General features: G+C 64.8%; 781 protein-coding genes, 10 tRNA genes and 15 pseudogenes (2 of these 806 only partly in view). 295 read left to right on the top strand and 511 right to left on the bottom strand.

Annotation, left to right across the window (positions count from 1 at the left end; genetic code table 11):
• The 16 genes from nuoL to VT84_RS15085 form a co-directional block, all read right to left on the bottom strand.
• Window positions 1-1,304 carry the 5' portion of an NADH-quinone oxidoreductase subunit L gene (gene nuoL / locus VT84_RS15160; protein ID WP_082840140.1) on the bottom strand. Its footprint begins 658 nt before the window's first position, so only the first 1,304 of its 1,962 coding nucleotides appear in the window; its start codon is at window positions 1,302-1,304; its stop codon lies off the left edge, out of view.
• Window positions 1,297-1,722, bottom strand: coding sequence for an NADH-quinone oxidoreductase subunit NuoK (nuoK, locus tag VT84_RS15155; protein ID WP_052557647.1), 426 nt, complete (start codon window positions 1,720-1,722; stop codon window positions 1,297-1,299). The genes nuoL and nuoK overlap by 8 nt, the downstream gene beginning before the upstream one ends.
• The gene (locus VT84_RS15150) at window positions 1,719-2,774 is read right to left on the bottom strand and encodes an NADH-quinone oxidoreductase subunit J (RefSeq protein WP_239465845.1); all 1,056 of its coding nucleotides are present in this window, start codon (window positions 2,772-2,774) and stop codon (window positions 1,719-1,721) included. Before VT84_RS15150 ends, nuoK begins: the two co-directional genes overlap by 4 nt.
• Window positions 2,775-3,090: 316 nt before the next feature.
• Entirely contained in the window at window positions 3,091-3,660 is a 570-nt protein-coding gene (locus tag VT84_RS15145) for a NuoI/complex I 23 kDa subunit family protein (protein WP_082840138.1), read from the bottom strand.
• Window positions 3,661-3,727: 67 nt separating this feature from the next.
• Window positions 3,728-4,969, bottom strand: a complete 1,242-nt coding sequence (gene nuoH, locus VT84_RS15140; protein WP_082840137.1) for an NADH-quinone oxidoreductase subunit NuoH — start codon at window positions 4,967-4,969, stop codon at window positions 3,728-3,730.
• A gap of 49 nt (window positions 4,970-5,018) precedes the next feature.
• Window positions 5,019-6,716, bottom strand: a complete 1,698-nt coding sequence (locus VT84_RS15135; RefSeq protein ID WP_082840136.1) for a molybdopterin-dependent oxidoreductase — start codon at window positions 6,714-6,716, stop codon at window positions 5,019-5,021.
• A gap of 94 nt (window positions 6,717-6,810) precedes the next feature.
• The gene (locus VT84_RS15130; protein ID WP_082840135.1) at window positions 6,811-7,545 is read right to left on the bottom strand and encodes a hypothetical protein; all 735 of its coding nucleotides are present in this window, start codon (window positions 7,543-7,545) and stop codon (window positions 6,811-6,813) included.
• Window positions 7,546-7,562: 17 nt separating this feature from the next.
• Window positions 7,563-7,949 carry a hypothetical protein gene (locus VT84_RS15125; RefSeq protein WP_082840134.1) on the bottom strand — a complete coding sequence of 129 codons (387 nt, stop codon included), beginning with the start codon at window positions 7,947-7,949 and terminating at the stop codon, window positions 7,563-7,565.
• 7 nt (window positions 7,950-7,956) lie between these two features.
• The gene (nuoF, locus tag VT84_RS15120) at window positions 7,957-9,327 is read right to left on the bottom strand and encodes an NADH-quinone oxidoreductase subunit NuoF (RefSeq protein WP_082840133.1); all 1,371 of its coding nucleotides are present in this window, start codon (window positions 9,325-9,327) and stop codon (window positions 7,957-7,959) included.
• Window positions 9,328-9,406: 79 nt separating this feature from the next.
• Window positions 9,407-9,889, bottom strand: coding sequence for a complex I 24 kDa subunit family protein (locus VT84_RS15115; protein WP_082840132.1), 483 nt, complete (start codon window positions 9,887-9,889; stop codon window positions 9,407-9,409).
• Window positions 9,890-10,029: 140 nt separating this feature from the next.
• Window positions 10,030-11,259, bottom strand: coding sequence for an NADH-quinone oxidoreductase subunit D (locus tag VT84_RS15110; protein WP_082840131.1), 1,230 nt, complete (start codon window positions 11,257-11,259; stop codon window positions 10,030-10,032).
• Window positions 11,260-11,292: 33 nt separating this feature from the next.
• Window positions 11,293-11,610, bottom strand: a complete 318-nt coding sequence (locus VT84_RS15105) for a hypothetical protein (RefSeq protein ID WP_082840130.1) — start codon at window positions 11,608-11,610, stop codon at window positions 11,293-11,295.
• Between the two features lie 9 nt (window positions 11,611-11,619).
• The gene (locus VT84_RS15100; RefSeq protein WP_082840129.1) at window positions 11,620-12,123 is read right to left on the bottom strand and encodes an NADH-quinone oxidoreductase subunit C; all 504 of its coding nucleotides are present in this window, start codon (window positions 12,121-12,123) and stop codon (window positions 11,620-11,622) included.
• 85 nt (window positions 12,124-12,208) lie between these two features.
• Window positions 12,209-12,814, bottom strand: coding sequence for an NADH-quinone oxidoreductase subunit B (locus VT84_RS15095; protein WP_052557660.1), 606 nt, complete (start codon window positions 12,812-12,814; stop codon window positions 12,209-12,211).
• Complete coding sequence (locus VT84_RS15090; protein WP_082840128.1) at window positions 12,805-13,245, bottom strand: NADH-quinone oxidoreductase subunit A; 441 nt, start codon at window positions 13,243-13,245, stop codon at window positions 12,805-12,807. Before VT84_RS15090 ends, VT84_RS15095 begins: the two co-directional genes overlap by 10 nt.
• A 210-nt stretch (window positions 13,246-13,455) precedes the next feature.
• Window positions 13,456-15,417 (bottom strand): PAS domain S-box protein, encoded by a 1,962-nt coding sequence (locus tag VT84_RS15085; RefSeq protein ID WP_082840127.1) that lies wholly within the window; start codon window positions 15,415-15,417, stop codon window positions 13,456-13,458.
• A 187-nt stretch (window positions 15,418-15,604) separates the two neighbouring features.
• On the opposite strand from VT84_RS15085, the gene VT84_RS15080 reads away from it, so the two are divergent.
• The 7 genes from VT84_RS15080 (at window position 15,605) to VT84_RS15050 (ending at window position 24,020) form a co-directional block, all read left to right on the top strand.
• On the top strand, window positions 15,605-16,198 hold the full coding sequence (locus VT84_RS15080; RefSeq protein ID WP_052557664.1) for a GNAT family N-acetyltransferase: 594 nt from the start codon (window positions 15,605-15,607) through the stop codon (window positions 16,196-16,198).
• Between the two features lie 602 nt (window positions 16,199-16,800).
• Window positions 16,801-17,877: a kinase gene (locus tag VT84_RS15075; protein ID WP_082840125.1), complete on the top strand. Its 1,077-nt coding sequence runs from the start codon at window positions 16,801-16,803 to the stop codon at window positions 17,875-17,877.
• Window positions 17,874-18,854, top strand: coding sequence for a GDP-L-fucose synthase family protein (locus tag VT84_RS15070; RefSeq protein WP_082840124.1), 981 nt, complete (start codon window positions 17,874-17,876; stop codon window positions 18,852-18,854). The genes VT84_RS15075 and VT84_RS15070 overlap by 4 nt, the downstream gene beginning before the upstream one ends.
• Before the next feature lie 77 nt (window positions 18,855-18,931).
• Window positions 18,932-19,897 carry a thiamine pyrophosphate-dependent dehydrogenase E1 component subunit alpha gene (locus VT84_RS15065; protein WP_052557670.1) on the top strand — a complete coding sequence of 322 codons (966 nt, stop codon included), beginning with the start codon at window positions 18,932-18,934 and terminating at the stop codon, window positions 19,895-19,897.
• Window positions 19,872-20,978 (top strand): alpha-ketoacid dehydrogenase subunit beta, encoded by a 1,107-nt coding sequence (locus VT84_RS15060; RefSeq protein WP_052557673.1) that lies wholly within the window; start codon window positions 19,872-19,874, stop codon window positions 20,976-20,978. The genes VT84_RS15065 and VT84_RS15060 overlap by 26 nt, the downstream gene beginning before the upstream one ends.
• A 211-nt stretch (window positions 20,979-21,189) precedes the next feature.
• A complete protein-coding gene (locus tag VT84_RS15055; RefSeq protein WP_204249761.1) occupies window positions 21,190-22,401 on the top strand; it encodes a DegT/DnrJ/EryC1/StrS family aminotransferase in 1,212 nt (403 codons plus the stop codon).
• Window positions 22,402-22,424: 23 nt separating this feature from the next.
• Window positions 22,425-24,020 (top strand): B12-binding domain-containing radical SAM protein, encoded by a 1,596-nt coding sequence (locus VT84_RS15050; RefSeq protein ID WP_082840123.1) that lies wholly within the window; start codon window positions 22,425-22,427, stop codon window positions 24,018-24,020.
• Window positions 24,021-24,217: 197 nt separating this feature from the next.
• On the opposite strand, the gene VT84_RS15045 is transcribed toward VT84_RS15050, so the two are convergent.
• From VT84_RS15045 to VT84_RS15020, 6 genes are all read right to left on the bottom strand, one after another.
• Window positions 24,218-25,747, bottom strand: a complete 1,530-nt coding sequence (locus tag VT84_RS15045) for a glycosyltransferase family 2 protein (protein WP_052557675.1) — start codon at window positions 25,745-25,747, stop codon at window positions 24,218-24,220.
• A complete protein-coding gene (locus VT84_RS15040) occupies window positions 25,678-26,832 on the bottom strand; it encodes a UDP-galactopyranose mutase (protein WP_204249760.1) in 1,155 nt (384 codons plus the stop codon). Before VT84_RS15040 ends, VT84_RS15045 begins: the two co-directional genes overlap by 70 nt.
• A gap of 13 nt (window positions 26,833-26,845) precedes the next feature.
• On the bottom strand, window positions 26,846-28,258 hold the full coding sequence (locus tag VT84_RS15035; RefSeq protein WP_162271714.1) for a glycosyltransferase: 1,413 nt from the start codon (window positions 28,256-28,258) through the stop codon (window positions 26,846-26,848).
• A gap of 61 nt (window positions 28,259-28,319) precedes the next feature.
• Window positions 28,320-29,261: a glycosyltransferase family 2 protein gene (locus VT84_RS15030; protein ID WP_082840121.1), complete on the bottom strand. Its 942-nt coding sequence runs from the start codon at window positions 29,259-29,261 to the stop codon at window positions 28,320-28,322.
• A 24-nt stretch (window positions 29,262-29,285) separates the two neighbouring features.
• Window positions 29,286-30,257 (bottom strand): glycosyltransferase family 2 protein, encoded by a 972-nt coding sequence (locus VT84_RS15025; RefSeq protein WP_082840120.1) that lies wholly within the window; start codon window positions 30,255-30,257, stop codon window positions 29,286-29,288.
• Between the two features lie 13 nt (window positions 30,258-30,270).
• A complete protein-coding gene (locus VT84_RS15020; protein WP_082840119.1) occupies window positions 30,271-31,215 on the bottom strand; it encodes an NAD-dependent epimerase/dehydratase family protein in 945 nt (314 codons plus the stop codon).
• Window positions 31,216-31,753: 538 nt separating this feature from the next.
• Here VT84_RS15020 and VT84_RS15015 point away from each other — a divergent pair.
• Complete coding sequence (locus VT84_RS15015) at window positions 31,754-33,469, top strand: hypothetical protein (RefSeq protein ID WP_082843299.1); 1,716 nt, start codon at window positions 31,754-31,756, stop codon at window positions 33,467-33,469.
• Window positions 33,470-33,624: 155 nt separating this feature from the next.
• Window positions 33,625-33,924, top strand: a complete 300-nt coding sequence (locus tag VT84_RS15010; RefSeq protein WP_052558887.1) for a GIY-YIG nuclease family protein — start codon at window positions 33,625-33,627, stop codon at window positions 33,922-33,924.
• 55 nt (window positions 33,925-33,979) lie between these two features.
• On the opposite strand, the gene VT84_RS15005 is transcribed toward VT84_RS15010, so the two are convergent.
• From VT84_RS15005 to VT84_RS14995, 3 genes are read right to left on the bottom strand one after another with little or no spacing between them, the layout of a single operon-like run.
• On the bottom strand, window positions 33,980-35,338 hold the full coding sequence (locus tag VT84_RS15005) for a fatty acid desaturase family protein (RefSeq protein WP_052557685.1): 1,359 nt from the start codon (window positions 35,336-35,338) through the stop codon (window positions 33,980-33,982).
• Window positions 35,339-35,344: 6 nt separating this feature from the next.
• Window positions 35,345-35,827 carry an HD domain-containing protein gene (locus tag VT84_RS15000; RefSeq protein ID WP_082840118.1) on the bottom strand — a complete coding sequence of 161 codons (483 nt, stop codon included), beginning with the start codon at window positions 35,825-35,827 and terminating at the stop codon, window positions 35,345-35,347.
• Between the two features lie 47 nt (window positions 35,828-35,874).
• On the bottom strand, window positions 35,875-36,672 hold the full coding sequence (locus VT84_RS14995; RefSeq protein ID WP_082840117.1) for an SDR family NAD(P)-dependent oxidoreductase: 798 nt from the start codon (window positions 36,670-36,672) through the stop codon (window positions 35,875-35,877).
• 201 nt (window positions 36,673-36,873) lie between these two features.
• Between VT84_RS14995 and VT84_RS14990 the strand changes: the two genes are divergently transcribed.
• The 8 genes from VT84_RS14990 (at window position 36,874) to VT84_RS14955 (ending at window position 47,563) form a co-directional block, all read left to right on the top strand.
• The gene (locus VT84_RS14990; protein WP_082840116.1) at window positions 36,874-38,157 is read left to right on the top strand and encodes an O-antigen ligase family protein; all 1,284 of its coding nucleotides are present in this window, start codon (window positions 36,874-36,876) and stop codon (window positions 38,155-38,157) included.
• 280 nt (window positions 38,158-38,437) lie between these two features.
• Window positions 38,438-40,012: a DUF4129 domain-containing protein gene (locus VT84_RS14985; protein WP_082840115.1), complete on the top strand. Its 1,575-nt coding sequence runs from the start codon at window positions 38,438-38,440 to the stop codon at window positions 40,010-40,012.
• A complete protein-coding gene (locus VT84_RS14980; RefSeq protein WP_082840114.1) occupies window positions 40,009-41,562 on the top strand; it encodes a hypothetical protein in 1,554 nt (517 codons plus the stop codon). Before VT84_RS14985 ends, VT84_RS14980 begins: the two co-directional genes overlap by 4 nt.
• 473 nt (window positions 41,563-42,035) lie before the next feature.
• Complete coding sequence (locus VT84_RS14975) at window positions 42,036-43,046, top strand: AAA family ATPase (protein WP_082840113.1); 1,011 nt, start codon at window positions 42,036-42,038, stop codon at window positions 43,044-43,046.
• A 459-nt stretch (window positions 43,047-43,505) separates the two neighbouring features.
• Window positions 43,506-45,581 carry a DUF58 domain-containing protein gene (locus tag VT84_RS14970; RefSeq protein ID WP_052557695.1) on the top strand — a complete coding sequence of 692 codons (2,076 nt, stop codon included), beginning with the start codon at window positions 43,506-43,508 and terminating at the stop codon, window positions 45,579-45,581.
• On the top strand, window positions 45,578-46,516 hold the full coding sequence (locus tag VT84_RS14965) for a hypothetical protein (RefSeq protein WP_052557697.1): 939 nt from the start codon (window positions 45,578-45,580) through the stop codon (window positions 46,514-46,516). Before VT84_RS14970 ends, VT84_RS14965 begins: the two co-directional genes overlap by 4 nt.
• A gap of 20 nt (window positions 46,517-46,536) precedes the next feature.
• A complete protein-coding gene (locus VT84_RS14960) occupies window positions 46,537-46,869 on the top strand; it encodes a hypothetical protein (RefSeq protein ID WP_052557700.1) in 333 nt (110 codons plus the stop codon).
• Window position 46,870: 1 nt separating this feature from the next.
• Entirely contained in the window at window positions 46,871-47,563 is a 693-nt protein-coding gene (locus tag VT84_RS14955; RefSeq protein ID WP_082840112.1) for an HAD family hydrolase, read from the top strand.
• A gap of 46 nt (window positions 47,564-47,609) precedes the next feature.
• Here VT84_RS14955 and VT84_RS14950 read toward each other — a convergent pair whose 3' ends face one another.
• From VT84_RS14950 to VT84_RS14930, 5 genes are all read right to left on the bottom strand, one after another.
• Window positions 47,610-48,320, bottom strand: a complete 711-nt coding sequence (locus tag VT84_RS14950) for a Uma2 family endonuclease (protein ID WP_082843298.1) — start codon at window positions 48,318-48,320, stop codon at window positions 47,610-47,612.
• Between the two features lie 37 nt (window positions 48,321-48,357).
• On the bottom strand, window positions 48,358-49,944 hold the full coding sequence (locus tag VT84_RS14945; RefSeq protein WP_082840111.1) for a 2-isopropylmalate synthase: 1,587 nt from the start codon (window positions 49,942-49,944) through the stop codon (window positions 48,358-48,360).
• A 267-nt stretch (window positions 49,945-50,211) separates the two neighbouring features.
• A complete protein-coding gene (locus VT84_RS14940) occupies window positions 50,212-51,042 on the bottom strand; it encodes a hypothetical protein (protein WP_082840110.1) in 831 nt (276 codons plus the stop codon).
• Between the two features lie 175 nt (window positions 51,043-51,217).
• Window positions 51,218-51,940 (bottom strand): hypothetical protein, encoded by a 723-nt coding sequence (locus tag VT84_RS14935; RefSeq protein ID WP_082840109.1) that lies wholly within the window; start codon window positions 51,938-51,940, stop codon window positions 51,218-51,220.
• Window positions 51,941-52,057: 117 nt separating this feature from the next.
• The gene (locus tag VT84_RS14930; protein WP_052557709.1) at window positions 52,058-52,828 is read right to left on the bottom strand and encodes an AraC family transcriptional regulator; all 771 of its coding nucleotides are present in this window, start codon (window positions 52,826-52,828) and stop codon (window positions 52,058-52,060) included.
• Between the two features lie 162 nt (window positions 52,829-52,990).
• Here VT84_RS14930 and VT84_RS14925 point away from each other — a divergent pair, with 162 nt between their 5' ends.
• The 3 genes from VT84_RS14925 (at window position 52,991) to VT84_RS14915 (ending at window position 58,286) form a co-directional block, all read left to right on the top strand.
• Window positions 52,991-53,437: a hypothetical protein gene (locus tag VT84_RS14925; protein ID WP_052557711.1), complete on the top strand. Its 447-nt coding sequence runs from the start codon at window positions 52,991-52,993 to the stop codon at window positions 53,435-53,437.
• Window positions 53,438-53,670: 233 nt separating this feature from the next.
• Window positions 53,671-55,176, top strand: coding sequence for an efflux RND transporter periplasmic adaptor subunit (locus VT84_RS14920; RefSeq protein ID WP_082840108.1), 1,506 nt, complete (start codon window positions 53,671-53,673; stop codon window positions 55,174-55,176).
• 5 nt (window positions 55,177-55,181) lie between these two features.
• Window positions 55,182-58,286: an efflux RND transporter permease subunit gene (locus VT84_RS14915; RefSeq protein WP_082840107.1), complete on the top strand. Its 3,105-nt coding sequence runs from the start codon at window positions 55,182-55,184 to the stop codon at window positions 58,284-58,286.
• 96 nt (window positions 58,287-58,382) lie between these two features.
• On the opposite strand, the gene VT84_RS14910 is transcribed toward VT84_RS14915, so the two are convergent.
• The 8 genes from VT84_RS14910 to VT84_RS14875 form a co-directional block, all read right to left on the bottom strand.
• Entirely contained in the window at window positions 58,383-58,916 is a 534-nt protein-coding gene (locus VT84_RS14910) for a hypothetical protein (protein ID WP_082840106.1), read from the bottom strand.
• Window positions 58,917-59,246: 330 nt separating this feature from the next.
• A complete protein-coding gene (locus tag VT84_RS14905) occupies window positions 59,247-59,534 on the bottom strand; it encodes a hypothetical protein (RefSeq protein ID WP_052557716.1) in 288 nt (95 codons plus the stop codon).
• A gap of 209 nt (window positions 59,535-59,743) precedes the next feature.
• A complete protein-coding gene (locus tag VT84_RS14900) occupies window positions 59,744-60,169 on the bottom strand; it encodes a hypothetical protein (protein WP_082840105.1) in 426 nt (141 codons plus the stop codon).
• 99 nt (window positions 60,170-60,268) lie between these two features.
• Entirely contained in the window at window positions 60,269-61,000 is a 732-nt protein-coding gene (locus tag VT84_RS14895; protein ID WP_162271712.1) for a TIGR02996 domain-containing protein, read from the bottom strand.
• A gap of 64 nt (window positions 61,001-61,064) precedes the next feature.
• On the bottom strand, window positions 61,065-62,060 hold the full coding sequence (locus VT84_RS14890) for a WD40/YVTN/BNR-like repeat-containing protein (protein WP_082840103.1): 996 nt from the start codon (window positions 62,058-62,060) through the stop codon (window positions 61,065-61,067).
• Window positions 62,061-62,119: 59 nt separating this feature from the next.
• Window positions 62,120-63,391 carry a PQQ-binding-like beta-propeller repeat protein gene (locus VT84_RS14885; RefSeq protein WP_052557723.1) on the bottom strand — a complete coding sequence of 424 codons (1,272 nt, stop codon included), beginning with the start codon at window positions 63,389-63,391 and terminating at the stop codon, window positions 62,120-62,122.
• A 91-nt stretch (window positions 63,392-63,482) separates the two neighbouring features.
• Window positions 63,483-64,631 carry a TIGR02996 domain-containing protein gene (locus VT84_RS14880; protein ID WP_052557726.1) on the bottom strand — a complete coding sequence of 383 codons (1,149 nt, stop codon included), beginning with the start codon at window positions 64,629-64,631 and terminating at the stop codon, window positions 63,483-63,485.
• Between the two features lie 86 nt (window positions 64,632-64,717).
• The gene (locus VT84_RS14875; protein ID WP_082840102.1) at window positions 64,718-67,240 is read right to left on the bottom strand and encodes a DUF1549 domain-containing protein; all 2,523 of its coding nucleotides are present in this window, start codon (window positions 67,238-67,240) and stop codon (window positions 64,718-64,720) included.
• 153 nt (window positions 67,241-67,393) lie between these two features.
• Between VT84_RS14875 and VT84_RS14870 the strand changes: the two genes are divergently transcribed.
• The 6 genes from VT84_RS14870 (at window position 67,394) to VT84_RS14845 (ending at window position 70,970) form a co-directional block, all read left to right on the top strand.
• The gene (locus VT84_RS14870; RefSeq protein ID WP_082840101.1) at window positions 67,394-67,711 is read left to right on the top strand and encodes a hypothetical protein; all 318 of its coding nucleotides are present in this window, start codon (window positions 67,394-67,396) and stop codon (window positions 67,709-67,711) included.
• Between the two features lie 77 nt (window positions 67,712-67,788).
• Window positions 67,789-67,965 carry a transposase gene (locus VT84_RS14865; protein ID WP_082840100.1) on the top strand — a complete coding sequence of 59 codons (177 nt, stop codon included), beginning with the start codon at window positions 67,789-67,791 and terminating at the stop codon, window positions 67,963-67,965.
• Window positions 67,966-68,207: 242 nt separating this feature from the next.
• A complete protein-coding gene (locus VT84_RS14860; protein WP_082838126.1) occupies window positions 68,208-68,603 on the top strand; it encodes a hypothetical protein in 396 nt (131 codons plus the stop codon).
• 97 nt (window positions 68,604-68,700) lie between these two features.
• On the top strand, window positions 68,701-68,988 hold the full coding sequence (locus tag VT84_RS14855) for a hypothetical protein (protein ID WP_082840099.1): 288 nt from the start codon (window positions 68,701-68,703) through the stop codon (window positions 68,986-68,988).
• On the top strand, window positions 68,985-69,398 hold the full coding sequence (locus tag VT84_RS14850) for a type II toxin-antitoxin system VapC family toxin (RefSeq protein ID WP_082840098.1): 414 nt from the start codon (window positions 68,985-68,987) through the stop codon (window positions 69,396-69,398). The genes VT84_RS14855 and VT84_RS14850 overlap by 4 nt, the downstream gene beginning before the upstream one ends.
• 93 nt (window positions 69,399-69,491) lie before the next feature.
• Window positions 69,492-70,970 (top strand): protein kinase domain-containing protein, encoded by a 1,479-nt coding sequence (locus tag VT84_RS14845; RefSeq protein ID WP_082840097.1) that lies wholly within the window; start codon window positions 69,492-69,494, stop codon window positions 70,968-70,970.
• A gap of 44 nt (window positions 70,971-71,014) precedes the next feature.
• Here VT84_RS14845 and VT84_RS14840 read toward each other — a convergent pair whose 3' ends face one another.
• Window positions 71,015-72,964, bottom strand: coding sequence for a UbiD family decarboxylase (locus tag VT84_RS14840; RefSeq protein WP_082840096.1), 1,950 nt, complete (start codon window positions 72,962-72,964; stop codon window positions 71,015-71,017).
• A 293-nt stretch (window positions 72,965-73,257) separates the two neighbouring features.
• On the opposite strand from VT84_RS14840, the gene VT84_RS14835 reads away from it, so the two are divergent.
• Window positions 73,258-76,242: a PAS domain-containing sensor histidine kinase gene (locus tag VT84_RS14835; RefSeq protein WP_162271711.1), complete on the top strand. Its 2,985-nt coding sequence runs from the start codon at window positions 73,258-73,260 to the stop codon at window positions 76,240-76,242.
• A 174-nt stretch (window positions 76,243-76,416) separates the two neighbouring features.
• Here the strand turns inward: VT84_RS14835 and VT84_RS14830 are convergent, their stop codons facing one another.
• Window positions 76,417-77,709: a beta-ketoacyl-[acyl-carrier-protein] synthase family protein gene (locus VT84_RS14830; protein WP_082840094.1), complete on the bottom strand. Its 1,293-nt coding sequence runs from the start codon at window positions 77,707-77,709 to the stop codon at window positions 76,417-76,419.
• A gap of 439 nt (window positions 77,710-78,148) precedes the next feature.
• On the opposite strand from VT84_RS14830, the gene VT84_RS14825 reads away from it, so the two are divergent.
• The 4 genes from VT84_RS14825 (at window position 78,149) to VT84_RS14810 (ending at window position 83,286) form a co-directional block, all read left to right on the top strand.
• Complete coding sequence (locus VT84_RS14825; protein WP_157469509.1) at window positions 78,149-80,338, top strand: NfeD family protein; 2,190 nt, start codon at window positions 78,149-78,151, stop codon at window positions 80,336-80,338.
• Window positions 80,339-80,652: 314 nt separating this feature from the next.
• Entirely contained in the window at window positions 80,653-81,204 is a 552-nt protein-coding gene (locus VT84_RS14820) for an NfeD family protein (RefSeq protein ID WP_162271710.1), read from the top strand.
• A 162-nt stretch (window positions 81,205-81,366) separates the two neighbouring features.
• A complete protein-coding gene (floA, locus tag VT84_RS14815; RefSeq protein WP_082840091.1) occupies window positions 81,367-82,479 on the top strand; it encodes a flotillin-like protein FloA in 1,113 nt (370 codons plus the stop codon).
• A gap of 81 nt (window positions 82,480-82,560) precedes the next feature.
• Complete coding sequence (locus VT84_RS14810; RefSeq protein WP_052557746.1) at window positions 82,561-83,286, top strand: hypothetical protein; 726 nt, start codon at window positions 82,561-82,563, stop codon at window positions 83,284-83,286.
• Window positions 83,287-83,373: 87 nt separating this feature from the next.
• Here the strand turns inward: VT84_RS14810 and VT84_RS14805 are convergent, their stop codons facing one another.
• Window positions 83,374-84,381: a glycosyltransferase family 2 protein gene (locus tag VT84_RS14805; protein WP_239465841.1), complete on the bottom strand. Its 1,008-nt coding sequence runs from the start codon at window positions 84,379-84,381 to the stop codon at window positions 83,374-83,376.
• Between the two features lie 13 nt (window positions 84,382-84,394).
• Window positions 84,395-85,489 carry a glycosyltransferase family 2 protein gene (locus tag VT84_RS14800; protein ID WP_082840089.1) on the bottom strand — a complete coding sequence of 365 codons (1,095 nt, stop codon included), beginning with the start codon at window positions 85,487-85,489 and terminating at the stop codon, window positions 84,395-84,397.
• Window positions 85,490-85,729: 240 nt separating this feature from the next.
• Here VT84_RS14800 and VT84_RS42260 point away from each other — a divergent pair.
• The 4 genes and pseudogenes from VT84_RS42260 to VT84_RS14785 form a co-directional block, all read left to right on the top strand.
• Window positions 85,730-85,954: pseudogene (locus tag VT84_RS42260) on the top strand (competence/damage-inducible protein A); the annotation flags it as partial.
• Between the two features lie 98 nt (window positions 85,955-86,052).
• Window positions 86,053-86,607, top strand: a complete 555-nt coding sequence (locus VT84_RS14795; RefSeq protein WP_082840088.1) for a dual specificity protein phosphatase family protein — start codon at window positions 86,053-86,055, stop codon at window positions 86,605-86,607.
• Between the two features lie 314 nt (window positions 86,608-86,921).
• Window positions 86,922-87,647, top strand: coding sequence for a PEP-CTERM sorting domain-containing protein (locus VT84_RS14790; RefSeq protein WP_052557752.1), 726 nt, complete (start codon window positions 86,922-86,924; stop codon window positions 87,645-87,647).
• Between the two features lie 231 nt (window positions 87,648-87,878).
• Window positions 87,879-88,073, top strand: a complete 195-nt coding sequence (locus VT84_RS14785) for a hypothetical protein (protein ID WP_157469508.1) — start codon at window positions 87,879-87,881, stop codon at window positions 88,071-88,073.
• Window positions 88,074-88,110: 37 nt separating this feature from the next.
• Here the strand turns inward: VT84_RS14785 and deoC are convergent, their stop codons facing one another.
• A complete protein-coding gene (gene deoC, locus VT84_RS14780; protein ID WP_410000396.1) occupies window positions 88,111-88,764 on the bottom strand; it encodes a deoxyribose-phosphate aldolase in 654 nt (217 codons plus the stop codon).
• Window positions 88,765-89,445: 681 nt separating this feature from the next.
• On the opposite strand from deoC, the gene VT84_RS14775 reads away from it, so the two are divergent.
• Window positions 89,446-90,681 (top strand): SH3 domain-containing protein, encoded by a 1,236-nt coding sequence (locus VT84_RS14775; protein ID WP_052557753.1) that lies wholly within the window; start codon window positions 89,446-89,448, stop codon window positions 90,679-90,681.
• Between the two features lie 69 nt (window positions 90,682-90,750).
• Here the strand turns inward: VT84_RS14775 and VT84_RS14770 are convergent, their stop codons facing one another.
• Window positions 90,751-92,646: a DUF1549 domain-containing protein gene (locus VT84_RS14770; protein ID WP_052557755.1), complete on the bottom strand. Its 1,896-nt coding sequence runs from the start codon at window positions 92,644-92,646 to the stop codon at window positions 90,751-90,753.
• Window positions 92,647-92,903: 257 nt separating this feature from the next.
• Between VT84_RS14770 and VT84_RS14765 the strand changes: the two genes are divergently transcribed.
• Entirely contained in the window at window positions 92,904-93,275 is a 372-nt protein-coding gene (locus VT84_RS14765) for a hypothetical protein (protein ID WP_052557757.1), read from the top strand.
• A 31-nt stretch (window positions 93,276-93,306) separates the two neighbouring features.
• Window positions 93,307-93,639 carry an HNH endonuclease signature motif containing protein gene (locus VT84_RS42255; protein WP_052557759.1) on the top strand — a complete coding sequence of 111 codons (333 nt, stop codon included), beginning with the start codon at window positions 93,307-93,309 and terminating at the stop codon, window positions 93,637-93,639.
• A gap of 3 nt (window positions 93,640-93,642) precedes the next feature.
• Here VT84_RS42255 and VT84_RS14755 read toward each other — a convergent pair whose 3' ends face one another.
• From VT84_RS14755 to VT84_RS14745, 3 genes are all read right to left on the bottom strand, one after another.
• A complete protein-coding gene (locus VT84_RS14755; RefSeq protein WP_052557761.1) occupies window positions 93,643-93,888 on the bottom strand; it encodes a hypothetical protein in 246 nt (81 codons plus the stop codon).
• A gap of 117 nt (window positions 93,889-94,005) precedes the next feature.
• On the bottom strand, window positions 94,006-95,184 hold the full coding sequence (locus VT84_RS14750) for a cytochrome-c peroxidase (RefSeq protein ID WP_082840085.1): 1,179 nt from the start codon (window positions 95,182-95,184) through the stop codon (window positions 94,006-94,008).
• The gene (locus VT84_RS14745; RefSeq protein ID WP_082840084.1) at window positions 95,184-96,119 is read right to left on the bottom strand and encodes a DUF1559 domain-containing protein; all 936 of its coding nucleotides are present in this window, start codon (window positions 96,117-96,119) and stop codon (window positions 95,184-95,186) included. Before VT84_RS14745 ends, VT84_RS14750 begins: the two co-directional genes overlap by 1 nt.
• 697 nt (window positions 96,120-96,816) lie before the next feature.
• Between VT84_RS14745 and fhcD the strand changes: the two genes are divergently transcribed.
• Window positions 96,817-97,716, top strand: coding sequence for a formylmethanofuran--tetrahydromethanopterin N-formyltransferase (gene fhcD / locus VT84_RS14740; RefSeq protein WP_082840083.1), 900 nt, complete (start codon window positions 96,817-96,819; stop codon window positions 97,714-97,716).
• 29 nt (window positions 97,717-97,745) lie between these two features.
• On the opposite strand, the gene VT84_RS14735 is transcribed toward fhcD, so the two are convergent.
• Both VT84_RS14735 and VT84_RS14730 read right to left on the bottom strand, forming a co-directional pair.
• Window positions 97,746-98,309, bottom strand: a complete 564-nt coding sequence (locus tag VT84_RS14735) for a phosphoglycerate mutase family protein (RefSeq protein ID WP_052557768.1) — start codon at window positions 98,307-98,309, stop codon at window positions 97,746-97,748.
• A 176-nt stretch (window positions 98,310-98,485) separates the two neighbouring features.
• Window positions 98,486-98,860 carry a DUF2171 domain-containing protein gene (locus VT84_RS14730; RefSeq protein ID WP_082840082.1) on the bottom strand — a complete coding sequence of 125 codons (375 nt, stop codon included), beginning with the start codon at window positions 98,858-98,860 and terminating at the stop codon, window positions 98,486-98,488.
• Window positions 98,861-99,225: 365 nt separating this feature from the next.
• Between VT84_RS14730 and VT84_RS41995 the strand changes: the two genes are divergently transcribed.
• From VT84_RS41995 to VT84_RS14700, 6 genes are all read left to right on the top strand, one after another.
• The gene (locus tag VT84_RS41995; RefSeq protein ID WP_082840081.1) at window positions 99,226-101,415 is read left to right on the top strand and encodes a hypothetical protein; all 2,190 of its coding nucleotides are present in this window, start codon (window positions 99,226-99,228) and stop codon (window positions 101,413-101,415) included.
• Window positions 101,412-103,283 (top strand): serine/threonine-protein kinase, encoded by a 1,872-nt coding sequence (locus VT84_RS14720; RefSeq protein ID WP_052557772.1) that lies wholly within the window; start codon window positions 101,412-101,414, stop codon window positions 103,281-103,283. The genes VT84_RS41995 and VT84_RS14720 overlap by 4 nt, the downstream gene beginning before the upstream one ends.
• A gap of 21 nt (window positions 103,284-103,304) precedes the next feature.
• Entirely contained in the window at window positions 103,305-107,060 is a 3,756-nt protein-coding gene (locus tag VT84_RS14715; protein WP_082840079.1) for a CHAT domain-containing protein, read from the top strand.
• Between the two features lie 269 nt (window positions 107,061-107,329).
• A complete protein-coding gene (locus VT84_RS14710) occupies window positions 107,330-109,867 on the top strand; it encodes a secretin N-terminal domain-containing protein (protein WP_082840078.1) in 2,538 nt (845 codons plus the stop codon).
• Between the two features lie 241 nt (window positions 109,868-110,108).
• Complete coding sequence (locus VT84_RS14705; protein ID WP_082840077.1) at window positions 110,109-113,762, top strand: PQQ-binding-like beta-propeller repeat protein; 3,654 nt, start codon at window positions 110,109-110,111, stop codon at window positions 113,760-113,762.
• A gap of 30 nt (window positions 113,763-113,792) precedes the next feature.
• On the top strand, window positions 113,793-114,440 hold the full coding sequence (locus VT84_RS14700) for a hypothetical protein (protein WP_082840076.1): 648 nt from the start codon (window positions 113,793-113,795) through the stop codon (window positions 114,438-114,440).
• 13 nt (window positions 114,441-114,453) lie between these two features.
• Here the strand turns inward: VT84_RS14700 and VT84_RS14695 are convergent, their stop codons facing one another.
• The 13 genes from VT84_RS14695 to VT84_RS14635 form a co-directional block, all read right to left on the bottom strand.
• Window positions 114,454-114,699, bottom strand: coding sequence for a hypothetical protein (locus VT84_RS14695; RefSeq protein WP_157469507.1), 246 nt, complete (start codon window positions 114,697-114,699; stop codon window positions 114,454-114,456).
• 313 nt (window positions 114,700-115,012) lie between these two features.
• On the bottom strand, window positions 115,013-115,717 hold the full coding sequence (locus VT84_RS14690; protein WP_052557791.1) for an SDR family oxidoreductase: 705 nt from the start codon (window positions 115,715-115,717) through the stop codon (window positions 115,013-115,015).
• A 101-nt stretch (window positions 115,718-115,818) separates the two neighbouring features.
• Complete coding sequence (locus VT84_RS14685; protein ID WP_157469506.1) at window positions 115,819-117,228, bottom strand: SMI1/KNR4 family protein; 1,410 nt, start codon at window positions 117,226-117,228, stop codon at window positions 115,819-115,821.
• Between the two features lie 171 nt (window positions 117,229-117,399).
• Window positions 117,400-118,188 (bottom strand): purine-nucleoside phosphorylase, encoded by a 789-nt coding sequence (locus VT84_RS14680; RefSeq protein ID WP_082840074.1) that lies wholly within the window; start codon window positions 118,186-118,188, stop codon window positions 117,400-117,402.
• Window positions 118,188-118,919 carry an AAA family ATPase gene (locus tag VT84_RS14675; RefSeq protein ID WP_082840073.1) on the bottom strand — a complete coding sequence of 244 codons (732 nt, stop codon included), beginning with the start codon at window positions 118,917-118,919 and terminating at the stop codon, window positions 118,188-118,190. Before VT84_RS14675 ends, VT84_RS14680 begins: the two co-directional genes overlap by 1 nt.
• Before the next feature lie 40 nt (window positions 118,920-118,959).
• Window positions 118,960-120,012 (bottom strand): ABC transporter permease, encoded by a 1,053-nt coding sequence (locus VT84_RS14670; RefSeq protein WP_082840072.1) that lies wholly within the window; start codon window positions 120,010-120,012, stop codon window positions 118,960-118,962.
• Window positions 120,013-120,684: 672 nt separating this feature from the next.
• Window positions 120,685-121,203 (bottom strand): GNAT family N-acetyltransferase, encoded by a 519-nt coding sequence (locus VT84_RS14665; protein ID WP_082840071.1) that lies wholly within the window; start codon window positions 121,201-121,203, stop codon window positions 120,685-120,687.
• A 123-nt stretch (window positions 121,204-121,326) separates the two neighbouring features.
• Entirely contained in the window at window positions 121,327-122,355 is a 1,029-nt protein-coding gene (locus VT84_RS14660) for an ABC transporter ATP-binding protein (RefSeq protein WP_082840070.1), read from the bottom strand.
• A gap of 167 nt (window positions 122,356-122,522) precedes the next feature.
• Window positions 122,523-123,455 (bottom strand): ABC transporter permease, encoded by a 933-nt coding sequence (locus VT84_RS14655; protein WP_082840069.1) that lies wholly within the window; start codon window positions 123,453-123,455, stop codon window positions 122,523-122,525.
• Window positions 123,442-123,834 carry a hypothetical protein gene (locus VT84_RS14650; RefSeq protein ID WP_082840068.1) on the bottom strand — a complete coding sequence of 131 codons (393 nt, stop codon included), beginning with the start codon at window positions 123,832-123,834 and terminating at the stop codon, window positions 123,442-123,444. The genes VT84_RS14655 and VT84_RS14650 overlap by 14 nt, the downstream gene beginning before the upstream one ends.
• Before the next feature lie 3 nt (window positions 123,835-123,837).
• Window positions 123,838-124,767: an ABC transporter ATP-binding protein gene (locus VT84_RS14645; RefSeq protein WP_082840067.1), complete on the bottom strand. Its 930-nt coding sequence runs from the start codon at window positions 124,765-124,767 to the stop codon at window positions 123,838-123,840.
• A gap of 109 nt (window positions 124,768-124,876) precedes the next feature.
• Window positions 124,877-126,055, bottom strand: a complete 1,179-nt coding sequence (gene argJ / locus VT84_RS14640; RefSeq protein WP_082840066.1) for a bifunctional glutamate N-acetyltransferase/amino-acid acetyltransferase ArgJ — start codon at window positions 126,053-126,055, stop codon at window positions 124,877-124,879.
• 100 nt (window positions 126,056-126,155) lie between these two features.
• Window positions 126,156-126,899 (bottom strand): hypothetical protein, encoded by a 744-nt coding sequence (locus VT84_RS14635; RefSeq protein WP_052557811.1) that lies wholly within the window; start codon window positions 126,897-126,899, stop codon window positions 126,156-126,158.
• A 281-nt stretch (window positions 126,900-127,180) separates the two neighbouring features.
• On the opposite strand from VT84_RS14635, the gene VT84_RS14630 reads away from it, so the two are divergent.
• Complete coding sequence (locus VT84_RS14630; protein ID WP_082840065.1) at window positions 127,181-128,422, top strand: S1C family serine protease; 1,242 nt, start codon at window positions 127,181-127,183, stop codon at window positions 128,420-128,422.
• 84 nt (window positions 128,423-128,506) lie between these two features.
• Here the strand turns inward: VT84_RS14630 and VT84_RS14625 are convergent, their stop codons facing one another.
• Together VT84_RS14625 and VT84_RS14620 are read right to left on the bottom strand one after the other, a co-directional pair.
• The gene (locus tag VT84_RS14625; RefSeq protein ID WP_082840064.1) at window positions 128,507-128,791 is read right to left on the bottom strand and encodes a DUF3303 domain-containing protein; all 285 of its coding nucleotides are present in this window, start codon (window positions 128,789-128,791) and stop codon (window positions 128,507-128,509) included.
• A 48-nt stretch (window positions 128,792-128,839) separates the two neighbouring features.
• On the bottom strand, window positions 128,840-129,235 hold the full coding sequence (locus VT84_RS14620) for a hypothetical protein (RefSeq protein ID WP_052557817.1): 396 nt from the start codon (window positions 129,233-129,235) through the stop codon (window positions 128,840-128,842).
• 358 nt (window positions 129,236-129,593) lie between these two features.
• Between VT84_RS14620 and VT84_RS14615 the strand changes: the two genes are divergently transcribed.
• Complete coding sequence (locus VT84_RS14615) at window positions 129,594-132,311, top strand: WD40 repeat domain-containing serine/threonine protein kinase (protein ID WP_082840063.1); 2,718 nt, start codon at window positions 129,594-129,596, stop codon at window positions 132,309-132,311.
• 122 nt (window positions 132,312-132,433) lie between these two features.
• Here VT84_RS14615 and VT84_RS14610 read toward each other — a convergent pair whose 3' ends face one another.
• The 3 genes from VT84_RS14610 to VT84_RS14600 all read right to left on the bottom strand — a co-directional run bounded on the left by VT84_RS14610 (window position 132,434) and on the right by VT84_RS14600 (window position 135,705).
• On the bottom strand, window positions 132,434-133,270 hold the full coding sequence (locus VT84_RS14610; protein WP_052557821.1) for a TIGR03000 domain-containing protein: 837 nt from the start codon (window positions 133,268-133,270) through the stop codon (window positions 132,434-132,436).
• Between the two features lie 117 nt (window positions 133,271-133,387).
• Window positions 133,388-134,239, bottom strand: coding sequence for a slipin family protein (locus VT84_RS14605; protein WP_052557823.1), 852 nt, complete (start codon window positions 134,237-134,239; stop codon window positions 133,388-133,390).
• A gap of 242 nt (window positions 134,240-134,481) precedes the next feature.
• Entirely contained in the window at window positions 134,482-135,705 is a 1,224-nt protein-coding gene (locus tag VT84_RS14600; protein ID WP_082840062.1) for a threonine synthase, read from the bottom strand.
• A gap of 417 nt (window positions 135,706-136,122) precedes the next feature.
• On the opposite strand from VT84_RS14600, the gene VT84_RS14595 reads away from it, so the two are divergent.
• The 4 genes and pseudogenes from VT84_RS14595 (at window position 136,123) to VT84_RS14585 (ending at window position 142,218) form a co-directional block, all read left to right on the top strand.
• The gene (locus tag VT84_RS14595) at window positions 136,123-139,521 is read left to right on the top strand and encodes a PAS domain-containing protein (RefSeq protein ID WP_162271707.1); all 3,399 of its coding nucleotides are present in this window, start codon (window positions 136,123-136,125) and stop codon (window positions 139,519-139,521) included.
• 92 nt (window positions 139,522-139,613) lie between these two features.
• Entirely contained in the window at window positions 139,614-140,258 is a 645-nt protein-coding gene (locus VT84_RS14590; protein ID WP_082840060.1) for a peroxiredoxin family protein, read from the top strand.
• A gap of 50 nt (window positions 140,259-140,308) precedes the next feature.
• Window positions 140,309-140,455 (top strand): annotated as a pseudogene (locus VT84_RS42250) (GYF domain-containing protein); the annotation flags it as partial.
• A 74-nt stretch (window positions 140,456-140,529) separates the two neighbouring features.
• The gene (locus tag VT84_RS14585; RefSeq protein WP_239465839.1) at window positions 140,530-142,218 is read left to right on the top strand and encodes a serine/threonine-protein kinase; all 1,689 of its coding nucleotides are present in this window, start codon (window positions 140,530-140,532) and stop codon (window positions 142,216-142,218) included.
• A gap of 98 nt (window positions 142,219-142,316) precedes the next feature.
• Here the strand turns inward: VT84_RS14585 and VT84_RS14580 are convergent.
• Both VT84_RS14580 and VT84_RS14575 read right to left on the bottom strand, forming a co-directional pair.
• Window positions 142,317-142,957 (bottom strand): annotated as a pseudogene (locus VT84_RS14580) (SDR family NAD(P)-dependent oxidoreductase); the annotation flags it as partial.
• Window positions 142,958-143,026: 69 nt separating this feature from the next.
• Window positions 143,027-143,443, bottom strand: a complete 417-nt coding sequence (locus VT84_RS14575) for an organic hydroperoxide resistance protein (protein WP_052557835.1) — start codon at window positions 143,441-143,443, stop codon at window positions 143,027-143,029.
• 248 nt (window positions 143,444-143,691) lie between these two features.
• Between VT84_RS14575 and VT84_RS14570 the strand changes: the two genes are divergently transcribed.
• From VT84_RS14570 to VT84_RS14555, 4 genes are read left to right on the top strand one after another with little or no spacing between them, the layout of a single operon-like run.
• On the top strand, window positions 143,692-144,258 hold the full coding sequence (locus VT84_RS14570) for a sigma-70 family RNA polymerase sigma factor (RefSeq protein ID WP_052557837.1): 567 nt from the start codon (window positions 143,692-143,694) through the stop codon (window positions 144,256-144,258).
• Window positions 144,255-145,853 carry a serine/threonine-protein kinase gene (locus VT84_RS14565; RefSeq protein ID WP_082840058.1) on the top strand — a complete coding sequence of 533 codons (1,599 nt, stop codon included), beginning with the start codon at window positions 144,255-144,257 and terminating at the stop codon, window positions 145,851-145,853. The genes VT84_RS14570 and VT84_RS14565 overlap by 4 nt, the downstream gene beginning before the upstream one ends.
• A gap of 31 nt (window positions 145,854-145,884) precedes the next feature.
• On the top strand, window positions 145,885-146,733 hold the full coding sequence (locus tag VT84_RS14560; RefSeq protein ID WP_082840057.1) for a sterol desaturase family protein: 849 nt from the start codon (window positions 145,885-145,887) through the stop codon (window positions 146,731-146,733).
• Window positions 146,730-148,283, top strand: coding sequence for a B12-binding domain-containing radical SAM protein (locus VT84_RS14555; protein WP_157469505.1), 1,554 nt, complete (start codon window positions 146,730-146,732; stop codon window positions 148,281-148,283). The genes VT84_RS14560 and VT84_RS14555 overlap by 4 nt, the downstream gene beginning before the upstream one ends.
• A 176-nt stretch (window positions 148,284-148,459) precedes the next feature.
• On the opposite strand, the gene VT84_RS14550 is transcribed toward VT84_RS14555, so the two are convergent.
• The 12 genes from VT84_RS14550 to VT84_RS14495 form a co-directional block, all read right to left on the bottom strand.
• Window positions 148,460-150,079, bottom strand: coding sequence for an EF-hand domain-containing protein (locus tag VT84_RS14550; RefSeq protein ID WP_157469504.1), 1,620 nt, complete (start codon window positions 150,077-150,079; stop codon window positions 148,460-148,462).
• Window positions 150,076-151,377 (bottom strand): DUF1501 domain-containing protein, encoded by a 1,302-nt coding sequence (locus VT84_RS14545; RefSeq protein WP_052557842.1) that lies wholly within the window; start codon window positions 151,375-151,377, stop codon window positions 150,076-150,078. The genes VT84_RS14550 and VT84_RS14545 overlap by 4 nt, the downstream gene beginning before the upstream one ends.
• A 51-nt stretch (window positions 151,378-151,428) precedes the next feature.
• Window positions 151,429-152,982, bottom strand: coding sequence for a DUF1549 and DUF1553 domain-containing protein (locus VT84_RS14540; RefSeq protein WP_052557843.1), 1,554 nt, complete (start codon window positions 152,980-152,982; stop codon window positions 151,429-151,431).
• A 38-nt stretch (window positions 152,983-153,020) separates the two neighbouring features.
• Complete coding sequence (locus VT84_RS14535) at window positions 153,021-153,464, bottom strand: carboxypeptidase-like regulatory domain-containing protein (protein ID WP_052557844.1); 444 nt, start codon at window positions 153,462-153,464, stop codon at window positions 153,021-153,023.
• Window positions 153,465-153,481: 17 nt separating this feature from the next.
• On the bottom strand, window positions 153,482-154,393 hold the full coding sequence (locus VT84_RS14530; RefSeq protein ID WP_052557846.1) for a DUF1559 domain-containing protein: 912 nt from the start codon (window positions 154,391-154,393) through the stop codon (window positions 153,482-153,484).
• Window positions 154,394-154,453: 60 nt separating this feature from the next.
• Window positions 154,454-155,395, bottom strand: coding sequence for a DUF1559 domain-containing protein (locus tag VT84_RS14525; protein ID WP_082843297.1), 942 nt, complete (start codon window positions 155,393-155,395; stop codon window positions 154,454-154,456).
• Window positions 155,396-155,746: 351 nt separating this feature from the next.
• Window positions 155,747-157,855, bottom strand: coding sequence for a G8 domain-containing protein (locus tag VT84_RS14520; RefSeq protein ID WP_082840055.1), 2,109 nt, complete (start codon window positions 157,853-157,855; stop codon window positions 155,747-155,749).
• Window positions 157,856-158,345: 490 nt separating this feature from the next.
• Entirely contained in the window at window positions 158,346-159,248 is a 903-nt protein-coding gene (locus VT84_RS14515) for an alpha/beta hydrolase (protein ID WP_052557853.1), read from the bottom strand.
• Between the two features lie 91 nt (window positions 159,249-159,339).
• Window positions 159,340-161,649, bottom strand: coding sequence for a cytochrome c peroxidase (locus tag VT84_RS14510; RefSeq protein WP_052557855.1), 2,310 nt, complete (start codon window positions 161,647-161,649; stop codon window positions 159,340-159,342).
• 28 nt (window positions 161,650-161,677) lie between these two features.
• Entirely contained in the window at window positions 161,678-162,115 is a 438-nt protein-coding gene (locus tag VT84_RS14505) for a carboxypeptidase regulatory-like domain-containing protein (RefSeq protein WP_052557857.1), read from the bottom strand.
• Window positions 162,116-162,137: 22 nt separating this feature from the next.
• On the bottom strand, window positions 162,138-163,202 hold the full coding sequence (locus VT84_RS14500; protein WP_052557859.1) for a DUF1559 domain-containing protein: 1,065 nt from the start codon (window positions 163,200-163,202) through the stop codon (window positions 162,138-162,140).
• 307 nt (window positions 163,203-163,509) lie between these two features.
• Window positions 163,510-163,950, bottom strand: a complete 441-nt coding sequence (locus VT84_RS14495; protein ID WP_082840053.1) for a YybH family protein — start codon at window positions 163,948-163,950, stop codon at window positions 163,510-163,512.
• Window positions 163,951-164,162: 212 nt separating this feature from the next.
• Here VT84_RS14495 and VT84_RS14490 point away from each other — a divergent pair, with 212 nt between their 5' ends.
• On the top strand, window positions 164,163-164,777 hold the full coding sequence (locus tag VT84_RS14490; RefSeq protein WP_157469503.1) for a hypothetical protein: 615 nt from the start codon (window positions 164,163-164,165) through the stop codon (window positions 164,775-164,777).
• 65 nt (window positions 164,778-164,842) lie between these two features.
• The gene (locus VT84_RS14485; protein ID WP_082840051.1) at window positions 164,843-166,366 is read left to right on the top strand and encodes an MlaD family protein; all 1,524 of its coding nucleotides are present in this window, start codon (window positions 164,843-164,845) and stop codon (window positions 166,364-166,366) included.
• An 11-nt stretch (window positions 166,367-166,377) separates the two neighbouring features.
• Here VT84_RS14485 and VT84_RS14480 read toward each other — a convergent pair whose 3' ends face one another.
• Complete coding sequence (locus tag VT84_RS14480) at window positions 166,378-167,226, bottom strand: hypothetical protein (protein ID WP_052557870.1); 849 nt, start codon at window positions 167,224-167,226, stop codon at window positions 166,378-166,380.
• 230 nt (window positions 167,227-167,456) lie between these two features.
• Here VT84_RS14480 and VT84_RS14475 point away from each other — a divergent pair, with 230 nt between their 5' ends.
• A complete protein-coding gene (locus VT84_RS14475; RefSeq protein WP_239465838.1) occupies window positions 167,457-168,488 on the top strand; it encodes a sialate O-acetylesterase in 1,032 nt (343 codons plus the stop codon).
• Window positions 168,489-168,551: 63 nt separating this feature from the next.
• Here the strand turns inward: VT84_RS14475 and VT84_RS14470 are convergent, their stop codons facing one another.
• The 3 genes from VT84_RS14470 to VT84_RS14460 form a co-directional block, all read right to left on the bottom strand.
• The gene (locus VT84_RS14470; protein ID WP_052558910.1) at window positions 168,552-169,370 is read right to left on the bottom strand and encodes a S8 family serine peptidase; all 819 of its coding nucleotides are present in this window, start codon (window positions 169,368-169,370) and stop codon (window positions 168,552-168,554) included.
• A 131-nt stretch (window positions 169,371-169,501) separates the two neighbouring features.
• Window positions 169,502-170,722: a response regulator gene (locus VT84_RS14465; RefSeq protein ID WP_052557873.1), complete on the bottom strand. Its 1,221-nt coding sequence runs from the start codon at window positions 170,720-170,722 to the stop codon at window positions 169,502-169,504.
• A gap of 166 nt (window positions 170,723-170,888) precedes the next feature.
• Window positions 170,889-172,970, bottom strand: coding sequence for an RNA polymerase sigma factor (locus tag VT84_RS14460; RefSeq protein WP_082840049.1), 2,082 nt, complete (start codon window positions 172,968-172,970; stop codon window positions 170,889-170,891).
• A gap of 169 nt (window positions 172,971-173,139) precedes the next feature.
• On the opposite strand from VT84_RS14460, the gene VT84_RS14455 reads away from it, so the two are divergent.
• From VT84_RS14455 to VT84_RS14445, 3 genes are all read left to right on the top strand, one after another.
• Window positions 173,140-173,652, top strand: a complete 513-nt coding sequence (locus VT84_RS14455) for a hypothetical protein (RefSeq protein WP_157469502.1) — start codon at window positions 173,140-173,142, stop codon at window positions 173,650-173,652.
• Window positions 173,653-174,149: 497 nt separating this feature from the next.
• Entirely contained in the window at window positions 174,150-174,818 is a 669-nt protein-coding gene (locus tag VT84_RS14450; protein ID WP_239465918.1) for a sigma-70 family RNA polymerase sigma factor, read from the top strand.
• A 91-nt stretch (window positions 174,819-174,909) separates the two neighbouring features.
• Complete coding sequence (locus tag VT84_RS14445; protein ID WP_052557884.1) at window positions 174,910-176,259, top strand: pyridoxal phosphate-dependent aminotransferase; 1,350 nt, start codon at window positions 174,910-174,912, stop codon at window positions 176,257-176,259.
• A gap of 25 nt (window positions 176,260-176,284) precedes the next feature.
• On the opposite strand, the gene VT84_RS14440 is transcribed toward VT84_RS14445, so the two are convergent.
• Together VT84_RS14440 and VT84_RS14435 are read right to left on the bottom strand one after the other, a co-directional pair.
• A complete protein-coding gene (locus VT84_RS14440) occupies window positions 176,285-176,764 on the bottom strand; it encodes a hypothetical protein (RefSeq protein ID WP_082840046.1) in 480 nt (159 codons plus the stop codon).
• A gap of 77 nt (window positions 176,765-176,841) precedes the next feature.
• Window positions 176,842-178,125 (bottom strand): MFS transporter, encoded by a 1,284-nt coding sequence (locus VT84_RS14435; RefSeq protein ID WP_082840045.1) that lies wholly within the window; start codon window positions 178,123-178,125, stop codon window positions 176,842-176,844.
• Between the two features lie 82 nt (window positions 178,126-178,207).
• Between VT84_RS14435 and VT84_RS14430 the strand changes: the two genes are divergently transcribed.
• Window positions 178,208-178,714, top strand: coding sequence for a hypothetical protein (locus VT84_RS14430; protein ID WP_052557891.1), 507 nt, complete (start codon window positions 178,208-178,210; stop codon window positions 178,712-178,714).
• Between the two features lie 92 nt (window positions 178,715-178,806).
• On the opposite strand, the gene topA is transcribed toward VT84_RS14430, so the two are convergent.
• Window positions 178,807-181,767: a type I DNA topoisomerase gene (topA, locus tag VT84_RS14425; protein ID WP_082840044.1), complete on the bottom strand. Its 2,961-nt coding sequence runs from the start codon at window positions 181,765-181,767 to the stop codon at window positions 178,807-178,809.
• A 232-nt stretch (window positions 181,768-181,999) separates the two neighbouring features.
• Between topA and VT84_RS14420 the strand changes: the two genes are divergently transcribed.
• Window positions 182,000-184,834, top strand: a complete 2,835-nt coding sequence (locus VT84_RS14420; RefSeq protein WP_082840043.1) for a hypothetical protein — start codon at window positions 182,000-182,002, stop codon at window positions 184,832-184,834.
• Between the two features lie 153 nt (window positions 184,835-184,987).
• Here the strand turns inward: VT84_RS14420 and VT84_RS14415 are convergent, their stop codons facing one another.
• From VT84_RS14415 to VT84_RS14405, 3 genes are all read right to left on the bottom strand, one after another.
• On the bottom strand, window positions 184,988-186,160 hold the full coding sequence (locus VT84_RS14415) for a thioredoxin family protein (protein WP_082840042.1): 1,173 nt from the start codon (window positions 186,158-186,160) through the stop codon (window positions 184,988-184,990).
• Window positions 186,161-186,307: 147 nt separating this feature from the next.
• Window positions 186,308-187,213: a tyrosine recombinase XerC gene (xerC, locus tag VT84_RS14410; protein ID WP_082840041.1), complete on the bottom strand. Its 906-nt coding sequence runs from the start codon at window positions 187,211-187,213 to the stop codon at window positions 186,308-186,310.
• A 105-nt stretch (window positions 187,214-187,318) separates the two neighbouring features.
• A complete protein-coding gene (locus VT84_RS14405) occupies window positions 187,319-187,534 on the bottom strand; it encodes a hypothetical protein (RefSeq protein WP_082840040.1) in 216 nt (71 codons plus the stop codon).
• A 262-nt stretch (window positions 187,535-187,796) separates the two neighbouring features.
• Here VT84_RS14405 and VT84_RS14400 point away from each other — a divergent pair, with 262 nt between their 5' ends.
• Both VT84_RS14400 and VT84_RS14395 read left to right on the top strand, forming a co-directional pair.
• Window positions 187,797-188,792, top strand: coding sequence for a metal ABC transporter substrate-binding protein (locus VT84_RS14400; protein WP_082840039.1), 996 nt, complete (start codon window positions 187,797-187,799; stop codon window positions 188,790-188,792).
• A complete protein-coding gene (locus tag VT84_RS14395) occupies window positions 188,789-189,559 on the top strand; it encodes a metal ABC transporter ATP-binding protein (RefSeq protein WP_052557906.1) in 771 nt (256 codons plus the stop codon). The genes VT84_RS14400 and VT84_RS14395 overlap by 4 nt, the downstream gene beginning before the upstream one ends.
• Window positions 189,560-189,619: 60 nt before the next feature.
• Here VT84_RS14395 and VT84_RS14390 read toward each other — a convergent pair whose 3' ends face one another.
• The gene (locus VT84_RS14390) at window positions 189,620-189,811 is read right to left on the bottom strand and encodes a hypothetical protein (RefSeq protein WP_052557907.1); all 192 of its coding nucleotides are present in this window, start codon (window positions 189,809-189,811) and stop codon (window positions 189,620-189,622) included.
• 144 nt (window positions 189,812-189,955) lie between these two features.
• Here VT84_RS14390 and VT84_RS14385 point away from each other — a divergent pair, with 144 nt between their 5' ends.
• A complete protein-coding gene (locus VT84_RS14385) occupies window positions 189,956-191,359 on the top strand; it encodes an amidohydrolase (RefSeq protein WP_082840038.1) in 1,404 nt (467 codons plus the stop codon).
• Between the two features lie 65 nt (window positions 191,360-191,424).
• Here VT84_RS14385 and tyrS read toward each other — a convergent pair whose 3' ends face one another.
• The 6 genes and pseudogenes from tyrS to ffh form a co-directional block, all read right to left on the bottom strand.
• The gene (gene tyrS / locus VT84_RS14380) at window positions 191,425-192,642 is read right to left on the bottom strand and encodes a tyrosine--tRNA ligase (protein ID WP_082840037.1); all 1,218 of its coding nucleotides are present in this window, start codon (window positions 192,640-192,642) and stop codon (window positions 191,425-191,427) included.
• Window positions 192,643-192,767: 125 nt separating this feature from the next.
• Window positions 192,768-193,232: a YraN family protein gene (locus VT84_RS14375; protein WP_052557914.1), complete on the bottom strand. Its 465-nt coding sequence runs from the start codon at window positions 193,230-193,232 to the stop codon at window positions 192,768-192,770.
• A 171-nt stretch (window positions 193,233-193,403) separates the two neighbouring features.
• Window positions 193,404-193,742: pseudogene (gene rplS, locus VT84_RS14370) on the bottom strand (50S ribosomal protein L19); the annotation flags it as partial.
• Between the two features lie 44 nt (window positions 193,743-193,786).
• On the bottom strand, window positions 193,787-194,533 hold the full coding sequence (gene trmD / locus VT84_RS14365; RefSeq protein WP_410000395.1) for a tRNA (guanosine(37)-N1)-methyltransferase TrmD: 747 nt from the start codon (window positions 194,531-194,533) through the stop codon (window positions 193,787-193,789).
• Window positions 194,534-194,553: 20 nt separating this feature from the next.
• Window positions 194,554-194,886: a 30S ribosomal protein S16 gene (gene rpsP / locus VT84_RS14360; RefSeq protein ID WP_232069658.1), complete on the bottom strand. Its 333-nt coding sequence runs from the start codon at window positions 194,884-194,886 to the stop codon at window positions 194,554-194,556.
• A gap of 270 nt (window positions 194,887-195,156) precedes the next feature.
• The gene (gene ffh, locus VT84_RS14355; RefSeq protein ID WP_082840034.1) at window positions 195,157-196,602 is read right to left on the bottom strand and encodes a signal recognition particle protein; all 1,446 of its coding nucleotides are present in this window, start codon (window positions 196,600-196,602) and stop codon (window positions 195,157-195,159) included.
• A 324-nt stretch (window positions 196,603-196,926) separates the two neighbouring features.
• On the opposite strand from ffh, the gene VT84_RS14350 reads away from it, so the two are divergent.
• A complete protein-coding gene (locus VT84_RS14350) occupies window positions 196,927-198,306 on the top strand; it encodes a PQQ-binding-like beta-propeller repeat protein (RefSeq protein WP_052557925.1) in 1,380 nt (459 codons plus the stop codon).
• A gap of 102 nt (window positions 198,307-198,408) precedes the next feature.
• On the opposite strand, the gene VT84_RS14345 is transcribed toward VT84_RS14350, so the two are convergent.
• The 11 genes from VT84_RS14345 to VT84_RS14295 all read right to left on the bottom strand — a co-directional run bounded on the left by VT84_RS14345 (window position 198,409) and on the right by VT84_RS14295 (window position 209,494).
• Window positions 198,409-198,481: transfer RNA gene (locus VT84_RS14345), tRNA-Glu, on the bottom strand.
• Window positions 198,482-198,621: 140 nt separating this feature from the next.
• Complete coding sequence (glgP, locus tag VT84_RS14340; RefSeq protein ID WP_082840033.1) at window positions 198,622-201,180, bottom strand: alpha-glucan family phosphorylase; 2,559 nt, start codon at window positions 201,178-201,180, stop codon at window positions 198,622-198,624.
• Window positions 201,181-201,280: 100 nt separating this feature from the next.
• Window positions 201,281-202,036, bottom strand: coding sequence for a Holliday junction resolvase RuvX (gene ruvX / locus VT84_RS14335; protein ID WP_082840032.1), 756 nt, complete (start codon window positions 202,034-202,036; stop codon window positions 201,281-201,283).
• Window positions 202,033-203,121, bottom strand: coding sequence for a mannose-1-phosphate guanylyltransferase (locus VT84_RS14330; protein ID WP_082840031.1), 1,089 nt, complete (start codon window positions 203,119-203,121; stop codon window positions 202,033-202,035). The genes ruvX and VT84_RS14330 overlap by 4 nt, the downstream gene beginning before the upstream one ends.
• A gap of 48 nt (window positions 203,122-203,169) precedes the next feature.
• Window positions 203,170-204,549: a UTP--glucose-1-phosphate uridylyltransferase gene (locus VT84_RS14325; protein ID WP_052557934.1), complete on the bottom strand. Its 1,380-nt coding sequence runs from the start codon at window positions 204,547-204,549 to the stop codon at window positions 203,170-203,172.
• A gap of 32 nt (window positions 204,550-204,581) precedes the next feature.
• Window positions 204,582-205,382 carry an MBL fold metallo-hydrolase gene (locus tag VT84_RS14320; RefSeq protein ID WP_082840030.1) on the bottom strand — a complete coding sequence of 267 codons (801 nt, stop codon included), beginning with the start codon at window positions 205,380-205,382 and terminating at the stop codon, window positions 204,582-204,584.
• 50 nt (window positions 205,383-205,432) lie between these two features.
• Window positions 205,433-205,645, bottom strand: coding sequence for a type II toxin-antitoxin system HicA family toxin (locus VT84_RS14315; RefSeq protein WP_082840029.1), 213 nt, complete (start codon window positions 205,643-205,645; stop codon window positions 205,433-205,435).
• Window positions 205,642-205,887: a type II toxin-antitoxin system HicB family antitoxin gene (locus VT84_RS14310; RefSeq protein ID WP_082840028.1), complete on the bottom strand. Its 246-nt coding sequence runs from the start codon at window positions 205,885-205,887 to the stop codon at window positions 205,642-205,644. Before VT84_RS14310 ends, VT84_RS14315 begins: the two co-directional genes overlap by 4 nt.
• A 175-nt stretch (window positions 205,888-206,062) precedes the next feature.
• Entirely contained in the window at window positions 206,063-207,748 is a 1,686-nt protein-coding gene (locus tag VT84_RS14305) for an MFS transporter (protein WP_082840027.1), read from the bottom strand.
• Window positions 207,749-208,050: 302 nt separating this feature from the next.
• Window positions 208,051-208,488, bottom strand: coding sequence for a TIGR03067 domain-containing protein (locus tag VT84_RS14300; protein WP_052557939.1), 438 nt, complete (start codon window positions 208,486-208,488; stop codon window positions 208,051-208,053).
• A gap of 103 nt (window positions 208,489-208,591) precedes the next feature.
• On the bottom strand, window positions 208,592-209,494 hold the full coding sequence (locus VT84_RS14295; RefSeq protein ID WP_082840026.1) for a Gfo/Idh/MocA family protein: 903 nt from the start codon (window positions 209,492-209,494) through the stop codon (window positions 208,592-208,594).
• 312 nt (window positions 209,495-209,806) lie between these two features.
• On the opposite strand from VT84_RS14295, the gene VT84_RS14290 reads away from it, so the two are divergent.
• Window positions 209,807-210,667: an RluA family pseudouridine synthase gene (locus VT84_RS14290; RefSeq protein ID WP_082840025.1), complete on the top strand. Its 861-nt coding sequence runs from the start codon at window positions 209,807-209,809 to the stop codon at window positions 210,665-210,667.
• Window positions 210,668-210,823: 156 nt separating this feature from the next.
• Here the strand turns inward: VT84_RS14290 and VT84_RS14285 are convergent, their stop codons facing one another.
• From VT84_RS14285 to VT84_RS14275, 3 genes are all read right to left on the bottom strand, one after another.
• Complete coding sequence (locus tag VT84_RS14285) at window positions 210,824-212,674, bottom strand: redoxin domain-containing protein (protein WP_162271704.1); 1,851 nt, start codon at window positions 212,672-212,674, stop codon at window positions 210,824-210,826.
• A gap of 63 nt (window positions 212,675-212,737) precedes the next feature.
• A complete protein-coding gene (locus tag VT84_RS14280) occupies window positions 212,738-213,688 on the bottom strand; it encodes a hypothetical protein (RefSeq protein WP_082840023.1) in 951 nt (316 codons plus the stop codon).
• A gap of 194 nt (window positions 213,689-213,882) precedes the next feature.
• On the bottom strand, window positions 213,883-214,434 hold the full coding sequence (locus VT84_RS14275; RefSeq protein WP_162271703.1) for an RNA polymerase sigma factor: 552 nt from the start codon (window positions 214,432-214,434) through the stop codon (window positions 213,883-213,885).
• A 189-nt stretch (window positions 214,435-214,623) separates the two neighbouring features.
• Here VT84_RS14275 and VT84_RS14270 point away from each other — a divergent pair, with 189 nt between their 5' ends.
• The 7 genes from VT84_RS14270 (at window position 214,624) to VT84_RS14240 (ending at window position 223,788) form a co-directional block, all read left to right on the top strand.
• A complete protein-coding gene (locus tag VT84_RS14270; protein WP_082840021.1) occupies window positions 214,624-215,427 on the top strand; it encodes a succinate dehydrogenase in 804 nt (267 codons plus the stop codon).
• A 13-nt stretch (window positions 215,428-215,440) separates the two neighbouring features.
• Complete coding sequence (locus VT84_RS14265) at window positions 215,441-215,692, top strand: hypothetical protein (RefSeq protein WP_082840020.1); 252 nt, start codon at window positions 215,441-215,443, stop codon at window positions 215,690-215,692.
• Window positions 215,693-215,722: 30 nt separating this feature from the next.
• Window positions 215,723-217,582, top strand: coding sequence for a fumarate reductase/succinate dehydrogenase flavoprotein subunit (locus VT84_RS14260; RefSeq protein ID WP_082840019.1), 1,860 nt, complete (start codon window positions 215,723-215,725; stop codon window positions 217,580-217,582).
• Between the two features lie 59 nt (window positions 217,583-217,641).
• Entirely contained in the window at window positions 217,642-218,415 is a 774-nt protein-coding gene (locus tag VT84_RS14255; protein WP_052557951.1) for a succinate dehydrogenase/fumarate reductase iron-sulfur subunit, read from the top strand.
• Window positions 218,416-218,462: 47 nt separating this feature from the next.
• Window positions 218,463-218,969 carry a hypothetical protein gene (locus VT84_RS14250; protein ID WP_052557953.1) on the top strand — a complete coding sequence of 169 codons (507 nt, stop codon included), beginning with the start codon at window positions 218,463-218,465 and terminating at the stop codon, window positions 218,967-218,969.
• A 276-nt stretch (window positions 218,970-219,245) separates the two neighbouring features.
• A complete protein-coding gene (locus VT84_RS14245) occupies window positions 219,246-222,170 on the top strand; it encodes a tetratricopeptide repeat protein (protein ID WP_082840018.1) in 2,925 nt (974 codons plus the stop codon).
• Window positions 222,171-222,213: 43 nt separating this feature from the next.
• The gene (locus tag VT84_RS14240; RefSeq protein ID WP_082840017.1) at window positions 222,214-223,788 is read left to right on the top strand and encodes an FG-GAP repeat domain-containing protein; all 1,575 of its coding nucleotides are present in this window, start codon (window positions 222,214-222,216) and stop codon (window positions 223,786-223,788) included.
• A gap of 13 nt (window positions 223,789-223,801) precedes the next feature.
• Here the strand turns inward: VT84_RS14240 and VT84_RS14235 are convergent, their stop codons facing one another.
• From VT84_RS14235 to VT84_RS14220, 4 genes are all read right to left on the bottom strand, one after another.
• Window positions 223,802-225,079: a tetratricopeptide repeat protein gene (locus VT84_RS14235; RefSeq protein WP_052557959.1), complete on the bottom strand. Its 1,278-nt coding sequence runs from the start codon at window positions 225,077-225,079 to the stop codon at window positions 223,802-223,804.
• Window positions 225,080-225,101: 22 nt separating this feature from the next.
• Window positions 225,102-226,481: a tetratricopeptide repeat protein gene (locus VT84_RS14230; protein ID WP_082840016.1), complete on the bottom strand. Its 1,380-nt coding sequence runs from the start codon at window positions 226,479-226,481 to the stop codon at window positions 225,102-225,104.
• Between the two features lie 30 nt (window positions 226,482-226,511).
• A complete protein-coding gene (locus tag VT84_RS14225; protein WP_052557962.1) occupies window positions 226,512-226,961 on the bottom strand; it encodes a carboxypeptidase-like regulatory domain-containing protein in 450 nt (149 codons plus the stop codon).
• 177 nt (window positions 226,962-227,138) lie between these two features.
• On the bottom strand, window positions 227,139-228,044 hold the full coding sequence (locus VT84_RS14220; RefSeq protein ID WP_052557964.1) for a DUF1559 domain-containing protein: 906 nt from the start codon (window positions 228,042-228,044) through the stop codon (window positions 227,139-227,141).
• A 367-nt stretch (window positions 228,045-228,411) separates the two neighbouring features.
• Here VT84_RS14220 and VT84_RS14215 point away from each other — a divergent pair, with 367 nt between their 5' ends.
• The 3 genes from VT84_RS14215 to VT84_RS14205 all read left to right on the top strand — a co-directional run bounded on the left by VT84_RS14215 (window position 228,412) and on the right by VT84_RS14205 (window position 233,891).
• The gene (locus VT84_RS14215; protein WP_157469500.1) at window positions 228,412-230,112 is read left to right on the top strand and encodes a CRTAC1 family protein; all 1,701 of its coding nucleotides are present in this window, start codon (window positions 228,412-228,414) and stop codon (window positions 230,110-230,112) included.
• Window positions 230,113-230,559: 447 nt separating this feature from the next.
• On the top strand, window positions 230,560-232,701 hold the full coding sequence (locus VT84_RS14210) for a PAS domain-containing sensor histidine kinase (RefSeq protein ID WP_082840013.1): 2,142 nt from the start codon (window positions 230,560-230,562) through the stop codon (window positions 232,699-232,701).
• The gene (locus tag VT84_RS14205) at window positions 232,698-233,891 is read left to right on the top strand and encodes a response regulator (protein ID WP_052557974.1); all 1,194 of its coding nucleotides are present in this window, start codon (window positions 232,698-232,700) and stop codon (window positions 233,889-233,891) included. The genes VT84_RS14210 and VT84_RS14205 overlap by 4 nt, the downstream gene beginning before the upstream one ends.
• Before the next feature lie 96 nt (window positions 233,892-233,987).
• On the opposite strand, the gene VT84_RS14200 is transcribed toward VT84_RS14205, so the two are convergent.
• From VT84_RS14200 to VT84_RS14190, 3 genes are read right to left on the bottom strand one after another with little or no spacing between them, the layout of a single operon-like run.
• The gene (locus tag VT84_RS14200; RefSeq protein ID WP_052557977.1) at window positions 233,988-234,257 is read right to left on the bottom strand and encodes an EscU/YscU/HrcU family type III secretion system export apparatus switch protein; all 270 of its coding nucleotides are present in this window, start codon (window positions 234,255-234,257) and stop codon (window positions 233,988-233,990) included.
• 1 nt (window position 234,258) lies between these two features.
• The gene (locus VT84_RS14195; protein WP_082840012.1) at window positions 234,259-234,546 is read right to left on the bottom strand and encodes a flagellar hook-length control protein FliK; all 288 of its coding nucleotides are present in this window, start codon (window positions 234,544-234,546) and stop codon (window positions 234,259-234,261) included.
• On the bottom strand, window positions 234,525-235,784 hold the full coding sequence (locus VT84_RS14190) for a hypothetical protein (protein ID WP_082840011.1): 1,260 nt from the start codon (window positions 235,782-235,784) through the stop codon (window positions 234,525-234,527). Before VT84_RS14190 ends, VT84_RS14195 begins: the two co-directional genes overlap by 22 nt.
• Before the next feature lie 120 nt (window positions 235,785-235,904).
• Between VT84_RS14190 and VT84_RS14185 the strand changes: the two genes are divergently transcribed.
• From VT84_RS14185 to VT84_RS14105, 17 genes are all read left to right on the top strand, one after another.
• Complete coding sequence (locus VT84_RS14185; RefSeq protein ID WP_052557982.1) at window positions 235,905-236,255, top strand: flagellar basal body rod protein FlgB; 351 nt, start codon at window positions 235,905-235,907, stop codon at window positions 236,253-236,255.
• Between the two features lie 21 nt (window positions 236,256-236,276).
• Complete coding sequence (gene flgC, locus VT84_RS14180) at window positions 236,277-236,708, top strand: flagellar basal body rod protein FlgC (protein WP_082840010.1); 432 nt, start codon at window positions 236,277-236,279, stop codon at window positions 236,706-236,708.
• A 3-nt stretch (window positions 236,709-236,711) separates the two neighbouring features.
• The gene (locus VT84_RS14175; RefSeq protein ID WP_052557986.1) at window positions 236,712-237,020 is read left to right on the top strand and encodes a flagellar hook-basal body complex protein FliE; all 309 of its coding nucleotides are present in this window, start codon (window positions 236,712-236,714) and stop codon (window positions 237,018-237,020) included.
• A gap of 86 nt (window positions 237,021-237,106) precedes the next feature.
• A complete protein-coding gene (fliF, locus tag VT84_RS14170) occupies window positions 237,107-238,642 on the top strand; it encodes a flagellar basal-body MS-ring/collar protein FliF (protein ID WP_082840009.1) in 1,536 nt (511 codons plus the stop codon).
• 42 nt (window positions 238,643-238,684) lie between these two features.
• Window positions 238,685-239,626 carry a FliG C-terminal domain-containing protein gene (locus tag VT84_RS14165; RefSeq protein WP_082840008.1) on the top strand — a complete coding sequence of 314 codons (942 nt, stop codon included), beginning with the start codon at window positions 238,685-238,687 and terminating at the stop codon, window positions 239,624-239,626.
• Window positions 239,627-239,982: 356 nt separating this feature from the next.
• A complete protein-coding gene (locus tag VT84_RS14160; RefSeq protein ID WP_052557991.1) occupies window positions 239,983-240,672 on the top strand; it encodes a FliH/SctL family protein in 690 nt (229 codons plus the stop codon).
• The gene (locus VT84_RS14155; RefSeq protein WP_239465837.1) at window positions 240,659-241,975 is read left to right on the top strand and encodes a FliI/YscN family ATPase; all 1,317 of its coding nucleotides are present in this window, start codon (window positions 240,659-240,661) and stop codon (window positions 241,973-241,975) included. The genes VT84_RS14160 and VT84_RS14155 overlap by 14 nt, the downstream gene beginning before the upstream one ends.
• 196 nt (window positions 241,976-242,171) lie before the next feature.
• A complete protein-coding gene (gene fliJ, locus VT84_RS14150; protein WP_052557995.1) occupies window positions 242,172-242,657 on the top strand; it encodes a flagellar export protein FliJ in 486 nt (161 codons plus the stop codon).
• Window positions 242,658-242,684: 27 nt separating this feature from the next.
• Window positions 242,685-243,431 (top strand): hypothetical protein, encoded by a 747-nt coding sequence (locus VT84_RS14145; RefSeq protein ID WP_082840007.1) that lies wholly within the window; start codon window positions 242,685-242,687, stop codon window positions 243,429-243,431.
• A gap of 26 nt (window positions 243,432-243,457) precedes the next feature.
• Window positions 243,458-243,955, top strand: a complete 498-nt coding sequence (locus tag VT84_RS14140) for a flagellar biosynthetic protein FliO (RefSeq protein ID WP_082840006.1) — start codon at window positions 243,458-243,460, stop codon at window positions 243,953-243,955.
• A gap of 394 nt (window positions 243,956-244,349) precedes the next feature.
• Window positions 244,350-245,147 carry a hypothetical protein gene (locus VT84_RS14135; RefSeq protein ID WP_082840005.1) on the top strand — a complete coding sequence of 266 codons (798 nt, stop codon included), beginning with the start codon at window positions 244,350-244,352 and terminating at the stop codon, window positions 245,145-245,147.
• Between the two features lie 274 nt (window positions 245,148-245,421).
• A complete protein-coding gene (gene fliP / locus VT84_RS14130) occupies window positions 245,422-246,099 on the top strand; it encodes a flagellar type III secretion system pore protein FliP (protein ID WP_052558006.1) in 678 nt (225 codons plus the stop codon).
• Window positions 246,100-246,232: 133 nt separating this feature from the next.
• On the top strand, window positions 246,233-246,502 hold the full coding sequence (locus tag VT84_RS14125) for a flagellar biosynthetic protein FliQ (protein ID WP_052558008.1): 270 nt from the start codon (window positions 246,233-246,235) through the stop codon (window positions 246,500-246,502).
• The gene (locus VT84_RS14120) at window positions 246,499-247,269 is read left to right on the top strand and encodes a flagellar biosynthetic protein FliR (RefSeq protein ID WP_052558010.1); all 771 of its coding nucleotides are present in this window, start codon (window positions 246,499-246,501) and stop codon (window positions 247,267-247,269) included. The genes VT84_RS14125 and VT84_RS14120 overlap by 4 nt, the downstream gene beginning before the upstream one ends.
• 309 nt (window positions 247,270-247,578) lie before the next feature.
• Complete coding sequence (flhB, locus tag VT84_RS14115) at window positions 247,579-248,646, top strand: flagellar biosynthesis protein FlhB (protein ID WP_052558012.1); 1,068 nt, start codon at window positions 247,579-247,581, stop codon at window positions 248,644-248,646.
• A gap of 466 nt (window positions 248,647-249,112) precedes the next feature.
• Window positions 249,113-251,254, top strand: coding sequence for a flagellar biosynthesis protein FlhA (gene flhA, locus VT84_RS14110; protein ID WP_082840004.1), 2,142 nt, complete (start codon window positions 249,113-249,115; stop codon window positions 251,252-251,254).
• 33 nt (window positions 251,255-251,287) lie between these two features.
• Window positions 251,288-252,016 (top strand): sigma-70 family RNA polymerase sigma factor, encoded by a 729-nt coding sequence (locus VT84_RS14105; RefSeq protein WP_052558017.1) that lies wholly within the window; start codon window positions 251,288-251,290, stop codon window positions 252,014-252,016.
• Between the two features lie 189 nt (window positions 252,017-252,205).
• Here VT84_RS14105 and VT84_RS14100 read toward each other — a convergent pair whose 3' ends face one another.
• Window positions 252,206-252,868: a class I SAM-dependent methyltransferase gene (locus VT84_RS14100; RefSeq protein ID WP_052558019.1), complete on the bottom strand. Its 663-nt coding sequence runs from the start codon at window positions 252,866-252,868 to the stop codon at window positions 252,206-252,208.
• 178 nt (window positions 252,869-253,046) lie between these two features.
• Between VT84_RS14100 and VT84_RS14095 the strand changes: the two genes are divergently transcribed.
• Both VT84_RS14095 and VT84_RS14090 read left to right on the top strand, forming a co-directional pair.
• A complete protein-coding gene (locus VT84_RS14095) occupies window positions 253,047-254,081 on the top strand; it encodes an NAD-dependent epimerase/dehydratase family protein (protein ID WP_082840003.1) in 1,035 nt (344 codons plus the stop codon).
• Window positions 254,082-254,104: 23 nt separating this feature from the next.
• Complete coding sequence (locus VT84_RS14090) at window positions 254,105-255,091, top strand: NAD-dependent epimerase/dehydratase family protein (RefSeq protein WP_204249756.1); 987 nt, start codon at window positions 254,105-254,107, stop codon at window positions 255,089-255,091.
• Window positions 255,092-255,098: 7 nt separating this feature from the next.
• Here the strand turns inward: VT84_RS14090 and VT84_RS14085 are convergent, their stop codons facing one another.
• From VT84_RS14085 to VT84_RS14010, 16 genes are all read right to left on the bottom strand, one after another.
• Window positions 255,099-255,815: an NDP-sugar synthase gene (locus tag VT84_RS14085; protein WP_082840001.1), complete on the bottom strand. Its 717-nt coding sequence runs from the start codon at window positions 255,813-255,815 to the stop codon at window positions 255,099-255,101.
• On the bottom strand, window positions 255,812-256,399 hold the full coding sequence (locus tag VT84_RS14080) for a D-glycero-alpha-D-manno-heptose-1,7-bisphosphate 7-phosphatase (RefSeq protein ID WP_082840000.1): 588 nt from the start codon (window positions 256,397-256,399) through the stop codon (window positions 255,812-255,814). The genes VT84_RS14085 and VT84_RS14080 overlap by 4 nt, the downstream gene beginning before the upstream one ends.
• Window positions 256,400-256,414: 15 nt before the next feature.
• Window positions 256,415-258,076 carry a TIGR04372 family glycosyltransferase gene (locus VT84_RS14075; RefSeq protein WP_082839999.1) on the bottom strand — a complete coding sequence of 554 codons (1,662 nt, stop codon included), beginning with the start codon at window positions 258,074-258,076 and terminating at the stop codon, window positions 256,415-256,417.
• An 18-nt stretch (window positions 258,077-258,094) separates the two neighbouring features.
• Complete coding sequence (locus VT84_RS14070; RefSeq protein WP_052558030.1) at window positions 258,095-259,135, bottom strand: zinc-binding dehydrogenase; 1,041 nt, start codon at window positions 259,133-259,135, stop codon at window positions 258,095-258,097.
• A gap of 152 nt (window positions 259,136-259,287) precedes the next feature.
• Window positions 259,288-260,187 carry an NAD-dependent epimerase/dehydratase family protein gene (locus VT84_RS14065; protein WP_082839998.1) on the bottom strand — a complete coding sequence of 300 codons (900 nt, stop codon included), beginning with the start codon at window positions 260,185-260,187 and terminating at the stop codon, window positions 259,288-259,290.
• Between the two features lie 13 nt (window positions 260,188-260,200).
• Entirely contained in the window at window positions 260,201-261,040 is an 840-nt protein-coding gene (locus VT84_RS14060) for a hypothetical protein (RefSeq protein ID WP_082839997.1), read from the bottom strand.
• The gene (locus tag VT84_RS14055) at window positions 261,021-262,169 is read right to left on the bottom strand and encodes a class I SAM-dependent methyltransferase (protein WP_082839996.1); all 1,149 of its coding nucleotides are present in this window, start codon (window positions 262,167-262,169) and stop codon (window positions 261,021-261,023) included. The genes VT84_RS14060 and VT84_RS14055 overlap by 20 nt, the downstream gene beginning before the upstream one ends.
• 36 nt (window positions 262,170-262,205) lie before the next feature.
• Window positions 262,206-263,441, bottom strand: a complete 1,236-nt coding sequence (locus tag VT84_RS14050) for a hypothetical protein (RefSeq protein WP_082839995.1) — start codon at window positions 263,439-263,441, stop codon at window positions 262,206-262,208.
• A gap of 77 nt (window positions 263,442-263,518) precedes the next feature.
• Window positions 263,519-264,301: a phytanoyl-CoA dioxygenase family protein gene (locus tag VT84_RS14045; protein ID WP_052558042.1), complete on the bottom strand. Its 783-nt coding sequence runs from the start codon at window positions 264,299-264,301 to the stop codon at window positions 263,519-263,521.
• 27 nt (window positions 264,302-264,328) lie between these two features.
• Complete coding sequence (locus VT84_RS14040; RefSeq protein ID WP_052558043.1) at window positions 264,329-265,096, bottom strand: TylF/MycF/NovP-related O-methyltransferase; 768 nt, start codon at window positions 265,094-265,096, stop codon at window positions 264,329-264,331.
• Between the two features lie 52 nt (window positions 265,097-265,148).
• Window positions 265,149-265,847, bottom strand: a complete 699-nt coding sequence (locus tag VT84_RS14035; protein ID WP_082839994.1) for a class I SAM-dependent methyltransferase — start codon at window positions 265,845-265,847, stop codon at window positions 265,149-265,151.
• 39 nt (window positions 265,848-265,886) lie between these two features.
• The gene (locus VT84_RS14030) at window positions 265,887-266,939 is read right to left on the bottom strand and encodes an alpha-ketoacid dehydrogenase subunit beta (protein WP_082839993.1); all 1,053 of its coding nucleotides are present in this window, start codon (window positions 266,937-266,939) and stop codon (window positions 265,887-265,889) included.
• Window positions 266,940-266,976: 37 nt separating this feature from the next.
• Window positions 266,977-267,975 carry a thiamine pyrophosphate-dependent dehydrogenase E1 component subunit alpha gene (locus VT84_RS14025; protein WP_157469499.1) on the bottom strand — a complete coding sequence of 333 codons (999 nt, stop codon included), beginning with the start codon at window positions 267,973-267,975 and terminating at the stop codon, window positions 266,977-266,979.
• A 39-nt stretch (window positions 267,976-268,014) separates the two neighbouring features.
• A complete protein-coding gene (locus VT84_RS14020; RefSeq protein ID WP_162271702.1) occupies window positions 268,015-269,508 on the bottom strand; it encodes a PfkB family carbohydrate kinase in 1,494 nt (497 codons plus the stop codon).
• Between the two features lie 340 nt (window positions 269,509-269,848).
• Window positions 269,849-270,574 (bottom strand): Uma2 family endonuclease, encoded by a 726-nt coding sequence (locus VT84_RS14015; protein WP_162271701.1) that lies wholly within the window; start codon window positions 270,572-270,574, stop codon window positions 269,849-269,851.
• Window positions 270,575-270,762: 188 nt separating this feature from the next.
• Entirely contained in the window at window positions 270,763-273,597 is a 2,835-nt protein-coding gene (locus VT84_RS14010) for an MGH1-like glycoside hydrolase domain-containing protein (RefSeq protein WP_052558057.1), read from the bottom strand.
• Between the two features lie 201 nt (window positions 273,598-273,798).
• Between VT84_RS14010 and VT84_RS14005 the strand changes: the two genes are divergently transcribed.
• Window positions 273,799-275,100 carry a PQQ-like beta-propeller repeat protein gene (locus VT84_RS14005; RefSeq protein ID WP_082839991.1) on the top strand — a complete coding sequence of 434 codons (1,302 nt, stop codon included), beginning with the start codon at window positions 273,799-273,801 and terminating at the stop codon, window positions 275,098-275,100.
• Between the two features lie 38 nt (window positions 275,101-275,138).
• Here VT84_RS14005 and VT84_RS14000 read toward each other — a convergent pair whose 3' ends face one another.
• Window positions 275,139-278,675 carry a tubulin-like doman-containing protein gene (locus VT84_RS14000; protein ID WP_082839990.1) on the bottom strand — a complete coding sequence of 1,179 codons (3,537 nt, stop codon included), beginning with the start codon at window positions 278,673-278,675 and terminating at the stop codon, window positions 275,139-275,141.
• A gap of 261 nt (window positions 278,676-278,936) precedes the next feature.
• Here VT84_RS14000 and VT84_RS13995 point away from each other — a divergent pair, with 261 nt between their 5' ends.
• The 5 genes from VT84_RS13995 to VT84_RS13975 all read left to right on the top strand — a co-directional run bounded on the left by VT84_RS13995 (window position 278,937) and on the right by VT84_RS13975 (window position 281,563).
• Window positions 278,937-279,410 (top strand): hypothetical protein, encoded by a 474-nt coding sequence (locus VT84_RS13995; RefSeq protein ID WP_082839989.1) that lies wholly within the window; start codon window positions 278,937-278,939, stop codon window positions 279,408-279,410.
• Between the two features lie 106 nt (window positions 279,411-279,516).
• Window positions 279,517-279,966 carry a hypothetical protein gene (locus VT84_RS13990; RefSeq protein ID WP_052558063.1) on the top strand — a complete coding sequence of 150 codons (450 nt, stop codon included), beginning with the start codon at window positions 279,517-279,519 and terminating at the stop codon, window positions 279,964-279,966.
• 20 nt (window positions 279,967-279,986) lie between these two features.
• The gene (locus tag VT84_RS13985; protein WP_082839988.1) at window positions 279,987-280,382 is read left to right on the top strand and encodes a hypothetical protein; all 396 of its coding nucleotides are present in this window, start codon (window positions 279,987-279,989) and stop codon (window positions 280,380-280,382) included.
• Entirely contained in the window at window positions 280,379-280,921 is a 543-nt protein-coding gene (locus VT84_RS13980) for a GNAT family N-acetyltransferase (protein ID WP_082839987.1), read from the top strand. Before VT84_RS13985 ends, VT84_RS13980 begins: the two co-directional genes overlap by 4 nt.
• Before the next feature lie 105 nt (window positions 280,922-281,026).
• Window positions 281,027-281,563, top strand: coding sequence for a hypothetical protein (locus tag VT84_RS13975; RefSeq protein ID WP_082839986.1), 537 nt, complete (start codon window positions 281,027-281,029; stop codon window positions 281,561-281,563).
• An 8-nt stretch (window positions 281,564-281,571) separates the two neighbouring features.
• On the opposite strand, the gene VT84_RS13970 is transcribed toward VT84_RS13975, so the two are convergent.
• A complete protein-coding gene (locus tag VT84_RS13970; protein ID WP_082839985.1) occupies window positions 281,572-282,087 on the bottom strand; it encodes an ankyrin repeat domain-containing protein in 516 nt (171 codons plus the stop codon).
• A 221-nt stretch (window positions 282,088-282,308) separates the two neighbouring features.
• Between VT84_RS13970 and VT84_RS13965 the strand changes: the two genes are divergently transcribed.
• A complete protein-coding gene (locus tag VT84_RS13965; RefSeq protein ID WP_052558072.1) occupies window positions 282,309-282,857 on the top strand; it encodes a hypothetical protein in 549 nt (182 codons plus the stop codon).
• Window positions 282,858-282,944: 87 nt separating this feature from the next.
• On the opposite strand, the gene VT84_RS13960 is transcribed toward VT84_RS13965, so the two are convergent.
• On the bottom strand, window positions 282,945-283,847 hold the full coding sequence (locus VT84_RS13960) for an AraC family transcriptional regulator (protein ID WP_082839984.1): 903 nt from the start codon (window positions 283,845-283,847) through the stop codon (window positions 282,945-282,947).
• A 303-nt stretch (window positions 283,848-284,150) separates the two neighbouring features.
• Between VT84_RS13960 and VT84_RS13955 the strand changes: the two genes are divergently transcribed.
• Entirely contained in the window at window positions 284,151-285,212 is a 1,062-nt protein-coding gene (locus VT84_RS13955) for an NAD(P)-dependent alcohol dehydrogenase (RefSeq protein ID WP_082839983.1), read from the top strand.
• Between the two features lie 99 nt (window positions 285,213-285,311).
• Here the strand turns inward: VT84_RS13955 and VT84_RS40820 are convergent, their stop codons facing one another.
• The 8 genes from VT84_RS40820 to VT84_RS13915 form a co-directional block, all read right to left on the bottom strand.
• Window positions 285,312-285,677, bottom strand: a complete 366-nt coding sequence (locus tag VT84_RS40820; RefSeq protein WP_239465836.1) for a hypothetical protein — start codon at window positions 285,675-285,677, stop codon at window positions 285,312-285,314.
• A 510-nt stretch (window positions 285,678-286,187) separates the two neighbouring features.
• A complete protein-coding gene (locus VT84_RS13945) occupies window positions 286,188-286,814 on the bottom strand; it encodes an aspartyl/asparaginyl beta-hydroxylase domain-containing protein (RefSeq protein WP_082839982.1) in 627 nt (208 codons plus the stop codon).
• A 109-nt stretch (window positions 286,815-286,923) separates the two neighbouring features.
• Complete coding sequence (locus VT84_RS13940; RefSeq protein ID WP_082839981.1) at window positions 286,924-287,373, bottom strand: hypothetical protein; 450 nt, start codon at window positions 287,371-287,373, stop codon at window positions 286,924-286,926.
• An 84-nt stretch (window positions 287,374-287,457) separates the two neighbouring features.
• A complete protein-coding gene (locus VT84_RS13935) occupies window positions 287,458-287,841 on the bottom strand; it encodes a hypothetical protein (protein ID WP_082839980.1) in 384 nt (127 codons plus the stop codon).
• A gap of 102 nt (window positions 287,842-287,943) precedes the next feature.
• Window positions 287,944-288,573, bottom strand: a complete 630-nt coding sequence (locus VT84_RS40115; RefSeq protein WP_204249855.1) for a hypothetical protein — start codon at window positions 288,571-288,573, stop codon at window positions 287,944-287,946.
• Window positions 288,574-288,678: 105 nt separating this feature from the next.
• On the bottom strand, window positions 288,679-289,332 hold the full coding sequence (locus VT84_RS40815) for a hypothetical protein (protein WP_239465835.1): 654 nt from the start codon (window positions 289,330-289,332) through the stop codon (window positions 288,679-288,681).
• A 597-nt stretch (window positions 289,333-289,929) separates the two neighbouring features.
• Window positions 289,930-290,202 carry a hypothetical protein gene (locus tag VT84_RS13920; protein ID WP_157469498.1) on the bottom strand — a complete coding sequence of 91 codons (273 nt, stop codon included), beginning with the start codon at window positions 290,200-290,202 and terminating at the stop codon, window positions 289,930-289,932.
• A 432-nt stretch (window positions 290,203-290,634) separates the two neighbouring features.
• Window positions 290,635-292,071: a hypothetical protein gene (locus VT84_RS13915; RefSeq protein ID WP_082839979.1), complete on the bottom strand. Its 1,437-nt coding sequence runs from the start codon at window positions 292,069-292,071 to the stop codon at window positions 290,635-290,637.
• A 263-nt stretch (window positions 292,072-292,334) separates the two neighbouring features.
• Between VT84_RS13915 and VT84_RS13910 the strand changes: the two genes are divergently transcribed.
• The 6 genes from VT84_RS13910 (at window position 292,335) to VT84_RS13885 (ending at window position 299,600) form a co-directional block, all read left to right on the top strand.
• Window positions 292,335-294,617 (top strand): hypothetical protein, encoded by a 2,283-nt coding sequence (locus VT84_RS13910; RefSeq protein WP_082839978.1) that lies wholly within the window; start codon window positions 292,335-292,337, stop codon window positions 294,615-294,617.
• Window positions 294,547-296,145 carry an efflux RND transporter periplasmic adaptor subunit gene (locus VT84_RS13905; RefSeq protein ID WP_082839977.1) on the top strand — a complete coding sequence of 533 codons (1,599 nt, stop codon included), beginning with the start codon at window positions 294,547-294,549 and terminating at the stop codon, window positions 296,143-296,145. The genes VT84_RS13910 and VT84_RS13905 overlap by 71 nt, the downstream gene beginning before the upstream one ends.
• Before the next feature lie 75 nt (window positions 296,146-296,220).
• Window positions 296,221-297,519 (top strand): ABC transporter permease, encoded by a 1,299-nt coding sequence (locus VT84_RS13900; protein WP_052558095.1) that lies wholly within the window; start codon window positions 296,221-296,223, stop codon window positions 297,517-297,519.
• A gap of 58 nt (window positions 297,520-297,577) precedes the next feature.
• Window positions 297,578-298,741, top strand: coding sequence for a serine hydrolase domain-containing protein (locus tag VT84_RS13895; RefSeq protein WP_082839976.1), 1,164 nt, complete (start codon window positions 297,578-297,580; stop codon window positions 298,739-298,741).
• Between the two features lie 194 nt (window positions 298,742-298,935).
• Window positions 298,936-299,232 carry a 30S ribosomal protein S21 gene (locus tag VT84_RS13890; protein ID WP_162271700.1) on the top strand — a complete coding sequence of 99 codons (297 nt, stop codon included), beginning with the start codon at window positions 298,936-298,938 and terminating at the stop codon, window positions 299,230-299,232.
• A 279-nt stretch (window positions 299,233-299,511) separates the two neighbouring features.
• Window positions 299,512-299,600 (top strand) — tRNA-Ser (locus VT84_RS13885).
• A gap of 108 nt (window positions 299,601-299,708) precedes the next feature.
• On the opposite strand, the gene VT84_RS38535 is transcribed toward VT84_RS13885, so the two are convergent.
• From VT84_RS38535 to VT84_RS13875, 4 genes and pseudogenes are all read right to left on the bottom strand, one after another.
• A complete protein-coding gene (locus VT84_RS38535; RefSeq protein WP_157469496.1) occupies window positions 299,709-299,912 on the bottom strand; it encodes a hypothetical protein in 204 nt (67 codons plus the stop codon).
• 74 nt (window positions 299,913-299,986) lie between these two features.
• Window positions 299,987-300,175: an IS3 family transposase gene (locus VT84_RS38530; protein ID WP_157469495.1), complete on the bottom strand. Its 189-nt coding sequence runs from the start codon at window positions 300,173-300,175 to the stop codon at window positions 299,987-299,989.
• Window positions 300,151-300,630, bottom strand: coding sequence for a DDE-type integrase/transposase/recombinase (locus VT84_RS38525; RefSeq protein WP_162271699.1), 480 nt, complete (start codon window positions 300,628-300,630; stop codon window positions 300,151-300,153). The genes VT84_RS38530 and VT84_RS38525 overlap by 25 nt, the downstream gene beginning before the upstream one ends.
• A 35-nt stretch (window positions 300,631-300,665) precedes the next feature.
• A pseudogene (locus VT84_RS13875) lies at window positions 300,666-301,082 on the bottom strand (IS1 family transposase); the annotation flags it as partial.
• Window positions 301,083-301,543: 461 nt separating this feature from the next.
• Between VT84_RS13875 and VT84_RS13870 the strand changes: the two are divergent.
• The 4 genes from VT84_RS13870 to VT84_RS13855 all read left to right on the top strand — a co-directional run bounded on the left by VT84_RS13870 (window position 301,544) and on the right by VT84_RS13855 (window position 307,524).
• Window positions 301,544-302,311 carry an ABC transporter ATP-binding protein gene (locus tag VT84_RS13870; RefSeq protein ID WP_082839974.1) on the top strand — a complete coding sequence of 256 codons (768 nt, stop codon included), beginning with the start codon at window positions 301,544-301,546 and terminating at the stop codon, window positions 302,309-302,311.
• Window positions 302,308-304,158 carry a hypothetical protein gene (locus VT84_RS13865; protein WP_082839973.1) on the top strand — a complete coding sequence of 617 codons (1,851 nt, stop codon included), beginning with the start codon at window positions 302,308-302,310 and terminating at the stop codon, window positions 304,156-304,158. The genes VT84_RS13870 and VT84_RS13865 overlap by 4 nt, the downstream gene beginning before the upstream one ends.
• A gap of 129 nt (window positions 304,159-304,287) precedes the next feature.
• Complete coding sequence (locus VT84_RS13860; RefSeq protein WP_082839972.1) at window positions 304,288-305,043, top strand: hypothetical protein; 756 nt, start codon at window positions 304,288-304,290, stop codon at window positions 305,041-305,043.
• Window positions 305,044-305,214: 171 nt separating this feature from the next.
• Complete coding sequence (locus VT84_RS13855; RefSeq protein ID WP_082839971.1) at window positions 305,215-307,524, top strand: beta-galactosidase trimerization domain-containing protein; 2,310 nt, start codon at window positions 305,215-305,217, stop codon at window positions 307,522-307,524.
• Between the two features lie 68 nt (window positions 307,525-307,592).
• Here the strand turns inward: VT84_RS13855 and VT84_RS13850 are convergent, their stop codons facing one another.
• The 3 genes from VT84_RS13850 to VT84_RS13840 all read right to left on the bottom strand — a co-directional run bounded on the left by VT84_RS13850 (window position 307,593) and on the right by VT84_RS13840 (window position 310,628).
• A complete protein-coding gene (locus tag VT84_RS13850; RefSeq protein WP_052558111.1) occupies window positions 307,593-309,101 on the bottom strand; it encodes a hypothetical protein in 1,509 nt (502 codons plus the stop codon).
• A gap of 46 nt (window positions 309,102-309,147) precedes the next feature.
• On the bottom strand, window positions 309,148-310,098 hold the full coding sequence (locus tag VT84_RS13845) for a response regulator (protein WP_052558113.1): 951 nt from the start codon (window positions 310,096-310,098) through the stop codon (window positions 309,148-309,150).
• 275 nt (window positions 310,099-310,373) lie between these two features.
• Window positions 310,374-310,628 (bottom strand): hypothetical protein, encoded by a 255-nt coding sequence (locus VT84_RS13840; RefSeq protein ID WP_082839970.1) that lies wholly within the window; start codon window positions 310,626-310,628, stop codon window positions 310,374-310,376.
• 53 nt (window positions 310,629-310,681) lie between these two features.
• Between VT84_RS13840 and VT84_RS13835 the strand changes: the two genes are divergently transcribed.
• Window positions 310,682-311,920 carry a class I SAM-dependent methyltransferase gene (locus VT84_RS13835; protein WP_162271698.1) on the top strand — a complete coding sequence of 413 codons (1,239 nt, stop codon included), beginning with the start codon at window positions 310,682-310,684 and terminating at the stop codon, window positions 311,918-311,920.
• Here VT84_RS13835 and VT84_RS41695 read toward each other — a convergent pair.
• The 3 genes from VT84_RS41695 to VT84_RS40805 all read right to left on the bottom strand — a co-directional run bounded on the left by VT84_RS41695 (window position 311,895) and on the right by VT84_RS40805 (window position 316,288).
• On the bottom strand, window positions 311,895-312,368 hold the full coding sequence (locus VT84_RS41695; RefSeq protein WP_255359568.1) for an ISAs1 family transposase: 474 nt from the start codon (window positions 312,366-312,368) through the stop codon (window positions 311,895-311,897). The two genes, VT84_RS13835 and VT84_RS41695, sit on opposite strands and share 26 nt — an antisense overlap.
• Before the next feature lie 77 nt (window positions 312,369-312,445).
• Window positions 312,446-313,039 (bottom strand): ISAs1 family transposase, encoded by a 594-nt coding sequence (locus VT84_RS41690; RefSeq protein ID WP_157469492.1) that lies wholly within the window; start codon window positions 313,037-313,039, stop codon window positions 312,446-312,448.
• Between the two features lie 1,116 nt (window positions 313,040-314,155).
• On the bottom strand, window positions 314,156-316,288 hold the full coding sequence (locus tag VT84_RS40805) for a protein kinase domain-containing protein (RefSeq protein WP_410000379.1): 2,133 nt from the start codon (window positions 316,286-316,288) through the stop codon (window positions 314,156-314,158).
• A 597-nt stretch (window positions 316,289-316,885) separates the two neighbouring features.
• Between VT84_RS40805 and VT84_RS13815 the strand changes: the two genes are divergently transcribed.
• Window positions 316,886-317,188 (top strand): YciI-like protein, encoded by a 303-nt coding sequence (locus tag VT84_RS13815; protein WP_052558120.1) that lies wholly within the window; start codon window positions 316,886-316,888, stop codon window positions 317,186-317,188.
• 25 nt (window positions 317,189-317,213) lie between these two features.
• Here VT84_RS13815 and VT84_RS13810 read toward each other — a convergent pair whose 3' ends face one another.
• The 4 genes from VT84_RS13810 to VT84_RS13795 form a co-directional block, all read right to left on the bottom strand.
• On the bottom strand, window positions 317,214-319,517 hold the full coding sequence (locus VT84_RS13810; RefSeq protein ID WP_082839967.1) for a response regulator: 2,304 nt from the start codon (window positions 319,515-319,517) through the stop codon (window positions 317,214-317,216).
• Between the two features lie 15 nt (window positions 319,518-319,532).
• Window positions 319,533-319,982: a response regulator gene (locus VT84_RS13805; RefSeq protein WP_052558126.1), complete on the bottom strand. Its 450-nt coding sequence runs from the start codon at window positions 319,980-319,982 to the stop codon at window positions 319,533-319,535.
• Window positions 319,983-320,013: 31 nt separating this feature from the next.
• Window positions 320,014-322,419 carry a PAS domain S-box protein gene (locus VT84_RS13800; protein WP_162271697.1) on the bottom strand — a complete coding sequence of 802 codons (2,406 nt, stop codon included), beginning with the start codon at window positions 322,417-322,419 and terminating at the stop codon, window positions 320,014-320,016.
• 666 nt (window positions 322,420-323,085) lie between these two features.
• Window positions 323,086-323,283: a hypothetical protein gene (locus tag VT84_RS13795; protein WP_082839965.1), complete on the bottom strand. Its 198-nt coding sequence runs from the start codon at window positions 323,281-323,283 to the stop codon at window positions 323,086-323,088.
• A gap of 1,193 nt (window positions 323,284-324,476) precedes the next feature.
• On the opposite strand from VT84_RS13795, the gene VT84_RS13785 reads away from it, so the two are divergent.
• Window positions 324,477-325,250, top strand: a complete 774-nt coding sequence (locus tag VT84_RS13785) for a transposase (RefSeq protein WP_162271696.1) — start codon at window positions 324,477-324,479, stop codon at window positions 325,248-325,250.
• Between the two features lie 457 nt (window positions 325,251-325,707).
• Here VT84_RS13785 and VT84_RS38515 read toward each other — a convergent pair whose 3' ends face one another.
• On the bottom strand, window positions 325,708-325,857 hold the full coding sequence (locus VT84_RS38515) for a hypothetical protein (protein WP_157469491.1): 150 nt from the start codon (window positions 325,855-325,857) through the stop codon (window positions 325,708-325,710).
• A gap of 1,033 nt (window positions 325,858-326,890) precedes the next feature.
• Between VT84_RS38515 and VT84_RS40110 the strand changes: the two genes are divergently transcribed.
• The 3 genes from VT84_RS40110 to cysK all read left to right on the top strand — a co-directional run bounded on the left by VT84_RS40110 (window position 326,891) and on the right by cysK (window position 329,002).
• Window positions 326,891-327,352 (top strand): hypothetical protein, encoded by a 462-nt coding sequence (locus VT84_RS40110; RefSeq protein WP_204249755.1) that lies wholly within the window; start codon window positions 326,891-326,893, stop codon window positions 327,350-327,352.
• A 228-nt stretch (window positions 327,353-327,580) separates the two neighbouring features.
• A complete protein-coding gene (locus VT84_RS13775) occupies window positions 327,581-328,045 on the top strand; it encodes an RrF2 family transcriptional regulator (protein WP_082839962.1) in 465 nt (154 codons plus the stop codon).
• Window positions 328,046-328,060: 15 nt separating this feature from the next.
• Window positions 328,061-329,002: a cysteine synthase A gene (cysK, locus tag VT84_RS13770; protein WP_082839961.1), complete on the top strand. Its 942-nt coding sequence runs from the start codon at window positions 328,061-328,063 to the stop codon at window positions 329,000-329,002.
• Window positions 329,003-329,156: 154 nt separating this feature from the next.
• Here cysK and VT84_RS13765 read toward each other — a convergent pair whose 3' ends face one another.
• Complete coding sequence (locus VT84_RS13765; RefSeq protein WP_082839960.1) at window positions 329,157-331,745, bottom strand: PAS domain S-box protein; 2,589 nt, start codon at window positions 331,743-331,745, stop codon at window positions 329,157-329,159.
• A gap of 393 nt (window positions 331,746-332,138) precedes the next feature.
• Between VT84_RS13765 and VT84_RS13760 the strand changes: the two genes are divergently transcribed.
• Both VT84_RS13760 and VT84_RS13755 read left to right on the top strand, forming a co-directional pair.
• The gene (locus VT84_RS13760) at window positions 332,139-334,034 is read left to right on the top strand and encodes a matrixin family metalloprotease (protein ID WP_082839959.1); all 1,896 of its coding nucleotides are present in this window, start codon (window positions 332,139-332,141) and stop codon (window positions 334,032-334,034) included.
• A gap of 94 nt (window positions 334,035-334,128) precedes the next feature.
• Window positions 334,129-336,906 carry a serine/threonine-protein kinase gene (locus tag VT84_RS13755; protein WP_082839958.1) on the top strand — a complete coding sequence of 926 codons (2,778 nt, stop codon included), beginning with the start codon at window positions 334,129-334,131 and terminating at the stop codon, window positions 336,904-336,906.
• A 28-nt stretch (window positions 336,907-336,934) separates the two neighbouring features.
• Here the strand turns inward: VT84_RS13755 and VT84_RS13750 are convergent, their stop codons facing one another.
• The 16 genes from VT84_RS13750 to VT84_RS13690 form a co-directional block, all read right to left on the bottom strand.
• Complete coding sequence (locus VT84_RS13750) at window positions 336,935-337,423, bottom strand: hypothetical protein (protein WP_052558147.1); 489 nt, start codon at window positions 337,421-337,423, stop codon at window positions 336,935-336,937.
• Window positions 337,424-337,932: 509 nt separating this feature from the next.
• Window positions 337,933-338,151 (bottom strand): 30S ribosomal protein S21, encoded by a 219-nt coding sequence (gene rpsU, locus VT84_RS13745; RefSeq protein ID WP_052558149.1) that lies wholly within the window; start codon window positions 338,149-338,151, stop codon window positions 337,933-337,935.
• Between the two features lie 528 nt (window positions 338,152-338,679).
• Entirely contained in the window at window positions 338,680-338,910 is a 231-nt protein-coding gene (locus tag VT84_RS13740) for a hypothetical protein (protein WP_082839957.1), read from the bottom strand.
• Complete coding sequence (locus tag VT84_RS13735) at window positions 338,903-339,298, bottom strand: hypothetical protein (RefSeq protein WP_082839956.1); 396 nt, start codon at window positions 339,296-339,298, stop codon at window positions 338,903-338,905. Before VT84_RS13735 ends, VT84_RS13740 begins: the two co-directional genes overlap by 8 nt.
• Before the next feature lie 8 nt (window positions 339,299-339,306).
• On the bottom strand, window positions 339,307-339,627 hold the full coding sequence (locus VT84_RS13730; RefSeq protein WP_082839955.1) for a hypothetical protein: 321 nt from the start codon (window positions 339,625-339,627) through the stop codon (window positions 339,307-339,309).
• A 25-nt stretch (window positions 339,628-339,652) separates the two neighbouring features.
• Window positions 339,653-339,741 (bottom strand) — tRNA-Leu (locus VT84_RS38505).
• A gap of 39 nt (window positions 339,742-339,780) precedes the next feature.
• Window positions 339,781-340,200 (bottom strand): hypothetical protein, encoded by a 420-nt coding sequence (locus VT84_RS13725; RefSeq protein WP_082839954.1) that lies wholly within the window; start codon window positions 340,198-340,200, stop codon window positions 339,781-339,783.
• Window positions 340,201-340,230: 30 nt separating this feature from the next.
• The gene (locus VT84_RS13720) at window positions 340,231-340,833 is read right to left on the bottom strand and encodes a hypothetical protein (protein WP_082839953.1); all 603 of its coding nucleotides are present in this window, start codon (window positions 340,831-340,833) and stop codon (window positions 340,231-340,233) included.
• Window positions 340,830-342,353, bottom strand: coding sequence for a hypothetical protein (locus VT84_RS13715; protein ID WP_082839952.1), 1,524 nt, complete (start codon window positions 342,351-342,353; stop codon window positions 340,830-340,832). The genes VT84_RS13720 and VT84_RS13715 overlap by 4 nt, the downstream gene beginning before the upstream one ends.
• Entirely contained in the window at window positions 342,354-342,533 is a 180-nt protein-coding gene (locus tag VT84_RS13710) for a hypothetical protein (RefSeq protein ID WP_082839951.1), read from the bottom strand.
• Complete coding sequence (locus tag VT84_RS38500; protein WP_157469490.1) at window positions 342,530-342,673, bottom strand: hypothetical protein; 144 nt, start codon at window positions 342,671-342,673, stop codon at window positions 342,530-342,532. The genes VT84_RS13710 and VT84_RS38500 overlap by 4 nt, the downstream gene beginning before the upstream one ends.
• Complete coding sequence (locus VT84_RS13705; RefSeq protein ID WP_162271695.1) at window positions 342,670-343,524, bottom strand: matrixin family metalloprotease; 855 nt, start codon at window positions 343,522-343,524, stop codon at window positions 342,670-342,672. Before VT84_RS13705 ends, VT84_RS38500 begins: the two co-directional genes overlap by 4 nt.
• 69 nt (window positions 343,525-343,593) lie before the next feature.
• The gene (locus VT84_RS38495) at window positions 343,594-343,740 is read right to left on the bottom strand and encodes a hypothetical protein (RefSeq protein ID WP_157469489.1); all 147 of its coding nucleotides are present in this window, start codon (window positions 343,738-343,740) and stop codon (window positions 343,594-343,596) included.
• Between the two features lie 72 nt (window positions 343,741-343,812).
• Entirely contained in the window at window positions 343,813-344,403 is a 591-nt protein-coding gene (locus VT84_RS13700) for a hypothetical protein (protein ID WP_082839949.1), read from the bottom strand.
• 149 nt (window positions 344,404-344,552) lie between these two features.
• Window positions 344,553-344,993: a hypothetical protein gene (locus VT84_RS13695; RefSeq protein ID WP_082839948.1), complete on the bottom strand. Its 441-nt coding sequence runs from the start codon at window positions 344,991-344,993 to the stop codon at window positions 344,553-344,555.
• A gap of 26 nt (window positions 344,994-345,019) precedes the next feature.
• Window positions 345,020-345,352 carry a hypothetical protein gene (locus tag VT84_RS13690; protein WP_082839947.1) on the bottom strand — a complete coding sequence of 111 codons (333 nt, stop codon included), beginning with the start codon at window positions 345,350-345,352 and terminating at the stop codon, window positions 345,020-345,022.
• Between the two features lie 235 nt (window positions 345,353-345,587).
• Between VT84_RS13690 and VT84_RS13685 the strand changes: the two genes are divergently transcribed.
• Window positions 345,588-346,163 carry a hypothetical protein gene (locus VT84_RS13685; RefSeq protein ID WP_082839946.1) on the top strand — a complete coding sequence of 192 codons (576 nt, stop codon included), beginning with the start codon at window positions 345,588-345,590 and terminating at the stop codon, window positions 346,161-346,163.
• Here VT84_RS13685 and VT84_RS13680 read toward each other — a convergent pair.
• From VT84_RS13680 to VT84_RS13660, 5 genes are read right to left on the bottom strand one after another with little or no spacing between them, the layout of a single operon-like run.
• Window positions 346,153-347,226 carry a hypothetical protein gene (locus tag VT84_RS13680; protein WP_082839945.1) on the bottom strand — a complete coding sequence of 358 codons (1,074 nt, stop codon included), beginning with the start codon at window positions 347,224-347,226 and terminating at the stop codon, window positions 346,153-346,155. The two genes, VT84_RS13685 and VT84_RS13680, sit on opposite strands and share 11 nt — an antisense overlap.
• Before the next feature lie 4 nt (window positions 347,227-347,230).
• Window positions 347,231-352,111 (bottom strand): fibronectin type III domain-containing protein, encoded by a 4,881-nt coding sequence (locus VT84_RS13675; protein WP_082839944.1) that lies wholly within the window; start codon window positions 352,109-352,111, stop codon window positions 347,231-347,233.
• The gene (locus VT84_RS13670; RefSeq protein WP_082839943.1) at window positions 352,111-352,959 is read right to left on the bottom strand and encodes a hypothetical protein; all 849 of its coding nucleotides are present in this window, start codon (window positions 352,957-352,959) and stop codon (window positions 352,111-352,113) included. The genes VT84_RS13675 and VT84_RS13670 overlap by 1 nt, the downstream gene beginning before the upstream one ends.
• A gap of 28 nt (window positions 352,960-352,987) precedes the next feature.
• Window positions 352,988-353,293: a hypothetical protein gene (locus VT84_RS13665; RefSeq protein ID WP_082839942.1), complete on the bottom strand. Its 306-nt coding sequence runs from the start codon at window positions 353,291-353,293 to the stop codon at window positions 352,988-352,990.
• 3 nt (window positions 353,294-353,296) lie between these two features.
• A complete protein-coding gene (locus VT84_RS13660) occupies window positions 353,297-354,466 on the bottom strand; it encodes a hypothetical protein (protein WP_157469488.1) in 1,170 nt (389 codons plus the stop codon).
• Between the two features lie 69 nt (window positions 354,467-354,535).
• Here VT84_RS13660 and VT84_RS13655 point away from each other — a divergent pair, with 69 nt between their 5' ends.
• Genes VT84_RS13655 through VT84_RS13620 form a run of 8 tightly spaced genes read left to right on the top strand, consistent with a single transcriptional unit; the run spans window position 354,536 to window position 359,381 of the window.
• Window positions 354,536-355,018: a hypothetical protein gene (locus VT84_RS13655; protein WP_082839940.1), complete on the top strand. Its 483-nt coding sequence runs from the start codon at window positions 354,536-354,538 to the stop codon at window positions 355,016-355,018.
• Entirely contained in the window at window positions 355,015-355,395 is a 381-nt protein-coding gene (locus VT84_RS13650; protein ID WP_082839939.1) for a hypothetical protein, read from the top strand. The genes VT84_RS13655 and VT84_RS13650 overlap by 4 nt, the downstream gene beginning before the upstream one ends.
• Window positions 355,396-355,398: 3 nt before the next feature.
• A complete protein-coding gene (locus tag VT84_RS13645; RefSeq protein ID WP_082839938.1) occupies window positions 355,399-355,893 on the top strand; it encodes a hypothetical protein in 495 nt (164 codons plus the stop codon).
• 10 nt (window positions 355,894-355,903) lie between these two features.
• Entirely contained in the window at window positions 355,904-356,281 is a 378-nt protein-coding gene (locus VT84_RS13640) for a hypothetical protein (protein ID WP_082839937.1), read from the top strand.
• On the top strand, window positions 356,278-356,748 hold the full coding sequence (locus VT84_RS13635; RefSeq protein ID WP_082839936.1) for a hypothetical protein: 471 nt from the start codon (window positions 356,278-356,280) through the stop codon (window positions 356,746-356,748). The genes VT84_RS13640 and VT84_RS13635 overlap by 4 nt, the downstream gene beginning before the upstream one ends.
• Before the next feature lie 35 nt (window positions 356,749-356,783).
• On the top strand, window positions 356,784-357,032 hold the full coding sequence (locus VT84_RS13630; RefSeq protein ID WP_082839935.1) for a hypothetical protein: 249 nt from the start codon (window positions 356,784-356,786) through the stop codon (window positions 357,030-357,032).
• Window positions 357,013-358,239: a hypothetical protein gene (locus VT84_RS13625; RefSeq protein WP_082839934.1), complete on the top strand. Its 1,227-nt coding sequence runs from the start codon at window positions 357,013-357,015 to the stop codon at window positions 358,237-358,239. Before VT84_RS13630 ends, VT84_RS13625 begins: the two co-directional genes overlap by 20 nt.
• A complete protein-coding gene (locus VT84_RS13620; protein ID WP_082839933.1) occupies window positions 358,239-359,381 on the top strand; it encodes a DUF2236 domain-containing protein in 1,143 nt (380 codons plus the stop codon). The genes VT84_RS13625 and VT84_RS13620 overlap by 1 nt, the downstream gene beginning before the upstream one ends.
• 4 nt (window positions 359,382-359,385) lie before the next feature.
• Here VT84_RS13620 and VT84_RS13615 read toward each other — a convergent pair whose 3' ends face one another.
• From VT84_RS13615 to VT84_RS13605, 3 genes are all read right to left on the bottom strand, one after another.
• The gene (locus VT84_RS13615; protein WP_082839932.1) at window positions 359,386-359,595 is read right to left on the bottom strand and encodes a hypothetical protein; all 210 of its coding nucleotides are present in this window, start codon (window positions 359,593-359,595) and stop codon (window positions 359,386-359,388) included.
• Window positions 359,596-359,970: 375 nt separating this feature from the next.
• On the bottom strand, window positions 359,971-360,315 hold the full coding sequence (locus tag VT84_RS13610; RefSeq protein ID WP_082839931.1) for a hypothetical protein: 345 nt from the start codon (window positions 360,313-360,315) through the stop codon (window positions 359,971-359,973).
• Between the two features lie 54 nt (window positions 360,316-360,369).
• Window positions 360,370-360,591 (bottom strand): hypothetical protein, encoded by a 222-nt coding sequence (locus VT84_RS13605; RefSeq protein ID WP_082839930.1) that lies wholly within the window; start codon window positions 360,589-360,591, stop codon window positions 360,370-360,372.
• Between the two features lie 217 nt (window positions 360,592-360,808).
• On the opposite strand from VT84_RS13605, the pseudogene VT84_RS13600 reads away from it, so the two are divergent.
• A pseudogene (locus VT84_RS13600) lies at window positions 360,809-361,048 on the top strand (DNA cytosine methyltransferase); the annotation flags it as partial.
• A gap of 367 nt (window positions 361,049-361,415) precedes the next feature.
• Entirely contained in the window at window positions 361,416-362,402 is a 987-nt protein-coding gene (locus tag VT84_RS39595; protein ID WP_082839929.1) for a hypothetical protein, read from the top strand.
• 313 nt (window positions 362,403-362,715) lie between these two features.
• On the opposite strand, the gene VT84_RS13590 is transcribed toward VT84_RS39595, so the two are convergent.
• The 15 genes from VT84_RS13590 to VT84_RS13525 form a co-directional block, all read right to left on the bottom strand.
• A complete protein-coding gene (locus VT84_RS13590) occupies window positions 362,716-363,054 on the bottom strand; it encodes a peptidyl-tRNA hydrolase (protein WP_157469487.1) in 339 nt (112 codons plus the stop codon).
• Between the two features lie 123 nt (window positions 363,055-363,177).
• A tRNA-OTHER gene (locus tag VT84_RS13585) sits at window positions 363,178-363,248 on the bottom strand.
• A 252-nt stretch (window positions 363,249-363,500) separates the two neighbouring features.
• A complete protein-coding gene (locus VT84_RS13580) occupies window positions 363,501-363,848 on the bottom strand; it encodes a hypothetical protein (RefSeq protein WP_082839927.1) in 348 nt (115 codons plus the stop codon).
• The gene (locus tag VT84_RS13575) at window positions 363,848-364,519 is read right to left on the bottom strand and encodes a hypothetical protein (RefSeq protein ID WP_082839926.1); all 672 of its coding nucleotides are present in this window, start codon (window positions 364,517-364,519) and stop codon (window positions 363,848-363,850) included. The genes VT84_RS13580 and VT84_RS13575 overlap by 1 nt, the downstream gene beginning before the upstream one ends.
• A 305-nt stretch (window positions 364,520-364,824) precedes the next feature.
• Window positions 364,825-365,184, bottom strand: a complete 360-nt coding sequence (locus tag VT84_RS13570; RefSeq protein ID WP_082839925.1) for a hypothetical protein — start codon at window positions 365,182-365,184, stop codon at window positions 364,825-364,827.
• A gap of 9 nt (window positions 365,185-365,193) precedes the next feature.
• Window positions 365,194-365,946 (bottom strand): hypothetical protein, encoded by a 753-nt coding sequence (locus tag VT84_RS13565; protein ID WP_082839924.1) that lies wholly within the window; start codon window positions 365,944-365,946, stop codon window positions 365,194-365,196.
• A gap of 19 nt (window positions 365,947-365,965) precedes the next feature.
• Complete coding sequence (locus VT84_RS13560) at window positions 365,966-366,163, bottom strand: hypothetical protein (RefSeq protein ID WP_082839923.1); 198 nt, start codon at window positions 366,161-366,163, stop codon at window positions 365,966-365,968.
• 9 nt (window positions 366,164-366,172) lie between these two features.
• Entirely contained in the window at window positions 366,173-366,646 is a 474-nt protein-coding gene (locus VT84_RS13555; protein ID WP_082839922.1) for a hypothetical protein, read from the bottom strand.
• Window positions 366,647-366,709: 63 nt separating this feature from the next.
• Entirely contained in the window at window positions 366,710-367,975 is a 1,266-nt protein-coding gene (locus VT84_RS13550; protein WP_082839921.1) for a phage major capsid protein, read from the bottom strand.
• A 35-nt stretch (window positions 367,976-368,010) separates the two neighbouring features.
• Window positions 368,011-369,717, bottom strand: a complete 1,707-nt coding sequence (locus VT84_RS13545) for a hypothetical protein (protein WP_082839920.1) — start codon at window positions 369,715-369,717, stop codon at window positions 368,011-368,013.
• A 116-nt stretch (window positions 369,718-369,833) separates the two neighbouring features.
• Entirely contained in the window at window positions 369,834-370,040 is a 207-nt protein-coding gene (locus VT84_RS13540; protein ID WP_082839299.1) for a hypothetical protein, read from the bottom strand.
• A 71-nt stretch (window positions 370,041-370,111) separates the two neighbouring features.
• Window positions 370,112-370,477 (bottom strand): hypothetical protein, encoded by a 366-nt coding sequence (locus VT84_RS13535; RefSeq protein WP_082839300.1) that lies wholly within the window; start codon window positions 370,475-370,477, stop codon window positions 370,112-370,114.
• Window positions 370,478-370,541: 64 nt separating this feature from the next.
• Window positions 370,542-370,715, bottom strand: coding sequence for a hypothetical protein (locus tag VT84_RS38490; protein WP_157469354.1), 174 nt, complete (start codon window positions 370,713-370,715; stop codon window positions 370,542-370,544).
• Window positions 370,716-370,801: 86 nt separating this feature from the next.
• Entirely contained in the window at window positions 370,802-370,984 is a 183-nt protein-coding gene (locus VT84_RS13530; RefSeq protein ID WP_082839301.1) for a hypothetical protein, read from the bottom strand.
• Window positions 370,985-371,075: 91 nt separating this feature from the next.
• Window positions 371,076-371,312: a hypothetical protein gene (locus VT84_RS13525; RefSeq protein ID WP_082839302.1), complete on the bottom strand. Its 237-nt coding sequence runs from the start codon at window positions 371,310-371,312 to the stop codon at window positions 371,076-371,078.
• A gap of 133 nt (window positions 371,313-371,445) precedes the next feature.
• Here VT84_RS13525 and VT84_RS13520 point away from each other — a divergent pair, with 133 nt between their 5' ends.
• The gene (locus VT84_RS13520) at window positions 371,446-371,715 is read left to right on the top strand and encodes a hypothetical protein (protein WP_082839919.1); all 270 of its coding nucleotides are present in this window, start codon (window positions 371,446-371,448) and stop codon (window positions 371,713-371,715) included.
• A 39-nt stretch (window positions 371,716-371,754) separates the two neighbouring features.
• Here the strand turns inward: VT84_RS13520 and VT84_RS13515 are convergent, their stop codons facing one another.
• From VT84_RS13515 to VT84_RS13415, 20 genes are all read right to left on the bottom strand, one after another.
• Entirely contained in the window at window positions 371,755-375,198 is a 3,444-nt protein-coding gene (locus tag VT84_RS13515; protein WP_082839918.1) for a hypothetical protein, read from the bottom strand.
• Window positions 375,198-375,797 carry a hypothetical protein gene (locus VT84_RS13510; RefSeq protein WP_082839917.1) on the bottom strand — a complete coding sequence of 200 codons (600 nt, stop codon included), beginning with the start codon at window positions 375,795-375,797 and terminating at the stop codon, window positions 375,198-375,200. Before VT84_RS13510 ends, VT84_RS13515 begins: the two co-directional genes overlap by 1 nt.
• Window positions 375,798-375,801: 4 nt before the next feature.
• Window positions 375,802-378,315 carry a phage portal protein gene (locus VT84_RS13505; RefSeq protein WP_082839916.1) on the bottom strand — a complete coding sequence of 838 codons (2,514 nt, stop codon included), beginning with the start codon at window positions 378,313-378,315 and terminating at the stop codon, window positions 375,802-375,804.
• A 38-nt stretch (window positions 378,316-378,353) separates the two neighbouring features.
• A complete protein-coding gene (locus VT84_RS13500; RefSeq protein ID WP_082839915.1) occupies window positions 378,354-378,986 on the bottom strand; it encodes a TIGR02996 domain-containing protein in 633 nt (210 codons plus the stop codon).
• 198 nt (window positions 378,987-379,184) lie between these two features.
• Complete coding sequence (locus VT84_RS13495) at window positions 379,185-380,645, bottom strand: hypothetical protein (protein ID WP_082839914.1); 1,461 nt, start codon at window positions 380,643-380,645, stop codon at window positions 379,185-379,187.
• Window positions 380,584-381,228, bottom strand: a complete 645-nt coding sequence (locus VT84_RS13490; RefSeq protein WP_082839913.1) for a terminase small subunit — start codon at window positions 381,226-381,228, stop codon at window positions 380,584-380,586. The genes VT84_RS13495 and VT84_RS13490 overlap by 62 nt, the downstream gene beginning before the upstream one ends.
• A gap of 40 nt (window positions 381,229-381,268) precedes the next feature.
• Window positions 381,269-381,463 carry a hypothetical protein gene (locus VT84_RS13485; protein WP_082839912.1) on the bottom strand — a complete coding sequence of 65 codons (195 nt, stop codon included), beginning with the start codon at window positions 381,461-381,463 and terminating at the stop codon, window positions 381,269-381,271.
• A gap of 177 nt (window positions 381,464-381,640) precedes the next feature.
• Complete coding sequence (locus VT84_RS13480; protein ID WP_157469486.1) at window positions 381,641-382,657, bottom strand: hypothetical protein; 1,017 nt, start codon at window positions 382,655-382,657, stop codon at window positions 381,641-381,643.
• A gap of 137 nt (window positions 382,658-382,794) precedes the next feature.
• Window positions 382,795-383,304: a hypothetical protein gene (locus VT84_RS13475; RefSeq protein ID WP_082839910.1), complete on the bottom strand. Its 510-nt coding sequence runs from the start codon at window positions 383,302-383,304 to the stop codon at window positions 382,795-382,797.
• Window positions 383,305-383,308: 4 nt separating this feature from the next.
• A complete protein-coding gene (locus tag VT84_RS13470) occupies window positions 383,309-383,668 on the bottom strand; it encodes a DUF4326 domain-containing protein (RefSeq protein ID WP_082839909.1) in 360 nt (119 codons plus the stop codon).
• 1 nt (window position 383,669) lies between these two features.
• Entirely contained in the window at window positions 383,670-384,278 is a 609-nt protein-coding gene (locus VT84_RS13465; RefSeq protein ID WP_082839908.1) for a hypothetical protein, read from the bottom strand.
• Window positions 384,278-385,012: a TIGR02996 domain-containing protein gene (locus VT84_RS13460; protein WP_082839907.1), complete on the bottom strand. Its 735-nt coding sequence runs from the start codon at window positions 385,010-385,012 to the stop codon at window positions 384,278-384,280. The genes VT84_RS13465 and VT84_RS13460 overlap by 1 nt, the downstream gene beginning before the upstream one ends.
• The gene (locus tag VT84_RS13455) at window positions 385,009-385,296 is read right to left on the bottom strand and encodes a hypothetical protein (protein WP_082839906.1); all 288 of its coding nucleotides are present in this window, start codon (window positions 385,294-385,296) and stop codon (window positions 385,009-385,011) included. Before VT84_RS13455 ends, VT84_RS13460 begins: the two co-directional genes overlap by 4 nt.
• A 270-nt stretch (window positions 385,297-385,566) precedes the next feature.
• Window positions 385,567-385,821, bottom strand: coding sequence for a hypothetical protein (locus VT84_RS13445; RefSeq protein ID WP_082839904.1), 255 nt, complete (start codon window positions 385,819-385,821; stop codon window positions 385,567-385,569).
• 38 nt (window positions 385,822-385,859) lie between these two features.
• On the bottom strand, window positions 385,860-386,504 hold the full coding sequence (locus VT84_RS13440) for a phage replication initiation protein, NGO0469 family (protein WP_082839903.1): 645 nt from the start codon (window positions 386,502-386,504) through the stop codon (window positions 385,860-385,862).
• Between the two features lie 137 nt (window positions 386,505-386,641).
• A complete protein-coding gene (locus tag VT84_RS13435) occupies window positions 386,642-388,855 on the bottom strand; it encodes an AAA family ATPase (RefSeq protein WP_162271694.1) in 2,214 nt (737 codons plus the stop codon).
• Window positions 388,856-389,011: 156 nt separating this feature from the next.
• Window positions 389,012-389,281 carry a hypothetical protein gene (locus tag VT84_RS13430; protein WP_082839901.1) on the bottom strand — a complete coding sequence of 90 codons (270 nt, stop codon included), beginning with the start codon at window positions 389,279-389,281 and terminating at the stop codon, window positions 389,012-389,014.
• A 123-nt stretch (window positions 389,282-389,404) separates the two neighbouring features.
• Window positions 389,405-389,755, bottom strand: a complete 351-nt coding sequence (locus VT84_RS13425; RefSeq protein ID WP_082839900.1) for a hypothetical protein — start codon at window positions 389,753-389,755, stop codon at window positions 389,405-389,407.
• Between the two features lie 360 nt (window positions 389,756-390,115).
• Window positions 390,116-390,343 (bottom strand): hypothetical protein, encoded by a 228-nt coding sequence (locus VT84_RS13420; protein WP_082839899.1) that lies wholly within the window; start codon window positions 390,341-390,343, stop codon window positions 390,116-390,118.
• 20 nt (window positions 390,344-390,363) lie between these two features.
• A complete protein-coding gene (locus tag VT84_RS13415; RefSeq protein ID WP_082839898.1) occupies window positions 390,364-390,555 on the bottom strand; it encodes a hypothetical protein in 192 nt (63 codons plus the stop codon).
• Window positions 390,556-390,711: 156 nt separating this feature from the next.
• Here VT84_RS13415 and VT84_RS13410 point away from each other — a divergent pair, with 156 nt between their 5' ends.
• Entirely contained in the window at window positions 390,712-390,954 is a 243-nt protein-coding gene (locus tag VT84_RS13410; protein WP_082839897.1) for a hypothetical protein, read from the top strand.
• 26 nt (window positions 390,955-390,980) lie between these two features.
• On the opposite strand, the gene VT84_RS13405 is transcribed toward VT84_RS13410, so the two are convergent.
• The 15 genes from VT84_RS13405 to VT84_RS13330 all read right to left on the bottom strand — a co-directional run bounded on the left by VT84_RS13405 (window position 390,981) and on the right by VT84_RS13330 (window position 399,288).
• Window positions 390,981-391,793 (bottom strand): DNA-methyltransferase, encoded by an 813-nt coding sequence (locus VT84_RS13405; RefSeq protein ID WP_157469485.1) that lies wholly within the window; start codon window positions 391,791-391,793, stop codon window positions 390,981-390,983.
• Window positions 391,790-392,113 (bottom strand): hypothetical protein, encoded by a 324-nt coding sequence (locus tag VT84_RS13400; RefSeq protein ID WP_082839895.1) that lies wholly within the window; start codon window positions 392,111-392,113, stop codon window positions 391,790-391,792. Before VT84_RS13400 ends, VT84_RS13405 begins: the two co-directional genes overlap by 4 nt.
• 456 nt (window positions 392,114-392,569) lie before the next feature.
• A complete protein-coding gene (locus VT84_RS13390) occupies window positions 392,570-392,839 on the bottom strand; it encodes a hypothetical protein (RefSeq protein WP_082839893.1) in 270 nt (89 codons plus the stop codon).
• A gap of 91 nt (window positions 392,840-392,930) precedes the next feature.
• Window positions 392,931-393,716 carry a DNA-methyltransferase gene (locus tag VT84_RS13385; RefSeq protein WP_082843289.1) on the bottom strand — a complete coding sequence of 262 codons (786 nt, stop codon included), beginning with the start codon at window positions 393,714-393,716 and terminating at the stop codon, window positions 392,931-392,933.
• A 38-nt stretch (window positions 393,717-393,754) separates the two neighbouring features.
• Complete coding sequence (locus tag VT84_RS13380) at window positions 393,755-394,078, bottom strand: hypothetical protein (RefSeq protein ID WP_082839892.1); 324 nt, start codon at window positions 394,076-394,078, stop codon at window positions 393,755-393,757.
• The gene (locus VT84_RS13375) at window positions 394,075-394,326 is read right to left on the bottom strand and encodes a hypothetical protein (RefSeq protein ID WP_082839891.1); all 252 of its coding nucleotides are present in this window, start codon (window positions 394,324-394,326) and stop codon (window positions 394,075-394,077) included. Before VT84_RS13375 ends, VT84_RS13380 begins: the two co-directional genes overlap by 4 nt.
• A gap of 583 nt (window positions 394,327-394,909) precedes the next feature.
• On the bottom strand, window positions 394,910-395,320 hold the full coding sequence (locus VT84_RS13370) for a hypothetical protein (RefSeq protein WP_082839890.1): 411 nt from the start codon (window positions 395,318-395,320) through the stop codon (window positions 394,910-394,912).
• 90 nt (window positions 395,321-395,410) lie between these two features.
• Complete coding sequence (locus VT84_RS13365; RefSeq protein WP_082839889.1) at window positions 395,411-395,605, bottom strand: hypothetical protein; 195 nt, start codon at window positions 395,603-395,605, stop codon at window positions 395,411-395,413.
• Window positions 395,602-395,961: a hypothetical protein gene (locus VT84_RS13360; RefSeq protein ID WP_082839888.1), complete on the bottom strand. Its 360-nt coding sequence runs from the start codon at window positions 395,959-395,961 to the stop codon at window positions 395,602-395,604. Before VT84_RS13360 ends, VT84_RS13365 begins: the two co-directional genes overlap by 4 nt.
• 67 nt (window positions 395,962-396,028) lie before the next feature.
• Window positions 396,029-396,790, bottom strand: a complete 762-nt coding sequence (locus VT84_RS13355; RefSeq protein ID WP_082839887.1) for a pentapeptide repeat-containing protein — start codon at window positions 396,788-396,790, stop codon at window positions 396,029-396,031.
• A 44-nt stretch (window positions 396,791-396,834) separates the two neighbouring features.
• Complete coding sequence (locus tag VT84_RS13350; protein WP_082839886.1) at window positions 396,835-397,155, bottom strand: hypothetical protein; 321 nt, start codon at window positions 397,153-397,155, stop codon at window positions 396,835-396,837.
• A gap of 74 nt (window positions 397,156-397,229) precedes the next feature.
• The gene (locus VT84_RS13345; RefSeq protein WP_082839885.1) at window positions 397,230-397,502 is read right to left on the bottom strand and encodes a hypothetical protein; all 273 of its coding nucleotides are present in this window, start codon (window positions 397,500-397,502) and stop codon (window positions 397,230-397,232) included.
• Window positions 397,499-398,314: a hypothetical protein gene (locus tag VT84_RS38485; RefSeq protein WP_157469484.1), complete on the bottom strand. Its 816-nt coding sequence runs from the start codon at window positions 398,312-398,314 to the stop codon at window positions 397,499-397,501. Before VT84_RS38485 ends, VT84_RS13345 begins: the two co-directional genes overlap by 4 nt.
• A 40-nt stretch (window positions 398,315-398,354) precedes the next feature.
• Window positions 398,355-398,588, bottom strand: coding sequence for a hypothetical protein (locus VT84_RS13335; RefSeq protein ID WP_082839884.1), 234 nt, complete (start codon window positions 398,586-398,588; stop codon window positions 398,355-398,357).
• A gap of 460 nt (window positions 398,589-399,048) precedes the next feature.
• Window positions 399,049-399,288, bottom strand: coding sequence for a hypothetical protein (locus VT84_RS13330; RefSeq protein ID WP_157469483.1), 240 nt, complete (start codon window positions 399,286-399,288; stop codon window positions 399,049-399,051).
• Between the two features lie 161 nt (window positions 399,289-399,449).
• Between VT84_RS13330 and VT84_RS13325 the strand changes: the two genes are divergently transcribed.
• Window positions 399,450-399,794 carry a hypothetical protein gene (locus tag VT84_RS13325; protein ID WP_082839882.1) on the top strand — a complete coding sequence of 115 codons (345 nt, stop codon included), beginning with the start codon at window positions 399,450-399,452 and terminating at the stop codon, window positions 399,792-399,794.
• 169 nt (window positions 399,795-399,963) lie between these two features.
• On the opposite strand, the gene VT84_RS13320 is transcribed toward VT84_RS13325, so the two are convergent.
• From VT84_RS13320 to VT84_RS13310, 3 genes are all read right to left on the bottom strand, one after another.
• Window positions 399,964-400,746 carry a phage antirepressor N-terminal domain-containing protein gene (locus VT84_RS13320; protein ID WP_082839881.1) on the bottom strand — a complete coding sequence of 261 codons (783 nt, stop codon included), beginning with the start codon at window positions 400,744-400,746 and terminating at the stop codon, window positions 399,964-399,966.
• Window positions 400,747-401,046: 300 nt separating this feature from the next.
• Window positions 401,047-401,508 (bottom strand): helix-turn-helix transcriptional regulator, encoded by a 462-nt coding sequence (locus tag VT84_RS13315; RefSeq protein WP_052558289.1) that lies wholly within the window; start codon window positions 401,506-401,508, stop codon window positions 401,047-401,049.
• A 40-nt stretch (window positions 401,509-401,548) separates the two neighbouring features.
• Window positions 401,549-402,043 (bottom strand): hypothetical protein, encoded by a 495-nt coding sequence (locus VT84_RS13310; protein WP_082839880.1) that lies wholly within the window; start codon window positions 402,041-402,043, stop codon window positions 401,549-401,551.
• A gap of 128 nt (window positions 402,044-402,171) precedes the next feature.
• On the opposite strand from VT84_RS13310, the gene VT84_RS13305 reads away from it, so the two are divergent.
• Complete coding sequence (locus tag VT84_RS13305; protein WP_082839879.1) at window positions 402,172-402,411, top strand: hypothetical protein; 240 nt, start codon at window positions 402,172-402,174, stop codon at window positions 402,409-402,411.
• 267 nt (window positions 402,412-402,678) lie between these two features.
• Window positions 402,679-403,653 carry a tyrosine-type recombinase/integrase gene (locus VT84_RS13300; RefSeq protein WP_052558295.1) on the top strand — a complete coding sequence of 325 codons (975 nt, stop codon included), beginning with the start codon at window positions 402,679-402,681 and terminating at the stop codon, window positions 403,651-403,653.
• A 130-nt stretch (window positions 403,654-403,783) separates the two neighbouring features.
• On the opposite strand, the gene VT84_RS13295 is transcribed toward VT84_RS13300, so the two are convergent.
• From VT84_RS13295 to VT84_RS13275, 4 genes are all read right to left on the bottom strand, one after another.
• Window positions 403,784-403,867: transfer RNA gene (locus VT84_RS13295), tRNA-Leu, on the bottom strand.
• An 80-nt stretch (window positions 403,868-403,947) separates the two neighbouring features.
• Window positions 403,948-406,353 (bottom strand): hypothetical protein, encoded by a 2,406-nt coding sequence (locus VT84_RS41955; protein ID WP_157469482.1) that lies wholly within the window; start codon window positions 406,351-406,353, stop codon window positions 403,948-403,950.
• Between the two features lie 95 nt (window positions 406,354-406,448).
• Window positions 406,449-406,916: a hypothetical protein gene (locus VT84_RS13280; RefSeq protein ID WP_082839875.1), complete on the bottom strand. Its 468-nt coding sequence runs from the start codon at window positions 406,914-406,916 to the stop codon at window positions 406,449-406,451.
• Window positions 406,880-407,887 (bottom strand): hypothetical protein, encoded by a 1,008-nt coding sequence (locus tag VT84_RS13275; protein ID WP_082839874.1) that lies wholly within the window; start codon window positions 407,885-407,887, stop codon window positions 406,880-406,882. Before VT84_RS13275 ends, VT84_RS13280 begins: the two co-directional genes overlap by 37 nt.
• 230 nt (window positions 407,888-408,117) lie before the next feature.
• Between VT84_RS13275 and VT84_RS13270 the strand changes: the two genes are divergently transcribed.
• Both VT84_RS13270 and VT84_RS13265 read left to right on the top strand, forming a co-directional pair.
• A tRNA-Pro gene (locus VT84_RS13270) sits at window positions 408,118-408,192 on the top strand.
• 273 nt (window positions 408,193-408,465) lie between these two features.
• Window positions 408,466-408,539, top strand: a tRNA-Arg gene (locus VT84_RS13265).
• 159 nt (window positions 408,540-408,698) lie between these two features.
• On the opposite strand, the gene VT84_RS13260 is transcribed toward VT84_RS13265, so the two are convergent.
• The 3 genes from VT84_RS13260 to VT84_RS13250 all read right to left on the bottom strand — a co-directional run bounded on the left by VT84_RS13260 (window position 408,699) and on the right by VT84_RS13250 (window position 411,566).
• A complete protein-coding gene (locus VT84_RS13260; RefSeq protein ID WP_082838128.1) occupies window positions 408,699-410,036 on the bottom strand; it encodes a transposase in 1,338 nt (445 codons plus the stop codon).
• Window positions 410,037-410,463: 427 nt separating this feature from the next.
• Window positions 410,464-411,174, bottom strand: coding sequence for a hypothetical protein (locus VT84_RS13255; RefSeq protein WP_157469481.1), 711 nt, complete (start codon window positions 411,172-411,174; stop codon window positions 410,464-410,466).
• Window positions 411,153-411,566, bottom strand: a complete 414-nt coding sequence (locus VT84_RS13250; protein ID WP_082839872.1) for a HEPN domain-containing protein — start codon at window positions 411,564-411,566, stop codon at window positions 411,153-411,155. The genes VT84_RS13255 and VT84_RS13250 overlap by 22 nt, the downstream gene beginning before the upstream one ends.
• A gap of 105 nt (window positions 411,567-411,671) precedes the next feature.
• Between VT84_RS13250 and VT84_RS13245 the strand changes: the two genes are divergently transcribed.
• Complete coding sequence (locus VT84_RS13245) at window positions 411,672-412,196, top strand: ISAs1 family transposase (protein ID WP_162271693.1); 525 nt, start codon at window positions 411,672-411,674, stop codon at window positions 412,194-412,196.
• 265 nt (window positions 412,197-412,461) lie between these two features.
• A tRNA-Gln gene (locus VT84_RS13240) sits at window positions 412,462-412,532 on the top strand.
• Window positions 412,533-413,006: 474 nt separating this feature from the next.
• Here the strand turns inward: VT84_RS13240 and VT84_RS13235 are convergent.
• The 20 genes from VT84_RS13235 to VT84_RS13145 form a co-directional block, all read right to left on the bottom strand.
• Window positions 413,007-413,501 (bottom strand): DNA polymerase beta superfamily protein, encoded by a 495-nt coding sequence (locus VT84_RS13235; protein ID WP_162271692.1) that lies wholly within the window; start codon window positions 413,499-413,501, stop codon window positions 413,007-413,009.
• A 91-nt stretch (window positions 413,502-413,592) separates the two neighbouring features.
• Window positions 413,593-414,399, bottom strand: coding sequence for a hypothetical protein (locus VT84_RS13230; protein ID WP_082839869.1), 807 nt, complete (start codon window positions 414,397-414,399; stop codon window positions 413,593-413,595).
• On the bottom strand, window positions 414,399-415,508 hold the full coding sequence (locus VT84_RS13225; protein WP_082839868.1) for a hypothetical protein: 1,110 nt from the start codon (window positions 415,506-415,508) through the stop codon (window positions 414,399-414,401). Before VT84_RS13225 ends, VT84_RS13230 begins: the two co-directional genes overlap by 1 nt.
• Window positions 415,508-416,605 carry a hypothetical protein gene (locus VT84_RS13220; protein WP_082839867.1) on the bottom strand — a complete coding sequence of 366 codons (1,098 nt, stop codon included), beginning with the start codon at window positions 416,603-416,605 and terminating at the stop codon, window positions 415,508-415,510. Before VT84_RS13220 ends, VT84_RS13225 begins: the two co-directional genes overlap by 1 nt.
• Window positions 416,605-416,760, bottom strand: coding sequence for a hypothetical protein (locus tag VT84_RS38480; RefSeq protein WP_157469480.1), 156 nt, complete (start codon window positions 416,758-416,760; stop codon window positions 416,605-416,607). The genes VT84_RS13220 and VT84_RS38480 overlap by 1 nt, the downstream gene beginning before the upstream one ends.
• Before the next feature lie 65 nt (window positions 416,761-416,825).
• Window positions 416,826-417,296 (bottom strand): hypothetical protein, encoded by a 471-nt coding sequence (locus tag VT84_RS13215; RefSeq protein WP_082839866.1) that lies wholly within the window; start codon window positions 417,294-417,296, stop codon window positions 416,826-416,828.
• The gene (locus VT84_RS13210; protein WP_157469479.1) at window positions 417,293-417,676 is read right to left on the bottom strand and encodes a hypothetical protein; all 384 of its coding nucleotides are present in this window, start codon (window positions 417,674-417,676) and stop codon (window positions 417,293-417,295) included. Before VT84_RS13210 ends, VT84_RS13215 begins: the two co-directional genes overlap by 4 nt.
• A gap of 10 nt (window positions 417,677-417,686) precedes the next feature.
• Complete coding sequence (locus VT84_RS13205) at window positions 417,687-418,220, bottom strand: hypothetical protein (protein WP_082839864.1); 534 nt, start codon at window positions 418,218-418,220, stop codon at window positions 417,687-417,689.
• A 2-nt stretch (window positions 418,221-418,222) separates the two neighbouring features.
• Window positions 418,223-418,666, bottom strand: coding sequence for a hypothetical protein (locus tag VT84_RS13200; protein ID WP_082839863.1), 444 nt, complete (start codon window positions 418,664-418,666; stop codon window positions 418,223-418,225).
• Entirely contained in the window at window positions 418,663-419,502 is an 840-nt protein-coding gene (locus VT84_RS13195) for a hypothetical protein (RefSeq protein ID WP_082839862.1), read from the bottom strand. Before VT84_RS13195 ends, VT84_RS13200 begins: the two co-directional genes overlap by 4 nt.
• Window positions 419,502-420,350: a hypothetical protein gene (locus VT84_RS13190; protein WP_082839861.1), complete on the bottom strand. Its 849-nt coding sequence runs from the start codon at window positions 420,348-420,350 to the stop codon at window positions 419,502-419,504. The genes VT84_RS13195 and VT84_RS13190 overlap by 1 nt, the downstream gene beginning before the upstream one ends.
• Window positions 420,350-421,036, bottom strand: a complete 687-nt coding sequence (locus tag VT84_RS13185) for a hypothetical protein (protein WP_082839860.1) — start codon at window positions 421,034-421,036, stop codon at window positions 420,350-420,352. The genes VT84_RS13190 and VT84_RS13185 overlap by 1 nt, the downstream gene beginning before the upstream one ends.
• Window positions 421,036-421,323 (bottom strand): hypothetical protein, encoded by a 288-nt coding sequence (locus VT84_RS13180; RefSeq protein WP_082839859.1) that lies wholly within the window; start codon window positions 421,321-421,323, stop codon window positions 421,036-421,038. The genes VT84_RS13185 and VT84_RS13180 overlap by 1 nt, the downstream gene beginning before the upstream one ends.
• Complete coding sequence (locus VT84_RS13175) at window positions 421,324-421,539, bottom strand: hypothetical protein (RefSeq protein WP_082839858.1); 216 nt, start codon at window positions 421,537-421,539, stop codon at window positions 421,324-421,326.
• Between the two features lie 4 nt (window positions 421,540-421,543).
• Window positions 421,544-422,806, bottom strand: coding sequence for a hypothetical protein (locus tag VT84_RS13170; RefSeq protein WP_082839857.1), 1,263 nt, complete (start codon window positions 422,804-422,806; stop codon window positions 421,544-421,546).
• Window positions 422,807-422,849: 43 nt separating this feature from the next.
• Window positions 422,850-423,356 (bottom strand): hypothetical protein, encoded by a 507-nt coding sequence (locus tag VT84_RS13165; protein ID WP_082839856.1) that lies wholly within the window; start codon window positions 423,354-423,356, stop codon window positions 422,850-422,852.
• Window positions 423,357-423,376: 20 nt separating this feature from the next.
• Window positions 423,377-424,222: a hypothetical protein gene (locus VT84_RS13160; protein ID WP_082839855.1), complete on the bottom strand. Its 846-nt coding sequence runs from the start codon at window positions 424,220-424,222 to the stop codon at window positions 423,377-423,379.
• The gene (locus tag VT84_RS13155; RefSeq protein ID WP_082839854.1) at window positions 424,222-425,724 is read right to left on the bottom strand and encodes a phage portal protein; all 1,503 of its coding nucleotides are present in this window, start codon (window positions 425,722-425,724) and stop codon (window positions 424,222-424,224) included. The genes VT84_RS13160 and VT84_RS13155 overlap by 1 nt, the downstream gene beginning before the upstream one ends.
• 43 nt (window positions 425,725-425,767) lie before the next feature.
• Window positions 425,768-427,225: a terminase large subunit domain-containing protein gene (locus VT84_RS13150; RefSeq protein WP_162271691.1), complete on the bottom strand. Its 1,458-nt coding sequence runs from the start codon at window positions 427,223-427,225 to the stop codon at window positions 425,768-425,770.
• 303 nt (window positions 427,226-427,528) lie between these two features.
• Window positions 427,529-427,798 (bottom strand): hypothetical protein, encoded by a 270-nt coding sequence (locus tag VT84_RS13145; protein WP_157469478.1) that lies wholly within the window; start codon window positions 427,796-427,798, stop codon window positions 427,529-427,531.
• Between the two features lie 687 nt (window positions 427,799-428,485).
• On the opposite strand from VT84_RS13145, the gene VT84_RS38475 reads away from it, so the two are divergent.
• From VT84_RS38475 to VT84_RS42245, 3 genes are all read left to right on the top strand, one after another.
• Entirely contained in the window at window positions 428,486-428,668 is a 183-nt protein-coding gene (locus tag VT84_RS38475; RefSeq protein ID WP_157469477.1) for a hypothetical protein, read from the top strand.
• A gap of 58 nt (window positions 428,669-428,726) precedes the next feature.
• A complete protein-coding gene (locus VT84_RS13140) occupies window positions 428,727-430,787 on the top strand; it encodes a hypothetical protein (protein WP_082839851.1) in 2,061 nt (686 codons plus the stop codon).
• 401 nt (window positions 430,788-431,188) lie between these two features.
• Entirely contained in the window at window positions 431,189-431,407 is a 219-nt protein-coding gene (locus VT84_RS42245; protein WP_082839850.1) for a TIGR02996 domain-containing protein, read from the top strand.
• On the opposite strand, the gene VT84_RS13130 is transcribed toward VT84_RS42245, so the two are convergent.
• Window positions 431,340-433,055, bottom strand: coding sequence for a recombinase family protein (locus VT84_RS13130; protein WP_082839849.1), 1,716 nt, complete (start codon window positions 433,053-433,055; stop codon window positions 431,340-431,342). The two genes, VT84_RS42245 and VT84_RS13130, sit on opposite strands and share 68 nt — an antisense overlap.
• A 217-nt stretch (window positions 433,056-433,272) precedes the next feature.
• Window positions 433,273-433,635: a DNA polymerase beta superfamily protein gene (locus tag VT84_RS13125; RefSeq protein ID WP_082839848.1), complete on the bottom strand. Its 363-nt coding sequence runs from the start codon at window positions 433,633-433,635 to the stop codon at window positions 433,273-433,275.
• 212 nt (window positions 433,636-433,847) lie between these two features.
• Here VT84_RS13125 and VT84_RS13120 point away from each other — a divergent pair, with 212 nt between their 5' ends.
• Window positions 433,848-437,003, top strand: coding sequence for a tetratricopeptide repeat protein (locus tag VT84_RS13120; RefSeq protein ID WP_082839847.1), 3,156 nt, complete (start codon window positions 433,848-433,850; stop codon window positions 437,001-437,003).
• A gap of 49 nt (window positions 437,004-437,052) precedes the next feature.
• On the opposite strand, the gene VT84_RS13115 is transcribed toward VT84_RS13120, so the two are convergent.
• The 3 genes from VT84_RS13115 to VT84_RS13105 all read right to left on the bottom strand — a co-directional run bounded on the left by VT84_RS13115 (window position 437,053) and on the right by VT84_RS13105 (window position 439,592).
• Window positions 437,053-437,925, bottom strand: a complete 873-nt coding sequence (locus tag VT84_RS13115; RefSeq protein ID WP_052558309.1) for a DNA-3-methyladenine glycosylase family protein — start codon at window positions 437,923-437,925, stop codon at window positions 437,053-437,055.
• Between the two features lie 44 nt (window positions 437,926-437,969).
• Complete coding sequence (locus VT84_RS13110) at window positions 437,970-438,470, bottom strand: methylated-DNA--[protein]-cysteine S-methyltransferase (protein ID WP_082839846.1); 501 nt, start codon at window positions 438,468-438,470, stop codon at window positions 437,970-437,972.
• A 243-nt stretch (window positions 438,471-438,713) separates the two neighbouring features.
• Window positions 438,714-439,592, bottom strand: coding sequence for a phosphoribosylaminoimidazolesuccinocarboxamide synthase (locus VT84_RS13105; RefSeq protein ID WP_082839845.1), 879 nt, complete (start codon window positions 439,590-439,592; stop codon window positions 438,714-438,716).
• 150 nt (window positions 439,593-439,742) lie between these two features.
• Here VT84_RS13105 and VT84_RS13100 point away from each other — a divergent pair, with 150 nt between their 5' ends.
• Both VT84_RS13100 and leuS read left to right on the top strand, forming a co-directional pair.
• Entirely contained in the window at window positions 439,743-441,188 is a 1,446-nt protein-coding gene (locus VT84_RS13100) for a WD40 repeat domain-containing protein (protein WP_082839844.1), read from the top strand.
• A gap of 216 nt (window positions 441,189-441,404) precedes the next feature.
• Complete coding sequence (leuS, locus tag VT84_RS13095) at window positions 441,405-444,206, top strand: leucine--tRNA ligase (RefSeq protein ID WP_082839843.1); 2,802 nt, start codon at window positions 441,405-441,407, stop codon at window positions 444,204-444,206.
• 186 nt (window positions 444,207-444,392) lie between these two features.
• Here leuS and VT84_RS13090 read toward each other — a convergent pair whose 3' ends face one another.
• The 13 genes and pseudogenes from VT84_RS13090 to VT84_RS13030 all read right to left on the bottom strand — a co-directional run bounded on the left by VT84_RS13090 (window position 444,393) and on the right by VT84_RS13030 (window position 463,649).
• Window positions 444,393-446,165, bottom strand: a complete 1,773-nt coding sequence (locus VT84_RS13090; RefSeq protein WP_162271690.1) for a prenyltransferase/squalene oxidase repeat-containing protein — start codon at window positions 446,163-446,165, stop codon at window positions 444,393-444,395.
• Window positions 446,166-446,258: 93 nt separating this feature from the next.
• Window positions 446,259-447,416, bottom strand: a complete 1,158-nt coding sequence (locus VT84_RS13085) for an NAD(P)-binding domain-containing protein (protein WP_082839841.1) — start codon at window positions 447,414-447,416, stop codon at window positions 446,259-446,261.
• Window positions 447,417-447,584: 168 nt separating this feature from the next.
• The gene (locus VT84_RS13080; protein WP_082839840.1) at window positions 447,585-451,589 is read right to left on the bottom strand and encodes an FtsK/SpoIIIE domain-containing protein; all 4,005 of its coding nucleotides are present in this window, start codon (window positions 451,587-451,589) and stop codon (window positions 447,585-447,587) included.
• A 66-nt stretch (window positions 451,590-451,655) separates the two neighbouring features.
• Window positions 451,656-451,877 (bottom strand): hypothetical protein, encoded by a 222-nt coding sequence (locus VT84_RS13075; RefSeq protein ID WP_052558321.1) that lies wholly within the window; start codon window positions 451,875-451,877, stop codon window positions 451,656-451,658.
• The gene (locus VT84_RS13070) at window positions 451,878-452,561 is read right to left on the bottom strand and encodes a hypothetical protein (protein WP_082839839.1); all 684 of its coding nucleotides are present in this window, start codon (window positions 452,559-452,561) and stop codon (window positions 451,878-451,880) included. It lies immediately after the preceding gene.
• A 121-nt stretch (window positions 452,562-452,682) separates the two neighbouring features.
• The gene (locus tag VT84_RS13065; protein WP_082839838.1) at window positions 452,683-452,955 is read right to left on the bottom strand and encodes a WXG100 family type VII secretion target; all 273 of its coding nucleotides are present in this window, start codon (window positions 452,953-452,955) and stop codon (window positions 452,683-452,685) included.
• A 116-nt stretch (window positions 452,956-453,071) separates the two neighbouring features.
• A complete protein-coding gene (locus VT84_RS13060; protein ID WP_082839837.1) occupies window positions 453,072-454,265 on the bottom strand; it encodes a WD40 repeat domain-containing protein in 1,194 nt (397 codons plus the stop codon).
• Between the two features lie 296 nt (window positions 454,266-454,561).
• Window positions 454,562-455,854: pseudogene (locus VT84_RS13055) on the bottom strand (WD40 repeat domain-containing protein); the annotation flags it as partial.
• 454 nt (window positions 455,855-456,308) lie between these two features.
• The gene (locus VT84_RS13050) at window positions 456,309-457,331 is read right to left on the bottom strand and encodes a prenyltransferase/squalene oxidase repeat-containing protein (RefSeq protein ID WP_082839835.1); all 1,023 of its coding nucleotides are present in this window, start codon (window positions 457,329-457,331) and stop codon (window positions 456,309-456,311) included.
• Between the two features lie 104 nt (window positions 457,332-457,435).
• Window positions 457,436-458,962, bottom strand: coding sequence for a Gfo/Idh/MocA family protein (locus tag VT84_RS13045; RefSeq protein ID WP_082839834.1), 1,527 nt, complete (start codon window positions 458,960-458,962; stop codon window positions 457,436-457,438).
• An 858-nt stretch (window positions 458,963-459,820) separates the two neighbouring features.
• The gene (locus VT84_RS13040) at window positions 459,821-462,160 is read right to left on the bottom strand and encodes a methyl-accepting chemotaxis protein (protein ID WP_082839833.1); all 2,340 of its coding nucleotides are present in this window, start codon (window positions 462,158-462,160) and stop codon (window positions 459,821-459,823) included.
• Window positions 462,161-462,214: 54 nt separating this feature from the next.
• Window positions 462,215-462,727, bottom strand: a complete 513-nt coding sequence (locus tag VT84_RS13035) for a hypothetical protein (protein WP_157469476.1) — start codon at window positions 462,725-462,727, stop codon at window positions 462,215-462,217.
• A gap of 304 nt (window positions 462,728-463,031) precedes the next feature.
• On the bottom strand, window positions 463,032-463,649 hold the full coding sequence (locus tag VT84_RS13030; protein ID WP_052558331.1) for a response regulator transcription factor: 618 nt from the start codon (window positions 463,647-463,649) through the stop codon (window positions 463,032-463,034).
• Window positions 463,650-464,392: 743 nt separating this feature from the next.
• Here VT84_RS13030 and VT84_RS40790 point away from each other — a divergent pair.
• From VT84_RS40790 to VT84_RS13015, 3 genes and pseudogenes are all read left to right on the top strand, one after another.
• Window positions 464,393-464,575, top strand: a pseudogene (locus tag VT84_RS40790) (type II secretion system protein); the annotation flags it as partial.
• Between the two features lie 384 nt (window positions 464,576-464,959).
• Window positions 464,960-465,601, top strand: coding sequence for a hypothetical protein (locus VT84_RS13020; RefSeq protein WP_052558334.1), 642 nt, complete (start codon window positions 464,960-464,962; stop codon window positions 465,599-465,601).
• A 135-nt stretch (window positions 465,602-465,736) separates the two neighbouring features.
• Entirely contained in the window at window positions 465,737-466,123 is a 387-nt protein-coding gene (locus VT84_RS13015; protein WP_052558336.1) for a VOC family protein, read from the top strand.
• Between the two features lie 803 nt (window positions 466,124-466,926).
• Here the strand turns inward: VT84_RS13015 and VT84_RS13010 are convergent.
• The 3 genes and pseudogenes from VT84_RS13010 to VT84_RS13000 form a co-directional block, all read right to left on the bottom strand.
• Window positions 466,927-467,268, bottom strand: coding sequence for an RNA polymerase sigma factor (locus tag VT84_RS13010; RefSeq protein ID WP_052558337.1), 342 nt, complete (start codon window positions 467,266-467,268; stop codon window positions 466,927-466,929).
• Window positions 467,269-467,555: 287 nt separating this feature from the next.
• Window positions 467,556-468,206 carry an IS256 family transposase gene (locus VT84_RS13005; protein WP_410000394.1) on the bottom strand — a complete coding sequence of 217 codons (651 nt, stop codon included), beginning with the start codon at window positions 468,204-468,206 and terminating at the stop codon, window positions 467,556-467,558.
• A pseudogene (locus VT84_RS13000) lies at window positions 468,206-468,358 on the bottom strand (FAD-dependent oxidoreductase); the annotation flags it as partial. The pseudogene VT84_RS13000 and the gene VT84_RS13005, both read right to left, overlap by 1 nt.
• 603 nt (window positions 468,359-468,961) lie before the next feature.
• On the opposite strand from VT84_RS13000, the gene VT84_RS12995 reads away from it, so the two are divergent.
• The 4 genes from VT84_RS12995 to VT84_RS12980 all read left to right on the top strand — a co-directional run bounded on the left by VT84_RS12995 (window position 468,962) and on the right by VT84_RS12980 (window position 472,551).
• A complete protein-coding gene (locus tag VT84_RS12995; protein WP_082839829.1) occupies window positions 468,962-469,342 on the top strand; it encodes a hypothetical protein in 381 nt (126 codons plus the stop codon).
• 109 nt (window positions 469,343-469,451) lie between these two features.
• Entirely contained in the window at window positions 469,452-470,234 is a 783-nt protein-coding gene (locus VT84_RS12990; RefSeq protein WP_052558342.1) for a hypothetical protein, read from the top strand.
• Between the two features lie 102 nt (window positions 470,235-470,336).
• On the top strand, window positions 470,337-471,116 hold the full coding sequence (locus VT84_RS12985) for a hypothetical protein (RefSeq protein ID WP_082839828.1): 780 nt from the start codon (window positions 470,337-470,339) through the stop codon (window positions 471,114-471,116).
• A 124-nt stretch (window positions 471,117-471,240) separates the two neighbouring features.
• Window positions 471,241-472,551 (top strand): PKD domain-containing protein, encoded by a 1,311-nt coding sequence (locus VT84_RS12980; protein ID WP_052558345.1) that lies wholly within the window; start codon window positions 471,241-471,243, stop codon window positions 472,549-472,551.
• A gap of 23 nt (window positions 472,552-472,574) precedes the next feature.
• Here the strand turns inward: VT84_RS12980 and VT84_RS12975 are convergent, their stop codons facing one another.
• Complete coding sequence (locus VT84_RS12975; RefSeq protein WP_162271688.1) at window positions 472,575-474,956, bottom strand: sigma-70 family RNA polymerase sigma factor; 2,382 nt, start codon at window positions 474,954-474,956, stop codon at window positions 472,575-472,577.
• 175 nt (window positions 474,957-475,131) lie between these two features.
• Between VT84_RS12975 and VT84_RS12970 the strand changes: the two genes are divergently transcribed.
• The 6 genes from VT84_RS12970 to VT84_RS12945 all read left to right on the top strand — a co-directional run bounded on the left by VT84_RS12970 (window position 475,132) and on the right by VT84_RS12945 (window position 480,235).
• Window positions 475,132-475,452, top strand: coding sequence for a DUF971 domain-containing protein (locus tag VT84_RS12970; RefSeq protein WP_052558348.1), 321 nt, complete (start codon window positions 475,132-475,134; stop codon window positions 475,450-475,452).
• Window positions 475,453-475,531: 79 nt separating this feature from the next.
• Window positions 475,532-476,341, top strand: a complete 810-nt coding sequence (locus tag VT84_RS12965) for an Mrp/NBP35 family ATP-binding protein (RefSeq protein ID WP_082839826.1) — start codon at window positions 475,532-475,534, stop codon at window positions 476,339-476,341.
• 293 nt (window positions 476,342-476,634) lie between these two features.
• Window positions 476,635-477,171, top strand: coding sequence for a sigma-70 family RNA polymerase sigma factor (locus VT84_RS12960; RefSeq protein WP_162271687.1), 537 nt, complete (start codon window positions 476,635-476,637; stop codon window positions 477,169-477,171).
• A complete protein-coding gene (locus VT84_RS12955; RefSeq protein ID WP_162271686.1) occupies window positions 477,168-478,526 on the top strand; it encodes a FecR domain-containing protein in 1,359 nt (452 codons plus the stop codon). Before VT84_RS12960 ends, VT84_RS12955 begins: the two co-directional genes overlap by 4 nt.
• Before the next feature lie 57 nt (window positions 478,527-478,583).
• Window positions 478,584-479,597, top strand: a complete 1,014-nt coding sequence (locus VT84_RS12950) for a DUF1559 domain-containing protein (protein WP_052558356.1) — start codon at window positions 478,584-478,586, stop codon at window positions 479,595-479,597.
• Between the two features lie 71 nt (window positions 479,598-479,668).
• Window positions 479,669-480,235: a hypothetical protein gene (locus tag VT84_RS12945; RefSeq protein WP_052558358.1), complete on the top strand. Its 567-nt coding sequence runs from the start codon at window positions 479,669-479,671 to the stop codon at window positions 480,233-480,235.
• 113 nt (window positions 480,236-480,348) lie between these two features.
• Here VT84_RS12945 and VT84_RS12940 read toward each other — a convergent pair whose 3' ends face one another.
• Window positions 480,349-484,545, bottom strand: coding sequence for a hypothetical protein (locus VT84_RS12940; RefSeq protein WP_082839823.1), 4,197 nt, complete (start codon window positions 484,543-484,545; stop codon window positions 480,349-480,351).
• 350 nt (window positions 484,546-484,895) lie between these two features.
• Between VT84_RS12940 and VT84_RS12935 the strand changes: the two genes are divergently transcribed.
• The 5 genes from VT84_RS12935 to VT84_RS12915 all read left to right on the top strand — a co-directional run bounded on the left by VT84_RS12935 (window position 484,896) and on the right by VT84_RS12915 (window position 491,012).
• Window positions 484,896-485,282 carry a hypothetical protein gene (locus VT84_RS12935; protein WP_082839822.1) on the top strand — a complete coding sequence of 129 codons (387 nt, stop codon included), beginning with the start codon at window positions 484,896-484,898 and terminating at the stop codon, window positions 485,280-485,282.
• A gap of 155 nt (window positions 485,283-485,437) precedes the next feature.
• Window positions 485,438-487,144 carry a TIGR02996 domain-containing protein gene (locus VT84_RS12930; protein ID WP_082839821.1) on the top strand — a complete coding sequence of 569 codons (1,707 nt, stop codon included), beginning with the start codon at window positions 485,438-485,440 and terminating at the stop codon, window positions 487,142-487,144.
• Between the two features lie 48 nt (window positions 487,145-487,192).
• Window positions 487,193-487,933, top strand: coding sequence for a DUF1559 domain-containing protein (locus tag VT84_RS12925; protein ID WP_162271685.1), 741 nt, complete (start codon window positions 487,193-487,195; stop codon window positions 487,931-487,933).
• Window positions 487,934-487,990: 57 nt separating this feature from the next.
• Window positions 487,991-488,923, top strand: coding sequence for a hypothetical protein (locus VT84_RS12920; protein ID WP_082839819.1), 933 nt, complete (start codon window positions 487,991-487,993; stop codon window positions 488,921-488,923).
• Window positions 488,924-489,239: 316 nt separating this feature from the next.
• Window positions 489,240-491,012 carry an RNA polymerase sigma factor gene (locus VT84_RS12915; protein ID WP_052558377.1) on the top strand — a complete coding sequence of 591 codons (1,773 nt, stop codon included), beginning with the start codon at window positions 489,240-489,242 and terminating at the stop codon, window positions 491,010-491,012.
• A 97-nt stretch (window positions 491,013-491,109) separates the two neighbouring features.
• Here VT84_RS12915 and VT84_RS12910 read toward each other — a convergent pair whose 3' ends face one another.
• The 4 genes from VT84_RS12910 to VT84_RS12895 form a co-directional block, all read right to left on the bottom strand.
• Window positions 491,110-494,772, bottom strand: coding sequence for a protein kinase domain-containing protein (locus VT84_RS12910; RefSeq protein ID WP_082839818.1), 3,663 nt, complete (start codon window positions 494,770-494,772; stop codon window positions 491,110-491,112).
• A gap of 276 nt (window positions 494,773-495,048) precedes the next feature.
• Window positions 495,049-495,795: an ATP-grasp domain-containing protein gene (locus tag VT84_RS12905; protein WP_052558384.1), complete on the bottom strand. Its 747-nt coding sequence runs from the start codon at window positions 495,793-495,795 to the stop codon at window positions 495,049-495,051.
• 107 nt (window positions 495,796-495,902) lie between these two features.
• Window positions 495,903-496,730: a polysaccharide biosynthesis/export family protein gene (locus tag VT84_RS12900; RefSeq protein ID WP_162271684.1), complete on the bottom strand. Its 828-nt coding sequence runs from the start codon at window positions 496,728-496,730 to the stop codon at window positions 495,903-495,905.
• 118 nt (window positions 496,731-496,848) lie between these two features.
• Window positions 496,849-500,832, bottom strand: coding sequence for an AsmA-like C-terminal region-containing protein (locus tag VT84_RS12895; RefSeq protein WP_162271683.1), 3,984 nt, complete (start codon window positions 500,830-500,832; stop codon window positions 496,849-496,851).
• Between the two features lie 303 nt (window positions 500,833-501,135).
• On the opposite strand from VT84_RS12895, the gene VT84_RS12890 reads away from it, so the two are divergent.
• Both VT84_RS12890 and VT84_RS12885 read left to right on the top strand, forming a co-directional pair.
• Window positions 501,136-502,089, top strand: coding sequence for an inorganic phosphate transporter (locus tag VT84_RS12890; RefSeq protein ID WP_082839815.1), 954 nt, complete (start codon window positions 501,136-501,138; stop codon window positions 502,087-502,089).
• 179 nt (window positions 502,090-502,268) lie between these two features.
• Window positions 502,269-504,689 carry a hypothetical protein gene (locus VT84_RS12885; RefSeq protein WP_082839814.1) on the top strand — a complete coding sequence of 807 codons (2,421 nt, stop codon included), beginning with the start codon at window positions 502,269-502,271 and terminating at the stop codon, window positions 504,687-504,689.
• A 54-nt stretch (window positions 504,690-504,743) separates the two neighbouring features.
• Here VT84_RS12885 and VT84_RS12880 read toward each other — a convergent pair whose 3' ends face one another.
• From VT84_RS12880 to VT84_RS12870, 3 genes are all read right to left on the bottom strand, one after another.
• Window positions 504,744-505,034, bottom strand: coding sequence for a hypothetical protein (locus tag VT84_RS12880; RefSeq protein ID WP_082839813.1), 291 nt, complete (start codon window positions 505,032-505,034; stop codon window positions 504,744-504,746).
• Between the two features lie 126 nt (window positions 505,035-505,160).
• On the bottom strand, window positions 505,161-506,081 hold the full coding sequence (locus tag VT84_RS12875) for a transposase family protein (protein ID WP_082839812.1): 921 nt from the start codon (window positions 506,079-506,081) through the stop codon (window positions 505,161-505,163).
• A 66-nt stretch (window positions 506,082-506,147) separates the two neighbouring features.
• The gene (locus VT84_RS12870) at window positions 506,148-506,345 is read right to left on the bottom strand and encodes a hypothetical protein (protein ID WP_082839811.1); all 198 of its coding nucleotides are present in this window, start codon (window positions 506,343-506,345) and stop codon (window positions 506,148-506,150) included.
• A gap of 196 nt (window positions 506,346-506,541) precedes the next feature.
• On the opposite strand from VT84_RS12870, the gene VT84_RS12865 reads away from it, so the two are divergent.
• The gene (locus tag VT84_RS12865) at window positions 506,542-507,642 is read left to right on the top strand and encodes a putative zinc-binding metallopeptidase (RefSeq protein ID WP_082839810.1); all 1,101 of its coding nucleotides are present in this window, start codon (window positions 506,542-506,544) and stop codon (window positions 507,640-507,642) included.
• Here the strand turns inward: VT84_RS12865 and VT84_RS12860 are convergent.
• The 13 genes from VT84_RS12860 to VT84_RS12800 form a co-directional block, all read right to left on the bottom strand.
• Window positions 507,639-508,520, bottom strand: coding sequence for a transglutaminase N-terminal domain-containing protein (locus tag VT84_RS12860; protein WP_082839809.1), 882 nt, complete (start codon window positions 508,518-508,520; stop codon window positions 507,639-507,641). The genes VT84_RS12865 and VT84_RS12860 overlap by 4 nt on opposite strands.
• Window positions 508,517-511,033 (bottom strand): circularly permuted type 2 ATP-grasp protein, encoded by a 2,517-nt coding sequence (locus VT84_RS12855; RefSeq protein ID WP_162271682.1) that lies wholly within the window; start codon window positions 511,031-511,033, stop codon window positions 508,517-508,519. Before VT84_RS12855 ends, VT84_RS12860 begins: the two co-directional genes overlap by 4 nt.
• 170 nt (window positions 511,034-511,203) lie before the next feature.
• A complete protein-coding gene (locus VT84_RS12850) occupies window positions 511,204-514,671 on the bottom strand; it encodes a DUF2126 domain-containing protein (protein ID WP_082839807.1) in 3,468 nt (1,155 codons plus the stop codon).
• Window positions 514,672-514,695: 24 nt separating this feature from the next.
• Window positions 514,696-515,712, bottom strand: a complete 1,017-nt coding sequence (locus VT84_RS12845) for an alpha-E domain-containing protein (protein ID WP_052558408.1) — start codon at window positions 515,710-515,712, stop codon at window positions 514,696-514,698.
• A 97-nt stretch (window positions 515,713-515,809) separates the two neighbouring features.
• Window positions 515,810-517,330: a circularly permuted type 2 ATP-grasp protein gene (locus VT84_RS12840; RefSeq protein ID WP_082839806.1), complete on the bottom strand. Its 1,521-nt coding sequence runs from the start codon at window positions 517,328-517,330 to the stop codon at window positions 515,810-515,812.
• Window positions 517,331-517,516: 186 nt separating this feature from the next.
• On the bottom strand, window positions 517,517-518,983 hold the full coding sequence (locus tag VT84_RS12835) for a glutamate synthase subunit beta (RefSeq protein ID WP_052558410.1): 1,467 nt from the start codon (window positions 518,981-518,983) through the stop codon (window positions 517,517-517,519).
• Between the two features lie 270 nt (window positions 518,984-519,253).
• Window positions 519,254-523,825 carry a glutamate synthase large subunit gene (gene gltB, locus VT84_RS12830; protein ID WP_082839805.1) on the bottom strand — a complete coding sequence of 1,524 codons (4,572 nt, stop codon included), beginning with the start codon at window positions 523,823-523,825 and terminating at the stop codon, window positions 519,254-519,256.
• A 370-nt stretch (window positions 523,826-524,195) separates the two neighbouring features.
• Window positions 524,196-525,593 (bottom strand): ethanolamine ammonia-lyase subunit EutB, encoded by a 1,398-nt coding sequence (locus VT84_RS12825; RefSeq protein ID WP_052558416.1) that lies wholly within the window; start codon window positions 525,591-525,593, stop codon window positions 524,196-524,198.
• Window positions 525,594-525,623: 30 nt separating this feature from the next.
• Window positions 525,624-527,042 (bottom strand): DUF1501 domain-containing protein, encoded by a 1,419-nt coding sequence (locus tag VT84_RS12820; protein ID WP_052558419.1) that lies wholly within the window; start codon window positions 527,040-527,042, stop codon window positions 525,624-525,626.
• Between the two features lie 143 nt (window positions 527,043-527,185).
• Complete coding sequence (locus tag VT84_RS12815) at window positions 527,186-530,164, bottom strand: PSD1 and planctomycete cytochrome C domain-containing protein (protein ID WP_082839804.1); 2,979 nt, start codon at window positions 530,162-530,164, stop codon at window positions 527,186-527,188.
• A 155-nt stretch (window positions 530,165-530,319) separates the two neighbouring features.
• Window positions 530,320-534,492, bottom strand: a complete 4,173-nt coding sequence (locus VT84_RS12810) for a PAS domain S-box protein (protein WP_082839803.1) — start codon at window positions 534,490-534,492, stop codon at window positions 530,320-530,322.
• Window positions 534,470-535,306 carry a response regulator gene (locus tag VT84_RS39590; RefSeq protein ID WP_162271681.1) on the bottom strand — a complete coding sequence of 279 codons (837 nt, stop codon included), beginning with the start codon at window positions 535,304-535,306 and terminating at the stop codon, window positions 534,470-534,472. Before VT84_RS39590 ends, VT84_RS12810 begins: the two co-directional genes overlap by 23 nt.
• A gap of 2 nt (window positions 535,307-535,308) precedes the next feature.
• Window positions 535,309-536,829, bottom strand: coding sequence for a PAS domain S-box protein (locus VT84_RS12800; protein ID WP_082839802.1), 1,521 nt, complete (start codon window positions 536,827-536,829; stop codon window positions 535,309-535,311).
• A 429-nt stretch (window positions 536,830-537,258) separates the two neighbouring features.
• Between VT84_RS12800 and VT84_RS12795 the strand changes: the two genes are divergently transcribed.
• Window positions 537,259-538,128, top strand: coding sequence for a carboxypeptidase-like regulatory domain-containing protein (locus VT84_RS12795; RefSeq protein ID WP_082839801.1), 870 nt, complete (start codon window positions 537,259-537,261; stop codon window positions 538,126-538,128).
• A gap of 500 nt (window positions 538,129-538,628) precedes the next feature.
• Here VT84_RS12795 and VT84_RS12790 read toward each other — a convergent pair whose 3' ends face one another.
• The 3 genes from VT84_RS12790 to VT84_RS12780 form a co-directional block, all read right to left on the bottom strand.
• Window positions 538,629-540,284 (bottom strand): TolC family protein, encoded by a 1,656-nt coding sequence (locus tag VT84_RS12790; protein ID WP_157469474.1) that lies wholly within the window; start codon window positions 540,282-540,284, stop codon window positions 538,629-538,631.
• 37 nt (window positions 540,285-540,321) lie between these two features.
• Entirely contained in the window at window positions 540,322-541,956 is a 1,635-nt protein-coding gene (locus tag VT84_RS12785) for a TolC family protein (RefSeq protein WP_082839799.1), read from the bottom strand.
• 347 nt (window positions 541,957-542,303) lie between these two features.
• Window positions 542,304-543,200 (bottom strand): hypothetical protein, encoded by an 897-nt coding sequence (locus VT84_RS12780; RefSeq protein WP_157469473.1) that lies wholly within the window; start codon window positions 543,198-543,200, stop codon window positions 542,304-542,306.
• A 213-nt stretch (window positions 543,201-543,413) separates the two neighbouring features.
• Between VT84_RS12780 and VT84_RS12775 the strand changes: the two genes are divergently transcribed.
• A complete protein-coding gene (locus VT84_RS12775) occupies window positions 543,414-545,540 on the top strand; it encodes an efflux RND transporter periplasmic adaptor subunit (protein WP_082839798.1) in 2,127 nt (708 codons plus the stop codon).
• 402 nt (window positions 545,541-545,942) lie between these two features.
• Here the strand turns inward: VT84_RS12775 and VT84_RS38470 are convergent, their stop codons facing one another.
• On the bottom strand, window positions 545,943-546,227 hold the full coding sequence (locus VT84_RS38470; RefSeq protein ID WP_239465830.1) for a DEAD/DEAH box helicase: 285 nt from the start codon (window positions 546,225-546,227) through the stop codon (window positions 545,943-545,945).
• A 322-nt stretch (window positions 546,228-546,549) separates the two neighbouring features.
• Between VT84_RS38470 and sugE the strand changes: the two genes are divergently transcribed.
• The 4 genes from sugE (at window position 546,550) to VT84_RS12750 (ending at window position 548,128) form a co-directional block, all read left to right on the top strand.
• Entirely contained in the window at window positions 546,550-546,867 is a 318-nt protein-coding gene (sugE, locus tag VT84_RS12765; RefSeq protein WP_082839797.1) for a quaternary ammonium compound efflux SMR transporter SugE, read from the top strand.
• Between the two features lie 34 nt (window positions 546,868-546,901).
• A complete protein-coding gene (locus tag VT84_RS12760) occupies window positions 546,902-547,402 on the top strand; it encodes a tyrosine-protein phosphatase (RefSeq protein ID WP_082839796.1) in 501 nt (166 codons plus the stop codon).
• A gap of 97 nt (window positions 547,403-547,499) precedes the next feature.
• The gene (locus VT84_RS12755) at window positions 547,500-547,760 is read left to right on the top strand and encodes a hypothetical protein (protein WP_082839795.1); all 261 of its coding nucleotides are present in this window, start codon (window positions 547,500-547,502) and stop codon (window positions 547,758-547,760) included.
• Window positions 547,757-548,128 (top strand): hypothetical protein, encoded by a 372-nt coding sequence (locus VT84_RS12750; RefSeq protein WP_082839794.1) that lies wholly within the window; start codon window positions 547,757-547,759, stop codon window positions 548,126-548,128. The genes VT84_RS12755 and VT84_RS12750 overlap by 4 nt, the downstream gene beginning before the upstream one ends.
• Window positions 548,129-548,145: 17 nt before the next feature.
• Here the strand turns inward: VT84_RS12750 and VT84_RS12745 are convergent, their stop codons facing one another.
• Window positions 548,146-549,048 (bottom strand): PQQ-like beta-propeller repeat protein, encoded by a 903-nt coding sequence (locus tag VT84_RS12745; protein ID WP_239465829.1) that lies wholly within the window; start codon window positions 549,046-549,048, stop codon window positions 548,146-548,148.
• A 188-nt stretch (window positions 549,049-549,236) separates the two neighbouring features.
• Window positions 549,237-549,659: a response regulator gene (locus VT84_RS12740; protein ID WP_052558454.1), complete on the bottom strand. Its 423-nt coding sequence runs from the start codon at window positions 549,657-549,659 to the stop codon at window positions 549,237-549,239.
• A 248-nt stretch (window positions 549,660-549,907) separates the two neighbouring features.
• Here VT84_RS12740 and VT84_RS12735 point away from each other — a divergent pair, with 248 nt between their 5' ends.
• Window positions 549,908-550,927, top strand: coding sequence for an agmatine/peptidylarginine deiminase (locus VT84_RS12735; protein ID WP_239465828.1), 1,020 nt, complete (start codon window positions 549,908-549,910; stop codon window positions 550,925-550,927).
• 99 nt (window positions 550,928-551,026) lie between these two features.
• Here the strand turns inward: VT84_RS12735 and VT84_RS12730 are convergent, their stop codons facing one another.
• Complete coding sequence (locus tag VT84_RS12730; RefSeq protein ID WP_082839792.1) at window positions 551,027-554,014, bottom strand: SMP-30/gluconolactonase/LRE family protein; 2,988 nt, start codon at window positions 554,012-554,014, stop codon at window positions 551,027-551,029.
• Window positions 554,015-554,228: 214 nt separating this feature from the next.
• On the opposite strand from VT84_RS12730, the gene VT84_RS12725 reads away from it, so the two are divergent.
• The 3 genes from VT84_RS12725 to VT84_RS12710 all read left to right on the top strand — a co-directional run bounded on the left by VT84_RS12725 (window position 554,229) and on the right by VT84_RS12710 (window position 557,224).
• Entirely contained in the window at window positions 554,229-554,684 is a 456-nt protein-coding gene (locus VT84_RS12725) for a hypothetical protein (RefSeq protein ID WP_157469472.1), read from the top strand.
• Window positions 554,685-555,036: 352 nt separating this feature from the next.
• Window positions 555,037-555,297 carry a hypothetical protein gene (locus tag VT84_RS12715; protein WP_082839789.1) on the top strand — a complete coding sequence of 87 codons (261 nt, stop codon included), beginning with the start codon at window positions 555,037-555,039 and terminating at the stop codon, window positions 555,295-555,297.
• 76 nt (window positions 555,298-555,373) lie between these two features.
• The gene (locus tag VT84_RS12710; protein ID WP_082839788.1) at window positions 555,374-557,224 is read left to right on the top strand and encodes a hypothetical protein; all 1,851 of its coding nucleotides are present in this window, start codon (window positions 555,374-555,376) and stop codon (window positions 557,222-557,224) included.
• A gap of 64 nt (window positions 557,225-557,288) precedes the next feature.
• On the opposite strand, the gene VT84_RS12705 is transcribed toward VT84_RS12710, so the two are convergent.
• The 9 genes from VT84_RS12705 to VT84_RS12665 all read right to left on the bottom strand — a co-directional run bounded on the left by VT84_RS12705 (window position 557,289) and on the right by VT84_RS12665 (window position 565,059).
• Window positions 557,289-557,672 carry an STAS domain-containing protein gene (locus tag VT84_RS12705; RefSeq protein ID WP_082839787.1) on the bottom strand — a complete coding sequence of 128 codons (384 nt, stop codon included), beginning with the start codon at window positions 557,670-557,672 and terminating at the stop codon, window positions 557,289-557,291.
• A 473-nt stretch (window positions 557,673-558,145) separates the two neighbouring features.
• Window positions 558,146-559,828, bottom strand: a complete 1,683-nt coding sequence (locus VT84_RS12700) for an OprO/OprP family phosphate-selective porin (protein WP_082839786.1) — start codon at window positions 559,826-559,828, stop codon at window positions 558,146-558,148.
• A 279-nt stretch (window positions 559,829-560,107) separates the two neighbouring features.
• Window positions 560,108-560,647 (bottom strand): hypothetical protein, encoded by a 540-nt coding sequence (locus VT84_RS12695; RefSeq protein WP_157469471.1) that lies wholly within the window; start codon window positions 560,645-560,647, stop codon window positions 560,108-560,110.
• 49 nt (window positions 560,648-560,696) lie between these two features.
• Window positions 560,697-561,110: a Minf_1886 family protein gene (locus VT84_RS12690; protein WP_052558477.1), complete on the bottom strand. Its 414-nt coding sequence runs from the start codon at window positions 561,108-561,110 to the stop codon at window positions 560,697-560,699.
• A 75-nt stretch (window positions 561,111-561,185) separates the two neighbouring features.
• A complete protein-coding gene (locus VT84_RS12685; RefSeq protein ID WP_157469470.1) occupies window positions 561,186-562,010 on the bottom strand; it encodes a stage 0 sporulation family protein in 825 nt (274 codons plus the stop codon).
• Between the two features lie 36 nt (window positions 562,011-562,046).
• Window positions 562,047-562,640 carry a hypothetical protein gene (locus VT84_RS12680; protein WP_052558479.1) on the bottom strand — a complete coding sequence of 198 codons (594 nt, stop codon included), beginning with the start codon at window positions 562,638-562,640 and terminating at the stop codon, window positions 562,047-562,049.
• 11 nt (window positions 562,641-562,651) lie between these two features.
• Entirely contained in the window at window positions 562,652-563,647 is a 996-nt protein-coding gene (locus tag VT84_RS12675) for a GTPase (protein WP_082839784.1), read from the bottom strand.
• Window positions 563,648-563,911: 264 nt separating this feature from the next.
• Window positions 563,912-564,295 carry a hypothetical protein gene (locus tag VT84_RS12670; RefSeq protein WP_157469469.1) on the bottom strand — a complete coding sequence of 128 codons (384 nt, stop codon included), beginning with the start codon at window positions 564,293-564,295 and terminating at the stop codon, window positions 563,912-563,914.
• 41 nt (window positions 564,296-564,336) lie between these two features.
• Entirely contained in the window at window positions 564,337-565,059 is a 723-nt protein-coding gene (locus VT84_RS12665) for a hypothetical protein (RefSeq protein WP_052558487.1), read from the bottom strand.
• Between the two features lie 328 nt (window positions 565,060-565,387).
• Here VT84_RS12665 and VT84_RS12660 point away from each other — a divergent pair, with 328 nt between their 5' ends.
• Window positions 565,388-566,212 carry a purine-nucleoside phosphorylase gene (locus tag VT84_RS12660; RefSeq protein ID WP_052558490.1) on the top strand — a complete coding sequence of 275 codons (825 nt, stop codon included), beginning with the start codon at window positions 565,388-565,390 and terminating at the stop codon, window positions 566,210-566,212.
• Window positions 566,213-566,318: 106 nt separating this feature from the next.
• Window positions 566,319-568,880, top strand: coding sequence for a response regulator (locus tag VT84_RS12655; protein WP_157469468.1), 2,562 nt, complete (start codon window positions 566,319-566,321; stop codon window positions 568,878-568,880).
• A 57-nt stretch (window positions 568,881-568,937) separates the two neighbouring features.
• Here VT84_RS12655 and VT84_RS12650 read toward each other — a convergent pair whose 3' ends face one another.
• Together VT84_RS12650 and VT84_RS12645 are read right to left on the bottom strand one after the other, a co-directional pair.
• Window positions 568,938-569,861: a hypothetical protein gene (locus tag VT84_RS12650; protein WP_082839781.1), complete on the bottom strand. Its 924-nt coding sequence runs from the start codon at window positions 569,859-569,861 to the stop codon at window positions 568,938-568,940.
• An 86-nt stretch (window positions 569,862-569,947) separates the two neighbouring features.
• Entirely contained in the window at window positions 569,948-571,096 is a 1,149-nt protein-coding gene (locus VT84_RS12645; RefSeq protein ID WP_082839780.1) for a hypothetical protein, read from the bottom strand.
• Window positions 571,097-571,405: 309 nt separating this feature from the next.
• On the opposite strand from VT84_RS12645, the gene VT84_RS12640 reads away from it, so the two are divergent.
• On the top strand, window positions 571,406-573,451 hold the full coding sequence (locus VT84_RS12640; RefSeq protein ID WP_082839779.1) for a YgiQ family radical SAM protein: 2,046 nt from the start codon (window positions 571,406-571,408) through the stop codon (window positions 573,449-573,451).
• A gap of 79 nt (window positions 573,452-573,530) precedes the next feature.
• Here the strand turns inward: VT84_RS12640 and VT84_RS12635 are convergent, their stop codons facing one another.
• The gene (locus VT84_RS12635; protein WP_082839778.1) at window positions 573,531-574,862 is read right to left on the bottom strand and encodes a PQQ-binding-like beta-propeller repeat protein; all 1,332 of its coding nucleotides are present in this window, start codon (window positions 574,860-574,862) and stop codon (window positions 573,531-573,533) included.
• A 284-nt stretch (window positions 574,863-575,146) separates the two neighbouring features.
• On the opposite strand from VT84_RS12635, the gene VT84_RS12630 reads away from it, so the two are divergent.
• Window positions 575,147-576,112: an AraC family transcriptional regulator gene (locus tag VT84_RS12630; protein WP_082839777.1), complete on the top strand. Its 966-nt coding sequence runs from the start codon at window positions 575,147-575,149 to the stop codon at window positions 576,110-576,112.
• 336 nt (window positions 576,113-576,448) lie between these two features.
• Entirely contained in the window at window positions 576,449-577,168 is a 720-nt protein-coding gene (locus VT84_RS12625; protein ID WP_082839776.1) for a YebC/PmpR family DNA-binding transcriptional regulator, read from the top strand.
• A gap of 401 nt (window positions 577,169-577,569) precedes the next feature.
• On the opposite strand, the gene VT84_RS40785 is transcribed toward VT84_RS12625, so the two are convergent.
• The gene (locus VT84_RS40785; RefSeq protein WP_239465827.1) at window positions 577,570-578,262 is read right to left on the bottom strand and encodes a hypothetical protein; all 693 of its coding nucleotides are present in this window, start codon (window positions 578,260-578,262) and stop codon (window positions 577,570-577,572) included.
• A gap of 451 nt (window positions 578,263-578,713) precedes the next feature.
• On the opposite strand from VT84_RS40785, the gene VT84_RS12615 reads away from it, so the two are divergent.
• From VT84_RS12615 to VT84_RS12595, 5 genes are all read left to right on the top strand, one after another.
• On the top strand, window positions 578,714-579,631 hold the full coding sequence (locus VT84_RS12615; RefSeq protein WP_157469467.1) for a DUF1559 domain-containing protein: 918 nt from the start codon (window positions 578,714-578,716) through the stop codon (window positions 579,629-579,631).
• A gap of 24 nt (window positions 579,632-579,655) precedes the next feature.
• Window positions 579,656-580,075, top strand: a complete 420-nt coding sequence (locus VT84_RS12610; RefSeq protein ID WP_052558512.1) for a hypothetical protein — start codon at window positions 579,656-579,658, stop codon at window positions 580,073-580,075.
• Between the two features lie 43 nt (window positions 580,076-580,118).
• Window positions 580,119-580,454, top strand: a complete 336-nt coding sequence (locus VT84_RS12605) for a hypothetical protein (RefSeq protein WP_052558513.1) — start codon at window positions 580,119-580,121, stop codon at window positions 580,452-580,454.
• Between the two features lie 50 nt (window positions 580,455-580,504).
• Entirely contained in the window at window positions 580,505-583,114 is a 2,610-nt protein-coding gene (locus VT84_RS12600) for a PSD1 and planctomycete cytochrome C domain-containing protein (RefSeq protein WP_082839775.1), read from the top strand.
• Window positions 583,115-583,241: 127 nt separating this feature from the next.
• The gene (locus VT84_RS12595; protein ID WP_082839774.1) at window positions 583,242-584,612 is read left to right on the top strand and encodes a DUF1501 domain-containing protein; all 1,371 of its coding nucleotides are present in this window, start codon (window positions 583,242-583,244) and stop codon (window positions 584,610-584,612) included.
• A 161-nt stretch (window positions 584,613-584,773) separates the two neighbouring features.
• Here the strand turns inward: VT84_RS12595 and VT84_RS12590 are convergent, their stop codons facing one another.
• The 7 genes from VT84_RS12590 to VT84_RS12560 all read right to left on the bottom strand — a co-directional run bounded on the left by VT84_RS12590 (window position 584,774) and on the right by VT84_RS12560 (window position 596,910).
• Complete coding sequence (locus VT84_RS12590) at window positions 584,774-585,295, bottom strand: hypothetical protein (RefSeq protein WP_052558520.1); 522 nt, start codon at window positions 585,293-585,295, stop codon at window positions 584,774-584,776.
• A 74-nt stretch (window positions 585,296-585,369) separates the two neighbouring features.
• Window positions 585,370-585,672, bottom strand: a complete 303-nt coding sequence (locus VT84_RS12585; protein WP_157469466.1) for a hypothetical protein — start codon at window positions 585,670-585,672, stop codon at window positions 585,370-585,372.
• A 134-nt stretch (window positions 585,673-585,806) separates the two neighbouring features.
• Entirely contained in the window at window positions 585,807-589,130 is a 3,324-nt protein-coding gene (locus VT84_RS12580) for a DUF1549 domain-containing protein (RefSeq protein WP_082839773.1), read from the bottom strand.
• A gap of 331 nt (window positions 589,131-589,461) precedes the next feature.
• Complete coding sequence (locus VT84_RS12575) at window positions 589,462-590,946, bottom strand: c-type cytochrome domain-containing protein (protein WP_239465826.1); 1,485 nt, start codon at window positions 590,944-590,946, stop codon at window positions 589,462-589,464.
• A gap of 155 nt (window positions 590,947-591,101) precedes the next feature.
• Entirely contained in the window at window positions 591,102-594,203 is a 3,102-nt protein-coding gene (locus VT84_RS12570) for an efflux RND transporter permease subunit (protein ID WP_082839772.1), read from the bottom strand.
• Window positions 594,204-594,234: 31 nt separating this feature from the next.
• The gene (locus tag VT84_RS12565) at window positions 594,235-595,545 is read right to left on the bottom strand and encodes an efflux RND transporter periplasmic adaptor subunit (protein ID WP_082839771.1); all 1,311 of its coding nucleotides are present in this window, start codon (window positions 595,543-595,545) and stop codon (window positions 594,235-594,237) included.
• A gap of 33 nt (window positions 595,546-595,578) precedes the next feature.
• Complete coding sequence (locus VT84_RS12560; protein WP_082839770.1) at window positions 595,579-596,910, bottom strand: TolC family protein; 1,332 nt, start codon at window positions 596,908-596,910, stop codon at window positions 595,579-595,581.
• 308 nt (window positions 596,911-597,218) lie between these two features.
• Here VT84_RS12560 and VT84_RS12555 point away from each other — a divergent pair, with 308 nt between their 5' ends.
• Window positions 597,219-598,007 (top strand): c-type cytochrome domain-containing protein, encoded by a 789-nt coding sequence (locus VT84_RS12555; protein ID WP_082839769.1) that lies wholly within the window; start codon window positions 597,219-597,221, stop codon window positions 598,005-598,007.
• On the opposite strand, the gene VT84_RS12550 is transcribed toward VT84_RS12555, so the two are convergent.
• Complete coding sequence (locus tag VT84_RS12550) at window positions 597,989-598,726, bottom strand: hypothetical protein (protein WP_082839768.1); 738 nt, start codon at window positions 598,724-598,726, stop codon at window positions 597,989-597,991. The genes VT84_RS12555 and VT84_RS12550 overlap by 19 nt on opposite strands.
• Before the next feature lie 439 nt (window positions 598,727-599,165).
• Between VT84_RS12550 and VT84_RS12545 the strand changes: the two genes are divergently transcribed.
• The 7 genes from VT84_RS12545 (at window position 599,166) to VT84_RS12515 (ending at window position 606,088) form a co-directional block, all read left to right on the top strand.
• Complete coding sequence (locus VT84_RS12545; protein WP_052558539.1) at window positions 599,166-599,732, top strand: RNA polymerase sigma factor; 567 nt, start codon at window positions 599,166-599,168, stop codon at window positions 599,730-599,732.
• A gap of 6 nt (window positions 599,733-599,738) precedes the next feature.
• A complete protein-coding gene (locus tag VT84_RS12540) occupies window positions 599,739-601,859 on the top strand; it encodes a protein kinase domain-containing protein (RefSeq protein ID WP_082839766.1) in 2,121 nt (706 codons plus the stop codon).
• Window positions 601,860-602,167: 308 nt separating this feature from the next.
• A complete protein-coding gene (locus VT84_RS12535; protein ID WP_052558545.1) occupies window positions 602,168-602,590 on the top strand; it encodes a hypothetical protein in 423 nt (140 codons plus the stop codon).
• A gap of 57 nt (window positions 602,591-602,647) precedes the next feature.
• Complete coding sequence (locus tag VT84_RS12530; RefSeq protein ID WP_052558547.1) at window positions 602,648-602,950, top strand: hypothetical protein; 303 nt, start codon at window positions 602,648-602,650, stop codon at window positions 602,948-602,950.
• Between the two features lie 29 nt (window positions 602,951-602,979).
• A complete protein-coding gene (locus tag VT84_RS12525) occupies window positions 602,980-603,501 on the top strand; it encodes a helix-turn-helix domain-containing protein (protein WP_052558549.1) in 522 nt (173 codons plus the stop codon).
• A 231-nt stretch (window positions 603,502-603,732) separates the two neighbouring features.
• Window positions 603,733-605,103 (top strand): DUF1501 domain-containing protein, encoded by a 1,371-nt coding sequence (locus tag VT84_RS12520; protein ID WP_052558551.1) that lies wholly within the window; start codon window positions 603,733-603,735, stop codon window positions 605,101-605,103.
• A gap of 43 nt (window positions 605,104-605,146) precedes the next feature.
• Window positions 605,147-606,088 (top strand): hypothetical protein, encoded by a 942-nt coding sequence (locus VT84_RS12515; protein WP_052558553.1) that lies wholly within the window; start codon window positions 605,147-605,149, stop codon window positions 606,086-606,088.
• A gap of 89 nt (window positions 606,089-606,177) precedes the next feature.
• Here VT84_RS12515 and VT84_RS12510 read toward each other — a convergent pair whose 3' ends face one another.
• The gene (locus VT84_RS12510) at window positions 606,178-607,419 is read right to left on the bottom strand and encodes a sensor histidine kinase (protein ID WP_239465825.1); all 1,242 of its coding nucleotides are present in this window, start codon (window positions 607,417-607,419) and stop codon (window positions 606,178-606,180) included.
• A gap of 459 nt (window positions 607,420-607,878) precedes the next feature.
• On the bottom strand, window positions 607,879-608,904 hold the full coding sequence (locus tag VT84_RS12505) for a hypothetical protein (protein WP_052558554.1): 1,026 nt from the start codon (window positions 608,902-608,904) through the stop codon (window positions 607,879-607,881).
• A gap of 240 nt (window positions 608,905-609,144) precedes the next feature.
• Between VT84_RS12505 and VT84_RS12500 the strand changes: the two genes are divergently transcribed.
• Window positions 609,145-610,182 carry a hypothetical protein gene (locus VT84_RS12500; protein ID WP_082839765.1) on the top strand — a complete coding sequence of 346 codons (1,038 nt, stop codon included), beginning with the start codon at window positions 609,145-609,147 and terminating at the stop codon, window positions 610,180-610,182.
• A gap of 90 nt (window positions 610,183-610,272) precedes the next feature.
• On the opposite strand, the gene VT84_RS12495 is transcribed toward VT84_RS12500, so the two are convergent.
• Window positions 610,273-612,972 carry an ABC transporter substrate-binding protein gene (locus VT84_RS12495; protein WP_082839764.1) on the bottom strand — a complete coding sequence of 900 codons (2,700 nt, stop codon included), beginning with the start codon at window positions 612,970-612,972 and terminating at the stop codon, window positions 610,273-610,275.
• A 220-nt stretch (window positions 612,973-613,192) separates the two neighbouring features.
• On the opposite strand from VT84_RS12495, the gene VT84_RS12490 reads away from it, so the two are divergent.
• Window positions 613,193-613,513: a hypothetical protein gene (locus VT84_RS12490; RefSeq protein ID WP_082839763.1), complete on the top strand. Its 321-nt coding sequence runs from the start codon at window positions 613,193-613,195 to the stop codon at window positions 613,511-613,513.
• A gap of 141 nt (window positions 613,514-613,654) precedes the next feature.
• Window positions 613,655-614,092 carry a hypothetical protein gene (locus VT84_RS12485; RefSeq protein WP_052558561.1) on the top strand — a complete coding sequence of 146 codons (438 nt, stop codon included), beginning with the start codon at window positions 613,655-613,657 and terminating at the stop codon, window positions 614,090-614,092.
• Between the two features lie 126 nt (window positions 614,093-614,218).
• Here VT84_RS12485 and VT84_RS12480 read toward each other — a convergent pair whose 3' ends face one another.
• Complete coding sequence (locus VT84_RS12480) at window positions 614,219-614,605, bottom strand: hypothetical protein (protein ID WP_082839762.1); 387 nt, start codon at window positions 614,603-614,605, stop codon at window positions 614,219-614,221.
• 235 nt (window positions 614,606-614,840) lie between these two features.
• Here VT84_RS12480 and purB point away from each other — a divergent pair, with 235 nt between their 5' ends.
• Together purB and VT84_RS12470 are read left to right on the top strand one after the other, a co-directional pair.
• Window positions 614,841-616,337, top strand: a complete 1,497-nt coding sequence (gene purB / locus VT84_RS12475) for an adenylosuccinate lyase (protein WP_082839761.1) — start codon at window positions 614,841-614,843, stop codon at window positions 616,335-616,337.
• 161 nt (window positions 616,338-616,498) lie between these two features.
• Complete coding sequence (locus VT84_RS12470; RefSeq protein WP_082839760.1) at window positions 616,499-617,170, top strand: hypothetical protein; 672 nt, start codon at window positions 616,499-616,501, stop codon at window positions 617,168-617,170.
• A gap of 321 nt (window positions 617,171-617,491) precedes the next feature.
• Here VT84_RS12470 and VT84_RS12460 read toward each other — a convergent pair whose 3' ends face one another.
• The 4 genes from VT84_RS12460 to proB all read right to left on the bottom strand — a co-directional run bounded on the left by VT84_RS12460 (window position 617,492) and on the right by proB (window position 621,602).
• A complete protein-coding gene (locus VT84_RS12460; protein WP_239465824.1) occupies window positions 617,492-619,054 on the bottom strand; it encodes a DEAD/DEAH box helicase in 1,563 nt (520 codons plus the stop codon).
• A gap of 177 nt (window positions 619,055-619,231) precedes the next feature.
• Entirely contained in the window at window positions 619,232-619,576 is a 345-nt protein-coding gene (locus tag VT84_RS12455) for a hypothetical protein (RefSeq protein WP_082839758.1), read from the bottom strand.
• A 109-nt stretch (window positions 619,577-619,685) separates the two neighbouring features.
• Window positions 619,686-620,276 carry an RNA polymerase sigma factor gene (locus VT84_RS12450; protein ID WP_082839757.1) on the bottom strand — a complete coding sequence of 197 codons (591 nt, stop codon included), beginning with the start codon at window positions 620,274-620,276 and terminating at the stop codon, window positions 619,686-619,688.
• A 75-nt stretch (window positions 620,277-620,351) separates the two neighbouring features.
• On the bottom strand, window positions 620,352-621,602 hold the full coding sequence (gene proB, locus VT84_RS12445; RefSeq protein WP_239465823.1) for a glutamate 5-kinase: 1,251 nt from the start codon (window positions 621,600-621,602) through the stop codon (window positions 620,352-620,354).
• A 235-nt stretch (window positions 621,603-621,837) separates the two neighbouring features.
• Between proB and VT84_RS12440 the strand changes: the two genes are divergently transcribed.
• The 3 genes from VT84_RS12440 to VT84_RS12430 are packed head-to-tail and all read left to right on the top strand — an operon-like array spanning window position 621,838 to window position 627,323.
• Window positions 621,838-623,199, top strand: coding sequence for an ABC transporter substrate-binding protein (locus VT84_RS12440; RefSeq protein WP_204249754.1), 1,362 nt, complete (start codon window positions 621,838-621,840; stop codon window positions 623,197-623,199).
• Window positions 623,196-626,330, top strand: coding sequence for a response regulator (locus VT84_RS12435; protein ID WP_082839756.1), 3,135 nt, complete (start codon window positions 623,196-623,198; stop codon window positions 626,328-626,330). The genes VT84_RS12440 and VT84_RS12435 overlap by 4 nt, the downstream gene beginning before the upstream one ends.
• Window positions 626,331-626,372: 42 nt before the next feature.
• Window positions 626,373-627,323, top strand: a complete 951-nt coding sequence (locus VT84_RS12430; protein WP_082839755.1) for a response regulator — start codon at window positions 626,373-626,375, stop codon at window positions 627,321-627,323.
• 99 nt (window positions 627,324-627,422) lie between these two features.
• Here the strand turns inward: VT84_RS12430 and VT84_RS12425 are convergent, their stop codons facing one another.
• Complete coding sequence (locus VT84_RS12425) at window positions 627,423-629,030, bottom strand: hypothetical protein (RefSeq protein WP_082839754.1); 1,608 nt, start codon at window positions 629,028-629,030, stop codon at window positions 627,423-627,425.
• 161 nt (window positions 629,031-629,191) lie between these two features.
• Between VT84_RS12425 and VT84_RS12420 the strand changes: the two genes are divergently transcribed.
• Together VT84_RS12420 and VT84_RS12415 are read left to right on the top strand one after the other, a co-directional pair.
• Complete coding sequence (locus tag VT84_RS12420) at window positions 629,192-631,591, top strand: AAA family ATPase (RefSeq protein ID WP_082839753.1); 2,400 nt, start codon at window positions 629,192-629,194, stop codon at window positions 631,589-631,591.
• Between the two features lie 213 nt (window positions 631,592-631,804).
• Complete coding sequence (locus VT84_RS12415; protein WP_082839752.1) at window positions 631,805-632,677, top strand: hypothetical protein; 873 nt, start codon at window positions 631,805-631,807, stop codon at window positions 632,675-632,677.
• On the opposite strand, the gene VT84_RS12410 is transcribed toward VT84_RS12415, so the two are convergent.
• Window positions 632,646-633,536 (bottom strand): transposase, encoded by an 891-nt coding sequence (locus VT84_RS12410; protein ID WP_082839751.1) that lies wholly within the window; start codon window positions 633,534-633,536, stop codon window positions 632,646-632,648. The two genes, VT84_RS12415 and VT84_RS12410, sit on opposite strands and share 32 nt — an antisense overlap.
• Window positions 633,537-633,595: 59 nt before the next feature.
• On the opposite strand from VT84_RS12410, the gene VT84_RS12405 reads away from it, so the two are divergent.
• On the top strand, window positions 633,596-634,420 hold the full coding sequence (locus tag VT84_RS12405; protein WP_082839750.1) for an IS5 family transposase: 825 nt from the start codon (window positions 633,596-633,598) through the stop codon (window positions 634,418-634,420).
• Between the two features lie 30 nt (window positions 634,421-634,450).
• Here the strand turns inward: VT84_RS12405 and VT84_RS12400 are convergent, their stop codons facing one another.
• Both VT84_RS12400 and VT84_RS12395 read right to left on the bottom strand, forming a co-directional pair.
• Window positions 634,451-635,566 carry an ISAs1 family transposase gene (locus tag VT84_RS12400; protein ID WP_082839749.1) on the bottom strand — a complete coding sequence of 372 codons (1,116 nt, stop codon included), beginning with the start codon at window positions 635,564-635,566 and terminating at the stop codon, window positions 634,451-634,453.
• Window positions 635,567-635,697: 131 nt separating this feature from the next.
• The gene (locus tag VT84_RS12395; protein WP_082839748.1) at window positions 635,698-636,876 is read right to left on the bottom strand and encodes a DUF418 domain-containing protein; all 1,179 of its coding nucleotides are present in this window, start codon (window positions 636,874-636,876) and stop codon (window positions 635,698-635,700) included.
• A 290-nt stretch (window positions 636,877-637,166) separates the two neighbouring features.
• Here VT84_RS12395 and VT84_RS12390 point away from each other — a divergent pair, with 290 nt between their 5' ends.
• Window positions 637,167-637,841: a heavy metal response regulator transcription factor gene (locus tag VT84_RS12390; RefSeq protein ID WP_082839747.1), complete on the top strand. Its 675-nt coding sequence runs from the start codon at window positions 637,167-637,169 to the stop codon at window positions 637,839-637,841.
• Between the two features lie 7 nt (window positions 637,842-637,848).
• Here the strand turns inward: VT84_RS12390 and VT84_RS12385 are convergent, their stop codons facing one another.
• A complete protein-coding gene (locus VT84_RS12385) occupies window positions 637,849-638,403 on the bottom strand; it encodes a transposase (RefSeq protein WP_082839376.1) in 555 nt (184 codons plus the stop codon).
• Window positions 638,404-638,432: 29 nt separating this feature from the next.
• Window positions 638,433-638,954 (bottom strand): helix-turn-helix domain-containing protein, encoded by a 522-nt coding sequence (locus tag VT84_RS12380; RefSeq protein WP_052554143.1) that lies wholly within the window; start codon window positions 638,952-638,954, stop codon window positions 638,433-638,435.
• Between the two features lie 77 nt (window positions 638,955-639,031).
• Between VT84_RS12380 and VT84_RS12375 the strand changes: the two genes are divergently transcribed.
• The gene (locus VT84_RS12375) at window positions 639,032-640,357 is read left to right on the top strand and encodes a heavy metal sensor histidine kinase (protein ID WP_239465812.1); all 1,326 of its coding nucleotides are present in this window, start codon (window positions 639,032-639,034) and stop codon (window positions 640,355-640,357) included.
• Between the two features lie 416 nt (window positions 640,358-640,773).
• Here the strand turns inward: VT84_RS12375 and VT84_RS12370 are convergent, their stop codons facing one another.
• The 7 genes from VT84_RS12370 to VT84_RS38465 all read right to left on the bottom strand — a co-directional run bounded on the left by VT84_RS12370 (window position 640,774) and on the right by VT84_RS38465 (window position 648,767).
• Entirely contained in the window at window positions 640,774-642,393 is a 1,620-nt protein-coding gene (locus tag VT84_RS12370; protein WP_082839746.1) for a TolC family protein, read from the bottom strand.
• Between the two features lie 16 nt (window positions 642,394-642,409).
• Complete coding sequence (locus VT84_RS12365) at window positions 642,410-642,820, bottom strand: hypothetical protein (RefSeq protein ID WP_082839745.1); 411 nt, start codon at window positions 642,818-642,820, stop codon at window positions 642,410-642,412.
• A complete protein-coding gene (locus VT84_RS12360; protein WP_082839744.1) occupies window positions 642,817-643,848 on the bottom strand; it encodes an HlyD family secretion protein in 1,032 nt (343 codons plus the stop codon). Before VT84_RS12360 ends, VT84_RS12365 begins: the two co-directional genes overlap by 4 nt.
• A complete protein-coding gene (locus tag VT84_RS12355) occupies window positions 643,848-645,581 on the bottom strand; it encodes a peptidase domain-containing ABC transporter (protein WP_239465810.1) in 1,734 nt (577 codons plus the stop codon). Before VT84_RS12355 ends, VT84_RS12360 begins: the two co-directional genes overlap by 1 nt.
• Before the next feature lie 121 nt (window positions 645,582-645,702).
• Window positions 645,703-646,950 (bottom strand): PQQ-binding-like beta-propeller repeat protein, encoded by a 1,248-nt coding sequence (locus VT84_RS12350; RefSeq protein ID WP_052558591.1) that lies wholly within the window; start codon window positions 646,948-646,950, stop codon window positions 645,703-645,705.
• 182 nt (window positions 646,951-647,132) lie between these two features.
• Window positions 647,133-648,470, bottom strand: coding sequence for a transposase (locus VT84_RS12345; RefSeq protein WP_082839743.1), 1,338 nt, complete (start codon window positions 648,468-648,470; stop codon window positions 647,133-647,135).
• Between the two features lie 90 nt (window positions 648,471-648,560).
• Entirely contained in the window at window positions 648,561-648,767 is a 207-nt protein-coding gene (locus tag VT84_RS38465) for a hypothetical protein (protein ID WP_157469465.1), read from the bottom strand.
• A gap of 331 nt (window positions 648,768-649,098) precedes the next feature.
• Between VT84_RS38465 and VT84_RS12340 the strand changes: the two genes are divergently transcribed.
• Entirely contained in the window at window positions 649,099-649,440 is a 342-nt protein-coding gene (locus VT84_RS12340) for a hypothetical protein (RefSeq protein ID WP_052558593.1), read from the top strand.
• A 316-nt stretch (window positions 649,441-649,756) separates the two neighbouring features.
• Complete coding sequence (locus tag VT84_RS12335) at window positions 649,757-650,857, top strand: hypothetical protein (RefSeq protein WP_052558595.1); 1,101 nt, start codon at window positions 649,757-649,759, stop codon at window positions 650,855-650,857.
• A gap of 865 nt (window positions 650,858-651,722) precedes the next feature.
• On the opposite strand, the gene VT84_RS40780 is transcribed toward VT84_RS12335, so the two are convergent.
• Window positions 651,723-651,875 carry a hypothetical protein gene (locus VT84_RS40780; RefSeq protein WP_239465807.1) on the bottom strand — a complete coding sequence of 51 codons (153 nt, stop codon included), beginning with the start codon at window positions 651,873-651,875 and terminating at the stop codon, window positions 651,723-651,725.
• On the opposite strand from VT84_RS40780, the pseudogene VT84_RS42240 reads away from it, so the two are divergent.
• Together VT84_RS42240 and VT84_RS12330 are read left to right on the top strand one after the other, a co-directional pair.
• Window positions 651,810-652,100 (top strand): annotated as a pseudogene (locus VT84_RS42240) (fatty acid desaturase); the annotation flags it as partial. The gene VT84_RS40780 and the pseudogene VT84_RS42240 sit on opposite strands and share 66 nt — an antisense overlap.
• The gene (locus VT84_RS12330) at window positions 652,024-653,037 is read left to right on the top strand and encodes a fatty acid desaturase family protein (protein ID WP_204249753.1); all 1,014 of its coding nucleotides are present in this window, start codon (window positions 652,024-652,026) and stop codon (window positions 653,035-653,037) included. The pseudogene VT84_RS42240 and the gene VT84_RS12330, both read left to right, overlap by 77 nt.
• A 239-nt stretch (window positions 653,038-653,276) precedes the next feature.
• Here the strand turns inward: VT84_RS12330 and VT84_RS12325 are convergent, their stop codons facing one another.
• The 17 genes from VT84_RS12325 to VT84_RS42235 all read right to left on the bottom strand — a co-directional run bounded on the left by VT84_RS12325 (window position 653,277) and on the right by VT84_RS42235 (window position 666,842).
• Complete coding sequence (locus VT84_RS12325; protein ID WP_082839742.1) at window positions 653,277-653,831, bottom strand: transposase; 555 nt, start codon at window positions 653,829-653,831, stop codon at window positions 653,277-653,279.
• A 29-nt stretch (window positions 653,832-653,860) separates the two neighbouring features.
• Complete coding sequence (locus VT84_RS12320; RefSeq protein WP_052554143.1) at window positions 653,861-654,382, bottom strand: helix-turn-helix domain-containing protein; 522 nt, start codon at window positions 654,380-654,382, stop codon at window positions 653,861-653,863.
• 366 nt (window positions 654,383-654,748) lie between these two features.
• The gene (locus VT84_RS12315) at window positions 654,749-654,952 is read right to left on the bottom strand and encodes a hypothetical protein (protein WP_082839741.1); all 204 of its coding nucleotides are present in this window, start codon (window positions 654,950-654,952) and stop codon (window positions 654,749-654,751) included.
• 15 nt (window positions 654,953-654,967) lie between these two features.
• Window positions 654,968-655,294: a hypothetical protein gene (locus tag VT84_RS12310; RefSeq protein WP_082839740.1), complete on the bottom strand. Its 327-nt coding sequence runs from the start codon at window positions 655,292-655,294 to the stop codon at window positions 654,968-654,970.
• Window positions 655,291-655,680, bottom strand: a complete 390-nt coding sequence (locus VT84_RS12305; RefSeq protein ID WP_082839739.1) for a hypothetical protein — start codon at window positions 655,678-655,680, stop codon at window positions 655,291-655,293. The genes VT84_RS12310 and VT84_RS12305 overlap by 4 nt, the downstream gene beginning before the upstream one ends.
• Before the next feature lie 12 nt (window positions 655,681-655,692).
• Window positions 655,693-655,968 (bottom strand): hypothetical protein, encoded by a 276-nt coding sequence (locus tag VT84_RS12300; protein WP_082839738.1) that lies wholly within the window; start codon window positions 655,966-655,968, stop codon window positions 655,693-655,695.
• A gap of 43 nt (window positions 655,969-656,011) precedes the next feature.
• Window positions 656,012-657,199, bottom strand: a complete 1,188-nt coding sequence (locus VT84_RS12295; protein ID WP_239465806.1) for a DNA modification methylase — start codon at window positions 657,197-657,199, stop codon at window positions 656,012-656,014.
• Between the two features lie 611 nt (window positions 657,200-657,810).
• Window positions 657,811-660,459 (bottom strand): hypothetical protein, encoded by a 2,649-nt coding sequence (locus tag VT84_RS12290; protein ID WP_082839737.1) that lies wholly within the window; start codon window positions 660,457-660,459, stop codon window positions 657,811-657,813.
• A gap of 86 nt (window positions 660,460-660,545) precedes the next feature.
• Complete coding sequence (locus VT84_RS12285; protein WP_082839736.1) at window positions 660,546-660,863, bottom strand: hypothetical protein; 318 nt, start codon at window positions 660,861-660,863, stop codon at window positions 660,546-660,548.
• 160 nt (window positions 660,864-661,023) lie between these two features.
• Window positions 661,024-661,554: an RNA polymerase sigma factor gene (locus VT84_RS12280; RefSeq protein WP_157469464.1), complete on the bottom strand. Its 531-nt coding sequence runs from the start codon at window positions 661,552-661,554 to the stop codon at window positions 661,024-661,026.
• 180 nt (window positions 661,555-661,734) lie between these two features.
• Window positions 661,735-662,049, bottom strand: a complete 315-nt coding sequence (locus VT84_RS12275; protein ID WP_082839734.1) for a hypothetical protein — start codon at window positions 662,047-662,049, stop codon at window positions 661,735-661,737.
• Window positions 662,050-662,178: 129 nt separating this feature from the next.
• Complete coding sequence (locus VT84_RS12270; protein ID WP_082839733.1) at window positions 662,179-663,114, bottom strand: hypothetical protein; 936 nt, start codon at window positions 663,112-663,114, stop codon at window positions 662,179-662,181.
• A 414-nt stretch (window positions 663,115-663,528) separates the two neighbouring features.
• Window positions 663,529-663,969: a hypothetical protein gene (locus VT84_RS12265; RefSeq protein WP_082839732.1), complete on the bottom strand. Its 441-nt coding sequence runs from the start codon at window positions 663,967-663,969 to the stop codon at window positions 663,529-663,531.
• Window positions 663,966-665,588 carry a recombinase family protein gene (locus VT84_RS12260; protein WP_082839731.1) on the bottom strand — a complete coding sequence of 541 codons (1,623 nt, stop codon included), beginning with the start codon at window positions 665,586-665,588 and terminating at the stop codon, window positions 663,966-663,968. The genes VT84_RS12265 and VT84_RS12260 overlap by 4 nt, the downstream gene beginning before the upstream one ends.
• The gene (locus VT84_RS12255) at window positions 665,585-666,076 is read right to left on the bottom strand and encodes a DUF2924 domain-containing protein (RefSeq protein ID WP_082839730.1); all 492 of its coding nucleotides are present in this window, start codon (window positions 666,074-666,076) and stop codon (window positions 665,585-665,587) included. Before VT84_RS12255 ends, VT84_RS12260 begins: the two co-directional genes overlap by 4 nt.
• Before the next feature lie 45 nt (window positions 666,077-666,121).
• Entirely contained in the window at window positions 666,122-666,331 is a 210-nt protein-coding gene (locus VT84_RS12250; RefSeq protein ID WP_082839729.1) for a hypothetical protein, read from the bottom strand.
• Window positions 666,332-666,407: 76 nt separating this feature from the next.
• A complete protein-coding gene (locus tag VT84_RS42235) occupies window positions 666,408-666,842 on the bottom strand; it encodes a TetR/AcrR family transcriptional regulator (protein ID WP_082839728.1) in 435 nt (144 codons plus the stop codon).
• Window positions 666,843-667,498: 656 nt separating this feature from the next.
• Between VT84_RS42235 and VT84_RS12240 the strand changes: the two genes are divergently transcribed.
• From VT84_RS12240 to VT84_RS42225, 6 genes and pseudogenes are all read left to right on the top strand, one after another.
• Window positions 667,499-668,614 carry an efflux RND transporter periplasmic adaptor subunit gene (locus VT84_RS12240; protein ID WP_162271680.1) on the top strand — a complete coding sequence of 372 codons (1,116 nt, stop codon included), beginning with the start codon at window positions 667,499-667,501 and terminating at the stop codon, window positions 668,612-668,614.
• The gene (locus VT84_RS12235; protein WP_157469463.1) at window positions 668,611-671,775 is read left to right on the top strand and encodes an efflux RND transporter permease subunit; all 3,165 of its coding nucleotides are present in this window, start codon (window positions 668,611-668,613) and stop codon (window positions 671,773-671,775) included. The genes VT84_RS12240 and VT84_RS12235 overlap by 4 nt, the downstream gene beginning before the upstream one ends.
• Window positions 671,776-671,818: 43 nt before the next feature.
• On the top strand, window positions 671,819-672,256 hold the full coding sequence (locus VT84_RS12230) for a MarR family winged helix-turn-helix transcriptional regulator (protein WP_162271679.1): 438 nt from the start codon (window positions 671,819-671,821) through the stop codon (window positions 672,254-672,256).
• Window positions 672,257-672,443: 187 nt separating this feature from the next.
• Window positions 672,444-673,396, top strand: a pseudogene (locus VT84_RS12225) (transposase); the annotation flags it as partial.
• Between the two features lie 369 nt (window positions 673,397-673,765).
• The gene (locus VT84_RS42230; protein ID WP_052552795.1) at window positions 673,766-674,290 is read left to right on the top strand and encodes a helix-turn-helix domain-containing protein; all 525 of its coding nucleotides are present in this window, start codon (window positions 673,766-673,768) and stop codon (window positions 674,288-674,290) included.
• Window positions 674,268-674,834, top strand: coding sequence for an IS630 family transposase (locus VT84_RS42225; RefSeq protein WP_410000365.1), 567 nt, complete (start codon window positions 674,268-674,270; stop codon window positions 674,832-674,834). Before VT84_RS42230 ends, VT84_RS42225 begins: the two co-directional genes overlap by 23 nt.
• A 1,134-nt stretch (window positions 674,835-675,968) precedes the next feature.
• Here the strand turns inward: VT84_RS42225 and VT84_RS12210 are convergent.
• The 7 genes from VT84_RS12210 to VT84_RS12180 all read right to left on the bottom strand — a co-directional run bounded on the left by VT84_RS12210 (window position 675,969) and on the right by VT84_RS12180 (window position 687,293).
• Window positions 675,969-676,511: a transposase gene (locus VT84_RS12210; protein WP_082839722.1), complete on the bottom strand. Its 543-nt coding sequence runs from the start codon at window positions 676,509-676,511 to the stop codon at window positions 675,969-675,971.
• Window positions 676,512-676,527: 16 nt separating this feature from the next.
• Complete coding sequence (locus VT84_RS12205) at window positions 676,528-677,019, bottom strand: winged helix-turn-helix domain-containing protein (RefSeq protein WP_162271678.1); 492 nt, start codon at window positions 677,017-677,019, stop codon at window positions 676,528-676,530.
• A gap of 74 nt (window positions 677,020-677,093) precedes the next feature.
• Complete coding sequence (locus VT84_RS12200) at window positions 677,094-677,918, bottom strand: IS5 family transposase (RefSeq protein WP_082839720.1); 825 nt, start codon at window positions 677,916-677,918, stop codon at window positions 677,094-677,096.
• 39 nt (window positions 677,919-677,957) lie between these two features.
• Window positions 677,958-679,013 (bottom strand): trypsin-like serine peptidase, encoded by a 1,056-nt coding sequence (locus tag VT84_RS12195; protein WP_162271677.1) that lies wholly within the window; start codon window positions 679,011-679,013, stop codon window positions 677,958-677,960.
• 143 nt (window positions 679,014-679,156) lie between these two features.
• Window positions 679,157-684,634, bottom strand: coding sequence for a hypothetical protein (locus VT84_RS12190; RefSeq protein ID WP_157469461.1), 5,478 nt, complete (start codon window positions 684,632-684,634; stop codon window positions 679,157-679,159).
• Between the two features lie 167 nt (window positions 684,635-684,801).
• Complete coding sequence (locus tag VT84_RS12185) at window positions 684,802-686,082, bottom strand: effector-associated domain EAD1-containing protein (protein ID WP_082839717.1); 1,281 nt, start codon at window positions 686,080-686,082, stop codon at window positions 684,802-684,804.
• A 35-nt stretch (window positions 686,083-686,117) separates the two neighbouring features.
• On the bottom strand, window positions 686,118-687,293 hold the full coding sequence (locus tag VT84_RS12180; RefSeq protein ID WP_082839716.1) for an effector-associated domain EAD1-containing protein: 1,176 nt from the start codon (window positions 687,291-687,293) through the stop codon (window positions 686,118-686,120).
• 772 nt (window positions 687,294-688,065) lie between these two features.
• Here VT84_RS12180 and VT84_RS12175 point away from each other — a divergent pair.
• The 3 genes from VT84_RS12175 to VT84_RS40770 are packed head-to-tail and all read left to right on the top strand — an operon-like array spanning window position 688,066 to window position 694,228.
• Entirely contained in the window at window positions 688,066-689,184 is a 1,119-nt protein-coding gene (locus tag VT84_RS12175) for a hypothetical protein (protein ID WP_157469460.1), read from the top strand.
• Entirely contained in the window at window positions 689,181-690,221 is a 1,041-nt protein-coding gene (locus VT84_RS12170; RefSeq protein WP_157469459.1) for an AAA family ATPase, read from the top strand. Before VT84_RS12175 ends, VT84_RS12170 begins: the two co-directional genes overlap by 4 nt.
• Entirely contained in the window at window positions 690,218-694,228 is a 4,011-nt protein-coding gene (locus VT84_RS40770) for an SAV_2336 N-terminal domain-related protein (protein ID WP_239465804.1), read from the top strand. The genes VT84_RS12170 and VT84_RS40770 overlap by 4 nt, the downstream gene beginning before the upstream one ends.
• A gap of 14 nt (window positions 694,229-694,242) precedes the next feature.
• Here VT84_RS40770 and VT84_RS42220 read toward each other — a convergent pair.
• Both VT84_RS42220 and VT84_RS42215 read right to left on the bottom strand, forming a co-directional pair.
• Window positions 694,243-694,620: pseudogene (locus VT84_RS42220) on the bottom strand (transposase); the annotation flags it as partial.
• Between the two features lie 16 nt (window positions 694,621-694,636).
• Window positions 694,637-695,161, bottom strand: a complete 525-nt coding sequence (locus VT84_RS42215; RefSeq protein ID WP_052552795.1) for a helix-turn-helix domain-containing protein — start codon at window positions 695,159-695,161, stop codon at window positions 694,637-694,639.
• A 103-nt stretch (window positions 695,162-695,264) separates the two neighbouring features.
• Here VT84_RS42215 and VT84_RS12160 point away from each other — a divergent pair, with 103 nt between their 5' ends.
• Window positions 695,265-695,786: a hypothetical protein gene (locus tag VT84_RS12160; protein WP_082839714.1), complete on the top strand. Its 522-nt coding sequence runs from the start codon at window positions 695,265-695,267 to the stop codon at window positions 695,784-695,786.
• A gap of 393 nt (window positions 695,787-696,179) precedes the next feature.
• Here VT84_RS12160 and VT84_RS12155 read toward each other — a convergent pair whose 3' ends face one another.
• The 7 genes from VT84_RS12155 to VT84_RS12125 all read right to left on the bottom strand — a co-directional run bounded on the left by VT84_RS12155 (window position 696,180) and on the right by VT84_RS12125 (window position 699,190).
• A complete protein-coding gene (locus VT84_RS12155; protein WP_082839713.1) occupies window positions 696,180-696,398 on the bottom strand; it encodes a hypothetical protein in 219 nt (72 codons plus the stop codon).
• Between the two features lie 17 nt (window positions 696,399-696,415).
• On the bottom strand, window positions 696,416-696,679 hold the full coding sequence (locus tag VT84_RS39585) for a hypothetical protein (protein ID WP_082839712.1): 264 nt from the start codon (window positions 696,677-696,679) through the stop codon (window positions 696,416-696,418).
• A gap of 66 nt (window positions 696,680-696,745) precedes the next feature.
• Window positions 696,746-696,949 (bottom strand): hypothetical protein, encoded by a 204-nt coding sequence (locus VT84_RS12145; RefSeq protein WP_082839711.1) that lies wholly within the window; start codon window positions 696,947-696,949, stop codon window positions 696,746-696,748.
• Window positions 696,950-696,963: 14 nt separating this feature from the next.
• Window positions 696,964-697,290: a hypothetical protein gene (locus VT84_RS12140; protein WP_082839710.1), complete on the bottom strand. Its 327-nt coding sequence runs from the start codon at window positions 697,288-697,290 to the stop codon at window positions 696,964-696,966.
• A complete protein-coding gene (locus tag VT84_RS12135) occupies window positions 697,287-697,676 on the bottom strand; it encodes a hypothetical protein (RefSeq protein ID WP_082839709.1) in 390 nt (129 codons plus the stop codon). Before VT84_RS12135 ends, VT84_RS12140 begins: the two co-directional genes overlap by 4 nt.
• 11 nt (window positions 697,677-697,687) lie before the next feature.
• A complete protein-coding gene (locus VT84_RS12130; protein ID WP_082839708.1) occupies window positions 697,688-697,963 on the bottom strand; it encodes a hypothetical protein in 276 nt (91 codons plus the stop codon).
• A 42-nt stretch (window positions 697,964-698,005) separates the two neighbouring features.
• Window positions 698,006-699,190, bottom strand: a complete 1,185-nt coding sequence (locus VT84_RS12125; RefSeq protein WP_082839707.1) for a DNA modification methylase — start codon at window positions 699,188-699,190, stop codon at window positions 698,006-698,008.
• Window positions 699,191-699,504: 314 nt separating this feature from the next.
• Here VT84_RS12125 and VT84_RS12120 point away from each other — a divergent pair, with 314 nt between their 5' ends.
• Window positions 699,505-701,268, top strand: coding sequence for a S10 family peptidase (locus VT84_RS12120; RefSeq protein ID WP_082839706.1), 1,764 nt, complete (start codon window positions 699,505-699,507; stop codon window positions 701,266-701,268).
• Window positions 701,269-701,582: 314 nt separating this feature from the next.
• On the opposite strand, the gene VT84_RS12115 is transcribed toward VT84_RS12120, so the two are convergent.
• The 14 genes from VT84_RS12115 to VT84_RS12050 form a co-directional block, all read right to left on the bottom strand.
• Window positions 701,583-705,941, bottom strand: a complete 4,359-nt coding sequence (locus tag VT84_RS12115; protein ID WP_082839705.1) for a DNA polymerase — start codon at window positions 705,939-705,941, stop codon at window positions 701,583-701,585.
• The gene (locus VT84_RS38460) at window positions 705,938-706,108 is read right to left on the bottom strand and encodes a hypothetical protein (RefSeq protein WP_157469457.1); all 171 of its coding nucleotides are present in this window, start codon (window positions 706,106-706,108) and stop codon (window positions 705,938-705,940) included. The genes VT84_RS12115 and VT84_RS38460 overlap by 4 nt, the downstream gene beginning before the upstream one ends.
• A 79-nt stretch (window positions 706,109-706,187) precedes the next feature.
• Complete coding sequence (locus VT84_RS12110) at window positions 706,188-706,499, bottom strand: hypothetical protein (protein ID WP_082839704.1); 312 nt, start codon at window positions 706,497-706,499, stop codon at window positions 706,188-706,190.
• 74 nt (window positions 706,500-706,573) lie between these two features.
• Complete coding sequence (locus VT84_RS12105; RefSeq protein WP_082839703.1) at window positions 706,574-707,095, bottom strand: sigma-70 family RNA polymerase sigma factor; 522 nt, start codon at window positions 707,093-707,095, stop codon at window positions 706,574-706,576.
• Window positions 707,096-707,273: 178 nt separating this feature from the next.
• Complete coding sequence (locus VT84_RS12100) at window positions 707,274-707,618, bottom strand: hypothetical protein (RefSeq protein WP_082839702.1); 345 nt, start codon at window positions 707,616-707,618, stop codon at window positions 707,274-707,276.
• A 112-nt stretch (window positions 707,619-707,730) separates the two neighbouring features.
• On the bottom strand, window positions 707,731-709,512 hold the full coding sequence (locus VT84_RS41950) for a winged helix-turn-helix domain-containing protein (protein ID WP_082839701.1): 1,782 nt from the start codon (window positions 709,510-709,512) through the stop codon (window positions 707,731-707,733).
• Window positions 709,505-710,284, bottom strand: a complete 780-nt coding sequence (locus VT84_RS12090) for a hypothetical protein (protein WP_082839700.1) — start codon at window positions 710,282-710,284, stop codon at window positions 709,505-709,507. The genes VT84_RS41950 and VT84_RS12090 overlap by 8 nt, the downstream gene beginning before the upstream one ends.
• A 96-nt stretch (window positions 710,285-710,380) precedes the next feature.
• Window positions 710,381-710,821, bottom strand: a complete 441-nt coding sequence (locus VT84_RS12085) for a hypothetical protein (protein ID WP_082839699.1) — start codon at window positions 710,819-710,821, stop codon at window positions 710,381-710,383.
• Window positions 710,818-712,440, bottom strand: a complete 1,623-nt coding sequence (locus VT84_RS12080; RefSeq protein WP_082839698.1) for a recombinase family protein — start codon at window positions 712,438-712,440, stop codon at window positions 710,818-710,820. The genes VT84_RS12085 and VT84_RS12080 overlap by 4 nt, the downstream gene beginning before the upstream one ends.
• Window positions 712,437-712,928, bottom strand: coding sequence for a DUF2924 domain-containing protein (locus VT84_RS12075; protein WP_082839697.1), 492 nt, complete (start codon window positions 712,926-712,928; stop codon window positions 712,437-712,439). The genes VT84_RS12080 and VT84_RS12075 overlap by 4 nt, the downstream gene beginning before the upstream one ends.
• A 1,133-nt stretch (window positions 712,929-714,061) precedes the next feature.
• Window positions 714,062-716,356, bottom strand: coding sequence for a hypothetical protein (locus VT84_RS12065; RefSeq protein ID WP_082839695.1), 2,295 nt, complete (start codon window positions 716,354-716,356; stop codon window positions 714,062-714,064).
• Between the two features lie 32 nt (window positions 716,357-716,388).
• Complete coding sequence (locus VT84_RS12060; RefSeq protein ID WP_082839694.1) at window positions 716,389-717,675, bottom strand: protein kinase family protein; 1,287 nt, start codon at window positions 717,673-717,675, stop codon at window positions 716,389-716,391.
• 33 nt (window positions 717,676-717,708) lie between these two features.
• The gene (locus VT84_RS12055) at window positions 717,709-718,374 is read right to left on the bottom strand and encodes a hypothetical protein (RefSeq protein ID WP_082839693.1); all 666 of its coding nucleotides are present in this window, start codon (window positions 718,372-718,374) and stop codon (window positions 717,709-717,711) included.
• 61 nt (window positions 718,375-718,435) lie between these two features.
• On the bottom strand, window positions 718,436-720,238 hold the full coding sequence (locus VT84_RS12050) for a hypothetical protein (protein ID WP_082839692.1): 1,803 nt from the start codon (window positions 720,236-720,238) through the stop codon (window positions 718,436-718,438).
• A gap of 109 nt (window positions 720,239-720,347) precedes the next feature.
• Here VT84_RS12050 and VT84_RS12045 point away from each other — a divergent pair, with 109 nt between their 5' ends.
• Entirely contained in the window at window positions 720,348-721,697 is a 1,350-nt protein-coding gene (locus tag VT84_RS12045; protein ID WP_162271646.1) for an IS701 family transposase, read from the top strand.
• Between the two features lie 448 nt (window positions 721,698-722,145).
• Here the strand turns inward: VT84_RS12045 and VT84_RS12040 are convergent, their stop codons facing one another.
• The 5 genes from VT84_RS12040 to VT84_RS12015 form a co-directional block, all read right to left on the bottom strand.
• Window positions 722,146-723,192 carry a tyrosine-type recombinase/integrase gene (locus tag VT84_RS12040; protein WP_082839691.1) on the bottom strand — a complete coding sequence of 349 codons (1,047 nt, stop codon included), beginning with the start codon at window positions 723,190-723,192 and terminating at the stop codon, window positions 722,146-722,148.
• 334 nt (window positions 723,193-723,526) lie between these two features.
• Window positions 723,527-724,138: a hypothetical protein gene (locus tag VT84_RS38455; RefSeq protein ID WP_157469456.1), complete on the bottom strand. Its 612-nt coding sequence runs from the start codon at window positions 724,136-724,138 to the stop codon at window positions 723,527-723,529.
• A gap of 337 nt (window positions 724,139-724,475) precedes the next feature.
• Window positions 724,476-725,981 carry a diadenylate cyclase gene (locus tag VT84_RS12025; RefSeq protein WP_082839688.1) on the bottom strand — a complete coding sequence of 502 codons (1,506 nt, stop codon included), beginning with the start codon at window positions 725,979-725,981 and terminating at the stop codon, window positions 724,476-724,478.
• Window positions 725,968-726,642, bottom strand: a complete 675-nt coding sequence (locus VT84_RS12020) for a hypothetical protein (protein ID WP_082839687.1) — start codon at window positions 726,640-726,642, stop codon at window positions 725,968-725,970. The genes VT84_RS12025 and VT84_RS12020 overlap by 14 nt, the downstream gene beginning before the upstream one ends.
• A 3-nt stretch (window positions 726,643-726,645) precedes the next feature.
• Window positions 726,646-727,329 carry a hypothetical protein gene (locus tag VT84_RS12015; protein ID WP_157469455.1) on the bottom strand — a complete coding sequence of 228 codons (684 nt, stop codon included), beginning with the start codon at window positions 727,327-727,329 and terminating at the stop codon, window positions 726,646-726,648.
• Between the two features lie 746 nt (window positions 727,330-728,075).
• Between VT84_RS12015 and VT84_RS12010 the strand changes: the two genes are divergently transcribed.
• The 5 genes from VT84_RS12010 (at window position 728,076) to VT84_RS11990 (ending at window position 739,104) form a co-directional block, all read left to right on the top strand.
• Window positions 728,076-732,029: a hypothetical protein gene (locus tag VT84_RS12010; protein WP_082839685.1), complete on the top strand. Its 3,954-nt coding sequence runs from the start codon at window positions 728,076-728,078 to the stop codon at window positions 732,027-732,029.
• A gap of 89 nt (window positions 732,030-732,118) precedes the next feature.
• Entirely contained in the window at window positions 732,119-733,381 is a 1,263-nt protein-coding gene (locus VT84_RS12005) for a radical SAM protein (RefSeq protein ID WP_082839684.1), read from the top strand.
• Window positions 733,382-733,512: 131 nt separating this feature from the next.
• A complete protein-coding gene (locus tag VT84_RS12000) occupies window positions 733,513-735,033 on the top strand; it encodes a DUF483 domain-containing protein (protein WP_082839683.1) in 1,521 nt (506 codons plus the stop codon).
• Window positions 735,034-735,075: 42 nt separating this feature from the next.
• On the top strand, window positions 735,076-735,921 hold the full coding sequence (locus VT84_RS42210) for an aKG-HExxH-type peptide beta-hydroxylase (protein WP_082839682.1): 846 nt from the start codon (window positions 735,076-735,078) through the stop codon (window positions 735,919-735,921).
• 1,833 nt (window positions 735,922-737,754) lie between these two features.
• Window positions 737,755-739,104 carry a glycosyltransferase gene (locus VT84_RS11990; protein ID WP_239465801.1) on the top strand — a complete coding sequence of 450 codons (1,350 nt, stop codon included), beginning with the start codon at window positions 737,755-737,757 and terminating at the stop codon, window positions 739,102-739,104.
• Between the two features lie 10 nt (window positions 739,105-739,114).
• On the opposite strand, the gene VT84_RS11985 is transcribed toward VT84_RS11990, so the two are convergent.
• On the bottom strand, window positions 739,115-740,335 hold the full coding sequence (locus VT84_RS11985) for a glycosyltransferase (protein ID WP_082839681.1): 1,221 nt from the start codon (window positions 740,333-740,335) through the stop codon (window positions 739,115-739,117).
• Between the two features lie 1,145 nt (window positions 740,336-741,480).
• Between VT84_RS11985 and VT84_RS39580 the strand changes: the two genes are divergently transcribed.
• The 5 genes from VT84_RS39580 to VT84_RS38445 are packed head-to-tail and all read left to right on the top strand — an operon-like array spanning window position 741,481 to window position 756,377.
• Window positions 741,481-742,137, top strand: a complete 657-nt coding sequence (locus tag VT84_RS39580) for an FG-GAP repeat domain-containing protein (RefSeq protein WP_162271676.1) — start codon at window positions 741,481-741,483, stop codon at window positions 742,135-742,137.
• Window positions 742,134-743,099, top strand: a complete 966-nt coding sequence (locus VT84_RS38450) for an SdrD B-like domain-containing protein (protein WP_157469453.1) — start codon at window positions 742,134-742,136, stop codon at window positions 743,097-743,099. Before VT84_RS39580 ends, VT84_RS38450 begins: the two co-directional genes overlap by 4 nt.
• Before the next feature lie 29 nt (window positions 743,100-743,128).
• The gene (locus tag VT84_RS11965; protein ID WP_082839679.1) at window positions 743,129-752,866 is read left to right on the top strand and encodes a hypothetical protein; all 9,738 of its coding nucleotides are present in this window, start codon (window positions 743,129-743,131) and stop codon (window positions 752,864-752,866) included.
• A gap of 47 nt (window positions 752,867-752,913) precedes the next feature.
• Window positions 752,914-756,036 (top strand): polymorphic toxin-type HINT domain-containing protein, encoded by a 3,123-nt coding sequence (locus VT84_RS11960; RefSeq protein WP_157469452.1) that lies wholly within the window; start codon window positions 752,914-752,916, stop codon window positions 756,034-756,036.
• Window positions 756,033-756,377, top strand: a complete 345-nt coding sequence (locus VT84_RS38445; protein ID WP_157469451.1) for a hypothetical protein — start codon at window positions 756,033-756,035, stop codon at window positions 756,375-756,377. Before VT84_RS11960 ends, VT84_RS38445 begins: the two co-directional genes overlap by 4 nt.
• Before the next feature lie 141 nt (window positions 756,378-756,518).
• On the opposite strand, the gene VT84_RS11955 is transcribed toward VT84_RS38445, so the two are convergent.
• Window positions 756,519-756,842, bottom strand: coding sequence for a hypothetical protein (locus tag VT84_RS11955; RefSeq protein WP_082839677.1), 324 nt, complete (start codon window positions 756,840-756,842; stop codon window positions 756,519-756,521).
• Between the two features lie 1,196 nt (window positions 756,843-758,038).
• On the opposite strand from VT84_RS11955, the gene VT84_RS40100 reads away from it, so the two are divergent.
• From VT84_RS40100 to VT84_RS42200, 3 genes and pseudogenes are all read left to right on the top strand, one after another.
• On the top strand, window positions 758,039-759,103 hold the full coding sequence (locus VT84_RS40100) for a hypothetical protein (protein ID WP_082839676.1): 1,065 nt from the start codon (window positions 758,039-758,041) through the stop codon (window positions 759,101-759,103).
• A complete protein-coding gene (locus VT84_RS42205) occupies window positions 759,070-759,312 on the top strand; it encodes a hypothetical protein (protein ID WP_204249752.1) in 243 nt (80 codons plus the stop codon). Before VT84_RS40100 ends, VT84_RS42205 begins: the two co-directional genes overlap by 34 nt.
• A gap of 64 nt (window positions 759,313-759,376) precedes the next feature.
• Window positions 759,377-759,421, top strand: a pseudogene (locus tag VT84_RS42200) (hypothetical protein); the annotation flags it as partial.
• Between the two features lie 257 nt (window positions 759,422-759,678).
• Here the strand turns inward: VT84_RS42200 and VT84_RS11940 are convergent.
• The gene (locus VT84_RS11940; RefSeq protein ID WP_082839674.1) at window positions 759,679-760,443 is read right to left on the bottom strand and encodes an FkbM family methyltransferase; all 765 of its coding nucleotides are present in this window, start codon (window positions 760,441-760,443) and stop codon (window positions 759,679-759,681) included.
• 80 nt (window positions 760,444-760,523) lie between these two features.
• Between VT84_RS11940 and VT84_RS40090 the strand changes: the two genes are divergently transcribed.
• Both VT84_RS40090 and VT84_RS11935 read left to right on the top strand, forming a co-directional pair.
• Window positions 760,524-760,670, top strand: coding sequence for a hypothetical protein (locus VT84_RS40090; RefSeq protein ID WP_204249751.1), 147 nt, complete (start codon window positions 760,524-760,526; stop codon window positions 760,668-760,670).
• Window positions 760,667-761,107, top strand: coding sequence for a methyltransferase domain-containing protein (locus tag VT84_RS11935; RefSeq protein ID WP_204249750.1), 441 nt, complete (start codon window positions 760,667-760,669; stop codon window positions 761,105-761,107). The genes VT84_RS40090 and VT84_RS11935 overlap by 4 nt, the downstream gene beginning before the upstream one ends.
• Before the next feature lie 4 nt (window positions 761,108-761,111).
• Here VT84_RS11935 and VT84_RS11930 read toward each other — a convergent pair whose 3' ends face one another.
• The 4 genes from VT84_RS11930 to VT84_RS11915 all read right to left on the bottom strand — a co-directional run bounded on the left by VT84_RS11930 (window position 761,112) and on the right by VT84_RS11915 (window position 765,622).
• Complete coding sequence (locus VT84_RS11930) at window positions 761,112-762,137, bottom strand: bifunctional heptose 7-phosphate kinase/heptose 1-phosphate adenyltransferase (protein ID WP_082839673.1); 1,026 nt, start codon at window positions 762,135-762,137, stop codon at window positions 761,112-761,114.
• Between the two features lie 7 nt (window positions 762,138-762,144).
• Entirely contained in the window at window positions 762,145-762,636 is a 492-nt protein-coding gene (locus tag VT84_RS11925; RefSeq protein ID WP_204249749.1) for an adenylyltransferase/cytidyltransferase family protein, read from the bottom strand.
• Window positions 762,637-762,638: 2 nt separating this feature from the next.
• Window positions 762,639-764,639: a tetratricopeptide repeat protein gene (locus tag VT84_RS11920; protein ID WP_162271675.1), complete on the bottom strand. Its 2,001-nt coding sequence runs from the start codon at window positions 764,637-764,639 to the stop codon at window positions 762,639-762,641.
• A 209-nt stretch (window positions 764,640-764,848) separates the two neighbouring features.
• On the bottom strand, window positions 764,849-765,622 hold the full coding sequence (locus VT84_RS11915) for a glycosyltransferase family 2 protein (RefSeq protein ID WP_082839671.1): 774 nt from the start codon (window positions 765,620-765,622) through the stop codon (window positions 764,849-764,851).
• 314 nt (window positions 765,623-765,936) lie between these two features.
• Here VT84_RS11915 and VT84_RS11910 point away from each other — a divergent pair, with 314 nt between their 5' ends.
• Window positions 765,937-766,866, top strand: a complete 930-nt coding sequence (locus VT84_RS11910) for an adenylyltransferase/cytidyltransferase family protein (RefSeq protein WP_082839670.1) — start codon at window positions 765,937-765,939, stop codon at window positions 766,864-766,866.
• A 70-nt stretch (window positions 766,867-766,936) separates the two neighbouring features.
• Window positions 766,937-768,031: a LicD family protein gene (locus VT84_RS11905; protein WP_082839669.1), complete on the top strand. Its 1,095-nt coding sequence runs from the start codon at window positions 766,937-766,939 to the stop codon at window positions 768,029-768,031.
• Between the two features lie 199 nt (window positions 768,032-768,230).
• On the opposite strand, the gene VT84_RS11900 is transcribed toward VT84_RS11905, so the two are convergent.
• The 18 genes from VT84_RS11900 to VT84_RS11825 form a co-directional block, all read right to left on the bottom strand.
• Window positions 768,231-768,536: a hypothetical protein gene (locus tag VT84_RS11900; RefSeq protein ID WP_082839668.1), complete on the bottom strand. Its 306-nt coding sequence runs from the start codon at window positions 768,534-768,536 to the stop codon at window positions 768,231-768,233.
• 73 nt (window positions 768,537-768,609) lie between these two features.
• Complete coding sequence (locus VT84_RS11895; protein WP_157469448.1) at window positions 768,610-768,825, bottom strand: hypothetical protein; 216 nt, start codon at window positions 768,823-768,825, stop codon at window positions 768,610-768,612.
• 78 nt (window positions 768,826-768,903) lie between these two features.
• Window positions 768,904-769,155 carry a hypothetical protein gene (locus VT84_RS38430; RefSeq protein ID WP_157469447.1) on the bottom strand — a complete coding sequence of 84 codons (252 nt, stop codon included), beginning with the start codon at window positions 769,153-769,155 and terminating at the stop codon, window positions 768,904-768,906.
• Complete coding sequence (locus tag VT84_RS38425) at window positions 769,152-769,355, bottom strand: hypothetical protein (protein ID WP_157469446.1); 204 nt, start codon at window positions 769,353-769,355, stop codon at window positions 769,152-769,154. Before VT84_RS38425 ends, VT84_RS38430 begins: the two co-directional genes overlap by 4 nt.
• Before the next feature lie 15 nt (window positions 769,356-769,370).
• Complete coding sequence (locus VT84_RS11890) at window positions 769,371-769,697, bottom strand: hypothetical protein (protein ID WP_082839666.1); 327 nt, start codon at window positions 769,695-769,697, stop codon at window positions 769,371-769,373.
• On the bottom strand, window positions 769,694-770,083 hold the full coding sequence (locus tag VT84_RS11885) for a hypothetical protein (protein ID WP_082843273.1): 390 nt from the start codon (window positions 770,081-770,083) through the stop codon (window positions 769,694-769,696). Before VT84_RS11885 ends, VT84_RS11890 begins: the two co-directional genes overlap by 4 nt.
• 10 nt (window positions 770,084-770,093) lie before the next feature.
• Window positions 770,094-770,369, bottom strand: a complete 276-nt coding sequence (locus VT84_RS11880) for a hypothetical protein (protein ID WP_082839665.1) — start codon at window positions 770,367-770,369, stop codon at window positions 770,094-770,096.
• Between the two features lie 43 nt (window positions 770,370-770,412).
• Window positions 770,413-771,597, bottom strand: coding sequence for a DNA modification methylase (locus VT84_RS11875; RefSeq protein ID WP_082839664.1), 1,185 nt, complete (start codon window positions 771,595-771,597; stop codon window positions 770,413-770,415).
• A gap of 599 nt (window positions 771,598-772,196) precedes the next feature.
• On the bottom strand, window positions 772,197-773,624 hold the full coding sequence (locus VT84_RS38420; RefSeq protein WP_162271674.1) for a hypothetical protein: 1,428 nt from the start codon (window positions 773,622-773,624) through the stop codon (window positions 772,197-772,199).
• Window positions 773,621-774,865 (bottom strand): hypothetical protein, encoded by a 1,245-nt coding sequence (locus VT84_RS38415; protein ID WP_157469444.1) that lies wholly within the window; start codon window positions 774,863-774,865, stop codon window positions 773,621-773,623. The genes VT84_RS38420 and VT84_RS38415 overlap by 4 nt, the downstream gene beginning before the upstream one ends.
• Window positions 774,866-774,947: 82 nt before the next feature.
• Window positions 774,948-775,265, bottom strand: a complete 318-nt coding sequence (locus tag VT84_RS11860) for a hypothetical protein (protein ID WP_082839661.1) — start codon at window positions 775,263-775,265, stop codon at window positions 774,948-774,950.
• Between the two features lie 160 nt (window positions 775,266-775,425).
• Window positions 775,426-775,956 (bottom strand): RNA polymerase sigma factor, encoded by a 531-nt coding sequence (locus VT84_RS11855; protein ID WP_082839660.1) that lies wholly within the window; start codon window positions 775,954-775,956, stop codon window positions 775,426-775,428.
• A 171-nt stretch (window positions 775,957-776,127) separates the two neighbouring features.
• Window positions 776,128-776,442, bottom strand: coding sequence for a hypothetical protein (locus VT84_RS11850; RefSeq protein WP_082839659.1), 315 nt, complete (start codon window positions 776,440-776,442; stop codon window positions 776,128-776,130).
• A gap of 133 nt (window positions 776,443-776,575) precedes the next feature.
• The gene (locus tag VT84_RS11845) at window positions 776,576-777,775 is read right to left on the bottom strand and encodes a hypothetical protein (protein WP_082839658.1); all 1,200 of its coding nucleotides are present in this window, start codon (window positions 777,773-777,775) and stop codon (window positions 776,576-776,578) included.
• A gap of 149 nt (window positions 777,776-777,924) precedes the next feature.
• Entirely contained in the window at window positions 777,925-778,356 is a 432-nt protein-coding gene (locus tag VT84_RS11840) for a hypothetical protein (RefSeq protein ID WP_082839657.1), read from the bottom strand.
• Window positions 778,353-779,975: a recombinase family protein gene (locus tag VT84_RS11835; RefSeq protein WP_082839656.1), complete on the bottom strand. Its 1,623-nt coding sequence runs from the start codon at window positions 779,973-779,975 to the stop codon at window positions 778,353-778,355. The genes VT84_RS11840 and VT84_RS11835 overlap by 4 nt, the downstream gene beginning before the upstream one ends.
• Window positions 779,972-780,463 (bottom strand): DUF2924 domain-containing protein, encoded by a 492-nt coding sequence (locus tag VT84_RS11830; protein WP_082839655.1) that lies wholly within the window; start codon window positions 780,461-780,463, stop codon window positions 779,972-779,974. The genes VT84_RS11835 and VT84_RS11830 overlap by 4 nt, the downstream gene beginning before the upstream one ends.
• Before the next feature lie 44 nt (window positions 780,464-780,507).
• Window positions 780,508-780,717 carry a hypothetical protein gene (locus VT84_RS11825; protein WP_082839654.1) on the bottom strand — a complete coding sequence of 70 codons (210 nt, stop codon included), beginning with the start codon at window positions 780,715-780,717 and terminating at the stop codon, window positions 780,508-780,510.
• A 323-nt stretch (window positions 780,718-781,040) separates the two neighbouring features.
• On the opposite strand from VT84_RS11825, the gene fdh reads away from it, so the two are divergent.
• Genes fdh through nrfD form a run of 3 tightly spaced genes read left to right on the top strand, consistent with a single transcriptional unit; the run spans window position 781,041 to window position 786,127 of the window.
• Window positions 781,041-784,289 (top strand): formate dehydrogenase, encoded by a 3,249-nt coding sequence (gene fdh / locus VT84_RS11815; RefSeq protein WP_315850299.1) that lies wholly within the window; start codon window positions 781,041-781,043, stop codon window positions 784,287-784,289.
• Window positions 784,276-785,244 (top strand): 4Fe-4S dicluster domain-containing protein, encoded by a 969-nt coding sequence (locus VT84_RS11810; protein WP_082839651.1) that lies wholly within the window; start codon window positions 784,276-784,278, stop codon window positions 785,242-785,244. Before fdh ends, VT84_RS11810 begins: the two co-directional genes overlap by 14 nt.
• A gap of 1 nt (window position 785,245) precedes the next feature.
• Window positions 785,246-786,127 carry an NrfD/PsrC family molybdoenzyme membrane anchor subunit gene (gene nrfD, locus VT84_RS11805; protein WP_082839650.1) on the top strand — a complete coding sequence of 294 codons (882 nt, stop codon included), beginning with the start codon at window positions 785,246-785,248 and terminating at the stop codon, window positions 786,125-786,127.
• A 791-nt stretch (window positions 786,128-786,918) separates the two neighbouring features.
• Here the strand turns inward: nrfD and VT84_RS11800 are convergent.
• The 7 genes from VT84_RS11800 to VT84_RS40755 all read right to left on the bottom strand — a co-directional run bounded on the left by VT84_RS11800 (window position 786,919) and on the right by VT84_RS40755 (window position 791,514).
• Window positions 786,919-787,593 (bottom strand): hypothetical protein, encoded by a 675-nt coding sequence (locus VT84_RS11800; RefSeq protein ID WP_082839649.1) that lies wholly within the window; start codon window positions 787,591-787,593, stop codon window positions 786,919-786,921.
• Window positions 787,594-787,638: 45 nt separating this feature from the next.
• Complete coding sequence (locus tag VT84_RS11795) at window positions 787,639-788,280, bottom strand: hypothetical protein (protein ID WP_082839648.1); 642 nt, start codon at window positions 788,278-788,280, stop codon at window positions 787,639-787,641.
• A 147-nt stretch (window positions 788,281-788,427) separates the two neighbouring features.
• Window positions 788,428-788,679 (bottom strand): hypothetical protein, encoded by a 252-nt coding sequence (locus VT84_RS11790; RefSeq protein WP_082839647.1) that lies wholly within the window; start codon window positions 788,677-788,679, stop codon window positions 788,428-788,430.
• Between the two features lie 449 nt (window positions 788,680-789,128).
• Window positions 789,129-789,755, bottom strand: a complete 627-nt coding sequence (locus tag VT84_RS11785; protein ID WP_082839646.1) for a DUF4145 domain-containing protein — start codon at window positions 789,753-789,755, stop codon at window positions 789,129-789,131.
• Window positions 789,756-789,813: 58 nt separating this feature from the next.
• Window positions 789,814-790,209, bottom strand: a complete 396-nt coding sequence (locus VT84_RS11780; RefSeq protein WP_082838126.1) for a hypothetical protein — start codon at window positions 790,207-790,209, stop codon at window positions 789,814-789,816.
• Between the two features lie 17 nt (window positions 790,210-790,226).
• On the bottom strand, window positions 790,227-790,628 hold the full coding sequence (locus VT84_RS11775) for a transposase (protein WP_082838127.1): 402 nt from the start codon (window positions 790,626-790,628) through the stop codon (window positions 790,227-790,229).
• Between the two features lie 304 nt (window positions 790,629-790,932).
• Window positions 790,933-791,514 carry a hypothetical protein gene (locus tag VT84_RS40755; RefSeq protein WP_239465795.1) on the bottom strand — a complete coding sequence of 194 codons (582 nt, stop codon included), beginning with the start codon at window positions 791,512-791,514 and terminating at the stop codon, window positions 790,933-790,935.
• Between the two features lie 282 nt (window positions 791,515-791,796).
• Between VT84_RS40755 and VT84_RS11765 the strand changes: the two genes are divergently transcribed.
• Window positions 791,797-793,623: an RNA polymerase sigma factor gene (locus VT84_RS11765; protein WP_082839645.1), complete on the top strand. Its 1,827-nt coding sequence runs from the start codon at window positions 791,797-791,799 to the stop codon at window positions 793,621-793,623.
• Between the two features lie 176 nt (window positions 793,624-793,799).
• Here the strand turns inward: VT84_RS11765 and VT84_RS11760 are convergent, their stop codons facing one another.
• Entirely contained in the window at window positions 793,800-793,970 is a 171-nt protein-coding gene (locus VT84_RS11760) for a DUF1328 domain-containing protein (RefSeq protein WP_082839644.1), read from the bottom strand.
• A gap of 196 nt (window positions 793,971-794,166) precedes the next feature.
• On the opposite strand from VT84_RS11760, the gene VT84_RS11755 reads away from it, so the two are divergent.
• Complete coding sequence (locus VT84_RS11755) at window positions 794,167-794,382, top strand: hypothetical protein (protein ID WP_082839643.1); 216 nt, start codon at window positions 794,167-794,169, stop codon at window positions 794,380-794,382.
• A 59-nt stretch (window positions 794,383-794,441) separates the two neighbouring features.
• Here the strand turns inward: VT84_RS11755 and VT84_RS11750 are convergent, their stop codons facing one another.
• Together VT84_RS11750 and VT84_RS11745 are read right to left on the bottom strand one after the other, a co-directional pair.
• Window positions 794,442-794,642 (bottom strand): hypothetical protein, encoded by a 201-nt coding sequence (locus tag VT84_RS11750; RefSeq protein WP_082839642.1) that lies wholly within the window; start codon window positions 794,640-794,642, stop codon window positions 794,442-794,444.
• Window positions 794,643-794,822: 180 nt separating this feature from the next.
• Complete coding sequence (locus VT84_RS11745; RefSeq protein ID WP_082839641.1) at window positions 794,823-795,116, bottom strand: hypothetical protein; 294 nt, start codon at window positions 795,114-795,116, stop codon at window positions 794,823-794,825.
• 174 nt (window positions 795,117-795,290) lie between these two features.
• On the opposite strand from VT84_RS11745, the gene VT84_RS11740 reads away from it, so the two are divergent.
• Window positions 795,291-796,798, top strand: a protein-coding gene (locus VT84_RS11740; protein WP_204249811.1) for an ISNCY family transposase whose coding sequence is annotated in 2 segments (ribosomal slippage) — window positions 795,291-796,176 and window positions 796,176-796,798 — 1,509 coding nt in all. Because the reading frame shifts where the segments join, the coding sequence is not laid out codon by codon here.
• A gap of 183 nt (window positions 796,799-796,981) precedes the next feature.
• Window positions 796,982-797,581, top strand: coding sequence for a hypothetical protein (locus tag VT84_RS11735; RefSeq protein WP_082839640.1), 600 nt, complete (start codon window positions 796,982-796,984; stop codon window positions 797,579-797,581).
• A 420-nt stretch (window positions 797,582-798,001) separates the two neighbouring features.
• Here VT84_RS11735 and VT84_RS11730 read toward each other — a convergent pair whose 3' ends face one another.
• The gene (locus tag VT84_RS11730) at window positions 798,002-799,366 is read right to left on the bottom strand and encodes a transposase (protein ID WP_082839639.1); all 1,365 of its coding nucleotides are present in this window, start codon (window positions 799,364-799,366) and stop codon (window positions 798,002-798,004) included.
• A 62-nt stretch (window positions 799,367-799,428) separates the two neighbouring features.
• Here VT84_RS11730 and VT84_RS38410 point away from each other — a divergent pair, with 62 nt between their 5' ends.
• Window positions 799,429-801,357, top strand: a complete 1,929-nt coding sequence (locus VT84_RS38410) for a hypothetical protein (RefSeq protein WP_157469443.1) — start codon at window positions 799,429-799,431, stop codon at window positions 801,355-801,357.
• Between the two features lie 123 nt (window positions 801,358-801,480).
• Here VT84_RS38410 and VT84_RS38405 read toward each other — a convergent pair whose 3' ends face one another.
• Window positions 801,481-801,654, bottom strand: a complete 174-nt coding sequence (locus tag VT84_RS38405) for a hypothetical protein (protein ID WP_157469442.1) — start codon at window positions 801,652-801,654, stop codon at window positions 801,481-801,483.
• A 155-nt stretch (window positions 801,655-801,809) separates the two neighbouring features.
• Between VT84_RS38405 and VT84_RS11720 the strand changes: the two genes are divergently transcribed.
• Window positions 801,810-802,064: a helix-turn-helix domain-containing protein gene (locus VT84_RS11720; protein WP_082839637.1), complete on the top strand. Its 255-nt coding sequence runs from the start codon at window positions 801,810-801,812 to the stop codon at window positions 802,062-802,064.
• A gap of 269 nt (window positions 802,065-802,333) precedes the next feature.
• Window positions 802,334-802,627 (top strand): hypothetical protein, encoded by a 294-nt coding sequence (locus VT84_RS11715; protein ID WP_082839636.1) that lies wholly within the window; start codon window positions 802,334-802,336, stop codon window positions 802,625-802,627.
• Here VT84_RS11715 and VT84_RS11710 read toward each other — a convergent pair.
• From VT84_RS11710 to VT84_RS11640, 15 genes are all read right to left on the bottom strand, one after another.
• A complete protein-coding gene (locus VT84_RS11710; protein ID WP_157469441.1) occupies window positions 802,624-803,325 on the bottom strand; it encodes a hypothetical protein in 702 nt (233 codons plus the stop codon). The genes VT84_RS11715 and VT84_RS11710 overlap by 4 nt on opposite strands.
• A gap of 210 nt (window positions 803,326-803,535) precedes the next feature.
• Entirely contained in the window at window positions 803,536-805,056 is a 1,521-nt protein-coding gene (gene tnpC / locus VT84_RS11705) for an IS66 family transposase (protein ID WP_162271604.1), read from the bottom strand.
• Between the two features lie 47 nt (window positions 805,057-805,103).
• Window positions 805,104-805,463: an IS66 family insertion sequence element accessory protein TnpB gene (gene tnpB / locus VT84_RS11700; protein WP_082838828.1), complete on the bottom strand. Its 360-nt coding sequence runs from the start codon at window positions 805,461-805,463 to the stop codon at window positions 805,104-805,106.
• A complete protein-coding gene (tnpA, locus tag VT84_RS11695) occupies window positions 805,457-805,885 on the bottom strand; it encodes an IS66 family insertion sequence element accessory protein TnpA (protein ID WP_082838827.1) in 429 nt (142 codons plus the stop codon). Before tnpA ends, tnpB begins: the two co-directional genes overlap by 7 nt.
• Window positions 805,886-805,940: 55 nt before the next feature.
• The gene (locus VT84_RS11690; protein WP_082839634.1) at window positions 805,941-806,147 is read right to left on the bottom strand and encodes a hypothetical protein; all 207 of its coding nucleotides are present in this window, start codon (window positions 806,145-806,147) and stop codon (window positions 805,941-805,943) included.
• Between the two features lie 75 nt (window positions 806,148-806,222).
• A complete protein-coding gene (locus VT84_RS11685) occupies window positions 806,223-806,630 on the bottom strand; it encodes a hypothetical protein (RefSeq protein ID WP_082839633.1) in 408 nt (135 codons plus the stop codon).
• Window positions 806,627-807,028: a helix-turn-helix domain-containing protein gene (locus VT84_RS11680; RefSeq protein ID WP_082839632.1), complete on the bottom strand. Its 402-nt coding sequence runs from the start codon at window positions 807,026-807,028 to the stop codon at window positions 806,627-806,629. The genes VT84_RS11685 and VT84_RS11680 overlap by 4 nt, the downstream gene beginning before the upstream one ends.
• Window positions 807,029-807,103: 75 nt before the next feature.
• Complete coding sequence (locus tag VT84_RS11675) at window positions 807,104-807,460, bottom strand: hypothetical protein (protein ID WP_082839631.1); 357 nt, start codon at window positions 807,458-807,460, stop codon at window positions 807,104-807,106.
• Between the two features lie 393 nt (window positions 807,461-807,853).
• The gene (locus VT84_RS11670; RefSeq protein WP_082839630.1) at window positions 807,854-810,643 is read right to left on the bottom strand and encodes a hypothetical protein; all 2,790 of its coding nucleotides are present in this window, start codon (window positions 810,641-810,643) and stop codon (window positions 807,854-807,856) included.
• 395 nt (window positions 810,644-811,038) lie between these two features.
• Window positions 811,039-811,221: a hypothetical protein gene (locus tag VT84_RS40750; protein ID WP_239465792.1), complete on the bottom strand. Its 183-nt coding sequence runs from the start codon at window positions 811,219-811,221 to the stop codon at window positions 811,039-811,041.
• 345 nt (window positions 811,222-811,566) lie between these two features.
• Complete coding sequence (locus VT84_RS11660) at window positions 811,567-812,862, bottom strand: tyrosine-type recombinase/integrase (RefSeq protein ID WP_082839628.1); 1,296 nt, start codon at window positions 812,860-812,862, stop codon at window positions 811,567-811,569.
• Window positions 812,863-812,979: 117 nt separating this feature from the next.
• Window positions 812,980-813,051, bottom strand: a tRNA-Asn gene (locus VT84_RS11655).
• Between the two features lie 84 nt (window positions 813,052-813,135).
• Window positions 813,136-813,729 (bottom strand): ISAs1 family transposase, encoded by a 594-nt coding sequence (locus tag VT84_RS41680; RefSeq protein ID WP_255359565.1) that lies wholly within the window; start codon window positions 813,727-813,729, stop codon window positions 813,136-813,138.
• The gene (locus VT84_RS41675; RefSeq protein ID WP_082839626.1) at window positions 813,620-814,294 is read right to left on the bottom strand and encodes an ISAs1 family transposase; all 675 of its coding nucleotides are present in this window, start codon (window positions 814,292-814,294) and stop codon (window positions 813,620-813,622) included. The genes VT84_RS41680 and VT84_RS41675 overlap by 110 nt, the downstream gene beginning before the upstream one ends.
• A gap of 35 nt (window positions 814,295-814,329) precedes the next feature.
• On the bottom strand, window positions 814,330-814,722 hold the full coding sequence (locus tag VT84_RS11640) for a hypothetical protein (RefSeq protein WP_082839625.1): 393 nt from the start codon (window positions 814,720-814,722) through the stop codon (window positions 814,330-814,332).
• Between the two features lie 256 nt (window positions 814,723-814,978).
• Here VT84_RS11640 and VT84_RS11635 point away from each other — a divergent pair.
• A protein-coding gene (locus tag VT84_RS11635) for an ISNCY family transposase (RefSeq protein WP_204249811.1) occupies window positions 814,979-816,486 on the top strand; the annotation gives its coding sequence in 2 pieces (ribosomal slippage) (window positions 814,979-815,864 and window positions 815,864-816,486; 1,509 coding nt in all).
• Window positions 816,487-816,681: 195 nt separating this feature from the next.
• Here the strand turns inward: VT84_RS11635 and VT84_RS11630 are convergent.
• The 4 genes from VT84_RS11630 to VT84_RS11615 all read right to left on the bottom strand — a co-directional run bounded on the left by VT84_RS11630 (window position 816,682) and on the right by VT84_RS11615 (window position 821,669).
• On the bottom strand, window positions 816,682-817,059 hold the full coding sequence (locus tag VT84_RS11630; protein WP_255359564.1) for a transposase: 378 nt from the start codon (window positions 817,057-817,059) through the stop codon (window positions 816,682-816,684).
• A gap of 75 nt (window positions 817,060-817,134) precedes the next feature.
• The gene (locus tag VT84_RS11625; protein ID WP_082839623.1) at window positions 817,135-818,196 is read right to left on the bottom strand and encodes a hypothetical protein; all 1,062 of its coding nucleotides are present in this window, start codon (window positions 818,194-818,196) and stop codon (window positions 817,135-817,137) included.
• Between the two features lie 75 nt (window positions 818,197-818,271).
• Window positions 818,272-819,779 (bottom strand): ISNCY family transposase gene (locus tag VT84_RS11620; RefSeq protein ID WP_204249811.1). Its coding sequence is split into 2 segments (ribosomal slippage): window positions 818,272-818,894 and window positions 818,894-819,779, totalling 1,509 coding nucleotides; the frame shifts between segments, so codons are not numbered across the junction.
• Between the two features lie 582 nt (window positions 819,780-820,361).
• Window positions 820,362-821,669, bottom strand: a complete 1,308-nt coding sequence (locus VT84_RS11615) for a transposase (protein WP_082839622.1) — start codon at window positions 821,667-821,669, stop codon at window positions 820,362-820,364.
• Window positions 821,670-822,557: 888 nt separating this feature from the next.
• Here VT84_RS11615 and VT84_RS39575 point away from each other — a divergent pair.
• Window positions 822,558-823,163, top strand: coding sequence for a hypothetical protein (locus tag VT84_RS39575; RefSeq protein WP_162271537.1), 606 nt, complete (start codon window positions 822,558-822,560; stop codon window positions 823,161-823,163).
• 33 nt (window positions 823,164-823,196) lie between these two features.
• On the opposite strand, the gene VT84_RS11600 is transcribed toward VT84_RS39575, so the two are convergent.
• The 4 genes from VT84_RS11600 to VT84_RS40085 form a co-directional block, all read right to left on the bottom strand.
• Window positions 823,197-823,730, bottom strand: coding sequence for a hypothetical protein (locus VT84_RS11600; protein ID WP_052561144.1), 534 nt, complete (start codon window positions 823,728-823,730; stop codon window positions 823,197-823,199).
• 60 nt (window positions 823,731-823,790) lie between these two features.
• Window positions 823,791-824,540: a hypothetical protein gene (locus VT84_RS40740; protein ID WP_239465787.1), complete on the bottom strand. Its 750-nt coding sequence runs from the start codon at window positions 824,538-824,540 to the stop codon at window positions 823,791-823,793.
• Window positions 824,541-824,542: 2 nt separating this feature from the next.
• The gene (locus tag VT84_RS40735) at window positions 824,543-825,271 is read right to left on the bottom strand and encodes a hypothetical protein (RefSeq protein WP_239465786.1); all 729 of its coding nucleotides are present in this window, start codon (window positions 825,269-825,271) and stop codon (window positions 824,543-824,545) included.
• Between the two features lie 1,011 nt (window positions 825,272-826,282).
• Entirely contained in the window at window positions 826,283-826,432 is a 150-nt protein-coding gene (locus VT84_RS40085; protein WP_204249748.1) for a hypothetical protein, read from the bottom strand.
• Between the two features lie 639 nt (window positions 826,433-827,071).
• On the opposite strand from VT84_RS40085, the gene VT84_RS11575 reads away from it, so the two are divergent.
• Window positions 827,072-827,254, top strand: coding sequence for a hypothetical protein (locus tag VT84_RS11575; RefSeq protein WP_052561156.1), 183 nt, complete (start codon window positions 827,072-827,074; stop codon window positions 827,252-827,254).
• A gap of 468 nt (window positions 827,255-827,722) precedes the next feature.
• On the opposite strand, the gene VT84_RS11570 is transcribed toward VT84_RS11575, so the two are convergent.
• The 9 genes and pseudogenes from VT84_RS11570 to VT84_RS40075 all read right to left on the bottom strand — a co-directional run.
• Window positions 827,723-828,388 (bottom strand): peroxiredoxin family protein, encoded by a 666-nt coding sequence (locus VT84_RS11570; RefSeq protein WP_082839620.1) that lies wholly within the window; start codon window positions 828,386-828,388, stop codon window positions 827,723-827,725.
• A gap of 439 nt (window positions 828,389-828,827) precedes the next feature.
• Window positions 828,828-828,992, bottom strand: coding sequence for a hypothetical protein (locus VT84_RS38400; RefSeq protein ID WP_157469437.1), 165 nt, complete (start codon window positions 828,990-828,992; stop codon window positions 828,828-828,830).
• Window positions 828,993-829,096: 104 nt separating this feature from the next.
• On the bottom strand, window positions 829,097-829,207 hold the full coding sequence (locus tag VT84_RS42195; RefSeq protein WP_410000393.1) for a hypothetical protein: 111 nt from the start codon (window positions 829,205-829,207) through the stop codon (window positions 829,097-829,099).
• A gap of 9 nt (window positions 829,208-829,216) precedes the next feature.
• A pseudogene (locus VT84_RS40730) lies at window positions 829,217-830,079 on the bottom strand (DUF1559 domain-containing protein); the annotation flags it as partial.
• Window positions 830,080-830,417: 338 nt separating this feature from the next.
• Window positions 830,418-832,235, bottom strand: a complete 1,818-nt coding sequence (locus tag VT84_RS11555; protein ID WP_082839617.1) for an RNA polymerase sigma factor — start codon at window positions 832,233-832,235, stop codon at window positions 830,418-830,420.
• A 476-nt stretch (window positions 832,236-832,711) separates the two neighbouring features.
• Complete coding sequence (locus VT84_RS40080) at window positions 832,712-832,867, bottom strand: hypothetical protein (RefSeq protein WP_204249747.1); 156 nt, start codon at window positions 832,865-832,867, stop codon at window positions 832,712-832,714.
• Between the two features lie 541 nt (window positions 832,868-833,408).
• Window positions 833,409-833,753 (bottom strand): hypothetical protein, encoded by a 345-nt coding sequence (locus VT84_RS11550; RefSeq protein ID WP_082839616.1) that lies wholly within the window; start codon window positions 833,751-833,753, stop codon window positions 833,409-833,411.
• Between the two features lie 18 nt (window positions 833,754-833,771).
• Window positions 833,772-834,155, bottom strand: coding sequence for a hypothetical protein (locus VT84_RS11545; RefSeq protein ID WP_082839615.1), 384 nt, complete (start codon window positions 834,153-834,155; stop codon window positions 833,772-833,774).
• Between the two features lie 600 nt (window positions 834,156-834,755).
• Window positions 834,756-834,950 (bottom strand): annotated as a pseudogene (locus VT84_RS40075) (hypothetical protein); the annotation flags it as partial.
• Here VT84_RS40075 and VT84_RS39570 point away from each other — a divergent pair.
• The gene (locus VT84_RS39570; protein WP_162271536.1) at window positions 834,925-835,125 is read left to right on the top strand and encodes a hypothetical protein; all 201 of its coding nucleotides are present in this window, start codon (window positions 834,925-834,927) and stop codon (window positions 835,123-835,125) included. The pseudogene VT84_RS40075 and the gene VT84_RS39570 overlap by 26 nt on opposite strands.
• A 294-nt stretch (window positions 835,126-835,419) precedes the next feature.
• On the opposite strand, the gene VT84_RS11535 is transcribed toward VT84_RS39570, so the two are convergent.
• Window positions 835,420-836,208 (bottom strand): PIG-L family deacetylase, encoded by a 789-nt coding sequence (locus tag VT84_RS11535; protein WP_082839613.1) that lies wholly within the window; start codon window positions 836,206-836,208, stop codon window positions 835,420-835,422.
• Window positions 836,209-836,386: 178 nt separating this feature from the next.
• On the opposite strand from VT84_RS11535, the gene VT84_RS11530 reads away from it, so the two are divergent.
• Entirely contained in the window at window positions 836,387-837,472 is a 1,086-nt protein-coding gene (locus tag VT84_RS11530; RefSeq protein WP_082839612.1) for a DSD1 family PLP-dependent enzyme, read from the top strand.
• 67 nt (window positions 837,473-837,539) lie between these two features.
• Here VT84_RS11530 and VT84_RS11525 read toward each other — a convergent pair whose 3' ends face one another.
• The 3 genes from VT84_RS11525 to VT84_RS11515 all read right to left on the bottom strand — a co-directional run bounded on the left by VT84_RS11525 (window position 837,540) and on the right by VT84_RS11515 (window position 841,521).
• Window positions 837,540-839,456, bottom strand: coding sequence for a fumarate reductase/succinate dehydrogenase flavoprotein subunit (locus tag VT84_RS11525; protein WP_052561176.1), 1,917 nt, complete (start codon window positions 839,454-839,456; stop codon window positions 837,540-837,542).
• Between the two features lie 155 nt (window positions 839,457-839,611).
• The gene (locus VT84_RS11520) at window positions 839,612-840,400 is read right to left on the bottom strand and encodes a succinate dehydrogenase cytochrome b subunit (RefSeq protein ID WP_082839611.1); all 789 of its coding nucleotides are present in this window, start codon (window positions 840,398-840,400) and stop codon (window positions 839,612-839,614) included.
• 125 nt (window positions 840,401-840,525) lie between these two features.
• Entirely contained in the window at window positions 840,526-841,521 is a 996-nt protein-coding gene (locus VT84_RS11515; RefSeq protein WP_052561178.1) for a zinc-dependent alcohol dehydrogenase family protein, read from the bottom strand.
• A 60-nt stretch (window positions 841,522-841,581) separates the two neighbouring features.
• Between VT84_RS11515 and cls the strand changes: the two genes are divergently transcribed.
• Window positions 841,582-843,075, top strand: coding sequence for a cardiolipin synthase (cls, locus tag VT84_RS11510; RefSeq protein WP_052561180.1), 1,494 nt, complete (start codon window positions 841,582-841,584; stop codon window positions 843,073-843,075).
• Between the two features lie 149 nt (window positions 843,076-843,224).
• Here the strand turns inward: cls and VT84_RS11505 are convergent, their stop codons facing one another.
• Window positions 843,225-844,133 (bottom strand): GGDEF domain-containing protein, encoded by a 909-nt coding sequence (locus VT84_RS11505; RefSeq protein ID WP_239465785.1) that lies wholly within the window; start codon window positions 844,131-844,133, stop codon window positions 843,225-843,227.
• A gap of 153 nt (window positions 844,134-844,286) precedes the next feature.
• Window positions 844,287-846,083 carry a hypothetical protein gene (locus tag VT84_RS11500; RefSeq protein ID WP_082839610.1) on the bottom strand — a complete coding sequence of 599 codons (1,797 nt, stop codon included), beginning with the start codon at window positions 846,081-846,083 and terminating at the stop codon, window positions 844,287-844,289.
• A gap of 243 nt (window positions 846,084-846,326) precedes the next feature.
• On the opposite strand from VT84_RS11500, the gene larB reads away from it, so the two are divergent.
• A complete protein-coding gene (larB, locus tag VT84_RS11495; RefSeq protein ID WP_082839609.1) occupies window positions 846,327-847,100 on the top strand; it encodes a nickel pincer cofactor biosynthesis protein LarB in 774 nt (257 codons plus the stop codon).
• 21 nt (window positions 847,101-847,121) lie between these two features.
• Here larB and VT84_RS11490 read toward each other — a convergent pair whose 3' ends face one another.
• Window positions 847,122-847,796: a hypothetical protein gene (locus VT84_RS11490; protein WP_157469435.1), complete on the bottom strand. Its 675-nt coding sequence runs from the start codon at window positions 847,794-847,796 to the stop codon at window positions 847,122-847,124.
• 334 nt (window positions 847,797-848,130) lie between these two features.
• On the opposite strand from VT84_RS11490, the gene VT84_RS11485 reads away from it, so the two are divergent.
• The 4 genes from VT84_RS11485 to VT84_RS11470 all read left to right on the top strand — a co-directional run bounded on the left by VT84_RS11485 (window position 848,131) and on the right by VT84_RS11470 (window position 852,836).
• Window positions 848,131-850,038, top strand: coding sequence for a PSD1 and planctomycete cytochrome C domain-containing protein (locus VT84_RS11485; RefSeq protein ID WP_082839607.1), 1,908 nt, complete (start codon window positions 848,131-848,133; stop codon window positions 850,036-850,038).
• An 11-nt stretch (window positions 850,039-850,049) separates the two neighbouring features.
• The gene (locus tag VT84_RS11480) at window positions 850,050-851,486 is read left to right on the top strand and encodes a DUF1501 domain-containing protein (RefSeq protein WP_082839606.1); all 1,437 of its coding nucleotides are present in this window, start codon (window positions 850,050-850,052) and stop codon (window positions 851,484-851,486) included.
• A gap of 298 nt (window positions 851,487-851,784) precedes the next feature.
• Window positions 851,785-852,474, top strand: a complete 690-nt coding sequence (msrA, locus tag VT84_RS11475) for a peptide-methionine (S)-S-oxide reductase MsrA (protein WP_082839605.1) — start codon at window positions 851,785-851,787, stop codon at window positions 852,472-852,474.
• A gap of 50 nt (window positions 852,475-852,524) precedes the next feature.
• Window positions 852,525-852,836: a helix-turn-helix domain-containing protein gene (locus tag VT84_RS11470; protein WP_052561192.1), complete on the top strand. Its 312-nt coding sequence runs from the start codon at window positions 852,525-852,527 to the stop codon at window positions 852,834-852,836.
• A gap of 16 nt (window positions 852,837-852,852) precedes the next feature.
• On the opposite strand, the gene VT84_RS11465 is transcribed toward VT84_RS11470, so the two are convergent.
• Window positions 852,853-854,598: a cation:proton antiporter gene (locus tag VT84_RS11465; RefSeq protein ID WP_082839604.1), complete on the bottom strand. Its 1,746-nt coding sequence runs from the start codon at window positions 854,596-854,598 to the stop codon at window positions 852,853-852,855.
• Window positions 854,599-855,231: 633 nt separating this feature from the next.
• On the opposite strand from VT84_RS11465, the gene VT84_RS11460 reads away from it, so the two are divergent.
• The 6 genes from VT84_RS11460 (at window position 855,232) to VT84_RS11435 (ending at window position 865,953) form a co-directional block, all read left to right on the top strand.
• A complete protein-coding gene (locus VT84_RS11460) occupies window positions 855,232-856,326 on the top strand; it encodes a DHH family phosphoesterase (protein ID WP_052561195.1) in 1,095 nt (364 codons plus the stop codon).
• Window positions 856,327-856,469: 143 nt separating this feature from the next.
• Window positions 856,470-857,153, top strand: coding sequence for a hypothetical protein (locus VT84_RS11455; RefSeq protein ID WP_052561197.1), 684 nt, complete (start codon window positions 856,470-856,472; stop codon window positions 857,151-857,153).
• Between the two features lie 58 nt (window positions 857,154-857,211).
• A complete protein-coding gene (locus VT84_RS11450; RefSeq protein WP_082839603.1) occupies window positions 857,212-858,363 on the top strand; it encodes a S49 family peptidase in 1,152 nt (383 codons plus the stop codon).
• Window positions 858,364-858,831: 468 nt separating this feature from the next.
• Window positions 858,832-859,296, top strand: coding sequence for a TraR/DksA family transcriptional regulator (locus VT84_RS11445; protein WP_052561200.1), 465 nt, complete (start codon window positions 858,832-858,834; stop codon window positions 859,294-859,296).
• 83 nt (window positions 859,297-859,379) lie between these two features.
• Window positions 859,380-860,636, top strand: a complete 1,257-nt coding sequence (locus VT84_RS11440; protein WP_239465781.1) for a S1C family serine protease — start codon at window positions 859,380-859,382, stop codon at window positions 860,634-860,636.
• Window positions 860,637-861,180: 544 nt separating this feature from the next.
• Window positions 861,181-865,953, top strand: a complete 4,773-nt coding sequence (locus tag VT84_RS11435) for a glutamate synthase-related protein (RefSeq protein WP_082839602.1) — start codon at window positions 861,181-861,183, stop codon at window positions 865,951-865,953.
• Window positions 865,954-866,439: 486 nt separating this feature from the next.
• Here VT84_RS11435 and VT84_RS38390 read toward each other — a convergent pair whose 3' ends face one another.
• Together VT84_RS38390 and VT84_RS38385 are read right to left on the bottom strand one after the other, a co-directional pair.
• Window positions 866,440-867,339 carry a hypothetical protein gene (locus VT84_RS38390; RefSeq protein ID WP_157469433.1) on the bottom strand — a complete coding sequence of 300 codons (900 nt, stop codon included), beginning with the start codon at window positions 867,337-867,339 and terminating at the stop codon, window positions 866,440-866,442.
• Window positions 867,336-868,193: a hypothetical protein gene (locus VT84_RS38385; RefSeq protein WP_157469431.1), complete on the bottom strand. Its 858-nt coding sequence runs from the start codon at window positions 868,191-868,193 to the stop codon at window positions 867,336-867,338. The genes VT84_RS38390 and VT84_RS38385 overlap by 4 nt, the downstream gene beginning before the upstream one ends.
• A gap of 98 nt (window positions 868,194-868,291) precedes the next feature.
• Here VT84_RS38385 and VT84_RS11425 point away from each other — a divergent pair, with 98 nt between their 5' ends.
• Both VT84_RS11425 and VT84_RS11420 read left to right on the top strand, forming a co-directional pair.
• Window positions 868,292-868,612 (top strand): hypothetical protein, encoded by a 321-nt coding sequence (locus VT84_RS11425; protein WP_082839600.1) that lies wholly within the window; start codon window positions 868,292-868,294, stop codon window positions 868,610-868,612.
• A gap of 78 nt (window positions 868,613-868,690) precedes the next feature.
• Window positions 868,691-870,163 (top strand): protein adenylyltransferase SelO, encoded by a 1,473-nt coding sequence (locus VT84_RS11420; RefSeq protein WP_082839599.1) that lies wholly within the window; start codon window positions 868,691-868,693, stop codon window positions 870,161-870,163.
• A 285-nt stretch (window positions 870,164-870,448) separates the two neighbouring features.
• Here VT84_RS11420 and VT84_RS11415 read toward each other — a convergent pair whose 3' ends face one another.
• Entirely contained in the window at window positions 870,449-871,369 is a 921-nt protein-coding gene (locus VT84_RS11415; RefSeq protein ID WP_082839598.1) for a hypothetical protein, read from the bottom strand.
• Between the two features lie 177 nt (window positions 871,370-871,546).
• Here VT84_RS11415 and VT84_RS11410 point away from each other — a divergent pair, with 177 nt between their 5' ends.
• A complete protein-coding gene (locus VT84_RS11410) occupies window positions 871,547-873,739 on the top strand; it encodes an SGNH/GDSL hydrolase family protein (protein ID WP_082839597.1) in 2,193 nt (730 codons plus the stop codon).
• Window positions 873,740-873,828: 89 nt separating this feature from the next.
• Here VT84_RS11410 and VT84_RS11405 read toward each other — a convergent pair whose 3' ends face one another.
• Complete coding sequence (locus VT84_RS11405) at window positions 873,829-875,916, bottom strand: right-handed parallel beta-helix repeat-containing protein (protein WP_082839596.1); 2,088 nt, start codon at window positions 875,914-875,916, stop codon at window positions 873,829-873,831.
• 511 nt (window positions 875,917-876,427) lie between these two features.
• On the opposite strand from VT84_RS11405, the gene VT84_RS40725 reads away from it, so the two are divergent.
• A complete protein-coding gene (locus VT84_RS40725; RefSeq protein WP_239465780.1) occupies window positions 876,428-876,838 on the top strand; it encodes a hypothetical protein in 411 nt (136 codons plus the stop codon).
• A gap of 50 nt (window positions 876,839-876,888) precedes the next feature.
• Here the strand turns inward: VT84_RS40725 and VT84_RS11395 are convergent, their stop codons facing one another.
• The 4 genes from VT84_RS11395 to VT84_RS11380 form a co-directional block, all read right to left on the bottom strand.
• Window positions 876,889-877,470: a PEP-CTERM sorting domain-containing protein gene (locus VT84_RS11395; protein ID WP_082839595.1), complete on the bottom strand. Its 582-nt coding sequence runs from the start codon at window positions 877,468-877,470 to the stop codon at window positions 876,889-876,891.
• Window positions 877,471-877,683: 213 nt separating this feature from the next.
• Window positions 877,684-879,414, bottom strand: coding sequence for a hypothetical protein (locus tag VT84_RS11390; protein ID WP_082839594.1), 1,731 nt, complete (start codon window positions 879,412-879,414; stop codon window positions 877,684-877,686).
• 155 nt (window positions 879,415-879,569) lie between these two features.
• Window positions 879,570-881,696, bottom strand: a complete 2,127-nt coding sequence (locus VT84_RS11385) for a S9 family peptidase (protein ID WP_082839593.1) — start codon at window positions 881,694-881,696, stop codon at window positions 879,570-879,572.
• A gap of 435 nt (window positions 881,697-882,131) precedes the next feature.
• Window positions 882,132-882,548 (bottom strand): hypothetical protein, encoded by a 417-nt coding sequence (locus VT84_RS11380; protein ID WP_157469429.1) that lies wholly within the window; start codon window positions 882,546-882,548, stop codon window positions 882,132-882,134.
• A gap of 551 nt (window positions 882,549-883,099) precedes the next feature.
• On the opposite strand from VT84_RS11380, the gene VT84_RS11370 reads away from it, so the two are divergent.
• Window positions 883,100-884,368 (top strand): LysR family transcriptional regulator, encoded by a 1,269-nt coding sequence (locus tag VT84_RS11370; protein ID WP_239465779.1) that lies wholly within the window; start codon window positions 883,100-883,102, stop codon window positions 884,366-884,368.
• 110 nt (window positions 884,369-884,478) lie between these two features.
• On the opposite strand, the gene VT84_RS11365 is transcribed toward VT84_RS11370, so the two are convergent.
• Window positions 884,479-884,552 (bottom strand) — tRNA-Arg (locus VT84_RS11365).
• An 859-nt stretch (window positions 884,553-885,411) separates the two neighbouring features.
• On the opposite strand from VT84_RS11365, the gene VT84_RS41665 reads away from it, so the two are divergent.
• A complete protein-coding gene (locus tag VT84_RS41665; RefSeq protein ID WP_255359542.1) occupies window positions 885,412-885,543 on the top strand; it encodes a hypothetical protein in 132 nt (43 codons plus the stop codon).
• 18 nt (window positions 885,544-885,561) lie between these two features.
• Here the strand turns inward: VT84_RS41665 and VT84_RS11360 are convergent, their stop codons facing one another.
• From VT84_RS11360 to VT84_RS11350, 3 genes are all read right to left on the bottom strand, one after another.
• Window positions 885,562-886,818, bottom strand: a complete 1,257-nt coding sequence (locus VT84_RS11360; protein WP_052561276.1) for a purple acid phosphatase family protein — start codon at window positions 886,816-886,818, stop codon at window positions 885,562-885,564.
• A gap of 346 nt (window positions 886,819-887,164) precedes the next feature.
• The gene (locus tag VT84_RS11355) at window positions 887,165-888,202 is read right to left on the bottom strand and encodes an inorganic phosphate transporter (RefSeq protein ID WP_082839591.1); all 1,038 of its coding nucleotides are present in this window, start codon (window positions 888,200-888,202) and stop codon (window positions 887,165-887,167) included.
• Window positions 888,195-888,842 (bottom strand): DUF47 domain-containing protein, encoded by a 648-nt coding sequence (locus VT84_RS11350; RefSeq protein ID WP_082839590.1) that lies wholly within the window; start codon window positions 888,840-888,842, stop codon window positions 888,195-888,197. The genes VT84_RS11355 and VT84_RS11350 overlap by 8 nt, the downstream gene beginning before the upstream one ends.
• A gap of 143 nt (window positions 888,843-888,985) precedes the next feature.
• On the opposite strand from VT84_RS11350, the gene VT84_RS11345 reads away from it, so the two are divergent.
• Entirely contained in the window at window positions 888,986-889,666 is a 681-nt protein-coding gene (locus VT84_RS11345) for a PhoU domain-containing protein (RefSeq protein ID WP_082839589.1), read from the top strand.
• A 99-nt stretch (window positions 889,667-889,765) separates the two neighbouring features.
• Here the strand turns inward: VT84_RS11345 and VT84_RS40070 are convergent, their stop codons facing one another.
• The gene (locus VT84_RS40070) at window positions 889,766-891,679 is read right to left on the bottom strand and encodes a CotH kinase family protein (protein ID WP_204249744.1); all 1,914 of its coding nucleotides are present in this window, start codon (window positions 891,677-891,679) and stop codon (window positions 889,766-889,768) included.
• A 104-nt stretch (window positions 891,680-891,783) separates the two neighbouring features.
• Window positions 891,784-892,578: a polyphosphate polymerase domain-containing protein gene (locus VT84_RS11335; RefSeq protein WP_082839588.1), complete on the bottom strand. Its 795-nt coding sequence runs from the start codon at window positions 892,576-892,578 to the stop codon at window positions 891,784-891,786.
• A gap of 630 nt (window positions 892,579-893,208) precedes the next feature.
• Here VT84_RS11335 and VT84_RS11330 point away from each other — a divergent pair.
• The 6 genes from VT84_RS11330 (at window position 893,209) to VT84_RS11305 (ending at window position 901,991) form a co-directional block, all read left to right on the top strand.
• Complete coding sequence (locus VT84_RS11330; protein ID WP_082839587.1) at window positions 893,209-895,506, top strand: HEAT repeat domain-containing protein; 2,298 nt, start codon at window positions 893,209-893,211, stop codon at window positions 895,504-895,506.
• Window positions 895,507-895,904: 398 nt separating this feature from the next.
• The gene (locus VT84_RS11325; protein ID WP_082839586.1) at window positions 895,905-896,339 is read left to right on the top strand and encodes a TIGR03067 domain-containing protein; all 435 of its coding nucleotides are present in this window, start codon (window positions 895,905-895,907) and stop codon (window positions 896,337-896,339) included.
• Window positions 896,340-896,433: 94 nt separating this feature from the next.
• Window positions 896,434-898,077 carry a DUF1553 domain-containing protein gene (locus VT84_RS11320; RefSeq protein ID WP_082839585.1) on the top strand — a complete coding sequence of 548 codons (1,644 nt, stop codon included), beginning with the start codon at window positions 896,434-896,436 and terminating at the stop codon, window positions 898,075-898,077.
• A gap of 121 nt (window positions 898,078-898,198) precedes the next feature.
• Complete coding sequence (locus tag VT84_RS11315; protein WP_082839584.1) at window positions 898,199-898,549, top strand: four helix bundle protein; 351 nt, start codon at window positions 898,199-898,201, stop codon at window positions 898,547-898,549.
• A gap of 89 nt (window positions 898,550-898,638) precedes the next feature.
• Window positions 898,639-899,940, top strand: coding sequence for a DUF1501 domain-containing protein (locus tag VT84_RS11310; protein WP_204249743.1), 1,302 nt, complete (start codon window positions 898,639-898,641; stop codon window positions 899,938-899,940).
• Window positions 899,941-900,167: 227 nt separating this feature from the next.
• Window positions 900,168-901,991: an EF-hand domain-containing protein gene (locus VT84_RS11305; RefSeq protein ID WP_082839583.1), complete on the top strand. Its 1,824-nt coding sequence runs from the start codon at window positions 900,168-900,170 to the stop codon at window positions 901,989-901,991.
• Between the two features lie 59 nt (window positions 901,992-902,050).
• Here VT84_RS11305 and VT84_RS11300 read toward each other — a convergent pair whose 3' ends face one another.
• The 3 genes from VT84_RS11300 to VT84_RS38375 all read right to left on the bottom strand — a co-directional run bounded on the left by VT84_RS11300 (window position 902,051) and on the right by VT84_RS38375 (window position 904,539).
• Window positions 902,051-903,013 carry an NAD-dependent epimerase/dehydratase family protein gene (locus tag VT84_RS11300; protein ID WP_082839582.1) on the bottom strand — a complete coding sequence of 321 codons (963 nt, stop codon included), beginning with the start codon at window positions 903,011-903,013 and terminating at the stop codon, window positions 902,051-902,053.
• Window positions 903,014-903,102: 89 nt separating this feature from the next.
• Window positions 903,103-903,918, bottom strand: a complete 816-nt coding sequence (locus VT84_RS11295; protein WP_239465778.1) for a metallophosphoesterase — start codon at window positions 903,916-903,918, stop codon at window positions 903,103-903,105.
• A gap of 246 nt (window positions 903,919-904,164) precedes the next feature.
• A complete protein-coding gene (locus VT84_RS38375) occupies window positions 904,165-904,539 on the bottom strand; it encodes a hypothetical protein (RefSeq protein ID WP_052561298.1) in 375 nt (124 codons plus the stop codon).
• Window positions 904,540-904,916: 377 nt separating this feature from the next.
• On the opposite strand from VT84_RS38375, the gene VT84_RS11285 reads away from it, so the two are divergent.
• The 3 genes from VT84_RS11285 to VT84_RS11275 all read left to right on the top strand — a co-directional run bounded on the left by VT84_RS11285 (window position 904,917) and on the right by VT84_RS11275 (window position 908,064).
• Window positions 904,917-905,759, top strand: a complete 843-nt coding sequence (locus VT84_RS11285) for a ceramidase domain-containing protein (RefSeq protein ID WP_052561300.1) — start codon at window positions 904,917-904,919, stop codon at window positions 905,757-905,759.
• 127 nt (window positions 905,760-905,886) lie between these two features.
• Window positions 905,887-907,137 carry a tagaturonate epimerase family protein gene (locus VT84_RS11280; protein WP_052561302.1) on the top strand — a complete coding sequence of 417 codons (1,251 nt, stop codon included), beginning with the start codon at window positions 905,887-905,889 and terminating at the stop codon, window positions 907,135-907,137.
• A gap of 117 nt (window positions 907,138-907,254) precedes the next feature.
• Window positions 907,255-908,064, top strand: coding sequence for an SDR family oxidoreductase (locus tag VT84_RS11275; protein WP_052561305.1), 810 nt, complete (start codon window positions 907,255-907,257; stop codon window positions 908,062-908,064).
• A gap of 44 nt (window positions 908,065-908,108) precedes the next feature.
• Here VT84_RS11275 and VT84_RS11270 read toward each other — a convergent pair whose 3' ends face one another.
• Entirely contained in the window at window positions 908,109-911,795 is a 3,687-nt protein-coding gene (locus VT84_RS11270; protein ID WP_082839580.1) for a DPP IV N-terminal domain-containing protein, read from the bottom strand.
• A 772-nt stretch (window positions 911,796-912,567) separates the two neighbouring features.
• Here VT84_RS11270 and VT84_RS11265 point away from each other — a divergent pair.
• On the top strand, window positions 912,568-913,953 hold the full coding sequence (locus tag VT84_RS11265) for a CRTAC1 family protein (protein WP_082839579.1): 1,386 nt from the start codon (window positions 912,568-912,570) through the stop codon (window positions 913,951-913,953).
• Between the two features lie 91 nt (window positions 913,954-914,044).
• Here the strand turns inward: VT84_RS11265 and VT84_RS11260 are convergent, their stop codons facing one another.
• Window positions 914,045-914,866, bottom strand: a complete 822-nt coding sequence (locus VT84_RS11260; protein WP_052561310.1) for a HEAT repeat domain-containing protein — start codon at window positions 914,864-914,866, stop codon at window positions 914,045-914,047.
• 215 nt (window positions 914,867-915,081) lie between these two features.
• Here VT84_RS11260 and motA point away from each other — a divergent pair, with 215 nt between their 5' ends.
• From motA to VT84_RS11225, 7 genes are all read left to right on the top strand, one after another.
• Window positions 915,082-915,927 carry a flagellar motor stator protein MotA gene (motA, locus tag VT84_RS11255; protein WP_052561312.1) on the top strand — a complete coding sequence of 282 codons (846 nt, stop codon included), beginning with the start codon at window positions 915,082-915,084 and terminating at the stop codon, window positions 915,925-915,927.
• Window positions 915,928-915,989: 62 nt separating this feature from the next.
• On the top strand, window positions 915,990-916,544 hold the full coding sequence (locus VT84_RS11250) for a flagellar motor protein MotB (protein WP_052561314.1): 555 nt from the start codon (window positions 915,990-915,992) through the stop codon (window positions 916,542-916,544).
• Between the two features lie 88 nt (window positions 916,545-916,632).
• The gene (locus VT84_RS11245; RefSeq protein WP_052561316.1) at window positions 916,633-917,256 is read left to right on the top strand and encodes a hypothetical protein; all 624 of its coding nucleotides are present in this window, start codon (window positions 916,633-916,635) and stop codon (window positions 917,254-917,256) included.
• A gap of 82 nt (window positions 917,257-917,338) precedes the next feature.
• The gene (locus VT84_RS11240; RefSeq protein WP_052561318.1) at window positions 917,339-917,647 is read left to right on the top strand and encodes a hypothetical protein; all 309 of its coding nucleotides are present in this window, start codon (window positions 917,339-917,341) and stop codon (window positions 917,645-917,647) included.
• A 15-nt stretch (window positions 917,648-917,662) separates the two neighbouring features.
• On the top strand, window positions 917,663-919,369 hold the full coding sequence (locus VT84_RS11235; RefSeq protein ID WP_082839577.1) for a flagellar hook-length control protein FliK: 1,707 nt from the start codon (window positions 917,663-917,665) through the stop codon (window positions 919,367-919,369).
• A gap of 41 nt (window positions 919,370-919,410) precedes the next feature.
• On the top strand, window positions 919,411-919,767 hold the full coding sequence (locus VT84_RS11230) for a flagellar hook assembly protein FlgD (RefSeq protein WP_052561320.1): 357 nt from the start codon (window positions 919,411-919,413) through the stop codon (window positions 919,765-919,767).
• 85 nt (window positions 919,768-919,852) lie between these two features.
• Window positions 919,853-921,109 carry a flagellar hook protein FlgE gene (locus tag VT84_RS11225; RefSeq protein ID WP_082839576.1) on the top strand — a complete coding sequence of 419 codons (1,257 nt, stop codon included), beginning with the start codon at window positions 919,853-919,855 and terminating at the stop codon, window positions 921,107-921,109.
• A 3-nt stretch (window positions 921,110-921,112) separates the two neighbouring features.
• Here VT84_RS11225 and VT84_RS11220 read toward each other — a convergent pair whose 3' ends face one another.
• The 3 genes in view from VT84_RS11220 to VT84_RS11210 are tightly spaced (at most 25 nt apart) and all read right to left on the bottom strand, a layout consistent with a single transcriptional unit that may run on beyond the window.
• Window positions 921,113-921,814, bottom strand: coding sequence for a hypothetical protein (locus VT84_RS11220; RefSeq protein ID WP_082839575.1), 702 nt, complete (start codon window positions 921,812-921,814; stop codon window positions 921,113-921,115).
• A complete protein-coding gene (locus VT84_RS11215; protein WP_052561327.1) occupies window positions 921,811-922,173 on the bottom strand; it encodes a FliM/FliN family flagellar motor switch protein in 363 nt (120 codons plus the stop codon). Before VT84_RS11215 ends, VT84_RS11220 begins: the two co-directional genes overlap by 4 nt.
• A 25-nt stretch (window positions 922,174-922,198) precedes the next feature.
• A protein-coding gene (locus tag VT84_RS11210; protein ID WP_082839574.1) for a FliM/FliN family flagellar motor switch protein crosses the window boundary here: on the bottom strand, window positions 922,199-922,746 show its 3' portion. The gene runs 304 nt beyond the window's last position; the window shows 548 of its 852 coding nt (coding positions 305-852); the start codon falls outside the window, past its right edge; it ends in the stop codon at window positions 922,199-922,201.

The raw sequence follows: 922,746 nt of genomic DNA, 5'->3' as shown, positions 1-922,746 counted from the left end.
AGGAGCGTGAAGTAACCCGCGGTGTACGGGCTGCTCGATTCGCTCGCGGCCGTGAGCGATTCCAGGATGAGATCCTTGCTCCAGAAGCCGGACAGGAGCGGAACCCCTGCGAGCGCCGCAGCGCCGCAGAGGAAAGTAATGTGCGTGGTCGGCAGCACCTTCCGCAACCCGCCGAACTGACGCACGTCGATCACCCCGCCCATCGCGTGCATCACGCTCCCGGAAGCGAGGAACAACAGGGCTTTGAAGAAGGCGTGCGTGAACAGGTGGAACATCGCCGCCCCGACCGCGAACGCCGGGCTGATGGTGCCACTCGTTCCGAGTGCGAGGAACATGAACCCGAGCTGGCTCACCGTGGAATACGCGAGCACGCGCTTCAGGTCGGTCTGGGCGAGCGCGATGAACGCCGCCAGGAGCGCCGTGATGCCGCCGATCCATGAAACGACGATCTGGGCATCGGGCGCCATCGCGAACAGCGGCGCACACCGTGCGAGCAGGTACACGCCCGCGGTAACCATCGTGGCCGCGTGGATGAGCGCGGAAACCGGCGTCGGGCCTTCCATCGCGTCCGGCAACCAGACGTAGAGCGGGAACTGGGCGCTCTTGCCCACCGCACCACAGAACAGCAGCAGGCACGCGAGCGTCAGCGATCCTTGTTCCGGCGGGTATTTCTGAATGTGATCGAACAGCAGGTTCAGATCGGTGTTCCACCCACCGAGCTTCCACAGCAGGAAGATGCCGAGCAAAAACCCGGTGTCGCCGAGGCGCGTGTAGAGGAACGCTTTCCGGGCGGCTGCGGCGGCCGACGGCTTCTCGAAGTAGTACCCGACGAGCAGGTACGAGCAGACGCCGACCCCTTCCCAGAACGCCACGAGCAGCAGGAAGTTGTTCGCGAGCACCAGCCCGCACATGCTGAAGACGAACAGGGCCATCACCGCGAAGAACCGCGGGAACCCCTTGTCGCCGTGCATGTAACCGCCGGCGAAGAGCGCGATCCACGTCGCGATGAACGTGATCATCGCCAACATGATCGACGAGAGCGCGTCCACCGTCAGAGTGAACCGGATCTGCAAGTGCCCCGCTGCGAACCACGTAATCGGCTCGGAAATCTTGCGCCCGTTGCCGAGGTCCATCACCTGCACGAGCAACAGCATCGCAACGACGGCCGCACTCGCGCACGCGAGGATCAGGGGAACGTGGGCCAGTTTCTTCAGGGGCGAAATGTACGCGAAGAGCGTCGCCAGCAAACTCGCGCTGAGCGGCAGCGAGAGAATGACGAGTGCGAGCGTGATCGGGTCAGACACGGACGGCCTCCTCCGCGATCGGTTGGGGCCGCGCACCGGCCGGCGTGAGCGTCGGCTCCGGTTCCACCGGGGCCTGTTCGAGCGGTTCCTCGTCCACGGCCGCCGGGATGCCGAGTTCTCGCAGTTCCTGCCAGTCGGACACGTCGAGCGAGCGCCGGCGCCGGTACAGGCTCACGAACAGTGCCAGCGCGATCCCGGCCTCGCACGCGGCGACCGCCAGGATGAACAGCACGAACACCTGTCCCTGTAGGTTCCCGTGGTACCGGGCGAACGCGACGAAGTTGATCGCGACACCCTGGAGCATCATTTCGGCGCACAGGAACATCGTGATGAGGTTGCGCCGGGTGAGGAACCCGACCAGCCCGATGCCGAAGAGTGCGGCGGCGACCGCGAGGAAGTGCCAGAGCGTGAGGATCACTTGGCGACTCCCTTCCGGTGCGTGACCGCGACCGCGCCGATGACGGCGACGAGCAACAGCGTGCCCGCCAGTTCGATCGCCAACAGGTGTTCGGAGTACAGCACGAAGCCCAGCCCCCGGACGTTGTTCGCGGGGAGTTCGCCGGCCCCGCGGAGGAGCACGACCTCGTCCCGCAGTTCCCGCACCGCGGCCCGCGCACCGGCCGGGTCCGGCTTCTCATCGCTCATCAGGCGCCGAACGGTCCGGAACGTCTTCGCGCTGGTCTCGCGAACGCCCGCGGCCCGCTTAACGACGCCCCGGGCCTGCTCATCCGCACGAAACAAGGTAGAGTTCTCGCCGTTCGGCTGCCCGCGGAACTGCACGAGTCGATCATGAATCGAACCGTTCCGCTCGTTGCCCGCGAGTTCGATGTCCTGGAAGTTGCGTCCCAGGGCACCGTCGGGCGAGTACGTCCCGCCCACCACCCGCGACAGATCGTTCTTGATCGGCGGGTAGACCTTTTCAAAGGCTTCCAGACGATCGAGCACGGCCCCGCGGGTGCCGGCGTCACCTTCGAGGGCTTTCTCTGCCTCTTCGAGCCGCGTTACGACGTCCGAAAGGGTCTTCCGTTCTTCCGCGGTCACGACCGGAGCGAGCAGGTGCGACTGCGAATCGCTGACCCCGTCCGACTTCGCGGTTTGAGCCGTCTGGTAGAGCGTGAACAGTACGAGACCGACGAACGCGAACCCGGCGAACCCGCCGTAGAGCGGCTCGCGGCTGCGGTCGTTCTCGTTCGACGCCCCGTCCGCGTGCGACAACATCAGCACGAAGAGGAACGTCACGATGATCGCGCCGGCGTAGATGATGATCGTCGCGGCCATCAGGAACGGGGCCGCGAGCAGCAGGAACAGCCCGCACGTGCTGAGGACGACGAACGCGAACGCGATCGCCCCGCGTGCCGGGTTCTTCTGGGCCACGAGGACTGTCCCGAAGACGAGCGCCCCGGCCGAGAACAGCACGAACAGCGCGGTCCCGATGACGTCCGGGAGCGGCCGGCCGAACGTGGCGAACACCCACGCGCCGAAGACCGCGGCGGACGCGACCAGGGCCGCGATCCCCCCGGTACGAACCGCCCGCGCGGGCGCGGGAGCAGGAAGTAGAACCCGACGACGCCGAGCACGGCGGCCAGGGCGATTTGCCCGCCGGCTTCCTGCGTCGGTGAAAGCGCGAACAGGTTCATGCGGACTTCGTGAAGGTTGTCACAAGCGAGACGACGATGGTATATAAGGCGAGCGCGATGCGGCAGCGCCGTTTCCGGCGAACGGTCGGTGTGAGCCGACCGCGGTCCCCGCACCACACTTCCCCGGCCGGCCCACACCGGCCGTTCGACTAGTGGCCCGGGGGCGGCTCGCTCGCGGGGCCGAGTTTACCGGACTGCGTGCGGACCGGGTCGGTCCCGGCCCTGGTCGTGGTGTCAAACACGCTCAGGAGCTTCTCCTTGTCGAACACCATCTGTTCGCGGCTCAGACCGGTCAGGTCGTAGAGCGTCGTGAGTTCGATCGCGTCCACGGGGCACGCCTCTTCGCACATGCCGCAGTAGATGCACCGCAGCTCGTCGATGACGAACGTTTCCGGGTACTTCTCGCGCCCGTCCTTTTGCCACTCGGTCGGGGCGGGCGCGGCCACGATGTCGATGCAGTGGGCCGGGCACGCGGTCGCGCACATGTAGCACGCCACGCACTTCACGCGCCCCGCCTCGTCCCGGTTGAGCCGGTGAACGCCGCGGTAGTTCAGCGGCATCTTCGGCTCTTGTTCCGGGTACTGTTCGGTGATCTTCCGACCGACCATGTGCCCGAGCGTGGTCTTCAGCCCGTCGATGAGCGCGGGGATGTAGAGCTGCTCCCACAGCCCCAGCTTCGACTCTTCCACCCACGACACGTCGGATTCGGTAATTGGCATGAGACCACCGGTACTAGCTGTTTCCAACTGGTCGCGGCCCAGACGATAGCCCGAGCTGCGACACCGATTATTTGCCCGCGTATGTGACGCCCGCGGGGATGCCCGGCGGGAGCTTCTTGACCGCACGCTTGGGGTTCGTGATCGTGCCGCGTGTCCGCGCTCCCATTACCCCCGCGCCGACGAACAACACCAGACTCACACCCGCGAGAACGATGATCGTGACGCCGAACTGCTTCACGATCATCACCGCGAGCAGGTTCAGCAGCGCGAGCGGGATCATCACCTTCCACGCGAGGTTCATGAGTTGGTCGAAGCGGAACCGGGGAATGGTCCAGCGCACGAACTGGGCAAAGACGCACAGCGCGACCATCTTCCCGCTCAGCACGAGCAGTTTCACAACTGCCCCGAGGATCGGGTTCGTGATGAGAGACTCCAGCCCGAACAGGCTCCACCCGCCGAGGAACAGCACCGACAGCATGAAGCTCGCGGTGACGAGGTGGATGTACTCAGTCAGCAGCATCAGCCCGAGCTTCAGCGAGCTGTACTCGGTGTGGTACCCGCCGACGAGTTCCTGCTCCGCTTCCGGCAAGTCGAACGGCAACCGGCTGCTTTCCGCGTAAGTGCTCACCATGAACAACAGCAGCGCGAGCGGCTGGAACAGGATGAACCACCCGTGTGACAGTTGCCACGCGATGATCTTTTCGGGGTTCAACGAGCCGACCACAATGAACACGCCGAGTACCGACATCCCGAGCGGGATCTCGTAGCTCACGATCTGCGCCGAGGACCGGAGCGAGCCGAGCAGCGAATACTTGTTATTCGCGCTCCACCCGGCCAGGATCACTCCGTACACCGCCAGCGAGCCGAGCGCGAAGATGTACAGGACGCCGATATCCAGCCCCGGCGCGAGCACGAAGTTGAAGCTGTCCGCGTAAGCCTTCTGTTGCGCCTCGAACGTCGCCACGGCACCCGGTTCCGTCGCCACGACCGCATCCGGAGCGGGCGTCGTCGCCCCGAACGGCACGATGGCCAGTGCCATGAGAGCCGTACCCACCGCGACCGCGGGCGCGAGCAGGTAAAAGACCCGATCGACGTGACTCGGGATCACTTCTTCCTTCAGGAAGAACTTCCCGCCGTCCGCGAGCGGTTGGAGCAACCCGCCGGGACCGACGCGATTCGGCCCCACGCGGTCCTGCATCCAGGCCGAGATCTTGCGCTCGCCGAGCGTAAGGTACCCGCACACGCTCAGCACGCCGGCGATGAGGCCGACGATGAGGATCGCGGTAATCATGGGGTCAAAGGTCGGCATGGCTCTCGTCGTGTGGGTTCGTCGGCAATGTCTCTCGGAGCAGCGCGACTCAGGCGGTCGCGGTTTCCAGCGCGACGCGCGTTTCCGGGGCCAGAGCGCCGAAGAACGGCACCGCCCGTGCGAGTTCCTTCCGGACCGCGTCGGGCTGCACCAGCCCCCGGCGCCCGAGCAGGTCGAACGCCAGTTGCAACTCGCTCCGCGTTTCTTGCGGCGGGCGGGCGGCGCGGCCGAACGTCTGAACGTAGTTCGCGTGGTTCACGAACGTGCCGTCCTTCTCGAACCCGGTGGTGCCGGGGAGGATGTACTTGGCCGACGCGGTGACGACCGTCGGCAGGATGTCCTGCGCGACGAGCAGCGCGGGCGCCTTCCAGTCGGTCGGGACGATCGCGTCGAGCTGCGACTTATCGGGGTACCCGCCGCTGAACCACATCGCGGCGACCGATTCCTTCGCGATGGTCGCGAACGGGATGACCGCGCCCTGGAGTTGCTTCAGAACTTCCTCAACTCCGAGACGATTCGGAGCCTTCTCCGCGCGGATCGTAAACTTCACCGGTTCGACCGGCTCGCCACGCACGTTCTTGGGGTAAGTATCGTCCGCGCCCACGACCGGAACCGGGCCGAGCACGAGCCGCACGTTCGGAGAGAGCGATTTGAAGTACGTCCCCAGCAGGAACGCTTCTTCCACCGTGAGGAACGGCGACAGAACCGCGACCACGCCCGCCGCGTTCGTTTGCGCGGCCGCCGCGAACGCCTGTTTCAGTTCGGGGACCAGCGCGCTCCACGCGACCGGCTTGAACTTCCCGTCCACCTTCGCCACGGGCCGGACGAAGCGCTCGCCCGAGTTCGCGTGGTGGTACCCGTACCGCCCCTCGTCGCAGATGAAGTGCCCCTGCGCCTGGGGGTTGGTCCGCGCCCGGACGCGGTACACGATGTCCTTGTTCGCGTCCACGTAGGTGCTGCACCCGGTCGAGCACCGGTTGCACACGCCGTCGGTGGTCTTCAGGTACCAGACGCGCTGCTTATAGAGGAAGTCCTTGCTCCCGAGCGCCCCGACCGGGCACAGGTCGACGACGTTCCCGGCGAGCTTGTTTTCGAGCGGCCGCCCGGGAAACACGTCGATCTCTTCGTGGTGCCCGCGGCCGACGACCTGGAGCTCCGACGTGCCCGCGATCTCGCGCGTGAACCGCACGCACCGCGTACACATGATGCAGCGGTCGGTGAACAGCGTGATCTTGCTCGACAGGTGCGGCTTGTTCGGGGGCGTGTTCTTCACGTCCACCATGCGCGACTCGGACCGACCGTACTTGTACGAGAAGTCCTGGAGCTTGCACTCGCCGGCCTTGTCGCACACCGGGCAGTCGAGCGGGTGGTTGATGAGCAGACCTTCGAGCGTGTCGGCCTGGCTCTTCTTCGCACGCTCGCCGAGTGCTGCGGCCTTCGTGTAGCCCGGGTCGTAGGGCAGAACCGGCAGTCCCTTGTCGCGCTTGTCGTACTCGCCGGTGACGATGACGGTGCCGTCCTTGACCGGGGTCTGGCACCCGGGCAGCACCTTCGGCTGCATCGTGACCTTGCCGTCCTTCAGGTCGCCGACCTCGACCAGACACATGCGGCACGACGCCACGACCGACAGCGCCTCGTGCCAACAGTAGTGCGGCACGAACACGCCGGCGAGTTCCGCCGCCTGCACGCAGTTGAGCCGCTTGGTGCCGATCTCGACCGGCTTGTCGTTTACGTAAACCGTCGGCATTGCAGTCGTCCGTATGTTCCCAGAACCGCGGGTGCCAGCCCGACCGGTCTCGAGTCGGAAAAAGAGCAGGCGGGCGCCCGCGGTCCCGGGATCGTTACTTCCCCAATCGCGCTTTCAGTTCCGCTGCGGTGAGCGTTTCCACACCGTTCTGACTCACCACCAGCCCGCCGTTCAGGTACGCCCGGGCCTCGAACGCCCACACGCTCTCGCGCGAGGTCGAACCGGTCAGGATGATGGCCCCGTCCTTGACCAGCGCCGCAGCGGGCGATTTTGCTTCCACAAGGGCCGCGTAAGTCAATGCGGCGGTGGGCATCTTCCCGCTCGCGCCCGAAGCGTTCTCGATGAAGACCCACACTTCCCGCATGTCGGCCATCGCGACGATCTTGTTCGCGGCACCGATCGGTGTTCCGCCGCCCGCCGCAATCGGCGGCGGGTTGACCGGCACCGGTTGGAGCACACCGGCGACAGGCGGCTTACCCCCTCCGCTCGGTTGCGCCCCAGGTACCGGAGCCGCGAACCCGCCCGGTGGGGCCGACCCGACGTTGATCGGGGACGGGGGCTTTGAACCGACCGGTCCACTTTCAACCGGGAGCTGCGGGTTCTGTTTGGTCTGGAACCGATCGTCCTTCAACCAGTTCGGAGCACCCTCGCCGCTACCGGCCTTCTTCTCGTCGGGCTTCTTGTCAACGGGTGTCACGGCCGGCGGCGTGTTCGCGCGGGCCTGTTCGTTGTTGCTGTTGTTTGCAGGGGCGGTGTTCTTCGCGCCCCGCTTCGCACAACCGATCACGAGTAACAAACACAGTCCGGCGACCAGGATTCGCGTATTCATTGGCGAAACCTCACGGGTTACCCGGGCGTCTGAAACCCCTTCATTGGCGATAAAAACGTTACAAGAGCACCAAACAACGCAAGACAGCCGAACCCGACTAAACCGACCGCGGTCCCGACGAGCCCCAACAAGAACAGTCGGAATCGCTCACCACCACTTACCGTGGCCTGCTCTTGGACATCGATGCAAGCGCCCAGCGTTTGGGGCACAACGACGAACAATCCCAGAAGCCCACAGACCGCAATCACGCATCCGGTCACTGTTAAGAACGGCCAGGGCAAAGCATCCTGTCCGCACACCCACAGCAAGGCGATCGCTCCCACCCACGCGACCAACGGCGACCACACCGCGAACCACGCGGTCCGCCAGTACCGGGTTCCCGCAATTTTCGCGAGTGAAGTCACGTCGACCTCAGTGCGAACCGGCCAGAGCGAGTGACTTCGCGTACTTGCTCTTCGTGCCACTCTTGATCGCGGCCTCGAACTCCGCGCGGAACTTGCGGATCGCGGTCTTCACGGGCCACCCGGCGCCGTCCGACAGCCCGCAGATCGTTGTACCGGGCATGATGCCGATTCGGTCGCCGACGTCAATCAGGATGTCCAGATCTTCCTTGCGCCCGAGCCCGCGCCGGAGCCGGTCGGTGATCTTCAGCATCCAGCCCGTTCCCTCGCGGCACGGGGTACACTGCCCGCAGCTCTCGTGGCTGAAGAACTGGCAGACGTTGTGTAGCACGTCGATCATGCTGGTCTGGTCGTCGACCACGGTAACGGCCGCGGTCCCGAGCCCGAGGCACCCGACGCGCCCGGGACCGTTGAAGTCCAGGGGGATGTCGTACTCGGTCTTCCCGTCCTCGCCCTTGAGTGGGGCGTTCACGTCCACGAACCCCATGCTCAGCCCGCCGGGGTTCACGGCCTTCGCCTTGCGCCCCTTCCACACGCCGCCGCCGTGCTTCTCCACGAGATCGCGGAGCGTCACGCCCATCGGCAGTTCGACGCACACCGGCTTCTCGACGTGCCCCGCGAGCGTGTACAGTTTGGGGCCGTAGCTCCCGGCATCGCGCGGGTTCTTCGGGTCGGGTGGTACGCCGAGCGACTTAAACCAGTCGATCCCGCGCTTCATGATCTGCGTGACGCACGCGAGCGTTTCGACGTTGTTCACGATCGTCGGCTTGCGGAACGCGCCCTCGATCGCCGGGAACGGGGGCTTGATACGCGGCCACGCGCGTTTCCCCTCCAGGCTCTCGATCAGCCCGGTCTCTTCCCCGCAGATGTACGCCCCGGCCCCACGGTGCAGCACGATGTCGAGGTCGAACCCGCTGCCAAGGATGTTCTTACCGAGCAGTTTGGCCGCGTACAGTTCGTCGATGGCCGCCTGGAGCGAGCGGAACGAGTCCCCGTACTCGTAGCGGACGTAGTAGAACGCCTTCTGGGACCGGATGGCGTAGCACGCCAGCATGATCCCTTCGAGCACCTGGTGGGGGTCTTTCTCCATCAGGATGCGGTTGTTGTACGTACACGGCTCGGACTCATCCGCGTTGACGCACAGGTAGATCGGTCCCGGGTGGTCCTTCGGCAGGAACGTCCACTTGAGGCCGCAGGGGAACCCCGCGCCGCCGCGCCCGCGCAGCCCGGCGTCCTTCACCTGCGTGATGACGTCGATCGGCTGCTTTTCCTTCAGCGCGCGTTCGACGGTGGCGTACCCGCCGTCGGCGCGGTACCCCTCCAGCTTGCCGCTGTTGGGCTTGTTGATGCGGGCCAGGAGTACGGGTTCGTATGCAGGCATCGGGTCTTCTCGTAGGTCGGGCTGTGCCCGACATCTTTCCCGCCGTTGTTCAGCGGCTCGTCGTCGGGCACAGCCCGACCTACTTGAGTTTCAGCTCCGTAATCAACTGGTCGGCCTTTTCGGGCGTCACGTTCATGGCGTGGACGTCGTTCACCAAGCAGGCCGGGGCGCCGTCGCACGCCCCGATGCACTCCGCGAACTCCAGCGTGATCTTGCCGTCGGCCGTCGCGTGACCGCACGACACGCCGAGCTTGTGTTCGCAGTGCTCGATGAGTTCGTATGCCCCGCGGAGCATGCACGCCAGCCCGCGACACACCCACAACCGCGTCGTACCGAGCTTCTGGCCCTCGCCCTTGAAGAACTCGTAAAAGGTCATCGTGTCGTGAACTTCCGACGGGTGCAGTTCGAGGATCTCGGCGATCTCGACGATGGCCTCGTTCGACACCGTGCGCAGTTCGTCGTGAACGAGGTGCAGCGCCGGCAGCGTCACCGCCTGTTTACGCGGGTACTTCGGGATGTACGCCCGGATGCGGTTCTTGATGTCTTCTGAAAGCGCGGCCATCGTCGCCCCCAAGCCCCAAACGGCCAGGGGTTGAAACCCCTGGCTATTCTCGGTGACCCCTTCGGGGTCACTGCCTTTGGACCCCGAAGGGGTCACCGGTAGTAGCCAGGGGTTTCAACCCCTGGCGAGCCGGCCGCGCGTCAGCGGTCCAACTCCGCGGCAATAATATTCAAGCTCCCCAGCACGGCGGGCACGTCAGAAATCTGGTGCCCCTCCATCATCATCGGGAACACCGCGAAGTGGATGAACGACGGCGGGCGCGTCCGCGCGCGGAACGCCTTCCCTCCCCCATCCGCGACCACGTAGAACCCGAGTTCACCGTTCGCGGTTTCGTGCGCCCCGTACACCTCTTCCGTCGGGGTCTCCCACCGGCGGTTCCACATGAACAGCTCGAAGTGCTGGATCAGCCCCTCGATGCTCCGGTAAGTCGCGTTCTTGTCCGGGATCGTGAGTTTGTCGTTGAGATCGACGTTCACGGGGCCGGTCGGGAGGTTCTCGACGGCCGCGTGGATGATCTTCCACGACTCCAACATCTCGCCCATGCGGACCAAGTAGCGGTTGTAGCAGTCCCCTCCCTTCCCGCACACGACCTTGAACGCACCCGCGAGATCCTTGTACGCGAGATACGGCTCGTCCTTGCGGAGATCGCGAACCACGCCGCTCGCACGGGCCACGGGGCCGGAGCAGCTCGTGTTGATCGCCTCTTCCTTCGTCAGAACACCGATGCCCTTCGTGCGGTCGATGAAGATGCGGTTGCGGTTCAGGAGCCGGACGATGTCTGCGTGGACCTTCGGGAACGTCTTCACGAAGTCCCGGACCTGGGCCACGACGTCGTCGGAGATGTCGGCCATCAGCCCGCCGACGCGCGTGTAGCTCGGGTGGAACCGCTGCCCGGCGGTCGATTCGATGATGTTGTAGACCTTCTCGCGGGCGTTGAAGGCGTACAGGAACGCGGTCAGCGCCCCGAGGTCGAGAGCGGCCGCGCCCACGCAGAGCAGGTGGTCGCTGATGCGGGCCAGTTCCGCGAGAATGGTGCGGATGTACTTGCACCGCGGGGTGATCTCGATCCCGATCAGCTTTTCGATCGTGTGGTGCCACGCGATCTCGTTCGCGACCGGGGAGATGTAGTTCATCCGGTCGACGATGGTCACGTACTGGTTGAAGTCGAGGTCTTCGCCGAGCTTCTCGAACCCGCTGTGCAGGTACCCGATGTCGGGCACGGCCTTAACAATGGTTTCGCCGTCGAGCGTGAGGATGAGGCGCAGCGTGGTGTGCGTGGCCGGGTGCTGCGGCCCGAAGTTCAGGGTGTAGAGGAACTCCTGGTCCGCACCAGCGACGTCTTCGACGGGAACGGCGGCTTCGAGCGGCATCGACGCGACTCCGAATGAGCGACCAGTGGCCGGCTAGAATCCCACCTTCAAGTACGCGTACAACCCCAGTCCGGCGGCGATGCCGAACCCGAGGAGGGCGCCGCCGAGGGTCGTCCACTTCGGGTTCTGACTGTCGTATACCGCCCGCCCGTTGCCGGTTTCGGTCGGGATCATCATCCGCCGGGCGGGCAGCACCGCCAACCCGAGCGATGATGGAAGCACCCCCACACCGATCGCGAGCAACCCCGGGTACACCACCCCCTCAGTGCGGAGCGAGTGCGCGTTGTACAGGAGGATTGCGGCGCCCAGAGCGACACCGACCACACCACCCGCCTTCGGACTGAGCGCCATCGCCACCTCTCAGCTATCCGCTCGGGTCACGGTCGGGAAGTTGTGCCGCTCGCCGTGCCCGCGGAGCGGGTAATCCTTGCGGAGCGGGTACGCGGTGTACTCCGACGGCATCAGAATCCGGCGCAGGTCCGGGTGGCCCGGGAACCGCACGCCGTACATGTCGTAGACCTCGCGCTCCATCCAGTCGGCGCCGCGCCACAACTCCACGACCGACGGTAGTTCCGGGTCCGGGTCATTCGCGAACGCCTTTACGAACAGGCGCTCACCGGTCTGGGTGTTAGTCAGGCCGTACACCACGCAGAAGCGGTCGGCCGCGCCCTGGTAGCCCAGGTAGTCGATCCCACCGAGTTCCGCGAGGAAATCAAAACCCAACTCGTCCTTCAAGCACTTCAGCAGCGGGAACAGCACCGTGGGCGCCTTTTCCGCACTCACCAGCACGCGCCGATTGTCCCGGAACGAGGACGTGGTGAACGCCCCCGGAAACTTCGCGATGAGTGTGTCGAGGACCGGCATAAGGAATCTCTTGCCTGGGCCGCGGCCACGAGGACCGCTCATCACACAAGGGCAGTTACTCCAGGAATCACCCGGAGCGCAGAACTCATTTCGCCAGCGGGAGCGAGCGCAGCCGGGTGGCGGTGTTGTAATCACCCGGGGCGACAATGGCTTCGTCCGCTCCGAGTTCGCGGGCCAGCGCGGTCGGGCCTTCGTAGGCGGTGCGCGACGCGAACTCGCGTGCGTCGATGGTTCCGGTGCGCTGGATCTTCTCTTGTAGGTCGATGATCGAGCGGATCAACTGCTCGGGCCGCGGCGGGCACCCCGGAACGTACACGTCCACGGGAATGAACCGGTCGATCCCCTGAACCACCGCGTAGGTGTCGAACACGCCGCCGCTGGAGGCGCACGCGCCCATGCTGATGCACCACTTCGGCTCCGGCATTTGCAGCCAGATGCGCTGCATCACCGGCACCATCTTCATCGCCACGCGGCCCGCGACGATCATCACGTCGCACTGGCGCGGGCTGAACCGCATGGCTTCGGAGCCGAACCGGGCGATGTCGTAACGACTGCTCGCGGTGGCCATCAGCTCGATCCCGCAGCACGCGGTCGCGAACGGCATGGGCCACAGGCTGTGCTTGCGGGCCATGTTCGCGAGGTAGTCGAGCGGGGCGATCATGAAGTCCGGCAGCAGGTTCGTTAGCGCCACTGGAACACCCCCTTCTTCCACGCATAGACGTAGGCGATCACGAACGTGACCAAGAACACCATGATTTCGAGGAACACCACGGTGCCGAACACGGTCCGCCACGTCTGGTCGCCGCCCTCGCCGTAGGCAATCACCGCCCACGGATAGAGGAACAGCAGTTCCACGTCGAACACGAGGAACAGGATCGCGATCAGGTAGAACTTGATGTCGAACTGCATCCGCGCCGAACCGATCGGGTCCATGCCCGATTCGTAGGGCATCTGCTTGATCTTCGTCGGCTTGCGCGGCTTGAACGGGAACAGGTGAGTCCCGGCGATCGCGCCGACCGCGAACAGCACGCACACCACCGCGTAAATCAGGATCGGGTAATACGCGGTGAGGTCGAACGCCGGTTCGATGCCGCCGGGGGTTTGAACGGGGGTGACTGACATGCCTTCCCCTGTCGTGCGAGCAACTATGGCTTCTTTGTGAAGGATTTCACAAGGGTGGCCAAAAAACAACCTCGACGGGTCGGTCGAGGCGTGCATTTCGTTCCTTGTGATAGTACGGAGACGGGTTGCGCCGTCAAGAAAGGCGCGCGGTTGGGTGCCCGCGTTGGGCGTTCGTCGGCGACAAACTCACCCGAACCGCACCGCGAGGATCTACGGCAGCGTTCGCGTGCTCTCTGCGAGAGGCAGCTTTACAGTGAACGTGCTCCCGTGCCCGAGTCCGGGGCTTTCGGCCGAAATAGCGCCGCCGTGCATCTCGACCAGGCGCTTGACCAGCGCAAGCCCAATACCAAGTCCGCCCTGAGCGCGATCGAGCGTTTTACCGACCTGCGTGAACATCTCGAACACTTTGGGCAGCATGTCGGCCTCCAGCCCCACGCCTGAGTCCGAAATTCGGATAACGGCCGTCCCCTCCTCCCGCTCGACCGCCAACGCGACGCGCCCACCGGAGGGCGTGTACTTGGCCGCGTTGTTCAGCAGATTTGACACGATCTGCGTGATCCGCACCGCGTCGGCGTGAAGAACAAGCGGTTCGCTCGGGATGGTTACGCTGATTTGGTGGCCGGCTGCTTCCAGCAGCGGCGCACTGGCATCCAGGGCGTTCTCGACCACCATCCGGACGGTAACGCGGTCCTTGCGGAGTTCGAGTTTCCCACGACTCACGCGCGAAATGTCCATCAGGTCGTCGATGAGTCGAATCAGGTGCGCGAGCTGCCGGTCCATCCGCGTGCGAGCTTTCTCGGCCGCGGGACCACCGGCCGGGTACATTTTCAGAAGCTCCAGCCCGTTGCTTATCGGAGCGAGCGGGTTCCGCAGTTCGTGGGCCAGGATCGCCAGGAACTCGTCCTTGCGCCGGCTCTCTTCCGCGAGAGCGGCTTCTGCTCGCTTTCGGGCTGTGATGTCTTCGATAATGGCGCACGCCCGGATCGGCGCACCGGCCGGGGTCCGCACGACGGTCGCCGTCACTCGAACCCAAATGGTAGCCCCGTCCTTGCGCACGTACCGCTTTTCGACCGCGTACTGCGGTACGATCCCGCGCATCAGTGCCCCGAAACGCTCGTCACTTGCATCTCGCTCGTCCGGATGGGTCAAGTCCCGAATTGTCAGCTTGAGAAGCTCGTCGGTTGTGTACCCCATGAGCGCACAAAACGCCGGGTTCACACGCACCAGTTGACCGGTGGTCGGGTCGGCGTGCCCCTTCCCCACCCCGGCCCGCTCGAAATTCGTGCGAAACTCCTCCTCGCTCGCACGCAGCGCCTCCTCGGACCGCTTCGCCTCCGTCACATCGAGAAAGGCTCCCAAACACCGGACCGCCTTTCGTGCGAAACCGGCGCCCGTGAAGAACGTTTGCCCCCGAACCCGGAGCCAGCGTTCCTCGCCGTTGGGTCGGAGAATCCGGTGCTCAAGCTCGAAATTTCCCGACCCAGTCGGCTCGAACGCGGCCAACACCCGGCTCATCACCCCGTCCCGGTCGTCCGGGTGGAAGCGCTCCTGAACTCGGGCGAACGTGGTTTGCGTGCTCGCGAACCCGAGCAGCACGCGCCCGGGTTCGTTCATCACCACGACATCAGTCAGGAGATCGATGTCGAACGTGCCCATTCGGGCAATGTCCACGGCCAGTTTGAGCCGTTCCTCGCTCTCCTGGACAGCTACTGCCGCCCGCTCGCGCTCGGCCGCTTTCAGTGCCTCGGTCTTCTGGTACAGTTCGACGAAAACAGCGACCTTCGCTCGAAGAATCATCGGGACGAGCGGTTTAGTCAGGTAGTCGACGGCGCCGAGTGCGTAGGCTTCGGTGGCCGAAAACCCGTCTCCGTCCGCGGCTGTGAGGAAGATGATGGGTGTGGATCGGGAACGGGAGCGTGTGCGGATGAGCTGAGCGGCCTCGAAACCGCTCAGCCCCGGCATCCGCAGGTCCATGATGATGACCGCGAAGTCCGTTTCCAGAACCCGACGCAGGGCTTCGTCCCCGGACCCGGCTCGGATCACGTTCTGACCCAAGTCCGCGAGCACCGCTTCGAGCGCAAGCAAGTTCGCTGGTTCGTCGTCGACGACCAGAATATCTACCCGCCCCACTTCACGCGACAACTGCCAACCCTCTTTGGTGTTAGCGAGCATTTTGAAGAATTATCACCGGTGAGTCGAGGGGGCATTAGCCGCTCTGTCGGAATTCGTACCCAATCAATTTGAGGGGCCGGACGTATTCGGGATGCCGGGAATTTCTGCATATCCCAAAAGACGAGAACGCGATCATATTTTGGTAGATCTTTTCCGATTTAAACACGGTCTGGCGAGGAACGCAAAAATGGACGACACGCAGACACTCCGGTTGCCCGTCACCGTTGGTGAACTGCTACTCCGACAGATCGGGCCGAGGGACTTCAACGACCTGCGATCGTATTGGTCCGACCCCGAGGTCATGAAGTACTGCTGGGGGCCGCTGACCGACGACCAAATCTCGGGCACGATTCGCGAACAAGCGGAAGATGGTGTTGGCGGACCGGGCACATCCCTGTACCTCGCCGTTGTCCTCGATCGGATGCTAATTGGGGACTGTCAACTGGCCATTAGCCCGGATGGTCGGCAGGGCACAGTCGGGTTCATGTTCAACCCACGTTTCACGGGGCGCGGGCTCGCAACCCGTGCCGTTGTTGCTACGCTCGGTGTCGGGTTTGTTCAGCTCGAACTACACCGAATCGACGCGGCCGTCGACGTCCGGAACGAGCGCTCGTGGAAGTTGCTAGATCGCATCGGGATGCGACGGGAGGGGCACCTCATCCACGGCAGTTACTCAAATGGCGAGTGGGTGGACGATTATATGTACGCCATACTGGATTCAGAATGGCACGACAAACACCCGCATGTCGCGACTGCCGTGGGATTCAAGAACCGCGGCTAAATCGCGACGCGCGCCGAAACCGCCTTTCGGGATCTGTGCAATACACTTCCGCGATGCTTTGTGGGCGCGGAAGAACTGTCACATGATCGATCGTCAATCCGTCGGAAGTCGGTACACAAAACTGCTGCCCATTTTGCTCGGGTCCGTGGCGACAGTCGGTGTTGCTTTGACAACAGCCGCAGTCATACGCGCGCACATAAACGCAACTATCATAGCGGTCGCTACATTTGTAGATCGGGCTGTGCCCGACGCTTGATCCGCGCCGCGCTCCTATTGGATTCAACACCGTCGGGCACAGCCCGACCTACTGGTTCGTCTATCGCTCGATGTCGGGTATTTTCGGGCCAAAAAGCCTGCGATTCTTAGTCAAAAAACCCGACAGTAAGCGATAGGCAGACCACTACTCGCGATCTCAGCACCGGCGGATCAATAGTCTGCCCGCCGGAGCACCCGCCACACCTCACAAAAAATCGCGCCGGCGCCCTGGGGTTGACATTGTCACTCCGAGTATGGGAACCTGTGCCCGTTAGCTCCAAAATTCGCGCTGACGAGAACGGCTCTTGGGACCGAGGGCCGCGCATTTACCGCGCAAGGATCATGGAATGATCATCTGCCGGACGCCATACCGCATTTCCTTTTTTGGCGGCGGGACCGACTACCCGAGTTGGTACCGTCAACACGGCGGTACCGTCCTCGCTACCGGGATCGACAAATACTGTTACCTCACCTGTCGCCACCTGCCGCCGTTCTTCGAGCACCGCATCCGGATCGTCTACCGGCAAATCGAAACGTGCTCCGCGGTGGACGAGATCGGCCACCCGGTGGTCCGCGAAGCGCTCAAGTTCCTTGAAATCGATCGCGGCGTCGAGATCCACCACGACGGCGACCTGCCCGCGCGCAGCGGAATGGGATCGAGTTCCGCGTTCACGGTGGGCCTGCTCCACGCGCTCCATGCGCTCCGCGGCGAGATGCCGACCAAGCACCAGCTCACCAAGGAAGCGATCCACCTGGAACAAAACGTGCTGGGCGAAACGGTCGGGTCGCAGGATCAGACGATCGCCGCCTACGGCGGGTTGCGGCACATCCGGTTCCAGACCGACGGCGAAATCGAGGTTTCGCCGGTGGTGCTCCCGGCCGGGCGCATCGCGGAACTGAAGTCGAACCTGATGCTCGTCTATACCGGTATCGCCCGTACCGCGGCCGACGTCGCCCGGAGCTACGTTCCGGGGCTGGAGAGCCGCCGGCGCCAGTTGCGGATCATGAAGGAGATGGTGGACGAGGCCATCGAGATCCTGACCGGTGGGGTGAATCTCATTGCGTTCGGTGAACTGCTGCACGAGGCATGGCTCGCCAAGCGCAGCCTGAGTGCGGAAGTCTCGAACGCCGAAGTGGACGGACTGTACTCCGCGGCGCTCGACGCGGGTGCCATCGGCGGGAAGCTCACAGGCGCCGGCGGCGGCGGGTTCCTGCTGTTGTTTGTGCCGCCGGAGCGCCAAGCCGATGTCCTCGAAGCGCTGAACGGCTGCGTTCATGTGCCGTTCGAGTTCGAGTCGGCCGGCAGCCAGATCATCTTCTACGAACCGGGTACCGACTACGAAGCGGCCGACCGCGCACGCGGCCAGCGCCGGCGCACGTTCAAGGAACTGACCCGCCCCGCACTCAGCGCGGAGGCACAATGAACCACGACGTTCGTATTTTCGTCGCCGGGGGCGACACGCTCTACGGCCACGCGCTGATCGATCTGCTGCGTGCGGAGGGTTTCACGAATCTGGTCGGCGCCGGGACGGACGAACCGAACCCGACGCGGCCCGCGGCCGTTGAATCGTTCTTCGCCGCCACGAAGCCGGAAGTGGTGCTCCTCTGTGCCGGCAAGTCCGGCGGGATCGGGCTGAACCGCTCGCGCCCCGTCGAACTGATGCGCGACAACCTGCTCGCGACCACGACCGTCCTCGACGCCGCGCACCGGTACGGCGTGACGAAACTCCTGTACCTCGCGAGTTCGTGTGCGTACCCGAAACACGCACCGCAACCGCTCGCGGTGGAATCGCTCGGCACGGGACCGATGGAGCCAACGAGCGAAGCCTACTCGACCGCCAAGTTCGCCGGCTGGAAGTTGTGCGAGGCGTACCGTCGAGAGTACGGGTGCCGGTTCATCACCGGGTTCCCCGCGAACGCCTTTGGGCCGAACGACGATTTCAGCGCGGACGGCGGGCACGTCATCCCGGCCCTCATTCGCCGGGCACACGACGCGAAAAAGCAAAGCGCGCCGGAACTCGTGGTGTGGGGGAGTGGAACCCCGCGCCGGGAGTTCGTGTACTCGCGCGATCTCGCCCGGGCGTGCCTCTTCGTCGCAGAGCACTACGAGAGCGAGGAGCCGATCAACCTCGGCGGCGGCACGGACGTGAGCATCGCGGACGTGGCCCGAGCGGTCGCGGACGTGGTCGGGTTCCGCGGGCAGCTCCGGTTCGACGCGACGCAGCCGGACGGCGCCCCGCTCAAGGCACTGAACTCGGCTCCGCTCCTGGAAATGGGCTGGCGACCGGAAACAGAGTTCCGCGCCGCGCTCGCTGAAACCTACTCCTGGTTCTTGCGTCACCACACCACGGAAATCAGTTCCAAGTTCCACGTTTCAAGCTCCGTGTCGAGAGGGCGCTGAGAACGTCTACTTGGGCCGTAATTGGTCGACTTGAAACTTGGAACACGAGATTTGGAACTCACGAGAGGGCACCGGACATGCACGCCAGGCTATTTCGATCGCTGTACCGCATTCGCCGGGTCGAGGAGGAAGTCGCGCGCGTCTACGCGACGGACAAGATCAAAAGCCCGGTCCACCTCTCCATCGGTCAGGAAGCCGTTTCGGTCGGCGTGTGCGACGCCCTCCGCGCGGACGACGTGGTGTTCGGCACCTACCGCGGACACGCGCTGTACCTCGCCAAAGGCGGGGACATGAACGCGATGGTCGCGGAACTGTATGGCAAGGTGACCGGCTGCACCCGCGGTAAGGGCGGGTCGATGCACCTGATCGACACCGAGTGCGGGGTGATGGGCACGTCCGCGGTGGTCGGCACAACGATCGCGAACGCCGCCGGGTACGCCTACTCGCTGAAGCTCCGCCGGTCGGACGCGGTCGTGGTGTGCTTCTTCGGCGACGGCGCCACGGAAGAGGGCGTGTTCGCGGAAACGCTGAATTTCGCCGTTCTAAAGCGCCTGCCGCTCCTGTTCGTGTGCGAAAACAACGGCTACGCGATTCACACGTCCCAGGCCAAGCGTCAGGGGCTGCCTGACATCTGCGCTCGGGCACGGGCTTACGGCATGCCGGCCGAACGGCTCGACGGTAACGATGTGCTGACACTTCGCGACAAAGCCGAAAGTGCCATCGCCAAACTGCGAGCTGGCGAAGGGCCGCAATTCATCGAAGCCACGACGTACCGGTGGCGCGAGCACGTCGGCCCGGGCGCGGACTACCACCTCGGATACCGTGCCAAGAGCGAATGCGCGCCGTGGGAAGAGAATGATGCGGTCCGCGTGCTGGCCGAACAGATCCCGACTGAACAGCGCGCCGTGATCGAGGCCGCGGTGGAGCGCGAGATCACCACGGCGTTTGAATTCGCGGAAACCAGCCCGTTCCCGCACCCGTCCGAACTCATGACCGACATCTTCACGGAGGACGCCAATGATTTCGCCGCTTGCCAAAGCTAAATCGCCCCAGGCTCTCCGCGAGAGCATCAAGACGACCGAGCGCACGCGGACGTTCGTAGAAGCCGTCCGCGAGGCGACCGACGAGGAAATGGGCCTAGACCCGAACGTCGTGCTGTTCGGCCTGGACGTGGACGACCCGAAGGCCATTCAGGGGACGACCCAGGGGCTCGTGGAGAAGTACGGCGCGGAGCGCGTCTTCGGCACGCCGCTCTCGGAAGACGCGATGACCGGCGCCGCGATCGGGATGGCCTTGGCCGGGCTGCGCCCGATCCACGTCCACATCCGCATGGACTTCCTGCTGCTCGCGGTGAACCAGCTCCTCAACGTGGCCGCGAAGAGCCGGTACACCTACGGCGGGCGCGTGAACGTGCCGCTCGTGGTCCGAGCGATGATCGGCAAGAGTTGGGGCCAGGGCGCGCAGCACTCGCAGGGGCTGCACAGCTTCTTCATGCACGTCCCGGGGATCAAGGTCGTGGCGCCGTCCACCCCCTACGACGCGAAGGGCTGCCTCACGGCCGCGATCCGCGACGACGACCCCGTGCTGTACGTCGAGCACCGGCTGCTGCACTTCCAAAAGGGGCCGGTGCCGACCGAGCCGTACACCGTTGAACCGGGCAAAGCCCGTATCGCGGTGGCCGGCGACGATGTGACGATCGTTGGCATCTCCTACATGCAGGTCGAAGCTCTGCGTGCGGCGAAGTACCTGGAAGACGTGGGTATTCGGGCCGAAGTCATCGACCCGATCTGGCTGAACCCGCTGGACACCGACACCATTGCGGAATCGGTGCGCCGCACGGGGCGGCTCATTGTTGTGGACACCGGGTGGACGAACTGCGGAGCGGCCGCAGAAATTGTCAGCCGCGTGGCCGAACGGTTGCAAGGCGAGCGCGCTTTCCGTTTCAAGCGTATGGGGTTCGCTCCGACGACGTGCCCGACGACGCCGGGACTCGAAGACCTGTTCTACCCGAACGCGCGGACCGTCGCCGCCGCCGCCCGCGATCTGGTCGAGGGCCGTGCGTGCAACTGGCTCCCGACCGAGCGCGCGGACCTGCGGAGCATCGAGTTCAAGGGGCCGTTCTAACCGGCCCGTCGTAGCGCTCTGACGAGCCGCGACCGCAAGGGAGCGGGATGCGCCACCGCTCCCTTGCGGTCGCGGCTCGTCAGAGCGCTGATGACCTCCCCCACTCCCTTGCGGTCGCGGCTCACTGCGAGAAACAAAACAATCTCCGGCACGGGCAAGAAGGTCCGTGCCACATGCAGCCGAATATAGTCGAACATCACGGAGGATCAACGTGCCGACGACCAAGTCCGCCACCGCTCCGGCCAAACTGAACTGGCCGTTGATGAAGAACAACATCGCCCGCGAAGACCTGAACGCGGTCATCGACCTGCTCCAGCAGGACGACCCGATCCTCACGCAATCGAAGAACGTGCGGGCCTTCGAGGAAGAATGGTCCCAGTGGCTGGGAGTGAAGCACAGCGTCTTCGTGAACTCCGGCTCGTCGGCGAACCTGGTGACGATCGCGGCCCTGAAGGAGCTGCACCCCGAGGGGGGCGAGGTGATCGTCCCCGCGATCACCTGGGTGTCGGACATCGCGGCCGTGTTGCACTGCGGGTTCACGCCGGTGTTCGCGGACATTGACCCGCGCACCCTGAGCATGGACCCGGACCAGATCCTCGCGAAGATCACCTCGCGCACGCGGGCCGTGTTCCTCACGCACGTGCTCGGGTACAACGCGCTGACGCGGCCCCTGCTGAACGAACTTGAGGCACGCGGTGTTCCGCTCATCGAGGACGTGTGCGAGTCGCATGGGGCGACGTTCGAGGACCAGAAGCTCGGCAGTTTCGGGTGGGCGTCCAACTTCTCCTTCTACTATGCCCACCACCTCAGCACCATCGAAGGCGGGATGGTCTGCACGAACGACGAGAACCTGTACGAAGCGATTCGGATGTTCCGGGCGCACGGAATGGTCCGCGAGATGAGCAGCGACAACAAGAAGCGCGACTTCGCCGAGAAATTCCCGGACCTGAACCCGGACTTCATCTTCGCATTTCCTGCGTACAACGTGCGCAGCACCGAGATCAACGCCGTGATCGGCCGCTCGCAGTTGCGCCGGCTCGACGACAACAACCAGCGCCGCACCGCGAACTTCATGCTGTTCCTGCGGAACCTCGATCCCACGCTGTACCGCACCGATTTCCGCACCGAGGGGAGCAGCAACTACGCCTTCACGCTCGTTCTCAAGGAACCCGATCCCGCTCTGAGCGACCGCGTGACGACCGCGCTCCGCGCGGCGGGCGTGGAGTTCCGGCGCGGAACGGCCGGGGGCGGCAACCAGCTCCGGCAGCCGTACCTGCGCCGGCTCCTGGGCGATGATGCATGGAAGCAGTGCCCCAAGGCCGACCACGTTCACTTCTACGGCTTCTACATCGGCAACTACCCGACCCTGGAAGCGGACCGCATTCTCCAGCTCTGCGACCTGCTGAACGGCCTCGGGCGCTGAACACCCTCAAACGCGGAACCACCATGACGGCGAACCGACTCGACCTCGTTCTGATCAACCCGAGCAGCCGGACGCAGGTGTACCAGTCGCTCGGCACCGACCTCGCGGCCGTGGAGAACCCGGTGTGGGCCGGGTTGATGGCGACGTTCTGCCGCCAGCGCGGGCTGTCGGTCGAAATCATCGACGCGGAAGCCGAGTGCCTGTCCGCGTCGGAAGTCGCGGACCGCGTCGCGTACCTCAAACCGGTACTCGCGGCGGTCGTGGCCTACGGGCACCAGCCGTCCGCTTCCACACAGATCATGACCGCGGTGGGGCGCGCCTGCTCCGCGGTGAAGGTGACCGCGCCGGACCAGCCGGTGCTGTTGCTGGGCGGGCACGTTGCGGCCCTGCCCGAGCGGACGCTCCGCGAGGAGGAAGCCGACTTCGTCGCGGCCGGCGAGGGGCTTCACACGCTCGTGAGCCTCGTAGACGCGCTGAAATCGCCCGCGCCCGATCTGAGCGCGGTGCCGGGCCTTTGGTACCGCGACAACGGCCGCCCGCGGAGCGGCCCGCAAGCCCCACTCCTCACGCGGCTCGACGCCGAAATGCCGGGCGTCGCGTGGGATCTGCTCCCGATGAGCCGCTACCGCGCACACAACTGGCACTGCCTCGGCGGGCACGAGCGCCAGCCCTACGCGGCGATCTACACCACTCTGGGCTGCCCCTACCAGTGCTCGTTCTGCTGCATCCAGGCGCCGTTCAAGAACGGTGAGGTGGGCGAGCCGGGCGAAAAGCAGCCGCCCAACAGCTACCGCTTCTGGAGCGTCGATCACGTTCTGGCGCAGATCGACACGCTGGTCGAGAAGCACGGTGTGCGGAACATCAAGATCGCCGACGAAATGTTCGTGCTGAACAAGCGGCACGTCGTCGGCATCTGCGACGGGATCATCGCCCGCGGGTACGACTTGAACATCTGGGCGTACACCCGCGTGGACACGATCAAGGACGGGATGCTCGACAAGCTGAAGGCGGCCGGGTTCAACTGGCTGGCGGTCGGCATCGAGGCCGGTGCGGACCGCGTGCGCACCGACGTGGACAAGGCGTTTTCGCAGGAGCAGGTGTACGGCATCGTGCGCCAGATCCAGTCGGCCGGGATCAGCGTGATCGGGAACTACATCTTCGGCTTGCCGGAAGACGACCACGCGACCATGCGGGCGACGCTCGATCTCGCGCTCGATCTGAAGTGCGAGTTTGCCAACTTCTACTCGGCGATGGCGTACCCGGGTTCCCCGCTGTACGCGCTCGCACTGCGGCGCGGGGTGCCGCTGCCGCAACGGTGGACCGGCTACTCGCAGCACTCGCGCGACTGCCTGCCACTCCCGACGCGGTACCTACCCGCGCGCGAGGTGCTCAAGTTCCGCGACGCGGCGTTCTTGAAGCACTACACGGACCCGGGGTACTTGCAGTTGATCGAGAGCCGGTTCGGTACGAAGTCGGTGGAAGATATTCGCCGCATGACGGCCCACCGACTCGAACGCGACCTGCTCACCGGCGCGCTCGACGTTCCGCCAACGCTCCTCCCCGCAGACAACGCGGTCAGCGCCCCCGCACCCGAAGTGCTCCAGCTCACCCGGCGCTAGGCTCGCTCGGACCGGCATTGGGCGAACGGCCGGTGTAGCCGACCGGTAAAGAACCGACCACCCGCTCGTTGTCACTCGCGGTTCGCCAAGAGACGCAGGCAAACCGCGAGTGACAACGAGCGGGTGGTGCTTTCGGATCTTGATCCGGTTGATCCTGTCAAAAGCTCTTCGTGGCTCTCACGACCGTCGGTCTGAACTCATCTCCGACCGATTCGGCGCACCCACTTCAGCGGCGTACCCAGCACCGAGTACGCACGATCGGCGAACTTATGGCGACGCGGAGGCTGCGCGTTCTGCATGTACTCAAGCTGTTGGTGGAACCCGAGGAGTGCCGTCCACAGCGTGAGCGCATCGGCAGGAGGAAGTGTGCCCGGGTTCGCGAACTGACGCAGCACCCGCTGGTGGTTCGCGAACCAGTTCGTACTGCGTGAGAACCCGCCCGGGCGGTAGCGGTAGTAGAACAGGTGCTCCGGCACGACGCCGATCTTGTGCCCCGCGTGGACCAGCTTCACGAACGCTTCCCAGTCCTCGCACGACGTTCCACGATCAGTTTCATACCCGCCCACGGCCCTCAACGCGGCCGTGCGGAAGATCGCGTTCGCGTCGCCGTACACGTTGCGGATACCGGCCAGAGCATGCGGCCCGCCCACCGGTCGGTGCGCGTAAAGGTAACGTTCGGGGTGCAGGTTGGGTGCGTCGACATCGAACGCGAGGAAGTAACACGTCATGGCCGACAGACCGGGGTTGCGCTGCATCCCAGTGACGAACCGCGCAATCATGTCTGGTCGTGCGAGATTGTCTGCGTCGACGGGCACAAAGAATTCGCCGGTGGCGAGTTCGAGGCACCGGTTCCGAGTTGCTCCGATGCCCGCATTCTCTTGACGCAGGAACCGGTACGCCGGGTACCGCGCTCGCATCGACTCGAACACTTCGACCGATGCTGCGTCCGTCGAGCCGTCGTCGATAGCGATGACTTCGATGTTCGGGTACGTTTGAGCCGCGAGCGTGGCGAGCGTGTCCGGAAAGTAGCGGCCGAGGTTGTGGTGTGCGATCGCGATCGTCACGAGCGGCGAGCTACTCACGTTGGGATTTGCGACCTCGAGCGACCGGCTGTACTCGACCGCGGAAGTCACGGCGTCAGGTCGAATCATCCACCCGTTCCGTCGCACAAACGCTGTCAGTGCGTCGTCCGGTACGCACTGAATATCCGCCCCCTCGAAGGCGAATCGTTCGAGGTAATCGCCTTCCACCGCAGCAAAATCCGAAGGCCAGCGCTGGCGGCTTTCGCGATCGCGCTGCGTGTTCCCGTCGAGCCGCACGGCCAGCGTCACATCGGTGAGTGCCAGCCCCGCGCGCTTCGCCTGAACCGCTCGCGCGCCCAATCCACCGCGAGCGCTGAACTCGATGACGCCGAAGCGATGTTCACGGTGCAATCCTTCGACCGCGTGGCGTACCAGCTCCGAGCGTTCCGCGGGTCCGTCACCGTGAAGTTCATGCACGCGGAAATCAGCCGGCGGCTCGATCGCAGTGAGATCAGTGCAACCGATGCCAGCCGCGCGCAGGCGCGCTGCAACACCAGTTTCGGTTCCCGCACACACGAGGACGTGAACGGTCCAACCGTTTTGAAGCAAGTCGCGCAAAGCCGGGGCGTCGGTACTCAGGCCGCTCGGGTCGTCGACGACGAGGCAGGCGCGCCCGCGAACCGGCGGCGAATCGTTTGGAAACACGCGAGAGCCTCCTGAATCACCTCATCGGTGTTGAAGTACCGGTACTGCGCGAGCCGCCCGCAGAAGTACACGCTATTCTGCGCCGTTTCCGCTTCCGCCAGTTCGCGGTACCGTGCGTACAGGGCCGCACTCTCGCGGCGCGGAACGGGGTAGAACGGCTCGCCCGTCGATGCGGACGTTTCGTAGCTCACTACTGTTTCGGGGTGTCGCTGACCGGTGACGTGCTTGATTTCGACCGACCGCGTGTACGGGAATTCGTTCGGATAATTGATCTGCACACAGGGCTGGCGCCACTCGGTGGCGTGCGGCACGAACTCGAACCGGAGCGAGCGGTACGGCAACTTGCCGAGTCGGTTCCCGAAGTATTCGTCGACGGGACCGCAATACACGGTCGCGCACCGCGGGCGGATCAAGTCACGCACTTCGATGAAATCGCAGTTCAACAGCGTGCGGATCTTTCGGTGCCGGAGCATCCGCGCGAACAGTGCGGTGAACCCGCCCTTTGGCATCATCTGGAACCGGTGCCCGACGTACCGGGCGTCACGGTCCAGGCGCACCGGAACGCGCCCGCACACTTGCGGGTCGAGGTCGCGCGGGTGAACGCCCCACTGTTTCAGCGTGTAGTTCAAGTAGAACGCTTCGTACAACTCGCGCCCGACGCGACTCAGTACGAATTCTTCGGAGTTCGCCGGGTTCGCGATCGGCACGCGGCGCTCAGCCAGGAGTCGCTCCGCGGCTTCCGCATCAAGCGGCCGACCGAAGAACTGCTCCAGCGTGGTGAGGTTGATCGGAAACGGAAAGAGGTCCCCGCGAACGTGTGACCGCACCTCGTAATTCGCGGGGATGAATTCTGTGAACCGGGACAGGTAGCGGAGCAGGTCTTCGTCGTTTGTGCGGAAGTAGTGCGGGCCGTAGTTGTGAACGAGAACCCCGTTGGACGCCGGTGAATCGTGGCAGTTTCCCGCAATGTGCGCGCGCCGATCCACGACGAGCACCTTCCAGCCGAGCACCGTGGCCGCGCGCTCCGCGATCACGCACCCGACCGGCCCCGCCCCGCACACCAGAAGGTCCACATCATCGAGCACGGCGGTCCCTCGTTCACCCGCGGGCCTTATCGAAGGCGTTCTTGAGAGCGGCGTTCCACTGATCGGGAGTAAACCGCGTTTGCACGTCCGCGCGGGCCGCGTGCCCGAGCCGCTGGCGCACCGCGCGCTGCTCGATCAACAGCGACACCGATTCGATCAATCCGTCGACCACCTTCTTGTCCGCGGTATACATCGGGCCGTAGTTCTCGCGGAGCACGCCGGCCTCGTGGTCGGCCCACGACACCTTCCCGTACCGACCGGGGACGATCAGCCCCGTGCGCCCGTGCTCAACGTACTCGTCCATTCCCCACCCGTCGGAAACCACCACCGCCTGCCCGTAGGACATGGCTTGGAGAACCGACACGATGTGGATGCGCGCGGCCGGGAGCAAATAGATGTGCGATTCGCGCTGAAGCTCTGCCATTCGCTCGGCGGGGAGGAAGCGGTCGATCACTCGAACCCAACCCGACTCCAGGATGCGGTAGTAACGCTCATCGAGGCGCGGAAGACCAGAACGGATCGTGAGCCGGAGTTGCGGATACCGCTCGCGCAGCACGTCGAACGCTTCCAGCACATCCAGCCCGCCGCGAAGAAAGAAGCTGTCGCGGTTCTGGTGCCAGGAGTTGGTGAACAGCAGGTTCACCGTGCCGTCTTCGTCGTCGTGCGTTTGCCACTCGCCCGGCAGTTGGACGCCGAGCGGGGCATACGTCACCTTCCGGGCGATCGTTTCGCTCCGGAACAGCGCGGGAATCATTTCCGCTGTGGACCGCATGTGCGTCACGATCCCGCGACAATACTCGGCTTCGAGTAGCGCTTTGACGGCGCCGAAGTACGGCGACCGCTGGACGTCCAGCCCGGCCGTCTGGCCGTTCTGAATGAACGGGTAGAACAGCGTGGTTGCGTCCTCGATTTCGATCACCCACGGGTTCTGACCGTAGGTGAACGGTACGCTCGTCAGAAAGGCGAGTTCCGCCCGGCGCGGAGCCAGGACCTGTGACTGGAAGTTCCGGGAGTGCGCGAACCGCACCGCCGGCACCACGCGACCCGTTTGGCGAATCAGCGAGAGTACCAATCGCACGAACCCGAACAGCGTGATGAGGCAGCGAACCGCTCCGAACTGGAACGCCGTCTGTGCGAACATGGTCGCGGACGTGCCGAGCGCCGAGAACGCCCGTGCGATTCGCTGAACGCGAGTGAGCGGTAGTGTCTCGTCGTCGGTAGCAGCGCGCCCGGAATGAACGAACCTATAACCCGCGGGCGGAGCGTCCGTGTGTCTGAAGAGGGGGTGCGTTCCGCAATTCCCGAACCGCTTGAAGACCGGCAACCACCCGAGGAATTCGACCGGTGTGGCGGCGCGTGTCGCACGGACGGGGTCGGCCGTTTCTTCCCGTGGCGGGGGCACGGACTTGTGCGAGGTGGCGCTCACGGAGTTCCTTCTCCCGCGCGGGGTGCCCATCACGATGAGTGAATCACTCGGGACGGAGAGCCTAGCCCGGTTGTTCGCGTGGTGTCAAGATCGGCCGGCCGGGGAGCCGCTTCCGGAGTGCCTGAACAATTCCCCGCGCGTTCTTATGTCGGGCGCGTCCGAGAGCAGCTAAAGCGTTTCGCACAGCTTCCCAGGATGCCTTCCACCAAGGGGTTCGCACGACGAGTTGCCGGCCGGGGGTGCGAATATCGAACGACGACGTCACCGCATCGAGTTTCGCCCAGCGCCCTCGTTCGCTCTCGGGATCACTTCGCGCTTCAATCGCCGCACACACACGAAGCGCGAGTTCCTTACGCTTCGGAAGCAGTGCATCGAACCGCGGCGCATCGACTGCCAGAATCGCCGGATCGGACATGTACACCAAACCGGCTTCGGGGTGATGAACCGCGTTGTCGTGCTCGAACACGACGTCCGGCAAATACACGACGCGCTGTTCGCCGAGCGCAGCCAACAGATTGAACACGTCCTCAATGTGGTCGTCGATCCGGTAGCGCGCGTACTCGGGCGGGCAAATCCCCCCTACCAACTCACAGAACGCGCGCGAGGTGAGTGGAAACGTGCAGAGGTGGTCGCGCATCAGCGTGTCGTTGACGTGGACCAGCACGAACGGATCGGGGAACCGGCGAAAGCAGTTCAACGCGATCGCGTCCCATCCGGGGGTTCGCACGATCACGTCGTCGTTGAGCAGCATCACGTAGGCGCCGGTGGTCGCGTCGAACCCGGCGCTGTTCAGCGCACCCATCGTCAAGCCCGGTGGCACAACGACGGGACGCACGCTCAGTTTGGGGTGGCCGACGAGGCTCGCCGGGTCGTCCGCGTCCACCACGAGCACAACTTCGATCCGCTCCGGGTGGTGCGCGGTCCGGGCCACGCTATCGAGGAACCGGCGGAGCTTTTCGACGCGCCCGCGAGTCGGGACGATGAGTGAGAAACTCGGTCGCATGCGGTTCCCGTTCCAGCAATTTCGTCAGGCCATCGTCGGGTCGACGGTGAACCCGCGGCTCAGCCCCTCGTAGTGGAACATCCGCACGTGTGGTGTCACAATGATTGATCGACCCTTCGCGCGAATCCGGCGGCACAGATCCGCGTCGTTGAGTGAGAGCGGGAGGTTCTCGTCGAACCCGCCCACGTCCTCGAACACGTCTCGGCGCACGAGCATGCAGGCGGCCGTCACCGCGGGAACGGTCCGCACGATCCGCAGTTCACCGTCCGCACCGGGCTCATCTTCCGGTTGGCCGCGGTAGGGGTGAACCCAGGTACCGTCGCTGCGCGGGAACAAACCCGCGTGCTGAATGGTGCGGTCCGGGTACAGCAGCGTCGCGCCCACAGCGCCCACAGCGGGATCGGCCGCCAACAGCAGCAGGCGCTCGATCCAGTCGCGCGTGAGCACCTCGGTGTCGTTGTTGAGGAACAGGAGGTGGTCGCCAGTCGCCCGCGCGACACCCGCGTTACACAGGAGCGAGAAGTTGAACGGCCCGGGGCAGCTCACGAGGCGCACGTTCTGGCGCGCCCCGATGCTGGCCAGCAAGCGCCCGGTCCGCGGGCTCTCGCTCCCGTTATCGACGAGCACGATCTCGATGTTGCGGAACGTGCTCCGGCGCAGGCTCCGCAAGCAGTTCCGCAGCAGTTCGGCGCGATCGCGGAACGGGATGATGATACTCACCCGAGCGTTCGGTAGCGTCGTTTCCGGGCCGAGGTACGGTTCGGCCTTCTCGGTGATGAACTTCGGAACGATCGCGGGGTGCGGGATGAACCGCCGCAGTTGCACGCGGAGCCACTCCGCGGCCTTCGCGAACTTGGACCCCTGCAGCCCGTTCAGGTCGTTCTGAAGGAGTTCCGCGCGCTGCCACTCGTCGTGGTACCGCTTGTTCAGCAGGTGGATCAGCCCGGCATACGGGTTCCGCCGCCGGCGCCGCCGACGGGATACGCGGTCGTGCATCGGTCGTGCTCCTTCACCCGGCGTTCTGGTACGGCCCCCGGCCCATCATCCGGTAGCCCTTAATCAGTTCGCGAATGCCGTCTTCCAGCGAGCGATTGGCCTCGAACCCGGCCTCCTTGAGCCGCGCGCTCGACACGATGTAGTTGCGCTTGTCCGGGTCTTCGCCGATCGCCGCGAAGTGGATGTAAAACTTCGGCACCTGCTTCTTCACGGCGAGCGCGAGTTGCTCTTTCGAGAGGTTCGCGGAGTCCAGCCCGAGGTTGTACGGGCGCCCGGACATTTGCGGGCCGTTCACCAGTGCGTGCAGGAAGCAATCGGCCACGTCCCGGACGTGAACGAAGTTGCGTTTGAAGTCCTTCTCGAAGAGGACGATGTAGCCGTCCTTGATGGCCGAATACACGAAGTGGTTGACGAGCAGGTCGAGCCGCATGCGCGGCGACAGCCCGAAAACGGTCGCGAGCCGGAACGTCACGGCATTCGGGCTGTCGAGCAGCGTGCGTTCGGCCTCGCACTTCGTCCGGCCGTACAGCGAGATCGGTTCGAGCGGCGTGTCTTCGGTGCAGAGCGCGGACCCGGTGGTGGCACCGTACCCGCTGTTCGTGTTGGGGAACACGACGAGCTGGTTCGGGCTGCGGAGGCGGTTCAGGAGCCGCACCGACTCCAGGTTCACGGACTTGGCCAGCGCCGGGTCGCGGTCGCACGCCGAAGCGCCCACGATCCCCGCCAAGTGAACGATCGCGTCCGCGCCTTTGATGGCGTTGCGCATCACGTTTTCGTCGCGGACGTCGCCCTTGATGAAATCGAACGCGGGGTTAGCGCAGAGGTGAAACAACCCCTGCCCCGCTCCGTACATGAGGTTATCGAGGGCGGTCACCTCGTACCCGGCCGCGAGGAAGTGTTCGCACGCGACACTGCCGAGGTAGCCGAGTCCGCCGGTTACGAGAACGCGCTGCGGCACGATGCAGTCTCCTGAAGTTCCGCGGAACAAAAGAGTTCCAGACGAACGTCTCGCGCCGCGAACCAGTTCGTCCGCCGTTCCCCCGTTGGCGGTTGTGTCGCGACCCGAGTGTTGGGTGGGAAGTGTAATGGGCCGAATTGTTATGAATCAAGCCCACTCGGTTCCGGGGCATGTCTCAGCTTGGTTTTTCTCGACGGGGTTCGGACGACTGCCAACTCAGGCTGAAACGACATCTCACCGCTTGCGGGTACGCGGCCATGCGATGTGTTGCAACAGAACGTTGGTCACAATCCAGAGTAGCACGGGAGTGAGTACGACGGCGTAACACCAGAACTGGAGTTCAGACTCCGCACGCTCCCAATCCTGCATTGCGTCGAAGCCGAAGAGTGGCATGGTGATCCTCGCGCGACCAGCGCGACGAGACGCGAAGAAAATTCAAACTGAGATACTACCCGATTACGCCCCGAAACACAGCCCGGCGCACACGGACTCGACCGACCGGTTACAATGGGACGTCGCCACCGATTCGAGGATCGTGATGGACCCCCAAGAAGTGCAGACCCCGGGCGGGATCGTACACACCTACCAGGGGTACGACCCGGTGAACTTCCCCAGCCCCACCGCCCCGCCGCCGGACATGGTTTCGCCGCTCATGGAGCACATGCTCCGGTTCGGTGACGTCGACGAGTTCACCGCAGAACAGTTGGCCAACGCGATCCACATTGATGCGTCGCAGATCGCGGGATTGGGGCCGAGCATCGACGCCCTCAAGGAAATGCTCCTCGAACGCAAGCGGAAGATCCTCGCGACCTACGAAACCAAAGCCGCACAGAAGGCCGCGGCGACCGCGTTCCGCGACGCGGCACAAGACGTGAACCCGCCGAAGAAACTCGCGGCCGATTTCCGACGCGCCATCAAGGACGAGCAGCTCGCGGACCTCGAATCTCTGTACTTCCGTGCGGGGGACGATCGCTCAGCTTTCGCGCAATCGCTGGTGCCACTCGTCGAGCGCCTCGGTGACAAGTATCAGGTGGACGAACTCGCCGGGAAGTACGAGTTCACGGGCCGAGAGAAAATGAGCGTCCCCACTGCGCTCGAAGTGAAAGAAGAACTGGAAACAATCGATGAACTGTTGAAGCAACTCGAAGAGGCGAAAAAATCGCCCGCCCAACTCGCGATCATCGATCTGGAGGAACTCGAACAGTTCGCCGAACCGGGCGACATCGAAGGACTCCAGGCGCTCCAACAGCAGGTCGAGGACTACATTCGCGAACAGGCCGAAAAGCAGGGGGTCGAAGGGGACGGGAGCGGAAAGTTCAAACTGACGCCCAAAGCGCTCCGGCTGTTCCAGTCGAAAGTGCTCACGCAGATCTTCAGCGAACTCCAGGCATCGCGGACCGGGCGCCACCCCGACGCGGTGACGGGCGAAGGCGCCGTCGAATCGCCCAAAACGAAGCCCTACGAGTTCGGCGACTCCGTCGCGCAGATGGACATCCCGGCCAGCATGGTGAACGCGCTCTTACGCGCCGGACCGGGACTTCCAGTGAAGATGAAACCCGACGACATCGTGATTCACCACACGCGGGTGAACCCGAAGGCCGCGACCTGCGTGCTGCTCGACATGAGCGGCTCGATGCGCTACGACGGCCTCTACGTGAACGTGAAGCGCATGGGCCTCGCGCTCGACGGCCTCATCCGGACCGAGTACCCGGGCGATTTCCTCCAGTTCATCGAGATGTACACGTTCGCGAAACCGCGCCACCTCTCGGAGGTCGCGGGGCTGATGCCGAAACCGGTCACGATCTTCAGCCCGGTGGTGCGGCTCAAGGCCGACATGAGCAACCCGGAAACCAGCGAGTTCCGCATCCCGCACCACTTCACGAACATCCAGCACTCGCTCCAAACCGCGCGCCGGTTCCTCGCGAACCAGGACACCCCGAACCGACAGGTGGTGCTCATTACCGACGGGCTGCCCACCGCGCACTTTGAAGGCAGCATGTTGTACATGCTCTACCCGCCGGACCCGCGCACCGAAGAAGCGACCATGCGTGAGGCGCTGCTCTGTGCCCGCGAAGGGATCACGATCAACATTTTCCTGCTGTCGAACTGGAACCAGTCGCAAGAAGACGTGCAGTTCGCGTACAAGATGGCGCAAGCGACGAAGGGCCGCGTCGTGTTCACCGCGGGGCGCGACCTGGATCGCTACGTGATCTGGGACTACATCAAGCGGCGCAAGCAGATCATCTCAGGGTGAGAATGCACAAGACTTTTTGACAGGATTAACAGGATCAACAAGATCTGCCCCGCCGGGGACACAGAACAGCGGAGCTTGTGGGGCGACGGACGAGGCGGTACCGTACACATCCTGATGTCCCCACATGCAATGAGAGCGGTATGGTGGTACGTCGCATGAAGGTCGTTTACAAGATTACTTATCCAAACGGGAAGATTTACGTCGGTAAAGACCTCACTGATAGCATTAACTACTTCGGTAGCGCCTCGGATGCGCTGATCGCGCAAGATTTCACCCGCGAACAGCGGCGAGATTTCACGATCCGGAAGGAGATACTGTGGGAATCGGACACGGCAACAGACCGAGAAGTTAGCGCGAAAGAACTGGAATTCATTCTGGAGTTTCGAGCAAACGATCCGAATATCGGCTACAATCGTTGGCCGAAATTCGTATTACGAACAACGGCTTGCGCGTGACATTTACGATTGCCAGTCTAACCACTCTTAATCCTGTTAGTCCTGCCAAAAACCTTCACTGCTTCTGGCGCGACATCTCCACTTCCTTCGCCAGACCTTCCTTGTCGTTGAATTCGACGACTGACACCGCTTCCGCGTCGATGTGAACGTCCGCGGTTCGCGGCGCGTACTCCAGTCCGAGCACGTCCACCACGGTGGGATGAACCTGCGGGCGCTCCGGCGACACGAAGTAGCCGTGGACCTCGAGTGCTTCGGCCCGGTACTCGTCGTACCGCATCAGCAGCGCGTGGAGCTTCTTCAAGCGATAGTGCGGGACGGTCGCGTACATGTGGTGCGGCAGGTGGTAATCCTGGCCGAACGGGAACACCGCGAAGCGGATGAACGGTGCAACGAGGAACGTCCGCGTGTTGTTGATCCACCCGCGCCCGCCGTTCCCGTGCTGCACCAGTTGGCGCAGGATCATAAAGAACGCGAACGCGGTGAACAGCGGCACCACCCACAGTAACAGGAAGTACGGCACGGCCGGCGCGCCGGTCAGTTTGGTGGCGACCACGAGCGACGTGAGCAACAGCGTGATGAACCCGACCCGCAACGCGGAGGTGTACCGCGCATGGATGACGGGTCGAAGTTTGCTCTGGTGGTACTTATGGTCCGGGAGCTTCATAAACACAGCAACAACAACGATCCACATCGCGAAGGCCGTCACCGGCATCACCCACCAGTCGTCCGTGAGGTAGAAGAGTGTCGTGAGCGCTGCCACAGTTGCGAGTAGGTACAGGATGCCGACTCGAACCGCTCCCTTCGAGGGTTTCTGACCCTTAATCATGTAGGGGTTCTTGTCGGTTCCGGTCGCGTTGTACTGTGCGCGGATGCGCATGAAGCGGATCAACCGAAACGGCGATAGTTGCCACGTGAATGCCCGAATCACGTCGCGTCGGGCGAGCGGGAACCCGAGCCAGTGGCCGCTGGTTTTGAGCTGCGACACGTCCGGGTCGCGGTCGGGGTCGTTGACGAACTGGTGGTGCGCGAGGTGCTGGAGCCGGTAGTGGTAGATGCTCGCGAACAGCGGGAACATCGTGAACAAGTCCGACGCGAGATCGTTCACGAACCGGTTGCGGAACAGGATGTAGTGCGAGCCTTCGTGCGCGAGTCCGCTAAGTTGGTGCTGCCCGGCTCCCACAAGCACAATCGCGACCAGCGCAATGGGCACATTCGCCCACCACCCGATCCCGAAGTCTTCCCGGTTCTCGAAGAACCACACTGCCCCGCCGATTACGAGAGCGAGGTACAGATACGTCCGAACGACGAACCACCAGTTCCGGACGTTGTCCGTTCGGCGCAGCTCCTGGAGCGCGGCCTTCAGCTCCGGATCAGAAAGCGTTTTAACGGGCGCGTCGATGGTGCTCGTGCTCATAAGCGGTCACTTCGGGTCTTCGAGGCTCGTCATCAGTGTGCGGTACGTTTCCTCGTCGATCTGGTCGGCGAGGAACTTGTACGTCACGAGGTACTTCACGATGCGCCGTTGGTCCCAGTCGAAGCGCGCCGGGTCGATCACGTTGCGGTCGAGCCGGGAGTTATCGGCCAGGTCCGAGAGTTTCACCTGCCGGGCGATCGCATTACCCTTCAACCGAATCACGTAATCGGCATATTGCGCGCCGTGTGGCCGAGTCAGGCACTCCACCGCTTCCAGAATCGGGGCCGCAAACCCTTCGGTTTGCAAGTGGGCGAGCGTGACGTCGGTGTCTTCCACGAGATCGTGGAGCACGGCCGCGATGCGCACGTTCGGGTCGTTTACCGCGAGTGCCACCCGGAGCACGTGCAGCAAATACGGTTGGCCCTCTTTATCGACCTGCCCCGCGTGCGCGGAAGCCGCGAGTTGCACCGCCCGGTCGAACGTGGCCATCCGTAGTCCCTCACGTCGTTCGTGTCACGCTGAAAACAAACCCAGTTTTACGAGTACAGTTTCTTCACCTTGCGCGCGAGGAGCCAGTTCGTGAGCCGCGGGAAGTAGCGGTTGAAGCGCAACAGGCGTTTCGCCTCCGAACCCAACACCGTCTCGGTGCGGTTCTTCTGGACCGCGTCGATGATTTTCGCGGCGAGGTACTCGGGGGTCATCCCCTCCTGGAACCGCAAATCGGCCTTGCCGTCGCTACGGAGCCAGTTCCGGTCGAACCCGCTGTTCGTCATCCCGGGCACGATCGTCAGTACGTCAATATCGAACCGCTCGAACTCGCCGCGCCACGCCTCGGACATCCCCACCAGCGCGAACTTGGACGCGGAATACTCGGGCCACGCGGGCATCCCCTTCCGCCCGCACATGGACGTCACGTTCACCACCGCGGACTGGTTCCCGCGCATCAGGTGCGGCACGGCCAGTCGCGTTAACTCGATGGGGGCGAAGAAGTTCACTTCCATCACGGTGCGACAAATCGCTTCCGTCGAGTCGGCAAAGTGCCCCCAGCTCCCGACGCCCGCGTTGTTCACGAGCAGATCGAGCCCGCCGAACGCACCCACCGCGTGATCGACCAGCCGTTGTCGGTCGTCGGCTTTGGTAACGTCGGTCGGTACCGCGACCGCCTCGCCGCCCGCGGAGCGAATCGCGGCGGCCAGTTCATTCAGTTTATCCGTGTTGCGCCCCGCGAGCGCGACGCGCGCCCCCGCTTTTGCCAGAGCTTTTGCGACCGCGCCGCCGATTCCGCCGCTCGCGCCCGTCAGAATCGCCCGTTTGCCCATCAGTTCGCGCTGCATTTCAGCCCCTCGCGTTTCACTCAGTTTAAACGACGAGGGGGATCCGGGCGCCCGCGCCGGGACAAAGCACCGGGTCGGAATCCCTTGACCCGCCCTCTCAAATTGCGCTGACGGTACAACCGGAATCGAGGTTGGGCTTCCCAACCCGATTTTCGGCCCGGTATCATGTCCCACTTCCTCACTCGCACCAGGGACGGTGTCATGCGCTGGCTGCTCATCGGCTACATGTTCCTGTTCATCGAGCGCCCGTTTGAAGTGTGGACGTGGCTCGGCGACCTGCACATCGAGCGCATCTACATGCTGTTCATGCTCGGCGTGTGGGTCATCTACCCGAACAAGCGGTTCCTGCCGAACGTCCAACATGGCGCGTACGTCGCGTTCGTGAGTGCGGTGCTGTTCGCGTGGGCGATTAGCCCGTGGTCGGCCTACGGCCAGCCGGTGGTCGAGGACTGGCTCAAGATCGTCGTCTTCTACGTACTGCTCGTGACGTGCGTCCACGACGAAGAGGGGCTCAAGCACATCGCGGTGGGCTTCCTCGCGGTGATGGCGTTCTACCTGCTCCACTCGTTCCGCGAGTACCTGGCGGGCCGGCACACGTACCGCATGGGTATCTCGCGCATGATCGGCGTGGACACCACGCTCGGCGACCCGAACAGTTTCGGGGCCAGCATCGTCTTCGCGCTCCCTCTGGTGGTCGCGCTGTGGAAGTCCGGGATCGGCGGGCGCCTCGGGCGGTGGGCGCTACTCGGGTACGTCGGGCTGTCGTCGCTGTGCATCCTGCTCACGGGCTCCCGGTCGTCGCTGCTCGGGCTTCTCCTCTGGTTTACGATCATCATTTGGGGCACGAAGTACCGCTTCAAGGCCCTGATCGGCTTCGCGCTAATGGCCCCGGTCGCGTTCGTGGCGCTGCCGGAATCGCTCCAAACGCGATTCGAGACGATCATCAATCCGGAGGTCGGCCCCGCGAACGCACGCGAGTCCGGTGAGGGGCGGTATCAGGGGCTCGTGATGGGCTTCCAACAATGGGCGAATAACCCGCTCACGGGCATTGGCCCCGGAGCATGGCGCCCCGCGAACAACACCAAGATCGAGTCGCACAACCTCTACGGTCAGCTCTTCGGGGAAACTGGGTCGGTGGGGGGTGGGGCGTTCATCGGGCTGCTCCTGTGCTTCTGGATCAATCTGCGGATGGTCCGGCGCATCCGGAAGGACGTCCCCGAGTGGCAGAACGATCTCATTTTCACGCTCTCTAGTTCGATCGGGATGGCCGTGTTCCTGCTGCTGTTCATGGGGAACTTCGGACACAACTTGTTCCGGTACACGTGGCTTTGGTACGGCGGGTTCCTCATCATCGCGCGGTACTGTGTCGAACAGCGCCTCGCTGTGTGGGATCCAGAAGCGGAACCAGAGGTCGACGAAGAAATGGAGATGGAACCGGAACCCGAACTCCCGCCGGGGTGGATTCTCCACGGCCCGCACGGGTGAACGGAAACCTACCCCCCGTCCCCCCCCCTAAAGGGAAGGGGCAAAACCAAATGCAAAAATGCCCTCGCCTACTGCTTTCTCCCCTTCCCTTTAGGGAGGGGGACGGGGATAGGTCTGACTTTACTCCCGTCTTCAGCTATTCGCGTCAATTGCTTGCTTCAGACATCCGGTTCCGTGACAATAGGGAAGTTGCGCACCGAACCGACGGACCGCGGCCCGTTCCGGCCGCGCCCACTTCGTTGCGGGTTCGGTGCTGAACGTTGTTCGGAGGCGACCCCTCATGTCCCCCGGCCGCCGCGGTTTGTTACTCTCGGTCGCGTTCTTCGGTTGTGTGTTGTGGCTGTGCCCCGCGAACCGGGTACGCGCGCAACAACCCCTCAGGCCCGTTCCGGGGGGTAACCCGCACCAACTGCAAATGATCCAGGAAAACGACCCGCACGCCGGGCGCCACACCATCTGGCAACGTGATCTCCGGGCCGAACAGATCCGCGATTTGCTCGCCAAATTCGGCAAGGGCGACGGCGACGCGAACAAACAACTCGAAGACCTGATCCGCGATTCGGTGAAGCAGCGGAACCCCCGCGCGAACGACGACCAAGTGGACGCGGCCATCAAGCGCATGCTGGCAGACAAAGAGTTCATGAAACGGATGACGGACCTCGCGCAAAAGCACAAGAACGAGAACCCCAACCAGAACCCGAACGAGCTCCCCCGGCTCACGCCCGAAGACCTCGAGAAACTCAAGAACCTGCGGCCGAACGGCAACAACGGGGCCGATCCGTTCAAGCTGCCCAAGATCGACCCCAACACGGTCAACCCGAACGACCCGCCGCGCTTCGATCCCAACACCGGGCGCCCGACCGCCCCCAACCAGGGCCTGCCGAAAATCGCTCAAGCCCCGCCACCCAATATGGGCGGCCCGCCCGTGCCCCCGCCGATGATCGACCCGAAGACCGGCCAACCGGTCCCGCCAATGAACCCGGACGAGCGGCAGCCGTTCGACCCCGAGAACCCGTTCGGTAACCGCCCCGATTCACCGGAAAAGACGGCTAAAACGAAAACCGTCGAGACCGCGACCGCCCTCTGGGAAAAGAACGTCGGTCCCATCGACGAGTCGCCCGCGGTCAAGCGCGCGCTCCTCGACCTCGTGAACGACCCCGACGCGATGAACGCCCTCACCGACAGCAAGGGCAACAGCCTCTTTGACATGTTCAAAGAAGGTGGCGACGGCGAGGGTATGAAGGATCTGTTCGGCGGCGCAGAGGGCAAGGGCTGGGAGTGGCCGAAACTCGACCTGGACTTCAACTGGAGCCGGAGCGATCGCAACTTTAACGTCCCCGAGAGCAGCAACCGCAGCCGGTGGCCCGATATGTCCATGCCGGACCGGTCACGCGGTGGGTCCGGGTCGTCAATGGGCGGGATGGGCTCGTTCGACTTCGGCGGGGTTCAGGTGCCCTGGCTAATTATGCTGATCCTGTTCGCACTGGTCCTGACAGCGGTGCTGTGGTGGAAGTGGGCCGCGATCTTCCCCGCTTCTGATCGGGCAGTTCGGTCCCCCGACGGCCTCGGGGCGTGGCCGCTCGACCCGCGCTCGATCAACACCCGAGAAGATGTGGTGAAAGCGTTCGAGTACTTGAGCGTCCTCATTTGTGGACCCGGCGCGAAGACGTGGACGCACTCCACGATCGCCGACGAGTTGACACAGTTGGCCCGAACGCACGGTGAAACCGCTGTGAAACTGGCCCGGCTCTACGAACTGGCCCGGTACGCGCCGCTCGACGAGCCGCTGACGCGGGCCGAGGTGCTCGAAGCCCGGCGCTTGGTTTGTGACCTGGCGGGAGTGGACGAGGCATGAGATCGCCGATCCGTTTTCGTGGCCCGCTGATCGTCGCGGGCGCGCTGGCCGTAACTCTGGTCGCGGTTCCGAGCGCCGGCGCCCAGCCGAACCGGTTCCCGGAACCGCCCCCGCCCCAAATCTCGATCCCCGCAGGGGGAACCGAACTGTTCCGCGCCCTCTTGGACCGCGAACGAATCGATCCGGTCCGGGCGTTTGATGCGCACCGCAGCATCGACCGCAATACGATCGTCATCGCCCTCGGGATCCCGGAGTCGGGGGACTGGAGCGAATCGCTCGCGCAGGTTCGGCGCGCGATCAGCGTCGGTGGGGCCGCGCTGATCGCCACCGACAGCGGGGTGCGATTGTACGAGCACAACATCAATCCCCACACCAACAACCCGATCGGGCTGTTCTCCGGTCAGGTCGTCATGGCCGACCGACAGAACCCCGAGCACACTTACAGATCAAGGCCCGATTGCCCCCTCGTGGTGCCCGTTTCGCCGGACGAAGTGGACAATGTTCCGGAGCGCCCCGGTCGCGTTTGGAACGTGTTCCGGGGACTGAAGCGCGTCGCGACTAACCAGCCCACGTTCTTCCAACAAACACAATTCAGGCAGGAGTACCAGCACCCGCTCGCGCGGTTGCCCAAATCGTCGCGCACCGACAACTGGCGCCTCAAAGACCCGATCTTCGCGGTCGGCGGGGACGGCCCCGACTGGTTCGGCACGCCCGGCTATTCGTTCCTCGCAATGGCCGATTCCAGCGTGTTCATCAACCAGATGTTGATGGAAACCGACACGGACAACTTGGAACTGACGCTGCGCACCATCGAATACCTACAAGGACCGGATAAATCGCGAAACAAGTGCCTCTTCTACGAGAACGGGCGCGTGATCGAAAAATTCGATGGCTTGCGCCACTCGATGGCGAAGCCGCTGCCGAAGATCCCCCCCGACGCGATGCCCAACATGGGCGGTCTACTTGGAAAGAACCAGGACAAAATCATCGATGTCGCCAACGGCATCGCCGACCAATTTCAAACGAGAGACGAGCTGCACACAAAACTGGTCGGCGAACCCGGCTCGGAGCGCGAACGCAACTCGGCGGCGACCTGGGTCGAACGCGCCTCGATCCTCGCTTCGATCGCGGCGATCCTATTTTTGATCCGGCGGTTGTGGAACGCGCGGCACCCGCAGGACACCCCGCCCGCCCCGATTACTGGTGCCGGAACCGCGTCCACCGGGCCGCCCGGGGTGTTCGACCGGCGCCAAAAAGAATTGGTGCGGCGGAACAACGTCTACGAGCCGGTGCGCCAGTTGACGCGCGAGTTCTTCGCCAGCGCGGGCGCGCCGGAGAACCCGGGACCGCAACTGCCGGACCTGGAAATCTCCGACGCGGTTCGCAAGCCCGGATCGCTCCGCCAGGCACTCCGCGACATGTGGCGCCTCGCCTACGGCCCGCCCACTGCCATGAGCGCGCAGCGCTGGTTCGAGTTGGAACCGTACTTCGAGCGCCTGAAGCAGGCCCACGCGGACGAGAAATGGCGCTTCGTTGGGAACGAAGTGTAAGAAGCGATCGGCGCCCGATTGGTTTTCGGTGCGGTCCGCTTGCTCCGCGAGCGGTTAGTCCCGTTTCCGTCTCCTCGTAGCGAGCCGCGACCGCAAGGGAGCGGAGCTTCCGGTGTGTGGAACCGCGAAGATATACGGGGTGCGCCTCCCGCTCCCTTGCGGTCGCGGCTCGTTTGGTCACTACACGGATCTCGAAACGGGACTAGCTCCTTGTGCCACAACGCCGCGCGAGAAACGGCGCTATGCTTCCTCGCAGTCTCGTCACGGAGCAGACGGACGAATATTCCGCCCCGGCCGACCAATTACGTGCGACGCCACCATGTGCCCGAAACACCAGCGCCCGGTGCAGTTCCCGCTCGCCGAACCGGTCCCTTCGGCCAAAAATATCAGCAAATGTGAGTGAGCGACCGGCGCCCTTTGCGGGTGAGAGACTGTAGACTGCCATTCGTGATCGACACCGACGGGAGCACGGCATGAGTCTGGCCTCGACATCGAACCCCGGCACCCTGGCCCCACCCGCCGACCCGAGGGCCGCGGCCCACGAACTGGCCCAGGAAGCGAAGCAACTCAGCCACAAGGTAACGGCCGAAGTCGCCCGCGTCGTGGTCGGTGCGGAGGACGTGACGCGGCAGTTGCTCATCGCGCTCCTCGCGGGCGGTCACGTGTTGCTCGAAGGGGTGCCGGGCGTCGCGAAAACGACGCTCTCGAAGGTCTTCTCCCGGCTCCTGGGGTGCCAGTACCAGCGCGTGCAGTTCACCCCCGACCTGCTCCCGTCGGACGTGACCGGGACGTCCATCTTCGACCGCAACAAGAATGACTTCGTGCTCCGCAAGGGGCCGCTGTTCACGCAAGTGCTCCTCGCCGACGAAATCAACCGCGCGCCCGCGAAAACGCAATCGGCGCTCCTCGAAGCGATGCAAGAGTACCAGGTCACCGTCGACGGCGTTTCGCTCCCGCTCGCCCTGCCCTTCCTCGTGCTCGCCACGCAGAACCCGATCGAACAAGAGGGCGTGTACCGGCTCCCGGAAGCGCAACTCGACCGGTTCCTGCTCCGCGTTGAAATGGGCTACCCGGGCTTCAAGCACGAAGTGGGGCTGCTGAAGCTCTACAGCAAGCCGGTCGTGGAAGTGCAACCGATGTTCACGCCCGATATGATTATCGGGCTGCAACGGAAGCTTCCCGGCGTGTACGGCGCGGAGTCGCTGTACGAGTACATCGTGCAACTCGCAGAAGAGAGCCGCAAGCACCCGGACGTGGCCCTCGGCGCGAGTCCGCGTGCGGCACTCAACCTGCTCCGCTGTGCGCGGGCGCGGGCGGTGCTCGAAGGCCGACACTTCTTCACACACGAGGACGTGCAAGCGGTCGCGTTCGGCGTCCTCGGTCACCGACTCATCCTGCGCCCCGAGGCCGAAATCGAGGGCAAACACGTGTCCGAAATCGTCCGCGAGATCCTGGACGCGGTCCCCGTTCTGGAAACGGTTTGATGCGAGACGTAACGAGCCGCGACCGCAAGGGAGCGGGAGGCGTTTCCGCTCCCTTGCGGTCGCGGCTCGTTACAAGGAAACCAAAGTCACTTGTAAAATCCCGTACACTAGTATACAATTCCCAATTGCAAGAGTCGCAATTGGAGGTTTACGGTTGTGGCGCGTGTCTCGGATACGTGGGGGCCGTTAAAACAAAGCCACAATTTGGCACCGTTTTGAGCGATATTCGCACCCAACAACTGGGAAATTTGGTCGTAATGTTAACGTTTGTTACCCGCTCGAGTAGCCAACGGAGCGACGGGAAGTCAGAAGTGGCGCCGGAACACCAATACTATCAAGCTGTTAGTGTCAATTGACGCCCCAAAAAACGGGCATAGGACCGTTTCCGGGCCGGAAACGTTAGCATTTGTTAGCCGTGCCCTCGACGGCCCCTCGATCAACGACAAGGACCGATGACGAATGCTTACCGCGCGCGGCTGGTGGTTCGTCCTGATCGTCGGCTTCCTCCTGGTGTTCGGGGCGTTCGTCGTGCCCTACCACACCGCGGTGCCGGCCATTCTCTCCGTCACACTGTTCGTGTGGTTCGTGTGGGAGTGGGTCCAGTTTCACTTCAAATCGAACGCGGCCGTGTCCCGGTTGCGCGTGCGCCGCTGGGTCATGCAGGGCGGGCGCGACGCCCCCATGTTATGGGCCAACGTGCCGTTCGAGGTGCGCGTTCGTGTCAGGCACGACGGCTTCGTCACCATCGACTACGCGGTGGTCGAGGACCGGCTCCCCTCGGGCGCGGACATCATTGAAGGCGAAACCGCGGACCACGCCACGATCGCCCCCGGCGAACCGGCCGACGTGATTTACACGCTCAAGTGCCCCGCACCGGGTGTGCTCCGGTTCGAGGGCGTGAAGGTCCGCGTCGCCGACCTCCACGGGTTCTTCTACCGCCGCGTGTTCCTGCGCGACGCGGTCGAATTCCTTGTACTGCCGCCGCTCATGAACGAGGAGGGCCGGCAGCGCGCCGACAAGAGATTCAACACACTCCCGCCCCCTGGGATTCACCGCCTGCGCCGGCCCGGTTCGGGCGACGAACTGTTGGATCTGCGAGACTACCGCCCCGGTGACCCGCCGAAGATGATCGCGTGGAAGGCTTCGGCCCGCAAAGACAAGCTCATTACGAAGGAATACGAGAGCGACGTACCCGTGCGGTGCGTGCTGTTCCTCGATACCAGCGAGGGCGTGCGTCTGGGTCCACCGGGTAACACGCTCCTCACGCGCATGGCCGGGGTCGCGGCCGTGGTCGCACAAGCTTCGACGGCGAACCGCGACCTCGTGGGTCTAACCACCTTCGACGATCAGACTGTGACCCCGATCGCCCCGGCCCGCACGCAGACGCACACGATCAACGTGATGCGCCGGCTGGCGGAAGTCTCCGCGCTGCAACCCGGAACGAAGGGCGTGCCGGCCGAGCACCTCACGCGCCGCGCGTACCCGCTCGCGCACGAGTTGTACCCGGAACTGATGGCGAAGCCGACAAACTCGATGCCGCTGAGCCGGTTGTGGATTCCGCTCCTCGAAAAGTGGTGGGGCTGGATCGTTCTGTTCCTCCTGGTCGTCCCGCCGTGCCTGCTCGCGTATCGGCTCGGTGGCATGTTCAGCCCCGGCAGCGCACCGCTCCCGACGTGGCTCCAGAAAATCTACGCGAGCTGGATGAGCGGCACGTTCGAGTTCGCGGTCCGCTCCACGCGCGGGATGCAGTGGGCCTTACGCATCGCGGTAGCCCTATTCATCTGGGCCAACCTGCTGTTACTCCCGTCGGTCATTGCGGGGTTGTTCTGGTTCATTCACGGGTTCCGCGGGTGGTTCGGGCCGCGTGCGGGCGAACTCACGCGGCGAAAGCGCTTGTCGGCACTGTTCTCGCTTCAGGACGGTACCGGGCCGGATGCTATCGAGCGCTACGTTCACGACGACGAGGCCTACGCCGAGCGCGTGGCGCAGTTCCTCCAGTACCACCACCTCCGGTGCCCGATCCCGCTCTACGACGAACAAGGGCGGTACCGGTTCCGGTGCGCGGAGAAGGCCGAGGTGCTCGGCGGCGCGATAATTCGGGCCGTGGGCCGCGCACGCGACAACGAGTTGTACGTGATCCTCGCGGATCTCGCCGAACTCGGCCCGGACCTCGAACCGCTCGTGAAAGCGTGCCGCGTGGCCCGCGCGCGACGGCACCACGTCATGGTGATCGTCCCCTGGCCCGCGGACGTGGCCTCGCCGGACGTGGTTCCCGAAGCGGCCGCTCCGGTGCCGGACAAAAAGAAGAAATTCAAGAAGCGCCACCCGGACGATATCGATCAAGCGGCCCGGCACAAGCGCATCACGAAGATCGTGCAGGACAGCCTCACGCGCCAGTACCACGAGTCGTTCCGCCAAATGCGGCGCGCGCTCAGCGGCGTCGGGGCAACGGTAATGCGCGTGAACGACGGCGACCCGGTGCGCCTCGTACTCGACCGACTCGACCGACTCCGCGGGATGAGGAGCCGCCGATGAGTCACCCGACCGAAATTCAGCAAACGGCCGAACCGACCCAGCGGCAGGTGATCGACGTCCTGTTCCGCGACCGGGCCGTGCGCGCGTACACGTTCACCACACTCGGCGCGCTGGCCATGATTTTCATGGTCATGTTCATGAACGGGAGCGACCTGGGCGGCGTACTCGTCGTGGTCTTCGGGGCCGCCGCGCTCGTGCTCCGGTGGACGGCCGCGCCCCCGTTCCTGCTACTGATTATCGCGTACTTCCTGGTGTTCCCGTTCGGCATCCCGGACCTCGGGTCCGAGAACCCCTACGAGATCCGCGAGACGCACTTCCGCGTCGCCGACGTGGTACTCGTGATGGCGATACTCGTTTACCTCCGCGCGCAGTACCGCGTGTTCGGCTTCGTTCACCAGATCGTGCCGTTCGAGAACGTGGTGCGGCGCAAGGGCGACGTCCCCACGCGGCGCCCGCCGGGCCACATCCGGTCTGACGAGATCGCGTGGCTCATCGGGATCGCGGGCGGGGTCGTGATCGTCGGTCAGATCGTGTGGTGGCTGGTAAACTCACTGGATTTCGTGCCGATGGAGGACTTCCCGTTCCGGTGGACCGATAAAAGCTCACTGGTATCCGCGTACCGACGGGCGCCGGTCCCGGGCGAGTTTCGCCCCGGCCAGAACCGGTTCTTCCTAATCGTCGGTGGTATGTTCTTCGGAACGCTCTTGCTGCGCCTCGCGTTCGGGTACTGGCAGCTCCGGACAATGAACGCCGCCGAAGGTGCGATGATCCTGACCGACACGAGTTGGGCGGAATCGCACCGCGAGCGGGTCCGCGTGGAGAAGTGGCGCATCTGGGGGCGCCAGAAGGCCGAGGAAGAGGCGAAACGGGCTGAAATTCGGGCAGAACGCGAAGAACGGGAACACGAAACCCGGCGCTCGAAGCGACGGAACTGAGTACCAAATAAGGGTTCGTCATGAGATTCGCATACTGGAGCCGCGAACTGGCCGGGTGGGGGCTGATCGCCATCGGGCTGTGGCAGTTCTGGAACACCTACGTGCTGCTCACGAACCGGCGCATCTTCGAGGCGGGACCGGCCGCGTTCATCGCGTTCGTCGTTTTCCGCGGCGGGTTGCACCTGCTGAAAGTCGCGGTGGCGGCGCAAGCGGCGCGGTCGCTCGCGGACTCGGCGGTGCCGCACACGCGCAAGGCGAGCCGTATGGCGACGCGCTCGGTCGCCCCCACGTCCGCTAAGTCGGTGATACCGGGGCCGAAGAGTCGCGCGGTAGCAAACGGAGCGGCGGACTAACGTGCCCCACGTTCCCGTACATACGCGCGCGGTCTTTTTCGACGCGGTCGGCACCCTGCTCTTCCCCGAACCATCTGCACCGACGGTCTACGCCGACGTCGCGCAGCGCTACGGACTTCAGCTCGCGCCGAGCGACGTGCGGAGCCGGTTCATCACCGCGTACCGCGTCGAAGAGGCTGCAGACGTTGCGACTCAGTGGGCGACGAGCGAGGAGCGCGAACACGAGCGCTGGCACCGCATCGTGACGCAAACACTTACCGGCGTTTCCGATCCAGAGGCGTGCTACCGCGACCTTTTCGACCACTTCGCGCGCCCCGCCGCGTGGCGCGTGGCACCGGATGCCACAGAAGTGTTCGCGGCACTCCAATCGCGCGGCCTGGTCCTCGGGATGGGGTCCAACTACGACGCTCGCCTATGGCTCGTACTAGCCGGCTTCCCCGAACTCGCGGCTCTCGCGGATCGCGTGGTTATTAGCGCCGCGGTAGGTGTACGAAAACCCGGTACGGGCTTCTTCCAAACAGTGGCACGGATCGCGAACTGCGAACCGAACGAAGTGCTATTCGTGGGCGACGACTTGAATAACGACTACGTCGGCGCGACCACGGCCGGAATGCACGCGATTCTCCTCGATCCGCGCGGGGATCACGCACACATTCCGCACCGCATCACGAAGTTGAGCGAGCTGCTTACCTAACTCGCGCCGCGCATCGGAAACACCGCAGGGCGGGTAGCCCGAATGGTTACTTCCGCTTCTTGGGCTTCTTCGCACCACCAGATTTCGGAGATTTGACGGATTTCGGAGCGGGTCGCAGTTGCTCAAACAACTGCCCCACCTCGACCTCGAACCCGGGTAGCACGTCGCCGCCATCGAGAGTGTCCGTTTCGCTCAGTTCGGTCACGTCATCAGGAGATGTGAAAACTCGCACCGTGCGTTTTCGCGGGTCGATGAACCACACCAGCGCCACTTCGGAAAGGAAGTATTCTTTGAGCTTGCGGTCCATCTCTTCGCGCGTGTTGCCCTCGCTGAGGATCTCGACCGCAAGGTCGGGCGCGAGTTCGGGAACCGGTTCATCGGGCACGCGCCGATCGGGTACACGGTCCCAGTTGGTGAACGACACGTCCGGGATACGAACCAACTTGTCCATCAGTTTGAACGGCCCGTCTGCGCCGAGCACCATACCCAAGTTTCCCCGCGCTTCTGAGTAATTGCTCACGAGGGTACTCAAGCACACGGCAACGAACGACTCCTTCACACCCAGGATCTTTTCGACAAGGGTGCCGTCCACCAGTTCGTAGAGCCGGCGCGTCTTGGTGCGGAGACGCACTACGTCGCGCGCGGTGGCTCTACCGGGCGTGGGTTTCATGCGCACACGATCGGGCGAAATGCTCCCAAGACTGGCAAGCAGATCGCCCACCGATTCAAAATCGGTGCCCGCGAGTTTCGTACTCATCGCGCCCTCCATGAGTGCGCGCCACTCATACCACGACTCAGCTCGCGGGGACAACTTCGGTCGGTACGTCGTCGGTGGGCTTGAGCCGGTCGCGGAGCAGGCGCGACGCGACGCGGTTCACCACTTCGAGGTACGCCAGGGCACTCGCTTCCACCACGTCGAGGCTGACCGCACGGGCGCGCGACCGCTTGCCGGCGTGTTCGATCTCGATGTTGACTTCACCCAGTGCGTCCATGTCCTGGCTCACCGACCGCACGCGGTAGTCCACCACCTTCACCTCCGCGCCGGTGATGCGGTTGATCGCCTTGATGAGCGCGTCGATGGGACCGTTCCCGATGGCCGCGTCGCGGCGCACGGTGCCGTCAAGGTGCTTCAGCGTGACCGCGGCCGAAGTCTGCGACCCGGTGCCCGCGGTGCTGGTGAAGCCGACGAGCGTCCACAAGTTACCGGTGCCGGCCTGGAGTTGGTTCTCCGCCAGGGCTTCGATGTCCGCGTCGTAGATCTCCTTCTTCTTGTCCGCGAGCTTCTTGAACTCCTCGAACACGCGGTTCAGTTGCTCCTCAGTGAGTCGGTACCCGAGATCGGTGACGCGCTGCTTGAGGGCGTGCCGGCCGCTGTGCTTGCCCAGCACCAGTTCCGTTTGCGGGATGCCCACGTCTTCGGGCTTCATGATCTCGTAGGTGCTGCGCTCCTTCAGCATCCCGTCCTGGTGGATACCGGCTTCGTGGGCGAAGGCGTTCTGGCCGACGATGGCCTTGTTCCGCTGCACCTGTTGGCCGGTGATGTGCGCCAGTTTCCGGCTCACGGGGTACAGGTGCCGCGTGTTAATCCCGGTCGCGAGTTTGTAGAAGTCGGAGCGCGTGTGCAGCGCCATCACCACCTCTTCGAGCGAGGTGTTCCCGGCCCGCTCGCCGATGCCGTTGATGGTGCATTCTACCTGACGCGCGCCCTCGCCCAGCGCCGCCAGGCTGTTAGCGACGGCGAGGCCCAGGTCGTTGTGGCAGTGGACCGAGAGGACGCACTTGTCGATCCCGCGCACGTGCTGCTTCAGGTGCCGGATGATGGCCGCGTAGTGCGTGGGCACCGCGTACCCGACCGTGTCCGGGATGTTGAGCGTGGTCGCGCCGGCCTCGATCGCGCGCTCAACGACTTCCGCCAGGAAGTCGAGTTCGGTGCGGGCCGCGTCCTCGGGCGAGAATTCCACGTCCGCGCACCGGTCGCGGGCGCGCTTCACGCCCTCGACGGCCCGTTTCGCGACCTCTTCCGAGGTCATCCGGAGCTTGAACTCCCGGTGGATCGCACTGGTTGCGAGGAACACGTGGATGCGCGGCTTCGAGGCGTCTTTCACCGCGTCGGCGGCGCGATCGATGTCGGTCGGGTTGCACCGGGCCAGCCCCGCGATGATCGGGCCGTGGATCTGCCGCGCGATGGCCTGCACGCTCTCGAAGTCGCCCGGCGACGCGATCGGGAACCCGGCCTCGATCACGTCCACGCCGAGGTCCGCAAGCGCGCGGGCCATCTCCAACTTCTCGGGAAGGTTCATGCTGCACCCGGGGCTCTGTTCCCCGTCGCGCAGCGTGGTGTCGAAGATGATGACGCGGTTCGGATCGGTCGGCACAGGCATGAGTAACTCCAGAAACAGAAACGGCCCCGGAACTCAGTTCCGGGGCCGCTGCAACCTCGTGGATCGAATCACTTTGGATCGAAACGCGAAGAAGACCGGCCCCGCGGCGGTCCAAGAAGTCGAATGTCGAGGAGCAGCGGCAAAACGGTCATCGGGGTTCCGTCTCGTTCGGGTTGATCTACCGGCAGTGTACGGCGCGAAACGCTACGGATCAACAGGAAGCGTTCACGTAATCTCTTCACACACGCGAACGCGGGCCAAAGGCGACTATTTAATGTCGTCGAGAGCCTTAGCGACGGCCTCGCGCACCAGCCCTTCTGTATCGAACCGAAGACCAGTGAGGGTCTTCTTCGTCGCCGGCGCGGTGTTCTCGTCGACGAGTAACGGGACCAGCGCGACGGCCCGGGCACGCACCACCGGGCCTTCGGTCATCGCGCCTGCGATCGTCAGCACGCCCTTCAGTGCGAGTTTCTTGTTTTTCAACGGCGCAACGTGGCCCAACGCACACTCCCTCAACGTCACCGACGGGTTGCCTAACATTGCAATAACGGCCTGGTTCACGCGCTGATCGTCGGGGGCAATTGCCGCAAGGGCGCCAACGGCTGCACACACAGACGTCCGGGCCTTACCATTCTCAATGGTGCCCGGCTCTTTGCTGGCTACGGGAACGAGGGCTGTTGCGTGAGCCAAAATTAACGGCGCAAGTGGTTCCGCGTGTGCCCCCAGTTTAGCCGCCGCCCGGAAGTGTTCGTCACGTTTGTCGATCACGATTCCGAGTGCCAATTTGTAAATCGGCTCATCAACCTTCTTGAGGGCGTCCGCCGCGGCCGTGCGGACCGAGGTATTCGAGTCCAACATCCCTTCGCAGAGAATGCGGCGATGCCCCTTAGCCTTCTCCCCCAACTCACCCAGGGCCTTGTAAGCCGAAGTTCGAGTGGCAATCGTCTTACTCTTCGTGTCCTCGCGGAGCTTCGCAATGAGCGCTTTAGTTTCGGGAGTCAGATCGTCTTCTGCGCGGACTGGTGCGAGTAAAAAGGAACCGAGAGTTCCGAGTGCGAGAAGAGCGCGTGTGGTGATACGAGGGGCCGTAACAAGCATGGGCGGCTCAATTAGAACAGGTGGCGGGATAAAACAGACGTATAGTACCGCTTAATATTCTCCCGTCAACCCCTCTACCGCGCCCACTCAATTTGGCACACGTCTCGCGCCCACTCCAACCCCACAATTGAGACCAAACAAGTACCGGATCGAAGGTGACGCGCCCGAGGAGCGATTACGGTTTATCTTTCAACCGGTCCAGTGCCTCTTTAGCCATCTTGGTGGGTTGCGCGTCGGGGTGCCCGGCCGCAAGTTCCTTCAGGGTCGCCACCGCGTCCGGCGTTCCGAAGAATTCCAGGAGCGAAATCGCGCGAACGGCTCGCGTCCACTTCCGCTTGGGGCACCCGACAAACTCCCCGACGTTGAGCCGGTCCACCTTGTGCTCGGCCCACCACGACCCTTCGGCCTGGAAGTTGTACCCTTCTCCCTTTCCGAGTGGCCGCAGGGTAACGGCTTTATTCATCAGGTACTTGTCCAGGTACTCCAAGCTCCGCCCGCTCAGTACCGTGACCAGCCGTTGCCGAGCCGGGGCTTCTGTGACTTGGTCCATCAGGTCTACCAATTCGATCGCCAGGCGCGGGTCTTGGTATTCCAACTCGTAAAAGGCGCCCTTCCACACCGCCTCCTTGTCGCTCCCCAAGTCGGTCAGGAGTTGCTGAACTCGTTCCTTCGTCAGTTTCAAGGGCTTCAGGTGCTCGCGCAGGTAAGGAACGGCGTCCTTCGGGCGCCCCGCGAGCGCCAGAAGTGCTTTCGATGCGTCCGGCTCGCCTTTCTCCAAATCGGCCCACTGAGCGTCGAGCAGTTTACGCACCGCCGCCGGATCGTTCGGAACGGGAGCGGCGGTCGTAAACGGTGTAGTTGGGGCAACGAACCAGAGAGCTAATAGAGCGTAGTGCATCGCGGTCCTCCGGAGTTGTGGGAGCATCCTACCAGAGACGCTTTCGCGGTCACAGTATTTCGGAACCGTACCGAATTGGATCCGAGAACACTTGGCTAAACTGAGGGCAACGTGCGACTACCCCGGCGCATAGGTGCCCGGGGATGTTCGCGTAACCGCTCGGAACTGCTTGTAAAAGCGGCTCAGATCCCCGAATCCGACGTCGAACCCGACCTGTGCGATTTTGTCCCCAGCGAGCAACTTCATAATCGCGTGCAGCACCCGTAAGCGGTGCCGATACACGCGGGGCGGGACACCGTAATCGCGCTTGAACGCCCGACTGAACTGCGCGGGGCAAACGTGAAGTGTTTGGGCCAATTCGGACAGTGGCACGGCCGAGTCGAAGTGTCGATCGATCACGTTTTTGCACGCGGAGCCAAGCGCGGTTGGGGTTTGCGATCGGCTGATCTGAATCGACTTCCCCGCACCCGCGACCAGCGCCGCAATCACTTCGGGCGTTTCTGGACATGGGTCTGTTGGTGCTTCAAACAGAATTGGTTCGTTCCCGACGCCTTCGGGAAACGGGCCGCTGCAAAAGACACCCGTCGAAACGCAGTGGAACTCCTGAAATTGAAGTTCCACCAGTGAATAGGGCGGGAGGAACCAACAGAACCGATCGAACGGCACCCACGCCACTCCGTCCGCACGCTGGCACCCGATCGCCCCGGCGTCCCGTTCGATCCGCGCGAAGAACCAGTACGGCCCCGTCCCCATCACCGCCCGGTGTGCAACCGGCACCGTGATCTCTTCCGACATTCCGACCAACCCACCGCGAACAAATCGAACCTTACGACGGATGTGAACCGTGTCACGGTCCGAATCAAATGCGGGCAGGTTTGGAATGTTCATGTGCGTCACACGGAAGGAGGGCTATCATTGTAGAACCCGCACCGGCTGCCTCGCTCGGTGGTCGGAACGGGTTCGCGTCGCCCGCGTAATACTTGACAGCACGTGAGATCGAGTTACCCTTAATCCACGTGGGATTCGTGCGGTACCGAGATCGTTGACCTCATGACGCGGCTCGTTGTCACGCTGTTGCTGATACCGAGTGTGCTGCTCACGCAGCTCGCTGCGGCGCCGCACGTCCACACCGGCTCAGAGCAAGAATCGACACAACACTCCCAACCGCACCTCCACTTCCACCTGTTCCGTTCGGCTGCTTCGCACCCGAGTACGGGTTCTCGTTGCGATTGTGGCTCTAACTCTTCGGCAATCCAGGCCGACGAGGACACGCCCTGGGACCACGACGCCGACGCGCTTTACGTCGAAGCTGCAACAGTGGCTCCCGAGCGCGCGAAACAGGATGTGAGTGACAGCCACTTGTACGCGACGCCCGTCGCACAAGTGTTGTCTCTCGACGGCAACGTCCGCGTGTCGGCGCACCTCACGCAGCACAGTGATCGGCTCCGCTCTCAGAACTGCCCGCTGTACCTCCGCTACCTCACGCTCACGATTTAGCCACTCGCACCGGCCCCGCGACTCGTCCCGCGCGTACCGGCGTCACGCCCGGTAGCAGCGCAGGTGGTGTCCACCGAACGCACCCGTCGCTGGGCTGTTCCAACTGTTCGCACAAACCGTTGTTCGTTCCGTGACCGCGCCACGCGCGCGTTCCGGGCCTTCACACCGAGCGCGTCCGACCGCGGCCTGAGTGCCGGTCGCTGCGCACGCACGCGATGCAACGAGGGAACACAATGAGCGAAGTGCTTACTCGCCGAGAACCGGCGTCGGGCGCGTTACCCGCGCGGGTCCGGCGTTGGTGGATCGCGGCGCTACTGGTCCTGGGGCTTGGCGCCGGAGGTGCGGGGGTCATCGCCTCTGGAGCGTTTCGCGCTCCCTCCCCAACCAAACCGGACGACTCCGAAAAACGTGCCGAGAGCGACAAAGACACCATCACGATGCCCAAGGACAAGCAGTCCGCGGCTGGAGTCGATACGGCACTCGTTTCGGCCGCTCCGCTCCGGGTGAATACCTGGCGCACGGGCCGCGTGGCTCTCAACGACGAGCGCGTCGCCCACATCTGCCCGCCGGTCGAAGGGATCGTGCGCGAAGTTCCCGTGCGCCTCGGGCACAATGTCGCGGCCGGCGACGTACTAGCCGTCATCGATTGCCGCGAGCTGAGTTCCCTGAAGCTGGAACTGGTCCGAGCGCGAGCGGCCCTCGCCACCGAGCGCGAAGCGGCCACACGCACCCGAACGACGACCACTAACGCGGCCGAACTGCTCAAGCTCCTTGCTGCCGATACGCCGCTGGGCGAGATCGAGAAAAAGCTGACGGACAAGCCGATCGGTGACTGGCGCGCCCAGCTCTTAGGTGCGTACACGCGGAAGGAGCAACTTCGCACGCAGCTCGCGTCACTCCGGTCCTCGGCCGGTGCCGTGCCCGAATCCGTCGCGCTCAAGGTGCAATCCGAAGCGGACGCGGCTAATGCGACTTACACCAGTCTCGTTGAAGACCTCCGTTATCAGGTGAAGTATCAGGTCCGACAAGCGGAACTCAAGCTCCGTGAAGCGGAAACGGCGGTGGACATCACCCGGGCCAAACTCGTGGCCCTCGGATTGGCCCCTGAAACTATCGACACCCTCGACCCACTCGCGGAAGGCGCGAAGGCGTCGCTGCTCACGATCCGGGCGCCGTTCGCGGGCACCGTGGTCGAAAAACACGTGGTGCTGTCCGAGCGCGTCGGGCCGCAATCGCAACTGTTCGTGTTGTCCGACCTGTCGACCGTCTGGATTCAGGCGGACGTGTTCGAGGCTGACCTGCCCCTGATTCGCAGACTCGCGGGTCGAACGGTCGTGTTCCGTTCGGACTTGGCGGGCATCTCCGAGCGAACGGCGACGGTTGTGTACACCGGCGACGTCATCGACAAATCGTCCCGAACACTGACACTGACGGCCGAAACACCGAATCCCGAGCGAGCACTCAAGCCCGGCACAATGGTCGAGGTCGGGTTCGACACCGGCACGTCCGATCCGGTGATCCAGGTACCCGCGTCGGCGGTCCTCCGTCACGAGAACAAGCCGTTCGTGTTCGTGGTCACCGGCACGGACACGTTCGCCAAGCGCGAAGTGGCACTGGGCCGACAAGCGGGCGAGGCGGTTGAAATAACCGACGGTGTCCGGGTCGGTGAAGCAGTGGTCGTGCGCGGCGGATTCGTGCTCAAGTCTGAGCTGCTCAAAGACCAAATGGTGGGGGAATAAGCGCGATGTTTGTGCGCGTTATTGACTTCGCCATTGCGAATCGTTTTCTGGTGATCCTCGGAACGTTCCTCCTTCTGGCCGCGGGCGTATACGCCGCGGGTCGGTTACCGGTCGATGCCGTACCTGATGTGACCAACGTCCAGGTCCAGGTCATGACGACCGCGCCGGCCCTCGGCCCCCTGGAAGTGGAGCAGGCGGTCACGATTCCCGTCGAGACGTCCATGAGTGGGCTTCCTCGCGTCGAGGAAATCCGTTCGGTGTCCCAGTTCGGCCTCTCGGTGGTGACGGTCGTGTTCGAGGAAGGGACGGACATTTACTGGGCGCGACAACAGGTCAACGAGCGGCTCACCGAAGCGCGCGAGAAGATTCCGCCCGGTGTACCCGCGCCGAAGCCCGGTCCCATTGCCACCGGACTTGGTGAAATCTACCAGTTCGAGGTCCGCAACAAGCCGGGTTACGCGCACTCGCTCATGCGCTTGCGGGAGACCCTGGACTGGCAAATCGCCCCGCAGCTCCGCGGGGTGCCCGGCGTCACCGAGGTGAACACCAACGGGGGACAGTCGCGCGCCTATCAGGTCCGCCCCGATCCAGAAAAGCTCCGGGCGTACAACATCTCGCTCGAAAAACTGTTCACCGCGCTCCAACAGAACAACACGAACGAGGGCGGCGGGTACCTGCTGCTGCGATCCCAGGAACAGCGCATCGTGCGCGGCGAGGGGCTGATTCGCTCGCTCGACGACGTGCGCAACGTGGTACTGGACGCACGCGGAGACGGCACACCGGTCTACGTCCACCAGGTCGCCGACGTCCAGTTCGCGCCTGTATTGCGACAAGGCGCCACGACTCGCGACGGGACGGGAGAAGCCGTCGTCGGGATCGTCATGCTGCTCGCGGGGGAGAACTCACGCGAAGTGGTACGCGCCAGCAAAGAGAAGATGGAGCACATCAAGAAAACGCTCCCGGAAGGTGTGGAAATCGACGTCGTCTACGACCGAACGGAACTGGTCGAGCGCACGGTTCACACACTAAAAACGAACCTCCTGGAAGGCGGCGTACTCGTTGCGATCGTGTTGCTCGTGCTCCTGGGAAGCCTGCGGGCCGGCCTGATCGTCGCGCTGGCGGTCCCGCTCGCGATGGCCGGCGCGTTCGTGGGGATGTGGGCCGCGGGGTTGTCCGGCAACCTCATGAGCCTCGGTGCGATTGACTTCGGGCTGATCGTGGACGGCAGCGTTGTGCTGATCGAGAACGTCGTTCGCCGAGTGGCCGAGCACCGGCACCACAACCGAGACGAACGCGCGCCGATCGAGGTTATTCGTGCCGCGTGCGGCGAGGTTGCCCGACCGGTTGTGTTCGGCGTGGGCATCATTCTGCTCGTGTACCTCCCGATCCTCTCGCTCCGCGGGGTGGAGGGGAAGATGTTCCGGCCGATGGCACTCACGGTCATTTTCGCGCTCCTCACGTCCCTCGCGCTGGCACTCGTGCTGATGCCGGTGCTGGCGTCCATCTTCCTCCGCAGCGCGTCCGAACACGAACCGCTCCTGGTGCGGTGGGCGAAAGCGGTTTACCAGCCGCTCCTGCACCTCGCGGTGCGGTTCCCGCGAACGGTTCTGGCCACCTCTGCCGGGGTGTTCGCACTGAGCGCGTGGACGGCGCTACACATGGGGGCCGTGTTCATCCCGAAACTGGACGAGGGGTCGGTCGCGATCCAGGCCACGCGGCTCCCCAGTGCCTCGCTCGAAACGTCTGTCGAAATGACGACGCGGATCGAGAAATGTCTCCGCGAGATGCCCGAGGTCGAGTCCGTCATTTCCAAGAGCGGTCGGCCCGAAATCGCCAACGACCCGATGACGATTAACCTCACGGACGTGATCGTCGCGCTGAAACCGCGCGATTCGTGGCGCTTCGCCAGCAAGGAGGAACTGGTCAAGGCGATGGAGGAGAAGTTGGAGAGCGAAGTGCCCGGGCAGGTCTACGCCTTCTCGCAGCCGATCGAGTTGCGCGTGGCGGAACTAATTGCCGGGGTCAAATCGGACGTGGGGATCAGCGTTTACGGTGACGACCTCGAAACGCTGCGCGCGACCGCAGAAGACGTCGCGGCCGCGGTCAGTAAGGTGCCGGGCGCGGCGGACGTCGCGGTCGAACAGACGGGTGGCTTACCGTACCTGCGCGTAATTCTGCGCAGAGACGCACTCGCGCGCCACGGAATTAACGCGCGGGCGGTCCTTGATGCGGTGGCCGTCATGGGCGGGAGAGAAGTAGGGGAGGTGTTCGAGGGGCAGCGCCGGTTCCCACTCCAGGTGCGGTTCCCGGAATCCGTGCGGGAAGACCTGGACCGTCTCAAGCGCGTCACCGTGCCCGATACGCAGGGGCGCCCCATTCCCCTCGAGCACCTCGCGGAACTGAAGTTCGACGACGGCCCCGCACAAATCAGCCGCGACGCGATCCGGCGCCGGGCGGTGATCTCGTGCAACGTGCGCGGGCGCGACCTCGCCGGGTTCGTCGCGGAAGCACAAAAGGTCGTGGACGAGAAGGTGAAGTTGCCCACCGGCTACTCGGTCGCGTGGGGCGGACAGTTCAAGAACTTGCAGGAAGCCACTCGGCGCCTCTCCGTGGCCGTGCCGGTCGCACTGCTGCTCATCTTTGTGCTTCTGCACTCCACGTTCAATTCGACCAAGTTGGCGGCACTGATATTCCTGAACGTGCCGCTGGCCGCGTCAGGTGGCGTGTTCGCACTGTGGCTTCGGGGAATGGACCTGTCTATCTCGGCCGGCGTCGGGTTCATCGCACTGTTCGGGGTCGCAGTGCTGAACGGGGTCGTGCTCGTAACTTACGTTGTGGAGTTGCGCAAATCGGGCCAGGACGCGCACGAGGCCGCCTTCGGAGGCGCCATGATGCGCGTCCGCCCGGTGCTCATGACGGCCCTCGTCGCGATGCTCGGGTTTATCCCAATGGCGTTTTCCAGCGGGTCCGGGGCCGAAGTGCAAAAGCCTCTGGCCACGGTCGTTATCGGCGGGCTCGTGACATCCACGTTGTTGACTCTGTTCGTCATCCCGGCCGTTTACCGCTGGTTCGATCCGGAAGCGGGAAGCCCGGAACAAGAAAGGCTGTGAACCTACTTCCCGTTCAAAGAGACTTGTGCGATGGCGTAACAAAAAAGGGTGTGGGAACGGTTCCCACACCCTTGCGCAGCTACTGGGGCAAACGAGTTAGAACGGAGCCTCGTTATTCACGAAGAACGTCCCGCCGTTCCCCCAACTGTTATCGACGTGGATGATGTCATAAGCGTTCCCACCGTCGAGCACCAGCGCGCCACCAGCGACCACACCCGACGCGAACAGCGTGTCGTTGGCCTCGCCGCTGTGAACCTCGATGTTCCCGGACGCCCCGACGTTCCACAAGTACAGGCCGTCGCCGTCGTTCCCGCCCTGGACGTTAATCGTCCCGGCATACACGCCGACCATCTCCAGATAGTCCTGGCCGTTGCCCAGATCGACGAACACGCCGGACGGGATCCCCTGACCGATGTAGACGGCCGATTGCCCGTTCACCGTGGTGCCCGCCAGACCGATCACAGACAGGTTCCCGGCGCCGTCCTGTTCGATCCGGACGCGGTTAAACGCATCGTCGCCCGTAACGATCAGCGCCCCGCCCGACAGCATGGCGGTGACGTTCCCGGCCGGTGTATCGCGGTCTTCGAGATATTCGCACGTCAGGTTGGTGTGACTATCGTGCCCCGTCATGGCTATCCTCCTACGGTTGGGGCGAACGTAGGAGAGAGTGTTGCAACCAGCGTGCCCATAACGATCACCGTTCGGGCGATCCCCGGTCACCTCAGCAATGCCTGAAGGAGATTGATCGCAACGACTCAGACCCGGCGCGCCCCGGATCAAGAATTGAAAGCTGAAAGACAGAAGGTGTTCTGATTAGATTAGCGAAGAAATGCGCCAGCCAACATAATTCGTTCGGCAACGTGAACGAAGCCTGCACCGCCAACAGATAGGGGCAACGACGTCACAAAGAACGGGCCGCGCTTCCGCAAGTTAACAGGGAAGCGCGGCCCGGACTCCGCATTAGCGCTGGGGCGCGGACACCCGCGGCTTCAGTTGGAACTCGTACTCACCGTACTCGGCCGCGTGCTGTCCCTTTTCGGTCAGCGCGTAAGTGGCCTCGAACGGATCGGTCGCGTTACCGGTGGCACGCGCAAGAAGCCCTTCTTCGACCAGGGCTGTCAGGAACGAACCGTCCTTGGTCTTCGCGGTCGGGGCGAGCCGCAGGGTGCGGCCAACGGGCGCCTTCTTGCTACGCTTGACTGCTCGTAAAACTTGCCAGGTAAAATGGGTCGTAGAACGGACGGGCACTGTGAACGCTCGCTGTCAGGGTGATGGGCGGACAGTTAAGGCGAGAGAGGATGGCGGGCAAAGAAAGTGTATACCCGAAACCAGGAATTAGCAACTCCGTCCCACACTCGCAATCCAAGTAAATCGCGAGAATAACTGTTCCTATTCGGATGGAACAGAATCTTGCGCCAGCACCTTCCGAACTCTCTCATTTGTTCGTCGCCAGAACTTCACCGCGACACGCCGAACACGAACTGATCGGGGTCACAAACCCGCACCACGGTCGGTGCGGTCTTGAAGACTGGGAGGCTGACGTCCTTCTTCCCCGCCTTGTCGCCGACCTTAATATCGGTCAGTTCCAACTTCCCGTCCTTCAGTTTCCACGAGCCAGTGATCTCGTCACCCGTGACGCCCTCGGGCAGCAACTTTTCGATCAGGTGTTTGGGAATCGGCCCGGCACCCTTTTTAATCACGAACTCAGATTTGGTGAACGTCCACGTGAAGTCCGGCTCGTGATTCTTCTTGTCCGGGGTGAAGTAATGGTTCAACTTCATCCCCGGGATGTCGGCCGCCGCTACCGCGGACGGTTGCGCGTGAGCGTGCCCGGTCAGCACCGCAACCGCAACGCCAATAGCAAGCACTCGATGATCGATCATTTCACGCCCTCTCATGAGAATTGAGTGAGACGATTCTACGCCGATGAAATGTGTCCGGTTGTAACGACCGTTTGCGCCGCGTGTATTCGATGGCGGTGCTTACAGCGGCCACTCGGGGCCGACCGCGTCGCGTAACTGACCCATCAGTTCCATCGACGCCGGCGCGACGTGTTGAACCAGGTCCGTGCGATTGGGGAAAGTGTGATGGCAGTCCCAACGCATCGGCGCAATCGGTCGGCGCAAGGGTTCTTCGGAGTTGGGTTGTAGTGCCCCTCGGCGCCGGAGTCGGTGCCGACGCGGAGAAACGGTAAATGCGGCCATCAAGCGCCACGACGGGCGATCGATTGCGGGGGCTTCGATCGAAAAGCTCAAGCCCTCTGCGTTGGTGACCTCGGCGCGTTCCAGAGGCCACGCGGCGAGCACTCGCGGGACGAGTTCGTACCAGTCCGCGAGTGGCGCGATCAGTTCGGACAACAGTCCGCGTGCAAACACCCCGGACACACTCCCGATCCGGACCGTCACCCGATCAGCGGTGTTGTCCCATACCCAATCGCCGAAGTTGAGCGGCCTCGGGCCGACTCCAAGTTCCGACAACCAGTAAGCGGGCCACCCGCTCGTGGTCACGGCGGCGAGGTCGCCTAGCGCGGAATAGTAATCGGGGTCGTCGATCAGTGCTTCGTCGCGGAACCGCGACGCGGTGACTCCGGCCCGCAAGAACCGCCCAAACACGTCTTCGTCGTGCTCGTCGAGCCAGTCGGCCAGAACGAGGCGCGCGGTGTCATCCGATGGGTTTTCTAGCACGTTTGCGAATAAGGCACTGCGCTCGTTCACGTCAACCGCTCCGTCGATCGTCACAGAGCAGTTTACGCGATGCGCGTTCCTCGGGACCGCCGATCTACTTCCCGCGGGGCATCCTGTAGAGATCCGATCCCATCTTCATCACGTAGAGCGCGTCGCCTTTCGGGTCGTACTCCAACCACGTCAGTGTCGAAACGCCTTTCAACTCTTTCGGCACGGCAACGGGCTTCGCCCACGACACGCCAGCGTCGGTGCTCTCGATGACGCCGGCCGTGGTGAGCACGAACAGGTGTTTCGCGTCCCGACCGAACACGGGACCGTAGCGCGCGTCCTTCACGTCGCTCACCTTTTCCCACTTCGCACCTTTCTCCGTGCCCATCAGCAGCGCGCCTTCGACGAGCCAGAACAGCGCGTCGCCCTGGAGCTTGGGAAGGGAAACCGGGTTGTGCTCGGAAACAGGGCTGAACGTTTTCCCGCCGTCCGTGGTGCGAAGGATTCCACCAGTCGCCTTCTGCCGCGATTTCTCGCGAGCGACAACGGCCGTGTCCGCGTCGAAGACCCACGCCCCCAACCCGTACCCCTTACCGGCTTCGGAAAATGACTTTCCACCATCGCGTGAGAGGAGTAAAAGCCCGCCGGATTCGTGCTTGAAGGCGAGCACGAACTTCGTTTCCGGATCGGTCCAGTCGACCGCGCACCAATCGACGTGTTCGCACTTTTTGTCCATCGTGCGCCACGCGGTCGCGGGATCGGTGGACGCGACGATGACCGGCCCGCCGTACACCGTGGCCATCAGGAGCTTTTTGGTCTTCCCGGTGGGGTCGAGTTGCAGGCAACCGGGCGTCTCGGTTCGGCCCTTCGGTACGTCTTTGCCGTGCCGCTCCCAGGTTTTGCCCGAATCGGTCGAGCGGAACACGCCGCGATCACTGAGGCACACGAACAGCGTGCCGGTGTCACGATCAACCGCGACTCCGGACAGTCCGCCGAAGCCCGTCTTCTCGCGCGCGAGGAGTTCGGTCGCGACCGGTTGCCATTCGCCCGCGCGTGCCGCGGGTGTCACCAGAAAGGTGAGCGCAAGGAGAGCCGAACGCATGATGACAGGTCCGATGTGTTCCCCTCTTGACAGAGAGGAGATGGGGGTAGGGTCTTCCGCTATTCCTTCGTGCCGACACAGTACAGCATCTTGCGGCCCTTGAGAAACAGTTTGCCGTCCGCGATCGCGGGGGAGGCGGGCGCGTCGTCGCCGAGATCGTTGATCGAAAGCACCTCGAACTTCTCACTGGCCTGGATGACAAACGTCTTCCCGGCGCTCGCGAAGTAGACGCGCCCGCCCGGGGCCGCGACCGGGCTCGCGTGAATCGAAACACCCGCGAGCCCCTCGCTATACAGCACTTCGCCGTTGGAGAGTTTGAGGCACTTCAGAACCCCCGGCGAGTGTAACCGGTACAGGTGCTCGCCGACGATGACCGGCGACCCGTACCCTTCGGGCATCGTCCCGGTCTTCCACTTCAGATTGGTTTTGGTGACGTCGCCCGAACCGGTGGGATCGACCGCGACGCCGGTTCCCCCGCGCCCGCTATCAAGGTACACCAGCCCGCCACCGAGTACAGGCGAGACGGTATCGCCGCTCGCGGTACAGGACCACACCACCTTGCCGGTACCGGGATCGACACCCTGTAGCGCATTCGATGCGGCCACGAGCAACTGTTTCTTCCCGCCGATGTCCGCGAGCACCGGCGTGCTGTGTGCGAAACCGTGCGCCGGCCGAAGTTGCTCCCATTTCACGTCGCCGGTCTTGCGGTCGAAGCCGATCAACCGCGACTGTTTGTCGGTCTGGTCGCACTGCATCACCACTGTGTCGCCGACGAGTACCGGACTGGCCGCGAGCGCGACATCGAACTTGAATGGTTTGATTTCCTTCCGCCAGAGCTGCTTGCCGTCGCGATCGAGCGCCGCGATGACGGACGACCCGAACACCACATAGACGCGATCGTCGTCCGCGGCGGGCGTGGGCGCGGTGTAACCGCCGCGGAGGTCGGCGAAGGTCCACGGCCCCGGTTCGATCTTCACGTCCCAGAGCCGTTTGCCGTCATCCGCGCGGTAGCACGCGACGTGGTGCTCGGGTTGCTGTTTGGGGTCGATCTTCCCGGGCCAGTAGCTCACGGTGACGAACACGCGCCCGCGGTACACGATGGGGCTGGACTGGTTCTGATCCTGCGCGGCCTTCTCTTCGGTGCCCGGTAGCGGCGATTTCCAACGCACGTTCTCGCCGGTCTTGCCGTTCCAGGTGAGCGGTAGGTTCTTGTCGTCCGTCTGGCCCATTCCGGTCGACCCGCGCCACCCCGACCAATCAGCGGCAGTAGCAACCCCCGCACTCGCGACGCAAACGAGAAGCACCAGGAGCCTTGACCGCAAGGCGAGCATGTCGGTTACTCGAAGTGGGGAGAGAACAGGCGGGAACGCAACCGAGTGTACCCGCCGATTCGGTGAGGAGCAACGATCCGGCGCCGCGGTGCTAACTGCACTGCATGAAAGCACGGATGTGAGGTTCGCGGTGGTTGCGGCACACGAAAACGTACATTCTTCCCGCGTCGCCGAAAGTGCATCCGTGAGCGCGGTGAACCGACTCTTGCTCACGAAACCCCGCACTCAAGATAGGGCGGTCTTCGACCGCTACCCACCGCCCCCGGTTACTGCCACCCCATTCCCAGCTTCCAAATGATAGAAGGTGTTCCATTTTGGCTCCGCAGCCGCAATTTGGGTAGTGCGAGTCCTGAACCCAGTCTGGATAGCCGCCGACTTTGGTACCCTCGGTCGTACTGAGCCAGAATTGATACAAGTCATCTGCACCAGCAGGAGGCCGAAGCTCTCGAGCTGCGGGTTGACTCTGAGCGACCGCGAGAGCGGCGCAAAGGTTTGGGCTTTTGTTCCCTTCGATGTCGTACCCAATCCCGGCAGGGTGGAACTCAAACGGGTCCGGGTACTCGGTCACGCGCTCGGGGTAAAGCACGCACAGACGCGGGAAGTACCCGTACTCGACATCGGCCGGCTCAGGCGCGGCGGCAAGCGTCCGCTTCACGCTCGCGCGCTTGCGCCAGTAGACGGCCGGCTTCGGGCAGTACATATCGTCTTCGTCATGTCCCTGCGGGCACCACAACAGTTGGAATAAGTCCGTGCCGGTTGGAAAGCCGAGTTCGGGCACATCCTCTTTGCGAAGTTGCAACGCGGTCACATACGGGATGCTGTCGTGAATCGGGCAGACCGGCCACGGTTCATTCTTCGGCCACAGAAACATTCCGCCGATCTTGCTCGCATCGACCGGCGCTTCACCCGGACGCGGGTGGAGCCTCACGGCGGTCTTCGCCTTGCCGCGCAGGTCCGGTAGCGCCTCCTCCACGTTCACTGGCGGCGCGGGTGTAGTACAGCGGCGCACCGCCGCGAGCCAAGCGGGATCGATGCGGCCTGCGAGTTCCGCCATACGCGCGTAAAGCTCGGTACAGGGCTTGTCGTACCACCACTCGCGGACGAGTTCGACCTGGAGTCGCAGGTATGCGGCGCGGTCCGGTTCACCGTTCTCATCGAGCCAATCGGCGAATGCGAGGCGCGCGGTGTTGTCGCTGCGGTTCGCAGTGATCGCGTGGAGAAGCGCCGTTTCGGTAGACATCGCGATTCACCCCACCGCATAAAGAAAGGCCCGGGGGACGGACGTCCCCCGGGCCTTTCAAGTTACCACATCAGCGCCGGAACGCATTACTGGTTGAACCAGAACTCCTTGGTGTTCACCAGCGCCCAGAGGATGTTCTCGTAGGCGGTCTTCTTGCCCACAGCGCCCCCCTTGGCTTCGAGTTTCTTGATGTGCTCGATGGCCCCGTCGAGGTCGTCTTTTGTTGGCTTGCGGGCGAACGCCCACAGGAACAGGTCCGCTACCTTCTCTTCGTCCGATCGCTTGTCGTCCGCTCGGGTGAGCGCGTCCACGCGCCCGCCGTCGCGCTTGATCTTGCCCTCCACCTCGTCGCTGTTGAGCATGTGCAGCACGGCCGCGAGGTTCGCTTCGCTCACGCGCTCGCACTCGCACGCACTGATGCGCTGGGGCCGCCCGTTCACGTCCAGGAAGTACGACTGGAACGACTCGTCCGGCAGCATGATCGCCCGGTTCGGGGCGTTCTTGTCCGCCGGCAGCCCGTTGAACCGCGACGGGCTGTCGGTCACCTGGCACAGCGCGTCGAGCAGCACTTCCGCCTGGAGGCGCCGTGGGTAATAGCGGGCGTAGGTCTGCTTGTCGTGCTTGTTGAAGTCGTTCGGCGCGCTGCTCAGTTGGTACGTCCGGCTCTTGCAGATCGTTTTGATGAGCACCTTGAGGCTGTACTTGTTGTCGACCAAGTTCTTCGCGAGCGCATCGAGCAGTTCGGGGTTCGAGGGCGGGTTGGTGATCCGCATGTCGTCGAGCGGGTCGACGATCCCGCGCCCGAAGAAGTGCGCCCAGTACCGGTTCGCCACCGTCTTCGCGAAGAACGGGTTCTTCGTATCCACCATCCAGTCCACGAGCTTCTGCCGCGGGTCGTCGTCGGTGGAAACAGCCATCGGGTCCGCGTCGAGCGGCTTCGGCTCGGCGGGCTTCTGCGTGCGCTTGTTCTGTACGTTCCCAGTGGTTCGGATGTAGATCGTTTGAACTCGGTTGTCCTGGCGGTTCGGGTCGGCACTGGGCACGCGAACCTCTTTGCGCCCCACCCGGCCGTAGAACGCGGCCAGCCCCCAGTAATCGTCCTGCGACCACTTTTCGTAGGGGTGGTGGTGACAGTTCGCGCACGCCAGCCGCTGCCCCAAAAACACCTGGCTCACGTCGTCCACGAACTGCTCGGCCTTCTCGACCTCCTTGTACCACACGGTCGGCGGACTCTTGCGCTCGTCGCCACTGGACGCGATGATCGCCCGCGCGAAGTCGCTGTACGGCGTATCCGCAGCGACCTGTTCGCGAATCCATTCGTGGAACGCGAACGTGCCCGGCGCCCGATCCGATTGTTGCCGGCGCTTCACGCGGAGGATGTCGGCCCACTTGTTCGCGAAGTAATAGGCGTACTCCGACGAATCGAGGAGCTTGTCGACCAGCTTATCGCGCTTCGCCGGGTCCGGGTCCGCGGCGAACGCGAGCACGTCCTTGGGCGAGGGCAACGATCCGGTGATATCGATCGACACGCGCCGGATGAACTGCTCGTCGCTGCACAGTTCAGAAGGAACCAGCCCGAGTTCCTTCCACTTTTTGGCCGTGAACTTATCGACCACGGTTTTCTCAGCAAAAGACCACTCGGGTGTCTTCACGCCGAGCGGCACCGTGGCGCGGAACACCGCAACCATCCCCTGGTACCGGGCCATCACCGCGGCTTCGCCACTCATGGCGAGCGTGCGAACCAGCCCGCGCTCTTCGACCGTGGCGATTTCCGGATCGTTGCTCTCGTATTGTGCCCGGCGCGTGATGTCCTCGACTGTGCCGTCGGTGTAGTGCGCGTACACCGCGAACTGCTGCTTGCTCTGCCGGCTCAGCACGCGGTGCTCGGGGTACACGCTGATCTTGGTGACTTTGGGGTCTTTCTCATCGCCCCACGGCATTCCGGCCGCGATCCAGCGCCGCACGAGTTTGTACTCGTCCGAATCGGGGTCCATCTTCTTACCGCCGCCGTGCGGCACCCGCCCGGTCGCCTTCATCAGAAAGAGGCTCGCGTCCGGGTTCGCAGGGAACAGCCGCCGACCGCGTGCCTCTTTCACGAGTGTCATGAAGTCGAGGTCCGGCTCGAACCCGAGCAGCGACAGCCGAAAACCGTTCTGTCCCGCGAGTTTGCCGTGGCAGCCGCCAGAGTTGCACCCGAGCTTCGTGAAGATCGGCACCACCTGATTCGTGAAATTCAGCGGCAAGTTCTCGCCCAGGCTCTTGACCCCGAGAGGTACCCGCGCGGTCTGCCCGCCGAACGTCACCACCACCTCCGACGAACCGTTCGCACGCGGAACGACGCGCCCGCCGGCAAGCACGGTAGCCAATTTCCCGTCGGCAACGGCGTAAGTCGCGTCGGGAGTGAGATCCACCAGACGCCCGTCGGCCAGAGTGCCCGTCACGACGAACTGCGTCGCGTCGTCGGCCCCGGTCAGGGCCACTTTTGCCGGGTGAACCGCGAGACTCTTCACATCAGACGGGTTGATTTCGGCGGCGCCGGCCCGGGTTGTAACCCCTTGCGTCGCAACAAAGGCGAGGAGAGCGGCCCAAAGTTGGACGTGCTTCGGCATGGGATGAGACCCTCGATTGGGGTAGCGATCGGTGGGTGCGGACGTTCGGCGGAGTGTTCGTGGCAGGTTGGTGTGATTGTCGCTTACGTGAAGCCACAGTGCAAGTGGGAGCAATAGAAAGCGAGGAGACACTCCCAAACGCGGACCGACACCATGAGCGAGTACCTGTGCCTCACACTGATTGCCGAAGCGGGCGAAACCGAGAGCGCGTTCAAGGCGCGGCTCACCGCGTTCTGGTCACACGTCATCCGCACGCTGCCCGATACGTATGAAGCCGTGTACGCAGAAGCGAAGCACTTCGACTCGACCGGTGGTCGCGTGTCGCGCCAATACATGGTGGAAGTAGGCGCCACAACCGCAGTGACCGAAGCATTGACCCAGCAAGGAATTGCGACCGCACCGGTAGACACGGACGATCTCTACACCAAGTACGAAGCGAGCGGGAGCGAGTGGTTCCAAATCGACCACTGAGAATTGATTAGGACTACCGGACAAAACTACGAAGTCGCCTATCCTGATCGGCACCCATTCTGCTCAGGATTCGGTCCATGCAACTGAAGGATCTGGCCCGCGAACTACCGGAAGGCATCTGGGCGGTCTTTGAGCCGGTCCTGCCGACCAAGGTTTGGTCCGGCAACGGTCGCCCGCCGTGCGGCAATCGGGAATGCCTTCACGCGCTGTTGTACGTCCTGGCCTCGGGCATTAGTTGGGAGTTGCTCCCGTGATGCTTCCCGTCGTACAAGACGGTCCAACGCCGACTCAAGGACTGGCTCCGCGAGGATGCGTTTCTTCGGGCGTGGCAACAACTGGCCGAGCGGTACCAGCGGTTGCACGGGATCAACTGGGACCAGATCCTCCTCGACGGGTCCAAGAAGCCGTCGGAAAAGGGGGCGAAGCTTCGGGGCCGAGTCCGGTTGATCGCGGCAAGTCGGGCACGGCGATCCACATAGCGAGCGACGCGCGAGCCATGCCCCTGGCGGTCGTAGTCACCAAAGCCGGGGCCAACGACGGCTGCCAGACCCACAAGGTGCTGGCGGCCCTGGTCGTTCGTGCGCCGGCCCCGGAGGTGCCGACCGACACGACCGACGAGCGGGGCCGACCAACCGCCCGAGCGGACGGTGCATACGGGAACGAACCGTCGCGGGGCCGAGCCGGTTCCCAGGGGTTCCGGTTGTACGCTCCCGGCCGTGGTCAGAAGCGCCCCGGAGTCGGCAAGGTGCGCAACGCCGTCGAGCGGTGTCACAACTTCTTCGCCCAGTTCGGCCGGGTCCGCAGGCGGCGCGACCGCAACGCGCGCAACTACCTCGGCTGGTGCCAGATGGCGGCTTGCGTGATCCTCTTACGATCGGGTTTTGTCCGGTAGTCCTTAGATTGCGTCACTCTCCGTGCGAGCGGGCTAGCGCTTTGCGGCCGGTCTGTTAAAATGGCGCAACCAGTCGAGGTGCATAACGGAGGCCGCCATGCCGGAACTGACGCTCGCGGTGCTCGCCGCTCGGATCGAATCATTGGAACGGAAGGTCGAAGAACTCGTGTGTTCTCAAGCCGATCCACCAGGAACAATCGGTGACGAGCAATCCGACGATCCTGAAGCGATCGCGCGCTGGGTCGCGGCATTCGACGCGATCCAGCCTCTTCAGATGCCATCCGAGGAAGAGGCCGCGTGGCAGACCGTGCGTGTAGAACAAAAGCGCACCGATTCTGCGGCGTTTGATCGGCTCGCATCGAATCTGCCGGGGGACAACACGTGAGCCGCTTTTTGTTGGACACCAATGCGGTTGCGGATTGTGTGTTCCGACGGCGCGGTGTCCACGAACGGGTTCGGGCGGCACGGCTTGCCGGGCACAAAATTGGCAGTGGAATACCGGTGCTTGCGGAACTCTGTGCGGGGATTGAATATAGCGCGACCCGTGACGTCAACATGGACGTGTTAAACCGAAATATCGGCCTCTTCCGTCTGTGGCCTTTCACCGCGGAAGCTGCTCGTGAGTACGGCCGTTTGTACGCCGCGCTTCGGCGGACCGGCCGCACGATTCAAACTGTGGACCTGATGATCGCCGCAATCGCACTAGCACTCGGCGGCTGCACAGTTGTTACTTCGGACTCGGATTTGTCTGCGATCCCGCGATTGAATGTTGTGAATTGGGCAGCAGTTACTTAATACGGTATTCGTTCCGCAGTGTGGCCCTGTCGACTGGTTCCATACCGCTTTCGGGTGTGTTATCCTGGGGCTTCCTTCCGACCGAGAGCCGCCATGAGCGACACCGGTGACCGGCCCCCGACCGATACAGTGCCTGAACCCGCGCCCCTCGACATTCCTCAAGCGGAGGTCCGTACCCGGTTCGCGCCCGGTGATCCGTTACCCAATCTGGAAATGTGGGTCCTAGAACGGTGGCTCGGGGGCGGCGGGTTCGGTGAGGTCTGGCTCGCCCGGCACGAGCGCAAGGGCGTGGCCGCCGTCAAGTTCTGCACCGACCCGACCGCCCGGCACCAACTCGTTACCCACGAGCGGACCGTTGTCGCGCGCGTGATGAAGCACGGCGACCACCCGAACATCGTCCCACTACTCGAGTGCAACCTCAGCGGGGATATTCCCTGGCTCATGTACGAGTTCGTCGAGGGCGGCACGCTGGCCGAGGCGGTCGAGGAATGGAGTAAACTTCCGGCCCCGCGCCGGCTCGGTCGGACCGTGCGCGTGCTCCACACCATCGCCAGCGCGATGGCCAAGTTCCACCAACTCACCCCGCCGCTCGTTCACCGCGACCTGAAGCCGCAGAACGTGCTGATGTCGCAGGGCGTTCCGCGCATCACCGACTTCGGCATCGGCGGTGTGGCCGCGGAAGCGGCCCAGTCCGATCGGCCGGAAGCCAACACCAGCATCCTGGCCCGCGTGCCGACGCTCCTCCGGGCGATGGGGAGTTCGCGCTACGCGCCCCAGGAGCAGCTTTTCGGCAGCCCTCCGAACCCGCGCGACGACGTGTTCGCGATCGGCGTCCTGGCGTACCAGATGATGCTCAGCGACCTGACCGCCATCCCCGGCCCGGACGCCGCGGCCGAGTTGCGCGCGCTGAAGATCCCCGTGGAACTGGCGGCGCTCATCGTGCGGAGCGTGGCGTTCGACCCGGAACGGCGCCCCAAGGACGCGACCGAGTGGGAAGCAAAGCTCACGGCTCTGCTGCAAAAGAAAACGGTCTCGCGCTCGCCGGCCCCAAACCCGGGCGAGTCGCGTGACGACCCGACGGAAGAACTCGAGGTACCCAACGCCTCGGACTCGAGCGGGTCCATTGTGACGCAAATGCTCGACGTCCCCGCGCGCGGGCGCTGGTACTCGCGCCCGGCCGGCAAGTCCGGAGTCGAATGGCGCATCGTCGCGACCACGCCCGCAGAGGTGCGGCTCGCGACCGGCGAATTGTACCGGTTCTCGATCAAGTCCACCGCGACCGAAAAGGATGTGGCCGCGCTCGCCGTTTTGGGCGGGCTGCGCTCGCTCTATTACCTAAATCTGTCGTACTGCGCCGGTGTCACAGACGCCGGTTTAACACAACTCAAAAACTTCACTCACTTACGGCAACTGTTCTTGCGCGCGTGCCCCAACATCACCGACGCCGGGTTGGTTAACGTGTACGGTCTTACGCACCTCCGCACGCTCGAACTGACCGACTGCCCGAAGCTCACCTCCGCTGCGATCGACGCCGTTCAAAAGGCACTGCCGAAGTGCAAAATCCAGCGCTGATCGTGGCGCAATTGGACACTCGCCTTAACGGTGGATGCCGCCCGTTATTTCTCCAGTCCACTGAGTGGTCCCCCGCGTGCGAACAGTGCATCCACGCGCCGGGTAACGGCCGGGTCCGCGTCAAGTGGGGGCGGCATGTGCGGTTTCAGTCGCGCGTCGATGACGAGCGGGCCGCGGCACCCCCAGTGCTTGTGTCGCGTGGACGCCTCCACACCGTGGACGTCGGTCGCGGGATCGGAGCGCGTGAACACAGCCCACAAGAAGTTATTCAGCGTGCGCGCGACGAATTCGCTGTCATCGACCACGACGATAACGGGAAGCCCTTCAAATGCGGAATGTGAAGCACGAAACGCGGCGTTCAGAGAAGTTAAAAGTTGAGCAATGTCTGGGTCTTCGTCTATTCCACCGGCCCCATTTCGCGCACCACACTTCGGCCCTGAAATGGCCAATACTCCTGGCATCACGAGCCGCGGATCGGCGAACCCGTGGGGCAGGCTCAGGTTCACGGGCACAGTCGCCCCGAGCGTGCGCCGAGCGGGACCGGCAGCGGCAATTACGAGCTTGCTCCCCGCGTTCAGCCCCAAGCCCGCCGAGTAATCGAGCGTGTCAATCGTCGTCCGCGTCTGGAAGTGCAGGTCCGTTTCCGGGTCGAAGCGTTCGAGCAGGTGGCGCAAAAACGCCCCGATATCGTGGATGTCGAGGTCGGGATTGTCTTCCTTCGCCACGATGAACAGATACTTGGCGAGCGACAACTGCCCCTGCCCCAGAACCGCGTTCGCGAGCGTGAGTAGTTCCTGCGGGCGCCGGGTGCCGGCATACGGAACGTACCGCTCCGAGCCGATCGCGAGCAGCAGCGGATGAACCCCCGCGGCATCCACCGCGTGGACCGCGTGTAGGCCGGGAATGACAGTGGGGATGACCGGGCCGGTCAATTCGTGAATCAGCTCGCCGAAGGTCGTGTCTTCCTGTGGGGGCCGACCGACCACCGTAAAAGGCCAGATTGCCCCGGGTCGGTGGTACACCGCGTCCACCGTCATGACGGGGAAGTCGTGCGTCAGACTGTAGTAGCCGAGGTGATCGCCGAACGGTCCCTCCGGCTTCGTCCGCGTCGGGTCGATCCACCCCGAAATGACGAAATCGGCCTCTGCGGGAAGGGGGAGAGAGAACCCCTCCCCAACCCCTCCCCCAAGGGGAGAGGGGCATTCAAAGCCCCCTTCCTTCTTAGGGAAGGGGGTTGGGGGGTTAGGTCGTACCATCGTGAGCCTGCGCCCTCCCAGCGCGCCCGCGAACGCCAGTTCCGGCAGCCCTTCGGGTAGCGGCATCACGGCCGCGACCGCCAGCGCGGGCGGTCCGCCCACGATCACGTTCACGCGCAAGCGCTCCCCGCGCCGAACCGCCGCCGCGTGGTGCGCGCCGATGCCGCGGTGGATCTGGTAGTGCAGCCCCACTTCGCGGTCCGGCTCGAACTCGTTGCCGCTCAACTGCACGCGGTACATTCCGAGGTTCGACTTCATCCAACCGGGGGTGTCCGGGTGCTCGGTGTACACTTGGGGGAGCGTCACGAATGCCCCGCCATCGAGCGGCCAACACTTCAATTGCGGGAGTTGCGAAACGGTCGTGGTGTGCTTGAGGATCGGCCCGGAGCGCACGAACTTGGGGCGCAAGCGCCACGCCAAAAGAGGCAGGTTCCAGTACCGCCACGGACGCTTGCGGGCGTTCGCGGGATCCGTTTTCAGTTCCACGAGCTTGCGCACATCGTCGAGCGCGTCGCGGAAAAGGAACCGGGCGCGTTCGACTGTACCAAACAGATTCGACACCATCGGAAACGGCGAACCCTTCGTGCGCGCGAAGTAGATCGCCGGTCCCCCGGTCGCATAAACGCGCCGCTGGATCTCGGCCGCTTCTAAGTGCGGGTCGATCTCTCGTTCGATGCGGACGAGGTGCCCGGCGCGCTCCAAATCGGCAACAGCAGCAGAGAGGTTACGGTGGCCCATCGATACTCGACTCGCAGAGACCGGCGCGGGCGGAAACAGATAACAAACCGCTTCGGGATAACCCCAGGCAACACCGTGAATTCGCGCCCGGCGCGGACATTTCGTCCCGGTTACTAACGATTCCGGCCCATTTCAGAAGATTCCTGAACCGACCCGAACAGGGGCCGTATGTTTCCCACCCCGAACGTTTGGAACCGGCCCGGTTCGGGCTTATGGTAGCGTATGAACCCGACCCCGGGTTTCGCCCAACTTGGTCGCGTGCCCCGCGAACCGAACTCCGCCTGGATCGTCGAGTGACATTTTCACCGCCCAATAAACCATTCCCGTGGCTCCCCGCGATCCTCGTGGCCGCGACGGCCGGCGGGGCCGCGGTGTGTGCGACCGCCGTCCCCCAACCGATCACCGGCCCACTCGTCGGGGTGCTCGTACTCGTTGCAGCAGTTCTGGGGTGGTGGGCCAAGCGCCCCGCACCCGTAGCGCGCCCGGTAATGAACACCGGACCGCACGATACGCTCTCGGAATCCGACACGCGCCTCCGGTTGCTCGAATCGGCCGTGGTCCACGCGCACGACGCGGTGGCCATCGTCGAGGCGACGCCCGGCAACGGACCGGGGCGGTCCGTGATGTACGTGAACGATGCGTTCTGCCGGCTCACCGGGTACGCGCGCGCCGACGTGATCGGGCGCTCGCTCTACATGCTCCGTGGCGCCGGGTCCGACCCCGACACACTCGCGCGTCTGGGGGCGGCGATGGCCGCGGGCACGCCCCTGCGCGTGGAACTGCGCAACTACCGCAAAGACGGCACCCCGTTCTGGGTGGACCTGAGCGCGGTCCCGGTCCCGGACCCGGACGGCAACCTGTCCCACTGGGTGATGATCCAGCGCGACATCGACCGGCGGAAATCGGCCGAGCGCCGGGCGCGGCAAACGGGCCAGTTGCTCCGCGCCATTATCGATGCGTTCCCCGGACCGATCAGCGCCAAGGACCGGGACAGCCGGTACCTGGTGATGAACCAGTTCCAAGCGGAACTTCTGGGCGTAACGCCCGAGGACGCGGTCGGCCGAACCGCGGCCGAACTGGTCGACGCGACCTACGGCGCGGTGACGGTCGAGCGGGACCGCGAGGTGATGTCCACCTGTCGCCCGGTCCAGTTCGAGGCGCGCTACCCGGCCCCGATCGGCGACGGGCGCCCGTGGCTGACGAGTAAGGCCCCGCTGTGGATGCCCGACGGGGTCGACAGCGAACCGGCCGGTGCCCGCGGGGTGGTCACCGTGGCGCTCGATATTTCCGCACTCAAAGCAGCCGAAGACGCACTGCGCCGGAGCGAAGAGCGCTACCGGCAGTTGTTCCGGGCGGTGCCGCACCCGGTGTTCGTGTACGACACCCAGACGCTCCGCATCCTCGCGGTCAACGAGGCCGCGATCCGCAAGTACGGGTACACGCGCGACGAGTTCCTGACCCTTACGGTGCCCGACATCCGCCTGGCGGACGACGTGAGTTACTCGCTCGCGTCGGTCGGTGACAGCAGCCTGCCCGACGGTCCGCCCGCGATCCGGCGCCACCGGACCCGGACCGGGGCGCTCATCAACGTCGAGGTGTCGTCGTTCGCCCTGAGCCTGGAGGGGCGCGGGGTCAAACTGGCCCTCGTGAACGACGTGACCGAGCGGCGCAAAGCGGAAGAAGAACTGCGCCGCAGCGAGGAACTGTTCCGCGGGATCTTCGAGAGCACCTCCGCGGGCGTGTCGCTCACCAACGCCGAGGGGCTGTTTGTTTCGTGCAACCCGGCGTTCGCGGCCATGCTCGGGCGCACCGTTCCCGAGGTACTCCAGCTCACGCCCGCGAGCATCACGCACCCGGACGACCTCGCCGAGCAACAAGTTCTGATGGACGAGGTGCGGACCGGAACCCGGGACCGGTTCAGCTACTCGAAACGGTACATCCGCCCCGACGGGCAAATCATGTGGGCCGAGCTGTCGTTCGCCGCGGTCCGCAACGCCGCGGGCGAGTACGAGTACGGCCTGGGCGTCTCCGTCAACGTGACCGAGCGCCGGCTGCTGGAAGATCAGTTGCGCCAGGCCCAGAAGATGGAGGCCATCGGCCAAATGGCCGGGGGCGTGGCGCACGACTTCAACAACCTGCTCACGGCCGTGCTGGGGAACCTGTCCCTGGTGCGCCTGCCGGACCACGACCCGAACCGCCCCCTGCTAACGGCTGTGGAACAGGCCGCGGCACGCGCGGCCGACCTGACCCGCAAGCTCCTGGGGTACGCCCGCCGCAACCAACTCGTGTTCGCGCCGGTCGAGCCGCGCGACGCGCTGGGCGAGGTGATGGCGCTCCTGCGGCACACAGTGGACCCGCGCATCCACCTGGCGATCGAGATCGACCCCGATTGCCCCCCGGTCCACGCCGACCCGACGCTGCTCGTTCAGGCCGTTATGAACCTGGGGCTGAACGCCCGCGACGCGATGCCCGACGGCGGCACGCTCACGTTCACGGCCGAACCGATCAACCTCCACGACAACGACGTGCGCCCGGCCGGTTGGGACGACGTGCGCCCGGGGCGCTACGTCCGGCTCGCCGTGTCCGATACCGGCACCGGGATGACGCCCGAGGTCCAGGCGCGCCTGTTTGAACCGTTCTTCACGACCAAAGCGATCGGTAAGGGGACCGGGTTGGGGCTGCCGATGGTCCACGGCATCGTGAAACAGCACCACGGCTGGATCGAGATCTACTCCAACCCCGGCATCGGAACCCGGATCGAACTGAACCTGCCCATGTCCGAACTGATGACCACGCCGTCGCGCGCCCACTCGCGCACACCGCTGCCGATCCCGATCCCGACCCCGTTCCCGGCACTCGCCCCGAGCGCGTCCGGTCCGGTACGCGCCCCGAGCGCCCCCACCCCGGCAACGATTCTCCTGGTGGACGACGAACAGATGATCCGCGACCTGGGCACTGCGGTTCTCACGCGGGCCGGGTACCGGGTGATTACCGCCGAGGACGGTCAGGAAGCGGTCGAAACCTTCCAGCGCGAGTTCGCGGACATCGCGCTGGTGATTCTGGACGTGACCATGCCGCGCATGTCGGGCAGCGACGCCTCGCGACACATGATCCGCATTGATCCGAGCGTGCGCGTGCTGTTCTCGACAGGATATTCCGCCGATGATCTGGCCGAACTCGACGGGTCGCAGGGGTTACTCAGCAAACCGTACCGGCCGCAGGAGTTGGTCGCCGCCGTGCGTGCCGCACTCACGATCACGCCCCAACCCGTCGGTTGATGAAACGAGCAGATCCAAACGATTCAGTTTGCGGTCAAAGTAGAAGAGCGCGTAACGGTCTGCGCGTTGACGAGCACAAACGCCACGCGCGGAAGTAAAACGAACCAACTCGAGTTAGGAAATAGTGAGGGCGGCACCAACGTGGTGCCGCCCTCCCGTATCTCTGTACAGTCGTTACACCGCGGCCATCACCAGCGCGCCGTTCTGCCCGCCGAAACCGAAGCTAGTGGACAGACCGTACTTCACCTTCGCTTCGCGCGCGGTGTTCGGGATGTAGTCCAGGTCGCATGCGGGGTCCGGGTTCGTCAGGTTGATCGTCGGCGGGTACACCTGCGTCTTCAGGCTCATCGCCAGCGCCGCCGCTTCGATCGCACCGCTCGCACCGATCGAGTGTCCGATCATCGACTTGATCGATGAGAGCTGCACGTTCTTGGAGTGCTCGCCGAACACGCGCTTCACGGCCGCGGTTTCCATCAGGTCGTTCAGCTTCGTGCTGGTGCCGTGCGCGTTGATGTACCCGACGTCGCGGAAGTCCACTTCCGCTTCGGTGAGGGCCGATTGAATCGCCCGCGCCCCGCCCCGCCCTTCTGGATCGGGCTTCGTTACCGAGTAGGCGTCGAACGTGCTCCCCCAACCCTTCACTTCCGCATAGATCGGCGCGTTGCGGGCCTTCGCGCGCTCGTACTCTTCGAGCACCAGAACCGCGGCGCCCTCGCTAATCACGAACCCGTCGCGGAGGCGGTCAAAGGGGCGCGAGCGCTCCCCGGGCGCCCGCCCGTTGGATTTGCTGAGCGTCCCCAGGGCGGTGTACGCGAGCAGCATGAGGGGGTCGATCCGACTGTCGGCCCCGCCGCACAGCATCACGTCCGCGTCGCCCCGGGCCACGAGCCGGTACCCCTCGCCCACGGCCTGTGTACCGGCCACGCACGCGGTCACCACGGTGTTGTTCGGCCCCTGGCAGTTGAACGCCATCGAAATGTGTGCGGCCGCCATGTTCGGCAGGTACTTCAGCAGCCACAGCGGGAACAGCGGCGAGTCCGTCCGGTTCGGGTCCGGGAGCTTCGTTTCGTCGAACTCCCCGTCTTCCTGGCAGGCGCGGGCCAAGAGCGGCGCGAGTTCGCCCAGGTCCATCGGTACGAGGCCCGTACCCATGACCACGCCGAACCGCTCCGGGTCCGTGCTCGCCACGTCGAGCCCGCTGTCGGTCACGGCAAGGCCCGCGGCGCCGATGCCGAACTTTGCGGCGCGCCCCATGACCTTCACCGACTTGCGGAACTTGTCGGGAATGAACGGCTCCGGGTCGAAGTCGATGACCTCGCCCGCCACCCGGATCGGGTGGTTGGATGCGTCAAACGAGCGGATCGGGCCGACCCCACTGTGGCCGTCCACGCACGCTTGCCAGAAAGCGTCTTTACCGACCCCGTTGGGCGCAACGACGCCCAAGCCGGAAATTACCACCCTGCGCATGACGTTACCCCGAGCGGCCGTCCCTCTCATCCCTAAGCGGTGCGGCACGTCACGTCACCCCCCGGGCCGACTCATCAGCACTTCCGCCGTCCCCGCCGACCCCTTAAAACCCCCATCTGCACCATCTTCCATAAAGTTAATCCGGTCTGCCGCTTCCTTCAATCCCCTCGACGATGGGGAATCACACTATCTCACTCAAACTGCGCAGATTAACTCGTTACACTCGGCACAACCGGCCCTGAAAAGTCAGTTCCGACCCGATTGTTGGTGTGCGATACGTGCATCAGGTTGTGAGAATGCGAAGCGTGTGCCGGCTTGCGAGCCGCGCAACCGAGTCCCCGGAACGTTCTTTGGTCCCGGCCCCCCGCGGCGTTATAATCTGAACAAGTGGGCGGGGGTGGAGAACCACCCGAGCGCACTCAGCAAGGAACGACAACCAATGCTCTTCTCTCTGCGCTGCTGGACGGGGGGCCTCGCCCCCGCCATCGTGTGGGTGCTGCTATTCGGGTCCGCGGCGGTTGCGCAAGAAGCGAACAGCGTGCTGTTCGTGACCGTTCAAAACCCGATCACCAGCGACGTCGCCACGCGGATCGAGAACCAGATCAGCGCCCGCGCGAACGAAAAGAACGAGGAGCGCCGCGCGTGGATCGTGGTGCTCGACTTCAACCCCGACGGCAAGCCCGCGTCGACCACCAACTTCGGCCCGTGCTCCGACCTCGCCAAGTTCCTCAGTAGCCCCAAGATGGCGGGCGTGAAGACCATCGCCTTCGTTCACGCCCCGGTCACAGGACACACGGTGCTCCCGGTGCTCGCGTGCAAGGAAGTGGTAATGAGCAAGGGGGCGGCGATCGGCCCCGTCGTGGTCGAGGGCGTGCCGCCACTTGAGGTGTCCGAGCAGGTCGCGTACAAGACCCGGTTCAACCGTGACGACCGCTGGCCCATCGTGCAGAAAATGTTCGACCCGAACGTGGCACTCGTGAAGGGCGTGGCGAAATCCAACGGCGCCCCGCGCTACGCGGACGCGAACAACCCGGAGTCGGTGTCGGCGGTCGCCGGGACCGCCCCCGTGAACGGCGTACAGGACCGGCAGCCCGCGAGCTACCCGACCACGGTCGCGCGAGCGGTCGAACTGGCCAGCGGGGTCGCGGAGAACCAGCGCGAGGTCGCCGAACTGTTCGGCCTCCCACCGCTCCGCTCCGACCCACTCGCCGGGCGCACGCCCGATGCGTACCAGTGGGCGCTCCGGGGCGACGTGGACGGCGCGATGAAGGAGTCTGTGAACCGCGTCATCCGCGACGTGCGTAAGAGGAAGGGGAACGTTCTCATCCTGACCCTGAACTGCGGCGGGACCGACCTCGAAGCGGCGCGCGCGTTGGCCGACGACCTCGCGGGCGCACAAACCGGCGACGACGCCCTGCTCATCATCGGGTTCGTGCCCGAATCCGCGCCCGACGCGGCCGCGGTCGTCGCGCTGGGGTGTTCCGAGATCGTGATGACCAAGCCGAAGGGCGCAGAGGGGGAGACAAAAGAGGCCGATCTGGGGAACTTCGAGCGCTACCTGAAGACCGCGAAACCGTCCGCGGTGGCCGCCCAGCGCCAGAGCTTGCGCGACTTCGCCGAACAGCGCGGCTACCCCGGCGTACTGTTTGAGGGGATGCTCAACCGCGACGTGGAGATCGTTCGGGCCGAGGGCGAGGGCAACAACCGCAACAAGCGGAAGTTGATGACGCGCTCCGAGTTCGAGACCGAACAGAAGGCCAGCCCCGGGCTGTGGAAGCAGGGCCGGGTCGTCAAGCAACCCGGCAAGCGGCTCGAACTGACCGCGACCCTCGCGGCCGAACTCGGTGTAGCCCGCCTCACCGTACCGACAACAAACGTGGACGAAGTGTGCAGCGCTTACGGCTTGGGGAAGGCGAAAAGCCCGGACCCGGGCTGGCTCGACAAGTTCGCCGAGTTCCTGCGCATCCCCGCGGTGACCATCATCCTCGTAATGGTCGGGTTCATCGGGCTGATCCTCGAACTGAAGGTGCCGGGGCTGACCGTACCCGGGATCGTCGCGGCGGTGTGCTTCATCTTGGTGTTCTGGTCGCAGTCACGGTTCAGCGGTGAAATGTTCGTACTCGCGCTCCTGCTGTTCATCCTGGGGTTGATACTGGTCGGGTTGGAAATCTTCGTGCTCCCGGGGTTCGGCGTGTGCGGGATCAGTGGCGTGCTGTTCATGCTGGCCGGGTTGGGGCTGGTGACACTGGAGCGCTTCCCGCAGACCTGGGAAGAAGCAGTCCCACTGGGGGTGCGGATCTCGACGTACCTGTTCGCGATGATGGGCGCGATGGTAGCCGCGTTCGTGATCGCGCGGTTCCTACCGCAAGTGCCCTACGCGAACCGGATGATGTTAACTCCACCCAGTGACCAGTCGAGCGCGACCGAAGTGCAGTTGCCCGGCGCGAGCGAGGCGGCGGAGTTGCTGGGGGCCATCGGCGCGAGCACGACCGCGTTACGTCCGGCCGGCGTCGTGCGGTTCGGGGAGAAGTTCGTGGACGTGGTTTCGGACGGCGGGTTCATCCCGTCCGGGAGCCGCGTTCAGGTAATCGCGGTCGAGGGCACGCGGATCGTTGTCAAAGAGGTTTAATGATCGTTTCGCGCGAAAAGCGGAAGCGTGTGGCGCGCGGGTCGTAAATCGTGTAAGTTTGGTTCCCGGACCGGGTGGGCGCGGTAGCGCGGAGCGGTTCGCGCGAAATCCTAAACCGAAAGGGCGCAATTAGATCGCTCCGGCGCCCGAGTGTTCGTACTCTTGCCCGTAGTACCGGGCGGAATGTGTCGCTCCATCACACTCACACGCGCGTCCCGCATGGATGACTATCTGATCATTGCGATTGTTCTGATGGCCCTCGGCGCGGGGTTGCTCGGGCCGAGATCCTGGTGCCGACCGGCGGGTTCTTGATAGTGGGCGCACTGGTATTCTTCGCGCTGGCCGTTGGTATCATCTTGTACCAAGGTACGACCATCGAGGCCGTGGTCGCGATCGGGGGGCTGGCAGTCGGCTTGCCCGCGGCCGGGTTCGTTGCGGTTGCGGCGTGGCGCAGAATGTCGCTCGATAATGTGCTCGATGAAGTTTCCACCGATTCACCGATCGGGGTCGCACCCGAAGCGAACACACTCAAAGGGCGCGCGGGCAAGACGGTCTCGCCCCTGCGCCCCTCGGGTTCGGTCGAGTTCGACGGTAAGCGCGTGGACGCGATGACCGAGGGCATGATGCTCGACGCGGGCGTCTGGGTGCGGTGCGTAGACGTGAAGCGCGGGCAGGTGATCGTCCGCGCGATGGAGTCGCAGCCGGACGTCTCCGAGGTCGAGCGAGCCGATGCCGCTCTGCCCGCGCAATCAAAAGCCAGCGCTGCAGTCAGCGAAGAACCACAGAAGGACGAACCCAAAAAAGAAGACCCGAAGCGCCCGCGCGACGATTTCGACGACTTCGACATTGGTCTCGATAAGATCTGACCGGGAATGATGTTCCGTTCCGAACCCGGCTCACCGAATCGCGCCCACGGTGATTCGTCTGGTCGCCGCCAAAAGTGAAGCGCAACGACTTCGATCAGTAACAAACGGTAATCGCAATCGCCGGGTCGGTGACCGACCCGGAACTCGAAAGGACCGACACCCGTGACGCTCTCGACGACGCTCTCGACCGCGCTCGCTCTGTTCGCCCAAGGCAAAGATGCGGTGAAGGACGGGGGCGGCCCGAACCCGGTGAGTACCGCCAGCATCATCATCATTGTGGTGGCGCTGGTCGCGGTCCTCATTTTCGTGGTGTTCCTCTTTCTGTTCTTCAGCTTCATCCGGCTCTGGATCCAGGCCCTTTTGACAAAGGCGGACATCGGGATCGGGAGCCTGATCGGGATGAAATTGCGGAACGTCGATTACGCGATGATCGTGCGCCAGAAGATCGCGCTCGTGCAAGCCGGCGTGCGCGTCACCACCGGGGAGCTGGAAAGCCACTTCCTCGCACGCGGTAACGTGCCGAAAACGGCCACCGCGGTCATCGCGGCGCACAAGGCCGGGCTCGATTTGCCGTGGCGTACCGCCGCGGCGATCGATCTCGCCGGGCGCGACGTGCTCGAAGCCGTCCGCACGAGCGTGAACCCGAAAGTCATCGACTGCCCGGACCCGTCCAAGGGCAAGCAGTTCCTCGACGCGGTGTGCCGTAACGGTATTCAGTTGCTCGCGAAGGCCCGCGTGACCGTGCGCACCAAGCTCGAACGACTGGTCGGCGGGGCGACCGAAGAAACGATCATCGCCCGCGTCGGCGAGGGCATCGTGAAGGCCATCGGCTCGGCCCACGATCACAAGGAGGTGCTCGCGAACCCCGGTATGATCTCGCAGACCGTGCTGCACAACGCGCTCGACGCGCAGACCGCGTTCGAGATCGTGTCCATCGACATCGCGCACATCGAAGTCGGCGAGAACATCGGTGCGAAACTCCAGGCGGACCAGGCGGCGGCGGACCTCCGCGTGGCCCAGGCCGAAGCCGAAAAGCGCCGCGCCGCGGCCGTCGCCCGCGAACAGGAAATGCGCGCGCTCGTCGAGGAGAACCGGGCGAAGGTCGTCGAGGCCGAGGCCCAGGTTCCGCAAGCCATCGCGGACGCCTTCCAGAAGGGCAACCTGGGCGTGATGGACTTCTACAACATGAAGAACGTGCAGTCCGACACCCTCATGCGGAACAACATCGCGACCATGACCGGCGGCGCGGAGGGTCAGAGCGGGTCCGGACGGTAGTCACCGCCGATACGCGGGCACACCAGTGCTCGCCGATTAGCAACAGGTTCGGTTCCTCGTTTTCGCTGGGCGGGGTTTGTCATGGGCGCGCTTCTGGTCGTGGTCATCCTCGTCCTCATCTCCACCGCGGTGGGGGCGCTGGCGAAGATCCTGAACAACATGCAGGAGGCGAGTAACAATCGCCGACTGGAGCGCGAGCGGTACGAGCGCAACAACCGAGCGGAGCGCGCCCGAAACGAGCGCGAGAACGAGCGGGCGGAGCGCCCGTCGCCCCGGGCCTCTCGGTCCACGAACACGGAAAGTACCAGTAGCGGTTCGGTGCGAGCCGCAAACTCGGACATGGACCGGTTCCTGGCCGAGATCGACCGTCTGCGTCGGAAGGCTTCGACGAACCCGAATCCGCCGCCCCAACCCGGCTCGTCGGCCCCGGTCGCGCCGGTGGTTCAGCCGATTAAGCCCCCCGCGGAATCACGCCCGCGCTCCCGCGTGGTCGCGGAACTGGCGGATTCGGCCGCCGCGTCGAGCGCCGCCGCCGGGTTCAGCATCTCGCCACAAGCACCGACGCGAACCGCGCCAGTCGCCGCACAAATCGAGGAACTGCCGGTCGCACAGGTGCTGCGCCCGACGTCCTCGACCGGCGCGCCCGCAACGAGGGTGACGAAACTCGTGGGCCGCGCCCGCCCAGCCTCGAAGACGAACTTCGGCAAGAACCTGACCGCACTCCTCGGCTCCGGCCAGGGCGTCGCGATGGCGGTCGTGCTGCAAGAGATCCTCGGCCCGCCCAAATCGAAGAAAGGTAAGGCGTAAGCAGTACGGGAATCAACAAACGAGCGCGGCCGGGAACATCCCGGCCGCGCTCGTTTGTTGATCTTAAGAAAACAATTCGATCTTCTGCTATCCCAGCACGGCCCGGCAACGCCCCATCAACCACGGCAGCAGTGCCCCTTCCTGCCACCGGCGCAGGGCTTTACCGGCGAGCACCGCGGCGTGGCGCGGGAGATACTTCACCAACCGGCGCCCGCGCACGTTCCGCCAGAACACGCGCTCCTCGTTACACGATTGCCGTTCCAGCGTGCGACGCGACGGGTTCCGGCCGTAGCTGCTCGATACGCGGTGCCACACCACCGCCCCCGGATCGTACACGATCTCGAAACCGAGGCGCCGGAGCCGGAACGACAGGTCCACGTCCTCGAAGTACGCGCCGAAGTGTTCGGGAAACCCGCCCGCGGCCAGTACCGCGTCGCGCCGGTAGAATGCGGCACACGCGCTGGCCCCGAATACGTATTCGGCCTTGAAATGAAGGGATGAAGGGGTGAAGGGGTGAAGGGGTGAGATTTCTTCCTCACCTGCTCTCCATTTCGCTCCTTCACCCCTTCTGTATTCCGAACCGTGCCCCCGCTTGGAGGCGAACCCGCCGAAATCGTACTCGTCTCCTGCGGTGTCGATGAGTGGTGGGAGGCCGCGCGCCCGGCGTTCCGAGTCGTTTTGGAGCACGAGCGGTGCAACGGCGGCGACGCGCGGGTCCGCGAACCGCGCGAGTGCGGAATCGGCCCACCCCTCGGTCACTTCCGCGTCGTCGTTGAGCAGTTCCACTAGTGGCGCCGAAGCCGCCGCGATGCCCGCATTAGCGGCGACACAAAACCCACCCGCTCGCGGGCGCCGCACAACTCGGACGCCCGCAAATTCGGCCGCCGCCTGCGAAACCGTCGCCCCGCGTGAGCCGTCGTCCACGACGATCACTTCGGTGTTCGCAGGTGCGAACCGAGCGACGCTCGCGAGGCACAGCCGGAGCAAATCGGGGCGCGAGTGAGAAGGGATGACGATCGAGAGTCTGGGGAGCGGAGCGCGGAGCGTGAATGGAGAGGGGAACGGTCCCGGCACCGGCATATCATGGGTCCGCATCGGGCGCTCCGCGTTACTCCGTGCGGCCGTCCTGTTCGGCGGCGATCGGGTGGAGGAACGACGCGGCGAACCGGATGCGCTCGGCGGCCTCCTGTTGGCGCCCGACGGCCACGTCCGAGACCAATCGGCGCATTTGATCGAAACAACGGGCCGCGTCCGAATCGCCGCGCACCTTTGCCCACAGTTGTCGCGCACCGGCTTCCGCCCACACCGCACTGGACAGGAGCCGCGCCTGCCACCCGGACCAGTGCCGGCGCGTGTACGTCAGAAGCGCGTGCCGGGTAACGAGACGGAGCGGCGGCGGCACCCGGCGCGCGTGTAGAGGCCAGTGGTGCGTGACCTGTAGGGCCGGGTCGAACCACACCTGCCACCCGTTCGCGGCGGCGCGCCGGCAAAAGTCCACGTCCTCGTAGTAGAGGAAGAACGATTCGTCCAAGCCGTTGAGTTGCTCGAAGCACTCGCGGCGCACGAGCAGGCACCCGCCCGTGGCCCATTCGACCGGACTTTGGACCGTGCGCCGGTTCACGTGGCACTTGCGCCGGGCGCGCGGGAGGCAGAGCCCCGCGAGCGTGCGCCCGAGCGAGGGGAACGGCCCGGTCGAGGGTTGCGGGGAACCGTCGCGGTTGAGGAGCCGGAAGCCGATCACGCCCACGTCAGCAGGCAGATCCCCGCGGGCCGCGCGCCCGAGCACGTCGTCGAGGAACCCGTCGGGTACGGTGATGTCCGGGTTCAGCAGGAGCACCCACGGCCCGGTACTCTGTCGGCACCCGCGGTTCACGGCGGCCGCGAACCCGAGGTTGGCGTCGTACCGGCGCACCGAAACGCCCCGGAGCCGCGCGACGCGGGCCGCGAGCGGGTGGGCGGGCGAACCGTTATCGATGATTTGGATCTGAGCCGCGCCCGTGCGAACCACGGCCGAGCGCCGGAGCTGGCGCACGAGGCGGGCCGTGTTTTGCCACTGGCAGAAATTGACGACGACGACCGCAAGCTCAGTGGCCGGCGGCGCGGGGGCGCGACGCGGGGCGGTGAGCGCGAGTTCGTGTCCGTGACCGGGTGCGGCCACGGGCGCGTGCGGCGAGGTGCCGTCTGGCGAGTGTGCCAGGGCCATGCGGGTTCCTTCCCTGTGCCGGCCGCGGGTCCACCCGCGGTCGCACGATGATACGCACAGGACGAAACCCAATGCAAGCGGAACCTGTGCCGGGTACCTCTCCGCTCCCGGCGATTTTGGGCGCGGGTCAGTTTTACCCTTGTACTCCCCCGTTTTCAGGAGCGGCAGCACGCCCACGTCGACCACGAAATACGCGACTGGTGCGAACCCGGGCGAACTCAAGTTGGAGCAACCGGCGCGGTGAGCGAACCCTTCGCCGGGACGCCAGTCGAGTGCGCTCGCGCGAAATTCGGTACAACCCGAGTGTATCGTCGACGAGCTTCGCGGGTCCGACGGCGGACCGAAGAGAACCCCGTGGGTACCGCGTTCGTGGGTTTGGCACACGCGGGCGGGTGCGAGGTCGTCCGCTGGGGGTGGCTGGGCACGCGCTACGAGATCATGAGCCGCACCGCGAAGCTGGCCCTCAACGCGATACGATTGGAACTGATGAAACCAAGTAGCACATCAACCGGTTCTGAACTCACGTGTCGGATTGAATTGCCGGCCGAACCAAGGGTGCTTGCATGGAACCGACGAACACCGAGATACGGATCGCGGGTTACTTGGCGGCAAGTTTGCTACTTGAGCGCGAGCCAAAACAGTGGCACGCGCTCGTGTTGCTCGATTCCGGTAAAGAAGCGAGCGACTTTATTCAGGAGCACACGGTGTCTCACCTCTGTCTCCGCTTTGATGACATCGAAGAACCCCGTGTGAACAAACTAACGCCCACGAGATCCCAAATCGCACAGGCACTCGAATTCGCCAAAGGGAAAGACAAACTGCTCGTGAGTTGCCGGGCCGGGCGCGGGCGAAGCGTTGCTCTGGCCTACATCATCTGTTGCCGGACACGCGGAATTTCTGAAGCTCTCAACCTTCTCGACCCGACACGTCACCGGCCCAATCGACTCGTTGTTAGCCTCGGCGACACGCTCCTCGACGCGCCCTGCGCACTCGATTCGTTCGACGACTGGCGCCGGCGCCACGCACACGTCCAGTTGTCCGAATACTACGACGAGATGGAGAAGGAATTCGAGACACTGGAAGCCCAAGGAGCCACGAACCGCATCTGTGGACCGTGAGCCCACCCACAGGTGAATTCCGCCGAAGTAAAGATGCGACTGAAACGCAATCGGAGCACTCGGCGTTTGTCGGCAATGAGCTGCGGCACAAATTTACGGGGCAACTTGACGACCCAACCGGTTGCAATTGCGCCTCGGTGGTATGCCTATCAGTAGCGAACTAGCCGACAACTGATTTAGGCAAACACACTCACGTCACTTTAGGTCCAAATAATTCCCAAAATTTCACCCTACTGAGACGCCAATTATTAGGCACTTCTGGTAATGTGTAACGTCTCACCTATTTCGATCGGTCAGTCGCTCAGGAGCAAAACGTGATTCGCAGCGCCCAAACGTTCATCATTTCAGCTACACTCGCTCTTACATTTCACTTGGTTACCGCGTCCGATGTCCGGGCCGGCTTCATTAAGAACATCAGTACCGGGTTCAACAACACGACCAGCACCTTGTTGTCAGATGGCACCGCGGACGATGATTACGTAATCGGGTCGGGTGGAACCGGAGGGCACAGCGGAGAGGTTCCGCTCGTTCGGACCGCTCCGCTCCCGGGTACATGGCTAGCGGATAGTGCCTCGACGGGATCGCGCTGGCTCGTACTCTCGGGTAAGGGCTTGGAGGGCGTCGATGTCGGAGCCGGGGTATTTTTCTTCGACATCGTTGTGGACCTCACGGGCTTCGACCCGGCCACTGCTCAGATTGCCGGGCTTCGGTACTCCGCGGACAACAAGCTCGTTGCGGTACGGATCAATGGCACGGCCGTGTTCACACAAGACGGCAGCTTCGCTGAAGAGTTCCAGTCATTTCGCGATCTCGGAAGTGTGGGGCTCGGTCAATTCCATAGCGGGCTCAATGTGATCCGGTTTGAAGTGGACAACCAACTCGGGTCCGACTCCCCTCTGGGTTTGCGCGTGGAAGGCACCGTCGAGGGTCAGTCGGTCACTGCCACGCCAGAACCGAGCGGCCTGATGTTGCTTGCGACGGGCGCGGTCACCACGCTCGGCTGGAAACGGTTACGAAAGACCAATCGCGCTGAGAGGTAAGTGCTTGTGGAGCCGAATCCGGTTGGATTCCCCAATGACGAGCCGTAACCGTAAGGGCGAGGCACCCATTGCGGTCGAGGCTCGTTTACCCCGCTGGGACGAGCCCGTCACTTAACAAACACTGTGCCGCACCGGCTCGCGCTCAGCGAATGATTTTCCGAATCGCGCCGCTCAACACCGCGGTTCGCAAGGAACTAGTTCGAGCAAAGGACGGCACGTAAGGTGGCCGACATGAACAAACCGGAAGTCGCTCGACCGACCGAGGACGTGTATTGCTGGTTGGAGGCAGAGTCGTCGATCATGCTCAAAGCCACCACCCGGTTCGGTGACCCTGTGGAACTGACGGCCGATGAAGCGCGGGCCATCGCCGCCACGCTTACGACACTGGCCGAACGGTTGGAACCGTTGACCGACAAGCGCGCCTGATCCGGCGCGCCACGAATGCCCGACGGCAGATCACCCATCACGCGCCCAACTTCGCCTTCGCGTCGTCGAGAATCGCCTTCGTCGCGGTCGCGCCCACGCGGGTCACCCCGATCGCGCGCACTTCCATCAGCTTCTCGAACGTGCGGACCCCGCCCGCAGCCTTCACCTGGACCCACGCCGGGCTGTGCTCACGCATCAGCTTTAAGTCTTCAATCGTTGCGCCCGTTTCTGCGTAGCCGGTGCTGGTCTTCACCCAGTCCGCGCGCACGTCGCCGCAAATGCGACACAGTTCTCGCTTGTGCTCGTCCTTGAGGTAGGCGTTCTCGAAAATCACCTTCACCTTCGCAACGCGCGCGTGGGCCGCGCGCACTACGGCCGCGATGTCGTCGGCCACGAAGTTCCACTCGCCGCTCAGCACCTTGCCGACATTGACCACCATGTCGAGTTCGGTCGCACCATCATCCATTGCGCGCTCTGCCTCGAACACCTTCACCGCCGTAAGGTGCCCGCCGTGCGGGAAGCCAATCACCGTACTCGCCTGCACCATGCTGCCCGCCAGGAGCTTCGCCGCGAGCCGCACCGCGTAAGGCTTGATGCACACCGACGCGGCACCCAACTCGCGCGCCAGGAGGCACCCGCGTTCGAGGTCCGCGTCCGTCAGATTCGGTTGGAGCAGCGAGTGGTCGAACATCCGGGCGAGGTCGGCAATAGTCGGGTTGGTCACGGTACACCGGTGAGAGGAGAACGAACGGTTGGAGTCAGGATACCGGCGATTCGCGCCGAACCCAGGTGCCCTTCCCTCGCACCCGAAACGAGCAATCGATGAACCTCGATACAAAGGCACCTCACACCACAAAAGCAGCGATTTCAGTTGCATTTTGAATTTTTGTACACTATAATATACACATGGATCAAAGTATTCGGGAGACACACTCCGAACGGAAGTGCCGCAAACGTGGAGTATTTGGTGGTGAGTGTTAGCCCCCAACACCACGATTCGGGTGGTTTTTCAGCAAATGTTAGCCTCCGTTGCTAATCCGAGTGAATGAACAGCGCCCAAAACCGCGTTTTTTAAGGTGATTTGTGCAAACACCCTTCGACGCCGCCCGCACCGGCCCAAAACGTTAGCAAATGTTACTCGGGCCGACAGTTCGGGTGGCAACAAACACCGCGTTGGGGAAAAGTTCCTCGGCCGCGGGGAGTGTGGAAGGCTGCGAAGGTTCCCGGCTTCCTCTCGGGTCGAACCGACTTGCACGAGCCGCTCTATTCGCCGCGCGTGCGTTCAAACGCGACCGACCTTGACCCTCTTGGGGGGGATGGTATGCGTGAAGTGACTCCTAAAATATCCCCCAACGGCCCCGGAGAATCCCCCATGCTTCGTGCCCCGTTCGCCGGGCTGTTCGTCGTCCTGTCCGCGGCGCACGCGACCGCACAACCGGGTGTGTACAAGGGCACCATCACCGACCCCGAAGTGAAATTGCGAGCGGGGGGTAGCGATCAGTACCCGGATACCGGCACGCTGCGTCAGGGCACTCCGGTAGTAGTCGAAAAAGAAGAGGGAAACTGGCTCGCCATCACCGCCCCACAAGGGTCAATCAGTTGGGTGCAAGTCCAATTCATCCAAGATACGCAGAAGGACCAACCTCCAGAAAGCCGGACTAGTCCTCGCAGTGTGTTCGTGGAAACGGACACAGATGTGGATGTGACTATTGCAACGGGCAAAGTGGGGTTAGCTCAGCCACTTCAGATTCGCCGCGTGAAGCTCCCACCTGGCACGGAACTTTTCGTGATCGGGCAAAGCGTGACCTTCTCCGGGAAGACTTGGTACCCGATCCTTCCGCCGCACGGAGATGTGCGGTGGGTACCGAAAACAGCCGTGCGGCTCGAAAAGGCCGTGAATACCGAGTACACTGTCCACGTTAACGAACACGCGACGCCGATCGCACCGGGGAGCACCGCCAGCCCAGCAGCAACGCCTGCGGGCGGACCGGTCGCGAGCATTCCCGGCCCCGCAGTCACTCCAACGGCCGGCACAACGGCGAGCAAGCCCGCGGTGAACCACCCGCTCTGGATCAAGGCCGAAGCCGCCGAACGCGACAACCGCATCAAGGACGCGGAAGACCTGTACTTCCAACTCGCGGAAGAAATGAATCGCACCGGCGGCGATAACGAGATCGTGAACCAGTGTTTCAGTCGCGTTCACATGCTCCGCCGGAAGGAGCGAGAGGCACGCGGAACGCCCACAAGCACATCCGCGACGCCGACGAGCCTCATGAAACCGCCGACCACGCGGGAAGACCGCAGTGTCCGCCCGGGAACACCGGAAGCCCTTCCCCCAGCGGCGAATACGACCGGCGCGAAGGATGAACGCGAGACGCTGCGTGGTGTACTTAAATACTCCACACTAACACCTCGTGGCCTCAATGGTCGCCTGTATATGATCGAGTCGCCTCAAGGCGGGGAAGTAAAAGCTTTCGTCGCAGAAGGTACCGGCGTCGATCTGTCTTATTATGTCGGCCGATCTGTCGAAATAACTGGTTCTGTGACAACGGCTTACGGCCTCAAACGGACGTGTATCGTCGCAACCAATGTAGAACTGTCGCGATAGCTACCAGCAACGTGAACTCAAACACGACGGCCCGCGGGCCGTTGGCGTTCCATCAGTAGACAGCATCGATCAGTGATTGAGCATAAATTCGTTAGTGTTGAGCAGCGCCCAGAACACGTCCTGGTAAAAGGTTACGTCGTCCGGCAACGCCCCCGGAACCGCCGCAATTCCGCCACTGGACGGCTTCGGTGTGGTCGTGCCCTTCGGCGCCGGAGCACTGAGGTTAATCGTCGCCCGTCCGTTGCGGACCTGCTCCAGTTTCACGACTTCTTCGCGCGACGGGTGTCGGCTCACGGTCATCATGAACAGTTCGCCGTAGATGCTGCTCGGGTTGCCGCGGTGCTTCTTCACCACGTCGGCCACCACACCCTTGTCCCGCGCGGTGCCGACCTGGTCGTTCAGATCCTTGCCATTCATCAGGAGGAGCGCCTGAACGACGGTCCCGTTGAAGCTCAGTTCGTTGCCCTCATCGTCACCGAAGTTGCGGACCAGTTTCCCAGTCCAACTAAGTTTCAGAGCCTTGTATTCGGCTTCTTTGAGGCGACCTTCCGCTCGCGTGGCCAGCGAGAGCGAATCGAACAGCACTTCTGGCGACATTGCCTTCAGCGGCATCCGGGCGAAGTACGGGTCGAAATCCGAATGCGTGAGTGACTTACCGCCGATTTTCTCTTTCCCGGTGACGTGGCTCAGTTGGTACACGTCGCTGGTGCAGATCCATTCGAGCAGTTTCTTGGTGTCGTGGTTGTAGTTCTTGAACTGCTCACCGAGGTACGCGAGCAGTTCCGGGTGTACCACTTCGTTGTCGCTCTTGAAGTCGTCAACGGTCGGGTCTTTCTGCAGCCCGCGCCCGAACAGGTGGCCCCACAACCGGTTCACGTAAGCCTTCTCAAAGTTGTCGTGCTGGATCACCCAATCAGCCAAGATCTGGCGCCGGGTCTTGGTACCCGCTGAGGCCGACACGAGGTTCTTCGCGGACTTCTCGCCCTTTTCGGCCTGCACGAGATCCTTGAGCATCACCGGGTAACTGGCCCGGCGCTGCCCGTCGCGGCGCTCGAACAGCACCATACCCTTCTTGTTCCAGTTGGGCATCTCGCGGAGTTCGACGAAGTTCTGCGTCTGCATCGCCTTCTTCTGCATGTTGTTCTGAAGACCCACCTTCTCCGTCTGACGGAAGAAAGCGTTCACGCCCCAGAAGTCGGCTTGCAGCCACTCCTTCGCCTGCGGGTGGTCGTGGCACTGGGTGCACTGCGTTTGGATTCCGAGGAACAGCTTGGTCACACGCGAAGTAACCGGCACGTTGTCGTACTTGCCGAACTCTTCGAGGTCGACGCGCTGGCCCTTCATGTCGGACTGGATCGCGTCGCCGAGGTGCCGGAACACGAAGTGGACCGCGCCGTTCTCGTTGCTTTTGCCGGTCGCGGTGATGAGTCCGGTCACGAAGTCGCGGTACGGCGAGTTGTTATCGAGCTGGTCTTCCAGCCACATCATGAGCTGTTCGCGGTAGATCGGGTCCACGCCACTCCGGGTGAGCAGCCACACGGACCAGATTTCCGCGAAGTTGCGGGCGTAGGCCGCGGAATAGTCGATCGGGAACTTCGACAGCCCCGAGACCGCGGTCACGGCCTTACCGTTGACCTTCGGGGTGTATTTCCGCTCTTGCAACAACCGCTGCACGAGGCGCACGCGCTTGTTCGGCCCCCGGTCCTGCTCGAAGTCTTGGATCTCTTCGACGGTCGGGATGCGCCCGACCAGATCGATGAACACCCGGCGCATAAACTCGTTATCGGTGGCTCGTTCGGCCGGCTTCTTGATGCCCGCTTCTTCCCACTTCTTCGCGATCAGTTCGTTGATTTTCTGCGTCTGCGGGGTGACGCCGGTCGGAGCGGCGGGCTTCGGGTCGTCGACCGCGGCCGACGTTTGGGCCGCGGCGCAGAGAACGCCGAGAAGGAGCAGAGAGCGGATCATCCGGATTCCCCTTTGAGGGTTCGTCTGTCGTGAAAGCCGCCTCCGGCGCGATCCGGGGCTGGTAAACTGTATTTGGTGTGCGTTCTGGTAGTGTAGACCAGTGCCGTGGGGCCAGTCTAACGATTTCCACTTTCGACCGGGCTTATCGCCCCACCAAATTAAGACGCGGGGCACGCCAACAGAGTTCCCAAACTTCCCTGGCGCGTGCGGTTAGACGCAGCCCCGCGAAGCCGCCTCGATTCTGTCGGAGTTACGAAATGCGGTTCCCACTAAAAGAAATCGCCCAGTACATTCGCTCGGCCTCGACAGAGGAACTGCTCGACCGCGTAACGGTGTACCGCGAAGGAATGGAACCCGCCGCGCTCGACTTGATGGAAGGCGAACTGGACCGGCGCGACGTGACTCGCGCGGACATCGCCGACCACGACGCCAGACAACGCGCGACCGCGATCATGCTCCCCGACGGGACAGCGCAGCGGTGCGAGCGGTGCGACCGCCCGGCCGTTTACCAACGTCGCGGGTGGCACAGAACTTACGGTTGGCTCCCGGTGTTTCGGCGCACCTTCTACCTCTGCCGGTTTCATCAACCCGGGGCCAAAGCGAACCCCGCTACAGATATCGAGTCATAGGAGAGTAATCGCAAAAGTGGTGCTCTCAACTATGTCACAACAGAAGAAGCAGATCCGGCAGAAGTTCCGAAGCGCTGTATTTGTGCGAGATGCTTTCACCTGCCGAACGTGCGGGTTTGTTTCAGGTCCGGAATCGGCCGAAAACGAACTCGATCCCCATCACATTACGGACCGCAATGAAATGCCAAATGGCGGATATGTGGCCGAAAACGGCATCAGTTTGTGCGCATCCTGCCACGAGAAAGCAGAAGCTTTCCACCGCGGAGATCCGGTCCCGCCGGGATTCGCCCCGGCGGAACTGTACGCACTGGTTGATTCGAGTGCAGAAGACGCGCGAGCCGCGTCCGAGCGGCTCGGTGACTGACAGTTACTTGGAAGCGACGTCCTTCGCAGCGGCCTCGGTCACTTCCGAGAACCGCACGTTGAGTTGCTCACTGAGCCAGCTCTGAACGGCCGGCGTGTACGGGAACTTGCCGCCCGTGATGAGCTTCTTCATGCGGGCGTCGCGGTTGGCGCGTTCTTTCCGCTTGAGGTGCCCGTTAACGGTGCGAGAAATCGCGCTGTTATCCCGAATCCGGTCATACCGGATGCGGGTCGACATACGTTCGGCCATGTTTCGACTCCACCAGCGGTTGCGACTATTTCAAGATTTATCAAGATACGGCGCACGACGCATTGCGGGAAGGGTCGATCGGACCTTTACCGCGCCCGTCACCATAGAGAGCCAAACTCACTTCGACTCGGTCTCCGGCAAACTGATCACGGGCGGGCGCACACGGCGCACCGGTTCGTCCAGAGATCGCAAAAACGCTTCTAGATCGGCCAGGTCTTGCTTATTTAGCCCCAGAGATTTCAGAAACGGCGACTTTGTTGGGAAGTTCGGATCGTCCTTGTGCTTCTCGGTGCGGCGCAGTGTGGGCATCCCGGCGTTGTACATCCGCAGCACGCCGTCCAACTCGAAGAGACCGTTGTGCATGTACGGCGCGGTTCGGCCGATGTCGCGCAGCGACGGAGTTTTGAACGCGCCCACGTCCACTTTCTCTTTCGTCACACGGAACCGTCCCAGATCCTCGAACTCCCGACCGTAGTAGCTCAGCCCGACGTTGTGGAACTTTCCGTCCGATAGGGTCGGGCCGTTGTGACAGTGCAGGCACCGGGCGTCGGTCCGAAACAGGTGCAGCCCCCGAACTTCGGAATCGGACAGTACCTCGTTCTTCCCCTTGAGGAACGCATCGAACCGGCTGCGCCCGCCGACCACGGTTCGCTCGAAGCACGCGACCGCCTGCGCCACGCGATCCAAGGTAATCGCCTTCTCGCCAAATGCTTTCTCGAATAGAGCCGGGTATCCCGCGACCTTTTCCAAGCGCCCGACGAGTGCCTTCTCGTCCGCGCGCATCTCGTCGGGGTTCGCCAGCACCGCTTTCACCTGAGATTCCAGCGAATCGGCCCGGCCGTCCCAGAAGTACGCGGTTCCAAACGCCACGTTGCTGATCGCCGGTGCGTTCCGTTTGAGCGGCTTGCGGTCGTGACCGAATGATGTGGTTCGCCCGTCCGCCCAAGCGAGGTCCGGGTCGTGGCAACTCGCGCACGCGGCCTGACGGGTGCCCGATAACCGCCCGTCGAAGAACAGTGCCCGTCCGAGTTCTTCCTTTTCTTTCGTGTGCGGATTGCCCTTCGGGTGAACCGGAGCCGGGAGCAACCCCAGTTCTCGGTGCTCGGCACCGGGGTCGAGCGTCGGCTTCGGCCACTCCGCGGGTGGTTTGGAGTACGCAACTCGAAGTTCGGTCGCGCGCGCCTTCGCCTGCTCCGCGGTCGGTTCCGGCCGAGGTGGAAGTCGAGCGGGGGCCGGGTCTTGGCAAAGCACCACGCCCCCGGCCGAAAGCAGGACAAGAACCACACCGACGCGCATCAATAGTCCCCTGAAATCACTTCTCCGCCCTCACGGGTGAGAAGCGCGGCGATCACCTCGGGTCGGATCGACTGGTTGACGGACCGAACGGAACCGTCCGCGAACAGGACGTTCGCCGCACCCGGGTGGAAGGCGTAGATCCCGTTATTGTTATTGCAATTCACGAAGCAGTTCCCGTCCCCCACTCCGTTCGCGGCGAAACCGTTGATTACGAATATGTTCGGCACAGCCCAGCCACAGTTCGCAGCCGTCGGGGTTGTTGCAGAATCGAGCTTACCGGCCTTCCAAAGCTGTGGGCGGCCGGCCGATTCGACCAGCGCAATCGAGTTCGAGGTGCCGTCGGTGATCGCCGCGACTCGCACGTACTGATTGGTGTCCGACCCAATGACCCCGTCCGTGTTTGCGGGCGCGGTTCCGGGAATGAAGCCCTTCCCGGCGGACCCGTTGGCTCGCGTCACGTAGAAGAGGCTGCTCGGACCGTAGTGACCGCCGTAGTCGGAGGCAGCCGTCGGGTACTTCACGCCGCTCTCGTCTGCTGAGTTCGTCTGGCCGAACCGGTCCGCGGGGGCCGACGGGCACACCATGATCTTGATCGGCGTCGCCAATACGCCCTTGTTCGTTGAGTGGTTGTACTTCTGATCGAATCGGTACTGACTGCGGACGTTGTCTTGCTCGATGTACGGCAGGAGCTGCACACCCCAGTAACTGAGCACGCCGTTAATGCTTTGTTTGGCACACGGGAAGCCGCCCTGAGCCGACTCGAAGTTGTGGAACGCGAGCCCGAGTTGTTTGAGGTTGTTCTGGCACTTCATCCGAGCCGCGGCTTCGCGAACCTTCTGCACCGCGGGGAGCAACAAACCGATCAAAATTGCGATAATCGCAATCACAACCAGCAACTCAATGAGGGTAAAACCGCGTCGGCGCGTGCGGTGCATGAAACTCTCCGGGTGTTAGCGGCCGAAAGCTTGACACGCGAGAGGTGAGCGACAGGGCCGCATCCCGAACAATGGCGGTGCAATCTCGGCGGGGCATATTGAGATCAAATCTCATCTATTAGAGTTACGTTAGGGGCTTTGCCAACCGAGTCAAGGGAACTCAGACCAGGTTCGCCCAACACAGACGACTCGAACTCGTTGACACCAACAGCGACCATTTCTCAACAGAACGCACACCGCACTTCCCCGCCCGGTGCGATCTACCACCCGAACTGACAATCGCTAACGTTTCCGGATCGGGATGACACCCTGGCGATTAAAACGCGACAACTCTTTTCACCACAATCACTTCGGCAACACTATCCGTTCTCATGCACCTTCAAAACGGATAACAATTGCTAACATTCTTGTGGCCCAAACCACTGCCATCGAGCCGTAACCGCCTGGTTGGTCAATGACTAACTCCACAACGGCCCATGAACTATAATTCAGTCCACTACAACTACCCAAATCATATCGCAGTGAACAGAAGAATACAAACATTTTGAACGGATTCTGCCACTTCGCATACGCGCCCGATGCGCTCACGAAGTGATGCGCTCAAAATCCCAGGGTGCCCACACGTTCCCGGTTGCACCGGCGGGCGCGAACGAATACACGATTCACTACCCCACTGCGGAGAACTTGCCCCTTGTTGATGCTGAACTCCGTCGCTGTTGAAGACACGTTCGCTGAAGCGTTCCCCATGACGGCCACGCGCGTGCTAGTCACGGCAGAAACGATCGGGTGGGCGCGCATCGCCGGGCAAACCGCGACCGGGTACGCCGCGAGCGTCATCGGTTGCGACGCGGAGGCCGGGATCGAGCGCGAACTTTCCCCCAGCGAAACGCCCGACGGACGCCCGGGGGTGTCACTGTTGTTCTTCGGTTTCAGCCGCGACGCGCTTCAAAAAGCGGTGGTAAACCGCGTCGCGCAGTGCGTACTTACGTGTGCAACGACCGCGTGCTTCAACGGTCTGGAAGGCGATCTGGGCAAAACCATCCGCGTCGGCGGAACGTTGCGCTACTTCGGCGACGGTCGGCAAATCAGCAAGCTACTCAACGGGAAGCGTTACTGGCGCATGCCGACGATGGACGGCGAGTTTCTGTGTGAGGACGTGTTCGGCACTGTGAAGGGCGTGGGCGGCGGAAACTTCCTCATCCTCGGCGAAACACAGGCCCAAACACTCGCCGCTGCGGAAGCCGCGGTCGACGCGATCCGCCGGTTGCCCGGTGTGATACTCCCCTTCCCCGGCGGCGTGGTGCGGTCGGGGAGTAAAGTGGGGAGCAAGTACAAGGGTCTAAAGGCGAGCACCAACGACGCTTACTGCCCGACGCTCCGCGGGGTAGTCGCGTCGGCACTCCCGGAGGACGTAAACGCGGTGTACGAACTCGTCTTCGACGGCTTGGACCTCGCCACAGTCGAGCGCGCGACGTGGGAAGGGATGCTGGCCGCGACCCGGTGTCCCGGAGTGAAGCAGATCACCGCTGGCAATTACGGCGGGAAGCTCGGTCCGCACCACATTCACCTGTCGAAGCTCATCCGGGGAGCCAGTTGAGCGGCGGGCGCCCCACGACTTGCGAACAGCTACCTCTCCACATCTCCTGGTAACAGCGTTTGAGGGAGTTTGGTGAGTTTCCCTCGCCCCGCTTCGTAGGTCACCACCCACGCGCGATCGAACACCGAACCCTTCCACTTGTCCGGAACGTCTCGCACTTTGAGCGCCTCTGCGAGTTCCGGAATGTTCCCGTGGTGCCAGCAGATCAGCACGGTTTTGCCTTCGTACTTCGGGTTCGTCAGCAGTTCGGCGGCGAGTTTGGCGTAATCGTCGTTTGCGAACCGCGAATCGATGTCGAGTTTCAGCTTCTTGGCGAGCGGGGTGACCGTTTCAATCGGCCGGTCACTGCGTTTGGAAGCGCTCGACGCAAAAATGAAGTCCGGCGCGGGAAGTGGATCCGGGCGCGAGTCCGACTTCTGAAACAGTTCGGGGAGCGCGTCCGCGCGCTTCTTCCCAACCGCACTCAGACCGCGTTCGTTTTCGTCGTCCGGTTTCTCTGCGTGGCGAATGATGATGACTCGCGCCGGGTAAGTCGGCTTCGTACAGCCACAGGCGATAAGGAATGCAACAGCAGTGACGACTCGGATGAACATCGCGTGTTCCTCGCCCGCGTATCAGTTTAACAGACGGCACCGAACGGAAATGACGAGCACGAGTTCTGCCGGTGAGCAGTTTCGTGCGCGACGAGAGTTCTCGCGCCTCACAAAGCAAACGACCCGACACAACTAACGTTGCGCCGGGCCGGTAATCATCAATGCGGGTCACGCACTCAGCCACAAGTCCCACACGTCGAAGCGTCCGTGGTGGCCCACTTCATCGCCTCTTCGGAATTCTTGTTCAGGTGAACGTGCCGGTCCACGTGGTCGACCATTGAAGTCGGCAGGAAATGGTGCTGACCATCGGAACAACTGTCCCGTGTCAGCTTGATCGCGGTCCCCTCCACCTTATCCACGGAACCGACCTTCTTGCCGCACGACGCGATCACGTCCATGTGCTGGCGGATGCCCGCGAGACCCGCGTCCGACCCTTCGGCCCGCCCCGGCCCCACACCCGTCTTCTCCTTCACCCAATCGGCCGCGTTCCCGACGTTCTCGGCGATCCGGGTGCCGACTTCTTGGAGCTTCTCTTTGGTGCTATCGGCCATGATTGGTTCTCCCATCGCGTAATTAAGGGCGGCAGTTCCCTGCCGGATTCGCAGCACGAGCCCGCTGCGGACGAGTTGGCTAAAAACGCAATCGACGTGCCACGGGGACAGCGGAAATTGCGCGGGCGGAGGAGCACCCGAATCCCCGACGGGACGAGACATTGCTTCATCCGTCACAATGCCAACAGGATGGATCATCGAGTTCCGCGTTCTCACGCTGAAAAAAATGCTATCTTCCTGCCGTACCTCTTGAGATCGGTCATTCGCCCGTGCACGCCCATCGGTTCCGACCGGCTCGACCGGCCCGAAACGATCAGGTTGTAGCGGAAGAATTCGGCCGATCCTCAATCTTCCGCGAGGGTGCGATGAGTCGGTGGCACGTCCTGAACCAGTTCTGGCGCGACCTGGACCCGCGCGATCGGGTTCGGGCGGTACTTTTGGTCGAAGAACTGGAGGGGCGCGAGGTGCTCGCCCCCCTCGTAACCGGTCCACTGTTTTCCCTCCCCCCGGTCACACTCGAAGGGGTCGCGCGCACGTTCACCGGCGACCCCACAATGGGCGGGGAGTCGTTTTCGATCTCGGACATCGGTAACCACAACGTCACCGCCACGCTGGGCAGCCCGCGCGGGAAGCTCTCGGTCGATCCGACCGCGGCGTCGAGTTTCGGCGTCACCGTCGCCAATAACGGGACCGCCAACGTCGCACTCACCGGCCAGATCAACTCGGTCAGCGCGTTCCTCCAGTCGTCCGGTTTCACGTTCACCCCGACCGCGTTCTACAGCGGCAACGCGCAAATCAACCTGTCGGTTGTCGACCTCCAAGTGCCGGGGTCCGGGTCCGGTTCGATCCTGGTTAACGTGCTCCCGGACCCATCGACCTCGGCCCTCACTTGGGCCGCGACGAGCGAGGTCAATTTGCGGACGGCCCCGTTCGCGTTCCCGCCCAATTTCCTGTCGGTCGCCCCGTGGTCCGACACCGACGGGTCGGAGACGCTCGACCTCGGGTTACTACTCAGCGTCGATGATCCCTCGATCCTCGATCGGTTCACGCTCACCGGGAGTGGCCCGGTCACCCAGGTCGAACCGGGCCAGTGGGTGCTTTCCGGGACCAGCCCCGGTGCGGTCCAGGCGCTGCTCAACTCGCTGGTCTTCACGCCCCCGAGTAACTTCAACGGGCGCATTAAAATTGTCGCCTTCGGGGTTCTGAGCGACACGGCCACGTTCAGCGGTCCGCGAGGGACGGTGAGCGTTCCCAACCCCCTTGCCGCGGTATCGATCGACCTGCGGTTCTTCGAGGAAGCGCGGTTCGCGCTCCCGCCCGTGGAGACCCAGGCCGGCGCGCCGGTCGATCTCGGCGGGCGCTACTCGGTAGTGGACCCGGCCGAACTCCCCGAGGACTACCACACACTCACGATCTCCGCCGAGCGCGGCGCGCTGACGTTCGATCCGGCACGGGTTCCGCCCCAACTGAGCGTGGGGCGCGACGGGAACACGTTGCTGCTAACGGGCGAACTCGCGGCCATCAATGCGTTCCTCGCCACCCCGGGGAGCTTCACCTACTCGATCGACGACCCGAACTTCAACGGGCCGGTGGCGCTGAAGTTCAGCCTGGTGAACCACCCCGGCACCTCGCCGTCCCAACCCGCACCGTACTACGCCTCCGATTTCGCGAACAACGGTCCGCCGCCCACGGTCGTGGTCACCATGATCGCGATCACGCCCGCTCCCCCGTCGGGCAACGGCCCCCCGCAAGGCGGCCCACCGGGAACGGCCCCAACGACCAAGAACACGAATTCCAGTTCCAAGAACTTCGGCCAGCCCGGATCAAATGACGGGGGCGGCCCCGGTGGTCCCGGTGCGCCGGACGATCCGGGGGGCGGCCCGGGAAATTCGGGCGGCCTCGGGAGCATCAGTTCACCGAACGGCGTCGGGGGGCCGGGTGGCCCCGGTGGTCCCGGTGGACCCGGCGGGGGTGGGGGGCGCACCCCGCCCGGCGGGTTCCTCGGCGCGGGCGGTCCCGGCGGCGGACCGCACGGTCCCGGTGGGGGCCGCGGCGCACCGCCCCCCGGACCGCACCACCCGCCGTTCGCGCGCCTCGACACGCAACCGCTGTTCGCCGGCGAAGCGGGCCGGCACCCGCTCCCGCCGGTGCTCCCGCTCGACCAAACGTCCCCCGTCGCCGGGTTCAGCGAATCGGCCGGGGACAGCCTCGCGCTGGTCGACCTGATCTACCGCGACGCGAACGGCACCGAATTGCACCCGACGGTGCTGCTCCTCGGCACCGGACCGACCGCCCCCGCGCCCGCACCGAAAACTAGCGCGCCGGCCTCAACGAACACAGCGCTCGTGGCCGCGAACGGCCCCACCGAAACGAATGACGGCCCGGTGCTCGAATCCGAAGGCGTCAGTGCAGCGAACTGGTACCCACTGGCGGCCGGGACCGTGGCGGGCGCACTGGCCGCATGGCTCGCTCGCGGGCGGGTAACGGCCCTGACCCGGTCCGTCCGCCGACTATTCCGCACCCCGACCCACCCACGCACCAAGGGGACCACATGACCCCGAATCAAAACGATCAGACGGTACGCAGCCAACGAGTCCCCACCTCGGCCCTCAGCCGCACCGAACCGGACCTGGGGGCCGACACCAGTTCCCCGACCCAGGCGGCCGAGGTGACGGTTGTGCGGGTCGCGCCGTCGGCCGTCACCGTGAATGAAATGACCGACGCCACGAACTTCGGCCGGTACGAACTGGTCGGCGAACTCGCGCGCGGGGGCATGGGGGTCGTGTACCGCGCCCGACAGCACGGGCTGGACCGGCTCGTGGCGCTGAAGATGATCCTGGGCACCGACACCGACAAGGAAGCCGCGCACCGGTTCCAGCAAGAAGCGCGGGCGGCCGCGGCCCTCGACCACCCGAACGTGGTCCCCATTTACGACATCGGTGAGATCGGCGGGCGCCCCTACTTCACGATGGCGCTCATCGAGGGGCCGAACCTGCGCGGGTTCGTGGACGCGAACAACCTGCCCCCGGTCCCGGTCGTCGTCTCCCTGTTCACACAAATCGTCGCGGGCGTGGCACACGCGCACAAGCACGGCATCGTTCACCGCGACCTGAAGCCCGCCAATGTGCTCATCGACAAGGACGGGCGCCCGCGCGTGACTGACTTCGGGCTCGCGAAGCGCTCGTCGGTCGATTCGCAACTCACGGCGACCGGCCAGGTGGTCGGCACGCCCGCGTACATGTCGCCGGAACAGGCCCGCGACAGCAAGGAGGTCGGCCCCGCATCGGACGTCTACGCGCTCGGCGCGATCCTCTACTTCATGCTCACCGGCCAACCCCCGTTCCACGCGGAGAGCGTGACGGACCTGCTCATCAAGGTGGTGATGGAACCGCCGGTACCGCCCAGCCAGCTCCAGCCGGGAATCCCGGCCGACGTCGAGGCCCTGTGTCTACAGTGCCTCGCGAAACTGCCGGCCGACCGGTTCGCGGACGCCGACGGGCTGATGGACGCCCTCGCCCCGATCGCGGACCAGTACCTGACGCCCTCGGCGAACCTCACACCCTCAGCGGCGAAAATCGCGTTCCCGAAGCCGCGAACGACGCCGTCGCTCGGGAGCATCCCGTTCAATAACTCCGCCTCCGCGGACTCGGTACCGTCGCTCGGCGCCGCGCTCCCCAAGATCAACGTCACCGTTCCCACCCCTGCGCGAGTGCCCGCACCCGCACCCGCGCCTGCGGTCGAACCCACCGTCGAACGAACGGCTCCGAACCGCAAGCCGCAGATCATCGCACTCGGCGCTCTCGCGGTGGTTCTGCTAAGCGTCGTCGGGTATCTCGCGACACGCGACAAAACGAAGCCCCCCGCGGCCGAAAAAGAAACGGCCCCCGACGTGAGCGCGAAGGCGGCGGACCCGGCCGCGTGGCCCGCGCCCTCGCGTGCCGAGTTCGGTCTGCAGGTCGAAATCGTTGCCCCGGCCGCGAAGAAGGGTGCGGACGGCACCATTCAGCTCGCCGAGGGTACCTCAATGGAGATCCACCTGAAGGCCGACAAGGACTGCCGCGCGTCCGTGTGGGTACTCGACCCTGCCGGTGACTACATGCGGCTGTTCCCCAACGACGACGAACCGGACGACCGACTGTCCGCGAATCAGATGCGCGTGGTGCCGGGTAACGCGAAGTACACCCTCGACGCGACACCGACAAAGGGCGCTGGCGCGGAACGGCTCCGGGTGATTGCTACCACCGGGTCGCGCCCCGTGTTCCCGGAAGGCATGAAGAGCGGCCGGTTCACCGTGTATTCGGCTCAGCCGGACCGCGAGAAACTGGCTTCCACCGTCCGCGGGATCGTCATCAAGAAGACCGACGCCTCGGCATCGACCACTGAGTTAGTGTCCGAAGCCGAACTCCTGTTTCGCGTCCGCTAATAAGGCCGCCCGAGGTGCCCCATGTTCCCCACCGCGGTCCTTCTCCTGGTCGCAGCGCCGCCCGTCGCGACCTCCCCCGCTGGCGCGTTCCGCCAGGCCGAGCGCCTCTACGCGACCGAGCGCTTCGGCGAAGCGGAACCGCTATACCGCGCCGCGCTCGAAACCGACGACCGGTTCCTCAAGCGCGAAACCTACAACCGGTTGATGAACCTCTACGTTCGCACCGGGCGCCCGGATAAGGGGTTGGCGACCGGCACGGCGTTCCGCGCGTGGCTACAGCAGGTTGGTGATACAAGTGAAGCAGTCACAATCGCGCTCCTGACCGCGCAGTTTCAGCTCGAACTCGGGTACGTGGACGCGGCCGAAAAGGGACTCGCCGCCGTACCGTTGGGGAAACTGACACCCGAGCGCCGACTGGACGCGCTCCGGCTCCGCTCTGAGATCGCGATTCAGAAAAAGGACAACAGCGAGAAATCGCGCTGGGGCGAACTCGAAAAGGCCGCGGCTAGCACACTGACCGAGGCCGAAAACACCAACGACACCGCGCTCCGCGTGGTCGCCCGGCGCGCGATGGCGGAGGCCCGCTTCCGGCTCGGTGACACGGACGGCGCGCTCAGCGCGCTCGCGCCGGTTCCCGAACTCAACGACAAGCTCGAAGACCCGTTCGGCCGGCGCGACACCCAGCGCCAGCGGGCGAAACTCCTGGCCGCGAAGGGTCAATTCGCGGACGCGGCCAAGCTCTTCCAAGAAGCCCTCGACCTGCACCGGAAGAACCAGCCCAAGCGCCGACTGCTGGCGGGCGACGTGCTCGCGGAGTGGTCTACCGCGGCACTCGCGGCCGGTAAGCCCGAGGACGCGACGAAACTCCGCGACGCGGCCGTCACCGAATACCGGGCCGCGCTCGATGCGCCCCCGGATGCCGCGGACGCCGACGGCGGGTTAGCCGCGTTCGTGCGACTCCAGGCCCTCACCCGCAGCGCGAAGCAGTTCACGCAGGCGCTCGACGTGGCCCGAAGTGCGGACGAGCGCTGGGCCGGCGACCCGCTCCTCGACGCGCGCCTGAAGGCCGATCGCGGCGGGCTGGAGTTGCTGCTCTCCTCGTACCAGGCCGCACGGAAGTTACTGACCCCGGCCCTCGCCGACCTCGAAACTGCCGATCCACCGAACCTGCGCACGCTGCCGAAGGTGCTCGTGAACCTCGCGACCGCGGAACTCGGGTGCGACGCTCCCGAACGCGCGGAACCCCTGCTTTCGCGGTGCGCGGAACTGTACCGCAAGTACAAACTGCCGCCGGACGCCGTGCGCGTCGAGTGCGACTACCTCTCCGGGGTCGCCGCGGGGCGCCGCGGGGCGTTCGCCGACGCGATCAGCCACTTCCGCTCCGGCCTCGCACTCTGTGACGCGGTCGGCTCCAGTGCCGAACCGGTGCGGTTCAACCTGTGGCTCAATATCGCGCTCATTCACAAGGAACAGGGCGACGCGGGGGCAGCGGGCGAATCACTCAAGAGCGCGTCTGCTGTGCTCGCACGCGGGGAACACGACGACCTGAGTGCCGCCCTCATTGATGCGGTTCGCGCGGACCTGTTCCTGTCGCAAGGGCAGATCGGCCCGGCGCTCAAGCTGGTCCCGAACCTCGAAGCCGCGTGCGCCAAACACGGTCGGAGCGCGGGGTACCTCGGCTCCACCGCGCGGCACGTTCGCGCGCTCGACCTGCTCTCGCAGAAAAAAATCACGGAAGCCGAAGCAATCTGGACGGAACTCGCCGACGCGCAGCGCAAAGACGGTAACGCACTGTTCGCGCGCTCGCTGAACTTCCTGGGAATTTGTGCGGAACTGCGCGGCTCTCCCGCGGACGCAGTCAAGCGCTTCGAGGAAGCTCGGGCGTTCCAGAGCGAGCGCCCGCGGTGCCCGCCGGTCACGCGCGTAATCACGCTCTGGCGCCTCGCGGTCCTCACGGACAAGGCCGGCAAGCGCGACGAGGCGAAGAAGCTGCTCACCGAAGTCTTCGACGTGGCCGACCGCGCGCGACTCAACACCTTCGGCGAAGCGGCCCAGCGCGCTCAGTTCTTCGCGCAGTTCGCACCCGCGTTCGAGATGCTGGCCGCATGGTGCGCCCGTGACAACGATGGCGAGGGCGTGCTGCGCGTGGTGACCCGGAGCCGGAGCCGAACGCTACTCGACCAAATGCTCGCCGCCGGCGTAGACCCGCGCGAGCGTCTCACCGGAGACAACCGGGAGTCACTCCTGGCGCGCGAAGCGAACGCCCGCCGAACGGTGTCACGTTTGCGAACCCAGGCGATGCAAATTACCGGTGACCAAGCCGATGAACCGGCCGCGAAGAAGCTCCTCGCCGAACTCGAAACGGCCCAAAAGGATTACGCCGATGCGTGGCGCGAGATCGCCAACGCGGACCCGCTCACGCGCGTGCTGACCGACCCGGCGTTCGCCGAAACGTCCCTCGCGCAAGTGCGGAAAGAAACACACAAATCTGGCGGTGTGCTGCTCACGTACATGGTCGGGCGCGACGCGAGTTTCGCGGTACTCTGCACCGACCCGACCGCCGCCCCGCAAGTGTTCCGCCTGTTCGCGCCGCGTGCGGTGGCAAGCGACATCGGCGACGCCCCGTCGGGCGAACTGGTCGCCCGCGCCGGCTTCCGAGGTATCGCACTCAAGTCGAACACGAAGCAACCGGACCGCCCGGCTACTCCGCCCAAAGTCGAATCCGTGCCGCTTACGGACACGGTCGCAACGCGGCTCGTTAACCACTACCTCCAGCAGATCGCGGACCCGTCGTTCAACCCCACGCGGGGCATCGCACTCGTTTCGCGCACGCCGAACACCGGTACCCGTGCCGCGGCGTCCGAAACGCTCGGCGACGCGGTGCTGCCACACGAATTGCGCGAGAAGATCCGCGCGAGTCGGGCTAAAAGGCTCGTGCTCGTTCCCGACGGCGCGCTTCACAAGTTACCTTTCGAGGCGCTCACGCTCTCGGCCGAACCCGAGCCGCGGTACGCGCTCGATGAACTCCCGGCCGTGTGCTACGCGCCGTCGCTCGCGGCCCTCGCGGTGGTGCTCAACCGACCACGGGTGACCGAGGGTGAACCGGCGCTCCTCACGGTCGGCGACCCGGCCTACCCCGAGTCCGCGGCCACGGCCGGTCCACTCTCGCGGGGTGGAGCGCTCCCGCGCCTGCCGTACACCGCGACCGAGAGCAAGAAGGTGCGTCAGTATTTCGCGCCCGACCGCGTTACCGCGCTCGAACAAGCCGACGCGACCGAGGTGAACGTTGTGGCCGCGCTGCCCGGCAAGCGGTTCATTCACCTCGCGGCCCACGGCTTCGCGGACGAGGCATTCGGGAACGCATTCGCCGCGGTCGCCCTCACCCCGCCCGCGCGGGGGCACGAGGAATCGAGCAACGACGGCTTCCTGACGCTGCACGAGATCTCGCGCCTCAAGTTGACCGGGTGTGAACTCACGGTACTCAGCGCGTGCGTCACGAACGTCGGCCCGCAGCGCCCGCTCGAAGCGGGGGTTACACTCGCCGGAGCGTTCCTCGGCGCCGGTTCGCGCGGGGTCATGGCGAGTTGCTGGTCGGTAGACGACCGGGCCACGGCCGAGATGATGGCCGCGTTCTTTAGCGCCGTCCGCCCCGAAAAGGGGAAAGGGGCTGCGTACCCGGAGGCACTCAAGAACGCCCGCCTCGCGGTTCGTGGAAAGCCGGGCTGGGAGGCGCCGTTCTTCTGGGCACCGTTCGTCTATGTCGGCCCGCCGGACTGATGCGATCAGGGTGCCGAGTAGCTTTCCACCGTGGCTGGTGAACCCCGCCCGCGCGGGCGGCGGGTCCGGGCCACAGTTGCGCCAGCGTCCTCGAGACGCGCTGCACCCAACTTCCCAGAACCCACCGCCCTTGCGGGCGGGGTTCACCTGTAATCCGCACACCATTGCCAAAGTAGTTCCACGCCACGCCCGTCGCGCAGTTCGCCTTGTCGTGCGATCGTGTCTTGCTATTAGTCCGCGGACGATCTTGCCTCGTTCCCGGAGGTCACATGCGGTTGCGCACTCTGCTCGCGATTGTGGCAGTTCTGTTCGCACTGCCGGCGTTCTCGCGTGCGAAAACTCAGCCCGTGCCGCCGCCCCCCGCGGCGACGATGCCCCAAACGCCCGGCAAACAAGCATCCGCGGACGCACTCGTGGCGATTTCCGACGTGCGGCTCGACGCAGCGATGGACGAGAAGATCGCATCGACTAATAAAGGCGCACTGCTCGAACTGGCTCGCGAAGGTTACTTGAAGGCTCTGAAGCAGGAGCCGAAGCACAAAGGCGCGTTACTGGGACTCGCGCGGGTTAACGCACGTGCAGACGAGAAACAAAAGACCGTCGAAGCGTACAAGGCTTACCTGACGCTCTACCCGACCGACGCGGAAGCGGCCCACGAACTCGCGGTCGCTCACGCCCGCTGGAAGGACTGGGCCGGGGCATGCTCGTGGTGCGAATTCGCGCTGAAAATCGTCCCGGACAACCGCAACGTCAAGAAAACGCACGGGTTCTGCCTCGCCTGCGCTGGGAAGTGGGACGAAGCGTTCGCCGTACTGAACCAGATCATGCCGGAAGCCCAAGCCCGGCACAACCTCGCCGGAATACTCGACCGCATGGGCCACACCGACGCGAGCAAAACGCAGTTGCAGCTCGCGGTGAAGGCCGACCCGAACTTCACCCCCGCCCGCGACCTCCTGAACAAACTCGAAGGCGGCGCTCCCGCGCCGCGTGCCCTGCCAGAAATGGTCACGCGCGTGTTCGGCGTCATGGACTTGGTGACGCCGGCCATCGGTAGTGAGGCCACGGCCACGTACCGGAAGAACACCGAGGAACTCGTTAAGCTCGTAACCGGCATGGTTCGGCCGTACTCGTGGAAGGAAGCTGGCGGGCGTGGGACCGCGGAATACTTCGACATCGGCACCTCACTAGTCGTGCAGAACACACCGGACGTGCTCCAGGAAGTAAGCGACCTACTGGAAGCCCTGCACCGGTTGGCTCCGACCTCGGTTTCGGTGTGCTTCGAGGTCCGGGTGCTGAAGGTTCCTGTCGGATTCTGTGAGAAGGCGGGTGTGAAAGTTGCCCGCGACACAACGCTGACTCCAGCCCAGTTTCAGGCGCTGCTCAAGGCCGCCCAGGAGAACCGCGACGCGAACGTGCTGCAGTTCCCGAAGGTCACCGCGATCGACGGACAAACGGCCCACTCGAAAACCGGCGAGGAACAGTCCTTTGTGACCGGCCTCGAAATCATGAAGGTCAAGGGTCAGAACGTTTACGTCCCGAAGAACGTGGCGATCTTCCTCGGCGACGTGCTCGCCCTCCAGGGCCGGGTCTCGGCCGAAGGCAATTACGTTCATGTGCAAGCCGATCTCGCGCACACGCACCTGGCCGGCCCGGTCGAACTGGCCCCGATCACCACGCAAATCACACCGATCTTCGAGGGCGGGTCGATGGGGAACCCGGTACCGCTGACGCAGTTCCTCCAGGTGCCGGATGTTCGGAAGGAGCGGATCGAGAAGGCGGCCGTGGTACCGACCGGCGCGACCCTTGTGATCGGTGGTTGGAAGGAAGTCGAAGTACCGAAGGACAAGAACGCGAAGCCGGGCAAGGAGTTCGAGATGGTCGCCCTGGCGACCGTGAGCGTGATCAAGGACGTCAAATCGGCCCTGGATTCGGCCCTGAAATCAGGTGTGCCACCTCAACCCACTGCCGCGCCCGCGGTTAACAACAAGAACGCCGTGTACAAGTTGAGGAACGTTAGTGCCGTGGACGCGGTCCGCGCGATCGAGGCGTACCTGAGTGACAAGAAATTGAGCGCGACGGTCGTTGCCGAGCCGGTTTCCAACAGCGTGCTCGTCTCCGCTCACCCGGAACCGTTCCGCTGGGTGATGGACACCCTCGCCGCAATTGACAAAGCGCCGAAGCAGGTGGTTGTTCGCGCGATGGTGGTGCAAGTTCCCCGTGGGTTCGTGGCGCAGTCCGGATTGGCCGTCGGCACACCCGAGGGAACGAACTGGACCCTTTCGCCGCGCGAAGCACGGATGCTGACCGAACTCTTCCGCGCCGCGAAAGAACGCGGAGAGTGCAACGTGCTGACACGCCCGCAAATCTGCGTGTGTGACAACCAAACGGGCTACGCTCAAGTCGGACAGCAAACCCCAGCTGCGGCGGGTGCTGTGGTGCCCGCGGGCGCGAAGGCGGAAGTTCAGACCGGGACCACGCAAAACGCGATCACGTTGTGCGTCACGCCTCGAATCGCACCCGACGACAAGTCGGTACTTCTGCGCACGAACCTGCAAATCGCAGAAGTGAACAACGCAACGCCGGCCAATGCTCCCACTTCGATCCACCGCAGGACGCTGGAAACGACCGCGAGCGTGGTCTTTGGAGACACGTTCGTTGCGGTCTGCGGCTCTCACCAGACGGACCACTCGCTCACCGGCACGATCCGCTGGCTTTGGGGTAACCGGTACGAAACGCTCGTCATCCTCACGCCGGAACCCGTCGCTTCGGGGCCAGAGGTCCGATCGGCCGGATGGTTCACGAAGTAACGCGCCCGGCAAAACCGGTTACATGGAACGGACGGCTTCGGCCGTCCGTTCGATTTTATCCCTCGCGCAAACCTCATTCGCTCTCCGCGCGCCACGCATTTAGATTAGAATGCAATCGAAGGCCCCAGATCCGCACCCCTCCCGCGGCGTGATTCGTCCGGTCCCGGCCCGGTGATCGGACGCGGTGGTTTTCGGTGTTTCGCGGCTCCCGATCATCAGGTCTCGCTTCCCGAGGTTCACCGTGTCGATCGTTGCACAGTGCCCACACTGCGAAACGCGCTTCAACTTACAGCCGGAGATGAACGGGAAGTCGATGCGGTGCCCGAACCTCGAATGCCGGCAGGTGTTCACGGTTCAGGCGATGGAGGCCGTGGCCCCACCCGCGCCCATCCCCGAACTCCCGCCGGAACCCAAGGCGCCGCCCAGATCGCCGGCGCCCTTGCCGCCTCCGCCTCGGGCCAAGTCTTCCAAATCCGCGAAACCGGCCGTGGTCGAGGCCCGCGTGGTCGAAGCAACCATCGTGGAGGCGGCCGTGGTCGCGCCGCCGAAAATGAAGGAAGTCGTGTGGTCGGAGGGGACCGACATCCCACCGCCACCGCTCCCGAAAAAGAGCAAGAAGCCGCTCAAGGCCGATACCACTGACGACGTGGACGACGATTTCATCGTTCGGCGCAAGAAAAAAAATAACCGCCGCCCGATGATCCTCGCGGGCATGGGCATCATGATCGTCGCGCTGATCGGGTTCAGCGTGATATACATACTCCGTGTTGAAGGATTGAAAGAGGCTCAGCTCGCGGAGAAAGCGAACGAGGAGTACAAGAAGGGCGATTACGGGAGTTCCGCGAAACTCTACGACAAGCTCTCGAAGGATTACCCCGATAGCAAGAAAATCGCCGAGTACAAGTTCTTCGCCGACCTCTCCGAAATGCAAACGGTGGTGCGGTCGGTCACGAACCGCAACGATTACGCCCCCGCCGTCACGCGCCTCAACTCCTTCATCGAAGCACACAAGGAATCGCCGCTCGCCAAGCCAGCGACCGGGTACGGGCACGACGTGCTCGAAGCGGGTAAGAAGCTCGGCGAAGACATCGCAGGGTTCGCGGGGGACCGCGTCAAGGCGTTCCAAGCGAACCGCACGAAGTCGGACGAACTGCCCCTCGCAGACAAAGCAATCGCGAACGGGCGCGAACTGTTACCGGTGCTCGACCCGTTCCGCGGCCCGGATGATCCGCCACTCGATAAGATCCGCGCCGCGCTCGATCAGACCGAAAAAGACGTGAAGCGCGAGCGCGACCGGTCGGCCGCAATCGCGCGGGCGCGCACGCAACTCGAAAAGCCCACAGACGCCCTCATCCAGAGCGCGGAAACGGATCTGAGGACCGCCGGGTTCCTCGAAGACGACGAGGCCCAAAAACTGATTGCCGCCGCTAAGGGCAAGCTCCTCGATCTCGTTCAATTCGTGGAAGAACCCGCGGCCGCCCAACCGCCACCGCCCACCGCGGCCGCATCGCTGCTGTTCACCACGCCCGTTGGGAAAATGAAGCCCCGTGAATCGGGGGTGGGCGATGCGACCACGGTGTTTCTGTGTGTCGCGCGAGGTATTCTGTACGCATTCAATGAGGACACCGGGGCGCTCATATGGGCCACACGGGTCGGCCCCGACGTGACCGATCCACCGCCCGTCGCACGCGTGGACCTCGAGCGCGGCCCGACCGATCTGGCCGTGGTCACGTCGAACGTGGGGAACGCTCCCGCCGTGGCCGGGTACGAACTGCGGGCGAACAAACTAGTGTGGTACCAACCGCTCCCCGCAGCCCCCGCGGGACCGGCGGTTGTCGTCGGGAATCACGCATTCGTGCCGCTCCGCGATACGACCGGGAGCGTGTACGAGTTCGACCTCAAGACGGGCCTGCGTATCGGCTACATCCGGTTCGGCCAGTCGGTGGCGGAACGCGGGCTGGTGGCACGAGCCGGAACGAACCTCCTCTACGTCGCGGCCGACGCGCGGCGCGTGTACGCGATCGACGCCGGTGGGCGAGACGACGCGGGTAACCGGATCAACCCGCGCTGCGTGCAGGTGATCGCGACCGGGCACCTCGCTGGTACCCTAAAGGTTCCGCCGCTGTTCATCGGGCCGGAGGGCACCGAACCGGCCGAGCGCTGGATGGTGTTGTCTCAAGCTGATGGGACCACCGTTACGAAGCTGCGAGTGTTCTCGGTCGGTGCCATCAGTCCGCCGCCCGCGGACGGCTCGACGGTGCCCGAAACGCCCGCGGTACCCGTCGTCGCACTGCCGGTGCCGGGGTGGGTGTGGTTCCCGCCCGTTAGTGACGGCGAGCGCCTCGCTGTGGCATCTGACACGGGCCAACTTCGGCTCTTCGGCGTGAACCAAGCCGGCAACCTGGACAAGCCGCTGTTCCCGCTCCCCGCTCCCGCGCAGCCACCGATCGCGGACGACAAACCGTTGCGCGGGCTGGTGATTCCCGTCGGGGAGTCCGAATACTGGCTGCTCTCGGGCGGTTACGTTCAGAAAGCGCGACTGGCACTGGTGCCGAGCCGGGGACAGGAAGTGGTACTCGCGGGTCCGCGACTCAACGTCGGCGAGCCGGTCCACGCGGCACAAATCAACGCACGCAAAGACACGGCGTGTTTCGTCGTGCGCTCGCCGAACTCGTCGGGGTGCCGGGCGGTCGCGTTCGACCTGCGCAGCGGCGACGTTCGCTGGCAGCGCCAACTCGGTTTGGTGCCCGCGAAAGCATCGGCCGAACAGTTCGCCGCCCCGATCCCACAAGGCGACAACTTCGTGCTCGTGGACGAGGACGGCGGCATCGTGGTAGTCCCGGCCGCAAGCGGCGTGCAGTTGGGCGAAACGCTCACCGCGCCCGACGGATGGGTAATCGCGCCCACCCCCACAAACGCGACCGGACCGACCGTCGTTGCTGCGACTGCGGACGGGAAACTCGTGTTCGCGGTGACACCGGTCGCGGGTACCGAGGGGGCGAGGTTCGTCGTGCGACAAGTCGCAGGCGGGAAACTGGTTCAGCAGGACGAGGTGAACGCGCCGGCCGCGCTCGCGGGTCAACCGGCAGTGGTTGGGGGGATTCTCTACATCCCGACCGCCGACGGGTTCGTCAACCGCTTCACGCCCGGTGCCGGGGTCGCGAACCCCGCGTCACTCACCCCAGGTCCGTCGTGGCGGAGTGACCGTCCGCCCGCTAACGCGGTGTGCTCCGTGACGGTGGTTTCGGAGTCGAGCTTCGTCACGTCCGATGGTGGGAAAAAGTTGAGCCGCTGGGAGTGGGGCAACGCGGCCAACGCGCGCTGGAGCCCGGCCGGTACCTGGGAACTCCAGGAGCGCGTCGCGGGGTCGGGGATCGCCCTTCCCCCCACCGAGCCTGGTGGTCCGCCGCGATTCATGGTCGCGGACACGAGCGGGAGCGTACAGTTGTTCGCGGCCGATAAACCCGGACCGTACCAGCGCCGCTGGCGCTCGCCACACCCCGGGCGCCCGAGTTCCGCACTCACGGCCCAACCCGCGGACGCGGCCCGGGTCGTCGTTACGCACGTAATTGACGGCAAGTGGGCGGTGGCCCTCAACCCGGACAATGAAGACGTGCAGTGGACCGCACACACGAGCGACGACGCGAACGGTGCCATCATGGGGGCGCCGCAACCGGCCGGTGAGAACCGGTGGATCGTCACCGACCTCGCGGGCCGAATCGTGCTGATTGACGGCGCGAACGGTGAGGCGCTGGCGCGACTGAACGCCGGGCTGCCCGGCGGGGTTCCGGCCACCGCGAGCAGCGTCGCGGCAAACACCGTACTCACGCAATTATCGGACGGTTCAGCCGTGGTGGTCGAGTTGCCGAAGAAAGAGCCGCCGAAGAAAGAGTGAGGGTCGCCGAAACGTCCGCGGAGAGACACCGTGCCAAGGCAGAACCGCGTGACGCCGACCGGGGAACTCGTTGCGGTCCCCGATCGTGGAACGTTGATGGGGAACCGTGGGTGTTTACACTCGGCCGACGGGCGCGTTCTGCGCTCGTGGCAATTAAAGCGCTGGATCGTCTGCGTCCTAGAATTCAAAGGGCGCCAGCGCCAGGTAATGAAACCGGGGCACTATACCGAACTGTTCTTCCTCGACGAACCGACCGCGCTGGCCGCCGGTCACCGCCCCTGTGCTGAGTGCCAGCGTGAGCGCTTCAACGCCTTCCGCCGGGCACTCGCAACCGACCGCAGTGGCGAGAATGTGCTGTGGTCTGCAGTTGAGATCGACGAGCAACTCCACTCCGAACGGCTCGCTCCCAATCACTCGAAACGCACCTACTCCGCCCGCCTCGACGACTTACCAGACGGCACGTTTGTTTATCTTCCCACCCAGGGCGGAATACCACTCCTGGTTTGGGGAGATTCGCTCTTATCCTGGTCGGCGGGTGAGTACACGAATCGAATCACGCGCCCGAGTAAAGTTGAAGCTCAAGTGCTGACCCCGGAACTCACCGTGAGTGCCATTCGGGGCGGATACGCCCCCGAACTGCACCCGACGGCTCGGGCGCTTCTAACTCCGAAATCGTAACGACCGATTCCGCTCAATTACTGGGTGGACCGGTCGCGGCACAAGTCGGGCACGCGAACGCCTCTCGTGCGATTTCCCAACCGACTCCGCCGGGGTCGTTGGATTTGTGCTCCTTGATCTTACCGCTAAGTTCCGGCCGATAGAACACATTCGCGTTCGGTCGGAACGGGTACTGTTTGGGCCGCCGGGTGACGATCACGCGGGCGGCAGGTGTGCGCGGCGGAACGGTCGCGCCGCAGAGCTGACAAACGAACATCACAAGAGCCGATTCGCCGCGCGAACACGCGACGCGACCGCCGAACTTGGCTCACGGCCCGGCGGGTCTGATGATACCCGAACCGCTCATAGACGGACGGGGCACGTAACCCGCACACAAAGTGTGCGCGGGGTGATTGCTAGGGGTTGTTGTGTAGAAGTTGCTACACGTCGATCAGCCGAAGCATCGATCACCGGGAGGGCTGATGTCCCGGTGGGGTAGAAGTTGGATTGAAAGAAGATCGTAGGTGCTGCAAACGAGCACGTCAACTGCGAACTCGGACATTTCGAGCCTTCGACCGCGGCACCGGAACCGGCTACATGCTGCGAACCAGCCCGCCGTCAACGAGCAGGCTCTGTCCCGTGACGTAACTCGATTCGTTCGAGGCCAGGAACCCGACGACCCGCGCGACCTCTTCGGCCGTCCCCTGTCGCCCGGTCGGGATCGCCGCCCGCGTCGCGTCGTCAGCCGGGTACGTGTCGATGAACCCCGGGAGCACGTTGTTCATCCGCAAACCGGCCCCGGCGAACTGCTCGCTGTACAGTTTGGTGTACGCTCCCAACGCGGCACGCACGGAAGACGACACCGGGAACTTGAGCGAGGGTTCCACCGCAGCGAACGACGACACGTTCACGATCGAACCTGTCTTTCGGGCCACAAGAGTTGGAGTCACCAGCCGAGCAACTCGCACGACGTTCATGAACAGCAGGTCGAACCCGGCGTGCCAATCGTCGTCGGTGAGCGCGAGGAGATCGCCCTTCGCGGCGTGCCCGGTGTTGTTTACGACCGCATCGATCCGGTCGTAGCGCCCGAGGGCCGCGTCGATAAGCCCGCGCAAGTCGCTCTCGCTGGTAACCGTGCCGGTCACAGCCACGGCGCCTAATTCACGGGCCAAAACGTGAATCTCATCTGTCCGGGCCATCAGCGCGAGATCGTATCCACGGCGGGACAACTCGCGAGCGCAGGCCGCTCCCATTCCGCGGCTCGCGGCGGTCACAATAGCAACGGGCCGATCCGCCATTTGTCCCTCTACGCGATCAAAACAGGGGCGTCGTAAACGTCTGGTCGCAATCTACAAACTCGTCGTCGTTCGAGCCAGGATGGAACAGCACCAGCACCCAATCACGCCAAAGGAATGGGAAGTAACTCGACCAAAGACAGTTGCGCCCGGAGATCCCAGATGTACGGCCCTTCGTACAGTCCGTACCCGTTCACGCGATACACTTCGCCCGGACGCTGTCCCGGGATACAGTCGCGTTCGAGTGTGTGGCCGCCCGTCAGGATTATGACATCGGCTCCTGTGGCATCAACTGACCGCGCCCACACAAGGCTCCCGTTCGTGGTGCGAAAGAGGCGGTTGAGTTCGGGCGCCTGTCGGAATTGTGGCGGCCGGTCGAGTTCCGGAGAGCGCTGGCGTTGCTCGGAGCGCAAGTCCGATCCCAAGCTCGCGAGAAACTCCGAGAGTGGCACCGGTCCACTGGCCGGCGCGTCGTACTCGTCATGGTCGAGGCGGTAGACCGGTGGATCGGTGGGGTCCGGGGCACTCGCGAAAGTCAAAAGGAAATAATTCCCCCCATCTGCGATCCCAAACACGACTGCGTCCGGATGCGCTCTATTGAACGGATACGAACTGCTCCCAAGGTCCATTACCGCCGGCTGATAGGACCAAACACGAAGGTAGCCATCACCTTCATACATACGCCCGCCGGTCCACTTCGTGTCGAATAGGAAGCGCCGAAGCGGTTCCGGCAGAGGGAAACCGTTCCAGTCCGTCGGAGCAGGTTGAGCAGGAGGTGGAGGGAGGGTTCCACCGAGGCGGTAGACGTGTTGGAGGATGACCGGGCTGAGCGTTTCCCCCGGGTACGCTGGGGGCGCGTTCGGTGGGGCAGACGCCGCGGGGGGAATTGCGAATTCGAGTTCTTCCTTCAAGCTCATTGCATTCGAGCAGAGGAAGTTCTCCTGTTCGGTCGGCAGCCCCAGGGATTGGAAAACCCCGACGGCGCCATCCGGGTCTAGCTCGTATACGGAGCTGACCGGTAGCCCGGATTGATTGGTCCCGCTGGGCACAGACAAAACCACGGCCCGGCACTCATCGTGGACCGCGATCGCGAACACCACGCTCCCGCTAAAGGTTCGGTAGAAGCGTTCCGCGTGCCAGGGAGCAGCCACGGAACTGGACGCGACGTCCAGTTCGAGTTTGGCGAGCAATTCGGCGGGCGCTTCTGCTGGTGTGGCCTTTTCCAGAAACGTGTTTAGTGCGATTGAGGAACCGTCCGGGAGGAGCAGTAGGAGTAGGTCGTCGTACTCATCTCGCCCGAAGCAAACGGCCCCGGGGTAGGGTTGAAGTGCTTCTTCGGCCGCGGGTCCGGGCGTCGCGCGCCCGAGTTTGAGCCGATCCGGACCGAATTCCGGTGCGAGCCGATAGCGCCACTCGTCCGGCCACACCGCGTCCAGTAAAGGGTGCCCCGTCGAAGCGGGCCGCCCGCCGAGGCGCTCGATCTGATCGACGAGGTCCGCAGTCGGTTGAGTCACGTTGCTCTCGATTTCCCGCTCTTCGCGATGTTCGATGTCCTGGCGCATTGAAGAAGGTGCCACAGACGCGCGCCACGAGAGAAAAAGCGAAACGGGCGGAAATGTGCTACCAAAAAATATCACGGACTGAGAGTCGCTGCTGCTTCTGCAGCTCTCTGTCTCGCAAGCCGACTATTCGTGAACAAGACACGTCAGCAGTTCACCCATTCGGGCGACCGCGAGTTGGGCGTTGGTCAATACCTCCGCGTGATCGAGAGCTGTGTCACTGAGGCCCGCGGCCTTGTTCGTAATGCACGAAATTGCGGCGACTTCCAGACCCAAGCGAGCCGCTTCTTCTGCCTCCAGCGCGGTGGACATGCCGACCGCGTCCGCACCGATCGCGGCCAGCGCGCGGATCTCCGCGGGCGTCTCGTAGCTCGGTCCGGTCAGCGTCGCGTACACCCCCGCGAGCAGCTCACGCTTCGCTGCTACTTCGTGTGCGTGTAGCATTTCGATCAGGTGCGAGGAGTAGGGTGACGGCGCGGTTGCGTGATTCGCGAGCGCACGCCACGAAGTCGGGCCGAGCCACTTGATGTGCCCGCGAATCGCCATCAACCCGCCGGGGTGGAGCGTCGGGTTGATTCCGCCCGCTGCGTTCGTCAGCACGACGCGCGTCGCCCCGAGTTGCGCGACGGTACGAACTGCACTTGTGATGGTGTCCCACGAGTGCCCCTCGTAGACGTGTAACCGGCCCGAGAAGAGGAGCGCGGGGGTACCCGCCCATTCACCGACAGCAAGGCTCCCACCGTGACCCTGAACCGACGGTGGAACCAGCCCGGGAATGTGACCGAAGCCGATCGAAGCGTGAGCGGTGAATGCGGTTGCGGCGGTCGCCAAACCGGAACCGAGAACAACGGCCGTTCTCGGGGACCGGGCGCGGACCGCGCGCGCGAATTCGGCAAACTCTGCGAGCACCGGCATTACGCCCCTGCCAGTTCATCAAGATCGGTGAACGGTGGGGGCGGTTCGTCGGCCAGTTCCGTGAACATCTGCTTGGTCCGAACCGCCCAGCCGATGAACTGCGCCGTCCCCTCGACCCCGAGGCGCTCGGAGTTCACCACCGCGTCGTAGGCGGTCAGGTCCGCCGGGTCGAGCGCGAGCGTGCGGTCGAGAAACAGTGCCCGGCGCTCGTCGCGCGCGCGAACCTCTTCGGCCGCTTCCGGCCGGGTCATGCGGAGTTCCTGTGCCACATACGCGATCCGCGCTTCGTCCGGCGCGATAATGCGGACGTGAATGGTCGTTTCCGGCGGGAGCATGAACCCCGCGGCCCGCCCCAAAATCACGACGTTCCCTCGCGCGGCCACCGTGAGCACGAGCCGCACGAGGCGGAGCGTGTCGGGGGAGCCGGAGAGGTTACGGGCGCGCTGGAGGTGCGCGAGTTGGGCATCGGCCCAGAGCATCGCGTCCGCTGGTACATCAGCAAGGAGTTGCGAGCGCGCGGTATCATTCTGCACGAGGTAATCGAGCGTGTCGTGGTCGAACACCTGCCACGAGAGAATGTCCGCAACTTTGTGCGCGATGGCGGTCCCGCGCGAGCCGGCTTGCCGACTGATGGCGACGGTCAGTCCGCGCGGGTGCGTGAGCGCTGTGCGGGTGTCGTCGCCGCGGTACCCGTGCATCGGCGCGTGAACAAATTCGGGAGGCGGGGGCATGGGAACCTTCGTTCGTAACTCACCCCGGCGGGCACCGGGTTCAAATATCGTCGCGGTATTCGGACCGGGAAAACAGCCACATACCGATGATCGTAATAACAACCGGCGCTGCGACCAGCACCGCCCACGCGGTTTCGGACGAGACGGCCTGACTGGTGATCGCGGGGAGCATGTCGCCGGGGTGCCCCGCGGCCACGGCTTCATTATACATCAACGAGCGCGTGTAGAAGGTCAGGCTCAGTAACTTCAAGCTGCCCGGCAGCGCCGCCACCACCGTCTCGAAGAAGAACACGTACACCAGCCCCACCACGACCGGTCGGCGGAAAACCGCACCGATCAGGTGAAACAGCGCCGAGAACGCGACCGTTCCCATCGCGACCGCGGGCCAGTACCGCATTAGCGCTTCGCGCCCGATATCGCCCGCGGCCAGACACACTGCCCCGAACCCGCCCGCGCCGAACAAAACGCACCACGGGAGCGTACCGAGGAACTTCGCTAAGTAGATACCGCTCCGCGGGATGGGCCGCGTCATGAGCCACACGAGCGAGCGGCTCTCGCGATCCGTCCCGAACGCCCCGCTCGCGTAGGAGAGCGTGAACAGTGGCAAAATGAACCCCATGAACACGAGCATGATGACCCACCGCGAGTAGGTCATGAAGGCCCAGCTCTGGAGGAACGCTTCGGACCGCATCGCGGCTTGCGGGATCGACAGCATCAGCGAGGTCAGTGCGTCTTCGGTCGGGTTCAGCGGGTTCGGAACCTCGTGCATTCGGAAGAACAACATCTCGTCCGCGTCGAGGGCGCGGTAACGATAACCGGGGGTGAGGCGCGCGGCCTCTTCTGCATTTGTGTTCGCACTCCGACGAGCACGCTGGTTCGCGAGATCCCATCCCCCGCGAACCGTGACGACCGAGACCCACAACACGACCAGCCCGAGCAGCGCCACCGACACCCAACCCATCTGCCGCACGCGCCAGTGCCGCTGAAAGCTCTGCACCACGAGCACGCCCCACGCACGGAGCACGCTCGGAAGCTGATCGGGGGGCGCCGTGCGCGGGCCGCTTTCAATTGCAGTCGGTGGTTCGTTACTCATTCGCGTGTCGATCTGCGTTGAAGCTCTTCCACCCGCCACCTCCGTCGACCGAGCTTCGGAAAGCCCTGCTAACAATTGCTAACGTTTTCGGGTCTGGGAGCCAGTGCGCCTGCCGAGAAACGCACTACCGACTGAGATTTCCTGCGAACCTGTGCCGATACGTGCCCAGTTCCCCGTTTCGGCTGTAACATCTGGTATCATTTTCTCCATTTTCCAGGGGATTATGCTACTCGGCAGACGTTCTCGGACCCGATTCTGCTAACATCCTCTGCCATCTCTTCCATTTCTTGACCGCTTCGTAACCACAAAGCGCCTCACGGCCACGCCATTTAGTTGAAGGGCCTAGCAGAATTTTAAACCTATGTTCAGTATTTGTAAAGATCCGAATATGGATTTCATTCGCGTCGCAAACAGGCATCTGCAATCGAAAACGGCGACGAACGGAGGTGCAAACCGGCAAAAAGCGTTTTTGACAGGATTAACAGGATCAACAAGATTCAGAACAGATTTTGGATCATCTTCATCCGGCCTCACGATTCACCGCAGAACCCAACTCCGTACCAACCACGATTCCAACACAGTGCGATTACACGAAACCTTTTTGTATCCTGTCGATCCTGTTAATCCTGTCAAAATGCTTCTTCCTCGGTATTTGATTAGCATCCGCAATCGCTACTCAGGTGGCACCCCTCGTTCGGCGGAGCTTATCGTGGCCAGTAATCCGGCCGGCTCGATCTGGAAGGTGACCGCGTCTCCGGTCTGGTGGACCGCGGCGGCTCCCAGCCGCCGGTAGAAGCTCATGGCGCCGGCGTTGCTCGCGCTGGCGACCCAGGCGATGTGTGTGCAATCGGCCGCAGTCGCCAGTCCCGCCAGCCGTCCCATCAGCACCCGCCCGGCCCCTTGTCGGCGAGCGAACGGGTGAACGTAAAGGTCGTCCAGCCAGACACTCGGGCGCCCCAGAAAGGACGAGTAACGGAAGTAGTAAAGAGCGAACCCAACAGCCGGGCTCGGTCCACCCGCCAGCAAAGCGAACGCGAACGGCCGCGGGCCGAAGAGGTGCAGACGGATGAGTTCCTCGCTCGTACCCAGTTCGCCGGCGAAGGCGCCCAACTCTCGGTCGAACTGGGCTTTCGCGCGCACGAACGCCAACACTTCGGCCGCGTCCGCGATGGTCGCCTCACGCACCTGCATTCGTCACCGTCCTTCGACGACTCTCGTCGAGTTGGTTGTTAGGGTGCCGAGTTCGGTAATTGGACGCGAAAAAAGTACCTTCCTTGCACGCTCCGGGCGCTCACTGCCGTGGATCAGATTCAATCACGTCTTACCCGAACCGCCGAGCAGGTAGCCCAGGATCGCGTGGGCGGATTCGTCGAGCGGTTCGAGGCGCTGAACTTCGAGCCGGTGCTCGACCGCGAGCCGGCCGAACAGCTCGAAGAAGCGCTTCGGGTTGCGGGCCTTCACCACCAGTGCCGCGACGCCGTCCGCGAGTTTCGGCTCCACGTCCACCGCGAGCACTTCCGGTGTCGCGAGCAGCAGGCGGGCGACCTCGCGCGGGCGGTCCACGTCGATGCGCACGGAAAGCGGGTGGTCGTCGAGCAGGTCGCGGATCTGTTGGAGCGTCCCGACCGCCGCGACCCGCCCCCGCGCCATGATGACGACGTGGTTCGTCAGCTTTTCCAGCGCTTCGAGTTCGTGGCTCGAAATGAGCAGGCACTTCCCCTGCGCCGCAAGCGCCTGGAAGAGTTCAAGCAACTCCTGGCGCCCGATAGGATCGATGCCCGAGAGCGGTTCATCAAGTATGAGCAATTCGGGGTCGTGTAAAAGCGCCTGTGCCAGTTTGATGCGCTGGCGCATGCCCTTCGAGTACCCGCGGAGCTTGCGGTCGGCGCGGTCGGTCATGCCAACGCGCTCGAGAACGGCTTCCGTGCGCCGGGTCGATTCGGAGCGCGTGTAACCGCACAACCGGGCCATCACCCACACGAACCGCCGACCGGACAGGTCTTCGTAAAACGCATCGATGTCCGGGCAGTACCCGACCAGGCGCCGCGCGCGCCAGTCCCACGAATCGATCCCGCGCACGCTGACGCGGCCGAGTGTCGGTTTCAGTTGCCCGTTCGCCATCCGGAGCAGCGTCGATTTACCCGCTCCGTTCGCGCCCACCAATCCCGTGATTCCGCCCGTGAGTTCGAGCGTCACCTGGTTCAGTGCGAGGACGGTCCCGTACCACTTGGAGACTTGCTCGAACAGCAGCAGAGGAGGTCGAGTTGCGGGCACGGGTGGAGTTGGGGTTACGTCCGCGCGCGGGCGTGGAGGGGCGACGAGTTCCGACTCGGTGCGCATCATGGCTGATTCTCGTGCCTCAACCCCTGAAAGCCAGTCGGATGTTTGTGTTTCTGCTCGTGGCACAGGCCTCTGGCCTGTGGGAGGCGTAACACAGGCCAGAGGCCTGTGCCACAGAACAAAAACAAGGACGATCGATTAAACTCAATGCCTCGACTCTGATCCATCGCTTACTGTACGATCTCCACCGCCTGAATCCGCCGACGCAGGTATAGCACGCACGCGACCACAACGGCGCCCGTTGCGATCCACGCCTGCCAGTATTCCGGCTGCGGCTGCGGGCGAATACTCGCGGGGTCCGCACTCAGGCACGACAAACCGCACAAATAGAGATCGTTCCACAAATCGATGAGCCGCCAGTGCTCGTCTTTCAGCGTCTCTACGAGCCACCCGGAGAGCATCGGGAGCAGCACGAACAGGCCCATCCAGATCATCGCCATCGGCACCGTGCGCCGGACGAGTACCGCCGTCGCCACGGTGAGCGGGCTCAGCGTGATCGTGAGCGCGAACCCGTACCCAATGATACCCAGGAGCAGCGTGAAATTTTCGAGGTAGTACGATTTCCAGTCGTAGAGCAGCCCGGCTTCGAGCCACAGGACGACCGCCGGGACCGTGGTCAACAGGTTGATGAGCGCGCCGATCGCGAGGCACTTCCCCAGAACGTAGTGCCAGCGCCCGATCGGTTTCGAGAGGTAAAACGGCAGGCTCCCGTGCGAGAAATCGTTGCCCACCAGCACCGATCCCGCGAGCGCGAGCACGATGACGAGTACGTACCCCTGATACCAGATGAAATTCCCGAACGTGTGATCGGTCCCGTTGAGCGCGAGCCGGTCGAGGAACCGCGTGATGTTGCGCGCGTTGACCGGAATCCCTGCAAACCGAACCGTCTCGGTGGCGAGCTGGTTCGCGATCCACACCACGAGGTACTGCGCGTAGAAGAAGAAAAAGAACACGAGCAGCGCGAGCGCGAACAGCCCCCACATGAGCCGCCGGCGCAGGAGCAGCTTCAGCGAAGCGCGGGCCAGCGCGGTCGAGGCGAACAGCGGACCGCGCGGGGTTCCGCGCCACGGCCGGTAACGGAGGAGCGTGTCAGTTTGCGCCATCTTTGGGTGTGTCTGTTGTGGTGAGTAGAGAGGAACCCGTGTCTCGCACACGCGGACGAAGCTGGTACCTTTTTACGTCGCAGATGCCACCGTTTTGCAGCACCCCCATGTGGCCGGTCTCTTCCCGTCGGAACGTTCCTTCGAGCATGACGTATTGGCAGTGCAACTGCTTCGCACGATCCAACGTGAGGTCACCGTGCCGAACACTCACCCAACAAGCGTTTTGGTACAGGCCGTATTCGCAGTCCTCGCGATGGAGGAAAAGACACGTTCCTTCAAATGCGAGGCTGAGGAACCCTTGCACAATCACCAACTTCCCGTCGTATTTTTCGGGGCTGGCGATCAGATTGATGAGAGATAAAAGGATCGGCGGCTCCATAGTTCAGTTGCTCACCGCGCGCAGGAACAACTCTTCCAGGGTCTCGTCGTCGCGAACAAGCGCGCGAATGACCACACCTCGCGCGTCCGCGTGCTCGAAGAACGTGAGATTCGACCACCCGGGCGGAACCGTCACGCGCCACTCGCCCTGACCGTTGTCGCCGACGAACTTGACACCGGCGCCCTCAATGTCCGCGCGAAAGGCGGAGAAATCGCCCTGCACGCGCACCCGGAACCGGTCCTGTCGGCGCGCACACAGTTCCGCGACCGTGCCCTGCCCGCGCACGCGGCCGCCGGCCACAATAACGACCCGCTCGCACACGGCCTCGACGTCCGCGAGAAGGTGCGTGGAGAGCAAAATTGACTTGCCGTGGTCGATGCCCAGCGCCTTGATGAGCCGGAGCATCGCGTCGCGCCCCGCGGGGTCGAGACCGGACGTCGGCTCATCAAGCAAAAGCACGGGCGGGTCGTGAACGAGCGCCTGGGCCAGTTTTGCCCGCTGCTTCATGCCGGCGGAATACTCCTCGACACACCGGTACCGCGCTTCTTCTAGCTCCAGGTACGAGAGCACCTCGTGTGCGCGCCGAGTGGCTTCGCGCCGCGGCATCCCGTACAGTTCCCCGGCGAGGCTGACGTACTCGACCCCAGTCAAACCGGGAACGAGCGAATCGGCTTCCGGCATGAACCCGATGAGCCGCCGCAAGCGCCAGTTCCCTTCCGCGTCACGGTCGCCGCCGAGCGTCTCGTCGAGCACGCGACCGGTCCCGCTCGACGGCGGAATGAGGCCCATCAGAATCTTCAGCAGCGTGGATTTCCCGGCCCCGTTCGGGCCGAGCAGCCCGATGCGCCCCTGCGGGAGCGACAGTGTGACGTCACTCAGCGCGGTGAACGCACCGAACCGGCGTGTCACGGCGTTGAGTTCGATGAGGGGCATGGATGTTTTGGTGAACCCCGACCGCAAGGCCGGGGGTAGGTTGATTGTGCGGCCCTCGCCCTACCGGACTCCAGACAAGCACCCCAGACCTTGCGGCCGGGGTTCACCATCAGGTGGTGTAGTCCGCGTTCAGCCGCACGTACTCGGTGGTGAGGTCGCTGGTGTAGAACGTGCTGCGACCGGAACCGAGCGTGAACTTCAGTTTGAAGTGGACCTCGCGGTTGTGCTTCAGGTACGCGGACGCGGCGGCGGCATCGAACGGCAACGGCGCCCCGGACCGGTAGAGCAGCATATCGCCCATCCACAGCGACAGGTCTTTTTCCTCGAACGCCACGCCGGAGTACCCGGCCGCGGAGACGACTCGCCCCCAATTCGGGTCGGCGCCGAACACCGCGGTCTTCACCAGCGCGCTCTCGGCGATCGTTTTCGCGATCTGCTTCGCCTCGGCGTCGGTCCGGCACCCCTCGACGTCGATCGTGACGAGGTGCTCCGCCCCCTCCGCGTCGATGATGATCTTGCGCGCGAGTTCGATGCAGACGTGGCGCACTTCGTGGGCGAAGGCGTCCAGTTCCGCGCCCGCGAGCGGCGGACCGTTCCCGTTGGCGAGCAGGAACACCGTGTCGTTCGTGCTGGTGTGCCCTTCGACGGAGATGCTGTTGAAGCTCTGTTCGGCGGCGATCTTGAGAATGCGGTGCAGGTCCGCGGGGGCGACCGCGGCGTCCGTGAGCACGAACCCGAGCATGGTCGCCATGTTCGGGCCGATCATCGCGGCGCCCTTGGCGAACCCGGTGACCGTGAACCCGGCGTGCCGGCGCGTCGCGATCTTGATGCCGGTGTCGGTGGTGAGGATCGCGTGGGCCGCGTTCGAGAAGGCGTCGCGCCCGGGCGCGACCTCGCGGGTCGCCTTGGGCACGCCGGCTTCGAGCACGGGCATTGGTAGCGGGCGCCCGATCACGCCCGTCGACGCGACCAGCACTTGTTCCGGCGGGCACCCGAGTTCAGCTGCAACCAGTTCGGTCATGCGCCGGGCGTCGGCGAGCCCCTGTTCTCCGGTGCAAGCGTTCGCGTTGCCTGAACAGATCACGATTGCACGTGCGTCCGGGCGTGGGAGTCGATCGCGGCTCACCTGCACCGGGGCCGCGCACACCCGGTTTTGAGTGAAGACGCCCGCGGCCGCGGCCGGGGAGTCGCTCACAATGACGGCCAGGTCGCGCCGGTCCGGTTCCGTGCGCAGTCCGCTCACAATCCCCGCGAACCGGTAGCCGCGGGCCAGGTGCCATTCGCTCATGTCCCAATCCTATCAGCGGGGGCAAGTCGGAGAAGGGCCGTACCAAAAGCCGAACGGGAGGCGCGGCCCCCCGTTCGTGCGATCGTCCAGTAGCAAGTGATTAGTTCTTCGGCTTCTCGACGAAGTCCTTGCGGACCGCGCCCCACGCCTTACCGAGGGCCGCGAGGTCCACTTCGGTCAGCTTGGTTTTCTTCAACTGCTCGACCATCTTGTCGCTGAGCGTGTCGAAGTCCGCGTCGGTGAAGGCCACGCCGCCGAGCGCCGACTTCAGGTCCGCGCCGCTGTACTTGAGCGCCCCGCCCGAGTTCGCGCTCACGAACGCCACCAGCGCCTGTTCGACCTTGGCGGCGTCGATCTTCTTGTCGCGGAACGGGGCCGCGCTCTCGGCGGCGTTGAGCCACGCGGCGCGGACCAGCGTCCGCACGTCCTTCTCGCCGCCGAGCCGCTCCCACAAACTCGTCTTGGTGGTCGGATCCTTCTTCGGCGGGGCGATGTCGTTCTGGATCTCGTCCAGCGCGGTTCGCAGTTCGATCGCCGCTTCAGCCGGCTTCATTCCGCGTGCGCGTTCCAGCCGGGCCTTCGCCGCGGTCTGCAACTTGGGCCGGTGGTCGAGCAGCGGGATCACGGCGAGCAGCGTGCCCTGGTACAGGCGCGCGCACCCGTCGTGGTTGCTCCGAGGGGGGTTGAACAGGTCCGTACCGAGCACCGCCGCTTCGTACACGACCGCGACAATGCGCTTGTCCAGTTCGCCTCGTTCGAGCGCCGCGGGCGCCTTTTCGTCCGCCCGCGACAGACCGGCGGTCCCCGCCAGCACAAGCACCGCCATCAGAATACGCGCCCGCATGGCTAACCCCTTAGAAACAAAGGACGTGAAGCGGAACCCCGGTCGCGAGGTTACCCGCACAGTGTAACCGACGGATCAGGAGCCGTGAACGAGTGACTGATTTTTATTCGCCCGGCCGTTTTAATCCGTTTCGGGCCGTTACGACCCGGAGCGCCCAACGTGTCCGATCGGTCCGAGCCGCATTTTCGCCCGTATTTTGTGGGCGGATTCAATTCCCTCGAATCCCGGCCCGGGTTCGCGATATCGTATAAGTAACGGACCCGAGACGAGGGGCGCGAACCATGCGAGACTACGAACTCGACGACCGCTACGACGGTGACCGCGACGACCGGCGCCCCCGGCCCGGTCCCCGCAACAGGTACGAACGGCCCGAACCCGCACGCGGCCCCGCATGGTACGGCATGTTCCTCCTCATCGGGCTCGCGCTCGGCGCGGTCGGCTTGTGGGGCGGGTCGCACCTTGTGAACAAGTTCCGCGGCGAGCGCCCGGGACTCGATCCGAACGCGCAACTCCGCGCCGCGGTGCCGGCCGGCCCGCTCGACCTCGAAGAAAGCGAGGCCGTCACACTGTTCGAGAACGTCAAGGACTCCGTTGTAAACGTCGACGTGGTGATGGTGAAGAGGGGCCGGTGGGACGAACAATCCACCGAGCTTCAGACCAGCGGCGGTTCGGGCTTCATCTGGGACACGTCCGGGCGCATCGTGACGAACTACCACGTGGTCGCGGAGGTGCGAAGAAAGCCCAACACGGAGCTGCGCGTGGTCCTCGCGGACCGCACCGCGTACAGCGCGGTACTGCTCGGAACGGCCGAGGACAGCGATCTCGCGGTCATTCAGATCTCGGCCCCGAAGGACAAACTGAAGCCCATCACAGTCGGGACGTCGAACGACCTGAAAGTGGGCCAAAAGGCCTACGCGATCGGTAACCCGTTCGGACTGAGCCTGACCATGACGAGGGGGCTGATTAGCTCACTGAACCGCATCATCGAATCGCCGAGCGGAATCAAGATCCCGAAAGTGATTCAAACGGACGCGGCGATCAACCCCGGGAACAGCGGCGGCCCGCTCCTCGACAAAACAGGCCGGTTGATTGGTGTGAACACCTCGATCGCGACCCCCAACGGCGGGAACGTGGGCATCGGGTTCTCGATCCCGGTCGACACCGTGAACCGCGTGGTGACCGAACTGATCCAGTCGGGGCGCTCGCTCCGGCCGGACCTGGGCGTGAAGTTGTTCGACGAGCGCCGGCTGCGCCAGGCCCGTTACGACCGCGGCGTCATGATCGAGCGACTCGTCCCGAAAGGGGCGGCCGAGAGCGCGGGGCTGCGCGGGTGCAGCTTCAACCCGCGCGGGGTCGTCACTCAACCCGGCGACCTCATCACCGCCATCAACGGGCAGACCATCGACAACGTCGAGGACTACGAGCGCGTCGTGCGCGACCTGCAACCGGGCACCACGGCCACTGTAAAGATTCAGCGCTACCCGAACGAACTCGAAATCCCCGTCACCGTCGGCGGGGTATGACGGCAGCCGAACGGTACTCGACCGGCCCGTGTGCCACCGAGTGAGCGGTTCCGCACACGCGATGTGCGGCTCCTCGCCAGTGAGTCACGCGGGTCTATCGCCCGGTCCCGCGAATAACTCGCGCGTTTCTTGAGACGGACAGACCGGGACCACTTCAAACTCGACCAGATCCCGCCACTGCAAAATCCACTGCATTAGCAGTCGGGCGTCGGCACACTCCATCAACTGGAAACAGCGGTCGAAGTTGACTTCGATCCAACTGTTCACGAACCGCAGCCCGTCGGGGAGCGAGCGCCCCGATTCGCGCACTCGCTGGTAAATGGGTACGGGATCGCGATTCTTGAAACGTTCGACGATCATGAACAACATCGGGCGCCCTCTCGAAACCAAGCCCAGCGGCACGATTCCTGCTTTCACTCAGCGGTCTAACCCGTAAGCCTCGCGCTCGAACCGGTTGTCGAAGTAGAAGTGCCCCCCGCGCCGCCACGCCAAGAAGCTGGACAGCAGGTAGGCCGGGACGATGAACGCCCCCCAGCGCTCGCACTGGCGCACGTGAACGTGCTCGTGGTCGCGCGAGTGGTCGAGGCACTCGCGGTCCTGGCCCAAGATGATGTGCCCCAGACACATGGCCGAAGCCTTGATCGCCAGACACCGGAGCAGGAAGAACCGGGCGAACCCGCCGTAAACTTCCAGCGCGCCGCGCTCCACGCGCACGCGGCCACCCGTCACGAGCGTGAGCGGAACGACCGGCACCCCCAACAGGGTTACAGGAAGCGCCCACAAGTAGCGAAACGGGAGCATTAAAAGCCGCATCACGGGCGCCTCGCGTTCGCGAATTCGTTGTCGGTAGCCGCGACCGCGATTACGGAGCGGCCACTTATGAGAGATTCGACACCCGCTCGGGGGAATATCGTCGATTCACTGACGATGACGATGAGATTATTATGAGCTACACCTGGGCTATTCTCATGCCTCGGCACGAGAACTCGTTGCGGGCGCGATTTCGGGCGTCAGTACCGACATCAAATTACCAAAACAATTGTTGCTCGGTCGCAATTCCCGCCCCACACGAGAACGCGGGAATACCCTAGGAAATCCGTGAGAATCCGTCCTACAGTTCCCAGCGAACCGTTTAACGGTCCCTCCTGCTCCGCTGCCGAGCTATTGCCCAATGGCCGCGCCCATGACCACTCCCGATTTCCTCGATCTGGTTCGCGCGAGTGGCCTCCTCGACGAAGGCACCCTCGACCGCGTCGCCGGTGAGTTCCCGGCGGAACCGGTTGCGTGCGCGGAGAAACTCGTCAGCGCCGCGGTCCTCACCCCGTTCCAGGCGAAGCAGCTCCTCGCGGGGCGCGTGCGCGGGCTCGCACTGGGCCAGTACCGGGTGCTCGGCCCGCTCGGGAAGGGCGGGATGGGGATCGTGTACCTCGCGGAACACGTCGACCTCGGGCGCAAGGTCGCGATCAAGGTGCTGAACGAGGAGCAGGCCCGCGAGAAGTTGGGGCTGGAGCGCTTCTTCCGCGAGGCCCGCGCGGTCGCGGCCCTCGATCACCCGAACATCGTCCGACTACACGACATCACCCAGGCGGGCGGGACGTACTTTTTGGTCATGGAGTTCGTGGACGGGGTCGACCTCCAGGCGCTCCTCGACCAGTCCGGTCCTCTGCTCCCCGAGCGGGCCGCGAACTACATCGCTCAGGCCGCGGCCGGGCTGCGGCACGCCCATAGCAAGGGGTTCGTCCACCGCGACATCAAACCCGCGAACCTGATCCTGGCCGGCGACGGCACCGTGAAGGTGCTCGACATGGGACTCGCCCGGTCCCTCAGTACCCCCGGGGACGCGCTCACCGCCACCCTGGACGAAGACGTCATCGTCGGGACCGCGGACTACCTCTCCCCGGAACAGGCCCTCAACGCGCACCTCGACGCCCGGAGCGACATTTACAGCCTGGGGGCGACGCTCTTCGCGCTGCTCACCGGGCGCGCGCCGTTCCAGGGCTCGACCGCACAAAAAGTGGCCCAGCACCAACTGGCCGCGACCCCGGACGTGCGGAAGGCCCGCCCCGACGTCGCGCCCGGGCTGGCGGCCGTCGTCGCGCGCATGATGGCGAAGCTCCCGCGCGACCGGTACCAGTCGGCACACGAGGTGATTCTCGCCCTCATGCCGTGGCTCCCGTCCGATGTGTCGAGCGGGATCATGCTCGCGCTCCGGTCCAACAACACGACGTCCGTGAGCCTCGCCGCCCTTCAACCGCGGCGCACGAAGTTCCAGCGCCTCCTGCGCTCGCGCGGGCTCCGGCGCGCCGCCTGGTGCGCCCCGGTCCTCGTCGCCGGGCTGCTGTACGCGGTCCTGGGCGGGGCGAAATCGGCCCACCCACAAACCGGCGACGAACCCCGGCTCCCGCTCGCGCCCGAGTCCCTGGTGCTGTCCGGGCACAGTTCACCGGTAAACGACATCGTCCTCTCGCCGGACGGCACCCGGTGCGCGTCCATCGATTGGGACGGGAAACTGTTCATCTGGGACGCGAAGACGGGCGCGCGGCTCCACGCACCCGCGACGCGCCCCGGCGCCCGCGGCCTGGTGTGCGCGACCACCCCAAACGGGCGCCACCTCCTGGTGGGCGGGGAGCGCATGCCGATCATGGCCTTCGACTGGGAAACCGGGCGCGAGGCCCGCGTGTACCAGTCCCACGAGAAAGCAACGTGGGGGCTCGCGGTGTCGCCCGACAGCGAGTACCTGCTGACCTGCGGGGGCGACGGAGCGGTGGTTCTGCGGAACCTGATTACCGGCGACGAGGTCCGGCGCTTCGAGCACGCGGCCAAACAGGTGTGGGCCGTCGCGTTCTCACCGGACGGGACGAAGTTCGCCGCCGGATTCGGTGAGAATATACGACCCGAAGAATCGAACATTATCAAAGTGTGGGCAACGGCCGACGGGAGCGAACTGAACCGGTTGACGGGCCACACGAGCGAGGTCCGGGCGGTCGAGTTCCGCCCGGACGGTCAGGTGCTCGCCTCGGGCGGGTTCGACGGCACCATTCGCCTGTGGAACCTGAAGGCCGGTACCGAGATCCGCACGATCGACGCGCACGAGGGCATCGTCGAGCGCGTCCGCTTCCTGCCCGACGGCCGGCGCATGTTGACGTGCGGCGGCCCGATGCAGGACGTCAAACCGAACAACGAGGGCGGGACCGTCAAAATCTGGGACACCCTGACCGGCCGGGAACTCACGTGCTGGCGCGGGGAGGGGTGGACCGATCTGATCAGCATCGTGGCCGCCCGGGACGGCCGGTCCGCGGCGGCCGGCGGGCGCGACCGCAACGTGCGCGTTTGGTCCCTCCCCCCGGCCCCAACGGACCCGCTGATTTACAGCTTCCAGTTGCCCACCAGCGCCCTGCTCCGGTCCACGTTCCGCGACGGTGAGCACAGTGACCCGCGCGTGCGGGAACAGATCGGGCGGGGCATTTACCTGCACTGCTGGAAGCGCGAGTCGGTGGCCGAGTTCCAGGGCGACGTGACCGAGGCGCGCCCGTGGATCGGCGTCACGAACCTCAACGACGAAGTGTCCAGCCAGGTACTGTTCCAGTTCGACGAGGGGTTGAACCTGCCCGTCCTGCCCGGGAAGCGGTACCGGGTGTACGTCGAGTACCGGACGATGAACGACGCCCAGGGTGTCGTGCAGATCCGGAACCCGCGCGGCGACGAATACACCTCCCTTGCGGAAGCCCGACTGGAGGGGACCGACGGCAAGTGGAAGACGATCTGTATGACCTTCCAGCGACCGAACGGCGGGAAGATCGACGTGTGCGTCGTCAACAACGCGGTGGGCGAGGGGAACCAGCTCGCGGTCCGAACGGTCGAGGTGCTCGAAGCCGAACCGGTGAAGTGAAACCGGGCGGTCGGCTCCAGCAGATCGGCGAACGGCCGGTGTGAGCCGGCCGGTGAAACCGACAGCGGGTAGTCCTTCAAGTCTCCACCGGCTCACACCGGCCGTTCGCCAAGTGGCGTTCGTTACTTCTTCTCTTTTTCTTTCACGGTCCACAGGTGAAGGACGTAATCTTCGCCGTCCGCGCCCTTCACGGTCACGGTCCGGTCCGGCTTCCAATCGCCGAGTTTGAACCGGTGCGACACGACCCGGGCGCCGGGTTTGAGTAGTTTCTGAAGCACGGGACTCATCCGCGCCCCCAGGTCGTCGCCGATGTAAACGAGGACCACGGTCGCTTCCGCGGCGCCGGCCATGTCCTTCTCGTTGAGAATGTCGCCCTCGGTGATAACGACCCGGTCCGCGACGCCCTCGGCCTTCGCCTTCGTCTTCGCTTCGGCCACCATCTTCGGATCGATGTCGATCCCGATCCCCTTCTTGGCCCCGAGTTCCTTCACCGGGCGGATGAGCATGACCGCGTCGCCGCACCCCGGATCGAAGATCACGTCGTTCTTCCCGATCTTGGCAAGCTTGGCCATCTCGTCCACGATGTCCACGGGGGTCGGCACCCAGCGGACCACGATCTTGTCCAGCTTCTTGTCCTCGGTCGTGAGGTCGATCTTCGCCGCGTCGCCGGCCTTGACTTTGATCTCGCGCGGCCGGGTGATCTTCGTGTAGTTGTTCGGTTCGATCAGCGCTTCGATCTTGAACGTGTATTCCTTGCCGGCTTCGAGGGCCGGCGTAGTGAACGTCCGGGTGACCCCGGTCCCGATGACCTCGTCCCCGTCCACCTTGACGACCGTCTCCTTGTACCCCCGGTCCGGAACCGTGATGGTGATCGTGGCCGGCTTCTTCTCCTGGGCACATGCCACCCCGATCAGGGTGGCGACGACGAACCCGACAGCCCCGACGCGCACCGTTCTCATGACGCGATCCCTCCCGATGTGAACGCGACAAGCCCCTTCGCCTTCATACGGACCGGCCCCGACGGAGCCAGACCCGGTGAGCGGAGCGCACCGGGTCTGGCTCCGTCGGAACGGGGCTCACTCGTCGGTGTGCCCGTTGGCGACCGCCTCTTTGAAATCGAGATAGATGCGGGCGTTCGCGTTGCGGGCCAGGTCGCGCAGCGCGCCGAGTTCCTCCAGGCGCATCAGCGACGGGTGCGCCGCGAACGCGGCCGAAGCCTTGCTCCGCTCCTCGACCGCAAGACGCTCGGCCTGCACCTTCAGCCGGGTGGCCTCGGCATCGGCTTCTGCTCGCACGCGCACGCCCTCGGCATCGGCCGCGGCTTGCACGCGGGCCGCGTCGGCCTTCGTCTGCGCGTCGATTCGCTGCACCTCGGACCGGGTTCGGGCCTCGACGAGTTGCGCCTGGCTGGTCCGCTCGGCCGCGAGCACCTTGTTCATGATCTCCTGGAGGTTGCCCGGGAACACGAGATCTTTGACGTCCGCCCGCGCGATGGCGACGCCGTAGCCCGTGGCGGCCTCTTTCACCTCGCGCAGGATGTCCTCGCTGAGTCGGTGCCGGTTCGTCAAAATGTCTTCGAGCGTCATCGCCGCGAGGCTCCGGCGCGCGGCGAGTTGCACGTCGCTGTAGAGCCGGTCCTCGTAGTTCGCGACCGCGTGAACCGCGGCCCGGGGATCGGTGACCGCGAACTGAACGAGGATACTGACGCGGATCGCGACCTTGTCGGCGGTCAGGATCTCCTGGCCCTTGATGGTGAGGTCGCGGTTGCGCATGTCCACGATCTGGATCTCGACCCGCGGCGTGCGCCCGAAAATCCGGGGGCGCGGCAGTTCGTGCCGACCGGCGCCGAGAACCTCGGTGAGCACGCCGTCGACGTATTTCAGACCACGGTGCGTGTCCTTAATAAGAATCTCGTTTTGAGTGGTCATGCCCCCTCCGCTGCGTCACGTGTCTTTTGTGCGGGGGGCCGCGAAGGCGACCGAGTTGGTAAATCGGCGGCTATCGATCTGTGAGGTCGGAGCCAGGTGCCGTTTGACGTCCCGGCGTTCACATAGACCGCTTATACCTGACCGCCTGCGGCCCCTGTTGGAAGAGAGGGAAAGCGTCGGTGAAGGTTCGCGGCATTCTCGCGCCGCACGAATAAAACGTTCGGCGCGTGACTCCACCACTCCTACGCCCGGACGATCGCGTCCCAGTCCACCCGGTCCTTATTAAGTGCGGGCAGGGCGTAGGGCATCGCTTCGAGGTACTTCGGGGCCGCCCCGGTGTTGAACACCACTACGCGCTCGTCGGGCTTCACCTCACCCGCGGCGATCATGCGTTCGAGAACATCGAAACACACCGCGGTTTCCGGGCAGACGCTGATCCCCTCCGCGGAACTCGCGCGCTGCATCCAGGCGCCGATTTTGGACTCGCTCCCGGCGGCGGCTTTCCCGCCACTCGCGCGGATCGCGTCGATAATCATGAAGTCACCGACCGCGACCGGCACGCGCAACCCGCTCGCGACCGTGTGGGCGTTCGGGAACAGGTCCGCGAACCGCTCGCCCTTCTCGAACGCGCGCACGATCGGCGCGCACCCCTCGGCCTGGCACGAAATGAGTCGCGGGAACTTCCCGCCCCGCAACCACCCCAGTTCCTTCAGTTCCGCGAACGCCTTCCACATGCCGATTAGACCGGTGCCACCGCCCGTGGGGTAGAAGATCACGTCCGGCAGCTCCCACTGCATCTGCTCGGCCAGCTCCAGACCCATCGTTTTCTTGCCTTCGAGCCGGTACGGTTCCTTGAGAGTGGAGAGATCGAACCATCCCATGCGTTCCGCACCGTCCTTCACGATCTTGCCGCAATCGTTGATGAGGCCGTTCACCCGGAACGCTTTTGCGCCATAGAGTTGGGCCTCGAACTGGTTCACAACGGGCGTGTCGTGCGGCATGAAGACGAAGCACTCCAGCCCCGCCCGGGCCGCATACGCGGCAGCAGCCCCGCCCGCATTCCCCGCAGTCGGGAGCGCGACGCGCTTCACGCCGAGCCACTTTGCCATACTCACGGCCGCGGCCATCCCGCGGCTCTTGAAGCTCCCGGTCGGCAGTTGCGATTCGTCCTTCACGAACAGTTGCGACAGCCCGAGTTGCTTGCCGAGCCGCGCGCAGTGCAGGAGGGGCGTCATGCCCTCGCCGAGCATGACCGGCGCTTCGTCGAGTGGCAACGGGAGCAGTTCGCGGTAGCGCCACAGCGACGGGGCGCGGGCGGCGATCTGAGCGGGGGTAACCGCGGTTTTGATCTGATCGAGGTGGTACCGCACCCAGATCGGGCGCGCGTTGTGCATGTTGGCAAGTCGGCCGAACGGTAGCACGGTGCCGTCGATCGCGGCTTCCAGGTGCGAAACGTAGTGGTTCATGAGGGTATGCTAGCGACTCCGCGAAAGGCGGCCGTGGGCGTTTCGGGCACCGAAATTCCGCACGCGCCGGATCTGGTGTTCAGCGGAACGACACAATATTGGGTGCGGTTGTAAAAGGGTGTCCCGGAGAGGCGCGACGATCTCTCGAAGCCCTATGAAATGACGATTTATTCCGGTCCAACGGGCAATACTGCGTCCAATGCTTCGATAATATTCTGGTTACAAAAATTTGAGCACCGCGCCCCGGATCGGCTATCGTATGTTCATAGCAACTGTTCACCCGGGCTGGGCTTGCGCGATTTGAAGGCGCCCCGTCCGCAGTTCGATGGCTCGCGGAACGTTCGGAGTTCCCAACAGTCGTTCGGGCTCCGATCAGTCCCGGCCGGGTGTCACTGTTTGCGTTTAAGGGCTCTGACAATGGGCCGCACATCCCCGCCCGCCCCGCCCCACCGCGCGTCGCCCGCGCGCGTCGCCGGGGCGTACTTTTTATTCGCGCTCGCCTGGATCTGGCTGTCCGATCGCGCCCTTTTGTTGATGGGCGTGGACCCGGTCGAAACGTTCTGGGCCTCGGCGCTGAAGGGGACCGCGTTCATCGCCCTGTCGTCCGCCCTCCTGTACGTAATGGTGCGCCGCGAGGTCCGCGCGCTGGTGCGCGCGATCGGGCTGCTCCGGTCCGTCACCGAGGGCACCACGGACGCGGTGTTCGCCAAGGACTTGAAGGGCCGGTACCTCCTGTTGAACGGGGCCTCGGCGCGGTTCGCCGGGAAGTCGGTCGAAGAGGCGCTCGGGAAGAACGACGCCGAGCTGTTCGACCCGGAAACGGCCCGGCGCCTAATGGACCAGGACCGCGCGGTCATCGAAACCGGCGAGCTCCGCACCTGGGAAACGGACCTCGATACGCCCCTGGGACCGCGGACGTACTACTCCACAAAAGTTCCGTACCGGGACTCGGCGGGGTACGTCATCGGGGTGATCGGGACCGCGCGCGACGTCACCGATCGAAAGCGCGCGGAAACGGAACTGCGGGCCAGCGAGCAGCGGTACCGCGCGCTCGTCGAACTGGCGCCGGAGTCGATCATCATCGTGTGCGACGGGCGCATCGTGTTCGCGAACCCGGCGACCGCCCGGATGATGAACGCCCCCTCGACGGACGCGCTGATCGGGGTGGAGCTCAACGCCCAGCTCCACTCGGACGAGGTGGCGGAGAGCGTCGCGCGGCAGGCCCTGATCCTCCGGGACGGGGCGACGATGGGGCCGCGCGAGGTCCGGGTCCGGCGCCTCGACGGGGCCGTTATCGACGTGGAGACGTGCGCCGGGCCGTGCGCGGTGAACGGCGTGACGGGCATGCAGATCCTGTCCCGGGACATCACCGAGCGGAAGCGCGCCACCGCGCTACTGGCGCACCAGAACCGCGTCCTGGAACAGATCGCGAGCGGGGCCCCGCTCGCCGCGGTGCTCGAAGAAATCGTCCGGATCGTCGAGGGCCAGCTCCCCGGGACCGCGGGCTCGATCCTCGTACTGGACCGTGACGGGATCCACCTCCGGCTCGGGGCGGCCCCGCACCTCCCGGCGGACTACAACGCGGCCATCAACGGGGTCGCAATCGGGGCGTGCGTCGGGTCGTGCGGCACGGCCGCGTACACGCGCAAGCCCGTGTTTGTGAACGACATCGCCACCGACCCGTTGTGGGCCGATTACAAGCACATCGCGCTCGGGCACGGGCTGCGGGCGTGCTGGTCCGCTCCCGTCTTCGCGGCCCCGCGCGGACCGGTCCCGCGGACCGTTCTGGGCACGTTCGCCGTGTACGGGCGGGTTCCCGGCGCCCCGGACCCGCGGTTCGGGGAACTCATCGAACGGGCCGCGCACCTCGCCAGCATCGCGATCGAGAGCGACCGCGCGGTGAGCGACCTGCGCGCGAGCGAGGAGCGGTTCGCGCGCTTCATGGCGCACCTGCCGGGGCTGGCGTGGATCAAGGACGCCGAGGGGCGGTACGTGTACGCCAACAACACGATCGGCCGGGTCTTCGGGATCGCCCCGGCCGACCTGTGCGGGCGCACGGACCACGACATCGCGCCCGCGCCCGCGGCCGACCAGTTCCAGCGGAACGACCGGCGCGTGCTCGCGGACGGGACCGGGCTCCAGGTCATCGAAACGATGGCGGCCCCGGACGGGACCGAGATCGCGTTCCTCTCGAGCAAGTTCCCGATCCCCGGACCGGACGGGCGCCCGGCCCTCGTCGGCGGGGTCGCGATCGACGTCACCGAGCACCAGCGCGCCGAGCGCGCCCTGCGCGAGCGCGAGGAGCAGCTCCGGCTGTTCATCGACCACGTGTGGGCGCCGATCGCGATGGTGGACCGCGAGATGCGCTACATCCACGTGAGCCGGCGCTGGCTCACCGACTACCACGTGGCGCTCCCGGACGTGACCGGGTTGTGCCACTACGACGTGTTCCCGGAGATCCCGGACCGGTGGAAAGAGGCCCACAAGCGGTGCCTGGCCGGGGCCGTGGAGCGGTGCGACGAGGACCGGTTCGAGCGCGCCGACGGGAGCGTGCAGTGGGTCCGCTGGGAGGTCCGCCCGTGGTACCTGCCCGGCGGCGGGGTCGGCGGGCTGATCATGTCCACCGAAGACATAACGGTCCGCAAGCGCCTGGAGGCCCAGGTCCAGCAGGCGGCCAAGATGGAGGCCGTGGGGCGGCTCGCGGGCGGGATCGCGCACGACTTTAACAACCTGCTCACGGTCATCAACGGGTTCAGCGACCTGATCCTGCGCGACACGAGCGAGAGCGACCCGCAGCGGCTCCCGCTCACCGAGATCCGGGCCGCTGGGGACCGGGCCGCGCGCCTCACCCAGCAGCTCCTCGCCTACAGCCGCAAGGCGATGGTCGAGCCGAAGGTGCTGGACCTCAACGAACTCGTGACCGAGTCCGTGAAGCTGCTCCGGCTCGTCGGCGAGCACATCGTCGTCGCGACCGTCCTGGACCCGGCCCGCGCCCGCATCCGGGCCGACCGCGGGCAGATCGAACAGGTGCTCCTGAACCTCGTGGTGAACGCGCGCGACGCGATGCCCGACGGCGGGCGGGTGACCATCGAGACGCAAAACGTCGCGCTCGGGACCGACGACTGGACCGACGAACCGGACCTGAAACCGGGACCATACGTGCGGCTCACCGTGACCGACACCGGGGCCGGGATGACGGAACAGGTGCGGGCCAAGATCTTCGAGCCGTTCTTCACCACGAAGGGCGTCGGAAAGGGAACGGGCCTGGGGCTCGCGGTCGTTCACGGCGCCGTGAAGCAGAGCGGCGGGCACATCAGTGTGGCGAGCGAGGTCGGGGTCGGCACCACGTTCACCCTGCTGTTCCCGGCCGTCACCGAGGCGCCGGAGCAGGTGCCCGACGCGCCCCCGGCGCCCGCCCGGGGGACCGAAACGATCCTCCTCGTCGAGGACGAGGACGCGGTCCGCTCGATCACGCGCCTGTCGCTCGCGGGCCAGGGGTACAAGGTGGTCGCGGTGGGCAGCGGCGCGGAAGCGCTCCGGGCGGCCGAAAGGGGCACGGGGCCGATCGATCTGCTCGTGACCGACGTGGTGATGCCGGAAATGGGCGGGCGCCAGCTCGCCGAGGCGCTGCGCCAGCGCGCCCCCGACCTGCGCGTGCTCTACATGAGCGGCTACACGGACGAGGTCGTGCTCCGCAGCGACCGCGTCGAGGCGTTCCTCCAGAAACCGTTTTCGCCCCAAGCACTGGTCGGTAAGGTGCGCGACGTGCTCGACCGGGGTGCCACCCCCGGGGCGGCAGAGGCCCGCGCCTCGTAAGGCGCGCCGGCCCCGAAACCGCTCCGGGAAACCACACCCGGGTTCCGGGCGTATAGAACAGGGGCAAGGTCGCTCACTGTTTCGGGGTCGAAATGCGCTACCTCACCGCCACCGGATTGTTCGCACTCCTCGTTGCGCTGGCCGGGTGCGGCGGGTCGTCGGACCTGCCCTCACCGGGGTACGGTTCCCCGGACCTAAAAGCAGTCGCGGGACGGTTCCACAGCAAGGAATCGAACCGAACCGTGTCCGGCGAGCAAATGCCGCTCCAGTTCGTTGACACCAACGGGAAAGAGGTCGATCTCACCTCGTTCCGCGGGAAGTCGAACGTCGTGCTGGTCGTGGTGAAGGGTATGCCCCGGTACCCCGGCGGGCTGTTCTGCCCCGGGTGTCTCGCTCAAGTGAACGCGCTGACCGCCAACCACGACGAGTTCAAGAAGCGCAACGCAGAAATCCTGATGGTGTTCCCCGGCCCGAAGGACAAGTTGCCGCAATTCCTTCACGACGGAAAGGTGGACGGCGAGGGCGGGAACCCGAGCGTGCCGTTCGCGCTACTCCTCGATACTGACTTGAAAGCGGTCAACGCACTCGGCATTAAGGGCGATCTCGCGAAGCCCTCGACGTACATTCTGGACAAGAAGGGGAACGCGATATTCGCGTTCGTCGGCGAGGACACCACGGACCGGCCCTCGGTCCAGTCGCTCCTCGACCGCCTGGACAAGTTGAACGGCAAGAAATGAAATAGCCGCACACGAACCCGACCGACGGACCTGGTGGGTAACATTCTCGCATGGCGAACGAGTGGTACATCGACGCGAGCGGGCGAACGGACGGTCCCTTCTCCGAGGACGAGCTGCGCCGCCGGGCCGTAGCGGGCGCGCTGCGGCCGGCCGACCGCGTCAGCCGGGACCGGCGGACGTGGATCGCGGCGGAAACCGTCCCCGGGCTGGCATTCCCGCAACTCGTTACGATCGTTGCCCCTCCCCTCCCCTTCTCGCGGACTCCGCGCCGGTGCGCCCGCTCATCGAGACGGTCGTGTCCGCGTCGAGCGAACTGCTGGATTCTTCGAGTGAAGATCAAGCGTTCGCGCCACTCGATTCCGTTCCGGGGTACGAGTTACAGGGTACGCTCGGCACCGGCGCGTGCGGGATCGTGTACCGCGCCGTGCAGAAGAAGCTGAACCGCGTGGTCGCGCTGAAAACAGTGCTGATGGCGCGCGGGACCACCGACGACGTGATCGCCCGGTTCGAGCAGGAAGCGGTGTCACTGGCCCGGTTGCAGCACCCGAACATCGTCGCCGTGTACGACTGCGGACACACGGAGGGACGCGCGTTCTTCGCGATGGAGCTGCTCGACGGCGAGGATCTGAGCCAGCGCCTCGCACGCGACGGCCCGCTCGACGAGCGCACCGCGTGGCTCGTAGCGCGCCAGACGGCCGCCGCACTCGACCACGCGGCCCGTCACGGCGTAATTCACCGCGACGTGAAACCGGCGAACCTGTTCCTGGTGCCGCCACCAACGGGGTTCACGCTCCCGGCCGGCGTACCAATGGTGAAAGTAACCGATTTCGGGCTCGCACTCACGCAGCGCGGGCCGGACGAAACCGAGCCCTCGCAAACGAGCGCGGGGCTCATCATCGGCACACCCGTGTACATGGCACCGGAACAGTTCCGCGGCGGACCGGTCGACGCACTGGCCGACATGTATTCACTGGGTGTAACGGTATTTCACGTTCTCACGGGCCGGGTTCCGTTCGACGGCCAAACCGTTTTCGACGTGATGGCTCAGAAAGTCGGGCCGCTCCCGCGCCTGACCGCGCCGATTTCCGAGCCGACGGCGGACCTCGTGGCCGCGCTGATGGCGCCCGACCCCAAGGACCGGCCGGCCAGTTACCGAGAGCTGATCGCGCGCATTGATACCCTGCCCTGTCTCGACGGCGCGTTCAGCGCGACCGGTTTCTCGGCCGTGGCCCCGCGCCCCGCTTCCAGCCCCGACATTGCACTCGTTCCCTCAACCCCGAAGCGCAAGCGCAGGGTCGTCGTGGGAATAGCCGGTGCGCTCCTTCTCGGAATCGCGGTTGGGATCGCGACCCTGGCCGGCGCGTTCACCCGCGCCCCGGGAACCGCACCGGCACAACCGGCGCCGGCCGCGACTTACACCGCCGGAGTTCACCACGCACTGTTCGACGGCCAAACGGTGCTCCCCTGGAACGGAAGAATCCTGAACATTGAACCGGACGCCGAGAAGAAAAACGTTCTGACCGGGCGCGGAACGTTGACCCGCGCGTTACCGGAACTCGCGAACTTCAACGCGATGCTCGACCTCTGTCCGCACGACGCGCCAGCCGTTGATTTGGTACTCGCCACCACCGAGGGCTCTACAGTTCAGTGGCTCGTGCGCCTGGACCACGCCACCGGAGTTGCGTTCGGCAAGCGCGCCGGACCGAACGGGGCGTTCGAGTCGGTCGGGAATAAAGTTGCCCTACCGACCGCAAAGGATCGAATGGATGAGGGGCTCCCACCGTACATGCAACTGAGGTACGAGCGCGCGGGCGGCACGCTGACGGCGTGGTTCAACCGTCAGTTACTCGGTAGCACTCCCGCCGAGGGCTTGCGAACGACTGAGCTCCGCGTCGAAGTCAAAAGTGGCTTCGTTCGCATCGAATCGGCGGGGATCGAAGAACTGGTGGAGCAGAAATAGATCGGACGGTTCATCGCATTGGGCTACCAGTGACCGGCGTGCGCGCCGCCGTCGACGTGTAACGTCTCACCAGTCACGAATCCGGCCGATTCCAGGTACAGCACCGCATCAACCACTTCCTGCACCGTGCCCATGCGCCCCACCGGGTGCAGACCGGCGAGAAAAGCGTGCGTCTCGGCTTGTGCATCGGCGTTTCGATGACGCCCGGTGCCACCGCGTTCACGCGAATCCCCTTATCCGCGTACTCGATCGCCAGTGACCGCGTGACCGCGTCCAGCCCGCCCTTGGTAAGCGACGCCAGCGCCGACGGTATGCCCTTCACGGGTTGGCCCACGAGGGTCGTCGTGACGTTCACGACGTGGCCACCTTTCCCCTGCGCGAGCATCTGTCGGACGGCCCGCTGGCTCACGTAGAAGAACCCGGCCAAGTTCAGCGAAATCTTGGTGGCGAAATCCTCCTGCGTGTATTCGGTGAACGGCTTGGCGATGAACATCCCGGCGTTGTTAATCAAGCTATCCACCCGGCCGAACTTCGCGACCGCCTCAGCGATCACGCGGTCGGCAACGGCAGGGTCGGCAATATCGCCCGCGACAGCGAGCACGTCCGCCGAAGCGTCGGGCTTGATCGACCGAGAATTCGCGACAACCCGGTACCCGCGATCGAGGAACCCGCGAACCAGCCCGGCGCCGATCCCCTGTGACGCGCCGGTGATGACGGCGACTTTGCGTTCGGTGCTCATGGCGAATCTCCTTGAAGTGGATCTCGGACAGCGAGACGTACCCGCATGAAGCGGGCACGTCGATCCTGCTTACACAACGTTGATTTCGACAGCGATGTTACCGCGAGTAGCTTTGGAGTACGGGCACGTCTGGTGGGCGGCTTCGACCAGTTCCTTCGCGACCTCGCGGTCCACACCCGGCAGGCTAACATTGAGACGCGCCCGCAGGAAGTACCCACCATCTGCCGTGGCCAGGTCCACTTCGGCATCGACGGCCCGGTCGGGCGGGAGGGTGACCTTCAACTTGGAGGCCGCCAGCCCCAAAGCTCCGATGAAGCAGGCCGACCACCCGGCAGCGAGCAGTTGCTCCGGGTTGGTCCCGGTGCCCGCGGTGCCGGGGGACGTGAGTTTGATGTCGAGTCGACCGTCCGAGCTGCGGGCCGCCCCGTCTCGGCCGCCGGTGGTGTGAGTTCTCGCGGTATAGAGCACTTTTTCGGTTGCGGACATGACTGGCTCCTTTTCGAGTGGTGCGTTCGTAACTAACCGAACATACTGGCCATCCAGTTTCATCTTGCAACCAATTTCAAGATTCTCCGCCCGACTCCCGCGCTCGGATTATTTCGCGAGTCATTTCGCGCCCGATTCCGCCTGCTTGTAAAAGAGGAGCGCAATTCGGTTTGTTGCCGGTTGCCTTCCGCACCGCACCCGGGTGTCATTGTTGGCGGTATCCCATGTGAACCCCCAAAGGTGCGCCCGTGATCGACACCGGGACCGAACTCGACCGCTACCGCCCGCTGCTGCGCCTGCACGTCCGGCAGCTCCAGTTGGGGCGCCTGTACCGCGCCCGGTTCGACTCGTCGGACGTGGTGCAGGAATCACTACTGCGTGCGTTTAAGGGGATCGATCAGGTGCGCGGCCGGAGCGAAGCGGAATTCGTCGGCTGGCTCCAGAAGGTCGTCGCGCACACAGTTATCGACCTGGTGCGCGAGCACAGCGCGGCGAAGCGCGACCCGGGGCTCGAGCGCACCTTATGCGATGCGGTCGACGACGACGAGACTCCGCTGGGTGCGTACCTGACGGCCACGGAACCGGGGCCGAGCGCCCAAGCCGTGCGCAAAGAAGAGCTGCTCTGTCTGGCCGCGGCCCTGGACCGGTTGCCGGAGGCCGAGCGGGACGCCGTGATCGCTCACTACATCCTCGAACTCCCTCTGGCCGAAACCGCCACGCGGCTCGGGCGCACCACTCGGGGGGTGGGTGGGTTACTGTTCCGCGGGAAGCGCCGGCTCAGCGCGCTACTGGCCGCCCCGGAGGATCTGGCGTGAACACCGATACCTTCGATCCGGCGGAGGACCGGGTGGGCGCGGCCGTGGCCGAGTACCTGGAAGCACGCGACAGCGGGCACCCGCTGTCGGTGGCCGACTGGCTGGCCCGGTACCCGGACCTCGCTGCGGAACTGCGCGAGTTCCTCGACGACGGGGCCGCGGCCGGGCTGCGCGTGTTCCGTGGTCGAGTACGGGAACCCGACCTCACGACCGACGAGCGCGTTCTCGGCGAGTACGAACTGCTGGAACGAATCGGCGGAAACATGGGCACCGTGTACCGAGCGCGGCAATTGAACCTGCCACGCGAGGTGGCCGTGAAGGTACTGCTGCGGGCCGGCACCGGTGACCGGGCGCGGTTCCGCACCGAGGCCGAGGCGATGGCGCGGCTCCGGCACCCCAACATCGTTCGCATTCTCGAAGTGTCGCGCGGGGGCGGGACGCCGTTCTTCACGATGGACTGGTACCCCGGTGGGACGCTGGCCGACCGCGCGGAATTCGCCCGCCAACCGCGCCGCGCCGCAGTGGTAGTGGAGAAGATTGCCGGCGCGGTCCACCACGCGCACCGACACGGACTGTTGCACCGCGACCTGAAGCCCGCGAACGTGCTGCTCGACGACAAGGGCGAACCGGTGGTCGCCGACTTCGGGCTAGCGGTGCCCCTCGACCGGACCGCTGAAACGGACCGGCGCGTCGCGGGCACCCCGGCGTACATGGCCCCGGAGCAACTGAACGGCGAGTTCACCGTCGCCACCGACGTGTTCGGCGTCGGCGCGATCCTTTACGAACTGCTCACCGGGCGCCCGCCGGCATACGGACCGACGCTCGCTGTGGTCCTCGACCGGGTGCGGCTCGCGGCCCCGGTCCCGCCCGACCAACTGAACCCGCGCATCGACCCGGACCTGAGCGCGATCTGCATGAAGTGTTTGGCGAAAGAACCGGGCGACCGGTACGCCACCGCCGCCGATATCGCCGCCGACCTAGAACGGTTCCGCCTGGCGCTGCCGCCGCTAGCGCGCCCGCTCGGGCCGCTCGGGCGCGCGTCCCGGTTGCTCCGCGAGGCCCGGGCCGCGGGCGATTTCCGCGCCCTCGCGCCGGGACTCGTCGGGCAGGCCGCACTGGTCCTGGGGACGAACGTAGGGGTCTTCGCTCTGCTGTGCGCGGGGGCCTCCGAAGTGTGGGTGTGGGTGGCCCTGTTCACGCCCAATGTCTCACTGTTTGTGCTACTAGCGCGCGAGCGCTGGTGCGCCCGAGAGCGGTACAACCCGGCCCGGTTCCACCTGTGGTCGATCTGGGTCGGGCAGACGACCGCATGCGCGGCCGTGATGATCGGCAGCCGGCTGGCGGCCGGCGCCGACCTCTCGCGCGGGATCGAGGCCGGGTATATCGGGGGCGCCGGGCTCAACGCCTTGGCGTTCGTGGTGATGGGCAGCCTGTTCGCGGGGCGCCAGTACCTGCTCGGGTTGGCCTGGGCCGGCACCGCGGTCGTAATGGGCGTGTTCCCGTATGCCGCGCCGCTCATCTACGCCGGACTGATCGCGGCGTGCTGCTTGTTGACCGGGTTCCAGTTGAGCGCGCTGCGCGAGGACCGAGCGTGAGGGCGCTCAACTGGGACCGGAGGCGGGTGAAATGAGTCCCTTGTGGCCCCTGTTCACGCAGTGGGCGATCTGGCCCACGGCCCTGTCCGCCGCCCTCGGGTTCGGCGCGTTCGCGGTGATCCTCGGACCGGCCGAGTGGTTCCATCGGGGCCACACCCGATCCCGCACCGGGCTGCGAACCGACCTTCTGTTCTGGGTGTTCACCCCGGCCGTTGGAAAGGCGATCACGTTCGCCGCCGTGACCGCAGTGGTGTCGTGGGTGATGGCCCGGAGCGGGCGCGAACTGGACTTCACCTCGGGCGCCGGGTGGGGACCGGTCGGCCGACAACCGCTGTGGCTCCAGGCGCTCGAAATGCTCGTCCTGTGCGATTTCATCTTCTACTGGACGCACCGGCTGTTCCACACGACGCAGATGTGGCCGTTCCACGCGGTGCACCACAGCTCCGAGCACCTGGACTGGTTGTCGGCGATGCGGTTCCATCCGGTCAATGATGTCGTGTCGCGGGTGTGCCAGGCGGTGCCGCTGGTGCTGCTCGGGTTCGCGCCGGCCGCGGTGCTGTGCGCGGTGCCGGTCGTTGTGGTGTTCGTGGTGGTGACGCACGCCGACGTGCCGTGGACGTGGGGACCGCTGAAGCACGTCATCGTCAGCCCCGTGTACCACCACTGGCACCACAGCTCGGAACCGGAAGCGCTGGACACGAACTTCGCCGGCATCTTCGTGCTGTGGGACCGGCTGTTCGGCACGAAGTACATGCCCGAGTGCCGGCGCCCGCGGGTGTACGGCCTTAAGAACGAGCGGGCGCCGGGCAGCTTTTTGGGACTGCTCGCGTACCCCTTCCGAGTGCGCCGGCAATACGAGCCAGCAGGCGGTGAAGAATGAACGTCGGCGTCATCGAGCTGATCGCGTACACGGTGCCCCCGGAGTGGCACGGGCACACGATCGCGGTCGCCATGCGGAAGGTGCTCTACAGCGTCATGCCCCAAGTGGTCGCCGCGTGGTGCCGGCGCCGCGGGCACCGCACCCATTACGCGACCTACTACGGTCAGTCCGACCCGGTGCGGCTGCTCCCCGACGACCTCCACATCGTCTTTATCTCGGCGACGACGCAGGCGAGCGGGCTGGCTTATGCGCTGGCCCGGTACTACCGCGGGCGCGGCGTGCGAACGGTGCTCGGCGGCCCGCACGCGAAGTGCTTCCCGGCCGACGCGCTGCGGTTCTTCGACATCGTGGTCGGGGAGTGCGACGAGGAACTCGTCAGCGATATCCTGGCCCACCGGTTCGATCCGCCGGCGTTCGTGTCGGGTCGGCGGCCGCGTGCGCTGCCCGGGGTGGCCGAGCGGTTCCCGGACATCGTGACCGCCGGGTTCCGCCCGGGGCGCCGGTTCGGGTTCAACGTGGTGGCCGTGTTCAGTAGCCTGGGGTGCCCGTACACGTGCGAGTTCTGCACCGAGTGGAACTCGCGGTACGCCCCTCTACCGGCCGACGACCTGGCCGCGGACCTGGCGTTCGTGCGCCACCGGGACCGGCGCGCCATCGTCGCGTTCCACGACCCGAACTTCGCGGTCCGGTTCGACGAAACGATGGACGTGATGGAACGAGACGGGGAGCGACCGAACCGGTACGTGATGGAGTGCTCGCTCTCGGTCCTCCGGGACGATCGGCTACCGCGGCTGGCGCGGACCAACTGCCTGTACGTCGCGCCGGGGGTGGAATCGTGGTTCGATTTCGGCAACAAGTCACTCGCGGGGGAAAAGCAGGGCGCGGCCAAACTCGATTTCGTGGCCGAGCGGTTCCGCGCGCTGCGGCGGTTTGTACCGGGGCTCCAGGCGAATTTCCTGTTCGGCACCGACGCCGACCGCGGGGCCGAGCCGGTCGAACTGACCATCGATTTCGTCCGGCGCCTGCCGTTCGTGTGGCCGAACGTGAACGTTCCGACGCCCTACGGCGCGACCCCGCTGTTCGACCGGTACCGGGCGGACGGGCGCGTTTTGACGGGAATGCCGCTGGCGTGCTACTGCGCGCCGTACCTCGTGAGCACCCTGCGACACTACGACCCGGTCACGTTCTACCGGCACTTGGTACGCATCCAGACCGCAATCACGTCGTGGGCGGCGCTGGCTCGCCGGGTCGCGCACGCGGCCCCGTTCGCGATCCGCTTCGCGCACGCGGTGCAGACGCTCTCGTTCCGCGAACAGGCGGCCGAAACGCGCGCCATCCTCCGGTTGCTCGAAGCGGACCGCGAGTTCCGCGCGTTTCACGAAGGCGAACGGGTGCCGGTACCGGAGTTCTACCAGCGTCACGTCGAGAACCGGCTCGGGCGGTACGCGAGCCTGTTCCCACGCGCGGACCGAACCCCAGTTCTCGGCCCCGTCGGTCGGGCGGCAAATGTAGCGGGCCTTGAATTGATCGAGGCGAAGGGGCCGCGCTGAATTATACCGAATCGTGCTGATGAGTTATCTTCTGTAGCCGGCCTCTGCGAGGCCGGGGAGCCACAAACCGCGGACGTCCCGGCCTCGCAGAGGCCGGCTACAGAAGGCAATCAAAACGAGACCGTATTAGTGCGATTGGTCTTATGTTTGGTGGCACAGGTCAGAGGCCCGAAAAGTCACTTCTTTATCTCGGCTCGCTTGGCCTCTTCGGGGCTGAGCAACCCGTCCTTGTCCAGATCGAGCTTCTCGAACAGCTCGGCCGTTCCCGTGAACTCGCGGCGCGACACGAAGCCGTCGCCGTTGCGGTCCATCGCCTTGAACCACGCCGGGCCGTCGCGCCGGGTCGATCCCAGCGGGTTGACCGGGTGCCCGCGGCTCACGGTCAAAATGAGCTGGCGCGGGAGCTTCCCCGCATCGAATCGGCCGTCCGAAGCGATGCACCCGGCCCCCTTCACGCGGTCCCATGCCCCTCGCAATTCGGGAACCGATAGTGAGCCGTCGTGGTCGACGTCGAGTAACTCGAACAGCCCCGCGCCGTGGTCGAGAACCGTGAGGAGCGCGTGCCCCGCCGTGATCTGGTCCTGCAAATCGAGCCACGCGACGAGTTCCGCCCGGCTCAATTTGCCGTCCCCGTCGCGGTCGGCCGCGGGCAGGAGTTGCCGTAACTCGGACTGGTTCCGCTTTGCGATCTCGCTCTCTTCAACGAACCCGTCGGCGTTGGCGTCCGCGTCGGTGAAGCGATCGAGGTACCGCTTGCGGGTGACCGCGACCAGTTCCGGCATCTTCCCCGGATCGGGGCGCACGTCGATTCGCAACTGGCCCGTCTCGAACGATGCGCCGGTCCGCTCCACCGCGGGCCGCCCCGTTTCCAGTTTGCCGAGCCGGATCGTGTGGCGAGCGGTCGGTTCCTCCTTGCGCCATGCGGCCAGTTCCGCAGGGGTGAGCTTCCTGCTACGTTTGGCGTCCAACGCGGCGAACACATCGACCGGCAGCCCCGCTTCTTTCGAGTCGAGCTTGCCGTCCTTGTCGCGGTCGCGTCGGCCCACCACGACGCTCGCCCAGTGCGTGTCTCCGAGGTCCGCCGGCAGAACGATGACCGGTAGCCCGTCGAGTTCCGGAACCGGCTTCTCGCTCGCAGTCGGCGGCGCCAGGAGAATCGCGCCGAGGGTGCCCGGGTACCCGATCTTCGGCACGAGTTCACCGGGACCGATTAGCTCGTCATCGTTGCGATCGAGCTTGCGCAGCGCATCAGCCGCTGCCTTCCACTCGGCCTCGCTGACGGTGCCGTTGTTGTCCGTGTCGAGCCCCTTGAGCAGCGCGGCCGTCAGAGCGGCCGTTGATTGAGGTCGCCCCACGCCGACGAGCGGGTGCCCGATCCCGCCGCGCTGAAAATAGCCGACGAGTTCGGCTTTTGACACCCGGTTGTCACCGTCGGTGTCGAGCTCCTTGAATACAGCCGGGCGTCCGGAGTACGGTGTGGACTGACCCCAGAGGAGTTGCCGGAGCGCGAACGGCGACGGGAGCTGCGCGGCCTCTTTCTCGTCGAGCGCGCCGTCGCCGTTGCGGTCGTAGTACGCGAAGAGCTTGTCGAACGTTTCGTTCCAGGTGGCGGATGCGGATCGTCCGTCCAACTCGATGCGCAACTCGATCCGGGTGAGCCGAGCCTCGCTCACGACGACGAGTTCCAGCGACTCCGAGCGCGCGGGCGATTTCGGCGCGGGGTCCGCACCCATCACAAAGGGCGCGAACCCGCACGCGACCACGAGAACGCACCCTGCAATCAGCGTAGTTCTCACAGCAGTCCCTCGATCGGCTTGGCGGACGGGTCGGCGAGCCGGATCGGGCGCCCGACGTTCGACATGTTCTGCTTGGTCGGATCGAGCCCGGTCGCCTTGCACACGGTCGCGATCAGGTCCGGAACTTTGACCTCGTTCCCCTCGACGGCCGTACCGTCCGCGCTCGTCTTACCGATCACCTGCCCACCCTTAATCCCACCCCCGGCCATCACCGCGGCCCATGACGCGGGCCAGTGGTCGCGTCCGTTCCCGCCGTTGATCTTCGGCGTGCGCCCGAACTCGCCCATGCACACGACGATCGTGCTGTCGAGTAACCCGCGGTCCTTCAGGTCGGCGATCAGCGTTCCGAACGCAGCGTCCAGAGTGCCCGACAGCCCCTTCACTTGCTCGAAGTTGTTGGTGTGCGTGTCCCACCCGTCGAGCGTGACCTCGACGCATGCCACCCCGCGCTCGACCAGGCGCCGGGCGAGCAAACAGCCCTGACCGAACAGGTTGCGGCCGTAAGTTTCGCGCGTCTTGTCCTTTTCTTCATCGAGCTTGAATGCGGCCGCGGCTTCCGGGCGCATGAGGCGCACCGCGCTCGCGGTGGACGCCTGGATGTTCTCAATGACCGCCCCTCCGCGCCCCTCGCCGTACTTCTCTTCCAGCCCTTCGAGGAGTTTCAGTCGGTCAGTTGCCGCAGCATCGGTCACGCCCGCGAGACGTTCGAGGTTCGGCACCTTCAGCCCGTCCGGACCGACCGCGCCCTCACCCACAACGAGCGGCGCGAACTTCGGCCCGAGGAACCCACCACCGATCTCGCCCGCGAACCGCCGCGGTGCGATGCTCACAAACCCGGGGAGGTCGTTTCCTTCGCGTGGGAGTTCGTGCGCTACGACAGATCCAAGGGCGGGAAACTGGATCGCGCCGACGGGGTTGTACCCGGTGCGCGCGAAGAACGTGGCCCGACCGTGGTCCCCCTCCTTACTCGTGACCGACCGCACGACCGCGAGTTCCTTGCCCAGTTTCGCGAGCTTCGGCAGGTGCTCGCTGATCTTCACCCCGGGGGCCGCTTCGATCTCCTTGAACGGCCCGCCGTTCTTGTGACCGGTCTTCAGATCCCACATATCGATGGTGGCCGGCCCGCCGTTCATCCACAGCACGATGACGGATTTCTTGCGCGCGGGGTTCGCCGCGGCGCGGGCCGCGAACGGCGCCAGCCACCCCGACATGGAGCCACCAACGACGCCCGCTGCACCCCGCAACCAGTCGCGGCGCGAGAGCGGGAGAGCGGAACTCGGACCGTGAAGCGAAGGCATAGCACTTCTCCAAAGTGAATGGGTATCGGATCGTTCGTCCGCCTGCTTCCGTCAATGGTTGGTGTTGAACTCGCCGCTGTTGAGGAGCGCCCAGAACACGTCCGCGAGCGCTTTCGACGCATTCTTGTGCGACCCGCCGCTCTCGACGTGCTTCACGAACCCCGCGAGTTCTCGCTCGGTCGGTTTGCGCCCCAAAGCGGCGAGGAACAGTGCTTCGACTTTGCCTCGGGTATCGAGGAACGGTGCGTCGGCGGTCGCAGCCAACGCGGGCGTCTTCGTAGGGTCCGTCAGGGCGCGAGTGGTCGAACCGTTCATCAGCGCGAGCGACTGAATGATCGACCGCTGGGCGGTCGCAGCGCGCTCGGTGTGGAACTGCGCGGCGAAGCTCTTGCGCTCGCGCAGCGCGTTCAGGGGATCGAGGTCGTCGCGCTCGACCGGTAACCCCGACGCGACCCGCAAGCTGTCATAGAGTTGCTCGCCCGTCAGCCCGCGAACCGGCATCCGCGCGAACAATTTCGCGTCAGAACTACTTGAGCGGCCCGCGGGAGCCACCGAGGAAAGCTGATACGCCTTCGTAAGCACAAGGGCCTTCGTGAGATACTTCAGATCATAATTGCTGTCGGCGAACGCCCGGCCGAGGTCGTCGAGCAGTTCCGGGTGACTGGGCGCGTTCTCGCCACCGAGGTCGTCGAGCGGCTCCACTAACCCGGTACCGAACAGGTCGGCCCACAAGCGGTTCACGGCGTTCTTCGCAAAGAAAGGGTTGTCCTTCTCGGTCACCCAATCGGCCAGCACCTTCGACCCGCTGGTCGGGCTGAGTTCGGCCGGCATCGTGCGGGGCGTGCCGGTCAGAACGGCCGCGGTCACGCTCCGCTTCGTGCCCGGAATCGCGAGTTCGAGCCGGACCGGTTTGCCGTCCGCGGCCGGGACCGGGGGCGTGAAGAACGCCGCCGTTTCCCAGAACTGCTCGCGGGTCCATTTGGCGAACGGGTGATCGTGGCACTGGGCACAATCGAGGTTCACGCCCAGAAACGCCCGGGCCGTGTTCGCCGCGAGATTTTCGGGCTTCGACTCGCTGGCCGTAAAGAACGTTTGCGCCGCCTGTCCGCCCTCGGGCCGGTACCCGCGCCGGGGGCGCTGGGCGGTCGGGGCGACGAGCAACTCGCGCACGATGGCGTCGTACCGGGCGTCCTCTGCGAGGCGCGCGGCGAGCCACTCCTCGAACCCGTCGGCGAGCCGGGCGAACTGCGGCGTGTCGGCTTGCGGAATCCAGATCCGGCGCCAGAACGTCGCCGCGTGCCGGGTGTACCCGCCCGACGCGACCAACTTGTCGATCAACTTCGCGCGCTTGTCGGTCGCTTTGTCTTCAATGAACGCCCGCGCTTCGGCCACGGTCGGGATGCGCCCGACCAGATCGAGGTACACGCGGCGCACGAACGTCGCGTCGTCGGCCGTATCCGCGGGCTTCGTGTTCGCACCGGCCCATCCCGTGGCCAAGTGCTTGTCGACGCGCGCGGCCAGCGCCGCCGGGTCGGGCGGCGCCGCACTCGTGATCCCCGGAGCGACCACGAGAATTAGAGCACCGAGCGGGAAACGTAATGCCATTTGGGGCCTCCAGGAATCCGCTTCGCTTCGCCGACCGCTTACGGGAGTTTGAAGTTGATCTCGTTGTCCTGTTCGCGCACGGTGGCGCGGAGCTTCGACTTCCCGGCCTGGGCGTATTCGCCCTTCAACCGGTCCGGCGCGACGGACTCCCCTTCGTCGGGGTCCGCGCCCTTCTCTTTCTTCACCCGCGGACCGGGCCAGTAGAGCGTCACAATGTGCTCGCCGGCCGGAACCCCGTCGCCGTCGCGGTACGTATGCATCACGAAGTTCCCGTCGTCGTCCGTGGTGGCGTGCGAGGGCGTGGCGCGATCGTTCGGATCGACCGGGTAGAAGGACACGGCGCCCTTCGCGACCGGCTTCCCGTCGAAAGTCACCCGGCCGTGAACCTTGTAAACAGGCTTCTCCTTCTTCCCGTCGGAACAGCCGGTGGACAGCACAACCGCAACGAGTACGCCGGCGGTAAGAAACGTTCGGACGTTCAAAGTGATCTCCGGTGGTATCAGAAGTCGTTGGTCGTGAGGAGTTCGCCCCCGCGGCGCGTGAGGCCCGCGTAGAAGACCCACACGTCGATGTCTTTTTTCAGGAACCGGACCGAGCCGTCGGCGAAAACAAAGTTGCACCCGTCTTCGTGGAAGCTGTACGCCGCGGCGCTGTTCGAGCAGTTCATCGCACACGGCCCGGGGAAGCTCTTGCCGTCCCACGAGTACCCGCGCGGCGCGTTCAACCCGTTGGCGGCCCAGGTGCCCGAGCCGTTCATCGCGTCGCCGATCGCGGTGAGCTTTCCGGCCTGCCACCGGTTCGGCTTGTCCGCGATCTCCAGAACACCGAGGAACGTCATCGAGAGCCCGTCGGTGATGTCGCTGTAGTTCGCGCGTGCGCCCGTGGTCGCGGCGCCGAGTCCGCCCAGCGGCGTACTGCGGTCGTGCTCCGGCGGGAAGATGTCCCGGATCGCCTCGGTGATGAGCGGGACCGCGGTGTAGTCGGTCGGCGCGGCCCTAAATGCGTTGTCGCCGATCTTCCCCTCCAGCACCCGGTCCGGTTTGGGTGCAGCGGGGCACTGCGCGAACGAAAGGGGCTTCGCCACGATCTTCGCGTTGGCCGGATCGTGCCAGGGTTTGCCGGAGGCAGCGAGCGCCTCACCGACCTTGCTCTCGTCCGTGTAGGGCAGCAGCGAAACGAGGATGGACGCCCCTTGTCCCTCGCGAATCGGCGGAAGGGCGCGGCCGTGATCGTCGCCGTACTTGAGCGACGCGAGCCCGATCTGCTTCAAGTTGTTCGCGCACTGTTCGCGTGCCGACGCCGCGCGAGCCTTACCGATGGCGGGGAGCACGAACCCCGCGCCGAGGGCACCGAGCGCGAGCACGACCAGAACTTCGGGGCGCGAGAGGCCCGATCTGCGGCGAAGGTTCATCGGCTGCTCCGGGTTCGAGCAAAAAAGGCGGGGGCGCAAGAGCGCCCGCGCCGTCACACGTTACGGAAGAACGCCCCACACCTCGCCCGCGGACGCGGTGGTGAGGGCGTAGAACACGAACTTGTCGATCGACTGGTTCACGAAGCGGACGCTGCCGTCGCCCATCGGGAAGTTGCACCCGTTGGTGTGGAAGCTGTACACCGCGGCGCTGTTCGAGCAGTTCATCACGCACGGCCCGGGGAACGCCGAACCGTCCGCGAGGTAGCTGCGGAGCGCGTTGCTGCTGTTCGTGGCCCACGAGCCGATCCCGTTCGTGTTGGCCGCGGGGGTGGAGAACAGCTTGCCCGCGCGCCACACGTTCGGCTTGTCGGCGATCTCGTAGATGCCCAGGAACGTGTTCGACAGCCCGTCCGGGCACATGTTGATCTTGCGCCCCTCGGTCCGCAGCAGGTTGTAGTGCCAGTTGCCGGCCGGGTTCCCCGAGGAGTCCAGCGGGTAGGTCGTGGCGTTGTAGGCGTTCAGTTCCTGAAGGATGACCGCGTTGACCGTGATCTGGCTGACCCACGTGTAATCGGTCGGTGCGGCCGAGAACGCCAGGCCCCCGGAGGTCGCGCCGGAAATCATCCGGCCCGAGTTCGGGGCGCTGGGGCACACGTAGGTCGAGATGCGCGTGGCAATGGCCTGTGCGTTGGCCGGGTCAGCGAAGCTCAGCGCGATGTTGTACTGTTTGTAAACGTTGTCTTGTTCGACGTAGGGGAGCAGGATGCGCCCCCAGGAATCGTTCACCCCACCCGCGTTGGGCGCGGGCAGGTTGTCGTTGTTCGCCGACGCATAGTTGTGGCAGGCGAGTCCGATCTGTTTGAGGTTGTTCGCGCACTTCATGCGTGCTGCGGCCTCGCGCACTTTCTGAACGGCGGGCAGAAGCAAGCCGATCAAGATCGCAATAATCGCGATCACAACGAGCAACTCAATGAGCGTAAACCCGCGGCGCTTTCGGTTCATAGTGGTTCCCAAGTCCTGGTGCCGAACACGATGTCGATAAAGCCGCGTTGCGGGACGAACGAATCGTCGTGGCTAAGCTGACTTGGGGCACGGCTTCACAGCGAAAACCATGCCGGAGCGGGCGAGAAACAGAAACCTCGGTTTCAAAGGCCATTTCACTCGCCCCCGGCCACGAAACCGTTCGCGGTGGGCGCTGAGTGACAGACGCTGACAACGGGGTGGCCAGCGCATCAGGCGCGGCCGGGCTACAGATCCGGTTTCCGGCCAACGAACCGCGACCGTGGTTCAACGCGCGGGAAGGCGTTGCACCACTCCCTTGCGGCGCGGCTCGTTATTGGGAGCGTTCAACGGTCACTTGGTCCGCACCGTCACCGCGTGCGGTTGCGACTCGATGTTTCCGGTCGCGTCCTCGGCACGCGCAGACACCTTCCCGTCCACGGCGGACGGTAGTTCGATCTCCCACTCGGCGAAGTTCGAGCGCACGGCCCGGGCCTCGCGGCCGTTCACCACGACCCGCTTGACGGTGAAGTTGTCGCTTGTCGTGCCGCGAACGCGAACGTTGCCGTTTTCGAGGCGGTTCGTGTGCGTGATGACGGTGGTCGGGGCCAGATCGTCGACGGGCGGGCTTTCGGGGTACGGCCGCGTTCCGCTCTCGGCGGTGCTCGCCGCGTGGCGCGGGAAGAACAGTGGGTTCTCGACTTCGGTGTAGGTGACCCGCTTGTGCTCGTGGCCGTCCAACACGCAGCGCCACATCCCGTACAGGCAGTCGTAGAACTCGGCTCCCTCAATCAGAACACGCGGGCAGCCCGTGTGGAACCCCCAGTGAGCGTCCCACACCTTCAGGTTCCGGATCACGAGCGGGTGCTTCGCGTCCGGTCCCACGCCGCCCACGTCCGAATCGGGTTTGCCGAATTCCGTCGTCGCGAACCCGCCCAAGTTGAACGCGAACAGCCGGTGCGTGTGCGATTCGTTCCCGTCGAACCGGACAAAGGGCAGCGTCCGCACGTCCACGCTCCGGCGCGCGCCGTCTGCCCCCGGAACGTTCAGCACCGGGTCGAACTTCGCCGTTTTCACTACCTCGAACCGGAACCCGTCCTCGTCGCACTCGGCGGCCACGTTCCGCGTGAACGTGTTGAGGCTGTTCGACCACCAGAACCCGGACCCGAGGTTCTTGTCGAACGGGAGCACCTGATCCGGCAGCGGCTTCCCGCGGCACGCCAGCACCGCGAGGTTGCGGTCGAACACGTTGAACGCTTCGGTTCCGTCTTCGAGGAAGAACCCGTGCCCGATCGAGTCGTACCCGACGCAATCGCGGACCACGAGGTGCCGGGTGCCGTGGACCGTGACGAACCGGTTCTTGCTCCCCCACACGCTCACGCCGATCACCGAGCTGCCGCGCATGGTGTCGCCGCACAGGTGGTAGTGAATCGGGTACTTGCCCAGCACGTTCTCTTTACCCAGATGCCGGAACTCGGCGTAGCTGATCCCTCCAGCGCTGTTCCGGTGGTACATCGTGTGCCCGCGGATTCCGTCCGGATTGGCGCTCTCGACGACCACGTTCCGGGACAGGTTCGCGACCTCGGCGCGGAAGCTGCCACTCGCCCGGTGCTCGTACTTCAGCGGGGCGTCGAGCGTGACGATTTGCCACTGCGTTTCGGCATCCAACCCGCTCCCGCCCCACGAGGCCATCTTCGTGATGACCCGCTCCTCGCTCGACTGCTTGCCGCGAATCGAATCGTCGGTCGGGAGTTTGCGGGTGCCCAGGTACCCGACCTGGCGCGACGTACCGACGACAACGATCCGGTCCCCGACCTTCCACCCCGGGAGCGGGTACGGCAGGACGATCCGCGCTTCGCCGGACCGGGCCATCTGCGCGAGTTTTACCCACGTGCGCTCCATCGGCGCGCCGTGCAGATCCATGCGCCCGCCGCAGCAGACGATCGCGGGGCACGTTTCCTTGTCCAAGCCCTCGACGTGGTGTAACCGGATCGTCGCGGTGAACTTGGACGGGATCGGGGCCGCCAGCGTGCCGACCTCCAGCGCCGGGCGCGTGGTCCCCGGCTCCACAGGCTTGGCGTGAGCGTCGCAGTCGAACCCGTTCTCGCTCGCATCATCACCGGGCTGAATCTTGATGAGCCCGACGTTCAATGCAGTGTCTCGGTCGCGTGCGAACGTTAGCGTGCCGGCCACGTGGATCGACCGGATCACCGCATCGGCCTTCACGTCGAACGTGACCGTGTGCCCGGTGCGGATTTGCACCCGCGCCCCAGCCCCGGGAACCTTCCCGCCCTCCCACGTCTTCCCATCCGACCACGCGCCCGACGCGGCCGAACGAACGAGTGCATCCGGCGCGTTCAGCACGCGAACCGACATCGTGGGCAGAACGTGATCCGATGCTCCCCGGCCGGGAACCAAACACAGCGCAGGAACAAGCGCGAAAAGAGCGAACCGGACGGACATAGTTGAGCACTCCGGTGGGGCAAATGCGTGAAGCAATCCGTTCGGGCGCCGGTACACCGACGAGCCCTAAACGGTGGTTGACCGCAACCAAATCGAACGCGCAGCGTGCGAAGTGCCCCGCGAGAGGCAACAATCGTTCCCAATCCTGGTTCGCGAGCGCGTTTAATTAGGCAACTTGAAATGTGATCCACACCGCGGGAGCAGCAGAACCACATCGAACCGGAGTTGCATTGCGGGACGAGAACCGTCCGGAGCTGAGCACACTCAGGGAGCAGCGGGAAAAGCGCTCACAGCAAACAGAGGCCAATTTCCCGGCGAGGCACACTTGGGTTAGGTCATTGTCGGAACCGATCCCGACTCGTCGAGAGGTGATTCTGCACAAATAACGACCGCGGCCGGTCACGCCGTGACCAACCCTACGAGGTGGCTGGGCACGGTGCGACCAGTCGATGCGCATTAGCATCAACAAACGGTAAGCCCGGGTCCGTGCTCACGGTGATTCCAGCGCGAACCGTACCCCGCGGCTCGCGGCGGGAAGCACCACCGACCCGTGGTCCTCCTCCGCGAACTCCCGGAACGCGACCGTCAGCCCCTTAACGGCCGACTTTTCGAGCCGCGCGGCGAGTTCCTTTGCATTGTCCACCATGCGCCGGTCCCGGAGCATCTCGGCGCGCTCCTTCGACACCTTCACCCCCGCTTGCTGCTCCCACCCGCCGACCGAAACGAGCACCCGCGCGTTCACGGCCTTCCCCGCGAACTTCTCCGCGAACGCCTTTTCTTCGGTGAGTACCGATCGATCGTTCCACCAGATCGAGGGGCTGGACGCGACGTAGGTTTGAAACGCGTCCGGTTTGGAGAACAGCACGTGCAGCGCAAACAACCCACCGAACGAGTGTCCGAACAGCGTTTGGCGCTTGCGGTCGATCGTATACTTGTGCTCGATCAGCGGCTTAAGTTCGCCTTCAATAAATGCGAGGAATTCATTGCTACCACCGGTTTTGCCGATCGGCGCGCCTTTGGGGAGCGTTTTCAGCCACTCCGCCGATGTGGGTGGGGTGAGGTCGAACGACCGGCGCTCGTTGTGAACCTTCGTCTCGTCGGTCGGGTACCCGATCCCGACCACCACCGCGGACAGGTCGTTCATCGACAGGCGCCGGGCCGCGGAATGAACCGTCGGGAAGTTCCCGTTGCCGTCCGACAAGTAAATGACCGGGTACCCCGCGTCCGGGGCTTTACCGGTGGGGGCGGCGACGAAGATACGGTATTCGAGGCCATTTTTCGACTTCACATCAAACTGCTCGGTGCGCGGAATGACGACGGGGGTCGGGTCCGCGGCGAATATTGTAACCGCCATCGAAGCGAGAACGATCAGGGCGATACCAGACAACCGCATGGTGTGTTGACTCCGGTTGCGAACGGGGAACGCGCCTGAGCCGCTGTCACGAACAGGCGCGCGGTGAGTTGTTTGAAAGCGACTTGCGTACTTACCGCTTTGCAGCGAGCGGCGCCTTCTTCCCGACCGCGTCGCGGAACTTCGCGAACTGGTCGGCGACTGTTTCGTTCTTCATCACCGTGAGTTTGCGATTGTGTTCCGCAAACAGCTCCTCCACGGCTTTGCGTGTCTCGTCGGGGAGTTCAAGTTCATCAACCAAGTCCGCGTGGCGCACGAGCGCGTCCGCGAACCCACCGCCTACATAGATACCTTCCGACAGAAGCTGCCCGAACGCACTCGTGCGGATGAACCCGTCGATCTCCGCGGGCGAGAGGATGCCGTCGCGGTTGCGGTCCCCGCGAACCGCGAAGTCGACCAGTCGTTCGGGCAGTTTCGCGACCGCGACCGATCCCTTCCCGGCCGGATCGTAGGCGACGAACCGTCGCGTGAATTGAGCCATGTCGATCGCTTCCGGCGCCGCGCACCCGAACCCGCCCGCCAACCGATCGAGCGCGGTGGCCAGTTCGGTCAACTCGTCCGGGGAGAACTGGCCGTCGTTGTTCTTGTCGAATTGCGCGACTTGGCGCTCGACTACGGGGCGCGGATCGGGGTCGCGTGCGGTCCGGGTGCGAACCGCAGCAACCTGCTGATCGATCACGAGCCCTTGATACCGTGCCACCGCGTCCGCGCCCGTGAGTTTCTCCATCTTGCCGAGCGTATCGAGATCCAGAGCGAGAACCCGGCGCGCGAGGTCCGTGCGGCCCGCGTTGAGGACTTTTCGTGCGGCTTCGGCCCGATCGGTCGTTAACTCGAACCCGCCCAGAAATCGGTCCGTGCGCACGAGTCGGCGCAGCCCGTCGCCGTCACCGAGTTCGGTGAGTCGCTTCATCGCTCCAAACGCGCGGGATTCGTTCTCGTCGACCGTACCATCACCGTCGAAGTCGCCGAGCAATGTGTCGCCCTTCGCTCCCGGGCGCGGCCCCTTTGGTGCCGGCCCACCGCCCCCACGCGGTCCGCGTTCGAGTGAAAGCGACCCTACGCGAGTCTTCACCAACACCGCGAGGAGCGGTTCGAGTTCGCCCTTATCGAGCGTCCCGTCACCGTTCTTGTCCAGTCCCTTGAGCCACGGGAGCGCTTCGCCGGCCTCCAGGCCCACGCCGCGAGCGAGTCGGTCTGCGACCGATTCTCGTTTCTTCGGCTCCGCGCTCTTGGCAACCGCGGGCAGCGGTAATTTCGCGCTCGGTTTTGCGTCGCCGGCCCACGGGTCGGAGAATTTCGGATCGGTCAGGAAGGTTTCGTCCGTGAGTGTTTTGAGGAACGCGACGAGCGCCGATTGGTCCTTCGCGCTGAACCCGAACCGGCCGACGGCGCCCGCGTTCGGGTGGCGCATCACGCCAGTGCTGTAGAACGCGATCACCGCTTCCAGTGTGTCGAACCGGCCGTCGTGCATGTACGGCCCGGTGACCGCGACGTTCCGCAGCGACGAGGCCCGGAACTGCCCGACCTCTGTCGGATTGAGGGTCACGTCCCCGCGCCCGCCGTCGAGCACGTTCGCGTCCGGGTCCAGCCCGTTGTTGAGTGAGCGGAACATATCGAAGAACGCGACGTGCTTCCCCTCCCCGATGTGGTGGCACAAATTGCAGTGCTGGAGGAACACCGCCTTACCGCGATTCTCTTCCTCGGTGAAGTTCGGGAACTCGTCCTTCACCGACGCCACCTTCGACGCGCTGCGGTCGTACTTCGAGTCACACGACACCATAGACCGAATGAACTGCGCGAGCGCCTTACGCACGCGCTCGTCGGTCACTTCCGTGGTACCGAACGCGGCCTTGAAGAGTGCCCCGTAGCGGGCATCGACCGCGAGCGCCTTGAGCAACGCGGGGCCGTCGCGCCCGGCCATCTCGATCCGGCTCCGCACGGGCAGCCCGACGGCCTCTTCGAGCGTCTCGGCGCGCTCGTCCCAGAACAACCCGGCGCGCGCGAATCGCAGGTTCACGAGGCTCATCGCGTTGCGGTCGCCCCTACGCCCTTCGTGCCCGACACTGACCTTACGCGGCTCAGCAAACGCATTTTGTTGAATGTGGCACGTGCCGCAGGATACGGTGTCGCTCGCGGAGAGGCGCGTGTCATAGAACAGGGCACGCCCCAGCGCGGCCCCGGCGTCGGTGGTCGGGTTATCGGCCGGGGTCGTATCGAGTGCCTTGACCCAGCGCTCCTCGAAGTTCGCGGGGAGCTTCGGGTCGGCGTACTTGTAGGGAGTTTCGGGCAGAGCGAGTTTGCGCGCCTCCGGTGGCGCGGCGATCAGTTCCGACGGGGCCACGAGAGAAAGAACCGCCACGAGAGGCACGACACACCAGCGCATCACGATCGCTCCGCTTACGGAAGAATAATCAGGGCTTCGGCGAGGACTTGAGGTCGAACGCGGGGAGGGCATTGTCCCCCTCCCGCACGGTGACCTTGAGCGACGATTTCTTCGGGTCGGCGAACTGGCCCCGGAGCAGGTCCGGGACCGGAACGTCCTGCCCGTCGCGCACGACGTAGTTGGCCACAACGGTCACGGTGTACTCGCCGGCCGGCGCGCCGTCGCCGGCCTCGACGGTCGTGAGCTTGAACGCGCCCGTTTCGTCGGTGAACGTGGACGGAGCGTAACTCTTCCCGTCCGAGTGCGGCGCGAGCGGGTGGAACGCGACCGTCGCCCGGACCGCGGGCTTACCGTCCACGTGTACCTGACCGGACACCGGGTACCGCTTCGGCCACTCTTTCTCGTTGCCCCCGCACCCCGTGAGGAGTGCGAGCACGAACCCGACCACGATCCACCGACCGGCCATCACGAACTCCTAGATTTGTGTGCTACTCGCCGAGCGGGTTCCCGTCGTTGGCGAACAGCATCCGGCTGACGACGAACGGGGCCTTCGATTCGGTCAGGAACTGCACGCTCCCGTCGGCCAGGACGACGTTCGCCCCGCCCGAGTGGAAGGCGTAGATCCCGGTGACGTTGTTGCAGTTCACCGCACACGCCGCGACCGACCCGACCGTGACGCGCCCCTCGGTCCCGGTCCCGTCGAAGAACGAGAACGCATTGGACGGGCCGCTCCCCCAATCGGACCACGGGGGCTGGCAATACTTGCGGTCCGCGTAGGACGCGGTTACGGACGCGATCCCGGACCCGAGGACCGACGAGCCGTTCTGGGCCTTACCCTTCACATAGTGGAGCGGGCGCCCGGCCATTTCCGCGATCAGAATCGTGTTCGACGTGCCGTCGCTGATTTCAAGGATCTTCCGCTGCTTCTGGAGGGCGTACTCGATGCCCGTTACGCTCACGATGGTGTTACTACCATCCAGGAGCGGCAGACCGTACCCACCGCCGCCGAACAGAGCGCTGTAGTCCGATGAAGCCGTCCGGCGGATGTTGGCCGTGGCCAAGTCGTTGGTCGTGCCCGGGAGCGCGGGCCAGGTGGTCGCGGTGTCGAGTGCAACCACGGCAGGCGTCGGTGCAGCGAATCCGTCGCGCTCGGGTGCGGACGGGCACCGGTACACCTTCAGCTTGGTCTGGCTGAGGACGAGGTTGTTCGAGGCGGGCGAATCCTGTGGGCCGGCGTACCACGGCAGGCTCAGGTTGAACCCAGTGTAGACCTGGTTCTGTTCGAGGTACGGGAGCAGATTCAGTCCCCAACCGTTGAGTACCCCGGTCGGCCCCGGGGCCGCACCGGTCGTGCGCATTGCCGGGAAGTAACCCAGTGCGCTCTCGTGATTGTGGAACGCGAGCCCGATCTGTTTGAGGTTATTGGAGCAACTCATCCGGGCCGCTGCTTCGCGAACCTTCTGTACCGCGGGTAGTAGTAGGCCGATCAAGATTGCAATGATCGCAATCACAACCAACAGTTCAATGAGCGTAAAACCGGCACGCCGGCGCATCGAGAGACCTCTGAGAGTTACGTGTGGTGCGGCGTGCCTACGGACGCGGGGGGAGTGATCCGCTGCGGAGCGAGCCGGCTTGGGTAAGTCGGACTATAAGCACGGCTCGTGCCGAACAGAAAACGAGCAGAAACCAAGTATTCCCGATGAACGTGCCGAATCAACCGGTCAAGAAATAGCCACAACTAGCCACACTTTAGCCAACAGAAGCCGCGCAACGTGAAATGGCATTTTCGGCAAAAGGAATACGTGCGTCATTCGACAGATGCAGATCATCCAGGTTACGGGGATGAGCTTGCGTCAAAAACTAGTGTTTCTCGTGGACGAGTTTCCACACGGTTTTGTCCTTCATCCACACGCGAATATACGGGCACCCTCCGAAATGCCCCCAGGCCCTCTTTTCCAAACCGAGCTTGATTTGGCCCGAGTATTCGCCGCTCTCAATGGCCGTGTCGCCGAGGATTCGTAGGCGGGTCGTCTTAAACATCAGTTCGACGGTCACCTTCGGATCGGTCCACGCCTTGAGCATGGTCCCTCGGTCCAGAGGGTCGCCCGAGTAAACGGGCAGTGGGACGTGATCGATCTGGTAGTTCGCTCCGAGCACGGCTTCCAGCCCGGCTCTGTCCTTCTTGCGAATAGACTCGGCGAACTTCGTGCTGAGGTCTCGAATCACCGCTTCGTCGTCCGCCGCGTACCCCGTACAAGCGCTCCCGAACAGCACACAGCCAACCAGTACCAAGCACCGCATGCGCGCCCTCCATGTGAAGGGAGAGGGGATAGCTCGGCGGTCACGTTCAGACAAGCTCGGCTCCGAGTGGTTGCGGTGTGGAAATGGGCACGTTACGGGGAGTTAATCGTAGACCCAAGCGGCCCGTACCCGGTCAACGCCGCCTTGACCGGACCGCACGGTATTGGCATACCGGCGTCCTTCATGCTAATGGCTTGATGAAAGGCACCCGCATGGGCACGCGGCGAGTAGTTACGCTCCGGGTCGTCGCGATTACGGTTTGCGCCGTCGCGCTCGGTCAGACCGGCTGCGCCACCGCCCCGCCCCTCGACAATCCGCTGACCGTTCGCCGCACGGAAGTCGAGAACCCGGTGCTCGTGTCGCCCGGTCAGCCCACGGCCGAATCGTACCGCGAAGTCTTTGAAAAGGTCATTGAGGTGCTCGACGACTACTTCGAGCTCCAGACGCCCAACGCTTACGAGGGGCGCATCACCACGAAGCCGCGCGTCGCGCCCGGGTACGAGCAGTTCTGGAAGGCCGGGAACCCGGACCCGCGGCAGCGCTTGCTCGCGACGTTCCAGAGCGTCCGGCAGATCGCGACCGTGGAGATTCGCGCCGGCGAACGCGGCGGGTATCTTGTATACGTCGTCGTCGATAAGGAGCTCGAGGACGTCCCGCGCCCGGCCCACGCGACGGTGGGCAACGCGGTGTTCCAGGAATCGCCCACAGTGGACCGGCAGTTGGAGGTCGTCACCCCCGAAACCGCGACCACGCGCACCTGGTTCAAGGTCGGTCGGGACTTCGCCTTCGAGCAAGAAATTCTGCGGCGCATACGGAACTGCAAGTGACTGATCCTTGCGGGCGGTCGAAGTTCTGCGAGCGCCCGCCCCACGACAGGGAACGATAGCGCATCATGGCGGAGCGAGCGCTACGGTTACGATTGGGGCTGTTCATGGGCGCGTCGCTGATCGCGCTCGCGGGCCTCGTCGTACTATTCGGTGGCGCCCCACGGTTGTTTTCCAGTGACACCCGGTATTCCGTTCTGTTCCCCGAAGCACCGGGGATCGGTCCCGGTATCCCCATCCGCAAATCGGGCGTGCGCATCGGCCAAGTAACGGCACTCGAACTCGACCCGGTGAGCGGTCAGGTCCGGGTGCGGATCTCCGTGGACCGCAAGTACCTCCCGCGGACCTCGGAAGAAGCCCACATCACGCGCGGGCTGCTCAGCGGCGACACGGCCATCGACTTCCTGCCCAAACTCGGACAAGACAACCAGCCCGTCCCGCGCGGCGACGAGTGGCCCCCCGACAGCGACATTCCCGGCGTTCCGCCTATCACGCCGCGGAGCTTCGTCGGACCGGCCTCGAACGCACTGGCTACCGCGCAACAATCCCTGGATAAGATCACGAGGGCCTTCGAGAAAGTGGAGAAGCTCGGCGAGCTGACCCCGAAGCTCGAACTCGCGGTGGACGAAGCCACAGGGCTGTTCAAGGACGTGCGCGCGTTCCTCCCCGAAATCCGAAAGACCAACTCGAAGCTTCAGAATTTGCTGGGTTTGGATCCCCCCGCGCCCCCGCGCGACGGCGCGCCTGCCGCGGGCGCGCCCATCGGGTTCGTGGTCGCGGCCCAACCCGCCGGGCCAGAAGAACCGAACATCAAGGCCCTCATCCGCGACGCCCAAGAAGCCCTCCGGACGATCAAACCCGCGGTGGACGATTTCCGAGCCACGATGAAGCGCCTCGAACCCGAGGTGCTCGCGGCCGTGAAGGGCGCGCGGCAAGCGTTTGATGGCGTGAACGACGTTCTTTCACCGGAGAACCGCAAGCAGTTCACGGAGGTGCTGAAGAACCTCAATAGCGTCGCTATAACCGTAATCAAATTCGCCGGGTCGCTCGGTACGATCCTCGATACAGCCGAGAAAACCATCAAAAACATCGACGGCCGCGTGACCGAGGTGGGGCAGATCGTCGCCGACGTGCGCGCGGTTACTCGACCGCTCGCGGCGCGGTCCGAGAGTTTGGTGAAGAACGTGACCGATGCCGCGGACCAGTTGAGCAAGATGATTGCGGAGATTCGTGTCGTCGTGAATGCGTTCGCGAAAGAAAATGGGACGCTTCAGAAGCTCATTACCGAACCCGGCGTGTACCAGAACCTCGATGCCGCGTCTGGGTCGCTGGCGCGCATTCTGGCCCGTTCGGAGAAAGTCACCCGCGATTTAGAAGTGTTCGCGGATAAGGTTGCACGTCGGCCGGAACTGATCGGCATCGGCGGCGCGCTGCGCCCCAGCGCGGGGTTGAAAGACTTGCCCGGTGTCCCGAGTTTCCGTCCCGACTGGCCCCCGGCCTCGTCCGCCCGCCCGTTCAGCGGACCGAGTTGGTTAGAGCCACCGTCTTCTTCGAGCGGGAAGCCCCCGGCCGTGCAGGGCTACCCGCCGTAATGTGGGTGCCTTTACTTCTTCTTCGGGGGGCTGAACTCGTCGGCGCTGATCGTGTCGGGGAACGCCCACTTCTCAACGGTCAACTTCTCAACAACCGCTCCGTTGTGCCGGCACTCGAACTGGTGCGGGAGCATCAACCCGTCTACATTCTTGTGCTCCGAGAACACCATCGTGGTGGGCCGTAGCACGTTGTCCATGCTGTTGGTGTACTCGACCCGCAGCAGCAAGTCGGTCTTCGCGTCGAACGTGAGCAGGTAGAACGGGAACTCGCCCAGGGCCAGTTTGATACGCGACAGTTCGCGGTTCCCTGCTGTGATTTGTTCGAGGTCGAAGACCACTGCCTTCGGGTCGGTGACGGGTAGGAGTAGTGGCATCCAATTCTGCCCCACCACATCGGCCGCGAGCCAGCGCTCGAGCACGTCGATGTTTGGCGTCGGAACCGGGGCGCCGTTATTGGCAATGGCCAGGTCCGGACGGCGCAACCACGCCTCGACTAACATCCGGGTGCCGAGAGAGAATCGTTCGTCGGACGAGAAGAACCGGTCCGGCCAGGCGACAGCGACCGTGCGGTTCGTGTCGTTGGCCTGGTTCGCCTGTTCGATGGAAAACATCTGCCCCTTCATCACGCAGCGGCAGAACTTCCCCTTCGCGAGCAGTTCCAGCTTCCCGCCGGTCAGGGCCTTCACCGCCCGATCGATAACCGCCTTCGCTTCCGGATCGGATTTCGCAGGCGCCACCGGGCGCTGAGTACCGGCCCCCTCACTCGACAGCCCGGCGGTGGGCAGTTCCTTCTCCGGCCCGCACCCGGCTACGAGCACCACGGCCCCCACGAACGCCGCCCAAGCCGTGTACCGTGCCATCCTGTCGCCCCCCTGAAACCATGAACGCTCGTTTTGTTTTGTACCGCACCACGCGGTCCCGCGTCTATTGGATAACCCCGCCCGGGCCGGGCGCGTTGGGACGGCACGTCGGATTGAAGGGGAGAAGCGCGGTATGCGGTCGGGCGGTTTTCGGTTGCGAATCCTCGCGTCAATCGGGAACAATAACGCTCCTGCCGCTCTCACCCCAATTACATGCCCGAGGCACAATCGTGCGAACGCTACTCATTTTGTTGCTCCTGTCCGTTCCCCTTCCCGCGCTCAAGGCCGCAGACCCGCCAAAATCGGTGAAAGTGTTCATCTTGGCCGGGCAATCGAACATGGAGGGCAAGGCGAAGGTCTCGCTGGCCGAGTATCAGGCCCAACAACCGGCCACACGCGACCTCTTCAAACACTGGCAGCGCGGCGGCAAGTGGATCGAACGCGACGATGTGTGGATCAAGTTCCTCGACCGCAAAGGCAAGCTCACCACCGGGTACGGGTCGCCCCAATGTATCGGGCCGGAACTCGAATTCGGCACGGTCGTCGGCGACCGGTTCACCGAACCCGTCCTGCTCATCAAGACCGCATGGGGCGGGCGCAGCCTGTACCGCGACTTCCGCTCTCCTTCGGCAGGGCTCCCACCCGACACAGCCCTCAACAAAATGCTTGTTGATCTCAAAAAGCAGAAGGGCAAAGAAAACGCGGCACTCGACGATGTGAAGAAGCCGTTCGGGAACTCGTACCGGGCCATGCTCAGCGAAGTGAGTGACACGCTCGCGAACCTGAAGAAGCACTTCCCGGATTACGCCGATCAGGGATATGAGATCGCCGGGTTCGTGTGGTTCCAGGGTTGGAACGATATGATTAGCGCGGACGCGACCGCCGAATACGCGGCCAACCTCGCGCACTTCATTCGTGACGTGCGCAAAGACCTGAAGTCGCCGAAGCTTCCGTTCGTGATCGGGCAAATGGGTGTGGAAGGGGCAAATCCGAGCACGAATATCAAGAAATTCAAGGACGCTCAGGCCGCTGTAATGGACGTGCCCGAGTTCCGCGGGAACGTCGCACTGGTGAAGACGGATGCGTTCTGGGACACCGACGCGGAGGCCGTGTTCAAGAAGGGCTGGCGCGAGAACCTCGACGAATGGAACAAAGTGGGCAGCGATTATCCGTACCACTATCTCGGCAGCGCGAAGACCATGTGCAAAATCGGCCGCGCGTTCGGCACCGCGGTACTCGAACTGCGCGGCGAGAAGAAATAAGCGCTGTGAATGGCGTTCGCGCAAGGAGCGCGAACGCCGCTCACCACACCGGACCGCACGCGATCAAGTCAGTTTCCCATTTCCTCCGCTGCGGAACAGCCAGTACAGGATCGTTTTGATCTCGAACGGCTTCAGATCCGGCTTCAGCGAGAGGATGCGCGCCGCGATGCCGGCCAAGTGCGGCGTCGCCCAACTCGTGGCCGGTTCGCGGGCGAACGGCCCCAAATATCCGCGGCTGTGAGCCTGGAACTCGACCTGCTCGCTCAGCTTGTAGGCGAACCGCAGCGGGTCGTCGAACAGCCCCTTGTCCACCGAGATGAGCGGCGGGGCGAACGCGGCCGGGTAACTCCGGGTCAGCGGGTGTTCGTTGTGCGCGGCGGCGAACACCAGCACGTCGCGGAAGTACGCTTCCTCGATCGCGCGCTGCAACTGCTGGCGGCGTGGGAGCTGTTGCAGCTTGTGTTCGGGCACCCCGAGCGAAAGATTGATTACCTTCACCTTCCACACGTCGATCGCGTGGTGCAGCGCGGCGATCACCGTTTCCACTTCACACGACCCGGTCGGGCCGAACACGTCAGCCGAGTACAACTTCACCCGCGGCGCGAGCGTCAGAACGATGTCCGCGACGGTGGTGCCATGTGGCGAGGACTGGTGGCCTGTGTACTCGAGCGGCGGCCCGCTCGGGCGGAACACTGCGCCCTCGATGCGCTGGATCGACGTGCCCGCGTCGCGGAACTTCGTTTCGAGTACGGCGCGTTCCACGCCGGAGTCGATCACGGCAACGGCGATCCCTTCCCCGGTCGCCCGGGCATCCTGGAAGATGCTGTTCGGGGTCAACCGGGCGAAGATCTCGTCGAACACTGTGGGAGCCGTTTCGATCATCAGAGTTCCAGCAGAAAACGAACCGGAAGCGCGCCGGACGGGGTGAACAGCCTCGGTAGGACGCAACTCGCACACGAACCGCTCTTCGGTCTCGTTGATCGTACCCGTTCCGTCAAATGTGCCCTTCTCAATCATGCGCTGCCAGTGATTTCATCGAGGAGTGCGCGGAGGTCGTTAACCGCCTTAACGCAGTGCTCCACCGCGCTCGGCCCGTGTTTCACGGCGATGGCGCGCACAGCTTCGACCAGGCGCAGCGTGGTGTCCGGCGGGGCGGTCGCGTTCGAGTCCGCGCCCAGCCCCTCCTTCAGCTTGGCCATGACCGAAGAGAGCGGCGCGCTCGTGTCTGGAGCGGGAGCCGGCGCGGTGCTGAAGTCCGAAGTCGCTCGGAGCGCCGCGTCGACTGCGTCGAACAGTAGCTTGTGTGTCTGCCGCTCCGCGATTGCCTGGCGCAGCAGGTCCGTTCCGAGTTCGGCCGCCGACATGACGAGGCGCCGGTCGTCGTCACTGAACCCGGGCGCCGCCTTATCGAACAGTTCCACGACCACGACCGTATCCGTCGCAACGCGAAGCGGAGCGGCCAGGATACACGAACGGTTCGCTTCAAACGGGAACAGTTCCAGTGACCCGAGCGCGTCCGCGTCGGAAGCATCCAGCGCGACCGGCTTCTGGAAACTGATGACACTCGCGGCGAGCGATTTTCCGAACGACACCGGCGGCGCGGGGAGCGGGACACCATCGGCCCCGTAAGCCACCGTCGACTCGGTACCATCGGCCGCCGTGTGGCGCACGATGAGCGCCCCGTCCACGGCGCGCGTCCCACGGATCACGAACCGGAGGAGCGACTTCACCGCGGCCGGCAGCGGGACGGGGTCGTTGAACGCGGCCGACGTTTGGACGATCGGCAGCACCTTCTCGACGGCCTCGCGGAACGTCGCGAGCCGATGGTTCAGTTCGCGCTGCTGTTTGACGGGGCGGATGCGGTCGAGTTGCCGGCGAATGGCCGCGACGAACGTCTCGCGGTTCAGATCCTGGTTCTTATCGATGTAGTCCCGCACGCCCATGCGGAGCGCGTCGAGCGGCGTCGCCTGGTGCGCGAACCCTGTCACGAGGATGGCGACCACGTCCGGCTGGAACTCGACGAGGTCTTCAAGCAGGCGCAACCCGTCGCTCCCGGACCCGAGGTTCCAGTCGAGGACCGCGAGGTCAACGGCGTGCTCGTTCGCGATCCGGAGGGCCGACTCGGAATCGGCGACCGCGAACACGCGGGCGTCCGGCATCGAGGTCGTGAGCCACTCCTGGAACGTCCGGCGGACGGATTCCTCGTCGTCCACGATGAGTACAGTGTCGGTCATATAGGGTCATCATAGGCATTGACACGCGGGGAACGCGAGCGCGGGAGCGAGTTGCGCTCACGAGTGCCACCGAATGTGCCAAAAAAGTGTGCGGGTAGGTGTTCGCGCCGTCTGTGACGGAACGAACACCTACCCGCAGTTTAATCACGTTTCCCAAGACCCCAAGTTATCGGGGTTTGTAACCATCTTTCGTGAAGGTGATTCCGGCGGCCGTGTCCGGGTAATCATCGAGCATGCGGGCGTAAACGTTAAGCCCTTCCGTCACATTGGCTTCTCCCGGCCCGACCCCGTTGAATGTCACTTTCGTGAGCGAGACGAGTTTCACTTCCGTGCGTTTCGCCTGGTCGCCGCGTTTGCGCGCGGGCAACTCTACGGTGAAAGATTTACCATCCCTCGACACTCCAACAACCTTACCGGTAACGATCGCCCACCTCTCGGGGGTGCTACCGGTGAACGTCACCTTTGCAGCCGTGTCCTTCGATCCGTCCGCGAGCCACACTTGCGCTTGCATGCCCGGTGCGGTTTTCGCGCCGTCGATTGGTACGTCGCAGAATACTTCGGCGGTCTTGTCGGTCAGGTTGACCACGACCCGTGTCGGAGTTTCTCCCGGTGGTTTGGGAGGAACTTCAACCACAATGGCTTTGCCATCAGCCACGCGCATCACGGTGCCGGCAACATCAGGCTGCTTTCCCTCGCGTCCCCCCGCGTCCAGTGAGCCACTGAAAAACACTTTACCCGCGGTTCGGCCGTCGTCTGCGTACCACACCGTGCTGTAATGACTCGGAGTGAGCTTGGCCTTTCCCCTCGCGACGTTTGAGAACGAGAGTACCGTTTTGTCATCAAATGGGATGTCAATCTTCGTCACGCTAAATTGACGGAAGAACTGCCGGCGGAAGGGAACAGGCTCCTGAATACTCGTTTGTGCCAACGAGAAATATCTGCCATCGTCCGCGATCGCATCGACAGTGCCGTTAGCGGATTGATTACGTTGTACTTGTGTCGATCCGTTGAACTCGATGGTAGCGGCGGTGTCCTTTGTGGCGCCAGCAAACACCACATACGCATCGTGGCCTCTCGTGAATTTCGCCCCGTTCATACCAACGCCCTGGTAAGTCACGACCGTTTTTTCACTCAATTTGACCACCATCGTTGTTTCCGAGACATCTGGGGGGCGGTTTCCGCTGTGCCATGAGTACGCACCCGCCACGCCTATGATGGTGACGGACTTCCCGTCCTTCGCGATATCAGTGACTCGCCCCCAAAAGGGCGGGGCGGGGCGCTCGGCCTCAACGGGCGGGGCGACTTTGGGTTCCACGGTCGGTGGGGCCTTCGGCTCTTCGACCAGCACCAGCGGCTCACCCGATCCGTGCGCGTCACCACCGCCCAACGCCGCCCAAGCAACCCCGCTCCCCAGCACGACAAGCGACACCAGTGCGAGAGCCGCGGTCTTAACGTGCGTAAAGGTCATCGCTCGTAACACTCCGTCTGTGAGTGCCGCGATGTGTGCGGGAACCAGTTCGCTTACCGCTTCCCCTGCCGCAAACGGGATAGCGACGTTGACCGCGGTTGGCACCAAAGCGGGTGGAACGGTCGCCGTGGCCGCATTTCGAGAAAGTGTGACAGCCAGCGCACTGGCCGTGAGCGCGATTCCGCGGCGCGCGAGCCGTTCCCGCAAGCGCTCGCGCCCGCGAGAGAGACGTGACAACACAGTTCCCTTCGGGCAGCCGAGTTGTGCTGCGGCCTCTTCGTTGGTGCGTCCTTCGAGATAGCAGAGAACGAACGGCGCGCGGTACTTCTCCGGTAATCGCGCGATCTCGTCATCCAGAACCGGCCGCAGATCGCGCCACTCGGCATCCGTAGGTACTTCTGGAGCCGGAAACTCGTCCGCCGGTTCGGTTCCGAGTTGCCGCTCCACGGCGCGAGCACGCAGGCGAACCGCAATCCGGTACGCGACCTTATAGAGCCAGCACGCGACCGCCTCGCCGCGGCCGATCGACTTGGCCTTTCGCGCGAACACAAGAAACGTCGCCTGGAACGCATCTTCCGCGGCGTGCGAATCACGGAGCACACGCTGGGCGAGCGCGAGGACCATCGCCCCGTGCCGCCAAACGAGCACCTCGAACGACGCCTCTTCGCGGCGCGAAACGAAATTCTCCAGGAGTTGTGCGTCGGTGAGTGCGTTGCCCGTTTGCCGCGAAATGAGCCGCCGAAGCGGATCGAGGATCGCGGTCGATGGTTCGTGTGCCATAACGAAACCTTGCGGAAGTACGTTTGCCCCGAAGAGTAGAGGCCCGGAACCGCGCGGGGCTTCCACGATTTTTTGTGAGTTGGGACACGTGACTCTGTCCCAGCGCTTGTGTGCTGAGCGAATACCGATTAGAGTATTCCCACCTCCGTCTAACCCGCTCGTGTGTACCGTGCCGACAGTCAACCGTCTCGCCTACATCGACATTTGCAAATTCGATGCGGACTATTACCGGGCCGGCGTACTCGTCACCGATCGCTACTCCGATCCCGAGGAATTTCGCTGCACCAGCGCCGTTCGCCCGACCAAATTGCAGCAAATTCTTTGGGGGAGCCGCTTGAGCGAACACCTCTTTTGCCACGTCTTCGGCAAGCCCCTCGTCGAAAGCCTGAGCCCGGCGGCGGATTTGGTTATCACCCGCCACCCGTTTCTTCTCGGCCTGCGGTCAGTTGCCCGCGTACCGGTGATTCTGCTCGCCAGCAAACCAGATTCCGTAAGCCGTCTCCTGCCCGGTCCGCCCCCACTGCACCTTTGCGCCCACCAACGCCACCCAGAGGATCTCGATCTCGCGGTGTCGACAATCTCCGCGCTAGTAACGATGATCCCTCCAATGGAACCGTTTCAACGGATACAGGCCGCGATCCAAGATGTTCACAAGGATGAAACCCAAGCGAAGGCAGTATAAACGTGCTATTCCTCGCCCGTCTTTTTGCTCGCTTTTCTGCAATCACTGTCACCTCATCGCGTGAGCCCTTCACATTTGCGACCGCACTACCGGGCCGGAACCTCGTTCAATCGGCACACGTCACGACGAATTTGCTTCCACACGTCCGCGCGGTGCGACACGAAGCGCCCCGGTTCCCGCCACCGTTTCTTGTCACGTTCCGGCCCACCGCGACGGTACAAGTGGTTCCACTCAGTCGGTTCGGGGATCGGTTCAAGGTCTTACACGAAGCGGCAGCGCGACTCCGTCCACCCGCGCTCAAAATCGATCACCAGGAGCTTCGAGAGGGCGGAACCGCGGAATCATTTCCCCTCTCAACAGATGAACTATTCTTCCGCGAACTCGATCGGCACCCACAGCTTTCCGTTGAAGAAACTAATCGATTACTCGACGAATTAGCTTCGTTGGGTCCACTTCGTGAAACAAACGTTGGCGGTCGCCGCGTGCGCCACGAGCGAATGATCCTCCCCGATCGCCGAAGCGATTACATCCGCCTCCGTTCGCGCTTGTTGCTGGGCCACCTTCGATTGTGCTTGCACATCGTCCGAAGTGGTAGATGGCCTCAGCGCTGCAACTCAATGACGGAACAGGATCTTTTTCAAGAGGCGCTTCTGGGGCTCGCGCGAGCCATCGAGCTGTTCAAACCGGAGCGCCACACGGCCCTGTCGACTTACGCCTTTCAGTGGATCCGCCAAGCGCTCGGGCGGTCTCGCGTGAACACAGATCGTTTCATTCGCCTGCCCGCGCACTGCCAGCGCGAACGCGGACTGAGTGCCGGTGAGTATCACCGACTTACATCCATACTTTCCTTTTCGGAACTCGACGTGCCCGCAGAATCGCTACCCGATCTCAGCGCCGTCGATCCGGTTGAATCCGCTATCAACTCAGAAATCACTTGTGCTCGGGACCACACCATCGAAGCTGCGCTCCGGCTACTCCCAGAGCGCGAGGCACACGTCCTGAAACGACGGTTTGGACTAAACGGAACACCAGAAGAAACCCTTAATGAGATCGGAAAACAATTGGGACTGACCCGAGAACGAGTGCGACAAATTGAGGCGCGCGCCCTTGAGCTGCTTAGTGACGGGGCACCGCGTAAAATTCTCGAACCGGTTTCCCCCGTCTGACGCCAACCAGCTCCCAACTTCAGCCGGCCTTTACAGGGGGGCACCCGTTCTGGCACAATCCCCATACCCACCCGTGCACGGAGGCCCCAGCGTGGCAATCCCCTTTTGGCTCACGAAGCTGCTGGTCCGCACGCGGCTCGCCCGGTTCACCCCGCGCGCCCGGCGCCTCACTGACGGTGGCACCGCGTACCTCAAATACTACTCGGATCGCGTGCTGGCCGCGCCGGTCGACGAACTGCTCGATCCCGCGGTGATCCCGCACGTCCCGAACCTCGATATTCTCGACTTGAACCAGCCCACGCCGGACGCGCCGCCCGCGCGCGGGGCCGTCAGCGTGGGGCGCACCGATGCGTTCTCCGCGCCCGGCCGCGTGCCCACCACGCTCCCCGTTCTGGCCCGCATCATCGCGGACCGTTACCAGACCGCCGGGCGCACCATCAACCCGTCCACAGACATCCTCGCGACGCACGGCGCCACGGCCGCGTTCACGGCCGCGCTCGATGCGTTCGTGAACCCCGGCGACCGCGTCGTGATGTTCGACCCGTGTTCGCCGCTCTTCGCGCTGGGCACGAAGTCCCGGCACGCGAACGTGCGGTGGGTGCCGACGTGGATCGAGGACGGCCGGTGCCGGTACATCGCCGCCACCTTCGAGCGCGCGATGCGCGGTGCGAAGATGCTCGTGCTCTCCGACCCCGGGAACCCCACGGGCGGGTGCCTCGCGAACGAAGACCTCGAGCACATCGCCTGGATCGCGGGCGGGTACGGGGTGCTCGTGTACTTCGACGAATCGTTCGCCGCGTTCCGGCCCGATAAAGCCCGTACCTTGGCCGCGATGCCGGGGGCGGACCGGCTCACGCTCACGGCCGGTTCGGTGTCACAAGAGTTCGGACAACCCGGGATGCGCGTCGGGTGGCTCGCGGGTCCGCGCCACCTCGTTCGCGCGTGCCAGCTCACCGCCAACCTGACCGCGCCCTACGTTCCCCCGGTGTGTCAACAGGCCGCCGCTCGGTTGCTCGCCGAACCGACCGTGGCAGCGGACCTGAGTGAGCGGTTCAACGCGAAGCGGCAATACACACTCGATCGCCTGCGTGCGATGAAGCTCGAACCGGAACAGCCCGGCGGCGGGTACTTCGTGTGGGTGCCGGTGTCGAACCTGAACGTCGACGGCCGCGCGTTCGCGGAGAAGTTGCTGAAGGAAGAGCGCGTGCTGGTCGGTCCGGGAGCTGCGTTCGGGCCGAGCGGCGCGGGCCACATCCGCGTGAGCTTCGCAGCCGATGAGGGCCGACTCCGCGAGGGGCTGAACCGCTTGGCCGCGTTCGTGGACCGGTTGCGGAACCCGGCCACACCAACCCCACCTGCGAACGAAGACGCGGTCGACGAACCGACCACCGAAATCACGACCGAAAAGGACGAGCGCCGACCCGCGTTCAGCCGAGCATGACGTCGATGGTCAATGAATATCAGGTTCAAGACTTGACTACGGTCGGGATCATCAGGGTGAACACCCTGGTCCCCGACTGATCCGCCCGATAATCGGCGTCGAGGAGCAGGTCACCAACCCGCCAACGGGCGGAGCGCACTGCCCCACCGTCGGCCGTCCACACGCGCTCCGGGGCACCGAGTTTCGCGGTGAGTTCGTCGTGCCCGTCGCTAAAGGTTAGGCCGAGCGGCAGGTCGGCAAACGATTTGAATTTAGGGACGGCTTCGGAGTTCAAGAAAGCCGTGATGAGCACCCGCTGGCGCGCCGATCCTCCCCCCGCGTGAGAACCATCGGGCAGACCGAACACCAGTTCCAGCCCGTGCTTTTTGGCCACGACGTGCTGGCGCCCGTCGCTCGGCTTATCGATCTTGTGCTCCGGGTATTTCGCCAGAAACGTGACCACCTCAGGCGCGTCGATGGCTTTGCCGAACAGTTCCCGCCACTCTTCAAACTTCGCATCGGACATCTGTCGCCCCGCTGCTGATAGTTCGTTGCTGGTGAATCCCCAAAAGTACCGCTCATCGCGTGGGACACCAGCTCAGTTCACATGCTCGCTTCTGCCGAGGGTGAAGGAAGCGGTTCGTACTTCGGTGGCCACAACGCAATGGTCACCACGAGCGCAAGAAGTGGGAACACCCCCACTCCACCGAGCACCCACTCGTAAGACTTCGTGACGTCGCAAATCCACCCCTCGATCGGGTACACCACGAACAACGAGAGGTGCGCACACGCCCCGAGCGTGCCGGTGACCTTTCCCTGGTGCCGCGACGACAACTCCTGCGTCAGCGCGAAGTACGTCGGGAACAAGCCGAGTGCCCCGAACGCGACCGCGAGCAAGCCCGCTTGAAGTGCCCAGCCGCCCGGTAGAAATGGGACGCTCACGGTACAGATCGTGAGTAGCGCGCACCCGGCGAACGCGAGCAGCCGGCTCACGTGAAGAGCCAGCCCCCGTTTGCACAGCACGAGTGTGAGGAGGCCAACAGTCCATGAACCGACGTCCGCGACGAGATAGTACACCGTGGTGAACCCGCTCATCGCTTCGCGCGAGTACCCGCGCTGCTCCTGAAGGTACAGTGGTAACCACGTCCGGTACCCGTGCCACGTAAAATTCACAGCCATTACCATCGCGACAAGTGCCCAGAACCGCCGGTCGCGAAACACTTCCACGAATCGCGTTGCCCCCCGATGCGCCTGCGCGCCAACGGTATCAGAAGGTTGGAGCATCCGCTGAGGGACAGTCACGAACCACAGCGCGACCCACACCAGCCCCAAACAGCCGATCACGCGGAACGGCAAGCGCCACGAATCCGTCGCGCCGGTCACTTCGGCCTGGCGCAGAAGCGCCAGCACCATGAGCGGAGTAATGACCGCGCCGAGTGCCGTTCCGCTCTGAAACAGCGAGTTGCCGAACGATCGCTCGGCCGGTTGCAGGACCGCGCGCGTGGTGCGAATGCCACACGGCCAGTTCCCGGCTTCAAACAACCCGAGCGCGAACCGGCAGGTGAGAAGTACCCCGAAAGAGGTGGCAAAACCCGTCAATACGCCCGCGACGGACCAGCCCACCACCATCAACGGGTACACCCACCGCACGCTCACCCGGTCCACGACAAAGCCGGTGCCAACGGCCCCGATCGCAAAGGCCAGCGAGAACACACTTTCGAGCCAGCCGTATTGTTCGTTAGTCAGCGCGAACGCCCCCTTGATCTCCTTCGCCATCTGGTTCAAAGCCATGCGGTCCATATAGTTGATGACGGTTGCAAGCATCAACAGAACGCACACCCACCAGCGCCACGGTGAAGTGATTGGAGCGGTGGGTAGGGTGCTCATGTGCGGCCGGGTTGGGGGAGAGTAATAAGCCCCGCACACCTTACCCGACCGCGACGCACCAAGCCAGCGAGGACACACCCAGATGGTGACGGGATCGACACGCGGCGCGCCGGTTCACGGCATGGCCAAATTCAGCATCGTGACGGCGGTCATCGCCTGCACCTTGGCGTTCTATGGGTCGATGCACGCCGAAAAGCACATCGCGGGCGCCCCGCTCCGCGAGGCCCGCGGAGCGGCCGGGTTGCCCGCGCAACCGGGATCGTGGGTCGAGCGCCAGTGGGTGAGTGGCGAGACGAGCGTATTCGGCGAGCGGATCGACCGGAAGGTGCTGGCCGCCACCGAGCGGTCGAAGATCGTGAACTACACGGTGCAGATCCTCGCTTACGTGCTGCCGTTCGTGCTCGGCATCGGCGCAGCGGTCGCGGGCGGGGCCGCGATGCGGGCCATCGAGCGAACCGGCGGGAAGTTCGGCGGTAACACGCTGGCCGTGTTCTCGATGCTCATCGGCGGCCTCGCATCTGTCGTTGCCGGCTGCATGATGGTCAGCCTGTACTTGTGGCCGCGGTTGCCGTCGTTCTACACGACGTGAAGTAACAGTTAACGCGACGAGGGCCGGGGCCGCGAAGTATCAGCTTCGCGGCCCCGGCCCTCGTCGCGTTACGTTTTAGGAAGCCAACCGGCCTACGTCGCGGCCGGAGCTTGTGCCGCGGTCGCGGCGTCGATCTTTGCCTGGAGTTCCGGCGTCATCTTGCCCTTACCCTTACACTTCGGATACTTCGAGCACCCGAGATAGTATCCCGGACCGAAACGCGACTTCATCAGCTTCATCGCCGCGCCGCACTCCGGGCACGTGTCGCTGATCTCTACCGCCGGCATCTCTTCTTTCTTCTTCTCGGACTTCTCGGGCATCGGCGGAAGGATGTCCTTCAGTTTCTCCTTCAGTTCCGCGTTGATCGACTTCGCGTTGCGGCACTTCGGGTACCCGCTGCACGAGAGGAACGGCCCGCGCCACGCCACTTTGATGACCATCGGGCTGCCGCACTTCTCGCACGCGATCCCCGTGTCCGCGGGCTTCACCGGCGCGCCGTCCGCGTCCGCGTCGGAGATGAACTTGCACTTCGTGTCCGGGCACTGGACGTACTTCTTGCCCGCCTTACTCTCCTTGAGGAGCAGGTTGTGCTTCTCGCACTTCGGGCACTTGTGCTTCGTCGGGAGCGCGGTGACGGTGCGGACGCCCTCCGCGTTCTCGTTCATCGTCGTGGGGCAGTCCGGTGCCCCCTCGCACGTGTAGAACACGCCGAACCGCCCGACCTTGCGGATCATGAACTTGCCGCACGCCGGGCACACGATGTCCGTCGTCGTCGGCCCCTCGCGTTCGGCCTCGCCCGGCCGCGGCTGGATGTACTTGCAGGCCGGATCGTCGGTGTAGCCCGTACACCCGATGAAGAACCCGCCGGTCGTGGCGCTGTAGCGCTTTTGCAGCGGTTTGCCGCACTTCGGGCACATTTCGCCGGTCAGCTCGCGGGCCACCGGCATCTCGCTATCGGCCTTCTTCAGTGTCGGCGAGAACTTCCCCCAGAACTCGTCGAGGACTTCCCGGTACTTGAACTTCCCGGTCTCGATCTCGTCGAGTTCGTCCTCGAAGTGGCTGGTGAACTTCAGGTCCATGATGTCCGGGAAGTGCTTCACCAGCAGGTCCGTCACCACTTTCCCGATCTCGGTGGCGAAGAACCGCCCGCGGTCCTGCGTCACGTACCCGCGTTTCTGGATCGTGCTGATGATGCTCGCGTAGGTACTCGGCCGGCCGATGCCCTCCTTTTCGAGAGCCTTCACGAGCGAACCTTCGTTGAAGCGCGGCGGCGGCTGCGTGAAGTGCTGGCTCTCGAACAGGTCGAGCCGGTTCAGCACGTCCTTTTCTTTCACCGGCGGGAGTTCCGCGTCTTCTTGTTTGCCGACCGGCGGGAGCACCCGGCGGTACCCGTCGAACGCGATCACGCGCCCGCTGGCCCGGAACAGCCCGCGTCCCGCGGTGATGTCGTAAGTCGTCACCTTGAGCTTCGCCGGCACGCACTGGCTCGCGACGAACCGCTTCCAGATCAGTTCGTAGAGCCGGAGTTGGTCACCGCCCAACCCCGCGGCTTGTGCTCGAGCCGGGGTGATGGTCACGTCCGTCGGGCGGATCGCCTCGTGGCCCTCCTGTGCGCCCTTGTTAGAGGCGTAAGTGTTTGGCGCAGAAGGCAGATAGTTCGTGCCGAGCCGCGAGTCGGCCTTGATGAAATCGCGCACCGCGGCGAGCGCGTCGTTCGAGACCCGCGTGCTGTCGGTACGCATATAGGTGATGAGCGCCGTCTGGCCCATCCCCGTCAACTCGATGCCCTCGTACAGCTTCTGCGCCGTCTGCATCGTGCGACTGGCACTGAACTTCATACGGGCGTTGGCCTGCTGCTGGAGCGTGCTCGTGGTGAACGGTGCGAGCGGCCGGTCGACCCGGTCCTTCTGCTCCACCTTCGTCACGACGAACGGCGCCCCGGCGAGCGCGGCTACGACCGCGTCCGCTTCGGTTTCGTTCGTGAGTTTCGGCTCCGCGTTGTCCCACTTCACCAGGTTCGCGAGGAACGAATCCTTCGGCGGCGCGGGGATACCGGCGCCGTCCGTCGCGGCGGGCGCTGCGGTCTCACCGGGTTCGGGCGGTACGTCACTGGTTTCGGTGTCTACGACCGGTTCGTCGTCGCCCTGCGTGTCCTCTTCGGTCGGTTTGTGCCACGCGACCGGCTTCGCGACTTCGGTCTTTTTCTTCGCGAAAATCTTGGATTTCGCCGGGTCAGAGGTCCACGGGACGTTCACTCCCGGCGCCGAAAGTAGCGCGGTGATCTTCCAGTATTCTTCGGTCTTGAACGCCTCGATTTCGCGCTCGCGGTCCACGATCAGTTTGACCGCGACCGACTGCACGCGGCCCGCGCTTAGCTTGTTAGCGACCTTCTTGCCGAGCAAGTTGGATAGCGGGAAGCCCACGACGCGGTCCATCGCGCGGCGCGCTTCTTGGGCTGCGACGCGGAGGTCGTTAATTTTTTCCGCATTCGAGAGCGCGGCGTTCACCGCGTTCTTCGTGATTTCGTTGAACCGGATGCGGAACGTGCGCTCGTCGGGCAGCTTCAGTTCGTCGGCAATGTGCCACGCGATCGACTCGCCCTCGCGGTCGGGGTCGCTCGCCAGATAGACGTGATTGGCCTTCGCCGCTTCGCGCCCGATCTCAGCGAGGATCTCCTTTGCGGTTCGGAACTTGCGCCCGCCGCGTCCGGAGTCCTTGCTACCGTCGTCCACGGTGTAGCGGAGTTTCCACCCGTTGGTGATGTCGATACCCGCGATGTCCTCGCCCTTCTTCTTTTTCGTGTCGAGGTCGCGGACGTGGCCGTAGCTCGCCAGCACCCGGAAGTTCGGCCCGAGGTACTTGTTGATCGTCTTGGCCTTCGCGGGCGATTCGACGACAACGAGGTCGTAGTTCCCACGCGGACCACTCGACGCGCCTTTCGCGGGCGCATCGGGAGCGTCGACGGCCGAGGGCTGGGCAGCAGCCTTCTTGGAGCGTGGCTTCTTGGGCGCCGCGGGCTTATCGGTTGCCGCGTTTTTCTTGGGAGTCGGCACTCTCGGTTACTCCGTCAACTGTTGTCGTGGGCGACGATCACCCCTTATTAGAGGGGCGAACTGCGGGTCCGTTTCCAATTGTTCCGTAAAGCACAATCACTACAATCGATGAACCGGTCGAATGTCGGATGGGGCCGAAAGCGCCCATCACCCTTAGTACAGTGCTACGAAGGCTGTCAACCCCCCGGCCTTCGATCGGCGCCCGGCGGGCGCCGCAAAGTGAGGAATAGTAATGGCCTACAATCCGTTCAATATTTTCCGACGGAACCAAAAGGCGCTGTTCGCGGTGCTGACCGTCTTCATCATGATCATGTTCACGCTGTCGTTCGGCGCCAACGACTTCTTCGAGCGCGCCGCACGGTGGCTCGGGGCGCGCGGCCGGGGCGACGCCGTTTGCAAGATCGACGGCTCCAGTGTGAAGAGCACGGACCTCACACGCGTCCGCCGAGCCCGCGTGATGGCGAACACCTTCATGGCGCTGGCCGCGGAGGAAACCTCGCGGGCCGTGCAGGAATACACGAACCAGCAGCAAAGCAAGCTGAGCGAAGCCGGCCGCGCGATGATGGAAAAGGTTCGCGAAGCCGAAATGTACATGAATTTGGTCCGGGGGAACCCGCAACTCTTAGACAGCCCGTTGTTCCAGGGCAAGAGTCCGCGACAAGTGCGAAACGACGCCGAAAATCTCGTCGCGTTCACGCTCGAATCACAGTCCGCCAAGCCCGAGGACAAGGACGCGGCCCGCGCACTTCAGGCGATCATGAACCTGCAAGGGCACCGTCAAGCGATGGACGGTACCCACTACTTCACGAACGCGCCGAGCCGGACCGATCGGGACACGATCGAGTTCCTCCTGTGGGAAAAGAAGGCCGATCAGCTCGGCATCAATTTCACCCGTGAAGACGTCAAGGTGTTGTTGAACCGCGAGCTTTATAATTTCTGGACCCCGCGCTCCGATGTCGAGGTCAGTAAGCGGTTGCGCGAGCACGAAGGGTTCACCGCGGACGCTTGCCTTGACGCGCTCGCGACCGAGTTCAAGGTGCGCACGGCCCAGATCGCCGTACTGGGGCCGCAAGCCAAGACCACTTCCATCGCCGCCCCGGTCTTCAGCACGCCCTACGAAATGTTCGAGTACTACCGGGAGCAGTGCAGCCCGGCGACCTACGAGTTGATCGCGGTGCCCTCGCTGGCGTTCATCGACAAAGTTCAGGGCGAGCCGAGCAAAACCGATCTCAACGACCTGTACAAGAGCTTCCAGAACAACGAACCGAACCCGGCCAAGGAGACGTTCGGGTTCAAGGAGCCGCGCAAACTCGCAATCGGCTGGTTCGCGGTCACCGGCACGGAGCCGTACTACGAGAAGCTCGCGACCGAGCAGTTGAAGGTCGGTGAGGTGATGGCGAAGGCGTCCGGGCTGACGAGTGTGCCGCTGCCCGGTGCCGGCGGCGGGTGGGCGATGGCCGCGACCGCGCCCCTCGTACTCAAGGAACCGGCCGTCGACGCCGCGTACAGCCAGTACGAGTCCGATTTCAAGCGCCAAGTCCGCAACGAGTACACGAGCGGCGTCCTCTTCGCACGCGACCTGCTGCCGACGAGCACCGTGCGCCCGGGGACGATGGCGGCCCTGCTCGGCGGGATGGCGGGTCAATCGGCCCCGTTCGGTCACCCGGCCGTCGGCGCGTCGGTCGCAATGGGCGCCCCGATCGCCTACGAGATCCGCGACCGCATCAAGGTCGGGTTGCCGCTGTTCGGCGCGCTCCCCGGCCCGGGGTTCCTCCAGACCAGTATCGGCGCCGCCGCGAGTGCGGAACTGGCCGTTCCGAAACCGCTGTCGATCGAAACCATGCGCCCGGAACTGATGAAGGTCGCGGTCAAAGACCGGACGAAGGCGCTCGTTTACGGCGGCCGGTCCAACTTCATCGACCCGACCGCGTCGACCGAAAAGGGCGACCTGGCCCGGTTCATCGAAGAGATGGACAAGCTGTCCGAGAAGGGTAAGCCGAAAGACAAGGCCGCGATCGAGAAGTACGTGAAGGAGTTCCGCGAGGCCCGCGGGTTGACCAAGGCGGGTGTCCAGTTCGGCTCCTCGACCGCCGCGCGCGACGAGTGGTCGCTGGAAGAAGACCCCGGGCTGTTCCCGCTCGTGCAGGCCCAAAAAGAAGGCCTCCTGGGCGCCCGTGGCGCGCACGGCGGTAACAAGTACGTCCCGTTCGGGCGCACGTTCTTCTGGACCATCGACCGCAACAGCCAGAGCCAGCGGTACGTCCCGACGACCGGTGTTTACGTCGCCCGCTCGTACCCCGAGGACGTCCCCCAATCGCACGAGGACGGCCGACCGAACTACATCTACTGGGTGACCGAAGAAGTACCGGCGAAACCGACGACCTTAACCACCGCCCTGGAGACCGTGAAGGCCGCGTGGAAACAGACCAAGGCGCGCGAACTGGCCGGCCAGCGTGCCAACGCGATCGCCGACGCGATCCGCAACAGCACCAAAACCGACGCGGTTCTTGTTACGCAGATTTTGAACGAACAATTCGATGCCCTTCTGCGAGACGCCGCGGCCAGCGGCGAAAAGGCTCGCAACCGGGTAAAAATGTTCGCGATCAACGGCGTGTGCCCGCTCGCCCCGGTCGACCTGGCCAGTATGAGCCAGGCCGAGGTCACTCAAATGCTCCAGAGCGGCATCAATCCGACGGGCCGCGTCCGGTCGTTCACTCTGACCGAATCGGCAAACATCCCGTACCCGACACAGGAGATGCTGAACGGCCTGATCGACAACCGCGACAAGCCCGCCAAGACGGTCATCGTGCTCCACGACGCCCCGAAAGACACGTACTACGTCGCCACGCTCATCCGGCGCGACCTGAAGTCGCCCGACGACTTCAAGCAGGCCGCCTTCGTACCCGGTGCCCCGGCTCGCGGGGTGGTGGGGAACTACATGTTCGAGGCCTACTTCAAGTCGCGCCAGTCGGTAGTCGAATTGCTGAAGAAAGAGTTCAAGTACGCGGAAACAGAAGAACAGAAAAAGAGACTGGACGACAACGCCAAGTCCGGCGGACGCGATTAGTAACGAGCGAGTACGGTAAAAGCACAACGCCAGGGACAATCCCTGGCGTTGTGCTTTTGGCGACCGGTCGGTGTTAGCAGAATCCAAATTCTTCTTTGTTTTGGGCAGAATTAACGAACCAACCGGATTCCGAGCACAAACACCCCGCGCACCTTACGGCCGAACCAGGCCGGCCGGAACCGCGGGGTTCGTCTTGCTCTGGATCTTCGTCAGTTCGGCCTGGGCGAGGTCCGCGTGCCGCGTGTTCGGGCACAGCGCCACCACTTTCTTCAGACAGACCTCGGCTTCGGTGTCCTGGCCCTTCTTCGACCACGAGTCGGCCAGCGCCATGTACATCGCCGCGGTGCGGTCGTTCATCTGGTCGCACGCCTTCGCGAGCCGTTCCGGGTTCCCGCGGATCTCAGCGAGGAGCGAGGTCGCGTCCTTCGCCTCGGGCAACTCGGAATAGGCCGCCGCGATCTGCTCGCACTTCTGCATGCAGTCGTACAGGCGCCCGGTACGGAAATCGTCGCGGGCCACCGCGAGCATGTCCCGCGCGACCCGGAGCCGGCGCTGTTGGAGCACCTCGGGCCGATCGTTCAGCCCCGCAAGAGCCAGAGCCGCGTCCGAAGCGGCCCGCGTGCCGGCGTAGGTGCGAACCGCTTCTGCGAGCGCGTCCATTGCTTCCTGGGTCTGGCCGCGCTGTTCGAGTTGCTTCGCTTGGGCCAGTTTGCCGGCCGCGACTTTCTCGACGTCGCCCAGGATCTGTTTCGCCTTCACGCCCACGGGCTTGTCCCCGGCGTCCTTCGTGATGCCCTTCAGGAGCGTAACGGCCCGCGGGTAGTCGCTCGCGGCCAGAGCCTTCGACGCCTCGTTGAAGTCGCGCGCGGCCCAGTCCGCCGTGGCGACCGCGGTCACCGTGCGCTTCATCTGCTCGGCGAGGCGCTCGGTCTCGACGTAGCCCTCAATAAAGCAGTGGATCTTCCCGTCCGGACCGGCGAGCACAGTCGTGGGGTACAACTGCACCTTCAGCGCCTTCGCCAGTTCCGGGGTGCGTCGGGCGTCGAGCTTTAGTGGGATGTAGCCGGTGGCGAGGAGCGGCGCGAGCGCCGGGTCTTTGAGCGGCCCGGCCTCGAGCTTGCGGCAGTAGAAACAGTCCTCGGTCCCGACGACAACGAGCAGCGGCAGTCCCTTGTCTTGCGCTTCCTTGCGGGCCGTGTTGTAATCGGTTCTCCAGGTGACCTGAGCCGGGCGAGCGGGCTGCGCGGCGGCGGGGAGCGCGTGCCAGAGTGCAGCGGCAGTCACGAGCGGAAAGAGGGCGCACAGACGCGAAAAGGGACTAATCATGAAGCGAACCCCTGGTGCCAATCGACACGAACAACTTAGCGCCGAACCCCGTTCGGTACTGCCCCGTTGCGCCCCCACACCGCGGGCGCAGTCTCGAATAAAGGACCAGCGCTAAAACGGAACCGAAGCTCGTTCCCACTCCCCCACTCACGACCGAGGGTGGGCCTTCTGGTAGCTCTTCTGGAGTCGTTGCGTAGTAACGTGTGTGTAAACTTGTGTCGTCGCCAGGCTCTTGTGCCCGAGCAGTTCTTGGACCCCGCGAATGTCGGCGCCCGCGTCCAACATGTGAGTCGCGAAACTGTGTCTCAACGTGTGCGGACTGGTTCGCGGGTCGAGCCCCGCGGTCTTCAGGTGTTTTTCCAGCAACCGGCCGACGCTGCGAGTGGTCAGCCGGCCGCCCTTGTTGTTCAGGAACACCGCTTGTGTGTCTTTGCCGGTCCGATGGAGCAAGGCCGAGCGGTCCTCGAGCCACCGCGAGATCGATTTGATGGCGTCCGGCCCCAACAGTGCGAGCCGCTCTTTCTTGCCCTTGCCCCGAACCGTGATGACTCCATCGTTGAGGTCGACGCTCAAAAGGTCGAGACCAACCAGCTCGGAAACGCGAATCCCCGAAGCGTAGAGCGCCTCTAACATGGCGCGATCGCGCCGCCCCGCCCAATCGCTGTCCGGGGGCGCAACCAACAACTTTTGAATATCCGCGAGAGTCAGGAAGTGTGGGAGCTTCTTGTCCTGCCGGGGGCCGCGCAGCGCCTGCGCCGGGTTCGATTCGAGTACTCCCTGCCGGCACAGGTACTTCCCGAACGAGCGCACGGCGGCGAGGCGCCGAGCGATGGTGCTCTTCGCGTAGCCCTGTTCGTGGAGCCACGCGACGAACGAGCGCACCAAGCGCGTGGTCCAGTCCGCGGGATCGATCTGGGATTTCTTGAGGTGGTCGCGTGCGTACTGGAGCGCCTGCGAGAGATCCTCGCGGTACGACTTTACCGTCTTATCGGATGCGTTCTTTTCCAGGCCGAGGTGGGTGAGGAATTCGGCGAGCCCTGTTTCGAGCGTCAAAGCTGTGTCCCGTCCGGGCGAACACCGGCGCCGCGCGTTCCGTTGCGGCGCCTAGTGGGATTGTCCGGTCGGGGCCGCCCTGCTCCAACAACGAAACGGCTCGGGTCACTCTTCAAGCAAATCGGCCGGGTCCGGTTCGGCCTGCGGGTTGCGAACGCGCTCGGTCAGCACCGCGGCGTCGAACCAGTTCAGCGCCACCGCGGGGTCGGCCGCCTTGTCGCGAATGTCATCAATGAGCGCGGCCTTGCTGTCGTCGTCGTAGACGAAGATGAACCGCTCGGTGCCCTTGATCAGAGCGAGAACGTTAAGCTCTTGCGTCACGCGACACTCCCGGCGCGGTCGATGCCACTTACGGTGAATCGGCACGGCTGGAACACGCACTTCAACCAAAACTCGGCAAGAACTCCCGCGTCGCGCAGGCTCTCCAAAATACCGGCACAACCGGCACACTCGGGTGGCTCAAAAACTCATTGGCACAACACGAGTTTCCCGGTTCTCGGTACCTTGTCTTCAAACGAGGTCCGTGGTACAATGACCGCGGTATTACGATGTTATCCCTGCCCGCTCCGAGGGAGTGCGACTCATGAACAGCGGACAGTTCTGGCTCAAATCGGCGATCATGGGCGCGGTCGTAGCGGCGCTCCCGCTGCTCCTCGTCGGCTGCGGTAACTCGAACACGGTCAGCGACGCGACGTGGCCCGAGCACCCCGGACCGAAGGTCGTCGTGTCCTTTGCGCCGCTGTACTGCTTCGCGACCAATGTTGCGGGCGAGGACGCGGTTGTAAAGAATGTGATGACCTCCAAGGGGCCGCACGACTTCGACCCGACCGAAGCGGACGTGAAACTCGTTACCAAAGCGGACCTGTTCTTCGTTGTCGGCTTGGGTCTGGACGAACAGAAAGCCGACAAGATGAAAAAGGGTTCCGGGAACAGCAAACTCAAAGTCATCGAACTCGGCGAAAAGCTCAGCAAGGACTGCCTGGAAGAAGGGCGGTGCAACCACGACGAGCACCACGAGGGCGAACACGACCACGGTATCGACCCGCACGTGTGGCTTGGGCCAGATCACGCGATCATGCTGGTGAACATCATCCGCGACGAACTGAAGGCCGCGGACCCGGTCCACGCCGCCGGCTACGATTCCCGCGCCGCCGCCTACGTCACGAAGCTCAACGCCCTCAAGACCTACGGGTTGGACAAGCTCAAGGACAAGGAAGAGCGCCGACTCGTCACGTTCCACGACTCGCTCGCATACTTCGCGAAGGGGTACAAGATCCGAGTGAAGGAAGTGCTGACGAAAACCCCCGGTCAAGAACCGGACGCAAAGGAAATGAAGAAGCTGATCGACATTTGCACCAAGAAGGACGCACCCGTTCGACTGATCGCGACCGAGCCGCAATACTCGACGAGCACCGCGGGCGAAGCACTGCGCAAAGAGTTGGTCGCCAAGGGCGTGAAAGACGCCGAACTGGTCGAGTTCGACACGCTCGAAACGGTGCGGCCCGAAGACCTGAAGCCGGACTGGTACGAGCGCAAGATGCGGGAAAACCTCGACAAACTCGCCGAGAAGATGAAATGAGTCTGGCTCTCCCGGTCGTCGTCCGCCCCCTCGTTTCCCTCAGCGATTTGCGCGTGGAACTGGGGGGCAAGCCGATCCTGCGCGGGGTCACGGCCAACATCGCGCGCGGGTCCATTACCGCGCTGATCGGCCTGAACGGGTCCGGGAAGACCACCCTGCTCCGCGCGCTGGTGAACGAGTACCCGCACAAGGGAACGATCAAGTTCCACTGCGGGCACGACCACTCGAAGCCGTACCCGGAAGCCATCGGGTACGTGCCCCAGCGCCTCACGCTCGACGCCCGCTTACCGCTTACCGTCCGGGACTTCCTCGCACTCACGCTCTCGCGGCGCCCGCTCTTTTTTGGCATTTCCAAGAAGGTCGCGGCCAAGAGCCGGGAGATGCTGGAGCGCGTGGAAGTAGCGAACTGCCTGGACGTTCCCGTTGAGGGGCTGTCGGGCGGGCAGTTACAGCGCGTGTTGCTCGCACTGGCGCTCGAACCACAGCCCGAACTGCTGTTACTCGATGAGCCGGCGGCGGGGATCGACTTCAAGGACCAAAAGAAGTTTTACGAGTTGATCGCGACGATCAATCGCGAAACGGGAGTAACGGTTCTGCTCGTGTCGCACGATTTGAACATGGTGCAGACTTATTCCCACGAGGTGTTGTGCCTACGTAACGGCGCGATCCAGTGTCAGGGAGCACCGAACGAGATTCTCACACCAATCAACATGTCTCTGGTCTTTGGTGCGGAAATCCACATGTTCCCGCACCGGTTCGGAAGCTGATTTTTCGCCGAGGGCATTTGTGGCCGCGGGTTCGTGTCGAGTGCGAACCCGCCATCCCACTTACGCCAGGGGCGGCCAATCCTTCGCAAGTCCTTCCCGTTCAATCAGTTCCACTTGTTCCTTCGTGATGTGATACCGAGACGCGATCTCCTTCTTGGAGTCCGCGATCGTCACGGTGCGTGCGTCCTGAACATCAACCAGGGCGTGGAAAATGGACTTTCGCTGCTGTACTGTCAGTGTCTTGGCAGACATTTGGTGTCACTCCAGGTGGTAGCTAAGCAAGTACGAAGGTGCCTATATTTAGTGTACACCCGCCAAGTGACGCTCTAAGCCCAAATCCTCTCCTTTTCCGCGCTTGTTGCTCACAATTACGCTCTCATCGCGAAAGGTCCGATCATGCTGGCCCGCCGACTTTCCGCGCTCGTGGTTCTAACTGTTAGCCTCGCTGTTTCCGGTATCGAACCGCGTCGAGAGGCTCCCGACAAACCCTCACAACCCGGCGCGAGCGCGCAACTCAACCCGCCCGTGGGCTGGGTGAAAGAGCACCTCGCCGAAGTGGACAAGAAGCTCGACGGCGAGATCAAAGACCTCGTCGCGCTCTACCAGCACATCCACGCGAACCCGGAACTGTCGCTGATGGAGGTAAACACGTCCAAGCGATTAGCGGAAGAAATGAAGAAAGCAGGTTACGAGGTCACCGAGAAATTCGGCGGGAACGGTGTGGTTGCGGTGCTGAAAAACGGTCCCGGCCCAGTCGTGCTTATTCGCACTGATATGGATGGTTTGCCGATCATCGAGCAAACCGGACTGAGCTACGCGAGCAAAGTGAAGACGAAGAACCGCGACGGCAACGAGGTCGGCGTGATGCACGCTTGCGGTCACGATATCCACATGGCAACGTGGACCGGCACGGCCCGCGTGCTCGCGTCGATGAAGGCCCACTGGAGCGGAACGGTGGTGTTCGTGGCTCAGCCCGCGGAGGAAATCGTCGCGGGAGCGAAACAAATGCTCGACGCGGGGTTGTACTCCAAGTTCCCGAAGCCCGACTATGCACTCGCGCTGCATTCCGACCCGCTACAACCGGCCGGTTCACTCGGGTACAGCGAGGGGCTCGCACTGGCCAACTCCGACACGGTCGACATTCTCGTGAGGGGAAAGGGTGGGCACGGCGCGTCCCCGCACGTAACCATTGATCCGATCGTCCTTTCGGCGCGAATCATTCTCGATCTACAGACCATTGTGAGCCGCGAAACGGACCCGCTCGACCCGGTCGTAGTCACGGTCGGATCGATCCACGGTGGTACGAAACACAACATCATCCCGAACGAGGTGAAGCTCCAACTCACGGTCCGCACCACGACCAACGCGACACGCGACCGCGTGCTGAAGGCCATCGATCGCATTGCGAAGGCCGCTGCTCTCGGCGCGAACGCCCCGCCACCGGAAGTCAAAGTGAGCTTGGACGAGTTTACCCCTGCGACTTACAACGACGTGCCACTCGCCCAGAAGTGCGGCGCCCTGTTCCGCGAGATTCTGGGAGCCGAGAACGTGCGCGGGAACCGCAAGCCGGTGATGGGCGCGGAAGACTTCGGCCGCTTCTCGGAGGGCAAAACGCCGACCTTCATGTACTTCCTGGGCACGATCTCGAAAGAGAAGTTCGCCGCAGCCCAGAAGCCCGGCGCCCCCGCACTGCCGGGAATGCATACCGACGCCTACGCGCCCGTACCCGAACCGAGCATCCGCACCGGGGTGCGAACGATGAGCCTCGCTGCAATGAACCTGATGCCGAAGGGGAAATGATCGCGAAGTGTTACCGCGTGTCGCTGAAGCATTGATGTCAGCGACACGCGGTTTGCAGCGGTGTTTCAAGACAGACGCACTCGGAGAATCTTCCGCCCCAATCGCACAACTAGCCCGTCACTAACGGGCACGGTCGCTTTCACGTCGGCCGGTTTCGTGCGATCGGGTCCGTAGTTGAACGCTCCTTCGTCGATCTTGCGGCGAGCTTCTCCTTTGCTCGCCGCGAGCTTCGTTTCAGCGATCAGATCAACAGCGGGCATCGCCCCAGCGACCAAGCTGGTCGCGGGGATCGTGACTTCGGGAATGTTCTCCGGATCACCCTTCTCCTCGAACTGTTTCCGCCAGTCATCTAATACAGCGGTCGCCCCGGCGTCGCCGTGGTAGAACCGAACGATCTCCGCCCCGAGAGCCTTCTTGGCTTCGTTCGGCTTACCCATGAGCAGTTCGTTAATCCGCGCCGGCGCGAGATCCGTCAATAACTCGAACCACTCTTTCATCAGCGCGTCGGGGATGCGCATCGTCTTACCGAACATTTCCTTCGCGGGTTCGTTCAGGCCAATGTAGTTGTTCAGGCTCTTGCCCATCTTCTTCTCGCCGTCCAGCCCGCGCAGGATCGGCATCGTGAGGCAAATCTGCGGCTCCTGACCGGACGCGCGCTGGAGGTCGCGGCCGACCATCAGGTTGTAGAGCTGTTCTGTGCCGCCGAGTTCCACGTCGGCCCGGATCTCGACCGAGTCCCAGCCCTGCATGAGCGGATACAGGCACTCGTGCAGGTAGATCGCGGTGCCGGCCTTGATGCGGTTCGTGAAGTCGTCGCGCTCGATCATCCGCTGGATCGTCGTGTGCCCGAGCAGGCGCAGCACGTCCGCGAAGCCGAACTTCGAGAACCACTCCGCGTTGGGACGCACTTCGGCCTTCGTCACATCGACGACTTTCGCGATCTGCGTCAGGTAGGTCTGTGCGTTCTTCTCGATCTGATCGGGCGTCAGCCCCTGGCGGCTCGCGTCGCGCCCGCTGGGGTCACCCACGGCGGCCGTCGCGGTACCGATGATGAGCACCGCAGTATGGCCGAGTTCCTGGAACTGGCGCAGTTTCCGCAGCGGAACGGTGTGCCCCAGGTGAACGTCGAACCCGGTCGGGTCGATGCCGTACTTGACGCGGAGCGGCTTCCCCGTTTCGCGGCTCTTTTCGAGCTTCTTTTTGAGTTCGGCAGCGGTTTCGGTTTGCGCGGCGCCGCGCAAAATCACCGCGAGTTGTTCGTCAACCGGGGGGAACGCGGACATGACGGACTCCGACAAGAGGTTTCACCGCAGAGGGCACAGAGGGCGCAGAGTAAAGACATTCGAGTTTCAGTTTATCTCAATGTCTTTTCTCTGCGCCCTCCGCGCCCTCTGCGGTGAAAACGTCTTCATGTGAAAAACTGGAAGCGGCCGGTGGACTCAAAAGCATGAGGGATGTGCCGGACGGTAGGTTCGCGTGCGTGCTCCGGCCAGGCGATCACGAGCACATCGTACCGCACCGCGATCTTCCCTAACAACCGCCGGCGGGCCAGGAAACGCGACGTCGCCTCGGTGATCTTCCGCTGCTTGCGGAGGTCCACCGAGGCGGCGGTTTGGTTGATCGCGTCGTCGCGATCACTGGACGTCGAACGAACCTCGACGATCACGAGCGTTTGGCCGTCGAGCGCGAGCAGGTCGAGTTCGCCCTCGCGGTCCGAAACGTTCGCCGCGAGGAGCCTGTACCCCAGTTTGCGAACGTACTTGGCCGCGGCCCGCTCACTGCGCCGCCCGAACCACCGTTTCCACCACCGCCAACGAGAGAAACCGCCAACCGGCGGTTCCTCGTTCGCGTTTGCGGGATTGGTGCCGGGCACGGCTTACTTCTTCTTGGCGGCCTCGGCTTCTTTGCGCTCGCGCTTCTTCTTGGCGGACTTGCTCTCGCCGCCCGCGGCGGTCGCGGCGGCTGCTGCCTCTTGCGCGGCCTTCGCTGCGACTTCGGCGGCCTGCTTCAAGGAGATGTCGATCTGCGACTGGCGCTTGACGTCGTCGCGGATCTTGGTCGCCTTACCCACGCGGTCACGCAGGTAGTACAGCTTGGCCCGGCGCACCATACCGGCCTTCTTCACCACGATCTTCGCGATGCGCGGCGAATGGATCGCGAAGATGCGCTCGACGCCCTCGCCCTGCACCAACCGGCGCACGGTCATGGTTTCGCGGGCGCCACCGTGGTTGAGGGCGATCACGTCGCCCTCGAACACCTGGACTCGCTCTTTGGCGCCGTCCAGGATCTTCTGGTGAACTTCGATTCGGTCGCCGACCTGGAACTCGGGGATGTCGCTCTTAACGTTGCCGCTTTCGACTATCTGCATGAGGGGCGAGAGCATAGCCCACCTTTACCTTTCCGCGGCGCGTGTCGCGCGCGTTTGAATCAACTCGGTTTATTTTGTGCGGCACCGGCGTCCCGTCCAGTGCTCTCGCTTCCACCGGCCCGGGGGTCGGCAATACGAGGGGTACTGTCTTTGCGGCTCCGCAGTTCACTCTGCTCCCGCCGCCACTTCGCAACCGCTTGATGATTCCCGCTCAGGAGAATCTCCGGTACTTCTAGCCCGTTGAACACACGGGGCCGCGTGTACTGCGGGTACTCGATCCGCCCGTCCTCGCTGTGGGACTCGTCCGCGGCGCTCTGTTCGTGCCCCAGCACGCCGGGGATCAGCCGAATGACCGTGTCGATCAGCACCATCGCGGGGACTTCACCGCCGTTGCACACGAAGTCCCCGACGGAGATCTCCAACGGGTTCAGCATGTGCCGGATGCGGTCATCGAACCCCTCGTACCGACCGCACAGGAGCACCAGTCGCGGCTCCTGGGCGAGTTTCTCGACGGTTCGCTGCGTGAGCCGCTCGCCCGCGGGCGTGAGCATCACCACTCGACCGGGCAGATCAGCCTTTTGCTGCACCGCCTGAACGCAGTCTATCACCGGTTGGGCCATCAGAACCATACCGGGGCCGCCGCCGAAGGGCCGGTCGTCCACCCGCTGGTGCTTGTCCTGGGTCCAGTCACGCATGTTCCAGGCGTGGACCTGAACCAACCCGGCCTGGATTGCGTCTTCGAGAAGGCTCTGCCGCACGTACCCGTCGAAAATGCCGGGGAACAGTGTGAGCACGTCGAAGCGGATCGTCCGGTTCATGGCGCAATTCAGCCGGTGGGCGCGGTGGCCTCAGCAGCCTTCTTCGCGGCTTCTTCGGCGGCCTTCGCAGAGTTGGCCGCTTCGATGTCTTCCCACTTCTTCATGAAGTTCTTGAAGATCGCTTCGCAGTGTTCGGACGCCTTCGCGCCGACGCTCTTCCAGTACTTGATCCGCTCCGGAAGGAGCGTAACGCGGTCGCCCTTTTCCTTCACGTGCGGGTCGTAGGTGCCCAGTTCTTCGATCACCTTGCCGTCGCGCGGTTGACGGTGGTCGATGGCCACGATGCGGTAGTAGTGCCGGTGCGTCCGGCCCATTTGCTTCATTCGGATGCGAACAGCCACGGAAAATCCCCTCGACCCAACAATTCGCAGAAGAACTGGAATGATAGCAATGGGGGCAAGAATTGACCACGCCCAGAGACGAATTTGGCGAACCGGCCCACGTGCGTAGTGAGCCGCGACCGCACCCGTCTTTCCGGGCGAACCCCGCCCGCAAGGGCGGCGGGTAAAGTTCATGGCTCAGTTGGCTACCACAACCTATGTCAACAACTACGCTTGCATCTACAGGAGGCACCCGCCGCCCTTGCGGGCGGGGTTCGCCCGGAAAGACGGTTACCGGCGCTTCTTTTTCTTCTTGCGCTCGTCGGCACGCTCTTTGGCGCTCTTGCGGTGACCGGTATCACCCTTGAGCTTCATGTTGTCCATGCCGCCGGGCATGAACGCCCCCATCTTACCCATGCCCGTGACCATCTTCAGCCGCTGCCACAGCGACATCGACGCCATCTGCTTCATCAGCACGCGAACCTGGCCGAACTGTTTGAGGAACTGGTTCACCTCGTGCGGTTCGACACCGGCCCCCTTCGCGATGCGGCGCCGGCGCGGGGTGTCAATGATGTCGGGGTCAGCCTTCTCCTTCTTGGTCATCGAGTCGATCATGCCCTGGACGCGCTTCAGCGCGACTTCCGGGTCTTCGCCCGCGGGAATCATCTCGGACATGCCGGGCATCCGGCTAATCATGTCCTTCATGCCCATCTTGGCGATCTGCTCGAACTGCTTGCGGAAGTCGTCGAGCGTGAAGTTACCCTTCTGAATCGCTTCCTGTTGCCGCTGGAGTTCCTCCTGCGACATTTCCTGCTGGATGCTCGCGATTTTCTCGACGATCCCCATCATGTCGCCCTGGCCGAGGATGCGCCCGGCCATGCGTTCGGGGACGAAATCTTCGAGCTTATCGACCTTCTCGCCCATACCGACGAACTTGATCGGTACGCCGGTGACCCCCTTGATCGAGAGGGCCGCCCCACCGCGTGCGTCGCCGTCGAGCTTGGTCAGGATGCAGGCATTCAGTTCGAGGGCGTCGTTAAACGCCTTCGCGACGTTCGCGGCCTCCTGACCGATCATCGCGTCCACGACGAGGTAGCACTCGTCCGGCTTCACCAACTTGTCGATGCGCTGAAGTTCGGCCATCAGGTCGGCGTCGATCTGGAGCCGGCCCGCAGTATCCAGGATCACGATGTCGCAGAGCGTGCGCTTGGCCTGTGCGACCGCGTTGCGGCACACGTCGACGGGGTTCGTGGCTTCGCTGTAAACCGGTACGCCGATCTGCTCGCCGAGCGTTTTCAACTGCTCGACCGCACCGGGGCGCTGCAAGTCGGCCGCCGCGAGCATCGGCTTGCGGTTCTGGCCTTTTAGCGTCAGTGCGAGCTTCGCCGCGGTGGTCGTCTTACCGGACCCCTGAAGACCGCAGAGCATCAGCACGACGGGCCGGTCCGAGCGCTGCGGGATCTTGTGATCCACCGGCCCCATGAGGGCCACAAGCTCTTCGTAAACGTTCTTGACGATCTGCTCGGACGGGTCCACCTTCGCGAGCACGTCCTGGCCGAGCGACTTGGCCTCGACGCGGGCGATGAAGTCGCTGGCCACGTTGAAGTTAACGTCGGCTTCGAGGAACGCCCGGCGCACCTCGCGCAACCCGTCTTTGACGTTCTCAGCGGTCAAGCGCCCGCGCCCCTTGAGCTTCTTGAGCGCCTCGCCGAGCGACTTCGTGATGCCTTCAAACATGCGCTACCGCCTGAACCGGGAAACGAAGCGTGCCGACGCGAAACCGACAGATTACTTTAAGATAATGCCGAGTCGGGTTCAACGGGACCGAAAGCCGAGCCGTTCTCGCCGGGTATGGTCTCAAGAGCGGTCACGGATTAACGCGGATAAATACAGATCAGGACAGAGGGCCGAAGAATTTTGACAGGATCAACAGAATTTACGGGATTGAAGATGCGGTTTTCTCTTGATCCTGTTCGTCCTGTCGATCCTGTCAAAATTCTTCGGCCTTCGAGTCCGCGCTGTCCACAACCGTTCTTTACTGCGACATCCACAGGAGGCGTCATGCGATTGTTCTGGAGCCTGGTCGTAACTGTCGCGAGCGCGGGCGCTACCAAGGCCGAAGACTGGCCGCAGTGGTTGGGTACGAAGCGGGACGGCGTGTGGCGCGAAACCGACCTGGTCGAGAAGTTCCCACAAAGCGGGCCGAAGCAGGTCTGGAAGACGGAAGTCGGCGTGGGTTACGCCGGCCCCGCGGTCGCGAACGGCAGGGTGTTCCTCCTCGATCTCGTGCCGGCCGCCGACGCCAAATTACCGGAGAGCGGGTTCGCCAAGGGAAAGGTGTCCGGCAAGGAGCGCGTGCAGTGCCTCGACGCGGCCACCGGCAAGAGGGTGTGGGCGGTCGACTACCCGGCCGAGTACACGATCAGTTACGCCGCCGGCCCGCGCTGCACGCCCACAGTAGACGGCGATCTGGTTTACACGCTCGGCGCGATGGGCGATCTGAAGGCGCTCAGCGCCGCAGACGGCAAAGTCGTCTGGTCGAAGAACTTCATGAAGGACTACAACGCCTCACTGCCCGTGTGGGGTTTCTCGTCGCACCCGCTCGTCGATGGCGACAAACTCATTTGTCTGGCAGGCGGGTCGGACGACCGGCTCGTGATCGCGTTCGACAAAAAGACCGGTAAGGAATTGTGGGCGTCGCAGAGCTGCCAGGGCGACTTCGGCTACAGCCCGCCGATGATCTACGAGTTCGGCGGGAAGCGCCAGCTCATCATCTGGCACACGCGAGCCGTCCTCGGACTGGAGCCCGAAACCGGCAAGCGCCTGTGGCGCGTCGACTTCGACGTGCGCTACGCCCTCACCGCGCCGACGCCCCGGAAGGTCGGGGACGACAAGCTGTTCATCACTTCGTTTTACAACGGCTCGATGCTGTTGAAAGTGGGCGCAGATAAGGCCGACATCGTGTGGAAGAGCAAGGCGAAGGGCGAGACACCGGATCTCACCACCGACCTGAGTTCGATCATGGCGACGCCCGTTATCGTCGGCGATAACATTTACGGCGTGTGCAGCTACGGGCAGTTGCGGTGTATCGAGACGAACACCGGCAAGCGCGTGTGGGAGTCCATGCTCGCGACCCGCGGGAAGCGCACCCCCGAGAAGATCGCCGCGGCCCCCGAGCCGGACGGCAAGGAGCGCTGGAGCCTCGCGTTCCTGATCCCACAGGGCGACCGCTACTTCCTCTTCAACGAGCAGGGCGACCTCATCATCGCGAAGCTAACGCCGAAGGGGTACGAGGAGATCGACCGCGCGCACATCATCGAGCCGACGAACTCGATGGCCGGCAACGGGCGCCTCGTGGTGTGGATGCACCCCGCGTTCGCCAACAAGTGCGTGTTCGCGCGCAACGACAAGGAACTTATCTGCGTGAGCCTGGCGAAGTAACTGCTCCGCAACACGAACCGATTCAGTCGGAAGTGGATGTAAAAGACCGGAGCGGACGGAATCGGGCATCTTGCCCGATTCCGTCCGCTCCGAACGTTCAGATGACCCTATCGGGATTTGAACCCGAGTTTTGGCCTTGAGAGGGCCACGTCCTAGGCCACTAGACGATAGGGCCGCATTCTAATGTTTTTCTAGGCGGTTGAACGGTCAATGTCAAGGTATCGGCGCCTTCGCGTCGGTACAGTTGCGCCTGGGATCGCGGCCCCGTCCACACAACTACCTGAGCGGGCCGCCGGCGGCCCGCTCAGAACTCGATTAACCCCACGTCACCATGCCCGGCTCGAACAGGTGCGGCAGGTTCGCGTTCTTCGGCAGCACGCGGACCCCGAACCCGAACTGGCCACTCGCGCGACACGGAACTTCGCCCGCGAACAGCACGCTCGCTCCGCCCCCAGAGCCGTTCGACTCCAGCGGGAGCGACTTCGGGTCAGCGATGTCGCCTAGCGCGTCGAGCACGCCATAGCACAGTTGAACCTCGACGTCGTCGGGACGCAGGGTACCGAGGTTGACTCGCACCTTTACCGGGAATGTCGCGCCCACGCGGAGCGCCTCGCCCGTCGGGGCGTCCACGGCCTCGATTCGCACCTGACCCCATTCGCTCCCCACGCGCCGGCGCCACGCGGCCAGTTCCTTCGCGCCCTGGAGGTGATTCGCGCTCAGTTTCGCCGCGCGCCGGTGGCTCGGCACGTAGCACCGCTCGGTGTACTGCTCCACCATCCGGTTCGTGTTGAACACCGGCACGAGGCTCATGATCGAGCGCTTCATGCGCCGGATCCACTCGCGCGGGAGCCCGCCCGCGTCGCGCTTGTAGAACGTCGGCGCGATGTCCTGCTCGATGAGATCGAGCAGCGCGCGGCTCTCGACCTCGTCCTGGTACGCGAGGTCGGTGTACTCCTCGCCCGCGCCGATCGCCCAGCCGTTGTCGCCGTCGTACCCCTCGACCCACCAGCCGTCGAGGATGCTCAGGTTCAGCCCGCCGTTGCCGCAAATCTTCATGCCGCTCGTGCCCGACGCTTCGAGCGGGCGGCGCGGGTTGTTGAGCCACACGTCCACGCCCTGCACGAGGTACCGCGCGACGCTCATGTCGTAGTCCTCGATGAACACGACGCGCTTGCGGAACTCGGGCTTGCGCGACTGCTGCACGACGCGCTGGATCAGCTCTTTACCGCCGCGGTCCTGCGGGTGGGCCTTGCCCGCGAAGATGAACTGCACCGGGCGGTCCTTGCTGTTTACCAGGGCCGCGATGCGCTCCGCGTTGCGGAAAATGAGGTCGCCGCGCTTGTAGGTGGCGAACCGGCGCGCGAACCCGATCGTCAGCGCGTCCGGATCGAGTACCTCGTCGGCCCCCTCCACTTCCGAGGGCGGCGATCCACGGCGCTTGAGCTGCGCACGCAATCGCGCCCGGGCCAGCGCGACGAGCCGCTCGCGCCCGCGCTCGTGCGTGCGCCACAATTCGCCGTCCGGGATGTGCTCCACTCGCTTCCAAATGGCGAAGTCGGTCGGGCGCTCCTCCCACTGGATGCCGAGGTAGCGATCGTAGAGCTGTGCGAACTCCGGCGCGAGCCAGCTCTGCGTGTGGACGCCGTTGGTGATGCTGGTGATCGGCACCTCGCCGGCGGGCAGTTCGGGCCACAGTTCCTTCCACATCCGGCGCGACACGCTGCCGTGCAGTTTGCTCACACCGTTGGACACGTTGGCCACTTTGAGCGCCAGGACCGTCATCCCGAACGGTTCCTGCTCGTTGCCGGGGTGCTGGCGCCCCAGCGCGACGAGCGCGTTCCGGTCGAGCCCCATCTTCGCCGCGTACTCACCGAGGTACTGTTCCGCCATGTGGATGGGGAACGAGTCGTTGCCCGCGGGCACCGGGGTGTGCGTGGTGAAGCACGTCCCGGCTTTGACGGCCTCGTAAGCGGTCGCGAAGTCCAGCCCCTCTTCTTCGATCAGGAGCCGGATGCGCTCCAGCCCGGTGAACGCGGCGTGCCCCTCGTTCATGTGGCACACGGTGGGCATCTTGTTCATCGCCCGCAGCGCGCGGATGCCGCCGATCCCGAGGATAATTTCTTGCTGGATGCGCGTGTGCTGGTCGCCGCCGTAGAGCTGCGCCGTGATCGCCCGATCTTCGGGCTTGTTCTGCGGGATGTTCGCGTCGAGCAGATACAGCGGCACCCGACCGACCTGGATGTGCCACACGCGCAGCGCCACCTCGCGCCCCGGGAGCGGTACCGTGACCGTGAGCGGCGCGCCGGTGGAGTCGAGTTCCGGTGTGAGCGGCAGGGTAAAGAAGTCGTTCTCCGGGTACCGCTCCTGCTGCCAGCCGTCCACGTTGAGGTACTGGCGGAAGTACCCCTCGCGGTACATCAGCGTGATGCCGGTAAGAGGCAGCCCGAGGTCGCTGGCACTCTTGAGGTGGTCGCCGGCCAGCACCCCCAGGCCGCCCGAGTACACCGGCACGCTCTCGTGAATACCGAACTCGGCCGAGAAATACGCGATTCGGGCCTTGTCCCCGGCGTGGTGCTCCTGGTACCACGTCGGAGCTTTCAGGTAATGGTCCAGTGCCCGCGCCACGCGGTCCATGTGGGCCAGGAACCCGTCGTCGTGCTCGAGCTCCTCGAAGCGGCTCTGGTCGGTCGCACCGAGCAGGCGGATCGGGCTATGGTCGAGCGCCTCGAACAGGTCCGGGTTCACGCGCCGGAACAGCGCGACCGCGTCCGCGTTCCAACACCACCAGAGGTTGTACGCGAGTGCCTGGAGCGGACGGAGGCGGTCGGGAAGGCGGGGCAGAACCGTGAACGAGCGGATAGAGCGGCCGGCCATGCAGACGTCCTCGTGCCGTGAGTTAGGTGGCGCGAAGGGTGGCGCAAGAAAGAGAGGGGGAACCACCCGCGGAAGTAATTTAGACAAATTGCGGCGAGTTTCAATTCGGTGCGGGGAACGATGTTGGGTCGGAACCGCTTTCGCCGGAGTCGCTGCCGTGGGGGGGGCACCCGGCATCGAGATACCCTTGCAGGATCATCTGCGCCGCGACCCGATCGACCTTCGCTTTGCGCTTCTTTTGAGTCAGCTTCGCTTCGCGCAATACGTCTTCTGCGGCCGACGACGTGAACCGCTCGTCCCACATCACGAACGGCAGTTTCGCGAGGTCCGCGAGCCACTGAGCGAACGCCCGCGCCTCGCGCGACATCGGGCTCTCCTCGCCGCTCGCGTGGAGCGGCAGCCCGACCACGATGCCCACGAACTTCGAGCGCGCGACGAGGTCGGTGAAGAACGCCTGTTTCCCCGCATCGTTCGCCTGCGTGCCCACCGGCGACGCGATCACGCGGTCCGGGTCACAGACAGCGATCCCGATGCGCTTGGTGCCGTAGTCGATTCCGAGGAGGGCACCGCGAGAACCTACCCCCCCGGCCCCCCTCCCTGAAGGGAAGGGGGAACTGGCGCGCGATTCCACTGAGTTTGAGCCAACAACTTCTTTGGCTACTGGTTCTTTCTCCCCCTTCCCTTCAGGGAGGGGGGCCGGGGGGGTAGGTTGTGCCTCGAACCCCTCCCCAACCCCTCCCCCAAGGGGAGAGGGGCTTAAAACCGGTGCCTGCAGCGCGCCGGCTTCTGTTTTTGGTTCTGTTCCCCCTTCCTTCTTAGGGAAGGGGGTTAGGGGGTTAGGTTCTACCGCACTCACGTGTACTCCCCGCGCCCGGTCTTCTTCAGTGCGTCCACGATTTCCTTCACCTTGTCCTCGTGCTTGCGGTCGGCGACGAGGATCGCGTTGCCGTTTTGGATAATCAGCAGGTTACTTACGCCGTAAGTAGCGATGAGCTGGCCCGGGTCGCCGACGATCACGCACTTGCTCGTTTCGATGCCGCAATGAAGCGCCTGAACGGTGTTGTGGTCGGCGTCCTGCGGATTCCGGCGCTCGAGCGCGAGCCAGCTCCCCACGTCGTCCCAGGTGTACGGAGCGCCCAGCACGAGCACGTTGCCGTCGGCCGCAGCCCCCTGCATCACGGCGTAATCGATGCTCTTCTTTTCGGCCTCGTGGTACGACGTGTGGAGTGCTTCGGGCCAAGAGGATGTGCCCCACGAGGCCGCGATTCGAGTCACGACCTCGTGAATCGAGGGCTTCCGAACGCGCAACTCGTTCAGAATGGTGGCCGGCTTCCACACGAAGATGCCGCTGTTCCAGTCGTAGGCACCGCTAGCGACGAACTCCTCGGCTTGCGGGAACTGCGGCTTCTCCTTGAACTCGGCGACACGGAACGCCGAAACGCCCTGGCGCGTGCCGGCCGGTTCGCCGCGCTTGATGTACCCGTACCCGGTCGAGGGGAACGTCGGGCGAATGCCGAACGTCACGAGCTTGTCCGGCGCGTCCGCGATGAACTGCTCGGCCGCGTGGAGCGCGCGCTGGAACTCGCGCTCCGGCTCGATGACGTGGTCCGCGGGCATCACCGCGATGGTCGCGTCCGGGTCGGCCTTGTGAATGATGGCCGCGCCGAGCCCCACGCACGGGGCCGTGTCGCGCCCCTCCGGCTCCCCGATGATGTGGTCGTGAGCCAGTTCGGGCAACTGGACCGCAGTCTCCGCGGCGTATTGTTCGCCCGTGATGACCCAGGTCTGCTCCGGCGGGATCTGCGCCGAGACGCGATCAACCGTGCTCTGGAGGAGCGTGCGGTCCCCGCTGAACGTGAGGAACTGTTTGGGCCGTTTTGTTCGGCTGCGGGGCCAGAACCGCGTTCCGCCGCCGCCGGCCATTATCATCGCGTGAAGCATGAGGAGATCCGTTCCGTGGGGCGCAAAGGAGTTCCGCGCCCGGTCTCATTACTTAAATACTGTCGGTTCGACAATCTTGACGGGTTCACTGCCGCGGAGTTTTTCGGCGAGTTGTTCCGCGTCGAGTGCGAACAGAGGGGACACTTCGACCGCGTGGCCGTGTGTGTCGATCCCGGCGCGCCGGAGCCAGTCCGCGTGCAGTGCGATTTGTGCGGTCCGTGCGGTTTCGGGTGAGTCCGCCCCGCTCGCGTTCTTGATCGGCGCGAATTCCTCGGCCCGCAGCGTTTCGACCGCGAGCCACCGGTCCGCGTGCGGCAGTGCGTCGAAGATAAAGCGCTCGAACTTCACCGCGTTCGGCTCCTTCGGCGCGGGGACGGTCTGGCCGGTTTGCGGGTCGAAGTGCGCAACCGCCTTGAGCGCGGCTCGGTACGGCAACGATCCGGCCGCCGTGCGCGTGACGCGCCCAAGGAACGCTACGCTGAACAGGTGGATCGCCGGGCTACCCGCGCGGAACCGGAGTTCGCCGGTCGGCTCACGCTCTTCCGCGAGGGGCTTGGGCAGCAGCATGTACTCGATGATCGAGCAGCGCCCGTTCGCGGACACCAGCACGCCGACTTTCTCCTCCGGCGCGGTCTTCACCACGACCTTCGACGACGCCTCGGAGTTCGCCGCGATGTGGCGCCCGATGAACCCGGGATCGAGCACCTTCACCAGCGGGTTATCGACCTGGAAGTACGAAACGTGCTTCACCGCGCGCGCGACGAGCGCCCGGAGCGTACCGCTATCGGCCAGCGCGGTGAGCGTGCCGCCGTGCCCGTTCGGGCTGAGGAAAAGCTTGCCCGGGGCCTCGAAAAGAAGTTTCCCCGTGCGCGGGCACACCGCGGGCATCGTGCCCTGCTGGAAGAACGTAACCTGTTCGGGCGCGAGTCCGAAGTTATTGTGCTCGGCGAAAAACGCCCGCGTGGGGGCGTCAGTCGCGGGGCTGGTCATAATGAGGAGCGGGACCGCGTGCCCGTACCGGCGGCCCGTGGCCAGCACCTTCTCCGCGTGGATCTGAAAGAGCGGCGCGCCCGAAATTGCCCCGGCCGGGAACATGCCCTTCGGCTGGAGCGCCCCGAGTCGGCTCCCCTGTCCGCCGGCAACGAGTAGCGCCGCAACCTGGCCGCGTCGGAGCGCATCCGCCCCGCGCGATTGCTCTTCCGCAGTGAACGCAGCAGGGGTGATCGAAACCGGCTCGAACTGCGCGGGGAGTGATTCGGTCGCGTTGGCCCGTTCGCGCAGGGTAGCTAATTCCGCGAGATCGAGGGCCTCGAGCTGCTGAATCAGGGTCGCGCGTACCTCTGGAGCGAGTGAATCCCAGCCGAGCAGTGCGTGTTCCTGCCCGTGGGTTCGCAGCCGGGCGGCGAGTTCGGCGGGGGGAGAAGTCATCGTGCCTCTTTGTCAGTGCAGGAACGGGCGGACTAGAACGTGAACTTCAGCCCATCGTAGGCCGGCTCGACGCCCTTCGGGAGCGTGCGCATCAGTTCGTCGTACTCCATCGTGTGGGCCATGTGCGTGAAGTACGCCCGGCGCGGCTTGATGCGCTCGATGGCTTCGAGCGCCTGCTCCACGTTAAAGTGCGACGGGTGCGGCTTGCCCGGTTTAAGCGCGTCGATCACGAGCACGTCGAGGCTCTCCAGGAGCGGCCAACTCCGGTCCGGGATAGCGCTCACGTCGGTGCAGTACGCGACGTCGCCGATGCGGAACCCGAACACGTTGAACCGCCCGTGGACGAGCGGGATCGGGGTGAACCGCTGCCCCAGTACCTCGAACGGGCGCTCATCGATCCGCTGGAGCGTGAGGCGCGGGACCATGCCAACAGGCAGATCCTCGCTCCCGGGAGCAAAAACATAGGCGAACGCCTGGCGGATGATCTCTTCCGTCTCGTCGGTGCAGTAGATCGGGAGCGGGCCGTTGAGTTTGACCGGGAAGATGCGGAGGTCGTCGAGCCCGAACAGGTGGTCGACGTGGTAGTGCGTGTACACGACCGCGCTGACGAGCTTGATGTTCTCGCGGAGCAGTTGCAGCCGCATCTCGGGGGCGGTGTCGATCAGGATGTGCCCCGCGGCGGTACTAATGAGCACCGAGCAGCGGTAGCGGTGGTTCTTGGGGTTCGTGGAGGTGCAGACGTGACAGTCGCAACCGAGCATCGGCACCCCCATTGAGGTGCCGGTGCCGAGGAACGTGAACGTGCGCGTGCCGGTTTGCGTGTCGGATAGCATCACGCCGCTATTTCACCGGCCGAGGGCGGGAGTGACAAGGGGAACCCGGTTCAGGCGCTGTCAAAGGCATCCCAGTCAATACCGAGTTGGCGCACCGCCGCGCGAAGTGTACCAGTTTTCAAGTCGTTCGATCCCCAGTCGGGAAGGACCGTACTGCGGTTCGTAGTGGGGTTCTGCCACTTTCGGTGCGATCCGCTCCCGCGCCGCGGGATCTCGCGGCACCCGAGCGCGGTCAACTTTCGGGTCGCCTCGCGGTACGTCATGCCGATTTCACGAGAGCATCCGACCACACAACTTCTCCGTGCGCGGGTAGCGTGACCCCCGTAGGGAGCGGTTGGTTCTGGTCGGTATACAGTTCGATCACCGCGGCGAGGGCGTCCGGCACGTTGGCATAAGCTTCGTCGAGCGTGTCGCCTTCGGTGACCAATTCGGGGAACACGGGGGACGTCACCGTGAAGCCGCCGTCCGGTTGTGGGGTAAACACGAGCGGTACGCGGTAGAGCACGACAGAGCCTCACAGCGAAATGACAACGTATCACCGCGTACCATTTCACCAGCGGAGAGCAAGTGCGACAAGGAGCCCCTCGGCCAAAACAGTTGGTCGGTGATTACGGATCGGAAGCGCCGCCGAATAGCCGCGCGTGATTCAATCCGTAATCACCGACCGGCTATCGCAAACACTACCGGCCCCAATCCCCAGCATCGGCGCCCCCGGCCGGGCGCCCGCTGGGCCGTGCGGCTTCCAGGTGGACCTGCTTGTACCCGCCGGTCGCCATGAAGTAGAGGATCAGCAGTAGGAACCCGACCGCGAGCGCCGCGGGCACGACGGCCGTGTAGAGCAGCGCCTGTTTCGCACCATACAGCCTTGCTTCACCGAGCTTGTCCTTGTCGGCCGTGTAGTTCGGCCGGCCGTCTTTCTCCCACCAGTCCTTGAGCTTGTTCAGGTTCTCCTTCAGTTCTGCACCGACCGGTTTGCCCTCTGATTCGAGGCGCGCGACCGTTTCCAAGTCCGATTCAAGTGTGGTCTTTTTCCCCTCTTTGCGTTTCCCGTCGGTGTCAATCACGCCGCCCCAATCGTCGAACACCTTCAGCTTCGAGTTGTCCAGACCCGCGACCGGCGGGAGCTTGTCCGGCGCGATGTTCGAGAACACCGGGAACCCGGACGCATTCGGAGCCTTGTAGCGGTCATAGGTCGCGGGTGCGATTTCCTTGGCCTTCTCCACCGCGAAGTAGTCCTGCTTGTACCCGATCCCCGGGCCGCCGAGCATACCGGCCGAGATCATCCCGATGCCGCCGCTGATGCCCAGGGCCAGCGCGCCGCCCTTCGGGAACCGTTCGGAAATCGTGCCCAAAAGCGTCGGCCAGTAGAACGTCTTACCCAGCCCGTAGATCGTGACCGCGAACATCCACGGCCAGATGTCGTTGGTGAACGGCTGGCCGAGCATGAACAGGCCGGCCGTGCCCATGAGGGCGCTCACGAAGAGCAGCCCGATCGGGTTGATCTTCTCCACGATCGGCCCGGCGAAGAATCGCAGGGTGAACATGAGCGCGTTCGTCCAGATGAAGGCGATCAGCGCCTTCGTCTCGTCCGCGAGGACGCGCTCGGTGATGTTCCCGATCCAACTATCGGTTCCGAGTTCCACGTACCCGACCAGCGCGTGCAAGAAGAACAGGAACAGCAGGATCGGCGACACCAGCGTGACCACCATCGTGCCCATCGACACGCCGGACGACTTCGCTTCCGAGTGCGGGAACGGCCGGTTGAACATCATCAACCCGTACAGGAGCACCGGCACCAGGAACACGCCGAGTTTGACCTCCCAGCGAACGTCCGGTGCGGCCTGCTTGAAGCCCAGCACGATGAGCGCGCCGAGGATCAACCCGAGCGGCCAGCCGGCGTGCAGAATGTTCAGCCAGTGCGTCTTGTTCTTGGGGAACAGTGTCGCGGTGAGCGGGTTGATGACGGCTTCACAGGTGCCGTTCCCGAGCGCGAACAGCCACATCCCGATGTAGAGGCACCAGTACGCACCTTCCTTCCCGTACATGCCGTAAACTGGTGTCGCGGCGAAGGTTACGATTGCGCTCGAGGCGTGAAGCGTGAACGCGACCATCATCAACTTCCCGTAGCCGAACTGGTCGGCGCAGAAACTGAAGAAGATGATCGCGATACCGAACCCGACCAGACCGCCACCGGTGATCGAGCCGAGTTCGCTCTGGGTGAACCCGAACTGGTTCCCCCAGTCTTTGAGAATGAAGCCCCGAACGGAGAACCCGATACCGGCCGCGATCAGGGTGAAAAAACTGGCCCAGAACAGAATCTTCTCGTTCAGGCCGGGAGAATTACCGGGAGAGGACGCGCTACTCACTAGCGTCTCCGTGTTGAGAGGGTCGGTACGTGCGAGTGAAAAAACGAAGCCGTGCCGGGCGAGTGTATCAACCGCCCGACACGGCTGCCAGAGAAAAGGCGCCGCGTTCGCGCCGGGCGCCGGGTTGCACACCTCACAGCCGCGCGACGTAAGTTCCAGACGACTTGTGTGGTTCGTTCGGTAAGCCGGGTTTCGTTAGTAACAGCGCGCCGAACCCGAGACGTGATCCGCTATCACAGAACAGGAAAGCACTCGCAGTCGATGGCACCGCCCTGCAAAGATGCGGCCCCCGTGAACGAGCCCTACGGGGTCAACCGCTTGAACACCAAAACGACCAAACCCGAACCCGGCTTAGTCGAGAACTCGGTCGGCCGCTCCGTGCCGGCTTGCCCCTGGCAGATGCGGAGCGTGTTGCCGTCGAGTTCGTAGATGCAGCGAGTGACTTTACCCTTGTTTGGACCGTCCACGGTGTCCATGTCGATGGCCTTAACACGGCGTGTGGCGTCCACTATGTACGCGCCCGAAACCGGCTGATCGGTCGAGATCAGGTACGTGCGCCCGGTTAGTGCCAGTTTCACTCGGTTCAACTGCTCGCCCGACACCTGTACCATTTCCGAATCGGCGGACGTTAGTACCCATACGCCAACGAGTTGCTCCTGGTCCGTCGGCTTCGGCGGTGCCTTCGGAGGTTCTGCGAACACCGGTGACGCGGCCAGAACCAAGAAGACGACCACCCGCATGACATCTCTCCCGGCAATACGACGCAGAGGCACCAACGCGCCCTCGTATAGACCGCGCCTCCGGGAGCCGCAACCCCAGCCGTTTCACCTGTGTTCTGATCGCTCACACTTTAATGGTTTCGCCGGTCCCGTGGTTCGCGCTGCTCCGGTTCGCAGCCTCGATGAACGCGACGATTTCGATCGTTTCCGCGATGTCTAGCGGAGCCTTCCCCGTTTTGAACATCTCCACGACCTTCTTGAGTAGTTCACGGTAGATGAACTTGCTCGGCACCGTGACCGCCTGGACGCCCTTTTCGGCGAACCCCGTGAAGCCGAAGCCGGTCGCCGGGGCGCGCGTCCCGCGGACGGTCGCCACGCGCCCGTCGGCCCACTGACCCGTTACGACGTCCGCGCCCTTTTCGCTCGTGCAGGTGACGCGCTTGCACCCCGGTCCCATGAGCGTGTACAGAATCTCGACCGCGTGGATGCCGTAGTGGAACAGCCCCGCGTTGCGCTCCGGAATGGGCGAGTGGGACGCGGGGCCGTACACCACGCAGCCCGCGATTTTGCCGTGTTTCGCGTCCGCGGCGTACTCGACCACCTCCGGCGCATACCGGAGCGACGACGACGAAAATAGCGGAAGTTTCTTCTTCGCGGCCAGGTCCGCGATCTTCTTCGCGTCAGCGAGCGAACAGGCGTAGGGTTTGTCGACGAAGCACGGGACACCGGCTTCGAGGAACGGCTTGGCGCGCTCGTAGTGAACGGTGCCGTCCACGGCCTCGATCAGCACCCCGTCCACCTTGCCGATCATGTCAGCAGGCTTGTCGACGAGCGCGACCCCGTATTCTTTCATCTCCTTGGCATAGCCCTCGATGCGCTCGGGCGAGAGCTTCGATTCGCCCGAGCACCCGACCACAACCTTCGCACCTTCCACGAACTGCTCTGCGTCCTTGCCGATGTGGTTCAGCCGCTTGGTGAACTCGACGCAGTGCGACGTGTCGAAGTCGAGGATGCCGAGCTTAATCATTGGGAGGGTACTCGCACGGATGTAACACGGGGTGGGTGCTCAATCTGAATCTACGGTCCGGCCGGTCGCAAGCACCATCCGGTCGCTTTTGGTTCGTCGACAGCCTCGCGCGAGCACAACCGCCGCCCTTGTGGGTGGGGTACCAGGTTTTTGCGAAGCGGGCTACGACCACGAGCGCGCCCCGCAAGGGCGGTGGGTACTTCGGCTCCCAAAAGGTGGTCGCAGTTGCCCGGCATTGTAACGCAACGGCTCGTCATTAGAGTGAACCCGCAGCGCCCTCGCGAGCGCGCGGTTCGACATCGAGACACTGAGATGCAGCAACTTCCGTCGCCCGCGTCCGAAGTTCCACTCCTGGAATGGCTGCTCCACGCACTCGCGCCGATGAACCGCACGCGCGTGAAACAGGTGCTGCGCTCCGGGCGCGTCGCAGTTAACGGCGCTCCAATCACCCGGCACGACCACCCGGTGCGCCCGGGTGACCAGATAACCATCGCACGCGACGCACCCGCACCGGCCGCAGATCTGGCCGGGATCGCCATCGTTCACGAGGACGCGCACCTCATCGTGATCGACAAGCCCTCCGGACTGCTCACCGTGGCCACTGAATCGGAGAAGACGGACACCGCGTTTGTGCGGCTGAGTACGCATCTCGCCGCGCGTAACGCCGGGCGCCCGTTCGTCGTTCACCGGCTCGACCGCGACACGTCCGGGTTGCTCCTCTTCGCCCGTAGCGCCGAGGTTCGCGACCAACTCCAGGCGGACTGGGAGGACGTAACCAAGACCTACCTCGCGGTGGTGGAGGGGACACCGTCCCCGGCCCGAGGAACGGCCGAGAACTTTCTGACCGAGGGGCGAGACTTGCGCGTGCGGGCGGGACGCACCCCGGGCAAGGACGCGAAGCGCGCGGTAACGCGGTACCAGACGCGCGAGGCGCGCGGGCGGTACGCGCTCGTGGAGGTGGAACTGGAAACCGGGCGCAAGCACCAGATCCGGGTTCACATGGCAGGGTTGGGGTGCCCGGTCGCGGGTGACAAGATGTACGGCGCGACCACTGATCCCGCGCGCCGGCTGTGCCTGCATGCCTGGCGCCTCGCGTTCGACCACCCGTTTAGCGGAGCGCGCGTGGAAGCGGAATCCCCCTTCCCCACCGCGCTCGCGCGGGTCGTGGGGTAAGAAAACGTGTTCGAGGTTTCAAGGTGCGGCCGAACTCTGGTGTGAGAATTGGAGAAATGAGCAATCTGTGCGGGAACGGGAACATGCTCATTCCCCGCACAGATCAGGTCCGAATGCGCGAAATCATAGCCCAGCTCTCTGCAACGCACGGCCAGATCACTTCCTGAACAGCGAGCCGTGTGGGGCGATGAGCCGAGTGGCCTTGCTCTCAGTCGAGACGCCCAGGAACACGAAGCACATCTCGTTCGTCGTCTGCTCCCCGAACCGAACCGTTTGCGGCGGTGAACTCGGGTTGTGGGGATTGCTGGCGGAGTTGTCGTAGGTCGCACGCACTCGCAATACAGTCCCCTTTGGTAACTTCATCGGCTCCTTGAGTTCGTACTGCTCCTGCCAGTTGTAGTCCCACGCCGGGATTCGCACGAGTGTCTGCTCTTTCCCGTCGGGAACGGTCGCGGTCATTTCGATGTCCTTGCCGAGCAAGTGCATGTGCGGCGACAGTCGGTACAGCGTCACGTCCTCGGTCAGTTTCCAGGACGAATCGACTTTGAACTCCTTCTCCCCGGCCGGGATCGAGAGGAACACGCCGGTTGCGGGGATCGAGCGGAACGGTTGTTTCACGGGTGTTTTGGCAAAATACAGTCCGATCTTGGTGCGGTCCTTCTCTTCTTTCCCGGTGCGGTGGTAGTGGAACTGCACGCACACATCCGCGCCCTTTGGGAGCTTCTGGCCGATGCCGTCGGGAAGTTTCTTCGGGATCGCTCCCGGTGCCCACCCACCGAGCATCCCGCTGCGATCGGGAAAGAAGCCCCACCCCATGCTCACCGGGTACCCGGGGCCGTGGTCCGCATCATCCGCTTTCGGCTTCGCTTTGGCCTGAAGCGCGCGGGCCTTGCCCGACGTATCGACCAACTGGAGCGTGTGGTGAACGACACGCGGGTTCCCCGGCTTCACCTCCATCGCAACCACGAACTTGTCTTCGGGCAGGTTCGTCGGGAACACCACCACGCGGAAGTGGTCCTTGCCGCTGGCCGCAATCGTCGTTTCGCTCGGAGCCTCAAGGACGAGATCGGGTTCACCGAGCGTCCACCCTTCGGGGAATTTCGGCGCCGCGGGCGCGTCCTTCGGATCACCTTCGAGCTTGCCCCCGGCGATCCACTTCTCGACCGTCTTCACCGCCTCGTCCGGGATCGCCCGCGCGCCGGTCAGGAGCGGGTTCGGGGCCGGCTTCCAGGGCGGCATCCGCTTCGCGTGCATCTCCTCGAGTGATGTGTCCGCCCACTTCGCCACCTGCTTGTAGTTCACGAGGCTGAACGGCCCCACTTGGTCAGGACGGTGGCACGACTGGCAGTAATTCTGCATGACGGGCAGCACATCCTTGTAGAAGGTCACCGGGGCGTCGGCCGCAGCGTCCTTCTTCACCGGATCGGGGATCGGGCATCCCAGCGCCTTCGTTTCTGGCACGCTCACCGCTTTCCCCGCGAGGATCTCGTCGAGTGCCGTGGTGAGGTCGTGTCGCGAAACGGTGGCCTTCGGTTTCATCCGCGCGGAGTACCCGTCGTCGATCCGCCCGCGGTACCGCACCACGAACTTCTCGTCCAGAATCACGACTTCCGGTGTGGTCTTGGCGCCCAGCGGGGCAGTGGCCGCGTGGGTCGGGTCGCGCAGCACGGGGAAGGAAATCTTGTACTCCTTCGTATGCTTGGCGACGCGCTCAACAGATTCATCGGGGTCCGCGTGGATACCGACCACCACGACGCCCTTCTCCGCGAACTTGGTGGCGACATCCGCGAGCGCGGGAACGTAGCCGTTGGACATCGGGCACTCGCACGACAGGAACGCGAAGACAATGGCCTTCGCCTTCTGGTCCGTGAGTGACCACTTTCCCCCCGCGGTGTCGGTGAGCGTGAAGTTCGCGACGGGCTTTGGGTCGGATTTGGATTCGGCCGGCGCTCCGATGAGCGGTATCGCGCAGGCGAGAAGGATCGGTACGACGAGCAGGCGTTTCACGTTTGTTCTCCTGAATCGCGGACGAACCGCTATTGGGAGAACAACCCGCGGCACTCGATCCGGTTACATCCCGCGGAACACGATTTCGCCGATTTGCTGGATCAGGAGCCGCCGGCGCGGGTTCGGTTTGGTGCGGTCGTAGACCGGCGCCCCGGGTTTGATGTGCCCCTCCGGGTTGAACGCCGCGTCGTCCTTGGAAACGGTCTCGATCAGCTCGAACGTGAACGCGGTAGTGCCTTCACCGAGGGCCTTTCGCCGTACCACGAGCGAGCGCACGACCTTGGTCTGTTTCTCGATCACCAACTCGGCCGACGCGATCTGCAGCGGGCGCACGTCCCCGCGGCGCACCGCGGTCACGGAGTAGGTGTCTGCGTCGCGTGCGGGCGGCTCGGCCCAGGTGAGGTCGAAGTCCGCGAGCACTTCATCGAGCAGCGAACCGACTTCGAGTTCGTGGATCTTGACCGCGTTGCGGAGCGCGACGGGCAGTTCACTTTCGTCGAACGCCACCGCCCCTTCGGTAGTCGGCGCGACCCACACGCGCCCCGATCCGTCACTGCCCCACGACCCGCGCCCGCCGAACCCGGGCTGGACGTAGAACCGGTCGCCGCGTGTACAAAGGATGCGCGGGCTGGTGTCGAGCGCGAGGAGCGGGAACGCTTCGCGCAAGCGCGGGGGAAGCTCGATCGTTACGCGATAGCACCGCGTGTCGGTTCGAGTGTAAGCGTCGCGTGCGCCCCGAACGACCTGTGCGGGCGACGCGACCACCTCGCGCGGGCCTGAGAGCGTAACGACCGCAATCAGTACCGCTGCGGCCAGCCCCACGAACCCAACCACCGACGCCACCCGCCGCCACGAGCGCCCGCCTCGCACCGGTTCCGCACCTGCCGCAAGCCGAGTCAGAAGACGATCGGCCATTTCCCGACCGTCAATCCGCGTCGCTTCCGCATCGAGTTGCGCGCGAACGAGTTCGTCGATTCCCGGTTCGGCTTCAGGAAACGAATTGGGTGGAAGCATCACAGGTTCTCGCGCACGAAGCCCGCGAAAGGTTCGCGGGCCAGAAGCGGTCGGAGCATTATTAACTCTGCCTTGAGCCCACCTCACTCAGCACACACGATGCTGGTAAGACAGGTGCAAGGCTTAAAACCGAAGCCAAACGTTAACAGCAAACGCGGTCGGCAATAGAGAACAACCCACGCCGCGCAAGGCGGTTACACCTTTTCGTCGGAATCCACAATGTTGCGCAACGACTCCAGTTCGCGGGCAAGCGCCTGGCGCCCGCGGTGAACGAGGACGCCCGCGTTGGTCGCGGACACGCCCAGCGCTTCACCGATCTCCTCTTTCGACATCCCCAGCGCCCGCAACTCGATCGCGGCCCGCTGGAGCGGCGGGAGCACTTGCAGTGCGTCGCGTATCGCCTGTTCGAGTTCGCGGTGCTGAAGGATTTGTTCGGGCCGCAGTGCCACCGGATCGGCCACAGTAATCGGAGCGTCGTCGAGGTGGGAGGAATTGAGACTGAGTAGAGCTTTTTCGCGCGTCGCCTGGTTGATGCACAAATTCGAGATGGCCCTGAAGAGGATCTTCACGCCGTCCCGTTCGAGGTCATAAGCATCCGCCCGGCGGAGTAACCGGTAGAAGCACTCTTGAACCACGTCATCGGCCCGCGACTCATCGTGTACGAGGGACCGGGCGTAAGCGATCGCACGCGGGCCGACCGCGGCAACCCACGCTCCGAAGCGCTGTCGTTGTTCGTTCGTCAACATCGCGGTCGTTCCCGGGTCCGCCCACATCCTATCAACCGCGTCCAGCAAAACAGGTTCCGGGTACAAAAGACATTCAATCTCAGGCCAACACCGCTCGTCTGTTTCCTTCCGTAAAAACTTGCACCCGTTCGACTGTACGCATATCATCGAATTTCACAGTTCAGGATTCTCCCTCACCCTGAGCGTGGCATGGCGAGTACCCCTCTCCCGGTTCTCCGGCAAAGGTCGTTCGGCGAAACGGCGCGGCGCGACCGCTGGTGGCTCCAGCCGTTGCTCGTGTTCCTCGGGCTCGGCACGTTCCTCGTGTACGCGAACTGGGCCGCGTTCCAAGGCACGCACTACACTTACGGCCCGTACCTGTCGCCGTTCTATTCACCGGAACTGTTCGGCAACTCACCTCATGCGTGGTTCGGTCCGCAGCCAGCATGGTGGCCGGACTGGTTACTGTTCTCGCCCGCGCTCATCATCCTGTGGGCACCCGCCGGGTTCCGCCTCACCTGCTATTACTACCGCGGCGCGTACTATAAGGCGTTCTGGGCCGATCCACCCAACTGCGCCGTCGGCGAACCGCGGAAGCACTACATCGGCGAGAGCAACTGGCCGCTGCGCATCCAAAACATCCATCGCTACTTCCTCTATTTCGCGATCCTGTTCCTTTTCATGCTCGCATACGACGCGATCTCCGCGTTCTGGTTCAAGGACGAGAACGGCAAGGGTGGCTTCGGCATCGGGGTCGGCTCGCTCGTACTCACCACAAACGTGGTTCTGCTCACCTGTTACACGCTCGGGTGCCACTCACTGCGCCACCTCGTCGGCGGCCGGCGCGACTGCCTCTCGACGTCACCGCTGTGCCACAAGGCTTACAAGGGGTGTAGCGCGCTGAACAAGCGGCACATGCTCTGGGCGTGGGTGAGCCTCGTGGGAGTAATGTTCGCCGACGTCTACGTGCGGCTCTGCTCGATAGGATTCATCAAGGACATCCGCATTCTCTAGTGGAACAAACTCCGTGAGCGAATCCGAACAGCCGACCGGCGTCGTGTACTTCGTGAGCATGGCGAGTAGACGAACCGACGGCGCCATCACGATACCCACCGCATCTGTGTATCGAGGGCGTCCCTTCGGCAGGGTAATCACCGTCGAAACTCGCGACTCGCATTACGAGTTTTGGCAGTGGTTGGTGGACAACCCGAAACTCTTTCCGCGAGTAGATGACGACAACGTGCCGGTCGCGCTGGCTGCATTTGCGAACCGAAAGTGACCGAGCGCGAGCCTACACCTTGGGAGCGCAATGGACTACCAGACTCACGAACACGACGTGGTCGTCATCGGGGCCGGGGGCGCGGGGCTCCGGGCCGCGATCGAGGCGAGCGCGGCCGGTGTGTCGGTCGGGTTGGTGTGCAAATCACTGCTCGGTAAAGCTCACACCGTGATGGCCGAGGGCGGAATCGCGGCGGCGCTCGCGAACGTCGATAACCGCGACAACTGGAAGGTCCACTTCGCCGACACGATGCGCGGCGGGCAGTACGTCAACAACTGGCGGATGGCCGAACTTCACGCACGAGAAGCGCCGGACCGCGTGCGCGAACTCGAAAAGTGGGGCGCGGTGTTCGACCGCACGCCCGACGGCAAAATTCTGCAGCGAAACTTCGGCGGGCACAAGTACCCGCGCCTCGCGCACGTCGGCGACCGCACAGGCCTCGAACTGATTCGCACGCTCCAGGACCACGGCATTCACCGGGGCATCTCGGTGTACATGGAGCGCACCGTGATCCGGTTGCTGAAGACCGGGGAGCGCGTGAGTGGCGCGCTAGCCTACGACCGCGAGCGCGGCCGGTGGACCGTGTTTCGCGCAAAGGCCGTCGTGCTCGCGACCGGCGGGATCGGGAAGGCGTACAAGATCACGTCGAACTCGTGGGAGTACACCGGCGACGGGCACACGCTAGCCTACGACGCGGGGGCGGAACTCATCGACATGGAGTTCGTGCAATTCCACCCGACGGGCATGGTGTGGCCGCCGAGCGTGCGCGGCATCCTGGTCACCGAGGGCGTGCGCGGCGAGGGCGGAGTACTACGGAACAATACGGGCAATCGGTTCATGTTCGGCGACATCCCGGACAATTACCGCCCCCAAACCGCGAAGGACGAAGAAGAAGGCTTCCGCTACGTGCTCGGCGACAAGGAGGCCAACCGCCCGCCGGAACTGCTCACGCGCGATCACGTGGCGCGATGCATCGTGCGCGAGGTGCGCGAAAGGCGCGGGAGCCCGCACGGGGGCGTGTTCCTCGAACTGCAAACGTTCGCCGAGTGGTACGGCAAGCGCGCGAAGAAGTTCGACGCGGCCGAACACTGGAAGAAGAAATTGCCGAGCATGTACCACCAGTTCAAGGAACTCGGCGGGCTGGACATCACGAAGGAGCCGATGGAGGTCGGCCCGACGACACACTACATGATGGGCGGCGTCCGCGTCGATGCGGACACGCAGATGTCGCGCGTCCCCGGGCTGTTCGCGTGCGGCGAGTGCGCGGCCGGGATCAACGGCGCGAACCGCCTGGGCGGGAACTCGCTCTCCGATCTGCTCGTGCTCGGCAAGCGCGCGGGAGAATTCGCCGCAAAGTACGCTCGTGAGCAAAACTCTGCGGGAACCGTTCCCGCGGAGCAAGTCGATTCGGCTGCGAAGTGGGCACTGGCCCCGTTCGATCGTGACGCATCGGAAAACCCGTTCAAGGTGCAACAGGACTTGCAGGACATGATGCAAGACCTAGTCGGGATCGTGCGGAAAGAAGACGAGATGCTGCGTGCTCTCGACGGGCTGGAAAAGCTCCGCGCCCGCGCCGCAAAGGTGCAAGTCACCGGGAACCGCGAGTACAACCCCGGCTGGCACACCGCGATGGACCTTCACAACCTCCTGACCGTTTCCGAAGCCGTGACGCGCGCCGCGATCCTGCGCAAGGAGAGCCGCGGGGCACAGTTCCGCGACGATTACCCGAAGAAGGACAACGCGAAATTCGGAAAGGTGAACAGCATCATCGCAAAGGGCGCCGACGGCACGATGCAGATCCGCCTGGAACAGATTCCGCCCATGCCCGACGAGCTGAAAGACGCCATCCGTGCGGAAGCGAACGGTGTGCTTCCGGACGAGCTGAAATGAACAAACTGTAGGGTTCGCAGGGTTCCCGCCTTGTGACCCCTAATGTGGGAGCGCTCCGAATGTCCACGACGTTCCGCATCTGGCGGGGGGACGCCACGAAAGGCGAGTTCCGCGACTACACCGCCGAAGCGGGCGAGGGGATGGTCGTTCTCGACGCCGTTCACCAGATCCAGGCCACGCAAGCACCGGACCTCGCGTGTCGGTGGAACTGCAAAGCGGGGAAGTGCGGGTCGTGCTCCGCCGAGATCAACGGCGCGCCCAAGCTCATGTGCATGACGCGCCTCGACGACCTGCCGCCGGACGAGATCGTCATCGTCGAGCCGATGCAGGCGTTCCCGTTGGTGAAAGACTTGGTCACGGACGTGTCGTGGAACTACGAGGTGAAGAAGCGCATCAAACCCTTCCGCCCCCGGAAGCCCGACGCCCCCGACGGCACCTGGCGCACGGCGCAAGAAGACGCCGACCGCGTGCAGGAGTTTCGCAAGTGCATTGAGTGCTATCTCTGCCAGGACGTGTGCCACGTGCTGCGCGACCACCACAAGCACGCCGAGTTCATCGGCCCGCGGTTCCTCGTGTACTCGGCCGCACTGGAGATGAACCCGCTCGACACCGCGGACCGCGTGCGCGACCTGAAAGAGACCCAGGGTATCGGCTACTGCAACATCACGAAATGTTGCACGAAGGTGTGCCCCGAGCACATCGCCATCACAGATAACGCGATCATCCCGTTGAAGGAGCGTGTCGTGGACGAGTTCTACGACCCGGTGATGAAACTGATCCAGTTGGTGTTCCGGCCCCGGAAGAAGGAGGAACTGGGGGGAACGGCGGATTGAGGCACGAACCGTGTTTCGTATCGACGCAATCGCGTCGGGAGGGCGCAATGAACCTGGAACTCAAGACCCTGCGCCGGGAAGCGATCCCGGCCGCACTCGAAAAGGCGCACCGCTACCGGCTCCTCAACGAACCGGAGCAGGCCGAGAGCATCTGCGAAGACGTGCTCCGCATCGACCCGGACAATCAGGCCGCACTCGCGTCACTGATCCTCGCGCTCACCGACCGCTTCGGGAGCCCGCGCCCGGTCCCCCCGCGGTACGTCCGCGAATTGCTGCCGCGGCTGACCGGCGACTACGAGCGCGCGTACTTCGCCGGGATCATCGCCGAACGCGAAGGGATCGCGTGGCTGCGATCCAGTCAGCCGCGGTCCGGCGAGGCCGCATTCGTGTGCTTCCACGACGCAATGAACCATTTTGAAACGGCAGAAGCGCTCAGCCCGCCGGCAAACGACGACGCGCTCCTGCGGTGGAACAGTTGCGCCCGGATGATTATGAAGCACCCCGACGTCTACCCGTCTGAGGAAACCACGACCGAGGTCTACGTCGGCGACTGATCTGGCACCGACGCGGCCACTGTCAAGACGCGCACGCCAACCGAGTCGAGGTTAGCTTCGACTCGGCGGGGCATTTTCGTAACCAGTGACCCATCCATCACATCGAACGCGGGTGCCCACATTTCGGGCTCAACACTCAGGCTAACTCCAAAAGCAACGAACGGTGCGCCCGTTCGCGTCCGGCTGGAGCGGCGACCGTGGCAACCGCGACGGGGCTTTTGACGTAATCATCTCTACAATCACACGACTGGCAGAAACGAACTCGGAGCTTGCGAGATGTCGGACCCGGTGCCCCTCCCCGCACCCCTCCCGCCCCCGAAACCAACTCGCCGAACGCCGTGGGGCTACTGGGCCGACGCGGTTCTCGCGTTCGCGGTTCTCGCGTTCGCGTTCCTCGCGGGGTCGTTCGTCGCGCGGAATTCGGACGTCTGGCTGCACCTCGCGACCGGGCGCCTCGTATCGCAGGGCGCGTACCACTTCGGCACGGACCCGTTCGCGTACACCACGGCCGACAAATATTGGGCGAACCACGCCTGGCTCTTTGATCTGGGCCTGTACCTCGCGTTCAAGTGGTTCGGGGGTGCCGGTTTGGTGGTACTCAAGGCACTCGCGGTCGCTGGGACCGCGGGTGCGATGTGGGTGACGGCGCGCGGGCGCGGGGCGGTTTGGCCCATAGCCAGTTGCCTGCTCCTCGCCGTTCTCGCTTGCGGCCCGCGGTTACTCCTTCAACCCACAATTGCGTCGCTCTTGTTGCTCGCGGTCGGTTTGTGCTGTCTGCGTGCGGGCGGCCGAGCACTGGTCGCGATACCGGTGCTGACCGCCGTTTGGGTGAACCTCGATGCGTGGTTCTTCCTCGCTCCCGCGCTGGTCGTGCTGTTCTGGCTCGGCCGGCGAATTGACCCGCAGCGAGCGACTCTTCCGGCGTGGCCGAACTGGTTGGTACCAGCGACGTTCGGCGCGTGTCTGCTCAGCCCTCACCACGTTTTCGCGTTGCGGTTGCCGCTGGAATTGTCTCCGGCGGTGTGGTCGAGCGAGTTCGTGTCCGACCCACGGTTCGCAGGGGTGTTCGTGTCACCGTGGCACGCCTCGACACTCGGCGCGGCCGGCGGGTACAACCTCGCTGCGTGGGCGTTCTTCGTGCTTCTCGCGCTGGGGATCGTTTCCTTTGCAGCGAACCGCACGGCTGTGCTGAGCTGGCGCGTGATGGTGTGGGTACCGTTTGCGTTACTGGCGGCGTGGCAGGCGCGATTGATCCCGTTCTTCGCGGTCGTAGCCGGGCCAATTACCGCGCTGAATCTGCGAGAAGTGATTTCCGAAACGTCGCTCCCGCGCTTCGGGCGCGGGTTCGCGCTGATCGGCAGTTCAGCGCTTCTCGTTCTGGCGTGGTTCGGGTGGACGACCGGCTTCTCAAACCGCGACCGCGCTCCGGCTTGGGCCGTTCACACCGATCCGACACTCGCGCGTGCAGCCGAGGGAACTTCCGCCGCTCGCCAGCAGAGTGGGTTCACACCCGACAGAGTGCTCGCGACGCACCCCGACGCCGGGCACTATCTCGCATGGTTCGCGCCCGGTGAACGATACTTCCTCGATTCGCGATTGCACTTGTTCACACACGTGGCAGGTGATTTCGCAGCAGCCTCGCGTGCGGTCCGATTGCTCGGCGAACCCGGCCCCGGCGACGCGCGCCAACTGGACGACTTCGGCGCGGTTCTGCTCTACGACCCGGACGGCGGACGAATGACCCGTGCGCTCCGCGCGACAACCGGCACCGACAGCACGTGGGCGCTCGCGCGCGTCGACGGCGGGGCCGTCCTCCTCGCGCGAAGCGCTACGAGTTCGCGCCGATTCGACCCCGAGCGCGAGGCGTTCAACGGTTCCCCAGCTCCGCTGCCGGTCGCGGGAACCGGCCCCGCGACCCTAGCCGAACCGGAGCTGGCGTGGTGGATTGCGACCCGAACCGTGGGGCGGTCCGGGTCGTGGGAAGCGGACGCGGCCACGATTTATCTCCGAATGTTTGAAAGCGGCTCCTCGCGCGAGCCGGCGCTGCCGCTACTCGCGGTCCGCACGGCCCGAGCGGGCGCCGAAGTCGACCCCAACGACCCGATCGCGTGGCTGGCGCTGGGGCGCGCGTACGGTACCCTCGGCGAGCGCACCTGGGAGCGCGAGACGGGTACGGGTCTAACCCCCCTCGAGCACGTCCGACAGGTGCAAATCATCACGGCGCTCGTTCAAAGTGTGCTCCTGAATCCGGGGTCCGTACCGGCCCGCGAGAGCCTCGCCGGTGCCCTCCTGCGCCGGAACATGCTCGACAGTGCCCGCCCGCACGCGAGCGAAGCGCTGCGGTTGGTGCGCCGGGCGGGACCGGGTCCGGGCGAGGCATCCGAAGCGTTCACCGAACGGGTCGGGCGCCTCAACGCGCTGGTCGATCAACTCGAAGCCGGGATTCAAGACGGGGAGAATCGGTACCTGATTCGCACGATGGGGCTGGCCGGTGATCCACTGGCGCGGGCGCGGATCGCGCTCGAACTGGGGCTGTCACAAAAAGCCATTGATGTGCTGCGCACGTCGCACCCGGACCTCTACGGCGGTGCGGGTTTGGGGTTACTCGCCGACCTGCTCCTCCAGTCCGGACAGGCGGCCGAGTGCCGGGTGCTACTCGACCGCGCGGAGCTCCGCCGCAACCCGGACGTACTCGGGATCGCCACTTTGCCCCGCGCCGCGGACCCGAACGGGTATAATTGGGCGTACCAACTGCCGACCTACGACTGGCTCGACCTGTGCCAGTGTGCTGCCGTCGGCCGGTACCCCGGTGCGACCGAAGCCGTTGACCGGATTTGCGCGCGTTTGGACGCGGAAGAACAAAGCCAAGCACAATCAGTTGCGACGAGCGGTGCGGCCCTGTTCGTTCTGGAAATCGGAATGGGAGCGCCACCGATCCCGGTACACGCTCGCCTGAGCCGAGCGCGAGATCGGGCGCGATTCACTGAGGTACTGGTGCAGGTCAAATCCCTGTCCACTGCCCGGGCCGATCTCACGACACTCGCCGGGGTACTCGAACTCGAGCGCGGGGCAACCAGTGCCGCATTGAGCCGGTTCAAAAGTGCGCAAACGCTGTACACGCCCACAAAGAGTATGGGGCTCGCGGCCCCAGGCGCGCCGCTGGCTTCACGGTATTATGAAGTACTCAACAAATATCGTTAGAACGCGCCGGTCCGCACTCATCGCTCTCTGATTGAGGTCGTTCATGGTTTCTTATCGCCGCTGGCTCGTTCTGTGCCCGGTCGTGGTTGCGGGGGCGCTCGCGGCCCTCGTGGGTTGCGGAGGCACTTCGACCACACCGCCCACGCAGCCGGACGCACCCGAACCAACACCGACCGCCATGCCCTCCGACATGGAGGCCCAGGTCCACAACTTCTGTGGCGGTTCGTGCCACGCCTACCCGCCACCCGATTCGTTCCCGAAACGCCACTGGCGCGCGGAGGTCGAGCGCGGGTTCCGGTTCTTCGACCAATCTGGGATGAGTGCCGTCCCGCCGAAATTAGCACACGTCGTCCGGTACTACGAGGAACGGGCCGCGGACGAGTACACCCCGCCACAAGTGGCCGCCTCGTCCCGTCCACTCGGGATCAACCTCGAGCCCGTGAGCTACCCTCCCCCGGCCGGGGACCGCCCGATGATTTCACACGTTAACCCGGTCAAGTTGCCCTCCGGCCGGGTCGACGCTGCGGCCCTTGCCCGCGCGCCGTTCACCCTTGTCGCGTGCGATATGCGGGGCGGGCGGGTGCTCGCGCTGGACCCGACTGCCGCGGCCCCGGCGTGGCGAGAGTTGGTGCGGGTTCCGAACCCGGCCCACGCCGAGGTGCTCGACCTCGACGGCGACGGGGTACTCGACTTGCTCGTCGCGGACCTCGGTAGCTACCCGCCGACCGACCGCAAGTGCGGGAGCGTGGTTTGGGCTCGCGGGCGGGCCGACGGCTCGTTCCAGCCGATCACTCTACTGAAGAACGTGGGGCGCGTTGCCGACGTGCGGGCGGCTGACTTCCGCGGCACCGGGAAGCTCGACCTGGTGGTCGGGGTATTCGGGCTCCACACCGTCGGCGAAGTGCTGTTTCTGGAGAACCGAACCACGGACTGGAACCAACCCGACTTCGTGCCAACTACTGTTGATGCGCGCCCGGGTGCGATTCACGTTCCGGTCGCGGACCTCAACGGCGACGGCCGCCCGGACTTCGTCGCCCTCATTGCACAGGAACACGAGATGGTTGTCGCGTTCCTCAACGAAGGCGGCGGCAAATTTGGGAAGAAAGTGCTGTACCGAGCCCCGCACCCCGGGTGGGGCAGCAGCGGCATCCAACTGGTAGACCTAAACGGCGACGGAAAGCTCGACGTCCTGTACACGAACGGCGACATCCTTGATGAGCCGTACTTGTGGAAGCCGTACCACGGGGTTCAGTGGCTGGAGAATAAAGGCGATCTGACGTTCGAGCACCGGCGAATCGCACCCATGTACGGGGTGCACAATGCGGTCGCCGCGCGGGTGACCGGCGGGCCGCTCCCCGACATCCTTGCGGTCAGCTTCCTGCCGGCCGACAAGTTCCCCGATCGCGCGACCAAGCGAGCGGACGCGGTGGTACTGTTCGAGCAGGTCGCGCCCGGGAAGTTCGAGCGGCACGTGCTCGCGAGCGTGCAGTGCGACGCGGTCGTCTGCGCGGCCGCCGACCTCTACCGGTCCGGACGGAACGATCTGGTGATCGGGAACTTCAGCAGCCCAACGACCGATCACCCGGTAACGATCTGGAAGAATCACGGGAAGAAGTAGACGCGCCGGGCGGTCATTCTTTGCCAGCGGCCGCCCGGGCGCGGTGCTCCTCGGCCCTCGCACGCTCCCCGCGCGACTCGTAGTACGCGGCGAGTGCCAAATGGGACGCCCGGTGTTCCGGGTCGAGCTTGAGGGCCCCGAGGAGCCAGCGCTCGCCCACGTCCCCGCGGCCGGTTTGGATCAGCAACTGCCCCATTTCAAAGTGGAGCGCCGGGTCGAGCGGGAACTCGGCGAGCTGGCGGCTCTGTAGTTCGGTGAGCCGCGCGACCCGGTCCTTGATCTCGTCGGCCTTGAGCCCCTGCACGCGGGCCTCTTCGGACTTCCCCTGTTGGCGGAGCGCCTCGAACAGGAGCCACTGAGCCTGGTAGTCCTCTGGCATCGCGACCGCGGCGCGCCGGAGCCATTGTTCCGCGTCGGCCTTCCGGTCCTCGGTCATCGCGAGTTGCCCGCGGGTACGGAGGCACGGGCCGTCGTCCGGATGGCGCTCGAGGGTCTCATCGAGCAGCCGGCGCGCCTCGTCGCGCCGACCGAGAAAGTTGTAACACCGCGCCAGCCGAGCCACGAGCCCGGGGTCGTCGGGGTGCCGGGCGCGGAGTACCTCCAGGTTCCGGGCGGCCTCCTCGTACCCGCCCAGGGAGATGACCGCGTCCGCGAGGCGGCGCCGCGCGTAATCCCGGCCCGGATCGAGGTCGAGAACCCGGCGAAAATCCTCGGCCCCGCGCACCGCACCGCGCCCGATCACATAGGTTTCCCCGCGAAGTTCGAGCGCCCGGACGTTGTCCGGGCTCCGCTGCAGCCACGCTTCGAGACAGGCCATCGCGTCGAGGATGCGGTACACCCGCAGGTACCCCATAGCGAGCGCCTCCCACACCAGCGGCCCGGCGGCCCCGGGCGCTTCCGCGGCCCGGTTCTGGAGGTACACCTCGACCTCCCGCATGTTCCCGCTCGCGGCCTGCACTAGAGCCCACTCGAACGCGGTTTCGTCGGTCGCCTGCCCCAAATTGCTTTGGGCCGCGCGAAGCTCGCGGCGCGCGCCCTCGACGTCGCCGTCCTGCCACGCCGCGCGGCACGCCGCGAGCCGGACCGGTGCGCGACCGCCCCACAGACGCGCGCACGCCGCCAATTCGCGGCGCGCCGCCGCCGGGTTGTGCCGCGCTAGTGCGGCGCGGCCGGCTCGGAGTCGGGACCACGCCCACACGTTCGGGGCAACCACGACCACCACGATTACGACCGCCGCGAGCCCGATCGCGCCCCGGCGCGTGGCGAAGACCTTCAAGAGCCGACGAATCATGGTTGGCCTTAGAACGAACGGTTCAAGGGGTCTGCGGCCGGGCAGACAATTGTTTGGCTACCGCGCGGTGCCGGGCGGCAAGGGCCGGTTTGTCCAAGTCGCGGTAAAGGACGACGAGTGACTGGTGCGTCGGCAAGTGCTCCGGGTCGGCTTGCAGCGCGGCGTCGAACCACCGCAGCGCTTCCCGCACCTGCCCCGCGCGGAGCGCGATGTGCGCGAGTTCGTGGAGGAGCGCCGGGTCGCGCGGGTTCCGTTGGAGCGGCCCCTGGACCAGCGCCAGGACGCGCTCGTTGTCCGCCTCAAGCTGTTTGATCGTCTCGTATTCGCGCTTGGCCTCGGCCTGCTGCCTGTTGCGAGCGAGCGCGAGTGCGTACTGGTGCCGCGCCGCAACGTTCCCGGGGTCATTCTTGATCGCGCGACCGAGGTAGTCGACGGCCGCTTGTTCGTCGCCCTCGGCCAGCGCCCGCGCCCCGCGCTCGAGGAGCGCGTCCGAGTTATCCGGGTGCCGGAGCAGGCAGTCGTCGAGCGCGACTCGCGCTTCGGCCGTGCGCCCTTGGAGGGAGAGAGCTTTCGCCCACAGGATGTGGACCTGGGCGTTGTCCGGGAGCCGCTCGCGTAACACCACTAACTGTTCGATCGCGTCCTCCCCGTTCCGCCGGTTGACGAACAGGGTCGCTAGACGGAGTCGCGCTTCGAGCAGATCCGGGTCGAGTTCGAGAACCCGACGGTAGGCCGCGATCGCGTGCTCGAACCCCATTTGGCTCTCGAGGAACTTGCCCCGGAGCAACAGCGCGAGCGTGTCATCGGGGTCTTGGTCGAGCCACTCACCGAGTGCGTTGTGGGCTTCCAAGTATCGGTACCGTGTCATCAGCCCCGCGACGACCGCCTCGCGCGCGAGGCGCGCATGTGGACCGCCCGCGCTAATATGGGACCGAATCGCTGGAGCCGTCGTGTCTACGTCCCCCAGGTAGGCTCGGTGGTAGAGCAACTCAAAGGCCAGAGTCTCGTCTTGGCCGTAAAGCTGGTCGTAACGTTCGAGAGACGTGTCTGCCGAGGCCGCGTCCCCGGTGCGACGGGCGATGCGGGCAGAAAGCACGAGAACCTCACGTTGGTCCGGCCACAACCACTGGCAGTGCCGGAGGCGCCCGGCGGCCTCCGCATTGTGCCAGCGGTCGGCGGCCCGCTCCGCCGCTCTCAGATTGTTTGTAAACCAGAACCAGGCGCCCCCAACAACAAACAGCGCGACCAACGCGAGCAGCGCAACGGCCCAAAAAGGGCGGCGCCGAACGAACCGGACGGGAGCGAGAAAGAACCGAGCCACCCGCCCGGGGCGGCGCATCCCCCCAAGCGCCGGGTTCAGTTCCAACGGGGGAGAGGTCGCGTCGAGGTTTGGTGCTGACATGAAGGAACTCGGCGGGCGACTGCACTGCGGTCATTTCAACGTGATGTCAAACGTCGGCTGCCCGCTTTTCACGGTGACGCTCAGCGTCGTCGTCTCGGCCTTCGAGTACTCGTTCGGGATTTGAACGTACTTGGCCGCATTCGCAGCAGCCATCGCCGCGGGCGGACCGCCGGGAGTGTACCCCGAATCTTTGCCGGCGCCTTCCGGTGGCTTATTTTCTTTGACTTTCGCCAACGGATTCTCGGGGCCTCCGCCCTTCGCTCCGCCCTTTGAAGTCATCCCGGCGCTCCCGGTTGGTTTGCTTCCCTTGAGCGACTCGGTTTCTACGCAAACCTTGTATTCGCCTGCGAGCACACCGGGCATTGTATACGTGCCGTCCTCTTGAATGGTCGCGGAAAACGTCGGTCCCTCCCCGGCGGCCACAAAGGTCACGAACCCGCCTTTGAGGGCCTTGCCGTTGTAACTGACCTTACCGGACATGTCCTGCTTTCCCCCACCGCACCCGCTGAAGAAAAGAATCAGAGAGCAGAGGATAGTTGCACAGAAAATCCGTTGGAAAGAAGCTCGCATCAGCGTAGCTCCGAAGAGAGGAATTGAACGAGAAACGGGTCCGGACAACCGGACCCGAAGTTAGACTTTACTTTGATAGCGGAGAACTTACCAGTTGCTCCCGAGAACTTCGCCACCGTTCGGCGTGAGCGCGGACCAGAATGTGGCGCCACTTACGCCGGACGAAACACCGCGGACGCTACCATCAGCCAGTGCAACCAGAACCGTACCGGTGTGCATCGAGCTCGCGCGCCCGGCGTCAGCTTGGGCCGGAGAACCTCGCACGTTGAATTGGGGGACAGCCGCCGCGCCGGTCGGGTACCCGAGGTCGGCGTCCGCGGTGACCGAACCCCAGTCCGGCCAGAAGTTGTCCGTGTAGTTACCGGAGCTCGTGAGCGACACCTTCTCGACGTAGATGATCGTGTTCGAGGTGCCGTCGGTAATGTTGGCCGGGTACTTCCGGTAGCCCTGTGGCCCCCAGTAGGTGTTGCCGCCGACGAGTTGAGAGTTGATCGCGTAGCTCGTTCGCCCGCGACCGCCGTTGTTCGACGTGAGCGTGGCGTCCGACGGGCAGCCGTATGTCTTGATGACCGCCGTCTGGAGCTCCGCTCCGCTCGGGCCGCCCCACGCAGAGTACGTGGGCAGGTTCCCGTTCCGGTCGTCGATGAAACCGGCCGAACCGTCGGACTTCTTGTAGCTCTGGTCGTACCAGTTCTTTTGTTCGATGAACGGGAGCAGGTGCACGAAGTGGCCGCCGTGCCCGTTACCTGAAGTTGCTCGGAAGCTGGGGTAGAGACCGAGAGACATCGGCATGTTGCCGTTGTTCGTGTCCGCCATGTTGATGAAGCCCAAACTCAACTGTTTGAGGTTGTTCGAGCAGGACATGCGAGCAGCCGCTTCACGAACTTTTTGAACAGCCGGCAAGAGCAGACCGATGAGGATCGCGATAATTGCGATAACGACTAGTAGCTCGATCAGTGTAAAAGCGCGTCGTCGGGAGAGCGGAGTCGGCACTGAGAACCTCCAGAAAGGATCAGAGATGGGTTGGACCACCCAGATTACTATGAAAACGGACGGACCCCATAATGAAAGCGAGTACGGGGCATCTACCTCACAAAAAGCTACCCTCACACATCCATCATGTCAACACCAAATATCATGTCAACACCAAATCCTGTACCTCCACCGCAATCCCGCGACCGCTCGCTCTCTTCCCGTCCGCGTTCTGCTATCCTCAAATTACGATAGCTAGATGCTTCATTTCATAACTCTCCGAGGTCATCGCATGTCCGTCCCGAGTGATTCGCACTTCCGGAGGTCTCGAGTAATTATTGTTAGAACCATTGCCGTTAATGTTTTCATCACGGGAGTGTTGGTCGCGGTGTCCGCGTGCTCGGCCCCACCCGCTTCAACCACCGCGCCCTCACGGATTGAAGAGGAGGCCCCCGGCCCTGCGCCCTTCGCGGACGCGACCGCCCACAGCGGCATCAGCCTCACCTACCGCAATGGGGAGGACGCCGGGAACTTCGCCATCATCGAATCGCTCGGGGGCGGGGCGGCGCTCATCGATTTCGACGGGGACGGGCTACTGGACGTGTTCCTGCCGGCCGGCGGGCATTACGAGGGGAAAAAGGTACTCGGGCACCCGTGCAAACTGTACCGCAACCTCGGCGGGTTCAAGTTCGCGGACGTTACCGCCAGCGTGGGTCTGGATAAGGTCACGTTCCAGTACAGCCACGGCGCGGCCGCGTTCGACTACGACCGCGACGGGTGGCCCGATCTGCTCGTTACCGGGTACAATCGGCTCGTGCTCCTTCACAACGAACCGAACCCCGCCGGGGGGCGCAAGTTCGTGGACGTGACGCCGAAGTCCGGGCTGAACGACACCCTGTGGTCCACGTCGGCCGCGTGGGGCGATCTCGACGGGGACGGGTACCCGGAAATTTACGTGTGCCACTACGGGAACTGGGGCTTCGACACCAACCACCCCACCGACTGCACCTACGACGGCAAAACCCGCGACGTGTGCCAGCCGGCGAAGTTCAAACCGCTCCCGCACACGCTCTACCAGAACAACCGCGACGGCACCTTTACCGACGTCACGCAGAAAATGAAGCTGCGAAAGGACGGCAAGGGGATCGGCGCGCTGCTCGTGGACGTGAACAACGACGCGCGCCCGGACATCTACGCGGCCAACGACACCGACGACAACTTCCTCTACATGAACAGCGGGAAGCGCGGTGAACTGGCACTCGAAGAAGTGGGGCTGTTCGCCGGGGTCGCGCGCGACGACCGGGGGATCGCGAACGGGAGCATGGGGCTCTCCGCGAGCGACTACGACCGCACCGGGCGCGCCTCGATCTTCGTCACCAACTACGAGAACGAGCTCCCGGCCCTCTACAAGAACCAGAGCACCGACCGCCAGGTGCGGTTCCTGCACAACACGGTCCCGAGCGGGATCGGGGCCATCGGCGGGAACTACGTGAGCTGGGGCACGGGGTTCTTCGACTCCGATCTCGACGGCTGGGAAGACGTCATGATCGTTAGCGGGCACGCGATCCGGTTCCCGACGAAGATCGACCGGCGCCAGAAGCCGGTCCTCCTGAGCAACCAGCGCGGGAAGTTCAAGCCACTCGCCAGCAGCGAGTGGCCGTACCTCCGCGACCCGCACAACGCCCGCGGGTTGGCCCTTGGGGATCTCGACAACGACGGCAAGATCGACGCGATCGTGAGCCACCTGAACGAGCCGGTTGCTGTGTTGCGGAACGTGATCCCGACCGAGGGGCGGCATTGGGTGGGAATCAAACTGATCGGCGCGAAGAATGCCGATATCGTGGGCGCGCGAATCGTGATCGAAACGGCCGGCGGGAAACAAACGAAGTTCGCCCAGGGCGGCGGCAGTTACGGCACCACGAACGACCCGCGCCTGCACTTCGGTCTGAGCGCGGATGCCACGATCAACAAGGTCACTGTTTACTGGCCGTCGGGTAAAGTCGAAGAGATCGCGGGCTTGGAGCCGGATGCTTACTGGATGGTGGCGGAAGGCGAACCGAAGCCCAAGAAGGTGGAAGCAAAGCCGTAAATCACTTCAGGCGCTGCGGACAGTGAGTAAGATCCGCAGCGCCTTTACCACAAACCGAACGCAACACCGCAACAGTCAAACAACAACCGCCCCGGCAACTCATAGCCGGCGCGATTCCAACTCAGAACCACCGCACCTCAACTCGGATCGTTCCACGCCCCGCTCCACGCCCGTTTCCGAAGTTGGTCCATTTCAGGCATTTCGGGCACGTTATGGCAGCGCGTTCCCACGTCTGCGCGAGTGGATTTCGTGAAAACGACTCGCGCCCACCGCGAATTCTCATCCCGCGTTGAAACAAAGCGATGAGAAACGGGTCCAAAAGCTCGGAAGTTGAGGTGATGCGCGGTTACGGACCGTATTGCGCCGTCGCGTGAGCTAGAGTCGGAAGGGGCGGTGCGAGGTTTCGGCACGCACGGACCCACCAACCGCCGAGTATTGAGTCGCCGTATGCCCCGCCGGATCGAACTATCCTCAGCGCCCCTGGACCCGAACGGTCCCAGTGCGTTCGCGGCTGCGTTCACGGGGCCGTATTCCGTCGGGCTGACTCTGGGGATTAGCGTTCTCATCCCGATCGTGCTCGTAGCAATCGTACTTCGGGTCCGGCGCAAGCGCCGCCGACCTGTGGCACCGCTCAGTGACACCGTCCCCGTCCCACCCGCGCGCCCGGTCTACACGCCACCGCCCGAATCCGACGCGATCTTCCGACTCCTGTTCGAGCACCACCCGGCGCCCGCGTGGGTGTTCGACGAGGACTCGCTCCGGTTCGTCGCGGTCAACGACGCCGTGCTCCGTCGGTACGGGTACACGCGCGACCGGTTCCTCGCACTCAAGATCCGCGACGTGTGCCCGGACGAGGACGCGGACCGACTCATCGGCGCCCCGTGCGGGCCGCTCCAGTGGCGGCACCGGATCTCGTCGGGCGCCCTCATCGCGATCGAAGTGACCTCGCACCGCATCACGAGCGACGGGCGGCTGCTCCGGTTGGTCGTGGCCAGCGACGCGATCGATCGCCGAAAGGCGGAAGGCGCACTCAAAGAACGAGACGACCTGCTCCACGACGTCCTCACGAACGTGCCGTGCGCCGTGTCGTGGAAGGACCGCGCGTCCATTTACATCGGGTGCAACGACCAGGCCGCGCGCGACCACGGGCTGACCGTCCCGGGCGAGGTGATCGGCCAGACGGACTACGACCTCGCGCGCGTCTCCGAAGAGGCCGAGAGCGTCCGGGCCAGCGACCTGCGCGTCATCGAGTCCGAGGAACCACTGCTCGACGTGGAAGAAACCCGCACGCTCACGGACGGAACAAAAGTAACGTTCCTGACGAACCGCGTTCCGCTCCGCGACTCGGCCGGGCGCGTCGTCGGGGTCGTGGGTGTGGCGCAGAACGTGACCGAGCGCAAGCGCCTAGAAGACGAACTGCGGCACTCGCAGAAGATGGAAGCGGTCGGCCGCCTCGCCGGGGGCGTCGCGCACGACTTCAACAACCTGCTCACGATCGTCACCGGCAGCGTCCACCTCATCCGCTCCCTTCCACCCGGCGATACGTCGCTCGGCAGCTACGTCGACGAGATCCAGGGCGCGGTTGATCGCGCCACGGCCCTGACGCGCCAACTCTTGGCGTTCAGCCGCAAGCAGCCATCGCGCCCCGAGGTGCTCGATCTGAACGACATCGTTACAGGGTTGGTGAGCCTCCTGCGTCGGCTCCTCGGGAACCGTGTCACGATCCGCACCGATTTGGCCACCGAGCCGGTTCGCGTCCGGGCCGACCGCGGGCACCTGGAACAGATCCTGATGAACCTCGCGGTGAACGCGCGCGACGCGATGCCCAGCGGGGGCGCGTTGACCATCGCGACCGCCCCCGACATTGCGAACCAGTTCGCCCGGCTCACCGTCAGCGATACCGGAACGGGCATGTCGGACGAGGTAAAAGCCAAAATCTTCGAGCCGTTCTTCACCACGAAGGAGATCGGTAAGGGTACGGGCTTGGGTCTGGCAACGGTCCACGGCATCGTGCAGCAAGCCGGGGGCGGGATCGAGGTCACGTCCACCCTGGGCACGGGAACGACGTTCGCGATCCGGCTCCCGTGGTGCTCGACGCCGCCGCCCCCACCGTCTGGTACGCTTACCCCCCTCGCACCGCTCTCCGCGCGCCCCGGGCGCTCGGTTCTGCTCGTTGAGGACGAAGAACGGGTGCGCAAACTGGTTCGAGGTACGCTGGAAGGCTGGGGGTACGCGGTCACCGAAGCCGATCGCGCGGAGGAAGCTCTGGGGCTGCTCGCGGTCAGTCGCGAGTTCGATCTGCTCGTTACGGATCTCGTGATGCCCGGAATGGACGGGCGTGAACTGGCGGCCCGCGTGCGCGCGGAGCGCCCCGGCACCGCCATCGTCTTCATCTCCGGGTACGTCCCGGATCTGAAGCGCCTCGACGGGTTCTCCGACGGGGTGTTCCTCCCCAAACCGTTCACCCCGTTCGATCTGCTCCGGTGTGCGGAGCGGGCGCTGCGCCAGCGGAAAGCGAGCGAAGCGCACGCCCACACTGCGGTCCCCGTGCCGGTTCCCGGCTCTCCCGTGGGGGCACAGGAGCTATGACGCGCCGCGTGCTACTCGTAACCGAAGACCCGATCGCGCACGTCGCGCTGCAGGACACGTTCTCCCCGCTCTCGGCGGAGTGGGGCGCGGACTTCTCCCGCGGCGGCCCCGAGGCGATGAATTACCTGAAGCGACCGGGCTACGATGCCCTGATCGCGGACGCGCACTTGCCCGCCAACGGGTGCGCGGAACTGCTCACGGAAGCCCGGCGCCGGCACCCGCCGATGGCGCGGATCGTGCTCGCGTCCCCGGGCCGAATGGAAGTGATCGGACTGGTCACGCTCGCCCACCGAATGCTCCCGAAGATGTGCCCGGCGGCCGAGTTGATCGGCGCGATTCAGCGGGCGCACTCCTTGCGCGAGTTGCTCGGCAGCCCGTCCCTCGCGGCCCTCGTCGGTCGGCTCGCGAGCGTTCCGGCACTGTCCGCGGTCTACACGCGGATCGCGGAAGAACTCGCGTTCCCCGATTTCTCGCTCGCGGCCGTCGGCGGGTTGGTGTCACAAGACGTCGGGATCGCGGCCAAGTTGCTCCAGATGGCCAACTCCGCACTCGTCGGGCTGCGCAAACCGGCCTCGACGCCGTCCCAGGCGGTGCGCATTCTGGGCGCGGACCTGACGCGCACGCTGGTCCTGGCTGTCGATTTGTTTTCGCGCTACAACCCGCACGCACTCAAGCCGTTCTCGATCGAAGCGCTGTGGGACCGCAGCCAGGCCGTCGGGGAGCTTGCGGCGACCATCGCTGCGGCCGAGCGCGCCGAGGAACAGGTGGTGCGCGAGTCGGCCCTGGGGGGATTGTTCCTCGACATCGGGCGCCTCACGCTCGCGAGCCAACTCACCGGGCCGTACAAGGAAATTCTGGCCCTGATGCGCAAGGAGAACCTGGACGCGGCCGAGGCCGAGCGCCGGGTGCTGGGAACCTCTCACGCCGAAGTCGGGGCGTACCTGCTCGGACTTTGGGGGATGCCCGACGGATTGGTCGAAGCGGTCGCGTGGCACCACAACCCGTCCGGCTGCCCCGGCAGCGCATTCACCCCGCTCACCGCCGTTCACGCAGCGGACACGATCCTCGCGGAAGGCATCAAGGTGAACCCCGATTGGGCCTACCTGGAGCGCCTCGGGCTACGCGACCGATACGCAACGTGGCGGAAATTGTGGCAGGAGCGCACGACGCGCGACGAGCGCGAGGCTTGAGACGGGAATTCCGGCGCGCGGTCGCGTGCTCAACACTTCTCTGCGCGAACGGCTTAAAAAACGGAAATCGAGCACCGAAAAAGCGCCCGATGTTGTTTACGTCGGGCGGTTAACGCGGTTCAGGAACGCAAGAATCGCGGCCACCGCGCGGTACACCTCGGGCGGGATCTCTTGATCGAGATTCAGCCGGCTCAGAACCTGCACGAGCGTCGGGTCCGAGCGCACGGGCACAGCGTTCTTTTGTGCCAGTTTGAGAATTTGTTCCGCGGTGCGCCCCTTCCCCTTCGCAATCACGGTGGGGGCTTTGTCGCGCGCGGGGTCGTAACGGAGTGCGACGGCGCGCTTCTGTTGCGGTTTCTCGGCCATATCACACTCTCACATCCAATAGAGAAGCAAGGGCGGCCGGGCGCCCGGACATCATAGCGGAGGACTGTACCCGCGTTCGAGGAGGGAGATCGGCGACCGCGCGCACGTCGAGGAACACTTCACCGAATCCCTCGGTTTGCAACTCCGAATGCAGTTCGGGCAGCGCCGCACTCACGCGCTCGCGCACCGCGGCCCGGTCGAGGTAAATCGCGGCCCGGAAACTGTCGCCGGCCAACCCCGCGTCGATCCACGTCTCCCCGAGTTCGCTCAGCGGCACGTGCATGAGCATCCGGAAGCGCCCCCCCGGCGCTCCGTGTCGGCGTCGTCCGCTTGTTGGTCTTCCGCCTCGACGGACAGGTGAAGCGTGCGCCACTGGTCGCGGTCCGGGAACGGAACCTGAAGGATGTACGGCGTGCCCGTTGCTTGCGCGAGCGTTTGCGTCGCCTGTTGCGACTCGATCCCGTCAAGTGTGGCTTTCGCGGCCGGAATCTGGGACGCGACGCCCAACTCGCGCGCCGTCTGCAGCAACCGCAGCAGATCGCCCTTGAGATCCGCCTTCAGTTCGTGTGCGACATCGGTCTTCGGCGCCGCGGCGTTTGTCGGCGCGGAGTCCTTAACCGGTGCAGAGTTATTCTTGGTCGGAGCTTGGTCTTCTTTAAGAGCGGAGGCCTTAGACGCGCTCGCGTTTGAAGGATCCGAGACCGAAGCCCGCGCCGGGTCCGGATCAGCAAGCCGCGCAAGTTTGGCTTCAAACTGAATCCCGCCGTTCTGAACGAGGTTCTGAAGTTCGGTCGCGTTCAACACGCGGGGTTCGCTCGGCACAAGGGCTCGGATCGTGTCGCGCACCGCAACGGCAGCCTCGCGGACGGGAGCAGGAACGACCGGAGCGGGTTCGGCCCCGTCGGTCTGCGGTTGCGGCTCGATCAGCGCTTTAAGTTCGGCCTGAAGGGGTTTGAGGTTCGTTGCGAGTTCGGGCGCGGGCGTCGCGCGAATAATCGCCGTCGCGATTTCCGTGGGCAGAGCCGGGGTCTCCGCCGGAACCTTGAGCGTGAGCCCCGTTGGGGTGTTCTTGACCTCCAGAATGAATCGCCCCGGCAGAAGCGGGTCGCGCGTGGTCGCGGTCTGTTCCTGTCCCTCGATTTGCACGAGCACGCGCCCGTCGGGTAGCGCTGCGGTGACGTCCACGACCTTGAGCTGCGTCGACCCCATCGGAACGTTGGGCGGGGCCTGCGGTTTTGTCTCACGCGCCGCCGGGGTCGCGATTTCCAGCGTCCCGTTCCCGGATTTCGGCACCCGCACGAAAAGTACCGACCCGGCCTGAAGCCCCACGGACGGGCTGACCGTGAGGGACTGCCCGTTCACGTTCAGGACCGCGTCGCGCGGGTTCACCTGCGTCACGGTCGCTTGCAAAAGCGAACCGAGGGGAACCGCGGTGAGGTTCCCGGCCAAAATGCGCACGCTCGCCGCGGACGCCGTTTGCGCGGGCGGCGGGGGAGGGAGTACGATTTCGGTCGCGTTGATTTGCATAATTTCTACTTTAGCCTATCTTTTGCGATTCTGCCGAATTCGCGCCAAATGCCCGTACATCCCTCATCGCCAGCGCGATTGGTTCAAGTTCGCGCGTGAATCTTCCGACTTATCACCCACATGGAAACCAATTTACCCGGCCTGAGCGGGTTGACGCAGTTGCTCGATACGAGCGCCCTGCGGCACCGCGTCATTGCCCAAAACGTTGCGAACGTGAACACGCCCGGCTACCGCCGGCAAACGGTCGCGTTCGAGTCCGATCTCGCGCGAGCGCTGGCCTCGCCCACGAGCGACGCGCCGGTGCGGTCGCGCGTCGTGACCTCCGACGGCCCGGAACGTGCCGACGGCAACACGGTCGACATCGACCGCGAGATGAACGACATGAACAAGAACGCGCTTCTGTACCAGGCCGCGACCCAGATCATGGCGAGCCGCATCGCCTCGCTGCGGGCCGCGATCGCCGGGCGCTAGCGCGAACCTTAAGGAGCACAAATGCCCTTTAACGACCTCTTTGCGGCCACGGCCATCAGCAGTTCCGGCATGTCGGCCGAGCGGCTGCGGATGGAAGTCGTCGCGAACAATATCGCGAACGCCAACACCACCCGGTCCGCGAACGGCGGCCCGTACCGCCGGCAGGACGTGGTGTTCGCCGAGGTGCTCGGCGCGGCCCGGGGTGGCCCCGGTGGGAACCTGCGCGGGGTAGAAGCGGTCGAGATGATCGAAGACCCGAGCGACCTGCCCAGCGTGTACCAGCCCGGGCACCCGGACGCGGACGCCGCGGGCAACGTGCGGATGCCGAACGTCCAGCTCCCGATCGAAATGGTCAACCTGTTAACCGCGGCGCGGGCTTACGAAGCGAACCTGCGCACGTCCCAAACGTTCCGCCAAATGAACGAGCAGGCGCTCGCGCTGCTCCGGGGGTAAGCCATGCCAGTCGATTCCATCGCGACCGTCGCCCCGCTCACGCGGCTCCAACCGCTCGTCGCCCCGCAAGCGCTGGCCGAGGCCCCGTCCTCGGTTCCGTTCGCGGGCGTGTTGAACGGCGTCCTCGCGGGCAACGCCCAGGCCCAGGTTACTGCCGACAACGCCGTCCGCGACCTCGCGGATGGGACCGCGCAGGATCTGCACACGGTCAGCCTCGCGGTCGCTCAGGCCGACATCTCGTTCCGACTGATCCTGGAACTGCGCAACCGGCTCGCCGATGCGTTCCAGGAAGTGACCCGCATGCAAGTGTAACGAGCAGTTCGTCGGGCGGGCGGAGCCCGCCCGGCGCGGATTCGGTGACCGGAACGGCCCCTGGACCAGACTCGATCGGGTGACGCATGGAAGCTTTGAACCGCCTACTTGCCCAAACGCGCGCGTACTGGGCGGGCCTGAGTGCCGGGCGCCGCGTGGGTGCGGTGATCGGCGCCCTCGGTATCGTCGTCGCGCTCGCGGCGGTTGCGTACCTGTCGCCGGGCGCGCACTACGTACCGATCTCGCAGGGGCCGCTGTCCCCGGAAGAGGTCGCGGCGATGCGGGCCAAGCTCACCTCGGACAACATCACGAACCGCCTCGTGAGCGGCGGCACGAACCTCGAAGTACCGGAAGAGCGGTACGCCGAAGCGGTGGTCTCGCTCGCCTCGGGCGGCATCCCGGCCCGCGGCGGGAAGGGCTACGAGCTGTTCGACGAGACGTCGCTCATGACGACGCCGTTCGTTCAAAGCGTTAACTACCAGCGGGCGCTCCAGGCCGAACTCGCCCGCTCGATCATGCAAATGGAAGCAGTGCAATCGGCCCGGGTCATCATCGCCAAACCTGAGCCGTCGCCGTTCGTCCGCGATCAGAAACAGCCGACCGCCAGCGTGGTCATCAAATTAAAACCGCGGGCACGGATGGCCACGGCGACCGCGGCCGGTATCGTCTCCCTCGTCGCACACAGCATCGAAGGGTTGCGCCCGGAAAACGTTACGGTTATGGAAACCGGGGGCCGGTTGCTCTCGGACCCGCACGCGGCCGACCGCGGGAACTTACCCACCCCCCAGCTCGAATATCTGGAGAAACTGGAGACGTACCTCTCGACAAAAGCCGAGGAAATGCTGGCAAAAACCCTCGGGCCGGGGCGGGCCGTTATCCGGGTCAATGCGGACATCAACTTCCAGAAAATCAAAGAGCGATTGAAAACTTATTCGCCAGATGGGAAAGTAGCGTGGGCCGAGCGGACCGCGAACTCGACGAGCTCTGGCGGAGCGGCCCGGGGACCCGCAGGGGCCGTTAGCAACGTGACCCGCGCCGGCGGCACGCCAGCCAGCGCGAGCGGCAGCAGCGGCACCGCGAAAGAAGAGGTGATTCAGACCGATTACCTCGTGTCCGAGACGATTCGCGACATCGAGGATACCCCCGGGGCCGTGAACCGCCTGAGCGTCGCGGCCATCGTCGACCTGACACCGCAAGGCGAGGGCCAAACGGTCATCAGCGCGACAGATGCTGAAGAAATCATTAAGCAGGCTGTCGGGTTTCGCGTCGGTCGCGATAATGTTACACTGGCGCGGGCGCCGCTCACCGGGTTGGGTATAACAGAGCCGGACGACACGCTGGTCAAGCTCCAACGCTTCCAAACCTATGTGAGCTTGGCGCGAAACCTCAGTGTCGCCGTGGCGACCGTCCTGGCAATCCTTGTAGCCGCGCTGCTCGTGCTCCGCCGCCGCCGGGTTCCGGACTTGGCTGAAATGAACGCCGCAGCCCAAGCAGCCGCTCAAGCCGCTGCCGAGGAAGAGCGACGAAATACGGAACGTAATCGGTTCCAAGACCTGGCCCGGAACGACCCCCGCCAAGTGGCCGATGTGTTCCGCCTGTTGGTTGGCGAACCTGCTACTTGATGACCCTCTTGATCGTAGACGTGGCTCCTACTGGTGCTATGGATGGCCAACGCTCCTGGTGAAGATGTCGCGGTCCTTTTGCTGCGAGCCTTGCCCGCGGACGTCGCCGAGAATGTTCTCGGTCAGATGGGCGCGGACGACGGCGAGCGGCTCCGGATCAAACTGCGCACGGCGCCGGTCGAACCGCCGCCCGCGAACGACCTCGACGCGGCGGTCGCTCAATTTTTCGATATCCAACGGATCGCCCAGCGCATTACGGCGGCCTCGGCTCCTCCCGCACCCACAGAACCGGCGGAACCCGAACCGCCCGTGAGCCCGATCGAAGAGCTCAAGACGGTTTCGGCCGAACAACTCGCCCGCGCCTTGGATGGTGAGTCGTCCGGGGCGATCGCGATGCTCCTCTCGTCCCTCGACGCGAAGACGACCGGTAACGTGATCCGACGGCTCCCTCCGGATATTCGGCCCGATATTGCTCTGCGACTCACGAAACCCGGGCCACGGAACCTGGCCCTCCTGCAACCGCTCGCCAAGGCGGTTCTGGAGAAGGTCTACAAGCTCAAGGACGTCCCGCCGGAGCCGTCACAAGAGGAACTGATCCAGAACCTCGCCGACATGCTCCGCACGTTCCCGCGGACCGACCGGACGCCCGTTGTTCTCAAACTCGAAGAGACCGATCCCGAACTGGCGACTCGAGTTATTGAGAAGCTGTACCGGATCGAAGACATCATGCGTATCCCCGACCGGCAGGTTCAAATGCTGCTCGGGAAGCTGGACGTAAAGACCGTCGCGGTCGCACTCAAGGGTGCGGCCCCGGCGATCCGCCAAAAAGTCACCTCGAACATGTCCAGCCGGTCGAAATCGGTTCTGGAAGAAGAAAGCGAGCTTCTCGGGTCCATCGCCGATTCGGTGGTCCGCGAAGCCCAAACCACCGTTCTCGCCGCGATACGAAAGGGCGAAGAAGACGGCCAGATCACGATGGATTGATCGCAAAATCAGTTGCAGTCACATTTTTTGTGCCTCGGCGGTCCGTTTACCTTCGACAATGGGTGAACGGGCCGCCGAACCGTTTGTGCCGGCCACCTCGCGCGCCCGCATAGCCTTTTCACTCCCACCATAACTTTCTTGGTTCGGCTCGAATTGGACCCTTCCTGACCTTCCAATTTTGCCGAAAATCCCGTTCCCCTCACGCTCTCGCGCCGAACCTGAGCCATTGTGGAATTGTTCACTTTCTGCCACGGAATCCCTTGCGGAAATCCCCCCTCGCGGGTATCCGCTCACCGGGGTCTCGGGTCGCCCGAACCGCACTCGCGCGGGGGTTGAAAGTGAGTGAAGGGGGTCACATGCGGTCCACACCGGTTGCCCACCGGGGAAATGCTCCCGGATCGCACGAGTTCCGCGTCCGGTTCTCCCGGCGCCTCCGAGACGCTCGCATCGTCGAGGCCAAGGAAGTCGCAGTCGTTCCTCCGCCACCGGCGCCCGCAGCAGTAACAGTTCCGCCCCCTGCCCCGCAACCGCAACCGGTACCCGCCGCGGCACCGCCGACGGATTTTTGGACCACGAACGCCGGCCGCGAAATCCGGGCCGACCGCGAGCGCATCGAAGCCGTGCTCGCGAACGTGAAAACCACCGTCGAGGGCATCCGCACCGAGCGCGCGGACATGCTCCGCGAGTGGCAACGGGCCGCGATCGAACTCGCACTCACGCTCACAACCCGACTCTTACACGAACAGGTCGAAGCCGGCACGTTCCCGATCGAGGGCAAGGTGCGCGACATGATCGCGCAGCTCGGCGACGACACCGCTGTTACGGTCCGACTGAACCCCACGGACCTCGCGCTGCTCACCCAACGACTCGGCGGGGAGCCGCTGTTACCCGATCAAACCGGCCCGCGACTCGTACCGGATGCGAATCTGGGCCGCGGGGACTGTCAGGTTGAAGGCCGCGAGTCCATGCTCCTCTCGGACGTGACCCGCGAGCTCGAAGAAATTCGCGACGAACTATTACGGAGCCTGAAGAATGCTCGGTCTTGATATGCCCGCGATGAACCGGAGCATCGTACAGACGCCCCTCTACCGCATGGGCGGTCGGCTGAAGAGCGTCACGGGACTGATGACCTGCAACATTCCCGCGGCCGTCGGCGACCACTGTGCGATCCTCCCCAACGACGGCGAACCCGTCCTGGCCGAGGTGATCGGGTTCGAGAACGACCAGGCGTACCTCGTGCCGTTCGACGCGGCCGAGAACTTGCGGCCCGGGATGGCGGTGCTCCGAAAGGGCAAGGGCCTGATGGTCCCGACCGGGCGCAACCTGCTCGGCCGCGTGATCGACGGTCTGGGGCGCCCGCTCGACGGCAAGGGGCCGATCACCGACTGCCCGCTGCGCCCGGTCAACCGCCCGGCGCCGCCCGCGATGGAGCGCCAGCGGATCCGCGAGCCGTTCGTAACCGGGGTCCGCGCGATCGACAGCATGCTCACCTGCGGCGGCGGCCAGCGCGTCGGGATCTTCGCCGGGTCGGGCGTCGGTAAGAGCACGCTCCTGGGCGAAATCGCCAACGGGTCGCAGGCCGACGTGAACGTGATCGCCCTCATCGGCGAGCGCGGGCGCGAAGTGGCCCCGTTCCTCGAAGACGTCCTCGGGCCGGAGGGCATGGCCCGGTCCGTCGTGATCGTGGCCACGTGCGAGCAGACCCCGCTCATGCGGGTGCGGGCCTCGCAAGCCGCCATCGCCATCGCCGACTACTTCCGCGGCGAGGGTCAAAACGTCCTCTTCGTCATCGACAGCCTGACGCGGCTCGCGATGGCCCAGCGCGAACTCGGGCTCCTCCTGGGCGAACCCCCCAGCAGCCGGGGGTACACCCCCAGCGTGTTCCAGACCCTCGCGAACACCGTGGAGCGCCTCGGCAACGCGGCCGTCGGCGGAATCACCGCCCTGCTCACCGTTCTCGTCGACGGCGGCGACATGGACGAGCCGATCGCGGACTACGTCCGCGGGCTGGTGGACGGCCACATCGTACTGGACCGCAAGATCGCCGAGCGCGGGTTCTACCCGGCCATCGACGTCTCGCGGAGCGTCAGCCGGGTCGCGACCGACGTGGTGGACCGCGAGTTCTCGAAGGCGGCCCGCAAGGTCCGCGCGATCATGGCCACGCACGCGGAAGTGCTGGACCTGATCCGCATCGGGGCCTACGTCCGCGGGTCCAGCCCGCAGGTCGACAAGGCCATCGAACTGATGCCGAAGCTCGAAAAATTCTTGAAGCAGGACGTGGGCGAGCGGGCCACGTTCGAGGAGACCCGGACCGGTCTGTTCCAGATTGCGGCCGCCTGGCCCTTCTGATCGCACGAGAATTTTCACTCCCCCGCGGGCACACCCGGTTCTCCAACACATGAGAACTGAGTGTGCCCGCGGGCGTTCCGCCCGGGCGCGTGCTACGATACCGGAAGCCCGGCACTCGGGTTCGCCCCGAGCCGCTCGCACTTGACAAGCTCCCGCCGGTTCGCCATAACCCCGGCACCAACGGAGGTGCCTCGCCGTGAAACGATTCGAGTTCTCACTGGACCGACTGCTTCGCGTCAAGAAGCAGCTCGAGCACGTCGCCGAACTCGAACAGCGGCGCGCGCAGGAAGCGACCGAGCGCGCCCGCGCCACGCTCCTCGCGCTCCGGCACCAGCTCGACCGCATCGCCGAGAAGATCACCTCGTCGGTCGGGAGCGTGATGGCCCCGCAGCAGTGGGCGTCCGCGTCCGACATGGCCGAGCGCGTCGACGTCTCGATCCGCGCGTCCGAGCAAGAGGTCGCGGCGGCCGAGCAGCGGCTCCACACCGCGGCCCAGGAGCGCGCCCAACTTGCGACCGAGGTCGAAGCGCTCTCCACGCTCCGCCGGCAGCAGGTCGAGAAGTGGCAACAAGAAGCTCAAAAATCCGATCAGAACCAGCTCGACGAACTCATTCAGCAGCGGTGGCAAGCAGCCCAGAACGCGCCGAGCGTGGCGCTGTATCAGGCCGAACCCGCCGCGTAACGACCCGACCCGCGAGCGGAGCCCGACATGAAAAACTTGATCTTTTTGGGCGCGATCGCCCTCCTCCTGTTCTCGCTCTCGGCCGCGCTGTCGCTGTGGCTCAACCAGTCGCGCCAGCAGCAGGAAACTGCCGAGAAGGATAAAGAGAAGGAGAAGGGCGATAAGCCGCCCCTGAAGCCCGGCCCCTCGGGAGACTCCTCGAAGGATCCCGTGGAACCCAAGACGATCCCCAAGATCCCGCAATCGAACATGGGGCCGAACGTGGGCGCGCTCGACCACCAGGCCCAACTGGAGCGCAAAGCGCTGCAGATCTCGCTGGTGCTCCAGGACGTGCAGGCCCAGCGCGAGGCCACCGACGCCCTGCTCCGCCAGGTCACGACGGAACTGAAGACCGCCACGAAGAACCCCGAGCCGGAACCGAAGGCCGTGGAGGATCTGAAGAAGCGGCAGGCCGAGGACCGCGCGAACGAGATCAAGAACTACGAGAAACTGGCCGCCGTGTACGACGCGATGACGCCCGAGGGCGCCGCACCGATCCTGAAGCAGATGGCCGAGTCCGGGACCGGGAAGATGGAGCAAGCGGCCCAGATCCTGGTCCGGATGAAGGAGCGCAACACGGCGCGGTTAATGGAAGCGCTCGGCGACCCGGCCCTCGCCGCTCAACTCATGGACAAGGTGCGCCAGTTGAAGGCCCTCAACGCCGCGAGCGCGGCCCCGGGGGTTGCCCCGGCACCGACACCGAGCGGGGCGACACCCGGTCGCCCCTTACAGTGACGAACCACCCGACTCGAGAGGGCACGATGCCCGCCGCAAAACAACCCGGTTCCGTTCGCATTCCCCCCGTGCTCATTGGTGCGGGGGTTCTCGTCGTCGCACTCGGCTTCGTCCTCCCGGCGTTCGTTTCGACGCCGATCCCGCTCCCCGACGCCCCACCGCAAGCCACCGAAGGGGCCGGCGCGTTCGCGCCGCGGCTGGCGCAAGCGCCGAACACCAAAACACCGGGCAGCGTCGCACTCGGTCTCCTGCAACTCGTCGTCGCGCTGGTGGTGGTGTGCGGGCTGTGCGTCGTCACCACGCGGTGGCTCGGTCGGAAGCCCGCACCTGTTGCCGAGCAGTCGATGCGCGCGATCACCTCACTCCGCGTCGGACGGTGCGTGGTCCACCTCGTGCGCGCGGGCGACCGACGCATGCTGATCGGGACCGACATTACCGGCGTGAAAGCACTCGTCGAACTCCCTGGCCCAGAACCCGAACTCCCCGCCCCCGCCCAGGCGACTTCCGTTAATCGCGCGGTGTGAGGGCCGGAGCGTCACTAACATCGGCTAACATTTTGGCCCTACGGGGGGACCGGGCCGCCCCCATTTTCTCCGCAACTCACTTACAAGAAACGCTTTACAACCAAATCTCGCCGCTTCATCGAGTGGCCTAAAGGCTAACAACCGCTAACATTCTCCCCATTTTGGCGATCACATTTCAGACTCCAACCGTCACTGGACACCCGTCACTACCATTTTACGCATCCAGTGAACAAAAAATCACATTTTCACGGCTTCAGTCGTTGTTTTTCATCTCGAACGAGCCATTTCTCGTTATTCGGGGATTCCGCCCGTGTAACGGTTCTGTCACGCGAGTAATCGGTTCGGTGTCGCGGGTCGTCTCGTTTTGCCCACATCACACCACACCGGAGCCCCCATGACCGCCCGATTGCTCACCGCCGCTGTGATGGTCGCATTGTCTGCAAACCTGGCATTCGCCACGTCGATCCGCTTCATCCCGGTCCCGGAACGGGTCGCCGGTGCCGATATCGTGGCTGTAGGAACGGTGACGAACATCGAAGAAAAGGCGATCGAGGCCGAACAGTTCAATGGCGGTAACAAGATCCGGTTCCGGATCGCGGTCGTAAAGGTGTCCGACCGGATTCTCGGGGGCGAAGAGGTAACCCACCTGCGCGTCGCGTTCGTACCCAAAGAGGATCAACCCAACGACGGGCTGAAAATCGGAACCCCGGTACTCGCGAAGGACGAAGAGGTGCTCCTGTTCCTGCGCAAGCGCTCGGACGAAGGGTTCTACCGGCTCGGCGGCTATTTCGGCGCGGTCAAGAAGGCCAACAAGTTCGACGACTCCATCAAAGAAGCCAAAGCCGCCGCCAAGATCCTGGCCGACGCGGACAAGGTGCTGAAGTCGAAAGACCAAACCGAACGGATGACGGCCGCGTGGCTGGTTACGACGCGCCACCGCCGGCACCCGGCCGATGCGATCATTGGCAAAACGTCCGAGGAGCCGATCGGAGCCGACGAGAGCCAGGCAATCATCGAAGGACTACTCGTTCTGGCCGAAAAGAATTCGGATGCTTTTTACATGACGGCCCACTCACTGAACCTGACGCGCGAAGAGGGCTTCGGACCCAACTTCACCCCCGATAAGGCCAAAGTCTGGCTGAAAGACAACGCGAAGACGTACCGAATCAAGAAAGTCGTCCCAGTAAAGTAGCAAGCCCACCACAGAGCACCCACCCGCTCGTGACACTCGCGGTTCGCCTGGAGCTTTCTGGGCGAACCGCGAGTGTTAACGAGCGGGTGAAGTTACGGGATCACGGGGCATGTTGCCCGCCCTCTTACCACTACCGGAGAGCGGGCAAGATGCCCGCGGTCCCAGGCTCCCCATCTCCGCTCATAAGTTCACGAACTCGCGCACATCTTGTCCGCCTTGACTCGTCTCACCACTCGCGATAAACACCGCCCCCGAACGCACGGAGGCGCAGTTCATGGGCGACATCGCCGATTTTATCAACAGCCCGAACGGGCTGAACTTCCAGAACCTGTCGCCGCCCGTGCAGATGGCCCTGATGCTCGGGCTGTCCACACTGCTGCCCGCGGCGCTGATGACCATGACGTGCTTCACGCGCGTCGTCATCGTGCTCTCGTTCGTGCGCCAGGGACTGGGTACTCAGAACGTACCGCCCAACCTCGTGCTGACCGGGCTCGCGCTGTTCATCACGCTGTTCATCATGCAGCCGACGTTCGCGGAGATCGATCAGAAGGCGTACCAGCCGTATGTGCAGAAGCAAATGACCGGCCCGCAGGCGCTGAAGATCGGTAGCGACATCTACAAGCGGTTCATGCTCCAGCAGACGCGAAAGCAAGACCTCGCGCTCTTCCTGCACCTGTCGAAGAACACGACCGTCGAGCACGCGGAAGACACCCCGTTCCTCACCGTGATCCCCGCGTTCCTCATCAGCGAACTGAAGACCGCGTTCATCATGGGGTTCTGCATCTACCTGCCCTTCCTGATGGTGGACCTCGTGGTGTCCAGCATCCTGACCTCGATGGGTATGGTGATGATGCCGCCGATCACGATCTCGGCGCCGTTCAAGATCCTGCTGTTCGTCCTCGCGGACGGGTGGCACCTCGTGTCCTACGCGATCGCGCTGAGCTACGGGTGAAGCCTCAAGATCCGTGGCACGGGCCTCCGGCCCGCGGAAGCACGGCACGGGCCAGAGGCCCGGGCCACGAACTGGGTAGCAAGAGCCTGACGAACCATACGGCAAGCAGAACGTCCCGGGTGCGGAGCGCCAGATGACAACCGACCACGTGATACGGATGACCCAGGAGCTGTTCCTGGTGGCGCTGGTGGTGGCCATGCCCGCGCTGGTGGTGAGCCTCGCCGTCGGGATGCTCGTGAGCATCTTCCAGACGGTGACGAGCATCCAGGACCAGACGCTCAGTTACGTCCCGCGCATCATCCTGGTGGGGCTGGTGCTCGTGGTCACGCTCGGGTTCTCGTTCCAACAGGCGGTCGCGTTCACACAACGCATGATCTCCTACGCCGCGGGGAAAGGCACGTGACCATCTCCGGTGTAGCTCTGGGGCTCCTGATCGCGCGGATCGGCGCGTTCGTTGCCGTTATGCCGCTGTTCTCGGGCCGCGCCCCGCGCTCGGTCCAGGCGGGCATGGTGATCGTGTTCGCGGCGTTCTACATCGGACAGGCCAGTTCCGACCTCGGCACCCTCCCGGCCGGGAGCCTGCGCGAGGTCGATCCCATCCGCTACGGGCTCGTAATCACGCGCGAAGCGCTGATCGGGGCCGCGATGGGGTTCGCGTTCGGGCTGTTCCTCCTGCCGGGCCGGATCGCCGGCGAGTTCGTGACGCAGCAGATCGGGTTGAACATCTCGCCGCAAGTCGGCCCCACGGGAACCGATTCGGCCGGCCCGCTCACGAACATCCTCGAAACCGCCGGCGCCCTGATCTTCCTGATCGCGGACGGGCACCACGTGGTTCTCGCGGTGTTCCACTCCTCGTTCGCGGCGCTCCCGCTCGGCGGGTCCGCGATACCGGAGGCCGGTCCGATGGTGACCGGTTTGGCGAGCGCCTACGAAATGGGGCTGCTCCTCGCCGCGCCACTCGCGCTGTGCCTGTTCCTGTTGGCGATCACGCTCGCGGTGATGGCCCGGGCCGCACCGCAACTGAACATCTACTCGGTCGGTTTCACGCTCCAGGTGTTTGTTGCGCTCGTTGCGGGACTGGTGCTGGTTCCGGAGTTCGTGAACACCCTGCTCGCGATCACCGGGCGCACGGGCGAGATGCTGCCCAAGTTGCTGGCAGGTCACGGGTAACAATGCAGGGAGTTTAAACGAGCCGCGACCACAAGGGAGCGGTCGCAGAGACCCCAGCAGCAACAGTAGATGGCGACCCGTTGTTAGTTGTTTTCTGTAACCGGCCGCTGTGAGGCCGCGTGTGGAGTGTGTTTGTTGTTCGTGGCACAGGCCTCTGGCCTGTGGAGGCGCTCACCGGCCAAAGGTCTGTGCCACGAACAACAGGCCACAAACGAACTCGGGACCGGCTCGCGAAAAATCTGGCGGCGTTTGGTAATTCCCTGGTGACTGGTGGCTCATCGGGCACGGTCATTCCCGAAAGGGTGACGAGTGGCTGACGAAGTCGACGACGAATCAAAAACAGAAGATCCGACACCGCGTCGGCGCGAGGAGGCGCGCCGACAGGGTCAGGTGCCGTTTAGTGCGGAACTGGTCGGAAGCCTCGTACTCGTCGTCGGCGTGGTCGGCCTGTCGAACCTCGGGCCGGACGTCTGGAACGCTCTCATCAACATCTTTCGTCACGACCTCCCCCGGGCATTTCGGCCCGACTTCAACATCGAAATTGCTGTGGAACTCATGGCCCGCACGGGGCTCCGGGCGCTCGCCGCGCTCCTGCCCTTCTTCGGGCTGTTGCTCGCCGTAGGCGTGGCCGCGAGCGTCGCGCAGGTGGGGTTCCAGATCAACACGGAAAAGCTCGAACTGAATTTCGACAAGCTGAACCCGGCCACCGGGTTGACCCGACTGTTCTCCACCGCGGCGCTGGTCCGCGGGTTGCTCACGATCCTGAAGGTGATCGCGCTGGGCGTGGTCGCGTATGTCGTGCTCAACGGGCGCGGCGGACTGATCGGGAGCCTCGGTCAGGGGCGGGTTGCGGGCGCGGCGCCCGCGGCGTGGGCCGTTGTAATGAAGTTGGCGCTCTACCTCGCCGGTGCGGTCGCGCTCGTCGCGGTCTTCGACTACGCCTACCAGCGCTACCGGTTCGAGGTCTCCATCCGAATGACGAAGGAAGAGCTGAAGCAGGAACTGAAGCAGGAAGACGGCGACCCGATGGTGAAGGCCCGCATCCGGCAAATCGCACGCGAGCGCACCAAGCAGAAGATGCTGAGGGAAGTGCCGAAGGCCACGGTCGTTGTCACGAACCCGACCCACTACGCCGTCGCACTCCGATACGACGCCAACCGCGACAGCGCTCCCGTGGTCATTGCTAAGGGCAAGGGCGCGTTCGCCAAGCGGATCGCGAAGCTCGCCCGCGATTCCGGCGTGCCCGTACTGGAGCGCCCGCCGCTCGCACGGGCACTCCAGTCCATCCGAGAAGGCCAACCGATCCCGGGCGTGCTGTTCCGGGCCGTGGCCGAGGTGCTCGCGTTCGTCATGAAGTTGCGCAGCGAAGCGGTGTAAGTCAAAGCGGCAATAATTTCGCGCCCGGACGAGCGCGTTTGCTCAATATGTGGCGCGGACATTTTCGCCCGCGTCTGGTATTGGGCGTTCTGAGCCAAGCAGAAATGTGTTGATTCACTCACCTCGTTGTGAAAAACACACGTGCGGTGGGTCTGTATCGCGCAGGGAAAAGGCTCGAAATAGCAGGCGACGAAGCTGAACAAACCGAGCTATTGAGCGGCACGCGGAACTGCGGTTTGATGAGTGTTATGCGCCAAGCGCAATGGCGCAGGATCGAAGTTTTCAGGAATGGCGCAAAACCGACTTTGGGGAAACCCGAACGGAACTTGCGCTGGGGCCGAATCCTGAGAGTGTGACAGGAAGGAAACCTTAGAAACGTTGCGTCTTCCGTGACTTCCGCGCGCCGAAAATCGGCGGCGTTCTAAATCATGGTGTCGCCGGAAACGGCGACCTGAATGGACTCCCGATGGCAAGCGACATTAAACCCGTTACCGGCAACCCGTTACTGCGGAGCGAACTGCTCCTCTCGGTCGCCCTGCTCGGGTTACTCGTAATCTTCTTGGTCCCGCTGCCCACGCTGGTGCTGGACCTTCTGCTCGCGTTCAACATCAGCGCGACCATCCTGTTGTTGCTGGTCACGCTGACGGTGAAGCAGCCACTGGAATTCTCGACGTTCCCGTCGCTGCTTTTGCTCTTTACCTTGTTCCGACTCGCACTGAACGTCGCGACCACGCGACTCATTCTGCTGAACGCGCACGCAGGCGAAATCGTTGAGGCGTTCGGTAAGTTCGTCGTCGGCGGCAGCCTGATCGTCGGCCTCGTGATCTTCTTGATCCTGATCGTGATCCAGTTCGTGGTGATTACGAAAGGGGCCGGGCGGGTCTCGGAAGTCGCGGCGCGGTTCACGTTGGACTCGATGCCCGGCAAGCAGATGGCGATCGACGCCGAAATGAACGCGGGGATGATCGACGAGGTCGAGGCCAAGAAGCGCCGAACGGCTCTCATGAGAGAGAGCGAGTTCTACGGCACGATGGACGGTGCCAGTCGGTTCGTCCGGGGTGACGCAGTAGCCGCGATCATCATCACGGCCGTGAACCTGGTGGGCGGGTTCATCATCGGCCTGACGAAGGGGATGCCGTTGTCCCAGGCGATCCGGACGTACTCGATTCTGACGGTCGGTGACGGGCTGGTGACCCAGATCCCGGCCCTCATCACCGCCACCGCGTCCGCGATGCTGGTGACTAAGGCGACGTCTGGTAACAGCTTGGGCGAAGAACTGGAGGGCCAGTTCCGGTCCGCGTCGGCCCCGTTCCGGCTCGGCTCGTACATCCTGTTCGCACTCGCGATCGTGCCCGGGATGCCCGTAATTCCGTTCCTCGCACTGGGTAGCGCGCTGTTCTACATGTCGCGCCGCAGTGCACAACCGGCCGTGCCGGTCCCCGCCGCCGCGGGAGCTGCGGGCGAAGGTGCAGCGGGCGCGCCGGGCGCACCAGGCGCGGCCCCGAAGTCACCGGTTGAAGGGTACCTCGACGACTTCCTGCAAACGGACCGGATCAGCCTCGAAATCGGTGCCGCACTCATTCCCTTGGTGTCCGCTCGACGCGGACCGGGGCTCCTCGACCGGATCGGGGGCTTGCGGCGCGACCTCGCGAAACAAAGTGGTTTGTGGGTGCCGGCGGTCCGTGTGCGCGACAATATTCAGCTCGACCCGCCTTCGTACAGAGTGTTGCTTGGCGGACGGGAAGTAGCACGCGGCGAAGTGCGCCCGGACTTCTGGCTGGCGATCGACCCGGGTGGCGCGAGCCGGATCTCGCTCGCGGGCGAAGAGGCCCGTGAACCGGCCTTCGGCCTCCCGGCCAAGTGGATCACCGACGCGGACCGCAACCGCGCCGAGGCCGCCGGGTTCACCGTGGTGGACCCGCCGAACGTGATTATCACGCACCTGGGCGAAGTGGTGCGCCGGCACGCGGGCGAACTGCTCGGCCGCGACGACCTGAAATCGATGGTGGACCGGGTCCGCGAAACGACCCCGGCCGTGGTGGACGATCTGATCCCGAACGTCGTCAGCATGGGCACGCTACACCGCGTCCTCACGCTACTGCTCGAAGACCGGGTACCGATCTCGAACCTGCCGCGCATCCTCGAAAGTCTCGCGTCGCACGCGCCGACCGTCAAAGACCCCGCGGAACTGACCGAACGGGTACGGGCCGACATCGGGCGCTCGGTCGTGGACCGGTTCCGCGATCCCTCCGGGCGCATCCGGGCGATCGTGCTGGACCCGCGCCTCGAACTCGAACTGCGCCGATCGGTTCAGGGGCACCAGTTGGTGCTCGATCCGACCCGGTTGGAGCAACTCACGCTACGAGTTGCGGGCGAAATACGAAAAGCGAGCGCCCGCGGGTACGAAGTTGCTCTATTGTGTGATGGGAGCCTCCGCCGTGCCATCCGGCACTCACTCGCACGGGCGCTCCACGACCTCAGTGTCGTCTCGTACCAAGAAATTCCGACCGACCTGTTAATGGAACCGGTGGCCGTGATTCGCCCCGAGGAACTAACCGGCGACGCCTCCCCCGGCTTAAGCAATTTGTTCGAGCAGAACCGAACTTAATCGTCCCGTTGTTCGCCCGAGTCATAACACACCATGAGTGGCAACATTCAAGCGTACCAACGACAAGCCGACCAGCAGCGCCGCGACGAACTCATCGTGTCGCACCTCCCCCTGGTCAAGCACGTGATCGGGCGACTCATCGGCGACACGCCCCCGGGCGTGGACGTCGAGAACCTCGAATCGGCCGGTGTCCTGGGACTCGTGGAAGCGGCCTCGAAGTTCGACCCCACGCGCAACGCCCAGTTCAAAACGTTCGCGTACCTGCGCATCCGCGGCGCGATCGTGGACGAGATGCGGCGCAACAGCCCGCTCCCCCAACACGTTCACACGCGGCTCGCCGCGGTGCGCCGGGCGTGCCGCACCCTGCCCCACCCGATCACGGTCGAGGCCATTGCTGCCGCGACCGGAATGACCGAAGACGAAGTCACGGATACACTTGCGGCGGAACGGGTCGCTAAAACGACGTCCTGGGAACAGACCGCCGACGCGAACGGCATGGAGCCGGCGGTCGCGGCCGAGGAGCCGTCGGTCGAGATGGAGCGCTGGGAAACGATCCAGCAGCTCACCGACGCGATCGAGGGGCTCGACTCGAAGGAGCGGATCGCGGTCACGCTCTACTACCGCGAAGACCTGCGACTGAAAGAAATCGCCGAAGTGATGAAACTCTCCGTGTCGCGCGTGTCGCGCCTGCTAAGCAAGGCGACGTTCGAGCTGGGCGAGCGTCTCAAGGCGCTCAAGGCCGGCGCGGTCGTGGCCGGCTGATTCACTCAAAACACACGCAACGGGGCACTGGGCAGAACCCAGTGCCCCGTTGCGTTTTGGGCGCGATTCTGTGGCACTGGCCAGAGACCTTACACACGCCCCTCGGAACCGCTCACCCGACCAACACACTCCGACACCGCGAGGGGACGAAGCCGCACGAATCGCACCGTTGCGGCCAACCGCCCCGCATCACTCGGCGATGAACCAGTAGTAATCGCCCGTGTACCCGACCTCGTCGAACACGCGCCGCCAGTCGTCCACGTGCATGTACGTGAGGGCGGTCAGGTTCCACTTGAGCAGGCGCTCGCGCTCGGGGTCGTTGCGCCAAGCGTCCATCGTCACGAACGCGCGCCCGCGACTCACGCGCTGAATTTCGCGCAGTGCCTGTTTACACCGGTCCTGGGGCAGGTTGTGGATCGTGTTGATCGAAATCACGAGATCGAAGCTGTTGTCCGGGAACGGGAGCGCATCGGCGCCGGCCTGCTGCAAGTACGGGCGCACCTCCTCGCGGGCGCGTTCCAGCGCGTACCCGGACACGTCCACACCGGCGACTCGCAGTTCGGGCATGAACAGTTTGAAGTCGTGCAGCATGAACCCCTTCGCACAGCCCACATCGAGCAACTGAGCGTCGGGCGCCAACTGGTAATGGTCCCGGAACCGGCGCACGGTATCGGTCCAGAACCGCGGGTGGTAGTTGTATCCGCCGTACCCGCTCAGCCGGTCCCCGTCGAAGTATTCGACCCCGAACTGGCGCGCCGCGGACCGGTGCGCTTCGGTAATGAGGCGCCCGCGGTCGTCGATCGGTCGGTTCGACTTCGGGTACCGGTCCAGCAGGTTGATCTCTTGGCCCATCGCTCGCCCTCCAGGTGCGCGACGAACCTATATCCGCACCTGCCCTAGGGAGCAAGCCCGTGCCCGACGATTGGCGTTGTCACCGAGAGCGGAAGTTTCTTACAGTGGCGCCCCCTGCGGGGCCGATTGAATCACGGATGTGTGTGACCGCCGGCCCCCGGTCGAAGGGAATCGCGATATGAGTTCAGGTGTCTCACCCGCCGGCGCCCCGAGGGTGTTCGTGCCCGGTGGCGCGGGGTACGTCGGGGCGGTTCTGGTGCCGGCCCTGCTCGACGCCGGGTACCGGGTCCGCGTGCTCGATCTGTACCTGTACGGGCACGAGCCACTGGCCCCCGTGCGCGGGCACCCGAACCTGGAAGAAGTGACCGGGGACGTGCGCGACCTGGCCGCGGTTCGGGCCGCGGTAGCCGGGTGCGAGGCGGTGATCCACTTGGCCTGCATCTCCAACGACCCGAGCGTCGAGCTGGACCCGGGCCTGAGCCAATCGGTGAACTACGACTCGTTCGGGCCGCTCGTCCGGGCGTGCAAAGAAGCCGGGGTGCGCCGGTTCGTGTTCGCCTCGTCCGGCAGTGTGTACGGCGTCAGTGACTCCCCGGACGTGACCGAGGAGCACCCGCTCGTTCCGGTGTCGCTGTATAACAAGTTCAAGGCCATGTGCGAGCCGGTGCTGCTGGCCGAGGGCACCCGCGACTTCGTTCCGGTGATCGTCCGCCCGGCCACCATCTGCGGGCACTCGCCGCGCCAGCGCCTGGACCTGACGGTCAACATTCTCACCAACCACGCGATCAACAACGGGAAGATCACCGTGTTCGGTGGCGTACAAATGCGCCCGAACCTGCACATCCGCGACATGATCGACCTGTACCTCCTGCTGCTCACCGCGCCGGACGAGAAGGTCGGGGGCGAGATCTTCAACGCCGGGTACCAGAACTACACCGTCGCGGAAACGGCCGAGATCGTCCGCGGCGTGGTCCAGCGCGAGGCGCCCGAGCGCGGCGCGATCGAGATCGTCACCACGCCGTCCGACGACATCCGCTCGTACCGCGTGAACGCGGACAAGGTGCGCCGGGTGCTCGGGTTCGTCCCCAAGCACACCATCGAGGACGCGGCGGTCGATCTGATCCGGGCGTTCCGCGCCGGGCGGTTGCCGAACTCCATGACCGACCCGCGGTACTTCAACATCAAGCTCATGAAAGACAAGAAGGTCGCGTAACGGCACCAAGAATGGGGGCGGGTGTGGAGCGGTTCTGCGTAATTGGTAGCAACTCGTTCTCTGGTGCGAGTTTCGTCGCATCGGCTCTAAAAACTGGGGCCGAGGTACTCGGCATCAGCCGGTCCCCGGAAGCGGACCCGGTGTTCCTGCCGTACCGCTGGACCGATGCGAGTCGCTTCACGTTCCGCCAACTCGACCTGAACCGCGATCTCAACGCGATCGACGCGGCGCTCCGGGAATTCCGGCCCGATTTCGTTGTGAATTTCGCGGCGCAGGGCATGGTCGCACAGAGCTGGGCCAACCCCGAGCACTGGTACCGCACTAACACGGTCGCGATGGCCGGGCTGCACGAGCGCCTGCGCACGATGGACTTCCTCAAGAAGTTCGTCCAGGCGTCGACCCCCGAGGTGTACGGCAACACGTCCGGGCTCGTGTCCGAGAACGCCCCGTTTAACCCGAGCACGCCCTACGCGATCTCGAAGGCCGCGTGCGACATGAACCTGCTCGCGTACCACCGGGCCTACGGGTTCCCGGTAGTGTTCACGCGCTCGGCCAACGTGTGCGGCCCGGCTCAAGCGCTGTACCGGATCATCCCCAAGACGGTCCTGTGCGTGCTCACCGGGAAGCGGCTCCGGCTCGAAGGGGGCGGCACCAGCGTCCGCTCGTTCATTCACATCGACGACGTGTCCGATGCCACTCTGCGAGCGGCCCGCGACGGGGCACCGGGATCGGTGTTCCATCTATCAACGCCGCTGAACCAAACGATCCGGTCCGTGGTCGAAGAGGTGTGCCGCCAACTCGGGGCGCCGTTCGAGGACTCGGTCGAGGTGGTCGGGGCCAGGCTCGGACAGGACGCCGCGTACCTGCTCGACTCAACGGCAGCTCGTACCAAACTCGGGTGGGAACCGCGCCGCGGAGTCGCGGACGCGATCGCAGACACGATTACCTGGACGAAGAAGAACCTGGACGCGCTCCGCAGCGCCCCGGCCGAGTACATCCACAAGGAATAGTGCCGGATCAGCCGACCAGCCCGTCTCGCACCGCGGCTTCGGCCGCCGCGAGCCGTTCGGGGGAGTCGATCGCACACCGGTACCCGTTCAGCGGGTGCGCGTACAGTCGACCGGCTCCAACGACCGCGGGGAACACGTCCCGCGGGAAATCGCGCGGCCCGGTGGGTGGGATCAAATCGAGTACCTCCGGTTCGGCCAGAAGCACACCCGAAAACACGCGGTCCGAATCGACGCCTCGTCGCTCCTCTTCCGTCGGCCGTTCGAGAAATCGCTCCACGCGCTCATCGGCTCCAACGACAACCACGCTATTGGACCTGGCCCGACGGTGCGTGAGGATCGTGGCCAGCGCCCCGCGTTCCGCGTGCGCGGCCCGTAGCGCGCCGAAGTCGTGGGCGGTCAACACGTCCCCGTACTGAACCAGGAACGAGCCCCCGCGGAAGTGATCGGCCGCCGCACGCACCGCACCCGCGGTCCCTAGTGGTTCGATCTCGTATGAATAGGTCAGATTCACCCCGAACCGGCTCCCGTCCCCGCAGTAATCTCGGATCATCTCCGGGCGGAAGTGCAGGTTCACCACGATGTCGTCGAACCCGTGCCGCGCCAGGTGGCGCAAGACGTAATCGAGGACCGGCCGCCCGGCCAGCGGGAGCATGGGCTTCGGGGTTTCGCGGGTGAGTGCCCCGAGCCGGGTGCCGAACCCGGCGCACAATACCATCGCCTTCATCGGCTCTCCAGAATCCAGCGGGCCGCGTCTGCCAGTGACGTACACGTGTGGTCCGCGCGCACCGACGGGTCGATTGGCTCGGCCGTCACGATCGGTGGCGCGCTGGTTTGCGGCCCCTCGACCAGTACCGTGCGGCACCCGGCCCGCGCCCCGGCCAACACATCTGTGATCCGGTCACCGACCATCACGGACGCCGACAGGTCCAGCGCCCGCTCGCGTGCGGCCCGCAGGAGCATCCCCGGGCGCGGCTTACGGCACTCACACACGACTCGGTACGCGGGCACATTGGCGTGCGGATGGTGTGGGCACGCGAACACCGCGTCGAGCGCGGGCGCACCCGAGGCCCGAAGCTGACGGTTCAGTTCGGTGTGGATCTCGTCGAGCCGGGCTTCCGTGAGCAGCCCGCGTGCGACTACTGCCTGGTTGGTCACGAGAATCAGCGCGAACCCGGCCGCTTTCAGGGCCTGAAGTGCCGGACCAACCCCATCAAGGAGTTGCACGTCCGCGGGGGCCAGCAACGCACCCTCGTTATCCGGTACGATGACCCCGTCGCGGTCGAGGAACACGGCCCGGCCCAGCGTCATCGCGACCGTCCCTTGTTAAGCGGCGCCCGCCGCAGCCGATACGAAACCGAGGAACGCCAGGTGCATCCCGACGGCCCGCGTGTCGGGGGCGAGTAGTGGCTGTGTGAACGAGAACTGTAATTCGACCTTGCGCCGGCCCGCACCGGCCGGAACCGGGCAGGTCAGTTCGACGGCACCGGAACGCAATACCCGCCGGAGCACTTCCTGTCCGTCGACCGAGACGCGCACCTCGGACTCGGCCGGCCGCGGCCCGATCTGCGGGAGCATCCCCCGGAGCACGAATTCACCACCGGGCGGGTGGGTCAGCACACAGTAGGCGGCCCCGGCGACCCAGCCGTCGTCGTAAATGCCGTCGGAGTCCAGTGCCGGATCGACGACGTCTTGGGGGAAGTTCCGGACCGCGGCCGGCGCCGGGGCCGTGCAGAGCTGCCGGGCGGCCCATCTCGAGTTCCGCAGGCACAGGCACTCCGGGGTACCGCACCCGGCCCGATTTTGGTCCGGGGCGCACGCGCCCGGTTCGGCGAGCAGCCAGCGGTGCCTACGAAGGAACAACCGCCCGAACCGCGACGCGGCCCCGCACGTGTAGTGCCCGGGGCCGAGCAACTTGCGGTACGTGGTCTGGTACGCGCGGTCCTCATCGGTTTCACGGAACGCGCCGTCCAGCTCATCGAGCATTTCAAGCACCAGCTCACGAATGTCCTCTGGCGTGTTGTCCTCGGTCCCGGTTCGGGCCAGTTCCAAACAGTGCGAGAAACGAGCGTTCCCGAGCCGCCCACCGAGGATCTCGGCGAGTGTCAGGAGCCGCCCGGTCCGCAGGTCGCGGAGCGCCTTGGGGATGAACAGGTCGGCCGGCCCGTAGGGGAACGCGATCGCGGGCAGGGCCTGGTTCGCGAGCGCGCACGGAGTGCCGAACACGCTCGCGAGCGCGGCCAGACCCGACGCGCTCCCGAGCAGGAACTTCGCCCGCGCGCACAGGAACACGTCCATCCAGTCGCTCCGCAGCGCGCTGTGTGCGTAATCGGTGACCCCGGGGGTGGGCGGCAGCGGGGTCATGGTCGGGTCGCCCATGCGCACGCACCACCCCCCCCGCGCGACAATGGCCCGCAGTGCCGGGAGGTAGGTTTCGATCGCAACGTTCCGCGCCCGGGCACCTGGTTCGTTGGCGTCGTAGCCACCCTCGCGGCAGTGAACGGCAACGATCCAGGCCCCTTCGGGTATCCCGAGTTTGCGCAACTCGGACTCGCCGCGCGCGCGGTGGGCAGCGGTGAGCTTCAGCACGGGCGGGCGCCCCGCGTAAGCGGCCTGGATCGCACCGAACGTGGCCGTGTCGTTGATGGCCGTCACGTAGGGATCGGTCGGGTATTGGAACGCGGGGATCTCGGCGAGCGGGCCGAATACACGCACCCAGAACGGCGAACTGATGACCCACAGCCGCTGCCGCCAGTAATCGAGCAGGCACGGGTTCGCGGCCTCGGCGCGCGGCACCAGGAGCACGCCCACGCACCGGGGGCGCAACCCGAGCCGCCCCTCTTTGACGAAACAGTCCGGTTCCGCGGCCAGGTGCCCGATCCGGGAGAACGCGGGGGGGAACACGGGGTTCATCAGGAACCGCACCCGCAGCGCGCGGCACGCCAGGACCGCGAGCCGGAAAACGATGGTACCAACGGCCCCGCGCATCGAATCTCCCCCTATCGGTCAGGCCAGCATGTTGATGAGGGCGCGCGCGACCCGCCCGCCCTCCAGGTCGTCGAGCGCCGCGTTCGCCCCGCTGAGCGGGTACTCGCGCGAGATCAGGTCCGCGAGCGGCAATTTGCCGTCGAGGAACAGGCGCGCGTACCGCGGCAGGTCGCGATCGGGCACCGTGTCCCCGCCCCACGTGCCCACGATCCGCTTGCCGCGAATCAGGTCGAACGGGTTCAGCGAGATCTGCTCGCCGTGCGGCAGGTTCCCGGCCAGAACGCACAACCCGCCCTTGTCGCGCACGCACCGGAACGCGGCCTCCATCGTCTCCCGGCGCCCCGCGGCCTCGACCGCGAAGTCGGCCCCGCGCCCCCCGGTCAGTTCCAGGATCGCGGCCACGGGGTCGCAGTGGCAGGCGTTGACCGTGTGCGTGGCCCCGAACCGGCGCGCGTCGGCCAGCTTCTGCTCCACCACGTCCACAGCGATCAGGGTTCCGACCCCGTGCAGCCGGGCGGCCATGACCGCGCTGAGGCCGATCCCGCCGGCCCCGAACACGACCAGCGCGCTGCCCGCGGGCGGGTTCGCGGTGTTGGTCACCACCCCGGCCCCGGTCGGCAGCGCGCACCCGAGCAGCGCGGCCTCGCGCAGCGGCACCTCGGCCGGCACCGGGACCACCCGGTTCTCGCAGGTGACCGTGCGCCGCATGAACGTGCTGATCGCCCCGGAGTTCACCCGCCCCAGTTCGCTCCCGTAGGAAACCGAGGGCACGTCCGCACCGTCCCCTTTGATCCAGGTGAGAACGACGCGGTCCCCGGGCCGGACCTTCGCGACCCCCGGGCCGACGGCGGTGACGGTGCCCGAGCCCTCGTGCCCGAGCGTGTGCGGCAGGAACCGGTCCGGCCCGCGGCGCCCGCGGACCTCGTGGAGCTGGCTGTGACACACGCCGCTGTAAGCCACATCGACCAGCACCTGCCCGGGCCGCAGTTCGGGCAGGTCGAGAGTGAGGGACAGCAGCGGTTGGTTCAGCTCGACCAGGACGGCGGCTTCGGTTCGCATGGGTCACTCCGGAATCGACCAGCCAAGGGCCGTCGCGGGAGCCGAGTCCGGCGCGTGTTCGGAGGGCGCCGACACGAGCGCTCCGAACAGCGCGCCACGCGGAGCGGGATGGTACATCGGTTCAAACGGAATAGACGATGCCCGCGAGCGAATCAAGACCTGTCGCCCGCCCCCGGAACCGAAGCGACCGTATCGGCGAGACCCTTTTCCAGGGGAGTGAACCGCAGATCCGGGAGCGCGGCACGTAACCGGGCGATGTCGAAGGTCTGGTCAGTCCGCGCCCGGTCGCGCGGCACGGAAACCACCTCGAACGGGCGGCCGACAAGGGCGCGGAGGTGCGCCCACAATTGCCGAAACGAGTGGCTCTGCCCGGTGGCCAGATTGTAGACCCCCGGTGACCCGTTGAAGGCAAGGGCCGCTGTGATCTCCGCCAGATCGCGCACGAACAGGTAATCCCGGACCTCGCTCCCGTCGCCGAACACTTGTACTTTTCCGCTGTGTAGTGCGGAGTGCAGAAAGGCGCCCGGCCCGTAGGGGCGGGTCGTATCACCGGGGCCGTAAACCATACACGGGCGCAGGGTCACCAGGGGCACGGCCGCCCGCTCCGCCGCGTGGCGAATGACGCCCTCGGCCGCGAGCTTCGAGACTCCATAGAGCGCGCTCGGGGCGACGGCCGTTTGCTCGGTGATGGCCGCATGACACGTCGCGTCCCCGTAGACCGCACTGGAGCTAAAATACACGCAGCGCCGGGGGCGCCGCGCGACCACGCACCGGGCCACAGCCGTCGCGATCGCGACGTCGTCGGTGAAAGTGCGGAACGGATCGGGTCCGCGCGGGGCTCGCGCCGGGACGATCAGAACGGTGTCCCCGTCCACGATCTCGCCGAGACGGTCCGCCGACCCCGCGGACGTGAGATCGAGTTCGGCGGAGCCCACGACCCGGAGGCGGTCGCCGAGGAGCGGTCGGAGCCGCGCCGCGAGCGCGGTCGCGAAGAACCCGGCGCGCCCGAGGAGGACGCACCGCGGCGCGGCACCGGTCAGCGTGTCGACCATCGCACCCTCTCTTTCAGGCCGCGGGCGCGAACGCCTGGGCGACGCGACTCACCACGCCGCGGGAGAACTCGCGGAAGTAGCCGGGGCGCACCGCCGAGCCGTCGTTCATGTTCGAGAACCGGACGTCCATAGTCCAGCGGGTCCAGGCCCCCGCGTTGCTCCCCCCGTGGACCATGCACCCGAAAAACACCACGAAGGAGTTCAGCGGGGGCGCCACGAGCGTCAACCGGTCCGGCGTCAGGGCGGCGATCGTGTCGTCGGTCCGCGGCTGGTAAACGAAGCCCAACCCGTGGGCCAGCGAGCCCCTCTTAACGGTCGAGCGGAACGAGTCGTCGAACGGCTGATCGCGGACCCGGAGCGAGGGCTCCCGGTGCGTCCCTTCGGCCAGGTAAATGCCGCTGCCGGCGGGGAGCGGCGCGAGCGGGAACCAGAAGTTCAGGTGGTACGCCGAGGAGCCGTAGAACGAGTCGCGGTGCAGCCCGATACCGTCGGTCTCTTCGCCGGCGCGCCCGACCCGCAAGTGCGGGGCCGCCTGCACCATCACGTCCGGCCCGAGCAGCGACACGATGAAGTCCCGTTCGGGCCGAAACAGGCGCTCCAGGACGGCGCCCGCGTGCAGGGCGTCGGTGATCGAGCGCACCACACGCAGGTGCGTCTCCCGATCGGGAACGCGCTCGTGATAGGAGGTCAGGTCGCCGGCGAACCCGTACCGCCCCAGGACGTCGTTACAGACGCCGGCGATCTCACCCAGGGAGCCCGGGTCGGTAAAGGGGCGGACGGTGTACCCTTTGGTCAGGAGCGATTCGTGGTCGGCCCCAAACGCGACGGGGGTCTCAAGCGGACCGGCGCTCATCGTGCTCTCCTTCGCAGTTCCAGGGGTTGACGACCCGGCACCCGAAACCCGCCAGCCGCGGGGCGACCCGGCGCGCGACCGATTCCGCGACCCCGAGCACGACGGTCCGGTGGGCCGCGTCGCGGGGGTGGCACACCGGCCGCCCGAGGACCGCCTTCCCGATCTGGAACGGTGCCTCGTCCACGAAGCCGACGCACCGTTCGCCGAGCCCCCGGGCGACCAGTACCCCGATGAGGGCGGTCCCGAACACGTAGCAAGGCTCATCGGGGAGCGCGGCCAGCCCGCGCTCGAACCGCTCCAACTCGGCGACCGCCGGGCCGTAGTCCGGGGCCCCTTCCGGCGCCCGAACGGGGGCACCGGAGACGGCACAGGCGGTGAGCTCGTTCGCGATGAGGTCGGGGACGAGCTCGGTCCCGAAACCGGTGCGGTCGATCGTCCGGGCGAGGAGCGCGGCGTCGTAGTGCGTGGTGTGGTCGATGGTGTAGAAGTCCGACGGGTTCCCGATGGCGTCGGGCACGACCACACACAGGAGCCCCGCGGGGCGGAGCAACTGTCGGATCGTCGTTAACGTTTCGTGCGGGGCCGGGACGTGCTCGAGTGTGTGAATGAGAACGCAGGCGTCGAACGCGCCCGGCACCCGGGCGAGCTCCCCGTGGTGGTACCGGCCCGCGCCGCAGATCCGCTCCACCCAGGGCGCGAGGCTCGGGCTCAGGTCGAAACCGTGCAGCTCCCAGCCCGGGGCGCGGGCCTTGGCCGCGGCGAGAAACGCCCCGCGGTGGCACCCCACTTCCAGGACGCGCGCGCGGGGCTCGTTCAGTCGCTCCGCAACGAGCTGGGCCACCACTTCCGACCGCGTCCGGTCCGGTTGCCCCGGCCGGCGGACGATCTTGTCCGCGCTGGTATCGTTGTCAAAGAGCACATACGCGGCCGAGTAATCGGCGACGAGTTCCGCCCCGACCTTTTGAACCAGAGCGCACACCGAACAGCGGTAGACCAGGGCCGGTTGCGCCACGATGCCGCTGGCAGAAGTAACGGAGTGGGACAGGCGCGAGGCGAACAGCGGTTTCAGATCCCTCCCGCAGCCCCTGCAACAGTGTTGAACGGCGGAACCGTCCGGCTCGGATCGCACGAGAACCTCCTTATTTCCTGCCCGTTGACGTCGACTTCAGCCGCGGCGCCCGCTCCCCAGCCGGCGCCGGATCTTTCGGACCCCTACCCAGAGAAACTCGCGCGGCCCCTTCTCGAACAGCTTTCGGGTCAAGTACCGGGGCGATAAGAAGCGCCACCGACCGGGGCCGTGAACCGGCACCACGACCGCGACCGGCGGTTCCGGCGGGGCGGGTAGTTCCGGTTCCGGCGCGGGGGGCGCGGGCGCGATGAGGGCGGGCGGGGCCAGCAAGTCGAGGATCGCGTCCACGGTCGCGTCGGAAGCCGCTTCCGCCGCCCCCCAGTCGAGCGCGTCGGGCTCGATCCCGGCGTGGAGGCGGATCCGGTGCGCCAAGAACCGGCGGTGCTGCTCGTTGGCCTGCTGGCGCGCGAAGGCCGCGACGCTCTCGACGCTCGCGGTATTGGGCGCGAACTCACAAATGTTCTGGGCCGCGGGGCTCATGTCACAGGCGAAGATCTCGTCCGAGTCCCCGACGACGTAAACGTCACCGGGGTCCGGGCACGCCAGCCAGATGTAGTCCGCGTCCACGGTGCCTTCCGGGACGACCCCCCTGTGGGCGGAGTGGACCATGAGCGGGTGGAGGTGAAAACAGCGGGCCAAGATCCCGTCCCGGCCGGCCCGCCAGAAAAGGAGCGACGGCCAGCCGGCGAACACGGGGGAGTCCCAGAAGAGCTGGCCGCAGATCGGGTGCAGGTGCCGCAACGAGAGCCGCACCAGGTCGCGCGCGCCGACGGTCAGCGTGCCGTCCGCGGGCCGGAAGTGCGCCGCGAGCAGGTCCGGCGCGAACGTCTCGCGCACGACGCGGAGCCCGCACATCGCGATCAACCGCTTGCCCGTCGCGGCGATCGCCTCGAGCCGGGCGAAGCTCCCGTCGGACCAGATGGCGTCGGGGGCGAGGAAGACGACCGCGGCCCCGTCGCCCTCGGCCGCCCGCACGGTCCGGCGGTGGCACTCGGTCATGGCCGCGTACTTGTTTTGGGTAAAGTCGATGTCGTCGAACGCCACGACCTCGGTCCGCATACACGCAGAGAGGCGCTTGTACTCGGCGGAGGCCCGGATCCGGTCCGCGTCCGGCGGGGCGGTGGCGATGACGTAGACCGAGCGGTCCCGGGTCCGCAGTGCCGGCAGGTTACCGGGCGACAAGTTATTGGGAACGACGGTCTTCAAAAAGGTTTCAACGTACTGCGCGCCCCACACGACGGTGATGAAGTGGAAGTGCGTGGGGCCAGACATTCGCGGTACCCTTGTGTGATCGCGCCGGCCGGCACCACCGGCGCGGTTCGGTTCCCCCGTCCCTTCGGGAGCGGTCGTCAGGCCGCCGCGGCCGACGGGTTCACCACCCGCCACTCCTGCATGTCCAGGTAGTGCTTGGTGGACTTCTCCCGGCTCGGGAAGAAGCGGAAGTCGGTGCTGATGCGGGTGCGGTCCGAGGTGTTCGGCACCGACGCATGGACCACCCAGCGGTTGAGCACCAAACAATCGCCGGGGTCCATCGTGCAGTGGACCCCGGGGCGGGCGCCCGTGTCCACCCCCTCGAACCAGAACTTGCGCCCCTTGTCGGCGAGCAGTTCCAGCGGCCGGTTGGTCTGCTCGTACACCATCACCCCGCCGCACCGCTCGTCGATCACGGTGAACGGCACCCACACCGTGACGAAGTCGGTCATGTGCGGGTTGTAGCTGACGTCCTGGTGGGCGGGCACGCCGGCGTGCCTGTTGCCGGCCAGCACGAACCGCGACGTGGGCGGCATGTGCATGAACAGCCGCTCGTCCCCGAGCACGGTTTCCAGCACCCGCCGCAGGCCGGCCGCGCGCGGCACCGCCCACATCTCCGGGTCCAGCCGGGCGCTCAGGGGGAAGTGCCCGGACATCATGTTCCGCAGGTTCTGGTCCAGGTGCTCGAACCGGGCCCCGGTCGCCGCGTCGATGGCGGCACACAGGCCCGCCTCGTCCGCGGTGCCGAACGTCCGGTGCAGCTCGTCCAGCATCACCCGCATCGCACCGGTCAGGTGCGCCCGGACCCCGGCCACTTCGCCCGGGGTGAACACGCCGCGAAACACCTGGTAGCCGTGTTCGCGGAAACAAGACAGGTCCATGCGTAGGGTCTCCGGGGCGCCGCTGGGTCACTCCTTGACGATGTACCCGGCCGGGGCGTTGGTCCACGGGAAGGTGCGCACCCGGACGCCGGGCAGCCCGGCCAGGAGCTCGTCCACCGCTTGGGTCTCGCCCGGCCACTGTTTGATGGCGTACTCGTCGAAGATAATGACCCCGCCGCGGCTCAGCCGCGGCCAGAACGCTTCGACGGCGGCCCGCGTCGGCCGGTACAGGTCGCAGTCCATGTGGACGAGGCTGAACCGCACGCCGGGGTTCTCCGCGACGAACGCCCGCGGCGTTTCGACGATGTCCCCGACCACCAGTTTGATACGGTCCTTCCACGAGACGAACCGGTCGCGGTCGAAGATGTCGATGGCGCTCTTCAGCTCCTCGAAGTACGGCTCCGGGGAGAACCCGCCGACGTCCTTCTGAACGGTCGCCTCCACGCGCCCGTCCTCGGGGGCCAGTTCGGTGAACCCCTTCCAGTTGTCGAACCCGTAAACGACTTTCGTGCGGTCGCCGATGCAGTAGCACTCCAACAGGTTGGCCCAGGTCATCAGGCCCGAACCGCGGAACACCCCCACCTCGGCGATGTCGCCGGGCACGTCGAGGGTCAGCCGGAACAGTTCGGTGTGCGCCAGGAACCGCTTCAGCCACTGGCGGCGGACCAGAACCGGAAACATTTGCACGGCCGTCAGCGGATCGATCTTGTACTCCGCGCAGTGCTCCGCCAATCGCTGTTCGACCGCGGCGTCGATCCCCTGCTTGTGCAGTCCGTCGAACGGCCGAGCCGTCATCGGTGCCTCCGGGTTGTGTGGTGCGTAGCGGTACCGAGCGGGCGCCGGCGGCCTAGCGGCCCGGGCGGACCCCGACGGCCAGCGCCCAAATGTAGTGGCACATCGGTGCGTACCCGGTGTGCACGACCTCGTCGTTCATCCCGAACATGAACACGTTCTCGAAGTACCGCTCCATCAGCTCGCGGAGCGTGGCCATGCTCTTGAGGTTGATGTGCCCCACCTGACTCTGGGGCGAGGCGTAGGCCGCGCTGGTCACGTTCGGGGTTCCGGTCAACAGGACGCCGTTGGCGGGCAGACACCGGACGATGTTCTCCACGAACCGGGCCTCACCCGCGGGGTCGACGTGCTCGATGACGTCGACCGTGTATGCCGCGTCCACCTTCAGGTCCGGGGCCGCGGTGTTGATGTCGCCGTGCAGGTAGGTCACGTTCTTCAGGTGCGCGAGGCGCCGGGCGTTCCCGTCCACGAGCCGCGGGTCCCAGTCGAGCGCGTAGACGCGCGGTACGGCCTGGGCGACGATCGGGAGCCCGAAGCCGTCGCCCGCCCCGACCTCGAGTACGCTCTTCTTGCCCTGCAACAGTTTGGCAACGAACTTGTACCGCGAGAGCACAAAGCACATGTGCTTCGGGTCGTTGACGAGGCTGTACGACGTCCACGGGCCGAGCGCGATCTCGTCCGCGGCGAACAAAATGTCCGCCGTCTGCTCGTACACCTTCTCCACCCGGACCGGCGCCCCGTTCGACGTTCCCATGAGTTCCCCCAGTTTCTGGTCCCCGCCCCGCCACCCGCGTCAGAACGGTCCGGTGAAGCTCGGGTCGGGCACGTCCAGGTGTGCCCGCGGGTCGGCGGCCGGGCGCGGGGGCGTGCGCCCCTGCACCATTTCGCACGCCGCCGCGACGATGTCGAACGCCCCCGGGTAGAACGCCCCGGCCAGCGCCGGGGTGGTCGGGGTCGGGCAGTCCGGGAGCCCGATGCGGCGCGGCCGGCACTTGAGCGAGTCGACTTCTTCTGCGACTCGCGCCACCACCTCGGCGGAGAACCCGGCGTGCGTCCAGCTCGTGTCCGCCACGATTAGTCGACCGGTTTTTCGGACCGATTCGACGACCGTCTCGGCGTCGAACGGGCGCAGGCTCCGCGGGTCGATCACCTCGGCGTCGACCCCCTCGCGGGCCAGCACCTCGGCCGCCCGGTGCGCCTCCAGCGCCATGTGCGACAGGGCCACGATGGTCACGTCGCGCCCGGGCCGCAGCACGCGGGCCTTACCGAACGGCACCCGGTACAGTCCCTCGGGCACCGGCCCCGTGATGTTGTGCAGCCACCGGTGCTCGATGAACACGACCGGGTTGTCGTCCTCGACGGCCGAGATCAGCAGCCCCTTCGCGTCCTGCGGCGTGCTGGGCATCACCACCCTCAGCCCCGGGATGTGTGCGAACCACGACTGGAGGCTCTGCGAGTGCTGCGGCCCCTGCCCCCACCCGCGCCCGACCAGCAACCGGACGACGAGCGGCACGCTCTTCTGCCCGCCGAACATGTAGTGCCACTTGGCCGCCTGATTGACGATCTGCTCCATCGTCAGAACGGCGAAATCGATGCGCTGGTGCAAGAGGATCGGGCGCATTCCGGTGAGAGCCGAACCGATGGCGACACCGGTCATGCCGTTCTCGGCACACGGCATGTCCATGACGCGGGCGCCGCCGTACTTCTGCTCCAGCCCCGCGGTGGTGCCGAAGATGCCCTTGGGGTCGGTCGCCCCCAACCCGATCACGTACACGGCCGAGTCCTTGGCCATGCACAGGTCGGTGGCCTCGTGGACGGCCTGGAAGTATTTCAGTTCGCGGGACATGACCGGTGCATCCTCCGTGACGCGGTTCGCGTAGTGGTCAGGCGGCCCGAGCGAGCGGGTGCGCGGAAACGGCGCCCGCGTAGACGTTCCGCATCAGGGCGTCCGGCCCGGGGAACGGGCTGTCCTTCGCGAACCGCGCCGCGCCCGCGAACTCGTCCTTGATTTCGGCGGTCCAGGCTTCAATATCGGCACCGGTAAACGCGCCCGCGGCGAGCCCGGTTTCGCGGAGCCGGTCGAGCGGGCACAGTTCGCGCCACCGCTCGTACTCGGCCGGGGTGCGGTACCCGATGTCGTTGTCGAAGTTCGGGCCGCAGTGCTCGCGCCAGCGGTACGTCTTGAACTCCAGGAACGCCGGGCCGGTCGAGCGCACGTGTTCGAGCGCCTCGGCCGTCATTCGGCGCACCGCGAGAACGTCGTTCCCGTCACCCTGCACACTGGGCACACCGTGCCCGCGCGCCAGCGCCGCCACCTCGCGCCCCTCGGGCTGCCGTACCGACAGCGGCGAGTACACGGAGTACAGGTTGTTTTCGCACACGAACAGCACCGGCAACTTCTTGAGCGCGGCGAAGTTCAAAGCCTCGTGGAACACGCCCTCCTCGGTCGCTCCCTCACCGAAGAACGTGACCACGACGCGGGGGTGCCCGCTGCTCACCGCCCCGAACGCGGCCCCGACCGCGATCGGGATCGTGCTGGCCACGATCGGGGTGGCCCCGAGGAACCCGACCGACAGGTCGATCAGGTGCATGGACCCGCCCATGCCCCCGCAGCACCCGGTGGCCTTGCCGTACATTTCGGCCATCATCGCCCGCAGGCTCCCCCCCTTAGCGAGGTAGTGCCCGTGCGCGCGGTGGGTGCTCATCACGAGGTCGTCGCGGTCGAGCGCGTCGCACACCCCGGCGCACACGGCCTCCTGGCCGATGCACAGGTGAACCGGGCACCGCATCTGCTGCTCGGGGTACAGGTCGGCGATCCCCTCTTCGATGAGCCGGATGCGGAGCATCTCGCGGTAGAGCCGCCGGGCCGTGTCGTTTTGCACCTGGTACCTCTCTCCTTCAGCGGGTCACGGGCTCGGGGCCTACTTCAGCAGGTGACGGACGTACCGGACGAGCGAGTCGCGCTCGATCGGGCTCCGGTTGCACACCGTGGCCACGGCCTGGGCGCCGGCCACGTTCCCGAGAAACCCGGCCACCTCGACCGGCGCGCCCTGAACCACGCACGGGGCGGCCAGAGTGAGGAAGGCGTCCCCGGCCCCGACCCGGTCCACGATCTTGCCCGCGAACGCCGGCACCTCGGTGAACCCGTCGGTCGGGCTGTAGCACAGGCACCCGCGCGCGCCGCGGGTAACCGATACGGCCCCGCACCCGGTCCGGCGCACCAGCGCGTCGATCATGTGCCGCAGGTCGCCCCGGCGGTCCCGCGAATCGAGGCGCAACTCGCCCTCGGTAATGCACACGTAATCGGCCCGCGGGTACTTGGACGCCGTGTGGTACCCGAAATTGCCCGCGTTGGATTGCGTGTTCACGGCCAGGAACCGGGCCTCGTCGCACAGCACCCGCACGGCCTCCGGTCCGAGCATCTCGTGCCCGAAGTCGAACACCAGGACCGCGTCGAACTCGCCCACCCGCTGGCGCAGTTCGCGGCACACGGCGGCGCTGTCCGCTTCGCTCAGGTGGCTGTCGTTGATCTCGTACACCTCGAACAGTTTGGTGAAGAAGTACTGTTCGACGAACCGGCGCTTGACGATGGTGGGGGCCCCGGGCCGGCGCACGAACCGGGTCTTGATCCCCGGGTTGAGGGCCCCCCCGACGAACCGCTCGTGCGAGTTCTGCTCGCCCAACATGCTCACCAGCGACACGTCGCCGCAGAAGTTCGCCAGGTGGTTGGCGGTCGCCAGCACCCCCCCCGCGAACTGTTCGACCGAGAGCGATTTGACCGCGAGAGTCGGTTCCTTGGACGCTTTCCCGATGGCCTCGCAGTAGTGGTACTCGTCGATGATCGTCTCACCGACGATCAGCACTTTCAGCGGCCGGATCCCGTCCAGGTACCGCAGTACCGTTTCGGGACCGTACCGGCCGGCGAACCCGGCCAGGTACTCGTTCGCGGCCCGCGAGAGGGTCGGGAACTGGGGAGTCAGGTCCGCGGTCCCCAAAGCGGTCGCCGTAGACGCGACCGTGCCCCCGACGGCCGCGATCGCCTGTTCTTCGGGGGCCGCGCACTCGGGCACCAGGTCCGGCCCCTTGACGAACACGTCCGGGCGCAGCGCCTGAATGCACTCGACCGCCATCGGCCACTTGTTGACGGCCACGAAATCGACGCACTCCAGGGCCGCGATGGACTCGGCCCGCACGTCCTCCCGGAACGCCGGCGGACCGGCGCTCACGAACCGGTCCGGGGTCACGGTGACGATCAGAATGTGGCCCAGTTCGCGGGCCTGTTGGAAGTGGCGGATGTGACCGGCGTGGAGCGGGTCGAACGCCCCGTGGCACAGCACCACCTTGCGCCCCCCGGCCCTGAGCGGCGGCAGGAGCGCGGTCAGCTCCTGCAAGTCGATCACCTTACGGCGGGGCACCGGTGGGCGCTCGCCGCTGGGAATCCGTTCGCTCAACATAAGGGTCTTCCGTCGACCGGGGCGCGTCCGCCCGGCCGCTCCGCTGGCCGGGATATGTGAACCGTAAAGTAGGAGACCTATAGACGGCCCACACGATTCAGTCAACCCCGACCCCGACAAAAGGAGGGCTTCTTTACCGTGCCGCAGTTCGTGAAAGTGGGATGAGCGCCGGTACGCGACAAAAAATGACTACCGCGAACGCCACGTGACGCCCCGCGGCCACAAATGTAAAGCGGCGCGAGGTGCTGAGCCCTCCAGTTACCCCGTACAGGGAAGGAACAGCCGAATGCGATCAACCAGATCACGGCAGGAGATCGCTAACGGCGATGCGCGATTGAGGGACCGCGAGCGGCGTAACCTTGTCGTCGCGCCCGTGGGCACTCACGGACGCATAATTCATCCCGAAGCGCGACGCGGCATCCGGCGCGGGCGATCGGAACACCAGCACGCGATCGGTCGTGAGATCAACGACCCAGTAATCCGCGATCCCACCGGTCGCGTACAAACTCGCCTTATCGTGCGTGTCTTCGTGGATCGTCGTTTCGCTCACTTCGACAACCAGAAGAGCGGTCCTCGGATGATCGACGAAATAATCGCGTGGTGAGCCGGGGACCACGGCGACATCCGGTTCAGGTTCGGAAATCTGTCCCAAGTTGAGTGGTAACTGGCAGCGCACATCGAATCCATGCGAGAAGATCGCTTCAAGAGCTTTTGACACGAGCCGGATCGTAACCGCATGGGGCGGGTTCATCACGGCCGTTTCCTCCAAGATGACCCCGCCGATCAACTGCACGCGCTGATCGCGGAAGAACTGGCTGTCGCCGAGCGCGTGATACTCCTTTCGAGTAAACACAAACGGGTGCGGCGGATCGGTGCATTCCATCACGGTTCCGCCGACTAGATCGACCGTGTGCCCGGCGAAAAGCCCGAGTTGCCGCATCCGCTCGAACTCGGCAACGGTCCACAAACGCGGTGACGGGTCGCGCTGTGACGTTGTGGGTGGTACGAGCAGATCAACGGTCGCCATCGTGAAGCCCTCCATATCCCTGAAGTTTAGCCCAAGCCGAGTAGCGCGTAATAGCCCGGTTTACCCTCTTTCCTGGGACTGCGGGCGTCTCGCCCGCCGCTTCACATGTCGGTGACCACACGGTATCGCCGGAAACCCATTCAGGCTGGAAGTGGCGGGCGCTACGCCCGCGGTCCCAGGGAAAATCGCTACTGCTGCCCCGTGCGCGCCGACTTGCCCACCGAGATACCGGACGGCTGGCCCTGAACCGGCGCGGGTTCGGCCGCAGCGAGTTCGTCGTAGAGCCGCTCGCCGCGGCGCGGCACGAGGAGCTTCGCCACGAGCGCCGTCCAGCCCGTCTGGTGGCTCGCGCCCAGGCCCGCGCCGTGGTCGCCGTGGAAGAACTCGTGGAACAGCAGGTAGTCGCGGAAGTGCGGGTCGCTCTGCATCTTCTCGTACTTGCCGAAGCACGGGCGCAGCCCGTTCGCGTCGCGCAGGAACAAGCGCGTGAGGCGCCGGGTGATCTCGACGCCCGCTTCCAGCACCGTCACCTCTTTCCCGCTCCCGACCGGGAACTCGATCTTGAAGTCGGGGCCGTAATAGTGGTGGAACTTCTGCAAACTCTCGATGATGAGGAAGTTGACCGGGAACCAGACCGGGCCGCGCCAGTTCGAGTTGCCGCCGAACATCCCGGTGTCCGAATCGCCCGGCACGTACCCCACCGAGACCGTGTGATCGCCCATGCGGAACGTGTACGGGTGCTCGCGGTGGTAACGCGAGAGCCCGCGCACCCCGAACGGGCTGAGGAATTCGTTCTCGTCCATCACGCGCGAGAGCAATTTCTTAATGCGGTGCCCGCGGAGCAGCGAGAGCAACCGGCGCTCGCCGCGCCCCGGCTCGAACCAGCGCGACACCAGCCCAGCCATGTCCGCGCGGTTCTCCAGCACCCACCGCAGGCGCGCCGCGAACGCGGGCATCTTCGCGAGCAGTTCCGGCTCCAGCACCTCCACCGCGAACAGCGGGATCAGCCCCACCATCGAGCGCACCTTGAGGCGCTCGACGTGTCCGTCCGGCAGCGTGAGTTCGTCGTAGTAGAACCCGTCCTCTTCGCTCCACAGCCCGACGCCCTTCCCCGCCATGTCGGTCATCGCCTTCGCGATACCGAGGAAGTGCTCGAAGAACTTGATCGCGATGTCCTCGTACACCGGGTTCCGGGTCGCGAGTTCGAGCGCGATGCGCATGAGGTTCAGCGCGTACATCGCCATCCACGCGGTGCCGTCCGCCTGGTTGATGAATCCCCCGGTCGGGAGCGGGTGGCTCCGGTCGAACACGCCGATGTTGTCCAGCCCCAGGAACCCGCCCTGGAACACGTTCCGCCCCTGCGCGTCCTTCCGGTTCACCCACCAGGTGAAGTTAATCATGAGCTTGTGGAACACGCGCTCCAGGAACTCCCAGTCCGCGTCCGCCTCGCACTCCTCCGGGTTGCCGTGCGACTCGTGCCCGCCGGTGCGGAACGTGTGCCGGTGCTTGCGGTCGATCTGGAACACGCGCCACGCGGCCCAGGCGTGGACCGGCGGATTCGCGTCAGAGAAGTTCCACTCGTAGGCCGGTAACTGGCCGTTCGGGTGTGTGTACCACTCGCGGCACAGGAGCAGCAATTGGTCCTTGGCGAACTCCGGGTCGAACGGCGCGAACGCGACCGCGTGGAACGCGGTGTCCCACGCGCAGAAGTACGGGTACTCCCACTTGTCCGGCATCGAGAGAATGTCGGCCGCCTTGAAGTGCTGCCAGTCGCTGTTGCGCGCGTACCAGCGCTGTTCGGGAGGCGTGATGGTCGCCGAATCGCCCTTCAGCCAGCGGTACGTGTCGTACTGGTAGAACTGCTTCGTCCAGATCAGCCCCGCCACCGCCTGGCGCTGCACGCGGCGCGCGTCCGCGTCCGGGATGTCTTGCTGGAAGCTCTCGAAATACTGGTCCGCTTCGGCGATCCGGTCTTTGAAGATCTGATCGAATCCCACGAACGGGTCGTTCGGCCCGTCGGAAGCGTGCCGGAGCCGGCACCGCACCGTGACCGACTGCCCCGGCGGGATCATAAACGTGTAGTGCGCGGCCGCTTTAGTACCTGTCCCCTCCGGGTTCACCGCGGCCCGATTACCGTTAATAACGTACTCGTGGAACCCGTCCTTGAAGTACCCCTCGCCCGGCGCGTTGAACAGCGCGGGCGCGTTCGTTTCGTTGTCGGTGAACAGGTACCCGACGCGATCGATCGGCGGAACATTCTCGTCGAACGCCTCGCCGGACTGCTGGGGGGCGCCGGCCCAGAACCGGTACGCATCCCATTCCGGGTGGAACGCTTTCAGCCCTGCGTGCGACGAGGGCACGAACGCCGGGCGCGGTTGGTCGGGCTTCCAGGCCCAAGTGTTGCGGAACCAGAGCGTCGGCAGAATGTGCAGAGGAGCCGGGTCCGGTCCGCGGTTGTGTGCAGTAACGCGCATCAGGATGTCGCGCGGCCCGGCCTTCGCGTACTCCACGAACACGTCGAAGTACCGGTTGTCGTCGAACACGCCGGAATCGAGGATCTCGTACTCGGGGTCGTGGCGCCCCCGGCGCTTGCTCTCGTCGTGCAGTTTCTCGTAGGGGAAGCGCGCCTGCGGGTACTTGTAGAGCATCTTCAAGTACGAGTGCGTCGGCGTCGCGTCGGCGTAGTAGTACAGCTCCTTCACGTCCTCGCCGTGGTTCCCGTCCTCGTTCGGCAGCCCGAACAGGCGCTCCTTCAGGATCGGGTCCGCGCCGTTCCACAGTGCGAGCGCGAGGCACAGGTACTGGCTGTCGTCGCTAACGCCGGCCAGCCCGTCCTCGCCCCACCGGTACGCGCGCCGGTGCGCGTGCCAGAACGGGAAGTACCCCCAGGGGTCGCCGGTGGGCGAGTAGTCCTCGCGCACGGTGCTCCACTGCCGGTCCGCGAGGTACGGCCCCCACCGCCGCCAGACGGGGAGCTCGTTGGTATCGTTCAACCGATCGAGTTCGGGATTCGATGTCGACATGGAGACTTCCAGGCGAACCCCGCCTGCGAGAGCGGGGGAGAAAGGAATCTGTTGTTTTCCCCCTCCCCTTCAGAGAGAAGGTGAGGGTTCTTCAATCGGGTTCGCCAGCAGTTTACCCCTCCGCCGGCCGCTTGTCCGTTGTAACCCGTTTATCTTCACGGTAGTCTGAACCGGCTCACCCGCCTAATCGGAACCCTCCCCATGCGCATCCGTTTGCTGCTCGCTGCCTTGAGTCTTCTCGCCGGTCCGCAACTTTACGCTGCGGACTCGTGGCCCGGGTACCGCGGCCCCACCGCCGACGGGCACTTCGCCGGGGCGAACGCGCCGACAAAATGGAGCGAGAAGCAGAACGTCGTCTGGAAGACCGCGATCCACGGGAAAGGGTGGTCGTCACCCATCGTGCTTGGGGACCAAGTATGGGTGACGACGGCCGACGAGGTACTCGACCCCAACCCAAAGCCGGTCAAGGGCGGTCCCCCGGCCAACCCGGTCAAAGAAGTGACATACTTCGCGGTGTGCGTGGATCGTAAAAGCGGGAAGGTGCTGCACGACGTCAAGTTGCACGTCGATCAGAAGCCCCAATACTGCCACCCGTTCAACAGCTTCGCGTCCCCGACGCCGTTCATCGAAGGGGACCGGGTGTACGCGCACTTCGGCAGCCCCGGGACGTTCTGCGTCGACACCTCGACCGGCAAAGTGTTGTGGGAGCGAGTCGATTTGAAGTGCGACCACTTCCGCGGCGCCGCGTCATCGCCGGTCGTGTACGGCGACCTCCTGTACCTCGTACTCGACGGGGCCGATTACCAGTTCGTTACCGCGCTCGACAAGCGGACCGGCAAAACGGTGTGGACCACCGACCGGAAGATCAAGTATTCGACCGACAACGGCGACTACAAGAAGGCTTACGGCACCCCGGTGCTGTTCACGGTTGGCGGGGCGCAGTGGTTGGTGTGCCCGTCGGCCGAATGCACGATGGCCTACGACCCGAAGACCGGCGCAGAACTGTGGCGCCTCACACACGGCGGAATGAACGGCGCGGCCCGGCCCGTCATGGCCAACGGGCTGATGTACCTGACCAGCGGGCACACGGGCAAACTGTTCGCGGTGAAGCCCGAAGGACTGGCGGGCGCAGTACCGAAGGAAGCGATTTCGTGGCAGGTCGCGAAGAACGTGTCCACGCGACCGTCGCTCTTGGTGGCCGGGGACCGGCTGTTCATGGTGTCCGATACCGGTATCGCGTCGTGCCTGGAAACCGCGACCGGCAAGGTAGTGTGGACCGAACGGCTCGACGGCGAGTTCTCATCCTCCCCCGTACTCGCCGGCGGAAACGTATACTTCTGCAATCAGATCGGCAAAACGTTCGTGGTGAAGGCCGACGAAGATTCGTACACACTCGTAACGGAAAATCGACTCGACGGCGGGTTCATGGCGTCCCCCGCCTTCGCGGACAACGAACTGTTCCTGCGAACGAAAACGCACCTCTACGCGATCGGCAAGAAGTAAGTGTCACCCAGGCGCTGGCCGTAGCCGTCGGTCAGCGCCTACTCCGAAAGCGGTAACCACTCGGTCACGTCGAACCGGGAGTGCGGCGACGTCTGCGTGGTCGCGAGTGCTTCGTAGTACGCCGGCTGACACGCCGACAGGATCGCAGCCACTTCCGCCGGCATCAGGTTCCCGTGCTCGCGGCAGAACATCAAATCCGTCGCAGCGCCGTTCACCGCGATCGTCGTCGCGGCCGGTACGGACTTCTTGACCATCGCGGCGAACGCGCTGCCCGACTCCGTTTCGGGGACCAGTACGAACGTCTGTGCGCCGGCTTCGGAACCGCATGCCGGGGCCGAGCGCTCGTGGTAGTCCTTGATCCGAGCGCTCATGTCCACTTTCCGCGCGCGGGACGTCGAGACTTCCACTTCCGTCACGTCCGTCACCGGGAGCAAGTCGCTCAGGAACGCCGTGGTCTGCTCGACCATCGGAGCGACCAGCGTGCGGCCCATGTCCGCGTTCATTTGGCACAGCGCCGTCAGACCGCCGCGCGGTTCGAGTACCAGTTTCTGGAGCGCGACCTCCAACCGGAGCACGTCCTCCGACTTGACCGAAGCCACGATCTTCTTGGCCGAGCGCTCGATGTGCGTTTCGCCCGCGGGGAGCACCACATTCAGAGTGTTCGTCGGGCGGAGCGTCTGCTGGAGCGCCTCTTCTGAGAGCGCGACCGGCGTGTCCGACGACGGGGGTAGGTTCGCGAGCGGGGACTCCATCACGTCGACGAGCAGTTCCATCCGCGTGCGGCAGTACGCGAGTTCCCGCGCCCGGTCCTCGATCCGGGCGCGGAGCGCCCGATAGAACTTCGCGACCGCGTCCGCCAAGTCTTCCTGCAACCGGATGTGCGCGAACACGCGAACCTGATCGAGGAAGTGCCGCATGCTGCGCCCGCTGCGCCCGCCGAAGAAGCTGAACGTACCGCTCCCGGCCTGGCACACGTCGTGAGCAGACTGCACGTCGCTCTTCGCCTGGCGCGCTTTCACCGCGAGTTGTTGGGCACGAGCGTCGGCGGCGTTGGCCCACTCCGAGGACGCCGCAGCGAGCTTTTTCAGAGCGACACTGATCGCTCCCAGTCTGCGCCCGGGGTATTCCTCTAAGGGGCGCACGACCTCTGCGAACTCGTTCCCCCACATCTCCGCGACGCGCTTGACCGATTCCTCCAGCATCTTCGAGGTGCGGCTCCGGCGCACGCTGCTGTCCTGCTCCCCCATCGGGCGCGTGCCGATCAGATCGCGCGCCTGTTCCCACACGGCTCGCGACCACGCCGCCGCGTCGGGCCGGCGGACCGAGCCGTTGAGTTGCGCTTCCAGTCCACTCAGCCAGCGCTCGATCTGGTCGCCGGGTCCGCCGTCCGGCCCGCGGACCGCTTCCTGTTCGATTTGCGCCCGCACCGCGTCCGGCTTCAGGCGCGGATCGTTGACCGCGTGCCCGACGACGTGCTGTACGGGGGTCGGGTCGGCGGGATCCGCGTCCACCTTCCATTCCTTCAGGAGCCGGATGCAGATCTTCTGCGCCGCGGCCCGGAGGAGCAGCCCGCGCGGGAACCACACGCCATACGTGCCGAACGAGCGGAACGGGCTGCGATCGAACCCGACGGGCCGGGTGCGGAGCTGTTCCAGCACCGGGCCGAGCGGCGTCGTCATATCGTGCGACACGTACCCCGCGAGGTGCGAGAGGCAGTCCCGGAACGAACCGGCGCTGCGCTCCGACATCGGCATCAGGTACGTGGACGTGAACGGCAGCCCGCGGCTCTCGACCTTCGGTCCCTCGTGACCGCCGTACTGCGCGGTGAACGACACCTCCGGATCGGAGAAGTGGTTCAGTTCGGTGATCGTGGCGTACAAGTTCGCGAGTTCCGCGTCCGTCGAGTTCGGGTCGTCGGGAGCCGCCGCGTACACGAACGCGGTTACGGGAGCGTCGACCGGCGTCACCCGCGCGAGCACCCGGCGCACCGCGTACCCGAGGTCCACGAGCATCCCGCCGGACCCGCCGCTCGCGCTGGCGAACACGTACACCTGCGGGGTGCTCCCGCGAACCGTCAGCCCGGTCTGATCGGACGATTGCGCGAGCGATTCCGGATGCGTCGCGATCTGGAACTCGCGCCGCAACCGCGTGACGAACCGCAGATAGTTGTCGCAGAACGCGAGGCGCCCGAGCGACCGGGCGCCTCCGGCCCGCAGGCTCCGCGGGATCGCGTACAGTTTCTCGCGCGGTAACCAGTCGAGGATCTGATCGAGTTGCCGGCGCCGGTACTGCGTGACCGGTTGCAGCGGCACCGGGAACACTTCGTCGGTCCCGAGCGCGACGTCGGGCGGCGCGCTCACGGCCTTGGTGACCGCGTCGGGGTCGCAATCGACGTAGAGGAAACGGAAGCACGGCACCTGGACCACGTCGCCGACGCGGTCCGTGAGCCGGCACCGGATCTCTTGCAGCGCCCGGCGCCCGAAGCTCCCCACACCGATGAGGATCGTCGGCCGCAGCACGCCCAGGTCTTTTTGCGTCGCGGTCACACCGAGCAGGTGGTCTTCGTCGATCTCCGGGTGTTCGTGCGGTGTCGGTTGGGGCCGCGGCGCGCCCGACATCACGGCCGCGCCCCCGCGAACCGGCGCTGGGGGCGTCAGTTCCACGTCGTGAACGGTGCGCCCGACCTTGGCCCACGCTCCCGGCTCGCGCACGCCGCTCCCGGCCTCGGTCCCGCCGCTACTACCGGTCGCGTCCCGCGGACCGCCGAGCGCGCGAATGAACGCAGTGCAGCTCGGCCAGCGCTCGTCCGGGTTCTTCGCCAGCGCCCGGGCTACTACCGGCTGGTCGACCTCCGGGAGCATCGACAGGTCCGGCGGTTCGGACATGTGCTGGAGCGCGAGTTGCCGGATGTTCTTGCCGGCAAAGGGGCGCTTCCCGGTGAGCAACTCGACGTACACGACCGCGAGGCTGTACTGGTCCGAGTGCTTGCTGATCTTGTTCTGGAACGTTTCCGGGGCCGCGTAAATGGGCGTGACGCCGCCCATCAGTCCGGACGAACTGGAGCGCTCGAGTTGCTTCACCAGCCCGAAGTCCGCGACCTTCACACGGTCCGCGACCATGAACAGGTTGCGCGGCTTCACGTCGAGGTGCTGGAGGTTGTGCTTCTCGATCAGGTGGTCCAGACCGACGGCCGCGTCGTCGAGGAACCCCAGGAGGATGTCTCGCGGGATGCCGGGCCGCCCGGCACCCTGGTACTCGACCAGGCACTCGTGCAGGTTCCGGTCGGCCAGTTCCATCACGATGACGAGTTCGCCGCCGACGTCCTGGATCTGCTCGATGGACACGACGAACGGGTGCCGCACCTGTTTGACGCGCTCGAGCGCCTTCAGTTCCTGCACGGCGCGCGCGTCGTCGCCGTCGAGGGCGTTGAGATTACCGTAGACGAACTTGATTGCCTTATGAATGCCGCCGGGCGCGACGCACTTCCACACTTCGCCGAACCCACCGGTCCCGATGGGTTCGATGAGTCGGTAGCCGGGCAGCGGTTCGCCGTCGGGCTCGCGGAGCCAGTTCATGCGTTTGATAACCTGTCCCGGGCGGGAGGACGGTCCGCGCGGGGTGCGAGTTCCGAGAAGTTGCCGTTTGAACCGTAAGTCACACTGTGCAAGAAGTCCAATCGCGTGTACGAAATTGAGGCGGGCGCAAACCGAATTGAGATCCGGCCGGAATTCCGGCGCGAACCAAATCGGGAACGACGTGTAGACTTTCTAAACGCCGCAGTTCGCCAAGCAACCGATCAGGTGAGTTCAGTCGTTAAATAACTGAGGTGCATTTAGATGCGTCCGAATCAATGGTGGCAGTTCGGTCTGATCGGGGGCAGCGTCCTCACAATCGCCACTGCCACAAACCTCGCTTCGGCGGTGATACGGGGAACCGTTGGTACAGTCGAATGGGGTGAAACAGGAGGATTCGCGGCTGCGATCTTCGGGATGGGGTTTGTGTGTGGAGTAATAATTTGGGCCGGACGGGGGTTGTCGCAGCGTTTCGGTCCGGTTGGGGACGCAGTCATCGGTCTCGTCGTCATGGAGGCATTCTTCGTATCGTGCATGCTTCTTTTTCAGCCGGAGATGTTGGGAAGCAAATTCGAGAACAACGGGCTCCCCATGCTCGGATTCGCCGTCCCACTCGGTCTGTTTGCCGGTTGGCTAATCGGTCGCGACTTTCGTCCCCAACTGACCGCAGAACAAAGGCGCCGGCGCAAGTTTCTGGAAGAGTTAGAAGATGAGTCTGCGCCTGAAAAACGTGCCTAGTTGGACGCTGTTTGGCCAAGATTGTTTCCCGATGCCACTAGCTTACTGTCAGTAGTTGCCCCCGCCAAATCACGTAATCGCTCACGCCCAACGCGGAGATCGCAGAATGGCCCAAGTTCGTTGCCCCTATTGCCACGAGTACATCGACCGAGCCGAATTCGCGGCGCACGAAGCCGCGCACCGCAAGGCCCGCCCCGACGGGCAGCAAACCGACTACGCCACCTTACCCGAAGAGGAGCGCGAGGACGGCGACCTTGAGGGCGTGCCCCAAGTGTACGTCCACCGAAAGTGCGGCGTGGCCACTGGAATGCCCGAGGAGATCATCCGGAGCTACCTCAAGAATCCGTACATGTACATGGCCGACGCGACGTTCTGCTGCGGGTGCCGCAAACACGTCCCGTTCCGCGACTGTGAATGGACGGAAACCGGAGAAGATCTCCAAACTTACACGGACCGACTGCGCGCAGCGAAACCAGACATGAAGCCCAAAGGGTGCCTGGCCGCGATCGCTTTCATCGGCGCCGGGCTGACCGGAATCATTGCGACCCTTTGTTGAATGCCGCCCCGGAGGGAAGCGTGGAACGCGCCGTCGAGTGGTTCGTGGCGATCACATCACTCCCCATCGGCGCATCCCACTTACTGCGGCCCCGGGATTGGGGCGAGGCGTTCCGCCAGTTGCACGCTTGCGGGCGCCCCGGGGCCTTCGCCAACGGCGGATTGAGTCTGTTAACCGGCGCGGTGATCGTCGCCGGGCACGGCTCCTGGGCGTGGCCCGGAGCGGTAATTACCGGGTTCGGGTGGCTCCTGGTTCTCAAAGGAACGGGCGCCCTTCTCGCGCCCGATAAAGCGCTGCAATCGATGGAGCGAGGGCGTCGCTCTCCGCGGGGCTTTGTGGTCGCGGGAGTCATGTCACTGGCAATCGGTGCGTGGGCGTGTTACTGCCTCTGGGTCAACGCGCCGAGTATGTCATGAGCGCCTCGCATTTCAGCCGCACGAGTCGTTCCCCTATGGTGAATCTCCGCCCCGCTCGCGAAAGCGACCTTCCCCATCTCATTGCCCTCGCTCAGCGCTCCTGGTCGAGCGCGTTTAAGGAGTCCGCGCCGGACGAATTTGTTCGTGAATGGCTCGCGCGCGATTTCGAGAACGAGTGGTATCCGAAATACTGGCCCGAAATGACCGTCGCTGAGATCGATGGGACCGTGGTCGGCCTCGTGCAACCCACAAAGGACGAGATCAACGGGCTATGGGTCGATCCGGCCGCACAATCACAAGGTGTCGGCACCGCCCTGCTCTACCACGGCGAACGGGAAATTGCTTCGGCCGGGTACGACCGCGCGTGGTTGAGTTGTTCCGGCTTCAATCCGAACGCCCGGCGATTTTACCTCTCGCGCGGGTATCGACACGTGCGGAGCGAAGCGAAACCGCGTGCGGGCGGCGCGATCGAAGAAATGTGTTATTACGAGTTTAGCCTTCCGCGCATCCACTCATCTGAATGCTCCCACTCGGGCTGAACCGAACCGTCGCACCAATAAGCCAAAAAACCTAGTCCGGCAAACGCGACCGGACCATAAGTTGCGGTCGGGACAGGCTTCCAGTCGCCCCCGGAGGGCGTGCCGATGAAGACTCGGAAGTCGGCCGAGCCGACGATCACCCGGGACCTGACGCCGGGGCGAACCGCGTGCCCGCACCGCGCGCGGCCCATGTGGGCCGACCACGCCAACCGCCGAACGGTTCACACCCTGGCCGGCGTCACCCGCCTCCACCTGACCATCCGTCGGTGCCGCACCACCGCGTGCGGCGCCTACAAGAAGCCGTACCGACCCGAGGTCGAAGGGGCCGTCGCGCTACCCCGGCACGAGTTCGGGCTCGACGTGATCGCCCTCATCGGGCGGCTCCGGTACGCCGAGCACCGGTCCATCCCCGAGATCCGCGCCCACCTCCTCGGGCGCAACGTCGTTGTGCCCGAGCGCACCGCCACCAACCGGCTCGACCGGTACGACGAGCTCCGGGCCACGTCCCTCACCGACAACGGTCGGCTGAACACGGTTCTGGCCGCCCAGAAGGAGGTGATCCGGGCCATCGACGGGTTGCAAATCGAGCGCCGCACCGATCCCGAGGGGGACATGGTGCGCGTGAATCCCGGCCCGTCGTGAGGCGACCATCAACTGCGTTGGGAACGGTCACGTGCGGCGGCTTCGTCGGCCAGGGAGCGGATATCCGAGCGGGTGACCGGAGTGAGCAGGTCGATTACCGCTCGGTGCCCCCGGATGAGGGCTTCGTATAGCGCGCTGCGGCCGCACCGACCCGGATCGACGTCCCGGTCGTGCTGCTCCGGGAGGACGTTCGGGTCGGCCCCGTCATCGAGCAGCAGCCGGACGATCTCGATGTTCCCCACGGCCGCCGCAATCATCAGCGGGGTCGCCCCGAGTTCGTCCACCGCATCGGCGGGCACCCCTGCGCCCAACAAAGCACCTACCACACCGACGGCACCGGATTCGATCGCGTACTGAAGCAGTGGAAGCGACCAGAAGGTGCTCGCGAACCGCGGGTGACCGGTCACCGCTGCAATCACGCCGGCCGGGTCGCGCGCGTCAACAGCCGCGTAAGCGCGTTCCAGGATGTCCTGCCACACCTGTTCCTCGGGCGACAGTTCTCCCCTTGAGTTGAACGGGTCCATCAGCACCTCCGGCCCAGCAGGGTAACGGGAACGCGCCACTCATCGACGTTACCGGTCACGACAGCTCCCTCTGCCCAGTCTATCCCGAAGACCTTGCGCGATCCGCCATTCGCACTGTGACCGATCTGTGGAGCGCCCAAATCTCCATCGCTCCGACTCGAACGCGGATGTAAAGTATGCGGTCGGATATGCCGTATTAACGCCCTACCGGGAGATCGCCCGTGAGCGATGGACCGCTGTTCGAGCGCCCGCTCGATGAGTTGTTACCGGCGACACACCGCGCCGCCCCGCGCCCGGCCCGTTCCGCCCCAACTGCGGGGCCAGAAACCGTGCGGGACCGACCGGACGTGGAGCTGGTAGCGATCGCGCGGTACCAGAAATGGCTGATCCGGGTCATCCTGCTCCAGATCCTGATCGCCGCCGGGTGGGTCACTGCGGCCATCCTCACCGATCAAATGGACGGCCCTTCCGCGCCGCCCATCGTGGTTTTCGGTATCGTCGCCGCGGTAATCCTCAGTTTGGTCGCGCTGGGCGTCATGATCGCGCTCGCCTCAATGCTGTACAGCCGGACCACGGCGGTCGCGCTCGGCCTGTGTCAGTTCCTCGTGGGCGGGGGTACGATCTTACTGTGCGTCGTGAACGTGCGAGCGACGGCCGAACTGCGACGAAATGGTATCCGGGTCGGGTTACTCGGAGCGCGACGGTCGGACCTGACGGCACTGGTCACACCCCAGCGCGATAAAGATCAGGTGCAAAAGCTGGGGTGGTGATGGCTCGCCAAGTGCCCGCAATGTAACGTGCTTGGAACAAAGCGAGCAGGCGGGTTACGTCCCTCCGCACATTCGGGACGCCGAACATCACACCCGAAGGGGCACGGGCTCCTGCTGGAGCGACGCGACGTCCGCTTTCGGTGGCGCGCCGAAGAGTCGGCGGTACTCGCGGCTGAACTGGGACGGGCTTTCGTACCCCACGCGGAACGCCGCCGAAGCCGCGTCCAGTCCCTCGCCGAGCATCAGGCGCCGGGCTTCCTGGAGCCGGAGCCGCTTCTGGTACTGGAGCGGGCTGAGCGCGGTCACCCGTTTGAAGTGGTGGTGAAGCGCCGAGGCGCTCATGCGGACTTCGCGTGCCAGCGCGTCGATGCTGAGCGGCTCGGCGAAGTGGTCCTTCAGCCACCGAATCGCCCGCGCGATCCGCTGCGCCGGGCCGCCGACGGCCGTGATCTGGCGCAGTCGCGTGCCCTGCTCCCCCGTCAGTATCCGGTAAGTGATCTCGCGGAGCACGAGCGGCGCGAGTGCCGTTACGTCGCGTGGCCGTTCCAGCAAATCGACGAGCCGCGTGACGGCGTCCAGTAACGGCGCCTCAACGGGACTGACTGCTAGTCCCCGATCGGGCGTGCCGCGTGAGTCGGGCGCAGCGCCGTCGGCTACCAGTTCCCCGACCACACCTGCATCCAAGCCGATCCGCAGCGCGAGATAGGGTAACTCCGGCGACCCCTCGATGATCTTCCCGGTGACCGGCAGATCCACCGAAACGAGCAGGAACTGCGCCGGATCGTAGCGGTATACTTCATCCGCGAGGTGAACCACCTTGCTACCCTGCGCGATCAGACACAGAGACGGTTCGTAGAGTACCGCGGTCGGTTGCGTCGGGGCGGAGAACCGGTACAGCGTCAGTTCGGGCACGACTGTCGGGTGGACGCCGTCCGTGCGCGTTTGCCGGTCGATCACCGCGCCCAAGTCCTTCAACCTTTGGTCACCCACAGTCGCCCCTCACAGAAGCTTCACTCGGCACCGGTCCCGAACCCCGGTTCGGCAGGTCGTGCAGGATTAGGCAATGATCCCGCACGATCAGGTTACCGGCTTCCGCCCCCCGACCTTACGATTTCTCCATACAAACTGGCACCGCCGTGAATAACCGGCCCGATCGGGCGTCGTAGTCCGGTGGTGTAACACGAAACGATCCGCGCGGTATCGGATAACACTCGCGCGGATCACAGTTTGTGTCGGCGTCCGCACCATTCTCGGTTGGCTCCGTCCCTTTTTAACTCGAACGGAAATTTCGCAATGAGCACAAGAGCTTTCGCGGCCCATAGCGCAACGACCCCGCTCGCGCCGTTCTCGTTCGCGCGCCGGGAACCGCTCGCCACCGACGTGCAGATCGAGATCCTGTACTGCGGCGTGTGTCACTCGGACTTGCACCAGGCGCGCAACGAGTGGAGCGAGTTCGCGGGCACCGCGTACCCGTGCGTCCCCGGGCACGAAATCGTTGGCCGCGTGACGAAGGTCGGCAAGGACGTGACGAAGTTCAAGGCGGGCGATTTCGCCGCGGTCGGGTGCATGGTCGATTCGTGCCGCACCTGCCCGAGCTGCACCCGCGGGCTCGAGCAGTACTGCACGCACTTCCCCACGTTCACCTACAACGCCCCGGACAAGCACTCCGGCGGCGTCACCTTCGGCGGGTACTCCGAGAGCATCGTGGTGGACGAGGCGTTCACCCTGAAGGTCTCGGACAAGGCGAACCTCGCGGCCGTGGCCCCGCTGCTGTGCGCCGGGATCACCACGTACTCGCCGCTGCGCCACTGGGGGGCCGGCCCCGGCAAGAAGGTCGGGATCGTGGGCCTCGGCGGGTTGGGGCACATGGGGGTGAAGTTCGCCCGCGCGTTCGGCGCGCACGTGGTGCTGTTCACCACCTCGCCGAACAAGATCGAGGACGGGAAGCGCCTCGGCGCCCACGAGGTCGTGGTATCGAAGAACGCGGCGGACATGGCGAAGCACGCGAGCAGCTTCGACTTCGTGCTCGACGCGGTCTCGGCCGAGCACGACATCAACGCCTACCTGTCGCTGCTGAAGCTCGACGGCACGCTGTGCCTCGTCGGGGCGCCGGAGAAGCCGCTGCCGGTCGCGGCGTTCAACCTGTTGCTGCCGCGGCGCCAGTTCGCCGGGTCCGGCATCGGGGGGATCGCGGAAACGCAGGAGATGCTCGACTTCTGCGCCGAGCGCGGGATCACGAGCGACGTGGAACTCATCCCGATCCAGAAGATCAACGAGGCCTACGACCGGCTCCTCAAGGGCGACGTGAAGTACCGCTTCGTCATCGACATGGCCTCGCTGAAGCAGGCCGCTTAATTGCGCGAAGGCGATTTCACCGCAGAGGGCACGAGAGGGCGCGGAGAAAACCAATCGCGCTTTTCTCTGCGCCCTCTGCGGTGAATACTCTTCGCGCAACTACTCCTTCCTGAGCACCAGATCCACAACCCAGCACCCGCGCACGTGCGGACCATCACCGCGGCAGTGGCTCAACACATCGGTGCTGTCGCACCCCGCGTCCTGGAGCGCGTCTGCCAGGATCGGCATCGCACTGAAATCCCGAGATTCGTACATCTGGGACGCGAGAGTAAGGGCAGTAGACGTTCGCCAGTGCCGCTTGATGCCGGTGGACCTGAACGGGTTCCCGAACATGTCGCGGACATGGGATGAAAGTCGGCAACGGCACCGGTGGCGGAGGTCCGTCGAATCCAAGTTGCCGGACATCGGATCGGTTGAACCGTTGGTGCCCAGCTCCATGTCGAGATGTGCGACTGCAGATATCATCTTCAGCGCCGCTCTGAAAGGGTTCGCGTCCAAACTCAATCCCGCAGCGCGCGTAACGTAATCTGCCACGGATGAAGCAGGAACTGTTGGGTAGCTAAAAATCCCGATCTTGTTCCGCTCATGCCGGAGGTCACTCTGGGTCAACGTGCCCTCAGCAATTTCGGAAATCACTTCGGCCACTTTTTGGGTCGCGGCATCACCCAGTGACACCACAAGGGGCCAAATTGCTGAAACCGCAAACAATCGTAACTTTCGCTCAGACGCGCTGTCTCGGACGAACTCCAGCATCGGCTCCGGCTCTTCACTTGCCAGCCATTCCGTTTCGGTCATCGGTCGCCCTCTGGAACCGCTACCAGCATGCCCGATCCGGCGCCTGACGCAAGTCCGGGTGCCCTCCGTCCGCTACTGTGTGCAAGCCCGGCTGTTTCCCGTGGGGCCTTGCTCGGGTCGGGAGGTGAAAGAACCCGGAGCCTGAAAAGGGGCAATTTGTCAGGAGCGGTTGCAGCTCCTTCATTCCCCCCGGAGCGCAGACAGTTCGGAACGAAACAGTTTCGTTAACCAACCGTTCACTTTCAGATCGACGACCAGATGGACGCGATCGGATGTTCCCCGATTGGCCACCCGGTGGGGATCTGACAGGCGGAGGTACCAGCAACTTCCCGCTGTCAAAACAACCCGCGACCCGTTCAGGTAGAACTCTACGGCCGGGTTCGTGAGAACCGGGATGTGGACGCGCACAAGCCCCTCTTCAAATCGCAAACCGACGTCGGTGTGTTCCTTGACCACCGACCCGGGAGCCAGGCGCATCAACCGCGCAGCGAGAACGGTGCTCTGAAATGAAGAGAGCACCTCGCGAAAGTAAGGCGAGTTCTGAAGATCGGGTGTGTCGGCGAAAGTCCTTTGAGTCGGGTCTGAGTGGATCATACGGACGGGATGAGTCTCTCCGCGGGGCGCGCGAAGTGGTATGACGCTCCAGTCGCCTGAATAGTTTTCTGGAACGTAATGCGGCGTCCACGTGCTGCCGAGGTTAGCGAGCGCCCCCGCGAGCAAATTGGGGTCAAAGGAGAACGGCAGCTTCAAACGATCCGGTACAACTCTGGGGTCATCCCGTGAATCCGTCGGCTCAAGATTATTCATGGATCTGCTCCAGCCCGGCGCAGCGTGTTGGGCGAGCGCTCGGCAATGAGAAACAAATCACGCGGCCGGGTCCGGTGCGGCACCTGGTTCAGTTATCTTTGCTGCCGACTCAGCCGCACAACTCCTCGCCAAATCGCTTCCGGGATACTTCAGCGACCAACCCGGACAGATCGCTCGGCGGCACCTCGGAGGGATCGGGATACAGCCGCAAGTCCTCGTAGACAGCCCGGTAGAACGGCTCCCCCTGATTCACGACCCACGAGGAAGCGGTGAGGATGTCGTCCTCGTGCCACCCGCGCTCGTCATCGCAGTAGTCACCATAAAGCTCGTCGGTCAACTCCCGGTAAGCAAAGTAGAACTGCCTCAGCCGTTCGCGAGGCAGACTGTTGAGGGCGGCTTCTGCGAGCTCGGGCGCGGCGCGGATCGCGTCGATGGCGGCCCAGAACCAGTCCGGGGCACCGCCGAAGCTCTCGTAGGACGTTCGCTCGCCGCCATACTCTCGAAGCCACTTCGGGAGATCTTTCACCGGATACCTCTTGTGGCCGAACATCCAGTTCACTGGCCGCGCGCACCGCGACACGGTCTACGAACTACTCACTGACAGCGGCCCGGTGTAGCGCCGGGTTCGGCGGGCCTTTGCAAGCTACCCGAGCCGATCCCAGCCCCACGGGTGCGGCCGGACCTTGATGCTCACCGGCCGCTCGCCCAGCTCCTCCAGCCACACCGAAATCACCTCGTGAAGCACCCAACCGCCGGGATCGTGGCGGGTCCACGCCTGGACTAACGCCCGACCGAAGTACCACCACCCGCTCGGCGGTGGCTGGGGGAGCGCCTCGCGGACCTTGGTGGCGGCGAGCGGGTCGTCGATCCAAAGCGAGAGTTCGTCTTCCAGCCCGGACTCGTCCGCCTGGTAGATGCGGAAATCGTCATTCGACAGCAGTAAGGCCCCATCGACAGCGAGCCGAAATCCTTTGACGAATGGCGTCGGATCGTGGAGGACTTTGCGCACGTGCAACGTGATCGTCACTCAAATGCCTCCGCCGAACAATTAGCTCACCGGCGCGCACACCGCGACACGGTTGGGAAGTCTTGCGGCTATCAACGGTCCGGTGCCGGGTTCTGTTCGATGCTACTCCTTGCCCAACACCAGGTCCACGACCCAGCACCCGCCCACGTGCGGCCCCGGACTGCGGCAGTGGTCTAGTACATAGGCGCGGTCGCACCCGGCGTCTTGGAGCGCGTCGGCCAGGATCGGCATCGCGCCGAAGTCGCGCGATTCGTACATCTGGGACGCAAGCGCCAGAACGGTGGGGGATCGCCACGCGGGAGAAAAGGCGAAGGGCCGGAACGGGTCAGGTGAAGCGCCTGGTTTGGTGCGCTTGCCGGTTAGGGCGGGGAGTTGGCTGCCCTCTACGCCGAGCGCCTGCCACACTGCGAACACCGCCGCATACGCCACATCGTCCGGAACGGTGTCGGCCGGGGCCGTATGAATGCGGTCGATGACCACCCGCGCCTCCGGGATGCCGTCCCGGTCGGCTACGTGCCGGAGGGCGAACTCGGCACCCGCGACGGCCGCAGCCCGGTGCGCGTCGCACTCCGGCCATTCGGCGTCCGGCCCATACGCGCTCTTGAGCCACGCGAACGCGGTCGGGGACACGCTGATGGAGCACCCGCCTCCGAACTCGGATGAGGCTGTCACGTCGGCGTAGCGCAGCCGGCCGCCGACAACCTTCAACAGTTTGTAAGACGCTGTGCCCATCGACCGGCTCCTGTCGAACAATAACCCCACCGGCCGCGCACGCCACGATACGATCTACGAATCTGGCGTGTGACAGTGGCCCAGCTGCGCGGCCCACACCCGATACTACTCCTTGCCGAGCACCAGATCGACGACCCAGCACCCGCGCACATGGACACCCGGCGCGCGACAGTGGTTCAGCACATCGGCACTGTCGCACCCGGCTTCTTGGAGCGCGTCGGCCAGAATCGGCATCGCGCCGAAATCCCGCGAGTCGTACATCTGTGCCGCCAGCGCCAGAACGGTGGAGGAGCGCCACGCGGGAGAGAACGTTATCGGGCGGAACGGGTTCCCCAAGATGTCGCGCAATAAGGCGCATTGCTGAGCGCGTTCGAGCTGCGGGTCCGGAGCCGCGTCCACGGCGCACTCGGCAGCGTAGGCGAATCGGTTGCGATCGTCGCATGCGTTGATGGCCGCGAAAAGTGCCTGATTCGCCTTGTATTCGGATGCCCCTCCCAGATCCTCGGCCTCGGCGGAGTCGCGTATGGCGTCCAGTTGGGCCACGGACATCTCGTGCGTCGTAGCCGAGCCATCGGCATATCGTTCGGCCACTTCTACGGCCCGGCGCCCGTTGTCACTCGCGAGCAGGGGCCGCACGGACCGCGCGCACGCGACCGCGAACAAGCGGAACTTGCGGTCCGTTAACAGTTTCTTCTTACGGCGCGCGCTGCGGAGCAATTCCCCGGGATCAACACACGTCAGCCAGTACGCTTCGGTCATCGGTCGCTCTCCGAGATTGCTCCCAGCATGACCGCTTCGGCTCGCGGTGCAAGCTCCGAGCCTGGGACCGCGGGCGTCCCGCCCGCCGCTCCCCGCGCGAAACGGTCGTACCCATCCCTGCAGGAACACAAGTCGATAAGTTCTGCCCGGGTCGTTCGGCACGCGCACCGGGGCGGGCAAGACGCCCGCGGTCCCAGGAAAAGACGTGCCCGCCGCCCTGCCCTCTTGCACCGAGCGCGCACGCGGGTACGCTGAAGACGTTCCCGTAGTCGGTTTAGCTCGTCGCTCTGCGACAGGCTGATGTTGCGTCAGCCGAGAGAACGTTCTCCCTAACGAGCAACAAGAGCGTTGCGTGCCGCTGCGGGGGACAGTCGCCAGGGCGGGGACGCCTTAACTCCTGCGGAGTTGCATTGTCCTTCCTCACCCTGCGTAATACTGCCCGCCTCGCGCCCCGCAAGCCCTTCTTGCCCAAGCACAGAAGTAGACGCCACGGGAACAGAACGAGCCAGGGAACAGTCCCTGGCTCGTGTCGTTCTTGAGAAGTCCGCGCCGCAACCGAACCGAGATGTGAACGTCGCGGCGGCAACTTGCAGCGACCTACACACCACTTCCCGATTCGTGGGCCGATAGTTCCAGTTGCTCTTCGCGCGGCGGCGCGTCCATCCAGTCGTGGCCCTGCTGACAGACCAGCATTCGCGCACCGTTGCTGCTGGTCGCCACGGTCACCACCGGGTGCCCGCACATTGTACACTTGCGTGCGCGGTGGTGCGCGATGCAGCTCGCGTTCGCGCACACCCACCGCGTCAGCTCCTCCGGTTCCGGTCCCACGGGCGCGGGCTCCATGTCCTTTCCGCAAACTCGGCAGTTCATTCAACGGTCCTCAAAATGCGAGCGCCTCTTTCTTTCGTGCAATCCGGGTGCCAATGAGCGGTGGCCATAATCGCGAAAGAAAATGACTTCAAGCGCGATTTCGTAGCGAGTCGGTCCCAAGGGCTGTTGTGAGGCAGCGTAACGCGCCCCGTGGACCGATTCGCAACCTGGACAAAATTCCACATTTCCACTTGATACCGCAACTGTCGGACGGCTACAATAATTCCAAAGCGCGTTCCGATGCGATACCAATGTGGGGCGATCATTCGCAAATACAAGAGCGAAGGGCAAGCGAGAATGTTAGCCACCCGGGGAAAACAATATTCGTTTTCCCCCGGCGGAATCGAAGAACGAACGGCTCGCTCCCGGAGATGTTAGCAATTGTTAGCCGCCCCCGGAACCGGGCCGCGGGAATTCGGGCGGAAGTTACAATTAATTCGGCGTGAATTGGAACGCATACAGCTTTGCACGTTTCAAGCGGATGTGAATTTGCACAGAACGGCCGGCGAGCGAAGACACGTCGGCCTTCCCCTTCCAGTACACGCACTGGTCGATGAAGTTCCCGCCGACCTCCTCGCAGTCCGCGAACGCGAACCCCGGGATCGGCTTGCCGTCGGGCGTTTGTAGCTCAACGAACGCGGTCCCCATCGACCCGGTGTCGATGTTGAGGCGCAGCCGGGAACCGCGGAACACGACCGGCGGGGTCCGGAACCACCCGCCCTTGTGGTCCGCGTCGGCCGACACGAACCCGTCGAGGCGCTGGCGCACCACACCCACGCCGCCCTCTTGTTTGGCGGCGGTGTCGTACTCGGGGCGCAGGACCGCGGAGTCGTGGAGCCGGCCGGACGAGTAGTAATACTGGTACACGTAGTTCCCGCGCCGCACGAAGCCCGGGGCCGCGACCGTGTACCACCGGTCCCACTCGTCGGCAAGACCTGTCGGGATGTAGGCCGTGCGGTCCGGGCGGGTCCATGTCACCCCGTCCCGGCTGACGGCCAGTTGCGCTTCGAGCATCCCGAAGTCCTCCCACTGACCCTTCACTCGGGGGCGGATAAACGGGTGGCGCTGCGGGGAGAAGTGCCGGAAGTGAGACGGGAACATGAGGTACGCGCCGTCGGCCCACGGGTACGCGCCGGCCGCGTTGTAGTAGACGTCCGAGTGCGAGTGCGGGTCGTCCTCTTTGTCCGCGGAGTACACGACCGGGATGTTCTCGATCGACGGGAACGTGCGGTGCTTGGCGGTCTTCGTGTACGGCCACGGTTTGAGCGGGTCGTCCGTTTCGATGCGCCCGATCCGGCGCTGGTTCTCCGAATCGTAGTCGAACGCGCGAGTGTAGATCACGTACTTCTTGATGCGCTCGTCCCAGTGAACGATGGCCGGGTTGTCGGTGAAGAACGGGAACACGCGGCCGACCCTGGTGAACGCCACGCCGTCGGCCGAGTAGCTCGCGTACACGCCGTGTTTTGCGGGGTCAAAGGGTTCGCTGAATTCGAGGTGGAACAGCTTGTACTTCTTCGCCGGGTCGGGCTCGTGCGGGTCGAGGAAGACCGTCGGGAACCAGCCCCCGGGGAGCCTGGTCCCGGTGCGGCGGAACTTCAACCCGTCGTCACTTTCGAGTATTTGAACGTCTTTGGCCCCGAGGTACAGTCGCACCTTCCCGCTATCGTCGATGACGCGACTGATGTGCCCCTTCAAGAGTTGGTCCTTCTCGTCCCGGAGCGCACCGAGTTTTTGGGGCGGATTGACTCGAAGTTCGACGCGGTCGCGTGCGGCGATGAACCGGTCGTCGATGAAAAGTTGCTTGCGATCACCGACGCCGATCGGAACGGGGGGCGCAGCGAGTGCGAACAGCACCAGGGCAGCGAGCATGTGACGTCCTACGGGGAGGAGAAACGAGCGCGGTGGGCTTCTGGGCGGGCTGGGTATTAGACCACGCGCGCCGTGGAGACGCAACCGGTCGCTTAGTGCCGGGTGGCAGAAGCGGGGGCGCCACCCGCGCGTGTCAGCGCGCAGGTGAAATCATGCAACTACCAGAATGAAACATCCCTGCTCCGGTCAGAACCGGGTTGCAATTGGGCGACCCGCGTGCTATTCCGCCGGTTCTCAGTACCGCCAGCAGCCGAAGATCGCCTATGCGTCGTGTCGCGCTACCGGTCCTCATTGCGATTACCCTCGCGGTCGGTTGCACGCGCGCGCATTACCGCAAATCGGCCGACCGCGCCGCGTACCCGATCGTGGCCGACCGGGAGGCGCTCGGGCCGGGCTACGGGATCGGCCGGCTCCAGGTGGAACCGCCCCCCGGGTCGCGGCTCGCGGACCCGTTCAACCCCGACCACCCGCCCAAGCCGCCCGACGACCGCGCGGCCGGTGTCCTCATGGACCACCCGTACAAGTTCCACGGCTCGCGCTGGTGGGGCAAGGACGGGCACACGGACCTGATCGAACCGGTCGGGTGGGAAGCCGCGCTCGCGCCGGACGACCGGGGCACCGTCCACCTGAACCAGAACAAATCCGCCGAGGTCGCGCTGCTCAACAGCCGCGAGTACCAGACCGCGCTCGAAGACGTCTACCTGTCGGCGCTATCGCTCACGCTCAACCGGTTCGAGTTCGACCTCCGCTGGTTCGGCCGCAACGCCACCACCTTCAACCACGCCGGGTTACCGGAACCGAACGGATCGAGCACCCTGACCTCGAACTCGGACCTCGGGTTCAACCGCAACTTCGCCGCCGGGGGGCAGTTGCTCGTCGATTTCGCCAACAGCATCGTTTACACGTCCACCGGGGACAACCCGCAGGTGCGCTCGAACCTGCTGTTCAACCTGACGCAGCCGCTGTTGCGCAACTTCGGCCGCAAGGTCCGGCTGGAGGGGCTGACGCAGGCCGAGCGGGACGTGCTGTACGCGGTCCGCGACTTCGCCCGGTTCCGCAAGTCGTTCTACGTGTCGGTGGCGGTGCAGAGCGGCGGGTACCTGGACCTGCTGCTGGCCGTGCAAACGCTGCGCAATTCCGAAGCGAACCTGAAGCGGCAAGAAGAGACGTACCGGCTGTACGCGGAACTGTTCCGCGGCGGGCGCGCGTCGGTCGTCGAAGTGGACCAGTTCTACCAGAGCTTCCAAACGGCCCGGCAGGACGTCCTTAACACCCGGGTCGCGCTGGAGAGCGCCAAGGACCAGTTCAAACTGGTCCTCGGGCTGCCCCCGCGGTTGCCGATCGAACTCGACGTGGCCCCGCTCGACCCGTTCGTCCTCACCGATCCCAAGCTCGAACAGACCCGGGACGATCTGGAGGCGTTCCAGCGCGCCCGGTTGCAGGAGATCGACGCACCGCCGTCGGTCGAGGTGCTGCGCCGGGTGTTCGCCGCGCTCCGGGACATCGCGAAGAAGGGGCCGAGCGCCGTCGCCTCCGCAGGTGCCGACCTCGACGCCTTCGGGCGCCAGTTCGACCACCCGGCCCGGCCCGGGGACGACCCGGAGCAACGGGCGCGCGACCGAACCACTTACACCAACCTTAAGACCGCGCTGACCGAGGAGGCCGCGGACCTGGAGAAGGTCACGGCCCGGATCGAGCGCGACGCGGCCGGGGTCACCGAGGAAACCCGCAAGGCCGCGTGGGAGGCGTCCGTCGAGGGGGCGAAGCTGCTCCTCGCCGCGCTCGACGGGGTGATCGCGGTCCAGACGCAATCGCGGATCTACCGGATCGAGCTACCGGAAGTGGACGTGTCCCAGGGGCCGGCCCTGGCGTTCGCCAAAGAGAACCGGCTCGACCTCCAGAACCGGCTCGGGCAGGCCACGGACGCCTGGCGCAAAGTGACGGTGGCGGCGAACGCGCTGCGCGGGGGCGTGGACGTGGTCGCGTCCGCGAACCTGGCCACGGACCCGGAGCGGAACCAGCCGCTCAGGTTCTCCTCCGAACTGAGCACGTACACGGTCGGGCTCCAGTTAGACGGCCCACTCAACCGGGTAGCCGAGCGGAACGCCTACCGCTTGAGCCTGATTACTTACCAGCGGGCCAAGCGTTCGGTCGTCGAGTTGTCCGACCGGATCGAGTTCCAGATCCGCCAAGACATGCGGGAACTCGAACGGACGCGCGCGTCGTTCGCGATCGCGCGGCAGCAGGTACTTGCCGCGGCCCGCCAGTACGAGAACTCGCGCCTCAGTCTGGTCGGCCCAAAGGACCAGCGCGCGGCCAACGACTCGACCACGCTCGCCCTGATCCAGGCCCTGAGTAGTTTGCAAGCGGCGCGCAACGCACTGGCCGCGAATTTCGTGCTTTTCGAGCAGCGCCGGTTACAGCTCCTGTTAGATTTAGAGGAACTGCAACTTGATGACCGGGGGTTCCCAACCAATGCTGCCCCTCGAAGCTCCGACCGACCCGGCCCCGGCGCGCCGGCCCCCGCTCCCCGCGCCGGTCCGTAAGTCCGGCCGGTCCTCGCGCGCCGTGCGCCTCGCGGGCGCGGTCCTCGTGGTCGCCGCGATCGGCTGGGGGGCTCCCAAACTCTGGCCCAAGCACCGCGTCGAAGACGTGCTCACCGCCACCGCCTCCGTCGGCGACCTCGACATCGTGGTATCGGACAAGGGCGAACTCGAGAGCGCCGAATCGGTCCAGGTGATGTGCGAGGTCGAGGGCGGCGGCAAGATCACCACCATTCTGCCCGAGGGCACGCCCGTCAAGAAGGGCGATGTGGTCGCCCGGTTCGATACCGACGTCCTCCAAAAGGGCATCAACGAGCAAGAGGTGAAGTGGGAGCAGGCCGAGGGGAAAGTGAAGGCCGCGGTCAGCGAGCTCGAGGTCCAGAAGAACAAGGCCGAGAGCGAGATCGCGAAGGCGGAACTGGCCCGCACGCTCGCGGACATTGATCTCGAAGCGTACCAAGCGACCCAGGGCGAGTACCAGGCCGAACTGGACAAGCGGAAGGGCACTCTGGAGATGGGCAAGAAGGATCTGAAGGAGGCCGAGGACGCTCTAACATTCACCCGCTCGATGGCCAAGAAGGGGTTCGCGCAACTGGGACAGGTCCGGGTGATGGAGCTGACTCTCGAGGGCAAGAGGTACACCGTATTGCAACAGGAGGCCGACCTCGCGGTGTTCACCAAATACACCAAGAAGCGGAAAATGACCGAACTGGAGGCCAAGGCCAAGGACTCGGTCCGCGACCTGGAGCGGACGGTCAAGAGTCAGGCCGCGGCCACCGAAAAGGCCACCAACGAGGTGAGCGCCGCCCGCAAGACCGCCGAGTTGGAGAAGCGCCAGCTCGGGCGGCTCAAGGAGCAGCTCGGCAAGTGCGAGGTGAAAGCCCCCGGGAGCGGCATCGTCATCTACTTCAAGCGCATATGGGACGAGTCGTCCCGCATCCGCCCCGGCGCGCAGGTGTTCTTCCAGCAGCCGATCTTCAGCCTGCCGGACCTGGGGCGGATGAACGTGAAGGTGAAGGTCCACGAGTCGGTGGTGAAGAAGGTCCGCCCCGGGCTGCAAACGACCATGAAAATCGACGCGCTGCCGGGCCACGTGCTGCACGGCAAGGTCGTATCGGTCGCCACGCTCGCGCAGGGCGACGACTGGCGCGGGTCCGGGGTCAAGGAGTACGAGACGGTCGTCTCCATCGCGGACCTGCCGACGGACTCCGGGCTGCGCCCGGGCATGTCGGCGGAGGTCAAGATCCTGGCCAAGACGATACTGGGCGCGCTGACCGTCCCGGTCCAGTCGGTGACCGAGTCCGGCGGCCGGCACGTCTGCTACGTGGTCACCGGCGCCGACATTGAGCGGCGCGAGGTCACCATCGGCGACGGGAGCGACCAGCTCGTCCAGGTGCTCGAAGGGCTGAGTGTCGGCGAGCGCGTCGCCCTCGACGCCCGCAGCCGGGCGTCCGGCGAAGCAGACACCGGCTCATCCGCGCAGCCAGACGCCGCAAAGGACAACAAGAACAAGAGCGCGAAGCCGAAGTGACCGACCGGAGTAGAGCCGACTGTAAAGCTGGCCCTCCCGTACCGTTCCTCCCCACGGCCCTTCGCGTGCCACGCGATGAAGTTCCTGCCGACGATTCCGTCCCGGTTCACCCACCCGCTCAAACTCGGGCTGCGGAGCCTCGCCGCCCACAGACTGCGGACGCTGCTGACGATGCTCGGCATCGTGCTCGGGGTCGCGTCGGTGATCGTCATGCTGGCCGTCGGCGAGGCGGCCCGGTACCAGGCGCTCAAGCAGCTCGAAGACCTCGGGGCCACGACGATCCTGCTACGGAGCGTCAAGCCCACCGATGAACCGACCCAGCGCCAAGGCGTGGACCTGCTCGCCTACGGACTCACGTTCCGGGATCTGGAGCGCATCCGCGCGACCGTGCCGACCGTGACCGCGGCCACCCCGATGCGCGAGTACCGCAAAACGGTCCGCAACCTGGACAAGAAGATGGAGGTCCGGGTGATCGGGGTCACCCCGGACTTCCTGCGCCAGCACAACATCCGGCTCACCGCGGGGCGCGGGATCGAGGGGGGCGACGACGAGTCCTTCGCGCCGGTCGCGGTCCTCGGCTCGGCCGCGGCGGAGACCCTGTTCCCGACCCAAGACCCGATCGGCCGGGCCGTCACCCTGGAGAGCCAGGACCGGTCGCGCGCGTTCACCGTGATCGGCATCGCCGCACCGAAGACGCTGGCCGCGGCCGGGGCCGATAGCGGAGACGCCGATTTCAACAAAGTGATGTTCATCCCCTTCCAGACGGACCGGGTCCGGCTCGGGGTCGAGCTGATGACCATGAAGGCCGGGTCGTTCTCGGTCGAGAAACTGGAGATCAGCCAGGTGACGGTGCGCGTCGGGGACGTGGCCGATGTCCCGCGCACGGCCAAGGCGCTCCAGTCGCTCCTGGACCAGTTCCACCCGCGCAAGGACGTGACGCTCAGCGTCCCGCTTGATCTGCTGCGCAAGGCCGAGGAGACCCAGCGGCTGTTCACGCTGATCCTCGGGTCGATCGCCGGCATCTCGCTCCTGGTCGGCGGGATCGGGATCGTCAACATCATGCTCGCAACGGTGACCGAGCGCACCCGCGAGATCGGCATCCGCCGCGCGCTCGGGGCGCGACAGCGCGACATCGCCTCGCAGTTCCTGGCCGAGGCCGTCCTTCTGTCGGGGTGCGGGGGGATCGTCGGGGTCGCGCTGGGGATCGGGCTCGCGTTCGTGGTGAGCGGGGTGATCGGGCTGCCGACGATCATCCGCTTGTGGTCGCCGCTGCTGGCGGTCGGGGTGGCGCTGGTGGTCGGGCTGATATCCGGGGTGCTCCCGGCGCGCCGGGCGGCCCGCCTCGACCCGGTCGAAGCGCTCCGGCACGTGTGACCGCACACCGCAACAAAGGTTCGGAACGGCACCTCTCTCACGTGAAGGGAACCCGCGCATGAAGGTCGCACTCGCGCCTGCCGCGTTCGTTCTTGCAGCGCTCGTTTCACCTACCCCGGCCCGCGCTGCCGATGGTGCGCCGCCGGTCAGTCCCGAGGTCACTGCGGCGCTGCAGCCGTACCTCGACAACTACAAGATCGCGGGGATCATCGGCGTCGTCGCCGACAAGACCGGGAAGGTTCATTACAAGAACCTAATGGGGTTCGCGGACGTCGAGGCGAAGAAGGCGATCAGCGAAGACAACGTCTTCTGGATCGCGTCGATGACGAAAATGTTTACCAGCGCCTCCATCATGATGCTGGTGGACGAGGGCAAGGTCAGCCTGGACGACCCAGTGACCAAGTTCATCCCGCAGCTCAGCAAGTGGATGGTCGTTGAGGAGCGGGATCAGGCCCACGTTCTGCTGAAGCCCCCGGCGCGCCCGGTCACGATCCGGCACCTGCTCAGCCACACCAGCGGCCTCGCCGGTTCGTCCGAGCTTCAACAGATCACGGGTTCGGACAGCACCCCGCTGAAGGCCCGCGCCCTGAGTTCAGTGACCGGGCCGCTCCAGTCGCACCCCGGCGACAAGTACGCCTACGGCAACCAGGGCATGAACGTCGCCGCGCGCGTCGTCGAAGTGGTCAGCGGCACGCCCTACGAGACATTCCTCCAGAAGCGCTTCTTCGACCCGCTGGGGATGAGGGAGACTACTTTCTGGCCGAGCGACTCGCAGGTCGCTCGGCTGGCCGGCGCATACGGCCCGAACAAACAGAAGAACGGGTACGCCCGGGGCGATGTCGGCTTCCTGACCAAGCCGTTGAGTGACCGGACGCGCCGGTTCCCCGAGGCCGGGGGCGGGCTGTTCTCCACCACGCGCGACATTTTCCGCTACGGGCTGATGCTGGCCAACGACGGCGAACTGGACGGCAAGCGCTACCTGTCGCACGCAGCAATGGACGAACTGCGCAAGGAGCAAACCGGGAAGACCAAGGTCAATTACAGCCTGGGCTACCACCTGCGCAACGGCATGTTCGGCCACGACGGGGCCTACGGCACCGACCTGTCCGTCGACCCCAAAACGGGCATGGTGGCGATTTTCATGGTGCAGTGCACGAGCGGCGACCAGTGGGCGGCCCGCGATCTGTTCCTCAAAACGGCCACGAAGGTGTTTCCCCAATGAGCGCTCGACCCGCACCGCGACCGAAGTGCACAGGCGCGGTGGCAGTAAAGTTGAGCCGTCGCGCCCGAGTTCGTTGTTCTTTCGCGCCCCGACGGTATTCTTAACAGCGCGAGATGATTTCTGTTTCGGCCCCAAGTGGCCCTTTCAACCGGCCCCGCGTCGGCCGTTAAGACGCACAAGTAGTGGGTGTAAAAGTGACCGTTCGCGAGGGCGAACCCCTGGAAGTGGCGCTCGTGCGGTTCCAGGGACTCGTGCGGCGCTACGGCCCGCCGGGGACCAACGTGAAGCGCCCCAAGTGGCACAAGAACCAGCTCACGTTCTACCTCAAGTCGAGCGCGCGGCGCCGGCGCGACGAACTCCGGGACGCATTCGAGACCTACGCGGGCGAGTGCAACCGGCGGCAGTTGGTGTGCGTCATTCGGCGCAAAATCAAGCGCCGGAAGGAGCACTTCGGCGCCGCCCCGGTAGTCGTGCGGTACCCGCCGCGGTAAGCGAGGGGTAATTCGGGGACCGACCACGGTTCGCGATCGAGATCAGCGGTTTCACGGCCCGCGTGCCCCAGCGTCCCCAGGCATTGAAGTCGTGAATAGTATCCGCCCCTCCTTCATCTACTTACCACCGATGTGCGGAGAGGATTTCGACGCCGAACATCTTCGGTCAATCGAGGGCTTTACGAGGGGGGCGCGAACCGGTATCCTTTTCCATGCGTCACTCAGCAGAAGGGTTCGGTGGCGTACCTGGCGATGAGTTGACCGAGAAAGTAAGCACCTGGAGAGGTGGCTGAGTGGTCGAAAGCACCGCTTTGCTAAAGCGGCGTAGAGGTAAAACTCTACCGCGGGTTCGAATCCCGCCCTCTCCGCTCTGGATGTAATCGGCAACCCCCGATTACCCTCAACCCCTTGGGAAACCAGGGGGTTGTGCTTTTCCGGTTCATTCATGCCAGCGGTGTTCCCGTCCTCAACAATCCTCAAATTTTCTCCCCGGTTACCGCCTTCTGCTGCTCCTGAGGTGGCTCGACGAAGTTGAGTCCGGGCCCGCCGGTCGTGCTGCCGTCAAGAAGCCGCACGACCGGCGTCGGAAGTTTGTTGACCACGGAACCCAGATCACCGAGCCGCGTGCGGGCGTATCGTGATGTCGTCAACCGTGGATCGCTATGGCGTGCGAGCGTCATTGCTTGTTTCAAATCCGCACCGGTGCGAAGAACGTCCGAAATGTATGGAGTTGCCCACGAATAGTGGACAGCTTTTAGCGGTGGGGTTGGTTATGCGTCCGCTCGTACTCGTCCGGGGCCACGTACCCCAGAGCCGAGTGTCGGCGGACGCGGTTGTAGAACACCTCGATGTACTCGAAGATGCTCGACCTCGCTTGGTCGCGGGTGGCGTAGTCCTCGTCGTGAACCAACTCCTTCTTCAGGCTGGCGAAGAACGACTCCATCGGCGCGTCGTCCCCGCAGTCCCGCGCCGGCTCATGCTGCACGCGATCCGCTCCTCACGTAACCGATGTTGGTAGTGCTCGCTCGCGTACTGGCTCCCGCGATCCGAGTGCGCGACCAGGCCCGAAGGCGAAGCCCCCTTGAGAGAGAGGCGGCGGGCCAGCGCCATCCCCAGCGCGTCCACCAGTCGGCTGGTCATCGCGTCGTCCATCGACCCGCCCGCGACCATGCGGCCGAACAGATCCTCGACGACCGCCAGGTACAACCACCCCTCGCGCGTCGGGACGTAGGTGATGTCGGCATACCAGCGCTCGTTCGGCTCCTCCGGGTCGAATGCCCGATCCAACACGTTCTTGGCCACCGGCCGCGCGTGGTTGGAATCGGTCGTCTGGCGGAACTTCCGCTTGGTCTTCGCGGCGATCCCGGCCTCGCGCGTGACCCGGGCCACGAGGTTCACGCAGCACTCGTGCCCCCGGCTCACCGGTAATGGCCCTACGGTCGGGACATGTTGTACAGTCGTATGAAGTACGATACGGTGCCGAGGTGATTCCTTGGGCACTTGGAGAACGTGAGGGCCTTCCGGACGAACCGGGCGCACCGTTGCCGTAGTGTGAGCCAGAAGCGCTCGACGTGTGCGGTGCGGCCCGTGTCCTTACCCACGGCCCGGTGCCGGGCTTTGGGAATGACGACCCGGTATGAGGCGAGGAAATCGGTGTACACGGTGCCCCCGGTCCGGTACCCGCGCGGGAGCGCGTCCCAGAGGCCCCGGGCCGTTGCCGCGGACCGGTCCCCGAGGACCATTGCCAGGATCCGCCGGGTGCTCGCGTCGAGAGCCACCCAGACCCACCGCACGTCGGCCTTGGTGCCCACGAAACTCCACAGCTCGTCGGCCTCGATCACGACCGGGCCGGTCTTTTTGGGGGCGCTCCGGGATCATGCGGGGTGCGGTCCCGGTACCGTTGGTTGACAAACCCTTGGAGCCACGACCGGGACACCCCGACGGCACGCGCGATGGCCCGGATCCCGACGCGCGATGGCCCGGAGCCGGCGGACCAGCGCCCTGGTGACCTCCGGGACCGGACCGGTCTTCGGGGCCGCGACGAACCGCCGGTCGCACCCACGGCATCGGAACCCCGGGGTGCCCGAATGGGTGAGGCCGTTACGGGCAACGTGCGTCACACCGCATCGAGGGCACGGCGGAACCGGAGGCGGAGAAGGAGTTGAGGCGGACATCTTAACAACTCACGGCGATCCCGACCGTAGGGCCACTACCCACTCGCGAACGGTGCCCTGAGTAAACGGGCTTCGCGAACGAAGACACCGTAAGCTGTACCCGTCCCATCGGTCCGACCATTTGTTCGAGGAGTCACATGAGTCCGGCCATTGAAACACGCGGACTGACCCGGGACTTCGGCGATTTCCGCGCCGTGGACGGGATCGACCTGCGGGTCGAGCGCGGCACCTTTTACGGGTTCCTGGGACCGAACGGGGCCGGCAAGTCCACCACCATCAAGATGCTCACCGGCCTGCTCGCGCCGAGCGAGGGTACGGTCCGCGTGCTCGATCGAGATATTCTCGATCCCAAGCAGTCCCTCGACGCCAAGCGGCACATCGGCGTGATCGCCGAGAACCTGTCGCTGTTCGACAACTTGACCGCACGCGAGTACCTGACGTTCGTCGGTCGCATGTACCTGATGCCCCGCGACACGATCCGTCAACGATCCACTGAGCTGCTCGACGTGCTGGGGCTGGCCAACGAGGAAAAGAAGCTCACGCTCGAATACTCGCACGGAATGAAGAAAAAGCTCGCGCTGGCCGCGGCACTGTTACCGAACCCGGACCTGCTGTTCCTCGACGAACCGTTCGAGGGAGTGGACGCGATCACATCGCGTGTCATCCGCGATCTACTGGCCGGATTCGTGGCCCGCGGGTCCACCGTATTTCTCACGTCGCACGTGTTGGAAATCGTGGAGCGCCTCTGCACCCACGTCGGGATCATCACGGGCGGGCGGCTCACCGAACAGGCGTCGCTGGAAAGCATCCGGCAGGGCGATTCCCTGGAGAACCGGTTCATCCAGTTGGCCGGCGCGGACGCGACGGCCACGTCGAAGCTGGCCTGGCTGGAGGTCGCCCAGTGAACCGCGAACACCTTTCAGCGTTCCTGTGGCTCCGCTGGCGGTTGCGATACAACCAGTTCCGGAAGGCCGGGCCGCTCAACGCCGCACTTTACGTCGTTTTCGTAGTCTGCGCGCTGATTGCCGCGGTCGGGTTACTCGTCACCGGGTTCCTGGTCGGGTTCTTTGCCCTCCCCCACGCATCCCCCGCGGTGCGATTGCTGGTTTGGGACGGCATCGTCGTCGCGTTCCTGTTCTTTTGGATGATCGGCCTGCTGACCGAACTCCAGCGCACGGAGGGGTTGGCTCTCGATAAGGTCATGCACTTACCGGTGTCCCCGTCCGGGGCGTTCGTCATCAACTACGTCAGTTCGCTGTTTAGTCTGACGCTGATTACATTCGTGCCCGCAATGTTTGGACTGATTATTGGGGACGTGTGCGCGGGATCGGTATCGGTGCTTCTGGCGCTCCCGCTCCTGGCGGCGTTCGTGCTGGCGGTCACCGGCGTCACGTACCAGTTCCAGGGGTGGCTCGCGTCCCTCATGGCCAACCCGCGCCGGCGCCGGGCCATCATCGTGGGCGTAACCACCGGTTTCATCCTCTTGGCCCAAATACCGAACCTGTTGAACGTCACGCGCCCGTGGGGCGGCGCGGCCAAGAGCGATGTTAAAAGTGATGCCGTAGTCCAACTTAACGACCAGCGTGCGGCAGCGAGCGCGGACCTCGCGGCCCAGAAAATCACACTTGAACAGTACCAGCAGCGGGAAAAAGAACTTCAGCAGGAATTCAAGGACCGGCAAGCACGCGAGTCCCAACAGGCACTGGAGAAAACCGGAAACATCGCACGAGTCGCGAGCATGGTGATTCCCCCGGGATGGCTCGCTCTTGGGGCGGCTGAACTCGCGGCCGGGTCGGTGCTTCCCGCGCTCCTCGGCACACTCGGGCTAGGGGCGATCGGTTTCGCGAGCCTCCGGCGCGCGTACCGCACTACGCTCCGACTCTATTCGGGCGAGTTCACCGGCCAGAGCCGCCAAGCGCCTTCTGTGCAAGCCGCCCCGATAGATCCGAGCCGCGTGCGCCTCCTGGAACGCTCGATCCCGTGGGTCTCGGAACAAGCCTCGGTGGTCGCGTTCACCACGTTCCGGTCACTGATTCGGGCGCCCGAAGTGAAGATGGTGCTCATCGCGCCTTTCATCATGCTGATCGTGTTCGGTGGGAGCGCGATGTCCGCGAAAGCCGAAATACCAGCAGCCATCCGCCCGCTGATCGCGCTCGGGTCCGGGATCGCGGTACTGTTCTTGTGTGGGGTGCAACTGATCGGGAACCAGTTCGGGTTCGACCGGTCCGGGTTCCGGGCCTACGTCCTCTCCCCGGCCCCGCGGCGCGAGATCCTCCTGGGTAAGAACCTGGCGCTGGCCCCGTTCGGCGTGGGTATGGGGTTGATCGTGGTCCTAATCATGGGGATCGCGTACCCGATGCGGATCGACCACTACCCCGCGGTGGCCGCCCAGTTGGTGACCGCGTACCTCCTGCTCTGCTTACTGGCGAACGCACTTTCGATCCTGTCCCCGATCCGGATGGCCGCGGGGTCCATGCAGCCGAGTCGCGTGAAAATGCTCCCCGTGTTACTCCAGATGGCGTTCCTGGCGGTTCTTCCCGTCGTGCTACTTCCGGTCGCGATCCCGTTGGGCGTCGAGTTACTTCTGGCCGAGCTGAGCGAAATCCGAGGGTGGCCGGTGTCTCTGGTCCTGTCGATACTCGGGCTGGGAATCGCGGCACTCGCTTACCGAGCCGTGCTGTCGAGCGAGGGGCGCTGGCTGGCACTCCGCGAGAAAGCCATCCTGGAAATCGTCACACACAAGGAAGAGTGATCCGCGGCGCATAAAATCAAATTCGGGGTGCAAAAGTGCGCCTCGACTCAATTCTGCGACGGATGCGGCGAATCACTGGCGGGGTCGTCACCAGGGCGACCCCACACCACTTCCCCAACGAGAGCGACGATGAGACACGTCCAACATGCGTTCCTGGCGTTCGGATTCGCCCTCGCGGTAACTGCGCCTGCCCGGGCCGACGGTGCCGCGGACGCACGGGCACTGGTCGAAAAGGCCGTCAAAGCCCACGGCGGGCAGGAAAAACTCGAAAAACTGCCGGCGATCGTCACGAAGTTCAAGGGCACGTTCCACGGCATGGGAGAAGGCATCCCGATGAGCGGCGAAATCTCCGTCCAGGGAGCGGACCGCCAGCGGGTCGAAATTGAAGTGGAGGCCGGCGGGCAGAAGATCCCGATCACCATCGTCGTGACGAGCGACAAGGGCTGGACCAAGATCGCCAAGGACACCAAGGAGATGGATAAAGACGAACTCAAGGAGGCGCTGGAACAGGCCCACGGCGCGTGGGTGGCGACCCTCGCCCCGCTCAAGGACAAAAAGTTCACCCTTTCCACTATTGGCGAAATGGAGATCGAGAAGCGGCCGGCGCTGGGCGTCAAGGTGTCGTGCAAGGGGCACCGCGACGTCGATCTCTACTTCGACAAGGAGAGCGGCATGTTGGTCAAAACCGAGGGCCGCGTGAAGGACGAGGGCAGCGGCCAAGAGGTTACCGAAGAGTCGTTCCACAGCGATTACAAGGACGTTCAGGGCACCAAGCAGCCCATGAAATTCACCGTGAAGCGGAACGGCAAGCTGTTCATGGAGGGCGAATCGTCTGAGGTTCTGCTCTCGGAAAAGCTCGACGCAAGCACTTTCGCCAAGCCGTAAGATCAGGTCGTTACATACTGGAGGGGTCGTTGACTTTGTGTTCAACGACCCCTCCACGCTTTTTCGCGTGCTACACAGCCTCTCCAGATATCGAACTTAACGCGAGCAACTCACACGCCCTCTGGTTAGAATGCGGCTCCGCACGAAGTTCTCCCCACCCCGGAGCCGCTCATGTCTCTCCCCTCTCGGCGCGAGTTCGTTTGCACCGCGGCGGCGGCCGCTGTGAGTGTTTCGGAGGGCTCGCTCTCCCGCACCACCGCCGGTGAAGACGCAAAGGCCAATATTTGGGGCCGCGCGATCCTCCCGCAACCGTTCGAGAAGGGGCCGTTCCACGAAGTGAAGGTTCCGGCCTGGGTGCAAGACAGCACCGGCGCGGGGTACACGCTCTCGGTCATGAGCACCGAGCAGCGCAAAGAAGCCGCGCACGCGGGCGTCACCATCAGCGAAATGGGCTTCATCGACCCGTTCTTCGCGTACTACGACAGTAAGCTTCTTAAGCGGCGCAGCCCGCACGTCGCCCCCGGTAGCCTCAAAAAAGACATCGCCGAATACCAGAAACTCGGCGTGCGTGTCCTCGGCGTGTACCCGCCCACGCTCCAGGCGGAAGTGTGGGAACTGCACCCCGACTGGCGCCGGGTCGCAACCGATACCGATCAGATCCCCGAAATCGATCTGAAGAAATTCCCTCACGGCGGGATGCTCTGCCCGCTCGGGCCGTATGGCGATTTCTTCATTGATGTGCTCGCCGAAATCGTCACCGAGTTCCCGGCCGTGAGCGCGTTCAGCTTCGACGGCCTGCACCACGGCGGCGGGTGCTACTGCAAGCATTGCCGTGCGAACTACAAGAAGGACACCGGCAACGCGATCCCCAAGCACGACATGCAGAGCGAGAGCTTCCGCAAGTACCTGCACTGGGCCGACCGCAAGCTCGAAGACCTCGTTCAGCGAATGCAGACGCGACTCAAGAAGATCAACCCCGACATCGCGCTCGTGACCTGGACCACAAACGCCGGGCGGTTCGGGCACCTGCTCGACATCCCGCGGAACATGCCCGCCCGCATGAACCTCCTGTTCGACGCACCGGACCAGGAGTTCTGGTTGGATGAAACGAACCGCGGGTCGAGCATCGTCCCGGCGTTCGGCGTGGCCTACGTCTGGGCCGTGTCGAACCACCGCGTCGCGTTCGCCGAACCGTATCTGATGAGCCGCGGGAACCCCTACGGCAAGGACAGCTTCCCGGCCCACGAAATCGAGCGCCGGATGATGCTCGCACTCACACACGGCGCCGGACCGAGCCTTGCGATACTCCAGCCCGAGAACCTGAAGCCAGCGGTACACCACTGTTTGGCCGAAGTGAAGAAGCGCAAACCGTGGCTGACGCACAAAGCGCCCGAACCGTGGGCCGCGATCCTGGTGAGCGACAACACCCGCACCTTCTACGGCCGCTCGCCGGGGCAGGTCGAAGACCGCTACCTCGCGAACGTGTTCGGTTTCTTCCGGGCCGCACTGGAAGAACACCTGCCCGTCCCACTCGTCAACGACTGGAACCTCACTCCCGCCGACCTCGCGAAGTACAAGGTGCTGGTACTCCCAAACGCAGCGTGCCTGAGTGACACCCAGTGCGATGCGATCCGAAAGTTCGTCGAACGCGGCGGCGGACTGGTCGCGAGCCTCGATACGGGTCTGTGCGACGAGTTCGGCACGCCGCGCAAAGCTCCGGCGCTGACCGACGTGCTCGGTGCGACTCATAGGGGAGTCGCGGTTGCGGGGAAAATCAACGACAAGATCGACGAGAATTTCGCACGCACGCTACCACCGGAATACTGGACGAAGCGCAAGGGCGTGTGGGATTTCAAGCGCGGAGCGAACCCGCAATCCTTCCTCGACACCGAGAAGCTCACAGATCTACTCGGCAAGGCGCTCGTGACCTTTAAGGGGCCGGTCGCCCGCGTCGAACCGCTCCCCAAAAGCTCAGTCGACGCGACCGTGCGCACGAAGGACACGCAGGAACCGGAACTGCCCGCGGTGGTGTCGCACAAGTTCGGTGCGGGCAAGGTCGTGTACCTCGCGGCCGGTGTTGATGCGGCCCATTACTCGTCGTCGTACCCGTACTACCGGCTCGTGCTCGCCGGGGCGGTGCGCGCAGTCGCAAGTACCCCGCCTCCTGTCGAAGTCAACGCCCCGATGTGCGTGCAGGTCAACACGGTGCGCCAGACCAAGAACGGCGAACGGCTCGTCATTCACCTGTTCAACGACGTGAACACGACCGCGGGTCACGGGCACCCCGCGGAAGAAGTTCCGCTGCGCGAGGAAGTGATCCCGATCCACGACATCGAGATCAAGCTGCGGGGCTACAACGTGAAGGAAGTTCTCCAGGAACCGGGCGCTCACGGTTTGAAGTTCACGAAAACCGGTGACGTAGTGACGTTCACCGTGCCAAAGCTCCGCGTTCACACAATGGCGGTGGTGGAGTTGGGTTGAGGTTCAAAGAGATTTGACGGCGACTGCGCTCGGCACAATCCATGTGGCGAGCGCAGAGCAACTACGCATCACGCCAGCGCCGCGCGGGTACGCTTCACGACCGGTGAATCGGGTGCGTCCGAGCCTTTCAGCCAGAAGACGGTCGCGGCCAGGAACCGGTCGCGCCACTCCGGTGTGATGAACGCCGCGTCTTCCATCACCGACGCGCTGAACTTGTAGTCGTGTGAGTCGGTGCCCTTCAGGAAGATCAGTCGGCGCCCCTCGTCGATCAGCTCTTTCGCAGCGGCGGGATTTCCGCTCAAAACGCTGAGCGCGGTTTGCGCGGCCTTCTCCTTGTTACGCGACAGTTCGCCATACACTTGCGGTACCGTGAACTTGGCGTTCTCGTCGCGTGGGGAAAGTTCATCGATCTTCACGTCACCTATTTTCCCGCGCGACTTCATCGCGTCGCGGAACAGCGGCAGGAACGACGCGGCTTGCAAGAGCGTGAATTGCCGCAGCGCGGCGTCGTTGGTGGTGCGGTAGGCGTAGTGCAGCGCGTTCAATGTCGTGAGCGTGTGCAAGCTCACGATGCCCGGTTGCCGCATCAGGAGTTCGCCGGCACCGAGGAACATCCCGTCCCAAACCGAACGCGGAGCCGCTCCACTTTGGGTGAGTGTGGTCACAGTTTGGGCCAAGTCGTCTGCTGATCCCGTCCGCAACTCACTCAACACATCCGTGGTCGCAGAACGTGCGGGTTTGGTCGCGTTCGCGGCGCGGAATTCTTTCGCGCGCTGTGCGTTCTTGCGCCCGGGGCGGTCCGGTTCGAGATCCTCTTTCGCGGGGTTCTTGCCATCGTGCTTGAGCAGCGCAAATGCGAGCGAGCGCAACACTGGCTCCGCGTGGTGCCAGCCGATCACGTCCAGCACGCGGAACGCATTGCACACGTAGATGATCTTGTGCCCAATGTCGCGGAAGTCGCGGCTGCCGTACTTCGCGAACAGGTCGAACAGTTCGCCCGCGGTCGCTGTGCGCACCAAACCAGCCACCGCCGCGTCCGCGGCTTCGACGTCCCAGTTGTCCATCGCGGTTACGAATGTTTCGCGCGCTTGTGGCGCGGTCGGAACCTTCGATTCGTCGGCCGGCTTCATCCGCCAGCCGCTCTCTTTTAGATTGGTGGCCTGTGCGCTTTTGAAGTTATCGAGCGCCCAGAACAGCGGGAGCCAGCGCTCGTTGTCCGGCCCCGCGAGCGCGGCCTGGTGCGCCGAGTTCACCACCAGCACCGCGTGGAACTTGAACCCGACGCTCGGGCGCGGTTGCACGTTGCGCACGCCCGCGAGCAACAGCCCCGCGAGCACGTCGCGGTACGCCAATCCCTTCTTGATGCGTGCCCCGATCTCTTCGAGCAGTTTGTCGCGGTTGGTGTCCTCGATGAGGCGCACGAGTGGTTCGATGTCGGGTGCGAGCCGCACCAAGTCTTTGTCGAGTTTCGCGTCGTCGGCGCTCACAATGGGGAGCCCGGAGAGGAACCCGAGGCTCCCCGCGCCCAGCGCGGCGGACGTTTGGAGGAACGATCTGCGGTCGGGAGACGTGGACATGCTATCGCTCCGGGAGAGGTGGGCGATCCGAGCGCATTGTACCGCGTCACGAGTCGTCGCGCGAAGAACGGTCCCGGCGCTTCACGAGCGTGACGCGGTTGCCGGTCGCATTGTACCGCACTTCGTCCATGAACGCGCGCATCAGGAGCACGCCGCGCCCGCTCGCGCGCTCGATGAACTCGGGATCGAGCGGGTCGGGCAGCTTCGTGACGTCGAACCCCGGCCCCTGATCGAGGATGACGAACGTGGCCCGGGCGGGAGTGAGTCGCGCGGTGACCCGCACCCGGCGCGCGCTGTACGGTTCGCTCCCTCGGCGCTCGCGGGCTAGTTTGTGGAACTCCTCGTCACCGTTCTCGCGCAGGTCGGAACTCACTTCCAAGTTGCCGTGGTAGATGGCGTTAAGAAGGGCTTCTTCGATCGCGATACCGGCCCGGGTCGCTCCGGTGAGGTCGCACAATCCCATTTCGATCAAATCTTCACGAAACTGAGCGACGAGCGGCGGGACCAACTGCGGATCGCTCTCGATGATGTACTGCGAACTGCGGCGCGTCATCCCCTGGAGAATCTGGTACCGCCGGTGGGCCGCCTGACCAACGGACAAAACGCGATCGAGGACCGGGATCAGATCGTGCGCGAGGGACTGCTTCGCGACGTAGTCCGCGGCCCCGGCCTTGAGCGCGGCGACGGCCACACGCTCGCTCCCGCTGCCGGTCATGAGCACGACCGGCACGCGCGCGAACTGCTCGCGCACTTTCTCCACGAGCGTCAGCCCGTCCATCCCGCTCATGTTCATGTCGGTCAGGAGCAGGGCCGGTTGCGATTTGGTGATGGCCGCGAGCGCTTCTTCGCCGCTCCGGGCGAACGCGACGCGCCAGCCGCCCTGCTGTTCGAGGAGCCGCCCCACGTAGCGCTGTTCGAGGAGCGAATCGTCCGCGACGAGAATAACCGGCAGGTCCGGTACCGCGTTGGGCGCAGGAACAGGGGGCGGGCCGGCCATCGGCGGCTACCTCGCGGCACGGGCGACGTGTGCAGTGTGCGAAAATTCTACCAGATTCCCGGTCCGGTGGCACAACCGACGGGTTCCCGAATGTTAAGTAGTTCGTCAGTTATTATAAACGAAGGCGCCCGCGTCACCTGGACGCGCATTGTGGTACTTGGCGGTACGATTTGCGGCACGATGTGGGTGCGCAGCCCAGGTGACCCACAAAACCCGTACCAGAAATGACAACGGCCGGCATAAGCCGGCCGAGTGTTCGATCGATCGAATCCGCATTACGCTTTCGGCTGTTCCGCGGGTGCAGCGGCAGGAGCCGCCTTCGGAGCGGACTTCTTGGCCTTCCGCTTGGCTTCGCGCTCCGCCTTCACCTTCACTTGCCGTTCCTTTTCGGCGGCGGCGAACTTTTCCTCGGCGGCGTTCACCTTCAGGCGTTCCTCTTTCGGGAGGTACACGCCCGGCCCGAGGCGCTGTTCGTACTTCTTGCGGCGCTTTTCGGTCGCCTTCCGCTTTACGGTCGCGGGATTACCCATGATCGACTCCGTTAATGGTCTGTGTGCCTAAACTGATTCGGTTTAAGGTAGCGGTGCGGCACACGAACGTCGAGGGCGGGCGAGCGATCATGGACCTGGAAGTGTTTCGTCAGTTGTTGACCCCTGTGGGACAGGGCGCGCTGCGCCAGGCGGTCACCCTTCAGCCCACCGAGGCGACTTTTCTTGCGAATTCCGCGGCGCTCCGCAAGCATCATTCGCCGGAACTTGCGAAGATCGCCCTCGAAACGGCTCTCCTGCGGCTCAAAGCACGCGACAAGTTCACCGACGCGGACCGGATGTACTTCACGCGAGAGGCGCTCGAACAATCCACGAGCGACGTCGTGGCCCGTCACCGGACCGCTCGGTTCGCCGGTTTTGGTCGCGTTGCGGACCTGTGCTGCGGGATCGGCGGTGATGCCCTCGCGTTTGCCTCAGCGGGTTTGACGGTGGAGGCTGTAGACATCGATCCGCTGCGGATCAGCATGACAGAAGCAAACGCCGCGGCAGTGGGAGTCAGCGATCGGGTCCGAGGGATCGTAGGGGATGCACTGACTGTACCGCTCGAAACAAAAGCCGCGTTCGCCGACCCAAACCGACGCAGTGAAAACCGCCGGTTCCTCAGCCCGGAAGATTACACGCCCTCATTAAGTGCGATTCGGGCACGATTCCCGTCAAACTTCCCGCTCGCGGTCAAAATCGCGCCCGGGGTGGCGAAGTCGGACCTTCCTCCGGACGCGGAAGCGGAATTTGTCTCCCTTCACGGCGAACTCAAAGAGTGCGTGCTGTGGTTCGGCTCGTTACGCGGAGCCACTCGGCGCGCAACGTTACTTCCTTCCGGGGATACACTTGCGGCCGACGCGCCGGCCGATTCGCTTCCGCTCGCGGAACGGGTCGGTGCCGTGATTTACGACCCCGACCCAGCGGTCACGCGAGCCGGGCTGGTCCACGAACTGGCTACACGCATCAACGCCGAACCGATCGACTTCGAGGTGCAACTTCTCACCTCGGAGCAACATACGGTTACGCCGTTCGCGACCGCGTTCCGCGTGGAGCACTCGGCGCCGTTTCATCCGAAGCACCTGCGAGACTACCTGCGTGAGCACCAGATCGGCCGCGTTACCCTCATCAAACGCGGCTCGCCCGCGGACGCCGACGATGTGCTCAAGAAGCTCAAGCTCGACGGCCCGAACCACCGCACCCTGCTCCTCACCCGCGTGGCTGGCGCGCATACCGCGATCGTGTGCGAGCGCCTCCAGGGCCGTTCCTTTATTCACCTTGCGGGATGCCGATAAGCGCCTGTGCTTGGTCCGGGTGTATTTGAAGTTGTTCGATGGCCTCGGGGTGATTCTTAGCCCGAACCCGGGACAACAAATGAACCACGGCATTGCGCAAGGCCGCGAGAACCTGCGGGGCGGTGCCCTTGCGCACCCGGCACGCATCCTCGCCCAGAGTCACGTCCCGAACGTAATGCAACGGGTTCTCGATGCCCCAGTGGTCCCGAACCAGGCCCCGAAGTGTTGCCGCGTCCGCGCGCGCCGCCGAGAAGCTGGTGATCCCATGCACCACCTCCACGGTCCGCACCCCCTTCACCATGCGCTCGCGCGTTACTTTGAACCCCTGTTTGAGTCCCTTCCACTTCGGGGTCACCGTCAGGATCCGCGTGACCTCAAGGGTCCGCTTCTCCCGACGCCCGTGACCCTTGTCCGTTGACGCGGCCGACCGGCGCCGGGACCGATTCAGGGGGAAGTGGGCGCCGCGATCGAGCGGGCGGCGGTTGCGAACGCGAACCCGCTCTCGATGTCGATGACCAAGGCCGGTTAGTTGTTCTTGGCCACCAGGACGTACTCGCCCCCGGCTTCGATCACCTGCTCCACCAGATCCCGTTGACAGAACATGGCGTCGCCCGTCACCACCTTGCCTTTGAGGGGCAGGATCCCCAACAGTTCCAGCGCGGCCTTGTGTTCGTTGGTCTTGGCATCGACGCGCACCTGGGCCAGCACCGCCTTCACCGCGGGCGCGAACGCGGCGACCAGGTGCAGTCCGGGCACGTCCCCGTCGCGACTCCCACGCAGGGTCTTGCCGTCGAGCGCGAGGTGTTCAAACGCGGCGGGGTCGATGCGCCCCTCGATCCAGCGCGACAGGGCGACTTCGAGTTGTTGCGCGTCGAATCGTCGGAGCGTGCGCGAGAGCGTGGACGTGGTAGGCGTTTGGCCCCGTCGGAACCCGAGTGCGTGGGCCAGTGGGGTTCCGTGTTGTCGCCCGAATCGCGCGATCCCGGAGAGGCTCTTGCGTCCCATGAGCAGGGCCAACGCGACGAGTCCCAGAACGGCAGGCAAGGGGTGGACACGACCGTGGCGACTGCGTGGGTCGGGGAGCGTGGCGAGCGCGTCGTACAGGGTGCGAGGGGGCATGCGCAACTCCGGGACCAAGAGGCAACGCGCCCCGATTACCCAACCGCACTCAAATCCACAACATGAAACAAGGAACGGTCCTGCGAGGGGTGCGACATGCGCGTCGGTCGAGGACGGTCACGGTCGGCACGAGGAGCGATACGTGACCGTGATCCACGACCCCGAAGGGTTACCGGCGGTTTGGACGGACGTGGGCGCGGTCGTGGTGGTCGGGTGCGAGCGCGCGGCGAACGGGACGAGCGCTCGCGCGTGCCACTTCTACCTCACGAGCCGACGCGGGGCGGCCGAGGAGTTGGGCAGTTACGTCGTCGCTGGGGCGCAGAGAACGGTCCGCACTGGTGCCGCGATATCGCGTTCCGAGAAGACTAGAACCGGACCTGCGATACGAACGCCGGTGCCAACGTGGGCGTGGTTCGGCGGGTTGCCGCCTCGCTCCTCAAGCAAAATCCCACGCGCGGGAGCATCAAGGCCAAGAGATTGAGTGCCGGATGGGACCAGCAATACCTCGGCGAGTGCTACAAGGATTCAAGGCAAATTAGATGCGTTGATCCTGTTCGGAGTGTGACCGACAATGAAATTGGGCGCTGAACTGTTCAGCGCCCAATTTCATTGATCCCATTTGAAGGCCCGATTGGGCGATCTCACTCGGCCCCTCAACGCGGGAAGGTCAATTGACCCTTACTCGATATTCGAGTTGCGTATTCCGGCGCAAATTGTGTATTCGGATTAAATCAAAAAGCTCTAACGGCTGTCGCGTCAGGTCACAGAGGTTTAAGAACATCGGCAGGAGACGAGAGCCGGAATAGCGTCTCACTTGCTCGGCTGAACCTCAAAAAGGACCAGTGGCGTGCAGCCCTTAAATGCCCGGTGGCGACTCGGTATCAGAGAGGAGATTAGTAGCACCTGTCATCAGATGTACTCCTCACCGTCGGCTAAGGACAGATAGAAGTGAGGCACCGATAGAGCCGACTATCAATCGGTCTGCCACTTAGTAAATTACCGCACCTTCCCGGAGACGCAACAAAAATCTGGTGCAGACACGCCTTTTTCAACAAAGAGCACCCTAAAATCTTCTTGGGTGCAAAGTTAGCGCACAGCTTATTTTGGCAAATCCGATCAGTACGTACTCTTGATAAGCGCGTCCGCGACCTCGGAAGCGTTTTTGAACCGCTGCGTGGGATCTTTGCTCAACAACTTCATCACGACGTCTTCGAGCCACTGCGGGATGTCCGAACGAAGTTTGTAGATCGGTTTCGGTTCCGCCGAACACACCGCGTAGAGAACCGCGGCCAAGGATTTCTCCGGGAACGGTGGTATGCCGGTGCACAGTGAGTACAACACGCCGCCCAGACTGAACAGGTCCGAAGCCACGGTCGCAGGCTGCCCCTGAATTTGCTCCGGGGCCATGAAGTAGGGCGTACCGATCAGCCCCCCGGTTTGCGACAGGTTGCTCCCGTCGGCTCCGTTCCGCGCGAGCCCGAAGTCGGCGATCTTCGCGGTGTTCGTCTCGTATTCCAGGATGATGTTCGCGGGTTTGATGTCGCGGTGAATGATCCCCCGCTTGTGAGCCGCGGCTAAACCGAGCGCGATTTGACGCGAGAGCTGGACGACGGTGGTAACGGGCAACGGGTTCTTCTTCTCGATGTACCGATCGAGGGCGACGCCCTGGACGTACTCCATCGCGAGGTACGCGATGCCCCCGAGTTCGCGCACCGCGTAAATCGTGATCACGTTCTCGTGCCGGATCGCCGCGCCCGCCCGGGCCTCACGCGCGAACCGCTCCCGGACCCGCGGGTCCGCGGACGTCTCCGGGGCCAGCATTTTGATCGCCACGAACCGGGCCAGGCTCGGCTCGTACCCCTTGAACACGATCCCCATCGCCCCGCGCCCGAGGATCTCGCGCAGTTCGTAGTCCCCCAGTTGGCACCCGCTGACCGGGAACTGTTCGAGGAACCCGGGCCGGAACTCGGGCAGCGTGGGACCGGCTTTGGACCCCGCCGCGCGCCGACCGGTGCCCGCGTCGAGCGTGGCCCCGGCAGAGGACCAGACGTCGTACTGTGTTTGTGACTGAGGCGCGGGTTGGGGCGGGGACACGTGCCCGGACGGGGCCGGTGTCGGTACCGGACGCGCGTGGGACGGAGGAACTTGACCGCCGGGCGCGGGCACCGCGCGCGCCTGGGACGGGGGCACCGCACTGCCAGGGACCGGAATCGAGCGCACACCGGACGTGGGCACTGCGCCGCTGAGCCGCGTGCGGTTCGTCTCCACCGCGAGGTTCACCAGTTCCTGCCCGCCCGCCGTGAGCGCCTCCGCGAAGTTCGGGCAGTCGCGCACGTCGCGGTTCAGCAGTTCGCCGAAATCGATGATCTTGGGAACGATCCCGCGCATGAACCGGATGAGTTCGGGCTTCGGCAGCCCGTACTGGGTGCGGGCCACGTCGAGCACGTATTCGAGAACGGTCGGGTGCCGCACCACGGTGTCGAGGCTCGCGAGCAGGCCCGAAAAGTAGAGCAATTCGGCGCGCCGGCTGACCGCTTTTGCGGCCCCAGCAAGTTGTTCCGGGTTGTGGTGAAAGCGGATCGGCTGGACGATTTCCGGGGGCAACTTCCAGATCGAGAGCAGTTCGGCGGTCACGTCCGCGTGGTTGATACCGAACGTTTCTTCTTCGGCCTCGCACGCCTGCGCGAGCAGGTGGTCGCCCCAGCGCTCCGTCATGTCGCGCCAGGCATCGGGGTAGGTCTGTTGGAGCAGCACCGCTCCCATGTCCCGGAGCAGGCCCGCGACCATGTCGTCGGCGGGCGAGGAACGAGGGGTGCGCGCGGAGAGATCACGCGCGATGATCGCCCCCGCGACGGACGTAATTTGGTAGGCCCGCGTTTCCGGGTCCGCGGGACCGGTCTTGATAGCGGGCAGCGACAGCCCGAGCGCCAGCGACCGGACCGGGCCGAGGCCCAGCACCGTGATCGCGCGCTCCAGCGAGGCGATCGGTTTGCTCAGCCCGTACAGGCACGAATTAACAGCCTTCAGCAGCTTCGCGCAGAGGGCCGGGTCTTGCGAGAGCAGACGAACGATCTCGTCGGGCTTGCAGTCCGGGCGGCTCGCGGCGCTCACCACCTGGAGCGCGACGGCGGGCGGCGTCGGGAGCCGGCGCGGATCGAGAACGGTCGCGAGGACCGCGTCGCGCCGGCGGGACCGGGAGTTACTCGGGGCAGGATTTTGGGCGGATAACGTGACTGACACCGAGGCCATCCTTCGCACCCGTTTGGCGGCGCAAGAATACGGGGACACGCAACGGTGGGGCACAATAAAGGGGCTGTCAACCGGCCCGAGCGGGCGCACGAACCCGGCGCTTGAAGTGCGGGCAAGAATTCCGCCGGGGGTACCAGCTTTCGGTCCGGGTCAATAAGGTCGTGAGCCGCCACAGAGCGGAATTCACGCGGCGAAGACGGAATAACAAAGTGACAAGTGTGCGTGAGGTGGGGCGCGAAATCGGGCCGCGCGACCATGATTCGCGCGGCCCGAAATTGTTAGTGGTCAACGTTTAGTGGCCGCAGCTGCAACCGCCCGAAGACGCGGTCCGGCACCCCGAGACGGAGGTGAAGGTGACGGCGGCCAAAAGGATCGCGAGGAGGATTTTGTACATGAAACGGTCCTTCCGTGGAGGGCGATAGGAGTACCGGTCGTCGTGACCGGTTCGCTCCCAACTGCGACCTCGGGTCGCGTTCGGGAACAGTGTGGAATATCGGCCCGCGGTACGCGACGATGGAGATCGAACCGCACCGCTTTTCGCGCGCACGCGGTTCAGGAAGCGGTCATTTCGGTGGTTCCGTTTGTGCGGGTGATGCGATGCACTACTTGCTCTTTTACGACGTGGTTCCGGATTACGTGGACCGGCGTGTCCCGCTGCGGGCCGCACACCTGGCACACGCTTGGGCCGCCGCGGATCGCGGGGAGTTGGTGCTGGGCGGCGCGCTCGCCGACCCGCCCGACGGGGCCGTGCTACTCTTCAAATGTGACTCACCCGGCCCCGTAGAAACATTCGCGACCAGTGACCCTTACGTGACGAACGGCCTGGTGGCGCGTTGGCGCGTGCGCGAGTGGACGACCGTCGCGGGCGAAACCGCGCACAACCCGATCCGAAAGCTGTAGGTCTCGGAGCGCGAACGTTTCGGGTTCACCCTTCCGGGTGCCGGTCGAGTACCTCGCGCACTTTGCGCGCCAGCGCCATTGGTGTGTACGGTTTCTGGAGGAACGCGGCGTCCGCGTCCAAAACGCCGTGCCGCACCACGGCATCGTCCGTGTACCCGCTCGTGAACAGCACTTTCAGCCCCGGGTTCTGTCGCCGGAGAGCTTCGGCCAACTCGCGGCCACTCATCCCGGGCATCACGACGTCGGTTACGAGAAGGTCCACCGCGATACCACCCGAGACCAAGTTCAGCGCGTCCCGGCCGTCGACCGCGGGCGTCACCGCGTACCCGTAGGTCTGTAGCGCGAGCAGGGCGAAGGTGCGCACGTTGACCTGGTCCTCGACCAAGAGGACGGACTCGGTCCCGCCCCGCACCACCACCGGTTCGGTCGGCGCGCTCGCGGACGACCCGTCGACCACCGGGAGGTACACTTTAAAGGTCGTGCCGACGCCGAGTTCGCTGTACACCTCGATGTGCCCGCCGCTCTGTTTGATGATCCCGTAGGTAGTGGCCAGCCCCAGCCCGGTCCCCTTCCCGATCCCCTTCGTGGTGAAGAACGGCTCGAAAATGCGCGCCTTCACCTCGGGCGTCATCCCGGACCCGGTGTCCGCGACCGCGGTCATCACGTACCGCCCCGGGCGCACCCCGGCGTGGAGCCGGGCGTACTCCTCGCCCAGTTCGACGTCCCGGGTCTCGATGGTCAGGCGCCCGCCGCGCGGCATCGCGTCGCGCGCGTTCACCGCGAGGTTGATGAGCACCTGCCCCAGTTGTCCGGGGTCCGCGCGCACGCGGCTGACGACCGGGTCGAGCGAGGTATCCAGGACGATGTCCTCCCCGATCAGGCGCCGGAGCAGGCGCCCGGTTTCGGCGATCACCGTGTTCGGGTCCAGTACCCGCGGTTCCAGCACCGCCCGGCGGCTGAACGCCAATAACTGTGCGGTCAGCCCGGCGGCGCGCTCGCCCGCGTCGCGGATCGCGTCGAGCGCCGGGCGGTCCGCCGGGGGCACCGTGGGGAGGAGCAGGTCCGAGTACCCGTTGATGACGGTGAGTAGGTTGTTGAAGTCGTGCGCGACCCCGCCCGCGAGTTGGCCGAACGCCTCCATCTTCTGGGCCTGGCGGAACTGTTCCTCCAGGCGCTTGCGCTCGGTCACGTCCTGGGTGACGCCGATGATCCCGACGATGTGCCCGTCCGCGTCCAGTGCCGGCTCGCCGCGCACGTTGACCCACTTGATCCGCTCGCCGACGACGAGCCGGTGCTCGATCTCGAACGGCGTCCCAGCCAGGGCCTGGCGCAGTGCGTCCTCGACCTCCGCCCGGTCCTCGGGGTGGACCTTGCGGGCCAACTCCGCCCCGACGTGCGGGCCGGGGATGCACTCACAAATTCGGCTCCCCTCTTCCGAACTCACGTACTCGCCGGTGCGCACGTCGTAGGTCCACCCGGCGACGTGCGCCATGCTCTCGGCCTGGCGCAGTAGCGCCTCGCTCCGGCGCAGGGCTTCCTCGGCCCGGTTCCGCTCGGTCACGTCCCGCACCACCACGGTGTGGAACGAGCGCCCGCCCGCCTCGCCCCGCGAAACGGTCGCCTCCAGCGGGAACTCCCCGCCCCCGGCCCGGCGCCCGCGCGTGCCCGACCGGATTCGGGCCGACAGCGACCCGACTTCAGGGGCGTCCGCGCCACCACTCGATGAGACGAACTCGTTCGGGATGAAGTCGGTGAGCGGGCGCCCCATCGCGCGCCCCGCCGGGCACCCGAACATGCGCTCCGCGGCCGGGTTGAACAGACTGACGCGCCGGTTCTCCTCGACCACGATCACCGCGTCCTTTGCGGACTCGATGATCCCGGTCAGCCGCGCCTCCGACTCGGCCAGTCGGCGCTCGGTCCCGACCTGGCGCAAGATCCGAGCGACCGCTTCCGGGAGGTAGTCGAGGTACTCCAGGGACTTGGTCACGAAGTCCCGGACCCCGACGCGCAGCGCCTGAATCACGGTGGCCTCGTTACTGAACCCGGTCACCAGAATCACCGGCAGGTCGTACCCGGCCTCCTTCGCGCGCGCGTAGAAGTCCAGCCCGTCCGTTCCACCGGGGAGCCGGTAGTCGAGTAGAACGAGGTCGATCGCCCCCTTCGCGACTTCGACCAGCGCCTCTTCCGCGGTCGCGGTGAGTACCACAGTGTACCCGGCTTCTTCGAGCCGGCCGCGCTCGAGTTCCGCGATCCCCAAATCGTCCTCGACGACCAGAACGGTAGCGGTCGCGGCGCCGTTCGGTGCGTTGGCAGCGAGGGAAACAGTCATCTCAATCGGCTCCTGCTACGCCCGGTCGTCTTCCCGGGGCACCTTCACAATCGCCAAGAACAACCCGAGGCGTCGAACCGCCTCGACGAACCGGTCGTACTCGACCGGCTTGGTGACGTAACTGGAGCACCCCAGTTCGTAACACCGTTTCACTTCGCGCGGGTCGTCGGTGGTGGTCAGCATAATGATCGGGAACTCGTTCGTTTTCGGGTCCGCTTTAAGCTGGCGGAGCACCTCGACCCCGTCCACGCGCGGCATGTTGATGTCCAGGAGCAGCAACAACGGCCCGTTCGGAACGCGCTCCCGGTACGCACCCTCGCACCGGACGTAGTCGAGCGCTTCTTGCCCGTCTTTCACGTGAACGACCTTGTTGGCCAGCCCCGCGTCCAGAAGGTTCTGCTGTACCAAGTAGGCGTGTCCTTCGTCGTCCTCGGCGAGCAGGATTACCAGTGCGCGTTCGGCCATGAGCCCTCCTTGGGGCGAAAAACCGGTCCCGTTAGCCGGCGCTCCCGGGCACCGGCAGGGTTACGAAAAACGTACTACCCGCGCCCGGGTGCGATTCCACCCACGCGCGCCCCTGATGGCGCTCCGCGACGCGGGCCACGATCGCCAACCCCAGCCCCTCACCGGAGCCGACCCCGGGGTGCGCCCGCTGGAACGCCTGGAAGATCTTCTGGCGGTGCGCCGGGGCGATCCCCAGCCCGTTGTCCCGCACGAAATAGGTTCGGAACCCGAGCGGCACGTCGCCCGTTTCGGGCGGCAGGCACCCGACCTCGATCACCCCGGGCCGGGCCGGGTCCAGGTACGTTAGAGCGTTCCCGATCAGGTTCCCGAACAACTGTTCGAGCGCGGTTCGATCACCGCGCGCGGTGGGCAGGTCGCCGACCCGGACAGTCGCCCCGCGCTCGGTGACGGTCCCTTGGGCCGCAACCACCACCTGCTCGACGACGCGCGCCAGATCGACGACCTCCCAACGATATTCGACCCGGCCGACGCGGGACAGGCGCAACAGGGCATCAATGATCCCGCTCAGCCGGAGAACGGCCGTTTGGATGAATCCGATCGATTTGGCCATTTTTCCTTCGAGCAGCGCCCGGCCCCGGGTCCGAACGTCCGGGGGAACGCTTTCTTCGTTGACCAGGGCCGTCAATTGCTGACACCCCTTTTCCAGCTCCTTGCTGAACCCCTGGAGGTTCACGAGCGGGGACCGGAGATCGTGCGACACGCTGTACACGAACATCTCGTTCTCGGTGTTCTTTTGGGCCAGATCCCGGTTCGCCTCGGCCAGCGCCGCGCTCCGCTCCCGAACGGCGACCTCGGCCGCCTTTCGCTCGGTAATGTCTTGCACCTGGCCGACGTACATCAGGGGGCGCCCGTCCGAGCCGCGAACCAGGGCCACGTTCGTCAGCCCCCAGAGAACGTGCCCGTCCTTGTGCCGGTACTGTTTTTCCATTTGGAAGTGGTCGCCCGCTCCCGCGAGAAGCGCCGCCCGGCGCTCGTAACTTTCGTCCAAGTGATTCGGATGGGTGACGTCGGCCAATCCCAACCCCAGCACATCGTCCGGTTTCGCGTACCCGAACATCCGGGCGAAGGCAGTGTTCGCGCGGATGAACCGGTTGTCGAGGTCCGTCAGCACCATCGCCATGTTCGTGGTGTCGAACGCTCCACGAAACAGCGCCTCCTCTTCGCGCAGAGCGGCGTTCGACCGGTCCAGTTCCGCCGTCCGGATCTGCACCCGCTCCTCCAGTTCCGCGTTCAACCGCCGGACCTCGTTCTCGGCGCGCTTGCGCTCGGTCAAATCGGTCAGCATCGTGCGGCTCCGCAGGTAGCGCCCGTCGGAGTCACGGACCGACGAGGAGCTGACCAGAACGGGAAGCGTGGTCCCGTCCGCGCGCACCAGATCGAGTTCGACGCCGACGACCGCGCCCTCTTCCCTCACCCGGTCGAACCCGCGCTGGTACGTGGCACGACTGTTCGGGCTTACCAGATCGGCGAACCGCCTCCGCCCGAGCACTTCGTCGGCCCCGTACCCGAGCCACCGCAACTCGGTGCGATTGACCGCGACGAGCACCCCGTCCTGATCGACCGAGTGGTACCCGCACGGGGCGTTGTCGTACAGATCCCGGACCTGCTCCGATGCCCGAGTTAATTCGGCGGCCATCGCCCGAATCGCCCGATCGACGCTGGCGATCTCGTCGTTCCCCTCTAACGGCGGGGGCAGTGCCCCACCGAGGGCCAACCGGTGCGCGTTGGTTTCCAGCGCGGCGAACCGGCGCGCGATGCTCCGGTGGAACACGTACCCGAGGGTGAACGTGCTCGCGGCGACGAGAAGCCCCCCGAACACAAACAAGTGATTGAGCCGGACCCGCGACCGCTCCAGTGCGGCCAACCGGTCTCGGTCGAGGCGCTCTTCCTTTTCCAGAAATGCTTTTACCGCCTGACGGAACTCGGCCATGAGCACGTTCCCGCGCCCGGTTTGTACTCGCTTGACGGCTTCCTCAACAGCCCCTCCCTGAAGCAACTTCTCAACGTCCCGCTGCCACGCGAACAAGTTAGTCCCTCGCCCCCGGAGCACCCGGGCGCGCTCGGCCTGTTCCGGGTTGTCCTTCACGAGTTCGTCGAGGTCGTTGAACTGCTCCGGCAAGTCCCGGAGAGCGTCCCGAAAGGGTTGCGCGAAACTCGGATCGCCCGAAATGACGTACCCGCGAACCGAGGCGTGGGCGTCCGCAACGGTGCCGTGAATCTCGTGTGTGCGGGCGATCACGTCTTTGGTGTGAGCGGCCCACCGCTCGGCGTCCTCGTGGTCGCGCTGAAACCGAACGGCGGCAACGAAGAAGACGAGTTGTAACAGTAGGGGCAGGGCGATGAGAACCAGCCCCTTCTGAAACACGGTCAGATTCACGGGACCACCGTCGAATGCGGAGAGCAGGCAGTTTCGGAGCGGGGCGCCGGCGAACCGGTTCCTGTGACAATAGAGAGTCACAAACGAGTGGGCCGAAACCGGCGACAAGCGGAGGCGCCGGCGGAGCGCATCTCCCGACACAGCGTACTCATAGGATTACAACCGCAATCGGATAGCGCGCCAAGTGAGAATCTCGAACGTATGAATCCTATTGTTTCAATAACAATAAATTCACCCCGAGACAGAATTAAGTGACACGACCTTCTCAACGGGTGAACGTGTTCGCGCGCGGGGGCTCCAGCACGCGGGGAACGCTGCGTGCGAACCCTCTCCAATTCCAAACCACTTTTGGCCCCGACATGCGCCGCCAAAATCTTCAAAATTACAACGTCGTGACTTACGAACGACTGCGCGTGCGCGAAGTGTTTTCGGTAGGATCCGTGAACCGGCGCGAACCGATCCAGCGCTATTGTGCAGCGACTCTAATACCCGTTGGTGGTCGATTGATAGGGGTGGTAGAAGGGACGGAGGTACTATCAAGTCGAGTGCGTGGTAGGACAAGGCCCACGATTGGCACACTTCAGAATGGATGTGGTCCGCTCACAACGGGAGCGGACCACAAGACGTCGACAAACCGCAATTCGTTTCGCACCCTTCGCCAAAAGGCTATGTCGCTTCCGGTGCGTTCAGTACGGTGCGGATCTCGCGCCACAAAGCAAATTCTAACTCGTTGAACGGCCGATCCGGGCGGTAGCGCAATGCGACTTCGTAAGCGGCCCGGGTGAGCCGGGCGACAAGCGCCTCGGTGTCCCCACCGGTAACCGCGTCCCGTCCCACATCAGAAAGCACGACGCGCGCGACCATCGCAAGCTCCTCGATTCACTCGCCAGTTACGTCCACCAGAATCCGCCGCACCGTTCCAATCACATCGCGTGAAAAAACACTGCTCGCACCGCCCGCGGCGCTCCTCTAACGCCACCGAGCAATGATGTATCTCACGGCCGCGCGCCGAATGCTCTCTCCTTCACTCAGCGCGCCAACGATGCGAGCAGGTGACGGGAAGTGGGTCAATTCTTCCCGCTGTACTTTTGCACGAACACGACCACCGAGTCGCCGGTCGGTCCGCAACGCAATCCCTTTTCAATCAAATTGTTGCAACTCAATTCCACAAATAGATCACTAAATGAATCACATTTATAATCTACCCGACTGCCTCGATGCAGTCAATCGGTCCACCGTCGATTTAGGCGCCGCTGAGATTACTCCGTCAAGTAAGGCGGTGCAGCCGAGAACGGTCCCGAAACCGGTGATACGGGCTACAAACAGTGAGCCCGATCCGTCACGCTGAGATTGTCGTTGGGAAGTGCGTGTGTGAACGAAACTGAGGTCACCCATGCGAGCACAGAATGGAGCCGCCACGAAGTAGCGACGGCACGAGCGCGCCGGCGGATCCGGGTCCACCGATCTGGGAGGACACAGGTCTTCTGCTTTTCGGCCTCCTACTTGTGGTGCTGGGTGTGACGGGCATTGCCACCAGGAAAGCGATCCTCGTCTTCCCAGGAGACGGCCGCACCGGAAGTGCCCTCATTTGGACGGTAACGGGCGCGGGCAGCCGCATTGTTGCAGCCGGTCCAGTGGAGCTAGGTACCGCGTGCATCGGTCGGTGGCGTTGGGGCGAGTGGACGTGCGGTTCACCTCGGTGTGCGTGGATCGGCGTCGGATTGCTATCCGTCGGCTTGTTGATCGAAGGCATCAACCACTTACTCATCTGGTTGGCCTGACCCTTCACAGTCCAACCTCAGACCTCAAAAGAACTCTCCTCAAATCGGCAGCGAACTCGCGTAATAAGTCCGCAAATCCAAATTTAAAAACGACTTACGCACATCGAATTCGACCGTCTCCGGAGCCACACCTGACAAAGTGAGGCGAACACTGGTGTCCCTGAGTGATCTCCTGTCGCAATTCACTACTATTATCATATCCATAGAAATAATTAAGGAGCCAATGCAGCGAGCGATTCGCCTCGTTGTCGGTTCGGCATCGCCGAGAGGTGTGCAGTGGAAGGCACCAGCGCTCCGCAGGGCGCGCCAGGAACACCCCCGATCACCGGCGACCGATTGGCGCGGTTTGAAGGGTACGTGTCCGCGTTCCGGCCCGTGTTTCACCGGTCCGACCAACTTTTGAGATTTCGCGCCTACGTCCGGGGGCTTCTCGAGCGGACCGAGCGCAAGAACGTCGAGGCCATCGCGACCGCGGCCGGGCGCGTGATGATGGTCGAATCGAACCTCGCGCAGGCGCTCCAGCACTTCGTCAGCCACAGCCCGTGGGACGCGCGCCGGTTGCTCGGCGCAGTTCGACGCTTCGCCGTCGCGCCGCGCCCCGATCCGGGCGCGGTCTGGGTCGTACACGACGGCGTGTTCACCAAGAAGGGCCGGCACTCCGTCGGGGTCCAGCGCCAGTACGCGCGATCGCTGGGTAAGAAGATCAACTGCCAGGTCGGGGTGTTCGTCGCGCGCGTCGGACCGGCGGGTTATTTCCCGCTCGCCGCGCGCCTGTACCTTCCGGCGTCGTGGCTGCGCGAGCACGCAGACTCAGACGAACGCGCCCTGCCCTCCGACGAGCGTGAACCAGCGACAAAGGCCGCGATCGCACTGCGGCTGATCGACGAACTGCGTAGCGAGGGCGACGCGCCCGGCACCGTGACCGGTGAGGCCGAATACATCGGCGGAACGGACTTCCGGGACGGGCTGGCCGCGCGGATTGGTCGCACGAGAGGATCTCACCGCCCATCTCGTAGAATCGCAGCGCCGATTCGATTGGCTCAAAAGTGAACTGGGACTGGACCACTTCGAGGGCCGCGCTTGGCACGGCTGGCACCACCACGTGAGTCTGGTGTTCGCTGCGTATGGCTTCCTCTGCGGAGAGGACGGAACCGACTTGCCCCCCTTCCGAGCATCCGGCACATCTCACGCAGTGAGTTGAGGAGCGCTCGGTTCCGTGCTCGAACGGCCGCGCACTTTTGTGGCGCGGTCCACTTACGGCGCGAACGCGCTGTGCCGATCAGACCGATCACCGCCCGCGCGTACTGCAAAGAAACGGCGCGGAAATTGGTGGCGCACCAGCGAATGCAATCAGTGTGAGTGCGAGAGAGTTAACCTGGATCGAAGCGAGAACTGCAACTTGGATTTGTCGGCGACGGTGTGCGAATAACACGAACCAGCAAGTGCTAGCCAAAATTAACAGAAGACCCACTGCCAGTTGACAGTGGGGTTCAGCATGCAACAGTCATCAGTTCAGCGAGAACTGCGAAATACGGCTCCGCTTCGGTCGGAGCTGCTCGCGCGTGCGTTCCGCCGCGATACGGTAGATCTCCTGAATCTGTGCCTGCTGACTCGGAGCGAACCACGCGAACATCGGACACGGGACGAACGCACTCATTCCACAAAGCGCGGACACCGAAACCGATGCCGGGTGAAGTTGAGCAAGTTGTTCCCGAAATCGATGCTCAGCCATGACAAGCCCCTCAGACAGCGACTCACGGCAATTACTACTAATCAAGTAGCCATAGTCATCTATCTGAAGCAATTGTAACCGCGCCGCTGGAGAAAGCAACTCGACTTGGTGTCTCGAAAGGAAATTACCCCCCGCCACCTGCTCATTTCCAGGCATTTTCACACAACAAATCTTGATTCGCCTAGCAACAATTCTTCCACGATGCGGCCAATAGAATTGCAACCAACCAGGTAACAATTCGATCAGATTTAGACCACATTCAGACCAAGGGACTGGTACAAGTAGCCGCGTTCACCGATTCACCCGCAAGGCAACCTTGGTGTGAGGGTTGCAAAGTAACCAGCAGTTTTCTGGGGTCATTCCAGCCAAGAATTGTGCCGACCGCTCGCGTGACACGGAAGTTGCCACGAGCAAGAATTCATTTAAACAAAGCGTTCAGAATAAATTAGCCGGCTTCGTTTGGGATTTGAACAGCTTTGATTTACGAAGTGTTGTGATTCAGCCGCCCGAACCGCTCACGACTCAAGCTCCGCCTCTCCCCTCGGAGCGATATCAGAGCGGCCGGGGGCCGAACCACGATGATATTATTACCAGTCAGATGCCCATAGTCAACTATTTTGGGCCGTGATTGTACGAATACGCACGATCTTCACTTCCACTACGTCAGGTTTAGGACTGCGAGGCCATACGATCCAAGAAAATGGGTTAAAAAGTGCGTGAGCACCGTCACCACTTTTGAGTAGACCAATCGCGTTTCCGGTTCTGCGAGGATGTCGTTTTCCCAGTGTCAGTTACGACGAATCTTATCGTCTTCGATCGGAGCAATCCCCTGCTCAAACACCCCTCAAAAACGTAACCCCGACCAAAGTTGTCGCAATTGCGTCGGCACCACGAGAGTTTAGAATCGCCGCAGAAGCCTAAATACGGGCCGTACCAATCCACCGAACCAGAGACGATCATGGTGAATGCGATGATGAACCCGATGACCGCCGCAATGCCGTCCTCGTCCCCCGCGACCGGGATGGGCATGGGCATGCCGGTCATGGCCCCGAACATGGTGATGGTCCCGCGCTGCACGATGAAGATGGAAAAGTGCGCCGGGGGGATAAAGATCACATGCATGTGCGACGACCCGGCCGCGTGCGTCATGATGCAGAACCTGTGCACCATGATGGCCGGCGGGATGTGCAGCATGTGTTGCACCATGAACGGCATGACCGTGTGCTGCTGCAACATGACGATGGGCGCGTGCAAGGTCGAGATGACCGCGAACGGGTGCTGCGTCACCTGCACCAGCGGCGACAAGATGTGCTGCGACATGATCCAGGCGTGCTGCGATTGCATGATGATGTGCATGAAGTCCGGGTGCGCGTGCTGCCTGATGATGGGCGGCACCCCGGTGTGCTGCTGCATGTGCTGAGAACCCGATCCGGGCGCCGAACTCTGCCCCGGCGATCCGCGTTCCAAGTCCACCGAACAGTTTTTCGGTGGGCTTGTTCATTTCGCTCGTCCACTCCCCTGCCCCACCCGCTTCGACTTAACAGAGTCGGCCCGCGCTCGTTGACGGGGTGCGGCGCAGAGGTCTAATATCGACTCCCGTAGTCGACATTAGCCTTCGCGCTCCCCTCCATTCGCGGCAGGACTTCCGATGAGGCTCTCGCGCAAGACGGACTACGCCCTCCGGGTGCTCCTCGCGCTCGTGGACCGGTGGGGCCAGGGACCGATCTCGATGAACGAGTTGGCCAAGCAGAACGACGTGCCGAAGAAGTTCCTCGAACACATCATGCTCGACCTGAAGTCGCAGGGATGGGTGGAGAGTTCGCCCGGGCGCATGGGCGGGTACGTGCTCGCGCTGCCACCGGAACGGATCACTCTCGGCCAGGTCGTGCGCCATTTCGACGGCATCCTCGCACCGGTCGGGTGCGTGTCGATCTCGAACAACGAGCCGTGTACCCAGGCGCCCACGTGCCGGTTCCGCCGCGTCCTCCTGGACATCCGCAACGTAACCGCGTCGTACATGGACAACGCGACGCTCGCGCAGGTGTCCCGGAACGCCCCCGTCGACGACCGCGAGCTGTTCAGCCTGGAACTGGTCGGCGGTGACGGGATCTGACGGCGGAGACGGGCGATGCCACGCGGGAAGACGTTCGACACGATCACCGCCGCCGTCGGGGACACCCCGATGGTGCGCATCAACCGTCTCGTTCCGTCGGGCCACGCCACCGTGTTCGCGAAGTGCGAGTTCGTCCACCCACTAAGTAGTGTGAAGGACCGCATCGGGGTGGCGATGATCGAGGCCGGCGAGCGCGCCGGAGTCGTGACCGCCGACACACACATCATCGAGCCGACCAGCGGCAACACCGGAATCGCGCTGGCGTTCGTGTGCGCTGCAAAGGGCTACCGGCTGACACTCGCGATGCCCGAATCGATGTCCGCGGAGCGCCGCGCGCTCCTGCGGGCGCTGGGCGCCCATCTGGTACTTACGCCAGCAGCCGATGGTATGCGCGGAGCGATCGCGCGGGCCAACGAGCTGGTCGCCCGGACGCCCGGTGCCTGGATGCCGCAGCAGTTCGAGAACCCGGCGAACCCGGCCGTTCACGAAGCGACCACCGGGCCGGAAATCTGGACCGATAGCGGGCACGACATCGACGCCATCGTCGCGGGCGTCGGCACCGGCGGCACCATCACCGGCGTGACGCGCTTCGTGCGCCGGTCCAACCCGAACTTCAAAGCGATTGCGGTGGAACCGGTTCACTCACCGGTCCTGAGTGGCGGCGCGCCCGGACCGCACAAGATCCAGGGCATCGGCCCCGGCTTCGTGCCCCCGAACCTCGACCGGAAGCTGGTGAATGAGGTCGTGACGGTGACCAACGACGAGGCGTTCGAGTGGGCGCGCCGGCTCGCGAAAGAAGAAGGGTTGATGGTCGGAATCAGCAGCGGGGCGAATATGTGCGCTGCTGCTCGGGTCGCGGCGCGCCCGGAGTTCCGCGGGAAGCGGATCGTCACGATCATGAACAGCCTGGGCGAACGCTACCTGTCCACGCCGCTGTTCGAGGGTTTTGGCGGGTGATGCCGCCCACGATGTGCAGTCGGTGGAGCAGCCTCTTGCGCCTGAAAGCGTTCTCCCAGAGCAGAGCACTCCGTTCACCCCAATCGGCCCGCGCCAACAAGCATCCAACTGATGCCCGTGTCGATCCCCTCTTGAACTCTGCTCGTGTGCCAAATCAGGCACGGATGATCGCCGCCGGTGGGGGGCAGTGAGACGAATTTACTGCGGACTTCGGTTCGCAGTGAACGAGCCGGAGTGCCTTGTTCAGCGCCTCGAACAGATCCCCCGGTGGGAACGGCTTCGCCAGGAACACGGAGTTCGCAACCGGTTCGACGCGCTCGGACTCCGCGGCGTACCCCGACATAATGACCACCGCGATGTTCGGGCGGAGAACACGCATCCGGGCGGCCAGTTCGCGCCCGTCGATGCCCGGCATCGTCACGTCGGTCACGATCGCGTCGAAATGAGTGCCCTTGTTCGCGAGTTCCAGTGCAGCCTCGCCGTTCTCGGCCTCATGGACCTCGTGCCCCTGGGTCCGGAGCGCGAGCCGCGCGAACTGCCGAACGGCGTCCTGGTCTTCCACGAGGAGCACCGAGACCCCGCGGCCCGTGCGCCCCGAGAGCGATCGCGGGGCCGGGGTCCGCCCCAGCGTCGAGGCGTTCCCCTCCCACCAGGGGAGCTCCACCCGGAACGTGGTCCCGGCTCCGGGGGCCGACTCGACCCCGATCCGACCCCCGGCCTGCTCCACGATCCCGAACACCGTCGCCAGCCCCAACCCGGTTCCTTTGTCCGGTCCTTTGGTGGTGAAGAACGGCTCGAAGATCTGGCCCTTCACCTCGTCCGTCATGCCCGTTCCGGTGTCGGCGACTGTGAGCCGCGCGAACCGCGGTTCGCCGAGTTTACGTTCGAGCGCCACGGTGCCCACGGTGAGCGTCCCGCCCCCGGGCATCGCGTCCCGCGCGTTCACGGCGAGGTTCAGAATCACTTGTTCCAAGTGACTGCGGTCGGCCCGGACCGTAACGGGTACCGGGGCGAGTGCGGTTTCGACCGTGATGCGCTCCCCGAGCAACCGGCGCAGCAGCCCGGAAACGGTCGTTACGACCTCGTTCAGATCGAGTATCTCGACGCGCACCGGCTGGCGCCGACTGAACATCAGGAGCTGGCGCACCAGAGCCGTCGCACGATCGGCCGCGAGCAGGAGGTCGTCGAACAGCGCGGACGCGGCGGCGTCCTCGGACGGGGAGCGGAGCAGTTCCGCGTTCCCGCGAATGATGGTGAGGAGGTTATTGAAGTCGTGCGCGACGCCGCCCGCGAGCCGCCCCACGGCCTCCATCTTCTGTGATTGCCGGAGCTGCTCTTCCAGGCGCTTTCGGTCGGTGATGTCCTGGTACACGCCGAGCACCCCGACCACCTGACCGCGCGAGTCCCGCAACGGTACCTTGCTGGTCAGAAGTGTGGCGCGGGTGCCATCCGGGCGCGTTTGGAACTCTTCGAGATTGAGGATCGGCTGCCCGCTCTCCATAACCTGCTGGTCGCAGTCCCGGAAGAACGTGGCCTCCGACGGGACGTTCGTGAGGTCGAAGTCGTTCCGCCCCACGAGTTGCTCGGGAGCTTCGGCCCCGTGGTCGCGCGCGACCTGGTCGTTGCACCCGATGTACACCAGATCGCGGTTCTTCCAGAACACCCCACAGGGAATGTGGGTAATGACCGTGCGGAGGATGTCCTCGCGCTCGCGCAGGGCCTGCTCCGCGCGGCGCCGGCGGGTCACGTCCCGGATCAGCGCCAGGTGCAACCGGCGCCCGCCGGTCTCGATGACCGTGTACCGGACCTCGACGGCGATCGCCGCCCCGTCCCGGCGCCGGTAAATGCTCTCCGACGTGCTCGTTTCCCCCGGCCCCAGATCCGCGGCCGGTTTCATCCCCAGGTCGGCCAGGGCCAGGGCCATTAGCTCCTCGCGCGCGTGCCCGAGGGTGTGGCACGCCTGATGATTGGCGTCGACGACGCGCCCGCCCCGGTCGAGCACCAGGATCGCGTCGGCCGCCTGCTCGAACAGCCCGCGGAACCGCCCCTCGCTCTCGCGCAGGGCCTGCTCCGCGCGCCGGCGCTCGGTCGTTTCGCGGATCACGGCCACCGAGTGCGTGTGCCGGCCCTCGGCATCGGACACCGGAACGATCTGCCACTCGGCCCACACCCGCGTGCCGTCCTTTCGGCGCCCCGGTAGCTCGACGCGCACCGGTTTGGTGCTCCGGACCGCTTCGCGGATCGCTGCCAGCCCGTCCGCTTCGTCCGCAAGAACGCTGGGGCTGAGCCCGACGGCCTCATCGCACGAGTACCCAGTCAATCGCGCGAAGGCCGCGTTCGAGTACACGACCTGCACCCCGTCGTGCTCGTCCGTGGTCGCGATCACCACCCCGTCCCCGCACGCGCCGAGAGCAACATCTAGTAGCTGTGGGTCCGTGCCCACTTCGGTAACCGGCGCGGGCGGGACCGGCGGCACGTGGAACCACAAACGCGCGACTACAACCCACGCGAGCGCGGCCCCGAACCCGACCGTACCGGTTACGAACCGGGCGCCGATCAGCGGCGCGAGTGCGTGCCCCGCGGCCCCCAGCCCGACCGCACCGAACAGCGCGGCCAGTGCACGAGCCGGAACAGGGCGCCGGTGTTGCAGGAGAACAAACAAGGTGCCGGTGAGGGCGGCTAGGGCGAGCAGACCATCTGTGACGGGAGCAATTGTGGTAAGTGAGGTTAGGGCGCTGGGCATCGCGGGAACTCGTGGGCGCGGCGGGCGTAGCGCGTTCCCGAACTATAGAGGTGCGGGCGAGCACGCGGAGAGCATCACCTTATTCTTAGCTCACGCGGCGACTCCGCGCCGCCCGCGTGGAAACGAAAAGTGAACGTTGTAAATTCCGCGCTCGCCCTAAACGTGCCGCACGGCACACCGATAGAAGAGCCGTTCGCCGGGGGCGCGATTTCTATCCCCGTGCGCGACGGTTCGTCTCACACGGAGACAATATTTTGTACGCGGACAGCACTTTGGGGAATTCTTACGATCTTGCACACTTCTTCCACTGGAGCGGTCTATCCTCAATTCGTGTGACTCCGCTGTTTGGTTCGTTTCTCCAGCGAATCGTTCGCCCTGTCAGCGAGACCAAAGATGCGTTCGCCCCGCCGCTTCGGCGCGTTTGAGCAACTCGAAGACCGTTCACTCCCCAGCTCGTTCGGTGTCGCCTGGGCCGATCCCGGCCACATGACACTGAGTTTCGTGCCCGACGGCACGGCCACCCCCACCGGACCGAGTAGCCTGTTCGCGTCCCTCACCGCGGCCGGTACGACCACCGCATGGGAGCGCGAGATCCTCCGCGCGTTCCAAACATGGGCCGTGAACGCCAACATCAACATCGGACTCGTCGCAGACGGGGGACAAGCGCTCGGCACGGTCGGCGCGGTCCAGGGCGACGCCCGGTTCGGTGACATCCGCATCGCCGCGGCCCCGATCTCGGCCGACGAAGCCGCGGCCGCGTCCCCGTTCAGTTGGACCGGCACCACGTTCGCGGGTGATGTGACATTCAGCAACGCGGTCCCGTACCGAATCGGTAACGTTGCCAGCGCCTACGACATATTCTCTGTCGCGCTGCACGAAGCCGGGCACACACTCGGACTGGACCACTCGACCGCACCGGGATCGGCCACGAACGCGACATACGCCTACCATGCCCAATTGACCGCGAGCGACATTGCCGCGCTCCGGGCGCTGTACGGCGCCCGGTTGCCCGACGAGTTCGACCTACTGGGGCCGAACGACACGCGCGCCACCGCGAGTGCAATGGTGAAGGACGCGACCGTCGGGGCCTACGTCGCCGACGGTGACCTGACCACGCTCGGCGACGTGGACGGCTACAAGTTCAAGGCCGGGGCGCTGACGACGATCACGCTCCAAGCCAAGGGGCTTAGTCTCCTCCAGGCCCGGGTGAGCGTGTACGACTCCACCGGGAAGCTCGTCGCGAGCGCGGCGGCCCAGGACTCGTTCAACAACGACATCACCCTCAACCTCGCGCTCGCCAACGGCGCCACGTACTTCATCAAGGTCGAAAGCGCGACCTCCGACGTGTTCGGGATCGGCAGCTACCGGTTGACCGCGGATCCAAACAACAAAGCCGCCAAACCGCTCCGAACCCCGCCGGTTCTGGACGCGCACACGAACGACACTCTTGCAACGGCGCTCAACCTCACAACCGACAAGCGCCTCGCGATCGTGGGCACGGGGCAGTTCGACGTTCAGTACCGCGGGTCGATCGAGGACGCGACCGACTCCGATTTCTACAAGATTTACTCCCCCGCAACGGCGAGCGGGACCGCGACCTTAAACGTAGTTGTCTGGTCCACGGACGGGGCACTGAACCCGCGCGTGCGGGTGTTCGATGCACGGGGTAATGCGATCGCGTTCCAGGTGCTCGCGAACAGCGCGGGCATCATGAGCATCGCGATCCCGAACGCCCCCGCGGACGCGAAATACATCGTCCAGATATCGGCGCGCTCCCCGGGCGGCGCGAACAACACCGGCGGTTACTATTTCGGCGCCGATTTCAACCAATCAATGACCGCAGCCGCACAAGAAATCGGCGGCGGCGCGCTCAGTTCGTCCGCGACCACGAGCACCGCCACACTCGTCGTGACTGATGGCGGTATCTTCCAGTTCGCACTGTTTTCCGAAGCGCTTGCCGCGGGCGCGGGCGGAGCGAAACTGACCGCGACCGACGCCACCGGGAAAGTGATCTTCGTTCTCGATGCCGAATCCGGTCAGCCCGCGGTCACGGCGGTTCAGTACCTCGCGGCCGGAGCCTATACGTTCAAGTACGTGTACCACTCAGTAACTGGGAAAACGGTTGCCCCAATCCGGTACCACCTGGCACTGTTGGAATTAACGGAGGGGATCGGCACATACGCACCGCCGCTGATCGCACCACCGCCCCCGCCCGCGCCGACGTACAGTCCGACGATCTACATCGCGCCGTCACTGCCAGCCCCAATGGGTCTCTGGTACTTCTTCTAAACCGCAATGAAAGTGCTCCGGGCGCTCACGTGCGTTCCGGAGCGTGCTCGGGCCGAGCTGACAAGAGTATCCCGCATCCCCTCCCCGAACCACCATGCCCACTTCACCTTCCGTCATCCCGACCGTTGATTTGAACGACCGTGATAGCGCGGAGAGTTTGTCCGCGTGGGTCCAGGCCGAAGCCAGGTTCCCCAGAGCGGGCGACGAGTACCTCGGGTTCCGCATCGAAAAGGAGTTGGGGCGCGGTGCGTTCGGTCGGGTGTACCTGGCGCGCCAGGGGGATCTGGCCGGGCGCCCGGTCGCGCTCAAGGTGGCGTGCGACGTCGGGGGCGAGTCACGGACGCTGGCTCAGATGCAGCACACGAACATCGTCCCGGTGTACTCGTTCCACCGGGACGGATCGCTCCAGGCCGCGTGCATGCCTTACTACGGCTGCACGACACTCGCCGGTGTCATCGGTAGCCTCCGCGGGCGCGAGAGCCTCCCGAGTTCCGGGCGCGAGCTCCGGAGCACGATCGCCCAGCGCGGCGAACTCACCACACCGTCGGCCGGGTCCGCACCCTCCCGAGTTGATTCTGCTCTCACACCGGGTGTGCTCCCTTCTTTGCCACCTGCCCCAACGGTGCCGCTCGAACACAGCTCCGACGGCTGGGCGCGGCTCGAAGGGCTGTCGTTCGTTGAAGCGGTCCTCTGTCTCGCCGAGCAACTGGCCGACGGGCTCGCACACGCCCATAATCGGGGCATCTTGCACCGCGACCTGAAACCGGCGAACGTGCTGCTCACGGACGAGGGGCGCCCGATGCTCCTCGACTTCAACCTCGCCGAAGACACCAAAACCCGCGACGGGGCCGAGCGCGCCGCCATCGGTGGTACGCTCCCCTACATGGCACCCGAGCAAATGCGAGCGTTCCGAGACAAGGCCGGTACTCTCGACGGCCGGTGCGACATCTACGCCCTCGGCGTCATTCTGTTCGAGTTGCTCACCGGACAGCACCCGTTCCCGGTCCGGCGCAGCCTCGGGCGGTCCGTGGTGGCTCCGATGCTCGCCGACCGCGAGAAGGCCCCGCCCTCGCCCCGCGCGCTCAATCGTTCCGTGTCCCCGGCCGTTGACGCGATCGTGCGAAAATGTCTCGCGCCGAACGCCGCCGAGCGCTACCAGCGCGCGGAAGACTTACGGGAAGACATCGAGCGGCACCTGAGTAACCGCGCGCTGCGCTTCGCCCCGAACGTGTCCGTGCGCGAGCGGGTACAAAAATGGGCGCGCCGGAACCCGCGGTTGGCGTCTTCCGGTACGGTCGGCGCCGGCGCCGCGGTGGTGCTCGCGTGCCTCGGGGCGAGCTTCGCGTACTCGTGGGATCAGAGTCAGAACGATCGCGCGCGGGCGCTCTTCGCGGACCACCGCACCGATTTCGCGGGCGCTCAACTCTTCCTCGACGACCGGAACCAGTCGCGCCCGCGGTTGGACGAAGCGGACGCCAAGCTCCAAGCGGTGCTCGCACGGTACGACGTGCCCGAAGACGCGGAAGCTTGGGCCACAACCGCGAAGGTGCAACGCCTGCCCGAAACGGACCGCACGCGATTGATGGGCGACGTCGGGGAAACGTTCTACCTCATGGCGCAGGTCGCGTACCTCCGGGCTATGGGATCGGACGATCCACCCGCGCGAACGGAAAACCTGGACCGGGCCGCGAAGTGGAACGAGGCCGCGGCCCGGTTTGCCGGCGACCGGTTGCCCCACGCGGTCCGCGAACAGCGCGCTGCAATTACGGACTTACGCGGTAGTCGCGCAGAAGCCGAAGCGCTCCGTGCTGAAGCACTTAAAGCGTCGCTGGAATCGGCGCGCGACCTCTACCTGTTGGGTGCGGTGCTCACGCAACAGGGCCGGCACCGCGAAGCACTTCCGCACTTGCGGAAATCGACCTTCCTCGACCCGAAAAATTTCTCCGCGTGGTTCGTGCGCGGAACGGTTCACCTGGCGCTCGACCACGACGCCGATGCGGTCGCGTGCTTCACCGCGTGCCTCGCGCTGCGCGACGATTTCGCCCCCGCTTGGCGCAATCGCGGGCTGGCGCTGGCCCGGGGCCGGGCGTTCAAGAACGCACGCGACGATTTCACGCGCGCCATCACACTCGACCCGGTCCCGGCCGAGGTGTACGTCCAGCGGTCAACGATTTACGACCTGGAAGGCAACCTCGAAGCGGCCGAAACCGATCTCACCCGCGCACTCGATGCGGGCGGGGCGCCGGTACAAATCCACCTCCTGCGGTCATCCATTCGCCAGCGCCGGAATAATCTCTCGGGCGCCCAAGCGGACCGCGAAGAGGGGCTACGGCTCACGCCCGCCGACGAACTCAGTTGGGTCGCACGCGGAACGGAACGGCTCGCCGACGATGTGAAGGGCGCTCTCGCGGACACCGAGGAAGCACTGAAGATCAACCCGTTCTCGATGACCGCGCTTCAGTTGAAGGCGCACATTCTCGGCGAGCGCCTGAACAAACCGGACGAGGCACTGCAGGTGCTCAATCGGGCGGTCGAACTGCACCCGGACCACGTGCCGACGCGGGCCGGGCGCGGGGTCGAACTCGCCCGGCGCGGGAAACGCGACGAGGCCCTGAGAGACGCTCGCGAATCCCTACTCCGCGACACGCGCCCGGCGAACCTGTATCAGGTCGGGTGCATCTACGCGCTCACCGCGAAGTCGCACCACGAGGACAAAAAAGAGGCCCTTCACCTGCTCTGGTCCGCGCTCAAGACCGGGTTCGGCCTCGACATGGTCGATACGGACGCGGACCTCGACCCGATCCGGAAAGACCCCGAGTTCACGAAAATGGTCGCGGCCGCCCGCGCGCGCCTCGCGACCAAGCGCGATTGACGGTCACGAGGCGCGATCTCGCTCGGCACTACGCCGCTTCGTCTTTCCGCACGGGAAGTATGATGGGCGCCTCGCACCACGCGATAACCGCGTCCAGTTCCCGGATTCCTTCCGATAAATCCGCCACCGGCACCCGCGTTACCAGCTCCTTCCCCACACGAATCGCGATCCGATCCGCGAGCCGGTAAACCTTGAGCAGCAGCGCGGACGGGTTCCCGCTCTCCGCGCGCCGCAACACGGCCCGGAGGGTGCGGCACCAGATCGCCAGTCGGTCGGGGACGTTCTGCGTCGGTTCGGGCAACTGGGCGTTGCGGTATTCGGCGGTAAACTCGCGCAACGCGGCCCGGAACGCCTCGAACGACTTCTGGCGCACCTGGAGTTCGGCTGCGGACGCGGCGCTCTTCGCGGGGTCGTCGCGGTGGTTCTCCCACCGGGCCTGGAGGTCGAGAACCCGGACCAGGGCCGTTGCTTGTTGCGAAGTGAGCTTCTCAGCGGCGCTCTCGCTCATCTGCGGCATTTTGGGGCTTTCGCACAGGAGTAGGCGGTCTTACGGATCTCATCGGTCCGATCCGTTCGGGGGTTCATAGCGAAGCGCGCGAAGAAGGGGAAGACGGGTTGGCGCGGCGGCACATTCGGCCCGTATTTGCGGCAAAAGGTTCCGGTTCGATCGCCTCTCCTACACATCGCGGTAAGTGTTACAACCGGCCCGAGCACTTCCCGTAACCGTTCCGACCACAAAAGCGAGGAAATCGCGTATCGTCACTCCCGGTCACCACAATTCGGGTATTGGCACGCGGTCTGCTTTACTTTGATTCGTCGAACAACAAGTTGGGCCAGTTCCCCCGGCCCGCTCCCCCTACCCCACTCCCCGTCCCCAACCCTATCCACGAGAGCCGGCGACTTGGTCGCCGGCTTCAACTTTTTCCCGACCACCAAACTAGAAACTGTGCAACACATGCTCCAAAACAAACGCGGCCCGCTCCGAATTCGGGGCGGGCCGCGTTCGTTCACTGATCTCGGTCGCGTTTAGTATGACCGTTCCTTGGTCGGCGGCTTTCCGAGAGCCGCCTTCTTAATCGCGCTGCGCCGCTTGGCCTCTTTACGGCTCCGAGCTTCGCACGGCTTCTCGTAGTACTCGTGAGCGCGTAGTTCGCGCTTCAGCCCGCTCCGCTCGACCAACTTCTTGAACCGCCGAAGGGCCGCCCCAATCGGCTCCCGGTCGTGAACCCGCATGCGCAATCCCATTCTGCCTCCCGGATAATGTGACAACGAGAAATTATACGAGCGCCGGCCCAATGAGCCAGACGAATTACTCTGAGACCGAGGTGGCGGAATTGGCAGACACACTAGATTCAGCTTCTGCGCTCGAAAGGGAACAGGTTCTAATCACAATAAGGGCATTGAATTGGCATTTTGTCCACCAAAAAGGGCAGCGAATCGGGCTACATGACACGCAGACGACCAAAGCCTAGATGGTCCAGCGACGAGAAAATGCTGAAAAATTCTAGCAGAAATGAAAAAAGCCCACCGGATTTACCCGATGGGCTAAAGGTGCCGAGGAGAGGACTTGAACCTCCACGCCCTTGCGAGCGCTAGAACCTGAATATGGCAACATAGAAGATTTATGTATTTTACTAGCAATAACTTGCGACCGGCTTTCGATTGCGCTGGCGGAATGCTGGCGGGATTTTGCCCCGCACATCCCCCGACCCCACGTGTCCTCTCCCGCCGTGCGGGCGCCTCACACGAGGCTTGCCGGCGGAGGCGGGGTGATCACTCACCGGGCGGGCGGTAGATGCGCAGCGGTGGCGTCTCGCTGTCGCGCGAAGGCGACCAATGTTTTCGCGTGTCGCTTGCGGTTCTCGCGTCGATGACCGCAGTAACGGCTTCTTTGTGCCCGGGTGGTACAAACGGCAGCACCACCGCATCCTCTTCGTGAAGCGACTTACCGCAGTGTGGGCACGTCTCGAACACCATCGCCAGCTCCGTTTCCGTGTCACTCACCGGGTTGCCTCCGGTTCGCCATCGTGATTCGCACCACACCGGTCGTGCTGCTGAACCGCGGGTAGTCCCGCAGGTCGAGCTCGAACCGGTACGTTTGCGGTCCCCAATTCGTCTGGTGCTCGGGGTCGAACCGCCATTCGCGCATCACCAGTTCGTTGCGGTCGAGCCACCAGCGCCCGTGATAGATGACGTTGCCGTGCCCCTCAAGCGTTTCCGCGTACTCGCCGTCAGCACCCACCCACAGCGTGCCGCGACTGTCGCCCCACGTGAAGTCCCAGCGCCCGACGAGCATCTCTTCGGTGAGGTGCTTGGGGCGCGGGGGAACGGGTGCGGCGCTGGTGGGCGCCCACCCGACGAGGAGCAGCAGAGCGGCAACGGTGCGGGTCATGGCGTGGCTCACAGGGTGTCGCGGATTTGTTCCTTCTCAACCAGCGTGAGCGCCGGCGCGGGTTGGCTGAACTTCATCGCCCGCCAGAACTCCGGTGCGCGCCGCACCGCGATTCGCTCCGCGACCGCGAGTTGGGCGCGCTTGCGGAACTGGAACCACCACGTCTGGTCCCGCGCCGCCTGGAATAGCGCCGCCATGCCCGCGGGCGGGTCGATGGCTTCGATGTTGCTCTGGGGCGGGGTGAGCCGGTTCAGCAGGTCGTCGAGCAACTTCTGCAACAGCGGTCCGAAGAACTGGAGCAGCAGCGTAATCAGTGCGGACCAACTCATGTGAGCCTTTCGTTTGGGGAGTCAGTACCTGGGGTCGGACTCGAACCGACAGTTTCCCCGCGGGGGGACAAGCGTTTCTAAGACGCTCCGCTTTACCATTTAGCGAACCCAGGCAAGTGCCCGCGGCGCATGGACGCCGACGGGCGAATGTGGCTAGCGAATCACACTGCGCTGGAACGAGAACGACCGCTGGCGCTGGGGCTGAAGCAATTCCTTCAGTTTCACCCTTTGTTGTTGCTGTTGCTTCAGCAGAAACAGTTTCTGCTGAAGCACAACCGCCGGGGGCTGTGCGATGACCACGGGTGCGGCTTGCACCACGACCGGCGCCTGTTGCACGACGACGGGGGCCGCTTGCACTACTACGGCCTGCTGCTGTACGACCTGCACCTGGGGCGCGCCCGGCACGACGAACAGCGCGGTCGGCACCGCGACCACTTGGGCCTGAACGACCGGGGCCTGCTGCTGATAGAAGTTCGCGCCACCGGGAATCGTCAGGACCGGGGATGCGCTGCACTGCGCGAGTGAAACGGAAGCGGTCGCCAGAACCGCTGCCAAAGCAATCAGAGTCTTCATTCGATCTCTCCAGAAACGGGGTTAGAAACGTCACCAGTTGAACGCGGCCTGCTCGTCCTTCGAGAGCTTGCCGTTTTTGGGCATCGAGCCGTCTTGCACGGCCTGTTTGACCGCGCGCTTTTCGGCCCCGTTCAGGGGCTTCAGCGCGGCCGCGTCGTCGTCGTTGAACAGGATGAAGCTACCGCCCTTCGCCTCGGATTTCCCGGGCGTGTGGCACGCGGCGCACTTCGCCTTCGCGACGGTGAACAGGTCGGCTTTCTTCTGCGCCTGCGGGAGCGGGGCTTCGAGCTTGATCGCGATCGCGCGGAGCAATTCGTTACTCTCGCGCTGGAGAACGAGCCGCTCCTCTTCGATCTCCAGGAGCCGCTTCGCGTCGGCCGCGGACATGCCACCTTGCTGGCCGAGCAGTTGGAGCGGCACCCCGCCGTAGGCCGGTACGGAGTACGATTGCACCGGGGGCATGGACGCGATCGCCGCAGTGCCGGCCACAAAGAGTGCAATCGCGATTGCGACCCGGCCCGAACGTACCACGTGCTGTCTGGGCAAGTCCCGCAGCAACAAACTCCCGATCCCTCCGCAGGCACCGAGTGCCAGCGCAGTAGCCGCGCACATTACGACGCCGTCACTGTTCACGGGGTGGCTCCTCCCAGAATCAACATGAGCACGGGGAACCGCTCCTCGAAGTGCTCCCGGCGGATCGGGGGCGGCTCGTCAATCAGGTAGCCCACGAGCACCGGGTCAACGACCTTCTTGACTCGCGCGTAGCCCCTCAGTCTGGAAAGCAAAACGTCCACAGTGACCCCGCATTCGGCTGCGGCGCGCTCGAGGGTAACGGGGTCGTCGAGGTATCGCGCCCACTGGCGTTCGTATCCCTTGCCCAGCGCCGCGGGTTTGAGCCCCGAAACCTGTTCGACTGCGTCCGCGTAGTCGCCACTGTCGCGCTTGTAAGCCTTCTCGAGCGGACCGAGGTACACGCTCTCCAGTCGCTTCGCTTTGAGCGGGTCAACAGCCACCGCTGCCAGTGACACACCCGTCTGCGGGTCGTACAGCTTCCGCGCATAGTCCCTCATCGGCTTGAGGCCCGCGTCCTGGTGGCAGGCGACGCACGAGTACCCGACGTGCACGCGGCGGTCGTTGTTTGTTGAGCGCCCGTCCGATGCGATCGTGTCCGGGGCCGTGTCGACCTGATTCCCCTTCGCGTCGCTCAAATAGAACCCGGGCAGCCCGTTGGGGAGCGTGAACACGATCTCCTCGGCGTCGTGCTGGTAGTCTTCGAGCAGGTTCGCGACCGCGTTCCTCTTGTCGGCGCTATTGTTCGCGTCGCGGCTCTCCCACCACGAGCCGGTGAGGGTCGCGTACCGGAACACCTGCCGGTTGTTCGGCGAGACATTGGACACGGGCACAATGGCGGCGAGTTCGCGGTACAGTTCCTCTGCCTTTTTGCGGTCGAGTGCGGCGAGCTTTTCCGCGTCCGCCCGCTTCGTGAACCCGAGCCAGTCGTAATACCCGTGGCCCTTGCGCTCCGCCTGCGCGCCGGTCCTGAACAGGAACTCGTCGGCGCGCACGATGGGGGTTGCGGAACCGGTGAGCGAGACCAGTTCCGTCATCTCCTTCACCGGGAGCCACGGCGCGGGAATGAAGTCCTCTTTCGCAGGGGTCGCGGCGCCCGGTTCGGTGTACTCCTCGTTCGCCTGGTACGAGCGGCCGTACTGATCGTACTTCGTGACCTGCCGCGTCTTCGTCACGGGAACTGCGGCAACGGCTGCCGTCTGGACCTTGATTGCGAAGTAGTGGTTCGCCCGCTTCAATTCGTCCCAGACCTTCGCGTCCCAGCGGTAATCCACTAGGTCCACCGCCCACAGCCACTCGGTTACTTTTCGCGCAGCAGTAAGCTTGGATTCCCGGGACAAACCGTTGATGTGGTAGCTCAGGACCGCATAAAGTTCGCGCCGCTCGACCGCGGGAAGGTGCGCCGCGGACAGGTACCGGGTGCGCGCGGCTACCTCAACGGGCAGCGCCTTCGCGTCAGCGTGGGCAGCGCTGACGATCTCAGTGAACCCGATGGGCGCGGCATCTTTCGGCGCGGGGGCGCTCTCGGCAGCCGTGCCCACCAACGCGCAGGCGAGAATCAGCGGTAACGCTGCGTATCGCACTCACTCACCCTTGTCTTCAAGTTTCTTCGCCACGGCACCATTCGTAGCGCTCGCGACCTTGTCTGTCTCGCGAACGGTTGTTGCCGTCACCTCGCGGCGCGAGAACGGGTAGTCGAACCCCGTCGCGAGTGAGGCATCCGGAACGGGAAACGGAGACGGCTTACCGTTGGCTTTGCTCATGGCTGCTCCAATCCGGTACGTGTCGGGGTGCCGCCGAACCCGGTGGCACCCCGTTGGGCGAGGGTGAATGCCCCGGCGACAACCGCCGCGAGCGCCGCCCCGGCGACAACCGCAATCAGTAACGCTTTCAGGTCGCTCATGGCTTGGTCACCGTGAAGCCGGCTTTCTTGAGGGAGTCGATGACGTCCGTGGTCTTCGCCTGCACCGGGAAACTGAGCACGTCCACGGGACCGGTCGGAGCGGCAATCCGCTTCTTGTAGCCCAGTGCAATCATCCGGGAGTAGTCACGGGCCTGCTCGCGCGGCAGGGAGGCAGAGTACACCGGGCGCATCACGGCCGGCGCGGTCGGGTCGTCGTGCCCGAGCCCGAGCACGTGCCCGATTTCGTGGCACGCGACCGTCGGCAGCGAGAGCAACCCGGACGCGGGCGGGCCCACGGTCCACCGCTCGGACGAGTCGTAGCGCTGGCTCTTCGGGTTGAGCGTCCCGTCCGCGAGGTAGCTTTCCGCGAGCACCCCGTTCGGACCGTCCATCTTCTCGAAGCGAATGGTAACGAGTGCGGCGCTCGGGTCGGTCACCTCCTGTGGCTCGATGTCGAGCCCCTCCGCCCACCAGTTCCACGCCTGTTTGAACGCAGCCGAAACCATGTCGTTACTGAGTGCCGGGCGGAGTTGCGGCACGGTGGAGTAGTCGACCCAATAGGTGATGTTCTTCGTGGGCCACGGGCGCCCGCTCGCCTCGATGTGCGCCAGCCCGTGCGCCTCGGTGCCGTGGTACCGCGCGCCCTCGTAGTTAATGGGCACGTCCGGCTGTTCCCCGACGAACGGGGCGGGAACTTGGGTCACGGGCGGGGGCGGGACCGGTTGCCCGTTGCGCACGGCTTGTATCGCGCTCGTGAACCATCCCAGGAGCATCATCGCACCCACGACGTAGGCGCGGTTCCGCGCGAACCACGTCGGCGCGGCGGTATCGGTTGGGTTCGTATCGGGCATTGAAGGTCCGTCCGTATGCGTGTGTGTGAACATCGCAATTCCATCACGCTCACGGGGAACATGCCCGGCTTACAACTCCCAGGCGCTCGCGTGGTATCCCGCATTCTTGAACTTGTTGACCACCGACTCGGCCTCACTTCGGGACTCGCAGAACTTGAACTGCATCTTGTCGTTCGCGCTCTTGCGGAACTGCACCATCCAATGCTCGCGACGCATATTTTGTGGCTCCAAGTGATGAACGGTCTGCGACATATTTACTCCTCTGTGCATGTACCATCGTCATTCGCCTCACGCGGTCTTGCGCGCGTCCGCGATGCGCCAATGAACTTCCTCCCAGAACATCCCCCACCGCCGCGCCAACCACACCGCGACGAACCGCTCGGCGTCGCCCTTCGTCGCGAACAGCTTCGGGCGCCCGACGGGCTTGCCGTTAACTCGCAACCGGCTCTCGACGGGCGTGAGCGGGCGCCAGCCGTGTTTGCACCGGCGTTCGCGCACGTTGACCTTTGCCCCGCCCTCGTAGACCCACAGGTTCCACCCGCGGTCCTCCTTGTTCCACGCGGCTTCGGCGAGCGGTCCCGGCGCCGCCATCCGGCGCACGATGGCGCGCCGCCACTGGTCCCCGAACCGGTCCATGTACCAGCGGATCACCCGCGCCGCGCACTCCCGCGGGTTCGGGCAAATGGACCCGGGAATGCGCATCAGGTGCCCGCCCACGCGCACCTTCGCGACGTACTTCACCGCGCGCCGCCCGTCGTGGCGCGCCTCCGGGTGCGTCTCGTAAACGTTGCGGTAGCCCGACGCTGCGCGCCGGCTCCGGAGCAGGTCGATACAATCGTTAGTGACGATGAAATCTGTTACAGAGATAGGCGCGACCATTTATTGCCCCCTTCCCCACCGCGGTGTACGGTGGAAGTGGGAGCGGCGCTGAGCGGCGCGGTTTCCGGAAGTGGCGGGCGGCGAGATGAGGGTCTCGCCGCCCGCGTTCGTTGCCAGCGCGTGGGGGCAGCGCCGGTAACGTGGTAGGCTCAGTTATTCACTTCGGCAGGGGAACTTGTCGGCGGCCTCAGCATCGCGTGGATTGCCGGACCGACCACGGACCAGTCGACCATCGGGCGGTTCCCGGCCTTCCGGCTCTCCCGCAGCGGACACCCGAACGCGGCATCGTCCACGTAGACGTGGGCGTATGCTTTGGGCGATTGTGTCCAAGACGCTTGTCCCGGGTTGCCGTTCACCCCGTAAAACTCCACCCCGTTTCTCCGGCAGAACTCGACGGCTTCCGTGAGCACCGGGCCGTTTTCGCGCGAACCGTCCGCGGACCGTCCGTCACTGCGCATCGTCCAGAGGATCAGTTTGGCGCCCGCGTCCTGCCAGCGTTTCATCCACTCGAACGCACCGGGAACGGGCGCGCCGATGTCGGGGAACTCGTGCTCCGCTATCGTCCCGTCGAAGTCGATGGCAATAATCATTTGTTGATTTGTTCTTTGAAATGGGGTCACGGGTTACCGCTTCGGTACGAAGCGTAGACCCGCAGGCGCCGCTTGTCGTCAAACGGTGCCTGGACCAGCGTCACATCGAGCAGGTACTGCGCCCCGTTCCGCAATGTGCCCGTCACCGTGCTCTCAATCGTGCCCCGGTAATCGCCGTTTGAATCGGCAACGTAGTCCAAGGTGCCCGTAACCGGCGTTCCCGAGACCGTGACCGCGGTTCCGCCCGCGTCCAACAGCGCGTAGCCCACCGTTGCGGCGTTCAGGTACGTGCCGTCACCGGTCGCGCCTTCCCACGCAACAACGTGGTCACTGCCGATGAAAATCACGTTGGCTGCCATGCCCCGATAATGAGGCAAGCCGGGGGAACTGGCGTCAGCACGCCTCGATGGACACGGTGCCGCCCACGCGCGCACTCACCGTCACCGTGCCGCACACCGTGCCCCCGCGAGAACGACCAGACAAAAACAAAAGTAAGAGCATGGTTCAGCCCCCGCGTGAATTACCTTGCACCGCTCGGCGCGATATGGTCTAATCGGCATCGCCTGTACAACCGTTACTCCGGAGCACGCCCCCATGCGCCCCCTCTCTCTCGCCCTCGCCCTGTCCGCTGCCACGGTGCTGTTCTCGACCGGGCGGGCCGGTGCCGCGTTCACGGTGACGTCGCCCGACCCGCTGCCGTCGATCGGGTACCTGTCGGACCTCTTGGATAATACGAGTGTCGTTTTGGGTCCGCTTCCGGTACCAAGCGGGGGTTTCACAACCACACAAGCAGTGGTGTTTCCTGAAATCACAATTGTTAGCGATTACGTAACGCCAAAAACGTCCCTCATCCTGTATGACCTTTATGCGGTCAACGGAACCACTCCAGACGTTTTCATTGCCACTTACAGCTACACGGTTACAAATGAAAAAGGAGACGGCACGCTTCGCACCGACATCACGCTCCCTTCCGCAGCAACATTCCTCTCGCCGTCACTTCTCAATCCCACGCTCGACGTCGGCACTCCGTCGCTCACGTTCTACCTCACCAACTTCCGCGAAACCGATGTCCCCCAGCCCACTCCCGCACCGGCCGGCCTCGTGCTCGTTGCCTCTGCGGTCCCGTTCGCGGCCCTACTTCGTCGCAAAAAGCAGCTCGTTACAGGTTGATGATAATCGGCATCTGAACGCCACCACCGCCCGCGGGGAGGTCCGAGAAAATCAGCCCGAACCCCGCGGGCGTTTCCGTCGGCGTGTCGGTCCACGTGATGCTCCCTGCGGTCACGTCGAGCGTGGTCGTGAGCTGCACTCCTGCGGGCAGCAAGTCCGCGGATACGGCGACCGCGGTGGACAGGTTGAACCGGTTCGTGCTCGCGGTCGTCGTGTCGCTCTGGTGAATGACCGCGCGGTACGTGCCGGCCGCGAGGGCGACCGGACCGCCCTCGAACTGGAGCCGCATCTGGCGTGTGGAGGTCGTGTTCTGGATACTTTGAAACCGCGCCGTCTTAATCGCGCCACTCACGGCCGACGAGCCGCTGTAGATTTTCGCAACGAGGTTGGTCGGGGTTCCCGTGATCCCGAGCGTACCGACGTCAATTCCGTCAACGACAGCAGGTGATGCGAGCGGAAACTTAATCCCGATGGCACGAGTACCGTAAATCTGTTGTGTCGTCCCGCCTACCGCGTAGGGGCACATCCCTTCGGCGACGATCGAATCGTCTTCCAGCACGAGGGCGCACATCGGCGTTGATGCCGAAACCACGGCGAAGTTGCTCCGGGTCGATCCGTCGGAGGCTGTCAACACGGCCGTGGGGAACCCGTTCACGCCGATTGCGGAGCGGATCGTGTTCGTGGTCCCGTTACCGTTCGAGAGCAGCACCAGGGCGTACCCGGTTCCCGGCGACCGCGCGGTCGTCGGGAGCGTGTCGAAGTTGATTTGTTGCCACCCGGTCACCAGCGTGAATGTCTTGGTCGCGTTCGCGTCGTAGAGCGTGCCGGACGGCTTTTCGTTGGAGTCGAGCGTCTCGATACGTCCGGTCATGGTCGGGGGCGCCGAGACGGCCGATCCGTTGATCCAAAACCCCTTCGGTTTCAGGGCGCTGCGGGCCTCGTGACGCGCAGCCCATCCGTTATTTAAGGCATTCATCGCGAACGTGGTCGCGACGCCGCCGTTCGCGAACAGCAGCCCGAACGGGTCCGCGGTGCGCCCGCGCGAAAACGCTCCAACGGCCATACTCCTACACCCCCGTTAGCACGATCGTGTGACTCCCGGTACCGCTCACCTGGAACTCGCCCGCGGCCCCGATGCGCGCCGTGTCGCCCCAGTCGACGCTCACGGTGAGTGACTGCGCCCCGCCCCCGTCGACCGTGTACGTCCACGTCTTCGTCGGGTCCAGGTTGGCGAGCACGACGTTGGTCGTCCCCGCTACCGAGGTCCAGGTGACCGTGTACCCGCTCGACTCCACCCGGTTAAACGTCGTCGCGGGCCACAGCCCACTTGAGGGCGCGGCCCCGAACATCACCAGCACATCGTTCTGCGAGGACCGCGTAACGAGCGCCCCCGCTGCTTTCGTCCCGCCCGTGGAGTCCTGCACGAGCGTGGCGGTCTGGGTCGCGGGCCCGCCCGACACGTCCGACATGAACACCACGTTCAGGAACGTGTCCCACGTGTTCGTTGTGTCCGCGGGCCAGGGCGTCGACGGCCACACGCGGACCTGGTACCGCGCTTCGGGCGAGTACGCGCTCCCGTCCGCGACCGTGCTCAGGTTCGCGTTCCCCGCGATCACGTCGCGGTATGGCGGGTAGAAGATCGCCGCCTCGGAGTAGGTCGCGACCACCCGGCTCGCGGGCAGGAGCGGCACCATCTTCAGGTTCGAGCCCGGGGACGGGTACCCGGTGGCGCCGGCCGTGCTCCAGGTGATGTCCGCTCCGCCCCCGTTGATGGTCGGGACCGCGGCGGCGTGGACGATCAGTTGCTTTAGCGCGGGCGTGCCCGGGCTGGCGGGTACCGTGGTACTCGCGCCGAGCGGGACGTTCGAGACCGGGTTCGAGGTGATGCGGGTACGGTCCGCCAAACTATCACTCGCGCGGTACGTGGCGTAGAACCCGACCCCGGTCCCGGTGCCGCCCCCGTTGGGCAACAGGATCGGGTTCTGCGCGAGCACCCGGTCGAACGTGACGACCACGTCCGACTTGCCGTCGGTGGAGGGGACGTACACGACGGCCGGCGTCCACTCGTGGCAGAACGCGGGCGGGGTGCCGCCGTAGATGACCGCGACGTCGTAGTAGGGGCCGTAGGTCTCGCCCACGCAGTAAGCGTAAGCGAACGCCGACCCGAACTTGTACGCGAGCGGGCGCTGGGTGCCGCGGACCACCGCGCCGTTCGGCCGGAACAAGTTGCCGAACTGCCCGAGCCCCCCGATCATCATCTGGTTCGAGCAGTCGGCGTAGATCCCCGGCCCGCCGTACCCGAGCGGGCTCGTGAGCGCCCACCCGCCCTTGCGGTACACGCCGTGGTTCCGGAACTGAAACGCCTGGTGGTCGGTGCCGTTGACCGGGTTCATCAGGCACGCGAAAAAGCTGTCGTCGGCTCCCGCGCCGGTGTGGTAGGTGACCATCCCCTGCACCGGGTCGCCGTGCCCGGCCGGGAGCGTGCTACGGGCCGCGGTGGTCGCGTAGGGGTTCACCCGCACGAAGTACCACCAGTAGGGCGTCGTGCTCCCGCCCCACGGGGCCGCGTTGTTCTTGTCGTAGATCTCGCGCGCCAGTCCCAGGGCGGCCGGCCCGATTGTCGCGTTCCCGCGCGAGACGTTGCCGGCCAGCGCGAGCGGCCCGTGGCGCCCGCGGACGAACCCGTTGGACCCGATCCCGTGGGTCACCCCCTCGTCGCCGAACTGGTACACCTGAAGCAGGTCCGGCGACCACTCGGAGACCTGTGCGAGCGCCGATTCACGCACCGCGGTGCGGGCGAGCGGGTGGTAGTCCGTGTTGTCCCCGGCGAGCGACCGCGCCTCGCGGATGGCCGTCTCGTTGAGCGCGTAGGCCACCGCGGTCTTGCCCCCGTACTCGCTCGATTCCGCGGGCGTGCCGCCGGAGAGCTGCTGCGCCCACGTGCCCCACACCTCGTTGGCGAACGTGTTGTTGTTCGGGCTGCCGGTCTGGGTCGCGTAGGCCGGCTGCAACCCCCCGTAGGGGACGAACTGGCTCTGCCGGGTCCACGAGCCCGCGGACGGGGCGCGGCCCAGTGCGTCCCAAAAAGCGGGTCCGAAATAGCCGACCGCGAACGAGTTGTGGTTCGTCTCCTGCGCGGGGCCGATGCGCACCCCGCCCGTGTACTGCTTCGTGTTCCAGCCCGCGGTGTACTTGATCCACGCCTCGATGCCGGCCCGGACGTTGGCTCTCTGGTTGGTCGTCCACGCCCCCTGGCACCAGTCGTACATCATGATGACTTGCTGCAGCGTCGCGCTGACGAAGTTCAGTGCGGGCGCGCCCCGGAGCGTCCACACGGGGCGCACGAGCAGTTGCGCCCCGAACGTGCTCTGCGCGCCGGCCGGGTTCGCCACCAGCATTGTGTACGCGGCCTGGGCGTACACCGCCGTCCCGGTGATCTGGTACATGAGCGCGGCGTACCAGCCCACGTCGCCCCAGGCGTCGAGGTACCCGAGGCCCGTGGTGGTGCCCGACGAGTGGTACGCGACGGACTGGTCCGCCAGGGTCTTGATCCGCGCGAACTGCTGGCCCCCGTGGTTGACCGGCGAGCCGTTGTTGTAGTCGATCTGCATCTGGCGGTAGATCGCCAGTTGCTGCGGCGGGATCATGACCGTCGCCGGCGCCGGGGCCAGGTCCAGGTCGCCCGTGTACGTGTGCCCGGCCGCGAGCGTGGAGACCGTGACCGTGTTCGAGTAGGACGAGTACCCGCCCGCGCTAAAGGTCCGCACCCGGACCTGGTAGGACGAGGCCGCCGCGAGCCCGGTCACGTAGCAGGACCAGACCCACTTGCCCACCGCGGTCAACTGCGCCCAGTCCGCCCCGCCGTTCGTGGACACCTCGATCGCCGTACCGAGTTCATCCTCCGCGGTCAGTTGCCACTCCAGACTGACGCGGGTGTCGTCGTAGGCGCTCGCGGTCAGGTTCGTGGGCGCGGTCGGGGCGCTGCCCGATGTGCCCCCGAGCGCGACGCCGGCGGACACCGTTGATGTCGCGGACTGCCCGTAGGAGTACGTTTGGTACCCGGTTTGGGTGCGCCCGGTAAAAGTGGTCACGCGCCATTTGTACGTCGCGCCCGGGGCGAGTCCGGAGTCCACGAGGTAAACGCACCCGGGGTACATGTTGGGCGCGGCGACCTGCCACGTGGTCCCGTTGTCGGCCGTCCGTTCGACCAGAATCCCCTCTTCGACGCGGTCCGCCTGGAGCGCCCACTGCACGAGCGCGGACACGGCCGTGAGTGCGGTGCCGGTGACGCCGGTCGGTGCCGTGACGGTGGGCGGGGTCAGCGGGAGCGTGACCGGTCCGACCACGTTCGACGGCGGGCTCGCGGCCCCGCTGTTCGCGTTGACCGCGCGGAACCACACGGTGCTGCCGGGGGTCAGCCCCGCGAAGTGGAACCGCTGTGGCGCGGCGCCGTAGGCCGCCTGGAACGTGTTGTAATACCCCTGGGTCTGGACGTCGGTCGTGTCGTCCGGGATCTGGGGCCACACGTTCGCGGTGTCGCCCGGGGGCCACGTCTCCCCGTCGGTCGACATCTGCCACGTCGTGAACACCGCGGGCGGGTTCGTCGCGGAATTGGAGGTCAGGTCGACCCGCACGAGCGTCGGGGACAGAACAGTGGCCGAGAGCGTTCCGCCCGGTGCGGCCGGCGCGTTCGGTTTGGACTGGAGGTACCGGTTGTTGCTCCGCGTCTCACCGAACCCGTTGACCGCCGCGACCGCGTAGTACCAGTACTTCCCCGCCGGTCCCGCGCTCGGGTCGGTGTAGGTGAGCGTGTCGGCCGGGAGCCCGGTGGCGATCGCGACCATGCTCGTCAAGGCGATACCGCGGTACACCGTGTACGATTCGGTATTGGTCGCGTTACTCACCCACACGAGCGTGATGTGCGTCGCGTCGCTCGACGTGGGCTGCGCGAGCGTCGGCGCGGCGGGGGCCGACGAGCCGCCCGATTGCGTGGTGCCGCTCCGCACCAACGTGTACGCGCTGTCACCGAACCCGTTGTAGGCGCGGACGCGGAAAAAGTACGTCGTGGAGGGGCTGAGCCCGGTGGCCTGGTAGGTGGTGACCCCGGCCGGCACCGTGTCGATCTGCGTCCACCCGTCGATCCCGTTCGCGGACCTTTCGATCTTGAACCCGGTCTCGTTGACCGAATTGTCGACCCACGACAGGTTCAGTTGGCTCGCCGCGGCGCCGCCGGACGGCAGGGAGACCGCGAGGTTCGTGGGCGCGTTCGGCGCCTGCGCGGGGCTCTGCGTTTGCGCGGTGACGATCGGCGTCCAGTCGGACGGGCCGAATCCGTTAAACCCGCGCACCCGGAAGTCGTAACTCGTGCCGGTCACGAGCCCGGTGACGGACGCCCCGGTCGCGTGCGGTGCCGTGAGCGGGAGGGAGGTCCACGTGTCCGCACCGTGCAGCGAATACTGGACCTCGAACCCCTGGTCGGTGTCGTCCGCGGGCGTCCAGCCGAGGTCGATGCGCTCGCTGGACAGGACGAGCGTGTTCAGGCCGACGGGCGCGCCGGGCGGGAGCTGGGGCGGGTCCGAGGTGACGACGGTGACGACCGGCGCGGTCGCGGAATCGACGGGATCGCCCTGGAACTCTACCTCCGCGAACACGCGGAAAAAGTACAGAGTGGCCGGCGCCAGCCCGCCGACCGTGACGAACGTGCCCCCGGCCGCCGTGGGGGTGCCAAGGGACCATTCTTCCCCGTCGAGCGAGTATTCCGCCCGGTAGGTCGCGATACCCGCGTTGGCGTCGGTCCAAGACAGGGTGACGCTGTTAGTGGTCGGGGTGCCGGAGAGTCCGGTCGGGGGGAGCGGGCGGACGGCGACCCCGAAGTTGCGCGAGTGGTAGGCGCGCGCGACCCGGGCACGCGCCGTGTGAGAGCGTACCACCTCGGTGCGGTCCGCCATTAGAACCACTCCACGATGACGATGGTGTCCGAGGCGGTGGTGAGCGCGGTGGTATCGGCCGGGAGCGGGTTCTTCGTCACGTAGAAGCTGATACCGGTCGTGAACTCGACCCCGAGCGTCTGGGTGTCCGCGACGACCGTCGGGAGGCTGGACGAGACCGCGGCCGGTACCGCGAGCGTGTCCACGACGGTCGTCGTGCCGGGCGTCGGGGCGGAGGCCGAATTGCAGAAGTGGACGTAACGGGCCTCGGACGTGTTGAGGTTGAGCACCTTGACCTTGTACCGCTGCCCCGCGCTCGCCTTGACGACCGTCGCGTTCGTAGTGGCCGCGCACACGGTATGGGAGAGCTTCGCGCCGCCGCTCGCCACGCCCCCGAGCCGGGCCGTGATGCTGTCCAGGAGCGAACTGAGCGCACCCTGGTTCACGTAGGGCACACCGTTAATATCGAGTTGGATTTGGGCGGACTGGCCCTCGGTGAGCGTGGGCAGCGCCGCGTTGTAGATGCCGGCGACTTTTAGCAGCCCAGCCAGCCCCGCCACGACGAGCCGCAGTCGGTCGTTGACCGTGTTCGCGGCGGGCGCGCTGTCCACGATGCCGAGGATGGTCGCGAGGGCGTTTACAGCGGTGACTACAGCGGCAATTGCGGCGTCGTCGGTCGCGAGGGTGATGCGCTCCGTTCCCGCGCCCACGTTGCCGGCGCCCCACGACTTTTCGACAACGGTTTTTGGGTCGCTCCCGGTTGGCGGGGCGACCTCGCGGATGACCTGCACCACCGCCGATTGACCGTTGTAGGTTACGGTGTCGGTCGCGGCGGCGACGTTACTCGGGGGGAGCGGCGTGTTAGCCATGCCCCCAGCGTGCCAGTCGCCGGGGGAACTAGCGTGGGGCGGCTACGGAGGTGTTGTCCGGGCACGCCGCGCAACAGCGCTGGGCACCAGAGCACGCGGTGAACCGCGTCGTGATGTCGTTGTACAGGTTACACTTGAGCATTGGCGAGCCGCACGGCTGACCGGGTACACGATCGCCGAGGTGGGTGCAGGGGACGAGGCTGAGGGGGAGCGGCTTCACCGCGATGGCACGGGCATTTGCCCTCAGCTCGCCCGTCGCGTGCTCGGGGTACGTCTGGTCGACACCCGCGGCTTTACGCGCGGCGGTGCGGGCGCGGGTGTCTTTGATTGGCATGATTCACGCGGGTGTGAGGGTGACCGACGCCGGTAGGGTGTCACAGGGTGGAGTACCCCCGGGCGACGAGGTTAGGGGTAACACCACGGCACTCTGCCAGTCCCACGAACCCACGGGTATTGAATAGGTCCACGTGTTAATGCCGTAAACAAAAAGGAACCGCAACGTACCTACAGCGACATCAATTTGAAACGAAGGGCTACTCAATATTGACCCACAGAGATTGTAATTCCCGAATGTGAACCACCGACAATTCAAGTCGTCATAGGGCCCAACGAGTGTGGTTGTATTGTTGTTATTACAATCTGTGCAAGTGCCGTTCGTCACCCCCGTGAACGTGATGGCGAAATAATTTGCCGCGAATCCGTTTGGCGAGCACTGCGAGGGGACCAGTTCGACGCCGCAAATAGCTTGAGCCGCAGCCTCGTCCACATACGGACCGCTGCAAATCTCAATCGACGTGTCGCACCGGTCCTCGTCGAGCAACTCGACCGGCACGCAAGCGTCGTCCGTCCCCGCTGCGCGCACGCAGTACCAGCCCGGTCCGTCCCAGCCATCTATTGAGCAGCAGGCGCACGCGAGGCACACGGTGAACGTCTCGCCGTCGCACGCCCCCGTGCTCGTCCCGTGCCCGGTCAGCGGGCCGCCCACAAAACAGTCGCCGCAGTTGACCAGTTCGTTCCCATCGAGCGTGCAGCGAAGTCGCCCGTCCGCGATCCAAAACACCACCACACCCGAACCGCCGGGGTAGGTGAGTTCGGTGGTGGAGGTCCATTGCCCCGCAGCGTACTCGAGGTAAACGGAATCCGTGGGGCCGGTCGCCTTGATGCAGTCATCGGTACCGACCTTCACAATGGACCCGCAAGCGCCACCGCCACCGGAACCGCCTGTCTCGTATTGAAACTCGTAATAAACCTGCCCGCCAACACTACCCGCCTGACGCACGAACACAATCGTCCCCGTGGGCACGTCATTATTGTTCACCTCGCGGGCCGGGTTCACAGTTGTCGTGCCACGGAGGGGCGACACCGGCGCCTGAAAAGCGCTCGTGGTGTAGTTCCGCTCGCGCTGCTCCCAAGCGTAGTAGATGCGCCCGCTGACGGTCGTTTTCGCCGTGAGTTCGACCGGCATTAGCGCTGTGAGAGCGGGTATTGGCGCACTGCTCGTTGACATGCCCAGATTGTGCACACCGACGGGGGAACTGGTGCACGCTAGTTCCCCCGTCGCCCGAAATGATAGGGCATGTCGACCGCTAGTTTGATTGGCGCGATGTTCGCCAAATTCGATTCGCTCACTGCGTCGAACTTCCCCGGTGGTGCGCGCCCGCCGCGCGCGTTCGATGAGATGCCGCCCACGAACTCGTCCGGTGCGCAAATAACCGCCGAGGACGGCTACATCGTGTTGCGGGAAGACTCGTCACGGGTCGAGCCGATGGCATTCGGACGTGTGACGAACGAAGTACACGAGATGGTCTGGGAAATCTTTTATCCGTCGCTCGGCGATTGCCAGACGACGGCCGCGGCGATTCGCAGAAACGGGGGTAGTGCCTCGCAAAAACTGGGCTTCGACGGCGGCACGTTACCCGACCTCATAGCCCCTCCGGTCGTCCGCGACATCATCTGCACCCAAGAGGTGCCGAGTCGCGAGGGGCACGGGAAAACGGGCAAATTGGTCCACTGTGTCCGGGTCTACCACCGCGTTTGTCTCACGAGGTCGGGTTCATGAGTATCAGCCACACGGTCAGTCAGACATGGGGCGCCGGTTCGAGCCAAGTCGCGGTGCAAACCACCAAGACGGGCTCCGTCGAGCAGAACTCGTCGCTCACGTTGGGGACGGTCACAAACCAAGCCGTGGATCTGCAATGGGCACAGGCGAAGTTGCTCTCGGTGTTCGTCAAAACCGACCTCGATGCCACGCTGAAGATCAACTCCAGCGGGTCGCCCACGGACACGATTACGCTCGCGGCGGGCGTTCCGTTCGTGTGGCTCAAGGGCTCCGGGGTGCCGTACCCGTTCACCGGGACCGCGGGCGCCGTGACATCTGCTTTCGTGACAACCACCGCGGCAACAAACATCGAAATTCGCATCCTGTTGGACCTGTAAGCCATGCCGCTCTCAAGCTTCGATTTGCAGGCCAACGTACAGTTCGCCTTTACGGTCCCGGTCGCTAACTGGGCGGACCTGACGCAGGGCGACAACCAGGTGGTCTTTTCGCTCCCGGACCTGGACACGGACGTTTGGGACGACGCTTACGCCGCCGTGCTGACTATCGCGTCGAGCGCGTCCACGACAATCGACCTGAAGTCGTTCACGAACCTCGCGGGCGAGTCGGTCGCGCTCACGAAGGCGCTCGCCATTGTCGTCAAGGTCGCGGGCACGTCCGGCGTCCTGAAGATCACGCCCGGCGCGAGCAACGGGCTGGTGTGGTTCGCGGGATCGACCGACGGTCACGTGGTGCGCGCGGGCGAGTCGTTCACGCAAGCCGGCGACCCCACGGGGTCGGGAATCACCGTAGACAGCACGCACAAGACGCTCACGTTCGCGAACACCGGCGCGACGTCCATCACCGTAACCGTCGCCATCGTCGGCTCAACACTGTGAGGTAACGACCATGCCCGATGCATTTATTAGCGGCAACGACAGTTACGTGAAACTCGGCGCGCAATCCTACTCGTTCAACAAGTGGCGGTTACCCGTCGACGGCGGGGTGAAGAAGTTCTTCGCGTTCGGCTCGAACAAGCAGCGCACCACCCCCGGTGGGGTCGCGGCGTCGCCGGTCGTGGAAGGGGCGTACAACGCCGGGAACATGCCCCTTTCGATAAACGTCGTGTACGAACTGCATCTTGGGTTCGCGATCGGCGTCGAGCTCGTTCTCAATGCGCGGCTCGCGAGTGTCGAGTACAGCACCGAGATGAGCGCCGGGGGCGAACCCGGGATGGTGAGTTGTACGTTTGAATCCGATGGCGAATTTACGGTGGACTTCACATGAGCGAGCGCAGCGCGGCGATGGGAATCAAGGGGCCGCCCAAAACAATTGAGCACGACGGCAAGGTCTTTACCGTGGCGCCCGTGCTCACACAGGGGACGATGCTCGCCGTAGAGCAAAAGCTCTACGAGCGCGCCAAGGCGGCGCTCGTAGAAATGCGCGACGTGTACCCCGAAGCGGAGTACGTGAAGCGCGCCGACGAGTTGCGCAAGCAGCGCGAGGATGGGTACTATTCGTTCGAGTCCGAGCGGACGATGGAGTTTCTTCAGACCACGCAGGGCGCCGTGGTGCTGCTCTCGTGCATGATGTCCGCCGATGCGGGCGAAATCCTGGGGCTCCTGACGCATAAAGCGGACGAAGTCAAGTCGATTCTCAACGAGGCGATGGAGGACTCGTTCCCGGCGGACCGGCGCCCAAAAGCCAAAGCCCCGGCGCCGAACCTGGCGCGCCGAAACCGGGGCAAACGGTAACGCCGGGCGCGCTTACTGCCCAGTTCGCGGTTCTGGTGAGCGAGTTCAAACTCACGCTACCCCAGATCTGCGATTTGACCCCGCGGCAGATCCACGATGTGTACTTCCACCCGCGGGACAAGGACGGCGCGATTAACGGACCGGCCGCCCCCCAAGCGGCGGACCCACGAATTAAGCTCCTGCAGCTACTCGCACTCGCCCCGGCGCTGGGAATCAAGCCCGAGAAGGTCGAAGAAATCAAACGGCGCCTGGAGTCGCTGAACAATGGCGCACAACAACAATGACTTGCTCCTGAACCTGAACCGGCTCGCCGGGCAGCAACTCGGCGTGCTCAAAACCCTAACCCCGCTCGTGGGGCAAATCCTCGGGCAAATAAAGGGACTCAAGGGCGGTAACGGGGGCGGCCCACCCGCCCCGCGGCGCCCAGGTAGCGGGGGACTCTTTTCACAGTTCCAGTTGGTCACCAAAACCATCGGGCGGACCATCGGCGCCATCAGCGCGGTCGTTTCCGGGGTGGTAGCGGCAGTAACCGCTTTGCCGGTCTCGCTCGCGACGATCGTGGCGGTATCCAAGCGGTTCGTCGCGGCCCTGAACCCGTACCTCGTGGAGCGGTACGAACAGGAGCAGCAAAACCTGCGCGCTACCATCGGTTTCGCGCTGGTCCCGGTCATCAAGTACGCCACGAAGTCCCTGCGCGACTGGGCGGGTATCCTCCTGCCCTCGATTCAGCAGTTGCGCCCCGCGGTCGAAGCAATCAGCGCGGCTGTGTCGGGCGTGGCTCTCGGCGCGGTCCGGGTCTTGGTGCGACTGGTTGAGGGGTTCGCGAAGGTGCTGACCCCTCTCGTGACGACCATCGAATCGAACATGCACTCATGGGGGGCGCTCCTGGAAGTCATTGCGTCCGTGGTGGACGTGGTAGTCCAGTTCGGTGGCGCGCTCCAAATCTGGGTCGACCTGTCCAAAGTGTACGCCGATAGCCTGCGCCGACTCATCATCGGAATCGCCGTGGTGTCCGCTCGTCTGATTGGGCTGTTCGCCGGCGCCGATGCCGTAAAGCGGTTCCGCGAATCGCTCGAAGCAACCATCGATTCACGCAAGAACCCGAAGCGCGGACTACTCGCCGCGCCCGCCGATGCCGCCATCAGTGGCATCGAGGACATCGCGCGCAAAATGAGCGAACGCGCCTTCGTCGCGACCGCCGGCGGCGAGGAGCGCAAAAGCGACACGGAGTTGCTCGAGGAAATCGTCGCAGAGGTCAAAAAATTTGACCCCGAGAACCCTTGGAAGGGACTCAAGGACGTCATCGCATCGGGCGTGCGCGAAGGCGCGTGGGGGACGGCAAAGGAAGGATTCGCCCAGAGCCCCGCGGGGCAGGCAATCAGCGCCGTGCAGTCGGAGTCCGCGAACCTCTGGGACCAAACCAAGGACGCATACCGCGAAGGGCGGGCGCGGTTCAACCGGTTCACTCACTCAGTCTTGGGCGGGAACTAATGGCAAATTTCATCGAGATTGTTGGGAACGGCGAAGGCGGCATGCAGACCGCCATCAGCCAAGAGGAAGGCAGCGCGACCGCGATCTACCGGCTGTTGGGGGCGGACGAGGATACGCCCCCAACGGTTGCGGAAGTGGCGCAGTTCTTCGACACGATGATTGGCGGCGTTCTCAATCTGGAACCGAAGGTTGTCAACACCGCAACGGCAGGCGCCGGGAAGATCATCCGCGTGTTGCCGCCCGTTCACCCGTTCCGCCCGGAACTGAGCGCCGCGGCGGTCGACAACATGGTGGGGATCGGCAATCAGACGAACGGCGCCTCGGTGAGCATCTTCGGGCTGCCGCCTGTGACCGCGCAATTCCCACACTACACCGCCTACGACTACCGGGTGAAGTTCACGAAGCGCCCGTACTTCCTACTGCCCGACTCAAAGGTTGCGGTGAAAAGTGCGACGTACTACGACGCGAATGGAGCCAGTAGCTCCATTGTTTACGCAGAAGAATGGACCCGGTTTTGTACGACGACCCGAGCGCCGTCAAATGACTTCGCCAACGCTACTTTCGGGCAACTCACGTTTCGGACCGACAGCGGAACAGATCCTGACAATCGGCAGTACAATAACTCGGTTTACGTCAACCTCCAAAACTCGCACATTGATATCAACTGGTTCCAGGTTCCATACCGATACTTCTTGGATTTCGAGGGATTGAAAAGTTACCTGACGAGGTTCGTGGGGACGGTGAATCAGCGAGACTGGAACGGCTTCCCTGCGGGTTCACTTCTCTATCTCGGAGCGACGCCCACGAGCATCTACATCCCCGCGTCGCCGAAGAAGAACACGGTTCTTTGGGGCGCGTTGGCGACCGGGATTGATGATAGTCTGATGTGTAACGTGCGATTGAGTTTCCTTCATACCGCACGCCAAGGAACCGATGTTCCCACTTCGGCACACGCGCTCCTGACGAACAAGAACAACATCGCGGCCGGGCATAATTTACAGGCAAATTTCAAGGACCGGAGGTTCTATTACGTCGTGGGTGACGGAGGGACGGACGCCACGAGGAACGCGACGTACCAGAGTTTCCCGTTCGAGTTGCTCTTTACTGACCCGCACCTAGAACAGCCGGGCGGGAACCCATGACCGATCAGTCGATTCGCAACTCTTCGGCGGACTGATCCACGTTGCGAACGAATGTGATGCGGATGAGTGGGTAATACTTCTCCGCCGCCATATCCCACACGACTTTCTGTTTGCGGTAAATCCAAACGTCCGCGAAGAACTTGTTCGGACCAAACAACCCTTCTCGCGTTTCATCCGGGGGACCGAATAGCGCCTTGACCTCGTCTCGCTTCATGCCTTTGTTTCCTGGCGAAGCCACTATTAAATCGCGAGCTTCCTTTAGAGTAAGTTGAGCTGAAGGCTTCCCGCTTCCAGTTTTGTTTTCCGATGTGGTGCTACCCGCGCCCCCGCACGCCAGCACGCACACCGCGAGCACCAGCACCAAAGCACACCACACCGCGCGCATCTCATCACCCTCTGTCTAGTTCCCCTGCCACGCCGCAGAATCGCGACATGGAACCTACAGCACAACAACCGACCGACCGTGATTTGCTGGTTGCCCTCATCGGGCTCGTGGGCGCGCTCGCGGAGCGCGTGACTGGTTCTCGTCCCGTGCTCCGGGTCGAGTTCGGCGAGGGGCAGTTCGTGAACGTGACCCCGGGGGACGTGGTTAATTGGAGCCCGGGGGCGGTGCCAAACCGATGCGGTCTTCGGCAGGTATAGCGCTCCAAGCGCTCTTCGCGGCAGAAGCCGCGTCGTGAAACGCGATGAGCGTGTTGTGGATGTGCTCGATTGTGGGCCAGTCGTGGGCGTTAATGTTCGGGTTGTGGGGGCGGGCGACGAGCGCCGCTGGGTACCCGCCTCCGGTCGAAATGTTCGTGACGGTGGCAATCTGCCACGTTGCGAGCGCCTTGCCTGCCCGCTCTACGATCGACGCGAGCGCTGCGGCCGCAGCGCTCGCGTCTTTCAACTTGCGCAGCGCGTCTTGGTACGCGGTGATTTTCTCAGCGCTCACACTTCCACCCCACACGGGCAGGCGATTACGCAAGCAACCGCGGCCCGCGCGCGGCTACTCGGCTGACTCTTCTTCCCACGGCGGTGGTGGCAGATCCGGCACGCCCAGTTCTTTCGCCTCGCGCTCCATCAGCGCAATCAGCATGTAGAGCACGGGCTGCTGCTTCTTCGCGGCCAACCGCCGCGCCACCGCGTGCCACTTCGCCGGGAACCCCACGTTGATCCGTTTCGTCTGACCGCCCGGGTTCGTCGGCTTCTTCTTGGCCATGATCGGCATGGTATCCCACCAGAGTGCGGATGCGATGGAGGAATCATCGACCTCGTGCCGATAATCACTGTTGTGTTATTCTGTGCGCTGACGTGTTTCTTTGCTACTCAACTTGCACAGATGAGCACTCGCGCGGTAGAAAGCGGTGGTCATTTCTCAGGGGCGCACTGTGCAAACGCTATTCAACGAGTTTGACCCAGGCGCGGCGGAGTGGCTCCGGCACCTGATGGCGGGCGGTCAGATCCCAACGGGAGTGGTCGATGAGCGGAGTATCGTGTCCCTGGCGCCAGATGACGTTCGAGGATATTCCCGAGCTCATTTCTTTGCCGGCATTGGCGGCTGGGAACTCGCGCTCCAGCTCGCAGGGTGGCCCGCAAACCGACCCGCCTGGACTGGTTCTTGCCCCTGCCAGCCGTACTCGTCGGCGGGGAAACGCAAAGGCAAAGCCGACGAGCGAGATCTCTGGCCCGAATTCTTCCGGCTCATCCGAGACTGTCAGCCGGAAACGATCTTCGGCGAACAAGTCGCCAGCGCCGATGTTGTCGGAACAGAGCTTGAAGCTGCTTTCGTCACCGCGGTTCAGAGGGGTGACACTCGGAAAGCAAACAAGGTCGCCGAACGCATCGCAAAGCGAAACAAGGATCGCGACCTTGAAACGCTTGACGAGCGCTGGGTCGATCGAGTTCGTGCAGACTTGGAAGGAGCGGGTTACGCCTTCCGGTTCGACGTATTGGGCGCACACAGCGTGTGCGCCCCGCACATCCGACAGCGAGTCTTCTGGGTGGCCTACTCCGGACAGCTCGCACCACGGCTCGCTCTCGCCGGAGGCGGCATTGGAGCGGGTGCAGAGTCACGCGAACGGCGGGCCGAAGCGGTCGGCGAATTTGGACGATGTGGCGATGCTGGCGAGTTGGCCGACGCCAGCAGCCAACGAGTTCGAGCCGACGGACGTGGAACGGATGTTTCAGCGCCGGGAGGGAATCAAGGCGAAGGGGGTGAACGGGAACGGATTCGGGCTGACGCTCGGGATGGCGGCTCATCTCGTAAGCGGAAGCGAGTCGTCTTTGACATCAACAAACTCGACCGTGTTGAACTTGACCCCGAGCAGTGCTACTCAGTGCCCCTCCTTGGCGGGCGAACACTGCTCATTCCAAAACTCGGGTTCCCTGGGCACAACTACAAACGCATCCCCGGTGGGATCGTGGGCGACACCGCAGGCGACGGACGACAAGAACACGAGCGGGGGCCGGGGTCGCGAGAAGAACCCGACGCTCCGGACGCAGGCCGAGGACCTGGCGGGGTGGGCCACGCCGACGACAAACCACGGCCGCAATGCGACCTGCAAACGCAAGGAAGGTGCGAAGTTCAGCACAGGGCAAACGCTGGAGGATCAGGTATACGGCCTGGAACTGCCGTTGGCGTCACCCTGGGTGACGCCAACGGCACGGGACCACAAGGGGAACCAGCACCGCGACCGGGAGAAGGGCGAGCAACTGGACGGGCAGGTTCAGTTGGTGGATGGTCCGATTACGCCCTCGTCCCCTGTCGCGACGGCAAGGCGCGGCGTGTTGAACCCGGCTCATTCCCGCTGGCTCATGGGGTACCCCGCAAGTTGGGACCGCTGTTCGCCGTGCTGGTCGGAATGGGAATCGACCCAAAGCGTGCTAAGCGACTCGTCCGAAACGCCGGAGGCCGTCTGGCGCAAGCTGGCCGAAATCGCGTTGGCCGACTCCGCGGGTACGGAAATGCCATCGTCCCGCAAATCGCCGCCGCGTTCATCCGGGCGTTCCTCGAAGCGGAAACAGCGTAAGGCTGCGTGATGTGACTCGCAACCCGGCGGACGTCACTTTCCGGGCACCCGACGACAGCAAGAGTTTGCTTGACGCGCGTGCGACCGACATGGTAGTATCGCTCCACGTTGGCGCCGGGTGCAAAGCACAAGCGTCGATGCAGCGCAGGCGACCCGGGGTTTAAAAGCCTCGGGTCGTTCTGTTTCAGCCCGCTACCGACCTCGCACCTTGTGCGGGTTGCGCGCAAAATGCTGTCGCCGCGTCTGTGGTTGGGCGCGGTACCAACGGGCGGGTGGTGCTGTGGCGGCACTGCCCGCCCTGTGTGTTCCACGGTGGAACGCGGTCACGGCGCCTGAATCAGCTTGAGCCGCTTCAGAGGCTTCCGCTCGTCGCCTCGCAGCGGTGCGGTGGCGATCGCAGTCAGTTTTTTCCCCATGTCCTCTTCATGCCACGCGCAGCACCGAACGCCTTTTTCCTTGAGGCGGTTGAACAGCGCGTCGAGTTCTTGTTCGTTAGCGACCGCACAGACGACGAGATTCGGGTGCGTGCTGTCGGGTTCGCCGAACGCGAACGTCGCCGCGATAGCCGCGTGTGCGATTTGAACTGAGAAGTGCGGGTGGGGAATGTCGAGACGTGTGACGACGTAAACGTAGGCGGCTTTGGAAGTGGCTGCTTTGGGCATTTCCTGCATCTACAGCATGACGTGAACTCCAGAAAGAAAGTAACCGAGTGGATGGGAAGGGAATTGCACCCTTCGATTGAGTTCGAGGTTTACAGCCTCGCGCCCGATCTCTGTGGCCATCCTTGGTATGGGGAAAGGGAGTTGAACCCCTGACCTCCGGATTGCTCCGGCGCTCTACACTGAGCTATCCCCACATTCAAACCCTTAATCGCTCTACCGCCAACAACCACTACGAAGCGTGCGGTGGAGCCTTCGTCGGAGCTGGTACTCCCGGTAGGACTCGAACCCACCTCTCCCGGTTTAGCGCCGGGGGCACAGCCTCTGTACCACGGGAGCGAACAAGCTTAACATTGCCTATGATTCGGTTTTGTGCAAGACCGGTCTTGAGCTTTTCCGTATGACAATCGGCGTCATAATCCGAACGATAGTTTCGCGGCGAAACACGGTCACAAAATTTGGTCGCAATCTAAGTACACGAACGCGGGGATGTTCCCATACGCGCGCCCGTGGCGGATGCCGAGAATGTGGTAGCTCTCGCTGCGGTCGGTCGTCTGCGCCTTCCAGCCGGGCACGGGCACCGCGGTCAGCGCCGACGCGAGGATGGCGATGGTGTGCGAGACCACGATGTTCGGCTGTGCGTACAGCGTTTGCGTAGAGGCGCTGGTGGTGTTGATGCTGCACGGGATACCGCTCTGGGCGATTGTGTACGCAGGCAGCACGCCAGCGCCGGTGTCGGTTGTGTTCGTGACGCTGTAGAGCGCAATGGAGTGCGGCGGGTTGTCCCAGAGCGCCATTACGCGAACCTCGGTTGCAGGTAGTTCGCGAGCATCCCGAGTACGTCGGGCGAATTGACGGCCGCCGTCGCGGTGAACGGCGCCGAGTACCCAACGCTGTATCCATTCCACGACTCGCTGTTCGTCGGCGCCCCGGTCTTGCGCCGGTTCATCAACAACGTCACCGCTGCGACCGCGGCGCTCTGAATGTCCTCCGGCACCGACAGCGTTCCGACCTCGCACGTGACCTTTACGGCGCCGCGTGAGCCGCCTAGCACGCTTGCGAGTGTGTGCGGGTAGCGCCGCCACTCAGCGCCCCACACCGTGTTGACACGGCGGATGATGCCGCTGCCCGCCCACTGGTTCTCCGGGTCGTCCACCCACAGCACGTAATCGGTGCCTGGGGTGAGCAGGTCGGCACTCGTGAACCGGCTCGGATCGCCGCCGGCACCACAGTTCAGGTACAGACTCGTGACGCTGCGGATGGGGCGCCGAGGGAGCACGAGGTCGAGACTCAGTGGCGCGTCGCAGATGAAGTCGGTGACCGTGAGCGGTTCGGCGACGAAGGGGAGTATCTTCTTGGCAATGGCGGCGCTGACCCCGGCGCACCACGCACTGAGCGCGGTGAGGTCGTCGCCGGACGGGGATTGCCCGGTGAACGCGCTCCACGTATTCGCGTCGATGAGAGCCATACCCCCAGATTGGGGCACGGCGGGGGAACTGGCTTAAACACAACAGCCCACCGTTCGTAGTCGGTGGGCTGTTGGTTTCGTTGATTCGTTCCCGCAGTACCGACCAAAGCAACACGGGAGGGATCAACTACAAGGAGGCTCGTTCGGCCTATCCGCGAGCTTCTCAGGGCGTCCGCGGAAAAGCCTGTCACACTCACCACATTCTACATCGGCTCGCGTCTTCGGGGGAGTTCAGCAAAAGCCCCGCCGCGGCGCCTCCGTGGGGGTGACACGGGCGGGAACGGCGCCGGGCGGGCGTGCGGGGGCTAGTTGATGAGGCAGGCGCTGACGCTGTACGTCAGGCTGTTCGCATTGCCGTGCGTTGCCAGTACACGCCACGTCTGCGGGAGCACGTCGTTCGCTGTTGCGTTTGCCGCTGCGGTAAGTGCGGGATAGACGCGGAGAACGGTCGTGCTGACGCCGGTGATAGCGGCGCTGGCGAGGATGGTGTAATACTGTCCGCTGACCGGGTCTTTGCCCTGGATCGTGAACACGACCGACGGCGTCGATGTCGCCGCCGTCGCGTCGATGACCAAGTGCAGCCCGCGGTGCTGCTTGTTCGATAGATCGCCGCTGTTCCCGGTGGTGGTACGAGCGGCGGACGTGAACGGGGTAACGTACTGCATCACGACCCCTTACCGAAGTTGGAATACGCGGTACCCGGCAATGTGCATGATGGGGTCGTTAGTCCCATCGGTCTGGCACACGAACGATGGATAAAGCGCGACGATTGGGATGTTCGCGGTGAGCACGGTGGAGTTGATGAGTACGTCGTTAACGTACTGGTCCACACTGGTCACGCCGTTGACCCGGAACCCGAGTTTGACGTAAGTGTCTTCGGCGAGCGTGGTGCCGGTCTTCGTGGTTGCGGCCGACGCCTTCGCAGATGCGAAGGACAGTACGCCCGCGTTGGAGGCGGCACCGAGCCAGCCGATGTGGTTCGCGGTGGAAATCGCACCCGAACCGATGATGGTGGTGTCGATTTCGGCGAGCCCGGCGAAGAACTGCACCTTGTCAAAGGTGTCCACGATCTTGATTTTGGTCTCGAACCAGATGTCCTTGCCCGCGGCCGGCACGAACGCGGACTTGGCGCGCTGGATTTGCGCACCCTGCCCCTGGGTGGTGCTGTTGCAGTCGAGTTCGAGTACGCCCGGCGCGGCGGTGGAAATCGCTCCCGTACCCGCGGCCGCTTGCGTGAGTACCCAGTCGCCGGTCGTCGCGGCGGCGTTGTAAGTTGTGAACTGGTCGTTCAGCATCACCCCCACGCTCTGATCGTGAAGCCACTCGAGGAGCGGGCACGACTTCCAGGTGCCCGTCTGGAACGTGGGGTTAATGAGCGGGTCATAGTGTGCGACCCGGTCCGCGGTATTCAAGCCTCGCGTCGGCATGGTTCACCTCGTGAGCCCGTTAGCCGGGCGGTGCTTGTGTGGGTTGGTTCTGCTCGTCCCAGGTGCGGTAGAACGCGCGGGCGGCGCTGATGCACTCGCCCGCCACGTAATCCGGTGTGCGGCCGGTGTCCTTGGACCACCGCTGCACGAATAGCGCGCCCGCGAGTTGTTCGATGCGGTCGGGTGCGGGTTGCGGCTTCTTGTTGTCGTTCGCCACGAATCACCGTTAGCTGATGACGTTGGTCGTGAGGTCTTTCTGCGGGAACTTCGGGCGGAGCCGCAGGTACGTGACCACGGCCTCGTCGCCCGAGTTCGAGCAAGTGAGCCGGGCCGCCACGTGCGTGAGCGTGAGCCCCGCCGCGTCCCCGACCTCCTTCACCTGTGACGCCTGGCACTCCACGAACACGAAGTCGCCGACCGCGTCCGCCGCGACCGTGCCGCTGTCCACGACCACCGTCGGGTTCGCCCCGGTGGAGTCGGTGCAGCCGACGATTTCGACTTTCGTGATACCGGACGATGAGGCGGACACGCTCGTCATCGCGGCAACGCCGAACCACTCGTAGAGCGCGAGCGGCACGACCCGCTTCGTGGTGCCCCCGTCCGGGCTGGTGATGACCGCCGACGTGCTCCCCGGGTCGTGGTCGTAACTGAGCAGCGCCATGTTGCTGGCGATGTGCTGCGTGGTAACCGCTGATGCCATCGGGAACCTCGTGTCTGGGTGTAAGCGGGGAGAAACGCGGGGCGGTTGCGCCCCGCGGGGTTATCAGCGGGCTTCGAGCACGACGAACGGCGAGAGTTTGTTCGCGGAGTACGTCGGGGTGAGGGCCACCTTCCACCACGGCATGCCCGCGTTCCGCATGTAGAATTTGAACGCGCGCTCGTGGTTCACGAACCGCACGTGGATACTCTCTTCGGACTGCATGGGCTGGAACGTGCCCTCGAGGTACTCTTCCCAGTTCGAGAGGATGAGGTCGCCCGAGTCGCCCAGGGTCTTCGCGTACTCGGTGAAGAACAGCGGGCGCCCGAGCAACATGTCGGGGTGATCTTCCCGTGCGGACGGCTGCCACATCGGTTGCCCGCCGGTGCCCACCGCCTGGTTGAGCAGCATGAGTTGCGGCATGGTGTCGTGGTTCGCGAGCCAGACCGCTTTGCTGTACCCCCAGCACCGGGCACGCATGTTGAGCACGTTCTCGTAGCGGATGGTGTCGGCCAGCTGGCCGCTCTCCTTCGACACGACCACGGTCGGTCCGAGGCTCCCCGAATCGAGCGCGGTCAGGATGCCGAGGAACTCACCCACCCCGGTCCCGTAAAGCCGCTCTTTGATGAGGTGGTAGGTGAACTGGTCGTTGAACCCGGCGCTCAGCAGTGCGGTAAACGTCACCGGTGAATCGCGGAGCAGGTTTTCACTCGCGTAGCTCAGCCCGAACAGATCGTGCGCTTCGAGCACCACTTGCTCGAACTGCATCTGGCTCGCGGTCGCGGCCACGGTGTCCGGGCGCCGCGTGACCGTGAGCCCGCCCGACACGCTCGTGGTGTGGTTCTTGTCGGTGCGCGCGTTGATTTTCACAATCGCGCTGCCCATCGGCACCTTGCGAGTGCGCGACCCGATGGGGTCGTTTTCCGGGTCGATTTTCAGGAAGTCGGGGCTGTACGTGGTCGGCAGCAGGAACCCGCCGTAGGGGTCCGAGTTCGTGCGCGCCTCGTCCGAGCCGACCGCCTTGAGGATGAACTCGCTTTCGGCTTTACCGACGTTCCCGGACCACAGCGGCAACAGCCGCCGGTCCATGTTCACGCCGGGGTTGTTGGTCGCCTTCATGACGGCGCTTAAGAACTCGGCGTGGTTCTTGAACCCGTATGGGTCCGCGTTCGGGTCGCGCACTTGCGCGGGCAGCGACTTGGTGATGGCGTCCGCGATGAGCCGGGTGTGCTCCGCGGGTTCCATCGCGCCTTTTTTGATGACCTCTTGGGCCCTGCGCAGTTCCTCCTTAGCGTTCCGGAGTTCCTGCTTAACTTCATCGAGTGCCGACATCGGATTGCTCCGGGGTTAAGGGGCAGTAATTTGGCTCACGTGTAGTTGCGGCGAGTTTGCTTCAAATGACGGCGAGCTTTCGACACGTCCGCGAGCAACTCTTGCAGTTCGGCGTCTTCCTCTTCCGGTTCTGGCGTGACCACCGGCGTCGCCTTCTTGGTCGCCTGCGCCGCGGCAATCGCCTGTTGCTGTGCCGCCTCGATTCCGTCGGTGACTTCGCGGAGGCTGTACCGCCGGGGCGCCACGGCCTTGAGCACCTCGCGGTACTGCGGCGGAACCGCCTTGAGCGTGCCCTCGTCGTCGCGGGACATGTCCGTGGGCTTCTTCGGCTTCTTTTTCTTGACGGGCGGCTTCTCGTCGCCCTCGGTGTCGGTGTCGTCGGCGCCCGTTTCTTCGAGTTCCGAATCGTCACCGTCTTCGCTGTCGTCGTCCTCGAAGTCGTCCCCCATCTCCCCGCCGTCGCTGTCGAGCGTGGCGTGGTGCTTGTCCGCCATGCCCTTCATCTCTTGTGCGAAAGCGAGGATCTTCTGCTTCGCCTCGCGTCCGAACTTGCGCAACTGCGGCGAATCCGACGTCTGCATGTCTGATTCGAGCTGGTCCGCGATGCCCACGGCACCCTGTGCGGCGCTGTACAGCGCGCTGATACCGCCCAGTGCGGGACCGCTCGCGTCCTGACCCGTCGCGTCGTCGCCCATCGCGTTCGGGTCATCGGTGGGCGTGGGGTCGTATTTGGTCGCCGTTTGGTCCTGGGGTTGCGGCATGGCTTTGTTCCCGAAGAATTTGCTGAAACTCTTTCGCTTGGCTTCAGCCTGCTCGAGCGTGTCGCCGCTGTAACTCTTGATGACCTTGCCGTGCCCACCATCGAGCAGCACTGGCGTGCCGTCCGTCAGTCGTTCCCACGTGTGCCCGTTTTTGCACCAGCGGTCATTCCGGATGCAACGGCATGTGGCTTTTGCTGCTTCTCCGCACTCCGGGCACGAATCCTGCGAGTAGGGGCCGTGAAAGGGCTGGTGCGACTTCGCGATAGAGGAAGGCACTTCCGCACCACTTACAGCAACTACCGTTTTGGACGGCGTGTACCGGGCGAGGCTCTTGAGGATGTGCGGATGCAATCGCTCGCCCTCAATCGTGCCGTCGCGCAGCACCTTGAGCAGCGGTTCCAATTGCGGGGGCAGGCTCTTGAGAATGGTCTGGGCGCCCTGGCACACGGGCTCAGCGCAAATCGTGTATAGCCGCACCTTCGCGGCACCGAAGCGGAACGCCTTGCGGCGCTCGATCGGCGAGTCACCGAGCGCGATCGCCTTGGACCAGTCCGGCTCGAACTCCAGCGACACCGCGGGCAGCGCGCCCTTGCGCACCATCAGGTACACTTGGCGCTGTAATGGGTCGTCGCGGTCGAAATGCGTCGTGGCTACGGGCAGGAGTTGCTTGCCGTGGTTCGGCACGTCCAGCAGTGATTTGGTGACCGTGTACGTACCGCCCGGGCGCCCGAGTTTGGTGTGCGCCCAGCCGACCGTCTGACGGCCGACGTCCGGGTGCAGCCCGTGCTCGAGGTCGACACGGGGGTTGCGCTGGTGCGGGGTGAAGTCGAGCCCGTCCGCGACCACCTCGTCCCCGGCGCGGTCGGCACCGGGGTACGTGAGCACCGACACCACCGAGAACGAGTCGTCGGACGCGACCGCCTTGACGACGGTCTCGAACCGGGTGCGGTGAAGTTGTGCGGGGGTGGAGCGGCGTGCCATGCCCCGATAATGGGGCTAGCCGGGGGAACTTGCTTGGGGGAGATATGGGGTTCAATGACCACGTCCCGCGGGGATCGATCCCCGCGGGACGCTGCGTTTGTGCCCGTGGCGGCGAGTCAACCCGGGAGCGGACCGTCGAGGCGCGGGCAGTAGTCGTCCACTGGGGCGCCCATTACTGCGGGCTTGCCCGATCCTGGGTGCGGCTCGGGGTCGATTTCGCACCAGCGCGAGCCGTCCGGATCGATTCGGGTGGGGCGGTCCAACTCGATGGCGTAGGTGACGGCGGACGGCGACTCGTCGGGCCGCATGTATCGCACGATCATCGGTCGTTCTCCTCGGCAAGCGGCCCCACTCTACGCAGGTGCCGCGGTGTCAGTGACAGACTCGGTGGCGGTCAGTCGCGGATCTCAATCCCCACGACGTGGACGATGCAGGCCAGTGGCGCGTCGAGCAGCACCACGGTGCCCGCCGCCCGCGCGAACTCGATTGTGTCCCGATGCGCGCCCTTGACCCCGGTGATACCGGGCCAGCCGGCCATCCGCACCGCGTCCACAGCCGCGGTCAATTCGGTGTCGGTCCAGGTGGCCGACGTGAAGCACAGCAGCGCGCCCAGGCGACCGTTGAGCCGGATCGTCACCGGCTCCCCGTCGTTCGCGAGTGTGAGCCATTCGGCCGGCTCGCCCTCCGCGGTGAGTGAGGGCAGGTCGTCGGTGATGTACCGGTCGAGATTGACGAGCCGGTCGAGCAGTAGCGGACCCACGCGAGGCTCCTGTGTTGGGTGAGCGTGGCCCGTGGCGGCGAGTGCCACTGGCCGGGGTGTGGGGCTACTTCGACATCAGGGTCTTAACGCCGCGGTCGCTCAGCCACTTCTCGCACTGGGCGTAGGTGCCGCTGAATGCCTCGTGGTTGCTGTCAGCCTTGACCACCTTGCACAACCCATTTTCGCCCTTGCCGATGACCCGAATCTCATAACCGCATTCGCACTTGATCTGGTACATCGTCTCATCCCCCTTTGTCGCGGGCCGGTGTGACCTCGCGTGAGTGGTGCTGCCGGCTCCCCGATGCCGCTCAGCACCCGTGTGAATCAGCGATATTCCCACCGCACGCCCGATTCCGTCTTGCCGCTCCGTTGCCCACTCGTGATCTGCGATTCGATTTCGCCCTGATCGGGCACTTCGGCCCCGCCGCAGAAATTGCCGTGGCTGTCGATCTCGCACTGTTGTGTTTCGCTCAATTCGCCGCCCCACACTCGGATAAAGCCTTTCATCGTCGCTCCTCGGTTCGGTGTTTGGTATCTGCGTCGGCCTTGTGATGTAATATTACACCCGTGTGGCCACACGGTCAATACGAGTTGGCGGTTAATTTCCAAATTTCTCGGAATCGCTAGAAATCGCAGGGTTTTCACCGCCGCATATTTCGCGGTGCGTGCGATCTACTGCGTATCGCACACCCTCTGCCTGGCTCACGCTGCCGATGTGCGCCGCGATGTCCGCGATCTTCGCGAGGGTGTCATCCGTGAGGCGGTATTTGCTCGCCTTGGTCCCGCGGTCCGGGCGCCCCTGGGACGGCTTCTTTTTGCGTGGTTTTGGTGGCATGATCCCTCCGTAAATTGCCACTGTACCCACACGGTCGTGTGGGTACAACGTCGCCCGGAAAATAATCCCGCCTGATTTGTCGCACTTCGCCCGCGGCCCGGAACTCTCTGTGTACCCCACACAGGAGGCTCCCATGTCCGCACCCGATCCCGTCGCATTCCACCGGCTCGCCACCAATCCGCGTGTGCTCACCGGCTCGTTCTTCCTCGGCCACTACCTGCACGTATTCGCCGCACGTCGCCAGTGGGATGACGCGACCCTGGCCGCGTGGCTCGCGTGCGAGGTGGCGACGCTCGATCATCTGCGGCTGTGCCGGTCACTGCACACGGACGCGGATTACGATCTGGTGGCGACCAAATTCGGGGTGAGTGCGGAGCGACTGCGGGAAGTGATGCAGGGGTGAAAATGAAAACACCCTCGAGTATCGAGGGTGTTTTTACAATCAATTACTCTTTGTTTTGCTTTTCGAGCCGCTCCCACGCGGCATCAAGGGCCGCTTCGTCGTTGGGCGAAAGGTCGATTTCTTCGTGCCCTTTTTCTTCGCGCGTTCCTGCTGGTACGCGCTCAGAATTGCGAGGGACCGACTTCCCGGTGTCAGGTCGAACCTCGCTTTGTACAGGTCGCTTCCGTTTTCCTTCCACCAGTCTCTCCCCTCTTGAGTTGTCATCACATCGAGAACCGATTGCGCATCTGGAAACTTAGCCAGAACCTTTCGCCCGAGTGCAGTGGAGTCGTCTAAGCCTTGATTGTAACCGAATCGCGGCCACGTGTAATACCCGTTCATCGAACCGCCCGAACTGCCTGCGGCGTGCGTTGCGATGTAGTCAATACCTGATTCGGCTGCCGCCTCGACTTGTTTTGAAAAAATCTCAGCGCCAAGCCCTTCGCCTTGGTGCGCCGCCTTGATTTCAATAATCTCGTTCCGAATGAAACGCTTACCCTCGTGGTCTACCCCAACGAAGCGAAAGACGCGACCCATCTTGGGGTGATCCACTGAAATTCGCACGCCCTGCGCACCATCCGCGGGCATATCGTCAGAGAACAATTTTTGGTAATCACCCGCGTATGTTACTCGCACAGTTGCATCGTCGGGCATTCCGAGAGACGCGACTAGCGCAGCACGACCTGCTTCGGCGGACTTGGCACCAAAAATTGTGCTGATTAAGTGATCCGCTTGTTCCGTATCGACATTGCCCATCTCAAATTTCGCGGCGCTCTTGGCTTGCTTTTCCTCACCCAGAGTCACCTCGCGTTTGGTTGGCGGTGGTAGTTCTTTTAGGTCTACTGGCGCACCACCAGAAACATCGCTGTAGTCTGGTGAATCATCTTCGTCCTCGCCTCCCTCTTCTGGCTCGTGATGATTCTCTTCGGCATAAGCTTCACCGTCTCGCACGGCTTGGCGACGATCCAAGGTCCATTCACCATCTTCGTCGCGGCGGGTCGTCCAGCGGTAGCACTCGTGTTCGGTGCCGCCAAAGTCGAACGTGCCCTCTTCGAGCCGCACCGTTCGCTCGCTACCATCTTCAGTCGTGTAATTACCAATCGTTTCGCGATTGCCCCAATCCTGCCCGTTCACATCCTCGATATCGCTGTCTTCGGGGTCGCGCGTCTCTTCGTGGTTATTTCTCGCGTACTGCTTACCCTCGCGAATGGCGTCGTCACGCTCGGCAACCCACTCCCCTTCTTGTTCACGGTCATCATTTGAGTCGAACGAGATGAACCGATACACGGTCATTTCGTCTTCCCCGGGAGGGGTGTACCGCCCCTCCTCGACCCAGATTTCGTGCTTCTCGCCGTCCTCGTTAGACCACTGAGCAATGTTCCGGTCCGAATATGGAGTATTAGCACTGTTCACCGCGTCCTGGTCGATTTCGCCATCCCACTCCTCTTCTGGCTCCTGAGCACCTTCTACGTTTTCTTTCTCTTCCTCGGTCGCCTCCGCCATGACGTGTGCTGGGATGAATTCGCCGCCAGCATACTTTTTCCCGCCGATCGTCACACCACCTTTGGGGGCATGCGCGGCTGCTTTGCGGACAGCCTTTTGCTCGCTCGGCGGGAAGTGCGTCAGCAGCCCCGCAACTCGCGCCGCCAAGTCTTCCACCCGACCACGACTTTCGCCCACTCCCGCCGCCTCCAGCGATTTCGCGCACTCTCCCGCGATGCGCTCGAGGTGCTGGCGCTGCTCGGCGCGAAACTTCGCGCTCTCGCGCTCGGCTTGCTCCCGTGTGCCCTCGGTGCGGGCCACCAGTTCTTCAAGTCGTGCCTTGTGTTCGTCCACGGCACGGGCGTAGTCGTCCGCCTGCGCCGCAAGCGACTCGTGACCCGTCTCGGGAATCTCCTGCTCTGGGTCGCGTGCAAAGTGCAAGTCCCACGGCAGAATCGGGTGGCTCGGGAACTCGCTGTTCTGTGCCGCATCCAGTGCATCCGCGATACCCACCGTCGCCTCGTTGTCGCGCAACCCGTCAAACTCGCTGCGGAACAGCGTGTACTCGATTTCGCGGTTGAGCAGCTCGTCGGCGGTGTCGATGTCCTCGGTGCGCTGTACCTCGCGGAGCGCGTCGTTAATTTTGTCGTTGACCGCGTGCCACGCGGCGCGGTGCTGGTCGATCTGCTCGCGCAGTGCCGACTCGGTCTGGTCCGCCGACACACCCAGTGCGGCGTCACTCACCCGGCCGCTGTCGTCGAGCAGGTGGTGGACGCCATCGGGGAACAGCAGTGCCAGTTGTTTCAGCGTGCTGCGCTGAGCGTCGGTCAGGTTGTGCGTGGGCTTGTGCGCGCTGCCGGACCAGCGCCCAGCGTCGTCTCGCGGTTGGGCGGGGTTGAAGGCTTTCAGCTTGCCACGGTGCCGCTTGTGGTCGTCGTCGGTGTAGTAGGCTGCGTGCGCGTCCGGGTGGGATTCGCGGCGCGCGTGGTATCGGTCGCGGTCCCGGCGCGCGTGGTCGGCGTCGTGCTTCGCGTGCACCTCGGCGCGGAGTCGCTCGGTCTCCTCATCGTACTTCTCGCCGAACGATTCAAGGTCCGCGTCGCGCTGCGCCTCAAGTTCGTCATCCTCTTTCTGGCGCGCGTCGCTAATCCGCTGGTCTTCGGCTCGACGTGCCGCGTCTTGCTGGTCGCGGTACTCCTCGTGCCGGCTGGCGAACTCGCCGTCGTACTTTTCGTCAATCGCCTCGGTTGCCTTTTCGTACTCTTTTTCGGCTTTACTGAGACGCTGCTCGTGCCATTTTTCGAGGGCGTCTAACTGCTTGTAATATTCCGCGGGCGGGTCTTCTCCCGTTTCTTCGCTGTTGTCCAGTTTGAAGACTTCCTCTTCGCGCTGCTTGTACTCGCGGTCGATCGTCGCAAGCGCTTTGTCCCTCACTCGCCTCGCGGCAGTCGACTCGCTTTCGCGGTCCCGTGTGACTTCCCTGCGGATGCGCGCGAACGCCTTCTCGTCCTCGCGGACCCGCGCCCATTCGCGATTCTCGTCCTCGATTTGACGCTCTTTTACGATCCGCTTATCGTCGCTGCGCCAGCCTTCAACCGAGCGGTCTTGGGCGTCCTCGCGGTCGCGTTCGCGGGCTTTGTCGTGCTTCTGGTCGCGAGCCTCACGTTCCTGCTCTCGCCCCGACTCAATGGCGCTGTCTTCGTCGCTCCACTTGTCGTGAATCTCGCTGTGATCCGGCTCGTCCTCATCGCTCAACTCGAACAGCGGCGCCCGCTCCCCACTGGTGAACTGACCCGCGTTGTCCGGTTGCCCGCGCGGGTGCTTACGCTCGTCCCAGCCTTTGACGATGCGCAGCGTCTCCAGCGAGCCTTGTTCGCGCGCGGTATCGAGGGCACTGCGGAACAACGCCACCTCGTCACGCGACAGGTTGAGGGCTTTGCGGAGTTGCTTCAGGCTGCTCATCAGTCGCCCACCTTTACCAACTCGAAGTCAGGGGAAGCGAACATGAATTGCTTGCCCGCGATGTCACGGAAGCACGCAGCCAACTGGTCTTGGTCTACTTCGTGTTTACCCCACACCTCGTATGCACCGCCCCCAGAGACGACCGTGCCCGCGAAATGTGTGTATTCGTCCGGCTCGTCTGCGGCCTCATGATCCTGCCCGTCTCCTGGGTCATACGAGTCGGGGGCATCGGATTCGCCGCCCGTTGCTACGGCACCGCGATCGCCGGGGCGGTAGCCGCAGTCGGAGCAAGGCTTCGCAACATGTGGGAACAATCCGTTCGCAATGTCCGCTTTCAGAGCACGTCTCACTTCCTCAATTGATGCCTGTTCGGACTCACTCGGCTGCAACCGGTACTCGCACTGCTCAAAAGGCAACACAACCGCCGAGTGGTGCCGGCTGATTAGCGGGTGGTCGGGACCGATGGATTCCTGGCGAACGAGATAGCCCGTCGGCTTGCCCTTCTCGTCGAATGCGAGCGAACACGCATCGAACCGTACGGTGTAGCTAATCTTCGCGGTTCCGCTCGTGGGCGGTGTCCATACCAAAATCTGCATCATCCCATCACCCCTTCTGAGTTAGTTTCGCCACCAGCGCCGCGAACTCCGGGCGCACGCCCTTCCTGACCCGCGCGCCTTGCGGTCGCTCAGGCAGGCTGCCCTTGCCCGCGGGGTTGCTCGGTTTCGGTGGCGCGCCTGACGTCGGACCTTTCGGCTTCGCGGACAGCTTCGCGGTCTTCCCGGTCTGCTTGTCGCGAATGGTCACGTTCGGCATCGCGCCGCCGTTCTTCGCCGCGTGTGCCGCCGTCGCTCGAATCGCGCTAACGAGCAGCGCGTGGGCGCGTTCGCGCGTAATGCCGAAGTGCTGGGCAACGCGGTCGGCGTGGCGGTTTGCTTGCGTCGCCGCCCATTGGTCTGCGGTAGAGATCGTCTGTTGAGCCTGTGGCGTGGTCGCCTGCACCTTCTGCGCGGCGCGCTGGTACACCACATCCGGCAGCACGCCGCCCGCCGCGACGAACCGCTGCAAGCCCGCGCCGTCGCGGATTGTGTGCCCCTGAACGGGGCCGTTGCCCGCGGTGAACAGCCGCACCGCGGGCTGCCCATTGAGCAGCGCCGACGCGAGGCGGTCGTGGTTCGCGGGTGCGGGTGGCGATACGGGTTGCGCGACTGCGTTCGCTTCGGGGCGGCCTAGCTTCGCCTGTGCCCGGTTCGACCGCTTCGTTGCCGCGGCGAGTTGTTGGCGCAATTGCTCGATGTGCGATTGCTTGGCGTCGTGCCGCTTCATCGCGTCGGTAAGAGCGGCACGAACCTTGTCGAGTTGGTTCTGCGCGCCGCGCCGTTCGCGAGCAAAGTGGCGGTCGTCACTGTCGCGGTCGCCCTCGTTCGCGTAAGTCGCACCGTCGTGCCGCGACGGGTACCGCCCGTCAGCGCCCGCCGGGTGCGGAGCGAGGATGATTTTGCCGTTGCGCTTCGTGTATTTGAGCCCGTCATTGCCGGTCCATACCTGCCCCTCTTGCCGCTTCTGTCGCATCGCCTTTTGCACGCTGTCGTCGCCTTGGTCGTCCTGCGGCACACCGAGCGTCTCCAGCGCCGCCGCGGTCACGGCGTTCTGCGTCTCGTCGCCCTGGTCGTCTGCGGGCCGGTCTTCTGCCCCCTCCGCATCTGGCAGGGTGGCGCCGTCCACGTCGTTCGGCATGCCTGGCTGCTGCACCGACTCCGGGAACTCTTCGCCCTGAATCTTCTGCACGAACAGCGGGGGCGGGAGGTCGCCGTACCGCACGGGCTTGAGGTCCGCGAACTGCCTTACCTCGTTCGTGAGCATCACGCCCATTTGCGCGAGTTGCAGCACGAGTTGTTGTTTCGCCTCGTCGTTGCGAGGCTTCGGTACCTCGATTTTGATGCGGTACTCGCCGCGCCGCCGCGACCACGGCCAGGCGAGTGTGCGGGTGAAGAAGTCGCTCCACCGCCGGGCTAGTTGCGAGAGCCGGTAGTGGAACTGCGTCTGGGCCGCATAGAACTCCGCGTACCCCGTGGACGGATTCAGCCCGGTGATAGACGGCGGGGTGCCGAACGCGGCGAGAACGAACTTGACCGCCTGTTCCCACGACTGCGCGTAGTCCATCTCGCGGGGTGATTCGTTAAGCTGTTTGACGTCCAGCCCGTTCTTGCCGTCGGGCGTTCCGCTGACAACCGCGGTAATGCCCGCCTTGTCCGCGCCTGCGTACTTTTGCGTGAACTGCGCCGAGACCGCCTGAACCGCATCCTCGCCCATGCCCGGTGGCAACTGCACTAGCGTGCCGATGCGCGTGCCGTGCATGAACGCGGCGTGGCGGCTCTTGTCGATCGCCTCCATGATGTCGAACTGCACGCCGCACGCGGTCAGGCGCGAGTACCCATCGGTGCGGGTGAGCGGGTGCGGGGACTGCATCTTGCGCACTTCGGCGCCGGGCAGAATCGCACTGTACGCGACCCGGTTCGCCAACCCGCCGTAGGCCCACCCGGTCCCGTTCGGGTAATACGGCGTGACGCGCCACGAACCCTCCGGATATTGGAGGCTCGGCGCGCTGTTGACTTGCAATAGCGGCTCAACGAGCGGGTACAGCTCGACGGGTCGGTTGTGATTTTTGCCCGGGACGAACCAAAACGGTCCGTTGCCCGTGAGTCCCCACTGCATCGTCCCGTAACTGAGCAGCGAGCCGAACGTGTCGTGCTTGTTCGGACAGTTGATGAGTTCCGCGAGTGGGTGGTCGTGTACCGGTGCGTAGTCCTCGTCGCTACCAGCGCCGCCCGTTTCAGACAGCGCCTTGACGTAGCTGACGGCACCAGCGCCGAACGTGGTCCGGTCGCGGCGCTGTTGCTTCTCGCAGCACACGGCGGCCGACGCAATCGCTTCCTGCACCGCGTCGAGCGCGAGGAAGATGAGCCCGCGATAGTGGTTGGCTTGTTCGAGTCGGTTATCGGTCCACGAACCGGGCGGCGGGTGACGGACACTATACAAGTAGAGCGAGCCCTGCTGCAACTGCACGGGGTCGCGCTCGGGCTCGCGGTACGGCTCTGGGAATAGGCTGGTGCCTGCCATAGCCCCGATTTTGCGGGGCTATGGGGGAACTTGCGGGGCTATGTCGCTACAGATGGGGCCGCATCGCGAATGCGCCGAAGCATTTCGTTTAGTTCATCAAATCGCTCGACGCGAGACCCCGGCAACTCGAACTTGATGTCGGGCCATGCCCCCTCAAGAGCCGTGCTAGCATACCCCCGTGCGGTCCATCCGGAAAAACAAGGCACTTTCTGAGAGTATCGCCCGGGCAAATGGACGAAACGAGGCACATCCCCGCCCATGTACTCGAACTTAACCTCCGGCATCGTCGTCAGCCTCACCTCGCGCACGGGGTGCTGCGCGAGGATGGCGTCGGCGCGGGTGAGCCAATGATCCGCTGACCCGATAAACTTGAACACGAATCCGCGAGATACTTCACCGATTGGGGTTTGCCCATTGTACCACTGAAAATCAGACACCCAAGCGCCTTTAATCCGATCCCACGGTCGGGGGCCAAGAAACCACTTCTGCTGGTACTGTTCACACAAGTCCCTGACTCGAACACACATCGGGTCAGGACCGAGTTGGAGCCGAATAAACTCCGCCCGCTCGTGCTGCCCCTGTGCATCGAGTTCGTCGGCGTACATCAGGCGAGGCGTGTCCTCGTCCGGGTGCGCGAGTACCGCAGCGAGTAGGCGGTCAAGGTCGGTCATTGGGCATCCTCTTTGCCGCACTCTTCCACGCGAGATACGGCGTGTCCGCGTAATCACTCAGGGGCACGCCGCCCGGCAATACAACGTACCATCGCTTGGAATACTCGCAGCGAATGCAAGTCGCTGTGGGGTGCGCAGCGACAACCACGGAAATGTAGCCATGCAATCGGACCGCGTTCGCGCTCATCCCAGCACCCCCTACACAATCGCGACCACTGGTTGAGCCTGCACCCAGCACGCCAGCGCCACCGCGTCCCCCACGTCCGTAGATCGCCCGATACGCTCACGGATGTCTTCTTTTGATTCGACCGCGAGTCCGCCCACCTTCATCGAATACCGCGGGGCGGTCAGGTCTGCCATCAGCTCCGGGTCGGGCGGCAGTGCGAGTCGCGTTTCGGGCGGCCCGCCTTCCGGGTCGAGCAGACTACGCACGCGCCACATCATAGCAGCGCGCACGTTCATGAACTTCATTGCGGGAAACCGCGGGTCGCGCCAGTGAGAGGAGTTTGACACCACAATGGGATTAATGTTCTTCAGCCCCATCACCTTCGCGACGTCCACAGCGCTCTTGCCGATGCCGATAGCGTCAATGTTCGTCTGGCACTTCTGCTCGCCATCTTCGCCCCAACTTGTGCTCATGAGCAGTGCCACGATTGCCTGACCGTCCGGCGTGTCCTTGCCCTTGCGCTTCACGATGCGCCCTATGGTAGCGCCGCGCTCGGGTTCTTTTTCGCCGTGCCGAACCGCAATCGCGGTCTGGTCCGCACCCATCATCGCGACGTCTACGCCCAGCGAGCGGAGCGTACCGGGCTTGTCCTTTCGCGCTAGCCACCTCTTGTTCGCTTCGTGAACCCATTTGGTCGGCACGAGTTGCCACCGATCGTCCTGGCGCGACGCCATCATGTCGCCGTGCCGGAGCATCGACCGCAACGGCTCGGGCATCGATTCGAGCGTCGCCGCGTAACCCGTCCGCATCAGGTCGGGATTGTCCTCGAGCCGCGCGGGGATGAATGTGCGGCTGCGCGGCGTGTACGCGACATCCTTGTGAATTATGGTCGCGCCCGTCTCGCACTCGATTTCTTCGCCCGCAATGGTCGTGTACCAGCGCAGTTCGCCCGGCTTGGCGGGCCGCTCGGCGCCGGGCATCCACGCGCGCCACCGACGCAGCACCCACTCACCTTCAGGGTCGGTGGGCGGGTTTCCAGGGCATACTACGCGGCACCGCTGGTCGGGGTTCTTACGCGGGTCGAGCGGGCGGTTCCATCCGATAATGAACGTGTACTGCGACTCCGCGAAGTGCGGGAGTTCGTCGAACACAATCAGGTCGTGCGGGTTACCTTGGTACTTGCTCTCGTCGCCGATGTGTTCGCACCCGCCTACTTCGACCGTGCGACCATCTGTGGTACGCAACTCGCCCCCACTGCCGTTCCACTTCCATGAGCCACAGTTGAGGCCTTTGATGGCTTTGGAGAGCGATTTGGCATCCACCGCGCGGCGCCGCAAGATGAGCGAATCGCGGTGCGCGGTGATTGCGAGACCGATCGCGAGCTGCGTTTTGCCACCGCCTGCCGCACCGCCATAATACAACTCGTCCGCGTCACTCAGGTACGCAAGGCTCTGTGGTCCCGGGTTCGGCGCCCACGGCGTCTGGGACCGCACCGCCTCCAGATCCTCCAACGTCAGCGCCTCGAGTACCGATGCTGGCAAGGATTCGCGTAGCCAGTTCAACTGACACCCCCGAACCTTTCGTTTCGCCCGGCAACACACCGTGCAAGTGTTCGTGCAACTTCGCTAACGGACCTTCCTTCGCGTGCAGTTCAATTTCCGCCCGGTACTCAACGGTAAGTTCCTGCGAGTCGCCGCGCCCGGTCAGTTTTTCGGTGCGTGTGATTTTGACCTTCTTGACCGCCCGAAGCGCGCTTCGGGGTACACCCGGGCGAGTCGTGATGCGCCCCTTGTCAGTCAACTCGTAGTCATCGAGGTCAGACTTACCGAGAATCGCCCATTCCCGAATGACGTCGGGAATCTCCATCTTCAAACGCTTCGCTTGTACACGAAATACGTGTTTAACGGCGTTGCGGATTTGAGGGTTTTTGAGGAGCGCGCGCGCGGCTTGAGCAGCAGCAAAATAGCTATCTGACAGACCGGCAGCGAGGGCAGCGCGAACTTGGTTCTTGTCCTTCGCGTACTCCTCGATGAACCGCTGCTGCTGAGGTGTCAGGGCTGGAACGGGCTCAGACATACACGCCTATCTTCTCACCCACCGGGGTAACTTGGCACCCTCACCCGTGCCCATCTTGTGCGGCAATGCTCATCACCCAGAACACGACCTGACACGGCCAGCCGTTGTCCACGTCCACTTGCGGCCAGCGCTCGCGTGCCCACAGTCGCACGGCCTCATCGTCGGCGAACAGGTCGGTAGACGCGAGGGTGTAGGCTCGGACGGCGGCAGCGTATACGTGGGCGGGAACGGTCATTCCTTGGCCTCGTGCGATACCTCAGCGGTATCTATTATTGTTTGTGCGACCGCCTCAGCGTCCTTCCGTCGGCACCCGCTACACAACTCGGAGTAGACGATGGCCCAACCCAACCATCTGTACCCACACCGCATGCAGTGGCGCCACACGATACTTTTGTCCTCATAATCGGTTCGTCTACATTTCATCGCTACCACCTCCCGTGCGACGTGCGACGTGCGCTCTGAGTACCTGGGCGACGGCGCGGGACAGTGCGGCGGTGGCGAGGTCGCGGGTGGGCTCAGCTACAAATCTTTCGTCTACCACATACCGTCCGTTCGCGGCTCTACCGCCGTGCGGCTCTTGTGGTAGTGCAGCGAAAATTACAGATGGGAGTTGGCAATCTGAAGGAACAGAAAGATTGGGTCGCAATCGGTCCGCGTTGAACCAAGCGTGCCCGTAACCGATGTGGTACGGCACCCGGTCCGTCAGTACCACCCCCGTCACCGGGAACGCCCGCACCCACGCCATCGCCCGCGGGGTCGGGTGCCAGTCGCCGGGCGATTGCAACTCGCTGGAGCCGCACCTCGGGCACGTATCGGACATCAGATTCGGTTCGCTGTCACCGCACTGTCCGCACTTGAATCGTCGCCGCTTGAACACCTCCGCCAGCGTCGCGTACACCGTCGTGATGTGCCCGCGGACGAAGTCGACGCGGTGGCGCCAGTGTTCGCCGGTGTTGAGCACCTGCGACGGAAGTGGTGGTAGCAATAGACCACCGACATCGCCCGTGCCACCGCATGTGAGGCAGAGACTGGAGGTGTGCGCCTTCCAATCCTCGCAGCTCCCTTCACCACCACACGCCTCGCACACCCCGATTCGCCGCCACTCGTGCTCGTGGGCGGCGAGTAGTTCGCGTTCACGGTGCTCGAAGAACTGGAGGTCTTGGCACTCATTGCAGTGCGGTAGAGCTTGCGACCCTATGCCGTTGCGTCTCCGGAGACCGTTTACGACCTCGCATGCGTCGCCGTGCCCGGCTGCTTTCAGTGCTGGGATAGCTTCCTGACATCGCACAAAAGCCAACCTCGCCCGTGCATCCTCGTCGCCCTCGTCGGCGATCTCCTGGAGCCCGTCCTTGTACTGCTCGCGCGGCACCGGCTCGTCCGGGTGCGCGGCGATTGCGGCGGACAGCGCCGCGAGTGTGGGGTCAGTCATCGTATTTGCCTCCATGTCGCACAGTTTCGCCGCCATTGCGAGAACGCCACCCCAAACGCCCCGACGTAGTCTCAATCAGTTCGTGCGCCATCAGTACGCAGCGGATGGCGTTAGCGGGCAACGCGCGGATGCGCCGGTTATGCTGCCTGTATCTGGATGCGGACGCCCACAGGTCCACCGGGCTTTTGGTCGTAGACCCACTGCACAGGTCCGCGTGGCCCGTCGTCGACACCAAGGAACATTGCAACAGTATCTTGAACGTACTTCATTGCAGCCACTACGTTCGCGTAGTCCATCTCGCGTCCGCCCACGCGCGTCAGCGTGCAGATGACCCGGTGACCCGCCTGAGCCGATTCCGCGAAAGGCGACAGCGCGCGTAGGGTGCGAGACAGCGCCTGCGAGGTAACGCGGCGCTCGTGACCGGCCCGCCCAATTTTCGCCCGCATCCCCCGCGCGTTGTCCCCCGCGACCACGTGAAGTGGGACCAGCCATCGCGAGTACCGCACCCCATCGCGGCTCCCGTGTTCGTGCTCGGGTGCAACGAGGTCGGGTTTCTCACGCTTCGCTTTCGGTACCGCAGCGCAGCCGGTGATGAGACCCCGCGACAGGGCTTGCTGGATAGCCGGGTGCTCGGGTGAGATGCCCACGGTGTTACTCCCTGTTAGCCATCTCCAACAACACGTCCGCGTGACACGGCGAACCTTCCGGGCACCAGCACGCCAAGTCCCTACCCTTGAGTTCGGGCAGGTGCTTCAGCAATTCATCGCGACGACTCTTGAGGCGAACGAGAATCTCGCTCTCGCGGCAAATGGGAAGGCTTTGGTCGCGTGTGAGCCACGCCCGAAACTCGTTGACGCAAATCTCCGCGGCACCCTCTGGAGTAAACAGTCCGCTTGCGGTGGCATCCTTGAGGGACCACGGGTTCCCGAATACCGTCGGTCTGGCGACGACGACACACTCAGGCGGTTTCTTCCAACCCTTGGTTCGCTTGAGTTGAACCCGCTTCGGCATCTCACTCGCCCTCCGTCTTCGGCTCGATCGCCGCGAGCAGTTCGGCTGCTATGAACGGGCGCCGAATGTCGGTCCAAATCGCGTCGCGTATCTCGCACCAAGCCCGCTTATCGTGGACCGGTAAACCGTACTGGTCTCCAGCGTCGCCGTAGAAACTTGCGATTTCATTTACGCTTTCGATAATGCCACCAACGTCAATCTTGCCCACGCACTCCCGCAACCGGTCCCGCTCGCCGATGAGCACATCCAATCGCCCACCAATCCGGCACCCCTCTGCCTTGTGCGACGACTCAGGGTCAGTCGGCACGCCGGCGGCATCAAGACGGCTGTGGACGTAGTCCTTGAACCGCTGGAGCTTGGCGACCTGCTCGCGGAGAGAGTTAATTTCGTTAACCTCCTCTCTCCATTTGGGGTGCAGGCTATCCATCTCGCACCAGCCAAACCCGCCACGCTCCGCGAGCCGCTCAAGGGACTGGCTTGACCCGTACAAGCGGGTGTACTCGCCGTAAGCCACTTCAGCCACACTCCACGGAATCTGTCGCGGACCGGCCGGCGCCGTGCGACTGGTTTGCAGCGGGAACATCCGTTCTTTCTTAATCACTTCAGCCATCACACCACCTCCCGTGTCGCCGGTGCCCACGCGGGCAGACCGGCTTGGTTGCGAGCCCATGCGACTAGCGCGTCGCTCAGGGCCGCTAGCCCTTCGTGTTCTGTCTTGAACTCCAAAATGCTGCCTTCGGTCACTTCGTGTTGCGGGTGCTGCTCTTTGATTTTGTCGTACACGAAATCGGGGAGGACATAGGACCAAACGACAGCGGGGCTCCCAAACATCGATTCTCGGCACCAATCAAATGTGTCGCGTTGACCGGCGTAGGCTGGCGACTCGGCACTTCCTGGAGTCTCGTCGGGCCTCTTATCCGTCAGCACCACCCGCGTCACAGGCTGCCGCCGGAACAGGTCCGCCGCGAACCCTTTCGCGATGAACGACGCACAGGGGAGGTGGATTTCGGAGACGAAGCCGCGGGACAGTTTCACATTGAACACAGTGCGGTCGCTCGTCTCGTCGTAAGGCCTCTGGTACGCCACACACTCTATTTGCGGGTTCCACCCACACAGGCGCCATTCAGATACTGCAAACGGGTGTAGCTTTTGCTGGTGCGTCGTGGGGCTGATTGACTCCGACTCGGCTAACCAGTCCGGTGCAACACCGGCAATTTGAAGGCGGATGAACTCCGCCCGCTCCGGCTCCCCGTGCTCATCAAGCCAGTCGGCAAACACAAGCCTGTGCGAGTCTTCATCCGGCTCGGCACAGATGCGAGCGATGAAAGCATCGCGTTCGCTCATGCGGCACCCACCTTTCGGTTCGATAGCCGCCTGAGTTTCTTCAGCGTGCGCCCGTCGTTCAGCAGCACCAATTGCGGCTGTGATATCTTGGCGACGTGGTCGATGTGGACCGCGAGGCAGTGTTCGGGGCACCGCGTCTGCTCGCCGCGCGCCTCTTCCTCCGTGAACCGGCCGGCGTGGAGCAGACTCGACGTGTAGCCGGCGGACGCGGTGCGGTACCACTTGAACCAGTCGCCTTTCGACCACTTCAGACTGAGAATCAGCCAGTCGCGATTGTCGCTCATGCCGCCTCCGTGTGTGTGCCCGCGACCCGCGATTGGATGCGAGCCCGCTGGTCCAATTCCGCTTCCGTGGGCCATCGACCGAACACCGACCGGGCGAGCCGCTCCCGGTCGTGTTCGACAATTGCTTTGAGAAGCATGCGGGCGTGAATTACGGCCGCCGCTTCGCCATTCGATTGCGCGACTCCCCAACAGTCAAAGAGGAGCGCACGAACGCTCTCGCAGTCGCGAACGGCTCGTATCTGGATGAACAAGTCTTTGAGCGCATCCATGTCACGCAGCCCATTCGAGCATCAAGACCGTCGTTATTACGCGAGAAGGGCCGAACCGTTCGCCCCCGAACTGGACCACCGTTCGAGGCGCGACCGCAAAAACAACGTCACCCAGAACCCACAGTTCCACGCCGTCGGGCGTACTCGGCTCGAACGCTTCGACCACCCAGTCGGGCGCCCGATCCGCCGCGCCGAGCGATTCAGCGACATCCGCGACCGAAGCGCTCGGGTCGAACCGTTCGCGGTAACGGGACATCGCGTGCCCCGTTACCAGCACGTCCCCGACGGCGCCGCCTAGAAAGGGATGGGGTCCGCACTAGATCCGGCGCCCGCGTGCGCGCCCGCAGGCACTTGCGGCCGGGAGCCGTCGCCGGCGATCTCCTTGCACGCGCGGATGTAGTCGCCGGGGCTGACACGCTGCCCGAGCGCCTTGGACCATTGCCAAGGCACCCACTCGGGGAGCGGCTTCGACCCGGCCTGGAACTCATCCAAGCCGCACACGAACGGCGCCAGTGTCGCCGTCGGGGGCGGCATCCCGTCCGGGTACCCGGTGACGGCCTCGACGCGAGCGTACCCCTTCTCGTTGTGAAGCACACTCACCAGACACGCCTTGCCGACGAGAGTCGTAATGTCGAAGTCGGCCCCGTCGCTGATCTTGGCGTTCATCATTGACTCCGCCCACTTGCGGAGTTTGGCCTTTTCGTTCAGGCTCATCGTCACCACAGCGTCGATGGTGTGGCTCTTGCCGTCTTTCTTTTTTTTGGTGGGCAGTTCCCACACGAGAAGAACATTACGCCGCCACGACGCCTTGCCCTGGAACTCGTCGTGCTGGCTCCCGCAGTCCACAAGGGCGACGAGGACCGCCGGCGCGTTCCCGGCCGGCACCTGTTCACGTTCCGCGCCGCCCTGTCCCTTGTTCGCTTTCAGATTGAATGACATCGCTCTAACACTCCCTCTCTTCAACACGCCCGCCACGGGGACATCCCGCAGCTTCCGGGCTTCGATATCCGCCTTTTACACATCGGCGGAATGTACTCAATAATCCGCATTGTCGGTCACATCTCATGCCCGATATCTCATGCCGCCCCTGTGTCAGGTGGGCATGAGATGTGGGCATGAGATACGCCATCGTCCTCCGACCCGTCCAACATCTCATGCCCGACATCTCGTGCCCGCTGAGACACAGGGGCGGCATGAGATGATGCCCGGGACGCCAAGGCGAACATCTGCGGATTCGTTTTGCTCCTAAGTGTTCCACGGCGAACAACTTGCCGCTTGAAATAAAGGCCTGTCAGGTACTCGCTCACGTCGCTGTCTCTCATGCCCGAGTCAATCGCTCGTAGGCTGCCCTTGATGTCATCGGACTGCATCCACACTTCCGGCCATTCTGACAGAACACGAATAATTACCGCCTCCCCTTCACTTGCTCCGAAGCTCGCAATTGGAACGCCTGGCGCGCCGTTCGCCCCGATGATGGGGCGCGGCTCGTCGCTTGCGGTATCCGCGACCGCGACATACTCGCCGTTCACCAGTTCGATAACGAGTTCGTCGGGGGTCTCTTCGTACCGCCCCTTCGCGCGCAGCACCCGTTTGCGGTCCTTGGCGTCGGCCGCGTCGAATCGGGTCAGTTCAATCAGGATGTCGGGGAAGGCGGAGAGCGCGCCCGAACCGCGTGAGCCCGTGTACTCTTGACCGCCGGACTTGCGCAAGTGGTGAATGAGGAGCACGCCGGCGCCCGCCCGGGTCACCTCCCACAGGGGCATGAGCGCGGCGTCCACCGCGCTGGCGTCGTTCTCTTCCTGCACCGGCCACAGCTTCGCGAGCGTGTCGAACACCACCAGGTCAAATGCGTGGTTCTCGACATCGGCCTTGAGTTGGCTCACGAACCCGAGCCAGCCGGCTTGCAGCGGGCGGGTGGGGAACGGCTGGAGGTAGAACCCCACGTTGTCGTTCAGCCCCAACGTGTCCCGGCGCCGCACCCAGTGGCGCTCGCCCTCCTCGGAGACGTACAGCACCTTCGATGCCTTGAGGGGCTTCCCCAAAAAAGTCCCGCCGTCGCCGCACGCGCGCAAGAGGTGCGAAAGTAGAGTCGTCTTCCCGGCCTTCCAGAGAGCAGACAGGAGCGCCACGGCCCCGCGGGGCAAGTACCCTTCCCAGATCCAATCGTCCGCTTTCGGAGGGGCTGCGAGTTCGCTCGCCCACTTGAACCCGCGCCCGGCCCCTTCTGGAGCCGTGTGGTCGGTCGTGTTGCGCCAACTCACCACCGGCTCGGGGCGGTCCTGTTTGCCGTAGCCCATAGCCCGGAGGGCCTTCGCGGCGGCCTTGAAGTCCGACCCGTGTTCCAGAATCGCGAAAACGGCGAACCGGCTGTAACTCTTTCGACCCTCGAACGGCGCTCCGTTGGTAGTGAAACAGTGGAACAGGGGCCACCCGTGGTCCCGGCTCGACACGATACCGATCGTCCCGCTGATCCCGCTACTTTTCCCGGGGCGGCACACCATGCCCCGGTCGTCGCCGAAATCACGCGCCCACGACCAGCCGGAGCCGAACAAGCCCGTCTCTTCCCACGTACCCCGGTAGTTAAAGTCGGTACCCGGGTCGTCGGCCGAAGCGACGCCGCGCGCCCGCGTGTCCGGTCGGCGCTCTTTCTGGGGGCGTTGCACTTGGGTCAGCGTGGTCGCCTTTTCCATCCACTCGACCCACACGTCGAGCGGGACCGGTTCGGCTGAGCCACCATCCACCCACGCGAGGCGCTCCCACCGGTAGGACAAACCGGACGGGTGGCACTCCGGCGGGCACCCTGGGGCCAAAACCTGTTCCCCGTGCGCGCGGGTCTCAATCAGCGTCTTGTACTTGGGGCGGCCGCGGTCATCGGTGCCGTTGGGGCGCTCGGCCAGGGTGACCCCGCGCGTGGGCAGCTCGAGCCGCACGTACAGGTGAGCGCCGCCACCCGGTGTTCGCACGAGGGGGCACGATAGGACGTAGGCGGTCTGCTCCGGCGGGACGAGCGCCAACCATGCGTCCCACGCCTCTGCCGTTTCAACGTCGAGGACGGTCAGATTGCCCGAAGCAGGGCCGCCGGGAATGCCAATGCCGCCCTTGGCTCCGCGACCGAACCACTCCACCAATTCGGCCTGTGTCGGCGGGTTGTCACCGTACCTGGTCCACGCGCCGAACTTGGGCGCCTTCGAGCCGTCCGCGTGAACGGGAATCACCGACAGGCCCGCGGCGAGATAGTGCCGAGCAACAGCTAAGAGGTCGTTCGCTTGGATAGCTTCGGCCAGGGTCACGAAAGCACCTCGTCCTGATTCGTTGTTGGGAACAAGCATCTTCGCTTGCAACGGGGGAACTAACCCCATCACGCGCCAACACACTGGTACAGCACAGCGCCCGCGACTCGAACGCGGTCCCGTGGGCGCTCCCGGCGAGCGCGCTGTGGGGTGGGGCTAGGCTGGAGTCGTGGTCACCACCACGGTCGGCTCAGCCACGGCGCCACCGGTCGCGGCGTTGACCTCCGCGATGATGCGATCGCGTTCGGCGTGGGCACGCTCCATGCTGCCCGTCTCGTGACAGAAGCAGCCATTCGGCGTGTCGATAATGACCCGCGGGTCATCACTTCGGTCGGGCAATCCCTGTTGCCCAAGGGCGCGCACACCGACGACTTGGTCGGCACGTATCGCATCGCCGTTGGGCATGCGGATGAGGGGCGGGGTCATGTCGAGGTTCCTGTGACACGTTCGAGGGATAGGCTAAGTCGCTCACACAGTGCGTCGGCTTCCCACCACCTGCCTAGGTGTTCACGCACACTTGTAGGCAGGCAGCGTTTTTGTGACAAATAGTTACAGCTTCTCGGCTTCCGTCAACTGGCGGAGGCTGCTCAGGTGCTTGCAGTTCCGCGTCGAGACAAAGCCCCGGCAATCGCACACGTCGAACCCGACCTCCGCCGCGAGGAAGCAACCATAATGCCCCTCGGTGCGGTCACTACCCACATCCAGCTTCCGCAGCACGAACGCGCGCCCAGGTTCGTCGGCGGGATGCTCCTCCACGCGGTACCGGCAGTGACTTCGCTTGCCCGTGATGGTCAGCACGCCAGCGACAGGGCTGGTGGCGTTGTCCTCGGCAGGTGCCCAGGTGAACGCGCCGTGGCGTTCGCTCTTGGTCGGGGCGAGTAGGTCGGTGTAAACTGGCATGGCTCTCTCCTGTCACAGCAGGTGGGGGAAGTGGCCCGGAGGTGATTGGTGTCACCCCCGGGCCGCGTCGTTGGGGGTCAAGACTTCGCACGGGAGATTAGGTAGCACGTCTTTGACAGTGTCCAGACGCCGATTTTTTGCCTCTTAGTCCACAGTACACGGACGGCACCGGATCCAACCTCGGACACCGTTCCGGTTAATTTTGATAAACCGTTCGTGGTGTACCTATAGGTCCAAACCGAGTCGCCCTTCTTGGTTTCGCGACCGTCCGCATAGCTGTTCTGCTTGCGAAACAGCTTGCGCCAAAAAGCCCGGTCGCTCATCGCTCGCATCCTCGGTTCGGGGTGAAGGCCGGGCGGGTCACCGTGGCCCGCCCCGGTGTGTCGTCCACGCGAACTGAAGGTCGCCGGTACCAACCTCATCCGCCACCGTCGCGACCAACTCCACCGGCTTCGGCGCCGGCACATTGACCGTCACCTTCACCACACGCGACGCCATCCCGTCCGGGTGCGTCACCTCGTCGGCACTGCCGTGAATCGTGTACTCGCCGTCCTCGTGGACCACTACCCACACGTTGACTTCGACCATGACTGACTCCGGTTCGTTGTTTAGCGGACCACCACGTAGTACGTCCGCCCCATCTTCACGACTTCACACGCCATGCCCCGCGCCGCCACTTCACGGCATTTCGCCTGAGCGTCGAGCGCGTTCGGCGAGCACACCGCATCCAGCCGCGTGACCAGCCCGTGCGGGCGGCGGACGCAGACGACCTGGCGACCCATGATGTTGGCGGTTTCCATCGTCGTCTCCGGCGTGCGGCTCACTTATCTGACGTAAATGTAATTCCGGAACAACAACTATGCAAGAGCGTGTCGCTGGAATTCCGAAAATATTTTCCGGAAGAACAAATAAGGGACGCTACACTACTGGTGTGCCGTTAACGGAGGTCGCACGGGATGCCGCGTAAGAAGGATGGTCACACGTTCCTCTCTGTTGAGGTTCCCGACCCGATTCTCGAAGCTCTAACCGAAAAGACTGCCGCCGCGGGCGAGTCTACTTCCGGGCGTGTCACTCAACTCATAGCCGGCTACGTCGGCATGGAATACGAGCCACCCAAACGAGGCCCGGCGCCCGGAGCCGTGTATGAAAAGAAGCCCGGCCCGAAACCTGATTCCCCAAAGAGGAAACGGAAGAAGTAGCGCCGTCACCGTCATTGGCTCCCTCGTTACGCGGCGTCAGTGTTCGGTAGGTCCGCACTGGTCCGCGAGTGCGTCATCACGTATTCGCGCGCCGCGGTCGATTCTGCTTCGAGGCGATGATGGTCCCGCGCAAGTCGCTCCTCAATCCGTGCCGCGTAGTCAGCGCTCAGCTCGATGCCGATAGCCTCGCGGTCGAGGCGCTGAGCCACAGCAAGCGTGGTCCCGCTCCCCGCGAACGGGTCGAGCACCAAATCCCCCTCGTGGCTGCACGCAAGGACGATGCGTTCCAACACTGATTCCGGCATCTGGCAGGGGTGCCCCGTGCGCTCCTTCGCGTTGCCCGGGAGCCGCGGGAAGTGCCACACGTCGCCCGGCACCCGCCCGCGCGGGTCGGCACGCTTGTCCCCGGCCCGCTGGCGCTCGCTCTCCACCCGCACCAGGTCCGCGTTGAACGTGAACCGGTTCGGGTCGCGAACAAAGTACAACAGGTGCGTGTGGTCGCGTCCGAACTTCTTTTTCTGGTGCGTACCAAACGTGTAGTGCCAGATGCACCAGTTCCGCATCGTCAGTCCGAGCGCGTCGAGCCGCACCTTGTACTCCGCCGCGTACTCGTCGCCGATCGCCACCCACATCGAGCCGACCGGGGACAGCACCCGTACCGCCTCGCGCAACCACTGGTCCACGAACGCGAGGTAGTCCGCACGCGACCGCTTGTCTTGGTACACGTCGTAGTGGAAGCCGATGTTAAACGGCGGGTCGGTAGCGATGAGGTCCACCGAGCACTCGGCGAGAGTGGGCAGCACATCGAGGCACGAGCCGGTGACGACGCGGATGCTCACCTTCGTCCTCCCATCGCGAGCGGTCCCTTGCGCGCAGGGCGCCGGCGCTGCTTGCAGTCCTCGTCGTACCACTTCGCGCCCCAGTATTGACCGGCTTGTGTCACGTTAATCATGAACACCGTGCCGCCCTTACCGTCGGGCACGTCCACCAGTTCGAGCCACTCGCGCCGCACCAGTTCCTGCAAGTGCGACTCCTCTAGCTTCACTTCGGTGTCGTCGCGGATGACGACACGCATTTCGTAATCGTCGACGCAACAGAACGAGTCCGCGTCGATGCAGCAGACGAGTGTTTCCATCGTCTCGCGTTCGGGGTACTCCATTACGCCGCCACCTTTGCACCGAAATGCAAGATGAGTGATTCGATGTCGTGAAATACCGGGATTTTGTGGTCGCGAGCGCAGGATTCTTCGAGGTCCGCGCCCGTACTCTCACCGGGCAAACGTAGGAGCGCATCGGACGCCGCAACCCAAGGCAAATCAACGCTGAGCCACTCGTCGTAAGTCATCCGGTCGTTGCCGTTTGGGGTGCCAATACAGACGCACTCCGATTTACTCTGCACCCATTCGTAAGCCTGGGTGATGGGGTTGAGTACGAAATCACGTGGGCGACATGGTTTCGCGTAAACCGACCAGTGAGGGCACAACGGAGCGAATCCCGCTTTCGCCAAAACGATGAACGCCTCCGTTGCGCGGTTGATGTTCTCGCACAATCCGCCCTTTGTTAGCGGGCCAGCTATATAGACTCTCGTTCTCATGTCTCACACCTCCTGTGAATCATTACGCAGCCTTACACACGCCCGGGGAACCGACTCGCAGTGACCAGCGCCACGCCGGGCGCCCTTCACCTTGTGGTGTTGGCGGGTGCCGCACGACCACGCGCGACTGTTCCAACTTCACTAGAACCGCCAGCGTCACCCACGACGGTTGAGACCGATCCGACGCACACAGCGCGGCTAAGTCTCGTGTGGACAGCGGGGATTGAGCCGCGCGTAGCGCGTGAATCACCTGCGTCTTCACGAGGGCGCGGTTCCGCTTTCGCCGCTTCACCGGTAGAACCTCCGCTGATGCCGCCTGCCCGCCAACGCAGCGAGCAGAGCCGCCGAGCCGTAGCCCAACGCGATGAGCCGCCAGGGAAAGGTCATGCTGCCTCCGGGTCAAAGAGCCGGGGCTGCACTGTCGGAGCAAACAAAGAGCCCCGTTTGCCACTCGTCGCGTGAGCAACACGCTCACGGATTACGTCGCAGTAATCGGGCTTTTGCTCGAACGTTACACACCGCCTACCTTCAAGAGCCGCACCAACTGCGGTGGTACCGGAGCCTCCAAACGGGTCGAGGATGAGCCCACCAGGAGGCACACAGAATACGAGGTCTCGCATTAACGGCGTCGGCTTGCCCGTGACGTGGAACTTGTCGTCTTGCTTAACACTGTGCGAATAGCTACCGGGGTAGCACCCTTTCCCCTCAGGGGGCCAATCCGCGCGGGGCGAACTCGGTCCACGGGTGCCCCACACGACGTATTCGCATTGGTGGCGGAAGTAGTGCGGCGCCGGAGCGCGGGCAGACGGCCCTTTGTCCCACGAAATGAGCCCCCGCCACACCCACCCACCCGCTTGTACTGCGTCAGTCAAAGTGGGCAGTTGGCGCCAGTCCGTGAAAGCGAGAATGTACCCGCCCGGCTTGGTCACCCGTAGGCACTCGGACAGCCACAATTGGCACCAATAGCTCCAGGATCGCTGGTCTCGATTGTCACCATCGAAGTCTGCAGAGCCGAACCGCTCGCTGCCAGTCTGCACGTACTTGGTCGAGACGCTCTGCGTGCGGTCACCACGAGTCAATCCACCAGAGGAATACGGTGGGTCCGTAATGACCGCGTCGAAGATGGCGTCTGGTAAACCGCGAAGTAGGTCGAGCGACTCCCCGCACATTACCCTCACCGGCTCATTTTCCGTCGGTAATTCAATACTCACGCTGCCGCCCTCCGTATCCCACGCCGCTTCGTGTCGTAAGCCTTGACCGCCGCAACCATCGCAGGCGACAGAGGCACATGACAGACGCGATGCACATAGACACTGTTGTGCGTGACCACCGCGTGCTCTAACCCCGTCACCGCACAGAGCCACGTGTTCAGCGGGCAGTTGACAACGCGCCCGTCCGAATCCCACTTCACCTCGCGCTCCAGTACGTCCCACACGCGGTCGCCCGCCTCGTCCGAGCCGTCGGTGGGGCTGACCCCTGCGCGGCGGCAGAGGTCATCAAGGGCGGTGGTGACACATTGAGAGTGGTTCATGCTGCGTCCTCCTTGACGGGTATTACGCTCGTATGAGCCACCTTGCCCTCAAGCATCATGATGACCTCGATAACCAACTGGTCACGGTTGAGCGTGCTCGGGATAGTCGCGAGCCAGTTCTCGATGACTGCAATGCCCCGCTGACGGGCGCGAAAGTGGTCGTCGTGCAGCTCCGCGGTTACCTCGTGCGTAACCGGGTCTTCCCGCCACTTGATGTCCGTGCGACGCAGTTTGTGTTTGCGGCTCATGATGCGACCCTCGTTGGAGTGGAGCAGACGGGAGTCGAACCCGCTTATGCCGGTGTTGACCCCGCTTGTGGGTGACCACTGCGCTGGGCCGGCTGATTCCGAAACACTGCCCCAGGTGCGACGCCCGGACAACGAGTCCGGGGGAGACAACTGCAACCGACCTGGACGGATGATTGCAGTGGTCACGTCGCATAAGTGCCGGGTGTCGAGCCACACAGGACCACCCGGCGAATCCTCGTTCTCAGACTCGCAACCAGTGCCCGCCGCATCTGGGGACGCGGTTGGCTTTTGGCTTCGGTCAAGCCGCGCGTTACATGTTCTCGTCTCCTGCGTGCGCCAGTACGGTCGCGGCTCCCGAGCGCTGGCTCGCTCAACATGACGCTGCGTCTAAAGCGCCGTGGTTTGCACGACCGATTCCCCGTTCACTTTCACGCGCCACGGGGCACAGCGCTGGAACACCGAATCGCGTCTCCCAAACCCCTCACGCGCATCGGTGCGTGAATCGTGGTGGCGGAGCCTCCGCAGCTCGCCTCTTCTCTGGAGCCCGGCCCCAAGCGACTACTCGGGCTCCGCCACCGGTTCGCTACCTGACCTCCGCAGTGACCATCACCAGTTCACCCCGCCGCTCCTGGTCAGAAATAATGGCTGTGTCTTCCAGTTCGTCGCAGTCGTCGTCATCGGTGATGTCGTGGACTTGGCACATCACCTCGCCGTTCGTGTCGTAGCGCCCGGGTGCGACCTCGCGGAGCGCGAGCACCTCTACCACGCACAACCGCGGGGGCACACCCGCCGCAGCCAGTTCGTCCGGCAGCGAGATAACCTCGGGGGGCAGGTCGAACGCGAAGTCTCGCTTGAGCCACCGATCGACACGAAACGCGAAGTCCTTGGCGTCATAGAAGTCGTGCGACTGATACGAGCCGACATGTTCGCGGTACTTTTTCCCGAAACGTATCTGGACGACGTACAAATGAGACCCGCTGCCGGGCGAATACATTGTTGAATCCTCCTGATGACCCCGACCACTCCTTTCTGGCGGAGAGTGTGGTCGGGGTTGTCGTTGAATAAGCCCCCTCAATCCTGCGGCTCACGCCGCGCGTTGCTCCGAAATCACATCATCCGCGCCCGCATACATCTCGGGCAGGTCCACCACCGGGCGCCCACCCGTCACCCACCACGTGAGGTAGATCTGGTCGTCTGGGTCGAGCTTGCTGAACTCGTCCGGCTCGGGTGCCGCAGCCGGCTCAGGCTTTTTGGTCAAAGCGTCCCAATGACGGCTCATGGCTGACACTCCGGGATGGTGGGTAGTCGTGTTGCCGGAATCAGGTCGTCCGCCTCTGCGCCCATAGGCTTGGGCGGGAACCAAATCGCGGTTCGCCGCACGATGTCCAGTTGCAGTTGCGTTTCCGTGTGCGCCGCCCGCTCCTTCACCAATGCGCCGCGGGCGTAGTCCAACTCCGCCTGAATCGTGGCGTCGCGAGTAAGCGGGCGGGTCGGGGCAGGTTCCGTCGCCGCATCTAGCCGAATGCCAACCAACGCCATTCCCGCGACCAACAGCACGAACGCCGCGAAGCCCGTCATGAGCACGACCGAGATTCCGTACCACAGGTCGCGCAGGAAGCCAAAGTAAGCACGCATGTAACCCTCCGTGGTTAGACGACCATCCCACACAGTACAGCGATCGTGATGAGCACGGTCGCAACACTTAGCCGACGTGGGCGACGGCTTCCTCGCGTGTCAGGTAAAAGTGCACACCACCCGCGCACTCCACCCAACGGTCAGTGTGCCACTCGTGACACTTCACCGTTTCGCCAACGCGATACTTCGTCACGCCGTCGTGTAGCGAAGTACCCTCTGCCGCTGCCGAGCCGTCGACCTTTTCGATTGAGACGACCTCGACAAACTCAGCCCGGCACTTACGACCCGTCGCGTTAGACCGCTTCGCGAGGGGCGGCACGCGGAGCTGCACCAACACATCGTCGCGGCATTTCTTCCAACCAAATACCTCACCCTCGCGAGGGAGGATCTCTGTAATCGCGAACGCTAGTTCGCCGTTTTCGGCGCCGCGGAGGTTGGCGCTGCGGAGGTTGGCGCTGCTGAGGTCGGCGCCGTAGAGGTCGGCGCTGCGGAGGTTGGCGCTGCGGAGGTCGGCGCCGCGGAGGTTGGCGCCGCGGAGGTTGGCGCTGCTGAGGTCGGCGCTGCTGAGGTCGGCGCCGTAGAGGTTGGCGCTGCGGAGGTTGGCGCTGCTGAGGTCGGCGCTGCTGAGGTCGGCGCCGTAGAGGTTGGCGCTGCGGAGGTTGGCGCTGCTGAGGTCGGCGCTGCTGAGGTCGGCGCCGCGGAGGTCGGCGCCGCGGAGGTTGGCGCTGCTGAGGTCGGCTTTCTTACCTCCATCTTCGCCACGCAGACACTTCTTGTGATCCGCGAGGATAGTCGCAAGTTGCTCAGCAGTGGGCTTCAACACTTCCATCTGTGAACTCCTTAATCTGCGGTAATGGGGCTTGAGATTCTCAGTTAAACTGGGCACTCCTCGTGACTCTCGACACCCGCGAGTGGCTCCATATCCGACAGCACAACATTTAGCGCCTTCCGCAACGCCGCACGCCGCTTGCCCGCGTCCCGAATCATCCCCGCGAGAGTAAGTAGCCGCTCTTCCCAGAGCCGCCCGTTGCCGTCCATAGGCAGGTCGCCCGTGTTCTGGGCGATGGCCGTGAACGTGCCCCGGAGCAGCGCCAGTGAGGTCCGCACGTCGTCCGGGTGAGCCTCGTGGACGAGCACCAGCTTTGCCCAGCGCACCACCGAGCGCGCGCGTTCCTGTAAGACGCCACCGTCCATTGCGATTCCCCCGACGAACCTGTGTTGTTAGACCGCCGCCCCGGGAATAATCCGGGGTACGCCGACCGGCGGTGTCAGCTCAATTCCAGCGTGAACTCAAATGGCTCCATCTCGCCCGTGCGGTCGAACTTCATCGCCGCTGCGACTACTTCCTCTCGCAACGGATAAGGTCGCCGGTTGATGAACACCGTGTTGCTCGGGCTGACGAACACGGTGAAAGCGGGTAAGGGCGATCCGTACTCATCCTCAATTGCATCGTGAATCGCCAACGCGATTGGGCACGACCCGCATGAGCCACGCACACCCTCCGCGATGTGCTCAGCCGTGACGCGCACGAGATAGGTCATGGCTGTGCCTCCACCTCTCGCTCCATCTGGTCGAGGAGAGCCACACCAGGGCAGCCGCACTCACGAAGGGCGGTAAGGATGACATCAGCGAAGTGATGCAGCTCGGCGGACTCGGCGGCGGACGCGGCGGACCGCGCGGCGGACTCGGCGGACCGCGCGGCGGACGCGGCGGCGGACGCGGCGGACCGCGCGGCGGACGCGGCGGCGGACCACGCGGCGGACCACGCGGCGGACGCGGCGGCGGACGCGGCGGACCGCGCGGCGGACGCGGCGGCGGACCACGCGGCGGACCACGCGGCGGACGCGGCGGCGGACGCGGCGGACCGCGCGGCGGACGCGGCGGACCGCGCGGCGGACGCGGCGGACTCGGCGGCGGACTCGGTAGTCGATTCTTCGCAGCCCTTGGCGGATGCCTCTAGGGCTGCTTGGTGCTCAGCGATAGGGTGAATTTTGGCTGCATTTCGCAATGCTCGCGGCAATACTCGTTTAATTGTCAGCCAAGCCAACATGCCCGCAAATCGTGCTTGGTCGATTTGATCCGAACCTAGTTGCGCGACCGCGAGGCGCCGCATACCCTTCGCGCGGTCCGCATTATCGAGCCAACCGTTCGCATCATTGAGGGCGATTTTCGCCGCCCGCACTGCGGCACCAACACACGGCGGGTCGTCACCGTGGGGCAGCCCCAGCGCGAAGCACACCGCAGCTTCAACACACATTTTCCCCGGCTCTTGCACTCCGACCCCGGAGACAAGACCGCAGTTAACCAACTCGGTCACCTTGCGCGCCAGTGCGACATCAAGAACGGGCGTCATCGACTGCTCCTGCAATGTAAGTAGGTTGCCTCACCACCCCTTAGCCCGGTATCACGCTCCCGCTGCCGTTCCGCTCCACCTGTGCCTCGGCTTCGCGCCGTGCGTCCAGTCCCATTATTTGCTTCTCAGCGCCCTCGGCCGACACGGTCAGTTGCGCCGACCCGCACCCCGAACATCGCATGCGACCGGCGCGGTTCTCCTCGCGCTTGCTGAAGTAGGTGCCCCGCTTGCACTCGTTGCACCGGTAGAGTCGCTTACCCGCGGTCCGATACATCGCATCTCCTTTTTTTGCGGGCGATTTGCATCGCCTCGTGCCAAGAAAGAAGACCCAACCCTGTGCAAAGCACGCCCGCGATAAGGCCGCCCCAATGAGGCTCGTCGGACCAAAGCCGCGCGGACATGGTTAGATTTGCCGCGCCAAAGAACAGCAGCACACAAGCCCAGATTAATTTGAGCCACGCCCGTTTCATCTCGGTTCCTTTCGTTGAGTGAGAAAAACTAACAATGCCAAGAACGGCAGACCACACAGGAAGGCAACAACCCACATCACTCGTCCTCCCCGTTGCCCGCGAACACGAGCAGCAGCGGCGGCACCAGCAGGCTGACCAGACACCACGCGAACACGAGGTAGCAGATTGCGCTGAGGGTGGTCATGGGGCACCGGGGGTTAGGCGGTGGACGGGGCAAGGTTCTTGTCGGAAACAAAGCGGTTATCGCCCCCGCCCCACCGTGGTTCAGAGTCGACCCATCGTGCGACGGAAAGTTTTGACAGCATTAATGCCTTCCTCAAGAGCCACCGACAGTTCGTCCTCGAACACCTTCCGCTCGCACCCGTGGCGCCGGTCCTCCTTGGGTCGTGGGTCGGTGAACACCGCGTGCCACTTCACCCAGAACGTGTCCCGGCAAATCGCGAGCGTCTCGCACGCGATCTTCAGCTTGACCAATTTGGTCGTCACCCGTCGTGTTCGAGTCATGTCGGAACCCGTGGTTAACTTGTCTGATGCAAAGGTACCCCTCCGGTGATTTAATGTCAACATTAAATACACTGGGTACAAAATGTTTTCTTTAAGTTCTTAAATACCAATCCACTTACGGCGTACAAGTATTGGTGAAGTTGACTTCGCGAGTAGCTAGCATGTCCCTCATGGTGGCCAAAAAAGCGTCAAAAGCAGCCAAGGCGTCTGAGAAACGGGGGCGTGGGCGCCCTCAGTCCGAGGTGCCTTCGACTTCATTTTCGTGCCGTGCCCCACTGACCTTAGTCGCTGCGTTTATGGCGATGGCGAAGGTGACTGGGACCAAGCACCGCGGCACCGAATTACTTAAAGCCGCAGAGAAATTCATGGTTGAGCAGTACTGGACCATAAAGGACAACCGTGAGTCGAAGCTCATTCAGTCGCAACACGTGGGCGATTTTCTTGAAGCCGCCGAAGCGTATTTCAAAGAAGCTGGGCGATGGCCCCTTGTACGCCCCATGTTCTGATAGGGGCATTCTGCCTCCGACCGCGTGAGTTGTGATGTCAGGCGCGCGTCGAAAGTGCGTAAGTGCGAGCCGGGGCGGTGTGAGTCGGATGTGAGTGGGTGTAAAACCGCAGGGGATTAAAGGCAAACAGCGCCTTTTATCCCCTGCGGTTTGTATTTGTTAGCGGCGCTTATACGGAGTCGCCGAAGTATTCTCGCAGAAGGGTTTCGGGATACGTATTTACGACACCGAAACGCGGATCGGTCATCGTACTCGTCCTGATGCCCCTGGAGTTGCACAGGGCCGTCAGTTTCTTCCCGTGCGCCGCGGCCTGTGTAACGGGCATCTCTCGGTTACGAATCCGGCTGTAACCCAAAACGGTGAAGTAGCCGTGATTCGATGTGCTCTGATGCAGTGCGGCTTGCGCGGTAGCCGTCGCGGAGCGGGCCAGTTGGTGGGCTTCCCAAAGGTGCTGTACCATTTGGGACTGGAGGCGTTCCGCCTCAATCTGGCGTCGCCGCGTCTCGATCAGGAGCGGCATCGACGACGTCATTTGCGCCTGAACGCGGAGCATCTCGTTGAGGAGCGGGTCAGAGTGGTACTGCTCTTGGCTCGCCGCGCTCACTCGCGCCCCGAAATGGCGATCGAGAACCTCGGCGCACTCTGCCTGGTACCGGCGGATCTTCTCCCGGACGCTGTCCTTCACTTTGCGCTCGTCAATGTTCGCCAGCCACATGACGAGCGTGCGGCGGTCGATCATCACCATTGACTGAACGCGGCCACTAGTATCGTGCGTGTCGATCTCCGACACGCACGCCCACGACTTCTTTTTCAGCTTTTGAAGCTGCGCGCTGAACGCGAGGCCGATGTTTTCGCAGATCCGCCGGAGACTCGTTCGGAAGTTACCGCCGTCCAGGGCGACTGCTTCCAATTCATCACCGTGGAATTGGATTTTTACGAGTTCGTTTGCCATCGGTTCACCAGGTCAAGGTGAAGATGCGCCGACGCTGCCCGCTACCGCGAATCTGTGTTGATTCGCTGAAGTGAAAAGGCTACATAATCCGCACAACGGCCCGAGCCGCAAGGCGGAGGTCGGTTGGGAAGGGTCGGCACGTCCGCCGTAGGAAGTTGGCGTGCCGACCCGCATCTTCTGGATTCAGATGCGAAATATCGGCTATCTTTTGTTGGTGCAATAGCAAATCCCCGAGACCATCAAGGGTCTCGAATTAGCCCGCCCGCATAGTTCGATGTGAACCGCCCAAGGTGAAGCGCATTACCGCAAAACCAACCTGTAGCCGTCCGCTTCGCCCTGAATTACGTCGCCGTCGAAAGTGAACGCGGTCTTGAGTTCGCGGCGCAGTTCGCGAATGTGGTACCGCGTGTTCGCCTCGTCCGTGTGCCGGTCGAATGCCGCCGCAGTCAGCTCCTTGGCGGTCAGCGGGTTTTCCGCCTCGATGAACACCCGGAGCAACCTGAGACGAGAAGGGGCCACGAGTACGGCGGTGCCGTCGAATGTCGCCCCGCGCTCGGTCACCACCCACCCAGCAACGACGGGCGGTTTCGCCTCATCCACCTCGTCCGCCTTGGCGCAGGCGCCGCACGGGACCGGGACATCAATGAGTTTGCCCACATCGTCTAATACGATGACCCGTTTGGCAGCGCGACCCGGCGAAACGTGGTCCGCGATGGCTCGGGCAGCGGCTTGCAGGGCGCGGAGGGGGTCGCGATTTGTCATGTTCACTTGTTCCGTGGGCGTCTGTTCACACTCCACGAATCTAACCCGCGTCCGCTCGCTCGGAAAGTTCATCCGGCTGCCGCGCGAAAAATGGCAGCGACGGCTGCGAGCCCGTGTAGTACCCGTTTTGCGGGTGCACCCATACGAACCCTTTTTTCCTCAGATCTGCCAGCGCGTGGCGGACGGTGTCGATTGCCATATCGTCCTCGGGGTATTTTACGCGCAACATCGTCTCCAACGCACCCGAGTTAAGAACCAAGTCATCCCCGCCCATAACTGCTCGCTGGTCGCGAATGAAACAAAACAACCGCTTGACCGCACGGCGCTCACGAGCGAGGCCGTGCGGCACGTTCACCAAGTCCGCGTCCGCCGGCTTGGGCGGTTTGACGCGCCGGGCGGTGAGCGAAATGTAAACCCCGTTCGCGGTCGCGTTCGCGCGCAAAGACTTGCGCCCGGCGCCTCGAAGCAGTTCGTGAACTCGGGCGAGCAGTGATTCGACCTCGCGTTCGAGAGGTTGTTGTGTTTCGTCGGGCATTGCGTCACCGGGCGAAGCGCTGCCAAATTCTGCGCGGCAGCGCCACGGAGATTCATGGCGGGCAAGTCTTCACATATTCTGAACATCCGTCATATCCTGTTCGCAATGCCAGTTCGGGAGTTTTTAACATGTCGCCTACCGAAGTGCTCGTGCCGTGCTTGGACATCGGCGCCGGAACGCAGACCGCAACGATCCGCGACGCTCGAACGAAAAAGCCCGTTCGCCTGTCGGGGGTCAAAAAGCTAGTTTTGGTAGACCGGCGAGCGTGCGTAAGTCTCCGGGTGATTTCCGAGGAACGAGGGCAGGCGCTCGTGCGTGTCAGCGACAACGTGTTCGCCTGGGTCGTTCCTCACGTAACGGAACGGTAACCGGATGAAAGGAGCCGGATTATGGGTAGGGTTTTTCAACCGGTGTATTGGAAGAAAATGCCTGACGGTTCCCGTGTGGGGAAGAAAAGCAAGTTGTGGCACGCGGAATGGCAAGTTGCGGGGGCAACCAGGCGGCGGTGCATCGGGACTAAAACGGCAGCCCTTGCTGCCTTAGTCAAATTCGAGGACGCTGAGAGCCGGCGGAAACACGGTCTCGTAAATCGCGCTGCGGAGGGCGCCCGACAAAGCGACCACCTCGAGGATTTAGTGACCGAATACATCGACATACTCGCCGCGCGGGGGACCGCGGAAGAGTACCGCAAGAATACTCTCGCGAGCCTCACGCGGGTGTTAAAAGAGTGCCGGTGGCACGTGTGGAGCGACATCGACCAAGACGAGTTCGTGCGATTTTTGGGGCGGCTCCGGAACACCCCGCGGGTGAAACTCATCACCGGCGCCGCGAAGGGAAAGAAAGGCAGGGGAGCGCCACCCATCAAAGGGAAACAACTCGGCTCGGGGTGCAGCCCGGCGACCCTCAACGGTCACATGCGAATCGCAAAAGCGTTTACCAAATGGCTCGCTGAGCGGTTCGGGGCGGTGTCGCCACTTAGAAAACTGCGGCCGTACCCGGAAGCCGTGGATGAGCGCAGGTCAAAACGCATCCTCACAGACGACGAGCTAAGTAAACTCATCACCGCCGCAGCCGCGGCGAAACGAAAAGGGACCGCAACCGTTTGGGGCCGGGACCGGGCCATACTCTACACGATTGCTGCGTTCTCGGGCCTGCGCGCGGGTGAATTGTCCGACCTGACACCGGGGCACTTTTCGTTGGATGCCGCGCCGCCGGTCGTCACGGTCGAGGCGGCCGACGCAAAGGGGAAACGCACCGAACCAATTCCACTTCCCGACCATGTGGTCGAACTGCTTCGCCCGTGGCTCGTCGCGCGTAAACCGAACCAAAAACTGTTCCCGGGCAACTGGGCAGCGTGTCGTAAGCAATCGCACTGGCTCGCGGCGGATCTGCGGCGCGCCGGAGTAGACGCGCGGGACGAGAAAGGGCGGCCGGCCACTTTTCACTCGCTCAAGCGACGGTTCGTAGTGCGACTGATTCAAGCGGGCGCGAAGATCCACGAAGTACGTCGGATGGCGCGCCACACCGATATCTCCACGACACTCAAGCACTACACCGACGAGAACCTGAGCGACCTCGGAGCGCTGGCGAACCGTCTTCGTAAACTCTGAGCGCGGGCGGGCTGCTGGCGGAGTTGACCCTTTGGAAGCCTTCAGGAGCCTTTATTTGGTTCAAATATGTGCACCTGCTAGTACACTCACAAAAACAACAAAACCCCAGCAATTGCTGGGGTTTTGTGAGTGCCGAGGAGAGGACTTGAACCTCCACGCCCTTGCGAGCGCTAGAACCTGAATCTAGTGCGTCTGCCAATTCCGCCACCTCGGCGACACCCCACACGTGCGGGCGTGAGGGTATCTTAAAGATAGCGGGCGGAAGGTCAAGCGTTTGCGCTCGGTACGGGCGCGTTAATTCTGGTCTGGGTTACCGCCACCGCCCGGCCGCCCGCCACCGGGGGATCCGCCCGGGAAACCACCGGGAAACCCGCCCGGGCCGGTACCCGGCGTCACGTTCTTGGGCGGTTCCGGAGCGACGAGCGGGATATCGACACCGACCAAGGGAACGGTATTGATGTACGTCAGCCACTCGTCGGCGAACTTCTTCAGTTCTTTCGCGTCGGCAGCCCCATCCGCGGTCGTCGAGAGTTTGAACACGCGGACGAACACCGCGAACGCGGTCTTACCGTCGATCGGCAGGTCGCGCGGGAGCTTGTTTAGCTCCGTAACGTACTGCCGCAGTTGCTCGGGCTTGTGCTGAATGAGGTAGTAGTAGAGCGCCCAAGAGGTCGCGTTCGCCTTGATCGCGAGGCGCTGCTGCTTTTTGCGCAGAAGGGTTGCGGGGTCTTCGTAGTCCGCCGACAGCACGCCGCCGGGCACACCACCGGAGCCGCCGACCATACCCGGTCCACCCGACATACCGGGCATACCCGGCAGTCCCGGACCTCCTGACCCCGGGCGCATCGGTCCCGGCCCCCCGGAACCTGGGCGGAGCGGACCGCCGGAGCCAAAGCCTTCGCCCCCGTCTCCACTTCCACCCGGGCGCGGCGGTTGTGCCGCAGTCTGCGCGGGCTTTTTGGGTTTCTTCGGCGGAGCCGGATCGGGATCGAGGCCGTCCTTGATGCCGGTGAAGTACACGTCGCCGAGAACGTTCTCGAGCAACCGGGCCGAGTCCGCGGGCAGTTCCTTCTTGGTCGCGAGGTCGCGGAGGTATCGCTGGAGCACGTAATTGGGCACGCCGTAGCCCGTAGTCAGCGCGACGTGCATGTTCATTTTCTCGCTGTCACCGACCGTTACGTAGGCCGGTCCGCGCGGCCGTGTGAAGAAGTTAACGGCCCCGCCGGTGAGCCACGACGGGAGCGTGACGTGCTTCGGCAACACGCCGGCGGCGTGCATCAACTGGCGCGTCCCCTCGCGGCTGACGGCGGCAATGTCGGCCTCGTCGATCGCCAACTTCTCGACCGCGGCAATGGTGGACGCGCGGGCGATGTCATCGGGGCGCGGCCCCTTCTCACCGGTGTGATCGAGCTTGGGCGGCAACTGGTTGGCGAGGATCTGGTCGCGGTTCAGGCCGTGCGAAAACATCTGCTGCGTTTGGCGCAGGAAGGTCTGACCGACTTCGTCGGTCCGCTCGGGGGAGAGCACGAGCACGTCGTGGTCGGGCGCGTAGAAGGCGTCGGCCATCGGCAACCCGTCGAGTGCGAAGTGCAATTTGCGGAGCGCGGGCGTTTGCGGCGCGAGCACCACGACGAGCGGCTTTTGGGGAACGGGCAGCGCGACCCCTTGTGTGGCGTGCCAGAGGTAGAACGCCGCGAGGTTGTCGTTGAGTTGCGTGGCCCGCCGCTGCACTTCGGGGGCGGGGGTGTCCGCGTAAACGATCGCGTAGCGGTCCGCTATGCGGACGTTCTGGTAGTTGAGGCGCGACTTCCAGTCTTCCGCGTCGCTCAGTTGTGTCGGGCGCTCCGCGATCGCCTTACCCACTTTCCCCCAGGTCGCCACGAAGGGCTTCACGTCGCGCTCCGGTAAGGCGAGCTTCGGATCTTCTGCGGCCGTAACCAACTCGTTCGCGTAGGTCAGGGCCTCCTTGACGAAACCGGAGTGGAGCGCGAGTTCCATCGCCTCGTAGAGCAGGCGCGCGTCGGTCTTCCCGCGCTGCCACGCCTCGTACTTTTCTCGCATCTCGGTGCCGCGCGTCTTCTTCGGCCCGGGGGTCCGGAGCAACTCGTCGTAAAACTGGATGCTGGTGCTGTCAATAAAGAGGCGGGCGGTCAGCTCTTGGCCGTAATATTGGAGACTGAACTTTCGGAATTCGGGGTTGTTGAGCCCCGGGTTCTTGTCGCGGTGCAGCCGGCTCTTCAGGAGGTCGCTTTCGAGCGGGATCACGACCACGATCGAGCGCGTCGGGTCTTGTTCGACCACTCCCGCGTGCGACGTTCCACCGAACGAAGCACCCGGTTTCCCGAGGCCCGACGAACCGAGCGGACCCGGCATACTCGGCATCCCCGGCATGCCACCCGGTGGGCCTCCTTTAGAGCCCCCCATATATCCGCCCGGTGGTCCTCCCTTGGACCCGCCGCTGCCGGGCATGCCACCCGGTGGGCCACCTTTAGAACCCCCCATGTACCCACCCGGAGATCCCGCAGACGGCCCTCCGGGCATGTACGGCGAACCGAGCCCGCCCGGACCGCCGGGAATACCGTCCCCACCGGGACCGACCCCGCTGCCCTCCAAGAGCACGCGGATGATAATGTACCCGGCGAAGGTGGGAGTCGTCGTTGCGGTGAGGAACACCGCAACGGCTAACAGAAAACGCCTCATCGAGTTTCCCTCCGGCGGGTGCGGCCCGCAACAAACGATGTGTATTGTCGCCCGAGCCGCGCCCGCGAGCAACGCGAAAGTCGCGGCCCGTTACGTCACTGTTTCGCGGGCGCGAAGTCGATCGCCGTTTCCTTGATGTCCGGGAACAGTGTCGTGCTGCGTTTCGGGTTCTCGCGAATCGCGGAGAGGCGCTTGCGCAGTCCCTCAATGTCCACCTTGGACCCGATGTCCGGCTTGCCGGAACTGTCCACCTTGTCCATCGGCGCGAGTACGCTCGGGGCAACGCTTTTGAACAACTCCTCTACGACGGGCGGAACCAGAGCGGCATTGAATTTATTCGGTTGCGAGGGATCGAAGTCCATATCGAACAGGGGGCGCCAGTTGCGCATGGCCTCTGCGATTCGCAGAGCGTAAGAGCGCCACGGGAGCCGACGATCGAACGCATCGCTCGCGCGGGGCTCGGCGAACGTGATGAGCCCCGCGGTCACCGCTTCGGCGGCCGCGTCCGCGTTGTATTTCACGGAGATCATGGTGCCGTTCTTTTGGACCTCGATGGGCGCCATGTTGCACAGCCCGATAACCGCTTCCCCCGCGTCCGCCGGCCCGGGGCCGGCACCACGGCCGGAGCGCTGAGGGCGACCCGGGCGAGGGTGTGGGACGGGTACAGGGTCTTGCTGCCGGACAGGGGGAGCAGGGCGAACCGCACTTGGCCGAGTGCTTTGATCGCCTGTCGGCGCACGAGCCCGATCACCGCGAGCTGGTCCGGCGTGGCCTTCTCGATCTTATTTTCGGGCAACCCGGGGAACAGGAGAACCGGGTTATTGACACTGTCGTCGAGCACCTTCACCAGGTCGTAGACCACTTTCGGGTTGTCCATCTGTCCGACGTGAGCTCGGGTACTCAGCCAGTACGGGTCGTAAGCGCCGAGCAGGTTCGCGGCGGCGTGGTAGAGGTGGTACTTGATCGCGGTCGGGGTGTTGGCGTTCGCGAGGAGCGACGTAACGGTCGCGTAGTGCGCCGGCGCGCCGCCCTTGCAGACTTGCGCCAGCACGCGGGCCGCGTTGATTTGCACGATCTGTTGGTCGCCGCGCTCGATCAGTTTCTTCAACTCGGCGTCGAGGGCCGCCCCGAGTTCGCGGATGTAAACGGCCTGATCCGGCCCGACCTTCCGGTCCCCGGGGACCGGTTCCCGGATGAACCGGCTCAGCTCCTGCAAGATGCCGAACTGACCATCGATGGCGAGGTGCTGGGTGGTAGCGGGGGCCGGCTTGAAGTCCTGTTGGGCCGCGTAAACCGTCGGGTGGGCCACGACCTCGGCACAGTACTTCGCGAGGGTGGCAAAGTTCTCCCGTGCTTCCTTGAGCTGGTCGTTCGTGATCCCGCCGCGTTCAATGTCTCGGTACGCGGCGATCGCGGTGAGCACGCCGGTCGGTTTTGCGGGTACCGCGGGCTGTTGGGCCGTTGCTGAGCCAGCCCCGAGCGCGAACCCGGCGCCAACGAGCAGTGTCCAAATGGTGTGGCGAACGAGGGTCATCGGTTTCCCCGAACCGTGATAGTGATGGGCTACGGTTAGAACGGTACTGAGCGAGTTCTCGTTGGTTGCAACTTCTTCAGGCTAACGAGCGGGTTCGCGCGTTGCAAGGGATCGCGAGCACCTTCTCGCATCAAACGAGCAGCCCGTGCGGTGCGACCGGACCGAAGTGCGCCTCGCAATGTGGTTGCCGTTTCGGGTGTGGGGAGTTAAAAAGCAAGTGTCGGACGGATCGGGCTGTAGCGCAGCTTGGCTAGCGCGCTTGCTTGGGGTGCAAGAGGTCGTGGGTTCAAATCCCGCCAGCCCGACCTGATCTGGTCCCCGCTGACGACAGGAGTTGTCAGCGGGGGCTTTTTGTTGACATTTCTTCACATTCGCTCTTAATTGTTCGGTGTTTTCGAGTTGCCTAGCCTCCCATATGCCTCAGATTTCCCATTTCAACGTGAGTTAGTGACTCAATTAAGGTCGGCTGTCGTGGTGCAATTTGCTGAGGGTTGAAACGGCGTGGAAAGCGACTAAGATCTCACTAATCTTGATTTCGCACTGTACGCAAAACTAAAGTGGGGTCGTTTGGGTGTTACGTGCCCGTAGCTCAACTGGATAGAGCGTCGGCCTCCGGAGCCGAAGGTTACAGGTTCAACTCCTGTCGGGCATACTAGAAAAATAAGGGTTTTGGGACTCAAGTCGGAATTAGATCACCTAACACAACCGCCGGGATTCTGGCGGTTGTTGCATTTCATCTCGGCCCCAAATCGATTAGCATGGCACATGGCCAACCCTCTTTAAGCTCGACTGGTGCCGATTCTGAGTGCGCTCAAGCGGCCGGGGCGAGCGCCGTGAGTAGCAATTCCCGCACGCGGTCGGGGAGTTTATTGAGAGTGGTGCCGTCTCCGGCCTGTGGCAAAAGGGCCTGGTCCCAAAGCCACCGGCGCACGGCGGCGAGCGCGTCCGAGAACGTGGTGACGGTTTTGCCCGGCCATTCCACGCTCCCGGTTCGTTTCGCCTCGGGCCGTGCGTGGAACAGGATCGCTGTCACGGTGTACAACCCGAACAGGCACGGGGCCGCACGCACAACCGTCTTCTCGCGCCACCCGCGGGTCGTCTCCAGGCCCAATTCCGCGCGCCTCTCCTGGAACGTGGTCTCGATGTTCCAGCGACCGCAGTAGTGACCGATCGCGGCCGCCGGCCCCAGGTCCAGGTCGGTGGTGAAGAAGTACTCGTCCCGGTGCGTGCCGGTGGTGTCCCGCACGAACACCCCGCGCACCGGCACCAGCCCGCGACCGGCCTTGTACCAGTGACCGGTGCCGCCGAGGGCTTGGACCGTCCGCGTCCCGCCCCCGTACCACCCGACCTCCAGCCGGGTGAGGGTCGTGGCTGCAGCGACCGCTTGGCGCGGCTTGGGGCACCGGTCGCCCTTGACTCGGGGCCGTCCCTTGCCGGTGTACGGCGAGGGCGGGTCGAACAGGTTCGCGTCCGGGTGTAGCTTGCTGACCAACGTGAGTCGGCCCCGGTGCCGATGACAGAACCGGGCCACGTCGTGGGTTCCGTACCCCGAATCCCCGGCGAACACGAAGGTCCGGTCCGGGAACCGGATCAGCAGGAGCCGCAACAGGCTGCACATGATTCGGGCCGGGGTACGGTGCGGTCGGTTCCGCTTCCGGTCGTCATCCGCGGACCGGTACAGGTCGATGAGTACCGGTAGCGCCCACGGGCGGGTGGCGAACGGGAATTTCACCAGCACGGCCAGCACCACCCACTTGTGCCCGTACCGGAACGCGGTGTACGAGTGGGTCGAGCGCACCGGGTCCCGGTGCCGGGCCTTGCCGTACACGTGCGCCCCCTTGTGCCCGTCAACCGTGTCGTCCCCGACCAACCGCACCGGACCGTCCGGAACGATGTGATCCAGCACGAACCGCATCAACGCGCACCCGAGCGCGAGCCCGGACCAGGGCGCGCGGGAGAGCACCCGGCGGTAGTCGGTGGGGTGCCCCGGGGCCAGGTGCCGGAGCGTGCGGAGCAGGTTCGCCACGGTGCGCCGACCGGTGCTCACAAGCGCACCGACCAACAGAACCGAGAACCGCTGGTACGTGGGGCTCGTGAAGTGCAGCGCGAGCACCTGCACCAGCGCGTGCGCCTCGGGTGGTAGAATCATGGCGGCCGTCCGTGGGCGAGGGCCACGGGAGCTTCAGCAACCCCATGATACCTCACCACGGACGGCCCTGAGAATCGGCACCAGTCGAGCTAAGAGGCTAATCGTGAAACGCCCGTGTAAAGTGGAATGGTGCGGTCGGGAACTTTCTGCCACATTCCATAAATTCGGCACCCGTGCGTACAAGAACGATGATGGGTCGGCGTTCGGAATCTCGATTGCGATCGTCGAACTGGCGGATGGTGAAGTGATTTTGGTAGATCCAACTCAGGTACGTTTCGTGAAAAATGAAATACCCGCCGCTCCCGTGCGCCGCGTCCGAGGCCAGCGGCCAAATTAGAGCCTGAAGACAGGCCTTGTGGAAGTCATTTCAAAAACGTCTATCACTCGTCTGGGGGCGATATCCTCGAAGCTGTCCGCTCGCGTCGGATCAGGCGGCAGCATCGGATAGATCGCCCTCGACCGTAACGCCTTTTGCCACAGTATCGATGCCTCGTAAGCGGCCGCCAAGGATCGTCCATCGCTCCACGTCGCCAATCGTAACATCGCCCCGGTGCTCGACGTTGGTGAGCACACCCAGGTGCGCGTTAATGCCGTCCCTCGCCTGTGTCTGTGGCCAGACGAAACCCTCGGACTCGATCCTTTTGAAGAATCCCTGATCAAGGGTTACCTTTGCCCGACGCGCAACCCACACCTTTCGGGGACGGTCCGGGGTAGCTGCCGTCAGATCGAACGTGCCCGTCTGTCCGATGATCCGCTCCGCCCGGTAGACGTATGCCGCATCAATAAAAGCGTCCCCGACCATCGTTCCGTGCAGGAAGGTACCGCCGATAAACGGTGCGCCATCTGTCCCCATAAATATTCGTAGTTCGGTGACGAGGCTGTCTTCCGGCTCGACGACTGAAATGCGGTGAAGCGGAAGATCGATTTCGGCCAAATGGGCCACCCGCTGAACCGCCTCGTAGACGTCCCGAGGACCGCGCTCCTTGACCCTCGGCGTGGCGAGGATGAGACGCCACTCGCTCTCCTCTGGGAGGGAATTCCATAGCGCGGCGGTCAGCGGGAACCCCGCTTGGTCCAGGGCCTGGATCAGAGATCGTCCTGACTCGATATCCAAATCTACCAGTGGTGTTTTAACCATTGCATCACCCCGTGCAAACTGTCAGCGACCGCCGCATACAAGTCGCGCGCTTTCTTTTCACCGTGCTGAGCGTAACGCGCGGTTTCCGCCCAGTCCTTGACGATCCCCCAATTGACACCGAAGGCCGCATCTGCTTTTTCCTGCGAAACGCGGAGTGCTTCGAGGCCTGCCAATCTGACGAGGGTGCCGAGGTTGTGCGTGTAACTCCCCTTCACACGCTCCAGGTCTGGGAATTCAGACTTTTTCGTCGCCTTTGCGATGCACGCTTTCAATGCGCACTCCACCGCGTACCCACAAAGATAGTACGCCCCGTCGAAGCACTCTGCCTTGATTAGCACCCGCGCTTCTTTCAGACGAATCCGTGCCAGGCGGCGCAAGTCGTCGCGGTTCATATCCGGCGGTCACCTCATCGGCGGGTACTTCGACATTCATTCTATCTGAACGCATGAATTCCCTTGCGCAAAACTCCGGGCCGTGCCATTCTCCGGCCCATGCGAGTGACATTTTCCTTTCCCAACAGGCTTTTCCGTGCAGCGGGTGCGGGTCACTCGCGGGAGCCAACGGCCGGTCCACGGTTCGCGCGGACGACCGAGAAAGGGCACGGTCGAGTTGAGTACCGGGCGCTGGAGGGCACGGCGATCCTGACGGTACATCAGAAGTGGCCGGGTCTGAAGCCGGAGTTCCGGGTACGTCAGCGGGGGATTCGCAAGGGTAAGGCGTATGAGAAGGTAGTCCACGGGATCACGAGCCTGCCGCCGGAGAAGACCGACGCGAAACGATTGCTGGGGTTGGTCCGCGAGCACCGGCGGATCGAGAACCGTCTGCACTACGTGCGGGATGTGACGTTGGGTGAGGATGCGTGCCCGGTTCGTCGCGGTTCCGCACCGGAGGTGCCCGCAGCGTTACGCAACGCGGGCGTTCATCTGCTCGCACAGGTCGATGCTGGCAACCACGCGCGAGCCATACGGAGGCGGGCCGCCCGATTCCGCGAAGCGATCGATCTCCTAACTTCACCAGTGTGAAATTTTCAATGACTCTGCTCGCCCCTGCTCCAAGTGCACACATTTTCATCTCTCGACACCCACCCGTGCTTCGTTATAATCTCCTCTGTTGGGCCGCGCAATTTGCGTGCCGAATTTCTGCGAGACGCTGGTTCAAAACCCAAACGTGCTGAACAAATGGCTGCTTAAGATAATCTAAGCGGGTTGTATTCTGCCAGAGGTGCCTAAAGTAAAAGTGATGGAAGTCGTTGATTGACCGAAGTTTACGCTCGAAAGTCTGAAATTTTACCCGGTAGTGTAACGGTAGCACAAGAGATTTTGGTTCTCTTTGTCTAGGTTCGAATCCTAGCCGGGTAACTCTCTATCTTCGCATCATTTCGCACTGCGCCGCAAGTTACCGTAGTAACAGCCACTTCGGGATTCTCAATGTCGCCCAACTGTGATACTGTGCGACTACTTGCGGTAACCTACTGCGCCGCTTTTTGCGCCACATCTAACCCGGTCGCCCGCCGGAAGTCAGTTTCGGTAATCGTCAGGTAATGTTTCCCCGCGACGGGAACCGTGTGCCCGGCCCACGCCGCAACTGCGTGGATCGGATGATCTTTGGCCCAATCGGTGACACAACTCGATCGCATCACGCGGAAGGGCCGGGACGAGCGCCGTGCACGGTGCTGGTCCCGGCTCGCGGCGCTGAGCCTGGGCTTCAGTCCGCCAGGGGTTGCACTAGTGTTTCACCCCCTGGCTACGCGCTGCTGCCCCTATGGGGCTAAAAACGCTCCGCTGTTTGATCCGCGTAATCTGCGCTATCCGCGGCTCTTTTGTTTATGCGGATCACGCGATTGGCAAACGCAGTTCGATCAGGAACCGGTCCAATTCTTCGGCCGGCGGTTCTGTGGGGAGCGCGCTCGCTTCGTAGGCCGCGTTCAGGCGCGTTTCCCATTCGTCAAGTTGCCGCGTGTGGAACGCGACGTCTACCGCGCTGAGCGTGCCGAACTCGGCGTTCGCTTTGCGCGCGATTAGCTCCGGGATGAAAGTCAGCCGGAACCGCTCGTTAAGGGTAGGGAGGTGCGTTTGCACTTCGCCCGTTTCGAGCAGGTGGACGCCGGTGAGCGCGACACGATAGGCGTACAGGAGCGTTTTCGCGCGCTTCTCCGTCTCCTTCTCGAAGAGTTTCCGCTGCGTGTGCAGGAACCCGCGGTAGTGGTTGTAACAGTGCTTGGTGACGCATTTTTGCGCGAGCGGGCGCAGTTGTACGAGGAAGTCCGCGCCGTGGGCGACGAGCGGCGAGAAGACCTGTTCGAGTACATAGCCGTTGTGCTTGCACAAGTGCGGGGCAATTAATTATGTTCGATATGCGTCGCGATCTGTCCGAAATTCCGACACATCACGAGATGCTGACGATGATCCTGTCCGTGATTCAACTAAGCTGCAAATACCCGATGCTCGTCCCGCCGTACCCCGCCGACTGCGCCGAGCAAAAGTCCAATGTTCCCGCGGTCGTGTTGATGAGGAGTTGGAGCCTGAGCACGCCGCCCGAAGTGCCGCTGTAGTACGTGCCCATGTACGTGGTGTGCGTGTAATACACGCCGGCCTGCTGGATCATGTGCATGACCGAAACGGTCCCGCCGATGTCCGACCCCGTTCCCGCCCCGGCACCGATGCGCGTCGATAAATCCATCTGGGAAAAGACCAGCGAACTCGCGCGAGCTTGGCACGTGAGCCGCGCGTAAACGTAGTACAGCCCGGTCGCGGGGAGCGTGATTGACACGCCGGGAATATCTTGACCGCCGACGTTGAGCGTGAGGTTGGTGGGTGCGGGCAGTCTCGCGTCCGCTGCGGTCGGTACGAACGCGGTACCGCCCGCGGGTCCGTACCTGAACACCAAATAAGCGCCGTATGGTTGGGCCTTCACGACGGCCCCGGTCGGGACCGATGTCTTCCCTTCCAGTTCGTATGCGCACCGTTGGTCCGTACCGGTCCCGCCCGAGCCCGTGAAACTCGCGTCGTAGTTCTTCGCGAACGTCGGCGTGTCGCCCACATCGACCACGGCCCAGGAGTACCGGTTCGTCGATGACGCTTGGCCGGTGATGCGGACCCAGAACTCTTTATTCGTCCAGTCCGTGAACCCGATCCCGTTGGGGCTCGATTCGCCCGTGATCTCACCCGACCCGTTGGCGAACGGGTACGCGAGTTGTCCGGGCCGGTTGATCTCACCAGGGAACATCAGATACCCGCCGTGCGGTACTGGAACAGGTCGTTGAAATCGTTCTCTGAATAGACCTTGGTGCCGCCCGCCACCCCGCCGAGCGTCACCGTTACCAAATCCCCGTCCGCGTTCAGGAACTTGTTCCACCCGCCCGCCTTGTAGCGGAAGTAGTACACCACGTCCATCACCTGGTTTCCGGCCGCGTCGTCGTACTTGTAGTTGTCGTCGTAGCTGACGTAGAGCAGCGTGCCGGGCGCGAAAGCGTACCCGTCCGGGTCCGCGACGTCGAACCAGTCGTCGTTGACCGACCCGAGAAATGCGTCCCGCGCGTACTTCAGTGCTTCGGACGCGGCCGCGTCCGCGACGAACGTGCCGTTGTTGTAGATCTTGGCATTGGCGGGCGGGGGCCACGGGTCACCGACGCCCGCGGCCGTCCACGTCGCGGGCGGGGGCCAGCCGACCGGAACGCGCACCCACGTGTACGCGACGTCCGCGTACACCACGTTCTTGAACCCGACCTCACCGGGAATGGGTTTGGGCGGTCCCGGAACCGAACTCCCTTCGATCGCGAACGCGGTCGCGGACGCGCCGAGCGGGAGCTTCTGTTCGCGGACGCTGCCCTTGCGGTTGCGGATCACCCACCGGCACAGTTCCTTCGCTTGTCCCGTGAACCCGACGGACGCCGCGCCCGCCACCATCGCGTCGATCTCGCCGAGCGTGCGGACCTTGTACGGCATGACCTCGAACACGGCCTTGTAGCGAATCCAATCGGCCCGCGGCCAGCAGTTGATCGCGTCCGAGAACGGTTCGTCCCCGGCGTTCCCGCCCATGTCGAGTTGCTCGACCCCGGTGCAGAACATCTGCCGCCCGTCGCCGTAGTTCAACTGCTCGGGCAGAGCCCGTTGCAGTTCGAGCGTCGACCCGCGGACCACGCGCACGCCCCCCACCATGTCCGCGATCCAGTCCGCGGACGTCTCCCACGGCACCCGGCAGACAATGGACGCGGCACCCGTGCCCGCGCCCCAGCGCTCGCGCGGGGACAGGGCCTCGATCTCAAAAGGGTAACCGCTGTTCTGGGTCGCGGGTAGCTCGGAGAGCCCCGTTCCTTCGACCACGTCGCCGGGCATTAGCGCCTCCTCGCGGCTTCCGCCTTGTCCGCGTCGTCTATGATTTTCTGCGCTTCGGCAATCGACTTACCGCTCACGACAAGGACGATCGTGTTCAAGCGGTCAATGACCGCCTTGGCGAATTCGCCGAACGGCCCCATGTCCGCGGTTCGCCCGCTCGTGGCCAGTGCGACGGCCTGTTGGATCCGGTTCGCGGCCGAACCCGCTTCTTCTTCGGCCGGTGCGAACGAGATTTGGGGTTCGCGCCGTTTCTCTTCGGTAGCACCCGCCCGTCGGTTGAGCCCGTCCGCCCCTCTGCGCGCCTCTTCCGGGGTAAGGAGCAGGTTCGTGCGTTTGACCCCGAAGGCGTCCAGTAAAGCGAGCGCCGCTTCGTCTACCGCGTGCAACGCGGTGAGCCCTGTCGACCCGAACGCGGACCACGCCTTGCTCTTGCCGCCCGCGCGCCCGAGTGCGTAATAATCGCTCCATCCGCCGCCCGCGATGGCCCCGCCCGCTCCGCCGGCCACGGCCCCGTACACGCCCCCGAACCGCGCACCCGCGTAGGCCCCGATCAGCGCGCCGGCGAGTGCGGTACCGCCGTTGGAACTGGCCCCGCTCCCGCTCACCATGTTCCCCAGGAACCCGCCGACCAGTGCCCCGGGCGCGCCCCCCACGGCAAGGCCCACGGACCCGCCGACGACGGTCCCGAGGAGCCGGTTCTGTTGCGACCCGTTCAGCGTTTGCATCGCGAGCGTGAGACGGTTCGAGGCGTAAATGAACCCGGCCATGATCGGCTGGAACACGGCCGCGAACTGGCGGCTGAGTTGCTCCATTGAGAACGACAGCCGGGCCGCGTCCGCGGTCCCCGAGAACCCCCGGGCCGCGAGCCCGAGCGCGCCCCCGGTGAGCCCCACGGCGAGCCGGGAAATGCCCGTGTCGAGCCGGTTGAACCCGGTTTCGACGGCCCGCTGGAGGCGCTCGGTACTCTTCTTCTGTTCGGCCTTGTCCTTGTCGGGTGCCGCGCCCGCGCCCGGGAGCACGCGCCCGACCAGGGACGCGAGTTGCCCCAGGGCGTCGGGACCGAATCGGATGATGACGCGCTCGCGGTCGATGGCCATTAGCGCCTCCCCTTGGGGGCCTTTTTCATGGGCGCCAGGCCCTTAACCATGCGGCGCTCGTTGATGTGCTTCTTGACGTCGTCGAGTGACAGTTCCTGCTCGACCTTCACGTCGAACACCACCATCAACTGGCCGAAGCTCATCCCCTTCAGCACCGTGCCCGGGGTCCAGTGGTACTGTTGCGCCGCGGCCTGGAAGAGCTTCTTCCACGGGAACTGAATCAGGAACCCGTGCCAGTCGGCGGCGCGTCTTTTTTTGGGTCGATGTCCCCGAACCCGATCGCCTTGTCCAGGGCATCGGCCGTGTTCCACCGGCCGTCCGCCTTGAGGATCTCGCGGGCCTTCTCGTCCGTGAAATCGGGGTGCAGTTTCTTGATGTGGAACGTCAACCGCCACGCGAGCCCGTCCACGGTCGTGTACTGCTGCTCGATCAGTTGCGGGGCCGGCGCGACCCCGCCCCCGGCGCCCATCGCGAGGGCCTGCCGCGTGGCCACTTCGACGAGCGCCGGGTTGATCTGGCCCAGGTGCGCGTTGAGGTACGCGAGCGGGCTCACGCACTGCTTCTGCGCCTGGTCGCGCATGGCCTCGATCACGTCCAGGTGGTCGGCCGCGGTCGGGGCCGCGACCCGGAACGCACCGAGTGCCGTGTTGAGGGTCTTCGGCGCGGACGCCGCGATCGCTGTTTCGTTCATGTGGTTTCCGGCGTCATTGCGCCGCCCTTTCCGCTCACCTTGCTCCGGATGATGTCGTTCGCGTTGTCCCGCACGATGCGGTGCCGCTCGACGGTGGTACCGGTCAGCGTGGCGGTTTTGCCCGACGCCCCGTCCACCAGGATCAGTGTCACTTTGGCCCCGGGAACGAGACCGAAATCGGTGTCCGGCAGGTTCGTGTCGTCCCAGGGGACGTCCGCTTCCCACTCGTTGTGCGGGACCACGGGGTCGAAGTTCGTCGCGGAGTGCGACGAGTTCGTGTTCTCCGCGAGCCGGCTCGTGCGGTCGTTGGTGACGACGGTGCAGTGCAGGCTCGTCGCGCCGATCATCAGTTTGGAGCCTAAACCAGACCAGTTAGCCACGGTGAGTACCTCACGTAGACGTCCCGAGAACCCAGATCCCGTAGGTCACGGCATCGGTCAGGGACGGGTTAAAAACGGGGAGCAGGTCCGCACTACCGGCGGTCGTGGCCCAACCGGTGAACGGTTCGTCCTTATAAAGGAACGTTTTCACGGTCTCGTAAGCCGTGGCCCCGGTCCCGCCGAACCACAACTGAGCCGCGTTCGTCACGTTCTGGGGGCCGACCCGGAGTGACTTGGTGCCGTCCGGTTCGAGGATCGAAATCACGACGCGCTTCACGTGCGCGAAATTGATTGCGTTCCCCTCCGGGTCCGTGAGCCCGCCCCGCAGGTCCAGTGACTCGGTCGTGTTCGCGGCGAGCGTGCGGCGCTTGCAGTACCACAGGTCGCACTGCGCGGTCCCGGTCCCGTTCGTGTACCCCAGATCGATCGGGGGCATGACCGGGTCGCCCGTGGCGATGCTCACGGACTGCTTGACGCTGGTGGCCGAGTTGGTCCACCGGCCCCCGGAGACGATCTTGTCGGACGTTACGATGGTGATGGCCATAGTTACGCGACCGAGCGGTCCCCCTGGCAGTACAGTTGGCACGATTGGGACGTGACCATCACGTCCTTACCGTCGCGCAGTTCGGGCGCGTAGTCCTCGTTACTCACGACCGGCACCGACGCCATCACGCGCTCCGTGGCGTTCCTCAGAGCCGCAACGACCGGCGCCCCGTCCACGGCGAGCGCCGACGCCAGCGCCTTCTGGACGTCGAGGATCTGCGGGGTCTGACCCGCCTGCGCGTAGGCCGTTGCTGTCACGGTCCATTTTTGCGTGTAGGTCGGGCCGGACTGGAGTTCGGCCGGTTCGGGGTCCGCCGCGAACACCACGTAGGGGTACGCGCTCGGAACGTCCGGCCCCCGGTTCGGGTGCGCCCCGCCCGGGAACGTGGCCCCCTGGGGCGCGAGCGCGGCCTTGACCGCGGCGTAGATGTCGTCGTGGAGGATCACGCGATGCGCTCCAGGGTGATGCGCTGCTTGTTCTCGAATTTCGTGGGCGGAACCCCGGACGCGATCGTGTAATCGGCCGTGTTGTTCTGCGGGTCCGTGACCGCGAACACGTCCTTGGCGCGCCAGTCCAGGGCCGGTCCCTGAACCGTGAGTTCGTACCGCACGGGCGCGGTGACGCGCCCGAGAGCGGTTCGGGGCGCGTAATCGACGGTGCGCAGGAAGCACGGGCGGTCGATGACCACGGTCGTGTACGTCGCGTAGGTGGGCCGGCCCGCGCTGTCCTGTACGTTGGAGGGGCGCTTCTGGGTCACGGCCCAGCGGAAGTCGTACTCGCGCCGCTCGACGACCAACCGCAACCGCTGGTACCCGTTGCGGTCGTTGTCGCACCGCCAGAGGGACCGGACCGTCCACACGTCACCGGTGTCGGTGTCCACCAGTTCGTCGAGGATCTTGGCCGTGAGCGTCTCGGGGCTCGGGAGCCGGGCCTTCCAGACGTGGTACACGCACCCGTCGATTTCCGAGAGCGCCGGGTCCGCGTCGACGTCCTTTCTGGTGAGGGCCGCGCGCTGGACGTAGTCCACGGTGAACGGGGCCGCGTAAGTATCGTCACCGAGGAACCGGTAGTAACTGACGGTCGCGGGGCTGTCGATGTAGCGCCAGTCGTTCGACAGGTCCACACCCGCGGCCCCGCTCGGGGCCAACGGATCGTAGGTGCCGACGAGCGAACCGAAGTCGTACTCGACGCCCTTTTTGACGTCGGATTCGGCCGGGTAATCGGTCACGCCCCCTTCGGGTATGAAGAGCCCGTGACTCAGTACCGAACGCGGTGTCGCCATTACCCCACCGTGGTTCGGTTGCCGTCGTTGTCGACGGTTTGGGTCGCGCCGTTGGACAGCGTGATGACGTTCCCGCTGACGGTCGCGGTGTCGTACACGGCCGCTTTGATCTTCGTGACCGAGGCGTTATCGGGGGCCGTGTACCCGGACACGGTGAGGGCCGTTTTTGCCGCGTCGTAAGCAGACGTCAACGTGACCGCGTTCGTCACGGTGGTTACCGTGTCCAAGGTGAGCCCGGACAAACTGGTGAGGGTTCGAGTCGCGTTCGCCCACACGCCCGATGCGGTAAGGGTCGACAGCCCGGACTGGATCTTGGTAACCGCGTCGGCTTTCAAGGCCGCTGCGGTGAGCCAATCGGTCGGGGCCGCGGGAAGATTGGTGAGTGTTGTTACTGTTCCGGAACTGACCGTGTAGCCGGTCTTGTCGTTGTTCGTGGTCACCGTCACGCCCGCGGTTACGCTCCCTACGGCTCCCGTAACCGACGCGACGGCCCCACCCGCGTAAGTCGACAGGGCCGTTGTTCCGAACAGCGTGTCGTACACGTTCGCAGCAAGAACCACACATTCCGTCCGGGTAGCGAGCGCGGTGGCCACTTTGCAGTAGACCACCATCGGTCCGATTGTCGCCGAATCGGTCGCGTCCAGAACGCAGTAGTACAGCCCGTTCGCGATGTGCGTGGCCCCGCCGCTGTTCTTGTTCGCGAGCGCGGTCGCGCCGTTCACCCAGAGCTTGATGTCCGTGTTCGCGATCGATAACGCGGTCATGGCCGTGTCCCCGTCCGTCGAGGACAGGAAGTAGCCGAGCGGGATCTCTTGGCTCGCGGTGCTCTGGCGCAGGAAGATCGGCATTAGCTCATCCCCTGCTGGCGCATGTGGTGGACGATCTTCGGAATCACGGATGCTGTGGTCGCGCCCTTGAGGGTCGCGAACTGGACCACCCACTCCCGGGACGTCGTCCAACTCATCGGGCAGTCGTAGTTCCCGGTGGAGGACACGATCTGGTACTGTCCGAGTGCCGCCCGCGTGAACGCGCCCGGAACGATGAGCGTGTACCCGCTCCCGGCCGTGGCCCCGGCCGACGTACCACTCAGGGCGTAGTTCGCGATGAGCAACTGGTCCGCAGTTGTCGTCGTTACCGTGCCCGTAATGTTGCCGCTGGTGCCGGTGGCGCTCGATTGGGCGGTCGTCGACTGGTCCAAGGCGGAACTGGTCGCGACCCCGGAGAACTCCGAAACCCAACCGTTGATCGCGTCCGCGGACGAACTTAGGGTGAGCGCGACCGTCGCGGCGCCGCCCGCGTTCACCACGCCGAGCCACAGATAGCCCCGGATGTTGGCCGCGCCCGAATGGTTCGTGGGGCCGATGAGCGTACTGAACGTCACTCCCGTGGCGGACGGGGTGAGCGTAAGCCCCTCGTTCGCGATCCGTCCCCCGACCACGATCACGTTACCGGCGGTCAGTGCGGAAACGGTGATGCTGATGCTCGAGCCCGAGCCCGTGTTGTTGTGCGCGTTTTGGACGTTCGCGATGGCCATTACTGAATGAACCGGTTGTTGATCGCGCTTTCGACGGCGCCCTGGAGTTGCGCGTCGGTGATGTCGCTCCCGCCCGCGAGGAAGTTCGTGTCATCGAGCAGGTGGTACGACACGGCGGAACCGACCGTGGCCGGGTCGCGGATCGCTTCCCGTGCCCACGCCAGTTGCGGCGTGGTGGGGGAACCGCCGAGCAAGTAGAGCGCGTATTTCGCGACCGCGCCCGTACACCGTGTTTGCATGGTGGTGCTGCGGATCACGGCGATTCGGTCGTTGAGATTGAGCGCCATTCACAACACCATTTTCGTTTGAACGATGTACGGGCTGACCGCGTTCACGGCCTTCTGGAGCGCCTCGAGTTGGCGCACCAGCGACTCGCGGTACTCGTTCCAGGAGAACGATTTCCCGTCGAGCGAGTACGAGGGTTGCGGGTTCGCCGATTCCGTCGCCAGCTTTGAGGCGACGTTGGCTATGGCGGTCTGGAGGTTCTCGGCGACGGTTGCCACGGGGTTATTCCTTTGTTCCGCGGTACGTGAACCTGGGCTCCTTAGTGAACGGAACACCATGCTCGCGTGCAATCCATATAGCCGCAATATCGCGTCGCGCGTCCTCGCTCGAGAGAGGGGCGGAAGTGACCGAAAACGGGATGATTTGGCGGTACTGGAACGCGCGCTTGAAGTCGCCCAGGTGCCAACGCTCGGGCGCGTTGGTGGTGCTCACGGAAGCCGCGATCAAACGGTTGTACCAGACGCGGCTCGCGACAATGAGTTCCACGGGTCGGACCAGGCTCTGGGCCGTTTGGGTCGCCGTGTTGCCGGTGTCGCTCAGCCGGCGCACCCATTCCGGGTACAGGATCGACTTCGCGTTCATTTCCCGCTGGGGCATCACGAGCAGTTGCGGTGCGGAGACAGTGACCTCGAACCCGGTACCGGGATCGGTGTTCCCCTCAAGGATCTGATACGCGCTGTCGATGCTCGCGTAGTTCGTCAGTTGGTTTGTGCTCGAGTTCACGTAGTTGTTCGGGACGTCGCTGACGGTCGTCAAGTACGTGTTCGCCGCGTTCCCGTCCCGGCTGTACGTGTTCGTGATCCCGAGCACGCAATCGGCCTGACGGATCTCTTTGAGGCGCGCGACCGCGGTCCCGGCGTTCTTGCACGCGGATTCCAACAGGTCCGTGCGGTCGTAGATGAACGTCTTCTCGTTGATCTGGATGACGTTTCCGTAGCGCTGATTGTCCGGGACGTCGACGTAGGTTTCTTTCAAACCGCCGGCCGGGTACGGTTCCCCGTCGAGCAGATCGCCCGACACCTGGCCGTCGTTCATGACCCCGATCATCTTCCCGCCGTTGACACGGGCTTGTTTCACTTCCATCAGCTTGTCGCCGATGAACTCCGGGGCCTGGTACGCTTCCATCGTGAGCGCATCGACCAGTCCGGCCACGGTGTCCGAGAACGCGGAGATCCTGGCGAAGTGGGACGGGAGCACGACGGCCCCTTCCGCTTCCTCGAAGCGGCCGTACTGTTCCGTGAGCCCGAACGCGCGGCGGATGTCGGACCCGCCGAATTCGCGCCCCAGGAAGGTCCAGGCGACCTCGCCGATGCTGACGTTCTTCGGGTCCAGGATGCGCTCGGACCGGTTCAGCACCGGGGCGCCGTAATCGTCCTCGGACAGCCCGAACATCTCCTTGAGTTGGGACCGGTACCCGGTGGCGCCGCGTCCCTCGGTGATGTTTTGCTCCCAGAGCCGCTTGAGCTTGTCGACGCGGAAGGCCATTGCGGTGATACCTCGGACGGTGTGTTGGGTGTGAGCGGTGGGATTACGCCATTGCCTGCGGGCCGGCGTGGGTGGTCGTCAGGGTGCCGGCCAACTCGAAGTAGAGTTCCGTTGCACCGACTTCGGCGCGTCGGCTCAGGCGCCCGATCGCGAGGTTCGCCGTCGCGACGATCTCAACGATCTGGTCCGCCAGCGCGTCCGCGCCACCGGTGCCCGTCCCCGCCATACCGACGTATGCGCCCGGGTCGGACGCGGACCCTAGGGCCGCACACGGGTACTTGAACTCCCCGCGGCTCGCAATGAGGACGTCGCGCGTGTCGCCCGCGAGCTTGGCGTCCATTGCCACGCCCAGGAACACGTCGTGTCCGGCTTCCTGGTTCTGGGCCTTGGTACCCGAGTCCGCGAGCGCGGATGCGGGGCTGGCCTTGTTCGAGGCGAGGACTAGGAAGTCGCCGCTGTAGATCGCACTGGCGACGGTGCCGGCGACGCGCTTCGGCTGAGGGAAGCCGCTGATGAGTCGCCCGGCGTTGCTGTACTTGGCATCGGCCACGGTCGTGTACCTCTAAGGGGTTATTTGAGCAGCCACTTCTTGAGCGCGGCCTTGTCCTTCGGCGGGCCGTCCACCGGGGCCGATTGGGTCTGTTCGGTCAGGTTGGTCGTGGTTCCGGGAACGATGTATTTGCGCGGCTTTTGCTCCGCGACCTGTTTGGAAAGGGCCGCGAGTTGTTCGGTCAGCCGTTGGATTTCGGTCTGCTCCTGGGCGGGCTCGTCCTTCTTCTCCGCGGGGGCGTTGATCTCGTCCTGCTTCTCGAGGATCAGCTTGATCTTCTCGACCTTGCCCGCGGTATCGAGCGCGCCGTCCTGGAGCACGCTGAGCACGGCCTGCGAGAACGCATCGGACATCGCCTGATCGGACGCGGACGGTTCGGCCTGGGCCGGGGCGTCTTCCTGTTCGAGGAGACTGATCGCGGTTGCCGGGTTGCTCACCAAATCCACGCTGTTCACTTTGTCGATCTGGGTAACCACCTTCACACCGCCTTTGAGTTGGTAGACGCCGTCCGCGTCGTGGCTGAGCCCGAAGTAATTGAGCTTGCGCTCGATGTCCTCTTTCAACCGCGTGCCGGCCGGGTGCGATTCGAGGTACTCCAGATCGCCACGGAGTTCGTTGCGCTGCTCGTCGAACCGGACGTTCTTGAGCTTGCCGAACCGGTCGTCGAGGGACCGGTGCTTGGTCTTCTCGCCCGCGTGGTTCACGTAGACCGTGGCGCCCTCGTACAGGGACACGGCGCTACGCATCGCGTCCGGCGTGTACTCGCGCTTGTTGCGCGACTTGGCGCCCAGAACCTTCACGTTCGGGAGCACGCCCGCGGACGGGGCCGACGCTTCCAGTAACAGGGTTTCGATCAGTCGGGCCATTACGCGGCGCTCCCGAGTTCGCGTTGCATTTGTCCGCCCGTGGTCTGGGGCTGTTTGGGCGCGGCCATCGGTACGGGTTGAACCGGTTCCGGTGGTAACTGCGCGAAGTTGGCCTGTTCCTTCTCGTAATCGAGGCCCTCTTCGGCCGCGATCGTCTGGGGGCTCTTGATCTTGGCGTTGCGGAGGATCTCGTTCCGCTGCGCTTCCTCGAGCTTCTGGCGCACGACGGGCACGGTGAACAGCACCTGCAAGTCGATTTGCTCGAGCGCGTCTTCGGGGAGCCCGTCGACTTCCTGTTCGATGCCGATCTCGATCACGGCCGTGAGAACGGAATCGACGTACTCCGCGAGCACGTCTTGTTCGCCCTCGACGAGCTTGATGAACGGCGACTCGGCCGTGAGCGACGATGCGTAGCTGGACGCGGAACTGTCGCCCGAGACCAACCAAAACGGACATTCCAAGGCCGCGGCGGTTGCCTCAAGGCTCAACCGGATCGAGGACGCTGCGGCGTCGGCGTTGGGTGACGGCGGTGGGGGCTGGTACTCCATACCGCCCGGGATGTCCTGAACAGAGCCCGGCTCGACAGTTTGATAGACAACTTCTTGTGTGTTTGTGCCGTTTTCGGTCGGGATGTTAAACGTGCCGCTCGCGGCCGCTGCTTGCATCGCCAGGATCGCCTCGATAGACGCGGTGGCGTTCTGCCTGACATATGCGATGCTGGCGCGAACCTTCTCGCCCTCACGGGATGCGTGACGGAGCTTCTGACCGCCCTGTAGCTCGTCGATGCAGGCGGTCAGAGCGGGTAGCCCGCGCTTCTGGTTGAGATTCGTACCGCGCTTCAAATGGAACACGAACGGCGCGGGGACACGGGTTTCGGTGTTCGTGCCGTAGTCGCGCACGTTGTACGCGAGCGCCTTACCCGGTCGGTCGGGGCTCGTCTGGACGCCCCAGGACCACGGGCCTTCGTGCGATTCGCCCTCGGGCGGAACCACTTGATCGGGCTCGATGAACTTGAGCGCGGTAACCCCGTCCTCCTGGGGGAGAAGTTGAACGAAGGCTTCACCGTCCACGAGGAACCGTCGATAGATCTCGCGTTCGACGGTCTTCCAGTTGACGGCCTTCTTGAACTCGTCGAGGTGCTTGGTGATGGCTTTCGCGAGGCGCTTCGGGGCGTCCTCATCGGGTTCGGTCGATTGGATCGTTTGAGCGCTCCCGCACCCGACCACGTAACGGTTCATGCCGTTGATGGCGCCGGTGGCGTTGCTGTTTCGCTCGTAGAGGAAGCGGCTGACGTGCCGTACCCGGTTCAGTTCGGCTAACGTCCTGATCGTTTGGAGTTTGCTGGGGAACAGTTCCGGACCCCAGACCGGGGTGAGCGGGCGGTTGCCCCAGTAGTTCAATTCGCGATCACTGACCGGCGTGCCGTAAACGTCCGCGAGCGAAGCTTCACGAAGCTTCCCCCGGAACCAGGTGCGCGGATTCAGACGCGAAAGGATCGACATACCAAAGATCGTAGCGCGGGACGACACTCCGGCGCAACCCAACTTAAGCTCGTAAAACCGTGCGTTGCGGGGCCTTGGTCGGGCGGCTCAGGGAGTGCAGCGCGAACACGGCCATCTCACAGGCATCAATGTTGTCGTCGTACTGTCCGTGTGGCAGGTCGCGGGCCTGTTGGACGGTCTGGAGGTTGCCCTGTGTGCGACCGAGGAAGTGGATGCGCTTCGCGGCTAACAGAGCGTCGAGCCCGAGCTTGATGCGCGTGGCCTTGTCGCCCTTGCTCTCGCGGTCGTGGACCGGGATCAGGATCTGGGCGTCCAGGAGCAGTTCCCGGAGCCGCAACGTTAGCGCTTTTTGGGCGCCGTTCGATTCGTTGAGGACCAGTTGATACGGTCGGTTCTCGGCAACGGATTGCCGTACCAGGGCAAGGGCCGTCTCATAGACCGCGGCCAAACCCCGACGGTGCGCGGTGACGTTGAAGTACACGTGACCGTCGGTGCCCAGAGTCGCGTCGCAGAACGCGGCGTAGTCGCCGGTACCGGAATCGCTGACGCTCGGATCGATCGCAAGGACACGGGCCACGGTCTTGTCGGGTGCGGGGCGTGTATCGACCCAGATGTGATCGGCGAAGTATTCCTTCGGCCAGTCGGATACACCGTCCCCGTACACGGGTTCGAGTTCGTACTGGGCGCACCAGTCGCGCCCGTTACCGCCCGCTTCCATTGCGTTGCGGGTCGTGTTGAGGCGCTCGGTGGTCCATCCCCCTTCGGGCCAGAGCGGTTCCCCTTCCTTGCGCCCCAGCGGGTCGTCCGGACCGGCGAACGCCTTGAGCTTGATGCGCTCCCACTTGTCGCCCCCGGCTTCCTGCGCGGTCGCGATGCGACCGAACCAATCGTCGGCGTGAAAGGGAGTGCCGATCGCGACCACGGAACTGTGCGGGGCCAGGCGGGTGTAGAGCGCGGAAGTGTACGTGCGCCACACGGTTTCACGGTTTGCGGCGGACAGTGCGTCCTCGATGGTCCCGAACAGGTCGTCGACCACGAGGAGGTGCGCGTTACGGCCGTGGACGCTGGACGTGATCCCGAAGCACCGCATCGAGCCGCCCGTGGGACGGCCGTTGAGGTCGACGATGTCGAAGTTGTCTTTCGCTTTGGATTTGCTCGAAACCTTGATCCCGAAGCTCGGGCCGAATTCGTCGATGAGTTGCTGGATCGCTTCGCCCTGTTCGGCTGCGGCCGGGCCGGTGCTGGAGACGTAGACGACGTCACGGTCCGGCCATTGAGCCAAATAAAAGAACGGCAGAATCCGGGCCGCGAGGATCGTCTTGCCGTGGCGCGGGGGCATGTTCAGAAGGCAGCGCGAGCCCGAGGTGTAGACCGCCCGCATCAGGCGCTTGCAGATGAACCGGGTGTGCCGGTAGTGGCCGCGCCACTTGCCGCGGGTGATCGCCTCCCCGATCTGGGGGAGCGACAAAATCCGCGTCGGGGTGGCGGTCGACGAGGGCATCGATAACGGAGCCGATGGCATCGGTAGTGTGAACATCGACCGCGTGGACGACGACGGACGCGGTCTGGAGGGAGCCGGTTAGGTGAATGTCTTTCGGCAGCACACGGGCCAAGAGTGCGGCGAAGGTGCGCGGTTCTTTGTGCGCGAGGTCCACGAGCCATTTGACCCCGCCGACCTTCTTGAACGCCTCTTCGATCGCGTCCTTTAGCGTCTTGGTGATCTTGTTCTGGGAGCCGGACCTACGGCCCATACCCGCTGCGGGCGGTTTACGCTTGGCACCAGGCGGCTGTAGTTTGGTGTCGCTCATTGCGGCTTATGGGGGCACCGGCACGTGTTGTGGCGGACGTCGTCGAGCCGGCTGTGGAGCGCCGTGAACGAGGTATTGAGTTTCGCGACGATCTCGTCGAACCTCTCAACCAGGACCAGGTCGTGTTGCCGCTGCTTCTCGAGTTGATCGGTGAGCCGATCGGCCATGAACTTCACCGCCCAACCGATCGCGCCGCCCAACAGGGTCAGGAGCGTTACGGCGCCGGCGACGAGCGCGCCGAGTTCGACCTGGATCACAAGCGTCACCTCGCGTTTCTGTTGGGTTAAGCGTAACGGATCCCGGCGCCCGGGCGCAAGCGCAGGTCTGCTCGGACGGTCGGACGATTTTGATATCCGGAAATCGGACGTCCGAGATCGAGAACCAGATACAGGTCACGACCGAGACTGAGATCAGATGGGGGGTCACGACCGAGTGTGAGGTCAAATTCTGACCTCACACCCACCTCACAACCACCTCACATTCGCAAGTGCTGTAAATTCCAGTAGTTATGGAAATAGTGTGAGGGTGTGAGGTCAGTGAGGTGGTTTCAGTCTTAGACGCGCGAGAAATGTATTCCCTGTATCAGGTACACGCACACGTATAGAAAACTGGACCCCACCTCACTGACCTCACACCCTCACACTTCGGTCGTAAGTCCTTTCGTTTCGGGCGGTTAAAAATGTGAGGTGAAGTGTGAGGTGGGGTCAGGCACCTCACACTCGGGCGTGTCACCTCACACTTCGGACGTCTGGATCTCGCTTTCGGACGCCCCACCCTCACCTCGGACGTGTACCCCACCTCACACCCTCACACTTCGGACGCGGGCGTCTGTCCAATTTCTGTACAGCAAAATTATTTTCTGTGCTATACAGAAAATTGCTTTACGCGATCCGCAACCCAACTGATGATTAGGTTAGTTACTCCTTGCGCAACCGATTTTGTGAGGACGAGAAATGTCTAGAGGTGTGATTCATTCTTTCAACTTGCTGCCGGAGGACTTAGTCCGGCTCGAGTTGATACGCGGTTATCTGACGGATCTGACCCCGTGGCGCCCCATCACCAGCGTCGAGGTGATCCGTGCGGCGCTCCAAATGACCGCGGACAAGTTCGCGCGCGAACGCGAAGAGACCAAATAAAAACGGTGGGGCTCCTCACGCCCCACCGCTCCGACCCCGAACATCGAGGTACGCACCCTTGACTGATATTTTAGTCGACGATGAGCCCCAGGCGCCAGCCGCCGACCCGAAAATCGAAGCGGCATTCGCGCGGCTCACCGAAATCATCGACATCGCGGTCGCGACGTCGGACGAGGGCCGGACGGAGCTACTGGAGGCGGTGTACGGCGTCATCGCCCCGATCCCGAAGTATGTCACCGCACTCTACCGGAGGCTCCTGGGACCGCCCTACTGTGTCGGTCCCGACCTGTCGGTCTGGGCCTGGTACGAGACGCTCGTGGTCCTCGCGTCCAGGTCGTACACGCTCAAGGCCGCCAAGCAGATCGAGGAGGAGATCCACGGGGCCGTTACCGCGGCCGGGATCAAGGTCAGTCTCTACGACCTGCGGTCGCGCCTCAAGGTGGTCCGGCGGGCGGGTGACGTCCGCGGCGCGGTCCACAGGCTCGAACGCGAGCACCGCGGCGAGTTCAAGTACCGACCGTCGCGGCCCGACAACGCGGCCATCGGCGTGCGGCACCTGCTCGCGCAGCACGGGTGCTACCTCAACGCTGCCGAGCGCCTCGCGATCATCGAGTTGGACATGAATGGGCGCCGGGTTCTACGGGAGTTGACCGGCAACGGCGTGATCGAACTCGTCAGCCGTCACGCCCAGGTCTACACCGAGGACATCAGGAGTGCGACGGGATGGACCGCGACCGCTCTACCGGGCACCATAGCCGCACTCGTGATCGATAACCCCGCCTGGAATCCGGAGACTCACGACCCGGGCGCACCCGACTTCAAGTCCTTGGAGCAGATCACCACCATCGTCGCCCGCCCGATCATCACCCCGACCGGGGATCTGGTCCGGGACGGTTACAACCCCGAGACACGGACCTACGTGGGATCCGGTCCGGACCTCGCGGGACTGGACCTGACAACCGAACCGACCCGCGACGACGCACTGGCCGCGCTCCGGTCGCTGCTCGATCTGGTACACGACTTCCCGTTCGAGGCGGACCTCGACAAGTCCGTGTGGGTCGCCGCGCTCCTCACCGTGATCGCGCGGCAGACGATCGGGGACGCCCCGGTCCCGCTTATGGCGCTGGGCGCGAACCTCCGCGGTTCCGGAAAGACCCTACTGGCGCGGATCATTCACATCATTGGTGAGGGCGCCGACATCCCGATATCGGCGTGGCCCGCGACGGACGAGGAAATGGGTAAGACCATTACCTCGGTCGCGATCGAGGCCCGCGCCGCGCACCTCTTTGACAACATCCCCCCGACCGTCGAGGTTCGGGGCGGGTCCATCGAGGCCGTGACCACGTCGTGCCAGTGGTGCGGGCGCCGGCTCGGACAGTCGCAGACGGTAACCATGCCGATGCGGACGGTGTGGTTCGCAACGGGTAACAACCTCCGAATCAGCGCCGACATGACCCGTCGGGCGCTGGTATGCCGACTCGAGTCGACGATCGAAAATCCCGAGAACCGCACCGGGTTCGCGCTCGAGAACATCGTCGCCCACGTCCGCGCCCACCGCGCCCGGTACCTGGGCGCCGCCCTCACCATCCTCCGCGCCCACGCTCTCGCCGGACGGCCCCGAGCCGGGGTGCAGATCCAGGGCACCTACGAGCAGTGGAGTGTCATCGTACCGGCCGCGCTCAAGTGGCTCGATCAGCCCGACCCGGTCATGGGGTTCGAGGCGCGGCGCGGGGACGGCGTCGACGACGAGCGGGAAGCCGTGCGGTGCGTCCTCCAGCACTGGACCGCGTACCCGGGGTGGGGCCGCGAGCACTCGGTCGGCGCGATGCTGGAGCACGTGACCACCGAGCAGTACGGGCGCCGGGTCATGACCCCAGAAACCCAGTGGCGGGCGCTCGCGGAAGCGTTCCAGGTGCTCGATAAGGATTTCAATCTAACGAACATCGGCAAGATAGTGAGCGGGTACGTCAAGGCCCCGCTCGGGAACCTGCGCTTACTGCGCTCGCCGAAAAAAGAGGGCGGGACCGGCCGCGCAAAGTTCATTGTTGAGGGGCTCACGCCAGCAAGCGATTCAGTTCCGCGCGAAGGCGTGTCACCGCTTGTGCGACTGGATCGGTAGTGTCTCCGGGGTTTGCGCGGCCGATCGCGGTAAGTACGGGATTGATCGCAATGAGCGTATCGGCCCACGCATCCTGTAGTTCTTGTCGCGCGGTTGGCGATATCGGAGCCCCTAATGCGTTCGCCGCGCGAAGGGCTTCGCGAACCAGTCCAAACGCTTGCTCGTAAACGGCGCGTTCTTCGTTGGGTAGGGACGCGACTTGAGATTCTCTCACGATTGCACCTCGGTCGGTATAGGACCGGGCGCATTCCACCAGACAGATTTGCCCGCGCCAAGAAAAAACTAACTCAAACTGGAGACCCTCTGATGGACGTCTATGTTTGGATCGCGACCCTGGTCGCCGGCCTCGCGGTCGGCTTCTGCCTCGGGTTCTCGGCCGCGAACGGCCGGAAGGGGGGCTGATGTCCCTCTACACGGCCGTATGTCCGCGCGATCCCGAAGAAGAATCGTGGACCAATTACCTGCGCGCTAACCCCGACGACAGGACCGCGAAGCTCGTGTTCGCGGACTGGCTCGAGGAGAGGGGCGGCGCGTTCGTGCCGCTCGCACAGATCACGAGGTTTTTCGCGCTGAACCCTTCTTGGTCGCCGGGGGCTTCTTCGGGCCGTACAGCGCGCTAATCCTCTCCGTGACCGCCGCGACGTCGGCCGGGTCGCGGATGTCGGTCCGGTCCAGTAGTCCCCCGCGCGTGTGTACCACCAGTTCCCGGTCCCGGTGGTAATCGATCAGGACGTACCTGTGTAGGTCCGATACGAACTGGATGCGGACCAGGGCGGTCTTGTGCTGTTTGTGGTGCTGGACGATCAGGACGCACATACCGCTTATCGCGCGGCGCAACGCGCTCCGGACCCGCATCCGTGTGGCCTCTGACGTGTCCGTGTCCAGGAGCCCCGCCAGGGACCGGAACTCGCCCCACGACACGGTCGCGGGTTCGGCTTCTTCGGCCCGCGCCCGCGCGATCTCCGCGTCCAGTGCGGCTTTCTGCTCGCGCAGTTCCGCGAGCTTGGCCGCGACCAAATCAATGATGCGCGCGTCGGACATGCGCTTGGTCCACTCCTCGATTAGCCCCGCGAGTTCCGCGGCGCGCCCCGTTAGGGCCTCGATCGGCGACCTGGTCGCGGTCGGGAGCACTTCTTCGGCGCGGATCTCGGCGAGCTTGGACACGATACCGCGCTCGAACTGTTTCGCGGGGAAGCTGACCCACGGACTCCCGTCGCCCTCTTTACTCCGGTACGGCACGATTTGCGGACGGTTCTTGTCGACGCTCCAGTAGTGCATCGCCCCTTGGTCCCGGGCATCGGTCATGAGCCCACTAAACAAATGCACGCTCGCCCCGCGCCGACCCCGTCCGACCTCACCGCGGCGCTTAAGGTGCGATTGCGCGGCGTACCAGATCTCGTCCGTCACTACCCGCGGAAAGTAATTTTCAGTTAGACCACCCCGCGCCGGGCGTCCCGCGGACTGGTGCCGATAAGGTTGGAAGGCCCCGCGTGCTGCCGGAGACGTCAGCACTTGGTGAACCAACGAACTACCCCAGGTCACGGTGCGGGTTTTGATCGTTGTTCGCCGTAACGGTGGGATCCCTTCCGCGTTCAGTAACTTCGCAATTGCTTTGGTACCGTGTCCGTCCAGAGCGAGTTTGAAGATCCGCTGAACCACCGCGGCTTTAACGGGATCAAGCTCGAACCGGAGTTCGTCCGCGGGGACGTCCTTGAGCTTCTTCCCCTCGCCGCCCCGAACCGTGAGCCAACCGGGTGTGATACGGGTGACGATCTTCGATTTCGCTTCCTGGTGCTTCCGCGTCCAGACCGCGCCGACCCGTTCGCTCTTCACCTGGCTCTCGCTGTGACCACGCGAAAGTTCGATCAGGGCCAACATCAGGGCCATTGCATCCACGTCCTCGTCGAACACGATTTCGGCCGGGCTGAGTTGAACAACTTTAATCCCGGAGTGGATCAGTTGGAGCAGGAGCGTAAGGGCCGGCCGGATCTTTTCGCGGCTCAGTCGATCGAGCGATTCTACGATCAGATAAGATCCAGATTTAACGCGCCCGCTCTGAACGGCCGCGATGAACGCCGTGAGCGCGTGCTCGGCGCCCTCACGGTTCTTCCCGCGGAACGCGGACACGCCCTCGTCACGGAGCGTGGAGTCCAGGGTGACGTTGTTTCGCTTGCACCAGTCCTCGGTGCGTTGGAGTTGGCGCCGGATGCTGTCCCCGCTCGCTTGGAGCGGGGACGAGAAGCGGAGGTAGCTGTACCCGACGGGCATGACTCAGTCCCCCGCCTGGCGTTGACATTTTGGCTTTTGACAGAACATTCTGAATCGACCGCCGTCGAGGTTCAGCATGTGCCCGTCGTCTTCAATTCTGATCGCGGTCCAACCCGCGGCCCTCGCGAGTGCGAGGAGCTTCAAATCGTCCGATTCGTTGAAAGAAGGGCTGCTCGCGAAGCAGCAGTGACATTGCAAGTAACGCTCGCCAAGGCCGTTACTGAGCACAGTTACAAGGTGTTTTGCGGTCATTCCCGGTACTCCGTGAGGGTGTACAGGGAATATAACTAATTGCCTCGTTCATGCACATCAGGCGAAGGTACTTGCCGACCTCGTGGCTCACGGCTTCCACCTCGCGCCCCACCAGCCCGCCCCTCGGCTCAACGGTGTCCGTGGGCGGTCGCAAACCGACGATCGCACGCAGCGGCGCGAGGAAGCACCCGCGCAGGTCGATGTCGCTGTCCGCCGAGGGGAACCCGTAGACGTGCGACCCGCTGACCACCCAGAACAGAGCGGTCGGCACGCGCTCGTTACCCCAGCGCGCGAGCGCGGGTAAGTCGAGGTCATGGGTGGTGGTCATGCTCTCCCCTGGGGCCGCGGATGGCTCGTCCGCTTTTCATCACTAGTCAGGAGTCACCCCGAGGGGTAGAGGTTCGGCGTTACGCGCGTGGGAAACGTAACTCTGGCGATTGCTAGAGCGAAAGGTGCGGGCAGAGGTATTGACTTGGTTGTTGCTGCGGCTGATGATTGTCGGCGTGCCCTCGTGTCGAAGTTGACCGCAAGGTGCCCCTCATGCCCGCTCCGACGTTCGCCTGTCCCAAGTGCCGCGGCCGGATGTCCAAACTCAACGATTCGAGCGAAGTGATTACGTGCCCGTCGTGCGGGGCGCGGGTCCGTGTGACCGTGCGCGCACGCACCCCCGAACCGGAGCCGGAACCAGAAGACGAAATCAGAGAAGCGAGTGAAGAGGTTGAGGAAGAGGACCGCAACGTCCCGGCCCCTGCGAGTGCCGGGACGCGGTCGCGCGGGGCCAAGCGGTCGAAGAACCCGTGGTGGGCGTGGGCCGCACTCGTGGCTGTCGTGGTCGGTGGCGCGGCACTTCTATGGGCCGGCTACCAGGCGATTCCGAAGGGCGACAAGAGCAGAGCGGCCGATTCCACAGCGGGAATTGCCGTGCCCGCACCGCAGGACAGTGGCGGACACCGACCGGCTGATTGGGTGCCTCCGCCGTCGCCGTTCGCCGTCGATTCGGAGCCGCGGAAAATGCCCGATCCCGTCGCACCGATCCCGGCCGAGTTCGCCGACACCATCTGCCTGCTCCCCGACGACGGGACCGCGCCGGAACTTATGTGGAACACGTTCGACCTGGAACTCGGTCGGCAGGCGCTGAACTTGGTCGCACGCGAGGATTTCGGGCTGCGCGTCCGGGACACCTCGCTCGGCGACGCCGTGCCCGAGGGGGTGCCCGCGAGCCGGCAGTTCCGTGTTCGGCGCGGGGGACAACCAGGGCCGTGGAGCGTCGTCGCGGGGCGGCCGGGGGCCGAACACGTTTTTTGGAACGGATCGTTGCTCAAGTACCAACTCAGTGTGCACCCTAAGGAGTACATCGCGCACAGCGAACAATTGATGCGCGGGTTCTTTCCCAAGTGTCTTGTGGGTGCGGGGATTCCGGCCAAACCGAACCGAACGTCGGACGCACCGGTACCCGCGGTGGTGGAACGCGCACTCGAACTGATGCGCGAGACGGATCAGTTCGCGGCGCTCCGCGCGCTGCACGAGGAGGTCCACGAGAAGGGAGAGTCGGACGCGCTTCTCGCCGCGCTGGTGCGCGGGTACGCCAACCTCGCACTTCTGACTGATTTCCACTGGGGGCGGACCACATACGTGTTCAAGGCCCGGGCACTGTTGTACGCCCAGCGCCTGGTGGCCCGTTCGCCGAAGTCGGCACTGGCACTTCGCGCCCGCGCGTATGCTGCGGCCCTGATGGGCTGGCACGTGTTCGCGCTCCAGGATCTGGCCGCGGCCGAAAAGCTCGCGGGTGCCGAAGCACCCGCGCCTGCGTGGGTGGAGGCGGCCGATTATTACGTTCACTTCGACCTGACCAAGTTCGCCGCGGCACGGAAAAAGGCCGATACCCCGCTCCTTCGGCTCCTCGAGTTCCTGGCGCTCGAAGCGCCCGAGGCCGAGGCCGCGACCATTCGCGCCGGGCGCGCGCTGCTGGAAGCCGAACCCGAGTGCTATCTCGTACACGACGCGATGTGTCGCGTGGGTGGCGTGTCGCACCTCCACCGGGCGACCCTGATCGGTCCCGAGGTTCTCACGCACCAACTCGCGGCCCGGGTCGGGGGCGTGCCCGACCTGCCCGGACCGGTGCGGGCCGCGCTCGACGGCGAGGTGATCGAACCGCGCGTGTACAAAGCGTTACGTGCGGCCGGCGCGTCCGACCGCGGGGAGCCGTCCTGGGCCGCGCTCGGCGGGGTGCTCCAGGAGATCCGGTTCACGCAAGCGGCACACCGGTTAAGTTTCATGACCGATGTGTGGGGCGTCGACCCGGCAGAAGAAGCGGCGGGGTTCCTCTCGCTCCTCGACGGGCACCGGCTGCGCCCGTTCATCGAGAGCTACACGTTCGACCATCGGCGCTCGCCCGACGCGGTTCGCCAGCGCTTGATGGCACCGCCCGGGGAACTGGATCTGAGGGCACAACCGTATGTGCTTCGGCTCGCGAAAGTGAACCCATCGGCCGCTCAAAACTTGCAGTTCAACAGGCACGGGGATCTGTTCTTGGAGGAATCGCGCCTGGTACACATGTTCCGGCACGACAAGACCGGGGTGGTGAAAGCATACATCCGGCAACTGGTGGACACGAGCCCCCACGCCCCGATCGGGGTGGCGCTCGCCGCTGCCTACGGCGACCCTCAACCGGTCGAGAAGCTGGCTGAAACTGAGGCCAAGTACGCGGCCCACGCCGTCGTGCAGTGGGGGCTCGGTAAGCGGCACCTGACGGACGGGCGCAGGGCGGACGCGATCCGGTGCTGGAAGCGGCTGATCGAAATGTCCCCGGACGGGAACTCGTTCCGCGAACTCGCGGGGCTGTACCGCGCCGCGGGCGACGAGACCGGGTGGCGCGAGACGCTCGAAGCGAGCCTGAAGGTGGAAGACACGGGGCTGTTCCACGCCCAGGTCCGGGTCGACCTCGCCCGGTTCTACATGCAGAAGAAGGATTTCAAGAAGGCCGAACCGTATGCCCTGGCCGCGGCCCAGAGTTGGGCGGGATGGGCGCTGGTGTGCGCCGCCGAGTGCGAAGAGGGGCTGGGGAAGTGGGACGAAGCGAACCAACTGTACGAGGCGAACGCGGTCCGGTACCCGGGGGGCGCGTTCACATGGTATCTGGCCTGTCGAGCGCGAGGGAAAATGGACCGCGTCGCGGCCGAAGCTGCCGTGCGCGGGCACCTGGCCCAGTTCGGTGAGGGAGGTGCCCCGGGCGAACTGTTCCTGGCCGGGCGCTTCTACCTGTTGGTTGGTGACTTGGAAACGGCGCGGCCGCTGTTCGATCGCGTTAACCAGACCGGTCCGTCGGACCTGAGCCTTCTGTTCGCAGCTTGTATGGCCGACGCGGTCGGGGACGCCAAGGCGCGGACAGCCGCACTCAACGGGTTCGCGAGCCTACCCACCGACAAGGTACTTCTCCGACCGATCGAAACCGCGGTACGGGAGTGGGCAGCGAAAGACACAACTCCGGACGCGGCGGCGGTCGAGGCCGTCATCAGTAAGTTGCCGGCCGAAGTCCGCGGAGACGGGGAATTTTTCTGCGGCTGGTATCTCAACAACCGAAACCTCAAGGACCGGGCGGGATCGCTATGGAAGCGGTGCCTGGAGAGTGGAGGGACGAATTGGGTGAGAACTCACGCCCGGGCCTCTCTGGACGCGCTCAACACGAAAAAGGATTGAAGTCACTCAAGTGCGTGCGGTTGCAATTCCGGCTGTGGCCGAGCGCAATTTAGCGTTCGGTCACGGCCGGCTTTTGTTGCTGGGTCGCATCGAACCAGAGGTGCTGGGCCGCGTAGCCCCGGTACGGGCGCCATGTGTCCGAGAGCGTAGAATCGACCGCGCGTTTCAACACCAGATCAGACCCGGGCCAGGCATCCGGGTCTCGCAGCCCGCGCAGGGCGAAATATTCGACCGTCCACGGCCCGATTCCTGGTAGTGCGAGGAGTGTCGCGCGCACCACATTCCGATCGGGGTTGGTGAAGACCAATGCCCGGTCCGCGACCGCTCGTGCGATCCCGCGCAGTGCCCGCACTCGTTGGGTCGGCATCCCGATCGAACCCAAATCGCCGTCGGCAAGTACCTCTGGTGCGGGGAAAATGAGGTTCGGCGCCGCCGGATCGGAACTCGGCATGCGGTGCCCGAAGCGCGCGGTGATTCGTCCCATAATCGTGGTCGCGGCGCGCACACTGACCTGCTGACCGACGATCGTGCGCACGAGTAACTCGAAGTGCGACCAGGCGCCGGGAACCCGAAGGCCGGGCCGTGCTGCGACCAGCGCATTCATCCGCGGTTCGGTAGCGAGCGCGACTCGAATGGCTGCGGGATCAGCGTCTAAATCGAACATCTGGCGCAGGCGAACACGGATCACATCGGCATGTCGGGCGACAGGTCCGCGAACCGAAACGCTCAACTGATGCTGGCTCGCGTGCGGCGCGACGGTGATGATGCCCGTATCGCCGTCAATTTCCACAGCACGTGTGTAGCGCCCGTCTTCGACGGTTTCGGCGCCGGTCGTTAATCGACCGCTGAGATAGGTCAGGAAGAACGCCCAATCGAACGGCGGTGCGTAGTCCAGGTGCAGTGTAACGTCGGGCAGGGACATCCGGTATTCTCGTGAGAAGAACTGTACTCCGGGAAGTGTGCGTGCTAATTCGCCGCGTCGACGTCCGGTACGCCTTCCAGACGAAGTAACAGCGTCTTGGCCGCGAGTCCGCCCGCGTACCCGGTCAATTTGCCGGACGAACCGATTACGCGGTGGCACGGGCCGATGATCGAAATCGGGTTCTTCCCGTTGGCGGCGCCGACCGCGCGGGCGGAGGTGGGGTGCCCGATTTGTCGTGCGAGTTCCCCGTAACTGCGGGTCTCACCAAACGGAATGCTGAGAAGGGCCGCCCACACTTTCTGCTGGAACGGGGTGCCAACAAAATCGAGCGCGACCGAGAACACTTTCCGCGAACCCGCAAAGTATTCGGTGAGCTGTTGTTCCGCTTCGACGAGTACCGGGTGGTTTAGGTCTTCGGGGCCGGCATTAATGCGCACGCGAAGCGGATCGTCATTTTCCCAAAGAATTGCTGCCAGTCCCTTTTCGCTGCCGATGAGTTTGAGTTCGCCAATGGGAGACGGCATCGTTTTGTAAACGTAACTCATTGCGATTATCTCGCGCGAAGAGTGGCGGGTCCGCTGGGCGGCGGACAGGTGATTATGGATCTTAGTTCAGACGTGATCGTGAGTCTATGGCTCTTTGACGTGAACTCGCGATCAGATTTACTGCAAGAGGAGCCGGACTTGTGATGTGATTGGGATGTGGCGAATTTCGTGATTGCGCGGTGCGCGCGAGCCGTGATCGAATGATTGTTCACCCGATCACGGCCGATCTTTTGAATCGGGTGTTCAACTCTTTCCCGTGAGTCGGCTGAGCGCTTCTTGGTATTTGGCCACGCTGCGCGTCACCACAGCTTCCGGCAGAATCGGTGGAGGGCTGGATTTGTCCCAGTCCGTCGTTTCGAGCCAGTCGCGGACGAACTGTTTGTCGAACGAAACCGGCGAGGCCCCCGGCTGGTACGAGTCCTTCGGCCAGTAGCGCGAGCTGTCCGGCGTCAGCACCTCGTCAATGAGGATGATCTCGCCGCTCGGCAGCCGGCCCCACTCGAACTTCGTGTCCGCGAGGATGATTCCGCGCTTCTCCGCGAATTCGGCCGCCCGGCGGTACACGTCCAACGTCCGTGTTTTCAGCTCGTTCGCGGTTTCGGCACCGACGGCCTTCACCATTTGCTCGAACGAAATGTTCTCGTCGTGCTCGCCGTCTTCGGCCTTCGTCGCGGGCGTGAAGATCGGCTCCGGGAGCTTGCTCGCGAGCTGCAACCCGGGCGGGAGCGGGATGCCGCACACGGTGCCGTGGGTCTGATACTCCTTCCAGCCCGAACCCGCGAGGTACCCGCGTGCAACGCACTCCACCGGCACGACGGTCGTCTTCTTGACGAGCATCGCGCGCCCGGCGAGTTCGTCGCGCTGGAACGCGGGCGGCATTTGGGCGAGGTCCGCGCTGATGAGGTGGTTCGGTATGTTGAGTTGCTTCAGCCAGAAGAGCGTCAGCGCGGTGAGGATCGCGCCCTTGCCCGGGATCGGCGTGGGCAAAATGTAATCGAACGCGCTGATGCGATCGGTTGCGACGATGACGAGCTTGTCGCCGAGGTCGTATACGTCTCGCACCTTCCCGTGGCGCGGGGTGAATCCCGGTACCTGACTTTGCAACAATGGGTCTGCGGGCATGACAAAGAGGGGTTGGAGATGGGAACCGATTCACACGCGACACAGCGGTTTATTGTATGATCCGGGTTGCCCGCTCGTTGACCCTCGCGGTTCGCCAATTCACGGTCCGGACCGCGAGGGTCAACGAGCGGGCGTGTTCGCAGGGAAGTCATGCTCAAACACGAAACGAAGTTAGTCGCCCCGGACGCCTCACAAATCGTGTCAGCGCTTACGGCTGCGACCGCCGACGCGAACAGGCGGTGCCGCGCCCGGTTGCTCGGTGACGACCCCGCGAAGTGGCGGAAGTTCGCGCGGGCGGTCGCGGCGAAACCCGAGGGGTGGGATATGTTCCGGGGCGGGCGCGGGGGCGTGCCCGCGACCCAAGTTCTCGCTTCGTGGTGGACGGATGCCATCGGGCGCAAACACGTGGTCGTGCGCGGGCGCCGCGTCGAGCACGACGAAGCGAAGCGCCTGCTTCTGAAAGAGGAACTCGCCGCCCGCCCTCCGCTGTGGCACTCGTATCCCGAATACATCTGTCGGCGAACGGTGGCCGGCGCCGAGCAGTTGGTGTGTGCGTGCGGGTGCGGTGCAGTGGGCACGCACGATTCCCTGGGCTGGATGGGCGAAACGTGCGGCCCATGCTTCGACCGCAAGGAAGAACTGGGCGCGGCCGGTTTGCGCTCGAATTTGCCGGGAGTGCTGTACGGGGAACGCGAGCCGCTCGGTGGATTAGGAGCGCTGGCCTGCTCACCGGACGGGGACCGCGTCGCGGCTCGCGAGGGAGACGAACTCGTCTGTTACTGGGACATGCGCGCCCGGACCCCGCGAACCGTGATCGAATTTAGTGGTGGCCGGGTAACAGATGTGGCCCTCACCTCGGATAACCAGCGGTTGCTCGTCACGGGAATGGGCTATCCGGATACGCGGATCGGGCTATTAGCCGTATTCGACGTTACAACCGATCCCCCGCAGCGGATCGACGCGGAAGGCACAATCGTGGCGCCGGGATTGCGTATCGCCGCGCTACCCGACCCGGAACTGGCCCTTTTTCACCGCTGGGCCGGGCGCAGCGTCGCCGAAATCGTGCGGATTCCGTCCGGCGAAGTCGTTCGCTCGCTCGACCTGGACCCCGATTCCTACGGTCGGTTCGCTCTTTCGCAGGATGGCAAGCGGTTCGTCACCTGTGGAACCGTTCCCGTTGTGATCGAGGTCGATTCCTTGCGCCCGGTTGCGCGCCTGCCGATCGGAACGAATGTGGTGGCCTTTTCGCACGACGGGAAGCGTGTATTCGCACAAAACAACGGGCGGCTGGCTGCTTACGACTCCGTGACCGGTACCCAAATCATTTCCGTCAAAACGGACCGCGACCGTGTGCCCGATTACACGCGGACGCTCGCGGTCGACCCGGCCGGCGAGTTCGTGTTCGCGGGCAGTAACTATAACGGGCGGCTGTTCGTTGCGCGCGCCGACACGCTGAAATTACACGCGACGTTCGACTGGCACCTCGGACCGATCAACGCACTCACGATCTCCGCCGACGGCTCCCGCCTCTTCAGTGCCGGCGGCGACGGGTGCGTGAAGGTGTGGCCGATCCGCGCCCTCCTTCGCGGCACCTGAACGAACCCGCCGCTCCCGTCCCGCGTCCCTTATGGACGCGGATTTCCCCCGCACATAAGAAGTGGCTTCGGAACCTAACCCCCCTTACCCCCTTCCCTAAGAAGGAAGGGGGAGAAGCAAAGACAGAAGAGACTACGCGGTCGGTGCTTCCGTTCAAAGCCCCTCTCCGTTGAGGGGAGGGGTTGGGGTGGGGTTCTCTTTAGTGAAGGCCAAGCGATGCCGAGTTATCATCCCGCCGACGTCGAGCGCCGGTGGCAGCAGTTCTGGGAAACGAACAAGACGTTCCGCACGCCCGACCCCGGCGAACCGGGGACCGAGGGCAAACAGAAGTGCTACATCCTGGACATGTTCCCGTACCCGAGCGGCGCGGGGCTGCACGTCGGTCACCCCGAAGGGTACACCGCGACCGACATCCTGGCGCGATTCAAACGCATGAATGGTTTCCACGTGCTGCACCCGATGGGCTGGGACGCCTACGGGCTGCCCGCCGAGCAGTACGCGGTCGAGAAGAACGTTCACCCGCGTATCACCACGCGGAACAATATCGATACGTTCCGTCGGCAGATTAAATCTCTGGGCTTCTCCTACGACTGGGACCGCGAGGTCGACACCACCGATCCCAATTACTTCCACTGGACGCAGTGGATCTTCCTGACGATCTACGACACCTGGTACGACCCCATCGCGAAGAAGGGGCGGCCCATCTCCGAGTTGCCGATTCCCGATAGCGTGCGCAAACAGGGCGACGCGGAAATTCGCAAGTATGAGGACAGCCACCGACTCGCTTATCAAGCGGAAGTCCCGGTGAACTGGTGCCCGGCGCTGGGTACCGTGCTGGCGAACGAAGAAGTCATTGATGGCAAATCGGAGCGCGGCGGGCACCCCGTCGAGCGCCGGCCGCTGCGCCAGTGGCTGATGCGCATCACCGCTTACGCCGAGCGGCTGTTGGACGACCTGGAACCGCTGGACTGGTCGCACTCGATCAAGGAGATGCAGCGCAACTGGATCGGCAAGAGCGAGGGCGCAGAGGTGCGCTTCGCGCTGGCCGACAACTCGGCCAACATTACCGTGTTCACCACGCGCCCGGACACGCTGTTTGGTGCGACTTACATGGTGCTGTCGCCCGAACACTCGCTGGTGCCGAAGATCACAACCGCAAAGCAGCAGAAGGCGGTTCAGGACTACCAACAGGCCGCGAGCCGCAAGAGCGACTTCGAGCGCACGGAAACCGCGAAGAAGAAGACGGGCGTGTTCACCGGCGCGTATGCGATTAACCCGGTCAACGATCAGCGGATTCCGATCTGGATCGCGGACTACGTGCTGGCGACCTACGGTACTGGCGCGATCATGGCCGTACCGGGGCACGACGAGCGCGATTTCGAGTTCGCGAAGCAGTTCGGGCTGGCCATCGTTACCGTCGTGAAGCCGACCGACGAGTGGCTGAAGAAGACCGGGAGTTCGCTGAACGAGCTGCAAGAGCCGTACTGCGAGGAAGGCGTCGCCATCAACTCCGGCATTCTGGACGGCCTACCTACACTGGAAGCAAAGTCGAAGATCATTGGATGGCTGGAAGAGCGTGGCATCGGTACGCGGAGAGTCAATTACAAACTGCGCGACTGGCTGTTCAGCCGGCAGCGCTATTGGGGCGAACCGTTCCCGGTGCTGCACGGCGAAGACGGCAGTCTGGTCGCGCTGTCCGCGAGCGGGCTGCCGCTGGTGCCGCCCGATCTGGAAGACTTCAAGCCGACTGGCACGCCCGAAGGCCCGCTGTCGAAGGCGACGGATTGGGTGAACGTGGTGGTCGGTGGGAAGAACTACAAGCGCGAAACGAACACCATGCCCCAATGGGCCGGGTCGTGCTGGTACTTCCTGCGCTACATCGATCCCAAGAACGGGGCCGAGTTCGCCGATCCCGCGAAGCTGAAATATTGGCTGCCCGTGGACCTGTACGTCGGGGGCGCCGAGCACGCGGTGCTGCACCTGCTGTACGCGCGGTTCTGGCACAAGGTGCTGTTCGACCGCGGTTACCTGCCGTGCCCCGAGCCGTTCCAGCGGCTGGTGAACCAGGGCATGATCCTGGGTGAGTACGAGTACCACATCACCCCAGAAGCGCACGGTGCAAACAAGGCGAAGATCGCCGAACTGGGCGTCACCGCGGTTCACGTTCCGAAGAAGGAAGCGGACGACAAGGAGAGTTACGTACTGCGCGTTCCGGGTGCGGACAAGTCGCTGATCCCATTGTCAGATGAGTTGATCGAAAAGAGGAAGGGTAAGACGTACCTGAAGGGTACTGAAATCGATCTGGCGAGTAAGGCCGACAAGATGTCCAAGAGCCGCGGGAACGTGGTGAACCCGGACGACATCGTGAAGGAGTACGGTGCCGACAGCCTGCGCCTGTACGAGATGTTCATGGGGCCGCTGGAAGCGGTGAAGCCGTGGAACACCAAGAGCGTCGAGGGCGTGTACCGGTTCCTGACGCGGGCGTGGCGGTTGATCGTCGATGACGGCGAGGAGTTCAAACTGCACGCGGCCGTGAAGGATGTGGAGCCGGACCGTGACACGCTCCGCGTGCTGCACCGGACCATTCAGAAGGTCGGTAAGGACACCGAGGGGCTGAGCTTCAACACCGCGATCTCCGCGATGATGGAGTTCGTGAACCACGTGACCAAACTGGAGGCGCGCCCGCGTAGCATCCTCGACCCGTTCGTACTGCTGCTCGCGCCCTACGCGCCGCACGTTGCGGAAGAACTGTGGCGCGCGTTGGGGCACACGAACACGCTGGCCTACGAGCCGTGGCCGAAGTTCGATCCGGAGTTGGTGAAGGCCGACGAGATCGACGTGCCGGTGCAGATTAACGGGAAGAAGAAGACCGTGCTGAAGGTGCCTGCGGAGATCGACGACGCCGCGCTGGAAGCGACTGCACTGGCGGATGATGCGGTGAAAGCTCAGATTGCAGGCAAGACCGTGAAGATGGTGAAGGTCGTGCCGCGCAAACTGGTGAACATCGTCGTTGTGTGAGTTGCCACCTGTGGCACAGGGTATCGCGGAGCAACAGGGTGGTCACGGAGTCACAGGGCTCCCGCCCTGTGCTACGTCAGACGGCCCCTCCGGGGCGAAGACCAGAACCGCCAATGTCTTTCACGCCGCGAAGCGGCCGGCGTTCGTAGCACAGGGCGGAGCCCTGTGCATTCTTTTTTGTGCGATCTACATTTCCGCGAGTGTGTGTCGGTAGACCTTCGGGCCGTTCGTTTGGTGCCCGAGGTCGGTTCGCGTGAGCACTTTCGGGGCGTCTGCCGGCCGGGTGCGGTCGGTGAGGTAGCGGTCGAGTGCCATCACCGGGAAACACATCGGATGCAGTTCGCTCTTGAGTTTGCTCCCGGGGGCGAAGTCCGCACCGGTGAAGGCGTCTTCGGTCCACGCGCCGTCCGCGTGCTGCGTGCCGACGAGGAACTCCGCTCCCGCACGCACCTCGGCACTTTCGCCCTCATTAGCCGCGAGGAGGGCGAGCAGCGCCCAGGCGGTTTCGGACGCGGTCGCGTCGCCCCAACTGCCGTCCGCGTTCTGGGACTCCTTCAGCCAACGAACGGCCCGGCGCATCGGGATCGCGAACGTGTCGAACCCGGTCGCGTTTAGCCCGACGAGCACCTGACCCGTTGTCGCGAGCGGGTTCATACCCCAGCGCGTGCGCCAGTTACCACTCACTTCCTGATAACCGAGAAGGAACGTCACGGCCCTATCGACCGGTGGCTGCCCGGTGCGGAACCCGAAGTGACTGAGCGCTTCAAGGACGCACGCGGTCAGCGCGGGGCAACTCGGGTCAGCCTTTAGCCCGCGGTCGAACGCGGACCAACCGCCGTCGCGGTTCTGCATCGCGAGCAGGAAATCGATCGCGCGACACACCGCTCCGCAGCACGTTTCGCGCAGGGCGTGCCCGCTCCGCGCGAGCGCGACGAGTGCCAGAGCCGTACTTTCGGTGTCCGTGAACCCGGCGTTCCGAGTCTCGAAGTCCAGCAGCCACTGTGCGGCCGATTCTCCGCGCGCCGAACTGCTCACCGCGCCTACGCTCGATGTCGCGCTGAGTGACAACGCCGTGTCGCGCACGGGGGATTCGTATGGGCGCACCCGGAGTTGATCGCCTGTAGTCACACAGAGCGCTTCGAGTTGCTTCAGAGCCCAGCGCATTTCGCTATCTTCAGCAGGCACTTCCAGACACTTGAGCACGGCGGCGTTTAGTGCCAGCGCACGAAAATTCGTGCTGGGGCCGTCGATCGAGTACCGCGCGCGAATCCAGTTCACCGCAGCACGAACCGCGCGCCGGCGGATCGGCCCGAACCCGCGTCGCTCGGAGCGCATTTCGGGGGACCGGACGAACAATTCGCGGACTTGCATCGATTCGGGCAGAGTGGTGATTGGCTCGTGTGCGCGGACCACACCGAGTGCGACTCGCATCGGGCGCTCCCACGCGGACGTCGCGCCGATACCGCGGAGCCACTTCGGTAAGAGGACCGTTTCCACCGGCACAGACGGGCACGCAGAGTAGGGCAGTTGGCCGAGCATCGCGAGGTAGAATCGCGTGAGCGAATCGCTCGCCTCTGCTCCCCCGAGTGCGCGGATCGCATCGGCCGCGCGCCGCATATGCGGTTCGTCTTCTGCGTGGCCGGCGATCTTCAGCGCGAAATACGCCCGTACCGACGTGCCGACGTCGCCCCACGAACCGGTCGCGTGCTGGTGCTTGAGGAGGTAATTGGCGGCGAATGGGACGCGCGGGTCGTCCACGCGCCCGAGAAACGCGAGCAGGAGAACCAGTTCGGCACCGAGATTCTGATCGTCGTCGCGTTCGCCGAGCCAGTGCCCGTCCGGTTCCTGGCACGCGATCAGCGCCGCGCGCCCGCGCACAACGGTTCCGGCCAGTTCCTCGAACCAGGCCGTATCGCGCTCGGAGAGGGAAGTATCAGTGAGAAAATGCGGAGGCTTCACGGTGCGGAATCCTTTCCTGCCGTGTCGGTGCGGAAGGGCACTGAAATGTAGCGGATCGGAGCCCCCGGTCGCAAGGGCAACCGGGGCGTGCAATCACGCGGCCTTTTTCGCGTAGTGGTCGAGGCGCGCGTTGCCCGTGAGAGCGGCAAATACCCGGCGGATCTGGTCGAAACCGTCGCGCAAGAGGAACCCGGAGTTGCGCCCGTAACTCTTCGCGCCGAGGATGAAGTAGTTCGGCTCGCCGGTTTCGGGAAGGCCGATCGGATCATTCACGCGCAGCCCGTCACTGATGCGCAAATCGGCCCGGTAACCGACGTTGGCGATCACCCGCTCCACTTCCCACGACACCGGTTTGCCGTTACTCCGCCCGGCCACGCGGAACCCCTGATCCGGTCCGTGGCAGACGACCTCGTCGAGGACGGTTTGCGGGTGGAACTCCAGGTGGCCGTCGCACCGGGTCGCGAGCGAGTTCGCTTTGGTCGCGAGGCGGTCGCGCTCTTTCAGCGGGTCGTTGGGCATACGCGGGAGCGGTTGCCCGCGCGGGCCGCGCGTGAGCCAGAACACCCAGGTGTCGTTGGCTTCTTCCGCGAGCGTCGCGAGGGCACAAATGGCCGAGGCCGCGGAGTACCCGTCGCCCACGAGGACGATGCTCTTGTTCGCGTAGTGTGTGCGTTTTTCGCCCAGAATGTCTTCCAGCCCCCAGGCGATGTGCTGGCGCGCGGCCAGTTCGCCCACGGCGGGGATGTTGCCGTCGCCGAGGCGGTACGGCGTGATGTACGTGCCTGTACAGTCGAGCACGACGTCGGCCGTTTCGATGCGCTCCGTGCCCGCGCCGTCGCGCACGAGCAATCGGAACGGCAGCCGCTCCGCGACCTCTGATTTCTTCACGCTGGCCGCGCGCCCGACTTGGAGCACGGCCGCTTCGAGATTGAGGGATTCGAGGAGCGCTTCGGATTCCGCGAGCGGGCGCAGGTAGGCTTCGATGAACTCGCGCCCGGTGAGAATATCTGCTTCCGCGGGGATCGACCGCGACCCTTTTTCGCGTCGCACTTCGGTGAGGCCGAGTGTTGTCGCGTTCATGCCGAAGGGCGTGAACATTCGCGCGTGGCCCCAGCGCCGCACGTGCTCGCCGATCGGCCCACGATCGAACACCGTGACCGTGAACCCGCACGCCTTCGCGTACAGCGCCGCTTCGATTCCGATCGGTCCCGCACCGATGATCGCGATGCGGAGGGGGTGAGTTTTAAGCATGGCGCTTCTTCCTGGCGAACGGCGAACGTGATAAATGCAGAAGAGTTTTTGACAGGATCAACAGGATTTACAGGATGAAATCAAAGAGTTGTCGTTCTCTTGATCCTGTGAATCCTGTTGATCCTGTCAAAAACTCTTCTCTTCACACCACTGTTCATTGGGAAGAGCCTACACCCCAACCGGTTCCGGCTGCAACGTGAGTCGCGCGCGGAGCGCGTCGCACGCCGCGGTCAGCCATTCGTCCGTGGGCAGCCCGTAGGGGCGGAACTTCTCCGGGCGCTCCTGTTCGTCTTGCAGGTACAGCGCCCGGTGCCGGCCGAGCTTCGACGCGGTGGGGGCGTCCATGAGCGTGCTAGAATCGGTCGCGCTCATCTGGAACAGCACGCGCATCGCGAACTCGCGCAGCAGCGGTCGGTCGAACGCACGGTTCAGGTTCACGAGCGAATCGCACCACACGATCGCGTGGACCCCGGCGAGTGGGCCGTCGCGCAGGATCGTCGCGAGCCGCTCGGCGGGCGTCGGTTCGCGCTCTCCGCGGCGCCCGAAGCTGAAATCGTCGTCCGCTTTACGCAGCTCGCGGAGGCGGTGGATGCCGAAGATCAGCACGAACCGCGGTGTTCGTTCTGCCTCGCCCTTCTGTCGGCGCTCGATTTCGCTTGTGAGTTCGGCGAGCGCTGCGGGGAGGCCCATCCGGTTCGGGCAGGTCGCGTTCGGCACCCGCTCCGCGAACTTGCGGAGGTACTCGGCTTCGTCCGCGTCGTCGGGCGTACCGTCGAGAATGGTGAAGATCGAAGAACCTACCCCCCCATCCCCCCTCCCTGAAGGGAAGGGGGCGTTGGTGCTGGTGCTCACTGTGGTTGGGGACGTGCCTTCAAAGAGCGAAGCATCTGTCTCCCCCTTCCCTTCAGGGAGGGGGGATGGGGGGGTAGGTCGAACCAACTGTGCGGCGAGACTCAACACCGAGGACACGAACAGCGCGCGGGCGGCGTCTTCGCTTTGCCCGATCATCAGCAGGTTCGCACCGCCGTGGGCGCGGAACAGTGCGGCGGTCGGTTCCTTGATTGCGACCGGGTCGCCGAGCCACGCCGTGGGGACTTTGATCGGCGCGGGTTCCGCGAGTTGCTTCGACAGGGTGCGGTTGTTCGAGAGTACGGCCGACGTGTTCCCGCTGAACACGAGCGGGGCCGGCCAGCGGTCGCCGGCGCGCTTGTGCAGGTCTTCGAGTACCTGTTCGCGCTTCTCTTCCGCGAGCCACACCACCTGGAACGGGTCGTTCCCTTCCACGAGCCCGTTTTGGTCGTTGTAGATCGCTTCCCCCGGCCGCGAGAGCAACCGGGCCGCGGTGTTGTCTTTGCTGAGAATGAGTTGCGCGTCCGCGTCCGAACACTGCAGCGCGACGCGGACGGCCATTTGGTCGATGGTGCTGCGGGCGAGCGAGTACGCACCGCCGAGCGTTTGCGACCCGAGTAGCACGTGCAGCCCGAACGCCCGGCCCTGGCGCACGAGCCGGTCGAGCAGGAGGGACGCTTCCTGGGCGAGTTTGTCGTCCTCCGTGAAGAACGCTTGGAATTCGTCGATTACGAGCAAGATGCGGGGTGTTTTCTCGTCCGGCTTCGCGGCGCGGTAACCGGCCAAATCGTTCACGCCCGTGTCGCGGAACTTTTCACCGCGCTCTCGCAGGATACCGTCCAATCGTTGGAGCACACTTAAACCGAACTCGCGCTCGCTCTGGATCGCGACGACGCGCGCGTGCGGCAGGCGGTAGGTCGCGTACCACTGGAACTCGACACCTTCCTTGAAGTCGATGAGGTACAGTTCCGCTTCGTCCGGGCTGTACGTGAGCGCGAGGTTCGTGATGAGCGCGTGGAGCAGTGTCGACTTACCGGACCCGGTCTTCCCCGCGATGACCGCGTGTTGGGCGGTGCCGCGCCCGAGCGAGAAGAGTTGCTTCCGCGTCGCACCCGCGCGCCCAACAGCCACTTCAAAGCCCTTCGCGGCATTACCGGTCCACACGTCGCCGGGTTTCGGTGCGATGTACTCGAACGGCACCTCCACGCGGACCGCTTCCTTGCTCGCCTTGCCGATGCGCTGAACGAGTGTGGCCACGGTCGCGGGTTCCGGTGGCTTGTCGAGCGCGGGCGGGAACGGCGCGAGCACCGGGTCTTTCGGGACGAATCGGCCCTCTTTCCACGCGAGCGTGTAACTGGCTGCTTCCAGATCGGCGAGATTGAAGTCGCGCGGCATCGTCGCCTTCGTGTCCGCGGTCACGAGTACGCAGACGCCGCACGACGGGCCGCTGTTCGCGAGGCTCACGAGGCGCTTCGCCGCTTCGGGTGTGAAGTTGTTCGGGAAGTTCGCGACCACCAGCACACGGTACGGCTCAGCCACTTCACCCGCGGCCTTGTTGTACTCTTCGATCGACTTGTACTGGTTGCGCAGGTACTTCTGGATCACGCTCGCGGTGTGGTCGGTGAGGTCCATTAGGCGCTGTTCGATGTCGCGCGGTTCGGTCCAGATTTGCGACGTGACCAGCTTCTCGTCGTGGTCCGCGAGGTGCATGAACGCGGCGAAGTTGTCGCCGAGGCTGACGGGATCAACGATGGTGAACCGCACCTTGCCCGGCGGCAGCCCCGTGAGGAACCGGAGCATCATCGACTGAAGCGCCGAGACGCCCGCGGCCCGTCCCTCGTCGCGACAGCGCAATAACACGGAGCACTTGTCGGGGAATGGGAGGTACGCCGGGACCGCGCCATAAAGGGTCGCGGGTGGCGCGAGGCGCTCGTCGGTGGGAACCGCGTCGGTGATGGCGTTCAGGTCGACGTTGATTTCGCCGAACCGCACCCCGGCCGGAACCTGCGTCGCGAGCGCGCGCGAGGGCGTGAACTCGTCCCATGTGGGGAACGCCGAGGTGCCCGCGGTCCGGAGTTCGCCAAATGTACCTGCGACTTCACCGGTTGTGGTGGTCCAGCGCCCCGCCATCGCGTTCCACGCATCGTCGCGGACGGCGGTCGCGGTGGCCATCTTCTCGTTAAACGATTGTTCGGCGGCGCTCAGTTCCGCACCGAGGCGGTTCTCGACTTCGGCCTTCTTCGAGGCGTGAGTCTCGTCGGCTGCGCGCGTTTCGTTGGCCCGATTGCGCCGGATGCGCTCGGCCCCGATCGCGAAATCCGAATCGATCCGGACCAGTTCCTCCTCGAACTGCTTCTTTTGGCCGGCCAGTAGTGGGAGGTAGTATTCGTCCGTTTTCTGCCGCTCGCGGGCGTGTTTGTCACGCAGTCGCTTGATTTCGGCCACGAACTCAGAGGAGGCGTACTCGGACAGCAACTGGCACGAGCGAGTGGACTCCGCGAGGCGCTCCGCAATCACCTTGCCCTGCCGAACGGTAGAGTGCCGGCCGAGCGAGCGGATCAGGAGCCACAGTACCAGTCCGAGTACAACCCCGATGCCCGCGGTGGCGGGAAGAGCGGTGTCCGCGGGGAGGAACGAGAACGTGCTCGCGCCGATGCCGGTCGCGAGCGCGAGGAAAAAGAGCAGACCACTGAAGCGACCCAGTCCGGGCAAGCGGCTCGCACGCAGTTTCGTGATACTCTCTTCAGCGGCGGCGAGCCACTTGTTCATTCGCTTGATCGGGTCGTCGTCCGTCGGCCCAGGGAGGTCGCCCGCGAACTCGACTTCCGCGCGCGGGACGCGACCGCGTTTGAGCAGCGGTTCGGCCTCGGCCCAGAGCGCGTCCACCTGTTCGCGCCCGGCGGCCGCCTTGCGCTGGAGCGTGTCGAGTTGCTCCTTCGCGGTCTTCTCGCCCGCCTCGTACAGCGTGTTGTGGCTCCAGATCTGTTCGTCGTACTTGGTCTGGCCGTTCTTTTGTGCGGTGTTGAACCGGTCCGTGGTCAGCTTCCGGCGGTCGTCGCGGTTGCGCTCGTTGGTGACCTGTTCGGCGGTGAACGTTCTCGCCAAGCGCTCTTGTGTGGCGGCGTGTTCGGCGCTCAGTTCGCCGAGTTCTTTTTCGAGTGCCGCGGCGTGGGCCTTTCGCGCGCGCGTCACCTCGCGCTCGGCTTTTTCACTCGTGGTCTGGAACGCGGCGGCGAGTTCGGCCTCGGCCCCGGCCCGCGCGCGGGCGGCGTCGGAAAGGCGCGCGAGGGCGGTCCGTTGGCGATCGAACAAGTTGTCGGACATGGCGGCACCGTAATCGGGCGAAGAGATCGTGCGCACGATAAACGCGGAAATGAGAACCCGGGAGACTTACGACCCGAACTCGCACTCCTGGCGGATCTGGGTGAATAGGACGGCGAGCTGGTCAATGGCCCGCAGCGCGTCGCTCACGGCGCGGTCGAGCGGTTCGACGACGCGCTCCTCGTGCTCCTGGTGGACCGCGTCGTCCCACGAAGTGAACGTTTCGTTCCACTTCGCGCGGGCGGTCTTTTGCGCGTCGTAAATCTGGCTGCGCGTGGCACCGAATCGCATTTAAGCTCCCTCCCGCGTGCCCTCTGCCGCTGGGGGAAGGGGCGGTTGTTTTTCCAACCCCTCCCCAACCCCTCCCCTAAGCGGAGAGGGGCTTAAAACCGCCGACTGGACCGCGTCTTCTGTGCTTGATTCTTCTTCCCCCTTCCCTTTAGGGAGGGGGGCCGGGGGGGTAGGTACTCCAGACGTACTCGGTCCCGGGGCATAGTCCGGACGCAGGCCGGCGTAGCTCTCGAGTGCCCCGATGCGGCGCGTTACTTCGGTCAGTGCGTTGGGGAGATCGGCTTCGAGTATTGATTTGAGCCGGCGCGACGGCCCCGTGAACATCTCGTCGATCATTTTGGGCAACCGCCCGATCCACCGGCGCACGGTTTCGACCTTCTCTTCCGCGTGCTCCTGTCGCGCTTTCGCGAGGCGCAGGGCTTTCTCTTGCACCGTGCAGTCCGGGTCGCGCCCGTCCCACGTCGGGAACTTGCGCTGGGCCAGTTCCGCCTTCGCGCGCACGACCTCCTCTTCGCAGTCGCGCACGGCCCGCTGCCAGCGCGCGAGTTGCTCGCCGAGCCAGTCGAACGCGCGGCGGATCTCGAGGTCCACGCCGGCCATCGCCTCGCTCAGCCCGTCGCCGTAATTGGTGAGGGCCGCGTGCCAGTCAACAACCGCGGCGATCGAGCGGACGTCTGCGGACATGGGTCGGCTTCCGTCGAAAATCGGGCGGGTTGAGTCGAAGGTCGCCAAGTCGAAAGGTCCGAAAGTCACAAGTGAGAGGTCTTCGACTCGATGACTTTCGACCTTACGATCCGGGACGAGGTTATCGTTGAGACAGGTACTCTTCGATCCGCTCGGCCTTGCGGAGCAGGAACGGGATGTGCTCACCGGACACTTCCAAGAAGCGCTCCAGGACTAGCATCGTGGCTTCAAATTCCTGCCGGAAGCGGTCGTGTTCCTGGTCGCGCCAACTGTCGCCGAGGGCCGTGAGCTGGCCGTGTAACCCAGCGAGGGCGGACTGCATATCGGCGTTGAACCGCTTCAAGTTGCTGGCGAACCGCCGCACTTCGGCAGGGTCCACTATGGCCTGCGACATGGCGCGAACTCCTTCGTGCGAATGACGTGTGGGGCCGAAAGCGGCTATTCCATAATACCACGGCCGCGCCAAATGTGTTGGCGCGGCCGCGGGGTTTCATGTTTGGTGCGGGCCGGTTACGGCAGTTCGAGGACATAGGCGGTGCCGTCGGCGTTAGCGGTGACGACGGACTTGCCGTCGGGCGTGTAGGTCGCACCGTTGATGGCGACCGGCACGGTCCACGAGCGCAGTTCGGTGATCTGCTTGTTTTTGAACTCCGTCAGCGACCACACCTTGATTTCGCGGTCGTTGCTGATGGTGGCGAAGGTCTTGCCGGTCGGCGACACGATCAGCGCCCGCACACCGGTCTTGTGGGCCTTGCCGTCCGCGATCGTCTCCCGTTTCTCGATATCGCCGACCTTCACCGAGCCTTCCGCGTCTGCCCCCACGAGATACTTTTTGTCCGGCGTGACGCCCAGGTCCGCGAAGCTCTGTTGGAACAGCGCCCAATCGCCCTTGATGCGCTCCTTGGTGGCCATGTCGAAGATGCGGACCGCGCCGGCGTCGTCACCGGCCACCACCCACGTGAGGTCGGGCGTGAACGTGGCCGAGCGAACATCGCGGCCCCGGTCGGGAACGGACACGAGCGGCTTGCCCTTCGCGTCGTACAACTCGTAGGTGTTGTTCTTCTTGTCGCCGACGGACTGTCGGGACGCCCACGCGCCGACCTTCGAGCCGTCGAGCGTGGCCACCACCGTGTACACTTCGCCGGTCGGCACCGCTTCACCCGCACGCGGCGGGGTGGTGCCCCAGAAGTGCAGCCGGCCGACGGTGCCGGTGGGGACGCGCCCGCCCATCACCACGCCGTCGTTGCCCAGGAACGCGAGCGCGAACGGGGTGTCCGCGTTGCCCACGAGCGTGGCCACTTCTTTGCCGGTCGCGATGTCCCACACCTTGATCGTCTGGTCCGTGCCGGCCGTGGCCGCGAATTTCCCGTTGGGGCTGACGGCCACCGCGTTCACGGCGAGCATGTGCCCGCCGGCCGCGCTCGCACTGTCCAGCGGGGGAAGCTCGAACACGCGGAGCGTGTTGTCCTTTTCCGAGGCGCCCGACGCGAGGAAGCGCCCGTCCGGGCTGAACGCGACCGACGTGACCCAGTCCGTGTGCCCGCGCAGCCCGCGGACCTCGGTCTTGGTCTGCACGTCCCACACTCGCACCACGCCGTCGGCACCGGCCGCGGCGACGAAGCGCCCGTCCGGGCTAAAGCAGACCGTGGATAGCGGGGAGAAGCCGGTCGCGCTGTTCGGTACGACCTGGCCCTCGAACTTCACGAGTTGGGCCAGGGCACCGTTGTCACCAACGGACCAGATGCGCAGCGCCCCGTCACCGCCGACGCTGGCGAGCCGGCTCCCGTCCGGGCTGTAGCAGACGCAGGTGGTCCCGGCGATGTGCGCGCTTTGTGCGGACAGTTCCTTGGGCGTGCCCCCGAGATATCGATAACGGCCAGTCCGCCGTCCGCGATCCCGACCGCGGCGTGCTTGCTCCCCTTACGGATCGAAACGGCACACGCGGCCTTTCGCGACGCCCATTTCCACACTTCTTTGCCCGCCGGGTCGAACCCGCGAACGGTCGCGTCGGCCGAGCCGGACACGATCAGGGTGCCGTCCTCGTTCGCCGCCACCGCGAGCACCGCCAGGTTGTGACCGGGCAGTTCCTTTGCGACCTTCTTGGCGCTCACGTCCCACACCTTGACCACTTTTTCGCCCCCGGCCGCAACGAGCTGGTTGCTGTCCGGGAGGAACGCGAGCGCGGTCATCGGGGCGCTCGCGTCGAGGGTCGCTTCCAGCTTGCCGGTTTCTGGGTCGTACACGCGGATCTTCTTGTCCGCGCCGGCCGCGGCCACGCGCTTCCCGTTCGGGGCGACCGCGACCGCCCACAGCGACTCCGCGGACTCCTTCATGGCCCGGTGGTCGTCCACGGCGTTCAGATCCCACACGCGCACGGCCCCGTCCTCGGACCCGGACGCGACCTGCTTGCCGTCGCCGCGCACGGCCACGGCGGTGGCCTTCGTCATGTGCCCCTGGAACGACCGGAGCTGCTTGCCCGCGGTCACGCCCCACACGCGCACGGTCTTGTCGTCGCCGCTCGTTACAAGGAACTTGCCGTCGGTGGTCACGGCCAGACCGGTCACCGTGCCCGAGTGCCCGACGAACTCGCGGAGCTTGGTCGCGGTGTTCCCGACGCTCTCTCCGTCCGGTCCCGGGCCGGCGGTGAGGCGCACCTTGCCGTCGTGTCCGCAGGAGAACACGCTCGCGCTGTCGCTGCTGAACGCGACGCCCAGCACCCCGCCCGTGTCTACGCCCTGCACGCCCATTGCGAGCTGGTTCCCCTTGCCCCCCGGCACGTATACCCCGATCTGCGAGTTGCTGTCGCCGATCGCGACCAGTTTCCCGTTCGGGCTGAACGCGACGCGCTCGATGCGGACGTTGCGCGACGGGCTGGTGTAGACCGCCTTCGCGGTGCCGAACTCGATCACGCGCAGGACACCGTCCTCGGAACCGATCGCGAGTTGCTTCCCGTCCGGGCTGAACGCGAGCGCCTTGATGGGCTTGTCCGTCTTGCCGAGATTCACGAGCGTCTTGATGGGTTTGCCCGTGGTCGGTTCCCAGGTGTGGACCTGGTTGCCGCTCGACGACACGATCACATTTTCCTTCGGGTGGAACACGACGTCCGTGGCCCCGAGGACGTTGGTGCTCGCGCGGGTCGGGTCGTCGGGCTGGTCGACGTGCCCCCGGTAGGTCGCGACCTCGCGCCCGTTACCGAGATCCCAAACTTTTACGATGAAGTCGCGGCTCGCGGACGCCACGAACCGTCCGTCCGGGCTGTACGCGAGCGCGTTCACGCGGTCCGCGTGGCGCATCCGGGACTCGCCCAGAACGCGCGTGACGTGTTGCGGTAACCCCGGGGGCAGGTACGGCAACTGCCAGCGCGCGTCACGCAGGTGCCGAAACGCGGCCTTGAAGTTGTCCCCCTTCGCGGCCTCCTCGGAGCGCTTCACGAGGTCGTCGGCCTTCGCGAGTGTGTCCACCGGGAACTTGGCTTTGACGGCCTGCTCGCGCTCGGTCTGGAACTTCTCGCGGAGCGCCTTGACCTCGTCGGCCGTGGGGCCGGCCGGCTCCGCGGCCACGAGCGGCACCGCGAGCGCGCCGGCGAGGAGCATCAACACGAGGGGTCGAAGGACGGAACGCATGGCGGCCTCACACTCGGAGCAAGCGGCGCAAGTGATTGCGGACCAATGGGGACCAGTATACACAGACGGACGAGGGGGACGAACGTAACAAGTGCCGGGCGAACCCGTCCCCCCCGCACCGCCGCTACTCGTTCACCTTCTCGCCGGCCGCGCTCAGTGCCAGTACGCAGAACGCGGTACCGGCGTTGGTGATGTAGTGGGCCTTGTCGTTGTTCAGCGAGCGCGTGTACCAGCGCCCGCTCGCGCGCTGGTTCGTTTTGAGCCATTTTATCGCGCTCGTGATCGCGGGATCGTTCGGCTTTTCGCCCGCTTGAAGCAGCACGAAGGTGACGAACCCGGTCCCGTATCCGTCGCTGTCCGCGTTCGGGTCGTTCGGCGTCTTGTCCGCGTCGCGCCGCTTGTACTCACCCAGGGACGGCAGGGACCATCCGCCGCCCTTGCGCTGTTTCGCTTTGAGGGACTTTATTGCCTTTGCTTGTTCGTCGGCCGTGAGCAGCCCGTCGAGCTTGGTCGACGCCCAGAGCAGCAGCGCGGTGTGGTGCAGGTCGGGCGCCGGGGTCTTTTTCAGGTACGTTTTCAGTTTCGCGACACCAGTTTTGGCCGCTTCGGTCTTGGCGTAGTCGCCAGGTGCATAACCGACCGCGAGCGCGGCGAGAACCGCGCCGTAGTAGTCGTCGTGTTCGAGCGGCGGCCAGTCGCACTTCAGCCACTTCCAGTCTCCGGTCGCGCGCTGGACGGTCCACATGCGATCGAGGGCGGCTTTGGTCGTGCTGTGAAGAGTGTTGGTTTGCTGCGCGTCGTTGTACGCGAGTGCGAACGCCGTTGCTACGATGTAGGCGTCGCCTCGAGGTTTTCCGCCCGCGGACCAGTTCGTGACGTCGGTTTCGAGGTACTTGCGTACTTCTTTCCACCCCGCGTCGCCCTTCAGTAAGGGGCGGGCCGTGAGGTACGGCATGTTGGTGTGGCACGTGATGCAGTCGCGCTCGCGTGTCCAGTTCACGCCGACGCCGTCGAGGTACTCGGCCGCCTTCGTGTAAGAGAGCTTCTTCGCGAGCGGCTCGTCGGCTCGGGTGGACGCGGGTTGCGGGAAGTCGGCGGCGGGGCTTGGTGTCGCGCACAGGAGAAGCGCGAAGTACACGTATCGCATGGGAGAGTCCCTCGGGTGAAAAGCGAACGGGGGCTGTGGCCCCCGCTGTGAGACGCGACTCGCGGGCGCCACCAACTGCCGCGCCCGCGAACGTTACCCCGGTGTTACACGATCTCCTTCAGCTCGAACCCCTTACGGTACTCGCGGAACAGCATCGCGTTGGCCCGGTCCGCGAGTGCCTTGTCGCTGCTGAGGAGGCGCTCCGTTTTCGTGTCGATGGAGAGCGCCGGTCCGAACCGCCCAGCGGCGCTACCCACATCGACTTTGTTCGCCTTCAGGTGGGTCAGCATCGCGGAAAAGAACTCGTTCGCGTTCTTGTCGTCGCTCACCTTCGTGTTCGCGCCGATGGCTTGTTCGGTACCGAGCCGGTAGCTGATGTTCGCGAGGTGGCACAGCGACGCGGAGAGGTGCCCCTCGGCGATGTCGCAGTTCAGGTCTTCCACCTTCCGGCTGCGCACGGCTTTCACGAAGTTGTCGAAGTGGTGCTGGTCGCTGCCGAGGAACTTCATGTCGCCCTTCGAGTCCTTCCCCCAACCGAAGCGGGTGACCTCCTTGCCGTCCTTGTCGTAGGCGATGCCGCCGGCGTAGTTCGGGCACACCACGTAGCCCTCGGTGCCGACCCAGATGTTCCCGACCTTCGCGCCCTTGTAGTCCTTCGTTTCCAGCCCGCGCACCTCGAAGATCATTTTCGCGTCGGTGTAGTCGAACAGACAGAATTGCGTGTTGGCGGTTTCGCCGTCGTCGACGTACCCGAACCGCCCGCCGGCGCTGAGCACCGTGTTCGGCATGGCAGTTTTGCCGAGGCCCCAACGGGCCTTGTCCATTTCGTGGACGCCCTGGTTGCCGAGGTCGCCGTTGCCGGTGTCCCAGACCCAGTGCCAGTTGTAATGGACCGTGCCGAACTTGTCGTTCGGGTTGTTGCGCCGGGGCATCTTCAGCGGGGCCGGGCCGCACCAGAGGTCGTAGTCCATCGTCGCCGGGGGCTTCTGGTCGCCGGACTTTAGCCCCACGTCTCCGATGCTCTTGCGCGGCTTGTAGCACAGCCCGATCGCGAGATCGACCTTCCCGAGCTTGCCGCCCCGAATATAGGCGATCGCCTCGCGCATGCCCGGGTTACTGCGGCTCTGGGTGCCGACCTGACAGATGCGTTTGTACTTGCGGGCCGCGGCCGTCATGATCGTGCCCTCGTGGACGTTGTGCGTCGCGGGCTTCTCGACGTACACGTCCTTGCCGTTCTGCATGGCCCACACCGCCATGAGCGCGTGCCAGTGGTTCGGGGTCGCGATCGAGATCACGTCGATGTTCTTGTTCTCGACGACCTTGCGGATGTCCTTTTCGTACTGCGGGGCCTTGCCCTGTTTGCCCTCGATGGCCTTCATCGCGCGCCCGATGGCGGCCTCATCGCAGTCGCACACGGTGGTGATTTCGCAGTTGTTCTTGCCCAGGAACCCGTCCACGTGGCTCATCCCGCGCCCGTTCACGCCGACCACCGCGACGCGGAGCTTGTCGGCCTGCGCCTTCGTCTTGGTTGTGGAGGTTTTGTCGTCGGCGCGCCCCACGGACCCGGCGGCGGCAGCGGCGGCGATAAGGGCGGAGCGGTTTAGGAACTCGCGTCGGTTGAAGAGATCCATTGGCAGCTTCCCCGGCGTTTCGGGCCGGATTTTTAAGGAATGGGAGAGGGCTCGAGTAGGAATTCGACCTTCCCACTTTAATCGGGCGCTTAGGTCCGAAGCAACAACGCGGTTCCAGAACTGTTGCCGCGGTAGTAGCGGTCGTATTGACCCAACCGGCGCAGTGTTGGGTGTTCGATTTGCGGACCGCGCGCGGAACGTCCATGTTCCGGTCGTGCGGGGCGTTCTCGTACCGTTTACTTCCGACCTGGAACGCGGAGCGCTCACCGGCCCGCCGGGGTCCGTTTGAACTGGCGTTTGAACACAACCCCGAACGGCGGGGTTGGGTCGGGCTGTTCCGACGCTAGTTTGAACGAAACCCCGCGCGGGCCGGAAACAGCGATCCCCGTGTGGTGAAGGCACCAAGTCCCTCGGACGACGCAACATCGTCCTGCTGCCACGCAGCGAGCTAAATCGGCCGCGAGAACGAATCACACGATACCCGGAGCGCTGACCGATGCAAGCACCGGGGCGGGGGCAGAGTTGTATTGAATAAATTATGGCATTATTTTCACTAGTGGTATTGATGTCATTCACCATGTTGATGTATAATGCTTCGTTGGGAGTGGCGAGAAGGGGTCATGTACGCCCGTTGTCAGGCGCGGTACAGTTGGGGGTGAGCGAATGTTAGCCGATTCGAGTAGTGAATTGCATTTTTCGCGGAGATTTCCGCGTTCTTGAGGGGCTGCGGGCCAGAATGTTAGCAATTGTTAGCCGGTACGGAGGGCGTTTTGGCTGAATTGACGCGGCGCACTCGGGGACCGGCTGCCCGCTCATCTCGTGAGCAGATCATCGGCGCCCGAGTGCGCTTCGGACGGGCTAGAACTCGGTGAACCCGTCGTTGCCGTCGTTGCCGAGACGGTCGAGTTCGTGGGTGCGCCCGTTGCCGTTGGAGTGCCCGTTGCTCATCGCGCGGGCCACCGCGGGCCGGGGTTTGGTCGCCGGTGCCTTCGCGCGAACGGCTTTGTGTGCCGGGCGCGGAACGGAGTGGCCGTCGTCACCGAGCTTGAACCGAGCGACGAGGTCGCGGAGCTGGGCCGCCTGGTCCGTAAGCGTTTGGGCCGTGGCCGACATTTCCTCGGTCTGTGAGGCGTTGCGCTGGGTCACGGAGTCCATTTGCGAAACGGCCTTGTTGACCTGATCGATGCCCGTGGACTGCTCCTTACTGGCCGCCGCGATCTCCGTGATGATGTCCGTCACCCGCTTCACCGAAGTGACGATTTCGCCCAACGTCGAGCCGGACTGGTTCACGAGTTCGGTGCCCGCGTCGACCTTCTTGACCGAGTCCTCGATCAGCGACTTGATCTCTTTCGCGGACGTGGCACTGCGCTGGGCCAGGTTGCGAACCTCGGACGCGACGACCGCGAACCCGCGGCCCTGTTCGCCGGCTCGTGCGGCTTCGACGGCGGCGTTGAGGGCGAGCAGGTTGGTCTGGAACGCGATCTCGTCGATCGTCGTGATGATGTCCGCGATCTTCTTCGAGGACTGGTTGATCTCGCTCATTGCGTCGACCGCGTTGCTGACGACCTGGCCCCCGCGCTCGGCCACTTCCTTGGACCCGCTGGCGAGCTGGCGCGCTTGCTGCGCGCTGTCCGAGTTCTGCTTCACGGTCGCGGTGATTTCTTCGAGGGTACTGGCCGTTTCTTCGAGGCTACTCGCTTGTTCCTGAGCGCCCGTCGAGATTTCCTCGCTGGCCGCGGACAGTTGACCGGAAGCGTCGGCGAGTTGCATGGACACCTCGCGCACGCCCTCCAGTGCGGTCCGAACAGAAACGATCGCCTTATTGAGTGCGACCGCCATCTGCCCGACCGCGTCGTTCCCGAGGTCCGGGGCCTGCTGGGTGAAATCCCCCGCGGCCAGGGCCGTCACCGAGGTCACGATCGTGGCGACTTTGTGTTGCAAGTCGGCCGCGTCCTCCTTGACCTTCTGTTCGAGCATCTTGGCGGCGGTAATGTCGGTGGCGTACTTGACGACCTTGTAGGGCTTGCCGTTCAGGTCGAAGATCGGGTTGTACGAGCCTTGGATCCAGACCTCCTTGCCGCCCTTGCCGACGCGCTGGAACTCAGCCGCGGTGTACTCCCCGCGGTTGAGCCGGGTCCAGAAGTCTCGGTACTCGGAACTCGATGCGTTGGAAGGCTCGACGAACATGCTGTGGTGCCGGCCCTGGATCTCGGACAGGCTGTACCCCATCGTGCGCAGGAAGTTCTCGTTGGCGCTCGTGATGGTGCCGTCCATCTTGAACTCGATCACCGCCTGGGCGCGCCCGATGGCCGCGATCTGGCCCATGAAGTCCGCGTTCTCCGCGCGCTGCTTGCCCACGGCTTCCCAGTTCACCTTGTCCTGTTGGAGGGCCGTGTGGATGCCCTGGACCGTGGCGTTGAGGGCCGCGCCCATTTGTCCGAATTCGTCGGTCGAGGTCACCGTGGCCTTCTGAGTCAGGTCGCCCGAGGACACGGCCTGGAGCACTTTCACCGTGGTGTTCAACGGGTTCACGATCAGACCGCGGAAGAAGATCCCGAGCCCCACTGCCACGAGCACCGCGCCCCCGATGACCGCGTACATGGTCGTTTTGGCCGACGCGAACAGTTCCTGGGCGTCTTTGGCATCGCGCTCGGAGATCTCGCCCTGGAGGTCGCAGAGGTCGTTGAGCAGCCCGTTCAACTTGGTTGCGTTCGCGTTCGAGGCCAAGCAGAGTTTCTCGGCCTGTTCGATGTGCCCGGTTTTCAGGGCGGCCATCGTCGCTTCGTGGTCCCGGCGGAACTCCTCCAGGCGCGGGAGGAACTCGTTCCAGAGCTTCTTCTCTTTGTCCATCATGGGGAGCGCGTCGTAGCGCTTTTGTGCGTCCCGGGCTTTGGTCCACGCGGTTTCCATCGCCCCGGTCGCCTGGGCGCGAGTGGTTTCGTCCTTGGCGCGGAGGGCCACGAGAAGGGAGCGCTCGGTCCGCTGCACTCCACCGATGCTGCCCCGCAGGTCGGTGACGGCCCGGAGCGACGGGATCAGGTTCCCGTTGGCGTTCTCCAGGGACTGGTTGATCTGGGTCATGGACCGGATGCCCCAGAACCCGACCGCCGCACACGCGACGGCCAGCAGGAGGAACCCCCCGATGAGGCGGGTGCCGATCCCGAGGTTGCCGAATTTCGTTGCCATCTGCGTCGACATGGAATTGAGCCCTCTACAAGTGGCCCCGGGTGGGGAAGAAATAGGTCGGTTCAGTCAGTTGGCCGAGACGAACCCGCCGGCGCGCGGGGGGACGGGGGCCGCGGGCGCCCCCAAGATGGCGGGGGCGCCCGCGGCCCCGGGCGCGCGCGCCTCGCCCAGCCAATTCCGCTTCAATTCCGCGACGCGCGCTGTGAGCCGGGTGATCGATTCGTCGAGGTCGCCGCGGGCCGATTGCCCCACGCGCCGTGCCCGTTCGGTCAAATCGGCAACGAGGTCGTCGAGGAGCCGGATCACGTGGACCAGCGGCCCGGCGGCTTCAGAAGCCGATGCCGGCCAGTTCCGCAGGTGGACGCGGTTCGGGGCCGATTCGATGAGCCGCGCCAGGGCAAAGAGCGCGCCCGGAGCGAACCCGGTGGTGCGGGCGCAATCCAGGAACACGAGCACTTCCGGGTGCGCCCGGAGCCGGTACTCGACGGCGGGCGCGATACTGGTCCACTTCGAGAGGGTCACGAAGCCCGTGAGCGCGAAATCAGCGCCTGGGCACACCGGCCCGTGTGGGGTCCACAAGGTTGTTCCTCGGTTCGGCAGGAGGGATGAACCGCGCGGGTTCGGAGTGGGTGCGAGACCCCACAAATCGGCGGACGTCCCCAAGATCGAATGGCGTTGAAAATTATGCCCTGGGTGATTCCCTCAGAGGGGTTGTGGTATCGCTCAGAAAATTGGAGTGCGGTCGGGGAAATGCTTGGCGGTCGGTGGGGAAGATTAATAACGGGCGCGAAAAAGTGTGGTTTTTATCGTTTGAGCGTAACGGGTGGGTCACCGTAGGGCCGCGCGCCCGATCGCAGGAACGCGGGAACGAGTGGGTGGGTACTCACTGGCGCGAGGGGGATTCCAGTGTTAAGACTAGTCGGATGAGTTCGGCCAGGCTCGCGGCCTGGAGCTTCCGCATCACGTTGGCCCGGTGGAACTCGATGTTCTTTTCGCTCACCTGTAGCTCGCGGGCGATAACCTTGTTCGCCTTCCCGACTGCGACCAGGTCGAGCACCTCGCGCTCGCGCGGGGTGAGCACGGCCAACCGCGCCCGGGCCGCGGCGCGCTGGGCGTATTCGGACCGGCGGCTCGTGTCGCGCGCCAGGGCCTCCTGAACGGTGTCCAATAGTTCTTGGTCGTTGTACGGCTTCTCGAGCACGTGTACGGCGCCCGCGCGCATGGCGCGGGCCGCGGTGGGTACGTTTCCGTAGGCCGTGACGAGAACGGCCGGGAGCCCCGGTTCGCGCGCGGCCAGCCGCTCCAGGACCGCGAGCCCGCTCAGCCCGGGCATGCGCAGGTCCAGTATCGCGCACCCGGGGCGCTCCGGCCCGACGTCCCGGAGGAACTGTTCCCCGCTCTCGAACGTTTGCACGGGCAGGTTCACGGAGCCGAGCAGCCACGAAAGGGACTTTCGGACATTGGGATCGTCGTCCACAACGAAGACCGTGGGAACACTCATGTCGCGGGTCTCACAGGGCGAACGGCGCGGCCTTAATGAGATTAAGAGCCGCCCGCTAGGGCTTAAACGTCGACCGGGACGCACAATGTCGAATGTCGGGCCGTTGGGAGGGATTCGTCCGTTCGGGGCGCTCTACGGGGCGGGTATCGTGCGGCGGGGTGCGGTCCTTCCAGTTTTCGCCCCTCTCACTCCGGCCGGTGGTTCGATCAAAGCCGGGAAGAGGATTTGTGATTGACAGTGGTTCGTGTGCATCACGCGCCTTGTGTGGGGGCCAATAACGGCGCGGGCCGCTACCGGGCGCGGTCGTACCAGAAACTCGAACACCTCGGACGTTCCGTTCACGGGTGCGGGTTGTTCAGTACTCTCCCAGTTGTATAGGCACGCGACGACTTAGCGCCCACTATCCTGGGACATCCCTCAGACGAGTACGGGTTTTTAGACAGTACCTGATCGGGTTCGCGACCGTTCACTTTCCGGCGTGCCGCGGCGCGAGTGCAGGCCCGGTGAACGCGCCCGGTGTCGCGTTGTTCGTGGGGAACACACGTCTGTTATTAGGTCGGGTTCACAATTTCCGAACGGCCCGCACGCTGTCATATTGCGCAGCTACGAGGTAGATAATGAGATCAAACGGAGAGCGGGCCGTTTGACGTGCGCACGATCTCACGCCCGGCTCACCATCGTCTCAGCCACGCTTGGGTAAAGTTTCTTCCGAACAAACCCACCACCGCCGAGCGGAGGGAATCATGATCGGAACGAAGACGCGCCGGGGGTTCACGCTGATCGAACTTCTGGTCGTGCTGGGCATCATCGCGACCCTCATCGGGCTCCTGGTCCCGGCCGTGCAGAAGGCGCGCGGGGCCGCGGCCCGGGTCCAGTGCCAGAGCAACCTGCACAACGTCGGGCTCGCGTTTCACCACTACATCGACGTGAACAAGGGGCAGTTCCCGGACGCGGCCCGGGTTCCCAGCGTCCCGCTGACCCCGGGCCAGCCGAGTCTGGCCGCGGTGCTCGGACCGTACAGCGAGAACAGCCGCGGGGTGTTCCGCTGCCCGCTCGACTCGACTCGGTACCCGACCGAGGGGCTGAGCTACGAGTACCAGCCCCGGGTGGTCGGCAAGACGTTGGACCAACTGCGGGCCAACAAGCTCGGGCTCCCGCTCACCGAGGTCTGGCTCACCTACGACTTCGACTCGGTACACAGCCCCGACCCGGAGCGCGCGCGCAACTACCTGTACGCCGACGGGCACGTCGAGTAACGCCCCGCGCGGTTCCTCACCGCGATACACCCGCACGTCTTTACCGGAGGCTCCATGCACACGTTCCCCGTTCACTCGCGGAAGAATTCCACGTCCGAAACAGCCCCGCGCCGGCGGTGGCGCCGGTGGGCCGTGATTATGCTGCTCGTGATCGGCGGGATCGTTTGGGCCGCGCGCCCCGATCCGCACCTGGCGCGGGCCAAGGAACTACAGAGCGAACTGTTCGGTTCGGGGGCTAAGAACCTCTCCGCCGAAGAGCGCAAAGCCCGGTTCACGGAGTACCGCGAGCAGGTCAAGCACCTGAGCGCCGATCAGAAGTGGGAACTGTCCGCGCCGGCCCGGGAGCGGCAAAAGGCCGAGATGGAGCGCTATTTCGCACTGTCGCCGAAGGAGAAGATCAAGTACCTCGACGAGCGGATCGACCGTTCCGAGAAAGCGCGGAAAGAGCGCGAACAGAAGGCCGCACAGGGGGCGGGGCGCCCGGGCGGGGGCGGATTCGGTGGCGGTCCGAGCGGGGCTCAAAAGGGTGCTCCGGGTGGCGCGCCCGGGAAAGCACCGCGCTCATCCGAAGAACTCGAGAAGCGACGGAAAGAGAGTCTTGCGCGAACCACGCCGGAGGAACGCGCCCACGCGGACCAGTTCCGCAAGGAGATGAACGACCGGCGCAAGCAGCGCGGGTTACCCGTTCGCCTGTGAGGTGCGTTCCGGGACCAGTTCCGGGTACGGGTGTGGGTTCGAGGGACCGGAAGTGTAGAACGAAACGGACGTGCCCGCCGCGACCGACTTTTCGGACCGCGGTGGCCCCGGAATCGTTCCTCCCGGTCCCCACGAATGCACCTGCTCCGCACTCACCACGTCGCGATCATCTGTTCCGACTACGCGCGCTCGAAACACTTCTACACGACCGTACTCGGCCTGGAAACGGTCGCCGAGGTGTACCGGGCCGGTCGGGATTCCTACAAACTCGACCTGCGATTGCCCGACGGTACGCAAATCGAGTTGTTTAGCTTTCCGAACCCGCCCGCCCGCCCGAGCTACCCGGAAGCGTGCGGGTTACGGCATTTGGCTTTTGAAGTGGCAGATGTGGCCGCGGCGGTTGCGGAACTGGCGCGGCACGGGGTAGTCGCCGAACCTGTGCGCGTGGACGAATACACCGGCAAGCGGTTCACGTTCTTCGCGGACCCGGACGGGCTTCCACTCGAACTGTACGAACGGTGACACCGGGGACATCGCCCGGAGTGTACGTGGTGATCGCCGTTTTCATACGCGGCATTTCAATTCGCGGTCAAAATATCTTGTAGAGCTTGGCCCTCGGTGGGCACTACTCCTCCGAATCCGATCGCGAGGTGCCCGTGACGCCACGATCCCTGTGTGCCGTTTTGCGAACGCTGACCGATGCTGACCTACCGGTATCGGACGCGGAACTGTTGCGGCGGTTTCAGGCGCGCGACGAACGGGCCTTCGCCGAACTGGTGAAGCGCTACGGGCGGTTGGTGTGGGCCGTTTGCCGGAGCTTGAGCCGGTCCGACACCGATGCCCGCCGTGTGCCACCTCCGCGCCCTGTTCCGCAGCGAGAAAACCCAGTGGGATGAATACTGGGTATCACTCGCCGCCTGAAACCTACCGACACTAATGACGCTCACCCCTTCACGAGCCAATTTCACCGCGCGCCGGAAGACCCACACATGAGTTGCCGCTTCGGGTCGGCCAGCGGAGTGGTACCGCATATTCCCAACCGCGATTCTCGTAATCCTCCAGTAGATCACGAAACTTCGACTGGCTCAGCGCGGACACGGTCACGAGATCGTACTTATTCTTGGTGGTCTTGAAGGTGATTACATTTGGATTTTGGGTCAGTTGTTTTCAACCAGCGAGTCGAACAGTTACCGCTGCTCCTGGATAACTTCCGGCGGCTGAGTTTCTGCCCGTCCCACCCAACCCGCACCGGCGCTCAGACCCAATCCGCACGCCAATACCACCCGCGGTCACCAGCACTTTGATGGATGTCGCACTCATACCGATCACCCCTGGGACAATTGACGAACCGAACCGGAAACCGGGAATCCGATCCGAACCAGTGATTCCGCCTTCGCTGCGACCGCCGCGGGCACCGCTCCGCCCCCGAACGCGGCCACGACACCGAACGCCAGGCCCCGTTTTTCGAGCCGGGTGAGTACGGTCTCCTTGGCACGAATCAACCGCCCCGAGAGTGTGCCGAGCTTCCAACCGAGCCGCTCCGCGGCCTCAGTCGCGCCCGCGCCTTCCAAGCAACACAACACGAACGGAACGCGGAGCGCCTCGGGAAATTGGGCGACTTCTTCGTGAACCGCGGCCAGAGCGCGGTCCCACGCCGAGTCCGGCACGATCGAGCCGATCCCCTCGCGCGGGGCCGTAACTCGCTCGCTTGCGCTGCGGCGTTGCGCAGCGCGCCGGGCCTTCGCGCAGAGCTTGTAAGCGACGCCGTGTAACCAGGCGAAAAGCTTGCTCGCGTCACGAATTTTCTTGGCGTTCTCGACCAGAACGAGGAACGTGGCTTGAAAGGCATCGTCGAGGGCCTGTAAAGATTTTGGCTCATGAGGTGGTAGAGGTGGAGGCTGGTCGCAACTCGTTGCCCGACAGCATCCTCTGCTAAACCTCCACCTCTACCGCCTCATGAGCCGTCGGAAGGCGTCCTCCGAACACGATGGCGAAGTGGTTGAGGGCCGCCTTCCACCCTTGTAATGGGCATCGGCCACTGCTTCGAGGCCTCGTGAATCGCCAAGTACACCAACTTTAGCGCGCTCTCCTCGTTCGGGTACTGCTTGCGGTTCCGCGTGAACTTCCGAATCACGCGGTTCACACTCTCGATCGCGTTCGTCGTGTAGATCGCCTTGCGGAGCGCTTGCAGGAACTCAAAGATCGGAATGATATCGCCCCACTTCGCACGCCACTGATTTACGATTGTCGGGCACTTCAATTCCCACTTCGTCGCGAACTTTGTTAGCGACTCTTCCGCCTCCAGTACCGTGGCCGACTGATAGATCGACTTGAGGTCGCTTGCGACCTCGCGGCTGTCCGTGTCCGTCACGTACCTCAGCGCCGCCCGCACCAAGTGTACGATGCACAACGGCACCTTGGTCCGCGGGAACGCCGCGCGGATCGCTTCGGGGAACCCGCTGAGGCCGTCGACGCACACGATGAAGATGTCCTTGGCCCCGCGCTCCTTCAGGTCCGTCAGGCGCGACGGCCAGAACTTCGCGCCTTCGCTTTCCGAGAGCCAAAGCCACAGCAATTCCTTGCGACCCGGCACGCTCACACCGATGGCCACAGTTCCTCGGTGATGCAGCACCCGCCAACGATCTCGCGGCGCTCCAGCACCAGTACCTTGTACCCGGCTTTCGCGAGGTACGCGGCGGTGACGAGTCCGTTGTGCCCGGCCCCGATGATGATGGCGTCGTAAGTGTTTGTTGGCATGGCGACATCTCGATGGAAGGGTACCGTCACTGATAGGAACGCGGACACGAAAAGCTCACGACGCGGGCACCCGAACGTAGTGAGCGATTCGCGATCGTGTCGATCACGAGAACCTGACGAACAGTAGACGATATCCCGTCGAAGTCCCGGTTCGCATCACCTCCTTCGCGTTACATCAATCGCTCCCATTTAAAACCGTGGTCGCACGGTGGCCGATCCGTGATGGACCGGTTCGATGGCTAACAAATGCTAACATTTCCGGGACGACACCTTGCCACGAAATCAACGCAAGCTCAATCATCTCAAACTGTTGCAATCACACAAAAGTGTTGACAGTGTTAGCATCCGCAACATCCTCAAAGGTACCTTCCACTCACGCAAATTCAGGCCACCTTATGAACTTCACGCATATTAACCGATATGTGTACAAAAAAACAGTAAAATTCCCCAAAAAGACGAAAGAGTAGAAATTGTTTGCGAAAGAACATCAGCGAGCAACAAAGTCGCTCCTGTTGGACTGCCGCGCTTGGAACGACGTCGTTGCTCGGCCCGATCCGCTCGGGTAGACTCCCACGACTCGTAGCTCGTGGGGAGGATCACATCATGCGCGTTCTCGCGGTAGGGCTCCTGTTTCTCACCGCCGCTACCGCCAACGCGGGTGCGCGGTACCAGATCACCGCCAAGGACGGGGACAAGGAGGTGACCTACGAAGTCAATTTCGGCGGTGCGCGTAAGTTCGAGCGCTGGACGGCGTTCGACCCGGCGACGAAAAAGTTCGTCTACCTCGACTGGAACCGCGATGAGGTGGCACCGAAGCCGGCAGCAACCATCTGGGACCACCGCACAGGCGAAACGATCAAACTCTACAAGTACCCCGGCGTTGAAGCGCCGCTCCCGGTGATTCCATCTATCACTGAAATGAAGGTGTGCCCACTCACCGGAGACAAAAACTTCAAGACCAAACGGCTCCTCAATTACGATTGAGCGTTGGAACGAAGAATTTTGACAGAATTCACAGGATTGCCGCGAGTTAAAACATAACCTTGCGGCGAAGCGTAACTCGCACCTGCTATTCGGCGTTTCGGAGACCCGAGTGCCCTACGTATGGATTCTCATTCTGACGTTCGGAACGCTGGTTTTCTCGTTCGTTGGCGCGATCATCCTTCAGGCTTCACTTCACGCCGCAAACGCAGTGATACGGGGCGGGCACCGGCGAGCCGCCGTAATCAGGTTCCCGACTTTCGACTGGTCGGTTTCGCTGATGGTGGTGGCGAACATCCTGAACCATGTGGTGAATTGGGGTGCGACACAATTTGTCAGAGACCAAGCCTTCATCAACCCAACCGACGAAGCGGACGTTGCATTCGCCGGCGGGTTAATCTCACTGCCGTTCAACTTGCTGATCTTCGCGCTGGTCTTACAAGCAGGGTTGAAGACGACGTTCCTGCGAGCCGGCCTGCTCACGCTGTTTCAAGTGGTGTTCAGCGTCGTTTACGGTGTAATAGGCGCCGTGATCGCAGTCACGTTCGTGTTTGTGGCTTGGGCAATGGACACGGATGGCATCCCCAAAACACCTGCGGATTTGTTACAAAGCCCAGTCGTGATCGGCGGAATCACCGTGGGTGCCATTGGAGCCGGGGTCGTATTCACCGCGTGCGTATCTGGTTGTCGGGTGCCAGTCTTGATCCCACTAACGACCCCAGAACTAGAGAGCGCTCCCGTACCCCGATCCACGAATTTGGTGCCTGCATACGAGCAAGACGTTAGCCGGGCGTTACCCGAATTGAGTCAGAAAGGGAGCCTTTTCTCCAAAATCCTGCACGTAACGATAGCGCTGGGTGCCATGATCGCGATTCTGCTGGCGATGAAGCCATAAAAACTGCTGCCGAACTCACCGCCCCCACCTCAAAACTTGCACGAACCGCTTCGTGAGAGTACGGCGTGGTGCGAACAACTCCTTGTCGTTTCGGAGATCCAAGTGCCCCACGTGTGGATTCTCTATCTCGCTATCGGAACGCTGGTCTCCTCGTTCGTTGGCGCAATCACTCTCCGAGCGGCCCTTCACGCCACAAACGTGATGGCTCGAGGCGGTCACAAGCGGGCACCCGCCCTCCCCTTCCCGTCGTTCGACTGGTCGGTCACCCTGATGGTGATCGCGAACGTCCTCAATCTTCCTGTTTCCTGGGGCGTGAGCGAATTCGTCACCGAGATCCCGTCACTCAAGGGTGCCGATAAAACAGATCTGGCCTTCGTCGCCATGCTAGTCGCGTTGCCGCTGAACTTGATGGTCCTCGCGAATGTGCTCAAGGTGGGCATACCGACCACCCTCCCTCATGCCTGTTCGGTCGTGTTATTCCAGGTGGTATTTAGTGTTGTGTACGGCATAGTGGCCGGTGCGATCGCGGTCGCGTTCGTGTTTGCAGCTTGGGCAATCGATACGGGCGGAATCCCCCAGACAACGGCGAATGCGGTTCAAAGCCCGATCCTAATCGGCGGAATCATCGCGGGGATCTTTGGGGCCGGAACGGTCTTCATCGTGTGTCTGAACAAATTGGAAGGGACAGACGATCGGGGCTCGAGCACCCCACGTGCCGCGAAGTTGCCCGTAGTGCAGCCAGAAACGGTCACACAAACTGACGATCATCGAACAGCCGTGCCAGAGCCAGAGCCCAATGTCGGGCACACGGCCCGCGTGATTACGGTTCTCACGCTCGTGGCGATCATCTTCGGCATTCTGGTTTTCGGCTTCCGCCGGTAGATCGCGAACTTTACCGACGTCTGAAGCGTTCCCCGAACGGGGCACCGGTTCGTATTGCCCCCGCTTTCCCCTCCAGCGTATCCTCCGGAATCAGAAATTCTCCCCGGTCACGGAGGGCCGCGCGATGTCCGATACTGCTTCTGCCCCAACATCCCACTCAACGCCCGCGAAATCGGGTTCGAGCGGCTGGCTCAAGGCCGCGCTTCTCGGTCTGCTCGGTCTCGGTGGTGGCGCGGCCGGCACCTACGCGACGGCAGTGGTCGACCGCGTGGTGAAGCCCACCAAACCGGTTGCGAACTTTGCCGTGAACGCCGACGGATTGACCCTCGCTTGTGACAACCGCGCCAGTGGCGAAAGCGGCTGGTGGGATTTCGGCGACGGTACTCCGTTGGAACCCTATGCCGCCGAGCAACACGTTTCGCACACCTACACCAAACCGGGCAGTTACACGGTCAAACTGACGGTCCGTAACTACCTCGGCGACGAGAACGAGCGCACGGTTCCGGTCGACATGGCCGCGGCGACACAAAATGGCCCCCCACCGAGCATTAACGCCTTCGCGGTGCAGCCCGTGTCCGGCACGACCGCACCGGCAACGTTCCGCCTCACCGCCGACGTTGCCAACGCGAGTACATGTGTGTGGGACTTTGGCGAAAACGGCATTGAAGTGACCGCGGGGGGCAAAATCGACCGACTCGTCACGTTCGAGAAGTCGGGCACATTCCCCATCTCGCTCGTTGCGCATAACGGGAAACAGGCCGCGAAACAGTCCGGGTCCGCGACGGTCGAAAAGCCGCGCGAGGGCACGACGATGGCCGTCCTGAAAGTGACGGATTCCGGGACCAAAGTAGACCGCGTCACTACGGTTGAATCGGTCGCGATCCCGGTCCCCACGGACAAGAACGCGACCACGTTCACCAAGTACATCGCGGCCCGCCCCGGCCACAGCGTCACGGAAGCCGCACTCGGCACTGCTCCCGCGAGCGCGAAGAACGTCAAAGTGGAAGTGGCACAGGATAAACGGTCGGTGAAGGTAACCGGCGAGTGGGCCGGCGACACCAAGGCCACGAACAAGGCCGCGGGCGGGTCCGACGCGCTCGTCCGCGTGAAGGTCACTCAGGAGCGCACCACGCCGCACCCGGCGAGTGTCACGATGGTGACGGGAACGTTCGCAACGGTCGGCCAAACGATCCGTGCCGACCTGCCCCTCCCTCCCGCCCCGCTCGGGCTCACCGGGAGCAAGCGCGAGTATCAGCTCGAAATCCGCAGCGTCCGAGACGGTAAATCCAGCACGCTGCTGCAAGCGCCCCTAGCCGGTAAGGGACCGCTGAGCTTCCCGTGGACGGAAACTCAGCGCGGGAACGGCTGGTCCGTGAACTACAACGCGAAGCTCGAAGGCGAAACAGTGGTCGTCACCTGGGTGACGACGAAGTAACCAGCAACCGCGAACGCCCGCTCTTACTTCTGTGGGGCGGGTGTTCGCGCTTTTTCCCGTTTGGCGAGCCGATCGACGGACGCCTTCGCCTCTTGTGTCAGGCGCATTTCAGCGGGCCCCGCGGTGAGTGCATCAAGCAACTTCCGGGCGTCCGCGTTCCCGATCGCTTCGAGCGCTTCTACTGCACGAATCTCGCGAAGCATTTCGGCCGAAGGTTCCGCGCTATCGATTCGGGCCAATAGTGCGTTCAACCGCTGCCGTGTTTCGGGAGACGGAGTACCCGCCAGTGCCTTCCGGAGCGCCGATGCGGCGCGATCACCCAGAGCCGTCAGTTCCTTCGTAGCTCGCTCGCGAACCTCGAACGTTTCGTTATCCAGATCCCCAATCAGGCGCTCAATCGGTTTAGTGTCCGCCTTCGATGCGGCGAGGAGCCGTTCACTCAGAAACGGTACTCCGGCTTTGGCCGAAAGCACCAACCGGCTCAGCGCGGCGTGCCCTTTGGCTGCGTCGCCACCGAGATCCTTCCAGTCGGCTTCGAGTTCGACCGCCGAGCGCTCGACAGATGTCCGCACCCGGCTGGTGATCCGGCTCACGTCCCAGACCTCGACCGTTTTGTTTAACCCGCCCGATGCGAACGACCGCCCGTCGGGAGAGAACACAACGGACAGCACCCAACCACCTTTGTTCGGATCGACCTCCTTACCAAACGAACTCAGCTCCTTACACGTCAGCAAATCCCAGAGGCGCACGGTACCGTCCATGCTTCCCGTTGCGAGTGTCCGGCCATCAGGGGAGAACGCGAAATCGCAGACCGCGTCCTTGTGCCCGATCAGTTTGGCGCGCTCCCGACCCGTCACGGTGTCACGCAAGATAATATCCTTGTCACTCGAATGGACGAGAGTACGCCCGTCGGTTGATAGAGCCACGTGCTGACCGAGTCGCCCCACCACCTGCCCATTTAACGGAGACGCCTTCTCTTTCCCGGTCGCCACGTCCCAGACGCGGACGACGTCCGACATGATGGTGAGCCGCGTGACTCCGTCCCCGCGTTGAGGAGTGGGCGGGTGGCCTGTGGAAAGAAGCGTCTTGCCATCAGAGGCGAACGTGAGTGATTCGATGCGCAACTGCTTCTCGCCCCCACGAATTTCGCGGACCAATTTGCCGGTCGCGGCCTCATAGAACCCGATGTGTTGGTACCCGCCGCACGCGATCAGTTTGCCGTCCGGTGAAATTGCGACGCTACCCGTTTCGGCCGGAAGCGAACGCACTTTCTCGCCGGTACGCTGGTCCCAAACCACCACGCTCCACTTGTCTTGTGATTCCCGAACCGAAGTCACAACGAGCGTACCGTCTGGCGAAAACGCGATGTGGCCGAACTCGTTGTTCCCCTTCGTGGCGGGGAACTCCAATTTGCGCGTTTCCTTCCCCGTAGCCGCGTCCCAGAGACGCGCCGTGCCGTCCCACGCGGCGGTGGCGATCCACCGACCGTCCGGAGAGAACGCGACCGACGTCACCCGGTCCGCGTGCCCCGCCAGCACCTGTGTCGGCTTCGGTTCTCCTTCGGCCGCTCCGGGTGCCTTTACGCCGGCGGGCGGTGTTGCAGGGGCCGTGGGTGGAGGACCGAATCCTGCTGCCACAACGCTCGCAATCAGCCCGACCGTCACCGCGACGACAGTGCAAATCAACTTGGTACTCGATGCGGTCATGTCCGTTGCTCCTTTCGCGAGCCACAGAACGGCGGGCGACGCATTGGCCCGCGTGAGATTCAACACTCTCACCACCACACCGGACGGAACGGCACCGGCAACCGAGGCGATCCCCAGCGCAGCCAGTCCGGGAACGACGCCGCGCTCGGTGAGTCGGGCGACCAACCGCTTTTTCGCCCGGGCCACGTGCCCGGCGACCGCACCCGGAGTCGCTCCGAGTCGGCGGGCGGCTTCGGCCTGGGTCAAGCCTTCCAGTACACACAGGACGAAGGCCACACGGTCGGTCCCGGGTAGATTCGCGACTTCCCGGTGAACGGCAGCCATCGTGTCGCCCCAGTCGTCCGGAGGTGTGCGGGAAGTCGATTCCGAGATCGCGGCGTTCCGCTCGTGTGCCCGTCGGCGGCCCGCGGCCCGACGCGCTGTGAGCGAAACCCGGACGGCCACGCCGTGGAGCCACGAAGCCAGAACCGTTCCGTCCCGGACGGTGGACCTTAGCAGAGCCAGGAACGTGGCCTGAAATGCGTCTTCCGCGTCGGACTCGCCGAGCAGGTGACGACACACGCCCCACACGAGCGGCCCGTGCCGGGCGACCAGTTCGGCGAACGCATCCGGGTCGTCCCGGATTAGAGTCAGCAACTCCGGATCGGAGCGCACGTCCCCGGCCGCACGGCAAACGAGCGTATGTAAGCGGTGTTCCACAGCGCCTCCGTCACGACTTCCCCGTATAGTCGCCGGCCGACTCCCGCTTCTGCGCGCAGAAGCGCGATTCTCCGGATCGTACCCGACTGTGGCCCCGCGCCGAAGCGCGGCGCGGGTGGGCCGCGCCGTTCGGCCCACTATAATCAAGTGCGATACTTCGCTGTGGAGCACGCAGATGGCCGACGAACTCCGCCCACTGTCCCTCAAGCGCGAGGGCGACGGGCTGAAGATCGAGTGGAGCGACGGCGTAACGACGGTCGCGTCGTGGAAGACGCTCCGCGCGAAGTGCCCGTGCGCGACGTGTAACGAGGAGCGCGGAAAGCCGGTCGATCCGTTCCGCATCCTGTCGCCGCAAGAGGTCGCGGCCGGCGCCCCGGCACCCGTCGCGATGACGCCGGTCGGTTACTACGCCTACCAGATCAAGTGGAACGACGGCCACGACACGGGCATTTACCCGCTCACGTTACTTCGCGAACTAAGCGAACGTTCTGCGTAATTGAAGCCGTGAGGTTGCACGCAGCCCGCGGTATACATCTCATCCCACTCGCGCCGAACCGTTCGCCAGGAGATAGTCCATGAACCCGCAGATGCCCCCGAAGATCTCGCTACCCGGTGTGAAACAAGTGATCGCGGTCGCGAGCGGTAAGGGCGGCGTGGGTAAGTCCACGGTCGCGGCGAACCTCGCGATGGCACTGCACATGTCCGGGAAGACGGTCGGACTGATGGACGCAGACATTTACGGCCCGTCCGTGCCGCTCATGTTCGGCCTCGGCACGCTCGACCCGAAAACGACCGCGTTCCCGATCGAGAAGTACGGCATCCGGCTCATGAGTATGGGATTCCTCGTGGATCCGAGTCAGGCCGTCATCTGGCGCGGGCCGAAGGTCGCACAGGCGGTGCAGTCGTTTCTCGCGCAGATCGATTGGGGCCAACTCGATTACCTCATCATCGATCTTCCGCCGGGCACCGGTGACGCCCAATTGACCCTCAGCCAGAGCGCGCCACTAACCGGTGCAGTAGTGGTCACGACCCCGGGCGAAGTGAGCCTCATCGACGCCCGCAAGGGCGTGAAGATGTTCGGCGAGGTCCGCGTGCCGATTCTCGGGATCGTCGAGAACATGAGCTACTTCGAGGACGCGGCCGGGAACAAGACCCCGATCTTCGGTGTCGGCGGCGGGTCCAAGCTCGCGGAAGAGAGCGGGGTTGCGTTCCTGGGCGAACTCCCGATCGATCCGCGCGTCGCACAGTGCGGCGACAACGGCGAGCCGATCGTGCGGAAATACCCGGATGCGGCGGTCGCGAAGTCGTACATGGCACTCGCGAAGACCGTCGCGGACGTCGCCAGCAAACCGACCGCGAGTGCTCTGCCTCACGTTCAGTTGTAAACGAAAAACGAAATGGCCACAAAAAGGCACAAAGGGCACAAAAGAAAACCAAGATCAAAATGCGATTAACGGGCACACAGCTTATTCGCTCGTGTGTCCGTTGAATGAGCAGCATCCCTCGCCACCCGATCTCACTTCTCACAAACATTTCTCGTCGTCGTTCCGACCCATCGCAAATTCGATTCGCCACAACTACTGTCACGACAGCAACATATGCCAATTCGGAGAAATTTTGCCACCCGATGTCAGGATCGGGCTGTTATGTTCGTGTGAAGAGTAAGAGAGACTCGCTCATGACTCTCGAACCGGACGGGATCGTCCAAATTCTGCTCCGCGAGCGATTGCGAGTTACGGCCCTAGCCGCGACCGTGACGCGGGACGTGCATGCTGCCGACGACATCTTCCAACAAGTCGTCTTGGCCGCTCTCGAATCCCGCGCGCAGTTCCACGACACCGATCACGTGCTCGCGTGGGCTTTGCGTGCGGCCCGGCACCGGGCGGTCGATTTGGCCAGGAGCCGGCGGTTGCATTCACTCCCGGATGATGTTCTGGATCACTTGGAGGCGCGCTGGTCGGATTCCAAAGACGTGGCGATTTCGGACCGGAGCGAGGCGCTGCACCGGTGCCTCGGCAAGTTGACCGCTTCTGCACAGGAGTTGCTCCGCATGAGGTACGCTGAGGGACTCACTGCCGTCACGGTCGCGAAGCGCCTCCACCGGACGCCGGACGCGGTCTATCAGAACCTGTCGCGCATTCATCGGTCGTTGCGCGAGTGCGTCGAGGGGGAGCTAGGTGGTCAGCCTTCAACAGTGCGGGAGGTGCCCTCGTGACTGCACCATCCGACCTGCGCCTCGCGGAACTGTTCGGCCACTACTGGGACAATGTGCTGACGCCCGCAGAAGCCGAAGAACTGGATCGCAAACTGGCGGCCGATCCCGAATCGCGCGAATGGTTCCGGCTCCTCGTTCTCCAGGCTGTTGCGGTCGCGGACCGAACTCCCGGGCGAAACAGTCGGGAGTTGGAGACCACAACGGAAACGGGCGCCGCTTCGCGGGCTCTTGGCGCGCGACGGTGGAGCCGGCGCCGGGTGTTGCAGTACACGGGCGGAGCGCTCGCAGCGGGAGTAACGGGGATCGCGCTCGGGCGCTGGGTCTGGCCCGACCGAACGCCACCAACAGCCCCCGAACGTTTTGCCCGGCTCGGATCGGTTCGAGGGGACATTACAGTCCGGTCCGCCGATGGAACTGCATACCCGGTCGACGGACCGGTCCCGCCGGGTAGCACGGTTACAGCAAGTGGCCCCAGCGCGTCGGCGGTTCTGTTCTATCCCGACGGCACGAACATTGCTGTCACTCAGGACTCAGCGGTTACGTTGAGTGCGGACGGTACGCAACTGCAACTGGACCGCGGGGTGATCGCGGCAGACGTGCGCCCGCCGCTCGTGGGTCGGGTACCGCTCACGCTGCTCACCACGGAAACGGTCCTCACGGGCGCGAGCGGGGCCATCGTAACCCTCTCGCAGACCGCGACCGTGACGGAAGTGGGTGTTCAACGCGGCGCGGTGAAGGTGTTCGCTCCGACGGGCAAAGCGTTCGGCGAAGTGCGCGGCGGCGAGTTGCTGACAGTTCAAGGCGACGGGGACCAGATTCAGAAGCAACAGATCCGCGAGACGCCCGACAAATACGCGCCGGACCTCGCCCGCCCCCTCGTGGTCGGATTGAGAGGAGATTGGGCCGTGGGGCACCGGCAGCCGATGAACGCCCAAACGGTCGTCGCTCCGGACTTCTGGCACGACCCGTATTACCAGCGGAAAATGCACCAGATCCGCTCCGACAACCAGTGGACGCATGGCTACTTTCGCCTCCACGCCGACTCGCTCGTTCGGGTGCGGTACCGGGTCGAGCGCCCGGGACCGGGACAGGTGTGTTTCTGTGTACGGACCCCGGACGTTCGATCCCCGACTACGGGGATGCTGGAGTGGAACGGTACTTACGCGCCCAACCTCACAAACCCAGGAGGGTGGCAGACGATCGAAGTCCGAGCCGACGCGCTGCTCAACAATAAGCACGCGCCGAAGTTCGGACCGCCGTGGATCGGGTTTCTAATCATTTTCAACACTTACGAATCGGATCTGAAGCTCCAGGTCGCCGAGTTTCGGGTTTCTCCGCCCGAAGCGAACACGTAGTCAGGGCACATCGCCCGTATTATTTTTTTCTCTCCCTCGTTGCCGGAGGACTCTCCCATGCGGCACCGTCGCGGTGGCTTTACGCTCATTGAGTTACTCGTCGTGATCGCGATCATCGCGATCCTGATCGGCCTTCTCTTACCGGCCGTTCAGAAGGTGCGCTCGGCTGCGGCGCGCATCCAGTGCAGCAACAACCTGAAACAGATCGGCATCGCGCTCCACGCCCACGAAGGCACCTACGGGTACTTCCCGACGTCGGGCGCGCAGTCGGCCGCCTTCGGGAACACCGGGGTCGGGTTCGAGACGATGGGCTGGGCGTACCAGATCCTGCCGTACATCGAACAGGACAACGTGTACAAGATCGGCCAGCAGAGCGGGCCGAACAACTGGAACGCGAGCATCGGTAAAGCGATGGTCGAGATCCAAGTGAAGACGTACCTCTGCCCGGCCCGCGGGAACCGCGCGTCCGCCCCCGCCTCGTGGGGCTCGGTGTACGCGATGGGCGACTACGCCGGCGTGATGGTGGAATGGGGCAACCAGTGGCAGGCCACGCTCCCCCCGGACCCGAACGAGCAAAACACGTTCAAGGGCATCATCACCAAGGGCGGGCACGTCCGGACCGACAACCCGTCCCTGACCCAGAAGTACTCAACGGTGAACGTGACCGGGGTGACGGACGGGACGTCGAACACGATCGCCATCATGGAAAAGGCCGTCTCCGCCAAACAATACCAGCCGACCGCGACGCCGGACTGGGACTGGTGGGAGATCCCGGGCTGGGCGCACAACTCCGACTGGCCGAACATGCGCCTCGTCGGGAACTGGGTTCCCCTACTGCCGGACAACGACACGACCCGCGTGAGCTGGGCGACGGCCAACGGAAAGATGTGGGAACCCGGGTTCGGTTCGGCCCACACGGGCGTGGTGCTCGCGGTGTTCGGTGACGGCTCGGTGCGCGGCATCCAGATGTCGGTCAACACGGGCGGGAACTCCGGGTGGAGCGACGCGAGCTGCGTGCTGTACCACCTTGGTGGCCGGTCCGACGGGTGGGTGGTCAGCTCCAACTTCTGACACCCTGGAGCGCGGCGGGCCGCTACCCGCCGCGCCCGTTTTTTCACCCCACCCAAAATACCGGAGCCACTATGTTCACGAGACTCATTTGCGCGATCGCGCTCGGATCGGCCATCGGGCTAGTCGGGTGCAGCCGCGACCGAACGGCCGAGGCCGTGGGCGCGATGAACACGTCCAACGCCCAGCGCCTCAGCAACATGTACGCGGCGTACCAGAACTTCAAGGGCGGGCGCGGACCGTCCACCGAGGCCGAGTTCCGAGAGTTCATCAAGAGCTACGACCCGAACAAGCTCAAGATGATGAACATCAACCCCGACGACCTCGACAGTCTGTTCAAGTCCGAGTCCGACGGGAAGCCGTTCAAAGTGCGGTACAACGTCGGCGGCGGGCGCGGGTCGCAAGACCCCGTGGTGTTCGAGCAAGAGGGGAAGGACGGGAAGAAGAACGTCGGGTACACCGGCGGGCTCGTCGAAGAGGTCGATGACGCGACCTACAAGCAACTGCTTGCCGGGAAGAGCAACAAAACGCCTCCGGCAGGGGGACCGCCGACCGGGGCCCCGGCCGGTGCGGGGACCAAGGGCCGACCGACCGGGCCGCCGCCCGGAGCGCCGACCGGTCCTCCCGCCCCAGGGCAGTAACGATCGAAATCCTGTTTGGGTCACGAACCCGTGCGTCCGAGCACCGGCACGACTCGCATGCCGACTCGACGCACGGGTTCTTTTCACCGAGACCGACACTCGGTCTCGTCGGTTCACTCCCCGACGTAGACGTTCAATTCCTGGAGTGCCTCCTTCAGTTTCGTCGCTCCGTTCTGAGTCGCTTGCGTTTGCCCCGCGTTAATGTTCCGAAGGCCCTTCAGCCCCGAGAGAGCGGTCAAGCCAGCGTCCGTGATCCGCGTTCCCTGGAGACCGAGCGACTGGAGCTTCGGAAGATCTTTGAGCCGGGCCAGCCCCTCGTCGGTCATGAACGTGTTATCCAGTTGCAGGTATTGAAGATTCGGGAAGTTCTTGAGGCACTCCAACCCGTCGCCGGTGGCTCGCGAACCTTTCAGGTCGACCATCGTCACGTTCTTCAGATCCTTGACGTCCTTCAACCCGGCCCCGGTCACGGCCGTTTCGTCGAGCGCTAGGCGCGTGAGCTTCACCAACCCGTTCAGCGCGGGCAGCCCGGCGTCGGTGATCTGAGTCCGGGAGAGTGTGACAACTTCGAGCCCGGTCAACTCTCCTATCTCTTTTAGCCCGGCATCATTCAGCTGCGACCCGTGCAACAGGAGTTCGTTAAACTCCTTCAACTCCTTAAGTTTCGCGAACCCCGCGCCGGTCACGCGCGTGCCCGAGACGTCCAGCAAGAAGAGCTTCTTCGAGCCAGCCAAGTGCCCAATGCCCGCGTCGGAGAAGGTGCTGTCGGCCAGAACCAGTTCTCCCAATTCGGGCAGTTCCGTGAGCGCCGCGAAACCGGTCCCCCGCACCCGCGTCTTGCTCAGTGCTAGCCGCGTCAGTTTCTTCAAGCTCTTGAGGTGCTCCAGTCCCGCGTCCGTGACGTCGGTGTGATCCAACTGGAGCGACTGCAACTCGGGGAACGCGGCCAGCCCCTTCATACCGGCGTCGGAGAACGGGGTATTCTCCACATCAAGAGACCGCAGCTTCGGCATCTTCTTGAGCTTCTCGAACCCGATTCCGGTCACGCGCGTGCCGCTGAGGTTCAGAACGTCCAAATTGGTCAGGTCGCCGAGGGGTTCCAGCCCCGCGTCAGTAACGTTGGTCCGCCCCAGCGCGAGCGTCCGGAGGGCGGTGAGCGCGCGGACGTGTTTCAGCCCCTCGTCCCCGAACGCGGAGCCTTCGAGGAACAGAACTTCGAGTTGTGTCAGCCCCGCAAGGTGATTGAACCCGGCGCCGGTCGCGGCCGCCCCCGGGAGCGTGAGACTCTTGAGGCTTTTCAGATTCTTGAGGTGCGCGAGCCCCTCATCGGTGAGGCGCCACGAACCCGACCCGGGAATCGACAGGTGCTGCAACCCGACCATCTTCCCGACGTGCCCCAGGGCGGCGTCGGACAGCCCGCGTTGAGGCAGGTACAGTTGCCGGAGCTTGACGAAGTTCGCGAAGACCTTGAGTTTCGCTTCTGTGTCGTCGAACAGGTTGCACGGGAACTCTTCCAGATTCACGAGCGCCGCGAGCGGGGCGAGTTGTTGCGCGTTGAGGTTCTCGCCCGGGAGGTAGAGTTTTCGCAACTTCGTGAGTTTGGCGAGGTGAACCAGCCCGTCGCCCTCGACCCGGGTTCCCGAAAGGTACAGTTCTTCAAGGCCCGTGAGCCCTTTCAGGTAGAAGAGGCCCGCGTCCGTGATCTCGGTGCCGTACCCGAGATTGAGCACGCGGAGCGTCTTCAGGTCGCGCAGGTCGGCGAGGTCCGCGTCCTTGATTTTGGCCTCGTTGAACGTGATCGAGACGATCGGTTTCTCGTCCCCCTTCCCGTACTCGATTTGGCCCGAGAACCGCTTGACCATTGCGGCCGGGTCCGCGGGGTTCAGCTTCCCCTCAACGGGCGGCTTGACCTTCTTGGGCGGGCTGGTGTTCGAGACCTTCGTGCCCCAGATCACCAACTCATCGATGTCCTCCAGCCCACTGAGCTGCGCGAGCCCCGCGTCGGTCAGCGCGGTGCTGCTGAGGTCGAGCTTCTTCAGGTTCTTCAGCCCCTTCAAGTGGGCCACCCCCGCGTCCGTGATCGGGGTACTACCCAGGTTGAGCACCTCCAAACTCGTGAGTTTGGCGAGGTGCGCGACACCCGCGTCGGGGATCTTCGTGGACTCCAGTTTCAGCACCCGGAGCTTGGTCATTCCCTTAAGTGCTTTGACGCCGTCGCCGCTGAGCTGCGTGCTGTGCAGGTCGAGTTCCTCCAGGCGCACCAAGCCCGCGATGCTCTCCAGACCGGAATCATTAATCTGCGTCCCGCTCACGTTCAGCCGGGTCAGGTTCGGGAGGTCTTTCAACTGGGCCAGTCCCGGGCCGAGCAGTTTGATCGAGCTGAGGTCCAGTTCGATGAGGCCGGTCACGGTCTTCAGGTTGGCGAGCGTGGAATCGTCGAACTCCGATCCGCGCAACCGGAGCGTTTTGAGTTTCTTCGCGCCCGCGAGGTGTGCCAACCCGGGGCCCTTGAATTTGGTCGAATACGAGTACCCGCCCCCGATATCGAGGGTTTCGAGTTCGGGCAGCTCCGCGAGTGACTTGACCCCGGCGTCGGTAATGTTCGCGTAACTCACGGTCAGATCCTTTAGCTGTGAGAAACCCGCCAGAGTCGCGGCCCCCGTGTCCGTGATCGGCCTCCTGTACACATTGAGTTTCTCCAACTTCGTGAGCGCTTTGAGGTGAGCCAGCCCCTCGTCGGTCACATACGCCTCGCTGAGATTGAGAACCCGAATCTCGGGGAACTTCGCGAGCAGCGCGAGGGTCGCGTCGGTCGCCTTCGAGTTCAGGCGCACCTCGTCGGGCTTCTCTTTTTCACCGTACCCGGGCGCCGCCTTGAACGGTGCCAGTGCCGAGGTCGGGTCGGCGGGGAGCGGCGTCTTGCGTGCCAGCGATTCCGCGCAACGGATCATGAGCAGGCAGTCTGCGCGGGAGTGTTCGACCGACTTGTCGTTGAACTGTGTGTAGTTCTGAACGGACACGTCCTGGTGCCCCACCACTTTCATCATGGTGAAGTTGAAGCTCTGTTTGTTCCCCCAGCTACTATCCGTGAAAACCAGATCCCCGGAGTTGACAACGGCTTTGTTGCCGTAACCCGTCAGGTTCTCGCGCGCGGAATGGAGGTGCTGGCGCCCGAGTTCGATCGTCAGCCCGAAGTGCTCGTCCTTCGTCACGCGGATGGTGCCGTAGGACTCTTTAATCTGGCTCCCCTCCGGGGCCTCGAGCGTCGCATCCAACCCGGCGGGGCTGAGGTCGAGCTTCACCAATTTGGTGCCGCTCCCGGACCCGGTGATCTGTTCGCGCACGTCGCCCGCGGGCACCTCTTTTGGCGGCTCGGGGCGCTTGTCGCCCCCACCTCCGCCGCCCCCCAAAATATCGAGTTTACGTTCCCCCGGGCGATCGCCCTTGATGCGCGCAATGTCCTTTTCCTGTTCGGCCGCCGCCACGACCAGGACGACGCCCATCAGCGGCGCGTAGCCGAGGAAGAACAGGAACCCGAGGATCGCGCACACCAGCACGAGCGGGTTCGACCGCGGGCGCCGGCGCTCCTCCGCGGCCCGTTCCGCGAGGCGCTGGGCTTTCGCGGCGGACTGCATCATCAGCCCGAGCACGCCCGCGACGATGAGGGCGCACGTGAACACCAGCGTTTTGGGGAAGATGACCGCGGGCGCGACCACCGAGGCGAGCATCAGCAGTCCACCCGCAACGCCGATTCGGGCCACCCCGAGCAACCCTCCGACCAGACCCGCGCACGCGGCCAGGAGCATCAGCGGGTACACTTTCCGGTGCGCCGTCAGGACGTCCGTTGCCTTGGTAACCTCGGTCGAAGCGTTGCCCCCCTGGAACATTTCCGCGAGCGCCACGATGCCGCTCACCTCGGCTTGCTCGCGCTGCCACAAGAAAAAGATCACCCCGCACGTGGCGGCCGCGGCCAGCCCGCCGAAAAGCACCGTTATCCGCAAAAACGCCTGCGACGCGGGCCGCACCTTTCGCGGTTTCTTGGGGGGCGCCTCCGGCTCCTCGTCACCGCCCCGCGGCCGGGTCCGTACCGGTGCCGGCTCGGGCACCTCGTCCGCGACCGGTTGGACTTCAGGTTCAACCACCGGCTTCTCAGCAACTTCGGGTTTCTCGACAACTTCGTATAGCGCGCCGACGGGAAGTTCCGCGGTGAGAACCTGTTTGCAGGCCGGGCACCGCCCCTTCTTACCGATCGCGGTTTCGGGCACCTTGAATTGGTGCTGACAGTGGGGGCAAAAAATGGAGACGGCCAAGGCGATTCTCCCGGATCGGGGTGGGCGCGGCGGGTGTGAGGCAACCGAACGATCAGCTTTCGGGTAGTGTGCGAACCCCGGGCTGTACAGTCAACGGCATTCTCGTAACCGCAACTCATTAAACGCCTGTAATGATCTGCACATTATCTGACAAACCCGCCAGGAGTGTTTAGTGGGGCAAAACGGTTCGGCTCACGCCACTCCCATTGACTTAGTGGGCCGGTACCTGTGCCCCTCCATTCGACCAACGCGGGATGTTGGTGCGCGCAGATTTCGGGTATATCGGAACGGTGCAGCGGGCGCCGTTCTGAAACGCACCCAAGACCCGATCCCGAGATACCGAGGTTCCCATGTATCGCGCGTTCGGTCTGCTCCGCCCCGATTCCGATTTCACGTCTACCGAAGCACTTGCGCGGCTCCGAGCGAAATTCCCCGACTTCACCGCGACACGCGAGGGAGACACGGTGACGATTGCAAGGGGCGATTGGTGGATCGCGCTGACGCTCGTGAGCGGGGACGAGATCCGCGAAGAAACGAACGGGCTTGTGGGGCACCTCGCGGGCGTCGAACCGGACGAGGCCGAGGCACTGATCGCGTCCGGGCGCCGCGTCGAGGTCGGCACCGACGTCCCGGACCCGTTCATGGAGCACTTCAACGATTACCTGTCCGTAGTGGAGGTTCTCAAGAGCTTCAACGGACTGCTCGCGGTGGACCCGAAAGAACCCGGCGTGCTGTAACCGCTACCGCATTGGCACCCGTGCCGATTCTGTTACCATGCGGGCGAGCCGCACGCGGTTTTTCGAGGGATCGCTGTCCCGTTCCTGGCGCGGGCGCCGCGGCCCCAGAGGACGCCCCGGCTCGAACACGAACTCGGGTGGGAACCTAAACCCGCATGTCCACCGAAGCCGCCCTGCTGCGCGCCATTCGCGAATCGCCCGACGAAGACACCCCGCGTCTCGTCTACGCCGACTACCTCGACGAAGAGGGGCATTCGGCGCGCGCCGAGTTCATCCGCGTTCAGATCGAACGGGCGCGCCTACCCGAAGGCGCGCCGCAGCGTGCGGCACTCGAAGACCGTGAACACGACCTGCTCGCGGAACACGAGTCCGCGTGGCTCGGCGTCGCGCCCGACGACATGGACGGGCTGACCGAGTGGGAGTTCGAGCGCGGGTTCGTGAACGAGGTCGCGGCCAACCCGTACTTCATGCTCGGTCCCGGGTCCGACCTGTGTGCCGCGCACCCGGTCCGCCGGTGGCGCGTGCAGGGCGGGCAGATGGACATGATCGAAGACCTGCGCGAAACGGGCCAGAAAGCCTGGTTCGGGCGCCTCGAAGCGGTCGACCTCGCGGGCTGGTACACGACGATCGGTGAACTCGGACACTTCCTGTGCCGGTCTAACTTCGCGCGCCTCCGCGAACTCGATCTCACCGCTCGCCCGGGTTTGGGCGATCTGCCCGAACTTCTGGGGTACGCACCCTTTCGCGATCAGCTGAAGGTGCTGCGGTGCGGAGCGCCGGCCCAGTATTACGACGAGGGGCGCCTCGATGCGTGGGAACTGGTTCGCGCGCTCGGAACGGATTCGCGGCTCGAAGAACTGACCGCGACCGGCGCGCAGCTCACCGCAGACGACCTCGAAGGTTTACTCGCGGCCCCGTGCTGCCAGAGCCTTACCGCGCTGGATCTTCGCTACAACCAGATCGCGCCGAACGGCTGGGAAGCATTCCGTAACTCGAAGTGCCGCCTGCACGAACTTGATATCTCGGGAACGCCTTTGGGCGCGATTTCGCTCGACAACCTCCTCGCTTGTGCTTCGATCGCGGATCTCCAGCGCCTCCAGATAAACGGGTGCGGTAGCGCGACGGCGAACCTGCGCGCCCTCGCACAATCGCGATTCTGGACGCGGGCCGAAGCGCTCCGGATGCAGCAGGGTTCGGTCCCGGAAATCTCGCTCGAGCCACTGTTCACGGCAACCGGTTCGTCCGCGCTCCGCGTGCTCGATGTGGGGCAAAACTGGTTGCGCGATGGGGGCGTGGCTCAACTCTGCGAGGCACCGTGGGCCGGCGCGCTCACGTACCTCGACCTGTCCTCGAACTACCTCACAGACGAAGCGCTCCGCACACTCGCACGCAGCGGGCGCTTCAAGAACCTGCACACGCTGCACCTGAATTTCAACAGCGTGTACCACCAGGACGAAGCCGAGCCGCACGAATCGATCACCGACGCCGGGCTTCGCACGCTCGCGGAATGTCCCGATCTGGCGAACCTTCGCGTGCTCTCGGTGAGCGGCACGCGCATCTCCGACGCGGGCGTGGACGCGGTGTTCAACTCGCCGCACTGGAGGCTCAGTGGGCTCCGGCTCTCGCAATGCCAACTGCGGCGCAGCGTGCTGGACGTCCTCGCATCCTCACCGCGGCTCGCGCGCCTTCAGGTGCTCGATTTGAGCCGAAACGACGAAATCGACGTCGACGATCTTTCGCCGCTCGCGGAATCCGAGTACCTTTCTCCTCAAACCGAGTTGGACATCAGCGGAATGTACAACGCCCACTCGACCGTCCGAACCGCCCTCATCGAGCGCCTCGGTCGGCGACTCAGCGAGTGAGGGCGTTGGTCCGCGATGGGCGACGGCACTCATCTCTGGAGAGCAGCCATGCGTCGGTTCCTGTGCGGCGCACTCGCATTGATCGCGTTCTCCGCGCTCAGCGCAACCAAAAGCCAAGCATTCACTCGAACCCCTCAGCACCTGAAACCGGACCCAATGGCGGTCGCGAATCCCAGAGAGGTCGCGGCCATCGCGCCTTCGGCGAACAATCTGCGGCGCATTGCCATCGCGATGCACGAATACAGTGACAAGCACGGCATCCTTCCGCCGGCAGCGTACTGGAACAAAGCCGGGCAAGCGTGCCTGAGTTGGCGCGTGCTGATCCTGCCGCAACTCGGGCACGAAGCGCTCTACAAGCAGTTCAAATTGGACGAGCCGTGGGACAGCGAGCACAACAAGAAGTTGCTCGCCAAGATGCCCTCCGTGTACGCGACCCCGGGCCTCACCAAATCGAGAAGCACCGAGACGTACTACCGCGTGTTCGTCGGCAACGGTGCGGGCTTCGACTGGATCTTCGGCATGGGATTGCCGGCCTCTTTCCCGGATGGTACGGCCAACACACTCATGTGTGCGATCGCAAGCACCTCCGTGCCCTGGAGCAAGCCGGACGAGTTGGAGTTCGATCCCGAGAAGGATGCGACCAAGCTGCTCGGCACGTTGCCCACCGGTCAGCCTCAGGTTGTGATGTTCGACGGCACCGTCAGAACACTGAAGAAGCTCCCGTCCAAACAGACTCTTAAGCTCCTCATCCAGCGTAACGACGGCCAGGTCATACCGGACGATTTCTAAGCAATCTACCCAATTTACGAGCAGTTCGTTAAAGTCATTATACAAAAGGATAAGATTGTGATTCCTCGCACCTTTGTCTTTTCGCTTCTGCTGCTACTCCTTGCCAATTCTTTTGCAACCTGCTCTGACAAGCCCCAACCAGGCACAGCGTCAGAGGCGGAGATACTAAAGCGAATCGACAAGGCCGCTAAAACGGCCGAGATTTATGGCATCGGCATTTATCGACCAGATAGGATCGACTTTGAAGATGTAGACGTAACGAATTGGCCCCAGTTCGTACAGTTGCTTCAAGACAACAAAGGCCCCGCGACTCGCGTGATGCAATTCCTGGCAAAGGATCGCCGCGAGCTTGTGGAGAACAAAAACGTAGTCGCTCAGATTGCGGCGAAAAAGCCAACTCCCGAGTTCCGAGGGCTCACATCCGATATTTCGCACGATATCTGCAAAATGATGATGCGCCCCGATTTGTTCTCGGAAAACGATTTAAATGATGTTTCGCTTACTAAAGATCTCAAGGATGCCATCGCACTTGGTGAAAAGAGGACGCACATACAGACATTGTGTCTAAATCGATCTCTGCTGGCAGCGGCGTTTCCGAATCAGGTGGCACCAATTCCCGCACACTATTACCTCACGACAGTTCGAGTCAAAGCCGGCAAATCCGTCATACTTGTCCTGACGTCTTATGAATCTTGCCGATGGCTGATCGAAGTCGAAGAGGGGGGAGAGGTGGCTGCGGTCATTCTGGGCGGAGGGGCGCCACAAGAGGTGGGCGGTGTTAGTGCCCCCGTTCTGTATCTGGTGGCAAATGACCCGTACAAGAAACCCAGAGCGGGAGATAGGATCGGAATAGCATATGATGTAAACAGTAAGGAATACGCGGTCCAAGAAGAGAAAATCAAGTCAATTACTGGGAAGCCATTCACCAATTTTCAGGGACAGAATACGGCACCGCAAGGCGGATTCATTGTTAAACCTAACGCTAAATAACGTCGTGATCTAGTAAGCCGAAAGGACATTCAGAAGCACCCTCCTTCAAGACCGGGTTCGCTCCGTTAGTGTAACCGTATTTTATTCGCCCGATGCTGCGGGCATAGGTGTTCGCGCTCGTCTCACGGGACTTTGCGAGGCGAGGGCCGCAAACGGAACTCACGGTTCCGGCGTTGGTGTTCGGACGGCACAAATCGATCTCAAATACGCCCGAAAACCGTTCTCGTGACCTTCGGGAAAATTCTTTCGAGTTTTTCCGAAGTGTGCGGCACCGAGCGGGAACTGTACCGGCGTCGGCACTCGGTCGGAGGGGGCAATGGCTGCGTCATCCCGAGGGTTGTTCGGCTTCGTCGCTCGACTGCGCCCGGCGCTGTCGGCCGATTCCGACGCGGACCTCCTGGAGCGGTTCGTCCGGACCGCGGACCAGACCGCGTTTGCGGGCTTGGTTCAGCGTCACGGGGCGATGGTTCTCTCGGTGTGCCGCCGGCGGTTGGTGTCCGAAACCGACGCGGAAGATGCGTTCCAGGCCGTGTTTCTGGCTCTGGCGACCTCGGCCGCGACGATCCGCCGGCGCGAATCTCTGTCCGGTTGGCTGTACAGGGTAGCTCATCAGATCGCACTGAAAGCCGCCGGTCGGCGCGCCCGGCACTCCGTCGCAGCGCTCCCGACGAGCGAGGTGCCGATGCCCGATTCACAACCCCCGTCGTGGGAAACCGACGAACTGAAGGCCGTCATCGACGCAGAAGTCGCGGGCCTACCGGACAAGCTCCGGGCGGTCATCGTGCTGTGTCTGATCGAGGGCCGGACCAACGTCGAAGCGGCCGCGGCGCTGGCCGTACCCACCGGTACGGTCGATTCCCGGCTCAACGCGGCCCGCAAGACGCTTCAGGCCCGGTTGACGCGGCGCGGGGTCGCGGTCGGGGCCGGGGTCGCGCTCGAACAACTGCTCGGCGGACCGGTGGAAGCGGCCGGTCCGCGGCTCACGGAACTGTTTGCCAGCACAATTTCGGCGGTGCTCACCGAGGCCGCCGGACCGGGGGGCGGGGCCGTCTCGCCCGCAGTAATCGAACTAGCCCGAGGAGTAACTGTAATGACGACGAATCTTCGAGGTTTCGCAGCGTTGGGACTCGTATTAGGGTTGTTGGGAAGTGTGGGTGCGGGGTTCTACCTCACCGCGGCCGATCCGGTCGCGCCCAAAACAAAGAGCGCGAATCAACCGCTCGCACCCGAAGCGCCCGCCGCACAACCACCGGTGGCGAAATCCGCGGCGCTGGAAAGCAAAGTGGACCCGAACTCGCGCGGAGAGGCCGCTCTACTCAAACTGGTGGGAGCGGGGCTTGCCCCCGACGGCGTGACGGTCGCAGAAGTCCTGAAAAAGATCGAGGACGAAACCGACCTCATAGTCCGAGTGGACGTGGACGCATTCCGGCGCATTGGGTTGTTCGGTGATGATACCGGCGAAGAGATCGATGCTTCCCTGAAGACGATCTACGAAACAAAACTTCATTTACCCCGGCGGGTCGAGAAAATGCCGATGCGCGACGTGTTGGCCGATTCCTTGGCGCAAACTCGATTCGGCTCCAAGTGTACGTACCGGGTCCGCGGCGACCAATTGGTCATTGTGCCGGCCTACGTTCCCGCATTTCGGCCCGGTGTCAATCCGCTCGATCACGCCGAAGATGATAGTGCCGTTTTAACCGAGAAAATGATTAGTGAACACATCTATGGTGGGGTAGTGAGCGTCTCTGCGGATCGTAAACCGCTCAGCGACATTCTCGCCGATTTGCGGAAACAGACGGGGGCAAACATCGTGCTGGACCCGCGCTGCGAGGGCCAACGGCCGAAGCTGCCCTCACTAACGATCAGTTTGAACGATGCGAGACTGTATGACGCATTGCGGGTGATCACGGACATGGCGGAACTGAAGATGGTGTACGCTGGGAACATCTACTACATCACGACCGTCGAGAACGCGAAGACGTTCCAACCGCCCCTTTCCCGCCAACCCATACTACAAACGCCTCCATTCACCCCGCCGCTTAACCCACAGCCGAACGCCGGTGGAGCGGGAGGCATGCCAATGCGGTAGACGACGTATCGTTCACCAGCTCCAGCAAGATATACCAAAGCGACACGGGCCGGAGCAGTAGCTCCGGCCCGCGTCATATCCAAGGTGCGACCAGCGTCTACTTCGCCAGTTCCTTATCCAAGTACACAGTAACCTTCTCGGCCCACAGTTTACCGTGCGCCTTTAACCCCTTGGGGCTGAAGTGAATCCCCTTCCCGCCCTCGTCGCGGTTGTCGCCGGTAAGCGTGTCGGTGTCCGGCCCCTCCAGTGCGATCCCGCTGTCCCACAACTTCTTCTGCCCCGCACGCGAGTTCTCGAACCGGACCTGGTTGGGGTTGTGGTACGAGACTTGCGCCACGAACCACGGTACCTCCCAACCGGCTACTTTGCGAGTTTCCCGGATCAGGTCCGTCATTTTGCGAGTGTATTCCTCGGGGGGCATGCCCACGTCCGATTCGCCCTGGTGCCATAGCACCGCACGGAACCCGTTCGGCCCGAGTTGGGTCATGCGCCCCGCCGTCCAACGACACAGTTCCCCGCCCGGCCCCCACTGGTTGACGCTCGTGCCCGAGTGTCCGGTCGACGCGATCCCGATGGGAACCTGATACTCCTCGAACATCGCGTCGCCGAACGCCGGCCAGTAGCTCCCGCCAGAAGTGTTGTCGTGAACGCCCGGTTGCGGGTCGTCCCCGATCTGCCAACCGGTTCCACTGAACGAGGACACCATCCCGGACTTCTGCTGAATCCGTTCCTGACCGCAGTTGGTGGAGTTCGACTGCCCCGCACCGACGAACACTTCACCGATACCCACGTGGTCGACGGCCATCTCGCCGACAACCTTACCGTCCTTCAGGGCACGAACCTCGACCTTGTACCACCCTCCGGCTGGTGCGGGGATCGTGGCCTCAAAGGACCGTGCCTTGTCCGCGACCGGGATCTCGCGCCATTGATCGGGCAGTGTGCCCTGGAGCGGTTTGCCCGTCGTGCGCAGTTCCAGGCGATCGTAGGCCGAGCGCATTCGCCCGCGCACGACCATCGCGCCTTGGAGCTTGGTCTTCCGCTGATACACCTGATAATCCGCCGGCGAATCGAGCGTCAAATCGGTCGCGAGTGCAGGTTTGGCCCCCGTGAGGTCACCGAGTTTGCCCGCTTCGGCTGCGTCCGTCAGCCCGAGTTCGACGGTGATGACGCGCTTCTCCTTGGGAGCGAGAGACGCTTCCCAAACCTGATACTTCCCCTCCCACGGTCCCCATACCTTGCTCCCGCCGGTGAACTTCATTTTGGCTCGCCCCGCGAACCAAGTCGTGGTCCCCCACCCCGCCCCTTCGGGAGTCCCGGCGTCCTTGGATAGAGGCGTTTTAACCCACTCGTCCTTCTCGTTCCGCACACCTGTAACCGACGTGTCCATCACCACGAAGAACGGCATGCCCTGGTCGGACCGGTTCTCAACCGTCCAGGTCATCTTGTTCGGGAAGAAGTCGTACTGAACCGCGGCCTTATCGCACTGAGCCGTGATTGTCGTGGGAGAAGGTTGTTTGATGTCGAACGGTAGCGGGTACCCCGGCAGGAAGTACACACCGCGCGAGACGTTGATGTTGGCCTTCAGCACCTCGACCCCGTCGATTTTGATGCTGGGCATGCACCCGTCCGAGTCGACCGTCGCCTCGTACAGTTCGGTCTGAACGACGCGCGCCGGGCCGGACCGCGACACGATCACCGCTCCCGGAGTCAGTACGGGCTTCGGCACCTCGGCGCTGATGATCGGTTCCAGCGTGAACTGCACGCGGTTGTAGGTCTTCGCGGTGCTCTCCCAGACCTGCGACCGGAACTCCGAGAACGGCCCCCAAAGCTTCGTCGCGGCGTCTTCGGTCTGATCAGTCACCTTCACTGCCGCGCGCCCGGATAACCAAGTGGTCGTGCGCCACTTCGGGTCGAGCGGATCAGCGGGAGACCGCGACGCGGGTACCGAAAGCTGTTCGCCCTTCTCGTTCGCGACGTCGTAAACGGAACTCGAATCGAAGAGCAAGTAGTACGGCACGGTGTCGTCGGTCGCGTTGTTCGCCGTGACAGTAAGCCCGTTCGGAGTGAACTCGTAGCGAACGGTAAACGATCCGTTCTTCGCTTCGACAACGTTGGCCGAGGGCTGCTGAATTTCGGTCAACTTGACCAGCCCCTGGTGCCCGGCCTTCTCGTAGTAGAAGTACCCGCCCTGTGCCACCGTCCGGCCGCCCGATAGGGACGCCCCCGTTCGGAGGAACTCGACCCCTGCGACCCGGAAACTACTGAGATTGCCGTCCGATTTGCTAATCAGCGCGTCGTATTTGGCTGCCTGAATGCGCAGCCCGTCAGCCCCGGAAGTGATGGTCACCTTCGGGTTGGCACGCGGCGGGTTCGGTACGCTGGGATTCCCTTGCGTGCCGGTACCCGGTGTTCCGTTATCCGGCCCCGGTGTTGGCGCGACGGGACCGGGCGTGGGATCGGTTCGCGGCCCCTGCGCGACTTGTTGTTTAGACGGTGGCCATAGTGCGTAACCGACGGCCCCGGCGATCCCGATCAGCGCCAGCGCAGCGACGCCGATCCATTTGCCCCCGGACCGGCGCTTGACGAGAACCGGCTCTTCCACAGCCGCAGCCGGTTTGGGCGTGCGTTTGGTGCGCTTGGTCGCGGCCTCGGCGAGCGTCGCCCGCAACCGAGCGGCACTGTCCTGATCGCTCGCGGAGATCCCGACGACGACCTTCTGCTCGCTGGCATCGGACAACCACGGCGCGAGCGCCGCGATCACCTCACCCGGGTTCTGGAACCGGTCCTCGGGCTTCTTCGCCAGCATCTTGGAAACGATTTGAGCCAGTTCCGGCGGGAACGTCCGGTCCTCCGCGGAGAGATCCGGCGGCGGCTTCATCTGGTGCTGCGCGAGTTTCTGCGAGGTCGTGCCTGTAAACGGCGGGCGACCGGTGACGAGTGCGTAGAACGTCGCTCCGAGGCTGTAAATATCGGCCCGGACGTCGATCTCACCCTCGCCGAGTGCCTGTTCGGGCGCGAGAAAATCGACGGTGCCGACGATCGCGCCCTTGTCCAGCATCTCCGTGAGGTTATCGCCCTCACTCCGGAGCGACCGGGCCAATCCCATGTCGAGAATCTTGACCGTACCGTTCGACGCCAGGATGAGGTTCGCGGGCTTGATGTCGCGGTGAACGAACCCCTTCTCGTGCGCGTGTTGAAGGCCGGCCGCGGCCTGCGCGATGTACCCCACAGCCTGCGACGGCGCGACCGGCGTACCGCGTTCGAGGAGCTGGTCGAGCGTGCGCCCCTCCACGAATTCGAGCGCCAAGTAGTAGACGTCACCCTGCTGAGCCACGTCGTGAATGCGAACGATGTTCGGGTGGTCGAGAGCCGCCGCAGCGCGGGCCTCGCGCATGAACCGCTCGATACTCACCTTCTGATCGAGCCCGCGCTGGGAGCGCAACACCTTGAGCGCGACGCGCCGGCGCAGCGCGCCGTGTTCCGCGAGGTACACGGACCCCATTCCGCCCTGGCCGAGTACGTCCTGAATGACGTACTGTCCGAGCTTGAAGCCCTTGTGCCGCCCGGAGAGGAACTGCTTCGCTTGAAAGCGAGTGAGTAAGCCCTCGCGAACGAGAACTTCAGCGGCCCGGATCGGTTCGTCGGGGAGATCGCGAATTTCGGCCAAGCGCTCGTCGAACGCGCCCGGGGAGTGAATCCCGCTCCCGCGGATCAGAGCCAGAAGCTCCGCGGTGCTGGCCGGCACAGGTAATGCTGGCATCGTTTCGTGTCACGCGAGAAAGGAACGGGAACCGCGAAAAGAAAGGGCGACGTGTTCGCGGCATAGCCCCGAAACATAGCTTACCTTTTCCGATCGTGCTGTCGCAATAATTATCCGCGTCCCAGAATTCGGTTGTTCGCTAACCGGAATAATCGGACCTGACAAAGCACTGGTTCGGATGTGAAGGCGATCTGAATGGTCAGAACAGTGCCGTGCGTGTTGCAGCTAAATCTTCTCATGGAAAATATTTGCATCCAGAGAAGGTAGCGCGAAAAGTCAGGTCTCTACTCCGACAATTTGCAGCCAGCGATCCTCCAACATGCGGGCGTAAGCCACCGCGTCTATTCCGTGAGCGCCGAGCGCGAAGGCATCGTTCGCCTCGACCAGCAAGGTGCGCCCGTCAGCAGTAACTCCAAAATCCAGAGCGTAAGCAACCGGGCCGGACGAGTACCCCTCGACGGCCCGACGCACGGTGTCGCTATTCGATACCACAGACCACTCGCCCCTGTAGTGAGCCAGGCCCACGACCGCGCCACGGTGAACGAAGTAGCGCCATTCCGACACGAACGCAACCGGCTCGGCCGTCTGAATGCGGGTGTCGTCATTAAGGTGCTGTAACCGTGCCAATTCGGACGCACCGGTAACAACCGCACCCGCGAACGATTTGGTCTCCACAAGCGGTTTAATGAACAGCGAAACTGCATCGGGAGAACGGAATCGCTCGCGCACGGCCCCGAGTGTCGATTCGCAAATCTCTCGACCGGCGAACTCCAGCAGCGGAGCGGGAAGATCGAGGGGTAACGGTACGGTCGCGCCGATTTGTCGCAGTGCCATGTGAACCGCGACAGTTCCCCCAACAACCAGAGTGCGCGGATCAAGCGGAAGGCACTTTTGAGTCAGATCATCCCACTCGAAGAAATCGAGCGGGTACCCGAGGTGCGAAAATCCACGCCAAGCGGCGTAGCACGCTTCGCTGGCGATTTCACCGCCGGACCTCTTGATGTAGACGCGCCGCAACCTCATTCGCCCTATTCCCACCAAACGAATAGAGTTCCGATTCGGTTCGACTGCGAACGGCGCCCATCTTTGGCAACGGGGCACCCACTCATTTCAACACAACCAGCTGCCCATTACGGCTTCGGAGCAGGGACCGTGGGCAGTCCGCCGCAAGCCGGGTTGCAGTTGCCACTGAAGCAGGACACTTGCGGGCCGTCACACGGTCCGCCGCGCTTGAAGTAGCCCCCGAAGAGGTCTTCAAATGTGCCCTTGCTCGGCACGAAGATCCGGTCGCCCGGGAGCAGTTGGTAGTTCGTCGAAGTATCGCCGAGTTGCACGATGTTCGTGTAGCACACCGGCAACACGGTCCGGCACCCGTCGGGGAGCGAGGGGCGGGCGACGATGATGTTTTGCAGCGACGCCCGGCGCGTCGGCCCGCCCGCCTGCGTGATCGCCGAGAGCACGGTATCGTGCCCCGTGACCGGGAACGCGCCGGGAGCGTTCACTTCGCCGAGCACGTAGAACACTTTCCCCGGGCGCGCGAGTAGACGAACCGTCATGGGCACGGCCTTCTTTTCCTTCGCCGCGACCGTGTCGCGGACTACCGCTTCAACTTCTGGTAGCGTCTTCCCCGCGACTACAGGGCGCCCGTATTGGCCGAGGTCGATGGTACCGTCGGGCTGCACCGGCTGATCCGGCGGGAGCCGGACCGGGGCATCGAGTTCGACCGGCTGCACAAGCAGCGTGTCACCGGCTTCCACGATGTGAGCGGGGAGTAGGGACATCGCGAGTTCGCGCGGCACCGGCGCGGGAACGGGGGCCGTGTCGCGCACGGCCTTCGCGTTCTTACTAAGAGGATTGGTCGGTGTGCTGAACCCGAGCGATTCGCCCACGGTCGAGCACCCAGTTGTAACGAGTATCATTAGGCCGAGGGCGCCGAAGCCCCGCGTGCGAATTGCCATAACACCGACTCCTTTCCAACTTATCCGGAGCATCGGTGTTATCGGGTCGCACGGAACCTCCTCTTAAACCGTTCTTACTGCTACCTCCCAAACTGCGCCACTTCTCGGCACGACCCGGCTACCTGTTGCTCATGGAACTGCTCGAACCAAGTCCGAGAATGCCAGCCGCTTCGGCCGGAAGTACGTACCGCGACAGGAAGAACCGCACAGCCTGATCGGTCAGAATCGCCCCGACGTTCACACGCACAATCGGGTTACTCGTCGACCCAGTAATCGTGAGACGCACCGTTCGATTCGAGAGAAAATCACTCACGTCGCGGATCAACCCGATCGGGACCGGGCCGATTGCAGGTACACGCAGCCCGAACACCCGCAGCGCACGAACATCGGGACCGATCGTTCCCGTGTGCGCGACCACGTTCAGGTCCACGCGGCCACTGGTCGCAATTGTTCCCTCCGCGAACAACTGTGCGGCCGGGTTCGCCAGTGCGAGCCGCTCAACGCGGAACACGCCCTTACTCAGATTCGCGCGCACGTCGCCCGACTGGAACGGCTTGACGAGTCCGGTGGTGTTCAGGAACGGCGTGACCTGACGCAGAATCGGGATTTCCTTCACCGACGTGTTGTTCAGACTGGCGATTAAGGTACCGCTCACGTCGTCGAACGAGCGCACGCGGGTGCCCTTCAGGTCGAACCGCCCTGTAAGCCGTCCGCTACCCAAAAGAGCATTCTCGCCGAGTTCCGGCGCGATCGTTCGCAGCGGTACGTCGGCGAACTTCACCTCTCCGTCCAGGCGCGTTTCCGTGCCCCAATCGAGTGACAAATCGGCTCGGGCGCGTCCGGACCCGGCCTGGACCGACGCCTCACGCACGGTGAACCGCCCGTACCCGCCCGCTGCGCTCGAAAAGGTGAACGGTACCCGAAGGTCGGTCACCTGAACGCCGGACACGCTCCCACGTGGGAGCGTCACCGTGCCCGACCCTCGCATTTCGCCCCCGAGCCGGGCGTGAACGACCACCGAAACAGGACCGTCGAGTAGATCGTTGGAGCCACTGAACGGCGCGAGGAGCTTCTTCGCATCCGCACCGCTGAGCGCCAGCGTGAAGAAGTTGCGCTGCGTTTGTTCGAGCCGTACCTGTCCGCGTGCGCGGAGTTCGCCGCCGGCTACGCGGCCCGTCACATCGGAGAGTTGCAGGACGCCGTCGCGCATCACCAGCAAGCCCACCAGCTCTTGCGAGACGAGCGTTCCGCCCCATTCCAGGCGCGTGAGGGTGATGCGCCCGGAGCCAGTCGAGAGGTCGTTCTCGAAGTCGAAGTTCGCGTCGAGTCGCCCGCGGAGCGGTTCGAGCGCGCTGAACCCGACGCCGCTCGCGAGCCGCGCTAGGTCCACGCCGGTTAACTTGAACGATCCGCGATCGCGCTTCCCCTGCCCGCCCGGTTCCTTGTCCTTCTTCTGGCCCGGGTAACGCCCCTTGATGTCAAACGACCCGCCGAGCGTTTTGCCCTCCAGTTCGTACTCCACCGCACCGCCCTTGAGAGCGGCCTTACCCGTCAGGCGCTCCGCGGGGATGCCCTGAACGGTCAATTTCGGCGCGGTGATGTCCACATCGAGGTTGCCCACGCGCCCCTGTCCCTCCTTTGCAGGGGGGATTTCGCCACTGATCTTCCCGGACACCTTCCCGGCGATCTTGACAGGGAAATCCGGCACCAATTCTGCTGCGCCGCCCGCATCCAGGTCTTTGAACTCCACTCCAAACGCACCCGCTTTGTCCGCGGCGAACGGTACGTTGGCTGACCCGTTCAGCGTGCCCCCGAAAGCGTTTGCCTTGAGATCGGAAACCACCAATTTTTCGGGGCTCAGTTCCCACTTCAATTCGACATGATTGGCCGTCGATTTGGCGAGCGTGAGTTTTGTGGCCTTGATGCTGCCCGTCGCTGTATACGCAAGCGGCGAGATCGTACCCGTGACGCGCGACTCTGTTTCCAGCACGCCTTCAACGGGGGCGGGAAGTTGTGCTTCGGGGACCAGTTTCCGCAAATCGGTGATGCTCGTGCCGGTCGTTTTCACAGTGGCCGAGAATGGGTATTTGCCGGTTAACCCGAGCGTCGCTTCCGCGCTGACGGAAATCCCTTCCAGAGTGACGTTCGCTTCTTTGAGTGTTGCGATGCCCTTTGCGACCGTGACCGAGAGCCGGATGTCTTTCGCGCTGCGGCTCTCCACGACGAGTTCGGACGAAGTCAGTTCAGCGGAGCCGTTCCACTCGTTCGGGTCCGAGAGTTTCTCGTAGGGGGCCTTCATTGCCACCTTGCCTGAAACGGCGCCTTTCAGTGCGAGTTTGAAATCGGGTAATGCTCTGAGAACTTCGCCGAGCGGAATCTTGTCAATGGTCAGTGCGGCACTCACGTCGCCCGGAGGCGATGTCATGGCCGTGAGTGTTCCGCGAAACGTGCCGGATTGTGACCCACTTTGGCTCGATTGATCGATCTTCCCGCTGAGATCGGTGAGGGTGAACTTCCCGTCCTGGTAGATCATGTTCGCGGAGATATCGCGAAGCGTCAGTCCTTCGAGTGTGAGCGATGGTGACGAGATCTTCCCCGTGAACTTGTAAGCCGCTTGGCTCACGGCCTGTGATACGGGGACCGCGATCGTCGCTTCCGCGCTCACTTTTCCGCTAATCTTGTAGTTGATCTTCACCTTCAGCTTTTCGAGCAATTCGGCGATGTTGATGTCACGGAAGCGGATGGTCGCGTCGAGCGTCGGTTCGCCGCCCTTAGCGGGCTCCTTCTTGTCGTCCTTTTTCGGTGGATCGGCAGGTTTCTTTTCCTGCCGCGCCGAGTTGCGCACGGGGGCCTTCGAGGGGCGCGTGTTGCTCGCGTTTTCCTTGTGCTGTTGGAACTCGTACTGACTTCCGGCTTTCCGCAAGTGGATCGGGATGTCGTCGCCGGGGAAGCCGACGACTTTCACATCCGTAATCACGCCGTCGCCACCGCCGCTCGGTTCGATCCGCCCGTCGGAATAAACCCGCAACACGAGGTCCGCGCTGCCTTTCAGCTTGCCTTCGATGTCCTTTGGCAACTTCCACTCGGGCGGCAGCTTCTTGAGGTCGAGGTTCGCGGCCGAAGCCTTAAGGGTTATCACGGTCGGTTCCGGACCGAAGTCCGCGTCGCCGTCGACCGCGATCGACCCGCCCGCGAGTTCGGCCTTCGCGCCGACGAGCGTCACCTTCGCGCCCGTTATGCTGATTTGGCCGGTCACATTCGCGAGAGTCATATTTGCATCGGGAAGGGTAAGAGCAATTGCCGCAGGTTTGAGATCTACCGCGTAGTGAACGTCGCTCGCCGAATCGAGCCACAAACGCAGCGCAATGGCTCCGCGTCCGTCGGGCTTCACCCGCTGCCACACCGACGCGGGTACGAACGGGATCGATCCGAGTCGATCCATCGTGAGCGGGCCGTCGTCGGTCGCGAGCCGGACTTCGCCCGTCGAACCGTTTCGGGCCACGTCGCCAGAAATCGTCCACTTCGACCACGCGGGGTCATCGATCGTGCCGGACAACTTCACGTGATCGGCGGCCGGCGTGACGGAAGCGTTGAGGTTCTGTAGGGCGAACTCCGGGCGCCCGTCCTGTCGAATGGTGAGCCGTCCGTCGGCGAGGGTGATTGTGGGTAGCTCGCCCCCGCCCCCGCCTCCACTCTCCGGAAACTTGGGTAGCGTGGTGACGACCTTGCCATCAGCACCGACGTGGAGCGTCAGGTTAACTCCCCGAAGCGTCACCGTTTTCGGCGCGATGCGACTTGTGGCCAGTCCGAACAGCGAGATATCGGCCGAGGCGTTCTCAACCGCGAATACTTCTGCTTTGTTCGGGTCCGGCGCGGCCGGGTCGAACACTCGCATCCCGATCGTTGACGTGGCCAGTCCGAGCCGAACGCTCGTCACCTCAACCGGCATCCCGATTTGCGCGGTGATCTTCCGACTCACAAGCTCCTTACCCGCGGCGGTGCCCAAATACGCTCCGATACCGACGCGGACGAGGATCACGAACGCGAGACACGCCCCGACACCGTAAAGTGCCCACCGGATTGCCGAACGTGCTTGAATCATGGTGCGGTCCCCGCTTGTGTCGCGTTCATTCACGCTAACCCATGCCGCAAGTGGCAGCACATCCTGTTCCAACCGTCCGTCCGCGCTGGAGCTGTTTCGCGCGGTACGGACGGCATTCTTGTAACAATTCGCATATTTTCTGACGTCAATTCGCATGACGTGCGATGCCAACGGGATTAGGGCAGCGCGAGTTCCTACTGTTGCAATCTGTGCAGTACGCGCGTTGTGGCCGAGGAAGTGCGGGGCCGTACCTTAACAGTCGGGCAGGAATCACAACGAGGAAGTGGGAGTCGGAATCGTTCTATGATCGTCACGCTCCTGTTTCTCGCGGCCTGCTTTGTCGCTTTCACGAACGGGGCCAACGCCAACTTCAAAGGCGTCGCCTCGCTGTACGGCAGTAGCACCACCACTCTCCGCACAGCGGCACTTTGGGGGACAGCGACCACGTTCGTAGGGTCAATTGTTGCGCTGTTTTTGGCGGAAGGAATGCTCTCCTCGTTTCGCGGGCGCGGAGTTGTCCCGGACGAGTTGGCCGCGTCTCAGAGTTTCGTCTGCGCTGTGGCCATCGGTGGGGCGCTCACGAGTTTCCTGGCCACGCGGCTCGGGTTCCCCGTCTCCACCACCCATGCCTTGGTTGGCGCACTGGCCGGAGCGGGGTTGGCCGGTAGTGGCGAGGTGCGGTTCGAGGCGCTTGGGAAGCAGTTCTTTTACCCGCTGTTTTTCAGCCCCATCGTTGCAGCGGTCGCGGGTGCGGCGGTTTACTTGCTTCTCGGGGCCGTTCGTCTGATGCCGGACCACCGCACACCGTTATTGGATGCGTTGCATTTCCTGAGTACCGGAGCAGCGAGTTTCGCACGCGGACTCAACGACACGCCGAAGATGGTCGCTCTGATACTCGCGGTACCGGGGTTGGGCGTTCACTGGGGGTTCTTGATCGTCGCTGTAACCATCGCTCTGGGTGGGCTGCTCGACATCAAGCGCGTTGCAGAAACACTCGGCAAAAAGGTCACGGGAATGAACCCCGGTCAGGGGTTTGCGGCCAGTTTGGTTACCGCCGGGTTGGTGACCACGGCGAGCCTTCACAGCCTCCCGGTAAGCACGACCCATGTCAGCGTCGGTTCTCTGTTCGGAATGGGCGTGGCCTCGCGACGAGTTCACTGGCGCAAGGTGGTCGAGATCCTGCTCGCGTGGATCAGCACGGTGCCGTGTGGGGCGCTTCTTGCGGCACTCGCCTATACGCTCATCACGCGGTTCTAGTGCCGGCCCGTCATCGGAGATTCAACACTTCCTCTACCTGCACCCTCGTCGTTAGAATCGGCCACCGTAGTGCTTGCGCTCGGCAAGCACCCGTGTTCGCTCGCTGCGGGCGGACCTACAACGATTGGGCCTCACCGACTCGCACCCACCGTCCGCGACACGGCAAAGGAGCCTGTTCGATGAACGTCAGGTGGTCGCTCTCCATTTGCTTCTTGTTCGTACTGGCCGCCCACGCACCTGCGGCCGAACTCGATCTGACACGAGCCGTCGTCGTCACCCCTCCGAACATCTCCGGACCGTCGGCGAAAGCGGTCCAGATGCTCCTCGAGGAGGTAGACACGCGGGCGATGGTTCACTGGGATCGGGCCGCGAAGTGGCCGGCCGCAGGCACGCCGGTTGTAGTGGTGGGGCAGGCTGATGAGGTCCGCGCGCTGCTCGAAAAACAGGGCATTGCCGTCCCAAAATCGGCTACACAGCCCAAGCCCGAAGGCTACCAGATCGGTACCGCGATCGGTGGAGCGAACCCGGTCGTATGGGTCGCGGGGAACGATCCGCGTGGGGTGCTGTTCGGTACCGGGCGCTTGCTCCGCGAACTGCGTCTCGGGCGCTTGAAAGTGACCCTCGCTGACAACTTTAAAGCGGAATCGGCCCCGACCACCACACTCCGCGGGCACCAGATCGGCTATCGCCCGAAGACCAATTCCTATGACGGCTGGACTGTCGCGATGTGGGAGCAGTACATTCGCGACCTTGCCGTCTTCGGGTGCAACGCCGTTGAACTGATCCCGCCTCGATCCGATGACACCCCCGACAGTCCGCTGTTCCCGCTTCCGCAACAGCGCATGATGACGGAAGTTTCACGCATCGCCGGCGAATACGGGCTGGACGTGTGGATCTGGTACCCGGCGATGGACCGGGACTACGCCGACCCGAAAACGGTCGAATCGGCACTCAAAGAATGGGCCGCGGTGTTCCAGGCGCTCCCGCGAGTGGATGTCGTATTTGTTCCCGGGGGCGACCCCGGCCACACGCAGCCGAAAGTGCTGTTCGATCTGCTGGAGCGGCAAACCGCGAACCTGAAGAAGTACCATCCGAAAGCGACGATGTGGATGTCGCCGCAGAGCTTCATTGGCTCGTGGATGGACGAGTTCTACGAACTGATTCGCCGCGAACCCTCCTGGCTGACGGGCGTGGTACACGGTCCGCAAACTCGGGTTTCGCTCCCGAAGCTCCGGGCCGCGGTGCCGCAGAAATTCCCCATCCGTGACTACCCGGACATCACCCACAGCCGCCAGTGCCAGTACCCGGTTCCGGACTGGGACGTCGCGTTCGCGCTCACTCAGGGGCGCGAGGGCTGCAACCCGCGCCCCGTTCAGACGGCCCGCACGTTCCGGTACGGGCGCGCGAGCACGATCGGGTTCATCACCTATTCCGAGGGGTGCCACGACGACGTTAACAAAATGGTCTGGAGCGCTCTGGGGTGGGACGACAAGGCGGATTTGACGGAAGTGCTGCGCCAGTACGGGCGGTACTTCGTTAGCCCTACGCTCGGGGACCGCTTCGCTGACGGGCTTCTGGCGCTGGAGAAGAACTGGGACGGGCCGGTTCTCTCGAACACCGGGATCGATGAAACGCTGAAGCTGTTCCAGGAAATGGAACGAGACGCTGGTCCGCGGGAGAAGCTGAGTTGGCGCTACCAACAGGCGCTTTACCGGGCCTACTACGACGCTTACGTTCGTGCCCGGCTCAAACACGAGACGGCTGCACTGGACGCAGCCGTCGCTAAACTTCGTGGCGCTAAAACCTTCGGCGCCGTGAAAGCCATTGCCGAAGCCGAAGCCATTCTCGATCGAGCCGCAAAAGAATCGGCTGCTCCCGAGCTACGCTGGCGCCTCAACGAACTGGCCGAGGCACTCTTTCAGAGCATTCGGGCACAGCTCAGCATTTTGAAGCATCACGGGATGCCCGGTCGAGGGAACAACCTCGACACGGCCGACGTTCCACTCACTGACGCGGCGTGGCTGCGTACCGAAATGACGGCCGCGAAGGAACTCAAGGACGAGTCCGCGCGGCTGGACCGACTGAACGCCGCGGTGAACCGGACCGACCCCGGTCCCGGTGGGTTCTACGACGACTTCGGTGACCCGAAGCGCCAACCGCACCTCGTCCGCGGACCGGGGTGGGAGAAAGACCCGGGGTTCGACGAATCGCCGCAATGTGCTTTCAGTATGCGAATCGGAGTTCCGCGAGCGTGGTGGCACTACGCCGAGACGCATTACGAAACGCCTCTGCGTGCGCAGTACGAAGGGCTCGATACGTTCGCTACGTACCGGGTGCGGATCGTGTACGGTGGACAGGAGGGGCGGAAGGTGCGTCTGACCGCGGGCGATGGCCACGAGGTTCACGCGCCGCTGGCGAAGCCGTTCGAGCCGGTCGAGTTCGACGTCCCCGCTGTGGCCACTGCCGGTGGCAAGTTAACACTGACTTGGACACCCGAACGCGGCGCCGGCGGACCGGGGCGCGGGTGCCAGGTGTGTGAAGTGTGGATCATCAAGCGCCCGGGAGTGAATCCTAACGCGCCCCGGGATCATCAGCGGTGAGGTATTCCTGCCCTTTGAAGTCCAGGGTGCCCGTAGACGGTTACGAACCTCCAACTATGCCTTTTTCATCCGCTTGAAGTCGTCTGTGGGCGGGAGATTCGGATTGCCGGTCAACCGCCCACCCCGCTCCTGCAAGGCCAGTGCGTCGGCACCGACGTAAATCACGCTACCGAAGTATTTGGATTTCTCGTAGACGTGCCCGAACGCTTTGGAGATTTGCCGGTACAGGCGCGTGGTATCCCCAGTCGAGTTGTTCGCTTCGATCCAGCCACAAATGACGGTCTTCTTCCGAAACACGCCGTTCGGTGTAAGTTGAATGGCTACTTTGAAACTGCGCCCGTCCAAATCATACCACCGTTGTCCCTCAATCGGTGGGGTCGCTCGAAGCCGGATCTTTGGTTGCTCCGGGAATACCCAGTAGACCGCATTCACGATAAGGGTGGGGTGTTTGGTCCCCCTCCCCGTGAGTGCTCAGGAAGCGTTTCGGTGGTCGTGCATGCGGTTGACCAACCCGGCGATGGCTCGAACCCGTGCCGCGTGACCGGCTCGGGCGTGGCGGTTCACGTGCGCCACCGCGCGGAACCGGCGCAACCGCCCGATCGCGTGCTCGACTACGATCCGACGGCGGCTGAATGCCCGGTTGTACTTCCGATCCTCGGGTGGGCGCTCCTGCCCGCGCGGCTTGCGGCGCGGCGCCGCTCCCAACCCCGTCGGGTGCAACGCACCCATCCCGACGTAACCCAGATCACCGATCCCACCGACCCCCTTCGGGAGCCGCTTCAGCAGCCGTGACTTCTTGAGCCGCTTGATATCCGCCCACGGCCCCGGCACCGAGTCGGACACGTCTACGATCCGTCCCGAGCTCTCGTCCACGGCCACCTGGCTCTTGAGCGTGTGGGCCTTCTTCTTGCCCGAGTAGTACGCCCGCTGACGCCTCTTGGGGCGCTGGGTCCGCTGCTCGAAGCTGTCGATCACCACCGCGAGCCCCGGGGTGTCATTCAACAGGGCCGGCAACCGCTTGCGGCGCGGGGCACCCGGGTCCGGCATCCGCATCGTGTCCCGACCGGCCCGCTCCAACACCGGCACGCACCGGGTCCGCACCCGACTGGCGGTCGAGTCGGACACCCCGAACCGGAACCCGAGCACCTCGTTGGTCGGGTACTGGCGCAACCAGATGACCGTCCGCAGCAGTTGGTCCGCGGTGCTCAGATCGAAGTTGTCGCCGCCCCCGACCGCGCGTTGACGGTTGGGTCGCTCGAGCCCCTTGCGGTGCCCCGCTTCGACCGCCGGAACCAGGTCCGCGGCCAGCGCGTCGAACACCGCTACGGGCAATCCCGTCAGGTGCTCAAACACGATCGGGTGCTTCCGCAAGTGATCCAGACGCGCGATCATCGGAGTATCCACGAGGGCCAGGTTCGTACACCTACACTACGAATTCACACCTATCGTGAATGCCATCTAGTACCTCGGCCCATCGAAGTATTTCTTGGAGACGACCGTCCCCAAGTCGGGGAGTGACAACAGCCCCTTAAAAAACGTGTAGGCTTTTTCCGGGTACGAAGTGTCGGGGACGAAATAGAGGTTCGAGAACAATTCGTTCGACGCGACAAGGAGTTCGTAATCCGCCTTGGTCGCGAAGTATTGGACGCGCGGCATTAGTCATTCCTGCCAAACGATCAGCTCACTGACCGACGACATTAGCCAGGTTACTCGAAATTGCGAGAAGATGCCTTCTCTAGTGGATCTGCTGGACACTTCCGGGCTTGGTTTTCCGCACGGCACGAAGTTCGCATTGCGAGGAAACGTATATCGCCCCTCCCGCGGCGAGACCTCAAAATAGCCGAGATCGTTGATGAAGGTCTTCCATTGCGATCACTGCGATCACCTCGTGTTCTTCGAGAGCGTCCGCTGTGTCCGCTGTGAGCACCCGCTCGCCTACCTTCCGGATTTGGGGGTAACAGGATCGCTCGATATTATCGGTGACGGCCTGTGGAAGTCCCCGCTCGCCCGAGCCGAGGGAAAGACGTACAGGCTCTGCCAAAACTACACCGAGCACAACGTCTGCAATTGGGCACTGCCCGCGGACGATGACAACCCTTATTGCCAATCCTGTCGGTTAACTCGCGTCATTCCCGATCTGGCACCGACCGGAAACAAAGAGGCTTGGTACAAACTCGAAGTCGCCAAGCGACGCTTACTGTACACGTTGCTCGCACTCAAACTGCCGATCGCGAGCAAACAGGATCAGGAAGCGACCGGGCTGGCGTTCGAGTTCCTCGCCGACCCGACCGATCCGGACGCGCCCGCGGTGCTGACAGGCCACAGTAACGGTCTGATTACCGTTAACATCGCCGAAGCAGACGACGCCGAACGCGAGCGCCGACGGCACCAGATGCGGGAGCCGTACCGGACCGTGCTCGGTCACTTCCGCCACGAGATCGGCCACTACTATTGGGATGTGCTCGTCAAAGACGGCCCGGCACTCGACCGCTTCCGCGAACTGTTCGGCGACGAGCGCGAGGACTACGGCCAGGCGCTCGACCGCTACTACAAAACCGGCGCGCACCCGGATTGGCAGGAACGCTTCATTTCCGCCTACGCGACCGCGCACCCCTGGGAAGATTGGGCCGAAACCTGGGCGCACTACCTACACATGACCGACACGCTCGAAACGGCCATCGGCTGCGGGTTATCGGTGAAGCCAAAGCGAGTGGGCGAACCGGTGATGAAGCCGGAAACGAAGGCGGTCGCTCCCACGCCGTCCGCGTTCGAGGCGATGCTCAGTGACTGGCACGCGCTCACTTACGTCCTGAACAACCTCAACCGCGGACTGGGATTAGCCGACGGCTACCCGTTCGTGATTTCGGCACCAGTGATCGAGAAGTTGCGGTTCGTGCACGAAGTGGTGTCGACCCCAACTGTTAAAACGGCGCCGGTTGCGGTCCCGATTTAGTCGTCCTCAACAGCGACATCGACGGCTACTTTGATGGCATGCTGCCCGCCGCCAAGAATCACTCCCTTGAGCGGGCTTACGTCGTCGTAGTCCCGCCCCCAGGCGAGCAGTATATGCCGCTCCTGCGGGATCTGGTCGTTCGTCGGGTCCAGATCCACCCACCCGTAGTCACCACAGAACAGACTCACCCAGGCGTGAGTCGCGTCCGCACCAATCAGACGCGGGCGTCCCGGAGGCGGTAGTGTAGACAAGTACCCGCTGACGTACCGCGCCGCTAACCCGAGGGACCGGAGGCACGCGAGCAACAGGTGCGCGAAGTCCTGACACACCCCGCGGCGCTTCTCGAACACTTCCGCGACCGGCGTCGCCACGGTGGTGGCCCGCGGGTCGTACACGAACCCGGTGTGAATCCGGTTCACGAGGTGGAGGGCCGCGTCCAAAATCGAGCGCCCGGGTGTGAACGAAACGGCGGCGAACTCGGCGTACCGCGGATCGGCCGCGGCGAACCGGGAATCGAACACGAACTGGTACGCATCGAACCAGTCCGGGGCGCGGTCGTGCCCCAACCGGTCCCGGACGCGCTCCCACGCGGGCGTCGCGCCCGGAACAATGTCCAGAGGCGGTTCAACCGCGATCCGGTGCTCTACTCGCACCGTCAATTCGCGGTGCGGTTCCTGGATGGTGAAGTAGTGGACCGGGTTACCGAAATAATCGACGCGCTCCTCGATCACGGCCGGGCCGGGCGAAATCGACAGAATCGAAGGCTCGGATTGCTGCCGGGAGCATTCCCGGATGAACAGGTGCGCGACGTTCTGACAGAGTGAAACCGATTCGGTGTACTCGTAAGCGGTGACGTGCGTAATCGCATAGCGCGTCACAACGGCTCTCCCGAGTCGGCCCCGGTCCGGCGAATCGGGTCGGGGGTCGCCATGTGGCGCGAGGTCTGGAGGTGGCTGAGGTACTGCTGGGTGATCGCGTCGGACAGAATCGGGAGCCACCCGCCCACGTGGTTGAGCAGATCCCGCAGCCCCGGGCGCACACCATCTTCAACCATTGCGAGGCGCTCCGGCTCGGCCAACCGCACGGAGCCGAGCGCGGCCAGCGCGAACCGCTGTTCCGGAGAGCGCCCCCCTCCGGTCGGGCGCGGCAAGTGATCCACATCATCAACCAGAGCCGCGAGTTGCGTGGCCAGCGAGCGCGGGTTGGTTTCGTCCTCGACAACCAGGTCGAGCACCGCTTCTGCGCGAAGGCTACTCAGGTACCGGCGCCGGTAGGTCATCCCGCTATCCACCACTTCCAGCACCGCGTCGAGCACCGGTCCTTCGTGCTCAGCGGTCGTCACGAGCGTCGCCCGTAGCAGCCCGATCAGGTACATCGCCCGTTCCAACTTGCGGCCCATGTTCAGGAACCGCCACCCTTCCCCGCGGGTCATGCTCTCGGAAACGAGCCCGCCGAACGCGGCCAGGGTGGTGACGGTTCGGTTCAACAGGTCGAGTACATCAGCCGGAGTCGGTTCGTCGTCATCAGTATCGGGGGTGAGTTCTCCCGGAAGCGCACTCAAAGTGTTAACCACGCGCCACATATCGAGCGAGATCAGATCCCGAACGACCGAGGCCACGAGCCGGACGCACCGAACGACGGACACGAGGCTGTTCGAGTCCGATGCCGCGAATACCGCCGGGAGCACGCGAGCGAACGGATCGTCCGATGTGTTCACGCGAAGCGGCTTGTGATCGCCCTGTGCCGCAAGAGCAGCGAAAAGCGAGGGCAATTCCGGGCTGTCGACCAAGCCGGACCGCTCGGTCAAGCGAACCACGATCCCGCGGAGCAGCCGCGTCAGCCCTTCAGCGCGTTCCGCGTACCGGCCGAGCCAGAACAGATTGTCCGCGGCGCGGCTCGGCAGATCGCCGCCGGACCGCGTCAGCGCGACCCGGTACCCCGCGGCCGGGAGCAGACTGAAGTCGCTCACCTCGGTGTCCGCGAGCACCCAGGTGTCCTTGCTCCCGCCCCCGCGCTGCATCGACACGACGGTCGTGTCCGACGACGCGCTCACCCGCGTCAGACCGCCCGGCATGAATGCGAACCCGCCCCGAGAATCGGCCGCGAGGTACGAGCGCACGACCAGTTTCCGGGGAACGAGCCGGTTCCCGTCCAGAACGGGCGTCGCGGACAAGTCGATACGCTCTTGCGCAACGAAATCGCGAGGTCGGTTCCGAATTCGAGCAGCGAGTGCCGCGCGCTGAGTTGTGGACAAATCGGCCGGGAACTCAGGCTCCATCCGACTCGCCGGGAACGCCGGTTTGATGACGAGATCCGCAAGCCGGTCGAGCACGTAGCGAAGGGACTCCGGGTCGCCGCACCACCACGTGGGTACAGAGTCGAGGAGCAGTTCCTCACCCAAAAGCGTTCGGCACAGGCGCGGAAGGAAGGCCGGAAGCGCCGGGGTTTCCAATAATCCGGTACCGAGCGCGTTCGCCACCGCGACGTTACCGCTCCGGACCGCGTGCACAAGCCCCGGCACCCCCAAGAAGGAATCCGGGCGCAGTTCGAGCGGATCGCAGAAGTCATCGTCCAGTCGGCGGAAGATCACTTCCACCGGTTGCAACCCGCCGAGCACTTTGAGGAAGACGCGATTGTCCCGCACCGTCAGGTCGCCGCCCTCGACGAGCGTGTAACCGAGATATCGCGCGAGGTAGGCGTGCTCGAAATACGTCTCGTTGTACGGCCCTGGGGTGAGCAGAACGACCCGCGGGTTGTCCTTGTTCCGCGGCGCGAGCGATCGGAGCGTGTCGCGCACGGTCTGGAAGAACAGAGCCAACCGGTTCACCCGACAGTCACGGAACGCTTCCGGGAGCGTCCGCGTCATCACGATGCGGTTTTCGAGTGCGTACCCGGCGCCGGAGGGAGCCTGCGTGCGGTCCCCGATCACCCGCCAGTTCCCGTCGGCCCCGCGCCCGAGGTTCGCCGCGTAGAGGTGGAGGTATCGCCCACCTGGAACTCGTACCCCGTGAACGGGCCGAAGGAACCCGGGGTTCGGAACAACCAGTTCCGGCGGAAGTACGCCGTCTTTCAGGAGCCACTGTGGGCCGTAAAGATCAGCGAGGACGAGTTCTAAGAGTTGTGCCCGCTGAACGAGTCCGTGTTCGAGGGCCGCGGCTTCGATGTTCGGGATGAGGAGCGGGATCGGATCGAGTTGCCAGGGGCGGGCAATGCCGTCGGGGTCGCCGTAAACGTTGTAAGTGACACCGTTTTCGCGGATTAGATCTTTCGCTTCGCGCCACCGCCGGGCCATCTCGATCGGCCCGAGTTCTTGCAGCGAACCAAAGAATTTCGCCCAGTGGGGGCGGGATTTCCCGTTGCGGTCGATCGCTTCATCGAAACCGGCCGGCACCTCATACCCCGACCGGGGGTCAGTGCCCGGTGGAGCATGGGGGTCGGTCGGCTCGTATGAACGGTGTTCTGGCATCCGGGGTACGGGGGGCAGGTACAAAGGACAATGCCGGACCACAACCAGCGGTCCGGCTCCCCGACCCCTGAGCTGCGATGTCTGTCCCGTTTACATCATTCTACCGCATCAATTGACACGCGGCCGAGGACCGCCGATTCTTTATCCCGAGCCGGCGCCCGATATTGTGCCGGTTTAGGCCGGCGCAAATCAAGTGTGAATGGGAACTCAGCGTCCGGCTCTTCCGGCGGCGCGCTCACCGGACCGGGCGTATGACCGAACGCGAAGAACCGGGCGATCCGCCGACTTTCGGCCGCGAGCGCATTCACCGGGAAGTCTTCGAGTGCCCGCCCGCCCGGGTGCGCGACGTGGTAGGTGCAGCCACCGATGCTCCGATCGTTCCAGGTGTCCAACACGTCGAAGACAAGCGGCGCGTGAACGGGGATCGTCGGGTGCAAACAACTCGGGGGCTGCCACGCACGGTACCGGACGCCCGCCACAAATTCCCCGTTCGTCCCGGTCGGGTGCAGCGGAACGCGACGGCCGTTACACGTCAGAACGTGACGCGGATCGGTCAGCCCGCGCACCTTCACCTGAACCCGTTCGACCGAGGAATCGACATACCGGCTCGCTCCCCCACCACTCGGCTCCTCGCCGAGCACGTGCCAGGGTTCGATCGCCGTCCGCAGTTCCAGATTCACACCGCGGCTCGTGGCCGTGCCGAGGACCGGGAACCGGAACTCCACGTGCGGCGTGAACCACGCGGGATCGAGCGCATAACCGCCGTGCGCCCGGAGTTCGTCCAGTGCGTCCGTAAAGTCCTCGTGGACGAAGTGCGGCAGCATGAACTTATCGTGCAGCGCGGTTCCCCAGCGCACGAGCTTGTGCTCATACGGTTTGCGCCAGAACCACGCGACGAGCGACCGCATCAGGAGCATCTGAGCGCAGCTCATCCGCGCGTGCGGCGGCATCTCGAACGACCGCAGTTCCAGCAGCCCGCGCCGGCCCTCCGCGGAGTCCGGACTGAACAGCTTGTCGATGCAGAACTCGGCGCGGTGCGTGTTGCCGGTGAGGTCAGTAAGCAGATTTCGGAACAGGCGATCGACGAGCCACGCGGGAGGATTCCCACCAGCTCGTACTTGTCCGAACGCAATCTCCAGTTCGCGGAGCGCATCGTGTCGGGCCTCGTCCACACGCGGGTGCTGGCTCGTGGGTCCGATGAACAGCCCGCTAAACAGGTACGACAGCGACGGGTGGTTGTGCCAAAAACCAACCAGACTCTTGAGTAGGTCCGGTCGGCGCAAAATCGGACTGTCCGCGGGTGTGGGTCCGCCGATCACAACGTGATTCCCGCCGCCGGTCCCGGTGTGCCGGCCGTCGAGCATGAACTTCTCGGTACACAGCCGGGATTGCCGTGCTTCTTCGTAAAGCGTGGTGGTGATGTGAACGAGTTCGTCCCAGGAGTGCGCCGGGTGCATATTCGCTTCGATCACGCCGGGATCGGGTGTGATCGAGAAGTGATTCACCCGGTGATCGTGTGGCGGCTTGTACCCCTCAATGAGCACGGGTCGGTCGAGTTCGGCGGCCGTTGATTCGATTGCGGCGACGAGTTCGAGGTAGTCCTCCACGAAGCGGGCCGGCGGCATGAACACGTGCAGTTTGCCGTTCCGCGGTTCGACGCACAACGCGGTACGGACCACGTTGTGCGGGGCCGAGTGGTGGGCAGTGCCGTTAGACGAGGGGAGCGCCGATCCGAACGGCCGACGGGCCTGGCCATCGCGGGCGCGTGCCGGGCGCCCCCACACATCGAGTGGTGAATCCGGCGCCGTGCGCGCGAGTCCGGCGGGGACCGCGGGGCCGATGGGGTACCCCGGGAGCGGTCCGCGCGGGGCGAACGGGTCACGTTCTTCGAGGAACTGGCGGTCCGACGGCGTTTCCCACGGGAGCGAATCGAGCGGCAACCGGTACCCCATCGGGCTGTCACCGGGGATCAGGAACAAGTTCTCCGTGCGAATGAACCACGGGCCACTTTCCCACGGCGAACCCGGCCCGAACGCCTTACGCAGCGGTAACAACGTCCCGACCGAACTGCCGAGCTTTTGCTCGAATACTTTCGCCAGTCGCGCGCGATCTTCGGGGCTGTCCAGTTTGTTGTTCAGCGGATCGACGTTCGTGGGCAGGCGCCGCTCCCGCCACAAGTAGTACCAGGCGTCCTCGTACCCCGGGATCGCGTACTTCGGGTCGACACCCAATTTTTCGGCCAGCACCGCGGCGAACCGCGCCGCGTCGTCGGCCCCGAACCCATAAGGGTGATCCTCATTGGCAATGAGTTGCGGGTCGGTCCAGATCGGCTGACCGTCGGTGCGCCAATAACACCCGAGCGCCCAGCGCGGGAGTTGTTCGCCCGGGTACCACTTCCCCTGCCCGAAGTGCAGCAGCGCGCCGGGGGCGAATTTGTCACGGAGCCGCTTCAATAGCGTGACGGCCTGGCGCCGCTTCTGCGGCCCGAGAGCTGCGACGTTCCACTCCGGCGCGTCCCGATCATCAATGCTCACGAACGTGGGCTCACCGCCCATCGTCAACCGCACGTCCCACTCGCGGAGGTCGGCGTCGATGCGCGTTCCGAGGGCATTAATCGCGTCCCATTGCGGTTCGGTGTACGGCTTCGTAACGCGCGGAGCTTCGTCGATCCGCCTGATCGACATCTGGAAGTCGAAGCCCTCCACGACCGCATCGTCTTCGTCGCGCTTGGCCCAGAAAAACGAGCCGGTGACGGGCGCGGCGGATTGCGGATCGGCGGTACACGCGAGCGGGATGTGCCCCTCCGCGGTCATCAACCCGGAGGTCGAGTCCAGCCCGACCCACCCCGCACCGGGCACGTACACCTCGGCCCAGGCGTGGAGGTCGGTGAAGTCGGCCTTCGGCCCTTCGGGGCCTTCCAGGGGCTTCTCATCGGCCACGAGCTGAATCAAGTAGCCCGAGACAAAGCGTGCAGCGAGTCCGAGGTGACGCGCGAGTTGCGCCAGCAACCACGCCGAATCGCGGCACGACCCGCGCCCGAGTTCGAGTGTTTCTTCGGGCGTCTGTACGCCCGGCTCCCTCCGGATGACGTAAGAGACCCGCTGCCGGACGAGCCGGTTTAGCCCGACCAAGTAGTCGTTCATCTTCACGCCGGTCTGCCGCGCGCCGTCGATCAGCTTCTGCAACAGCGGTCCGGCGGGAAGCGTCTCGAGGTACGGCGCGAGTTCCCGACTGAGCGCCGCGTCGTACTGAAACGGGTACTCCTGCGCGTACTCTTCGATGAAGAAATCGAACGGGTTGATCGGCGTGAGATCGGCGATCAAATCGACGGTGACGACGAGTTCAGATACCGGCTTCGGGAACACGAGCCGCGCGAGGTAGTTGCTATAGGGGTCTTGCTGCCAGTTCAGGAAGTGTGGGGTGGGTTCGATCGTGAGCGAATAGCTCGGGACCGGGGTCCGCGCGTGCGGGGCCGGGCGCAGCCGCACAACGTGCGGCATAAGCGTCACTGGCCGGTCGTAGGTGTACTTGGTGACGTGGTGGAGAGCTACGCGGATGCCCATGCGGGGTTCCTGTTCCGAATTCGGTTAGGACTGGCTCTGTGTCTGGGTCATCGCGGCGGGTGCCGGGGGCGGTATCGGCGCCTTCGAGTCGGGCGGGCGCACGTCCGCGGCGAAGAACGTCGCGTGGATGGCTTCCCCGATTTCGTGGACCGAATCGACGACGTGCGTGAGCGTCTCGTGTAGCCCGTCGCGGATCACGTCGGGAATCATCCGCGCGTCCAGGTAGGCCAGCAGAGTCGCGAGCCGCCGCTCCGGTGCGGTCGGGGCGTGACCGGGCGGGTTACCCGCCACGGCCGCGGTCGCGGCTTCGCATTCGCGCAAGCACCGGCGAACCGATCGGGGGAACTGCTCGTCGAAGATCAGGAACTCGGCGACCGCGGCGGCGGGGTCGCTCGGCATCAACCGGGGTTTCTTGTGGAACGGCTCGTACCCTGAGCAACTCATCAGAATCGCGACCCAGTGCGCGTTGTCGATCGGGCTGCCGACGTCTTCGACCCGGGGCAGCAACGTGTGGTACTTCACGTCCATGATCCGGGCGGTCTGGCTGGTCCGCTCCAAATAAGTCCCGAGCTTGAAGAACTCCCACGCCTCGCCGTGGCTCATGGTGGTGTCGGCGATGCCGTGGATGAGCTGGTTGATGCGCCGCACCTGGGCGTAGAACTCGCTCCGGTGCGCGTCGAAGAGCGCGCGCCCCTCGTCCCCCTGCATCCACAGGTGGTAGTAGTTCAGGCGCTCCCACATCTCGGCCGAGATCACTTCGCGGATGATCCGGGCGTTCTCCCGCGCCCACGCCAGCGACGACGCGATGCTGAACGGGTTGTCCCGGTCCCAGGTCATGAACTCCTGGACGTTCTCGGCGGTCGGCTCGTCTTTGTAATCGTGGACGCCCGAGATGATGAGCAGCGGGCGCCACTGCTGCTCGACCGGGACGTGGAAGTCCAACAGGAGGGTGTGGTTGACTTCGAGAACCCGGGCCGTATTTTCCGCTCGTTCCAGGTACCGGGCGAGCCAGAAACAGTGCTCCGCAACACGGGAAATCATGCTCAATCGCCGGGGGTCAGAGATCGGTTCGATTCGCGCCGGAACAACTCATCGATCCAGGTGTGTGAGCACCAACGCGCTCACACACACCACCTCGCTATTGCGGGTGGCGGCCGTTCTCAAGCACCCACGTGTCTTTGCTCCCACCGCCCTGACTGGAGTTCACAACCAGTGAACCCTTCGTCAGCGCGGTACGAGTGAGACCGCCGGGCAGCACCCATGTGGAACTTCCGGTGATAATGTACGGCCGCAGGTCGACGTGGCGCGGGGCAACGCCCTCGTCGGTCCAGGTCGGACAGGTGCTCAGAGTCACCACCGGCTGCGCGACGTAGTTGCGCGGGTTGTCTTTGATCTTCTCCGCGAACTCCGCGCGCTGCGCCGCGGTGCTAAACGGCCCCATCAGCATCCCGTATCCACCGGACTCGTTCACCGCCTTGACGACCAGTTCGTCGAGGTGAGCGAGGGCGTATTTCTCGTCCTCTGGACGGGCACAGATGTGCGTCGGGACGTTCTTCAGGAGCGGTTCTTCGGATAGGTAGAAGCGGACCATGTCCTCGGTGTACGGGTACACCGCCTTGTCATCGGCGACCCCGGTGCCGACCGCGTTCGCGAGAGTCACATTACCGGCCCGGTACGCCCGGAACAGCCCCGGCACCCCGAGCAAACTGTCGGGTCGGAACGCTTCGGGATCGAGGAAATCGTCGTCCAGTCGGCGGTAGATCACGTCCACGCGCTGCGGTCCGCGTGTGGTCTTCAGGTAAACCACGTCGTCGTGAACGAACAGATCCTGGCCGAACACGAGTTCCACGCCCATGTGCCGCGCGAGGAAGCTGTGCTCGAAGTACGCGGAGTTGTACTGCCCCGGCGAGAGCACTACGACGTGCGGCGACGTGCTCGCGGAAGTCGGCGCGACCGACGCCAGTGCGTCGCGGAGGCGCCGCGGATAGTCCTCGACGCGCTTCACCCGGATGTCCGCGAACAGTTGCGGGAACACCTTCTTCATCACGGCCCGGTTCTCGAGCACGTAGCTCACGCCGCTCGGCGTCCGGCCGTTGTCTTCGAGCACGAGGAACTGGCCCGCCGTGTCCCGAATGAGGTCGGTTCCGCAGATGTGAATGTAAACCCCGCCCGGCGGGGTGAAGCCGATCATCTCCTTACGGAAGCCCTTCGAGCCGAGCACGAGTTCGGTCGGGATCACGCCCTCGCGGAGAATCCGCTGGTCGTGGTACACGTCGTGGAGGAACAGGTTAAGCGCCCGAACGCGCTGAACGAGTCCGGCTTCCAGCACGTACCACTCGGCCGCCGGGATCGGGCGCGGGATCAGATCAAACGGGAAGATCTTCTCGACGCCGCGCCGATCGGAATAAACGCTGAACGTGACGCCCTGGTTAACGAAGGCCAGGTCCGCGTTGCTGCGCTTCGCCTGGAACTCGTGGATGTGGAACCGCCCGAGGCGCTCGACGACCGCGGAACAGTGTTGGTGTGGGGTGGGTGTACGGTCGAAGAGTTCGTCCCAGGCTGTCGCATGGGGAGCGTAATTGTCGAAGAGACGCGGCTTGTTAGCCAGTGACCCGTTGAGGCTCGGGGCCAGACGGGACGGGATTCCTAGAGTGGGCATGGGAAGCTCCTGCCACATTACCAGGCTTCGGCCGCGCGCGGATCAGGCACAGATGTTGTTTCTGCGGTCGAATCAAGCCATATTTGGGTTGATCTCCAGTATAATTGCAAGTGTGGTGCCGAAATACACAGCACGAATCGCTTCGCAAGATCCCACGGACCTTACAAAGCGATTCGTGCTGTCGTGTTACCGAATCAAGCCGAGAGGAAGGTCGCGGCCCCGGAGCCGGCTCGGGCGCCCGGTCAGCGTTTCGTCGATGTGCCGGGCGGCTTCCCGCCCTTCCGCGATCGCCCAGACCACGAGCGACTGCCCCCGTCGGCAGTCCCCGGCCGCAAATACGCCGGGAACCGAGGTCGCGTACTTGCTATCACTCCGGATCGCGCCGTTAGTCGTCAGGGCCAGCCCCAAACGCTCCGGGAGACTCTGTTCAGGTCCGGCGAACCCGATCGCGAGCAGCACCAAGTCGCACGGGAACACGAGTTCGGAGCCGTGCAGTTCCTCGAACTGCCGTTCGCCTTCCTTGTCGTAGTAGTGGTGAATCCGGACCGCGTGCAGTTCCGTAACGCGGCCCTGGTCGTCACCGGCAAAGTGCTGCGTCTTGATCTGCCAGTCGCGCTTGCCGCCCTCCTCGTGCGCCGGCGTGATGCGGAGGATCTTCGGCCACAGCGGCCACGGCGTCTCCGGGTTCATGTCTTCCGGCGGGCACGGGTTGTAGTCGAGCTGAAGGACCGACTTCGCTCCCTGCCGGTGGCACGTCCCGAGGCAGTCGGACGCGGTGTCACCGCCCCCGATGATAATCACGTTCTTGCCGGTGGCGGTAATCGTTTCGGCATCGAGTGCGTCGCCGAACCCGCGCCGGTTCTGGGCGGTCAGGAACGTCATTGCCTGGACAACGCCCTTCAGGTTGCGACCTGGGATCGGCAGCTCCCGCGGTTTGGTCGCCCCGACTGTCAGCAACAGCGCGTCGTGTTTCCGGCGCAACTCCTGCGGGTCGATCGCGCCCCCGACGTCGGCGTTGAGCACGAACTCGATCCCCTCCGCGCGGAGCTGGTCCACGCGCCGGGTGACGTACTCCTTCGACATCTTGAAGTCGGGGATGCCGTAGGTGAGCAGCCCACCGGCACGGTCAGCGCGCTCGTAAACGGTGACCGCGTGCCCGGCCCGGCGCAGTTGTTGCGCGGCCGCGAGGCCGGCCGGTCCGCTCCCCACGACGCCGACCGACTTACCGGTTTCGTGGCGCGGCGGTTCGGCGACGATCCACCCCTGCTCCCACCCGCGGTCCACGATCGCCTGTTCGATTGTTTTGATCGTGACCGCGGTGCCGTTGAGCGCGAGAACACACGACGCCTCACACGGCGCGGGGCACGTTTTGCCCGTGAACTCCGGGAAGTTGTTCGTGTCGTGGAGCGCGGCGAGCGCCTCCTTCCACCGGTTCCGGTGAACGAGGTCGTTCCAGTCCGGGATGCGGTTACCGAGCGGGCACCCGGTGTGGCAGAAGGGGATGCCGCAGTCCATGCACCGGGTCGCTTGCGCCCGCGTGCTCTCGACCGGCATCTCTTGGTACAGCTCGTCGTAATCGCGGATGCGCAGGTGGACCGGCCTCGGGGTCGGTTTCTGCGGCTCAACGTTCAAAAACCCGCGCGGGTCGGCCATTGTCGTAGGGGTTAGGGTTGGGGGGAGGAAATTACGTCGCGATTCGCATCAACCCTGGGATTGTTGTCCCGGATTGATCCCGGGACGTTACCCCGGATTGTTCCCGAAAGAACCCAGGGCGTTGCCCTGGGCTGGGGAATCGCAGGCCTTCGGCCTGCCGGTTAACGAGATTCGCCCTGAAGGGGCGAGATTCCTCAGCCCAGGGCAACGCCCTGGGTTCGGGCCGGGACAACACCTTGGGTGCGAAACCGCGTCCGGGCAGGCAATCAATTACCCGTTCACGAGTTCCCACTGCCGCTGCACGGCGCGGCTCTGTTCGAGCACGCGGCGGTAGTCCTTCGGGAACACCTTCACGAACTTGCCGAGGGCCGCGGCGAAGTCATCGACGATCGCATTACCGACCGCCGAACCGGTGTAGAGCACGTGCCGGTTAATCAGGTTGCTGAGCGTGCCGACGTCCTTGTAGTGATCGACGGGAACGAGATCGACCATTTCCGTGTTGCAGTTCTCGCGGAACGTCCCGTCCGGGTCGTACACATACGCGAACCCGCCAGACATACCGGCCGCGAAGTTCCGGCCCGTCGAGCCGAGTACCACCACGACCCCGCCGGTCATGTACTCGCACCCGTGGTCGCCGATGCCTTCGACGACCGCCTTTGCCCCACTGTTGCGGACCGCGAACCGCTCCCCGGCTCGACCGCAGAAATACGCTTCGCCACCGGTCGCGCCGTAGAGGGCCACGTTCCCGATCACGACGTTCTCTTCCGCGACGTAGCCGGCTTCGGGAGGCGGGGCGACGATCAGTTTCCCGCCCGAAAGCCCCTTCCCGACATAGTCGTTCGCCTGACCGCGAAGCCGTAACGTGATCCCGCGCGTCGCAAACGCCCCGAAGCTCTGGCCCGCAGTACCAGTGAACCGCAGATCGATCGTGTCCTCACGCAGTCCGGCCTCGCCGTACTTCGCGGTAACGAAGTAGCTCAACAGCGTGCCGGTCGTGCGGTTGCGGTTGGTAATCGGCAGTGCCAATTGCAACCGGCGCGGGTGCTCGACTGCGTCCTTCGCCGCCCGGACAACTTCCCAGTCGAGTTGTTCCGCGAGAATGTCCGGCTGGCGCTCGACGCACCGGACGATCGAGCCGAACTGTGCCTGCGGGCGCGTGAGTAGCGCGGACAGGTCCAGGTGCTTCGCCTTCCAGTGCCACGAGAGGTCGAGCTGCGAGAGCAGGTCCGGGCGCCCGACGATCTCGTCGAGCGTGCGGAACCCCATTTCGCTCAGCAACTCGCGCACTTCCTCGGCCACGAAGAACAGATAGTTAACGACGTGTTCCGGTTCGCCAGAGAACTGCGCACGCAGAACCGGGTCTTGCGTCGCGATCCCGACCGGGCACGTGTTGAGGTGGCACTTCCGCATCATCACGCAGCCGAGCGCGATCAGCGGTGCGGTCGCGAAGCCGTACTCTTCGGCGCCGAGGCACGCTGCGATGACCACGTCGCGCCCGGTCTTCATCTGCCCGTCGGCCTGGAGCCGAACGCGCCCACGCAGCCCGTTCCGGACGAGCACCTGCTGTGCTTCCGCGAGCCCGAGTTCCCACGGTACCCCCGCGTGCCGAATGCTCGACAGCGGGCTGGCTCCCGTACCCCCGCTGTCCCCACTAATGAGGATGCGGTCGGCGTACCCCTTCGCCACACCGGTCGCGATCGTCCCCACGCCCGCAGCGGCCACGAGCTTGACGGAAATCTCCGCGTGCGGGTTCGAGTTCTTCAGGTCGAAGATAAGCTGCGCCAGGTCTTCGATGCTGTAGATGTCGTGGTGCGGCGGAGGCGAGATCAGCCCGACGCCCGGCGTGCTGTACCGCGTCTTGGCGATCGCGCTATCGACCTTGTGACCCGGGAGTTGCCCGCCCTCACCGGGCTTCGCCCCCTGGGCCATCTTGATCTGAATCTCGACCGCGTTCGCGAGGTAGTTCGCGGTGACCCCGAACCGGCCGCTGGCCACCTGCTTGATGGCGCTCCCGCGCCGGTCGCCGTTGCCGTCCGGCTTGAACCGGACCGGGTCTTCGCCGCCCTCACCGGTGTTCGAGCGCCCGCCGACCCGGTTCAGCGCGATCGCGAGCGTCTCGTGCGCCTCTTTGCTGATGCTCCCGAAGCTCATCGCCCCGGTGAAGAACCGCTTCACGATCTCCTTCGCCGGTTCAACCAACTCCAGCGGGATCGCCTTGTTCACCTTCTTAACCCCGAGCAGCCCGCGGAGCGTGCAGAGGTGCCGGCTCTCGTCGTTCGCAGCGCGTGCGAACTCGCGGTACGCCGAACGGCTCTCCTGGCGAACCGCGTGCTGGAGCGTCTGGACCGTCTCCGGGTTCCACATGCGGTGCTCGCCGCGGCGGCGCCACATGATTTCGCCGCCGACGTCGAGTTCGGGCGATTCCGCGTCCGGATCGCCGGGGAACCCGACCGCGTGGCGCGTGAGCGATTCCCGCGCGATCTCGGCCAGACCGATACCAGCGATCCGGCTCGGGGTGTCCGTGAAGTACCGGTCGATGACATCGGCGTTCAGCCCGATGGCCTCGAAAATCTGCGCCCCGCGGTAGCTCATCAGGGTGCTGATGCCCATCTTGCTGAACACCTTCAGCAAGCCCGCGTTGATCGCCTTCGCATAGTTCTTGAACGCCTTTGTCAGGTCCAGTTGGGCGCCGTGTGCGTCAACCAGCATTCCCTCGGCCGCGAGGTCGCGGTATGTCTCGAACGCGAGGTACGAGTTGACCGCTGCGGCGCCGTACCCCACGAGCAGCGCGAAGTGGTGAACCTCACGTGCCTCGCCGGTATCGACGACCAGACCGCACTTCACACGCAGACCGGTACGGATCAAGTGGTGATTCACCGCCGCAGTCGCGAGCAGCGACGGGATCGGAACGCGCTCGGCGTTCACCCCACGGTCGGACAGAATCAGGATGCTGCATCCGCCCTTCACCGCTTCGGCGGCGGCCGCACAGAGCGCCTCCACCGCCGCGGCGAGCCCCGGTTCCCCGGCGTCTTTCGCGAACAGCGTACTAAGCGTGTGGGCCTTCAGTCCAGGCTTATCAAGCGCCCGGATCTTCGTGAATTCTTCGTCGGTGAGCGCCGGCCCCTTGAGGCGCAACAGGCGTGCGTGTTCGGGCGTTTCCGAGAGCAGGTTCGTTTCGCACCCGATCAGTGACTCGGTGCTCATGACCACCTTCTCGCGGATCGGGTCGATCGGCGGGTTGGTGACCTGGGCGAACAACTGCTTGAAGTAGTTGAACAGGAGCTGCGCGCGGTCGCTGAGCACCGCGAGCGGGGTATCGGTGCCCATACTGGACACCGGCTCCTGCCCGTCCTGCGCCATCGGCAGGAGCACGCGGGAAACGTCTTCCTGCGTGTACCCGAAAGCGTGCTGGCGCTGGCGAGTGGGCGCGGTCTCCTCAGCGGCCACGACGGGCGCGGCGGGGAGGTCATCCAGTTGAATCAGGTTCTGCTCGGCCCACGCACGATACGGCTTCGCGCGAGCCACTTCGAGCTTGATCTCTTCGTCCGTAATCACCTTCCCGCGGGCCGTATCAACGATGAACAGTTTGCCGGGTTGGAGCCGACCGGTCGAGCGGATCTCGCTCGCAGGAGTGGGGAGCGCGCCCACTTCGCTGGCAACGATCACCCGCTCGTCCGTGACAACGAACCGCCCCGGGCGCAGCCCGTTCCGGTCGAGCATCGCTCCGATGATGGTGCCGTCGGTGAACGACAGGTTCGCGGGGCCGTCCCACGGCTCGGTGAGGCACCGGTGGTAGCGGAAGAACCCGCGGATGTCCGGGTCGAGGTGCTTCTGCTCCTCGTAGGCTTCCGGCACGAGCATCATCATCGCGTGCGGCAGGCTGCGCCCGGACTGTACGAGCAGTTCAACGGCCCGGTCGAGAACGGCCGAGTCGCTCAGCCCCTCGAAGTTCAGCGGCAGCACTTTGGCGAGGTCGTCGCCGAGCGCGCCGCCGGCCATCATCGACTGGCGGGCCTTGAGCCAGTGGACGTTGCCGTTGAGCGTGTTGATTTCGCCGTTGTGCGCGAGCGTGTGGAACGGCTGCGCGAGCGCCCACTGCGGGAACGTGTTCGTGCTGTACCGGCTGTGAACGAGTGCGAGGGCCGATTCCGTGCCGGGGTGCGAGAGGTCCGGGAAGTACGCTTCAAGCTGGTCCGGCTTGAGCATCCCCTTGTAAACGATCGTGCGCGAGCTGCAACTGGCGATCGCGAACCCCGTCGCCGTACCCACGGGCTGCGCCGCGGCCCACAGTTCGGCGCGCCGGCGGATCACGTACAGCTTCCGCTCGAACGCGGCCGCGTCGGGCGCGCTCTTCCCGCGCCCGATGAGCAGCTGCTCCATCACCGGCTCGGACGATTGAGCCAACCAGCCGATCGCGCTCGAGACCACGGGAACGGGCCGCCAGCCCAGAATGACCTGCCCCTCCGTGCCGACGACCTCTTCGACCGCCCGGCGCGCAGCAGCGCGGTGCGCGGCATCGGTCGGCAGGAAGCAGAACGCGACGCCGTAGTCGCCGCGCGCGGGCAAGCTCAGCCCGAGTTTCGTGCTCGCGTCGCGGAAAAACGGGTCGGGAAGTTGAAGCAGAATCCCCGCGCCGTCACCGGTGTCCTGATCGCACCCGCACGCACCACGATGCTGGAGGTTGCGAAGGAGCTGGAGGGCGTCGCGAACGGTGTCGTGCGTCCGCCGACCTTTTAAATCGGCAAGAAACCCGACGCCACAGGCGTCGCGCTCAAAAGATGGGTGATAAAGCCCCTCGGGAACCAGAGGGGAAGGGGTAAACGGAGGAGAGACTGGCTGCATGGATTTAAAGGCAGGTGCAAACGTCGTACCCGAAGGATACGCTTAGCTGTAAAGCGTTCATTATCCAAGCAAAACTCACATAATGAACAATGTAAACATACTCAAAACGTGCCCGCCATCAATGCACAAAATGCCCAACTCCGGTCCGGGCACTCGGTTTCGGCCGTCATTTCCCTCCCGAACACCGAAGGAAGAACCGCGGATAACGCAGATCACGCGGATCAGACAGAGAGCAGAGAGCAAAGATCACAAGACAAAAAGAGATGTGTTTTAGCCCGGCAGGGGCGTCAGCGAGTAGCCAGGGATGGAGCACCGCGCAACCCCTGGCGAGACGGGCGTGGAAGCGCCCGTGTTTACGCACGAGCAAAATTCACCCCGTCAGCACTTTGTTGATGCTTCCCAGCAGCGCCGGTCGCGCGCTACTCGTCAACTTCCCGTCGCGTGTGAGGCCGTAGGCTTCGAGCCACTCACGGAACTCGGGTGCGGGGTGAAGTCCGAACAGGCTCCGCACGGTCGCGGCGTCGTGGTAGCTCGTGGACTGGTAATTCAACATCACGTCGTCGGTACACGGCACACCCATGATGTAGTTGCACCCGGCCGCAGCGAGTAAGAGCAGTAAGTTGTCCGCAGAATTCTGGTCCGCGTCGGCGTGGTTGGTGTAGCACACGTCCACACCCATCGGCAGACCGAGCAACTTCCCGATGAAGTGATCCTCCAACCCGGCCCGAATAATCTGCCGTTCGTCCGCAAGGTATTCGGGACCGATGAACCCGACTACCGTGTTCACCAGGAACGGGTCGAAGGCTCGGGCGACCGCATGAGCGCGAGCTTCCAGGGTGAGTTGATCCACGCCGTGGTGCGCTTCCGCAGACAGCGCGCTCCCCTGCCCCGTCTCGAAGTACATCACCTGCTCGCCGGCCCAATTCACGTCGCGCCGGCGGTGCGATTCGAGTACGCGCTCTCGGCCCTCCTTGAGCATCGAAAGTGTAACGCCGAAACTTCGGTTCGCCGCTTGCGTCCCCGCAACCGATTGAAACAGGAGGTCGACCGGAGCGCCTCGATCCAGAGCCGCGAGTTGTGTGGTAATGTGTGCGAGGCAGCACGCCTGCGTCGGCGCGCCGAGCTTCGTGATGAGGCGATCCAACAGGTGCAGAATCGCGGATACGGTTTCGACGGAATCGATCGCGGGGTTTACACCGATAACCGCGTCGCCGCACCCGTAAGCAAGGCCATCGACCGCGCTCACCAGAATGCCCGCGAGGTCATCGGTCGGGTGATTCGGCTGCACGCGGACGCCGAAAACGCCCGACCCGCCTAATGTGTTCCGACACCGGGTCACGTTGCGGATCTTGGACGCGACGAAGACAAGCTCCTTGTTGCTCATCAACTTCGCGCCGGCCGCGGCCACTTCCGGCGAAATTCCCCACGCTAACCCGCGAAGCACTTCTCCCGTCGTAGCCTCGTCCAGAAGGAACTCTCGGAACTCGCCCACCGTGAGCGACCCGATCCGCGCGAACGCCTTCCGGTCGTGCGTGTCGAGAATCAGTTTGGAAACGTCGTCTATGTCCGGATCGATGACGGGTGCGTCGACGATGGAAGAGAGTGGTACATCCGCAAGTGCGAGTTTGGCTGCGACGCGCTCGCGCTCGGACCCGGCCGAGAGGCCAGCGAGCACGTCGCCAGACTTCAATTCGTTGGCCTTCGCGAGCAATTCGCGCAAGTCGGCGAACACGAATCGCTCGCCGCGAACGGTATGAGTGAACGGCATAGTGTTAGCGATCGTACCAACTCGGGCTCATCAGGACAGTACGCCCTTCACCACTTCGCCCTCGACGTCGGTGAGGCGGTAGTCGCGGCCCGCGTGCCGGTACGTCAACTTCTCGTGGTTGATTCCCATTAAATGGAGAATCGTCGCGTGGAAGTCGTGAACGTGGACCGGTTTCTCCACCGGCTTGATTCCGTGCTCGTCGGTCGTGCCGTAAGCGACACCGCGCTTGACCCCTGCGCCGGCCAACCACGAACTGAACGCCCAGTTGTGGTGCTCGCGCCCGGGGTTGTCCGCGGTGTTGTTAAACGGCGTGCGCCCGAACTCCGTGGTCCACACGACAAGCACGTCGTCGAACAGCCCCACGCGCTTCAGGTCCGTGATGAGGCCCGCCATCGGTTGATCGACCTGTTGCGCGAGCCGACCGTGGTCGGCCATATTCCCGTGCGAGTCCCAGTTCGCGCTCGACCCGGTGTGAATCAGTTCCACGAAGCGCACGCCGCGCTCGACCAGGCGCCGCGCCACGAGACACTGCCAGCCGAACCCCTCCTGCTGCCCGCGCTTCAGCCCGTAGAGCGCGAGCGTCTCGTCGGTTTCCTTCGACAGATCGAGGGCCGCGGGCATTTCGGACTGCATCCCGGCGGCCGTCTCGAAGGACTTGATCCGCGCGGCGAGGTTCGGATCGTCCGCGCGGGTGTTCTGGTGCTCCTCGTTGAACGCCTTGAGCGCCTCGAGTTCGAGTTCCTGGCGCTGGGCGGTGGGGACGCGCCGCTTGAGGTTCGCGATCGGCTCGGTGCCCGGGATCACCCGCGTTCCCTGGTGCGCGCCGGGGAGGAAGTCCGAGGCCCACACCTGCGTACCCGCGTAGGGCATTTGCGGCGCGAGCACGAGGAACGACGGCAGGTTGCGGTTCGAGGTGCCGAGCCCGTAGCTCATCCACGAGCCGATGCTCGGCCGCGCGACCGTGAACGAGCCGGTGTGCATCCCGAGCGTCGCGTTGTAGTGGTTCGAGTGGCTCGTGTGCATCGAACGGACGAGCGAGATGTCGTCGATCTGCTTCGCCAAGTGCGGGAACAGGTCGCTCGTCTCGATGCCGCTCTTGCCGCGCGGGGCGAATTTCCAGTTAGGCTGTTTGAGGAACAGCTTTTCGTAGCCGGGGCGGTTGCGCGTTTCCGGGTGATCGAGTGTGACCGTCTTGCCGTGGTTCGCCGTGAGTTTCGGCTTCGGGTCGAACGAATCGACGTGCGACACGCCGCCGCTCATGAACAGGAAGATGACCGCCTTGGCTTTCGGCGCGAAGTGCGGTTTCTTGGGCGCGAGGGGGTCGGCGTCCGAGGCCCGGCGCTCCTCGGCCGCGAGCAACTCGGACACGATCCCGGGGAACAGTAACGACCCACCGACCATCGAGCGGACCGCGGCGCGCCGAGTGGGACGAAATCCAGGGAGTTCCATCGCGTGCTCCAGAGCGCCAGCGCCAATAGCGGAAGTCGAACGACCAAAACCAGAAGAGTTTTTGACAGGATTAACCGGATCAAGTGAAAACCAGGTCTTCAATCCGGTTGATCCTGTTAATCCTGTCAAAAACTCTTCTTAACTTAATCCAGGTACAGGAATTCGTTGCTCGCCAACAGCACGCGGGCGAGTGCGGCCCATGCCGCCTTTGTGCGTTCAGCGGGTGGGGTATCGGTGAGCGTGGCCGCGTACCGCTTCAGGAACGCATTCGCTGCGTCCTGTTCCTTGTTTGTCGGGGTTCGTTGGAACGCGGCACGGAACAGTTCATCGAGTCGCGCAGCCTCGGGCTTCGTCAGCGCACGCGATGCGACCTTTTCCGATTGGCCGTGGAAGAACGGGTCGTTGAGGAAGTAGAGCGCCTGCGTCGGAACGGTAGTGTCCTGGCGCTGCGGGGTGGTCGCGTTCGGGTCCGCGCCGTCGAAGAGCCCGAGGAACGGATGCCGGCGGTTGCGGACGCTAATGAGGTACACGCTCCGCTTGTCGGATTCAAAGAAGGTGCTGAACGGAACGTGTTGCGAGTAGCTCCAACTCGCTTCGGGCGGGAACGGGTGCGCGCCGCCCGGTTTGCGGTCGAGTTGCCCGCTCGCGGTGAGGAGCGAATCGCGCAGTTCCTCGCCACTGAGCCGGCGCCGCTCGAAGCGCCAGTATAGTTCGTTGTTCGCATCGACTTTGGCCGCGTCGGGCCGCAGCGTGCTGGCTTGCTGGTACGTCGCGGAGAGCATGATCTGGCGGTGAAGCGCCTTGACGCTCCACTGTTTTTCGACGAATTCGCTCGCGAGCCAGTCGAGTAATTCCGGGTGTGATGGGGCACTTCCGCGCGTGCCGAAATCATTCGGCGTCTTGACTAATCCCTTCCCGAAGTGGTGCAACCAAATGCGGTTCACCATCACGCGCGCCGTCAGCGGATTGTTCTTCGCGGTGATCCACCCAGCGAGTTCCAGGCGCCCGCTCCCTGCCAAGGCCGGGAGCTGTTCACCGCCGAACACTTCGAGCCAGCGCCGCGGAACGACCGGGCCGAGTTTCTCCGGATCACCGCGGAGGTGAACCTTCGCGTTGTGCGGGGTCGATTCCGTCACCGCGAATGCGACGTCCTGGACCGGCGCAGAAGCGATCAACGCGGCTCGTTCGCGTTCGAGCGCCTGCTGCTTTTCGGACTTACCCGCAACTGTGAGCAGATCCGTCCCCATTTCGCCCGTGAATCGCTCGAGCACCCAACCGACGCCGTCCGGTCCGCCCGGGTGCGCGTCTTTAATGCGACCGGTAATGCGAATCTTCCCATCCACCGGGCTGAGCCAGCCCACCGCGACGTTTCCGTTCGGTCCTGGGTGAACGAATACCGACCGCGCCGGGAGCTTCGTCCAGACGGGCACCGGTTCCTTGGCGCAGTTCGCGAACACCGATGGCGTGTCGCCGTTGCGCCACGCATTCAGGCCGGGCTTACCCGAAAGGTCGCGTGCGGATTCTGAAAGCGGGATCGGCCCTTCGCGCGTGTCGAGGAACCACCACACGCGCTTGTTGCCGTGTGTGTCCCCGTGCGGGTTCCCGGCGAGCAGATCGTCAAGCACGTCGGCCGTGAGGTTCCACCGGCGCTCTTTCCCGCCGATCTCGGCAATGTCCCATTCGATGAGCGTGGAATCCGCGCCGTGGTTCTTCAGCGGAGTGACCGAGAGTTGGAGGAACTGCCCCGCGCGCACTTCGATCTCGGCAGGGAGTTTGTCGAACACCTGCTCGCCGCCGTCAGGAATCTCCCCTCGTGCGAGTGCGCGTCCCGTAGTCCCAGCGCGGGCTTTCAGTTCCTGAGCCAGTTTGGTTTGTTCGGCGCGGAGGTGCGCCAGTTGCGCGTCCAGGTTCGCAAGTTTGTCCTTGTACGGCTTCACCACGCGGTCCCACTCCGCGGGCGGCATCAGCGGAACGAGGTCGCGGGGGCGCTGCTGCGGTTCGCAACCGGGGAACGCGAACTTCGTGCTGTCGAGGATGCCGTAGAGGGCGTAATAGTCCTTCGCCGTGATCGCGTCGTACTTGTGGTCGTGACACCGGGCACAGCCGATCGTGAGACCAAGAAAAGCCTTGCCCACCGTATCGATGGTGTCTTCGTAAGTGAGGTGGATGTCCTTATCGATGTCGTGTCCGAAGCGCCGGGCGAGCGCGAGGAAGCCGGTCGCGACGACGCGCGGGGCGTATTTCTCGTTGGGGTTCTGTGCTGCGACGATGTCCCCCGCGAGCTGATCCCGCAGGAACTCGTCGTAGGGCACGTCGCGGTTGACCGCATCGATCACCCAGTTCCGGTAGCGCCAGGCGTGGGGCAGCGGGTGGTCACTGTTTTCGCCCGCAGTGTCAGCGTATCGCACGAGATCGAGCCAGTGCCGCCCCCAGCGCTCGCCATAAGCCGGCGACGCGAGCAACCGGTCCACTACTTTGGCGAACGCTTCGGGCGAGTCGTCTTTCAGGAACGCTTTAATATCTTGCGGAGTTGGGGGAAGCCCGGTCAAATCGTAAGTCGCGCGGCGAATGAGAGTTCGTTTGTCAGCAGTCGGAGAGAGTGCCAGGTTCGCTCCCGCAAGTTTGGCCCGGATGAACGCATCAATAGCGTTCGTTCCCGCGTTCTTAGGCACGGCCGGCCGTGTAACGGGTCGAAACGACCACCAGTCCTTCGCTTCCGCGGCGGTCACTCCACCGAGACGCGCGGGACCACCAACACGGGGATCGACGGCCCCGTCCTTCACCCACTGTTCGAGCGCGGCGATTTCGGCCGCGGTGAGTTTCCCGTTCGGCGGCATCTGCGAAATGCCGTCCGCGCCGCTGAGAGCCTTAATTAACAGGCTCTCAGCGGACTTTCCAGGCACGAGCGCCGGACCGCTCTCGCCACCGGTCTGCCAGCCGGTTTTGGAATCGAGGCGCAACCCGCTCTTCTGCTTCTCCGGGCCGTGGCACTTGATGCAGTGCTGAACCAGAACCGGCCGCACTTTCGCCTCGAAGTGGTCCGTCGGGTCCGCCCCGCGCGTGGTCGCGGCGCCCCCGAGCAGACCAACGAACGCGACAACCCAGCGCGACGGGTAACACATTGTTGAGAGGTTCCAGCAATTGAAGGGGCCGGCGCCAAATCGCGCCGGCACGGTGGAGTGCAAGTGCCCCAGAATACCGCACCGTTCGTCGCGGCGAAAGAGCTTAGTGCTTCAAAGTTGGTCGGAACTCGCCGGTCTTCCGTTACGGACCGAATTTAGCTCACTGCGTCAAGAATCCCTCGGACCTTCGCGGCCAACGCTCCCGGGGTGAAAGGCTTCTGAAGGAACGCGACCTCGGCCTCCAGGATGCCGTGCCGGACGACGGCGTCGTCGGTGTACCCGGACAAGAACAACACTTGAATGCTCGGAACGAGTTCCGCCAGCCGCTCGGCGAGCTGGCGCCCGTTCATGCGCGGCATCACCACGTCGGTCAACAGCAGGTGAATTCGCCCCCGGTGCTCGCCGGCCACGCGGAGGGCTTCGATCCCGTCGCGGGCCTCCAGCACGGTGTACCCGCACCCCCGGAGCACGTGCCGGGCCAGCGCCCGCACGCCGTCCTCGTCCTCGACCAGCAACAGCGTCTCGCCCCCCTTGGGCATCGATTGTTGAAGCACGCGCGATTTGGGTGCGACCGGTCCCTGTTCGGTGCGCGGGAGGTAGACCTTGAACGTGGTCCCCTGCCCCACCTCGCTGTAAACCCCCACGTGCCCGCCGCTCTGTTTGACGATCCCGTGGAGCGTCGCCAACCCCAGCCCGGTGCCGTGTTCCCCCTTGGTGCTGAAGAACGGCTCGAAGATCCGGGCCATTGTCGCCGCGTCCATCCCGGACCCGGAATCGGTCACGGCCAGCAGGACGTACCGCCCCGGGCGCGCGTCCGAGTGGGTGCGCGTGTAGGACTCGTCCAGTTCGACGTTCCGCAACTCGATCGTGAGCCGCCCGCCCGCGGGCATGGCGTCGCGCGCGTTCACGACCAGGTTCAGGAGCACCTGTTCGATCTGGCCGGGGTCGGCCAGCACGAACCCGGTCTCCGGGTCCGCCGCGACCGTCAACTGAATGTCCTCGCCGACGATCCGCCGGAGCATCCGCTCCACGTCGGTCACTACAACTGTGAGGTCCAGTATCTTCGGCTCGATGATCGCTTTCCGGCTGAACGCGAGGAGCTGCCGCGTGAGGCCCGTGGCCCGCTCCCCGGCCCGGACCATCTCCCGGATCAGGTCGCGGTTGAGATCGGCGGCGGGCAGGTTCGTCAGCGCGATCTCGCCGTACCCGTTGATAACGGTGAGCAGGTTGTTGAAGTCGTGCGCGACGCCCCCCGCGAGCCGCCCCACCGCTTCCATCTTCTGCGACTGCTGCACCTGTTCTTCGAGCAACTTGCGCTCCGTGATGTCCGACCACGAGCCGACCGCTTCAACGGGTTCGCCGGCCGCGTCGCGCGTCAACCGGATCTCCCCGCGGGTCCACCGGTACGTGCCGTCCCCGTGCCGGAACCGGTACTCGTTCGAGACGCGGCCCCGCGAGAACAGGTCCGCCTGGGTCCGGGCGAGTACCCGGTCCCGGTCCTCGGGGTGAATGTTACCGACCCACCAGTCGCGCTCGAACGCTTCCGAAGGCTCGTACCCGAGCATTTCCCGAACGGTTCCACTGATCCAACTGATGCCCCGGACCTGGTCCCCCCGGACCCCCTGTGCGAAGAGCACGGACGGGCTGGACGCCACCACGTGTTCCAACCGGTGCTGGGTGGACCGCAGGGCCTCTTCCGTGTGCTTCCGTTCCGAAATGTCCCGCACGACCGCGACCAGGTACTCGCGGTCGAGCTGAATGAAACTGAGGTTCACTTCGACGGGAAACGTGGACCCGTCCTTCCGCCGGTGCAGGCTCTCGAACGAGTTCTCCCCGGACGCGCGGCGGGCCGAGATCCCTTCCTTCCACGGCCGGCGCGCCACGACGGGATCAACGTCGTACACGCCCAGGCGCAAGAACTCGGCCCGCGTGTACCCGTGCAGCACCGCGGCCTGCTCGTTCGCGTCGAGGAACCGGCCCGTTTCGGGGTCGATGACCTCGACCCCGTCGATCGTCCGGTCGATCAGGGCGCGGAACAGGCGCAGCCCGCCCTCGGCGCGTTTGCGCTCGATGAACTGCCCGATCTGGCTCCCGAGGCTCTCGAACGTGCGGAGCAGTTCGGCGTCCGGTCGGCGGCTCGCGCGGCTGAAGAACTCCGCGACGCCGAGGATCTCGTTCCCGAACCGGACCGGGAACCCGAACCCGCCGTGCAGGTCCGCTTTCGCAGCCGCGTCGCCCCGCGGGAAGTTCGGGTCGCGCGTGACGTCGACGACCCAGAGCGGTTCCCCGGACGCCCACACGCGCCCGGGCAGCCCCACACCGGGGGCGAACGTGGTGGCCCGCGAAACCGCCCGGAACTCGGCCAGATCCGGATTCTCACCGGACCAGAGGTCGACGCACACGAGCGCGCCCCTCTGCGGGTCGACGATCCAGAGGCCGCCCACGTCCCAGCCGGTCGTTTCGCACACGGCCTCCAACAGTTTCGGGGCGGCGTCGCGCAGGTCCGCGGCCCGGGCGAGCGCGCTCACCACGGCGTGCTGGGCCGTCAGGCGCTGTTCGGTGCGCTTCCGGTCCGTGATGTCGCGCGAGATCCCGATCACCCCGATCACGTTCCCGTCCGCGTCCCGGTACGGCCCCTTGGTCGCGAGGTAAGTGCGGGTGACCCCGGCCGCGGTCAGCGTCTCCTCCCCCGTATCAACCTGACCGGACTCCAGCACCCGGCGGTCGTTGTCCATCGAGACGCGGGCACTCGCCGGGTCGAACAGTGCAGTGTCGTCCTTGCCGAGCACTTCCGCGACCGGCTTCCCGACGAACCGGGCCGCGGCCTCGTTGAACAGCAAGTATTTGCCGCCCCGGTCCTTCACGAACACCGCGTCGGTCGTCCCGTCGGCCACCGCGCGGAGCAGGTCCGCGGACCGGCGCACCTCGGCTTCCGCGCGCTTCTGCTCGGTCAGGTCCTGCACCTGTGCCACGAGTTGGAGCGGGCGCCCGGTCGGGTCGCGGACGAGGGACACGTTCGTCGCGCCCCAGAAGTGGTGCCCGGCCCGGTGAATGTAGCGCTTCACGACCTGAAAGACCGGAACCTCCCCGGCGATCAACCGGGCGCACCCGGCGCGGCACCCGGCGCGGTCGTCCGGGTGCGTGACGTCGGGCATCGAGAGCCCGAGCATCTCGTCCGGGGCGTACCCGAACACCCGGGCGAACGCGGCGTTCACCCGCACGAACCGCGCTTCGAGATCGGTGAGCACCGTGGGCACCTGCGTGTGCTCGAACGCACTCCGGAACCGCTCCTCGCTCTCGCGCACCTCGGCCTCGGCCCGCTTCCGCTCGCCGACCTCCTGGGCGAGTTCCGACGTCCGGTTGAGCAGGTCCGCGTAGAGGCTCCCGTTCTCGTAGATCCGCCCGGTCTGGGCCGCGAGCATCGTAGCGAACAGCTCGTCCTCGTCGGAAAAGGCGTCGGCCCCGAGCTTGTCCAGCAAGCACACCCACCCGTACACTCGCGCCGGCGACAGGATCGGGGCCGCGAGCACCGCGCGGGCGTCCGGGAACGAGCCGGGCGCGCCGACCGCGCCGGGGCCGTCGGGCGTGAGTGCCCGGAAGCACTGCCCGGCCGCGATCGCATCGGCAATCGCGCCCGTGAGCCCGCCCGGGCGCCCAACACGCGCGCGGGCGGAGGGGTCCATACCGCTCGTCAAGAAGTACCGGTACCAGTGCTCGGTGGTCGAGATCCCGACGACGGCGTACCGCGCACCGATGATCTGTCGGGCCGCGTCGCAGAAGAGCTGGAGCAGGTGCGCCGGGTCGCGCTCCGAACCGAGTTGCACCCCGAGTTCCACCAGGGCCGTGAGCCGCTCGTTCGTCCGCCGGAGCTCCTCCGCGCGCTGCGCGAGTTTGTCCGTGACCACGCGCAGGTGCTCGCGATCGAACTCGTCCACGGGCGGGACGCGGGCCGGGGGCGGGGTGTTCCCGAGCACGGTTTCGACGGCCCGCAGCACCGCCTCCGGCTCACTCGGCTTGGTCAGCACCTCGGAAACGCCGCACTCGGCCGCGAGCCGGCGCGCCTCCGGCTCGTGGTAGTGCGCGGTGTAGAAGATGACGCGCGTGCTCGCGACGCGGGGGTCCGAGCGCAACAGGTGGACGAACTCGTACCCGTCCATCGTCGGCATGAGCACGTCGGCGATCACCAGGTCCGGGCGCGCGGCCCGGACCAGCGCCAGGCCCTCGGCCCCGTCCCCGGCCTCCAGGAGCCGGTGGCCGCCGTAGCCGAGCAGCGCGACGAGGAACTCCCGGTTGGCCGGGCGGTCGTCAACGATCAGAATCGTCGCCACGGGCGATCCTCCCCGCCTCGCGGAGGCAGGACTCGATCTCGGTCAAGAGAGCTTCCGGATCAAGGGGCCGAAACAGGTACCGGGCCGCGCCGAGCCCCAGCCCGGTCAAGCGGTCCGACTCGTTCATCATGGTCGAGGTGATGAACACGAACGGGATCGGCGCGAGGCGCGGGTCGGCCTTCATCAGCCTGATAAGGTCGTACCCGGTTCCGCCGATCATGCACACGTCCGAGAGGACCAAGTCGCACGGGTGCGCGCGGGCCACGGCCAGCCCGTCCTCGACCCCCTCGGCCCCCAGCACCCGGAACCCGTGCGGCTCCAAAATGCTCCGCGCCAGTTCGCGGTTCACCGGCAGGTTGTCCACCACCAGCACCGTGTGGCGAACCGGTACGGGAACCGGCGCCCCCCCCGCGGGCGCGGGCCGGGGCGGGAGGCTCGTCCGCTTGTCCAGCCAGAGGAACGCTTCGACCTGCCGCACGAACGTCTCGGGGTCGATCGGTTTGGAGATGTACCCGTCGAACCCCGCTGCCAGAACCTTGTCCCGGTCCCCGACCATAGCCAGTGCCGTGACCGCGATGAGCGGAACGGCGCGCCGCCCCGGGTCCGACTTGAGCTGCCGGGCCACCTCGTAGCCGTCGGTTTGGGGCAGGTGGATGTCGCAGATAATGAGGTCGAACGCCCCACGGTCCGCGATCCGGAGCCCCTCCGCGCCGTCGGTCGCGGTGTGCGGGGAATAGCCGTAAGCGCTCAACAGGTAGCTCATCAGCTCCAGATTGGCGGGGTTGTCTTCGATAACGAGGATGCTCGCGAGCACGATCAATCCCCGCTCACTTGAAGAGTAAACGTGCTGCCGCGCCCGAACTCGCTCCGGACCGTGATCCGCCCACCGAGCAGGTCGGCCAGTTTCCCGCTCAGGTGCAGCCCCAACCCGGTCCCCTCGTGCCGCCGCTTCCCGGACGAATCGACCTGCGTGAACGCCGCGAACAGTTTCTCCAGATCCTCGGGCCGGATGCCGATCCCGGTATCGGTTACGACGAACTCGGTCCGTGAACCGGGGCCGTCGCGTTGGGCGAGTTCGAGCGTCACCGTTCCGGTCTCCGTGAATTTGATCGCGTTGTTAACGAGGTTCAGAAGGATCTGGCTGAGCGCCCGCCGGTCGGCCCGAACCGCCACGTCATCGGGCGGCACGCGGACCTCGAATCGGAGCCCCTTACCCTCGGCCTGCGGGCGCAGGGCCGTGGCGACCTCCTGGACCACCTTTTGGCAGACCAGTGTCTCCGGGTGCAACTCCACCTTCCCGGACTCGATCTTGGCGAGGTCGAGAAGGTCGTTAATGAGTGACAGCAAATGCCGTGCGCTCGACTGGACCGTGCGGAGTTGTTTCTCCTGATCCGCCGTCAGGGGGCCGGGCAAGCGCATCAGCAGCGTTCCCGTGAACCCGATGATCGCGTTCAGCGGGGTCCGCAACTCGTGGCTCATCGTCGCCAGGAAGTGGTCCTTCGCCCGACTCGCCTTCTCCAACTCAACGTTCTTCTCCTGGAGCGCCCGCTCGACCCGCTTCCGATCGGTGATGTCCCGAATCGAGCTGCTAACGAGAACGCCCTCTTCGGTTTCCAGCGGGCTGAGGCTGATCTCGACGGGGAACTCGCTCCCGTCCTTCCGCAACCCGTGCAGGTCGATCCCGGCCCCCATCGGTCGGACCCGCGGCGCGTCGAAAAAGCTCTCGCGAAACGCCGGGTGGTTAGCCCGGTACCGGACCGGTACCAGAACCTCGATCAATTGCCCCAACAGTTCCTCGCGCGCGTACCCGAACAGGCGCTCGGTCTGGGTGTTGACCAGAACGATTTCGCCGGTCCGGTTCACGATCACCATTGCGTCCGGGGCCGATTCGAGCAGCCCGCGGAACTTGGCTTCGGCCTTTTTGCGCTGGGTGACGTCCCGAACCGCGCTAATGACGTATCGCGCGGTGCCCGCGAACAACGGGCTGAGGCTGATTTCGACGGGAAATTCGGTCCCGTTCTTCCGCAACCCGTACAGTTCGCGCCCCTCGCCCATCGACCGGACCCGCGGTTCGCGGACGTACTCGGTGCGCAGGGCCGGGTGGTTGGTGCGGAACCGCTCCGGAACGAGTGACTCGACCGGTTGACCGAGCAGTTCGTCGCGCGTGTACCCGAAGAGGCGCTCGGTTTGAGTGTTAACGAGCGCGATGCGACCCGCTTCGTCGACGAACAGAAAGGCGTCCGGCGCCGCCTCAAGAAGTTCGCGAAAGTTGCCCCCCAGCGCCCGGTTGAGTGTGTCTTGCGGGCCGTGAGGGGGATCGGGGAGGGTCGATCGCATGTGGGTCTCGGTCCGGGGCAACCGGTCCGTGCGGAGCGCCCGTCAGTTCCTGCGGCATCCGGGCAGCTATTTATACAAAATTAAAAAACATTCAATCGTTAGCCAATCTAGAACGAGTAACGATCTATACCAAGCTAACCTACTCCATTCGCCAGAACCGCGCCAAGTGAATTCACCTCCGAATTTGCGCGCGGGCCATCAATCTTCTTTAAGTCGTAAACCGCTCGGGTGCAAATCGCGTTTCCCGCGACTTGGAAGCCTGAAACCGTTGGCAATTGAGCGGGTTCTCGCCCAGTTACCGGCAGAACCCGCTGCGTCAGAAAAGCGCACCCGCACACGGACTTGCAAACATCTGTCGCAACAGTTACCTTCGCCCGCCAACGTACCGGATAAACCGTTCCGCACACTTGGCTTCGAGAGGATCTCCGCGTGCCGCGTTGTCTGTTCGGGTTGTTCGCACCGTTCGCACTGTTCGCCACCGGGTGCGGCTCCGAACCGCCGGCCGTTGCGGGCGCGCCGCAAAACTCAACACCAACGAGTAACAAGCCTTCGGACTTCCAGCCCGGTGCGTGTGGAAAGGTCACGGGATTCGTGACCTGGACCGGTGCAGCGCCCGATGTGCCCCCGGTCACGGACGTGCGCCCGCGTGCGGACGGCAACGGTCTCGAAACGCGGACGCTCACGCCCCCCTACGCCCCGCGCATCGACCGGTTCACGCACGCCCTCGGCGGGGCCGTCGTGTACCTGCGCGAAGTAAACCCGGCGCGTGCGAAGCCCTGGGACTTACCGCCCGTCACCGTCGAGATCCGCGATTCCCAAATCGTGGTCAAACAAGGGGATCGGCCCACCACGCGCGTGGGGTTTGTGCGCCGCGGGGAAGCAGTGAAACTGCAATCGAGCGAACCGGTGTTCCACGTCCTACGCGGGCGCGGAGCCGCGTTCTTCGCGCTGCCGTTTCCCGATGCCGACAAACCACTTGAGCGCCAATTCGATGCCTTCGGCCGCATCGAACTCACGAGTGCCGCCGGGTTCCCCTGGCACGCCGCGGACCTGTTCGTCTGCGATCACCCGTACTACACCGTGTCCGAAGCGGACGGTCGGTTCCAGTTCACACAAGTCCCCGAAGGAACCTACGACCTCGTTGTGTGGCACCCGAATTGGGCGGTGACGGCCAAAGAGCGCAACCCCGAAACCGGGCTCGTGAACCGCATTGTGTACGGACCGCCATTGGAAAACTCACGCCCGGTCGAAGTCACACCCGGTCGCACCTCGCTGGCAAACCTCACGCTCCCCAAGTGACCAGCCAGGCGATCAAACGGCCCCTGCTAACATTTGCTAACCTTTTGGGAGCCAGAACAGTCGGCTCCGTCTCCCGGCGCGTGCCAAATGCCGATGAGTCCGTGACTTAAACTCCAAATACACCCGGCTGTGGGTCCAAATCTGCCCCCAAACGGCTAACATTCGGCTAACATCACTCAGCGCCGCAGACGCATTTTGTTACTCGGCGACACGATTTTTGAAGATTCCACTTCATCTTCGATTTCTATGAGGCTCACCCAGCCGGCTGCACTTCCCATATTCTAACATAGTGAACAAAAGAATAAAGCCGCATAACTCGATTTCGGGAAATCCCCCCATCCCGAGTCGCCACGCAGTACGCGCCGCAACCGGGCGCTTGTGCTTGTGAAACTTTGGCGTCTTGAATGGTGGCGAGTGCCCGAGGCCGTGGCGACCTCATCAAGACACTCATCGAAAGTGTGCTGGTAGATTGGGTGATGAGCAGCGTCACCCAATCCATCTCACGACTGCGGTGTGTTGCCGATGGCCACGAAGAGTCGGAACTGAGCGACGTTGAACGCGACCACCGCACGGAGCAGTTCCTGGCGCGATTCGAGGAGTTGGCGGAAGCTGTCGATGATCTCGATCGGCCTCCCCTGCGCCTGTTTGATGCGCTCCATTTCGAGTTTGAAGCCCTCTTCCGCGATCACGAGGGCCTCTTCCGCGGTCTTGATCTGCGTGGATGCGGCCCGCGCGTTCGCGAGCGCCTCGGACACTTCCCGGCGGATCTGGTTCGTCATCAAATCGTAACCGGCGATCCGCGCACCGAGGGCCGCGTCCGCCCCGCGCACCCGCGCCCGGTTCCCGAACCCGAGATTCTGCACGCTCCAGACCGCGAGCACGTCGAAATCCGAGCGCCCGCGAATGGGGCTGAAGTCGGACGTCGCCAGATTGCTCCCGCCCCCCGAGCCACCGTAGCTGTAACCGACCGAGAGCGTCGGCAACCACGGGCGAACATGCTCCTGGCGCACGCGGGTCTGGGCTTCTGTGACCGCCGCGCCGCGTGCGAACACTTCGGGGCGCGATTGCAGCGCGTTCGCAATGAGCGGTTCTTGGTCCGCGTCTTCGGGAATCAGTCGGATCGGTTGCACGCTCCCGCCCGGAGTACGAAGCCGCACGGACGGGTCGAGGTTGAGCAGCCGGCACAGCCGCGCGGACGCGACCGCGACGTCTTCTTCCGCGCGCCGGAGGTCGCGCCGGAGCAGTTCGAGGTTCGTTTCGGCCCGCTTCGCATCGGATGCGCGGTACTGCCCCGCCTTCGCGTGAACCGCGGTCAGCCGGGTGAGTTCGCCCAGGTCCGTTTCCCCGCGGCGGAGAATATCGACCCGGCTCTCGGCCCCTACGAGTTCCAAATACCCGGCCGCGACATCAAGCAGGATCGCGTTCTGAATCGCCTGGGATTCGGACCGGCGCACCGCGACCCGCTGGCGCGCGGCGAGTGGCTCGTAGACGGCGTCGCCGAGGTGCGCGAACATCCGCACCCCGGGCACGACGGGCGGCCCCGACCCGATCGCCCCCGACCCGAACCCGAGGTAGAGACTCTGAAGGTCGACCGTGCGCACCAAACCCGAAGCCGAAAGGAATGCGCCGCGGTGCAACCGGAGGTTAGTTCCGGCACTGATATCCGGCAGTAACAGCGACCGCGCCGCGAGCTGGTTCGCGAGCGCTTCGCGGACGACCTCTTGGGCCAGGTTGATCGTCGGGTTCTCGACTCCGGCCAGGCGCAACGCGACCCCAAGATCCAACGTGTTCTCGTGCTGCGCTTGAGGGGCGGAAGGGGCAGCAGCAGCCGGAGCGGGTACGGCTGGGAGCGCGTCGGGCTGTTCAAATCGCGCGTTCTGAACGGGCGGCTTCGACACCCGGGAAGTTGTTGCGGCAGCCGGAACCACCGGGCTCGGTCGAACCGGGGACGCGGTCACCGAAACGGCAGTGCCTTCGGACCGAGGCGCGGGCGCCGGTCGTGCGGCCGAAGCGCCCGGCGCGGGTACACCCGGGTAGATCGGCCCACGTTGGGCCGGCTGTTCTGGAACCGGCGCATCAAGCGACTGACAACCGACTGTCAGCGCGGTCCCAGCGCCCAGTACCGCCAGCCTCATTTTCAAGCGAACACGATCCATTACCATCCTCCCACAAGGGCTGTTCTGTGCCGCGCCGTCACGGTTTGACCGGGAGCGACTTCGGCAGCGTGGGAGGAACAGGGAAAGGCCGCGGACCGGGCGGAACTTCGATCACCGGGGGCGGTACGAGTTCGGCCGGAACGGGCCGAGCAAGCGCGTTCGCGGGCGGTTGACCCAGCGAAACCCAGAGCTGGATCTGGGCACGGTTGTAATCAACGATGGTATCCAGGTACTCGTACCGCGACCGACCCAACAGCCGCAAGCTGTCGATCGCTTCGAGCGGTAACCCGGCGCCGGCCTTGATGCGTGTGAAGTCTTCGGAATACGCCTCGGTGCTCGCGCGCACGGCTTTCTCGGTGGCATCGATCTGGAGGAACCGGGCACCCACTCGCGCGTGCGATTCGGCGACCTGCGCCCGCACGAGGTTCACCGTTTCGAGTTCGCGCAACCGCATCTGCTTCACGCGGCTGTCCGCGGCACGCACGAGAGCGACGTTCCCGACCCCCAAGTTGCGGAACGTCCAGAACACCACCACGTCGAAGTCCGCGCGACCGTCCAGGTTGCTGAAGCGTGGCGCGAGTTGCCCGTTACTGCCCGTCACACCGGGGGGCGTGCTCACCAGGTCACTCCCGCCACCGAACCCACCGGCACTGAAACCGAGGATCACGTTCGGCGAGAATGGCAGCACTTTCGCGAGCGACAGTTCGTAGAGCATCTCGCGCACCTCGGACCGGCGCGCGGCGAGTTCCGGGCGCTGCATGAGCGCGACCGCGAGCAGGTCCGCGAGCGGCGTCGGGTCCGGAACGAGCGGCGCGGGCACGACCCAGCCGTCGACCGGTTTGAGTCGCGTGGACGGGTTGAGGTTGAGCAACTGACACAGGCGCGCGGAACTGGTGAGAGTGTCGGCTTCAGCCTGTGTAAGATCCGCGTCGCGGCGCCGGAGTTCCACCGCAGCGCGGTCGGCGTCGGCCTTCCGCCCCTGCCCCGACTTGGCGTAGGCGTCCGTGATCCGGGCGAGTTCCGCGCCCTCGGTCCGGTTCTTCACCGCGATCGCCCGGCGCCCCTCGGCCCGGAGCAGATCGAGATACGCGGAGTAAACCCGCAGGAGCACGTCGTTGCGCACGGCGTCGGCGACCGCGTTCGCCGTCGTGACGCGCTGGCGCGAGGCGAGGAACCCGTACCAGCTCGTACCGATGTTCAGGTTGTAGTTGAGGCCGGGAATGTTGACCGTGCCGGAGCCGATCGCGTTCGCACCGAGCCCGAGGTAAAGCGAATCGCGGTCCACACGCAACATGCTCCCGGTGGACTGCTGGAGTGTTCCACGGTGGGAGTCGTAGTTGGTCCCGACGTTGAGGTTCGGAAGGATTTGGGCCGCCGCAAGTTGGCGGGCGGCCGTGACTTCGGCGATCCGCTGGCGCGCGAGCAGCAATTCTGGATTCTCGGCACCCGCGAGCCGCAGCGCGCTCGCGAGGTCGATCGGCACTTCGCCGGGCGCGAGGATCGTTCCCGGGGGCGGATCGATCGCGGGCTTGGGTTGAGCGCCCTTCTCCGCCGGCCCGTCCTTTTTGGGCGGCTGGTCGCTCTTGGGGGGCTGAGCCACTACGGTCGTCGCGAGTGCGGTTCCGAGAACGCCGCTCGCGAGCCGTACCCATACCCGGCGCGTCGTGCGCATGGTCCCCTCCGACAATTGGAACGCCGTCCTGCACCCGGCTCTGGCCGAATGCGAGTCCGAACTAGGGATCTGATCGAACTCGCGCGGGTGGTAAGATTAGTCGATTCGAGAGGTGGCAAGAGATTCATCGGATGCGCGGGGGGCGGAGATCAGTTTCTCGGCGCAGGATGGCGAATTTTCCCTCCACGCGGTGCGCAATTGCCCATGCGAAACGAGATGTGACCGTTTTCTGGCACGTGCCGGCGGGCCGTGAGGCGTCACCCACCTTGGTGAAGGAGTTGGGAGAGGTGAGAGTTGTGATTCGGAGAGGCACTTCGACTGACAGCACTGCGATCGGCTATCACGAATCACTTCTTGCGGAAACTGAGCGCCGCGGCCTCGGTTAGCGCTAAATCCGCCTCGTGCCCCGGATCAACGTCTTGACTGGCGACCTGGATGTACCGGCCCTCGTGCTTGGCAACGTAAATGAATCCGCGCATGGCTTTGCCGGTTCTGGAGTCCGTCCCGGACCACCGTACCCGGTGCATCGTCAGCCCGTTCACCGTGAACTTCTCGGCCGGCGACTGTTCCCAGTTTGTCCGCCGCTGTTCGATGCCGCGCAGCATGGTACTGAGGAATTCCTCAACGGACTTGTCTCCCGCTCCCGGGGGTGGAGTGGCCACCATCACCGTCAAACTCGCGGCCGTGCCGTCGGCTCGCCGCGCACCGGCCCATGCCCATGCCAGCATTCCCTCTGGGGGTTGGGCCGCCAATGCGGTGTAACCGACTGGCGGCCGGATTTGATAGCTGGACACATCTGAATAGGCTGCGAGTTGGCTCTCCAATTTCGGGTCCGGTGCCGCAACCGGAGCGCTGACGCCCCCGGCAGAGTCCGGGCGCGCTGGCGACGGCGAAGCGGAACGGATCTCGGCGACCGGTTTATTGTCCCTGATCCCGAACCAGTACACCGCCCCAGCGCCCAGTCCCAAAACAAGCACACCGACACCAACCAGAAGGAGCACGGGCGCACCGGACTTGGTCGGTTTCTGCTTCTTCAACGAGCGGGCCGATTTCGGGTTCCGCTTCGGGCGGACGGGTTCGTCGTCTTGTTCGTCATCGGGTTCGTCGACGACTTCAAATGCCGGCTCGGTTGCCGGGACCGGAATCCGCCCCTGGCACTTCGGACAGCGAACGACCTTCCCGGCCGCGGCATCGGGCGCTTTGATCCGGGCCTCGCAGCCCGGGCACGAAATTGGAATGGGCATCTGGTTCTCTGGAGGTGAGAAAAACGGAACGCTTCGAGCTTTTTTAGCGAGGACCGACCGCCCCGCCACAACGCGGTTCGCGTGGCACGTTCGCCACAACATTTGGGAAACCGTCGGCTCCGGAATTCTCCAAACTTTACGGCCGCGCAGAAAAAGATGGAGAACTCGTGCCCGTCCGTGGCTCTACTACGGTGAAGACCCCGAGGACACCCTGTGAGCCACGGACCGCGCCGATTACCCCGAATCCCGGCTCTCAGCCCGACCGGTCCACCGGTCGACGCGGACCTGCTCGCGCGGTTCATCAGCACGGGCGACGAGGTCGCGTTCGAGCTACTCGTTCGCCGGCACGCGCCGATGGTCCTCGCGGTCTGCCGCCGCGTGCTCACGGACCCGAACGACGCCGACGATGCGTTCCAGGCCACGTTCCTGGTGCTCGCGCGCAAGGCGGCCTCGGTTGCGCGGGCGGAAGTGCTCGCAGGGTGGCTCTACCGGATCGCGTACCGGGCCGCGGTTCGGGTCCGTTCGGACCGACTCCGCCGCGCGACGCACACGGACGCGAACCCCGACCTTCTCCCCGCCCCATCAGCTGACCCGAACGCGCGAGAACTGGAGCGCGTGCTGGACGAGGAAGTCGCGAAGTTACCGGAGCGGCACCGGGTCGCGTTCGTCCTCTGCTGTTTGGAAGGTAAAACCGGCGAAGAAGCGGGGCGCCTGATCGGGTGCCCGCCCGGAACCGTCTCCTCGCGATTGACGCGCGCACGCGAGCGCCTCCGGGAGCGCCTGACCCACCGGGGGTTCGCTCCGGCACTCGTCGTCACCGTGCTGAGTGCGTGCGCCGAAAGCGCGGCGACCGTGTCCGCACTGACCGCACTCATTGATTCCACCGTTCACGCTGCGCCCGGTTTCGCAACCCGGCGCCCAACAGCCCCGCTCACCGCTCGACCCGCCACGATCGCGGAAGGAGTGATCCGAACCATGCACGCGACCAAGCTCAAATCCCTCGCTCTCTTGTTTGCCCTGGGTCTTCTCGCGGTCGGCGGCGTGTTCGCCGCACCGAACGCCGGCCCCGAAGAGGAACCGAACCAACCGCCGAAGGCGAAAGTTGGAGGCGCGCAGAAAGCCCCGGCCGCTCCCGTTGTTCGGGTCGTTCAACCGCAGCGCGGCGGACTAGACCGAATCTCCAGGCACATCGGCAGCGTCGAGCCGCTCCAACAAGCCGATTTGTTTGCCACGACCGCAGGAACGTTGAAGAGGGTCAACGTGAACCTCGGCGATCACGTCAAACGTGGTCAACTCCTGTCCGAAATCGATGCGCCGGCACTCACACTGGAAGAGCGTCAGGCACTGATCAGTGTTGAACAGGCGAAAGGTTTACTCAGCGAGGCCGAAGCCGGCCTCCCCGCTGCCAGAGCAGTAATCAACACCGCCAAGCTCGTCGTGAAACAGCGCGAAACCGAAGAAGCCGGAGCCAAAGCTGCCCTCGTTATCTGGAAGAAAAAGTATGAGATGACCGTCAAAATTTCAGGGCCAATTACATCGGACGCTTCTGATGCCGAACTGCGTTTGCGTACAGCCGAAGCCCAATTTGAAGGTGCGACGGTAGCCGTTGAAAGCGCGAAAAGTGACATCACCGTGAAGCAGAGCAAGCTGCTTCAAGCCGAAGCCAATGTGGGTGCCGCTAAAACCACCATCGAAGCCGCCCACCTCGCACTGGAAAAAGCCAGATTCGCATTGGCTCAAACCAAAATCGTGGCCCCGTTCGACGGGGTCGTGACCCGGCAGAACGCCTCCGCCGGCGACCACGTGCGCCCCACTGAACGAGACGCCGACCGAGCATTGTTTACCCTCACGCGCGTGGACCGCGTGCGGCTCGTGACAGCGATCCCCGAATCGGAAGTGGCTCGCGCTACAGTGGGTGTCGTTGCGGTTGTCACGTTTCCCTCGCGGCCCGGGGTACGCATCAGTGAAAAGATCTCGCGGATCGGGTTCGCGGTTGATCCGAAGACGGCGACGATGCGCGTCGAGGTCGATGTCCCGGCTGCGACCAACGACATCCGACCGGGCATGATCGGTGAGGTCACGCTGACCCTCGGAAAAGGGCCGGCGGACGCGCTTCGCGTGCCACTCAGCGCGATTACCGAGGGACCGAAGGAACGGCCCGCAGGTTCGCACGGTGTGTACGTGTATCGCGACGGCAAAGCTCGGCTCACCTTCGTAAAAGTCAGCCAGCACAGCGAGAATGAAGTCGAGATCGCATCCGGTCTGACAGCGGATGATCTCGTTGTGGTCGATCCCAAGGGGTTGGGATCGAAGCCCGAAGTTGCGGTCAAGCTCGAGTGAAGTTCCCAACAGTTGATGGGCAGCGGGAAAGTGGTGTACCCTCTGAATCAAAGGACGATTACCGACCAAAAGTGGTCCGTCGCCGGGGGCGCGGGCCGGCGCGAACCCGTTGTCCCCGGAAGAAGGGCGTTCCTCGTAGGCAGTGCTGAACCCTCTCCCGGTTCGGGCCGCCTGCCCCCCCCCCGAAAAGGAGAACCGCCGCCCTTGGCCTCGGCCCGGGGCCTCGAAGCGGAGCGCGACATCCTAAAGCGGAAGCCTGCCCTGCGTGTGGAGCCGCTCGACCTCCTCGACGGTGAGCGCGCGACGGAGGAGGAGGAACTCGTCGATGCACCCGGTGAAGTTCGCGTGGTGCCGTTGAGGGTACCTTCAGCGGTGGAAGCGCGTTCGGCCGCGTTGAGCGTACTATCGAGCCGGGCTGCGCGGTACGCCGATGCGGGTCAGGTTATCGACCTGGTCCTTCATGAGCGCGATGAGCGGTGAAATCACGACCGTGAGCCCCCCGCGAACGACCGCCGGGGCCTGAAAGCAGAGCGATTTCCCACCGCCCGTGGGCATAACGACGAGCGAATCGCGCCCGGCGAGTGACGCGCGGATGGCCTGTTCCTGAATCGGGCGGAGCGACGAGAACCCCCAGTGCTTAGCGACTGCGACGAACAATGCGGGCGGCAGTGGAGCGGGGGCAGGCACGATGAACCTCGGAAGGCGCGGGGGCGCGAGCGCAAATAAACATCCGTACCCTACCCCAGAGGCGGGGCTCGCGTCTACCCCAGCCGGAAAAGAACGGTTCGGCGAGCGGCGGTCCGGGTGCGCTGCGGCGCGGCCAACCAAAGTTCTAACGCCGCGAGGGGAAGGGCCGCTACCCCTGAGAATCACTTCAAACGGGGCCGGATCGTTGAAATTGCCGATCGGCGGGAGTAGAATGACTGGGCAAATCGCCACACGCCGGGACGACCCGACGTTTTCCAACTCTTCGGTAGGGACGACCCACCACTAACGCCAAAGGTGCGTTATGGCTTGGGTATACCTTCTCATCGCAGCCATTTTTGAGATCTGCTGGGCCGTCGGCCTGAAATACACGCAGGGCTTCACGAAGCTCTGGCCGAGTGTACTGACCGTCACCGCGATGGCGGTGAGCTTCGCGTTCCTGTCACTGGCCGTTCGGACCATTCCGATCGGCACGGGGTACGTCGTCTGGACGGGCATCGGTGCCGTCGGAACGGCCATCCTCGGCATCATCCTGTTCAGTGAACCGATCACCGCTTGGCGTGCTCTCTTTTTACTGCTCATCGTGAGCGGAATCGTGGGGCTCAAATTCACCGCCCACTGAACTCCACGAACTCACGTCGGGTTGGAGTACGGAGATGACGGACCAAACGGATGGTGCCAGTTTTGGCTGTAACTGGATCTCGCTCGGAAACGGGCGCCTCACGCTCTGGCACCGGCCCGGAGCGAGGGCCGTATCGCAGTTGAAGGCCTTTGGTTGCGACTGCATTCTGACCCTGCTGTCGCACCGGGAGGGAGCCCCCGCGGTCGGCAAACTGGCCGAACTCGCGGGCCTCGAATGGGTGTGGCTCCCACTTGAAAACGGACAGCCCCCGCGCGGGAGCGCTGCCGAATCCATCTTGTTGGCGTTGCCGGCTCTCGCCGAGCGCCTCAACGCGGGGCGCTCGATTCTCGTCCACTGTTCGGCCGGTATTCACCGAACTGGGATGGTCGCGTATGCGCTGTTGCGCTGGTACGGTCACGACGAAGATCGCGCGTTGGCGATTATTGGCGAAATGAGAGCGCACACGGGGGAGGGTATCCAGCGGAAGCAAATCGACTGGGGGAATGAAACTGTCCCCCTTGGCTCCCGTGTGTGAGTGCTTCTTCCCATACTGCCACGTTCGGATCGGGTAGAATAACAATCATCTTGTGTTCATCGGCAGCGGAGCCTCTCGGCAAACAGTGGAATTACCCATGCCTACTACCGAGCCGCACCGTAATCCGGAAGAGCTTGCACGCCTCGCCGCCGAAGTATTCGACCGCCGCGTGCGATCCTCCCTTCGACCCGAGGACGATGGCAAGTTCGTTGCCGTTGATGTCGGGACTGGGGATTTCGAGATCGATGAAGACGACTACACCGCCGTCTCACGATTGCGCACCCGCAAACCGACGGCCGAAGTCTGGTTGATGCGTGCCGGTCAAATGGCAGCCTACCGGATGGGACGGGGCCAATGATCTGGGGTGTGGTAAACGCGCGCCGCGAAGCCGTCGTTACACTCCACCTGCGCGGGCCGGACGGGGCAGAGATAAGTGTCGATGCCGTGGTCGATTCGGGGTTCAGCGGGTCACTCACGTTGCCGGCCGCAACGGTCACAACTCTGGGCCTGACCCGCCAATCGGGTGGCAGCGCGATATTCGCCGATGGATCGTCCCACTCGTTCGATATCTTCGCGGCAGAGGTCGAGTGGGACGGGAACTGGCGAACCATACTCGTGTCGGCCGTGGGCACCGAAACCCTGATGGGAATGGGGCTTTTGGTCGGACACGAGTTGCGAATCGAAGTCGTACCGGGCGGCGAAGTGGAGATCAACCCACTACCCTGAAGTTCGTCGGCACGTCCCTACCGCATCGGGTGCTTTTCGGGCTTACCCTGCGCGTCCAGAATCTGGAAGTGGTGGATGCCGCTCTTGCGATCGTCGGTGTAGGTCCACACTACCTTCTTCTCGCGCGTCACTTCGGTGAGTTTCGTTTGTTTGGCGGTCGCGTGGTGGCTCGTAATCACCGTGTTGCCGTTCTCCAGGCGCTGCACGCCACAGGCGTCGTTGATCGGCTTGTTCGGCAGGTCGTCGTTCGTCACGCGCCACACCTCTTTGCCGTCCTTGTTCACTTCGATCACCAAGTTGCCGAGCGTGCAGCCGATCAGCGTGTTGCCGTCGGGCAGGCGGATCGCGGTGAACGGCATGTGCGGGGTCTTCACCTCCCACACGATCTTTCCTTTCGGGTCGTATTCGCGCACCACGCGATCCAAGAGTTGCGGCACGAGGTAGTGGCCGTTGGCGAGCTTGCGCGTCATCCGCGTTTGCAGGTGGTGATCCTTCGTTTGCGCTTGCAGCGGTACTTCGGCGAGCACCTTCCCGTCATGGTTCACTTCGAGGATGCGCGGTTTGTCCCCGGCCTCGGTGAGCAGTACGTTCCCGTCACCGAGCGATTGAACCGTATTCACCTCGGATTGCGTTCCCTTGAACGCAAAGACTTCTTTGCCATCTTTGTCGATCTCCGCAACTCCACCGCCCGGATAGGTTTTGCTCTTCGAGAGCGCGAGCAACACGTTGCCGTTTTCAAGCACCCAGCCGTCGCGCGATGAGTGCAGGTACTTCCACGTCACCTTGCCAGATTCGTCAACGATGAACGTTTCCGCTCCCGTAGCGAGGAACCCGTGTTTGATTGGATCGGCGGCCCGTGCGGGCAACGAAATCACGGTAACAACGAGCGCGATCGCACCCAGTCGGGAGAGGGAAAGCATTACGTGTTCTCGATAAGGTCGCGGCGGGACGGTAGGGCGGCTCGGCGATTGTCGCCAGAAAGCTCCGTTCCCACAAGGACTTATCGTTCGCAAAAAATGGGGCGACTTCGGACGGAATTAACGGGATCGACAGGATTTGAGAATGCGATGTTCGGTTCTACTCGTGAGCTATCAACGAGCGACGTACCTCACACCCCAATTTTCACTTTGCGGCGCGTGCTCACGACCGGCGTTTGACACGGCGGGCACATTGCGGCGACGATGTTTAACAACGTGCTCGGACCAAACGGCTTCGGCAGGAACTGTTCAGCACCAGCAGCAGAGGCGTAGTGTTGGTGAGCTTCGGACGTATACCCGGACATGATGACGACGCGGATCTGGTCTCCGAACCGCTCTTTCAGAGCGAGTGTAACCTGGAACCCGCTCTGACCGGGCAGGAGCATGTCAACGATTGCTGCAGTGGGTTTGTGCTCGTAGGCCAATTCGACTGCGCGGAGGCCGTTACCGGTGGCGATAACTTCGTAACCCGCGCTGTGAAGAAGAGTTTCGAGAGTGCTGCGCAGGTCGGGATCGTCTTCAACGAGTAGAATCGTGCCGTAGCGTGACGACATGCTGCCTCCTGCAACCGCACCCGTAGCACCGGGTAACTCGTCCGTGATGCTAAGGAACTATAGCCGTGTTATGGCCGGCTCGCAAGAACGGCTCCCAGCAGAATCGTTCTGTTCGGCAAGAAATTCCTAAGTTTCGCGCGGAATTAAAACATACCCATAGCGTTTCGACATCGCCTGAAAATCCCCCTTACGGTCGCACGATGACGGTACCGACACCCCTCGATAAACCCGCTGCACACGGATACCGAATGCCCGCAGAATGGGAGCCGCACGCGGCCACCTGGCTCGGGTGGCCGCACCGCGAATCCGACTGGCCGGGGCGCCTCGAACCGATCCCCTGGGTGTACGCGGAAATCGTCCGCGCGCTCACTCGGCACGAGACAGTGAACCTGCTCGTCCCCGACGCAAAACACGCAGACTCCGCAGCCGATGTACTTTCGCGCGCGAACGCGGATATGGGCCGCGTGAAGTTGTGGGAACTGCCCACCGACCGATCCTGGCTGCGCGACTCTGGCCCGATCTTCGTGACCAACGCTGCCGGCGAGCGCATCGCCCTCGACTGGCGGTTCAACGCCTGGGCCAAGTACCCCGACTGGCAGCGGGACGATCTGGTGCCCGCGTTCGCCGCGCAGAAGCTGAACGTGCCGAGTCTGCAACCGACCCACAACGGGCACCGCGTGGTACTCGAAGGCGGGAGCATCGACGTGAACGGGGCCGGATTGCTGCTCACAACGGAAGAGTGCCTGCTGAGCAAAACGCAGGAGCGCAATCCACCGTTCTCGCGTACCGACTACGAGCAAGTGTTCGCGGACTACCTCGGCGTGAAGAAGGTGCTGTGGCTGAATCGCGGGATCGTGGGCGACGACACGCACGGGCACATCGACGACCTCGCGCGGTTTGTGGGGGCGCGGACCGTTGTGACCGTGGTGGAAACGAACACCGCGGACGAGAACTACGCGATCCTCCAGGAGAACCGCGAGCGACTCGAAGCTATGACCGACTTGAACGGCACAAAGCTCGAAGTGGTGCCGCTCCCGATGCCGCGCCCTCTGATCTTCGATGGTACGCGCCTGCCCGCGAGCTACGCGAACTTCTACATCGCGAACGGCGTGGTGATCGTGCCCACATTCAACGACCCGGCCGACCGCGTCGCACTGGGCACGCTCGCGGACCTGTTCCCCGGGTGCGAAGTGGTCGGAATTAGCTGCGTCGATCTGGTGTGGGGTTTGGGCACCCTGCACTGCATGACGCAGCAAGAACCACTTTGAGTAAGTGAAGGGGCGAACGTGTGAGCGGGTGAAGGGGTGAAAAGAAAAGCACAACACTCCTGTCTTCTCACCCCTTCACCCGCTCACACGTTCGCCCCTTCACTTCTTCGGCCATAGCACGCGACCGGCGGTAGTCGTCTTGATGCTGTAAAGCGTGCCACCACCGGTGATGTAGAGCGTCTTTAGGTCGTCACCACCGAAGGCACAGTTCGTGACTTCGTCGGTCGGCACGCCGACGAACGCGAGCAGGTTCCCCGTCTCGGGGTCGATCACGTAAATGCCACCCTTAACGTCGGTTGCGGGTTCGGCCGGCGGGTTGGGCTTGTTCAACCCACCCGCGACGTACAACCGCCCCTTCGCGTCCTGCTTCACGCCATCCGGCCCGCGCCCCTTGCCCCAATCGTGAAGGAGTTTTTGACTTTTGGGGTCGACGGTGCCGTCCGCTTTCAGATCGAAGCGCCAGAGCTTCCGCGCACCGCCCGTGTCGTTGTTGTTGTCCGCGACGAAGAGATACTTGTCGTCGGCAGAAACTAGCACGCCGTTCGCCCGTTCCACTTCGCGCCCGATGACGCGGCTCACCTTGCCGTCGGTATCGATGCGGTACACGCCCTCGATCGTGTTCCCCTTCTCGTCCTTTTGCTGCATGTCGTCGCGCGGGCCGTACCGCGGATCGGAGAAGTAGATGCGGTCCTTCGAGTCGATGGTGAGGTCGTTGGGCTGGTTGTACTTCTTGCCACCGAACGCATCGGTGAGCACCGTGCGCTTGCCGTCGCGGTCGATGCGCGAAACCGAGCGCGATACCGGTTCGCAGCACACTAACTTACCTTCGCGGTCGAAGAGCAACCCGTTGGTTCCGGCCTTTTCGCGCCAGATTTTCTTCTCGCCGTCCGGGGTGAGTTGGTGAATCCCCTTCTCGCCGCTCGTGAACACGCCGAACTTCGCGTCCCACGCCGGCCCTTCGCCCGCAGCACCGTCCCCTGCGCATGTCGTGAGCTTGGCGCCGGGCTCGAAAATCGGCCCATCTTTCGCATCGGTCGCAGTGAATCCCAGCCCCTTCACCACGTTCTCGGGCGTCGTGAGAACGAAATCCTTCTCCTGACCGAGTAACTTGAACGCACGCGAAGCGGGTTCGTAAGCGGGAACGAGTTCGTCGACCTTGAGGGATTGCCCGCCGACAGAAACGCCACCCGCGATCACCACGCGCTTACCCACGGACAGTGCCGCGATGTGCGCGACATCCCCGACGTCGCGCAGGATACCCGGCGCGAGCGTACCGAGGCGCTGATTGGTGTACGGCTCAGCCGTCACGAAACTGGCGAGCGTGTTCACGGCCGCTGCTTTGGTAATACGCTTGTCAGTAGCCGCGGCACACAGCGCGACCAGTCCGGCCGGGCCTTCACCAATGACGACAATTTCTCTCTCATCACCTTCGCGGAGTACGGTCAGCGCGCGCTGAAGGTCGGTACACCATTGTTCCAGTAGTGGGCGGCCGAGCCACAGCCCCCACTCCGCAGAGTTGTGGTCCGGCGCACGCCCGATGCGATCGCCACTAACGGCCAGCGTTCCGGTTCCGCGGAGGTCGAACGTAACGACAATGGCTCTCGATTTTTTCAGTTCGCGGTACAGTTCGCCCTTCTGCGCCGAGGCTGCACCGTCCAAGTTCAGAAGAACCACCACCGGCGCGGTCAGCCCTCCCGTTTCCACACGCCCCGACAACTTTACTCCCTCTTCGGGATCGAGCGCGATAGTTGGTGGCGCCAAGTGCCAGTATGCGCTGAGATCGCCGGGTGAGCGAACGAGCTTCAACAGCGCGGCTCGGCGGGCTTCGGCCTCCCGATCCCATTCTTCCTTTGTGGACGGCATCAGTTTGCCGTCGCGTAACTTCTTCCCCTCCTGCGCCGCGAACTTCGGAAGCGTCATGAAATCCTTCGGTCGCGTGTCACCGGGGAAGCACCGCAGGTCTTCCGGTTTCTCTGTCTCGAACTTTGGTTCCGGAATCGGACCACCCTTCCCCTCGCCCTTCAGGTGAAGCGCCATAAAGCCGTACATCGCCTCGCGCATCGGCTTGCTGTAGTCGTGCGGCCCCTCGAAAATCGCGTGTTGCAGGTTGTCCGGCTTGTCAAACAGCTTGAACACAGGGGCGGTCAGCGCGAGTGACTTTTTCGCTTCGCCCACCGAGAACTGAACGGCGTCCTTCGTCGCGTTCATCACCATGAGCGCCCGCGGCGCGACCAGCCCGAGAACGGCCCACTCTTCGGTGAACTTTAGCGCGCCGGGCACTACCTCGCACATACAGCACGCGGCCTGCAAGTACGCCTGATAATTGCCGACCGAGCACACCGGCACGACGCACTTGAACCGCTTGTCCCACGCGCCCGCGTACATCGTCTGGTTACCGCCGCCGCTCGCGCCCGTGATGCCGATCTTGTCCTTATCCACTTCGGGGCGCGTTTCGAGGTAATCGACGGCCCGCATGTTCTCGTACACTTGCAGCCCAGACAGCGGCGTGCCGAGCGGGAACAGCGTCGCGGCAGTCATCTCTCCGTGGTACTCGCCGAGAGCCGTCCCGATGCCGCGCTCGCCCGCGCCGAACGCATCCACGCACAGCACAACGAACCCGAGCTTCGCCGCGCCGATGCAACGCGACTGCACCACCGGGTCTTGCTTCGCGCCCTTCCAGTGCCCGTGAACTTGCAGAATTGCAGGAGCGGGTTTCTTCTTCGCGCTATCCGGCACATAAAGGTTCGCGGTCATACGGACACCGGGCCGCGTTTGAAACGTGAGTTTCTCAACTGTGTAGCCGTCACGTTTGAGCGGTTCACCGTGTTGCTGCGGACTGAGATCGCATGGTTTGGGCGGGAAGCACGCCTCACTGCCCCACGCGGCGAATAAGTTCTTGCGCAACTCGGCTTCCTGCTTCTGCCACTCACCGAGGGCCGCGGGCGCCTTATCGTTCTTTCGCAACTCCGCGGCTTGCTTCTGAACGAACGCCTGGTACTGCTTGTTGGCCGGGATCTCGTCCGCTGCGGGAAGGGCCGGAAGAATCACGAGCGATGCGAACAACGTGAGTGGAGCGAGGCGCGTCATTGAGATCACCAGGGGGTGCGGACCGGGCGGGTTGGCTTGCCAGTGTGACGCAGCGAGACGAGGAGTGCAATCGGATAGTAGCTGGGTTGACAGGCCGATGCTCGCCTGAAAGGATTTGAGCTGGAGGTAGTACCTCCAGCACTGTTAGCGGACGGCCTCTAGTCGGGGCCGGAAGCTGGTGCGAATAGCCTAACCGGTTCTGGGGAGTACCCACGTGACAGATGAACTGTCTGCGGCAATTGAGCGTTTGCGCACATCAACACAGCGGCTGAATGCTGCTACGGACGCGGCAGCACAACTTCTAAAAGATGTGGAAGCCTTCCTTGAGGAGGCCAACGTTGGCGTGCCCGCCTCGGTAAGCCTCGGCTACGGGGCGTATGATGCTGAAGCGGAGAGCCCGGACTGGGAAGATTTTCTATCGTACCGTCGCCTCAACAGTAAGTTCCGAATCGCCCTCATTCGGCGTGATATAAGTAGCAAACCATTCACAGAGACTGTCCGCGCATGGTCGGAGTGCACGCGGGATGAAAAAATCGACATCTTGGCCGCCCTACCAGACCTACTAATTGAGATTTCTAAGCGGGTGAATGAGAAGATCGATCGGGCCGAGTTAGTTCTGACCAGCATTGCTCCTCAGCTTTCGACCAAGAAGCGGAAGGGTGGTGCGTGATGCAGCCAAGCGCATCGGACCCCATTCCCGATCACGCACTTGTCGTTCGCGGTGGTCGGAACACACCGGAACAGGTTCGCAAGAGCACTGGGACGCACCCGAGCGGAGTTACCGGTGTTTCGGTCGAGTCTGCGACGGGATTGACGTTGGAGGAGTTAGCCGCGGGCATTCCTCACGGCCAAATCGGTGTCACGACGGTTGGTCGCGTTCGTGCTGCTGGTGGTGATGTGATTCGGACACGAGGGCGCAGCCCCAATCACGCGACCTTGACCGGGTTGACACCGGAGCAAATCAGTGATTTACTGACACCAACGGAACCGAACCCCGCACAGGGGACGGGCTAGGACGAATAATGTCTATCCCTTCGATCTTCGCCGATTTCAACAACGCCGATCCGGAAGGCCGGGTTCGGCTGAATTGCGCCGGTACGATTGAAGACCTCGCGCGTCTGGGTACTCGTCTCGCCAACGGTCTGAATGTGATCGTTCACGACGACGAACTCGAAGCGAACGGCGAGGTGCTATTCTCCGCAGAAGAACACGTCTGGGTCGCAAAAATCGATTGGAAAGCCATTCGCCGACTTCCCGTCCCCGAAATCGCCCCTCGCGCCTGACCTTTCTCCTCAACTCCCGCCTGAATTCTGTTCTACGCTAGTGGCGGACCATTCCGCACGCTGGAATTACTCGCACATGCTGCGTCGATTGTTTCGGCCCGAAACGGTGTTCTTCCTGCTCACATGGCTGGGCCTGATGGTGGCGTTCCGCGACCGCGGGTTTTACGACCCTGGTGCGCTGTGGCACGTGAAGGTCGGCGAAATCATCCTCGACCGCGGGATGCCACAAACAGACCCGTTCAGCTACACGTTTGAAGGCGAGCGCTGGGTGCCGCAACAGTGGGGCGCGGAAGTGCTGATGGCACTCGCGCACCGTGTCGGCGGACTCGACGTTATGCTCCTCGGATTTGCCACCGGCGTTACGCTGCTGTTCACGCTCATATTTCGGCGCGCGGTGCAAGGCGGGATGGGGCCGATTCTCGCGGGCGTGGTTGTGGGCGGCGTGCTGTTCGTCGGTGCGTTCCACTACTTCGTCCGCCCGCACATGTTCACCATCGCGTTTCTCGGTTGGACGATGATGTGCGTCATCGACTTCGAGCGTGGGCGCTGCACAATCTGGCGCCTGGCGGGGCTGGTCCCGCTGTACGTCCTGTGGGTGAACCTCCACGGCGGTGTACTCGGTGGCACGATGACGCTGGGGTTAGCCGTTGCGGGATGGGGGCTGTTATTCTTGGTGCGCGGATCTGGGGAAGAACAAAGCCAACCTAACCCCCTAACCCCCTTCCCTAAGAAGGAAGGGGGGACCGAACCAAATGCAAACGACGTCACACCTTCCGTGTCGGTTTTAAGCCCCTCTCCGTTTAGGGGAGGGATTGGGGAGGGGTTCGAGGCAGAACCTACCCCCCCCGCCCCCCTCCCTGAAGGGAAGGGGGAGCAGACGCGCGAACCCGCTGGGTTTGAAACTACATCTGCGGACAATTCTTTCTCCCCCTTCCCTTCAGGGAGGGGGGCGGGGGGGGTAGGTCCGCTGTCGCCGATCACTAGTTGGCGCACCGCGTTCCTGCTCGTGGGCATCGTGATCGCGTGCGGGCTGACGCCGCTGGTGAATCCGCACGGCCTGGAAATGATCCGCATCTGGCAGCGCATCGTCGGGTCGAAGGTGCTGCCCGAAGTCATTAACGAACACATGCCGATGGACCCGTCCTCGGCACTCGGGCTGGCGGTGATCGGGTTGGGCGCGTTCTACATCGTGATGCTCGCCGGAACGCTCCCGAAAATGCCCCGCGTGTCGTGGATCGTTCCACTCGTGTGGTTCGTGCTGAGCTTCAAGGGCATCCGTCAGGGTCCGCTGTTTGCGGTGTGTGCGGGGGTCGCGATCACGGACCTGTGGAAGCACACGATCTGGCACCGGCTCCTTGTTAAGCACGGCGACGGGTCGACCGCGTGGGACGCCGAGAACCCCACCGAAGTCACAAGACGCGACGGTTCCCTGTGGGTGGGGTTGGCGATTCCGGCGATGCTGGTCGCGGTCGCATTTGCACTGCAAGTAAAGCACATAGAAGTACCCGTAATCGGGCACGGATGGGCACGGCTCGATCCAGATTTCATTCCGTCGGATATGACGAAGGACGTCACCGAGTACGCGGCCCGCGTCCCGGATGGTACGCCGATTTTCAACGACGCGAACCTCGGCGGCTACCTCATCTACCACACGCCGAACCTGAAGATCTTCATGGACGACCGGTGTGAGCTATACGGCGATTCGTGGATCAAGAACTACTCGGATACGCTCGGCAAGCCGCCCGAAGAACTTGGCCCGGTGTTTGAAGAGTGGGCAGCGAAATACCGGTTCGAGCGTGCAATCGTCATGACGAATCCGCCACCCAAAGTCAAGCCGCCGATCGAGCAGTACTTGCTCAGCGCATCAGGCAAGTGGCGCGAAGTGAGTCGCGGAAAGCGCGCAGTAATGTTCGAGCGCGTGAAGTAGGAATTCGACGTGATTTGTCGCGGCGCTTGGCACCGCGACAGTGCTTCCACCCAGTCCCAGCAAATCAATCGCTGCCGCCAAGGGCGGAAATCGCTTCCGCAGCGGTGTCGTAGAGCGCCCAGTACATTTCCAGGTTGGTGATCCGCAGCAGTTCGCGGATGTTGGGATTCACCCCGGCGAGTACCAGTTCGCTCCCGCGCGCGGCCAACAAGTGGTGACAGCGCAACAAGAACGTGATGAACGCCGAGCCGAAATACGTGACCGCGGACAGGTCCACGATGATGTTGTTCGGCGGATCCTCCTTCAGCGGCGCGAGAACCATCTCGGCGGCCGGTTGGAGGAGCGTTTCAGGTAAATCTTCCACTTGGGGCGACGGCACGACTACGGCGACGTCGCCGTGCCGCTTGACCTGGAAGAACTCATTAGTCAGGTCCGCGTCGGACGCCATGTCGGGAACCTTCGGGTGACAGGGAACCGGGTTCGCCGGTCACCCACACGTTAGTCACAAGTAGGTGTCAAATCAAGCGCTTGGTTCGCGGGTGTTGGGTTAGAATCTCCCGAACACCAGTGAGGACCGCTTTATTATGCGCGTTCGCTGCCCGGCCTGCGCCGCCCCGTATTTCTTGCCGCAAGTCTCACCGCCGGACGGCCCGCGCTGTCCGAACTGTGACGCCCCGGCACCAACGGATACCGATTCCCCACCCCGCCGCTTTCACCAACCCGAGGAACCCGCGGGCCGGAGCCGGGTCGTCACAGTCGTCGCGCTACTCCACTTGCTTGTGGCAACCGGCGGATTGTGCATGACAGTGGGGTTGACCGCGGTTACTGGCGAACTGGGGGCACACCAAGCTCGGACGTAACCTATTGGCGCGAGTTTTGCCAAGATGGAATATCCTTCTTTCATTCAGCGAGCGCGCGTTTTTAGAAGTCGCAGTTGAAGCGAACGCCAAACGCGCGCAGGTCGCCGTTCTGACGGCCCGCGGCGTCCGCGGGGTTGAACCCGCGGTGGATCCAACTGTAGTTGAACTGGATGCGCGCGTTCGACGTCAGGTACCAGTTGACCGCGCCCGTCACGCCCTGGCCGATACCCCCGTTGATCCCGCTGTTGGTCAGGTCCACATAATCGTACCGGACGCCGACCTCCCACGCCCCCGTATCGAGCCGCCAGCGCCCGCCGTCCCCTTCGAGGAACACGAACCGGCGCGACGGGGTCACGCGCGCGTAGCCGGGCCGGTCCTTGACGTACCCGCGGTGGTCCGGGGTCAGGAACCGCATGACCTCGACGTACCCGCCGGTCGCGACATACGTGCCGTGGCTCGTGACCCCGGTCGGGAGCCGGTTCCCGACGGGCAGGCCACCGAGGTAGGCGTTGGTGATCGTGCTCACGGTCCCTTCCGCGGCCATCGTCCACGGCCCGAGCGCGGTCACGAACTCCAGGTTGGCGATCTGCTGGGCGTCCCGCGAGAAGATGTTCCCGGTGTCGAACAGGTTTGGAACCTGAAACCCGCTCCCGATCCGGATGTCGGGCCGGGCGCGCACGCGGACGTTGTCCTGGTTCAGGTTCCGGTAACTGTAATCGACCCCGAGGTGGACCCAGCGGTGCTCGCTCTCGTTCCACACGGGCAGGCACGTGAGCCGCGCGTCGTACACGTAGTTCCCGTCGCCGACGGTCGAGAACTGGCGGTTGCTCTGAGAGTTCTGCTCGAACAGACCGATCAGCGCGTAGGCCCGGTCGTCGAGGAACGTGCGCGAGACCGTGATGCCGTTGGAAAAGTTGTAGTTCCCGTTGAAGGCGTCGAACATCAGCCCGCGCTCCATCCACACCTGATTGTTGTCCGCCGTGGCGGTCACGAAGTTCAGGCTCTCCCGGTGCCGCCCGACGCGGACGGTCCCGACCACCGGGAGCTTGGTCAGCCCGATGTACACCTCGTTGAACCCGACCGTTTCGGCTGGGTCGGTGTTCGTCGTCAGGGGGTTGGCGATCCCCGCCGAGTTCGGGATGCCGAGCGTGCGCTGGCGCAGGTCGGTGCCGTTGGCGAACTCGTACTGCGCGAAGAATTCGAGTTGCTCCCACGCGAGGCCGCTCATGCGCAGCCGGGCGCGGCGGAAGTCCATCCCGTCGTCGAGCGTGCGCCCGGGATCGACCAAGTTGTTCAGGGTGCCGATCGACCGCTTCTGGTTCTTGTCCACGTTGAACCAGCCCATATCGAACTGCGTGACCCCGCCGACGTTGAACCGGAACGCCTTATCCTCAGTCTCGAACGTCAGCCCGTTGTTCCAGGTGCCCGTCACCTTACGGCTTTTTTGCTGACTCTCGGCCTTCTTCTCGGCCTCCGCTTGCTTGGCCTTCTCCTCCCGCTCGGCGATGGTCTGCTCGACGAGCTTCTTGATCTCTTCGGGCGTTAGCGTAACAGTGGGTGCCGTCGAGGACGTGGTGGGAGTGACAGGAGCGGCCCCGGCGGGACTTGCAGGAGGGGCGCCGTCTGGCACGACCCCAGACGCGCCGGGGGCGGGCACTTGCGGTTGCGCGAGCGCGGGTGCGGGTGCAAGTGCCACGAACAATGTAACAACGGTGACGATCACGAAGCGCACAACGGCCGGCACTGCCCCTCCTCGACTTGAGCGAAAATCACTCGCTCGACACTTCACCTCAGAAAATGGGCGAACCGTGCCGTATGTATGAGTTACAACGGTATCGGCTCGTTTGATGCGGGGCTTGAGGGAACGTGAACGAATCTGCCCACGAAATAGGCAGTCGTGATTGCTCGATTTTTGGTGAAAGTGCTTCGGTGAGGTGGCGCGGAGAATTGGATGCAGTTCTGTGCGCGGATATGGATCAAGATGTTCCCCAATACCAACAGGGGAACATCCGCCCGCTCTCTTTTACGGAAGCAGCTTGTTGACCTGTTTCTGGATGTCCTCGGCCGTTTTGTCCGAGTACGGATAGATCGTCGGCGGGCCGATGTCAGACAGTTCCGCGCCGGACGGGTGCTGGCGCCCGACGAGTGTGTACGCCTCGCGGTTCGCCTCGAAGTGCGACGCCGGGTCTTTGTTCAACAGGAGCAGGTACCGCCCCGGTCCCGTATACCCCACGCAGTCCGGCAAGTTGGCGACACCGATTTGTGTGCCCGGCGCCGGGCCACCCTTAAGCGCCTCGACCACTTTGACCATGATTGCCGGTCGGTCGGCCTTTTCGTTCAGCGCCACCGGTTGTGGCCCCAGTTGCGGCACCTGCCGGATCAGGTGAACCGCGCGCCCGTCTTCCCCGTTCGTCAACTCGGCCACGACCGCCACGGTCGCGTTGGCCGCCTGAACGCGCGAGACCACCGGGGCGTGGCTCTTCGTGAGCGCCGTAGCTCCCAACCAGCCGAGCCAGCCAACGAAAAGAAACGCAGCGACGATCAGTCGAATCCGTTTGCCCATGATGCCCGCCACAAACTCGCCAGAGAAAAACGAAACCCCGCCGCGTTCGCTACCGGTCCCCGCGCTTGGCCGTGTCGCCGAGCGTGATCTCGAACCCGTCGCGGAGCGCTTGGGCGAGGTCGAACAGGTCGCGGAAGTCGTCCGGGTCGTCGCGGTCGGACTTGCTGAGGCGCTGCACCTTGATGAGCTTGAACACGATCTCGCCGACGTGATCGGTGGTCCGGATGCCCCACTGTTTGAACACGACCGGGGCCATCATCCCGAACTCGCGGATCGCGAGCGCGCAGGTGCCGTTGAGGAGTTCCCCGCCGCTCACGTGCCGGTCGTCGCTCTCCTCCTCGTGCTCCACTGGGGCGCGGCCGAGCCGGTCCTGTGTGAACGTGACAGCGTCGCAGACGAACTCGTAGGCTTCGTATGCGAACCGCGGGTCTTCGCGACACAACTCAAGAATCCGAGGGTCCACAGCTTCTCCTGCTGGCGAACGGCCGATGGAACCGGGGCGAACCCGTTGGGCGCAGTTCTCACCGGCGACACCATCTTACAACCTTGTCAGCACCTCGTCGGCGGCAATGGGCAGTCGGCGCCCGTCCTCGAACTCGACGAGCAGCCGGCGCGCGAGAATCTCCTGCGCCAGCACCTTCCCCTGCCCTTTCTCGGTGACCACGCGCGCCCCGATCGGCGGCAGCTCCTTCTGGAACTCTTCGTACACGTCCTGCTCGAACCGCAGACAGCACTTCAGCCGCCCGCACCGCCCGGAAATCTTCGTCGGGTCGAGCGTGGACTTTTGCAGTTTCGCCATCCGCATGCTGACCGGCGGCATCACCACCATGTGCGTATTGCAGCACACCGGCTTGCCGCAATCGCCGTAGTCCGCGAGCAGCTTCGCCTCGTCGCGCACCCCGATCTGGCGCAGTTCGATACGGGTGTGGAACTCGCGCGCCATGCTCTTCACGAGTTCGCGGAAATCCACGCGTCCCTCGGCGAGAAAATAGAACACGAGCCGCTCGCCGCCGAAAATGTACTCCACGTCCACGATCTGCATCACGAGCCGGTGCTGATTCACGAGTTTCGTGCCGATCTCGTACTGCTGCTTTTGCAACTGCGCGATGTGCGCGATCTTCGCGCGGTCCTCGACCGTGGCCACGCGGACGAGGTCGCCACGAGTCGGTTCCGGGATCGCGGCGAGCGCCTGGGGCGTTGCCGGGCACAATACCTCGCCGCTCTCCAGCCCGCGCTCGGTGCGCAGAATGGCCACGTCCCCGCGGCGCACGGTCGCGCTCTCGGGCGCGGTGAACGCGCCGACGAACCGCATCGACCCGTGCCGCACGAGGTAAGGTGTCGGCGGCGCAGTGTTTGGAGTCATGAAGATATCTTCGTAGGAATCGCTCGAAGATGCAACTCAGGTGTCCCACCTACATTCTGCCAACGCGCGCCGAAACAGTTCGGCCCATGCACAGTTCATTGCGGTCTCGCGCTCGGTTGCCGCACTCCATTCCACCGGGGTTCGACAAACACTGTTCACGGGAAAAGCTCGGTACTCGGATAGCAGTCGCTCTTCAATGGCGTCGCGAAGTGCGCGTCGGGCTGCTACTGTTAGCGGCTCCACAATTTGCATTGCAAGCTCAATGCGCGGAGGATAAACGCAACAGTGCATGAACAACAGATTCGACCATTCAACCGACGTGATGAGCCCATTAGAAAGCTGCGTGCGTCTCCGTTCGAGATACTGAAACAGCTCTTCAACTTCTGGAACCTGTTTCTGTGGCGCCACTTCTGGCATTAACTCAGCCCGAGCAAAGATCGCGACGAACTCGAGAAAATTCATCCCCTCCACACGCGCTTGTTCAGCCAACCGGAGAAGAAACTGCTCTTCCCAGTATCGTAACCGCTGTGGCCGATTAAGCTCCGAAGCCGACCGAACGAGTCGATTGAACGCCCCGGCCCCGTGAGACCGGGCGGCCTCCAAAATGCGCTCGCGATCGGTGGTTCCCATGCACCCTCACCTCACGTGTGCAGTTCGACCACGTCCTTGTCGTGCAGCACGTGGTCGCGGCCGACGGTCTGGCCGTCGTGGACCGCGGTGCCCCACACGCGGGCCGACTTCACCGTGTCTTCGAGGTCGCGGTGGACCTTGCCCGCCAGTTCTGCAACCGTCGCACCGATCGGCGGTGTAAACGGGCTGGTCATGTCCGCCGGCTTGCCCGGTTGCTTCGTGTAGATCCGCATCACGCCGAGCGCGTCGTAAATCGCCTTACGGAGTTCTTCCAAACCGTCGCCGCGCTCGCTCGACACGACCAAAAGCGGGAACTGCGTGCCGAACTCCTCGCGCGCGATCTCCAGCCGGATGTCGGCGGCCTCATCGTCGCCCTTGTTCGCGACCAGGAGCGTCGGGATCGCGTAGACCGCGGGGTCGTCGATCGGCGGGCTGCCCGGGGGCACGAGTTCGCGGCGCGCGAGCTTCAGTCGATCGATGGCGGCTCGCGTCGCGGCCGGGCCGTCGTCGTCCGCGAGATCGAGGAACAGCAGCGCAACGTCCGCGGCGCGCGTAATGTCCGTGACGAAGTTCTCGTAGTGGTCCGCGGTGATCGGCGGCAGGTCGATCAACTGCACGCGGACGTCCTCGTAGTCCATCATCCCCGGCGCCGGTTCGCGCGTCGTGAACGGGTACGGGGCCACCGCCGGCGTCGCCTTCGTGAGCTTCGTAATCAGTTGCGACTTACCCGCGTTCGGCGGGCCGAGCAACACCACCTGCCCGGCCCCCTGGCGTGGGAACTTGAACGTGCCCGGCGCGGCCTTCTTCGGCCCGAGTTTGGCCTGCTCGATCTGGTCCGTCAGCTCGGAAATCTTGGTCTTGAGTTCGGCCTGAACCTTCTCGCTCGCCTTGTGTTTGGGCAGGAGTACCCACATCTCTTTGAGCGCGACGAGCTTGTCTTCGGGCGTCTGCGCCTTCTTGTACCGGGCTTCGGCGTCGTGATAGTGCGGCGGTAAGTTGACTGCCATGATTACTCCGATCCCATTCCCGCGGTAGCGATGTGAGATCAGTGTACGAGCCGGCCGAAACGCGGGTGCCCGGTCCCATCAACCGGTCCAGGCGCGGCTAACATTTGCTAACATTTCGGAAACCTCTCAAAACCGGAGATTCGACACAAATATCTCACAATAAACACCTTGCGCCACACAATTCGGCTAACAGCTCGAACTGAGGTTGCGTGGTCGTCGCATCCGCCACCCCGTTCGACCCACTCAATAGCCCTCTATTCCCATTCATTTCTTGGGTTTCGGCTCTCGCGGTTCGTGGTGCGCCTTCAGCCACTTGTTGAGCACCGCCCGATCGTCTTCCGTTCCGCGACTCTTCCAGAGCCGGTTCAACCACTTGCCGTGATACTTGGCCACGAACTCGAATCCGGCGTCCGTGAGGTCCGAGTTCCGGAACTCGATGGTGTCGGTCACGTCTTCAATGCTGCTCGCGATAGTTCGCGTCGTCATGTTGTGGTGCTGGAGGAACTCGATGAACACAAAGAACCGTCGCAAGACCTCCGAGCGCGGAACCGGGTCGAACCCGCCCTGAACGTGCCGGGCTACGCTGTCCAATTGCCAGTCCACGCTCGAAACCCGGAAGTCCTCCCCCGGCCGACGGTGCTTCATCATCAATCCCCAAAACGATATGTCCGCCGATCTGAAAGCCCTTATTACTCGTCGGTAATCGCCTCTCGGTACTCGCCCCAACACCGAAGTTGGTCAGCGAAACGGTCCGATTTAGCAGTTGAAGCAATCTGACGGGCGAACCGAAACAAGACGCGCTCGAGCTCAACGAGCCAGTCGCCTCTTGGGTTCGAGAATCTGAATGTGCCCTCGGTGGCCCAACTGCTCCACTGGAATCGGTAACCAAGCCCGTCGTGTGTTCCCACGCAACCGTTTGGCGCAACTTGAAACGGGTTCAATGACCCGAGAAAGTGTAACACCTCATCGGTGTCGAGTGCTGCAATGTCGGCGCCGTTCTCGTCAGCGACAAAACCGCGGATCACAACCCGATCTGGGCTGGGGCCGCTCTTCCACTCTTCGTGAACGGCTCCAACGACCCAAGCCGGATGGAAACTCGGTAATACGCTTACGGTCCACCACGCCAAAACGCACGATGCACCGGGTTCCCCAACTGCTCCCTGACGACCCGAACCGACGCTAAGCGTCGTAAGGTTCAAGTGCCTTGCCAGTTGTTCATTGAACACCGGCCCGAGCCCGTCCACAGGAATGTCTTCCACAATTGCGATCAGGCCCGCGCGCTGGGCGAGTTCGCACACACGTCGCGCTTCAATCGGGTCACACATCGCCAGTACCCAATCCGGGGCCGCTCGCGTTTCGCGCAGTACTTCGGCGATCGATCGATCCCGGACGTCCGGCAGGAACCGACGCAAGGCTATTACTTCTTCGTGAGAAGCGCGCCCCTCCCTCCACCGGGTAACGACACGGACGCGGGTCAAAGAACTCATGGGTGGCTCCGCATGTTCAAAGATGGTCCCGCAACAATCGCGGGTTTTGTCGAACAACAGACGCGCCCCATCTCCCACTCGTTCACGGTAGCAAGCAACATCTCGGCATGATACCACATACTGAACACACGAACAAAACATTTCTGTCAAATCCGCGCCCGGAATTGATCGGCACTGTGGGCGCACTCGAGCGGGTTGCGCGAAGCGCACGGGGGATCGTACAACAACACCCGACCCCTCATCCGGAGCACCCATGTCCACCGCACTGTACGACCAGATCCAGGAAGCCGCCGCGTTCGTTCGGACGAAGTGGAAGCACGCGCCGACCGCGGGCATCATCCTCGGTACGGGGTTGGGCAAGTTCGCCGAGGACGTGGAGACGGACGTCGTGATCCCCTACGAGGAGATCCCGCACTTCCCGCGCTCGACCGCGCCCACCCACAAGGGGCAACTCGTGTGCGGCACCCTCGCCGGCAAGAAAGTCGTGGTGATGGAGGGGCGGTTCCACTTTTACGAGGGGTGGTCGCTCCAACAGGTCACGTTCCCGGTGCGCGTGATGAAGGCGCTCGGGGCCGGCGCGCTGATCGTGAGCAACGCCTGCGGTGGGATGAACCCGCAGTGGGGCCGCGGAGACATCATGCTCATCGAGGACCACATCAACCTGCTCGGCGACAACCCGCTGATCGGGCCGAACGACGAGCGGCTCGGCGACCGGTTCCCGGACATGTGCTACCCCTACGACCGCGACTTGCTGAAGATCGGCCGGCGCGTCGCGCTCGAAGAACAGATCGTGTGCCACCAGGGGGTGTTCGTCGCGGTGAGCGGGCCGAACCTCGAAACGCGGGCCGAGTACCGCTTCCTGCGGGCCATCGGCGCGGACGTGGTGGGGATGTCCACGGTTCCCGAGGTGATCGTCGCGGTTCATTCCAAAATGCGCACATTCGGAATATCCGTCATAACCGATGTATGCCTTCCAGACTCCCTGGAACCCGTAAGTCTTCCAGAGATAATTGCCACCGCAAATGAGGCGGAAAAGAAACTGCGTGTCATAATCCGTCGCGTTGTGGCAGAAATTTAAGAAGTGGCGCGAGTTCATGGCGAAGTAGCCAGAAGCGAACTACGCTTGGGCAGAAATCCTTGCCCAGCCCTCACCCCCCCGTTCTGTGACGCGAACTTCAACACCATTGGTTGCCGAGTCGCGCAGTACCGTTGGGCGGTACCTAGCGGGGGTATTCGGGGTCGCGATCGCGTACTACGCGACGGCCAAGGTCGGGCTACTGTTCACGGTCGGGGACGCGCACGTCGCGTTCATCTGGCCGCCGACCGGGATCGCCGTCGCGGCGCTGTTCCGCGCGGGCCGGAAGTTCTTACCCGGGGTCTTCTTCGGCGCCCTCGCGTGCGAGTTCCAGGTGTTCCCCTGGTGGGTCGCGCTGGGCGTCTCGGTTGGTAACGCACTCGGACCGCTCATAACCGTCGAAATCCTCCGCCGGTTCCGGTTCAACCCGATATCCGCCGGGCGCCGGGACTTGTACGCCTTCCTCTTCGCGGGCCTCGTGGGGATGACCGCGACGGCTTCTAACGGTGCCCTTTGGCACGCACTCGGCGGCCTTCCACCAATCGAACTCGTACCCGCGTGGCTCGTCTGGTGGCTCGGCGACACGGCCGGGTTGCTCATCGTCGCGCCCCCGCTCCTCGCGGCCGTTCGGCCCCGGGTCCACCGCGGCGCGGTCCGGCCGGCTCTCGTTCTCCTCCTCACGGCGGTCCTGTGCGCGATCGCGTTCACGAACGTGGCCTCGCCCCCGACACGCAGCCTGATGGTGTTCCCGCCGTTCATGCTGCTCATCTGGGTGGGGATGAACGAGCGCCTCCGCGTCGGGGCGCTGCACGTGCTCGTCCTGACGGCTTTTGCGGTCGCGGGCACGTCCGAAGGGGTCGGCGCGTTCGGGCACCTGTTCCCGATGACCAAAATGTTGTTCGTCTGGGCGCTCGTAGTCACCGCGGCGCTCGTCACCCTCGCGATGACGACCACGCTCGCCGAGCGCGAGCGCGCGGAAGCGGCCCTCACCACCGCGGCGCGCGAGTACCAGAACCTCGTAGACAGCACGCCCGCGGCCATCGTGCGGTACACGCCCGAGGGCAAACTCACTTTCGTCAACGAAACACTCTGCCGGTTGCTCGGGTACCCGCGCGAACTGCTGATCGGGCAATCGGTGATGGACTTCATTCCCGAGATGCCGCGCACGGAAGCGGTCGCCGACCTGCCCGTGCCGCACCAGATCTCCGGCCCCGCCTCGGGCGCGTCCGGGATGATCCGCAAGCCGGACGGTTCGTGCCTCTGGTACCGGTGGACGGCCCGGCACATTACCACCGGCGACGGGCGGAGCGAGTTCCAGGCCGTGGGCATCGACCTCACCGAGCGCCGGCAGGCCGAGGCCGAGCGCACCACGTTCGAGCGCAAGATGCAGGACGCCCAACGCCTCGAAGCGCTCGGGGTGCTGGCCGGGGGCGTCGCGCACGACTTCAACAACTTGCTCGCGGGGGTACTCGGGCACGCGGAACTGGCCGCCAGTTCGCTCCCGGAGGGGCACCCGGCGCGCGAGCACCTCATGACGGTGCAAAACGGCGTCGCCCAGGCGGGCGGGCTGACGCGACAGTTGCTCGCGTACTCCGGTAAAGGCCGGTTCCTGCTCCGCACGATCGACCTGAACGAACTCATCAGCCAGACGACCGACCTACTCCGGGTGACTCTGCCGAAGAAGGTGCAACTGAACCTGCACCTGTCGCCCACGCTCCCACTCATCACCGGCGACGACGGGCAGCTCCGGCAAGTTCTGATGAACCTGCTCATCAACGCCGGCGAAGCCATCGGCGACCGGGCCGGGAGCGTCACCGTCACCACGACGACACACGACCTTGCGCTCGAAGCGGTCAGCGGTGGGGTGTACAGCCCGTCCGCGCCGGGGCAGTTCATCGAGTTGATCGTATCGGACACCGGATGCGGGATGGACGAGGCGACGAAATCGCGCCTGTTCGACCCGTTCTTCACCACGAAATTCACCGGGCGCGGGCTCGGGATGTCCGCGGTCCTCGGGATCATCCGCGGGCACGGCGGCGGCATCCACGTGGACAGCCGCGTGGGGTTCGGCACCCGGTTCACGGTTCTGCTCCCGGTAACAACCGAAGCGCTCCCCGAAGCCGCGGAAACGCCCGCGCCACTGGACTCACTGCTCCGGACGCCGCTCGAATCGCCGCCGCGCCAGCGCCGCGCCCAGCGGACCGAAATGATTCCGCGGCCCCCGCAACGGTCCGGGCAGTCGCCGCCCCCGGTGCCGGCACCCGCTCCCGTACCGGCGCCACGCCCCACCCCAGTCGCAAAAACCGAGAAGCGCGGGCTGGCACTCGTCGCGGACGACGAGCCGATCGTGCGTCAGGTCGGCGAGCTGATGTTGAAGCAGATGGGGTACGACGTGCTCACCGCGAGCAACGGTGCGGAAGCGGTCGCGCTCTTCGTGGCGCACGCGGATCTCGTGCGCGTGGTGCTGCTCGACCTGATGATGCCGGTAATGGACGGGACCGAGGCACTCGTCGCGATTCGGGACCGTTCGACGGTCCCGGTAATTTTGTGTAGCGGGTACACCGCCGAAGCGGTGCCCGAAACTCTCACAAACGACTCGGCCACCGGGTTCCTGCAAAAGCCCTACGCGCGGGGCGACCTCCAGGCCGCGCTCGCCACCATCGGCGTGTAACACGCCCGGTCTTCTGACGCCGGCCCTACAGGAACCGGCGCAACAAACACACAGACCTCACTTCACCAGCGGCAGAACCACGCGGTCCACGTCCGCCTCGGTCTTCACGGGCGGCACGCCGCCGTGCAGCTCCCACGACTCGCTCAGTTCCGCGGACGCACCCGGCGCGAGCGTGACCAGTTCGCCGACCGTTTCCATTTCCAGCATGTCCTCGTTCGAGAACGTCTGGTACCGCGTGCCGCGGTCCGGGTACAAGGCCCCCTCGCGGTAATCGAACCGCTTCACGAACAGCACCCCGGAGTTCAGGTACGCGACCCACCCCTCGCGGTGGGCGAGGCCGATCTTCGTCGGCCCCTTGTTCACGTCCTGGCGGAGCAGCGCGTACTTCTTCCCGAACGCCCAGCGCGTGTCGGCGAAGTCGAAGTACGGCCACAGAATCAGCTCCTGGTTCGGCGCGAAGTCGGCCGGCGATTTCGCGTTCTTTGGGTGGAGCGGGTGGTTCTTCTTGGCCGGCAGCGGAATGATCTCCACGCCCCCGGGCGCCATCACAGTCGGCCCCCACGGGGCGAGGTCGGTCGGGGCGCTCCCGACGTTTGTGACCCGCAGCGTCACGTCCACCTTGGTGCCGCTCGCGCCCAGCCGGAGTTCCATCACCTTCTGCACGCCGTACTCGGTTTCCGGCGGCGCGGTGATGCGGGCCGCGTGCGGGCCGATCTGCTCCCACTTTACCGGGCGATTGTCCGCGAAGTACGTCCGCGTGAGGTCTTCCGGGGAGAGCCAGAACCGGTGCCCGCCACGGATCTGCCACTCGGCCTCGCCGGTGCCGCCCATCATGGAGTCGTAGTTCTTCATCACGTTGAACCCGCCCGGGAGCCGGTACGCGATGACGCGCGGCCCGACGTCGAGCGTCACCACGAGTTCGACGTGCCCGTTGCTGAGGAGCAGGTTGTTCTTCCAACCGCGGTATTCGATCACTTCCACGCCACAAACCTCGCTCGAAGGGAGAAGGAAAACAAAGAACGGTCGGCATGGTACCATGCCGACCGTTCGGAGGGTATCGTCTCGCGTTACTTCGCGCTCAACAGCCGTGCGCCGACGCGCCACGTCCCGACGGTCCCGAGCGCGATCGCGCCAAGTAGCAGCCCCGCGGGGGCGGGGACCGGGTTCGGATTGTTGGGGTTCCCCGGATCACCGGGATCGGACGGATCGTCTGGTCCGCCCACAGGAACCGTCGGCGTGGTGGTCGTCGGTGGTGTTGTGCTCGGCGGGGTCGTGGTGCTACCTCCACCGACCGGGACCGTTGACCCGCCGCCGCCCGTCCCGGTGAAGATCCCGCCGCCACCGCCCGGGTAGCCCAGCCCGCTCCCGCCGCCACCCATTCCCGCGCCGCCACCGGAACCGCCGCCCGCGCCGGTCCCACCGGCCGTCAGCGCCCGGGCAAATGCTCCGCCGGTACCGGGAGTACCGCCGCTCTTAAACCGCAGTGCAAACTGCGATTGGGCGACGACCTTGTCTGCGTTCTCGATGCCCTGAAGCCGGATCAGTTCGCGCCCGCGGAGGTCGGGGTTCTCGTAAAATAGCCCGTCGTCGCGGCCTGTCAGCGAGTCGAGGAACGTCTGCGCCCGCTGAACGTAGATCGGGGCGTCGACCTTCGGGTAGTCCGCCTGGAAGTCGCCCGCGAACAGGTCCAGCTTGAGATCACCCATAGCCGGTTCGGTTTCCTGGATGATTTCCCAAAGCGCGATCTGGAACGCGACCGCGTCGTCGGGGTTGACGGCCTTCGTAGTCGGGTCGCGGAAGTAGCGCCCGAATAGTTCGGTGATGAGCTTGGCGCGCCGGTTCGCGACCTCGTTCACCTTGTCTTTATCGACCCCGTCGACGTTGTAGTTTTCGGGGGCGTAAAGGTTGTTCACGCGGTAGCGGTAGAGCTTGTCCTTGGTGATCGGTACGAGCACCTCGGCGCAGTACCCGGTGAAGTTCCGGTCGAGCCCGTTGGTGCCGAACTCAGTCTGCGGAACTTCCCAGCGGAACACGCCGGCGGAGCAGGCGCCTTCTTTGCCCTTCCACTTGTATTTGAACGATTCGCTCGGTTCGAGTTTGGTGTAGAACACCTCGAGCGCGGGCTCCTGAGCGCGTACCGGCGTTTGCAGAACCAGCGTCAGCGGAAGGGCCGCGAGCAGGGTGACCAGCCCGGGGCGAACCAGGGTGCGGGGCATGACGGACGATCTCCAGCACGGGCGCCCGGACCAGAAACGACGGAACAGTCGGGGCGCCCCATATGAGACGATACCCGGACCGGTCACGGGTTAAAAGATCGATCTTAGGGGAAAGAACACGGACTGTAGTGAATTGAACGGTGGCGCGAACGAGAAAGGTTGTTTCGGCTCAAAGCCTCTGCGCTGTTCAGGGTTCGCATTACTCGATCTGTGGTGAAACCTGAAATTCGCGTCGGTGCGCACGGCCCCACGGGTGCCGCGCACCTGCTATAATCGCGGGATCGTCCTTATTATTCCGAGTTGCAATTGATGTCCGGCACCCAGAGTCGCATCTCCCTTCCCGTCTGGCAAGAGCGGTTCGCCGCGCCGTTCGCGCCGACCACGGCCGCGGAAATGGCCGCACGCGGGTGGGACTTCGTGGACGTCGTGTTCGTCACGGGGGACGCCTACGTCGATCACCCCAGTTTCGCGATGGCGATCCTGCACCGCGTGCTGGAGCGGGCCGGGTTCCGCGTGGCGATCCTGAGCCAGCCCGAGTGGAAGACGTGCGAGCCGTGGCGCCAGTTCGGGCGCCCGCGCCTGTTCTTCGCGATCAGCGCGGGGAACATGGATTCGCTCATCAACCACTACACCGCGAACAAGAAGGTCCGCAACGACGACGCATATTCGCCGGGCGGCAAGATCGGGCTGCGACCGGACCGCGCCACGCTGCCCTATTGCCAGCGCGCCCGCGAAGCGTTCCCCGGCGTGCCGGTGATCGCGGGCGGCGTGGAGGCGTCGCTCCGGCGCCTCGCGCACTACGACTACTGGTCCGATTCGGTGAAGCGCTCGATCCTGCTCGACTCAAAGGCCGACCTCGTCGTGTACGGCATGGGCGAGCAGAGCATTCTCACGATCGCGCAGAAGCTGAAAGCGGGCGGGACGCTGCGCGACCTCCGGGCGATGCGCGGCGTTGCCTACGCGATGGGCGCGAAGGAGTCCGAGGCGTGGATGGCCCAACAGCAGGCCGCCGACGGCGCGGACCGTTCGGCCCTCAGCATCATTCCGTCCTTCGAGCAGGTGCGGGACGACAAATGGGCCTTCGCCGAAGCGACGCGGCTCATCCACACGAACACGAACCCATTTAACGCGGCCACACTGGTGCAGTTCCACGACCGACAGGCTGTGGTGCAGAACCCGCCCGCACTACCGCTCTCGCAGCAGGAAATCGACGCAGTCTACGACCTGCCGTACAACCGCCGCCCGCACCCGAGTTACACGGAATCGGTCCCCGCGCACGAGATGATTAAGGACTCGGTGACGATCCTGCGTGGGTGCTTCGGGGGCTGCACGTTCTGTTCGATCACGGCGCACCAGGGGCGCATCATCCAGAGCCGGTCGTCCGAAAGCGTGATGAAGGAGGTCCAGAAGCTCGCGGCCGACCCGGACTTCAAGGGGATCATTTCGGACATCGGCGGCGCGACCGCGAACATGTACACGATGCGGTGCTCGCGCCCGGAGGTCGAAGCGAAGTGCAAGCGCCTCTCGTGCGTTCACCCGGGCGTGTGCAAGCTGCTCGGCACCGACCACGGGCCGCTCATCGACCTGATGCGCGAGGTGCGCAACGTCGACGGCGTCCGCAAGGTGCTGGTGTCATCCGGCATCCGCATGGACCTCGCGCAGCTCTCGCCCGAGTACGTGCGGGAACTCGCCGAACACCACACGGGCGGGCGCCTGAAGGTGGCGCCGGAACACACCAGCCCCAAGGTTCTGGAGCTGATGAAGAAGCCGAACATTGATAACTTCGGCGTCTTCGCGGACCAGTTCCGCCAGGCGAGCGCGGACGCGGGCAAGCCGAAGCAGCAGATCATCCCGTACTTCATCGCGAGCCACCCGGGGAGCGACCTCGCGGAGATGATCGACCTCGCGCTCTACCTCAAGCAAAACGGTTACCGCCCGGACCAGATCCAGGACTTCATCCCGGCCCCGTTCGATATTGCGACGTGCATGTATTACGCGGGCCTGGACCCGTTCACCAAGAAGCCCGTCAACACGGCCAAGAACCTCAACGACCGCAAGATGCAGCGCGCGCTCATGCAGTTCTTCAAACCGGAGAACTATTTCGAGGTGCGCGAGGCGCTCATCAAGGCCGGCCGTGCCGAACTCATCGGCGGGTGCAACGGGCTGATCCCCGCACAGCCACCCAAAGAAGCCATCGAAGCGCGCCGCAAGCAGGCCAACGTCGCCGCGCGCAACGACCACTACCACTCCGTCGCTAACACCGCGAAGGGCGAACCCGCCGGCGAGCGAGAAACGCCACCGCTGGTCAAGAACAAGGGCTACCGGCCGGGGCGGAAGTCGCAGAAACGACGGTAGGGAAAAGAAAAACGGCACGCAGGTCCGCTACAGTTGGAGCAGACCTGGGCGCCGCGGTGGACGACTCCGACGGGGCGCGCTACTTCGCCTTCACGTCGTAGCAGTACATCACGGTCTGGTCACGGATGTAGAGCTTGCCGTTCACGATCACCGGATGCGGCCAGCTCTGTGAGTGCGAGCGCTGGTCGGCCGCGGGGAGCTTGAACGACGACACCACCTTCAGCTCTTTGGGGTCCGGTTCGATGAGCACGAGCACACCGTTCTCGTACCGGAAGTACAGGCGCCCGTCCGCGGCGAGTACGGCCGCCGACTTCTGCCCGCCGGCGGGCGACTTTTCCGGCCCCCATTTGACCTCGCCCGTCTTGAAGTCCACGCACACGGGGCTCCCGCCGTTCTGATCGTGCCCGAAGTAGACGTGCCCGTCGACCAGCACCATGCCGCCGTGGTGATTGTTGAGCTGCGGCTTCCGGTACGTTTTGATCTCCTTGACCTCGAACGTGCCCTTCTCCTTCGACACGATCTGCAGAAGAGCGGCTCCGCCGCCGTAACTGCACGACACCCACACTCGGTCGTCCTTCACGACCGGCATCGGGATCTGCGCGATGCCCCCGGTGGCCGCGGTTCCCTTATACTGCCACAGCACCGTCCCGGTCTCGGCATGAACCCCGACGAGCCCCGACCCGTTGCCGAGGAGGACGAGGTACTGCGGCACTCCGCCGAGCGTGGCCCTGACGGGCGACGAGTACCCCTGGCCCGATGAGAACCCCCGGCTGTTCGGGGCACCGATTTCGCCCGCGTCGGCCTTCCATACAGTCTCACCCGTGTCGGCCTTGAGCGCGACCACGGCCGCCCCCTTCGCCGCCGGGGTGCAGATGATCTTGTCGCCGTCGGCCAGTACCGAGTCGCTGTACCCCCACGCGACGCCGGCCTTACTGCCGACCGCCCCGCCGAAGTCCTTCACGTAACTCTTCGACCACACGGGCGTACCGTCCTTCGCGTTCAGGCACGACAGCGTGCCATCGGCGCTCACGGTGTACAACTTGTTGTTGTGGACGGTGGGCGTGCTGGCCGGGCCGTTCGACTGCGGAAACAAGTCACTGGCCGAGGGCGCGAACGGGCGGAACCACAGCTCGGAGCCGTCCGCTTCCTTCAGAGCCCAGACGCCGTCCTTGCCGTCGCGCGCGCCGACGCCGTAGATGACGCCGCCCGCGAACGACGGCGTGCCCCAGCCGAGGCCCAAGTTCTTCGCGGTCCAGAGCTGCTTGGGGCCGCCCTCGGGCCAGGCTTTGAGCAACCCGGTCTCGGTACAAACGCCGTCACGGTTCGGGCCGCGAAACCCGGGCCAGTCGGCGGCCGGCGCTACCGTGCCACTGAATAGCGCCGCGGCGAAGAGTGCAAGTCGAAGAGTCATAAATGAGTTACTCCGCGTGATCGTCTGAAAAGCTCGCCCGGCTCCCTGCGACGCATCGGGACGCTGAAATCGACCGCTCTCACGGATGGGAAGTACGAGTGGTCTCCGGGAAGTTGCCCCGACCGGCGAAGAGAATGGTAATCCGAGTCCCCAAAGAGTCGGTAACCCGTTCGTCTAGAGTTCTTGCCTAATCTTCCAAAAACTTTGGAGGTGCCCATGAATGTGAGCGCCCGCTGCGGGTAGAGTGTGTGGGTGAACGAGGGCGATCGGCCGGGAGGACGGACGTGGCAACGGACGAGTTGGCCAGACTGGTGGCCGCGATCGAGCGGCACGCGCCGTCTGACGGCGTGTGCCGCACGGCGGTGCCCGGGTTGATTATTGCCCGGCTCCCGGAACCGAGTGCCCCCAACGCCCTCGTGGTCGATCCGTCCCTGTGCATCGTCGCGCAGGGCGCGAAGGAGGTGTTCCTCGCGGGCGAAGTGTACCGGTACGACCCCGCCCACTCGCTGCTCGTGTCGGTCGACCTGCCGATCTCCGCGCGGGTGGTCGAGGCAACCCCCGCCCGGCCGTGTTTGGCCGTCCGACTCTCGCTCGACCCGTCGGTGGTCGGCGAACTGCTAGCCGAATGTCCGGACGCCCGGTCCCCCGGTCCGCCCGCACGAGGGGTCGAAGTGAGCCCGGTCGAGCCGCAACTTCTGGACGCGGTCGGCCGGCTCGTGTCCCTCCTCGATTCACCGCACACCCTTGGGCCACTGGCTCCGCTCGTGCTCCGGGAGATCACTTTTCGGGTGCTCATCGGCCCACAGGGGACGCGACTGAGGCAGATCGCCACGGTCGGGGCACCGGCCCAACAGATCGCCCGCGCGATCCGGTGGCTGCGCGACCACTTCGCGGACCCGCTCCCCGGCGAAGCGCTGGCCCGGCAAGCACAGATGAGCCTGTCGGGGTTCCACCAGCACTTCAAAGCGGTGACGGGCTTGAGTCCGCTTCAGTACCAGAAGCAATTACGCCTTCAGGAAGCGCGGCGACTGATGCTCGGTGAGGGACTGGATGCAGCGGGAGCGGCACTTCGGGTCGGGTACGAGAGCCCGTCCCAGTTCAGCCGCGAGTACCGCCGGCTGTTCGGTGCATCACCCCGTCGAGACGTGGCCGCCCTCAAAGCCAAGCCTCAACCATCAAAGCAATCGGGGCAATTTCGAGGTACGCGAGGCACCCACCAGAGCGGGCCGCGGGCGGGTGCAACGGACTGATCCCGCCAACACCGCTAGGGGTGAACTCGCCGGCCAAGCGCCCCACTCTACCGCTGGTCAACAAAAAGGGCTACCGACCCGGACGCGAGTCGCAGTAACGGCGGAGGAAAAAGGCTCGTGATTCGGTATTTTAAACCCAAGAATGACTTTGCAGTGCGGCGAGCATTGATTCAGGTGAAGTAAACGTATTCGATCGGCGGTTGAGAGGGGCTGATACCGCACCATTCGGCGAAAGAAGCAGTCGCACGCGAGCAAACGCGGCCGACAGCAACGAGTACCACCATCCGGTCGCCCCGCGAACCGGCTCCTTTGAAAACGTGGAGAGGGAGACTTCAAATGGGACGAATTTTCGAGAAGCGCAAATACTCGATCTTCAAGACCGCCGCTCAGAACTCGAAGGTCTATTCCAAGTACAGCAAGCAACTGTACGTGGCGGCCAAGAACGGCGTACCCGACCCGCACGCCAATCCGGTTCTGCGCAGCATCATTGACAGAGCCAAGCGCGACAACGTGCCGAGCCACGTGATCGAAAAGGCGATTCAGAAAGCCGCGGGCGCGGGGGGGGAGAGCTACCAGTCGGCGCGTTACGAGGGGTTCGGTCCCGGCGGCTCGCTCGTCATCATCGACTGCTTGACCGACAACAATACGCGCACGATCTCCGACGTCCGCAGTTGCTTCACCAAGACCGGCTCCAAACTGTCGGCCAGTGGATCTGTGGTGATGCTGTTCGATCATTTGGCCGTAATTTCCTTCGCCGGTAGCAACGAAGAGAAAGTGCTGGAAGCCATGTTCGCGGCGGACGTCGCCGTCGAAGAGATCGAAAGTAAGGACGGCACCGTTACAGTCTTCGCGCCCCCCGCCGAGTTCTACAAAGCCAAAACCGCATTGCACGAAGCGTTCCCCGACCTTGAGTTCGATGTCCAGGAAATCACGTTCCTTCCGCGGGAAACGAAACAGCTCAGCGGGGACGAACTGGCCCTGTTCGAGAAATTCCTGGGCATGCTAACCGATTGTGATGACGTGCAGGACGTCTACCACAACGTCTCCCTTTCGTGAACGCTCGGTTGGTTCCGTGAGTGATGCATTGTGGACCTGCTGACCGGGCGGCGCTGAACAACTTCGCGCCGTTCGAGATCACGCCCTGCGCGCTGTGCGGGCCTGGCCCTGTTCACTGGGAAGCCCGTTCATGCCACCGAGAATCTCAATGACCGTAAGGTGCGACCGATCAAGGCGAGGCAAGTTCGCACCTCGATCTCTTATAAGCCGATGACCCAACAAACGCCCACAAGATTTCTCGAAACCCGGTCCAATGGGTCCGATCAGAAATCCGTCGAATACACAATCGCCTTCTGTGCCTCCAGAGACGCCCCGCGCTCGCGGTACGCGGTCATCAACCACTCGTAGACGTCCGAACCCAATATATTTTCAACTGCGTGCCCACCCTTCTCTTTTACCGCCTATTCCCTCCCCAACACCAGATCCGCGACCCAGCACCCGCGCACATGCGGCACGTTGGCGTCGCGGCAGTGGTCCAGCACATCGGCATTGTCGCAACCCGCGTCCTGGAGCGCATCGGCCAGGATCGGCATCGCGCCGAAGTCTCGCGACTCGTACATCTGCGCCGCCAGCGCGACGGCTGTGGAGGTGCACCAATCGGGGGAGAACGACACGGTGCGGAACGGGTTCTCGAAGATGTCACGAAGTAAACCACATTGTTCAAGCATTTCGTCGTGCAGAGCCGCCCTTTTATAAATCTTCCACGGATCGGTCGGCCCCGTAGAAACAGCCCGAGCACGAGCCGCGTTGTCCGCGATATGGCGGACGGCAACCCGCCCTTTTGAGGATACGTGATAGGCCGCTCGAATCGCAAACACCCGCGGTTCCCGGTAGGAATTGCAGGAAGAGACGATCCGACACGCCGTCTGAGCTACGGCACGAGCCGCCGACCGTTCTGCTGAGCTAGCCGAACCGTCCTGAAAGCGCTCCTCGGTCTCAATTGAGTTTCGGCTCCCGTCGTTGGAAATGAGTGACCAAATCCGTCGGCAGCACGCCACACCGAATAATCGCAATTTCCGATCACTTGCCCTACCCAACAAAAACTCCAGCATCGGTTCTGGCTCTACGCATGCGAGCCACTTCGCTTCGGTCATCTCGTTCCTCCCGATCTCAGCGTGACTGATTCCGAGCGCGTCGCAAGCACAGAGCGCGTGGCGTTTTCGCCCTGTGCGATTTTCCTCTGACGCGCGATCTCAATTCTCCCCAGCAAAATAACATTCCGAACACTTGATTAGTGATAATTCCTCAAGAACATTGAAAAACGAGCCGAAAATAAACTTGACAATGGCGATGGATATTGAAATATTAAATCCTCACAGGGGCACCGATCTCCTCAATCGAGCACCCTGGCAGGAAACGCGGTTCGGAATTCGGGAGTAGTTTCCCGACCCGGAATGTGGTTCCTGGGGCTGTCGATCACGTCTCTCTCCGTTCGTTATTTCGTTCCTCCTGGCCGAAGCGTGGTGCTTCGTTCGGGAGTACCAAACAACCGTGCGTGCGAATTCAATTCGCAGACGACGAGTTGTCGCGAAACGGAGTCTGTCAGTGAAACGTAATGCTACTCCGCGTGGGTTCACGCTGATCGAATTGCTGGTCGTAATTGCCATCATCGCGATCCTCATCGGATTGCTCCTCCCGGCCGTGCAGAAGGTGCGCGAAGCCGCGGCGCGGCTCCAGTGCCAGAACAACTTGAAGCAGATCGGGCTGGCCGCGCACAACTTCCACGACTCGTACCAGTTCCTTCCTCCGGCGTTCATCGGCGACAACTCCGAAAAGCTGGACGGGTGGGCGACGTGGGGCGCGCTCCTGCTGCCGTACATCGAACAAACCGCCCAGTACAACCTGTGGGACATCCGGTACGTCGCGTCCGAGCAGCCGCTCGCGGCCGTTCAGACCCAGATCAAGATCTACCTGTGCCCGTCGCGCCCGGCGGCGGTGCTGAGCGTGAGCGACTTCCGAACGGAAGGGGCCGCGCTGACGGACTACGCCGCGAGCTTCGGCACGCACGCCGCGTACACCTCGTCCACCGGGGCCATCATCCCGAACGTACCCTACGTCGCGACCGATTCGGCCGGGCGCGTGTACGTCACCAAGTGGTCGAGCCAGACCAACTTCGGGAGCGTCACCGACGGCACGAGCAACACCACGATGTTCGGGGAGAAGTCGATCCGCCCGAACTCGCTTCGTGGGAAAAACGAGGACCGGAGCGTGTTTGGCGGGAACCGCAACAACACGCGCCGGATGATGGGCGTCAGCAGCGTGAACGGGGACTCGCGCCCGCTCCTGCCGCCCGATAACCAGAACCTCCCCTTCGCCAATAGCAGCTTCGGTGGGCCGCACCCGGGCGTCACCAACTTCGTGTTCGTGGACGGGAGCGTCCGTTCGCTGCGGACCAGCACCCCCGTGGACGTGCTCACCGCACTCGTGACACGAGCGAGCGGCGAAGTGGTCCCGAATTACTAACCGCGGCCCGATCAGGAGATTCCCATGAAGACGCACCGGATCATCGCCGCGGCGCTCGGGCTGTTCGTGCTCGCCGGGTGCAACGGCAACTCACCGAAGACGTACTCGGTGAGTGGGAAAGTGGCTCTCGTTGGCGGGGATACCCAGAAACTGGCCGGGCACCACATCGAGGTCGCCCTCGCCACCGACCCGACCGTGCGGGCCGCGGGTGTCATCGGACCGGATGGCACGTTTTCACTGGAAACGCTGCACGCCGGGGTGGTTCTCAAGGGCGCAAAGGAGGGGCAGTATCAGGTGCGCATCCTCCCGGCCGACGAGGACGACAACGGCACGAAGCTGAAGAAACCGCCGATCGCGGCCCGGCACTTCAAGTTCGAGTCATCGGGCCTCTCACTCAAGGTGCCGGCGACCGGCGACGTGAACCTGGAACTGTCCCCGCGCTAACGCACCGACGATCAACGAACACGCACGTATTCGGGAGTGACCCGTGATTCAGGTGACCTGGCAGGACGAAGTGCTGGACGTGACCCGTCTCGTTTTCGAGGACGATTGCCCGTTCCGCGCGACCCTCGACCGCATCGCGGCCCGGTTCGCTCTGGACGTGGCCGACGACCGCACGAGTCCGTGGCCGGGCGATTTCTGGATCGGGTGTCACCCGCGTGCTGGTTGGGGAACGGCCGACGCGAACCTCATCGGGTGGGCCGGACTCGTCGACGTGCCGCAAGCCGTCAGCGCCTTGCGTCGTGCTACGGCGGAAATCACGCCGGCCGGTTCGAGTGTGCCCGCGGCGCCCAGATTCGGGTTCGCTGTAGCCTTCGGATGATGCCAACGAAACAAGCCGACTATCAACAATAACCGCCATCGGATTCGCACATGAGATTCGGTCCCAAACATCTGGCCCCGCTCGTCATCCTGACGTTCGCGGGGTTCGCGACGAGCCGGGAGCCGGCGCCCCCCGCGGCCCCGGACCCGGCCAAGGTCGAGTTCTTCGAGAAGAAGGTCCGGCCGATCCTCACGGGCCACTGCAACCAGTGCCACTCGGCCGATACGAAGCCGGCCGGCGGACTGCGCGTGGACGATCGTAACGGCCTTCTTACCGGCGGAAATACCGGCGCGGCCGTCGTGCCCGGTGACCCCGCTAAGAGCCTGCTCATCACGCGCGTCACGCAGAAGAACGAGAAGCGCCGGATGCCGATCGAGGGGAAGCATCTCACGGAGGAGCAAGTCGCGACGCTGACGAAGTGGATCAAGGACGGCGCCGCGTGGCCCGCGCTCCGCGTCCCCACGTCACTCGGTAAGGCCAAGCCCGAGTACGAGAAGCTCAAAAAGGAGCACTGGGCCTGGCAGCCGCTGACGAAGCCCACAACACCCGCAGTCAACGACGCGGCGTGGGCGCGGGACGACGTGGACCGGTTCCTCCTCGCGAAGCTCGAAGCGAAGGGGCTGAAGCCGGTCGGCGACGCGGACAAGCTCACGCTGCTGCGTCGCGTCACGTTCGACCTCACGGGCCTCCCGCCGACGCAGGCTGAAATCGAAGCGTTCCTGAAGGACAATAGCCCGAAGGCATTCGAGAAGGTCGTGGACCGGCTGCTCGCGTCGAGCGCGTTTGGCGAACGCTGGGGACGGCACTGGCTCGACGTGGCCCGCTACGGCGAGAGCACCGGGCCGAGCCGCAACATCCCGTACCCGCACGCCTGGAAGTACCGCGACTACGTCATTGACGCCGTGAATGCAGACGTGCCCTTCGACCGCTTCATCAAGGAGCAAATCGCCGGGGATCTGCTCCCCGCAGCCAACAATGACGAGCGCGACCGCCAACTCACCGCGACCGGGCTTCTCGCACTCGGCGTAAAGGACGTAAACCAGCGGTTCAAGGTCCGGTTCGTGATGGACAACGTGGACGAGCAGATCGACGCCGTGACGCGGTCCGTGATCGGGCTAACCGTTTCGTGCGCCCGGTGCCACGACCACAAGTTCGACCCGATCTCGCAGGTCGATTACTACGCCCTCGCGGGGATCTTCACCAGCACCGACAACGCGGCCGGGGTGCGGAACCAGATGGGCGGCGCGGGACTGGCTTATTACGTCCCCGCAAACCTTGTGAAGTTGAGCGGCGAACTCCCGCCGGCCGACCCGGAGAAGGTCAAGAAGCTCACGGCCCAGGTCGCCGAAGCGAAGAAGGCTTGGGACGGAATCCGCGGAACGCCCGAGGGCCTGAAGATCGCGGCCAACGGCCAGCCAACCCAGCGCCCGTTCCGGCTCAAGTACGAGGGGCTTCAAGCGGAACTGAACTCGCTCACGGACCCGGCCGCACGCGGGCACGCGGTCCACGGCGCACGCGACGCTCAAGTGATCGCGGATACGGAAGTGCGTCTGCGTGGGGAAGCCGAGAAGCTCGGCCCGACTGTACCGCGTGGGTTCCTTAGCACGTTCGAGGTGCCCGGCGCCCCGAAGGTGAACCCGAAGCAGAGCGGCCGGCTCGAACTGGCGCAGTGGCTCACCAGCCCGAAGAACCCGCTCACCCCGCGCGTCGCTGTGAATCGCGTGTGGCAGCACCTGTTCGGCTCCGGGATCGTGAACACGGTCGACAACTTCGGCGTGACCGGCGATACGCCCACGCACCCGGAACTGCTCGACCACCTGGCGAACCGCTTCATCGCCGACGACTGGAGCGTGAAGAAGCTGGTGCGCCAGCTCGTGCTCACTCGCGCGTACCAGTTGGGTTCGGAAGCGACCGAAGCGCACCGCACCACTGACCCCGCAAACCGCCTCGTGTGGCGGCATGCCCCGCGCCGGCTCAGCGCCGAAGAGGTCCGCGACGCGACGCTGGCCGCCGCCGGCACACTCGACGCCAAGCGGCCTGAAGGCTCGTCGGCCAAGGCGCTCCGCATGGTGGAGATGCGCGACAACGGCCCGGAAGCGAAGACGATCAACGAACAGGCCGACGCCGCGCGGTACCGCAGCGTGTACCTGCCACTGCTCCGTGGGGTCACGCCGCACGCACTCGAAGCCTTCGACCCGGTGGACCAGACGCTCGTGAGCGGTACTCGCGACACGACCACGGTTCCGGGGCAGTCGCTATTCCTGCTGAACTCGACGTTCGTGCGTAAGCAGGCGATCAGCTTCGCCGAGCGCGTGCTGAAGTCCAAGGACGCGACCGACGACGACCGCGTGAAGGCGGCGTACCAGCTCGCACTGGGCCGCAACCCGACCGACAAGGAAATCGACCGGGCGAAGGCGTTCGTGGGCGAATACGAGTCGGTGTACCGTGCCAACCCGCCGAAGGCCGTCGTCTCGCCGAAGAAGCCCAAGCCCACGGAAGGTTCCAAGCAAGAAGAACCGCCGCTCGACCCGGACCAGATCGACCAGACCGGCGAAGTGGTCACCGAAGAATCGGTCCAGCCGAAGGACGCGAAAACCGCCGCGTGGATGGCCCTCACACAAGCCCTCTTCGCCAGTGCCGAGTTCCGGTACGTGCGCTAACGGCTCGAATTTGTCTCTTGCTCGTGGCACAGGCCTCTGGCCTGTGTTGCGATTCCACAGGCCAGAGGCCTGTGCCACCAAATACTGAAGTGAATCCAAAACAAAACATTCAGCAAGGAACTTACTCGTGACCCACGCACCATACGCTCCCTTTTCGCGCCGCCAGGCACTGAAGTCTGCCGGCGCGGGCTTCGGCTACCTCGCCCTCGCGGGCCTGCTCGGTGAATCCACCCATGCTGCGGACAAGGCTGCACCGAAGCCGCTCGCGCCAAAGGAGCCGCACTTCAAGGCTAAAGCCAAGCGCCTGATCTTCGTCCACATGAACGGGGCGATGTCGCACCACGACACGTTCGACTACAAGCCCCAACTCGTGAAGGACAACGGCAAGCCCGGTCCCGGGGGCGGCACTCTCACGGCATCGAAATTCAAGTTCGCGCAACACGGCCAGACGGGATCGTGGTTCTCGGAACTACTCCCGAACCTGGCCAAGCACGCGGACAAGCTGACGTGGCTCCGCGGGTTGCACACCGATACCCCGGCGCACCCGCAAGCCGTGGTACAGCTGCACACCGGTAGTGCGAACGCGGCCCTGACGCGGCCGAGCATGGGCGCGTGGCTGCTGTACGGCCTCGGCAGCGAGAACGCGGACCTGCCCGGGTACGTCACGATCAACCCGCCGCCGAACTTCGGCGGGGCGGTGAACTACGGCAGCGCGTTCCTCCCGGCGCACTTCCAGGGCACGCGCATCAACGACGTGGGCTACCTCCCCAACCTGAAGGCGACCGCCGCGAACGATCTCCAGCGCAAGCAGATCGACCTGATCCAGAACATGAACCGCGACCTCGCGGCCACGTCCGGCGCCCCTGACGCGGTGGACGGTGTGATCGAGTCGTTCGAGCTGGCGTTCAAGATGCAGGGCAAGGTGCCGGAGCTGCTCGACATCTCCAAAGAGCCGAAAAAAGTGCTCGAAGCCTACGGCGTGAAGGACGGCCCCGGGGGTGCGTTCGCGCGGCAGTGCGTGATGGCCCGGCGCCTGAGCGAGGCCGGGGTGCGGTTCGTGGAGATCTGCCAGCCGGGGTGGGACCACCACAACAACTTGCACAAGGGCATGATCGACCGGTGCGGGTCCGTGGACCAGCCGACCGCGGCATTGCTCTCTGATCTGGAATCACGTGGGCTACTGGAAGACACGCTCGTACTGTTCGGGAGCGAGTTCGGCCGTCTGCCGACGTCGCAGGGAGCGGACGGGCGCGACCACAACATCACCGGCTATCCGATGTTCCTGACCGGCGCGGGCGTGAAGAAGGGTGTCACCTACGGCGCGACCGACGAGTACGGCATCAAGGCCGTTGAGGGGCGCATGCACACGAACGACTTCCACGCGACGCTGCTGGCACTCATGGGCCTTGACCACGAGAAGTTGACCTACAAGTACGCCGGGCGCGACTTCAGGCTGACCGACGTGAAGGGGACCGTGGCGAAGGAAATCTTCGCCTGACCGCGAAGCGCCCCCGCCGCCGGTGACCCGGGTGATCGGAGAGAGCACTCGGGGATCAGCGGTGGCGATCGACACGGCTCGGGTCGGCGTTGAGGAGCGGCGGCCGGGCGGCGGGGGCGTTGTTCTGCTCTGCTGTGGTAAACTTACGTGGTGGAAAATTGTTAATGACCAATGAGCGAATTCAGTAACAGATCCTGCGCCCAACAATCACCCACGTGCGGGCCGGGGCTGCGAAGGTGATTCAGAATGTCATCGCTGTTGCAACCCGCGTCTTGAAGGGCGTCAGCCAGAATCGGCAATTGGTCGAAAGTAGTGCCGGCATAAAATCCTTCGACCAGAGTGCGAACCGTGGTCGTGAGCCAGAACGGTTGCACGATAACAGAACGAAGTGAGCCGAACAGAACCGATCGCAGTTTGGGGCGCGCGCCGAGCCACCCGGACGCAGTAGCCGACTCGACGCAAACGCGAGCGATATTTGGGGTCACGCGCCAGTTAAACCCCAAAGTTTGGTTGTTGCACATCCCACACGTAACGGTGAGCAGACGGTGGGATTCGTGTTCGGGCCGAGCGCAGAGAATGTTGGGTTGAGGGGTTCCCAGCCACCAGTCGGCTTCGACCGGCTGCCAGTAGTAGACCTGATTCCCGACGACGATTCGCCTCCAACCCTTTTTACCGAAAGCCATTGATCCCTCCGCACCGTCTCCACCACCAACAAGAAGTAGTTTCAGTCAGAGGCGCTCTCCATCACTGTGGTTCGCTACATCGCTGACTTCTGATCCGAAGCTCTGCTCCTTCGGGTCACGGGAACCCAGTTCTTGTCCGCGTCGTCCACCGCAAGAAAATGTTGCTCCCACTTCTTGCCCCTTGTGCGAAATCGACAGGCGAACCAGGGCGCACCGTATTCATCGATCTCATAAATGCGAACCGCCCGCCCTCGAGCGACCAGCTTTTTGTAAACGCGCACCGTCTCCGCGTGGATCTGATAACCCGGTATCCCGACGCTCGGAACTCCCGTAATTCTGATCCGATCACCAACTTTCAGCTCGCTCGCCTTCATCACACACCCCTCGGAACCGGAGTACCACAATGATACCCGGTTCCGAACGCCAGGCCTGAAATGCAGGACGGTTCCGCCGACCGAGTCGAACTCGATCAACGGAACCGTCCCCTGTGAGAAAATCAAACGCGATCCGATTAGTGGTTGAACAGGAACGCCGGGTTGTTAATGAGCGCCCAAACAAGGTCTTGGGCGCCCAGCACGCGGGCGTCGGCGGGCGGAGCGTTCGCGGTTTCGGCCGCGAGCCGGGCGTACTCCTTGTCCTGGGCCAGGTACATTTGCCGAAGCGCGTCCTTCTGAGCCGGGGTCCGCTTGTCGAGCGGCGTTTCGAGCAGCGCGAGTTGGGCCGGGCTCACCGAACTTTGCAGCTTCGGGTTCGGGTCCGTCGTCACCGACAGTCGGAACTTGCCGATGGTGTGCTGCCCGCCGTACCGCTGGTCGAGGACCGCAGTGAAGTACCCGCCGGCCGGGTCACTCACCGGCTTGTCGAACTTGAAGAGCGCCGCGTTATCCACGCCGAGCCGCGGCGCGGTGGCCCAACCGGTGCCGGGGTTCCCGTCCACCGCGTTCGCGACCGGGAACGTCTCCTGCGAGAAGATCGCCGCGAGCGCCTTCAGCTTGATCGCCGTGGCGGGTGCGTCCGTCTTGTCGAACGTCTTGTACGTCAGGCGGAACTCGTTGAGCACGAAGTTCCCGTTCTCCGCCCGTCCCGGTCCCTTCGCGGGCAGCTTCGGGTCGGAGAGCACATCGAGCCGCAACGCGGTGATCGGCTTATCGATCCCGGTGAGGCCGTGAATCGTGTAGAGGTCGGTGTCGGGAACCTTCCCGCCCACGAGAATCGAACCGTCCTTGTTGACCACCAATTTCGTGTCGGGCATCTGGGCCTGTGCCCGGCGAATTTCGAGCGGCGTCCACGCGGTCGGTTTCTGGGCCTTCAGCGATTCTTCCCAGGCGGCCTGTTTCGCATCGAGCGTTGCCTTGTACGTGTTGAAGGCGTCCAGCTTCGGCTTGTACTCCGCGAGCTGCGCCGCGTGGTCGGTGGCAGCGGCCCGGATCGCGGCGATCGCGGCCTTGCGTTCTGCCGTAGACGGGAGTCGGTTCAACACCGCGAGATAGATCTCGTCGGCCACTTTCGCGTCGTCCTTCTCGGCGAGAACGAGTTTGTTCAGCCGGTTGTTCGGGTCTTTGATGGCGTCCCCCACAACGGGGCCGTTCACCATCGCCATGATCGGGCCGATGTTCAGCCCGGTGCCGCGCTCGCACTCACACGAAGTCTCGCGCACCGGCTTGTTGAAAATGTCGAGGAACCCCCCTGGCAGTTCCACATTACTGTCGAGTAGTTGCGCGGCCCGGGCGCCCGCGGGCAGGCCCGGCAACCGCGACTGCGAGCCGGTGGCGCGGTGGATCGTGTCGAACAGCACCTCGGCCGGGAGCCGCCGCGCCAGTGCGTGGGAGTAGTTGATTTCGTCGTCCTTGTTCCACCGGTTCGTCGCGAGCGAGAGCTGGTACGTGCGGCTCTTGCAGATCGTCTTGATGAGTTTCTGCGTGTCGAACCCGCTCGCCACGAAGTCCGCGGTCAGTTTGTCGAGCAGTTCCGGGTTGGTCGGCGGGTTCCCGGCGCGGATGTCGTCCACCGGCTCGATGATGCCGACGCCGAGCAGGTAGCTCCACACCCGGTTCACGTAGCTCTTCGCGAAATACTGGTTCTGCGACGCGGTGATCCACTTCGCGACCTGTTCGCGGCGCGACGCTTCCGCGGGCTGCTGCACCGACACCGAGTACGGGAAGCCCGCCTTCGCGTTCTCGCTCGTGCGGTCGTGCTTGATCTCCCCGGACTTCAGGTCGGTGATGACCTCGACGAGCGGCTTCGCGCCTTCAACCGCGGTACCGCCGAGCGTCTGCCCGCGGTACTTCGGGTCCGGCGCGCGGCCGACCTGTGCGAAGTACGCGGCGAGGCTGAAGTATTGGTCCTGGGTCCACTTCTCGAACGGGTGGTCGTGGCACTTGTTGCAGTTGAACCGTACCGCGAGGAACAGTTGCGTGGTGTTCTCCATCACCGCGTCGGGCGTGCGGAGCGTCTTGTAGTACGCGCCGGGCGGGTTCTCCACGTTCGATCCGGTTGCGGTGAGGATCTGGTACGCGAACTTGTCGTAGGGCCGGTTCTCGGCCACCGCGTCGCGGATCCACTTGCGGAATGCGGTCGCGCCGACGTCGCCGAGGAACTTCCGGTTCACCATCAGCATGTCAGCCCATTTGTTCGACCAGTGCTCGACGAACGCATCGCTGCCGACGAGCGAATCAACCACCGCTTCGCGTTTCGCACGACCGTCGCGGGAGTCCGCGATGAACTGCCGTACCTGCTCGCCCGTGGGTGGTAGACCCGTGAGGTCGAGGTACACGCGGCGCAGGAACGCGGCGTCGTCCGCGAGGTCGCTGGCCTGAACCTTGACCTTCTTCAGTTTCACATCGACCAGATCGTCGACGTAGTTGTAAACGGGTTGCTGTTTCCACTCGAAGCCCGAGCGGTCGCCCATGATGACGATCGTGCTCGCGGCGTAGGCCCCCTCGTAGCGGGCGAGCATCGTGGTCTCACCGCGGCGCAGCGTGGCGACCACGCCGGTCTTGTCCACAGTGGCCACTTCCGTGTTGCTGCTCTCGATGAACGTTTCGGCGGTCACGTCGCGGCGCCGACCGTCGGCGTAGGTGGCGACCGCGGCGAACTGCTGCTTCTGCCCGATACGCCCGACGATCGGGTTCTTCGGGAAGATCTCGAGCGACGTCACGCGGACCGCGTCGAGGTCGAGTTTCAGTCCCTGGGAGATCCACTTGCGCACGAGTTCGTAGTTCGGGTCACCGGCCGTCATCGTTACCCCGCCCTGGTGCGGCACGGCCCCGGCCGGTTTCATCAGCATGAGGCTCTTTTCCGGTGCGGCGCGGTTGAACCGGCGCCCTTCGAGATCATCCGTGAGCGCGCGGAAGTCGTACAGCGGGTCGTACCCGCGGAGCGAGAGCTTGAACCCGTTCTTACCGGCTTGCGCGCCGTGACAGGTACCCGCGTTGCACCCGAGTTTGCTGAGAACCGGTTGCACGTCGGTGACGAAACTGACCGGCTTGTCCGCGCCGAATCCCTTCACGGTTACAGGCACTTTGGCCGCAAGCCCGGCGAGCGACACTTCAACATCGCCAGCGCCGTCGGCGGTGGGCCGGACCAGCCCGGCGTTCACAGCCGCGATTTTTGGCACAGCCACTTTCGCGATGCGCGTCACATCGACGGCTTCGCCGGTATCGAGCGTCGCGGTCACGAGCAGTTGCGAGTACGCGAACGGCCCGCTCAGTTCGATCGTCGCGGGACGCACGTCGAGCTTCGTGACCTTCGCCCCGTCAGGCAACTTCTCTTGCGCGAGGGCCGGCAGCGCACCGCCGATCAGAAGCAGGGCCGCAATATATCGGTAGAGCTTCATGGAAGAGGTCTCGGGGGTCGGTTGTCGGTTAAACGCCCGGGGACCGGGCGGGGTTGGTTTGGTCGGGTCGAATGAATCCCGGGTCGTATTCCGGATGAATCCCATCGCACCCGATGGGGTGCATCACGGGTGTTGGTATCGGCGCCCGTTGCATCCGCGGGTGTTGTCCCCGCCCGTATCCCAGGGCGTTGCCCTGGGCTGGGGAATCGCACCCGTTCGGGTGCCGGGTATTTCAGGCCGAAGGTCTGAGATTCCCCAGCCCAGGGCAACGCCCTGGGATACGGGCGGGATACGGGCGGTGCCGGGATACGACCGGGCGCCCGGGGAAGCATCATTTTTTCGGCAGCACGACGAAGCTCTGGAGGAGCTTGCCGGTCGCCGCGTTATGGAGCCACACGGTGCCGTCGAAGCCCGCGGACGCGATGACCGCCCCGCCGGGGTGCCACGCGACCGCGTACACGGGGCCGGTCACGTTTTCGCACACGATCTTCGAGCCGGTGTTCGCATCGTACACCCGCACTTCGCCTTTTCCGTCGAGGCTGCTGACGGCGGCGAATTTCGTGCCCTCGGAGTTGAACGCGAGCGTCGAGATGCGGCCCGGCATGGCTTCATATTCGCGCACCTTGTTCGAGTCGTCGCCGATCTCGCGCTTCACCTCGCGGTGCATCTTGTAGAGGCGCGGGCGCCCGTCGGACCCGGCCGCGATGATCTCGTCGTACACGTTCGGCTTCGCGCCGGGCGTGTCCACGGGCACCTTCTGCATGCGCTTCGGCAGCGTGAGCGTGTGGGCCGTCGACCACAAACGGACCTTCGCGGAAGAGTTCATCGGCCGGCGGTCGACGGCCATCAACCCGCCCTTCAGCGCGCCGGGAGTGATGCTCGTCACGTTGTCCACGAAGCGCTGTGTGGGGACTTCGGTGAGCTTCATACTCATGTCGCGCCCAACGGAAACGAGGTGCAGGCCGTCCTGCGAGAAGACGGTTCCGAGCACCCAGTCCGAGTGCGTTCCCATCTGGAGGATCTGTTTTCCGCTCGTCGCGTCCACGGCGCGAACGGTGTTGTCCGAGCAGCCGAACGCGAGTGCTTTGCTGTCGGGCGACCAACTCACGCCGTAGAGCGTGTCGAACGTGACCGGCGCGGAAACCAGGAGTTTCTCGGACTCGGGGTTCCACACCTGTACTTCACCGAAGCGCCCGGGGGCGCCGCCGACCGCCGCGAGCTTCTTGCCGTCCGGCGAGTACGCGATCGACTGCACGCGCTCTGAAATACCGATGAGTCGCGCCTTGAGCGCGTATCCGTCGGTGTCGTAGACCAAGATCTCGTGGTAGCCGGTCGTGGCGAGTGCCTTGCCGTCCGGTGAGAACGCCAGCCCGGTCACGACCGGCGGGGCGGAATACTTCGGCGGATTCAAGGCGTCGACCACAACGGCCCGCGCGCTCGCGGGGGTGTCATCGACCGCCCCCTGTGCGATCCAGTCCGTGATGAGTTTGATCTGGATCGGGTTGAGCGGGTCGCGGCCCTTCGGCATCTCGGCCTTGCCGTTGTCGAGCACCTTGATTTGCTCGACGAGGTGGCTGGCCGCGGGCTTCCCCGCGACGACGCCGACCTTTCCGCGATCACCGGGTTTGAGCAGGTCGGCGTGCGTGGTCATGACGTACCCGCCGAGCGGCTTCGCGGGCTGGTGGCAGCCGTTGCAGTGCTGCTGGAAGATCGGGCGCACGTCCTTGAAGTAACTCACCTTCGCGGGTTCATCGGCGCGAGCACTGACCGGAAACGAAGTTACAGCGAGAGCAAAAAGAGCGTAACGAATCCGCATGAATGCGAACCTCGGCGGGGAGGGCCGAAACGGGCCGGAGGTTGAGGCGGGCAGGAGTGAGTAGTGTACCAGGGCGCAAAGGCGCGGAGCAACAGTTTCCTCGCGTAATGATACAATTGTGATCCGACGCCCACGAGCGGCCCGCCGGCGCGAAATTACGCGCCTTCCGCATTCCCCGCGGACCGCCCGAAAAGCACATAAAGTGACGGCAGCAGGAACAGGTTCAGCCCCGTCGAAGTGATGAGCCCACCGAGGATTACGACGGCGAGCGGGTACTCGATTTCCTGGCCCGGTTTGTTCCCGGTAATCGCGAGCGGGAGCAGCGCCAGTCCCGTCGCGAGTGCGGTCATGAGAATGGGCGCAAGGCGCTCTTCCGCGCCGCGCAGGATCAGCCCGACGCCGAACGGAACGCCCTCTTCCGTTTCGAGGTGGCGGAAGTGACTCACGAGCATGATGCCGTTCCGCGCCGCGATGCCCAGCACCGTGACGAACCCGACCATCGACCCGAGTGACACCACGCCGGTCGTGAGCGCGACCGCGGCCACCCCGCCGACGAGCGCGAACGGGATCGTGAGCGCGACCAGGAGCGTCGGGCGCCACGCCCCGAAATCGACGAACAGGAGCAGCACGATACCGATAAGGGCGAGGCCCGAAAGCGCGTACAGACGCCGGGTCGAGTCCTGGCGCGCCTGGTACTCGCCCAGGAACTCCGGGTGATACTCCCGCTCGAACGGTACCCGGCGCACGTTCTCCTCGATCTCGCGCGCCACCGAGCCGAGGTCGCGCCCGGACACGTTGCACGTCACGTCGAGCCGGCGGCTCGCGTTCTCGCGCCGCACCTCGTTCGGCGCGGACACGATGCGGACATCGGCAACGTCCTTCAATCGCACCTGCGTGCCGGCTTGAACGTCGATCGGTAGGGACTGAATCGCCGTCAGGTCGGTGCGCACGTCGCGCGTGCCCCACACCACCACGTCGAACTTCTTCTGCCCGTCGTACACCTCGCCGACCTTCAGCCCCTTCAGGAGTGCGGTGGAGGCCCGGCGCGCGTGCCCCGGGGTCAGGCCGAACTTCGCCAGGTCGTCCGGGCGCGGGCGCACCTCGATCTGCGCGACCAGCACCTGCGGTTCCACCTTCAGGTTCGTGACGCCGGGCACGTCCTTCATCGCGGCCTCGACCTCTTTCGCCTTCGCCCGCAGTACCTCCTGGTCCGGGCCGTAGAGTCGCACAACAATGGCCCCGCTCGCGCCGGTCAGCACTTCCTTGATGCGCTCGCGCAGGTACGTCAGCAGGTCGCGGTACAGGCCCGGGTAGGCGTACACCACGTCCGCGATCTTCTTCACGCTCGGCCCGTACTCCACGTTGTCCGGAATGCTGATCCACAGCTCGGTGAAGTTCGGACCCACGGGTTCGTCCGCCACTTCCGCCCGGCCGATGTGCGACCCGAAGTTGCGCACGAGCTTGGTCCCCTTCTCGTCTTCGAGCGCGCGCAACTGCTTGCTCGCCTCCGCGGTGACGCGGTGCATCGCCTCGATCGACGTCCCGGGCTTCTCCACGAAGTGCATCAGGAAGTCGGTTTCCTGGAAGTTCGGGAGGAACTCCTGACCGAGTCGCGTCGCGAGTGCGGCGGTGGCCGCGAACGCCACGACCAGCGCGCTGAGGCACACCCACGGGCGCGCGACGAACGCCGGCAACACGGCGCGGTACCCGCGCTTCAGCACGCGCGCGAGGGGCGGGTCGTGTGCTTCGGTGTGTTTGCGGCGCGTGAGCAGCATGTACGACATGGCCGGCGTGACCGTGAGAGCGACGAACAGCGACGCACTGATCGCGACGACGTAAGCCAGCGCCAGCGGCCGGAAGAACGAACCGGCCAGCCCGTCGAGGAAGAACACCGGAAGGAACACGAGCACCACGATCATGCTCGCGTACACCACCGCCGACCGGACTTCGAGCGAAGCGGCGAGCACCACCTCGAACACCGACGGACCGCCCCCACCTGCGCCCCGCAAGCGCAACCGGCGGTCGATGTTCTCCACGTCGATGATCGCGTCGTCCACTACTTCGCCGAGGGCGATCACCAGCCCGGCTAACACCATCGTGTTGATGGTCGCACCGGAGTACGCGAACACGAGTAGCGCGGCGACCAGCGAGAGCGGGATCGCGGTGAGGCTGATGACGGCCGTGCGCCAGTCGAACAGGAACACGACGAGGATCACCGCGACCAGGGCGCAGCCGATCAGGAGCGCGTGGCGCAGGTTTTCCAGCGCGCGCTCGATGAACGTCGCCGGGCGAAAGATCGTCGGGTCGATCTCGACGCCCTTCAACCCGGGCCGCAGCGCCTCAATCGCGGCCTCGACCTTGCGCGTGAGTTCGAGCGTGTTCGCTTCGGGCTGCTTCTCGACGATGAGCAGAATCCCGGGACCGTCGTTGATGACCGCGTCGCCAATCGGGGGCGGCGACCCGATCCGCACTTTCGCCACGTCTTCGAGGCGTAGCGACGTTCCACCGCGGTGGTCCACCACGACCCGGCCCAGGTCGCCGGCACCGCGCACGAACGGTGTGTGGCGCACCGGGAGCCGCTGGTTCGGCGTGTCCACGAACCCGCCCGCGTCCAGGGCCACCGCGTCCGTGCTCGCCCGGGTCACCATTTCCATTGTGACGGAGTTCGCGCGCAGGTCGTCCGGGTCCACGACCACCTGATACTGCTTGTCGCGCTGCCCCCACACCGCGACGTTCGCCACCCCCGGCACCGACATCAGTTTGGGGCGCACGGTCCACATCACGACCTCGGTCAGATCGCGCTGCGAGAGCGTTTCCGACCAGATCCCGATCTTCATGACCCGGCTCGTGGTCGAGAGTGGTTGCAGGATGACCGGTGGGAGCGCGACTGTCGGGAGCTGCCGCGTCACCGCGGCGACGCGCTCCTGGACCATCTGCCGCACCTTCAGCGGGTCGGTCCCGTCTTCGAGCACGAGCACCACTTGCGACAGCCCGAACACGGACTTCGAGCGCACCACCTTCACGTGCGGGACGCCGGTGAGCGCGTTCTCGATGGGCATGGTGACGAGCGATTCGACTTCGGTGGTCGAAAGCCCGGGCGCCTCGGTCTGGATCTCGACGAGCGGCGGGGCGAACTCCGGGAACACGTCGAGCGGCGCGCGCTGGACCGCCCGTGCCCCCACCACGAGGAGCACCGCGCACGCGGCCAGGACGACGACGCGCAGCCGGATCGAGTTGGAAATGAGTGCGGTGAGCATGTTCGGCGTTGGGGCCTTCGTGGGTTCGGTCCTACTTCGAGAAGCCGGTTTCGGTGCCGAACAGTTCGGCCGCGCCCGCGACCACGACCTGCTTACCCGGCGCCGGCCCCTCGGCGAGCACCGCGGTTTCCCCGCTGACGTGCCGCACGAGTACGCGCTCGCGCGTGTACGTGTAGTTCGCGCCTTTGACGTACACCCAGGCGCCGCCGTGATAATCGTAAATGATCGCGGCCCAGGGAACGGTGAGCGCTTCGGCAGGTTCTTTGAGCGCGAGCGCCACCGCGACCCGCTGACCGGGACCGACCGGCGTGCCCGCGAACGCGGCGATCGGCGCGCCTCCAGCCGCACCAACGACCGCGCGCCAGCGGTCCGCGTTCGGGTCCGGGTTGAGCGTGGAATAAAACAGATCGACCGTGCCCGCGACGGGATTGGCGGTCGGCGGGGCGGAAACCAGTTCGGCCGGGCGCATCACGTCCCCGCCGCGTGCGGCGAGCGGCCCCACCCCGGCCGGGGCACTCACATCAATCTCGTCGCGGTCCCCGACGTACACCGGAACGCGAACCCACACGGCATCGAGGTTCACGACCTCGAAGACCGGCGCCCCGGCGGGGACCGTTTGCCCCGGCAGCGCGGTCACGTTCCGGAGCACGCCGTCCGCGGGCGGTTCGAGCGGAATGGGAGTCGCGGACCCGGAATCGAGTTCACCGAGCACCTTCCCGAGTAATTCTCGCCGCGCGGTCGCCGCCGCGAGTGCCTGCTTCGCGACTTCCATTGCGGCCTGCGCGTCGTCCACGTCGCGCTGCCGACCCGCGCCGCCGGCTAACACGTCTTTGGCGCGCTCGAACGTGATTCGCGTGAGCTTGTACTGCTCCTCGGCCCCGCGCACCTGCCCCTCGGCATCGACCCGCGACGCGGTGAGGTTCGCGCGCCCGACCGGATCGAGGAGCGGGACCAGGTGGAACACCGGCGTGCCCGCGCGGACCGCGCGCCCCGCGACCGGAACCGGCCCCTGTTTCAGCGTGCCCGCGATCGGGGCCGATACGACCAGCGACCGCCCCGGGGGAACAATGACCTCGCCGCCGTACACGCGCTTCCGCGGCATCGGCTTGCGCTCGACTGGCGCGGTGCGAATCGCCAGTTTCGCTTCCGAATCGGCCGTGAGCACGACCGTCGCGCCCTGGTCCTCCTTGAACGGCTTGGGCACCGTCGCCTGTACACCGGGCGCGGACGACTTCGCCGCTTCCTGCGGCTTCACCAGAAAGAACCACCCCGCCGCGCCGAGCGCGCTCGCAGCGACCGCGGTGCCGAAGATTCCCGTAATTAACCCGTTACGGTAGCTCATGATGCGCGCTCATAGGGCCTCGATCCGCGGGACTCACTTCAGCCGCCGACCCACGCTGCGTTCCAGCTCGGCCCAGGCGCGCCGGAGATCGGCATGGAGTTGGGCTTCGCGGGCGTAGGTGTCGATCAGTTGCCGGTTCGATTCCAGTACCAACAGGTACGTCACGCCGCCCTTCTCGAACGCGGCCTCCGCGCGTTTGATCGCGGCTTCCACTTCCGGCCGCGTCTTGGTGCGGAGCGCGTCCAGTTCGGCCCGCGCCTGTTGGAACCGGATGAACGCGGTGCGCACGTCCAGCACGATCTGGTTCTGAACGGTTTGCTGCCGCCGGCCGAACTGATCGAGTTCCGCCTGGGCGCGGGCGATACCGCCCTGGTTGCGGTTGAAGATCGGGACCGTCATCCGCAGCGCCAGGCCGAACTCGTGCCCGGTCACGCGCCCGCTCGTCGCGTCGAGTAACCCCAGGAATCGCACCCATCCGAGGCGCGCGACCCGCAAGCGTTCTGCGGCGGCGGCAGTCGCGTGGGCCGCCACAAGTGCGTCCGGGCGCGACTGCACCGCTTCGTCGACCAGCGAGTCGACAGGACTCGTCACCTGTGCATCGAACGGCACACTCTCGGGCTCCAACGCGACGGCTTTCAACGAAAGTCCGGTGAAGTTCCGCAAGCGCTCTTCAGCCGCGGGAACATCGAAATTGATGCGCGTGAGGTCTTGTCGCGCTTGGAGGGCGTCAATTCGCGCGGTGGACACTTCGAGTGCGCTGGCGTCCCCGGCCTTGAGGCGCGCTTCGGCGAGTTCCAGAATCCGCTCGCGCAGCTTCACCGCGCGCTCGGCAACTTTCACGCGCTCGTGAGCGAGTTGCAGGTCGGCGTAGGACTGGCGCGTGTCGCGGATGAGGTCGAGCGCGAGCTGCGTGAGCCGCGCCGCAGCGCGCTCGTTTTCTGCTGCCGTTACTTTGAGGCGTAGCGGGCGCAGCCAGAGCGATTCGAGCGGGAAATCCACAAGGTACTTGAGGGGTTTCCCATCGGCGGGCCAGTAGTACACGAACTCCGGGTTCGGGAGCAGCCCGGCCTGAACCAAATCGGCCTTCGTGAGATCGAGTTCGACCAGCGTTTCGTGGAACAGCGCGTTGTTCCACAGTGCGAGCACCACCGCTTGTTCTTCGGTGAGCGGCGCGCCGCGTTCCAACCACTCGGGGACAATCACAAGGTTCTGTTTCGGACCGGGGCCGACCGGTTGGCCGAACCGTGTTTCGACCGCTTGCGAAACACTCCCCCGATCAGCCGGCGGAGTCCCAGCACAACCAGCGATCGCACCCGAACCGAGCGCGACCCCGACCGCGAACAGGAGTTTGCGTGGAACGGTCATCGATCCCGCCGAACTTGACCCAAAGCTGGACAGCAACCAAAATTTCGGTCACCGTCGTGTTGAGGGTGTTATCGGCAAAGCCAGATAAGCTTGAGATAAATTCCCTCTCAGAACACAAATTCCTTCAATTTCAGCCGCAGAACCCGCGCCGGGCCAAAACCCGCGATCGGTTCGTGACGGATTTCGAGTTGGCTCGGTCGCGGCCCCTGAGCTAAGATTAAACCCGCGGCGACCGCGGCCCAAAGCCTGTGTCGATCGCAGGTTCAGTCGCTCCTCGTCCCGCGCCCAAACTCCACCCCTGAACAATTATGGCTCGACGCTACCAACGCGGATACGACTCCGACGACCTGGCGCCGGCCCCCGCTAGGGGGCTTTCGTCGAACGGGCAGTGGCTCTTCGGCTCGCTCTACGCGGCCCTCGTTCTCATCGGGTTCAGCTTCGGCGTGTGGGCGGGCGCGAGTAAGCCGAAAACAATCGAGGTGGCCGAAGCCAAGAAAGAGCCGACCGAGAAACCGGACCGCAGCGCGCCGACCACAAAGCAACCGGTCACGCCCCCGGCCGAACCGAAGACGAACCCGATGCCGCCCGTTGAGCAGAAACCGGTCGAGCGGGAACCAGAACCGAAGCCGCCCGAGCCGAAAAAAGAGCCGGAGGCCAAACCAGTGGAACCGAAGCCCAAGGAACCGGCGCCGAAACCGCCCGAGTCGAAGCCGCCGGAACCGAAAAAGGTGAACGTGAAGCCGGTGTCGTTCAAAGAAGTGTCAAAAGTGTTCGTGGCCCACTGCAACAACTGCCACGGATCGGCCGGGAAGCCAAAAGCCGGAATCGACCTGCGCACGGTCGCGGCCATTATGAAGGGCGGCGAGGACGGGGTCATTGTGAAGCCGGGCGACCCCGAAAAGAGCGTGCTCTACCTCTCACTGACGGCAGAAGCCTCGAAGCCGATGCCGCCGGACGGGAAACCGCGACCGACCGAGGCCGACATCAAACTCGTTCACGACTGGATCGCGAGCGGGGCCAAACAGCGCCGGCGCCCGGTCCGCGGGCGGCGCGGGTCCGCACCCGTGCGCCCCAAGAGTTACTCACCGAAGACGTAGCCGAACAGCGCCTCGGCCGCCTTCTGGCGCTCGATCTCCAACAGATTCGCCTGCTCCTTCGCGACCTTGATCGCGTCCTGCAACTTGCGGACGCGCGCGAGGATCGCGTTCTTGCGGTCCGCCGCGATGCACCCGCTGTAAAGAATTTGCGTCCACGTACCGACCGGCACGTCCTTCGTGAACAGTTCGGTCTGAGCCGGGTGCTCCTTCGTCGCGTCGTACTTCACGATGACCGTCGGCTCCTTGCTGGTCCGCAGCGACTCGTTGGCCTTGCTGCGCAACAAGCCGCTGTTCGGGTCGTGCGCCCACTCTTCGGCCGGGTCCGGGGTCGGGAGCTTGGACACGAACGTTTCGAGGTCGTTCACCTGCTTGTCGAGGAACAGGAGCGTGGTGACCGGCACGTTCGCGAGCACGGCCTTGCCGTCCACCACGATGTCGGCCTTCGCGGACTGGTTGCCGGTGTCCTGCGTGAGCACGAGGTTCCACAGCTCCGTCCACTTCTCGCGCGCCTGGCGGATCAGGTCGTCGGCGCGCTGCTGCACGCGCTGGCTCTCGGGCGGCAGCTTCTGGCCGTTGATCTCGTCGAGCGGGCGGTACGTGCGCTCGCGCCCGGTGAAGAGCTGCTCCTTCTGGATGAGCTTGTACAGTTCGGTGATCTGCTTCTCCGCGTCACCCTTGCGGGCGGTAACGACGGCGTTGATCTGGTTCAGTTTCGGCACGGGCGTTCTCCTGTCGTTTTAAAATTGAGTCTGACAGAACAGGACACGCGCGCCCGGGCGAGGTTCGGCGCGCCCGATTGCGGCGCCGCGTCATTAATGAATATCATCGCCGAACAATCACGCACCAGAAATTTTGATCATTGTGTTAAACTGTTTCCAAAACGCTCCTGGACACTTGATGGGCGCCCGTGAAAGTGCCCTCGACTTGTTAAAATTCGGCGAACCAGGGCGCGAGGATGGCTCCTGTAACCCGAGCCGAAATTATTGTCACAAACTCCGATTTAAAAAGCACTTCCGTAAAAATGAGCGGCCCGTACAATTGGCGTCGCAATACCAAACGATCCGACGACAGATTCAATTAGCCTATTGCTAAGGCTAATTTCGGGGTCTATAGTGTATCATCCAAGGTCGCTCCAGTTGCCCAGCTCGAGGATCTGTCGTGGAAAAGTCGCCCGCGTTCCCGGAGCTCTTGGCGGGGTTCCGAGCCGGGGATTCGGCGTCCGTTAAGGCCCTGTGCGAACAATACGCGCCGTTCCTGCGCGCCGCGGTGCGCCGGCAGTTGCACCCCGGACTGCGCACGCGGTTCGATTCGCTCGATTTCGTTCAGGACGTCTGGGCGTCGTTCCTCGCCATACCCGCTGAGCGGTACACGTTCGACACCCCCGAAGCGCTACTGGCCTTTTTGAACCGCATGGCGCACAACCGCGTCGTCGAGGTGTTCCGCCAGCGGTTCGAGACGCAAAAGGACGACATCACCCGCGAACGGGCCGTGAGTTCCGAGGACGGCAGCGACCAGATCCGCGCGCCGGCCCCCACCGCGAGCCAGTTGGTGATCGCCGACGAGCAGTGGGAGCGGCTGTGCGGCCGGTTCCCCGAGGGGCACCGCACAATCCTCGAACTGCTGCGCGACGGCCACAGCTACGAGGACATCGCCCAACTTTCGGGCGTCAGCCTGAGCACCGTGAACCGAATCGTTCGCCGGTTAAAAGAACTCACCGCTTCGTGATCGCCCATGCCAACTAACAGCCCGCCGCTCCTCACCCCGTCTGTCACAACAGAGGGGCTCGCCGAATCCCTGAAGCGCGCGTGGCGCCAAGGGGAGCCGCCCGACGCCGCCGGCGCGCTCCGGGACCACCCGGAACTGCTCCGGCACCGGTCCCTGGTCGTGGACCTGGCTTACGAAGAGTACTGCCTCCGGGAACAAGCAGGCTCGGCGCCTGAACCGGAGCAGTTCTGCCGGCAGCTCCCGGTGTTCGTGTCCCAGGTTCGGGAAGTGATCCGCGGGCACCGGGTCTTCGCCGACCACCCCGAACTCTTTGCCACACCAGAAGTTAACTGGCCCCAACCGGGCGCCAGTTTCGAGGGCCTGGCGATCGAGCGCGAGTTGGGGCGCGGCGGGTTCGCTCGCGTGTACCTGGCCCGCGACCCCGCCACCGGAAACCGGCCCGTCGCCCTGAAACTCTCTCAACACGCCTCCGGTGAGGCCGGCACGCTCGGGCCGATCGCTCACCCCCACATCGTCGCCGTCCATTGGGCTCGGCGGGTCCAGGGGCTGCACGCGATCTGCATGTCGTTCGTGGGTGCCGCGACGCTCGCCGATGTGGTCGAGTCCGCTTTTCGCGGCCCGACAGCGAACGGTCCGCGCTCGGCCCGAACGGTCCTCGGGGTCACCGACTCGACCGCAGCACTCGCGGCGCAAAGCGCCCCGTTCCTGACCGGGCGCGAGTCCTATCCCGATACTGTAGCGAAATTTGCGTTACAGTTGGCGGACGCCCTGGCGCACCTGCACCAATTGAACGTGAGCCACGGCGACCTGAAGCCGTCCAACATCATTCTCGGCCCGAGCGGGCACCCGTACCTGATCGACTTTAACCTCGCGACCGGGCTGGACAACGCCCTGATTCGGTGCGGGGGAACGATCCCGTACATGGCCCCCGAACGGCTCCGCGTGCTCCTCGGCGAGCGCGAGGGCACGGGGACCGCGGCACCGACGGACGTTTACTCCCTGGGCGCGGTGCTGTTCGAGGCGCTCACGGGGCAGTTGCCGTTCAAACCGGGATCGTTCCTCGATCCGAAGGATCTGGCCCGCGACCTGTTGCGCCGCCAAGCGCTCGTGCCCCCCGGTGCGGCCGCGCGCAACCCGGAAGTGCCGAAACCGCTCGCGAAAATTATCGCGCGCTGCTTGCAGCGCGACCCGCGGAAGCGCCCCACGGCGCGAGTTCTGGTTCAACAACTCCGGCGCTACCTGGACCGACGCGCGCGGCACAAGCGGGCGGTTCTCGTCGGGTGCGGGTTACTCGGCAGTATCGCGCTGGCGTGGCAGATCGCATCGGCCGGTTCGTCCACAGCGGACCCGCAACCCCAACCCGAAGTCGCGGCCCCTACCAGTCCGGCCCCCCTCCCCGAGAAACCGACCACACCCGAGGGGCTCTTCCGGCGCGGGTGCGAGTTCCTCCGGAAAGACGACATCGCCTCGGCCACGAAGGACTTCGGCGACGCCAGGGTCGCGAAACCGGACGGCCCGAGCACGGCCTTTCTGGCGCACTGCTACGCCCGGTCCAGTAACCACAAGGTCGCCGCAACGCTATACCAGGAAGCGGTGAAGGACTTCGCCTATGACAAGGCCTGGGTCCACTGCAACCGGGCCAACAGCCTGATCCGGCTGAGCACCCCCAACGACTACCGCGAGGCGATCACCGAGGCCACGGCCGCCCTGGAGCTCGACCCGACCCTTCGTGCCGCCCGCCTCAACCGCATGCAGGCCCGGTTCCTGTTGGACCTCGATCCGAAAACAGAGGTATTGAAGAACCCGGACGAGTGCCTGGCCGACCTGGAAGCGGTCATGGCCCAGGGGCCGTACACTATGGACCTCTTTTTCAAAGCCGCATACGTGATGGCCGCCGCCGAGTACGGTCACGAGGAGCGCTGCGCCCGAGCGGTGGGCTGGTTGCGGGAATCGGTGAAACTCGGACGCGATTCCAAGCTCCTCGACCAGGATCCGGTGTTCCGGGTTCACCTCGCCGGCCGGGCCGATTTTGCCGAAGTCACCAAGATGTCGCCCGGCGAGCGCCCCAAGCGCCTTCTGAACCTGCACATCGTCGACCCGCTCGAATCGATTCCACCCGCCCGCTAGCCCGCGCGGTTCAGCCGGAGCCTCTCACCGGGGCTCCACCGGCCCGTTGACACCACTCTGCTGGAGCCCACCGCCGGCCGGCTCGCGCGGGTGCGCGCCTCCCCGGTCCCTCCCGACAAAGAGTTCGACACCACTCCGACCCCCGAACACACGAGTGTCCGGGGGTTCGTCACTTTTTCCGAAATTGCTGACATCTTTTGGTTCGCGCCCGCGATTGTTGCCGCACGCCGGTCGCCCAGATCCCCCTCGAAGTCCGGGGATCGCGACCCGTTCGCGACTCAACCTACTCACTCAATCGGGGCGGACCCATGTTCGGTCTTTTTCAACGGACCCGCGCGCAAACGGCTCCCCAAAAGCGCACCGTCCTACGGCTGGAAGCCCTCGAATGGCGCGACGTGCCGGACGGCGCCCCGGGGGACCCGACCAGCCCCCCGACCGTTCCCAACGCGGCCCCGATCATCGTAACGTTCGCGGCCGCGGAGATCGCAAACGGACTGTTCCAGATCTCGGGTTCGGTCGCGGACGAGCACCCAAGCGGTCTGGTCATCACGTTCGGGGGGGCCACCTCGGCAAACGGGCTGACCGTCACGACGGCCGCGGACGGCACCTTCAGCCGCACGATCCAGTTCCGCGTCGACGGGAGCGACGAGGGGATACTCACCGCCATCGCGGTCGACGACCACAACCTGACATCCCAAACCGTGCAAATGTTCGTCGCCCCGACCGCGTGACACCGCCCGCGCACGGTAGCGCGGCCCGCACGATCCCCTCACCCCGGAACGGATCTCGTGTACCAAAGAAACGCGCCATTCACCAGCGAGCGAGCACTCCTCCCGGTCCTCGCACGGGTTCTCGACCTCGGGCAAGGTCCGCCCGGGCTGGTGTCGTGGGTGCAGTACCAGCTCACGAGCTGGAACCTCCCCGGAACCGGCCCCAGCGAGTCCGTACTGCACCGATTGGCCTGCGAGCTACTGCACGCGCTTCCGAACAACGAGTCGGAAGGCCGTTCGGACGAAGGGTGCAACCAAACCGTCTGCACGAGTCCGCTCGAAACCGTCCTCGTACCAACCGTCGTTGAATCCCTGTGTTAGTTTCGCAGCCCCCTGCGAGAGTGAGTCCGATGCCCCGTCCCCCGTTACCGTTCGTCCGTCACTGTACCGCGAATGAACTCCACTTCCTGTACCAGGCGTGCCGCCACCCGGTGGAGAAGATGCGGTGGCACGCCCTGTGGCTGTTGGCCCGTACCGACGAGCCCCGTACCCCGGCCCAAGTAGCCGAAGTGGTCGGGCTGTCGGCGGTCACCGTCCGGGACGTGCTCAACCGGTGGAACGCCCAAGGCCCCGCCGGAGTGAGCGACCGGCGCAAGGGCAACGGAGCGCTGCCCAAGTTGACCTCCCGCCACAGGGACGAGCTGAGCGCGGCGCTCCAGGGGCTCCCGCCCGACGGCGGCACGTGGACCGCTCCGAAAGTGGTCCGGTACGTGCGCGACCGGTGGAACGTGGTGGTGCGCCCGGAAACCGGGTGGCGCTGGCTCCGGAAACTCGGTTTCGCGCTTCGGGTGCCGCACCATAGTGCCCTCGGCGCGAACGATCCACCGGCTCACCGAGCGTGGCAAAAAACGAGCGGCGGGGGCAGCTGTTAAAGGTGCCCCCGAACCCGGCCGTCGAGGTGCGCGGTGGGCCCAACTCGGCCCTCGTGTCACCGCCCCCGAGATCGCGGTTCTTATCTGTTGCGCGGAGCGCGGGTGGTTGCCGCGAATTCCGTGAAACGCGGATGAGTCCCGTGCCGATAACCGGGAACGGGCTTGCCCCGGCGCGGGCACATGCTCTAATAGACTCATCCCACCGAACCTCCGCGTTTCTGAGGGCTACCCTTGCCCGTATCACACCGTCACACCATCGGCATCAACCGCCGCGAACTCCTCCAAGTCGGCTACTCCGGGTTACTCGGACTGGGGATGTCTTCGTTCGCGCGTGCCGGGACCAAAGGCGCGCCCCCGCTGGCCCGGAGTAAGAAACCGAAGTCGGTTCTGATCGTGTTCCTCACCGGGGCCGCCAGCCACCACGAAACGTTCGACCCGAAACCCGATGCGCCGCCGGAGATTCGCGGCGAATACAAGGCGATCCAGACCCAAACGCCCGGCCTGCTCGCGAGCGAGCACATTCCGAAGCTCGCGGCGCGGTCGAAGATGTACTCGATCGTGCGATCGCTCTCGCACCACGACAACAACCACCTCGTCGCTACGCACCACGTCCTCACCGGCCACATGCAGCCGGGAGCGTTCTTCGACAAAATCGCGTCCCGCGACGACTTCCCCAACTACGCCGGCGGCCTGAGCTACCACCGCAGCCCACCCGAGGGGACACCGTGCGGCGTGAACCTGCCGACGTACCTGATGGAAGGCCCCCTGCTCTGGCCCGGTCAGTACGCCGGGTTCCTGGGGCCGAAGCACGACATCATGCAAATCAACCACGACCCGAACCGCGCCGACTTCAAGGTGGAAAACCTGCGACCGGCTTCGGGCATGGACGTGACGCAGATGAAGGACCGCATGGCGCTCCTCGGCGCCGTGAACGACCAGCGCAAGTGGCTCGCGGAGCAGTCCGAAACCAAGAAAATCACCGACCAGCAGCAACAGGCGTTCGCGGTGCTGACATCGGGTCGGGTCGCGAAGGCATTCGACATCGACAAGGAACCCGCGGCCGTGCGCGACAAGTACGGCCGGCACTCCTTCGGGCAGTCGTGCCTGCTCGCCCGGCGGCTCATTGAGGCGGGCGTCCCCGTTGTGCAGGCGAACATGGGGCGCGTCCAAAACTGGGACAGCCACGGTGGGCTGTTCAAGCGGCTGAAGAACGATCTGCTCCCGCCGCTCGATAGTGCCGTGTCCGCGCTCCTCGACGACATGAGCGACCGCGGGCTGCTCGAAGACACCCTCGTGATGATGTTCGGTGAGTTCGGGCGCGAGCCGAAGATCAACAAGGACGGTGGGCGCGAGCACTGGGCGCCGTGCTTCAGCGGGTTGTTCGCGGGCGCGGGCGTTCGGGGCGGCCAGGTCATCGGCAAGAGCGATAAGAACGCGGCCTACCCGACCACGACGCCGTACTCGCCCGACGACATCGGCGCGACGGTGTACACGGTCCTCGGGGTCGATCCGCACGCCGAGGTCCGCGACCGCCTGGGCCGCCCGGTGCAACTCAACCGCGGTCACGTGATCCGCCCGCTGTTCGATGGGACCAGCGACTAAGTTCTTGCCCCACTCCGTCGTTCCTCTACTTTCGGACCCGGTTATGCGCGCCCGTTGCTTGCCGATACTTCTGGCCCTTGTTGCACTCGCGGCGGCGCCGATGCGTGCCGACGAGCTGAAATCGATCGATCTCGCCCCCAAATGGAAAAAGGGCGACACAGTTCGATACGAGATGCTCGGTACCCAGGTGCGCGAACAGGACGGCAAGGAAGTCAGCAAGGTCGTGACCCGCACGCCCGTGGTTGTCGAGGTCATTTCCGCCGGCGCCGATGGAACCGTGCTGCGGTGGACCCAGGGAACCACCACGTTTGAAGACCCGGACCAGGACAACGACCCGGTCGTGAAATCGGTCAACACGATCCTGAAGAACACGGAACTCGACCTCGAACTCGATGACGACGGCGACTTCACCGGTCTCCGCAACTGGAAGGCCGTTCGTACCGCGGGCACCAAAGTCCGAGACGATGTGTTGGCCCAGATGAACAAGGCCGGGGCGACCAAAGCCGCGATCGACCACGTCCGGCAATCAACCGATCAAATGCTCTCAACGAAGGAAACCATCGAGGCGGCATTCACGCGGAACCCACTGTTACTCGTCAAGCCGCTCGGCAAGACCTACGAATTCGGGACGCCCATCGAGTACGAGGGCGCCATTCTCAACCCGTTCGGCGGTGAGCCGTTTCCGGCTAAGGGGCTGTGCGTCATCAAGCTGGACAAAGACAAGAGGATCGCGAACATCTCGTTCAAAGAAACCACGGACCCAAAGGACGTCACTCGCATCGTCCAGAAGCAGGTGGACGACGTCGCCAAGAAAACGGGCACGCCCGCTCCGAACGAGTTGCCGGACGTGAAACTGAGCGCGGCAGCGGAATACACGGTGGACGTGGGCACCGGATGGGTCAACGCGGTCAAACACACGCGCGTCACAATGGTTGATAAAGCCACCCAAACCGACACCGTCACTCTCACGCGGCGCGCGGAGTAAGACAGACGCACTCGATTCACCACGGTCCGCGGCGGGCACTCAATTGAGTGCCCGCCGCGGACCGCCCTATCTCCAGATATCCAAAATAGTTACGACGACGAATTCATCTTCGCCGGGAGCGTGAACACGAAGGTCGAACCCGTCCCCACGGTACTCTCGACCGTCACCCGACCGCCGTGGGCTTCGACGAACGTCTTCACGATGGCCAACCCAAGCCCCAAGCCACCCTGTTTGTTGGGATCGGTCTCGAAGTGGTCGAACACCTTGTCGATCCGATCCGGCGCGATCCCCTCGCCATTGTCGCGGACCGAGCACTCGAACCCGGTGTCCGCGTCGAGCCGGCGGGCCGAAATCACCACTTCGCCGCAGGGCGTGTACTTGATCGCGTTGGCGATGAGGTTTTGGAACACGCGCCGCAGAAGCTCGGCGTCCGCGTAGATCACGAGGTCTTCGGGCACCGCGTTGATGAGTTTCGTGCTGTCCGTCCCGGCGACCGGGTGGATGTCGTGGACGAGCGCTTCTACGAGCGGCCAAAGATCGAACTCGCGCCGCTCCAGTTTGACCCCGACCTCGGTCTGAAGGTTGGTGTTCTCTTCGAGCACCTTGTTCACGAGTGCGCCGAGGTGTTGGACGTTTCGGCGGAGCGTTTTGACCATTCGGGCCGAAGATGAATTGGGATCTTCACCGGCGTGCTTCACCTCCAAAACACTCGCGGCAAGTGAGATCGCACTCAGCGGCGTCCGCAGGTCGTGGGCGACGAACGAGAGGTATTCTTCGCGCCTGCGTTGCACTTCGAGTGCTTTCTGCGTGGCGTAGGTTTTGACTGCCGAGCCGATGGCTCCGTCGAGTACGCGGTTGACGATGTGGAACGACCGCCCCTGGAGCGGCAGCTTGTTCGCGTCGGCGAGGTCGTGAATACACTCGCGGAGAATGTTGTACTCGGCAACGACTTCCACGATGTCGAAGCCGTCCTGGGCGCGCTGGAGCCCGTGGGCCGGCGGGGTGCCCTCGCACACCGCCTCTTGAATCGTCTCATCGGACCGCGCCCGGAGCGCGGCGGCTAGTTCCTCGAAAAACGCGGGGATGTGATCGTTGAGCGTCGGCGTATCGAGGTGCCGGGCCGACGGGAGCTTCCGAACCTGTTCGCGCCAGCGCGCGAGGAGCGTTTCCCGTTCTCGGATGACGAGTGCCGCGAGTTGGTCGAGATTGTTGATCGCCGGTCCCTCACCAGATGTCCGAGTGCTTAACCGTAACTGGAGCCGTCCTTGCCTTCGAGCCGCCCCAAGCTGACAAATGATAACATTTCCGGCCCGTGAGCGACTGCGCCTCACCAAAACGGGATGAAAAACGCGACAAATTCTCCAATTTCAAGCGAGTGAAGCGACAAAACGCATTGGAATCGCCCCACCAAACGCTAACAGCGGCTAACAATCTGCTACAGGGAAGCATATTTAACGAGCCGCGATCACAAGAAAACGAGAGGCCGTCACCGCGACGCGCGCTTGCGATCAGCTTGTTAAAATGGCTCGCCCCAATTATACACCAGTACACAAAAGAACACAATCAATTCCGACCACTGCCACAGGGCCGTTGAGTTCTCGCGGTTGCGTCACTCCACTCGCTCGTTAACACTCGCGGTTCGCCAAGAGACGCAGGCGAACCGCGAGTGTTAACGAGCGGGTGGGTAGCAATACCGGCCCACTTCCACACATTAAACAGCCTGACCGCTGTTGCGTGAATTATTACGAACTTGTCGCTCGCGCCGAAAAGCGAAAAGGTAACCTTGAGGCTCACTTCCGCGTGCGTTCCGCGGTGATCGCGATGCAGAACGGCGTCGCGGCGGTGGTTCCTTCCGAAACGTAGTCGACGGACGCAATTTCCACATCGGGGCGCGGGTTCTGCCACGACGTGAGGTACACGCGCAAACCGACGCCTTCGCGCGTCGCGGACGGGTTGCGCCCCGTCCAGACGACCGCCCCGCGGTTCGTCGCACGCGAACGGTCCCAGTTCCACACGTCGCGCACGTCCTCCCCGTACACGACGGGTATCACGCGCTCGCTCTTGTCCGCGAACTGCACGCGGTACTGCCCGATCTCGGTCCCCTCGGGAACGTGGAAGCGGTGAGAAGAGTCACCGAACGCGCCGAACTCGGTTCCGTGGAAGATGTGCAACTTGTCGAGCTTGAACCCGACGCGAATGCCCTTCGCTTCGGCGGGCAGTTCCGCGTGGTTGTTGCCGCGGAGCCGGACGTAACTCGGACCGATCTGGAACGGCACACCGCGGAACTCCTGGCGCTTCTGCGGCATGGTCGCGAACGAGTGCCCCTGATCGCCCGCGACACCCGCGTTCAATCGTTGATTCGCAACCGGCTGAAGGTCGAGGAAGGTCGCGTCCCCCCGAATCGGATCAACATGTGCCCCTGCCGATTGCATTTCTTCCGGATAGGACTGCTGCACGTGTGGCGGCTGATTCCGGGCGTGCGACCAGTACGCGATCCCGTGAATCGCCCCGCCAATGCACGACACGGTTACCGTCATCACGATCACAAAGCCGATGATGATCCCGGCTTTCGTCCCCCCGCTCAGTGCGCCGAACTGGTCGATCAGTCCCCGGCGGACGGGCACACGCGAACTGACCGCGCGCTCGACTTCGGGTACGGCGAACCCCTGCTCGATCAATCGCTGTTTGTACTCCAACTCCTGCTCGGCGATCCGAACCTTCCGCCACTGCACGAGCCCGATCGCGGCGAGCGCACCGCCAACGAGCACCACCGCTGTACCGTTCGCGGCCAGGAACGCGGACACTTCGGGGTTCATGGTCGGCCTCACTGCCGGACGTGGGTGTCACCGAACAGATTAACCGCAGGAGATCGAAGATGCAATTATTGCCGACCGGGATGCAACGGCGCTGCATCACTTAACATGCAATTCGTTGTGAGTGGGATGTAATTAATAGAAATCACGAGAAACCCTATTTCGTGTTTAGGGGTATTGCAGGCGACAACTTATCGCGATGATTGGTGCCAGACCTCTCCCCAATTACTGCGAGGTTCAATCGTGCCGGTTGCTCGGTACTTCAAGGTTTGGGCGGGAGCATTACCCGAGGAATTGGGGCGCTACCCCGCCGATATTGCCGCGCGGCTTTTGACGGCCACGGATGTCCAGAAGTATCGTTTTGTCCAGACAATTTCCCTCCAGGTCGCCACTGACTACTCGTCCTTCGTGGCTTCGGACACACAACTCCAACCGCTTTTCGCCCGGCTTGAAGCCGTCGATCCGGTGAGTGCCCCGTTCTTCGATTTGGCCGGTGAAGCCGACCGACTGTGCCGAGAGGCCGAGGCACGCGCCACCGACGCGACACCACGGGTTGGGGTACCGTCCGACGACGAGTACATGGATGCGCGTCTCAGGCGCTACTTGGCCGAACTAGTCAGTGCCACCCAGGTGGCTCCGGGCGCCGCCGCGCTGGCCTCGACGCTAGTAGCCCTGCAGAACCTCTACATGAAGATTGAAGAGGAATTCGACTTTCGGCGCCTGCTGCGGTTGCGCGACCGCGTAATCGATAATACCGGCACTGTGCGCCCGTGGCCGTGTTACGCGGGGCTGGCGTCGCGGCTCGGCCCCCGGATGACGGCCCCACTCGAGCACGCCAGTGATGGGGCGTTGCGGCGCTTGGCCCTTGCGTACGCGCGCGTTGCCGCGGGTACCCTCCCGCGGCCCCTGCCCACCCCACTGCGCAAGCTCCTGGGCGCGTGCCGGCGATACTCCGCGGATACGGCCGACGACGCGCTCCGGGTCCGTGTCCACCACTTCGCCAGCCGGTATTCCGGAGCCCTGTCGGATCGCGTCGAAGCCCGCTCGCACTACTTACGGAAGAAGTGGTTGAACCCCGACGCGAACGATGATTTCCTACGTATCAAACAACTCGGGTTAGTCTCTTACGTGTTTGAAGTAGCCTCCAGCGAGGACGTGTTCGATGCACTAGACTGGACTACCCAGCACGTCTCGGACACACTTGAGCAACCGCTGTTGAGCCGGGTTCAACGCCGTTGTGAACGTATTCTTCGGCGCGCGATGAATCCCGAAGGGCACTGACGGGACCGATCTTCCGCCCCCACTTATTTTCCACGATCGTCACTCACTTACGACCATTGAAGAGAGGCGAAGGTTCGGTTGTTCTCGCTCTCACTCCAGGCGCCAGCGCGCGATGCCCTGGAACAGCGTCGTCGGGTTCAGGACGCCCGGGCTAACGGGCGTTTCGGAGTCGTCGGTGTAGACCTTCACGCTCTCGTGGAACAGCATGTGCCGGTCGATTTGCCAGAGCGGGACGAATGGCACGCACTCGTTGAACTGCTTGTGAACCTCGGTCGTCTTCGAGGCGAGGGAGTTGAACTCCCGGTAGGCCCGCAGTTCGTTCAGGAGCTGCCCCAGGCGCGTGTCTTCGGCGTCGGCGCCGGTGTTCTTCGTTTGGAACCCGGTCCAGTTGCGCCCGCCGCGCTCGCCCGCCGTCGAATCGAGCATCGCACCCAGCGCGAACGGGTACCAGTCGTCGGGGTAATCGAACGGCACGTAAGCCATGTCGAAACGGTGCTCGTCCTCGACGCGGAGCATCAGCTCGCGGAACGGCTGTGGTACGAGTTTGATCGTCAGTTTTCGCCCCTGGGCGTCCTTGAACAGCGACTCGACCTGTTCCTTGATCTTCGTACACGCGACCACCGCTTGCGGATCATCGCTGGAGTAAATCAGCTCGAGTTCGGACTTCGCCCCCGCGTCGAAGAGGTAGTTCCGGAAGCGCGTGAGCGCGAGGTCGCGGTTCAGGAGCTGCGCCACCTGACCGTTCGAGCCCTTCGGATTGGCCCAGCACCGCGGCGGGAACGGCCCGTTCATCGCCCGGTGGAACTCGGCCTTCCCGGACCGGTACACGTCGTTGAGGATCGCTTCGCGGTCGATCGCGAGCATCAGCCCCTGGCGCAGCAGTTTGCTCTGGAGCGCCGGGCGCCGGTGGTTCAGCGCCAGCATGTGAACGCGGCGGTTGTTGATCGCGGTGTAGTCCCTCACCGTCTTACCGAGAGCGGCCCGGTACTTCTCGACGTCGGCCGTGGGCACGTCCGTGAGAACGTGCAACCCGCCCTGGTTAAACGTCTCGACCACGTTGTGGACCTTCGCGATTTCGAGCAGCCGCACCTCTTTGATGAACGGCTGGTTGGCCCGGTCCCGCCAGCGCCCGTAGAGCGGGTTATCGACGAACACCATCTCGCGCGGGGTGTTCCCGTCGGGCCGCGGGTTCGCGTACAACTTGAACGGCCCGGTACCGAGCGGCTGTTCGGCGAACCCGTGGTCGTCGAGGGCCATCTTCTTGGACTCCATCCAGCGCGCGGGGAGCAGCTTGAACGTGAGCGCCGCGCGCGGGTCCGGGTGCCCCTGTTTGAAGGCCACGCGCACCGTCGCGTTGTCGCGCGGCGTGGGCAGGTCGTCCAACCACGGCAGCGCGTACGCGCTCCACGAATCGGGGCGCGAGGCGAGTAACTTCATCGTCCCGACGACGTCGTGCGACTCGAACCCGTAGCGCCCGGTGGCGCCGGCGTCGAACGTCCGCAGGGAGAACTCGCGGGCGCCCGGCACCACGGCCGGCATCCCGATCGCGCCGGCGGGCCGGTACCGCGCGCCCCCGCCGTCGTCGGGCACTTCCGCGAGCAGCCCCTCGAACATCAGCTCGACCGCCTGTTTCTCGCTGTCCAATCGGGCGGTGCTCGGCGACATCAGTTCCGGGTACTGGCGCACGCCGACGTAGAGCGTCTGGTAGCCGGTCTTCAGCTCGCGCTGGAGGTCGCGCGCGCCGGGGAGCGTGGGGTCGAGGGCGACGGCCCGCGTCAGCGCGTCGCGCGCGCCGGTGGTGTCGTTGGCCGCCTTCCGCTCCTTCGCGCGGGCGAAGGCCTGTTCCGCCCGGCGCGTCAACTCGGTACGGATCGCGCGCACCGCGTCGCCGCCCGCACCGGGAAAACTGACCTCGAACTCGTCGAGCAGTTCCCGGGCCTTCACGTGGTCGAAGTGCTTCTCGGACGTCAACAGGCGCTTGGATTCCAGCACCCGGGCCGTGGCCACCTCGGTCGCCACCTCCGCGTCCTTCGGGTACGTGAGGATGAGCCGGCTGCCGTACTCGCGCACCCGGAGCCACTCGCCCGCGGCGACGGCGCTCTTGAGTTGGAGCAGGCGCACCTCGCGCGCGCGCTCCACGAGGGGCTTGCGCACCTCGTCCCACCCCCGGCCCCGGCGGATATTGTGCTCGCGCGCGAAGTCGTGGAACCGGAGCGCCGCGCTCAGCAATCGCTCCGCCGCGCCGACTTGCTCGAAGGCGGTCCACCCCTGCGGCCCGTTCGTGGCCCCGAGCGGCTTGGCCGCGAGCGCCTGGTTCGCTTCCGCCAGAACGATTTCCTCGAAGTAATCGATCCGCTTCATCTCGACCGTGTTGACCGCTTGGGGCGCGGTGAAATTCCCCTCACGATCGAGTTCCTGGATGCCGAATTGAGCCGGAAAGCGCTCCCCGCGTGCGATCGGGATCGGCTTGATCCGCGTAACCGCCTTCGTGGTGAGCCGGTCGAACGGGACGACGTGCTTGAGCAGGAGTTCCTTTACCGCGGGGTTGGTGGACTCCTCGGCCCCGCGCGCGAGTTCGTCCAGGCGCGCGTCGGGAGTCGCGCCGGCTCCGCCCGCCGGCTTCGCGACGGGATCGTCTTCGACCTTGATGCGCTTTTTCACCCCGGCCTTGGGGTCTTCCTCTTCGACCGGCGGTTGTGCCAGGACACCTAGTGCGAAGGCCGTGAGCAAGCCAACGAGGGCCGCGGAAACGCGGTGCCAGGAACGGCAGGGGCGCGCGGGATCTGACATCGAGTGCCTCGAATATGGCACGGAACTCTATTTGTGCCGATGTGTTGATGATAACACGCCGGCGCGGAGAAGCGGCGCGAACCTCGCGGAGAACGCGATTCCGGCCCCGGCCGCTTGACCCACAGAATCTCTTAACGTTCAATACCAAGCGCCGTTGGGCACCCGCTCGCGTTCTAAGATGAGAGACAGCGGGTGCCCATCGCTCTCCAGGAGTCCGTCGATGCGGAAACTATTACTCTCACTCGTCTTCCTATTCAGCATGACCGGCCTGGTTACGGCCGTCGAAGTGACGCTCGTAAAATTCGATAAAGACAAGAAAGAAGTTCGGGTGAAAGAAGGCGACGTCGAGAAGACCTACAAAATCACCGATAAAACCAAGTTCACCGGCGTCGACAAAAGTGGCGACGCGAAGGAAATGAGCTACGAAGACGCCCTGAAGGGTTTGGGGAACGCCAAAGCCGAGGGCAAACTGAAATTCGATGTCACGGTGAAGGAAGGCGCGATCGTCGAAGCGAAGATGAAAGCGCGCAAGAAGAACTGATCCCTTCCGCGACACACACGGTACAAGTCGTAAGGTCGCGAGTCATAAGGTCAAAGACCTCGTGACTCGCGACCTTACGACTTGTGACTTTTGGGTGATGGCGTAAGATGACGTAATACGATCATCCAAGCGAGGCCCGTCATGGCGAAGGACAAGAAGGAGAAGACGGAAAAGTCACAGATCGTCGCCTTCAAAGTCGATGACGATTTGGCCAACTTCCTCGACAAGCTCCCGAACAAGAGCGAGTTCATCCGCCGGGCGATCCTGGCGCAGTTCAACATGACGTGCCCGCTCTGCACCGGCTCTGGGGTGGTCCCCGCCGGGCTGCACACGCACTTCGAGCACGTGATCGAGCACCACTCATCGCGCCCGTGCGACAAGTGCAAGACACCGGTGACGTTCCCGCTCTCAGCAGAAGGGGTCGTTCCCGCGGACAAGGGCCGCCTCGAACAGTTCCTCAAGGGCGGTCCGCTCTACTGCACGAAGTGTTACCCGTCGATCCCGCCCTGCGACGATTGCGGCTGGCACGTCATGATGGAGAAGGTCGCCGAGCACTTTAAGAAAGTACACTCGCACTGAGCGATCGTCACAAGTCATAAGGTCAGCGGAATAGACAATAAGGCCACACATCGTAAAGTCAAAGACCTCAACCAAATGGGTCTTCGACTTTACGATGTGTGACCTTATGACTTTCGACTCTTCGGCTTAGAACTGGTCCAGCCAGAAGTGGTTCCCGCGGTAGTACCGCATCGGGGTCCACAGTTCATATCGCCAGCCCGGTTCCTTGAACGCGGGGTAGGCCATGTACGCCGGCGGGCGGACGTAGGGGTGGCCCTTCGGTTCCGGCCATTGCGGGCTGTTCTGCGGCCAGTAGCTGTGCGGGTAGTAGTAGTACGGGTAGTAGTACATCCGCGGCAGGGTCGGTTCCGGCCCCTGCGGGAAATCGGTCCGCTGCTGCGGGGTGGGCATCGTGTAGAACGCGGGCGGCGGGGGCTGAACCCCGGGCTGCTGAGCTGACGCCGATTGCTCGGCGCCCATCCACAGGGCCACGCCGAGCGCCGCGAAACTGAGTCGCGGGAGCCATGTGCGCATTGATCGTCCTCCGTGAGCGCGAAATGCGACAGCCGGCCCGGTTTGGGGCCGAACGTCCTGTCGAGGGAAGCATACCCCACCCTTTTCCCCCGTGGCTCCGGACTCGCCCCTCGGCGCGCGGAAATCGTACAACAAACAGCGCCCTGTGCCACTTCTGGCGGGCGTTCAACAAGCACCGAGTTGAGGTGCGGACCCCGGGCCGAATACCCGTTCCGCGCGAAGAATCATTCAAGTTATGACGCAACCCACCGACGTGTACGATAACCCGCTCATTGGCCGGTACGCCTCCACCGAGATGGCCGAGCGCTGGGGACCGCTGCGGAAGTTCCGCACCTGGCGCCGGCTCTGGCTCGCGCTCGCCGAAGCGGAAGCCGAACTGGGGCTCCTCGCCGACGACGGGAAGTCCCCGCGCATCACCCCGGCGCAACTCCAGGAACTCGCGAGCCACCTCGACGACATCGATCTGAAGCGCGCCGCGGCTCACGAGAAGCGCCTGCGGCACGACGTGATGGCGCACATCCACGCACTTGGTGACGTCGCCCCGGGCTGCAAGGAAATCGTTCACCTCGGCGCCACCTCGTGCTACGTCACCGACAACGCCGACCTCATTCTGATGCGCGAGAGCCTCAACCAGCTCTGTGCGACGCTGGCGAGCGTCATCGACGCCCTCGCGACGTTCTCGAAAACTTGGAAGGACGAGCCAACACTCGGGTTCACGCACTTCCAGCCCGCGCAGCTCACCACCGTGGGCAAACGCGCGACGCTGTGGCTGTTCGACTTCGTACTCGACCTGAAGGAACTCGAGCGCCGGCGCGATGAATTGCCGTTCCGCGGCGCGAAGGGCACGACCGGCACGCAAGCGAGTTTCCTCGCTCTGTTCCGCGGCGACCACGAGAAAGTGAAGGCGCTCGACCAACTCGTCGCGAAGAAGATGGGCTTCGAGACCGCGGGCGTGTTCCCCGTCACCGGGCAAACGTACTCGCGGAAGATCGACACGCAGATCCTCGACGCGCTCAACGGCCTCGCCCAGTCCGCGCACAAGTGGGGCACGGACCTGCGGTTGCTCGCGCACCGTCAGGAGGTGGACGAACCGTTCGAGGCGGAGCAGATCGGTTCGAGTGCGATGGCGTACAAGCGCAACCCGATGCGGGCCGAGCGCATGTGCAGCCTCGCGCGCTTCATTTCGGGCCTGCCCGCGATGGCCGCCAACACGGTTTCGACTCAGTGGTTCGAGCGCACGCTCGACGACAGCGCGTGCCGCCGGCTGTACGTTCCGCAAGCGTTCCTCGCGACCGACGCGGTACTCCGCATCGCGCTGAACCTGGTCACCCAGCGGACCGGCCCGGACAACCGCGGACTGATGGTCAACCGCCCGGTGATCGCGAAGAACGTGCGCGAGCACCTGCCCTACATGGTCACCGAGAACCTGATGATGGCCGCGGTACAGGCCGGCGAGGACCGTCAGGAGGTTCACGAAGTGGTGCGCCAGCACAGCCACGCGGTCACCGCCCGCGTGAAGGCCGGCGAGGGCACCACCGCGGAACTGCTGGAAAAACTCCAGCGGGAAACCGCGTTCGACAAAGTGGACTTCGCGGTGATTGCGGGTCAGGCGCCGTGCGAGTTCGTCGGGCGCTCGCCGGAGCAGGTCGAAGAGTTCCTCGCGGACCACATCGAACCAATCCGCAAGCGCTACGCGAGTGTGTTAGGAAAGACGGCCGAACTGCACGTGTGACGCGGAATCTTGTGGATTGCCTACCTTCTGTAGCTGGCTGTTGGCTGTCCGGCGCTTTTGGCTCACCGGCCTCACAGTGACGGCTACAGAAAACAATCCCACGAGATCGTATGAGTTGGCCCGCGACAACGGGCGAGTAACAATCCCGAGCGAGTTCACCCATGCTCCCGATCCCGATCGTCTGGACGAACTACACGTTTATCACAAGCGGTCGGGTTCTGAAGCTCGTCCCGTGCGAGAGCTGTTCGATCGAATACGTTTACCTCCTCGAGCGCGAGGGCGAAGGCTCTGGTACCAGCTTTTATCTGATGAATGAAGATGGCGCCCAGGCGGACGCGGTTTCGTCCGCCAAAGACGCGCTCAACCAGTACCTGGAGAACGACTTCGACCCGATCCCGTGCCCCATCTGCGGGCACTACCAGCGACACATGCACCCGAAACTGTACGTGCCGGCCGCGTGGCTGCAGGGTGCTCAACTCGCGGTTCTCGCCGCCAGTGTCGTGTGTGCGGTCATCGCAATGTACTGCACCTTCACCTACCTGCTACGGTTCAACAACCAACTCTTGTGGCGGATGCTCGCGGCGTGGGTCGTGCTCGCGGTCTTCGGCTTCCTTGGCGCCAGACTGCGCGTGCTGGAGCGCTCCCGAGCGCAACGGTACGATCCCAACACGGGTGACCCACAACCTCGCATAGCAATGGGTCGGAGCCGTGCTTCTACGCGGGCGGAATTCGAGGCTCAACAGCGGGAACGCACAGGTGGCCGAGCACTGCCGTGGGTCATCCACAACCCGGGACGGGCAGACGCCACAGGAACGGAGCCGGCTGGGGAATGATGCTCGTTTATGGTTGAACCGGTGTTACGAGCGTTTGGGAACATCGTTTTGCGTTCCGAGTGACTCCGGCTGCAAGACCGGAGTGACGATTCGGTGCAAAACGATGTAAGCGCCCACGGCTGTCAAAAGAAGTACGGCGGGAATGACGGCACGGCCCAAAAGGACTAACAGAACCGCGCCGACTGTGCAGCCAAGAACGATCCGCTTCGAGAGGTCCGAAGCGGTCGATGACTGCCGGTGGCGGGCCGCTAACCGGCCGACCAACACCAGAAGAATGAGCCAGTACGGGATCTCTCGTATCCACTCCATTTGCGACCCCGATCAGAGGCGCTGACTGTACCGCTTGCCGCGCCGACCGAAGACCGTCTTCTTCGCGGCCTCGTCCGACGCCCCCGTGCCCTCTTCCGGCGCTCGTGCCGGAGGCGCGTCGTCGTCACCCCAACCGTCGTCTTCGCCCTCGGGCTTTACGGGCTTCACGGAATCCAACCCGGTGAAGATCACTTTCACGTCGCGTGCCGGCCCCTTCGCCCGCGGCGCCGCGGACTCGAAGCCCTCGATCTGGTCCGCCTCGATGAGCCGGTTAATCATCATCTCGATGTTGGTGAGCTGCTCGCCCTGCTCCGGTAGCGCGAACGAGATCGCGATGCCGTCCTTACCGATGCGCCCGGTGCGCCCGATCCGGTGGACGTAGTTCTCGATGTCCATCGGCAGGTCGTAGTTGATGACGTGCGACAGGTTCGAGACGTCGATCCCGCGGCTCATCACGTCGGTCGCGATCAGGTACTTGATCTCGGCCGTGCGGAACGCGGCCATGATCTTTTCGCGCTGCGATTGCGGGAGGTCGCCGTGGATCACCGCGGCCTTCGGCACCGCGCGCTTGAGGTCGCGGTACAGGTTGTCGGCCCAGCGCTTGCGCTCCACGAAGATGAGGCACTGGCGCGGCTTTTCGCGCTCGATGACGCGCTTCAGCAGCTCGAACTTCCGGTCCGCGTCCACCGTGAAGTAGCTCTGGCGGATCTTGTCCACGGTCGGCGTGCTCGGCGTCATGTGCAGGTGAACCGGGTCTTTCATGTACCGGTTCACGAGGCGCTTGATCGAATCGGGCACGGTCGCCGACATGAGCAGCGTCTGGCGCTCGGTCGGGCACCGCTTCAGGATGCGCTCGATGTCGTCGCGGAAGCCGATGTCGAGCATCCGGTCCGCTTCGTCGAGCACCGCGTAGCGCACTTGCGCCAGCGACATCGAGCCGCGTTGCAGATGGTCGAGCATCCGGCCCGGTGTTCCGACCACCAGGTCGCACCCGCGAGTCAGTCCCGTCAGTTGCCGCTGCATCCCGGTGCCGCCGTAGACCGGCACGCACCGGAACTGGCTGCTCGGGGCGAGCTTCTCGGCCTCGTTCGCGATCTGGAGCGCGAGTTCGCGCGTCGGCGTCATCACGACACCGATCGGCCCCTTGAGTTTGTGAGGGCGCCAGCGATTGAGGAACGGGATCAGGAACGCGGCCGTCTTACCGGTCCCCGTTTGCGCCTGCCCGATAACGTCTTTGCCGCGCAGGGCGGGCGGAATCACCGCTTCCTGAATCGGCGTCGGGTGCTTGTACCCGGCCGCGTTGATGGCGTCCATGAGCGGGCGCATCAGTTTCAGGTCCGCGAAGACCATCGCGGGATCGGTTTCCGGCGGCGGGGCGGATTCGTGATCGGGGTCGCTTGCGGGATCGGTTTCGGCTTCGTCCGTTTCGTCGTCGAAATCATCGTCCGCGGTCGCGGTTTCATCGAGTGGAGGGGCGTCAACCGGCTCGTCAGAAGTCGGCTCTTCGTCGGGGACGTGAGTTTGTTCGGATTCGGGAACGGTCCAATCGTCCCCGTCAGTTGGGGGAATCAACACATGCTCCGTCAGTAAGCGTGTTCGTGCAGCACCACAGGTGCGGTGAGAAACGAGTCTCACTGGTCATGTTAAGCTGGCGCGTGCGAAAGTGTCTACTCAACTTACGGAATGACCGGAAAAAGCAGAACGTCCGACCGCATTTGTGGCCAGACGTTCGTTTTGTGCTCGAGCGGCGATTCAGTTGCCGTCTTTGAGATCGATCTTGATGCCGCCGTCGTTGCCTTTAGCTTTGTCTTCACCCATCTTCTTGAGCGGCAAGTGTTTATCGCCGTCGGCACTGCCGCCGGAGAGCATCCCGGGACCGCTGATGGCCGGCGTGGGGCAGCCAGCGGGTCGAGTTCCCGGCTCGTAACCGTTAGTCAGCAACCACCCGGTACCGAGCAGCAGCGCAACGGACGCAGCCAGGGTGAATCGGGCGCGAGCGGTGTTGTCCCGGAATTTCGCCGGAGCGTTCCGCGGCGATTCGGTGGTTCGCGTCGCGACCAGTTCGGACGGCTCGACCGTCGCGTGGGCCACGGGCACCGGGCCTTCGGCCAGGGCTGCTTGAGCTGGGACTTGAAGAAGTCCGAGAGCAGTTGGTCGAGTTCACCCGCACTGCTCTTATCGCGTTTTGGAGAGGTAGTGTTCGTGTTCATGTGTTCGTTTCACTCGCGGTTTCACCGGGAGTGAAGTCTCCGTGAATCGAGAGTCGTTCGGCGAGCCGCTGGCGAGCGCGGCTCAGCCTCATGTGGACCGCCGTGACAGCCACATCGAGCTGCTCGGCAATCGTGTTCGCGTCGTAATCCAGGGCGTATCGGAGCGTGAGTATTTCTCGGTCCGCGGGCGCCATCTCGTCCAGTACCGCGCGCAATTGGGCGAACTGTTCCTGGCGCTCCAGCTCATCAACCGGCAGCGGTTGCGAGGACCGCACACCGTTTAGTAGTTCCGGGGGCTGCGTTCCGTTCCGCCGAAACGCGCTTTTCGCGTAATCTTCTGCCAAATTACGCGCGACCCGCAAGAGCCAGGCGCGCGGGTTTTGTATGTCCTCGCCACCGGCTTCCCACTGCTTCCAGAGCCGCAGGAACGCCTCTTGCGTGATGTCCATCGCGAGGTCGGAATCCATCCACCGGGCGTAAGCGAGCGCCCAGACTTCACGGCTGTGTTGCTGGTAAAGCGCCTCAAACTCCGCCCGCCTGGTGGAGTCACCGGGCGGGGCCGGGGGATTCGCTTCGCCTTTCGGCATCGTCACATATCAGCCGCAGGAATTCACATTCAGCGGTCGTCCGTCACACCATTAAGACGACACTCCGCCCGCATTCTAACTCGTTAACACGAGATTGTCGCGATGGACCAATTCCGGGTAGGGTACGCTCCCCAAAACCGCCGCAATACGTTCCGTGTGAAGTCCGCGAATGCGCTGAGCGGCGGTGGAGGAATAATTACTCAACCCGCGCGCCACCTCGACCCCGTTCGGATCGCAAATCGATACCACATCACCTTTTCCGAACTCTCCTTCGACGGCCGTGACGCCGATCGGCAGTAGGCTCCGCCCATCGAGCACAGCTTGCCGTGCCCCCGTGTCCAGCCGGAATACCCCCTTCGGGCGGACGGTTAACCCGAACCACCGTTTCCGGGACGAAACCCCTTCTCCGTGTGGGAGAAACAGCGTTCCGACCGGCTCCGCGGCGAATACGCGGTCCAAAATACCGTCGAGGGAACCGTTCGCCATGATGACGGCTTCCCCCGCAACCGTGACAAGTCGCGCCGCCTTCAGTTTGCTCTCCATCCCCCCCGTACCGAGGGCGCTTTTCGTATCGGCCGCCAATCCCGTCACGGATTGATCGATGTTCGGCACGGTGGCCACGAGTTTCGCGTCCGGATTCGATCGGGGATCGTCCGAGTACAACCCGTCCACGTTTGTTAAAAGCACGAGAAGCGGAGCACGCAGAAGGTTCGTGACCATTGCGGCGAGGTGGTCGTTGTCACCGAACTTGATCTCCGCGACCGAAACCGTGTCGTTCTCGTTGATGATCGGCAGCGCCCCGTACTCGAACAGCGTGCCGATCGTGTTCCGGGCGTTCAGGTAGCGGGCGCGGTTCTCGAAGTCGCTCGCCGTCAGCAGGATCTGGGCGGTGTGAATCCCGTACTTGGTCAGACTCTCCTGGTAAAGCTGCATCAGTGCGGACTGACCGACCGCGGCGCACGCTTGCAGGTGCGAGAGGTCCGTGGGGCGCTTCCCCAGTGCCAGTTTCCCGACCCCGGCACCAATGGCCCCGGAAGTCACGAGCACGACCCTGCGGCCACTCGACCGGATACGGTGGAGTTGGTCCGCGAGCGACTGAATGCGGTGCCGGTCCAGGTGCCCGGTCGGGTCGGCCAGCACATTCGTGCCGACCTTGATGACGACTGTCGTGGCCGCTGAAACGACTTCCTGACGAACCGAATCGACCATTACCGCCCCGCGCTGCGACTGACTGAATGAGGTTGTGGTCTTGGTAACCGCAACCGTCAAACCAGACAACGGGAATCCTTCGGGTGCCGGTCCGTTGAGTTCTCGCGGTTGCGTCACTCCACCCGCTCGTTCACTCACCTTTCTTTGTGTGAGTCGCAACTTTCTCGTCCCGCCGACAGTGGACCGTTTGGGTTCGTGCCCAAACACAACGCGGGGGTCGCAAAACAGAAGAGTTTTGCGCGGAGGCGAAAAAAGCCCGTCACGCGCCCGCCACCCGGACTAGAGTCGATGTGCGAACGCACCGACGCTCTACCTCCGATTAGACTCTCCACGCCGAACCCCGAAGGAAACTATGAATCGGGAGTCCCGAGAACGGACCGGGGGTACTTGGCCCCGCGCGCTCCTGATCGCGGGCGCTCTCGCGCTGGGTGCCGGGGCGCTCGCGTGGCTCGTGTCCATTGGGACCGAGTGGCCGGGCGCCGCGTCCGCCGATGCGGGCCAAAACGCGCCAGGAAGTCCCGCGCGCACCGGGCCGCGGGTTCCCGCGAGCGACGACGAACTTGAGTTGGGTATGTCCGCCCCGTTTTCGGGTCCGAGCCGCGGGCTGGGCATCGACCTGTACCGGGGATCGAAAGCGTACTTCGATTACATTAACGCGCGCGGCGGGGTCCACGGCCGCAAGGTGGTCATTCGGGCTTACGACGACGGGTACAACCCGGGACCGGCGATCGACAACACGGTCCGCCTGATCGAGGAGGACGACGTGTTCCTCCTGTTCAACTACGTCGGCACCCCCACCACGACGCGCTGTTTACCGCTCCTGAAGCGCGACCGCGACCGGTCCGTCTTCCTCTTCTGCCCGTTCACGGGCGCGCAACCCCAGCGCCAGGCCCCTTACGGCGAATTCGTGTTCAACCTCCGGGCGTCGTACTACCAGGAAACCGCGGGACTGGTGGACCACTTCGTCCGGGTCGGGCGCACGCGGATCGCGGTCTTCTACCAGATCGACGCCTACGGGCGCAACGGGTGGGAGGGCGTTCGGACCGCGCTGGGTCGGCACGGGCTGAAAATGACCGGAGAAGCGACCTACCGGCGCGGCACGACCTTCGACGCGAGTCTCAAGCAGCAAGTCGAGATCCTCCGAGCGGGCGCCCCGGACGCGGTCGTCTGCGTCGGCTCCTACGCGGCATGTGCGGCGTTCGCCCGCGACGCCCGCGACACCGGCTGGGACGTGCCCATCGCCAACCTCTCGTTCGTCGGGAGCGAGAACCTGCTCGCGCTGCTCCGGGAAGCGGGGCGGGCGAACGGAACGGACTACACCCGCGGGCTGATTAACTCCCAGGTGGTGCCGAGCTACGACGACACCTCCTTGCCCGCGGTCCGCGAGTACCGCGAGCTGATGGGGCGCTACGACCCGCGCGTCCCGGCCCACCTGCTGACGGACGATTATCAGCCGGTCCCGCACAGTTTCGTGAGCCTCGAAGGGTTCCTGAACGCCAAGCTCCTCGTGGCCGTGCTGGAGAAAATGGGCGCGCCGTTCGAGCGCTGGCGCGTCCGGAAGGCGGCCGAATCGGTCCGCGACCTCGACCTCGGCATCCGCGTCCCGGTCTCGTTCGGCCCCGACCGCCACCAGGCGACCGAGCGCGTCTACTACACGGTGGTGCGGAACGGGAAGTTCGAGCCGATGACCGACTGGGAGGGCTGGCGCAAATGAGGCTCTCCGGACTGTTACCCCGCACGCTGCTCGTCCTGGTCGGACTGTTCGGCACCACCATCTTGGCCCTGGCCGTTTTCCTGGCCTGGAGCATCGACCGGAGCCTGACCGCCGAGTTCGAGGCCAAGGGCAAGGGGATCGCCGAGAACATCGCCAGCGCCGGCATCGACACGCTCGTCAACCACGACCCGGCCAGCGTCCAGGCGATGATCGACGAGCGCCGGGACCGGACCCCGGGGCTCGCATACGTTCTGGTCCTGGACAACCGGCGCGAGGTCGTCTCCCACACGTTCGTCCCGAGCGTCCCGGACCAGATCGCGCAACTGCCCGGCGACCCCCACCGCACGACCGTCCGGCGCACGAGCGTCGCGGGCGCCGGCGACTGCATCAACGTCTGCAGCCCGATCCTCGCGGGCCAGGGCGGGTACGTTCACGTCGGGATGGACCGGGCCCCGATCCGGGCCGCGGTCTGGCGCAACGTCCGGCAGATGGCCGCGGTGCTGTCGCTGCTGTTCGTCACCAGCGCGCTGGCCACGGTCGCACTGATGCAACACGTTACGCACCCGCTGCGCCGGTTGACGACCGGCGCCCAGCGCCTCGCGAGCGACGGGCTCGCCGCGAGCGCCCCCGGGACGCTCCCGGACTGGTTCCCCCGCGCCCGCGGCGGCGACGAGGTGGCCGAGCTCACCCGGGCGTTCCGCTCGATGGCGATCGAGGTGACCGCGCGCGAGGTGGGGCTCAAGGAACAGTTCAAACTGCTCCTCGACTCGACCGTGGAAGCGATTTACGGGATGGACCTCGCCGGCACCTGCATTTTCTGCAACCCGGCGTGCGCCCGGCTCCTCGGGTACGCGAGCGCCGCGGACCTGCTCGGGCGCAACATGACCGAGCTGGTCCACCACAGTCGGGCCGACGGGCGCCCCCACGCGGCGCTCAAGTCCACGATCTACCGCGCCCTCAAGTTGGGCCTGGGGGCCCACGCCGACGACGAGGCGTTCTGGCGCGCGGACGGGACCAGTTTCCCGGTGGAGTACTGGTCCAACCCCATGTGCCGGGACGACGGACAGATCATCGGGTCGGTGGTCACGTTCGTCGAGATCAGCGAGCGCAAGCGCCTGAACGCCGAGCTGCGCAAGGCCAAGGACGCGGCCGAGGACGCGAGCCGCGCGAAGAGCGAGTTTTTGGCGAACATGAGCCACGAGATCCGCACGCCGATGAACGGGATCATCGGGATGACGGAACTGGCACTGGAAACGCCCCTGTCGCCCGCCCAGCGCGAGTACCTGGGGCTGGTGAAGTCGTCGGCCGACGCGCTCCTGACGGTCATCAACGACATCTTGGACTTCTCGAAGATCGAGGCCGGGAAACTGGACCTGGACCCGACCCCGTTCGCCCTGCGCGACGCGCTCGGGGACACGCTCAAGACCGTGGCCGTGCGCGCCCAGGGCAAGGGCCTCGAACTCGCGTGCCAGATCAACGACGACGTCCCCGACGGGCTCATCGGGGACGCGGGGCGCGTGCGCCAGGTCGTCATCAACCTGGTGGGCAACGCGATCAAGTTCACCGAGGCCGGCGAGGTCGTGGTGCGCGTGGCCCTCGAGGAGCACACGGACCGCGACGCTCTACTCCACTTCACGGTCACCGACACCGGGATCGGGATCCCGGGCGACAAGCTCGGCGCCATCTTCGAGCCGTTCGTGCAGGCCGACGGGTCCACGACCCGCAAGTACGGCGGGACCGGACTCGGGCTCACGATCTCGGTGCGCCTGGTCGAACTCATGGGCGGGCGGATCTGGGCCGAGAGCACACTGGGAGTCGGGAGCACGTTCCACTTCACCGCCCGGTTCGGGCGCGCGCCGGGCACCCGGTCGCGCCCCCGGACCCTCAGCCCCGCGGCCCTGGACGGGCTCCCGGTGCTGGTCGTGGACGACAACGGAACCAACCGGCGCATCCTGGTCGAAATGCTCCGGAACTGGCGCATGAACCCGGTCCCGGTGGACGGCGGACCGGAGGCACTCGGCGCGCTGCGCGAGGCGGCCGGGCGCGGGGAGCCGTTCCCCCTGGTCCTCCTGGACGCGATGATGCCCGGGATGAACGGGTTCGCGGTGGCCGACCGGATCCGCACGGACCCGGCCCTGGGGGGCACGCGCGTGGTCATGCTCTCGTCGGCCGGCCCCGGTGAGGGCACCCGGTACCGCGAGCACGGGATCGACCTGTACCTGATGAAACCGGCCAAACAGTCCGAGATCCTGGACGCGATCGCGCTGGCCCTCAGCGGCCCCCCGGACCCGGGCGCCGGGCGCGTCGCGGTAGCGGTGGCGCCGGACCGGGCACCCGGGGTGCGCCTGCGCCCGCTGAACATCCTGCTGGCCGAAGACAACCCGGTGAACCAGAAGCTCGCGGTCGCGGTGCTCGAAAAGAGCGGCCACAAGGTCACCGTGGCCCCGAACGGGCGGGTGGCCGTGGACCTGTCGGGCGCGCGCCCGTTCGACGTGATCCTGATGGACCTGCAAATGCCCGAGATGGGCGGGCTGGAAGCGACCGCGGCGATCCGCGAACGCGAGGCCGGGACCGAAACGCACCAGCCCATCGTGGCCATGACCGCGCACGCCATGAAGGGCGACGCGGACCGGTGCCTCGCGGCCGGGATGGACGGGTACGTGTCCAAGCCGGTCCAGTTCGAGCACCTGGACCGCGTGCTCGCCCGGGTACTCCCCGGCGCCACTGTTGAAGCTCCCCCGGTCCCCGCCCTCCCCTCGGTCTCGACTTCGACCCCGGCCCCGGGCGCGCCGGCCCTTGCGATCGCGGACCGGGCCGTGGCCCTGCAGTGTACGGGCGGGGACGAGGAACTCCTGCACGAGATCGCGGAACTGTTCGTACAAGAGTGCCCGCGCCAGATCGGGGAACTCCGCACCGCGCTCGGGACCGGTGACGCACCGGGCGCCCGGCGCGCGGCCCACACGATCAAGGGCGCGGCCGGGAACTTTGGCGCGCGCGCTACGTGCGAACTGGCCCAGCGGATCGAGTCACTCGCCAAGAACGGCGAACTGGACAAAGCAACCGGCCTCGTACCGGATCTGGAGCGCCAGCTCGGGTTCGTGGCCGCCGAACTTGCGAGCTGGAGCGCGTGAGCGAGCTTATTTCACACTGAGATCCGAGATAGGAGACGGAATATGGTGTCGACACATTCGTCCACGGCACCCGACGCGGCCCCCGTCGAGGGCGCGGAGGCGCCGACCGTACTCGTAGTAGACGACTCGGCCATCGACCGCCGCGTCGCGGGGCGCCTGGTGGAGAAGGACTCGGGCCTGCGCGCGGTGTACGCGCCCGACGGGCTCGCGGCCCTGGAATCGATCGCTCAGTCGGCCCCCGCGGTGGTGCTCACGGACCTGCAAATGCCCGGGATGGACGGGTTGGAACTGGTGCGCACGGTCCGGGACCGGTTCCCCACGGTCCCGGTGATCCTGATGACGGGCAACGGGAGCGAGGAGATCGCGATCGAGGCCCTGCGCAGCGGCGCGGCGAGCTACGTACCCAAGCGCACCCTGGCCAAAGACCTCGCCGCGACCGTCGAGCAGGTGCTCAACGCGGCCCGCGGGGACCGGCGCCAGCAGCGGCTCCTGGGATCGTTCGCGTCGGTGGAGAGCCGGCTGGAGTTGGAGAACGACCCGTCGTTGGTGCCCGCGCTGGTGGCGTACCTTCAGGGCCAGGCGACCCAGATGGGTGCGTGCGGGGCGTCGGACCGGACCCGGGTCGGCGTCGCGCTCGAGGAGGCCCTGCTCAACGGCCTGTACCACGGGAACCTGGAACTCAGTTCGGACCTGCGCCAGGACGGGAGCGGGGAGTTCGAGCGCCGGGCCAAGGAGCGCCGGTACCTGGACCCGTACCGGGACCGGCGCCTGCACGTGACGGCCCGGATGCGCCCGGGCGAGGCCGTGTTCGTGATCCGGGACGAGGGGCCGGGGTTCGACCCGAGCACCCTCCCCGACCCCACCGACCCGGCCAACCTGGAGCGCGCCAGCGGTCGCGGGCTCCTGTTGATCCAGGCGTTCATGGACGCCGTGTCCCACAACACCACCGGGAACGAAATCACGCTCACCAAACGGGCCAGTAGCCCGGAATGAGCGCCGCGCGATCGTTCCGGATTCGGTCCAGGCGGCTACGCGGCGGTGGTGCGGTGTAACACGCGCTCCGGGTCCGGGCCACGCGCTCGGCACCAATTGTTATTTGATCGTAACCTCTCGGAGTGTGCCGGGGGTTTCCGAATTGATGACGCGAACGGTCCCTCGAAACTTGCCTTTGAGCCAGTAGCTCATGTCGTCATCGTTCAGTGCGGTTACCATCGGAAAGTTGTTCGGCGCGCGCCCACTGTAGCCGTTCAGCACCGGCACGTTCGCGCGCATCCCGACCCACATCCCGAACACTTCTCCGTAGGGGCCGACGCTCATCTTCCCCTGCGTGTCCACGAACCGCGGCTCCACGTACCCCACCTCCGCACCTCTCAGTCTTTCAGCGTTCCGCTCGACGATCGGGTAGAAGTCGCGCCGGTCGAAGCTGTCGGGTACGAACCCGGTCTGCTCCCACAACAGGAGCGCGAGCAGCGGAACCAGGAGCGCCGCGCGCCCCCACGAGCCCCTCATGCGGTCCAGCAGCATCGAGAGCCACAGGAGCGCGCCAATAGTGCCGAACAGGTACACCGTCACGTAAATGCGCGACACCACCCGAATCGCCCCCGCCCCCGGAACGTGACGGACCACGCGCCACAAGGATTCGCCCGTTTGGGACGTGGTGAACGTCAGCCCCACCCAAACGAGGGCCGTAATCACCCCGGCCAGCGCCGCGGGCCAGAAAACCGACCCCGCCCCGCGCCGGAAAAACGGGAGGTGAACGGTCGCCGCCAGCACCAACCCGTAGAGCGCGAACCCGGAGAACAGCAAGCACTCGAAGGGCGCCGGCGCGCGAACACGGTCCAGCGTCTCGTACCACCGGGAGCCTTGAGGGCCGGTGAGCCACGCTTCGGGCGTCGGGAAGAACCCGTGGCAGTCCTCGTACAACCGGGACGCGCCCTGGTTCACCTTGATGTACGGCACGAACAGCGCCGCCATCGCGAGCGCCCAGAACGCGAGCACGCCCAGCACCCGCCACTTGTTCTCGGCGACGCACCGCCACATGTTGCGCACGGACCCGGGCTGGAGGCACACGAGCACGGGAAGGAACACGGCCACCCCGACCGCGAGGAACCACCCCGTGTAGATGCACGCCAGGCACTGCAGGAACAGCGCCCCGAGCACCCGGTTGAACGCCTTCACGGACGGCTCGAGGACGAGCACAATCGCGTAGTACGCCGCGAACGGCATGTAGAACCGCGGGACCATTTGCGAGTGCTTGAGCTGGTCCACGTGGGCGGTCGCGAAGGCCCAAAGGAACGCCCCGGTGACGGCCACAACGTGTTGCATCCGGAGCCACCGGGCCACGAGCGCGAACGAAACGAAGTTCAGCGCACAACAGACGATCTGCCACCAGATGTACGCGAATTCGCGGTTCATCACGGTCCGCAGCGCCCAGTAGATCGGCGCCGATCCGAACAGGTTTTCGGAGTACGCGAGCGTCCCCGGTTCGGGGAAAAAGAACGGCGGCGTGACGAGCGTGCCGCAGTAGTTCGGTTCAGTAAGGGCGAGCCACGAGTTCTCGAGGAGCAGGTGGTTCAGCATCCCGTCGCCGCGCTCGGTCTGAATTCGCACGAACCCAGAATCAAACGTCGGGCGAAACGTGTGGTAGGTGCCGAACGCCAGGGCGCAGGCGTAGGCCAGCAGGATCGCAATGGTGCGCATGGAAACAGAGGTACGGCGCGGCCACTCAGTTGGACATTCCGCGGGGACCGGGTATGTTCGGGGAGTAGTTTTCGAGTGGTGCGTGGCCCACACTCGACAAAATCACACACCCAAACACGGGCGCGGTCCGATTATTCGGGCCACCCCAATCGACGGGAGAAATGGCCGAACAAGTCACCGGAGTGATCGAGCGCATTACGCACCACAACCCGGACACCGGGTACTGTGTGCTGCGGGTCGTCGCGCGCGGGCACCGCGACATCCTCACGGTCGTCGGGAGCGCCCAGCAGATCGTCGCGGGCGAGTACATCACCGCGACCGGGGCGTGGGTCACGGACCGCAACTACGGGCTCCAGTTCAAGGCGAGCGAGATCAAAACGAACCCGCCACACACCGTGGAAGGGATCGCGAAGTACCTCGGTTCCGGTCTCGTGAAGGGGATCGGCCCCGGCTACGCGAAGCGCATCGTGGAGGTGTTCGGCGAAAAGACACTCGACGTCATCGACAAGTCGCCCGAGTACCTGTCTCAAGTCAAGGGCATCGGCGCGAAGCTGATCGAGAAGATCCGGCGGAGCTGGGAAGAACAGCGCGAATCGCGGAAAATCATGGTCTTCCTCCAGTCACACGGCATCGGCACCGCGCGCGCCGTGCGCATTTACAAGACCTACGGCGACCAGGCGATCGAACTCATCAAAGCGAACCCGTACCGCATGAGCGCGGACATTTGGGGCGTCGGGTTCGACACCGCGGACAAACTCGCCGTCAGTTTGGGCATCCCACGCGACTCCCCGTTCCGCGCGCAAGCGGTGGTGCGCCATGTACTTCAGGAAGAAACCGGGAACGGGCACGTCGGCTACCCCGAAGAACTGCTCCGCGAACGCGCGGCCGAAATGACGGGGATTGAGCCGAACGGCATCATCGACGCGATCGAACAACTGCGCATCACGGACGAGATCGTGCGCGACAGTATCGGGAAGGCGACTGGGGGACGGTTACCTACCCCCCCGTCCCCCCTCCCTGAAGGGAAGGGAGAAAAGCAAAGACAACCTAACCCCCTAACCCCCTTCCCTAAGAAGGAAGGGAGAACAGAACCAAATACACAGGCAACCACACCCCAAGCGACGGTTTTAAGCCCCTCTCCCCTTGGGGGAGGGGTTGGGGAGGGGTTACAGACGGGGAGCACAACCGGCGGCGCGGGTTTCACCCTCGAAGACAACCTCATCTTCCTGAAGCCATTTTTCCTGGCAGAACTCGGTGTCGCGCGAGCCATCAAGGCGCTCGCGCAGGGGCCGCACCCGCTGCCCTCGGTGAACGTAGACGCTGCGGTCGCGTGGGTCGAGAAGAAAATGGGGATCGCGTTCGCGGCGAGTCAGCGCGCGGCGATCAAGGCCGCGGTCACGCACAAACTCATGGTGGTGACGGGCGGCCCCGGGACCGGGAAGACGACCATCGTGCGGGCCATCATCGAAATGTTCCTCGCGAAGTCGCTCCGCGTGCTGCTAACGGCCCCCACCGGGCGCGCGGCCAAGCGCCTCTACGAGTCCACCGGGCGCGAGGCCAAAACCATCCACCGATTGCTGGAGTTCAACCCGCAGCAGCGCCAGTTCACGCGCAACGCCGAAGACCCACTCGACGTCGACCTGCTCGTGGTCGACGAGACGTCGATGGTCGACATCGTGCTGATGAACAAGCTGCTCCAGGCCGTCCCGCCGTATGCGTGCGTGGTGCTCGTGGGGGACGTGGACCAGCTCCCGTCGGTCGGGGCCGGGGCCGTGCTGACGGATCTCATCGAATCGAAAGCGGTTCCCGTCGCCCGACTCACCGAGGTCCATCGCCAGGCCGAGAGCAGTTGGATCGTGCGCGCCGCGCACGCGATCAACCACGGTGTGGAACCCGAATCCGCCCCGCCGGGCGGCAACGGGGACTTCTACTTCATCGAAGCGAACGACCCGGACGCGATCACCGAGCGCGTCGTCCAGATGGTGCGAGACCGCATCCCGGCGAAGTTCAAGCTCGACCCGTTCCGCGACATCCAGGTGCTCTCGCCACAAGTGAAGACGCCCCTCGGGGTCGCGAATCTGAACCGAGAACTGCAAGCGGCACTAAATCCCGCGCGCCCGGGTGTTGCGGAAGTCAAGCGGTACGATTCGGTGTACCGCGAAGGCGACAAGGTGATGCAGGTTCAGAACAACTACGACCGCGAGGTGTTCAACGGCGATATCGGTCGCATTGAGAAGATCGACAATGACGATCAGATGCTGGTGGTGGACTTCGACGGGCGCCCGGTCGAGTACGAGTTCAATGAACTAGATGAGCTCCAGTTGTCGTTCGCGTGCACCATTCACAAGAGCCAGGGGAGCGAGTACCCGGCCGTCGTGATCCCGGTCCACACGCAGCACTTCGTGATGCTCCAGCGGAACCTGCTCTACACGGGCATCACGCGCGGGCGCAAGTTGGTCGCGCTCGTCGGGAGCCGCAAAGCGATGTGGATCGCGGTCAATACGGCCGACACCAAGCGGCGCTACTCGCTACTGAAATACCGCATCAAACCAGAAAACTAAAAAGTGAGACGGCCCGCAGAAACTTATTCCTGCGGTCCGTCTCACTTGAATCAGTTAATTTAGATCGGGATACGAGAGTCGAACTCGTCTCACAGCCTTGGGAAGGCTGTGAGTGTGCAATTTTCTAGGCATTTTCTCGTGACTGCGGACAAATTCCGCCCCGATAATGCCTCCGAATCTGTCCACAAAACTTGTCCGCAACTCGGGCCTGCCATGCCTCGGAAGTTCCTCACGTCCCCCACCTTCAACGGGCGTCACGCCCGTTGGAGAAAGCAGTACAAGGTTCTCTACACCGTGTATTGCTCCGAACTCGGCCTCCCGGAAAACCTCTGGACCGAACTCGGATCGTATCAGGCGGCGAACGAGTGGTGGGTCAAGAAACGGGGCGAGATCGGCGCAGGCGTTCGTCCAGTGCCCCCCGAAGTCGAGCGGGTCATCAAGACGCTCCGCACCAAGAAGGCGGTGCTGACGGCCGAGGGTAAGGGCGCCCACTTCGTCGAGTCGCAGATCGCCGACGCCTACGTTGAGCCGGAGCATGTCGAATCGACGCCCGACCCGCACACGGCGAAAATCCTCGGCCGACTCGACGAACTCGGGATCGAGACGGGCGAGCTTTACGCCCTCCCGAAGCCGGAACTCGACTACGCCCTCGGGGCCACGGAATATTGGGACGAGAAGCAGGTGCCCAAGAGTCTGGCGCAGGCCGAACGAACCATCGGCCACACTCTCGACAAGTGGGCGGAACTGATGCGGCAGCGGGTTACACCGACTACCTATTCCGTCGTCCAGAGCTACCTAAAAATCTTCCGGGACATCCGACACGGGGATCGGCTCGTCCTGGGCGGCGAGATGCTGATCGACGTGCTGACCAAGGCCAAAGTGGACGAAGCCTACCTCGCCTTCAAGTCGTGGGACAAGGAGGAGACGACCAAGCAGAAACAGTTCGTTTACTTCCGCTCCTTCGTCCGCCATCTCATCGAGCGACGGTTCATTCCCCCACTGGCTAATATCGACTCCAAGGCGTTTACCTGTCGTTTCCGTTATTCTCCAAGGCTCAGGCCGCGAGATCGAGCAGGCGTTCAGTGAGGTCGTGGATTTTCGCGCTGTCGGTCCCGACCGGCAAAACCGCCTCAATGTCGTTGGTCAACAACTCCCGTCGCCATGCACGACGTTTGTCCGCATGGCTCGGGCGACGCGGCTTGTGGTCCCACGGTGACGCACTCCGGTGGGCCACCAACTCCTCCGCCGACCGGTTCCAGGCCCACGCCTCGGTCATCGTGAACGTCCACAGGCACATGTGGAACGAACCCACACTTGCCCACAGGTGACACACCTGCTGCTGACCGGCGCCGACGATCTCCTTGCAATCTCGGAAGCACGTCTCCAGGCTGGACCGATCGGCCACTAACCCGAGGATGTCCGCCACCGTCGCACTCGGGTCGGTGCAGAAGAACGCGACCCACCCCTCGGACTCGTCTACCCGCACCACACGGATCACGCCGCCCGCCGGACGCCACGTCGCCTCAAACGTCTTGTACTTTTTCTGGGTCGCCTTCCCGTACAACTCGAACGTCCCGGTCGTCCATCCGCGCGTCTGCCCGGCCCGCTTCGCCAACGCGATCCGGCTCTCCCCATACTTCCGAGGGCGGCCACGTGCCCCCGTTCGGGCGATCGGAACGGTCCACAACGCTGCATCCTTCCGCAATCGGCTGACCACCACGACGCCCATGCCGATCAACGGCTTGAGGAACGCGCTCTTGGCGTACGCCCCGTCCGCCACCACCCACAACGGCGCGGCCACAAAATCCAGCCAACCTTTCGCCCATTTCATCAACTCGACGGCCAACTCCAACTCGGTCACGAACGTCGGTCGTTGGTTCCTGTCGATGGCCGGCAGATCCTTCTTTCGGACGTAGAGTCGGGCCAACAGAGGCAGGGCGACCATGCCCCACAGCGGGTGAGTGACTGTCCCATAAGGGGTGTTTGGGGTGGATAAAATGGTTCATGAGAACCCAATCCTACCCCAGCGATGTCAGCGACGAGCAATGGAGGCTAATCGAGCCTCACATCCCGGTCTATCCGGGCGGTCGGCCCCGCACGACCGCCCTGCGGGATGTCGTCGATGCCATCTTCTACGTCTTGCGGACCGGGTGCCAGTGGCGCTACTTGCCCAAGGACTTCCCGCCCAAGTCCACGGTCTGGCGGTACTTCGACGAGTGGCGCCACAACGGTACCCTCGACACCATACACGACCTACTCCGCACGAAGGTCCGCACCGCCGAGAAGCCGTACTCACCGCGGACCACCGCGAGCGTCGATAGCCAGTCCGTGGACACGACCTCCGGCGGCGAGGCGCGGGGCCGGGACAACGCCAAGAACGTGGACGGGCGCAAGCGGCACATCGTCGTGGATTCGATGGGATTGCTGCTGGCCGTGCTGGTGACGGCGGCGAGCGTGGACGACGCCCGGGCCGCCCAGAACCGGTTCCCCCGATTGCAGGGACAACCGGTTGGCAAGGTGGTGCGGATGTACGCGGACACCAAGTACCACAACTTCGCCCTGTATCAGTGGGTCGAGGACAACGCCCGGTGGGACCGGGTCGTCGTCCGCCGCCCCGAGGGATCGAACGGGTGGGTCAAGCGGCCGATCCGCTGGACCGTGGAGCGCACGTTCGCGTGGCTGGGCACATGCCGGCGGCTGACCAAGGATCGAGAAGAGAGCGTGATGTCAGCGGAGGCGTTCATCAAATTGGCCATGATCCACCTCATGCTCAACCGACTCGAGCCCAAACAGGCTGAGGCCGAATTCCAATATCGCTCAACCGCTTGAACCCACTTATGGGACCAGGGCGTGCGCACTTTATTGTGCCGTGATTCCTTGGATAACTTGCAATAGGTAGTTGTCGTCCCACCCGGCTTTCATGCGCCGGGTCTTGATGCTGCCCTTGGTCTTGGCACGCTTCAGGAGCGACACGGCCACGCGCCTCAACATCCCCAAGTTCGCGGCCGCGTGTCCCGTTCGGGCGCGGCTATCATCCTCTCGGAACGCCACATCCAATACCCGATGCAACCCGTTCTCGATGCCCCAGTGGTTGCGGATGTAACCCGCCAACTGCCCCGCACCCACCTTCAGACTGGTAATGTAATAATGCCCGGTGCCTTCGTTCTTCTGACCCTTCACCCGGCGCTCCCGGCACACCAGCGCCACCGCACTCACACCCGACCAACCGTCCGGTAAGCCCTCGGGGTCGTGAACCACGGTCACATACCGCTCCTCCGCGCGCCCGTGTCCCGCACCGACCTCGCCCGCCATGTCGCACCCGGCGAACTCGTCATCCCCGGCGCGGTCGAACACGTCGGCCACGGCGTCGTGCAACCCCTTCTGGTTCCCCTTCACGCACACCACGTACTCACCGCCCTGCTTGCGGATTTGCTCGATTGTCGCCTTCTGGCACCCGGCCGCGTCCAGTGTCACCACCGCGCCGTTGAGATCCAGGGCCCCCAGCAGGTCGGGCACCGTGGTGATCTCATGTCCGCCCTCGGGCACCGACCGCTGGCCCAGGATCAGGCGGCTCTCGGTCGCCCATGCGCTAACCAAGTGCAGGCACCCGGTGAACGTGTCCTGGGCCGACGCCCGCGCGCTCTTGCCATCGACCGCGATGTGGGTCAGCCCGGTCGAGTCGCACAGCTCCGACATCCAGCGCCCGAACCGGTCCGCGAACGCATCGGGATCGAGTTTGGCGAACACGCGCTCGAACGTGTCGTGGCTCGGAACCCCGTGGGGTAGCGCCTGGAACCGCCGAAAGAAGTCCTCCTTACTCTGGCCGTACTCGGCGATCTCCTCCCACCCGTCGGCCCCGGCGATCACCGCGCACGTGGCGATCACCAAGATGTCGGTGAGCTTGTGGAGCTTGTTGGCGGTTTCGATCCGAGGGTCGGGTACGTCCGCGAACACCGTGGTCAGTGCAAGGGGCATCGGGCATCCTCCGGATACCCTCGGTGTAGACGTAAACGCCTATATCGTCAGCAGTTCATAGTGCGCACGCCCTGCTTATGGGACAGTCACTCACTCCATTCAAGTCTGGGTTAGCCGGACGGTGCGCTGGTTCAGCAATCGGCTTGTAACGCGCCCGCTGCTGTTCGCGGGGCGAGCGTGGAAGGGCGGCTGAGGTCGAGCAACCGGTGCCAGCACCACTCGACCGGCCCGCTCTTGAAGAACCGGCCCCACAGGTTGGCCAACACCAACTGGCCGAGCACCACGGCGGCCGCCGTGGCCATCAGTTGGTCGCCCCCGGACCCCGCAGCCAGAGCGATCCCCGGGAGCGAGGCGAGCACCCACAGGCCCACGACGCTCTGCATAACGTAGAGCGACAGGGCGGTACGGCCGGCGGCGATGAACGGGGACAGGAGCCACCGGCCGACGGCGGTCTGCCACGCCAGGTTGACCGCCGCGATGTGCCCCACCGCGAGGGAGAGCCGGCCCACCTCGCCGAAGTCTCCCCCCGGCGACCCGGGCCCCGCGGTCGGCGGCGTCAGCCGAACCGCGCACCCGATGGCGTAGGCGACCACGGCGAGTGTCAGGTAGAAGGGCCGCGACCGTAGGCCCTGGAGGACCCCCCACTTGAACAGTGCGACGCCGACGAGCATGGTGCACAGCGACTCGAGGAGGACCGACCAGAAGCCGAAGCCGTCGAACGTCGCGAGCCACATCTCGACCGCCCGGTCCCGGGCTAGCGCACCGGCGACGCCCGAGTCGGGATTCGGGCCGACCGCGCCGCCGAAGCCCGGGACGGCCCCGACCACCGTGAGGGCCGCGAAGCTCAGGCCCAGGAGCAGGGCGGCGGCGGGCCTGACGAGGCGGAACGGGAAGAGGAAGAGGGCGGCCATCGCGTAGACGTGGACGATGTCGTACGCCCACCGGACCAGGAAGACGTGGACGAGCCCGATGCCGAGCAGCCACAGGTTGCGTCGGGAGTATTCGTCGGCCACCGCGACGGGGCCGGCCGGCCGGGCGGCCCGCGCCGTCAACAGGAGCATGCCCGCGCCGAACAACATTTGCAGCAGGCCGCGCTGCGTCCCGTCCACCAGCAGCCCGACGGCCCCGCCGGCGTGTTCGGAGCCGGGTGCCGTCACCTTCGCGCTTGTCTCCCCCGGCGGCTCCACCATGATCGGGAGGTTGATGAAGAAGATGCCCAAAATGGCGATGCCGCGGAGGGCATCCAGCACCTGCACGCGCGGCCGCTCGGTTCGTGAGCCGGTGCAAGCTTCGTCGACGTTCGTGCTCATGATTCGTCTCTTGTCGCTGGTCGGCGATGGTCCCGGTGGGACCGGCTCCCAGACCTGAACGGGAGCCAGGTGCGGGCGCCGGTTTTCGAAAGGTATTTGGTGCGGATGACGCGGACGTGACGCGGACGTGACGTTTCCGTAATCCGGATCGCCGGTCCCCAGGCAGGCCGACGTCCGGATCGCAGCCGCAGTGCCGTGCAACGACGGGGCTATCTATAATGGATGCCACTATTCGGAACGCCACCGGGCGGGTGGGGCTGTTGCAGTTCATTTTCTGGACGGGTGGGTGAATGAAGGTGCTCATCATCGAGGACGATACCCGGACCGCCGAATACCTCCGCAAGGGGCTCGGCGAGGCGGGATTCACGGTCGACATCGCGTCGCGGGGCGACGACGGGCTGCACCTGGCCGGGACCGGCGGGTACGACCTGGTCGTGCTCGACGTCCTGCTGCCGGGCCGCGACGGCTGGTCGGTCCTGGCCGGGTTGAGGGCGACCGGCCGGCAGACGCCGGTCCTGTTCCTGACCGCCGCGGACGCCGTCACGGACCGCGTCCGCGGGTTGGAACTGGGGGCCGACGACTACCTGGTCAAGCCGTTCGCCTTCTCCGAGTTCCTCGCCCGCGTGCGGTCGGTGCTCCGGCGCGGGGCGGCCCGGCAGAGCGACGTCCTGCGGGTCGCCGACCTGGAGGTCGACACGGTCCGCTTCGCGGCGAGCCGCGCGGGTTGCAAGCTCGACCTGACCCCGAAGGAGTTCAGCCTGATCGCCCTGCTGGCCCGGCGGGCGGGGGACGTGCTCTCGCGGACGGTCATCGCCGAGCAGGTGTGGGACATGAACTTCGACAGCGACTCCAACGTCGTCGATGTCCACGTCCGCCGCCTGCGGGCCAAGGTCGACGACCCGTACCCGACGAAGCTGATCCACACGGTGCGGGGGGTGGGGTATGTCCTCGAAGACCGCGGCTAGTGCAGGATCATGGCTGAGGTTTTGGCAATGTGGGGTGGAGCGTGCAGCCGTAGTAGTCGCACGCTCGTTGCCGTACCTCAGCGGCGGTAAGTTTCCGGTCGGGCTCGACGATGGCCCGCTTGCCGTGGACCCACTTGGGTTCGATCGGATTGAGCCACGGGGCCTTCACGGGAAGTCCGCACACCCGGATCCGGCACCCGGTCTTCGCTCGCCGGACCCGCCGGTTGTGGGCCTCGATCCACCGCCGCACGCGCCGGCTCACGTGCCACGCGGCGTTGTCCCACACCAGGGCCAACACCGCCTTCCCCTCGGTCGCCAGCACCTCGCACACCCACCCCAGGAACGCCTCGGTGGTGGCACTTACCGGGCGCCCGTCGCAGAACCGCAGCATCATCCCGCCCGTGTCGGCCCGCAGCACCCCATAGCACGCCACCGGCTCGGGCCCGCCGCCCTTCGGATCCCGGGCGTTGCCCCCGAGCCGGAGCGGGCCGGAGGTCGTCCAGGCGAACAGATCGGGCTGGGCCAGTCGCGTCCACCAGCACTCGTCTTGAAAGCCCAGCACCCAGTCCGAATGCTTCGCCGCCTCAGCGATCAGCCGGTCCCGACGCCTTTTTTCTTGACGTATTCGGGGTCCGGGCTGGTGATCCAGTGCTTGGCCCGCTTCCACCCGACCCCGAGACGCTTCAACGCCTGTCGGATCGGCTCGACCGACAGCACCCGGGGCGTCCATCCCTTCTGGTGGCACACCTCGGCCACCAACGCCAGGGTCCACAGGCTCGTCGGCTTGCCGAATTCTCGGGGCCGGCGGTGGAGTAGATCCTTGAGGTCCTCGTCCCGCCCCCGGTCCCATACCCGGCCGGGATCCTTGCGGGCATGCGACTTGGCGCCCAAGCATCCCAGGCCGTCGGTCTCGAACGCCCGGACGGCGTTGCGGACCGCTTGGGCGGTACACCCGACCACCCGCCCGACTTCGGCCGGCCCCATCCGCCCGGCACTCGCCAACAGGATCTGCGACCGGCGGACGGTGAACGCATCGGCCGACTTACGGCCTCGCTCCAACGCCCGCCGCTCGGCGGCCGTGAGCGTGCGGACGAATTTACGGGGCTTGTTCATCCCGACAACATACGACCCCGACCGGATTCGCAAACGGTCAGCAATTAGGCTGCACTAGGTGGTCGATGGGACGGCGGATGGCCGTCTGGTACGCGGCCTCGGCCGCCGTCCTGCTCCTGGCCGCGACGACGACGTTGTACCTCGCCATCGCGTCCGCCCTCGAGGCGGAGGGGGACGAGATGCTCGACGCCGCGGCCGCGAGTTTGGAGGGGCTGAAGCCCGGCTCCGGCGGCCGGCCGACGCGCGACGACTGGCCGGCGGATGACTACCGCGTCCGCGACGCCACCGGTGCCGTGATCGCCGCGTCTCCGGAGGCGGACGAGCGGTTGCCGCCGGGACTGGTCCCCGGGGCGAGCGGGATCGACTATCGGGCCGCCTCCGGCCGCTGGGTGCGTGCCGTGTCGCGGGAGATCGGAGGGCTGACGTACGAGGTGTCCTACGACCGGACGCGCGAGCTGGAGCTCCTGAGGCGGTGCCGTCGCTTCATGGCACTCATCCTCGCGCCGGGCCTCGTGGGCTCGTCAGTCATCGGGGCGCTGGTCGCCCGCAAGGGGCTACGGCCTGTCGAGGAGATCGCGGCGACGGCGGCCCGAATCGGGCCGGAGCGGTTGGACGAGCGGATCGCGGTCGACCGACTGCCGGCCGAACTGAGCGCGCTCGCCGCGACGTTCAACGTGATGCTCGACCGCCTCCAGGACTCATTCCGCCGGCTTGAACGCTTCTCGGCGGACATCGCCCACGAGCTGCGGACGCCGGTACACGCGCTTCGTAACGTCGCCGAGGTCGCCCTGACGACCTCGCAGACCCGGGCCGACGATCGGGAGGCGTTGGGGGTCTGCCTCGAGTCCGCCGGCGGACTCGCCCGATTGATCGACCGCCTGCTCTTCATCGCCCGCGCCGGCTCCCCCCGGTTCGTGCTCGAACTGGAGGAGGTCGATCTGGCGGCCGAGCTGGAGTCACTGCGGGAGTTCTACGAGCCCGTCGCCTCCCAGGCGGGGATCGAGCTGGTCCGGCTCGCCGTTCCGCCGCTCCCGTGCCGGTTGGATCGCACCCTCCTGCAGCAGGCCGTCGGGAACCTGCTCACCAACGCGTTCGCCCACACGCCCGAGGGCGGGCGCGTGTCCGTAGCCGCGACGGCCGAGGGCAGGGACGTGGTGCTCACCGTCTCCGACACCGGCTCGGGGATCGCACCGGATCACCTGCCCCGCATCTTCGACCGGTTCTACCGGCCGGACGCGGCCCGCTCCTCCGGCGGGGGGTGCGGGCTCGGGCTGGCGATCGTCAAGAGCTTTGCCGAACTGCACGGCGGCCGGGCTGAGATCGCCAGCCTTACCGGACAGGGAACGCAGGTGACGCTCCGACTGCCAGCCGGCGGACGTGACGGGATCGTCAACCCGGCGTAATCTTCGTGTCGTGCGAGTGTCGGTAATCTCCCTGGCGTGGATCCTGAGTGTGGGTTAGAAACGACACTTGGGGCACGCCGGGGCGCTCTCGCCGACGGCGTGGTGGACCTCCTACATGGTGACGATCATGGGGTGGAAAGAAGTGGACCGTTCAGCGTCATGCCCTTCAGCTCGGACCCGCAGACCGGTACTCTATGCGCCCGCCTGACGAGGTCGTGACTCGTATGTAGTCCCGAATCGGTTGCCATCCTCTCCGTCAAATCTTCCGCGCTCCGGTCCGGCACGCCGCGGGCAATTCCCCTCTTGGCATTGCGCGCGTCGGTCACCTCGACCTCAGGCTTCAAAGCGGCGAACGGAGCACAGCCAAGCCGGTGCGCTCACCAGCCTACTACTATGCCCGTGTGCGACCTCTGTCATCACGGGCTCGAGGCGGTAACGGGAACCGTGACCGGTAGAACCGCACCGCCCGTGACCGGTCCCTCGGCACCGAGCGCGGCCCGGTAGTTCGCGACAGCTGCAAAGTACGTCCCCAGCACCACGACCACCTTCGCCCGCGCCTCGGCCGCCGCGATCTCTTGCAAATTCAGGTCCACCAGGCTCGTCTGCCGCCCCTTGAACGACTCGGTTTCGAGTTCCAGTACCCGAACCGCGTGTCCCAGTTCCTCGCGCGCCTTCTCGACCCGGCGGTGGGCCTGCACCAGTTCCGAAACCGCGTCCTGCACCTGCGAGGTGATCTCGTCCCGGGCGTACCGTTCCTGGGCCAGGAGTTGGGCCAATTGAGCGCGTGCCACCGCGGACAGCCCGCGCGCGTTGCGGAACGGGAGCGGCATCTCGAACGTGGCCCCGAACTCGGCGGACGTGCGGTCCGTGTCGAACGGCCCCGTTCCGGTGAACGTCTTCTTCGCCGCGCCCGCGTCCTGGGCCACCTGTGCGTAAGCGTTCAGCGCGGGCGCGAGCTGGTTGGTCGCGAGTTGGAGCTCGACCGCCCGGCGCTCCTTTTCCAATTGGAACCGCGCCAGTTCCGGGCGCCGGGCCAGTGCGGCGGCGACGTCGCGCCCGACGAGTTCCGCGTCGGGGCGCGGTACGGCCAGGCCCGCGAACCCCGGGAGCAGCCACTCGGCCCTCGGCACCACGGGGTCCCCACGCGCGTCCCGCAGGTACAGTGACAGCCGAAGGGCGGCCTGCTGTAGAACGCGCTCGGCCGCGAAGAGGGCCTCCTCGCGCCCGGCCGCGAGGCGCCGGTTCAGTACCGGGACCGATTCGCTCACCAGCTTCTCTTTGAAACGCTCGTCGAGCAGCGCCTGCCGCTCGCGCGCGAGGCGCAACAGGTCTCCCGCGACCCGGTATTGCGCCCCGGCCGACTGCCACCCCCAATACGCCTGTGCCGCGGCCCGATGGTAATCGAGGCGCGCGCGGCGCACCACCGGGTCCGCGAGCCGCTCGCCGATCTGGGCGGCCCGGAGCCGGGCCCGGCGCGGGTCGATGTCGCGGTTCTGGAGCAAAGGCACGTTCAGTCCGGCCCGGTACTCGCCCCCGTCCCCGGTTTTTCGGTCCCCGTAGTAGATCGGGAAGTTGCCACTGCCGAACCGCCACCCGGCGAAAGCTGACACGCCCCCGAACGGGGTCGCCTGCTCGATCCCCGCGTCGAACCGGGTGCTGGCGAACGTGCCCGCCTGGTCCGCACCGCGGGCTCGCAGCACCGGATCGAACCCGCCCTCGGCGGCGACGCGCTGGCCGGCGGCGACCACGCGCTCCTGCTCGACCGCGTACAGCAGCGGGAACGCCGCGTCCACACTACTCAGCACTTCGTCCAGAGCAAGTGGCCCGGTCGCGTCGCCGGGCCGGGCGGTGGTGCGGTTCGCCTCGGGAGTTGCCGCTGGCGGCGCGGGAAGGGGGGCGGTTCGGGGGCGGGGCGAGTTGCGGGGCGCGACCGGCGCCCGGATCCCGGCACCGTCGGGCAACGGCGTCCGGGTCGCGCACCCGGACACGAGCGCCCCGCCGCACACGAGCGCCAAGGCCGTCCGTGGCCACCCCATGCGTTCCCCCTCATGTTTACTTGCGCTGCGCCGGCCCCAGTGGCGCCCCCGGCTCCTTCGCCTTCACCTCACGGGCCGGCGGGAACCCGTTCAGGAGGCGCCACACCTCGTACCCGAGGCGCACGTCCTTGAGGACCACCCACCCCTGGGCGCGGACGCCCTGGCGCAAGAGCGCCTCGTCCGGCCACGCCGCGCCGGGCGCGGGCTCCACGAGCACGCGGAACCGTCCCTGGCCGTCGGAGGTCGGGTCCACGAGGTACACGCGCCCCTCGAACGTGCCGGCCGCTGCTTCCGGGTACGCCGCGAACTGAACCGCCGCCCACCCCTCGAACTGGAGCAGCACGCGGTCCCCGGCGCGGACCAGGGGCAAATCGTTCCCGTCGATCAAGAGTTCGGCGACGATACCGGGGTGCCGGTCCCCCGTCAAGGCGGCCGTGGCGCTCGCACCGGGCCCGCCGCCCGCGCCCGCGAGCGCGCCATCGGGGCGAGCTTGGCCCCGGGCCTGATGTCCGGTACCAGGACCGCGAGGCGCTCCCCGGCCCGGACCAGTTGCCCACCGGCCTCGGCGTTCGCCAGTATCCGGAACACGGTACCGTCGACCGGCGCGTACACCCGCAGGTTCTCCTGGCGCTCCAGTTGCGTCTTGATCGTGTTGAACTGCTGACGCACCGACGCGCGCTCGCTCCGGGCCGACTTGACCGCCGCCTCCTCGGTTTGGATGATCGCCTCCGTGCGCTTGTCGGTCGCCGCACGCTGGGCCCGGGCCCCTTCGACGGTCTTCCCCGCGAGTTTGAGCCGGGCCTCGACCAGGGGCACTTGGGCCTTGGCCAGGTCGCGCCGCCGCTCCGCTTCCTCGACCTGGTCCTTCGACACCACCTCCCCCACCTTACTACCGAACAGTCGGTTCAGTCTCTCGTAAGCGAGCTCCTCGCGCTTGAGGTCGAACCTCGCGCGCTCCAGCTCTTGGAGCACGACGAGCACCTGGGCCTCGTTCTGCTCGACGCGCAACCCGGCCTCGGCGACGAGCACCTCCCGCTCGCCCTTGATGAACTCCAGGCGGCGCTCGTGGTCGCTCACCCGGCCCTCGGCCAGGGCCAGGCGCTGGAGCGCGAGCGTCTCCTGCTCGCGCAGGCGCTCCAGGATCATCGGGTCGTTGTCCACGAGCTCGACCAGCATCTGCCCGGCCGCGACCCGGTCCCCCTCGACGGCGTACCACTTCTTCACGCGCCCCTCGATCGGCGAGACGACGAACTGCGGGCGCTGCACCGGGTTGAACGCGATCGCCCGGCCGGTCCCGTGGACCGTTTGGGTCCACGGGGCGAACCCCAGTGCGGGGACCAGCAGCGCGAAGAGCGCCAGTAGCGCCCAAGCGGCGCGCCGGGCGCCGCGCGGGGTCCGCGCCAGGTGGAGCGCCGACGGCCCGTCCGGGCCCGGCGCGAGCAGTTCCGGTCCCATCAATAGTGCCCCCCGCTCGCGCGGCCCAGTCGGACCACGCGGTCGCACAACTTGGCCGCCTCTTCCGAGTGCGTGACGATGACCAGCGTCCACGGGGCCCCCGGGTCGAACACGGCCGGGAGGACCGTTTCGCGGATGTCCGCGTCCATGTGGTCCAGGGACTCGTCGAGGACCAGCAACCCGGGGCGCCCGACGATCGCCCGGGCGAGCATGAGCCGGTTCGCCTGGCCCAGCGACAGCGGGGCCCCGCCGGTCCAGAGCGGTGTGTCGAGGCCCGACGGCAGGGCCATGACGGTGTCCAGGAGCCCGACCCGCCGGAGCGCCTCGCGCGCGGCCGCGTGCGTTACCCGGTCCCGACCCACTTGTACGTTCGCCAGAACCGTCCCCTCGATCACCTCGATACCCTTGACCAGCGCGACGCGCTCGCGCAACGTGTCGAGGCGCAGGGTGCGCAGGTCCGCCCCGTCGATCTCGATCCACCCCCGGTCCGGAACCCGCAGCCCGAACAGGAGGTCCGCGAGGGTGCTCTTACCGGACCCGTTCGGCCCGGTGATCGCCACCCGCTCACCGGGCGCGAGCTCGAGCGACACCCCGGCCAGCGCCGGCCCGGGCTGCCCGTCGTACGCGAACGTGACGTTCCGGACCGCGACCGCGGCGCCGCCGGCACCGGCCGGGTACCGCTCCTCGCCGTCGCGCTCGAGCGGCAGGTCCAGTAGGTGCCCGAGCTTGTCCACCGCGGCCAGCAGGTCGTAGTAGGCCTCGAGCTGCTTGCCCAGCTTCGCGAACGTGGCCACTACCAGCGTGACGACGATCTCGGCCGCGACCAGTTCGCCGAGCGTGAGTTGCCCCCGCCCGACGAGCACGCCGCCGAGCGCCAGTAGCGCCACGTTCGCCACGACCTGCAGTGCCAGCGCGAACCCGAGCTGCCGCATGAGCACCCGGAAGTGGGCCGACCGGGCCGACAGGTACTCGCGGGTGAGCGCGTCGGCCCGCCGGAGGGCCAGTTCGGGTCCGCCGGCGGTCTTGAACGCGACCGGGTGCCGGGCCACCTCCTCCATCCACCCGGCGACCGCGTACTTGGCGATCGACTCGCGCACCGCGGACCGAACCGCGCCCCGACCGAGCACGGTGAACAGGAGCACCAGGGCCCCGATGAGAACCAGATCGAACCCGAGCAGGTACTGGTGGTAGAAACCGAGCAGGACGAGCCCGATGAGCACCTGCAGGGCGATCGTGACCCCGTCGAGCAGGAGCGTGGCGGCCGCCTTCTGGACCGTGAGCACGTCGAAGAACCGGTTCACCAGTTCCGGGCCGTTCTGTCGGTCGAACGCCCTCAGATCGACCCGCGGGAGCCGGTACGCCAGGTCCGCGGACACCCGGACGAACACCCGGCGCTGGATGAACTCGACCACCACCCCTTGCAGGAGCGTCAAGCCGGCGGCCAGTGCCAGCGCCACGAACAGGGCGGCGCACAGGACAACGAGTTGCTGGACCAGGGTGCCGAACGCGACCGTGTTCACCACCGCCATCGCGACCACCGGGGTGGCGAGGGTGAGCGCCCCGACCCCGACCGCGAACAGGAGCACGAGCCAGAGCTCGCCCAGCTCCGGGCGGAGCAGCCCGAGTAACCGGCGGAACGGTGGCGCGTGGTGGGCGTGGTGCTCTTCGCCCCCCGGTCCCGGTTCGGTCGCAGGTGCGGTGCCGGAATGGGGCGACCGTGGCGCGTCGGTCACGCGGCGCTCCTGATAAGAGAACGGTTCGGGATGATTACTGTGGTCGTGATATTGTATTCCCCGTCCGCGAGCGCAGGTTTCCGGGGTCCGTGTTGCCGAACCCGGTAAACGGAACGCCGCGCTACTTTCCCGACCACCGCCACGCGCTCAGCCCGTTCAGGTCGCGTATGAAGATCTCGTCGCCGCAGACCGCGAGGTGCGCCCAGGTCTCCGATTCCGCGACCTTGCGCTTTTCGATCAGATCGAATTCTTTCGGGTCGGCCTTGAACAAGTACAGGATCCCGCGGCTATCGAGCGCGAGAATTCGGTCCTTGTTCGCGACCAAGCTCCAGTAATCCCCGAACCGCTCGTCGGTGCCCCACGCCTCCTTGCCGGTCCTCACGTCGACGCATACCAATCGCTTGTCCTTGCCCAGAACGTAAGCGTGCCCGCCCACAACGACCGGCGTGCACATGTAGCCCTCGTACCGCAGTGCCCATGCGTCGCTCGTGTCGAACGTCCCGTCCGTGTTTTTCACGCGCACCAGGCGCGTGTTGCCGCCGTAAGTGCTGGTGAGTACACCGTCCGCGCCGACGGGCACCGGCGTGAGGATGTTCATCCCGCGGAACGACGGAACCTCCTTGGACCACAGCTCCTTGCCCGTGTCCCGCCCCACGCCGGCGAGTTTCGTCCGCGTCTGCACCACCACCTGGTCCGCGCCCGCGAGTTTAGCGAACACGGGGGAAGAGAACGCGGATCCCATCGTCCCGCCGCCGTCCTTGAGCGCGCGCCACAGAACCTTCCCGGTTTTCTTGTCCACCTTCACGAAGCCGCCCCCGGCCTGCACGTACACGCCCGCGTCGTCGACCAGCGGCGAGCAGACGAACCCGAAGTCCGGCACCGGCGTGCCGAACTCTTTGACGAAGTCGAGGCGCCACACTTCCTTTCCGGTGCCACCGTCCAGCGCGACGAGCACGTCGGTGATGCCCGCGACGAACAGTGTCTGCCCGTCGAACGCGGGCGTCGAGCGGATCCAGCTCCCGTTCTTCGCGGCGAAGAACGGGACCGTAATAGAGCCCTCCCAGCTCGTCTTCCACAACTCTTTGCCGGTCTTGCGGTCGTGCGCGGTCACCACTTCGGTCTTCTTGTCCACGGTCTGCGTCGTGAACACGCGGTCCGTTGCGACGATCGGCCCGGAGTAGCTGGGCCCGAGTTTCTCGACGCGCCAGACCCGTTCGAGCGCGGCGCCCTCGAGTTTGTCCGGCCACGCCGGTCCGGTAACGGTGCCGTCCCGGGCCGGGCCGCGCCACTGGGGCCACACGGCCGGGTCCGCGGCGGGCGCAAGTGAACTGAAAAGGAGCACGGCCGTGATCGCGCGTACGGGGTACATCTGGTGCCCGAGGTAATGGGTTGGATCGTCACCGCGACCAAAAATCTACGTACCAGCCGCTCGCGCGGATTCACTTATCCCACTGTCCCCGCGTTCCGTGGAGCCCACCCGGTTGGACATGCACTTTGAACCGGGGCTTCAGCGAAGTTCCTGAGCTCGACTGGTGCCGATTCTGAGTGCGCTCAAGCGGCCGGGGCGAGCGCCGTGAGTAGCAATTCCCGCACGCGGTCGGGGAGTTTATTGAGAGTGGTGCCGTCTCCGGCCTGTGGCAAAAGGGCCTGGTCCCAAAGCCACCGGCGCACGGCGGCGAGCGCGTCCGAGAACGTGGTGACGGTTTTGCCCGGCCATTCCACGCTCCCGGTTCGTTTCGCCTCGGGCCGTGCGTGGAACAGGATCGCTGTCACGGTGTACAACCCGAACAGGCACGGGGCCGCACGCACAACCGTCTTCTCGCGCCACCCGCGGGTCGTCTCCAGGCCCAATTCCGCGCGCCTCTCCTGGAACGTGGTCTCGATGTTCCAGCGACCGCAGTAGTGACCGATCGCGGCCGCCGGCCCCAGGTCCAGGTCGGTGGTGAAGAAGTACTCGTCCCGGTGCGTGCCGGTGGTGTCCCGCACGAACACCCCGCGCACCGGCACCAGCCCGCGACCGGCCTTGTACCAGTGACCGGTGCCGCCGAGGGCTTGGACCGTCCGCGTCCCGCCCCCGTACCACCCGACCTCCAGCCGGGTGAGGGTCGTGGCTGCAGCGACCGCTTGGCGCGGCTTGGGGCACCGGTCGCCCTTGACTCGGGGCCGTCCCTTGCCGGTGTACGGCGAGGGCGGGTCGAACAGGTTCGCGTCCGGGTGTAGCTTGCTGACCAACGTGAGTCGGCCCCGGTGCCGATGACAGAACCGGGCCACGTCGTGGGTTCCGTACCCCGAATCCCCGGCGAACACGAAGGTCCGGTCCGGGAACCGGATCAGCAGGAGCCGCAACAGGCTGCACATGATTCGGGCCGGGGTACGGTGCGGTCGGTTCCGCTTCCGGTCGTCATCCGCGGACCGGTACAGGTCGATGAGTACCGGTAGCGCCCACGGGCGGGTGGCGAACGGGAATTTCACCAGCACGGCCAGCACCACCCACTTGTGCCCGTACCGGAACGCGGTGTACGAGTGGGTCGAGCGCACCGGGTCCCGGTGCCGGGCCTTGCCGTGCACGTGCGCCCCCTTGTGCCCGTCAACCGTGTCGTCCCCGACCAACCGCACCGGACCGTCCGGAACGATGTGATCCAGCACGAACCGCATCAACGCGCACCCGAGCGCGAGCCCGGACCAGGGCGCGCGGGAGAGCACCCGGCGGTAGTCGGTGGGGTGCCCCGGGGCCAGGTGCCGGAGCGTGCGCAGCAGGTTCGCCACGGTGCGCCGACCGGTGCTCACAAGCGCACCGACCAACAGAACCGAGAACCGCTGGTACGTGGGGCTCGTGAAGTGCAGCGCGAGCACCTGCACCAGCGCGTGCGCCTCGGGTGGTAGAATCATGGCGGCCGTCCGTGGGCGAGGGCCACGGGAGCTTCAGCAACCCCATGATACCTCACCACGGACGGCCCTGAGAATCGGCACCAGTCGAGCTTAGAGCCTCTTGCGAGATACCATCCTGCATCCCGAGTGCCGGAGCGAATCGGCCGATGATTCAGGGCGCGGGAGCAATTTGAGTGTGCGGATCTCGCTCACGACGCGCAGGTCAATGAACCGGATCGACACACCGCGCTCCGCGATCATGACGAGCACGACCATCGACGCGGTTTGCAGGACGATCTCCGCGCTCCGTGGGGGCACAGGTGCGGAGGTATCGCAACCCGGATGCCGTGCGGAAAGCAAACGGTCCGCGGAGCGGGGCGCCGAAATGGCCTCGCGGGCGGGGCGAGAAATTGCCGGGTGTGCGAACGCGGCACATCGGGCTGTGGCGCCGTGAGAGGACGGGCGCACTCACGCCGTTCGGGTCTGCTGCTTGTGGGCGAGATGTGATGATTCGGCAGTCCGGCACGGTCGTTGCTTTTCGGACAACGCCGGACCGCCAGCGAGACGAACCGCGGCCGAACCCGGCACCCGCCCCAGTGCTACTCGCGGCTCAAACGGTTTGTGCCCCTACTTCCTATTGGAGCTTGTCATGACTCACGACCCGAACGACGTGGTGCGAGTGTACGCCGGCCCCGCGCTCATGGTGCGGGGCCACCGGGCGGCACTGGCCGAGGTCGGGATCACGTGCCGAGTGGTCGGCACAGAATTGAGCGGCAGCTTCGGCTCCGCGCTCCCGGCGTCGGTCGAGTTGTGGGTCCACCGCAGCAACAAGACGGCGGCCGAGGGGGTAATCGCACGCGAGTCGCGGTCGGCGAACGAGCCGACCCGGGACCGCCCGCGGCAGCACTTCCCGCACCCGATCGACGACCCGAAACCCGCGCCCCCGCCGCACCGGCGCGAGCCGTATGTGAGCCCCGATCCGGGCGCATGAACGGTGTTGTGCGGCATTGTAACCTGTGGAGGGATGCTGTGAGGAATCTGGCTCGGCGGTTCCGGTTGTGGATTCTGGCCCACCAGCGATGGTTCGCGCTTTGGTCCGTGTTCGGCTTGTTCGGGTTATTCGCCCTGATCACCGGTGATTGGGTCTGGTTGGGCGGCCTCGGGTTCCTCGGGTTCCTCGGGTTCCTCTTCTTCCTGGCACCACAGAACGGCGCGCAGTCCACGAGCCCCGCACAGAGACAACCGGGCCGCGCATCTCGGTCAACCGCTCCGCCGCGTAGGATGACGGAGTGCTACGGAGACGCGTCATGGCGACACTCCCCAGCAACGCGGAACTCCGGGGCGAAGTCGTCTACTTCTACGCGTTCGACGTGGCGAACGAAATCCGCCTCGACCGGGCCGCCGAACTCCTCGCCGGGCGCTCGACTTCGTTTACCGCGCGGTGGGGGCGCCCCGCGCCGCGATCGGTGCCCGTCTCCCGCCCTCTCGTTGTCGAACCGACGGTCTCTACCGTCAGGGTGAACGGGTGCCCGGCGCGGTTACTCGTCCGCGTCTACGACGTGGGTGTTATCAGTGTCACGGCTCGAGTTCCGTTCGCAAGTGACGCGCTCGCCGCTCTGATCCCTTTCCACAACCCATCTCTTCACGATGGTCGCCCGCTCGACGCTCTCGCGCGGGAGCAGCGAGACGAGGTCTGCCGCGCTCTCAACGAGGCGCTCGTCCGGTCCGGCGAAATGTCGGCGCCGGAAGCGTACACGGTCTTCACTCTGTCGCATCTCGGTGATGAGAAGGACGCGAACCACTGGCTGACGAACCGCGAGCGCGAGGTCGCCGGACTGCTCACCGAAACACCGGGTGACCGGCTCAGCGCGGCCCAGGTGGCCGAGGTACTCCGTCTGCGCCGCTCGTTCGAGAATAGCGACCTCGTGGTGATCGACTGGGATGCGGCGCTGGTTGTCGATCTGGATCGAGAGGCCGAGGACATGCTGTTCGTGATCGAGTTGGCGAACCTTCAGTTGGAAGAGTTCCAGTGGATGGATCGGCAGCTCGACCGATATTTGGACCGAGCGTACTACGACCTCGCGAAGCGCCCGTGGTGGTCGTTCGGGGCGATGGGCCGCATTCTCCGTCAGCTCCGCCAACTGCGGGTCGATCTGGCGAAACTGGCTGATGAGGTGACGCACGTGACGAAGTTCGTCGGCGACTGGCACCTGGCCCGCGTGTACCTCTTGGCCCGCGAGCGGTTCCACCTTGACCAGTGGCGGGCGAGCGTCGAGCAGCGACTGGAAGAAGTCGATCGCCTCTACACGCTGACCCGTGGCGACGTGTACGAGCGCCGGATGCTCTGGCTCGAGATTATCGTCGTCGTGTTCTTTGCCGTCGATCTCTTGATCCTGCTGGCGAAGTGACCTGCTGGCGCGAACCGGGCGCTTTCACTCCGGTTGCAGTGCCCTCTCGGCTTCGGTTTCCGTCCCGGCGAGTCGGTACTTCTCGATCAGTCGGTACTCAAGCCCGTGGGCGGTTGAGGCACATGCAACTGAAACGTGATCCCGATCTGACACACCCGGTCCGGGCGAATGTCCCTCTCGATTGGCTCCCGATGCAGGTTCGAGGCGGGATCGAAACGGATACTTGTTCCGGCACGCTCTTTGCCAACGTTCCCGCACAGTTCCCCCGAAACGAATCATCGAGAGGGAGACAATGCCGACTGCGATAACCAGTCCTCGCGACCTCGGTGGAGCGGTGCTCCAGTTGGTTACCGACGTGCCGACTCGTCACCGGAGCCGTTACCTTCGCGAACCCCGGATCGATGGCGCCGATTGTGGGGGCATCTTGCGCGGGCGCGCGATCACCTTTTATGGACGGTAAGCAGATGGCGTTACGCGAGGTAATTGACCGGTCCGGGTTGGTGGCCGTGGCGAACCTGATCGAAGTCCCGGAGCAGTCGACTGATACGATCGTTGGGTTATGCACTCCTGGCCGCCTTCACGTAGTGAGTCATTCAGACCAACATTCTGGGACGGCATCATGCCGCCCGCGCAGCCCCCCGTGCCGGTGAACGGAGCAAACTCATGGAATCGACCAACGTCAAACTCGTCCCCGCCCCGAACCGGGATCTCGGTTCCCGAGCCGAACTGGTGCCCGCCACACCGCGACCGCCCGACGTGCGGCCCAAGTTCCCAAAAGACGAGACCGGGCTTCACACCGAATTGCGGCGCCGACGCCTACTTCCGCAAGTCCGGGCGCGCCGAACACGGCGATTGGCAGATCTACCTAAAAACGGTGATCGTGCTCGGCGGGCTCGCCGCCTCGTACATGGCTCTCGTCTTCGTCGTCGAGACGTGGTGGCAGGCCGTCCCGGTGGCCGTCCTTCTGGCGTTCGGGCTGGCGGCGGTCGGGTTCAACATCCAGCACGACGGCGGGCACGGGGCCTACTCGAAACACGCCTGGGTGAACAAACTGGCCGCGATGAGCCTCGACCTGATCGGCGCGTCCTCTTACCTGTGGAAGTGGATAAACGGCGTGTTCCACCACACGTGTACGAACGTGAGCGACCAGGGCACCGACATCGGACGTGGGCCGCCTCGCGCGGCTTGCCCCGCAGCAGCGCCGGCGGTGGTTCCATCGGTGGCAGCACCTGTACCTGTGGCCCCTGTACGGCCTGACCGCATCCGTGTGGCACCTGTACGGCGACTTCCACGACGTGGCGACCGGAACCGTCGGGCCGCACCGCGTCCCGCGCCCGAAGGGGTGGGATCTGATCGCGTTCGTCGCGGGCAAAGTGGTGTCGATCGGCCTCCTCCTGGGGGTGCCGATGCTGGTTCACCCGTGGTGGGTCGTACTGATCTTCTACGCGCTGGTGGCAGTGGCACTCGGGGTGACGCTGACGGTCGTGTTCCAACTGGCCCACTGCGTCGGAGAGGCCGACTTCCCTCAGCCGATCGACGGCGGGCGCCGGATGGCCGACGCCTGGGCCGTCCACCAGCTCCATACGACGGTGGACTTCGCCCGCAACAGCCGGGTGCTGACGTGGCTGCTGGGCGGTCTGAACTTCCAGGTGGTGCACCACCTGTTCCCGCGCGCGTGCCACGTCCACTACCCCGGGCTGGCGCGGATCGTAGAGAACACGTGCCGCGAGTTCGGGGTGCGGTACTCGGCCCACCGCTCGTTCGTTGCGGGAATCGCCGCGCACTACCGCTGGCTCCGCCACCTCGGCCGTCCGATCTCACGATCGATTGATGCCGAACCCGAGGCGGGCCGTGTCAGGAGGGTCCCGCGCGTTGCACCAGCGGCTCGTGATCGGCGATTACCGCCGACCCGCGCCGTGCTGATGAGCCCGTGCGCTTCAACGGAGAGGCCTGCCCTGAACCCGTGGGAGTACCTCACCGACGCGTTGACTCAACTGGCTGCCGAACCGGCCAATGCAGGGTCCACGCGAACACAACGGATGATGTGCCGGGGAGTTCGGGATAGTTCGAGGGTGGCACTGGAAGACACGCGATGTCACTCGCAATTACGACGGCGTTTGCAGACTTGCCGGATCCCCGTTCGGGCATCAAACACCGCCACAACTTCGTCGCTATCCTGACGATCGCGGTTGCCGTTAACGAGGGCATGGTACGCCGGTTGCACCGATGCTTTATGAGGCTTGTTATACCCACAATCGGCGCAGCTCCGTAATCACTCGGCCAAGCGTGGCGAATGCGGAGCACCCGGAACTGTGCGCGAGGTTCTGTCGGAGGGGAAGCAGGCAACGTGATCAGCGGTAACGGAGTTTCAGGCCGTGTGGTTGCTTGACAAGTTCAACAACGCGTCTCTAGTGCAGGATCATGGCTGAGGTTTTGGCAATGTGGGGTGGAGCGTGCAGCCGTAGTAGTCGCACGCTCGTTGCCGTACCTCAGCGGCGGTAAGTTTCCGGTCGGGCTCGACGATGGCCCGCTTGCCGTGGACCCACTTGGGTTCGATCGGATTGAGCCACGGGGCCTTCACGGGAAGTCCGCACACCCGGATCCGGCACCCGGTCTTCGCTCGCCGGACCCGCCGGTTGTGGGCCTCGATCCACCGCCGCACGCGCCGGCTCATGTGCCACGCGGCGTTGTCCCACACCAGGGCCAACACCGCCTTCCCCTCGGTCGCCAGCACCTCGCACACCCACCCCAGGAACGCCTCGGTGGTGGCACTTACCGGGCGCCCGTCGCAGAACCGCAGCATCATCCCGCCCGTGTCGGCCCGCAGCACCCCATAGCACGCCACCGGCTCGGGCCCGCCGCCCTTCGGATCCCGGGCGTTGCCCCCGAGCCGGAGCGGGCCGGAGGTCGTCCAGGCGAACAGATCGGGCTGGGCCAGTCGCGTCCACCAGCACTCGTCTTGAAAGCCCAGCACCCAGTCCGAATGCTTCGCCGCCTCAGCGATCAGCCGGTCCCGACGCCTTTTTTCTTGACGTATTCGGGGTCCGGGCTGGTGATCCAGTGCTTGGCCCGCTTCCACCCGACCCCGAGACGCTTCAACGCCTGTCGGATCGGCTCGACCGACAGCACCCGGGGCGTCCATCCCTTCTGGTGGCACACCTCGGCCACCAACGCCAGGGTCCACAGGCTCGTCGGCTTGCCGAATTCTCGGGGCCGGCGGTGGAGTAGATCCTTGAGGTCCTCGTCCCGCCCCCGGTCCCATACCCGGCCGGGATCCTTGCGGGCATGCGACTTGGCGCCCAAGCATCCCAGGCCGTCGGTCTCGAACGCCCGGACGGCGTTGCGGACCGCTTGGGCGGTACACCCGACCACCCGCCCGACTTCGGCCGGCCCCATCCGCCCGGCACTCGCCAACAGGATCTGCGACCGGCGGACGGTGAACGCATCGGCCGACTTACGGCCTCGCTCCAACGCCCGCCGCTCGGCGGCCGTGAGCGTGCGGACGAATTTACGGGGCTTGTTCATCCCGACAACATACGACCCCGACCGGATTCGCAAACGGTCAGCAATTAGGCTGCACTAGCGAACCGGGATCGACTCATTCGCTTGAAATCGGTGCGCTGCGCCCGAACAGCCTCCGCAGCAGCGCAAGGGTGCGGTGTAATTGGTCGTCGGTTATGCGGGTGAAGTCATGAGCCGTTCGCCCACACCGAGGGCACGGGGGCGTGGTCATTCCCCGGACCAGCGTACCCAACTCCTCCAGTTCGGCCCGGCTCAGCCGGTGAAAATCGATCTCCGCGGCACGTGGATTCGGTGGCGGTTCGATCCGCCCGCACCCCCGGCACGGATGTTCGCGGGCATGGCGTTCGAGTTTGGCCAGACGGCTCCGGTTCACGACCGCACCTCTGGCCCGTTCTCCAGTGGTTCCACGACCTCAACGATTTCCTCTTCGATGACGAGCACGTGGCACCCGCCGCACCGTTGACACCGGTCCGCGTCACTCGGCACGTGGTCCTCGGGCGCGAGCCGAAACCGGCTCGGGTCGCACCGGGGCTCGGCGGCCTCCAACTTCTGCACCCGCGCCGACAATCGCATAATGCCCCTATTCGTTCAGCCCCGGCGCATCACGACGTCGAGCGCGTCCAGGACCTGCTCGTCGGACGCCGGGAGCAGGATCTGGCCCGGGTACGCGCCCGGATGCCGCTCGTGTACGAGTCGGAGCCATGCCTGGTGCTCGGGCTGGAGCGTTTGCAGGAATGCGCTCATCTGCGCGAGCCAACCCGTGTGATTCGGGTTCGTGCGGTCCAGGTCATCCACCCCGAACGCCCCGGCCAGGATCCCGCGCGCGAAGGCTACCGGGGCGTCCGGCACGGCCGCGGTCACCCGCCGCACCGGTATTTGGAATTCCAACTTCCCCACGCGGTTCCCGAGGTTCATATGCGGTTGCCCCCCTCGGGGAGCCCGGCCCGGTGCTCCAACTCCGCGATCCGGGTCTCCAGGTCCGTCAACTCGCGTACCTTGATGCCCAGCTCCAGAATGGCCCGCGCCGCCCCGAGCCGCACGGCCGGCGGCGCCGAGTCCTTCTGGAGCGACAGCAGGGTCCGCACGGCCTCGCCTGCGGCCGCCGTGAGCAAACCCGCGGCCCGGCGCACCATGTCGGCCCGGAGCGCCTGCAACCGGCCCCGGAATGCGGGCTCGGCGAGTCTGCGGTAGATGGTGCGGTCCGTGAGCCCGCACTGCTTGGCGGCCGCGTCCACCGTGACCCCGCACGCCAGCGCCAGGAGCAACTGGTCCTCGTTCTTCTTCACCCGGCCCGCAGCCATGCCTTCACCTCCTCACGCCACGTCATCCGGCGCCTCGACGTGCTCCAGGTGGCACACGATCAGGAGCCCGAACGGGGCCAGTTTGCCCTCGGGCACCACGGGTTCGCCCTTCGCGGGGTCGTACACAAGGCGCCCGACGAGTGAGCCCTCGGCGCCGCTCCGGTACAGGCCCGGTTTCCGCCCCTCGGCGCGCGACACGGGCACGGCCTCGATCACGTGGAACTGGTCCGGGGGGAGCCGGTCGGACAACACCTTCGCGACCTTGCCGAGTCGGTTCGAGAGCTTCATTACCGCGCCCTCCCGTCACCTTTATTCCGCGTTCCGTCAGGGTTTACGCCGCGATGCGCTCGGCCGACTTTCCGGTCCGTGACTCGAACCGGGAGACGATCACGTCACAGTACCGCGGGTCCAGTTCGACCAGTGCCGCGGTGCGCCCGGTTTGCTCGGCCGCAACGAGCGTGGTCCCGCTCCCGGCGAACGGGTCGAGCACCACGCCCCCTTTCGGGCACGAGTTCTGGAGCAGGTACTCGAACAGGGCGACGGGCTTGGGCGTGGGGTGGTCCGCGTTCCTCGCGGGCTTGTCGAACTCGAGCACGGTGGTCTGGGCGCGGTCGGAGAGCCACGTGTGCGGGGCCCCGTCGGCCCACCCGTATAAACACGGTTCGTGGCGCCACTGGTAGTCCTGGCGCCCGAGCACGAGCGCGGACTTGACCCACACCAGGCACTGGCGCACGGTGAGCCCGGCGGACGCGCACGCGAGTCGCACGTCGAGCCCGGCGAGGTCCGCGTGCCACACGTAGAACGCACCGCCCGGGCTCAGGTGGCGCAGCGCGGTGCCCAGCGCGGACGCCAGGAACGTGCGGTATTGCTCCGCGCTCATGTCGTCGTTGGCGATCGTGAGTGCGTCGGCGGTCTTGCCCGAGTACGCGACGTTGTACGGCGGGTCCGTGAGCAGCGTGTGGGCCGGTCCGTCGGGCAAGAGCCGGGCCAGGTCGTCGGGCTTGGTGGCGTCGCCGCACAGTAGGCGGTGGCGCCCGAGGAGCCACAGGTCGCCGGGTCGGGTGACGGGGTCGGCGGGCGGTTCGGGCACGTCGTCGGGATCGCCGGTGGGTTCGGTGGGCGGTGCGGTCAGGTGCCGGAGCAGTTCGTCCTCGGGGAACCCGGTGAGCGACAGGTCGAAGTCCGCGCTTTGGAGTGCGACGAGTTCGTGTGCGAGTCGGTCGTCGTCCCAGGTCGCCAGGGTAGCGGTTTGGTTGTCCGCGAGGCGGTACGCGCGGGCCTGCTCGGGTGTGAGCCCGCGGGCCACGTGCACCGGTACTTCGGTGAGCCCGAGTTCGAGTGCGGCCCTGTACCGGGTGTGGCCCACGATGATCACGTCGCACTCGTCCACAACAATGGGCTGGCGGAATCCAAACGCCCGGATCGAGGCCACAACAGCGGTGACCGCCGTATCGTTGGAACGCGGGTTGTTCTCATACGGCTTGATCGACCTGACCGGGCGCATCTCCACGTCCATCATTCACCTCCTCGGAACATCACGCGACGGACGCCTATAAGGAACTACACCGAACGCGCACGAACTGTCGGGGGTGGGGATGAAATTTCGGGCTACTTTTCCGCAGAACGTGTACGCGTGCGTGCTCCCGTGAAAACGGTGGACGCCCCAGTTGCCTGTCCCAGCAGGTGGACGCTCGGGGCCGCCACCATCACCCCACGTGCCGAGTGCCGCCGAGTGTTGCCGAGTGTTTGCCGAGTGTTGGGGGCCCAACACTCGGCACGGTTAACGTGTGGTTCTTAATGACGTTGCGGTCGGAGTGCCGAGTGTGCCGAGTGATTTTCCAGACCCATACGTGTGTGCGGGCGCGTGCACACGCACGCACGCACGGGACGGACCGACTTACCGTTCAACACTCGGCACACTCGGCAGGCGGGTCGCAACTCGTTACGGGGACACGTTTTGATGGTGCCGAGTGTTGGGCCACCAACACTCGGCAAACACTCGGCAACACTCGGCACAATTGAGCCGCATGAGCGCGCCCCGATGTACGCCCCGGTCGGTGGCGCGTGCGGTGCCGGTTCGCGGGGTTGTTGGCGCCGGGAGGAGACGAAGGGGAAATGCGGGTCGGGAGGTCAGGCCGCGTCCCGGACCGAAACGCGGTACACGTTACCCTTCCGGTCGGGGGACCGTTGGAATGCGACCGTGCGCCCGTCGGGTCGCACGAACTGCAGGTCGATGTAGCGCCCGGCCAGGAGCCCCATGCGGATCGTTCGGGCGTGTGGGGACGCGTCCTTGAGCTCGGTGGGGAACAATCCGTGGTCCGCGGCGAGCGCGGCCAGTTCCGCGGCGGTCCAGGTGCCCTGGGGGTGGTCCGCGAGGATCCCGACGAGGTACGCGAACTCGCGCCGCGTGTCGTCCAACTCGGCGGCCGCGGTTTCGGCGTTGGCGAGGAACCCGGGGAGCCCGGCGTGGGCCAGGATCCCGCCCACGATGCGGCCCCACCCCTTCTTGTTGAACCGGGACGCCACGTCCGCTTCCGGGCTCCCCGCCGCGCGCCAGCGCGCGACCATGCTGACCAGCTCCCCGAGCAGTTCGGCCCGGTAGTCCCGGGCGTACCCCTCGGGATCGGCGATCGTGAACGCGCGCCGGGCCGGGTCGCCCTCGTGGAACAGGTCCACCAGGACGCACCGGGTGACCAGGTCCCGGCTCACCTCGGGTGTGTTGGCGGTGAGGCAGAAGATGTGCGAGTTCTCGGCCCGGATCTCGCGCGAGTGCCCGAGGAGCCGGAACGAGAGGGTGGCATCGGTGATCGAGCGCTCCAGACACGCGGAGTCGATCCGGGCCGCTCGGCCCTGGCCCTTGGCGTTGTCGACGATGATGGTGGTGGCCCCGCGGTGGACGACGGCCCCGAGGCGCTTCTCGAACTCCTCGTCGTTGGGGTTGTACGTCGCGGTCTCGGCGGGTTTGCCGTCGCGCACGGTGGCGATGACCTGGGCCAGGACCGTCTTCCCGAGCCCGGGCTGGTTCCCGGCGAACAGGACCGCGGGCTTGGAGCCAACGAAGTGGGGCATCAGGATCGTGGTCAGGAGCACCCCGACGTAATTGGTGCGGTCCCCGGGGGTGCGGAAGCAGAAGTCCGCGAGGAGCGCGTCCAGGTGCCCGGTGCCGGCGCGGGGCTCGATCGCGGGCCCGGCGTAGTACGTGCCCGAGGGGGGATCGAACCCGGGCGGGACCAGGCGCCAGTCGGTGGTGAAAACCGGATTCAGGGTGAACAGGGCGACGGCGGGCAGGCGCGCGGCCTCGCCCGGGTGGTTGAGCCACGTGTTGGCGTAGTTGACGGGCAGGGGCTTGTACGCGGGCCCGCTCTCGCCGACGACGAGGACCTCGGTGCGTTGGTTCAGGGCCCCGGCCAGTTCGGGCGCGGACAGGACCGGTGTGATGGCGGTTCCGGTGACACGGACCAGTTGCCCGGCCCTATGGTAGTACTCGCGGGCCCCGATCAGGACGTCGGTGAGCGCCGACATGGTGCGGGCCACCGGGGTGGTCGCGGGATCGATCACGATCTCCGGGAGCGCCCCGGCGCGGGGTTCTTCGGCCCCGGGCGCGTCGGGCGGCCCTTCGGGGTGCGGCGGCGTCGGACGTTCCGCGCGTTTCTTGCGCCCCCGGGGTCGTCCCGTCAGAGGCGGGTCGAAGTGATGTGGCTCGGGCGCGCCGATCATTTGCTTGAACGCCTGCCACCCGTGCCCGGTGCACCCGTTGTGGAAGCAGTGTGCCGCGAGCTGGCCGTTCGGGGCCTGCATGACGCACGCGTCGGGATCCGCGTGGGCGGGATCGAACGGGCAGGTCGCGAGGACATACACGGTGCGCCCGCGCGCGTCGGGCTCGGGCTTGGTGCGGAACGTGACCCCGCGGTCCGCGAGCCACCGGTCCACCACCAGGCGCGAGGTGAAGCGCCCGTCGGGTGGCGCCGCGGCTCCCGCCGGCGCGGACCCGGGTCCGGAAGCGGGTGGTGCCCCTTCGTCGGCGAGGCGCTCGAGGAGCGCGAGTGAGACCGGCTCGAGGTTAGCGGGAATCTCGATCAGTTTGGCCCGACGGTGCGGGCGCGCCGGGGTGCTGTCGCCCTTGCGCGCGAACGTGCCCGGGAGCTTGCAGATGCGCCCCGGGTTGTGGACCGCGCGGTCGATCGTCACGGCCGGGGTATCGAACTGTGCGGCCAGGGCCCCGAGAACCCGCTTGACCAGTCCCCCGTCGTCGGCCGGCAGGTCGACCCGGTACAGCAGGTGGAACCCGTTGCCGCTGTCGGCCAGGACCGGGTCGGGCCACCCGCGCTCGCGCAGGAACGCGCGCACCGACTGAGCGGTTTCGCGGGCCCGGGCCTTCTCGTCGTCGGTGGCGCTGATGTGGGGATCGCGCACGGGGTCCGCGTCGACCAGGAGCCAGCGCCGGGCGGTGACGTCCTTGTCCCGGGCGAGCTCGCCCGCGCCGGCCCAGTCGGTGCGGTTCGCGCGCCGGGCCAGGAGGTCCGGGCGGAGCGGGTTGAGGGTGAAGTACACGCCCCGCGCGTGGTCCGTGAGGTCGAGCGCGGCCCGGGCCATGTCGGTCAGGTGGTCGGCGTCGAAGAACCCGGCCTCGGTGTGCGGGCGCCCGGTCCCGCGCCGCACCTGGAGGGCGCGGAGCTCGACCACCTGTCCGGGCGCGACGAGGGCCCGGTACCGCTCGGCCAGGAGCGCGACGGCCTCGTCGCGGGTGAGCGGTTTGCCCGGGTTTGGGGGTGCGGACACGGGGGCTCCTCTCGCGGCGCGCATGATCGGCGACCCGCACGAGGCGGGTCGAGTCGGTGCACGGACGTGGGCGGTCAGTTGGTCGCTCAGGCGGTCACGGGTTCGGTTCGTCGCGCCCGGGCGCGCGGGGGAGGCATCGGGCGGCGCGTGACGCGGACCGCGTCGGGTCCGAACTCGCGGGTGACGAACCCGATGAACAGCCGGTTCAGGTCCCGGCCCACGGGGGTGCCCGCGTCGATGGTCACGGCGCGCGCCTTCGGGTCGAACGTGTGGGCCGCGTCGAGCCGCGTTTGGGCCGCGCCGTGGAGCGCCTCGGCCCCGAGGAGTGAGAGGATCAACGTGGCCCCGACCTCGTCGGCCGGGATCCCCTTGTCGAATTGGTACCGGTACAAATCAGTCACCATCACGGGTCCTCGTGTGACGCGGTCCTCAATGCTCCCCGGCCGGGCACGTCGCGCGGCCGGTTCGGGTGGATCGTTGCCGGCCGTCTCCCGTACCGGGCGGACCGGGCGCGCACACGAGATCCCTCTACCCAGATAACTACACCGAACGCGCGCGAAGTGTTCAGCGCGGGTCGCAATAAATTTCGAGCCCGGTCCACTCGGGGCGCGCCCGAACCTTGCGGAGCCGCGCGTACACGGTCGGCCGTGAGATCTTCAGAAAGCGCGCGGCTTCGGTGACACCGTGCGTCCGGACCCGTTCGACCGTTGCGCGGAGGTCGTCGGGCAGCGCTTCGAGTGCCCGTGTCAGGTCCGCGGTGCGAGCGGCCTCTTCGGTCCGGTCGGGCGCGGGCGCGCTCTCGGGCACCGGTTTCGTGGGTCGGGTCGCGCGCTTGGTGCGGCCCCGGGACCGGAGCACGTTGTTCCCGGCGCGCTCGACGACGCGCCACACGAACGCGGGCCACGTGCCGCGTGCCGGGGCGAACCGGTGCCGTTGCTCGAGAACCCGAACCACGAGGTCGTGCTCCAGGTCCTCGCGGTCCTGGGGCCGGAACCCGGCGCGCCCGATCATGCGGTTGGCCTTATACCGGATGATGCGCGCGACGGCCGGGCCGATCGGGTCGTCGGAACCCAGATGGGTGTGATCGTCGGACAACGTGAGCTCCTCCCGGCCGGGAGGGAGCGGCGGGCACGATCCCGGACGCGCGCGAGCCCGTAACGAACGCGGGCGCGGTGCCAGCACCGGGACGGTGCCCACAAGCGCCTCCGCGGTGCGGCCGGCTGAACGTCGGGTCGGTGGGGGTGAAACGGGTGAACGGGTCCGCGGGTCAGCGGGTCAGCCGGGAACCTCGGCCGAGAACGGGAGCCCGTGCTTGACGGTCAGCACGGTGACCGTGCCGTTCCCGATTGCGTCGAGCAGGGCCATCAGGTCCAGGTGCTGGGCCTTGAGGACGACGTCGGGGCGCCCGGCCTCGGGGCGCGGCCCGTTCTCGCCGGCGAACTTGTGCTCGCGCACGGTAGCCGGGGGCGGGTCGAGGACGGGTTCACCGGCGCGGACGCGCAGGTGCTCGACGCGCCCGAAGTTGAGGCGCTGGAGGAGCTCGATGAGGCGCTGGCGCGGGGTGCTGAGGGCCGATTTGTGTGTGGACATCGTGTCCCGATCGGGTGCCGTGCGGCACGGGATGAGGCGCCGCCCTCGTGGCGGCGCAGCGGCCCGTATGGGGCCGCCAATATTGAGGCGTTACACCGCCCGTAACAGTGTTACGCAGGGCGTAACAGTTTACGCTTCCCAATCCACGTCCGGGTCCGGGGCGTAACAGAGGACCGAGCCCGTCTGGACGAACCCGCGGAAGTGGCGCGCGAGCTCGGGGAGCGGTTTCCGGAGCTTCCCGATGATTCCGTTGATCGCGTTCTTGATGGACGTGCGGACGCTCGTCGATTCGTCCCCGGCGCGCCGCACCCGCCCACCGAACCCGCGGGCCTCTTGAACGCGCGCGGTGACCATGTGGAGTTGCTCTTGTAAGCGCTCCACTCGTGCCGGATCGTGGTCCTTCCGGGCCTCGTCGAGTTCCTCCAGTAGTTCCCGGTACACGCGCTCGTCGTCCGCGGCCGCGCGTTGGTCCACGGCCTCGACGCCCGGGAACGGCTCGGAGCCCGTGCGCCCGTGGACCCGGTCCCGGAGCTCCGAGGCGCGGAACCCTTTGCCCTTGGCCTGGATCAGGTGCGACAGGTACCAGAGCCCGATCCGGTCGTGGAGGAGCACGGTTTTCCCGGCGAACGTCACGGACCACGCCTCGCCCGCGTGCCAGAGCGCGTTCGGGGCACGGTCCCGGATCGAACCCGGCACGAACGCCGTCGCCGTCCAAGTGATGGACGCCTCGAGCGGTGAGACGGGGCGCACGTGCCCGGGTCCGTCGGCCGTGACGAGCGTTTCCAGGGGAACGAGCCTCACCCCGCTGCGCCTGAGGTCCGGGCCGACGGCCGTGACCACGGACGGGCTCGTACAGATCAGGAGCAACGGCTCGGTCCACCGGGTCCGAAGGCGCGAGATCAGGGCGCGGAGCTCGTTCGCGGTTGTGGTGAGGGCCAAGAGGCACGTGTACCGGGTGCCGTCGGCAGATGTAAACGACCCGAGGTGCGTGGCCCCGCGCTCGCCCGACTCACTCACCGGTTCGGGACGGAACCCGAGCGCCCCCGCGATCGCGCGTGTCAGCATCCTCTGATCGATTGGTGGACCGAGTTGGTGCGGGTGCGAATCCCGATTTGGCGCAAACGGTTGTGGGTGCAGGAACGGGCGCAGGTCGAGCTCAGTTTCGAGCGGTGGGGAGAGCTCCGGGCGCGTGCCGGGAGCCTCCGGGGAGCGGCTCCGGGGGGCGGGCGGAGCTCCCGGGTCGGGAGCCGTCGGGGCAGCAGCCACGTCCGAAGTTACGACACACGAGGGAACTGGCTCGTCCGGGATGCTTGTCGGATTCCGAGTAACCATTGGGGGTGATGGGTCATGATGTTGGGCATGATGCACGAGATAATGTCCGTAAGCATCCAGGTTACGGACGTACACATCAGCCAGCAGACTGCACCAGCACCACCCACAATCTGAGTTGTCCGAAAAAAGGGAAAATAGCTCCCGGGTTCAGGCACCCGTGCGCTTGGTACCGAGTTCGGCCCACATCTTGCGCTGGCGGCGCCAGTCGGGCACGGCCGCGATCGGGCGCAGGTCGCTCAGGATCAGCGGGTCGCGCCCGCGCATCACCTTGGGGAGGAACAAGATGTGTTCCTGGATCTCGGGTGCCAGGTGGAGCAGCGCCATGATCTGGCTCACCCGGGCCCGGGTCACGTGGCCCAGGCGCGCGAGTTCCGCGTGGTCGGTCACCTCGCCGGCCCGGATCAGATCCTCGAACCGCAGTGCCAGCGCCAGGAGGCGTGAAACCCGCGGGACGCGCCCCGGCTCATGCGGAATCGGGGCCGGACCCGCACGCAGCTCCTTGGTGCGCCCGCGCCGGGCGAAGTGGATCGTGCCCGCCACCGTCAGCGCGCTCGGTGCGGAAGTCGGGTTCGTAGTTCCGGTGCTCACGCGATGCTCCTGTGGTCGTGGTGCCGGGAAAGTTCGTCGGCGAGTGCCGTGAGCCCGGTCGGGTGGAACGACACGGTGACGGCCCCGGTACTTCCGTCGTACTCGACCCGGGCCACCAACAGCGCGATGACCCGGGCCCGCTCGAGCGGGGTGAGGGTGGCCCACACCGGGTCGAACGCGGCCAGAGCCCGCGCCGCATCCTCTTCCGAAATCAGCTGATCGGTGACGGTCCGGATGTGCTCGCGCACCTTGGCGGCGCGGTGCTCGGCGGTTCCGATGCGCGCGTGCAGGTCCGCCAGGCGCGTCACGAGCGGGCCGTTCACATCGCCCGGGTTCAGTTGCCCCGCGAGCTGGGTCACCTCCCGGTGCCACGCGCGCAGGTCCTTCTCAAGGCTCCCGTGCTCGGCCTCGAGTTCGCTGATCCGTGTTGTGCTCTTTTCCCGGGCCTGTTCGAGCACCTGGCGGAGCAACTCGGGGTCGCGCCCGACGGCCCGGACGCGCTCGACCACGAACGCTTCGATGGGCTCGGCCGGGACCGATTTGGACGGGCAGGTACCATAGCCGCGCTTCTGGGCGTGGGTGCACACGTAGTACCGGTACCGGGTGGTCCCCTTGGTGGAGTGGCTCGGGGTCATCGCGGCCCCGCACGGCCCGCACCGCAACAGCCCCTTCAATAAAGCCCCGAACCGGTTCCGCACCAGCGCGCCCCCGGTGCGCCCGTTGCGCGCGAGTGCGTGCTGGACCGCGGCGAACACGCCCGGATCAACGATCGCGGGGTGCTCGCCCTCGTGGACCTCGTCCTTGTACCGCACGTGCCCGGTGTAGAGCGGGTTCGTGAGCAGGTTGTACACGTTCGTGCGGTCGAACGGTTTGCCCCCGCGTTCCGGCCCCTTGCGCGTGGCCCAGCGCTTGGTGGTCCACCGGCGCCGCTCGAGCTCCTCGACCACGGGCAACAGTGCCCCGTGCTCGAGGTACAGGGCGAAGATCTGGCGCACGCGCTCGGCCTCGGCGGGATTGAGGGTGAGCTTGTACCCGGCCGGGTCGATGTCGTACCCGAGGACCAGGTGCCCGCCGGCCCACTTGCCCTTGCGCCGCGTCGCCGCGATCTTGTCCCGGGTCCGCTCGGAGATGATCTCGCGCTCGAACTGCGCGAACGACAACAGCACGTTGAGTACGAGGCGACCCATACTGGTCGCGGTGCTAAATTGCTGTGTGACGCTGACGAACGCGACCTTTTTGTCCTCGAACGTGCGCATGAGCTGGGCGAAGTCGAGGAGGCTCCGGCTGAGCCGGTCGACCTTGTACACGACGACGCAGTCCACCTTCCCGTCCGCGATGTCGGCGAGGAGCGCGTGGAGCCCGGGTCGATCCGTGTTCGCGCCCGTGAACCCGCCGTCGTCGTACCGGGTGCCGAGCACGACCCAACCCTCACCGGCTTGAGAGCGGACGAACGCTTCGCCGGCCTCGCGCTGGGCGTCGAGCGAGTTGAACTCCTGTTCGAGCCCTTCCTCGGTCGACTTGCGGGTGTAAATTGCACACCGCACCGATCGGGTCGGTTCCCGGTCCGCGGGCTTCGGTTTGGGCTGGGGTCGGTTGAGCCGGTTCGTGTGGGTGGTCATGCGCGCTCCGGTCTGTTGAGCTTGAAGAAGTGGAACCCGTTGCAGTGGGTGCCGGTGACGGCCTTGGCCACGGCGCTGAGCGAGGGGAACGTGTGCCCGTCGTACTCGAACCCGGCCGCGAGTACTTTCACGTGGATCGTGGTGCCCTTGTAAATGCGGGTGATGACACTTCCGGGCGGGGGCAGGCGCGCGTCGCTCGCTTCCCTGGGTACCGTGCCCGTGTGCACGGGGCCGGCGTGAGCGGTGCTCCCCTTGGGCGGGATCAGTCGGATGTCCGCGTCCCGGGCCAGTTCCGCGGCCCGAGCACGTGCGCGTTGCGAGAGGTCGCCCTCGGCGAGCACTTGCAGGCGCCACGCGATCCGGCGCACGAGCCACGTGCGGTTCCCGGTCGTGGTCGGCTCCCCGAACACGTCCGCGTATCGGGCGCGCAGTTCGGCGATCGTGAACCGCGCGAGCGCGGCGAGCTCCCTGGAGACGTTGATCTGCACCCGTATCCTCCTCGAGAATCCTGTGGAATCGTGTCCTCGGCGGTGTTAACCGGCGGTCACAGTGACGCTCTTTTGGGGCACCACAGCAAGTCCATTCGGGGACGATTCTGCTGATTTTTCTGAGATCGGAAGTGTGCCGTTGGGTGGTGCGAGGAGTTCCGAGCCGAGGCGCACGAGCCCGGTTGCGAGCAGGCGCGCGAGCTCGCGAGTGCGTTCATTGGGGGTGAGCGTGGCGGGGTTGCGTGTGGACGGCATCGGGGCACCGGGTGGTTGGCCCCAGCGCCCTTCGCGTCGCGACCGGCAGGCTGGCGGATGAACAGACGAAAAGTCTCTACCTGTTAATTACACCGAACGAGTTCGAAGTGTTTAGAGAAGTGCGATCGAGGTGCCGATCGCCCGACGACCGTGGCTCACTCTCAGCGTCAACCGAACCTGAGTGACGCAGGGAGAAAATTGCCGGACGCTGCCGTGCCGGGGGTAACGCTCGTTGGACGAGATGCTCAATCCGGTGTGGGGGCTTCTGGTCGTGCCGCTCCATCGTGCTGCGGAAGAACTCGAGGTCGGTCCTCTCGTGGTGCTGGAGGACGGCCAGGATCAGGTCGTCCTTGGACGGGAAGTGGGTGTAGAGGGTCATCTTGGCGACCCCGGCCTCGGCGATCACCCGGTCGATGCCGACGGTTCGAACGCCGTGCTGGTAGAACAGCCGGTCAGCGGCCTCCAGGAAACGCCGCCGGGCTGCGGACGTCGTGGCTCGTGCGCGCCCCATGTTGGATTGGTGCTGCCCGGTCTGTATGGTGTTCGCCTCGACCGGCGCCCCCCCCGCCTCGGCCAGCGCCCGCCGGATGACCTCCGCGGGCAGTAGCCGGACGCGAACCCGTCCGGCGAGGCGATCCCTCGCGATTCGGCATTTGGTACGGTCTGGCCACCACGCTTATTTTGCATATGCAACTAAACTCGTTGTCAAGTCGGCGGAAAAGGCAGCCGCACTCCCGACCTCCGCTTGCTGGTCCTTCCGCCACTGGTGGTCTCCGGCGTGGCAACCCCGAAGGGGTCATCGAAGATACAACCGAAAATCCTCGCACCGACCGCAGCCCGGCCCTCCTCCCCGACGTGCGGAAACGCATCGCGGACTTGCGAGAGGTGACGGCTTCAAATCGGGAGGTGGTGATCGCCCTCTCACCTACCTCGGGTGGAGTCATTTCGTGGTCATCCACCCACAAGTAACCTCGACTTGCGCTTTCTGTTCAACTCGACACTGTGGCCTATGTGAACGAAGTGCACAGCCGGCGGTGTAAGGTGCGGAGCCGAGGGGAGTATCAACCCCACAGAAAATTGCATATGCAATTTTCCAGCGCCCCGCTCGACCGGAACCGAGGGAATCGGCGGGCTCGGGCCGGTAAACCCGCAGACCCTGGAGGGCACATGAACACGCAAAATCGGTTCCTCGTGGCGGCCGGAATCCTCGGCCTCGTGGTCGGAAGCGGAGGGGGCGCGTACATGGTCTACAGCACCCCGCCCACAACCCCACCGCCGGCCCCCGCGCCCCTCCCGCGGGCCGCCCGGGTGCAAGAAGTGACCACGGACGCCTCGGCTTCAGTGCACACGTACACCGGGATCGTCCGGGCTCGGTACGAGACGGATCTCGCGTTCCGGGTCGGGGCCAAGATCGTTTCCCGACACGTCGAGGTCGGGCAGCGAGTCGCGGCCGGAACCTTACTCTTCCGGCTCGATGCGACCGACTACCGACTCGCAGTCAAGGCAGCCGAGGCCGATCTGACCGCGGCCGAGGCCGAGGTCGCGCAGTCGGTCGCGGAGCACAACCGACAACTCCAGACCTACCAGAGCGGGGTCGGCAGCACCAACGACCTCGACCGGGCCAGGGCCGCGAAGGACGTGGCCGCCGGGCGCCGGGATCGGGCGAAGGAGAACCTCGGCATCGCCCGCAACCGGCTCGCGTACTGCGAGCTGACCGCCGACGCGGACGGGGTGCTCACGGCTCTACCAGCGGAAGCCGGGCAGGTCGTCGCCGAGGGGCAGGTCGTCGCCCGGCTCGCTCGTGACGGCGAACGCGAGGCAGTTGTGAGCCTTCCCGAAAACCAAGCAATCGGAGCGCGAACGGCCCGGGCCACGGTCGCACTTTGGTCCGCGCCGGGGGAGTCGTACCAAGCCACCCTTCGCGAACTCTCGCCGGCCGCCGACCCGGTCACCCGCACGTACCAGGCCCGGTTCACGATCCGCGACCCGGGGGCCAAGGTGACCCTCGGGATGACCGCGACGGTTCACCTGAGCCCGGTCGGTGCCACCGCCGGATACAGCCTCCCGCTCTCCGCGTTGCACCGCGCCGGCGATCGACCGGGCGTCTGGATCGTGGAGCGGTCGACGGGGCGGCTCACCCTCGTTCCGGTCGACGTCCGTGAGTACCGGCACGAGACGGTGATCCTGTCCGGGGGCGTGAAGCCGGGTCAGTTAGTGGTCACGGCCGGGGTGCAAAAACTCGATCCGGGCGTGACCGTTCGGGCATGGAAGGAGATGCCGTGAGCACGCTCAACCTGTCCGCCTGGGCGGTAAAGCACCCGGCGCTGGTTCTGTACCTGATCTTCGCGGCCGCCGCGGCCGGGCTGTACGCCTACCTCGGAATGGGCCGGGCCGAAGACCCGTCGTTCACCATCAAGACGATGGTCGTTTCGGCTAACTGGCCCGGCGCGACAAGCGACGAGATGCAGCGCCAGGTGGCCGACAAGATCGAGGAGAAGCTCCAGGAGACGCCGTACCTCGACTACCTGCGGACGTACACGCTCCCGGGCAAAGCGGTGGTCACGGTCCAGCTCCGCAACGACACCCCACCGAAGGCGGTCCCGGACATCTGGTACCAGGTGCGGAAGAAGGTCGGCGACATCCGGCACACATTGCCGGAGAACGTGACGGGGCCGTTCCTCGACGACGAGTACGGGGACGTGTACGTGGCTGTTTACGCATTCACAGGGTCCGACTTCACCCCGGCCGAACTCAAAAGAATTGCCCGGAACGCGCGGCAGCAGCTCCTGCGGGTGAAGGACGTGAGCAAGGTGGTGCTCGTCGGCGAGCGCCCGGAGAAGGTGTTCGTCGAGTTCTCGCACAAGAAGCTCGCGACCCTCGGGGTCGGACCGCAGCAGGTGTTCGACAGCCTGCGCCGGCAGAACGCGGTGAACCCCGCCGGGAGCGTCGAAACTCCGACCGATCGTGTGTACGTCCGGGTGGACGGGCCGTTCGCGGCGGCCGAGAAGGTCCGGGCCGTTCCGGTTCATGCCGGGGGTAAAGTGTTCCGCGTCGGCGATATCGCGGACGTCCGGCGCGGCTACGAAGATCCGCCTACGTTCACTGTGCGGCACAACGGGAAACCCGCGGTGGAAGTGGCGGTTGCGATGCGCGCGGGTGGCAACGTCCTCGAACTGGGACGCGCCCTGGAAACCGAGTTTAGGGCCATCGAAGCGGACCTGCCTGCCGGGGCCGCTGCGGAACGGGTGGCCTTCCAGTCGCACGTGGTGGAGGAGTCGGTCGGCGAGTTCACCCGGTCGTTCGTCGAGGCCCTGGTCATCGTCCTGGTCGTCAGTTTCCTCTCCCTCGGCTTTCGGAGCGGGGTGGTGGTGGCGCTGAGCGTCCCGCTCGTCCTGGCGATCACCCTGGTGGTGATGAACGCGGCCGGGATGGCGCTCGACCGGATCAGCCTGGGGGCGCTCATCCTCGCCCTGGGGTTGCTCGTGGACGACGCCATCATCGCGGTGGAGATGATGGTCGTGAAGATGGAGGAGGGGCTCGACCGGGTGGCGGCCGCCACGTTCGCGTGGAGCAGCACCGCGTTCCCGATGCTCACCGGCACGCTCGTCACGGTGGTCGGGTTCCTCCCGGTGGGGTTCGCTAAGTCCACCGCCGGGGAGTACGCCGGCGGTATCTTCTGGGTGGTCGGCATCGCCCTGATCGCCTCATGGCTCGTGGCCGTGATTTTCACGCCGTACCTGGGGGTGAAACTGCTCCCGAGCTACGCGAACCGGCCGCACCACGACCCCTACCACACCCGGATGTATCGGATCCTCCGCTGGATCATCACCGCCTGCGTCCGCCACCCGCGGTCGGTGGTCGCGGTGACGGCCGTGCTGTTCGCGGCTGCGGTGTACGGGATGGCGTTCGTGCCGAAGCAGTTCTTCCCGCAGTCGTCCCGCAACGAGTTGATGGTCGAACTCCGGCTGCCGGGCGGTTCGTCGTTCACCGCGACCGAGGCCGAAGTCGCGAAGCTCGAAGCGGTCCTGGCCGACGACCCGGACATCGACCACTTCACCGCCTACGCCGGGGCCGGGCCGCCGCGGTTCTACATGGCCCTAAACCCCGACCTGCCGGACCCGAGCTTCGCCAAGGTCGTGATTCAGGCGAAGTCCCCCGAGGCCCGCGAGCGGCTCCGCGCTCGGCTCCAGGAGCGGTTCGCGTCGGACACCGAGTTCGCCCTCCCGCGAATGCGGGTGGTGCGGCTCGAGTTCGGACCGCCGGTGGGGTTTCCGGTCCAGTTCCGGGTGGTCGGCCCGGACCCGGCCAAGGCCCGCGCGATCTCGTATCGGGTTCGCGACATCGTCCGTCAAAACCCGAATGCCCGTGACGTTCAACTAGAGTGGGACGAGCCGTCCAAGGTCGTGCGGCTCCAGGTCGATCAGGACCGCGCCCGCACCCTCGGGCTGACCCCGCAGGAGGTGTCGGCGACGCTCCAGACGCTCCTCACCGGCGTGCCCGTGTCCCAGTACCGGGAGGGGATCGAGCTGATCGACGTGGTCGCCCGCGCGGTTCCGGAAGAGCGGCTGAAGCTCGACACGCTGCCAAACCTGACGGTCCTCACGCCCGCTGGGAGCGCGGTTCCGCTGTCCCAGGTGGCCACGGCCTCCTACGAGCAGGAAGAGCCGATCCGGTGGCGGCGCGACCGCGAAACGGTCCTCACCGTCCGCGCGGACGTGGCCGACGGGGTCCAAGCTCCGGACGTGACCGCTCAAGTCCTCGTTGATTTGAAGGCGCTGAAGGCCGACCTCCCACCCGGGTACCGCATCGACACCGGCGGCGCAGTGGAGGAGAGCCAGAAGGCGAACGAGGCGCTGTTCGCGGTGTTCCCGGCCATGATCGCTGTCATGCTCACGCTGCTCATGATCCAGGTGCAGAGCTTCAAGAAACTGTTCCTGGTGTTCATCATCTCGCCGCTGGGGCTCATCGGGGCGGTGTCCGCGCTGCTGCTGTTCCACGCGCCGTTCGGGTTCAACGCCCTGCTCGGGGTGATCGCGCTCGCCGGCATGGACATGCGGAACTCGGTCATCCTGATCGACCAGATCGAGCACGACACGGCGAACGGGATGTCCCTCTGGGACGCGGTGATTGAGTCGGCGGTGCGGCGGGCGCGGCCGGTGGTGCTGACGGCGGCGACGGCCATCCTGGCCATGATACCGCTCACCCGAAGCGTGTTCTGGGGGCCGCTGGCGGTGGCCATCATGGGCGGGCTGTCGGTCGCCACATTCCTCACCCTCGGCAACCTGCCAGCCCTGTACGTGCTCCTGTTCCGGGTGAAGCAGCCGACCGACCCGCTGCCACCGCCGGCTCCGCGTCCCGAGGCGAACGACCGGGCCGGGTCTACCGAGGCGGGCGTGGTACCCCTCGTGTCGGCGGATGAGGCACCAATGTCGGTCAGCCGTTGACGTGGGAAATATTTGCGTATACAAATAAATGAGAGGTGCCACCATGCCAAAACCGGTCACCAGCATCGAAACGATTGCCGCGTGTTGCATCGCCGGGCGGCTGCGGCTGTTGAACCGGGTCGTCACCAAACTGTACGACGACGCCCTGCGGCCGCTGGGCCTGAAGGCCAGCCAGCTGAACATCCTCATCCTGACGGCCAAGCTCGGCCTGGCGCGGCCCGGCCAAGTCTGCGAGATCCTGCAACTCGATGCCTCGACCCTCAGCCGCAACGTCAAGCCGTTGCAAGCCCACGGTTGGATGGAGGTCGTGCCCGGCAAGGATGCCCGCGCACAGCCCTTCCGGCTGACGCCGAAGGGGGAGCGTCTGATCGAGAAGGCGGTGCCGGCCTGGGAGGAGGCCCAACGCCGGGCCAGCGACCTCTTGGGAAATGAGGGGACTTCTCTGCTCGACAAAGCCGCCAGGAAGTTGGGCATGCCCTAAACCGGCCGCTACTGGGCCGTGTTTTTTCCTAGGGCGGCAAACCTCGCTGGTGCGGCAAGAGCCGTTGTGGGATCACGTTGCGACTCCCGGAGGGTTGCTCGTGGCTCGTCGCACCCGTCGTCCGACCCCGACTGCTGAGGTCGCACTGGCCCCGGTTTCGGCCACCTGCCCGGCGTGCGGGAACCGGCTGTACTTCGATTACTCCAACTTCCGTACCCTCACGTCGCTGAGCGCTGTGACCCGGTACACACTCCGCATCTCCCGGTGCCGGCACCGGCCGTGCGACTTGTTCCGGGTGCCGTTCCGCCCCGAAGCCGAGGGACGCCTGGCGCTCCCGCACCACGAGTTCACTCTCGACGTCGTCGCGCGGGTCGGGCGGTTGCGGTACGCCGAGCACCGGTCCGTGCCCGAGATCCACGCCCACCTCACCCAACTCGGTGTGGCACTGGCCGAGCGCACGGTCACCAACTTGCTCGACCGGTACGACGAATTGCTCTCCGTCGCGCGGGCCGATGACGACCGGCTCCACGCGGTCCTTCAGACGCGCGGGCGCGTGGTTCTGGCGATCGACGGGTTGCAGCCCGACGTCGGGCACGAGGTGTTGTGGGTTCTGCGCGACGTGCTCAGCGGCGAGATCCTTCTAGCCAAGAGCCTGTTGTCCGCCCGCAACTCGGATCTGGCTGCGCTACTGGAGCAGGTGAAGACGAGCTGCCCGGTGCCCATCGCCGGTGTCGTGTCCGACGGGCACCACTCGATCCGCAAGGCGGTTAAGGCCGCGCTCCCGGACGTGCCGCACCAGTTGTGTCAGTTCCACTTCCTGCGCGCGGCCGCTCGACCCATTTACGAGGCCGATCGGCACGCCAAAGTCGGACTCAAGAAGAAGGTGCGCGGGGTGCGCCAGAACGTCGGCGACATCTCCCACAACAAGCTCAAGGAGTGGCACTGAAGAAGAAGGTGCGCGGGGTGCGCCAGATCGAGCGCAAGGTCGAGGGGCGAACCGATCCCGAGGCCGATGTCATTCGCGGGTACGGCTCGGCCGTGCGCGGCGCGTTGACCGACGACGGGCGCCCGCCCCTGGACTCGGCCGGGTTGCGACTGCGCGGGCGGCTTGAGGCGGTGGCGGGAAGTCTGAAGAACGTGGGCGCCGGGAAAAAGGGGCGGGCCGGGAATTGGCTCGGTTGCACCTGTTGATTACTCGCGGACTGGAGGGAACGGCCGTGTTGTTCGCTCCGGTCAAGGAATTGTTCGATCAGGTGTACCGAGTGGCCCACGAGTTGAGCAATCACGACGCCCGGAGCGAGGCCGAGGTGCGCAGTCACCCGATTTCGACACAAAACTCGCAATTACGGCTCTTAAACAGTGGCTCACGAGTTCGTGTCTCGCTCGGGGTGCGAGCCAAACCCGGTGTTATTCTCAGCGTACCCTGGAGTGACACAATTTATCCTTGAGGAGCCTGGTGCTGTAGCGGAAGATCGGTGCTCACCGTAATCCGTTACCGGGAGAGGCTCCATGCGTCCCACGTACTCGTTCCCCGAGTCGGTTGTCGAAGCGATTGTGCGCGATCGGTACGGGCACCCGGACCCGCGCGTTCAGGAGCGCATGGAGATCCTGTGGCTCAAGAGCAAGAACGAGTCGCACGGGCGCATCGCCGAACTCGCCAACGTGTCCCGGTCCACGGTTCAGCGGACCTTGCACATCTTCGCGGCGAAGGGCCTCGATGGGATTCGGTCGTTCGGGTGGAAGGGACAACCCAGTGCCCTGACGCCACACGCGGCAACGATCGAACAGGAGTTCCGCAAGCACCCGCCTCACACGGCTCACGAGGCGGCGCGGCGGATCGAGGAGCTGACGGGCGTCCGACGAAAAGTGTCGCGGGTGCGCAAATTCCTCAAGGACGACCTGGGGATGAAGTGCTTGAAGGTGGCACCGATCCCGGTCCCGCCCAAGAAGACGATCGAGGAACACGCCCGAGCGCAGGCGGACTTTTTAAAAGGCGGACCTGGAACCGAAGTTGGCGGAGGCGCGGAGCGGTAAGCGGTCGGTGTACTTCGTGGATGCGTCGCACTTCGTATTGGCGTCGTTCCTGGGTTGGGTGTGGTGCTTCGTGCGGTTGCACGTGCGCGCGGCAAGTGGTCGGCAGCGGTACAACGTGCTGGGCGCGCTGAACGCGGTCACGCACGAACTGGTGACGGAGATCAACACGACGTACATCACCGCCACGTCGGTGTGCGCGTTGCTTCACACGATCGCGCGCCGGGCGGGCTCGGTGCCCGTCACGTTGGTGCTGGACAACGCCCGGTATCAGCGGTGCGTGTTGGTGCAGGACGCGGCCAAGCAGTTGGGGATCGAGCTGCTGTTCCTGCCGTCGTACTCGCCGAACCTGAACTTGATCGAGCGCCTGTGGAAGTTCGTGAAGAAGGACGTGCTCAACAGTCGGCACCATCAGGACTTCAAGAGGTTCCAGAGTGCCATCGACGGGTGCCTCGCGGATCTGCCGACCAAACATCGAGAGAAACTGGCGACTCTGTTGGCCCACAACTTCCAGACCTGGAACAATGTGTCACTCCTGGGCGCGTAAAGCATAACTGCTGTGTTGGTCTCTCGGCGAGACTCCGAGACTTTTCCGGAGAGAAATTCGGGGTCCGAGACGAAACGCTAGGGTTGGGCTCGCACCCCGAGATGTCTCGCTCGAACCCGAGACTTTTGCCGCGCTTGGAATGTGGCTTGAAGTGCCTGAAAACGTGCAGAAAACGATGGCAGCTGGGAGCTGTCACTCCCGGCTGTGCGCGTTAACCCCTGTGTGCGATTATTCCGCACCTGCTGACTCAGCTCCCCGAGCACAACACTCCTCGAACTTCCGACACTCCCCACGCGCGAGACTTTTCAGCCCCTAAGCTCACTGAAGCACTGGAAATCGAAGTGTTTCGTGTGAAGCGGCGGGCGAGTGAGTTGTTAAGCGGACATCGAGTTTGGATCGCACTCGATGTCCGAGTCAAACACTCCTCGAATCTCTTGCGCTCTCACCGCTGTTAACCGGCAGGTTCGGTTGTCGCGTCAGAAAAACTGGCAACCCGCGGGTTAACACTACTCCGTTAGAAGCGAGCCTGATCTGCAGACGAGTCGCGTCGAACTGCTGAATATCAAGAGGTTGGCACGCAGTAGGTTCGTTTGCGACTACTCGATGGTAGTTATACAACACTCGGTCCTATAAGCAGTTGCGCACTTCTAACGGAGTAGTGTTAACACTACTCAGTTAGAAGAGTTAAGCTCGGCACGAGGTTCATCCCTCTAACGGGTCATGAAGACCTTCACACCCGATCTCGATCCGGCCGTTCTGGAGCACCTACGGGCCATCCCTGTGTACATGGGATAGGCGGGCATCAGTAACCGCTACTGTTCCGGCCAATAGTCCGGCAGAAAGGTTACCGGATTCGGACTTTATAACTTCAAGATCCGACAGAAGGGCCAGAAATGCCCATAGCCGATCGGCCATTCGGACCGGAGCTGTTCCGAGCTTGTTCCCGACCTCGTCGGTAGGCACGATCCCGTCGTCGCCGAGTGTAAACCGGAGCCGTTGGATGTGGCCATCGAACCGCATCAGAGCTACTTTCACGTGCTGAGCGAATACCAGTTCCGTAAAGGCGGCACGCAGCAACTCCTCGACCGACTGATACCAAGTCTGGTTGATCCGTAACCGTCAGGCGGCGACGGCTCAGTGAAACCCGACGGCCCCGCCAACAACCGTCGGGTGCTCGGTCAGCCACTGGCACCGCGTCGTCAGGGTCGCGGTCAGCTCGTTGAGGTCGTTGAACACCCGGTTGGCCAGGCCCTCGCGGACCAGGGGCCACAGGTGCTCGGCCGGTTGCAACTCTGGGGTGCAACTGGGCTGCCGGTGGAGCACCACGTTCGGCGGTACCCGCAGTCCCTTGGCCGTGTGCCCTCCCGAGCCGTCGAGGATCACCACCAGTACCTTGCGCCGATCCGGGTCGGCCCAACCGGCGAAGTCCTCCAGCGCTTGGCCCATGAGTTCCGCGTTCGCCTTAGGAAGGATCAGGAACCGGCTGCGCCCGCTCGGGGGGGGGGGCGTGAACCCGTACACGAACAGGGACTCGAATTTATGCCGCCCGTTGGAGGTCGGGCGCGTGCCCGCGAGCGCCCACACACGTCGGGCCACGGGCTTGAGCCCGAGCCGGGCCTCATCTTCGCACCACAGTTCGACCTCCTTGTCCGGGTGCCCCTGGCGCAACTCGGCCATGAGACGGGACAGCCCGTCAAAGCCACTCCTTTTGCTGCTCGCGTGTGGCCGCCTTGGGGTGCCTTGGGCGCGGGACCACCAACCGGAACCCGAGTTCCTTGAGCCACTGCCATCCGGTCTGCTTGACGATCACGATGCCGAACCGGTCTCGGACGAAGGCGGCGACCTTGGGTCCGCTCCACAGCCCGTGGTCGAGGGGCGGTTTCTGGAGCGCGGCGAACAACTCCGCCTGCTGTTGGGGCGTCAGTTTGAAGGCGGCCCCGTTGCCCCGGCGCCCGTCGGTGAGGGCCTCGGGGCCGCGCGTGTTGTACCGCTTGAGGATCGCACGACCCCAGGCGGGTGCGAACCCGACCAGGCGTGCCGCCGCGGTGGCCGAGAGCGGTTGATCGGGGCGCGTGACCAGCCACAGCACGTGCCACCGGGTCTTCTCGGCCGCGTCCGAACAACTCCGGTAGCGCTGATCGATCTCGTCGTGTGTCAGGTGGGGAACAACGGGTAGTCGCGTCATGGTACATCCTCCCGGCATTGGAGAGGGTTACGGATCAACCGGATTCGGTATGAGTGACGGTCCCATAAGTGGGTTCACGCGGCAGAACGGTACTGGAATTCGGCTTCATTATCTTTTGGGTGAAGGCGGTTGAGCATGAGGTGGATCATGGCCAACTTGATGAACGCCTCCGACGACCTCACGCTTTCCTCGCGGTCCTTGGTGAACCGCCGGCATGTGCCCAGCCACGCGAACGTGCGCTCCACGGTCCAGCGGATCGGCAGCTTCACCCACCCCTTCGATCCCTCGGGGCGGCGCACGATGACCAGATCCCACCGGGCGTTGTCCTTGACCCACTCGTAGAGGGCGAAGTTGTGGTACTTGCTGTCCGCGTACATGCGCACCACCTGGCCGACCGGCTGCCCCTCCAAACGAGGGAACAACTGCTGGGCGGCTCGGGCGTCGTCCACGCTCGCCGCCGTCACCAGCACGGCCAGCAGCAATCCCATCGAATCCACGACGATGTGACGCTTCCGCCCATCGACGTTCTTGGCGTTATCCCGGCCCCGCTGCTCGCCGCCGGAAGTGGTGTCCACCGACTGGCTGTCGACGCTAGCCGTGGTGCGCGGTGAGTACGGCTTCTCCTGGGTGCGTACCTTGGTGCGGAGCCGGTCGTGGATGGTATCGAGGGTGCCGTTGTGCCGCCACTCGTCGAAGTACCGCCACACCGTGCTCTTGGGCGGGAAGTCCTTGGGCAAATAGCGCCACTGGCAACCGGTGCGCAGTATGTAGAACACGGCATCCACGACATCCCGCAGGTCGGTCGTGCGCGGCCGATTACCCGGATATACCGGAATGTGAGGCTCGATCAACCTCCACTGCTCGTCGGTAATGTCGCTGGGGTAGGATGACGTTCTCATGAACCATTTTATCCACCCCAAACACCCCTTATGGGACAGTCACTCACCGCCAGCCCGTGCCCACGCCGCGTCGAACTCGTTCGTTGCAGGCACCACATCGGAGAAGTTTAACCCGGCGGCAACGACTCGCGGATCGCGGGCCAACTCGTAGGTCGGGACCGCATAGTTCGCCTTCAAGTACGCTCCGGCGAAGTGGAGTGCGACCGCCTCGCCTGTCGACGGGTCGAGGACTGCCGACCCTGAGTTGCCGCCGAGGGTCGAACTGTCGTGAGTGGCCGCATTGACCCGGGTCTCGAAACTGCGAATCGACTCGCGGCCGCGAAACTTGCCCGGCTGGAGTCGTTTCACTTCGTAGGTGCTCTGGAAGATGCGGTTCTGCAGTTCGATATCGTTCCGCGAATCGAGAGCCGGATACCCGACAGCTATGACGTCCCGTCCGACAAGTTCATCGGGCGGGCGGATCGAGAGCTTCAGCGCTGGGTGTGCGGCAGGGAGCCCACGGACCCGGAGCAGGGCCATGTCCCAGTACGGGTGCATCATGACCACCTTACTCACCTCGACGTGGGTGGTCGCGGCCGAGCCGACCTCGCGACGAAAATCGATCGCCGCGTTGCCAGCGTTGTACAGCAGCCCGCGGGTGCCCAACCCGACGGTGAAGAGGGCCGCCACGTGCCGGTTGGTCATCAGGAGATCCGGCCCGACGACGAACGCGGTTCCGCCGTAGGGAATCGATGAGTTCGGCAACTCGACCCGGCCGACCGAGTTGAGCAGCGGCTGCAACCGCTGGCGGACCGGATCCGCATTCAGGTGCGCCCACGGAGCGGGGAGCGGGTCATATCGGCTGTCGCGGATGAACGCCACCGGCCGCCCGCGTGTCAGCACGATCGCTTCCAAACCAGCGACCTCATCGTCGTCCAGTTCCGGCGCGGGGTCGCGGAAGGTCTTCTCAAGTGCTTGTCGGGTGGCACTCAGATCAGCGATGTCTTCGAGTGGAGCGCCCACAGGTGTGCGGAGCGCGTCGGACGCGCCTTCCGATTCGGTCTGGATGGTCCGGACGAGTGACACCAGTCGAGCAACTTTTTCCGTGCGCGTCATGTCGGGTGTCCCGTTCGGGTGTCGGGGCGAAAGTCGTGGCCCGTTTGACCGAAGCGAACGGCATCGCGCGGTCGCTCGAGTACGTCCGCCGGGGCGGTGACCGGTCAGAGGGTGGCGAATAATACGTTCCATCCGCACGATATCTAGACCGGTATCTTCTTAAATTCCGCCAGCAAATTATCGACGAATTTTTCCATCGCATGGTTGTTTTCAGGTGGTGCAATGGCGTGAAATAGTACGGCGTAGTCCCCGGTCTGCGGATCGCTTGGGTCGAGTGGCGAGTTCTTGCGGGCCTTGGCCCAGCTCTGGCAGAGCTGCGGCATCCGGGCCGCCTGGTTCATCCGCGCCCAGTGCGTCTCCAGGCGCTCAGTGGGACGAGCTGTCGGGCTCTCGCGCGCCTCCGACCGTTCGTCCACGTTGAAGGCCTCCGTCGCTTGGGCCAAGCTGAGCCAGAGCCGTGCAAATCCCTTCCACTGGAGTACCTTGTGTGCGTCCTCCTCGTCCCCGCGAACCGGAAGGAGCCCGTCGATACCGGCACGGATCGCGTCTAATCCGTACCGCAAGTCGATCTCGAACTCGCGCTGCAGATTCGCCCGCTTGGTGTCTGGGGCGCCGGACTTCTGCGCCGTCCGGTCGGGGGACGGGGCGGCCCGGGCCTCCCACACCCGAAGTACACATGACACGACGGCCCACTGGGCGCGATCGTGGCACAGCCGGAGCCACCAGGGCACGTTCCGCGGCCTCTGGCTCAGCGCCTCCAAGGCCCTAGCGATCATCGATCGCGCGGCGTCGAGGCGTGCGCGAGGGGCGTCAAAGTGCGCGCGGGCAGCGGCCTGGTCCGACGCCGGAAGTGTGGTCCCACGGGCGAGAGCGTCGGACCAAAGCATCAGGGCCTCAGCTTTCGTGCGGTAACAGGCGACCTCTTCCAGCGGGTCGGCGCCCCGGCTTCGGTGCAGCAAACGCAGCGCGAGGTTCAAGTCCGCGATGGGTTTGAGGAACCGCGCCGAGCCGACCGACATCAGGATGTCGGCCTGGGAAACCATTCTGAGCGATTTCGCGCGGTACTTGTTGTACGTTCGGACGTCCTGAAAGATGGTGCGCCGAGCCTGCTCGAACAGGTGGATGGCGTCCCACCGCGCGCCCCCCAGCGCATCGTGGGTGGTGAGCGGTAGGCCCTCCCGGGTGCGCCCGCTCAGCCACGGATTAAACTTGTCGAGCTGGAATCGCGCCTGGTCGACTGCCAGGTCCAACGCCAGTACCGTCAACCGCTCGCGGAGGAATCGGCGGATCTCCTCCGAGAACGGGGGCACCTGCTTTGTTTCGGTCAACTCGTCCACCGCTACGAGCCACTCGCCGAGGCGGCTGGCGATGCGGCGCGCCTGCTCCTGGTGTGTGGTCATCTTTTCGTCGCTTTGGTTGTCCGCGCCGGCCGGGGAGGCACATTTCTCGTAGCTCGCGCGAGCGAGCCGGGAGAGCCCATCGGCCCACTCGACTGCCTGCACGAACCAGTAGACGAACCCGGCCGGTGTGAGGCTAATTGCGGAGTCAAATGGTGAGAACCGCGTCTCGCTCTTGTCTTGTACTACCTCGAACGCGCTTTCGGACACCGGGCCACCGGCGGGCGCGTTAAGAGGCAACGCTTTACGGACCCTGGCGCTCTCAAGCGGCGACGCGTTGGCCTTGTTATGGGCAACCGCATGGACGTCGAGGATCAGCGGGGAGGGGTTCTGAGCGGGTGGCAGGAAGGAGGCTTCACGCGTGTAGGCCTCGCGCAGGCTATCTGTTGGGCCGCCGCGGAACGGCGGGTCGGGGCTGCGGCCTGGCGAGGCGAACGCCCCCTCAATCGCGTGGAGGACCGCCTGCTGATCACGGAGCGTGTCGGACCAGTCGGCCATCTCGAATCGAGCTTCGAATTTCTGACGGTCCAGTTCCCGCATGAGCGCCTCGAGCTCACTCCGGCACAGGACCCCCTCCGGGTCATCCGATTGATTGGGGGTGCGGAAGGCCGCAGGGTGATGCATCTCCTCGAGGTCGAAGTCCCCGAGCCGGTCGATAGTGCTCACCCAGGTGCCGGCGTACAAGCGCTGCCGCACGGTCTCGAACTCCCGCGATAGGGTGGCACGGAACGCCTTTAGCTCTTGGAACCACGCGCTCCTTACGCCCAGGCGCAGCCGCCCCCACGTTGAGACCTCCCTGGTCAGTTGCTTGTCTTCCTCAAGATGTCGGTATTTGTTAATCGCCTGCCGGAGGTGCTCACGCAGCCGCGCGTCCAGGTCGGTTGGGGGCGCGGAGCCGGCCCATCGGTTGGTCACCAGTAGCAACCTGCACAGGTATCGGAGGTAGGACACGCGGTGGTAAATGTACTCCCGGAACGCCACAATATCGCCGGTCGCCTCATACAACTCCGAGAAGTAGTACCGGGCAGCTCGGCGGTGGAGGAAGGCCGCCGCGAGCAGCGACAGCACGGCCCCGTACATTTCGCCGTGTCCGGCCTCTTTGCCGTCCCGGATCGCCTTGGCGATCCGGTGCCCGGGGTCGGTGAGCCGGTTGTAGGCCCGGTTGTGCAGCCGTCGCGGTATCCAGAGCAGTCCCCCGCCAAGGTAGCACATCCCATTCATGTACTCACACGGAAAATCGATCGATGTGCGTGGGTGCCGGGGGGGGCCGAACAGCTGGTCCCAAAAATTGCGGGAGTGGTTCCGAGGGTGTTTGGGTGGGTCTTCCCCTGGGGATTTAAGGAGCGCCAGATAGCCCAGGTACGACCGAGGGCGTCGAAAGACAGACAGGACCATCGGGACTATGAACGCCGCTTGAGGCCCCCTCTCGAGCGGGTTAAGGGTGCTGGTAAGGAGGCCGCTGACGAGCTTCTCCAGGATCGGCTGATCCGCTTCCGAACTGGGTTGGGTCACGTGTTCAGTACCATCATTGAGGTCGCGATCACCCGCGGGGAGAACCTTAACGATGTCGATAAACTGCGAGTTGTCCGAACAGAACCTCTTCAGGGTTTTGATGCAGTCGTCAACGTGGGTGAGCGTTCGGCCGGGAGTGCTGCCGGGCTCCAAGTGCCGGGGCGCCGCCGGCGCCAGCGCCACGCACACGAAGGACTCCGCAATGTCGGACGCGTGCGGTGGTGTGAGTAAGCTGGTGAGGAAATCGAAAAAGCCGGTGACGCGAGCCTCGAACTTCTCAATCAGCTTGTTTTGGGGCTGGCGGGGCCGCCGGATGCGGTCGTGTTCCGGCTTTTCAGGCAGGGTCAGGCTGGGCGTCCCGTGGTGAACGGTCTGCGGGCGACCGATGGTCTCGGGCGAGTCAAAGCACAGGATGTAATTGCCGCGTTGGAGGGCCTCGCGGATCCTCTCCACCGATCGCTTGTGGGCGGGCGGCACGTGGTGCGGTTGCGGAGCCCTCTGGGCCTGGACGAGCAGCGGGGGGAATGCGGGGTCGAACCGGCGGATCGAGTCGAGTACGTCGACAACGATACCATCAACGGTGTGGTGCTGTTCGCAATCGACCCAGATGGTCTGATGTGTCTTCGCCATCTCGCGGCAGAACCTCGCCATGGCCATGCTAGCGTCGGAGTGCCCCCGGGCGTCGCTGACCGGCGAGCCGTCCAGGTCCCAGTCGCTTTCGCGGTAGAAAGCCAGCACCCTGCGTTCGCGCAGGGCCGGGGCAGACGATTCGTCATTGTGGTCCGCCCACGGCATGGTCGGTAAGCACCGGTACCGCTCACGCCCGGCCGGGTGGGCGAGCCGCTGGCGGGTGAGGACGTCCAGCAGGAACAGGGAGACGTCACTGTAGTTCCGAATCACAAGTTGGTTGTTGTTGGGCTCATTGATCTTCGAACGCAGCGCGTTGACCGGCTTGTCGGGGGTGGTTCCGTAGTTCATCCAGAGTAGTGCGGGGCCACCCGTGTCGCGCTCTTTGGCGGCCTTCGCGTGGCCCATGAGTACCTGGGTGACCCGTCGCTCGTACCCAGAGAACCCCATGACGACGATTAGGGCATTGGGCGGGATAATTCGCGCGGCGCGGTGCAGCATGTTTGTATCGGCTGCCTCGTCGATACGCTGACCATACGGCCCGCCATACAACTTTAGGACGGTCAACCGGTCGCCGATCGTCCCCTGTGATGGCAGGTCAGCATTTTTGGCGATCTCGACGACGCCCGGTGCGTGCCCTTCCGCCCACAGGGCCGTCTCGAGGAACGGGTCGAAGTTGAGGCTGAGGAACAGGCGCACCTGCAGGGCATCAACGAGTTGTGCCAGAAACACGTGCGGGGCGGCCGGGGTGCGGCCCTGCCCGAGGGAGCTGAACAGCGCGGCAACCAGATCGAAGTCGCCCTCGGTCAAGGATACCAACAGGTCATACCAGTCCCCACGCAGCGACAACTCCCCGGTCAGCACGCGCACGTAGAGCTTCGCGGCCGCGCCCCAGTCCCGGTCGCTCAGGTTTTCCAGGAACTGGAGCTGGGTGATCAGGTGGACGCGGTGGTTGGGCACAACCCACAGCTTGCGCGCCAGTGTGGACAGATCCGATCCGCACGATCGGAACGCCTGCTGGCATCTCTTGACCGCACGCGTGAAGCGCTCGTCGTCCTCGGTCTCCGTCTGACTGGCGGCTCCCTCGGCCTCTCGCTCCGAGTATAAGTACCGCCACACCTCGGCGTTCAGCTGGTTCAGCTCCGGCCAGCCGTGCTGACGGAGGTACGTCGTGTCAGGCGCGCCTTCCGTGTGAATCTGGTCGTTGACGGCGACGTTGCGGATGTAAAACTGAACTTTCGCGAGGTACGTGGTGACGCCTGCCATCGACGGGAAGCCCGTGCCGACGGAGACGCCTGCCCCAATGAGAGGGACGATCGGCCGGCCGGACTCAAAGGCCTCAATAATAATATCACTCGCGCTTCGATTTTCGTTTTCCATTGCCAATCTCTTGCGTTCTGATGCGGCGATGAAATCTCGCTCGATTTGATTCAAATCGCTGTACCAGTCGACAATAGCGAGCTGCTTCCCCTCCCAGAGCGACTGGTCCGATCGCTCGTTCTGCTCCCATAAATCGGCGGCGGTACGGAGGCGTCGCCGCTCCTCGAGCCACTCGTGGAGGGTGTGCCAGGTGCGGATGTACGACTCGTATCGGAGGGCTATGTGGTCGTCCCCTCGTGCGGCCCCCACGTCGACCCGCAGAACCTTCACCTCTTCAAGGGCCGCGATGGCGCGGGCAACCGATTCGCGGTGACCGGTCGCTTCCAAGGCAGACCGTGGCACGGTAACCGTGAAGAACTCGAGCCCGGTCGGTTTCAGCTGCACCAGCCGCAGCAGGCTCCGCCGGGCCGCTTCGTGGTCCCCCTCGGACAGCCGAGCAAGGGCCGCATCAGCTGCAGCAGAGAGGGCGTCAGTCGCCTTCTCGTCGAAGTCGGCCAGCACGTGGGTACGGGGGGAGGATTTGAGTACGCTTGGATCGTTACTTGTGTAAAGCGTGGCGGTCCAGTAGTTCAGTACTCCCTGGGCAATGCCCCGCTCCTGCGGGGAGTCAAGAACGGTGCCGGTGGCTGCACCGCGCGCGAGGAACGTAACCACCCGCTCTCGCTGCTCTGGCGCGAGGACATCCTCGGGCAGGGCAGTGAGCAACTTCGTGTGCTCGGCTCGAAGGGCGGCAAGCGAATCGAATCCTTCAGGCGCCTGTGAGCGATGCATTAGGGGCACTGGTATTCTTTCTCATACCAAATCCGATTGATCCGTAACCCTTTTTCAGCGCTGAGAAAGCCGTTTTGGTAGCACGATGGCCCGGCTGGAGGTTACGGATCAATCGGATTTGGTATCAGCAGGTGTGCAAGGGGTTGAGCGACCTCCACGAGGTGCCCGCTCAGGCGGTGCATCTCCTGGTCCACGACGTAAAACTGCTCGCCGGCCAGATCCCGGAACTTCTGGAATGTTCGGCGGAACGCGACGGAATCGGTGGTCGCTTCGAGTACGTCCACGGTTTGACGCAACTGGACGGCCCAGGGCTGCTCGCGGGCCAGGTCGCACAACCGCATCACTCCGCCCCGGACCCGCGGCCAGTGTGGGAACGTTTCGCCCAGGGTGACGCCCGGCAGATCGGCCGCGGCGGCGAACTCCCTGTCCAGTCGCTGCCACTCGCAGTGCTCCTGGATGAGTCCTTGCAGCCGCGGATCGAGGGCCTGGAGGCTCTGGAGCCCCTTGATTAGCTGGTGCGTGCTTCCCGGCAGACCACCGATGATCTGTCGCAAGGCTTCGGTGAGCCGCCCGAGCGGCAGGTTGCCGGCGCATAGGGCCATGTTGCTGTTCAGCCGCGATGCCTGCCCGAATAGCCCCTTGAGGATCTCGACCGCCCTGCGGGCCAGTTTGTCGTCCGGGCCTTCGAGTGCCGCGGACAGGTACGTCACCGCGCGGTCGTAGTCGTCGATCCAATCGTCCTCGAGCGCGCGGACACGCAGCCCGCTGGCATCGGCCCGGGCCGCTGCGACCTCGCGCCGGAGGAGGGTGCAGTAGCGTTGAAGGGCCAGGAATTGTTCCTCATCGTCGCGGAACCGGGGGCGCCCGCCCGGGGCGGCCGGCTCGACCGCCGTGCGGACGTCGCGGAAGTACCGGAACTCGAGTGTGTGCAGCCGGTCGTGCAGCGCCTTGTACCGGTGAAGCGCGTCGAACTCACGCAGCCCGCCCTGCAACTCGACCTGGAACGTGGCGATGATCGCCCGCGCCTGCGCATCAGCCCCCCCCCGCGCGAGCGCCTGTGCACCATCGGTGACGGCTCCGATCATGTCCTGTGGGTTGGGCGGGGCCAGGGCCCACGGGGCATGGTCCCGACAGAACCGCTGCACCGCCTCGTTGCCCGAGCGGACCTGGGCCACCGCGGTCACCAGCGCACGCGTCCACCCTTCCTGTTCGGCCAGGGTGATCAAAGTGAACGCAACGGTGCTGAGGGCGCCACGGGGGACGATCTTGAACAGATCCTTTTCGAGGTTGAACCGCACCATCTGAACTAGCGCGTCCTCGCTAAACGCACCAACGATGGCGTCGCGCAGTTCCTCGATCTGTGTGCCGGTCGTTGGTGACATAGTCCTTCCTTGCGGGCTTGATCGTGCTCACCAAGTCAATCACATGCCCCACTCAGCATCGCGGCGTGGACTTGCGCGAGCCGGGCGCGCACTGTCATCAATGGCACGCCCTGATTGAACCGTGCCTCCGGGTACATCGGGTCACCGTAATGGTGTAACGCAATTGGGTTCAGGAACCGGTCAAAACACGGCGACCCGCTCGACCCGCCGGACGTGTTCGTGCGGTGCTTCACCCGCGTTAGTGTGCCGTTGGCCTCGATCACGGACTGCCACCCAATGGCCAGTCGGAGCGGCTCCCCGGCCGGATGTTGCGCAATCAGCACGGCGCCGCCGGGGGCGAACGGGTCGCCCTCGGGGGACAGGCACTCGGGTAAGCGCACCCACCCACGCCGCGGGCCGACCGCCACCGCGCCCGGGACGGCGATCGGCTGATCCCCGATGGGGGAAACCAGGCGCACCAGCGCGTAATCGAGGTGCTCGGTGTCCGGGTCCGCGGCCTCTGGGTGGCCTGTCCTCTCGCCCGGCGTACACGGAGTCGATTCGAGAACCGCGGCCGCGCCCACGAGCATGCCCGACAGGATCGTGCCGTTCGCGAGCTGTTTGTAATCGAACCGGAACTGGAGCTGTGCGAGAACGGCCGCGTTCCCGATCGCCGACGCCACGACGTGGTGGTTGGTGAGGACTGCGTCCGGCCCTACCAGGAACCCCGTGCCTCTCGGCGCGCCGCCGATCTCCACGCGGCACACTCGGCCCTCAATACGGGCCAGCCGGGCCACCCACTCGGCCATGTTGAGGTACGGGTTCTCCGGGTCGATGGTCTTCTCGAAGCCTTTCAGCTCCTGCTCGGCCGGGAACCATGCCTTGTCGGGGTTCAGGTCGCGGTAGGCCTGACGCAGTTGTGGGTTGCCGGCCAGTTGCGGGTCCTTGATCTGCGCGACCAGCGTGGCAGCGTATTGCTTGGCCAGTTCCTGCACGTCCGGCCGCCCTGGGCGGCGCTTTGCGGCGGCGGCGATGAGCCGTGGCACCCAGCCCTCCCGGGTGCTCAACAGGAGCACATTGAGGACGACCGTGTTGAACGCGCCATCCGGCACCACCCGGGACCGGGTGATGTTCAGGTCGAAGAGGAGCATTTCGTCGAACGAGTGGCCGTCGAACGTATCGGCCAACAGATCGCGCACGCGTTCGAGGTCGAAGCCGGTCAGTGTGTTCATCACGGGCGATCGACAGGTGAATATGGGCGCGCCTTCAGCCTGGTGAACGTTCGAGGTGGAAGGCGACAAGAGCGTTCGACCAGTTTGGTCGAGCTATCGATCCGCAAATTATGCCAAGAGGTCGGCGCGCCCGCAATCATTTTTTCTGACCGCGATTCGTTCCCCGCGCGCGTTCGCACCGCGCTCCGCGGCGGGGCCGATATCTGCCCAACGGCCGTACGACGTACCGACCCGACACCGCACGCGATCGGCCGACTCTATCCCCGAGGCGGGTGGCATTCGCACCGCGCAGCTGTGGGGCGGCGGTCCGATACTTACAGCAGTCCGGTCGATTGACCGATTTCGCGTTGCGACGAAAACGCAGGTGCTGTAAGTTCATCTGTTCTGCACTACACCCGCCGAACTGTTAGTGATGGGTGCCCTGATGTCGAGTGAGTTCACCGCAAGTGGGGTGTCGCACGGCGGACATCTCAGGGAGGCTCTTCACACACAACTTGTTGGTGCATTTGACGTTGCTGACCTCGATCAACTCATCGTCTCGTTTGCGCCGCACATTCGCGCGAGCGTTGCTGGCGTGAGCCTTGCCGCCTATGCCCACAGTTGCATCAATGTCGTTATGCAACACGGGCTGCTCGTGCAGTTCGTTGCCCAAGTCCGCCAAAGCCGAGCTGAACGATACACGTTGCACAAGGCATGCGCCGATTATGCCCGCTTTGAGCTCTTGCGGAATCTAAGGACGGTTCTCGGAGAGGATGTCGATATCCCGACCAGTATGGTCGCGCGGCTCCACCGCAGTTGCCTTCCACACCGCGCCGTAACGCGGCTGCTCCCCGGGGACAAGCCTCCCCACGAGTGCGCGGCGGAACTCCTCTACTTCCCGATCGACTCGCAGACGCGCTATACACCCGTCTTGGCCTTCGTCCGCGAACTGCGAGATGTTTATCCGACCCGAGCGCCATATCTGAACGACTGGCTCCGGGACGCTCGCGAGTGGATCGCGGCCGATGCCGGCTTGGAGACTTCCGAGCTGTCCGACCTCTCCCCGGATGTGATTACTGGAGCCGCCGGGACGCTCGTTTGTGTCATCTCACCCGACGATTCCCGCGGGGAGCGCTGGGGCCTCCGGAGCTGGCTCTACGGCCCGCCCACCGGGCCGGAGCAACACCATACGATCCGGTCGCTGGGCGAGGGCGGCGTACTCGGCACGAGCGGCGCGTTCATGCGAGACCTTTCCGATCTCATGCGTGCCACGTTGGATGAAGTGGCGGAGCACACTGCGGCCGCTGTATCGATCGATTTCTTCGTACCCAGGGGCTTGCGGCACATCGCGATCGACCAGTGCCTGATTCCGGCCCCCATGACGGGTCAGACGCGATTGTTGGGTGTCGAATATCCCGTCGTACTCCGATGTGTGGATCGCGCCACCGCGGCCGGTGCGAATCGCGCTCGGGCGGCCCAAATCCGCCGAACGGTGCACCTATTGTCAGGCGTCGTGCACGAATTTACAACGGCCCGGCACACCGAAGACCCGTCCCGAGTGCTTGCCGCGGGCCACGACATCGCCGCTGTCCTCGTGGGTGAACCCGTCCCGGCGGACACGGGCACCGAAGCGCCCGAGTTCTTCACGCGGGTCATCGAGGACGGCGTGCCCATCATCCTCTGGAGCCGGAGTGGTCCCGAACCCGCTGCGGTGCTTCGAGACCTTGTCGCTGGGGGGCTCGGCGGTTTACCCCGGCGTATTTGGGACTACCGCCGCGGTCACCCCGGCGCGTCTTCGGACGCCCGCTTACGCGAGCATTTGTCCCTCGTGTACGATCCCGCCGACGAGGTCTCGTCGGCCCTGCGTCCGCGCCGGGCGACCGGTCCCGCTGGAAGGAGCGTCCAACCGTGAACGAGCCCGAACCGACAGTCGGGCCACAGCCCTGGCATGCCTTCGACGGCCCCGGAAACATTGACGAGCGGCTCGCTCGGCTCGGTGAGCCGCCGCCGTGGCGCGATTTCCGGACGCGCCGCCAGCGGCTCGCTCGCACGTACAAGCTCGAGGACCGCGAACGGAACGCGGTCAACGCCGCGCTACACCTGCGCCGCCCGCTCCTGGTGACCGGGCCGCCCGGCTCCGGCAAGTCCTCACTCGCTTACGCCGTAGCCGACAACCTCGGGCTCGGCGACGTGCTCCGCTGGCCAATCAACTCCCGCTCGACGCTAGCCGAAGGACTGTACACCTACGACGCCATCGCCCGGCTCCGGGACGTGCAGGCATGTTCCGGTGCTGACCCCGCCGGCGCTCAGCCGACGGCGGCCATCGGCCGGTACATCCGGCTCGGCGCACTCGGGACCGCACTCTGTGGGTGGGCAGACAGCGAGCCGAACCCGCCCTCCCGCCCGCGGGTCTTACTCGTCGATGAGATCGACAAGAGCGACATCGACCTGCCCAACGATCTGTTGCATGTGCTGGAGGAAGGCGAGTTCGAGATCCCCGAACTCGCCCGACTGGCGAACTACGAGGGCCTCTTGGAGACCGAGGTCGGGACAGCCGACCGCGTCTCGGCGGGCGGCACTCGGCGGCGGGTCCGAGTGGAGAACGGGATCGTCCAGTGTCGGGTGTTTCCGTTCATCTTGATCACCAGCAACGGTGAGCGTGACCTGCCGCCCGCGTTCTTCCGGCGCTGTCTACGCCTCGACTTCCCGCCGCGGGCCGATCAGGCCCGGCTCCGGCAGCTCGTGGAGGCCCACTTCGGGACAGCGCCACCCCCGGTTCACCTGACCGAGCAGGTGATCGACCGATTCCTCGCCCAACAGGGCGACCGCAATCTCGTGGCGAACGACCAGTTGTTGAACGCTCTCTACCTGGTCATGAAGCCCGGTGTACCCGTGGGCACAGGCGCCGACGCGCTCTTAACCCTGCTCCTGCGCGAGCTGAACAAATGAATGAGGCCTGGCCGGTTGGGAAACCAACGACCGGCACACAGATCGAGGAACTGCGCGACGCCATCGTTGGTGCGTTTAGCGAGGACGCGCTAGTTCAGATGGTGCGGTTCAACCTCGAAAAGGATCTGTTCAAGATCGTCCCCCGTGGCGCCCTCAGCACCGTTGCGTTCACTTTGATCACCCTGGCCGAACAGGAAGGGTGGACGCGTGCGCTGGTGACCGCGGTGGCCCAGGTCCGCTCGGGCAACGAGGCGGTGCAGCGGTTCTGTCGGGACCATGCCCCGTGGGCCCTGGCCCCGCCCAACCCACAGGACATGATCGGAGCCGTCACCGATGGTGCACAGGCGCTCGCGCGGGGGGGGGCTGATGCGCAGGCGCGGGCGATCATCGCCACGTTCCAGGTCGAGTTGCAGGGCGGGCTGCGTGAGTTCGACGCGCTTCACCGGTACAAGGCGCTGCACGACCGGCTGCACACACTCGAGTTCCGGTACTTCCGCGACGTCCGCACGGCGGTCGAGCCGGCCGCCCCGGGCGGGCGCCCCCGGTTCCGCGACGATGAGGAACAATTCCTGGCCCTTCAACGCTACTGCACCCTCCTCCGGCGCGAGGTCGCAGCGGCCCGGGCCGATGCCAGCGGGCTGCGTGTCCGCGCGCTCGAGGACGATTGGATCGACGACTACGACCGCGCGGTGACGTACCTGTCCGCGGCACTCGAAGGCCCGGACGACAAACTGGCCCGCAGGGCGGTCGAGATCCTCAAGGGGCTATTCGGGCAGGCATCGCGGCTGAACAGCAACATGGCCCTATGCGCCGGCAACCTGCCGCTCGGGCGGCTCACCGAAGCCTTGCGACAGATCATCGGTGGTCTGCCGGGAAGCACGCACCAGCTAATCAAGGGGCTCCAGAGCCTCCAGGCCCTCGATCCGCGGCTGCAAGGACTCATCCAGGAGCACTGCGAGTGGCAGCGACTGGACAGGGAGTTCGCCGCCGCGGCCGATCTGCCGGGCGTCACCCTGGGCGAAACGTTCCCACACTGGCCGCGGGTCCGGGGCGGAGTGATGCGGTTGTGCGACCTGGCCCGCGAGCAGCCCTGGGCCGTCCAGTTGCGTCAAACCGTGGACGTACTCGAAGCGACCACCGATTCCGTCGCGTTCCGCCGAACATTCCAGAAGTTCCGGGATCTGGCCGGCGAGCAGTTTTACGTCGTGGACCAGGAGATGCACCGCCTGAGCGGGCACCTCGTGGAGGTCGCTCAACCCCTTGCACACCTGCTGAGTACGGACGTCTTCGAGCCGTCACCGCCTCGCGACCGCCTTCCCGCTCTCCTGACAGCACTGAGTGAAGGAGGCCTGGAGTTCTCCGCGACAGACGTCGCGGACGCGGTTTGGCTCGCTGGTCGGATGGCTCGTAACGCTCCCCCGACCGCTCCCGCATCTGTTACGGCACCGCCGGCAATCGTCCCAGGAGCGGAGAACCTGACTGCGGATTCCGGCTCGCATCCTTCTCTGTCTTTTGTGCCACCACCCGTGCGCAGTCCGCTCGATGTCGTCGTCTCGCGTCTTGGATCGCGTGTTCCGATCAAAACGGACTTCGCATCGGAAATCGAGATCCGCACCCCGTCCGCGCTCAGCGACCGGCCTGGGATCGTCAAAGCGCTGCGCCCGCTGTTGGGGCGCCAGCCGTCACGCAGCGCTCGCGAGCTCGATGTGGAGGCGACCGCGTTCCGGCTGGCCGAAGAGCGCGTCTGTGATCCCGTGCTGGTCCCGGCCCGTGGGCGCTGGCTGGACGTCTCGCTGGTGTTGGACACGTCCGCCTCAATGGACATCTGGCAGCCGACCGTTGCCGACATCCAGCGACTGATCGAAAGCCTCGGCACATTCCGGAGCGTCCGGTGTTGGCGCATGTACACGGACAAGGCAGGGCCGCAACTCCGGAGCGCGCCGCGCGTTGGGGGCGCGGCGCGCTCCGGCGACTCGTCCTCTCGGCAACCGCTCGAACTGTCCGGCGCGGCGGGGGCGACTCTCGTTTTGGTCGTCACCGATTGCGTATCGCAGGCCTGGTACGAGCGGACATTGAGGGAGTGGCTAACCCACTGGTCCGGATACGGTGCGGTCGCAATCTGGAATCTGCTCCCCCGGCGGATGTGGGTACAGACTGCGCTCGCGGAGTTGCCGGGCGGGAGCGTCACGCCAAACGGAACCGGTTTCGGGCAGCGCCTGTCGTGGACACCGGACTGGCCCGAAGAGGTGGGCGCAGCGCGGGCGGCGATCCCGGTCGTAATGAATTCGGCCGAAGGGATCGGCGACCTGGCGCGGCTCCTGACCGGTCGGTCCGGCTACCCGGTGCGAAGTGTGGCGTTCGGGACCGGGCGCGGCGGGGCCGCGGACGTAGCGCCCCTACCAACGCCCGAACGGCCTGCGAGGGGCTTGTCAGCACAACAGGTGGTGAACGCGTTTTTCACATCGGCCTCATCGGAAGCTCGTCATTTTGCTACGCTTCTGGCGGCGGCGCCGGTGATCAGCCTGCCGATCATCCGCCTCTTGGCTGAAGTGTTCCAGCCGACCCATCCGTCTTCGCGATCGACCGCGTCCGAACCTTTGAAGTACGGTCTCGATCACGTTGCTGAGGTGTGGCTCGGCGGCTTGTTGGAGGCCGACCCGCGTTCAGCGTCGCGCCATGACCCGGACGAGGTATTTTACTGTCTCTCAGGTGACGTTCGGGACGCCCTATTCAACGCCCTGCCCAAGCCCGACGCGATCAAGGTGCTCACGGAAGTGTCCGAGTACGTGGCCTGGAATCTCGGGTGGCTCAAGGGCCTGCGCGCGTTCCTCCGCGATCCGGCCGCCCTCGACAGTGGCCTCTCTGACGATGGACCGTTCGCACAGGTGGCCCGGCACATCCTCGGGCGGTTGGGGGGGCACTATTTGGCATTCGCAAAGGGGGCTGATCGGAGACAGGACTTCGGAACATCGTCCGAGCACCGGCTCGCGTCCGTCCTTGAACTGCACACCACGATCCGCATGTGGATCGACGATTCGGCCGCGGTGCAGAAGAACGAGCACCTCAAGGCGAACCACCCGCTCGTGGACCTGCTGTTCGCGTTCGCGATGGCGAAGCTCGGCGAAACGAGCCAAGCCAAGAAGCTCCTCGACGACGCACGCAAGGCGATGGAGGGGCCGGCCCCAACCGGAACCGGTTCACAGTCGGAACAAGCGGTCACGGCGGCCGTTGTCCGCAACTTCCTGTTCAAAGCGTTCCGATACCGCATCGAGCAAGTGTTGGCCGGGAAGCCACACTCCGGGCAAATGTCCCCGGAGGTACTCGACGAGCTAGAAGACATCACCAAGAAACAGGGCACCGGCCCGGTGAACAACCCGTACAAGTTGGCGAAGTACGTGGTCGACCGGATGCGCGAGCAATCCCTCATCATAGAGCCCAACGAAAAGCCCGACCCGTATGCGGACTGGACCAAGCACAGCGACGAAGTGAAGAAAGCCCTGGCCGAACTGCACACGATCCGCGACCCGAACAAACTCGCGGAACGGATTCGCAAGTTGTACAAGGACGGCGTGCCCGGCAAGCCGCTCAAGGAAGTGCAGTTCCACGTACTCCACGAGGGGCTGCCGCTCGCGGCGCGCGTGAGCGAGTCGTTCACGGTTGAACTGCTCACGCTGGTTCCCGCCGCACTTCAGGGATCGGGTGGGGCGAACGAACCGCCGGACATGCCCAAGAAACAGGGGGAACTGCTGGAACGCGCGATGTTCCAGGCGGTGTACTTTGCCCGCGAAGATATCGTGAAGAAACTCGTAGACGACTTCACCGCGCTCGTTCACACGAAGTCGCAAGACATGCGGTTCAAGTTGATTATGCTTTACGCGCCCAGGAGTGACACATTGTTCCAGGTCTGGAAGTTGTGGGCCAACAGAGTCGCCAGTTTCTCTCGATGTTTGGTCGGCAGATCCGCGAGGCACCCGTCGATGGCACTCTGGAACCTCTTGAAGTCCTGATGGTGCCGACTGTTGAGCACGTCCTTCTTCACGAACTTCCACAGGCGCTCGATCAAGTTCAGGTTCGGCGAGTACGACGGCAGGAACAGCAGCTCGATCCCCAACTGCTTGGCCGCGTCCTGCACCAACACGCACCGCTGATACCGGGCGTTGTCCAGCACCAACGTGACGGGCACCGAGCCCGCCCGGCGCGCGATCGTGTGAAGCAACGCGCACACCGACGTGGCGGTGATGTACGTCGTGTTGATCTCCGTCACCAGTTCGTGCGTGACCGCGTTCAGCGCGCCCAGCACGTTGTACCGCTGCCGACCACTTGCCGCGCGCACGTGCAACCGCACGAAGCACCACACCCAACCCAGGAACGACGCCAATACGAAGTGCGACGCATCCACGAAGTACACCGACCGCTTACCGCTCCGCGCCTCCGCCAACTTCGGTTCCAGGTCCGCCTTTTAAAAAGTCCGCCTGCGCTCGGGCGTGTTCCTCGATCGTCTTCTTGGGCGGGACCGGGATCGGTGCCACCTTCAAGCACTTCATCCCCAGGTCGTCCTTGAGGAATTTGCGCACCCGCGACACTTTTCGTCGGACGCCCGTCAGCTCCTCGATCCGCCGCGCCGCCTCGTGAGCCGTGTGAGGCGGGTGCTTGCGGAACTCCTGTTCGATCGTTGCCGCGTGTGGCGTCAGGGCACTGGGTTGTCCCTTCCACCCGAACGACCGAATCCCATCGAGGCCCTTCGCCGCGAAGATGTGCAAGGTCCGCTGAACCGTGGACCGGGACACGTTGGCGAGTTCGGCGATGCGCCCGTGCGACTCGTTCTTGCTCTTGAGCCACAGGATCTCCATGCGCTCCTGAACGCGCGGGTCCGGGTGCCCGTACCGATCGCGCACAATCGCTTCGACAACCGACTCGGGGAACGAGTACGTGGGACGCATGGAGCCTCTCCCGGTAACGGATTACGGTGAGCACCGATCTTCCGCTACAGCACCAGGCTCCTCAAGGATAAATTGTGTCACTCCAGGGTACGCTGAGAATAACATGGTCGCGGGTCAGTGCATGCGGAGCCTCAAGAAGCTCGGCCTGTCGAACGAGATCGACCGGTTCCTGACCAAGCTCCACAGCGAGGTTCTGGGCGGCGCGTCCACCGAAGATTTGAGGAAGAAGCACCAGGCCAAGCCGGAAACGTGGGGCGCGGTGCTCCAGACGCTGCTCAATCTGGCCGGCGGGTGGCTCCAATTCGGTCGAAAGGACCGAGCGGACCCGATTCTGGACGCGGCGCGGAACGAGTTGTTCAACTCGAACGCGGTCACGCTCCCGCCCAAGGATTACACCAAACTCGCACAGGCCTACGTCACCGCACTGGGGCAGGGGCAGGCCGAAAGCGCTCTGGCGCGGATGATCGAGTTGTTCAAGCGGATGTCGCCAGCAAAAATCACGAACACGTGGACGACCGCGCAATACTATTCATGGTTTCACTTCTGGCTCGTCGAAGATACTGTCGCCTCAATCTGCGAATTTTTCGGCCATCCACTTTCTTACACAAACCCCGATCGCCATTAACTATATTAGCTCTAACACCTGCAAGCAACTAATCCAATAATTCATTCAATGCTCCCAAGCTTGCGGCTTCGCGCCTAAAACCTGACGCAAGAATGCAAGTGCCAGACTCAGTTGTTTGTCGGTTATGCGAGTGAGGTCATGAGTACTTCGTCCGCATCGAGGACATGGTGATATTGCCATTCCCCGGACCAGGACATCCAATTCCTCCAGTTCGGCACGAGTTAACCGGTGGAAGTCGGTCTCCACAGCGCGCGGGCTCGGTGGCGGTTCAATGCGCCCGCACCCCGGGCACGGGCGCTCCCGCACAACGCACTCGAGTTTGGCCACGCGATTCCGATTCACAACGGCACCTCATTGCGAAGCTGGCGCGAATGGGCACCCGAGTGGCGAATTTCAGGCAGGCCCGATCCGAGCGTTAAGATTCCGCACGCGCTCGACGTCCGCCCGGGTTTCGACGACGATCTCGTGGACCACCAGGATGTGATGGGTACCGCACTTCGGGCACCAGTCCGCATCCGGCACGGGTTGCTCGCCGCGGACGAACCGGATGAGGCCTGGTTCGCAGGCGGGCGCCGTTGCTTCCAGTTTCTTCAGCCGCCTCGCGATCCGCACGGCTCGGTCCTCGGTCGTCAGCGGTGGTTTGATGCGTCGGGTCGCGCCGAGGCCGTGAGGCACGTATCAACCCGGCTTCGCTCCTCACCGAAGAGGCTCTTACGGAACAGCCACGCCACGCGGCGCTTCTGGTCGTCGGTTAGGAGCTTGGGGGCGTGCCCAACTCGGCCGCAACGGGTACACGGGGGCGTCACCGCGTGCCGCAGAATCCCGCTCAGTTCCGCGCGCTCCTCGGGGCTCAGGCGCACAAACGGGTCCGTGCCCGAGGTGCGGGCGCTCAACGCGCCCGCACCTCGGGCACGGATTCTCGCGGACGTGGTGCTCGAGTTTGGCCACCCGGCTCCGGTTCACGACCGCACCTCCGGTCCGTTCTCCAGCGGTTCCACGGCCTCAACGATTTCCTCTTCGATGACGAGCACGTGGCACCCGCCGCACCGATGGCACCGGTCCGCGTCACTCGGCACGTGACCCTCGGGCGCGAGCCGGAACCGGTTCGGGTCGCACCGGGGCTCGGCGTCCTCCAACTTCTGCACCCGCGCCGACAGCCGCATAAATCCCCCTCCACTCAGCCCCGGCGCATCACGGCGTCGAGTGCTTCCAGGATCTGCTCGTCGGTGGCCGGGAGCAGGAGTTGGCCCGGGTACGCGCCCGGGTGCTGCTCGTGTGCGAGCCGCAACCACGCCTGGTGATCGGGTTCGAGCGTTTGCAAGAACGCACACATTTGCGCGAGCCACCCGGTGTGATTCGGGTTCGTGCGGTCGAGGTCGTCCACCCCGAACGCACCGGCCAGGAACCCGCGCGCGAACGCCACCGGATCATCCGGCACGGCCGTGGTCACCTGTCGCACCGGAATTTGATGTTCCAGTTTGCCCACACGGCTCCCGAGGTTCATAAGTGGTTGCCCCCTTCGGGAAGGCCGGCCCGGTGCTCGAGTTCCGCGATCCGCGTTTCCAGGTCCGTTAGTTCGCGCACCTTGATCCCCAACTCGAGTATCGCCCGTGCCGCACCGAGCCGCACGGCCGGTGGTGCCGAGTCCTTCTGGAGCGACAGGAGCGTCCGCACGGCCTCGCCCGCGGCCGCCGTGAGCAGTCCCGCGGCCCGTCGCACCATGTCGGCCCGGAGCGCCTGCAACCGTCCCCGGAACGCGGGCTCGGCGAGGCGCCGGTAGATGGTTCGGTCCGTGAGCCCGCACTGCTTCGCGGCCGCGTCCACCGTGGCCCCGCATGCCAGGGCCAACAGCAACTGGTCCTCGTTCTTCTTCACCCGGCCCGCAGCCATACGCACCTCACTCACGCCACGTCATCGGGTGGCTCGATGTGCTCGGGCCCGCACACAATTACGAGCCCGAACGGGGCCAGTTTGCCCTCGGGCACCACGGGCTCGCCCTGGTCCGGGTCGTACACGAGGCGCCCGACGAGCGAGCCCTCGGGTCCGTCCCGGTACAAGCCCGGCTTGCGCCCCTCGGCCCGGGACACGGGCACGGCCTCAATGATGTGGAACTGGTCCGGGGGGAGCCGGTCGGCGAGCACCTTCGCGACCTTGCCGAGTCGGTTCGAGAGCTTCATTGGCGCCCCTCCCGTCACCTTTATTCCACATTCCGTCAGGATTTACGCCGCCACGCGTTCGGCCGCCTTCCCGGTCACCGACTCGAACCGAGCGACGATCACGTCACAGTACCGCGGGTCTAGCTCCACGAGCGCCGCGGTGCGTCCCGTTTGCTCGGCGGCGACGAGCGTGGTCCCGCTCCCGGCAAACGGGTCCAGCACCACACCGCCGGGCTTGCACGAGTTCTGGATCAGGTACTCGAACAGGGCCACGGGCTTGGGGGTCGGGTGGTCGGCGTTCTTCGCTGGCTTATCGAACTCGAGGACCGTCGTCTGGGCGCGATCGGCGAGCCACGTGTGTGGTGCCCCGTTGTTCCAACCATAGATGCACGGCTCGTGCTTCCAGTGGTAGTCCTGTCTCCCGAGCACGAGCGCGGACTTGACCCACACGAGGCACTGGCGCACGGTGAGACCGGCGCTGGCGCACGCGAGTCGCACGTCGAGCCCGGCCAGGTCCGCGTGCCACACGTAGAACGCACCGCCCGGACTCAGGTGGCGCAGCGCGGTGCCGAGGGCGGACGCCAGGAACGCGCGGTACCGCTCGGGAGTCATGTCGTCGTTGGCGATCGTGAGTGCGTCGGCGGTCCTGCCCGAGTACGCGACGTTGTACGGCGGGTCCGTGAGCAACGTGTCGGCCGGTCCGTCGGGCAGGAGCCGGGCCAGGTCTTCCGGTTTGGTGGCGTCGCCGCACAACAGGCGGTGGCGCCCGAGGAGCCACAGGTCGCCGGAGCGGGTGACGGGCTCGGCGGGCGGTTCGGGCACGTCGTCGGGATCGCCGGTGGGGTCGGCGGGCGGTGCGGTCAGGTGCCGGAGCAACTCGTCCTCGGGGAACCCGGTGAGCGACAGGTCGAAGTCCGTGCCTTGGAGCGCGACGAGTTCGTGTGCGAGTCGGTCGTCGTCCCAGGTCGCGAGCGTGGCCGTTTGGTTGTCCGCGATGCGGTACGCGCGGGCCTGCTCGGGGGTGAGCCCGCGGGCCACGTGCACCGGTACCTCGGTCATGCCGAGTTGGAGTGCGGCCTTGTACCGAGTGTGGCCCACGATGATCACGTCGGATTCGTCCACAACAACGGGCTGGCGGAATCCAAAAGCCCTTATCGACGCCACAACAGCGGTGACCGCCGCGTCGTTGGAGCGCGGGTTGTTCTCGTAGGGCTTGATCGACCCGATCGGGCGCATCTCCACGTCCATTCTGCTCCTCCACGTGCCCGTGCAATGGGTGCCTACCAGGGAACTACACCGAACGCGCGCGAAGTGTCCGGTTTCGGGCGCCAATTTCTCGCGATTTGGTGGCCCCGCGGCCCGTTTGAAGCGTGTCCGCCACCGAGCGGAGCACCCAAGGAGTGGCCCGGGATCCGTACCTCGCGAGCGCCGGGTCTACGGAAGGGAATAGCCGGGTTGCAGTTGCGCGGATCCGGGCGGCAGTGACCTCTTGACGGGCGCTGCGCGGGCGCGGAGAATTGAGCGACCTCCCCGACCCGCTTCCACAACTGCCAGGTGCCACTATGGCCTCGCGCCGTTACGCGCTGCTCGCCGCGTTCCTGATCGCTGCGGTCGTGACCTCGTCCGCCGCCCAGCAAGGGCCACCCCCGAAGGGCGACCCGCCCAAGGGGGCGGCCGCAACCAAGGACGAGAAGTCCCGATCGGGGGACGACAAGAAGGGGGCGCCGAAGGTTGCGGCACCCGAGGCCAAGGACGATAAGAAGGCGCCGCCCACGGTGACCACGGACGGGTCGGTCATCATCGCGGGGCAGAAGGTCGAGTACAAGGCGACCACGGGAACGCTCCCGGGGACCGACAAGACGGGCAAGGCGAAGGCCAACATCTTCTACATGGCGTACACGCGCAAGTCCGGGGACGCCCCGTCCGCGCGCCCGCTCACGTTCTGCTTCAACGGGGGGCCCGGATCCGCGTCGTCGTACGTGCACCTCGGGTTCTTCGGGCCGCGCCGGGTGCTGATCAACAACGACGGGCTCAGCGCCCCGAGCCCGGCCGAGCTGGTGGACAACGAGTGCTCGCTGCTGGACGTCACGGACCTGGTGTTCATCGACCCGGTGAGCACGGGCCTGAGCCGGGCCGAGGTGCCGGGGGACGCGAAGCTGTTCCACGGGCTCGAGGAGGACACCCAGTCGGTCGGGGACTTCATCCGGGACTACGCGGCCAAGTTCGGGCGCCAGGGGTCCCCGGTGTACGTGGCCGGTGAGAGCTACGGGACCACGCGGGCCGCGTCCCTGTCCGCGTACCTGCAGAACCGGGGCGGGGTGAAGGTGGCCGGGATCGTGCTCATCTCCACGGTGCTGGACTTCCAGACGATCCGGTTCGGGGGCGCCAACGAGCTCCCGTACGCGCTGTTCCTGCCCACGTACACGGCCACCGCGTTCCACCACGGGAAGTTGGACAAGAAGTGGGCCGTGGACCTGCCGACGGCCCTGCGCGAGTCGCAGAAGTACGCGGCCGGTGCGTACCTTGAAGTGCTGCACAAGGGGGCCCTGCTGACCGAGTTCGAGCGCCAGGCCGCGGCCAAACAGTTGGCCCTGCTGACCGGGCTCTCGGAGGAGTTCGTGCTCCGGTCCGATCTGCGCGTGGAGGCGACCCGGTTCCGGTCCGAGCTGCTCCGGGACCAGCAGACCGTGGTCGGGCGGTACGACGCGCGCGTGTCGGCGAAGGTGGCGGCTCGTCCGGCCCCCGGGAACCCGCCGGGCCCGACCGGCACCCCGGGAGCGCCCGGCACGTCCGGTGCGACTGGTGCCCAAGGTACCGGCGCGCCGACGGGCACCGCGGTGCCGCCCGCGAGCGGGCCCGGTGGGGGCCCGGGCGGTCCCCGGGGCGAGCGGATCGGGGGCGGGGACCCGTCGGCGGCCCTGCTGTCCCCGCTGTTCACGGCCGCGATGCGCCAGTACCTGCCCGACGGGTTGGGGTACAAGTCCGAGTCCGCGTACGTGCTCAGCGCCCCGGTGCAGCCGTGGAACTACGGCCCGGCGGGGACCAACCAGTACGCGAACGTGGCCCCGCGGCTCCGCTCGGCGCTGGAGAAGGACAAGGGGCTGCGCGTGTTCGTGGCGAGCGGGTACACGGACCTGGCGACCCCGTTCGCGGCGACCAACTACACGTTCGCGCACCTCGGGCCGCGCGCCCTGATGGACCGGGTGACGATGGCGTACTACGACGCCGGGCACATGATGTACACGCACGAGCCGTCGCGCAAGAAGCTGCGCGAGGACCTGCGCAAGTTCATCACCGCCCCGATTGCGGAACCCGCGACCAAGTAATCGTCCCGGGCGGTCGAAAACGTCGCGCGGATCGCCGGCGACACGAACGGCCGGCGATTCCGGGGCACGCGGGACGACACACCGCCCGAACGTTCCGGATCGTGATATCGGACCGCGTGTTGATCGTTTTTGCCGTTCGGCCGCGTGCGACACCGGGGCCGAAGACCCGGTTCCCACCAAGAACCGTCGATACCGGACACGTAATCGCGCACGACGGAACGAGAACTCGGGCGCGAAACAAACTGTGTCCCGAAGCCCGACGGTTCCCGGTGCCCGCCCCTTGAGATCCTCGCACGGAAGGACCCGCGGACCCGTCACCCGGCCCAGGTCGCGCCGATCTTCACTTCGACCTCGACGGGCACCGGGGCGATGAGCGGGGCCATCCCATCGACCATGCAGCCAGACAACCACGTCTTCGCGGCTTCGCGTCCGGGTTCGGGAACCTCGAGCACGATCTCGTCGTGGACCGCCAGCACGACCTCGGCATTCGGGCACTGGTCCCGGCGCTCCCACAACAGCACCAGGGCGCGCTTCAGTCCGTCACCCCCGGTGCCCTGCACGACGTAGTTCGCTTTGGCCCCGAAGAACTGGTCCGGCTCGACCCCGATCCGGCGCCCGCCGAGCGTGCGCACCTCGGTGCTGCGGTCGCGCTTCAATCGGTTGTGCCACGCGCGCACGCCCGGGAACTGGGCGAAGAACGCGTCCAGGAACCCGCGCGCCTGGTCCTCGGTCATGTCCTTACCGTAGTCGGCCCGGGCCTTGAGGCGCAGGGACCGGGGCCCGAGCCCGTAAATGGCCCCGAAGTTGACCGGCTTGGCCATCTGCCGGGCCTCCTTCGTCACCGCGACGCCGAGGAACTTGGCCGCGGTTAGCGCGTGGAGATCCTCACCCTTCTGGTAGGCCCCGAGCATGCGCGCGTCGTTGGTGACCTTCGCGGCGATGCGGAGCTCGATCTGGCTGAAGTCGCACTTGACCAATACGTTTCCCGGCCGGGCGGTGAAGCACCGGCGGTACGCGGGGTCGCGCGGCACCTGCTGCAGGTTCGGGCGGCTGCAACTCATGCGCCCGGTCTTCGCCTGGCACGGGTTCCACGACGCGCGCACGCGCCCGTCGGTCACGTGTTCCGCGACCCATTCGCGCCCGTAGGTGCCGGCGCGCTTGGCGGCCTCGCGGTACTCGAGGAGGAGTCGGGCGAGCGGGTGGGCGATCCCGGCGAGCGTTTCCTCCTTGGTGTCGGGGAGCGCGATCCCGACCGCTTCGAACGCGGCGGGGACGTCGACCGTGGTGCTGTTCCAGTTCCATGCCCCGAGCCCGGGCAGGCAGTTCGGGTTCGGGACCAGCGCGTCCATCTCGGTGGCGAGCGCGACCCGCCGTTGGGCCGCGGCGTCGGCCAGGGCCAACCACGTGCCCGTGTCGAACCCGACCCCGGTGGCGGCCATTCGAGCGACGGGCACCCCGCACCGCATCTCGAGCTCGAGCACCCCCGTGAGGTTCCGGGACGCGGCACGTGCGTAGAGCGCGTCGGCCAGTGGCAGGAGCACCGCCGCGTCAGTCGCGGCGTACTTCAGTTGCGCGGGTGACAGCACCGGGCGGGACCACTCACCGGCTTGTTCGGTCTTATCGAGCTCTCGGTTCAGCTCGCGCTTGACGGCGGAGCCGAGGTCGTGGTCGGCGCGCTCGCCCGCGTACACCACGCGCGAGGCCAGTGCGGTATCGAACACGCGGGCCGGTGCGAACCCGAGCCGGGCCAGGAACGGGAGGTCGAAGGAGACGATGTTGTGTCCGACGAGCTCCTTCTCGGACAGGGCCGCGAACAGCGGGGCCAGTGCGGCCTCGGGATCGCCGAGTGCGAACAGGTCGACGAGGAACGTCTCGGTCGGCGTCCCCAGTGACAGGAGACGCACCCGGTCCCGCGCCGGGTTCAGACCCGTCGTCTCGAGGTCCAGGGCGACCCGGGACACGATCCCCACGGCCCCGACCACGCGCGCCAAACCGGAACGGTCGACGATCGGGTCCGGATCGGATTCCGGATTCGTGGGGTACCGACGATCGACCGGTACCGGTGCCGCTTCGATACCGACATGCGTCTCACGATCCCGCTCGTGCACGACGCACGACGATTCCGACGATCGATTCGTACCGGCACCAGACGTCTCGCCGCAACCAGTTGCTGAGTCACGTGTTGCCGCTGAATCCGGCACCCGTGGGGTGTCCCGGCCGTCGGGCGCCGCCGACCGGTGGTCGGCTCCTTCTCGGTCCGTGCCAACGGGTTCCGTTCCTTCACCGGCCGGCCGGTCGTCGGAATCGTCGTGCGTCGTGCACGAGGGGGCCGGGCCGTCTTCGCTCGGCCCCGGCACGAAATACGTGACGGCCTTTCCGCCCCGGGCCGGGGCGGGCCCGGTTTCCCAGTGCCCCAAGTCGAGCCCGACCAGGCGCTCCAGGTCCGCCTTGGCCGCGTCGCTGGTTCGGTACTTACGGCTGTTACCGTTCTGAAGCGCCTTGACGGTCGTGCGCCCCCCGTCCCGAGCGGCCAGCCGTCCCACCAGTTCCACCAGTTTGCGCACCTCCTTGTCCCCGACCGACTCGTGGATCAGCGCGTACACGCGCTCGGTCTCGCGGGCGCACCACTCGGCGATCCGGATCCCGGCCTCGAGAGCCTCGAGCCCGATCGGGCCCGGGGCCCCGGGTTCCGCGGCGGTCGCGACCGTGTGGTGGATCAGCGCGAACCGCCCGGGCAGGGCCTCGAGCTTGGCCAGGGCCGCGGCGCGCTCGCCCTCGGCCTCGAACTGTTTGAGCCCCCACGCGTTGACGAATCCCTTGAGGCGCTCCCGGGCCGGGCCCGCGAGCGCGACCACGAGCGGGCGCGGGTCCCCGTCCTCGTCGACCCCGCCGGCCAGCGCGTACAGGGCGTCCAGGGACCGGTCCGCGGCGGCCTTGGTTTCCGGGGAGATCTGGTCGTCGCTCCAGGTCTTGGGCGCGCGCGGCGGCATGGCGAACACGAGCCGGGCCACGAGTCCCGAATCGAACAGGTCCCGGGACGCGAGGCGCTTAAGGGTCCCGGGCTGGATCCCGCCACACACGGACACGCACGCGTGGGGCACGAACACGCTCGTCTTGTCCCCGGTCTTGCGGTCGTAGATGAGCGCGTCCCCGCGGTGCACGGAGAGCCAGTTGGGCTCGTCGGACCCGCCCGCGGCGCCCTTGTACCGGGTGAAGCTCCCGAGCCACCCGGCGAGCTCGTCCCGGTACACGAGGAGCCCGCGCCGGTTGTCGTCCAGGAGCCCGGCCAGCTTCTCGATGGTGATGTCGCTCACCAGCACGCGCCCGAGGGCCGGCTTGTGGGGCTCGTCCCCCGGGTCCGCGTCGGGGTCCTCGCGCCGGCGCGCCTTGTACTCGGCGAGTTCGCGCTTGTACCCCTTGGTGGCGTCGCGGAACTCCTTGACGAGCTTCTTCTGCCGGGCCTTGACGCGCTCGGCGCTGAGGTCCGCGGCCGGGCTCTTGCGGCCCCCGGACTCGGCGACCACGCACGTCCACAGGACCGCGGGCTCGAACCACTCGGCCCCGAGGTGCACCCGGCGCGCGTTCCCGACGGCCCCGGCGAGAACGGCCAACAGGGGCAGCGCGACCAGGGCGTGGTCGCACCGGAGCGCGGCCGCGCCCTCGCGCACGAACGCGCCCCACGGGGCCGGGAGGCAGTCCGTGGGGAACGGGGCGTACGGCGCGATCGGGGTGTACTCCGGCACCGGGCGCCCGTGCACGCCGCACGACGATTCCGACGACCGACCGGCCGAATCGGTGCGCGTGCGATGGCACCGGAGCCAGATCCGGACCGTGCCGACGACGCTCGCGCCGGCGCTACCGAGCACGCGCTCGAGTGTGGGCCACCCGGTGGCGTGCTCCCCGGCGCCGACCTGCGCGACGGTGTCGCGCACGGCGCTCAGTCGGTCGTCCACCTCCCGGTCCCCGGCCCCGGCGCACACGGCGCGGACGAGCCGCTCGGCGCGGTCCGCGGCCCACCCGGCGCGGAGCAACCCGCCGGCCAGTGCCAGGGCCGCGTCGTGCCGGGCCCCGGCCGGCCAGTGCCGCGCCAGGAGAGCGGCCGCGGCGACGACCCCGACCGCGGTGCGTAATTCTCCGAGGTCGACGCGCGCGGGCTCGTCGCGCCGGTGCCACACGCACGGCTCGGGTTCCGGGTGCCCCTTCGCGGGATCCGCCGGGTACGTGCTTGGCGGCACTACGGTCTGCCCCCCGGTCGCGCGCAGCTCTAGGAGCTTGGTCCGGGCGCCCGGGGTCGGGTCGAGGAACGCGTCACTGGCCTTCGCGGGCGGGTGCTCGACCACGTACCACCAGTGCGAGCCCGGGGCACTGGCGCGCCCGCTTACCATTCCCGTGGCGGGCAGCAGCAGCGGGGCCGCGGCCCGGGCCTCGGGGCAGTCCAGGTCGACGTCGACGAGGCCGCCGGACGCGGTCCCGAGAATGACGCCCACGTTCGAGGGCTCGGGGAACGCGCGCGGGACCTCGTCGGGGGTGACCCGAAACGCGGGCCAGTTGTCCCGGGTCGGGCTCTTGGACCGGTACGGGATCGGGAGCGGTGCGTACCCGCGGGCCAGGAGCCACAGGGCCGCGTCGCGCGCGGTCTCGGGCGCGGAATCGGCGGAAAATGTGGTACTCATTCCTCCCCTCCTTCCACACCGAAAAGGGGCTCCAAATCGGCGCGGGCCCAGCACCGGGCGCCGTCGTGGCCGACCAGCGCGATCGCCCACGGGCACAAGATCCGCACGAGAACCGGGTCGATACCCAGCTCCTTCAGGTCGAATTCGCTCACGTAATCATCGGGCACGGGTGTGTTCCTCTGGGCGCGCACCGTCCCCGGTCCCACCAACGGCGGGTCGCTTCGGGTGCACGGGATGTGTCAGTGGTTAAGCGGGTACCGGTTCGGCCCGCGGGTGCGGAACGAGTTCGAGTGGGTCACGTTCGACGCGGAAGCTGTCGGGCCCGAACTCGCGGGCCGTGAACCCGACGAACAGGCGGTTGAAGTCGCGCCCCACGGCGGTCGAGGCGTCGATCACCACGGTGCGGGTCCGGGCCTCGAACGCGTGGGCCGCGTCCAGGCGCGTCTGGCTCTCGCCGTGGAGCGCCTCGACCGCGAGGCGCGACAGGACCAGGGTGGCCCCGAGCTCCTCGGCCGGGACCGCCGGGTCGAACACGTATCGGTACATGGGGTCGGTCATCGGGTCCTCGGGTACGAGCGCGGGCCGCTCCTATAGGGAACTACACCAAACGCGGGCAAAGTGTCGGGCGAAGTTCACGGTTCGGGGGCCAGTTTTTGGATCTCGGGTCGGTCCCGGAGCTCGCGGATCAGGGCGTACAGCGCGGCCCGGGACACGCCCCGGGCCCGGGCCGCCCCGGCGACCGTTTCGGTCGTCAGCAGCTCGGCGATGGCGCGCAGCTCCTCGGGCAGCCGGGCGAGCGCCTCGGCCAGGTCGATGCCCGCGCCGGGTTCCGCGTTGGAGCACCGCTCGGGCACGTCCCCGGGGAGCGGTTCGAGGGTCCCGGCGTCGCGCTTGGCGGCCCGGCGCGCGCGGGCCCAGTTGTGCCCGAACCGCTCGATCAGGCACTGGACGAACGCGGGCCACGTGCCCCGGTCCGGGTCGAACCGGGGCACGCGCTCGAGTACGTGAAGAACCAGCGCCTGTTCCAGGTCCTCGCGGTCCGGAGCGTGTGGCCCCGCGGTCCCGGCGAGGCGCGCGGCCTTGCGCCGGATGATGGCGGCTACGGTCGAGCCGATCGGGTCGTCGGGATCCGGGCGGTTGTGAGCATCGGACACGGTGAAGCTCCTCCCGGCCGGGAGGGGCGGAGGGCGCGGGCACGGGGCACGGGTCCCGGGGCGCCGGCGCGTAACGCGCGCGGGGCGATGCGAACACCGGGTACGGTGCCCACGATCGCCTCCGCGGTGCGGCCGGCTGATAGTCGGGTAGTGGATCGAACGTGATTCCGGGCGCCGGTCAGCCGGGGAGCTCGGCGTGGAACGGGAGCCCGTGTTTGACGGTGAGCACGGTGATGGTCCCGTCCCGAACGTCATCGAGGAGGTGCATCAGGTCCGCGACCTGGTTCTTGAGTTTGCAGTCCGCGCGAGCGGCTTCGGGGCGCGGCCCGTTGTCGCCCGCGAACTTGTGCTCTCGGATCACCCGTGGCGCCGGATCGAGTACCGGCTCGCCGCCCCGGACCTCGAGGCCCTCGATCCGACCGAAATTGATCCGCTGGAGGAGCTCGACGAGGTGGCGCCGGACCGGGGACAGGGCGCGCTTGGTGAAATCGGGGCCGGAACCGTGCACGTGGGACGCGGTCATGAGACGTTCTCCGTGGTCGCCCGAACCCGGTGTGAGTTCGGCACGATCACGGTGCACCCGAGAGCTGAGCCGGCGCTGGGGGCGGCGCTGAGTTCGCGCTGAACGGGGCACTTTATTCGGCACCCAGGACGAGCCGGTAGTGCCCCGCCTGGGACCCGTCGAGGCGGATCTCGGTGAGCTCGGAGTCCCGGAACAAGCGCCGGATGTTGGTCATCGTCTGCTGGACCGCGTTCCGCGACACGTGCGCCCCGCGCCACACGTCGTCTTGGAGGTCCTCGACCGACACGTACCGGCCGGGGGACTCGGAGAGGCGCGCCACGACCCGGAACTCGTTCGTGTTCCCCAGGAAGCACCCGCGCCCGCTCAAGAACACGGAGAACTGGCTCCGGTCGACGACCCACCCGGGGCCCGGGGCGGGGCGCGCCGGGGCCGGCCCCCGGTCCCGGCGCCCGACGATCACGCCCAGGAGCGATTGGGCCGGGTACTCCTGGCGCAGGATCTCCACGGCCCGGGTCCCGAGGATCTCGCGCAGGGCCCCGCGCACCTCGGCCGCGTGGTCCCGGTACAGCGCGAAGGCGGCCCGGGCCGCGTCCCCCGCCGGGAGCCCGGTGAACGGGAGCGCGTCGTTGAGCTCCGCGTACCGGAGCCCGAACGTCACCGGGTCCCCGATCCCCTCCATGTCCAGCGCGGACCCGACGTACCGCTCGCTCAGGGTCAGCTCCGGGCCCGTGCGCTCGCCGGTGAGTACGTCGCTCTCGTACCGGTGGGGCGGGTCCTCGGCGTCCCCGAGCCCGGCCCCGAGCGCGGTCAGACGCCGGTCCACGCACTGGGAGCAGCGCCCGCAGTGCGGGGTGCGCTCGGGGCGCCCCCACACGTGCCCGCAGCTGTACGTCAGCGCGCACAGGTCCGCGTGCCCCTGGGCCTTGAGGCGCCGGAGCATCCCGGCCTTGGTGGTCCACTGGAACGGGTTCTGGACCTCGAACGGACCCCCGAACAACAGGGCGAACAGTTCCCCGAGCCCGTGGAGCACCTGGGGATGGGTCGTCCGGGACGCGCGGGCCCCGACGAGCTCGCGGCTCCCGGGCAGGTTCAGGCTGGTCACCCCGTTCTCGTAGAACCGGATCCGGCGCCGGCCCACCAGGCGCGCGACGACCGCGGCCACCGCGGCGAACAGGAACGAGCGGGCGCGCTGGGTGAACTCGTTGTTCAGTTGCTCGCCCTTGTTGATCGACGCACCGACGTGGAGCGGGCCCAGCTCGCGCCGCGGGAGGCGCGCCCGGAGCGCGTCGAGCACGGCCCCCTGGCGCGCCTGGGTGCGGCTCACCGGGCGGTGGCTCACGAGCACGACCGGGCGCTGGCCGATGAGGACCTCCTCGACGGCCCCGCACAACGAGTCGAGCCCGCCCGAGAACAGGACCACTTCTTCGAACTCGGTCCCGTCGGGCGGGTCCACGAGGTCGAGCAGGTACCGCGCGCGCGGGGCGGGCGCGGGGGCCCGGACGAACGCGAACTCCCACTCGGCGTCGTCGGTCATGAACAGGAGCACCCGGCGCAGGGCCCCGAGGGCCCGGGGCTGGTTCCACAGTTCGGGGCACCGGACCGGCACGACGCACCGCAGGTGCCGGCGCCACCGGGCCCCGTAATCGATCGCCACGGTCCCGCCCCGGGAAACCACCTGGTCGATCGTGTACACGTACGCGGCGACCTCCAACAGGTCCGCGTCGAGGTCACTCAGCCCGCGGCCCATCGCGCGGGACAACTGGTTGATCTCGAGGTGCACGTCCCGGGGCCCGGGTCCGATCGCGAGTGCGTGTGTCCGGGCCGCGGCGCGCCAGGGGCGTGGCGCGTGGGCCGCTCGGACGCCGCCACAGAGGACCAGTTGGGGGTCAGCCATTGGCGGCCCCCCGGACCTCGAGCTCGCGGCGCAACTTGGTGAGCGCGTAGGCGCAGAACCGGCCCGCTTGCTCCGAGGTGATCCCGCCCTCGAACTGGGATTTGGAGTACCACCCGCCGGCGTACTCGCGCACGATGACGGCGGCCTCGCGGCAGTGGGTGTCGAGGTCCGTGAGGAACGCGTTGTGCTCGCCGGGCGTGGCGAACCGCCCGTTGCCCCCGACGTGCTGGGACAGCTCGCGGGCCAGGTGGTACAAGAGGAACCGGCGCGTGAACCGGGCATAGAACTCGTGGGCCAGGAGCGCGAACCCGTTCCGCGTGGACAGCTCGCGCGCGGCCCGGTGCACTTCCTGTCCGGTCGGGAACAGGGTCCCGGAGCGGGCCCCGAGGCAGTGGGTGAGGGCCTCGGTCGCGGCGAGCGCGGCCATCTGCCCGAGGTCGGTCTGTGGGGTCCGGGAGTCGAGGTGCCAGCGCCGCACCGCCCCCGCGTACCCGGCGGTCAGGGCGAACAGGCCGGGCGGTTCGGGCACCTGGATCTGGTGCTCGGCGAGTGCGGTGGTGAAATCGGTCCGGCGCGCGGCCAGGGCCGTGTGTGCGAGGAGGTACAGGACGCGGGTGACCCCGGGGTCGCTCTTCGAGAGCCGGAGCCCGCGGACCGCGGCGGCCGAGGTCGCACCGGCGATGACGGCGACATCGGCCCCGTCGGCGATGCGCCCGATCACCGCCTGCCAGGGTTTGGAGTCGGGGAGGCGCCCGAGTCGGATGCTACCCATCGCCGTTGGCTCTTGGGGTCACGCGATCATTTATATACCCGTGTATAATTGCCGTGCAGATTGACGGGACAATGTCGGTAGCGGCGGTTCGGGGGATTATTGGGCTTTTACCGCCGCGGCCCGTTCGAGCCGGGCGCGCCACATCCTGCGCTGGCGGCGCCAGTCGGGCACGGCCGCGATCGGGCGCAGGTCGCTCAGGATCAGCGGGTCGCGCCCGCGCATCACCTTGGGGAGGAACAAGATGTGTTCCTGAATGTCGGGCGCCAGGTGGAGTAGGGACATGATCTGACTCACCCGGGCCCGGGTCACGTGCCCCAGGCGCGCGAGTTCCGCGTGGTCGGTCACCTCACCGGCCCGGATCAGGTCCTCGAACCGCAGGGCCAGCGCCAGGAGGCGCGCGACCCGGGGCACGCGCCCGGGCTCGTGGAGGGCCGGTGCCGGACCCGCACGCAGTTCCTTGGTACGTCCGCGCCGGGCGAAGTGGATCGTGCCTGCGACCGTCAGCGCCGGTGCCGGGTTCGTGGTGCTCGTATTCATGCGATGCTCCGGTGCTCGTGGTGCCGAGCGAGCTCGTCGGCGAGGGCCGTGAGCCCGGTCGGGTGGAACGATACGGTGACGGCCCCGGTACGTCCGTCGTACTCGACCCGGGCCACCAACAGCGCGATGACCCGTGCCCGCTCGAGCGGGGTGAGGATGGCCCAGACCGGGTCGAACGCGGCCAGAGCCCGCGCCGCATCCTCTTCCGAAATCAACTGATCGGTCACGGCCGTGAGGCACTCGCGCACCTTGGCGGCGCGGTGCTCGGCGGCCCCGATGCGCGCGTGCAGGTCCGCGAGGCGCGTCACGAGCGGGCCGTTCACGTCACCCGGGTGCAGTTGCCCCGCGAGCTGGGTCACCTCCCGGTGCCACGCGCGCAGATCCTTCTCGAGATCCCGGTTCTCGGCCTCGAGTTCGGCGATGCGGGCCGCGCCCTTCTCCTGGGCCTGTTCGAGCACCTGGCGGAGCAGCTCGGGATCGCGCCCGACGGCTCGGACGCGCTCGACCACGAAGGATTCGATGGGCTCGGCCGGAATGCTCTTGGACGGGCAGGTACCATACCCGCGCTTCTGGGCGTGGGTGCACACGTAATACCGGTACCGGGTGGTTCCCTTGGTACTGTGGCTCGGGGTCATCGCGGCCCCGCACGGCCCGCACCGCAACAGCCCCTTCAATAAAGCACCGAACCGGTTCCGCACCAGCGCCCCGCCGGTGCGCCCGTTGCGCGTCAGGGCGTGCTGCACCGCGGCGAACACGGCCGGCTCGACGATCGCGGGGTGCTCGCCCTCGTGGACCTCGTCCTTGTACCGCACCTGCCCGGTGTAGAGCGGGTTCGTGAGCAGGTTGTACACGTTCGTGCGGTCGAACGGTTTGCCCCCGCGTTCCGGGCCCTTGCGCGTGGCCCAGCGCTTGGTGGCCCACCGGCGCCGCTCGAGTTCCTCAACCACGGGCAACAGCGCCCCGTGCTCGAGGTACAGGGCGAAGATCTGGCGCACGCGCTCGGCCTCGGGTGCGTTCACGGTGAGCTTGTACCCGGCCGGGTCGATGTCGTACCCGAGGACCGGGTGCCCCCCGGCCCACTTGCCCTTGCGCCGGGTGGCCGCGATCTTGTCGCGGGTCCGCTCGGAGATGATCTCGCGCTCGAACTGCGCGAACGATAACAGCACGTTGAGCACGAGCCGGCCCATCGAGGTGGCGGTGCTAAATTGTTGTGTGACGCTCACGAACGCGACCTTTTTGTCCTCGAACGTGCGCATGAGTTGGGCGAAATCGAGGAGCGAGCGGGACAGGCGGTCCACCTTGTACACGACGACACAGTCCACCTTCCCGTCCGCGATGTCGGCGAGGAGCGCGTGGAGCCCGGGTCGGTCCGTGTTCGCGCCCGTGAACCCGCCGTCGTCGTACCGGGTGCCGAGCACGACCCAGCCCTCACCGGCTTGAGAGCGGACGAACGCTTCCCCGGCCTCGCGCTGGGCGTCGAGCGAGTTGAACTCCTGTTCGAGCCCCTCCTCGGTCGACTTGCGGGTGTAAACGGCACACCGCACCGATCGGGTCGGTTCCCGGTCCGCAGGTTTCGGCTTGGGCTGGGGTCGGTTGAGCCGGTTCGTGTGCGAGGTCATGCGGCACCTGCCTTGTTGAGCTTGAAGAAGTGGAACCCGTTGCAGTGGGTGCCGGTGACGGCCTTGGCCACGGCGCTGAGCGAGGGGAACGTGTGCCCGTCGTACTCGAACCCGGCCGCGAGTACTTTCACGTGGATCGTGGTGCCCTTGTAAATGCGGGTGATGACACTTCCGGGCGGGGGCAGGCGCGCGTCGCTCGCTTCCCTGGGTACCGTGCCCGTGTGCACGGGGCCGGCGGGTGCGGTACTTCCTTTGGGCGGGATCAATCGGACGTCCGCGTCCCGGGCCAGTTCCGCCGCTCGTGCCCGCGCTCGTTCCGAAAGATCGCCCTCGGCGAGCACCTGGATGCGCCACGCAATGCGGCGCACGAGCCACGTGCGGTTCCCGGTCGTGGTCGGCTCCCCGAACACCTCGGCGTACCGGGCGCGCAACTCAGCGATCGTGAGGCGAGCGAGCGCGGCGAGTTCCCTGGTGACGTTGATCTCCACCCGTATCCTCCTCGAAAAACCTGCGAATCTCTGGTTCCAGTGGTGTTAACCACCGGTCCCAGTGACGCTCTTCCTGGGGCCCGCAGCAAGTCCATTCGGGGCCGATTCCGAAAGTTTTTCTGAGGTCGGAGGTAGTGTGATGGGTGGCGCGAGGAGGTCCGAGCCGAGGCGCACGAGCCCGGTCGCGAGCAGGCGCGCGAGCTCGCGAGTGCGTTCCTCGGGGGTGAGCGTGGCGGGGTTGCGGGTGGACGGCATCGGGGCACCGGGTGGTTGGCCCCAGCGCCCTTCGCGTCGCGACCGGCGGGCTGGCGGGAGAACAGACGAAACGTCTCTACCTGTTAATTACACCAAACGCGACCGAAGTGTTCAGAGAAGTGCGATCGAGGTGCCGATCGCCCGACGACCGTGGCTCACTCTCTCGGCGTCAACCAAACCCGAGTGACGCAGGGAAAGTTTGCTGGTGGGGGGCTCGGGGGAACCTCGTCGGATGAGATGCTCGATCCGGTGTGTCGGACCGCAGTGCGCACGGATCTGAGGGACTTCACACCTTGTGGCGGGTCGGACGACGAGCTTCGGGAGCCGCACATCTTATCATCCCTATCTCGTTACACTGTTTACCTAAAAACCTATTCAGCAGGACAAGATCATTTGGCCCTCGGAAAGCGATCAAGCAGATCGCTGCGGCCCGATCACGAGCGCGCCGCAGCCGTGGCTCACGGAGGAGCCTCGCGGCTGACGCTGACTCAGTTTGTGGTGTTGGGCGGTGGTGACTCTGGTCAGGTAGGCCGGTAGGTGGTAAACAGCGCGGTCGAACGGCGGACGATCAACGTCCTCCCCGAGACACGCGCACACGATCCCATCCGGACTGTCGGTGAGAGAACAACGTCCGGTCGGATACCTTCGGCAGGAACGGCCCGAACGCGTTCTCCGCGCCGGTCCGCTGGAGTGCCTCGCACCATTCGGTCTCCGGGCACGCGCGAAGCGCGTATCCTCCATGCAGTTTCGGGCGGTGTGGTAGGGAGTCCACGCCGTGCGATCGACTCGCGAGCGCACGGTTCCTGGTCCCAAGTCCTGGGCTGCAGAACCGGACCGGGTTCGGTCGACTGGGGACAGCCGCGCGAACCGGCTACCGGTCACGGCCTCGGCTTCTTGTCCTCCTTCGACTTCGCCTGTTTCATCCTTTCGATCCTCCTCAACTCAGCCTGGCTGATGATCAACAGCCAGTACCGCTCGGCGACCGAGGGCATCGATCGGCCCAACTCATCGCGCAGGTCGTGGACGTCTTCGATCGCCCCGTCGATATCCGGTTCTTTCCCCTTGGGGAACCGTTTCTCCGAGATGGCTTTCGCTTTGTAGTCGAACTCGAGGTACACCAAGGCGCGGAGATAGACGACGGGAGCCGCGGTCGATAACTGATCAAATTCCTTCTCGAGTTCGGCGAGTTTCTCAAGGGCAGCCTTCCGATCGTCGCTGCCTTCCTTGGTCTTGCTCACAGCGGCGAGGGCGTCGAGAAACTTGGTCGCCTGGGCGTCGAACGCCTTGACAGACGTGACCTCAAGCAATTTCGCACGGCGATTAGTGGCCTTCTGGATGTCCGCCTTCGCGACCTCGTCCGGCTTGAACGGGTCGAGCGGGGTGATCTCGGTCGGTGTCGTTGCAACGAAGCCCGGGGTCGGGGGGCCACCCTTGGGTTTGGCCGGCGCGTCGCCGAGTGTCTTCACGTCGTTGTCCCGCAACCATCGGAACACCGCGAGGAGGCGCGCGAACTCACTCAGCCGCCGGAACTCGGGCGAGAACGTGACGAGCGCGGGCATCAACCGGGCCGACTCCTTCGTGTACTCGGTCAACGACTCCGACTCACCGACCGGTTTGCGGTCCTTGTCAACGGTCTGGATGAGAACCTGCATCTCGAGCAGCGACTCGGTCAGTTCCGCGTCCCCGTTGTCGCGGGTAACGACCAGCGACTCGCCGGACGCCGCGACCTTCATGGGGACATCGACGATCCGGTAGAGGATGAGTTGGTCGGGCTTCACCACGCGCTCTCGGCGGATGTTCCGCCACGGGTCGAACACCCAGTCGAGCACCTGACGGCGGTACCGCTCCAACTCCCTGCGCTCGTCCTCGTTCTTCACCTCATTCAGGAGCGGGTCGTTCTTCACCTGGGCGAGCAACCAGGCGCGCGACTCCGGCAGGCAGTCGATGTAGATGGCCGCCCAGCCGAGATTGGTGTTCAGCAGCTCCGGGTTCAGGAGCACGGGGCACCGGGTGCCGACGACGAGTCGCCGTTCGCCGAACTGGTAGTACGGCGTGCCGCCATCGATGTCGATGATCGGGATCCCGTCGCCGGTCTTCGAGTTGAAGGCCAGCGCCGCGGCGACGGCCGCGTCCTCGGCGCTGACACCCGGGAGCGTGAGCACGGTCTCGTTCGTGAGGGTCACGGTGATCGACCCCGCCGCGCCGTCCTTGCCGGCCACGTACGCCACTACCTTCGGTTTGCCGAGGTCGCGGTGTGGGGTCACTCGGTCCCCGAACAGGATGCCGCCCGGGAAGCCCGCCTTCTCCTTGATCTTGTCGAACGTGCGATCCTCGGGTTTCGGCAGTTGCTCCTTGCTCCGGTCTTCCCACTCCTTGATCACCTTCGCCTCGTCCAACGGCGTAATCACCGGGCGCGGGGCGGCCGTGCCGCGGGCACCCCGCTCCACACCCCAGGCCTTATCCAGACGAGCCTTCGCGGCGGCGATCGCGGGCCCCTGTTCCCCTGCTGCTTTGGGGAGTGCGTGCTCGTACGCGCGCTCCGGCGTCCGCGCCTCGAGCAGCAGCTTGACGGCATCGGAGAGTTCCATCTTGAAGTCGGACCGCAGCCCGTTCAGCGGGCCGCCGCTGGCCCAGAGCCGGCTCCGGGCGGCGAGCTTGTGCACATCCGCCCGGGTCTCTGCGGTCACGTCGATCCGCTCGCTCAACTGCTCCGGGAGCTTGTAGAGCATCTCGGGCCGGTTGATGTCGACCCCTTCCGGCTGGGGGGGCGGATCCTTGTACGACTTCAGCCCCGCGGGCAACTCGCCCGGGGGTAGGTGCCCCCCGTCCTGGGTCGCCTTGATCAGGGTGAACAGCATCCATTCGGCCCCCTGCGGGGAGTTGGCCGCGGCGTAGCGGTACATCACTTGAACTTTGACCACATCGGGCAGGCTGTGCCACACATGCGGCTCGATGCCCGCCTTGCTGGGCGGGAATCCGCCCTGGTCTTCGAGGAACTTGGCCACGTTGACGCCGTCGGCGTCCAGGGCAGCCACCAGGTCGACCATCGCCTTGGCAGCCTTCACGTCTTTCGGCTCGAGCCCGGTGTCGGCGCGCGCGCTCGGCACGCCGAAGAGGAGCACACCTGCCAGTCCGAGAACGGCCGCGATGGGGAACTTGAGACGGGGCGACATACGCACCTCTGCTGAAGAAGGAACGGAAGGGATCAACGGAACCCGTCCGCGGGGCCGGTGCCCGGCTCGGGCGGACGGAGCAGGGCGAGCACCCGCGCTCGGGCCGACCTCGCCTCCGGCGAGAACTCGCTGTCATCCTGAACTAACAGCAGGGCCGCCAGGAATTGACCGCTGTGTTCGCCGGCGGTCATGAAGGCGCTCTGCCAATTCATGTTGTCCGTGGTGCCGCGGGCGAACACTTCCCCGGGCGGGATCTTGGTGGTCCGCTCGGGGTCGGCGCGGCGCCAGACCACGTTCGCTTCAGTCCAGATGGTCCCGCACAGTTCCACCCGACCCTTGGAAACTGCCGCATACGCCCGTACCAACTCGCGCTCGCCCGCCGCTGCATGGCCGGCAGCGGACCCGCGTTCGACGTCGTACTCGGAAAGCCCCTTCGCCAGTTCGATTAGTCGGGCCGGCGATACGTCCACGGCGCGCAACAGGTCCAACAACTCGCCCGCGGTCGGGCGCGAGGCCGGGTCACGCACGAGGCAGGTGCGGGCGACGGCGCCGAGGCGGTTCGGGAATTCGTTGCTCCCGTCCACCGCACCCGCGAGGGCGAGGAGCACTTTTCCGAACGCGTAGATGTCCTCCGCCGGGTCCGGGTACTGGTCGTCAGTACTCGGCGGCAACTCCGGCGGCTTCCAGTCGTCTCGGTCCAGTTTGAAGGTGGCCTTGTGCCCGGCCCGGTCCGCCACCCCGAGGTCGGCGAGCAGCAGATCCGCGCGGTGGTAGGACAGGGCGCTCTCCGGGTTCCTTGTCCCCGGCGGGAGTCGGAGGAACAGGTTCGCGGGTTTGATGTCCCGATGAACCAGACCGTGTGACCTGTGAAGGGCGTTGAGCGCCAGCGCCAGGTGACCGGCGTAGCGCACCGCCGTTGACTGGGGCAGCGGGGTCGCCTCCTCGCGAACCAGATCGAAGAGCCCCGCGAGCGAGCAGTCACACAGTTCCATCACGATGGCGAAGGGGGGCCACCCCGCCTGCCCGCGGAGGTCCAGGAAGTCGAGCATGGGCACCAGGTGTTGGTGCCGAACCTGCCGGTTCCGACCGGCCTCGTGCGGGGCGTTCTTCAGTGCCGAGCCGAACAGGAACTTGACCGCCACCGTCGGGTGAAAATCGGGCGGGCAGTTCTTGGGATCGAACCGACAGTCCTCGGCCGCGTAGACGGCCCCGAACCCGCCGGCCCCGAGCAACCCGCTCCGTTTCAGCCGGTAGTGCGGGTGCGCGGGCAACTCGTCGGCCGGGGGGATCCAGGCGGGACCGATGGGCTGCGGCGTCACGGGCGTCTCCTCGCGGAAAACAGGACCGTTCTGTCAACAGTCGGAGGGACGGTACGCGCAGAGCCGGGACTGGGTCCGGCGGTCCAGTTCGTCCGCCAAGCGGGTCAGGTACTTGCGAACACGGTCCTCCCGCACGGCCCCGATCTCGGTCGGCGGGACGGTCACGGCCCGCAAGTCACCGGCGAGAACGTCCGGGTCCTGACGCAACAACCAGTCGAGTACCTGTCGGCCCCACGGGGCGCTCTCCTCCTTCAGCCACTGCTTGATGAGGTCCTCGGCGGTGGTGGCGGCGATGAGCGTCCGGATCTCCTCCGGGGCCAGCCGCGCCGCCGGCCTCGCCCCGTGCTGGCTCGCGTACTCGTCCAGCCAGCCGGGAAGCATGTCGGTGACGCGCCGATCCCCGAGGTCGGTCTGGCAGCGCTTGATCAGGTCCAGGATCGCGGTGTCCAGGTCGAGTTCCAGTCCGAGGCGGCGGAAAATGACGGGCAAATCGCGGCGCAAATAGCCGGCCAGTTCGTCCCAGTTGCCTTCCCGCGCCGCGGACGTCAGCATCCCGCCCATTGCATCGATCAGGCGCATGGTGTCCGGGCGCGCCAGAGGCCCTTTGGCCTGTTCGTCGAACGCGGCGAGCAGGTGCCCACGATCCGCCGGGTAACCGTCGGGAGCGACGAGCCCGGCGACGTTGTTCTCATCCGCCATAACGTCTCCCGTCTACCGCGTTGCTGGTGACCGAGACACGGCACTCGGGTCGCGATCTGACTCAGAGCCACGCCGGGGGGGTGGGGTGAGCGACCGCTCGGCTCCGCTCCGGAGCCCGGACGAAGCTCACCGTCCGCCCACCGTCGGACCGCCCGTCGATGGTGAACCGCTGCTCGGCGGCTTGCATGGTGAGCCCCAGCAGATACCCGTGGGCTCCCGGCGGCACGGTCAGTTCCACCTCTTCCCGCCCGTCCTTCCAGAGGGCGATCGTCCAGTCCGCCGCAGGGGCCGCGGGCGGCAGCGGACAGGCCGTCGCCGTGCAGATCGGGGCCGCTGCCGGGTGCCGCCCGGACCCGACCCGCCCGATCAACGCGGCCGAGGTGAACACGAGGACGGCCGCCCCCGGGTCGTCGGCCAACGCGGCGGCCGCCTTGGCCGACCAGCGGAACCGGCGCTGGTGTTCGTCGAGCAGAAGGGCCACGATCAGGTTCGGGCCGACGGCCCGGATCATGTCCTTCACCGCGTCCTCGCGCGCAAGATCCTCGCAAACCAGACAGCACACCGTGGTCCGCGACCGGATGGCGTAGAAGCAGTAGCGCCGGTTCGAGACGTCGATCCACTCCGCCCAGCGGCACTCCGGGTCGAGTTGCCCGCCGAGGCCGTACTTGCGAATCTGGCTCCGCTCCAGCCACCACCGGTGGTGCTTCGTCTGCGTCCAGGGGGTCAGCCGGTGGGCGCCGTCGATCAAGGCCCCGTACACGAGGTTCTGCGGCAGTTCGGACCCGACCCCGTGTCCCGCCGCGCCGGCGATAAATAACTCGATCCCGGTCGTCCGGCTCAGTTCCAGGGCGACCTGGTGGGCGAACGGGGCCTCCAGCGCCAGTTCCGGGAGCACAATGCCGTGGACCGGAGTCTTTCCGGCCTCGGCGATCAACCCGCGCAAGAACCCGGCGACGTCTGCCGCGGTGAGCGCCTGGCCGCGGCGGTGGAGCCACGTTTGTTCGACGGCGAAGAAGCGGAATCGGCCCCCGTCGCCGACCGGGTTGGCGAAATACGGGCCGGCGTTCCGGAAGTCGTCCGCTTCAACCCGGTACGGGAACGGAACTAGGAGGAGGTTGAACTCGCCCTCCGCGCGGGTGTCGGACTTTGGGCCGAGCAGCCACCGGACCGTCACGTCGCCGCGCCCGGGCAACAGCGACAGGTGGAACGTCAGGTTCCGGACGGTGACCCCGGGTTCCACCTTGGCGGCTTTCGGTTGGACACAGACCTCGTGGGGCGGCACCGCCCGGCAGATACTATGCGGCAGGTGGGGCAAGAACGGCGGTGCCTGACCGTGGCGCAACAACTCGCGGTGCCCAATGAAGAACGCATCGGCGAACGGGGACGGCCGTGCTTTGCCGTCCGACTCCGAAGGCGCGTTCCCGATTCCCGCGGGCGCCGTATCCGGCTTCAAAGGCGCGTACCCGATTCCCGCGCACGCCTCATCCGCCACCAACAGCAACTCCATCGCCGCGTCGGATACCGCTTCCGGCAGCTCGTCGATGGTGGCCGCGCCACCGTCATGCAGCACCGCCCACAGCCGCGCCACGCCCGGCGGCGGTTTTCCCGGCTCCTCCCACCACTTGCGGGCGGCCTCGGTGATCTGGTCGGGGTACGCCGCACTGAACAACGAGCCGCACGCACTGTGGAGGTAGCGGGTCCGGGTGTGACACCCGGACCGGCGGACGATCTCCCCCGCGACCGCAAACACGTCGGGCGGCCAGAGCGGACACGCAGGCCAATCGGCCCGCTCATTCGGCCGGCTCACATCTGGCAGCAACCGACCGACGAGATCTGAAAGCGTCGGCCCGTGTCCGAGTGCCATGCGCTCTACCCCTTAGTACTACAGCGCAGATCCGGCTGCTCTTCTACGCGAAGAGCCGATGGGGTACAAGATGAGCCCTTTCGGTCATCATGTGTGTGGGGTCGGGCTCATGGATGAGCAACAGTTGAAGGCGCTGAAGCCCGAGTTGGATCGGTTCCTGGACCGGTACGCTCCGCTGTTCGGTCGCGACGGGAACCGAGCCCACGCGCGTCGGTTCGTTCAGGGGCTGTTGCGTGGGGGCGACCGGCGCAACACCGAGAACATTGCCGAGGCACTCGACGGCGGCCCGGTCCGGTCCCTCCAAGCGTTCGTCACGACCGGGGCGTGGAAGGACGCGGATGTCGTCGCCGCGTTGCGTGGCCAGATCTTGGATGCGTTGGGCGATGCGGACGCGGTGTGGAACTCGGACGAGACCGGGTTCCCCAAGAAGGGCACCAAGTCGGTCGGGGTCAAGCGCCAGTACTCGGGCACCCTGGGGCGCACCGACAACTGCCAGGTGGCCGTGTTCGCCAACTATTGCTCGACCAAGGGGCACACGTTCGTGGATCGCCGGCTGTTCCTGCCCGAGGACTGGGCCGACGATGTGGACCGGCGAACGGAGGCCGGGGTTCCCAAGGACGTGATGTTCCGCACCAAGCCGGCCCTGGCCCTGGAGATGATCGCGGGCGCGGTGGCCGCCGGTGTCCCGTTCCGGTGGGCCGGCGGGGATTGCGTGTACGGGGACAACCCGACGTTCGTGCAGGGCGTGCGGGCGCTGGGCAAGTGGTACGTGCTGGACATCTCGTCGGATACCCAGGTGTGGACCGCGGCCCCGCAGGTCACCCCGGCCGACCAGCGCCCGCGACCCGCGCGCGGGCGGCAACCGACCAAGCCGCTGGTGGTCGGGGACCGACGGCGTGTGGATGAGATCGCCGCGTCCCTCCCGGCCGGCGCGTGGCGCCGTGTGGTCGTGGGCGAGGGGAGTCAGGGCCCACGGGTGTGCGAGTACGCCGAGGTGCCGGTGTGGTTCTGCGAGGACCAGTTGCCCGGACCGGGCGAGCGCCTGTTGGTGTACCGCTCGCTGAGCCAGGAGCCGGAGCTGAAGTACCACCGGAGCAACGCCCCGGCCGAGGTGCCGCTGGAGAAACTGGCCCAGGTGCGGGGCGTGCGGTGGACGATCGAAGAGGACATCCAGTCGTGTAAAGGCGAGTGCGGGTTGGACGAGTACGAGACCCGAGGCTGGGTCGGGTGGCATCACCACACCGCCCTGTCCATGCTCGCCTTGGCGTTCCTGGTGCTACGGAAGCACCAGTTGGGGGGAAAAAGAGCCCCAGATGACCGTGCCCGAAGTGCGGGCGCTACTGACGCACCTATTGGACGTGCGGACCTGGGGCATCGACGAGATCCTGAAATGGTCCCGGTGGCGACAGGAACGCAATCGCCGCGCCGCTCTCAGTCATCGCAAGCGGCGCCTCGCTGAACGCGAGCCGTCAAGTAGGTGATAACGTCCTGCGCTGTAGTATTAGGGCTCGGGTGTCGTGGTCCGTGCGCGGCCGCCAAGAGCCGGCCTCGCAAACAGCGCGTGCTGGGAACGATTCGGTGTATCCCGAACTGACCCGATGAAACCGCTCGCACACACGGCGACGACACATTAATTGTCTGATAATCGGCTCGATAAACGTGAAGGAGGCTGAACTTTTCAAACGGATTTTACAGGTAGCTGAGGCACCACTCAAACGCTTTCTCGCGAAAAGTTCTTTTGGAACTGCCCGGCATGAGGTCCGCCATCGGCTCGCGCTCCACTCTTTCGGACTGCGGCACCCGTAGCGAACGCCTGTGCGTATTCTCTGAGGGGCGTTGTGGCGAGGTGACTTTGCTGGCGGTCGATCAGTCCGGAAGCGATGGCTGCTTCGGTCACCTCGCCCGAACTATCCGGCGTCGGCAAATGGTCGCCGGCAGCACGGGCACTCGCCGTCGTGCCCGTGGATCAGCGCGGAGAATGCGGTCGGTTGCGGGATCGACATGATCGCTTTGAACGCTAGCGGGGCACGGTGGGCATAGTGACGGTACGTGATGCCGCCGACCGAGTGGCCCAAGATTTCGATCGACGACTCGGGCAGGTGCTGGTCGTAGTACGTCGCACATGTTTTCCGAAGGTCCTTGAGTTCCCACGTCTCTTCCGCTCCTGTTTCGACGTTCGCCCTCGGCTTGATGCCGGCCAGTGTGCACAGTTCCTGGAAGCGCGCGTTCGGGCGCGCTCCCCCGCCCAGAAATACAGGGGCTTCCGGTTCAAGGTCCTTTGGCAGGATGCTCTTGAGATGCGCATGAACGACACGATTCATCGGCCGGTAAAACGCCTTGCCTGTCTTCACGCGGCGATAGAACAGCCAACCCCATTTGGACCGCTCCTTGAGTTCCCGATCCGGTGATTGTGGGCCCCACGTTACGTGCCGCCAGAGGATCGGCTCATGGGCCGGGGCTGACCTCCAGATCGTTCCGGTATCGACGCCATAGTTGAAAAACACGACAAGCGCAGCCCGCCAGTACCGCCCCACCGGGAACGGCTCCTCCCAGCCACGGGGGCGCTTCATCTGGTGCGTCGCGAAATACAGAGCGTTGAGTTCGGCCTTGGTCAGGTAGTGCCGGCCGGCGACATCCCGCTGTGGCCGCGGCTTCGGGAAGCGAGGCGGGGCGTCGATGAGCTCCTGCTCCCAGGCCCACGAGAGGACGGCCCGCAGATGCTCGCGGGCCTTGTTCACGGTCCGGCCGGGATTCGTACCATGATCCGCCACCGCCCGCTCGTACACCCAGTCGAGGAACTCGCGGACGTTCTTGCGCTGTAACTCCTCGATCGGAACACCGCTTCCCCATTGCTCCCACTTGCGTACCGTCGAGAGATACTCGTTGCGGGTCCCGCGAGACACCGTCTTGGCGCGCAGGTACTGGTTCACCGCGGCATCGAAATTCGTCTGCATTGGTCGGCTCCCGAGCCACCGACCGTCATCCCGATGAATACGCCAATCGATCGGTGGTATCACGAGGGGCGTCCTCCACCTCTGCCTCCAATCAAAGGGGTAAACGGGATCTCGTCACGAAGCGCACATTACCGCCCCGACGCGAGCGCCTCAATATCCGTCCTTCGACATCCGCTCCGGCACTCTCGGAAGCGCCAAAAAGGTGTGTCGGGCCGAAGCGCGCAAGGTAACATGAGGCCAGCGCTGGCCAATCACGGCTGTATCTACAGCGGAGAGGAAAGCAATCACGCCCCTCCAGTGGCTCCTGCCTCCTCGCTGCCGTGCAGCCACTCACTCATGTGGGGGCTGCACGGCAGCGGGCGGGTTCGCCAGTGGGGGGCTGTCGGGCTCGCTGGTGGTCAAAGGCGTCCTTGATCTTGATCCTCAGCGCGATCGGCCAGAAACAATCGACCCCGGACTTCAACAACTGCCCGATCAGTGCCTCTGCGTGCTGGAGGCGGCGCGAGAGCCGATCGGCGGATCCCGGCCGTATACAACCGAACGCTACATGCGGGTTCTTCTCGATCTGCCGCATGTACCGCTCCATGACCTGCTGTGAGAAGCTCGGCGAGGGAGACAGGTGGAACAGACTGCGGAGCCGGGCGGCGACGAGTGTCAGGTTCAGCCAGATCATCACAGCGTGGGCGAAACCGGATGACCCGTTGCGGAATTGGGGGTTGAATTCCCACACGGCGTCGGGTGGGTCGAAGAGAGATAGTTGCTCGGGCCGGATCTCCTCCTCGGCAGGCCACGGGTTGCTCGGGCCGCGACTGCTCAGGAAGGTGCTTGCGGCGGGGACAACGCACTGAAGCAGGTGGATGCCGCTCGCCAGGTCCGAATGCTGTGGAATTGGACGCGGTTCGCCCAGTCCTGCCGCCCTTGGCCTTGGAATGTCGTCGCAGCCCACTGCTGTACCCGCCCGATCGCGCGGTCTGCCTCCCCCTTATCCAAAGACGGGCCACTGTAGACGAAATCGAGGTCCTGGACAAGATCCGACAGCGGGAGGGTTCCGGCAATCTGCGCGTCCGGCACCTCCATCACCCGCAGCCACTCCGCGACGAAAGCCCCCGAGCCCGTGAGCAGGTATTCACTCGTAGGGAACTGCGCGCCTCCCGTCGGGGCATGCAGGACGGCGACTTTCAGATTCTCGACCTCCGCACGCCGTACTGTACGATCGACGACATTGGCGGCGTCCCACCTTCTGATGCAGCTGGCCCCCTATCCTGCGAGCTGAGCCTCTCCAGTTAGTTCGCGGGCGGGGTATAAGTGACGATGTCCACTGTCTTGTCTTCCGAAACCACGGCGATCAAGCTGTCGGGGTGCTTTCGCAAGTACCGGATCGCTGAGTTGTACCGCGCGCCACGGGCCGGGTTCTCGCCATCTCCAGCCTCTCCGTCAAGGATCATGCCGATCCCGTGGCACGTCCCCTCCAGGTCAACCAAGATGCCACCATCGATAGCCGATGCAGCGGCAATAGTTGTCTCGTTCGGAGTAAACGGCTTGATCCCCTTTGTGGATTTCGTGAGACGGGCTGCTTCTGTCGAGGCGTTCGCCGAGACGATCAGCATCGCGCCGTGCTCCGCATTCATGGCGTACTCGATCAGGTCGTAGAGCCGGTGTGCCGCTCCTGTTGGCAAACCCGCGAATTTAGCTTCGATCTTGGCCGTCTCTTCCGCTCGGCTGGCGCGGGGTTTTGGCAGGGATGGTTCGCCGTAGAGGACTTCCATAAGAACTTCGTTTCGGTGCAGGAGTCGCCAGTGGCTCTGACCGACAAACCGCACGATGAGCACATCGGCAGTCTGGGTCAAATGCAGTTTCTCGTCGTACCTCGCCCAGCCCCAGACGAGCTTGGAATCGGTAAGCAGCGACAGCTCGCCCTGGCACATCTCCAAGAACTTCCGGACACGCCTGATTTCCGTTACGGGGAATGGTTCTTGGAGTTCGATCACGATGCCTGCCGCGAAATGGCCCGGCTTGGCAATGACCATCGAGTTGAAGCCTTCCCGGCTCTCATACCGCATTCCCGCGATCGCGTTGCATACCTCGAAGAAGTCGGCGAGCCCCCTCGACAAAAGCTCCTGCAGGGTGAAGTCCTTGTTGAACAGGGCATGGGTCTGAAGGAAGATCGCACCAGCTACCCGCGCCATCTCCCTCGCACTGTCGGATTCACACCTGAACCGCCTACCGGCGTCTTTCTTTTGCAGTTCCTCCGCGAACCTGTGGAGCACGACATCGACGACGGTGTAGTGCAACGACGGCCAGCGGCCGTGGTCGCGAAGGATCGAGATGTCGAGGTGGGGATACTTCTCGTACTCGAACCTGCCGTAGGTGGCGACTACCGCAACGATGCGGCCGTTGACCACCCAGCACGGAGACACCTTTACCATCTGAAAGCTCGGCCGCAACTCGCCCTCGATGAATTCCCGGAAGGCTGACGCGCACTTGGAAAGGTATTCGTGATGATCCCCGAAATCCTTGGCCCACTTATCGTCGGGCAATTCGGGATCGGCCGCATCGTCGGGGAACGGGGGGATGGCTCCGCGTAGCAGACTGAGCAGATCCTCGAAATCAGTCGTATCGAGATCGCGTTCGTCCGGCACGATCGTCGTGAACCCGTGGTGCGGGTCGAACCCGACCAGAAACACCTTCGGCTCGATATTGCAACCAATCAGGCCAAGCGCCTCATTCAGCATGGCCTTGCATGCAGTGAGGTATTCGTTCTCGAACCGAAACAGCTTAAACGCAGCCATCGGACACCTCCTTCGGCACGGTCCTTCCGACGAATGCCACGGCCTCGTAGAAGATCAGGAACCAGGCAGCGTTGTTCGGGTCCAGTTTGCTGAAGTACCGCTGGTATCGGAACACGGTGTCGCCGAAATCCCTCATCGGTTCCATCCGAGAAACCAACTGCTGCGTCAGTTCCAGGGTATCGTCGTTGAGGTGAAACCAGTTCACGACGTGCGTAGAGGCAAGCAGCCGCTTGTGGTGCTCGTAGAACAGGCACCGACAGATCTTGTCCATCACTCGGTGCAGCCGGTCGTTCTCGACATCGAAGGCTGGGACGTCCCCGAGGTAGAGCCCGCCCGGCGACATCACGGTTCTTCGCGACAGATTGAGGAGTTGGTTTCGCAGCAGGTGTGGCCGCTCGGTGTAGCAGTCGTTGACCTTGCCGTCGATCAGGGTGCGCGCAGCAGGGTGCCGATCCGCGCCCCGCATGGCGACGAGGATGTTCCGGAAATACTCGTCGTCTTTCGCGTACCCGCCGTTGCAGTCCCGATGCGCCGGAACCGTCATCATCCGGTTCGGCAGTTTCCCGGGCCAAAGACACTTCGGGACGCAGTGCTCCTTGCTTTGGTCGGCGGGCGTCGTCAACTCCCCGCAGTACACGCACCATTTCGGCTTCGCGGACACGATTCACTCGCTTTCTTCCGAGGAGACTAGCCCGCCTTCGGGTGCCGTGTGGACGATCAGCACGAACCCGTCGAAGAACGAAAGCAGCCAACTGCTCACGAACGGGTCCTCGATCGCGTAGAGGAAGAGGCAGGCGAAGACGTTGGCCAGGGTGTACGGGCCGTTCGCCTTCATCCGCACCATGTCCTCGTGCAGCGACCGCACGTACAAAGGGTCAACCCGGCGGATATCAAACGCGTAGTTGTCGGGGATCCGTTGCTTCTTGAGCTTGTAGTACAGGCCGCGGACCATCGTGCGAATCGTCTCGTTGACCCGCTCCCCATCGATTGGCACGGATGGGTAGTGGCCCAGATAGATGCCGCCGGAAGTGCGCAACGGCGACATCCGAACGGCACCTGTGAGCACGGGGCGAGCAACCTCAGACCGGTTCTTCTGAACCGCTTTCAGGACCTTGTTTTTGAACAGCGTCTTCGCGACCGGGTGCTCCGACGTCTGCAGGTCGATCGCGAGCATATCACGAAAATACGAGTCGTCCTTCGACTTCTCGTTGTTACAGTCTTCGCAGACCGGCACCGTGACCATGTCCGAGGGCAACGGCGGTAGGAAGAGGCACCGCGGGATGACGTGATCCATCGTCGTGGCCTGTTGCCTGCCGCAGTACACGCACGGAGTTGCCGGATCGTCCACGAAACGCCTCACCTTCAAGATCCTTCGATGAACTCGTGGGCCGCATCCCTTCCACTTCACCGCCTGGTGCCCCGATCACCGGGCTTTTCTCCCTTTGACATGTCGGCGACCTGTCGTCCTGGAAGTTGTCAGTATTGCCCGAAACGCATGCTCGCGATCTACAGGAGTCGTGAGCCGCGGTGTCGCAGAAACGAGTCCACTCAGCTTGATGCCAAAATCATGCGCATCCCGGCAGGGTGGAACACTCAGCAGAAGTTCGGCCAGCCCAGGAGGCACACGATTCAGAGGCCGAGATGGTGGTCGCTCGCCTCTTCACGGCTATCAACACCACTGAATAATTGATAAATTTAAAATCATTAGCTAGTTTGGGCGCACGAGTCGGAATTGGGTTGCAGCCGCACTCATCTGGAACTGCGATGGCAAGCTAGACTGAAGCGTCCAGCGCTCTTTGGTCTCAAAACGCAGGGATGGCCTCTCCAAGCGAGACCGATGACGGGTTCGAGGTGGGAGCCCCTCCTCTTCCAGCAGATGCCGCGCACGTGTGGAAATAGGAAAAATGGTGAAAAAAGCAAGAATGCGCTTGCGGCGCAAAGCTAGCGACAAGATACTCGAACATTATAGGAACAAAATATAATAATTATAAATATATTCAAATTTCATTGCGTTTCAGTCCTGCTTATCCTTTCTCAGGCCTTGCGGAAGGCGAATAGCGGTGATGGGGATCTGCGCACAATGAGGGCAGAGAGATGCCAACGCTCGATGATATCAAGAACAACGTTGAAGCGGCATTGCGTGCCAGCACTACCCTCCCAATTGACGAGGTGACGATCGGGCTTCCTGACCTCGATACAGTCATTCGCGCAGCCATCGATCAAGCGATCACCCTCAGCAACGCGAGTCTGAGGGCGTTTCTTCCTACCCGGCTCGTAGTTACCGGAGAGGCAGAGATACTCGGCGGCGGTGTTCAAAACTACCAGATTGTCTTCACCGCCCCTCAAGGGGTCATAACTGTCTCCGTCCGGTTGACCAACTCTTCGAGAGTGCGCACACTCGCCGCCGTGGAGACGGTTCTGTTCAGAGGTCGCTATCGTGTGCCCTCCAGGCTTGCAGGCTTCGCATTCCGTGGCTTCGATGTCGTCCTTACGCCTGATCGTCGCAGTGTCCTCTTTCAAGCCCCTAGCGAACAGAACCTCCCACTTATCGGCTCTGAGTTTGTTGTGACGGATGCAACGATCGAATTGAGCCTCACCGGCGTCGGAACGGGCGCCGAAACGCTGCGCGCCAAACTTACCGGAAATGTCGCCATCGGCTCGAGGCGGTTTATCACCGTGGGGACAGCGGATGGGTTTGAGAATCGTAGCTGGCAGTTCGAGGTAAACGTGGGGTCCGGGGAACTCAACCTCCAAACCCTTGCCACGCACTACCTCATCCCTGCGCTCCTCCTTCCCAATCTGGAGGTGTTCCGCCTTGGGGCCGAGATAAACCTTGAGAGCAGCGACTTCCTGCTCCGAGGGCGGGTACTCGGGCAGTGGACCGTACCCTTCGGACTCACCGCAGCTCGCCCACTGCTCAGATCAATCGAGGTGGAAGTTCAGGAGGAAGGCGGGCGCCGCGAAGCCGCCCTGGTGGGCACGTTGCTCATTGCCGGGGAAACCCTTGCTACGCGCGTGTCAGTCGGGGACACCCTGACGATCACGGGCCGGCTTGAGTCGATCGATCTGGATGCCCTGTGCTCGCGCATGACAGGTCGAGGGTTTCCACTCCCGCGCGGGTTTCCACGTATCGAGGCTCAGACGCTTACTCTCTCCATCCTGTTGCGGCGTCCACATCCGCGCCTTGTCGTTGAGGCGACCACGACCTTCGGGACTGGCTTTGTTATCTTGGACGAGACCGATCAGGCGTTCGAGTTCGTGAGAGTTGCCGGGTTCATTTTGCCAACTGGATGGCGATTGTCAGACCTCTCCGGAGCATTGAGTAGGCTCGCATCACTCGACATTCAAGAGCCGGCACTCGTCATCTCTTCGATCGCCTCTGAGACTTTCGATTTTCCGCCGTCGGTACCGGTTCTCCTACGGCGTCCGCTGCGGCAGGGTGTAAGCATCTACGGCATTCTGCGTCTTGAGACCCTAGGACTTGGGTTCCTGCGAGTCGTGCTCGCGGTTGACGCGATGCCGCTTGTCGCGACGGTAACGAGTACCTTTGCCGACTTCCAGCTAACCGCAACCCTCGCCGGGGCACTCGAACTGATCCCCAGAAAACTGTCTGTCCGGACTGTTTACGTGACAATCCGCGCGCAGCCACTGACAGTGGAATTCGGGTGCGTGGCCGAAGTCACCTTCGCGGAGGGTAGAGTACCCGCGTTGCGGGGAGCTGCGGCCATCTCCGAGCAATCTACATCTCTTACTCTGGCGACGGCCGAGAGTTGGGTCGAGCCGTTCGGCATCCGCAAGCTCACCATCAACCGCTTGGCGGTAAAGTTTGACCTCGGCACCCCGCCCCAGTACGCGCTCCTTGGAGATGTGGTCGTAGCAGGCAATCAGCTCCAGTTGATGGTCGCGGTGGCCGGGAACGTCCCCACGGCACTTTCGGGGAACTACGCCGGCGCTCTATCCCTTCCGGAACTCTTGGCAGACCTCGTCGGGCTCCCCTACCCAGCAGGCATTCCGCTGCTCCAAATCTCGAACATCAGGATCCACGTAGTCGGCGACCCGCGTGGGATCGTGATCGACGGAGAGCGGTTCGACCCTGGAATCGGTCTTCGGGCCGTGGCGAACATTCTTGGCTTGGAAGGGAGCCTTCACTTTGTGCTCGACCCAGACCGAGGTGTATTCGCCGAAGGCGCGTTAGCCGATGAGGTTGTTGTCGGTCCGAATGTCCTCGTCATTACCAACGCGGCAGGCGATGGCCCGCCCTTCTTCCAGCTGGAGACTCGAAGTAGTATCCCCAGCGCGATTGTTTCAGGCCGCTTCTCTCTCCTCGGTCTACAGCAGGTCGTCTCCGCCTCGGTGTCTCGAACGGAGATTACCTTCGTACTGTCTGGCTCATCTCCGAGGGTGAACGACCGGTTCAGTTTCTCAGTCCAAGGTGGAAAGAAACCGGGTCGCTCATTCCTACCGGTGGCACGGACGACGCAGCGTCTGGCAGCGACCTACCGATTTGAATGCAGATTTGCAGCGAACAGCGAGTTCGGCGCGGCGGGGGAATTCCAGTTTGAGATCGATGAGCAACTCGGCCCGCTTACGTTGTCGCCTAGCGGCCCGCCCCTCGGGACAATCCATCTCGCGGCGGCCGTCTCGGCAACTGCATCGATCAGCTACTCGTCCGGGACGTTCGTGGCGTTCCTGGGGGCAACGTTTTCCTTCGCCGGGCAAACGTTCACCATCGCGAATCTGCGCGTCGAGAGTCCACCGAATATCGGCGAGTTACCAGAAATCATTACTCGTCGGGCCGTCGAAGAGACCACCGCATTCTTCACGCAGGCGTTCGAGTCGGCCGACGCGTGGCTGGAAGCGGTGGGGAGCGGCTTGGTGACCGAGGTAGTGGAGACCTGGCTCGTCTTGCGGGACGCGTTCGGTCAGTCCGCGGCCGACATCGCCCAAGCCATTCGGGATGTACTTGGGCGTGGCAGCACGGCCGCCGCACGGGCGCTGCGCTCCCTCCAAGAGACGGCGCTAAGCGTCGCACGCTTGCTCCGGGGACTCGGCGACGGAAACGTCGCTGCTGCGTCCGCGATGCTTCAGGCCGAGTTCGGTGTCGATGAGGTACGCGATGCCATCATTGCCGTGTTCGGCGTGGTTCACCTCGACTACCACGGCGACTCAGCAGCTATACCCGCAGTTCGAGTCCATACAGATGTCGGTCACGGGGACGCACACGGGGATGCGGGGCACGGGGACGCGCACGGGGACGCCATCCACGGGGATACACATGGCGACCTAGGCCACGGGGATGTCCACGGTGACTCTGGGCACGCAGATTTCCACGGCGACGTTCATGCCGACGCGCATGGCGACTCCATTGCTGGGCAGATCCACTTCGACGCGAGCGAAGGAGCCCACGGCGACGCGAACTTGGTGAGCGTTCACGGAGATAGCGAGAGCGTCGGAGTCCATGCCGACAGTAATCTTGTCCGACTCCATGCCGATAGTGCCCAAGTCGGCATTCACGGCGACAGCAACGCGGTGGGATTGCACGCCGACACCGAGGCCTTCGGGCATGGAGACGCCCACGGTGATGTCCCCCCGGCTGGGCACGCAGATACTGTCCTCATTCCTGCGGTACGAATCCACACCGACGTCAGTCACGGCGATGCTCACGGGGACGCCGGCCACGGGGACGCACACGGAGATATCGGCCACGGGGATGCACACGGGGATGCCGGTCACGGGGACGCGCACGGAGATGCGGGGCACGGGGACGCGCACGGGGACTTCCAGCATGGCGACACGCACTGGGACAGTGTGATCTTGGGCGGCCCGCACGCGGACTGGGGGTCGGGAGGGGTTCACGGCGACAGCGGGGAAGTCGGCATTCACGCGGATACAAATGCGTTGGGTGTCCATGCGGACAATTCGGCTGTCGGGGTACACGCGGACTCGCGGCAGGTGGGTGTCCACGCCGATTCCGCTCCCATCAGCCAGCACGTGGACACGCCGGAGGTTCTCCACGGTGACGTTCATGCGGACGTGCCGGCACGCTAGACTTGGACCTCGCAATGTGCCGTCCTCTGGTGCCAGCCACCATCAAATCACTTTAGGCGCCGAGCGCGGCGTGCCTGCGGAGCTCTGTAATGGGGATTGAAGTCCGGCCGCTGGGCGTGTTGTGCAACATCGCGTGCCAGTATTGTTACCAACAGCCTCAGCGCGACACCGGGAACGTTTCGACGCGATACGACTTGGAGGCTATCAAGCGAGCCGTCCTCCAGTATGGGACTTCATTTATCGTTTTCGGAGGGGAACCGCTCCTCGTTCCGTTAGCTGATCTTGAGGAACTCTGGAAGTGGGGCTATGACAAGTTCGGCCGCAACGGTGTCCAGACCAACGGAACGCTGATTAGCAGCGAGCATATCCGGTTGTTCAAGCAGTATCACGTCCAGGTCGGCATTTCTATCGACGGCCCTGGCCCGCTCAACGACGCCCGTTGGGCCGGCTCACTCCTGCGAACTCGTGAACTGACCTCAAGGGTGGAAGACGTCATCGAACTGCTTTGCCGCGAGCGCGTTTCGACGAGTATTATCATCACCCTGCATCGGTGTAACGCGACGCCAGACCACCTTCCTCAGCTCCACGACTGGTTGCGACACCTCGACAACATCGGCGTGTCGTCGTGCCGTCTGCACGTGCTCGAAGTTGATAACAGTTGCGTTGCGGACAAGTACGCTCTTTCGACGGAGGAGAACTTGACCGCACTCTTGAGTTTCGTCCCGCTCGAACGGACCCTGAAGCGCATGACGATCGACGTGTTTGGGGATCTACGGTCGATGCTACTCGCACAGGATGACGCGGCAACATGTGTCTGGAAGGCATGTGACCCGTACACCACCGATGCCGTCCAAGGGATCGAGGGTTTCGGCGTAAGGAGCAATTGCGGGAGAACGAACAAGGACGGAATTGACTATGTGAAAGCGGACGAGGCGGGCTTTGAACGGTACATCGCCCTATACCAAACCCCCCAGGCTAAGGGAGGCTGCCAAGGATGCAGGTTCTTCCTGATGTGCAAGGGACAATGTCCGGGTACGGCCTTAGATGGTGACTGGCGCAACAAAACCGAGCACTGCGATCTCTGGATGAGGCTCTACGAGCATATCGAGAACCGTCTCCTTGCGGAAGGGAAGCGCCCGATCTCACTCGACCCAAACCTGGGGTACTTGGAAATCAACATGATCGATGCCTGGAAAGCCGGAGTGAATCCCTCTCTCAGCGACATGCTGAAAACGATGCGGGCTGCCGACCCCTGTGGTAAGCCATCGAACCCAGCCTCCACCGGCCAGAACCGTCCGGTTCCACGACCGCAGATAGTCAAATCGTCGCCTGAGACAATAGAAGATTCATAGGCGCGTTCCACACACACATTAACACATCTCCTGCTTGGACTGAGTGCAATAGTTGAGCAGCAAATCAAATCTCTCAATCGAGGGACTGTCCTGATTCGCGTCTCGAACTTGTCGCTATGCGGAGCAACTATATGAGCACAACCCCGCTCGCCTTAGCAACTGAGCGGTACGACATGGATCTGCACGATTTTACAAGATGTTCGTGGACCTCCAGCGACTTACGAGCGACTTGGCAGCCAAGGATTCAACGCATTGCCCACATGCTGGGAGAATTGGAATGGTTGGCCCTCACTTCCGGTCTCCGCCGGTGCGCGCTGAAGCTGATTCCGGAATACTCCCTTGCCGAGGCATCGAGGAATCTTGAGCAAAACGGATTGCAACTACATGTGCTTGCCCGTACGTCGATCGCTGGGACTTACAGGGCATCGCTTCAACCCCCCTCTTCCGCGGGTCAGCATGCGGTCTGGACGGCAGCAGCCGACCCCGCCTCCCTTCACGACTTCGTCGCGGCCTACCACGCGCGCGACGAGGAACGCGTCGGCGAACTACTCGGGTACCCGAACTGTTGTAGCGTGTCATTTGCGGAGCGCTGGCAGCGGCAGGGCCTCATCGACACAACTTGGCCGATGGCCGTCGCGACGCGGCAGAAACGGGTTGTATCGCCTAGGCACGTTATCATCCCGTCCGCTACGGAGGCAGGGGTCCATCTCCGCTGGCTCGGGGTGAGGGCCGTCTTTCACCTGCCGTGCTCATTCGACTGTGCTCAGTCCGCCGCCTTGGCGGCAGAGCACCGCGCCCTTGCGGAACAACATGGATTCGCACTCGAGTGGCGCTGGCTAGCAGAACTTCAGCAGCAACCATGCGAATGGACCGCACTGCACGGCATTGCGGAACTCAAAACGCCGCTCTTCAAGATCGCGGCTCGCACAGACGCGACGCTGCGAAAATACACTGTGCAATACGAGGGCCGTGCGAGCAGCACCGGAGCTCCATGCGGTTTGTCTTTCCCGTTCCAAACCCCTATCTCTCTCAAGGTCATTGGCAGCGAAACTTACAAAGCTGGCTTGAGAAACCCGATCAGTTGTACCTCATACGACCCAGTCGAGCAGAGCGAGTGGTACCACAGAGATAATGGCTTCTCGACTCATTACGCGATGAGCAAATCACACGCGGCACTCGTCAGGTCTGCTGTCGAATACCTTGCCGCCAACGACGGTAATCGCGTCTCTCACGTCCTTGATCTTGGATGCGGAAACGGTGCCCTCCTCCGAACCCTGTTGCGAGCTTACCCCTCGCTCGCACCTGCCGGCATCGATATCAGCGAACAGAAGATCGACCACGCCCGTTCTCTTCATCCTGCCCATGTTTCCAACTTCATGACCGGTAATCTATTCGACATAACGCTCTTGACCCGACTACCACCCAGTCCCTTAGTTTTGTTAATGATCGGCCGCCTTACGGAAGCAGCTCCAGAGCAGGCCAAGACTCTCTTGGCAGCCATGCAGCAGCAACACGCGCATGTACTACTCTACGCCTACGACGATTACATTCGGGGTAAGGAACCCTTTGCGGCACTGGCGGCGAAGATTGGCGTGAGTCTGTCGAGGTTCCGCGAGGGCCTCTTCGTCACCACCGCGATGCTCCAAGTGTGAGCTTCGCGTCGGCCGCTGGGCGTGGATCAGGAGACAAACATCATGCAGCATTCTTCGCCTGACTGGGGCCGTATTGCACAACCTCAGGACGACGAGTATGACACGGAAGTTACGCTGGCCCTTGCAGCCCGACGCGGCTGGACGATTGACCGCCCGCTCGGTGCAGTGTCGATCCTCGAAGGGGCTGTGGCAGCCGTGCCTGACCTTCGACTATCGCTGCCATTCGACTGTACTCCTGCCGATCCCACTCACCCGAATGTCGCCCGCGCGGAAGAACTGCTACGGTGCTGGCCTGCTGCCTACCGGCAATGCCAGCGTCTACTCGATTCCATCTCGCTTCTCCATTCTCCGCAACTTGGCGACGACCAAGTTGTCGGCTCGATCTGTGGCTCAGGGAGTAAGGGTTTTGGGTCGATTGTAGTCACGGTCAACCATCACGCTGGACTCGCCGAGGGTATAGTCCACGAAATGGCGCACCATAAGCTCCGCGCGTTAGGAGTCGAGTTTGAGCGGACCAACGCACTGCTAGTGAACGATCCGACCGAGACCTATCCCAGTCCGATTCGATATGACACGATGCGTCCGATGTCCGCTGTGCTCCATGCACAGTATTCATACACGTACATTGTCCAACTCGACCTTGCGGTTATCTCTCGTGCCCTTGACCGCGCTCGCGACCGAGTCATTGCCGAGCATTCCGTTGCTGTCATTCTGCCCAAACTCGAGTTCGGGCGCGAGATTATCGAGCGCCACGCTCGATGCACGGCCGAGGGAGACGAGTTCGTCAGAGGTCTGATGCTATGGACGGAGCGCCTTACCACTCAATCGCGATCCCTACTCGACTCACTGGGAATACTGCCACGAGACTTCCGGCACCCACTCCTCTGACGGCTCCTGAAGCCGACGAGGCGTGGTCCACCAGCCCGCCCAAGAAGACACGCGGGGCCTAACGAACAGCGCTCATACGTTAGCATGTGGTCATCGCGAGAGCGAGGCCCGGTGGCCGGGTCAACCGCATGCAGCGCGTGTGGCATTAACCCGGGAACCAGATTGCGGACCGGCCACCGGCGCTCCTCGACCTCGGACGCTATCACGCGGGCCACTCACCCCGAGTGCGACCCCGCATCCGTGAGCCAGAGGGGAGCAGCGCCGTGGGCAACGATACCGCGCGTCACGGCCACAGAAGCGGCACTGGCGGAGCGCCGGGTCGTCGAAGGGCAAGAGTATCGGTCGCGGGGCGACCAAGGGATGGTGCGCGATGACCTCGTACCGCTCGGCGAAGTACCGGCGCGCGGCGGTTTCGTCTTGCAGCATGTCCCAGGTTCGCCTGGAGTACAGCTGTGTCGGTGAACACTCCACGATGACCCCTCGTGCGGACGAATTTTCTCGTACCCGGCATCTACTCGCCAAAGCCGCGGATCATCCCAGCAGCACGCTCACAGGGGCTCAGGGCGCGAAAGCTTATCCTGCGTCGGTCACCTCGACCTTGGGCTTCAAAACGAGCGAACGGAACCCGGCCAAGCCGGTGCGCTCACCGCGGGCAAAACAGGTCAGCGTGGAAACTCGCCCGAATGCGTCTGTGGCGGAATGCAACAGCGAAGTTTCCGCGCGAGAATACGAACTGATCTGCTCGACGAGACTCCTCGGCACGATTTGTCGCGACGAGCCCACGGTTCTCAGGAACTGTGGGCGAAGTTTCACTGGGATCGAGAAGTGTGGCTCCGCTCACTCGGCGTCGGGTGAAACCCGATCCCAACACAAAACTCGCAATCGGCGCTCCCAAACAGCGGCTCACGAGTTCGTATCTCGCTCGAGTGGCGAGACGAACCCGGTGTTAACTGCTGTGTTACTCTCTCGGCGAGAATCTGAGACTTTTCCGGAGAGAAATTCGGGGCCCGAGGTGAAACGCTAGGGTTCGGCTCGCACCCCAAGATGTCTCGCTCGAACCCGAGACTTTTTCCGCGATTGGAATGTGGACCAAAGTGCTTGAAAACGTGGAGAAAACGACGGCAGCCGGGAGGACTTACTCCCGGCTGTGCGCGTTAACCCCTGTGTGGGATTATTCCGCACCTGCTGACTCAGCTCCCCGAGCACAACACTCCTCGAACTCCCAACACTCTCCACGCGCGAGACTTTTTGGCCCTGCACATCGACGAAGCACTGGAAATCGAAGTGTTTCGCGAGAACGGATCGCAGACGTGCGCTGTTAAAGCGCTCACGAGTTCGGATTGCGCTCGGTGTCCAAGTTGGACGCTCCTCGAACATCTCGCGCTCTCACCGCTGTTAACCGGCGAGCTCCGCGGTCGTGTCAGAAAAACTGACTCCACTTCCAGTTAACAGTGGGAGAGCACGAGTGTCGTGCATCCAAATGTAGAGGGCTTGGCCGGTACGCGGGACGATCGATGCGGTTTTGAAACCCATTTGCCGAAAAGGAAATATCCTCATTTTTACCGCACGTGCTGCGATACTGAATCTGGCGCGCACGTGGCAAAACCCTTCACGATGTCGATCGCGCGGTAAATTGTAGGCAGTCGTTGTTTTTCTCGTTAAAGGTAATATTGACAGGGGCTGGAATTTCCACAGTATTCGAGCGGACTCGATCAACGTCCCATTGCGAATGAGCGCGTCAGCAGGCGACACTGGGGTAGCCGCGATTGAACGTGCCGACGCAGTCACCGGACCCTATTTTCCCTACTCGCAGTGGCCCAAAGGTGGTCTGACGTGCCCGCCATCTCCGTGATCATGCCCGTGTTCAACGGGGCTCCGTTTCTGGACCGGGCACTCGCCTCGCTCCGCGCGCAGACACTGACCGATTGGGAACTCGTGGCCGTGGACGACGCTTCGCGGGACGAGTCCGCCCGCGCGCTCGACGCGTTTGCGGCCGCGGACCCGCGCGCCCGCGTGCTCCGGCACGCGACCAACCGGGGCCAGGCCGCGGCTCGAAACACCGCGCTCCGGGCCGCGCGCGGGGAACTGATCGCGTACCTGGACCAGGACGACGAGTTCTACCCGGACCACCTGGCCCGGGCCTGGTCGCTCCGGGGCCGCGGGGACGTGCTCGTGTTCCGGTACGACCTGGTCGAGGAGCGCCCGGACCACCCGGGGTGCGGAACGGTGGCCACGTACGACCCCGGGGCCCGGGCCCGGGCCATGTTCGAGGAGACCATCGCGGTACCACTGGGCGTGGTCCACTACCGGGCCCTGCTCGCGCGCACCGGGCTCTTCGACGAGGCCCTGGGCCGGTACCGGCACCAGGACGAGGACGGGGACCTGTGGCGCCGGTTCGTTCGGGCCGGGGCCGCGTTCGCCTACGTGCCGGAGCGCAGCGGGCGCTACCACGTTCGGGGCGACAGCTTCGCGCGCACGCGCCCGCCCGCCCCGCCCCCGGTCCGGCAGCTCACGACCGTCGAAATCCACACGGCGAAGGGGCGGTTCTCGTTGTGGCTCCCGGTCCCGGGGGCCGAACTCGTCCACCGGGTGTTCGCGCGCCACGAGTACGGGGGGCTCGCTCCCGCGTGGCTCCGGGGGGCGCCGGTCGTGTGGGACGTCGGGGCCGGGGCCGGGGTGTTCGCGCTTTACGCCGAACTGGTCTACGGCCCTGGAGCGGTCGTCCACTGTTTCGAGCCGGACCCGGCGGCGCGCGACCTGCTCCGCGCCAACGCGGCGCCATTCGCGGGAATAATTGCCCACCCGTTCGGACTCGGCGGAGCGAGCGGCGCCGATCACGCGCCAACGGCGCGCCCGTTGGAACCGCACGAGCGCCCCACCGCCGGGCGTGAGCCCGAACCGATCCGGAACGCGGGACACGTGTGGGACGCGCTCGCACCGGGTGAGATCGACGTTCTAAAGCTCTCGGTCGGGGACCGCGGGGGCGACGTGCTCGGCGCGCTGGGGCCCCGCGTGGACCGGGTGCGCGTGGTACTCGCCGAGCACCCGAACGGGACGTGCCCGGACCGGATCGGTGCGTTCCTGCCCGGGCACGTCCCGTTCGGGCTCCCGGAACCCGGCCACGCGCCCCGTATCCTGAAATACGTTCGGGCCGATGTCGCGCGCAGCGCCGGCTCTCGATGATATCCCGTCGTCACCGCGCGCCGGCCACAATCCCGCAAAAAAATGCCTCAACGTCCCGCCGGAGTCGATCCGGACCCCACGCCCGAGCGCGCTCCCGTGCGCGGTCGCGGTGCTCGGCATAAAACGCCTCATCGTCCCATAAGCGTCCGATCGTTTGGACCCATTCGGCGACTTCATCCGGGGCCGGTACCTCCAGGAATCGCGCCGGGTCGGTGTACCGCTCCGGGACGTCGAACAGAACACCGGCCGATCCGAGGGCCTCGGGCAGCCCCCCGCGCCGGGTCGCCAGCACCGGGAGCCCGTTGGTCAGGGCCTCGCACGCGACCCGCGGGTACATGTCCTCGCACAGTGACGGGATCAGTACCGCGCGGCTCTGCGCGTAGAACTCCTTGGGGCGCGGGGTCGAGTTCATCCCGTGAACGTTCCTCAGCGCGGACAGGTCCAGGGGCACCCGTTGGAACCCGCTCAGGGCCCCGCGCCCCTCGACCACCAGGAACGGGATCTCGGGGCGCCGGGCGTATAGCTCCGCGGCCATCCGGGCCACCCACGCCATCCCCTTGTCCGGGACCGGGTTCACGAACGTGACGAACCGCGGGTCCGCCCGGTCCGCTATAACTCGCCCCTGGTCCCAGGGCCACGGAACCACCTCCGGGGTCACCCCGAGCCGGGTCCGGTACGCGTCCCGGCCGAACCGGGACGGGCACCAAAGCGCGTCCGCGGCCCGGAGCAGTTCCGGGTCCTGGTACGCCGTATTGTGCAAGCAGAACAGCACCTTGGTGCCGCGCCGCTGGAGCCGGCGGATCAGGAGCGGGGCCAGCGGCCCGCCCCCGTACGTGAGCCCCAGAGCGGGCCGGAACTGGTCACACGCCCGGCTCACCACGTCCAGGAACGAGATCCCCTCGTCCCGGGCGACCGGGCGCCCCGGGTCGAACCCCTCGGGCCGGTACTGGGTGACGGGTACCCCGTTGAGTGTGTAGTGGAACAGGGAGTAGCGCGCCCCCCCGGGCGGGGCGCAGTGCTCGTGCAGGTACGGAACCCGGTGCTCGTGGAGCACCCCCTCGGGGCCGCGCCCGTCCCGGTAATCCAGTACCGGACCGCACACCACGCGGCACGCCCACCCGTGGGCGGTCAGGTTCTCGAACAGGTCCCGGGTGGCCAGCGCGGCCCCGCTCGCGTGGTCCAAGTACGCGTGGTACGAGGCGAACAACAGCCCCGGCTTCGGTTCGGACACGGGCACCTTCTTCGTCGGCGAGTGAGAAATTACGACCCGGCAACCGGGAGTCCGAGCGGAATCGAAGAACCAAGGGGCCGAGCCATAAGGCGCGCCCGTCGCTTACCGTACACCGCCCGAACGAACCGGCAACCGGCTTTGCGAGAGGGAAACACGTATCGAGTTGGCCCGGGCTCAAACCGGTGGACAACTCGGAACGTGCCCGAATACGCGCGCGGCACAGTCTACTCAATCCACTCACTCCACACACGACGTTCATTTCTCGCACACTCACCCACTCTCCCATAACTGTGTCAGGCGCCAGAACGTCGCGGCACGTGACAACGAAATGAGTACCGTCTCAGCAGTGGGGTTCATCAAAAATTGACTACCGCAATTCGGCTCCCGAACGCAGCGGTGGGGCGTCGCAATCGTGCTATGCGTTCCGGCCCCGGCGTCCCACCGTGTTGTGCACCGCGAATGGCACCGGATCCCATTTGCACCGTATCAAGGACTGACGAGTTAACCAGTTACGCTCGTGATACGTTCGCACCACGCCCCAAAAGCGTGGATTTCACTCGGGCCCGAATCGCACCGCCCGGGGCCCGAGCGATACGCCGCAACCGGAACTGCGCGCTCTATCGTCCCGCTTGAATGCCGGTCGGAACTAATCACGCTGAATAAAAAAATTCTACTCACGACTTGACAGCCACGTCTTGAGTCGCGATTATTTCCCCGTTTCAGGAATCTTTCGAGCCGCCCACCGAACCCGCGGGCGGCTTCGTGTTCGCGCCCGCGCGAAATGTGCGGGGCGCCCCCTGTCATCTGCTGAGGACGGCACTCGTGCGACTTTTCGCCCTCGTTCGACGCATCCCGGCTTCCCTCCGGCTCGTTGTTCGGACCGTCCCCGCGACCTTCACCCGCATCGAGCGCCTGTTCGCGTTCCGGGACCGGTACCGGGATCCCGGGGACTACACGGCCGGGTTCGACCGGGTGCGCCTGGAACTGTTCGCGCTCGAGTCGCGTCAGCTCCTGGACGCGCGCCCGGTGCTCCTGGTCGGCTCGGGGCCCGGGTCCGCGCCCCTGGTACGGGGGTACGACACCGGGACCGGGGCCTGGTCTTCGAGGCCGCGCCGTACGACGCCGGGGCCACGGGCGGGGTCCGGGTGGCCGCGGGGGACTTCACCGGGGACGGGGTGCCCGACGCCCTGGTCGCGCCCGGGCCCGGGTCCGGCCCCCTGGTGCGCGTTCTGGACGGGCGCACCGGGGCCACGGTCCCGGGAACCCTGGGCGGGTTCTGGGCGTTCGAGCCCACGTTCCTCGGGGGCGTCGAGGTCGCGGCCGGGGACGTGGACGGGGACGGAACCCCGGACGTGATCGCCGCGGCCACGCGCGGGTCCGGGCCCGAGGTGCGCGTGTTCAGTGGGGCGAACGGGCAGCTGGTGGCCCACTTCCTGGTCGCCGACCCGGACTTCGCGGGCGGGATCACGGTCGCGGCCGGGGACCTGAACGGGGACGGGCGCGCCGAGGTCGCGGTCGGGGCCGGTGGGGCGCCCCGGGTGCGAGTGTACGACCCGCTCACCGGGGCCGCAATCGGGGGGGCGCTGGGCTCGGTCCAGGCGTTCGACGCGGGCGGGGCGTTCCTGGGTTCCGACGCGCTGGCCGGGGACGTCGACGGGGACGGGGTGCCGGACCTGGCAGTGGGATCCGGTACCGGATCCCGGGTGCGCGTGTTCAGCGGGGCGACCGGCGCGACGCTCCTGGACCTGGCCCCGTTCGGCCCCGGGGCCCCGGGCGGGGGCGCGCGGCCCTCGCGGACGTGACCGGGGACGGGTACGCGGACGTGATCGCGGGGGCCGGCCCCGGCGCGTCCGCCGCGGTGCGCGTGTTCGACGGGCGCACCGCGGCCCAGGTCCCGGGCGAGTACTTGCCGTTCGGGGCCGGGGCCCCGGGCGGGACCCCCGTGGCGGCCCCGAGTGCCCCCGTGGTGCCCGGGGCGGCAATCGGGAACCTGGTGTGGAACGACGCGAACGCGAACGGGGTCCGGGACCCGGGCGAGACCGGGTACGCCGGGGCCACGGTGCGCCTGTACGACGGGGCCGGGGTCCTGCGCGCGAGCACGACCACCGACGTGCTCGGGTACTACGCGTTCGCGGGCCTCGGGGCGGGCACGTACCGGGTCGAGTTCGTGCGCCCCTCGGGGTACGCGCTGAGCCCACGGGACCAGGGCCCGAGTGACGCGCGCGACAGCGACGCGGACCGGACCACCGGGCTCTCCGCGCCCGTCACACTGGTCGCGGGCCAGGTGAGCACCGGCACCGACGCGGGGCTCTACCCGACCGGGGTGCGGGCCGGCGCGTCCGCGCAACTCGGCGGGGACGACGCCGGCGCACTCGCGTCCGGGGGCTCGGGCGGGTCCGGGGGCACGGGCTCGATCGGGGACCGGGTCTGGTACGATACCGACATGGACGGGGTCCAGGACGCGGGCGAGACCGGAGCGAGCGGGGTCGCCGTGACCCTGACTTGGGCCGGGGGCACGACGTCCCTGAGCGCGGTCACCGACACGAACGGGAACTACACGTTCACGGGCCTCAGCGCGAACACCTATTACGTCACGTTCGCGGCCCCCTCCGGGTACACGTTCAGCACCCCGACCGGCGGGTCCGTGCCCGTCATCCTGAGCGCGGGCCAGGCGTACACCGCCGCCGACGCCGGGATCTACTCGGGCGGGTCCGGGGGCTCGGGCGGGTCCGGGGGCTCGGGCGGGTCCGGGGCACCGGGCTGATCGGGGACCGGGTCTGGTACGACACCGACATGGACGGGGTGCAGGACGCGGGCGAGGCCGGGGCCCCGGCGATCACCGTCACGCTGACCGGGGGCGGGCTCGCGGCCCCGGCGACCGCGGTCACCAACGCGGCCGGGAACTACACGTTCACGGGCCTCGGCGCGGGCACCTACACGGTCACGTTCGCGGCCCCGCTCGGGTACGGGTGGAGCACCCCGACCCCCGGGTACATGTCGGTCCCCCTGCTCGCGGGCCAGACGTACACGGCCGCGGACGCCGGGCTCGTGCTCCCCCCGGTGCTCGACGGCCAGGTCCTGGTGACCGCGCGGAACCGGAACTACAACGGGGTCGTGGCCACGGTCCAGGGGACCCAGTGGACCGCGGGCGCGCTCCTCGCGACGATCCAGTGGGGCGACGGGACCTCGTCGGCGGGCACCCTGGTGAGCACCGCGGGCACGCTCCAGGTGGTCGGCCAGCACACGTACGCGCACGAGGGTGCGTACGCCCTGGCCGTGCGCGTCTCGGCCGCGTCCGTCGCGGGGGTCGCGAACTACGCGGCCGGACTCGGGTACGTCCTCTCGCCCGACGACCGGCGCGAGTTCCAGGAGGTCACGGTCGACGCGGTTGGCGGGGGCGGGCGGATCCCCGAGGTCGTCACCCTGACCCCGGGGGGCGGGTTCGTGGCCACCGTGACCACGTCGGTCAGCTACTCCCTCTCCGAGCACGTCTACGAGCCCAGCGACAGCTTCGTCCTGGACCGCACCGGGACCCTCGGGTTCACCCTGTCCGAGGTCGGGACCAACTTCGCCCAGCCGGACTCGACCCTGCGGCTCACCGCGTCCGAGGGGTACACCCGGACCGAGACGATCGCCGCGCCCGACGTGCACGGGACCGCGACCGAGTCCGGGACCGACGGGTCCACGCTGACCCAGACGGGGACCGGGGCCAACTACTCGTGGACCCGGTCCGGGTCCACGAGTTCGAGCCGGACCGAGTCCGCGACGACCGACAGGGGCACGTACGCGGCCGCGGAAACGGGCGGGCGCGCCACGACCGGCTCGGGCCAGACCAACGCCTCGGGCGGGGCGTACGCGGCCTCGTGGTCCGGGACCGAGTGGTCCACCCGCACCGAGACCGGGGACGACGGCGCCGAGGACTACTCCAACACCGTGACCCAGTCCGGGACCGTGAGCGGGACCGAAACCGGGGGCGTGGGGTCCGGGGCCTTCACGTTCTCCGAGACCGGGACCGGGACGTACTCCCTGTCGACCGGGGCGACGTTCACCGGCGGGACCAGCACCCAGACCGAGACCGGGTCGTACTCGACCTCGAAAGCGGCCTCGGGGAACGACCTGTCGGGCACCGTCAGCCTGACCGGGTCGGTCGGCGCGACCGGCACCGGCTCCGGATCCTCGACCCTGAACGGGGTCGTGACGACCGTCGCGCTGACCGCGGCCCGGTCCAACACCGAGGGGAACGCGGGGAACGAAATCTCGGGCAACTACACGCGGACCATCGGTACGGCCGAGAGCCCGACACTCGTTAACACAACGAGTTACCAGGGCGAGCTCACGATCATGACGGTGATCCCCAAGCACTCGGGCGGTTTGACCACCGTTTCGGACGCGGACGGCACCGGGTACACGCTGTCCGGGGTGCTCACGGACGACCTCACGCGGATCGCCCGGCGCACCAACCAGGGGGAGACCGTCACCGCGACGGACACGGCGTCCGAAACGACCACGGTGACCCAGTCCGGGAACCGCTCGACCGGCGCGTACACCCTGTCGAGTAACGGGGCGCTCCGGGGCAGCACGTGGGAGAGCGCGAGCAACCAGGGGTCGGTGTCGGAGATCACGGCCACCCGCACCGGGACCGCGTCCACGAGCGGCACCGGGAACGATGCGACGGGCGATTACACGCTGACCTCGACCACGACTACCACGGTTACGGCCTTTGAAACGGACACGAACCAGGGGGTCCGCACCGTCAGCGCGACCGCGCTCGGGCGCGAAACCAATACGGCGACGAACACCGGGAACGCGGTCACCGGCGCGTACACGCTCTCGGGGGCCGGGACCCACGCGGAAACCGTCTGGAGAACCGACACCAACCAGGGCTCGGTCGCGAACGTCACCTCCACCACGAGCAGCACGTCCTCGACCGGCGGCACGGGCAACGAGGAGACGGGCTCGTACTCCCTCACGTCCACGAGCACCCTCACGTCCACGAGTTACGAGGCGCACACGAACCAGGGCGTGTTCTCGGCCACCGTGACCGGCACCCGTGCCGGCACTTCAACGACCGTGGACACGGGCAACGAGATCACCGGGGCGTACACCCTCAACGGGACCGGCACGAGCACCGCAACGAGCTACGAGTCGAGCACCAATCAGGGCCTGTTAGTCAGCGTCACGTCGTTCTCGAGCGGGACCTCGTCGAGCGGCGCCACGGGCAACGAGGTGACCGGCACGTACTCACTCACCGAAACGGCGACGAGCACCGCCGCGAGCTACGAGACCGACACCAATCAGGGAGTATTCACGGTCGGCCTGACCACCACGTCCACGGGGACCAGCACGACAACGGACCAGGGTAACGAGATCAACGGCACGTACACCCTGGCCGCCACCAGTGCGTCGAGTGGCACCACCTACGAGACGCACACGAACCAGGGCGCGGTGGCACAGATCACGTCGTTCTCGAGCGGAACCTCGTCGACCGGCACTACGGGTAACGAGGTGACCGGCACGTACTCACTCACCGAAACGGCGACGAGCACCGCCGCGAGCTACGAGACCGACACCAATCAAGGCGTGCTCACGGTCAACGCGACCGCGGTCCAGATCGGGGGCAGCACCACGACGCGGACCGGCAACGAGGTGACCGGGGCGTACACCCTCATCGGGACCAGTACGAGCGCGGGTTCGAGTACGTCGACGGCGACGAACCAGGGTTCCGTGTCCAGCGCCACGACTACGTCCACCGGCACCGGGAGCACGAGCGGGACCGGGAACGACGTCACCGGCACCTACACCACCACCGCCACGAGTACGTCCACCGCCACCACGGGCGCCACGGACACGAACCAGACGTGGACCGCGAGCGTCGTCGGCACGTCCACCGGGACCAGCACCACGACCACCACGGGCAACGGGGTGACCGGGGCGTACGCCCTGACCGGGACCAGCGCGTCCACCGGGACCAGCACGTCGACGGCCGCGAACCAGGGCTCGGTGTCGAGCGCCACCACGACCTCGAGCGGGACCGGGAGCACCGCCGACACGGGCAATGAGGTGACCGGCACGTACTCACTCACCGAGACCGGCACCTCGACCTCGACCACCCGCGCCACCGACACCAATCAAGGCGTGCTCACGGTCAACGCGACCGCGGTCCAGATCGGGGGCAGCGCCACGGCCGTCACCGGGAACGAGGTCACCGGGGCCTATACCCTGACCGGGACCAGCGCGTCCACCGGGACCAGCACGTCGACGGCCGCGAACCAGGGCTCGGTGTCGAGCGCCACCACGACCTCGAGCGGGACCGGGAGCACCGCCGACACGGGCAATGAGGTGACCGGCACGTACTCACTCACCGAGACCGGCACCTCGACCTCGACCACCCGCGCCACCGACACCAATCAGGGCGCGCTCACGGTCAACGCGACCGCGGTCCAGATCGGGGGCAGCGCCACGACGCGGACCGGCAACGAGGTGACCGGGGCGTACACCCTCATCGGGACCAGTACGAGCGCGGGTTCGAGTACGTCGACGGCGACGAACCAGGGTTCCGTGTCGAGCGCCACGACTACGTCCACCGGCACCGGGAGCACGAGCGGGACCGGGAACGACGTCACCGGCACCTACACCCTCACCGAGCGGGGCACCTCGACCGCGACCACCCGCGCCACCGACACGAACCAGGGCGCGACCTCGATCGCCACGTCCACCCCGGTCGGGACCGCGACCACGACGCGCACGGGCAACGAGGTGACCGGGGCGTACGCACTGACCGGGACCAGTACGTCCACCGGGACCAGTACGTCCACGGCGACGAACCAGGGTTCCGTGTCGAGCGCCACGACTACGTCCACCGGCACCGGGAGCACGAGCGGGACCGGGAACGACGTCACCGGCACCTACACCCTCACCGAGCGGGGCACCTCGACCGCGACCACCCGCGCCACCGACACGAACCAGGGGGTGCTCACGGTCAACGCGACCAGCACGTCCACCGGGACCAGCACCAAAACCACTACGGGCAACGAGGTGACCGGGGCGTACACCCTCATCGGGACCAGTACGAGCACGGGTTCGAGTACGTCGACGGCGACGAACCAGGGCTCGGTGTCGAGCGCCACGACTACGTCCACCGGCACCGGGAGCACGAGCGGGACCGGGAACGACGTCACCGGCACCTACACCCTCACCGAGCGGGGTACCGCCACGTTCACCACACGTGCCACGGACACGAACCAGGGCGCGACGGCCAACGCGACCTCGACGAGCACCGGCACCAGCACCAAAACCACCACGGGCAACGAGGTGACCGGGGCGTATGCCCTGACCGGAACCCGTACCAACTCGGGCACGAACACGTCGACGGCGACGAACCAGGGTTCCGTGTCCAGCGCCACCACGACCTCGAGCGGGACCGGGAGCACCAGCAACACCGGCAACGAGGTAACTGGCACCTACACCCTCAATGAGCGGAGCACGTCGACCGCGACCACCCGCGCCACCGACACCAATCAGGGCGTGCTCACGATCGGCGCAACGACTCGGGTCACCGGGACCGTGGTCACCGGCGACCGGGGCAACAACGTGACCGGGGCGTACACGCTCACCGGGACCACGAGCAACACGGGCACGAACACGTCGACGGCGACGAACCAGGGTTCCGTGTCCAGCGCCACCACGACCTCGAGCGGGACCGGGAGTACCAGCAACACCGGGAATAGCGTCACCGGTTCTTATACCCTGACCGAGCGGAGTACCTCGACCGCGACCACCCGTGCCACGGACACGAACCAGGGGGTCCTCACGGTCAACACGACCACGACCGCGAGCGGGACCGCGACGACCACCGACCGGGGCAACGAGGTCACCGGGGCATACACGCTCACCGGAACCGCGAGCAGCACCGGCACGAGCACGTCGACGGCGACGAACCAGGGTTCCGTGTCCAGCGCCACGACTACATCCACCGGCACCGGGAGCACGAGCGGGACCGGCAACGATGTCACCGGCACCTACACCCTCACCGAGCGGGGTACCTCGACCGCGACCACCCGCGCCACCGACACGAACCAGGGGGTCTTCGCGGCCAATGCGACCAGCACGTCCACCGGGACCAGCACCAAGACCACCACGGGCAATGAGGTCACCGGAACGTACTCACTGACCGGGACCAGTACGAACTCGGGCGCGAGTACCCTCACAACCACGAACCAGGGGTCGGTTTCGAGTGCCGCCACCACGTCCACCGGCACCGGGAGCACCACCGGTACCGGCAACGACGTCACCGGTGCGTACACCGTCGCCCAGACCAGTACCTCGACGTCGACCACGGGCGCGACCGACACGAACCAGGGTGTGCTCACGGTCAACACGACCGCGATCGAAACCGGGGTCAGCATCGACACGCGCACGGGCAACGAGGTGACCGGCGCCTACGCGCTGGACGGGACCAGCACGAGCACGGGTTCGAGCACGTCGACGGCGACGAACCAGGGTTCCGTGTCCAGCGCCACCACGACCTCGAGCGGGACCGGGAGCACCAGCGGCACCGGCAACGAGGTCACCGGCGCGTACGCACTCGCCCAGGCCAGCGCGTCCGCCGCGACCACGCGCACCACGGACACGAACCAGGGCGTGCTCACGGTCAACGCGACCACGATCGCAACCGGGAACGGGGGCACCACGCGCACGGGCAATAAGGTCACCGGCGCGTACTCGCTCACCGGGTCCGGCGCGGAAACCAGCGTCACGAGCGAAACGGACACGAACCAGACGTGGGCCGCGAGTATTGCGGCGAACTCGACGGTTACCTCGGCGACGACGCGGACCGGCAACGAGGTGACCGGGGCGTACGCCCTGACCGGAACCCGCACCAGCTCCGGCACGAGCACATCGACGGCGACGAACCAGGGCTCGGTGTCCAGTGCGACCACGACCTCGAGCGGGACCGGGAGCACCGCGGGCACCGGGAACGACGTCGCCGGCGCGTACGTACTCACCCAGGCTGGCACCTCGACCGCCACCACGGGCGCCACGGACACGAACCAGACGTGGACCGCGAGCGTCGTCGGCACGTCCACCGGGACCAGCACCACGACCACCACGGGCAACGAGGTGACCGGTTCCTACGCGCTCACCGGGACCAGTACGAGCACGGGTTCGAGTACGTCGACGGCGACGAACCAGGGTTCCGTGTCCAGCGCCACGACTACGTCCACCGGCACCGGGAGCACGAGCGGGACCGGGAACGACGTCACCGGCACCTACACCACCACCGCCACGAGTACGTCCACCGCCACCACGGGCGCCACGGACACGAACCAGACGTGGACCGCGAGCGTCGTCGGCACGTCCACCGGGACCAGCACCACGACCACCACGGGCAACGAGGTGACCGGTTCCTACGCGCTCACCGGGACCAGTACGAGCACGGGTTCGAGTACGTCGACGGCGACGAACCAGGGTTCCGTGTCCAGCGCCACGACTACGTCCACCGGCACCGGGAGCACGAGCGGGACCGGGAACGACGTCACCGGCACCTACACCACCACCGCCACGAGTACGTCCACCGCCACCACGGGCGCCACGGACACGAACCAGACGTGGACCGCGAGCGTCGTCGGCACGTCCACCGGGACCAGCACCACGACCACCACGGGCAACGGGGTGACCGGGGCGTACGCCCTGACCGGGACCAGCGCGTCCACCGGGACCAGCACGTCGACGGCCGCGAACCAGGGCTCGGTGTCGAGCGCCACCACGACCTCGAGCGGGACCGGGAGCACCGCCGACACGGGCAATGAGGTGACCGGCACGTACTCACTCACCGAGACCGGCACCTCGACCTCGACCACCCGCGCCACCGACACCAATCAGGGCGCGCTCACGGTCAACGCGACCGCGGTCCAGATCGGGGGCAGCGCCACGACGCGGACCGGCAACGAGGTGACCGGTTCCTACGCGCTCACCGGGACCAGTACGAGCACGGGTTCGAGTACGTCGACGGCGACGAACCAGGGTTCCGTGTCCAGCGCCACGACTACGTCCACCGGCACCGGGAGCACCAGTAAAACGGGCAACGATGTGACCGGGGTGTACAGTCTGAGCGCCACGTCTACGTCCACCGAAACCACGTACGTAGCCGACACGAACCAAGGGTGGTCTGTAACTAACGCCACGACCACGTCCACCGGAACCTCATCCACCGGGGGCACGGGCAACGAGGTGACCGGCGCGTTCGCCCTGACCATCACTAGCACCGGCACCGGTTCGACGCGCGAAACCGACACGAACCAGGGGGTGCTTAACACGAGCATCACCAGCACGTCCACGGGCACCAGCACCACGACCAAGAGCGGCAACGAGGTCAACGGGGCGTATACGCTTACCGGAACCTCGACCGGTTCGGGCTCGAGCACGTCGACGGCGACGAACCAGGGCTCGGTGTCGAGCGCCACCACGACCTCGAGCGGGACCGGGAGCACGAGCGGGACCGGGAACGACGTCACCGGCACCTACTCGCTCACCGAGACCGGAACGAGCACCGGCACCACCCGTGCCACGGACACGAACCAGGGTGCGACGGCCAACGCGACCAGCACATCCACGGGCACCAGCACCACGACCAAGAGCGGCAACGAGGTCAACGGGGCGTATACGCTTACCGGAACCTCGACCGATTCGGGCTCGAGTACGTCGACGGCGACGAACCAGGGCTCGGTGTCGAGCGCCACCACGACCTCGAGCGGGACCGGGAGCACGAGCGGGACCGGGAACGACGTCACCGGCACCTACTCGCTCACCGAGACCGGAACGAGCACCGGCACCACCCGTGCCACGGACACGAACCAGGGTGCGACGGCCAACGCGACCAGCACATCCACGGGCACCAGCACCACGACCAAGAGCGGCAACGAGGTCAACGGGGCGTATACGCTTACCGGAACCTCGACCGGTTCGGGCTCGAGCACGTCGACGGCGACGAACCAGGGCTCGGTGTCGAGCGCCACCACGACCTCGAGCGGGACCGGGAGCACGAGCGGGACCGGGAACGACGTCACCGGCACCTACTCGCTCACCGAGACCGGAACGAGCACCGGCACCACCCGTGCCACGGACACGAACCAGGGTGCGACGGCCAACGCGACCAGCACATCCACGGGCACCAGCACCACGACCAAGAGCGGCAACGAGGTCAACGGGGCGTATACGCTTACCGGAACCTCGACCGGTTCGGGCTCGAGCACGTCGACGGCGACGAACCAGGGCTCGGTGTCGAGCGCCACCACGACCTCGAGCGGGACCGGGAGCACGAGCGGGACCGGGAACGACGTCACCGGCACCTACTCGCTCACCGAGACCGGAACGAGCACCGGCACCACCCGTGCCACGGACACGAACCAGGGCGCGACCTCGATCGTCACGTCCACCCCGGTCGGAACCGCGACCACGACGCGCGCGGGCAACGAGGTGACCGGGGCGTACACGCTCAGCGCGCGGAACACCACAACCTCGACCACGAGCCAGAGTGACACCAACCAGGGCCTGGCCTCGGGTTCAACACCTATCGCGACCACGACCTTGACCTCGAACGAAACCGGGAACGCTGTCACCGGGAACTTCACCCGGACCCAGACCGGGGTCAGTGATACCGGGAGCGCGGCAACCGGGACCGACTCGCGCGGCGCGTTCACCCTGAGCTCGAGCGAGCACACGACCTCGACGGCAACCGCTGTCGGGAACCGGGTGACCGGGAGTACCACGGGCACCACGACCCGGACCGGGACCAACACCGGAACCAAGTCCGGGTCCGGCGGGGGCACCTCGTACACCCACACGGAGGCCGGGACCGCGGGGTCGACCGAGACGCGCGTGTCGAACGAGGTGACCGGGGTCGGGACCGCCACGCTGAGCGCGAGCACCTCGTCCACGGCCACCGAGTTCGCGCTTAGCTCGACGACCAACTACACGCTCCGCGAGGTCCAGGGCGAGGCATCCACGGCGGTCAACGTGTCCAACGCGGTGACCGGGGCGTACACGCTCACGAACAACCAGTCCTCGAACTCGTCCATGTCAGCGTACGGGGCCGAGGGCGCCAACGGGACGTACAACCTGACCAAGACGACCCTTGGGTTCGAGTCCACGACGCGCACCGGGAACGATGTGACCGGGGTGTACACCCTGGGGGGCACGCACGGAACCACGTCGACCGCGACCGAGGTCACCCACAACCTGAACCTGGGCGCGATCTTCACGGAGATCCTGGCCGAGTCCCTGACCACCGGGGGCGCTGGGAACGATGTCACCGGGGCGTATACCATCACCGACACCGGGACCGGGACTGCGAACCTGCGGGACACCGGCTCGCTGCCGGCCCAAACGTTCACCGTGACCGAGTCGAGTGCCTCGTCGCTGAGCCGGACGACGGTGGGGAACGCAGTCAGCGGGGGTACACGCGGGTCGAGGTGTCGAGCACCGGGTATGGGTTCACGCACGCGGTCACGGGCGGGAACGCGTTCACGCTGAGCGGGTCCGGGTCCGACGTGGCCACGGGCACTAAGGTCGGGAACGGGGTGACCGGGGACTACACGCTCGGGGCCACGGGCGCGGACACGTACACGCTCACCGAGTCCGGGGTGACGGGTTCGGGGAGCTTCGGGGCGACCGTGACCGGGGCCGACAACTACACCACGTCAGAGGCGGGCAACGAGGCGCGCCAGGTGCTCTCGCGGACGACGAGCGGCGGGGGTTCGTACACGCGCACGGTAACGGGACCGGGCTCGGCCCTGCCTTCGGGTCCGGGGACCAACGGGTACACGCTCACCGAGCTCGGGGACGAGCGCGCGGGCCACTTCGAGCAGACGAAGGCGGGCACCAACCGGTACGACCTGCTGCCACTGTTCGCAGACGTGTCTAACGCCTCCCCCGGAACCACGGGCGGACACCTCACGTTCTACACCCACGGGCTCCCGTTCCGAGACCCTAACGCCGTCACGCGATGGATTAACGATAATAGCGACTGGTTGATCGGAGGCTATGGAGCTTGGCTGGGGCAAGAAATCGGAAGAGGTTGGGCCTTAGACAAAAAGGCGGCGGCCATCAAAGGGAAAGAAGGGCCGTCGCTGTTTGGATCCATGTTCAAAGATGCCAAAATGTTCTTCCGGGAGGCCGGAGAAGGTTTGGGGGACGGATTCATCATTGTCGGGAATGAGTTGTTCAAGCTTAGCCCCGGCTACGACATGAAGACCGGGAAGATCGGGCGATCATCACCGCTTCAAGCCAAGGCGGATAAGATCATTGCTCAAAACGGTGGTCTTTATCAGACCTCCGCTTTATTTGGGCGCATCGGTGCCAATGCTCTGGAATTAGCGATTGGTGGAAAGATACTGAAAGGGCTGAATTGGCTGAAGGGTGGAGCGTCCGCTGCGGGTCTGACATTCCGCCAAACGGCCGCGCTCACGACCCTATTCGCCGGTCGAACGCTGAGTGACTACGGGGCCTGGAGCCAGCAGTATTCGGGGAACGCACTCGCCGCCAGTGCCGACACGGCCGCGGTCCTGCGCCTCACCGGCGGCACGCTCCAGGTCGCCGGCGGCGCGTTACTCATTGGCCCGCAGCGCATCTATTCGGCCCTGTCTTGGGGGCTGAAAACCGGAGCCGGTGGGATCGTCGTTGCGGCCGGCGGGTACGGGCTCCAGACGTACGCCGAATGGAGCCAAGCGAACCCGGACTCCGCGCTGGCTCTGAACCCGGATATCGCAATCCCGTTGGAGTGGGTCGGGCGCGGGGTCAAGATGCTCGGTGTCGGGCGCACGCTGACGCAACCGATGGCCTGGCTCACTCGGACGGTCGGGGCCACGACCGTGTTGGGTGTGGGCGGGTACCTCCTGGCGGAGCACATTAATGAGAACGTGGTAACAGGATGGAACAACCGCTCCACCGTACAGAACATCCGATTGGTCGGCAACGAGTTGGCCGAGTTCGTCGGGGGACTTGGTGGCGGATTGACGCCCTCGGCGAAAAGTGTGTTCGCGCAGATGCTGAAGCCCGGTGCCCAGTATGGCGGGCTGGCCCGGCGGCTCGGCTTCGAGTGGGTCGGGAAGAACGTCGGCTCGACCATTGACGCGGTCGCCGCTTACCCGTTCCGGTTAGCCGGGCGCGGGGTATCGCTCGGGCTGGACGGGGTGGCCGCGGTGTTGGAACGAGGCGCGGAGACTCGGGGGGTACAAGCACTCAACCGCAGAGTAAGCCAATTTATCCACGGACAATTGCCCGAGGGAAGCGCGGTACACGCTTGGGCCGAGAGTATCGCAGAGCGATTAGGGCTCCGGGCGTGTTTTGCGCCCGGCACCCCGTTGCGAACCCCAGGCGGATGGCGTAACATTGAGGACATTCGCCCGGGCGAATGGGTGTTGTCCCGGGATGAGCACAACTGCGAGGGGCCGGTCGAGCCCAAGTTGGTCGAAGAGGTATTCGTTCGCGAAGGACTGTTGTGGTTACTCCGGGTCAACGGTCAGACGATCCGCACGACCGCTGAGCACCCGTTCTTTGTTGCAGCCCGAGGATGGATTGAGTGCCACGAGTTAAAGGTCGGGGACCAGGTGCTCACCGAATCCGGGGCCTGGGTAACGGTACAGTGGGTTGAGGATACTGGAGTCTGGAGTACCGTCCACAATCTTCGTGTTGCTGATTACCACACCTATTTCGTTGGCAAAGAGGAATGGGGGTTCTCTGTCTGGTCGCACAACTCGTGCGATGATCTACGATCCGCTCTTTCGGACGCTAATCTGCCTAAAGAAGTTAAAACTGCTATTCGCAAGCAGCTTGTTCAAGACCTTGGTGACGTTGGTTCTCAGCCAACAGTTGGAGATGCCTATGTTCTGCTACGGCAAAGACTAATACAGCATGGAGTGCCGGCAGACCACCCCACTCTCTTCAATTTGGTTGATGCGGGCTTGCGGGGAATGGTAAATAAACAAGGGGGATCGCGCACAGGGTGGTCATGGCACGATTACGCCGACGCAACTTTCGCACCTCGTGCTGAAAGAATGTACCAGGAATGGCTGGCTGGTCCGCAACAGGTTTCGGAGTTCTTGGCGGCACGAGGAGAAACAACAATTCCGACACCGGCTGAATTTCTACAAATGATGTCGATCAGGAGAGAGCATATCCTACACGGAGAGGTTCACATCATAAGATTGTCAAGTGGGAGTCCGGCACCGAACGGCTTTTATGCAGTTCCTGGTGCGCCTTCAGGAACCTTCTACAGAGCAACCGGTTTCCACCATACTGAGGCAGGAGGTGCAATGATGACTCGGCGGTCTGGTCCAAATGCCGAGGGAATCACAGAGGCCACAGCTATGATGCCCGGCCCCGATGGGTATTTATATGGGAAAACAAATAACGTAGGGGTTGCAGGGCTCCCTCCTGGGCTTTCGACTTTCTTCCCTTCGTCGTGGTCACAGGGAAGAGTGCTTGCCGAAATCTATTTCGCCTATATTGGATCATTCCGGACATCTTCGGGGTATAATTCATTAGGTTTGCCGAATTGGTCACCCAGCAAGTGGCAAGGATTCACTACGAATGGAGCAATCATTGAGGGAATTTATTCTGCCGCTAATTCCTCACCAGGACACGGTTTACCTCCTATCTTGCACACTTGGTTCCGTACAGTTTACCCGAAATACACGCCATGACATTACCAGCCAAATTTTTTGAACGCCCTACCGGCTGCATTGAAATTGCAACGCCTGAACCTTATGGTGACGTTGGTTTTTTTCTGACGACTGAAGCAACGCATTCGCAAAGTCGGTGGCTCAACGAATTCCTTGCGATACTCGAACAATGGGATCCCAACTCATCCTCAACTTACGCAGGTACCGGCGAAATCTGGTTCGTCCAGATACGCGGAGAGTTAATTTCATTAATTGGACAGCCCGAATTCCTGCCAGAACATGGCGTGACAGTCTCGATCGCGGATTTTCTGAAAGTTGCCAAAATGTGGAAGGCTAAATTGCTGGAACACGAAAGCAAGTAGGTGATTATATTAATTCATAAACGGTGACCTTGGTCCACAGCCGGGACGAGTGCTTGCGCCCGGCCCGCTTGAAGAAGTAACGAGAGGTATGCCGGCTCTCCTGCCCCGTGCCATCGGCGGCCGCGGTCGGGGCTTCGGTGATCAGCCCGCGGTCCTGTGCGCGCGTGGTGGCCCGGAACAGGAGGGCGACGTAGGCCCCCCTTTTAGCAGCCGGGCTTCGGCGTAGCACAGGGTCGAATGGTCGGGCACCTTCTTCAACCCGAGGTCGGTTCGCAGCTCAGCGAAGTCGTCGAGAACGGCAACCACGCTCCGGTAGTCGGTCTTGAGGAATGTCTTGACGGCCAGGATCGCGAACAACTGGTGCTGGGTGAACTCCTTGCGGCTGTACTTCGACGAGTACGCCGGCAACGCCTCACGCGCCAGGCGCAGAGCTTCCTGAGCGACCGCCCGCGGGGACTTCGTCATCGGGTGGAATGGCTTCATACCGCATTGGAGGCCGCGACACGCCCGAGGGATTCAACAGAGCAACGAGTTATGAGAGCTGATTCGGGCGTTGCTCCTCGAACCCACACCACAGCGGTTCCGGTATCCCGGGCGCAAACCGATTGGGGACCGAGAGGCGATTACCGGCATTCTGCCGTACTCAAGACCGGTGTCCCGTGGAAGCATCTGCCCGCTGAGATGGGCGGTGGGTGTAGGATGAGTTGCTGGCCCTGCTCGCGTGACACGCAGGCGCAACTGGTACAAAGTATACCAGTTGCGCCTGACCGAATTCGACAACGCGGGAACGCCCAATTGGTCGCGGGCCGCCGCCGATGCGACCTTCGCCTGGACCGGGGTACGATTCAGGCCCACACCGGGAGCAACTGCGGGCACGAGGGATCGACCCGCATGTGGCTCGGCATTGAACCGCGCACGGGACCGGGTTGAGGTGATTCCGATGGGGCGCTCGGCGCCCCATCTCTTGGCTCCACGGATTCCGCAAGCTCCGGTTCGTAACCAAAAAAGGCGACGAGACCAGTTCGGGTTCTTCAATCTAGCAACGGCGCTTATCGCCTTCCGAACGTCCTATCCGAACGCATTCTGTTAGAGCCTTCAAGGATATTACCGTGCCACAAATTGCATATGATGTACTCCCACTTTCATCCATTGGAAGTAGAGATCTCTGTAAAGCAGAAGCTGTCGCCATACACGGGGCTGTCATGCGTATGGATACCATTCCAAGGCGAGTTGGTTGCACAATTGACATGATGGTAAGCAAGGAGATGGCTGATGCAGAATTGATCCCTTACGAATGGTTTATTATTCACACAAAAGATGTTTTCCCATGCCTTTGTGTGCAGGTTCGGTTTGATCACACAGCAATCGAGGAAGAATTAATTCGGAATATTTTCACGACATTTAATTGCGAAATTCTCAGTAGAGACATTTGTCAAGCTCCATTTTTCCGATAGTTTGCAATAACATATAAATCTCTTTGCAAAAAGCTGACCGCCAGCAAATGACGACCGTGGAAGATACGGGTCGAGGTCCCAAAAGCTGAACGCGGATCGTCCTACTTAGACACTCGATGGCACCGAATCGGTCATACGGTGCGTGCGGGCACAATTCATCCCTCCAGCAAGCCCATTAGTTTTGTTTCCACCTCTCGAGAATACCTTGTGGCCCACCAAGTGTTCGTTGTCACGGGCGGCGACGCCCGGTTCTTTGACTTCCTGCGCGGGGCGATCGAATCGGTCCGCGTGCACCCGGAGGCGCGGGGGGTGCGCCTGGGGGTGTTCGACCTGGGGCTGACCCCGGAACAGCGGGCCTGGGTCGCGGGCCGAGCGGACGCGCTCGCGGTCCCGGACTGGCACCTCGAGTTCCCGGGGCGCGAGCGCGCCCCCGGGTGGCTCCGGGGTTTGCTCGCGCGCCCGTTCCTGCGGGACTACTTCCCGGGGGCCGAGGTGTACCTCTGGCTCGACGCGGACGCGTGCGTGCTCGACTGGGGCGCGGTCGAGCTGTTCGTGCGCGGGGCCGCGGCGCGCGGGCTGGCGATCGTGCCCGAGCTGGACCGCGGGAGCCGGCTCCAGTACGGCGCGCTCCCGGACCACTGGGACACGGTGGCCGGGTGGTACGCCGCGTGCTTCGGCCCGGACGTGGGGCGCGAGCTCCGGAGTTACCCGCTGCTCAACGCCGGAGTGTTCGCGGCCCACCGCGACGCCCCGCACTGGGCCGGGTGGGCCGCCGCCCTGGATCGTGCCGCCCGGAACGGGGCGAACCTGCTGACCGACCAAATGGCCCTGAACTACGCGGTGTACCGGGGCGGGCTGTTCGAGCGCACCGAGTTGCTCCCCGCGTGGTGCAACTGGGGGTGCGTCTCCGGGCTCCCCGCGTGGGACGCGGGGGCCGGGCGCCTGGTCGAGCCGTACCTCCCGCACACCCCCATCGGGGTGCTCCACCGGACCGGGCCGGACAAGGCCGAGGTGGCCGAGGTCCCGTGCGTGTCCGGCGGGCCGCGCGCGTGCGCCTCCGGTTCCCCCCGTGCGCGGTCCCACCGGAGCTCCCGGACGGGCCACTGCTCCCCGGGGACTACGTGTCCCCCGGGCTCGAGGTCGTGGTGCCCGACGCGTGCTTCCCGGACATGGTTCTGGGGGACCGGGACCGGTGCGGGTGGCCGTACCTGCGGCGCGAGATCCCGCACCGGTGGTCCGTGGACCGGCGCGCCCCGCACATCGGGTTCGTGAGCCGGGACGAGGCCGCGATCCTGTACAACACGGCGCTCCGGTTCCGCGGGCGCCGGGCCCTGGAGATCGGGTGCTGGCTCGGGTGGTCCACGTGCCACCTGGCGCTCGGGGGGTGGCCCTCGACGTGCTCGACCCGGCCCTGGCCGACCCCGGGGTCCGGAGCAGCGTGGAGGCGTCGCTGTCGGCCGCCGGGGTGCGCGGGGCCGTGAACCTGGTGGCCGCGGGAGCCCCGAGGGGGTGGCCCCGCTCGCGGGCGGGCGCCGCTGGGACCTGATGTTCGTGGACGGGAACCACGAGGGCCCGGCCCCGCGCCTCGACGCCGAGGCGTGCGCGGCCCACGCGGCCGAAGACGCGATGATCGTGTTCCACGACGTGGCCGCCCCGGACGTGGGCGCGGCCCTGGACCGGCTCCGGGACCTGGGGTGGCGCGCCCTCGTGTACCAGACCATGCAGGTCATGGCGGTCGCGTGGCGCGGGCGCGTGGCCCCGGTCCCCCACACGCCCGACCCGCGGTCGCGTGGCGCCTCCCGGACCACCTGCGCGGGTACCCCGTCACGTGACCCGGCCCCGCCGGGTCACGCGTCCCACCAGTCGTCGGCCCCGCGCACCCTCCGGAGCTCCGGGGGCGCCAGCGGGCGCTCGCGCGGGAGCCCCAGCACCATGAGCGAGACGATGGTCCTCGGGGCCCACTGGTTCTCCGGGTTCTCGAAGAAGTTGTCGGGCCGGAAGATCGGGGCCGGGTGCCAGTACAGGTCGTACCCGGCCCCGAGCGCGAACCCCAGGAGCGGGCCGGACTGCGCGCGGTCGTCGTTCTCGAAGTAGAGGACCGGGCGGTGGTCCCGGATCAGGCGCTCCGCGCTCCGGAGCACCTCCAGCTCCTTGCCGTCCACGTCGACCTTGAGCAGGTGGCACGCCCGGGCGCCGAGCGCGTCCAGGGCGACGAACTGGGGCTCCCAGACCTCGCCCGTGTACGCGTACTTGCCCCACGGCCCGGACGTGTCGACCCCCGGGTTGGTCGCCACGAACGCGTTGACCGGCTTCACGTTCCGGACCCCGTTGAGCGCGAGGTTGGCGCACAGCACGTTGAACGTCGCGGGGTTGGACTCGAGCGCGTACACGCGCCCCGCGTCCCCCACGATCCCGGCCAGCGGGACCGTCAGGTCCCCGATGTTGGCCCCGACGTCGACGGCCGTGTCCCCGGGGCGCAGGAACCGGCGCATCAGCGCGACCTCGGACTCGCTGTACTCGCCGTACAGGTCGAAGCACTTCCCGATGTACGGCCCCGCGAACAGCATCCACCCGTACCGGCACCGCTTCAGCTTGAGCCCGCCGAACTCCATGTCCGCTCCCGATCGGGGGTTTGGTTCGTATACTGTGCCCTCGGGCGACCGGAACCGGGCGGCTCGGATCGGAGGGGCTCGTGAACGAGTGCAGCAAGGCGGTGGCGCGGCGGCTCGCGGCGCCCGGGTTCGCGGCCCGGTACTTCGCGGGCGACGGGATCGACGTGGGGAGCGGGGGGACCCGCTCACCCGGTACGCGCCCCTGTTCCCCCTGGTCCGCTCGGTGACCCCGTTCGACGCGCCCGACGGGGACGCCCAGGACCTGGCCCGGTACCCGGACGCGCGGTTCGACTTCCTCCACAGCTCCCACTGCCTCGAGCACCTCCGGGACCCGTTCGCGGCCCTGGCCAACTGGGTCCGGGTCGTGCGCCCGGGCGGGCACCTGGTGGTCCTGGTCCCGGACGAGGACCTGTACGAGCAGGGCGTCTGGCCGAGCACGTTCAACGCCGAGCACCGGCACACGTTCACGGTCTACAAGGCGCGCTCGTGGTCCCCCGTGTCGGTCAACGTGACCGACCTGGTCGCGTCCGTCGGGGACCGGGCCGAGGCCCTCAAGATCGAGCTCCTGCACCACACGTTCGTGCCCGGGCCCGCGCGCGCCGACCAGACCCTCAACCCGGTCAGCGAGTGCGCGATCGAGTTCGTCCTGCGCAAGCGCGGGTGACCGGTCAGTCGGTCAGCGGGCCGAAGTCCGGAACCCCGGGCCCGAGCGCCGCGCGCAGCTCGGCCGGGGCGACCACGGCCGTGCCCACCTTGCACACCGCGACCCCGGCGGCCGCGTTCGCCACCCGCGCGGCGAGCTCCACGGCCCACCCCGCGGCCAGCCCCAGGGCCAGGGCCGCGGCCGCGGTGTCCCCGGCCCCGGTCACGTCGCACACCGCGTGGACCGGGCCCCCGGGCAGCGCCCGCGGGTCCGCACCGGCCCGGAACAGCACCATCCCGTCGCCCCCCCGGGTCACCAGGACGGCGGTCCCCGGGAGCCGGCCCGCGAGCCGCAGCCCGGCGCGCCGGAACTGCTCCCCGGTGCGTACCGGGAGCCCGGTCAGGTCCCCCAGTTCCGCGAGGTTCGGTTTGACGACCGCGGCCCCGCGGTACCGGTCCGGGTCGGTGCCCTTGGGGTCCACGACGACCGGGCGCCCGGCCCGGGCCGCGGCCCCGAGCACCCGGGGCGCCAGCGGGCCCGCGAACAGCCCCTTGCCGTAGTCCGACAGCAGGACCGCCCCGGCCCCGGCCAGCGCCCGCTCGGCCCAGGCCCCCAGGCGCTCCGCCGGTTCCCCGGTGACGGGCCCGGTCGACTCGGTGTCGACCCGGGTGATCTGCTGCCCGCGCGCCAGGACGCGCAGCTTCGACGTGGTCGGGCGCCCCGGGTCGGGCACGAGCCCCGCGGGGTCGACCCCGCGGTCCCGGGCCGCGCGGGCCAGGGCGCCCGCGCCCGGGTCCGCCCCGGTCGCGCCCCCGAGCACCGCCCGCGCGCCCAGGGCCGCGGCGTTGGCCGCGGCGTTGGCCGCCCCGCCGGGCACGGCCCACCGGGCCGTCGCCTCGACCACCGGGACCGGGGCCTCGGGGCACACCCGGCGCGCCTCGCCCGCCACGTACTCGTCGAGCATCACGTCCCCGAGCACGAGCAGGCACCGCCCGGCCAGCTCGGCAACGAGGGCGCCCCAGTCCGGGGCGGGCGCGTCGGTGTGGGGCACGGCGGGCTCACTCCGAGAGGGTCCGGATCCGGCGGACCAGGGCCGTGGTCGAGAGCCCCTCGACCAGTGGGAGGAACGCGACCCGGCCCCCGTACCCCTCCACCAGCGCGGCCTCGGGTACGGGGCGCCCCCCGGGCGGGGCGTAGTCGGCCCCCTTACAGTGCACCGCGGGCCGGAGCCGCTCCAGGCACGCCTCGGGGGTGTCCTCCCCGAACACGACGACGGCGTCCACGCACCCCAGGGCGGCGACCAGTTCGGCGCGCTCGGCCTCGGGCACGACCGGGCGCCCGGGCCCCTTCAGGCGCCGGACCGAGGCGTCCGAGTTGACCCCGACCACGAGCGCGTCCCCGAGGGCCCGGGCCGCGCGCAGGGACCGCGCGTGCCCCGCGTGGAGCAGGTCGAAGCACCCGTTGGTCCACACCACCACCCGGCCCGCGGCCCGCAGGCGCGCGCCCAGGTCCGGCAGGTCCGACGGGTCCAGGATCACCGGATCGCGCACCGTTACGCCCCCGCCCCTTCGGTCCCCGCGCGCGCCGCGACCAGCGGCGCCAGTTCGGCCGCGAGCCGCGCGAACACGGCGTCCCAGTCCCCGCGCCGGGGCTGCCGGAACAGGCGCATGGTCGGGTACCAGATCGTGTCCTCGCGCCCCTGGAGCCAGCGCCAGTCGGCCGCGTACGGGACCGCGACCCACACCGGCAGCCCGAGCGCCCCGGCCAGGTGGGCCAGGGCCGTGTCCACCGTGACCACCAGGTCCAGGGCCGTCATCAGGGCCCCGACGTCGCCCATGTCCGGGTCGGTCCGCCCCCCCAGGTCGACGACCCCCATTCCGGCCGCCTCGGCCCCGGTCAGTTGCTCCGAACCGGGCCCCTTCTGGAGGCTGAACAACCGCACCCCGGGGACCGCGGCGAGGGCCGCGAACCGGGTCAGCGGGACGGACCGGAGCCGGTCCCCGCGGTGCACCTTGCTCCCCTGCCACGCGATCCCGACCCGGAACCCGGGCGCCCCCGCGAGCTCGGCGCGCCAGTGGTCCGCGCGCCCGGGGGCCGGGCGCACGTACGGGACCGGGGCCACCGGCGCGTCCGGGGGCACCCCCAGGAGCCCGGGCAGGCTCAGGAGCGGGACCGACAGGTCGTGCGCGGGCACCGCGGTCCCGCGCGCGACCGCCCGGTCCACCCCCGGGCACGTGGCCACGACCCCGGCCAGGGGCTCGGGGCAGTCGACCAGCACCGTCGCGCCGCGCGCGGCCAGGGCCCGGGCGTAGCGCACGAAGTGGATCGTGTCCCCGAGCCCCTGCTCGGACAGGACCAGTACCGACCGGCCCCCGACCGGCCCCCCGTCCCAGCGCGGGGCCGTGGCCGGCGGGGGCTTGATGTGGCGCATCTTCCAGCGCCACTCGTACTCGGGCCACCCGCGCGCGAAGTCCCCGGCCCCGAGCCACGAGAGGGACCGGTTGAGCCGGGCCTCGGGGTACTCGGGGCGCAGGCGCAGGGCCTCCTCGTAGCACCCCAGCCCCTCGTCGGTCCGGCCCTGCTGGACCAGCACGATCCCCAGGTTGTTGTGGGCCTCCGGGTAGTCCGCCTTGAGGCGCAGGGCCCCGCGCAGGGCCGCCTCGGCCTCGTCCAGTCGGTCCAGGGCCCGCAGCGTGTTGCCCAGGTTGCTGTGGGCCGTGACCATGTTCGGGTCCAGGCGCAGGGCCTCGCGGTACGCGGCCTCGGCCTCCTCGGGGCGGTCGGCCCCGGCCAGCGCGACCCCCAGGCAGTTGTGCAGCTCGGCCGAGCCCGGGTCGAGTTGCACCGCCCGGCGGCAACAGTCCGCGGCCTCCGGCGCGCGCCCCTCGGCCTCGAGCAGGTTGCCCAGCGCGACCCAGGCCCCCGCGTGATCGGGCTTGAGCCGCACCGCCTCGCGGTACGCGGCCTCGGCCTCTTGCGGGCGCTCCCGGCGCACCAGGAGCCCGCCGAGCCGCCAGTGCGCGTCGGCCAGGTTCGGGTCCAGGCGCGCCGCGTCCCGGAACGCGGTCTCGGCCCCGGCGAAGTTCCCCCGGGCCTCGAGCGCGCACCCGACGAGCCGGTGCGACTCGGCCCCGGCCGGGTCCAGGTGCGCCGCCTGGCGCGCCCACTCCTCGGTCTCCGCGTGCCGCCCCTGCTGGAGCAGGCACGTCGCGAGGTTCAGGTACGCCACCGCGCGCGCGGGCCCGAACCGGACCGCGAGCCGGAACGCGGCCTCGGCCGCGGACAGCTCCCCGCGCCGGGCCAGGGCGACCCCCAGGTCCCCGTGGGCCTCGGGGAACGCGGGGAACGCGCGGACCGCCGCGCGGAACTCGGACTCGGCCTCGACCAGGCGCCCCTCGCCCACCAGCTGGCACCCGCCGCGGTGGTGCCGGCGCGCCTCGGGCGGGGGCTCCGGCCCGGCGCCCCCGGGGCCGGGTCGGCCCGGGCGCACCGGCCCGGCGCCGGAACTCGGCCCGGAGGTCGTCGCGCCCGGCGCCGTGCGCGATCGCGGCAAACAGGTCGAACAGCTCGCCGTCGCCGTTGTGCCCGGCCCCGACCCGGGCAAGGCGCTCGGTGATGTGGGCCGGGACGCGCGGCGCGTTGGGGGCGGGCGGGGCGGACGTCGTCATGGGGCGATCCATTCGGGTTGGAGCGGGCGGAACCACACGGGCCACCGGATCGTTCACGGGAGCCCCGGCCCGGTCGGGCTCCCGGTCCCGCGGGCTACGACCCGCCCGCCACCCATTCGAGGCGCTGCGGGTACATCACGTCCTCGGGGGAGAGCGTGTAGAACACGGTCGCGCGCCCGGTGGCGCCCCCGGGCCCCCGGGTCCGCAGGTCCGCGAACACGTGCCGGTCGCCCGTGAGGCGCAACTTGTCCCCCGGGAGCGGGACCGACCACAGGCGCAGCACCGGTTCGCACACCGACTTGTCGATGAGCAGGCAGTTCGGGTCCACCCACCCCCCGAACCGGTCCCGGTAGCACCCGGCGTCGGGCCCCACCGACTCCCACCGGTCCACGCACAGGGGGCGCCCCGTGGCGCGGTCGACGAACCAGCGCAGGGAGTACGCCCACCCGCGCCCCTCGGCGGCCCGGGCCAGCGTGCCCAGGTGCTCGGGGCCCCACCAGTTGTCGTCGTCGAGGTAGGTCACGAGGCGGCTGTGCGCGGCGTAGCTGAGGATCGTCCGCAGGGCCCCCCCGTCCCCCGAGGGGTGCACCCCGCCGTGCCGCGCCGAGGTCGAGTACCCCGGGTCGAACACGGTCAGCGCGCAGTGCCCGGGCGCGCACGCGGCCAGCGCGTCGAGCACCCCGGGGTCGCCCCGGCGCACGTCGACGCCCACGAGGACCTGGATGGTGCCCGGAAATGTTTGCGCGTAAACCGAGCGCACGGCCCGGTCTAGGGTCGCGCGCAGCAGGGTCGGGATCACCACCGCGACGTCGAACGGGCGCGCCGCTGTGGGGATCGGGGTTCGCGTCTGGAGGGCGGACGACGGCACGGCTCACCTGCCGGAACGATCGACCCCCGCGCCCCGATTCCACGTCGGCGCGGGCACTTCAAAATGATTCCATTCTATATACCGGAACCGCGAACGAACGCAAGCCGGGCGGTCCGATTTCACGGCGCGCCGTGTTTGAAGAGCGATCGGGCGGCGACCGGCCGAAAACAGCCTACTCACAATCATCACAATCAGTTTGTTCTCTGAAAATCCCCCTTCCCCCTTCACTCGGACCCGGTCCCGCAATTAGATTTTTTGGAAGTTCGCGCGGTGCCGCCGCACCGCGACCGCTCACCCAACTCCGCTGCCGACCCATGCTCCGTTTCGCCCACCCGATCCTCGAACGCCTTCGTGCGCGCGGGGTGCGCCACTGGCTCCTGTTCGACGCCCTGTGGTCCGTGTGCCGGGACCCCGAACGGTCCGCGCGTGAGGACCTCGACACGGACATCGGGGTCGACGCGAGTGATTTCGCCGCGTGTCGCGAGATGCTCCTGGCGCACCCGCCCCTTCCCGACGAGGTGCCGAACGGGCGCCGCTCCGATCCGGACGCGGTTTCACTGGCGCGGACCGGCGGCCGGCGCGTCGTGTTGTGGCGCACCGAGCGCCGGGGCACCGCGCGCGCGGTCGCCGGCCCCCCGGAGCGGTGCGCGCACGAGTACCACTTCTGCGGGGCCGAAGATGTGGCCGTCGCGGGGCACCCGGTCGCGGTGCCCCGGTACGCCCCCCGGCTCCTCGACCGCTGGTACGGCCCCGGGTGGCGCGCGGCCCCGGCCCCCGGCCCGCTCGCCCCGCACCCGCCCGCCCTTCGCCCCGTTCTCCGGGTGCTCATCGACGGGGTGTTCGATCTGTTCCACGTCGGGCACGTCCGCCTGTTCGCCCGGGCCCGGGACCTGTACGGGCACGTCACCGCCGGGGTACACGACGACGGCACCGCGGCCGGGTACAAGCGCCGCCCGGTGGTCCCGCACGAGCACCGGGTCGAAATGGTCCGGGCGTGTCGGTACGTCGACGCCGTGCTCCCCTCGCACCCGCTGCTCACGTCGCTGGGGGCCCTCGACGCGCTCGGGATCGATTTCGTGCTCCACGGGGCCGGGGACCCGTCGTTCCTCCGGGCGTACTACAGCCACCTGATGGCGGCCGACCGGTTCCACACGCTGCCCGAGTTCGACGGGTACCACACCACCGACCTCATCGCCCGGGCCGGAACCGTGCCACCCGATTCGGCCCCGCCCGGCGGGGCGTAGCCGGTGCCCGCACGAGCCCGGCACCCGGGCGCCCGTTCATTGTCCCGCGCCCCTTCCCCACGAGCACCACATGGCCGGCTTACCCGAGCAGCAAGAGGCCCTCGACTTCCTGGCCGAGTTGGACCCGTTCCTGGCCCCGCGAACCGCGCTGTTCTGGGGGAACCTGCTGGGGGTGGTGCGGCACGGCGGGTTCGTGCCCTGGGACGACGACATCGATCTGCTACTGCCCCGGACCGAGGTGCCGGCCCTGGAGGCGTTCTGCGCGGCCCGCGGGATCGGGGTCGTTCACCACCGGGCCCACTTCCTCAAACTGTTCCGGCGCGACGGGGCCGTGTGCCGGGACGACCTGCCGTGGCGCTGGCCGTTCGTGGACGTGTTCCCGTACGACGTGTTCGGGGGCCAGGTGGTAACGCGGTTCGCGGGGCGCTTCTACCGGTTCCCCGTGCCCCAGATCCTGCCGCTGCGCCCGGTGCTGTTCGAGGGCGTGCTGCGGCTCGCCCCGGCGTGCCCGCTGGCGGTGCTCCGGACCCTGTACGGCGACTACGGGACCTACGAGGTCAAAACCTACGACCACCAGGCCGAGCAGTCGGTACCGTTGGACGAGATCGTCGAGCGCGTGAACGCCGCGCACCGGCGCCGCGCGCCCGCGCCGGACGGGGCGCACTCGGCGTTCGCCCCGGTGGCCGGGGCGGCGCTCGCCAAGGGCCGGGGCCGGGTCATCGATCTGGGCCCCGCGCCCGCGGACGCCGCGTACCTGCGGGCGCAGGGGTTCGAGGTGGACGCGTGGGCCCCGCGCCCCGGTGGGGGCGCGGACGCGTGGGCGGCCGACCTGTCCGGATACGGGCGCGTGTACTGTTCGCGAGTACTGCCGACGCTCTCGGCCCGTCAGCAGCGGGCGCTGCTGCGGTGCATAGCGGGGGTCGGGTCGGGCACCGTCGTGTGCCTCGAGTTCCAGGACCCGGCGGACGCGGCCGGGCTGACGCCGGTCGCCAACGACCAGCGCCTGTTCTTCGACGGCGGGCACTTCCGGTGGCTGCTGGGAGCGAACGAGGTGATGTACGCGCTGGGGGCCGGATTCGGGGTCCTGCACCACGCCCTCGGGCGGTTCGGCCCGACACCGACCAGCGATCCGGTACTGACCCAGTTGATCCTGATCAAGTTGTAACCAAATGCCCGACTGCGTGTTCCTGGTACGCGCGGGCGGCCGTGGCCTCGAATGACCACGACGAGCGACCAGTGGGCGCGGCGCCCGGCGATCCGGTTCGGCCCGTGCAACGGCTTTCAGCGCACGTGCAATGCGCCGCACCACGATTGAGCGCAAAGGCAAAGGTCGGACACGTTTTTACGCGGCATTGAGCTCCGGCTCAAGACCCGCCCGACCCACCCGAGGGAGGCCCGCGACCGAACAGTTTGCGCAGCAGCGCGATTGTGCGGTATAACTGCTCTTCGGTCATGCGGGCGAAATCATGAGCACTTCGCCCGCACCGTGAACACGGCGGTGTGGTCATTCCCCGGACCAACACACCCAGTTCTTCTAATTCGGCCCGGCTCAGCCGGTGGAAGTCGATTTCCGCCGCGCGCGGGTTCGGTGGCGGTTCGATCCGCCCGCACCCCGGGCACGGGCGCTCCCGCACAACGCGCTCGAGTTTGGCCACGCGATTCCGGTTCACGACAGCACCTCCTTGCGAAGCTGATGCGAATGGACACCCGAATAGCAAATGTCAGGATTACCCGATCCGAGCGTTAAGGGCTCGCACGCTCGACATCCGCTCGGGTTTCGACGACGATCTCGTGGACCACCAGGATGTGATGGGTACCGCACTTCGGGCACCAGCCCGCGTCCGGCGCGAGTTGCTCGCCACGAACGAACCGGATGAGCCCCGGTTCACAGGCGGGAGCCGTCGCTTCCAGCTTCTTCAGCCGCCCCGCGATCCGCACGCCTCGATCCTCGGTAGTCATCGGCGGCTTCATGCTTCGGGTCGTGCCGGAGCCGAAAGGCACGTGCCAACCCGGCTTCGCCGCTCTGAAGAGGCTCTTTCAGAAGAGCCACGCCACGCGGCGTTTCTGGTCGTCGGTCAGGAGCGTGGGATCGTGCCCGAATCGGCCGCAGCGGGTACACGGCGGCGTCACCCCGTACCGCAGAATCGCGCTCAGCTCCGCGCGCTCCTCGGGGCTCAGGCGCACAAACGGGTCCGCGACGGTCGTGCCCGAGCGCTCGACGCGCCCGCACCCCGGGCACGGGTATTTGCGGAAGTGGTGCTCGAGTTTGGCCACGCGGCTTCGGTTCACGACCGCACCTCGGGTCCGTTCTCCAGCGGCTCCACGGCCTCAACGATTTCCTCTTCGATGACGAGCACGTGGCACCCGCCGCACCGGGGGCGCCGGTCCGCGTCGCTCGGCACGCGCCCCTCGGGCGCGAGCCGGAACCGGTTCGGGTCGCACCGGGGCTCGGCGGCCTCCAACTTCTGCACCCGCGCCGACAGTCGCATGATGTTCTCTCACGCTCAGCCCCGGCGCATCACGACGTCGAGCGCTTCCAGGACCTGCTCGTCGGACGCCGGGAGCAGGATCTGGCCCGGGTACGCGCCCGAGTGCCGCTCGTGTACGAGTCGGAGCCACGCCTGGTGATCGGGCTCGAGCGTTTGCAGGAATGCGCTCATCTGGGCCAGCCATCCCGTGTGGTTCGGGTTCGTGCGGTCCAGGTCGTCCACCCCGAACGCCCCGGCCAGGAACCCGCGCGCGAACGCCACCGGATCGTTCGGCACGGCCGCGGATACGCGCCGCACCGGGATCTGGAACTCCAGTTTGTGCACGCGGTTCCCGAGGTTCATATGTGGTTACCGCCCTCGGGGAGCCCGGCCCGGTGCTCGAGCTCCGCGATCCGCGTTTCCAGGTCCGACAACTCGCGCACCTTGATACCGAGTTCCAGAATGGCCCGAGCCGCACCGAGTCGCACGGCCGGTGGTGCCGAGTCCTTCTGGAGCGACAGGAGCGTTCGCACGGCCTCGCCCGCGGCCGCGGTCAACAATCCCGCGGCTCGGCGCACCATGTCGGCCCGGAGCGCCTGGAGTCGTCCCCGGAACGCGGGCTCGGCGAGTCTGCGGTAGATGGTCCGGTCCGTGAGCCCGCACTGCTTGGCGGCCGCGTCCACGGTGGCCCCGCACGCCAGGGCCAGGAGCAACTGGTCCTCGTTCTTCTTCACGCGGCCCGCAGCCATACGCACCTCTTCACGCCACATCATCCGGTGGCTCGATGTGTTCGGGCCCGCACACAATTACGAGTCCGAACGGTGCCAGTTTGCCCTCGGGCACCACGGGTTCACCCTTCGCGGGGTCGTACACGAGGCGCCCGACGAGCGAGCCCTCGGGTCCGTCCCGGTACAACCCCGGTTTCCGTCGCTCGGCCCGGGAGATGGGCACGGCCTCAATGATGTGGAACTGGTCCAGGGGGAGCCGGTCGGCCAGTGCCTTCGCGACCTTGCCGAGTCGGTTCGAGAGCTTCATTACCGCGCCCTCCCGTCACCTTTATTCCACATTCCGTCAGGCTTTACGCGGCCACGCGCTCGGCCGTCTTCCCGGTTAGCGACTCGAACCGGGAGACGATCACGTCACAGTACCGCGGGTCCAACTCCACGAGCGCCGCGGTGCGCCCGGTTTGTTCGGCCGCGACGAGCGTGGTCCCGCTCCCCGCGAACGGGTCGAGTACCACACCGCGGGGCTTGCACGAGTTCTGGATCAGGTACTCGAACAGGGCCACGGGCTTGGGGGTCGGGTGGTCCGCGTTTTTCGCGGGCTTGTCGAATTCGAGCACCGTCGTTTGGGCGCGGTCGGAGAGCCACGTGTGCGGGGCCCCGTCGGCCCACCCGTAGATGCACGGCTCGTGGCGCCACTGGTAGTCCTGTCTCCCGAGCACGAGCGTGGACTTGACCCACACGAGGCACTGGCGCACGGTGAGCCCGGCGGCGGAGCACGCGAGGCGCACGTCGAGCCCGGCGAGGTCCGCGTGCCACACGTAGAACGCACCGCCCGGGCTCAGGTGCCGCAGCGCGGTGCCCAGCGCGGACGCGAGGAACGCGCGGTACTGCTCGGGGCTCATGTCGTCGTTGGCGATCGTGAGCGCGTCGGCGGTCTTGCCCGAGTACGCGACGTTGTACGGCGGGTCCGTGAGCAACGTGTCGGCCGGTCCGTCGGGCAGGAGCCGGGCCAGGTCTTCCGGTTTGGTGGCATCGCCGCACAGGAGCCGGTGGCGCCCGAGGAGCCACAGGTCTCCGGGTCGGGTGACGGGCTCGGCGGGTGGTTCGGGCACGTCGTCGGGATCGCCGGCGGGTTCGGCGGGTGGTGCGGTCAGGTGCCGGAGCAGCTCGTCCTCGGGGAACCCGGTGAGCGACAGGTCGAAGTCCGCGCCCTGGAGTGCGACGAGTTCGTGTGCGAGGCGGTCGTCGTCCCAGATCGCGAGGGTGGCGGTTTGGTTGTCCGCGAGGCGGTACGCGCGGGCCTGCTCGGGTGTGAGCCCGCGGGCCACGTGCACCGGCACCTCGGTCATGCCGAGTTCGAGCGCGGCCTTGTATCGGGTGTGGCCCACGATGATCACGTCCGACTCGTCCACAACGATCGGTTGCCTCCACCCGAACGCCCGGAGCGACGCAACAACAGCGGTGACCGCGCCGTCGTTGGAGCGCGGGTTGTTCTCGTAGGGTTTGATCGACCCGACCGGGCGCATCTCCACGTCCATTCCGCTCCTCCGCGTGCTCGTGCGATGGGTGCCTACCAGAGAACTACACCGAACGCGCGCGAACTGTCGGGGGCCGGGGCGAAATTTCGGGTAACTTTTCCGCGGAACGTGTGCGCACGTGCCCACGTGAAAACGGTGGGCGCCCCGGTTGCCTGCCCCGTGGGTGGGCGCTCGGGGCCGCGACCGTCACCTCACGTGCCGAGTGTTGCCGAGTGTTTGCCGAGTGTCGGGCGCTCAACACTCGGCACGGTTAACGTGTGGCTTTCGATGACGTTGTGGTCGGAGTGCCGAGTGTGCCGAGTGATTTTCCAGACCCATACGTGCGTGCGGGCGCACGTACACGCGCACGCACGGTGACGGACCGGCTTACCGTTCAACACTCGGCACACTCGGCGGGCGCGTCGTAACTCGGTGCGGGATCACGTCTTGATGGTGCCGAGTGTTGGGAGCTCAACACTCGGCAAACACTCGGCAACACTCGGCACGTCGGGACATGAGCGTGCCGGGCGGTGCGAGGCACGGACCACGGGCGCGTTTGGGCACCGGTTCGAGGAGCCGTTCGTGTCGGGGGAGGACGGACGGGAAATGGGGTCGGGAGTTCAGGCCGCGTCGCGGACCGAAACGCGGTACACGTTGCCCTTGCGGTCGGTGGACCGCTGGAACGCGACCGTGCGCCCGTCGGGGCGCGCGAAGTGCAGGTCGATGTAGCGCCCCGCGAGGAGCCCCATGCGGATCGTGCGGGCGTGGGGCGAGGCGTCCCTGAGCTCGGTGGGGAACAGTCCGTGGTCCGCGGCCAGCGCGGCCAGTTCCGCGGCGGTCCAGGTGCCCTGGGGGTGGTCCGCGAGGACCCCCACGAGGTACGCGAACTCGCGCCGCGTGTCGTCCAGCTCGGCGGCCGCGGTTTCGGCGTTGGCCAGGAACCCCGGGAGCCCGGCGTGGGCCAGGATCCCGCCCACGATCCGGCCCCACCCCTTCTTGTTGAACCGGGACGCCACGTCCGCCTCCGGAGCCCCGGCCGCGTGCCAGCGCGCGACCAAGCCCACGAGTTCGCCCAGCAGTTCGGTGCGGTGGTCCCGGGCGTACCCCTCGGGGTCGGCGATCGTGAACGCGCGCCGGGCCGGGTCGCCCTCGTGGAACAGGTCCACCAGGACGCACCGGGTGACCAGGTCCCGGCTCACCTCGGGGGTGTTGGCGGTGAGGCAGAAGATGTGCGAGTTCTCGGCCCGGATCTCGCGCGAGTGCCCGAGGAGCCGGAACGAGAGGGTGGCATCGGTGATCGAGCGCTCGAGGCACGCGGAGTCGATCCGCGCGGCGCGCCCCTGGCCCTTGGCGTTGTCGACGATGACGGTGGTGGCGCCCCGGTGGACGACGGCCCCGAGACGCTTCTCGAACTCCTCGTCGTTGGGGTTGTACGTGGCGGTCTCGGCGGGTTTGCCGTCGCGCACGGTGGCGATGACCTGGGCCAGGACCGTCTTCCCGAGCCCGGGCTGGTTCCCGGCGAACAGGACCGCGGGCTTGGAGCCAACGAATCGGGGCATCAGGATCGTGGTCAGGAGCACCCCGACGTAATTGGTGCGGTCCCCGGGGGTGCGGAAGCAGAAGTCCGCGAGGAGCGCGTCCAGGTGCCCGGTGCCGGCGCGGGGCTCGATCGCGGGCCCGGCGTAGTACGTGCCCGTGGGGGGATCGAACCCGGGTGGGACCAGGCGCCAGTCGGTGGTGTACACCGGATTCAGGGTGAACAGGGCGATGGCGGGCAGGCGCGCGGCCTCGCCGTGGTGGTTGAGCCACGTGTTGGCGTAGTTGACGGGCAGGGGCTTGAAGGCGGGCCCGCTCTCGCCGACGACGAGGACCTCCGCGTGGTGGTTCAAAGCCCCGGCGAGTTCGGGCGCGGACAGGACCGGTTTGATGGCGGTTCCGGTGACGCGGACCAGTTGCCCGGCCCGGTGGTAGTACTCGCGGGCCCCGATCAGGACGTCGGTGAGCCCCGACATGGTACGAGCCACCGGGGTGGTCGCGGGGTCGATCACGATCTCCGGGCGTTCCCCCGCGCGGGGTTCTTCGGCCCGGGCGCGTCGGGCGGTCCTTCGGGGTGCGTCGGCGTCGGACGTTCCGCGCGCGTCTTGCGTCCGCGCCCGCGTCCCGCCAGAGGCGGGTCGTAGTGGTGCGGTTCGGGCGCGCCGATCATTTGCTTGAACGCCTGCCACCCGTGCCCGGTGCACCCGTTGTGGAAGCAGTGGGCCGAGAGCTGGCCGTCGGGCGCCTGCATGACGCACGCGTCGGGATCGGCATGCGTGGCGTCGAACGGGCAGGCCGCGAGGACGTACACCGTGCGCCCGCGCGAATCCGGTTCCGATTTGGTGCGGAACGCGATCCCGCGGTCCGAGAGCCACCGGTCCACCACCAGGCGCGAGGTGAAGCGCCCGTCGGGTGGTGCCGCGGCTCCCGCCGGCGCGGACCCGGGTCCGGGAGCGGGTGGTGCCCCTTCGTCGGCGAGGTGTTGGAGGAGCGCGAGTGGGACCGGTTCGAGGGTGTCGGGGACCTCGAGCAGTTTGGCCCGGCGGTGCGGTCGCGCCGGGGTGCTGTCGCCCTTGCGTGCGAACGTGCCCGGAAGCTTGCAGATGCGCCCCGGGTTGTGGACCGCGCGGTCGATCGTCACGGCCGGGGTATCGAACCGCGCGGCCAGGGCCCCGAGGACCCGCTTGACCAGTCCCCCGTCGTCGGCCGGCAAGTCGACCCGGTACAGCAGGTGGAACCCGTTGCCGCTGTCGGCCAGGACCGGGTCGGGCCACCCGCTTTCACGCAGGAACGCGCGCACCGACTGAGCGGTTTCGCGGGTCCGGGCCTTCTCGTCGTCGGTGGCGCTGATGTGGGGGTCGCGCACGGGGTCCGCGTCGACCAGGAGCCAGCGCCGGGCGGTGACGTCCCGGTCCCGGGCGAGTTCGCCCGCGCCGGCCCAGTCGGTGCGGTTCGCGCGCCGGGCCAGGAGGTCCGGGTGGAGCGGGTTGAGGGTGAAGTACACGCCCCGCGCGTGGTCCGTGAGGTCGAGCGCGGCCCGGGCCATGTCGGTCAGGTGGTCGGCGTCGAAGAACCCGGCCTCGGTGTGCGGGCGCCCGGTCCCGCGCCGGACCTGGAGGGCGCGCAGCTCGACCACCTGTCCGGGCGCGACGAGGACCCGGTACCGCTCGGCCAGGAGCGCGGCGGCCTCGTCGCGGGTGCGGGCGCGCGGTGGCGGTTCGCCCGGGTTCGGGGGTGCGGACGTGTCGGACACGGGGGCTCCTCTCGCGGCGCGCGCGATCGACGACCCGCGCGAGGCGGGCCGGTTCGGTGCACGGACGTGGGCGGTCGGTTGGTCAGGCGGTCACGGGTTCGGTTCGGCGCGCCCGGGCGCGCGGGGGAGGCATCGGGCGGCGCGTGACGCGGACCGCGTCGGGTCCGAACTCGCGGGTGACGAACCCGATGAACAGCCGGTTCAGGTCCCGGCCCACGGGGGTGCCCGCGTCGATGGTCACGGCGCGCGCCCGCGCGTCGAACGTGTGGGCCGCGTCGAGCCGGGTCTGGGCCGCGCCGTGGAGCGCCTCGGCCCCGAGGAGCGCGAGGATCAGCGTGGCCCCGACCTCGTCGGCCGGGAGCCCCTTGTCGAATTGGTACCGGTACAGCTCAGCCACCATCACGGGTCCTCGTGTGACGCGGTCCTCAATGCTCCCCGGCCGAGCGCGTCGCGCGGCCGGTTCGGGTGGATCGTTGCCGGCCGTCTCCCGTACCGGGCGGACCGGGCGCGCACACGAGATCCCTCTACCCAGATAACTACACCGAACGCGCGCGAAGTGTTCAGCGCGGGTCACAATAAATTTCGAGCCCGGCCCACGCGGGACGCGCCCGGACCTTGCGGAGCCGCGCGTACACGGCCGGGCGCGAGATCCCCAGCACGCGCGCCGCTCCGGCGACACCGTGCACCAGAACGTGTTCGACCGTTGCCCGGAGGTCGTCGGACAGTGCTTCGAGTGCCCGCGCCAGGTCCGCGGTGCGGGCGGCCCCTTCGGTCCGGTCGGGCGCGGGCGCGCTCTCGGGTACCGGTTTGGTGAGTCGGGCCGCGCGCTTGGTGCGGCCCCGGGCCCGGAGCACGTTGTCCCCGGCGCGCTCGACGACGCGCCACACGAACGCGGGCCACGTGCCGCGCGCCGGGGCGAATTGGTGCCGTTGCTCGAGCACCCGAACCACGAGGTCGTGCTCCAGGTCCTCGCGGTCCTGGGGCCGGAGCCCGGCGCGCCCGATCATGCGGTTGGCCTTGTACCGGATGATGCGCGCGACGGCCGGGCCGATCGGGTCGTCGGAACCCGGGCGGGTGTGATCGTCGGACAAAATGAGCTCCTCCCGGCCGGGAGGGAGCGGCGGGCACGGCCCCGGGCGCGCGCGGGCCCGCACCGAACGCGGGCGCAAGGCAGCACCGGGACGGTGCCCACAAGCGCCTCCGCGGTGCGGCCGGCTGAACGTCGGGTCGGTGGGGTTGGAACGGGTGAACGGGACCGCGCGTCAGCCGGGGACCTCGGCCGAGAACGGGAGCCCGTGCTTGACGGTCAGCACGGTGATGGTCCCGTCGCGCACCTCGTCGAGGACGCGCATCAGGTCCAGGTGCTGGGCCTTCAGGGCGACGTCGGGGCGCCCGGCCTCGGGGCGCGGCCCGTTCTCGCCCGCGAACTTGTGCTCGCGCACGGTAGCGGGGGGCGGGTCGAACACGGGTTCACCGGCGCGGACGCGCAGGTGCTCGACGCGCCCGAAGTTGAGGCGCTGGAGGAGTTCGATGAGGCGCTGGCGCGGGGGGCTGAGGGCCGATTTGTGTGTGGACATCGTGTCCCGATCGGGTGCCGTGCGGCACGGGGTGAGGCGCCGCCCTCGTGGCGGCGCAGCGGCCCACGCGGGGCCGCCAATAATGAGGCGTTACAGCGCGCGTAACAGTGTTACGTCGGGGATAACAAATCGGTCACGCGACCCAGTCCACGTCCGGGTCCGGGGCGTAGCACACGTTCGTGCCGGTCCGGACGAACAGCTCGAAGTGGCGCGCGAGCTCGGGGAGCAGCGCCTGGAGCTTCTCGATGATTCCGTCGATCGCGTTCTTGACGGACGTGCGGACGCTCGTCGATTCGTCCCCGAGGCGCCGCACCCGTCCCCCGAACCCGTGGGCCTCTTGAACGTGCGCGGTGACGACGTGGAGCTGTTCCTGTAAGCGCTCGACTCGCGCCGGGTCGTGGTTCCTCCGGGCCTCGTCGAGTTCCTCACGTAGTTCCTGATACACGCGCTCGTCGGCCGCGGCCGCGCGCCGGTCCACGGCTTCGACGCCCGGGAACGGCTCGGGGCCCGTGCGCCCGTGGATCCGGTCCCGGAGCTCCGAGGCGCGGAACTCTTTGCCCTTGGCCTGGATCAGGTGCGACAGGTGCCAGAGCCCGTTCCGGTCGTTGAGGAGTACCGTTTTCCCGGCGAACGTTACGGACCACGCCTCGCCCGCGCGCCAGAGCGCGTTCGGGGCCCGGTCGGGTGACGGCCCCGGAACCAGGGCCTGTGCCGTTCCGATCAGAGCCGCCTCGAGCGGTGGAACCGGGCGCACGTGCCCCTGCCCATCGGCCGCGGCGACCGCCGCCAGGGGGACCAGTGTGACACCGCTCGGCCGGAGGTCCGGGCCGGTGATAGTTGCCGGAGGGGTGGTGCAGAGCAGGAGCAACGGCCCGGACCACCGGGTCCGAAGGCGCGGGATCAGGGCGCGGAGCTCGTTCGCGGTTGTGATAAACGCCAGGAAGCACGTGTACCGGGTGCCGTCGGCGGCAGTAAACGACCCGAGGTGCGTGGCCCCGCGCTCACCCGGCTCGCTCACCGGTTCGGGACGGAACCCGAGCGCGTCCGCGACCGCGCGCGTCAGCACCCGGTGATCTGTTGGTGTACCGAGTTGGTACGAACGCGAATTCCGATTCGGCGCGAACGGTTGGAGTTGCAGGACCGGGCGCAGGTCGAGCCCGGACACGAGCGGGTGTGTGAGTTCCGGGGGTGCGTCGGGGGCCTCCGGTGAGCGGCTCCGGGTTGCGAGCGGAGCTCCCGGATCGGGAGCCGTCGGGGCAACAGCCACGTCCGAAGTTACGGTACCCGCGGGAATCGGCTCGTCCGGTGCGGTCGTCGGATTCCGTGTAACCATTGGGGGTGATGGGTCATGATGTTGGGCATGATGCACGAGATAATGTCCGTAAGCATCCAGGTTACGGACGTACACATTAGCCAGCAGACTGTACCCGCACCACCCGCACAATCTGAGTTGTCCGAAAAAAGGGAAAATAGTTCCCGGGTTCAGCCACCCGTGCGCGTGGTACCGAGTGCCGCCCACATCTTGCGCTGGCGGCGCCAGTCGGGCACGGCCGCGATCGGGCGCACGTCGCTCAGGATCAGCGGGTCGCGCCCGCGCATCACCTTGGGGAGGAACAAGATGTGTTCCTGGATCTCGGGTGCCAGGTGGAGCAGCGCCATGATCTGGCTCACCCGGGCCCGGGTCACGTGCCCGAGGCGCGCGAGTTCCGCGTGGTCGGTCACCTCGCCGGCCCGGATCAGATCCTCGAACCGCAGGGCCAGCGCCAGGAGCCGGGACACGCGCGGGACGCGCCCGGGCTCGTGCGGCACTGGTGCCGGACCCGGGCGTAGCTCCTTGGTGCGCCCGCGCCGTGCGAAGTGGATCGTGCCCGCGACGGTCAGCGCGGGCGCGGGGCTCGTGGTGCTCGTGTTCACGCGATGCTCCGGTGGTCGTGGTGTTGAGCGAGTTCGTCGGCGAGGGCCGTGAGCCCGGTCGGGTGGAACGAAACGGTGACGCCCCCGGTACCCCCGTCGTACTCGACCCGGGACACCAACAGCGCGATGACCCGGGCCCGCTCGAGCGGGGTGAGGGTGGCCCACACCGGGTCGAACGCGGCCAGGGCCTTCGCCGCATCTTCTTCAGAAATCAACTGGTCGGTCACGGCCGTGAGGCACTCGCGCACCTTGGCGGCGCGGTGCTCGGCGGCCTCGATCCGTGCGTGCAGGTCCGCGAGGCGCGTCACGAGCGGGCCGTTCACGTCGCCCGGGTTCAGTTGCCCCGCGAGCTGGTTCACCTCCCGGTGCCACGCGCGCAGGTCCTTCTCAAGGCTCCCGTGCTCGGCCTCGAGTTCCGCGATCCGTGCTGTGCTCTTCTCCCGGGCCTGTTCGAGCACCTGGCGGAGCAGCTCGGGGTCGCGCCCGACGGTGCGGACGCGCTCGACCACGAACGCCTCGATGGGCTCGGCCGGGACCGATTTGGACGGGCAGGTACCATAGCCGCGCTTCTGGGCGTGGGTGCACACGTAGTACCGGTACCGGGTGCTCCCCTTGGTACTGTGGCTCGGGGTCATCGCGGCCCCGCACGGCCCGCACCGCAACAGCCCCTTCAACAGGGCCCCGAACCGGTTCCGCACCAGCGCCCCGCCCGTGCGCCCGTTGCGCGTCAGAGCCTGTTGGACCGCGGCGAACGCGGTCGCTTCGACGATCGCGGGGTGCTCGCCCTCGTGAACCTCGTCCTTGTACCGCACGTGCCCGATATAGAGCGGGTTCGTGAGCAGGTTGTACAGGTTCGTGCGGTCGAACGGTTTGCCCCCGCGTTCGGGACCCTTGCGCGTGGCCCAGCGCTTCGTGGTCCACTGGCGCCGCTCGAGTTCCTCGACCACGGGCAAGAGGGCCCCGTGCTCCAGGTACAGCGCGAAGATCTGGCGCACGCGCTCGGCCTCGGGTGCGTTCACGGTCAGTTTGTACCCGGCCGGGTCGATGTCGTACCCGAGGACCGGGTGCCCCCCGGCCCACTTGCCCTTGCGCCGCGTGGCCGCGATCTTGTCGCGCGTGCGCTCGGAGATGATCTCGCGCTCGAACTGGGCGAAACTGAGGAGCACGTTGAGCACGAGGCGGCCCATCGAGGTCGCGGTGCTAAATTGTTGGGTGACGCTCACGAACGCGACCCCTTTGTCCTCGAACGTGCGCATGAGTTGGGCGAAGTCGAGAAGGCTCCGGCTGAGTCGGTCCACCTTGTACACGACGACGCAGTCCACCTTCCCGTCCGCGATGTCGGCGAGGAGCGCGTGGAGCCCGGGTCGGTCCGTGTTCGCGCCCGTGAACCCGCCGTCGTCGTACCGGGTGCCGAGCACGACCCAGCCCTCGCCGGCCTGGGACCGAACGAACGCTTCCCCGGCCTCGCGCTGGGCGTCGAGCGAGTTGAACTCCTGTTCGAGCCCCTCCTCGGTCGACTTGCGCGTGTAAACGGCACATCGCACCGATCGGGTTGGTTCCCGGTCCGCGGGCTTCGGTTTGGGCTGGGGTCGGTTGAGCCGGTTCGTGTGCGAAGTCATGCGCGCTCCGGTTTGTTGAGCTTGAAGAAGTGGAACCCGTTGCAGTGTGTGCCGGTGACGGCCTTGGCCACGGCGCTGAGCGAGGGGAACGTGTGGCCGTCGTACTCGAACCCGGTGGGGAGCACCTTGACGTGAACCGTGGCGCCCTTGTAAGTGCGAGTAATCACGCTCCCGGGCGGGGGCAGGCGCGCGTCGCTCGCTTCCCTGGGCACGGTGCCCGTGTGGACGGGGCCGGTGAGGGCGGTATTTCCCTTGGGCGGGATCAGTCGGATGTCCGCGTCCCGGGCCAGTTCCGCAGCTCGGGTCCGGGCGCGTTCCGAGAGATCGCCCTCGGCGAGTACCTGGATGCGCCACGCGATGCGGCGCACGAGCCACGTGCGGTTCCCGGTCGTGGTCGGCTCCCCGAACACCTCGGCGTACCGGGCGCGCAACTCGGCGATCGTGAGCCGCGCGAGCGCGGCGAGTTCCCTGGTGACGTTGATCTCCACCCGTACCCTCCTCGAAATCCTGTGAAATCGCGTCCTCGGCGGTGTTAACCGGCGGTCCCAGTGACGCTCTTTTCGGTCCCCACAGCAAGTCCATTCGGGGACGATTCGGCTGGTTTTTCTGACGTTGGAAGCGTGTCGGTAGGTGGCGCGAGGAGTTCCGAGCCGAGGCGCACGAGCCCGGTAGCGAGGAGGCGCGCGAGTTCGGCGGTGCGCGCGGGGGGTGTGAGTGCGGACGGGTCGCGTGTGGACGGCATCGGGGCACCGGGTGGTTGGCCCCAGCGCCCTTCGCGTCGCGACCGGCGGGCTGGCGGATGAACAGACGAAAAGTCTCTACCTGTTAATTACACCAAACGAGCCCGAAGTGTTTACTGCTGGTCATCGAACAAATGATCCGAGCAACGTGTTCGCTCTGTGACCGAGCGCCCTGATCGGGGACCGTGTCGAAAACCGAGCGGCACGCGGATTGCTGGTGCAGTTGGTCCGCTGATGCCGGATAATACCGCTCGCCCCACGTTTCGATGCGGTCTGCTCCAATGAACGGAGCAGACCGAGCCCCGATCCCGTCGAGAAACGCACCATGTTCAGCCTCCCACTCTGGTCACGCCCGCAGCCCATCAGTCCGCAAACGGCCGAAAAGGGTTCGCGGTTACGCGGGGCCACGGTGACCGCGGGCGTGTGCCCCTACTGCGCCGTCGGGTGCGGGCAACTGATCTACACGAAGGGCGGTAAGCTGATCGACATCGAGGGCGACCCGCGCAGCCCGATCAACGAGGGCACTTTGTGTCCAAAAGGGGCAAACGCGTTCCAGCTCGCCACCAACGCGCACCGGGTCACCCAGGTGCTCTACCGCGCCCCGCACTCGGACCGGTGGGAAACGAAACCGCTCGACTGGGCGCTGGACCGGATCGCGAACCGGGTGAAGGCCGCACGCGATAAGGACTTCGTCACCCGAACACCGGACGGACGGCTCCTCAACGCGGTGGACACGATCGGGACACTGGGCGGGGCGACGCTCGACGTGGAAGAAAATTACCTCATTAAGAAACTGTTCACGGCCGGGCTCGGGGTGGTCCCGGTCGAGAACCAGGCCCGGATTTGACACTCGGCCTCGGTGCCCGGTCTGGGCACCTCGTTCGGCCGCGGCGCGGCCACCAACTTTCAGCAAGACCTCGCTAACAGTGACTGCATCCTGATCATGGGATCGAACATGGCGGAGGCCCACCCGGTGGGGTTCCGCTGGCCGATGAGGGCAAAAGAGAAGGGCGCGACGCTGATCCACGTGGACCCGCGGTTCTCGCGCACGTCCGCGCTGTGCGACATTTTCGTGGGCACCCGCGCGGGGGGCGATGTGGCGTTCCTCGGGGGGCTCGTGAACTACGTGCTCACCCACGGGAAGTGGTTCGAGGAGTACGTCCGCGCGTACACGAACGCCGCGACCATTATCGAAGAGGGGTTCGAGGACACGGAGGATCTCGCGGGGCTGTTCAGCGGGTACCGCCCGGAACACGGTTCTTATGACCCCCGGGCCGGGCACTGGGGCTACGAGGGGCCGGGCGGGCAGGAGCAAACGAAGTCCGAGCCGGGGCAGCACGGCACGCACGGGTACGGGCTCATGGGCGTGGCCGACCCCGGCGGTACCCCGCGAACCGACCCGACGCTCCAGCACCCGCGCTGCGTGTTCCAGTTACTGCGCCGGCACTTCGCGCGCTACACCCCGGACGTGGTCGCGGACGTGTGCGGGTGCCGGCCCGAAGAACTCGTCCGCGTCGCGGAGCTGCTCTGCGCCAATTCGGGGCGCGAGCGCACCAGCGCGATCGTGTACGCGGTGGGCTGGACCCAGCACACGATCGGGGTCCAGATCATCCGCACCGCGGGCATCCTGCAGTTGCTCCTGGGCAACGTGGGGCGGCCCGGGGGCGGGATCATGGCGATGCGCGGGCACTCCAGCATCCAGGGCAGTACCGACGTTTCCACGCTGTACGACACGCTGCCCGGGTACCTCCCGCAACCCGTCGCGGACCCCGACCACGAAACACTCGAGGGGTACATCGAGAAGGAGGGAATGCCGACCGGGTACTGGGCGAACTTCCCGTCGTTCGTCGTTTCGCTCCTGAAGGCGTACTACGGCCCGGCGGCGACCCCGGAGAACGAGTTCGGGTTCGGCTGGCTGCCGCGCGTGGCCGGGGACCACTCGCACCTCGTCACCTTCGACCGCATGGCGCGCGGCGAACTGACCGGGTTCTTCCTGTTCGGCCAGAACCCGGCCGGGGGCGGGATGAACGCCGGGCTCCAGCGCGCGGCCCTGCGCAACCTCGACTGGCTGGTCGTCGCCGACTGGTTCGAGACCGAGAGCGCGGTGTTCTGGAAGGCCGACCCGAACGGCCCACCTCCGTCGGAGGTGAAAACCGAAGTGTTCTTCATCCCGGCGGCGAGCCACGTCGAAAAAGAGGGAACGCTGACCAACACGCAGCGGCTCCTCCAGTGGCACAACAAAGTGCTGGACCCGGTCGGCGACGCGCGCTCGGATGCGTGGTTCGTGTACCAGCTCGGGAAGCGGTTGAAGGCCTTGTACGCCGGGTCAACCGACCCGAAGGACGAGCCGCTTCTGAACCTCACCTGGAACTACGAACCCGTTCACCCCCAGAAGCTGCCGGACGGCACCGCGAGCCGCATTTCGGGCGAACCGGACGTCGAACGGGTGCTGCAGGAACTCAACGGGTTCAGCACCACCGAGACCGATTCGCGCACGAACGAACCGAAGTTGCTCCCCGGGTTCTCGGCACTCAAGGCCGACGGTTCGACCGCGTGCGGGTGCTGGGTGTACAGCGGGGTGTTTCCGGAACCGGGGCGGAACCGGGCCAACCAGCGCGAGCGCACGCCGGGCAACCCGGTCGAACCGAACTGGGCGTTCGCGTGGCCCCAGAACCGGCGGCTGCTCTACAACCGCGCGTCCGCCGACCCGGACGGGAACCCGTGGTCGGGCCGGAAGAAGTACATCTGGTGGGACCGTGAACGGGTCCGGTGGGTCGGCCCGGACGAACCGGACTTCGAGCCCGGTAAGCCACCCGATTACCGCCCTCCCGCCGGCGCACGGGGCATGGCGGCGATCGCGGGGAACCAGCCGTTCATCATGAAGACCGACGGACTGGGTTGGCTGTACGCGCCCAAAGGGGCGAAGGACGGTCCGCTGCCGTGCCACTACGAGCCCCTGGAATCGCCGGTCGGGAACCTGCTGTACCCGCGCCGGGCCACGAGCCCGACCGTGCGCACGTTTACCGGGCCGCTCAACCAACTCGCCCAGGGACCGACGAGTGAGTTCCCGCTGGTGGCCTTCACGTTCCGGCTCACGGAGCACTACCTGAGCGGCCCGATGAGCCGGTTCAACTCGTGGCTCAACGAGCTCCAGCCGGAAATGTTCGCGGAGATCGGTCCGGAACTCGCGGCCGAGCGGGGCATTGCCAACGGCGAGTGGGTAACGGTCCGCTCACCCCGGGGCGCGCTCGAGTGCCGCGCCCTCGTAACCCCGCGTATCAAGGCGCTGCGCGTGGGGGGACGGGTGGTGTACCAGGTCGGGCTGCCGTTCCATTGGGGGTTCGCGGGCGAGGTGGTGGGCGGCAACGCGAACGACCTGACGGCGCTGGTCGCCGAGGCGAACGTGAGCATGCACGAGGGCAAGGTGTTCGCGTGCCAGGTGGAGGCCGGGCGGAAAGCGGGCGCGTACCCGGTGCCCACGAAGCTCCCGGTTCCCTGGCCGCCGGGTGCCTCGGTTCCGAACACGCCCCGGTCCGCGCAGCCCGAGGGAGGGTTCTCTCATGGCGGTTCGTGAGCTAGAAGTACCGTCGCGCCCGTCGGGTACCGACCCGGCCGGGCCGCGCGGCTTTGTGGGAGCGCTCTGGCACCGGCTGGTGTACCCTTTCCGCCGCGGGAACCGCCCGGCCCCGCAACCGCCGACCGGGTTCTACACGGACACGACCGTGTGTATCGGGTGCAAGGCGTGCGAGGTCGCGTGCAAGCAGTGGAACCAGCTCCCGGCCGACGGGTTCTCATTTACCGCCAACAGCTACGACAACACCGGCGCTCTCACGGCCGAGTCCTGGCGGCACGTGAAGTTCATCGAGCAGTTCCCGACCCCGGAACCGATCACCGCGCCCCCATCTCCCACGCGGTTCGAGCTCAACGTGCTCCCGGCACCCGCGGCCCCGGCCCCGGGATACCCGGATTTCAGCCGGTGGCTGATGATGTCGGACGTGTGCAAGCACTGCGCCGCGGCCCCGTGCCAGCAGGCCTGCCCGACCGGGGCGATCGTGTACAACGAGTTCGCCAACGTGTACATCCAGGCCGACATCTGTAACGGGTGCGCGTACTGCGTAGCCGCGTGCCCGTTCGGGGTCGTCACCCGCAGCCACTTCGACGGGCACGCGCACAAATGCACGCTGTGCTACGACCGCCAGCGAGACGGCTTGGTACCCGCGTGCGCGAAGGCGTGCCCCACCGCGTCGATCCAGTTTGGCCCGGTTGCCGACCTGCGCGCGCGGGCCGAGAAGCGCGTGGAAGACCTCAACGCACGGGGCGTTAGTGCCTACCTCTACGGCGCCAAACCGACTGACACTTATACCGAACTGCACTCGTTTTACTTGCTCGTTGACCGTCCCGAGGTGTACGGCTTACCGGCCGAGCCGGTGAACCCGTGGGTCCACATGCGCGGCGATTATCTCCGGGCCGTGGGCACCGGGTTGGTCGCGCTGGGGGTCCTCATCACGCTCTTGCTTACGGGCAACTGACATGAACGCGACCGGACCGGTCGGGTACGCCAACGAGGAGCCGGCGCACGCGCCGCCGTGGCACGGACTAGTCGTGTGGGACGTGTTCTTTAATGCCCTCACGACCGGACTCTTTATGACCACGGCCGTGGGCGAACTCACGCGGCCGGAACTGGTCGCACCGGTCGCGGTGTGGGCGTACCCTCTGGCTCTCGTTCTGCTGCTGATCGACTTAACGCTGCTGGTCCTGGACCTCGGTGACCCGCTGCGGTTCCACCACATGCTCCGGGTGTTCAAGCCGAGTTCGCCGATGTCGCTGGGGACGTGGTGCCTGACCCTCTATTCGCTGCCGCTCACGCTCGTGGTCGCAGTAGAAGCGCTCGTACTCGTCGGGGTACTGCCCGATCTGTCGGGCGCGGTCGGGTGGGTTCACAAAATTGCGCTCGTAGTAGCACTACCATTCGCGTTCGGGTCGATGGCTTACAAGGGCGTGTTGTTCAGCACGAGCGCGCAACCGGGCTGGCGCGAGGCCCGGTGGTTCGGCGCGTATCACGTGGCCTCGGCGTTCGCCCTCGGGAGTGCAACCCTGCTGGGACTGGCGACCGCAAGCGGCCATCACGAAGCGGTCCGCGCCCTTTGGCCCGCGGGCTCAGCGCTCGCCGTCATCCAGCTCGTTCCCCTCGGCTTCCTCGCGACCGAACTTCGTACCGCCCTCGCCACACGGTACGCGCGGAGCGCTCTTGGAGCAACCGCCGTTGCCATTGGAGCGGGTGCGCTCGTTCCGCTCGCTCTGTTTCCATTCGGTGGTGCCAGTGTGATCGCCGCTGCGATACTGGTTCTAGGTGGGGGTTGGGTCGTGCGCGCCCTCGTCGTGATGCTCCCCGCAGTCCACGAAGCGAAGTAAACCCTTCGGACGTGTGCCCGGGGCTCGGCGCAAAGTTCGCAAAATTATTTCGGGCTCCGAGACGAACCCGGCGTTAACTCGTGTGTTGCTCTCTCGGCGAGACTCCGAGACTTTTCCGAAGAGAAATTCGGGGTCCGAGACGAAACGCTAGGGTTCGGCTCGGACCCCGAGATGTCTCCCTCGAACCCGAGACTTTTTCCGCGATCGGAATGTGGACCAAAGTGCCTGAAAACGTGCAGAAAGCGACGGCAGCCGGGAGGACTCACTCCCGGCTGTACGTGCTAACCCCTGTGTGCGTTTATTCCGCACCTGCTGACTCAGCTCCCCGACTTGGATTCGAACCAAGAACCTAGCGGTTAACAGGCAAAAGAAGCGAACACGGCTGGGATCGGAAACACTGGAATTTCAAGCACTTTATCGTCTCGCTTTGTTCCAAGCAAGTCGCAATTCGCGCATCTCGTGCGAGGTTTACGGGTAAGCCGGGTAGAGAACCCACACTAACCTGAGAACCTCAGCCTCGCGGCTATTTGATCGCCCGATGAACCGTCCGACCGCCACAATCGAAGGCTACGGACGGGTTCCACAACGTTTCGAATCGTGCCCCCAGATGTGTCGTCAGCACAGTCTAAAAGTACCACACTATTTGAGCCGGAACATCGTTCTGACGGCCATTGAGCGATTCCGTGCCTTGCGCCCTTTCGAGATCGGCTCGGGACCGTCCTCGTTGTCAATTTAGCTCGCTGCTTTGCAACAGAACGATTGCTGTGTCGTTCAACACCTAATGCGATTGACTAGGGGACCACGACTTCGTTCTGAACGGTGACGTGTTCCGGTGGAATCACTTCGGCCCGAGTCACGAAGCCGTGAGCAGAGAACGGATCACAGAGCAACTCATCAAGTCCGGCAGTGTCAACCTGTAAGATCGTGTAAACATCGGACGGTATGCGCCCTTTATTTTTTGGAAGGAGCAAAAATCGCTCGATCGCGTGTTCGCGCGACTCGAATAGGTGAATCCAGCGGTGCGTCTCTGGAAATTTGGTGGTGTTCACTTTCGTCGCCCAACCGGGCTGTAGACCAGAAGCCAAAATACTCGTGACGTGCTTGGTTGGTGTTGCGTGGAACATCGTCGCGGGCTTCGGTCGGGGCGGCATGTCGAAGACAACGAGGTGTTGCTGTTGGAACTGTTCCTCGTTGCGTTCAAGAGTCAGCGTTCGCACATGACCGAACGATTGAAGGACGTGTAGCCGCTCTTCCTGTTCTTGCGATAATGCGTTCCCACCAAACCAACGCATCGAAAAGGCGTATGGCGGAATGAAAGCGTGCGGTGTGTAACGCCATTCCCAAAAACGCGCTGAATGTTCTACCGGCCAACTCTCGTTGGTGATGGACATAAACACGCGGTCCATGAGTGCGCGGTACTGCGGGTGCGTGATTGCGGCGAGTACCGGGTCGGAACTGTTTTCCATTTCGTCTTTGTCGCCCCGGGACGTTTCGAGGAGCTTCCTCGTGGGTCAATCGGCAGAGGAACGAAGATCGGTAATGTAACTGTGCCAGTCTTCCAAGTAATCGAACAGTGCGTTGGCGACGTGGCGCAGGTTGGCGACGTCGATGACTTGCGGCATGTCCTTGAATCGTTCTCGGGTCCAGCGTAGCGTTCGCGCGTCCCGGTCGTATCTGAGGGTTTGTCCGTCCTCGTCAACCGCGTGAAACTGGTCGATGAGTTCAGCCGCAACCGCCACTCTTTCGTCGCCCGCTTCAACGCTGGTAATGAGTTTCAGAGTGTAGCACCACAACGGCGGAAGCTTGTGTTTGGTGAGTACGGCATCCCGGCTCAACTCCCCGGCTTTGTAGTCTTTGCCGAGAATAGCTTTGAGGTCGGCATCGTCGTAAATGTCCATCGCTAGACCAAGCCTAACCAAATCCTTCAGAACAATCTCAACGCTGTGCCGATAAAGCGTGAGGACCGGAAAGACGAGACTGTCGTTGTTAAAGGTCTGGCCTAGATACTGGTCGATGAGCATTTCGGCAGCGGTCTTGAAAGCATTAGCGTGGCCGGGGAATATCGGGTAAGAAACCTGAGCGTATTCAACGTGGAAGTAGCGGCGACCGTTTTCCGGTGCGACGAACAACGACATCCCCGGTTCCAAGCTCATGATTCGCTCTCGCAGGTCGTAAAATCAGCCCCAAAAGAGACTCCCGCCATGCTCAGAGGTTCGCCGACGAGTAGCACGATTCAATCGTCAGGCGAAGGCACAAAGAGTCCTAGCAACCTCATTGGCACGGCTCCGCGTTTCGCGCCTTTACGCTGCCGCCCCCTGTTCCGTGAAGTACGTCAACCGGTTGTTGTCGATGTGAACTTCGCACCACGTACCGTTGCCGCGGAAGCCGACGAGCATTCCCGACCCCGATTTCGTGAAGGGATGATACTGGAACCGGGTAAACTGATCGCGGCGCAGCCCGTCGAACCACTGCGGGACGCTCGTCAATACCGCTTTTACTGCTTCTTGTGTTGAGGTGAATTGAGGTTGAACGGTGAACAGGATCATTCGCATGGGACAATCCCCGCGGTGTTTGGGACGGGTTCAATTTCTGCCACCAACAGGTTTATTCTCCCGGCGGATCGCAAACACCGCAAGTTTGGATTGTGGCATTTCGTATACTATTTTGCCGCGAACGAAGAAGTTCCGGTATTTAGTGTTTGAGGCTGGAACGTCTTTCACACTATCCAAACCTTCGCTCGTCACTCTGCGACGGGCTGATGTTGCGTCAGCCGAGCACACTCCATCACACTCGTTTCGAGGACCGCTGTTCCAGCACTGCTTTCGCGGCGCCCCACTCCTGGGGCGCCTGCGGTCTGGAACAACCCCGTGTGCCGTGGTTCCGCAAGCGCCCCAGGAGCGGGGCGCCCGGCGGTGCTGTGAGCGTTCCGCGCCCCAGGTCGGGAAGTAGACACCACAGGAACGGAGCAGGCCGGGAACTGATCCCTGGCCTGTCTTTATCTTCAACCAAGACAATTTGCCTCAACGAAATCGAGCAAACGTTTTACGTCATCGTCATTGAATTCCTGCTCTTTTCCGTGAGCGGCCGCATTACCAACATCGAGAAGACTTTGGACCAACCTCCATTTCGGCTGCGTCAGTTTCCCGGCAGACTTCAGCGAGTCATTTAGCCGAGAGGCTTTCTCAGTGTCGTAATTTGGGATGCTGTGACTCTCAGCTTCGTCTCGGAGCCAGTTTTCGATGGCGATTCGACCGAGAACGGCGGCCGGTATCCTGTGACCCACTTTGAGTAATCCCCGTGCTTCTGTAGCAAGCGATCCGAACATCTCTGCGTGAAGGATGTGTTTCAACTTACCAACGAATCCCTGCTCCAAACATTCCGCCGCGCTTTCGAGTAGTCCAGTTATCCTTGAGATTCTGTACTCTATGTTTACAGGTTCGCCATCAATCTCTTTGATTTTCTGTTGATAACTAGTCAATTCAGCATAAGCGAGTGATTGGATCGCGCTTTCAACCCACCCTGTGTATGCCCGATCGAGGGTATTCGAGCTTTCTTCTGGGTTGAGACTGCGCAGAAGGTAGTCGGATCGCATAATAAGCGTGCGCAGAAACTCACATACGTTTTTCATGTTTATTTAATCTCCGTTGCGTGGTCGCAGGCGTTCAGCCGATGTGTTCAACTAAGGACTACCGGACAAAACCCGATCGTAAGAGGATCACGCAAGCCGCCATCTGGCACCAGCCGAGGTAGTTGCGCGCGTTGCGGTCGCGCCGCCTGCGGACCCGGCCGAACTGGGCGAAGAAGTTGTGACACCGCTCGACGGCGTTGCGCACCTTGCCGACTCCGGGGCGCTTCTGACCACGGCCGGGAGCGTACAACCGGAACCCCTGGGAACCGGCTCGGCCCCGCGACGGTTCGTTCCCGTATGCACCGTCCGCTCGGGCGGTTGGTCGGCCCCGCTCGTCGGTCGTGTCGGTCGGCACCTCCGGGGCCGGCGCACGAACGACCAGGGCCGCCAGCACCTTGTGGGTCTGGCAGCCGTCGTTGGCCCCGGCTTTGGTGACTACGACCGCCAGGGGCATGGCTCGCGCGTCGCTCGCTATGTGGATCGCCGTGCCCGACTTGCCGCGATCAACCGGACTCGGCCCCGAAGCTTCGCCCCCTTTTCCGACGGCTTCTTGGACCCGTCGAGGAGGATCTGGTCCCAGTTGATCCCGTGCAACCGCTGGTACCGCTCGGCCAGTTGTTGCCACGCCCGAAGAAACGCATCCTCGCGGAGCCAGTCCTTGAGTCGGCGTTGGACCGTCTTGTACGACGGGAAGCACCACGGGAGCAACTCCCAACTAATGCCCGAGGCCAGGACGTACAACAGCGCGTGAAGGCATTCCCGATTGCCGCACGGCGGGCGACCGTTGCCGGACCAAACCTTGGTCGGCAGGACCGGCTCAAAGACCGCCCAGATGCCTTCCGGTAGTTCGCGGGCCAGATCCTTCAGTTGCATGGACCGAATCCTGAGCAGAATGGGTGCCGATCAGGATAGGCGACTTCGTAGTTTTGTCCGGTAGTCCTAAGGCTGATGGCGGACGGAGCAAGAGCAACAAAGAGCGGTAGTCGTTTTCATAGTTTGGTGCGCTAAATTTCTTGTGTGGAATCTTTGAATTTCAACGACTGCCAGCGCGTTGAGGAATTGCTTCCGCCGTGTCGAAAATCATGGCGCCTCAGCATTTGGGGCTCGAATAGTTGAAATCTCCTCTAAACGACACCATTTGTCAAAGTTGGTTCGCCTTACTCGCCTTAGCTATCCCTTACTCTTTCCCGAGAACGAGGTCCACGACCCAGCACCCGCGCACGTGCGGCCCGGGACCGCGACAGTGGTCGAACACGTCGGCACTGTCACAACCTGCGTCTTGAAGCGCATCCGCCAGGATCGGCATCGCGCCAAAGTCACGCGACTCGTACATCTGCGACGCGAGCGCGACTGCGGTGGAGCTGTGCCACTCGGGGAGGAATGTGATGGGGCGGAACGGGTTCCCGAAGATGTCGTGGAGGGTAAGCAGTTGATAACGCAGTGCCCGGCGGTTATCGGCCACTTCGAGCGTACTTCCTCGCAGCAGCCTCTTGAGGTCTCCGGCCGTGCCTTCGTAAGCAGCCCTCCACGCAGATTCGTTACAAACCCACGCCAGACTCGGGTGGTTCGGAACGACCGGGCGAACATCGTCGGCCCACTCCTCCGCGATCGCAACGGCTTCAGCTATCCCGAACCTACCGTGCCTTTGCAACGCGCTTGCGCACGCCCAAAGCCGTAGCTCACGTTCACTTGCTTTCACTCGAATGAAATCGAGCATTTGCTGCGCATCCTCGCACGCGAGCCATTCCGCTTCGGTCATCGGTTGCCCCCTGGAACCGCTCCCAGCATGATCGATCCGGCGCCCGGTACCAAGTTGCGAATCACTCGATTCCGGTTAGAATGTGCATCCGCGGCGGCTTCCGTTTTTGCTTCGGAGTGGTACCGATAGCCCGGGAGCAATAACGAAGAACGGTATGATGGTGGCGACGATCGACCGGCTCCCACAGCGAAGAACTCGCAGAAAAACGGCCGCGCGGAACCGCTCGAAATTTTTCGGCAAATTCCCGACTCCCGGGTACCCCACCGGGCACTCCCGTTCGACATGCACGCACCGCTCACTCGATTAGCTGCCCAACTTGTCCCGCCCCAACCCGACGGGGAACTGCTCGCGCGGTTCGTCCGCGACCGGGACGAGGTCGCGTTCGCGGCACTGGTCCACCGGCACGGGCCAACCGTGTATGGCGTGTGCCGACGGCGACTTGGCAACGGTGCCGACGCGGACGATGCGTTCCAAGCCGTGTTTCTGGTCCTGATGACCCGGGCCGGGGCACTCCCGCCCGGGTCGGCTCTCGGGGGATGGTTGCACGGTGTGGCCGTTCGGGTCGCGGACAAGGCACGCACGTCCTTCGCTCGGCTCCGCAAGCACGAACGGCGCGCGGCCGAAGCTCGTTCCGAGCGAACCTCCGATCCGCTCCCGGACGAACCCCCGGTGTGGTTGGACCGTGAGGTGGCCGCGCTCCCCGAGCGGTATCGCGAGCCGGTGGTGCGGTGCCTGATCCAGGAACGGTCCCGGGCCGAAGTCGCGGCCGAACTGGGGATTCCCGAGGGCACACTGGCCAGCCGACTCGACACGGCCCGGAAGCGGCTCGCGGACCGGTTGGCCCGGCACCGCGCCCCGCTCGTATTCGGCGCCCTGTTGGTGCCCGTGCCGGTGACACTGGCGGCCACAACGGTGAGCCGGGTAACCGACGGAGCGGGCGCGGCGATCCACCAACTCGCGAACGAGGTAGCGAACGCGATGCACACGAACACGACGCGCATTGTGGTGGTCGCGGCCGGAGCGCTGTGCTCGGCCGGCGGCCTCCTACTCGCGGCCGGCGGAGGCGATTTCCCGGCTCCGCAGCCACTCAACCACGTTGTCGCACACCGGCCCGCGCCGGTGCCGCCGGAACCGGAGTGGGTGGTGGCGTTCCGCAAGACCTACGCACTGAAGGACGGCGAGTACGCGAAGCGGGTGGCCCCGCCGTACATCGACGCCCGCAAGGAATACATGTACCGGGAGCTGTATGGGAACAAGCAAACGCCCGAGGTCGAGGCTCAGGTGCGGGAGCGATTGGACGGGCAGTTGCCGTTCTTGACGTTGTTCCTGAACTTTGATGAGGGCAAGCTGACGAGACGGGTGATTCGGTCCTCGATCGGCCTAGCAAAGATACCGAAGTATCAAAGCGGCGAGCGGATAATGAACGTGTGGGACGCCGTCACATACGTCACCGGGCTGGAGCACCCGGAGATCGTGATCGACCCGAAGTCGAAGGGGCACCCGCTGCTCTCGACGCGGGAGGAGGTGATCGATGGCGCGGGGATTCGCGGGAACTTGACCGTCAATGGCGATTTCGTCACCCGTAAGGACGCCCCGTTGGACAAATTGGTTCCGCAACTGGAGCGGATCTTCCGCGAGGAGTGCAAACTGGACGTGCGATTGACGGTGAAGGAAGAAGAGCAAGAGGTGTTCGTGGTCGGCGGGACGTTCAAGCCGAACCCACCCGCGTGGCGCCCGAAGAAGGAGCTGGATTTCTACGCCACGGAAGAGGGGTTGAACAAGGAATACGATCACTTCGGAACCGACAACGACAAGACGCCAAACTGGAAGACGGTCGATACGTCCCTGAGAATCGGGACACTGGTGACGCTGGTGCGGTCCATCGGGGATCGCCTGGGAACGCGGATGGTGTGGGACACCCCGCTCCCGACCGTGCCGCGGGTATCGTGGCACCATCACACCATCCGGAACCCGACGAAGGAACAAGAGGCGGTCGACCGCGACCCCGAGAAGATACTGCCGGTGGTCACAGCACAGACCGGTCTGACGTTCAAGAAAGAGACGCGCCGCGTGCAGGTTCTGTATTTGAGCGCGCCGGAACAGAAGTGATTTGTGCCGCTCGTTGCGCAACTGATTGCCGCTCGAAAAAAGAACCGGCCGCGGTCAACGAGGTGTCGCCCATTCACCTCGTTGACCGCGGCCGGTTCACGTCCACTTTACACGCGGAGAAGGCTTGGGTCGCGGTCTCCCCGCGATCTTGCTTCGCCGATCCGGTCGCGTCTCACCTATTCGATGCTCGGTCCGCGGCGCCCCATCAGCATCGATACTACGGCTAGAATCAGGAACAGGAACAGCAGCACCTGCCCGATCCACGCGGCGTCGCCCGCGATCCCACCGAACCCAAAGAACGCCGAGATTAGCGCCACGATGAAGAACAGAATGGCCCAACGGAACATGGTCGCCTCCCCTGCGGTAAGAGTGCCTCACGGAACCGATGGAGTAGCTGCACATTCCGGGCCAATGACGCGAAACCGCACGGCACATGGCTTGCATGGTTCTGTTCACGGCGGGGTGACTGCAGTGGGTTGAATGGGCGACGGCCCGCCGCGCGTCACCCCGCTTTTTCGTTTCAAGGGCCGTCGGAGGAAGCCCATGTCTACCGAAGATCCGCGCGCGTTCGCCGTCGAAACGAACCCGAACGAACAGAATCCCGGACTCCCGCGACTCGTTCTGGAGATCCGGGCACGGCTCGGTGGGAACGTAACTCCCGAACAGGTCGCGGCCGAGATCCGGGCCAGCGGGTTGCCCGAAGTGTCCGACGAGGATGTGCGCCAAGTTTGGGATGAGGGGCACCTGCCCGTTCAGTGATACCCGGTGTTTCGCTTCCGGGTACGCTATTGTTCAAGCCGATTCAACCGCCTCGTTCGCTACAGGCTTTTCATTTCCAGAACGGTTGCGGCATCGTAAGGGAACCCATCTTCGGGTACGTCATCAAGGCTCTCGGCATTGCACTTCACGCACGCGGGCACGTACCCGAATGTGGAGTTGGGCTCGGGCCACCAGATGCGTTCGCTGAAACACTGTGGGCACGGGGACGGGTTCACTGGGGGCTTGGGCGGACGCGGCATCACGGCACTCGGGCGGTGGAGGGATGAAACCGGCTCAGCAGCATAGTTGCGTTCGGGGATCGTTGGTGGACACCTCCGATTCAGATCCCCCAATGAGGCAGAGCATCCTTTTGGCCCGGGATACCACCGTTCGCATGGCTCTGTGGGGTATCTCCGCCAGTTCACAGCGCCCTTCGCATGCTAGCGAGCACGACGCATGACACTCCAGTCGTGGATGCAGATGCCAAGCACCGGCATCCTGCCGGGCTGCTCGTCCTCGTGCGCAACGAACGCGATGCCCGTTGGGGCGTTGGGAGCCGACTCCCAATCCGGGTAGTACATCTCGTCGCCGTTATCGAAGAACAGCGGGAACTGCGATAGTACCTCCTGAAGCGGGCAGCCGATCCCGACTCGACTGAATGCCCGTCCGCGGTACCCCTCGAATGCCCAGATGCAGAACAAGTCGCCGGCCGCGTTGAAGTCGAAGCGAACCACATCCGCGCCGAAAAAGGCCAGGCAGGCAAACGTGTCTGGATCGGAAGTGGCGGCTGGTTTAACCTTTAGGTCGGCCTCCGAGGACGACCGATGAAGAAGGCGAAGACCGCGGAGCCAACGATCACCCGCGACCTGACGCCCGAGCGGGCCGCGTGCCCGTACTGCGGGCGGCCCATGTGGGCCGATTATGCGGCCCGCCGCACGGTCCACACCCTGACCGGTGTGACCCGTTTGAATCTGACCGTTCGCCGGTGCCGGACCGCGGCGTGCGCCGGTTACAAGAAGCCGTACCGGCCCGAGGCCGAGGGCTCGTTCGCGCTGCCCCGGCACGAGTTCGGGCTCGACGTGATCGCCCTGATCGGGCGCCCGCGGTACGCCGAGCACCGGTCCGTGCCCGAGATCCGGACCCACTTGGTCGCCCGGAACGTGTCGGTGTCCGAGCGCACCGTGACCAACCTGCTGGACCGGTACGACGAGTTGCTCGCCACGTCCCTGACCGACGATCACCGGGTCCAGAAGGTGCTGGCCGCCCAGGGCAAGGTGATCCTGGCCCTCGACGGGCTCCAACCGGACGTCGGGCGCGAGGTGCTGTGGGTGATCCGGGACGTGCTCAGCGGCCAGATCCTGCTGGCTAAGAGCCTGCTGTCGGCCCGGAACCAAGATCTGGCGGCCCTGCTGTCAGCGGTGAAGGGGGCGTGCGGGGTGCCGGTCGCCGGGGTCATCTCCGACGGCCAGCACTCGATTCGCAAAGCCGTGGCGCGGGCGCTCCCCGGTGTGCCCTACCAGCTGTGCCAGTTCCACGACCTGCGGGAGGCCGCGAAGCCCATTTATGAGGCCGATCGGCACGCCAAGGTGGCACTCAAGAAGAAGGTCCGCGGGGTGCGCCAGATCGAGCGCCAGGTCGAGGGGCGAACCGATCCCGAGGCCGGCGCGGTGCGCGGGTACTGCTCGGCGGTACGGAGCGCCATCACCGACGATGGGCGGCCCCCGCTGGACGCGTCGGGGCTCAAGTTGCACGCCCGACTGAGCGCGGTCGCCGGGAGCCTGGGGCGGGTCAAGGCCAAGGGGGCGCGCCGCCCGAGCTGACGCGCCTGGAGAGGATCCTCCGGGGCGCCCTGAGCGCGGCGGGTGGGGCGTTCGCGCCGTTGTACCTGGCGTTCGGGTGGGCGCACCGGGCGGCCCACATCCTGGGCCAAGTCGAACTCAAGGGGGCCGTCGTTCGGAGCCAGTTGAGCGGGCTGCTGGGCGCGATGGCGCGGCACCGGGGGGCGGTCGGCGACCTGAGCGGGGCCGTGGATCAGTTCGTGAAGGTGAGCCGGAGCTACTGGCCCGGGCTGTTCGCGTGTTACGACACGCCCGGGGTGCCACGGACCAACAACGACCTGGAGCGGGCGTTCGGGAGCCACCGGTATCACGAGCGCCGGGCCACCGGGCGCAAGGGCGCCAGCCCGTCGCTGGTGCTGCGGGGCGCGGCCAAGTTGATCGCCGGGCTGGCGACCCGGTCACGCGAGGTGACGGCGGCCGACCTAGCCGGTGCGGATCGGGCCGCGTGGAAGCAGTTGCGGGCCGAATTGGAGACCCGGCGGGAGCGGCGGGTCGAGCGGAGGCGATTCCGGCGCGCCCCCGACGGGTACCTGAAAGCCCTCGAAAACAAGCTCATCCAGTCACGTTTGCCGGCCTAGAAAAAAACGCTCACTTTTTTCGGTGACTCAGTTACCGCAAACAGCGAAGCCGATGCGACTGAAAAAGGGAGACAACTGGCGTCTCTTCTCGGCCAGAAACAGTGTCTATTAATTCTCGACGGACTGGAACCCCATCAGGACGCGCTAACCGCGCGCCAGCCGGGGGCGCTAAACGATTGGGGGATGTCGGCATTGCTCAAAGGGTTAGCAACCCACAACCGGGGGCTTTGCGTCGTTACCACACGTTACCCCGTCGCGGACCTGAATCACTTCTTGCCCGTCATGACCCAGCAGCGCGATGTGACGCGGCTGTCAACAGACGCTGGTGTGGATTTGTTGTCAAAGCTCGGCGTAACAGGCCCACGAGCGAATCGAGAAGCGTTGGTTGACGACGTGAGGGGCCACGCACTCACGCTCAATTTATTGGGATCCTATTTACGCGAGGCGCACGGCGGTAGCCTCCTCAAGCGAGATCTCATCAAATTGGAAGAGGCAGATGCAGAAGAACAAGGCGGGCACGCCTTTCGTGTGATGGATGCTTACGTCAAATGGTTCGAGAACGCGGGGGAAGAAGGTTGCCGTGCTGCCGCCGTGCTGCGGCTCATGGGATTATTTGACCGCCCCGCAGTCGCGGGTGGCCTCGACACGCTATGGAGTGGCGAACTAATCGTTGGTTTGACTGAACCGCTCGTCGGATCGAGTGTGCCACAGCGAAATAAGGTTCTTGAGCGCCTGAAATCAGCAAAGTTACTTATCGTGAACCGCGACACGGCGGGGGCCTAGTTTCGATTGACGCCCACCCACTAGTGCGAGAGTATTTCGCACGCCGAATGCTCACCCAGTGTCTCGAAGCATGGCGGGCTGCTCACAGTCGGCTCTTCAGGTATCTGTTGGAGACTACGAATGAGGGTGCCGAGCCGACGTTAGAAGCACTTCAACCGCTCTACCAAGCAATCGCGCACGGATGCCGAGCGGGGTTGCCGGAGTTCAGCGCCCAACTCTATCGCGATCGAATATTGCGTGGCCGAGAAGGTTACAGCAGAAATAAATTGGGTGCCTTTGGGACCGACTTGAGGGCAGTGGCCCACTTCTTCGAGAAACAGTGGGATCAGGTTACATCCACACTATCTGAAGAAATCAAATCTTGGCTTTGTCACGAAGCGGCGTTTCTCTTGGATGCTTTAGGCCATCCCTTTCAATGCATCACGTCTGTTCATCGTTGAGTAGTCGTGATGTGGCGACGTGTTTGGCGTCGGGGAACCGGGTGCGGGGTGGGCGCGGTTTCTTCGGTCCCCGCGTGGCTTTCCGATATCGCCCCAGGTTCGCACCTCGAGCCAACCCCACCAGCCATTCGGCCATCCGGCCGACCGACCATACGCCGATCTCGACCCACGCTTCGGCCGGGACCGCGATCCACAACCCCGGGCACGCGCCCGATACCTCCAACGCCAAGTGGTAATCCGAGACCCCGTCCGCGCGCCCCGCGCCGTGGGCCGCCCGCAACGCTCCTTTCACACCCGCGTACACGTTCCCCGCGGCCAACGCCACGCAGAACCCGAACAATGCGGCCGGCGGATAACCGAGCGCGTTCACCTCGCACCGGAGCACCGTTGTCAACCGCAGGAACAGCCCCTCGACCGACCAACGCCCCCGGTACAGCTCGACCACTCGTGCCCCGGTCGCCGCCCGGGCCGGCAGGTTCGTCAGCACCTCGATGACCTCGTCCCCATCACGGGTCGGGTGGTCCAACGTGAGCCGCACCCGGCGCACCGCCAACTCGGCCCCGCTCGGCTCGGTCAGCCAAATCGTCTGCTCGGCGAGCGCTCCGGTGTCGGTCCGACCCACCTCGACCCAGTCCGATTCCCGGTCCCAACTCAGGGTCGCGGCGTGCCGCCGGATCACGAACGAGCCGTTCCGTCGGGCGATCCCGAACAGGAACCCGGTGGTGCAAAAGTTCCGATCCGCGACCCACACGTCGTTCTCATCCACCGTCGCCAGGATCGGGTCGAGCAGGGACCGCTCCTGGGCGTGGGCGTCCTCACACGGGATCACGTCGATGGCCAACCCGAGAGCCGGGTCAAGGACCACCAGGGCCTGCCCCGGCAACGGCCCGGCGATCACGTCCCGCAACGGCTTGAGGCGCCGCTGGGTCTTGCTCAGGTGATTCCCATCGAGCACCTTTACTCGATACCCGGGAAGCGGTTCCACTTCCGCTCCGCCCATCGCCCGGATGACCGGCCCCAACCGCTCGGCCGTGTGTTGCACCCGTTCCCGTCCGGCGGCGGTCGGAACCCGGGCCAGGCGGGCGTACACGGCCGAAACGGACACCGGCAGGTGGTCGTCCGCTTGGTACGCGGCGTGGGCCGAGGGCTTCACCCGGCACACGACCGTGGCCATCAGATCGACGCATGTGGAGAACAGGAGCTCGCGGTCGTCCCGATCCCCGGCGATGCGCACGAACAGGTCATCCAGGTGCCCGGGATCGAGCGCGTACTCAAACGCACCCCGGATCGCAACCGCCATCGGGCTGTGGGCGATGAATCGCTCAAGGACCGCATCCAGCAACATCCGTGCTCCTCATCATGCCCACGCAACATCTACCCCCGTAGGCTATTACGGATCACACGCCTGTGTTGAAAGGGATGGATGCTTTAGGCCGACCGGCCGAAGCGACAAATCTCTATCAAGCAGCGTTGAAATGGCGCGTTAAGCAAGAGAATTGGGACAAAGCAGCCAACATTGCAATCAACTTGAGTTCGGTAAAATTAGCTTTAGGTGATATCTCGGGTGCAGTGGCAACTGCGAGAGAAAGTGTCAACCATGCAGAAAGGCGAGAGGTGCCGTTTATAAAGCGGACAAGTCGGACGGCACTTGCTACTGCCCTGCATCAAGCTGGCCACTCGGATGAAGCTCAGCTATTGTTTCGTCAATCCGAAGAATTACATTCCGCAATTCAAGTTCGAAAACTACTGCTCACATCCCAATACCCGAGTTTTGAAGACTCATATCCGTTTCTCTCCGGACTTGGGGGCTTTCAGTATTGTGAGTCTCTACTTGCTCACGCTGAGCGCGAGGCATGGCAGCAAGTGCTGCACCTTCGTGATGCCCCGTCCGATGTTATTCCAATCGAATCTTGCCGACAAGTCACGGAGCGTGCCACACCAGGAACTGAGAATGAAACCGGCAGATGGATACAGGACGTTGGATTGGATCACCTCACACTAGAAAGGGCCATGCTCTATCGATCGATTCTAGAAAGTGCAACTCCTGAGCTAAATGATGCGATGTTTCGTTCTGTCGAACGTCTTCGGCGCGGTCGGTCGAGCAAACTCGCTCTTGGATTACTCACGCGCGCGTGGTCGCGAGCATTTAATAGCCCCGAAAGGGCTCAAAGCGATCTAGATGAGGCATGGGAAATAGCCGCAAGTGGCCCAATGCCGTTACTGCAGGCGGACATTTACCTGTATAGAGCGCGGCTGTTCGCACATGTGACTCCGTACCCGTGGGCAGAGAATCCCGACGCGCCCCCGCGCGGCCCCAAAGACGACCTTCAATCGGCCCGGCACCTGATCGAGAAACACGGATATTGGCGGCGTAAAGAGGAACTCGAAGATGCGGAAATGGCGTCGAAAAACTGGCCTAATGCTCAAATAGTTCGGACGATAACTCCTTCATCCAACTTCCTTGAAAAGGCGCACATGTCAGTGGCAACCAAAACGGTTCTTGAACTCGATCTTGTCGGCTACAGCACAATCGCCGCGGAGTTGGAGCACAATCTAGGAGTCGAAACAAGCCCGCAACTGAACAAACAGATCCAAAATCTTATCGACAGTGGGCTATCAGTCATTGGCCTCGAACGCAAGACGGCGGTAATGCAGACGACCGGAGACGGGGCAATTCTTGTGTTTGATCATGCGTCGCAGGCGCATGATTTCGCCGAGGCGGTGACGCGAGCTACCCGTGCTCACAACGCTAATAAGCCAGTAGGCACAAGTAAGCGCGTGTTTAGAATCGGCATTGCCACGGGCGATCTGGTAATGGAGGCGAAAGAAAGCGGAGGCTTCGAGATTGGCGGTATTGCCATCTCTCGCGCTGTGAGACTGGAGACAAAGGCTAAGCCGGGTGAAGTATTATGCGACACTTACACATTTAGTGTTCTAACTGAAGAGCAGCGGAAGCGATATTCAAAAGCAGAGACAGTTACAGGCAAGCGTGATGAGAAATTTGAGGCGCACCGCGCTGAGTTAAATCCAGATGGTGTAAAGGATACGGCGCCTTTTACTTCGTCAGGTAACCCGCCAACACCTCCAATCAGACCAGATCCATTTACGCAAACATTCGATGAAATTCGCAGGGAAATTATTAAGCTAATCAAGAAATTGAGGCCACTTCAATTCGATCAATTGATATTCCTTCTTAACGTTCCTATCGGGCAGCGTCCTCCAGAGGCACTGAACTTAGATTCAAAGATGAACAACCTCTTGAAGTGGGCGGATGAAGCAGGGCAAGTTGCTAGCCTTCTATTGGAGTTGCGATTTGTTATTGAAGAAGGGAATTGATGCCTCTCTTGACTGGGGCTAGAGTTTTTCTCTGTCGACATCTTGAAATTGAAAGATCTTAAAATGTGAGTCGCGTCGCCGATGGCGAGGCGACTCACATGCGTTGTAAACGGGGACGAAGGATCACTCGCGTTCACGAACCGGGAAGATGAGGACGTGGCACCCAATAGCTTCGAGATCGGCCGCGGTGTCCAGGGCCGTGTGGTACGGTAAGGCTGCGTGCATAAGTTCACCATCGGCGACGATCGCGAAACGACCGGGGACGTCCTTGCGAAAGGGCAATGTGCTCGGTAACATTTCAAACGATTCCTAGTTAAGTTAGGGATCTGCGATGCGGCGGGGGTGCCAGCCCCCGCCGCATCGAACTGCGGTCGCAACATCCGACCGCCCCAAACAACCTAGCGAAATCGCTATGTTTGTAAAGGCACTTATTGCTGTCGGGGCGGGTTTTCATGGTTATCGTGGCAAATCAGAAGAAACCAAGTCCGTTGGGCGCTCGTATTCGGGCGCTTCGCGAGGCAGCCGGCATCACGCAAGAAGACGCCGCGGCGGCGGTTAGCGTCCACGTCCAGACGTACATGCGATGGGAACGCGGCGGGTCCGAACCGTCATTCACCGCGCTGCAACAACTCGCGGCCGCGTTCGACGTGACTCTGAACGATTTCGCGACGGAACCGGGAGCGCGGTCGGAAACCGACGAAGAGTAGCCCACTGCTCGCGAGAAATTCGCAACGCCTCAATCAATGTCATTGTGACGTTGATTGAGGCGTTGCCGCTTTTAGCTTTGCGACACGCCGTATTGCAGAATGCGTCGCGAATTCGCCTGTTTCTTTGGCCTGATCGCTCTGATATTGTGCTCCGTTGCGGTCGACCGCTCAAGAGCATGCGGGGCCGAAATGGAGGCGATACGGTGTTTAGAATCAACGTTCTTGCGCATATAATCGGTATCCTTTTCCTCGTGGCAGGATACCCGAACATGGCCGACGGAACCGAACCCAACAAGTTCGACAAGAAGCTGAAACTCGAAGTCTTTGACAAGAACGGCAAGTCACTCGAAGTGGTCAAAGAGGTCGAGGTTTACACGAAGGGCGACCCAGCCAAAGACACGTCGATCTCGTGGCATGCGAAGACGAAGACGCTTGCCGGGAACAAGGTCAACCCCGGCGATAAGCTCACCGACGCACAAGGCACGGTTTGGGTTGTCAAAAGCGCGTCCACAGTCGGCCAGGGCGAAATCTGGATCATCAAGTGCGAGAAAAAGAACCCCTAGCTCACCTTAAACAAGTCGTTCAGATCGATGCTGTTATAGATCGACACCCCGTCGTCGAGTTCGTCGGCGGGTTGAACGCCGCTGCCCGGCTTACCCACGAAGTAGAACCCGCTATTCGTGTGGTCGGTCGGGTCCATGAAGTACACCCAATTCCACCCCGAAGGCTTGAAACTCAGTTCAAACGTGATGTCCCACTCGTACCCGTTGCCGAGCGGTGAGTGCCGGCGGATGGGTTTGAAGCCGGAGAACAGCACACATCCTTGTGGCATGCCGAACATTTCGGCGCTGTTGATCTTCCCCAAGAACTGGTCATCTCCTTCGTCGCTGCCGAATACCCGCTGCCACAGCGCACTTCCGGGTTGCAGCGCTTCCTCTGGGAGTCGGTGCCACGTCACACTCACCACCGCGGACGGCATGATCTTACCAACGTTCATCGGGATCGACTGACCGTTCGGGGCCGCAGGAGTGCCGCGCTGCCACACGAACGCCGCCCCGGGCAGTTGGAGGTATTCGCCCGCAACCTCAAAGGCGTCACGACTCACGTAGCGGATGGTCTCGTCATCACCCGCATCTGCAACGTCCTCATCTGTCGCCTGTGCGAACTGCATATGCTCGTAAAGGACGCTAAATTCGCAGTCCTGGAACACGTTGAGCTGTTCCGCGTTGAACTCGTACCCCTCTTCGGAATCGATTGGCACTTCGTTCCCGATCCACTTGTGGCCACGCGCGGCAAGAATCTTGGTCGCTATCAATTTCCGGTACTTGGGGTGCGCCTGCGCGGGCAATCGGGACAGCTTCGTCGTGCCCGAATCGTCGTAGATCTGTAAGCGCCCGGCGAAATGCAGTCTTGCCGGGTGGCGATGAATTTCGCACGCGAGAGCCTGGTCCGCAACGGAAGCCGACTTGAGCTATGACGTGCGCTGGGCCTGTGCCCAGGCATCGGGGAGCAGTTCCGCGATGCGATCCGATGGGTGTGACGGGTGCCGCGTGAGGACATCCGAGAGGTAGGACCACGGGTCAATCCCGTGGCGCTTGCAGGTCGTGGTGAACGAGGTCAGGATCGCGGCCGTCGTACCTCCGACATCACTTCCCCAGAACAGCCAATTTTTTCGCCCCACGGCGACACCGCGCAAGGCGCGCTCGGCCGCGTTGTTGTCGATCGCCAGGTCGCCGTCGGTGACGTACACGTTCAGCGCCGCCCACTGGTTCCGCGCGTACGTGATCGCCTGCCCCAGCGGGCTCTTCGGTAGCACTTCGGCGCGCGTCGCGTCGAGCCACGTTCCCAGCGCGTGTAAGACCGGTACGGATTCGCGCTGACGCCGTGACCATCGGTTGTCACGGTCGAGTTCCTGGGCCGAACGCTCGGTGTCGTACAGGCGCCGGATGAACGCCAGGGCTTCGAGTGACCGCCGTGTGTCGCTCTCCTGCGCCTCGACGAACTTGCGACGCGCGTGCGCCCAACACGCGACCTCGGTGGCGCCCGTGGCATAGAGCCCGTCGTACCCGCCGAATGCGTCGGCCTGAACGTACCCCTTGTACCCCTTCAAGAACGTCTGCGGCCCGTCGCGGCTGCGGCTGGGTGTCGCGTCGTACACGATGTACGGGTTGCGTGCGTCACCGACGTACACCCAGATCCGACCCGTGCGGGTGCGGTTCCGTGTCCGGTCCAGAACGGGCACCGGGGTGTCGTCGGTGTGGATCACCTTCGCGCGTCGCACCCGCGCACACATCACGTCGTAGATCGGCTGCAGGACCGCGGCGCAACCGGCCAGCCAGTCGCACATCGTCGAGCGCGCCAACTCCACGCCGTGCCGAGCCAGAATGCCTTCGAGCCGGTAGAGCGGGAGGTGGTCGGCGAACTTGGCGGTGATGATCTGGGCCAACAGGCCGGGGGCGGCGACCGATTTGGGCAGCGCCTCGCGTGGCATCGGGGTGGCGACCAGTTGCGCGTGACAGTTACGACAGGCGTACTTCGGCCGCACGTGCTCGACGACGAACAGACTTGCGGGCCGGTAGTCGAGTCGCTCGCTGATCTCTTCGCCGATGCGTACGCGCGAGCGACGGCAGCACGGGCAGAGCTTCTCGGCTTCGGCCACGTCGTGTTCGATGCGTCGTCGCGGCAAGTCGCGTGGCAGGCGTCGGCGCCCGTGGCTTCGCTTAGGGCGTGTGTCGCCGCTCCCGGTGCGTGGCTCGGGTACGGGCGTCAATGACAATGCGTTGTCACGGGTCGCGCTCGTGTCGAGTGAAGTCGTGTCCGGAACCTTCTCGGACTTCGGTCCGTAAAGTCGGCGCAGGAGTTGATCGAGCCGGATGCGAAGGGCCGCGCTCTCCTGGCGCTCGGCGGCCAGCGCGTCGAGCAACTCCCGCACCATCGCCTGGAGCGTGCGCGGGTCGTCGGGGAGCGGGTCGTCGGGCCGGGGAAGCGTCATACCCTTCCGACGAGCGAAAGGCCGAAGAGTTGCGAACGGGGAGGACATCAACGTGGCGTGGGCCGCTGGTAGCGCTTGCGCCGCTCGACGGAGTTGAGCTCGATCCCGCCGAGGATCAGTGCCAACTCGGTGGCCTTCACCTCGACCGCGGCACCATCGGTGTCCGCCGCCGGGAATTGGAACGTGCCTTCTTCGAGCCGCTTGGCCCAGACCGCTAGGCCGTCCTCGTCCCAGTAGAGGAGCTTGAGTCGATCCCCGCGCTTATTGCGAAAAACGAACAGATCGCCGGCGAGTGGGTCTTGCTTGAGGTGCTCGCGTACGACGGCCGAGAGCCCGTCGAAGCTCTTGCGCATGTCGGTCGGCGTGGCGCACACGAACACGCGCCCGGGCAGCGCGAGGCTCAGCACGGTTGGGCCTCCAGGGCGGCGACCACGGCACGCAGGTGGGTCGCGTCGTAGCCCGGTGGGACACGCAGGACGTGACCCGAGCGGAGCACCAGTTCGAGTGGGGTGTCGGGTACGACGCGCAGAGCCACGAAACGCGGCGTTGTCGTCGAGCTACGGCGCGGCGCGGGCGTTGTGGGTCGTGGCCTCGGGGCCGGCGCGAAACGGCGCCGGGATACGGCGGTGGGCTGGGGAGTTACAGCGGGCTTGGGGACGGGAGCACCGTCGCGAGCGGCGATCTCACGACGCCACGCGTAGAAGGACGGCTCGGAGAGTCGGTGCTTGCGGCAGAAGTCTCGGATGTTCAGACCGGACGAGGTCCAGGTCGTGAGCTTCGCACGCCAGAACTGTTCGAGCTTGGGGTCACGCAGGTGGGGTCGAGGCATGAGGAGCACTCCCGAGGAAATGCTCCATCGTACCTCACCACGCAAGACCTGGACTTCACCGGACGGTTACGTAGATCTGCGCGTGGCCGAGGAAAAAAGCGAATACGGCGGAACGGTGCTCCCAAGCACACAGGAAAGTCCTCTCTGCGTGGCTCGAATCGACTTCAAACGCTTCGGTCGGACTTCCACCGTCGCGAACGCCGCGCTCGCGGATCTTCCAACTCTTAATCGTCGCGACGTCCGGCGGCTCAATCGCGGGCATCTTTCACTCCTGTTCGATTTGAAGAACAATTTGGCGAAAGAGTATATGATTCCGCCCGCGATTTTGAAACAGTTGCTACTGGCGCTTCCGCGGTTTTGGCTTCGGTTTCGCGGCGCGCGCCTTCGCTTTCGCGTGAAGCTCCCGGATGAGGTCCGCGCTCACGGCCGCCTCGATCTGGAGCCAGTAGCGAATCGGCGTCATCGGATCGGCTCGCACGCGCTCGCGGCACTCGTTGCACCACCGGCACGGTCCACGGGGATCGCGCGGAAGGCACGCGGGATTGGCGCCCACGTCCCCATGTGAGCTGACCTTTAAATACGGCTCGCACCACGCGCACAGACAATCGGTTTTGTGGTTGGCCAGATTCAGCGGCTTCGGCAGCGGCACAGGCGGTAGCCCGCGAGCCTTTCGGAGCCGGTTCGCGAGAGCGTTCAACCGCTCAAGGGTATCGGTCGTGCTGGTGATTTGTTTCTTGCGCTTCATAGGTGGACCTCCTGTTGTGCGCCGTACTCTTCGAGCCGGGCTTCGAGCGCGGCGAGCCGCGGTTGCACGTCGGTAAGCTCGTGGACCTTCGTAGCCAGTTCGACGAGCGCGACCGCCGCGCGCACCTGAACGGCCTCGTTTGCGGCATTGTCCACGAGGTGCAGCAGGCGTTTCACCGCGTGCGGGACGCCGCCCCGAAGCTCGTCGGCCGCGGGCTGCCACTGTGCCGCGCGTGCTTCCAGGAGCAGCGCCTTCACCGCGGGCGCGCGGAGGCGCCGGTACACGGTCTGCGACGAGACGCCGACCGCCGCCGCGACCTCCGTCACCGTTCGTCCCGCTGCGACCAACTCCACAATCTCGCGGTCGCGGGTATCAATTACATGCTCATCGTTAGACATTTTATCACCTTCGTGCGTGCGTAAATTGTGTCCCCTACGCCCGGCTGCCGTGCAGCCGGGGCGGGGGAACGAACGTTAGTAGAGCAGCAGTGCGTTGAGTGCCTCGATCGCCGCTTCCTGTCGGGCGACTTCATCGAGCCGGGCGTTCACGAACGCCGCGATCTCGCTCCCGAGCGCATCCAGTTTCGCCTGCGCGTCGGCGGTCAGCACTGCAATCGCGCTCTGCCGGTCGGATAGGTTTCCGGCGTTCCGCACCGCTTCGTCGATCGCGTTGTGGCTCGCGATCTTAACGAGTTGAAGTTCTTCAAGACGCGCGATCGCGTCCCTCGTCGAGAGCGGAAAGTAAACGGGGATCGTGAGCGCGCTCCGACTCGCGTTGCCCGTCAGGGTCAGCTTCGGTGCGCCGACCTGGGCGGAAGTTGTCGTGCTCATTACCAGACTCCTGTTAAGGGACCAAACTGCGGTCACCGTGACCGCGGAAACCAGTTCAACCAAGAGCCAACAAAAACTCACACTTCGCTTGCAAATTGAAACGCTTATCAATTGGATCTTTAATCGCGATCTTGGTTACAGTTGCCCGCACTGCGATCGAGTACAGGTGACGAGGTGACAGGGGCAGTTTTCAACCCTGTCACGCATTGAACTCCAAGAGCTACAAGCGGTTGGAGCGAGGGCGTGACAGGTGACAGGGGGGAAGCGTATTACCTACTTCTCTCTGGCAAAGGCATCTGTGTCTCTCATTAAGAGAGAGATCCTTAGCTGTACTTAGTTTCTAAGTCACTTACCCTGTCACCCTGTCACTAACCAGTTACAACCCCTGTAATTTCAAGCCTTTGAGCCGGTGACAGGGTAAGTTGTCGCCCCTGTCACCGATCCGTCACGCCTGTCACCCGACTGCCGTCCGTGCTTGCCCGACTTCGCGGCTCTCGACTGCCCGACAAGATCGCGTAGCTCGGTCGCTTTCTTTCGCGCGCGTAGCCCACTCGCGTCGGGCAGGTCACCTCCGACCCAAAAGTACACTCGCGCGGTGTTCGTTCGACCGCGCACGATTTGCGGGATCTTGCCCGCGTAGCGCCCGACTTCGGCGAGGGCCGCCGCAGGTTTGCGGCGCCCGGTCCGGTACAGAGCACCGTCCGCGATCATCGCCACCTCCTCGACCGTCAGTTCGATCACCGCCGATTCGAGTTCGTCGCGCGGAACCGCCCGTTGCGTCGCGAGGTAGGTTCGGAACGCTTCGGCCAGCGCTTCGGCGTTCACGTCGTCGCTATCGGCCGCGTCGCGCCGCTCCCCTAGCTCCCGTAACACAGCCTCGAACTCCGCGCGATCGGCACAGCACCCGGCCAGAATCTTCGTCTCCCACAGCGACCACCGGCTCAGCCCCGGCGCGGACGCCCAATCGAGTGTCTCGGCTCGGCGGATCACGTCGATCGCGCTGGCCCACAACTCGGCGTGATAGTCCGGGTTGGTGCGGTATTCGTTCACATTGTCGCCCCAACGCAGGTCGCGCGTGCTCGGACGCGCGAGGCGGATCGGAACCACGCGCTGAGCGAAGTCCTTGCTCAATGACCCGCCGTTCATAGTGAGAAAAATCGTGTGGTAGTTCCGAACCCGCCCCTCTCCCGCGTACAGTTGACGGCCCGAGTGTTCTTCCGCGGTGATCAACCCTTCAAAGTCCCCGTTGCTCAGTTGATCGGATTTGATGTTGTCCAGGATGATGACCCACTTGCCCGTTCCTTCCGGGGACAAGATGCGGGTCCGAAGGTCGCTCACCGTGCTGTCCTGCGTGAACGACAGCGCCCCGCCCGCGTGTGCGGCATTGCATTCCGCCGCGGTAGATTTACCCACACCCCGCCCGCCCTCGGCATCGTCCTCCGGCGCCGTGAATAGAAACACGGGGCGCTTGCCCGGTGGCCCACCCCAACTCAACGTGACGAACGCGGCTTTCAGCAGCACCCGGTCGACGGCCGCTGCCGGGTTAAATTCCCCAATGAAGCGATCGAGAACGTCGTAGTGCGGGCACTGGCGCTGCGCCGCAGGCAACGGAACCGACTCGACGCAGAACATGTCCGAAGGCATGGGGTATCGCGGGCGCGGGAAGTACCCGTGATACTTGGGCACAAGGGCGCGCACCGCGCCGGGCATATCGTCCCAGACGGGTAACCCCGTCCCGTCCCGCCACACAATCGGGTACTGTGCGTTCCGCACCACCCGCGCGACGTAGGCGTGTAGAGCCTTCGCGGTGGAAATCGCAACCACGTGCCCGTCTTCGACCGCGAACAAGCCGCTGGGGAAGCTGTTGAGCGTGCTCCCGACCGCGGCCACGATGTCGGCGGCGATGTCGTTGACGTTCCGGCCGACGATCTCGAACTCATGAGGGGCCGTTCCGGTCGGGTCGGCCGGGAGATCCGCCACCTGAAACGTATGTTCGTCTGCCGCCCCGAGTTCGTTCCACATTTGGAGCAATTGGTGCGGTGTAACCCCGAGTGCGTCCGCGATCGCGCGGCGCCGCTTCTCGCTGGTCGGATTCGCCCGATCGCAGAAAACCACCGCACCGTTTTTGCACCCCTCGATCGTAACTGTGTTGTTCTTGGCGGGGTTGCTGAACCTTACGACATCGGTCTTGCGGTCTGCGGGATCGCACTTCGCGGTGGCTTTCGGCCGTTCGAGGAAGTTGGCGATGGTGTTCACGGGCAGCATCGCCCGATCCGCCTTCTTACGCGCGGCCTCGACGTCCGCGCCGGCTTCGCGGGCACACGAGAAGACGGCCGCCGAGTACGCGGGCTTTAGGATCGAATCGGGTATGCCCGGGAACCGTTTACGAAGGTGTGGTGCGGTAACCTCCCACCGCGATCCCTGTTGCATCATCCGGAGGAGCGGGCTGTCCGAGGCGGGCGCCGGTGCGCGGGCCGTGTCGTCTGGGACGAGCGCGGTGGACGGAGTGAGGCCCGGGGTCGGCATCCGACCGAAGGTTAACCCCTTGCCCAAACACCGGTAGCACATGAGGCCTTTTTCACCGACCTGAACCGGGTTCACGGATGACGACGGGCCGGGGTCGATCAGGCACTCTTCGTGTGCGATGCGCTGCCCAATGTGCCAGCCGCGCGTTTCGAGCCACGCGCCCCATTTTTCCGGATTTGCTTCACGACGCGGGCGAAAAATCAATGTAAAGCCGGATACGTCGGTGTTTGGAGTCTGGACGTAGACCGGGCCACCCAGAGCGCCACCGTGCTTGGTCGAGGGCGACTTCGGGTTGCGTGTATTTCGTAGTGTTTCCACTTTCGCTCGCGGGTCTTTCTCTCGCCACGCGATCGCGCCCACAGCCGCGAGTTCTTCCGCGGTGTACCCATCAGCCGCAGCGTAGAATAATTTGCAGCCCATACCGTGCGAAAGGTGGTAGGCGAATGGCCGCGGTTGAAGTTCCGCGGCGCGAATTTCCGTCAATTCGGGACGCGGTTGATACAGATCGTGGTAGTCCCCCTCCGCAACACACAATTTGTCTTTTCTCGCCCACTCGATGACTTCGTCCCGCAAGTCACTCGTACTCAAAGCCACCAAAATCGCGTCTTGCGGCGTCTCGCCGGTGATCGATACCGCCTCACGTGCGGGTGTGTGCATGGCCCGCTTGTGAACCGTAAACGACGTGTCCGCTCCGAGAGGCTGCGCCCCAGCGACGGTTTGAACGTCGTCCTTCCGTAACGGGGCGCCTTGCTCGAAATCAGCTGCAATTGAATCGATTGCTAATTCTGTCGCTTTATTTTCGTCACTTGTGTGCGTAGAATTCATTGTCACTCCTGTTACTGCTCCGGGTGGCGCCGGGGCCGAAGCACACCGCACGCGGGGCGGTGTGCTTTCGTTTTGGCTCCGCGCGTTCTGGGCTTCGGGTTCTCGGAAATCGCTCAATGCTCAAGCGACCATTGAGCGGTTTCGGCTTCTGCCGTTACTGCGAGGGGAGTTCACTCAGGAACATTTCCACGGTGCCGGAGGGTACCGCCTCCGCGATCTGTTGAGCGTCAGACGCCCAGGAGCGCGAGCGTCGCGTTTGCAGCGGCGACATCCCGTTCCCGTTCCGCGGGCGTTCGCGGGGCCGTTGGCGTCGCGGGGAGGTGCGCTTCCGTCATGGCGGCGATGAACTCCTGAACCCATTTCTCCGTGGTCGCCCATCGCCCGCCCACGCGCACCGCTTTGAGCTTCAACCACGTACCATCTGGGAGACGGGAACCCTTCTGTACGTACCGTGCTGGCGTCGACGGATGGGGACAGCGTCCACCGCGCCCGGCATTACCGAACAGCCGCGCGGCCGCGGCCATGCCGATCAGCTTTTCTCGGAGTTCCGTGGTGAGATCGTTCTTGCTCGTTGTGGTGAGGTACGTGCGGTATAGGGTCGTAGAGTGTAATGCCCGTTTTCCGCACAAAACAACGCGCGCGACGCTAGGAATTACGGGCTTTCAGACTTGCACCACGAATCGCGATAGGAAATGCAACGGCCGCTGCAATTGGCGTTGCAGCGGCCGTTGTGAGTGGTCGTTATGAAACCGCGCTCACCCGATCTTGGCCGCGATCGCGACCGCGAGGGCGTCGTTGCGCTCACTGTACACTTGCGTCACATCCGCCTTCGCGTGACCGAGCAGCACTTGCGCCGCTTCGAGTCCGTGTTCCTTCCGTACCCGGGTCGCGTAACTGTGGCGGATCTGGTTCGGGTGGAACCGGTGCTCCTTCTGCCAGAGCTTCAACTCGGCGCGCTGGTCCACTGTTAACCGGGCGCGCCACGCGGCGATCGTCTCCCCGTCCCGTCGGGCCAGTGGTGCCGGGGGCGGGAACGCGCGCTCGCACGCCTTCGCCACCGCGTGCCCGTAGGAGCACACGTCGTACAGCGCCGCGGGTACGCGATCCGGGTGCTCCTGGCGCGGGCGCGCCGACGACGGGTAGCGGGGCGTGACGCGCGCCGCGGCTCGGGCCGCGCGGGACTCCGCAACAGCCGCGGCGGGGGAGAACACGTACTCGTTCGGGTCGTCGGTCTGGAACTCCGCGAGCACGGCTTGCGCCTGCGGCCCGATCGCGATCGTTCGGGACTTCCCGCGGTGCGCGGTCTTGTGCTTGGCGGGCTTGAACAGCCACACGTCGCCGCTCGTGTCGAGGTCGCACCGGCGGAGCGCGCACGCCTCACCCGGTCGGCACCCCGTAAACCGTTGGAACCGGACTAACCCGGCCACGTGGCGCGTCAGGAACGGGAGCACCGCGTCCACGACGTTATCGGGCACGGGCTTGATCGGCTCGCGCTCGATCGCGTTGGACCGGCCCGCCTGAAGCCCCGCGACGGTTTGCAGGGCGTGAAATATGGACGCGGGAACCAGTTCCTCGGACGCGCCCCATTTGAACACGCGCTTGATGCGGCTGACGCGCTTGTTGATTTGCCGGCGCTCCCACTTCGCGGCGACCATCGCGTCCCGAACTGCCTTGAGAGATTTCGGGCCGAAGTCGCGCGCGAGGGTGCGCCCGAACAGGTCGCGGAGTGGGCGAATCCCGACCGCGTAGTTGTTGAGTTCGGACGTGGGGCGCCCGTCGGGGTGCCGGTAGTGGTCACGGGCAAAGAGCATGAATGCAGCGAGCAGTTCCGTCACCGTCAGATCGCGTTGTGGTGACGGCGCTGGCACTACCGATTGTGGCGATTGCTCCGCTTCTGCAGCCAGTGTTGCGAGGATGCGTGCGTGTTCGCGTCGGCTCTCGGGTGAGCCGTAGCGACCGAGACTGACCCATTTGCCACCGACCCAGCATCGGGCGGTATTTGTGGGTTTGTGGTGCTTGTACGCGGGTTGCAGATTCTTGGGACGTGGCATTTGCAAACGCTCCGGAAGAGTTTTCGGGTAGGAGCTACCCGGAAACCAGCCCTTCCGACCGCGCTCGCGAACGTCGCGAGGTAAGCTAAGTGCTTCAGCCGCCGTAACTTCTGTCAGCTCCCCGACTTGGATTCGAACCAAGAACCTAGCGGTTAACAGCCGCTCGCTCTACCGTTGAGCTATCGGGGATTGAAGACCTAAATCTAGGTATAAATCTCGCCCGCATACATGACAAGATGCGAAGGAAACTTTTCCCCAGGCAGGGCCGTTCCTTTATTCACCTTGCGGGATGCCGATAAGCGCCTGTGCTTGGTCCGGGTGTATTTGAAGTTGTTCGATGGCCTCGGGACAACTCTTGGCCCGGACTCCGGACAACAAATGAACCACGGCATTGCGCAAGGCCGCGAGAATCTGAGGGGCGGCGCCCTTGCGCACCCGGCACGCGTCCTCGCCCAGAGTTACATCCCGGACGTAATGCAACGGATTCTCGATGCGCCAGTGATCCCGAACCAGGCCCAGAAGTGTCGCCGCGTCCGCTCGCTCCGCCGAGAGGCTGGTGATCCCGTGCACCACCTCCACCGTCCGCGCGCCCTTCACCATGCGCTCGCGCGTTACCTTGAAGCCCTGTTTGAGTCCCTTCCACATCGGGCTCACCGTCAGGATCCGCGTGACCTCAAGGGTGCGCGTCTCCCGACGCCCGTGGCCCTTGTCCGTTGAGGTGGCCGACCGGCCCGACGGCGCGGGCGTCGGGACCGGTTCAGGGGGAAGTAGCCGCCGCGATCGAGCGCGCGGCGGCCTCGAACGCGAACCCGCCCTCGATGTCGATGACCAGGGCCGGTTGGTTGTTCTTGGCCACGAGGACGTAATCGCCCCCGGCTTCGATCACCTGTTTCGCCAGATCCCGTTGGCAGAACATCGCGTCGCCCGTCACCACTTTGCCCGTCAGGGGCAGGATCCCCAGCAGTTCCAACGCGGCCTTGTGTTCGTTGGTCCGGGAATCGACGCGCACCTGAGCTAGAACCGCCGCGACCGCCGGCGCGAACGCGGCGACCAGGTGCAGTCCGGGCACGTCCCCGTCGCGACTCCCACGTAGGGTCTTGCCGTCGAGCGCGAGGTGTTCAAACGCGGCGGGGTCGATGCGCCCCTCGATCCAGCGCGACAGGGCGCCTTCGAGTTGTTGCGCGTCGAATCGTCGGAGCGTGCGCGAGAGCGTGGACGTGGTAGGCGTTTGGCCCCGTCGGAACCCGAGTGCGTGGGCCAGTGGGGTTCCGTGTTGTCGCCCGAATCGCGCGATCCCGGAGAGGCTCTTGCGTCCCATGAGCAGGGCCAACGCGACGAGTCCCAGAACGGCAGGCAAGGGGTGGACACGACCGTGGCGACTGCGTGGGTCGGGGAGCGTGGCGAGCGCGTCGTACAGGGTGCGAGGGGGCATGCGCAACTCCGGGACCAAGAGGCAACGCGCCCCGATTACCCAACCGCACTCAAATCCACAACATGAAACAAGGAACGGCCCTGCGAGCGCCCCAACGTCACGTTCACGGCTTCGGAACTGGCCGCCCGCGTCCTCGGACACCACTCGAACGCGCCACGGGCCGCGTCCGCGGAGGAGGCCTCGACGGCGGCGTGGGCGTCACCGGGCCGACCCGCGGGGACGACGCCCTCGGGGCCGACGCGATCGATGCCCTGGAAGCGCGTCTGGCTGAGGTGCGGGAACTCCGGCAGGTGCGGATCGGCGACCCGACCCGGGACCACATCGACGACGAGTTGGAGGTCGAGGAGCGCCGGATCAGCGAGTTCCTCCGGCGCAACCGGGACCGCACCGGGCGCGCCCGGAAAATCGGCGACCAAGCGGAGCGGCACATCTCGCGAAGCCGACACTGTTCACCGGCCGCACAATCGTCTACCGCCCCGGGCCCGCGGTGCAGTGGTCGGCCGACGGCTGACGGCTCCGAAAAAAGGCCAGGCAGGCAAACGTGTCTGGATCGGAAGTGGCGGCTGGTTTAACCTTTAGGTCGGCCTCCGAGGACGACCGATGAAGAAGGCGAAGACCGCGGAGCCAACGATCACCCGCGACCTGACGCCCGAGCGGGCCGCGTGCCCGTACTGCGGGCGGCCCATGTGGGCCGATTATGCGGCCCGCCGCACGGTCCACACCCTGACCGGTGTGACCCGTTTGAATCTGACCGTTCGCCGGTGCCGGACCGCGGCGTGCGCCGGTTACAAGAAGCCGTACCGGCCCGAGGCCGAGGGCTCGTTCGCGCTGCCCCGGCACGAGTTCGGGCTCGACGTGATCGCCCTGATCGGGCGCCCGCGGTACGCCGAGCACCGGTCCGTGCCCGAGATCCGGACCCACTTGGTCGCCCGGAACGTGTCGGTGTCCGAGCGCACCGTGACCAACCTGCTGGACCGGTACGACGAGTTGCTCGCCACGTCCCTGACCGACGATCACCGGGTCCAGAAGGTGCTGGCCGCCCAGGGCAAGGTGATCCTGGCCCTCGACGGGCTCCAACCGGACGTCGGGCGCGAGGTGCTGTGGGTGATCCGGGACGTGCTCAGCGGCCAGATCCTGCTGGCTAAGAGCCTGCTGTCGGCCCGGAACCAAGATCTGGCGGCCCTGCTGTCAGCGGTGAAGGGGGCGTGCGGGGTGCCGGTCGCCGGGGTCATCTCCGACGGCCAGCACTCGATTCGCAAAGCCGTGGCGCGGGCGCTCCCCGGTGTGCCCTACCAGCTGTGCCAGTTCCACGACCTGCGGGAGGCCGCGAAGCCCATTTATGAGGCCGATCGGCACGCCAAGGTGGCACTCAAGAAGAAGGTCCGCGGGGTGCGCCAGATCGAGCGCCAGGTCGAGGGGCGAACCGATCCCGAGGCCGGCGCGGTGCGCGGGTACTGCTCGGCGGTACGGAGCGCCATCACCGACGATGGGCGGCCCCCGCTGGACGCGTCGGGGCTCAAGTTGCACGCCCGACTGAGCGCGGTCGCCGGGAGCCTGGGGCGGGTCAAGGCCAAGGGGGCGCGCCGCCCGAGCTGACGCGCCTGGAGAGGATCCTCCGGGGCGCCCTGAGCGCGGCGGGTGGGGCGTTCGCGCCGTTGTACCTGGCGTTCGGGTGGGCGCACCGGGCGGCCCACATCCTGGGCCAAGTCGAACTCAAGGGGGCCGTCGTTCGGAGCCAGTTGAGCGGGCTGCTGGGCGCGATGGCGCGGCACCGGGGGGCGGTCGGCGACCTGAGCGGGGCCGTGGATCAGTTCGTGAAGGTGAGCCGGAGCTACTGGCCCGGGCTGTTCGCGTGTTACGACACGCCCGGGGTGCCACGGACCAACAACGACCTGGAGCGGGCGTTCGGGAGCCACCGGTATCACGAGCGCCGGGCCACCGGGCGCAAGGGCGCCAGCCCGTCGCTGGTGCTGCGGGGCGCGGCCAAGTTGATCGCCGGGCTGGCGACCCGGTCACGCGAGGTGACGGCGGCCGACCTAGCCGGTGCGGATCGGGCCGCGTGGAAGCAGTTGCGGGCCGAATTGGAGACCCGGCGGGAGCGGCGGGTCGAGCGGAGGCGATTCCGGCGCGCCCCCGACGGGTACCTGAAAGCCCTCGAAAACAAGCTCATCCAGTCACGTTTGCCGGCCTAGAAAAAGGGGGCGCCGATCCGCAGGTAAGCAAAGCTCCCGGTGTAGCTTCTCTGGGAAGGGTAGCTCCGACCCTTCCCAGAGAAGCTACACCGGGCGGTCGGTGCTCAATTGTTTCAGTCGGTTATTGATTTCGCGATTCAACTGAACCAAGTCATCCGGAACGAAGTTCGCCAACTGACCGTACTTGAGCCAACCTCACACGTGCTCGACCGGGTTCAGCTCCGGGGCGTAAGCGGGTAGCCGCTCGAGCCACACCCGCCGGTTCCGCGCCAGGAACGCGCGCATCACCGGCCCCTTGTGGTTGGCCCTGCCGTCCCACACCACGATCACCTTCCCCGGCACCGCGCCGAGCACGCACCGTCGGAATCCGACGACCTCAGGCGCCCCGAAATACCCGTCAGCGCGGGTGGACCAGCGCAGCCCCAACAGGCGGGTCCGGGGCGAGACCGTTATGGCCCCGATCACCGACACCTTGCGCCGGTGCCCGCCGTCGCCGCCGATCACCGGCGTCTTCCCGCGCGCCGACCAGCGGCGGCGCACCAACGGGTTGATGAGCAGGCCCGACTCGTCGATCAGGACGATGTGGGCGTGCCCCTCGGCCGCCTTTTTTCTAGGCCGGCAAACGGGGTGTAACCAAATTCTCTGGGGTCAAGCCGCCAGCGACCAATAGGCCTGCCATTGAACGGAGTTCCGGACGCAGACCAGACTGGCCATCGGGCGGACATTCTTCTTCAGCCAACGGGCCCCCCGCGTCTTCAGTCGTAACCCCAAGGTTTTCGCCTGCCCCTCTACTGCACCGCTGCCAATCGCACGACCACTCGCCAACTGGTCCCGATAATTCAACCGCTTCGTGTGCTTCGCGAAATACCCCAATAACTTTTCCGTCGCGTTCTGACGACGGGCTCGTTCCTCCACCGATTCCACTGCCAACAACTCGCCGACCCATTTACACACACCCGCCCACCCCTCACGCAATAGCAACGTCCGACCACGTTCGAATGATGCGGTCGCTTCCGGTGTGCCCTCACCGAATACCTTCTGCGTACAGGCGCTCACGCGCGCCCCGGCGTGATAAATGTCCAACGTCTCCGTGCAATTCGGCAGAACATGAGCCGTGGATTTCCAAATCCAACTGGCCCCGTCACCCAGCGCCTGAACTCGTGACAACTCCGCAACACCCAACCGCCGCAACGACGGGTCCCACGTCTTGCGAAACACCTTCGATGCCGCAATCATCGCGAACGACACCACCGCCGTCGCCTTCGGCAGGCGATCCTCCTGCCACCGATCCGGTGCCACAGGCAAGCCGGCTTCCCGCTTGGGAATCACGGCGATCTTCAAGTCTTTCCAGCCCTGCTCGCGTGTGTTCACTTTGCCCGCGTCAACCGCCAACTCCACCTCGCCCTCGGCTCGGCGGAACGTTTTGGCAGTCGCTTCATCGTTCGGTTGAAATGTGGACATCGCCCTCCCGTGCGCCTCCACCAGCGCCCGCACGGTCTCGGGTGCCAGGCTCACGCCCAACATCTCGCGGAGGTGCTCGCGGGACTTGGCAAATGACACGTCGGCCGCCAACCGGCAAGCGTGTTTCTGAACGACCTTGCTGACCCGCTGATCGAGACCGATAACGGCATCGGCAGCGTAGGCTCCTTCGGTCCCGCACCGGCATTGCCAGTAACGCCGTGTCAGGTTGAGAACGCCGATGGTGGTCACGAACTGCCGGGACGCGGTCCCGCGATTCTCTTTGGCTCTTCCACAGAAGCAGGTGCGGATCGGCGCCCCCTTTTTCTAGGCCGGCAAACGTGACTGGATGAGCTTGTTTTCGAGGGCTTTCAGGTACCCGTCGGGGGCGCGCCGGAATCGCCTCCGCTCGACCCGCCGCTCCCGCCGGGTCTCCAATTCGGCCCGCAACTGCTTCCACGCGGCCCGATCCGCACCGGCTAGGTCGGCCGCCGTCACCTCGCGTGACCGGGTCGCCAGCCCGGCGATCAACTTGGCCGCGCCCCGCAGCACCAGCGACGGGCTGGCGCCCTTGCGCCCGGTGGCCCGGCGCTCGTGATACCGGTGGCTCCCGAACGCCCGCTCCAGGTCGTTGTTGGTCCGTGGCACCCCGGGCGTGTCGTAACACGCGAACAGCCCGGGCCAGTAGCTCCGGCTCACCTTCACGAACTGATCCACGGCCCCGCTCAGGTCGCCGACCGCCCCCCGGTGCCGCGCCATCGCGCCCAGCAGCCCGCTCAACTGGCTCCGAACGACGGCCCCCTTGAGTTCGACTTGGCCCAGGATGTGGGCCGCCCGGTGCGCCCACCCGAACGCCAGGTACAACGGCGCGAACGCCCCACCCGCCGCGCTCAGGGCGCCCCGGAGGATCCTCTCCAGGCGCGTCAGCTCGGGCGGCGCGCCCCCTTGGCCTTGACCCGCCCCAGGCTCCCGGCGACCGCGCTCAGTCGGGCGTGCAACTTGAGCCCCGACGCGTCCAGCGGGGGCCGCCCATCGTCGGTGATGGCGCTCCGTACCGCCGAGCAGTACCCGCGCACCGCGCCGGCCTCGGGATCGGTTCGCCCCTCGACCTGGCGCTCGATCTGGCGCACCCCGCGGACCTTCTTCTTGAGTGCCACCTTGGCGTGCCGATCGGCCTCATAAATGGGCTTCGCGGCCTCCCGCAGGTCGTGGAACTGGCACAGCTGGTAGGGCACACCGGGGAGCGCCCGCGCCACGGCTTTGCGAATCGAGTGCTGGCCGTCGGAGATGACCCCGGCGACCGGCACCCCGCACGCCCCCTTCACCGCTGACAGCAGGGCCGCCAGATCTTGGTTCCGGGCCGACAGCAGGCTCTTAGCCAGCAGGATCTGGCCGCTGAGCACGTCCCGGATCACCCACAGCACCTCGCGCCCGACGTCCGGTTGGAGCCCGTCGAGGGCCAGGATCACCTTGCCCTGGGCGGCCAGCACCTTCTGGACCCGGTGATCGTCGGTCAGGGACGTGGCGAGCAACTCGTCGTACCGGTCCAGCAGGTTGGTCACGGTGCGCTCGGACACCGACACGTTCCGGGCGACCAAGTGGGTCCGGATCTCGGGCACGGACCGGTGCTCGGCGTACCGCGGGCGCCCGATCAGGGCGATCACGTCGAGCCCGAACTCGTGCCGGGGCAGCGCGAACGAGCCCTCGGCCTCGGGCCGGTACGGCTTCTTGTAACCGGCGCACGCCGCGGTCCGGCACCGGCGAACGGTCAGATTCAAACGGGTCACACCGGTCAGGGTGTGGACCGTGCGGCGGGCCGCATAATCGGCCCACATGGGCCGCCCGCAGTACGGGCACGCGGCCCGCTCGGGCGTCAGGTCGCGGGTGATCGTTGGCTCCGCGGTCTTCGCCTTCTTCATCGGTCGTCCTCGGAGGCCGACCTAAAGGTTAAACCAGCCGCCACTTCCGATCCAGACACGTTTGCCTGCCTGGCCTTTTTTCGACCGCGTGGACGCGCTGTTGGACCGCATCAGCCAAGAGGTTCTTGGTCAACTCACGCCCTCGAGGTGCGGCCGCGTCTTCGCAGGCTCCGAGAACGGCGCCGTCGGGAGCGGATAAGGCCAAGGCTCGAAGTTCCTCGTGGAGAGACAGGAATTGCCGAACAAGAGCTTCGCTGGCGGCAGGGATTTCAATCGTGACAGTTGCGCTCATCGAACGTCCATGTTCGCGGGATTAGGTCACCTCAATTACCCAGCTTACGGCAGCCGTACCAGAGAACTTGGCTACACCCAATTTGGTCCGCACGAGCGCACGGCCCGGAAGCACGTTCGCGGCTGATTCGTTTTGAACACTTCGGGATCGCTCGGCTCAATTAACAGCACTTCGCTAGACAGTAGTTTCCAGGATTCTATGAGGTATCAGGCGAGCACTCGGCTTGGGTTGTCGAGTTCGTGGTGTAATTCTCTCGGGCCATCCAACTCTCGAAGGAAGTGCGAAAACTCCGTCCGTCGCGCCCACACGGCCCGCCGTACATCCCGTACCGACGGGTGGCTCTTCTTCCGGTTCCAGTCCGGGGCACTCCACCAGCGCCCGACCTCCGGGCTCGCGTCCAATCGCCGCGACAGCAACCGCAACAGGGCCAACGCCACCATCTGAACCACGAACGCGCGCTCGACCGGGGCCTTGGTCCACGCCCGGCACTCCTCCATCCCCAACCGCTGCTTGTGGTCCCGGAACCCGTCCTCCTGCCGGAACCGCGCCGCGAACACCGCGACCACCTCGGCCGGCGTGAGGGTGGCCGAGGTAGTAACCCGGAACCACGCACCGGCGTAGCCCTCCACCTCGAACACGAACACACGCACCGGCTCCGCCGCACCCGTCACCGACCACCGACACGACCGCTCCTTGAACCGGAACGTCCGCTCCCGCCCGTACAGGTACACCGTTCCCGATTGCCACCGCGCGCCCCACCGCCCGTGGTCTTCCGGGGCCGGTAACCGCGCGCCCCACTTGCGCGGGCGCCCCGGACCGCGAGCCGGTGCCGACGGCACCGGCTTGTACAACCGGGCGTTGCACCTCAGCCGGGTGACCACATCGATCCGCCGCCCGCTGCTCGTGTCCAGGCACGGGCGGATCACCGTCTGATTGGCATACGCCCCGTCGAACACGGCCAGAATCGGCACCGGGGAGTCGGCGTCCGCCTGCCGGAGCATGGCGACCGCCAGGTCGGTCTTCTTGGCGAAGGTCTCCCCGGGAGGGCGTTGCTTCTGGCGAAAGTAGAGCCGTGCCGTGTGCGGCAGGTAGGTCCACGGGGTGCCGGGCACCAGGTCACCGGCGACCACCCAGTTGTGCGCCCGGACGGTGGACGCCCGGTTGGGGCTGCGCCCGGCGGGCTCGTGGAACGTGCACACGCCCCAGACGGCCTTGCTCGTGCGGTGGCACGTGGTGTCGTCGAGTGCGACCGCACGGTAGCCGGCGAAGCGCGGCGACAGTTCGGCCTCGACGAGTCGCTGCGTCTGCCCCTCGACGCTCTCCTGGCGGAACGCGCCGTACTCGGCGAACCGCTCGACGACGCGCCACCGATCCTCCAGGCCCAGTGAGGTAAGGATCTGTGTGATGGTGTGTTCCTCGTCGGCGAGGACGGTGCCGATGACCCACTGCCCGAACCGGGCGAAACCCGGTTGGGTGAAGACCCATTCGAGGCCCTGCGCGCGAACAACGGTCAACTGATCTGCGTGTACGAGGTGAACCGGTACGCGGAGTATTGTTCGCTGGCCGTGCTGTACGACGCCGACAGCGGCGAGTGCTGGCGCTGCGACGCAGCCAACTGGCGCACCGACCCCGCAGTGGCGGCGAAATGGCGCGAGCGGTTCGCGCGTAGCCCGCGAGCACCCGCACTTCCGGGTTTCGACCGCCCTCTTACCGGACGCCCCCGCGCGGTAGAATGGGAGCGGATTTCACCGCAGAGGGCACGAGAGGGCGCAGAGGAAAGGCAAGAACGGGTTCCCCTCCCCTCCGCCTGGGAGCGGCTCACGAGGTGACCGATGACCGAAGCGGAATGGCTGGTGTGCAAAGATCCGAGGACGATGATCGGAGTGGTACGGGAGAGAGCAGCAGAAAGGAAACTGAGGTTGCTCGCACTCGCTTGTTGCTGGCGCTTTGATTTGGTTGGTACCAATGGAATAGAGCCGCGCTGCGCGCATCCCGAAGTCGAGCGCCGCCGCCGCCACTACCCCCATGAAGTCGAGCACCGGCGCAGAGCCATCGCGGTCCTGGAACGCTGTATCGAAGGAACGGTAGACGAGCGCGAATTTGAGAGGGCATTGAGCGACGCGGCTAGTGACGGACACGGCGCAACTCGTGATCCTACCGACACCGTCGGGTACGCGGTAGACGCTGCGTCGAGGTGCTTCGAGCATATCAGTCGCGGCAATTGGGAATGGCTTGTCGAAGCGGCTAGTGAAGTGCCTGCGTATGACGCGCTTACACAGAGTGGCAATCCTGATTTGGCGATCCTCGCCACTCTTTGGAGGACGCCTCAGACGAGGCCACGCCTTGAGAACCGGAGCCGCGACGAAGAGGTTGTTGCACGGTTGCCAGAATACATATCTGCTTTGGCTGTCGAGAAAAACAACCAATCCGACTGGCTCCGCGACATCTTCGGCAATCCCTTTCATCCGGTCGCCTTCTCCCCCTCGTGGCGCACCTCGACCGCCGTCGCGCTCGCCTCTCAGATGTACGAGTCGCGCGAGTTCGGCGCGATGCCGATCCTGGGCGACGCGCTCCAGGACACAGGGTGTGACAGCGCCGACATTTGGACCACTGCCGCGGACCCGGGCCGCATGTGCGCGAGTGCTGGGTCGTCGATCTGGTGCTCGGCAAAGAGTAACCTTGCTCCTGGCATTCTGCACGGGCATGATGGTGGAAGATCCCGACCACTTCCGCCAACCCCTCGGTGTGCCGTGTCGAACGACGTGATGCTGGTTGCGTACAAGGTGCTCTCGGCACTCACGGTCCTCGCCGGCGCGGGCGGAATGGGCCTGAGTTTCCTGTCGATGGCGTGCGCGGACCTGCCGAACATCGTCGCGGGGGGCGCGGGGTTCGTCGCGGGCGCGATCCTGGTCGGGGCCGGGTTGGTCGCGCTGGCGCTCTTCTCGCTGGTCCCCGCGGGACCGGCCCGCACCTCAATCCCGGAGGAGCTGTTACAGATCGAGAAGTAGACCGCGCCATCCGGGATCGTGCGTTGCCGCGCGCTACGCACTCTGAGGCGACATCGTCTCGACTCCGCTCTCGTTATCGCACACGGTTCCACCAAGAGTCCGGCGCAGGAACTCGACCAAGAACGCGCTCTCGTCGCGGGCCTGGCGCCAGTCGCGCCACAGGCGGAACGCGCCTACAACGGTCGCGAACAAAAGCGCGAGCAACAACCAACGACTGATTCGGGAAGAATCGTTGATCGCGATCACAACCTGCGCGTACAGGTTGGCCAAGACACTTACTGCAAAGACAGCCAGCGGCCCCCAGGACGAAACATCCCTCCCGATTCGGCCCCGGAACACGGTCACCGGTCCGCGCGCCTCGAACGTTCCCGAGAGGCACATCTGGAACGGGTTCGTGAAATCGATCCGCTTCCACAGGCGCACGCGCCCGGACTCGACGCGCCCGTACACCGCTTTGGGCTCGTCCTCGAAGAACATCCGGTAGCTCCGGTTCGTGCCCGCGGTCAGGCGCGCGGTACACTCGTCCGGGGGCAGAGGGAACGTGAGTTCGACGCGGGCCATCGCCATCGTGCCTCGGTGCGTGCGCGACAGTATTAGGACCAGCATACCGTCACGAACCTGTGGCTGCTACCCCTTGCCAAGCACCAGATCAACGACCCAGCACCCGCGCACGTGCGGGCCCTCGCTCCGGCAGTGATCGAGCACCTCAGCGCTCTCGCACCCCGCGTCCTGGAGCGCGTCCGCCAGGATCGGCATCCCACTGAACTCGCGCGTTTCGTACATCTGGAGTGCCACGGCGCGAGCGGTGGAGGTGCGCCATTTCCGAGAAAACGCGACGGGGCGAAACGGGTTCCCGAAGATGTCGCGCAGGAAGTCGGCTTGCACCGCGAGTTCGGTCGGGTCGGGCGGCAGCACCAGCCTCCCGATCAGGTCGACATTTGGTTCAAGTCCGCAGTCGGCCGCGCGGAGACAGGCCTTCGCGCTCCCCGCGGCGCGGTAAGCCAGCGCCGCCTGCGTGACCCTCTTTCTTGTGCAACTCCAAACTGCGCTGCTCCCGAATACGCGCGCTGCGGCCTGAAACTCGGCTGGCTGGTACGTCCAGGGCACGCGCGTAACGGGATTGTTCACGCGACCGCCCTGGAGTCGCACCTGCCGCGCTCGCAACAGCGATTCGCGAAGCCCGGGCTCCGCGTGCAGTTCCAGGCAGTCGAGCGCGTCGGTGTCCGCGACATCCAGCACGTCCCCGACGCGGCGGCAGCACGCGATTGCGAACTGCCGGTACCTCTCGTCCGAGGCGGCCCGGCTGCGCGAGAGAGTGAACAGCACGTCGAGCATATCCGAAGGGTCTTCGCACGCCAGCCAGTCCGCTTCGGTCATCCTCACCCCTTGTCGAGCACCAAATCCACAACCCAGCACCCGCGGACATGGACACCCGGCGCGCGACAGTGGTTCAGCACGTCCGTGTTATCGCACCCGGCGTCTTGGAGTGCGTCCCCCAGAATCGGCATCGCGCCGAACTCGCGCGACTCGTACATCTGCTGCGCCAGCGCGACCGCGGTGGAGGTGCGCCACACGGGGGAGAACGTGACGGAGCGAAAAGGATTACCGAACACCTCGCGGAACAGGGCGCATTGGGCCGCTTCCTCTGCCGCCCGCGCGCCGTGGTACGCGAAATTCTCGACGCGGCTCCGGTCCGAATCTTCACCGAACGGATCGAAGTCCGGCGGCCGCGTGCGCCCCGCGGCCGCGCACCCGACGGCTTCGGACGCGGCGGCGCAATTGATGATGGCCTGGCAGCACGGGTTCTCCTCATCACACGCGCACGCGGTAATCACCCGCTGGCGCGCGGCACCGACCTCCTCCCAGGTTCCGTGCCCTTCGATCAGGCGCTCGTATGCCTCCACCGCCTCGCGCCCGGGAGCTTCGATCAGGTGGAAGATGCGCCGCCAGCACGCTGCCGCGTGCAGGTAGGATTTCCGGTTCCACTGTAACAGGTTCTGGTGCGACGTCGGCGCGCGTCTCCCCGGGCGCGGGGCGCGCGTGAGCGCCTCCAGTTGTTCGGTCATGCGGCTCAGGTCTTCGCACGCGAGCCATTCGGTTTCGGTCATCGGGCGCCCTCCGGAACCGCCTCCAGCATGATCGGGCGTGGCGACCGGTGCAAGCCCCGGCGCCCTTCGGTGATTGCGCCGCTTGCTCCGGCTGTGCGTTCGGGTATGCTGTGTTTTGTTCCCGTGGTCGGTTTAGCTCGTCGCTCTGCGACAGGCTGATGTTGCGTCAGCCGAGCACACTCCGCCACACGCACCGCGGGGAACACTGTTCCAGCACCGCTATCGAGCCGACGCCACCGGGTCGGTGTGCGTTCTGGAACAACCCCGGAATCGTGGTTCCGCACACCGACCCGGTGGCGTCGGCTCGGCGTTGCCGTGAGCGTTCCGCGCATCTCAGGTCGGGAAGTAAACACCGCGGGAACACCTCGGGCCAGGGATTGTTCCCTGGCCCGGGTCGTTTCATGCAGAAGGAAATCGGCTAAAGCGGCTACTGTGCCGCGCGTCGGGCCGATCGGGTACGAGTGAGATCCCGCCGCCGAGCGCCCCTTACGAACCAGTGCGGCGCATGACGTCCCAATTGTGGACGCTGATGCCGAGCACCGGGCTCACTCCCCGGTTCTTCGCTCTCGTGTGCCACGAACGCGATACCCGTTGGAGCGTTGGGGGACCGCTCCGAATCCGGGTAGTACATCTCGTCGCCGGCGTCGTAGAACAACGGGAACAACGATAGTGCCTCCCGGAGCGGGCTACCGATCCCGATTCGCCCGAGCGCCCGCCCGCGGTACCCCTCGAACACCCAGATGCCGTACAAGTCGCCGGGGGCATTGAAGTCGAAGCGAACCACATCCGCTCCGAAGTACACGGTCGTGTTTTCGGAGCCCGGCAGCGCGGGGTTCCGAACAACCAATATTCCGGTGTTCTGATCGATCGCACGTCTCAAAGGAAAACCCGGTTGGTACCCGACGTGGGTGGCCGCACGTAGTAACGCGCCGCACTCCGAAAGCCGAGTCCCGATCCGCTACCCGGCCGCGAAGAGCCCCGGGTACAGGTCCGCGTCCAAATCAATGAGTGTCATCCGGCGAGCCTCCGGCTTGCATAGAACGCGCGCACGTGCGGCCCGTCACCGCGGCAGTGGTTCAGCACGTCGGTGTTGTCGCAGCCCGCGTCCTGGAGCGCGTCGGCCAGAATCGGCATCGCGCCGAACGCGCGCGACTCGTACATCTGCTGCGCGAGCGCAACGGCGGTGGACGTGCGCCATTCCGGGGGGGAAGGTGATGGGGCGGAACGGGTTCCCGAAGAGATCGCGGAGGAACGAGGTGCGAGCCGCGGTGACGTGGCGCTCGATGGCCCTCGACCCGTGCGGCAGATCAATCAGTGGCGGACACGGGCGCCGTTCGGTGTACTCCACGACGAACTGTGCGAGTCGCGCGGCGTAGTCGACCGTCCTACTCAGCAGGTATTCGGATGATTCCTCGTAGTAGCGCGCCTCCGCGCCGCCCGTTCTCGCCCATGCATGATCTCGGTCCGCGAACTCCTCAGCTACTCCGATGGCCTCGAGCGGGGACTCGCTCACGCGCAATCGCGAACAAAAGCGCCGGAGCGCGCAATCGTAGAGCGCGAGCTTACGGCCGCTCGCTCGGCCGCGGAGTGCGGTGAGCAGGTCGCGCGGTTCTTCGGACACCAGCCACTGGGCTTCGGTCATCGGGCACCCTCTGGAGTCACTCCGTGATGCCCGCTCCGGCGCCCGGGGCGAGCCCGCGGTTCACCAAAATAAATTAAACGATCTGGCTATCGTCAATTGGTTGTGCGATGATAAATGTGCCATGCCAGTTTCGGGACGCTCATCATAAGGGGACGGGCATGACAGAGTACGAACGACTTTCTCTTCAACTCCAGGCGACCCTGGTGAGCGGACTGAGCCTCATGGTCGTTCAGTCGAAGTTGCAGTCCTCGGACGAGAACGCGGGGTACGTGCAACAAGTGCTGAACTGGCAGAGCCAAGTCGCGCGGGTGCTGGAAGGGCTCAAGTCGGTCCTCGGGTAGTAAACGGGGTTCCCGTGGTCGTGTTTAGCTCGTCGTAGAGCGATGGCGATGTTGCGCCGCCCGCGCACACTCTTGGGGAAAATCCGAAGTCTCGGGGCGAACCGTTGGTCCGTTCGAGTTTCGTATGTGTTTGTGCTTCGGATTTCCTCCCAAAGTGGGTGCCAGGTCGGGAAGTAGACACCACGGGGACACCACGGGCCGGGGAGCGTTTCCCGGCCCGCTGTCGTTGAAATCGGATGGAGTGCTTTGTGACCGATCGTCGGGCCGTTAGCGAGACGGGTCAGACACGTCGCGTTCCACGAAGTGCCGCGGCGGTAACGAGTCCCGGAGTGCCGCCCGCGCCCTTACGAACGTGGCGGCGTAGCGTTTCCGGATCTTCGCGTGCGGGGCGCTCGACTTTGGTCACCGGGCGCCCCGGAGCGGCTCCCAGCATGACGGTTCCGGCGCCCGGGGCAAGTGCGAACGCGATTACTTCTTCGGCCCCGGCCCGAGCGCGCGCTCGATCTCGGCGACCAGATCCTCGACGATCGTGGGGGCGTCCTTGGTGTGCCGGGGCCGGGCCTGGTCGTCGTGCCACAGCACGCGCCCGTTCGCGTCCAACAGGTACAGGGTGGGGGACACCTCGTACCCGGGGTTGTAGGTCGCTCCCATGCGCGCCGAACTGTACGCGCCGAGCGCCGCGATGGACTCCAGGTCCGCGCCGTACCCGGCGGGCCACGGGACGTCGAGGGACGACACGAACTCCTCCACGCTCGGGCGCGCGACGTTCGTGAGGCTCACGAACGCGACCCCGCGCTCCTTGAACCGGTGGTACGCGCGGACCAGTCCCGGGGCCGTGGCGCGGCACCCGGGGCACCAGTGCGCCCAGATGTCCACGACGACCAGTCGGTGCCCGGTCCCGACGGCCGGGCCGTTCACCCAGCCCTCGGCCTTGAGCGCGGGCAACAGGGTGCCGGCCGGGAGCGGCTGGGCCGGGTACGTCCCGGGCGGGAGCGGGCCTCGCACGGAGCGCTCGGGGGCGTCCGGGGGCCGGAACGCCAGGAGCGCCGCGCCGGTGCCTGCCACCACGACGGCAACGAGGGCGCAAGCGACGACCCGCGGGGGAACCCGCTTGTGCCAACCGGGGTTAAACACGAGAGCCTCCGGGCCGTTGAACTGCGCGCACTGGTGGGCGGTGTTGGGACGAGACCTTCATTGGTATCGACCCCGGGCGGCTGCGGCCGCTGAGTTCGTGATGAGAGTGTTAAGCGATTTTCACAAGAAATGGCTGTTCCGGTTCGTGATCCCGGAAGGGCCGGCCCTAACGAAGTGCGGCGCCGACAGTTGGAGTCACTGGCGCGTATGAGTGTGATACTGCTTGTGGGGACGAATTGGGGCGTTTTATCTTTGATATTGTGTCACGGTTCTCCGGGCCGCGAGTTGCAGCCACAGCCGGAAAACCGCGACACGAATGCGACACATGATATTTTAATGAATCGCGATCGTTTTGATTTGATTGATTTCTGCGGCCGATTTTGTGTGGGCGGGCGCCCGCCGTTCGTCACTGCCGGCCACATGGCGCCCGCAACTCGGCCTACTTCTTCGGTCCCCCTTTTCCGCCGCGCTCCTTATCGCCCTGGGACTTACTCTGGTTCATGATGTCCTTCACCTGGGCGTCGCTCAACTTCGGCTGGGTCGGTTCGCTCGAGCCGCACCCCGTTGCGATCACCAACAGGCCCGCGATCACAAGAACTCGCATGAATCCGTGTCTCCGTTATCTGTGTGGTTTGGTGTGTTTGGGTTGTGTCACCCGACGGGGCGCGATTCGACACCGCGCCCCGTCGGGTGAATCGCGAACGTGTATTAATCGAGGCTGCCGCCGACCTCGCCGCCCGCGCGGCTGCCGTAGGACATCCAGGCGTCCGGGTCGACCCCGTCGCGGACGAACCGCACGCTCCCGTCGGCCATGCCCACGTTGGCCCCGCCGGTGTGGTAGCTGCTGGCGGGCACCACGATGGCCCACCAGTCGCCGGGGCGCCAGCACGGGGCGTTCGGCGGGAGCAGGTGGTTGTACCAGGTGCGCCACGGGGAGCCCTCCACATACGGGTACCCCTTGTAGCTCCACGCCGGGCTCCAGCCCCCGGCCAGCGACGCGGTTTTGTAGTCCCGCGACAGGAGCTCGGCCCGGCCCGCCTGGAGCTGTGCCCAGGTCAGGTTCTGGTACGGCTGGCTGGTGGTGGTCTCGAAGCAGTCGCCGTTCTTCTTGCCCCCGCCCCCGCCGGACAGGTACCCGGCCGTGACCTCCGCGTAGAGCGCGGTGTTGCTGGTGCCGTCGGTGACGCCCTCGATCTTGCGCCCCGTGTTCAGCAGGTCGTCGAACATCCCGTCCTTGCCGCTGCGGTCGTACCAGATCCGGAGTTCCCGTGGTAGCTGGTGAGGCCCATCGGCTCGGAGGTGCCCGGCTTCCCGAGAACCTGCGGGTCCGAGGGGCACATGAGGCTCTTGATCCGGTTGCTCGTGGCGGTCACGTTCGCCGCGTCGCCGTACCACGGCTGGGTGTAGTTGTAGATTTTGGCGATGTTGTCCTGCTCGAAGTACGGGAGCAGGCGGCTCAGGTCGTTGTTGTTGTAGGCGATGCCGGTGGCCCAGGCCCCGTCCGGGAACTTGCCGTTGGCCGACACGAAGTTGTGGGACGCGAGCCCCACCTGCTTCAGGTTGTTGCTGCACGACATCCGCGCCGCCGCGTCGCGCACCTTTTGCACGGCGGGGAGCAGGAGCCCGATCAGGATCGCGATAATGGCGATGACGACGAGTAACTCGATCAACGTGAACCCGCGACGGCGCATGGCCGCACCTCCGGAGAGGACATGATGTGGTGTTCGCTGAGCGAACGAGAACGAATGAAATAATCAGCCGGGGCGAACGAATCGGGCGGAGAGTAACGGGGCGAGCGTGTGGAGAGGGCGCACTTAGGGAGGGCGTATGGGGAGGGCTAACGAAAGAGATTACCCCGTTCGCTCCGGTGAGTCCAGTGCATTGAAATGAGAAAGCGAGTCTCTCACTCATTGTCGCGCGGCACCAGTCGTGCTGTGCCGCGCGACAATGAGTGGGAGACTGATGGAAATGGGTCGTACAGCCGAGCGGCGCGTGTTGACGGCGCATGCGGTTCGGGCAACTTGCTCGGTCAGTCGGATTTGAACTTCGCGAGCGCCGTGAGGTTCCGCACCGTAACGACCACGTAGTATTCCTCGCCCGATTTCAGCTTGCGCGGATCGAGCGCGTAATCCGAGTAGTCGGTGACCGAGCGCTCGGTCTTCGGCAGGTGCGTGGTGTGGATCGCGAGCGGGAGGTGCACCAGCGCCCCGTTCACCTGTACCCCGTCCTTGTCGAGGACCGCGTAGCGGTACTCGTCGGAGGCGAACGACTGGTCCGCCGTTCCGGGGTGCTCGAACCGTATGCCGATGCCCTTTTTCGTATCGGCTTGAACCCGGAGCATCGCGTCGAGGCGCGCCGGTTCGGGGGCGTCCCCGACTTCCAGTTCCAGCTTCCCGGTCGCGAGCTTGCTCAGTGCGGGGGCGATCTGCAAGCCCCCGCTCGACGAGTTGCCGAGCACCCGTTCGTACTGGAAGCCGATCTTCCCGCGCCCCACGAAGAGCGGGGGCTCCTCCGTCGCGCCCCGCCCCCGGCCGCCCACGGGCCGCAGCTCGTACCGCCACCCGGGTGCGCCCGCGCGCTTGGCACCGCCGGCCATTCGCGATTCGAGTTCGACCTCTTCGCCCGGTTTCAAACTCACGTTCACCGGTCCGTGCATCCCCAGAACCGCGAGCCCGGCTTGCCGAAACTCCTTGCCGTCGGCCCCGATCGTGGTGGGCGGGGTTTCGTCCAGGAACTGTCGGATGTACTGGAATCTCACCGTTTCCTTGCTGGTGTTGCGGACCCGCACGAACAGGGTGATCGTTTCGCCGTAGGAATAGCTCCGCTTCCCGTCCGGGAGGATACTCAGACCGGCTTGCAGGCCGCCGACCTCCGGCCCCCACGCCGTGAGCGGCTCCTTCTCCCGCTTCGGTGGCGGCGCCGCTCGGTCCCCCGACGCGGGCGGGGTCTCTCGGACTGCGGCGGGGCGCTCATCTCCTGCTGCGGCTCCCGGGTGATTTAGGAGCGTCGCGCCGGTTGCCAGCGCGCCCAAAACCAGCGCGAGCGCGACGGCGGTTTTCAGTTTGATGGTGGTCATGGATTTCAGCACTCCGTCTGCGAGGGCCGAGACCGCACCGGGGACCGTTCCGTTGGCCCCGGCGCAAACACGTGTGACGACCAGCGTCGAAGCGGTCACCGCTTCGGGCACGCGGGCCGACGCGGTACTTTTCGCGAGCAGGGCGACGAGTGCGCCGCCCGAAAGCGTGACCCCGCGCTGGGCGAGGCGCGCGGCCAGCATGCCTCGGGCGCGTGCGAGCCGGCTCGCAACGGTCCCCTCCGGCAGCCCGGTGTCTCGGGCGGCTTCTTTGCGCGTTCTCCCTTCCAGATCACAGAGAACCAAGACGCTCCGGTACGTGTCCGGCAGGCGGCTCAGTTCCTGATCGAGCACGGGCCACAAATCACCCCAGGTCTCGCGCTCGATCGCCACCGGTTCCGGACCCTCCGTTGGCGGGCGTTCGCGCCCGGTTCGCTTCGCGGCGGTGGCCCGCGCCTTCCGCGCCGTCTGGTAGGCGACTCCGTAGAGCCAGTTGGCGAGCAGCTCCGGTGCGGCGATCGCCGGTGCGCGGCGCACGAGAACGAGGAACGTGGCCTGGAACGCATCTTCGGCGTCGTGGTAGCGGCGGAGCACCCGGCGGCACACGCCCCACACCATCGGTCCGTGGCGCCGGACGAGGGCCGCGATCGCAGACTCACTGCGGTGGGCGACGAAATCTTTGAGGAGCTGCTCGTCGGGCAATTCTCCCTCGCCCCCCGCGCACGCGGTGCGCCGGAGGCGGTGGAGGATGCCGGCGAGCGGGTCGGTTGCCATGCCCTTCCCTTGTGGGCTCCGAGGGGCCGTCTACCACTACCACTACTACTACCCGCACCCGGCCCGTTGATCCCGGATTCCGGAAAACGAACGGCTCTTGCGTTCTCCCGTCACGTCCCGGCAGTGGAACGGCTTTTAGGCCGCTAACATTTGCTAACATCCCGGGACCGCGGGCACCCGAACCTTCAATTTCGCCTGGGGAAACTCCATTTTCTCCCCGCGGCTGCTAACATCCGCATCAATCCCCTGGCCCTTCGCACCGACACGGGGTATTGCACGATCCACACGCGCGCAGTAGCCCGTGTCGGGCATTGTACACGAATGGCGATTGCGACATCAAGACCACTAGTGAAAATATGGGCAATATTTTTAGACTGAAGAGATTTCACCGCAGAGGGCGCGGAGAGCGCAGAGAAGAAACGCAATTGGTTTTCTCCGCGCGCTCTCGTGCCCTCTGCGGTGAAACCTCTTCGCGACTACTCTCTGCCGAGCACGAGATCGACGACCCAGCACCCGCGCACATGGGCACCCGGCTCCCGGCAGTGCGCCAGGAGCGCTTCATCGGCGCACCCGGCGTCCTGGAGGGCGTCTGCCAGAATCGGCATCGCGGAGAAGTCCTGCGAGTCGTACATCTGCTGAGCTAGGGGCCAGGGCGGTGGAGGCGCCCCACTCGGGGAGGAAGGTGGCGGGGTGAAACGGGTTCCCGAAGATGTCGCGGACCAGAGCCGCCTGCGCAGCCCTTTCTTCCAGATCTTCCCGACTGTGATACCACGATGCGAGTTCGGACGCAAAAACCCCACAGTACGTTGCGGCGAGGCCCGCCGTGTCAAGCACAAGCGCGGCACACCCCGATGCCAATTTTGACTTCACATGACTGTCGCCGAATTGCACATCGGACGCCTTCGTCCGTGCTAAAAGCACTTCTTCTTCTTCTGCGCACAATCCATCCGCTAGCCGTTCGGCGACCTCGACAGCATTCCGAAACCACTTGTTCTTCAACTTGGTCCAGACGCGCCTACAGCACGCGACTGCGAAAAGTCGAGCCTTTCGGTCACTCGGTGTGGTGCGGACGATTATCAGTGTCGGCTCGCCGCACGCCAGCCATTCCGCTTCGGTCATCGAGTTCCCTCCGCGGGGAGCCAACCAAGCGCCCCGCACTCCGAGCACAACAGCTTACCCTCTGCAAAGATCGGAGAGGTGCGACAGAAGCAATCGACCGCATCGGTAGGGCGCGTCGGAATCAGCTCCAGTAATTCCGGGTACCGCCGCGCCCCCCCAAACCAGGGCCATCAGCACGTTGCTCCGATCGGTGTGAACCGTGCCCACGTCCGGCTGGTCGTACTCCTCGCCGACAACCACGACCGCGCCATTCGGCCGCAGGTAGTAATCCGCCCACATGCTCCCGCCGATGTGGAGCACTCGTAGGCGGGCACTGTGGGTACGCGCCGGATCGAGTTGAGCCGGGGGCAGACCGGTGATTAAACGCGAGACGATCTCTTCGGCGCGTTGCGACCACATTGGTCCCTCCCGCTTCGATCAGCAGTGGAAGATGAAGCACTTCGGGAGGGCTTTTCGCAGCTTCTCCACAGCGGCGTCGGTCACCTTCGTTTCGCACAGGGCGAGTGAGGCGAGGGCTTTGAGTTTGGCCAGTTCCTGGAGGCCGGTATCCGTTATCTCTGTGCCGGCCAGGTCGAGGCCGAAGGGGACATCGGGAGCCGGCAACTTCGGCACGATGCCGTCCTTCCATTTGGCGAACCGGAACGCGGGGATCGCGCCCGCTTCGGGCTTCTCAACAAAGATCAAGGCGCCAGACGTTTCGGTCTTCATCCACCCGACCGCGGCTCCCGCGTCCTTCCACGCTTTGACGACGACGTCGGGCAGCGGCTTGGGTAGGTCTTTCTTGTCGTCGGCGAAGCCCACGTGCCCGTGACCAGAACCAGCGCGAACGACAACGCACGCATGACGAGCCCTCTTGATGTGCCTCCGGTAGCAATTCTATCAGGGTGAGTCCTTCGGACCGGGCTCTTTCACGACTCTGCTTCGCTGCGGTTGGGGCGCCTTCGGCCCGCTCCGATCTCTCGCGCAGAACTGCCCGGGTCGATCCGAAACGGGCGGCCCCGCGTGGGCGAAGGGGCTCGGGCGAACGGCCGGTGTGAGCCGGCCGGTGGAAACCTCCTCCCGCTCGTCACCACGAGGTTCCGTGATCGCCCGGTGTGAGCCGGGCAGCGCGATATGAAAGCAAAAACATTTTCCGACAGGACTAACAGGATCAACCGGATAATACTGAAACATGCACCCGCTCGTTAGCACTCGCGGTTCGCCTGAAGTCTTCTTGGCGAACCGCGAGTGCTAACGAGCGGGTGGAAATACGTATTTGAATCCTGTCGATCCTGTTAATCCTGTCAAAATTCTTCTGCATTAGAGACCGGCACCGGCCGGTTACCATCCCCGGGCGAACCGCGCGTGTTCACGAGCGGGTAAAGGCCCTTACCCGGCCGGTCACCCAAGATTCACCGGGGTTCATCCCACCAGGCACTCGTCCTGCTGGCGCTGCGCCGGAACCGGACTTTCCAGCGATTCCAGGGAAGACGAGCGCGTTGCGACCGCGGTCGTTGCGGCGCGGGCCGGGGACGTTTTGTAGTGCGTGACGTACAGGGTCGCCCCGACGAACGTCAGCCCGCCGACGAGGTTGCCGAGCACGGTCGGGATCTCGTTCCGTGACGTGAAAGGCGGCGTCGGGGCGGGGCAGCAGCAGGTACGGGTCGTGCGAGCCAGCGTCGGAGCGTTCCACCTGTGCCTGGGGACGTTTACGGTGACCGAGGCGTGGACCCGGAACCGGGCCGAGAACGAATTGATCGAGCATCGATCCGCGATGCCCGTGGGACGATGAATCACGACGGCCGAGTCACGCAGACAAGCGCCGCGCGTGGCGCCGGGAGTTGCTGGGAAACGAAATCCGGGCCGCTCTGGGGTTGGGGCGACCGAGCCAGAATTACATGCCGCTGTGGAACGCCTGTTCAACTTGGCGGCCGATTGTGATGATGTCACGCCAAGTGCAGCTTGGTGACAGAAGTTTCACCTTTGACGCCTCATGAACCAAGCAACGACAGCCTATTCGTGGCGCTGCCTGGGGTGGCCCCAAAACAGGCCCGAACGCACGTCGCTTTTTACGAACGGTCGCGCATCAACCCATCGGCGGGTGATCCTTCCCCGGAATTTGGGGTGGCGCGAGTGTCCCCTTGCTCCCGTGAACCAGGGTGACCAAGTCGGGCGCCCCCACCGGAGTCGGGAGCGCGAACAGTTCCCCGAACATGTACCCGCAGCGGGCGCCGTGGTACCCGTTCGTCGAGCGGATCAGGTGCTCGACGCGGGCAAACCGCGCCGCATCGAATTGCGACTCGTAAGCCTTCACCGCCGCAATTTTCAAATCGATCGTGTCGCTGATGTCCACAACAAACTGGCTGTGCCACTGGCGCTGTTCGGCATCGAACGGGAACGGAACGTACACGAGGTGCGGCACGCGGTACGGGGCGGTCCCGGCGAACCGTTCGTCCCACTTGGTGAGCTGCGAGTAGAACCGAGCCGCTTCGCCGATCAACCCGCCCTGCAGGTGGTCCGGCGACGCGGCCGGGGTGCGCCCGGCCGCGATGATGATGATCCCGGGGCGGTACCGGCGGAACTGCGTCGCGAGCGCGAACCGCGCTTCGGGGCCGTCCATCAGCACGCGGTTCGGCAACTCGACGTTGACCCGCACCGGCACGTTCAGGATGCGCCGCGCGTCCTCGGCCTCCTTTTTCCGCGTTTCGAGCGAGCCGCGCGGGGTCGGTTCGCCGCTCGTGAGGTCAAAAATGCCAACCTTGTAGCCCTGTTTCACCAGTTTCGCGAGCGTCCCCCCGCACAGGATCTCCAGGTCGTCGGGGTGCGGGGCAACGGCGATCACATCGAGCGATTCCGGCAACGGGTCTTCGGCCACGGTACGTTCTCCGCGAAGTAATGTGAACACGGAAGTGAGTGTAGTGAGGAATACCCGCGCGGGGCGCGCCACTTTCAGACAGGCTCATTCCGAGATACACAGTGAAGGAGAACACCTTCGAGGGCGGTCCTTCGGGTCTGCGGACCCGGAGAACGTCGCGTTCAAATCGGAGAACCGCATGACGCCAGCCGTCGACCTGTACCCGGAACTCGACACCCCGCAAGCCCTGATCGACCTCGACACAGTCGATCGGAATGTGTCTGCCATGCGCGCCCTTGGCCGCGAACGCGGCGTCGACGTGCGGGTTCACTTCAAGTCGCTCAAGTGCGGCGGGTTGGCCAAGTATCTGATGAGTGCCGGGTTCGACACGTTTCTGTGCGCCAAACTGAACGAAGCCGAAGTGCTGGTTGGCGCCGGAGTCAAAGACGTACTGGTGGCCAACCAGATTGTTGGCCCGATGAAGGCCCGGCGCCTGGCAGCACTTGCAGCACGTGCCACCGTGTCCGTGTGTGTGGACGACGCGGAGAACGTGGACGAACTGGCTGCGGCTGCGGCGGAAGTCGGATCGACAATCGGGGTGCTGGTCGAGGTGGACGTTGGTCAGCGCCGCTGTGGGGTCGATCCCGGGGAGCCTGCTGTGGCTCTTGCTCGACACATCCTCAAGCACGCCCCGGCGCTCCGCTTCTTCGGACTACAGGGGTACGCCGGGCACATCCAGATGCTCCCCGATCTCGCAGAACGAACCGCTCAATGTCGGGCCGGGTTACAGTTGCTGGTCGACACCCGGCGCGCACTGGAAGCGGCCGGCATTCCCGTCGCGGTCGTCACGGGCGCGGGTACCGGAACCGCCGACGCCGCAGCCGGATTCTCGGGGCTAACCGAGATCCAGCCCGGGTCGTTCGTGCTCATGGACGCGGCCTACCACGCCGCGTGCCCGACATATGGGTGCGCGCTGTCGATCCTGACAACCGTAGTGAGCCGACGCGACGAGCGCTACGTGCTGGATGCCGGGAGCAAGGCGATCTCGAAGGACTTCGGCACACCGGTCATTAAGGGTTACCCGACCGATCGAGTAATTGCGGTAAACGAGGAGCACACGATTGTGGCTCCGGGCGCTGGCGCGGTGGTGCAGGTCGGGGACCGGCGCGAAGTGTTACCGGCTCACTGCTGTGCGACGATGAACCTGCACCGGTCGTGTGTCGCGGTGCGCGGTGGAAAGGTGGAGGTAGTTTGGCCGATCGAGGCCAGCGGGCGGTACGACTGAGCCGAGGCGCATTGATGCGCCTCGGCCGAGAACGCTCAAGAACAGGGATTTCTCCTCACTCCCGACGTTACTTGTAGCTCCGCTCGACGAGTTTGATCGCCTCGAATGCGAGCGGTTCTTCGTTGCGGATCGGCGTCTTGCCCTCGCCCGCGTACTCCCACGCGGCGACGTGGCAGAATTTTTCGTCGTCGCGCTTCGCTTCGCCGTCCGGTGTCTGGTGCTCCACGCGGAAGTGCCCGCCGCAACTCTCTTCGCGTACCAGCGCGTCGCGGGCCAGCAGTTCGCCGAACTCCATGAAGTCAGAGACGCGGTTCGCCCGTTCGAGCGCGGTGTTCAGGTCCGCGTCGCTGCCCGGCACGTTCACGTTCTGCCAGAACTCGGTGCGCAGTTCCTGGATGCGCGCAATCGCGGCCTCCAGGCTCTGCTTCGTGCGGGCCATGCCGACTTTTTCCCACATCACGTGACCGAGTTCGCGGTGCAGTTCGGTCGCGGTCTTCTTCCCCTTGATGGAGAGCAGTTTCTTGATGCGTTCCGTGGCCTCGGCCTCGGTGCGCTTGAACTCCGCATGGTCGGTCGGAGTCACGCCAGGCTTCTCGCCCGCCAGCCAGTGCGTGAGCGTGTACGGGAGCACGAAGTACCCGTCCGCCAGTCCCTGCATGAGCGCGGACGCGCCGAGCCGGTTCGCCCCGTGGTCCGAGAAGTTCGCCTCGCCGACCACGAACAACCCCGGCACGCTCGACATGAGTTCGTAGTTCACCCACGACCCGCCCATTGTGTAGTGGACCGCGGGGTAGATCCGCATCGGGCGCTCGTACCCGCTCTCGGCGGTGATGCGCTCGTACATCTCGAACAGGTTGCTGTACTTCTCCTCGATCTTCGCGCGCCCCTGCTTCGCGATCGCGGTCGCGAAATCGAGGTACACCCCGCGTGCGCCCGGCCCGACCCCGCGCCCGTCGTCGCACGCCTCTTTCGCGGCCCGGCTCGCGATGTCGCGCGGCGCAAGGTTCCCGTAGCTCGGGTACTTGCGCTCCAGGTAGTAGTCGCGCGCGGCCTCGGGGATCTCGCTCGGGTGCTTGCCGCAATCGGCCTTGTCCTTCGGCACCCACACGCGGCCGTCGTTACGCAGCGATTCGCTCATCAGCGTGAGCTTCGACTGGTGGTCGCCGGTCACCGGGATGCAGGTCGGGTGGATCTGCGTGTAGCACGGGTTCGCGAACGCCGCCCCGCGCTTGTACGCGCGGTACGTGGCCGTGACGTTGCACCCGATCGCGTTCGTCGAGAGGAAGAACACGTTGCCGTACCCGCCGGTCGCGAGAACTACCGCGTCGGCCGTGTGCGACTCGATCTTGCCCGTTTCGAGGCTCCGGGTGACGATCCCCCGCGCTTTCCCGTCGACCACGACGAGGTCGAGCATCTCGCAGCGCGGGTACATCTTCACCGTGCCCAAGCCGATCTGCCGGCTGAGCGCCTGGTACGCGCCGAGGAGGAGTTGCTGGCCCGTTTGCCCGCGGCAGTAGAACGTGCGCTGGAGTTGGGCGCCGCCGAAACTCCGGGTGTCGAGCAGCCCGCCGTACTCGCGCGCGAACGGCACGCCCTGCGCAACACACTGGTCGATGATGTTCACGCTCACTTCCGCGAGCCGGTGAACGTTCGCCTCGCGCGAGCGGAAGTCGCCGCCCTTCACGGTGTCGTAAAAGAGCCGGTGGACACTGTCGCCGTCGTTACGGTAGTTCTTCGCGGCGTTGATCCCGCCCTGCGCGGCGATGCTGTGCGCCCGGCGGGGCGAATCCTGGAAGCAGAAGCACGAAACCTTGTAGCCGAGTTCGGCGAGCGACGCCGCAGCGCTCCCACCGGCCAGCCCGCTGCCGACCACAATGACGTGATACTTCGACTTGTTCGCCGGGTTGATGAGCCGCTGATCCTTCTTGAACCGCGACCACTTCTCGGCCATCGGGCCGCCCGGAACTCGTGCGTCAAGTTGCATGGTTCACTCTTGGCGAAGAGTAAGGGGTGAAGCGACGAAGGAGCGAGCGGGTACACGAGAGGCCCGGCGCGGGATAGCGCGGTTCTCCGAGCGAGGTGAAGGGTGAACGTCTCTTCGCCCGTTCGCCCTTCACCTCTGCGCCCCTTCTCTTCAAATCAAAGGGTCTTGTACAGCGGCGGGGTGGCGCCGGCCCAAACGCCGATCACGATCCCGAGGTTGCCCACCAGGATGGTCAGCGCGACCGCGATCCCCAGCACGCGGATCAGCGGGGCGAACCGGCTGTTCTTCAGCCCGAGCGTCTGGAACGCGCTCTGCACCCCGTGGATCAGGTGAACGAACAGCACGAGCTGCGCCACGATGTACAGCACGGCTAGCGCCGGCGTCGTGAACCCGGCCACGACCATGCTGTACACGTCGTGCCGCCCCTGTTTGTCCTTCAGGTCGAGGACGTTCATGACCTTCCCGGGCTCCGTTTCCACCGATTGCAGCCCCAGCACCGTGAAATGGGCGAGGTGGAACAGAATGAACAGCCCCACCACCACTCCACTCCAGATCATCGTGCGGCTGGAAACGGTGGCCTGAACGCTGCCGGGGTACGAGTACCCGACCGGGCGCGCGGCCCGCGACCGCATCTTCAACCGGATCGCGAGCGTGATGTGTAACAGGAAGATCGCGAGCAACCCGGCACGCGCGATCCAGAGGAGGGCGCCCAGGCTGTGTGTGAGGAAGTATGCGTAACTGTTGATCGCGTCCGGCCCCTGAAACACCTTCAGGTTCCCGAGCATGTGGAAGACGCTGAACCCGACCAACCCCAGGCCGGTGAGTGCGACGATAACCTTCGCACCGACACTGGAATCGAAGAACGCCCACAAGAACGGGGTGGCTCGGCGGTCGGCTTTCGGGGCCGACGGCCCCTTCGGGTGGCGGACGGTAGTGGAGGACATCGGCACCTGCGTCTCGCGTGTTCGGGGACGGCTACTCCTATTCTAGCGCCGCTACCCGAACCGGCGACGTGATTTGCCGGGCGCCCCCTTGAGATAAGACCGCGCCCGCAATCACGGCCCGCACATCAGCGCACACCGATCCGCAGGAGCACCTTGCCGCCTTTACCGGGTGTAGCGGCATGTTCGACCGCCTTGCGCACGTCCTCGAGCGGGTAGGTGGCCGCGAACTGCGTTTGCAACACGCCCTCGTTCATCAGCTCGCGCATCCGGCGGAACAGCTTCAGCATCGTGAGGATGCGCTGTTTTTTAGCCCACGCGCCGAGCCAGAATCCCTCCACACTCAGATCGTTCCCGATGAAGTACCGCGGGTGAACCGAAATGGGCTCGTCCGAGAGCGAACCGAACAGCAGGCACCGCCCGCCGTGCCCCAGCGCCGCGATCACTTGCGCCCCCGTTTCTCCACCCACGGGATCGATCGCGTACCGCACGCCGTCGGGGATCAGTTTCCGCACCTGCTCCGGGATCGGCCCGTCCGATTCAACAATCACTTGGTCCGCACCGAGCTTCTTCAGTTCCTCGACTTGCTCGCGCCGGCGCACCACGTTGATCGTGCGGAACGCGAACTTGTGCCCGAGCCGGATCACCATTTTCCCGAGTTCGCCGCCCGCCGCGCTCTGGAGCAGCCACGCGCCGCGTGTAACTTTCAGTACGTCCTGTGTCATCGCCAGCGCGGTCGCCGGATTCACAAAGAACGACGCGGCCTGCTCGTCGCTCATTTCGTCCGGGACCGGGATCACCTGGCGCGCGGACGTGACGGTGTACTCGGCCCAGTTGCCGATCCGGTCGTTAATCACGGCAACGCGCTTGCCCTTGCGGAGCCACGCGAGTACCCCACCGCCGGTCGCCTCCACCACGCCCACTCCCTCAAACCCGGGCGTCGCGGGGAACTGCGGTTTGAGGCCGTACTTCCCCCCGATGTACATGAGATCGGACGGGTTCACGGGACTGGCGAGCATGCGCACCAGCACCTCACCGCGCCGGGGTTGCGGGGCCGGAACGTCGTCTTCGAGGCGCAATACTTCGGCCGGCGGGCCGACCCGATCGAACACAACACGTTTCACAGCACTTCCTCAACTGAGCGGGGCTTGCGATGATACATCAGTATCTATCCGGGTGCGGTTGTGAAGGCTCCGAACGAACCGTACTCGCTCGAACTGAAGAAAGCGCGCATGTCCCTTTCCGACTTCCTCGTGACGTTTTGGCAGGACATCGCCGGGTGGCTGGTGCTGGCCGAAGTGCTGCTGACCGTCGGCACGCTGCTCGCGGTGATGCACATCAAGCGCGAGCCGATGTCGGCGATCGCGTGGTCGCTCACAGTGCTGCTGGTGCCGTTCTTCGGCGCGTTCCTGTTCTTGGTGTTCGGCTACCAGACCGTTCACCGCCGGTTGCGCCGGCGCCGGGAGCGGAGCCGGGTGTACAAGACGTTTACTGCGCGCACCGGTGGGCCCTCCGCGGGCGTGCCGCCCGAATGGGACGTACTCGCCAAGTTGGGGCACCACGGCGACGGGTTCCCGGTGACGGGAGGGAACGCCATCGCTCTGTACCACGAAGGCAATGCGGCGTTCGAGGCGATGCTCGAAGCGATCGAATCGGCCCGGCACCACGTCCACGCGCAGTTCTTCATTTGCCACTCAGACGACACCGGGAAGCGGTTCATTGACGCGCTGCGTGCATGCGCGAAGCGCGGGGTGGAGGTGCGGTTCCTGGTGGACTGGGTGGGGTCATACGGGCTGTCGTCGCGCTTGCTCCGGGAACTCAAAGCCGACGGCGGGCAGGTCGCGTCGTTCCTGCCGCTCGTGAACCCGCTCCGGGTGAACTTGCGTAACCACCGCAAGATCCTCGTTGTGGACGGGCACACCGGGTTCGCGGGCGGGCTGAATATCGGCGACGAGTACCTCAGCAAGTGCCCGACGTTCGGCTACTGGCGCGATACACACTTCCGCGTCGCAGGACCGGCGGTCGAGGGGCTCCAGCACACGTTCCTCGACGACTGGTACTTCACTACTAACGAGGCCGTGAAGGGCGGCGCGTACTTCCCCGCATCCAACGAAAAGAGCGCACCGGGAACCGTACTCGCGCAAGTGGTCGCGTCCGGTCCGGACGCAGAATACAAGGCGATCCGCGAGACCTACGTCGCGGCCATCCTGCGTGCGCGCAAGCGCGTGTGGATCGCCAGCCCGTACTTCGTGCCCGACGCGGGGCTTCGCGACGCGCTCCTGCTTGCGGCTCGTTCTGGGGTGGATGTGCGACTGTTGGGGCTGTGCCGCCCGGACAAGTGGCTCCCATTCCTGGCAGCCCGATACTACTGGACCGACATGCTCGCGGCGGGCGTGAAGGTGTATCAGTACACCCGCGGGATGCTCCACAGCAAGTTGGTGATAGTCGACGACGAATGGGCGTCCGTGGGCTCCGCGAACACCGACAACCGCAGCCTGCTCCTCAACTTCGAGTGCAACGTTCAGTTCTTCGATACGGGTGTTGTGAAGGGATTGGAAGAAGCGTACCTGATAGACCTGGAGTGGTCTTTGCGGCTCGATCCCGAGGTGTACGCGACTCGCCCATTTGTCGGGCGCCTCGCGGAGAATGCGTGCCGGCTGTTTTCACCGGTGTTGTGAGTTCCAGAGCTCTGGAGCTCTGGAGCTCCAGAGCTCCAGAGCTCCAGAGCTCCACGTTCGTGGCAGTGCCATCGCATCGGCACCGTTGCTGGCGGATGCGGGCTGTGCCTGTTTGGAACTCTGGAACTTGAAACTCTGAAACTTGAAACTTAACTACAGACCCGATTGCGCCCCGTGCGCTTGGCCTCGTACAGTTTCTGGTCGGCCGTTTGGCGCAGGTCGATCGCTGTGGCGTTGTCGTCCCCCATCGTGACCGCAAGGCCGATGCTAACTGTGAGGTTGACAGGCGTAGTCTCGAACCGGAACTGGTGCTCGGCCACCGCTTCGCGGATGCGTTCGGCGACTTGCAGTGCCCCGTCCAAAGTCGTTTCAACGAGCACGACAACGAACTCTTCGCCCCCCGAGCGGGCAAACAAGTCTTCCTGGCGCACGATCCCGCGAACCACGCCGGCCAGTTCGCGCAGCACGAAGTCGCCGCACAGGTGGCCCAGGTTGTCGTTGATCGTCTTGAACTTGTCGATGTCGATGGCCAGCACCGAGAGCGGCCGGTGGTGCCGCTGGGACCGCACGACCTCGCGATCCAGGAACTCGTCCAGGTAGCGCTGGTTGTGGATCTGCGTCAGCCCATCGAGGATCGTGAGCCGGTAAATCTCTTCGTGGTACTCGGCCTCGATGTTCCCGCCGGCCAAGTAGCGGTACAGGCAGTTCCCAACCCGCAGGTAGTCACCATCCTTGAGTAACCGGGCAGTATCCAGTTGCTTATCGTTAACAAATGTACCATTCGTGCTGTTCTGATCGGACACGTGGTATCCGTCGGCGGCCGGTTCGATCAGCGCGTGTCGGCGGGAGACGGAGTGATCGGTGAGTCGGATGTCGCTGTCTTCCCCGCGCCCGAGAACCAGCGGCCGGTCCGTGAGCGGGTACCGGCACCCCATCGTCGGCCCGGTCGGGTAAATGTGGACCAAACACGCTTCGCGCTTAGCTGTAAATAGTTTCTTCGGCGCGGAAACCCACGTCTCGGTCACCTTCTCAGCAATAATGCGCCCGGACGACGACATTTGTGATGATGGTCTGGGAGTGGGTTGTTCAGCCACTAGCACAATAGTAGGTCACAGAATCGGGACGAGTCAAACGTGCCCGATTCTTCCGCTCAATTTGCCCCTCCCCCCGCGCAAATCATCAGATACGCATTTTCGCACGGACGCGAATAGTTATTGTCGCGGCATAACTGATGGCACGATGCCGTTGATCTTCGCCCGCGGCTTCGTCAAATCCACGAGAATCGGTTCTCGCGTCACAATCTCCTTCACGTTCCCTGCTGCGTCGCGTGCGGTGGCCTTCAGGTACACACGAGCGGGTACGCCCACCGGCACGCGCCAGGCGTACTGTCCGCTGTTCGCCAAGCGTTTCGCGACCGAGGCTTCGCGTGCGTTAGCCTGAATCACCGGCTCGTTCCCGTTGGTCGCGATCGACTTCCACGGGCCGGTCGCGGAGTCGCTCCACTCCAGGGTGATCGGGTCGTCACCGAAGTTACGGTCGCTCGCCTTCCACTGAATGACGAGTGTGTCCAGGGCGTTCGGATCGGAAACCGGCGCGAACAGTTCGAGTTGCGGCGGGGTCACGTCGAGCACCACGCGCATGTCCGGCGCGTCTCCCGCGACCGGCTCGCGCTCGCTCAACCCAGCGCCGCTCACGGGCACCAGTCGGAACCCGTAAGTTCCTTCGACTTGCGGGTTCTCCTTCGCGTCGAGTACCACGCCAACCGAGCCACCCTTCCCGTCGTGCTGGCTCCACTTGCTCCACGAGCGCCCGTCGTCGCGCGTTACCCACAAATCGACGCGGCTGATCCCGGACGGGCCGCGCTGTTCGAGGTTAAAGCCGAGGTCGAACTTCGGGTAGTTGATGACCTGGGCGCGCGTCAATTCGACCGTCGGGCTCCCACCGCCGTTCCACCCGCCGGCCGGGATCGCGCTCCCACTCGCGAGCGGTACGGCCCGCGGGTCAACAGTCGGGAGCGGTTGCGCCCCTCCAGTCGATTGACCGGATAACGCCGGACTCCCCTGAAAAGGCGGCTGGCTGGGGAGCGGTTGGCTCCCGGTCAGCGGTGGGTTTCCAGTCGGCGGATTGGTGTTGGACACGACGTTGCTCGGAAGCGGCCCGCCGATGGGCTGATCCGGCTTGAACACCGGCGCGGGCGGTTGCGGTGTGAATGGGGCGGGACCAATTGGCGCGGCAGGGCCGCCCGCAGAAGGAACCAGACCGGGACCGGTCGGCCCTGTCGGAATGAGGCCCATCGGCGGCGGAGGTGGGAGCGGTCCCGCGCCCACGTTCCCCGAACCCGCGGGCGGTGCGGGCGAAATCGGCGTTTCCTTCAGGCTGACCGAGGCGTTCGCGTTAGGCACCGGGAAGTCGTGGGTGATCTCGGTCACGTTCTTGGCGACGTCCACGGCCGTGATCTTCACCGTCACGCCGTCGCTGATCCCGCTCGGGAACCGCACCCCGTTGCGCGCGGTGGCCGGGAGCGTGACGTCCTGCCAGAGCGCGTTCGGGTTGTTCGCGGCGCGGAACTGGACCTTCGTTTTCGTGTCGTCGGGGAACTTGTCGTCCACGCTCCACTCGACGACGATCTCGTCGCCGGTGCGTCTGGCGTTGGTCACGCGGACTTGCGGAGCGGTGGTATCGACCACCATCTTCAGGTCCGGCGGGTCGCTCGTCAGCTCGGCCGGGTCTTTGTTCCCCTTCAGGTCCACGATCTGCATTTTGAACCAGTACACGCCGTCGTCCTTCGCGACGAACACGAAGGAGTCCTTGTCCGGCGTGACGAACCCGTCCTGGTACCACGTGTTCTCGCCGTTGCGGGCGACGTAGAGGGCGACGTGCCGGATCGACTTACGGTCCTTCTTGTAGTCGATGGGCAGTTTGATGCTCCGCGAGTTCATCGCGTGGTAGTCGGCGCCGAGGGGCTGACCCATCGTGAGCCCGATCAGGGCGGCTGCGGCGAACGTCATGACTCGTCATCCCCGGCGTGCGGAACGGAGTACCCGCGGGGCGCGGGCCGTATCGGATGTATCGGCCTTACCGGTAAAAGAATTCAGTATTTCGCGATACTTATCGGAATTCATTCAAGTTGAAACTGCGCCCTCCCGGGAAGAAAGCCCCTCCGGGCACGAGTTGCCAAATACGATAAATTGGCGTGTTTGCTCGCCACTTTTGGGGCGAGACGAGACGGGGCTTTTGTGAGGCCGGATGCGATGACCTCGGACGAATTGCGGCAACTTCTGGAAAGCGTGCGGACCGGCGCGATCGACGTGGCCGACGCGACTGTTCAACTGGGGCGCGCGTCGGTCGCGGAGTTGAGCTTCGCCACGCTCGACCTCGATCGCCAGCAGCGGTGCGGGTTCCCGGAAGTAATATTCGCGGAGGGGAAAACGGCGGAGTGGGTGGAGGGGGCGGTTCGGCGACTCTCGGAAGCAGGACAGGACTGTTTCGTAACGCGCGTGAGCACGGAACAGTCCGCACACCTCGCGGTTCACTTCCCGCACGCGGACCAGGACCGACTCGCGCGCACGTTCTGGTTGCCCATCGCGGGAGAGCGCCCGGCGCCCGCGGGCAAAGTGTTCGTCGTGACCGCGGGCACGAGTGACCTGCCAGTCGCACAAGAAGCGCTCGTAACGGCACGGGTCATGGGCGCGGGGGTAGAACTCATCGTGGACGTGGGTGTGGCCGGGTTGCACCGCATCCTGCGCCAGCGCGAGCGGCTCGCGTCCGCGGACGTGGTGATCGTGGTCGCGGGGATGGACGGGGCGCTACCGAGCGTGGTCGGCGGACTAGTCGATTGTCCGGTGATCGCGTGCCCGACGAGTATCGGCTACGGGGCCGCGTTCGGCGGCGTCGCGGCACTGCTCACGATGCTGAACAGCTGCTCGGCCGGTGTGTGTACGGTGAACATCGATGCGGGCTTCAAGGCGGGCTACGTGGCAGCCCGCTTCACAAAGCGCCTTCAAATGCGAAACGCCCGGGAGTAACCGGGCGATTTGCGGCACATGTCAGAACCCACTCTTACCTGGGAGCGCGGTGGATGCACCAGACGGTGCGCTCGGTGGCGCGAGTGGCGGAGCGATCGGTTGGAGGCTGTTGGGTAGTTGAGCCACAGAAGGCGTATTGGCGGCGGCAGTCGGAGCATCCGGCGGCGGCGGCGGGAGAGGCACATCAACTAGCGATGGAGTGTTCGTGCTCAGAGCGGCATGTTTCTGCTGAACCGAGTTCGAGTTCGAGTTCGGATTCGCGCTCCCGACCCCACCGGCTGGCGGTTCCACGCTCGGCATAAAGCTCGGTTGTGCCGGTGCGCCGATCGTTCCCGGGCTGCCGGGTTGAGCCGACGGGTTGCTAAAGTTCGAGGGCAAGCCGGTCTGAGGTGGGCTGGAAAGCGTGTTCACACCGCTGCTGCCAACCCGCGATGGAATCGCGCCACCCGTTTGTTGGATGCCGCTCCCGTTGCCGTAAGCCGAACCGAAACCGGGCGAACCACCCGTCTTGGAGATGGACTGACTACCCGGCGGGATCAGGGGTGTTCCCGTAAGACCCGGAGAAGGTTGTTTGGTAGGGAGCTTGTCCTTCTTATCCTTGTCGGTGTTCATGCACCCGACGAGCCCGGTACAAAGCACCATCCCCAGCCCGGCCGCCGCGACCCGCAGCCACCGCCCGCGCGTTCCTTGCGCCATGTTTCCGTCCCCCGAACTCGACCGGAACTGGTTCCACCTCGCGACGTCCATGCCGCCCGGTTGGGACTCGTTCGTCTCGTTGGGGCAATAGCGGTGGTCCGGAGCGGAATCAAGCCGACCCGCGGAACCACTGAGTACGAACGCGATATACAGGAATACTTGCCACCGTGCCCGTTAAAGTAGTGAGGTCTACGTCTCACGAACTGCCGGCGCTCGCGCACATTTTTCAGTATCGCGGTGCGTTTTCTGCGATTCCCCGTTCTTGTTCCCGCGTCGGGACCACTACTATGGGGAAAGGTCGCCGTTGCTCTCCTGAAAACCCGCTGCACGAACCATGCGATCACTGTTAGCGCTCGCCTCTCTCGCGATCTGTGCCGGGCCGGGCCTGGCGCAGCCGGACAAGAAAACGGACTTCGCACACGACATCGTTCCGATCCTCAAAGCGAAGTGCGCGAAGTGCCACACGAACGGCACCTATAAGGGCGGCGTGTCGTTCGATACGCGCGAGGAGCTACTGAAATCGAAAGCCGCGGTGCCGGGGAAATCGGCCGCGAGCGAGATCATCAAGCTCGTCACGTCCACCGATAAGGACACGCGGATGCCCCCGCAGGGCGATCCCCTGAGCGCGAAGGAAGTCGCGGCGCTCACGAAGTGGATCGATGACGGTCTGCCGTGGGAGCCGGGGTTCAGCTTCAAACCCGTCACTTACGTCGCGCCACTCAAACCCCGCAAGGTCGTGCTCCCACCCGCGAAACCGGGGCGCGAGCACCCGATCGACCGTATCATCGATACCTACTTCGCCAAGAACAAAGTTCCCGCGCCAGAACCGCTCGACGACGCCGCGTTCGCCCGGCGCGTCTACTTCGACCTGATCGGGCTCCCGCCGACGGCCGGGGAACTGGAAACGTTCGTGACGAGCAAGAGCGCCAGCAAGCGCACTGAGTTGGTGAACAAGTTGCTCGCGGAAGACCGCTCTTATACGGACCACTGGCTCGCGTTCTGGAATGATGCGCTCCGCAACGAGTACCGCGGAACCGGGTACATCGACGGCGGGCGCAAGCAGATCACCGCGTGGCTGTACAAGTCGCTCCTGGAGAACAAGCCCTACGACAAGTTCACGCGCGAGCTGATTAGCCCGAACCCGAATTCCGAGGGTTTCGTCAAGGGCATCAAATGGCGCGGCGAAGTGAACGCCAGCCAAATCGTGGAACTCCAGTTCTCCCAGAACATCGGACAGGTGTTCTTCGGCGCGAACCTCAAGTGCGCGTCGTGTCACGACAGCTTCATCGACTCGTGGAAACTCGACGACGCCTACGGGTTGGCCGCTGTGATTGCGGACAAGCCGCTCACGGTCCACCGGTGCGACAAGCCGATCGGCCGGACCGCGAGCGCGAAGTTCCTGTTCCCGGAACTCGGCTCCATCGACGCGACCGCCCCCAAAGCCAAGCGCCTCGAACAGCTCGCTGCCCTGGTCACGCACCCGGACAACGGGCGATTCACCCGCACGATGGCCAACAGAATTTGGCATAGGCTGATGGGGCACGGGATCGTTCACCCGGTCGACGTAATGGGCAACAAGCCGTGGAGCGAAGACCTCCTTGATTACCTCGCGGTCTACTTCGCGGAGAACGGCTACGACCTCAAAAAGCTGATGGCGCACATCGCGACCTCGCAGACGTACCAGGCGAAGGCGGTGCCGCTCGAAAAGGAGGTCACCGGCGACGGTTTCGTGTTCCGCGGACCGGAACTAAAACGCCTCAGTGCGGAGCAATTCACCGACGCGATCTGGATGCTGACCGGTACGGCCCCCGCGAAACAGTCGGCCGCGTTCCCGGGGGCGCCTCCCCCCTTCCCCGCGAGCGCGCCGAAGGAACGGCAATTCGTCCGCGCTACGCTGGTGGACTGCGATCCGCTCATGCGCTCACTCGGGCGCCCCAACCGCGAACAAGTGGTCACGACGCGCCCGGACCAGTTGTCCACGCTCCAGGCACTCGACCTCGCGAACGGCCAGATTCTCACGACCACACTCGAACGCGGCGCGACCAACATCCTGAACGCGAACGCAAAACTGTCGCCCGACGAACTCGCGGATTGGGTCTTCCTGCGGGCGCTCGCGCGAAAGCCGAATGCAAACGAGCGCACCGCGGCGAAAGCGCTCCTGGGCGCGAAACCGGCGCCCGAGAGCGTCGCCGATCTGCTGTGGGCCGTCGTGATGCTGCCTGAATTCCAACTCGTCCGCTGATGGAGGCCGACATGACCACACGCGAATTCTCTCGCCGCGAATACCTGCGAGCCATGACCGCGGCCGGCCTCGCGACCGTCGCGGGCGGCGAACCGCGTCTGCGTGCATCGGACCCGGTCGCGCACCCCAAGCCCACTGCCGATACGTGCATTCTCCTTTGGATGGCCGGCGGAATGGGCGCGCCGGACACCTTTGATCCGAAGCGCTACACCAAGTTCGAGGTCGGCGTCCCGGTGGACAAGATCCTGTCCACGTTCCCGGCCATCGACACGGTCGTGGACAACATCAAGTTCACCGAGGGGTTGGAACACATCGCGAAGGTGATCGACCGCGGCACACTCATCCGGTCGCACGTGGTCGCGGACCTGGGCAACATCCTGCACTCGCGCCACCAGTACCACTGGCACACCGGGTACGTCCCGCCGCAAACGGTCGCGTGCCCGCACATCGGGGCGTGGATGGCCCGCGTGCTCGGCCCGCGCAACCCCGCCATCCCGCCGTTCATCAACATCGGTCAGCGGCTCGAAGGGCACGGCGAGTCGGAAGAACTGAAGGCGTTCACCACGGGCGGGTTCTTCGGCACCGAGTTCGGGCCGTTCAACCTCCCCTTCCCGGACGACGCCGTGAACGCGGTCCGGCCGCCCAAAGGCATGACACCCGAACGCTTCGCCGCGCGGCACGCCAAGTTCAAGGAGTTGCTGAAGGCTTCTCCCGTGGGCGAGATGGCCAGCGACCACCACCACGAGTCGATGCTCAAGTCCATCGAGAACGCGCACCGGTTGCTCACGAGCAAGGAGCGCGACGCCTTCGACATCACCAAAGAGCCGAAGGCGAGTTACGACAAGTACAACACCGGGCGATTCGGGTTGGGGTGCCTGCTCGCCCGGCGCCTAGCAGAGTCCGGGGCGCGTTTCATCGAGGTGACGACCGAGTACGTGCCGTTCCTCCACTGGGACACGCACGAGAACGGCCACACCACTTACACTCGCATGAAGAAGGAAATCGACCGCCCCATCGCCCAACTGATCCTCGATCTGGAACAGCGCGGGATGCTCGACCGCACGCTCGTCGTACTGGCGAGCGAGTTCAGTCGGGACATGATGATCGAGGGCGTACCGGGCAGCACGGCGAAGGACCAGTCCCTCGCGAAAGCCGAAAAACTCGGCGAACTGAAGCACTACGGGCTGCACCGGCACTTCACCGGCTCCGGGTCCGTGCTGATGTTCGGCGGCGGGATCAAGAAGGGCCTACTGTACGGCGAAACGGCGGCGGAACGCCCCCTCGTTACCACGAAGAACCCGGTTAGTATTCGCGACCTGCACGCGACCATCTTCCACGCGATGGGGATCTCGCCGAAGACCGCGTTCGACGTCGAGAAGCGCCCGTTCTACGCGACCGAAGACGGTAAGGGGAAGCCCGTCATGGACCTGTTCGCGCGCGGGAAGTGATTCACCGACCCAACGGCTTGGTGAACCCCGCGCAAGGGCGGTGGGTGTGGCTTATTGCTGGGTTGGAAGAAACCCGCCGCCCTTGCGGGCGGGTTCACCAAGCCGTTGGGCTGCCAGGAAGCCATCGACACGGGTGCCCCGACAGGACAGAGACTGTCCGTGAATCCCGCCCTTGCGAGCGACGGGTTGCTCGACTGTCAACTCCCTACAAAAGTCTGTATCTCCCACGAATAGACACCCGATCCGCCCGGGCGGATAATGGAAGTGCGGCGCACCAGTTACCAACCGGTATAATCCCATGCGAGCCACGCTGATGTGGGCTGTTCCGCTCGTGCTGGTTGTCGCCTATTTGCTGATCGCAAAAGTCATTACCCGCGAACCACCAATGGCATCGGAAAACTTCCCAGTCCTCGATCCCGACGACATCGGCGCAACGCCAGCCGCTCCCGCGACCACTGAAGTGGCCACCTTCGGGTCCGGGTGCTTCTGGTGTACCGAGGCCGTGTTCTTACAGATGAAGGGCGTGCAGAAGGTCGTGTCCGGCTACAGCGGCGGGCACGTTCCCAACCCGACCTACGAGCAGATCTGCACCGGACGCACCGGCCACGCGGAAGTGGTTCAGGTCACGTTCGACCCGTCCGTGGTGTCGTTCGCGGAACTACTCGAAGTGTTCTGGCGGTCGCACGACCCGACCACGCTGAACCGGCAAGGGCACGACGTCGGCACGCAGTACCGGTCCGCCGTCTTCTACCACTCCGAACAGCAGAAGCGGCTCGCCGAGCGGTACAAGGCGAAGATCGACGCGGCGGGCGTGTTCTCGGCTCCGATTGTCACCCAAATCGTGCCGTTCACCGAGTTCTTCTCCGCGGAAGCCTACCACCAGGACTACTACGCCAACAACACGCAGCAACCGTACTGCCGCGCGGTCATCGGCCCCAAGGTCGAGAAACTGCGCAAAGTGTTTCACGACCGGCTGAAGGGCGAGTAACGTTTGGTTTTCCGGAGAAACGCGGAACAGAAAGCAAACGCGAGGTGACGATGACCCTGGCGAAGAAGAAAACGACGCCCGCGTTCCGGGCACGCCTCCGACAGTTGCGGGACGCGGTCGGGATCTCCCAGGTACGAACCGCCAAGATCGTGGGCGTTCACATCGCGACGTACATGCGCTGGGAGCGCCTCGGCGAAACCGAACCGACGTTCTCGCAACTGTGCGTGCTGGCCGACACGTTCGGGGTCACGCTGAACGACTTCGTGACCGAAGCTCCGCCGGCCGAAACACCCGAACCGGAACCGGTGGCCAAAGCACCCAAGAAAAAGCCCGCCCCGAAAAAGGCAAAGGGCAAGAAGTAGCTCCGCAAACCAACCGTTAGCCTTTCTTCTCCTCGGAAGTCGTGTCGCCGAACAAATCCGTTCGGACCCGCTCGCGCTCACGGTCGATTTGCTCGGGCGCGGCACCGAGTTCCCGAAGCACGGATTCGGTCATCGCCAGAGCCACCTCTCCCTCTCCCGCGAACACCTCGTCCGCGCCGGCCTTCCGCAAATCGGCGCGCTCGCGCAAATAGGCCGACCGCGCTAGCACCCGAATCGCCGGGTTCAGTTCGCGTGCCAGCCGAACCACTTCCTCCGCGCCCTTTAACCCGGACGCACTGAGGATCAAGCTCCCGGCCTGGTCCAAGCCCGCTTCTTTCAGCGTATCCTGGCGCGCGGCGTCGCCGTACACCGCCGCGATGCCTTCGGAACGCAGCCGCCGGACCGTTTCCAGGTTCATTTCGATGATCGTGGGTACGATCCCGTTCTCCTTGAGGAGCCGGGCCAGCGTGCGCCCGACCGGGCCGTACCCGATGACCACTGCCCGGTAGCGCGGGTCCGATTCCTCCGGCAGCACGGGATTGGTCCCACCGGGTCCGCGTCGGCGCGAGTTCAACAGGTGCCACAACCGCGGACGAGCTGCGGCCCACGCTTCGATCGGCCCAACAGCACGATAGAGGAGCGGGTTAACCGAGATCGAGACGATCGCCGCCGCAACCAGCGCGCTCGTGGCCTCGTCGGGCAACACCTTCAGCTTGGTACCGAGCGCGGCCAGGATGAACGAGAACTCGCCGATCTGCCCGAGCGCCACGGCCACGGCGATCGCGATCCGCACCGGGTACCCGAGGAGCAGAACGATACCAATGGCCGCGAGCGGTTTACCGATCATGACGACCGCGAGCGTCGCCAGCACTACCAGCGGGGCGTCGATCAAGTAGTGCGGGTCGAACAGCATCCCGACCGAAACGAAGAACAGCACCGCGAACGCATCGCGCATCGGGAGCGCGTCGGACGCGGCCCGGAGGCTGAAGTCGCTCCGCCCCACGATCATCCCCGCGAGGAACGCACCGAGGGCCATCGACACGCCGAACAGCATCGAAGAGCCGACCGCGATCCCCAGCGCCACAACGAGCACGGTCAGGGTAAACAGTTCGCGCGACCCGGTATCGGCCACCCGGTTCAGGAGCCACGGAATGACGCGCCCGCCGACTGGCATAGCAACGGCGATCAGCAAGCCGATTTTGACCACCGCCAGTCCAACCGCGAGTGCGAGTCCGCCTTCCGAGTTCCCAAATAGGGGCGGGAGCAGAACCAACACGAGCACGGTGAAGATGTCCTCGACGACCAGCCACCCGATCGCGATGTGCCCCGTCGGAGTGTGGAGCTCGTTGGCATCCGATAGCACCCGCGTCAGCACCACGGTACTCGCAACCGACAGCGCCAACCCGAACACCACACCGGCCGAAGCCCCCCACCCCAGCGCTAGCGCCACAACCGCCCCCAGCACGGTTGCCACCAAACTTTGAACGATCGCACCAGGAAGCGCGATCCGGCGGACCGCGAGTAACTCATCGAAGTGGAAGTGAAGCCCGACTCCGAACATGAGCAAGATGACCCCGATTTCGGCCATCTGCTCGGCCAGGTGTTTATCCGCGACGAAGCCGGGCGTGTGCGGCCCGACCACGATACCAGCCAGTAAGTAACCGACGATGGGAGAGAGGCCGATCCGGTGTGTGACGTAGCCGAACGCCAGCGCTACAGTGAGCCCGAAGGTCAGAGTGAGTATCAATTCCGTGTCGTGCATAGGCCCACGTGTACCGTATGGCAAAACGAATGTGTATCGGAAACCGATCCCGACATGGGACCAAATCCTGGCCGCGCTGTCCAAATGCTGAACACACGAATCTGCCCTTAATAACCGGGGATTCGCCCAGCGGCACTCGAAATTAAGCCGTAAACAGCCAGAATTCGCGGCCCGTAACGCACTAGTGCAAACGAGTTGCCGACCCTCAAAAGAGTGCAAAATACTGAACCGGATAGCGCCCCTCTGAGCACCACCCGGTTCGTGGCGCAACCGACAACCGTACCGCCAATTGAAGCCGCCTGTTCATCGCGGCACCCGAATTGCTCGTGTATCCCTCTAATGCCGGCAGAGCGCAGCATGCCCGGACGAAATGTTTGGTAAGTTCGCGAAGCCAAATATGACACGTGAGGCTTCGCGTCAACAAAGTATCACATTCGGCCGCACTTTGCGTGCAACCGCAACTACCGATTAATCAACACCTTCGGCGAATATCGGCGCGGGAATCTTCATCCGCGCTTGGCAACACGAACCCCGCGAGGTAAAACGGTACCGGGCTTTGGAAGGCCCGTCGCCCCTCCCGACGGACCCTTCACACGGATCGTGACGGGCCGGACGTTAATGAGGACGCCACCCATGGCGCGTCGAAGCGCCGACCCCGAGAGTACCAGCACGAAAACGTCTTCCGGTTTACGCAGGTCGGACCGATTCTTGCTCGGTCTCAACTCGTTCGATCGGGTCGTTTTCGTCTCCCACGTTCAACCGGACCCGGACAGCCTGGGCAGCATGTTGGGCCTGGCCCACCTGGTCGAAACCCGCCTCGGTAAGCCCACCCTCATCACCCGCGACGGTCTCATCAGCCGGGCCGAGAACCGGGCACTCGTCGATGTTCTCAACCTCGAACTCGTACCCGTCGAAGACGTCGCGTGGGGGCAGAACGATGCGGTCGTGATGGTGGACAGCCAACCCCGCACCGGGCGCCACACGTTCCCCGATTCGGTCCCTCTGTTCGCGGTCATCGACCACCACGACACCCCCGGCGACCTCGAAGGCGTCACGTTCACCGACATCCGCGCCACGCACGGCGCGACCTGCACGCTCGTCACCAAGTACCTGCTCGAACAGGGCGTGACGATCCCGGAACGGGTCGCGACCGCCCTGCTCTACGGCATCGAGACGGAAGTCACGGGGTACCCGCGCGAGGCCAGCCCCGCGGACGACGCGGCGCTCATCGTCCTGTACCCGATCGCGGACAAGGACGTGATCGCGCAGATCCGCAACGCCCGGCTCCCGCACAGCTACTTCGAGTGTACCCTCCAGGCGATGCAAAGTTCGTTCATTTACGACCGCCTGCTGCTGAGCTGGGTGAACCCGCTCCCGCTGCCGGAACAAGCGGCCGAAGTCGTGGACTTCATGATCCGCTTCGATCAGGTGGATTACGCGGTGTGCGGCGGCGTGTACGAAGACTCCCTCATCCTCTCCGTGCGCGCCTCGATCGAGAACGCACGCGCGGGCGAGATCTTGCGCCAGGTTGTGGGCAAACTCGGACGCGCCGGCGGGCACGACCGGCGCGCGGGCGGGAGCATCCCGCTTTCGAGCACCGCGCCCAGCGCCATTGAGGACATCCAGGCCGAACTCCGGCGCCGGTTCCTCAAGGCGCTCAAGATCGAGGACACGCGCGGCCAGCGCCTCGTCCCGCTCCGCGACATGCTCCAGAACTTGCAGTCGTAAATTCCGAGATGGGTTCGTCCCGATCGCCCCGGTGACGCTTAATTTTGAACTCGAACCCGACTCGGTGCCGGCAAACCGCACATCCCCGAACGACCGGGCTTCCCTCGCGCCCGGTCGTTCGCCTCTTGTCGGGAGGTCCATCCGTGAGACACGCACTCGTACTCGGGTTGACCGCGTCGCTAATCACTCTTGCCCCGAGCGCCCCTGTCCCGCCGCGCGACGAGCGAAAGGAACAAGAACAGGCCCTCGAAGTCATCAAAAAACTCGGGGGCGAAGTGTTGTTCGATTACCAACAAGCGGACCCGACCAAACCGAACGTATTTGATCCCAAAGCTACGCCAGAAAGACCCGACGCATTCCACCGGGTCGTCCAGGTCGGCCTACGAAAAACGAAAGTGACGAACGACGACCTCACCGTCCTGCGGCTTCTACCCCATCTCAAGAACGTCGACCTGAGCGAAACCCAGATAACGAGTAAGGGCCTCGCACACCTCAGTTCACTGAAAGACCTCCGCGTACTCGCGCTTTGGAAAACGCACGTCGACGATGAGGGTTTAGCGCACCTCAAGGGGCTTACGAAACTCTGGCAGTTGATTCTCGACGAAACCAAAATTACGGACGAGGGGCTCCAGCACCTCAAAGATCTCACCGAATTAGAAGAGTGGCTCGGGTTAGCGGGCACGAAAGTGACGGACGACGGGCTCAAGAACCTAGAAAAGCTCACCAAACTGCGATCCCTGAACCTGCGTCAAACGGGGGTCACGGACCAGGGTGCGAAAAAGTTACGGGCCGCTTTGCCCAAAACAAACATCTCGGTCGGCCCGTAATCACTGTTTGCCGCCCCAAAGAACCATCGCCCTTACCCGAATAGCCGAACACTCCCACATGTCTACCCCCGCACCCACACCGAGCGCTCCACCCGCGAAGTCCACTTTGCGGAGCGGATGTTTGCTCCCGGTGGCGGTGCTGTTCTTTCTGCTCTCGGTCCTCGTCAACGTCGTGTTCCTGCTCGGCTACACGGGCGCAATCAGCGACCCGTTGGCCGAAACGCCCGATACCCTCAACGAGCAGTTTTACCTCGGGGACACCCACGCACGCGACAAGGTCGCGATCGTCCGCGTGAGCGGGGTCATTACCGACGGCGGGATCGCGTACCCGGTTCAGCAACTCCGTGCGGCGGCCGCGGACCGGCACGTCAAAGTCGTGGTTCTGCGCGTCGACAGCCCCGGTGGAACCGTCACCGCGAGCGAAGAACTCTACCAGTGCATCCTGAACTTGCGGGACAACACCGGGCGCCGATTCCCCGGCACCGGTCCCAAACCGGTCTCGGTGTCGATGGGCGGACTGGCGACCTCCGGCGGGTACTACATCGCCACCGCCGGGAACCCAATCGTCGCAGAGAAGACGACCATTACTGGCTCCATCGGCGTGTTCGCCGCGTTACCCAACGTCGCGGGGTGGGCGCACAAGAACGGTGTGAAACTCGAACTCGTGAAGGCCGGCGGCATCAAAGCGAGCGGGTCGTTTTTCCACGACCTCGGGCCGGAAGAACGGCAAACGTGGCAGGACACCGTTGATAACGCCTACGACGAGTTCCTCAAAACGATCGCGGCCGGCCGACCGGGACTTAACCCGGATGCTCTTCAGCACGAACCCGTGATCCAGCGCGTGGTGCAAGAGCGCGACGAGAAGGGGAACCCGAAACTCGTAAACGGCAAAGCGGTCGATGTGAAATACACCCGTGTTCGGGCCGACGGAGGAACGTTCACCGCGCAACAGGCCCATCAGTTCAAATTGATCGACGGAATCGAGGATCTGCCCAACGCGATCCGCAACGCGGCCGTCCGCGCCGGGCTGTCGAGCTTCAAGGCGATCGTGTACGAGCGCCCCCAGGGGCTGGTCGAAAAGCTAACGGGTGTGAAGGTTCAAGGGCGCGGAGGTGCGTTCGAGATTCGGGACGTTAGCGCTAACTTGACACCGCGTCTCTGGTACCTTGCGCCTACCGCCGACGCCGGATTGCTTGCCCCGAATCCGTAATCCGCTACAGCGATCTGCTCAATTCTTGGACACTTGTCGTTCTTTTGGCCGGCCTAATCACATTGGACAGTTGGTTGCCATCCACGAAATGGGTCGCGTTTTGGCTGGCCCTGAATTTGGGTGCTATCATTCGCACAACACTCACAGCGCCAACGAAATATCGCGTTCCTCGTCTGAAATCCTGAAACTGTTTGCGGTTGACGACGATCTTATTAGTAGTAGGCCGCGTCGCTTCAGCAGTCTCGGCACGCTCTGTGCAGGAAAATTTCGCTCCAGCCTACCCTTCCGGGGCGGTTTAGTGAAAGATGCACCGGGTAAGCCACCTATAGTACTTGTCGTCGGGAAAATAGAACTGCAACGGGGCGATTTCGCTTCGGAAATTTCTAGATCCCGTTGAATCGAATTTAACCCAATAGGCTCCAACGGTTATGGCCGAACGGATGCTGAGGACCTGGGAGGTACACCACAATGGCCCGCCAAGATGCTCTCCTGAGACTGCATAAGAGCTTGATCGCCCGGCGCACCGAACTCCGGAAGCGGCTCGGGCTCGAACTTGAAGAACTTGCACACATCAAGCACTCCTCCGCTTCGGGCGACGCGGCGGACGCGGCGTTCGACGCGAGTGGGGAAGAAATTTCTTCGACGCTTGCCGAACTCGAAGCGAAAGAGTTGGCCCAAATTGAACGCGCCCTCCGGCGCCTCAAGGCCGGCACCTACGGCAAGTGCGAAGTGTGTGCGATCAAGATCCCCGTCGCCCGGCTCAACGCGCTGCCGTTCAGCACGCTGTGCGTGAAGTGCCAACGGGAAATGGAACTCGACGGCGGTTGGGCCGCCGACCACGTCGGCACCGACTGGGGCCGGATCTCGGACGGCAACCCGATGGAAGACCGCGAGTTCCGGCTCGCCGACATCGAAAGTGATCTCGGCAAGTAACGCCGTTTAGACGGATTACACCGAGTCCGCGGCCTTTACAGGCTGCGGGCTTTTTTCGTTTTGTGCCTGGAGCAATTCGCCGATTGCGCAGTTTCGCCCGGAGGGTGCTCGCGCGCCGGGAGTGCGGGAGAGTAAAGTGGAAGCGGTTGAACGGGCTCGGGTGCCCCAAGCGCCCCGCGCCGGGCCAGTTTTCACTCAAGGCGGACGTCATGCGCAGGCAACTGCTACTCGTGGTCGGGTTTATGGCGTGCTCGTTCCTCGGTGGGCTGGCGGCCGAGTCTCTGGTGCGCGGAGGGAGCGCGTCGGCAGAGCCCGGTCGAGTGCTGGCGCCGATGGACACGACGAACGGGGCAGGCCTTCCCCACGATCGATTCCAGGCTGTCATTCAGCAAATCAGCCGATCTGTCGTGGCCGTGGACGCGGTAAAGCCTGCCTCCCCCGGTGCGAGCAAGTCGGACCCGGTTGAGGAATCCGGCTCCGGCGTGATTGTGAAATTCCCCGGTACGAACGGTGTGGTCGTCGTCACGAACTACCACGTCGTGGGTGCGGCCTCGCCCGGGAAGGTGTACGTCACGCTCTCGGACGGCCGGATCGTGCAGCCGGCGCGGATCTGGGGCGACCCGGAATCGGACCTCTCGCTGCTGAACATTGACGATACCAGCCTCCCCGCCGCTGAACTCGCGGACAGCGCCCGCGTGAAGCGCGGACAGTGGGTGCTCGCGTTCGGCAGCCCGTTCGGGCTGAACCAGACGGTGACGCACGGAATCATCTCCGCGACCGACCGCGGGCAGATTTCACTCGGTTCGACGATCCGCATCAAAGAGTTCCTGCAAACCGACGCCGCGATCAACCCGGGGTCCAGTGGCGGGCCGCTGGTCGATCTCGACGGGCGCGTGGTCGGCATCAACACCGCGATCGCGTCGAAAAGCGGGAACAACAGCGGAGTGTCGTTCAGCATTCCGGCGAACTTGGTGAAGCGGATCGGGAGCCAGCTCATCGAAAAGGGTGCGGTGACACGCGGGTACCTCGGCGTTCAGCTCGCGAGCGCGATCGAACCAGCGGAGGCTCTGCGGCTCGGCTTGAACCGCGTGAGCGGCGCATTGGTGGAGATCGTTCACCCGAACACGCCCGCGGCGGCGGCCGGGTTTCGAGTGGGCGACGTGGTTCTGCGGATCGAAGACGTGGACCTGCGCGACGAGAACCACCTCATCAACGTCGTGTCCGCACTGCCCCCCGGTCAGAAGGTCAAACTAACCGTGTGGCGCGACCGGAAGGCCCTGGAAGTGGAAGTCGTCGTGGGTGACCACGGTGGTCAAAAGGTTCGGGCGAACAAACCGTAAGCGGGCCGCACTGTACCAACGAAAAAAGGGCCGCCATTCGTGGCGGCCCTCAGCGTTTGTTCGGTCACGAGTCCAAGCGAATCGATCGGAGTGAGCGTTCTGCGCGGGTGTCTAGCGGTGGGGTACGGGACTTACTCTTCGTCCTTGCGGTTGTTACGCAGGAACAGCATCAGTCCGATCAGCACCAACAGGGCGACGAACATCGCACCCATCGTGTACCAGCTGCTCAAAAAATCCATGATCGGTTCCCTTTGGTTAAGCCCGTTTTGGGCGGCCAAGATAAACAGCGGGCGCGGTTTCGACACGCACAAATTTCGGACGACCCGTCCGCCGGGCTGTTAAAATCAAACGTGTTCTACTCGCCGGTTCGATCCGCTGCAAGCGGCCCCGCAAAAATCTTTCATTTCTCAGCATTACGAACTACTTGCCACCGGCCCCCCCGCGGGCGAAGATGAACCGTTGCCCGCCACGGCATTGTGGCAACTGTTAGAATTTTTGACATCAAGACATCTCCATCTCCCCCCAGAAACAGGTGAAGGCGCCGATGAACGCGACCGGTCTGGAACGGGTCCGCAGTGGCAACCTCCTGTACACCGACGACGTGGGCCGCGACGCCTGCGGGATCGGCGGCATCGCCGCCCGGGACGGGAAACCGTCCGCGGAACTGCTCCGAAAAGCCGTCGGCGCGCTCAAAGCGATGGAGCACCGCGGGGGCGTGTGCGGCGACGCGGGCGACGGGGCCGGGCTGCTGTTCGCGACCCCGCAGGCCTTCTTCAAAGAAGAGGCGAAGCGCCTCCGATTCGACGGCGCGCGCGACCTGCGCCCGGAAGACACGATCGCGGTCGGGGCGCTGTTCATCTTCGAGTCCGATCCCGCGCGTGCGGACGCGGCCCGCACTCTGGTGCGAGAGGCGCTCGCCGGCGGCCCGGTGAAGTTCCTCGGGTTCCGCCCGGTCCCCGTCAACGACGATGTGTTGCCGGCCAAGGCGCGGGCGACGCGCCCGACCGTAATCGAGCACGTGCTGTTCAAAGTCGAAGGTGACACGACCGCGGCCGACCGGTGGCTCGTGCGGGCGCGCCTCGAAGTGCGCGAGCGCCTCGCGAGCGCCAAACTCGCGGCCTACGTCGTGTCGCTCTCGGCGACGCTCGTGGGCTACAAGGGGCTGATGACGAGCGGCCAGCTCGCAGACTTCTACAAGGACTTCACGAGCCCCGGGTTCGAGACGGGCGTCGCCACGTTCCACCGCCGGTACAGCACGAACACGTTCCCGAACTGGACGCTCGCGCAACCGTTCCGACTCACCTGTCACAACGGCGAGATCAACACGATCCGCACCACCCGCAACGCGGTGTCCGCGTTCGCGCGCGGGCTGCAACCGCCGCTCCCGGGCGGCGACCTGCTGACACCCAAGATGAGCGACTCGGCCAGCCTCGACGAGTGGGTCGAGTACCTGATGCGCGAGCAGAACTGGAGCCTCCTGCGCGCGCTGCGGCTCTCCGTGCCGCCCGTGTGGGACACCGAAGCCGACGTGTGGGGGCAAGAGGCGTTCGACCTCTTCACCTACTACCGGCGCGCGTTCGGGAGCCTCGCCGCGTGGGACGGCCCCGCGGGTATCATCGGGACTGATGGGCGCATGCTCGTCGGGCTGGTGGACCGCATGGGGCTGCGCCCGGTGCGCTGGTGCTCGGACAGCCGAGGGTGGCTGTACATCGGCAGCGAGTCCGGGGTGTTCGGCCTCGACACGACCACGATCGTCGCGAGCGGGCAGCTCCAGCCGGGGCAGATGATCGCCCTCGACACCGAAACCGGCGAGCGCCTCGACAGTTACCAGATCATGGCCCGCGTAGTAACCGAAGCACAGAGCGAACTCGGCGACGTGCGCGACCTGAACCGTCGGCAAATCATCATCCCCGAAGGGTTCGACTACACGCGGCAAACGGACGACACCGTGGGCGCGATGCTCACCGACCGCTCGTGGTCCCTGGACCACTTGCTCCAGGCCGCGGGCTGGGACTTCGACCGCGCGGTGTTCGTGCGCGAAATGGCGAAGCTCAAGAAGGAGCCGCTGTCGAGCATGGGCCACGACCGCGTGCTGACCGTGTTCAGCGCGCACCACCCCACGCTGTTCAAGTACCTGCAACAGACGTTCGCCGAAGTAACCAACCCGCCCATCGACCCGTACCGCGAGGGCGGGGCGATGTCGCTGACGACCTACCTCGGGCGCGGGCCAAAGAGTTCCGAGTTCCACGTTCCAGGTTCCAAGCTCCAGAGCGGCCAGGATAGTTCCTCCGAATTTGGAACGTGGAACTCGGAACCTGGAACTTTGCCCGTGAGACAAATGGAGCTCCCCTCCCCCGTCATCTCGGACGCGATCGTCGAGGAGATCCGACAGAACGAGGTGCTCGGCTTCAAACTGCTCGACGCGACGTTCCCGCTCCAGGGCGGCACGGACGCGCTGCGATCGAGCCTCGTCGCGCTCCAGAGCGCGGCGGAGAAGGCCGTTCACGACGGGTACCACGTGCTCTGCCTCTCCGATAAGGAAGCGTGCAAGCGCGGGATCTTCCCGATCCCGTCGCTGCTCGCGCTCGGCGCGGTCCACCAGTACCTGTGCCGTCAGGGGTTGCGCGACAAGTGCAGCCTCATCGTGCAGGCCGGCGACATCCAAGAGGGCCACGACATCTGCTGTCTGGTCGCGTTCGGCGCGGACGCGGTCCACCCGTACCTGATGCTGCGTCTGGTGAAGGACGGGCTGACGTTCAAAGACCCGGACTCGAAGCAGGAACTCAAGATCGACGCGCGCGAAGCGCTGGAGAACCTGTTCGCGGCGCTCGAAGACACGATCAAGAAGGTGATTTCCAAGATGGGAATCACCACCATCGAGGGGTATCGCGGCGCGCAACTGTTCGAGGCTGTCGGGTTCGGCCCGGACCTCATGGCGTTCCTCGGCGAGTTCCCGAGTCGCTTGGGCGGCATCGGGTTCGCGGAACTGGTGGACGACGCCCAGTGGCGCGTGCAGCAGGCCGAGAAGATGACCGTGCTGGGCCGCAATCGCGACTATCATGCTTTTAATGCGAAGGTGCGAATGGCCCTCCGCGACGCGGTGAAGGAGGCCCACCCGGAACCCGAACAGGGTGGCGGGGAGATGGCCTACACCGCCCCGCCGGGCGACGACAACCCCGGCGCGTCCCAGCGCGTCGCCGACAAGTTCGTCAAGTTCACGGACATGGTGAACACCCGCGTGCCCACGGTGCTGCGCGACCTGTTCTCGGTCGAGCCGGTCGCGCAACACACGCCCCTCGCGGACGTTCAAGCCGCCGGCCCGATGATCGCGGACCACTTCCGCGGCGCCGCGATGAGCCACGGCGCGCTCACGGGGGCGTCGCACATGACGATCGCCGCGGCCGTGAACGAACTCGGCGCGACGAGTAACTCGGGCGAGGGCGGCGAGGCCCGCTGGCGCAACGACCTCCCGGAGCGGGCTTACGGCGCGTTCTGGGAGAAGGTCCGCGCCCAGCGCGTCGCGCACCCGGAGATCTACACCCTGGATGGCGACATCGCGAAGAGCCGGTTCCGCAGTCGCATCCGGCAGATCGCGTCCGGCCGGTTCGGGGTGGACGCCGAGTACCTGGTGAACGCGGACGAGATCTCGATCAAGATGGCGCAGGGCGCGAAGCCCGGCGAGGGCGGTCAGTTGATGGGCAAGAAGGTGACCACCGAGATCGCGGAGATCCGGTTCGCCAAGCCCGGTACGGACCTCATCAGCCCGCCGCCGCACCACGACATCTACAGCATCGAAGACCTCGCGCAGCTCATCTACGACCTGAAGGCGGTGAAGCCCGGTATTCCGGTGTCGGTGAAGCTGGTCGCGGTGGAGAACATCGGGACCATCGCGGTCGGCGTGGCGAAGGCCGGGGCCGACATCATCGAGATCGACGGCATTGATGGCGGCACCGGCGCCGCGATGGTGTCGAGCAAGGAGCACGCCGGGCTGCCGAGCGAGATGGGCCTCGCCGAAGCGCACCAGGCGCTCGTGGTGAATGGGCTGCGCACGAGCGTGAAACTCCGGGTCGGGGGCGGGATCAAGAACGGGCAGGACGTCATCAAGTACGCCCTGTTCGGCGCGGACGAGTTCAGCTTCGGCCAGGGATTGATGGTGTCCGTCGGGTGCATCGTGTGCAAGTCGTGCCACATCCCGAACTGCCCGACCGGGATCACGGGTAGCCCGGAGATCTTCAAGGGGCACCCGGAGCACACGAAGGCGTACCTGCACGCGGTCGCACACGAAGTCCGGGTGCTGTTGTCCCGCATGGGGTTCAAGCACATCTCCGAGATCACCGGGCGCTCGGACCTGTTGATCCCGCGCACGGACCTCAAGGAGAAGCACCCGCGCGCCGCGCTCTTGAACCTCGCGAAGTTCATCCAGCCCGACATGGCCCTGTCGCGGCTCGCCGAAACGCACCCGCAGACGCCCCCCGGCCGCGGGCTGTGCGACATCACCGGGTCGCTCAACGACCGACTGTTCGCTGCGGCGTTCGACGCGATCGACACCGCCCAGAACGCGGACCTCGTGTTCCGGGTGCGCAACTCGGACCGCGCGGTAGGGGCGACGGTGGCGGGGCAGATCGCGAAGCTGTACGGCCGCGAGGGGATACCGAACCACCGCAAGATCAAGGCCCGGCTCGAAGGCGAAGCGGGCCAGAGCTTCGGCGCGTGGTGCATCAACGGCCTCGACCTGGAGCTGCGCGGGTTCGCCCAGGACGGCGTCGCGAAGGGCATCTCCGGCGGCACCGTGGTCGTCACGCTGGACTACACCGTCAGCACTTACGGCGGCGAGATCCAGAGCGTGGCCGGCAACAACGTGGGCTACGGGGCCACGGGCGGCACCATCTTCGTCGGCGGGCGCGCCGGGCACCGGCTCGGCATCCGCAACTCGGGCGCGACGATCGTGGCCGAGGCCGCGGGTAAGTATGCGTGCGAGTACATGACACGCGGGAAGGTGCTCATCCTGGGGCCGGTCGAGAACGAGATCGGGTCCGGGATGACCGGCGGTGAGCTGTTCATCTTCGACCCGAAGACGGACGTCCCCGCGAAGCTGCACGGCAAGAGCGTGACCGTGATCGATTGTGCCCACGTCGATTACGAGTGGATGCACCCGCTGCTGCACCAGTACTTCGCGCGGACCGGGAGCCGTCAGGCCGAGTACCTGCTGAAGAACTGGGCCGACGTGCGCCGCGGTCGCCGGTTGCGAAAGGTGCTGCCGCTCGCGGTGGCGCGCGCGATGGAAGACCTCAAAACGGCCGGCACCAACGCAGGCTGATCGATCCCGCGCCCGGTTCGTGTGTTCGCCATCGAATCGGGCGATTGAAACGATGATTTGTGGCCCTCAATCTCCGTGCGCCGCGCTCGAAAACGGGTGCGCGCACGGGGGCTAACAATTGCTAACGTTTCCCGATCCAAACACCCAACCGGACCCGATAAACTCATCTAACCTATTGTCATTTCAGAATTTCCGGCATCGCTTCTCATTTTCAGCAGCCGCGCCAATTGCTAACAATCACTAACATTCCCGTGGTTTGAAGTCGTGTTTGGAGCCCCTCGACACCCGCAATCACTCACATCACTCCAGTATTGAACGGTGCCAATATTCCGCCAACACACCATATTTAATCAATTGTATACTAGTGGACGAATTTTGCAACCAATTCCAACCTGAAAACACGAATTTGTTGCGGAGATTTGTTTCGGGAATGGCGCAGCGAGGGGGGCTTTCGACCCCCTCGCTGCGGTGACCGTTCTGGTGAGGCTATTTCAGCGGAAACGTGCTTTCGTCGTGCTCTTCGGTTTCGGCGGTCGATTCGTTCGGCAAGTCAGTGAGAATGTTGTCGGTCCACCATTCCGGGGGAGGTCCGTCCCACATCGGCCCGAACACGGTCGGAGGTACCGGCGTGTCGTCCGTCCACTTCTCTTTTTCAGCCAATCGAGTTAGCCGGTCAAAGTCACGTGCAGGTGCCGCAAGGTGGCCGATCGTGCCCAACGTGACAACTCGACACAAGCTGTGCATAGCCGCGTCCGCAGCAGCAGCAGCACCGCGGACAGTGGCCGTGTCTGCGGCAACGACATCTGCAGCGTAGCGAGCGGCCGTGGCGTGAGATGCTGCATACGTTGCGGCGTCTGCATCGGCAACGGTATCCACGGCGTAACGGGCTGCGGCCGCAGCGTAGGTGGTAGCGTCGTTCCCAGTGCGAGCCGTTGAAACGTCGGCCGCAGCCCGAGCGATGGCGTAGACACCGGCACGGGCGTCATCAATGTCGGCACCTTCTGCAACACGCACAGCGCGGTCCAGCGTTTGCAGATGCTGTTTTGGTACATTGACCCAAAACTTGTTTACGATCGGAAGCACACGACGAGCACAGCGAGCCGCAAACGCCACGCGCGCCCAACGAGGCAGTTTTGCGATCTCCTCCGCGCCCGGAAGCAAAAAGCGATCTGGGTCAGTCACAGGCTTAGGTGCCCAACCCGCCGTAACCACTAATTCGGCTTCTGCCATCGCAGCGTGGTATGCACGAGGATCGTTCCACGCTTCGTCCAATCGTTGAAGATCGGCATCGGAAATAGGTGGTGGCACTCGTCCCGTCGCGAGCCCCGCTGTTACGCAGCCCTCATACGTCTCGTCACTGTAACTGGGATTTTCAAACTTGCTCATGCAGAGAGCTCCATCACGGTGAGTTGCCGCGCGGCAACACCATCAGGATACTCGAAGTACACGAGATCTTGGTAGTTCGGATCGGGACCGATTCGAGTCATCCCGCACCGCCCCACGTAGAACGCCTCGGCTTGTGGCAGACCGTGTAAACCGACTCGACCACCGGCTGCAGCACCAAGACTCATTCGGATCGCCTCACCAATCAACAGCGTACCAACACGGGTGAACCGCGGAACGCGCACAGCCGGTGCGTTTCGATCCTGTGGCACCCGGTAATTCCACGGCGCAACTTCCACATAATCGACGTACAAAACCCACGCATTCGGGGTAAGAACCGACTTCCGAAGGAGGTTCTCGACTGCCATCACTCCTTGTATCTGCCCCTCGCATTCAACAGTGACAAGGTTGTGCCGGCGGGATCGGGGCTCGGCCTTGTCCGTCCATTGCCAATGAGCGCTCTCTAGCGTCTCGCCGTGCGCCCGGAGTTCGGCTGCCAGTTCTTCACGGGCACGTTCCCACTGCCGCTCGATTACTCCGAGGGAGTCAGACGTTGCTGGAAACCCGCGTGTGAGGGTAACCGGGACGTACCCCGGTGGCGGGAGGTAAGTACCGACCAACCGCGGAGGCGGATTGAATGGACGCGGAGGGTTCGGCGACGGGTTCATGGGCAGGAATTCCGACCTTCGCTGGAACGGTCTCTGAAGACGTTTTACCGATGGTCGGCGCGCATCGCAAGATAACGCACCCGATTGCACCGCCCGCTGGGATAATCCCGGAGCCTTGACCTTCTCGTGAATGAGTTTGACGAACTGTTCGAGGAACTCGAAATATTCCGTTCCCACGATCTCCTTCACGCGGCGTGCCGAAGCCCACGTAAAGTAAACCGTATCTGACCAACGGGAAGTTCCGCGCCGCTGGCGCCGCTTCACAGTTGAACCCGCAGGAGCCGAGCATGGACGTCTTCCGATTCGTGAAGCGCGCAATGAAGAGCAACGACCCGACCCGCCGGTACATGCTCGTGACGGGCGACGGTACCCGGGCCGGGGACATTGAGGTGATTCCACCGGCACATGGCACAGTTCGGCTCGATGTAGTTCTGCGCCCGGTTCTGTCCGATGCCGCACGGGAAGACGCCCTGAACACGACCCGCCGGTTCCTGGACGAACTGGCCGGCGGATGGGGCGTGCAGTTGGACGAAGAATCGGGCGCGAGCGGGTTGGAGGAACAGCCGGACGGGAACTTCCGAGTCCAGATCGAGTACCGCGCCATTTGACCGATACACGTCCCGACGAACCCATTCCCTGCGTGCAACTATCTACAATTGGATGGCGTACTTCGCGGGAGAAACGGAATGGGCGGCTCGACGGCACCGGGTGAACATCACGCCTCCACAAACTGGCGGTTCGACAACACGTATTCGCGACTACCGGACGCGCTCTTTGCCGCGGCAGAGCCGGTCCAAGTACGGGAGCCGCGTGTAGCGATTCTGAACCACAAATTGGCGGCTGAACTCGGCCTCGATCTCGGCGCGTTGGGGGAAGAAACCGCTGCGGCGCTGTTCGCGGGCCAAGACCTGCCGCCCGGCTCCAAACCCATTGCACAGGCTTACGCCGGGCACCAGTACGGCGGGTTCACCATGCTCGGCGACGGCCGCGCTATTCTGATCGGCGAGCACCGCACGCCGTCGGGAATACTCGTCGACATCCAGTTGAAGGGGCCGGGGCGCACGCGGTTCTCGCGCGGCGGGGACGGGCGTGCTGCGCTCGGGCCGATGCTCCGCGAGTACGTCATCAGCGAGGGGATGGCGGCACTGGGCGTACCCACGACGCGGAGCCTGGCGGTCGTCACCACCGGCGAACCGGTTTACCGGACGACTCCGCTAAAGGGAGCCGTCCTAACTCGTGTGGCCGCGAGCCACATCCGGGTCGGCACGTTCGAGTACGCGGCACGCCGGGATCAGGAACTGCTACGGGCACTGGCCGACTACACCATCGAGCGGCACTACCCGGAGCTGGCTGGCGCGCCGCAAAAGTACCTTGCGTTCTTCCGCGCGGTCGCGGATCGGCAGGCCGCGCTCGTTGCTCGCTGGATGCTCATCGGGTTCGTTCACGGGGTGATGAACACCGACAACGTGGCGATCTCCGGGGAGACGATCGACTACGGCCCGTGTGCGTTCATGAACGCTTACGATCCCGCAACGGTATTCAGCTCGATCGACAGCGGCGGCCGGTACGCCTACGGGAACCAGCCCAACATCACACAATGGAACCTGGCCCGGTTCGCCGAAACCCTGTTGCCACTCATCGATTCCGACCCGCAGAAATCGATCCCGGCAGCCACGGAAGTGCTGGAAGAGTTCCCGGCCGTCTTCGAGCGGTACTGGCTCAACGGGATGCGGAAGAAGCTCGGCCTCCAGACCGCAGAAGCCACAGACGCCGAGCTGATCCAGAATCTCCTCGGCTGGATGCAGAAGACCCGCGTGGACTATACCAACACATTCCGGGATCTGTCCTCGGTGGCAGAACCAGTCGGCGTGCAGTATCAGGACGCGGGCTTCCGCGTATGGTACGCGCGGTGGCAGGAGCGGCTCGGCGATCAGAAGAGTGAAGCGGTCGCGCTGATGCGAACCGTGAACCCGGTTGTCATCCCGCGGAACCACCAGGTCGAGGAAGCACTGGCAGCAGCCGAAGAGCGCGCCGACCTGTCGGTACTGCACCGGCTACTAGACGCGCTGGCGACGCCGTATGACGAACAGCCCGAACACACTCAGTACCGAGAACCGCCTACCGACGAGTCCGGCTATCGGACATTCTGCGGGACGTAGTACGAACTACGAGCGTGCCCTCTCACTCGCCGGGATCACGTGGCTCCGCCTGCTCTATCGATGTGGGCTCGCCCCCGACGCGATAACCGTCGCACCGCACCATCGGCTGGCGCGGGTACTTGGGGTAATCAGGGTTTGTGGCGGCCAATTGACAGAGCAAGAAGCGCGACCGCGCGGTGCGAACCTCTCGCATGTTCACACACGATTCACAAAGACTCGGGGGCACGGCTCGTACTCACAACAGAACGCGAATGACTCTGGAGCCTGACATCTCCACCAGCCCGTTCACTCACCTACTCGGATCGCGCCGAGTCCGACGATCGCGATCGCCGGAAGATCCTTCAGTTCCATGTTCGGTCCCAGGAACTCGGGGAACCCGACGCGAGGTTTCCGCTTCCCGACGATCGTGAGTTTGGTGCGCCCGTCACCCCGGAAGTGCTCGGACGCCCCGAACAGGCGCTCGATCAGTTGCCGGTACGCCCAGTCCGCTCCGCGTGTCTCCCGGAGTGCCGTGTAGTCCACCGTTTTCACGCGCGTCTTCCCCTCATCCGGGAACCCGGTCACGAACACCGCTTCCTTGTCCGATCGGAACTGGAGCTTGGTGGGCATAAAAGTGTCCCCCTCCGACCGCACGGTCCACCGGTCCTTGTCGGCCGTCAAGTTGTCGGTGAGCGCGAACACGTTGTCCCACGTCGCCGGAAACACGCGCCGGTCCCAGTCTGCGGGCAGCTTCCCGCTTGGCTCGCCGCCGCGAATCGAATCGGGATACGCAAACACAACGGCCACCTTTTCGATCCCTTTTTCGGTGTCGAGGATCTCCTCCGGGTCGTAGCCGATGGCCGACAACGTACCGAGCAGATCGCGCCCGTTCGCCGCGTCCGGGACGGTCAGGAACACGAACGGCCGGGCGCCTATCCAACTGCCGGGCTTGAGATTCGTTCCGTCGAGTGCCTGCCGACGGGAGAGCACCCGGAGATAGACACCGGAAACCTTCGCGGCGTCCGGTTCGACCGGCTTCTGGTTGGGGTCGAGGAGGCTCCGGACGTAGGGCCGGAGTACGATCGGTACGTCGCGCGGATCGGCCGGATGGAGAAGCTTGCGCGCGGGCGCACCAGCACCGGGCTGGGTGGGTGCGTCGGGCCATGCGAAGGCCGTTCCGACAAACGCAGTAAGGCAGAGGGCGACTACAAGAGGCGTTCGGGCCATTATTTCTTCTCCGAGCCGTTGCGCGAAGCGAGTAGCGGAATGAGCAGGTATTAGACCCCAGTGTGTCGTGTGGGGCAACTCGTTGCTCTCTGTCGCCGTCCGACCCGTGCCGTGGTATTGTTGGCGGTGCCGTTACCCGGTAGCCTCCGATCATCCTCTCCTCGTTGTAGGGCCGCTATGCATCGTTTGCCGAACCGACCGTTGTATCCGCTCGCGTGCTTCTTCTGGCTCGTAACGATAAGTTCCTTGGCCGGGGCCGAACCCGCCTCCCTGACCGTGGTGACGCCCAAGCCCAACCAAGTGGTCCAGCGCACCGGTTTCGACCCTGTTGCCGCCGCAAAGGAGAAGCCCGGTCATTTGGCATTCGGGTTCGCCGATGTCGCCCTGCGCCTGGAGCCCGTTAGCGCCCCGGAGCGCACGATCTGGGAATACAGCGTGGTGCAATTAACCGGTGCGACCGGGCGCGACGTGCCGTGGACCAAGCTGGACGTCCGAACCGAGAGCACCGGGCCTGTAGCCACGGCCCGCGTGCCGGCCGGCGGGTGGTACCGGCTCGAAATCCGGTGCCGACAAGCCGAAGTCGTGACGCACCGGGGCGCGGTCGAGCCGCTCGGCGTGGGCGAGGTGTTCGTGGTCGCCGGCCAGTCGTATGCGACCAACTGTAACGACGAGAAACTGACCGTGACCGACCCGCAAAAGCGCGTCGTCGCCTGGAACGCCGCGAAGAGCACGTGGGGCGTGGCGAACGATCCGCAGCCGGTCCCGGACAGCAGCACGGACGGCTCGATTTGGCCGCCGGTGGGCGACGCTCTCGTCAAAGAGTTCGGTGTCCCGGTCGCGTTCGCCAATGTCGCCGTCGGAGCGACCGCGACCTCGCAGTGGGCGCCGGACGGGGTACTTCATCGGCGCCTCGTCGAAACGGGGAAAACGCTGGGTACGTTTCGGGCTGTGCTGTGGCAGCAGGGCGAGTCGGACGTGATCGCCAAGACTACCACCGAAAAGTACGTCGCGAACGTGCGCGCGATTCGGCACGCGGCGGCTACCGCGTGGGGTATTCAGCCGCCGTGGTTGCTGGCGAAATCGACGCACCACCCGACCGTGTACACCGACCCCGAGGGCGAATCGCGTGTCCGCAAGGCAATCGACGAACTGGTCGCCCGACCCGGATTCCAGCCCGGCCCGGACACGGACACGCTAACTGGGAAGTACCGCGGCGGGGCCGGGTCGCGCCGGCACTTCAGCGCATTGGGTCAGGCGAAGGCGGCGGAGATGTGGGCCGACGTGCTCAAGAAGAACCTGCTCGCCCCGCACAAGGTGGAAGAAGCACTGGCGGATCTGCATTTGCTCGCCCCCGCGTGGACCTCGCCGATCGTTCACCGCGAAAGTAGCGTTCTGCTCCAAACGAAGGACGAGGGACCGATCACGGCCCGACTCGCGTTCCCGGCCGCCGAGGTTCTGGAGATCGCGACGGCCGACCGCCGACACCGATTCGATCGCGACGCGGTGACGCTCTCAAAGGACGGACTGACGCTGACCTTCACAAAGAGCGCGCCCGTCGAACCGATTCCGGCCCGCACGCTGTTCGTGCCCAAAGGCTCGCCGCAGAGCTACGCGGCGCGCGTGGGTCATCCGAACGAATCCCTCATGTACCATCCGGGGCGCTGGTTCCACGACCGCAACGTGGAGATCACCTATCGGCGCCGCGACGAGAAAATCGCGAGCGACGTGATCGTGGGCAGCCTGCCGAAGACGGCCGCCCGTTTGAAAGCGGGCGAGTCGTTCACGCTCGGCATCAGCGGCGACAGTATCTCCACCGGGGCGGACGCTTCGGTGGTGTCCAACGCGGCCCCGTTCCAGCCCGGGTTCGCGGAACTCGTGACGGCACAGTTGCAGGCGCGTTTCGATAGTCGGATCACACTCAAGAACCGCGCGGTCGGCGGTTGGAGTGTGGCGAACGGGGTCCAGGATCTCGACAAACTCCTGGCCGAGAAACCGAACCTGATCGTGGTCGCTTACGGGATGAACGACGTGGGGCGGCGCGACCCGAAGTGGTTCGGCGACCAAACTCGCACGATCCTCGACCGGATTAGGGCCGCCGACAAGGACATCGAGGTCATTCTGGTCGCATCGATGCTGGGCCACGGCGAGTGGACCGCGACCCCGCGCGACATGTTCGCGAAGTACCGCGACGCGCTGAAGGGCATGACCGGCCCCGGTGTCGCACTCGCGGACCTGACCGCCGTGTGGGAATTGATGCTCAAGAACAAGCACGACCTGGACCTGACCGGCAACGGACTGAACCACCCCAACGACTTCGGGCACCGGCTCTACGCGCAAGCGATCCTCGCGGTGCTAACCGAGCGCAAGTAACCCTTGTTGCTGCGGCTCTGTGGATCAGAGCCGGTGTTGGTTGCGCCAAAATTCTGGCGCAACCAACGCCGGTTCGCATCAACTCTCGACTACTTGACTGACAACCCGTCCAGCCAGAGAGTGAACGGGTCGCCGCCGAATGAGTCCATCCCGATCCCGATCGCCTTCACCTGATTGGGAGCGAACTTGCCCTCGTCCGCAATCTCCCAGCCGTTCGTCGCGGTGAGCGAGATGCGGAGCCGCTGCCACAACCACCGGGCCTCGCTCTCGCCGCCCGATAGCAAGTTCCGACCCTTGGGCTTGATGACGCGCTTCCCCTCCGGCCCGAACAGCGTTACCACCGGGCCGACGTCCTGCCAGCCCGGGAGGTTGGGATTCCGGTACTTGACCCACACGCGCAACTCGGACTTCGCCGACCAATCCCAGGTCGCGTCCTTCGCCTTCGGGTACACGGCCGTCGCATAGGCGCCGGGGTACGGGTCCGGCCGGAGCCGCAGCGCGAACCCGCCGGCCACAGCATCGCTATCGTCGGCGAAATGCAATCGCCCTTTCTTTTCCGGGTCGCCAGCGAACTCGTAACCCCAGTTCCCGGAGTCGCCCTCGGTGCCGATTTCTTCCTCCCCAGCCGCCGATACGACCACGTCCCGGAACCCGATGTCGGCCAGCGTGCCATTATCGACCGTCAGCCCCACGCGGTACACCCCCGGTTCGGCGAACGTGTGCTCGACGGCCGCGCCCGACTTAATGCGCCCCGCCAGATCCCAGCGGAACCCGAGTTTTCCTCCGAGCGGGTCGCGACTGGCCGCGGCGCTGAACCGAACCGGCTTACCGGCCACAGCCCGCGTCGGTCCCTCCAGGTGTGCCGAGGGCGCGCGAGTCACGGTCGGGTCGCCGCGCACTTCCCGCAAGTCGGCCACGTCCTCGAAGAAACTGCCCTTGGCGTTCTTCTCGAAGGTGTTGTTAGCCAGATACACGTCGGTCGCGTACTGGCCGTAAACGCCCCACTCGTTGTCGTGCGACCGATTGTTCTGAATCACCCAGTGCCGGATGCGCCAGTCCTTGCCCTTCGAGCCCAGGTCGCCCCGGAACACGATGCCCCCACCGCCGTTGTGGTGGACGTGGTTGCCGTCCAGAACGAAGTGACTGCCGGGGCCGTTGGCACAGACGATCCCTCCGTGCTTGAAGCCCGGTTCGGGCGCCTGGTGGTACCCCGTCGCCAGCCCGTTGTAAGCCGCCTCGTTGCCGATCAGCCGGGTGTGGTCACTTCCGCCCAGCCAGAACCCGTAGCTGCCGTGGTTGGCCTTGTTGCGAATGTAGGTGTTGCCCGGTGACCAACTCTCGATGCAGTTGTTGTTGGCGTAGCTCGTGTCGTTCTCGACGAACACGTTCCCGCGCGACACCCACCCGTTGAGCACGCGGATAAAGATCCCGTCCCCGCCGTGGGTGACGTCGTTGCGATACCAGTAGTTGTCGTCGGCCCCCGTTTCGATCAGCACACCGGTGCTGTCGCGTGCGTGGACCTCGCCCTTGGCCCGGTCAATGCGAATGCCGTAGGAGAGGTTATTGTTCAGGAACCGGTTGCGGGACGAGTGCCACAGCTTCGCGCAGACGTTCGAGCAGTGGGAGAAATCGTTATCACTGACGAGGTTGTCGTCGCAGTCGGTCAGGTGAAGGCCGTCCCACACTCGGTTCGCCCGGTTCTTCGTGAACGTCGAGTGAGACACGCGGGTGAGAACGATACCACCGCGTGCGGGCAGTTCACCCCAACCGTGCGCCATGTTGTGGTAGTTGTCGGAGAAGTCGCACCCCTCGACGCGCAACGCGGTCGCGTCGGTGGCCCACAGACCGGTCGCGAACCCCTTCACCTTGAGGTTCTTGATCGTGACGTTCGTGGCGCCCTCGATCCGAACGGCGATCCCGCCCCCTTCGAGCGATTTCGGGTTCCCCACTTCACCGCCGCCGACCAAAGTGGCTCCGTTACCATCAATGGTGACGTGCGACGCGGTGACGACGAGCCGGGCGTTAAGGGTCGCGCCCTTATCGAGCGCGATGTCCTTCGTCACAACGATTTCCTTCACCGCGTTCGGCTCTTTAGCCGCGGGTGGGTCAGCGGTCAGCGGAGAGAGGGAGACCAACAGTAGCAGTAGGGGTACGGGAATCGCGAGTGAAACACGCATCGGACAGGCTCCTCCGAGGTTCGTGTGGGCAGCTCAGTGTTTAGAGTTGCGATCAGTCGGGTAGGAAGAGTAAACAGCGGGCGAACACGATCACGACGATCGAGTCGGGTGGGAGTGAGGAATACAGGTGCGTTCGAGTGAAGTAATTGTAGCAACTGTGCCCGAATAAAGCGTCCGGCTGAATCGCGCAGCGTCCACTGACACGCACTTGCACCAGAAACGGGATCGGTCACGCGAGAAACGAGAGGGCCGACCAATGACCGAAGCGGAATGGCTAACAAGCGATTACCCAGACAGGATGCTAACGTTTCTCCGCGGAAAAGTAACGCAGCGCAAACTCAGGTTGTTTGGGATCGTCTGCTGCCGAGGTACTGTGGATGAAGTCACGGATCGCAGATACCAGCCAGCCCTAGCTCTTGCAGAGCGGTTCGCCGATGGCTTCGTGACTCAGAGTGAGCGACGGAAGAAGTACGCCTTACTCACCTCAGACGGCTATACTCCGGAGGTATGCGTGGCGTCAGTTTTCCACGGCCACGCCTTCGTTGCAGCCCGTGAAGCGGCTAAATGGGCTTTGGTGGTAGCCGGAGTCGTAGCAGATAATCTCGCGCGAACTCAAGATGAACGCCTCCCTGCCACACAGCAGGCACACGCTCAAGAGGCAGCGCGACAAACTGACCTTATCCGCGACATCTTCGGGAACCCCTTCCACCCCGTAACGTTCTCCCCCGACTGGCGCACGTCCACCGCAGTCGCACTCGCGTCCCAAATGTACGAGTCGCGTGACTTCGGCGCAATGCCGATCCTGGCGGATGCGCTTCAGGACTCGGGCTGCGACAATACCGACATTCTTGACCACTGCCGCGGTCCCGGAGCACACGTCCGGGGGTGCTGGGTGGTCGACCTTGTACTCGGGAAGGAGTGACGTCAGGCGCGGAACAGTAACCGACAACACCTTCGATCCGCACCGCCAGTTCACGCGCGGCGAATACGACGGAGCAATCCGAAGACGGACAGCCCGACCCCGGTCAGGACCAGCGTGCTCGGTTCGGGCACGCCCGGCGGTGCGGGGACGGGAATCCGCGTTTCGGTGACGTTCGTATCGGGCTTGTGGTCCTTCGAGCGGATATTGTGGCCGACGAACACCCCGTCCTCACTGGCCCCGGACAGCGACGTGACCCAGAACTCCCCCAATTGGACCCGGCCCGCAGGAATCGTCGGCCCGGTGTACGTCCAAACGAGGTTCTCGACGGCGGGATCGTCGGGGACGTTGATGTACGGCAGTGACGGCCCGGTCATGGGGGTCGAAAGCGTCCAACCGGCCGGTGCGCCCGAGGCACCCGAAACGAGTCCGTTGAAGTCGTAGATGGTGAAGTAGTTGCCGGCCTGAAGCGCGGTGTCGCTGGGCAGCGTGACGGAGTAAGCCCAACGGAACTTCCCACTTTCCGGAGTGACGGTCACGGCCACCGGGAGCAGGCCCGCGCGAGCGGAGGGAGCGGTGAACGCGGTCAAAACGACTAGCGCGAACCCGAACGCCATAGGGCGAGGGAACAACATAAGGTGCCTCTACTTGGGGTGAATGTGCCGAGTTTGGCGCTCGTGTGAAAAAAAATCAACTGCAACTTTGTAGCGCCCGGATACGAGCGGAATAGGCCGTGGGCCGCGGAGTTGCTCACCGGTAGGTGGCATCTCAAGTACAGATGCTCGGGACTCGGGAAGTTGTCGGAGGTGCTATTGCGGAGAGGTCACAGAAAGCGCGCCACGGACCGGTCAGTAGGCCGGGCGGGTGACCGGCCCCTCGTCGCTCAACAGCCCGTGGAAGTCCGCAGCATACAGGACGTGCCGGACGTCACGTGACTTCCCGTCCACCGCGATCGTGCGGTTCATTAACCGGACCCCGTGGCTGTAGTCGACGTACTTCTCCCCGTGGACGATGGTAAGCGGTTGGATCGGCTTCCCGTCCGCCTTGTGCCACCCGTAGATGGCGACCCGGTTCGGCTTCTCGGCCAGCCGGTTCGATACCACGACGTCCTTTTTGGTACCTGCGACCAGCGCGCCGAGCTTCTGGCCCGCTCGCTGTTCCTCAATGAGCGCGTTGTGTCGGGCGAACGTCGCAGAAGACTCCCGGTCCTCGGTCATCGGCTTTGGCTCCAGCTTCACGGTCGATGCCCGGTACACTTCGTCCACCACCTTGCGCGTCGGAAGCACGCACCCGAATGCGTCCGCGATTCGGGCCGCGGTTTGGGGCGTAAGCGGCACGCGAACGAAGTCGGTGTCGCTGCCCACGGCCAGGTAGTCCGGCATCACCTCGAAGACTGCCGTGTGCTCTTTGCCCGATGCGTCCTTCGCCTTCACGGTGATTTTCTGGAACGTGCGGAGGAAGTTCGGGATGTTGCCGCGGAGCACCTCTTCGGCGATCGCTTCCTCGCGTGCGGCCGGAGTGAGTTGGTCGAGCGTTTTGAAGAACGCGGCCCCACCCGGAGCATTGGCCGGGCGCTTCGGGATGCCGGGAGCGGGCTGAACCCACTTCGTGTACGCACGCGGGCCACCGAACGTTCCCCCCGCCGATTTCGCGTCGGGGTCGGTCAGCCCGCGCAACAGCCCGTTCATTTCGCCCACGAGCGCCGTGTGCAGGATCTTGTTCTTCGGGTTCGCGTGGACGAGAAGCGCGAGCCGGCCGTCCAGTGCGGTGCGGGTGGTGATATCGTCCGCGGTCGTTTCGGCGAACGTCACCTCCGTGGCGAACCGCGTGCGCATGCGCTCGGTCGCGCGGAACGTTCCGCCGTCCGGCCCGATCACCTTCTTGCCGTCGAGTTCGATATTGCGATCATCGTAGGCGATCACCACGAGCCGACGGGCGCGGGCACCCGCGAGCCAAGCGAGTAACTTATCGCCGTGCTTGTCCGCGTCGGAGTACGAGTAGTTCGCGTCCAGGAACGCGATCCGATCGATCCATTCCGGGATCGCGTCCGCGCTGTCGATCAGACCGAACAGAAAGCTCCCGCCACCGCTGTGACCGGCGAGCGCGACCCGCACGGCTCCGCCCGGCACCCACCCACGAAGCGCCTCGACGACCTTCAGCACGCGCGCCGGGCCGTCCCGATACTTGCGCTTCCACGCGGGCCAACTCAACCCGTCCGCCTCGACGCACACGAGTAGCACGTTCTCGTCCGGCACGACTGTGCAAAGCGCCCGTATTTGGGCCGCCACGTGCTGGATGTCGAAGTGCCAGTCGAGGGATTCGGCCCGGGCGCAGCCGAGTGTCTGCTCGATGCTGTTACCGTTGGGCGTGGCATAGATCACCAGCCGGGTCGGTTTCTTGGGGTCGAACCGGGCCGGGGCGTTGGCGACCGCACGGACGCCCTCTGCGACCCACTCCTCACGCACCCACTCACCGAACCACGCGCTCGCCCGGAACCCCGGCAGTGGCGGTGTACTTGGCGCAGGAGCCGTGGGCGCAGAAGCGCCCAGTGCGAGAGCGACAGGAAGCAGACTCAACATGAGGTACTGTTCCGAGAAGAGGCGCAAGCCACGTTTTGCGGACCAACGGTTTTCGTGGCACAGGCCTCTGGCCTGTGGAAACGTCCCCACAGGCCAGAGGCCTGTGCCACGAGCACAAAACACTTCAGCACAACACATTTACTAATGAACAATCATCACTCCGCGATGCCCATTTGGTCGAGGATGAACGCGGTCGTGTACGCGACGTCCTTGAGCGCGTCGTACCGGCCGCTCGCCCCGCCGTGCCCGCCCACCATCCGGCACCGGAACACCACCGGGTTGCTGTCGGTCTTCAGCGCCCGAACCTTGGCAGTGTACTTCGCGGGTTCGTGGAACAGCACCTGACTGTCGTTCAAACTCGTCTCGATCAGCATCGCGGGGTAGCTCTTCTTCGCCAGGTTCGTGTACGGGCAGTACGTCCGCATGTACTCGAACTCCTCGCACTTCTTCGGATTGCCCCACTCCAGAAACTCCTGCACGGTCAGCGGCAGGGACTCGTCGAGCATCGTGTTGATGACGTCCACGAACGGTACCTGGAGCACCGCCGCTTTGCACAGGTCCGGGCGCAAGTTCACCGTCGCGCCCACGAGCAGCCCGCCGGCGCTGCCGCCCTGGATCACGAGGCGCTCGCGTGCGCCGTACTTCTGCTCCACGAGGAAGTCGGCGCACGCGATGAAGTCGGTGAACGTGTTCACCTTCTTCAGCATCTTGCCGTCCTCGTACCACTGCCGGCCCATGTCCGCCCCGCCGCGGATGTGCCCCTGCGCGAACACGACCCCGCGGTCCAGGAGGCTCAACCGCGTGGCGCTGAACCCCACGTTCGCGCTGGCCCCGTAACTGCCGTAGCCGTACAGGAGCACCGGCGCGGTGCCATCGCGCTTCAGACCCTTCTTGTACACGATGGAGAGGGGCACCTTGGTGCCGTCCTTCGCGGTCGCGAACACCCACTCGGAGGCGTACCGCGCCGGGTCGTAGCCCGCCGGGATCTCCTGCTGTTTGAGGAGCTTCCGCGCCTTCGTCGCCAGATCGAACGAGTACACCGACGCGGGCGTCACCAGCGACGTGTAGCTGAGTTGGATCGTCGTGGTGTCGAACTCCGGGTTCCGGCCGGGGTTAGCCGAGAACACCGGCTCCGGGAACTCGATTCGATACGACGCGCCGTCCGCGAAGCGGTGAACCCGGATCTGCGTGACGCCGCCCTCGCGCTCTGAGATCACCGCGAACTCTTTGAACAGGCTCACCCCCTGAATCAGCACAGCGCCCGAGTGAGGCCGGAACTCTTTCCACTTCTTCGGGTCGGTGTCGCGGACCGGGCAGGTGACGAGCTTGAAGTTGGTAGCGCGGTCGCGGTTGGTGCGAATGTAGAACAGCCCGTCGCGGTGGTCCGCGGTGTACTCGTGCCCGGTCTCGCGCGGGAGCAGCGTCGTCCAGGTGCCCGCGGGGTCGTCGGCCGCGAGGAACCGCTGTTCCGTGGTCGTCGAACTGGCGGACGCGGACGTCAGATACTTGCCGTCACGGGTACGGCCGATGCCGAGCCGGAACAGCTCGTCCTTCTCCTCATACACCAACACGTCTTTTTCACGCGACTCGCCCACGACGTGGCGCCACAACTTGTTTGGGCGCTTGGCGGAGTCTTCGGTGACGTAGAACAGCGTTTTTCCGTCCGCGGCCCAGGCCACGGACGCGGCTTTCACGAACCGGTTGTCGAGCGTCGTGCCGATCGTCAGATCCTTGACGCTGAGCATGTACTCGCGGAACCCGGTGGTGTCCGTGAGAACGGCGATCCGCGCCCCGTCGTCGGACACGCTCGCGACCCGCGCCGACATAAATTTCTCGCCCTTCGCGAGTTCGTTCACGTCGAGAATCACCTCCTCCGGCGCATCGAGAGCGCCCTTCTTGCGGCAGTACGTCGGATACTGTTTGCCCTCGGCCGTCTTCGAGTAGTACCAATACCCGCCCTCGCGGTACGGGACACTCAGGTCGGTCTGTTTGGTGCGCGACAGGTACTCCTTGTACAGCGCGTCCTGGAGCTTGAGCGTGGGCTTCATGACCGCTTCGGCGTAGGCGTTCTCGGCTTCGAGGTACGCGATAGTTTCGGGACTCTTCTTGTCCTTGAGCCATGCGTAGTCGTCGACCAGCGTGGCCCCGTGGAGCCGGAGTTCGGTCGACACCTTTTTGGCAACGGGCGGTACGGAGATGGTCGGGTCGATGGCCGCGACCGTACCGCACAAGGTCAGCACAGCAACGGAGCCGAGCGCGAAGACGCGCAACGAAATGGGCATGGTGTCCTCCGAATTGGGTCGTTCATTGTGCCCGCGCAACGTGCGCCGGTCCAGAGGGGAACCGACGCTCCCCGCACACCGGGTGCGTCCGGAGAATGTGGGTGCAAAACGTGGAGGTCTCGGCCAGACTCTTGTTTGGTGAAGCAAATTCCCTTCGGTGAGTACGTCATGGCAGACTCCAACCCCTCGGTGCCGGTACCGCCAGAAGACCGCGAGGCCCGGGTCCACCAACTCATAGCGCGCCTCCAGCCGCTCCTCGGGCAACGCGCACGCCAGATGGCCGAGGAGCGGCTGGAGGCGCGCCACCCGAACAGATCCTCGGCGCGGTCGAGTACACACTCCGCGACCACGCCCACCGACTCGCCACCGATGTTCATCAGGTCGCCCTCAACGGCGATCAAAAAAGGGGTACGACGGGGCCAGCCGAGTGTGCCCTCATTGCACCGACGGCGCCCGCTTCGTCGAGCACCGCATCCGCACCATCCTGACCGTCTGCGGGCCGAGCGCACCCGCGCGTACTACCACTGCTCGTCCTGCGGGACCGGGCACAGCCCGGCCGACGACGCGCTGCTCCTGGACGGCCGATACAGCCCCGGGGTGCAACCGCTGGTCGCCCTGGCCGGGATCCTCGAACCGTTCCGCCGGGCCGAGCAACGGCTCGAAGAGTTGGCCGGACTGCGGGTGTCCGAGGAGGCGTGCCGGGTGTTCACCGAACGCGCCGGAGAGCGACTCGAGCAGCGGCACCGGGCGCATCACCCGGTGGAACCGGTCCGGGCACCCGAGCCCTGGGATGTCTCGCGGCCCGAGCGTGACGGGGAACGGTTCGGTGGGACGGTGGCCTGTGCTCAGCAACGAAGGCTTGTGGGAAGGGTTCTGGAACAACACCAGACCACGAGCCGCTTGAATACCGCTCACATTCCTCGGACTCACCCCTGCCCCACTGGGGGTGGAGGTCACGTCGCGGTTTGCGCGGGTGCTTGCGTAAATTCCGTTGTGGGATAGGAAGTCCCGAAGTTGCCATCGACGTAACTTCAGGGCAGGACGAAGCACGGCTACCCCGCGATTCACGCCCGAGGAACTTCAGGAACTCCACAACCTCGCGGCTCAGTGGGCCAAAATCGTTTCCAAGCGGGCATTTGGAGACGAGGAACCCGGTCTCGATGTCGACTTCCGCACCTTCGAGCAGATCGCCACCGCCGCCGCACAAGGATTGACCGAAGGAACACGTCAACTGCTCCTCCAGCAGCAAGCCCAACGACTGACCAACGAACACCCCTGTCCGGGCTGCGGTAAGGCCGGTCCCACGGAGTCGCGCACGCGCGCACTCACGGCCCAAGGAGCGCGGGTCTCACACGTCGAACGAGTGGCCCACTGTCCCGACTGCCGCCGGGACTTTGTCCCCCTTGCGGGCCGCGCTGGGGCTGGATGAGCACGGCTACAGTTCCTCCGTTGTTGAGCAGGTCGTCACCGCGACCGCGCGGTTCGCCTCGTTCCGTGATGCCACCGATGCGGTTCGCATGGCCGGTATTGCCATCAGCGAGAGCCAGGTCCGGCGGCGGGCTCACGAAGTCGGAGCGGAACGCATCGGGCAGCGCGACCGGAAGGCGATCGAGCATCGCCGGCGGCAACTCCCGGCGCGCGTGGCCGTGATCCCCGGGGCCGTGGCCGTCGAGGTCGACGGGGGACGGATTCGCACCCGCGGCGCCGAACGTGGGCCGGGCGTTCACGAGGCCCAGAACAAGGAAGACAAGGTCGCCGCTCTGGTCACCCTCACGAGTTCAACATTCGCCCACGACCCGTGCCCCGAACCGCCGGGATCGTTCACGTGCCCCCGCCGCGTGAAGCGTCTGGTGACCCAGATGAAGGGCCGGGCGGGTGAGGCCGGTCCCCAAGAGATCCCTGACGAATCGACCGATCCGGCGACCAATTCGCCCAGGGCCGAAGGGCCGGATCGTTGGTCCCCGGTGCAGTTAGTTCGGACGTGCGTGGCGAGCCTGGAGCCGAGTTCGTCGTTCGGTCCGATGATGGCGGCGGCGGCCCAGGAGCGACACTTCTATGAGGCCCGGCGCCGTGCGCTCGTGGCCGACGGGATGGCGTACAACGGGTCGATTCACGCGGGCTACTTCGGGGACTTCGAGCCGATCGTCGATTTCCTGCACGTGCTCTGTTACGTGTACACCTCGGCGTGCGCGGTGAGCGCCGATGAGTCTCTCGCGTGGGCGCAATACTTGGTCTGGCTGCGTGCCTGTTGGCAGGGTCAGGCCGGCGCGGTGCTGAGTGAACGGGACGGGTGGCAAGCGCGCGTGGGCGAACCGCCGCCCGGCGAACCGACGTCAGCAGAGGATCGCCACGACCCGCGTCGGTTGGTGGCAGAGGCGCGGAGCTATTTGAGGAACAACCAGAAGCGGATGGATTACCCGCGCTACCGTCGCGCGGGGTTACCGACGATGAGCCGTTTGGTGGAGTCGTTGGTCGGTGAGTTCAACGCGCGGGTGAAGGACGAGCGCAAGCACTGGACCCGCACGCACGGGGCCGAATCGATCCTCCAACTGCGCGCGGCCGTGTTGAGTGGGGACGACCGGCTGACTCGATTCTTCGCTAACAGGCCCGGCAATCCATTCCGCAAGAAACGGCCCGTGAGCCAAGAATCAACTGTGCAAACTGCGGCGTGACCTCTTCCAGCCGTTTCGACGTGCCGTGCCGACCTGTACCCACTTTTTCATGGGTGCACCCGCCAAGAAATAAAAAGGGCCGAACGACATAAGTCGTTGCGGCCCTAAAGTACACCCAAGAGGAGTCGAACCTCTAACCTTCGGTTCCGTAGACCGATGCTCTATCCAGTTGAGCTATGGGTGCAAGTTTCTGCAATTTTAGGACTTAAGTATCCCCTCTCGTCCTGCTCTCCCCGAGTTTGACATCAGATAAAACACCCGATATCTCCGGTTGATTTTAAGCGGTTGCAACGTTTTAGGTCGCAATCACGACATCCGTTTCTAAGGAACAGAGCCGTGTCTGAGGGGAATTCTACAGCGCCCGGTCCCGACGGCAAGCCGAACAAACCGCACCCCAATTTCCCACTATTTCCGCACGCCACGAAGCGCTGGGCAAAGAAAATTCGCGCTCGTCTCACGGTTTAAAATAGTGTTGCTCCCACGAAATAGCCCCGTGGGAGCAGCATAGTGTCTCTTCCCGCGACAGCGGCTCAAAAAAGTGCCACGCCCCAAAAGAGCCCCTTCACACCGGGCGGAAGCCGTGAGAGCCATTCAAAACAGACACGATCAATTACATTACCAACCACCAAATCACCACACAGCCACACAATTTTGTGCATTGCGCCCGCGCTCGCCGGAGCCCACGATCGGTTCACGAGCGTGCCCGAGGTGCCCCCGCGCGATCACAGCGAGTTCCTGATCGCGCCCCGAAAGCGCGCTCAGGGAGGGAGGAGGCTCGGGTGCAACCGAACCAACCGCACCCACCGACCTACGACGCATTGACCCGCCGGGAGCCCGATCTCGATACCTTGTGAAACGGAGCCGCACCCCAGGTCCGTGGGACGGCGGGATACTGGCGGGGACGCTTCGACCTTGGACAAACCGGACGCGCGACTACCGGGTCCACGACAAGGCCGATGTGCGCACCAAGAGCGACCACTTCGCCGACGTGATCCGGGGAGCCTGCGCCCGAAGATTCAAGCCCAGTGCGGGGTGTTCGACGGGTGATACGGCCGCCTGACAACCTCAAGCTGATCCGCGACTACCGGTGGACCCGGCTCACCCGACTCAAGGCGGACCGGTTCGTGAACAAGAATGGGTTGGGCACCACCGCACGGAGCGGACGAAGGGTATGATCGGAATCGCAGACACGCTCACCCACGGCGCGCCGGGCGCTTGCCCTCGGTGCCGTACACGTCGGCTACCGCGCCACCTGCTTCGAGCGCGACGTGGAACCGGCTCGCACCCTCCAATCGGTGAAGCGTCAGGTGGTACGCTCGGCTCGCGGCCACAAGGTACGGGCGCTTCGCGAGTAGCGCGGGGGCGCGCAACTGCCCCCAGGAGCCGTCACCCAAATAAGGAACGCCGTACTTATCCTTCAGGCCACCCTTCAACGGGTGCGTGCGCTTGAACGTGTGGTCGTGGTGCTCCAGGACCGCGTCCACGCCGTACCGCTCGAACAGCGGGCACCAGTGTTTCCGGTTCTCGGCCCCGGCTTCGCCCGGGTCACGCGCCGATGGATACGCCGGGACGTGATTCGCCGCGAACAGGTGCAGGTACCCTTCCCGCTCGCGCAATGTCTTCTCCAACCATTCGGATTGCCCGCTCCCGACCGGCGCGACGTGTCCGGAATCCAATAGCACAAGGCTCAGATAATCGCCGAAGTCGAGCGTGCCGAAGGTGGTGTCTCGAAACAGTCCGTCGAACACGCTCAGGAACGCCGGCGCCCCTTCCCGCTTGGCTCCGACGGCTCCATTGACCTCGTGGTTCCCGATGCACGCGACCAGCGGAATGAGCCGACCCACCGGGTCGATCATTTGCGTGCTGTAGTTTCGCAGGAACGCGAGGAACGTCTCCGGCGACCGACCGTTGTCGTAGGCCAAGTCCCCGCCCAAGAGAACGAAGTGTGGCTCCTGCTTGGCGGCGAGCAGATTCGTCGCGACCGCATGCGCGTTCGCCCCACAATCGCCGCCGGATACGAACGTGATCGCGTCGGTCGCCCGCGCCGGCATCGTGCGGAACCGGTGAGTGAACGGTCGGTTCCCGACACGGAACTGGTACTCGCTCCCCGGCGACAATCCGGTGATCTCGGCGCGATACACACTGAGGTTCGTTCCGGGGAACGGTTTCGGCTCAACTTGCGCGACCTGCCACGTTTCACCCATCGGGAACAGCGCGAAACTCACACTCGTCTCGCCAGACCAACGAGGCCCGATCCACCGCACCGTCACGGTCGTAGTCGGGTCGCGCTGCCACGTCAGAAACAACCCGTCGGGAGCGCCCGTGGGTGCCCAAGACGACAAGGGCGAGTCCGAAACTGCCCGCGTGAGTGGAGGCGCGTGTCCGCTGGAAACGGCAGCAAACCCCGTGAGCGCAGAACCAAAGAACGCGCGGCGAGTGAGTCGCGCCATCGAGCACTCCAGTCAGCAATCGGCCCCAAAAGGCCACGAACTCAGTTTTGGGCACGCGCCTTACGCCACCAAACGAAATGTGTAGATTTTGTGAAACAAAGGCGTAGAAATGTCGTATAGTACCATAGTGCCAGTTATGGTACACGAGAGATCTCTGGCAACTCAGCCACCGAACACGGTACTTGGCACTACAAGAGCGCCGCGGATCGGAAGTTGGGAGAGTGTTAGAAGTGATAAGTGCGGTTGCGCGACGGGCAAAGGGGCCGTAGCCCCAAGCGAGTGCAGGTGAGCGAAGCGGGGTCTGCGGGCCGGTCACGAGAAACGCGACGCGACCCGCACATGATCCTTACCCCAACAGCCAGTGCAGAACGAGGTACGTGAGCGCGGACACGGCCGCGGAAATGGGAATCGTGAGCACCCACGCCCAAAGCATATTTTGGGCAACGCCCCAGCGCACGGCCGAGACCCGCTTGGAAGCGCCGACGCCCATGATGCTCGACGAAATGACGTGAGTGGTGCTCACCGGGGCCTTCAACCAAGTCGCCCCCAGAATCACCAGCGATGCCGCGGTTTCGGCCGCAAACCCGTTGATCGGGCGCAACTTGATGATTCGGTGGCCCATCGTCTTCATGATGCGCCACCCACCGGACGCGGTCCCCAGGGCCATCGCCGTCGCACAGGCCACGATCACCCAGCCCGGCACAACGAGGTCGGCCGTCTGCCCCAGCGAAGCGGCGTAGGCCACGAGCGCGAGGGTGATGATCCCCATCGACTTCTGGGCGTCGTTGGACCCGTGGGCGAAGGCCATGAACCCGGCCGAAACGAGTTGCAGTGCGCGGAAGTTGCGGCTCACAGTCGCCGGGCGAGCGCGGCGCACGACCCATAGAAGGAGCACCATCAACAGGAACCCGCCGAGCAACCCGCACAGCGGCGAAATAACGAGCGCTTTGAGCGTCAGTAAGACGCCCTTCGACGTGAGCAACCCCCACAAAGCGTCCAGTGGCGCCTCGTCGTGGAGCACCCGGAAGCACCACACCGCGCCGACCAAGCCGCCGATGAGCGCGTGCGACGAACTGGACGGGATGCCGTAGTACCACGTGAGCAAGTTCCAGACGATCGCGCCGAGCAGCGCGGCCGCAACCACCAGTTGCGTGATTGATTTCGGATCGGCGATGTCGCCGCCGATGGTTTTGGCGACGCCGACACCGATGAACGCGCCAACGAAGTTGCACACCGCCGCGAGCAGCACCGCGGTGCGCCCGGGTAGGACGTTCGTGGAGACGACCGTGGCGACCGCGTTAGCGGTGTCGTGGAACCCGTTGATGTAATCGAACACCAGGGCCAGTACCACGACCAGAACGAGGATGATGAACGCACTAGCCATTCTTGACCACCACCGAACGAATGGCGTCCATCGCGTCGTCACACTGGTCGATGCCCTCTTCGAGACTGAAGAGCATGTCCTTCTGGCGGACCAGTTCGACGGGGTTGATGCCGTTGTCGAAGAGAGCGGCGATGGCCTTGCGGTAAACGGCGTCGGCCTCGTTCTCCAGGGCGTGAACGGCGATGGTCGCGCCCTTCACGGAATCGGGGTTGGCGAACTGGCGCAGCCGGCGCGCGGCCCCGGCCAGTTCACGAGCGCAGCCTACAGTGAGCCGAACCAGGTGCCGCATCGGTTCGGTCAGCGCGGCGAAGCGGAACAGGGCGGCGAACGCGGCGGTGTGCTCCATCCCGTCCACCACGTTGTCCAGCACCTTCGTCAGCCGGGCCAGATCCTCTCGGTCGATGGGGGTCACGAACGTGCGGTCGATCTCCTCATAGAGCCGCTGACACACGTTGTCCGCATCGGACTCAATGGGCTTGAGCCGGGCCGCGATCGCCTCGATTTGGCCGTGGCCAGTAGCGGACTCCAGTTCGGCAAAGACCGCCGCCGTCGCCTCGATCTTGTCGGCCAGTTCTTCGAGCATGGCGAAGAACTGGTCGGGACGCGGAAGTAAGAACCGAACCAACCGGTCGATCAACATGGACGTCTCCGAACCCACGGGAGGTGGGGTGATCCTACGGTTCGGCCGTGAACTTGGGGAGATGGGCGATCCCAGACATTGGGCGCAACTCTCGCCAGAAATCGAGTTTAGTAACACAAGCTACTTATTTAGGAGATACAAAAATGCCCGTTAAAAAGATGCTCGACGAACTCCACGCACTCGAACGCGACCTGTTTGCGTTCGGAGCCGGCGTAGCCGACGCGGTGACGGAATCGGTCGGCCGGTTGCACGATTTACACAGCTTCGTCCCGGAGCCGGTCTGGGGTGCGGCATTAAACCAGCACCACGAACGGGTTGTGGAGCGGTGCCAGCGGATAACACTTTTGTACCAGCCGGTCGCGTGTGACTTCCAACACCTGACCACGGCTCTCAGCGCCGCGTCCGAACTGGAACAGATTGGGCACCTGGCGGCCGAAATCACCGAGCACACGTCGCCCTTGGCTTCTTTGCCCGAGGCAACCGAGAAGTTGCCGCAACTGGCCGATTCGGTGTCGAACATGGTTCACGTCGTTGTGGACGCTTACAGCACCCACCACACCATTCCGGCGCGCCAAATGGCTCGGACCCGGGCTGACGTGGCCGACACCGCAGAATCCGTCATCGAATGGCTGACTGGGGCCATGAAAGCGGATTCTGCGGCCGTGGAACCGGGTCTGAGTCTGTTCGCCGTAGTTCGGAACCTCCAAGCGATTGCGAACCACACAACCCGATTGGCAGAAGCACTTTCTGTGGTGGAAGACCGCGGTTCCGGCTCAGCGGCCCGAATCGCGACGGGCACCGAAGCCCTCGCGTCGCGTTGGTAATTGGAGGGTACTGCATGCCTTGCATTCAACCGAACACAGAAGCAAAAATGCTCGGGGCCTTTTGAAGCCCCGAGCGCGACTAACGATTCCCAACGCTTGTCACTGCCCGGCCTTCTTCACATCCGCATTACTCAACAGATACTTCTGCCGTTGTTCTGCGAAGGCCCGGATGTTCATCCCCTGACCGCCGGGGCCGCGACCGCCACCGCCCGGACCGCCGGTGCTGGCCGTGGGAGCCGAGGTGTCGGTGTTGCGCTTGAACGCCTCGAACGAGTCGAGTTTCCGCGTATCGAGTTCCACTTCCTTCTCGATCAGCTTGCGGTACCCCGCCACGACCGGACCGAGCTTCTTCCAGTCGAGTGATTCTTCGGCGATCTTTTTCACGTTCGCCAAATACTTCGTCTTGAACGCGGGCACCGCGAGCAGTTTGCTCCGGAGTGGCTTGCTGGCGTCGGTTAGCCCGACGAGCGGATCGAGTTCGACTCCACCACCCGCGCGACCGCCACCCATTCCGCCGCCCGGACCACCAGGGCCACCGAACCCACCACCGGGTCCACCCGGGCCTCCCCCTCCGGGACCGCCGGGGAACCCGCCGCCCGGTCCACCGGGACCGGCCGCAGCGCGGTCCTTCATCTCCTTGAACGCCTTGCGCTGGTCCTCGGTCAGCAGTTTCTCAATTTGTTCGTCCACGCTCTTTTGCATCTCGGCCAGTTTCTTCTTCTGCTCCTCGGTGAGCTGGAGCGTGTCCTGCACCGGCGGCGGGAGGATCACGCCGGGGGGCGGCATACGAAAGACCATGCCGCCTCCCGGCCCACCGAACCCACCGCCCGGGCCACCCATACCGGGACCGCCCGCGGGACGGAACGCTTCATTCATGTCGTGCGGGACGATGTGGAACTTGCCCTTATCGTCGAGGCAGATGCTGTAGTCGCTGGACCGAATCCAGTAGCCGTCGCAGTTGATGAGTGCGTTATCCAGTGCCAGGAACCACAGCACACCCTCGACGTCGAGGATCGGTTTGAGGGCCTCTTCGAGCTTGTCCGCGGGCGTCTGGTTCAGCACCTTGCACAAGTTGATGAGCGCCTTCCACGCGGCCTCGTTCTCGCCGCCCTTCATCTCGAAGACGCGCTTGTACGCGGCCACGTCTTCGCCGAAGTATTCCAGCCCGCCGCGCCCGCCGGGGCTACCGCGGACCTTCCAGCGCGTGCCCTTCGCACTGTTGAAATTTTCTTTAACGAACGTCTTATCGAACTGCTGTACGCTGCCGTACACGCCCCAACTCTCGCCGTTGATAACGACCTTCACGAAGTTCGCCTTCGGCGTCGGGATGTACTGACCCGCGATGTGCGAGTACAGCACGGTGCTCATCATCGTCGGGTCTTCGTGGCTGTTGAGCAGGTTCAGTGTCTTGGCGCCGTAAACGCGCTGCTTCTCGTCGGCCATATCGAAGGAGAGGTTCAGCGACCGCTTCGAGCCGGCCCCGACCCCCATATATGACGACATCCCGCGGAAGTGGACGCCGACGTTCGCGTACTTTTTGCCATCGATGGTGACGGTTGCGGGGACGTCCACATCGGTACCGTGGAAGTCCTGCAGTTCGGTCTCCCAGTCGGAGTTCTCGAACTCCAGGAAGATCGTGCGGAGTACTGTGGCGTCGTAGAGCTTCGCGTCCGGGAAGTTCTTGACCTCGCCCGGCGTAACCTTCGGTCCGGGCTTCCCGGCTTCCCCGCGCCCGAACCCGCCCTTCGGCCCACCGAACCGGCCCCCGCCGCCCTGCTTCGCGGACTCGCGCGCCGGCTTCCGCTCTTCGGCATTCAGCCAGCCGTCTTTGTTCTTGTCGAACTCCGAAAGGATCTTGCGTTCCCCGCCACCCGGGGGGCCACCGAATCCGCCGCCCTTGCCGAAGCCCCCCTTCCCGCCCTTGTCGGGTTGGGTGAACCCGCTCGGCGCGCAAAGCGCCACTAGCGCCGCGGCGAGGCACGCCGCGGGCAACGCGAATAATCGTCGGTGCATTGTGGACCTTTCGTGATGAAATGCGAGCGGCACCCCGCTCCGCGTTAAAACCCAATCCTCGACCGACCGTCCCAACGCGGTCGAACGCACCAAACAGCGAGTCTTCACCCACACGCGGAAATATTCTCGGTCCTCGCACCTGCGAGTCCCGCGGCTTGAACGAACGTGCGGTATTTGGAAACGGGCGTCGGGGTCAGCCCCAGTTCCGCCACGATCCCCTTGAACAACGCGGGCATCGCGGTGCGGAACTTGAACTCGCACACCACCTTGTCCAGCAGCGCCGGGACCGCACTCACGGGCTCCAACTTCCACTCGCGCACGAGCACTCCGCGAATGTTGCGGTCGAACGTGAGGCGCACGGTCCCCCCGTCTGCGGTACCCAGGTACGCGACGCGCTCGTAGGCCACCCGGCACACGGGTTGGAGTTGCTTCTGAATGAGCTGACTATGGAACCACTCCCCGGCCCACTCCCCGTTCAGCGACGGCGCTGCCAAATCCGGTACTTCGCCCGCGCTGATGCGCACGCGGTGCTTGCGGACCTTGTCCCCGTTCTTGGTCTTGCGCTCCACGAACACGGGACCGGTGTGCCCGTAGCGCCGCACCCGGAACTTGTCACGGTCGTACCCCTCGTTCCGGTAGAACACGTCGAAGTTCGGGGTGTCCGTGTACACGCTCGTGGTCAGGTACGCATTCCCCATCGCGGGGTCCGCGAACGGGTCCAGATCCAACTTCCCGGTTACCCGCGCAACCACCTCCGACACCTGCTCTTCGGTCAGCAGGTACTTCACCTCGTAGGCGGTCGCGCCGTCGGCTTCCGTCCCGAGGCCGAAGAGCGAAGGTGACTGCAACGTGCTCGCCGCTACCGCAGAACCGAGAGCCGAATCCGTCGCCTCCGCCATCCTCACTTCTCCTTCACTCGTTCTTTACGAAAGAAGCGAGCATTGATGTTGAAACGGACTCAAGATCCGGTCGGAGACAGCGACCGGCGAATCTTTGATGGCCGACCAGAAGCCAGCCAGATCAAAGACGGCGGGAGAGGCTAAAATGATTCGGGAATTCAGTATTCGTCGAGCATAATCGATTCATTTCTCGGGTCCACTGCACTCCGGATTCGATTTCATTTCGCTTTCATCCCTTCACTCTTCTTTCGACGCTCTTTGGACAGATTGTGACCACGCATGCCTACCGAGTAGCCACCACACTATTCACCATTCCCTCATTGTTTCTTTATCTTTATGATCCGCACACGAGCTGAAAGTGCGATTCTGATCACGTGTGGGGCACAAATACCCGCGAGCGCGGGCACAGAAGTGTTCGGTCACGAGAGGAGCGAGCACCGAATCGCCATCTACCAACCAAAACGCAACACGGCCAAGAGCGAGACGTAACGCGATCTTCGCCAGCGGATCGCTGTGATACCACAGCAACCGTCAATTCACAAAACGCAGGCCGTTTCGCGACCAACGCCGGCCCCAATCGGCCGTTTTACTTTTGTCTAATGCCGAGCCGCCCTCCGTCGGGAAGCATTCATGCGTTATGCCCTCTCCGTCACGATCGGCTTGTTGCTCGTAGAGTCGGCTTGTGCCGCTGACCCGCCGAAAGTCACGGACCTGATCCAGCAACTGGAAGCGGCCGGCACCGGGGAGCGAGTCATCGCGGCCGAGCGACTCGGCGATCTCGGTTCCGCAGCCGCCGATGCGATTCCGGCTCTCACTCGGGTCGCCCGTAACGCGCGCCGCGGATCGCTCGAAGGCGAGCACGAGAGCCGCCGGGCCAACAAGTACCTGTACGATGCGTGCCTGGACGCACTGGCCGGCATCGGCCCCAAATCCGTGCCCGCATTTGTTGAACTGTTCGCGGACGAGAAGGACGATCACTTCGGGAGCGTGGCACGACACATCCACTCATTCGGCCGGGATGTTGCTCCATCGGTCCCCGCGCTCGCAAAACTTCTGGCCGATGATAATCAGGATTTTCGGGTTCTCGTGGCTTATCTCTTGGAAGAAATCGGACCAGGAGCCGAACCCGCGATCCCCGCCCTTGTCGCCCTGTTTCTCAACCCCAAGAACGGGGCCGACAACCTCATCTCATCAGGTTCGCTCTCACCCCGGGCCGCCGCAGTGAGAGCACTGGTCCGAATCGGCCCAAAGACTCAAAAAACCATCGAAGAGAAAGTGCTACCGGTCCTGGCCGAAGAACTGAAAACCGGCAAATCCGCTCGTGGCGGTAGCACTGAGGAAGTGCTGAGTGTACTCGGGGAAGCCGGTGCTCCCATCGTCCCGAATGTAGTCGCGGCCATCAGAGACGAGGAGCGCAAATTCAGCCGCGAAGATGCCGGAACAGCACTGCTCGGGCTTGGAGTCGCCGGCAGGCAGGCGTTCGGGAAGTTAATCGCCGGCCCCGATGTCGAAATGCGCAAGGAGATGTTCGAGGCATTAAATCACCACCTGATGGGCGAAGATTCCCACAGAAACCTTCACTTCAACACTCCTCGAATCAACATCGCCCCGTTCGTTCCAACATTAGCAACGATGCTTAAGGACGGGGAACCGAGACAGCGACTCGAAGTCGCCCGCGCTCTGAGCGACCGTGCGGACAAAGTACCGCGGGACGTTGTGGATATGATCATCGGGCTGTTCCGCGACCCGGCGATCAAGAAGTGGATGGATCAAGAAAAGGGCGCGTGGCTGAGCGCACCCAATCTCAACAGCTTCGGCGAAGTCGGCGCTCGCGCGCTCGTCCCTCTTCTCGACTCGGACTCGGCTGGGGTCCGCGAAGCGGTCATCGATCAACTCGTTCACCGAAAGTGGTCTGCCGGGGCACTCCCGAGTTTGCGGAAACTGGTCGATGCTCCGAACTCACTGCTTGCTCTTGATGCCGCGCTCCATGCCGCCAGGTTGAGCCTGGATCCGAAGGACGCGGCCCGACTAGCAGAACGACGGTTCTTACACAACGACGACCCGAAGGTTCGAGAGTACGCGGCCGATTATCTGGGCCATCTCGATTCGCTCGGGATGCCGCATTACGAAGCACTCATTCCACTCCTCGACGATAAAAACGAGGAGGTCATGCAGGCCACGGGCCTGACCATCCATCACCACGCCCCGAAAGGCTCCGCAGCGGCTCGTGCCTTCGCGGATCGGAATCTGGTCTACGACAGCAACAGCGCGAAGATCACCCGCTCCCCGAAGCGCCAGCCCGAACAGCCACCCGGCGTAGCGGACCTGATTACCTCTGCAACTACCGAACGCGACGAATGGAAGCGAGCAAAGGTCGTACTCGATCTGGGCGATCGCGGTGCGGCAGCGAAAGAAGCCGTCCCTGTACTGAAGAAATTGCTGACAGACCCCGACCCGGCTCTGAGATTCGCAGCCGGAATCGCCCTCGCTCAAATCGAAAACGATCGGCCCGCGTTGCGGAAGTTGCTGACCGCCGAACTGGAGCGAGCGGCCCGCGGGCGCCCGGTTACGTGGATCGCAGCGGAGGCACTGGAACGTCTACCACCGGATTTCCCGGAGCTGATCCCGCTGGTTATTCGGTGGCTCGAACGTGAGGGCGACGGCAGCCGGTTTCTGTCCTTCTTCCAGAAGTACGGGCCGAAGGCGAAAGCCGCCGTACCAGCAATACTCACGATACTGCGTGGCCCCAAAGTGCCGAACCATCACTACTTCGGAACCGAGCTAAAACCCGCGTGCGACGCACTCGCCGCAATCGGTCCCGACGCGCGTGAAGCTTTGCCAGAATTGCAGCGCCGGTTCGATACGGGCAGCATCGAAGTGGCTCTGGCCGCTCGGGAGGCGATCAGAAAGATCGCCGGAGAGAAGTAAGGAGGTTCCCGGCCGCAAATCCACCAGAATCGGCGAAACTACTTGAAATATTTGTTCACTAGTGTACAATTTCACGAGAGGCACTTGAGTGCGACCGATTCGGCAACAACCCAATTCCGGGTCGAACGCACGAAAATATTAGTCAATGTTAGCCGTCGCGTGCGACAACGAAGACGAGGCAATCGCGCTCAAATTCTTGAAATGACAGCACTTCGTGCGGCGTTCTAGCCCGGGAGATTGATCCGCGGCCCGAATTGTTAGCAATTGTTAGCCGGCCCAGAGGGTGGGTCGAACGGGGCCGCGTGTCGAGGCGGGCGGTTGTTACGGTTGTGTTGTTGTTTCGGTCTGCCCACCGGGGTAGACTTGGTTCAACTCAAAACGAAGCCGCGAGGAACGCCATGTTCAGCGCAGTGCTAGTTGCGTCGCTGTTCGCGCCCGCGGCCGATCTGAACGAAGCCGCACGGAAGGAACTGAAGGCGCTCGAAGGCGACTGGGTTCTCGTGTCCACCGTCATCAGCGGCACCGAGCGCGACCTGCCCGAAGACGAGCAGATCACGGTTTCCGTAACCGGCACGAAATTCACGTTCGGCAAGTTCGGCGACGGCGAAGTCACCGCTCTCGATCCCTCCACCTCTCCCAAGATCGTCGATTTCAAGATGCTCCGGAAGCCCGAATCCGGGGTGACCAACGAAGCCATTTTCAAAGTCGAGAAAGATGCGCTCACGGTCGTCGTCTATCTGGGCGAGGGCAGTCGGCGCCCGGCGAACTTCGACGCGGCTACGGAGAAAGAGTCTCAGACCGCCAAGTTCGTTCTAAAGCGTGTCAAGAAGTGATTTGTAACACGCGAAAACGGGGTTAGTTTCGGAGAAACCGACCGTCTTCCTCTCCAGATTGCTAGAGCGTTTGTCTCGCAGAAGTGAGGACAACATGCCTGCGCGCCTTCGAGTCGCGGCGGCCCTCGCCGCACTCGTCTTTCCGACCTTCAGTTACGGTGCAGAAGTCGCGCCCACGCCGAAGTTGGTGAAAGACCCGGCCGACGTTCTGGCCGCCATGATCGACCGGCACCTCGCCAAAGACTGGGAGGCCCGCGGGCTGATCCCCGCCGAACAGACCGACGACGCCGAGTTCGTGCGCCGCGTGTACCTTGATGTCGTCGGACGCGCGCCGAAGGCGTCCGAGGCGCGCGAGTTCATCGAGAGCACGGCCCCGGACAAGCGCCAGAAACTCGTCGACCACCTGCTCCGTATGCCGGGGCACGCGAGCCACTTCGCGTCCGTCGCACGGGCGCAGTGGCTCCCACAAGCCGCAACCAACTTCCAGCTCACGCAGTTCGGCATCCAGTTCGAGACGTGGCTCCGGAAGCAGTACCGCGAGAACACGCCCGTCGATCAGGTCGTGAAGCGGATCATGACCGTCGGGCTGACGGTCAACGCACAGAACCCGGACTTCCGCTTCGTGCAAGCCACGGGCAACGACCAGGACGCGAACAACATCGTGGGGTTCTACTCCGCGAACGAGGGAAAGCCCGAAAACGTCGGGTCTGCCGTGAGCCGGCTGTTTCTCGGGATGAAGCTCGAATGCGCCCAGTGCCACGACCACCCGTTCGCACCGTACACCCGCGATCAGTTCTGGCAGTTCGCCGCATTCTTCGCGGAGATGAACCCTCTCACCGGTCAGCGCCCCGGGTTCATTGGGCCGCTTCAACCACAAGCCGATCGCAACCGGATCGGCGTCATGGGCACGGACCGCAAGGTCACCGCGACCTTCTTCGACGGCACCAGCCCCCAGTGGTCGCTGGAAAAGTCCCCGCGCCAGGAACTGGCGAACTGGCTCGTTAGCGCGAAGAACCCGTTCTTCGCGAAGAACATGGCGAACCGCGTGTGGGCGCACTTCTTCGGGATCGGCATCGTGGACCCGGTCGATGAACCGGGCGAGAATAACCCCGCGAGCCACCCCGAACTGCTCAAGGATCTCGGTGCGGCGTTCGCCGAAAACGGGTTCGACAATCAACTCCTGATCCGGGCCATCACCCGCACGAAGGCGTACCAACTGTCGAGCAAGATGACGCACCCGGGCCAAGCCGACCCGCGCCGCTTTGCCAAGATGAACCTGAAGGGGCTCACGCCGTCGCAACTGTTCGACACGCTCGTATCCGCGACCGGCTTCCGCGAACCGGCCTTCATGCGGAACCAGCAGAACTTCGGGTTCGTGCAGCCCAACAACCCGCGCAGCCAGTTCCTCGCTCAGTTCGCCAACACCGAACGGGCGACGGAAACCAACACCACGATCCTTCAAGCTCTGATGCTGATGAATGGTCGGTTCATCGGGGACCAGACCGACCTCGCTCGAAGCGAACTGCTCGCCGCGATCGTCGACATGCCGGGCTGGGACACGAACCAGCGCGTGAGCAACCTGTTCCTGACCGCCTTCGCCCGTAACCCGACGCCGGAAGAACTGGAGAGGTACGCCAGCTACGTGGACCGCGGCGGCGCGAAGAACGACAAGAAGCAAGCCCTCGCCGACGTGTTCTGGGTTCTGCTCAACAGCTCCGAATTCCTTTTCAATCACTGAGGCGAGCGCGGAATTCGGAACGCGGAGCGCGAAACAAAACAAAAAACAACTCGCGCGAGTGTGTTTCCGAATTGAGTGAGTGTACATTCGGGCGAACTCATTCCGCCCCGGAGATACCTCAATGCCAACCGACAACACGCTTCGCACCCGGACCAAGAAGTTCGCCCTACGGACCATGAAGTTGGTGGATGCCCTCCCCAACACCCGCGCCGGTGATGTAGTCGGGAAGCAACTGCTTCGCGCCGCGACCTCCGTCGGCGCGAACTATCGAGCCGCCCAGCGCGGCCGGTCCAAAGCCGAGTTCTGTGCGAAGCTCGGCATCGTGGAGGAAGAGTCGGACGAGTGCTCTTACTGGTTAGAGCTGCTGTGCGAATCGGGGATGGTTGCGGCCGAGGCTCTTAGCGACCTGATGGGCGAAGCCAACGAGATTACGGCAATGATCGTCGCTTCAATCCGCACGGCACGGGATTAGGCCAGCGTACTTAACTACTCAACTGAGGATCGAATATGGCCGCTCCGATGTCTTCGTTCCGCGCTCCGCATTCCGCGCTCCGCGCTCCGATGGATCGTCGTCATCTGCTCCGCGTCGGTGCGGTGAGCACCGCAGTGTCCATGTCCGGGTGGATGGGCCAGCTCGCGCGGGCCGCTGAGGAGAAGAACACCAAGCCGAAGCGCTCGTGCATTCTGTTGTGGATGAACGGCGGACCGAGCACGATCGACCTCTGGGACTTGAAGCCGGGTCATGAGAACGGCGGGCCGTACAAGGAGATCGAAGCGGCGCCGGCGCTGAAGATCAGCGAGCACCTGCCGAAGCTCGCGAAGCACGGGAAGAACCTCGCCGTCCTCCGCGGGATGTCCACGAAAGAAGGCGACCACGCCCGCGGCACGTACTTGCTCCGCACGGGCCAACTGCCCGGTTTCGCGGGCATCCAGTACCCCAGCATCGGCTCGCTCGTCTCGAAGGAACTCGGCGACCCGAAGTCCGAACTACCGAACTTCATCAGCATCGCGCCGCAACGGTTCTTCGCGATGGACGCCTTTGGCCCCGGCTTCCTCGGGCCGGTTCACGCGCCGCTCATCGTCGGCGATGGTCAGTTCAACAACGGACAGGGCGGGAACATCGACCAGATCCTGAAGGTCGCCGACCTGGACCGCCCGAAGAACATCGACGAACCCACAAGCGCGGCCCGGCTCGACATGCTCCGCGACATGCAGGAAGAGTTCGCCACCACGCGGCCCGGCTCGATGGCCAAGAGCCACGCCGCCGCCTACGACCGGGCCATCCGCCTTATGCAGTCCGAAGGCGGCAAGGTGTTCGATCTGACGCAAGAGAAGAACGCGACGCGCGACAAGTACGGCCGGAACCTGTTCGGCCAGGGCTGCTTGCTCGCCCGCCGGTTGGTCGAAAAGGGCGTGCCGTTCATCGAGGTTACACTCGGCAACTGGGACACGCACGGCCAGAACTTCGATCTCGTGAAGGGCTTGTCCGGTACGCTCGACGCGGCTTGGGCCGCGCTGATGGACGATCTCAAGGACCGCGGGCTGCTCGAAACCACCACCATCGTGTGGGCCGGTGAGTTCGGGCGCACGCCGAAGATCAACCAGGGCAAGGGCCGCGACCACTACCCGAACGCATGGAGCACGGTCATCGCGGGCGGCGGCGTCAAGGGCGGTCAGGCCGTAGGCAAGACGAGCAAAGACGGCACCACGGTCGAAGAGCGCGTCACTCCCGCGGTGGACTTCCTCGCGACGGTCTGCTCGGCTCTGGGCATCGACTTCGAGAAGCAGAACATGTCGAACGTCGGGCGCCCGATCCGGATCGTCGACAAGGGCGCCAAGCCCGTCACGGAGGTGCTCGCGTGAGTGCCATCAAGCGACCTCTCCCCAACCCCTCCCCTAAAAAGGGAGGGGCTAAAGCAAAAACGCGAGCGCCCCATCGGTTGTGGTTTTGCTCCCCCTTCCTTCGCCGACGGTCCACGAGAAGCTGTGCTGACAGGACCGGCGCACGAAGAAGCGAAGGGGGTTGGGGGGTTAGGTTCCTCGTCCTCGCTCTCTGTGGCCTTGTGGGGCTAGCCGGCTCGGTTATCGCCGTGCCGGACACCCCCACACTCGCCCCCGCCCCTCGGGGGAAGGCATCCCAAGTCGGCGCGCTGAAGTCAGACGCGCCGGCGCTCGCTCCCGCGCCGCGCGCTCGGGCGCCCAAATCGACGGCGGTGAGCGACACCTTCGAGGTGTTGACGTTCACCAACCAGCGCCCGGTTCGCGTCCGCGTGTCCATCTTTCAAGAGGGCAAGCTGATGAGCGAACTGTGGCTCGACCGGTTGCAGAAAGCGTTCGATTTTTGCGACCGCGACGGCGACGGGTTCCTCAATGAAAAGGAAACGCGGTTCGTTTTCTCCGATCAGGGAATGGTGCAGTTGCTCGCAAACGGCTTCTATCAGCCGGGCGCGACCGGCGCCCCCACACTCGGTACCCTCGATAAAGACGGTGACGGCAAGGTTTCGTTCGACGAGTTCGTCGCGTACTACAAGCGCACCGCCGAGCAGCTCCTGCGCGAGCAGCCGATTCAACCGGACAACGCCCAGAACGTGTCCGTGACCGAAGCCATCTTCAAGATGCTCGACGCCAACGGCGACGGGAAGTTGACGAAGGACGAAGTCAAAGCGGTCGAGAAACTGCTCGCCACCCGCGACTCGGACGAGGACGAGTGCCTGAGCATGCAGGAACTCTCCCCGGAGCTGTTCGACCCGAACTTCGGCGGGTTCCGGGGACAAGTCGCGCAACCACCCAACGGCGGGTACCCGACCGGCGCGAGTTCGCAAATGGTCGTCGTGTACCGCGCGGGACGGGTTCCGGGAACGATCACGCAGCAGGTCATCAAGCGCTACGACAAGAACGGCGACTTCGAGCTGACACAGGCCGAAGTCGGCTTCGACGATCTGACGTTCCGAGCGCTGGACAAGGACGGGAACGGCTCCCTTGATGGCGAAGAACTGGACGTGTGGCGAACCGGTGAACCGGACCTCGCCATCACGCTCTCGCTGGCACCGAAGGCCGTCGATTGCGTCGCGAAACTGGTCAACGAAAAGGCGGCAGCGGCTCACGGGTTCGTCATGAAGCAGGTGGAGAACGGGCGCATCGTGCTCCACGTCGGCAAACAGCCTATCGACTTCTGGGCCTTCGCACCCGTTGCCCAGTATTCGCAAGCCACGCTGAAGCAGCAGTACGCCTACCTCTTCACGCAGGCCGCGGGCACGAAGAAGTTCGTTGAAGACAAGGATCTGACCGGCCCGAACGCGGTCCAGTTCCAGTTCGTCCGCGTTCTCTTCGACGCCGCCGACCGCAACGGCGACGGAAAGATGACCAAAGAGGAGTTCGATGCGTACTTCGACCTCCAGGACAGTTTCCGCAATCTCAGCCTGAGCCTGACGCCGACGATCCAAACGCCCACGCTGTTCCAACTGCTCGACGAGAACCGCGACGGGCGCCTGAGCGTGCGCGAGTTGCGCACGGCTTGGACGCGGCTCGTTGTGCTGGAAGAACCGGGGGCCGAGGTACTCACCAAGAACATCATTCAGCCCTCGGTCGCGCTACGGCTCGCGCGCACCTTCGACCGGGTTTACGTCCAACAGGCGTCCCAGGCGTTCAACGTCAACCAGAACCAAGTGGTCATACCCACGAAGGGGCCACTGTGGTTCCGCAAGATGGACCGCAACGGCGACGGCGACGTGTCTCGAACGGAGTACGTGGGCACCAAGGAAGAGTTCGACGCGATCGACACCGACCACGACGCCCTCATCAGCTTGGCCGAAGCGGAAGCATTCGACAAAAAGATGCGCGAACCCAGCGAGAAGGAGAAGGCCACCGCGCCGAAACCGAGCGCCAAGTCGTACTTGAAGCCGCTGGAGAAGTGACCGAGCAATCCCGAAACGCGCACGACGAGCTAATGATCCGCCGTGCGCGCGTTCCTCAACTACCGAGTCCCGGTGGAAGTGCCGCCGGTGGTTGCGAGAAAGGCATCCACCGTGGCTCGAAGTCCGTCCTCGAAGGTTACAGCCGGGTCGTAACCCAAATCGGCCCGCGTGCGGCTGATGTCGGCCTGTGAGAACTTCACGTCACCCGCTCGCGGCGAAGCAAACGTCGGAGCGAGATTCGTTTTGAAGATACGATTCAGCGCCTCGACCAGTTGCAGCAGCGTCACGCTCCGCCCGGTGCCGACATTGTAGACGTTGCCCGAAACGTTCGGAGCCGCCGCAGCCCGCGTGAGCGCTTGCACCGCGTTCGCCACGAACGTGAAGTCGCGCGATTGGGTGCCGTCGCCCTGGATGCTCGGGGTGCGTCCGGCTGCCATCGCCGCGGTGAACAGCGCGATGACACCCGAGTACGGACTGTCGGAGCGCTGGCGCGGGCCGAAGATGTTGAAGAACCGCAAGCGCACGGTTTCCAGACCGTAAGTGTGCGCGAACGCCTGCATGTACAGTTCGCCCGCGAGCTTCGCCGCCGCGTAGGGCGACTTCGCCACCATCGGCAGGTCTTCCGTCTGTCCCGCCGCCGAAGAGTTCCCGCCGTAAGCGCTAGAACTGGCCGCGAACACGACGCGCCGAACGCCCGACTTCCGGGCCGCGTCGAGGAGATTCAGTGTCCCGGTGGCGCAGGCCGCATGTGTGACCGTAGGTGATTCGACACTGCGCGCAACCGACGCGAGCGCGCCGAGGTGGTAAATCACGCCGGCCCCTTGCACTGCGCGCGTGACCGCGTCCACATCGGTTAAGCTACCCTCGACCACTTCGACGTTCGTGTGCTGAGAGATGTTGCTCCGCAAACCGGTACTGAAGTCGTCGAGTACGCGCACGGGAGAACCGCGACGGACGAGTTCTTCAACGAGGTGCGAACCAATGAACCCGGCCCCGCCGGTTACGAGTGAAAGCTCTGCCATAGTGTGCTGCGCGTGAGGAAGGAATCATTGAAGCACCGCGCCGGCCGGTACCGACTCCCCCTCACCCTAATCAACACTGCGGCCACCGTCTACGCCGGCTGAAGTGTGAAGACCGCGAGTTCGGGCCGCACCCCAAACCGGAACCGCCACCCGAACCCCACGCCGGTGTTCACGTACAGGTGCCCGTCGCGAACCGGATACAGCCCGGCTGCCAGGCGCCGCGCGTTCTTGTTCAACAGGAGGCGCCCGACCCCGGGCCAGTTGATTTGCCCGCCGTGCGTGTGACCGCTGAGAATCACGTCTGCCCGGTGCGCGCCGAGGTGCTCGACCGTGTGCGGGTTGTGCGCCAGGAGCACGCGGGGCGTGTTTTCGCACGTGCCCCCGAGCGCGGCTCCCAGGTCGGTCTCACCGCTCCAGAGGTCATCGACCCCCGCAACGAGCAACCCGGCCCCGTCGCGTTCGACGCGAACGGACTGGTTCCGTAACACGTTCACTCCCTCGGAACCGAGCGCGTCTGAAATGACCCGGTCCAAACCCGGATGGCGCCGGGCACCACGAGCGGTGTGGACCGAAAAATCGTGGTTTCCCAACACTGCGAATACACCGAACGGTGCTTTCAAGTACCGAAACAGCTTCGCCGCGGCCGGAGCGTGGTGCGGACCGCGGTCGATGAAGTCACCGGTTAAGGCGATCAGATCCGCCCGTTCCTCGGCGGTACGCTCGATAGCCCCTTCGAGATACCCAGCAGGAATGTGTGCGCCGCAGTGAAAGTCACTGAGATGTGCGATCCGCGTGCCCGCGAGAGCGACCGGAAGCCCACGAACCGGCAGCGTCACGCGGTTCACCGCGAGCCAGGTCGGTTCGACGTGGTAGGCGTACCCCAAACGCGCCCAATTCCGGCCCACGAAACGCGCCAAACGCCCGCCGATCGACCCGTGCGGCCCCGGCGGTAAGTTTAAACCGCGGACACCGCGCGAGGGTGATTGAGCGAGGGAAGGAAGCATCGGGTACGCCCCTCAGAAACAAGTCGGCCCAGACGATTCTAGGCCAAACTTTGAGGACGGGCGTAACTCGAAGATTCAGTCTTTACCAGAAATGATTGCGGGGCGGAGTATCCGCCCCGCGATAAGCAGTGCTAACTCTCGACGGGACTACTTCTTACCCTTCTTCGGCGGCTGGGGCTTGTCTTCGTCGTCCTCATCGCCCCCTTCGTCCTCATCTTCTTCGTCGTCCTCGTCGTCCTCGTCGTCATCCAGGTCGTCATCGAACTCATCGTCGTCGAACTCGTCGTCGTCGTCGAATTCGTCGTCGTCATCGAACTCGTCGTCATCGAGGTCGTCGTCTAAATCGTCTTCCAGGTCGTCGTCTTCCAGGTCGTCATCGTCATCGTCGTCATCGTCGTCATCGTCGTCTTCAAACTCGTCCTCGTCGTCGGCCGAGAGGACCGGGGTGAGCAGCCGATCGAGCCACGACAGCGGCTCCTCCGGTGCAGCGAATCCCACGGGTAACAGGGCGCAGGCAGCCATGCGATCAAACCTCATGTACGGGTGAGGATCGGTGAACCGGATAGCCCACTGCTATCGGCGTTCATCGACCCGAAATCCAATTTCCGAACCCGTTCGCGGGCGGGCACCGAATCCCGCGGCGGTGTTAATGCTTCGGTCGGTAGAGTGGTCAAAACTCGCACAGGTTCACGTCGCGCTACCGGCACCGGAACAGCGCCGGTGAGCCCCAAGTGCGGTCAAAGGTAGGCGCTTCTTAGGGACTCGTTCCGAGGGTGTCAAGCATTCATTCGCAAGTTTCCAAAGTCCGGTAAAGTCCTGGAAAATCCGGCTTTGTGGCACGGTCCGCGACATTTCTTACAATCTTTTCTGCCCGCTCCAAGAGGGAACCCGGAGATCCGATGCCAGCACCCGACGAGGGCGCTCCTGCGCCTCAACCCGATTGGCTCCTGATCCAAAACGGCCGGATGCCGGATTGGGGGCCAGTGTACACCGAAACCCCGCCCAACCCGTTCAGCCCGGACGCACCGTCGATCGCTGAGCCGTGGAACACGGTCACCGCGACCTTCTTCGTATTTATCGCACTGTGGTTCGTCTGGAGGGTCCGCGGCCGGTATCACGATTTCCCGTTTTTGACCGCGTGCATGCCGATCCTCCTCACCGGCGCAATCGGCGGAGTCCTGTTCCACGGCACCCGCACTCGAGTCACCTACTTTCTGCTCGATGTGGTTCCGATCTCTCTGTTGGGCCTCGCCGGTTCACTGTTCATGGCTTACCGGTTGTGGGGCCGCGGATCGTGGAGGTACTTCCTACCCGGCATCTGCGTGTTCTACGTCACCGTGAACCGGGTATTATTCCGGGCGATCGGCCCCGTCGACATGCGGTGGAGCGTGAACCTGTCTTACGCCTCGCTCGCACTGGTCGTCCTTTCCCCGATTGTGCTCGTTTTGTGGCGCACCCGATTCCGCCACGGCGGGTGGGTGGTCGCTGGCGTCGTCAGCTTCGCGATCGCGTGGTTCTTCCGGCTCGTGGACCGCGAGATCGGCACCACGCTCCCGATGGGAAGCCACTGGCTGTGGCACACGTTCGGGGCGATCAGCACGACGCTGGTGATCCAGTTCTTCTACAAGGTCGAAGGTGACAGCGTGGCATCGAGGGAAATGCAAAATACGCCACGGATGAACACAGAAAACACGGATCAGAAGACAGAAAAGAGCAGAACAGGAGACGAAACGCCGTTTTAAACCCCGTTTAGAGGTGTCAGCGAGTATCACACGACCGTGTTTTGAGATTTCGACCTCCGCTCTTGCTGCTCACCGGAGGTTCCTACAACAACCCGACCCTCCCACAACACTGCAAGGTTTTGACCCCATGCTCAGGCTCGGCAAATACTCAATCGGGGTCGGCGATCGGTTCGCACACCAGGCAAAAGCCCAACTCCAGGCGTGCACCCTCGCGGCCAAAAGCGGCGTCGAAGTCATCCCGGTGTGGAACAAGTCGAACCGTGAGCACACCATTATCGGGTCCGAACCCGCGAGCGTGCGTGCAGCAGCCGACGCCGCGGTGCGAGAACTCGGGTGGACGAAGCCCTACCACGTGGACGCCGACCACATCCGGCTCGAAACGGTCGACCGGTTCCTCCCGGCCTGCGACTTCTACACGATTGACGTGGCTGATTCGATCGGCCAACCGTCGCCCGCGGACGCGGGCGATGCCTTCGCGAGCCGACATCCCGAACTACTCGGCACGCTAACCATTCCGGGTGTGTCCGCGCCATTCACAACGACCCAGGCAGACGTCAACCGCGTCGCCGGGAAGTACCTCAAAGCAGTCAAAGACGCGGGCGCGATCTACCGCAAAATTGCGGCCGCAAAGGGGGCCGACGGCTTCATCACCGAAGTGTCGATGGACGAGACCGATGAACCACAATCGCCGCAAGAACTGTTGCTGATCCTCGCCGCGCTCGCCGACGAGGGCGTGCCGGTTCAGACCATCGCGCCGAAGTTTACCGGGCGGTTCAACAAGGGCGTGGACTACGTCGGTGACGTGGCCCAATTCGAGCGCGAGTTCCGCGACGACCTTGCTGTAATTGCATTCGCGGTGAAGAACTTCCAGCTCCCGGCCAATTTGAAGCTGAGCGTTCACTCGGGAAGCGACAAGTTCTCGCTGTATGCCCCGATGCACCGCGCGATTCGTGAAACCGGCGCTGGTTTGCACCTGAAGACCGCCGGTACAACCTGGCTGGAAGAGGTAATCGGGCTCGCGGAATCCGGGGGCGAAGGGCTGGCTCTAGCGAAAACGATCTACGCGAAGGCACTTGCGAAGAAAGACGAACTCTGTGCCCCCTATGCGACCGTGATCGACATCGACGCCTCGAAATTGCCGCCCGCAAACGAGGTGCAACAATGGACCTCGGAACAGTTCGTGGGCGCTCTACGTCACGCCCCCCAGAACCCGCAGTTCAACTCGTCGCTCCGTCAACTCGTCCACGTCGGGTTCAAGATCGCGGCACAGTTGGGTGAACAGTATCTCGGCATGCTCAGGACGTGCGAAACGGCTGTCGCGCGCAACGTAACCGGGAACCTGTTCGACCGACACTTGAAACCACTATTCATCGGGTAATTGAATAACACAGCCGCAGATGAACGCGGATGGAAGGCACGATCAAGCACGATATCGGCTCTGCGCCTTTCTGCGTTCATCCGCGGCTCCTCTTCACTCCCACCTGCGGAACAAATCATGACCGATCTTTTCAGTCTCAAAGGCGAAGTGGCTGCGGTTCTCGGCGGCACGGGCGTGCTCGGCGGGGCGATGGCCGACGCCCTGGCCGCGGCCGGTGCAACCGTCGCGGTTGTGGGCCGCAGCGAAGAGCGCGGAATGGAGCGCGTCCGCGCCATCGAAAAGGCCGGCGGGAAAGCGATCTTCCAGAGCGCCGACGCGATGAGCCGCGAATCGCTGATCGCCGCACGCGACGCGATCACTGCGAAGCTCGGCAACGTGACGGTCCTGATTAACGGTGCCGGCGGAAACAAGCCGGAAGCAACCGTCGCGCCCGGCGGCGACTTCTGCAAGATGGGGCTCGAAGGTTGGAGCGCGGTATTTGATCTGAACCTCGTCGGCGGAACACTGTTGCCGTGCCAGATTTTCGGCGAAAAAATGGTCGCGGCCGGGCGCGGGAGCATCATCAACATCGCGTCAATGGCGAGCATCACCCCGCTCTCGCGGGTGGTCGCGTACTCTGCGTCGAAGGCGGCGGTGCTGAACCTGACGCTCTGGCTCGCGCGCGAGTGGGCCACCAAAGGTGTGCGCGTGAACGCAATCAGCCCGGGGTTCTTCCCGGCCGAGCAGAACCGCCGAATGTTGCTCAAAGACGATGGCACGTACACCGAGCGCGGGCAGGCCATTGTGGGCCACACGCCGATGGGCCGGTTCGGGAGCGCAGAGGAACTCGCCGGTGCGGTGATCTGGCTCGCGTCCCAGCGCGCGTCCGGCTTCGTGACCGGCCAAAACATCGTCGTGGACGGCGGGTTCTCGTCGGTCACGATCTAACGCTGTGAGGCACCAGTTGTTGCCCCACAGCGCGGTTCCGGCCCTTACTTGTTCACGCCCATCGTGCGGCGGATGAAGTCGAGTTGCAGTTTCAGATAGTGCCCGCCCCCGATTCCGTGTCGCGCTCGGGGGTAAAGCATCATCTCAAAGTCTTTCCCAGCTTTCTGAAGCGCGTCGGCGAGTTGCACGCTGTTCTGCATGTGGACGTTGTCGTCCATCATGCCGTGAACGATGAGCAACTTGCCGTTCAGCTCCTTCGCCGCAGCCACGCAGCTCGACTTCGCGTACCCGTCCGGGTTCTCCTTCGGCGTGAGCATGTAGCGCTCGGTGTAAATCGTGTCGTAGAGCGCCCAGTCCGTGACGGGACCGGACGCGATCCCCGCACTGAAGGTTTTGGAGTGCGTCAGTGCGAACGCGGCCATGAACCCGCCGTAGCTGTGACCGCTGATGCCCACGCGCGTCGTATCGATGTACGGGTTCTTCGCCAGCCACGCGACTGCTTCTTCCAAATCCTTGAGTTCTTGGACGCCGAGTTGCTTGTAGCACGTCCACGCGGACTGCACCCCCTTCCCGCTCGCGCTCCGCGGGTCCACCCGGAAGCAGATGACGCCGCTGGTCGCGAGCGACTGTTCCATGATCCGCCCACCGCCCCACTCGTCACGCAGGGTCGGGCTGTGCGGACCGGCATAAGTAAACAGCCACACGGGGTACTTCTTGGTCCGGTCGAAGTTCGGCGGGTACGTGATCGCACCTTCGAGTACGAACCCGTCCTTGAGTTCGATCTTCACGCGCTCGTACTTCCCGAACCGGAATTCCTCGCGCTCGCGCACCGGGTTCGTGTCGAGCTTGCGCACGGCCCCCTTCCCCACCTCGCACACGTTCGAGCGCGTCGGCGTCATTGCGTCGCCGAACCGGTCCACGAACAATCCGCCGCTCAGTGCGAGCGAAACGCGGTGCGTTTGGCCCTTTTCACTGAGCAACTCGGTGTCACTCCCGAATTGCACGCGGCAGAAGTCCGTTCCGGTCGGGCTGGTGAGGCCCGCGGTGAAGTACACCGTCTTTTCCTTCCCATCGACGCGGAGCACGTCGCGCACCTCCCAGTCGCCCTTCGTGATCGGGGCGATCAACTTCCCCCCGGCAGAATAGTGGTAGAGGTGCTTCCATCCGGTGCGCTCACTGAGAAACAGGAAGGAACCGTCCGGCAGGAACCGCGGTTCACCGGGGTCATCCACCCAAGCCTTCGTCGTCTCGCGGAACAGCGTCTTGGGCTTCGCGTCGGGCGCAGCCCACGTCACGAAATCGAGCCACGTCTGGGTCCGGTTCTGCACGAACGCGAACACCGTTTTCGACTCGGCCACCCACCCCACGCGCGAAATCACGGTGTCAGCCGGCTTGTACGCGCCCATGTCCACGAACACGGGTTTCCCGCCGCCCACACTCACGATGCCGATCTTCACGAGTGGATTCGGGTCGCCCGGCTTCGGGTAGGCGTAACTCTCCAGGTTCCCGCGAACCGGTTGGAGATCGACGAGATTGAACTTGCGCACGGGCGCATCGTCGAATCGCAGGAACGCGATCTGTGCCCCGTCCGGTGACCACCAGTACGCTTTCCCGTCGCGGTTGAAGATCTCCTCTTCGTACACCCAGTCGCCCTTCGCGTTGAAGACCTCTCCCCCGCCGTCGGTCGTCAGTTGTTTCTCCTCCAGTTTCTCCACATCCACGGCAAACAAGTTGTTTTCTCGAACGAACGCGACCGTCTTCCCGTTGGGTGCGAAGCTGACGTGTTCCTTGGCCCCACTGCTCTTGGTGAGACGCGCTCCGGGGCGCCCGTCGAAATACGCGATGCCGATGTCCGAACCGATGTCGAACAGGAACGCGGTTCGGTCGGGATTGGTTCGGAACGACGTGCTTTTCGCGGTACTCTCGACGATCTTGGTATCCAAATCCTTGATCGCCGCGAGTGATTTCTTGATGAGCGCCGGATCAGCAAATGGTTCCGCTCGCCCCGTTCGCGCTTCGACCTTCAGAAGCTTGCCTTCTTTGACTTGCAGGAAGTGTTCGGCATCCACCCAAGCACCCGTCGAGAGCGGAATACCCGCGAACCCGAACGTGAACGTTCCCCCGGTGCCCATCAGTAGCGCTTCTGTGACCGGCTGATCCGCTCGGCGCGTTTCAGGCAACGCGCGCACGCTACCGAGTGCCATCGGGTACGATTTCGCGAGGCGCTGAACGGCGAAGTCCGTACCCGCAACCAGTTTGTCGCCGAAAAAGGCCCAGGTCGTGAGTCCGTCTTCGCTTCGCGCTTCGAGCAGGTAGCTCGCGAGCACACCGAGTGATTGCCCCGTTTTCACCACAACTGTTCCGGCCGGTACCCGACGTTTCTTTTTCTTCCACTCTCCGCCCACCTCGACCACGAAGCGCCGGTTCGGACTTCCGCTTGGTTGCGTTTCCACGCGAGACACGAGGAGCGATTCCGTGTCGAGATCGATGTCTTCGCGCAACTCCTCGACCTTGATCCTGTGCCGCTGAAGCGTTTCGATTACCGTCGTCTCGGTTGCAGGAATCAGGTACGCGAACGGTAGCTCCGTGAACTCGGTCGGCGTCACCCGCCCGACAAAGTGAAGGGGGTAGGTCTTCGGTTTGTCCGTAGCAACACGCTTCCCGTCCTTCTCGATCTCCTCAAAACCCAGGATGTCCGTGGTCTCCGGGAACATCTCGGTCTTTGTCCGCAGAGTAACCCGCGTGCTCTTGATGGGCTGCGCGATCTTCACCAGTTCCTGGCGCTTTTCCGCGGCAACAGTGAAACACGCGGTCACGAACGCCTTCGTGCCGTCGATGCGGTCTTTGAACGTGGCGTAACTGTACGATTCACTCAAAATCCCAACGCGCCCGCACAGCGCGAAATACTGAATGCTGTACCGCGGGGTCGCGGGGTACGTCTCCCACTTGGTGCGATCCCTGTTGAAATTGCCGTAGGGCGCGAGATCGAACCCGGTCGCGTCCTTGACGTGCTTCGTGACCGCGGGGAACAGAGTGGCGCGAGCCCAGGTCGCGGCGTCGGTATCGGTCGCCGGGTACCGCGGACCGTCGTAGGTGAGTGTGTACCGGTGCTTGCTGCCGTTAGTCGTGTGGCAGTCGATCACCATCGCCGGGTTCCAGGTGTCAATGAGCTTCACCAGAGCACGAATTTCCGGCGATTCCAGTTTCACGAAGTCGCGGTTGAGGTCGAGTCCTTGTGCGTTGGCCCGCGTCCCGGCCCCATTCGGGGGACCGTTGTCACCGGGACGATTCTTCGGGTCGATCTTCTCGTTGCCGTCCGCGTTCAGATTCGGCACGAGCAGAATAACGAGATCCTTGAGCAGCGGGTGGTCCTTCTTGTCGGTCAGGTCGCGTGCGAACGCGAGCAGCGCTTCCTTGCCGTCGACTTCACCGGCGTGGATATTGGCGAACGCCAGAACCACGAGTTTGCCGCTTTTCTTCGCGTCTTCGGGCGTTGCGACGGGGTCTTTCGAGATCACGAGCAGTGGTAGCTTCCGCCCCTCATGGGACGTTCCGAAGTAATCGAGGCGCGCGACCGGCCCGCGCTGGGCGATGGCCTCACAAAACTGGACGACGTCCGCGCCCCGGGAAGTCGACTTGTAGTCGCTCTTCTCCGCGACCGTTTGAAGCGATTGGGCCGGCGCCAACGACGGCAGTGCGACCAGCAGAAACGCGGCAGCAGTACGAAGCACGGTGAATCTCCGGACACGCAGGTTCGGAAGAATGCAGCGAGGCGCCGGGCTTTAAACGCGCCCGAGCACCCGCACGCACAAAAATCGGAGATACGCTTACCGTACTACCAGGATCACCAGCGGAAATACTCCACTCGCGACACCGCTGTTGCGTCGTGAGCCATAGACCGGAACCGCCCCTCGAGTGCGCGGCTAACATTTGCTAACGTTTCCCGGGGATGGGTACTTGTATCACGCTTCCAAACGATCTAAGCACCGAAAATTCAAATACTTAACGCGATCGCGTGCAAATCCCCGCACCACAAACGGCTAACATTACTCCAAATCTCCCCCCTTTTCGGGCACATTTTGAGAGCGTTTCATCACCGAAACAGTGCAAAACTTCGCGCACGCAATTCAACCACTAATCATCTGTTCAAAAATACCACAAGACGGATACACATGCAACACGATTTATGGAAATTTGAACAGTAAGAGCCTGATACCGAAAACCGGCGATCGACGCGGCGCAAGCCCACCGACTGCCCCAATCAATCAAGCGATTACCAAATTCTTCTTCTTGACCACAGCAGATCTCTATTGGCGCACTCATCCAGGAACCGTGCGGATGGGTGACGGTCGCGAACAAAATCTGTCTCGTCTGAGTGCGGCAGCTCGACCCCGCGCGCGGATTTCCTGATTTTTCAGCATGCGCCGGTCATTTCTCCCTTGCGCGTTCCGGTTCGTGAGATACGGTAACTAGCGTCCCGCACTCCGTGCCGACGGGCCGCTTATGTTCGAGGACGCATCCGACCTCATCGCAGACAACCCGCCCGGATTGCACTACGGTGTTGCCGTGGCGGACCTTGACCGGGGTCGCTACTCGTTCGTAGTGGCCGGGTTCGGTGGCCCGAACCGCGTATTCACGTGGTCCAACGGGGCACTGCGAGACGTGGCCCCGCCCGAGCTGGCCGACGCCGAGCGCCGAGCGGTCGGCGTGGCCGCGGGCGACGTCGATGGCGACGGGCGGGAAGAACTGTACGTTCTCAACGCGGACACGTTCAGTGGACCGAAACAGTTTGCCGACCGACTCTTCCGGCGCCGCCCGGATGGGGGCTGGGAAGACCTCTTCGAGCGCCCGGTGAACCGGGGCGTGCGGAACCTGTCGGCCGGTCGCAGCGTTGCCGTCATCGACCGACGCGGTGTGGGGCGGTATGGGTTCTTCGTGGCTAATCATGGGCGCCCGATGCGCCTGTATGAACTCGCGCCCGGCGGTGCCCTCGCGGACCTCGCTCCCCCTCTCGAACTAGCACGCGCGGGCGGCGGGCGCGGGGTACTTACCCTTCCCGTCTTCTCCGGGCACCCCGACATCTTCTGCGCGAACGAACGAGGGCAAAACTTCGCGTACCGGAACCGCGGCGACGGTACCTTTGAAGAAGTCGCGACCCAACTTCACTTGCGGGACTGCGAGGAGCACGCACGCGGGGTCACGACCTTCGATTGGAACGGCGAGTTCGGTCTGGCATGGGTGAACTGGGACGGCCCACACCGTCTGATGACGCGCAGCAAAAACGGCACCTGGAAGGACGAAGCAACGCCGGGGTTCGCGTTCCCCTCCAGTGTGCGCACGCTGATAGCGGCCGACTTCGACAACGACGGCAACGACGAACTGTTCCTCAACCACGTGGGCGAACCGAACCGCCTCTTCCGCGTGGAACCCACTCTCGTACACGAAGAGACGAAGCTCTCACTCACCATGCTCGATGCGGGCGCCGCGATCGATGCAGAGGGGTTCGGTACCGGCGCTGCGATTTACGATATCGACGGCGACGGGGTGCTGGAACTCCTGGTCGCCCGGGGTGAGAAAGCGGCCCAACCACTCGCTGTGTTCAAAGCACGCGCGGCTCATCCGAACTGGCTGCGCGTGCGCCCCCTCACGCGGTTCGGCGCGCCGGCACGCGGAGCCGTCGTTCGGGCCGAATATGGTGGGCGCGTGCGGGTGAAGGGTATTTGCGGCGGAAGCGGCTACCTGTGCCAGATGGAACCGGTCGCGCACTTCGGTCTGGGTACAGCCAGTTCTGTTGATCGCGTAACCGTGACGTGGCCCGACGGCACCGGCGTGGTAGTGCTCAACCCCGGAGGTAATCGCGTCCTTACTGTGCCTTATCCACGGGGTTAAATAGCCTTCACCGCCATCTCGCGCGTGCTGTTCCTGGCACGGGCCTCTGGCCGGCACCACGAACACAACACGCGAGCCCTCAATGCAGCGATTACGGGTTCGTGGTCGTCACCCCGGGCGGCAGTTGCGGGATCGGAATGCGGTTCAGCGCGTCCACCACGGCCCGGCGCACGTCAGGGTCAGGGTCGGCCCGCAGCGCGTCGATGTCCGCGACCGCGATCGAGGCGGGCGCCCCGAGTCGGCCGAGCGCGCGGACCGCGAGCAAGCGGTAGTTCGCGTCCGGGTCTCGCAGATCGAGGGCGATCGCCCGCACGAACGCCTCGGTCGGCTTCGCGTTCGGCGTCACGCGATTTATCGCGTTGATCGCCCCGCGGCGCACGTCCGCGTCGGCGTCACCAAGGGCGATCGCGAGAAACGGGGCCGCGTTGCGCGCGACCGGCCCGAGGTCCGCGAGGGCCTTGGTCGCGCGCAACCGTGAACTCGGGTCGCGGCTGAGCAACTGCCGGGCGAGCGCGTCGATTTCCTGCGAGTCCGAAGAATTCAGGATCGCGTCCCGCGACTGTTTCAGCGCGAGGTCGAGGTCGATGGTGCGCCCCGCGAGCCGCGTGAACGCGGGGAGCGCCGCCTTCGCGGGCGCGCCGAGTTGCCCCAGCGCCTCGACGATCGCCTCCTGGAGCGGCTCCTGCTCCGTCGGGCGCAGGCGATCGAGAACGACGATCAGGTCGCCGGTCGCGGCCCCCGCGTTCGGGCCGATCTTGCCGATCATGTTCGCGGCCTCGACCCGCGCCCACAACGATTGCCGCGGGTCGCGCACGATCGCGCCGAGCTTCTTCGCGAAGGCGTCGTCGGCCTCGTCCGCGCGTGCCGCGAGCGGGAGCGTAAGGAGCGCCACGAGAACCAGTCCACAGCGCATAGCGAACCCCCGACAGGTACGGAACTTACTCTGCTCATCGACCCCGTACCCCTCGGGACTTCGGGCCACCCGAGCGCGCGAGCGCCCGGCGCGAAATTTGACACAGTTCACTCCTCACGACCATCTTTTCTCGCGCAATGGCAAAAATCGGCACGGGCGTTCGATTTTGTTCAATACTCGGTTTATCAACTTCCCCCCCTAACCAATGGTGACCGGTGGTCGTAATCGTTGGCGCAGTGATCGTGCTCGTTTCCGTCCTCGTCGGGTTCTCGATGGCGGGCGGGAAAGTGGCCGCACTCATCCACCTTTCCGAGTTCGTCACGATCGGCGGCGCCTCGTTCGGCGCGCTGATCCTGATGTCGCCCGTGAAGGTCATTAAAGACCTGGTCCGGGGCGTTCTGCAAACGATCAAGGGGTCGAGCTTCGGCAAGGCCGCGTGCGTCGACCTGCTCAAGCTCCAGTACGCCCTCGCGCGCCTGGTGCGCCAGGAGGGGCTGCTCGCGCTCGACACGCACGTCACGAACCCGGACTCCAGCGCGCTGCTGCGCGAGTACCCCCGGGTGAACGGCAACCACCACGCCCGCGAGTTCCTGTGCGACTCGCTCGCGCTGATCCTCGACGGCACCGTGGAGAGCGCGCAACTGAGCGAGTGGCTCGAAGAAGAGATCTCGGTGATCGAGCGCGAGCACCACGCCGCCTCGGACGCCCTGGCGAAGAGCGCCGACGCGCTCCCCGGGTTCGGGATCGTGGCCGCGGTGCTCGGGATCGTCGTGACGATGCAGTCGATCGGCGGCCCGGTGGACGAGATCGGGTACAAGGTCGGGGCCGCGCTCGTCGGGACGTTCCTCGGGATCCTGGCGGCCTACGGCTTCGTCGCCCCGCTCGCGGCGCGCATGCAGTCCCTCGGGGACCAGGAGATCCTGTTCTTCCGCTCGATGGCCGTGGGCGTCATCGCGATGAACGACGGGGCCAGCCCGAAGGACGTGGTCGCCCGCGCCCGGCGCGTGATGTCGACCGATTGCCGGCCCAATCAAGCAGAACTCAAGGACATGTTCGGCTAACCGGCGGCGGTTTCGGTTCCGGACCCAACACCAGTTCCCGGCCCGGCCGGGTGGAGCGAATCGTGGCAAAGGGCGGCGGCGGCTCGTGGAAAGTGGCCTACGCGGACTTCGTGACCGCGATGATGGCGTTCTTCCTCGTGATGTGGATCGGGGCGCAAGACGTGAAGGTGCGCCAGTCGGTCGCGAACTACTTCGTCGACCCGTCCGGGGTGAGCAAGCGCCCCACGAACGCGGGCGCGGTCCTCGACGCCCCGGTGTCCGGGCCGGTACCGGAGAACGCGAAGGTCGAGGGCGGGCGCGGGGCGCGGGCGCCGGGCGGCGACACCCCCAGCCCGAGTACGGCGGCGGTCCTCAACTGGATCAAGTCCAACGACAAACAGTTCCAGCGCTGGAAGACCGAGGCCCAGCGGTGCCGCGAAGCGGCGGCGGTCCAAAAGGCCGTGAACCAGACGCAGACGCCCGAAGAGGTCGCGAGCAACCAGTTGACCAGCCTGCTCTCGACCGAGGTGGCCGGGGGCATCCCGAAGGACACGCCGGATGTTTACAAGGATCTGTTGTTCGGCTCGTTCAAGGAGGTAAACTGGAAACAGGTCGCCGAGGTTCTCCTCACGGAGTGACCCGGACCGGCCCCGCCGAACGAACTTGTTCCCGCAAGTGGTTCGCGGTATAGCCGCCCAAATAACGATCCCCGGTGAGGGCAGGCTCATGCGATTGATGTACCGCGTGCTCGCGCTCGGCGCGTTCCTGGTCCCGTGCGTGGCGGCCGGCGTTACGGCACAACCCCCGTCGTCCGCGACGGAAAAGCTCAAGAGCGACACGAGCGCGCTCGCGGGGGAACGAACGGCCGCCGAATCGACTACGACGGAGCGGGCCAAGCTCCAGGCGGATTTGCGACGGTTGATCGATCGGCTCGAAAAGAACCCACCCGGCCCGGGAGTTGTGTCGCCCACCAGCCCCCCGATCAGCCCGCCGAAGACAAAAGACAAGGACACGAACCCGGGCGCCGGCGGAGCCGCAGTTGATAAGTTGCGGGCCGCAATGAACTTGGTGCTGAACAACGAGATCGACGCGGCCCTGAACGCCTTCCGCCAGATCGATCTCCAGTCGCTGTCGGCCGAAGATCGTTCCTTCGCCCGATTCATGACGGCTTCGTGCCTCCGGCGCCAGGGACGAGTAGCAGAAGCCCTCCCGATTTACCGCGAGGTCGGCGACAGCGGCGAGGACGCTTTTATTGCATCATCTGCAGTTTCACAGGTAGCCCTTATACGAACAGGTGAAGAACTTCAGGCCCAACTCACACAACTTCGCGCCCGGCCGAAATCTCGCTGATTATTGGCCGGTTGTGCCCTTTTTTCCATTTCTCACCCCCTTCCCCTCGGCTCACGTGCTACAGGAATTGCGAGCAACCGTGATGACCGCGACTGAGCTGGTAGCGGAAATTCGCGACCGGTTCAAAGTCGGTGACGCGGCCCTCGAGCTGACCGGCCGACTCGTATCCCTGGTAGCCACGATCGAACTGGACGTTGCCCGAGCAGGAACCCTGCCCCCGGACCTGGGGGCGGATATTACCCGTCTGCTCGCGCAAGTCCAGGACACGACAAAGGTTGGTGGCCGCTGGTTGGACGCGGTGGCGGACGGCCCGGAACTTGCAAACCTCCACATGCGGATGCGCGTACAGAAAATGTACGGCCTGCTAGTGCGAGAGGATTCATCCCCCTAAGACGAGCAACTACACATGGCGTCAACCGTCGCAAGTGTGGCTACCACGTTCCCGCTCCTTCAATCGAGCGCCACCACGACAACGACAACGACTCGCCAAACAACGTCCCGCACCGACTCTTCCGACCCGTTCCAAACCGTACTCTCGCAGGCCACGAACGACGCCCGAGCCGCACAAGCGGCGAGCGACGCGGCTCAAGCCGCCGTGGACACCCGCGCCGCCAACGACGCGGCCGCACGGGAACTCGCCAACCAACAGGCCGCCGATCAGGACGCCGCCGATCAAGATGCCGCGGACGCCGCGGCCGCACAGCTCGCGGCCACACTCGCCGCGGCCAACCAACTCGCACCGATCAACACAACGCCCGATACGGCGACCACCGGAACCACCGGTGCCGGTCCCGGCCAAGTCCCGGCCGGTGCCCTGGGCGGGACGACGGGGGAACTCGCCCCGCCGAACGTTCCCACACAAAACAACCCGCTGTTCCGCCAGTTCGTTTCCGAGGCCGCGGCCCAAAACAACACGAGCGCCCCGGCCCCGGTCACCCAGGACACGAACACGAAACTGAACGCGAACACCGCGGCGACGGCCCTAACGACGCCCGCCGTTCCGCAAACGACCGCGACGACAACCACGACCGCGGCCGAGATCACAACCCAGGCGCAGACGCCCGCGGCAACCAACCTGGCCAGCACGATCGCCTCCGTGCAACCCGCACAGAAGCAGATCGTGGTTCCCCAGACGCCGATCGTCACCGGGCTGCAACCGAACCAACCGACAACGGGCGCGGCCCAACTGCCGACGCCGGTCGTGGCCCCGCAAGCCCCGGTCGAAGCGACCGCCCTGCCCGACGTGCAGGTCGGCAGCCGCCCCACCACCGCGGGCGAACAGTTCGCTCAGATCGCGTCGGCCGCGGCGACGATCACTCAGAACAAGGCACCGGCCGCGACCGGGACCGAGACCAGCCCGTTCGCCACGCTCCTGGCCTCGACGACGGTTCCGACGGCCGCCGCTCCCGCACCAACGACCACCGCACCCGCAACGGTCAGCGCCCCCGCAACTACGAACGCCCTCGCGACCAACGCACTCACGGCGACCGCGCTCACGAGCCCCACGGAAATCAACGCGGCCTCTGTGAACCGCGCCCCGACACAACTGGCAGAAATCGGCGAACTGACCCGAAAAGAGAGCAACTTCGGCGACGCGACCGGGGCCAGCAGCGCGACCGCGGCGGGCACCTTCGCTCAGGCCCTGACGACGCAAGCCTCCACAGTTCAGCAGCCGACCGCGACCGTCCAAGCCCCCACGCCGACCGCACAGGTCGCGGACGGGATCATTACCCACGCCCACGTAATCGCCCGCGGCGGGAAAACGGAGTTCCAGATCCGCCTCGACCCGCCCGAACTCGGCGCGGTCCGCATCCGGCTGACGTCCGATGGTGACGGAATTAACGGACAAGTGGTGGTGGCGAGCGACTCCGTTCGCCGAATGATTGAAAGTCAGTTGCCCGAGCTGCGGCAGCGTCTTGAAGCAACGGGTGTGACGGTTCAGAACCTGAACATCGCAACGGACTCTGGAACAGGGGCCGGATCGGACGCCGGATCGCGAGCGTTCCGCTCGGAAACTCCGGCCGACACTGCCCGGCAAACTCCGGTAGCCACCGGGGTTCGACCTCGCCCCCCGACGGTCCGAGCGCCCGGCGCCCTCGACGTAATGGCCTAAGCCCGATCCCTTAAACAAGTTAACGACAGGAGAACGTTACAATGGCCACTAACCTCGCCGGCATCGGGCAGGACCAGTTCCTCCAACTGCTCATCGCGCAGCTCAAGAACCAGGATCCGCTGTCGCCGGTTGATAACAGCCAGTTCATCACCCAACTGGCCCAGCTTAACACGGTTCAAGGTCTCCAAGACCTGAACGCGAGCTTCTCGCAACAGCTCAAGTTGCAGCAACTCACCCAGGGAGCGGACCTGATTGGTAAGACGGTCGAGTACCTCCCGAACGGTGCGACCGATTTCAAGACCGGGAAGGTCACCTCGGTCGAAGCACAAAACGGCAGCTTCGTGCTGCAAGTCGGGTCCGACTCGGTGACCCTCGATCAGATTCAATCGGTCCGTTAACCAAAAACCCGAACTCATTACCGTTTCTTAACCTAGACTCGCAACCAGCTTCCACAACACTCGAACACACCAGGAGTTACTCGCAATGTCTTTGAACGCTCTCTTCATCGGTTCCAGCGGCCTGACCACGAACTCGGCCGCTCTCGACGTGATCGGTAACAACCTCGCGAACCTCAACACGACCGGCTTCAAGAGCCAGCGGATGTTGTTCAAAGACGTTGTGTACCAGACGATCAACAGCGGGTCGACCGCGTCGACCAACGTCGGCGGCACGAACCCGACCCAGTTCGGGTTCGGCGTCGGCACCGGGTCGATCGGGACGATGTTCGCCCAGGGCAACCTGAACCCGACCGGCCGCAACCTGGACGCCGGCATCCAGGGCAACGGGTTCTTCGTACTGAAGAGCACCGACAGCGTGGCGTACTCGCGGGCCGGCGGGTTCGACGTGGACGCGGCCGGGTTCCTGGTCGACCCGAGCACCGGGTTCCGCGTGCAGCGGTTCGGGGCGGTCGGCGAGGGTACCGCGACCACCCCGGCGTTCCAGACCCCCGGTAACCTGGACATCCAGGTTCCGTTCGGCACCGGCGTCGCGGGCGTCGCGACAACGGAAGTGAGCTACCAGGGGAACCTGAGCACCTCGATGCAGGTCAACGACGTGGCCACCACCGCGATCCAGGTCTACGACTCACAGAGCACCCCCCGCGCCCTGACCGTCACGTTTACCAAGACCGCCGCCAACACCTTCACCGCGACCGCTACCGTCAGCGGCGGAACCGCGACAGTTACCGGCGGGCCGATCACGTTCAACACGGCCGGCCAATTGGTCAGCCCGGCGACCCTGACCGTGGCCCTCACCGGCATCAACGGGGCCGCCGCGACCCAGAACATCACTCTGGATCTCGGCACCCCCCTGGCCTCGGACGGGTTGTCGCAGTTCGGTGGGGCCACCACCGCCAGTGCCGTGAACCAGGACGGGGCCGGGTTCGGCACCCTGACGGACGTGTCCATCGGTTCGGACGGGGTGCTCTCGGGCAAGTTCAGCAACGGCCGCACCCTCTCGCTGGCCCAGCTCGCGATCGCCGGGTTCAACAACGAGGGCGGTCTGATCCGGACCGGGAGCAACTACTTCCAGTCGTCGGTTTCGTCGGGTGAGGCCCTGGTCGGGGTCGCCGGACAGGGCGGGCGCGGCTCGACCGTGGGCGGCGCACTGGAGGCCTCGAACGTCGACATCGCGAACGAGTTCGCGAAGCTCATCATCGCCCAGCGCGGGTTCGAGGTGAACGCGAAAACGGTCTCCACGACCAGCGACACGCTCCAGTCGCTGGTAGCGATCCTCCGCTAACACTTAACGCAGGGCGGCGTCTCGCGAAATGATCGGCTCGTCGTTCGGGCGGTTCACGAGGCGCTGCATGAGTTGTTGAACGTCGTCCGCAGACCACTTCGGCACCGCCGGCGCCACGGGCGCGGGTGGTGCCGGTTCCTTTTCCGGTCCCGGTTCGGCCGCCGTGTTCAGCGTGGCCGAAAAGGAGAACACTTGCGGCCGCACGGGGGCCGGCTGTTCCGCCGGTTCGGTCACCCGGGGCGTCGGTACTGGTGCCGTCCGCCTTGCGCCAAGCGCGGGCGCCGGTTGTTCCGCCGGTTCGGTTGTCTCGTTCGCTTCGTTTAGTGCGGCGTCAAACGGCTCCGCGAGAACGACCATCGAGCGGAGGCCCGTGCCGTCGGTGGTCACCGCGACCGTTTGGCCGTCCACCGAAAGAATGTGGACGGCGCACACCCGATCGAGCGCGAGCGTCCCCTCGTGCTTCAGGCGCCCGCCCCCGTCGCCCGCTCCGCCCATCGGCTGATTGAGCCGGCGCGCGAGCCACAGAACCACCGCACACAGCCCGATGAGAACGACCGTCATCAGAATAAGCCGGAGCACCAGCGCGCCGATGTCCGGCGGGGCCGGGGCCGTGGGCGGGGCGTACTCCAACCCGCTCGTCGGTCCCGCGAACAACGGGGAAGCGGTCCCCAGCGACACCGCGAGTGCGACGAGCGTCCGTGTCACAAGTCGGTCCTTCCGATTCGGGGCGGGAGCAGGTTCTTGATGCGCACGGCGAAGTGCTCGTTAACGACCACCACTTCGCCGACCGCGAACGGCACCCCGCGAACGGTCAGTTCGATCGGGGCGTTAATGAGTTCGTCCAGTTCCACGACGGACCCGGGGCCGAGCGTGAGGATCTCCGCGATCGGCAGGACCGTGTGGCCGAGCCGGGCGGTAATGGTAATGGGCACGTCGCGCAGCGAGTCCAGCGTGGCGCCCGAGCCGCTCGCGGCCGCGGGGTCCAGTTCCGGGAACTGCGGGTGCTTGGCCACCACCGCGGGGTCAGCGTCGGTGGGGTCGGTCGTGGTCGTCGGTTCGGCCATAGGTCGCGTCTCGCTCGCGGGTCGGTCAATCTCCGGTAATGGTATCGACTACGACCGCCGCCCGGTCGCCGACAACCCCCGGCCACACGCGGAACTTCCGCGTCCCGGACACCAGCCCCTCGAGGGGCTGGGTCACCTTCTGATCAAAAACAACGACGTCCCCGGGCACTAGGCTCGTAACGTCGTGCATTGTGAGATCGGCTTTTCCGAGCACCACCGTCATTTCTACATTCATTTCGCGAACCAAAGTCTCGATCACCTCGCGCGGCACCGGCGCGACCTGCTCGACCGGCGCAGCCCCGAGATCCTCCCACGGACCGGTCCGGGCGAGCATCAGGTAAACGGGCTGCGCGCCGAACGGCCCGGTGATCGTGAGGGTCGCGACCATCACGCGCTCGTTCCCGGCGCGCCACACGGCCGACGGGATCGACGGGGCACTCACGTCGAGCGCGGGCGGCACGCGGGCCGGCCAGCTCTTCGTCAGCGGGTTGATGAACAGTTCGCGGACCAGGTGGGGGACGAGCGAGAGTTCCAGCGGGGTCGCTTCGCGCCCGGCCGGGAGCTCGGCCGGGG

Source organism: Gemmata sp. SH-PL17 (assembly GCF_001610855.1).
In the GTDB taxonomy this organism is placed as follows: domain Bacteria; phylum Planctomycetota; class Planctomycetia; order Gemmatales; family Gemmataceae; genus Gemmata; species Gemmata massiliana.
The sequence above is the reverse complement of the archived record's forward strand: the minus strand, read 5'-3'. Positions and strand labels throughout refer to the sequence as shown.

Coding starts and splice junctions, on each gene's coding strand:
- VT84_RS15145 (WP_082840138.1), bottom strand. CDS start 3,660: ATGCCAATTACCGAATCCGACGTGTCGTGGGTGGAAGAGTCGAAGCTG.
- nuoH (WP_082840137.1), bottom strand. CDS start 4,969: ATGCCGACCTTTGACCCCATGATTACCGCGATCCTCATCGTCGGCCTC.
- VT84_RS15135 (WP_082840136.1), bottom strand. CDS start 6,716: ATGCCGACGGTTTACGTAAACGACAAGCCGGTCGAGATCGGCACCAAG.
- VT84_RS15130 (WP_082840135.1), bottom strand. CDS start 7,545: ATGAATACGCGAATCCTGGTCGCCGGACTGTGTTTGTTACTCGTGATC.
- nuoF (WP_082840133.1), bottom strand. CDS start 9,327: ATGCCTGCATACGAACCCGTACTCCTGGCCCGCATCAACAAGCCCAAC.
- VT84_RS15115 (WP_082840132.1), bottom strand. CDS start 9,889: ATGGCCGCGCTTTCAGAAGACATCAAGAACCGCATCCGGGCGTACATC.
- VT84_RS15110 (WP_082840131.1), bottom strand. CDS start 11,259: ATGCCGCTCGAAGCCGCCGTTCCCGTCGAAGACGTCGCTGGTGCGGAC.
- VT84_RS15105 (WP_082840130.1), bottom strand. CDS start 11,610: ATGGCGCTCAGTCCGAAGGCGGGTGGTGTGGTCGGTGTCGCTCTGGGC.
- VT84_RS15100 (WP_082840129.1), bottom strand. CDS start 12,123: ATGCCGGTCCTCGACACACTCATCGCGAAGTTTCCGGGGGCGTTCACC.
- VT84_RS15090 (WP_082840128.1), bottom strand. CDS start 13,245: ATGTCAGTCACCCCCGTTCAAACCCCCGGCGGCATCGAACCGGCGTTC.
- VT84_RS15085 (WP_082840127.1), bottom strand. CDS start 15,417: ATGCTCGCTAACACCAAAGAGGGTTGGCAGTTGTCGCGTGAAGTGGGG.
- VT84_RS15080 (WP_052557664.1), top strand. CDS start 15,605: ATGGACGACACGCAGACACTCCGGTTGCCCGTCACCGTTGGTGAACTG.
- VT84_RS15075 (WP_082840125.1), top strand. CDS start 16,801: ATGATCATCTGCCGGACGCCATACCGCATTTCCTTTTTTGGCGGCGGG.
- VT84_RS15070 (WP_082840124.1), top strand. CDS start 17,874: ATGAACCACGACGTTCGTATTTTCGTCGCCGGGGGCGACACGCTCTAC.
- VT84_RS15065 (WP_052557670.1), top strand. CDS start 18,932: ATGCACGCCAGGCTATTTCGATCGCTGTACCGCATTCGCCGGGTCGAG.
- VT84_RS15060 (WP_052557673.1), top strand. CDS start 19,872: ATGATTTCGCCGCTTGCCAAAGCTAAATCGCCCCAGGCTCTCCGCGAG.
- VT84_RS15050 (WP_082840123.1), top strand. CDS start 22,425: ATGACGGCGAACCGACTCGACCTCGTTCTGATCAACCCGAGCAGCCGG.
- VT84_RS15030 (WP_082840121.1), bottom strand. CDS start 29,261: ATGCGACCGAGTTTCTCACTCATCGTCCCGACTCGCGGGCGCGTCGAA.
- VT84_RS15025 (WP_082840120.1), bottom strand. CDS start 30,257: ATGCACGACCGCGTATCCCGTCGGCGGCGCCGGCGGCGGAACCCGTAT.
- VT84_RS15015 (WP_082843299.1), top strand. CDS start 31,754: ATGGACCCCCAAGAAGTGCAGACCCCGGGCGGGATCGTACACACCTAC.
- VT84_RS15010 (WP_052558887.1), top strand. CDS start 33,625: ATGAAGGTCGTTTACAAGATTACTTATCCAAACGGGAAGATTTACGTC.
- VT84_RS15005 (WP_052557685.1), bottom strand. CDS start 35,338: ATGAGCACGAGCACCATCGACGCGCCCGTTAAAACGCTTTCTGATCCG.
- VT84_RS15000 (WP_082840118.1), bottom strand. CDS start 35,827: ATGGCCACGTTCGACCGGGCGGTGCAACTCGCGGCTTCCGCGCACGCG.
- VT84_RS14995 (WP_082840117.1), bottom strand. CDS start 36,672: ATGCAGCGCGAACTGATGGGCAAACGGGCGATTCTGACGGGCGCGAGC.
- VT84_RS14990 (WP_082840116.1), top strand. CDS start 36,874: ATGCGCTGGCTGCTCATCGGCTACATGTTCCTGTTCATCGAGCGCCCG.
- VT84_RS14985 (WP_082840115.1), top strand. CDS start 38,438: ATGTCCCCCGGCCGCCGCGGTTTGTTACTCTCGGTCGCGTTCTTCGGT.
- VT84_RS14980 (WP_082840114.1), top strand. CDS start 40,009: ATGAGATCGCCGATCCGTTTTCGTGGCCCGCTGATCGTCGCGGGCGCG.
- VT84_RS14975 (WP_082840113.1), top strand. CDS start 42,036: ATGAGTCTGGCCTCGACATCGAACCCCGGCACCCTGGCCCCACCCGCC.
- VT84_RS14970 (WP_052557695.1), top strand. CDS start 43,506: ATGCTTACCGCGCGCGGCTGGTGGTTCGTCCTGATCGTCGGCTTCCTC.
- VT84_RS14965 (WP_052557697.1), top strand. CDS start 45,578: ATGAGTCACCCGACCGAAATTCAGCAAACGGCCGAACCGACCCAGCGG.
- VT84_RS14960 (WP_052557700.1), top strand. CDS start 46,537: ATGAGATTCGCATACTGGAGCCGCGAACTGGCCGGGTGGGGGCTGATC.
- VT84_RS14950 (WP_082843298.1), bottom strand. CDS start 48,320: ATGAGTACGAAACTCGCGGGCACCGATTTTGAATCGGTGGGCGATCTG.
- VT84_RS14945 (WP_082840111.1), bottom strand. CDS start 49,944: ATGCCTGTGCCGACCGATCCGAACCGCGTCATCATCTTCGACACCACG.
- VT84_RS14940 (WP_082840110.1), bottom strand. CDS start 51,042: ATGCTTGTTACGGCCCCTCGTATCACCACACGCGCTCTTCTCGCACTC.
- VT84_RS14935 (WP_082840109.1), bottom strand. CDS start 51,940: ATGCACTACGCTCTATTAGCTCTCTGGTTCGTTGCCCCAACTACACCG.
- VT84_RS14930 (WP_052557709.1), bottom strand. CDS start 52,828: ATGAACATTCCAAACCTGCCCGCATTTGATTCGGACCGTGACACGGTT.
- VT84_RS14925 (WP_052557711.1), top strand. CDS start 52,991: ATGACGCGGCTCGTTGTCACGCTGTTGCTGATACCGAGTGTGCTGCTC.
- VT84_RS14920 (WP_082840108.1), top strand. CDS start 53,671: ATGAGCGAAGTGCTTACTCGCCGAGAACCGGCGTCGGGCGCGTTACCC.
- VT84_RS14915 (WP_082840107.1), top strand. CDS start 55,182: ATGTTTGTGCGCGTTATTGACTTCGCCATTGCGAATCGTTTTCTGGTG.
- VT84_RS14910 (WP_082840106.1), bottom strand. CDS start 58,916: ATGACGGGGCACGATAGTCACACCAACCTGACGTGCGAATATCTCGAA.
- VT84_RS14900 (WP_082840105.1), bottom strand. CDS start 60,169: ATGATCGATCATCGAGTGCTTGCTATTGGCGTTGCGGTTGCGGTGCTG.
- VT84_RS14890 (WP_082840103.1), bottom strand. CDS start 62,060: ATGCGTTCGGCTCTCCTTGCGCTCACCTTTCTGGTGACACCCGCGGCA.
- VT84_RS14885 (WP_052557723.1), bottom strand. CDS start 63,391: ATGCTCGCCTTGCGGTCAAGGCTCCTGGTGCTTCTCGTTTGCGTCGCG.
- VT84_RS14880 (WP_052557726.1), bottom strand. CDS start 64,631: ATGTCTACCGAAACGGCGCTTCTCCACGCGATCACTGCGAACCGCAGC.
- VT84_RS14875 (WP_082840102.1), bottom strand. CDS start 67,240: ATGCCGAAGCACGTCCAACTTTGGGCCGCTCTCCTCGCCTTTGTTGCG.
- VT84_RS14870 (WP_082840101.1), top strand. CDS start 67,394: ATGAGCGAGTACCTGTGCCTCACACTGATTGCCGAAGCGGGCGAAACC.
- VT84_RS14865 (WP_082840100.1), top strand. CDS start 67,789: ATGCAACTGAAGGATCTGGCCCGCGAACTACCGGAAGGCATCTGGGCG.
- VT84_RS14860 (WP_082838126.1), top strand. CDS start 68,208: ATGCCCCTGGCGGTCGTAGTCACCAAAGCCGGGGCCAACGACGGCTGC.
- VT84_RS14855 (WP_082840099.1), top strand. CDS start 68,701: ATGCCGGAACTGACGCTCGCGGTGCTCGCCGCTCGGATCGAATCATTG.
- VT84_RS14845 (WP_082840097.1), top strand. CDS start 69,492: ATGAGCGACACCGGTGACCGGCCCCCGACCGATACAGTGCCTGAACCC.
- VT84_RS14840 (WP_082840096.1), bottom strand. CDS start 72,964: ATGGGCCACCGTAACCTCTCTGCTGCTGTTGCCGATTTGGAGCGCGCC.
- VT84_RS14830 (WP_082840094.1), bottom strand. CDS start 77,709: ATGCGCAGGGTGGTAATTTCCGGCTTGGGCGTCGTTGCGCCCAACGGG.
- VT84_RS14825 (WP_157469509.1), top strand. CDS start 78,149: ATGCTCTTCTCTCTGCGCTGCTGGACGGGGGGCCTCGCCCCCGCCATC.
- VT84_RS14810 (WP_052557746.1), top strand. CDS start 82,561: ATGGGCGCGCTTCTGGTCGTGGTCATCCTCGTCCTCATCTCCACCGCG.
- VT84_RS14805 (WP_239465841.1), bottom strand. CDS start 84,381: ATGCGGACCCATGATATGCCGGTGCCGGGACCGTTCCCCTCTCCATTC.
- VT84_RS14800 (WP_082840089.1), bottom strand. CDS start 85,489: ATGGCCCTGGCACACTCGCCAGACGGCACCTCGCCGCACGCGCCCGTG.
- VT84_RS14795 (WP_082840088.1), top strand. CDS start 86,053: ATGGAACCGACGAACACCGAGATACGGATCGCGGGTTACTTGGCGGCA.
- VT84_RS14785 (WP_157469508.1), top strand. CDS start 87,879: ATGAACAAACCGGAAGTCGCTCGACCGACCGAGGACGTGTATTGCTGG.
- deoC (WP_410000396.1), bottom strand. CDS start 88,764: ATGTTCGACCACTCGCTGCTCCAACCGAATCTGACGGACGCGGACCTC.
- VT84_RS14775 (WP_052557753.1), top strand. CDS start 89,446: ATGCTTCGTGCCCCGTTCGCCGGGCTGTTCGTCGTCCTGTCCGCGGCG.
- VT84_RS14770 (WP_052557755.1), bottom strand. CDS start 92,646: ATGATCCGCTCTCTGCTCCTTCTCGGCGTTCTCTGCGCCGCGGCCCAA.
- VT84_RS14765 (WP_052557757.1), top strand. CDS start 92,904: ATGCGGTTCCCACTAAAAGAAATCGCCCAGTACATTCGCTCGGCCTCG.
- VT84_RS42255 (WP_052557759.1), top strand. CDS start 93,307: ATGTCACAACAGAAGAAGCAGATCCGGCAGAAGTTCCGAAGCGCTGTA.
- VT84_RS14755 (WP_052557761.1), bottom strand. CDS start 93,888: ATGGCCGAACGTATGTCGACCCGCATCCGGTATGACCGGATTCGGGAT.
- VT84_RS14750 (WP_082840085.1), bottom strand. CDS start 95,184: ATGCGCGTCGGTGTGGTTCTTGTCCTGCTTTCGGCCGGGGGCGTGGTG.
- VT84_RS14745 (WP_082840084.1), bottom strand. CDS start 96,119: ATGCACCGCACGCGCCGACGCGGTTTTACCCTCATTGAGTTGCTGGTT.
- fhcD (WP_082840083.1), top strand. CDS start 96,817: ATGCTGAACTCCGTCGCTGTTGAAGACACGTTCGCTGAAGCGTTCCCC.
- VT84_RS14735 (WP_052557768.1), bottom strand. CDS start 98,309: ATGTTCATCCGAGTCGTCACTGCTGTTGCATTCCTTATCGCCTGTGGC.
- VT84_RS14730 (WP_082840082.1), bottom strand. CDS start 98,860: ATGGCCGATAGCACCAAAGAGAAGCTCCAAGAAGTCGGCACCCGGATC.
- VT84_RS41995 (WP_082840081.1), top strand. CDS start 99,226: ATGAGTCGGTGGCACGTCCTGAACCAGTTCTGGCGCGACCTGGACCCG.
- VT84_RS14720 (WP_052557772.1), top strand. CDS start 101,412: ATGACCCCGAATCAAAACGATCAGACGGTACGCAGCCAACGAGTCCCC.
- VT84_RS14715 (WP_082840079.1), top strand. CDS start 103,305: ATGTTCCCCACCGCGGTCCTTCTCCTGGTCGCAGCGCCGCCCGTCGCG.
- VT84_RS14710 (WP_082840078.1), top strand. CDS start 107,330: ATGCGGTTGCGCACTCTGCTCGCGATTGTGGCAGTTCTGTTCGCACTG.
- VT84_RS14690 (WP_052557791.1), bottom strand. CDS start 115,717: ATGGCGGATCGGCCCGTTGCTATTGTGACCGCCGCGAGCCGCGGAATG.
- VT84_RS14680 (WP_082840074.1), bottom strand. CDS start 118,188: ATGCCGGTGCTCGCAGAGTTTGCCGAATTCGCGCGCGCGGTCCGCGCC.
- VT84_RS14675 (WP_082840073.1), bottom strand. CDS start 118,919: ATGCCCCCGCCTCCCGAATTTGTTCACGCGCCGATGCACGGGTACCGC.
- VT84_RS14670 (WP_082840072.1), bottom strand. CDS start 120,012: ATGAGTAACGAACCACCGACTGCAATTGAAAGCGGCCCGCGCACGGCG.
- VT84_RS14665 (WP_082840071.1), bottom strand. CDS start 121,203: ATGCAGGTGCGTGAGGCGACCATCGCGGACGCGGCCGAAGTGTTGGCG.
- VT84_RS14660 (WP_082840070.1), bottom strand. CDS start 122,355: ATGATGCGCACCGAGTCGGAACTCGTCGCCCCTCCACGCCCGCGCGCG.
- VT84_RS14655 (WP_082840069.1), bottom strand. CDS start 123,455: ATGGCGCAAACTGACACGCTCCTCCGTTACCGGCCGTGGCGCGGAACC.
- VT84_RS14650 (WP_082840068.1), bottom strand. CDS start 123,834: ATGGAGCCGCCGATCCTTTTATCTCTCATCAATCTGATCGCCAGCCCC.
- VT84_RS14645 (WP_082840067.1), bottom strand. CDS start 124,767: ATGCCCCTCATCGAACTCAACGCCGTGACACGCCGGTTCGGTGCGTTC.
- argJ (WP_082840066.1), bottom strand. CDS start 126,055: ATGAGCGAATGGCACCTGGCCCGCGGCTACCGGTTCGCGGGGATTGTG.
- VT84_RS14635 (WP_052557811.1), bottom strand. CDS start 126,899: ATGCGGGCGCGTATTCTGATGGCGGTGCTTGTGCTGGCGGGGACCGCC.
- VT84_RS14630 (WP_082840065.1), top strand. CDS start 127,181: ATGCGAGACTACGAACTCGACGACCGCTACGACGGTGACCGCGACGAC.
- VT84_RS14625 (WP_082840064.1), bottom strand. CDS start 128,791: ATGTTGTTCATGATCGTCGAACGTTTCAAGAATCGCGATCCCGTACCC.
- VT84_RS14620 (WP_052557817.1), bottom strand. CDS start 129,235: ATGCGGCTTTTAATGCTCCCGTTTCGCTACTTGTGGGCGCTTCCTGTA.
- VT84_RS14615 (WP_082840063.1), top strand. CDS start 129,594: ATGGCCGCGCCCATGACCACTCCCGATTTCCTCGATCTGGTTCGCGCG.
- VT84_RS14610 (WP_052557821.1), bottom strand. CDS start 133,270: ATGAGAACGGTGCGCGTCGGGGCTGTCGGGTTCGTCGTCGCCACCCTG.
- VT84_RS14605 (WP_052557823.1), bottom strand. CDS start 134,239: ATGACCACTCAAAACGAGATTCTTATTAAGGACACGCACCGTGGTCTG.
- VT84_RS14600 (WP_082840062.1), bottom strand. CDS start 135,705: ATGAACCACTACGTTTCGCACCTGGAAGCCGCGATCGACGGCACCGTG.
- VT84_RS14595 (WP_162271707.1), top strand. CDS start 136,123: ATGGGCCGCACATCCCCGCCCGCCCCGCCCCACCGCGCGTCGCCCGCG.
- VT84_RS14590 (WP_082840060.1), top strand. CDS start 139,614: ATGCGCTACCTCACCGCCACCGGATTGTTCGCACTCCTCGTTGCGCTG.
- VT84_RS14575 (WP_052557835.1), bottom strand. CDS start 143,443: ATGTCCGCAACCGAAAAAGTGCTCTATACCGCGAGAACTCACACCACC.
- VT84_RS14560 (WP_082840057.1), top strand. CDS start 145,885: ATGAGTCCCTTGTGGCCCCTGTTCACGCAGTGGGCGATCTGGCCCACG.
- VT84_RS14555 (WP_157469505.1), top strand. CDS start 146,730: ATGAACGTCGGCGTCATCGAGCTGATCGCGTACACGGTGCCCCCGGAG.
- VT84_RS14545 (WP_052557842.1), bottom strand. CDS start 151,377: ATGCCTTCGCTTCACGGTCCGAGTTCCGCTCTCCCGCTCTCGCGCCGC.
- VT84_RS14540 (WP_052557843.1), bottom strand. CDS start 152,982: ATGGCATTACGTTTCCCGCTCGGTGCTCTAATTCTCGTGGTCGCTCCG.
- VT84_RS14530 (WP_052557846.1), bottom strand. CDS start 154,393: ATGAACCTTCGCCGCAGATCGGGCCTCTCGCGCCCCGAAGTTCTGGTC.
- VT84_RS14525 (WP_082843297.1), bottom strand. CDS start 155,395: ATGAACCGAAAGCGCCGCGGGTTTACGCTCATTGAGTTGCTCGTTGTG.
- VT84_RS14520 (WP_082840055.1), bottom strand. CDS start 157,855: ATGTCCGTCCGGTTCGCTCTTTTCGCGCTTGTTCCTGCGCTGTGTTTG.
- VT84_RS14515 (WP_052557853.1), bottom strand. CDS start 159,248: ATGCGGTTGTCTGGTATCGCCCTGATCGTTCTCGCTTCGATGGCGGTT.
- VT84_RS14510 (WP_052557855.1), bottom strand. CDS start 161,649: ATGCGCTGGTGTGTCGTGCCTCTCGTGGCGGTTCTTTCTCTCGTGGCC.
- VT84_RS14505 (WP_052557857.1), bottom strand. CDS start 162,115: ATGGCCGGTCGGTGGATCGTGGTCGGGTTCGTGCTCGCACTCCTCACG.
- VT84_RS14500 (WP_052557859.1), bottom strand. CDS start 163,202: ATGCGCCGGCGTGCCGGTTTTACGCTCATTGAACTGTTGGTTGTGATT.
- VT84_RS14495 (WP_082840053.1), bottom strand. CDS start 163,950: ATGCGGTGCTTGGTACTGGTTGGCTGTGTGCTGTTCGGGAGCGCTTGT.
- VT84_RS14490 (WP_157469503.1), top strand. CDS start 164,163: ATGGGCACGCGGCGAGTAGTTACGCTCCGGGTCGTCGCGATTACGGTT.
- VT84_RS14485 (WP_082840051.1), top strand. CDS start 164,843: ATGGCGGAGCGAGCGCTACGGTTACGATTGGGGCTGTTCATGGGCGCG.
- VT84_RS14480 (WP_052557870.1), bottom strand. CDS start 167,226: ATGGCACGGTACACGGCTTGGGCGGCGTTCGTGGGGGCCGTGGTGCTC.
- VT84_RS14470 (WP_052558910.1), bottom strand. CDS start 169,370: ATGATCGAAACGGCTCCCACAGTGTTCGACGAGATCTTCGCCCGGTTG.
- VT84_RS14465 (WP_052557873.1), bottom strand. CDS start 170,722: ATGACCGACACTGTACTCATCGTGGACGACGAGGAATCCGTCCGCCGG.
- VT84_RS14460 (WP_082840049.1), bottom strand. CDS start 172,970: ATGGCACACGAACCATCGACCGCGATCCTCGATCCGCTTCGGCGGCTC.
- VT84_RS14450 (WP_239465918.1), top strand. CDS start 174,150: ATGATCCTCCCCGATCGCCGAAGCGATTACATCCGCCTCCGTTCGCGC.
- VT84_RS14440 (WP_082840046.1), bottom strand. CDS start 176,764: ATGTCCGATGCGAAGTTTGAAGAGTGGCGGGAACTGTTCGGCAAAGCC.
- VT84_RS14435 (WP_082840045.1), bottom strand. CDS start 178,125: ATGAGCACCCTACCCACCGCTCCAATCACTTCACCGTGGCGCTGGTGG.
- VT84_RS14430 (WP_052557891.1), top strand. CDS start 178,208: ATGGTGACGGGATCGACACGCGGCGCGCCGGTTCACGGCATGGCCAAA.
- VT84_RS14420 (WP_082840043.1), top strand. CDS start 182,000: ATGGCCTACAATCCGTTCAATATTTTCCGACGGAACCAAAAGGCGCTG.
- VT84_RS14415 (WP_082840042.1), bottom strand. CDS start 186,160: ATGATTAGTCCCTTTTCGCGTCTGTGCGCCCTCTTTCCGCTCGTGACT.
- VT84_RS14400 (WP_082840039.1), top strand. CDS start 187,797: ATGAACAGCGGACAGTTCTGGCTCAAATCGGCGATCATGGGCGCGGTC.
- VT84_RS14395 (WP_052557906.1), top strand. CDS start 188,789: ATGAGTCTGGCTCTCCCGGTCGTCGTCCGCCCCCTCGTTTCCCTCAGC.
- VT84_RS14390 (WP_052557907.1), bottom strand. CDS start 189,811: ATGTCTGCCAAGACACTGACAGTACAGCAGCGAAAGTCCATTTTCCAC.
- VT84_RS14385 (WP_082840038.1), top strand. CDS start 189,956: ATGCTGGCCCGCCGACTTTCCGCGCTCGTGGTTCTAACTGTTAGCCTC.
- tyrS (WP_082840037.1), bottom strand. CDS start 192,642: ATGTCCGCGTTCCCCCCGGTTGACGAACAACTCGCGGTGATTTTGCGC.
- ffh (WP_082840034.1), bottom strand. CDS start 196,602: ATGTTTGAAGGCATCACGAAGTCGCTCGGCGAGGCGCTCAAGAAGCTC.
- VT84_RS14350 (WP_052557925.1), top strand. CDS start 196,927: ATGCGATTGTTCTGGAGCCTGGTCGTAACTGTCGCGAGCGCGGGCGCT.
- glgP (WP_082840033.1), bottom strand. CDS start 201,180: ATGGCCGGCCGCTCTATCCGCTCGTTCACGGTTCTGCCCCGCCTTCCC.
- VT84_RS14330 (WP_082840031.1), bottom strand. CDS start 203,121: ATGCTTCACGCGATGATAATGGCCGGCGGCGGCGGAACGCGGTTCTGG.
- VT84_RS14325 (WP_052557934.1), bottom strand. CDS start 204,549: ATGACTTCTCCCCCCGCCGAACTCGCCGCCCGGCTGCGAACCCACGGG.
- VT84_RS14320 (WP_082840030.1), bottom strand. CDS start 205,382: ATGCTATCCGACACGCAAACCGGCACGCGCACGTTCACGTTCCTCGGC.
- VT84_RS14315 (WP_082840029.1), bottom strand. CDS start 205,645: ATGACGTACCGCGAGGCGACCCGAAAGTTGACCGCGCTCGGGTGCCGC.
- VT84_RS14300 (WP_052557939.1), bottom strand. CDS start 208,488: ATGCGGGTGGTCGTCTTCTTGGTTCTGGCCGCGTCACCGGTGTTCGCA.
- VT84_RS14295 (WP_082840026.1), bottom strand. CDS start 209,494: ATGATTAAGCTCGGCATCCTCGACTTCGACACGTCGCACTGCGTCGAG.
- VT84_RS14290 (WP_082840025.1), top strand. CDS start 209,807: ATGCAGCAACTTCCGTCGCCCGCGTCCGAAGTTCCACTCCTGGAATGG.
- VT84_RS14280 (WP_082840023.1), bottom strand. CDS start 213,688: ATGCTTCCACCCAATTCGTTTCCTGAAGCCGAACCGGGAATCGACGAA.
- VT84_RS14275 (WP_162271703.1), bottom strand. CDS start 214,434: ATGTTGACGAACGAACAACGACAGCGCTTCGGAGCGTGGGTTGCCGCG.
- VT84_RS14270 (WP_082840021.1), top strand. CDS start 214,624: ATGGCGAGTACCCCTCTCCCGGTTCTCCGGCAAAGGTCGTTCGGCGAA.
- VT84_RS14260 (WP_082840019.1), top strand. CDS start 215,723: ATGGACTACCAGACTCACGAACACGACGTGGTCGTCATCGGGGCCGGG.
- VT84_RS14255 (WP_052557951.1), top strand. CDS start 217,642: ATGTCCACGACGTTCCGCATCTGGCGGGGGGACGCCACGAAAGGCGAG.
- VT84_RS14250 (WP_052557953.1), top strand. CDS start 218,463: ATGAACCTGGAACTCAAGACCCTGCGCCGGGAAGCGATCCCGGCCGCA.
- VT84_RS14245 (WP_082840018.1), top strand. CDS start 219,246: ATGTCGGACCCGGTGCCCCTCCCCGCACCCCTCCCGCCCCCGAAACCA.
- VT84_RS14240 (WP_082840017.1), top strand. CDS start 222,214: ATGGTTTCTTATCGCCGCTGGCTCGTTCTGTGCCCGGTCGTGGTTGCG.
- VT84_RS14235 (WP_052557959.1), bottom strand. CDS start 225,079: ATGATTCGTCGGCTCTTGAAGGTCTTCGCCACGCGCCGGGGCGCGATC.
- VT84_RS14230 (WP_082840016.1), bottom strand. CDS start 226,481: ATGTCAGCACCAAACCTCGACGCGACCTCTCCCCCGTTGGAACTGAAC.
- VT84_RS14225 (WP_052557962.1), bottom strand. CDS start 226,961: ATGTCCGGTAAGGTCAGTTACAACGGCAAGGCCCTCAAAGGCGGGTTC.
- VT84_RS14210 (WP_082840013.1), top strand. CDS start 230,560: ATGCCCCGCCGGATCGAACTATCCTCAGCGCCCCTGGACCCGAACGGT.
- VT84_RS14205 (WP_052557974.1), top strand. CDS start 232,698: ATGACGCGCCGCGTGCTACTCGTAACCGAAGACCCGATCGCGCACGTC.
- VT84_RS14200 (WP_052557977.1), bottom strand. CDS start 234,257: ATGGCCGAGAAACCGCAACAGAAGCGCGCCGTCGCACTCCGTTACGAC.
- VT84_RS14195 (WP_082840012.1), bottom strand. CDS start 234,546: ATGCTCATGCACGTGCCGCTGAGCGAACTCGGGGAGACGTGGATCGAC.
- VT84_RS14190 (WP_082840011.1), bottom strand. CDS start 235,784: ATGCAAATCAACGCGACCGAAATCGTACTCCCTCCCCCGCCGCCCGCG.
- VT84_RS14185 (WP_052557982.1), top strand. CDS start 235,905: ATGGAAACCAATTTACCCGGCCTGAGCGGGTTGACGCAGTTGCTCGAT.
- flgC (WP_082840010.1), top strand. CDS start 236,277: ATGCCCTTTAACGACCTCTTTGCGGCCACGGCCATCAGCAGTTCCGGC.
- VT84_RS14175 (WP_052557986.1), top strand. CDS start 236,712: ATGCCAGTCGATTCCATCGCGACCGTCGCCCCGCTCACGCGGCTCCAA.
- fliF (WP_082840009.1), top strand. CDS start 237,107: ATGGAAGCTTTGAACCGCCTACTTGCCCAAACGCGCGCGTACTGGGCG.
- VT84_RS14165 (WP_082840008.1), top strand. CDS start 238,685: ATGGCCAACGCTCCTGGTGAAGATGTCGCGGTCCTTTTGCTGCGAGCC.
- VT84_RS14160 (WP_052557991.1), top strand. CDS start 239,983: ATGCGGTCCACACCGGTTGCCCACCGGGGAAATGCTCCCGGATCGCAC.
- VT84_RS14155 (WP_239465837.1), top strand. CDS start 240,659: ATGCTCGGTCTTGATATGCCCGCGATGAACCGGAGCATCGTACAGACG.
- VT84_RS14145 (WP_082840007.1), top strand. CDS start 242,685: ATGAAAAACTTGATCTTTTTGGGCGCGATCGCCCTCCTCCTGTTCTCG.
- VT84_RS14140 (WP_082840006.1), top strand. CDS start 243,458: ATGCCCGCCGCAAAACAACCCGGTTCCGTTCGCATTCCCCCCGTGCTC.
- VT84_RS14135 (WP_082840005.1), top strand. CDS start 244,350: ATGACCGCCCGATTGCTCACCGCCGCTGTGATGGTCGCATTGTCTGCA.
- fliP (WP_052558006.1), top strand. CDS start 245,422: ATGGGCGACATCGCCGATTTTATCAACAGCCCGAACGGGCTGAACTTC.
- VT84_RS14125 (WP_052558008.1), top strand. CDS start 246,233: ATGACAACCGACCACGTGATACGGATGACCCAGGAGCTGTTCCTGGTG.
- flhA (WP_082840004.1), top strand. CDS start 249,113: ATGGCAAGCGACATTAAACCCGTTACCGGCAACCCGTTACTGCGGAGC.
- VT84_RS14105 (WP_052558017.1), top strand. CDS start 251,288: ATGAGTGGCAACATTCAAGCGTACCAACGACAAGCCGACCAGCAGCGC.
- VT84_RS14100 (WP_052558019.1), bottom strand. CDS start 252,868: ATGGGCCAAGAGATCAACCTGCTGGACCGGTACCCGAAGTCGAACCGA.
- VT84_RS14095 (WP_082840003.1), top strand. CDS start 253,047: ATGAGTTCAGGTGTCTCACCCGCCGGCGCCCCGAGGGTGTTCGTGCCC.
- VT84_RS14085 (WP_082840001.1), bottom strand. CDS start 255,815: ATGAAGGCGATGGTATTGTGCGCCGGGTTCGGCACCCGGCTCGGGGCA.
- VT84_RS14080 (WP_082840000.1), bottom strand. CDS start 256,399: ATGACGCTGGGCCGGGCCGTGTTCCTCGACCGCGACGGGGTCATCGTA.
- VT84_RS14075 (WP_082839999.1), bottom strand. CDS start 258,076: ATGCGCGGGGCCGTTGGTACCATCGTTTTCCGGCTCGCGGTCCTGGCG.
- VT84_RS14070 (WP_052558030.1), bottom strand. CDS start 259,135: ATGCGAACCGAAGCCGCCGTCCTGGTCGAGCTGAACCAACCGCTGCTG.
- VT84_RS14065 (WP_082839998.1), bottom strand. CDS start 260,187: ATGGTCGACACGCTGACCGGTGCCGCGCCGCGGTGCGTCCTCCTCGGG.
- VT84_RS14060 (WP_082839997.1), bottom strand. CDS start 261,040: ATGAGCGCCGGTCCGCTTGAGACCCCCGTCGCGTTTGGGGCCGACCAC.
- VT84_RS14050 (WP_082839995.1), bottom strand. CDS start 263,441: ATGTCTGGCCCCACGCACTTCCACTTCATCACCGTCGTGTGGGGCGCG.
- VT84_RS14045 (WP_052558042.1), bottom strand. CDS start 264,301: ATGGACCTGTCTTGTTTCCGCGAACACGGCTACCAGGTGTTTCGCGGC.
- VT84_RS14040 (WP_052558043.1), bottom strand. CDS start 265,096: ATGACGGCTCGGCCGTTCGACGGACTGCACAAGCAGGGGATCGACGCC.
- VT84_RS14035 (WP_082839994.1), bottom strand. CDS start 265,847: ATGGGAACGTCGAACGGGGCGCCGGTCCGGGTGGAGAAGGTGTACGAG.
- VT84_RS14030 (WP_082839993.1), bottom strand. CDS start 266,939: ATGTCCCGCGAACTGAAATACTTCCAGGCCGTCCACGAGGCCACCGAC.
- VT84_RS14015 (WP_162271701.1), bottom strand. CDS start 270,574: ATGGCGACCGTTGATCTGCTCGTACCACCCACAACGTCACAGCGCGAC.
- VT84_RS14010 (WP_052558057.1), bottom strand. CDS start 273,597: ATGTCGACATCGAATCCCGAACTCGATCGGTTGAACGATACCAACGAG.
- VT84_RS14005 (WP_082839991.1), top strand. CDS start 273,799: ATGCGCATCCGTTTGCTGCTCGCTGCCTTGAGTCTTCTCGCCGGTCCG.
- VT84_RS14000 (WP_082839990.1), bottom strand. CDS start 278,675: ATGAACTGGCTCCGCGAGCCCGACGGCGAACCGCTGCCCGGCTACCGA.
- VT84_RS13995 (WP_082839989.1), top strand. CDS start 278,937: ATGCGTCCGAATCAATGGTGGCAGTTCGGTCTGATCGGGGGCAGCGTC.
- VT84_RS13990 (WP_052558063.1), top strand. CDS start 279,517: ATGGCCCAAGTTCGTTGCCCCTATTGCCACGAGTACATCGACCGAGCC.
- VT84_RS13980 (WP_082839987.1), top strand. CDS start 280,379: ATGAGCGCCTCGCATTTCAGCCGCACGAGTCGTTCCCCTATGGTGAAT.
- VT84_RS13975 (WP_082839986.1), top strand. CDS start 281,027: ATGAAGACTCGGAAGTCGGCCGAGCCGACGATCACCCGGGACCTGACG.
- VT84_RS13970 (WP_082839985.1), bottom strand. CDS start 282,087: ATGGACCCGTTCAACTCAAGGGGAGAACTGTCGCCCGAGGAACAGGTG.
- VT84_RS13955 (WP_082839983.1), top strand. CDS start 284,151: ATGAGCACAAGAGCTTTCGCGGCCCATAGCGCAACGACCCCGCTCGCG.
- VT84_RS40820 (WP_239465836.1), bottom strand. CDS start 285,677: ATGATATCTGCAGTCGCACATCTCGACATGGAGCTGGGCACCAACGGT.
- VT84_RS13945 (WP_082839982.1), bottom strand. CDS start 286,814: ATGAATAATCTTGAGCCGACGGATTCACGGGATGACCCCAGAGTTGTA.
- VT84_RS40115 (WP_204249855.1), bottom strand. CDS start 288,573: ATGGGCACAGCGTCTTACAAACTGTTGAAGGTTGTCGGCGGCCGGCTG.
- VT84_RS40815 (WP_239465835.1), bottom strand. CDS start 289,332: ATGACCGAAGCGTACTGGCTGACGTGTGTTGATCCCGGGGAATTGCTC.
- VT84_RS13920 (WP_157469498.1), bottom strand. CDS start 290,202: ATGAACTGCCGAGTTTGCGGAAAGGACATGGAGCCCGCGCCCGTGGGA.
- VT84_RS13915 (WP_082839979.1), bottom strand. CDS start 292,071: ATGCTCGCTGCCCTGGTGCTGTTCGCACTCGCTGCGCCCCCCGTTCCG.
- VT84_RS13910 (WP_082839978.1), top strand. CDS start 292,335: ATGCGTCGTGTCGCGCTACCGGTCCTCATTGCGATTACCCTCGCGGTC.
- VT84_RS13905 (WP_082839977.1), top strand. CDS start 294,547: ATGCTGCCCCTCGAAGCTCCGACCGACCCGGCCCCGGCGCGCCGGCCC.
- VT84_RS13900 (WP_052558095.1), top strand. CDS start 296,221: ATGAAGTTCCTGCCGACGATTCCGTCCCGGTTCACCCACCCGCTCAAA.
- VT84_RS13895 (WP_082839976.1), top strand. CDS start 297,578: ATGAAGGTCGCACTCGCGCCTGCCGCGTTCGTTCTTGCAGCGCTCGTT.
- VT84_RS38535 (WP_157469496.1), bottom strand. CDS start 299,912: ATGACGCTCGCACGCCATAGCGATCCACGGTTGACGACATCACGATAC.
- VT84_RS38530 (WP_157469495.1), bottom strand. CDS start 300,175: ATGGAGTCGTTCTTCGCCAGCCTGAAGAAGGAGTTGGTTCACGACGAG.
- VT84_RS13870 (WP_082839974.1), top strand. CDS start 301,544: ATGAGTCCGGCCATTGAAACACGCGGACTGACCCGGGACTTCGGCGAT.
- VT84_RS13860 (WP_082839972.1), top strand. CDS start 304,288: ATGAGACACGTCCAACATGCGTTCCTGGCGTTCGGATTCGCCCTCGCG.
- VT84_RS13855 (WP_082839971.1), top strand. CDS start 305,215: ATGTCTCTCCCCTCTCGGCGCGAGTTCGTTTGCACCGCGGCGGCGGCC.
- VT84_RS13850 (WP_052558111.1), bottom strand. CDS start 309,101: ATGTCCACGTCTCCCGACCGCAGATCGTTCCTCCAAACGTCCGCCGCG.
- VT84_RS13845 (WP_052558113.1), bottom strand. CDS start 310,098: ATGGCCGGCCCGCCCCCTGTTCCTGCGCCCAACGCGGTACCGGACCTG.
- VT84_RS13840 (WP_082839970.1), bottom strand. CDS start 310,628: ATGGGTAATCCCGCGACCGTAAAGCGGAAGGCGACCGAAAAGCGCCGC.
- VT84_RS41690 (WP_157469492.1), bottom strand. CDS start 313,039: ATGCCCCCTCGCACCCTGTACGACGCGCTCGCCACGCTCCCCGACCCA.
- VT84_RS40805 (WP_410000379.1), bottom strand. CDS start 316,288: ATGGCCTCGGTGTCAGTCACGTTATCCGCCCAAAATCCTGCCCCGAGT.
- VT84_RS13815 (WP_052558120.1), top strand. CDS start 316,886: ATGCACTACTTGCTCTTTTACGACGTGGTTCCGGATTACGTGGACCGG.
- VT84_RS13810 (WP_082839967.1), bottom strand. CDS start 319,517: ATGACTGTTTCCCTCGCTGCCAACGCACCGAACGGCGCCGCGACCGCT.
- VT84_RS13805 (WP_052558126.1), bottom strand. CDS start 319,982: ATGGCCGAACGCGCACTGGTAATCCTGCTCGCCGAGGACGACGAAGGA.
- VT84_RS13795 (WP_082839965.1), bottom strand. CDS start 323,283: ATGGTCGCGCGCGTCGTGCTTTCTGATGTGGGACGGGACGCGGTTACC.
- VT84_RS38515 (WP_157469491.1), bottom strand. CDS start 325,857: ATGAGTGCGTTCGTCCCGTGTCCGATGTTCGCGTGGTTCGCTCCGAGT.
- VT84_RS40110 (WP_204249755.1), top strand. CDS start 326,891: ATGGTGAATGCGATGATGAACCCGATGACCGCCGCAATGCCGTCCTCG.
- VT84_RS13775 (WP_082839962.1), top strand. CDS start 327,581: ATGAGGCTCTCGCGCAAGACGGACTACGCCCTCCGGGTGCTCCTCGCG.
- cysK (WP_082839961.1), top strand. CDS start 328,061: ATGCCACGCGGGAAGACGTTCGACACGATCACCGCCGCCGTCGGGGAC.
- VT84_RS13765 (WP_082839960.1), bottom strand. CDS start 331,745: ATGCCCAGCGCCCTAACCTCACTTACCACAATTGCTCCCGTCACAGAT.
- VT84_RS13760 (WP_082839959.1), top strand. CDS start 332,139: ATGCGTTCGCCCCGCCGCTTCGGCGCGTTTGAGCAACTCGAAGACCGT.
- VT84_RS13755 (WP_082839958.1), top strand. CDS start 334,129: ATGCCCACTTCACCTTCCGTCATCCCGACCGTTGATTTGAACGACCGT.
- VT84_RS13750 (WP_052558147.1), bottom strand. CDS start 337,423: ATGCCGCAGATGAGCGAGAGCGCCGCTGAGAAGCTCACTTCGCAACAA.
- rpsU (WP_052558149.1), bottom strand. CDS start 338,151: ATGGGATTGCGCATGCGGGTTCACGACCGGGAGCCGATTGGGGCGGCC.
- VT84_RS13735 (WP_082839956.1), bottom strand. CDS start 339,298: ATGACCCGCACCGTTGCCGCTCTGCTGCTCCTCGTCGGGTGGGCGCCC.
- VT84_RS13730 (WP_082839955.1), bottom strand. CDS start 339,627: ATGAGTTGGTCCGCACTGATTACGCTGCTGCTCCAGTTCTTCGGACCG.
- VT84_RS13725 (WP_082839954.1), bottom strand. CDS start 340,200: ATGAAGACTCTGATTGCTTTGGCAGCGGTTCTGGCGACCGCTTCCGTT.
- VT84_RS13710 (WP_082839951.1), bottom strand. CDS start 342,533: ATGAGCAAAGCCAACGGTAAGCCGTCTCCGTTTCCCGTTCCGGATGCC.
- VT84_RS38500 (WP_157469490.1), bottom strand. CDS start 342,673: ATGAGCGACCTGAAAGCGTTACTGATTGCGGTTGTCGCCGGGGCGGCG.
- VT84_RS13705 (WP_162271695.1), bottom strand. CDS start 343,524: ATGCCCGATACGAACCCAACCGATACCGCCGCGCCGACGTGGTTCGCG.
- VT84_RS38495 (WP_157469489.1), bottom strand. CDS start 343,740: ATGCGTCGCGAGCATTGGATGGTGCAGTTCCGCAAGAGCGCGAACGAC.
- VT84_RS13700 (WP_082839949.1), bottom strand. CDS start 344,403: ATGGTCGCGCCTATCTCTGTAACAGATTTCATCGTCACTAACGATTGT.
- VT84_RS13695 (WP_082839948.1), bottom strand. CDS start 344,993: ATGATTATTGCCATCGACTTCGACGGGACGATAGCGGAGCACGAGTTC.
- VT84_RS13690 (WP_082839947.1), bottom strand. CDS start 345,352: ATGGCAGCCAACGTGATTTTCATCGGCAGTGACCACGTTGTTGCGTGG.
- VT84_RS13685 (WP_082839946.1), top strand. CDS start 345,588: ATGCGCCCCCTCTCTCTCGCCCTCGCCCTGTCCGCTGCCACGGTGCTG.
- VT84_RS13680 (WP_082839945.1), bottom strand. CDS start 347,226: ATGGCCGTTGGAGCGTTTTCGCGCGGGCGCACCGCGGACCCGTTCGGG.
- VT84_RS13675 (WP_082839944.1), bottom strand. CDS start 352,111: ATGGCGGACCGCACCGAGGTGGTACGCTCTCACACGGCGCGTGCCCGG.
- VT84_RS13670 (WP_082839943.1), bottom strand. CDS start 352,959: ATGGCTAACACGCCGCTCCCCCCGAGTAACGTCGCCGCCGCGACCGAC.
- VT84_RS13665 (WP_082839942.1), bottom strand. CDS start 353,293: ATGCCAATCAAAGACACCCGCGCCCGCACCGCCGCGCGTAAAGCCGCG.
- VT84_RS13660 (WP_157469488.1), bottom strand. CDS start 354,466: ATGTCAACGAGCAGTGCGCCAATACCCGCTCTCACAGCGCTAATGCCG.
- VT84_RS13655 (WP_082839940.1), top strand. CDS start 354,536: ATGTCGACCGCTAGTTTGATTGGCGCGATGTTCGCCAAATTCGATTCG.
- VT84_RS13650 (WP_082839939.1), top strand. CDS start 355,015: ATGAGTATCAGCCACACGGTCAGTCAGACATGGGGCGCCGGTTCGAGC.
- VT84_RS13645 (WP_082839938.1), top strand. CDS start 355,399: ATGCCGCTCTCAAGCTTCGATTTGCAGGCCAACGTACAGTTCGCCTTT.
- VT84_RS13640 (WP_082839937.1), top strand. CDS start 355,904: ATGCCCGATGCATTTATTAGCGGCAACGACAGTTACGTGAAACTCGGC.
- VT84_RS13635 (WP_082839936.1), top strand. CDS start 356,278: ATGAGCGAGCGCAGCGCGGCGATGGGAATCAAGGGGCCGCCCAAAACA.
- VT84_RS13625 (WP_082839934.1), top strand. CDS start 357,013: ATGGCGCACAACAACAATGACTTGCTCCTGAACCTGAACCGGCTCGCC.
- VT84_RS13620 (WP_082839933.1), top strand. CDS start 358,239: ATGGCAAATTTCATCGAGATTGTTGGGAACGGCGAAGGCGGCATGCAG.
- VT84_RS13615 (WP_082839932.1), bottom strand. CDS start 359,595: ATGAAGCGAGACGAGGTCAAGGCGCTATTCGGTCCCCCGGATGAAACG.
- VT84_RS13605 (WP_082839930.1), bottom strand. CDS start 360,591: ATGCCGATCATGGCCAAGAAGAAGCCGACGAACCCGGGCGGTCAGACG.
- VT84_RS13590 (WP_157469487.1), bottom strand. CDS start 363,054: ATGCCCAAAGCAGCCACTTCCAAAGCCGCCTACGTTTACGTCGTCACA.
- VT84_RS13580 (WP_082839927.1), bottom strand. CDS start 363,848: ATGGCGCTCTGGGACAACCCGCCGCACTCCATTGCGCTCTACAGCGTC.
- VT84_RS13575 (WP_082839926.1), bottom strand. CDS start 364,519: ATGGCTCTCATCGACGCGAATACGTGGAGCGCGTTCACCGGGCAATCC.
- VT84_RS13570 (WP_082839925.1), bottom strand. CDS start 365,184: ATGCAGTACGTTACCCCGTTCACGTCCGCCGCTCGTACCACCACCGGG.
- VT84_RS13565 (WP_082839924.1), bottom strand. CDS start 365,946: ATGCCGACGCGAGGCTTGAATACCGCGGACCGGGTCGCACACTATGAC.
- VT84_RS13555 (WP_082839922.1), bottom strand. CDS start 366,646: ATGGCATCAGCGGTTACCACGCAGCACATCGCCAGCAACATGGCGCTG.
- VT84_RS13550 (WP_082839921.1), bottom strand. CDS start 367,975: ATGTCGGCACTCGATGAAGTTAAGCAGGAACTCCGGAACGCTAAGGAG.
- VT84_RS13545 (WP_082839920.1), bottom strand. CDS start 369,717: ATGGCACGCCGCTCCACCCCCGCACAACTTCACCGCACCCGGTTCGAG.
- VT84_RS13540 (WP_082839299.1), bottom strand. CDS start 370,040: ATGATCGTGCGATACATGCGGCCCGACGAGTCGCCGTCCGCCGTCACC.
- VT84_RS38490 (WP_157469354.1), bottom strand. CDS start 370,715: ATGTACCAGATCAAGTGCGAATGCGGTTATGAGATTCGGGTCATCGGC.
- VT84_RS13530 (WP_082839301.1), bottom strand. CDS start 370,984: ATGAAAGGCTTTATCCGAGTGTGGGGCGGCGAATTGAGCGAAACACAA.
- VT84_RS13525 (WP_082839302.1), bottom strand. CDS start 371,312: ATGCCACCAAAACCACGCAAAAAGAAGCCGTCCCAGGGGCGCCCGGAC.
- VT84_RS13520 (WP_082839919.1), top strand. CDS start 371,446: ATGTCCGCACCCGATCCCGTCGCATTCCACCGGCTCGCCACCAATCCG.
- VT84_RS13515 (WP_082839918.1), bottom strand. CDS start 375,198: ATGAGCAGCCTGAAGCAACTCCGCAAAGCCCTCAACCTGTCGCGTGAC.
- VT84_RS13510 (WP_082839917.1), bottom strand. CDS start 375,797: ATGATGCAGATTTTGGTATGGACACCGCCCACGAGCGGAACCGCGAAG.
- VT84_RS13505 (WP_082839916.1), bottom strand. CDS start 378,315: ATGGCAGGCACCAGCCTATTCCCAGAGCCGTACCGCGAGCCCGAGCGC.
- VT84_RS13500 (WP_082839915.1), bottom strand. CDS start 378,986: ATGACCGACCTTGACCGCCTACTCGCTGCGGTACTCGCGCACCCGGAC.
- VT84_RS13490 (WP_082839913.1), bottom strand. CDS start 381,228: ATGTCTGAGCCCGTTCCAGCCCTGACACCTCAGCAGCAGCGGTTCATC.
- VT84_RS13485 (WP_082839912.1), bottom strand. CDS start 381,463: ATGACCGTTCCCGCCCACGTATACGCTGCCGCCGTCCGAGCCTACACC.
- VT84_RS13480 (WP_157469486.1), bottom strand. CDS start 382,657: ATGACTGACCCCACACTCGCGGCGCTGTCCGCCGCAATCGCCGCGCAC.
- VT84_RS13470 (WP_082839909.1), bottom strand. CDS start 383,668: ATGCCGAAGCGGGTTCAACTCAAGCGAACCAAGGGTTGGAAGAAACCG.
- VT84_RS13465 (WP_082839908.1), bottom strand. CDS start 384,278: ATGGCTGAAGTGATTAAGAAAGAACGGATGTTCCCGCTGCAAACCAGT.
- VT84_RS13460 (WP_082839907.1), bottom strand. CDS start 385,012: ATGAGCGAACGCGATGCTTTCATCGCTCGCATCTGTGCCGAGCCGGAT.
- VT84_RS13455 (WP_082839906.1), bottom strand. CDS start 385,296: ATGAGCGACAATCGCGACTGGCTGATTCTCAGTCTGAAGTGGTCGAAA.
- VT84_RS13445 (WP_082839904.1), bottom strand. CDS start 385,821: ATGTCCCGTTACCGCGAACGGTTCGACCCGAGCGCTTCGGTCGCGGAT.
- VT84_RS13440 (WP_082839903.1), bottom strand. CDS start 386,504: ATGTCATTCAATCTGAAAGCGAACAAGGGACAGGGCGGCGCGGAACGT.
- VT84_RS13430 (WP_082839901.1), bottom strand. CDS start 389,281: ATGACCCCGCCCCTCATCCGCATGCCCAACGGCGATGCGATACGTGCC.
- VT84_RS13425 (WP_082839900.1), bottom strand. CDS start 389,755: ATGCCAGTTTACACCGACCTACTCGCCCCGACCAAGAGCGAACGCCAC.
- VT84_RS13420 (WP_082839899.1), bottom strand. CDS start 390,343: ATGGTCGAAGTCAACGTGTGGGTAGTGGTCCACGAGGACGGCGAGTAC.
- VT84_RS13415 (WP_082839898.1), bottom strand. CDS start 390,555: ATGGAAACCGCCAACATCATGGGTCGCCAGGTCGTCTGCGTCCGCCGC.
- VT84_RS13410 (WP_082839897.1), top strand. CDS start 390,712: ATGCCGCGTAAGAAGGATGGTCACACGTTCCTCTCTGTTGAGGTTCCC.
- VT84_RS13400 (WP_082839895.1), bottom strand. CDS start 392,113: ATGGAGTACCCCGAACGCGAGACGATGGAAACACTCGTCTGCTGCATC.
- VT84_RS13385 (WP_082843289.1), bottom strand. CDS start 393,716: ATGTGCGGGGAGTCGCTCGACCTACTTCGCGGTTTACCAGACGCCATC.
- VT84_RS13380 (WP_082839892.1), bottom strand. CDS start 394,078: ATGAACCACTCTCAATGTGTCACCACCGCCCTTGATGACCTCTGCCGC.
- VT84_RS13375 (WP_082839891.1), bottom strand. CDS start 394,326: ATGAGCCGCAAACACAAACTGCGTCGCACGGACATCAAGTGGCGGGAA.
- VT84_RS13370 (WP_082839890.1), bottom strand. CDS start 395,320: ATGTATTCGCCCGGCAGCGGGTCTCATTTGTACGTCGTCCAGATACGT.
- VT84_RS13365 (WP_082839889.1), bottom strand. CDS start 395,605: ATGAGCCGTCATTGGGACGCTTTGACCAAAAAGCCTGAGCCGGCTGCG.
- VT84_RS13360 (WP_082839888.1), bottom strand. CDS start 395,961: ATGCGTGCTTACTTTGGCTTCCTGCGCGACCTGTGGTACGGAATCTCG.
- VT84_RS13355 (WP_082839887.1), bottom strand. CDS start 396,790: ATGGAAGTGTTGAAGCCCACTGCTGAGCAACTTGCGACTATCCTCGCG.
- VT84_RS13350 (WP_082839886.1), bottom strand. CDS start 397,155: ATGGACGGTGGCGTCTTACAGGAACGCGCGCGCTCGGTGGTGCGCTGG.
- VT84_RS13345 (WP_082839885.1), bottom strand. CDS start 397,502: ATGACCTATCTCGTGCGCGTCACGGCTGAGCACATCGCGGAGGGTGTG.
- VT84_RS38485 (WP_157469484.1), bottom strand. CDS start 398,314: ATGACGCCCGTTCTTGATGTCGCACTGGCGCGCAAGGTGACCGAGTTG.
- VT84_RS13335 (WP_082839884.1), bottom strand. CDS start 398,588: ATGTATCGGACCGCGGGTAAGCGACTCTACCGGTGCAACGAGTGCAAG.
- VT84_RS13330 (WP_157469483.1), bottom strand. CDS start 399,288: ATGACTCGAACACGACGGGTGACGACCAAATTGGTCAAGCTGAAGATC.
- VT84_RS13325 (WP_082839882.1), top strand. CDS start 399,450: ATGTCCCTCATGGTGGCCAAAAAAGCGTCAAAAGCAGCCAAGGCGTCT.
- VT84_RS13320 (WP_082839881.1), bottom strand. CDS start 400,746: ATGGCAAACGAACTCGTAAAAATCCAATTCCACGGTGATGAATTGGAA.
- VT84_RS13315 (WP_052558289.1), bottom strand. CDS start 401,508: ATGACAAATCGCGACCCCCTCCGCGCCCTGCAAGCCGCTGCCCGAGCC.
- VT84_RS13310 (WP_082839880.1), bottom strand. CDS start 402,043: ATGCCCGACGAAACACAACAACCTCTCGAACGCGAGGTCGAATCACTG.
- VT84_RS13305 (WP_082839879.1), top strand. CDS start 402,172: ATGTCGCCTACCGAAGTGCTCGTGCCGTGCTTGGACATCGGCGCCGGA.
- VT84_RS41955 (WP_157469482.1), bottom strand. CDS start 406,353: ATGAGGCGTTTTCTGTTAGCCGTTGCGGTGTTCCTCACCGCAACGACG.
- VT84_RS13280 (WP_082839875.1), bottom strand. CDS start 406,916: ATGGCGCCCATCGAGGTCCAAAAGAACGGCACCATGATCTCCGTGAAA.
- VT84_RS13275 (WP_082839874.1), bottom strand. CDS start 407,887: ATGACCCTCGTTCGCCACACCATTTGGACACTGCTCGTTGGCGCCGGG.
- VT84_RS13260 (WP_082838128.1), bottom strand. CDS start 410,036: ATGATTCTACCACCCGAGGCGCACGCGCTGGTGCAGGTGCTCGCGCTG.
- VT84_RS13255 (WP_157469481.1), bottom strand. CDS start 411,174: ATGGTTAAAACACCACTGGTAGATTTGGATATCGAGTCAGGACGATCT.
- VT84_RS13250 (WP_082839872.1), bottom strand. CDS start 411,566: ATGAACCGCGACGACTTGCGCCGCCTGGCACGGATTCGTCTGAAAGAA.
- VT84_RS13230 (WP_082839869.1), bottom strand. CDS start 414,399: ATGTTCCCTGGTGAGATCAACCGGCCCGGACAACTCGCGTACCCGTTC.
- VT84_RS13225 (WP_082839868.1), bottom strand. CDS start 415,508: ATGCCCGGCGACGTGGTCGAAGGAACGGGGCTCTCCGAGCTACCCGCG.
- VT84_RS13220 (WP_082839867.1), bottom strand. CDS start 416,605: ATGGCCATCGACCGCGAGCGCGTCATCATCCGATTCGGTCCCGACGCC.
- VT84_RS13215 (WP_082839866.1), bottom strand. CDS start 417,296: ATGAACGAAACAGCGATCGCGGCGTCCGCGCCGAAGACCCTCAACACG.
- VT84_RS13205 (WP_082839864.1), bottom strand. CDS start 418,220: ATGGCCATCACCATCGTAACGTCCGACAAGATCGTCTCCGGGGGCCGG.
- VT84_RS13195 (WP_082839862.1), bottom strand. CDS start 419,502: ATGGCGACACCGCGTTCGGTACTGAGTCACGGGCTCTTCATACCCGAA.
- VT84_RS13190 (WP_082839861.1), bottom strand. CDS start 420,350: ATGCCGATCTTCCTGCGCCAGAGCACCGCGAGCCAAGAGATCCCGCTC.
- VT84_RS13185 (WP_082839860.1), bottom strand. CDS start 421,036: ATGGCCATCGCGAACGTCCAAAACGCGCACAACAACACGGGCTCGGGC.
- VT84_RS13180 (WP_082839859.1), bottom strand. CDS start 421,323: ATGGCGCTCAATCTCAACGACCGAATCGCCGTGATCCGCAGCACCACC.
- VT84_RS13170 (WP_082839857.1), bottom strand. CDS start 422,806: ATGGCCTTCCGCGTCGACAAGCTCAAGCGGCTCTGGGAGCAAAACATC.
- VT84_RS13160 (WP_082839855.1), bottom strand. CDS start 424,222: ATGGCCCGACTGATCGAAACCCTGTTACTGGAAGCGTCGGCCCCGTCC.
- VT84_RS13155 (WP_082839854.1), bottom strand. CDS start 425,724: ATGTCGATCCTTTCGCGTCTGAATCCGCGCACCTGGTTCCGGGGGAAG.
- VT84_RS13150 (WP_162271691.1), bottom strand. CDS start 427,225: ATGCCCTCGTCGACCGCCACCCCGACGCGGATTTTGTCGCTCCCCCAG.
- VT84_RS38475 (WP_157469477.1), top strand. CDS start 428,486: ATGTCTAGAGGTGTGATTCATTCTTTCAACTTGCTGCCGGAGGACTTA.
- VT84_RS42245 (WP_082839850.1), top strand. CDS start 431,189: ATGTCCCTCTACACGGCCGTATGTCCGCGCGATCCCGAAGAAGAATCG.
- VT84_RS13130 (WP_082839849.1), bottom strand. CDS start 433,055: ATGCCCGTCGGGTACAGCTACCTCCGCTTCTCGTCCCCGCTCCAAGCG.
- VT84_RS13125 (WP_082839848.1), bottom strand. CDS start 433,635: ATGACCACCACCCATGACCTCGACTTACCCGCGCTCGCGCGCTGGGGT.
- VT84_RS13120 (WP_082839847.1), top strand. CDS start 433,848: ATGCCCGCTCCGACGTTCGCCTGTCCCAAGTGCCGCGGCCGGATGTCC.
- VT84_RS13115 (WP_052558309.1), bottom strand. CDS start 437,925: ATGTCCCTGCCCGACGTTACACTGCACCTGGACTACGCACCGCCGTTC.
- VT84_RS13110 (WP_082839846.1), bottom strand. CDS start 438,470: ATGAGTTACGTTTACAAAACGATGCCGTCTCCCATTGGCGAACTCAAA.
- VT84_RS13105 (WP_082839845.1), bottom strand. CDS start 439,592: ATGCCCGCAGACCCATTGTTGCAAAGTCAGGTACCGGGATTCACCCCG.
- VT84_RS13100 (WP_082839844.1), top strand. CDS start 439,743: ATGCTCAAACACGAAACGAAGTTAGTCGCCCCGGACGCCTCACAAATC.
- leuS (WP_082839843.1), top strand. CDS start 441,405: ATGCCGAGTTATCATCCCGCCGACGTCGAGCGCCGGTGGCAGCAGTTC.
- VT84_RS13085 (WP_082839841.1), bottom strand. CDS start 447,416: ATGCTTAAAACTCACCCCCTCCGCATCGCGATCATCGGTGCGGGACCG.
- VT84_RS13080 (WP_082839840.1), bottom strand. CDS start 451,589: ATGTCCGACAACTTGTTCGATCGCCAACGGACCGCCCTCGCGCGCCTT.
- VT84_RS13075 (WP_052558321.1), bottom strand. CDS start 451,877: ATGCGATTCGGTGCCACGCGCAGCCAGATTTACGACGCGCAAAAGACC.
- VT84_RS13070 (WP_082839839.1), bottom strand. CDS start 452,561: ATGTCCGCAGACGTCCGCTCGATCGCCGCGGTTGTTGACTGGCACGCG.
- VT84_RS13065 (WP_082839838.1), bottom strand. CDS start 452,955: ATGTCGCAGGCCATAGTGGACCCTGCCGAAGTGCGGCGGTTCGCCAGC.
- VT84_RS13050 (WP_082839835.1), bottom strand. CDS start 457,331: ATGCGATACGTGTACTTCGCGCTTCTCCTGTGCGCGACACCAAGCCCC.
- VT84_RS13045 (WP_082839834.1), bottom strand. CDS start 458,962: ATGGATCTCTTCAACCGACGCGAGTTCCTAAACCGCTCCGCCCTTATC.
- VT84_RS13040 (WP_082839833.1), bottom strand. CDS start 462,160: ATGTCGACGCAGATGGCAACGAAATTCGGCAACCTCGGGATCGGCACC.
- VT84_RS13030 (WP_052558331.1), bottom strand. CDS start 463,649: ATGAGTGTTCCCACGGTCTTCGTTGTGGACGACGATCCCAATGTCCGA.
- VT84_RS13020 (WP_052558334.1), top strand. CDS start 464,960: ATGCACACGTTCCCCGTTCACTCGCGGAAGAATTCCACGTCCGAAACA.
- VT84_RS13015 (WP_052558336.1), top strand. CDS start 465,737: ATGCACCTGCTCCGCACTCACCACGTCGCGATCATCTGTTCCGACTAC.
- VT84_RS12995 (WP_082839829.1), top strand. CDS start 468,962: ATGCGCGTTCTCGCGGTAGGGCTCCTGTTTCTCACCGCCGCTACCGCC.
- VT84_RS12980 (WP_052558345.1), top strand. CDS start 471,241: ATGTCCGATACTGCTTCTGCCCCAACATCCCACTCAACGCCCGCGAAA.
- VT84_RS12970 (WP_052558348.1), top strand. CDS start 475,132: ATGGCCGACGAACTCCGCCCACTGTCCCTCAAGCGCGAGGGCGACGGG.
- VT84_RS12965 (WP_082839826.1), top strand. CDS start 475,532: ATGAACCCGCAGATGCCCCCGAAGATCTCGCTACCCGGTGTGAAACAA.
- VT84_RS12960 (WP_162271687.1), top strand. CDS start 476,635: ATGACTCTCGAACCGGACGGGATCGTCCAAATTCTGCTCCGCGAGCGA.
- VT84_RS12950 (WP_052558356.1), top strand. CDS start 478,584: ATGCGGCACCGTCGCGGTGGCTTTACGCTCATTGAGTTACTCGTCGTG.
- VT84_RS12945 (WP_052558358.1), top strand. CDS start 479,669: ATGTTCACGAGACTCATTTGCGCGATCGCGCTCGGATCGGCCATCGGG.
- VT84_RS12935 (WP_082839822.1), top strand. CDS start 484,896: ATGTATCGCGCGTTCGGTCTGCTCCGCCCCGATTCCGATTTCACGTCT.
- VT84_RS12930 (WP_082839821.1), top strand. CDS start 485,438: ATGTCCACCGAAGCCGCCCTGCTGCGCGCCATTCGCGAATCGCCCGAC.
- VT84_RS12925 (WP_162271685.1), top strand. CDS start 487,193: ATGCGTCGGTTCCTGTGCGGCGCACTCGCATTGATCGCGTTCTCCGCG.
- VT84_RS12915 (WP_052558377.1), top strand. CDS start 489,240: ATGGCTGCGTCATCCCGAGGGTTGTTCGGCTTCGTCGCTCGACTGCGC.
- VT84_RS12910 (WP_082839818.1), bottom strand. CDS start 494,772: ATGCCAGCATTACCTGTGCCGGCCAGCACCGCGGAGCTTCTGGCTCTG.
- VT84_RS12905 (WP_052558384.1), bottom strand. CDS start 495,795: ATGAGGTTGCGGCGCGTCTACATCAAGAGGTCCGGCGGTGAAATCGCC.
- VT84_RS12900 (WP_162271684.1), bottom strand. CDS start 496,730: ATGGCAATTCGCACGCGGGGCTTCGGCGCCCTCGGCCTAATGATACTC.
- VT84_RS12895 (WP_162271683.1), bottom strand. CDS start 500,832: ATGATTCAAGCACGTTCGGCAATCCGGTGGGCACTTTACGGTGTCGGG.
- VT84_RS12890 (WP_082839815.1), top strand. CDS start 501,136: ATGATCGTCACGCTCCTGTTTCTCGCGGCCTGCTTTGTCGCTTTCACG.
- VT84_RS12885 (WP_082839814.1), top strand. CDS start 502,269: ATGAACGTCAGGTGGTCGCTCTCCATTTGCTTCTTGTTCGTACTGGCC.
- VT84_RS12875 (WP_082839812.1), bottom strand. CDS start 506,081: ATGATCGCGCGTCTGGATCACTTGCGGAAGCACCCGATCGTGTTTGAG.
- VT84_RS12870 (WP_082839811.1), bottom strand. CDS start 506,345: ATGCCGCGCGTCCAATACTTCGCGACCAAGGCGGATTACGAACTCCTT.
- VT84_RS12865 (WP_082839810.1), top strand. CDS start 506,542: ATGAAGGTCTTCCATTGCGATCACTGCGATCACCTCGTGTTCTTCGAG.
- VT84_RS12850 (WP_082839807.1), bottom strand. CDS start 514,671: ATGGGCATCCGCGTAGCTCTCCACCACGTCACCAAGTACACCTACGAC.
- VT84_RS12845 (WP_052558408.1), bottom strand. CDS start 515,712: ATGATTTCCCGTGTTGCGGAGCACTGTTTCTGGCTCGCCCGGTACCTG.
- VT84_RS12840 (WP_082839806.1), bottom strand. CDS start 517,330: ATGCCCACTCTAGGAATCCCGTCCCGTCTGGCCCCGAGCCTCAACGGG.
- VT84_RS12835 (WP_052558410.1), bottom strand. CDS start 518,983: ATGGCCGACCCGCGCGGGTTTTTGAACGTTGAGCCGCAGAAACCGACC.
- gltB (WP_082839805.1), bottom strand. CDS start 523,825: ATGCAGCCAGTCTCTCCTCCGTTTACCCCTTCCCCTCTGGTTCCCGAG.
- VT84_RS12825 (WP_052558416.1), bottom strand. CDS start 525,593: ATGCCGTTCACTCATACCGTTCGCGGCGAGCGATTCGTGTTCGCCGAC.
- VT84_RS12820 (WP_052558419.1), bottom strand. CDS start 527,042: ATGGAACTCCCTGGATTTCGTCCCACTCGGCGCGCCGCGGTCCGCTCG.
- VT84_RS12815 (WP_082839804.1), bottom strand. CDS start 530,164: ATGTGTTACCCGTCGCGCTGGGTTGTCGCGTTCGTTGGTCTGCTCGGG.
- VT84_RS12800 (WP_082839802.1), bottom strand. CDS start 536,829: ATGCGATCGACCCTCCCCGATCCCCCTCACGGCCCGCAAGACACACTC.
- VT84_RS12790 (WP_157469474.1), bottom strand. CDS start 540,284: ATGGATCGTGTTCGCTTGAAAATGAGGCTGGCGGTACTGGGCGCTGGG.
- VT84_RS12785 (WP_082839799.1), bottom strand. CDS start 541,956: ATGCGCACGACGCGCCGGGTATGGGTACGGCTCGCGAGCGGCGTTCTC.
- VT84_RS12780 (WP_157469473.1), bottom strand. CDS start 543,200: ATGCCCATTCCAATTTCGTGCCCGGGCTGCGAGGCCCGGATCAAAGCG.
- sugE (WP_082839797.1), top strand. CDS start 546,550: ATGGCTTGGGTATACCTTCTCATCGCAGCCATTTTTGAGATCTGCTGG.
- VT84_RS12760 (WP_082839796.1), top strand. CDS start 546,902: ATGACGGACCAAACGGATGGTGCCAGTTTTGGCTGTAACTGGATCTCG.
- VT84_RS12755 (WP_082839795.1), top strand. CDS start 547,500: ATGCCTACTACCGAGCCGCACCGTAATCCGGAAGAGCTTGCACGCCTC.
- VT84_RS12750 (WP_082839794.1), top strand. CDS start 547,757: ATGATCTGGGGTGTGGTAAACGCGCGCCGCGAAGCCGTCGTTACACTC.
- VT84_RS12745 (WP_239465829.1), bottom strand. CDS start 549,048: ATGCTTTCCCTCTCCCGACTGGGTGCGATCGCGCTCGTTGTTACCGTG.
- VT84_RS12740 (WP_052558454.1), bottom strand. CDS start 549,659: ATGTCGTCACGCTACGGCACGATTCTACTCGTTGAAGACGATCCCGAC.
- VT84_RS12735 (WP_239465828.1), top strand. CDS start 549,908: ATGCCCGCAGAATGGGAGCCGCACGCGGCCACCTGGCTCGGGTGGCCG.
- VT84_RS12730 (WP_082839792.1), bottom strand. CDS start 554,014: ATGACGCGCCTCGCTCCACTCACGTTGTTCGCATCGCTCGTGATTCTT.
- VT84_RS12715 (WP_082839789.1), top strand. CDS start 555,037: ATGTCTATCCCTTCGATCTTCGCCGATTTCAACAACGCCGATCCGGAA.
- VT84_RS12710 (WP_082839788.1), top strand. CDS start 555,374: ATGCTGCGTCGATTGTTTCGGCCCGAAACGGTGTTCTTCCTGCTCACA.
- VT84_RS12705 (WP_082839787.1), bottom strand. CDS start 557,672: ATGGCGTCCGACGCGGACCTGACTAATGAGTTCTTCCAGGTCAAGCGG.
- VT84_RS12695 (WP_157469471.1), bottom strand. CDS start 560,647: ATGGGCAAACGGATTCGACTGATCGTCGCTGCGTTTCTTTTCGTTGGC.
- VT84_RS12685 (WP_157469470.1), bottom strand. CDS start 562,010: ATGACTCCAAACACTGCGCCGCCGACACCTTACCTCGTGCGGCACGGG.
- VT84_RS12680 (WP_052558479.1), bottom strand. CDS start 562,640: ATGGGAACCACCGATCGCGAGCGCATTTTGGAGGCCGCCCGGTCTCAC.
- VT84_RS12675 (WP_082839784.1), bottom strand. CDS start 563,647: ATGGCAGTCAACTTACCGCCGCACTATCACGACGCCGAAGCCCGGTAC.
- VT84_RS12670 (WP_157469469.1), bottom strand. CDS start 564,295: ATGATGAAGCACCGTCGGCCGGGGGAGGACTTCCGGGTTTCGAGCGTG.
- VT84_RS12660 (WP_052558490.1), top strand. CDS start 565,388: ATGTCCACCGCACTGTACGACCAGATCCAGGAAGCCGCCGCGTTCGTT.
- VT84_RS12645 (WP_082839780.1), bottom strand. CDS start 571,096: ATGCCCCGCACCCTGGTTCGCCCCGGGCTGGTCACCCTGCTCGCGGCC.
- VT84_RS12640 (WP_082839779.1), top strand. CDS start 571,406: ATGTCCGGCACCCAGAGTCGCATCTCCCTTCCCGTCTGGCAAGAGCGG.
- VT84_RS12635 (WP_082839778.1), bottom strand. CDS start 574,862: ATGACTCTTCGACTTGCACTCTTCGCCGCGGCGCTATTCAGTGGCACG.
- VT84_RS12625 (WP_082839776.1), top strand. CDS start 576,449: ATGGGACGAATTTTCGAGAAGCGCAAATACTCGATCTTCAAGACCGCC.
- VT84_RS40785 (WP_239465827.1), bottom strand. CDS start 578,262: ATGACCGAAGCGAAGTGGCTCGCATGCGTAGAGCCAGAACCGATGCTG.
- VT84_RS12610 (WP_052558512.1), top strand. CDS start 579,656: ATGAAGACGCACCGGATCATCGCCGCGGCGCTCGGGCTGTTCGTGCTC.
- VT84_RS12600 (WP_082839775.1), top strand. CDS start 580,505: ATGAGATTCGGTCCCAAACATCTGGCCCCGCTCGTCATCCTGACGTTC.
- VT84_RS12590 (WP_052558520.1), bottom strand. CDS start 585,295: ATGGCTTTCGGTAAAAAGGGTTGGAGGCGAATCGTCGTCGGGAATCAG.
- VT84_RS12580 (WP_082839773.1), bottom strand. CDS start 589,130: ATGAAGCTCTACCGATATATTGCGGCCCTGCTTCTGATCGGCGGTGCG.
- VT84_RS12575 (WP_239465826.1), bottom strand. CDS start 590,946: ATGCGGATTCGTTACGCTCTTTTTGCTCTCGCTGTAACTTCGTTTCCG.
- VT84_RS12570 (WP_082839772.1), bottom strand. CDS start 594,203: ATGCTCACCGCACTCATTTCCAACTCGATCCGGCTGCGCGTCGTCGTC.
- VT84_RS12565 (WP_082839771.1), bottom strand. CDS start 595,545: ATGAGCTACCGTAACGGGTTAATTACGGGAATCTTCGGCACCGCGGTC.
- VT84_RS12560 (WP_082839770.1), bottom strand. CDS start 596,910: ATGACCGTTCCACGCAAACTCCTGTTCGCGGTCGGGGTCGCGCTCGGT.
- VT84_RS12555 (WP_082839769.1), top strand. CDS start 597,219: ATGGCTCGACGCTACCAACGCGGATACGACTCCGACGACCTGGCGCCG.
- VT84_RS12540 (WP_082839766.1), top strand. CDS start 599,739: ATGCCAACTAACAGCCCGCCGCTCCTCACCCCGTCTGTCACAACAGAG.
- VT84_RS12535 (WP_052558545.1), top strand. CDS start 602,168: ATGTTCGGTCTTTTTCAACGGACCCGCGCGCAAACGGCTCCCCAAAAG.
- VT84_RS12525 (WP_052558549.1), top strand. CDS start 602,980: ATGCCCCGTCCCCCGTTACCGTTCGTCCGTCACTGTACCGCGAATGAA.
- VT84_RS12515 (WP_052558553.1), top strand. CDS start 605,147: ATGCGCGCCCGTTGCTTGCCGATACTTCTGGCCCTTGTTGCACTCGCG.
- VT84_RS12505 (WP_052558554.1), bottom strand. CDS start 608,904: ATGAACCCCGAAGTGTCCGCGTTCCTGGCCGCGAACGGTACAGCGGTG.
- VT84_RS12495 (WP_082839764.1), bottom strand. CDS start 612,972: ATGTCAGATCCCGCGCGCCCCTGCCGTTCCTGGCACCGCGTTTCCGCG.
- VT84_RS12490 (WP_082839763.1), top strand. CDS start 613,193: ATGCGGAAACTATTACTCTCACTCGTCTTCCTATTCAGCATGACCGGC.
- VT84_RS12485 (WP_052558561.1), top strand. CDS start 613,655: ATGGCGAAGGACAAGAAGGAGAAGACGGAAAAGTCACAGATCGTCGCC.
- VT84_RS12480 (WP_082839762.1), bottom strand. CDS start 614,605: ATGCGCACATGGCTCCCGCGACTCAGTTTCGCGGCGCTCGGCGTGGCC.
- purB (WP_082839761.1), top strand. CDS start 614,841: ATGACGCAACCCACCGACGTGTACGATAACCCGCTCATTGGCCGGTAC.
- VT84_RS12470 (WP_082839760.1), top strand. CDS start 616,499: ATGCTCCCGATCCCGATCGTCTGGACGAACTACACGTTTATCACAAGC.
- VT84_RS12450 (WP_082839757.1), bottom strand. CDS start 620,276: ATGCCGAAAGGCGAAGCGAATCCCCCGGCCCCGCCCGGTGACTCCACC.
- VT84_RS12440 (WP_204249754.1), top strand. CDS start 621,838: ATGAATCGGGAGTCCCGAGAACGGACCGGGGGTACTTGGCCCCGCGCG.
- VT84_RS12435 (WP_082839756.1), top strand. CDS start 623,196: ATGAGGCTCTCCGGACTGTTACCCCGCACGCTGCTCGTCCTGGTCGGA.
- VT84_RS12430 (WP_082839755.1), top strand. CDS start 626,373: ATGGTGTCGACACATTCGTCCACGGCACCCGACGCGGCCCCCGTCGAG.
- VT84_RS12425 (WP_082839754.1), bottom strand. CDS start 629,030: ATGCGCACCATTGCGATCCTGCTGGCCTACGCCTGCGCCCTGGCGTTC.
- VT84_RS12420 (WP_082839753.1), top strand. CDS start 629,192: ATGGCCGAACAAGTCACCGGAGTGATCGAGCGCATTACGCACCACAAC.
- VT84_RS12415 (WP_082839752.1), top strand. CDS start 631,805: ATGCCTCGGAAGTTCCTCACGTCCCCCACCTTCAACGGGCGTCACGCC.
- VT84_RS12410 (WP_082839751.1), bottom strand. CDS start 633,536: ATGGTCGCCCTGCCTCTGTTGGCCCGACTCTACGTCCGAAAGAAGGAT.
- VT84_RS12405 (WP_082839750.1), top strand. CDS start 633,596: ATGAGAACCCAATCCTACCCCAGCGATGTCAGCGACGAGCAATGGAGG.
- VT84_RS12400 (WP_082839749.1), bottom strand. CDS start 635,566: ATGCCCCTTGCACTGACCACGGTGTTCGCGGACGTACCCGACCCTCGG.
- VT84_RS12395 (WP_082839748.1), bottom strand. CDS start 636,876: ATGAGCACGAACGTCGACGAAGCTTGCACCGGCTCACGAACCGAGCGG.
- VT84_RS12390 (WP_082839747.1), top strand. CDS start 637,167: ATGAAGGTGCTCATCATCGAGGACGATACCCGGACCGCCGAATACCTC.
- VT84_RS12380 (WP_052554143.1), bottom strand. CDS start 638,954: ATGAACAAGCCCCGTAAATTCGTCCGCACGCTCACGGCCGCCGAGCGG.
- VT84_RS12375 (WP_239465812.1), top strand. CDS start 639,032: ATGGCCGTCTGGTACGCGGCCTCGGCCGCCGTCCTGCTCCTGGCCGCG.
- VT84_RS12370 (WP_082839746.1), bottom strand. CDS start 642,393: ATGGGGTGGCCACGGACGGCCTTGGCGCTCGTGTGCGGCGGGGCGCTC.
- VT84_RS12360 (WP_082839744.1), bottom strand. CDS start 643,848: ATGGGACCGGAACTGCTCGCGCCGGGCCCGGACGGGCCGTCGGCGCTC.
- VT84_RS12350 (WP_052558591.1), bottom strand. CDS start 646,950: ATGTACCCCGTACGCGCGATCACGGCCGTGCTCCTTTTCAGTTCACTT.
- VT84_RS12345 (WP_082839743.1), bottom strand. CDS start 648,470: ATGATTCTACCACCCGAGGCGCACGCGCTGGTGCAGGTGCTCGCGCTG.
- VT84_RS12340 (WP_052558593.1), top strand. CDS start 649,099: ATGACTCACGACCCGAACGACGTGGTGCGAGTGTACGCCGGCCCCGCG.
- VT84_RS12335 (WP_052558595.1), top strand. CDS start 649,757: ATGGCGACACTCCCCAGCAACGCGGAACTCCGGGGCGAAGTCGTCTAC.
- VT84_RS12320 (WP_052554143.1), bottom strand. CDS start 654,382: ATGAACAAGCCCCGTAAATTCGTCCGCACGCTCACGGCCGCCGAGCGG.
- VT84_RS12315 (WP_082839741.1), bottom strand. CDS start 654,952: ATGCGATTGTCGGCGCGGGTGCAGAAGTTGGAGGCCGCCGAGCCCCGG.
- VT84_RS12310 (WP_082839740.1), bottom strand. CDS start 655,294: ATGAACCTCGGGAACCGCGTGGGGAAGTTGGAATTCCAAATACCGGTG.
- VT84_RS12305 (WP_082839739.1), bottom strand. CDS start 655,680: ATGGCTGCGGGCCGGGTGAAGAAGAACGAGGACCAGTTGCTCCTGGCG.
- VT84_RS12300 (WP_082839738.1), bottom strand. CDS start 655,968: ATGAAGCTCTCGAACCGACTCGGCAAGGTCGCGAAGGTGTTGTCCGAC.
- VT84_RS12295 (WP_239465806.1), bottom strand. CDS start 657,199: ATGATGGACGTGGAGATGCGCCCGGTCAGGTCGATCAAGCCGTATGAG.
- VT84_RS12285 (WP_082839736.1), bottom strand. CDS start 660,863: ATGGTGACTGATTTGTACCGGTACCAATTCGACAAGGGGATCCCGGCC.
- VT84_RS12275 (WP_082839734.1), bottom strand. CDS start 662,049: ATGTCCACACACAAATCGGCCCTCAGCACCCCGCGCCAGCGCCTCATC.
- VT84_RS12270 (WP_082839733.1), bottom strand. CDS start 663,114: ATGCTGACACGCGCGATCGCGGGGGCGCTCGGGTTCCGTCCCGAACCG.
- VT84_RS12260 (WP_082839731.1), bottom strand. CDS start 665,588: ATGACCACCCACACGAACCGGCTCAACCGACCCCAGCCCAAACCGAAG.
- VT84_RS12250 (WP_082839729.1), bottom strand. CDS start 666,331: ATGCCGTCCACACGCAACCCCGCCACGCTCACCCCCAATGAACGCACT.
- VT84_RS42235 (WP_082839728.1), bottom strand. CDS start 666,842: ATGGGGCGCGCACGAGCCACGACGTCCGCAGCCCGGCGGCGTTTCCTG.
- VT84_RS12240 (WP_162271680.1), top strand. CDS start 667,499: ATGAACACGCAAAATCGGTTCCTCGTGGCGGCCGGAATCCTCGGCCTC.
- VT84_RS12230 (WP_162271679.1), top strand. CDS start 671,819: ATGCCAAAACCGGTCACCAGCATCGAAACGATTGCCGCGTGTTGCATC.
- VT84_RS42230 (WP_052552795.1), top strand. CDS start 673,766: ATGCGTCCCACGTACTCGTTCCCCGAGTCGGTTGTCGAAGCGATTGTG.
- VT84_RS12210 (WP_082839722.1), bottom strand. CDS start 676,511: ATGGCCGAGTTGCGCCAGGGGCACCCGGACAAGGAGGTCGAACTGTGG.
- VT84_RS12205 (WP_162271678.1), bottom strand. CDS start 677,019: ATGACGCGACTACCCGTTGTTCCCCACCTGACACACGACGAGATCGAT.
- VT84_RS12200 (WP_082839720.1), bottom strand. CDS start 677,918: ATGAGAACGTCATCCTACCCCAGCGACATTACCGACGAGCAGTGGAGG.
- VT84_RS12195 (WP_162271677.1), bottom strand. CDS start 679,013: ATGACGCGCACGGAAAAAGTTGCTCGACTGGTGTCACTCGTCCGGACC.
- VT84_RS12185 (WP_082839717.1), bottom strand. CDS start 686,082: ATGTCACCAACGACCGGCACACAGATCGAGGAACTGCGCGACGCCATC.
- VT84_RS12180 (WP_082839716.1), bottom strand. CDS start 687,293: ATGAACACACTGACCGGCTTCGACCTCGAACGCGTGCGCGATCTGTTG.
- VT84_RS12175 (WP_157469460.1), top strand. CDS start 688,066: ATGGTCGCGCGGCTCCACCGCAGTTGCCTTCCACACCGCGCCGTAACG.
- VT84_RS40770 (WP_239465804.1), top strand. CDS start 690,218: ATGAATGAGGCCTGGCCGGTTGGGAAACCAACGACCGGCACACAGATC.
- VT84_RS42215 (WP_052552795.1), bottom strand. CDS start 695,161: ATGCGTCCCACGTACTCGTTCCCCGAGTCGGTTGTCGAAGCGATTGTG.
- VT84_RS12160 (WP_082839714.1), top strand. CDS start 695,265: ATGGTCGCGGGTCAGTGCATGCGGAGCCTCAAGAAGCTCGGCCTGTCG.
- VT84_RS12145 (WP_082839711.1), bottom strand. CDS start 696,949: ATGCGGCTGTCGGCGCGGGTGCAGAAGTTGGAGGACGCCGAGCCCCGG.
- VT84_RS12140 (WP_082839710.1), bottom strand. CDS start 697,290: ATGAACCTCGGGAGCCGTGTGGGCAAACTGGAACATCAAATTCCGGTG.
- VT84_RS12135 (WP_082839709.1), bottom strand. CDS start 697,676: ATGGCTGCGGGCCGGGTGAAGAAGAACGAGGACCAGTTGCTGTTGGCC.
- VT84_RS12130 (WP_082839708.1), bottom strand. CDS start 697,963: ATGAAGCTCTCGAACCGACTCGGCAAGGTCGCGAAGGTGCTCGCCGAC.
- VT84_RS12125 (WP_082839707.1), bottom strand. CDS start 699,190: ATGGACGTGGAGATGCGCCCGATCGGGTCGATCAAGCCCTACGAGAAC.
- VT84_RS12120 (WP_082839706.1), top strand. CDS start 699,505: ATGGCCTCGCGCCGTTACGCGCTGCTCGCCGCGTTCCTGATCGCTGCG.
- VT84_RS12115 (WP_082839705.1), bottom strand. CDS start 705,941: ATGAGTACCACATTTTCCGCCGATTCCGCGCCCGAGACCGCGCGCGAC.
- VT84_RS12110 (WP_082839704.1), bottom strand. CDS start 706,499: ATGACCGACCCCATGTACCGATACGTGTTCGACCCGGCGGTCCCGGCC.
- VT84_RS12100 (WP_082839702.1), bottom strand. CDS start 707,618: ATGACCGCGTCCCACGTGCACGGTTCCGGCCCCGATTTCACCAAGCGC.
- VT84_RS41950 (WP_082839701.1), bottom strand. CDS start 709,512: ATGGCTGACCCCCAACTGGTCCTCTGTGGCGGCGTCCGAGCGGCCCAC.
- VT84_RS12090 (WP_082839700.1), bottom strand. CDS start 710,284: ATGGGTAGCATCCGACTCGGGCGCCTCCCCGACTCCAAACCCTGGCAG.
- VT84_RS12085 (WP_082839699.1), bottom strand. CDS start 710,821: ATGAATACGAGCACCACGAACCCGGCACCGGCGCTGACGGTCGCAGGC.
- VT84_RS12080 (WP_082839698.1), bottom strand. CDS start 712,440: ATGACCTCGCACACGAACCGGCTCAACCGACCCCAGCCCAAGCCGAAA.
- VT84_RS12065 (WP_082839695.1), bottom strand. CDS start 716,356: ATGTCGCCCCGTCTCAAGTTCCCCATCGCGGCCGTTCTCGGACTGGCA.
- VT84_RS12055 (WP_082839693.1), bottom strand. CDS start 718,374: ATGGCGGATGAGAACAACGTCGCCGGGCTCGTCGCTCCCGACGGTTAC.
- VT84_RS12050 (WP_082839692.1), bottom strand. CDS start 720,238: ATGGCACTCGGACACGGGCCGACGCTTTCAGATCTCGTCGGTCGGTTG.
- VT84_RS12045 (WP_162271646.1), top strand. CDS start 720,348: ATGGATGAGCAACAGTTGAAGGCGCTGAAGCCCGAGTTGGATCGGTTC.
- VT84_RS12040 (WP_082839691.1), bottom strand. CDS start 723,192: ATGCAGACGAATTTCGATGCCGCGGTGAACCAGTACCTGCGCGCCAAG.
- VT84_RS12025 (WP_082839688.1), bottom strand. CDS start 725,981: ATGGCTGCGTTTAAGCTGTTTCGGTTCGAGAACGAATACCTCACTGCA.
- VT84_RS12010 (WP_082839685.1), top strand. CDS start 728,076: ATGCCAACGCTCGATGATATCAAGAACAACGTTGAAGCGGCATTGCGT.
- VT84_RS12005 (WP_082839684.1), top strand. CDS start 732,119: ATGGGGATTGAAGTCCGGCCGCTGGGCGTGTTGTGCAACATCGCGTGC.
- VT84_RS12000 (WP_082839683.1), top strand. CDS start 733,513: ATGAGCACAACCCCGCTCGCCTTAGCAACTGAGCGGTACGACATGGAT.
- VT84_RS42210 (WP_082839682.1), top strand. CDS start 735,076: ATGCAGCATTCTTCGCCTGACTGGGGCCGTATTGCACAACCTCAGGAC.
- VT84_RS11965 (WP_082839679.1), top strand. CDS start 743,129: ATGGACGGGGTGCAGGACGCGGGCGAGGCCGGGGCCCCGGCGATCACC.
- VT84_RS38445 (WP_157469451.1), top strand. CDS start 756,033: ATGACATTACCAGCCAAATTTTTTGAACGCCCTACCGGCTGCATTGAA.
- VT84_RS11955 (WP_082839677.1), bottom strand. CDS start 756,842: ATGACGAAGTCCCCGCGGGCGGTCGCTCAGGAAGCTCTGCGCCTGGCG.
- VT84_RS11940 (WP_082839674.1), bottom strand. CDS start 760,443: ATGGAGTTCGGCGGGCTCAAGCTGAAGCGGTGCCGGTACGGGTGGATG.
- VT84_RS11910 (WP_082839670.1), top strand. CDS start 765,937: ATGCTCCGTTTCGCCCACCCGATCCTCGAACGCCTTCGTGCGCGCGGG.
- VT84_RS11905 (WP_082839669.1), top strand. CDS start 766,937: ATGGCCGGCTTACCCGAGCAGCAAGAGGCCCTCGACTTCCTGGCCGAG.
- VT84_RS11895 (WP_157469448.1), bottom strand. CDS start 768,825: ATGACTACCGAGGATCGAGGCGTGCGGATCGCGGGGCGGCTGAAGAAG.
- VT84_RS38425 (WP_157469446.1), bottom strand. CDS start 769,355: ATGCGACTGTCGGCGCGGGTGCAGAAGTTGGAGGCCGCCGAGCCCCGG.
- VT84_RS11890 (WP_082839666.1), bottom strand. CDS start 769,697: ATGAACCTCGGGAACCGCGTGCACAAACTGGAGTTCCAGATCCCGGTG.
- VT84_RS11885 (WP_082843273.1), bottom strand. CDS start 770,083: ATGGCTGCGGGCCGCGTGAAGAAGAACGAGGACCAGTTGCTCCTGGCC.
- VT84_RS11880 (WP_082839665.1), bottom strand. CDS start 770,369: ATGAAGCTCTCGAACCGACTCGGCAAGGTCGCGAAGGCACTGGCCGAC.
- VT84_RS11875 (WP_082839664.1), bottom strand. CDS start 771,597: ATGGACGTGGAGATGCGCCCGGTCGGGTCGATCAAACCCTACGAGAAC.
- VT84_RS11860 (WP_082839661.1), bottom strand. CDS start 775,265: ATGGTGGCTGAGCTGTACCGGTACCAATTCGACAAGGGGCTCCCGGCC.
- VT84_RS11850 (WP_082839659.1), bottom strand. CDS start 776,442: ATGTCCACACACAAATCGGCCCTCAGCCCCCCGCGCCAGCGCCTCATC.
- VT84_RS11845 (WP_082839658.1), bottom strand. CDS start 777,775: ATGGTTACACGGAATCCGACGACCGCACCGGACGAGCCGATTCCCGCG.
- VT84_RS11835 (WP_082839656.1), bottom strand. CDS start 779,975: ATGACTTCGCACACGAACCGGCTCAACCGACCCCAGCCCAAACCGAAG.
- VT84_RS11825 (WP_082839654.1), bottom strand. CDS start 780,717: ATGCCGTCCACACGCGACCCGTCCGCACTCACACCCCCCGCGCGCACC.
- VT84_RS11810 (WP_082839651.1), top strand. CDS start 784,276: ATGGCGGTTCGTGAGCTAGAAGTACCGTCGCGCCCGTCGGGTACCGAC.
- nrfD (WP_082839650.1), top strand. CDS start 785,246: ATGAACGCGACCGGACCGGTCGGGTACGCCAACGAGGAGCCGGCGCAC.
- VT84_RS11800 (WP_082839649.1), bottom strand. CDS start 787,593: ATGGAAAACAGTTCCGACCCGGTACTCGCCGCAATCACGCACCCGCAG.
- VT84_RS11795 (WP_082839648.1), bottom strand. CDS start 788,280: ATGAGCTTGGAACCGGGGATGTCGTTGTTCGTCGCACCGGAAAACGGT.
- VT84_RS11790 (WP_082839647.1), bottom strand. CDS start 788,679: ATGCGAATGATCCTGTTCACCGTTCAACCTCAATTCACCTCAACACAA.
- VT84_RS11785 (WP_082839646.1), bottom strand. CDS start 789,755: ATGAAAAACGTATGTGAGTTTCTGCGCACGCTTATTATGCGATCCGAC.
- VT84_RS11780 (WP_082838126.1), bottom strand. CDS start 790,209: ATGCCCCTGGCGGTCGTAGTCACCAAAGCCGGGGCCAACGACGGCTGC.
- VT84_RS11775 (WP_082838127.1), bottom strand. CDS start 790,628: ATGCAACTGAAGGATCTGGCCCGCGAACTACCGGAAGGCATCTGGGCG.
- VT84_RS40755 (WP_239465795.1), bottom strand. CDS start 791,514: ATGACCGAAGCGGAATGGCTCGCGTGCGAGGATGCGCAGCAAATGCTC.
- VT84_RS11765 (WP_082839645.1), top strand. CDS start 791,797: ATGCACGCACCGCTCACTCGATTAGCTGCCCAACTTGTCCCGCCCCAA.
- VT84_RS11760 (WP_082839644.1), bottom strand. CDS start 793,970: ATGTTCCGTTGGGCCATTCTGTTCTTCATCGTGGCGCTAATCTCGGCG.
- VT84_RS11755 (WP_082839643.1), top strand. CDS start 794,167: ATGTCTACCGAAGATCCGCGCGCGTTCGCCGTCGAAACGAACCCGAAC.
- VT84_RS11750 (WP_082839642.1), bottom strand. CDS start 794,642: ATGCCGCGTCCGCCCAAGCCCCCAGTGAACCCGTCCCCGTGCCCACAG.
- VT84_RS11735 (WP_082839640.1), top strand. CDS start 796,982: ATGTCGGCATTGCTCAAAGGGTTAGCAACCCACAACCGGGGGCTTTGC.
- VT84_RS11730 (WP_082839639.1), bottom strand. CDS start 799,366: ATGTTGCTGGATGCGGTCCTTGAGCGATTCATCGCCCACAGCCCGATG.
- VT84_RS38405 (WP_157469442.1), bottom strand. CDS start 801,654: ATGTTACCGAGCACATTGCCCTTTCGCAAGGACGTCCCCGGTCGTTTC.
- VT84_RS11720 (WP_082839637.1), top strand. CDS start 801,810: ATGGTTATCGTGGCAAATCAGAAGAAACCAAGTCCGTTGGGCGCTCGT.
- VT84_RS11715 (WP_082839636.1), top strand. CDS start 802,334: ATGGCCGACGGAACCGAACCCAACAAGTTCGACAAGAAGCTGAAACTC.
- tnpC (WP_162271604.1), bottom strand. CDS start 805,056: ATGACGCTTCCCCGGCCCGACGACCCGCTCCCCGACGACCCGCGCACG.
- tnpA (WP_082838827.1), bottom strand. CDS start 805,885: ATGCCTCGACCCCACCTGCGTGACCCCAAGCTCGAACAGTTCTGGCGT.
- VT84_RS11690 (WP_082839634.1), bottom strand. CDS start 806,147: ATGCCCGCGATTGAGCCGCCGGACGTCGCGACGATTAAGAGTTGGAAG.
- VT84_RS11685 (WP_082839633.1), bottom strand. CDS start 806,630: ATGAAGCGCAAGAAACAAATCACCAGCACGACCGATACCCTTGAGCGG.
- VT84_RS11680 (WP_082839632.1), bottom strand. CDS start 807,028: ATGTCTAACGATGAGCATGTAATTGATACCCGCGACCGCGAGATTGTG.
- VT84_RS11675 (WP_082839631.1), bottom strand. CDS start 807,460: ATGAGCACGACAACTTCCGCCCAGGTCGGCGCACCGAAGCTGACCCTG.
- VT84_RS11670 (WP_082839630.1), bottom strand. CDS start 810,643: ATGCACACACCCGCACGTGAGGCGGTATCGATCACCGGCGAGACGCCG.
- VT84_RS11660 (WP_082839628.1), bottom strand. CDS start 812,862: ATGCCACGTCCCAAGAATCTGCAACCCGCGTACAAGCACCACAAACCC.
- VT84_RS41675 (WP_082839626.1), bottom strand. CDS start 814,294: ATGCCCCCTCGCACCCTGTACGACGCGCTCGCCACGCTCCCCGACCCA.
- VT84_RS11600 (WP_052561144.1), bottom strand. CDS start 823,730: ATGGCGATGGCCCGCGTCGAACTCACGTTCCCTCTGCCCCCGGACGAG.
- VT84_RS40740 (WP_239465787.1), bottom strand. CDS start 824,540: ATGACCGAAGCGGACTGGCTGGCGTGCGAAGACCCTTCGGATATGCTC.
- VT84_RS40735 (WP_239465786.1), bottom strand. CDS start 825,271: ATGACCGAAACCGAATGGCTCGCGTGCGAAGACCTGAGCCGCATGACC.
- VT84_RS40085 (WP_204249748.1), bottom strand. CDS start 826,432: ATGTACGAGTCGCGCGCGTTCGGCGCGATGCCGATTCTGGCCGACGCG.
- VT84_RS11575 (WP_052561156.1), top strand. CDS start 827,072: ATGACAGAGTACGAACGACTTTCTCTTCAACTCCAGGCGACCCTGGTG.
- VT84_RS38400 (WP_157469437.1), bottom strand. CDS start 828,992: ATGCGAGTTCTTGTGATCGCGGGCCTGTTGGTGATCGCAACGGGGTGC.
- VT84_RS11555 (WP_082839617.1), bottom strand. CDS start 832,235: ATGGCAACCGACCCGCTCGCCGGCATCCTCCACCGCCTCCGGCGCACC.
- VT84_RS40080 (WP_204249747.1), bottom strand. CDS start 832,867: ATGTACGACTCGCAGGACTTCTCCGCGATGCCGATTCTGGCAGACGCC.
- VT84_RS11550 (WP_082839616.1), bottom strand. CDS start 833,753: ATGTGGTCGCAACGCGCCGAAGAGATCGTCTCGCGTTTAATCACCGGT.
- VT84_RS11530 (WP_082839612.1), top strand. CDS start 836,387: ATGACGCCAGCCGTCGACCTGTACCCGGAACTCGACACCCCGCAAGCC.
- VT84_RS11525 (WP_052561176.1), bottom strand. CDS start 839,456: ATGCAACTTGACGCACGAGTTCCGGGCGGCCCGATGGCCGAGAAGTGG.
- VT84_RS11520 (WP_082839611.1), bottom strand. CDS start 840,400: ATGTCCTCCACTACCGTCCGCCACCCGAAGGGGCCGTCGGCCCCGAAA.
- VT84_RS11505 (WP_239465785.1), bottom strand. CDS start 844,133: ATGTCGTCGTCCGGGCGCATTATTGCTGAGAAGGTGACCGAGACGTGG.
- VT84_RS11500 (WP_082839610.1), bottom strand. CDS start 846,083: ATGACGTTCGCCGCAGCCGCCCTGATCGGGCTCACGATGGGTCAGCCC.
- larB (WP_082839609.1), top strand. CDS start 846,327: ATGACCTCGGACGAATTGCGGCAACTTCTGGAAAGCGTGCGGACCGGC.
- VT84_RS11490 (WP_157469435.1), bottom strand. CDS start 847,796: ATGGCGCAAGGAACGCGCGGGCGGTGGCTGCGGGTCGCGGCGGCCGGG.
- VT84_RS11485 (WP_082839607.1), top strand. CDS start 848,131: ATGCGATCACTGTTAGCGCTCGCCTCTCTCGCGATCTGTGCCGGGCCG.
- VT84_RS11480 (WP_082839606.1), top strand. CDS start 850,050: ATGACCACACGCGAATTCTCTCGCCGCGAATACCTGCGAGCCATGACC.
- msrA (WP_082839605.1), top strand. CDS start 851,785: ATGCGAGCCACGCTGATGTGGGCTGTTCCGCTCGTGCTGGTTGTCGCC.
- VT84_RS11470 (WP_052561192.1), top strand. CDS start 852,525: ATGACCCTGGCGAAGAAGAAAACGACGCCCGCGTTCCGGGCACGCCTC.
- VT84_RS11465 (WP_082839604.1), bottom strand. CDS start 854,598: ATGCACGACACGGAATTGATACTCACTCTGACCTTCGGGCTCACTGTA.
- VT84_RS11460 (WP_052561195.1), top strand. CDS start 855,232: ATGGCGCGTCGAAGCGCCGACCCCGAGAGTACCAGCACGAAAACGTCT.
- VT84_RS11450 (WP_082839603.1), top strand. CDS start 857,212: ATGTCTACCCCCGCACCCACACCGAGCGCTCCACCCGCGAAGTCCACT.
- VT84_RS11445 (WP_052561200.1), top strand. CDS start 858,832: ATGGCCCGCCAAGATGCTCTCCTGAGACTGCATAAGAGCTTGATCGCC.
- VT84_RS11435 (WP_082839602.1), top strand. CDS start 861,181: ATGAACGCGACCGGTCTGGAACGGGTCCGCAGTGGCAACCTCCTGTAC.
- VT84_RS38390 (WP_157469433.1), bottom strand. CDS start 867,339: ATGAGCAAGTTTGAAAATCCCAGTTACAGTGACGAGACGTATGAGGGC.
- VT84_RS11425 (WP_082839600.1), top strand. CDS start 868,292: ATGGACGTCTTCCGATTCGTGAAGCGCGCAATGAAGAGCAACGACCCG.
- VT84_RS11420 (WP_082839599.1), top strand. CDS start 868,691: ATGGGCGGCTCGACGGCACCGGGTGAACATCACGCCTCCACAAACTGG.
- VT84_RS11415 (WP_082839598.1), bottom strand. CDS start 871,369: ATGGCCCGAACGCCTCTTGTAGTCGCCCTCTGCCTTACTGCGTTTGTC.
- VT84_RS11410 (WP_082839597.1), top strand. CDS start 871,547: ATGCATCGTTTGCCGAACCGACCGTTGTATCCGCTCGCGTGCTTCTTC.
- VT84_RS11405 (WP_082839596.1), bottom strand. CDS start 875,916: ATGCGTGTTTCACTCGCGATTCCCGTACCCCTACTGCTACTGTTGGTC.
- VT84_RS11395 (WP_082839595.1), bottom strand. CDS start 877,470: ATGTTGTTCCCTCGCCCTATGGCGTTCGGGTTCGCGCTAGTCGTTTTG.
- VT84_RS11390 (WP_082839594.1), bottom strand. CDS start 879,414: ATGTTGAGTCTGCTTCCTGTCGCTCTCGCACTGGGCGCTTCTGCGCCC.
- VT84_RS11385 (WP_082839593.1), bottom strand. CDS start 881,696: ATGCCCATTTCGTTGCGCGTCTTCGCGCTCGGCTCCGTTGCTGTGCTG.
- VT84_RS11360 (WP_052561276.1), bottom strand. CDS start 886,818: ATGGCGCGACTCACTCGCCGCGCGTTCTTTGGTTCTGCGCTCACGGGG.
- VT84_RS11355 (WP_082839591.1), bottom strand. CDS start 888,202: ATGGCTAGTGCGTTCATCATCCTCGTTCTGGTCGTGGTACTGGCCCTG.
- VT84_RS11350 (WP_082839590.1), bottom strand. CDS start 888,842: ATGTTGATCGACCGGTTGGTTCGGTTCTTACTTCCGCGTCCCGACCAG.
- VT84_RS11345 (WP_082839589.1), top strand. CDS start 888,986: ATGCCCGTTAAAAAGATGCTCGACGAACTCCACGCACTCGAACGCGAC.
- VT84_RS40070 (WP_204249744.1), bottom strand. CDS start 891,679: ATGCACCGACGATTATTCGCGTTGCCCGCGGCGTGCCTCGCCGCGGCG.
- VT84_RS11335 (WP_082839588.1), bottom strand. CDS start 892,578: ATGGCGGAGGCGACGGATTCGGCTCTCGGTTCTGCGGTAGCGGCGAGC.
- VT84_RS11330 (WP_082839587.1), top strand. CDS start 893,209: ATGCGTTATGCCCTCTCCGTCACGATCGGCTTGTTGCTCGTAGAGTCG.
- VT84_RS11325 (WP_082839586.1), top strand. CDS start 895,905: ATGTTCAGCGCAGTGCTAGTTGCGTCGCTGTTCGCGCCCGCGGCCGAT.
- VT84_RS11320 (WP_082839585.1), top strand. CDS start 896,434: ATGCCTGCGCGCCTTCGAGTCGCGGCGGCCCTCGCCGCACTCGTCTTT.
- VT84_RS11315 (WP_082839584.1), top strand. CDS start 898,199: ATGCCAACCGACAACACGCTTCGCACCCGGACCAAGAAGTTCGCCCTA.
- VT84_RS11310 (WP_204249743.1), top strand. CDS start 898,639: ATGGATCGTCGTCATCTGCTCCGCGTCGGTGCGGTGAGCACCGCAGTG.
- VT84_RS11300 (WP_082839582.1), bottom strand. CDS start 903,013: ATGGCAGAGCTTTCACTCGTAACCGGCGGGGCCGGGTTCATTGGTTCG.
- VT84_RS38375 (WP_052561298.1), bottom strand. CDS start 904,539: ATGGCTGCCTGCGCCCTGTTACCCGTGGGATTCGCTGCACCGGAGGAG.
- VT84_RS11285 (WP_052561300.1), top strand. CDS start 904,917: ATGCCAGCACCCGACGAGGGCGCTCCTGCGCCTCAACCCGATTGGCTC.
- VT84_RS11280 (WP_052561302.1), top strand. CDS start 905,887: ATGCTCAGGCTCGGCAAATACTCAATCGGGGTCGGCGATCGGTTCGCA.
- VT84_RS11275 (WP_052561305.1), top strand. CDS start 907,255: ATGACCGATCTTTTCAGTCTCAAAGGCGAAGTGGCTGCGGTTCTCGGC.
- VT84_RS11265 (WP_082839579.1), top strand. CDS start 912,568: ATGTTCGAGGACGCATCCGACCTCATCGCAGACAACCCGCCCGGATTG.
- VT84_RS11260 (WP_052561310.1), bottom strand. CDS start 914,866: ATGCGCTGTGGACTGGTTCTCGTGGCGCTCCTTACGCTCCCGCTCGCG.
- VT84_RS11245 (WP_052561316.1), top strand. CDS start 916,633: ATGCGATTGATGTACCGCGTGCTCGCGCTCGGCGCGTTCCTGGTCCCG.
- VT84_RS11240 (WP_052561318.1), top strand. CDS start 917,339: ATGACCGCGACTGAGCTGGTAGCGGAAATTCGCGACCGGTTCAAAGTC.
- VT84_RS11235 (WP_082839577.1), top strand. CDS start 917,663: ATGGCGTCAACCGTCGCAAGTGTGGCTACCACGTTCCCGCTCCTTCAA.
- VT84_RS11230 (WP_052561320.1), top strand. CDS start 919,411: ATGGCCACTAACCTCGCCGGCATCGGGCAGGACCAGTTCCTCCAACTG.
- VT84_RS11225 (WP_082839576.1), top strand. CDS start 919,853: ATGTCTTTGAACGCTCTCTTCATCGGTTCCAGCGGCCTGACCACGAAC.
- VT84_RS11215 (WP_052561327.1), bottom strand. CDS start 922,173: ATGGCCGAACCGACGACCACGACCGACCCCACCGACGCTGACCCCGCG.